This is a genomic window from Mycolicibacterium sp. XJ662, assembly GCF_053484035.1.
On sequence record NZ_JBEFTL010000001.1, the window covers coordinates 683,822 to 1,545,503 of the forward strand.

815 protein-coding genes, 10 tRNA genes, 1 other RNA gene, 13 pseudogenes and 2 riboswitches (1 of these 841 only partly in view) are annotated in these 861,682 nt (G+C 67.4%); of the genes and pseudogenes, 423 read left to right on the forward strand and 416 right to left on the reverse strand.

Translation table 11 applies throughout. From position 1 onward, the window contains the following. Positions 1-395, forward strand: partial view of an enoyl-CoA hydratase-related protein gene (locus ABQE93_RS03100; protein ID WP_448405799.1) — the 3' portion only. The gene continues 262 nt to the left of window position 1, outside the view; only the last 395 of its 657 coding nucleotides appear in the window; its start codon lies beyond the left edge, outside the window; its stop codon occupies positions 393-395. Between the two features lie 76 nt (positions 396-471). Here the strand turns inward: ABQE93_RS03100 and ABQE93_RS03105 are convergent, their stop codons facing one another. The 5 genes from ABQE93_RS03105 to ABQE93_RS03125 are packed head-to-tail and all read right to left on the reverse strand — an operon-like array spanning position 472 to position 3,613. Beyond that, the gene (locus ABQE93_RS03105; protein ID WP_448405800.1) at positions 472-1,290 is read right to left on the reverse strand and encodes a class I SAM-dependent methyltransferase; all 819 of its coding nucleotides are present in this window, start codon (positions 1,288-1,290) and stop codon (positions 472-474) included. Beyond that, entirely contained in the window at positions 1,283-2,305 is a 1,023-nt protein-coding gene (locus ABQE93_RS03110) for an NAD-dependent epimerase/dehydratase family protein (RefSeq protein ID WP_448405801.1), read from the reverse strand. Before ABQE93_RS03110 ends, ABQE93_RS03105 begins: the two co-directional genes overlap by 8 nt. Further along, complete coding sequence (locus ABQE93_RS03115) at positions 2,302-2,808, reverse strand: nuclear transport factor 2 family protein (RefSeq protein ID WP_448405802.1); 507 nt, start codon at positions 2,806-2,808, stop codon at positions 2,302-2,304. Before ABQE93_RS03115 ends, ABQE93_RS03110 begins: the two co-directional genes overlap by 4 nt. Positions 2,809-2,846: 38 nt before the next feature. Then, entirely contained in the window at positions 2,847-3,257 is a 411-nt protein-coding gene (locus ABQE93_RS03120; protein WP_448405803.1) for a hypothetical protein, read from the reverse strand. Between the two features lie 17 nt (positions 3,258-3,274). Beyond that, positions 3,275-3,613, reverse strand: coding sequence for a hypothetical protein (locus tag ABQE93_RS03125; RefSeq protein WP_448405804.1), 339 nt, complete (start codon positions 3,611-3,613; stop codon positions 3,275-3,277). A 149-nt stretch (positions 3,614-3,762) separates the two neighbouring features. On the opposite strand from ABQE93_RS03125, the gene msrA (ABQE93_RS03130) reads away from it, so the two are divergent. Beyond that, positions 3,763-4,230 carry a peptide-methionine (S)-S-oxide reductase MsrA gene (msrA, locus tag ABQE93_RS03130; protein ID WP_448406505.1) on the forward strand — a complete coding sequence of 156 codons (468 nt, stop codon included), beginning with the start codon at positions 3,763-3,765 and terminating at the stop codon, positions 4,228-4,230. A gap of 4 nt (positions 4,231-4,234) precedes the next feature. Here msrA (ABQE93_RS03130) and ABQE93_RS03135 read toward each other — a convergent pair whose 3' ends face one another. Further along, positions 4,235-5,572 carry a cytochrome P450 gene (locus tag ABQE93_RS03135; RefSeq protein ID WP_448405805.1) on the reverse strand — a complete coding sequence of 446 codons (1,338 nt, stop codon included), beginning with the start codon at positions 5,570-5,572 and terminating at the stop codon, positions 4,235-4,237. A gap of 100 nt (positions 5,573-5,672) precedes the next feature. Between ABQE93_RS03135 and ABQE93_RS03140 the strand changes: the two genes are divergently transcribed. Next, positions 5,673-6,275 (forward strand): TetR/AcrR family transcriptional regulator, encoded by a 603-nt coding sequence (locus tag ABQE93_RS03140; protein WP_448405806.1) that lies wholly within the window; start codon positions 5,673-5,675, stop codon positions 6,273-6,275. Positions 6,276-6,303: 28 nt separating this feature from the next. Here ABQE93_RS03140 and ABQE93_RS03145 read toward each other — a convergent pair whose 3' ends face one another. After that, positions 6,304-6,873 (reverse strand): TetR/AcrR family transcriptional regulator, encoded by a 570-nt coding sequence (locus ABQE93_RS03145; protein WP_448405807.1) that lies wholly within the window; start codon positions 6,871-6,873, stop codon positions 6,304-6,306. A gap of 63 nt (positions 6,874-6,936) precedes the next feature. Here ABQE93_RS03145 and ABQE93_RS03150 point away from each other — a divergent pair, with 63 nt between their 5' ends. Next, positions 6,937-7,608 carry a class I SAM-dependent methyltransferase gene (locus ABQE93_RS03150; protein ID WP_448405808.1) on the forward strand — a complete coding sequence of 224 codons (672 nt, stop codon included), beginning with the start codon at positions 6,937-6,939 and terminating at the stop codon, positions 7,606-7,608. Positions 7,609-7,612: 4 nt separating this feature from the next. Here ABQE93_RS03150 and ABQE93_RS03155 read toward each other — a convergent pair whose 3' ends face one another. The 3 genes from ABQE93_RS03155 to ABQE93_RS03165 are packed head-to-tail and all read right to left on the reverse strand — an operon-like array spanning position 7,613 to position 10,639. Next, positions 7,613-8,692, reverse strand: a complete 1,080-nt coding sequence (locus ABQE93_RS03155; protein WP_448405809.1) for an MMP endo-(1,4)-3-O-methyl-alpha-D-mannosidase — start codon at positions 8,690-8,692, stop codon at positions 7,613-7,615. Beyond that, positions 8,679-9,410: a class I SAM-dependent methyltransferase gene (locus tag ABQE93_RS03160; RefSeq protein ID WP_448405810.1), complete on the reverse strand. Its 732-nt coding sequence runs from the start codon at positions 9,408-9,410 to the stop codon at positions 8,679-8,681. Before ABQE93_RS03160 ends, ABQE93_RS03155 begins: the two co-directional genes overlap by 14 nt. Continuing rightward, complete coding sequence (locus tag ABQE93_RS03165) at positions 9,404-10,639, reverse strand: MMP alpha-(1->4)-mannosyltransferase (protein ID WP_448405811.1); 1,236 nt, start codon at positions 10,637-10,639, stop codon at positions 9,404-9,406. Before ABQE93_RS03165 ends, ABQE93_RS03160 begins: the two co-directional genes overlap by 7 nt. Positions 10,640-10,862: 223 nt before the next feature. On the opposite strand from ABQE93_RS03165, the gene ABQE93_RS03170 reads away from it, so the two are divergent. Then, the gene (locus ABQE93_RS03170; protein WP_448405812.1) at positions 10,863-11,288 is read left to right on the forward strand and encodes a DUF3224 domain-containing protein; all 426 of its coding nucleotides are present in this window, start codon (positions 10,863-10,865) and stop codon (positions 11,286-11,288) included. On the opposite strand, the gene ABQE93_RS03175 is transcribed toward ABQE93_RS03170, so the two are convergent. Then, positions 11,254-11,718: a PPOX class F420-dependent oxidoreductase gene (locus tag ABQE93_RS03175; protein WP_448405813.1), complete on the reverse strand. Its 465-nt coding sequence runs from the start codon at positions 11,716-11,718 to the stop codon at positions 11,254-11,256. The genes ABQE93_RS03170 and ABQE93_RS03175 overlap by 35 nt on opposite strands. Positions 11,719-11,744: 26 nt before the next feature. On the opposite strand from ABQE93_RS03175, the gene ABQE93_RS03180 reads away from it, so the two are divergent. The 5 genes from ABQE93_RS03180 to ABQE93_RS03200 all read left to right on the forward strand — a co-directional run bounded on the left by ABQE93_RS03180 (position 11,745) and on the right by ABQE93_RS03200 (position 17,040). Beyond that, positions 11,745-12,227 (forward strand): flavin reductase family protein, encoded by a 483-nt coding sequence (locus tag ABQE93_RS03180; protein WP_448405814.1) that lies wholly within the window; start codon positions 11,745-11,747, stop codon positions 12,225-12,227. A 268-nt stretch (positions 12,228-12,495) separates the two neighbouring features. Beyond that, positions 12,496-13,842: a type VII secretion-associated serine protease mycosin gene (mycP, locus tag ABQE93_RS03185; protein ID WP_448405815.1), complete on the forward strand. Its 1,347-nt coding sequence runs from the start codon at positions 12,496-12,498 to the stop codon at positions 13,840-13,842. After that, positions 13,839-15,236 (forward strand): type VII secretion protein EccE, encoded by a 1,398-nt coding sequence (gene eccE / locus ABQE93_RS03190; protein ID WP_448405816.1) that lies wholly within the window; start codon positions 13,839-13,841, stop codon positions 15,234-15,236. Before mycP ends, eccE begins: the two co-directional genes overlap by 4 nt. A 2-nt stretch (positions 15,237-15,238) precedes the next feature. Then, positions 15,239-16,714, forward strand: a complete 1,476-nt coding sequence (locus ABQE93_RS03195; protein ID WP_448405817.1) for a PPE domain-containing protein — start codon at positions 15,239-15,241, stop codon at positions 16,712-16,714. Beyond that, positions 16,711-17,040 (forward strand): YbaB/EbfC family nucleoid-associated protein, encoded by a 330-nt coding sequence (locus ABQE93_RS03200; RefSeq protein WP_448405818.1) that lies wholly within the window; start codon positions 16,711-16,713, stop codon positions 17,038-17,040. Before ABQE93_RS03195 ends, ABQE93_RS03200 begins: the two co-directional genes overlap by 4 nt. A gap of 4 nt (positions 17,041-17,044) precedes the next feature. On the opposite strand, the gene ABQE93_RS03205 is transcribed toward ABQE93_RS03200, so the two are convergent. From ABQE93_RS03205 to ABQE93_RS03220, 4 genes are read right to left on the reverse strand one after another with little or no spacing between them, the layout of a single operon-like run. Beyond that, the gene (locus ABQE93_RS03205; protein ID WP_448405819.1) at positions 17,045-17,539 is read right to left on the reverse strand and encodes a TIGR04338 family metallohydrolase; all 495 of its coding nucleotides are present in this window, start codon (positions 17,537-17,539) and stop codon (positions 17,045-17,047) included. Continuing rightward, positions 17,536-18,285 carry a DUF2786 domain-containing protein gene (locus ABQE93_RS03210; protein ID WP_448405820.1) on the reverse strand — a complete coding sequence of 250 codons (750 nt, stop codon included), beginning with the start codon at positions 18,283-18,285 and terminating at the stop codon, positions 17,536-17,538. Before ABQE93_RS03210 ends, ABQE93_RS03205 begins: the two co-directional genes overlap by 4 nt. A gap of 9 nt (positions 18,286-18,294) precedes the next feature. Then, positions 18,295-19,287: an alpha/beta hydrolase family protein gene (locus tag ABQE93_RS03215; RefSeq protein WP_448405821.1), complete on the reverse strand. Its 993-nt coding sequence runs from the start codon at positions 19,285-19,287 to the stop codon at positions 18,295-18,297. Continuing rightward, positions 19,284-20,123: an alpha/beta hydrolase gene (locus tag ABQE93_RS03220; RefSeq protein ID WP_448405822.1), complete on the reverse strand. Its 840-nt coding sequence runs from the start codon at positions 20,121-20,123 to the stop codon at positions 19,284-19,286. The genes ABQE93_RS03215 and ABQE93_RS03220 overlap by 4 nt, the downstream gene beginning before the upstream one ends. A gap of 58 nt (positions 20,124-20,181) precedes the next feature. On the opposite strand from ABQE93_RS03220, the gene ABQE93_RS03225 reads away from it, so the two are divergent. The 4 genes and pseudogenes from ABQE93_RS03225 to ABQE93_RS03240 all read left to right on the forward strand — a co-directional run. After that, positions 20,182-21,165, forward strand: coding sequence for a sigma-70 family RNA polymerase sigma factor (locus tag ABQE93_RS03225; protein WP_448405823.1), 984 nt, complete (start codon positions 20,182-20,184; stop codon positions 21,163-21,165). Between the two features lie 142 nt (positions 21,166-21,307). After that, entirely contained in the window at positions 21,308-22,432 is a 1,125-nt protein-coding gene (locus ABQE93_RS03230) for an NDMA-dependent alcohol dehydrogenase (protein WP_448405824.1), read from the forward strand. A gap of 13 nt (positions 22,433-22,445) precedes the next feature. Further along, the gene (locus ABQE93_RS03235; RefSeq protein ID WP_448405825.1) at positions 22,446-23,162 is read left to right on the forward strand and encodes a pirin family protein; all 717 of its coding nucleotides are present in this window, start codon (positions 22,446-22,448) and stop codon (positions 23,160-23,162) included. A gap of 50 nt (positions 23,163-23,212) precedes the next feature. Further along, positions 23,213-23,377, forward strand: a pseudogene (locus ABQE93_RS03240) (gluconolaconase); the annotation flags it as partial. 3 nt (positions 23,378-23,380) lie between these two features. Here ABQE93_RS03240 and ABQE93_RS03245 read toward each other — a convergent pair. Further along, a complete protein-coding gene (locus ABQE93_RS03245) occupies positions 23,381-23,659 on the reverse strand; it encodes a GlsB/YeaQ/YmgE family stress response membrane protein (RefSeq protein WP_448405826.1) in 279 nt (92 codons plus the stop codon). Between the two features lie 214 nt (positions 23,660-23,873). Here ABQE93_RS03245 and ABQE93_RS03250 point away from each other — a divergent pair, with 214 nt between their 5' ends. Next, positions 23,874-24,974, forward strand: coding sequence for a phosphodiester glycosidase family protein (locus tag ABQE93_RS03250; protein WP_448406507.1), 1,101 nt, complete (start codon positions 23,874-23,876; stop codon positions 24,972-24,974). 1 nt (position 24,975) lies between these two features. Here ABQE93_RS03250 and ABQE93_RS03255 read toward each other — a convergent pair whose 3' ends face one another. The 18 genes from ABQE93_RS03255 to fadD5 all read right to left on the reverse strand — a co-directional run bounded on the left by ABQE93_RS03255 (position 24,976) and on the right by fadD5 (position 46,937). Continuing rightward, positions 24,976-27,225: an ATPase gene (locus ABQE93_RS03255; RefSeq protein ID WP_448405827.1), complete on the reverse strand. Its 2,250-nt coding sequence runs from the start codon at positions 27,223-27,225 to the stop codon at positions 24,976-24,978. Positions 27,226-27,470: 245 nt separating this feature from the next. Next, positions 27,471-29,606 (reverse strand): ATPase, encoded by a 2,136-nt coding sequence (locus ABQE93_RS03260; protein ID WP_448405828.1) that lies wholly within the window; start codon positions 29,604-29,606, stop codon positions 27,471-27,473. 144 nt (positions 29,607-29,750) lie between these two features. Beyond that, complete coding sequence (locus ABQE93_RS03265; protein ID WP_448405829.1) at positions 29,751-30,518, reverse strand: fructosamine kinase family protein; 768 nt, start codon at positions 30,516-30,518, stop codon at positions 29,751-29,753. A gap of 2 nt (positions 30,519-30,520) precedes the next feature. Next, the gene (locus ABQE93_RS03270) at positions 30,521-31,351 is read right to left on the reverse strand and encodes an SDR family NAD(P)-dependent oxidoreductase (protein ID WP_448405830.1); all 831 of its coding nucleotides are present in this window, start codon (positions 31,349-31,351) and stop codon (positions 30,521-30,523) included. Between the two features lie 63 nt (positions 31,352-31,414). After that, positions 31,415-32,098 carry a YoaK family protein gene (locus tag ABQE93_RS03275; protein WP_448405831.1) on the reverse strand — a complete coding sequence of 228 codons (684 nt, stop codon included), beginning with the start codon at positions 32,096-32,098 and terminating at the stop codon, positions 31,415-31,417. A gap of 16 nt (positions 32,099-32,114) precedes the next feature. Beyond that, the gene (locus tag ABQE93_RS03280) at positions 32,115-33,029 is read right to left on the reverse strand and encodes a mammalian cell entry protein (protein WP_448405832.1); all 915 of its coding nucleotides are present in this window, start codon (positions 33,027-33,029) and stop codon (positions 32,115-32,117) included. Further along, entirely contained in the window at positions 32,996-33,547 is a 552-nt protein-coding gene (locus ABQE93_RS03285; RefSeq protein ID WP_448405833.1) for an Rv1363c family protein, read from the reverse strand. The genes ABQE93_RS03280 and ABQE93_RS03285 overlap by 34 nt, the downstream gene beginning before the upstream one ends. Continuing rightward, positions 33,544-34,518 carry an RDD family protein gene (locus tag ABQE93_RS03290; protein ID WP_448406508.1) on the reverse strand — a complete coding sequence of 325 codons (975 nt, stop codon included), beginning with the start codon at positions 34,516-34,518 and terminating at the stop codon, positions 33,544-33,546. Before ABQE93_RS03290 ends, ABQE93_RS03285 begins: the two co-directional genes overlap by 4 nt. Before the next feature lie 11 nt (positions 34,519-34,529). After that, entirely contained in the window at positions 34,530-35,171 is a 642-nt protein-coding gene (locus ABQE93_RS03295) for an Rv1363c family protein (RefSeq protein WP_448405834.1), read from the reverse strand. Then, positions 35,141-36,703 (reverse strand): MCE family protein, encoded by a 1,563-nt coding sequence (locus tag ABQE93_RS03300; RefSeq protein WP_448405835.1) that lies wholly within the window; start codon positions 36,701-36,703, stop codon positions 35,141-35,143. Before ABQE93_RS03300 ends, ABQE93_RS03295 begins: the two co-directional genes overlap by 31 nt. Before the next feature lie 3 nt (positions 36,704-36,706). Next, entirely contained in the window at positions 36,707-37,858 is a 1,152-nt protein-coding gene (locus tag ABQE93_RS03305; RefSeq protein ID WP_448405836.1) for an MCE family protein, read from the reverse strand. A gap of 65 nt (positions 37,859-37,923) precedes the next feature. Further along, entirely contained in the window at positions 37,924-39,555 is a 1,632-nt protein-coding gene (locus ABQE93_RS03310; RefSeq protein ID WP_448405837.1) for a virulence factor Mce family protein, read from the reverse strand. Between the two features lie 11 nt (positions 39,556-39,566). Continuing rightward, entirely contained in the window at positions 39,567-41,141 is a 1,575-nt protein-coding gene (locus ABQE93_RS03315) for a virulence factor Mce family protein (protein WP_448405838.1), read from the reverse strand. Continuing rightward, complete coding sequence (locus ABQE93_RS03320) at positions 41,138-42,169, reverse strand: virulence factor Mce family protein (protein ID WP_448405839.1); 1,032 nt, start codon at positions 42,167-42,169, stop codon at positions 41,138-41,140. Before ABQE93_RS03320 ends, ABQE93_RS03315 begins: the two co-directional genes overlap by 4 nt. Beyond that, positions 42,166-43,377, reverse strand: coding sequence for an MCE family protein (locus tag ABQE93_RS03325; protein ID WP_448405840.1), 1,212 nt, complete (start codon positions 43,375-43,377; stop codon positions 42,166-42,168). Before ABQE93_RS03325 ends, ABQE93_RS03320 begins: the two co-directional genes overlap by 4 nt. 4 nt (positions 43,378-43,381) lie before the next feature. Further along, a complete protein-coding gene (locus tag ABQE93_RS03330) occupies positions 43,382-44,251 on the reverse strand; it encodes an MlaE family ABC transporter permease (RefSeq protein ID WP_448405841.1) in 870 nt (289 codons plus the stop codon). A 1-nt stretch (position 44,252) separates the two neighbouring features. Next, the gene (locus ABQE93_RS03335) at positions 44,253-45,050 is read right to left on the reverse strand and encodes an MlaE family ABC transporter permease (protein WP_448405842.1); all 798 of its coding nucleotides are present in this window, start codon (positions 45,048-45,050) and stop codon (positions 44,253-44,255) included. Positions 45,051-45,263: 213 nt separating this feature from the next. Further along, the gene (fadD5, locus tag ABQE93_RS03340) at positions 45,264-46,937 is read right to left on the reverse strand and encodes a fatty-acid--CoA ligase FadD5 (protein WP_448406510.1); all 1,674 of its coding nucleotides are present in this window, start codon (positions 46,935-46,937) and stop codon (positions 45,264-45,266) included. 109 nt (positions 46,938-47,046) lie between these two features. On the opposite strand from fadD5, the gene ABQE93_RS03345 reads away from it, so the two are divergent. Further along, positions 47,047-47,739 carry a GntR family transcriptional regulator gene (locus tag ABQE93_RS03345; RefSeq protein WP_448405843.1) on the forward strand — a complete coding sequence of 231 codons (693 nt, stop codon included), beginning with the start codon at positions 47,047-47,049 and terminating at the stop codon, positions 47,737-47,739. Between the two features lie 31 nt (positions 47,740-47,770). Here ABQE93_RS03345 and ABQE93_RS03350 read toward each other — a convergent pair whose 3' ends face one another. Together ABQE93_RS03350 and ABQE93_RS03355 are read right to left on the reverse strand one after the other, a co-directional pair. Further along, positions 47,771-48,211 (reverse strand): SRPBCC family protein, encoded by a 441-nt coding sequence (locus ABQE93_RS03350; protein WP_448405844.1) that lies wholly within the window; start codon positions 48,209-48,211, stop codon positions 47,771-47,773. A gap of 16 nt (positions 48,212-48,227) precedes the next feature. Next, positions 48,228-48,665 (reverse strand): acyl-CoA thioesterase, encoded by a 438-nt coding sequence (locus ABQE93_RS03355; protein ID WP_448405845.1) that lies wholly within the window; start codon positions 48,663-48,665, stop codon positions 48,228-48,230. A 35-nt stretch (positions 48,666-48,700) separates the two neighbouring features. Between ABQE93_RS03355 and ABQE93_RS03360 the strand changes: the two genes are divergently transcribed. Continuing rightward, on the forward strand, positions 48,701-49,807 hold the full coding sequence (locus ABQE93_RS03360; RefSeq protein ID WP_448405846.1) for an alcohol dehydrogenase catalytic domain-containing protein: 1,107 nt from the start codon (positions 48,701-48,703) through the stop codon (positions 49,805-49,807). On the opposite strand, the gene ABQE93_RS03365 is transcribed toward ABQE93_RS03360, so the two are convergent. Both ABQE93_RS03365 and ABQE93_RS03370 read right to left on the reverse strand, forming a co-directional pair. Continuing rightward, the gene (locus ABQE93_RS03365) at positions 49,804-51,600 is read right to left on the reverse strand and encodes an acyl-CoA dehydrogenase (protein WP_448405847.1); all 1,797 of its coding nucleotides are present in this window, start codon (positions 51,598-51,600) and stop codon (positions 49,804-49,806) included. The two genes, ABQE93_RS03360 and ABQE93_RS03365, sit on opposite strands and share 4 nt — an antisense overlap. Beyond that, entirely contained in the window at positions 51,597-52,301 is a 705-nt protein-coding gene (locus ABQE93_RS03370; RefSeq protein WP_448405848.1) for a TetR/AcrR family transcriptional regulator, read from the reverse strand. Before ABQE93_RS03370 ends, ABQE93_RS03365 begins: the two co-directional genes overlap by 4 nt. Before the next feature lie 140 nt (positions 52,302-52,441). Between ABQE93_RS03370 and ABQE93_RS03375 the strand changes: the two are divergent. From ABQE93_RS03375 to ABQE93_RS03390, 4 genes and pseudogenes are all read left to right on the forward strand, one after another. Then, a pseudogene (locus tag ABQE93_RS03375) lies at positions 52,442-52,552 on the forward strand (CAP domain-containing protein); the annotation flags it as partial. Between the two features lie 95 nt (positions 52,553-52,647). Then, positions 52,648-54,177 carry a Re/Si-specific NAD(P)(+) transhydrogenase subunit alpha gene (locus ABQE93_RS03380; RefSeq protein WP_448405849.1) on the forward strand — a complete coding sequence of 510 codons (1,530 nt, stop codon included), beginning with the start codon at positions 52,648-52,650 and terminating at the stop codon, positions 54,175-54,177. 3 nt (positions 54,178-54,180) lie between these two features. Then, on the forward strand, positions 54,181-55,626 hold the full coding sequence (pntB, locus tag ABQE93_RS03385; RefSeq protein ID WP_448405850.1) for a Re/Si-specific NAD(P)(+) transhydrogenase subunit beta: 1,446 nt from the start codon (positions 54,181-54,183) through the stop codon (positions 55,624-55,626). A gap of 11 nt (positions 55,627-55,637) precedes the next feature. Continuing rightward, positions 55,638-56,783 carry an acyl-CoA dehydrogenase family protein gene (locus tag ABQE93_RS03390; RefSeq protein ID WP_448405851.1) on the forward strand — a complete coding sequence of 382 codons (1,146 nt, stop codon included), beginning with the start codon at positions 55,638-55,640 and terminating at the stop codon, positions 56,781-56,783. Positions 56,784-56,846: 63 nt separating this feature from the next. Here ABQE93_RS03390 and ABQE93_RS03395 read toward each other — a convergent pair whose 3' ends face one another. The 7 genes from ABQE93_RS03395 to ABQE93_RS03425 all read right to left on the reverse strand — a co-directional run bounded on the left by ABQE93_RS03395 (position 56,847) and on the right by ABQE93_RS03425 (position 66,887). Further along, positions 56,847-58,046, reverse strand: coding sequence for a sensor histidine kinase (locus ABQE93_RS03395; protein WP_448405852.1), 1,200 nt, complete (start codon positions 58,044-58,046; stop codon positions 56,847-56,849). A gap of 1 nt (position 58,047) precedes the next feature. After that, positions 58,048-58,689 carry a response regulator gene (locus ABQE93_RS03400; protein ID WP_448405853.1) on the reverse strand — a complete coding sequence of 214 codons (642 nt, stop codon included), beginning with the start codon at positions 58,687-58,689 and terminating at the stop codon, positions 58,048-58,050. 82 nt (positions 58,690-58,771) lie between these two features. Then, complete coding sequence (locus ABQE93_RS03405) at positions 58,772-60,094, reverse strand: DegT/DnrJ/EryC1/StrS family aminotransferase (protein ID WP_448405854.1); 1,323 nt, start codon at positions 60,092-60,094, stop codon at positions 58,772-58,774. 35 nt (positions 60,095-60,129) lie between these two features. Beyond that, positions 60,130-61,617 (reverse strand): GMC oxidoreductase, encoded by a 1,488-nt coding sequence (locus ABQE93_RS03410; protein WP_448405855.1) that lies wholly within the window; start codon positions 61,615-61,617, stop codon positions 60,130-60,132. A 22-nt stretch (positions 61,618-61,639) separates the two neighbouring features. Then, complete coding sequence (locus ABQE93_RS03415; protein ID WP_448405856.1) at positions 61,640-64,378, reverse strand: sugar porter family MFS transporter; 2,739 nt, start codon at positions 64,376-64,378, stop codon at positions 61,640-61,642. Between the two features lie 2 nt (positions 64,379-64,380). Continuing rightward, positions 64,381-66,486 (reverse strand): HAD-IIB family hydrolase, encoded by a 2,106-nt coding sequence (locus ABQE93_RS03420; protein WP_448412319.1) that lies wholly within the window; start codon positions 66,484-66,486, stop codon positions 64,381-64,383. Between the two features lie 62 nt (positions 66,487-66,548). Continuing rightward, positions 66,549-66,887 (reverse strand): SDR family NAD(P)-dependent oxidoreductase, encoded by a 339-nt coding sequence (locus ABQE93_RS03425; RefSeq protein WP_448405858.1) that lies wholly within the window; start codon positions 66,885-66,887, stop codon positions 66,549-66,551. A gap of 210 nt (positions 66,888-67,097) precedes the next feature. Here ABQE93_RS03425 and ABQE93_RS03430 point away from each other — a divergent pair, with 210 nt between their 5' ends. Further along, on the forward strand, positions 67,098-67,334 hold the full coding sequence (locus ABQE93_RS03430) for a hypothetical protein (RefSeq protein WP_448405859.1): 237 nt from the start codon (positions 67,098-67,100) through the stop codon (positions 67,332-67,334). Between the two features lie 60 nt (positions 67,335-67,394). On the opposite strand, the gene ahpD is transcribed toward ABQE93_RS03430, so the two are convergent. The 4 genes from ahpD to ABQE93_RS03450 all read right to left on the reverse strand — a co-directional run bounded on the left by ahpD (position 67,395) and on the right by ABQE93_RS03450 (position 71,860). Further along, positions 67,395-67,928, reverse strand: a complete 534-nt coding sequence (ahpD, locus tag ABQE93_RS03435; protein WP_448405861.1) for an alkyl hydroperoxide reductase AhpD — start codon at positions 67,926-67,928, stop codon at positions 67,395-67,397. A 2-nt stretch (positions 67,929-67,930) separates the two neighbouring features. Then, positions 67,931-68,518: a peroxiredoxin gene (locus ABQE93_RS03440; RefSeq protein WP_448405862.1), complete on the reverse strand. Its 588-nt coding sequence runs from the start codon at positions 68,516-68,518 to the stop codon at positions 67,931-67,933. 181 nt (positions 68,519-68,699) lie between these two features. Then, positions 68,700-70,226 (reverse strand): serine hydrolase domain-containing protein, encoded by a 1,527-nt coding sequence (locus ABQE93_RS03445; protein WP_448406511.1) that lies wholly within the window; start codon positions 70,224-70,226, stop codon positions 68,700-68,702. Positions 70,227-70,246: 20 nt separating this feature from the next. Next, entirely contained in the window at positions 70,247-71,860 is a 1,614-nt protein-coding gene (locus tag ABQE93_RS03450; protein WP_448405863.1) for an alpha/beta hydrolase, read from the reverse strand. A 304-nt stretch (positions 71,861-72,164) separates the two neighbouring features. Here ABQE93_RS03450 and ABQE93_RS03455 point away from each other — a divergent pair, with 304 nt between their 5' ends. Genes ABQE93_RS03455 through ABQE93_RS03470 form a run of 4 tightly spaced genes read left to right on the forward strand, consistent with a single transcriptional unit; the run spans position 72,165 to position 76,024 of the window. Then, positions 72,165-73,673: an APC family permease gene (locus ABQE93_RS03455; RefSeq protein ID WP_448405864.1), complete on the forward strand. Its 1,509-nt coding sequence runs from the start codon at positions 72,165-72,167 to the stop codon at positions 73,671-73,673. A 23-nt stretch (positions 73,674-73,696) separates the two neighbouring features. Then, positions 73,697-73,954: a hypothetical protein gene (locus ABQE93_RS03460; protein WP_448405865.1), complete on the forward strand. Its 258-nt coding sequence runs from the start codon at positions 73,697-73,699 to the stop codon at positions 73,952-73,954. 22 nt (positions 73,955-73,976) lie between these two features. Then, positions 73,977-75,233, forward strand: coding sequence for an acyl-CoA dehydrogenase family protein (locus tag ABQE93_RS03465; RefSeq protein ID WP_448405866.1), 1,257 nt, complete (start codon positions 73,977-73,979; stop codon positions 75,231-75,233). Then, on the forward strand, positions 75,233-76,024 hold the full coding sequence (locus ABQE93_RS03470) for a tyrosine-protein phosphatase (protein WP_448405867.1): 792 nt from the start codon (positions 75,233-75,235) through the stop codon (positions 76,022-76,024). Before ABQE93_RS03465 ends, ABQE93_RS03470 begins: the two co-directional genes overlap by 1 nt. Here the strand turns inward: ABQE93_RS03470 and ABQE93_RS03475 are convergent. Next, the gene (locus ABQE93_RS03475) at positions 75,950-78,646 is read right to left on the reverse strand and encodes a PEP-utilizing enzyme (RefSeq protein WP_448405868.1); all 2,697 of its coding nucleotides are present in this window, start codon (positions 78,644-78,646) and stop codon (positions 75,950-75,952) included. The two genes, ABQE93_RS03470 and ABQE93_RS03475, sit on opposite strands and share 75 nt — an antisense overlap. Positions 78,647-78,661: 15 nt before the next feature. Further along, a complete protein-coding gene (locus tag ABQE93_RS03480) occupies positions 78,662-79,669 on the reverse strand; it encodes a hypothetical protein (protein WP_448405869.1) in 1,008 nt (335 codons plus the stop codon). A 185-nt stretch (positions 79,670-79,854) separates the two neighbouring features. Between ABQE93_RS03480 and ABQE93_RS03485 the strand changes: the two genes are divergently transcribed. Next, positions 79,855-80,535, forward strand: a complete 681-nt coding sequence (locus tag ABQE93_RS03485) for a TetR/AcrR family transcriptional regulator (RefSeq protein ID WP_448405870.1) — start codon at positions 79,855-79,857, stop codon at positions 80,533-80,535. Positions 80,536-80,544: 9 nt separating this feature from the next. Here the strand turns inward: ABQE93_RS03485 and ABQE93_RS03490 are convergent, their stop codons facing one another. The 21 genes from ABQE93_RS03490 to ABQE93_RS03590 form a co-directional block, all read right to left on the reverse strand. Beyond that, positions 80,545-81,588, reverse strand: coding sequence for a hypothetical protein (locus ABQE93_RS03490; RefSeq protein WP_448405871.1), 1,044 nt, complete (start codon positions 81,586-81,588; stop codon positions 80,545-80,547). A gap of 22 nt (positions 81,589-81,610) precedes the next feature. Next, on the reverse strand, positions 81,611-83,083 hold the full coding sequence (locus ABQE93_RS03495) for an aldehyde dehydrogenase family protein (RefSeq protein ID WP_448405872.1): 1,473 nt from the start codon (positions 83,081-83,083) through the stop codon (positions 81,611-81,613). Next, positions 83,080-84,264, reverse strand: coding sequence for a cytochrome P450 (locus ABQE93_RS03500; RefSeq protein WP_448405873.1), 1,185 nt, complete (start codon positions 84,262-84,264; stop codon positions 83,080-83,082). The genes ABQE93_RS03495 and ABQE93_RS03500 overlap by 4 nt, the downstream gene beginning before the upstream one ends. Beyond that, positions 84,257-84,460 carry a ferredoxin gene (locus tag ABQE93_RS03505; RefSeq protein WP_448405874.1) on the reverse strand — a complete coding sequence of 68 codons (204 nt, stop codon included), beginning with the start codon at positions 84,458-84,460 and terminating at the stop codon, positions 84,257-84,259. The genes ABQE93_RS03500 and ABQE93_RS03505 overlap by 8 nt, the downstream gene beginning before the upstream one ends. Next, positions 84,457-85,371 carry a 3-keto-5-aminohexanoate cleavage protein gene (locus ABQE93_RS03510; RefSeq protein ID WP_448405875.1) on the reverse strand — a complete coding sequence of 305 codons (915 nt, stop codon included), beginning with the start codon at positions 85,369-85,371 and terminating at the stop codon, positions 84,457-84,459. The genes ABQE93_RS03505 and ABQE93_RS03510 overlap by 4 nt, the downstream gene beginning before the upstream one ends. Further along, positions 85,355-85,993, reverse strand: coding sequence for a histidine phosphatase family protein (locus ABQE93_RS03515; RefSeq protein WP_448412317.1), 639 nt, complete (start codon positions 85,991-85,993; stop codon positions 85,355-85,357). The genes ABQE93_RS03510 and ABQE93_RS03515 overlap by 17 nt, the downstream gene beginning before the upstream one ends. After that, positions 85,990-87,174 (reverse strand): thiolase family protein, encoded by a 1,185-nt coding sequence (locus ABQE93_RS03520; RefSeq protein WP_448405878.1) that lies wholly within the window; start codon positions 87,172-87,174, stop codon positions 85,990-85,992. The genes ABQE93_RS03515 and ABQE93_RS03520 overlap by 4 nt, the downstream gene beginning before the upstream one ends. Continuing rightward, positions 87,171-87,617, reverse strand: coding sequence for a Zn-ribbon domain-containing OB-fold protein (locus tag ABQE93_RS03525; RefSeq protein WP_448405879.1), 447 nt, complete (start codon positions 87,615-87,617; stop codon positions 87,171-87,173). Before ABQE93_RS03525 ends, ABQE93_RS03520 begins: the two co-directional genes overlap by 4 nt. Further along, positions 87,614-88,621 carry a hypothetical protein gene (locus ABQE93_RS03530; protein WP_448405880.1) on the reverse strand — a complete coding sequence of 336 codons (1,008 nt, stop codon included), beginning with the start codon at positions 88,619-88,621 and terminating at the stop codon, positions 87,614-87,616. The genes ABQE93_RS03525 and ABQE93_RS03530 overlap by 4 nt, the downstream gene beginning before the upstream one ends. Positions 88,622-88,623: 2 nt before the next feature. Next, positions 88,624-91,269, reverse strand: a complete 2,646-nt coding sequence (locus tag ABQE93_RS03535) for an NAD-dependent epimerase/dehydratase family protein (protein ID WP_448405881.1) — start codon at positions 91,267-91,269, stop codon at positions 88,624-88,626. A 203-nt stretch (positions 91,270-91,472) separates the two neighbouring features. After that, positions 91,473-92,243, reverse strand: a complete 771-nt coding sequence (locus ABQE93_RS03540; RefSeq protein WP_448405882.1) for an SDR family NAD(P)-dependent oxidoreductase — start codon at positions 92,241-92,243, stop codon at positions 91,473-91,475. A 59-nt stretch (positions 92,244-92,302) separates the two neighbouring features. Continuing rightward, positions 92,303-92,953, reverse strand: coding sequence for an HAD family hydrolase (locus ABQE93_RS03545; RefSeq protein ID WP_448405883.1), 651 nt, complete (start codon positions 92,951-92,953; stop codon positions 92,303-92,305). 1 nt (position 92,954) lies between these two features. After that, positions 92,955-93,221 (reverse strand): hypothetical protein, encoded by a 267-nt coding sequence (locus ABQE93_RS03550; protein WP_448405884.1) that lies wholly within the window; start codon positions 93,219-93,221, stop codon positions 92,955-92,957. Beyond that, positions 93,218-94,372: an amidohydrolase family protein gene (locus tag ABQE93_RS03555; protein WP_448405885.1), complete on the reverse strand. Its 1,155-nt coding sequence runs from the start codon at positions 94,370-94,372 to the stop codon at positions 93,218-93,220. Before ABQE93_RS03555 ends, ABQE93_RS03550 begins: the two co-directional genes overlap by 4 nt. A gap of 94 nt (positions 94,373-94,466) precedes the next feature. Beyond that, the gene (locus ABQE93_RS03560) at positions 94,467-95,666 is read right to left on the reverse strand and encodes a thiolase C-terminal domain-containing protein (RefSeq protein ID WP_448405886.1); all 1,200 of its coding nucleotides are present in this window, start codon (positions 95,664-95,666) and stop codon (positions 94,467-94,469) included. Next, positions 95,663-96,082 carry a Zn-ribbon domain-containing OB-fold protein gene (locus ABQE93_RS03565; protein ID WP_448405887.1) on the reverse strand — a complete coding sequence of 140 codons (420 nt, stop codon included), beginning with the start codon at positions 96,080-96,082 and terminating at the stop codon, positions 95,663-95,665. The genes ABQE93_RS03560 and ABQE93_RS03565 overlap by 4 nt, the downstream gene beginning before the upstream one ends. Then, positions 96,079-96,531 (reverse strand): MaoC/PaaZ C-terminal domain-containing protein, encoded by a 453-nt coding sequence (locus ABQE93_RS03570; protein ID WP_448405888.1) that lies wholly within the window; start codon positions 96,529-96,531, stop codon positions 96,079-96,081. The genes ABQE93_RS03565 and ABQE93_RS03570 overlap by 4 nt, the downstream gene beginning before the upstream one ends. Beyond that, positions 96,528-96,977, reverse strand: coding sequence for an FAS1-like dehydratase domain-containing protein (locus ABQE93_RS03575; protein WP_448405889.1), 450 nt, complete (start codon positions 96,975-96,977; stop codon positions 96,528-96,530). Before ABQE93_RS03575 ends, ABQE93_RS03570 begins: the two co-directional genes overlap by 4 nt. Next, positions 96,974-97,870 (reverse strand): SDR family oxidoreductase, encoded by an 897-nt coding sequence (locus ABQE93_RS03580; RefSeq protein ID WP_448405890.1) that lies wholly within the window; start codon positions 97,868-97,870, stop codon positions 96,974-96,976. Before ABQE93_RS03580 ends, ABQE93_RS03575 begins: the two co-directional genes overlap by 4 nt. Next, complete coding sequence (locus tag ABQE93_RS03585) at positions 97,863-99,398, reverse strand: class I adenylate-forming enzyme family protein (RefSeq protein ID WP_448405891.1); 1,536 nt, start codon at positions 99,396-99,398, stop codon at positions 97,863-97,865. The genes ABQE93_RS03580 and ABQE93_RS03585 overlap by 8 nt, the downstream gene beginning before the upstream one ends. Before the next feature lie 108 nt (positions 99,399-99,506). After that, positions 99,507-100,727, reverse strand: coding sequence for a CaiB/BaiF CoA transferase family protein (locus ABQE93_RS03590; RefSeq protein WP_448405892.1), 1,221 nt, complete (start codon positions 100,725-100,727; stop codon positions 99,507-99,509). Between the two features lie 108 nt (positions 100,728-100,835). Here ABQE93_RS03590 and ABQE93_RS03595 point away from each other — a divergent pair, with 108 nt between their 5' ends. After that, entirely contained in the window at positions 100,836-101,678 is an 843-nt protein-coding gene (locus tag ABQE93_RS03595) for a mycofactocin-coupled SDR family oxidoreductase (RefSeq protein ID WP_448405893.1), read from the forward strand. Between the two features lie 108 nt (positions 101,679-101,786). Here the strand turns inward: ABQE93_RS03595 and ABQE93_RS03600 are convergent, their stop codons facing one another. The 4 genes from ABQE93_RS03600 to ABQE93_RS03615 form a co-directional block, all read right to left on the reverse strand. Continuing rightward, on the reverse strand, positions 101,787-102,401 hold the full coding sequence (locus ABQE93_RS03600) for a MarR family transcriptional regulator (protein ID WP_448405894.1): 615 nt from the start codon (positions 102,399-102,401) through the stop codon (positions 101,787-101,789). Positions 102,402-102,403: 2 nt separating this feature from the next. Continuing rightward, positions 102,404-103,429 carry an acyl-CoA dehydrogenase family protein gene (locus tag ABQE93_RS03605; RefSeq protein WP_448405895.1) on the reverse strand — a complete coding sequence of 342 codons (1,026 nt, stop codon included), beginning with the start codon at positions 103,427-103,429 and terminating at the stop codon, positions 102,404-102,406. A 65-nt stretch (positions 103,430-103,494) separates the two neighbouring features. Further along, positions 103,495-104,250: a FadR/GntR family transcriptional regulator gene (locus tag ABQE93_RS03610; RefSeq protein ID WP_448405896.1), complete on the reverse strand. Its 756-nt coding sequence runs from the start codon at positions 104,248-104,250 to the stop codon at positions 103,495-103,497. A 55-nt stretch (positions 104,251-104,305) separates the two neighbouring features. Further along, complete coding sequence (locus ABQE93_RS03615; protein ID WP_448405897.1) at positions 104,306-105,973, reverse strand: pyruvate, phosphate dikinase; 1,668 nt, start codon at positions 105,971-105,973, stop codon at positions 104,306-104,308. Between the two features lie 69 nt (positions 105,974-106,042). On the opposite strand from ABQE93_RS03615, the gene ABQE93_RS03620 reads away from it, so the two are divergent. From ABQE93_RS03620 to ABQE93_RS03665, 10 genes are all read left to right on the forward strand, one after another. After that, positions 106,043-107,194, forward strand: a complete 1,152-nt coding sequence (locus ABQE93_RS03620; protein ID WP_448405898.1) for an acyl-CoA dehydrogenase family protein — start codon at positions 106,043-106,045, stop codon at positions 107,192-107,194. A 3-nt stretch (positions 107,195-107,197) separates the two neighbouring features. Further along, entirely contained in the window at positions 107,198-108,034 is an 837-nt protein-coding gene (locus ABQE93_RS03625; RefSeq protein ID WP_448405900.1) for an amidohydrolase family protein, read from the forward strand. Positions 108,035-108,096: 62 nt separating this feature from the next. After that, the gene (locus tag ABQE93_RS03630; protein ID WP_448405901.1) at positions 108,097-109,686 is read left to right on the forward strand and encodes an acyl-CoA carboxylase subunit beta; all 1,590 of its coding nucleotides are present in this window, start codon (positions 108,097-108,099) and stop codon (positions 109,684-109,686) included. A gap of 11 nt (positions 109,687-109,697) precedes the next feature. Next, a complete protein-coding gene (locus ABQE93_RS03635; RefSeq protein WP_448405902.1) occupies positions 109,698-111,671 on the forward strand; it encodes an acetyl/propionyl/methylcrotonyl-CoA carboxylase subunit alpha in 1,974 nt (657 codons plus the stop codon). Next, the gene (locus ABQE93_RS03640; protein ID WP_448405903.1) at positions 111,668-113,446 is read left to right on the forward strand and encodes an acyclic terpene utilization AtuA family protein; all 1,779 of its coding nucleotides are present in this window, start codon (positions 111,668-111,670) and stop codon (positions 113,444-113,446) included. Before ABQE93_RS03635 ends, ABQE93_RS03640 begins: the two co-directional genes overlap by 4 nt. Before the next feature lies 1 nt (position 113,447). Then, positions 113,448-114,635 (forward strand): acyl-CoA dehydrogenase family protein, encoded by a 1,188-nt coding sequence (locus tag ABQE93_RS03645; RefSeq protein WP_448405905.1) that lies wholly within the window; start codon positions 113,448-113,450, stop codon positions 114,633-114,635. Continuing rightward, entirely contained in the window at positions 114,632-115,522 is an 891-nt protein-coding gene (locus ABQE93_RS03650) for an enoyl-CoA hydratase/isomerase family protein (RefSeq protein ID WP_448405906.1), read from the forward strand. Before ABQE93_RS03645 ends, ABQE93_RS03650 begins: the two co-directional genes overlap by 4 nt. Beyond that, the gene (locus ABQE93_RS03655) at positions 115,519-116,295 is read left to right on the forward strand and encodes an SDR family oxidoreductase (protein WP_448405907.1); all 777 of its coding nucleotides are present in this window, start codon (positions 115,519-115,521) and stop codon (positions 116,293-116,295) included. The genes ABQE93_RS03650 and ABQE93_RS03655 overlap by 4 nt, the downstream gene beginning before the upstream one ends. Before the next feature lie 30 nt (positions 116,296-116,325). Next, complete coding sequence (locus ABQE93_RS03660) at positions 116,326-117,483, forward strand: acyl-CoA dehydrogenase family protein (RefSeq protein ID WP_448405908.1); 1,158 nt, start codon at positions 116,326-116,328, stop codon at positions 117,481-117,483. A 16-nt stretch (positions 117,484-117,499) separates the two neighbouring features. Beyond that, entirely contained in the window at positions 117,500-118,333 is an 834-nt protein-coding gene (locus tag ABQE93_RS03665; protein WP_448405909.1) for an SDR family NAD(P)-dependent oxidoreductase, read from the forward strand. Here the strand turns inward: ABQE93_RS03665 and ABQE93_RS03670 are convergent. Next, on the reverse strand, positions 118,330-120,369 hold the full coding sequence (locus ABQE93_RS03670; protein ID WP_448406513.1) for a molybdopterin-containing oxidoreductase family protein: 2,040 nt from the start codon (positions 120,367-120,369) through the stop codon (positions 118,330-118,332). The two genes, ABQE93_RS03665 and ABQE93_RS03670, sit on opposite strands and share 4 nt — an antisense overlap. Between ABQE93_RS03670 and ABQE93_RS03675 the strand changes: the two genes are divergently transcribed. Continuing rightward, entirely contained in the window at positions 120,325-120,453 is a 129-nt protein-coding gene (locus ABQE93_RS03675; protein WP_448406553.1) for a hypothetical protein, read from the forward strand. The two genes, ABQE93_RS03670 and ABQE93_RS03675, sit on opposite strands and share 45 nt — an antisense overlap. Positions 120,454-120,519: 66 nt before the next feature. Here the strand turns inward: ABQE93_RS03675 and ABQE93_RS03680 are convergent, their stop codons facing one another. From ABQE93_RS03680 to ABQE93_RS03695, 4 genes are all read right to left on the reverse strand, one after another. After that, positions 120,520-123,177, reverse strand: coding sequence for an NAD-dependent epimerase/dehydratase family protein (locus tag ABQE93_RS03680; protein ID WP_448405910.1), 2,658 nt, complete (start codon positions 123,175-123,177; stop codon positions 120,520-120,522). Positions 123,178-123,218: 41 nt separating this feature from the next. Continuing rightward, complete coding sequence (locus ABQE93_RS03685; protein WP_448405911.1) at positions 123,219-124,223, reverse strand: hypothetical protein; 1,005 nt, start codon at positions 124,221-124,223, stop codon at positions 123,219-123,221. 85 nt (positions 124,224-124,308) lie between these two features. After that, a complete protein-coding gene (locus ABQE93_RS03690; protein WP_448405912.1) occupies positions 124,309-124,857 on the reverse strand; it encodes a TetR/AcrR family transcriptional regulator in 549 nt (182 codons plus the stop codon). A 100-nt stretch (positions 124,858-124,957) separates the two neighbouring features. Beyond that, positions 124,958-125,950 (reverse strand): acyl-CoA dehydrogenase family protein, encoded by a 993-nt coding sequence (locus ABQE93_RS03695; RefSeq protein ID WP_448405913.1) that lies wholly within the window; start codon positions 125,948-125,950, stop codon positions 124,958-124,960. A 53-nt stretch (positions 125,951-126,003) separates the two neighbouring features. Between ABQE93_RS03695 and ABQE93_RS03700 the strand changes: the two genes are divergently transcribed. Further along, positions 126,004-127,248, forward strand: a complete 1,245-nt coding sequence (locus ABQE93_RS03700; RefSeq protein ID WP_448405914.1) for an acyl-CoA dehydrogenase family protein — start codon at positions 126,004-126,006, stop codon at positions 127,246-127,248. Next, complete coding sequence (locus ABQE93_RS03705) at positions 127,249-128,307, forward strand: acyl-CoA dehydrogenase family protein (RefSeq protein WP_448405915.1); 1,059 nt, start codon at positions 127,249-127,251, stop codon at positions 128,305-128,307. Positions 128,308-128,318: 11 nt separating this feature from the next. Here ABQE93_RS03705 and fadD4 read toward each other — a convergent pair whose 3' ends face one another. Further along, the gene (gene fadD4, locus ABQE93_RS03710; protein WP_448405916.1) at positions 128,319-129,845 is read right to left on the reverse strand and encodes a fatty-acid--CoA ligase FadD4; all 1,527 of its coding nucleotides are present in this window, start codon (positions 129,843-129,845) and stop codon (positions 128,319-128,321) included. A gap of 78 nt (positions 129,846-129,923) precedes the next feature. Between fadD4 and ABQE93_RS03715 the strand changes: the two genes are divergently transcribed. Then, on the forward strand, positions 129,924-130,868 hold the full coding sequence (locus ABQE93_RS03715) for an alpha/beta hydrolase (RefSeq protein ID WP_448405917.1): 945 nt from the start codon (positions 129,924-129,926) through the stop codon (positions 130,866-130,868). A 2-nt stretch (positions 130,869-130,870) separates the two neighbouring features. Here the strand turns inward: ABQE93_RS03715 and ABQE93_RS03720 are convergent, their stop codons facing one another. Continuing rightward, positions 130,871-131,560 (reverse strand): TetR/AcrR family transcriptional regulator, encoded by a 690-nt coding sequence (locus tag ABQE93_RS03720; RefSeq protein WP_448405918.1) that lies wholly within the window; start codon positions 131,558-131,560, stop codon positions 130,871-130,873. A 250-nt stretch (positions 131,561-131,810) separates the two neighbouring features. Here ABQE93_RS03720 and ABQE93_RS03725 point away from each other — a divergent pair, with 250 nt between their 5' ends. From ABQE93_RS03725 to ABQE93_RS03740, 4 genes are all read left to right on the forward strand, one after another. Then, complete coding sequence (locus tag ABQE93_RS03725) at positions 131,811-133,781, forward strand: linalool dehydratase/isomerase domain-containing protein (RefSeq protein ID WP_448405919.1); 1,971 nt, start codon at positions 131,811-131,813, stop codon at positions 133,779-133,781. A gap of 26 nt (positions 133,782-133,807) precedes the next feature. Beyond that, entirely contained in the window at positions 133,808-134,590 is a 783-nt protein-coding gene (locus ABQE93_RS03730; protein WP_448405920.1) for an SDR family NAD(P)-dependent oxidoreductase, read from the forward strand. A gap of 95 nt (positions 134,591-134,685) precedes the next feature. Continuing rightward, positions 134,686-135,477 carry a cytochrome c oxidase assembly protein gene (locus ABQE93_RS03735; protein WP_448412315.1) on the forward strand — a complete coding sequence of 264 codons (792 nt, stop codon included), beginning with the start codon at positions 134,686-134,688 and terminating at the stop codon, positions 135,475-135,477. Continuing rightward, positions 135,467-136,963, forward strand: a complete 1,497-nt coding sequence (locus ABQE93_RS03740) for an aldehyde dehydrogenase family protein (protein ID WP_448405922.1) — start codon at positions 135,467-135,469, stop codon at positions 136,961-136,963. The genes ABQE93_RS03735 and ABQE93_RS03740 overlap by 11 nt, the downstream gene beginning before the upstream one ends. A 17-nt stretch (positions 136,964-136,980) precedes the next feature. On the opposite strand, the gene ABQE93_RS03745 is transcribed toward ABQE93_RS03740, so the two are convergent. Genes ABQE93_RS03745 through ABQE93_RS03760 form a run of 4 tightly spaced genes read right to left on the reverse strand, consistent with a single transcriptional unit; the run spans position 136,981 to position 145,096 of the window. After that, a complete protein-coding gene (locus ABQE93_RS03745) occupies positions 136,981-139,065 on the reverse strand; it encodes an acyl-CoA dehydrogenase family protein (RefSeq protein WP_448405923.1) in 2,085 nt (694 codons plus the stop codon). Positions 139,066-139,089: 24 nt separating this feature from the next. Further along, on the reverse strand, positions 139,090-140,217 hold the full coding sequence (locus ABQE93_RS03750; RefSeq protein WP_448406514.1) for a nitronate monooxygenase: 1,128 nt from the start codon (positions 140,215-140,217) through the stop codon (positions 139,090-139,092). A 31-nt stretch (positions 140,218-140,248) separates the two neighbouring features. Continuing rightward, positions 140,249-142,651: a CaiB/BaiF CoA transferase family protein gene (locus ABQE93_RS03755; RefSeq protein WP_448405924.1), complete on the reverse strand. Its 2,403-nt coding sequence runs from the start codon at positions 142,649-142,651 to the stop codon at positions 140,249-140,251. A gap of 60 nt (positions 142,652-142,711) precedes the next feature. After that, the gene (locus ABQE93_RS03760) at positions 142,712-145,096 is read right to left on the reverse strand and encodes an acetyl-CoA acetyltransferase (RefSeq protein WP_448405925.1); all 2,385 of its coding nucleotides are present in this window, start codon (positions 145,094-145,096) and stop codon (positions 142,712-142,714) included. A 330-nt stretch (positions 145,097-145,426) separates the two neighbouring features. On the opposite strand from ABQE93_RS03760, the gene ABQE93_RS03765 reads away from it, so the two are divergent. Beyond that, positions 145,427-146,176 (forward strand): maleylpyruvate isomerase family mycothiol-dependent enzyme, encoded by a 750-nt coding sequence (locus ABQE93_RS03765; RefSeq protein ID WP_448405926.1) that lies wholly within the window; start codon positions 145,427-145,429, stop codon positions 146,174-146,176. A 45-nt stretch (positions 146,177-146,221) separates the two neighbouring features. On the opposite strand, the gene ABQE93_RS03770 is transcribed toward ABQE93_RS03765, so the two are convergent. From ABQE93_RS03770 to ABQE93_RS03785, 4 genes are all read right to left on the reverse strand, one after another. After that, entirely contained in the window at positions 146,222-146,572 is a 351-nt protein-coding gene (locus tag ABQE93_RS03770; protein ID WP_448405927.1) for an EthD domain-containing protein, read from the reverse strand. 171 nt (positions 146,573-146,743) lie between these two features. Further along, on the reverse strand, positions 146,744-149,029 hold the full coding sequence (locus ABQE93_RS03775; protein WP_448405928.1) for a hydantoinase B/oxoprolinase family protein: 2,286 nt from the start codon (positions 149,027-149,029) through the stop codon (positions 146,744-146,746). Further along, on the reverse strand, positions 149,026-151,134 hold the full coding sequence (locus ABQE93_RS03780) for a hydantoinase/oxoprolinase family protein (RefSeq protein WP_448405929.1): 2,109 nt from the start codon (positions 151,132-151,134) through the stop codon (positions 149,026-149,028). Before ABQE93_RS03780 ends, ABQE93_RS03775 begins: the two co-directional genes overlap by 4 nt. Then, complete coding sequence (locus tag ABQE93_RS03785; protein ID WP_448405930.1) at positions 151,134-152,675, reverse strand: class I adenylate-forming enzyme family protein; 1,542 nt, start codon at positions 152,673-152,675, stop codon at positions 151,134-151,136. The genes ABQE93_RS03780 and ABQE93_RS03785 overlap by 1 nt, the downstream gene beginning before the upstream one ends. Before the next feature lie 211 nt (positions 152,676-152,886). Between ABQE93_RS03785 and ABQE93_RS03790 the strand changes: the two genes are divergently transcribed. Both ABQE93_RS03790 and ABQE93_RS03795 read left to right on the forward strand, forming a co-directional pair. Continuing rightward, positions 152,887-153,348 carry an SRPBCC family protein gene (locus ABQE93_RS03790; protein WP_448405931.1) on the forward strand — a complete coding sequence of 154 codons (462 nt, stop codon included), beginning with the start codon at positions 152,887-152,889 and terminating at the stop codon, positions 153,346-153,348. Between the two features lie 278 nt (positions 153,349-153,626). After that, positions 153,627-154,328, forward strand: a complete 702-nt coding sequence (locus tag ABQE93_RS03795; protein WP_448405932.1) for a nitroreductase family protein — start codon at positions 153,627-153,629, stop codon at positions 154,326-154,328. Positions 154,329-154,447: 119 nt separating this feature from the next. Here ABQE93_RS03795 and ABQE93_RS03800 read toward each other — a convergent pair whose 3' ends face one another. From ABQE93_RS03800 to ABQE93_RS03865, 14 genes are all read right to left on the reverse strand, one after another. Then, positions 154,448-154,723, reverse strand: a complete 276-nt coding sequence (locus ABQE93_RS03800) for a DoxX-related protein (RefSeq protein WP_448405933.1) — start codon at positions 154,721-154,723, stop codon at positions 154,448-154,450. Positions 154,724-154,796: 73 nt separating this feature from the next. Next, the gene (locus tag ABQE93_RS03805; protein WP_448438049.1) at positions 154,797-155,312 is read right to left on the reverse strand and encodes a hypothetical protein; all 516 of its coding nucleotides are present in this window, start codon (positions 155,310-155,312) and stop codon (positions 154,797-154,799) included. Continuing rightward, the gene (locus ABQE93_RS03810; RefSeq protein ID WP_448405935.1) at positions 155,309-155,749 is read right to left on the reverse strand and encodes a hypothetical protein; all 441 of its coding nucleotides are present in this window, start codon (positions 155,747-155,749) and stop codon (positions 155,309-155,311) included. Before ABQE93_RS03810 ends, ABQE93_RS03805 begins: the two co-directional genes overlap by 4 nt. 59 nt (positions 155,750-155,808) lie before the next feature. After that, positions 155,809-156,228 (reverse strand): hypothetical protein, encoded by a 420-nt coding sequence (locus ABQE93_RS03815; RefSeq protein WP_448405936.1) that lies wholly within the window; start codon positions 156,226-156,228, stop codon positions 155,809-155,811. A gap of 51 nt (positions 156,229-156,279) precedes the next feature. Continuing rightward, positions 156,280-156,879, reverse strand: a complete 600-nt coding sequence (locus ABQE93_RS03820; RefSeq protein ID WP_448438055.1) for a hypothetical protein — start codon at positions 156,877-156,879, stop codon at positions 156,280-156,282. Between the two features lie 91 nt (positions 156,880-156,970). Beyond that, the gene (locus ABQE93_RS03825) at positions 156,971-157,642 is read right to left on the reverse strand and encodes a hypothetical protein (RefSeq protein ID WP_448405938.1); all 672 of its coding nucleotides are present in this window, start codon (positions 157,640-157,642) and stop codon (positions 156,971-156,973) included. Between the two features lie 56 nt (positions 157,643-157,698). After that, positions 157,699-158,655, reverse strand: coding sequence for an MlaD family protein (locus ABQE93_RS03830; protein WP_448405939.1), 957 nt, complete (start codon positions 158,653-158,655; stop codon positions 157,699-157,701). Next, complete coding sequence (locus ABQE93_RS03835; protein WP_448405940.1) at positions 158,652-159,647, reverse strand: MlaD family protein; 996 nt, start codon at positions 159,645-159,647, stop codon at positions 158,652-158,654. Before ABQE93_RS03835 ends, ABQE93_RS03830 begins: the two co-directional genes overlap by 4 nt. After that, entirely contained in the window at positions 159,644-160,699 is a 1,056-nt protein-coding gene (locus tag ABQE93_RS03840) for an MlaD family protein (protein ID WP_448405941.1), read from the reverse strand. Before ABQE93_RS03840 ends, ABQE93_RS03835 begins: the two co-directional genes overlap by 4 nt. 50 nt (positions 160,700-160,749) lie before the next feature. Then, a complete protein-coding gene (locus ABQE93_RS03845; RefSeq protein ID WP_448405942.1) occupies positions 160,750-161,730 on the reverse strand; it encodes an MlaD family protein in 981 nt (326 codons plus the stop codon). Next, on the reverse strand, positions 161,718-162,722 hold the full coding sequence (locus tag ABQE93_RS03850) for an MlaD family protein (protein ID WP_448405943.1): 1,005 nt from the start codon (positions 162,720-162,722) through the stop codon (positions 161,718-161,720). The genes ABQE93_RS03845 and ABQE93_RS03850 overlap by 13 nt, the downstream gene beginning before the upstream one ends. After that, positions 162,719-163,831: an MlaD family protein gene (locus tag ABQE93_RS03855; protein WP_448405944.1), complete on the reverse strand. Its 1,113-nt coding sequence runs from the start codon at positions 163,829-163,831 to the stop codon at positions 162,719-162,721. Before ABQE93_RS03855 ends, ABQE93_RS03850 begins: the two co-directional genes overlap by 4 nt. Positions 163,832-163,840: 9 nt before the next feature. Further along, entirely contained in the window at positions 163,841-164,686 is an 846-nt protein-coding gene (locus tag ABQE93_RS03860) for an MlaE family ABC transporter permease (protein WP_448405945.1), read from the reverse strand. Further along, on the reverse strand, positions 164,686-165,513 hold the full coding sequence (locus ABQE93_RS03865; RefSeq protein ID WP_448412334.1) for an ABC transporter permease: 828 nt from the start codon (positions 165,511-165,513) through the stop codon (positions 164,686-164,688). Before ABQE93_RS03865 ends, ABQE93_RS03860 begins: the two co-directional genes overlap by 1 nt. A 520-nt stretch (positions 165,514-166,033) precedes the next feature. Here ABQE93_RS03865 and ABQE93_RS03870 point away from each other — a divergent pair. Together ABQE93_RS03870 and ABQE93_RS03875 are read left to right on the forward strand one after the other, a co-directional pair. Next, positions 166,034-166,339: a hypothetical protein gene (locus ABQE93_RS03870; protein WP_448405947.1), complete on the forward strand. Its 306-nt coding sequence runs from the start codon at positions 166,034-166,036 to the stop codon at positions 166,337-166,339. Positions 166,340-166,391: 52 nt separating this feature from the next. Continuing rightward, positions 166,392-166,700, forward strand: a complete 309-nt coding sequence (locus tag ABQE93_RS03875) for a DUF732 domain-containing protein (RefSeq protein WP_448405948.1) — start codon at positions 166,392-166,394, stop codon at positions 166,698-166,700. Positions 166,701-166,798: 98 nt separating this feature from the next. On the opposite strand, the gene ABQE93_RS03880 is transcribed toward ABQE93_RS03875, so the two are convergent. From ABQE93_RS03880 to ABQE93_RS03930, 11 genes and pseudogenes are all read right to left on the reverse strand, one after another. Continuing rightward, on the reverse strand, positions 166,799-167,959 hold the full coding sequence (locus tag ABQE93_RS03880; protein ID WP_448405949.1) for an LLM class flavin-dependent oxidoreductase: 1,161 nt from the start codon (positions 167,957-167,959) through the stop codon (positions 166,799-166,801). 80 nt (positions 167,960-168,039) lie between these two features. After that, positions 168,040-169,673 (reverse strand): annotated as a pseudogene (locus ABQE93_RS03885) (FAD-dependent oxidoreductase). After that, a complete protein-coding gene (locus ABQE93_RS03890; RefSeq protein WP_448405952.1) occupies positions 169,670-171,868 on the reverse strand; it encodes a molybdopterin-containing oxidoreductase family protein in 2,199 nt (732 codons plus the stop codon). The pseudogene ABQE93_RS03885 and the gene ABQE93_RS03890 overlap by 4 nt, the downstream one beginning before the upstream one ends. A 100-nt stretch (positions 171,869-171,968) precedes the next feature. Next, on the reverse strand, positions 171,969-172,451 hold the full coding sequence (locus ABQE93_RS03895; protein ID WP_448405953.1) for a DUF456 domain-containing protein: 483 nt from the start codon (positions 172,449-172,451) through the stop codon (positions 171,969-171,971). Between the two features lie 17 nt (positions 172,452-172,468). After that, a complete protein-coding gene (locus tag ABQE93_RS03900) occupies positions 172,469-173,164 on the reverse strand; it encodes a methyltransferase domain-containing protein (RefSeq protein WP_448406515.1) in 696 nt (231 codons plus the stop codon). 56 nt (positions 173,165-173,220) lie between these two features. Continuing rightward, positions 173,221-173,925, reverse strand: a complete 705-nt coding sequence (locus ABQE93_RS03905) for a haloacid dehalogenase type II (protein ID WP_448405954.1) — start codon at positions 173,923-173,925, stop codon at positions 173,221-173,223. Then, on the reverse strand, positions 173,925-174,893 hold the full coding sequence (locus ABQE93_RS03910) for an NADPH:quinone oxidoreductase family protein (RefSeq protein WP_448405955.1): 969 nt from the start codon (positions 174,891-174,893) through the stop codon (positions 173,925-173,927). Before ABQE93_RS03910 ends, ABQE93_RS03905 begins: the two co-directional genes overlap by 1 nt. 10 nt (positions 174,894-174,903) lie before the next feature. Further along, a complete protein-coding gene (locus ABQE93_RS03915) occupies positions 174,904-175,767 on the reverse strand; it encodes an SDR family oxidoreductase (RefSeq protein WP_448405956.1) in 864 nt (287 codons plus the stop codon). Between the two features lie 75 nt (positions 175,768-175,842). Then, on the reverse strand, positions 175,843-177,243 hold the full coding sequence (locus tag ABQE93_RS03920) for an aldehyde dehydrogenase family protein (protein ID WP_448405957.1): 1,401 nt from the start codon (positions 177,241-177,243) through the stop codon (positions 175,843-175,845). A gap of 103 nt (positions 177,244-177,346) precedes the next feature. After that, positions 177,347-178,285, reverse strand: a complete 939-nt coding sequence (locus tag ABQE93_RS03925) for a class I SAM-dependent methyltransferase (RefSeq protein ID WP_448405958.1) — start codon at positions 178,283-178,285, stop codon at positions 177,347-177,349. 63 nt (positions 178,286-178,348) lie between these two features. Then, entirely contained in the window at positions 178,349-178,984 is a 636-nt protein-coding gene (locus ABQE93_RS03930) for a TetR/AcrR family transcriptional regulator (RefSeq protein WP_448405959.1), read from the reverse strand. Between the two features lie 147 nt (positions 178,985-179,131). Between ABQE93_RS03930 and ABQE93_RS03935 the strand changes: the two genes are divergently transcribed. Next, positions 179,132-179,698 carry a TetR/AcrR family transcriptional regulator gene (locus ABQE93_RS03935; protein ID WP_448405960.1) on the forward strand — a complete coding sequence of 189 codons (567 nt, stop codon included), beginning with the start codon at positions 179,132-179,134 and terminating at the stop codon, positions 179,696-179,698. A gap of 49 nt (positions 179,699-179,747) precedes the next feature. Further along, the gene (locus ABQE93_RS03940) at positions 179,748-181,919 is read left to right on the forward strand and encodes an FUSC family protein (protein ID WP_448405962.1); all 2,172 of its coding nucleotides are present in this window, start codon (positions 179,748-179,750) and stop codon (positions 181,917-181,919) included. Positions 181,920-181,928: 9 nt separating this feature from the next. Here ABQE93_RS03940 and ABQE93_RS03945 read toward each other — a convergent pair whose 3' ends face one another. Then, positions 181,929-182,897 (reverse strand): pirin family protein, encoded by a 969-nt coding sequence (locus ABQE93_RS03945; RefSeq protein ID WP_448405963.1) that lies wholly within the window; start codon positions 182,895-182,897, stop codon positions 181,929-181,931. 68 nt (positions 182,898-182,965) lie between these two features. Between ABQE93_RS03945 and ABQE93_RS03950 the strand changes: the two genes are divergently transcribed. Beyond that, positions 182,966-183,301, forward strand: coding sequence for a DUF222 domain-containing protein (locus ABQE93_RS03950; RefSeq protein WP_448405964.1), 336 nt, complete (start codon positions 182,966-182,968; stop codon positions 183,299-183,301). Here the strand turns inward: ABQE93_RS03950 and ABQE93_RS03955 are convergent. After that, positions 183,255-183,563 carry a hypothetical protein gene (locus ABQE93_RS03955; RefSeq protein ID WP_448405965.1) on the reverse strand — a complete coding sequence of 103 codons (309 nt, stop codon included), beginning with the start codon at positions 183,561-183,563 and terminating at the stop codon, positions 183,255-183,257. The two genes, ABQE93_RS03950 and ABQE93_RS03955, sit on opposite strands and share 47 nt — an antisense overlap. Before the next feature lie 94 nt (positions 183,564-183,657). Here ABQE93_RS03955 and ABQE93_RS03960 point away from each other — a divergent pair, with 94 nt between their 5' ends. The 3 genes from ABQE93_RS03960 to ABQE93_RS03970 all read left to right on the forward strand — a co-directional run bounded on the left by ABQE93_RS03960 (position 183,658) and on the right by ABQE93_RS03970 (position 187,212). Next, positions 183,658-185,226: an acyl-CoA synthetase gene (locus ABQE93_RS03960; RefSeq protein WP_448405966.1), complete on the forward strand. Its 1,569-nt coding sequence runs from the start codon at positions 183,658-183,660 to the stop codon at positions 185,224-185,226. Between the two features lie 195 nt (positions 185,227-185,421). Continuing rightward, positions 185,422-185,721, forward strand: coding sequence for a hypothetical protein (locus tag ABQE93_RS03965; protein WP_448405967.1), 300 nt, complete (start codon positions 185,422-185,424; stop codon positions 185,719-185,721). A gap of 108 nt (positions 185,722-185,829) precedes the next feature. Next, positions 185,830-187,212, forward strand: a complete 1,383-nt coding sequence (locus ABQE93_RS03970; RefSeq protein ID WP_448405968.1) for an acyl-CoA dehydrogenase family protein — start codon at positions 185,830-185,832, stop codon at positions 187,210-187,212. Between the two features lie 21 nt (positions 187,213-187,233). Here the strand turns inward: ABQE93_RS03970 and ABQE93_RS03975 are convergent, their stop codons facing one another. Beyond that, positions 187,234-188,715, reverse strand: a complete 1,482-nt coding sequence (locus tag ABQE93_RS03975; protein WP_448405969.1) for a neutral zinc metallopeptidase — start codon at positions 188,713-188,715, stop codon at positions 187,234-187,236. A gap of 69 nt (positions 188,716-188,784) precedes the next feature. After that, the gene (locus tag ABQE93_RS03980; RefSeq protein ID WP_448405970.1) at positions 188,785-189,675 is read right to left on the reverse strand and encodes an FHA domain-containing protein; all 891 of its coding nucleotides are present in this window, start codon (positions 189,673-189,675) and stop codon (positions 188,785-188,787) included. A 196-nt stretch (positions 189,676-189,871) separates the two neighbouring features. Between ABQE93_RS03980 and ABQE93_RS03985 the strand changes: the two genes are divergently transcribed. After that, a complete protein-coding gene (locus tag ABQE93_RS03985) occupies positions 189,872-190,999 on the forward strand; it encodes a sensor domain-containing protein (RefSeq protein ID WP_448405971.1) in 1,128 nt (375 codons plus the stop codon). Between the two features lie 6 nt (positions 191,000-191,005). Here the strand turns inward: ABQE93_RS03985 and ABQE93_RS03990 are convergent, their stop codons facing one another. The 14 genes from ABQE93_RS03990 to ABQE93_RS04055 form a co-directional block, all read right to left on the reverse strand. Beyond that, positions 191,006-192,997: a serine/threonine-protein kinase gene (locus ABQE93_RS03990; RefSeq protein WP_448405972.1), complete on the reverse strand. Its 1,992-nt coding sequence runs from the start codon at positions 192,995-192,997 to the stop codon at positions 191,006-191,008. A 16-nt stretch (positions 192,998-193,013) separates the two neighbouring features. Continuing rightward, positions 193,014-194,297 (reverse strand): DUF7373 family lipoprotein, encoded by a 1,284-nt coding sequence (locus ABQE93_RS03995; protein ID WP_448405973.1) that lies wholly within the window; start codon positions 194,295-194,297, stop codon positions 193,014-193,016. Positions 194,298-194,396: 99 nt separating this feature from the next. Further along, positions 194,397-195,923: a type VII secretion integral membrane protein EccD gene (gene eccD, locus ABQE93_RS04000; protein WP_448405974.1), complete on the reverse strand. Its 1,527-nt coding sequence runs from the start codon at positions 195,921-195,923 to the stop codon at positions 194,397-194,399. Further along, positions 195,920-197,308 carry a MinD/ParA family ATP-binding protein gene (locus tag ABQE93_RS04005; RefSeq protein WP_448405975.1) on the reverse strand — a complete coding sequence of 463 codons (1,389 nt, stop codon included), beginning with the start codon at positions 197,306-197,308 and terminating at the stop codon, positions 195,920-195,922. Before ABQE93_RS04005 ends, eccD begins: the two co-directional genes overlap by 4 nt. 87 nt (positions 197,309-197,395) lie before the next feature. Further along, a complete protein-coding gene (locus ABQE93_RS04010; RefSeq protein ID WP_448405976.1) occupies positions 197,396-197,695 on the reverse strand; it encodes a WXG100 family type VII secretion target in 300 nt (99 codons plus the stop codon). A 34-nt stretch (positions 197,696-197,729) separates the two neighbouring features. After that, complete coding sequence (locus tag ABQE93_RS04015) at positions 197,730-198,029, reverse strand: WXG100 family type VII secretion target (protein ID WP_448405977.1); 300 nt, start codon at positions 198,027-198,029, stop codon at positions 197,730-197,732. A gap of 90 nt (positions 198,030-198,119) precedes the next feature. Then, positions 198,120-199,403 carry a PPE family protein gene (locus ABQE93_RS04020; RefSeq protein ID WP_448405978.1) on the reverse strand — a complete coding sequence of 428 codons (1,284 nt, stop codon included), beginning with the start codon at positions 199,401-199,403 and terminating at the stop codon, positions 198,120-198,122. 52 nt (positions 199,404-199,455) lie between these two features. Next, positions 199,456-199,749 (reverse strand): PE family protein, encoded by a 294-nt coding sequence (locus ABQE93_RS04025; protein ID WP_448405979.1) that lies wholly within the window; start codon positions 199,747-199,749, stop codon positions 199,456-199,458. Between the two features lie 168 nt (positions 199,750-199,917). Then, a complete protein-coding gene (eccCb, locus tag ABQE93_RS04030; protein WP_448405981.1) occupies positions 199,918-201,672 on the reverse strand; it encodes a type VII secretion protein EccCb in 1,755 nt (584 codons plus the stop codon). Continuing rightward, positions 201,669-203,900 (reverse strand): type VII secretion protein EccCa, encoded by a 2,232-nt coding sequence (gene eccCa, locus ABQE93_RS04035; RefSeq protein WP_448405982.1) that lies wholly within the window; start codon positions 203,898-203,900, stop codon positions 201,669-201,671. Before eccCa ends, eccCb begins: the two co-directional genes overlap by 4 nt. Continuing rightward, entirely contained in the window at positions 203,897-205,375 is a 1,479-nt protein-coding gene (eccB, locus tag ABQE93_RS04040; RefSeq protein WP_448405983.1) for a type VII secretion protein EccB, read from the reverse strand. The genes eccCa and eccB overlap by 4 nt, the downstream gene beginning before the upstream one ends. 4 nt (positions 205,376-205,379) lie before the next feature. After that, positions 205,380-207,101, reverse strand: coding sequence for a type VII secretion AAA-ATPase EccA (gene eccA, locus ABQE93_RS04045; RefSeq protein ID WP_448405984.1), 1,722 nt, complete (start codon positions 207,099-207,101; stop codon positions 205,380-205,382). Next, positions 207,094-207,567: a YbaB/EbfC family nucleoid-associated protein gene (locus ABQE93_RS04050; protein ID WP_448405985.1), complete on the reverse strand. Its 474-nt coding sequence runs from the start codon at positions 207,565-207,567 to the stop codon at positions 207,094-207,096. Before ABQE93_RS04050 ends, eccA begins: the two co-directional genes overlap by 8 nt. Beyond that, a complete protein-coding gene (locus ABQE93_RS04055) occupies positions 207,568-208,344 on the reverse strand; it encodes an ESX secretion-associated protein EspG (RefSeq protein WP_448406516.1) in 777 nt (258 codons plus the stop codon). A gap of 649 nt (positions 208,345-208,993) precedes the next feature. On the opposite strand from ABQE93_RS04055, the gene ABQE93_RS04060 reads away from it, so the two are divergent. Continuing rightward, on the forward strand, positions 208,994-210,307 hold the full coding sequence (locus ABQE93_RS04060) for a MinD/ParA family ATP-binding protein (protein ID WP_448405986.1): 1,314 nt from the start codon (positions 208,994-208,996) through the stop codon (positions 210,305-210,307). On the opposite strand, the gene ABQE93_RS04065 is transcribed toward ABQE93_RS04060, so the two are convergent. Beyond that, complete coding sequence (locus ABQE93_RS04065; RefSeq protein WP_448405987.1) at positions 210,308-211,045, reverse strand: transcriptional regulator; 738 nt, start codon at positions 211,043-211,045, stop codon at positions 210,308-210,310. It lies immediately after the preceding gene. A gap of 327 nt (positions 211,046-211,372) precedes the next feature. On the opposite strand from ABQE93_RS04065, the gene ABQE93_RS04070 reads away from it, so the two are divergent. Further along, entirely contained in the window at positions 211,373-211,663 is a 291-nt protein-coding gene (locus ABQE93_RS04070) for a WhiB family transcriptional regulator (protein WP_448405988.1), read from the forward strand. Between the two features lie 137 nt (positions 211,664-211,800). Here ABQE93_RS04070 and ABQE93_RS04075 read toward each other — a convergent pair whose 3' ends face one another. Beyond that, positions 211,801-213,354 (reverse strand): acyl-CoA carboxylase subunit beta, encoded by a 1,554-nt coding sequence (locus tag ABQE93_RS04075; RefSeq protein ID WP_448405989.1) that lies wholly within the window; start codon positions 213,352-213,354, stop codon positions 211,801-211,803. Positions 213,355-213,427: 73 nt separating this feature from the next. On the opposite strand from ABQE93_RS04075, the gene ABQE93_RS04080 reads away from it, so the two are divergent. The 4 genes from ABQE93_RS04080 to ABQE93_RS04095 are packed head-to-tail and all read left to right on the forward strand — an operon-like array spanning position 213,428 to position 215,996. After that, the gene (locus tag ABQE93_RS04080; protein WP_448405990.1) at positions 213,428-213,844 is read left to right on the forward strand and encodes an EVE domain-containing protein; all 417 of its coding nucleotides are present in this window, start codon (positions 213,428-213,430) and stop codon (positions 213,842-213,844) included. Between the two features lie 15 nt (positions 213,845-213,859). Beyond that, positions 213,860-214,825, forward strand: a complete 966-nt coding sequence (locus tag ABQE93_RS04085) for a pirin family protein (protein WP_448405991.1) — start codon at positions 213,860-213,862, stop codon at positions 214,823-214,825. 7 nt (positions 214,826-214,832) lie between these two features. Next, on the forward strand, positions 214,833-215,165 hold the full coding sequence (locus ABQE93_RS04090; RefSeq protein WP_448405992.1) for a GNAT family N-acetyltransferase: 333 nt from the start codon (positions 214,833-214,835) through the stop codon (positions 215,163-215,165). 27 nt (positions 215,166-215,192) lie between these two features. Then, positions 215,193-215,996, forward strand: coding sequence for an acyl-CoA thioesterase domain-containing protein (locus tag ABQE93_RS04095; protein WP_448405993.1), 804 nt, complete (start codon positions 215,193-215,195; stop codon positions 215,994-215,996). Between the two features lie 147 nt (positions 215,997-216,143). Here the strand turns inward: ABQE93_RS04095 and ABQE93_RS04100 are convergent, their stop codons facing one another. From ABQE93_RS04100 to ABQE93_RS04135, 8 genes are all read right to left on the reverse strand, one after another. Continuing rightward, entirely contained in the window at positions 216,144-217,109 is a 966-nt protein-coding gene (locus ABQE93_RS04100; protein WP_448405994.1) for a ferritin-like domain-containing protein, read from the reverse strand. A gap of 128 nt (positions 217,110-217,237) precedes the next feature. Continuing rightward, on the reverse strand, positions 217,238-217,717 hold the full coding sequence (locus tag ABQE93_RS04105; RefSeq protein ID WP_448405995.1) for a nitroreductase family deazaflavin-dependent oxidoreductase: 480 nt from the start codon (positions 217,715-217,717) through the stop codon (positions 217,238-217,240). A 4-nt stretch (positions 217,718-217,721) separates the two neighbouring features. Then, a complete protein-coding gene (locus ABQE93_RS04110; protein WP_448405996.1) occupies positions 217,722-218,222 on the reverse strand; it encodes a pyridoxamine 5'-phosphate oxidase family protein in 501 nt (166 codons plus the stop codon). 53 nt (positions 218,223-218,275) lie between these two features. Continuing rightward, entirely contained in the window at positions 218,276-219,457 is a 1,182-nt protein-coding gene (locus ABQE93_RS04115; RefSeq protein WP_448405997.1) for a DUF7373 family lipoprotein, read from the reverse strand. 11 nt (positions 219,458-219,468) lie between these two features. Beyond that, positions 219,469-219,747 (reverse strand): cytochrome C oxidase subunit IV family protein, encoded by a 279-nt coding sequence (locus tag ABQE93_RS04120; protein WP_448405998.1) that lies wholly within the window; start codon positions 219,745-219,747, stop codon positions 219,469-219,471. Positions 219,748-219,751: 4 nt separating this feature from the next. Continuing rightward, on the reverse strand, positions 219,752-220,363 hold the full coding sequence (locus ABQE93_RS04125) for a cytochrome c oxidase subunit 3 (RefSeq protein ID WP_448405999.1): 612 nt from the start codon (positions 220,361-220,363) through the stop codon (positions 219,752-219,754). Next, positions 220,360-221,118, reverse strand: a complete 759-nt coding sequence (locus ABQE93_RS04130) for a hypothetical protein (RefSeq protein ID WP_448406000.1) — start codon at positions 221,116-221,118, stop codon at positions 220,360-220,362. Before ABQE93_RS04130 ends, ABQE93_RS04125 begins: the two co-directional genes overlap by 4 nt. Then, on the reverse strand, positions 221,115-221,837 hold the full coding sequence (locus ABQE93_RS04135; RefSeq protein ID WP_448406001.1) for a hypothetical protein: 723 nt from the start codon (positions 221,835-221,837) through the stop codon (positions 221,115-221,117). Before ABQE93_RS04135 ends, ABQE93_RS04130 begins: the two co-directional genes overlap by 4 nt. 189 nt (positions 221,838-222,026) lie before the next feature. Here ABQE93_RS04135 and ABQE93_RS04140 point away from each other — a divergent pair, with 189 nt between their 5' ends. Further along, positions 222,027-222,647, forward strand: a complete 621-nt coding sequence (locus tag ABQE93_RS04140) for a TetR/AcrR family transcriptional regulator (protein WP_448406517.1) — start codon at positions 222,027-222,029, stop codon at positions 222,645-222,647. Between the two features lie 197 nt (positions 222,648-222,844). Then, a complete protein-coding gene (locus tag ABQE93_RS04145) occupies positions 222,845-223,264 on the forward strand; it encodes a pyridoxamine 5'-phosphate oxidase family protein (RefSeq protein ID WP_448406002.1) in 420 nt (139 codons plus the stop codon). Here ABQE93_RS04145 and ABQE93_RS04150 read toward each other — a convergent pair. Next, the gene (locus tag ABQE93_RS04150; RefSeq protein WP_448406003.1) at positions 223,261-223,869 is read right to left on the reverse strand and encodes a universal stress protein; all 609 of its coding nucleotides are present in this window, start codon (positions 223,867-223,869) and stop codon (positions 223,261-223,263) included. The two genes, ABQE93_RS04145 and ABQE93_RS04150, sit on opposite strands and share 4 nt — an antisense overlap. A 224-nt stretch (positions 223,870-224,093) precedes the next feature. Here ABQE93_RS04150 and ABQE93_RS04155 point away from each other — a divergent pair, with 224 nt between their 5' ends. Beyond that, positions 224,094-225,101, forward strand: a complete 1,008-nt coding sequence (locus ABQE93_RS04155) for a zinc-dependent alcohol dehydrogenase family protein (RefSeq protein ID WP_448406004.1) — start codon at positions 224,094-224,096, stop codon at positions 225,099-225,101. 108 nt (positions 225,102-225,209) lie between these two features. Here the strand turns inward: ABQE93_RS04155 and ABQE93_RS04160 are convergent. Further along, positions 225,210-225,292: transfer RNA gene (locus ABQE93_RS04160), tRNA-Leu, on the reverse strand. 257 nt (positions 225,293-225,549) lie between these two features. On the opposite strand from ABQE93_RS04160, the gene ABQE93_RS04165 reads away from it, so the two are divergent. The 7 genes from ABQE93_RS04165 to pknB all read left to right on the forward strand — a co-directional run bounded on the left by ABQE93_RS04165 (position 225,550) and on the right by pknB (position 235,185). Further along, a complete protein-coding gene (locus ABQE93_RS04165) occupies positions 225,550-226,989 on the forward strand; it encodes an FHA domain-containing protein (RefSeq protein WP_448406005.1) in 1,440 nt (479 codons plus the stop codon). A 122-nt stretch (positions 226,990-227,111) separates the two neighbouring features. Then, a complete protein-coding gene (locus tag ABQE93_RS04170; RefSeq protein ID WP_448391504.1) occupies positions 227,112-227,579 on the forward strand; it encodes an FHA domain-containing protein FhaB/FipA in 468 nt (155 codons plus the stop codon). After that, positions 227,576-229,120 (forward strand): PP2C family protein-serine/threonine phosphatase, encoded by a 1,545-nt coding sequence (locus ABQE93_RS04175; protein WP_448406006.1) that lies wholly within the window; start codon positions 227,576-227,578, stop codon positions 229,118-229,120. Before ABQE93_RS04170 ends, ABQE93_RS04175 begins: the two co-directional genes overlap by 4 nt. Continuing rightward, entirely contained in the window at positions 229,117-230,529 is a 1,413-nt protein-coding gene (locus ABQE93_RS04180) for a peptidoglycan glycosyltransferase RodA (protein ID WP_448406007.1), read from the forward strand. Before ABQE93_RS04175 ends, ABQE93_RS04180 begins: the two co-directional genes overlap by 4 nt. Continuing rightward, entirely contained in the window at positions 230,526-232,001 is a 1,476-nt protein-coding gene (pbpA, locus tag ABQE93_RS04185; RefSeq protein ID WP_448406008.1) for a D,D-transpeptidase PbpA, read from the forward strand. The genes ABQE93_RS04180 and pbpA overlap by 4 nt, the downstream gene beginning before the upstream one ends. Next, on the forward strand, positions 231,998-233,314 hold the full coding sequence (locus ABQE93_RS04190) for a protein kinase domain-containing protein (RefSeq protein WP_448406010.1): 1,317 nt from the start codon (positions 231,998-232,000) through the stop codon (positions 233,312-233,314). The genes pbpA and ABQE93_RS04190 overlap by 4 nt, the downstream gene beginning before the upstream one ends. Continuing rightward, complete coding sequence (gene pknB, locus ABQE93_RS04195) at positions 233,311-235,185, forward strand: Stk1 family PASTA domain-containing Ser/Thr kinase (RefSeq protein ID WP_448406011.1); 1,875 nt, start codon at positions 233,311-233,313, stop codon at positions 235,183-235,185. Before ABQE93_RS04190 ends, pknB begins: the two co-directional genes overlap by 4 nt. Here pknB and ABQE93_RS04200 read toward each other — a convergent pair. Both ABQE93_RS04200 and ABQE93_RS04205 read right to left on the reverse strand, forming a co-directional pair. After that, positions 235,163-235,837: an aminodeoxychorismate/anthranilate synthase component II gene (locus tag ABQE93_RS04200; protein WP_448406012.1), complete on the reverse strand. Its 675-nt coding sequence runs from the start codon at positions 235,835-235,837 to the stop codon at positions 235,163-235,165. The genes pknB and ABQE93_RS04200 overlap by 23 nt on opposite strands. Before the next feature lie 23 nt (positions 235,838-235,860). Next, positions 235,861-236,628 (reverse strand): DUF881 domain-containing protein, encoded by a 768-nt coding sequence (locus tag ABQE93_RS04205; protein WP_448406013.1) that lies wholly within the window; start codon positions 236,626-236,628, stop codon positions 235,861-235,863. 84 nt (positions 236,629-236,712) lie between these two features. On the opposite strand from ABQE93_RS04205, the gene crgA reads away from it, so the two are divergent. Together crgA and ABQE93_RS04215 are read left to right on the forward strand one after the other, a co-directional pair. After that, the gene (gene crgA, locus ABQE93_RS04210; protein WP_448391512.1) at positions 236,713-236,976 is read left to right on the forward strand and encodes a cell division protein CrgA; all 264 of its coding nucleotides are present in this window, start codon (positions 236,713-236,715) and stop codon (positions 236,974-236,976) included. Positions 236,977-237,130: 154 nt separating this feature from the next. After that, complete coding sequence (locus ABQE93_RS04215; RefSeq protein ID WP_448406015.1) at positions 237,131-237,553, forward strand: PH domain-containing protein; 423 nt, start codon at positions 237,131-237,133, stop codon at positions 237,551-237,553. A gap of 49 nt (positions 237,554-237,602) precedes the next feature. On the opposite strand, the gene ABQE93_RS04220 is transcribed toward ABQE93_RS04215, so the two are convergent. Then, the gene (locus ABQE93_RS04220) at positions 237,603-238,130 is read right to left on the reverse strand and encodes a peptidylprolyl isomerase (protein WP_448406016.1); all 528 of its coding nucleotides are present in this window, start codon (positions 238,128-238,130) and stop codon (positions 237,603-237,605) included. 106 nt (positions 238,131-238,236) lie between these two features. Here ABQE93_RS04220 and cwsA point away from each other — a divergent pair, with 106 nt between their 5' ends. Continuing rightward, complete coding sequence (gene cwsA / locus ABQE93_RS04225; RefSeq protein WP_448406018.1) at positions 238,237-238,668, forward strand: cell wall synthesis protein CwsA; 432 nt, start codon at positions 238,237-238,239, stop codon at positions 238,666-238,668. A gap of 19 nt (positions 238,669-238,687) precedes the next feature. Here the strand turns inward: cwsA and ABQE93_RS04230 are convergent. The 11 genes from ABQE93_RS04230 to dnaA form a co-directional block, all read right to left on the reverse strand. After that, positions 238,688-238,760 (reverse strand) — tRNA-Ala (locus ABQE93_RS04230). Then, on the reverse strand, positions 238,751-238,882 hold the full coding sequence (locus ABQE93_RS04235) for a hypothetical protein (protein ID WP_448406019.1): 132 nt from the start codon (positions 238,880-238,882) through the stop codon (positions 238,751-238,753). Before ABQE93_RS04235 ends, ABQE93_RS04230 begins: the two co-directional genes overlap by 10 nt. Before the next feature lie 16 nt (positions 238,883-238,898). Further along, a tRNA-Ile gene (locus ABQE93_RS04240) sits at positions 238,899-238,972 on the reverse strand. A gap of 55 nt (positions 238,973-239,027) precedes the next feature. Continuing rightward, positions 239,028-239,939 carry a DUF3566 domain-containing protein gene (locus ABQE93_RS04245; RefSeq protein WP_448406020.1) on the reverse strand — a complete coding sequence of 304 codons (912 nt, stop codon included), beginning with the start codon at positions 239,937-239,939 and terminating at the stop codon, positions 239,028-239,030. Positions 239,940-239,966: 27 nt separating this feature from the next. After that, positions 239,967-242,474 (reverse strand): DNA gyrase subunit A, encoded by a 2,508-nt coding sequence (gene gyrA / locus ABQE93_RS04250; RefSeq protein ID WP_448406021.1) that lies wholly within the window; start codon positions 242,472-242,474, stop codon positions 239,967-239,969. A gap of 34 nt (positions 242,475-242,508) precedes the next feature. Beyond that, positions 242,509-244,545, reverse strand: coding sequence for a DNA topoisomerase (ATP-hydrolyzing) subunit B (gene gyrB / locus ABQE93_RS04255; protein ID WP_448406022.1), 2,037 nt, complete (start codon positions 244,543-244,545; stop codon positions 242,509-242,511). Positions 244,546-244,767: 222 nt separating this feature from the next. Next, the gene (locus ABQE93_RS04260) at positions 244,768-245,328 is read right to left on the reverse strand and encodes a DUF721 family protein (RefSeq protein WP_448406023.1); all 561 of its coding nucleotides are present in this window, start codon (positions 245,326-245,328) and stop codon (positions 244,768-244,770) included. Then, positions 245,321-246,493, reverse strand: a complete 1,173-nt coding sequence (gene recF / locus ABQE93_RS04265) for a DNA replication/repair protein RecF (RefSeq protein ID WP_448406024.1) — start codon at positions 246,491-246,493, stop codon at positions 245,321-245,323. Before recF ends, ABQE93_RS04260 begins: the two co-directional genes overlap by 8 nt. A gap of 28 nt (positions 246,494-246,521) precedes the next feature. Then, positions 246,522-247,415 (reverse strand): phosphogluconate dehydrogenase (NAD(+)-dependent, decarboxylating), encoded by an 894-nt coding sequence (gene gnd, locus ABQE93_RS04270; RefSeq protein ID WP_448406025.1) that lies wholly within the window; start codon positions 247,413-247,415, stop codon positions 246,522-246,524. 28 nt (positions 247,416-247,443) lie between these two features. Continuing rightward, positions 247,444-248,637 carry a DNA polymerase III subunit beta gene (gene dnaN, locus ABQE93_RS04275; protein ID WP_448406026.1) on the reverse strand — a complete coding sequence of 398 codons (1,194 nt, stop codon included), beginning with the start codon at positions 248,635-248,637 and terminating at the stop codon, positions 247,444-247,446. A 552-nt stretch (positions 248,638-249,189) separates the two neighbouring features. Beyond that, a complete protein-coding gene (dnaA, locus tag ABQE93_RS04280; protein ID WP_448406027.1) occupies positions 249,190-250,680 on the reverse strand; it encodes a chromosomal replication initiator protein DnaA in 1,491 nt (496 codons plus the stop codon). Between the two features lie 551 nt (positions 250,681-251,231). Between dnaA and rpmH the strand changes: the two genes are divergently transcribed. The 9 genes from rpmH to ABQE93_RS04325 all read left to right on the forward strand — a co-directional run bounded on the left by rpmH (position 251,232) and on the right by ABQE93_RS04325 (position 257,629). Then, positions 251,232-251,375, forward strand: a complete 144-nt coding sequence (gene rpmH / locus ABQE93_RS04285) for a 50S ribosomal protein L34 (RefSeq protein WP_082933415.1) — start codon at positions 251,232-251,234, stop codon at positions 251,373-251,375. Positions 251,376-251,395: 20 nt separating this feature from the next. Then, the gene (gene rnpA / locus ABQE93_RS04290) at positions 251,396-251,755 is read left to right on the forward strand and encodes a ribonuclease P protein component (RefSeq protein ID WP_448406028.1); all 360 of its coding nucleotides are present in this window, start codon (positions 251,396-251,398) and stop codon (positions 251,753-251,755) included. Then, entirely contained in the window at positions 251,752-252,096 is a 345-nt protein-coding gene (gene yidD / locus ABQE93_RS04295; RefSeq protein WP_448406029.1) for a membrane protein insertion efficiency factor YidD, read from the forward strand. Before rnpA ends, yidD begins: the two co-directional genes overlap by 4 nt. Beyond that, positions 252,089-253,219 (forward strand): membrane protein insertase YidC, encoded by a 1,131-nt coding sequence (gene yidC, locus ABQE93_RS04300; RefSeq protein WP_448406030.1) that lies wholly within the window; start codon positions 252,089-252,091, stop codon positions 253,217-253,219. Before yidD ends, yidC begins: the two co-directional genes overlap by 8 nt. Positions 253,220-253,255: 36 nt before the next feature. After that, entirely contained in the window at positions 253,256-253,810 is a 555-nt protein-coding gene (locus ABQE93_RS04305; protein WP_448406031.1) for a Jag family protein, read from the forward strand. Between the two features lie 68 nt (positions 253,811-253,878). Further along, on the forward strand, positions 253,879-254,559 hold the full coding sequence (rsmG, locus tag ABQE93_RS04310) for a 16S rRNA (guanine(527)-N(7))-methyltransferase RsmG (RefSeq protein WP_448406032.1): 681 nt from the start codon (positions 253,879-253,881) through the stop codon (positions 254,557-254,559). Beyond that, positions 254,556-255,608: a ParA family protein gene (locus ABQE93_RS04315; protein WP_448406033.1), complete on the forward strand. Its 1,053-nt coding sequence runs from the start codon at positions 254,556-254,558 to the stop codon at positions 255,606-255,608. Before rsmG ends, ABQE93_RS04315 begins: the two co-directional genes overlap by 4 nt. 36 nt (positions 255,609-255,644) lie before the next feature. After that, positions 255,645-256,640 carry a ParB/RepB/Spo0J family partition protein gene (locus ABQE93_RS04320; RefSeq protein WP_448406034.1) on the forward strand — a complete coding sequence of 332 codons (996 nt, stop codon included), beginning with the start codon at positions 255,645-255,647 and terminating at the stop codon, positions 256,638-256,640. A 218-nt stretch (positions 256,641-256,858) separates the two neighbouring features. Beyond that, positions 256,859-257,629 (forward strand): acetyltransferase, encoded by a 771-nt coding sequence (locus tag ABQE93_RS04325; RefSeq protein ID WP_448406035.1) that lies wholly within the window; start codon positions 256,859-256,861, stop codon positions 257,627-257,629. Between the two features lie 5 nt (positions 257,630-257,634). On the opposite strand, the gene ABQE93_RS04330 is transcribed toward ABQE93_RS04325, so the two are convergent. The 8 genes from ABQE93_RS04330 to ABQE93_RS04365 all read right to left on the reverse strand — a co-directional run bounded on the left by ABQE93_RS04330 (position 257,635) and on the right by ABQE93_RS04365 (position 268,500). After that, positions 257,635-258,831 (reverse strand): N-acetylmuramoyl-L-alanine amidase, encoded by a 1,197-nt coding sequence (locus tag ABQE93_RS04330; protein ID WP_448406036.1) that lies wholly within the window; start codon positions 258,829-258,831, stop codon positions 257,635-257,637. 134 nt (positions 258,832-258,965) lie between these two features. Further along, positions 258,966-259,292 carry a thioredoxin gene (gene trxA / locus ABQE93_RS04335; protein ID WP_448406037.1) on the reverse strand — a complete coding sequence of 109 codons (327 nt, stop codon included), beginning with the start codon at positions 259,290-259,292 and terminating at the stop codon, positions 258,966-258,968. A gap of 15 nt (positions 259,293-259,307) precedes the next feature. Further along, positions 259,308-260,279: a thioredoxin-disulfide reductase gene (gene trxB, locus ABQE93_RS04340; protein WP_448406038.1), complete on the reverse strand. Its 972-nt coding sequence runs from the start codon at positions 260,277-260,279 to the stop codon at positions 259,308-259,310. Positions 260,280-260,373: 94 nt separating this feature from the next. Then, entirely contained in the window at positions 260,374-260,961 is a 588-nt protein-coding gene (locus tag ABQE93_RS04345) for an RsmA family anti-sigma factor (RefSeq protein WP_448406039.1), read from the reverse strand. Positions 260,962-260,998: 37 nt separating this feature from the next. Further along, positions 260,999-261,568 carry an RNA polymerase sigma factor SigM gene (sigM, locus tag ABQE93_RS04350; protein ID WP_448406040.1) on the reverse strand — a complete coding sequence of 190 codons (570 nt, stop codon included), beginning with the start codon at positions 261,566-261,568 and terminating at the stop codon, positions 260,999-261,001. Positions 261,569-261,632: 64 nt separating this feature from the next. Next, a complete protein-coding gene (murJ, locus tag ABQE93_RS04355) occupies positions 261,633-265,322 on the reverse strand; it encodes a murein biosynthesis integral membrane protein MurJ (RefSeq protein ID WP_448406041.1) in 3,690 nt (1,229 codons plus the stop codon). Next, entirely contained in the window at positions 265,319-267,724 is a 2,406-nt protein-coding gene (locus ABQE93_RS04360; RefSeq protein ID WP_448406042.1) for a DUF6049 family protein, read from the reverse strand. The genes murJ and ABQE93_RS04360 overlap by 4 nt, the downstream gene beginning before the upstream one ends. Continuing rightward, positions 267,721-268,500, reverse strand: coding sequence for an NUDIX hydrolase (locus tag ABQE93_RS04365; protein ID WP_448406043.1), 780 nt, complete (start codon positions 268,498-268,500; stop codon positions 267,721-267,723). The genes ABQE93_RS04360 and ABQE93_RS04365 overlap by 4 nt, the downstream gene beginning before the upstream one ends. An 85-nt stretch (positions 268,501-268,585) precedes the next feature. Here ABQE93_RS04365 and ABQE93_RS04370 point away from each other — a divergent pair, with 85 nt between their 5' ends. Continuing rightward, the gene (locus tag ABQE93_RS04370) at positions 268,586-270,061 is read left to right on the forward strand and encodes a CCA tRNA nucleotidyltransferase (protein ID WP_448406044.1); all 1,476 of its coding nucleotides are present in this window, start codon (positions 268,586-268,588) and stop codon (positions 270,059-270,061) included. Between the two features lie 17 nt (positions 270,062-270,078). Continuing rightward, positions 270,079-270,564 carry a pullulanase gene (locus ABQE93_RS04375; RefSeq protein WP_448406518.1) on the forward strand — a complete coding sequence of 162 codons (486 nt, stop codon included), beginning with the start codon at positions 270,079-270,081 and terminating at the stop codon, positions 270,562-270,564. A 6-nt stretch (positions 270,565-270,570) separates the two neighbouring features. Here the strand turns inward: ABQE93_RS04375 and ABQE93_RS04380 are convergent, their stop codons facing one another. Further along, complete coding sequence (locus tag ABQE93_RS04380) at positions 270,571-271,344, reverse strand: TIGR03084 family metal-binding protein (protein WP_448406045.1); 774 nt, start codon at positions 271,342-271,344, stop codon at positions 270,571-270,573. A 5-nt stretch (positions 271,345-271,349) separates the two neighbouring features. Then, positions 271,350-272,591 carry an MFS transporter gene (locus ABQE93_RS04385; protein WP_448406519.1) on the reverse strand — a complete coding sequence of 414 codons (1,242 nt, stop codon included), beginning with the start codon at positions 272,589-272,591 and terminating at the stop codon, positions 271,350-271,352. Between the two features lie 158 nt (positions 272,592-272,749). Between ABQE93_RS04385 and ABQE93_RS04390 the strand changes: the two genes are divergently transcribed. Then, complete coding sequence (locus tag ABQE93_RS04390) at positions 272,750-273,364, forward strand: YqgE/AlgH family protein (RefSeq protein ID WP_448406046.1); 615 nt, start codon at positions 272,750-272,752, stop codon at positions 273,362-273,364. Here ABQE93_RS04390 and ABQE93_RS04395 read toward each other — a convergent pair. Together ABQE93_RS04395 and ABQE93_RS04400 are read right to left on the reverse strand one after the other, a co-directional pair. Further along, on the reverse strand, positions 273,361-273,711 hold the full coding sequence (locus ABQE93_RS04395; protein ID WP_448406047.1) for a hypothetical protein: 351 nt from the start codon (positions 273,709-273,711) through the stop codon (positions 273,361-273,363). The genes ABQE93_RS04390 and ABQE93_RS04395 overlap by 4 nt on opposite strands. Positions 273,712-273,788: 77 nt before the next feature. Then, a complete protein-coding gene (locus tag ABQE93_RS04400; protein ID WP_448406048.1) occupies positions 273,789-274,775 on the reverse strand; it encodes an LpqN/LpqT family lipoprotein in 987 nt (328 codons plus the stop codon). 177 nt (positions 274,776-274,952) lie between these two features. On the opposite strand from ABQE93_RS04400, the gene leuS reads away from it, so the two are divergent. Next, the gene (gene leuS, locus ABQE93_RS04405; protein ID WP_448406049.1) at positions 274,953-277,829 is read left to right on the forward strand and encodes a leucine--tRNA ligase; all 2,877 of its coding nucleotides are present in this window, start codon (positions 274,953-274,955) and stop codon (positions 277,827-277,829) included. 101 nt (positions 277,830-277,930) lie between these two features. Next, positions 277,931-278,812, forward strand: coding sequence for a PDDEXK-like endonuclease domain-containing protein (locus ABQE93_RS04410; protein ID WP_448406050.1), 882 nt, complete (start codon positions 277,931-277,933; stop codon positions 278,810-278,812). A gap of 19 nt (positions 278,813-278,831) precedes the next feature. Here ABQE93_RS04410 and ABQE93_RS04415 read toward each other — a convergent pair whose 3' ends face one another. Then, the gene (locus ABQE93_RS04415; protein WP_448406051.1) at positions 278,832-279,497 is read right to left on the reverse strand and encodes an SDR family oxidoreductase; all 666 of its coding nucleotides are present in this window, start codon (positions 279,495-279,497) and stop codon (positions 278,832-278,834) included. 54 nt (positions 279,498-279,551) lie between these two features. On the opposite strand from ABQE93_RS04415, the gene ggh reads away from it, so the two are divergent. Then, positions 279,552-280,892: a glucosylglycerate hydrolase gene (gene ggh / locus ABQE93_RS04420; RefSeq protein WP_448406052.1), complete on the forward strand. Its 1,341-nt coding sequence runs from the start codon at positions 279,552-279,554 to the stop codon at positions 280,890-280,892. 3 nt (positions 280,893-280,895) lie between these two features. Here the strand turns inward: ggh and ABQE93_RS04425 are convergent, their stop codons facing one another. From ABQE93_RS04425 to ABQE93_RS04445, 5 genes are all read right to left on the reverse strand, one after another. After that, positions 280,896-281,339, reverse strand: coding sequence for a MarR family winged helix-turn-helix transcriptional regulator (locus tag ABQE93_RS04425; protein ID WP_448406053.1), 444 nt, complete (start codon positions 281,337-281,339; stop codon positions 280,896-280,898). Positions 281,340-281,394: 55 nt separating this feature from the next. Continuing rightward, complete coding sequence (locus tag ABQE93_RS04430) at positions 281,395-282,132, reverse strand: amino acid ABC transporter ATP-binding protein (protein ID WP_448406054.1); 738 nt, start codon at positions 282,130-282,132, stop codon at positions 281,395-281,397. Next, positions 282,132-283,892, reverse strand: coding sequence for an ABC transporter substrate-binding protein/permease (locus tag ABQE93_RS04435; RefSeq protein WP_448406055.1), 1,761 nt, complete (start codon positions 283,890-283,892; stop codon positions 282,132-282,134). The genes ABQE93_RS04430 and ABQE93_RS04435 overlap by 1 nt, the downstream gene beginning before the upstream one ends. A 45-nt stretch (positions 283,893-283,937) precedes the next feature. Further along, complete coding sequence (locus tag ABQE93_RS04440; RefSeq protein WP_448406056.1) at positions 283,938-284,618, reverse strand: GntR family transcriptional regulator; 681 nt, start codon at positions 284,616-284,618, stop codon at positions 283,938-283,940. 61 nt (positions 284,619-284,679) lie between these two features. Next, the gene (locus ABQE93_RS04445; RefSeq protein WP_448406058.1) at positions 284,680-285,471 is read right to left on the reverse strand and encodes an LLM class F420-dependent oxidoreductase; all 792 of its coding nucleotides are present in this window, start codon (positions 285,469-285,471) and stop codon (positions 284,680-284,682) included. 74 nt (positions 285,472-285,545) lie between these two features. Here ABQE93_RS04445 and ABQE93_RS04450 point away from each other — a divergent pair, with 74 nt between their 5' ends. Together ABQE93_RS04450 and ABQE93_RS04455 are read left to right on the forward strand one after the other, a co-directional pair. Beyond that, the gene (locus ABQE93_RS04450) at positions 285,546-286,730 is read left to right on the forward strand and encodes an aminoglycoside phosphotransferase family protein (RefSeq protein WP_448406059.1); all 1,185 of its coding nucleotides are present in this window, start codon (positions 285,546-285,548) and stop codon (positions 286,728-286,730) included. 92 nt (positions 286,731-286,822) lie between these two features. Beyond that, positions 286,823-287,068 carry a hypothetical protein gene (locus ABQE93_RS04455; RefSeq protein ID WP_448406060.1) on the forward strand — a complete coding sequence of 82 codons (246 nt, stop codon included), beginning with the start codon at positions 286,823-286,825 and terminating at the stop codon, positions 287,066-287,068. A gap of 28 nt (positions 287,069-287,096) precedes the next feature. Here the strand turns inward: ABQE93_RS04455 and ABQE93_RS04460 are convergent, their stop codons facing one another. The 4 genes from ABQE93_RS04460 to ABQE93_RS04475 all read right to left on the reverse strand — a co-directional run bounded on the left by ABQE93_RS04460 (position 287,097) and on the right by ABQE93_RS04475 (position 290,793). Continuing rightward, a complete protein-coding gene (locus ABQE93_RS04460) occupies positions 287,097-288,008 on the reverse strand; it encodes an Rv0045c family esterase (protein ID WP_448406061.1) in 912 nt (303 codons plus the stop codon). Between the two features lie 95 nt (positions 288,009-288,103). Next, on the reverse strand, positions 288,104-289,210 hold the full coding sequence (locus ABQE93_RS04465; protein WP_448406062.1) for an inositol-3-phosphate synthase: 1,107 nt from the start codon (positions 289,208-289,210) through the stop codon (positions 288,104-288,106). Positions 289,211-289,249: 39 nt separating this feature from the next. Then, positions 289,250-289,804: a PadR family transcriptional regulator gene (locus tag ABQE93_RS04470; protein ID WP_448406520.1), complete on the reverse strand. Its 555-nt coding sequence runs from the start codon at positions 289,802-289,804 to the stop codon at positions 289,250-289,252. Positions 289,805-289,932: 128 nt separating this feature from the next. After that, positions 289,933-290,793, reverse strand: a complete 861-nt coding sequence (locus ABQE93_RS04475) for a DUF1707 SHOCT-like domain-containing protein (RefSeq protein WP_448406063.1) — start codon at positions 290,791-290,793, stop codon at positions 289,933-289,935. Positions 290,794-290,881: 88 nt separating this feature from the next. Here ABQE93_RS04475 and ABQE93_RS04480 point away from each other — a divergent pair, with 88 nt between their 5' ends. The 8 genes from ABQE93_RS04480 (at position 290,882) to ABQE93_RS04515 (ending at position 300,893) form a co-directional block, all read left to right on the forward strand. Beyond that, positions 290,882-291,325 (forward strand): DUF5318 domain-containing protein, encoded by a 444-nt coding sequence (locus tag ABQE93_RS04480; RefSeq protein ID WP_448406065.1) that lies wholly within the window; start codon positions 290,882-290,884, stop codon positions 291,323-291,325. A gap of 145 nt (positions 291,326-291,470) precedes the next feature. Further along, complete coding sequence (locus ABQE93_RS04485) at positions 291,471-293,888, forward strand: transglycosylase domain-containing protein (protein ID WP_448406521.1); 2,418 nt, start codon at positions 291,471-291,473, stop codon at positions 293,886-293,888. Positions 293,889-293,899: 11 nt separating this feature from the next. Continuing rightward, positions 293,900-295,498: a glycosyltransferase family 87 protein gene (locus ABQE93_RS04490; RefSeq protein WP_448406522.1), complete on the forward strand. Its 1,599-nt coding sequence runs from the start codon at positions 293,900-293,902 to the stop codon at positions 295,496-295,498. Positions 295,499-295,700: 202 nt separating this feature from the next. Then, on the forward strand, positions 295,701-295,991 hold the full coding sequence (gene rpsF, locus ABQE93_RS04495) for a 30S ribosomal protein S6 (RefSeq protein ID WP_448406067.1): 291 nt from the start codon (positions 295,701-295,703) through the stop codon (positions 295,989-295,991). Positions 295,992-296,067: 76 nt separating this feature from the next. Then, positions 296,068-296,574, forward strand: coding sequence for a single-stranded DNA-binding protein (locus ABQE93_RS04500; RefSeq protein ID WP_448406068.1), 507 nt, complete (start codon positions 296,068-296,070; stop codon positions 296,572-296,574). 38 nt (positions 296,575-296,612) lie between these two features. Beyond that, positions 296,613-296,867, forward strand: a complete 255-nt coding sequence (gene rpsR, locus ABQE93_RS04505; RefSeq protein ID WP_448391565.1) for a 30S ribosomal protein S18 — start codon at positions 296,613-296,615, stop codon at positions 296,865-296,867. A 22-nt stretch (positions 296,868-296,889) separates the two neighbouring features. Continuing rightward, positions 296,890-297,348, forward strand: a complete 459-nt coding sequence (gene rplI / locus ABQE93_RS04510) for a 50S ribosomal protein L9 (protein ID WP_448406069.1) — start codon at positions 296,890-296,892, stop codon at positions 297,346-297,348. Between the two features lie 461 nt (positions 297,349-297,809). Further along, positions 297,810-300,893, forward strand: a complete 3,084-nt coding sequence (locus ABQE93_RS04515; RefSeq protein WP_448406070.1) for a replicative DNA helicase — start codon at positions 297,810-297,812, stop codon at positions 300,891-300,893. Between the two features lie 132 nt (positions 300,894-301,025). Here ABQE93_RS04515 and ABQE93_RS04520 read toward each other — a convergent pair whose 3' ends face one another. From ABQE93_RS04520 to ABQE93_RS04545, 6 genes are all read right to left on the reverse strand, one after another. Next, positions 301,026-301,733: an endonuclease/exonuclease/phosphatase family protein gene (locus ABQE93_RS04520; protein ID WP_448406523.1), complete on the reverse strand. Its 708-nt coding sequence runs from the start codon at positions 301,731-301,733 to the stop codon at positions 301,026-301,028. 179 nt (positions 301,734-301,912) lie between these two features. Then, positions 301,913-302,224: a hypothetical protein gene (locus ABQE93_RS04525; protein WP_448406071.1), complete on the reverse strand. Its 312-nt coding sequence runs from the start codon at positions 302,222-302,224 to the stop codon at positions 301,913-301,915. Between the two features lie 103 nt (positions 302,225-302,327). Further along, positions 302,328-303,323: a hypothetical protein gene (locus tag ABQE93_RS04530; RefSeq protein ID WP_448406072.1), complete on the reverse strand. Its 996-nt coding sequence runs from the start codon at positions 303,321-303,323 to the stop codon at positions 302,328-302,330. Beyond that, entirely contained in the window at positions 303,316-303,729 is a 414-nt protein-coding gene (locus ABQE93_RS04535) for a type II toxin-antitoxin system RelB family anti-toxin (protein ID WP_448406073.1), read from the reverse strand. Before ABQE93_RS04535 ends, ABQE93_RS04530 begins: the two co-directional genes overlap by 8 nt. Continuing rightward, a complete protein-coding gene (locus tag ABQE93_RS04540; protein ID WP_448406074.1) occupies positions 303,698-304,201 on the reverse strand; it encodes a hypothetical protein in 504 nt (167 codons plus the stop codon). Before ABQE93_RS04540 ends, ABQE93_RS04535 begins: the two co-directional genes overlap by 32 nt. A gap of 469 nt (positions 304,202-304,670) precedes the next feature. Then, the gene (locus ABQE93_RS04545; protein WP_448406075.1) at positions 304,671-306,173 is read right to left on the reverse strand and encodes an alpha/beta hydrolase; all 1,503 of its coding nucleotides are present in this window, start codon (positions 306,171-306,173) and stop codon (positions 304,671-304,673) included. An 868-nt stretch (positions 306,174-307,041) separates the two neighbouring features. On the opposite strand from ABQE93_RS04545, the gene ABQE93_RS04550 reads away from it, so the two are divergent. Next, positions 307,042-307,689, forward strand: a complete 648-nt coding sequence (locus ABQE93_RS04550; protein WP_448406076.1) for a TetR/AcrR family transcriptional regulator — start codon at positions 307,042-307,044, stop codon at positions 307,687-307,689. A gap of 256 nt (positions 307,690-307,945) precedes the next feature. Continuing rightward, positions 307,946-308,512, forward strand: coding sequence for a dihydrofolate reductase family protein (locus ABQE93_RS04555; RefSeq protein ID WP_448406078.1), 567 nt, complete (start codon positions 307,946-307,948; stop codon positions 308,510-308,512). A gap of 4 nt (positions 308,513-308,516) precedes the next feature. On the opposite strand, the gene ABQE93_RS04560 is transcribed toward ABQE93_RS04555, so the two are convergent. The 5 genes from ABQE93_RS04560 to ABQE93_RS04580 form a co-directional block, all read right to left on the reverse strand. Next, positions 308,517-309,701 carry an ABC transporter substrate-binding protein gene (locus ABQE93_RS04560; protein WP_448406079.1) on the reverse strand — a complete coding sequence of 395 codons (1,185 nt, stop codon included), beginning with the start codon at positions 309,699-309,701 and terminating at the stop codon, positions 308,517-308,519. A gap of 23 nt (positions 309,702-309,724) precedes the next feature. Continuing rightward, a complete protein-coding gene (locus tag ABQE93_RS04565; protein WP_448406080.1) occupies positions 309,725-310,756 on the reverse strand; it encodes an ABC transporter ATP-binding protein in 1,032 nt (343 codons plus the stop codon). A gap of 104 nt (positions 310,757-310,860) precedes the next feature. Further along, positions 310,861-312,693 carry an ABC transporter permease gene (locus ABQE93_RS04570; protein ID WP_448406081.1) on the reverse strand — a complete coding sequence of 611 codons (1,833 nt, stop codon included), beginning with the start codon at positions 312,691-312,693 and terminating at the stop codon, positions 310,861-310,863. Between the two features lie 177 nt (positions 312,694-312,870). After that, positions 312,871-313,815, reverse strand: coding sequence for an aldo/keto reductase (locus ABQE93_RS04575; protein ID WP_448406082.1), 945 nt, complete (start codon positions 313,813-313,815; stop codon positions 312,871-312,873). Positions 313,816-313,906: 91 nt separating this feature from the next. Beyond that, complete coding sequence (locus ABQE93_RS04580; protein WP_448406524.1) at positions 313,907-314,878, reverse strand: MsnO8 family LLM class oxidoreductase; 972 nt, start codon at positions 314,876-314,878, stop codon at positions 313,907-313,909. A gap of 521 nt (positions 314,879-315,399) precedes the next feature. Between ABQE93_RS04580 and ABQE93_RS04585 the strand changes: the two genes are divergently transcribed. The 3 genes and pseudogenes from ABQE93_RS04585 to ABQE93_RS04595 all read left to right on the forward strand — a co-directional run bounded on the left by ABQE93_RS04585 (position 315,400) and on the right by ABQE93_RS04595 (position 317,946). Further along, positions 315,400-316,209: an alpha/beta fold hydrolase gene (locus ABQE93_RS04585; RefSeq protein ID WP_448406083.1), complete on the forward strand. Its 810-nt coding sequence runs from the start codon at positions 315,400-315,402 to the stop codon at positions 316,207-316,209. Positions 316,210-316,287: 78 nt separating this feature from the next. Next, complete coding sequence (locus ABQE93_RS04590; RefSeq protein WP_448412306.1) at positions 316,288-316,686, forward strand: ribbon-helix-helix domain-containing protein; 399 nt, start codon at positions 316,288-316,290, stop codon at positions 316,684-316,686. A gap of 333 nt (positions 316,687-317,019) precedes the next feature. Next, positions 317,020-317,946: pseudogene (locus ABQE93_RS04595) on the forward strand (extracellular catalytic domain type 1 short-chain-length polyhydroxyalkanoate depolymerase). A gap of 32 nt (positions 317,947-317,978) precedes the next feature. Here the strand turns inward: ABQE93_RS04595 and ABQE93_RS04600 are convergent. Further along, on the reverse strand, positions 317,979-319,529 hold the full coding sequence (locus ABQE93_RS04600; RefSeq protein WP_448406085.1) for an alpha/beta hydrolase: 1,551 nt from the start codon (positions 319,527-319,529) through the stop codon (positions 317,979-317,981). A 115-nt stretch (positions 319,530-319,644) separates the two neighbouring features. Further along, complete coding sequence (locus ABQE93_RS04605; RefSeq protein WP_448406086.1) at positions 319,645-321,021, reverse strand: flavin-containing monooxygenase; 1,377 nt, start codon at positions 321,019-321,021, stop codon at positions 319,645-319,647. A 119-nt stretch (positions 321,022-321,140) separates the two neighbouring features. Between ABQE93_RS04605 and ABQE93_RS04610 the strand changes: the two genes are divergently transcribed. The 4 genes from ABQE93_RS04610 (at position 321,141) to arr (ending at position 325,020) form a co-directional block, all read left to right on the forward strand. After that, complete coding sequence (locus ABQE93_RS04610; protein ID WP_448406087.1) at positions 321,141-322,244, forward strand: DUF1214 domain-containing protein; 1,104 nt, start codon at positions 321,141-321,143, stop codon at positions 322,242-322,244. Positions 322,245-322,482: 238 nt separating this feature from the next. Beyond that, on the forward strand, positions 322,483-323,451 hold the full coding sequence (locus tag ABQE93_RS04615; RefSeq protein WP_448406088.1) for a sulfotransferase family protein: 969 nt from the start codon (positions 322,483-322,485) through the stop codon (positions 323,449-323,451). A gap of 252 nt (positions 323,452-323,703) precedes the next feature. Then, positions 323,704-324,477: a cyclase family protein gene (locus ABQE93_RS04620; RefSeq protein WP_448406089.1), complete on the forward strand. Its 774-nt coding sequence runs from the start codon at positions 323,704-323,706 to the stop codon at positions 324,475-324,477. Between the two features lie 102 nt (positions 324,478-324,579). Beyond that, the gene (arr, locus tag ABQE93_RS04625) at positions 324,580-325,020 is read left to right on the forward strand and encodes an NAD(+)--rifampin ADP-ribosyltransferase (RefSeq protein WP_448406090.1); all 441 of its coding nucleotides are present in this window, start codon (positions 324,580-324,582) and stop codon (positions 325,018-325,020) included. Here arr and ABQE93_RS04630 read toward each other — a convergent pair. From ABQE93_RS04630 to ABQE93_RS04640, 3 genes and pseudogenes are all read right to left on the reverse strand, one after another. Then, a complete protein-coding gene (locus ABQE93_RS04630; RefSeq protein ID WP_448406091.1) occupies positions 325,017-325,196 on the reverse strand; it encodes a VOC family protein in 180 nt (59 codons plus the stop codon). The genes arr and ABQE93_RS04630 overlap by 4 nt on opposite strands. 62 nt (positions 325,197-325,258) lie before the next feature. Then, positions 325,259-325,699, reverse strand: a complete 441-nt coding sequence (locus tag ABQE93_RS04635) for a VOC family protein (protein WP_448406093.1) — start codon at positions 325,697-325,699, stop codon at positions 325,259-325,261. Next, a pseudogene (locus ABQE93_RS04640) lies at positions 325,671-325,952 on the reverse strand (VOC family protein); the annotation flags it as partial. The pseudogene ABQE93_RS04640 and the gene ABQE93_RS04635, both read right to left, overlap by 29 nt. A 191-nt stretch (positions 325,953-326,143) precedes the next feature. Between ABQE93_RS04640 and ABQE93_RS04645 the strand changes: the two are divergent. Next, a complete protein-coding gene (locus ABQE93_RS04645; protein WP_448406094.1) occupies positions 326,144-327,253 on the forward strand; it encodes a coiled-coil domain-containing protein in 1,110 nt (369 codons plus the stop codon). Between the two features lie 8 nt (positions 327,254-327,261). Here the strand turns inward: ABQE93_RS04645 and ABQE93_RS04650 are convergent, their stop codons facing one another. After that, positions 327,262-328,029 (reverse strand): DUF1906 domain-containing protein, encoded by a 768-nt coding sequence (locus tag ABQE93_RS04650; RefSeq protein WP_448406095.1) that lies wholly within the window; start codon positions 328,027-328,029, stop codon positions 327,262-327,264. 92 nt (positions 328,030-328,121) lie between these two features. Then, complete coding sequence (locus ABQE93_RS04655; protein ID WP_448406096.1) at positions 328,122-329,045, reverse strand: LLM class flavin-dependent oxidoreductase; 924 nt, start codon at positions 329,043-329,045, stop codon at positions 328,122-328,124. 127 nt (positions 329,046-329,172) lie between these two features. Here ABQE93_RS04655 and ABQE93_RS04660 point away from each other — a divergent pair, with 127 nt between their 5' ends. Beyond that, entirely contained in the window at positions 329,173-329,784 is a 612-nt protein-coding gene (locus ABQE93_RS04660; protein ID WP_448406097.1) for a TetR/AcrR family transcriptional regulator, read from the forward strand. Between the two features lie 7 nt (positions 329,785-329,791). Here the strand turns inward: ABQE93_RS04660 and ABQE93_RS04665 are convergent, their stop codons facing one another. After that, positions 329,792-331,930 (reverse strand): DNA gyrase subunit A, encoded by a 2,139-nt coding sequence (locus ABQE93_RS04665; protein WP_448406098.1) that lies wholly within the window; start codon positions 331,928-331,930, stop codon positions 329,792-329,794. A gap of 16 nt (positions 331,931-331,946) precedes the next feature. Further along, positions 331,947-333,980 carry a toprim domain-containing protein gene (locus ABQE93_RS04670; RefSeq protein WP_448406099.1) on the reverse strand — a complete coding sequence of 678 codons (2,034 nt, stop codon included), beginning with the start codon at positions 333,978-333,980 and terminating at the stop codon, positions 331,947-331,949. A 182-nt stretch (positions 333,981-334,162) separates the two neighbouring features. On the opposite strand from ABQE93_RS04670, the gene ABQE93_RS04675 reads away from it, so the two are divergent. Further along, the gene (locus ABQE93_RS04675; RefSeq protein WP_448406100.1) at positions 334,163-335,551 is read left to right on the forward strand and encodes an oxygenase MpaB family protein; all 1,389 of its coding nucleotides are present in this window, start codon (positions 334,163-334,165) and stop codon (positions 335,549-335,551) included. On the opposite strand, the gene ABQE93_RS04680 is transcribed toward ABQE93_RS04675, so the two are convergent. Beyond that, on the reverse strand, positions 335,541-336,680 hold the full coding sequence (locus tag ABQE93_RS04680; protein WP_448406525.1) for a MalY/PatB family protein: 1,140 nt from the start codon (positions 336,678-336,680) through the stop codon (positions 335,541-335,543). The two genes, ABQE93_RS04675 and ABQE93_RS04680, sit on opposite strands and share 11 nt — an antisense overlap. A gap of 130 nt (positions 336,681-336,810) precedes the next feature. Here ABQE93_RS04680 and ABQE93_RS04685 point away from each other — a divergent pair, with 130 nt between their 5' ends. Together ABQE93_RS04685 and ABQE93_RS04690 are read left to right on the forward strand one after the other, a co-directional pair. Next, complete coding sequence (locus tag ABQE93_RS04685) at positions 336,811-337,137, forward strand: ArsR/SmtB family transcription factor (RefSeq protein WP_448406101.1); 327 nt, start codon at positions 336,811-336,813, stop codon at positions 337,135-337,137. Positions 337,138-337,139: 2 nt separating this feature from the next. Continuing rightward, positions 337,140-337,628, forward strand: coding sequence for an SRPBCC family protein (locus ABQE93_RS04690; protein WP_448406102.1), 489 nt, complete (start codon positions 337,140-337,142; stop codon positions 337,626-337,628). Here ABQE93_RS04690 and ABQE93_RS04695 read toward each other — a convergent pair. Continuing rightward, positions 337,597-338,082, reverse strand: a complete 486-nt coding sequence (locus ABQE93_RS04695) for a hypothetical protein (RefSeq protein ID WP_448406103.1) — start codon at positions 338,080-338,082, stop codon at positions 337,597-337,599. The two genes, ABQE93_RS04690 and ABQE93_RS04695, sit on opposite strands and share 32 nt — an antisense overlap. A gap of 29 nt (positions 338,083-338,111) precedes the next feature. After that, positions 338,112-339,365 (reverse strand): L,D-transpeptidase, encoded by a 1,254-nt coding sequence (locus ABQE93_RS04700; protein ID WP_448406104.1) that lies wholly within the window; start codon positions 339,363-339,365, stop codon positions 338,112-338,114. 141 nt (positions 339,366-339,506) lie between these two features. Between ABQE93_RS04700 and ABQE93_RS04705 the strand changes: the two genes are divergently transcribed. The 5 genes from ABQE93_RS04705 (at position 339,507) to ABQE93_RS04725 (ending at position 343,282) form a co-directional block, all read left to right on the forward strand. After that, on the forward strand, positions 339,507-340,202 hold the full coding sequence (locus ABQE93_RS04705) for a DsbA family protein (protein WP_448406526.1): 696 nt from the start codon (positions 339,507-339,509) through the stop codon (positions 340,200-340,202). After that, the gene (locus ABQE93_RS04710) at positions 340,202-341,071 is read left to right on the forward strand and encodes a cytochrome c biogenesis CcdA family protein (protein WP_448406105.1); all 870 of its coding nucleotides are present in this window, start codon (positions 340,202-340,204) and stop codon (positions 341,069-341,071) included. The genes ABQE93_RS04705 and ABQE93_RS04710 overlap by 1 nt, the downstream gene beginning before the upstream one ends. Positions 341,072-341,166: 95 nt before the next feature. Then, positions 341,167-341,538, forward strand: coding sequence for a BlaI/MecI/CopY family transcriptional regulator (locus ABQE93_RS04715; protein WP_448406106.1), 372 nt, complete (start codon positions 341,167-341,169; stop codon positions 341,536-341,538). Then, complete coding sequence (locus ABQE93_RS04720; protein ID WP_448406107.1) at positions 341,538-342,467, forward strand: M56 family metallopeptidase; 930 nt, start codon at positions 341,538-341,540, stop codon at positions 342,465-342,467. The genes ABQE93_RS04715 and ABQE93_RS04720 overlap by 1 nt, the downstream gene beginning before the upstream one ends. 56 nt (positions 342,468-342,523) lie before the next feature. Further along, positions 342,524-343,282 (forward strand): SCO6745 family protein, encoded by a 759-nt coding sequence (locus ABQE93_RS04725; protein ID WP_448406108.1) that lies wholly within the window; start codon positions 342,524-342,526, stop codon positions 343,280-343,282. Here ABQE93_RS04725 and ABQE93_RS04730 read toward each other — a convergent pair. Continuing rightward, a pseudogene (locus ABQE93_RS04730) lies at positions 343,279-343,584 on the reverse strand (TetR/AcrR family transcriptional regulator); the annotation flags it as partial. The gene ABQE93_RS04725 and the pseudogene ABQE93_RS04730 overlap by 4 nt on opposite strands. Before the next feature lie 68 nt (positions 343,585-343,652). On the opposite strand from ABQE93_RS04730, the gene ABQE93_RS04735 reads away from it, so the two are divergent. From ABQE93_RS04735 to ABQE93_RS04765, 7 genes are all read left to right on the forward strand, one after another. Beyond that, the gene (locus ABQE93_RS04735; RefSeq protein WP_448406109.1) at positions 343,653-343,799 is read left to right on the forward strand and encodes an SDR family oxidoreductase; all 147 of its coding nucleotides are present in this window, start codon (positions 343,653-343,655) and stop codon (positions 343,797-343,799) included. A gap of 32 nt (positions 343,800-343,831) precedes the next feature. After that, the gene (locus tag ABQE93_RS04740; RefSeq protein WP_448406110.1) at positions 343,832-344,974 is read left to right on the forward strand and encodes an AI-2E family transporter; all 1,143 of its coding nucleotides are present in this window, start codon (positions 343,832-343,834) and stop codon (positions 344,972-344,974) included. Positions 344,975-345,017: 43 nt separating this feature from the next. Then, positions 345,018-345,482 (forward strand): MarR family winged helix-turn-helix transcriptional regulator, encoded by a 465-nt coding sequence (locus ABQE93_RS04745; protein WP_448406111.1) that lies wholly within the window; start codon positions 345,018-345,020, stop codon positions 345,480-345,482. A 104-nt stretch (positions 345,483-345,586) separates the two neighbouring features. Further along, complete coding sequence (locus ABQE93_RS04750) at positions 345,587-346,018, forward strand: Fur family transcriptional regulator (protein WP_448406527.1); 432 nt, start codon at positions 345,587-345,589, stop codon at positions 346,016-346,018. Between the two features lie 14 nt (positions 346,019-346,032). Then, entirely contained in the window at positions 346,033-346,659 is a 627-nt protein-coding gene (locus tag ABQE93_RS04755; RefSeq protein WP_448406112.1) for a heme-binding beta-barrel domain-containing protein, read from the forward strand. Positions 346,660-346,691: 32 nt separating this feature from the next. Beyond that, entirely contained in the window at positions 346,692-347,132 is a 441-nt protein-coding gene (locus ABQE93_RS04760; protein WP_448406113.1) for a hypothetical protein, read from the forward strand. 35 nt (positions 347,133-347,167) lie between these two features. Continuing rightward, the gene (locus tag ABQE93_RS04765) at positions 347,168-347,785 is read left to right on the forward strand and encodes a TenA family protein (RefSeq protein ID WP_448406114.1); all 618 of its coding nucleotides are present in this window, start codon (positions 347,168-347,170) and stop codon (positions 347,783-347,785) included. On the opposite strand, the gene surE is transcribed toward ABQE93_RS04765, so the two are convergent. From surE to ABQE93_RS04780, 3 genes are read right to left on the reverse strand one after another with little or no spacing between them, the layout of a single operon-like run. Further along, on the reverse strand, positions 347,782-348,555 hold the full coding sequence (surE, locus tag ABQE93_RS04770) for a 5'/3'-nucleotidase SurE (protein ID WP_448406115.1): 774 nt from the start codon (positions 348,553-348,555) through the stop codon (positions 347,782-347,784). The genes ABQE93_RS04765 and surE overlap by 4 nt on opposite strands. Positions 348,556-348,568: 13 nt before the next feature. Next, the gene (locus ABQE93_RS04775; protein WP_448406116.1) at positions 348,569-349,528 is read right to left on the reverse strand and encodes a 1-phosphofructokinase family hexose kinase; all 960 of its coding nucleotides are present in this window, start codon (positions 349,526-349,528) and stop codon (positions 348,569-348,571) included. A 34-nt stretch (positions 349,529-349,562) separates the two neighbouring features. Further along, a complete protein-coding gene (locus ABQE93_RS04780; protein ID WP_448406117.1) occupies positions 349,563-351,068 on the reverse strand; it encodes a flavin-containing monooxygenase in 1,506 nt (501 codons plus the stop codon). A gap of 120 nt (positions 351,069-351,188) precedes the next feature. Between ABQE93_RS04780 and ABQE93_RS04785 the strand changes: the two genes are divergently transcribed. From ABQE93_RS04785 to ABQE93_RS04805, 5 genes are read left to right on the forward strand one after another with little or no spacing between them, the layout of a single operon-like run. After that, positions 351,189-352,001: an alpha/beta fold hydrolase gene (locus ABQE93_RS04785; RefSeq protein ID WP_448406118.1), complete on the forward strand. Its 813-nt coding sequence runs from the start codon at positions 351,189-351,191 to the stop codon at positions 351,999-352,001. 8 nt (positions 352,002-352,009) lie between these two features. Beyond that, complete coding sequence (locus ABQE93_RS04790) at positions 352,010-353,455, forward strand: aldehyde dehydrogenase (protein WP_448406119.1); 1,446 nt, start codon at positions 352,010-352,012, stop codon at positions 353,453-353,455. Positions 353,456-353,469: 14 nt separating this feature from the next. Further along, positions 353,470-354,567: an NAD(P)-dependent alcohol dehydrogenase gene (locus tag ABQE93_RS04795; RefSeq protein WP_448406121.1), complete on the forward strand. Its 1,098-nt coding sequence runs from the start codon at positions 353,470-353,472 to the stop codon at positions 354,565-354,567. Between the two features lie 9 nt (positions 354,568-354,576). Next, positions 354,577-355,551 (forward strand): alcohol dehydrogenase catalytic domain-containing protein, encoded by a 975-nt coding sequence (locus ABQE93_RS04800; protein ID WP_448406122.1) that lies wholly within the window; start codon positions 354,577-354,579, stop codon positions 355,549-355,551. 10 nt (positions 355,552-355,561) lie between these two features. Then, a complete protein-coding gene (locus tag ABQE93_RS04805; RefSeq protein WP_448406123.1) occupies positions 355,562-356,206 on the forward strand; it encodes a TetR/AcrR family transcriptional regulator in 645 nt (214 codons plus the stop codon). Between the two features lie 140 nt (positions 356,207-356,346). Here the strand turns inward: ABQE93_RS04805 and ABQE93_RS04810 are convergent, their stop codons facing one another. After that, the gene (locus tag ABQE93_RS04810) at positions 356,347-357,615 is read right to left on the reverse strand and encodes an ATP-binding protein (RefSeq protein ID WP_448406124.1); all 1,269 of its coding nucleotides are present in this window, start codon (positions 357,613-357,615) and stop codon (positions 356,347-356,349) included. 107 nt (positions 357,616-357,722) lie between these two features. Here ABQE93_RS04810 and ABQE93_RS04815 point away from each other — a divergent pair, with 107 nt between their 5' ends. The 4 genes from ABQE93_RS04815 to ABQE93_RS04830 all read left to right on the forward strand — a co-directional run bounded on the left by ABQE93_RS04815 (position 357,723) and on the right by ABQE93_RS04830 (position 361,267). Next, on the forward strand, positions 357,723-358,589 hold the full coding sequence (locus ABQE93_RS04815) for an acyl-CoA thioesterase (protein ID WP_448406125.1): 867 nt from the start codon (positions 357,723-357,725) through the stop codon (positions 358,587-358,589). A 250-nt stretch (positions 358,590-358,839) separates the two neighbouring features. After that, positions 358,840-360,231 (forward strand): alanine/glycine:cation symporter family protein, encoded by a 1,392-nt coding sequence (locus ABQE93_RS04820; protein ID WP_448406126.1) that lies wholly within the window; start codon positions 358,840-358,842, stop codon positions 360,229-360,231. Positions 360,232-360,244: 13 nt separating this feature from the next. Continuing rightward, positions 360,245-360,910: a class I SAM-dependent methyltransferase gene (locus ABQE93_RS04825; protein WP_448406127.1), complete on the forward strand. Its 666-nt coding sequence runs from the start codon at positions 360,245-360,247 to the stop codon at positions 360,908-360,910. 90 nt (positions 360,911-361,000) lie between these two features. Beyond that, the gene (locus tag ABQE93_RS04830; RefSeq protein WP_448438050.1) at positions 361,001-361,267 is read left to right on the forward strand and encodes a hypothetical protein; all 267 of its coding nucleotides are present in this window, start codon (positions 361,001-361,003) and stop codon (positions 361,265-361,267) included. Between the two features lie 10 nt (positions 361,268-361,277). Here the strand turns inward: ABQE93_RS04830 and ABQE93_RS04835 are convergent, their stop codons facing one another. Then, a complete protein-coding gene (locus tag ABQE93_RS04835; protein ID WP_448406130.1) occupies positions 361,278-362,309 on the reverse strand; it encodes a fused (3R)-hydroxyacyl-ACP dehydratase subunits HadA/HadB in 1,032 nt (343 codons plus the stop codon). A 219-nt stretch (positions 362,310-362,528) separates the two neighbouring features. On the opposite strand from ABQE93_RS04835, the gene ABQE93_RS04840 reads away from it, so the two are divergent. Then, on the forward strand, positions 362,529-363,347 hold the full coding sequence (locus tag ABQE93_RS04840) for a formate/nitrite transporter family protein (RefSeq protein WP_448406131.1): 819 nt from the start codon (positions 362,529-362,531) through the stop codon (positions 363,345-363,347). A 137-nt stretch (positions 363,348-363,484) separates the two neighbouring features. Continuing rightward, complete coding sequence (locus ABQE93_RS04845; protein ID WP_448406132.1) at positions 363,485-363,862, forward strand: hypothetical protein; 378 nt, start codon at positions 363,485-363,487, stop codon at positions 363,860-363,862. Between the two features lie 3 nt (positions 363,863-363,865). On the opposite strand, the gene ABQE93_RS04850 is transcribed toward ABQE93_RS04845, so the two are convergent. Together ABQE93_RS04850 and ABQE93_RS04855 are read right to left on the reverse strand one after the other, a co-directional pair. Further along, positions 363,866-364,753, reverse strand: coding sequence for a sulfite exporter TauE/SafE family protein (locus tag ABQE93_RS04850; protein ID WP_448406133.1), 888 nt, complete (start codon positions 364,751-364,753; stop codon positions 363,866-363,868). Continuing rightward, complete coding sequence (locus ABQE93_RS04855; protein WP_448406134.1) at positions 364,750-365,343, reverse strand: rhodanese-like domain-containing protein; 594 nt, start codon at positions 365,341-365,343, stop codon at positions 364,750-364,752. The genes ABQE93_RS04850 and ABQE93_RS04855 overlap by 4 nt, the downstream gene beginning before the upstream one ends. Before the next feature lie 191 nt (positions 365,344-365,534). Between ABQE93_RS04855 and ABQE93_RS04860 the strand changes: the two genes are divergently transcribed. After that, positions 365,535-366,914, forward strand: a complete 1,380-nt coding sequence (locus tag ABQE93_RS04860) for an MBL fold metallo-hydrolase (RefSeq protein ID WP_448406135.1) — start codon at positions 365,535-365,537, stop codon at positions 366,912-366,914. A gap of 123 nt (positions 366,915-367,037) precedes the next feature. Beyond that, positions 367,038-367,415: a thioredoxin gene (trxA, locus tag ABQE93_RS04865; RefSeq protein WP_448406136.1), complete on the forward strand. Its 378-nt coding sequence runs from the start codon at positions 367,038-367,040 to the stop codon at positions 367,413-367,415. Between the two features lie 11 nt (positions 367,416-367,426). Here the strand turns inward: trxA (ABQE93_RS04865) and ABQE93_RS04870 are convergent, their stop codons facing one another. The 3 genes from ABQE93_RS04870 to ABQE93_RS04880 all read right to left on the reverse strand — a co-directional run bounded on the left by ABQE93_RS04870 (position 367,427) and on the right by ABQE93_RS04880 (position 370,438). Beyond that, on the reverse strand, positions 367,427-368,218 hold the full coding sequence (locus tag ABQE93_RS04870) for an enoyl-CoA hydratase (protein ID WP_448406137.1): 792 nt from the start codon (positions 368,216-368,218) through the stop codon (positions 367,427-367,429). 90 nt (positions 368,219-368,308) lie between these two features. Then, complete coding sequence (locus tag ABQE93_RS04875; protein ID WP_448406138.1) at positions 368,309-369,658, reverse strand: MBL fold metallo-hydrolase; 1,350 nt, start codon at positions 369,656-369,658, stop codon at positions 368,309-368,311. Between the two features lie 18 nt (positions 369,659-369,676). Continuing rightward, positions 369,677-370,438, reverse strand: a complete 762-nt coding sequence (locus ABQE93_RS04880; protein ID WP_448406139.1) for a sulfite exporter TauE/SafE family protein — start codon at positions 370,436-370,438, stop codon at positions 369,677-369,679. 369 nt (positions 370,439-370,807) lie between these two features. On the opposite strand from ABQE93_RS04880, the gene ABQE93_RS04885 reads away from it, so the two are divergent. Both ABQE93_RS04885 and ABQE93_RS04890 read left to right on the forward strand, forming a co-directional pair. Then, positions 370,808-371,077 carry a metal-sensitive transcriptional regulator gene (locus ABQE93_RS04885; protein WP_448406141.1) on the forward strand — a complete coding sequence of 90 codons (270 nt, stop codon included), beginning with the start codon at positions 370,808-370,810 and terminating at the stop codon, positions 371,075-371,077. Between the two features lie 15 nt (positions 371,078-371,092). Then, positions 371,093-371,491, forward strand: a complete 399-nt coding sequence (locus tag ABQE93_RS04890; RefSeq protein ID WP_448406142.1) for a DUF302 domain-containing protein — start codon at positions 371,093-371,095, stop codon at positions 371,489-371,491. A gap of 9 nt (positions 371,492-371,500) precedes the next feature. Here the strand turns inward: ABQE93_RS04890 and ABQE93_RS04895 are convergent, their stop codons facing one another. From ABQE93_RS04895 to ABQE93_RS04920, 6 genes are all read right to left on the reverse strand, one after another. Continuing rightward, the gene (locus ABQE93_RS04895; protein WP_448406143.1) at positions 371,501-372,433 is read right to left on the reverse strand and encodes a LysR family transcriptional regulator; all 933 of its coding nucleotides are present in this window, start codon (positions 372,431-372,433) and stop codon (positions 371,501-371,503) included. A 39-nt stretch (positions 372,434-372,472) separates the two neighbouring features. Further along, on the reverse strand, positions 372,473-374,809 hold the full coding sequence (locus ABQE93_RS04900; RefSeq protein WP_448406144.1) for a CaiB/BaiF CoA-transferase family protein: 2,337 nt from the start codon (positions 374,807-374,809) through the stop codon (positions 372,473-372,475). 1 nt (position 374,810) lies between these two features. After that, positions 374,811-376,001 (reverse strand): acyl-CoA dehydrogenase family protein, encoded by a 1,191-nt coding sequence (locus ABQE93_RS04905; protein WP_448406145.1) that lies wholly within the window; start codon positions 375,999-376,001, stop codon positions 374,811-374,813. A gap of 1 nt (position 376,002) precedes the next feature. Next, positions 376,003-377,094, reverse strand: a complete 1,092-nt coding sequence (locus ABQE93_RS04910) for an acyl-CoA dehydrogenase family protein (protein ID WP_448406146.1) — start codon at positions 377,092-377,094, stop codon at positions 376,003-376,005. A gap of 109 nt (positions 377,095-377,203) precedes the next feature. Then, entirely contained in the window at positions 377,204-377,866 is a 663-nt protein-coding gene (locus ABQE93_RS04915) for an Rv1733c family protein (RefSeq protein ID WP_448406147.1), read from the reverse strand. Positions 377,867-377,984: 118 nt separating this feature from the next. After that, positions 377,985-380,522 carry a DEAD/DEAH box helicase gene (locus tag ABQE93_RS04920; RefSeq protein WP_448406148.1) on the reverse strand — a complete coding sequence of 846 codons (2,538 nt, stop codon included), beginning with the start codon at positions 380,520-380,522 and terminating at the stop codon, positions 377,985-377,987. Between the two features lie 104 nt (positions 380,523-380,626). Here ABQE93_RS04920 and ABQE93_RS04925 point away from each other — a divergent pair, with 104 nt between their 5' ends. Genes ABQE93_RS04925 through ABQE93_RS04950 form a run of 6 tightly spaced genes read left to right on the forward strand, consistent with a single transcriptional unit; the run spans position 380,627 to position 385,720 of the window. Next, the gene (locus tag ABQE93_RS04925; protein ID WP_448406149.1) at positions 380,627-381,184 is read left to right on the forward strand and encodes a COG4315 family predicted lipoprotein; all 558 of its coding nucleotides are present in this window, start codon (positions 380,627-380,629) and stop codon (positions 381,182-381,184) included. Positions 381,185-381,200: 16 nt separating this feature from the next. Beyond that, entirely contained in the window at positions 381,201-382,031 is an 831-nt protein-coding gene (locus ABQE93_RS04930) for an LLM class F420-dependent oxidoreductase (protein ID WP_448406150.1), read from the forward strand. Positions 382,032-382,078: 47 nt separating this feature from the next. Next, positions 382,079-383,272, forward strand: a complete 1,194-nt coding sequence (locus ABQE93_RS04935) for an acyl-CoA dehydrogenase family protein (RefSeq protein WP_448406151.1) — start codon at positions 382,079-382,081, stop codon at positions 383,270-383,272. Beyond that, positions 383,265-384,437, forward strand: coding sequence for an acyl-CoA dehydrogenase family protein (locus tag ABQE93_RS04940; protein ID WP_448406152.1), 1,173 nt, complete (start codon positions 383,265-383,267; stop codon positions 384,435-384,437). Before ABQE93_RS04935 ends, ABQE93_RS04940 begins: the two co-directional genes overlap by 8 nt. Before the next feature lie 13 nt (positions 384,438-384,450). Then, on the forward strand, positions 384,451-384,723 hold the full coding sequence (locus tag ABQE93_RS04945; protein WP_448406153.1) for a putative quinol monooxygenase: 273 nt from the start codon (positions 384,451-384,453) through the stop codon (positions 384,721-384,723). A 49-nt stretch (positions 384,724-384,772) separates the two neighbouring features. Next, a complete protein-coding gene (locus ABQE93_RS04950) occupies positions 384,773-385,720 on the forward strand; it encodes a mechanosensitive ion channel family protein (protein ID WP_448406154.1) in 948 nt (315 codons plus the stop codon). On the opposite strand, the gene ABQE93_RS04955 is transcribed toward ABQE93_RS04950, so the two are convergent. The 3 genes from ABQE93_RS04955 to ABQE93_RS04965 form a co-directional block, all read right to left on the reverse strand. Then, the gene (locus ABQE93_RS04955; RefSeq protein WP_448406155.1) at positions 385,717-386,529 is read right to left on the reverse strand and encodes a TspO-related membrane protein; all 813 of its coding nucleotides are present in this window, start codon (positions 386,527-386,529) and stop codon (positions 385,717-385,719) included. The two genes, ABQE93_RS04950 and ABQE93_RS04955, sit on opposite strands and share 4 nt — an antisense overlap. A gap of 69 nt (positions 386,530-386,598) precedes the next feature. Next, positions 386,599-388,908: a Tex family protein gene (locus tag ABQE93_RS04960; protein ID WP_448406156.1), complete on the reverse strand. Its 2,310-nt coding sequence runs from the start codon at positions 388,906-388,908 to the stop codon at positions 386,599-386,601. 67 nt (positions 388,909-388,975) lie between these two features. Next, complete coding sequence (locus ABQE93_RS04965) at positions 388,976-390,070, reverse strand: NADH:flavin oxidoreductase (RefSeq protein ID WP_448406157.1); 1,095 nt, start codon at positions 390,068-390,070, stop codon at positions 388,976-388,978. 67 nt (positions 390,071-390,137) lie between these two features. On the opposite strand from ABQE93_RS04965, the gene ABQE93_RS04970 reads away from it, so the two are divergent. Then, the gene (locus ABQE93_RS04970) at positions 390,138-390,743 is read left to right on the forward strand and encodes a class I SAM-dependent methyltransferase (RefSeq protein WP_448406158.1); all 606 of its coding nucleotides are present in this window, start codon (positions 390,138-390,140) and stop codon (positions 390,741-390,743) included. A gap of 1 nt (position 390,744) precedes the next feature. On the opposite strand, the gene ABQE93_RS04975 is transcribed toward ABQE93_RS04970, so the two are convergent. Further along, positions 390,745-391,098 carry a VOC family protein gene (locus ABQE93_RS04975; RefSeq protein WP_448406159.1) on the reverse strand — a complete coding sequence of 118 codons (354 nt, stop codon included), beginning with the start codon at positions 391,096-391,098 and terminating at the stop codon, positions 390,745-390,747. An 86-nt stretch (positions 391,099-391,184) separates the two neighbouring features. On the opposite strand from ABQE93_RS04975, the gene ABQE93_RS04980 reads away from it, so the two are divergent. Next, positions 391,185-392,762, forward strand: coding sequence for an FMN-binding glutamate synthase family protein (locus ABQE93_RS04980; RefSeq protein ID WP_448406160.1), 1,578 nt, complete (start codon positions 391,185-391,187; stop codon positions 392,760-392,762). A 61-nt stretch (positions 392,763-392,823) separates the two neighbouring features. On the opposite strand, the gene ABQE93_RS04985 is transcribed toward ABQE93_RS04980, so the two are convergent. Beyond that, a complete protein-coding gene (locus ABQE93_RS04985) occupies positions 392,824-393,993 on the reverse strand; it encodes a site-2 protease family protein (protein WP_448412302.1) in 1,170 nt (389 codons plus the stop codon). A 172-nt stretch (positions 393,994-394,165) separates the two neighbouring features. On the opposite strand from ABQE93_RS04985, the gene ABQE93_RS04990 reads away from it, so the two are divergent. Next, positions 394,166-394,573 carry a YciI family protein gene (locus ABQE93_RS04990; protein ID WP_448406162.1) on the forward strand — a complete coding sequence of 136 codons (408 nt, stop codon included), beginning with the start codon at positions 394,166-394,168 and terminating at the stop codon, positions 394,571-394,573. Positions 394,574-394,580: 7 nt separating this feature from the next. Continuing rightward, positions 394,581-395,735, forward strand: coding sequence for an RNA polymerase sigma factor (locus tag ABQE93_RS04995; RefSeq protein ID WP_448406163.1), 1,155 nt, complete (start codon positions 394,581-394,583; stop codon positions 395,733-395,735). 5 nt (positions 395,736-395,740) lie between these two features. Here the strand turns inward: ABQE93_RS04995 and ABQE93_RS05000 are convergent, their stop codons facing one another. Then, a complete protein-coding gene (locus ABQE93_RS05000) occupies positions 395,741-396,106 on the reverse strand; it encodes a hypothetical protein (RefSeq protein WP_448406164.1) in 366 nt (121 codons plus the stop codon). Positions 396,107-396,239: 133 nt separating this feature from the next. Between ABQE93_RS05000 and ABQE93_RS05005 the strand changes: the two genes are divergently transcribed. After that, positions 396,240-397,595: a WS/DGAT/MGAT family O-acyltransferase gene (locus ABQE93_RS05005; protein WP_448406165.1), complete on the forward strand. Its 1,356-nt coding sequence runs from the start codon at positions 396,240-396,242 to the stop codon at positions 397,593-397,595. A 3-nt stretch (positions 397,596-397,598) separates the two neighbouring features. Here ABQE93_RS05005 and ABQE93_RS05010 read toward each other — a convergent pair whose 3' ends face one another. Beyond that, positions 397,599-398,399, reverse strand: a complete 801-nt coding sequence (locus tag ABQE93_RS05010; RefSeq protein ID WP_448406528.1) for a class I SAM-dependent methyltransferase — start codon at positions 398,397-398,399, stop codon at positions 397,599-397,601. Positions 398,400-398,483: 84 nt separating this feature from the next. Here ABQE93_RS05010 and ABQE93_RS05015 point away from each other — a divergent pair, with 84 nt between their 5' ends. Both ABQE93_RS05015 and ABQE93_RS05020 read left to right on the forward strand, forming a co-directional pair. After that, positions 398,484-399,323 carry an SDR family oxidoreductase gene (locus ABQE93_RS05015; protein WP_448406166.1) on the forward strand — a complete coding sequence of 280 codons (840 nt, stop codon included), beginning with the start codon at positions 398,484-398,486 and terminating at the stop codon, positions 399,321-399,323. A gap of 7 nt (positions 399,324-399,330) precedes the next feature. Beyond that, on the forward strand, positions 399,331-400,719 hold the full coding sequence (locus tag ABQE93_RS05020; protein WP_448406167.1) for a S1C family serine protease: 1,389 nt from the start codon (positions 399,331-399,333) through the stop codon (positions 400,717-400,719). Positions 400,720-400,724: 5 nt separating this feature from the next. Here the strand turns inward: ABQE93_RS05020 and ABQE93_RS05025 are convergent, their stop codons facing one another. Genes ABQE93_RS05025 through ABQE93_RS05035 form a run of 3 tightly spaced genes read right to left on the reverse strand, consistent with a single transcriptional unit; the run spans position 400,725 to position 403,045 of the window. After that, on the reverse strand, positions 400,725-401,924 hold the full coding sequence (locus ABQE93_RS05025) for an MFS transporter (protein WP_448406530.1): 1,200 nt from the start codon (positions 401,922-401,924) through the stop codon (positions 400,725-400,727). Positions 401,925-401,980: 56 nt separating this feature from the next. Next, positions 401,981-402,457, reverse strand: a complete 477-nt coding sequence (locus ABQE93_RS05030) for a MarR family winged helix-turn-helix transcriptional regulator (protein WP_448406168.1) — start codon at positions 402,455-402,457, stop codon at positions 401,981-401,983. 42 nt (positions 402,458-402,499) lie between these two features. Then, a complete protein-coding gene (locus tag ABQE93_RS05035; protein ID WP_448406169.1) occupies positions 402,500-403,045 on the reverse strand; it encodes a TetR/AcrR family transcriptional regulator in 546 nt (181 codons plus the stop codon). 148 nt (positions 403,046-403,193) lie between these two features. On the opposite strand from ABQE93_RS05035, the gene ABQE93_RS05040 reads away from it, so the two are divergent. Further along, complete coding sequence (locus ABQE93_RS05040) at positions 403,194-403,397, forward strand: hypothetical protein (protein ID WP_448406170.1); 204 nt, start codon at positions 403,194-403,196, stop codon at positions 403,395-403,397. A gap of 13 nt (positions 403,398-403,410) precedes the next feature. Here ABQE93_RS05040 and ABQE93_RS05045 read toward each other — a convergent pair whose 3' ends face one another. Then, entirely contained in the window at positions 403,411-404,013 is a 603-nt protein-coding gene (locus tag ABQE93_RS05045) for a TetR family transcriptional regulator (protein WP_448406171.1), read from the reverse strand. A 187-nt stretch (positions 404,014-404,200) separates the two neighbouring features. On the opposite strand from ABQE93_RS05045, the gene ABQE93_RS05050 reads away from it, so the two are divergent. Genes ABQE93_RS05050 through ABQE93_RS05075 form a run of 6 tightly spaced genes read left to right on the forward strand, consistent with a single transcriptional unit; the run spans position 404,201 to position 408,922 of the window. Further along, positions 404,201-404,956 (forward strand): hypothetical protein, encoded by a 756-nt coding sequence (locus ABQE93_RS05050; RefSeq protein ID WP_448406172.1) that lies wholly within the window; start codon positions 404,201-404,203, stop codon positions 404,954-404,956. Then, positions 404,953-405,699 carry a hypothetical protein gene (locus ABQE93_RS05055; protein ID WP_448406173.1) on the forward strand — a complete coding sequence of 249 codons (747 nt, stop codon included), beginning with the start codon at positions 404,953-404,955 and terminating at the stop codon, positions 405,697-405,699. Before ABQE93_RS05050 ends, ABQE93_RS05055 begins: the two co-directional genes overlap by 4 nt. Positions 405,700-405,703: 4 nt before the next feature. After that, complete coding sequence (locus tag ABQE93_RS05060) at positions 405,704-406,294, forward strand: cytochrome c oxidase subunit 3 family protein (RefSeq protein WP_448406174.1); 591 nt, start codon at positions 405,704-405,706, stop codon at positions 406,292-406,294. Positions 406,295-406,341: 47 nt separating this feature from the next. Further along, positions 406,342-406,593, forward strand: a complete 252-nt coding sequence (locus ABQE93_RS05065; protein WP_448406531.1) for a cytochrome C oxidase subunit IV family protein — start codon at positions 406,342-406,344, stop codon at positions 406,591-406,593. A gap of 26 nt (positions 406,594-406,619) precedes the next feature. Continuing rightward, on the forward strand, positions 406,620-407,273 hold the full coding sequence (locus ABQE93_RS05070) for an MOSC domain-containing protein (protein WP_448406175.1): 654 nt from the start codon (positions 406,620-406,622) through the stop codon (positions 407,271-407,273). 47 nt (positions 407,274-407,320) lie between these two features. Beyond that, on the forward strand, positions 407,321-408,922 hold the full coding sequence (locus ABQE93_RS05075; protein ID WP_448406176.1) for a GMC family oxidoreductase: 1,602 nt from the start codon (positions 407,321-407,323) through the stop codon (positions 408,920-408,922). A 10-nt stretch (positions 408,923-408,932) separates the two neighbouring features. Here the strand turns inward: ABQE93_RS05075 and ABQE93_RS05080 are convergent, their stop codons facing one another. Beyond that, positions 408,933-410,120: a cytochrome P450 gene (locus ABQE93_RS05080; RefSeq protein WP_448406177.1), complete on the reverse strand. Its 1,188-nt coding sequence runs from the start codon at positions 410,118-410,120 to the stop codon at positions 408,933-408,935. Positions 410,121-410,187: 67 nt separating this feature from the next. On the opposite strand from ABQE93_RS05080, the gene ABQE93_RS05085 reads away from it, so the two are divergent. Both ABQE93_RS05085 and ABQE93_RS05090 read left to right on the forward strand, forming a co-directional pair. Then, positions 410,188-410,931 (forward strand): SDR family NAD(P)-dependent oxidoreductase, encoded by a 744-nt coding sequence (locus ABQE93_RS05085; protein WP_448406178.1) that lies wholly within the window; start codon positions 410,188-410,190, stop codon positions 410,929-410,931. Continuing rightward, entirely contained in the window at positions 410,931-411,788 is an 858-nt protein-coding gene (locus tag ABQE93_RS05090) for an SDR family NAD(P)-dependent oxidoreductase (RefSeq protein ID WP_448406179.1), read from the forward strand. Before ABQE93_RS05085 ends, ABQE93_RS05090 begins: the two co-directional genes overlap by 1 nt. Here the strand turns inward: ABQE93_RS05090 and ABQE93_RS05095 are convergent. Then, positions 411,785-412,459 carry a nitroreductase family protein gene (locus ABQE93_RS05095; protein ID WP_448406532.1) on the reverse strand — a complete coding sequence of 225 codons (675 nt, stop codon included), beginning with the start codon at positions 412,457-412,459 and terminating at the stop codon, positions 411,785-411,787. The two genes, ABQE93_RS05090 and ABQE93_RS05095, sit on opposite strands and share 4 nt — an antisense overlap. A gap of 93 nt (positions 412,460-412,552) precedes the next feature. Here ABQE93_RS05095 and ABQE93_RS05100 point away from each other — a divergent pair, with 93 nt between their 5' ends. Then, positions 412,553-413,323, forward strand: coding sequence for an SDR family NAD(P)-dependent oxidoreductase (locus ABQE93_RS05100; protein ID WP_448406180.1), 771 nt, complete (start codon positions 412,553-412,555; stop codon positions 413,321-413,323). A gap of 1 nt (position 413,324) precedes the next feature. Continuing rightward, the gene (locus ABQE93_RS05105; protein ID WP_448406181.1) at positions 413,325-413,753 is read left to right on the forward strand and encodes a VOC family protein; all 429 of its coding nucleotides are present in this window, start codon (positions 413,325-413,327) and stop codon (positions 413,751-413,753) included. 6 nt (positions 413,754-413,759) lie between these two features. On the opposite strand, the gene ABQE93_RS05110 is transcribed toward ABQE93_RS05105, so the two are convergent. Further along, a complete protein-coding gene (locus ABQE93_RS05110) occupies positions 413,760-414,614 on the reverse strand; it encodes a TIGR03619 family F420-dependent LLM class oxidoreductase (protein ID WP_448406182.1) in 855 nt (284 codons plus the stop codon). Positions 414,615-414,657: 43 nt separating this feature from the next. On the opposite strand from ABQE93_RS05110, the gene ABQE93_RS05115 reads away from it, so the two are divergent. The 3 genes from ABQE93_RS05115 to ABQE93_RS05125 all read left to right on the forward strand — a co-directional run bounded on the left by ABQE93_RS05115 (position 414,658) and on the right by ABQE93_RS05125 (position 418,989). Beyond that, positions 414,658-415,839 carry a cytochrome P450 gene (locus ABQE93_RS05115; RefSeq protein WP_448406183.1) on the forward strand — a complete coding sequence of 394 codons (1,182 nt, stop codon included), beginning with the start codon at positions 414,658-414,660 and terminating at the stop codon, positions 415,837-415,839. A 242-nt stretch (positions 415,840-416,081) separates the two neighbouring features. Continuing rightward, positions 416,082-417,488, forward strand: a complete 1,407-nt coding sequence (locus ABQE93_RS05120) for an IS110 family RNA-guided transposase (protein WP_448406184.1) — start codon at positions 416,082-416,084, stop codon at positions 417,486-417,488. Between the two features lie 118 nt (positions 417,489-417,606). After that, positions 417,607-418,989: a 13E12 repeat family protein gene (locus ABQE93_RS05125; protein WP_448406185.1), complete on the forward strand. Its 1,383-nt coding sequence runs from the start codon at positions 417,607-417,609 to the stop codon at positions 418,987-418,989. On the opposite strand, the gene ABQE93_RS05130 is transcribed toward ABQE93_RS05125, so the two are convergent. Further along, positions 418,977-419,768, reverse strand: coding sequence for an SDR family oxidoreductase (locus ABQE93_RS05130; RefSeq protein ID WP_448406186.1), 792 nt, complete (start codon positions 419,766-419,768; stop codon positions 418,977-418,979). The genes ABQE93_RS05125 and ABQE93_RS05130 overlap by 13 nt on opposite strands. Positions 419,769-419,771: 3 nt before the next feature. Beyond that, a complete protein-coding gene (locus ABQE93_RS05135; protein ID WP_448406187.1) occupies positions 419,772-420,323 on the reverse strand; it encodes a nuclear transport factor 2 family protein in 552 nt (183 codons plus the stop codon). 80 nt (positions 420,324-420,403) lie between these two features. Between ABQE93_RS05135 and ABQE93_RS05140 the strand changes: the two genes are divergently transcribed. Then, positions 420,404-420,544: a hypothetical protein gene (locus ABQE93_RS05140; RefSeq protein WP_448406189.1), complete on the forward strand. Its 141-nt coding sequence runs from the start codon at positions 420,404-420,406 to the stop codon at positions 420,542-420,544. A 16-nt stretch (positions 420,545-420,560) separates the two neighbouring features. On the opposite strand, the gene ABQE93_RS05145 is transcribed toward ABQE93_RS05140, so the two are convergent. Further along, the gene (locus ABQE93_RS05145) at positions 420,561-421,193 is read right to left on the reverse strand and encodes a TetR/AcrR family transcriptional regulator (protein WP_448406190.1); all 633 of its coding nucleotides are present in this window, start codon (positions 421,191-421,193) and stop codon (positions 420,561-420,563) included. Between the two features lie 118 nt (positions 421,194-421,311). On the opposite strand from ABQE93_RS05145, the gene ABQE93_RS05150 reads away from it, so the two are divergent. The 7 genes and pseudogenes from ABQE93_RS05150 to ABQE93_RS05180 all read left to right on the forward strand — a co-directional run bounded on the left by ABQE93_RS05150 (position 421,312) and on the right by ABQE93_RS05180 (position 427,983). Continuing rightward, positions 421,312-424,095: a helix-turn-helix transcriptional regulator gene (locus ABQE93_RS05150; RefSeq protein WP_448406191.1), complete on the forward strand. Its 2,784-nt coding sequence runs from the start codon at positions 421,312-421,314 to the stop codon at positions 424,093-424,095. Positions 424,096-424,159: 64 nt separating this feature from the next. Beyond that, a pseudogene (locus tag ABQE93_RS05155) lies at positions 424,160-424,640 on the forward strand (nitroreductase family protein). Between the two features lie 19 nt (positions 424,641-424,659). Beyond that, positions 424,660-425,205, forward strand: a complete 546-nt coding sequence (locus ABQE93_RS05160) for a sigma-70 family RNA polymerase sigma factor (RefSeq protein ID WP_448406193.1) — start codon at positions 424,660-424,662, stop codon at positions 425,203-425,205. Between the two features lie 12 nt (positions 425,206-425,217). Then, complete coding sequence (locus ABQE93_RS05165) at positions 425,218-425,934, forward strand: SDR family NAD(P)-dependent oxidoreductase (RefSeq protein WP_448406194.1); 717 nt, start codon at positions 425,218-425,220, stop codon at positions 425,932-425,934. A gap of 11 nt (positions 425,935-425,945) precedes the next feature. Further along, entirely contained in the window at positions 425,946-426,356 is a 411-nt protein-coding gene (locus tag ABQE93_RS05170; RefSeq protein ID WP_448406195.1) for a cupin domain-containing protein, read from the forward strand. Positions 426,357-426,361: 5 nt separating this feature from the next. Then, complete coding sequence (locus ABQE93_RS05175; RefSeq protein WP_448406196.1) at positions 426,362-427,258, forward strand: hypothetical protein; 897 nt, start codon at positions 426,362-426,364, stop codon at positions 427,256-427,258. 29 nt (positions 427,259-427,287) lie between these two features. Next, positions 427,288-427,983 carry a DUF899 domain-containing protein gene (locus ABQE93_RS05180; protein ID WP_448406197.1) on the forward strand — a complete coding sequence of 232 codons (696 nt, stop codon included), beginning with the start codon at positions 427,288-427,290 and terminating at the stop codon, positions 427,981-427,983. Here the strand turns inward: ABQE93_RS05180 and ABQE93_RS05185 are convergent. From ABQE93_RS05185 to ABQE93_RS05195, 3 genes are read right to left on the reverse strand one after another with little or no spacing between them, the layout of a single operon-like run. Then, on the reverse strand, positions 427,980-429,050 hold the full coding sequence (locus tag ABQE93_RS05185) for a M42 family metallopeptidase (protein WP_448406198.1): 1,071 nt from the start codon (positions 429,048-429,050) through the stop codon (positions 427,980-427,982). The two genes, ABQE93_RS05180 and ABQE93_RS05185, sit on opposite strands and share 4 nt — an antisense overlap. Before the next feature lie 43 nt (positions 429,051-429,093). After that, a complete protein-coding gene (locus ABQE93_RS05190) occupies positions 429,094-429,327 on the reverse strand; it encodes a hypothetical protein (protein WP_448406199.1) in 234 nt (77 codons plus the stop codon). Positions 429,328-429,349: 22 nt separating this feature from the next. Further along, positions 429,350-430,804 (reverse strand): protein adenylyltransferase SelO, encoded by a 1,455-nt coding sequence (locus ABQE93_RS05195; RefSeq protein WP_448406200.1) that lies wholly within the window; start codon positions 430,802-430,804, stop codon positions 429,350-429,352. Between the two features lie 131 nt (positions 430,805-430,935). On the opposite strand from ABQE93_RS05195, the gene ABQE93_RS05200 reads away from it, so the two are divergent. From ABQE93_RS05200 to ABQE93_RS05220, 5 genes are all read left to right on the forward strand, one after another. Further along, a complete protein-coding gene (locus tag ABQE93_RS05200) occupies positions 430,936-431,826 on the forward strand; it encodes a mycobacterial-type methylenetetrahydrofolate reductase (protein ID WP_448406201.1) in 891 nt (296 codons plus the stop codon). A 33-nt stretch (positions 431,827-431,859) separates the two neighbouring features. After that, positions 431,860-435,765, forward strand: a complete 3,906-nt coding sequence (gene hrpA / locus ABQE93_RS05205) for an ATP-dependent RNA helicase HrpA (protein ID WP_448406202.1) — start codon at positions 431,860-431,862, stop codon at positions 435,763-435,765. A 142-nt stretch (positions 435,766-435,907) separates the two neighbouring features. After that, the gene (locus ABQE93_RS05210) at positions 435,908-436,705 is read left to right on the forward strand and encodes a SigB/SigF/SigG family RNA polymerase sigma factor (RefSeq protein WP_448406203.1); all 798 of its coding nucleotides are present in this window, start codon (positions 435,908-435,910) and stop codon (positions 436,703-436,705) included. A 36-nt stretch (positions 436,706-436,741) separates the two neighbouring features. Then, entirely contained in the window at positions 436,742-437,566 is an 825-nt protein-coding gene (locus ABQE93_RS05215) for a glutaminyl-peptide cyclotransferase (protein WP_448406204.1), read from the forward strand. Beyond that, entirely contained in the window at positions 437,563-438,675 is a 1,113-nt protein-coding gene (locus ABQE93_RS05220) for an FAD-dependent oxidoreductase (protein ID WP_448406205.1), read from the forward strand. The genes ABQE93_RS05215 and ABQE93_RS05220 overlap by 4 nt, the downstream gene beginning before the upstream one ends. A gap of 3 nt (positions 438,676-438,678) precedes the next feature. Here the strand turns inward: ABQE93_RS05220 and lipE are convergent, their stop codons facing one another. The 3 genes from lipE to ABQE93_RS05235 form a co-directional block, all read right to left on the reverse strand. Then, entirely contained in the window at positions 438,679-439,917 is a 1,239-nt protein-coding gene (lipE, locus tag ABQE93_RS05225; protein ID WP_448406206.1) for a lipase LipE, read from the reverse strand. A 21-nt stretch (positions 439,918-439,938) separates the two neighbouring features. Next, positions 439,939-440,439 carry an Rv1352/Rv1906c domain-containing protein gene (locus tag ABQE93_RS05230; protein WP_448406207.1) on the reverse strand — a complete coding sequence of 167 codons (501 nt, stop codon included), beginning with the start codon at positions 440,437-440,439 and terminating at the stop codon, positions 439,939-439,941. 81 nt (positions 440,440-440,520) lie between these two features. Beyond that, the gene (locus tag ABQE93_RS05235) at positions 440,521-440,922 is read right to left on the reverse strand and encodes a heme-binding protein (RefSeq protein WP_448406208.1); all 402 of its coding nucleotides are present in this window, start codon (positions 440,920-440,922) and stop codon (positions 440,521-440,523) included. Between the two features lie 303 nt (positions 440,923-441,225). Between ABQE93_RS05235 and ABQE93_RS05240 the strand changes: the two genes are divergently transcribed. The 10 genes from ABQE93_RS05240 (at position 441,226) to ABQE93_RS05285 (ending at position 449,862) form a co-directional block, all read left to right on the forward strand. Then, entirely contained in the window at positions 441,226-442,089 is an 864-nt protein-coding gene (locus tag ABQE93_RS05240) for a rhomboid family intramembrane serine protease (RefSeq protein WP_448406209.1), read from the forward strand. A gap of 1 nt (position 442,090) precedes the next feature. Then, positions 442,091-443,251, forward strand: a complete 1,161-nt coding sequence (locus ABQE93_RS05245) for an alpha/beta hydrolase (protein ID WP_448406210.1) — start codon at positions 442,091-442,093, stop codon at positions 443,249-443,251. Positions 443,252-443,266: 15 nt separating this feature from the next. Next, positions 443,267-444,031 (forward strand): hypothetical protein, encoded by a 765-nt coding sequence (locus ABQE93_RS05250; protein WP_448406211.1) that lies wholly within the window; start codon positions 443,267-443,269, stop codon positions 444,029-444,031. 54 nt (positions 444,032-444,085) lie between these two features. Continuing rightward, a complete protein-coding gene (locus ABQE93_RS05255) occupies positions 444,086-445,063 on the forward strand; it encodes a DUF4129 domain-containing protein (protein WP_448406212.1) in 978 nt (325 codons plus the stop codon). Then, on the forward strand, positions 445,060-445,545 hold the full coding sequence (locus ABQE93_RS05260) for a hypothetical protein (RefSeq protein WP_448406213.1): 486 nt from the start codon (positions 445,060-445,062) through the stop codon (positions 445,543-445,545). Before ABQE93_RS05255 ends, ABQE93_RS05260 begins: the two co-directional genes overlap by 4 nt. Positions 445,546-445,547: 2 nt before the next feature. Then, the gene (locus ABQE93_RS05265; RefSeq protein ID WP_448406214.1) at positions 445,548-446,507 is read left to right on the forward strand and encodes an AAA family ATPase; all 960 of its coding nucleotides are present in this window, start codon (positions 445,548-445,550) and stop codon (positions 446,505-446,507) included. After that, complete coding sequence (locus tag ABQE93_RS05270) at positions 446,504-447,754, forward strand: DUF58 domain-containing protein (RefSeq protein WP_448406215.1); 1,251 nt, start codon at positions 446,504-446,506, stop codon at positions 447,752-447,754. The genes ABQE93_RS05265 and ABQE93_RS05270 overlap by 4 nt, the downstream gene beginning before the upstream one ends. Positions 447,755-447,834: 80 nt before the next feature. After that, positions 447,835-448,212: a hypothetical protein gene (locus ABQE93_RS05275; protein ID WP_448406533.1), complete on the forward strand. Its 378-nt coding sequence runs from the start codon at positions 447,835-447,837 to the stop codon at positions 448,210-448,212. 61 nt (positions 448,213-448,273) lie between these two features. Beyond that, the gene (locus ABQE93_RS05280) at positions 448,274-449,578 is read left to right on the forward strand and encodes an MFS transporter (RefSeq protein WP_448406216.1); all 1,305 of its coding nucleotides are present in this window, start codon (positions 448,274-448,276) and stop codon (positions 449,576-449,578) included. Then, positions 449,575-449,862: a hypothetical protein gene (locus tag ABQE93_RS05285; protein WP_448406217.1), complete on the forward strand. Its 288-nt coding sequence runs from the start codon at positions 449,575-449,577 to the stop codon at positions 449,860-449,862. Before ABQE93_RS05280 ends, ABQE93_RS05285 begins: the two co-directional genes overlap by 4 nt. Here the strand turns inward: ABQE93_RS05285 and ABQE93_RS05290 are convergent. Further along, entirely contained in the window at positions 449,859-450,200 is a 342-nt protein-coding gene (locus ABQE93_RS05290) for an aminopeptidase (protein ID WP_448406218.1), read from the reverse strand. The genes ABQE93_RS05285 and ABQE93_RS05290 overlap by 4 nt on opposite strands. Positions 450,201-450,326: 126 nt before the next feature. Between ABQE93_RS05290 and ABQE93_RS05295 the strand changes: the two genes are divergently transcribed. Beyond that, positions 450,327-451,232, forward strand: a complete 906-nt coding sequence (locus ABQE93_RS05295; RefSeq protein WP_448406219.1) for a DMT family transporter — start codon at positions 450,327-450,329, stop codon at positions 451,230-451,232. Between the two features lie 18 nt (positions 451,233-451,250). On the opposite strand, the gene ABQE93_RS05300 is transcribed toward ABQE93_RS05295, so the two are convergent. The 3 genes from ABQE93_RS05300 to ABQE93_RS05310 form a co-directional block, all read right to left on the reverse strand. Next, positions 451,251-451,559, reverse strand: coding sequence for an STAS domain-containing protein (locus tag ABQE93_RS05300; protein WP_448412300.1), 309 nt, complete (start codon positions 451,557-451,559; stop codon positions 451,251-451,253). Between the two features lie 140 nt (positions 451,560-451,699). Next, positions 451,700-453,907 (reverse strand): SpoIIE family protein phosphatase, encoded by a 2,208-nt coding sequence (locus ABQE93_RS05305; RefSeq protein ID WP_448406221.1) that lies wholly within the window; start codon positions 453,905-453,907, stop codon positions 451,700-451,702. A gap of 12 nt (positions 453,908-453,919) precedes the next feature. Beyond that, the gene (locus tag ABQE93_RS05310) at positions 453,920-454,330 is read right to left on the reverse strand and encodes an anti-sigma regulatory factor (protein ID WP_448406222.1); all 411 of its coding nucleotides are present in this window, start codon (positions 454,328-454,330) and stop codon (positions 453,920-453,922) included. Between the two features lie 264 nt (positions 454,331-454,594). Here ABQE93_RS05310 and ABQE93_RS05315 point away from each other — a divergent pair, with 264 nt between their 5' ends. The 5 genes from ABQE93_RS05315 to ABQE93_RS05335 all read left to right on the forward strand — a co-directional run bounded on the left by ABQE93_RS05315 (position 454,595) and on the right by ABQE93_RS05335 (position 458,881). After that, positions 454,595-454,960 carry an STAS domain-containing protein gene (locus ABQE93_RS05315; RefSeq protein WP_448406223.1) on the forward strand — a complete coding sequence of 122 codons (366 nt, stop codon included), beginning with the start codon at positions 454,595-454,597 and terminating at the stop codon, positions 454,958-454,960. A 100-nt stretch (positions 454,961-455,060) separates the two neighbouring features. Beyond that, positions 455,061-455,357, forward strand: coding sequence for a hypothetical protein (locus tag ABQE93_RS05320; RefSeq protein ID WP_448406224.1), 297 nt, complete (start codon positions 455,061-455,063; stop codon positions 455,355-455,357). 58 nt (positions 455,358-455,415) lie between these two features. Then, a complete protein-coding gene (locus ABQE93_RS05325; protein ID WP_448406534.1) occupies positions 455,416-456,978 on the forward strand; it encodes a S53 family peptidase in 1,563 nt (520 codons plus the stop codon). Continuing rightward, complete coding sequence (locus ABQE93_RS05330) at positions 456,975-458,156, forward strand: zinc ribbon domain-containing protein (protein ID WP_448406225.1); 1,182 nt, start codon at positions 456,975-456,977, stop codon at positions 458,154-458,156. The genes ABQE93_RS05325 and ABQE93_RS05330 overlap by 4 nt, the downstream gene beginning before the upstream one ends. After that, positions 458,153-458,881 carry a hypothetical protein gene (locus ABQE93_RS05335; RefSeq protein WP_448406226.1) on the forward strand — a complete coding sequence of 243 codons (729 nt, stop codon included), beginning with the start codon at positions 458,153-458,155 and terminating at the stop codon, positions 458,879-458,881. Before ABQE93_RS05330 ends, ABQE93_RS05335 begins: the two co-directional genes overlap by 4 nt. 242 nt (positions 458,882-459,123) lie before the next feature. On the opposite strand, the gene ABQE93_RS05340 is transcribed toward ABQE93_RS05335, so the two are convergent. The 3 genes from ABQE93_RS05340 to ABQE93_RS05350 form a co-directional block, all read right to left on the reverse strand. Next, complete coding sequence (locus ABQE93_RS05340; RefSeq protein WP_448406227.1) at positions 459,124-461,286, reverse strand: elongation factor G-like protein EF-G2; 2,163 nt, start codon at positions 461,284-461,286, stop codon at positions 459,124-459,126. Between the two features lie 82 nt (positions 461,287-461,368). Then, positions 461,369-461,776 (reverse strand): TIGR03668 family PPOX class F420-dependent oxidoreductase, encoded by a 408-nt coding sequence (locus tag ABQE93_RS05345; protein WP_448406228.1) that lies wholly within the window; start codon positions 461,774-461,776, stop codon positions 461,369-461,371. 14 nt (positions 461,777-461,790) lie between these two features. Beyond that, positions 461,791-462,261, reverse strand: a complete 471-nt coding sequence (locus ABQE93_RS05350) for a hypothetical protein (protein ID WP_448406229.1) — start codon at positions 462,259-462,261, stop codon at positions 461,791-461,793. An 88-nt stretch (positions 462,262-462,349) separates the two neighbouring features. Between ABQE93_RS05350 and ABQE93_RS05355 the strand changes: the two genes are divergently transcribed. Then, positions 462,350-463,474: an ABC transporter substrate-binding protein gene (locus tag ABQE93_RS05355; RefSeq protein WP_448406230.1), complete on the forward strand. Its 1,125-nt coding sequence runs from the start codon at positions 462,350-462,352 to the stop codon at positions 463,472-463,474. 135 nt (positions 463,475-463,609) lie between these two features. On the opposite strand, the gene ABQE93_RS05360 is transcribed toward ABQE93_RS05355, so the two are convergent. Continuing rightward, positions 463,610-464,107, reverse strand: a complete 498-nt coding sequence (locus tag ABQE93_RS05360; protein WP_448406231.1) for a MarR family winged helix-turn-helix transcriptional regulator — start codon at positions 464,105-464,107, stop codon at positions 463,610-463,612. Positions 464,108-464,187: 80 nt separating this feature from the next. Here ABQE93_RS05360 and ABQE93_RS05365 point away from each other — a divergent pair, with 80 nt between their 5' ends. Then, positions 464,188-464,706, forward strand: a complete 519-nt coding sequence (locus ABQE93_RS05365) for a copper chaperone PCu(A)C domain-containing protein (protein ID WP_448406232.1) — start codon at positions 464,188-464,190, stop codon at positions 464,704-464,706. Further along, the gene (locus tag ABQE93_RS05370; RefSeq protein WP_448406233.1) at positions 464,703-465,152 is read left to right on the forward strand and encodes a hypothetical protein; all 450 of its coding nucleotides are present in this window, start codon (positions 464,703-464,705) and stop codon (positions 465,150-465,152) included. The genes ABQE93_RS05365 and ABQE93_RS05370 overlap by 4 nt, the downstream gene beginning before the upstream one ends. Before the next feature lies 1 nt (position 465,153). On the opposite strand, the gene pyrE is transcribed toward ABQE93_RS05370, so the two are convergent. Together pyrE and ABQE93_RS05380 are read right to left on the reverse strand one after the other, a co-directional pair. Further along, positions 465,154-465,723 carry an orotate phosphoribosyltransferase gene (gene pyrE / locus ABQE93_RS05375; RefSeq protein ID WP_448406234.1) on the reverse strand — a complete coding sequence of 190 codons (570 nt, stop codon included), beginning with the start codon at positions 465,721-465,723 and terminating at the stop codon, positions 465,154-465,156. A 15-nt stretch (positions 465,724-465,738) separates the two neighbouring features. Then, positions 465,739-466,539, reverse strand: a complete 801-nt coding sequence (locus ABQE93_RS05380; RefSeq protein ID WP_448406235.1) for a HugZ family pyridoxamine 5'-phosphate oxidase — start codon at positions 466,537-466,539, stop codon at positions 465,739-465,741. A gap of 80 nt (positions 466,540-466,619) precedes the next feature. Here ABQE93_RS05380 and treS point away from each other — a divergent pair, with 80 nt between their 5' ends. Beyond that, the gene (treS, locus tag ABQE93_RS05385; RefSeq protein ID WP_448406236.1) at positions 466,620-468,422 is read left to right on the forward strand and encodes a maltose alpha-D-glucosyltransferase; all 1,803 of its coding nucleotides are present in this window, start codon (positions 466,620-466,622) and stop codon (positions 468,420-468,422) included. Continuing rightward, complete coding sequence (locus tag ABQE93_RS05390; RefSeq protein WP_448406237.1) at positions 468,419-469,789, forward strand: maltokinase N-terminal cap-like domain-containing protein; 1,371 nt, start codon at positions 468,419-468,421, stop codon at positions 469,787-469,789. The genes treS and ABQE93_RS05390 overlap by 4 nt, the downstream gene beginning before the upstream one ends. Here the strand turns inward: ABQE93_RS05390 and ABQE93_RS05395 are convergent. Next, on the reverse strand, positions 469,786-470,859 hold the full coding sequence (locus tag ABQE93_RS05395; RefSeq protein ID WP_448406238.1) for a cellulase family glycosylhydrolase: 1,074 nt from the start codon (positions 470,857-470,859) through the stop codon (positions 469,786-469,788). The genes ABQE93_RS05390 and ABQE93_RS05395 overlap by 4 nt on opposite strands. A gap of 163 nt (positions 470,860-471,022) precedes the next feature. Further along, complete coding sequence (locus tag ABQE93_RS05400; RefSeq protein ID WP_448406239.1) at positions 471,023-471,583, reverse strand: TetR/AcrR family transcriptional regulator; 561 nt, start codon at positions 471,581-471,583, stop codon at positions 471,023-471,025. 307 nt (positions 471,584-471,890) lie between these two features. Here ABQE93_RS05400 and ABQE93_RS05405 point away from each other — a divergent pair, with 307 nt between their 5' ends. After that, positions 471,891-472,241 (forward strand): hypothetical protein, encoded by a 351-nt coding sequence (locus tag ABQE93_RS05405; protein ID WP_448406240.1) that lies wholly within the window; start codon positions 471,891-471,893, stop codon positions 472,239-472,241. Positions 472,242-472,244: 3 nt separating this feature from the next. Here the strand turns inward: ABQE93_RS05405 and glgX are convergent, their stop codons facing one another. Next, the gene (gene glgX / locus ABQE93_RS05410; RefSeq protein ID WP_448406535.1) at positions 472,245-474,389 is read right to left on the reverse strand and encodes a glycogen debranching protein GlgX; all 2,145 of its coding nucleotides are present in this window, start codon (positions 474,387-474,389) and stop codon (positions 472,245-472,247) included. A gap of 148 nt (positions 474,390-474,537) precedes the next feature. Further along, positions 474,538-474,737: riboswitch (cobalamin riboswitch) on the forward strand. A 111-nt stretch (positions 474,738-474,848) separates the two neighbouring features. Here glgX and metE point away from each other — a divergent pair. Then, entirely contained in the window at positions 474,849-477,116 is a 2,268-nt protein-coding gene (gene metE / locus ABQE93_RS05415; protein ID WP_448406241.1) for a 5-methyltetrahydropteroyltriglutamate--homocysteine S-methyltransferase, read from the forward strand. Here metE and ABQE93_RS05420 read toward each other — a convergent pair. The 7 genes from ABQE93_RS05420 to ABQE93_RS05450 form a co-directional block, all read right to left on the reverse strand. Continuing rightward, positions 477,113-477,664 (reverse strand): nicotinamidase, encoded by a 552-nt coding sequence (locus ABQE93_RS05420; RefSeq protein WP_448406242.1) that lies wholly within the window; start codon positions 477,662-477,664, stop codon positions 477,113-477,115. The two genes, metE and ABQE93_RS05420, sit on opposite strands and share 4 nt — an antisense overlap. 19 nt (positions 477,665-477,683) lie before the next feature. Beyond that, a complete protein-coding gene (locus tag ABQE93_RS05425) occupies positions 477,684-478,982 on the reverse strand; it encodes a hypothetical protein (protein ID WP_448406243.1) in 1,299 nt (432 codons plus the stop codon). After that, on the reverse strand, positions 478,979-479,398 hold the full coding sequence (locus ABQE93_RS05430; RefSeq protein ID WP_448406536.1) for a hypothetical protein: 420 nt from the start codon (positions 479,396-479,398) through the stop codon (positions 478,979-478,981). Before ABQE93_RS05430 ends, ABQE93_RS05425 begins: the two co-directional genes overlap by 4 nt. Then, positions 479,392-479,553: a hypothetical protein gene (locus tag ABQE93_RS05435; RefSeq protein WP_448391712.1), complete on the reverse strand. Its 162-nt coding sequence runs from the start codon at positions 479,551-479,553 to the stop codon at positions 479,392-479,394. The genes ABQE93_RS05430 and ABQE93_RS05435 overlap by 7 nt, the downstream gene beginning before the upstream one ends. A gap of 4 nt (positions 479,554-479,557) precedes the next feature. Beyond that, complete coding sequence (locus ABQE93_RS05440; protein ID WP_448406244.1) at positions 479,558-481,399, reverse strand: hypothetical protein; 1,842 nt, start codon at positions 481,397-481,399, stop codon at positions 479,558-479,560. Between the two features lie 86 nt (positions 481,400-481,485). Further along, positions 481,486-482,970: an aminotransferase class I/II-fold pyridoxal phosphate-dependent enzyme gene (locus tag ABQE93_RS05445; RefSeq protein WP_448406245.1), complete on the reverse strand. Its 1,485-nt coding sequence runs from the start codon at positions 482,968-482,970 to the stop codon at positions 481,486-481,488. Between the two features lie 18 nt (positions 482,971-482,988). Next, positions 482,989-484,167: a zinc-dependent alcohol dehydrogenase gene (locus ABQE93_RS05450; protein WP_448406246.1), complete on the reverse strand. Its 1,179-nt coding sequence runs from the start codon at positions 484,165-484,167 to the stop codon at positions 482,989-482,991. 236 nt (positions 484,168-484,403) lie between these two features. On the opposite strand from ABQE93_RS05450, the gene ABQE93_RS05455 reads away from it, so the two are divergent. Then, entirely contained in the window at positions 484,404-484,742 is a 339-nt protein-coding gene (locus tag ABQE93_RS05455) for a hypothetical protein (RefSeq protein WP_448438051.1), read from the forward strand. A gap of 7 nt (positions 484,743-484,749) precedes the next feature. Here ABQE93_RS05455 and ABQE93_RS05460 read toward each other — a convergent pair whose 3' ends face one another. The 6 genes and pseudogenes from ABQE93_RS05460 to ABQE93_RS05485 form a co-directional block, all read right to left on the reverse strand. Beyond that, positions 484,750-485,574, reverse strand: a complete 825-nt coding sequence (locus ABQE93_RS05460) for an EspK C-terminal domain-containing protein (protein ID WP_448406537.1) — start codon at positions 485,572-485,574, stop codon at positions 484,750-484,752. 1,044 nt (positions 485,575-486,618) lie between these two features. Beyond that, a pseudogene (locus ABQE93_RS05465) lies at positions 486,619-486,972 on the reverse strand (WXG100-like domain-containing protein); the annotation flags it as partial. A 146-nt stretch (positions 486,973-487,118) separates the two neighbouring features. Continuing rightward, positions 487,119-488,042, reverse strand: coding sequence for an ESX-1 system-associated protein (locus tag ABQE93_RS05470; RefSeq protein ID WP_448406247.1), 924 nt, complete (start codon positions 488,040-488,042; stop codon positions 487,119-487,121). Between the two features lie 188 nt (positions 488,043-488,230). Then, positions 488,231-489,028: a PE domain-containing protein gene (locus tag ABQE93_RS05475; RefSeq protein ID WP_448406248.1), complete on the reverse strand. Its 798-nt coding sequence runs from the start codon at positions 489,026-489,028 to the stop codon at positions 488,231-488,233. A gap of 719 nt (positions 489,029-489,747) precedes the next feature. Continuing rightward, the gene (locus tag ABQE93_RS05480; RefSeq protein WP_448406249.1) at positions 489,748-490,605 is read right to left on the reverse strand and encodes an LLM class F420-dependent oxidoreductase; all 858 of its coding nucleotides are present in this window, start codon (positions 490,603-490,605) and stop codon (positions 489,748-489,750) included. A gap of 20 nt (positions 490,606-490,625) precedes the next feature. Further along, on the reverse strand, positions 490,626-492,122 hold the full coding sequence (locus ABQE93_RS05485; RefSeq protein WP_448406250.1) for a potassium/proton antiporter: 1,497 nt from the start codon (positions 492,120-492,122) through the stop codon (positions 490,626-490,628). A 141-nt stretch (positions 492,123-492,263) separates the two neighbouring features. On the opposite strand from ABQE93_RS05485, the gene ABQE93_RS05490 reads away from it, so the two are divergent. From ABQE93_RS05490 to ABQE93_RS05545, 12 genes are all read left to right on the forward strand, one after another. Next, entirely contained in the window at positions 492,264-492,959 is a 696-nt protein-coding gene (locus ABQE93_RS05490) for a potassium channel family protein (protein ID WP_448406251.1), read from the forward strand. A gap of 88 nt (positions 492,960-493,047) precedes the next feature. After that, entirely contained in the window at positions 493,048-493,383 is a 336-nt protein-coding gene (locus tag ABQE93_RS05495; RefSeq protein ID WP_448406538.1) for an ArsR/SmtB family transcription factor, read from the forward strand. Beyond that, positions 493,380-493,859, forward strand: coding sequence for an NADH-quinone oxidoreductase subunit B family protein (locus ABQE93_RS05500; protein WP_448406252.1), 480 nt, complete (start codon positions 493,380-493,382; stop codon positions 493,857-493,859). The genes ABQE93_RS05495 and ABQE93_RS05500 overlap by 4 nt, the downstream gene beginning before the upstream one ends. A 68-nt stretch (positions 493,860-493,927) precedes the next feature. Further along, positions 493,928-495,820, forward strand: coding sequence for a proton-conducting transporter transmembrane domain-containing protein (locus ABQE93_RS05505; protein WP_448406253.1), 1,893 nt, complete (start codon positions 493,928-493,930; stop codon positions 495,818-495,820). 5 nt (positions 495,821-495,825) lie between these two features. Next, the gene (locus ABQE93_RS05510; RefSeq protein ID WP_448406539.1) at positions 495,826-496,779 is read left to right on the forward strand and encodes a respiratory chain complex I subunit 1 family protein; all 954 of its coding nucleotides are present in this window, start codon (positions 495,826-495,828) and stop codon (positions 496,777-496,779) included. Further along, on the forward strand, positions 496,776-497,438 hold the full coding sequence (locus ABQE93_RS05515) for a hypothetical protein (protein WP_448406254.1): 663 nt from the start codon (positions 496,776-496,778) through the stop codon (positions 497,436-497,438). The genes ABQE93_RS05510 and ABQE93_RS05515 overlap by 4 nt, the downstream gene beginning before the upstream one ends. Further along, entirely contained in the window at positions 497,438-498,907 is a 1,470-nt protein-coding gene (locus ABQE93_RS05520) for a proton-conducting transporter transmembrane domain-containing protein (protein ID WP_448406255.1), read from the forward strand. The genes ABQE93_RS05515 and ABQE93_RS05520 overlap by 1 nt, the downstream gene beginning before the upstream one ends. After that, the gene (locus ABQE93_RS05525; RefSeq protein WP_448406256.1) at positions 498,904-500,382 is read left to right on the forward strand and encodes a hydrogenase large subunit; all 1,479 of its coding nucleotides are present in this window, start codon (positions 498,904-498,906) and stop codon (positions 500,380-500,382) included. The genes ABQE93_RS05520 and ABQE93_RS05525 overlap by 4 nt, the downstream gene beginning before the upstream one ends. Before the next feature lie 41 nt (positions 500,383-500,423). Next, a complete protein-coding gene (locus ABQE93_RS05530; RefSeq protein WP_448406257.1) occupies positions 500,424-500,999 on the forward strand; it encodes a TIGR03086 family metal-binding protein in 576 nt (191 codons plus the stop codon). A 17-nt stretch (positions 501,000-501,016) separates the two neighbouring features. Beyond that, complete coding sequence (locus ABQE93_RS05535; protein WP_448406258.1) at positions 501,017-502,021, forward strand: PHP domain-containing protein; 1,005 nt, start codon at positions 501,017-501,019, stop codon at positions 502,019-502,021. 286 nt (positions 502,022-502,307) lie between these two features. Next, positions 502,308-507,863, forward strand: a complete 5,556-nt coding sequence (locus tag ABQE93_RS05540) for an Ig-like domain-containing protein (protein WP_448406259.1) — start codon at positions 502,308-502,310, stop codon at positions 507,861-507,863. A gap of 49 nt (positions 507,864-507,912) precedes the next feature. Continuing rightward, on the forward strand, positions 507,913-508,344 hold the full coding sequence (locus ABQE93_RS05545) for a hypothetical protein (protein WP_448406260.1): 432 nt from the start codon (positions 507,913-507,915) through the stop codon (positions 508,342-508,344). On the opposite strand, the gene dinB is transcribed toward ABQE93_RS05545, so the two are convergent. Continuing rightward, a complete protein-coding gene (gene dinB / locus ABQE93_RS05550) occupies positions 508,341-509,543 on the reverse strand; it encodes a DNA polymerase IV (protein ID WP_448406261.1) in 1,203 nt (400 codons plus the stop codon). The genes ABQE93_RS05545 and dinB overlap by 4 nt on opposite strands. A gap of 36 nt (positions 509,544-509,579) precedes the next feature. Continuing rightward, entirely contained in the window at positions 509,580-510,227 is a 648-nt protein-coding gene (locus ABQE93_RS05555; protein ID WP_448406262.1) for a TetR/AcrR family transcriptional regulator, read from the reverse strand. Positions 510,228-510,303: 76 nt separating this feature from the next. On the opposite strand from ABQE93_RS05555, the gene ABQE93_RS05560 reads away from it, so the two are divergent. Then, the gene (locus ABQE93_RS05560; protein WP_448406263.1) at positions 510,304-511,773 is read left to right on the forward strand and encodes a flavin-containing monooxygenase; all 1,470 of its coding nucleotides are present in this window, start codon (positions 510,304-510,306) and stop codon (positions 511,771-511,773) included. A 27-nt stretch (positions 511,774-511,800) separates the two neighbouring features. Here the strand turns inward: ABQE93_RS05560 and rraA are convergent, their stop codons facing one another. The 8 genes and pseudogenes from rraA to ABQE93_RS05600 all read right to left on the reverse strand — a co-directional run bounded on the left by rraA (position 511,801) and on the right by ABQE93_RS05600 (position 516,943). Continuing rightward, positions 511,801-512,280 carry a ribonuclease E activity regulator RraA gene (gene rraA, locus ABQE93_RS05565; protein ID WP_448406264.1) on the reverse strand — a complete coding sequence of 160 codons (480 nt, stop codon included), beginning with the start codon at positions 512,278-512,280 and terminating at the stop codon, positions 511,801-511,803. Further along, positions 512,277-513,032 (reverse strand): annotated as a pseudogene (locus tag ABQE93_RS05570) (MerR family transcriptional regulator). Before ABQE93_RS05570 ends, rraA begins: the two are co-directional and overlap by 4 nt. 33 nt (positions 513,033-513,065) lie before the next feature. Further along, complete coding sequence (locus ABQE93_RS05575) at positions 513,066-513,557, reverse strand: hypothetical protein (RefSeq protein ID WP_448406265.1); 492 nt, start codon at positions 513,555-513,557, stop codon at positions 513,066-513,068. A 90-nt stretch (positions 513,558-513,647) separates the two neighbouring features. Further along, on the reverse strand, positions 513,648-514,592 hold the full coding sequence (locus tag ABQE93_RS05580) for a CopD family protein (protein WP_448406266.1): 945 nt from the start codon (positions 514,590-514,592) through the stop codon (positions 513,648-513,650). After that, entirely contained in the window at positions 514,568-515,077 is a 510-nt protein-coding gene (locus tag ABQE93_RS05585; RefSeq protein ID WP_448406267.1) for a copper resistance CopC family protein, read from the reverse strand. The genes ABQE93_RS05580 and ABQE93_RS05585 overlap by 25 nt, the downstream gene beginning before the upstream one ends. Beyond that, complete coding sequence (locus tag ABQE93_RS05590) at positions 515,074-515,703, reverse strand: YcnI family copper-binding membrane protein (protein WP_448406268.1); 630 nt, start codon at positions 515,701-515,703, stop codon at positions 515,074-515,076. The genes ABQE93_RS05585 and ABQE93_RS05590 overlap by 4 nt, the downstream gene beginning before the upstream one ends. A 40-nt stretch (positions 515,704-515,743) precedes the next feature. After that, a complete protein-coding gene (locus tag ABQE93_RS05595) occupies positions 515,744-516,286 on the reverse strand; it encodes a hypothetical protein (RefSeq protein ID WP_448406269.1) in 543 nt (180 codons plus the stop codon). Next, on the reverse strand, positions 516,287-516,943 hold the full coding sequence (locus ABQE93_RS05600; RefSeq protein WP_448406270.1) for a DUF6474 family protein: 657 nt from the start codon (positions 516,941-516,943) through the stop codon (positions 516,287-516,289). Between the two features lie 212 nt (positions 516,944-517,155). Between ABQE93_RS05600 and ABQE93_RS05605 the strand changes: the two genes are divergently transcribed. Beyond that, on the forward strand, positions 517,156-517,647 hold the full coding sequence (locus ABQE93_RS05605; protein WP_448406271.1) for an ImmA/IrrE family metallo-endopeptidase: 492 nt from the start codon (positions 517,156-517,158) through the stop codon (positions 517,645-517,647). Then, the gene (locus tag ABQE93_RS05610) at positions 517,644-518,831 is read left to right on the forward strand and encodes a hypothetical protein (RefSeq protein ID WP_448406272.1); all 1,188 of its coding nucleotides are present in this window, start codon (positions 517,644-517,646) and stop codon (positions 518,829-518,831) included. The genes ABQE93_RS05605 and ABQE93_RS05610 overlap by 4 nt, the downstream gene beginning before the upstream one ends. A 47-nt stretch (positions 518,832-518,878) precedes the next feature. Here ABQE93_RS05610 and ABQE93_RS05615 read toward each other — a convergent pair whose 3' ends face one another. The 4 genes from ABQE93_RS05615 to ABQE93_RS05630 form a co-directional block, all read right to left on the reverse strand. Next, the gene (locus ABQE93_RS05615; RefSeq protein WP_448391744.1) at positions 518,879-519,277 is read right to left on the reverse strand and encodes a transcriptional regulator; all 399 of its coding nucleotides are present in this window, start codon (positions 519,275-519,277) and stop codon (positions 518,879-518,881) included. Between the two features lie 332 nt (positions 519,278-519,609). Continuing rightward, complete coding sequence (locus ABQE93_RS05620; protein ID WP_448406273.1) at positions 519,610-520,308, reverse strand: TMEM165/GDT1 family protein; 699 nt, start codon at positions 520,306-520,308, stop codon at positions 519,610-519,612. A gap of 268 nt (positions 520,309-520,576) precedes the next feature. After that, a complete protein-coding gene (locus ABQE93_RS05625; protein WP_448406274.1) occupies positions 520,577-521,110 on the reverse strand; it encodes a peptidase in 534 nt (177 codons plus the stop codon). Between the two features lie 70 nt (positions 521,111-521,180). Further along, positions 521,181-521,459 (reverse strand): S26 family signal peptidase, encoded by a 279-nt coding sequence (locus tag ABQE93_RS05630; protein WP_448406540.1) that lies wholly within the window; start codon positions 521,457-521,459, stop codon positions 521,181-521,183. An 86-nt stretch (positions 521,460-521,545) separates the two neighbouring features. Here ABQE93_RS05630 and sodN point away from each other — a divergent pair, with 86 nt between their 5' ends. Beyond that, positions 521,546-521,968, forward strand: coding sequence for a superoxide dismutase, Ni (gene sodN, locus ABQE93_RS05635; RefSeq protein ID WP_448406275.1), 423 nt, complete (start codon positions 521,546-521,548; stop codon positions 521,966-521,968). An 80-nt stretch (positions 521,969-522,048) separates the two neighbouring features. Here the strand turns inward: sodN and ABQE93_RS05640 are convergent, their stop codons facing one another. After that, entirely contained in the window at positions 522,049-522,207 is a 159-nt protein-coding gene (locus ABQE93_RS05640; protein WP_427055728.1) for a hypothetical protein, read from the reverse strand. A 388-nt stretch (positions 522,208-522,595) separates the two neighbouring features. Between ABQE93_RS05640 and ABQE93_RS05645 the strand changes: the two genes are divergently transcribed. After that, positions 522,596-523,609 (forward strand): DUF4328 domain-containing protein, encoded by a 1,014-nt coding sequence (locus tag ABQE93_RS05645; protein ID WP_448406276.1) that lies wholly within the window; start codon positions 522,596-522,598, stop codon positions 523,607-523,609. After that, positions 523,606-524,457 (forward strand): glycerophosphodiester phosphodiesterase, encoded by an 852-nt coding sequence (locus tag ABQE93_RS05650; RefSeq protein ID WP_448406278.1) that lies wholly within the window; start codon positions 523,606-523,608, stop codon positions 524,455-524,457. Before ABQE93_RS05645 ends, ABQE93_RS05650 begins: the two co-directional genes overlap by 4 nt. Before the next feature lie 84 nt (positions 524,458-524,541). Here ABQE93_RS05650 and ABQE93_RS05655 read toward each other — a convergent pair whose 3' ends face one another. Genes ABQE93_RS05655 through ABQE93_RS05665 form a run of 3 tightly spaced genes read right to left on the reverse strand, consistent with a single transcriptional unit; the run spans position 524,542 to position 527,392 of the window. Further along, positions 524,542-525,768 carry an LCP family protein gene (locus ABQE93_RS05655; RefSeq protein ID WP_448406279.1) on the reverse strand — a complete coding sequence of 409 codons (1,227 nt, stop codon included), beginning with the start codon at positions 525,766-525,768 and terminating at the stop codon, positions 524,542-524,544. Between the two features lie 31 nt (positions 525,769-525,799). Continuing rightward, positions 525,800-526,567 carry a CPBP family intramembrane glutamic endopeptidase gene (locus tag ABQE93_RS05660; RefSeq protein ID WP_448406280.1) on the reverse strand — a complete coding sequence of 256 codons (768 nt, stop codon included), beginning with the start codon at positions 526,565-526,567 and terminating at the stop codon, positions 525,800-525,802. Between the two features lie 30 nt (positions 526,568-526,597). After that, the gene (locus ABQE93_RS05665; RefSeq protein ID WP_448406281.1) at positions 526,598-527,392 is read right to left on the reverse strand and encodes a DUF2470 domain-containing protein; all 795 of its coding nucleotides are present in this window, start codon (positions 527,390-527,392) and stop codon (positions 526,598-526,600) included. Positions 527,393-527,500: 108 nt separating this feature from the next. Here ABQE93_RS05665 and pheA point away from each other — a divergent pair, with 108 nt between their 5' ends. Continuing rightward, the gene (gene pheA, locus ABQE93_RS05670) at positions 527,501-528,427 is read left to right on the forward strand and encodes a prephenate dehydratase (RefSeq protein WP_448406282.1); all 927 of its coding nucleotides are present in this window, start codon (positions 527,501-527,503) and stop codon (positions 528,425-528,427) included. After that, positions 528,424-529,116, forward strand: a complete 693-nt coding sequence (locus tag ABQE93_RS05675) for a histidine phosphatase family protein (protein ID WP_448406284.1) — start codon at positions 528,424-528,426, stop codon at positions 529,114-529,116. The genes pheA and ABQE93_RS05675 overlap by 4 nt, the downstream gene beginning before the upstream one ends. Here ABQE93_RS05675 and ABQE93_RS05680 read toward each other — a convergent pair. The 3 genes from ABQE93_RS05680 to ABQE93_RS05690 are packed head-to-tail and all read right to left on the reverse strand — an operon-like array spanning position 529,096 to position 531,129. Next, the gene (locus ABQE93_RS05680) at positions 529,096-529,290 is read right to left on the reverse strand and encodes a hypothetical protein (RefSeq protein ID WP_448406285.1); all 195 of its coding nucleotides are present in this window, start codon (positions 529,288-529,290) and stop codon (positions 529,096-529,098) included. The genes ABQE93_RS05675 and ABQE93_RS05680 overlap by 21 nt on opposite strands. Before the next feature lie 49 nt (positions 529,291-529,339). After that, positions 529,340-529,681 (reverse strand): metallopeptidase family protein, encoded by a 342-nt coding sequence (locus ABQE93_RS05685; protein WP_448406286.1) that lies wholly within the window; start codon positions 529,679-529,681, stop codon positions 529,340-529,342. An 11-nt stretch (positions 529,682-529,692) separates the two neighbouring features. Continuing rightward, on the reverse strand, positions 529,693-531,129 hold the full coding sequence (locus ABQE93_RS05690; protein ID WP_448406287.1) for a septum formation family protein: 1,437 nt from the start codon (positions 531,127-531,129) through the stop codon (positions 529,693-529,695). 133 nt (positions 531,130-531,262) lie between these two features. Here ABQE93_RS05690 and serS point away from each other — a divergent pair, with 133 nt between their 5' ends. The 3 genes from serS to ABQE93_RS05705 are packed head-to-tail and all read left to right on the forward strand — an operon-like array spanning position 531,263 to position 534,318. Then, positions 531,263-532,522 (forward strand): serine--tRNA ligase, encoded by a 1,260-nt coding sequence (serS, locus tag ABQE93_RS05695; protein WP_448406288.1) that lies wholly within the window; start codon positions 531,263-531,265, stop codon positions 532,520-532,522. Between the two features lie 57 nt (positions 532,523-532,579). Then, positions 532,580-533,728, forward strand: a complete 1,149-nt coding sequence (locus tag ABQE93_RS05700; RefSeq protein ID WP_448406289.1) for a zinc-dependent alcohol dehydrogenase — start codon at positions 532,580-532,582, stop codon at positions 533,726-533,728. A 17-nt stretch (positions 533,729-533,745) separates the two neighbouring features. After that, positions 533,746-534,318 carry a hypothetical protein gene (locus ABQE93_RS05705; protein ID WP_448406290.1) on the forward strand — a complete coding sequence of 191 codons (573 nt, stop codon included), beginning with the start codon at positions 533,746-533,748 and terminating at the stop codon, positions 534,316-534,318. Here ABQE93_RS05705 and ABQE93_RS05710 read toward each other — a convergent pair. Both ABQE93_RS05710 and ABQE93_RS05715 read right to left on the reverse strand, forming a co-directional pair. Next, positions 534,315-534,650: a hypothetical protein gene (locus ABQE93_RS05710; protein ID WP_448406291.1), complete on the reverse strand. Its 336-nt coding sequence runs from the start codon at positions 534,648-534,650 to the stop codon at positions 534,315-534,317. The genes ABQE93_RS05705 and ABQE93_RS05710 overlap by 4 nt on opposite strands. Beyond that, positions 534,647-536,209, reverse strand: coding sequence for a Rieske 2Fe-2S domain-containing protein (locus tag ABQE93_RS05715; protein WP_448406292.1), 1,563 nt, complete (start codon positions 536,207-536,209; stop codon positions 534,647-534,649). The genes ABQE93_RS05710 and ABQE93_RS05715 overlap by 4 nt, the downstream gene beginning before the upstream one ends. Before the next feature lie 94 nt (positions 536,210-536,303). Here ABQE93_RS05715 and ABQE93_RS05720 point away from each other — a divergent pair, with 94 nt between their 5' ends. The 3 genes from ABQE93_RS05720 to ABQE93_RS05730 are packed head-to-tail and all read left to right on the forward strand — an operon-like array spanning position 536,304 to position 538,662. Beyond that, complete coding sequence (locus tag ABQE93_RS05720; RefSeq protein WP_448406293.1) at positions 536,304-537,080, forward strand: lysophospholipid acyltransferase family protein; 777 nt, start codon at positions 536,304-536,306, stop codon at positions 537,078-537,080. After that, entirely contained in the window at positions 537,080-537,847 is a 768-nt protein-coding gene (locus tag ABQE93_RS05725) for a lysophospholipid acyltransferase family protein (protein ID WP_448406294.1), read from the forward strand. Before ABQE93_RS05720 ends, ABQE93_RS05725 begins: the two co-directional genes overlap by 1 nt. Further along, the gene (locus ABQE93_RS05730) at positions 537,844-538,662 is read left to right on the forward strand and encodes an HAD family hydrolase (protein ID WP_448406295.1); all 819 of its coding nucleotides are present in this window, start codon (positions 537,844-537,846) and stop codon (positions 538,660-538,662) included. Before ABQE93_RS05725 ends, ABQE93_RS05730 begins: the two co-directional genes overlap by 4 nt. Here the strand turns inward: ABQE93_RS05730 and ABQE93_RS05735 are convergent. After that, on the reverse strand, positions 538,659-540,275 hold the full coding sequence (locus ABQE93_RS05735) for an N-acetylmuramoyl-L-alanine amidase (protein WP_448406542.1): 1,617 nt from the start codon (positions 540,273-540,275) through the stop codon (positions 538,659-538,661). The genes ABQE93_RS05730 and ABQE93_RS05735 overlap by 4 nt on opposite strands. Before the next feature lie 145 nt (positions 540,276-540,420). Continuing rightward, complete coding sequence (locus tag ABQE93_RS05740; protein ID WP_448406296.1) at positions 540,421-541,341, reverse strand: hypothetical protein; 921 nt, start codon at positions 541,339-541,341, stop codon at positions 540,421-540,423. Between the two features lie 211 nt (positions 541,342-541,552). Here ABQE93_RS05740 and glf point away from each other — a divergent pair, with 211 nt between their 5' ends. From glf to ABQE93_RS05805, 13 genes are all read left to right on the forward strand, one after another. After that, positions 541,553-542,764 carry a UDP-galactopyranose mutase gene (gene glf, locus ABQE93_RS05745; protein WP_448406297.1) on the forward strand — a complete coding sequence of 404 codons (1,212 nt, stop codon included), beginning with the start codon at positions 541,553-541,555 and terminating at the stop codon, positions 542,762-542,764. After that, entirely contained in the window at positions 542,761-544,683 is a 1,923-nt protein-coding gene (locus ABQE93_RS05750) for a glycosyltransferase (RefSeq protein WP_448406298.1), read from the forward strand. Before glf ends, ABQE93_RS05750 begins: the two co-directional genes overlap by 4 nt. Then, positions 544,676-545,200, forward strand: coding sequence for a phosphatase PAP2 family protein (locus tag ABQE93_RS05755; RefSeq protein WP_448406299.1), 525 nt, complete (start codon positions 544,676-544,678; stop codon positions 545,198-545,200). The genes ABQE93_RS05750 and ABQE93_RS05755 overlap by 8 nt, the downstream gene beginning before the upstream one ends. Beyond that, positions 545,197-546,159 (forward strand): decaprenyl-phosphate phosphoribosyltransferase, encoded by a 963-nt coding sequence (locus tag ABQE93_RS05760; RefSeq protein WP_448406300.1) that lies wholly within the window; start codon positions 545,197-545,199, stop codon positions 546,157-546,159. The genes ABQE93_RS05755 and ABQE93_RS05760 overlap by 4 nt, the downstream gene beginning before the upstream one ends. Next, positions 546,137-548,197 carry a terminal beta-(1->2)-arabinofuranosyltransferase gene (gene zomB / locus ABQE93_RS05765; protein WP_448406301.1) on the forward strand — a complete coding sequence of 687 codons (2,061 nt, stop codon included), beginning with the start codon at positions 546,137-546,139 and terminating at the stop codon, positions 548,195-548,197. Before ABQE93_RS05760 ends, zomB begins: the two co-directional genes overlap by 23 nt. A 109-nt stretch (positions 548,198-548,306) precedes the next feature. Further along, the gene (locus tag ABQE93_RS05770; protein ID WP_448406302.1) at positions 548,307-549,275 is read left to right on the forward strand and encodes an alpha/beta hydrolase; all 969 of its coding nucleotides are present in this window, start codon (positions 548,307-548,309) and stop codon (positions 549,273-549,275) included. A 128-nt stretch (positions 549,276-549,403) separates the two neighbouring features. Then, positions 549,404-550,465 carry an esterase family protein gene (locus ABQE93_RS05775; protein ID WP_448406303.1) on the forward strand — a complete coding sequence of 354 codons (1,062 nt, stop codon included), beginning with the start codon at positions 549,404-549,406 and terminating at the stop codon, positions 550,463-550,465. A gap of 139 nt (positions 550,466-550,604) precedes the next feature. Then, on the forward strand, positions 550,605-551,489 hold the full coding sequence (locus tag ABQE93_RS05780) for an alpha/beta hydrolase-fold protein (RefSeq protein WP_448406304.1): 885 nt from the start codon (positions 550,605-550,607) through the stop codon (positions 551,487-551,489). Between the two features lie 55 nt (positions 551,490-551,544). Continuing rightward, positions 551,545-552,012 (forward strand): DUF732 domain-containing protein, encoded by a 468-nt coding sequence (locus tag ABQE93_RS05785; protein WP_448406305.1) that lies wholly within the window; start codon positions 551,545-551,547, stop codon positions 552,010-552,012. 18 nt (positions 552,013-552,030) lie between these two features. Further along, positions 552,031-553,038: a carboxylesterase Culp6 gene (gene culp6, locus ABQE93_RS05790; RefSeq protein ID WP_448406306.1), complete on the forward strand. Its 1,008-nt coding sequence runs from the start codon at positions 552,031-552,033 to the stop codon at positions 553,036-553,038. 208 nt (positions 553,039-553,246) lie between these two features. After that, a complete protein-coding gene (fadD32, locus tag ABQE93_RS05795) occupies positions 553,247-555,136 on the forward strand; it encodes a long-chain-fatty-acid--AMP ligase FadD32 (protein WP_448406308.1) in 1,890 nt (629 codons plus the stop codon). Between the two features lie 18 nt (positions 555,137-555,154). Then, entirely contained in the window at positions 555,155-560,593 is a 5,439-nt protein-coding gene (pks13, locus tag ABQE93_RS05800; protein WP_448406309.1) for a polyketide synthase Pks13, read from the forward strand. Then, a complete protein-coding gene (locus tag ABQE93_RS05805) occupies positions 560,590-562,164 on the forward strand; it encodes an acyl-CoA carboxylase subunit beta (protein ID WP_448406310.1) in 1,575 nt (524 codons plus the stop codon). The genes pks13 and ABQE93_RS05805 overlap by 4 nt, the downstream gene beginning before the upstream one ends. A gap of 98 nt (positions 562,165-562,262) precedes the next feature. On the opposite strand, the gene ABQE93_RS05810 is transcribed toward ABQE93_RS05805, so the two are convergent. The 12 genes from ABQE93_RS05810 to pdxR (ABQE93_RS05865) form a co-directional block, all read right to left on the reverse strand. Further along, a complete protein-coding gene (locus ABQE93_RS05810; RefSeq protein ID WP_448406312.1) occupies positions 562,263-563,018 on the reverse strand; it encodes a dihydrofolate reductase family protein in 756 nt (251 codons plus the stop codon). Continuing rightward, the gene (locus ABQE93_RS05815) at positions 563,015-564,490 is read right to left on the reverse strand and encodes an MFS transporter (protein ID WP_448406314.1); all 1,476 of its coding nucleotides are present in this window, start codon (positions 564,488-564,490) and stop codon (positions 563,015-563,017) included. The genes ABQE93_RS05810 and ABQE93_RS05815 overlap by 4 nt, the downstream gene beginning before the upstream one ends. Beyond that, entirely contained in the window at positions 564,487-565,110 is a 624-nt protein-coding gene (gene folE / locus ABQE93_RS05820) for a GTP cyclohydrolase I FolE (RefSeq protein WP_448406315.1), read from the reverse strand. The genes ABQE93_RS05815 and folE (ABQE93_RS05820) overlap by 4 nt, the downstream gene beginning before the upstream one ends. 128 nt (positions 565,111-565,238) lie before the next feature. Next, a complete protein-coding gene (locus ABQE93_RS05825; RefSeq protein WP_448406316.1) occupies positions 565,239-566,147 on the reverse strand; it encodes an MBL fold metallo-hydrolase in 909 nt (302 codons plus the stop codon). Between the two features lie 93 nt (positions 566,148-566,240). Next, complete coding sequence (locus ABQE93_RS05830) at positions 566,241-569,453, reverse strand: arabinosyltransferase domain-containing protein (RefSeq protein WP_448406317.1); 3,213 nt, start codon at positions 569,451-569,453, stop codon at positions 566,241-566,243. Positions 569,454-569,461: 8 nt separating this feature from the next. Next, positions 569,462-572,794, reverse strand: a complete 3,333-nt coding sequence (locus tag ABQE93_RS05835) for an arabinosyltransferase domain-containing protein (protein ID WP_448406318.1) — start codon at positions 572,792-572,794, stop codon at positions 569,462-569,464. 24 nt (positions 572,795-572,818) lie between these two features. Continuing rightward, positions 572,819-576,043, reverse strand: a complete 3,225-nt coding sequence (locus tag ABQE93_RS05840; protein WP_448406319.1) for an arabinosyltransferase domain-containing protein — start codon at positions 576,041-576,043, stop codon at positions 572,819-572,821. After that, complete coding sequence (locus tag ABQE93_RS05845) at positions 576,040-577,953, reverse strand: galactan 5-O-arabinofuranosyltransferase (RefSeq protein ID WP_448406320.1); 1,914 nt, start codon at positions 577,951-577,953, stop codon at positions 576,040-576,042. Before ABQE93_RS05845 ends, ABQE93_RS05840 begins: the two co-directional genes overlap by 4 nt. Then, a complete protein-coding gene (locus ABQE93_RS05850) occupies positions 577,953-578,735 on the reverse strand; it encodes a decaprenylphospho-beta-D-erythro-pentofuranosid-2-ulose 2-reductase (protein WP_448406321.1) in 783 nt (260 codons plus the stop codon). The genes ABQE93_RS05845 and ABQE93_RS05850 overlap by 1 nt, the downstream gene beginning before the upstream one ends. Before the next feature lie 13 nt (positions 578,736-578,748). Next, the gene (locus ABQE93_RS05855; protein ID WP_448406322.1) at positions 578,749-580,110 is read right to left on the reverse strand and encodes a decaprenylphosphoryl-beta-D-ribose oxidase; all 1,362 of its coding nucleotides are present in this window, start codon (positions 580,108-580,110) and stop codon (positions 578,749-578,751) included. A 106-nt stretch (positions 580,111-580,216) separates the two neighbouring features. After that, on the reverse strand, positions 580,217-580,612 hold the full coding sequence (locus ABQE93_RS05860; RefSeq protein WP_448406544.1) for a GtrA family protein: 396 nt from the start codon (positions 580,610-580,612) through the stop codon (positions 580,217-580,219). 40 nt (positions 580,613-580,652) lie between these two features. Further along, positions 580,653-582,071 carry a MocR-like pyridoxine biosynthesis transcription factor PdxR gene (pdxR, locus tag ABQE93_RS05865; protein WP_448406323.1) on the reverse strand — a complete coding sequence of 473 codons (1,419 nt, stop codon included), beginning with the start codon at positions 582,069-582,071 and terminating at the stop codon, positions 580,653-580,655. 49 nt (positions 582,072-582,120) lie between these two features. Here pdxR (ABQE93_RS05865) and ABQE93_RS05870 point away from each other — a divergent pair, with 49 nt between their 5' ends. Next, entirely contained in the window at positions 582,121-582,579 is a 459-nt protein-coding gene (locus ABQE93_RS05870; RefSeq protein ID WP_448406324.1) for a carboxymuconolactone decarboxylase family protein, read from the forward strand. 12 nt (positions 582,580-582,591) lie between these two features. Beyond that, complete coding sequence (locus tag ABQE93_RS05875; protein ID WP_448406325.1) at positions 582,592-583,323, forward strand: phosphotransferase family protein; 732 nt, start codon at positions 582,592-582,594, stop codon at positions 583,321-583,323. On the opposite strand, the gene ABQE93_RS05880 is transcribed toward ABQE93_RS05875, so the two are convergent. The 6 genes from ABQE93_RS05880 to ABQE93_RS05905 all read right to left on the reverse strand — a co-directional run bounded on the left by ABQE93_RS05880 (position 583,320) and on the right by ABQE93_RS05905 (position 588,381). Next, a complete protein-coding gene (locus ABQE93_RS05880) occupies positions 583,320-583,640 on the reverse strand; it encodes a TFIIB-type zinc ribbon-containing protein (protein ID WP_448406326.1) in 321 nt (106 codons plus the stop codon). The genes ABQE93_RS05875 and ABQE93_RS05880 overlap by 4 nt on opposite strands. A gap of 104 nt (positions 583,641-583,744) precedes the next feature. Then, a complete protein-coding gene (gjpA, locus tag ABQE93_RS05885) occupies positions 583,745-585,175 on the reverse strand; it encodes an outer membrane porin GjpA (protein WP_448406327.1) in 1,431 nt (476 codons plus the stop codon). A 174-nt stretch (positions 585,176-585,349) separates the two neighbouring features. Then, positions 585,350-586,180: a galactan export ABC transporter permease subunit Wzm/RfbD gene (gene wzm / locus ABQE93_RS05890; protein ID WP_448406328.1), complete on the reverse strand. Its 831-nt coding sequence runs from the start codon at positions 586,178-586,180 to the stop codon at positions 585,350-585,352. Beyond that, positions 586,177-587,076, reverse strand: coding sequence for a galactofuranosyltransferase GlfT1 (gene glfT1 / locus ABQE93_RS05895; RefSeq protein WP_448406329.1), 900 nt, complete (start codon positions 587,074-587,076; stop codon positions 586,177-586,179). The genes wzm and glfT1 overlap by 4 nt, the downstream gene beginning before the upstream one ends. After that, entirely contained in the window at positions 587,076-587,864 is a 789-nt protein-coding gene (gene wzt / locus ABQE93_RS05900) for a galactan export ABC transporter ATP-binding subunit Wzt/RfbE (RefSeq protein ID WP_448406330.1), read from the reverse strand. The genes glfT1 and wzt overlap by 1 nt, the downstream gene beginning before the upstream one ends. 10 nt (positions 587,865-587,874) lie before the next feature. Continuing rightward, entirely contained in the window at positions 587,875-588,381 is a 507-nt protein-coding gene (locus tag ABQE93_RS05905; protein WP_448406331.1) for a bacterial proteasome activator family protein, read from the reverse strand. 389 nt (positions 588,382-588,770) lie between these two features. Here ABQE93_RS05905 and ABQE93_RS05910 point away from each other — a divergent pair, with 389 nt between their 5' ends. Next, positions 588,771-589,967, forward strand: a complete 1,197-nt coding sequence (locus ABQE93_RS05910) for a cysteine desulfurase-like protein (RefSeq protein WP_448406332.1) — start codon at positions 588,771-588,773, stop codon at positions 589,965-589,967. On the opposite strand, the gene ABQE93_RS05915 is transcribed toward ABQE93_RS05910, so the two are convergent. Further along, a complete protein-coding gene (locus ABQE93_RS05915) occupies positions 589,959-590,948 on the reverse strand; it encodes an NAD(P)H-quinone oxidoreductase (protein WP_448406333.1) in 990 nt (329 codons plus the stop codon). The genes ABQE93_RS05910 and ABQE93_RS05915 overlap by 9 nt on opposite strands. Before the next feature lie 78 nt (positions 590,949-591,026). Between ABQE93_RS05915 and ABQE93_RS05920 the strand changes: the two genes are divergently transcribed. Together ABQE93_RS05920 and ABQE93_RS05925 are read left to right on the forward strand one after the other, a co-directional pair. Further along, positions 591,027-591,539 carry a MarR family winged helix-turn-helix transcriptional regulator gene (locus tag ABQE93_RS05920; RefSeq protein WP_448406335.1) on the forward strand — a complete coding sequence of 171 codons (513 nt, stop codon included), beginning with the start codon at positions 591,027-591,029 and terminating at the stop codon, positions 591,537-591,539. Positions 591,540-591,570: 31 nt separating this feature from the next. After that, a tRNA-Ser gene (locus ABQE93_RS05925) sits at positions 591,571-591,657 on the forward strand. A 22-nt stretch (positions 591,658-591,679) separates the two neighbouring features. On the opposite strand, the gene pdxR (ABQE93_RS05930) is transcribed toward ABQE93_RS05925, so the two are convergent. After that, positions 591,680-593,065, reverse strand: a complete 1,386-nt coding sequence (pdxR, locus tag ABQE93_RS05930; RefSeq protein ID WP_448406336.1) for a MocR-like pyridoxine biosynthesis transcription factor PdxR — start codon at positions 593,063-593,065, stop codon at positions 591,680-591,682. 43 nt (positions 593,066-593,108) lie between these two features. Between pdxR (ABQE93_RS05930) and ABQE93_RS05935 the strand changes: the two genes are divergently transcribed. Both ABQE93_RS05935 and ABQE93_RS05940 read left to right on the forward strand, forming a co-directional pair. Continuing rightward, on the forward strand, positions 593,109-593,519 hold the full coding sequence (locus tag ABQE93_RS05935; protein ID WP_448406337.1) for a hypothetical protein: 411 nt from the start codon (positions 593,109-593,111) through the stop codon (positions 593,517-593,519). Next, positions 593,519-594,430, forward strand: coding sequence for an NAD-dependent epimerase/dehydratase family protein (locus ABQE93_RS05940; protein ID WP_448406338.1), 912 nt, complete (start codon positions 593,519-593,521; stop codon positions 594,428-594,430). Before ABQE93_RS05935 ends, ABQE93_RS05940 begins: the two co-directional genes overlap by 1 nt. A gap of 80 nt (positions 594,431-594,510) precedes the next feature. Here the strand turns inward: ABQE93_RS05940 and ABQE93_RS05945 are convergent, their stop codons facing one another. The 3 genes from ABQE93_RS05945 to ABQE93_RS05955 form a co-directional block, all read right to left on the reverse strand. Next, positions 594,511-595,335, reverse strand: a complete 825-nt coding sequence (locus tag ABQE93_RS05945; RefSeq protein ID WP_448406339.1) for a crotonase/enoyl-CoA hydratase family protein — start codon at positions 595,333-595,335, stop codon at positions 594,511-594,513. A gap of 32 nt (positions 595,336-595,367) precedes the next feature. Then, a complete protein-coding gene (locus ABQE93_RS05950; protein WP_448406340.1) occupies positions 595,368-595,805 on the reverse strand; it encodes a hypothetical protein in 438 nt (145 codons plus the stop codon). Positions 595,806-595,934: 129 nt separating this feature from the next. Beyond that, positions 595,935-596,999 (reverse strand): pyridoxal phosphate-dependent aminotransferase, encoded by a 1,065-nt coding sequence (locus ABQE93_RS05955; RefSeq protein ID WP_448406341.1) that lies wholly within the window; start codon positions 596,997-596,999, stop codon positions 595,935-595,937. 83 nt (positions 597,000-597,082) lie between these two features. On the opposite strand from ABQE93_RS05955, the gene ABQE93_RS05960 reads away from it, so the two are divergent. The 5 genes from ABQE93_RS05960 (at position 597,083) to ABQE93_RS05980 (ending at position 599,306) form a co-directional block, all read left to right on the forward strand. Then, a tRNA-Ser gene (locus tag ABQE93_RS05960) sits at positions 597,083-597,171 on the forward strand. A gap of 35 nt (positions 597,172-597,206) precedes the next feature. Continuing rightward, positions 597,207-597,279 (forward strand) — tRNA-Arg (locus ABQE93_RS05965). Positions 597,280-597,376: 97 nt separating this feature from the next. Next, a complete protein-coding gene (locus ABQE93_RS05970) occupies positions 597,377-598,387 on the forward strand; it encodes a prenyltransferase (protein WP_448406342.1) in 1,011 nt (336 codons plus the stop codon). A 9-nt stretch (positions 598,388-598,396) separates the two neighbouring features. Beyond that, positions 598,397-598,900, forward strand: coding sequence for a metallophosphoesterase family protein (locus ABQE93_RS05975; protein ID WP_448406343.1), 504 nt, complete (start codon positions 598,397-598,399; stop codon positions 598,898-598,900). Next, entirely contained in the window at positions 598,893-599,306 is a 414-nt protein-coding gene (locus ABQE93_RS05980; protein ID WP_448406344.1) for an MmcQ/YjbR family DNA-binding protein, read from the forward strand. The genes ABQE93_RS05975 and ABQE93_RS05980 overlap by 8 nt, the downstream gene beginning before the upstream one ends. On the opposite strand, the gene ABQE93_RS05985 is transcribed toward ABQE93_RS05980, so the two are convergent. Next, positions 599,303-599,845 (reverse strand): cupin domain-containing protein, encoded by a 543-nt coding sequence (locus tag ABQE93_RS05985; RefSeq protein WP_448406345.1) that lies wholly within the window; start codon positions 599,843-599,845, stop codon positions 599,303-599,305. The two genes, ABQE93_RS05980 and ABQE93_RS05985, sit on opposite strands and share 4 nt — an antisense overlap. 40 nt (positions 599,846-599,885) lie before the next feature. Between ABQE93_RS05985 and ABQE93_RS05990 the strand changes: the two genes are divergently transcribed. Beyond that, positions 599,886-601,763 carry an alkyl/aryl-sulfatase gene (locus ABQE93_RS05990; protein ID WP_448406346.1) on the forward strand — a complete coding sequence of 626 codons (1,878 nt, stop codon included), beginning with the start codon at positions 599,886-599,888 and terminating at the stop codon, positions 601,761-601,763. 104 nt (positions 601,764-601,867) lie between these two features. Here ABQE93_RS05990 and ABQE93_RS05995 read toward each other — a convergent pair whose 3' ends face one another. After that, positions 601,868-602,629 carry an SDR family NAD(P)-dependent oxidoreductase gene (locus ABQE93_RS05995; RefSeq protein WP_448406347.1) on the reverse strand — a complete coding sequence of 254 codons (762 nt, stop codon included), beginning with the start codon at positions 602,627-602,629 and terminating at the stop codon, positions 601,868-601,870. A 17-nt stretch (positions 602,630-602,646) separates the two neighbouring features. On the opposite strand from ABQE93_RS05995, the gene ABQE93_RS06000 reads away from it, so the two are divergent. The 18 genes from ABQE93_RS06000 to ABQE93_RS06085 all read left to right on the forward strand — a co-directional run bounded on the left by ABQE93_RS06000 (position 602,647) and on the right by ABQE93_RS06085 (position 622,781). After that, on the forward strand, positions 602,647-603,255 hold the full coding sequence (locus ABQE93_RS06000) for a histidine phosphatase family protein (RefSeq protein WP_448406348.1): 609 nt from the start codon (positions 602,647-602,649) through the stop codon (positions 603,253-603,255). Between the two features lie 9 nt (positions 603,256-603,264). Beyond that, positions 603,265-604,293, forward strand: a complete 1,029-nt coding sequence (locus tag ABQE93_RS06005) for a phosphotransferase family protein (RefSeq protein ID WP_448406349.1) — start codon at positions 603,265-603,267, stop codon at positions 604,291-604,293. Between the two features lie 185 nt (positions 604,294-604,478). Then, positions 604,479-605,099: a TetR/AcrR family transcriptional regulator gene (locus ABQE93_RS06010; RefSeq protein WP_448406350.1), complete on the forward strand. Its 621-nt coding sequence runs from the start codon at positions 604,479-604,481 to the stop codon at positions 605,097-605,099. Next, positions 605,096-607,150 (forward strand): hydantoinase/oxoprolinase family protein, encoded by a 2,055-nt coding sequence (locus ABQE93_RS06015; RefSeq protein ID WP_448406352.1) that lies wholly within the window; start codon positions 605,096-605,098, stop codon positions 607,148-607,150. The genes ABQE93_RS06010 and ABQE93_RS06015 overlap by 4 nt, the downstream gene beginning before the upstream one ends. After that, entirely contained in the window at positions 607,147-608,982 is a 1,836-nt protein-coding gene (locus ABQE93_RS06020) for a hydantoinase B/oxoprolinase family protein (protein WP_448406353.1), read from the forward strand. The genes ABQE93_RS06015 and ABQE93_RS06020 overlap by 4 nt, the downstream gene beginning before the upstream one ends. Before the next feature lie 2 nt (positions 608,983-608,984). Further along, complete coding sequence (locus tag ABQE93_RS06025) at positions 608,985-609,194, forward strand: hypothetical protein (protein WP_448406354.1); 210 nt, start codon at positions 608,985-608,987, stop codon at positions 609,192-609,194. Next, positions 609,194-610,774 carry an AMP-binding protein gene (locus tag ABQE93_RS06030; RefSeq protein WP_448406355.1) on the forward strand — a complete coding sequence of 527 codons (1,581 nt, stop codon included), beginning with the start codon at positions 609,194-609,196 and terminating at the stop codon, positions 610,772-610,774. Before ABQE93_RS06025 ends, ABQE93_RS06030 begins: the two co-directional genes overlap by 1 nt. Continuing rightward, complete coding sequence (locus ABQE93_RS06035) at positions 610,771-611,538, forward strand: SDR family NAD(P)-dependent oxidoreductase (protein ID WP_448406356.1); 768 nt, start codon at positions 610,771-610,773, stop codon at positions 611,536-611,538. The genes ABQE93_RS06030 and ABQE93_RS06035 overlap by 4 nt, the downstream gene beginning before the upstream one ends. A 15-nt stretch (positions 611,539-611,553) precedes the next feature. After that, entirely contained in the window at positions 611,554-612,336 is a 783-nt protein-coding gene (locus tag ABQE93_RS06040) for an enoyl-CoA hydratase/isomerase family protein (RefSeq protein WP_448406357.1), read from the forward strand. A gap of 5 nt (positions 612,337-612,341) precedes the next feature. Continuing rightward, positions 612,342-613,598, forward strand: a complete 1,257-nt coding sequence (locus ABQE93_RS06045) for a thiolase family protein (RefSeq protein ID WP_448406358.1) — start codon at positions 612,342-612,344, stop codon at positions 613,596-613,598. 63 nt (positions 613,599-613,661) lie between these two features. Next, complete coding sequence (locus ABQE93_RS06050) at positions 613,662-614,375, forward strand: MlaE family ABC transporter permease (RefSeq protein WP_448406545.1); 714 nt, start codon at positions 613,662-613,664, stop codon at positions 614,373-614,375. Then, positions 614,372-615,220, forward strand: a complete 849-nt coding sequence (locus ABQE93_RS06055; RefSeq protein ID WP_448406359.1) for an ABC transporter permease — start codon at positions 614,372-614,374, stop codon at positions 615,218-615,220. Before ABQE93_RS06050 ends, ABQE93_RS06055 begins: the two co-directional genes overlap by 4 nt. A gap of 3 nt (positions 615,221-615,223) precedes the next feature. Beyond that, positions 615,224-616,630 (forward strand): MCE family protein, encoded by a 1,407-nt coding sequence (locus tag ABQE93_RS06060; protein WP_448406361.1) that lies wholly within the window; start codon positions 615,224-615,226, stop codon positions 616,628-616,630. 18 nt (positions 616,631-616,648) lie between these two features. Further along, a complete protein-coding gene (locus tag ABQE93_RS06065) occupies positions 616,649-617,677 on the forward strand; it encodes an MCE family protein (RefSeq protein ID WP_448406362.1) in 1,029 nt (342 codons plus the stop codon). Next, on the forward strand, positions 617,674-618,984 hold the full coding sequence (locus ABQE93_RS06070; RefSeq protein WP_448406363.1) for an MCE family protein: 1,311 nt from the start codon (positions 617,674-617,676) through the stop codon (positions 618,982-618,984). The genes ABQE93_RS06065 and ABQE93_RS06070 overlap by 4 nt, the downstream gene beginning before the upstream one ends. Next, entirely contained in the window at positions 618,981-620,216 is a 1,236-nt protein-coding gene (locus tag ABQE93_RS06075; RefSeq protein WP_448406364.1) for an MCE family protein, read from the forward strand. The genes ABQE93_RS06070 and ABQE93_RS06075 overlap by 4 nt, the downstream gene beginning before the upstream one ends. After that, the gene (locus ABQE93_RS06080) at positions 620,213-621,337 is read left to right on the forward strand and encodes an MCE family protein (protein ID WP_448406365.1); all 1,125 of its coding nucleotides are present in this window, start codon (positions 620,213-620,215) and stop codon (positions 621,335-621,337) included. The genes ABQE93_RS06075 and ABQE93_RS06080 overlap by 4 nt, the downstream gene beginning before the upstream one ends. 1 nt (position 621,338) lies before the next feature. Next, positions 621,339-622,781 carry an MCE family protein gene (locus ABQE93_RS06085; protein ID WP_448406366.1) on the forward strand — a complete coding sequence of 481 codons (1,443 nt, stop codon included), beginning with the start codon at positions 621,339-621,341 and terminating at the stop codon, positions 622,779-622,781. A gap of 31 nt (positions 622,782-622,812) precedes the next feature. Here ABQE93_RS06085 and ABQE93_RS06090 read toward each other — a convergent pair whose 3' ends face one another. Further along, positions 622,813-623,187, reverse strand: coding sequence for a LapA family protein (locus ABQE93_RS06090; protein WP_448406367.1), 375 nt, complete (start codon positions 623,185-623,187; stop codon positions 622,813-622,815). 94 nt (positions 623,188-623,281) lie between these two features. Here ABQE93_RS06090 and ABQE93_RS06095 point away from each other — a divergent pair, with 94 nt between their 5' ends. Genes ABQE93_RS06095 through ABQE93_RS06115 form a run of 5 tightly spaced genes read left to right on the forward strand, consistent with a single transcriptional unit; the run spans position 623,282 to position 627,405 of the window. Next, positions 623,282-624,229, forward strand: coding sequence for an ABC transporter substrate-binding protein (locus ABQE93_RS06095; protein WP_448406368.1), 948 nt, complete (start codon positions 623,282-623,284; stop codon positions 624,227-624,229). Further along, a complete protein-coding gene (locus ABQE93_RS06100) occupies positions 624,226-625,323 on the forward strand; it encodes an ABC transporter ATP-binding protein (RefSeq protein WP_448406369.1) in 1,098 nt (365 codons plus the stop codon). The genes ABQE93_RS06095 and ABQE93_RS06100 overlap by 4 nt, the downstream gene beginning before the upstream one ends. Further along, complete coding sequence (locus ABQE93_RS06105) at positions 625,323-625,997, forward strand: ABC transporter permease (protein ID WP_448406547.1); 675 nt, start codon at positions 625,323-625,325, stop codon at positions 625,995-625,997. Before ABQE93_RS06100 ends, ABQE93_RS06105 begins: the two co-directional genes overlap by 1 nt. A 5-nt stretch (positions 625,998-626,002) precedes the next feature. Further along, positions 626,003-626,809, forward strand: a complete 807-nt coding sequence (locus ABQE93_RS06110; RefSeq protein ID WP_448406548.1) for an ABC transporter permease — start codon at positions 626,003-626,005, stop codon at positions 626,807-626,809. After that, positions 626,806-627,405: a putative glycolipid-binding domain-containing protein gene (locus ABQE93_RS06115; protein ID WP_448406370.1), complete on the forward strand. Its 600-nt coding sequence runs from the start codon at positions 626,806-626,808 to the stop codon at positions 627,403-627,405. Before ABQE93_RS06110 ends, ABQE93_RS06115 begins: the two co-directional genes overlap by 4 nt. Here the strand turns inward: ABQE93_RS06115 and ABQE93_RS06120 are convergent. Further along, entirely contained in the window at positions 627,347-628,327 is a 981-nt protein-coding gene (locus ABQE93_RS06120) for a prephenate dehydrogenase (protein ID WP_448406371.1), read from the reverse strand. The two genes, ABQE93_RS06115 and ABQE93_RS06120, sit on opposite strands and share 59 nt — an antisense overlap. A gap of 93 nt (positions 628,328-628,420) precedes the next feature. Here ABQE93_RS06120 and ABQE93_RS06125 point away from each other — a divergent pair, with 93 nt between their 5' ends. From ABQE93_RS06125 to ABQE93_RS06150, 6 genes are all read left to right on the forward strand, one after another. Then, entirely contained in the window at positions 628,421-628,939 is a 519-nt protein-coding gene (locus ABQE93_RS06125; RefSeq protein ID WP_448406372.1) for a tRNA adenosine deaminase-associated protein, read from the forward strand. A gap of 51 nt (positions 628,940-628,990) precedes the next feature. Next, complete coding sequence (locus tag ABQE93_RS06130; RefSeq protein WP_448406373.1) at positions 628,991-629,443, forward strand: nucleoside deaminase; 453 nt, start codon at positions 628,991-628,993, stop codon at positions 629,441-629,443. 203 nt (positions 629,444-629,646) lie between these two features. Then, positions 629,647-629,737 (forward strand) — tRNA-Ser (locus ABQE93_RS06135). Between the two features lie 169 nt (positions 629,738-629,906). Next, positions 629,907-631,124 (forward strand): PP2C family protein-serine/threonine phosphatase, encoded by a 1,218-nt coding sequence (locus ABQE93_RS06140; protein WP_448406374.1) that lies wholly within the window; start codon positions 629,907-629,909, stop codon positions 631,122-631,124. Beyond that, the gene (locus tag ABQE93_RS06145; RefSeq protein ID WP_448406375.1) at positions 631,121-632,692 is read left to right on the forward strand and encodes a sensor histidine kinase; all 1,572 of its coding nucleotides are present in this window, start codon (positions 631,121-631,123) and stop codon (positions 632,690-632,692) included. The genes ABQE93_RS06140 and ABQE93_RS06145 overlap by 4 nt, the downstream gene beginning before the upstream one ends. Further along, positions 632,689-633,126, forward strand: a complete 438-nt coding sequence (locus ABQE93_RS06150) for a response regulator (protein WP_448406376.1) — start codon at positions 632,689-632,691, stop codon at positions 633,124-633,126. Before ABQE93_RS06145 ends, ABQE93_RS06150 begins: the two co-directional genes overlap by 4 nt. Here ABQE93_RS06150 and ABQE93_RS06155 read toward each other — a convergent pair. Together ABQE93_RS06155 and ABQE93_RS06160 are read right to left on the reverse strand one after the other, a co-directional pair. Beyond that, a complete protein-coding gene (locus tag ABQE93_RS06155) occupies positions 633,099-633,560 on the reverse strand; it encodes an ATP-binding protein (protein ID WP_448406377.1) in 462 nt (153 codons plus the stop codon). The two genes, ABQE93_RS06150 and ABQE93_RS06155, sit on opposite strands and share 28 nt — an antisense overlap. Before the next feature lie 65 nt (positions 633,561-633,625). After that, a complete protein-coding gene (locus ABQE93_RS06160) occupies positions 633,626-633,991 on the reverse strand; it encodes a hypothetical protein (protein WP_448406378.1) in 366 nt (121 codons plus the stop codon). A 55-nt stretch (positions 633,992-634,046) separates the two neighbouring features. Between ABQE93_RS06160 and ABQE93_RS06165 the strand changes: the two genes are divergently transcribed. Further along, complete coding sequence (locus tag ABQE93_RS06165; RefSeq protein WP_448406379.1) at positions 634,047-634,394, forward strand: DUF732 domain-containing protein; 348 nt, start codon at positions 634,047-634,049, stop codon at positions 634,392-634,394. A 56-nt stretch (positions 634,395-634,450) separates the two neighbouring features. On the opposite strand, the gene ABQE93_RS06170 is transcribed toward ABQE93_RS06165, so the two are convergent. Continuing rightward, complete coding sequence (locus ABQE93_RS06170) at positions 634,451-634,915, reverse strand: lipoprotein LpqH (RefSeq protein WP_448406380.1); 465 nt, start codon at positions 634,913-634,915, stop codon at positions 634,451-634,453. A gap of 135 nt (positions 634,916-635,050) precedes the next feature. Further along, entirely contained in the window at positions 635,051-635,485 is a 435-nt protein-coding gene (locus tag ABQE93_RS06175) for a lipoprotein LpqH (protein WP_448406381.1), read from the reverse strand. Positions 635,486-635,502: 17 nt separating this feature from the next. Here ABQE93_RS06175 and tgt point away from each other — a divergent pair, with 17 nt between their 5' ends. Continuing rightward, positions 635,503-636,768, forward strand: coding sequence for a tRNA guanosine(34) transglycosylase Tgt (tgt, locus tag ABQE93_RS06180; protein ID WP_448406382.1), 1,266 nt, complete (start codon positions 635,503-635,505; stop codon positions 636,766-636,768). A gap of 117 nt (positions 636,769-636,885) precedes the next feature. Here the strand turns inward: tgt and gluQRS are convergent, their stop codons facing one another. Continuing rightward, a complete protein-coding gene (gene gluQRS / locus ABQE93_RS06185) occupies positions 636,886-637,761 on the reverse strand; it encodes a tRNA glutamyl-Q(34) synthetase GluQRS (protein ID WP_448406384.1) in 876 nt (291 codons plus the stop codon). 245 nt (positions 637,762-638,006) lie between these two features. Here gluQRS and ABQE93_RS06190 point away from each other — a divergent pair, with 245 nt between their 5' ends. Continuing rightward, positions 638,007-639,407, forward strand: a complete 1,401-nt coding sequence (locus ABQE93_RS06190; RefSeq protein ID WP_448406385.1) for an MFS transporter — start codon at positions 638,007-638,009, stop codon at positions 639,405-639,407. Between the two features lies 1 nt (position 639,408). On the opposite strand, the gene ABQE93_RS06195 is transcribed toward ABQE93_RS06190, so the two are convergent. Continuing rightward, a complete protein-coding gene (locus ABQE93_RS06195; protein ID WP_448406386.1) occupies positions 639,409-640,659 on the reverse strand; it encodes an aspartate aminotransferase family protein in 1,251 nt (416 codons plus the stop codon). Positions 640,660-640,732: 73 nt separating this feature from the next. Here ABQE93_RS06195 and ABQE93_RS06200 point away from each other — a divergent pair, with 73 nt between their 5' ends. Then, entirely contained in the window at positions 640,733-642,178 is a 1,446-nt protein-coding gene (locus ABQE93_RS06200; protein WP_448406549.1) for an NAD-dependent succinate-semialdehyde dehydrogenase, read from the forward strand. Between the two features lie 4 nt (positions 642,179-642,182). Here ABQE93_RS06200 and ABQE93_RS06205 read toward each other — a convergent pair whose 3' ends face one another. From ABQE93_RS06205 to ABQE93_RS06215, 3 genes are all read right to left on the reverse strand, one after another. Then, a complete protein-coding gene (locus tag ABQE93_RS06205; protein WP_448406387.1) occupies positions 642,183-642,842 on the reverse strand; it encodes a GntR family transcriptional regulator in 660 nt (219 codons plus the stop codon). Beyond that, positions 642,839-643,555, reverse strand: a complete 717-nt coding sequence (locus ABQE93_RS06210) for a maleate cis-trans isomerase family protein (protein ID WP_448406388.1) — start codon at positions 643,553-643,555, stop codon at positions 642,839-642,841. Before ABQE93_RS06210 ends, ABQE93_RS06205 begins: the two co-directional genes overlap by 4 nt. 89 nt (positions 643,556-643,644) lie before the next feature. After that, positions 643,645-644,382 (reverse strand): maleate cis-trans isomerase family protein, encoded by a 738-nt coding sequence (locus tag ABQE93_RS06215; RefSeq protein WP_448406389.1) that lies wholly within the window; start codon positions 644,380-644,382, stop codon positions 643,645-643,647. Between the two features lie 105 nt (positions 644,383-644,487). Between ABQE93_RS06215 and ABQE93_RS06220 the strand changes: the two genes are divergently transcribed. Genes ABQE93_RS06220 through ABQE93_RS06230 form a run of 3 tightly spaced genes read left to right on the forward strand, consistent with a single transcriptional unit; the run spans position 644,488 to position 647,419 of the window. After that, the gene (locus ABQE93_RS06220; protein WP_448406550.1) at positions 644,488-645,516 is read left to right on the forward strand and encodes a D-2-hydroxyacid dehydrogenase; all 1,029 of its coding nucleotides are present in this window, start codon (positions 644,488-644,490) and stop codon (positions 645,514-645,516) included. After that, positions 645,513-646,925, forward strand: coding sequence for an amidase (locus ABQE93_RS06225; RefSeq protein ID WP_448406390.1), 1,413 nt, complete (start codon positions 645,513-645,515; stop codon positions 646,923-646,925). The genes ABQE93_RS06220 and ABQE93_RS06225 overlap by 4 nt, the downstream gene beginning before the upstream one ends. Further along, a complete protein-coding gene (locus tag ABQE93_RS06230) occupies positions 646,922-647,419 on the forward strand; it encodes a DUF3830 family protein (protein WP_448406391.1) in 498 nt (165 codons plus the stop codon). Before ABQE93_RS06225 ends, ABQE93_RS06230 begins: the two co-directional genes overlap by 4 nt. A 68-nt stretch (positions 647,420-647,487) precedes the next feature. Here ABQE93_RS06230 and ABQE93_RS06235 read toward each other — a convergent pair whose 3' ends face one another. The 4 genes from ABQE93_RS06235 to ABQE93_RS06250 are packed head-to-tail and all read right to left on the reverse strand — an operon-like array spanning position 647,488 to position 650,086. Continuing rightward, on the reverse strand, positions 647,488-647,913 hold the full coding sequence (locus tag ABQE93_RS06235; RefSeq protein WP_448406392.1) for a hypothetical protein: 426 nt from the start codon (positions 647,911-647,913) through the stop codon (positions 647,488-647,490). A gap of 52 nt (positions 647,914-647,965) precedes the next feature. Next, the gene (locus ABQE93_RS06240; protein ID WP_448406393.1) at positions 647,966-649,048 is read right to left on the reverse strand and encodes an ATP-dependent DNA ligase; all 1,083 of its coding nucleotides are present in this window, start codon (positions 649,046-649,048) and stop codon (positions 647,966-647,968) included. 10 nt (positions 649,049-649,058) lie between these two features. After that, positions 649,059-649,472 (reverse strand): DUF1801 domain-containing protein, encoded by a 414-nt coding sequence (locus ABQE93_RS06245; RefSeq protein ID WP_448406394.1) that lies wholly within the window; start codon positions 649,470-649,472, stop codon positions 649,059-649,061. Next, entirely contained in the window at positions 649,469-650,086 is a 618-nt protein-coding gene (locus ABQE93_RS06250) for a glyoxalase (protein ID WP_448406395.1), read from the reverse strand. Before ABQE93_RS06250 ends, ABQE93_RS06245 begins: the two co-directional genes overlap by 4 nt. 80 nt (positions 650,087-650,166) lie before the next feature. On the opposite strand from ABQE93_RS06250, the gene ABQE93_RS06255 reads away from it, so the two are divergent. From ABQE93_RS06255 to lipL, 7 genes and pseudogenes are all read left to right on the forward strand, one after another. Beyond that, on the forward strand, positions 650,167-650,793 hold the full coding sequence (locus ABQE93_RS06255; protein ID WP_448406396.1) for a TetR/AcrR family transcriptional regulator: 627 nt from the start codon (positions 650,167-650,169) through the stop codon (positions 650,791-650,793). Positions 650,794-650,823: 30 nt separating this feature from the next. Beyond that, positions 650,824-651,876 carry an ATP-dependent DNA ligase gene (locus ABQE93_RS06260; RefSeq protein WP_448406551.1) on the forward strand — a complete coding sequence of 351 codons (1,053 nt, stop codon included), beginning with the start codon at positions 650,824-650,826 and terminating at the stop codon, positions 651,874-651,876. Between the two features lies 1 nt (position 651,877). Then, entirely contained in the window at positions 651,878-652,936 is a 1,059-nt protein-coding gene (gene ligD / locus ABQE93_RS06265; protein WP_448406397.1) for a non-homologous end-joining DNA ligase, read from the forward strand. Positions 652,937-653,016: 80 nt separating this feature from the next. Next, positions 653,017-653,587: pseudogene (locus ABQE93_RS06270) on the forward strand (IS607 family transposase). Beyond that, the gene (gene tnpB / locus ABQE93_RS06275) at positions 653,580-655,037 is read left to right on the forward strand and encodes an IS607 family element RNA-guided endonuclease TnpB (protein ID WP_448406398.1); all 1,458 of its coding nucleotides are present in this window, start codon (positions 653,580-653,582) and stop codon (positions 655,035-655,037) included. Before ABQE93_RS06270 ends, tnpB begins: the two are co-directional and overlap by 8 nt. Before the next feature lie 52 nt (positions 655,038-655,089). Beyond that, on the forward strand, positions 655,090-655,536 hold the full coding sequence (locus ABQE93_RS06280; protein ID WP_448406399.1) for a hypothetical protein: 447 nt from the start codon (positions 655,090-655,092) through the stop codon (positions 655,534-655,536). 2 nt (positions 655,537-655,538) lie between these two features. Then, positions 655,539-656,816: an esterase/beta-lactamase LipL gene (gene lipL, locus ABQE93_RS06285; protein ID WP_448406400.1), complete on the forward strand. Its 1,278-nt coding sequence runs from the start codon at positions 655,539-655,541 to the stop codon at positions 656,814-656,816. On the opposite strand, the gene ABQE93_RS06290 is transcribed toward lipL, so the two are convergent. Further along, positions 656,813-657,880: an NAD(P)H-dependent amine dehydrogenase family protein gene (locus ABQE93_RS06290; RefSeq protein WP_448406401.1), complete on the reverse strand. Its 1,068-nt coding sequence runs from the start codon at positions 657,878-657,880 to the stop codon at positions 656,813-656,815. The two genes, lipL and ABQE93_RS06290, sit on opposite strands and share 4 nt — an antisense overlap. Positions 657,881-657,967: 87 nt before the next feature. On the opposite strand from ABQE93_RS06290, the gene ABQE93_RS06295 reads away from it, so the two are divergent. After that, positions 657,968-658,633, forward strand: a complete 666-nt coding sequence (locus ABQE93_RS06295; protein WP_448406403.1) for a TetR/AcrR family transcriptional regulator — start codon at positions 657,968-657,970, stop codon at positions 658,631-658,633. Positions 658,634-658,639: 6 nt separating this feature from the next. Here ABQE93_RS06295 and ABQE93_RS06300 read toward each other — a convergent pair whose 3' ends face one another. The 3 genes from ABQE93_RS06300 to ABQE93_RS06310 form a co-directional block, all read right to left on the reverse strand. Beyond that, positions 658,640-659,665 carry a S1C family serine protease gene (locus ABQE93_RS06300; RefSeq protein WP_448406404.1) on the reverse strand — a complete coding sequence of 342 codons (1,026 nt, stop codon included), beginning with the start codon at positions 659,663-659,665 and terminating at the stop codon, positions 658,640-658,642. A gap of 28 nt (positions 659,666-659,693) precedes the next feature. After that, a complete protein-coding gene (locus ABQE93_RS06305) occupies positions 659,694-660,506 on the reverse strand; it encodes a lipid uptake coordinator LucA (RefSeq protein ID WP_448406405.1) in 813 nt (270 codons plus the stop codon). Positions 660,507-660,588: 82 nt separating this feature from the next. Further along, positions 660,589-660,674, reverse strand: a tRNA-Ser gene (locus ABQE93_RS06310). Between the two features lie 68 nt (positions 660,675-660,742). Here ABQE93_RS06310 and ffs point away from each other — a divergent pair. The 3 genes from ffs to ABQE93_RS06325 all read left to right on the forward strand — a co-directional run bounded on the left by ffs (position 660,743) and on the right by ABQE93_RS06325 (position 664,019). Then, positions 660,743-660,837, forward strand: an RNA gene (gene ffs, locus ABQE93_RS06315) — signal recognition particle sRNA small type. A gap of 40 nt (positions 660,838-660,877) precedes the next feature. Then, positions 660,878-662,167 carry an aspartate aminotransferase type Ic gene (locus tag ABQE93_RS06320; RefSeq protein ID WP_448406406.1) on the forward strand — a complete coding sequence of 430 codons (1,290 nt, stop codon included), beginning with the start codon at positions 660,878-660,880 and terminating at the stop codon, positions 662,165-662,167. 10 nt (positions 662,168-662,177) lie between these two features. Then, positions 662,178-664,019, forward strand: coding sequence for a DNA polymerase III subunits gamma/tau (locus tag ABQE93_RS06325; RefSeq protein ID WP_448406407.1), 1,842 nt, complete (start codon positions 662,178-662,180; stop codon positions 664,017-664,019). Positions 664,020-664,029: 10 nt separating this feature from the next. Here ABQE93_RS06325 and ABQE93_RS06330 read toward each other — a convergent pair whose 3' ends face one another. After that, entirely contained in the window at positions 664,030-665,343 is a 1,314-nt protein-coding gene (locus tag ABQE93_RS06330) for a class I SAM-dependent methyltransferase (RefSeq protein ID WP_448406408.1), read from the reverse strand. After that, positions 665,340-666,731, reverse strand: a complete 1,392-nt coding sequence (locus tag ABQE93_RS06335) for an FAD-binding oxidoreductase (protein WP_448406409.1) — start codon at positions 666,729-666,731, stop codon at positions 665,340-665,342. Before ABQE93_RS06335 ends, ABQE93_RS06330 begins: the two co-directional genes overlap by 4 nt. A 60-nt stretch (positions 666,732-666,791) precedes the next feature. Between ABQE93_RS06335 and ABQE93_RS06340 the strand changes: the two genes are divergently transcribed. Beyond that, complete coding sequence (locus ABQE93_RS06340) at positions 666,792-667,229, forward strand: SRPBCC family protein (protein ID WP_448406410.1); 438 nt, start codon at positions 666,792-666,794, stop codon at positions 667,227-667,229. Between the two features lie 29 nt (positions 667,230-667,258). On the opposite strand, the gene ABQE93_RS06345 is transcribed toward ABQE93_RS06340, so the two are convergent. Beyond that, positions 667,259-668,032, reverse strand: coding sequence for an Rv3717 family N-acetylmuramoyl-L-alanine amidase (locus ABQE93_RS06345; protein ID WP_448406411.1), 774 nt, complete (start codon positions 668,030-668,032; stop codon positions 667,259-667,261). A 114-nt stretch (positions 668,033-668,146) separates the two neighbouring features. Between ABQE93_RS06345 and ABQE93_RS06350 the strand changes: the two genes are divergently transcribed. From ABQE93_RS06350 to ABQE93_RS06360, 3 genes are all read left to right on the forward strand, one after another. Further along, positions 668,147-668,479, forward strand: a complete 333-nt coding sequence (locus tag ABQE93_RS06350; RefSeq protein WP_448392038.1) for a YbaB/EbfC family nucleoid-associated protein — start codon at positions 668,147-668,149, stop codon at positions 668,477-668,479. Then, the gene (recR, locus tag ABQE93_RS06355) at positions 668,480-669,091 is read left to right on the forward strand and encodes a recombination mediator RecR (protein ID WP_448406412.1); all 612 of its coding nucleotides are present in this window, start codon (positions 668,480-668,482) and stop codon (positions 669,089-669,091) included. A 121-nt stretch (positions 669,092-669,212) separates the two neighbouring features. Further along, positions 669,213-670,079, forward strand: coding sequence for a type IV toxin-antitoxin system AbiEi family antitoxin (locus ABQE93_RS06360; protein ID WP_448406413.1), 867 nt, complete (start codon positions 669,213-669,215; stop codon positions 670,077-670,079). A 17-nt stretch (positions 670,080-670,096) separates the two neighbouring features. Here ABQE93_RS06360 and ABQE93_RS06365 read toward each other — a convergent pair whose 3' ends face one another. Next, on the reverse strand, positions 670,097-670,813 hold the full coding sequence (locus tag ABQE93_RS06365) for a type 1 glutamine amidotransferase (RefSeq protein ID WP_448406414.1): 717 nt from the start codon (positions 670,811-670,813) through the stop codon (positions 670,097-670,099). Continuing rightward, positions 670,806-672,038, reverse strand: a complete 1,233-nt coding sequence (locus ABQE93_RS06370) for a Mur ligase family protein (protein ID WP_448406415.1) — start codon at positions 672,036-672,038, stop codon at positions 670,806-670,808. Before ABQE93_RS06370 ends, ABQE93_RS06365 begins: the two co-directional genes overlap by 8 nt. 99 nt (positions 672,039-672,137) lie before the next feature. On the opposite strand from ABQE93_RS06370, the gene ABQE93_RS06375 reads away from it, so the two are divergent. Next, positions 672,138-673,127: a DEDDh family exonuclease gene (locus tag ABQE93_RS06375; protein WP_448406416.1), complete on the forward strand. Its 990-nt coding sequence runs from the start codon at positions 672,138-672,140 to the stop codon at positions 673,125-673,127. 9 nt (positions 673,128-673,136) lie between these two features. On the opposite strand, the gene ABQE93_RS06380 is transcribed toward ABQE93_RS06375, so the two are convergent. Then, positions 673,137-673,388 (reverse strand): hypothetical protein, encoded by a 252-nt coding sequence (locus tag ABQE93_RS06380; protein ID WP_448406417.1) that lies wholly within the window; start codon positions 673,386-673,388, stop codon positions 673,137-673,139. A 102-nt stretch (positions 673,389-673,490) separates the two neighbouring features. Next, positions 673,491-675,383, reverse strand: a complete 1,893-nt coding sequence (gene leuA, locus ABQE93_RS06385; protein ID WP_448406419.1) for a 2-isopropylmalate synthase — start codon at positions 675,381-675,383, stop codon at positions 673,491-673,493. 156 nt (positions 675,384-675,539) lie between these two features. Here leuA and ABQE93_RS06390 point away from each other — a divergent pair, with 156 nt between their 5' ends. From ABQE93_RS06390 to ABQE93_RS06405, 4 genes are all read left to right on the forward strand, one after another. Beyond that, positions 675,540-675,995, forward strand: a complete 456-nt coding sequence (locus ABQE93_RS06390) for a hypothetical protein (RefSeq protein ID WP_448406420.1) — start codon at positions 675,540-675,542, stop codon at positions 675,993-675,995. A gap of 129 nt (positions 675,996-676,124) precedes the next feature. Further along, positions 676,125-677,390 (forward strand): aspartate kinase, encoded by a 1,266-nt coding sequence (locus ABQE93_RS06395; RefSeq protein ID WP_448406421.1) that lies wholly within the window; start codon positions 676,125-676,127, stop codon positions 677,388-677,390. Between the two features lie 2 nt (positions 677,391-677,392). After that, on the forward strand, positions 677,393-678,439 hold the full coding sequence (locus ABQE93_RS06400) for an aspartate-semialdehyde dehydrogenase (protein WP_448406422.1): 1,047 nt from the start codon (positions 677,393-677,395) through the stop codon (positions 678,437-678,439). A 44-nt stretch (positions 678,440-678,483) separates the two neighbouring features. Next, positions 678,484-679,605: a DUF4185 domain-containing protein gene (locus ABQE93_RS06405; RefSeq protein ID WP_448406423.1), complete on the forward strand. Its 1,122-nt coding sequence runs from the start codon at positions 678,484-678,486 to the stop codon at positions 679,603-679,605. A gap of 111 nt (positions 679,606-679,716) precedes the next feature. Here the strand turns inward: ABQE93_RS06405 and ABQE93_RS06410 are convergent, their stop codons facing one another. Together ABQE93_RS06410 and ABQE93_RS06415 are read right to left on the reverse strand one after the other, a co-directional pair. After that, positions 679,717-680,433 carry a polyamine aminopropyltransferase gene (locus ABQE93_RS06410; protein WP_448406424.1) on the reverse strand — a complete coding sequence of 239 codons (717 nt, stop codon included), beginning with the start codon at positions 680,431-680,433 and terminating at the stop codon, positions 679,717-679,719. A 27-nt stretch (positions 680,434-680,460) separates the two neighbouring features. After that, positions 680,461-681,681 carry an oxygenase MpaB family protein gene (locus ABQE93_RS06415; RefSeq protein WP_448406425.1) on the reverse strand — a complete coding sequence of 407 codons (1,221 nt, stop codon included), beginning with the start codon at positions 681,679-681,681 and terminating at the stop codon, positions 680,461-680,463. 125 nt (positions 681,682-681,806) lie between these two features. On the opposite strand from ABQE93_RS06415, the gene ABQE93_RS06420 reads away from it, so the two are divergent. The 9 genes from ABQE93_RS06420 to egtE all read left to right on the forward strand — a co-directional run bounded on the left by ABQE93_RS06420 (position 681,807) and on the right by egtE (position 690,296). Then, on the forward strand, positions 681,807-682,118 hold the full coding sequence (locus ABQE93_RS06420) for a hypothetical protein (RefSeq protein WP_448406426.1): 312 nt from the start codon (positions 681,807-681,809) through the stop codon (positions 682,116-682,118). 121 nt (positions 682,119-682,239) lie between these two features. Next, entirely contained in the window at positions 682,240-683,700 is a 1,461-nt protein-coding gene (locus tag ABQE93_RS06425; protein ID WP_448406427.1) for a catalase, read from the forward strand. A 53-nt stretch (positions 683,701-683,753) separates the two neighbouring features. Then, positions 683,754-684,182 carry an organic hydroperoxide resistance protein gene (locus ABQE93_RS06430; protein WP_448406428.1) on the forward strand — a complete coding sequence of 143 codons (429 nt, stop codon included), beginning with the start codon at positions 683,754-683,756 and terminating at the stop codon, positions 684,180-684,182. Next, positions 684,182-684,829 (forward strand): sensor domain-containing protein, encoded by a 648-nt coding sequence (locus tag ABQE93_RS06435; RefSeq protein WP_448406429.1) that lies wholly within the window; start codon positions 684,182-684,184, stop codon positions 684,827-684,829. Before ABQE93_RS06430 ends, ABQE93_RS06435 begins: the two co-directional genes overlap by 1 nt. A 113-nt stretch (positions 684,830-684,942) precedes the next feature. Continuing rightward, entirely contained in the window at positions 684,943-686,220 is a 1,278-nt protein-coding gene (gene egtA / locus ABQE93_RS06440; RefSeq protein ID WP_448406430.1) for an ergothioneine biosynthesis glutamate--cysteine ligase EgtA, read from the forward strand. Then, on the forward strand, positions 686,217-687,506 hold the full coding sequence (gene egtB, locus ABQE93_RS06445) for an ergothioneine biosynthesis protein EgtB (protein ID WP_448406431.1): 1,290 nt from the start codon (positions 686,217-686,219) through the stop codon (positions 687,504-687,506). The genes egtA and egtB overlap by 4 nt, the downstream gene beginning before the upstream one ends. Further along, positions 687,506-688,213 (forward strand): ergothioneine biosynthesis protein EgtC, encoded by a 708-nt coding sequence (egtC, locus tag ABQE93_RS06450; RefSeq protein ID WP_448406432.1) that lies wholly within the window; start codon positions 687,506-687,508, stop codon positions 688,211-688,213. Before egtB ends, egtC begins: the two co-directional genes overlap by 1 nt. Beyond that, positions 688,210-689,175 (forward strand): L-histidine N(alpha)-methyltransferase, encoded by a 966-nt coding sequence (gene egtD, locus ABQE93_RS06455; protein WP_448406433.1) that lies wholly within the window; start codon positions 688,210-688,212, stop codon positions 689,173-689,175. Before egtC ends, egtD begins: the two co-directional genes overlap by 4 nt. After that, positions 689,172-690,296, forward strand: coding sequence for an ergothioneine biosynthesis PLP-dependent enzyme EgtE (egtE, locus tag ABQE93_RS06460; protein WP_448406434.1), 1,125 nt, complete (start codon positions 689,172-689,174; stop codon positions 690,294-690,296). The genes egtD and egtE overlap by 4 nt, the downstream gene beginning before the upstream one ends. Here egtE and ABQE93_RS06465 read toward each other — a convergent pair. Continuing rightward, positions 690,293-691,768, reverse strand: coding sequence for a glutamate-cysteine ligase family protein (locus ABQE93_RS06465; RefSeq protein ID WP_448406435.1), 1,476 nt, complete (start codon positions 691,766-691,768; stop codon positions 690,293-690,295). The genes egtE and ABQE93_RS06465 overlap by 4 nt on opposite strands. A gap of 90 nt (positions 691,769-691,858) precedes the next feature. On the opposite strand from ABQE93_RS06465, the gene ABQE93_RS06470 reads away from it, so the two are divergent. Then, positions 691,859-692,662, forward strand: coding sequence for an MBL fold metallo-hydrolase (locus ABQE93_RS06470; RefSeq protein ID WP_448406436.1), 804 nt, complete (start codon positions 691,859-691,861; stop codon positions 692,660-692,662). Between the two features lie 30 nt (positions 692,663-692,692). After that, a complete protein-coding gene (locus tag ABQE93_RS06475) occupies positions 692,693-693,847 on the forward strand; it encodes an acyltransferase family protein (protein ID WP_448406437.1) in 1,155 nt (384 codons plus the stop codon). A gap of 138 nt (positions 693,848-693,985) precedes the next feature. On the opposite strand, the gene ABQE93_RS06480 is transcribed toward ABQE93_RS06475, so the two are convergent. After that, a complete protein-coding gene (locus ABQE93_RS06480) occupies positions 693,986-694,756 on the reverse strand; it encodes a class I SAM-dependent methyltransferase (RefSeq protein WP_448406438.1) in 771 nt (256 codons plus the stop codon). A 51-nt stretch (positions 694,757-694,807) separates the two neighbouring features. On the opposite strand from ABQE93_RS06480, the gene glpK reads away from it, so the two are divergent. Continuing rightward, positions 694,808-696,325 (forward strand): glycerol kinase GlpK, encoded by a 1,518-nt coding sequence (gene glpK / locus ABQE93_RS06485; RefSeq protein WP_448406439.1) that lies wholly within the window; start codon positions 694,808-694,810, stop codon positions 696,323-696,325. 45 nt (positions 696,326-696,370) lie between these two features. Here glpK and ABQE93_RS06490 read toward each other — a convergent pair whose 3' ends face one another. Beyond that, positions 696,371-697,207 carry an oxidoreductase gene (locus ABQE93_RS06490; RefSeq protein ID WP_448406440.1) on the reverse strand — a complete coding sequence of 279 codons (837 nt, stop codon included), beginning with the start codon at positions 697,205-697,207 and terminating at the stop codon, positions 696,371-696,373. 3 nt (positions 697,208-697,210) lie between these two features. Beyond that, positions 697,211-697,768, reverse strand: a complete 558-nt coding sequence (locus ABQE93_RS06495) for a PadR family transcriptional regulator (protein WP_448406441.1) — start codon at positions 697,766-697,768, stop codon at positions 697,211-697,213. Between the two features lie 78 nt (positions 697,769-697,846). Between ABQE93_RS06495 and ABQE93_RS06500 the strand changes: the two genes are divergently transcribed. Then, positions 697,847-699,172 carry a carotenoid oxygenase family protein gene (locus ABQE93_RS06500; protein ID WP_448406443.1) on the forward strand — a complete coding sequence of 442 codons (1,326 nt, stop codon included), beginning with the start codon at positions 697,847-697,849 and terminating at the stop codon, positions 699,170-699,172. An 82-nt stretch (positions 699,173-699,254) separates the two neighbouring features. Here ABQE93_RS06500 and ABQE93_RS06505 read toward each other — a convergent pair whose 3' ends face one another. After that, positions 699,255-700,109: an RDD family protein gene (locus ABQE93_RS06505; protein WP_448406444.1), complete on the reverse strand. Its 855-nt coding sequence runs from the start codon at positions 700,107-700,109 to the stop codon at positions 699,255-699,257. 29 nt (positions 700,110-700,138) lie between these two features. Here ABQE93_RS06505 and ABQE93_RS06510 point away from each other — a divergent pair, with 29 nt between their 5' ends. Further along, the gene (locus tag ABQE93_RS06510) at positions 700,139-701,131 is read left to right on the forward strand and encodes a stage II sporulation protein M (RefSeq protein ID WP_448406446.1); all 993 of its coding nucleotides are present in this window, start codon (positions 700,139-700,141) and stop codon (positions 701,129-701,131) included. Positions 701,132-701,218: 87 nt separating this feature from the next. On the opposite strand, the gene ABQE93_RS06515 is transcribed toward ABQE93_RS06510, so the two are convergent. From ABQE93_RS06515 to ABQE93_RS06535, 5 genes are read right to left on the reverse strand one after another with little or no spacing between them, the layout of a single operon-like run. Beyond that, positions 701,219-702,541, reverse strand: a complete 1,323-nt coding sequence (locus ABQE93_RS06515) for a DUF58 domain-containing protein (protein WP_448406447.1) — start codon at positions 702,539-702,541, stop codon at positions 701,219-701,221. Beyond that, on the reverse strand, positions 702,541-703,515 hold the full coding sequence (locus ABQE93_RS06520; RefSeq protein ID WP_448406448.1) for an AAA family ATPase: 975 nt from the start codon (positions 703,513-703,515) through the stop codon (positions 702,541-702,543). The genes ABQE93_RS06515 and ABQE93_RS06520 overlap by 1 nt, the downstream gene beginning before the upstream one ends. Next, a complete protein-coding gene (locus tag ABQE93_RS06525; RefSeq protein ID WP_448406449.1) occupies positions 703,512-704,657 on the reverse strand; it encodes a DUF4350 domain-containing protein in 1,146 nt (381 codons plus the stop codon). Before ABQE93_RS06525 ends, ABQE93_RS06520 begins: the two co-directional genes overlap by 4 nt. After that, entirely contained in the window at positions 704,654-705,310 is a 657-nt protein-coding gene (locus tag ABQE93_RS06530; RefSeq protein ID WP_448406450.1) for a DUF4129 domain-containing protein, read from the reverse strand. Before ABQE93_RS06530 ends, ABQE93_RS06525 begins: the two co-directional genes overlap by 4 nt. Position 705,311: 1 nt before the next feature. Beyond that, positions 705,312-706,505 carry a hypothetical protein gene (locus ABQE93_RS06535; protein ID WP_448406451.1) on the reverse strand — a complete coding sequence of 398 codons (1,194 nt, stop codon included), beginning with the start codon at positions 706,503-706,505 and terminating at the stop codon, positions 705,312-705,314. A gap of 81 nt (positions 706,506-706,586) precedes the next feature. On the opposite strand from ABQE93_RS06535, the gene ABQE93_RS06540 reads away from it, so the two are divergent. From ABQE93_RS06540 to ABQE93_RS06550, 3 genes are all read left to right on the forward strand, one after another. Beyond that, complete coding sequence (locus ABQE93_RS06540; RefSeq protein ID WP_448406453.1) at positions 706,587-707,060, forward strand: GatB/YqeY domain-containing protein; 474 nt, start codon at positions 706,587-706,589, stop codon at positions 707,058-707,060. 37 nt (positions 707,061-707,097) lie between these two features. Then, positions 707,098-708,084, forward strand: coding sequence for an LLM class F420-dependent oxidoreductase (locus ABQE93_RS06545; protein WP_448406454.1), 987 nt, complete (start codon positions 707,098-707,100; stop codon positions 708,082-708,084). Positions 708,085-708,154: 70 nt separating this feature from the next. After that, positions 708,155-709,045 carry a manganese catalase family protein gene (locus tag ABQE93_RS06550; protein WP_448406455.1) on the forward strand — a complete coding sequence of 297 codons (891 nt, stop codon included), beginning with the start codon at positions 708,155-708,157 and terminating at the stop codon, positions 709,043-709,045. A 51-nt stretch (positions 709,046-709,096) separates the two neighbouring features. Here ABQE93_RS06550 and ABQE93_RS06555 read toward each other — a convergent pair whose 3' ends face one another. Next, positions 709,097-709,681, reverse strand: a complete 585-nt coding sequence (locus ABQE93_RS06555) for a hemerythrin domain-containing protein (protein ID WP_448406456.1) — start codon at positions 709,679-709,681, stop codon at positions 709,097-709,099. A 105-nt stretch (positions 709,682-709,786) separates the two neighbouring features. On the opposite strand from ABQE93_RS06555, the gene ABQE93_RS06560 reads away from it, so the two are divergent. Further along, on the forward strand, positions 709,787-709,939 hold the full coding sequence (locus ABQE93_RS06560) for a hypothetical protein (RefSeq protein WP_448391892.1): 153 nt from the start codon (positions 709,787-709,789) through the stop codon (positions 709,937-709,939). 3 nt (positions 709,940-709,942) lie between these two features. Here the strand turns inward: ABQE93_RS06560 and ABQE93_RS06565 are convergent, their stop codons facing one another. Next, positions 709,943-710,614 carry a phosphodiesterase gene (locus ABQE93_RS06565; RefSeq protein ID WP_448406458.1) on the reverse strand — a complete coding sequence of 224 codons (672 nt, stop codon included), beginning with the start codon at positions 710,612-710,614 and terminating at the stop codon, positions 709,943-709,945. Positions 710,615-710,730: 116 nt separating this feature from the next. On the opposite strand from ABQE93_RS06565, the gene ABQE93_RS06570 reads away from it, so the two are divergent. Together ABQE93_RS06570 and ABQE93_RS06575 are read left to right on the forward strand one after the other, a co-directional pair. Beyond that, on the forward strand, positions 710,731-711,420 hold the full coding sequence (locus ABQE93_RS06570; RefSeq protein WP_448406459.1) for a HemK2/MTQ2 family protein methyltransferase: 690 nt from the start codon (positions 710,731-710,733) through the stop codon (positions 711,418-711,420). After that, a complete protein-coding gene (locus ABQE93_RS06575) occupies positions 711,417-711,647 on the forward strand; it encodes a CDGSH iron-sulfur domain-containing protein (protein ID WP_448406460.1) in 231 nt (76 codons plus the stop codon). Before ABQE93_RS06570 ends, ABQE93_RS06575 begins: the two co-directional genes overlap by 4 nt. On the opposite strand, the gene ABQE93_RS06580 is transcribed toward ABQE93_RS06575, so the two are convergent. Then, positions 711,627-712,640, reverse strand: a complete 1,014-nt coding sequence (locus ABQE93_RS06580) for an iron-containing redox enzyme family protein (RefSeq protein WP_448406461.1) — start codon at positions 712,638-712,640, stop codon at positions 711,627-711,629. The two genes, ABQE93_RS06575 and ABQE93_RS06580, sit on opposite strands and share 21 nt — an antisense overlap. Between ABQE93_RS06580 and ABQE93_RS06585 the strand changes: the two genes are divergently transcribed. After that, complete coding sequence (locus ABQE93_RS06585) at positions 712,639-712,992, forward strand: hypothetical protein (RefSeq protein ID WP_448412297.1); 354 nt, start codon at positions 712,639-712,641, stop codon at positions 712,990-712,992. The two genes, ABQE93_RS06580 and ABQE93_RS06585, sit on opposite strands and share 2 nt — an antisense overlap. Positions 712,993-713,060: 68 nt before the next feature. Here the strand turns inward: ABQE93_RS06585 and ABQE93_RS06590 are convergent, their stop codons facing one another. Both ABQE93_RS06590 and ABQE93_RS06595 read right to left on the reverse strand, forming a co-directional pair. Continuing rightward, positions 713,061-713,504, reverse strand: a complete 444-nt coding sequence (locus ABQE93_RS06590; RefSeq protein WP_448406463.1) for a cupin domain-containing protein — start codon at positions 713,502-713,504, stop codon at positions 713,061-713,063. Between the two features lie 77 nt (positions 713,505-713,581). Beyond that, entirely contained in the window at positions 713,582-714,502 is a 921-nt protein-coding gene (locus ABQE93_RS06595) for an NADP-dependent oxidoreductase (RefSeq protein WP_448406464.1), read from the reverse strand. Between the two features lie 454 nt (positions 714,503-714,956). On the opposite strand from ABQE93_RS06595, the gene ABQE93_RS06600 reads away from it, so the two are divergent. Genes ABQE93_RS06600 through ABQE93_RS06610 form a run of 3 tightly spaced genes read left to right on the forward strand, consistent with a single transcriptional unit; the run spans position 714,957 to position 717,524 of the window. Beyond that, entirely contained in the window at positions 714,957-715,490 is a 534-nt protein-coding gene (locus tag ABQE93_RS06600; protein ID WP_448438052.1) for a YkgB family protein, read from the forward strand. Next, complete coding sequence (gene lpdA, locus ABQE93_RS06605; RefSeq protein WP_448411904.1) at positions 715,490-716,908, forward strand: dihydrolipoyl dehydrogenase; 1,419 nt, start codon at positions 715,490-715,492, stop codon at positions 716,906-716,908. The genes ABQE93_RS06600 and lpdA overlap by 1 nt, the downstream gene beginning before the upstream one ends. A 13-nt stretch (positions 716,909-716,921) precedes the next feature. Further along, positions 716,922-717,524: a GNAT family N-acetyltransferase gene (locus ABQE93_RS06610; RefSeq protein ID WP_448411900.1), complete on the forward strand. Its 603-nt coding sequence runs from the start codon at positions 716,922-716,924 to the stop codon at positions 717,522-717,524. A 33-nt stretch (positions 717,525-717,557) separates the two neighbouring features. Here ABQE93_RS06610 and ABQE93_RS06615 read toward each other — a convergent pair whose 3' ends face one another. The 4 genes from ABQE93_RS06615 to ABQE93_RS06630 form a co-directional block, all read right to left on the reverse strand. Beyond that, entirely contained in the window at positions 717,558-719,027 is a 1,470-nt protein-coding gene (locus ABQE93_RS06615; RefSeq protein ID WP_448411898.1) for an MFS transporter, read from the reverse strand. Between the two features lie 112 nt (positions 719,028-719,139). Continuing rightward, a complete protein-coding gene (locus tag ABQE93_RS06620; protein WP_448411896.1) occupies positions 719,140-719,529 on the reverse strand; it encodes a Rid family hydrolase in 390 nt (129 codons plus the stop codon). A 27-nt stretch (positions 719,530-719,556) separates the two neighbouring features. Further along, positions 719,557-721,005, reverse strand: coding sequence for an NAD(P)/FAD-dependent oxidoreductase (locus tag ABQE93_RS06625; protein WP_448411894.1), 1,449 nt, complete (start codon positions 721,003-721,005; stop codon positions 719,557-719,559). A gap of 283 nt (positions 721,006-721,288) precedes the next feature. Continuing rightward, a complete protein-coding gene (locus ABQE93_RS06630) occupies positions 721,289-723,076 on the reverse strand; it encodes a sigma-54-dependent Fis family transcriptional regulator (protein WP_448411893.1) in 1,788 nt (595 codons plus the stop codon). A gap of 403 nt (positions 723,077-723,479) precedes the next feature. Between ABQE93_RS06630 and ABQE93_RS06635 the strand changes: the two genes are divergently transcribed. From ABQE93_RS06635 to ABQE93_RS06715, 17 genes are all read left to right on the forward strand, one after another. Then, entirely contained in the window at positions 723,480-726,269 is a 2,790-nt protein-coding gene (locus ABQE93_RS06635; RefSeq protein WP_448411902.1) for a helix-turn-helix transcriptional regulator, read from the forward strand. A gap of 687 nt (positions 726,270-726,956) precedes the next feature. Further along, positions 726,957-729,248, forward strand: coding sequence for a winged helix-turn-helix domain-containing protein (locus ABQE93_RS06640; RefSeq protein WP_448411891.1), 2,292 nt, complete (start codon positions 726,957-726,959; stop codon positions 729,246-729,248). A gap of 544 nt (positions 729,249-729,792) precedes the next feature. Next, on the forward strand, positions 729,793-730,356 hold the full coding sequence (locus tag ABQE93_RS06645; RefSeq protein WP_448411889.1) for a hypothetical protein: 564 nt from the start codon (positions 729,793-729,795) through the stop codon (positions 730,354-730,356). 50 nt (positions 730,357-730,406) lie between these two features. Then, complete coding sequence (locus ABQE93_RS06650) at positions 730,407-731,372, forward strand: NAD(P)/FAD-dependent oxidoreductase (RefSeq protein ID WP_448411887.1); 966 nt, start codon at positions 730,407-730,409, stop codon at positions 731,370-731,372. A gap of 165 nt (positions 731,373-731,537) precedes the next feature. Continuing rightward, positions 731,538-731,993, forward strand: coding sequence for a DUF5709 domain-containing protein (locus ABQE93_RS06655; protein ID WP_448411885.1), 456 nt, complete (start codon positions 731,538-731,540; stop codon positions 731,991-731,993). A 156-nt stretch (positions 731,994-732,149) separates the two neighbouring features. Then, complete coding sequence (locus tag ABQE93_RS06660; protein WP_448411883.1) at positions 732,150-732,926, forward strand: SDR family NAD(P)-dependent oxidoreductase; 777 nt, start codon at positions 732,150-732,152, stop codon at positions 732,924-732,926. 39 nt (positions 732,927-732,965) lie between these two features. Next, a complete protein-coding gene (gene msrB / locus ABQE93_RS06665) occupies positions 732,966-733,463 on the forward strand; it encodes a peptide-methionine (R)-S-oxide reductase MsrB (RefSeq protein ID WP_448411881.1) in 498 nt (165 codons plus the stop codon). Beyond that, a complete protein-coding gene (gene msrA / locus ABQE93_RS06670) occupies positions 733,460-734,008 on the forward strand; it encodes a peptide-methionine (S)-S-oxide reductase MsrA (protein ID WP_448411879.1) in 549 nt (182 codons plus the stop codon). Before msrB ends, msrA (ABQE93_RS06670) begins: the two co-directional genes overlap by 4 nt. A gap of 135 nt (positions 734,009-734,143) precedes the next feature. Then, a complete protein-coding gene (gene tal / locus ABQE93_RS06675) occupies positions 734,144-735,289 on the forward strand; it encodes a transaldolase (protein WP_448411878.1) in 1,146 nt (381 codons plus the stop codon). Further along, the gene (ctaD, locus tag ABQE93_RS06680; RefSeq protein ID WP_448411876.1) at positions 735,286-737,055 is read left to right on the forward strand and encodes an aa3-type cytochrome oxidase subunit I; all 1,770 of its coding nucleotides are present in this window, start codon (positions 735,286-735,288) and stop codon (positions 737,053-737,055) included. Before tal ends, ctaD begins: the two co-directional genes overlap by 4 nt. Then, positions 737,048-738,985: a transketolase gene (locus tag ABQE93_RS06685; RefSeq protein ID WP_448411874.1), complete on the forward strand. Its 1,938-nt coding sequence runs from the start codon at positions 737,048-737,050 to the stop codon at positions 738,983-738,985. Before ctaD ends, ABQE93_RS06685 begins: the two co-directional genes overlap by 8 nt. 48 nt (positions 738,986-739,033) lie before the next feature. After that, the gene (locus ABQE93_RS06690; protein ID WP_448411872.1) at positions 739,034-739,633 is read left to right on the forward strand and encodes a molybdopterin-dependent oxidoreductase; all 600 of its coding nucleotides are present in this window, start codon (positions 739,034-739,036) and stop codon (positions 739,631-739,633) included. A gap of 3 nt (positions 739,634-739,636) precedes the next feature. Next, positions 739,637-740,374: a ferredoxin reductase gene (locus tag ABQE93_RS06695; RefSeq protein WP_448411870.1), complete on the forward strand. Its 738-nt coding sequence runs from the start codon at positions 739,637-739,639 to the stop codon at positions 740,372-740,374. A gap of 14 nt (positions 740,375-740,388) precedes the next feature. After that, the gene (locus ABQE93_RS06700) at positions 740,389-740,664 is read left to right on the forward strand and encodes a DUF6510 family protein (protein ID WP_448411868.1); all 276 of its coding nucleotides are present in this window, start codon (positions 740,389-740,391) and stop codon (positions 740,662-740,664) included. A gap of 147 nt (positions 740,665-740,811) precedes the next feature. Continuing rightward, entirely contained in the window at positions 740,812-741,348 is a 537-nt protein-coding gene (locus ABQE93_RS06705; protein WP_448438053.1) for a YkgB family protein, read from the forward strand. Between the two features lie 112 nt (positions 741,349-741,460). Beyond that, entirely contained in the window at positions 741,461-741,955 is a 495-nt protein-coding gene (locus tag ABQE93_RS06710; protein WP_448411230.1) for a DoxX family membrane protein, read from the forward strand. A gap of 98 nt (positions 741,956-742,053) precedes the next feature. Next, positions 742,054-742,653, forward strand: a complete 600-nt coding sequence (locus ABQE93_RS06715) for a sigma-70 family RNA polymerase sigma factor (RefSeq protein WP_448411232.1) — start codon at positions 742,054-742,056, stop codon at positions 742,651-742,653. Between the two features lie 129 nt (positions 742,654-742,782). Here ABQE93_RS06715 and ABQE93_RS06720 read toward each other — a convergent pair. The 4 genes and pseudogenes from ABQE93_RS06720 to ponA2 form a co-directional block, all read right to left on the reverse strand. After that, positions 742,783-742,856, reverse strand: a tRNA-Pro gene (locus tag ABQE93_RS06720). 345 nt (positions 742,857-743,201) lie between these two features. Beyond that, positions 743,202-744,290: pseudogene (locus ABQE93_RS06725) on the reverse strand (PLP-dependent cysteine synthase family protein); the annotation flags it as partial. 10 nt (positions 744,291-744,300) lie between these two features. After that, positions 744,301-745,275, reverse strand: coding sequence for a metallophosphoesterase (locus ABQE93_RS06730; protein ID WP_448411234.1), 975 nt, complete (start codon positions 745,273-745,275; stop codon positions 744,301-744,303). 74 nt (positions 745,276-745,349) lie between these two features. Beyond that, positions 745,350-747,809 carry a transglycosylase/D,D-transpeptidase PonA2 gene (gene ponA2, locus ABQE93_RS06735; RefSeq protein WP_448411236.1) on the reverse strand — a complete coding sequence of 820 codons (2,460 nt, stop codon included), beginning with the start codon at positions 747,807-747,809 and terminating at the stop codon, positions 745,350-745,352. A 305-nt stretch (positions 747,810-748,114) separates the two neighbouring features. Between ponA2 and ABQE93_RS06740 the strand changes: the two genes are divergently transcribed. Further along, complete coding sequence (locus ABQE93_RS06740) at positions 748,115-748,471, forward strand: WhiB family transcriptional regulator (RefSeq protein WP_448411238.1); 357 nt, start codon at positions 748,115-748,117, stop codon at positions 748,469-748,471. Between the two features lie 4 nt (positions 748,472-748,475). Here ABQE93_RS06740 and ABQE93_RS06745 read toward each other — a convergent pair whose 3' ends face one another. Both ABQE93_RS06745 and ABQE93_RS06750 read right to left on the reverse strand, forming a co-directional pair. Then, positions 748,476-749,606: an ATPase BagB gene (locus ABQE93_RS06745; protein ID WP_448411240.1), complete on the reverse strand. Its 1,131-nt coding sequence runs from the start codon at positions 749,604-749,606 to the stop codon at positions 748,476-748,478. A 27-nt stretch (positions 749,607-749,633) separates the two neighbouring features. Continuing rightward, positions 749,634-750,653: an ATPase BagA gene (locus ABQE93_RS06750; RefSeq protein ID WP_448411242.1), complete on the reverse strand. Its 1,020-nt coding sequence runs from the start codon at positions 750,651-750,653 to the stop codon at positions 749,634-749,636. A gap of 75 nt (positions 750,654-750,728) precedes the next feature. On the opposite strand from ABQE93_RS06750, the gene ABQE93_RS06755 reads away from it, so the two are divergent. Genes ABQE93_RS06755 through ABQE93_RS06765 form a run of 3 tightly spaced genes read left to right on the forward strand, consistent with a single transcriptional unit; the run spans position 750,729 to position 752,160 of the window. Then, positions 750,729-750,890, forward strand: a complete 162-nt coding sequence (locus tag ABQE93_RS06755) for a Sp36 family protein (RefSeq protein WP_109747120.1) — start codon at positions 750,729-750,731, stop codon at positions 750,888-750,890. Then, positions 750,887-751,372, forward strand: a complete 486-nt coding sequence (locus ABQE93_RS06760) for a RidA family protein (RefSeq protein ID WP_448411244.1) — start codon at positions 750,887-750,889, stop codon at positions 751,370-751,372. The genes ABQE93_RS06755 and ABQE93_RS06760 overlap by 4 nt, the downstream gene beginning before the upstream one ends. A gap of 8 nt (positions 751,373-751,380) precedes the next feature. Further along, the gene (locus ABQE93_RS06765; protein WP_448411416.1) at positions 751,381-752,160 is read left to right on the forward strand and encodes an MBL fold metallo-hydrolase; all 780 of its coding nucleotides are present in this window, start codon (positions 751,381-751,383) and stop codon (positions 752,158-752,160) included. A 15-nt stretch (positions 752,161-752,175) separates the two neighbouring features. On the opposite strand, the gene crp is transcribed toward ABQE93_RS06765, so the two are convergent. Together crp and ABQE93_RS06775 are read right to left on the reverse strand one after the other, a co-directional pair. After that, positions 752,176-752,850: a cAMP-activated global transcriptional regulator CRP gene (gene crp, locus ABQE93_RS06770; protein WP_069405269.1), complete on the reverse strand. Its 675-nt coding sequence runs from the start codon at positions 752,848-752,850 to the stop codon at positions 752,176-752,178. Between the two features lie 103 nt (positions 752,851-752,953). Beyond that, positions 752,954-753,214 carry a hypothetical protein gene (locus ABQE93_RS06775; protein ID WP_448411417.1) on the reverse strand — a complete coding sequence of 87 codons (261 nt, stop codon included), beginning with the start codon at positions 753,212-753,214 and terminating at the stop codon, positions 752,954-752,956. A 144-nt stretch (positions 753,215-753,358) separates the two neighbouring features. On the opposite strand from ABQE93_RS06775, the gene nth reads away from it, so the two are divergent. From nth to marP, 4 genes are read left to right on the forward strand one after another with little or no spacing between them, the layout of a single operon-like run. Further along, on the forward strand, positions 753,359-754,141 hold the full coding sequence (gene nth / locus ABQE93_RS06780; RefSeq protein ID WP_448411246.1) for an endonuclease III: 783 nt from the start codon (positions 753,359-753,361) through the stop codon (positions 754,139-754,141). 20 nt (positions 754,142-754,161) lie between these two features. Beyond that, positions 754,162-754,827, forward strand: coding sequence for a TlpA family protein disulfide reductase (locus ABQE93_RS06785; RefSeq protein WP_448411248.1), 666 nt, complete (start codon positions 754,162-754,164; stop codon positions 754,825-754,827). Continuing rightward, positions 754,824-755,594, forward strand: a complete 771-nt coding sequence (locus tag ABQE93_RS06790) for an NUDIX hydrolase (protein WP_448411250.1) — start codon at positions 754,824-754,826, stop codon at positions 755,592-755,594. Before ABQE93_RS06785 ends, ABQE93_RS06790 begins: the two co-directional genes overlap by 4 nt. Further along, positions 755,591-756,778, forward strand: a complete 1,188-nt coding sequence (gene marP / locus ABQE93_RS06795) for an acid resistance serine protease MarP (RefSeq protein WP_448411251.1) — start codon at positions 755,591-755,593, stop codon at positions 756,776-756,778. Before ABQE93_RS06790 ends, marP begins: the two co-directional genes overlap by 4 nt. Here marP and ABQE93_RS06800 read toward each other — a convergent pair. Both ABQE93_RS06800 and ABQE93_RS06805 read right to left on the reverse strand, forming a co-directional pair. Continuing rightward, on the reverse strand, positions 756,771-757,754 hold the full coding sequence (locus ABQE93_RS06800) for an alpha/beta fold hydrolase (RefSeq protein WP_448411253.1): 984 nt from the start codon (positions 757,752-757,754) through the stop codon (positions 756,771-756,773). The two genes, marP and ABQE93_RS06800, sit on opposite strands and share 8 nt — an antisense overlap. After that, positions 757,754-758,260 (reverse strand): phage holin family protein, encoded by a 507-nt coding sequence (locus ABQE93_RS06805; protein WP_448392044.1) that lies wholly within the window; start codon positions 758,258-758,260, stop codon positions 757,754-757,756. Before ABQE93_RS06805 ends, ABQE93_RS06800 begins: the two co-directional genes overlap by 1 nt. A gap of 143 nt (positions 758,261-758,403) precedes the next feature. On the opposite strand from ABQE93_RS06805, the gene ABQE93_RS06810 reads away from it, so the two are divergent. After that, positions 758,404-759,117, forward strand: coding sequence for a S1 family peptidase (locus ABQE93_RS06810; protein WP_448411255.1), 714 nt, complete (start codon positions 758,404-758,406; stop codon positions 759,115-759,117). A gap of 5 nt (positions 759,118-759,122) precedes the next feature. Here the strand turns inward: ABQE93_RS06810 and acs are convergent, their stop codons facing one another. Then, positions 759,123-761,075, reverse strand: coding sequence for an acetate--CoA ligase (gene acs / locus ABQE93_RS06815; protein WP_448411257.1), 1,953 nt, complete (start codon positions 761,073-761,075; stop codon positions 759,123-759,125). A 113-nt stretch (positions 761,076-761,188) separates the two neighbouring features. On the opposite strand from acs, the gene ABQE93_RS06820 reads away from it, so the two are divergent. Next, the gene (locus ABQE93_RS06820) at positions 761,189-761,938 is read left to right on the forward strand and encodes a Fic family protein (RefSeq protein ID WP_448411259.1); all 750 of its coding nucleotides are present in this window, start codon (positions 761,189-761,191) and stop codon (positions 761,936-761,938) included. A 452-nt stretch (positions 761,939-762,390) separates the two neighbouring features. Here ABQE93_RS06820 and ABQE93_RS06825 read toward each other — a convergent pair whose 3' ends face one another. After that, the gene (locus ABQE93_RS06825) at positions 762,391-763,179 is read right to left on the reverse strand and encodes an HAD-IB family hydrolase (protein WP_448411419.1); all 789 of its coding nucleotides are present in this window, start codon (positions 763,177-763,179) and stop codon (positions 762,391-762,393) included. A 486-nt stretch (positions 763,180-763,665) separates the two neighbouring features. Here ABQE93_RS06825 and ssd point away from each other — a divergent pair, with 486 nt between their 5' ends. Genes ssd through ABQE93_RS06860 form a run of 7 tightly spaced genes read left to right on the forward strand, consistent with a single transcriptional unit; the run spans position 763,666 to position 768,153 of the window. After that, positions 763,666-764,748 (forward strand): septum site-determining protein Ssd, encoded by a 1,083-nt coding sequence (ssd, locus tag ABQE93_RS06830; protein WP_448411261.1) that lies wholly within the window; start codon positions 763,666-763,668, stop codon positions 764,746-764,748. Then, positions 764,745-765,911 carry a TadA family conjugal transfer-associated ATPase gene (locus tag ABQE93_RS06835; protein WP_448411263.1) on the forward strand — a complete coding sequence of 389 codons (1,167 nt, stop codon included), beginning with the start codon at positions 764,745-764,747 and terminating at the stop codon, positions 765,909-765,911. The genes ssd and ABQE93_RS06835 overlap by 4 nt, the downstream gene beginning before the upstream one ends. Further along, complete coding sequence (locus ABQE93_RS06840) at positions 765,908-766,693, forward strand: type II secretion system F family protein (RefSeq protein ID WP_448411264.1); 786 nt, start codon at positions 765,908-765,910, stop codon at positions 766,691-766,693. Before ABQE93_RS06835 ends, ABQE93_RS06840 begins: the two co-directional genes overlap by 4 nt. After that, positions 766,690-767,256 (forward strand): type II secretion system F family protein, encoded by a 567-nt coding sequence (locus ABQE93_RS06845; protein ID WP_448411266.1) that lies wholly within the window; start codon positions 766,690-766,692, stop codon positions 767,254-767,256. Before ABQE93_RS06840 ends, ABQE93_RS06845 begins: the two co-directional genes overlap by 4 nt. A 21-nt stretch (positions 767,257-767,277) precedes the next feature. Next, positions 767,278-767,484: a DUF4244 domain-containing protein gene (locus ABQE93_RS06850; protein ID WP_448411268.1), complete on the forward strand. Its 207-nt coding sequence runs from the start codon at positions 767,278-767,280 to the stop codon at positions 767,482-767,484. A 23-nt stretch (positions 767,485-767,507) separates the two neighbouring features. Next, positions 767,508-767,807 carry a TadE family type IV pilus minor pilin gene (locus ABQE93_RS06855; protein WP_448411270.1) on the forward strand — a complete coding sequence of 100 codons (300 nt, stop codon included), beginning with the start codon at positions 767,508-767,510 and terminating at the stop codon, positions 767,805-767,807. Between the two features lie 19 nt (positions 767,808-767,826). After that, the gene (locus tag ABQE93_RS06860; RefSeq protein WP_448411272.1) at positions 767,827-768,153 is read left to right on the forward strand and encodes an Rv3654c family TadE-like protein; all 327 of its coding nucleotides are present in this window, start codon (positions 767,827-767,829) and stop codon (positions 768,151-768,153) included. Here the strand turns inward: ABQE93_RS06860 and ABQE93_RS06865 are convergent. Beyond that, a complete protein-coding gene (locus ABQE93_RS06865) occupies positions 768,140-769,150 on the reverse strand; it encodes a PAS domain-containing protein (protein WP_448411274.1) in 1,011 nt (336 codons plus the stop codon). The genes ABQE93_RS06860 and ABQE93_RS06865 overlap by 14 nt on opposite strands. Before the next feature lie 62 nt (positions 769,151-769,212). After that, positions 769,213-771,528 carry a DNA 3'-5' helicase SftH gene (locus tag ABQE93_RS06870; RefSeq protein WP_448411276.1) on the reverse strand — a complete coding sequence of 772 codons (2,316 nt, stop codon included), beginning with the start codon at positions 771,526-771,528 and terminating at the stop codon, positions 769,213-769,215. Between the two features lie 279 nt (positions 771,529-771,807). On the opposite strand from ABQE93_RS06870, the gene ABQE93_RS06875 reads away from it, so the two are divergent. The 3 genes from ABQE93_RS06875 to topA all read left to right on the forward strand — a co-directional run bounded on the left by ABQE93_RS06875 (position 771,808) and on the right by topA (position 775,658). Further along, positions 771,808-772,011: a cold-shock protein gene (locus ABQE93_RS06875; protein WP_006243848.1), complete on the forward strand. Its 204-nt coding sequence runs from the start codon at positions 771,808-771,810 to the stop codon at positions 772,009-772,011. Positions 772,012-772,139: 128 nt separating this feature from the next. Beyond that, the gene (locus tag ABQE93_RS06880) at positions 772,140-772,730 is read left to right on the forward strand and encodes a hypothetical protein (protein ID WP_448411278.1); all 591 of its coding nucleotides are present in this window, start codon (positions 772,140-772,142) and stop codon (positions 772,728-772,730) included. 135 nt (positions 772,731-772,865) lie between these two features. Further along, a complete protein-coding gene (topA, locus tag ABQE93_RS06885; RefSeq protein WP_448411280.1) occupies positions 772,866-775,658 on the forward strand; it encodes a type I DNA topoisomerase in 2,793 nt (930 codons plus the stop codon). An 89-nt stretch (positions 775,659-775,747) separates the two neighbouring features. On the opposite strand, the gene ABQE93_RS06890 is transcribed toward topA, so the two are convergent. Then, positions 775,748-777,340 (reverse strand): adenylate/guanylate cyclase domain-containing protein, encoded by a 1,593-nt coding sequence (locus tag ABQE93_RS06890; protein WP_448411282.1) that lies wholly within the window; start codon positions 777,338-777,340, stop codon positions 775,748-775,750. Positions 777,341-777,422: 82 nt separating this feature from the next. Between ABQE93_RS06890 and ABQE93_RS06895 the strand changes: the two genes are divergently transcribed. Together ABQE93_RS06895 and ABQE93_RS06900 are read left to right on the forward strand one after the other, a co-directional pair. After that, positions 777,423-778,643 (forward strand): DNA polymerase III subunit delta', encoded by a 1,221-nt coding sequence (locus tag ABQE93_RS06895; RefSeq protein ID WP_448411284.1) that lies wholly within the window; start codon positions 777,423-777,425, stop codon positions 778,641-778,643. Positions 778,644-778,694: 51 nt separating this feature from the next. Continuing rightward, positions 778,695-778,770: transfer RNA gene (locus ABQE93_RS06900), tRNA-Thr, on the forward strand. Here the strand turns inward: ABQE93_RS06900 and ABQE93_RS06905 are convergent. After that, positions 778,758-779,150 (reverse strand): carboxymuconolactone decarboxylase family protein, encoded by a 393-nt coding sequence (locus ABQE93_RS06905; RefSeq protein ID WP_448411286.1) that lies wholly within the window; start codon positions 779,148-779,150, stop codon positions 778,758-778,760. The genes ABQE93_RS06900 and ABQE93_RS06905 overlap by 13 nt on opposite strands. Before the next feature lie 431 nt (positions 779,151-779,581). Here ABQE93_RS06905 and ABQE93_RS06910 point away from each other — a divergent pair, with 431 nt between their 5' ends. Beyond that, complete coding sequence (locus ABQE93_RS06910; RefSeq protein WP_448411287.1) at positions 779,582-780,907, forward strand: hypothetical protein; 1,326 nt, start codon at positions 779,582-779,584, stop codon at positions 780,905-780,907. A gap of 103 nt (positions 780,908-781,010) precedes the next feature. On the opposite strand, the gene ABQE93_RS06915 is transcribed toward ABQE93_RS06910, so the two are convergent. The 6 genes from ABQE93_RS06915 to ABQE93_RS06940 are packed head-to-tail and all read right to left on the reverse strand — an operon-like array spanning position 781,011 to position 791,468. After that, entirely contained in the window at positions 781,011-782,138 is a 1,128-nt protein-coding gene (locus tag ABQE93_RS06915) for an EspA/EspE family type VII secretion system effector (protein ID WP_448411289.1), read from the reverse strand. A gap of 24 nt (positions 782,139-782,162) precedes the next feature. Further along, on the reverse strand, positions 782,163-783,947 hold the full coding sequence (locus ABQE93_RS06920; RefSeq protein WP_448411420.1) for a hypothetical protein: 1,785 nt from the start codon (positions 783,945-783,947) through the stop codon (positions 782,163-782,165). Continuing rightward, positions 783,937-784,914 (reverse strand): UDP-glucose 4-epimerase GalE, encoded by a 978-nt coding sequence (gene galE / locus ABQE93_RS06925; RefSeq protein ID WP_448411290.1) that lies wholly within the window; start codon positions 784,912-784,914, stop codon positions 783,937-783,939. The genes ABQE93_RS06920 and galE overlap by 11 nt, the downstream gene beginning before the upstream one ends. 55 nt (positions 784,915-784,969) lie before the next feature. Further along, positions 784,970-786,253 carry a hypothetical protein gene (locus ABQE93_RS06930; protein ID WP_448411292.1) on the reverse strand — a complete coding sequence of 428 codons (1,284 nt, stop codon included), beginning with the start codon at positions 786,251-786,253 and terminating at the stop codon, positions 784,970-784,972. Further along, complete coding sequence (locus ABQE93_RS06935; protein WP_448411294.1) at positions 786,208-787,542, reverse strand: M1 family metallopeptidase; 1,335 nt, start codon at positions 787,540-787,542, stop codon at positions 786,208-786,210. Before ABQE93_RS06935 ends, ABQE93_RS06930 begins: the two co-directional genes overlap by 46 nt. Next, positions 787,539-791,468, reverse strand: coding sequence for a Pls/PosA family non-ribosomal peptide synthetase (locus ABQE93_RS06940; RefSeq protein WP_448411296.1), 3,930 nt, complete (start codon positions 791,466-791,468; stop codon positions 787,539-787,541). Before ABQE93_RS06940 ends, ABQE93_RS06935 begins: the two co-directional genes overlap by 4 nt. A 304-nt stretch (positions 791,469-791,772) precedes the next feature. On the opposite strand from ABQE93_RS06940, the gene ABQE93_RS06945 reads away from it, so the two are divergent. Then, positions 791,773-792,810, forward strand: coding sequence for a TerC family protein (locus tag ABQE93_RS06945; protein ID WP_448411298.1), 1,038 nt, complete (start codon positions 791,773-791,775; stop codon positions 792,808-792,810). Between the two features lie 264 nt (positions 792,811-793,074). Next, complete coding sequence (locus ABQE93_RS06950; protein ID WP_448411300.1) at positions 793,075-794,364, forward strand: acyltransferase family protein; 1,290 nt, start codon at positions 793,075-793,077, stop codon at positions 794,362-794,364. Between the two features lie 25 nt (positions 794,365-794,389). On the opposite strand, the gene ABQE93_RS06955 is transcribed toward ABQE93_RS06950, so the two are convergent. From ABQE93_RS06955 to ABQE93_RS06965, 3 genes and pseudogenes are all read right to left on the reverse strand, one after another. Next, a complete protein-coding gene (locus ABQE93_RS06955) occupies positions 794,390-796,384 on the reverse strand; it encodes a YhgE/Pip family protein (RefSeq protein WP_448411302.1) in 1,995 nt (664 codons plus the stop codon). 14 nt (positions 796,385-796,398) lie between these two features. Then, positions 796,399-797,094, reverse strand: coding sequence for an ATP-binding cassette domain-containing protein (locus tag ABQE93_RS06960; RefSeq protein WP_448411304.1), 696 nt, complete (start codon positions 797,092-797,094; stop codon positions 796,399-796,401). 28 nt (positions 797,095-797,122) lie between these two features. After that, positions 797,123-797,620 (reverse strand): annotated as a pseudogene (locus ABQE93_RS06965) (inorganic diphosphatase); the annotation flags it as partial. Positions 797,621-797,709: 89 nt separating this feature from the next. Here ABQE93_RS06965 and dacB point away from each other — a divergent pair. From dacB to ABQE93_RS06990, 5 genes are all read left to right on the forward strand, one after another. Continuing rightward, complete coding sequence (dacB, locus tag ABQE93_RS06970; protein WP_448411306.1) at positions 797,710-799,086, forward strand: D-alanyl-D-alanine carboxypeptidase/D-alanyl-D-alanine endopeptidase; 1,377 nt, start codon at positions 797,710-797,712, stop codon at positions 799,084-799,086. Continuing rightward, on the forward strand, positions 799,083-800,153 hold the full coding sequence (locus tag ABQE93_RS06975) for an Rv3626c family coenzyme F420 biosynthesis-associated protein (RefSeq protein ID WP_448411422.1): 1,071 nt from the start codon (positions 799,083-799,085) through the stop codon (positions 800,151-800,153). The genes dacB and ABQE93_RS06975 overlap by 4 nt, the downstream gene beginning before the upstream one ends. Continuing rightward, a complete protein-coding gene (gene tilS / locus ABQE93_RS06980) occupies positions 800,132-801,094 on the forward strand; it encodes a tRNA lysidine(34) synthetase TilS (RefSeq protein WP_448411308.1) in 963 nt (320 codons plus the stop codon). The genes ABQE93_RS06975 and tilS overlap by 22 nt, the downstream gene beginning before the upstream one ends. 10 nt (positions 801,095-801,104) lie before the next feature. Next, positions 801,105-801,725, forward strand: a complete 621-nt coding sequence (gene hpt, locus ABQE93_RS06985) for a hypoxanthine phosphoribosyltransferase (protein WP_448411309.1) — start codon at positions 801,105-801,107, stop codon at positions 801,723-801,725. Between the two features lie 80 nt (positions 801,726-801,805). After that, entirely contained in the window at positions 801,806-804,031 is a 2,226-nt protein-coding gene (locus tag ABQE93_RS06990; protein WP_448411311.1) for a molybdopterin-dependent oxidoreductase, read from the forward strand. On the opposite strand, the gene ABQE93_RS06995 is transcribed toward ABQE93_RS06990, so the two are convergent. The 3 genes from ABQE93_RS06995 to ABQE93_RS07005 form a co-directional block, all read right to left on the reverse strand. Next, the gene (locus tag ABQE93_RS06995; protein WP_448411313.1) at positions 804,028-804,771 is read right to left on the reverse strand and encodes an SIMPL domain-containing protein; all 744 of its coding nucleotides are present in this window, start codon (positions 804,769-804,771) and stop codon (positions 804,028-804,030) included. The two genes, ABQE93_RS06990 and ABQE93_RS06995, sit on opposite strands and share 4 nt — an antisense overlap. 65 nt (positions 804,772-804,836) lie before the next feature. Then, entirely contained in the window at positions 804,837-806,024 is a 1,188-nt protein-coding gene (locus ABQE93_RS07000; RefSeq protein ID WP_448411315.1) for an LLM class flavin-dependent oxidoreductase, read from the reverse strand. After that, a complete protein-coding gene (locus ABQE93_RS07005) occupies positions 806,025-806,990 on the reverse strand; it encodes an alpha/beta fold hydrolase (protein WP_448411424.1) in 966 nt (321 codons plus the stop codon). 236 nt (positions 806,991-807,226) lie between these two features. Here ABQE93_RS07005 and ftsH point away from each other — a divergent pair, with 236 nt between their 5' ends. From ftsH to ABQE93_RS07090, 17 genes are all read left to right on the forward strand, one after another. Beyond that, entirely contained in the window at positions 807,227-809,572 is a 2,346-nt protein-coding gene (gene ftsH / locus ABQE93_RS07010; protein ID WP_448411317.1) for an ATP-dependent zinc metalloprotease FtsH, read from the forward strand. Positions 809,573-809,601: 29 nt separating this feature from the next. After that, positions 809,602-810,225, forward strand: a complete 624-nt coding sequence (folE, locus tag ABQE93_RS07015; RefSeq protein WP_448411319.1) for a GTP cyclohydrolase I FolE — start codon at positions 809,602-809,604, stop codon at positions 810,223-810,225. Between the two features lie 14 nt (positions 810,226-810,239). After that, a complete protein-coding gene (gene folP / locus ABQE93_RS07020; RefSeq protein ID WP_448438054.1) occupies positions 810,240-811,097 on the forward strand; it encodes a dihydropteroate synthase in 858 nt (285 codons plus the stop codon). Beyond that, positions 811,090-811,467 carry a dihydroneopterin aldolase gene (gene folB, locus ABQE93_RS07025; RefSeq protein ID WP_448411323.1) on the forward strand — a complete coding sequence of 126 codons (378 nt, stop codon included), beginning with the start codon at positions 811,090-811,092 and terminating at the stop codon, positions 811,465-811,467. Before folP ends, folB begins: the two co-directional genes overlap by 8 nt. Then, positions 811,464-811,976, forward strand: a complete 513-nt coding sequence (gene folK / locus ABQE93_RS07030; RefSeq protein ID WP_448411325.1) for a 2-amino-4-hydroxy-6-hydroxymethyldihydropteridine diphosphokinase — start codon at positions 811,464-811,466, stop codon at positions 811,974-811,976. Before folB ends, folK begins: the two co-directional genes overlap by 4 nt. After that, a complete protein-coding gene (locus ABQE93_RS07035; RefSeq protein WP_448411327.1) occupies positions 811,976-812,452 on the forward strand; it encodes a DUF3180 domain-containing protein in 477 nt (158 codons plus the stop codon). Before folK ends, ABQE93_RS07035 begins: the two co-directional genes overlap by 1 nt. A gap of 77 nt (positions 812,453-812,529) precedes the next feature. Further along, a complete protein-coding gene (locus ABQE93_RS07040) occupies positions 812,530-813,756 on the forward strand; it encodes a DUF6779 domain-containing protein (protein ID WP_448411328.1) in 1,227 nt (408 codons plus the stop codon). 93 nt (positions 813,757-813,849) lie between these two features. Next, positions 813,850-814,773 (forward strand): Rossmann-like and DUF2520 domain-containing protein, encoded by a 924-nt coding sequence (locus ABQE93_RS07045; RefSeq protein ID WP_448411330.1) that lies wholly within the window; start codon positions 813,850-813,852, stop codon positions 814,771-814,773. Then, complete coding sequence (gene panC, locus ABQE93_RS07050) at positions 814,770-815,702, forward strand: pantoate--beta-alanine ligase (protein WP_448411332.1); 933 nt, start codon at positions 814,770-814,772, stop codon at positions 815,700-815,702. Before ABQE93_RS07045 ends, panC begins: the two co-directional genes overlap by 4 nt. Next, positions 815,702-816,109 (forward strand): aspartate 1-decarboxylase, encoded by a 408-nt coding sequence (panD, locus tag ABQE93_RS07055; protein ID WP_427059483.1) that lies wholly within the window; start codon positions 815,702-815,704, stop codon positions 816,107-816,109. The genes panC and panD overlap by 1 nt, the downstream gene beginning before the upstream one ends. A 4-nt stretch (positions 816,110-816,113) precedes the next feature. Then, positions 816,114-816,929: a type III pantothenate kinase gene (locus tag ABQE93_RS07060; RefSeq protein WP_448411334.1), complete on the forward strand. Its 816-nt coding sequence runs from the start codon at positions 816,114-816,116 to the stop codon at positions 816,927-816,929. 11 nt (positions 816,930-816,940) lie between these two features. Beyond that, entirely contained in the window at positions 816,941-818,452 is a 1,512-nt protein-coding gene (gene lysS, locus ABQE93_RS07065; protein WP_448411336.1) for a lysine--tRNA ligase, read from the forward strand. A 112-nt stretch (positions 818,453-818,564) separates the two neighbouring features. Then, entirely contained in the window at positions 818,565-818,906 is a 342-nt protein-coding gene (lsr2, locus tag ABQE93_RS07070; RefSeq protein WP_427059480.1) for a histone-like nucleoid-structuring protein Lsr2, read from the forward strand. A gap of 277 nt (positions 818,907-819,183) precedes the next feature. Further along, the gene (clpC1, locus tag ABQE93_RS07075) at positions 819,184-821,727 is read left to right on the forward strand and encodes an ATP-dependent protease ATP-binding subunit ClpC (RefSeq protein ID WP_448411338.1); all 2,544 of its coding nucleotides are present in this window, start codon (positions 819,184-819,186) and stop codon (positions 821,725-821,727) included. 218 nt (positions 821,728-821,945) lie between these two features. Then, a complete protein-coding gene (locus ABQE93_RS07080; RefSeq protein WP_448411340.1) occupies positions 821,946-822,161 on the forward strand; it encodes a CbtB domain-containing protein in 216 nt (71 codons plus the stop codon). Between the two features lie 19 nt (positions 822,162-822,180). Beyond that, on the forward strand, positions 822,181-822,984 hold the full coding sequence (locus ABQE93_RS07085) for a CbtA family protein (protein ID WP_448411342.1): 804 nt from the start codon (positions 822,181-822,183) through the stop codon (positions 822,982-822,984). Next, positions 822,981-823,532 (forward strand): histidine phosphatase family protein, encoded by a 552-nt coding sequence (locus ABQE93_RS07090; RefSeq protein WP_448411344.1) that lies wholly within the window; start codon positions 822,981-822,983, stop codon positions 823,530-823,532. Before ABQE93_RS07085 ends, ABQE93_RS07090 begins: the two co-directional genes overlap by 4 nt. 1 nt (position 823,533) lies before the next feature. Here the strand turns inward: ABQE93_RS07090 and ABQE93_RS07095 are convergent, their stop codons facing one another. Both ABQE93_RS07095 and mhuD read right to left on the reverse strand, forming a co-directional pair. Then, the gene (locus tag ABQE93_RS07095; protein WP_448411346.1) at positions 823,534-824,889 is read right to left on the reverse strand and encodes a serine hydrolase; all 1,356 of its coding nucleotides are present in this window, start codon (positions 824,887-824,889) and stop codon (positions 823,534-823,536) included. Further along, positions 824,876-825,199, reverse strand: coding sequence for a mycobilin-forming heme oxygenase MhuD (mhuD, locus tag ABQE93_RS07100; RefSeq protein ID WP_448411348.1), 324 nt, complete (start codon positions 825,197-825,199; stop codon positions 824,876-824,878). The genes ABQE93_RS07095 and mhuD overlap by 14 nt, the downstream gene beginning before the upstream one ends. A 54-nt stretch (positions 825,200-825,253) precedes the next feature. On the opposite strand from mhuD, the gene ABQE93_RS07105 reads away from it, so the two are divergent. Together ABQE93_RS07105 and ABQE93_RS07110 are read left to right on the forward strand one after the other, a co-directional pair. After that, positions 825,254-826,024, forward strand: a complete 771-nt coding sequence (locus tag ABQE93_RS07105) for an alpha/beta fold hydrolase (RefSeq protein WP_448411349.1) — start codon at positions 825,254-825,256, stop codon at positions 826,022-826,024. A 154-nt stretch (positions 826,025-826,178) separates the two neighbouring features. After that, positions 826,179-827,153, forward strand: coding sequence for a GlxA family transcriptional regulator (locus ABQE93_RS07110; RefSeq protein ID WP_448411351.1), 975 nt, complete (start codon positions 826,179-826,181; stop codon positions 827,151-827,153). A gap of 9 nt (positions 827,154-827,162) precedes the next feature. Here the strand turns inward: ABQE93_RS07110 and ABQE93_RS07115 are convergent, their stop codons facing one another. Then, the gene (locus tag ABQE93_RS07115) at positions 827,163-828,035 is read right to left on the reverse strand and encodes an iron-sulfur binding domain-containing protein (protein ID WP_448411353.1); all 873 of its coding nucleotides are present in this window, start codon (positions 828,033-828,035) and stop codon (positions 827,163-827,165) included. Here ABQE93_RS07115 and ABQE93_RS07120 point away from each other — a divergent pair. Then, on the forward strand, positions 828,034-828,654 hold the full coding sequence (locus ABQE93_RS07120) for a carbonic anhydrase (protein WP_448411355.1): 621 nt from the start codon (positions 828,034-828,036) through the stop codon (positions 828,652-828,654). The genes ABQE93_RS07115 and ABQE93_RS07120 overlap by 2 nt on opposite strands. 58 nt (positions 828,655-828,712) lie before the next feature. Continuing rightward, positions 828,713-829,477 carry a hypothetical protein gene (locus tag ABQE93_RS07125; RefSeq protein ID WP_448411357.1) on the forward strand — a complete coding sequence of 255 codons (765 nt, stop codon included), beginning with the start codon at positions 828,713-828,715 and terminating at the stop codon, positions 829,475-829,477. 78 nt (positions 829,478-829,555) lie between these two features. Here ABQE93_RS07125 and disA read toward each other — a convergent pair whose 3' ends face one another. The 3 genes from disA to ABQE93_RS07140 all read right to left on the reverse strand — a co-directional run bounded on the left by disA (position 829,556) and on the right by ABQE93_RS07140 (position 832,721). Further along, positions 829,556-830,674, reverse strand: coding sequence for a DNA integrity scanning diadenylate cyclase DisA (disA, locus tag ABQE93_RS07130; RefSeq protein ID WP_448411359.1), 1,119 nt, complete (start codon positions 830,672-830,674; stop codon positions 829,556-829,558). A gap of 24 nt (positions 830,675-830,698) precedes the next feature. Beyond that, on the reverse strand, positions 830,699-832,078 hold the full coding sequence (gene radA, locus ABQE93_RS07135) for a DNA repair protein RadA (protein ID WP_448411361.1): 1,380 nt from the start codon (positions 832,076-832,078) through the stop codon (positions 830,699-830,701). Positions 832,079-832,145: 67 nt separating this feature from the next. Continuing rightward, positions 832,146-832,721, reverse strand: a complete 576-nt coding sequence (locus ABQE93_RS07140) for a copper chaperone PCu(A)C domain-containing protein (protein WP_448411363.1) — start codon at positions 832,719-832,721, stop codon at positions 832,146-832,148. A gap of 258 nt (positions 832,722-832,979) precedes the next feature. Between ABQE93_RS07140 and carD the strand changes: the two genes are divergently transcribed. Genes carD through rlmB form a run of 4 tightly spaced genes read left to right on the forward strand, consistent with a single transcriptional unit; the run spans position 832,980 to position 836,361 of the window. Then, a complete protein-coding gene (carD, locus tag ABQE93_RS07145; protein WP_046752935.1) occupies positions 832,980-833,468 on the forward strand; it encodes an RNA polymerase-binding transcription factor CarD in 489 nt (162 codons plus the stop codon). Positions 833,469-833,476: 8 nt separating this feature from the next. Beyond that, on the forward strand, positions 833,477-833,998 hold the full coding sequence (ispF, locus tag ABQE93_RS07150; protein WP_448411365.1) for a 2-C-methyl-D-erythritol 2,4-cyclodiphosphate synthase: 522 nt from the start codon (positions 833,477-833,479) through the stop codon (positions 833,996-833,998). Between the two features lie 38 nt (positions 833,999-834,036). Further along, entirely contained in the window at positions 834,037-835,428 is a 1,392-nt protein-coding gene (gene cysS / locus ABQE93_RS07155) for a cysteine--tRNA ligase (RefSeq protein ID WP_448411426.1), read from the forward strand. Continuing rightward, positions 835,429-836,361 carry a 23S rRNA (guanosine(2251)-2'-O)-methyltransferase RlmB gene (gene rlmB, locus ABQE93_RS07160; protein ID WP_448411367.1) on the forward strand — a complete coding sequence of 311 codons (933 nt, stop codon included), beginning with the start codon at positions 835,429-835,431 and terminating at the stop codon, positions 836,359-836,361. It begins immediately after the preceding gene. 1 nt (position 836,362) lies between these two features. Here the strand turns inward: rlmB and ABQE93_RS07165 are convergent, their stop codons facing one another. Beyond that, positions 836,363-837,598, reverse strand: coding sequence for an SLC13 family permease (locus tag ABQE93_RS07165; RefSeq protein WP_448411369.1), 1,236 nt, complete (start codon positions 837,596-837,598; stop codon positions 836,363-836,365). Beyond that, positions 837,589-838,509 (reverse strand): MBL fold metallo-hydrolase, encoded by a 921-nt coding sequence (locus tag ABQE93_RS07170; protein WP_448411371.1) that lies wholly within the window; start codon positions 838,507-838,509, stop codon positions 837,589-837,591. Before ABQE93_RS07170 ends, ABQE93_RS07165 begins: the two co-directional genes overlap by 10 nt. 36 nt (positions 838,510-838,545) lie before the next feature. Further along, positions 838,546-838,665, forward strand: a riboswitch (cobalamin riboswitch). A gap of 34 nt (positions 838,666-838,699) precedes the next feature. Between ABQE93_RS07170 and ABQE93_RS07175 the strand changes: the two genes are divergently transcribed. Then, positions 838,700-839,359 (forward strand): (2Fe-2S)-binding protein, encoded by a 660-nt coding sequence (locus ABQE93_RS07175; RefSeq protein WP_448411372.1) that lies wholly within the window; start codon positions 838,700-838,702, stop codon positions 839,357-839,359. Here the strand turns inward: ABQE93_RS07175 and ABQE93_RS07180 are convergent. Both ABQE93_RS07180 and bluB read right to left on the reverse strand, forming a co-directional pair. After that, the gene (locus tag ABQE93_RS07180) at positions 839,343-840,116 is read right to left on the reverse strand and encodes a LamB/YcsF family protein (RefSeq protein ID WP_448411374.1); all 774 of its coding nucleotides are present in this window, start codon (positions 840,114-840,116) and stop codon (positions 839,343-839,345) included. The genes ABQE93_RS07175 and ABQE93_RS07180 overlap by 17 nt on opposite strands. Further along, a complete protein-coding gene (gene bluB, locus ABQE93_RS07185; RefSeq protein WP_448411376.1) occupies positions 840,109-840,780 on the reverse strand; it encodes a 5,6-dimethylbenzimidazole synthase in 672 nt (223 codons plus the stop codon). Before bluB ends, ABQE93_RS07180 begins: the two co-directional genes overlap by 8 nt. Positions 840,781-840,840: 60 nt before the next feature. Between bluB and ABQE93_RS07190 the strand changes: the two genes are divergently transcribed. Continuing rightward, positions 840,841-841,662 (forward strand): sulfurtransferase, encoded by an 822-nt coding sequence (locus ABQE93_RS07190; RefSeq protein ID WP_448411378.1) that lies wholly within the window; start codon positions 840,841-840,843, stop codon positions 841,660-841,662. On the opposite strand, the gene ABQE93_RS07195 is transcribed toward ABQE93_RS07190, so the two are convergent. The 3 genes from ABQE93_RS07195 to ABQE93_RS07205 are packed head-to-tail and all read right to left on the reverse strand — an operon-like array spanning position 841,659 to position 844,233. After that, positions 841,659-842,525 carry a metal ABC transporter permease gene (locus ABQE93_RS07195; RefSeq protein WP_448411380.1) on the reverse strand — a complete coding sequence of 289 codons (867 nt, stop codon included), beginning with the start codon at positions 842,523-842,525 and terminating at the stop codon, positions 841,659-841,661. The two genes, ABQE93_RS07190 and ABQE93_RS07195, sit on opposite strands and share 4 nt — an antisense overlap. After that, on the reverse strand, positions 842,518-843,330 hold the full coding sequence (locus tag ABQE93_RS07200) for a metal ABC transporter ATP-binding protein (protein ID WP_448411382.1): 813 nt from the start codon (positions 843,328-843,330) through the stop codon (positions 842,518-842,520). Before ABQE93_RS07200 ends, ABQE93_RS07195 begins: the two co-directional genes overlap by 8 nt. Positions 843,331-843,333: 3 nt before the next feature. Further along, a complete protein-coding gene (locus tag ABQE93_RS07205; RefSeq protein ID WP_448411384.1) occupies positions 843,334-844,233 on the reverse strand; it encodes a metal ABC transporter solute-binding protein, Zn/Mn family in 900 nt (299 codons plus the stop codon). A 103-nt stretch (positions 844,234-844,336) separates the two neighbouring features. Between ABQE93_RS07205 and ABQE93_RS07210 the strand changes: the two genes are divergently transcribed. After that, complete coding sequence (locus ABQE93_RS07210) at positions 844,337-845,437, forward strand: Rv3575c family transcriptional regulator (RefSeq protein WP_448411386.1); 1,101 nt, start codon at positions 844,337-844,339, stop codon at positions 845,435-845,437. Here ABQE93_RS07210 and ABQE93_RS07215 read toward each other — a convergent pair. From ABQE93_RS07215 to kstR, 3 genes are all read right to left on the reverse strand, one after another. Next, positions 845,434-846,372: a phosphotransferase gene (locus ABQE93_RS07215; protein ID WP_448411387.1), complete on the reverse strand. Its 939-nt coding sequence runs from the start codon at positions 846,370-846,372 to the stop codon at positions 845,434-845,436. The two genes, ABQE93_RS07210 and ABQE93_RS07215, sit on opposite strands and share 4 nt — an antisense overlap. A gap of 62 nt (positions 846,373-846,434) precedes the next feature. Further along, positions 846,435-847,190 carry a trehalose-phosphatase gene (gene otsB / locus ABQE93_RS07220; protein ID WP_448411389.1) on the reverse strand — a complete coding sequence of 252 codons (756 nt, stop codon included), beginning with the start codon at positions 847,188-847,190 and terminating at the stop codon, positions 846,435-846,437. Between the two features lie 2 nt (positions 847,191-847,192). Next, positions 847,193-847,873, reverse strand: a complete 681-nt coding sequence (kstR, locus tag ABQE93_RS07225) for a cholesterol catabolism transcriptional regulator KstR (RefSeq protein ID WP_448411391.1) — start codon at positions 847,871-847,873, stop codon at positions 847,193-847,195. Positions 847,874-848,075: 202 nt separating this feature from the next. Here kstR and ABQE93_RS07230 point away from each other — a divergent pair, with 202 nt between their 5' ends. Beyond that, positions 848,076-850,217: an acyl-CoA dehydrogenase family protein gene (locus tag ABQE93_RS07230; protein WP_448411393.1), complete on the forward strand. Its 2,142-nt coding sequence runs from the start codon at positions 848,076-848,078 to the stop codon at positions 850,215-850,217. Here ABQE93_RS07230 and ABQE93_RS07235 read toward each other — a convergent pair. Both ABQE93_RS07235 and ABQE93_RS07240 read right to left on the reverse strand, forming a co-directional pair. Next, positions 850,214-850,759, reverse strand: a complete 546-nt coding sequence (locus ABQE93_RS07235) for a hypothetical protein (RefSeq protein WP_448411395.1) — start codon at positions 850,757-850,759, stop codon at positions 850,214-850,216. The two genes, ABQE93_RS07230 and ABQE93_RS07235, sit on opposite strands and share 4 nt — an antisense overlap. A 37-nt stretch (positions 850,760-850,796) precedes the next feature. Continuing rightward, complete coding sequence (locus ABQE93_RS07240) at positions 850,797-851,855, reverse strand: 2Fe-2S iron-sulfur cluster-binding protein (protein WP_448411397.1); 1,059 nt, start codon at positions 851,853-851,855, stop codon at positions 850,797-850,799. A gap of 181 nt (positions 851,856-852,036) precedes the next feature. Between ABQE93_RS07240 and hsaA the strand changes: the two genes are divergently transcribed. From hsaA to hsaB, 4 genes are read left to right on the forward strand one after another with little or no spacing between them, the layout of a single operon-like run. After that, entirely contained in the window at positions 852,037-853,221 is a 1,185-nt protein-coding gene (hsaA, locus tag ABQE93_RS07245; RefSeq protein WP_448411399.1) for a 3-hydroxy-9,10-secoandrosta-1,3,5(10)-triene-9,17-dione monooxygenase oxygenase subunit, read from the forward strand. Further along, the gene (gene hsaD / locus ABQE93_RS07250) at positions 853,221-854,111 is read left to right on the forward strand and encodes a 4,5:9,10-diseco-3-hydroxy-5,9,17-trioxoandrosta-1(10),2-diene-4-oate hydrolase (RefSeq protein ID WP_448411401.1); all 891 of its coding nucleotides are present in this window, start codon (positions 853,221-853,223) and stop codon (positions 854,109-854,111) included. The genes hsaA and hsaD overlap by 1 nt, the downstream gene beginning before the upstream one ends. Beyond that, positions 854,108-855,010 carry an iron-dependent extradiol dioxygenase HsaC gene (gene hsaC / locus ABQE93_RS07255; protein WP_448411402.1) on the forward strand — a complete coding sequence of 301 codons (903 nt, stop codon included), beginning with the start codon at positions 854,108-854,110 and terminating at the stop codon, positions 855,008-855,010. The genes hsaD and hsaC overlap by 4 nt, the downstream gene beginning before the upstream one ends. Next, positions 855,010-855,576: a 3-hydroxy-9,10-secoandrosta-1,3,5(10)-triene-9,17-dione monooxygenase reductase subunit gene (hsaB, locus tag ABQE93_RS07260; RefSeq protein WP_448411404.1), complete on the forward strand. Its 567-nt coding sequence runs from the start codon at positions 855,010-855,012 to the stop codon at positions 855,574-855,576. The genes hsaC and hsaB overlap by 1 nt, the downstream gene beginning before the upstream one ends. On the opposite strand, the gene ABQE93_RS07265 is transcribed toward hsaB, so the two are convergent. Continuing rightward, positions 855,573-856,337 carry an alpha/beta fold hydrolase gene (locus tag ABQE93_RS07265; protein ID WP_448411406.1) on the reverse strand — a complete coding sequence of 255 codons (765 nt, stop codon included), beginning with the start codon at positions 856,335-856,337 and terminating at the stop codon, positions 855,573-855,575. The two genes, hsaB and ABQE93_RS07265, sit on opposite strands and share 4 nt — an antisense overlap. A 45-nt stretch (positions 856,338-856,382) precedes the next feature. Further along, positions 856,383-857,297, reverse strand: coding sequence for a LysR family transcriptional regulator (locus tag ABQE93_RS07270; protein ID WP_448411408.1), 915 nt, complete (start codon positions 857,295-857,297; stop codon positions 856,383-856,385). Positions 857,298-857,411: 114 nt separating this feature from the next. Between ABQE93_RS07270 and ABQE93_RS07275 the strand changes: the two genes are divergently transcribed. From ABQE93_RS07275 to ABQE93_RS07290, 4 genes and pseudogenes are all read left to right on the forward strand, one after another. Further along, complete coding sequence (locus ABQE93_RS07275) at positions 857,412-858,782, forward strand: MFS transporter (protein ID WP_448411410.1); 1,371 nt, start codon at positions 857,412-857,414, stop codon at positions 858,780-858,782. Next, positions 858,779-859,525, forward strand: a complete 747-nt coding sequence (locus ABQE93_RS07280) for a 3-hydroxybutyrate dehydrogenase (RefSeq protein ID WP_448411412.1) — start codon at positions 858,779-858,781, stop codon at positions 859,523-859,525. Before ABQE93_RS07275 ends, ABQE93_RS07280 begins: the two co-directional genes overlap by 4 nt. Beyond that, positions 859,522-861,426, forward strand: coding sequence for an acetoacetate--CoA ligase (locus ABQE93_RS07285; RefSeq protein WP_448411414.1), 1,905 nt, complete (start codon positions 859,522-859,524; stop codon positions 861,424-861,426). Before ABQE93_RS07280 ends, ABQE93_RS07285 begins: the two co-directional genes overlap by 4 nt. A gap of 49 nt (positions 861,427-861,475) precedes the next feature. Next, positions 861,476-861,682: pseudogene (locus tag ABQE93_RS07290) on the forward strand (HNH endonuclease); the annotation flags it as partial.

The following is an 861,682-nucleotide window of genomic DNA, read 5'->3' on the forward strand; positions in this document are numbered from 1 at the left end:
TCCCGGCCCCGATCGTCGCCGCGGTGCAGGGCCACGCGTTCGCCGCGGGCGCGATGCTGGCGCTGGCGCACGATCTGATCGTCATGCGCAGTGATCGGGGCTTCTTCTGCCTTCCCGAAGTCGATCTCGGCATCCCGTTCACCGCGGGGATGAACGCGCTGATCCGCGCCCGGTTGCCGATCGCCACCGCGCACGAGGCGATGACGACGGGGCGCCGTTACGGCGGTGAGGACGCCCGCGAGGCCGGCATCGTCGCCGCCACCGCCGGTGAAGACGAACTGCTCGACGTCGCCGTCGCGCGCGCCGAGGAACGCGCGGCCAAGGCAGGCGCGGTGTTCGGCACGATCAAGGAGCGGCTCTACGCCGAGGTGATCGCCGAACTGAGGGCCAGCTAGCCATTAAGCGCCGAGTCTGAACTTACGCACGCGAATTCCGTAATTTGCGTGCATCAACTTCAGTTTCGAACCAGGCTCAGAACGCGTAGCGGTGGTATTGCGCCATCCGTCGCAGCGGCGGCGCTGCCCGCATGACGTTGCCGACTGCGCGGTAGTACCAGGGCACCTCGTCGAAGGTCGGCGAGTCGAACGTGGACACCCACGCCAGCAGCCGCACTCCCGGCACCGCGTCGAGTATGTCGACGGGTCCGTCGATGCCCCAGTGCAGGGTCGCGCCCGCGCGGCGCACCACCGCGTTCATCCACTGCGCCCGGATACCGAGCCGGCTGAACGCGTCGAATTGCAGTTCGCCGGAAGGGAATCGGCCGACGATGCGGCGCAGCAGCGCGATCCCGCCGCCCGGCTGCAGGTACATGGTCAGGCCCTCGGCGACCATCAACGTCGGTCGGTCCGAAGGGATGTCGGCCAGCCATCCCCGGTCGGTGACCGAAGCCGGAACGACATGATAGTGGTCGCGGCCCGGGTAGAGCGCTCGGCGCAACTCGGCGACATCGGGGTAGTCGATGTCGTACCACTCGACGCCGGGTCCCGGGTCCAGCCGAAACACGCGGGCGTCCAGGCCGCAGCCCAGGTGCAGCACGACGGCGTCGGGATGCACAGCGAGGAACTGCCGAACCCAGATGTCGAAGTGTGCGGTGCGCATGGTCACCGACGCCGAATTGGCTTTGGTGATCGTGGTTTTCGACCAGTCGTAGTCGATGCGGTCGACGATCTCCTTGGCGAATCGGTCACCGAGGACCGGGTTCGGCAGATCGGCGTCGAGCGCCTTGGCGTAGAACGTCGCCAACATGGTCTGCGGTGCGCCGGTCAGGTCGGCCCGCAGTTTCTCAGCCACGCGTCAACCCGCCTTGCTGGCCCGCCTGGCGTCGCAGGCCCGCCCAGAACCGGGCTGCTTCCCGGATGGACTCCTCGACCGGCCTTGGCTGCCAACCTAATTCACGTCTGGCCTTGCTGCAGTCGACCGGCGCCTCCGCGCGCATCAGCCGCAACGAGTTCAGCGACAGCTTCTCGTCGGTGCCGCGCAACCGGGCCTTGACGCTGCCGATCGTGGCCAGCAGGTAGGCCACCGGAAGCGGGATGGACTTGGTGGGTGGCGGCATGCCGGCCGCCTCGGCGGCGATATTGATCACCTCGGCGTTGCTGATCATCTTCTCCGAGACCAGGTAGCGCTCGCCGACGCGGCCATGCTCGGCGGCCAACAGCATCGCGCGGGCGGCGTCTTCCACGCCGACGGCTTCCAGTTCGATGCCGCGCAGCACGAACGGGATCTTGCCGAACGCCGCCCCGGCGATGAGCGCACCGTGGGGGGTACGGCCCCAGTCCCCGCTGCCGTAGGTGGTCGACACGCACATCGCCACCGCGGGCAGTCGCTGCTCGCGGGCGTAGGCCAGCACCATGTTCTCGGCCTGCACCCGCGAGCGCACATACGCGGTCAGCCCGCGCTCGGAGACGATGTCGTCCTCGTCGGCCACGCGGCCGCGGCGCCGCCCGACCGTGGCGTAGCTGCTGGTGTAGACGAACCGTCGCAAATCGGCGTTCTTGGCGATCTCCAACACGTTTCGGGTGCCGTCGACGTTGGTGCGAAACAGCGGCGCCGGATCGCGCAGCCAGCCGCGGGTGTCCACGACGCAGTAGTAGACGTCGTCGCATCCGGCCATCGCCTCGCGCAGGGTGTCGTTGTCCCAGATGTCGCCGAGGAATTTCTCGACGGGCAGGTCGTCGATGCCGATCGTGTTGGCGGTCGGGCGCACCATCGCGCGCACCTGGTGGCCGTCGGCGACGAGCAACCGGGTGACGTGCGAGCCCAAAAAGCCGTTAGCGCCGATGACGAGCTTGGGTGCCGCGCTCACGCGCCGCCGCCGTACTTGCGCATCCAGCTTCGCGCCTCGTCGGGCAGCGTGCCGAGTTCCTCGGCCTTGCGGCACCACTTCGACGCCGCCCTGGCGAACCGCAGCGGGTTGTAGATGTCCTCCTGACGGCTCCACAACCCGTCGCCGGCGTAGGTGAGGATTGAGATGTTGGTGGCGCTGATGACGGTGCCGTCGCCGGGGTCGCGCATCGGGTTGTCGAGTTCGCAGATGATGCGGGCGGTCGGTTCGTCGATCACCGTCCACAAGGCGGGAAACGACGTCATCTGGTTGCCGGGGAAGCTCTCCATCGTCTTCCAGATCCAGGCGCGCACCTCTTCGCGGCCGCGCATCCGGCCCGCGGCGTGCTCGACGTAATCGATGTCGGGGGTGTACTGCGCAACCCACGGATCCCAGTCGCGGGTCTGCGCGGCGCGATCCACGGTCGCCTCGAATTGTTCAAACGCTGCAGCCAGTTCGTCACGGCTGAACACCTTGCCGGTCACGTCAAAACTAGAACACGTTCTATTGGGTTTGTCGAGCATCAGTAGACGCTGAGCACGCGACGCGCGCCGACCGGGTGCTGCAGCGGCACCTCGAGCGTGCCGAACACCGCGATCTCGATGCACGCGCGGCCGACCGCCTCGGGCACGATGCCGCCGCGAAGTTCGACGGTGACGGTGTCGGGGGTTTCGTGTGCGGTCGCCGTCACGCCGTAGCACTGCGGGGTGCCGGTGGTGAAGTGCAGCGCCAGCACGTCGCCGGCGCCGACGCGGGTCCAGGACTCGACGGGCATCGGATGCGGGTCGACGATCGCCGGGTTGTCGACGAAGGGCACCCCGGGCCGCGGCGGCATCTCGGGAGGTGCCAGGGTCGTCGGCTCGGCCGTCGCCGTCGGCGCAAAACAGGTGGCCAGGGTGACCAGGGCCGCGCACACGGGGGTCAAAAGGCGCATCACCTCACGGTAAGCGACTACCCGCTCCGGTTGCGTCGTGCTGCGAAGAACATGACCCCGGCACCGACGAGCACGACGGCACCGACGGCGGCAACGGTCAGCGTCCACACCCGCCGATCCTCGAGTTCCATCCGGCACAGTTCTTCGTAGTCGGGGTTGGTGATGACTTCATCGAGTACCGGGATATTGGCCCCGCCGAAGTCGGTGGCAGCGCGCGCCGCGGTGAGGTCGGGGAAGATCGCGCTGCCGCATTCGACGTCCTCTGGACCGACGTTGACCGGGTTGAGCAGCCCCATCGCGCCGACCAACACGGCTGCGGTGCCCAACAACAAGAGCAACCATCGCAGTAGCTTCATGGCTGATGCTTACCCGGGGCTGCAGACTTCATACGTGCGCCGGAAGATCTCGGCGTGGACGATGGTTGTAGAAGGGCACCACAGACTCAAGGAGAAAAAGCGTGACCACTACGCAAAAGGCCATCCTGGCCGGCGGTTGCTTCTGGGGCATGCAGGACTTGATCCGCAAGCAGCCCGGCGTCGTCTCGACGCGAGTGGGCTACACCGGCGGGGAGAACGCGAACGCCACCTACCGCAACCATCCCGGCCATGCCGAGGCCATCGAGATCGTCTACGACCCGGCGCAGACCGATTACCGGGCGCTGCTGGAGTTCTTTTTCCAGATCCACGATCCGACCACCAAGAATCGCCAGGGCAACGACGTCGGCACCAGCTACCGCTCGGCGATCTTCTACCTCGACGACGAGCAGAAGCAGGTCGCGCTGGACACCATCGCCGACGTCGAGGCCTCAGGGCTGTGGCCGGGCAAGGTCGTCACCGAGGTGACACCCGCCGGCGACTTCTGGGAGGCCGAACCCGAGCACCAGGATTACCTGGAGCGCTACCCCCACGGCTACACCTGCCACTTCCCCCGGCCCGACTGGAAGCTGCCCAAGCGGGAGAAGGCCACTCCCTGACGCCCTAGCCCCGGCGGTGCACGATCATGCGCCCGCCGTTCTTCGGGGTGAACGCCACGCCGCGGGAGTGCCACTTCTCCCCCGGCGCCGACGTGGTCTCGAGCACGAAGTGGCGCAGCACGGTGCGCAACACGACGTCCATTTCGACGTTGGCGAACGCGGCACCCACACAACGACGGGTGCCGCCGCCGAACGGGATCCACGCGAACATCGGCGGGCGGTTGCCGAGGAACCGCTCCGGGTCGAACCGCTCCTGCGCCGGGAACTCGTCGGTGCGCTCATGCATCAGCAGGATGCTGGTCATGACCGAATAGCCTTGCGGGATAACCCATTTCCCGAGCTCGAAGGTCGGCGAGTAAACGTGACGGCCCGCGAAATCGATGATGGTGCGGTTGCGTTGAACCTCGAGGATGGTGGCTTGGCGATACGCGTTGTCGTCGGTGTCGACTTCCTCGACGAGCTTGGCGAGCACCTCGGGGTGGCGGGTGATCCGCTCGAACGCCCACGCCAGGGTGGCCGCCGTCGTCTCGTGGCCCGCGGCCAGCAGGGTGAGCAGCTCGTCGCCGATCTCGCGGCGCGTCATCGCCGTACCGTCCTCGTAGGTGCTGCGCAACAGCAGCGCGAGGACGTCGTTGCGGTCGTCGAAGCACGGGTCGGCGGTCACTTCGTCGATGAGGCGGTTGATGACCTCGTCGTACTGGCGGCGGTACTCGGCCAGCCGGCCCCACGGGCTGAAGCGCCCGTATGTCCGTTTCGGCGTGGGCAGGCTGACGAGGCGGGAGCCGAGGGTGACCCAGGGCGGGATGATGCGGCGCAGGTCGTCGAGGCGTTCACCGTCGGCGCCGAACACGGCCCGCAGGATCGCGTTGAGCGTGATGCGCATCATCGGCTCGAGCGTCTCGAACGCCTGACCCTCCGGCCAGTTCACCGACTCGCGCAGCGTCTCCTCTTCGAAGATCTTCTCGTAGTTCTTGATGCTCTTGCCGTGGAAGGGCGGGGTGAGCAGCCGGCGCCTGCGGCGGTGCTCGGCGCCGTCGAGCGCGAACACCGAACCCGGGCCGAGCACCCGCGACAGGTTGGGCTGGATGTTGCCCAGGTCGTCGGGGTTGGCGGTGAACACCTGCTTGGCCAGTTGCGGGTCGGCGACCACGACCGTGCGCCCGAAGATCGGGATGTTGAGGGTGAACACGTCGCCGTAGCGACGGATCATTTCATGCACGGTCCAGCGGCGGTTGGCGATGAACACCAGCCCCTGCAGCGCCTTCGGAAGCCGCGGCCCCGGCGGCAGATTCACCGCGCGCAGCGGGGTGGCGGGTGCTTCGACGGTCGATGATTCGCTCATGATCACTCCCAGCCGGCTCTTTGGTACAGCCATGTACCGCAGGTGTGTGTAGTACGGTACCGCTTGGTACCAACGACCGCAAGAGATCCGGGGAGGCGATATGACGACCGCGCTCGACGGTGCGCCCGATTCGCGCCCCACCGTGCAGTTCCGCGACCGCCTGCTCGACGGGATGGCGGCGTCGATCACCGAACGTGGCTACCGCGACACCACCGTCGCCGACATCGTCCGACACGCCCACACCTCCAAGCGCACCTTCTACGAGCAGTTCCCCAGCAAGGCCGAATGCCTGATCGAGTTGCTGCGGCGCAACAACGAGACGCTGATCGCCAGCATCCGCGCCGCGGTGAACCCCGAGGACGACTGGGCCGAGCAGATTCGCTGCGCGGTCGACGCCTACGTCGGGCACATCTCGGAGCGAACGGCGGTGACGCTGAGCTGGATCCGCGAAGCCCCCGCGTTGGGCGACGTCGCGGCGCCGTTACATCGCCAGGCCATGGAGCATCTGACCGACATGCTGGTCGATCTCAGCGACAGCCCCGGGTTCCGGCGCGCGGGGCTGGCACCGGTATCGCGTCCGCTCGCGCTCATCCTGCTCGGCGGGTTGCGGGAGTTGACGGCGCTGTTCGTCGAGGACGGCCGCGATCTGCGCGGCATCGTCGAGCCGGCATTCACCGCGTCGACGGCAATCCTCGGCCCCTAAGTCTTTGGCTGTTGCGTCGAGACTGCGGTCAGCCCAGGATCAGCCGCGCGGACTTCTCCAGCCGCTCGGCGATGTCGGTGTAGGACGCGTAACCCATCCCGGCGCGCACCAACGCACCCGAATACAGCATCTCCAGCGAATCGATGACGTCCGGGTCGACGTCGGCGTCCAGCGCGGTGGCCAGGCGCCGGCGGAGGTCGCGGCCGATGCGTTGGCGTAGCACCTCCACGTCGGGATCCTTGCCGAGCAGCGCGGTGGTCACCGCGCCGGCGAACTCGGGCTCGTCGGCGACCAGCAACGCGATGTGGCGCAGCACGTCGATGACCCGCGCCGCCGGATCCGTCGATTCGTGCGCCGCCGGCGGCGAGGTGGCGAGCCGACGCCAAAACACCTCGGCGACAAGGTGTTCCTTCGACGAGAAGTAGGTGTAGGCGGTGGCCGCTCCGACGCCGGCCTCCGCCGCCACCCGGCGCACGGTCAGCGCGGCAAACCCGTCGCGGCACAGCAGCTCGAGCGCGGCGCGACCGAGACGTTCGACGGTGTCGGCCTGCTTGGCGGTCAGACGGCGGCGAGTCCCCTCGAGAGCCGTGTCGGACACATGTCCGGACGCTACTACAACGCCCCTGCACCAGCAACGATCCGACACGATAGGTTGGACGCGATGAGCAACACCGACACCGCCCTTCCGCCGCCCGTCGCACGCCTTTTCGCGCTCGCCGAGCAGGTCACCGGTTTCATGCCCGCCGACGAAGGCCGCGCCCTCTACGACGCCGCGCTGCGGTACCTCGGCGACGGCGTCGGCGTGGAGATCGGCACCTACTGCGGCAAGTCGACCGTGATGCTGGGCGCCGCGGCGCAGCAGAGCGGCGGCCTGCTCTACACCGTCGATCACCACCACGGCTCCGAAGAGCACCAGCCCGGCTGGGAGTACCACGACACATCGATGGTCGACCCGGTCACCGGACTGTTCGACACACTTCCGACGCTGCGGCACACACTCGACGCGGCCGGCCTTGACGAACACGTCGTCGCGATCGTCGCGAAGTCCCCTGTGGCAGCGCGGGGTTGGCGCACACCGCTGAGGTTGTTGTTCATCGACGGTGGCCATACCGAGGAGGCCGCGCAGCGCGACTTCGACGGCTGGGCCAGATGGGTCGACGTCGGCGGCGCGCTGATCATCCACGACGTGTTCCCCGACCCCGCCGACGGTGGGCAGGCGCCGTACCACGTCTACCGTCGCGCGCTGGACACCGGCGACTTTCGTGAGGTGTCGGCCACCGGGTCGATGCGAGTGCTCGAGCGTATCTCCGGCGCGCCGGGCGAGGTGCTCTAGCGCGTTACCGGTCGCTGGTCGCGCAGGCGCAGTCGTAGTCGCTTTCCAGCCCGCGCGGCAGGTGGGTGCCGCGGAAGATGCCGCTGGCCGCGGTGGTGCGCGACAGCGCGTCGGCCGCCAGAATCACCGCCGCGCCGGTCCAGGTGGACCGCTCCACCGGCCACCGTTTGCCGTCGGCATAGACCAGACCTGTCCAGTAGGAGCCGTCGTCGTCCCGTAGGTGCTGCATGGCGCTGAACTGTTCATGGGCGCGGACGGTATCGCCCATCCCGTCCAAAGCCATTACCAGCTCACAGGTTTCGGCGCCGGTCACCCAGGGTCGGTCGTCGACGCAACGAATGCCGAGGCCCGGGACCACGAAGTCGTCCCACCGCTCGGCGATGCGGGCGCTGGCCTGCGCACCACGCACGGCGCCGCCTAGCACCGGGTAGTACCACTCCATCGACCACCGGTCCTTGAGCACGAACAGGTCCTGGTGGTGGGCGATCGCGTGACCGAGTCGGCCGACCGCCACCTCCCATTCCGGCTGGGGCTCGTCGAGGTAGTCCGCCAGCGCCAGCGCGCAGCGGATGCTGTGGTGGATGCTCGCGCAACCGGTCAGCAACGCGTCGGGCTCCAGCCCGGATGCGCTTCTGGCCCATGAGATCTGGCCGCCATCGAGCTGCATGTCGATGACGAAGTCGATGGCCTTGCTCACCACCGGCCACATGGTCTCGGCGAATCGGCGATCCTGCGTGATCAGCACGTGGTGCCAGACGCCGGTGGCGATGTAGGCGCAGAAGTTGCTGTCGCTGTTGACATCTTCGACGACGCCATTGCGGACCTGCAGCGGCCAGGAACCGTCGGCGCGCTGGTTGAACCGGCACCAGTCGTATGCGGCGCGGGCCGGTTCGAGCAGACCTGCCGCGCTCAGCGCCATCGCGTTCTCGACGTGGTCCCACGGATCGGTGTGGCCGCCGTCGAACCACGGGATGGCGCCGGAGGGTTCCTGGATTGCGGCGATCGACTCAGCGGTCTGTCGGCACTGCGTGGGCGTGAAGACACCGCACACACCGGGCACGTCGGCGAGATCATCCCGCAGCAACAGCGACCCCCGGCTTCTGAAAGTACAAAGCCACGCTCTTCCCGATCAGCGGGTTGAGCACCGACTCCGCGGTGCGGGTGAGCCACGGCTGGCTGACCATGTCCCAGACCAGCAGCCGGTGATACGCCGCGACCGCCGGATGATCCGAGTTCTCGGTTCCCACAGCACATTTCAGCCACCAGAACGGCGAGTGCAGCGCGTGGGCGTGGTGGGTGTGGGTGTGCTTCAGACCGTGGGCCAGCACCTTGTCGCGCAGCCTGTCGGCATGGTAGATCCGCACATGGCCGCCCTCGTTGGCGTGGTACTCGTCGGACAGGACCCAGCAGATCTTCTCGGGCAGCCAGCGCGGCACCGTGACCGCCAGGGTGCCGCCTGGAGCCAGCACCCGCACCAGTTCGGCGATCGCGCGGTCGTCCTCGGGAACGTGCTCGAGAATCTCCGAGGCGATCACGCAGTCGAAAGTGCCGTCGGCGTAAGGTAAGTCGAGCGCATCGCCCTTGACGGCCTCAGCCTTGGCCGTGGCGGGAACCTCGCCCTGCTCGCGCATCGCGGTCAGGATTTCGTCGACGTCGTTGAGGTCGGATGCGCTCTGGTCGAACGCGATGACGTCGGCGCCGCGTCGATACGCCTCGAAGCTGTGCCGCCCCGCACCACATCCGACGTCGATCACCTTGGTGCCTGCACCGACACCGAGCCGGTCGAAGTCGACGGTCAGCATGCGCCGACCCGCTCACACGCCCGCTCGTAGACCGCAACCGTCTGCGCCGCAACCGATTCCCAGCTGAACACCTCCAGTGCGCGGCGACGGCCCGCGGCGCCGAGCCGGCGCAGTTCCTGCGGTGAGTCCAGCAGCTCGCCGAGCACCTTGGTCAGCTCGTCGACGTCGGCGGGCTGCACCAGCCTGGCGCATTCACCGTCGGCGCCGACCACTTCGGGCAGCGCGCCGGCGCGGCTGGCCACGATCGGGGTGCCGCTGGCCATGGCCTCCACCGCCGGCAGTGAAAAACCCTCGTAAAGCGAAGGGATACAAGCGACTTCGGCCGAGGCCAGGAGGTCGGCAAGTTCTGCGTCGGACAACCCGCTCGAGCTGTGCACGATGTCGGAGATGCCCAGCTCGGCGATCAGCTTCTCGGTGGGCCCGTTCGGCTCGAGCTTGGCGACCAGCTGCAACTCGAGGTCGCGTTCGACGCGCAGCCGCGCGACTGCGTGCAGCAGGTGGCTGACGCCTTTGAGCGGCACGTCGGCGCTGGCGATCGCGATGATGCGGTTGCGCACCCGGTGTTGCGCCGGTTTGAACATTTCGGTGTCCACACCCAGCGGCACTACGTGCAGTTGGCTCGGCGCGACGCCGAAGTCCTCGGCGATATCGGCCGCCGACGTCGACGACACGGTCAGGATCTCGGGGATCTCGCGGGCGACCTGCTTCTGCATCTCGGCGAAGCCGTACCAGCGGCGCACCAACGGCTTGCGCCACCACTTCGCGGCCGCCACGTCGAGCACCTGATCGCGGGTGATCGGGTGATGCACCGTGGCGACCACCGGAAGACCCATCTCGGCGATCTTGCGCAGTCCCGTGCCGAGGCACTGGTTGTCGTGCACGACGTCGAAGTCCGCGAGGCGCTCGGCGAGGATCCGCGCGGCGCGCAGGCTGAACGTGCGCGGTTCTGGAAAGCCTGCCGTCCACGTCGTCAACAGCTCGAGCAGATCGATTCGGGTCTTGATCTCGTTGGGCCACGGGATGCGGAACGGATCGGGCTCGCGATACAGATCCAGGCTGGGCACCTTGGTCAGCCGGACCCGCGGATCGAGCCCGTCAGGGTAGGGCTGACCGGAGAACAATTCGACCTCGTGGCCCAACTCGGCCAGGCCGCGGCTGAGATAGCGGACGTAGACCCCCTGTCCGCCACAGTGGGTCTTGCTTCGGTACGACAACAAAGCGATGCGCATGCTCAACTCACGACGATGCGCTGCAGCGGAAAAATCCGAGGTCGGCGGCTAGGACAGAACGTGTCACGCAACAACTCCGAACCCTCTGGACATGTGTCCAGACTATAGTTTGACGGGCTATCGGACGCAAAGCGGCCGCACTGCCTTGACTACCACAGTCGTCGGAGGCGGCGGCTTCCGGCCTCTCGGTTCCGTCCCCCCGCCGACGGGGTATCCGCCGACTATGAGCAGGCATATCGAGGCCACCTTCCAAATCGGCAGCTGGGACGAGACACCGTTCGAAGACGGCGACGACGCCACCAAACTCACCGAGGCGCTGGTGGCCAAGCGCTACGAGGGCGACATCAAGGGCACGTCGACCACCAAGTGGCTGCTGGCCTACGCGCCGGACAAGTCGGCGCTCTACGTCGGCATCGAACACCTCACGGGCACCGTGGGCGGCCGCACCGGCGGCCTGGTGTTGTTGCACGACGGCAGCTACCGCGACGGGGTGGCCAGCGCAGAACTGCGCATCGCCTCGGGCACCGGCGAGTTGGCCAACGCGGCGGGCACCGGCAGCTTCCGCGCCGATCCGAACGGTTCGATCACGCTGGACCTCGACGGCCTCGACACCGCTATCGCGCAGGGTTCGCGGGAAACCCGCCGGTAGCCACCGGACCCCAGCGTCGCGGCCGAATGCGGATCAGACATTTGCCCTGGTCCACCATCGCCTGGCGGTACTGCGCCCAGTCGGGATGCTCCCCGGCGACGGCCCGGTAGTAGTCGACCAGCGGTTCGACGGCGTCGGGCAGGGCCAGCACCTCTGCGTCGCCGTCGACCTGCACGTAGGGGCCGTCGAACTCGTCGGAAAGCACCACGACGCTGGCCCGGCCGTCGCGGCGGATGTTGGCGGCCTTGGCCCGCTGCGGATAGCTGGCGATCACGATGCGGCCCGCCTCGTCGACGCCGCCGGTGACCGGTGAGCTCTGCAGTGAGCCGTCACGACGAAAGGTGGTGAGCAACATACGATGTCGTGGCCGGATGAATTCGAGCAGTTCCGGCAGGTCCACCGCGTCGGCGGTCGCGTGCTTTCGGGCCATGGTTCCAACGTAGCGACGGGAATGTGATGGACGCCTTCGAAAAGCTGGTCTCGATGCTGGACTACCCGATGTTCGTCGTCACCACCCGGGCCGGCGAGCAGCGGGCGGGTTGTCTGATCGGGTTCAGCAGCCAGGTCAGCATCGGGCCGCCCCGGTTTCTGGTCGGGCTGTCCAATAAGAACCAGACGTTCCGGGTCGCGCGGGATGCATCGCATCTGGCGGTGCACCTGCTGCCGCGGCGCCACCGCGAGCTGGCCCGGCTGTTCGGCAGCGAGACCGGCGACGAGATCGACAAGTTCGCCCGCTGTGCGTGGCGGGAGGGCCCGCACGGCATGCCGATTCTGGACGATGCGACGGGCTGGTTCGTCGGTGAGGTCCTGAACCGCTACGACCTCGGTGACCACGTCGGACACCTGTTGGAGCCGGTAGCGGGCGACGCGCCGGAGCGTTTCGATCAGCTCGTCACCTTCTCCGACGTGCGAGACCTCGAGCCCGGCCACGAGGCTTGACCGCTTCGACTTGCCCGCGAGTGTGGGCTCGTGTCACGCCCACCGGCCCGAAGGCGTGCGGGTAACCCACGTTCGCCCGCCCAAACGGCGGTCTCACCTGCGCAGCAGCGTCGCGCCGACAGAATGCGGAACTCGGTGCCTCGCCAGGCCCTTAAGATTGGCTGCGTGTTAACGGCCCATCGGCTTGACGTGAGACTTCGTGCCGTCCAGACAGCTCCGCGGTGTTTGCTGCGGTTCTGCCAGCGCACGGTGGGAGGTCGGTAAGCGCATGCGCCGTATCGCTGCGCTGTTGGCCGCGCTGCTGTTGGCATTCGTCAGCGCACCCGTCGCAGGTGCGCTCGAACCGCCGACGATCGACCCCTCGGCCGTCCCACCCGACGAGACCGGCCCCGACCAGCCCACCGAACAGCGCAGCGCCTGCCAGGCGCCCGCGGTGTTTCCCGACTCCAACTTCGCTGACAAACCGTGGGCAAATGACTATCTGCGGCTTGAGGAAGCGCGCAAGTTCGCGACAGGCGCGGGCATCACCGTCGCGGTGATCGACACCGGCGTGAACGGCTCACCGCGGGTGCCCGCCGAACCCGGCGGCGACTTCGTCGACCCGGCCGGCAACGGCATGTCCGACTGCGACGCGCACGGCACGCTCACCGCGTCGATCATCGCGGGCAGGCCCGCACCCACCGACGGGTTCATCGGCGTGGCCCCGGATGCCCGCATCCTCTCGCTGCGCCAGACCTCGGCGGCGTTTCAGCCGGTCGGCGCGCGCCCCGACCCCAACGACCCCAACACCACGCAGACCGCGGGATCCCTGCGCAGCCTGGCCCGCGCCGTGGTGCACGCCGCCAACCTCGGCGCGCAGGTCATCAACATCAGCGAGGCCGCCTGCTACAAAGTCACCCGCCCGATCGACGAGACCAGCCTCGGCGCGGCGATCAACTACGCGGTGCACGTCAAGAACGCCGTCCTCATCGTCGCCGCAGGCAACACCGGCCAGGATTGCACGCAGAACCCGCCACCGGACCCGGCGCTGCCGAACGATCCGCGCGGGTGGGAGCAGGTGCAGACCGTCGTCAGCCCGGCTTGGTATGCGCCGCTGGTGCTGACCGTCGGCGGCATCGCCCAGAACGGGCAGCCCAGCACCTTCTCGATGTCGGGACCGTGGCTGGGGGCCGCCGCGCCCGCCGAGAACCTGATCGCGCTGGGCTATGACGGCAACCCGGTCAACGCCCTGCACGGCGACGAGGGCCTGATCCCGATCAGCGGCACCTCGTTCGCGGCCGCCTACGTCTCGGGTCTGGCGGCGCTGCTCAAACAGCGCTTCCCCGAGCTGACGTCCGCCCAGATCATCAACCGGATCACCGCGACCGCACGGCATCCGGGCGGTGGGGTCGACAACTACGTCGGCGCCGGCGTCATCGACCCGGTGGCGGCGCTGACGTGGGATGTGCCCGCCGGACCTGAACAGGCGCCCTACAAGGTCAAAGAGATTCCGCCGCCCGTGCACATCCCGCCGCCGGACCGCGGGCCGATCACGACGGTCGTCATCATCGGAGCGGGGCTGGCGCTGGCGCTCGGGCTCGGCGCGCTGACCCGACGCGCGCTGAGGCGTCGATGAACAAGATCCGTGCCCTGTTCGGGCTGCGCGTGACGACCGGCCACACCGCCTGGGCGGCGGTCCTGGCCCCGGCCGCCATCGTGGTGTTCGCCCAACTCGACCTGCTCTGGTTGGGGATCACGCTGGCGGTGCTCATCGCACTTGCCGCGGTGGTGACGATCCGCGGCCGACGCGTCACCGGTTGGGTGGCCGCAGTCTTCGCGTGGCGGCGCAGGCACCGCAACGTACCCGAAGGGCCCTCCGAACCGGCCGTCGGCGCGACGGTGATGCCGGGCGATCACGTGGCGGTGCGCTGGCAGGACGAGCTGCTGACGTCGGCGATCGAACTGGTGCCGCGGCCGTTCACGCCGACGGTGATCGTCAACGGCGAGGCCTACACCGACGATGTGGTCGACACGATGCTCGTCGAACGCCTGCTGGCGGCGCACTGCCCCGACCTGGAAGCCGACGTGGTGTCGGCGGGTTACCGGGTGGGTAAGACGGCGCCGACGGCGCTGGTGGCGCTCTACGAGCAGGTGGTCGGGCCGTACCCGGCGCCGGCCAACCGGCGTACCTGGATTGTGCTGCGGGCCGACCCGGAACACACCCGCAGGTCTTCCCAGCGCCGCGAGGCCGGCGTGGCCGGGCTGGCGCGCTATCTGGTGGCCTCGGCCACCCGCATCGCAGATCAGTTGGCCAGCAACGGTATCGACGCCCGCGTGGTCCGCAGCTTCGACGCCTACGACCATGCGACCGAGATCAGCTTCGAACGCGAAACCTGGTCGGCGATCAAGGGGCGCAGCACGTTCACCGCCGCCTACAGCGCGCCGGGTGGCCCCGACGTGTGGTGGTCGGCGCGCGCCGATCACACGATCACCCGGGTGCGGGTGCGGCCGGGCGCGGCGCCGACGACGACGGTGTTGTTGACGACGCTGGCCAATCCGACCACACCGCGCGGGTTTTCGTGTCTGTTCGGCGGCCAGCGCGCGGCGTACCACGGCATCAGCCCCGTCACCGACCGCCATTACGAGCTGCCGATCGGCTCGGCGGGGGTGCTGGTCGGGGAGACCGCCGACCGCTATCCGGTGTACATGCCGTTCGACGACGTCGACGCCACCATCAACCTGGGTGACGCGCGGCTGTTCACCCAGTTCATCGTGCGCTCTGCCGCGGCGGGCGGTGTCGTCACGCTGTTGCCGCAGTTCGGCGAGTTCGCGGGGTTCGTCAACGGCCGCATCGGCGAGGTCGCCAAGGTGGCATGGCCGAACGCGACGACCTATCTCGGGCCGCATGCCGGTGTGGGCCGAGTTGTGTTGCGCGAGACCTTCATCGGTACTCCCCGGCATCGTCAGCTGCCGATCCGGCTGATCAATCCGCGCGAGGAGAGCCGCTATCAGATGGTGCTGGAAGGCTGACCATGAGCAGCGAACTGCGTGTCGACCCCGCGAAGCTGACGGCCCAGGCGGAGGCCATGCGGTCGATCACCTGGCAGACACCGGAGGTGGCGCCCGTTCCCGCCGACGCGCTGCCGTTCGCCAAGGATGCCGTCGACCGGCTCAACGAAACCGCAAGGGTGCTCACCGAATACCAGAAGTGGGCCGAAGCCGAGAACCTGCGCATCGCCGAGATCCTCGACAACGCGGCCGAGGCGTACCGCGAGATCGACGAAGCCTACAAGGACAAGCTTGACGACCCCGGCCGGACCGAGGCCATCGGCGACATCGCGCTGCCCGCCCCGTCGACCCCGATGCCCGCATTGCCCGGCGCAACGCCAGGGCCGGCGTCGCTCAGCGCCGACGAATACAGCCCCGTGCCGCAGACCCACGCCCTGCTCAACGGAGGTGATCACGGAAACTCGTTGCAGGTGGCCGAAGTTCAGTGGGGACTGGCCGGCACCTTCGCCGAGGGCCACGCGGCGCCGAAGAACATCACCGATTGGGAGGGTGAGGCCGCCGACGCCGCACACGCCAGGATGAACGCGTTCAGTTCGTGGCTGCACGATCTGGCCGCCGCCTGGCGAAAGCTGGCGATGGCCGCCGCCAAGGTCCAGGCGTCGCATCTGAACGCCAACGCGCAGCACATCCCCGTCTATGCCCGCTATGTGGCGCTGGAGGCGTCGTTGGCGCAGGCAGGCGCGGGCACGGATGTCTCCGCGGCCGTCGAGGAGATGAAGGAGCTTCAGCGGCAGTCCGACGAGATCCGCGCCGAGTACGCCAGGAACGCCTCGTTCGACGCTGTGCGCGTTGACAGCCCGCCGAATTCGGGTTCCGCGGCGAGTACGTCCGGCGGCGGCGGTGGGGGTGGTCAGCCCAGCGGCGACCCTGCGGCGATGGCCGAGCGGATGGGTGAGTCGCTCGGTGCGACGAACCCCGCTGCCGGCGGTGAGCCCGGCGGGGCGCCCGCCGGTGGCGGTGCACCGTCGGGCAGCGGGTCGCCGTCCGGCGGCGGAGCTCCCGGTGGTGCGCCCAGCGGCACACCCGGCGGGGCGCCCACAGATGCGCCGCCGCGTCACACCGACCCGAGCCTGCGCCCGGCCGCGGCCGCCGGTGGTGGATCCGCAGGTGGCGGTGGCGCAGGCGGAGGCGGCGGCGCCAAAGGTGCGGGCTCGCAACCCTTGTCGCCTGCGGTGACCGCCGAGACGGTGGCGCCGGCCCCGGTTCCCGTGTCGACGTCGGCGGCGGGCGCGGCGCCCGGTCCGTCGACGACCGGCATGATGGCAGGCGGCGGGATGGGGATGGCGCCCATGCACGGTGCCGCCGGCGCGGGGCAGGGTAAGGAGAAGCGGCGCAACCCGGCGCTGGCACCCGATGAGGACCTCTACACCGAGGACCGCCCCTGGACGGAAGGGGTCATCGGGAACCGCCGACGCAGGGAGAGCAAGGAAGACCAGTGACCGACGAGATGCATCCGCAGGTCGCCGCTGTTTTGCAGCAGGCGCAGCAGTTGCAGTCGATCATGGATGAGCAGCTTCACAAGATGAACAGCCAAACCTTCACGGCCACCGATGAATCCGGCACCGTCGAGGTGACGCTGGATGGCCATCACCAGCTGAAGTCGGCGTCCATCGCCGAAGGCACGATGCGGTTGGGCGTCGAGGAACTCCAGCAGCGGCTCAACGAGGCGTTGCGCAACGCGTCGGCGGCCGCCAGCACCACCATCGAGGCCGACCGCGAGCGGATCGACGCCGCGGTCGCCGAGATCACCAATCGCGAGCTGTAAGCCCTTAGCGCACACCCTCTTTGGCGTACACCACCCGCAGCACGTGGGCCACCTCCGGGCCCATCACGGTCTCGGTCAACTCACAGAACGTCGCGACGAACTGCGGCCCGTGCGGCGGAAGGTCGTCGCACAGATGGTGTGCGATCTCGTGCAGCACGACGAGTTCACGCAAGGCCCAACCGCTGCCCCGCTGAGGCACGGCGATGATCGCCGCGTCGTCGCTGCGCTCGTAGTGCGCTGCGGTGAGCCCGCGGCGCGCACGGACGGTCAACGGTACGGCGTCAGGCCAACGCCGCCGCACCGCGGGCATGGCCAGCACGTCGTCGATGTAGCGCTGCACCGCAGGCACCGAGGCGAACCGGCCCTCGGGCGGCAGCGTCAACTGGGCGCCGAAGAACTCCACCACCGGGTTGCCGCGCTCGCTGGCCCGGTCGAACAGCGTGCGCACGAAATCCTCTGCGGCATAGACCTTGGCGCGCTGGAAGTCGCGCGAGGTCACCTCTCCAGCACCGAGCGCGCCCCCGCGAGTTCGGGGCTGGCACCCAGCCGCGCCCTCTTGCCCGCGCGGTCACCGGCGCGCCGCGCCGCCGACGAATACCCCGCCGTCGCGCTGGTGGCCCGCCAGGTTCCCCGGGCCTCGGAGGTCTCCCGGTAGAAGTCCCGCAGCTCGATGTCCTTGTCGCGCAACGCCAGCGCAGTTCCCGGCTGGCTGTCGCGGCTGTTGGTGGCCTCCCGGCGGGCTTCTTCGCGGGCCAGCGCCAGCCGCTGGCCGATGCGGGCGCCGAACGCCAGCTGGAAGTTGATCCGCGCGGTGATCGTGGGTGTCGGGCGGTGCGCACCGGAGGAGATGTAGGCCTGCGACGCCTTGACCATCTGCATCACCAGGCTGGCGTAGAGGGCGTGGCTGGCGTCGATGTCCTCGGCGAAACCGTAGGCGTGCACGAACGTCGAGTTCGACGCGACATCACACTTCACGTCGTTAGCGTGGGCGATCACCGTGAACAGCTGCACGTAGGTGCGCAGGCCGCGGGTGCCGGCGTTGCCGATCGTGATGGTGCGCTGCACGGGCGTCTGCGCCTTGGTGCGGTGCTCTGTGTGCGAGCGCGCCACCGCCAGGTCGATCGACGTCGCGGTCGCCAACCGCTGCGCGGCGGCCATGAACGCGTCGGCTTCGTGCGGGTTGTCGGTGCCCTCTGCCTGGCGCAGCAGCGCGGCGATGCGGGCCAGCATCTTGTCGTCGCTCATGGGCCAAATCTAGGTCGAGTTGCCGACAAATCCATCCAGCGCCTCCACAACCTGTGGAGAAAGCGGCTGCTGGTTGGCGTAGTTGGCGACGTTATCGCTGGCGTCGTCGCGCAGCACGTGGTTGACGCCGGTGAACTCCGCGACCGTCAGCGTGGTGTGGGCGAGCGCGTCGATGAGGGGTTTGACGTCGTCGCACCGGGCCTGGCCGTCGGCGTCCGAACACGTCAGCAGTACCCGGGTGCCCGCGGGTACCTGCGCGGCCAACGCGACCGGATCGATCTTGTCGGCCTCGACGACGGCCTTGACGTTGCCCGCGTTGAGCAGCGCGCCGAGGCCTTCGGGCAAGGTGTCCGGCACGGTGCCGGTGGCGCGGACCTGGCCGACGGCGGCCAGCCACGCCTGCAGCGCGGCCGCGTCGCCGTTGGCGCGCACCCGGTTGGTGATCATGTCGAGGTAGCGGCCGGGCAGCGGTTGGAAGAGGCCGAGCGCATCGATCTTCGGCGCGTCCGCACCGGGGTCGCCGGCCAGCGCCATTGCGTGCACGGTGCCCTCGCCCAGCGCATAGACCGAGACGCGGTCCGCGTCGGTGCCGGGTTGGGCCGCCAGGTACCGCACCGCGGCCTTGGCGCCGGAGGTGTAGACCGCGCTGACGACATCGGTGGGGCGCTGCGCGTACGGGCCGAGGCCGGTCTTGCCGGTGCCGATCTTGTCGTAGCGCAGGCTGGCCACACCGCGTTCGGACAACAGCTCGGCGAGCTGACGCATGTTGCCCACCGGTCCGGCGACCGCGTTGTCTCCGTTGCGGTCGGTGTTGCCGCTCTCCGAGATCAACAGCGCGGCCGACCCCGGTGCGGCGTCGGACCGGTGCCGGTAGGTGCCGTGGATGGTCAACCCGTCTTCGACGAAGCTGACGTCCTCGTCGACCCAACGGCCCTCGTCGTCCTTGCCGCAGCCGACCAGCATCAGCGCCAGCGAAAGCAGCACGCCGAGAACAGCTTTCAAAGCTTGGCCTCGATCCACGCGGTGACGTCGTCGAGCACCAGCGCGCGTTCGGGCTCGTTGAACACCTCGTGGTAGAGCTCGGGATAGACCTTGAGGTGGGCGTCGGTGGATGCGACACACTCGAGCAGGCGGCGGCTGCCCTCGACCGGGATCAGCTTGTCGTGCTCGCCGTGCACGATCAGCAGCGGTGCGGTCAGCTTCGCGGCGCGCTGCGGCATGGTCTCGCCGACCTTCAGTAGCGCCTTGGCGATCCCGGCGGGCAGCTTGCCGTGGTGTACCAGCGGATCGGCCATGTAGGCCGCCACCACCTCGGGGTCGCGGGACACCGCCTCGGTCTCGAGTTGTTCGACCGGCAGACCCGGCAGGACGGCGCCGACGATCTTGGCCACCGCGATCATCACCGACGACACCGCGTCCTGCGCGTACACCGCCGGCCCGGACAGCACCATCGCGGTGTATTCGTCCGGGTGCTGCGCGCCGTAGGCGAACACGACCCCGCCGCCCATGCTGTGGCCGAGCACCACCCGGTGGAGGTCGGGGTGCTCGCGGGCCGCGATGCCGACCAGGCTGCGGAAGTCCTCGGTGTACTCGCCGATGTTGCGTAGATAGACGCGTTTGCCCCCGGAGCGGCCGTGCCCGCGCAGGTCCAACGCGTAGGTGATCAGTCCGGCCTCGCCGAAGCGCTGGGCGACATGGTCGTAGCGGCGCGCATGCTCGGCGTATCCGTGGCAGATCAGCACCACACCGCGGGGTTCACGGTCGGGGGTCCACACGTCGTAGACGATGCGGACGCCGTTGACACCGTCGAAGCTGCGTTCGCTGCGGGTTGTGACCATCCCCGGAGACTAGCTGTCGAACCTTCACTTGTCGGAGTCGGCGATTAAGCTCGTCTGGGTGACCGTTCTGGCCCACGACCTAGAGGGCAGCAGCGCCGAGGACGCCTTTCTCGCCGATGCCCAGCAGTACCGCCGCGAGCTGCTCGCACACTGCTATCGGATGACCGGATCCGTGCACGACGCCGAGGATCTGGTGCAGGAGACCTATCTGCGGGCGTGGAAGTCCTACAAGGGTTTCCAGGGCAAATCGTCGGTGCGCACCTGGCTGTACCGCATCGCCACCAACACGTGCCTGACCGCGCTGGAAGGCCGGTCACGCCGGCCGCTGCCCACCGGGCTGGGCGCACCCAGCTCAGACCCGGTCGACGACATCGTCGCGCGCGAAGAGGTGCCGTGGTTGGAACCCTTCCCCGACGACGCCTCCGACCCGTCGAACATCGTCGGCTCACGCGAGTCGGTGCGGCTGGCGTTCATCGCGGCGCTGCAACACCTCTCGCCGCGGCAACGCGCGGTGCTGGTGTTGCGTGAGGTTCTGCAGTGGCGGGCGGCGGAGGTGGCCGACGCGATCGGCACCTCGACCGCCGCGGTCAACAGCCTGCTGCAGCGGGCCCGTGCGCAACTCGACGCCGTCGGCCCCAGCGAAGACGACGTGCTGGCGGCCCCGGAGTCGCCGGAGGTCCAGGACCTGTTGAGCCGCTACATCGCGGCGTTCGAGAGCTACGACATCGATAAGTTGGTCGAGCTGTTCACCGCCGACGCGGTGTGGGAGATGCCGCCGTTCGACGGCTGGTATCAGGGCCCGCGGGAGATCGTGCTGCTGTCCAAGACGCACTGCCCCGCCGAGGGTCCCGGGGATATGCGGTTCATCCGCACCACCGCCAACGGTCAGCCCGCCACCGCGGTGTATCTGCTCAACCGGGAAACCGGCGTGCACGAGCCCCTTCAGATGCATGTGCTCGACATCGGCGCCGACGGCATCACGCATGTCGTCGCGTTTCACGCGTCGACGTTCGAGAAGTGGGGCTTACCTGACTCCCTCTAGGCGCCGAGTGGGCAGCTGTGCCACGCGATCGCCACGAATCCGTGCCATAACGGGCCACTGCGCGACGGGAAGGAGTGAACATCTTCGCAGGCCAGCGGGTTAGTTGACGCGTGTTCTGGAACCTGTTCTATAGTCAGCCCCCATGAAGACCAAGGGCGCTCTGCTGTGGGAGCTGAACTCGCCGTTCCGGATCGACGAGATCGACATCGGCGACCCCGTCGACGACGAGGTGCAGATCCGGATGCACGCCGCGGGCATGTGCCACTCCGACTACCACCTGACCACCGGCGCCACCCCGATCGGCCTGCCTGCGCTCGGCGGGCACGAGGGCGCGGGTGTCGTCACCAAGGTCGGCCGCAACGTGACCGGCATCGAGGAGGGCGACCACGTCATCCTCGCGTTCATCCCCGCCTGCGGCGAGTGCGCACCCTGCCTCAAGGGCTACCGCTCGTTGTGTGACCGCGGCGCCGTACTGCTCGGCGGTAAGGCCATCGCCGACGGCACCAGCCGGGTCCACGCGGCGGGCACCGAGGTGTCCCCGATGAACCTGCTCGGCACATTCGCCCCGTACATGACCGTGCACAAGGACTCCGTCGTCAAAATCGACAAGGACGTGCCGTTCGAGACCGCGGCGATCATGGGTTGCGCGGTGCCGACCGGGTTCGGTTCGGCCACCAACGTCGCCGAAGTCCAGCCGGGTGAGACGGTCGTCGTCGTCGGCGTCGGCGGCATCGGCATGAGCGCGTTGCAGGGCGCCGTCATCTCGGGGGCGCGCAACGTCGTGGCGATCGACCCCAACGAGTGGAAGCGCGATCAGGCCATCAAGTTCGGCGCCACCCACGTCTACCCGTCGATGGCCGAAGCGATCGCACCGCTGATCGACCTCACCCACGGCGTCATGGCCGACAAGACCATCATCGCCGTCGGGGACATGAAGGGCGAGTACATCGAAGAGGCGCTGACGCTGACCACCAAGACCGGCACCTGCGTCGTGACGGGCATGGGCTCGATGATGGACGTCGACGTCAAGCTCAACCTGTTCCTGTTCACGATGTTGCAGAAGACGTTGAAAGGCAACATCTTCGGTGGCGGCAGCAGCCACATCGAGACGCCGAAGCTGGTCGGGCTCTACAAGTCGGGTCTGCTGAACATCGACGACATGATCACCCGGACCTACCGCCTCGAGGACATCAACCGGGGCTATGCGGACATGCTCGAGGGCCGCAACATCCGCGGCGTCATCACATTCGACGAATCGGATTGGTAGCTAGTCTGGTGGGATGACCGCCAGCGTCGAGATCCGCCGCGGGCACGACCGTGGCCTCACCACGACGCACTGGTTGACGTCGCGGCACTCGTTCTCGTTCGGCGACTTCTACGATCCGGCCAACACCCACCACGGTGTGCTGCTGGTGAACAACGACGACATCGTCGCACCGGGCGGCGGCTTCGACACCCACGCGCACCGTGACATGGAGATCGTCACCTGGGTGTTGGACGGCGTTCTGGCACATGAGGATTCGATGGGCAACTCGGGCGTCATCCACCCGGGGCTGGCGCAACGGATGTCGGCGGGCACCGGTGTGCAGCACTCGGAGATGAACGGATCAGCCGCGCAGCCCGTGCGTTTCATCCAGATGTGGGTGACACCGGACCGCACCGGCATCGCCCCGAGCTACCAGCAGCGGGAGGTTGCGTTGCGGAGCGGACTCACCCCGATCGCCTCGGGTATGCACGACGGCGCCGCGGTGAGCATCCACAACGACCGCGCCGCCCTGCACGGTGCCCGGATGCAGGCCGGCGACAGCGTCGAGATGCCCGACGCGCCATACGTTCACCTCTTCGTCGCCCGCGGTGAGGTCACGCTCGAAGGAGCGGGCGCACTGCAGGAGGGCGACGCCGTGCGGTTCACCGGTTCCGGCGGCCAACGCGTCACCGCGGCCGAACCGGCCGAGATCCTGGTCTGGGAGATGCATGCGGGTTTGGGTGCGCCGTAACCGAATCGGCGCCTGACCCAAGGGCGTTGCCGTGGACCCGTCGAGACCTTCGCGACGGGGGTCTGGGCGACAAGCAGACTCTGGTTGGCGGGTTCCAGACAGCCGACGGCCCACGGTGGGGCCGTCCGGTCGCCGCCGTAGCGGGACCGGACGGCGCGGTGTACATCACCGATGACTATGCGGGTGCCGTCGGTCGCCCGGCACCACCGGGACGTTGGTCAGGTGCGCGGTGTACCCGCACCCCGGCGTCCGGTGATCGCGACGTAGATCGCGATCAGGATGATCGCCACGACCAAGCCGATGACAAACGGAATCGGCGAGAACATCTTGTCTCCCGTGCCGAACGCCGCGTTGGAGATCCACGAGCCGAGCAGTGCGCCGACCGCGCCCAGCAGGACAGTGATCAGCACGCCGACATTTTGCTTACCCGGCAAGATGAGTCGCGCCAACGCGCCCAGAATGGCGCCGACGACGAGAGCAACGATGATCGTCCACATATCTGACTCCTTCGGTTTCGGCGCGGGTGCGCCGTCATTGGACAATGCCCGGCACAGAACCTTCCTAACCTCATTCGGGTCCGACAAGATCTATCGAACTCCTGCCCGCGCAGTTTCGAAACGCAATGGGAGATAACGCGATCAGATTGTGATGCGAATGTGATGCAAGTTGACTGTGTTTCGCATGTGATTACAGTTGTCATGTTGTAGGGGCATCCCGGAAGGGTCAACTGTGTCGACTCCATTGGCAAACGTTCGGCGATTCGCGGCCACCGCTGCGGCGCTGGTGTTGTGCGCTGCCTTGGCGACGACGGCCGGTGTGCCCACCGCACACGGCGCCAGCGCGCGCGAACTGCTCGCCAGCGCCATCGCCAACACCCGGGGGTCCTACCTCGTCTACAACTTCGGAAGCGGCCACCCGGCACCGATGGTCAACGCCGCGGGTCACGCCTACGAGATGCACAACGGCGGCCACCTGATGATCATCAAGGCCGCGTCGGGACGTCTGGCGCCCCGCCTGCTCGCCGACACCCACCGCGGCTATCAGGCGCGGTGTGAACGCGATCCGCGCGCACGCACCGGCGAAGGGCTGTTGCAGGCCTCGGAGATCTTCACGCCGCTGCAGGCCTGGCAGGCACTCGGCCAACCCACGATCGCGATCAACGCCAACTTCTTCGATGTGCGCGGCCAGCGGGGCGGCTCGTGGAAATCCACCGGCTGCAGCTCTCCGCTCGGCACCTACGTCGACAACACCCGCGGACTGGGCCGGACCAACACCGTGGTCACCGGCCGCATCGCCTATGCCGGTAAGCAGGGCCTGTCGGGCGGCAGTGAACACTGGAAGGCGCTGTCCACGATGATCCTGCCCGTCGCTGGGGCGCCGTACGTCGTGTCACCGAAGAACCCCGACGACTACGACGCCGCATCGCCGGTGATCGAGGACCTGGTCGACAAGGGTGTGCGGTTCGTCGCGGTCGCGGGCATCGGCCTGCTGTCGCCTACAGATACCAGCCAGCTCAACGACGGTGGACCCAGCGCCGCCCGCACGGCCATCGCCTACTCCAAGGCCAAGGACGAGATGTACGTCTTCCAGGGCGGCAGCTACACACCGGACCAGATCCAGGATCTGTTCCGCGGTCTGGGCAGCGACAGCGCGATCCTGCTCGACGGCGGCGGGTCGTCGTCGATCGTGTTACGCCGCGACACCGGCGGCATGTGGGCCGGCGCCGGCGTCCCGCGCGGGTCGTGTGACACCCGACAAGTGCTGTGCGACTCCCGTGAGCGCGCGTTGCCAAGCTGGCTGGCGTTCAACTAGATCACGCGGCGGCGTCCGATGATCCGCCGTCCGACCCGTCCGAATCCGTTGAGCTGTCAGTAGATTTCGTCTCGGTGTCGGTCGTCGACTCTTGGTCGTCGGATTCGTCCGCGTCGGAGATCTCGTCGTCAGAGGCCGCGTCGTCGGACTCCTCCTCGTCATACTCCAAGTCGTCGACTTCTTCGTCGTCGGCGTCTTCCTCCGTCAGCTCGTCGTCGGCTTCTTCTTCGGATGCCTTTCCGGTCGACTCGGAAACCGATTCCTCGGAATCGGTTTCGTCGGACAGGGATTCGTCCACTTCGGTGGTCGACGACGTCAGCATCCGGGGGCCCTCTGACGCCGAGGCCGGCGCATCGGCGGCCTGAGCGCTCTCCTGTCCCGGCAGCGCGGGCAGGTTCAGGTTCCCGGCGATGTCACCGACCACGTCTTCCAACTGAGCGCCCAGATCACTGAACGGCAACGCTCCCAACAGGTCTCCGCCGGTGAGGTAGTCGATCAGGTTGAGGATCGCGTTCGGGGTGGCCGGCGTCGGGTTGCCGCTGAGGAATTCCTTCTGGAATCCGCGGATCAGCAGGTTGACGACGTCGAACGGGACCTGCAGCGGGTTGATCCCGGATGGGAACGACAGGAACGGCGTCGGGACACCGCCCTCGGTCAGCGTCCTGGTGTAGGTGCCGTCCGGGTTGCGGACCACGTCGGTGTAGCCCAGGTTGTTGAGGGCCTGAACCGCAGGCGCAAGCGCATTGGCGAACATGCCAACGGGGTTGACCGCCAACGCGCCGAACGTGGCGATGCTGATGATGTCGGAGAGCAGATACAACGGTTCGAGCAGCGGCTGCGTGGCCGACGGCAGGGTGGCGTAGAGGTTCAGCGCCAGCTTCCCGTCGACGAGGTTCGCCAACGCATCGTCGACCTGCCCGGTGAGCTGGTCGGTCACGGTGTCGAGGGTCAGTCCGCGAAGCATGTACGTCGGCAGCAGCCCGGCCAGGAGGTTGTTCGCGAGCGAGAACGGGTTCGGCCAGGCCGCCAAGTCCGACAGCGGGTGATACTGCACGCCGACGTCGATCAACACCGGGATGACGTTCGCTCCGCCGAGGGACAGCCCGAAGGGCAGCTGCGCCAACCCACCGCTGCTGGTCACCTCGGTCTGCGGGTTGATCGTGTCGATGCCCAGCAGGTCGAACAGCGGATAGAACCGCCCCAACGCCCCGCCGTTGGGGCGGGCGGGGTTGAGCAGAAGCAACATCGGCAGGACGGTGATGCTGCCCAGTAGCGGGTCGAGCCCGTCGTAGTTGACTCCGCCGGGCTGGTTGGCCAGGTCGGCGAGCACCTTGTCGTAGCCCGTGGCGATGGCGAACGCGCCCATCCCGATGCCCACAGACACCGGGGCGCGCAGGTGCACGGCGTCGGGCAGGACATCGCCCAGCAGGCCCTCGATGACGTTGCTCAACAGCGGAATCAACGGATTGCCCGGCAGCGTTTCGGTGAGCTCGTCGAGCAACGTGGTGAGCAGTCCGACGGCGCCGACTTCGAGGTAGTCGGTGCCGTTGATGTCGCCGGCGACCGAGTTGGGCAGCGCCGGCACCCAGCCGAGATCGGCGCCGAGCAGCTTCAGCATCGTGAACACCGGGCCCGCGGTGACGACGTTCAGCCCCGGGATGTCGAGATTGCCCAGGTTGAGCGGATCGCTGAGGTCGAGGCCGACCAGACCCAGCAGCCTCAGCAGGTCGGTGACGCCCTGCGCGTCGGTGATCCCCAGGAGTTGCAGGACCGGAACAAGGACCGTGTCGGTGACGATGCCCCCGACCAACTCCTCGAGCACGGGCGTCAGGTCGATGGGGATCTCACCGAGCACGCCGCCCAGAACGTTGTTCACCAGGAAGTTGGGGTCACCGAGCAGGCCCTCGATGAGGCTCTCCGGGTCCTGGCCCGCCGCCCTGGCCAGCGCGGCGAGGTTGAAGTTCTCGACCACCGCGCGGGCGACGAAGTCCACCACGGTCTGGGTGATGTCGTAACCGAATGTGCCGAGCCCCCCTGTCACATCGAGGATCTGCCCGGGTGATGGCCACTGGTTGACGGCCGCGAGCAGCTCGGCGTCGACGTGGCGGACGTTCGCGGTCGCGGCGTTGACCTCAGGCGGGGGCGCCACGGCGACCAGCGCGGTCGCCGTCGCGGTCGCAGCACCGAAGGCGGAAGCCTTCCTAGCGAACTTCTTGGCGTTCCTCCGGCGCGTGCGATGCCTGCCAGCCAATTGACCTATCCTCTCGGCCCCCCCAGCGTGGTATTGCAGACCGTAGCATGCCGTCGGTACTCCTTGGCACAGATGGGCAACGCATCGGTTTGCCTTGGTACCTGGTTATTAGGTATTTGAACCCCATAAGGCAAATTCAGAAGGTTGGCGCTGCCGTCACCGAGCGATGTGCTGTCGCCCGCGTGAGCAACTTGTCGCACAGCTCCGCCGCCTGAAGGCACGACGTAACCCAGCAACGCTGCCGCTCAGGCCGCGGCGGGCGGTGTTTCGTCGCTCGTCGAGTCGTCGGTCGAAGTGGTATCGGCGTCGTCGGTCCCGGTCGTGGCCTCGTCGTCGTCGGGCCCTTCGTCGGCGTCTTCGTCGTCAGGAACCTCTTCGTCGGGAGCCTCTTCGTCGGAGCCCTCTTCGTCGGTCGGCTCGGAATCCGGCTCGGAATCCGGCACGGAATCCGGTTCATCTTCGGTCACGTCTTCGACGGTCGTCGACTCCAGCGCTGGGGAGTCGTCGTCGGACGTGGAATCGGCAGCCGCGAGAAACGAGTCCGGCACGTTCACATCGCGGAGGATGCCGCTTACGGCATCTTCCAACGGGGCACGCAAAGCGCTCGTCGGCGAGGCGCGTCGACGGTCTTTACCGATGAGATAGTCGACCACGTTAAGGATCGCGTTCGGCGGGGCCGGCGTCGGTTTGCCGCTGAGGAATTCCTTCGTGAATCCGCGGACCAACAGGTTGGCGATGTCGACGGTCACCTGCAGCGGGTTGATATGGCGAGGAAACGACAGAAACGGTGTCGGCACACCCCCTTCGGACAGCGTGCGGGTGTAGGTGCCGTCCGGGTTGCGGACCACGTCGGTGTAGCCCAGGTTGTTGAGCGCCTCGACCGCCGGTGCGAGCGCGTTCGCGAAGGCCAGTACCGGGTTCACGGCCAACAATCCGAACGTCAGGATGCTGATGACATCGGAAAGCAGATACAACGGCTCGAGCAACGGTTGCGTGGCAGACGGCAGCGTCGCATACAGGTTCACCGCCAGCTTCCCGGCGACGACGTCATCGAACGCATCGCCGAGTTGCCCCTTCAGCTGACCAGCCGCGGCGCCGGCGTCGAGGCCGCGCAGAATGTACGTCGGCAGAATCCCCGCCATCAGGTTGTTCGCGAGCGAGAACGGATTCGGCCACGCCGCCAAGTCCGACAGCGGATGGTACTGCACGCCGATGTCGATCAGCACCGGGATGAGGTTCGCTCCGCCGAGGGACAATCCGAGCGGCAGCCGTACCAAACCGCCGCTGCTGGTGGCCGTCGTGTTCGGATTGACCGCGTTGATACCGAGCAGATCAAACAACGGATAGAGCCGCGCAGCCGCACCGCCGTTGGGTCGGGCGGGATTGAGCAGCAACAACATTGGTAGCACCGTGAAGCTACCCAGCACCGGGTCAAGGCCCCGGTATCCGGCCCCGCCGGGCTGGTTGGCCAAATCCGCGAGCACCTTGTCATAGCCCGTGGCGATGGCGAACGCGCCCATGCCGATACCCACTGCCGTCGGCATGCGCAGGTTCACCAGATCGGGCAACAGGTCACCCACGCCGATGAGCATGACTTTCAGCAGCGGGATCAACGGGTTGTCGGGCATTGTCTCGCCGAGCTCGTCGAGCAGCGCGGCGACCAGTCCCGCGCTTCCCACGTGGAAGTAGTCGGTGCCGTTGATGCCATCGGCGACCGAGTTGGGCAGCGAGGGCACCCAGCCGAGATCGGCCCCGAGCATTTTCAGCATGGCGAACAGCGGGCTCGCGGTGACGACGTTCAAACCCGCAACGTCGAGATCACCGAGGTTGAGCAGATCGCTGAGGTCAATGCCGACGACGCTCAGCAAGGTCAGCAGATCCGTCTTGCCGTGCGCATCGGTGACGCCGAGGAAGTGCAAGACGGGAAGAATGACCGTGTCGGTGACGTCCTTGCCGACGAGTTCGTAGAGCACGGGCGCCACTTCGATGGGTATCCCACCGACGAGCCTGCCCACCACTTTGGTCAGCAGGGCTTCGGGGTCACCGAGCGCGCCCTGGCCCGCGATACCTGCAAGCGCCCCGAAGTCGAAGTTCTCGACCACCGCCCGGACGACGACGTCCACCACGGTCTGGGTGATGTCGTAACCGAATGAGCCGAGACCCGCTGTCGCATCAGGAATCTGACCGGGCGAAGGCCATGGGTTCACCGATGCGAGGAGCTCGGCGTCGACGCTGCGGACATTCGCCGTCGAAGGGTCGGACCGAGGCGGGGGCGCGACACCGACCAGCGCGGTCGCCGTGGCGGCGGCAGCGGTGACGGCGGCGGCCTTACTAGCGAACTTTCTGACGGCCCTGCGGCGCGCGCGATGCCTGCCCCCCATTGACCCGTCCTCTCGGCACCCCAGGCTGCGATCGAGCCGACGGTAACACGCATCAGCGGTTCTGGTGATCAAGATCGTCGCTTCGCAGGCGCCGTCTACCGCGCCTCATCGACGGCGTCCACCGGTGTTAGCAAAGATTTGACGTCAGAGCGCCAATGCGCTGTCGGCCGCGCGCGCCACCTGTCGCGCGTAACCGCCGCCGAAGATCACCACGTGGGCCAGCAACGGGTAGAGCTGGTGCAGCCCGAACCGGGCGCGCCACCCTTCGCGCAACGGGTGCCGCGACTGGTAGCCGTCGATCACCGTGTCGAAGAACGGGCAGCCGAACAGATCCAGCATTGCGAGGTCGGTTTCCCGGTGCCCGCCGTGGGCGGCCGGATCGATGAGCACCACCCCGTCTGGCGTCCACATCACGTTGCCGCTCCACAGATCGCCGTGCAACCGTGCCGGCGCATCGCCGTCCTCGAAGTCGCCGGCCTCACACCCTGCGATCACGGCGTCGACGGTGTGGCGCGTCGGCGCGTCGAGGCGGGCGTGCGCCCGATGCGCCATGGGCCCAAGCCTTTCCCGTGCATAGAATTGGCCCCAGATGTCATGGGTGGTGTACGACATGGGCAGCGGATGGTGCAGCGGGCCGAAGTATCCCGGGCCGTCCCACCCCGGCGGGGCTGCGCCGAACCCGTCCGCACCGGCGTCGTGGGTGCTGACCAGACGGCGGCCGAACTCGTACGCGGCAGCGCTGGACGGTGCGGTGGTTTGCAGGTGTTCCAGCGTGAGGCTGTCATCGGTGTGGCCGAGTACCCGGGCACACCGCGCGCCGCCCGGGGCGGATGAAAGCCATTGCAGGCCAGCGGCTTCACACGCGAAGAAGCCCGGTGGCGCCCCAGTGCGGCGTTTGACGAACTCCGGCATATCTACGGCAGGCCGAACATCCGCCGCTGCACGCGGTCGCGCAACCCGGTCGGCAGCCTGCCCATCAAGCCCACCTGAATCTTCGGGCCGATCCCGACGACGTACCGAGCGCGTGGTCGGCGTGCACTGAGCGCCTGCTCGACGACGACGGTCACCTTTGCCGAAGGCGCTGCGGTCCGCTGCGCTATCGGGATGATCTTCTTCATGCCCGCAATATGTTTCGCGTAGAGGTCGCGGTGTTCGGGGGTGAGGTTCGCCTCGGTCTCGGCCACCATGCTGTCGGCGGTGCGCCACATGTCGGTGTCGGTCTGCGCGGGTTCGACGACGACCACGGCGATGTTCCACGGGGTCAGTTCGACGCGTAGCGCGTCGGCGGCGGCCTCCAACGCGAACTTACTCGCTGAGTAAGCACCCATCAGCGGCATCGACATGCGGCCGTTGACGCTGGAGATGAACACGATCCGGCCCTGCGACTCCCGCAGCCGCGGCAGCACCTCCTGGGTGACCGCGATTTGTCCGATGACGTTGACTTCCAACTGTTCTCGCCAGTCGGCAATCGGTATGGTCTCCACCGCGCCCGCGACGACGATGCCGGCGTTGTTCACCACGGCGTCGAGGCGGGCCGGCAGCGAGGTCGCCAACGCGTCGATGTGCTCGGCGTTGGTGACGTCGAGGATGATCGCCGAGATGCGCTGCGGGTTGACCGCGGTGACCGCCTCGGCGTCGGTCTGGGTTCGGACGCCCGCGATCACGTCCCAGCCACGCCCGGCCAGATGTTCGGTGATCGCCCTGCCGATTCCTCGGGAGGCGCCGGTGACCAGTACGGAAGGCATGTCTTCTCCTCAAGGGCGCTGGCAGAAGCAGTTGTCACACTACGGCGTGGGTCAGCCCGCGGACTACCCCGCCGAATGCCGGGGCCCGAACCAGAAGATCGCGGCGCCGGCCGCGATGAAGGCGGCGGCCAGCGCGATGACGGGGGCCACCGTGACCCGCGTCAGCGTCGCACCCACGACCGCGCCCCCGCACATCGTGAAAACCACGCCGTAGCGCAGCTTTTCCCGTTCACCGGTGCCGCCGGCCAACCGGCTGTCGAAGCCGAGCCCGGAGATGGTCGATGTCAGCACCGTGGTGGACAGTTCCTGCACGCCGAACTGGCGCGCGGTGACGTTCTGGATGCCGAACACGATGGCCAGACCGGCGATCAGGATGAGCTTGGTGTTGTTTTCGTAGTCCAGCACACCTGCGCCGGCCAGGATCGCCAGCACCGTCAGCGTCACCACCTCCACGCCGAGGGTGATGCCCAGCCAGCGGCGCACCTCGTCGTCGAGGTGTCGGGCCAGCCGGCCGCCGATCACCGCGCCCGCCACGAAGGCGGCGAACGCGACCAGCGCGGCGGTCATGTCGATGCCGGAGTCCGGCACGAACCAGAAGCCGAGGAAGATGACGTTGCCCGTCATGTTGGCGACGAAGACATGTCCCAGCACCAGCACGCTGACCGCGTCGACCAGCCCGGTCGCGAACGTGAGCAGAAACAGCGCGACGTACGTCAGCCGCTGCGAGACAGGCGATTGAACGGCCACGAAGGTGGTTTCGTTGCTACAGCTGTGGTGTGAGGTCCAGTGACGTCACGGTGGACATGCGGGTGATCAACCAGTCCGCGTCGTCACGCACCATCGTCAACCGATACGACAGGTAGCGCAGCGACGGGATGTTCTTGGTGACAGGGCTGGTGGCGACCGAGTTGGTGTAGACGATCGCGGTCGCCTCGGTGGGGGTCAGCGATTCCACCGCCGCGCCCATCACCTCGGTGGTGTTGGAGACCTGCGCCTGCTTGTTGGGTGCGACGATCGCGTCGATGTACTTGCGGTATTCGTATTCGAAGTCGCCGCCGAGATATGCCGCAGACCGGTCCGCAAGGCTCTCCATGTCTTCGGGCGTGTAGGTCCACAGCGTGGTGATCGCGTCGGCGGCGGTGCGCGCCACGTCGAGTTTGATCTGCACGGTCGCCCGTTCGGACAGATACGGCTGCACCATCGCGGCGGCGAAGCCTGCGGCGCCGACGAACAGCACAGCGGCGACGATCGCGGCGATCGCCAACCGCTTACCCGCGGGCCGGTGTGCAACGAGTACCGGTGGTTCCTCGGGCTCCTGGGGCGTTTCGTCGGCCGCGACGTCCTCATCGGCGGCGTCCTCATCGGCGACGTCCGACTCGGTCGCCTCCGGTTCGGTGGCTTCCGGCTCGGGCGCCTCTGGCTCGGAGACCTCGGGTTCGGGAACCTCCGGCTCCGTGGTTACCGACTTGCTGGCGCGGGCCGCCTTACCGCGCGGCACCGGCTTGGGCTGCTCCGGCTCGACGCTCTGGTCCTGCTCGGTAACATCCTCGGCCCCAGCGGTTTTCGTGCGGCGACGCAGGGAGAACCAGCGGCGGCGACCGGCGGGCGCCGACGGCTCGGCGTCCTTGGCATCCTCGGCGGCGGTCAGATCACCTGAATCAGCTGGCTGATCTTCCACTGCTCTCCCTCCTGGACAGTCGTTGCGATCCAGCGACTTCCGCTCTCATAGGTCTGCTTGCCGTCCGGGGACTTGGAGGTGACCGTCGTCGCGACGAGCACGTCGGCGCTGCCGTCGTCGTTCCAGCGCTGCACCCCGGCCTCCACCACGGTGCCGGTGGTCGGCTCCTGGCGCGCCACCTGGACCAGGATCGCGTTCTTCTTCTCGTTGAACATCGACGCGAATTCACCGGTGCCCTCGGCGAGGATTCGGTCCACATATGCGTTGGCGTGGAACGGATCCAGCGAGGTGTAGTCGGTCATGAACTCGCGCACATAGCCCAACGCCATCGCGTCTTTGACTGCCGTCCGGCGGTCCGCCTCATGGTTGATCAGCATCAGCGTGCTGAGCGTGATCGCGGCGACCATCAGCAGCGACGCCACCGTGGCGATCACCGGCAGTCCCCACCGGCGCGGAGCCTTCGGCGTCACCTCGAAGAAGTCGGGTTCGGCGGCGTCGATACGGCGGCGCGGGCTCATTGGCCCTCCGGGTTCATCATCGGTCTCTTGAGCACCGTCAGATCGGCGACGCGCCACTGCCCGTCGGTCTTCTCGAAGTTCACCCGCACGGTCGCGGTGATGAACTTCAGGTTGTTGGGGTCGTCGCCGCGCTGGCCCTGCATCGCCAGCAGCATCGACGCGCTCGTCGGGGTGACGGGCGGGATCGGCAGCACGGCGCTGCTGACCGCCCAGTACTCGTTGGACGTCACCCCGGAGTTCTGCACGGCCTGCTGCTGGGCGATCAACTGCTCGCGGTACGACTCGGTGGTCAGCGACTGGGCCCTGGCGAAGTCCTGCTGCAGGGTGTCCTTCTTGTAGGTCAGCATCTGCTCGACGATGCGCGGCCCCTGCTCGGCGATCTGCACGCGCGCGGTCTCGATCGCGCGGTCGTGGCGGTACACCACCGCGGCGCTCAACGCGACCGCCACGGCCGACAACAGCGCCGCCGCGATCAACACCACCGCGGTGAGCCGGCGCACGTCGCGGGCACCGGACTCGACCCGGTGCACCTCGGTGCGCAACACCAGATCGGCGAACGTGCGACGGCGCCTGTCCCACAGCGGCCACAGCCAGCCGACGAACAACGCCGCGGTGTCCAGTAGGTGCGCCAGGTCGCGCACCAGCAGCCGCCACACCCCGACCGGCGACCCGGTCCGGTTCACCACGGCGATCCCGAACAGTGCGCGCCCCAGGCTGAATCCCTTGACCGCGGGCAACACCAACCGGTTCACGGCCATCGCCAGCACCACGACCGCCGCCGTCGCCGTGAACACCCACCACAGCCAGCCCCGCAGCGGCGCCGTCCACGCCACCAACCCCAGCGTCGCGAGCACCCCGAGTCCCACCAGCACGTCGATGGCGAAGGCGCCGACCCGCGCGGGCCAGGACGCCAGCGGCGGTGGGACCACCTCGTCGGTGGCCGGGATGTCGGTAGCGATGTCGAGCGTCATGGTCGGTGGCGTCACGAGGTGACCTGGTCCAGCCTGGCGACTTTGTAGGTGCCCTCGTCGGGCGCCATCTGGACGCGCAGCCGGTACCCCTGCTCCTGGCCTTCGGTGTCGGAGTTGGTCACCTGGACGCGCACCGCGACCAGCACGTCGAACGAGCCGTCGGCGTTGTGCTTCTCGACCGCCGCGCGCATATCGGACACCTGCACCTGAACGTCGGCCGCTTGGTAGGCGTCGACCAGCACCCCGCTGTACAGCGAGGCCTGCACGGCGAAGTCACCCGTCGAGCATTCAATGATCTTGGCCTGCGCCGCGCTCATCGCCGCGGTGTCGGGTGCGTGCGTGGCGGCCACACAGTCCTTCGCGGCAGCCAGGGCGGCCGCCTCCGCACGCGCGGTCGCCTCGTTTTGCTGGTTGGCCTTCAGCGCCAGATAGCCGCCGACCCCGCCGGCGGCGGCGAGCAGCACCAGCGTCGCGCAGATGCCCACCGCCCAGCCGCGACCCAGCCGCGGTGGGCGGCGCTGGTCGGTCGGATCTTCTGTCTGATCTTCTTCTGTGGATACTGCTAACGACTCGTCGGGCTTTGCGGAAGCATCCTCCGGCACAGCATCAGCATCGGTGGGGTTCAGCTGGCGGGTGCCAGCATCTCCTTCCATCCGTCGTCTCCTGGGTTACTCGAGTTGCTGACGTTGTACCTGACGCCATCGGGTCCGACCACCTGGCCGCTGGTCGGGCTGTACACCGCCGTGGAACCGGGTGGCCCTGGTGCCGGAGTGTAGATGCAGGGGTTGGGCTGCTGTCCACTGCAGGTGACACTGCCCTGTCCCGGCGGGCTCAGCGGGTCACTGACCGGCGCCGTCGACAACGCCGGAGGCAGTTCGCTGGCCGGCATCGGGTTGACCCCGCTGTTCACCGAGGGCGCGGGCACGACGAAGCCGGGGTTGACGCCCTGATCGCAGCGCGCGCCCGGAGCCGGGCAGGACAGCACCTGGTTCGGGTCGCCGTACCACGGGTTGGTGCCCAGCGGGACGTAGGGCTCGTCGCTGCGGCATTCCATCGGCGTCGCCGCGCGCTTGCCGGGGACGTCGACACACGGATAGTTACGCGCACCACGCACGACGTTGCCCTGGTAGTCCTTCGGGATCTTGCAGTAGGTGCCCTTGGGCAGCGGCGCCATGCTGGTGTCGGCGGGCGAACGCCATTCCGAGGCGGGCAAAAAGCCCGTCAGACACGGCGGCGGCTGGTTGATCGACAGCGCGAGCGGCAGCTGGCCCAGGTCCTCGAACAGCGTGCCCGCCTGGGTGGCCGCACCGCCCTGCGGCAAGATCACCAGCGTCTGCTCCAGGCCCTTGTGGTAGCGCTTGAGCATGTCGATGACCACCGACAGGTTCGCCAAGGTCTGCGGCAACGATTCCTGCACACCGCCGAACACCCCGCTGACCTGATCCAACGTCGGCGGTGCCTGCTGCAGACCGCTGCGCAGCGCCGCATCCTCCTGCGCCGCCTGCGCCGCGATCACGTTGAGGTTGCGCGACCACTGCGCGATGTTGTCGCCCGACTGCACCTGGCTGTCCAGGATCGGACGGGCGTTGACGATGATGTCGTCGACCTGGGGCAAGTGCTCCTGGAAGCCGGCCGCCAGGCTGGACGTCGAATCGACCAGGCGCTGCAGCGCCGGACCCAACCCGCCGACCGCCTTCGACGTCTCGGTGAGCAGGGTGTCGATCTTCTCCTTGGGCAGCACGGCCAGACCCTCGTTGGCGGCGTCCAACGCCGGCCCGACCTCGCTGGGCACCGTGCTCTCGGTGATCGTCGCGCCCGGCTGTAGGTACTGGCCCGGGTCACCCGTGGACACCAGGTCCAGGTACTGCTCACCGATCGCCGACACCGAATGCACGTTGGCCGTCGCATCGACTGGGATCTTGTAGCGGTCGTCGATACTCATCGTGGCGCGCGCACCGGTCTCGGTCGGCTCCACCTCGGTCACCTTGCCGATCTGGGTGCCGCGGTAGGTGACGTTGGCGGTGGCGTACAACCCGCCCGAGCGCGGCAACTCAGCGTGCAGTGTGTACTGGCCGATCCCGACCAGCGCAGGCAGCCGCAGGTAGTACCAGCCCAGCACCACCAGCGCGAGGACGGTCAGGATGGTGAACAACACCAGCTGGATCTTGATGAACCTGGTCAGCACAGCTCACTCACCCCTTTCCACCAGAGGTCCGCCCGGTGCGTTGTGCGGGTTCGGGGTGAACCGCACGTCCGGGATCATCGTCGCCGGGTCGCGGCCCCACGACTGTTCGAGCGCGCGCAGCATGCCCGACACACCGGTGCCGGTCAGCACACCGTTGTCCAGGGCCGACAGTGTGAGGTCGACCATCAGCGACACGTTGAGGTAGTCGCCGCGCACCACCTTCGGCACGTTCTCGATCGAGAACGGCGCGGTGAGCATCAGCTGGAGCGCCCCCAACAGGTACGGCGACGCCTTTCCCAGCTCCCGCAGCGGCCGCTGCAGGTTGGCCAGGTTGGTGTTGAGATCGTCGCTGGCCGGACCCAACGACTCGTCGGCGGCCACGCTGATCCGGCCGACCGCCTCGACCGCGTCGGCGAACAGGTCGCGGGTCTCGGCGAAGTGCTTGATCAGCGGCGGGAACTCGGTCAGCACCCGGTCCAGGGTGTTGTTGCGCTGAGCCACGATCGCCAACAACCGGTCGGTCGAGTCGATGGCCCGCGTGATGTCCTGCCGCTGCTGGTTGAGCTCGTCGGTGAAGGTGTCCAGCTTGTTGAGGAACTCCCGGATCTGGTCGGCCCGTCCGGTCAGCACGTTGTTGATCTCGGTCTGGATGACCTCGAGGTTCTGCACGCCGCCGCCGCGCAGGATGGTGGCGATGCTGGCCAGCACCCGTTCGGTGGTGGGATACGCCGACGCGTTCTGCAGCGGGATCGTGTCGCCGTTGCGCAGCGGCTCCGACGACGGATCCGGCGGGGGCTCCAGCTCGACGTGCTGCGAGCCCAGCAGGCTGGTCTGGCCGATCTTGGCCAGCGCGTTCTTCGGCAGCTCCACGCTGGGCTCCAGGTCCAGCGTCAGCGTCGCGACCCAGTTCTTCAGCTCGATCGCACGCACCCGGCCCACGTACACGTCGGCGACGCGCACCCGGCTGTTGACGTTGAGCGCCAACGTATCCGGCATCTGCACGTACACGGTCCACGCGTTGCCACCCGTGCCGGGGCCGCCGGGCAACGGAACGTTCGCGATGCCCTTCCACGACCCGCAGGAGCTCACCACGAGCGCGATCGCACCCAGCGCCACCGCGCGGCGTAGGAGCGTGCTCACCCTGCGAGCCCTCATTGCCGAACCTCTGTTCTTCGCGCGAGCGCTCATCAGCGGCCGTCTGTTCTTCACGCGAGCGCTCATCAGCGGCCTGCCTCTGCCGGTAGCGCGGGTCCCGCCGGCGCCGCTGGCGCCGGACCGCTGGGCGCCGGCACGGGTCCGGCCAGCGGTGAGCCGCCCGGGTCACCCGGGATGACGCCCGGAGCAGGCGCCGGCGGTGGCCCCGGTTGCGGGTACCACGGCGGCGGCAGCGGGGTGTTCTCGGAGTAGGCGTTCGGCGGCCCGGCCTGATGCGGTCCACCCGGGGTCGGCGGCGCGGGCGGAATCACGCAGTCCGGTCCACCCATCAGCTCGGCCAGGCATTCGGGGGTCATCATGTTCGCGGTGAACGGCTGCACGTCGACGCCCTGCATACCCGGTGCGGCCACCCAACCCGGTTCGTGGTTGCCGTGCGAGAACAACGTGTCACGAGACCAGATGCCCGGCACCGTGGTGTCCTTGTAGCCCGCCGGCGGCTGCAGCCTCGGCTCGGAGTACGCGATCTGCTTGGGCAGCGTCAACGCCGAGGAGAACTGGTTGAGCCCGAACGGCGGGAAGTTGAACTTGATCGCATCGAGGATCGGCGCCAGATACTGCGCGCACAACTCGGCCGATTCCTGATAACCCAGCCGGCTGGCCGCCTGGATCGAACTGCACACGAACTGCAGCGGGTTGGCGAAGTTGTTGATCACCGGGATGCCCATCACGCCGCCGGTCACCGGCGAGATGATGTTCATCAGGTTCGCGCCCAGGGTCGGGAACACGTGCAGTGCGGTCTCCAGCCCGTCGCGCGGCTCGGGCTGCAGGATCGCTGTGGTGGCCGACGACAGGTTGTCGATGTCGTGGACCAGCACCTCGGCGTTCTCGTCGAGGAACTGGCGGGTGGTGCTCAGCAGCTCGTTGAGGTCGCGCAGCGCGTTGGACACCTCGCGGTCGGTGTTGGTGAACGCGTTGGTGAACTCGGCCAGGTCGTTGTTCAATGCGACAAACTGCTGATCGCTTTGGTGTAGCGCGTTGACGAACAGCGCCAGGCTCTTGACCACGCCGAAGAAGTCGGTACGGCCTTCGTTGAGCGCGAACAACGCTTCGGACAACCCGTTGAGCGTGCGGTTGAGCTGCTCGCCCTTGCCCGCGAAGCCGTCGGCGGCCGATTCGATGATCTCGCCGAACGGACCCGACGGCTGTTCGGGTGTCGGCCCGAGGTCGGTCAGGATCCGGTTGATCGAGTCCCGCAGCTCGTCGTACTCGACCGGCACCTGGGTGCGCTCCAGCGGGATGACGGTGTTGTCCTCCATCACCGGTCCCCCGGTGTAGGGCGGGGCGAGCTGGATGGTGCGCGACGCGACCAGGCTCGGGTTCAGGATCGACGCGGTGGCGTTCGCGGGGACCTTGAACTTGTTGTCGTAGTGGAAGGTGACCTTCATCTTGTCGCCCGCCGGTTCGATGCTGTCGATCGAACCGACCTTGACGCCCATGATCTGCACCTTGTCGCCCGGGTACAGCGCCAGCGTGTCGGTGAAGTAGGCGACGACCGTGTTGGTGGTCAGCTTGCGGTACAGGTTGTAGCCCACCACGGCCGCCACCAGCGCCAGCACCACGACCAGGACGCCGATGATCACCGCGGCGCGAGAAACCTGGGGCAGCCGCAGGTTCCGGACGTTGAAGATAGTTGACATCGGTTAGCCCCCTATCCCTGTGAGCCTGGCGGAAGGAACGGTGGATTGCCCGGTAGCGGCGGCTGCCCGGCGGGCGCCAACTGCTGCCCCGGCCCCGGGACCGGCGGTGCCGGCAGTGCGGGCGGCAGCGGAGCGATGCCAGGCGTGAAGTCCGGCGGCAACGGGGGCTGCGCGGGATCCTGCCCGACCGGCACGGTGCGGGACCCGGGCGGCCCGGGCGCCGGCTGGCCGTGCGCACCCGGCACGGGCGGTGAAACCTGGCCGGGGATGGCCGCGGCGGGCACACCCGGCGACGGCTGCGGTCCGTGCGCGTTCGGATCGGAGGTGACCACGTCGATCGGACCGTAGGCCGGACCGCCGAACGGACCGGTCGTCAGGCCCGCACACGGCAGCGGGTTGTCCGGCCTCGGCAGGCCGTCGGCAGGCGGGGTGTACGAGCACGGATGCCCCTTCAGCACACCCGGACCGGGATGTTCGGGCGTGCCCTCCAGCACGGCCGGGCCCGGCGGCGGAGCGCCGTTGTCGAAGCCCTGCGCGTTGGGATCCGGGAACCGCCACGCCGGCAGGCCCGCGTCACGCCAGAACTTCTGCGGATCGATGCCGCGCTTCTTGAACGCGGAGTCGATGAACGGCTGCAGGATCTGGCCCGGCAACAGGTTCACCAGCATCACCTTGAAGTACGGGCCGGAGGCGACGGCCTCACCCAGCGACGCCACGAAGCTGGCGATCGTGGTGAGCGTGTCCATCAGGTCGTACTGGCGCTCGCGCAACACGTCGCTGACCACGCGCAGCTGTTCGAGCACGCGGTTGAGGTTCGGGTTGTCGTCGATGAAGCCCTTGAGCTGTGCGGAGAACGCGCTGACCCGCTCGAGCAGGGCGCCCACGGCGTAGCTGCGCTCGTTGATCGCACCGAGCAAGGTCTGGGCGTTGACCAACAGCTGGTTGACCTGCTCGCTGCGGTTACCGAGCACCCCGGCGATTTTGTTGGCGTTGGCCAACAGCTTCTTGACGTCGTCGTCGCGTTTGCCGATGGTCTCGGAGAACCGGGCCACCCCGTCGAGCGCGGCGCTCAGGTGCGGGTAGGTCTGATCGATGGTCTCCGACAACACGTTCAGCGAGCGTTTGATGGTTTCGGTGTCCCACTCCGAGGCCGCCTTGGTCACGTCGAAGAACGCATCGTAGATCTGGTACGGCGTGGTGGTCTGGCCGAGCGGCAGGGCGCCGTTGGCGCGCAACGGATCCGAGCCGCGCGGCTCAATCTCGATGTTGCGCCGACCCAGGATGGTGTCGGTGCGGATGGCCGCACGGCTGTCGACGCCGATCTGCGTGCCGCCCAGCGAGTACCCGATCTTGACCTTGTCGCCCTCGATATCCATGCTGCGCACCTCGCCGACGTCGACGCCGGCGATGCGGACCTTGTCACCGTTAGTCAGGCCGCCGGTGTCGGAGAAGTAGGCGTAGTAGGTCGGCGTCGCGAACAGCATCGGCACGCTGGCGAAGCTTTGTCCCACGCCGATGACCAGGACCAGGATGATGATGCCCATCAACCCGCTGCGGACCCGATTCGATCCCTCCAGAGTTCTCATTGTGGCGTGCACCTACCCGACGGCTGGCTGAAGAGTTTGACGGTCCGCACCGGCCCGCCGGGTTGCAGCCCGTTCATCCGGATCGAGATGTCGCAGGCGTAGAAGTTGAAGAAGTCACCGTAGATGCCGCCCGCGCGCCCGATGATCTTGAACGCGGTGGGCAGCCGGACCAGTAGATCGTTGAGCTCATCGCGCTGGTCCACCAACGGCTGCTGAACCCCTTCGAGGTGGCCGATCGTGCCCTGCAGCAGCGGGCGGTTGTCGGCGAGCAGATCGGCGACCGTGCCTGCCGCGTCGCTGATTCCCGCGACGGATGTGGCGATGGGATCGGCCCGGTTCTTCAGCCCCGTGATCAGCTTCTCGAAATCCTGCACGGTTTCGTCGAACTGCTGCTGATGGCGCACGGTCGTGTCGAGCACCGTGTTGAGGTTGCGGATCACCTCGCCGATCGCTTGGTCGCGGTCGGCCAGCGCCGACGTCAGCGACGCGGTTTGGTCGAGGATGTCGTTGATCGTGCCGCCCTGGCCCTGGAAGACCGTGATGATCGACTGGGCGATGTTGTTGACCTTGTCGGGGTCCAACGCCCGGAACACCGGGCGGAACCCGCCGATCAACGCGTCCAGGTCCAGTGCGGGTTCGGTGCGCTCGAGCGGAATCGTGCCGCCGCCGGGCAGGCGCTGGTCGCTGTCGCCACGCTTGAGCTCCATGAAGCGGTCACCGATCAGGTTCAGGTACCGGATCGACGCAGTGGTGCCCTCGAACAGCGGCAGCGAACGGTCTACGTTGAAGCCGATTTCGACCTGCGAGCCGCCGTTGATCAGCTTGACGCTCTCGACCTTGCCGACCTCCACACCCGAGGCCCGGACGAACTGTCCTTCCCGCAGCCCGCTGGCGTTGGAGAAGATCGCGGTGTACCCGGTGGTGCGGTCGAATCGCATCTGGCCGAACACCACGATGATCATCGCGGTGAACAGCAGTAGCACCAGCGAGAAGATGCCGAGCTTGACGGCGGTACCTGTGATTCTCATGGGTTGATCGTGTTCTCCCCAATCTGGCGTCCCCAGACGTACTCGATCAGGATCGGCTGGCCCAACTCGAAGTGGTTGTACGGCGCAATCGAGGCGCCGGTGTCCATCACCAGATACGGCGCGGGCCACAGGTCACGGGTGACCGGCTGCCAGCATCCCGGTCGCCCTTCCGGGCCGCCCTTGGCGTTCACCCGCGGCAGGTTGTCCGGGTACACGTACGGGTTGGCGGCACCCATCAGCTCCGACAGCGTCCGCAGGGAGTAGCCGTTGCCGCCCAGCGACGCGGCCACCTTGGGCTCCGCATCGTGGTAGTTGCGGACCATGCAGTAAAGCGCGGGGCTGTACTTGTCGAGGATTTCCGAGACCACGATGAGGTCTTCTGCGCCGCGCACCAGATAGGGCCCGCCGCGTTCGAAGACGTCGCCGCCGGCGTTGCCGAAGCCGATCGCGGCCATCAACGCCTGGTCGATGTTGCCCTGTTGTTCGTTGAGCGTCTGCGCGGTGGTCACCGCGTTCTCCAGGCCGTCGAACAGGTCGGGCGCGGCTTCGGAGTACACCTCGCCGAGATCGGCGAGCAACCGGTTGTCCTCGGCGATCTCAGGCATCCGCGGGTTGATGTCGGACAGGATCTCGTTGCCGTGGATGATCGACTGCCCGAACCGGTCACCGAGCCCGTCGAGAGCCTCCGCCGTCGCCGCCAGCGTCTGGTTCAGCTTGATCGGGTCGACCTGCTGGGAGATCTCGACAACGGTTTCGAAGAGGGTGTTGAACTCGGTGGTCACCGACGTCACGTCGATCACGTCCGCCGACGTGATCCGTTCCGGGGTGGGGTTCTCCGGCGCGGAGAAGTTGATGTACTTGTTGCCGAACACCGTGGTGGCGTCGATGCTGGCGTCGACGTTCCTGGGAATCAGGTCGAGGTACTTGGGGTCGACGTCGAGGGTGATCTTGGCCCGCGGCTCGTCGCCGACAGTGACTCCGTCGACCGCCGTCACCCGGCCGATCTCCACACCGTTGTAGGTGACCTTGGCGCCGGGATCCATCGACAGGCCCGCCCGCGCGGAGAGCACGGTCAGCTGGGTGCGGGGCAGGAAGTCACCGCGGAACTGGAAGTACACCAGCACCAGCGCGACGATGCTCAAAAGCACTAGGACCAGCCCCGCCAGTTTGTACGGCGGGGTACGAGGTTCGTTCAAAGGTGCCGTCATCGCGCTACACCGTCAGGTTGAAGTTCGGGTCGACGCCGTAGAGCGCCAACGAGGCCAGCAGGACAACAACGACGATCGCGACCAGCGAGGCCCGCATCGACCGGCCGACGGCCTCGCCGACGCCCACCGGACCGCCGCTGGCGAAGTATCCGTAGTAGCAGTGGTTGATCATCACGATGACGGCGATGATCACCGCCTGGATGAACGACCAGAACACGTCGTCGGGCCGCAGGAACGTGCGGAAGTAGTGCTCGTAGGTGCCGATCGACTGCCCGTAGAAGAACGTCGTGGTCACCTGCGCGGACAGGAAGCTCATGATGATCGCCATCGCGTACAGCGGGATGATCACGATGAAGCCGGCCATGATGCGCGTCGACACCAGGTACGAGATGGACTTGATGCCCATCACCTCCAGCGCGTCGATCTCCTCGGCGATGCGCATGGCGCCGAGTTCGGCGGTGGCGCCGGCGCCGACGGTGGCCGCCAGCGCCTGGCCCGCGACGACCGGCGCGGCGATGCGGACGTTGATCAGCGCCGCGAAGAACCCGGTGAACGCTTCGACACCGATGTTGCCGAGGGATGCGAAGCCCTGGATCGCGACCAGCGACGACCCGGACAGCGTCACGAAGCCGACGATCGCCACGGTGCCGCCGATGACGGCCATCGCGCCGGTGCCCATCCCGATCTCGGCGATCAGCCGCAGGGTCTCCCTGCGGTAGTAGCGCAGCGCGTGCCCGATCGAACCGATCGCGGTGACGATGAACCAGGCGACGTGCCCGACGCTGTCGAGGAACCGCGCCGGCGCGGAGACCACATTCTGGGTGCGGGTGTACCCCCGCGGAAACCGTGAACGCAGGACAGTTGTCGTGGACACGTCAGTTCCCCGTTCCGAAGCGGACACCGATCGTGGTCAGCACCACGTTGACTGCGAACAGCGCGATGACGCAGAGCACCAGGGTCTCGTTGACCGCGGTGCCGACGCCCTTGGCGCCGCCCGCGACGGTCAGGCCGCGGTAGCAGCCGACCAGGCCGGCGATCAGGCCGAAGGTGCCCGCCTTGATGATCGAGATGACCACCTCGGGCAGCCCGGTGATCAGCGTCAGCGTGGAGACGTAGGCGCCCGCCGAGACGTTCTGCAGATACACCCCAAAGATGAAGCCGCCCACCAACCCGACGGTGATGACCGCGCCGTTGAGCAACACCGCCACGAACGTCGAGGCCACCACACGCGGAACGACGAGACGGTGGATCGGGTCGATGCCGAGCACCTCGAGGGCGTCGATCTCTTCGCGGATGGTGCGGGCGCCGAGGTCGGCACAGATAGCCGTCGAACCGGCCCCGGCAACCACGAGCACGGTAACCAGCGGACCCAACTGGGTGACGGCGCCGATCGCCGCACCGGCGCCGGAGACGTCGGCGGCGCCGAATTCGGCGAGCAGGATATTCAGCGTGAAGATCAGCAGCACGGTCAGCGGGATGGAGACCGCAAGCGTCGGCAAGAACGCCACCCGGCACAGGAACCAGCTCTGCAGAACGAACTCGCGCCACTGAAACGGCGGCTTGAACAGTGCCCTCCCGGTGAGCACGCACATGCGGACAAAGCCGCCAACGGCCTCCAGGCCCGGCCTGACCTGCTCACGCACATAACCCGTCATACCGGTAGTGGCCGTCACCAGTGTCCTCCCACGACGTAGTCGCGACTGTCGTGGCGCAACAGCTGCGCCTGTCGCACGCGCCCTCCTTGCCCGAGCCTGGTGCCTGTGACCTTCGTCTCCTTACTCGCCAGTAGTAAGGCAGACCACCGGACTGTACCCGATCGCATCCTCGCCGTGCACGGCATCTGCAGTATTCGCGTCGTCGGCGTCGCCAACCCTCTGTTCATTTCTTTAGTCTTCTTGCGCCCCGGCAGAAACTGTTGGCGGAGTACGGCTTTCGCCGGCATCGGTGGATCCGGCTGCCGCGAAGCGGGTGCGCAACTCGGTTTTGAGCACCTTTCCCGCCGGGTTTCGCGGCAGGGTGTCGACCACCTCGAGAGCCTTCGGGTGCTTGTACCGGGCCAGCCGTTCCGACAGGAACCGATCAAGATCACGCAGGTCAAGATCGGTGCCGGCGTCGGGGCCGAGCGCCACCACCGCGACGGGCACCTCACCCCACTTCTCGTCCGCGCGACCGATCACCGCCACCTCGGCGATGGCCGGATGGCCGGCGAGCGCGTTCTCGACCTCCGCGCAGTAGATGTTCTCGCCGCCGGAGATGATCATGTCCTTCTTGCGGTCGACGACCCAGACGTAGCCCTCTTCGTCCTGGCGAACCAGGTCGCCGGAGTGGAACCACCCGCCGGCGAACGCCTCGGCGGTGGCTTTCGGGTTGTTCCAGTAGCCGGCCATCAGGGTCGGCGCCCGGTAGACGATCTCCCCCACCTCGCCGATCGGCACGTCATTCATCTCGTCATCGACGACGCGGGCGGCGACGGTCGGGATCACCTTGCCGACCGAGCCGAGCTTGCGGATCGCGTCGTCGCCCAACAGCATGCACGTCACCGGCGACATCTCGGTCTGGCCGAACGCCGCGAGGATCTGCGAGCTAGGGAAGGTTTCGGACATGGTGCGCAGCAGCGTGTCCGAGGCCGGCGCGGCACCCCACGACAGCACGCGCAGCTGCAGCTGGCGGGGCCTGGCTTGCTGTTCGGCGCACACCGCCTGCCACTGCGCGGGTACCAGGAAGATGCCGGTCACCCGCTCGGCCTCGAGCACGTCGAGCAGCGCGCCGGGATCGAATGCGCCCAGCGGATAGACGACCGTCGGCCGACCCAGCAGCAGCCCGGGGATCATGTTGCCGATACCGGCGATGTGGAACAACGGGACGCCGATGAAGCCGACGTCGTTGTTGATGTCGGCGCCGTTGGTGAACAGGAACGTCAGCGCCTGCCCGGCGATGTTGGTGTGGGTGAGCACCGCGCCCTTGGGGCGGCCGGTCGTGCCCGAGGTGTACATGATCAGCGCAGGCGAGTCGTTGGGGATGTCTGGAACATCGGGGACCTCGGCGGGTTCCCCGGCCCCGGCGATCAGGTCGTCGTAGCCGAGCACGTTCTGGTCGGTCGCACCGCCGGCGACGATCACGGTGGTCAGCGTCGCGTCCAGGTCGCGCACCGCGGTCGCGACGCCTGCGAGCACCTCCTCGGTGATGACCACCTTGGCCTGACAGTCGCTGACCAGAAACGCGATCTCCGGCGGGGTCATCCGGAAGTTGACCGGGACGGCGATCGCGCCGAGCTTGTTGACCGCGAGGAACGACTCGATGAACTCGGTGCGGTTGAGCATGAGGATCAGCACCCGGTCCCCGAAGGCCACCCCGCGCCGGCTCAGCGCGCCCGCGAGGTTGGCGACGCGCTCGTCGAGTTCACGCCAAGTGGTGGTGCGGCCGAGGAAGCGCAGCGCGACGGCGTCGGGCTGCATCAGTGCATGGCGGGCGAGCTGGTTGGTCCAGTTCTGCCTGCGCGCCAGGTACGGCTGCTCGGTCTGGTCCGGCATCGAGGACGAGGTCAACAGCGTCTGCTCCATCCGTGGGTTGCGCAGCGTTGATATTTGATCAAACATGGGTGTTGCCCCGGTCACACTATGGCCTCGGCCGCGCAGGGACAAGTCCTCGCCTTGATGACCGGAGACGATAGTGAACGCACCCGCCACCCCGTTCCGGGGGCCCCGCCGCGGAATGCGTCGCGAACAGCTGTCCGATGAGGTCGCCGGCCGGCTCCGCGCCGACATCATGACCGGGGCGCTGCGCTCGGGCACCTACATCCGGCTCGACGAGACCGCCGCCCGGCTCGGCGTCAGCATCACCCCGGTGCGAGAAGCGTTGCGCACCCTGCGCGGGGAAGGCATGGTGCAGCTGGAACCGCACCGCGGACATGTGGTCGTCCCGCTGACGCGTTCCGATGTCGAGGACATCTTCTGGCTGCAGGGCACGATCGCCAAGGAGCTGGCCGCGACGGTCACCGAACGCATCACCGACGCGCAGATCGACGAGCTCGAGGAGCTCAACGACGCGCTGGCCGCCGCGATCGAGCAGGTCGACGCCAAGGAGATCGCGGCCGCCGAGTTCGCGTTTCACCGGGCGTTCAACCTGGCCGCCGGGCGGCTCAAGCTGGCGTGGTTCCTGCTGCACGTCGCCCGCTACCTGCCCGGCAGGGTCTACACCGGCGATCCGGGCTGGGGCGGTTCGGCGGTGGCCCGGCACACCGAGCTCATCGCCGCGCTGCGCAGGCGCGACGCCGCCGCGGTCGTCGCGCTGACCGGTGGCGAGTTCACCGACGGCGCGCAGCGGTTGATCGCGCGGCTGGAGGAGTCGGGGCTGTGGAGCTGAGCTTTCTGGCGCCCGCCGCCGTGGCCGAGCGCTACTTCGCGGCGAGCTGTTCGGCGCGGGCCTTGAGGTTGTCGGCCAGATAGTCGAGGGTGTCGGCGATCGCCTTCTTGACCATCGTCTTGGGGATCGCGAGCTTGGTCTCGACGTCGAGGTCGACGGTCAGCAGCGACGTCGACCCGATCGGCACCACCGAGAACTTTTGCTCCTGTTTCTCGAAATGGTCGCCCTGCTGCAGCACCGTGTAAATCTGGTTGTCGCCCGGGTAGTACACCGCGGTGATGAAGGTCCCCGACTGCCCCTGCACGACGACGTCGAGGCGAAGCTGGCTCGGTCTGCCGTCGTCGTAGCGCGCCAGCACCCAACAGCCCTTGATCTCGGGGTTCCATTCCGGATACGACTCGAAGTCGACGACGATCCCCATGATCGCTTCGGCGGGCGCCGACACCTCGACGGTCTTGCTCACGAGCGGCATTCGTCGAGCATATCGACTATTCCGTGCGCGCCGTCTCCAGCAGTGCGCGGATCGGCTCGGGTATCGGCACCGGCCTGCGGCTGGCCCGGTCGACATAGACGTGCACCCAGTGCCCCACCGCGGCGACCGGCCCGTCGGACCGCCACAGCCCCAACCGGTAGGTGACGCTGCTGTTGCCCAACCGGGTCACCGCGAGGCCGACCGTCAACGGCTCGGGAAACTTCACCTCGGAGAAGTAGCGACAGCCCGACTCGGCCACCACGCCGAGCCATGGCGCCGTCACCGGGTCGATCCCACAGGTGGTGTTGATCCAGCCGTTGATCGCCGTGTCGAACAGCCCGTAGTACACCGCGTTGTTGAGGTGGCCGAACATGTCGTTGTCCATCCACCGCGTCGACACCGGCCAGTGCACCGGAAAGTCCCCCGCACTCGGGATCGCCTCGGCGTTGGTCATGGCAGCAGTGTGTCAGCCGCGGCAGGCTGGTAACCATGCGAATCCGCGGTGCAGTGCTCGAGGAAATCGGTCGGCCCCGGCCATACGCCGAATCGCGGCCGCTGTCGGTGGGCGAGCTGGACCTCGCGCCACCGGGCGAGGGCGAACTGCTGGTGCGCATCGAAGCCGCCGGGCTGTGCCATTCGGACCTTTCGGTGGTCGACGGCAGCCGAGTGCGGCCGGTGCCGATGCTGCTGGGCCACGAAGCCGCCGGGATCGTCGAGCGGATCGGCGCCGGGGTGTCCGACGTCGACGCGGGCGCCAGGGTCGTGATGACGTTTCTGCCGCGGTGCGGGCAGTGCGCAGCCTGCGCCACCGACGGGTTGACGCCGTGCGAGCGCGGCAGCGCCGCCAACAACGCGGGCACGTTGATGACCGGTGCGCGCCGGCTGAGCCGCGACGGCGAGGCGATCCACCATCATCTCGGCGTCTCGGGGTTCGCCACGCACGCGGTCGTGGACCGCCGTTCGGTGGTGCCCGTCGGGTCCGACGTGCCGCCGGTCGTCGCGTCGCTTCTGGGTTGTGCGGTGCTGACCGGCGGCGGTGCCGTGCTCAACGCCGGGCGGCCGCGTCGAGGCGACACGGTGGCCGTGGTGGGGCTCGGCGGGGTCGGGATGGCCGCGGTGCTGACCGCGCTGGCCCACGACGACGTCCGCGTCGTCGGGATCGACCGGCTGCCCGACAAGCTGGCGCGGGCGCGGGATCTCGGCGTGCGCGACGCGTACACGCCGCAGGATGCGCTCGACCGCGGCGTCAAGGCCGCAGTGGTGATCGAGGCCGTCGGACATGCCGCGGCGGTGGAGACCGCGGTCGCGTTGACGGCGCCTGGCGGGCGCACCGTCACCGTCGGCCTGCCCTCCCCCGATGCGCGGATGTCGCTGTCGCCGTTGGGTTTCGTCGCCGAGGGCCGCTCGCTGATCGGCAGCTACCTCGGCTCGGCGGTGCCGGCGCGCGAGATACCGCACTTCGTCGGGCTGTGGCGCGACGGGCGGTTGCCGGTGGAGACGCTGGTGTCGTCGACCATTGCGCTGGGCGACGTCAACGCGGGCATGGACGCGCTGGCCGACGGCGCCGCGGTGCGTCAGGTCGTCGTCTTCGACTAGAACCAGGCGTCGCGCATGTCCAGCGTGGTGCGGTCCAGGCTTTCCAGCAGATCGAGTTGCGGTGCGGTCCTTGGCAGTTCGTAGCGGAAGAAGTAGCGGCCCGCGGCGCGCTTACCGTCATAGAAGTCGCCGTCGCGGCCGTGCGCGGCGATCAGCTGCTCCAGCCACATCCACGCCACCACGATGTGCCCGAACGCCTCGAGGTAGACCACGCTGTTGGCCATCGCGGCTTCGATGTCACCGGAGCCGAACATCGCCGTGGTGACCGCCACGAGACGTTGCCAGCTGGCGTCCAGCGCCGCCGCCTGCTCGGCGATCTCGCCGCCGAGACCGGCCGCTGCGGTTACCGACTGGCCCAGCACGGCGCCCAGCGCACCGAGTGCGGCGCCACCGCGCGCAGTCACCTTGCGGCCCAACAGGTCCAGGCTCTGAATGCCGTGGGTGCCCTCGTGGATCGGGTTGAGCCGGTTGTCGCGGTAGTGCTGTTCGACGTCGTACTCGCGGGTGTAGCCGTAACCGCCGAGCACCTGGATCGCGAGGTTGTTGGCTTCCACGCACCACTGCGACGGCCAGCTCTTGCCGACCGGGGTCAGCAGGTCGAGCAACAGCGAGTTGGCGTCGCGCTCCTCGTCGGTCTCGGCGCTGTGCATCAGGTCCATGAGCCTGGCGCAGTACAGCTGCAGCGCCATCCCGCCTTCGACATAAGCCTTCTGCGCCAACAGCATTCGTTTGACATCCGCGTGCTCGACGATGGGGATCTGTTGCGCCGTGGGGTCGTTGGCGGTCAGCGCACGCCCCTGCGGACGCTCGCGCGCGTACTGCAGCGATTTGAGGTACCCGGTGTAACCCAGGGCTACGGCGGCCATCCCGACCAGCAGCCGGGCCTCGTTCATCATCGTGAACATGTAGACGATGCCGCGGTGCTCTTCACCGACCAGATAGCCGACGGCGCCGGGCTTTCCGCCGGGGGTGAACTTGCCCTCACCGAAGTTGAGCAACGTGTTGGTGATGCCGCGCTGGCCCATCTTGTGGTTCAGCCCGGCCAGCGCCACGTCGTTGCGCTCGCCGATCGAGCCGTCCGCGTCGATCAGGAACTTGGGCACGATGAACAGCGAGATGCCCTTGGTGCCGGGCGGGCCACCGGGAATTTTGGCGAGCACCAGATGGACGATGTTGTCGGTCAGCTCGTGGTCCCCGCCCGAGATCCACATTTTGGATCCGAACAGCCGGTAGCTGCCGTCCTCCTGCGGTTCTGCGCGGGTGAGGATGTCGGCCAGCGACGACCCGGCCTGGGTTTCCGAGAGCGCCATCGTGCCCGAGAACCGCCCTGCCAGCATCGGTTCGAAGAAGTTGTCGATCTGCTCGGCGGTGCCGAACCGGCTGAGCAGGTTGGCGTTGGCGATGGTGAGCATGAGGTAGCCGGCTGTGGCGATGTTGCCTGCGGCGAACCAGGCGAAGCCGGCTTCTGCCACGGCGATTGGGAGTTGCGCGCCGCCGCGTTCGTTGTCCATCGACATGCCGAGCAGATCGGCGTCGGCGAATGCGTCCCAGGCCTGTTTGACCTCGTCGATGACGGTGACCTTCTCCCCGTCGAAGCTGGGCTCGTTGGCGTCGCTCTTCTTGTTGTGGTTCGCGAAGTACCGGGTGGCCAACTGCTCGCACAGGTCCAGCGCGCCGTCGAACGTGTCGCGGGAGTGCTCGGCGAACCTGGGGCGCTTGGTCAGCTCGTCGATGCGCAGCCACTCGAACAGCAGGAAGTCGAGGTCACGTCGGGACAGCAGAGTGGATTTCATGATTGAGCCTGCGCTGCGCTTCCTGTGTTCGGTTGGTCGATGCCCAGCGGTGATTCCACCCGCACGGTCTCGTCGCGGATCAGGCCGCGCAGCAGCGCGGTGCTGAACTCGACGGCGATCTCGGCGGCGGTGCGTCGGCCCTGGGGCCGCAGCCAGCGGTACGCGCCGAGCGTCATCCCGATGTAGCCCAGGGCCAGCACGTGCGAGTCGCAGTCGTAGAACTCGCCACTCGCGATGCCCCGGTCGATGACGTCGCGGATGTGCTCGTAGACCTGCGCCTCGGCCTGCCGGATGTAGGCCACCTGGTCTTCGGTGAACCACTCGGTGATGTAGGGGCCTTCCTGGAAGTACACCGCGGCCCGTTCGATGTTGCCCGCGATGCCGACGAGCAGCCTGCGGGTGAAGTGGTAGATCGTCTCGCGCGCCGACGCGGACGGGTCGTCGTGCACGGCGTCGACGGTGAAGTCGGCCGCACCCTTGTAGATGTCGTAGAGGATCAGCGACTTGCTGGCGTAGTAGTGGTACACCGTGGCCTTGTTGAGCCCGACCGCGTCGGCGACGTCGTCCATCCGGGTGCCGTGATAGCCGCGTGCGGCGAAGAGCTTGGTGGCGACCGCCAACAGTTCTTCGCGCCGGGACATCCCGTTGCCCGATGAACCGCCCGCGCGATCGGGCGGTGTCGCAGGTGACGTAACGGACATGGCGACTCACTATATGCAGGCCCGGAAGGTGTCCGGGGCATCAATCAACTGGTTGGCTAGTTTATGTGCTCGGGCTATCGCCGACACAGGTGACGGGTCTAGACTTACGCCACAACCAGCCGCACTCGAGAGGTGATCACGTGGATCCGAACCCGGACTATGACGCGAGCGATGAGCTGGAGTACGGAGCCGCCTGGTTCGCCTGGATCCTGCGCGGCGTCTACCCGCCCCCGGCCTACCCCCCGGTGTGAGCCCGCGGTAACGCTTGGTTGATTTCGTCCCCTCCTACCGCTGACGGTCGGAGGGGAAATTTGGTCGCCAGAAGACAGATGGCAGACTCTCCCGGATGATCATCGGGATACCGCGCGAATCCCACGAGGGCGAGACGCGCGTCGCCGCCACGCCGCAGACCGTCGGGCAGCTGATCAAGCTGGGCTACTCCGTCGTCGTCGAGTCGGGTGCAGGCGCTGCTTCCAGCTTCGCCGACGACGCCTATGTCGAGGCAGGCGCCAGCATCGGTGACCCATGGGGCGCCGACATCGTGCTCAAGGTCAACGCACCGACCGACACCGAGATCGCCGCGGTACGCGACGGCGCGACCGTGGTCAGCCTCATCTCTCCGGCGCTGAACCCGGACCTGGTGGAGAAGCTGTCCACCCGCCCGATAACGGTGCTGGCGATGGACGCCGTCCCGCGCATTTCGCGGGCGCAGTCGCTGGACGTGCTGTCGTCGATGGCCAATATCGCGGGCTACCGCGCGGTCGTCGAGGCGGCGCACAGCTTCGGACGGTTCTTCACCGGTCAGGTGACCGCGGCGGGCAAGGTGCCGCCGGCCAAGGTGCTCGTCGTCGGCGCGGGGGTGGCCGGGCTGGCCGCCATCGGCGCGGCAGGCAGCCTCGGCGCGATCGTGACGGCCACCGACCCGCGCCCCGAGGTCGCCGATCAGGTCCGCTCACTGGGCGGGGAGTACCTGTCCGTCGACCCGGCGGGCGAGGCCGCTGAGATTTCGGCGACCGGCTACGCCAAGGAGATGGGCGAGGACTACAAGGCCCGCGAGGCCGCGCTCTACGCCGAACAGTGCAAGGACGTCGACATCATCATCACGACGGCGCTGATCCCCGGAAAGCCGGCGCCGCGCATCATCACCGCCGAGATGGTGGCATCGATGAAGCCGGGCAGCGTGATCGTCGACATGGCCGCAGCCAACGGCGGCAACGTCGAGGGCACGGTCAAGGATCAGGCCGTCGTCACCGACAACAACGTGACGATCATCGGCTACACCGACCTGGCCGGCCGATTGCCCGCCACCGCATCCCAGCTGTACGGCACCAACCTGGTCCACCTGCTCAAGCTGCTCACCCCGGAGAAGGACGGGCAGCTCGCCCTGGACTTCGACGACGTCGTCCAGCGCTCGATGACCGTGGTCCGCGACGGTGAAGTCACCTGGCCGCCTCCGCCGGTGCAGGTGTCGGCGGCGCCTGCGGCGGCACCCGCCGCCGCGGTCGAGGCCAAACCGGCCAAGGAGCCGATGTCGAACGGTCGCCGGCTGGGCGTGACGTTCGCGGTGGCCGCGGTGCTGTTCGCGCTGATCGCCCTGTCACCGGCCGCGCTGCAGGTGCACCTGACGGTCTTCGCGCTGGCGATCGTGATCGGCTACTACGTGATCGGCAATGTGCACCACGCGCTGCACACGCCGCTGATGTCGGTGACCAACGCCATTTCCGGGATCATCATCGTCGGCGCGCTGCTGCAGATCGGCCACGGTGACGTCCTTATCACCGCGGTGTCCTTCGCCGCGATCCTGCTCGCCAGCATCAACATCTTCGGTGGTTTCGCGGTGACCCGCCGCATGCTGTCCATGTTCACGAGGAGCTAACCCATGTTCAGTCTCGAGACCACCGCCACCGCGGCGTACGTCGTCGCGGCGCTGCTCTTCGTCCTGTCACTGGCGGGGCTGTCCAAGCACGAGACCTCCCGCGCCGGCATCAGTTTCGGTATCGGCGGCATGACGATCGCTCTGGTCGCGACGATCGCGCTGGCCATCAACCACGAGATCTCGCCGCTGGGATTGGGTCTGTTGGCACTGGCCATGGTCATCGGCGCGGCGATCGGGTTGTGGCGCGCGCGGATCGTCGAGATGACCGCCATGCCCGAGTTGATCGCGTTGCTGCACTCGTTCGTCGGCCTTGCCGCCGTGTTGGTCGGCTGGAACGGCTACCTGCACGTCGAGGCCGACCCGACCGGAGCCGAAGCCGTCCAGATGGCCGCCGAGGGCATGCTGGGCATCCACTCCGGAGAGGTCGTCATCGGCGTCTTCATCGGCGCGGTGACGTTCACCGGTTCGGTCGTGGCCAACCTCAAGCTGTCGGGCCGGATGAAGTCGGCGCCGCTGATGCTGCCCGGCAAGAACCTTCTCAACGTCGGCGCGCTGGTGGTCTTCGCCGCGCTCACCGTGTGGTTCGTGATCGACCCGCAGCTGTGGGTGCTCGTGGTGGTGACCGTGCTGGCGCTGCTGCTGGGCTGGCACCTGGTCGCCTCGATCGGCGGCGGCGACATGCCGGTGGTGGTGTCGATGCTCAACAGCTACTCGGGTTGGGCCGCCGCGGCGGCGGGCTTCCTGCTCGGCAACGACCTGCTGATCGTCACCGGCGCGCTGGTCGGCTCCTCCGGTGCGTACCTGTCCTACATCATGTGCAAGGCGATGAACCGCTCGTTCATCTCCGTCATCGCCGGTGGCTTCGGGATCGAGGCCGGACCCGCCGACGACACCGACTACGGCGAGCACCGCGAGATCACCGCCGACGGTGCGGCCGAGCTGCTGGCCAACGCGACGTCGGTGATCATCACGCCCGGCTACGGGATGGCCGTCGCGCAGGCCCAGTACGGGGTCGCCGACCTGACCCGCAAGCTGCGCGAACGCGGCGTCAACGTCCGGTTCGGCATCCATCCGGTCGCGGGCCGGCTGCCCGGCCACATGAACGTGCTGTTGGCCGAGGCCAAGGTGCCCTACGACATCGTGCTGGAGATGGACGAGATCAACGACGACTTCGACGGCACCGACGTCGTGCTGGTCATCGGCGCCAACGACACCGTCAACCCGGCCGCCTCCGAGGATCCGGGCAGCCCGATCGCCGGCATGCCGGTGCTGACGGTGTGGAACGCCGACAACGTCATCGTGTTCAAGCGGTCGATGGCGTCGGGCTACGCCGGGGTGCAGAACCCGCTGTTCTTCCGGGAGAACACCCAGATGTTGTTCGGCGACGCCAAAGACCGGGTCGACGCGATCAACGCCGCGCTGTCAGATGCGCTCGCCGCCGCTCATTAAGGTCGATACCCATGCCGGTCGACAGACTGTTACCCACCGACGAGGCGCATGACCTGATCGCCCTGACCCGCGACATCGCCGATAAGGTGCTCGACCCGATCGTCGATGCCCACGAGAAGGCCGAGACGTACCCCGATGGGGTGTTCGGTGCGCTCGGTTCGGCCGGGCTGTTGAGCCTGCCGCAACCCGAGGAATGGGGCGGCGGCGGCCAACCCTACGAGGTCTACCTGCAAGTGCTCGAGGAGATCGCGGCGCGGTGGGCGGCGGTCGCGGTGGCGGTCAGCGTGCACAGCCTGTCGTCGCATCCGCTGTTGGCGTTCGGCAGCGAGGAGCAGAAGAAGCGCTGGCTGCCGCAGATGTTGTCCGGTGAGCAGATCGGCGCCTACAGCCTGTCGGAACCGCAGGCCGGTTCGGATGCCGCGGCGCTGCGGTGCGCGGCGGTGCTTTCTGACGAAGGGCCCGGTTACGTCCTCAACGGGTCGAAGTCCTGGATCACCCACGGCGGGTTGGCCGACTTCTACACCTTGTTCGCCCGCACCGGCGAAGGGTCAAGGGGCATCAGCTGTTTCCTTGTCCCCGGTGACCTGCCCGGCCTGAGCTTCGGCAAACCCGAGGAGAAGATGGGCCTGCACGCGGTCCCGACGACGTCGGCGTTCTACGACAACGCCCACATCGACGGCGACCGTCTGATCGGCGAAGAGGGTCAGGGCCTGCAGATCGCGTTCTCCGCGCTGGATTCAGGTCGGCTCGGTATCGCGGCCGTGGCGACTGGGCTGGCGCAGGCCGCGCTCGACGAGGCCGTGCGCTATGCGAACGAGCGAACCACGTTCGGCCGCAAGATCATCGACCACCAAGGGCTCGGCTTCCTGCTGGCCGATATGGCCGCCGCGGTGGCCACTGCACGCGCCACCTATCTCGATGCCGCGCGTCGCCGCGACGCCGGACGACCGTATTCGCAGCAGGCCAGCGTCGCCAAGCTCGTCGCCACCGACGCCGCGATGAAGGTGACCACCGACGCGGTGCAGGTGTTCGGCGGCGTCGGGTACACCCGCGACTACCGCGTCGAGCGCTACATGCGCGAGGCCAAGATCACCCAGATCTTCGAGGGCACCAACCAGATTCAGCGCCTGGTGATCGCACGCGGCCTCACCTCCTGACCGCTCGCCTCCTGACCGCGAGCAGACACAGAAGGCCCCAAAACCGGCTCGAAAAGGGGCCATTTACGTCTGCTCGGCGAGGGGCTCGGGCGGGGAGATCGCGATCACCCGCGTGCCCTGGCCCGGTGAGGAGTCGATGCGCATCGAGCCGCCCATCGCGTCGAACCGAACCAACAGCGACCCCAGGCCGAGATGCCCGTCGGCGACGTACCGCTCGACGACGGAAGGATCAAAACCCTTGCCGTCGTCGTCGACGGTCAGCACGATCCGGTCGCCGCGGCGCGACAACCCGATCCGCACCGTGGTCGCGCCGGCGTGTTTGTGAATGTTGGCCAGCAATTCGCGCGCGGCCCGGTACAACAGCTGCTGCGACTCCGCCTTGCCGACATCTTCCAGGTCGGCCTGCACCCGGTAGTCGCCGCGACTTTCGAAGCGCTGCACCAGGTCTCGCACCGCCTCCGTCAGACCCAGTTGGGCCAGCACCTGGGGGTGCAGTTGGGTGACCGTGAACCGCAACGCCGTCGCCGTCTGCTGCAGTGCGCTGTGTACGGACTCCAGGGCGGGGTCGTCGCTGCGGTCGCGCACCTCGTCGAGGTCCAGGCGCGCGGCCAGCAGCGTCTGCAGCGGGCCGTCGTGCAGGTGCTCGCCGACCTCCCGGCTGTGCCGCTCGTCGGCCTGCATCGCCTCGGACACCAGTTGGCGCCGGACGTCTTGCAGGTTGGTCACGCGGGCCTGGCGCCGGACGAGCACCAGGCACAGCGCCGTCGTCGCGGCCGCCGACCACAGCAGGAAGCCGAAGTGGGCGTAGACGATGTCGGGCATGCCGACGGAGTCGTCGCGCTTGGAGTAGACGATCCACACCGCCAGGTAGGCCAGCGCGGTGCCGACCCCCAGCAGCGCGGTCAGCATCGGCCGGTCCTGAAAAGCCACCACGATCGGCAGCACGAAGAACACCGGCAACAACGCGGCGGTGGCCCCGCCCGATACCAGGCACAGCACCACGATCACGCAGACGTCGACGCCGATGGAAGCCCAGTTCGCCCACCCTGGTATCGACCCCCGCAGCACGATCGCCAGCCATGCCACCGCCGCGACCGCCCACACTCCCAACACCGCCACGTAGACACCGGGCAGCCAGTGGTCGACCTCCCAGACCCACACCAGCAGACCGATCAGCGCAAGCAACGGAATCCGCAGAATTGCGGTGACGCGCACCGGTTCTGCGGCCAAGGAGGCCGCGACGCGACTCAGCGACGTGGCCACGTCAGTCCAGCAGCTTGCGGCGCATCGCCTCGGCGACGGCGGCGCCGCGGTCGTTCACGCCGAGCTTCTCGTAGAGGCGCTGCACGTGGGTCTTGACCGTCGACGGCGCCAGGAACAACTCCTTGGCCATCGCGGGGATGCTCCTACCGGCGGCGATGAGGTTGAGCACCTCACGTTCGCGCGGGGTCAGCGCGGGCCCGTTGCGCTCGGCGCGTTTACGGATCTCACCGGCCAACCCGGCGGCCAGCGCCGGCGTCACCACGTCGCGACCCTTGGCGCAGTCCAGCACCGCGGCCACCAGTTGGGACCGGGTCGACTCCTTGGACAGAAACCCCGCCGCGCCGTCCTGCAGCGCCTGGTACACGATCGGTGATTCGTCGTGCGCGGAGATCAGCAGCACGCGGGTGGGCAACTCGTCGCGGTGTACCGCAGCGGCGACCTCGGCGCCGTTTATGCCCGGCATGCGGTAGTCCAGCAGCGCAACCTGCGGCTTGTGGGTACGGATGGCCTCGAGTGCGCCGGCTCCGTCGACGGCTTCGGCGACGACGTCGATCGAGCCACTCGACGCGAGCGCGCGGACCACGCCGTCGCGGAACATCGGGTGGTCATCACCCACGACGACGCGCACCTTATCGCTGGTCATGACGCCAAGAATCGCACGCCGACGCGGCATTTCACGGCAAATTCGGGCAGCACAGACACGACGTCGGTGCTGTGCGCGGCCATCATCGGGCGAGCAGGGTGCGCGCCACTTTGCGGAACGCCCCGATGATGTCGTCGATGTCGGTGTCGGTGTAGGTGGAGCCGACGGTGAGCAACGCGCCGCGTGAGCGCAACTCGTCGCACAAAGGCAGTGCACCGGCCGCGTACCGGTAGTCGGCGGCGAAGACGTTGGCCGGATGCGTCCACGGCATCCCGTCGGCGCTGTTGGATCGCTTGTGGACCAGGCTGGGGATGTTGCAGTACCAGTGCAGACCCCACTCCTGCATCGTCACGACCGCCAGGCTTCCCGACGGTCCGCAGATCCCCTCGGCCCGAAGCGCATCGACGAAGCGGCGGCAGATCGTCTCGTCGGCGAGGGTGAAGATCAGCACCAGACCCGAGTCCCCCGCCGGGTCGACGACGTGACGGAACTCGAGGCCGTCGATGCCCTCCAACGCGCGGCGGATCCGCCATTTCGCGTCCCGCATCGACGACACGATGTGGGGCAGCTTACGCAGCTGCGCCAACGCCATCGCACCGGCCAGCTCCGACATCCGCGCCCCGATGCCCCACAGTTGGCAGTTCTCATCGGAGGTGTCGAGCCGGCCGTCGTCGTCTCGTGCGTAGCCGAGGTCGTGCATGGCGACCGCGCGCCGGAACAGATCGTCACGCTGCGTGACGACCACGCCGCCCTCGCCCGAGGTGATGGTCTTGTTGAGCTGAAGGCTGAAGATCGCGATATCGCCGAATGTTCCGACGGCCCGGCCGTTCTGGCGGGCGCCGGCGGCTTGAGCGCAGTCCTCGATCAACGCCACGTCGCGGGACCGGCAAATCTCGGCGATCCTGGTCAGATCTCCCGGTGCGCCGCTGACGTGCACACACAGCACCGCCCGGGTCCGCGGGCCGATCTTGCGCTGCAGGTCCTCGGGGTCCATGCAGAAGGTCTCGTCGATGTCGACAAGGCGCGGTATCGCCCCGGCCCGCACCACCGCGGAGACACAGCTCACCCACAGCAGTCCGGGCACCAGCACCTCATCGCCGGGGCCGATGCCCAGCGCGCCCATCGCGGTGGACAGCGCGGCGGTGCCCGAGCAGACCGCGAGCGCGTGCCGGTAGCCGAATGCTTGGCACCATTCCCGCTCGAACGTGTCGACCATGTGCTGCAGATCGGGACCGTAGAAGCGAAACGGACTCTGGGCCTTGACGACTCGGGTTATCAGCTCGAGTTCTTCGGTGCCGATGCGGTTTCCGCCGGGGAACTCCCACGGCAGTGGCTGCGTCCGTATCGGTGCGCCGCCATCGATCGCGAGGGCATCCGCCTCGTCGTGGGTGGTGGTCGATGTCATGTCTTCTCCGTTGTTCTCATAGGAAATGTGCGGGCTCAGCGCCGGCGGCCAAGCGATTCGGCGACCCCGTCGGCGTGACGTAACGACCAGGCGGTGATCGTCAGGTACGGGTTGGCCGACCCCTGGGACGGGAACGGGCTGGCGTCGGCGGCTGAAAGGTTCTGTACGCGCCAGAACTGCCCGCGGCTGTCGGTGACGCCGGATTGGGCGTCCCCACCCATCCGCAGTCCGCCGATTTCGTGCAGCGCACCTCCCGGCGCATTGATCTGCGTTTTGCCCGGTGTCGAGCCGAGCGCGGTCGCAGCCTGCGCCAACGCGTCTTCCATTGCGGCAAGCCGCTTCTGGTCTTGCGCGCTGCGCTGGTAGATGACACGGAAATTCTGAATGCCCCCATACCGGGTGTCGCCGTGGTCGGTGAGCACCACGCGGTTCTCTTTCTCCACCGATCCGACGCCGAAGGCCGCCAGCATCATGTGGGTGCCGTCGGGGTTGCAGTTCACCCACATCGTCGAGTTGCTCTGGTGATACCAGGTGCCCTTGAACGGGCCCTGGATCTGCAGGTGAAACGCGCGCTCCGGGGTGGCGTCGACCATGACGTTCATGTTCGCGTCGGTGCGGGCCGCGGGGAACTCCGCGGTGCTCTGCACGAACAAGTGATCGTTGACGTACCGGCCGACCAGCGGGCTCACCGCCTCGAGCCCGGAGGCCAGGGCCAGCCGCGCCGACTGCACCGCACCGCCCGCGAGGACCACATGGCGTGGGCGCAACGACAGGTGTTCACCCGTGCGCCGGTCGAGCACCTCCACCGCGTCGACGCGGTCACCGTCGAGCGACAGTCGCACCGCGACGGTCTGGGCGGCCAGGGAAACCCGTGCGCCGGAGGCGAAGTCGCCCAGGTGCGGGCAAGCCAGCAAACGGGCTGCGGCGCTGTCGAAGCCCGCACCCAAGCGGCGATCCGAACCGGTGTCGATTCCCACGGGGGTCGGTCGGGCGGGCAGCCCGGCCGCGGTCAACTGCTCGATCGCGGCGCGCTGCCCGGCGGATTGGTAGAAGGGCGGTCGTTGCTCGTTGCCGCTGACCCGCATCAGCGCCTCCGCCTGGTCGTAATAGCCGGACATGTCTGCGGCATCGATCGGCCAGTCGTCGAAGTCCCACGGCTTGTAGCGCGGCGCCGTGCCGGTCCAGAACAGGGTCCGCCCGCCGACGACGAGCCAGGCCGGTATCGGATCGTTCTGCGCGCCCGCTTCCGTGCCGGTGGGGCTGACCCAGCTGGTCGGGATGGTCGTCGAGTCGCTGAGCTTGGACGCCAGGCCGGTGCTGTCGGCCAGCTTCGCGTTGCCGATGTGCGACATCAACTTGAGCGGGCCGGCTTCCAGGATCACCACCCGTAAACCACGCTCCGCCAACGAAAGCGCCGTCGTGACGCCGGCGGTTCCGCTGCCGATGACCAGGCAGTCGATCCCGTCGGAGTCGCGCGCGACGTCGGCGATGGGGCTTTCAAAGACCGTGTCGAGACCGTTCATGGGGGGTTTCCAATCCGTTTCGTCAGTGAGTTTTTTGTGGTTGTGCGGGCAGCGTGGACACGCCGGTGCGCCGGCCTTCCCAGTACGCGCCGATCTCTTCCAAGCTGCGGCCCTTCGTTTCCGGAAGCGCACGCATCAGATACAGCGCACCGACGACGCTGATCGCGGCGTAGGCGACCAGGGTGACGGTGAGCCCTGGGAAGTCGAGCAGCAGCGGGAACGTCAGCGTGAAGACGATCGCGAAAACGCTTCGCATGCCGTGCGACAGGCTGGCCGCCGGTCCGCGGATCGCCTGCGGGTACAGCTCGGAGATCACGATCTCGCCGACCACGCCGAGCGTCAACGCGAACGCGCCGACGAACACCGCGAGGCTGGCGACCTGGCCCCACTGCGAAAGGCTCGACGTCTCAACGGTCGTCAGGCCCGCCATGGTCAGCAGGCACGCGGCCATCACGAACAGTCCGACGACGACCATCGGTTTGCGCCCGACCCGGTCGATGACGGTCAGCGAGATGACGGTCATGACGAGGAACACGACACCGAGCCCGAGCGTCGCGGCGAAAGACACTGTGGTGTCGGCGAACCCGATCTCCCGAAGGATCGTCGGTGCGTAGAACAGCACCATGTCCCAACCGGAGAACACGATCAGAAACATCACCACCAACCCGACCAAGATTGCCGGCCGATAGGTGGGGTGCCACAGGCGCGCCCGGGCCGCGGTCTCCATGCCCTCCGCGTGGTCCAGTTCCGTGCCGCGGGTCTCGGCGGTGATGGCCGCCAGTTCGGCCTCCGCGTTGTCCCCGAACAGCCGCAACAGCGAACGCCGTGCGGCATGGCGTTGACCGACCGCGGCCAGCCACCGCGGCGACTCGGGTAGCGTCAGCAGCGCCACGCCGTAGATGGCGCTGGGCACCGCGAGGAACCCGAACATGGTGCGCCAACCCGCGGGCTGATCCTCCAACGCCAAGCCGACACAGTAGGCCAGGATCGTGCCCAGTCCGTAGGCCACGGCTTCAAACGACAGCAGCCGCCCGCGGATCGCCGCCGGCGCCACTTCGGCCACGTAAAGCCCTGCGGTCGGCGAAGTTACGCCGATCGCGATGCCTGCGGCGGCACGGGCCACGACCAGCCACCCAAACGACGGGGCAAGCGCCGCGCCGAAGGCGCTGGCGACGAACAAGGCCGCCATCGACATCAGCACGTAACGGCGCCCGAAGCGATCCGACAGCGGGCCGGCCAGAAACGAGCCGGCCGCCAAGCCGGCCACCAGCACGCTGGCCAGCACACCCTGCGCGAGCGCGCCGAGGTTCCAGTCCGCTTCGATGAGCACCAAGGTGACGGCCGTGATCGCGAAGGTGTAGCCGGTGAGCAGACCACCCATCGTCGCCACGCCGGTCACCATGTAGTGCACCAGGCGGCTGTCTTTGACCCGCCCGGCCCGCTCGGTGAAGTAACGCTCGATCGCGACCAGGGACAGGCCACGGGTCTCGGGCATGCTCCGGCGCAAGATCAGGAAGCCCAGCACTGCCACCGCGGCGAAGAGCACCAGCAGCAGCGGCCCACCGAACTCTCGGCGCAGCAACAGCCCGGCCGGTGAGGCAAGGCCGTCGAACAGCCAGTGGGAGGCGACGACCACGCTCATCGCCAGGCCCCGCACACGCAGGGGCACGATCTCCGCGGCCGCGACCCAGGGCACCGGGCCCAGCCCGACGCCGAACGACGCCACGAACAGGTACAGCCCTACCGCGCAGATGACGTAGGCGTGGGTGAAACTGGGTTGAAGAGCGGTCCCGACCGCCATCGTGGTCAGCCCGAGCGCCGCCCCGATCAGGCTGCCCAGAAGCAGGGGGCGCCGGCCGACCCGGTCGATCAGCGCGACGGCGACCAGCGCCGCGAGCACTCCGAGCGCCGCGAGCGACAGCCCCGCCCAGTCCTGACCGCCGAAGTGCAGCGATTCGTAGAGCACGGTCAGGCTCGACGTCGAGTAGTAGAGCATCGCGTTGATGCCGACGAACTGCTGCACGAAGAACAGCCCGACCCCGAGGAAGACGGCGCCGCGACCCGCGAGCGAGAACACCGCCGACAGGTCGTCGGTGCGGCCGTCGCGCGGCATGTCGGTGATCGCGTCGATCTGCTCAGTGGAGCCGGTGGAGTCCAGCCGCCGGAGCACGGCGACGGCGGTCTCGCGATCTCCCTTCAGCGCCAACCACACCGGTGATTCGACCAGCACCAGCGCCAGCCCGCTCAGCAGGAGCGCCGGGACGACACCACCGGCCAGCAGATAGCGCCAGCCGTAGGGGTCGTCGGCGACAAGCTCGTTGCCGACGTAGGCCGCGAGGATGCCGATGGTGATCATCAGCTGGAACACACACACCAGCGATCCGCGCCGGCGGGTGGGAGCGATCTCGGCGATATACAGCGGCGCCGCAACGGAAATCGCGCCCACCGCCAACCCGACGACCAACCGGCCGACCAGCAGGACCAGGCTGGACGGGGCGATCGCGCTGACGAAGGCGCCGAGCGTGAACAGCGCCGTCGTGCCCATGATCACGTCGCGCCGTCCGACCACGTCGGCGATCCGGCCGCCGGCCAGCGCACCGACGAGCGCGCCCAGCAGGGTCGCGGTGCTCAGCAGCAGCTGACCGTCCGACGTCCCCGTCCAGTCGAACTCGGCGTTCTGCAACGCCCCGGCCGCCACGCCCGTTTCGTAGCCGAACAGCAGGCCGCCGAGCGAGGCGACGCCGACCAGGACTTTGCGCACCGCTACACCGCCGGCACAGTCGTACGGCTCTTGAAATGGTCGACGCCCTCGATGATTCCGGCCGCGTACGCGGTGGACGCGAAGTGGGCGTGTGCCAATTCAGGAAGGTCGGCCAGGCCATCGGTGAAGTTCTGCACGATGATCGCCTGGGGCATCGCGCGCAGCATCTCCGTGTCGTTGGCGGAGTCGCCGGAGACGAAGACCTGGTGCTCGCTCAGGCCGTACCGATGCCGGACGTAGGTCACCGCCGCGCCTTTGGAGGCGCGGACGGGCAGGACGTCGAGATAGCGGCCGTGGCTGTGGGTGACGGTGCACTGCAGCCCTTCGGCGGCGAACTTGTCGTGCAGCCGTCGGTCGAGATCGCGGTCACCGTCGGTCAGGTAGCTGACCTTGAACCTGCGCTGTTCGAGTCCGGCCTGGGGGTGGATACCGGGTTCGGTGCGCAGGATCTCGTTGACCGCCTTGGGGTCCCAGTTGACGTCGATGATCTTCGCCCACTCGTCATCGGCGACGTAGGTGGTGCAATCCTCTGCCAGGTAATAGATTTCGGAGCCGACCGAGGTGATCATGACTTCGGGCCGAGGTGAGCCTTCCTGCTCGAGCACCATCATCGCGCTGTGAAAGCTTCGACCGGACGCGATGCCGAAACCCATGCCGTCCTGGCGCTGAAGCCACCGACAGAACTGGGCGTGGGCGGCCTCGTCGCCGACCAGCGTGTTGTCGATGTCGGTGATGAGTAGCTGCGTCGGCGGCGCCGGCTCCGTCGCGGGCTCCGAGAGCACGGACCGCATCAGGCCGTGGTAGCGCTTCGCGTGTGATTTCCAGTCGTAGGCCTTCACCGCCGCCGCTCCGGATGCGGCGTATCTGTGCCACAGCGCCGGGCTTCGCAGGATGTCGAGTGCGGCCTCGGCGATCGAGTTCGGCGTCGTGGGATCGACCAGCACGCCGTTACCGCACACCTCGACGATGTCGTTGGGACCGCCCGAGTCGGTCGCGATGACGGGAATGCCGACCGCGGCCGCCTCCAGCAACGTCAACCCGAACGGCTCGTTGAGCGCGGGGTTGACGAAGATGCCGCGACGTTCCCGGGCATAGGCGTAGAGGCCGGGAAGGTCTTCGGGCCGGTGGTCTTTGGGATAGGCCACCTTGCCGTACAGGTCGTAGCGGTCGATCATCTTGAGGATCTTGGACAGGTTCTCGGCGAGTTCTGTCTCCAGTTCGTCGATGTCGGTGCGGCTACCCGCGATGAGGACCAGGTTCGCCCGGTTCTGCAGTTCGGGGCTCTGGCCGAACGCCTCGACCATGGCGACCAGGTTCTTCTTGGTCACCGGCCGCGCGATCGCGATGATCGGTGGCTTGTCCGGATCGTCGAGGAAGCGGTTGATCATGCGGTCGACCGCGATCGAGGACCGGGCGTGGGTGAACATCGTCAGGTCGCTGCCGGGCGGGACGACGCGGATCTTGCCCGGCGCGTAGCTGTCGTAGCCCGCGTACTGGATCTCGGCTTCGTCGCGGGAGCTGGCGATCACCAGGGCGGCATCGGCCAATGCGCGTTCCTCGGACTGCAGCCGGTGCTTGAGGCTCTCGGGGGCATCGGAGACGACTTCGCCGTTGCTGCGCGCGAAGGCCTCGAGCTTGACCCGGCCGAGGGAATGGGAGGTGAAGACGAAGGGGATGCCGAGGCGCTCACGGACGATCGCGGCCACCACGCCCGCATCTGCATAGTGCGCATGCAGGATGTCCGGACGCCGCGGCTGGCGCTCGATCCAGTCGATCAGAGCGTCGGCAAACGCCGGAACCTCTTGCCAGAGTTCCTCTTTGGGGAGGTACTCCGGTTGCGTGGTGGGAAATCGCACGATTTCGATCTTCGGCGTGACGGTCTCGTGCGGCTGCCAGTACTCGTCGCCGAGGGATCCCTGGAATGCCCTGGTGGCGATCGTGATCCGCTCGATCATGGGGTCTTGTTGGGAAGCTTCGACGAGCCCCATGAGGTAGCGGATATGGCCGCCGGTGTCAGCCGTCACGCCGTATTCGACGTTGCGGCCGCGCAGTGCGCCTTGTAGCGCGATGTGGAGGACAAACGATGGTTGAGACGATCCTGCATTCACAGCAAATCTCCTTGGTGTTCAGAGGGGAGAGGGTTTTCAAGGCAAGTGCGGGCCCGGTCAATTCATTGGATCGCCTCGTCGTCGTCCTCGGCCCGGATGACCAGCTCGATACGCCGACCGAAGACGGCCTGGACTCTTTCGACGAGCTTGAACACCTGGCGCGTATCCGAAGGTTCCGCGGCGATGGCGACCACCCGTTTCGCGCTCACGCCGGCGAGGATGCGGGTGAGGCGGGGCGCGTGGCGGTCGGTGACCGCGACGCGGTAGCCGCTGCACAGTAGGTCGCGTGCAATCCGGTAGCCACTTTCGGTCCCGGCGTTCAGCACCAGGGCGACGTGGTCTTCACCGGTGGGCATCGGGGTTTCGATACCAACGAAAGCCGTTGAGCCGTTTGTGATCATGGCCGAAAAGCTAGCCAGCGACGAGGGCTTCCCGTATCCACCGATGGGAGCTTCGCCGGGTGGATTCGGCAGTTCCACCGATCGGGGGACAACGGTTCATCCGGTACACGGCCCGTTCGCCCGACATACACAGCGGGTGAAAACCGGCACTGTTGAGTCATCGCCGCCAGACCCGGCATCGGATGAGAATTACCGACAGGAGCACCCGAGATGACCACCAACATCAACCGCCGCTTCGCCCGCTACATCGCCGTGCCCACCCTCGCGGCGGGCATCCTGGGCGGTGCCGCCCTCGGCATGGCCGGGATGGCCAACGCCGGCACCTACTCGCAGGACCAGGCCCCGCAGCCGAGCATGGTCGCGACGCCCACCGTCAAGGCGCCGCCGGTGTGGTCGCATTACGGCAAGCGCGGCGAGCACTGGCTCAAGGTCGAAGGGCTCGAATGATCGCTCCGAAACGACGAAAAGCGGGGCACCCCTGAGGGTGCCCCGCTTTTTGGTTTCGGGCTAGACGGCGGTCAGCACGTCGGCCGTCTGCAGCGCCTGCGCGACGCCGGAGACGATCGATGCCAGCCGGATCGCCTCGAAGATCGTCGTCCGCGACACGTCGGCGTCGCGCAGCGTCTTCTCATGCGCGGCAAGGCAACGCCCACAGCCGTTGATAGCCGATACGGCCAGCGACCACAGCTCGAAGTCGTCCTTGGCGACACCGGGGTTGCCGATGATGTTCATCCGCAGCCCGGCCCGCAGGTCGTCGTAGGCGCCGTCGAGCTGGCCCTTAGAGCGGTAGAACACGTTGTTCATCCCCATGATGGCGGCCGCGCCGAGGGCGGCGTTGTAGGCCTCCTCGCTGAGGATGCCCAGCGCGTCCTCGGCGATCTCCCGCATCAGCCGCTCGGACTTGGTCGCCGCGGCGGTCGCCACCAGCGCACCCCACAGCTGCTGCTCGTTCAGCTCCGTCGTCTTGACGATGCTGCCGAGGTTGAGCTTGAGGTCCTTGGCGTAGTCGGGAAGCGCTTCCTTGATGTTGTCGATGCTCACGGTTACACCGCCTCGGCGAGAAGCTCTTCGGGCTTGATCGTCGGATCGCCCTTCTTCCAGTTGCAGGCGCACAGTTCGTCGGACTGCAGCGCGTCGAGCACCCGCAGCACCTCGTCGACGTTGCGACCCACCGAGCCGGCGGTCACCGACACGAACTGGACCTCGTTGTTGGGGTCGACGATGAAGGTCGCCCGGTCCGCGACACCGTCGGCGTTGAGTACGCCGGTGGCCAGCGACAGCTCACGCTTGAGGTCAGAGGCCATCGGGAACGGCAGCGTCTTGAGGTCCTCGTGCTGGGCGCGCCACTGGAAGTGCACGAACTCGTTGTCGACCGAAACGCCGATCACCTTCGCGTCGCGGTCCTCGAAATCCTCGTTGAGCTTGCCGAACGCCGCGATCTCCGTCGGACACACGAAGGTGAAGTCCTTCGGCCAGAAGAAGATGATCCGCCACTTGCCTTCGTGATCATCACTGGTCACGCGGGTGAAGTAGTCGTCGGGCTTCTTGGCATCGACCTCCGAGAGATCACCGCCGATAACCGCCGCCATGTCGTAGCGGGGGAACTGGTCGCCGATCGTCAGCAATGCCATGTGTTTGCACACCATCCTTGGTCTATTTTGGAGTCAGTCCAGATTACGTATACGATTGTGTTCCTTTTACCGGCTAAACACAAGGGCTACGAACGTGATTGTGGCCACACTGCTCCGGTGAAATAGGTTCGGTTTCAGCCGATTTCGGCGCGGAAATCCGCGAGGTCCGCCGCAGCGGTCGTCACTGGCGCCGGTACAGCCGGCCGTGGCCGCGGAACCACACCACGTCTCCGTCCGGGTCGCGGACGAAGTTCGAGCGGGTGCCGACGGGTTCGCCGTCGGGGCCGAGGTCGAGCCCGTAGTCCGGTCGGTAGAAGGCCAAACCGAGCTGTGCTGCGGTGTCCTCGCCGGGGTTCGTGCTGACGTCGGCGAGGTCGGCCATGGTGCCGTGCAGGCGGCCGTCGCGTCCCCGGAACTCGATGGCCACCCCTTCCAGGTCGCCGGTTTCGACGACTTGCTCGGCCACGTACCGCCCCTCATACGGCGCCAGCTCGGCCGCGGTGAGGCTCTGGGTCGTCGCGGGAAGGTTGCTGACCCCGGCGAAGCGTCGCAGCGCCCAGTCGTCGGCGAACAACTCGGTGGTCAGCGCTGCTCCGCCCTCGGAGTTGGTGAGCACGGTCATCGCGAAGTTGCGCTCCGGCACCAGGAAGAACCCGGATCGTTGACCCTGCCAGGTGCCCCCGTGCTGCACGATCGTCACGCCCTCGGCGGACGGGCGCAGCATCCAGGTCACCCCCATGCCGAGGAGTTCGACCTGCAGGGTGCCGCCCGCGCCCGGCTCGGAGCGCATCGCCGTCAAGGCGTCCTGGCTCAGCAGCCGGGTGCCGTCGGGAGTTGTGCCGTCGCCGAGGTGAAAGCGCGCGTAGCGCAATTGGTCGCGCACGGTGGAGATCAACGCCCCGGTGGGGTTGCAGCTGCGCGGAAATCCCCAGAACCCGGTGTCCACGACGGGCTTGCCGTCGACCACATTGTGCGATGCCGCGACGTTGAACCCGACGATCTGATCGGAGAAGTACCGGGTATGGCCCAGCTCCAGCGGCTCGAGCAGCAGGTTCTGCACCGCATCCTCATAGGTCGACCCGGTGACCACCTCGATGATGCGGCCCGCCACGACCAAGCCGGCGTTGTTGTAGGCGAATACCTCGCCGGGCGGCGTCAGCTGCGGCAGCCGGGTCATCGACGCGACGTAGCGGGCGAGCGCGTCGTCGCCGCGCCCGAAGTCCTGCAGATCGTCACCGAGCCAGCCCGACGTGTGGTTGAGCAGTTGACGCACGGTGACCGCGGCGCTGGCGCCCGCGTCGGCGACCGCGAAGTCGGGCAGGTAGCGCCGCACCGGCGCGTCGAGGTCGATCCGGCCCTGATCGACCAACCGCATCACGGTCGTGCCGGTGAATGTCTTTGTCGTCGAGCCGATCCGGAACACGGTGTCACCGTCGACGGCCACGGGGTGATCGACGTTCGTGACGCCGTAGCCCTTGATGTACTCGCGGCCACCGGTCAGCAGGCCGACCGCGACGCCGGGTATCGCATAGGCCTTCATACCCGCTTCGATCTTGGCGTCGAGTTCGGCGAACCCGTCGCCCGTACCGGTCGTCGTGGTGGCCGGCGCCGGACCGGAGGAGGAGTTCGACGAACACGCCGCCAGCGCCGTCGCCGCCGCACCCGCCAGCGCGCCACCCAGTACAACGCGACGCGACACCGCGGGCATGGGGTTCACAAATGATTCGGTCACGACGGGGAGATGTCGTACGGGGGTGGCTGCACCGAGCGGACGCAGGTGGTGTCGGGCTGCTGCGGGTCGTCGACGAACGACGCGATCACGGCGGCCCCGCAGTCGTTCGTGTACACACCGTGCGCGACGCCGGGGATCGTCACCTCGTGGGAGCTCGGAAGATGCTGCGCCACATACTGTCCCCACTGGGCACCGGTCTGTCCGTCGTAGCTGCCCGAAAGGGCAAGGGTCGGGATGTCGGCCGTGGTGATGTCACGGATCGCGTCGGGAGCTTTCGGCACGCTCCACGCGGTGCAGGCGTCGCGCAGGAACGGCAGCTGCGGTGCCTGCGCCCGAACCGATTCCGGAAACTCGGGAAAGGCCTGCTGCGCCTTGTCGAGTTGGTCCTCGACGGTCTCGAACGGAACCCACTCGCTGCACCACACGCTCAGCGCCAGGCCCCATCCGAAGGTGCCGACCCGTTCGGGGTTGGTCCACACCTCGGCGTAGCGCTGAGCGATGGGCTGTGCGTTGCCTCGCGCCAGTTCGTCGATCTGCGCGGGGAATTCGGCGGGAAAGTGGGTGGCGAGCGGGACGAACCACGCCAGCAGCGCGCCGCCGTCGAGGTTGACGTCGACCGGTCCGACATCGGGCACGTCGACGACGATGGTGACGGGCTGCGCCTCGAGGCGGTTGACCTGGTCGATGAAGGTGGCCGCCAGATCGGGATAACGCGCATGGCACTCCGGTTGCGCCTCGCACGCGGCGGTCATGTTGTCGAAGGCTTCCTTGGCGCTGCTCCATGTCCACCCCAGGCCGGCCACCGACGGCGGCGTGACACCGTCGAGCGTGACCGAGCGGATCGCATCGGGGTCGTGGCGCATGTAGATCAGGGCCAGGTCGGTGCCGTAGGAGTGCGAGTACACGTTCCAGGTCGAGATGTCCAACGCCGTGCGCAAATCGACGAGATCGTAGGCGCTTTCGGTGGAGTTGAACGCGGCAAGGTCGGCGTCCGGCGCCAACCGGTCGTGGCACTGCCTCACCGCCTGGACATAGTCATCGCGGGTCGATTCGGCGTCATACACCAAACCGACTCGGCGGGCGTAGAACTCGTCGACTTCCGGACATGTCAGGGCCGGCGTGGCGGAATAGGTGCCGCGTTGCGACATCAGAATCAGGTCGCGGTTGCTGCCGACGCCGGCGGGAATCGGGGGGTCGGCGATCGCGTCGTTGCCCGGTCCGCCGGTGAGGAGCACGATCGGATCGGGCACCGGTTGCGGGTTCTCCGCCGGGATGACCGCCACCGGCAGGTGCAGCATCCGGCCACCGGATTTGGTGCGGTTCTCGGGTACCACCAGGTCTCCGCAACGGGCCCTTGCCAACTCAGGCACCGGTTGCGGGGTGGTTGGACATGGACCCGCGATGAACTGGGCAGGCGGATGTTCGACGGTGGTCTGAGTGGTCGGCGACGGCGCGCCGGCAGGCGGTTCACTCGAATCGCCGCAACCCGCGCACACCATCAGCACCAGGAGCGCGGACGCCGTCTTGAACCGGTGCCGGCGACGCGAATCACCGTCGGATCGTCTATGTCCCGGATGGGTCGAGGTGAGCGCCACGCCAGGGATAGTCACATACGCAGTGTGCAGTCGCTAGCCAATCCGCCCATTCTGCACAGCATCTCAACCGATTTATCCCCCAATCGGTCGACAATACTTGCACTTTCAATCAATCGTCTTGGCGTGCCTACCTGAAACCGTGCCTACCTGAAACACCGCCTGCCCAACGCCTTCCGCACGGCGCTTCTGCGTTTGCTGGCGGTCACCGCGAGTTCCCAGCCTTGGTGCGGTGCGGCGAAAACACCCAACCCGCGGGTCTCGGTCCGCTACTTTCTGCCCATGGTTTTCACGTCTCGGCTCGCAACGAAACGCTGACCGCATGGACGTAACCGAAGTCCGCACACAGGATCGCAGCGACAAGGGTCTGCAGGCGGGCGCGCTCGGGTTGGTGGGCAACATCGTCATCGGACTCTCGGCGGTCGCACCGGCGTACAGCCTGGCCGCCACCCTCGGGCTGGTGGTGGCCACCGTCGGCGAGAAGGCGCCGGCGATGTTCGCGTTGGCCTTCATCCCCATGCTGCTGACGGCATTCGCCTACCGCGAGCTTGCCCGCGACACCCCCGACTGCGGCACGACGTTTACCTGGAGCACAAAGGCTTTCGGTTCATGGGTGGGTTGGATCGCGGGCTGGGGTTTGGCGGTCGCGGCGATCATCGTGCTCGCCAACGTGGCGGAGATCGCGGCGATCTACCTGTTCCGGTTTCTCGGTCTGGAACGGCTCGCCCAATCGTTTTTGGCCACAACGTTTCTGGGCGCGGTGTTCATCGTCGCGATGACGCTGGTGGGCGCGCGGGGCATCGTGCTCTCCGAACGCCTGCAGAACGTGCTGCTGGCGATCCAGCTCGGTGTGTTGGTCACCGTCAGCGTCATCGCCCTGGTGCGCGTCTTCACCGACACCGCGGGCCCGCAGGCGATGATGCCCGAGCTGAGCTGGTTGTGGCCCAGCGGGCTCGACTCGCATGCGATCGCCGCGGCGGTGATCCTGTGCATCTTCATCTACTGGGGCTGGGATGCCTGCCTGGCGGTCAGCGAGGAGACCACCGACGCCGACAAGACGCCCGGCCGTGCCGCGGTGATCACCACCTTGATCCTTGTCGCGACGTACGTGCTGGTGGCGTACGCGGTGCAGTCGTTCGCCGGCCTCGGGACGGACGGCATCGGGCTCAACAATCCGGACAACTACGGTCACGCGCTCAACGTGCTCGGCGGGCCGGTCGGCGGCACCCTTGCCGCATCGCTGCTGTTGTTGACCGTATCGGTGTCGGCACTGGCCTCCACCCAGACGACGATCCTGCCCACCGCACGCTGCGCGTTGGCGATGTCGGTCTACGAGGCGATTCCCAAGCGCTTTTCCGTCATCCACGACCGCTACCTGACGCCGACCTTCGCGACCCTGGTCATGGGTGGCACCGCGCTCGGGTTCTACGTGATGCTGAGCTTCATCAGTGAGAACGCGCTGGCCGACTCGATTTCCTCGCTGGGCCTGGCCGTCGCCTTCTACTACGGCCTGACCGCGTTCGCCTGCGTCTGGTACTTCCGCCGCACGCTGTTCGACTCGGTGCGAAACCTCTTCCTGCGGGGGATCTTCCCGTTGCTGGGTGCGCTGGTGATGACGTGGGCCTTCCTCGAAAGCGCCATCGACATGATCGATCCGGACTACGGCTTCACCGCGTTCGGGCCGCTCGGAGGCGTATTCGTGCTCGGCGTCGGGATGCTGGCGCTGGGCATCCCGCTGATGCTGCTGTGCTTCGCGTTCGGGACAAAGAACTTCTTCGCCGGCCGCACCCTGCACGCCGGCACCGAGGTGCACGTGTCAGATGCCACGTGAGCTGAAGCGCTAACGTCGAGAAGATGGCCAACATCTCAGAGAACGACCGTATCGCCGACGTCGCACCCGGAGACGTCGTGCTGGTCGCCCGCGGCGACGCCGACCCGGCACCGCACCAGGTCGTGCACAAGGACGCGCGCGACGACGCCGTCGTCGTGACCTACCAGACCGACCACGGCACGACGTTCGAGGTCGAATACGCCGCCGACGCCCGTGTCACCCGCTCGCTCGAGTCGAAATGGGAGTCCGAACAAAGCCCGACGCCGCACAAGCCGGTTTAACGAGGTGTCATATCGTGGCGGTATGGACTTCGCGATGTCGGCCAAGGTGCAGGACTACCACGAGCGCCTGACCGCTTTCATGACCGAACACGTCTTTCCCGCCGAGGACGCTTACCACCGCTATCGCGAAGAGGCCGGTCCCAAGGACCACACCGTCCCGCCGGTCGTCGAGGACCTCAAGAAGGTGGCCAAGGAGCACGGCCTGTGGAACCTGTTCCTGCCCGCCGAGTCCGGGCTGACCAACCTCGAATACGCGCCGCTGGCCGAGGTGACGGGCTGGAGCCTCGAGATCGCTCCCGAGGCGGTGAACTGCGCCGCGCCCGACACCGGCAACATGGAAACCCTGCACCTGTTCGCCACCGAACAGCAGCGCAAACAATGGCTCGAACCCCTGCTGGCCGGTGAGATCCGCAGCGCGTTCGCGATGACCGAGCCCGCCGTGGCCTCCAGCGACGCCCGCAACATCGAGACCACCATGCTGCGCGACGGCGACGACTACGTCATCAACGGGCGCAAGTGGTGGATCACCGGAGCCGCCGACCCGCGCTGCAAGATCATGATCGTGATGGGCCGCACCAACCCGGACGCGGCCAGCCATCAGCAGCAGTCGATGATCCTGGTGCCCACTGATACCCCCGGCGTCGACATCCAGCGCTCGCTGCCGGTGTTCGGCTGGCAAGACCAGCACGGCCACTGCGAGATCGTGTTCGACAACGTCCGGGTGCCTGTCGAGAACCTGCTTCACGAGGAGGGCAGCGGGTTTGCGATCGCCCAGGCCCGGCTCGGTCCCGGCCGCATCCATCACTGCATGCGTGCGCTCGGTGCGGCCGAGCGTGCGCTGACACTGATGGTCGACCGCGTGCAAAAGCGCGTGGCGTTCGGCAAACCGCTCGCTGAACAGGGCGTGGTGCGCGAAGCGATCGCCAAGTCCCGCAACGAAATCGACCAGGCGCGGCTGCTTTGCCACAAGGCCGCGTGGACCATCGACCAGCACGGCAACAGGAGCAAGGATGCCCAGGTGCAGGTGGCCCAGATCAAGGCCGTCGCACCGCAGGTCGCGTGCGACGTCATCGACCGCGCCATCCAGGTGCACGGCGGGGCGGGCGTCAGCGACGACGTGCCGCTGGCCCGCATGTACGGCTGGCACCGCGCGATGCGGCTGTTCGACGGCCCCGACGAGGTGCACATGCGCACCATCGCCCGCGCCGAAATCGGTCGTGAGAAGAGCGCCCTCGCGACGGCGGCGAGCGGCCAATCAAACCAGGCGGTGACGTCCTAGTGGCCGTCGAGGTCGGAGAGTTGGGCGGAGCGTGGAACTTTCGTGACGTCGCGGCGATCACCGGGGTCCGGCCGGGTCGGCTGTTCCGGTCCAGTGAGTTGAGCAGTCTGTCCGAAGACGGACGACGTCGGCTGGTCGCGTTGGGTATCTCCGATGTGGCTGATCTGCGCTCAGACCGCGAGGTCGAACGGCTCGGCGCCGGTCGGGTGCCCGACGCCGTAGCGGTTCACCGGTTGCCGTTTCGTGAACTCGGCGAGCAGGCGCCCCACGAGCAGGCCTTCGAACAGGCCCTGAGCAAGGACGCCGGGGATGAGGACGTCGCGGTCGTGGCTGCCCGCTACATGACCGACGAGTACGCGAAATATCCGGCGTTGACCGGGGCGCAATCCGCGGTGCGGCGGGTGATTTCGTTGCTGGCCGACGGCCGGCCCGTGCTCGCGCACTGCTTTGCCGGCAAGGACCGCACCGGGTTCACCGTCGCGGTGACGCTGGAGGCCATCGGTGTGGACCGTGACGCGGTGATGGCCGACTATCTGCGCAGCAATCAGGCGGTGCCGCAGCTGCGCGAGCGCATCCTGGAGTCACTGCGCAAACGCGGCGACGAAAACACCCGGGAGATCGAGACGTTCGCCGAGGCGCGACTCGCCGAAGAGGTGCTCGGGGTTCGTGACGTCTACCTGCACGCCGCGCTGAAGACGATCGACGAGCGGTACGGGTCAGTGTCCAGCTACCTGGAAGCCATCGGTGTCACCACCGACCAGGTCGACAGATTGCGCAGCACTCTGCGCTGACGGCTCGAGCACGGTGACGGTGCCCGCGTCGCCGTCTACCTCCACCAGCACTCCGTCGTCGAGCACACGGGAGGCGTATTCGGTTCCCACCACGGCCGGGATACCGAATTCCCTTGCCACGATCGCCGCGTGGGACATCATGCCGCCGATGTCGGTGACCACCGCGGCGGCGCTGGCGAAAAACGGCGTCCAGCCGGTGTCGGTCGCCCTGGCCACCAGAACTTCGCCGGGCGCCATATCATCGTCGGGAGACCGCAACACGCGCACCCGACCGCGCACCACCCCGGCGACCGCGGGTACGCCGACGATCGCCTGCTCGACCGGCTCGCGGCCGACCACCTCGGTGGCGGTCATGGGCTGGGAGAACCGCAGTGGCACTTCGATGTTCGCCAGACGCTCACGTTCGGCGCGTCGACGCGCGACGATCGGCGCCAGCTCCAGGCCGCTGGAGACGAACAGTTCGTCGCGCCTGAGGTAGAAGACGTCACCAACCTCCGACAGGCGTCCGGACCTGGCGAGCCGAGCACCCCATTCACGCAGCGCCAACCGCAACTGATGGGTCAGCCGCATCACCGCGTCGCGGCAACGCTCGCGCCGCGAAATCATCGACCGGCTCACCTTTTCGAGCTGTCTGCCGACGAAATCTAGCCGCTGGCTCTCGGGCGGCTCCGCGGTCACCCCGATCGCACCGGACACTGCCCGCAACAACAGGTGCGGTGCGTCCGCGTAGACACAGTTGGCCAGTTCGGTCTCGCCAGGGCCGCGGTGACCCGCAGCGGTGAGCAGCGCACTCACCCGTTGCGCGAAATCAGGGTCCCTGCGCTGTAGTTCGGCCCAACTGTTTTCGTCGATACGGGCGGCAAGCACGGCGGCGGCCTCGGGTCGTCGGTCCGCGAGCGCGGCCAGTTCCCGCACGCCGCGCAGCAGCCGCGAGCTGGCCAGCACCTCGTGGTCGCCGGCAGACGGTTGCAGAGCAGCCGTTCCGTAACGCCGCTCGAGCACGGAACTGGGTACGCTGACCAGGAATGTGCAGAGCAGCCCGATCTTCCAGCCCTCGACGCAGTCCTCCCACAGTGATTCGATACGCGCGCGTAACCGGGGATCGGTGAGATCGGCTGCGGCGGTGTGTGACACCTCTTCGGCGCGCTGTTCGACGGCGGCTGCCGCCGCGCCGATTCCGGCCAGCCGTGGACCCGCCACCGCGGCGAACCTCCCGAAGCGGGGCAGATCTCGCAGCGTCGGTCCCGGCCGCACGAAGTCCGGCGGATACGGTCGACCGTTGATCTGGTGCTCGAAGTCCTCGGGCGTCTGCCCCGGTGTCCCGGAAGCCATTTCCCTGAGCACGCTGACGTTCTGATAGAACCGGTGCCCGAAGATCGCGAGCTGCCTGCGCCGCACGTTGTCGCGGATCTGCTCGTCGAGCGGGAGCAGCAGCGCGACCTGGTCGGCGCCGGTGAACAGCGCGTCGCGGGTCAGCTCCAGTGACAGCGGGGTCATCGGCCCGGGAAACGCCTCCTCGAGATTGGCGCAGGTCCATTCCGGATAGGTGGGATCGGCACGGGGCGTGTCGAATTCGCCGGAGGCCGCCCCGGAAAGCACCTGAAGTGAGCTGCCGTCGACGCCGGCCTGTGCGGCCGGGTGCGGTCGGGCCCGGTCCAGCTTGGTCGGCCTGCGAAGTTCCTTCATCCCGAGCACCAGGTGGCTGGTGGCGTGCCTGCCTTGGTCTGCGATCGCCTCGGCCGAGGTGTAGGCGAGCTCGAAACCGAAGTCCTGTTTCAACCGTGTGGTGTCGGCAATCGGCCAGTGCAGGAAAAGGTCGAACAGTTCGGGGGCCGAACGAGCCGCGGGAACCGCCCGGCTCAACGCCCGAACCGTCGGCACCAGCAGCCGCGGCGGTGTCGGCGCACACGGACGCCGCGCCAGACGCGCCACCTGTGGCCAGCTCAGTTGGTCGTCGGCCGCGAGGTTCACCGCGCCCACCACCGGGCTGTCACAGGCGTGGGCGAAGAAGCGGCCCACGTCGTCCTGGTGCACCATCTGGATCTTCGCGCGCCCGCCGAGGCCGGGGACGGCCGGTTGCCGGTACACGTTCGCCGGGGCGTTGTGGGCGGCGCGGCCCACCACCACCGTCGGACGCACCCGCAGTGCCTGCACCCCGGATTCGACGATCATCCGCTCGGCCTGGGCCTTGTGCCATTCGTACACCAGACCGTAGGCCGGGTTGAGTTCTTCGTGCTCCTGCCACGGGTGCGGGTGATCGGGGTGTGCACCGTACGCGGTTACCGATGATGCGAACACCATTCGGGCGCAACCGGTCTGGTCCATGGCGGTCAGTACGTTGCGGGTGCCGCCGAGGTTGATCGGCTCGGCCTGGTCGTGGGTGACCGACCCGCTCAACGCCCAGGCCAGATGCACCACGGTGGCGCAGCCGTCCATCGCGCGACGAACCGATTCCACGTCGCCAATGTCACCCTGCACGAACCGCGCGCCCTTGGGGAGGGTGCGCGGCTCGTGGCGGGCGAACAGCACGACGTCGTGTCCGGTGCGGACGAGCCACTTGGTGGTGGCCACCCCGAATGCCCCGGTTCCTCCGGTGACCAGCACCGCGCCGCCCGATGTCACGTGCAGAATTTCCGTTCAGCGGTTCGCGGCGTCGTCGACGGCCGGGATCTTGCTCTCCCTGATCCGGTCGCCGAAGGTCTCCAGCCAGCTGAAGCCGAGCTTGACCTCGCGATCCTCACCCGCGCGCCGGGTGTGGCCGGCCTGCGCCCGATATCCACCCCACCGGGCCGCCGTGAACTCCGAGAGCTTGCCCCCGTCTTCGAGTTCGAAGGTCCACTCCTCGCCCGAGGACGCCTTCCACAGTGCGCGCTGCGCCCAGTCGTCATCGCCGAGGTCGATGCCGCCGGTGACGCCGCTGTCCATCACCAGCGGACCGTTCTGGTCGTTCACACCGGTGAAGTTGAAGCCGTCTCGGCCGATGCACAGGTGGCCCCATTCGATGGTGCCGTCGTCGTATTCGTTGGCGAAGGCCTCCCAGCCCAGTTGGAGATCCTTGAACACCCGGAACTCCTTCCAGTCGTAGCCGGACGGCCAGTAGGCGTGGTCCCAGAACACGAAACCCTCGACGCCGTCGCCGAGCACGGTGCCCCCGACCTTGTAGAGCTCGCTGATGTAGAGGATCGGCTCGTCTTGATCGGGCGCGTAGATCTGCACGCCGGGTCCCACCAGGGAGCCGTCCAGGGACAGCAGGTCGCCCTCACGCCACTCGAAGGCTCCGGGGGTGGCCTCGAACCGGAACGCGCCGCCCGAGTCGCCGACCTTCTCCATCATCGCGCCGTGCAATAGGACCCGGTCGTCGCCGTACTCGCGTTTGACCTCGCCGCGAACCGTTTTCGCCGAGTCCGGTTCGATGCTCACCGACCCGCCACGGGCGTTCATCAACCACAGCCCCGCCGTCATGGGGCCGATGAACTTGCGCTCGAAGACGTGCAGGGTGCCGTCGGCTTCGCGCCAGCCTCCGTAGAAGTACACGACCTGCTCGGTCAACCCGAACGGGGTGTTGAAGGGGTGGTGCACGCTGATGTCGGGGGTATAGGACGCGGTCAGCGCCCGATGACGGAACGATCCGATGTCTGATGCCATGTCTGCTCCTCGTGGCGCAACAGCTTGTCGCATAACGAAATTCACGTCTGCAACACGGCGGGTCCACGCGGTGCGTAACGATGCAGACCACGTAACCTTATTACCGACATTCTGTGTTGGCAATAGTGGCGGGGCTAGTATTTCTCCGGATCGCTGCACCATCGGACCGTTTCGAGAGGAGGGTCGTGACCGACGCGCCAGGTACCCGCAGGCGGCGCCCCACCGCCTCCGACGGCGACAGCCCGCCGTCGGCGCCGCGAAAGCGCAGGCCGGGGGGCGGCCGCCCACGCGACCCCGAGATCGACGCCCGCGTGCTGTTGGCCGCGCGCAATGTCTACGCCGAATTCGGTTGGGTGGGATTTCATTTCGACCGCGTCGCCAAGGCCGCCCGGGTCAGCCGCGATGTGCTCTACCGGCGCTTTTCTGATCGAGAGGCACTGCTCATCGACGCGTTGGCCGACGCCGTACTGCCGACCGTCACGGGCGATGGTCCGATCCGCGATCAGCTCATGACCTACGCCCGTGACATCTACACGTACTTCACCTCCGCCGATGGGATCGCGAGCCTGCGAATCCATTTGGAGGCCAAACAGTTTCCCGAGCTCTACGCCGCCTTCCGTAGCCGGGTGGTGGACCCCAACTTCGTCGTCAACATCGCCGCCCTCGACGAAGCGGCCCGCAGGGGGGACCTTCGTGAGACAGCTGACCCGGTGGCCGTTCTCGAGTCGATCGGCGGCGGCGTGCTCATCCACGCGCTGTACAGCCAGCATGCCGGTGCGCTGGACGGCGCGTCACCGATGAGCCCAGGCCGCCTCGACGCGGCCCTGCGCAACTTCGTCGCGCTGGCGCTCGACGACGCGCCATAACCACGGCCGTCACCCATGAGCGTGTCCGTCGGCCGGTGCGCGCGCCAGCAGCTGGTCGACAGATCCGATGCCCTCGTCACGGAACCGGTCCATGAACGATTCACCCCAGGAGAAGGCCACTTTGACGTCGCGGTCGTCACCGTGCCGCGTGATCCGCCCCGCCTGGGCGCGGTAGCCGCCCCAGCGGGCCGCCGAGAACTGAGACATCTGCCCGCCGGGTTCCAGTTCGAACACCCAGGTGCGGCCGTCGTGGGCGCGGTAGCCGATCCGTTGCGCCCAGTCGTCGGGGTCCGGGTCCACACCGCCCGCGGTGTCCACATCCATGACGATCGGGCCGGTCTCGTCGGCCACGGCCACGAAGTTGAACTTCTGCCGGCCGATGGCGACCTGACCCCACTCGACGTGGCCGTCGGCGAACTCGGTCGCGAACGCCGACCAGGACAGCTGGGTACCGTTGAAGATGCGGTATTCCTTCCAGTCCCGGCCGTGCGGCCAGTAGCCGTGGTCGAGAAACACGAAACCCTGCACCTGCTCGCCGAGCACGTCCCCGGTGACCTTGTAGAGCTCGCTGGTGTAGAAGAACGGATCGTCGTGGTCCAGCGAGCCGATCTGAATGCCCGGGCCGACCAGTGCCCCGTCGAGCTGCAGGATCGTGCCCTCCCGCCAGTGCATCGCGCCCGGGGTGAGCCGGTACTCCAGCCCTTCCTCGGGCGCGCCGCCGGCCTTGCCGAGAAGCGAACCGTGCAACAGGTGTTCGGTGTCGGTGTACTCGCGCTTCACCTCACCGCGAACCGTCTGCAATGATTCCGGCGCCAGTTGAACTTTGCCGGACCGATTGGTCATCATCCACAGCCCGGCCGTCATCGGCCCGCAGAACTTCCGTTCGACGATGTGCAGCGCACCCGACTCGTCGCGCCACCCCCCGTACAGGTAGGTCGACTCCTCAGTGAGCCCGAGGGGTTGCGCAGTGGGTAGGTGCATGGCGAGGTTGGGCTGATAACAACTGACGGAGGTAGCGAAGTCGAGGTCTCCGACCGGAGGTGCTGCTGTCATGCTGTGCTCCTATGGCGGTGAATCATTGTTCGGCAGAAGGCATTTGCCAAGCGACGTACTTGACGGTGGTGTATTCGAGCAGTCCCTCCTGGCCGACTTCGCGGCCTACGCCGGACTGCTTGTAGCCGCCGAACGGTGCCTCGTCGCCCGAGGTGGTGGCGTTGACGCGGACCTGCCCCGCCCGGATCCGGCGCGCAATGCGCAGCCCGAGCGCGGTGTCGGCCGTCCATACCGCGCCGACCAGACCGTACGGGCTGTCGTTGGCGATCCGGACGCCTTCGTCGGGGTCCCCGCTGTAGCGGATCACCACCACGACGGGGCCGAAGACCTCCTCGCGGGCCACCGCCATGTCGTTGGTCACCCCGGTCAGAACCGTCGGCTCCAAATAGAATCCGCCCTCGGGAACCCCGCTCGGGCGTCCTCCGCCACACGCGATCCGCGCTCCGGCCGCGACGGCCTCGGAGACAGTCGCCAAGATCCGGTCCCGCGCCGAGGCCGAGATGACCGGTCCCATCGAGGTTTCCGGATCGTGGGCGGGTCCGACCCGAATATGCCGCAGCGCCCCGACGAGTGCGTCGACGACGCGGTCGTGCAGGGCGTCGGGTACGAGCACCCGGGTCAACAGCCCGCAGCCTTGACCGGCGAGGGTGACAAACCGCAGCACCGCGGCCACCAGCGATGCGACATCGGCGTCGGGCAGGGCCAGCAGCGCCGACTTGCCGCCAAGCTCGAGCAGCAGATGCTTGAGCGTCGCGCCCGCCGATTGCGCGATCGCCCGGCCGACCGCGGACGAGCCGGTGAACGCCACCATGTCGACCCGGGGATCGGCAACCATCGCTTGACCGGTATCCGCACCGCCGGTCACCACGTTGAGCACCCCCGGTGGAACACCGGCCTCCACGGCGAGTTCCCCCAACAGCAGGGCACAACTCGGCGCTTCCGGTGCGGGCTTGAGCACCATGGTGTTTCCGGTGGCCAGTGCGGGTGCCACCTTCCACAGGTTGAGCAGGTGCGGTGCGTTCCACGGGGTGATCGCGGCGACGACGCCCCACGGCTCCCGGATGACCCGCTGACCGGTGGCGGGCGGACCGGGAAGCTGCGGAAGAGGGCGCCCCAGTTCGGACCTGGCTCGCGAGACCAGGTCCCGGTAGTGATCCATCGGGCGACGCACCTGCCCCGGGCCGGCCACCCTGCGGCAGGTGCCCACTTCGGTTTCCACGAAGCGGGTGAAATCGGCACTGTGGGCGTCGATCAGGTCGGCCAGCCGAAGAAGAACCTTGGCGCGGTAATCGGCAGGCAGCTCCGACCACTGTCCGTCGTCGAAGGCCCGTCGCGCGCCCGCCAGCGCCGCGTCGAGTTGGTCCAGGTCTCCGTGCGGCACGGTGCGCACCACCTGGCCGGTGGACGGGTCGACGACCTCGCATGTCTTTTCGACATCGGCGATCAATTCGCCGTCGATGAGCAGCCTCGTCCCAAGCGTGTCCAGTGCCGTCACCGCGGTGCTCCCGGCGCGAACGTCACAGGCATGCTTTTCACCCCGCGCATCATCAACGGCCCGTGTGGTTGGTACTCGTACTCGGCGGCGAGCGCCAGGTCGGGCAACCGGTCCAGCAGCACCTCCAGCGCAACGGTGGCTTCCAGCCGCGCCAGCGACGATCCGATGCAGAAGTGCTCGCCGAACCCGAACGTCTGATGGGTCCGGTTGCGGGCGGCCGGGCGGTCGATGTCCCAGTCGTAGGGCCGGTCGAGCCCGTCGAGATCGCGGTTGGCGTGCGCGACCGCGTTGCACACCAGCGCGCCTGCCGGGATGGTCGCCCCGGCTACGTCGACGTCGACGGCGGCGCGGCGGGGGACCCAGTACAACGGCGGGTCGAAACGCAGCGTCTCCTCGACCACATTGGCGATCAGGGTGCGGTCGGCTTGCACCCGCTGCCAGCGTGCCGGGACCGAAAGCAGCTGATGCAGCATCGATCCGATCAGGTTGGCGGTGGTGTCCGTGCCGGCGAGGATCAGCATGCGTACGAGGGCGACCAGTTCGTCCGTGCTGAGCCGGTCTTCTCCGTCGTGCACTTCGATGAGGTGGCTGAGCAGGTCCTCCCCTGGGGTTCGCCTGCGCTCGTCGATGATGCCCAGCACATACGCACGCAGTTGAGGGTCGGACTCTGCATAGCTGGTGGAACCCGGTGCCGCCGCGGTGATCGCGTCGTCGGCCCATTTGACGAACTGCGACCGATCCCCCTGCGGTATCCCGACCAGTTCGGCGATCACCATGGCGGGCAGCAGGAACGCGAACTCGGCGCACAAGTCCGCGGTGGCGCGGGTGATGAACCGGTCGACCAACTCGTGCGCGATGGCGTATGTCGGGTCCTCGAGCTTTTTGACGGCCTTCGGGGTGAACGCCTTGACCACGAGTTTGCGCATGCGGGTGTGCTCGTCACCATCGAGGTGCACCAGGCTCGGTTGGGTACCGGGTTCACGCGGACGCAGTTCGTTGCGGAAGGACTGCGAATCCTTGAACACCGCAGCGACGTTGACGGCGCCGGTGATGACGACCGCCCCGCCGGGCGCCGGAATGACCGGGCAGCGGGCGGCCGCCTCGCGCAGCGGGGTGTACGGGTCGGGCACCGGGGTGAACGGATCGAATTGCGCTGGGGATCCCGGGTTCTGCTCAGACATACTGTTCCTCACTGACGGTGATCGCCGATTCGGGACAGGCCTGCGCGCCTATGCGGGCTTGGCTCAGGTCGTCTCCGTCGACATCGGGTTTGATGACGACGCAATAGCCGTCTGCATCGGGCTCATAGATCTCGGGGGCGTGCGCGTAGCACTGCCCGTGGCCCATGCAGCGCTCCGGGTCGACGGTGACCCTCACGAGCTCGCCCCGGTCACCGCGGGCGCTCCGACCCGCTTTCGAAGATCGGCTTGCGTGGCGGGCTCCAGACCCTTGCGGGAAATCAGATCGACGGCGCGGTCGACCATTTCGGCGTTGGTGGCGGTGGGAAACGCCCACGGACAGTCCCCGACGCCGACGCGGATGCCCAGGCCGCGGTCCAGCGCGCGTTCCCACAGCTCTTCGCAGCGCTGCGCCGAGCTCATCGCGTAGGGCACCACGACGGTCTCATGGTCGATGCCGGCGGGGATGCGTGAGAGCAGAAAGTCGATGACGTCCGGGTCCGGGTCGTTGTTGGACACCCACCGGTCGGAGAAGAACAGCTTGATGTTCAACGGTTGGCGCAGGACACCGATGCGCGCTGCCAGCGTGACCCACCGCATGTCGGCTGCATTGAACACGGCGATGTTGGGCACCAGCCCCAGGTCGGCGAAGCGGTCCAGTTCGGGCGGATACGGCGGGTTGGAGTTGTTGGGATCGTCGGGTCCGAAACTGACTACGCCGAACCGGTTCTCCTCTTCGAGCCACAGCACCCGCTTGATGTGCTGGACGGGGTCGAAGGGGGTCAGCAGAAGCTTTGTGCCGACGGGTGGCCGCTTCGTCAGGGCCCAGATGTGTTCGAGGCTGCCGTGGTAGCTGGGATAGGCCAGCGGGTCGACCGCACGTGCGGCGGTCGACAGCACGGTGCGGGAGACCTCGTCGTCGACCCAGGCCTGGGTGCCGTCATCGTAGCGGGCATGAAAATGCACCACCGTTGCTCCGTGCTTAATACACTCGACGACGTCGTGGGCACTCTCCTCGGCACCGTAGGGCACGTTCGGATTGTCGTCCTTGCTTACTACCTCGTTGACGCCGACCTCGAGGTACACTTTGCGGTCATCGCGAAAGCTCATTGCGTTCCTCTCGCTGTGCTCTATACCGCTCGAGATGATGAATTTCGTTCAATGAACGAAGTTTCCATTCACCGTTGGCTGAGATCGTGACTCGGCTGATCGATCCATACTCGGTTTCGGCCGTCGGCAGACGCATACCTCCGAGGGCCTTTTCGATACAGGCCGCGATCACACCACCGTGACAGAACACCGCGGCCATACCGGTGCGGGTTGCGTCGGCAACCCGGTCCACCGCCACCGTTACTCGCTGTCGGAATTCCGCGAAAACATCCGCCATGCTTGGATCCACCACCGCCTCCCGCCAGCGGTCCAACCGTGGATCGTTCTCGACGATCATGTCCTCTATCGGGATGTAGTAATCCTCGCCCATATCGAATTCGGCGAGGTCGTCTTCGACATTTACGGTGAGGCCGAGCCTTTCGGCGGTGGGCCCCGCCGTCTGAAGAGCACGCTGCAGCCCACTGCTGGCAATTGTGTGAACCGGTAACAACGCCAACGCATCGGCGACTGCTCGCGCCTGCTCGAACCCGTCGCCGGTAAGACCGGGATCCGGCTTGTGCACGCCCTCAATTCGGTTGGGTAATCCGTGGCGAATCAACGCCACTTCCACGAGGACGCTCATCGGCGCACCAACAGGACCGCGCCTGCTGTCGGTCCGCCCCCGACGCCGACGGCGATCGTGTTCGGCTGTCCTGCCTGACGATCCCCGCCGCGGCCGGCCAGTTGAACACACGCCTCGTATAACAGTCCGCTGCCATGCAGTCGGCCGGCCGACAATTGGCCGCCGCCGGTGTTGAGCGGCATGGGCCCGTCGAGTGCGATCCGCTCACCGGCCCCCAGGAACGGGCCCGACTCGCCCTTGTCGCAGAACCGTAATGCCTCCAGCCAGACCAGCGGCAGAAACGAGAACCCATCGTAGAGCTGAACCTGGTCGACGTTGTCCGGCGTGAGGTCACTGCGTTCCCATAGGTGCGCGGCCGCGTCCCAGGCCGCCATCTCCGTCATGTCATCCCACTGATCCCACAGCGGGCGGTGTCGCATCGCCCACCCGAACGACTCGATGCCGATCGCGGGATGCGGCCCGTCGTCGGCGGTGTCCGCGTGCGACACCACGAAGGCCACCGATCCGTCACAGGGGACGTCACAGTCGTACAACCCGAACGGCGTGGTGATCATCCTGGCGGCGAAATAGTCGTCCAACGTGAGCGGTGTGCGATACACCGCGCCGGGATTGCGGCCGGCATTGTGGCGATTGTTGACTACGATCGCACCCAAGTGTTCACGGGTGGTGCCGAATTCGTGCATATGTCGGTTTGCGAATAGCGCGATCCAGTTGGCGGGCGAGTGCGCGTCGAACGGTGCGAGCCAGCGCCGAAAGCCTGAGACCGCGACATCAGCACCAGCCGAAAGGGCCGCGGCGCGGCCGGCCGCCCCCTGTGCGGAGGCCTCAGCGACGGTGCGGTACACCAGCACATGCCGGGCCAGCCCCGTGGCCACAGCCAGAATCGCCGAGAAGAACCCGCCGAGCTGTCCTCCTTCTGGCCCACCGTATTTCCAGTTCGTTCGGAGACCCAGCGCAGCGTGCACATCGTCAGCGCCCGGCCCAGCGAGACCCGGGGTGTCGAACCCACCGCCGGGAAACGTTGCGAGGCCATCAATTTCGACCCGATCGACGCCGGCGTCGGCCAGCGCGGCCAGACACGCGTCGACCGTCAAGGCCATCTCACTGACGGGTAGCCGCCGGCCCACCCGGGAGGACCCGAATCCCCGGATCACCGCCTGCTGTTCGGGACGACCGGTCATGGGTCGCTCCCCAATGCGGTGAACAGCGGGGCGAACAGGTCATCGCCCAATGGTTCGAAGACGACACGCACCCGCAACCCGATCACGACATCGGCGGTGACGGTGCCCACGACCCGGCTGAGGAAACGTAACCCGGGTTGCTCGTCGAGTTCGACGACGATCACCGCGTAGGGCTCGCTCAGATGCGCTAACCAGGGCTGGTGGTTGATCGTGACGGAGTACACCGTGCCATTGCCGCTTACTGGTTCAAAGGTGAGGTCTCGGCAAAGGCAGTGGTGGCAAACGGGGTTTGGTGGATGCTGCCAGCGCCGGCAGTCGTCGCAGCGCTGCACGCGCAACCGACCGTCAGCCCCCGACCGCCAGAACTCCATCTCGTCGGGAGTGGGCGCGGGACGCTGCAGCGGCCCGGCCCGCATCGCTGCGGCACGGTTGTCGACTGTCACCGGCCCATGATCCGTCCCGTCGATTCCCAGGCCTTGATGGCGGGCGGAAAGAACTCGTTGTACGAGTGGTGCACGACCGGTGTGCGGGTCTCCCCTGCGCGTCGCAGATAGCCCTCCGACGAGCGGTAAAAGTCGTGGCCTGACGCCTGGTCCGGCAGGGCGCCGTCATCGACGGCCGACCACTCCCAGTCCACACCGTCGACTTCGTAGTACATGTGCTCGGGGAACGTATCCGACCGGTATTTGATGTCGCGCGCAACGACATCGGATGTGCAGTGCAGTATCTGATCGTCGCCTGTGGCGACCATCGCGAAGTTGAAACCGTCGGCGCCGTAGCAGATATGCCCCATTTCGATGGAGCCGTCCGAGTACTCGGTGCCGAACGGCGTCCACGCCAACTCCACGCCCTTGAAGAAGTCACTGTAGCGCCACGTGACACCGGGCGGCAGATAGCACTGGTCCACCCACAGGAAGCCCTCCGCAGGCTTCCCGAACCCAGTACCGGACACCCGGTGCTGCAACGAGGTGTAGAGCAACGGCGTCGGACCACTGGGTACGTATACCTGCATGCCGGGGCCGATGCGGCGACCGCTGAACTGAAGCTGCTCACCTTCGTGGTAGCGCAGTTCGGAGTCGGTGCGCGCCAATTCGAAGGGCTGGCCGGTTGCGTACCCCGCTTCCGCGGGCTTGCTCGTCACGCGGTAGGTACCGTCGGCGACGGTGGTGGCCACCGGACCGCGGAAGAACTCGTGCCCCGCCGGCATGGCCACCTTGCGCAGCGCACCGTCGCGAGACTCGTTGCAGGTGAAGTGCAGCGACCCCTCAAGGCCAAGAGTGGTGCGGTAGGCGAAGTGCAGCTTGCCGTCCACATCCCGGAAATTGAGGTAGAACCATGTGCATGACAGCGAAAGACCGAAGTACGTTCGCGTCGGATCGCTGTCGGTTGCGGTGGGCTCGTATGTGCCTACCACCGTCCGGTGTCCGTAGTCGCCTTTACCCGTCATAGTTATTCGCCTTCTTTTTCCGTGCGGTGTTCGTCGTCGATGACGCGTACTGTGCCCGCGGCGCCGTCGACCTCGACGAACTGGCCGTTCTTCAGCCGCTGTGTGGCCGTCTTGGTGTTCACCACTGCCGGGATGCCGAACTCCCTGGCCACGATGGCCGCGTGCGACATCGGCCCGCCGACGTTGGTCACGATCGCTGCCGCGCAACCGAAGAACGGCGTCCAACCGGTGTCGGTCACGTTGGCGACGAGCACTTCGCCCGGCTCGAAGTCGTCGTCAGGGTGAGCCAGAATCCGTACGCCTCCGCGGGCCGTGCCCGGCGATGCCGCCTGCCCGGTCAGCACCTCATCCTGACCCACCGCGGTGGTCTGGTCCGGCGTCCACGGTTGGGTGAAGTGAATAGGAAAGTCGAGGGCCGCCAACGTGGCCCGCTCCGCACGTCGGCGGCTGACGATTTTCCTGCTATCGGTTGGCGGACAGTAAATCTCGTCGATCGACAGGTAGTGCACGTCGTCCGAAGAGTCCAGCGTGTCGCGCTCGGCCAGCCGTCTGCCCCACTCCCTGAGCGCAAGGCGTAGCTCATAGGTGATGCGCATGCACAGATCACGCCCGCGTTCGCGTCGCGCGATTGCGCCTACCGCAAGCTTGGTCAGGGCGCGGGCCAGTGGCGAGGTCATCGGCGCGGCCTGCATCCGCTGTTTCTGGGCACCTACGCTGCCCAGCACCGAGCGCAGCAGAAGTTCGGGCGCGTCGGCGAAGACCGGGTTGCTGAGTTCGGTTTCGCCGGGGCCGCGGTGCCCGCACTCGGCCACCAGGCCATCGAACTTCGCGGCGAAGGTGGGTGCGTCGCTGCGCAGCTTGTCCAGAACCACCTCGCGGGGGCTGTCTCGGATCAGGCGCCGCAGTCCATCGTCGTCCGCGAGCATGTCAGCCAGTTCACGTACTCCGGTAAGCAGCGCAGCGCTCCGCAGGTTCTCGGTTCCGGCACGCACGTTCATGGCGGCTTGGTTCCCGTAACGCTGTGAGATCAGGTTCATCGGCAGGCTCACCATGAATGTGTTCATGTTGTTGATGTCCCATGCGCGGACCACCAGATCGCAGACCAGTTCGGTCCGGCTCAGGAGCTGCTCATCGCTGATCGCGCGCAGGTCGGGACGGTTGTCGGTCAACCGTTGCGCACGCCGTTCCATGTCGGCCAGTTCGTGCCCTAGCCCGGCGATCTGCGGTCCACCTTTCAGCGCCGCTCTGGCCCCGGCGACCAGGTCGGCACGCGAAAGTGGCGGCGGACGGTAGCCCTCGGGCAGGGGCGTCCCGTTCATCTGGTGCTCGAAACCCTCGGGCGTCTGGCCCGGGATGGCCATGGCCAGTTTTTTCATCACCGTCATGTTGTTGTAGATCCGGTGTCCGATGGTGCCGACCTGCTTGGTGCTCACCGTCGCAATTAGCTCGCGGTCCAACGGGAACAGGTAGTCGAGCATGTTGGCGCCGCTGAACATGATGCGGTTGGCCAGCCCGAGGGAAAACGGCGTCATCGGGCCGGGAAACGCCTCGGACAGGTTGGCAGCACTCCACTCCGGCAGAGCGGGATCGCCCGTCACGCTGTCGAACTCACCCGTGTACTCCGGCGGTACGATCCGCGTCGAACTGCCGTCCGGTCCAGAGGTGTTGCGCGGCAGGACCGCCGGCATGGCCAGCCGATTCGGTTTCCGCACCGATCGTGTGCCGACGGTCCACATGCTCGAGGACCATTCGGTCATGTCTGCCACCGCATCGGCCGAGCTGTATGCACAGCGAAATCCGAACTGCTCCTTTAGTTTCCGGGTGTCACCAAGCGGGTAGTGCAGGAATAGTTCGATCAGGTCGGGCACCGACTCCAAATTGTCGGCCTTGCCGACAAAACCGGCCAGCATCCGGGAGAACCGCTCGCCGGAGTTCAGCACCGGCCGCCCGATGAGATGGGCCATCTCGGTGAACGTCAGCACGTCATCGGCGTTGAGGTTGACCGTGCCGGTAGGCCCGCCCAGGGCGGCCATCGCGCAGAACCGTCCGACGTCGTCGACATGGACCAGTTGCATCCGGGCGTCGCGGCCTGGGGTGACGACGACCGGTTGACGGAAGATGTTGGCCGGCGCACTCCACGACGACCGGCCGACGATGACGGCAGGGCGTACGTTGACGGCGTCGACCCCCGACTCGGTGATCATTGTCTCGGCGCGCACCTTGTTGCGTTCGTAGTGGAACGACGGGGCGGGCCTGGGCGTCTCGTCTTCGGTGTAGGGCTGGGGGTGCTCGGCGTGGCCGCCGTAGACCGTGATCGAGGAGGCGAACACCATTCGGCGACAGTCGTGGTCGGCCATTGCGCGCAGCAGGTTGGTGGTGCCTCCGATGTCGATGCCCTCGGCGACCTCGGCGCCCTGCATGGCCGACATCGTCCACGCGAAGTGTGCGATCGCGTCGCAGCCCGCCACCGCCCGCGACACCCCGTCGGCATCCTGGACGTCGGCGGCGATGTAGGTCACCCCCGCGACCGGCACCGCCGGGGCGCGCCGCGCCAGCACGACGACGTCGGCTCCCATCCGCTTGAGCCACTTCACGGTGGCCGCGCCTGCCGCGCCGGTGCCTCCGGTGACTAGAACTCGTCCTGCCATCTCACCTTCACGATCTTCGAGGGTCGGCTAACTATAACCTGGTTATATGATTCTGGGTTGGTCGGACCGAAAAGTGGGTGGAGTCATCGCGGACCACAGCCTCTCGGGGTTCGTAATAACCGACGGTGAACGTCGGATTCAGACTATCGTTCTCTCTCTCGTCCGTCCGGAGTTCTGCGTGCAGACGCGTACTTCGGCAGCCCCTAAAGCGCAGTTCCGCCACCGTCCGCCACGATCACGGTGCCGGTGATGAAGCTCCCAGCGTCTGATGCCAGGAGCATTGCTGCACCGATCATTTCGTCGCTCGACGCCAGGCGTTTCATCAGCGTCTCGTCGACCAGTGCGTCGATCTTTTCTTGCGGCCTGCTACGCAGCATGTCCGTGTCGACCGGGCCCGGCGCGATTGCGTTCACGCGGATGCCCGCTGGTGCGAACTGGGCGGCCATCGAACGGGTGAACGACATCAGCGCCGCCTTGGCCGACGCGTAAATTGAAGGCGACGGCGCGAAATTGAAGGCCCCTACCGACAGGATGTTGATCACGGCGGCGTGTGAGCTGACCTCCAAATGCGGCAACGCCTCTTGGACGAGAAGCACCGGGCCGTGCACGTTGATTTGGTAAGACTCGGTCAATCCTGCCGAGGTTATGCGTCCGAGTGGCTGCGACAAGGAGTTGGCGGCGTTGTTGACCACGACGTCGATGCCGCCGAATTCGGCAACGGTGCTACGCACCAACGTTCGTAGGTCGTCGAGCGCGCCGAGATCCGCTTTCACCCCAATGGCGTCCCCACCAAGCGCTCGAAGGTGGCGCGCCGCATGCTCACATGCGTCGGCTCTGCGACTAGCGACGACGACTCGAGCGCCGGCCAAGACAAAGCCTTCGGCCAGCGAAAGTCCAATGCCTCCAGTGCCGCCGGTGACAATCACGGTACGGCCGGTCATATCGAAAAGCTGCGAGAACGTATCTCGATCCACATGCGGTCCTTTTGCAGAGGGATCGTCAGATGGCAGTTCACTATAACCTGGTTATAGAATTAGAACGACCGGTCCGGTGCCCGCGCGGACTCCGCGTCGGCGAGCAACCCGTGCTCGGCACACACCCGGCGACACTCGTCAGGACCGGTGAACACCTGCCCGACCAGTCCGGCCGCGGCCGCCCCTGCGACGTTGTCCACCAGGTCATCGAAGTACAGGACTTCCTCGGGATGGTGGCCCATCTTCGCTGCGGTCAGGGTGTAGATCCTGGGATCGGGTTTGCGCAACCCCACCTCCGAGGAGTCCACGACGGCGGTGAAACGCTCGATCGGCAGCACACCGCTGTTCCACCACGACCTGGCTTCCCGGGCATTGTTGGTCAGCAGCCCGACCGGCACCCGCGTATTGGTCAGCTCGATGACCAGATCGACCATCTCGGAACGGACCCGCTGCCCGGCGGCCAGGCAGTCCGCCAGCCGCCGGATGTCCACATTGACAGCGAACCGCTCGGCCACATCGCGGCAGGCGAACACCAGAAAGTCACGGACCGTGCCGATCCCGGTCTCGACTTCGGCGAAGACGGGGCCGCGCAGGTGCTCGACAAACGTCTCCGCAGGCAACCCCAGTTCGCCGGCATAGGCACGGCACGCTTCGAACGGATCAACCGTGAGCACTCCGCCCATGTCGAAGACCACTGCGCCGACGGCCATGTCAACGGGGGGCGTTTTCGTGCGCGGCCCTGATGCGTTCGACGGCATCCATCAGTTCCTGTAGGCGCCGACGCTCCGCGTCGAGCGCCGTGACGTCAACCGACCCGGCCGGCATCTGCTCGGCCTGCCGAATGCGCTCACGGCTCGCCTTGATCTCGTCGACCAACCGTTGCGAGGCCTCGACGATCGTGAGCAGGTCCTCGTCATCCCAGTCCGACGCTCCGAGCATCGCCTCGGGCGCCACGGGCGACGCCGGTTTGTCGGTCATTGCCCGATGCGGGGAAAGTTGAACAGCCCGCGCGCATTGAGTTCGACGATCTTGTGGACCTCGTCGTCCGGAACGTCGGCAAACACCTCGTCCGCGATCTTGCGGCTGTTGGGCCAGTTCGAGTCGGAATGCGGATAGTCGCATTCCCAGAGAATGTTGTCGATGCCGACGTCGTCGCGGTTGCGCAGACCGTGGCGGTCCTCGATGAAACACGAATAGATGTGTTCGAAGTACAGCTCCGAGGGACGCCGTTCCTGGTTGACGTTCTGGTAGAAGCGGTGCCGCTCCCACACGTAGTCGGCGCGCTCCAGCAGATAAGGCACCCACCCGATACCGCCCTCGGACAGCGCCACCTTGAGCTTGGGATGGCGGTGAAACACCGGCGAGAACAGCAGATCACCGAGGGCATACATGGAATTGCAGCCGAACAGCGTGATGCTGACCGCCATCGGCCCCTCGGGTGAGGGTTTCGGCGATTGCCCTGACGTACCGAAGTGCAACGAGAGCGGCAGGTCGTACTCCTCGGCGACGCTGAACAGCGGATCCCAGTGGTCGGTGTGGATCGACGGCAGGCCCAGCGGCGACGGGTTCTCCGGGAAGGCCAGCGTCTTGGCCCCCTTGGCGAAGGTCCGATGGACTTCGGCCACACACAACTCGACGTCCCACAGGGGCAGGATGACCAGCGGGATGTAGCGGTGCGGCGCTGCCGCGCACCACTCGTCGAGGATGAAGTCGTTGAACGCGGTCACGCTGGCCAGCGCGACGTCGCGGTCGTCGCCCTCGAGAAACACAGTGCCTGCAAACCGGGGAAACGACGGGAAACACAGTGCGGCCTCCACCCCGTCGAGATCCATGTCGGCCAACCGCTGCACCGGGTCGTAGCAGCCGGGCAGCATCTCGTCGAAGCGCGACGGGTCTATGCCGTACTCCTCGGGTTTCTTTCCGGCCACGGCGTTGAGCCCGATCTGCGGATAGGTCTTGCCCTGGTACTGCCAGACCTGGCTGGGTGGACCACCCTTGGCGCGGGGCACTTCGACGATGCGCGGGCCGAGTTCCTGGTATCTGGCGGGCAACCGGTCGGCCCACACCCGAGGATGCTCGATGAGATGGTCATCGACAGAGATCAACTGCATGTGATCCTGCAGCGGCATCGCTCACTCTCCCTTTTTATAACCTGGTTAGTTAATAGTTTACGTGTTATCGCTGCCGACAGCAGGGAGGAAAGTCCTCTCAGCTTCCGGAGTTCTAGGCGACCCGCTTCTCGAGCACGTGTACCGCGCACGCGCTGCCCAGCCCGAGCACGTGCGCCAAGCCGACCCGGGCGCCGTCGATCTGGCGGTCGCCGGCCTCCCCGCGCAGGTGCGTGACGACTTCGAAGACCCCCGCGACACCGGTCGCTCCCAGCGGATGCCCCTTGGACAGCAGCCCGCCGGAGATGTTCACCGGCGTCCTGCCACCGCGCCAGGGCGCGCCGGAGTCGAGGAAGTCCGGGGCCCCGCCCGGTGGGCACAGACCCAGGTTCTCGTAGTGCACCAGCTCGGCGGTGGCGAAGCAGTCGTGCAGTTCCACCATGTCGAGGTCGGCCGGGCCCAGCCCCGCCGCCTCGTAGGCCTGGCGGGCGGCGTTCGCGGTGATCGTGTCGACGTCCCAGGACGCCTCCGCCTGTTCCACCCACGGGTCGCTGACCAGAATCGACGCGCTGACCTTGACGGCGCGCGCCCGCACGCCGGGATCGAGTCTGCGCAGCGCGGTGTCGCCGGCGAGCACCACCGCGGCCGCCCCGTCACCGGTCGGCGAGCACATCAACGCCGTGTTCGGGTAGGCGATCATGTCCCCGCCGGCGATCTGCTCGAGGCTGAACTCCTTGCGGTACTGCGCATGCGGATTCAGCGTCGAGTTCGCGTGGTTCTTCTGCGCCACCTTGAAAAAATGCTCGACCGTGGCGTCCGCGGTCCGGGCGAGGTAGGCGACGCCTGCCTCGGCGAACACCGACGGCATCATCGAACTGCCCAGGATCCCTTCGGGCTCGACCACCGAGCCGTCGCGGCCGCGCGGGCTGAACTCCGCACCGCGCGGCTCCTCGTCAGCGGCCAGCAGACCGCGCTTGCCGAGCTGCTCGCAGCCGATGGCCAGGGCGAGGTCGGCCTCCCCGGCCCGCAGCGCCAGCAGTGCGGTGCGCAGCGCGGTCGCTCCGGTGGCGCAGGCGTTGGAGACGTTGTAGACGGGTGCGCCGGTCTGGCCGATCTGGTGCATGATCCGTTGCCCCACCCCGGTGATGCCCTCGAACACGTTGCCGACGGCCACCGTCTGCATCTGGTCGATGGCGGTGCCGCAGTCCGCCAGCGCGGCGCGAGCAGCGGCCGCTCCCAGGTCGACGACGTCCAACTCCGGGAAGCGGCCGAACTTGGTCATCGCGGCGCCGACGATCCACACGTTTTCGGTCATGACGTTTCCTGTACCTCGAACTCGTAGCCGATCGCCTGCACGCCTGCGCTGTCGGTGGCGATCGGGCGGGTCCGCAGGACCGCCCTGCGCCCGACCGCTGCCACCGGGTCGCGCACGGCGCCGGTCAGGTTGGTGCGCACGAAGCCGCCGCCGTCGAGCGCCACCACACCGCTGACAAATGGCGTGTCCACACCGGGTGGCGCACGGTGCACCACGGTGGCGGCGGTGACCACGCCGGCGTCGCCGAGATCCACCCGGGTACCGAATTCGGCCTGACCGCACCGACTGCAGGCCGTGCGGCGCAACAGATAGACCGCATCGCATGCGACGCAGCGGGATCCACAAAGGTGGGGGCGCTTGCCGAGCACCAGGTACGCCGCGACGGGAATGGCACCCGGTGTCGCGCTTGCCGTCATGGGGTGTTCCCTTCGTCGTCGGCAGGGGTGTCGAGCACGACGGTGGCCGAGGCCGACACCGCCACGCCGCCGTCAGCGCGCGTGAGGGTCAGGTCGAGTTCGGCGGTGCGGCCGTCGGTCGTCGGCTCGAGACCAGCGACCGTGCCGCGGCACACCAGTTCATCGCCGGGCCAGACCTGTTCGGCGAACCGCACCGACAACCGACGCACGCTATGCGGCCCGAACAGTTCCACGCAGTAGGTGCCCAGATATCCGGCCTGCAGCATGCCGACGCTGAACACCCCCGGCATGCCCGCCGACCGGGCGAACTCGTCGTCGTGGTGGATGGGATTGAAGTCGCCGGAGGCGCCCTGGTACCGGACGATGTCGGTGCGGGTCTGTGGCCCGAACCGTCGTTCGGGCAGCGCCGCACCGACGGTCAGGTCGCCGCTGAGCGCCCGGACCGTCATGACGGGCCTCGCTCGATGACCGTGGCGCGGCCCTCGGCGACCACCCGGCCCTCAGGGCTGGCGAAGCGTGTGAGCACGACGATCACCGTCATCGCCCCGCCTCGGCTGCTGCGCTTCTCGGTCACCGATTCCACCGAGGTCTGGGCGTACAGGACGTCCCCGGCGCGCGGCAGTGCCCCGAGAAACGTGTACTCCTGGCCGCCCTGCAGCACCTTGCCCAGGTTCAGGTCGAGCCGGGTGGCCAGCGGCGGGTCCTGCGGCTCCCAGTGCATGCTCGTGGCCAGGAACGTCGGTGGCACAGGCGGATTGGGTCCCTGATAGATCGGGTCGGTGGCCCCGGTGGCCGCGGCGAACTCGCGGATTTTGCCGCGCTCGACGGGCATCTCGTAGCCGAACAGCACCTTGCCGATCAGCTGCCCGGCCGGATGGGCGGTCGATGTGCTCATTGAACCGGGCGGTGTCCGCTCATGTCGGCGTTGGGCGCGGCCTTGGCGAGCAGGTCGGGCAGCACCTCGTCGAGGCGCTGGGTGGTCCACCGCTCGTCGCTGTGGATCTCGGGGCCGTACGCCCAGCCCTCGACCACCGCGATCGTGCCACCGATGACCGCCAGCACCCGTCCGGTGACGTCGCGGCCGGCGGGTCCGGCCAACCACAGCAGGACCGGGGACACGCCCTCCGGGGCGAGGTCGACCGTCTCGGCCATCTCGCGGGCTGCGGGCAGGTCTTCGGTGAGCCTGGTCAGTGCGGTCGGGGCGACCGCGTTGACCGTGACGCCGTAGCGCGCCAGTTCCATGGCGGCGATCACCGTGAAGCCCGCGATGCCTGCCTTCGCCGCGCCGTAGTTGGTCTGTCCCGGGGCGCCGAACAGACCGGACGGCGAGGTGGTGTTGATCACCCGAGCGTCGTTGGCAGCCCCGCTCTTTGCGCGGTTGCGCCAGAACTCGGCCGCATGCCGGGTAGGCCCGAACGTGCCCTTGAGATGCACCGCGATCACGGCGTCCCATTCGGTCTCCGACATCGAGGAGAGCATCCGATCACGCAGGATGCCGGCATTGTTGACCAAAACATCCAGCCCGCCGAACGATTCGACCGCGGTCTCGATCAGCGACTTGGCGCCGTCCCATGTGCTGATGTCATCGGTGTTGGCCACCGCACGTCCGCCGACGGTGGCGATCTCGCGCACGACGTCGTGCGCCGGTCCGGTGGAGTCTCCACTGCCGTCGCGGGATCCACCGAGGTCGTTCACCACGACCGCGTAACCCGCCGCAGCCAGCGCCCGCGCATGCGCACGCCCGAGGCCGTTGCCGGCGCCGGTCACGACGGCGACGCGATCAGCCATGTCGGACCGCACTTCCTACTCCTTCAGCCGCTTCGAACTCCTCACGCACCTGCTTGCGCAGGATCTTCATCGCCGAGTTGTGGGGGATCGAATCGGTGATCCGAACCCGCACCGGCACCTTGTAACCGGGTAGGCGGGTGCGCGTCCAGGCGATGAGGTCTGCCGGCGCGACGTTTCCGGAGGTCACCACGACCGCCACCGGCACTTCGCCGAGTCGCTCGTCGGCCACCCCGAACACCACCGCCTCACGAACCTGCGGGTGCGACTCAAGGCAGTCTTCGACTTCCGTCGGGAAGATCTTGAAGCCACCGCGGTTGATGACGTCGTCGGCGCGGCCGTGGATCCAGACGAACCCGTCGTCGTCGACGGTGCCGAGATCGTTGGTGCGCACCCACCGGCCGTCGCCACCAGAAGCCTGCGCAGAGCGCACCTGCAAGATCCCGGGTTCCCCAGGGGCGAGCAGTTCACCGGTGCGGGCATCGATCACCGAGATCTCCACTCCCGGGTGCGCACGACCGACGCTGCCGCGTTTGGTTTCCTTCCACTCGCCCCAGTCCTTCAACGACCACCCGGCGATGCCACCGGTGAATTCCGTTGCGCCGTAGCTGAGTAACACGGGGCAGCCATAGGTTTGCTCGAACTGAGCTGCCAGGTCGGCGCCGGTCGGTGCGGCACCGGCCCAGACTGCCTTGAGGCTGGTGAGGCGGTCCGGTTCGATACCGGCGTCGAGCACCATCCGCAGTGCTGCCGGTGGCAACGACACCGAGCGTGGCCTGTACTGCGCCACGGCCTCCGACCATGCCACCGGTTCGAACTTATCCTGGAGCAAAGCCCGGCCACCACCGCTGAGCGCGGTGATGATCGCCCACAGTCCGCTGATGTTGGTCGACGGTAGCGAGATGATCTGCACGCCGCCCCCGCGAACGCTGCCGGCGCGCGCGCTGCCGGCCATGTAGTGCTCCTGAGCACCGCTGAGTGCATGGTGGATTTCGCTGTAGCTCAACGGTATTCGCTTTGGTGGTCCGGTCGTTCCACTGGTCGGCATGAGAATGGCCACATCGTCGTCGATGGTGGCCGGCTTGTCGGAACCGGGCTTGGCAACGCTGACGACGACGGCGGCGGGCGCATTTGCGGAGGGGATCTCGACCCCTACGCCGAGCGCACCGCTAGCCTCTACCGCGGTTTTCACCGGCGGGCGCGCCCAGTCCTCGGCGTCCGCGACGACCGCGGCGGGGCGCAACGCCAGGACATCGTCGCCCACCGTGGCGTCCGGAATCATCGGGTTGAGCACGACCAGAGGCCGCCGAGTGGCCAGCAACACCGCCAGCGCTGCGACGAGGCCGGGACGGTTGCGCATGAACATGCCGACTGGGACGCCCGGACCCACGCCGTGTTCGGCCAGCAAGGTGTCGACGGATTGCGCAGCCGCCGCGAATTCCGCTCTGCTGCACCAGGAGTCTTGATAGCACAGCATCGGCTGGTCCTCGTCGGCAAGCATCCGCTGCCGCATCGTCTCGGTCAGATCCATCCAGCCATCCCTCGTCACTTGGCGCCCCGCCCAAGCAACGGGCAGATTTATATAACCAGGTTATATTAACAGGCGGTGGGTGCGGGCTGAAACCCGGCAGTGGGTTGGTCAGGTGATCGCGCCGTCAACCTTCAGTTGGACGAGTTCGTCCCAGCCGTAGCCGAGTTCGAGCAGCACCTGATCGGTGTCGGCGCCCAGTTCGGGGGCCGGGTGCGCGTCGGTTTGACCGCCGTTGAACTGCACCGGCGCCCGGGCCACCGTCACCGCCACGTCGTCGTCAATCTCCATGCGCGTCGCATAGCCGTTGGCCACGACCTGGCCGTCCTGGCGGGTCTCGTCCGGCGACTGGACGATGGCCCAGACCCCCCGTTGGCGGCCGAGCAACTCACGCCACTCAAACGCCGTGCGGGTCGCGAAGATGGAATCAAGCTCTGCGATGCACGCCTTGCTGTTGGCGCGGCGGGCGGCGGCGTCCGCGTAGCGCTCGTCGCCGGCCAGGTCCGGCCGTCCGACCAACTCGACCAGCGGCGCCCAGAAGCGGTCGGACTCCAGCATCACCAGCGCGACGAAGCGGCCGTCGGAGGTTCGGTAGGTATTGCTCAGCGGGTTGTGCGCGGCCTGATGATCCCCGCGCGGCATCGCGTCGATGTCGAACAGTGACGAGGCGGCGATGTGCGGCCCGGTCCCCCACACCGCGGACCCGAGCAGGCTGACGTCGACCACCTGCGGCTCGCCGGTGCGTTCGCGGGCGAACAACGCCGCGGCCACCCCGCCGGCGGCGTAGAGGCCCGACTGCAGATCACCGAACGCCGCGCCGGGCATCGGCGGCGGATAGTCCGCGCCCTCGGGTGTGCTCACGTAGGCCACCCCGCCGCGCGACCAGTACGACGCGAGATCGAACCCGCCGGTGTCGGCTTCCTCACCCTTGGACCCCAAACCGGTTCCGCGTGCGTAGACCAGCCGCGGGTTCACGGCGGTCAGATCGTCGACGTCCACGCGCAGCTTGCGGCGCACCGGCGCGAGATAGTTGGTGAGGAAGACGTCTGCGCTGCCGACCAACCGGTACAGCACATCGCGGCCGCCGGCGGTGGTGAGGTCAATGCCGACGCTGGACTTATTGCGGCTGAACGTCTGGAACATGAAGCTCACCGGTTGTTCACCTGGCGGCGTGAGGGCCGCACTTACCAGCCCCCGCATCGGGTCGCCGTGAGAGGGATGCTCGACCTTGATCACCTCGGCGCCCCAATCGGCGAGGGCGACACCTGCCGAGGGAATGAATCCCCACGTCGCCAACTCGACGACGCGCACGCCGTCCAACACCCCAGGCATAGCGGCTCTCCCCAATCCTTCGGTGGCTTTTGACCAGCCGGCCAAAATAATAGACTAACCAAGTAATATGATTCGCGGTTTCGGGTGCGCCGAGGTGAGGAGTCTGCGATGGGACGGGTCGAGGGCAAGAGGGCATTGGTCACCGGTGCGGCACGGGGCCAGGGCCGTCATCACGCCGTCCGGCTGGCCGAGGAGGGCGCCGACGTGGTCCTCGTCGACATCTGCGCCGACATCCCCGGCGTCGGCTACCCGATGGCCACACCGGAGGACCTCGACGAGACGGTCCGGCTGGTGGAGAAGTTCGATCGTCGCGCGATCGCGTCCGTCGTCGATGTCCGGGACCGGCCGTCGCTGCGACAAGCCATCTCGGCGGCGGTCGACACCCTCGGTGGCCTGGACATCGTGGTGGCCAATGCCGGGATCTGCCCGATCGGTCCCGACTTTCCGGTGACGTCCTTCGCCGATGCGGTCGACGTGGACCTCGTCGGCGTCGTGAACACCGTCCACGCCGCCCTGCCCTTCGTCTCGGCGGGCGGGTCGATCATCGCCACGGGATCGGTGGCCGCCATGCTGCCCAACGCGGTGAACAACCCCGGTAACGGCCCGGGCGGGGCGGGATATGGCCTGGCCAAGCAGTTCATCACCGACTATGTCGTGGTGCTGGCGCGACAGCTTGCGCCGCAAGGGATTCGGGTCAACGCGGTACATCCGACCAACTGCAACACCGACATGCTGCACAGCCCGCCGATGTACAAGGCGTTCCGCAAGGATCTGGCCAAGCCGACGAGAGCCGACGCCGAGGACGCGTTCCCGCACATGCAGGCGATGCCGATCCCCTACGTCGAGCCCGACGACATCGCACACGCCGTCGTCTACCTGGCCTCCGACGAATCCCGATACGTCACCGGCCTGCAACTACCCGTCGACGGTGGCGCCCTGCTCAAGATCTGACGATCTCGGTTCGACGACGGCCGGGTGGGTGCCGTCGGCCACGTCCCGGACCGCGGGCCGATGAGATCGACGCACACGGTGCCATCGTCACCCCGGATTCCGCCACGCTCACGCGCCGCGGCCGGCCTCGGCTTCCTCAGCCCGGGTCAACCCGGCCAGCCCCATGAGGTCTTCGTGGAGTTCGAACCACACCGTGTGGTAGCTGTCGGTGATCGGCTTGGACACGTAGCTGTGGTCGCCCGCGGCCACGGCGTCGGCGGCCTTCACCAGCCGGGTCCGGTAGTGCCCCAGCCGTGGTGCCACCGCGGTGATTCGGTCGAGCAACGGCAGCACCCGCCGGTGCAGGGCTTGGAGGCGGTCGAGCACCTGACCGTCGTACTCCGGGTCGGTGTGGTCGTTGGGCTGCTCGGGACCGCGCGTCTGCCAGTCGGTGACGAGCGCCTTGAGCTCGAAGTTGTGCTCGGTGAAGGCCGCGTAGATCTGTTGCACCGCATCGGCGTCGGCGCCACGTTGTTCTACCACAACAAGTTCGGTGCACCGCTGTCGTCCCGACGGAGTGATCCGGTAACCCATCGGCGTCGACTTGAACAGCTCACGGGACGCGTACTCGTCGAGCTGCGCGCCGACATCGGCGGGGTCGGCGCCAAGGCTGGCGGCGACGGCCTCGGGTGTGACCCGCCCCTTGATCGCGACGAGGCGCAGGATGGTCAGTTCGTCGATCATCGTCATTTCCTTCCCGCCTCGGCCAGCCCGACCGATTCGGCGATTACGTTGCGGTGCAAGTCCGGTGGACCCAGCAGCGTGGCGTTGACCCGGGCCCGCCGCAGATACCAGTGCGCGCGGTGTTCCCAGGTGAAGCCGATACCGCCGTGCACATGGATGCACGACTCGGCGGCAGAGACCGCCGCCCTGGTCGCGACGAGGAAGGCCAGCGCGAGGTCGTCGGAGCCGCCGGTTTCGATGGCCTGCTGTATTGCGGCGTCGGCGAACTCGGTGTCGAGCAGCACCTCAGCGCACCGGTGCTTGATGGCCTGGAAGGATCCGATGGCGGCGCCGAACTGGGTGCGGGTCTTGGCGTATTCGACGGTCATCTCGAGGCATGCCCGCGCGACGCCCAACTGTTCGGCCGCCACGGCGAGCAGCGCCCGGCGATAGGCCACCCGGATGGCGCCCGCAGCCTCGGCCGCCTGCGCCAGCGACCGCGCCGGCGCCTGGTCGAACGTCATCTCGATCAGCCCGCGGCCGGGGTCGAATTCGTCGGCAGCGCTCCGCGTGACCGCTGCCCCGTTGACGACGAAGAGCGCCGCACCGGCGTCGGTGGTCGCAACGGCCAGGACGTCGCCCGCAGCGCCCGACGGCGTGAGGCCCCAGCAGGTGCCGTCGAGCAGCCACCCGCCGTCGGCGCCCGCGGTCGCGACGATGCGCGGCAAGCCCGCCGCGGCGGTGTCCAGACCGGCCAGGGCGACCGCATACCGGCAGTGCGCCAACGCCTTGGCAAGCTCGATGCCATCGGATGTGCCGGCCAGCAGTGTGGCGGCCAACACCGCGCTCTGGAGAAAGGCCGACGGCGCCGCGTGCCTGCCGATCTCCTCGCCGACGAGCACCATCTCCCGCTCACCCATGCCGAGCCCGCCGGCGTCGCCGTCCAGCAGAAGGCCGGACAGGTCCAACTGGTCGACGACGTCGCCACCACCGGCGGTCAACGCCTTCCTGGTCGTCTTTCTGAGGTCCTCGAGCAGGTCCGAACTCACGTCACTTCCCTCCAGCCGTGGCGAAGAAAAGTATAACCAGGTTATGACTTAGTGTTCCGCAGGGACTATTCGATCAGATCGAGCAGCTCCCGGTGGCCCTGGTTCTCGAGCATCTTCTCGGTGGTCTCCTCGAGGTGACGCCGCCACAGCTGCTCGGCGTCGGCCGCCTTGCCGTCCTCCACGAGGCGCACCAGCTTGCGATGCACCCGGTGTGCCAGCTCGGCATCGGTGCGCTTCTGCGCCTCGTCGGCGGCGTGCTGCCAGACGGCTTGGGTATGCGCGGTGGTGATATCGGACATGATGTGGGCGAACAGCGCGAGCGTGTTGCTGCCCGAGAGTTCCACCACCAAAGTGTGGAAGTCGGCGTGCGCCTTGCCCCATCGCCGCGGATCGTTGATCGTGTTCGACTCGAGTTCCAGAGCGTCCCGCAGACGCTGAAGCGTTGTCGGCGTGGCGTTTTCGGTCAACAGTCGAACCGCAGGCGGCTCGATGATGGCCCGCGCACGGAAGACGTCGAACACGGTCGTGTGTCCGTACTGCAGCAGACCGCCCGCTTGGCGTGCGACCGGCTCGGGCCGCGGGGCGTTGACCCGCGCACCGCCCTTGCTGCCGCGCCGAATCGTCAACAACGACTCCGACTGCAGGATCCGGATGGCCTCGCGCAGGACCGGACGCGATACGCCGTACTGGGCGAGCAGCTGCGCTTCGTTGGGCAGGAAATCACCGTCGCGGAACTCGCCGAGGATGATCTTGCGGCGGATGTTGTCGGCTACCAGCTGGCCCGCGGTCGGATGCGTGATGGCTTCGCTGTCGGAATACACCGCACCATTCTGTCACTAAATAGCAATCCTGGTTAGTGTATACCTCCGGCGTGCGCTATGCGCGTCGCAGCAGCACCAGCAGAGTGGGCAAGGGGTGCTCGGCGGCCAGCGCCATCGCCCCGGTGCCCAGCGCGGCCGACATCGTCGAGGGGTCGCGGTGGTCGACCCTCGGTAGGCCCGCAGCCTGCGGAGTGCCGACTTTGTACACGGGGACCGGACTACGCTCGCGCGCCCACTCCAGCAGCTTCGCCATGGCGAGGTCATCGTCTTCGGACGGTGCGATGAGCGGTAGCCGGCCCGCGTACACGTGGCCGGTCACCCCGTCGACGGTGACGTCGGCGCTTGCCAGGTGCAGCAGCGTGCCCTTACCGCAACCGACGACACAGGGGGTGTGCAGCTCACGGCTCACGACGGCGGCGTGCGACGTCGCCCCGCCCAGTTCGGTGATCACCGCGCGCGCGGCGATCATTCCCCCGACGTCGTCGGGGCTGGTGGTTTCGCGCGCCAGCACCACGTCCTCACCGTCGTCGAACGCATCCTCGGCCGACTCACAGTCGACGACCACTCGCCCCGCCCCGACGCCAGGACAGGCCGGAAGTCCGGTGGCCACGATCGTCGCCTCGGCCAGTGCCGACGCCTCGATGACCGGCGTGAGCAGGGTGTCCAGCTGTGCGGGCGTAATGCGGGCCAGCGCCTCGTCGACGCCGATCAGCCCCTCCTGCTGCAAAGCCACCGCAATCGACACGGCCGCGCGGGCGGACCGTTTGGCCGCTCGGGTCTGCAGCAGGTAGAGCTTGCCTGCCTCGACGGTGAATTCGATGTCCTGCACATCGGCACCGTCGCTCTCCAGCCAGGCCGCTGCGTCGAGGAGTTGGGAATGGATCGCGGGATGCGACTGAGCAAGCGCTGTCAGCGGCAGCGGATCGAGCTTGCCGCTGACCACGTCCTCACCCTGACCACCTGGCAGCCATTCGCCGAAGGGCTGGTTCTCCCCGGTCAACGGGTTGCGGCTGAACAGCACCCCGGTGCCGGACTGGTCGTCGAGGTTGCCGAAGACCATGGCCTGCACCGTCACCGAGGTGCCAGCCATCTTGCCGTCCAGTCGGTGGTGGCGCCGGTACGACACCGCCCGGGCGGAGTTCCACGAGTCGAACACCGCGGTCACCGCGGCGCGCAGCTGGGCGAACGGGTCGGCGGGGACGTGCTCGTCGGACGCGCCGACCACGTGGCCGAACAGTTCACGGAACCGCCGATGGGTGTCTTGGGCGAACCGGGCACCGCACCTGCCGGCCAGGATGGATTCGACGTCGTCGTTGATGCCGAGGTTCAGCACCGTGTCCAACATCCCCGGCATGCTGGCCGGCGCTCCGCTGCGCACCGAGACCAGCAGCGGCACCGGTCCGCGCCCGAACGTGTGCTCCGACTCTTGTTCCAGCCAGGCGATCCCCGCCTCGACCTGCGGCCACAGCCGGGCCATCAAATCGTCCGGCGCGTCGAAGTACTGCTTGCACGCATCGACGGTCACGGTGAACGCCGGCGGCGTCGGCAGGCCCGCAGCGCAGATCTTGGACAGCCCGTGCGCCTTGCCCCCGACCAGCATTCGGGAGTAGACGCGGCTGCCGTCGAGGCGGACGACGAGTTGCCCCTCTGCCAATTGGTCGACTTCGACCGAACCCGGAAGGGCAGAAGACGGAGAACTCACAGATACTCCTCGGGACACCATGATATCGGTATCATATAACCAGGTTAGTGATTAAGCTGCCAACTGCCGATCCCCACAGTAGAGAGTGCGATGGACCCACAACCGCCTTCGGTCGAGGCTTTCGTCCAAGAAGCCCGCGCATTCCTCGACGCACACGCCGAGCACCGCCCCGACGGCTTCCCCGATGCGATGTTCGCTCAGTTCCGCGAGATCGCGGCGCCCGAGGCGTTCCGCGACCGGTGTGTGGCCTGGCAGCGGCTGCTCTATGACCACGGTTTTGCGGGCCTGACCTGGCCGCGTGACGTCGGTGGCCGCGCGCTGCCCTCGGCTTTTGCCCTCGCGTGGGCCGACCTCGACGCCGAGTACGACGTGCCACGCGGCCTGTTCGGCGTGACGCTCGAGATGGTCGGTCCCACCCTGCTGGCGGTGGGCACCCCGAAACAGCGCGCCCACTGCGCAGCGATCCTGCGCGGTGAAGAGGTCTGGTGCCAGCTGTTCAGCGAACCGGGCGCGGGCAGCGACCTGGCCGGCGTCGCGACCAGTGCAGTGCGTACCGAGACGGGCTGGCGGATCAACGGTCAGAAGGTGTGGACCTCGGAGGCCCGACACGCCCAATACGGCTACCTGTTGGCGCGTACCGACCCGGCGCAGGCGCGGCACGGGGGCCTGACCGCCTTCGTGGTGGACATGTCGACACCCGGTATCGAGGTCCGCCCGCTCAAACAGATGACCGGGGGCGCCTCCTTCTCGGAGGTCTTTTTCGACGACGCCGACCTGCCCGCCGATGCGGTGCTCGGCGAGGTCGGCGGCGGCTGGTCGGTGGCGATGACGACGCTGGGTTTCGAACGGTTCTCCAGCTTCGGGCGGTCGCTCGGCCGGTTGGTGCGTCAGGCCGCCGACCTCGGCTGGCCCGACGCCACGGCTCGCGAGCGGTTTCTCGACGCCGTGCTCGATCAACGCGGCCTGGCCGCGTTCGAGGCCGGCATCCATCGACGTCTGCTCGCCGGAGAGACGCCGGGCCCGCAGGCCGCGCTGGCCAAACTCGCCACCGGCACCGTGGTGTCCGAACTCGCCGACGCGGTGGCCGACCGGTTGGGTAACGCACTGTCCAAGCCCGGCGCCGGGCTCGACGACTGGCGGTTGGTGGTGCTCTCCGCGCCGGCCTTCCACATCGCAGGCGGCACGGACGAGATAGTCAAGACGATGATCGCCGAGCGCGTGCTCGGCCTGCCGAGGAGCTGAGCCATGTCCGACGACCGCCCGCCGATCATCGACGCCTGGGTACAACCGTGGCTACCGGAGACCGTCGCCAAGATGCCGTCGCGCAACTTCACTTTGGCCGACCGCATGGCGCACGGTGCTCGCCTGCGGGCCGGCATGCCGCTGGAGACGCTCATCGAGGAGATGGACGCCAACGGCGTCAGCCGGGCGTTGTGCTCGGCGGGTCCGCTGATACCGAATGACGATGTCGTGCAGGCGGTCACCCGGTATCCCGATCGGCTGGTCGGCGTCGCCAGCGTCAACCCGTGGTCGGTGGACGGCGTGATGCCCGCCGTGCACGAGTTGCGCCGGCTGGTGTCCGAATACGGCTTCAAGGGGTTGAAACTCGAGCCGTTCATCCTCGACAAGCTGCCCACCGAGGCCCAGTGGTATCCGCTGTACGCGGCCTGCGTCGAGCTCGACATCACGTTGCAGATCCAAGTCGGCGGAACCGGCCCGTCGACCTACACCTCCGAAACCGGCAGGCCGGGTCACATCGATCGGGTCGCGATCGACTTTCCCGAACTGCGCATCGTCGCCGGGCACATCGGCTGGCCGTGGACCGAGGAGATGATCGCGGTGGCCGCCAAGCACCCCAACGTCTACATCGACACCAGCGCGCACCTGCCCAAGTACTACCCCGAAGCGTTCACCCACTTCCTGCGCACCTACGGCCGGCGCAAGTGCATCTGGGCCAGCGACTGGCCGATCCTCACCTTCGAGGCGGCGATGGAGGGCCTGCCGGAGCTGGCGCTCAAACCCGAGGTCGAACGTCTCTTCCGGCACGACAACGCGGTGGAGGCGTTCGCGCTACGCGCGTGAACCTGTGGGCTTGCCTCCAGATGACATCTTTTATATAACCAGGTTAACAATTTGGAGGAGTCTTGCCGGTTCTCGCCACCGACGTCGTTGCCTCGAGCGCGCCCTACCGCCGGGCGCGGACGCGGATGCAGACGTTGCTCGCCGAGGTCACCGACCTGCAGAACCAGGTCGCACAGGGCTCCGACGCATCCGTTCAGCGGCACCGCGACCGGGGAAAGCTGCCGGTGCGCGAACGGATGGCGCTTCTGGTGGACCGGCACGGCTTCATCCTCGAACTGTCTCCGCTGGCCGGTTGGGGCACCACCGATCCACTCGGCGGGGGCCTGGTCACCGCCGTCGCCGAAATCTGCGGCCGCCCGGTCATGGTCATCGGCAACGACCCCACCGTGCGCGGCGGATCGCTTTCGCCGACCTCGATCACCAAGACGTTGCGCGCGATGGACATCGCGGAGACCAACCGCCTTCCCGTCGTCACGCTGGTGGAGTCCGGCGGTGCCGACCTGGACAAGCAGGCCGACATCTTCGTTCCCGGCGGGGAACAGTTCCGTCGGCTCACCGAGTTATCAGCGTCCGGAATCCCCACGGTGTCAATCGTTTTCGGCTCATCAACAGCCGGCGGCGCGTACCTGCCGGGGATGAGCGACTACACCATCTTCGTCAAGGACCGCGGCTATGCGTTTCTCGGCGGCCCGCCACTGGTGAAGATGGCAATCGACGAGGACGTCACCGACCAGGAACTCGGCGGCGCCGACATGCATGCCAGGGTCTCGGGGCTGGCCGATTACCTGGCCGCCGACGAGGCCGATGCGATCCGGCAGGCCCGATCGTTGATCTCCCGGTTCGCCCCCGCGCAATCGGTTCCCGGCGGACCGGCGCCCGTCCACGATCCCGACGAACTGCTCGGCATTGTGCCCGACGATCCCAAGACGCCCTTCGACATCCGTGAGGTCATCGGGCGCATCGTCGACGGCTCGATGTTCGACGAGTTCAAACCGCTCTACGGACCCAACCTGGTGACCGGCTGGGCCGAGTTGAACGGCATGACGATCGGCATCCTGGCCAACAACGGCATCCTGTTCTCCCCCGAATCCCAGAAGGGCGCCCAGTTCATCGAGCTGTGCAACCAGCTGGCCACCCCGATCCTGTTCATCCAGAACATCACTGGCTTCATGGTCGGCACCGCAGCCGAACAGGGCGGCATCATCAAGGACGGGGCCAAGCTGATCAACACGGTGGCCAACTCACGGGTCCCCCACGTCACCCTGATGGTCGGTGTCAGCTACGGCGCGGGTAACTATGCGATGGCCGGCCGCGCCTACCGGCCACGTCTGGTGCTGACCTGGCCCACCCATCGCATCGCGGTGATGGGCGGCAGACAACTGGCCGGGGTGATGTCGATCGTGCGCCGGCGCTCGGCGACCTCGCGCAACCTCGACTTCGACGACGCGGCCGATACCGCGCAGCGCGTCGAAGACGAGGAACGCATCGAATCCGAGTCCACCGCGCTGTACGCCACCGGCCGGGTCTGGGACGACGGCATCATCGACCCCCGGCACAGCCGCGCGGCGCTGACCGTCGCGTTCGCCATGTCCCGCCACGACGAGCCCGCGGGCACCCGCCCGCCGGGCGGCTTCGGCGTCTTCCGGTTTTAGCGAGGAATCCCGTGCATCGTTTGTTGATCGCCAACCGAAGCGAAGTGGCGAGCCGAGTGGCGCGCGCGGCACGATCCCGCGGCGTCCGCACGGTGGGGGTGTATAGCGACGTCGACGCCGGACTGCCCTACCTCGACGACGTCGACGAGGCGGTTCGGCTGCCCGGCCAATCCGCCGCCGACACCTACTTGAACATCGCCGCGGTGCTGGAGGCCGCGCACCGCACGAAATGCGATGCGGTACACCCCGGTTACGGGTTTCTTGCCGAAAGTGCCGAGTTCGCCGAGGCTGTCGCTGCGGCGGGCCTGATCTTCGTGGGGCCACCTGCCGAGTGCGTCGCGGCGATGGGATCCAAAGTGCGGGCCAAAGAACTGGCGCGCAGGGCCTCGGTGCCGGTGCTTCCTGACGCAGTGATCGGCGGCCAGGACGTGGACCTGTCGGGGCTGGCCGACCGAGTCGGCTATCCCCTGCTGGTCAAGGCCAGCGCGGGTGGTGGCGGGCGCGGCATCCGGCTCGTCGAGCAAGCAGCCGACCTGTCCACCGCGGTGGCCTCGGCCCAGCGTGAGGCGAAGGCGTCGTTTGGTGACGAAACGGTGTTTCTCGAACGCTTTCTCGCGGGTCCCCGCCACATCGAAGTTCAGGTCTTCGGCGACACCCACGGCAACGTCGTTCATCTCGGCGATCGCGAATGCTCGGTGCAGCGCAGGCATCAAAAGCTGATCGAGGAGTGTCCGGCCACGCTGGTCGACTCCGGGTTGCGCTCCGCAATGGCGGTGGCTGCCGTGCGTCTCGCCGAGGAGATCGGCTACGTCGGCGCGGGCACCTGCGAATTCCTGGTCCAGGGCGACGAGTTCTTCTTCCTGGAGATGAACACCCGGCTCCAGGTCGAACACACGGTCACCGAGGAGGTCACCGGCATCGACCTGGTGGCACTGCAACTCGAAATCGCTTCAGGTTCCCGGCTACCCGTCACGCAGTCCGAGATCACCTTCACCGGACACGCCGTTCAGGCCCGGGTATGCGCCGAAGACCCGCACGCCGGGTGGCTGCCGAGCTCCGGGTACGTGCGCCGGTACTGGCATCCTGACGACGACGGCGTCCGTTACGAGGACGGGATCTGTTCCGGCGTGGACATCAGCCCGCACTATGACTCGATGATCACCAAGGTCATCGCGCGCGGGACCTCCCGGAGCAGGGCCATCCGAACCCTCGGCGACGCATTGGCCACCCTGCAACTGCACGGCCCGGCCACCAATATCGCTGTGCTGCAGCGGATTCTCACGGACGGCGAGTACGAAGGCGGCGACGTGACGGTGAACTGGCTGGAACAGCGCGCCGATCTGGTTGCGACGACGCCACTTCCGGTGCACGCGGTGGCCGCGGTCGTCGCTGCCGCCGTCGACAGCGCGGAAACCGTGTGGCCGCTCTTGCCGGCGTGGTCGAACGCGCCGCGCCCGCCGGTGCAGTGGACGCTGGTGGACGAGCAGGGCGTCCGTTGCGAACTTTCGTACCGGCCGCCCGCCGCTGCCGGCCGGCCGTTCGAGCTGTTTCAGGTCGATGACGACGACTTCACGGTCCGCTCCCTGGCTCGGGACGGAAGCCGCCTGCGCATCGAGGTCGACGGCGTCACCCGGATGTTGCAGGTGAGCACGGCCGGTGAGCTCGCTTCGGACGCGGGCTCGCGAGTCTGGGTCAACGGCGGCGCCGGGCAGGTCGCGATGACGGTCGCGCCACGCTTCACCGTCTCGAGTATCGACAGCATCGTCGGCGGACCCACCTCGCCGATGCCCGGAACCGTCCAGTCCGTGTATGTCTCGGTTGGCCAGCAGGTTTCGGCCGGAGACCGGCTGGTCGTGGTGGAGGCCATGAAGATGGAACACGTCATCCACGCGTCGGCCGACGCCGTGGTAACGAAGGTGCTCGTCGAAGCCGGCCAGGCCGTTGCCGGCGGCAGCCTTCTGGTCGAACTCGAGGACCTTCCGTGACCCGCCCGGTCCGAATCGCCAACTGCTCAGGTTTCTTTGGCGACCGAATCGGCGCGGCGGCGCAACTGCTCGACGGGCCCGACCCGATCGATGTGCTCACCGGCGACTGGCTCGCCGAGCTGACGATGTCCATACTCGCCAAGAGCCGCGGACGCGGCCGCGCCGGCTACGCCACCACGTTCATCACCCAGCTCGAACAGGTCCTCCGCCGATGTCATGAGCGCGGCGTCAAGGTGGTGTCCAACGCCGGTGGTATTGACCCGCAGGGCTGCGCCGACAAGGTGCGTCAGATCGCCGACCGGCTGGGCATCGCCGTCTCCGTGGCCGTCGTCACCGGCGACGACCTAACCGGCCGGCTCGACGAATTACGTTCGGCGGGGGAGGTATTGCGGCACCTCGACACCGGGGAGCCCTGGTCGGGACACAGTGACGACGTGGTCGCCGCGAACGCCTACCTCGGCGGCCACGCCATCACCGCCGGGTTGCGCGCGGGCGCCGACATCGTGATCACCGGACGGGTCGCAGACGCCGCCGTCGTGTCGGCTGCTGCCGCGTGGTGGCACGGCTGGGGTGCCGACGACTTCGACGCCCTGGCCGGCGCCACTGTCGCGGGCCACACCATCGAGTGCGGCACCCAGGCCACCGGCGGCAACTTCGCATTCTTCGGTGACGTTGCCGACCTCACCGAACCCGGCTTCCCGATCGCGGAAATCGCTTCGGACGGAAGCAGTGTCATCACCAAACAACCGGGAACCGGCGGTGCGGTGACTGAGGATACGGTGACCGCTCAACTGCTGTACGAGATAGCAGGGCCCCGGTACGCCGTCCCCGATGTGGTAGCACGTTTCGACACCGTGCGGTTGCACCAGTGCGCACCCGACCGGGTGCAGATCTGCGCGACGCGCGGGGAACCCGCCCCCGCCATGGCGAAGGCGCTGCTGACCTATCCGGGCGGCTTCCGGAACTCGATGACGCTGGCTGTCACCGGCGCCAACCGTCGCGCCAAGGCGGAGTTGGCCGAACGCGCCGTGTGGGCACAGGTTCGCGGGGGCCGTGGGAGGTTCACCGAGTCGATGGTCGAAGTCATTGGCGCAAAACTGGATTCGGACGCCGTCGATGACCAGAGCTATCTGCGTATCTCGGTGGCCGATCCAGACGCTGCGACCGTCGGCCGCGAGTTCTCGTCAGCGGTGGTGGCCACCGCGCTCGGCAGCTTTCCAGGCCTGTATCTGACGACGCCGCCGGGACCGGCAGCCGAGTTCATGGTCGGATGGCCCACCCTGATCGATGCGTCGCACCTGCGGCCGCGGGTCCACGTCGAAGAACGCGAAGTCGATGTGGCCACCCCCACCCGGACCCGGATGGTCGCCGCCGACGTGGCGCGGGTAGCGGCCAACGACAAGGACTTCCGCGAAAGCGCACTCACGACTGTCCACATCGGCGTTTACGTGGGCGCGCGTTCGGGCGACAAAGGCGGCAACGCCAACCTGGGCCTGTGGGTACGGGACGAACGTGACATGCCGTTGCTCGAATACCTGACCGATCCGGACCGGCTCACCACACTGCTGCCCGAACTCGCGGCCCACGAGATCCGCGTCTACCCGTTGCCCAACCTGCTGGCGTTCAACGTCGTCATCGTCGGGCTGCTCGGCACCGGAGTCGCGGCATCGCTGCGCGAAGACCCTCAGGCCAAGAGCCTGGGCGAACGATTCCGAGCGGTCCGCGCCCGGGTGCCCAGCACCCTGGTGCCACAACTCGTCGCAACGGAGGCCTGACATGCAGTTCAGCCAGGAGCACGCCCTCTTCCGCACCAGCGTGCGCGAAATGCTGACCAGGACCGTCGCGCCGCACTACGAGGAGTGGGAGAAGGCGGGTCGCTTTCCCGCCCACGAACTTTTCCCGGAGTTCGCCAAGCTCGGCCTGCTCGGCCTGGAATACGACCCGGCGTACGGCGGGGAAGGCGCCGACCACTGGTTCACCGTCATCGCATGTGAAGAGTTCGGCCGGCTGCCGGGCAACGGAATTGCCATGGCCTACAACGTACAAGCGAACATGGCCACCCCGTCGCTGCACAAGCACGGCAGCGACGAACTCAAGCGCGAGTACCTGGTGCCCGTGATTTCCGGCGAACAGATCTGCTCGATCGCGGTGACCGAACCGGACGCCGGTTCCGACGTCGCGGGTATCCGCACCAAGGCCGTCCGCGACGGCGCCGACTGGCTGATCACCGGCGCCAAGACCTACATCACCAACGGTGTCCAGGGCGACTGGCTGTGCCTGCTGGTGCGCACCTCCGACGAGGGCGGCTACCGTGGCATGAGCCAGGTGATCGTTCCCACCAAGAGCCCCGGCCTGACCATCAGCCGATCGCTGGCCAAACTCGGCAACTGGTGTTCTGACACCGCCGAGCTGACCTTCGACCGGGTCCGGGTGCCGGTACGAAACACCGTCGGTGAAATCGGGCGCGGATTCCAGCAGCAGATGGAACAGTTCCAGACCGAACGGATCAGCGCCGTGTATCAGGCCGTCGGCCAAATGGAAACCGCGATCGAGCACACCGTCGACTACCTACGGGAGCGGCCGGCGTTCGGCGCCAAGCTCATCGACAACCAGTACCTGCAGTACAACCTCGCCGAACTGGCCTGTGAGGTGGACGCGCTCAAACGGTACGCACACTCCTGCGCCGAACTCATCGTCGCGGGCGTCGACGTCACCCGCCGCACCAGCAGCGCGAAATTGCTGGCCGGAAAGTTGATTCGCCGGGTGGCCGACACCTGCCTGCAGTATCACGGAGGCATGGGTTACATGGCCGAGACCTGGACGTCCCGGTTTTTCCGGGACTCCCGGTTGCTGTCCATCGGCGGTGGCGCGGACGAGGTGATGCTGCGGGTGCTGGCCCGCGACCTGATCAGCAAGCAGTTCTTCGACGACCCCGAGAAATCACAGAAAGCAGGCCGACAATGACCACAACGGAATCCACGTCCTCGGCGCAACAAAGCACCGATCGGGTGCGGTTGGACAAGGACCACGACAGCCACATCGCGCGGATCACGATCTGCAACCCGCAGAAGAAGAACGCGATGGCCCCCGAGGACTGCGAGCTGATGGGCCGCTACCTCGACGACATCGCCGAGGACGACGCCATCAAGGTGGTGCTGGTCAGGGGCGAAGGCGGTGTCTTCACCACCGGCGTCGACCTCAACCGGGCGTACGGCTGGTACGACACCCCCGGAGACGACCGCCGGCCCAGCCAACGGCGCCGGCTGGCCGTGGACCGCAAGGGCCAGCGGATGTTTCACGATTTCATCGGGTTCCCCAAGGCCACCATCGTGCAGGTCGAGTCCTACGCGCTGGGTCTTGGCCTGGAACTTGCGCTGGCCGCGGACCTGGCCGTGGTGTCGCGCCAGGCCAAGATCGGCATGCCTGCCGCGCGGTTCCTCGGACCGGTGCTCGGCAACGTGGCGTTGTTCATGCACCGGTTGGGTCCGGTCATCGCACGCGACCTCATGTTGACCGGCCGCACGGCCACCGGCGCGGAGTTCGAATCCGCCAGGCTGTTCACCCGGTTCGTCGACGAGGAAGACGTCGCCGCGGAGACAGAAGCGCTGGCGGCGCTGGTCGCGAAGATGCCCGCCGACGGTATCGCGATCGCCAAGGAGGCCTATCGCCTGGTCGAAGCGAGTTCCGCGCTCGGACTGGAGGAAACCACCGCATACTTGTTTCACAGTTACGGGACCAATCTTCGGTTCGAACCCGACGAGTTCAACTTCGTCAAGGAACGCGCCAAGAGCGGAACCAGCGAGGCGTTCCGCAAGCGCGACGAGCACTACGGCACGGGCTCGGCGCAGTGACGACACAGCCTTACGCACGCACGCTGCCCGACAAGGTGCTCGTCATCGGCGGCAGCCGCGGGATCGGTCGCAGCACCGTGGTCCAACTGGCTGCAGCGGGCATTTCCTGCGCCATCGGCTATGTCGAAAATGACGCGGCGGCAGAGGAAACGCAGGCCCTGGCCGCCGACACCGGCGGTCCGCGGCCCGTGCTGGTGCGCGGTGACCTCGGGACCGACCCCGCCGGGCTGGTGACCGCGGCCGTCGAAACGCTGGGTGGCCTCGGCGGTCTGGTGACCACCGCGGTGCCCATCGTCGCCGGGCGCACGCTGAAAGTGACCCGCGAAGAGTACGACCGGGTTTTCGACGTCCAGGTGTGGGGCCTGTGGGAGGCGATCCGCACCGCGCTACCCGAACTCGAAAAGGCCGGCGGCGCGGTGGTGGCCGTCAGCAGCCTCGGCGCCAACCACTATGCCCGCTACTACGGCGCCATCGGCCCCGCCAAGGCGGCGATGGAGAACCTGGTCCGCTATTTCGGCGCCGAGCTGGGGCCACGCGGGGTGCGCGTCAACGGCATCTCGCCGTCGCTGGTGGACAATCCGGGCCATGGCGGCGAGGACATCATCGCCGGCGTCGCCGACATGCAGGCGGCCGTGGCACAAAAGACCCCGTTGCGCCGGCTGGGGCACCCCGACGAACTCGCTTCGGTCATCGTCTCGTTGTTGTCCAACGACTTCCGGTTCGTCACCGGGCTCACCATCCCCGTCGACGGCGGCTACAGCCTGCTGGCTTGATCCCTCCACATACGAAAGAAGCTGCCAACAATGCAATTCCGGCTCACCGAAGACGAACTCGAGCTGCGCGACCGGCTGCGTGGCGCGATCGACGAGTTCAGCACCGACGATATGGCGGCGATGCGCGTCGAGATGGCCGAGTTGGAAAGCGACCGCCAAGCCCCCACCTTGTTCAACCCGTGGCTGGTTCGCCAGAGGGTCATCGGTTTGGGATGGCCGGGACCGTCCGGGCGGCCGGCGTCGCAGACCGAGCGGTTCGTCGCGCACGAGGAGTTGGATTCGGCCGGGCTGCCGACGTACGGCTTGGAACAGGCCGAGGCGGTTGGCTGGATGTTGGCGACGTTCGGTCCAGAAGGCCTTGCCGCAGAACATCTTCCCCGTATTCTCGATGCATCGTGGAGTTACGCGGGCGGCTACAGTGAGCCGGAGGCAGGCAGCGACATGCTTGCGCTGCGCACCAGGGGGGTACGGGCACCCAGCGGTGATTTCGTCGTCGACGGGCAGAAGATGTGGACATCTGGCGCGCACCTGGCCGACTGGATCTTCACCCTGGTGCGCACCGACCCCAACAGCACCCGCCACCGCGGCCTGTCGCTGTTGATGATCGATGCTCACGCACCGGGGGTAACCATCCAACCGGTTCGGGTGATGGGCGGTTGGCGGGTGAACGCCTGCTTTTTCGACAAGGTGTCGGTGCCGGCGCGCAACCTGATCGGCGAAGAGGGCAAGGCGTGGACGATGATGTCGCAGGCACTGGACATGGAACGCTCGATGAGCTTCGGCGGGCGTGAGGCCCGGCTGCTGCTGGCCCGCTATCTGGACCGGATGGGCGCGCGGGAAACCCGCCTCGACGAGGCCGCCTATCGCCAGATCGGCGAGTTTCTGGTCGACCTGCAGGCCGAGCGTCTGCTCGGCCAGCAGGTGGTCGCGCGCGGTGAACGCGGCGAGGCTGCCAGCGGCGAAGCATCGATGAGCAAGCTACACGGACCCGCGGTCGCGCAGCGGGTTGCGCAGTGGCTGGTCGACGCGCTGGGACCGAACGCCTACACCTGCGACAGCGGCGACCCGCTCGCCGAGGATGCCGAGCACTTTCTGCGGGCGGCGACGGTGCTGTCGATTATCGGTGGTACCAGCGAGATTCAGCGCAACATCATCGCGCAACGCTGGCTCGGACTGCCGCGAGGCTGAGAGAGGTACCTGCACCATGGATCTGGGGCTGAGGGAAAAGGTCGCGCTTGTGCTGGGCGCTACCCAGGGTATGGGTCGGGCCACCGCGATGCGGCTCGCCGCAGAAGGGGTCCACCTGGTGGTCTGTTCGCGTGGTCACGCCCAGGGTGATCAACAGTACCGATACACGGCGAAGCCCGAGTTGAAAGCCGTGGCGGCCGATGCGCTGGCGGCCGGCGCGGCGTCGGCGCTGCCCGTCGCTGCCGATCTGACCGAACCGGGCCAGGCCGAGCACGCCATCTCCACCGTCGAGACCCAGCACGGACGACTGGACATCCTGATCAACACCGTCGGGCTGTGCGAGGTCGGGGAATCCGTCACCGAGCCCGACGAATGGTGGGACCGGGCCTATCAGTCGGTGCTGATGTCCTCGGTACGGGCGTGCCGTGCCGGAATCCCGCTGATGCTGGAATCGGGCGGAGGCGCAGTCGTCACCACCTCGGCGATGTCCATCCGGCACTTCATTCCGCGGCTGGCACACTACTCGGCCCAGAAGGCGGCGCTGGCGCATTTCACGAAGAACCTCGCCCGTGAGTACGGCCCCCGCGGTATTCGGGCGAACGCGGTGCTGCCCGGGATGATCGTCAACGAGCAGATTGCCGAGAAGCGCAGGCTGTGGATGGCGGAAACCGGTGGCACCGAAGATGATTACTTTGCCGACGCCAACAGTCGCTGGGGCCAGGCGACGTGGGGCACGAGGCTCGGGGTACCCGACGACATCGCCGACACGATCACGTATCTGGTCTCAGAGCGCGCCGGCTACGTCAACGGCGTGCTGCTCAACGTCGACGGCGGATCCGAGTACCTCTAGGCGTCCCGCGGCACGACGCGTTCCACCGCGACGCGGGTGTCGTTGAACCCCGACATAAACGACAGCGGGTCTTCTTGTCTCGCGGGTGTGAGGACGTTGCGGTTGACACCCAGTACGTCAGGTGCCTCGCCATTGACCGGGTCGAACACCCGCGAACCCCAACCATGTTCGATCACCACCGTGCCTGGTCTGGGGTTGGTGGTTACGACGACATCGAGTTCTATGCTCGCCGTGCGCGAGCTGATGCGGGCACGATCGCCCGGCTGAAGGCCCAGCGCGGCGGCATCGTCTTCGTGCACTTCTACGCAGTTGCTGTCAACCAGGCGGCGGATGCTCGGCAAGTCGTTGAGGTGGGAGTTCATCGACGCCGGCAGACGACGGTTGCCGAGGAAGTATGGGAAGTCTCGGTCGACCGCGGCCTCAGCCCCCGCCGACAGTTGCCGTCGCGCCTCGTCGAGGAATCGAGTTGGTGCCAACCGGATCTGGTGGCTCGGAGTGTTGATCATCTGTCGCCCATGGCCGAACTCACGGTCCCCCAGCAGAATTCCATGCGGATGCGCCTTGACCTCGGCCCAACTAGTACGCCCGCCACCGTCGACGATTTCACGCCAGCGCATCTCGAACGCGTCGGGATCGACCGCGCCGAAACCTGGTAAGCCCATTGCAGCACCGAGGTCCTCGTAGAACATCCACTCTTCGCGCACCGTGGCTGGCGGTGGGAGTGCTTTCGGTGTGAACTGTACGAACGGCAACTCGGTGAGGGTGCCGAAGATCGGATCGACCAGTTCGTCGCGCTCGAGCCAGTGCGTGCCGGGTATCAGCCAGTCGGCATGCCGATGGCTTTCGCGCTGCACCATATCGACGCAAACCAGAAGTTCCAGGTCAGCTAGGGCACGGTCGAGGTGGTTCCCGTCCGGCCCCGTGACGACCGGGTTGCCATGCTCGATGAACAGCGCGCGGATCTGACCGCGCCCCGGGGTGAGGATCTCGCCGGGCAGTTCCGCTAGCGCATGGGATCCGGCCAACGCCGGGCGCCCGGCTACCCGGGAGCGGTGAGCTGTCGTCAAATCGTAGGGGATCAGGTCTGCGGGCGCGAAGCCGCGCTGAAAGTACCGGCCGCCCGGTTTGTCCCAGTTGCCGGTCACGATGCTGAGCACCTCGGACAGCCAGAGGGCAATCGTCCCGCGCGTCGTCTGGGACGCCCCGGTACGGGCGAGCGACACGGCTGTCCTGGCGGTGGCAAAGCGCCGCGCCGCACCTTCGATGTCGGTGCGGTCCACACCGGAGCGCTCCGTCAATACATCCCAGTCCGCATCGACCGCCAGCGCACGCAGTTCATCTGCGCCGACCTCGGCTCCGCATGCCGAACGGTCTTCAAGGTTGTTCGCAAAGATCGATTTCAGCATTCCGAGCAAAAACGCCCAATCCTCACCGGGCCGCACCTGGAAGTGCCTGGTGGCCTTGGCCGCCGTGGGCGTGCGATAGGGATCGAGGACCATCAGGTCCGCGCCCTGGTTCACGCGGTCGAGGATTCGTCGCCACCCGTCAGACACTGCCGACGCCCAATTCATCTTGCTCTCCGCGGGGTTGGCGCCGACCAGCAGGAAACAGTCGCAGTCGTCGACGTCAGGGATCAGCGGCATCAGGGTGACGCCGTACATCTCCCCGCACACCATGGTCTTGGCGTTGGTGTCCACGGATCCCCAGTTGAAGATGCTCCCGGAGCCAAGCGTCATCACGAAGCGCAGCAGTCCACCTAACGCGGACGGATGAAATCCCGCAGGGTTTCCGTAGAAGCAACCGACCGCGTCGGGCCCGCCGTCGGCGAGGATCTGCGACAGTTTCGTGGTGATGTCGTCACACGCCTCTTCGTAGGAGGCCGGCACGTACCGATCGCCCACACGACGCATGGGTGTCGTGATCCGTCTCGGATGATGTACCAGTTCGCCCGCTGTCCGTCCCTTCACACAGAAGTCACGCCAACTCAACGGATGCGCCTTATCAGGCCCGATGCGTTGGACGCGACCACCTTCCACGGTGACGGTGATCCCGCACTTCTGCTGACAGATCCGGCATGTCGTGTGCACGTCGGCCACATCGCCCCCTTCCTGCGGCGCTAACCGCGCGTCACCGCAATAATACAACCTGGTTAGATAATTGGGTGCGAGATGGCGAATCGGGTTGGGCTACGCCAACGGGGTGCCGCTGAACGTCGACGGCGGCTCCCAACACTGTTGAGTGACGGTGCCGTTCGTACCGTCGACCTCGACCACAGCGCCATCGGAAAGGCACAGGGTCGCTTGTTGTGTTCCCACGACGCACGGGATACCGAACTCGCGCGCGACGATGGCGGCATGCGAATGTAATCCGCCGACATCGGTGACCACTGCCGCGACGCAGCCGAACAGCGGTGTCCAGCCGACGTCGGTGACGCGAACCACCAGGACCGTGTCGGGTTCGATGTCGTCGACCTCGTCGGAGGAATGCACCACCCGAACGGGCCCGCGCACGATCCCCGGGGAGGCACCCACCCCACGCAGTACCTGCGGGCGAGCGGCCCCGGCGGCGGTGTTCAGCGGTTGCCAGCGCAACGTGAACATCGGCGGCAACCGCAGCGCCGCGAGCCGCACCCGTTCCGCCTGCCGGTCGGGGATTCGATCGATGAACAGCCGAGGCGCGGCGATTTCCTCTGGCACCAGGTAGAAGACGTCACCGACTTCCTCGAAGAGCCCCGCGCGCACTTGTCGGCGTCCGACTTCACGCATGGCCAAGCGTAAGGCATGGGTACCGCGAACGGCGACGTCCTTGGCGCATTCGCGTCGGCGCACCGCAGCGTTGAGCACGCCAACGGCTCGGCGTGCCACGCCCGAGACCTCAGGCCCAGCGCTCGTCGGCCGCGACGGAACATCGAGCGCCTTGGCGACGACGTCGAGAAGTTGCGCGGGTTGATCGCCGTACATCCGGTTCGCCAACTCAGTCTCCGCGGGCCCCCGGTGCCCGGCGTCGGAGATCAACGTCCAAAACGCCCGCGCGAACGACGGATCGACGGTGTCCAGCCGGTCGATGAGGTCCTTGGCCTGCTCCTCGCGAAGCAGTTTCTCAGCGGTGGGTCGGGACCGCGTCAGCTCCACCAGCCGGTGGACACCGGAAAGCAATGTGGCGCTGGCCAACCCGTGGGTACCGCCGCGCATCGCCGCCAGGTCCAGATCTGGTGCGACCCTGCGGACCAGCGCCTGCGCCGCCGACACGACCAGGTTGGTGGTGGTGCTGTAAGCCCACGCATCCAGCATGAGTTCGCGTGATGTGTCGATGAGGGTCAACAACGCGTTGTCATCGAGTTGCCGCAGTTCGTCGACGGACGGGGACATTTCCCGCACCCGCGCTCCGAGGTCGGCGATCCGGCGCCCGGCGCCCGCCATCCGCAACGCGGCGCCGGGCACGCCCAGCGCCGTGCGGATGGTCGATGAAATCGGTGGGCGGTCCGCGGAATCGCCGTCGACGTGCGGGATTCCGAGGATGTGTTCATCCACCTCACGAGCGTTGGTGCCAGGCATCGCAGCGGCCATCGCGTGCACCACCGACAGGTTCGTGTAGAGGCGGTGCCCGACCGACGCGATGCCGAGGGTTCGTTGTGCGGCGATGACGTCCTCGTCGCGCATCCCGAGAACTTCCACCTGAATGGCACCCGCGAGCCGCAGCGCATCCCGACCCACCATCAAGGACATCGGCGTCAACGTGCCACCGAACGCCTCACCGACGTTGGCGGTGGTCAGGGTCGGGTAGCGGGCGTCGACGTAGTCGTCGAACTCACCCCTGAGCCCGGACGGCGCCGGATCGACGCGATGCTCGCTGGGCGGGAGGTGATCTCGCGCCCACCGGTGGTCCGGTGCCGGGGTGCGCCACGGGGTCGGTACCCGAGCCGTGCCCAGATACACCACCGCGTTGACCCCGGCCCGCGCGTCAGCCAGCGCCGCTCGCGAGCCGTAGACCGGGGTGTAGCCCCACTCAGTGACGAGTCGGGTCGTGTCGAGCGTGGGCATGTAGCGGAATCCATCCAGGTCGGCGGGGCTGAGTTCCAGCAGATCCGCCCGCCACGCGGCACCGGCTGCCGACCGCAGGACGTTGAAGGGCAACCGGACGAGCGGCTTTCGGAGAGCCTCGGCGATCTCGTCGATGGTGAGCCCGGTATCCAGGGGGCCGACGTTGACGGTTCCCGTGCGGTCTCCCAACGCGGCGCGCGCGTGGAAGCGGCCGACGTCGTCGGTGTGTAGGAACTGCCATGGCCGCATCTCACCCCGTGGTGCAACCAGTACGGGATGGGCGAGGAAGCGGAACTCGTAGTTGTCCATATCGCGGCCGGCGACGACGCAGGTGCGGGTGATCACCGCGGGCACTCCGGACTCGGAAATCAACTCCTCGCACATCGCTTTGTGACGCGCGTAGAGCACGTCCGGATGGGGGCGCAGCGGGTGGTCTTCGCCGATGACGTCGGGGTTGTCCGGCCACGGACCGTAGGCCAGCGTCGATGACGTGAAGACCAGGTGGCTCGCACCAGTCGACTCCATGGCCCGCAACACGTTTCGGGTGCCGCCGATATTGATGTCGGTCACCCCGGTCGACGAACGCAACGGCGCGAGCAGGAACGCGAGATGGATGACCCGGTCGCATCCCGTCATCGCCCGTTTGACTGCCTCGGCATCCCTGATGTCTCCGCTGATCGAGGCCACCCCCGGGATGTCCACGGTCCGGCGGGCCAGCGCCACCACGTCGGCGCCCCGGCGCACCAGGTCGCGGCAGATGACCCGACCGAAGACTCCGCTGGCGCCGGTGACCAGTACACGCATTGCAGGGTTCCTTGCGGTGTTCGAGTGCGTTGTCGCCGGCGCTACACGCGGGCGGGGAAAACTTCCTGCCAGGCCCAGTGTCGCTTCAGGCTGCGCGTCTCGGCGACGCGCCGGATGACGCCGGTGTGGCCGGACCATCCCGGTCGGGCGGCCGAGAAGTCCACCATCTTGCCGTTGGGGTCGGTGACGAACTCCCACGGTTGTGCGTCGCCCACATCGAAGGTGATCCGGTCGACGAATTCGGCGTCGCGCCAATCGATCTTGGCGTCGACGGACAGCGAGTTGACCAGCACTGCGTCTGCCGATGCCACGGCGGCGAACCGGAACCGGTCGGTGCCAATGCTCATGTGGCCCCATTCCACGGAGCCGTCTTCGTACTCGTTGGCGAAGACGTTCCAGCCACCCTGCAACCGCATCCAGATCGCGCTGTTGTTCCAGCCGACACCGTTGGGCAGATAGCTGTGATCGACTGCGAAGAAGCCGCTTACCGGCTTCCCCAGCATGGTGCCCTCGGCGAGATAGGGCGTGGACGTGTAGAAGCAGGCGCCCGGCTCGCCGGGTTCGCCGCCTTCCCCGCCCTCGGTGCGCCATGGCACGAAGACCTGAAACCCGGGAGCGGCGAGGGCGCCGCTGATGTCGAGCAACGATCCGTCGGTGCTTTGTTCCTGCCAGCTGAAGTCCCTATCTCCCAGCCGAACCGTGAAATTCGCACCACGGGAGGATCCGCCGGCGAACGTCTCGTGACCGTCGAGGTATCCCCGCTCCACCTTGCACCCCTTGGCCCCGTGCGCACTGGCGGGGTGCACCCGCAGTCCGGTTTCGTCGGCCGCCATGATCGAGATGTCACGCGTGGTGTAGGTGATGGCTTTGCGGATGAACGCGTACGACGCACCGTCCTCGGTAGCCATGATGCCGTAGAAGTACGTGCCCTCCAGCGTCAGACCGAAGTAGGCCTTGTGCAGCAGATGTTGATCGGCCTCTGGACGGAAGAATCCGACCAACGGCTGATGATCGAAATCGCCTCTGCGGGGCAGGCTTTCCAGCATGTCGGCATCCTTCCGCTAATTAACTACAATATTTGCAGTTAAATGCTTACCGCACGCTACCCGGCCACCGACCCCGTGACAAGCCTCAGCTGCGCCCGTCCAGCAGGAAGTCGACGAGCCGTTGCGCTTCGGCGCTGGGACTGGACAATTGCTGCGGGAAGGCCATCTGGGTGTAGATCCCCTCGATCATCGCCGCGCCGGTCAAGCTGCGAAGGAACTCGGTCGTCGCGACGTCCGCACGCCATTCCCCCCGCGCCACACCGCGTTCGAGAACCTCCATCGCGCTCTGTAGGCGCACGGTGTTGATCTTCTCCCACTCGGCACGCAAGACCTCGTCGCCGCGGCTGTCGAGCACGATGCGAAACGTCGCCATCCCGTGCACGCTCGAGAAGCCTTCGAGCAGTTGCTGTGCCACCGACACCAGTTGATCTCGTGCGCTGCCTTCGTCGGCCACATCGAGGCTCGCGTCAAATGACCGCACGGCCGCGAGCAACAGTTCCTCGCGGGTGGGCCAACGCGCATACACCGCGGGTCGGCTGCAGCGTGCCGTCCTGGCTACCAGGTCCACGGTGAAGCCCGCCTTACCGTGCTCGGCGTACACCCGCAGGGCCGCGTCGAGCACACGAGCGTCCATGTCCGGGTCCCGAGGGCGGCCGCGGCCTGCCCCGGAACCCCTAGCGCGCCGAGACCCCACGCGCTGGATTCTTCCACGCGCTCAGCGCGGCGGTTGTGCGTCAACCACTCTCGCGCGCCCAGCGCGGCAGCGTGAACCCGCGGTCGAACTGCCACAGATCGGTGATCTGATCGCGGGTGGCCGGGTTCGTCAGGGTCCGCGCCAGGTTGGCCAGCCACGGACCCGGGTCGGGCATTGCCGCGGTCCACGCGCGGATCCGGCCCGAGTACAACTGGCAATCGGCTTCGACGGTGACGCCATAACCGCCCAACGCCTGATGCACGGTGGCGGCGGCATGACGGGATGCAGAACGCGCCTTCGCGGCAGCCATCACCGCAGCGAAGAGCGACACGGCGCCGTCGGTGTCGGCCAGATACGCGGCGTGGCGCACCAACAGGTCGGCAGACTGCACGGAGGTGGCCGTTTCGGCCAACGGATGCGAGACGCCCTGAAAGCTCCCGACCGGCACACCGAACTGACGTCGATCGCAGACATAGGAGACGCCGTAGCCGATCAGCGCCTGCGCGGCCCCGACCAGGCGGGCCGCCTCCAAGAGAAAGCCCCAGGCCCGAACCGCATCGGCGGCGCCGTCAACCGGGACGGGCTCGTCGGTGACCCCATCGAGGACGACTACTGGCTCTCCCGCGGCGCTGCGCCGGTGATCATCCGGTGTCGCAACAATCCCCAACCCGTCGTCGGCGAGGGCAACCAGAGACCGGGCCAGCCCTGCCGGAACCACGGCACGGTCGACGCCGTTGGCAACCCCGGACTGGCCGAGCACCACCTGCGCAGGCAAGGCCGATACGAACGGCACCGGTGCCAGATGAGCGCCGAGAACGACCGCCGCCCGGGTCAGCAGATAGGGCTGATCCGGTAGTTCCCAGAGCCCGAACTCGGCCAGGGCGGAATCCAACTGTGCTAGTTCCTCGGCGCGCCCCGGTGACGCGTCGCGCTCGGTGGCGCGCAGTGCGTCGGGTGGGCAGTGCTTGACCAAAATGGCCTCGAGGGCCCCGGCCAACTCCTCGGCCTCTTCCGGCCAACGTTCATCGAACAACGACCACTCCGACCCTAGACACCTAAACCTACAACCAGGTTATAGTATTCGGTGTGCAGCACGATACGGCGGCATCGCCGCGCGGACTCAACGATCTGGGCATCGAGCTGTCCGACGCGGACGCTGCCTTCGGGGCGCAGTGGTCGACATGGCTCGACGGGCACCTCCCGCTGATCCACGACGAACTGCGGGCGGCGAAGTCGCCTGCGGACAAACACATCACGGCCCGCAAGTGGCAGGCCCAGGTCGCCGGCGGGGGATGGGCGGCGATCAGTTGGCCGCCTGAGTTCGGTGGACGGTCGGCCACCGCGCGCCAACAGTTGCTCTACTACCTGGTCTCCGCCGAGCGGCGAGTGCCGCCGCTGGCTGGCCGTATCGGCCTGAACTTGTGCGGCCCGACCCTGATCGCACACGGCACTCCCGAACAGCAGCAACGCTTCCTACCGCCGATGCTTGACGGTCGGGAGGTGTGGTGTCAAGGGTTTTCCGAACCCGGCGCCGGTTCAGACCTCGCGTCACTGCGCACGCGCGGTGACGTCGACGGCGACGAGCTGGTGATCACCGGCCAGAAGATCTGGACCTCGGGCGCCCACGTCGCGGACTGGATGTTCGCGCTGGTGCGCACCGACCCCGCGGCGCCCAAGCGCGCGGGCATCAGTTTCGTCCTTGTTCCGATGAACGCGCCTGGTATCGAGGTGCGGCCGATCCGCCAGATCTCCGGTGACGCCGATTTCAACGAAGTCTTCCTCGACGCGGTCCGGGTACCGCTGGCCAACGTGGTCGGCAGCCTCAACAACGGTTGGAACGTCACGCGCACGACGCTGGCCAACGAACGGGCCATCCTGTTCATGGGCCAGCAGATGGCTTCGACCGCCACCCTAGGCAAAGCGATCACCATGGCGAGAACCCCCGATCCCCACGGGGTGCTGGCCGCCGAGGATCCCGAGTTGCGTGACCGTATCGCGCAAGCATGGATTGATGTGGAATTGTTGCGGCTCAACGGAATGCGTAACCTCGCCAAGGTACTCGCCGGACAGGAGCCCGGCCCGGAGGGCGCGCTGTCGAAGCTGTTCGGACAGCATGTCGAACAACACCTCCACGAACTAGCCCTCGATCTCGGGGGTGAGTTCGCAATCCTCGACCGGGGCGCCGACCACGCACCCAACAACGGCAAGTGGGCGCTGGGCTGGTTGCGCACGCGCGCCTCGACCATCGGCGGTGGTACCTCCGAAATCCAACGAAACGTGCTGGCCGAGCGGATCCTCGGACAGCCTCGAGACCCGTGGGCCGATACCTAGATGAAGTTCGAATTCACCGCGGAACACCAGGCGCTGCGCAACCTCATCGCCGACCTCTGCCGCGAGCAGAGCCAACCGCGGGCAATGTATGACACCGATGCCCGTATCGACCGGGGGTTGTGGAAGGCATTGTCGCGCGCCGGTCTACTGAGCATCGGGCTGGCCGAAGACTACGAAGGCGGCGCCGCGGGACCCGTCGAACAGGCCATCGTCGCCGAGGAACTGGGGCGCGCGGTGGGCGGTGTTCCGTTCAGCGAGCACACCGCCGCGCTTGATGCGATCACGCTTTTCGGCTCCGATGAGCAGCGGAGGCGCTATCTCGTCCCGCTGGGCCGCGGTGAATCGGTCGCCGGCATCGTCATCGGCGACCGCCACCACCTTGCCGGCGTCCAGCCGCGACAAGACGGCGCACGGTGGCGCTTTGACGGCCGAATACCACTTATTCCCAACGCCTCCGCGGCGGACGTGCTGGTGCTACCCGCCCTGCTCGACGACCGGATGTGTTGGTTCGTGACCGAAGCCGCCGACATCACGGGGTTGTCGACCGTGGACCGCACCCGCCCGGCCGCGTTCGCCGAACTCGACGGCGCCGACGCCGAGTTGCTTTGCGGCGTCCCCGCAAGCCGCCGTCCCGTCCAGTTGTTGTTGGCGCTGGCCGCTGCCGAAGCGGCCGGGGCCGCCGCCGCCGCACTGGACATGACCTCGCGCTATACCGTCGAGCGGCACCAATTTGGCCTGCCTATCGGCACTTTCCAAGCGGTCAAGCATCGGCTGGCCGACATGTTGGTGGCCGTCGAGAACTCCCGATCGGCGGTCTACGGTGCGGTGTGGGCGCTTGCCGAAGGCGGACACCCCGATCGTGCAGTGGCGCTGGCCCAAGCAGTGGCGACCGATCATGCGGTCGCGGTGGCCGGCGATGCGGTGCAGTTGCACGGCGGTATCGGCGTGACCTGGGAGTGCGATCTACACCTGTACCTGCGGCGCGCGAAAGTGCTTCAGCACACCTATGGTTCGCCCACCCTGCACCGGCGCCGTATTGCCGCCAGCCTCCTCGACTGACGCGGGGGCCACTAGGTGCCCGAGGTATAGCGTGCTACAAGCTCCTGCTTGTAGAGCTTGCCGGCGTCGGATCGCGGCAGTTGTGCCTCGAACGAGATCGAGCGCGGACACTTGTAGCGGGCCAGCCGAGTTTGCAGCCACACCAGAAGCTCGTCGCCGAACTCGGTTGTGGCGTCGGCGATGTCAATCGGCTGGACGACGGCCTTGACGATCTGGCCCATGTCCGCATCGGGGATACCGAAGACCGCCGCGTCCATCACCCGGGGGTGGGTTATCAAGATGTCCTCGCTCTCGCGCGGATAGATGTTCACCCCACCGGAGTTGATTACGTGATGGCGTCGGTCGGTCAGGTATAGATAGCCCTTTTCGTCGAGGTATCCGACGTCACCCACCGTGACCCAGCCGCGCTGGTCCCGCGCGGCCGCCGTCTTCTCCTCATCATTGAGGTAGGTGAACGACAGACCCCCGTCGTAGTAGATGTCACCCGCCTCACCGGGCGCCAACTCGTTACCGTCGTCGCCGAGTATGTGCGGGGTTCCCACCAGCGGGCGCCCCACCGAGCCGGGGTGAGCCAACCATTCCGCTGCGGTGATGAACGACGTACCTGCTCCCTCCGACGACGAGTAGAACTCGTCGATGATCGGTCCCCACCACTGGATCATCTGGCGTTTGATGTCGACGGGACACGGTGCCGCCGCATGTACCACCCGTTGCAGGCTGGACACGTTGTAGCGCTGCCGAATCTCTCGCGGCAGCTTCAACATTCGGACGAACATCGTCGGAACGAACTGCGCGTGGGTGACCCCGTGGCGTTCGATGGCCTCAAGCGCCTCGACCGGATCGAACGTCTCCATCACCACCACCGTGGCTCCCATCGACTGCAACGACATCGTCCAGTAACTGGGCGCCGTGTGGTAGAGCGGCGCCGGGCTCAGGTACACGGCGTCGCCTGTGATGCCCATCGCGTCGAGCAACGGGGTCAGCAGACGGGGCGCCTCGGCGGGCGACAGGTGCGTCAGCGGGCGCACGATGCCCTTCGGGCGGCCGGTCGTGCCCGACGAATACTGCAGCAGTTCACCTTCCCGCTCGTCCGCGATGGGCGTCGCCGGCTGTGTGGCCACCGCGTCCGGGTAGCGGTCCCAGCCCGCCATGTCGTCCTCGACCAGGAAACGCACTGCCGGTAGACCCTGCGGCAGATGCTCGGCGAGCGCCTCGCACACCGCACGGGTGGCGCGCGACCCGATCACCGCGTCGGCGCCGCTGTCGTCGATGATGTAGGCCGCCTCAGCGGCGGTCAGACGCGTGTTGATCAAAACGTAGTAGAGCCCTGTGCGTCTGGCCGCCCACATCACGGGGTGGATGTGGGCGTTGTTCTCCATCAGGACGGCGACCACATCGCCTTCGCGCAGTCCGGCGCGACGAAACGCATGGGCCAGGCGGTTCGACGACCGTTCCAGATCGGCGAAGCTGACACGGCGACCGGACGGATGCAGGATCAGCGCAGGTTTGGCCTGACCTAGGTGGTCGCGGATGTGCATGAGCTTTCGTACCGCCTCAACACCGGGGAGCGCGCACCAGCTTGCCCCGCAATACCATGACCTGGTTAGACTATTCTCTTGTGGCCCGCTTTGCTTCGCTTCGACACGGCTGACACGCGGGTCACCGAGATGAGCGCAGAGGAATGCGGCTCACGTTTGACGACCGAGACGTGGAGGTTCACCGATCGGTGTCTCGAAGTCGTGCGGGCCGGGCCGCGCGAGTCGGCGCCACCGGTGGTCTTCGTCCACGGCGTCTGCCACGACGCGTGGTGCTGGCACCATTTTCTTCGGTTCTTCGCCGACCGCGGCCACGACACCGTCGCGGTCAGCTTGCGTGGGCATGGGGCAAGTTCCGGGCACGACCGATTGCACGAGCTTGGGCTGGCCGACTATGTCGACGACGTCGCACGGGTGGTCGGAAAACTGGGCCGCAGGCCGCTGCTGGTCGGCCACTCGATGGGTGGTGCGATCGTGCAGCGGTACCTGGCCGAGTACGCCGACACGGTGCGAGGCGCCGTCCTGTTCGCCTCCGCGACGGCAGGAGGGTTGGGCCGCAGCAGGTTCGCGGATGCAATGCGAGGTAACCGGCCGAGGGCCGTGTTCAACGCCATTCGGATCGCGGTAGGTCGTCCGGGCCGCTCCAATGTGAACAACACCCCGTTCTTCAGCAACAGGCTCAGCCTCGAGGAAGCAGAAGCGTACCGGGCCCATCTGGGCGCGGAATCACGGCGCGCCATCAGGGACCTTCTTCACCGCTTCGAGCACGTACCGCCGAACCTCCCGCCTGTGCTGGTGATCGGATCGCGCGACGACGCCCTGTTCGGCGAGCGGAGCCAACGCACCACCGCGCGGGCCTACGGCGTGTCCCCGGTGCTGCTCGACGGGCTCTGTCACGACATGATGCTCGATCCGCAATGGCGATCGGCCGCAACATATGTGCTCGAGTTCCTACAAGCGAACGCCAACTCGTCCCAGCCCCCGGGGCAGACGGCTGCCGCTGCCCCGGAACGGCATTCGGAATGACCTTATCGGTGTCGCCTCGTGGCTGCGCTCGGCGCATCGGTGAGCCGACCGTGCAGTATCTGCTGGACCACCTCGGTCAGCTGCCGTACGACGTCGGCTTCGGGCCTGCCGTCGTCGTCCAGACGCGAATCCCCGGCCAGCGCCAGGACGATCACCGCGCCGCCCAGCGCCTCCACCACGGCGCTGGGCGACGCGTCGGGGTGAAGGGCACCGGCCGTCTTGGCCTTTTCGAGCACCGTGACCGCTTGTGTTATCTGCGGTTCCACCACCCGATCACGGTACTGCTGAAGCACATTGGGGTAGCTGCCACCGTCGATGTGCACACGCAGGTTGGCATACCCGTTACCGCTTGCGAAATAGGCGAATACGTCACAGCCGAAGGCCACCAACGCGTCCTCGACGGGACGGTCGTCGGCGAGCAGCGGAAGGGACTGCGCCGAAAGAGCATCGAGGAGCAACGCCTCGGCGTCCGGATAGCGCCGGTACACAGCATCTTTGCTGACCCCGGCCGCCCGCGCCACGCCGTCGAAATGAAAGCCTGCCCAGCCTTCACGCGCATACAGCGTGCGAGCCGCCTGCCGCACCCGGTCGTCGATCGTCGGATCGCGCCTGCGACCTGCACCTGGCTTGCGTGGCCGCGCGCGGCGTTGTCCCTCACGTCTACCCGCTGCGCCGGGCTGGCCCCCAGTCATCGCGTCCCGTGTCCTTCCGTCGGTCGAAGTTTAGACACTGCGCCTCACACTCTATTGCCGACGGAGAGCGTCGGTATTAGACTCCAGCTGAAATCAGCCCCGCCCTGCGGGGGTGGAAGGGACCACATGTCGATCTCTACAAGTCGGGGCGACTGATGGCGTGCTGCGTGTTGGCCGCCGCACTGTTCGGTTCGGTCGTTCGCAGGTTCCGCCGCAGTGGCGGTCGGGAGACTTCCGTGCCCGTCGCCCGGTGGTCGCCGGGATCACCCGCTTCCACTACGACGTCGAGGAGCACTTCACGATGACACTGTCCGCGGTCCAACCCGAGCGTGACACCGAGGCCGGATACACCTTGACCGTCCCCAGTCAACCCAACGGTCCCGCGGTCCGACGGTTGCTGCGGCGCACCGCGATCGGCGCGGCGCTCCTCGGCGCCGCCGCCACCCTGGTCGCCAGGTTCAGCAGGCGACCGGGCCGCCGGGCGGCCGCACTCGGCACGCTACTCCCTGGCGGCGGTTATCTCTATACCCGCAGCCCGGTGCGGTTCCTGGCCACCCTCGGCGGATTCGGTGCATCGTTGGTGGCGTGGTTCGGCAGCGGCAATATCCTGGCGCCGCCGCTGGTTTGGCTGGCGGCCGCCCACAACGCGCGCAGGCAGGCCGACCGCGGACACCGGACATGGGAGGGTGCACGACTGGCCGTTCCCGGCGCGCTGGTGACCGCCGTCGCGGCTGGGACCGTGGCCCAGCGGCGGGCCTTTCGGGCAGCTCAGGACCGTGGACGTGAGCGCGCGAGCTATCTGGCAACGGTGCCGCGAATCGATCCGCGCCCCAAGGACTCGGCTCGCAATGAACTTTCCGCCGATGACCTGGCGACGTTGCGATCGCTGTTCGATCGGGCCTTGCAGCCGTTGGACAGGTTTGACGGCTTCACCAAGGTCGACCAGTTCCAACCCGCTGCCACCCGTTACCAGCTCAACTTCCTGCAGTACGCGCTGGCGATGTCCCAATTACACAGCACCCCATCGTTTCACGGTTATCTTTCGGCCGCGCAACGCAACCTGATCGACAAGTTGACACTGCCGCCGGTGTGGCGTTACTGGGCCTACGAGCAGGTATGGGGCAACCTCAGCCTCGACTGGGACCCGATGAAGCGCGACAACGTCATGCTCTCCGGCTATTTGGGCATGATGTTGGGCACCTACGAGTCGAACACCGGCGACGACCGGTACCGCCGCCGCGGTGCGCTGCCCTTCCGACTGGGCAAGCGCACTTGGCCCTACACCCACGACATGGTCAGCGCCGCAGTGCATGACAACATGGCGCGCTCGGGGATGACGTTGTTCCCGTGCGAGCCGAACTGGGTCTACAGCGCGTGCAACATGACCGGCATCAACACCTTGCTGATGTCGGATCGACTGCACGAGACCCGCTTTATCGAATCGATCGGTGAGAAGTTCCGGCGTGCACTGCACGAGGAGTTCATCACCCCGGACGGCCGGGTGACCGCTATCCGGTCCGCCCGTCTCGGGGTCACCATTCCCATGCTGACATCGACGATCGCCGACAGCGGCCTGGCCACCATGCTGCACGCCTTCGACTCCGAACTGGCGCAGCGGTGCTGGACAATTGTGCGACGCGAGTTCGTCGACACGTCCGGTGCCGAACCCGCGATCGCGCTGCGGGGGTGGGACGCCATCGACACCGGCAACTACAAGAAGAGTTCCGTGGCTTCGTTCGTGCCAGTGATGTGGGGAGCCGCCGAAATGGGTGACACCGAGCTTTACGAGATGCTCGCGGCGTCGCTGGACCGGCAATGCCCGCCCACCGAAGTCAACGGCACCCGTTGGCACGACGGGCTGTCCACCAACATGAACGCGATGATGGCCGTGGCCCGGTTCAGCCCGCCCGGTGGATTCCGCGCGCTGATAGCCGACGGCCCCGACGCGGCCACGCTGAGCGGACCCGTTCTCGCCGACGCGGCCTACCCCGACGTGTTGGTCGCGTCGGCGCGCACCGATGGCGCAGACCTGCGGATGGTGTTGCGGCCGGGCGCCGATCCCGTGCGAACCCACCTCGGAATCCAACGACTCGTTCCGGGCCGGCGCTACCGCGTCCAAGGTGCGGTGGACGACCTGGTGATCGCGGATGCCCGCGGCCGCGCCACGGTCTCGGTCGACCTCGCCGGACGCACCGAGGTCACTTTGGCTCCCGCGTCCTAAGGCGCTTCAGGAAAGGCATTCGACCCATGCAGAAAGTTCTCGTCACCGGCGCCGGTTCGGGGATCGGCAAGGAATTCACCAAGCTGTACCTGCACGACGGCTCGAAAGTGCTCGCGGTCAGCCTGCTTCAGGATGAACTCGATCAGCTGCCCGAGGATTTCCGGTTCGGCGCTTCGCGGCTAAAGACGCTCCAGATGGACCTCGCCAAACCGGATGCGGCCGACGCCTTGCTGCAGTGGTGCAACGACAACGACTGGTTTCCCGACGTGCTGATCAACAATGCGGGTTTCGCCTGCTTTGGTGAAGCCGTCGACCTGTCGACAGAGCGGGTGGCGGACATGCTGGAACTCAACGTGATCACGTTGACCATGACCTCGATGCTCTTTGGTCGCGCGATGAAACAACGTGGCCACGGCAAGATCCTCAACGTCGGCTCAACCGCGGGAATGGTGCCGTCGACGCGGATGGCCGCGTACGGCGCCAGTAAGTCCTACGTCAACACGTTCACCTATGCCCTCGCTGCCGAGCTGAAGCCCTACGGGGTCACCGTCACCTGCCTGACCCCGGGCGTCACACAGACGAAGTTCGCCCAGGCGGGCGGCATCGACACATTCAACGGGAAGTCGCTGCTGCACAATATATTCGAAAATAACAAGGGGGGTTCGCCGGTCGAGGTGGCCCGCGGCGGATACGACGCGCTGGCCGCAGGCAAGGCGCAGGCGCGCGTCGGTAAAGGGTCGACGTTCGCCGCCGTAGCAGCTCGTTTGGTCTCCCAAAAACGCCTGCCGGCCTTGGTCAAGAACCCGTGATGGCGGCGCCAGTTGCCGACATGGCCTCGCCGTCGGATGCACGCCCGCCCTGGCCGCGGCTGTGGCTGGCCGCAGGTGCTGAGCTCGGTGTCGCGGTGATCGTCGCCGTGATCCTTTTCGGCGCTGCAACGACCACCTCGTCCGACGATTCCCATTCCGGCATGCATGCGCACGACCATGCCGCCGCGGCGCATTGGAGCCCCGCGACGGTGGCCGCTGCCGTGGCGACCGTCGCCCTGTTTGTCTGGTGGGCGATCAGTCGGAACCGAATTCCCGCTATTTTGACTGCGGTCGGACTGGTCGCTCTCGCAATCTCGGAGCCGGTTCGGCTGATCGCACTGCAGTCGCACCTCGCCGGCATGGTCGTGTTGGAAATCCTGTTGGTGGCGGTACCCCTGCTGCTCATCTCGACGGGGCGATTCCGGTCAGCCGCCGTCCCCAACCGCTCACCGGTCTGGATGCTGTGGGTGGCCGGGGCGGTCGTGGGATATTCGGCGCTGTTGATCGGCTTGCACCTACCCGGCATGCACAACAGCGCGGCGGCGTTGCCCGGTATCCCGCTGTGGCTCGTCGCGCTGACCCTCGGCGTCGGGATCGCGTACTGGGCGGCCATCCTGCTCACCGCCGGTCGCGTCACCACCGCGGCGCGGCTTCGTGCGCTTCTGATCGGCCAGGAGGTGGCGGCCATCCTGGGACTGGCGGCCGTCATCCTGCCCTCGCCGATCATGGCTCACGACAGCGTGTTCGGACTTTCGAGTGGCACCGATCAACGTCTCGGCGGTGTGGTCATGCTCCTCACCTGCGCGGCGGTCACCCTACCTCTGGCCCGCCGCCTTCAACGCTGCGAACCGGGGCGCGGCCCCCGAACGGAGCACAATGTCGCGTGACATCGAACATCTGGTGCTTCCCACAGCCGACGACCCCTCATCGAGCCTTCGGGATCTGCTCGACGCCCAACGATCGGATTTCCTGGCGGCAGGGCCGCCGCCGGCGGCGCTGCGACGCGACCGGATCGACCGTCTGATCCTGCTGCTCACCGAGAACGCCGACGAGTTCTCCACGGCACTGCACGCCGATTTCGGTAACCGGCCGCATGCGGTGAACTTGCTATCCGAAGTGGTGGGCATCCTGCCCGATATCAAGGCCACCCGGCGTCACCTCGACGCCTGGATGCAGCCGCAGCGGATCAGATCGGGCGTACTGATGGGAATGCCCACCGTGGTGGAAAAGAAGCCGCTCGGCGTCGTCGGCATCATCGGTCCGTGGAACTTCCCCGTCAGCCTGGTGGTCCAGCCCGCCGCGTCCGCCTTCGCCGCAGGCAACCGTGCGATGATCAAGTTCTCGGAAGTCACCGCACGCACCGCGGATCTCTTCGCCGCGAAGGTAACTGAGTACTTCGATCCGGTCGAGCTGACGGTGATCACCGGCGGTGCCGACGTCGGCGCGGCGTTCAGCGCGCTGCCGTTCGACCACTTGTTCTTCACCGGTTCACCGGAGGTCGGCGCCAAGGTCGCCGCCGCCGCGGCACAGAACCTGGTGCCGGTCACGCTCGAACTCGGCGGTAAGAACCCGGCCGTCATTGCACCCGACGCCGATGTCGCGGCGATGGCCCGGCGCGTGATGGCAGCCCGGGTAGCCAATGGCGGACAGATCTGCCTGTGCCCGGACTACGTCTTCGTGCCCCGGGCGAAGGTGAATTCCTTCGTCACCGCGGCGCTCACGCACGGGCACCTCGCCGCCTCGCAGGACGGGGAGGCGGGTTTGGTCAGCATCGTCGACGCGAAGAACTTCGACCGGGTCAGCTCGCTGATCGAAGACGCGCGAGCGCGCGGCGCCACAGTACGCGACGCCGGCACGCCCCTTGACCGCACCAGCCGGCGGATCCCACCGACCGTGGTGCTCGGCGTAACCGATGAGATGCACATCAGCCGCGAGGAAGTGTTCGGCCCCGTGTTGTCGGTCCTGCCCTACGATAACCTCGACGAGGTCTGCGCGTACGTGGCGGCGCGCCCGGCTCCGCTGGCTGCCTACTGGTACGGCCAGACCGATGACCATTTCGAGAAGTTCTGTGCGCGAACGCAAAGCGGCGGCGTGGCGGTCAACGACTTCGCGTTGCATTGCGCTGTCATGGAGGCACCGTTCGGTGGGGTCGGCCGCAGCGGGTCGGGTGCCTACCACGGCAAGACGGGGTTCGACACCTTCACCCATCACCGCACGGTGACACGGAGCAAGCTCCCGGTGAGTTTCGCCGAGCTGATCACCCCGCCCTACGGCCCCCTGCTTCCGCGTGTGCTGCGGGCCTACATCGGTTGGGAACGCCGCACCGCCGCGCGCCGGATGTCACGGCGCCGCCGCGACCCCGATCCTGCGTAACACCCGCGGCCGGTGTGCTAGCGGGGTAGTCCCAGCCCGCGGGCGATGAGTCCGCGCTGCACGTCGTTGGTGCCTCCCCCGACCACGTACATGATCGACTGACGCAGCCCGTATTCGAACGCGCCGCCGCCGGGAATCGAGGTGTTCGTCCCGTCGCCGCTCAGTGCGGCAGCGGGTCCGAAGATCTGTAACGTCGCCTGGCCGAAGTCCTCGGCGAGCTCTCCGCCCATCACGCCGGCCATCGCTGCGTCGAACATCGCGCCGACATCGGTTGCGCTGGCCCGGACCGCCGCGGTGACCAACGCTCTGGTGGCTTGCACACGGACCGCGAGGTCGGTGATGGTGGCCCGCTTGGCCGAACCGCGCTCGCCCACCAGGCGCACGGGGTCATCGGCGACGAAGTCCAGCAGATCGTCGAGCTGACGGTGCAGCGCCGCCGCGATGTTGCCCATCAGGATCCGTTCCTCTGAAAGGGCGTCGACGATCACCGCCCAGCCGCCGTCGACCTCGCCGACCCGGGCAGAATCCGGTACGCGGACATCGTCGTAGAAGACCGTGCACGACACCTCACCGGACAGGGCGGTGTGCTGTTGGACGGTGATTCCCGGGGTGTCCAACGGGAAAAGGAACACCGTGATGCCGGCATGTCGTGGTTTGGCATCGGGATCCGTACGCGCGGCCAGCCAGACCCACTCCGAGGCGTGCGCATTTGTCGTCCAGAGCTTTTGGCCGTTGATCACCCAGTTCTCACCGTCGCGGACAGCGCGGGTACGCAGCGACGCCAGGTCCGATCCCGCCTCGGGTTCGGAGTAGCCGAGGCAGAAATTCAACTCCCCCGACCGAATGATCGGCAGGAACTTCGCCTTTTGCTCCTCGGTGCCATGGCGCAGGATCGACGATCCGATCAGGGTGACCGATCCCAGCGCCTTGGTGGCGCCGACCCGGTGGTAGGTCGTCTCCTCGTTGAGCGCCACCTGCTCGGACAACGACGCGTTCCGACCGCCGTACTCGGTGGGCCAGCCGAAGCCCAACCAGCCCTGTTCGGCCATCGCGCCGATGAACTGCGGGTCCATGTCGATCGGCGTCGGGGCCCTGTCTCGCGCACCGTTCTCGGCGAGAAAGCGGACATAGTCGGCGCGGAAGGCCTCACCCACATCCCCGAGGTCGGCCGCAGGCAGTTTGGCAACGGTCTCGACGAGTATGTCTGCGACGGTGCCCGTGCCGGTTTCGATCGTGGACAGCACGGTGACATCGGCGTGGACTCGCCGGAACAGCCACGGCGCTTCGTGTTCGGTGAAGTAGCCGGTGGCCGCCAACGTGTGATGCGCACCGAACTGCACCCTGGGTGCGACGGCGGCGATGTGCGCGATGGCAAGCTCGGCCATCAGCATCGCGTCGGCGCGATCATGTTGCAGTGCCGAGATCGCATCGGCCACCAGCAGATTGGCGGACCTGATGTCTACCTGACACTGTGCGGTGCGCTGCTGGACTGCGCCGAAGCTGCCGATCACCTTGCCGAACTGGACCCGCGTCTTCGCGTGTTCGATCGCCATCTCGTGCGCGTACTCGGCTGCCGCCAGCGCACGCGCGGCCTTCCCGAGCCGCACCAGGATCAACGCCCGTTCGGCACGATGCCTGTCGACGCCGACTTCGGTCACCGGCGCACCCAACCGCACCCGCGTCCATGCGGGGATGGCCAACCCCGCCAGCGGCACCTGTTCGAGGATCGGCCGAAGTTGCCCGCGTCCCCCTGCGGCCGGGACGACGAACACATGGGTGGCGGCGCCGCCGGCGTCGACTGGTGCGGTCGGGTCGGATGTGAGCACCGCGCGCAGTGTTCCGCTGCGCAAACCTTCGTCGTCGAGGAGTTCTGCGGCGGCGTACATATCCAGGACAGGCAGCGGACACGCGACACGCCCGAGCACCCGTTCGGCGGCGATCGCGAAATCCAGCGCACCGGCGTCGGCGAGTTCGAACCAGCCGCGGTCGGCCGCCGTGCCCCACAGCTTTCCGATGTCGCCGGTCTCCGCGGCGGTGGCGTCGCCCCAGGCTTTTTTCAGCAGCGCGGGAGCGGAGTCAACGAAGGCGGCCAGCTCGTCCATGTGTCTGCTCCGTTCCGGCCGGGCCTAGACGATCTCGGCGGCCAGCGTGCGCAACCGCTGCTCACAGTCGGCCACTATGCCCAGCGCGATCTCTTTTGCCGGGCGCAGCTCCGTGAATGATCCGACCACCTGCCCGATGAAAAATGTCTCCAATTCGAGCGCACCGGCATGTCCGTTCCCCGCAGCCGCGTCGATCCGGCTGAACGCTTCGTTGACCAACATGGGTTGCAACGGCAGGGGCAGTGGCTGCGGGCTGTCGGGACCCTCCCATTCGGCGTGATAGGCGCTGCGGAGTTGGCGCGCGGGCTTGCCGGTGCGCAGCGGCGAGCGAATGGTGTCATTGCTGCCCGCGGCGAGAAACTTGTTCTTGATCGCCAGCGGCGTGATGTCTTCGAAACTGTTGAGCCACACCGATCCACACCACACGCCGGCGGCTCCCAGTGACAGGCCCGCGGCCATCTGCGCACCGGTGGCGATTCCGCCGGCCGCCAGTACCGGTCTGCCCTCGGCGACCGACACCACCTCCGGCGTCAGCACCGTCGTGGCGATGGTGCCGGTGTGCCCGCCGGCCTCGGTGCCCTGCGCGATAAGCACATCAACCCCCGCAGCGACCTGACGCCGGGCGTGCTTGGCCTGCCCCACCAGCGCGGCGACGACGACACCGTTGGCCTTGGCACGCTGCACCAGGCTTGCCGGAGGTGTACCGAGGGCGTTGGCCACCAAGGCAATCGGATGTTCGAACACCACGTCGAGCAGCGCTTCGACACCGTCGGGGTTGATCGCCGCGGCGATTTCGTCGTTGATCACCGGGTCCGCGTCGGAGGGTAACTCGGGAATTTCGTACTTGGCGAGCAGATCGGCGATGAACTGCCGGTGCTCGTCGGAGATCTGTGCCCGCAGGCTGGCCATCAAGTCGTTCGGGTCCCCGAGCGCTAGTTTCTCGGGCACGAGGAGATCGACGCCGTAGGGCAGGCCGTCCACCTGTTCTTCGATCCACGTCAGTTGCGCGTCCAGTTCCGCTGGGGTGTAGGCGGTGGCGGCCAGAACGCCGAGCCCGCCCGCCTTGGTCACCTCCGCCACCACCGCGGGTGAGCGGTTGAATCCCACCAACGGGTGTTGGGTGCCGATGAGATCGGTGAATGGGGTGCGAATCGCCACGTGTTCTCCTGATGTTCCGGATGGTTTAGCCGGGCGGGGTTTCGAGGACGCCGTCGTCGATCAGCCCGTCGATCTCTTCGTCGGCCATCTTCAGCAGGCTGGTGCAGATTCCGCGCGTGTCGGCGCCCATCAGTGGGGCCGGCCGCAGCCTCGGTTCGTCGATGTGCTCGAACAACGCGGGCGCCATGTCGACGTCCAGCGGTTCAGCGAAGCCCGGCTGTTCGAGCGTGGCAAGTTGCCGGCGTGCGGCCAATTGGGGATTGTGAAGCAGATCGCCGACGTGCGCGGCCGCACCGGCGGGAACGCCGGCCGCCTGCAGCTGATCCTGCGCCTCGGTCGGCGTCTTGGACGCGATCCAGGCCGTCACCGCCGTGTCCAGTTCGGCTCGGCGGGCAACCCGGCCCTGCGCGGTGGCATAGTCGGGGTTTGCGGCCAGGTCGGACCTGCCGATCGCATGCGCCAGTGCGGTCCACTGCTCGTCTGCGTGCACGTCGACGGCGCAGTAGGCGTCCTCCCCCTTGCACGCGTAAACTCCTGACGGAGCATCGAACTCACCGAGATTACCGCGTGCGGTCATGGAACCCGGCTGCAATGCTTCCCGCACATAGTCGGTGGCGAGTTGGCTGAAGATCGTCTCCATCTGCGCGAGGCTGATCCGGTACCCTTTCCCGTTCCGTTCCCTGGCGACCAGCCCCGCCATCACGGCCGCCACACCCACCCGCGACGCGGAATGATCCGGGTAGACCGTCAAGTCGTCACCGAAGGCCTCAGCCGAGTCGGGGTGTCGCCACAACTGGGTGAGACCGACGGTGGCCCGGACCAAAGGTCCGTATCCCATCTGCTTGCTCCATGGACCGGTGCTACCGAGCGCACTGCTCTCCAAATAGATGATGCGCGGATTGATCGCCCGAAGGGTCTGGTAGTCCAGCCCCAGCGACTCCATGGTTCCGGGCTTGAAATTGCTGAGCACCACGTCGGATTCGGAGACAAGGTTCTTGAAGATTTCCTTGCCGGCGGCGCTTCGCAGGTTCAGCCCGATGCTGCGTTTGCCGCGATTACCCAATGCGGCTGTGTAGCTGCAGGTTCCGGGTTGGTCAAACTGGCGCAGGCCGTCGATGAACTCGCGGTTCTCCACCTTGACGACATCGGCTCCCTGGTCGGCGAGGAGTCGGCCGGTCTCCGCGCCGACGACAATTACCCCTAGATCCAGTACTCGCAGGCCCTCCAGCGGGCGCACGGGGTTCGGTGCCGGAGGTGGCCCGGCCGGTACACGCGTTTCGCCGGTTTGGCCCAACACCTCGGCGTTGTGTTCGCCAAGGGTCGGGGCGCGGTGGCGGAAACCCGCCCGACGCCCGTCGACTTCGAGAAAGCCGTTCGCGATGGCGGCGGTCATCCCGGGTGCGATCTCCGCGTGGACGAACGACTTGCGCACACGGATGTGTTCGGAACTTAGCACCTCCTGCGCGGTGTGCAGGGCGGCAACAGCGATTCCGAGTTCTCGACCGCGGGTGACGATCTCGTCGCGGGTCTGGTCTGCGAACAGGTCGATCAACGCGGCGCGTATCGCGTCCCAGTGCATGAGCCGGGTGAACATCTGCTCCAGTCCTGGATCGGCAAGATGCTCGGGCCTGCCCAGCCAGTCGAACATCGCGCGCCACTGCTTCGCCGACGCGATGAACATCCGAACATGTCCATCGCGACACGGGAGGATGGGATAGAGCATTCGCCGGTCGGGGCGCTCGAGCGGCGCGTTGATCTGCGGTTGGCCCATCGTCGCCGACCCGCCGACGCCGAAGCCGGGGTCCATGCCCCGCACGACCAGGTCCAACAACGCGCAGTCCACGTAGTCGCCGATCCCGCTCACGGTGGCCTGGTAGTACGCCAGCAACACGGCGAACGCCGCCTCGACGGCGGCCGTTTCGCCGGCGAGTTCGCCGGGGGGAACCAGCGGTTCGCGTCCGGGTGCACCTGACCGCGTGAGAGCGGCCGACATCGCCGTCAGGACCGGTTCGGAGGCCTTCCAATCGCGGTACGGACCGCCCTGGCCGAAGTTCGTGATCGAGGCGACCACCAGTCGCGGGTTGCGCGAGCGCAGGTCGCGATGGCCGAGGCCCAGGCCGGCGAGATACCCGGGCGCATGGGATTCCAGCACGACGTCGGCGTGGTCGGTCAGGGTCCGCAGGGCCTCGCGGTCCGGTTCACTGGCCAGGTCCAGCACGATTCCGCGCTTGTTGGCGTGGGCGGTGGCGAACCGCAGGCTGTGTCCGGCGTGCAGGGGCTGCCGATGGCGAGACGGTGCCCCTCCGGGTGGTTCGACCAGGACGACGTCGGCGCCGAGGTCGGCGAGAAAGCGCGCCGTCACCCCGGCGACGCCATCGGTCAGGTCGATCACGCGGACGCCGGTGAGTGGGAGTGTGGTGTCAGGCATCGTTGCCTACCTTTCGCCTAGCTGTCGATGGCCGGAACGCGGCGCGAGACATCGGACCGCTCAATGGTTCTTCCACTTCGGAGCTCGCTTCAGGGCGAACGCCGTCATGCCCTCGATGGCATCGGCGCTTGTCATCAGTTCGTCGACGACATCGGAGGGGGTACGGACGGCCGCGACAGTGTCGGCGATGGCTTCGGTCTGCGCCATGAGCTCAAGCGAAAGTCGCACGGACGTCGGTGATCCCGCGATGATCTCGGCCGCCAGTTCGCGGGCCGCCTTCAGCGCTTGTCCGTCGGGAGCAAGCCGGTTGACCACACCCAGTTCGTACGCCCGCGCCGCGTCGATGCGGGCGCCGGTCAGGATCAGCTCGTTGGCCACCTTGGGTGGCACGGTGCGCGGCAGCCGGACCAGGCCGCCGGCGCCCGCGATCAGGCCGACCTTGACCTCGCTGAGCGCGAACGTCGCCGCCTGCGCGGCCACGATCAGATGGCAGGCCATCGCGATCTCGAAACCGCCACCCATGGCGTAGCCATTCACCGCCGCGATCACCGGTTTGTGCATGCGGCGGCTGGTGAGCCCGGCAAATCCGTTGAGCGGAATGTACATCGGTTTGCCGCTGGCGCTGTAGATCAGGTCGTTACCGGCGCAGAACGACTTGTCGCCGGCACCGGTGATGATGGCCACCCATAAATCGTCGTCGGCGAAGTATGCGTCGAACACTTCGTCGAGTTCCTCATGGGCGGGTGGGTGCAGGCAGTTGCGCAGGTCGGGCCGGTTGATCGTGATCTCCAAGACGCGGCCGTCCCGTTGCACGGTGATGAACTCGTAGTCGCCGCGCAGCCTCGGTGGCCGCTTCGGGAAGAGGTCGGCTGCCGTGTCCTCCGACCTCGTGACCCGGTTACCCTGGCCCAGCGCCGTCACGTAGACCGATTGGCCGATCGGGTCGTCGGCGCTGCACAACATGTCCATCAACTCGTCGTCTTCCGGTGCGACGAGCGCGATGAACCTGTCACCGTTGGCAACGAGCCGGCCGATGACGATGCCCTTCTTGCCTTTTCGGGTGTGTTCGACGGTGAACGTTTCGATGGTGGCCCAGCCGTTGGGATGGGGATCATGGCGGGGGGCGTCGAGCGCATCGATCTCTCGCTGCAACGTCGCGCTGGCATCTTTGCGCAGCGGGCTCGGTGTCGTGCTGTAGATGCCGACCGATGTCTTCGACAGCACGCCACCGTTGGCGGACACCAACGCACGGCTGCCCGGCCTGGCCCGTACGCGCGCGACCGCCTCAGCGATGGCGTGCATCGAGTAGTTGTTGCCCGGACCTCCGAAGTAGGGCAGTCCGCCGGTGAGGGTCAATCCCCGCGGATCGTCCGGGGAGAGGCCGAGAGCATCGGTGATATTGGAGACGGCGATGGGAAAGCACGAGTAGAAATCGAAGAAGTCGACGTCGTCGATAACGATCTCGGCCACCTCGAGGGCGTGCCGTACCGCCATCGCCGCTGAGGGCGCATCACCAAGGGCGTTGCGTTCGAGCAGGTTTCGCTCCCGCAATTCGGCCTGTCCGTGTAGGTACACCCAGTTGTCTTCGGGGATGCCGAGCCGGCGTGCGGTGGCCACGGCCGTCAACACCACCGCGGCGGCCAGATTGACCATGTCACGAGCGACGAGGAAGCGGGTGTAGGGCTCGGCGATGACGCGGTTGCGTTCGGTCACCGCGACAAGTTCTTGTGCCGAGCGCACATCTCGGGCCGCAGCCAGGTTGTTGGCCGCCGCGATTTCGGTGAACGGCGCGAACAGTTCACCCATCGCCTCGGCATATTCGGCTCGCGACTTTCCCTGGGCCGAACGTCGCGCATTCTCGAGGAGCCCGTACTGCACGGGTGCGTTGATCAGACCGTGGCCGATCTGCTCCAAGGTGACAAGGCCCTTGAGCCCGAAGCCGCGGTCTTCGAAGACGCCGTCCGGGTCGTCGGGATCGTCGGAGAAGTCCGGTTTGTCATCCGATTTCGCGAGATGTCCGATGGTCGATATGGCCTCGGCGCCGGTCAGCACCACCAGGTCGGCTCGGCCGCCGGCGATCTCGCGGCCAAACTCGATCACGAGGTGCTGCGGTGACTGCCCGCCGGCGATCTCGAGGACGGCGCGTCGGGGCTTTGCGCCAAGACGATTCGCCACTGACAGCGTGAACGCGGACGATTTACCCAGCGGTGCCGGCGCTCCCGGTGTCGAGTCCTCGAATTGCCGGGTGGCGGCGACCACGTCAATCGCGCCGATGAGCGCGTCAGCATCCGCGGCAGTGTCGGCGACTGCCGCACGGGCCGCCTCCACGGCAAGGTCGATGGGCGACAACGCCCGATATCCGGGATCGTCGACACGATCGGCTATCTGGCCGACGCCGACAATGACCGGCGTCTGCCCATCGATATCGGTATGCACAGTCTTCAAACCCTTCCTAGGCGAAGCCTTTGGGAACCACGCCCCGGAGATACCCCGAAGCGGTTCGATGCGGGTAGTTCCGACGACACACGACCGTCATGAAAGGACCCGTTATGAAAGGACAAGGACGCGGTGCGCGCGCTCGTAAGGATCAGTCACTCCGGGCAACGGTTTCGCCGCCTTCACACCGTCCTCCTGTCCGTGGTCTCGCCTGCGAAGATCGCGGCGCCCTGGTACCGCGCAGGGAGTATTTATGTAACCAGGATATATCTTTGTGGGAAGTATGGCTTCCAATTGGTCGAAAGGACGTCGAAGGGACGTCGAAAGGACACTGCTTCGATGGATTCCTCGGTACTTGATGACCTGGTTGCCGAGCAAAAGGTTCTCGACGACCTGGTAGACGGCCTCGACGAAGCACAATGGGCGACTCCCACACCTGCCGCGGGCTGGACCGTTTGCGACCAGATCGCTCACCTGGCCATGTTCGACGAAGTGGCGACAACGTCGCTGACCGGCGGAGGTGAAGCGCGCTTCGCTGAGATCATCGCCGCGGTGGCCTCCGGCGACGCGGCGTTCATCGACACCCCGGCTGGAAACACTCCGGGCAACGAGGTTCTGTCGTCATGGCGACAGGCTCGCGATGACGAGTTAGCGGCGTTCCGGCGAATTGACTCTGCGGCACGGGTGCCGTGGGGGCCGAACCTCATGTCCGCGGTCAGCTTGTGCACGGCTCGCCTCATGGAGACCTGGGCACACGGGCTGGACTGCTTCACGGCTCTTGGCGTGGAGCCCGTCGACACCGACAGGCTGCGCCACGTCTGTCACATCACCTACCGTGCGATACCGCATGCCTTGATGGATTCCGGCGTCTCGAGGCCAGAAACGATCGACGATCTCGTCGTAGAGGTCTCCTCGCCCGACGGAGCCATCTGGCGCTTCGGACGGCGGGATGCGCCGAATCGGATCAACGGGACCGCCGCTGAGTTCGCCCGCGTCGGGGTCAGGCGGATGCCCCTGGCGGATTCGGCGTTGCGTGCGCACGGACCTCTTGCCGAGGCGGCCCTGCCGAACCTCAAGGCATATCTCTAGTCCCACAAAGAGCTCGGGTTGAGATTCTGCGCAAAACGGGTTCGATCAGACCAGAGTGTCATCCGCGAGGTTGCACTCCTCGGCGATGAAAAGACGCATCGAGTCGCGGTCGATGAATTCGGCTTCATCCCGCGCGAGCACCTGGCCCTCTTCGCTCGCTGCCCATCCCACCGTGGCTTCAAGATCGGCCATGTTGTCGAACCAGAACTCCGACACCGCGTCATACTCAGGTTCCGGGCCGCCGGGAAATTGACTCAGGTAATTGCGGACGTACTTGCGCAGTAGCGGTGAGACGCTGTGCGCAAGAGGCACGTGCCCCGTTTCATATCGGTTCTTGAACTGCTCGGGCGTCAGGTCGGGACGTCTACGGACGAAGAGGATGAGCTTAGCGGTCATGACTGTTTACTTCCTTAGCTGTCTGTGATGGACGCCGTAGCGGCGGGGTTGTGGCCGAAGGTGAGGTGGCGCGTTCGCCACATCCCCCAGCCGTGAGATGGGGCAAAGGCGTTGTTACTCAACTCATCTGTTGCCTCCCGTGGTGGCACACTGCAGAATGGGCCGCGGGGACTACTTGGCGAACTCGATGTCGCACAAGTCGCTGTCATCAGCGCGGGCCAACTCCGCCTCGACCCTCACGCCGCACTCCGGACAAAAGAACTCGCGCAGGCTCATTCGCGCCGCCATCTCGGGGTCCGGCGAGACATAACTCGCGCCCAGCTTGTCGCCTGGAGTCTCTCGCCGCAGCAGTAGTTCCTTATACGAGGCCGCGCGTCCGAGGTCCGCACCGCATAGGCAGGACCATGCGCCCTCGTTGTGGCGCAGTGCATCACCGACTCGGTCGGCGTCGGCGGCGTCCTCGCCCGGGAAATCGAGTCGGGGTGCATATCCGAGACGGAGTTGGCGGATGATTGCCCGCTGTTTCGCGGTCGCCGCCGCGTCGGGAACCCCTGCTGTATCGAAGACGACGCCGTAGGTCGAAGCCGCGGTCTCCTCCGAGCACGCCCCCTCGGCCAGGTCTTCGGCCACGCGGTTCGGGTCGCGCAACAACGGGTCGCCATGTCCGGGTGCGACGGGATTGGTCATCGTCCACACGTCGCCTTCGGTCATAGGCGGGTGACTGCCCCCGCTGTAGGGTAGCGGTGTCTCCATCCCATCGAGTTCCGAGAAGTCCTGCGGGATAAGACCTCCCGCCAGAAGCGCGTCTGCGTGCACATCGGTCTTGACCCGCATCCCCCCCAGCGATCCGGCGTTTGCTCCCCACAGGCCTTGGGTCTTGGGAATCGTTTCATTCTTGTAGAGCGAGAGGACGGCGGCCTCGACTCCGTGCATCATGTAGCCCACCTCTACACCGCGGCCGCCGCGGAACCGACCGGCGCCGGCGGCTTCACCGGACACGAGACGGCGATACAGCGCGATGACCGGGCTGCTTTGCTCGTTGTGTTCGACGTTGGCGCCGATGCCTTCGGGGATCCAAAAGTGTCCGCCCGCGTCCACGCCGTCCTCGTCCGCACGTGCGCCGAGCGCTCCGATCATGCCGTCGGCGTCGAACATCTGGAATGGGCCGTTCATCGGCGTCGATCCCGCGCAGATCGCGCCGTAGAAGTTCGTCGTATTGGGACCGAGCGCCCGCGCGCGGACCGCCGGCGTGCCGCACGACATCATCTTTGCGACCGCAACCGCCGCGGCATTGATATTCAACATCGCATTGCGCGAACCGACCGGTCCGACCGCGGCGGGAAACTCGGCGCAGTTGAGCAATCCTGGTTCGAGCTCGAAATCGACATTGGTGTACACGCCCCCGTAGCAACCCGACAGATCGGAGACGAGATTCGCCGTGACGGCGGCCAGCACCGCACCCGAGAACGCACCGAATCCGCAGTTCAGGGAGCCGGCTTGCGGATCGGTACCTCGATTGTCGATCACCAGGCGCCCGCCCTCTTTGGTGACGCCGACCTGAATGCGGAATACGCCGTCGTCGCCGGGGCGACAGGTTTCGGCGTACACCCGGTGCACCCAACGCCCGTCGGGAATTTGGGCCAACCGCTCCTCGAAAATCTGCCGAGCCGCGACCATGGTGCCTCGCATCACCGCTTTGACGGCTCCGGCGCCGTACTTGGCGACTAGGGCGCTGAGCTGCTCGCGTGCCCGGCCGCAGGCGGCGATGCTGGCCCGCAAATCCATCCCCACCATGGGGGATAACCGGCTCGAACGGGCGAACAGGTCGACGACGTCGTTGCGGATCTGACCGCCGGACATGATCGTGGTCGGGGGCAGGCAGATGCCCTCTTGGAACACGTCTTCGGCCGCTTCGTCGGTGCTGCCCAACTTGATACCACCGAGGTCGAGGTGGTGCATCGTGTTGGTGACCCAGCCGAACAGGCTGCCGTCGGCGAATACCGGCGCAGCGATACACGTGTCGGGCTGGTGCGGTGAGCCGACGTATGGGTCGTTGGAGATGAACATGTCGCCCTCGCGGATGCCAGGATTGGCCGCGCGGTGCTCGAGCGTCCACTTGGCGATCAGCGAACTCGCCGTGGCGAAATACTGCAGACCCGGACCCATGAAGGGCACATCGCCGTCTTCGGTCAGCAAGGTCGTTTGCATATCGCGGGTAATCATCACCGCGGGCGAGATCGCCAACCGGCATAGCAGCGATGCATGCTCGAAGTTCAGCTGAAGCAACGAGTACCGGATGACTTCGTAGGTGACCGGATCAAGATCTTCGGCCACGTCGGTGTGAAGCGATAGACCCGGCGCAATGTCCAGCCGAGCCCCGGGCATGTAGGGGCGCTGCACCCCGTCCCAGTAGCGGGCCTGTGGAGCGGCTTGAACCATCTGCCTGTCCGACGTCACTTCGCCTCCAAAGGCGCTAGCAGGAGATTGCCCCACACGTCACGGGTCAACCGGTGTCCGGGCGGCACCGAAACCGAGGTGTGCGGCAGTTGCACGAGCGCCGGACCGTCAACTGGGCTGTCGGCGGCCAGATCACTGCCATCCCAAACGCTAGTGCTCACCCAATCCATCTCGTCGGGCCAGAACACATCCTTCGTTGCGTGGTGACAACGGGTCGATCCGTCTGATTGTGACTGGGGACGTGCCCCGGACGCGATCCGCGCGCGAACCCGTAGTGCGAAGGCCTCGATTCCATGAAATAACGACACCGCTCCGGAACCATAAAGCCGCGAGTACGCGTCAGTGAAACGAGACGACAGTTCCGCCGTCCATTTCTCGGCGTCGCTGTCGGGCAACGCAAGCCGGATGCTGTATGCGTACTGCTCGGCGTAGCGCAGTAGCGCGAAACGGTCGAGCATGATCTGATCGGAGTCGAATCCGACCTCCGTCAGCGCCTTGGATGCCGTCGTTTCCAGTTGGTACAACAGGCGATCGAACTCTTCATGGTTGAACGGCGCGGGAAGCAGGCACTCGGTGTCGAAATACCGGAACACATCAGTTGACGCAATTCCGTACGCGGACAATGCCGATGCACCGTTACCCAGAGGGATCATGACGCCTGCCGCCCCAAGGTCGTCGGCAAACCCCCAGGCATGCACTGGGCCGGCGCCGCCGAAGGCGTAGATCATGAACTCGCGCGGATCCAGCCCCTGTTCAACCGTGCGTTGTCGGATCAACGTCGCGGCGTTGTTGTTGTTGATGCGTAAAATTCCGGCCGCCGTCTCTTCGGCGGAAAGGCCTAGCCCGGCACCCAACTCGGCCAACGCGGCGCGGGCGGCACCGATGTCCAATGACATTGTGCCACCGAGGAACCCACTTGAATCCAGAAGGCCGAGCACCAGGTCGGCATCGGTTACCGTCGGCTGAGTACCGCCGCGCGCATAGCAGACCGGGCCGGGGTTGCTGCCGGCTGAGGACGGGCCGACTCGCAACGATCCGGAGTAGGGATCGATCCATGCCAGAGAACCACCACCACAGGCGATCGAGCGCACATCGAGCGCCGGTGCGCGGTATGTGTACTGGTCGATCACCCGCGCTTCCGCGAGCACCGGTTCCCCACCCACGACCAGTCCGACGTCAAAGCTGGTGCCGCCCATGTCCGTTGCTACGACATTGGGTTGCTGCAGGGTTGTCGCAAGACTGGCTGCAGCGGCCAGGCCACCGGTCGGGCCGGAATCAAGTGTTGCCAGCGGGACATCGATTGCGGTGGTCACGGGAACCACGCCGCCATGGGATTGCATGATCAAAAGTTCGTTGCCCAGTCCGCGACTGCGTAACTGGTGTCCGGTCTCGACCATGTACTTGCAACTCGCCGGACCGATGTAGCCATTGAGTACGGTTGCCACGGTGCGCTCGAACTCGCCGAGCCGCGGCGAAACCTGTGAGGACAGGCTGAGGAACAGCTCCGGTCGGATGTCGCGTGCCAGCGCCGCGATCTGTTCCTCGTGGACGGGATTCTTGAACGACCACAACAGGCTGATCGCCAATGCGTCGATCGGTTGGAACTCAAGGAACTCGGCGAGCTGAGCGCGAACACGTCGTGGGTCGGGGGCGACCAGCACCTCACCGTGGCGGTCGATGCGTTCATCGACCTCGAGAACGCAGGCGGGCGCGACCAGCGCCGCGGGCTTTTTGGTTTTTTGCATGTCGAAAACACGGTCGATCGGCAGACCCGCCACCCTGCCTGCGCCCCGCATGATTCGAAGGTTGTCGCCGTGACCGCGGGTCGTGATCAACCCGACACGAGTGCCCTTGCGCTCGACGACCAGATTGGTGCCGATCGTCGTGCCATGGCTGAACCGGTCTGTCGCCTGCAACAGCGTCTCGACGTCACGACCGAGGCTCGCGGCCAGCAATGCCACTGCTCGCATAACTCCGTCAGCGGGGTTGGTGTCATGCGTGGACAACGTCTTTGCCTGTGCGAATCGGCCGTCTGCGGTAAGGGCGATGCCGTCGGTGAAGGTTCCGCCGATATCAACGCCGATCTTCACTGAATCCGCTTGCATCAGTCACTCATCTCCATAGCGTCGCGGTCTCGCTCATCAAGTCGGACAGAAGTCTTGGGATCGTGTTCGGCGCAGAGCTCGGCTTTCGGTACCTTCCCCATTGCCGTGCGGGGCAGCGCTCTCTCGCGAAACTCGTACCACCGTGGTCGCTTGTACGGGGCCAGTCGCTCGAGACACCACGCGTCGAGCTCCCCGGGGTCGACCGGACCACTCACCACCACAACTGCCTTCACCGCCTCGCCCCAGCGTTGGTCCGGGACGCCGATGACGGCCACCTCGCTCACCTGAGGATGTTTCAGCAGCACCTGCTCCACTTCGACGGTGTAGACGTTCTCGCCACCCGGCTTGACCATCTCCTTCGACCGCCCGACGAAGTAGAGGTAGCCCTGTTCGTCGGTGCGCATGAGATCGCCTGTGCGAAGCCAGTTGTCGCGTGTCGCCTCAGCTGTGTCAGCCGCCAGGTTCCAGTAGCCGGCCATTGTGCTGGCACCCCGTAACGCCAGCTCCCCCACGGCGCCGACTCCGACCTGGGTACCCTTGTCATCCAACAGGATTGCGTCGGTCAGCGGCAGTGGACGCCCGATGGTGCCGGGGCGACCGATCTCGTCGTCAAGGGTGCTGCGGGTCGCGTAGCCGCCCGCCTCCGTGCTGCCGTAGATACCTGCGAATTCAGCCGTGGGTAGCTTTTCGGCCAAGAGGTTGAGCGTGTCTTTCTTTTCCATGCCGGCCCCACCGAGAACCATGCGTAGCTTCGTGCCGGACACATCGGCCGCTGGATGCCGTAGAGCGGCCGCCAAGCCGGCGGGAAACGCGGCCACCGTCACTCCGTGCGAACGGCAATTTTCCCAGATGTCCTCTGCCGATGGCGATGCCGGCAGAACGATGGTGCCGCCCACGGCGAAAGCGGTCAAAGCCTGGCCAACTCCGGAGACGTGAAACAGGGGGTTGGCGATGGTGACCACGTCGCTGTCGCGGAACCCGAATCCCATTATCTGGTTCGAAACTGCCGCGAGCCAAGCTGATTGAGATAGCAGACACCCCTTGGGACGGCCAGTGGTGCCCGAGGTGTAGAGCTGGGTCAGGATAGAGCGGCCATCGGGCCGAGGCAACGCCGCTCCGCCCACCTGGCCCACATGGTGATCGGCCAGTTCGTTGAGTTCGGGCCCGGTCTGCCAGACGGTGCGTTCGAACAACCCGGCGTCCGTGGCCACCGAAACCAATGCCGGGTCAATCACTGCGAATCGTGAGTTGGCATCTTCAACCTGGAAACGGATCTCGGCGGCGATCAGGCGTACGTTGACCGGCACCAACGTCGTTCCAATTCTCGAGCACGCCAGCAGGACTTGTAGGTACTGCGCGGAGTTCGAAGCAAGAAGCGCGATCCGATCACCCGATGCGACGCCGGAAGCCGCGAACCCCGCCGCCAACCCGTCCGCGAGGCGGTTCAACTCCCGGTAGGTGACGGCGCCGTCGCCATGTCGGATGGCGATGTGGTCAGGACTGCGACGGGCTTGTCTCGCAACGAGGTCCGCGACCAGCAATTCTGTGGAAATTGTCGGCCCACCCTTCCGGTCGAACCACTGGAGCGGATCGGTCCACTATGGGAATATACCAACTAGGTTATATCAATGTGTGTTGTTGACGGAAGAACGGAACGAAGCCCATGGAGCCGATCGTCGAGTTGGCGCCGCCAGGTGCATTGCCGCTCGCGGAAGAGCCGCCCAACGTCACCTCCGCGGCGGTGGCCACGTTATGAAGCCGCTGTTCGGCAGTGCCAGCCGACGAAGCGCCGCGCCCCCCGAGGTCATTTGGGAGCTGCTCACCGACATCACCCGGATGGGTGAATGGAGCCCGGAGTGCACCGGCGGGCAATGGCTCGACGGAGCCGATCACGCAGTCGTGGGCGCACGGTTCCGCGGGTCGAATCGGTGGGGTCCGCTGACGTGGGCAACGACCTGTGAGATCGAAACAGTCGATAAGCCGAGCCATTTCGCATACGGGGCACGTCATTCCAGCGGTGCGCTCACGCGGTGGAGCTACGAGCTGCGCCCTGACGGAACCGGAACGCTGCTCACTGAGCGATTCCAGACAGTGGGTACGCCGACGGCGGTACTGGTCGCGGACCGGTTGCTGCGACGGCCCCGCAAACTGGCAGCCGGTATGGCGGCGACGCTGTCCAGGCTCAGCGCGGCGGCCGAACGCATGTCCACGTAGCCGCTCACGGTGGCCCCCACGCTTGGCGGTATCCCAAACAGCCCGGGGCGCAACGTCCCATCGCCGAATGGGTCGTCGCCCTCGCCGCCAGCAGCGCCGCTCAGGACGATGCATTGCGTATTAATCTATAACCAGGTGAGTGATTAGGGAATCAGGCGTCAGTGCTTTGACGGCAGAAAAGTGTGGTGATGTAAGCCCGCCGGCGCCGGGGACGCTCACTGAAGTTTGGGACGGTCTGTGCTGAACCGTCGACTTCGAGCTTTGGAAAGGTGCTCGTGATGACAGAGAATTCGGTGCCGGCCGGGGTCATTCCTACGGTCGACGCTGCGCTGCGCGGGCTGGCGATGCCCCTGCAGGAGGTGATCGAGACGCAGCGGGCGATCCGGCGCTTGCATCCCGACGCGGTAGACGATGCCGTACTTCGGCGCGTCATCGAGCTCGCTATCAAAGCCCCCAACGGGGGTAACGAGCAGAAATCCGTGTTCGTCATCGCGAAAAACGCGGCTGTGCGAGCGGAGCTGGCGCGATTGAACCGCAGCGGCTTTCCGCTCCTGTCGTTGTACTACCGTCGACGAGTACGCACCGACGCCGCGTGGGCTCGCACGTGGAAGGCAATCGAGTGGCAGCGTGACCATTTCCATGAAATACCCGTTGTAATAGTTGTGTGTTGGACAGGTCGAATTCCGCGGCGACCGATCCTGTTGAACTCCGCGCCATACGCGTCGGTTTATCCGGCAACACAGAACTTGTTGTTGGCGGCGCGTGCCGTAGGCCTGGGCGCTGGCTTCATCTCACTGCCTCTCTGGCGGCTCAGGAAGCTCCGCTGCATTCTCGGCCTGCCTCGCAGCGTCACACCGGTGGGCGTGATTCCGCTCGGCTGGCCGCGCGGCAAGTACGGACCGAACACCCGCCTCCCGGTGGGCGAGGTGACGCACGTGGACCGCTGGGGCAATCAACCATGGCGGGGTGAGTCTCGTTAGAACGCCGCGACCCGCATGGGCTTATACCGCGTCAAATCCGTTGTCTGACCTGGTTAGTAGAGTTTGGGATAAAGTGGCGCCGAGGCACGCCGCTTTCATCGGCGGCTTTTATTAAGGCATCACCGGTTGCACAGGAAGCTTCCCGCTAGGTAGCACACATAACCGGCCATTGCGACGATCGCGATCGGTCGCGTGCGGCCAACTGCGATACCAGCACCCAGCGTGGTTTCGATACAGCCGTTAATGAAGACATGTTTTCGGGTGTCCCTCCCGAAAACCGAAGCAACCATCGAATCGAACAACTGGGGGACGATGAAGTGCGCCATCCCAGCACCAGCCAATCCCAGCCCGGCCAATTGTGCACGCCGAGCGCGCTTTTCGGCGGCAACTGTCATCACTTCAGCACCTTTTCTGCGATCTATGATCGTCGCCCAGCCGCTTTCGGCATAGCCGCAAACCCTGAGATCGTCACGGCGGACTGAGCCACGTCCCCGTCGGCGTGACGAAGAACTTGTACGGGCCGCGCGAACAGTAGGTGCTGGAGTCGGCCATCGTCGCGCACCGCGTGCCGTTGTACTCGATGTAGCTGCGAGGCGGTAACTCCCGCTCGGCACGCCCCGGGGGGAACTGAACTCCGAGCAACCAGTCGTACCGAGTGACGACGTTTCCGTTGACCCATCCGACGTTGTTGGTACCGGGTGGTGCGCCTCGGATATCACCCGTGCAGCCGAAGCTCCCCCGGTCCCAGATTCCGCAGTTGAGTCCAAGCGGTGCCGAGAACCACACCCCACCCGCACTTGCGGTGAAGTAGTCGTCGTATCTCACCAGCTGGTAGGACCTCAGAATCAGATCGGCGTCCGGATACGGATCTGCGGTCGGCTCCGAGTGCGCCGTGGGCTGCCCCATCAGCGACAGGCCGGCCGTGAGGAACGCCACAACGAATAGGTGACCGATCAGCCGCAGTCGCTCCTGTCGGTGTGTCACGGCAGGTTTCCCGGCGACGATTGATTCACCGATCGGTGCGGCACACTGCCGTAGCATGTCACGTTGCCGACATCGAGGATGCTCTCGCAAAGAAGTTCCTCGCCTCGATAGATGCGCACCGTCACGAACTTCCCAAGCAGGACGCGCCCAACGGTCGCCGCCGTACGGAAGTTCGGCCGCCAATCCGCGCGCAGCTCGGCACCCTCGGCCGTCGGGCTCGTCGCATCCACGACGGGGACCGTCAGCCGCCACGGCAGCGGAACATGCTGGAGCAGATGCTTACCCGAGGTGTCGCGATACTCGAGGCTGGCCAACCCGCCGACTGAATCAGAGAAGATCTCATACGTGACCATGTCCTGCGCGTGCGCCACCGGTGCCTGCATCACGCTCGCAAGACCCCCCAATACCGAAACCGCCATCACTGCGATTCGCTTCATGTGGCTCCTTTCCAAACGGGACAGGGTGAACGGGGCGGCGTCTACTCGCGGCTGCAGGTTTATCCACCCAGCACCACGGTGCTCATGATCCAGCCGGCTGAATTCCCCTGCATGACGCTGACCCCGACATCGCGGTAGGAACAGTCGGGAATCGCGCGATACCCCTGCAGCAACAGCGCCTTGATCGAGTTGGCTTCGGTCTTTCCGGCGCCGTACAAGATCGTCGATTTGTTGCCCGGATACCCCAGGTCCTTCAGCAGTGGCATCGCGTCCGGCACCGGCACGGCGCGCGCCCCGTGGTCGAGCCATACGTCGTTGGACTTGTTGATCTCGATGGCGGCCTGCTCAACGATCGGGTCGACCTGCAACGGTTCACAAGATGCTGCGCGCGCCCCGTCGACCGCCGCCTTGAGCCGGTCTACCGTGTCCGCCTGCGCCGGCGACGCCAGCGCCATTGCGGTGATCGCGACAGTCAGCATCGCCGCCGGCAACCCCGCGTGGCGAACAAGTCTGGGTGTCATCACTTCCTCCTATTCGCACACATGTGAGCGGTGGATGTCGCTGCCCCACCGCTTCGCCTTCTGCACCGACGGACCGGTGAACCAGTTCGGTTGATGGGCCAGGATTCCGTTGTTGACGTTGGACAATTGCTCCCAGAGCTTGAAGAACGCCTCCCCTTGGTAGATCGGGAAGTAGTTGTCGCCGAACGGATTCTGGGCTTGGGTGAGTGCATGTGCGCGCGGTGTCAGGAAGTCCACCGCCTTGGCGATGTTTCCGGTGACGATGTCGACCTGCTGCCCGATGTTGTCGCGGGTGTAGTCGTAATCCTTGCCGTCAGGGCCGATTCGGTTGAACTGGAGACGGTCGATCTGCGCCCGCAGGGTGGCGTACTGAAGGTTGAACCACTGACACATCTCGCTCATCGCCGTGATGTCGGCATCGGTGACCCTGTTCCTCGTCTGGTCGTACGGAAAGGGAAACTTCGGCTCCCAACCGGACGCGACTGGCGTGACGACCGGCAGCGGGCGGATCAGGTAACTGTCCGAAGGTGGGGGCGGCGGTTCACCGGGGCTGGCACCGGCCGGCACGCCCGTGACGATGGCCGTTATCGCCAGGGCCACCGCCCACATGACCGCGTGCCGGCGGCGCGTGCCGAATACCATTGAGAAACGACCGTCCAGCGTCATCATGACGACCTCAGTTCTTCCCACATTCCGGGTCTCAGTTCGGCTCCAGCGCCGAGCCGATGCCTCCGACATCTGCGATCTGCCAGTCGTTGTTGCTGTCGATCGTGGTGCTGTAGGTCGCCGTGGACTGCAACGCCTCCGGCGACTGGATGGTCTTCGTTTGCACGCTGACGAAGCTGTCTACGACATAGACGCCGTCGTTGCTCGACCTAACCTTGGCGACCAGCGGTCGGGCACTGGAACTCCACTCCAGCGGCACGAGGACCTGTTCCATCGAGGCGGCCGCCTCGGACAGTCTCTTGCTCAACTCCGGGGTCGTGCCCGCAACGAGCTTGGCCTTCCAGGCTTGAAGGTCCTTGTAATCCATCGTCGCCGCGTTCACCGCGTAGTCGAGTGCCATCTTCTCCGCGCGTGAGTTGTTCGCCGACTGAGCGGCCTGTGCGTCAAGTTCGTTGCGCGCGTCGATGTACAGCCAGCTGACGACGCCAACCGCCGCGATCAGCAACGCCATCGCCGCACCGACCACCAGGCTGCGGACGCTGATCGAAACCGAATGCGGCCTGCGCTTCGACTTCGTGTTGGGGGATTCCTCCTCAGTCGCCGGCGCAGCCGACGCATCCGGCATGGAATCGGCGACCACCGTCTCTGGGTCCTGTGAGTTCTCCGCCGCTGCAGCGGTTTCCGTAGCGTCTGTCCCGGTGGCCATCGTTTTACCCTTCGTCGAATCGTGTCCGCGGCCAGACGTGATCATCGGTGCCTGCGTCACGGTGTGACCCGCAGCGTGATGGTCCCGTCGGGCGGAACTGTTCTGAGTATGTTGTCCAGCAGCTGTCCGGTGTCGAGATTCATCAATGTGCCTGCGATCATGTTCAGCTTCGGCTGGAAAGCCTCACCAAGCACCTTGAGATCACCGCCCCGATCGTCGAGCAGCGCCTGGATACGCGCCATGAGCTTGTTGAGGTTGGAAACGTTGTGGGGCTCACCGCGGCGATCGAGGATCGGCACGTGCTTCATGAAGTCCTGATAGCCCTTGCTGAACTCCCGAAGTCGCGGTGTGAGACTGATCAGAATCGGACTGACCCATTCGGCATTCTTGAGCAGCGCCTCGAAGTTGCCGAGCAGTAGCCGCCCGCGGCCGTTCATCTCCTCGACGGTGTTGTTGAGGAGAACGCTCGTGCGCGAGAGGTTCGGCAACACCGTGTTCGGGTCCGGTAGCGCGGCATCCGCCTCGCCGATCACGCGTTTCAGGGCGCCGGGTTCCATCTGACTGAGCAGCCGCGTCACACTCGTCGCCAATTCCGAGACCGACGGCGGCTGCACAACTTCCTCGGTGGAGAACCGCTGACCGCTCTCCAGCACCGGTCCACCGGCACTGCGCGGCATCAGCAGGATGTAGGACTCGCCCAACGCCGACAGATTCTCCAATCGCACCTCGGTGTCGACTGGAATCTTCTCGCTGCCGGTGACGTAGAAGTCCACGGATGCCGCCTGCAGCGACGTGCCGGTGCCGGTCACCTTTCCGACGGGCACCCCGCGCAGCAGCACATTCGACCCGACCACCAGCCCGTTGATGTCCGGGACGTCCATGGACAGGGTGGTGCGATCGTCGGGCAAATCCACACGCAGTCCGAGCGCGGCGAAGTAGCCGAGTACAAACACGACGATCGCGCCGAACGCCAGGAAGGAGATCACGTCGCGCAGTCTCACGGCGTTCCTCATGGCATCGCTCCCATTATCCGCAGCACGTCTTGCACATTGCCCGACAACTCGCGCCCGTCGGGCCCGATGATCGACGTGATATTGATCGCCGGATACTTGTCCTGCGGCAGGAACGAGTCGGTGAAAAGCCGCCGCCACTTGGGTATCTCGTCTTCAACTGCCACCTTCGAGTGTTGAACCGCATCCATGGTGTCGGCCAACGAGTTCAAGAACGGGACCAGCCAGTATCCGCCGGAGCCGATGCTGCCGACGCCGGGCAGCAGGGTGGCGACGAAATTGCTGAGGGCGATGAATCGCTCCATGTTGAGCTGACCAGAGGGCGAGAGCAAGAAGTCGAACTCCGGTATGTGCGAATCCAGGGTGGCGGCGGTTCGCGACGCCCCGTCGAGCAGTTCGTCGACGCGATCGATGTTCGCCGACAGCGCCGCGAGGCTTTCGTCCACCTGCGCTGTCAGCCTCCGCACCTCACCACTCGAGGGGGTGACGCGGTTGAGCCGGACGACGGTGTTCTGTGCGCGCTGGATGGATCCACTCGAGGTGAAGTTTGCGAGGCTGGCGATCGTGTCCTCCAACTGTGGCGGAGACGTCGTCTGGGCAAGGGGAATCGACCCGCCCGGAGGTAGTGCGGGCGCGGGTGGAGTCCCGGGTTGGGGACGCTCCAGCGCAACATAGATGTCGCCGAGAACCGTCGTCTGCTCAAGGACCGCTTGAATGTTCGACGGGATGGCGACGTCTCGACCCACCCGCGCAGTGACCTTCACGAAGTCGGGATTCAACGTCATATCGGAGACGACGCCGACGGTCACACCGTCGAGTACCACTTTGGTGTGTTCGGGAAGGTTGAGGACACTTTCAAACTCCATCGCGATGTCGTATCCGTCGCCGAAAGACGCACCGGGGCTGGGGATCGCGTTGAAATTGACGGATGCACACGACGAAATCGCCAGGGCGCAGGCGGCAGCGATCGCGACCCGCGCGATTTGCCGCCTCATCGGTTCGCCTGCGTCAGAACGTATTGAAGCAACGCGACATCCACCGCATATGGGGTGCCCTGCACGTTGGCGCAACTGCCCGGCACCGACGCATTCATGATGTTGCACTGCAACACACCATCCGGTGTGCGGACGCGGTAGAGCGGTGGGCGATATCGGAGGGTGTCGGGCTGGTGGCTGTTGACCTGGTTCACCATGCCGTTGATCAGTCGGGGCGCCACATTCAGAATGCTGGCGTAGAAGGGGGCGCGTGGCGTCAGCTTCCTGATCGCGACCGACACCGCGTCGAGTGTCTGCTGAATCTGTGGGCCGAGTTGGGACTCAAGGTCTGCAGCCATCGTGAGGATGGGGATGATGCCCTCGTACGCCTCCGTTGTGTGCCAGCTGACGGTCACGAGCTCGGGTGCGATGAACTCGGCATCGGAGAACACACCCTTCAATGTCGGTTCGAGATCGACGAGGCTGGACGTCAACACACCGAGGTTGGTGGTGATGGAACCCAGATCGCCGATGGCCTGGTCGGGTGAATCCAGCACCGATGCCGCGGTGGTCAGCAGCGTGTTGGCGTTGGGTCCTTGGCTGCGGAGCGCCTCGTCGAAACCCTGCACGACGCCGGCGACGTTCGTCGAATCCGCCGGGCTTATCGAGTTGACGAAGTCGGTCGACGCGCCGATCACCTCCGAGAGGCTCTTTGGCGTCATCGAGCGGTCGAGCGGAATGCATTCGCCGACAGCCAGTTGCGGTCCTCCCTCGTAGTTGCCGACGAGTTCCAGTGACCTGTCGGCAAGGATTGAGGTCGATCTGATGACTGCCTGGACGTTGTCAGGTAGGGGCCGCTGTGCATCGGCGGTGAAGTCGACGCGGACAGAGGTCGCCGACGGGGTGATCGCCGATACCTTCCCGATTTCATAACCCATCTGGCTGACCGGGTTGTCGACATACAACCCGATGCTGTCGGGCATGATGGCGCAGTACTGGGCGGACTGCGCCTCGCGCAGGGACGCACACGAACCGCAGGCGAGCGCGGCGGCCACCGCGACCGACGCGGCCACTGCGCGACTACCGTGCCGAGACCGAATGGGGCCAAGAGGCGTAGGGGGCATCAGCAAGGACTCCCTGGAATCGGCATGCAAATGTCCGTGGCCAACAATGCGGGGCTTGCGTTCTGCGCATTCAGAATTCGGTCGAGTAGGTTCTGCACACGCTTGAGCGCACGAATCGTCAGGCCGTTTCTCTCCACGAACAACCGCCCCTTGTGCAGATACTGCTGGACTTTCTCGACGAACTGCACGCGATGGGCTTCGTAGAAATCGCCTACGGTCTTGAGTTGCATGAGTGCCGTACCCAATCCGCCGATGGTGCTCGTCATCCCCCCGTTGTAGAGCACCAGGGTCTGGGTCAGGATCGATACCTTCCTGACCAGCTGATCAAACTTGTCGCGGTAACTCGCGAGCGCTTCGATGTACTCGTCGGACATGTTGAGGATGTTGCTCACCTGTCCTCGCTGTCGGTCCACCGCTGACATGATCGCGTTGCCCGCATCGATGACGGTGGACACGACCTCCACGTTGGTGCCGGTGAGACCTTGCTGAAGTTGGTTGAGCGACTCATTCAACGGTTTGGTGTCCACGTTCTCAGTGATCTTGGTGGAGTCGGTCAGGGTGCGAATGAGGTTGTACGGCATCGTTACTCGTGTGACTGGGATGGCGGCGTCGCCCAGTGGGGTGTCACCGACCGATACCAGGTTCACGTAGTAGCCGCCGACGACGGTGAGCATCCGGACATCGACCTGCGACTGGTCACCGACGAACGCATCGTCTTTGACCCGTGCCGTAACCCGGACCTGCTTCGGCTCAAGCGAAAGCCCCTCGACCCTGCCCACTGTGATACCCGCCATCCGCACGTCGTCACCGACACGGACCGACGCCGCATCGTCGGTATAGAAGGCGACGAGCTTGCTCTGCCCTGGCGGGTGGAAGTAGACGTAGGCCAACACGAGTGCCACCACGAGCCCGAAGGCGATTGCCATGGCTCCCCAGGTGATCGGGTTTCGTAGCACCCGTGGCGTTTTCAGCGATTGCATAGCACCACCCTCTGACCGTTCAACAGCACGTCCATCGTCTCCGGTAGTTGAAGGCGACCGCGCGAACACGGCTCAACGGCTTCGTCGTTCTCACCGGGCGGTCTGATGTTCTCGTTCATCACCGGGATCAGCTTGAAGGCATCGAAGAAGTTGTCGAGGTTGCTGAATGCGCGATCCATCGCCTCATCGATATTGTTTCCCGGTTTGAGCCCGGCACTGTTGAGCAGTCGTACGACCGGGTCGAAGAAGCCGTGCCCGTACAACAGGGACTTGCGAAACTCATCGAGGATGGTCAGCGCCGCGTCCACTGGCTGATGGAACAGATCGATGAGGTGCATGAACTGCGCGGACTTGCCGGCGATGGAATCAGCCACATCTGACAGGTTGAGCATCAACCGCGAGACGACTTCCTGGCGGTTTGAGACGAACTCGGTCAGGCTGCGCAAGCTGGCCAGCATAGGGGCCAATCCACTGCCGTCACCGGTCAGAAACGACGCGGCGTTCGCGGTGAAGATGTTGATCTCCTCCGGGTTCAAGGTCGCCAGCACGGGTTGCAGGCCGTTGAACAACGCGGTCACGTCGAACGAGGGCTGGGTCATCGCGGTCGGTACGGCGGTGATCAGATCGGCTGCCTGATAACCCTGCGCAGCGTTGGTGACATCGATGTAGCGGACGCCGGTAAGGGCTTGGAACTTGATCGCAAGCCGCGATATGGCAACAATGCCGTATTGCTTGTCGAGGGTGAACGTTACGTTCGCGACGTTCTGTCCGTCACGATGCACGAGGTCGACGGCCTCGATCTTTCCGACGCGAACGCCACGGACCCTGACGTCACCGTCGGGATGCAGACCGGACACATCGGTGAACTCGGCGGTGTACGTACGCGTGTCCATGGCCACCGGGTTGGTGAGCGTGTTGGAGAGCAGGACGAACAACGCGACCGCGACCGCGATGGCCAGACAGATACGCCATGATGAGGCCCGCAGACTCATTCGGAACCTCCCACGACGATTCCGAGAGGTGCGGCCACACCGGGCAGACTGTCCAGCACGACGCGGACCGACATCGCACGCTGATCGCCATTGCCTGCGTACAACCTCTCGAAACGGGAGCGCAGCTCCGCGAGCTTCTCGGCGATCTCGGCCGGACGCAGCAGCGGTGGCGTCGTGTCGGTAAGCGCTTTGGTCCCGGCGATCAGCGGGAACAGATCGTCCACATGACTGCTCAGCAATTTGCCCACGGCAGCGAAGAGACCCTGGGAGGCGGTTCGGCTGAATTCTGTTGTGACGGTTTGGAAGAACTCTTCGCTGACATCGGCCAGGTTCGGCACCACCACACCCTCCAAGAAGGGCGGGGTGATCGGCCGCGTGATCGTCGCCGCTGGCGGGAAAGTCTGACCGGGGTAATAGCTGTAATCGATGAGCCTCCTGGTGGACTCGACCGCAACGTCGTTGAACTCCGGGAACGCCGCGACGATCGATGTCGTGTTGGCCAGCAGCTGCTCGGTGGGCACGGTCTGCACGTCGGCGACCGCCTGCGTCACACTGATCGCGGTTTCGAACAACGGATTGAGCCCGTCCGTATACCGGGTGACACGATCCATGACCTGGATCAACTGCGGCGTCAGGGAGGCCGTGGATACGCCACCGAGCTGGGACAGCAACTCCGAGAGGGTGAAGTTCCCCGTAGGCACCACGCTGACCTCGCTGCCGTCGCGAAGCAACTGCCCGCCGGGTTTGGGATCGAGGTTTATACCTGGAACGCCGAAGTAGTTGATCGTCCGGAAGTCAATGTCCATCGAGTCGGTCAGCCCGCGCACCGGTGTCTTCTGCAAGTCCGTGACCAGCCGAACACCCCCACCCGCCGTATTGGCGATATTCGAGACCTGTCCGACCTCGACGCCGTGTAGCACAACCGGGGCGCCCGCCTCGACGCCCTGGCCGACATAGGGCGTGTTGATCACGACGGAGAACCGGTCGTGGGCCCGGTCATCCAATGGGTTCGCGGCGAAGAGAATCGCAACCAGGGCGATACACAGCAGCGCTACGAGACCGATGGTCGCCAACACCCGGTCCTGGTACTTCGTTGAGCCTCTAAGCATGGCGGCGCGCTATCCTTTGAACACGAATTCGGGTTGTAGACCCCACAGCAGCACTGTGGTCGTGACGTCCAAAATCATGATCGTCACCAGGCTTGCGCGCACCGCCCGACCCGACGCCTCGCCGACGCCCACCGGTCCGCCCGTCGCGAAATAGCCGTAATAACAGTGGATCAACGTGGCCGCGACGCAATACGTAGTTGCCTTGATCAGCGAGTAGAAAAGATCTATGGGCGTCAGGAACTGAATGAAGTAGTGGTCGTAGGTCCCGCCCGGTTCACCGCTGAGCGTGACCACCGTGTCCATCACGAAGAAGGTCGCCACCAGTGTGAGCAGGTAACCGGGTATGACACAAAGCAGCCCGCCGATCATTCGCGTGCCCACGACAAAAGGTATCGGCCTAAGTCCCATGGCCTCGACGGCGTCGACCTCGTCCGAGATCCGCATGGCACCGATCTCGGCGGTCATTCGTGTGCCGGCCTGTGCGGCGAAGGCGATGCCTGCGACCAGTGGTCCGATCACCCGGACGGCCCCGACCCCGCCGATGAGACCCGCCAACGGTCCGAATCCGATGATGTTGAGGGTCGCGAGCGCCTCGATGGCCAACGAGGCGCCGACCGCCATACCGAGGATAAGCAGGACACTGATCGTGCCGCCGTCAACGATGAGCGAGCCTCTGCCCCACCCGAGGTTGATGGTTGCGGCCAGGGTTTGTCGGGTGTATCGGCGCACCGTCAACGGCAGGTAGAAGAAGGTCTGCCCGATGAACAGAACCCACTGACCGACTACGCGTAAGGGCTTCGTCAGCGCGCGCGTTGTGAACGCGCGGGTGTGCCACATTGCGGAGGGAGCTGCCATTATGCGATCGCCGTCGGAAAGAACATGGTCTGTATCTGGGTGATGGCCAGGTTCGCGAAAACGATTAGCACGACGTTGATCACGACCGCCGCGTTCACGGCATCGGCGACCCCGCGCGGACCGCCCTTGGCTTCCATTCCTCGCAACGAAGAGATAATCGCCACGATTGCCGCGAAGATCATGCTCTTTGCGATGGCGAACCATACGTCGGTCATCTTGGCGAACGTGCCGAATGAGTTCCAGAAGCTGCCGGTGGCCACGTCGTTCACCGTGACCGAGAGCAGGAAGGCGGCGCCCGCCCCCGACGCGATGATGATCAGGCAGAGAATGGGAGCGATCAGGATGAGCGCGAGGAACCGCGGCACCACCAGGCGACGTACCGGGTCGATCCCGAGAACCCGCATCGCGTCGAGTTCCTCACGCATGGCGCGAGCACCGAAGTCGGAGGCGATGGCAGACGCCGCGGCTCCGCCCATCAGTAGTCCCGCGGTGATGGGCGCACCTTGGCGCACGACGCCCACACCGCTGGCCGCACCGAGCAGGGCGGTGGCGCCGACCTGGGCAACCAGGCCGGATGTCACGATTGTGACCATGGCGCCGAACGGGATGGCCATCAGTAGCGCCGGGATCGCGGTCACCTTCAGCAGCACCCAGGCCTGCCATAGGAATTCCCGCAGCGGGAGCCTGAGTCTCACTGCGTCGACGACCGCGTAACGCAGAACATCGACGGCCAGACGTACGCCACGACCCGTGGTGCCCGCCGCGCGCGTCGGAACAGCGGCCGCGTTCGACGCCGCTTGACCCGCGGTGGCCACGGCCGAAGTCAAGACCTGCGTTGAGGCAGGACCTACGACCTGTTTGGCCACGCCACCCCCCTTCCGCCTTACCTACTGCCCGGAGTTGACCCAGGATGGACAAAACACTAACCAGGTTAGTAAATCATGGTGTGATGGTGACCACAAACCCCATCCTCACCCAGATACGGAGGAATTTACGTCTTTGTAAGCAGCGAGGTGCGAAACCAGCAAATTTCGTCATGCGCGGGCGGCGGCGCCAGGTCTGCGCATACGCGTGCACAGCGCGCCGATTCAGCCCCGCTCAAACCCGGGGCGCGACTTCGAAGTAGGTGAAATCAGTTCCGGTGCAAAATGGTCGACTTCGCTGCCCTGGCAGCCTCCGCACTTCACGTGCAGCCCGTCGAGTCCATCGGAAACGGGTTGTATGCGCTACGTCACGTGTCACACTTACGCCAGCAAGCGATCCGGTGCAGGTGTGCAGTATTCCGGAACCAAGGCATGTCCTGGACTCGAAGATGAGCCGATCGCCTGCGACAGGGAGGAGACAGCGTTGAGCGTTCCCAGGTATCTCTTGATGGGGTCGCTTCTGGCCCTCGCCATGTCCTTGCCCGGGGTGCCATCTGCCCCGGCCGAACCGTTGACCCCGTTATCTCCCGCTGAGGTCGAGTACCTCGGGCAACTACGCCAAGTCTTCTCGCAGTACCGCGATCCCGCGGAGTTCCGCAGTGACGGCGAGTTGCTGGATCTCGGTCGTTACGTCTGCGAACAGCGCGACATCGGCCTCGTCGGTGCGGGGGCGACAATGGTCTCACCCGCCATAATCCAATTGGCGTTCATCTACCTGTGTCCGAACTGACGGCATGTTCATCGATGCCGTACCGAATGCTCGTCTCTCGCAGAGGAATCGAATGCATAAGCCCGCGATCACCATCGGCGCCGCACTTATCGGGGCGTCGCTCGTGCTGTTGCCACCGGCACAGGCGGACAACTCCGGCTTCGTCAGCCAAGCCAAGGCTCTCGGGTTCCAGCAAGCGTCTGACAACCTGATCAGCACGGCACGGTCGGCATGCTACTTTCTGAGCCTCAACAGGCATCCCGGCCAGGTGACGGATCGGATATCTCGGTACTTGGCCGTCGACGCTGACTTAGCCAGAACCTTCTTCGCGATGTCAGTCAATGAGTACTGTCCGCAGTACCATTATCTAATCGCCGGCTGAGCGAAACAGACTCTCGATTAGCTGGCCCTCCTCGCGGCCGACCACATATTTAGTTGACCTGGTTATGTCATTGGGTGGCGGTGTGGTTGGACACAGAGTCAACCGCCCTTTTCGGCCTCGTACTTCTTGGTCATGTGCTCGATGGCGCTCATCTGCGTCGCCGCCAGCTCCTCCCGCACGTCGGTGGCGCGTGCGGCTGCCTCCAACGTCGGCTGCGCCTGGCCCTGAAAGTGCGGAATGACCTCGGCCGCAAAAAGTTCCGCGGATCGTTTGGTGGCCGCGGGGTTAGCCCATTCATGGCCCATCTGCAGCATGCAGCCGAAGCCGCCGGACTGGTCGGCCAGTCGCTGCACCTGCGCGCGGGCTTGGTCGGGCGTGCCGATCACGCCGGCGCCCGCGCCGTTGATGCCGTCGACGACTTCGTCGATGTTCTCCCCCGGTACCTCCATCTGCGGGAACGCCGCGACCTTCTGGAAGTAGCGGTACCAGTGCTCGATGCCGAAGCGCACGTCGGCGCGGGCCTGCTCCTCGGTTTCGGCGATGTGCATAGGGCACACCAGCGACCAGTTCCTGCGGTTCACCGTCGTGCCGAACGCGGCCGCGCGTTCCTCGGCGATGCCCCAGTGATGGGCCAGCGCATCGAACCCCTCGACCACGAGCGTCGCGCCGATCGACAACAACCCGATGCCGTGCTTACCCGCCAGCCGCGCGCCCGTAGGTGAGGCCACGGCGGCGACCGCCAACGGGATGCCGTCCTCGGCGTAGGGCGCCAATTGCAGTCGGGCGTCATGCAGGTCGTGGGTGGCGGTCTTGGCGCTCACGGTTTCGCCGGCCAGCAGCCGCACCACGATGTCGAGGTTGGTCTCCAGCAACTCGCGGGTGTCGGTCGGCGTGAGCCCGATCATCGCCGCATCGGTGGGCAGCGAGCCTGGGCCCATCCCGCCGATGATGCGGCCGTGGGTGAGGTGATCGAGCAGCATCAACCGATCGGCCACCCACAACGGATTGTGATAGGCCAGCGAGATCACCCCGGTGCCGAACCGAATCCGCTTGGCCCGCTGGGCTGCCGCCGCGATGAACACCTCCGGCGAGCTGATGATCTCGCTGCCCGCCGAATGGTGTTCCCCGATCCACGCCTCGTCGTAGCCGAGGGCGTCGAGGTGTTCGACGAATTCGAGGTCGCGCTGCAACGCCAGGGTCGGGTTGGTACCTGCGCGGTGAAAGGGTGCGATGAAGTATCCGAACCGGAGCTTGGCCATGGGTTGAACCTAGCCATATCCGCGGTCGGAATACTGCGTTAGGTAAACACCGACCCTGCCGTGCGGCGGCCGCCGATGCTTCATCCTTCCGCAGCGGCCAGCAGATCCTCGACGACGGTCAGCTTGACCCGGGGGCGGCCGGCGCCCAGGCCGCGCTCCCGTTCCACCTGGTCTATTGCCCGCCAGCCGTCAAGGTCGACACGGCGCGGTCGGTGTGCGCCGAGCAGACTGTCGAGCGCCGCCCGGTTTCCCGACGGGGCGGGGAGTTGGCCGGCCCGGTAGTCGTGCAGCAATGCGGTCACGGTGCGCAGCGCGCAGTCCTTGTTCGTCCCGATCACCCCGGAAGACCCGCGCTTGACCCAACCCGTGGCGTAGACCCCGGGAACCGCATCGCCGTCGGCGCTCAAGACTCGCCCGTCTCGGTTCGGTAGGCGCTGCCCGGCCTCGTCGAACGGTAGCCCGGGAAGCGGCTGGCTCGCGAAGCCGGTGGAGCGCAAGACAAGTCCGGTGCTCAGGCGCTCGACTTCGTCGGTCACCACTACCCGCGGCACCCCGGCGGCGGCGCACTCGAGCCGCGTCGCAGCCAGGTCCAGCGCCTCGACGCGCTGTGCGCCGTGCAGGGCGACCGGCGCGGCGCAGAAGCGCAACACGACGCGGCATCGGCCACCGAGGTGCGGGGCGCCTGCGATCTCGCGCAGGGTTTGGGTTTTGAGCGCAGCGGCGTACGTCCGTACGAGGTCCTGGGGCGCGGAATCTGCCTGCGCAGCGCGCAGGGCGTCTGGCGGCACGACGTCGATTCGGACCCCAGTCTGCCGCAGGCCGAGCAGCTCCGGCGTGGTGAAGGCGGCCTGCGCAGGTCCGCGACGGCCTACGACGACAACCTCCCGGACGGCGCTTCGGGCTAAGGCTTCGAGCGCATGATCGGCGATGTCGGTGCGGCGCAGGCGTTCCACCGGCAGCGTGAGGATACGGGCGATGTCGAGGGCCACGTTACCGTTGCCCACCACCACGACGCGCTCATGGGAAAGGTCGGGTTCCAGACCGGCGAAGTCGGGGTGGCCGTTGTACCACCCGACGAACTCGGCGGCCCCCATGCTGCCGGGAAGGTCCTCGCCGGCGATCCCCAGGCGTCGGCTGTGCGGTGCTCCGGTGGCGTAGACGACGGCGTGGTGCAGCGCCCGCAGCTCACGGTGGGCGATATCGGTCCCGATCTCCGTGTAGAGGTGCATCCGCACGCGGGAATCTGCAGCCATCCAAGCGAATTGGTCCATCACCGCTTTCGTGTTCTGGTGATCGGGCGCCACCCCCGAGCGCACCAGCCCCCAGGGTGTGGGGAGCCGATCGAAGAGTTCAATCTGCACGTCTTCGCCGCAACGCAGCAGATGTTCGGCGGCGTAGGCGCCGGCAGGACCGACACCGACGATGGCGACTCGCAGCGGTGATCGCGCGCTCATCTGGACGCCTGGGCGTAATAGCCGGCATTGATGGCCAGGAAAGGCTGCGCCTCCGCGGTCAACTCGGTGTCGACAAGGATTGCGTTCACCGGGCACGCCTCCGCGCATGCGTTGCAGTCGATGCAAATCGCCGGGTTGATGTAAAGCTGTTCGGCGTTGCCATATCCGGTCTCGGCGGGCGTGGGATGGATGCAGTCGACCGGGCAGACCGAAACACAGATCGCGTCGTTGCAGCATCCACCGGTGATCACATAGGTCACGACAGGCTCGCGTTCTTGTTCGACGGGGCCGGATCGCGCCGGGCGGCCGGTGTGAGACGCACGCCCGTGGAGTTGAATGCCGGAACCTGGGAAAACGGGTCAAGGCGCGCGTTGGACACCAACGCGTTGCGGTTGACCCCGAACGACTGGGGTGCTGCACCTGATACCGGGTCGAAGACGCGGCTGCCCCAGCCGTGCGGCACGCAGACCACACCCGGGCGCATCGCATCGGTCACCTTCGCACGCAGCTCAATGCTGCCGACCGACGACGTCAGCCGCACCAGATCGCCGTCATGTACGCGCGCGGCGGCGGCGTCGCGCGGGTGCACCTCCACCACGCTGGTCCGCTGGGCGGCGAAGAGCCCCGGCGACTCGTTGAGCCACGAATTCATCGCTTCGCGGACGCGCTTGTTCACCAGCAGCAGCGGGAACTGTTCATCGGTCGGTGGCCGTGTCGCGAGCGCCGCACGCACCGCGCGAAGCAACTGATCGGGTGCGGCATGCACCCGTTTGTCGTCGGTGACGAGCGCATCGGCGAGGTCGCCGAAGCGGGGTTCGCCGTAGAGCCAACCGTGTGGGCGGGCACGGATGTCACGCCACTTCAGCCGCCGACCCGTTACCACTAGTAGGCGCGAAACCCACTCGGGGTTCAGCGCCAACGCCCGCCGACCGGTGCGTGCGGCGATCCACCGGGTGGCTCGTATCACCCGGTTGACGCCGCGGCGACCGAAGAGGTTGCGGCCCATCGCCAACGCGAGTTCGGTGAAGAACTCCCACTCCTCCATGACCCCGTCGGGCGGGTTGACCGCGCGCTGCGCGTACTGCACGAACGGGCGCTCCTGAACACTGGCCAGCAGTGGGCTCAGCTCTTCGCGTTCCAGCCAGTGCGTCCCGGGAATGAGCCAGTGCGCGTGGCGGTGGCTCTCCCGCTGCACAAGATCGATGGCAACAAGCAGGTCGAGATCGGCAAGCGCAGCGTCGAGCGTTTCGCCCTGCGGCCCGCTCACGACAGGATTGCCGAAAGCGAGGACCATGGCGCGAATCTGGCCTCGCCCCGGTGTCATGATCTCGTCGGGTAGTTCGGCAACCGAGTGAAATCCGAAGATCGCCGGATTCCGACGCAACCGTGTCCGGTGCTTGGCGGGCGGCCCGAATAACCGGAGGACCCTTTGCAAGTCGACGTAGCCGCGCTCGTATCGGCGACCGCCGGGTCGGTCCAGGCGGTCGGTGACGATGTTCAACAACTGCCCGAGCCACTCGGCGACCGTTCCCGACTCGCTGTGCGAGACGCCGGTGTGGCTGAGACACATAGCGGTTCGGGCGCTTCCGAAGCGACGCGCAACGTCTTCGATGACAGCGCGCTCGACGGCGCAGCGCTCCGCGAGTTGGTCAAGGTCGGCTTCGGCGGTCAGACGCTTGACAGCATCGATACCGGTGACCGGGACGGCACTCGGGCGCTTATCGAGGCCGAGTTCGAAGATGACCTTCAGCACCCCGAGCAGAAACGCCCAGTCCTGCCCGGGCAGGACGGCGACATGGGTGCGCGCGCGCTCGGCGGAGGTCGAGCGTCGGGGATCCACCACGATGACGTCGGCGCCGTCGCGCTGCCGCGCCAACACCCGATTCCAGCCGGAGGGGTTGCTGTCGAGCCAGTTGAACCGGCTCTGGGCAGGGTCCATGCCGACCAGCAGGAAGCAGTCGCAGGCGTCGATGTCGGGAACGAGCCCGATATAGGCGGTGCCGTAGAGCTCCTCGAATACGAAGTGGACGTTGTTCTGGTCGAGCGAGCCGACCCAGTACCGGTTCCCGGTCCCTATCGCGTCGAGTAAGCCCGTCCAGAACGTCGTGGTCGAGAACGAGAAGCCCATCGGGTTGCCGTGGTAGGTGGCAACCGCGTCGGGGCCGCCCCGGTCGATGATCGCGTTGAGCCGCGCAGCGATATCGGCAATGGCCTCCGCATAGGTCGCCTCCACATACTTGCCGTCGCCCACCCGCCGCATCGGCCGGGTGATGCGGCGCGGATGCTCGATGACCTCACCGGCTGTTTTTCCCTTCCTGCAGAAGTCACCCCACGAGTAGGGATTCTGCCGATCGGGAGCGATCGACAGAACGCGATTGCTCGCCTCGTCGACCTGAATCTCGAGGCCGCAGTTCGTTATACAGATCTGGCAGTAGGTGTTGACCGTCTTCGCCATCCCGGCCCTCCCGCCGCGGCGACACCATGTCCGCAATTAGATAACCACGTTAGATCAATGCAGACGAGGTGGCGGGCGGATTGCCGAATAGCTGCGGTGTCTAACCTGCGAGTACCCCGACCACCCAAACGACGGTGGCCAGCAGCGCGCCGGCCAACTCCACGCCGACCGACAGCGCGACACCCTTGAGGGCGTGTTTGGTCGATGTCCACGCCAGCGTCGGATCCTGGCGGCGGGCGAACTCAGCGGCGTATACGCCCAGGACGAACCCGATGAACAACCCGATCACCGGGATCACGAAGAACCCGACGATGCCGGCGATCCCGCCGATGACCAGCACCGAAGTGCGCACCTGCGCCTCGCGCATGCGACGCACCGGCCAGGTGTACTTGATGATCGTCGTCACCACGATCACCGCGGCGGCGATCCCGAACACCACCCACGAGGTGGTGGTGTTGACGACGAAGGCCCAGACCCCGATCGCACCGATCACCAGCAACACCCCGGGCAGGATCGGCACGATGATGCCGGCCAGCCCGACGGCGATCGCCAGCGCCACCAGGAGTATGCCGCCGAGGCTCACGTGGCGAGCTTAGGCCGTCACAGCTTGCGTCCGCGCACCCACTGCACCGTGCCGGTCACCTTCGTGCGCACGCTGGCCAGGCCGAGATCCTCCAACGTATCGGCCAGTTGGTCGTCGTCGAAGAAGTGCGCACCGCCGTTGGGCAGGAACCGGGAGAAGTCGGCGGCGACGCCCGCGGTCGGCACCATGACCGCCATCCGGCGCCCGGAGCGCAGCACCCGCACCATCTCGGCGAGCGCCGTGGCCGGCTTGGGAATCAGCTGCAGCACCGCCACCGACACCACCGCGTCGACCGACTCGTCCTGCAGTGGTAGCCGCGACGCGTCGGCGCGCAGGAAGCCCACATTGGGTCCGGCGTAGGCCCGAACCGCGCGGGAAAGCATGGGTTCGGAGATGTCGACTCCGAGCGCGAGCCCGCCCGGCCCGACCGTACGGCCGAGCGTGGCGGTGACGTTGCCGGGCCCGCTGCCGACGTCGAGCGCCACCCCGCCGACGGGCAGGTTCAGCCACTCGGTGGGCTCCTGCCATGCGGTCAAGAGCTTGCGCGCCAGGAGCTGCGCGTTGTCGTAGAACATCGAACCGAGTCGCGAGGCCCACAGCGCCTGGATCGGGCCGGTGTTCTTCTCGTCTTCAGGCGTTTCCCCGAGCAGGTCGAGATAGCCCTTGCTGACGTCGGGATGTTCGGGCGGGTCGATGAGCAGCCGGGAAGCCATCTGCAATGCGGGTGGCAGGGGTTCAGTGGTCACGAATCCACGCTACGCCTTTCGCGTCACGCGACCAGCTTGTCCGCCAGGTCGAGGAAATCCGTTGCCGTGACGTCGAACTCGCCATCATTGACCCGATACGGAGGGCGGCGCGGACCACGTTCGAGCGGTCGGGCCACATAGGCGCTCCTCAGCCCTGCATCGCGGGCCGCGCGCAGGTCGCTGGGATGGGCGGCGACGAGCATCAGCTCGCCGGGGGCCACGTCGAGCAGTTCGGCACAGCCCAGGTACGCCTCGGGGTCGGGCTTGTAGTGGCGGAACAGCTCGGCGGAGATGATGCAGTCCCAGGGCAGCCCGGCCCGTTTGGCCATGTTCGTCAGCAGGGAGAAGTTCCCGTTGGACAGCGTGGTGAGAACGTACCGCTGTTTGAGCCGGGTCAGGCCGGCCACGGAATCGGGCCACGGGTCGAGCCGGTGCCAGGCGCGGTTGAGGTGGTCGATCTCCTTGTCGTCGACCGCCGCCAGCCCAACGGCCTCGAGCAGTTCGACGAGGATCATCCGGTGCAGGTCGTCGATCTTCATCCACGGCAGCTCACCGCGGCGCACCCGGTCCATCGCCGGCACGTAACCAGCGCGCCAGCTGTCGGCGACCGCGGCCCAGTCACGGTGCGCATCGTGGCGGCGGCCGAACTCCTTGAGCTCGGCGATGATGGTCGACCGCCAGTCGACGACGGTGCCGAAGACGTCGAACGCGAGCGCCCGCACATTCACTAGGGCTCCAGCACGACTTTGCCGAGCACGCCGCCGTCGGCGAGGCTCTGCAACGCGTCGGCGCCGTCGGCCAGCGCGGAGCGCACCGGTGGCGGCGGACGTAGCCCGGCCTTGACCAACTCGGCCACGCCGAACGCGAACACCGACTGCGAACCCGGAACACGGTTGACGTACTCGCCGTAGCCCACGCCGATCACCGCGACGTTGCGCAGCAACAGCCGGTTGACCTTGACGGTCGGGATGCCTTGGCCGGCGGCGAAACCGATCACCAGCAGCCTGCCCTCGACGGCCAGCGCCCGCACGGCGTCGTCGAACGCGTCACCCCCGACCGGGTCCACCACCAGATCGACCCCGCGGCCGTCCGTGGCGTCCTGCACGGCCTTCAGCCAGCCGTCGGTCAGCGGCAGCACCACGTCGGCGCCCAGCGATTTCACGAAGTCGACGGCGTGCGCACGGTTTACCATCGCGATCACTCTGGCGCCCAACGCCTTTGCGATCTGGATGCTGGCAACGCCGATGCCGCCCGCCGATCCCAGTACCAGTACCGTCTCACCGGGCCGCAGCGCGCCGCGGCGGGCCAGCGCGAAGTACATCGTCTGGTAATTACCCATCAGCGCAACGGATTCGGCGTCTTCCAGCTCCTCGAGAGTGGGTGTGACGCTGGCGGCCGGCACCGCCACCTGCTCTGCCCATCCGCCCAGCATCGCCATCGCCGTCACCCGCTGACCGGGTGAGAACCCCGAGTCGGCGGGCGCCGAGCGCACCACCCCGGCGACCTCCATACCCGGGGTGAACGGCGGTTCCAACCGCAACTGGTACTCGCCGCGCAGCAACAGTAGATCGGGAAAGCTGACCCCGGCCGCACCCACGTCGATGACGACGGTGTTCTCGTCACCGACGGGGTCGTCCACCTCGACGTAGCGCAGCCCGGCCGGACCGGAAAGCTCCCGCGCGACAAGCGCTTTCATACGGTGACGCTCAGCCGACGCTGAACGTCGCGCGCTGCGCGGCCGAAAGGTCGGTGATCTCGCCCCACTTCGCGGCGACGTCGTCGACCGACGGCACCTCGGTGAACGTCACACCCTCGTTCTGGAACAGGGCGGTGCGCTGCACCTTGCCGCCGCCGACGATGAACACCGATGCCGTGTCGGGCAATTCCTCGGTACACAGGTAGGCCACCACCGGCGCCACGTACTCCGGCGTCAGCTTCTCGAACACCTCGGGCGGCAGGATGTCCTGCGTCATCCGGGTCGCCGCGATCGGGGCGACGGCGTTGGTCTTGATGTTGTACTTCGCGCCCTCCTGGGCCAGCGTGTTGATCAGCCCGACCAGGCCGAGTTTGGCTGCGCCGTAGTTGGCCTGGCCGAAGTTGCCGAACAAGCCACTGGTCGAGGTCGCCACGACCACGCGGCCGAAGCTGTTCTCGCGGAAGTGCGGCCAGGCCGCGCGGATCACGTTGTAGCCGCCGTAGAGGTGCACCTTGAGCACCGCGTCCCAGTTGTCGAACTCCATCTTGTGGAACGTGCCGTCGCGCAGGATGCCCGCGTTGGAGACCACGCCGTCGACCTTGCCGAACTCATCCAAGGCGGTCTTGATGATGTTCTGGGCGCCTTCGGGGTCGGCCACCGAGTCGTAGTTGGCGACCGCACGGCCTCCGGCGTCCTTGATCTCCTTGACGACCTCGTCGGCCATCGCCGAACCGGCGCCGGTGCCGTCGCGGGCCCCGCCCAGATCGTTGACGACGACGCTGGCGCCCTCCCTGGCGAGCGTCAACGCGTAGTCGCGTCCGAGGCCGCCCCCGGCCCCGGTGACGACGATGACGCGGTCCTGCACTCCTGGCATGAACTTCCCTTCTCGAATGTGGATTTCGGTGCGCTCAGTTGCGCTCAGCGCTACTCAGCGCACCGAAATCGCCAACTAAAACAAACGTTTGGCGAGCTTAAGCGCCTTCTCTGTATACGGGGGGTAGATAAAGGCTCCGACATCGGGTCGGGTCGGCTTGGTCATCACCGTCTTCTTGTGGCTGAACTGCTCGAAGCCGTAGCGGCCGTGGTAGGCGCCCATCCCCGACGGGCCGACCCCGCCGAACGGCAGCTTGTTGGTGGCGAAGTGGAACAGCAGGTGGTTGACCACCATGCCGCCCGCCGACACCTCCTTGATCACCCGTTCGCGGATGCTCTTGGTCTTGGTGAACAGGTAGGCCGCCAGCGGCTTGGGCCGCGAGTTGACGAAACCGATTGCGTCGTCGAGGGATTTCACCGTCATGACCGGCAGGATCGGGCCGAAGATCTCATCGGTCATCAGCGGCTCGGCCGGGTCCGGGTCGACGACGACGGTTGGCTGGATGCTGATCTTGGCCGCGTCGGATGCGCCGCCGATGGCGACCTCGCCCTTGGTCGCATCGAGTGCGGAGACGAGCCGGTTGAAGTGGCGCTCGTTGACGATGCGTTTGCCGCTGGGGTTTTCGGACTCGAACGTCGTTACCGCTTCTTTGATCTTGTCGACGAGCTGATCGCGGATCTTCACATCGGCCAGCACGTAGTCGGGCGCGATGCAGATCTGCCCGGAGTTGATCAGCTTGGTCCAGGCGATCCGCTTGGCCGCGACGTCGATGTCGGCGTCGGCGGACACGATCACCGGGCTCTTGCCGCCCAGTTCCAAGGTGACCGGCGTCAGATGCGGCGCGGCGCCTTCGTAGACCTTGCGGCCGATCTCGGTGCCGCCGGTGAAGCAGATGTGGTCGAAGCCCTGCGCGATGAGCTCCTGGCTGACGCTGCCGTCGCCCTCGACCACCACGATGGCGTCGTTGTCGAGGTAACGCGGTACCAGCTCGGCCATCAGCGCCGAGGACGCCGGGCACACCTCGGAGGGCTTGAGCACGACGGTGTTGCCGGCCGCGATCGCCCCGATGGCCGGCCCGAGCGTCAGCACGAACGGGAAGTTCCACGCGCCGATGACCAGCACGGTGCCGTAGGGCTCGTATTCGACCCAGCCACGGCCGGGCAACTGCGACAGCTCCAGCAGCCGGTAGCGGCGCCGGGCCCACTTGCGCACGTTCTTGGCGGCGTCCTTGGCCTCACCGGCGGTGCTGGCGATGTCGGCCAGCCATGCCTCAAAGCGGTTGCGGCCGAGGTCCTGGTGCAGCGCCTCGGCGATGGCGTCCTCGTTTTCGGTGACGAGCTTTTCCATTGCCAGCAACTGCTGCTTGCGCCACGCCAGATCCTTGGTGCGGCCGGTCTTGAACGTTTCGCGCAGTCGGCGCACGACACCGGGGATGTCGGTGGTGGGTTGCGCGGGCGCGACGGATTCTGTGGTCATGGTGGGTGTCCTTCCTGACCCGAGGAATACCCGATCCTAACCAACCGGTTGGCAAGCCCTACAGGGGTAAGTTCGTCCCCCTTCATATCGCCCGTTCGGGTGGTCAGCCCGCCTTCTCGGCGGTGACGAACGCGGAGAACGCGTCGGCGTCGTATTCCTCGGGTGGCAGCACCCACCGGTTCAGGCGTTGCATCTCGTCGCGGGAGGTGATGGCGGCGGAGCGCCAGCCGTGCGCGTCGAGCCACTGCGCGACGTCGGCGCGGTCGGGGTCGTTGTACATCAGGTCGGCGACGTCGAGCGTCTCTTCCATGCCGAACTGGGCGGCGATGCGTTGGAACCGCTCCCGCATCTGTTCGCGACGCTCGTCGGCCTGCGTGCCGACCGTCTCGACGGCGACCCGGCTTCCCGGTGCGCTGAGCGCGGTGACCTGCTCGAAAAGCCGGTCCTGGGCCTCGGCGGGCAGGTACATCAGCAATCCCTCGGCCAGCCACGCGGTGGGCGCGTCGGCGTCGAAACCGGCGTTGCGCAGCGCTGCCGGCCAGTCGAAGCGCAGGTCGACCGGTACCGCGTGCCGTCGCACCGACGGCAGCGTGCCGTGCTCGGCCAGCCGCGCGGCCTTGTACTCGAGCACCTTGGGCTGATCGATCTCGTAGACCACGGTGCCGGCCGGCCACGGCAGCCGGTAGGCGCGCGAATCCAGCCCGGACGCCAGGATGACGACCTGGCGGATCCCGGCGTCGGCGGCGTCGGTGAAGAACCGGTCGAAGAAGTGTGTGCGCACGGCCTGGTAGTTGCCCATGTGCTCGAAGATGACGGCGACCTCGGGGTCGACCTCGGCGACCTTGGCCGTGAACGCGTCGTCGAGGATGAACTCCCAGATCCCGGTTCCAGCGCCGGCGACAAGCACCTCGGCGAACGGGTCGCGGATCAGCGGCTCGTCGCGGGCGGTCTCGGCGGCGCGGGAGGCGGCCACCATCACCGCGGTCGAGCCAACGCTGGTGGCGATGTCCCAAGTGTCGTCGTCAGTGCGCAGTGAACTCATCGAGCGCCATGGTAATCCAGTAACTTAGTTAAGCTATCCGAACTGTGGGCGACGTCACCGGCGCTACGACTTGAGTTGCCACAGCTTGTTGGCCATCAACAGCTCGAAGTTACGGATGACCGCGGTCAGTTCTTCGTGCGTGCCGACGAAACCGGCGTAGAAGCCCATCCCCCACATCACCGCGACCAGCATCTCGACCAGGTACTTGACGTCGGTGTCCGTGCTGAGCTCACCGCGTTCGATCGCGTCGTTGACCGCCCACGTGATGAACTCGCGAGAGTTCTCCAGCGAGTCGTGTTCGTCGCCGCCGAGTTCGGGGTGGCGCTGCGCCTCCAGCACCGACGTGACGAGAAACGCCGCCGCCGACCGGTCCTCGGAGTCCGCCTGCATCGCGACGGTGAAATAGGCGGTCAGCCGGTCGAGCAGGTTCGTCTCGGCTTCGGCGCGGGCCTTACCCACCCTGGCGATCGTCGCGTTGGTTTGCTCGACGACCTCGCGCCACAACACCTGCTTGCTGGCGAAGTAGTGGTTGATCGCGGGCCGGGTCAGGTCGGCGCGGATGGCGATCGCCTGAAAAGTGGCGGCGTCGTATCCGAGTTCGCTGAAGACTTCGCGAGCCGCCTTTACGATGCGCTCCCGGGTCTCGGCGGCCTTCGCTGCGGGGGGACGGCCGGGGCCCCTACTCGCGGTGTGCGGCACGGGGAAATTGTGCCACAGCTCACCGGGTATGACTGCACCAGTATGCTTACGGCGGCGTCAGGACCGCCCGACCAGCAAAGCATCCGGCGGTGTGGCGACGGATCTGCCGTAGAGAAGACACAGCTTGACGAACTAGTGTCGCGTCCCATGGCGAGCGTCGCATCGCGTGAGGCCTACTTCGAGACGGGCCTCGACGTCCTGTCCGACCTCGGCTATGGCGGGCTGAAACTGGCCGAGGTGTGCAACCGCCTCGGCGTCACGACCGGATCGTTCTATCACTACTTCCCGAACTGGCCCGCGTACACCAAGGAGCTGGTCGCGCACTGGATGCAGGCCCGCACCGTGCAGATCGTCGACACCGTGCGCGCCGAACCCGATCCGCGGCGGCGCATCGACATGCTGGTGCAGAGCGCCTTGGGTCTGCCCCACGGGGCCGAGGCCGCGATTCGGGTGTGGAGTGCGATCGACCCCGACGTGCGCACCGTGCAGTCCGCGGTCGACCAGCAACGTTACGAGATCGTGTACGAGTCGGCCTACGAGATCCTGCAACACGCGCGCCAGGCGCAGGTGTTCGCCGCGTGGGCGGTCTATTTGCTGATCGGGTATGAACAGGCCGCCCTGCCGCGCGACGCCGACGCGCTCGAGTGGATCGCGGCCCAGATGATCAGCGCCCTCGAATCCGGCCGGTTCACGTCGGTCTTCGATGAGAGCTAACTCGGGCGCCACGTCGAGCACTCGGCCCCGGTCGTCCCCGTCAAGATCATTGCTACGTGGTCCGGTGCGGCTGTGGCGCCGCGTGGTCGACCGGATCCAGCAGCGCGACCCCGAGCACGACGCGCTGCGCCGCGCGACGCGGGCAGCGGTGGTGCTGCCGGTCGCCGCGGCGGTCAGCTTCCTGATCGCCGGCGACTCGCAGACGCCGATGTTCACCATCTTCGGGTCGGTGGCCCTGCTGATCGTGGCCGACTTCCCCGGCAACCGCCCGGCCCGGGCGCTGGCCTACGCCGGGTTGGGCGTCAACGGCGCGGTGCTCATCACGCTCGGGACGCTGGTGGCGCCGCATCCCTGGCTGGCGGTCGTGGTGATGTTTCTGCTCGGCGTGGCGGTGACGTTCTCGGGGGTGCTCAGCGAGATCGTCGCGGCGGGTCAGCGCGCCACCCTGCTGACCTTCGTGTTGCCCGTGTGCACACCGGTGGGCCCCGTCCCCGAGCGGCTGACCGGCTGGCTCATCGCGCTGGCGGTGTGCGTACCCGCCGCGTTGTTCCTGCTGCCACCGCGCCACCACGACGAGTTGCGTGACAACGCCGCGGCGGTCTGCACCAAGCTCGCCGACGCGCTGGAAGGTGGCACAACGGTCAAAGAGGTGACCCGGGCGATGAACGCGTTGTGGGAGACGTTCCTCAACGCCGACTTCCGTCCCGTCGCGCTCAGCGCGGGCAGTCGCGCGCTGGTGCGTGTCGTCGACGACCTCGGGTACCTGTCGGACCGGCTCACCGAAGACACCGGGCACCAACTCGGCGCCATGAAACCGCCGCTGGTACGGGTGCTGCGCGACAGCGCCGCCGTCCTGCAGACGTCCGACCGAATGACGCGAAGCGCCTTGGGCGCCGATCTCAACGTCGCGCTGAGCGAACTGCGGGCCGCCGCGCACGGCAACTACCGCGAGGACATCATCACGATCCTCGACAGTCCCGACGACGCCGCCGCGGTGACGGCAGGCCGAAACCTGTTGGGCCGCCGCACCTTTTCGGCGACCGTGGGGGTGACCGGACGCGTCGTCCGCAACGCGGCGGCCGCCGACGGCCGCCCGGCGTGGGCGCGGGTGCTGGGCCGCGGTCTTCCGGAGACAGGCACGGCCGACGCGGTGATGCCGGAGACCACCGCCGTCGCGCAGATCACCCGGGGCTTTCTGGCCACCAGGGCGGTGGTGTTTCGCAACAGCGTGCGCACCGGTCTCGGGCTGGCGCTGGCGGTGGCGACCACACACGTGTTTCCGCTGGAGCACGGGTTCTGGGTGGTGCTCGGTGCGATGTCGGTGCTGCGCAGCAGCGCGCTGACCACCGGCACCCGCGTCGTGCGGGCCGTCGCCGGCACCGGCATCGGGTTCGTCCTGGGTGTCATCGTCATCGAGCTCGTCGGCGTCGACCCCGTCGTGATGTGGACGCTGCTGCCGGTGGTGGCGTTCGGTTCGGCGTTCGTGCCCGAGATCGCCTCCTTCATCGCCGGCCAGGCCGCGTTCACCATGATGGTGCTCATCACGTTCAACCTGATCGCGCCGACCGGCTGGAGTGTGGGGTTGGCCCGCGTCGAGGACGTGGCGGTCGGGGCACTGGTCGGCGTCATGGTGTCGCTGCTGCTGTGGCCACGCGGCGCCGCGGCGCGGGTGTCAACGACGATCGACCGGGCGTTCACGCTCGGCACGGCGTTTCTCAAGGCGGCGGTGCAACGTGTCACGCGCGGGGCTTCGGAGGAGGCCACCAACCGCGTGCACACGCTGAGCCACAACGCGCTGGACGCGACGCGCACCGTCGATGACGCGGTGCGCCAGTTTCTTTCGGAGAACGGCGGCGTGACCGATGTGCGGGCGCCGACGGTGCGCGCGGCCAACCGGGCGGTCCGGCTGCGCGCCGCCGCGGAGCTGATCGCCGACGTCGTCCCGCCCCCGCTCGGGGTGTATGACCAAACCAAGGCGGTGCTGGAAGCCCACGCCAAAGCGGTGAGCGACCGGATCACCGGCAGCAGCCGGCAGTCGCCACCGCCGATCAGCGACGACTTCGTGATGACGCTGCGCGCCGAGGCGGTCGACGCATATGCGTTGCAGGCCAAGGCTGACCACGTGGGCGGCGGCGACCTGGCCGTGGCCGCGGCGCTGCCGCTGGTGACGGTCGCGGCGCACCTGGGCGGGCTGGAGTTGTTGTATCCCAGCCGTTCTTGACGGCTTGGCTCAGACGCGGTGCGGCATCAGCGCATTGGGCGGCACGGTGCCGAATTTGCCGGCCTGGTAGTCCTCGAGCGCCTGGATCAGTTCGGCCTTGGTGTTCATCACGAACGGGCCGTATTGGATCACCGGTTCGCGGATGGGCTGGCCGCCGAGCAGGAGGACTTCGAGCGCGGGACGGTGGGCGTCCTGACCGGTGTCGGCCGAGATGCCGATTCGGTCGCCCGCGCCGAGCACGGCCAGTTGGCCCTGCCGGATGGGGTGGTGCGCCGCGCCGACGGTTCCGCGCCCGGACAGCACGTAGACCAGGGCGTTGAACTCGCGTCGCCACGGCAGGTCCAGGCGCGCGCCGGGTTGGATCGTGGTGTGGGCCAACGTGATCGGTGTATGGGTGATGCCAGGGCCGTGCTGGCCGTCGACGTCGCCGGCGATGACGCGCACCAGCGCGCCGCCGTCGGCCGAGGAGAGCAGCTTGACGTCGTTGCCTTCGATGGCCTGGTATCGGGGCGCGGCGAACTTGTTGCGGCGCGGCAGGTTCACCCACAGTTGGATGCCGTGGAACAACCCGCCGCTCTCGACGAGTTCAGCGGGTGGGGTCTCGATGTGCAGGACGCCGGAGCCTGCCGTCATCCACTGGGTGGCGCCGTCGGTGATCAACCCGCCGCCGCCGTGTGAGTCCTGGTGGGCGAAGCGGCCGTCAATCATGTACGTGACGGTTTCGAAGCCGCGGTGCGGATGCCAGTCGGTGCCCCTGGGTTCGCCGGGTTCGTACTCGACTTCACCCATCTGGTCCATGTGCACGAACGGGTCGAGGTCGGCTGCGCTGGCGCCGGCGAACGCCCGCACGACCGGAAAACCCTCACCCTCGTAGCCGCGCGGGCCCGTGGTGATCGAGCGGACGGGGCGTTCGGTGTCCGACGGCGACGGCGTCGTGACCCGGGGAAGCGTCAACGTGTCGGCAGTGATCGCAGGCATACCGTAATCAACCGGACTGCGGTCCAAATATTCCGCTGTTGTCGGCGGGGGCGAGTAGACTTTCGTACATGCGTTCGAATACCGTATCTGCCGCCGATGCGCTGGCGTCGGTCGAGAGCGCCTACAAGGATCTGGCCGCCCTGCCGCTGGAGCGGCTGTCGCGCACAGACCTGTATGCGCTGCTGGACCGGCTCGACAAACTCGACCAACAGCGCGTCACGCTCAACCGCAAACTCATCGGCCGCTTGGTGGCCGAAGGTCGCTCGGCCAGGGCCGGCGGCGCCTCGGCCAACGACCTGGCCAGGCGTCTGCGCATCTCGCCCGGCGAGGCGCGGCGGCGCATCTGCGACGCCGGAGTCACTCCGACTTCCGCTTCAGCGTCCACGCCGGGATCCAGTGCGTGACGGCCTTACGCCGCGCGCCGTAGGCGATCTCGTAGGTGACCAGGCCCCACCAGTAACCCTGCTCGCAGATGCCCCAGCAGCTCAGCTGGCCTTCGACGATCGAGTGCATCTGCAACCCGGCGGGGTTGTAGCCTCCGCTGCGGTGCGGTTCGCGCGGGAAGACCGCGGCCAGGTCGACGAGCACGGCAACGGGCGGGTCGACCCGACGAAAGGCCTGCTGGACCGGCTGTCCGTTGTAGCCGATCGACTGCAGCTCACCCACTATTCGATCATACGTTCGATTGCGGAGGGCACTGGACCCCCTACGGGCGGTCGACGATCATCGAGGCACGCGAACGTCGGCGAAGGGCTGGGCAATGGACACTCAGGCGAACGCGGCCACGGGCGGCATCGGCGGCTGGATCAGCCGGCGGGCCTTTCTTTCCGGGGACCGGATCGCGTTGATCGACGGCGACGCCCGCCTCACCTACGCCGAGTTCGACCGGCGCACAGACCAACTCGCCCGCGCGCTGCACGAGGCCGGGGTGCGGCACGGCGACCGGGTGGCCGGGCTGCTACTCAACAGCGCGGCCTTTCTGGAGACGCTGTTCGCCACGGCCAAGCTGGGCGCGGTGTTCGTGCCGATCAACTTCCGGCTGGCCGCACCCGAGGTGAGCTTTTTGTTGGCCGACTCGGGCGCCGAGGTCTTCGTGTGGTCGGCCCAGCTGTCGGCGTTGGCCCGCGCCGCGCTCGGCGGGGACGGTGTGCAGGTGCGCACCCGGCTCGTGGTCGGCGGTGCGCCCGCCGACGGCGAGGACGACTTCGAACGGCTGCTGGCCAGCGGCGACCCGCGGCCACCGGCTACCGAGGTCGCTCCGGGCGACGTGTGCTGCCTGATGTACACCTCGGGCACCACCGGCCGGCCCAAGGGGGCGATGCTGACCCACGCCAACCTGCTGTGGAACGTGGTCAACACGCTGAGCGCGGACCGCGGCATCCGCATCACCGATCGGACCGTCACCGTCGCGCCGATGTTTCACATCGGCGGCCTCGGGGTGCACACGCTGCCGCTGCTGTACATGGGCGGCACCACCGCGATCCTGTCCGCGTTCGACCCCGAGCAGACACTGGCGACCATGGCGCGCGAGCGCGTCACGGTGCAGTTCCTCGTCCCGTCGATGTGGGCCGCGCTCATGACGGTTCCCGGCTTCGAGAACTACGACCTCTCGGCGCTCGAGTTGGCGGTCAGCGGCGGCGCGCCCTGTCCCCTGCCGGTGCTCGAGTACTTCCTGGGCAAGGGGGTGCCGTTCCAGGAGGGCTTCGGCATGACCGAGACATCGCCCGGGGCAACGATCCTCGACGCCGACCACGTCAAGGAGAAGGCCGGCTCGATCGGGCGACCCGTGTTCCATCTGCACGCGCGCGTCGTCGATGGCGACGACCACGACGTGCCCGTCGGCGAGGTGGGCGAGCTCGTGCTGCGCGGGCCCAACATCTTCGCCGGCTACTGGGGATTGCCCGAAGCGACCGCCGAAGCCTTTCGCGGCGGCTGGTTTCACACCGGGGATCTGGGCCGCATGGACGCCGAGGGCTTCATCACGTTGGTCGACCGCAAGAAAGACATGATCATCAGCGGCGGGGAGAACATCTACCCGATCGAGGTCGAGCAGGTGTTGTACCGCCACCCGGCCGTGCGGGAGGTGGCCGTGGTCGGGGTAGCGCACGCCAAGTGGGGTGAGACACCGGTCGCCGTCGTCGCCCTCAACGATGACGTGCAGGTGACCGAAGCCGAGCTGATCGGCTACGCCCGCGAGCGGCTGGCCCACTTCAAGTGCCCCACCCGCGTGGAGTTCGTGGCGGAACTGCCCCGCAACGCCACCGGGAAAGTCCTCAAAACGACGCTGCGCCGCGATCACGGCGGTCACGACGCGACCGTGCAGCGCTGACGTTGGTCCAATCCGGCGCGCAGTACGTGGGCCATCGGCTGCGCCGCAGCACAATTGCTGCCAGCTGACATTCAATTTCTGCCAGTGGGATTAAACCCTTGACGGTGCGGTTTGAACTGTGTAGCTGCAGCACGAACCGCGACACCTGCCACGGCTCGGATTCGTCAGAACGAGAAGAGAAGAAGGCTGGGATTGATGAAGAAGTTCAGCATTGTCACCGTCGCCGCCAGCGCACTGGCCGCCGCCGTCGTCGGGTTTGCCGCCCCCGTTTCGGCCGCGCCGTCCGGACCGGGAAACGCCGAGGAGACGATCAGCCAGCTCGAGTCGGAGGGCTACAACGTGATCGTCAACCGGATCGGCAACGCGCCGCTCGACCAGGCCGACGTGGTGTCGGTGCGGTCTGGCCAGACCTACACCGAAACCAACAGCAAGGGTGTGGGCCATGACCTCAGCACCCGAGTGGTCAACAAGACCGTGTACGTCGACGTGAAGTAACTCCCCCCACAGCAGGCCCCCGGATGCCCCCCCCCCGGCCGCATCCGGGGGCCTCGTCGTTGCGCGACGGGGTTTCACGGCCGCGCCGAACGGTTAATCGGGTGCTCGATGGGCTTCGACCTCACCCCGACTGGGGCGCAGCACGACCTAGCGCGACGAACACACGAGTTCGCCGTCGACGTCGTTCGCCCGGTGGCATCCGAGTACGACGCGCGCCAGGAGTTCCCCTGGCCGGTGCTGGAAGAGGCCGCGACGCGCGGGTTCTACAGCCCGCTGTTCTACCGCGACCTGATCGGCGATCCCACCGGCCTGTCGCTGCCGATGTTCATGGAGGAGCTGTTCTGGGGGTGCGCCGGGATCGGGTTGGCCGTCGTGATGCCCGCGCTGGCGCTCTCGGCGATCGGCCAGGCCGCCTCACCGGAGCAGATGCTGCAGTGGGCACCCGAATGCTTCGGCACCCCAGGTGATCTCAAGCTGGCGGCGTTGGCGATCTCCGAGCCCGAAGGCGGCAGCGACGTGCGCAACCTTCGGACCACGGCGCGCCGCGACGGGGATGACTGGATCATCGACGGCCACAAGATGTGGATCGGCAACGGCGGCATCGCCAACGTGCACGTCGTCAACGCCGTCGTCGACCAGGAACTCGGCCATAAGGGTCAGGCGCTGTTCATCGTTCCCGGCGGAACCCCAGGCTTGCAGTTGGTGCGCAAGCTCGACAAGCTCGGTTGCCGCGCGTCGCACACCGCCGAACTCAAGTTCGACGGCGTCCGGATCCCGGGCGATCACCTGCTCGGCGGGCAGGAGAAGCTCGACCACAAGCTGGCCAAGGCGCGTGAGGCCATCGAGGGCGCCAAACACTCCGGATCGGCGACGCTGGGCACCTTCGAGCAGACCCGCCCGATGGTCGCCGCGCAGGCCCTCGGGATCGCCAGGGCGGCTTTGGAATACGCCACCGAGTACGCGAACCGCCGAGAAGCGTTCGGTGCGCCGATCATCGACAACCAGGGCATCGCGTTTCCGCTTGCCGAGTTGGCGACCGCGATCGACGGTGCCCGGCTGCTCACCTGGCGCGCATCGTGGATGGCGGCCAGCGGCGTGCCGTTCGAACGCGGCGAAGGGTCGATGTGCAAGATGGCCGCCAGCGAGGTCGCCGTGCGCGCCACCGAAAAGGCCATCCAGACGATGGGCGGCTGGGGCTACATCACCGACCATCCGGTCGAGAAGTGGTATCGAGATGCCAAGCTGTACACCATCTTCGAGGGCACCAGCGAGATTCAGCGGATCGTGATCGCCAATGCGCTCGGCGCCGCCGACGGTAAACCGCCGCTGCACTTCGACCTCGAACCCACCGGTGGGCCGTTCAACCGGATGTTCGGTCGCGGTACGCCGCTACGGGGTCGTGCCGCCGACGCCGCGCTGTCGGCCAAGGACCGGCTCCCGGCCCCGGTGATGCGGATGGCGATGAAGGTGTTACGCCCGCCGCGTAAGTGACTCGCAGTGCAGTCAGGCCCGTCACGGAAACCGCGTGTAGCAGGCGTCGGCGTCGGGATTGACCAGACCCGAGCGGAACGCCATGATCCGGGTGAAGCCCGCGGCGACGGTGTTGCCGTTGACGTCGCTGGCCGCGAGCCCGTTGTTGAGCAGACCGGCCACGGCTTCGTCGAGGTCGCCGGCGGTCAAGACGATGGTGGAACCCGATGGCAGATTCACCTCCGAGACCATGCCGCGCTGCGCGACTCCGGTCAGGCAGGCGGTCCGCAGCGCCGTCGCGGCCGAGTCCAGCTTGGCTTGCCGTTGATGCTGCAGCCCAAGCATGTAACGCGAGGTCAGCACCGAGATAGCGGTGTTGTCGCCCTGGACCAGCACGCCCTGCTCGGTTCCGGCCTGGGTCCCCAGCGCCTGCAGTCCCGGTAGGTCAACCGAGATGGTGTTGGTCCCAGGACAATACGACGTTGGCTCGGTCACCTTCGCATCCGCGCATGACGATTCCGGCTCGAATGCCAACGTCGGCGGCTGCGCGGGGTTGAACTGCGTGTTGAGGGCCTCGACGACGGTTTCGACGATCCCCTTGTCGAGGGTCGCCTCACCGGTCTGCATCGCACCGGTGTCATCGACGTCGAGCATGATCGGCAGATCGGAGCGGCTCTGTTCGACGGAGTCGAGATCGATTGCAGCGCAAGCAGACAGTCCATCGACGAAGCCGGTCTGGAATGCGCTGACGCGATCGAGCGCGGTGCCGTGGCCGCCTTCGACCATCTCGGCGTCTTCGGGGGTGAGGATCGGGTCGCGGATGGTGATGACACCGGCGAGCACCCTGTTGAGGCCGTCGCCGGTGCTCATCTGAAACCGCGGCGAGGATCCTTCGGCCACCCAGCGGATGTAACTGCCGGCGAAACAGTCCGCCTGCTGTTCCCGGACGATGGTGGGGGTCGACCGGTCGATCAGGTCGGCCATGTTCTGCACCGCGTGGCCGTACTCGTGCGCGATGAGCGCCGCGACCGACATGTCGCCGAAAAACTTCTGGCCGGTCGGCACCAGAACACCTCTGTCCCAAGCGATGAGGTCGCTGCGGGGGCAGAAGAACGCGTTGGGTTCGCGGTAGAGAACCTGGCCGCACAACGGCGGGCCCAGCGGATCGTCGGAGTCGTAGGATGCGAGGTTCTCGACCGGTTCGAAGGTTCCGTCCAGCGCCTCGCCGTAATGTTGTTCCCAATACTCCACGAGATCGTTGACCGCCGACAGCGCCATCCGGTCGACCGACCCACCGTCGGTGTAGTTGACCTTGCCGGTCGGTTCGGCCGCGTCGGGCCGGAGTCCGCTCGGGCCGTCGGCGATCTCCAACCCGCCCACGGTGTTCGGGTTGTAGAGGCTGGAAACGGCCTGTCCTTCGACGACCGAACAGCCGGTCAGCACGAGCGCGCCGACGGCAGCCAGTGCCAGAACCGGCGCTCCCCACCGCCGGTTCCGGCGCAACACCCGTCCGATATGCGTCATGCCGCTACCTTCCGCCCGTGACCTCCCACTGATGCTATCGGCGCCTCGGGGTAGCTCCTGACACCGATTTCACGGCCGCTCGCGCTGCTCGAGAATGTCGACGAACCGCTGCAGGGTGGCTGCCGCCGCGTTCGACACCGCCAGTTCGGCCTCGGCGTCGACGATGTCGGCGACCGTCACACCCGCCGCGTTCGCGGCTTCGTGCACCGTCAACTGGCGGTCGTGACGCGCGACGTACAGACGCTGGCCCAGCGTCGCGGAGTCGGTCCGGACGACCCGACGCACGAGATCGGTGTATGCGTGTCGGACCTCACCGAGCGCGACTGCGAGTTCCGGCCGCCCAGTGGCATTTTGCGCAGCGTTGGTGAGGGTGCCCTCGAGACGGCGCAACTCGGCCAGCAACGCGGCCGCTTCGGCGGCGAACCGCGGATCCTCACTCAGCGGCAGCATCGCGATCCGGGCGTAGAAGGCGCGCAGCGCGATATCGGCCGCGTCGACGGCGACCGCCACCTGAACGGTCGGCGTGATCGCCTCGGTGGACTCCTCGTCGGGGGCCGGTTCCGCGTCGGACTGCACCGCAGCACCGTAGGTGTCCGTCGGGTGTGGTCCGGTGTCGGTGTCGACCTGTGGACTCAGCCGCACAAGAACGCCTTCGGGATGGCCGAGATACACCTCGAGCGCGCGGTCCACCGTGGCGGAATCTACGCGCTGCCCGTTCAGGAACACACCGTTGCGGCTTCCGGAGTCGGTCAGCGTCCAGTGGTCGCCCGCCGGTTCGAGGCGGACGTGCATACGCGAAATACCCGGTTCGTCCACGCGGATCTGGGCGGGCATTTCGCGACCGATCGTGACGGCGCCGTCGTCCGGGTGTGCGCGGTATTCGCTGCCCGCGACATGAACCAACAGGGGTGTCGGCCGACCCTGGCGCGGTCCGGTTTCGGCGGAGCGTCCCTCGTCCATCAGACCTCCCGGAGAGCCGGCGTCGCGACCGACGGCGAGCGCCCATGCTATCAATTGCCCTGCTGCGCTGTGGTTTCGCCCAGATACCTAGGGCCGTCCGAACCTTGCAAACTTGTGCACTGCCGGCCTGCCGGCTCGTGGGATGATTGCGTTTCCGCGTAGTTGACGGACGAAACACCACATAGGGGGCCTAGGCGTGAACCCGAACGACCCGGGGCGGGAGTCCCGCGGCGAGGAGACGGCGGACTGGCCGACCGGGCAGCCGGCGCAGGAGGCACAGCCCCAGGACCCCGAGGTCACCCTGCCCACGCGGAGGACGCCCCGCAACTTCCACGAGGAGACCACCCTCGATTCTGCGCAATTTCGTCGACCCGCGCAGCCACCATCGGCGGGGCCCCCCGGCTATCCCCAAGCCGGGCAACCCGGTTCGGGCGGCAACAGGCCGCCGTACCAGCAGCCCACTGCCTGGCCCCCCGGATATCAGCAACCTCCGCAGATCACGCCGGTCGCTAAGCCGAGCGTGGCGGACCGGTTCGGTCCGTACCGCTGGTGGCTGATCGGCGGTGCCGCGGCGCTGGCCATCGTGCTGGTGATCGCGTTGATCGTGGCCGGCAGCGGGGGCGATGACGCTTCCGACGACGGACCGCCCACCAGCCCGGCGCAGGTACCGGCAGGTCCAACGACGACGGTGCCCGCCAGTCCGACCGCCGCGCCGTCCGCGCCGCCGTCGCAGCCACCGCCGCCCATTCCAGGGCCGACCCTCGGCGTCGAAGCCCTACCCGGACTCCTCCTTCCTGCCGAGCAGATCAGCGAGCGGATGAACACCCCGGGCATGGAGTCCATGCCCGTCGTACACCGGCCGCTGCCCGGTTCTCTCACACCCGTGCACTGCACCGGGGCGTGGGGCCCTGCCTACGCGGACACCTACAACGGGTCGGGTTTCACGGGGATCGCCGTACAGGGCACCTTCAAGCAGCCGGCGCATCAGCTGGTGCAGGCCGTCGTCTCGTTTCCCGATCCGCGTGCGGCAAAGCAGTTCTACGTCGACCAGGGCGTCGCGTGGATCGGGTGCAAAGACGTGCACGTCAGGTACGAGAAGGACGGGGTCACCGAAGCCGATATCGGTGCCGCCGCGTTCACCGGCGACATCTTGTCGGTGATGGTCATCCCCACCACCTCGAAGGTCGCCGGTCAGCAGTGCGAGCACAGTATGGCGCAGCGCGGCAACGTGGTCGTCGACGTACGCGCCTGTTCACCGACCGTCGGCAGCGCGGGACTGTCCATCACCCGCGCCATCGCGGACAAGATCAGCCCGCCGGCCTAGTGGTTCTCAGCGCACCTGCCGGGCCAGGGCGTCGACCAGGGTGGTGTTGAGATACTTGGTCGCCGCGTACCCGGGAGAGTTGAGCGCAGTGATGACCTGGGTGTCATCCACGATCACCGTGACGCCCCGGTACGCCGAAAAGGCCGGTGGCAGACCGTTGTAGCTGCCGCCGCCCGCACCGCTGTCCGTGCGCATCACCACCCGCACGTCGGTCGGGGTGGCGTTGAGGTCGTCGGGGTTGGGGACCGGTCGGATCGCCATGCCCGCCGCGGCAGGATTGAAGTCGGCCGGATACCGGAAACCCAGCGATCTCAGGTAGCGGCCCGCCGGCGAGTCGGGCAGCGCGACCCCGATGCCGTCGTCGTCGACCGCGACCACCTCGACGCTCTTACCGTCGAACGCTGGATGCTGGGTGCGCAGGTCGGCCTGCTCGGCGGCGCTCTCGTCGAGCAACTTCTTGGCTTCATCGCCGCGGTCCAGCACGCGCCCTATCCACTCGAGTTGGCTCTGCCACGTCCACTCTGTGGTGTTCTGCGGGCGGGTCACGGTCGGAGCCACTGCGGCCAACGCGTCGTAGGCGGCGGCATCGATGGTGCCGGTGTCTATGATCAGATCGGGGCCGGCCGCTCCGATCGCCTCGGGGTCGGGGTTTTCGAGCACCCGAATATCGCCGTTGACCATGCGCTGCAACCAACCCGGCAAGGCGCCACCGGCCGACACGACCGCCACCGGTTGCACACCGAGGGACAACACCGCGTCGTCATCACCGGGCCCCACCGCGGCCACCGCGCGTGGTGCGGCGGTCAGCTGAGTGTCACCGTGCTGGTGGACGAACGTCTGGGCCTGGTAAGCCGGGGCTGAATCCTCCGGCCACACAGCGATTCCCACGCCGAGCGCGGCTACCAGCACGACGACCGCGGCGATCGCGAGCAACGCCCGCCTACGACCGCCCTCGACTCGCGACCGCGACGCCGGCTGCACCGAGATGGGCATCGGCGGCGGACCGTAGCCCGCCATTGGCGGTCCGCTGTCGCCGGGCCCGGGCGGCCCGCCATAGCCGCCCGACATCACGGCCCGGGGGTACTCCGGCGGGTGCGGCGGCGTGCGCTCGGCAGGCCAGCCAGCCGGCCCGGCGGGCGGGGCCGGGGCGGCCCGCACCGCGTCGGTGGTTTCGTCGAGGGCCCGTGCCGCGGCGGCCGCGAGCTCACCTGCGGTTCGGAAGCGTTCGTTCGGATTCTTGGCCATCGCCCGGGCGATGACCGCATCCATCGCCGACGGTAACCCCGGCGCCAGGGCAGTGGGCCTCGGTGGTGGCTCCGTCAAGTGCGCGGCCGCGACCGCGGCCATGCCGCCGGAGCGCGCGAAGGGGGAAGTGCCCGTGAGCATCCGAAACAGCGAGCAGCCCAATGAGTAGATGTCGGCGCGGTGGTCGGCGCCCTCACCGGCGAGGCTCTCCGGTGCGGCGTAGGACACGCTGGCCATCACCATCCCGGTCTGGGTAAGGCCGACGGCCTCGTCCAGTGCGCGAGCGATGCCGAAGTCGGCGAGAAACACCCGCTCGTCACCGGGCGCGAGCAGGAAGTTGGCCGGCTTGACGTCGCGGTGCAGCAGATGCCTGCGATGCGCATAGTCGAGCGCCTTGGCCACCTCCCCGATGATGTGCGCCGCCCGGGCCGGCGTCATCCGCCCCTGCTCGATCTCCTTGTCGGCGTCGCTGCCCGCGACGTACTGCATCGCGATCCACAGCTGACCGTTCGTCTCCCCACGGCTGTAGACGGTGACGATGTTCGGGTGGTCCAGGGTGGCGGCGAGTTCGGCTTCGCGTTCGAACCGGGCCCGAAAGTGCGGATCCTGCGAGAGCTGCTCAGAGAGGACCTTCAATGCGTCGCTTCGCGGCAACGACGGGTTGCGCGCGCGGTACACCGTGCCCATGCCGCCCGCACCCAACACCGCCTCGATTCGGTAGCCGGCCATCACTGAACCCACGCTCAGCACCATCTGCCACAGCCTCCGGTCACTGACCCGCCAGGATGCGGTACTGGGCCGAGATCTGCTGACGGGCGTCTTCGGCCTTCTGCGAGAAAGCGGTATACGCATAGCGGTCGACGCTTGCCACGCACTTGAAATGCCACGCGACGCGCTGAATGGTCATCGCCTCGGTCGGCGGGACCGCGCCCTTGAGCCGTTCGAAGCAGCGTGCAACTGGCATTCCGACCACGCCGTCGACGGGCCGCACATCCGGGGCAGCGCCCAACTCCTCGGCGAACTGCCCGACGATGCGTGCGGCGCCGTCGGCGTTAGCCGCCTGATACACCGTCGTCAGCCGCTGCGTCACGGCATCGACGCTGGCCGTGTTGAACAACGACGTCGCCGTCACGGGGTTGTCCTCGAAATGCAGCCAGGCCCGTGGGCGCCAGCCGCCGATGATCAACGGCGCGCTGTTGTCGCGGGCGGCCAACGTGCGCGCCATCAACTGGCCCGTCGGATCGAGAGGCAATTGCGCCATCGCCGCCCGCTCAGTCGGCGCGAACTCGTCGATACGCCGCTTCTGCATGCTCAACGCCCCCGCCACGAGCGCGGGCGCGGCGTCGAACATGTTGTCGCCCGAGGCCCGGGAGGACTGGTAGAGCACGTAGGGCCCGTGCGCGGTGAAGCTGTCCACCCGGACGTACCGGTCGTCGGGGAAGACATAGCTCTTGGTGATCGCTTCCGGTGTCCCGGACGTCTCTCTGGGACGCATGGGATCGGCGCCGCTCGGCATGGGCACCTTGTCTGCCATCTCGGCCGCGGCAGCGGCGGCCGCGGCCGGATCGGGAAACCGCATGACCGCGTTGTGCAAGCCGAGCTTGCGTCCCGCCTCCTCCGGCGACACGCGCACGGTCGAAAACCCGCTCACAAAACCATGCGTCGCAGCGATTTCGGGCAGCGGCATGGGCAGCACGGCAAGCTCCCGCATCATCTGCGGTGTCGCGACGGGTGCGATGAGCCCCACCTGGTCCACACCGGGGTATTCGTGCAAAGAGTCGTCGACTTCCCACGGCCCTACCGTGAACTCGGCGAGGCGGTGGGCTTCCAACAGGCCCTGGGCTTGCGGGTCCTCCCCGGCCACGCCCAACGGTCGCCCCGGGGTGATCGAATAGGGCCCGGTGTCCAACAACGCCACCACGACGCCGTCCGAGCCCGTGGCGTCCGGAGCCTTCACGGCCTGTCCTGATGTGGTCGACGAACACGCCGCGATCAGAACGACGCAGCCGAGCGTCGCCACCAGCCGACCCGAACCCTGCCTCGGTCGCCGCACCGACTGTCCCCTTCCTACGCCCACCGCACCATCGGCATCGGGCGTGCGGTTTGACCCAAGTCTGGCACGGCGGCGGGCCCGGTCACGCGCTGAGCGATCCTAGAAGCGCAAGTTCCGCAAGATGTCGTAGACGCCCGCGATCCACAGCAGCATCGGGATCACCGCCGCGATCGCTGCGCCGTCGAGCAACTCGAGAATGCGCTTGGTGACCGGCGAGACCCGTCGCACATCCGCCGTGGCACCGACGATGATCAACGCGACGACTCCAAGGCCGAGGTAGCCGGCCAGCACCAGCCAGGCGGAATCCGGGTACCAAAGACACAACCGAATCATCACACCGGTCGGAATCAACACGACAGCGCTCAACAGCGCCCATGCGCACCACCGTTCGGCGTACAGCCGCGACCGGAATGCGCAGATCGCCGTTACCAGGCCGGCGACGATCATGCTGTGCACGAAGAAATGGCCTTGCACCACAACGGCGATCGCCCCGATCGACAGCACGAGGGCACCGGCGGTGACGAATCCGATCAGCAGCCGCTTGGCCAGTTGGCTGCGTTCGTGCAGTCGCGCCGCGGAGTCCGGGACCGACGCGATGATGGCCTGCCATGTCGCCGACTCCTCGTCCGTGTCGGAGGTGGTGACCGGGTCGAGGAGTTCCTCGTTGGCCACCGTCTCACCCGGTGCCGGGATGGGCGGTAGCGCAATCCTGGCCACCGCGACGGTCAGCTTGGCTGCGTTGGTCACGACGATGAGACCGAATGCGATGGCCCCCACGGCAACCCAGTGCTGCCATCCGTAGCCGTAGGCGATCGCCGCGGCCGTCACCGCGACCGACGTGACAGCGGTGAACGAGGCCAGCTCCGCTCTTCGCCGGGGCCCGCCGCGGGTCGCCAACGTCAACAGCAGCACGACGGCACCCGCACCCGCGATCTGGGGTGCGCCCAACGAGTCGACGCCGCGCGGTAGCGGCACCGCCAATGCCGCCGCGCCGGCGAGGGTGGGCAGCGCCGCGACCAACAGGCTCTCGGCCATGTCGACGTTGGCATACCGATTGACGGCCAACATGCTGCCGCCGAGCAGGCCGACGCCCAGCGCTGCGAGGGCCACCGCCCACCACCAGCCCTGACCCGACCGATCCCAGCCCACCAGCGCCATCACCGTCACAACCAGAGCCACCGCTGGAATAGCAAGGCCGACAAAGCGATTGAGCGCCGATCGGTCGAACTCCGGTGACTCGTCGAGCACTGCGATCGCGTCGATGACGTCTTCGACAAGGGGCCGGTAGCGCTCGGTTCGACTGACCGACACCAGGGTCAACAGTGACCCGTCCACCACGCCCGCGTCATCCAGCGACTCGTTGAATTTCAGCGGCGGCGCACCCGGCCTGGCGAACGCCCAGACCCCCTGCGCGCCGAAGTCGAACCCGGCGAGGACCTCCTTCGGAGTGTCCTCGAGGAGCTCAGCCAGCACCGCCACCGTCTCGTCGATATACGACTCGATCGGCGCTGCCGCGGGCAGCACCAGATCGGTCATCCGCCGACCGGTGAGGATCGTCACCCGGGTGGTCGACGGACGCCCGGGCGTGATGCTCGACGTCGGAGATGCCGCGGCGGTGGAAGTCAACGCCGCTCGAGCCTGTCGAAGTCGTCGGACAGGGCCGCGGCCAACTCGACGATGCGCCTGCGGAATGTCTTGCCGAGGAGGTCGAGTTGGATCTCGGTGCCCGCAGCGATGTGTTTGTCGAAGGGCAGCACGACGACACGTCCGGGCGGGACATGGCGCTCGAACTGCGCGACGAGGTCGTCGACATCGATGTTCGGCTTGCCCGGAACGACATGGTTGATCACCACGCACGACCGGCCGAGCAAATCCTGATATCCGTTCTGCCGCAGCCAGTCCATGGTCATCGCGGCCTGTCGGGCGCCGTCGATCGATGCGCTCGCGACGATCACCAGCCCCGAGATCGTGCCCAGCACACCGCGGGCCGCGGGCTGGAAAAGCCCGGCCCCACAGTCGGCGAGCACGAGGTTGTAGTAGCGCGACACGATGTTGGTCACGCCCTTCCAATCCTCGTCGTTGAACTCGCGCCGCGCGCCGCTGTAATCCTCACTCGAGAGGACTTCGAGGTTCGAGGCGTTCATGCTCGTGTAGGCCCGAATGTCGTTGTAGCGAGCCAGTTCCTTGTCGGCGAGCAGATCGGCCACCGTGGCGGCGGACTGCCGTCCGGCGCGGTCGGCGAGGTTGCCGCCATCGGGGTCGGCGTCGACGGCCAGGATCCGGTCGCCGCGCACCTTGCTCATCGCCGACCCGAGCGCCACGGTGACCGCGGTCTTACCGACGCCGCCCTTGAGCCCGAACACACCGATCTGGTAGGAGTCCCTGGCATTTCGGCGGATCCGGCTGTGCAGCTCCATCTCGTAGAGCTCGTCCGGCGAGAGCCCGAGGTTGATTCGGGTGAGCAGGTAGAGCACGTGGCGCCAGCCGCGCTGCGAGGGCATCTTCACCGCCGACTTCACCCCGACATGGGAGAGCGCGTCGAGAGCACGGTGGTTGCCGATGGTGGCGGCCGACGCCGGTGCGGGCGCGACGAATCCCGCGCCGGGCTCGGGCTGCGATTCCCCGAAATGCTGGCTCGGGGCAGGCGCAGGGGCAGGCCGCGGCGCTGGCGACGGCGCCGGCCGAGGCTGCTCGAATCGCGCCCCCGCCGGAGCGCCGGCCGTCGGTATCCGCATCATCGAATTCGGTGGTGGCTGAGGCGCTTGCGGCCGCGCGGGTGGCATTTGGGTGGTGATCTCCACATCCCGCGGCGGAGGCGCGGGCGCGCTATGGGTCTGACCCACCGGCATCGTCGGCGAGGTCAGCTCGCCGGGCGCCTGACCGGTGGACGCGGGCCGCGGCGCGGGTGTCGCCGAACCGGCGGCGGTGGAGTCGTGTTCCGCCACATCGTCGTCGGCTGTCTGTACAGCGTCTCCGGTGGAGTGGAAGAGCCGGTCATAGTCTGCCGACATGGGTACCTCTCAGTGTTGTCAGTGGGTGCGGAGGCACGAGGTGGGCGAGCCCCCCGAAGGTTGAACCAGCCCACCTCGTGCGGCGCGCTATCCGCCGAACGAACTCTCGATGAGTCGATCGGCCTGGTACATGGTCCCCCCGGTGCCGCCGGCCTCCTGAATCGCGCCCGCGAGTTGCCGAAGAGCCGCGTTCAGCTCAGCCGACGCGGTGTCCCACCGCATCTGGACGGCCTGGTAGGCCTCGGAGCTGGTCCCGCCCCAGACGGCGGCGAGAGCGGCCAAGGAGCCCTTGCCCTCCGCGAGCAGGCCTTCTGTCTGCCCGACGGCGGTCTGGATTTCGGCGGACGCGCCGTCGATCGCCCCGTAGTTGTAAACCTTTTCGCTCATGTCGTGTCTCCGTTCGCTTTTGTAGGTCGGTGGGTCAGAACTGCATCGCCGCCGACAGCGTGCCGGCCTGATCGTCGTCGGTCGCCGCGTACTGCGTGCCAGCGGTGTGAATATTGGCCGAAATGTCGTTGAGCGTGTTGACCTGGCGGACCGCTGCCTCGTGGAAACGCATCAGGGCCGCTTGAGCGGCCGAGCCGGCCTCGCCGACCATGCTCGGGGCCAGAGCGCCCGCGGTCGACTCGACGTGGCCGATAACGGCCTGCAGCTCCCCGCCGATCCGTTCGAAATTCGCTGCCTCCTTGGCGAGGACAGCAACGTCGGTATTCATTGCCATGTTGGATACTCTTTCTCTTTTCCTGTCCTCACCAATTCCCTTGGAACGGCGAGTCTTTCCGGCCTGATGCCGGGAAGTCCTGGTGGACGCCTACCAGTCGTCGTCCTCATCTTCGCCGAGGTCCTGGGGCAGGACCCGCGGTGCCGTCAATCCCTGTCTCGTTCCTCCGCTGGTGCCTCGTGCCCCCATGTGACCCATCGGCGCGCCACCGCCGCCGGCGCCGACAGGTGCCAGCCCGGCGCCCGCCGCCCCGGCGGTCGCTCCCGTGGGCGCCCCGACCGGCTTGGTCTCACCGATGAGGTTCGACATCAACGGGGTCTGTGCCGCCGTCCCGCCGGCACCCGGCAGCGACGCCGCCCGGACCAGCCCCGCGCCGGCTGCCGCACCCGAACCGCCCGCCAGCGGATGGTTCGACAGCGGGGCGGCTCCCACCAGGCCCGCTTGCATCTGCTCGCTGCCCAGACTGCTGCCGAGCTGGCCGAACAGCGAGGTGACCTGCTGCAGCGGCTGGGTCATCTGCTGGACCGGCTGCATCACCATCTGCATGCCCTGCTGCGGCAGCTGGGCCACCGTCGAACCCAGCTGGGACGCCATCTGCGCGCCCATCTGCATCGTCTGGTTGGGGTTCAAGGATTGCTGGGCGAGGTTGTCGGCCTTCCGCCCCTGACTCTCGGCCCCCTGGGCGGCGGTGTTGATGCCGGAGACCGCACGTCCGCCCTGCAGCACACCCGACTCCAGCGAGGCCTGCGCGCCCACCTGGGCGATGACGGCGTTGCGCATCGCTGTGGCCGGCGCGGCCGCCGCCGCGTACCCGACTGCCGCTGCCGCGCCGCCCGCGGCAACGCCGGGCACCACGATCGGCTTCGGCGGCATGATCGGCTCGAAGAGGAGGTTCATGGCGGTTTCGGCTTGATAGATGTCCATCGCCCCGGCCGCCTGATTCCACATGCGAACGAAGTAGTCGAACTCGTTGATGCCGATCGGCACCGTGTTGACGCCCAGAAAGTTGGTGGCTTCGAGCACCGCGTGGGTGATGTGGTTCTGCTCGATCTCCGCCAGCGGCGGGGTGGTGGCCATGGCGAGGCTGTACGAGTTCGCCTGCGCCGTGGCCTGCAGCGCCCTCTTCTGCGCCTGCGCGGATACAGTCCGTAGCCAGGCGACCATCGGCATGGTTGCGGTGACCACTCGCTCGCTGGCCGAACCGCTCCATACTGACGTCAGGGCAGCCAAGCTGCCGGCCAGTTCGTCGGCCTGTGTTTCCAGCGAGATCGCCAATGCCTCCCACCCCGCGGCGGCCTGCAGCATCGGCGCCGCGCCGGCGCCGGCCATCAGCCGCGCAGTGTTGAATTCTGGCGGCATGGCGTGCCAGAACATCGTCTAGGTCTTCCCTCGTGGTCGGGTCGGGGTGTGGTTGGTCGGGTCGCGATCAGAGGGTGGCGGCGTTGGCGCCGTCGACCGCGGTGTAGATGCCGGCGCTCTCGATAACCGCCGTGCCCATCCGCGCCAGCTCTTCCTGGGCGAATGTGTTCATTGCAAGTGTTTCCACACCCTGGACGGCGAAGGCGGCGGCCGCCTGCGCGGACACCTCGTCGGCGCCCGCGGGAACCAGAGCGGTGACCGCGGCCGTGGCCGTCGTGCCTGCGGCCAGTCCTCGGGTGCCGTTTGCCACTACTTGTGCGCCGAGCCCCACGGCGCCTGGATTGTGCGTCAACGGTTCCATCTTGGTTTCTCCTCTTTGGGTCTGAGTTCCAGGGCATATGAATTTATTCATGCGCTAGCAGGCTGTGGGGAAGCCCTGATTCGGGTCCCGGCCCCCGTTTGCTGCAACACACCACGACGTTTGCTGGTGCGTCCTGAAAACATCCTAACCGCGCGTCACGGGTGCTCCTTACACAACTTCTTCCGGCGGATCGACATAGGCCGCCTGGACGACGTCCCTGCCGTCGGGTGACACGAGAAGCCCCTGGCCAGGTGGTCGTTTCTTGAGTTTGATCTCGCTGGAGGGAAACTCCTGTTTCTCGCCGGACAGGAACAGGGTCGGCGAACCGGCGCCGTAGGCGGCGCCCACGAACTTGTCCATCGTGGCCCGGTGGGCCTGGCTCATCTGGCAGGTGACGATGATGTGCAAGCCGATGTCCGCAGCCGCCGGCAGCAAGGGGAACAGCGGAGCCATCGGTGGCACCACGCCGCTGGCCGCGACGATCATGTGCCAGTCGTCGACGAGAAGCACCACGTCCGGCCCGTTCCACCAGGACCGTGCGCGCAGTTGCGCCGTGGTGAGGTCCGCGGGCGGCAGCCGCTTCCTCAGATTGATGGCAAACGCCTTGATGGCCTCTTCCAGGCTCGCGTTGTTGCGGTTGATCGCGCCCGCGGCGAGAAGGTGGCTCTGCGGGACGGCGTCGAGCAGCCCGGAACGGTAGTCCGCCAGCATGAACCGCACCTGCTCGGGACTGTTGCGTGCGCAAATCGCCTGTGCGGCAGCGTGTGCGATGCGCGTCTTGCCCGACTTGGGCCCACCGAAGATCAACAGATGCGGCGTTGTGTGCATCTGGTTGTAGGCGATGCCCATGTCGGATTCCCGCAGACCGATCGGCACCGTCCACCGGGTGCGGTAGTCGGCGTCGGGTCCGGGTGGCTGCGGGTCGAGTTCGTGCAGGTAGATCCGTTCGGGCAGCACGCGGACCTTCGGTGCGTGGTCGGTGTGCCGAGCGGTGATGATCTGCACCGCCTCGGCCATCGCGGCCACCAGGTTGTCGGCGCTGTGCGCGCCGTCGAGGCGCGGCACTCCCATCATCAGGTGGTGCTTTTCCATCGACACCGCCCGGCCGGGCCGGTTGGCCGGGATCTCGCGGGTGATCCGGTCGATCTGGGTCTCGTTGACGTCACCGAGCCGGAACTCCACCTTGGTGCCGAGATAGTCGCGCACCCGGGCTTTCAACTCGGTCCACCGCGGCGTCGAAATCACCACGTGCACACCGAATTGCAGGCCCTGGCCGGCGAGGTCCTGGACGACCGGCTCGAGATCGGGGAATTCCGCGACGAACGCGGGCCAGCCGTCGATGACCAGGAACACGTCGCCGAACGGATCGGCGGCCGCGGGATGGGCGGGGTCGTCGCGCATCTGGCGGTACGCGGCCATGGAGCCGACGCGGTGTTGTTTGAACATGGCTTCGCGTTGGCGCAGCACGGCTTTCATCTCCGCGACCACCCGGTTGACCCGGTCGGGCTCCGACCTGGTCGCGACGCCGCCGACGTGCGGCAGGTCCTCGAGATACATCAGGCCGCCGCCGCCGAGGTCCACGCAATAGAACTGCACCTGCCGCGGGGTGTGCGAGGCGGCCGCCGACAGGATCAGCGTCTGCAGGAACGTCGACTTGCCGGTCTGGGGTGCGCCGCCGACGGCGATGTTGCCGCTGGCCGACGACACGTCGATGCCCCACACCTCCTGGCGGTGCCGGCGCGGTTCGTCCATGATGCCGAGCCCGAAGCGCAGCGGCCGGCGCGCATGGTCGCGTTCGATCAGTTCGTTGACCGGTGTCGGATCGGCCAACGGCGGCAGCCACATTCGGTATGCGCGGATCTCGCCCGCCAGCTGGTCGAGGACCACCTCGCGCAGGACGCGCTGTTCGGGTTGCACGGTCATGGCGTCACCGCCTTGTCGAAGATCGGTGCCACGGTGAACGGGTGGATCCGCAGCCGGTTGTCGGCCTGCACGCGCGGCTTGACCTCCCCGTTGTCCTGCATTGGCGCCAACGGCTCATACGGCACACCGGTGTAGACGCTGTGGAACTTGACCGGGTCCTCCATGCCGACGCGCAGAAAGCCCACACCGCTTTCCTTGTTGGTGATGTATTGGGCCTCGGGGGTTCCGATCACCGCCTTGGACTCGGCCGAGCTGGTAGTGCGCAGCGCGATGCGGTAGGTCAGGTTGGGCTCGAGTTTGTCGATGCGCACCCCGCCGGTGTTCAACGACTGGGTAGCCAGCAGCAGGTGCACCCGCAGCGACCGGCCCACCCGGCAGATCCGGTCGAATAGGTTGATGAAGTCGGGGTGGTTCTGCAGCAGCTCGGCGAACTCGTCGACCACCACGAAAAGCGTTGGCAGCGGCGGGAGGTCGGCGCCGCGTTCGCGGTGCTTCTCGTATTCGGCGACCCCGGACAGCGCGCCGGCCGCACCGACCTGCATACCGGCCTGGCGCAGGATCGACTGACGCCGGTCCAACTCGCCGCTGAGTACCTCACCCATGCGGCTGACCAACTCGGCTTCTTCTTCCATGTTGGTGACCACCGCCGCGGTGTGCGGCAGCTTCTCCATTCCGAGGAACGTCGAGCCGCCCTTGAAGTCGGTCAACAGCAGGTTCACCTGATCGGGGTGATGGGTCGCGGCCAACGACAGGATCAGGGTGCGCAGAAACTCCGACTTGCCCGAACCGGTTGTGCCGATCAGCATCCCGTGGGGCCCGGCCCCGAATTCCGCGCCCTCCTTGATGTCGAGGTACATGATGTCGCCGGTCTTGAGTTCATGGCCGAACGGGATCCGCAGCCGGTCGCCGTCGGTATCGCTGAACATCCGCCACCGGCTGGGGGTGACTTCCTCGATCGTCTGTGCGCCGACGAGCTGGTGCCATTCGGTGGCCACCTTCTTCTGCACGCGAACGCTCTTGTCGATGATGGTGCCGGTGATCGACCAGCCCGCCAGCTTGCGCGCCACCCGGGTAGCTTGCTCCGGGGTCATCCGGTCCGTCGTCGAAGTCACCAGGCGGAACGTCGAATTGGGCAGCCGGTCGTCGGCGGTGCCGTCGTCAGCCACCCGGATGCGGTAGCCGGAGCCGCGGTGGTTGCCGAGCGTGATGACCGTGACGCCGGCGCGCCCGTCGACGGGGAATCCGGCCCGGCCGCCGGTCAGGTCGACGACGACGACGTAGGGTCCGCTGGGTGCGGCGTCGGCGGTGTGCGGGCCGCGCGCGGTCAGATCGCTCAGCCCGTCGGGCCGGGTGAACACCATCCGGGTCGGGCCCGCCGCGTCGGTGTCGGTCTGATGCGCCACGTGCGGTAACCACTTGAGCCACGCCCAGTCCGGGTCCTCGGGGTTGTCGATGAGCACCCGCATCTGCAGTAGGTCCGGCGGATGGAACACCGCGAGGTGACAGATCATCGCGGCCAGCAGCCGGGCCGCGCCCTCGGGGTCACCGCCGACAGCGATCGTCGGAAAAGTCCGCAGCTGCAACAGCTTCGGGCAGTCATGGATCAGCCCGTGGGTGCGCAGGAACTTCGTCACCCACATGTGGCTGACCGGTTCCAGGTGCGGTTGCGGGGCCCCTTGCGGTCCCGTCAGCTCGCCGCCGACCGCCGGTTTCAACAACCGGTCGACCGCGGGCTCGGTGCCCACGCCGATTCGGGTGGCGGCGTAGAAGTCCGCGGTGACGGTGCGCGACCACTGCCGGTTGGTGCCGACGATCGACAGCAGGTCCTCGGGATGCGGCGCGTGGTAGTTGAAGAACGTCACCTGCGCGGCCGCCGACGACGTCACCCTGGTGCGCAGCGACGCCAGGTAGCGCAGGTACTCCTTGCGGTCGGCGTTGATTTCGGGCACCCGCTTGCCGCCGGGACCGCCGCCGGCCATGAACCCGACCGTGGCCATGATCATCATCAGCGGCATCATCAGCATGTACGGCGACAGCTGGCGGATGCCGGTGAAGATCATGATCGCGATCATTCCGAGCATGCCGCCGCCCATCACCCACGGCAGCGCCTTCTGGATGCCCGACGGCGGAATGTCGACGCCGAGGTCATCCGGTGGGGCGACGTTGATCTCGCCGGGTGTCAAACGCGGGCCGCGCTTGATGATCGGCGTGAATTTCTTGGTGGTCATCGGCCACCTCCGGTGTTGGACGCCGGTTGGGCGGCGCCCGGGGTGTCCCCGTCGACCTTGCGTGGGTTGGGATCCGGTGGCAGCGTGTCGTGCTCGAGCAGCGCGGCCTGTTTGGTCAGCACCGGACCGTCGACAAGCATGCTCACCACCTGCCACGGCGCGGTGTTCGGCGCCGACAGCCCCAGGGTGTTACCGGTCTCTTCGTCGGGCAGCCCGTAGCGCACCCCCTGCGGATCGATGTAGTAGAGGCTTTCGCCGTATCGCGGGTCCGGTGACTGCAGCCGGATGTACTTGCCGCCGTCGATGTAAACGGTTGCGTCGCCGCCGATCTGGTCGATGCCGCTGTTCATCGCCGACGACGGGATGGGCAGGTGCCGTCCGGCGATCACGGTCGTGGCCGGGGCCTGGTCGCCGGGTTCGCGCTGCCACGACCAGCACAGCGTCGGCGCATCCTCGCGCAGCACGATGTCCAGCGGCTCATCGGCGAGCGGGGAGGCGAAGACATGTTCGGTGATGCTCGCAACGACGCTGGCCTCCACCGACGGCGGCGAGACCAGACCGTAGGAGTTGGTGGCGCGCAACGCCGCTGCCGTGGTGTCGTTGACTCGCGCCACCCCGTCGGGCAGCACCACGAAGTGCTGCTCACCGTCTTCGGTGAGCGCCTTGAAGACCGCGCCGATCACCAGGTTCGGCGGCAGGCCAACGGTGTTGGGTTCGCCCGCGCGCGGGATCTGGGGGAGCCGCCAGGGGCCGGCGTTGGGCAGCGCGTTGAACAGGCCCTCCGATATCGGGGTGGCCCTCGCGGTGACGGGGATGCCCACCGCCGACGTGACCGCACGGTCGGCGAGGTCGATGTCGTGGCGACCGTCCTTGGTGATCAACCAGTTGTCGTTCTCATACGACACCAGCACACCCTGGTCGGCGCGCATCGGACCCACAGACGAGTCGGTCACCAGCGGCCGGATGATCACCGAGGTCGCCAGCGTGGGCGTTACGCTCTGCGGCTTGGTGACGGTGTCACATAGCGTCCACGTGGGGTCGGCGCCACCCACCGGGGTTGCGTAGGGCGCACCCGGGATGCCGATCGGCTGGCCCTTGGCCATCTGGTTGAGCTCATCGGATTTCACCGCGACCGGGTCGCCTGCGTTACCGAGTACCAGCCGCGCCGACGTCAGGTTGTACACCGGCCGCAGCGAACCGGTCCCCGGCAGCGCCACGTACAACTGGTTGGTGGTGCGGTCGACGAGAAGCGTGTCGCTGCCCCGCTTTCCGAGCGGTTTGAAATACGCCAGCAGCCCTGCGCCCAGACAGATCAGCACCGCGATGATGACCCCGGTGGACACCGAGCGGCTGTAGAACTGCAGCGGATCGTCGAACATGCGGGTGTCGCGGCGCACGATCGCATGCTCGACGCGACGCAGCAGAAACCGCCATCCGCTGACCTGAACCTTGGTGGTAAGCCGAAAACTCGCCATGGGGTTACTCGTTGATGCTCAAGCGGCTGTGCACCGCTGTGATCGCAGCGGCCATATCGTCGCCGTTGATCTCGCTGAGCTGCTCCACCTCGAGGCTGTCGAAGTCCAGTGAACGCGCCAGCCGCATATCCCGGTTCTGTTCACCTGCCTCCACCAGTTGCCGGGCGTAGCGGCCGTTGCCTGCGATGTCCAACGCCGGTTTACCGTTCAGATCGCGCTCACTCAACAAGGTGGCGGCTTCGAGCACCCGCTTGGCAGCCTCCTCGGATAGATTCGAATCCGTCGATCCTGCAATGACTTTCGCGATGTCGACGATCTCCTCCGGTGAGTAGGAGTCGAACTCGATGCGGGTGGCGAAGCGGGACCGCAGCCCGTCGTTGGACTCCAGCAGCCGGTCGATGTCTGCGCTGTATCCGGCGATGATGACCACCAACCGGTCCCGGTCGTTCTCCATCCGGGCGAGCAGGGTGTCCAGCGCCTCGGTGCCGAACGGGTCTGTGCGTCCGTCGCGATCCTGCACCAGCGTGTAGGCCTCGTCGATGAACAGCACGCCGTCGATCGCGCGGTCGATGGTGCGGGTGGTCTTCACCGCGGACTGTCCTTCGTACTCGGCGACGAAGTCCTTGCGGGAGGTTTCGACGAGCTTGGGTTCGCTGATCACCCCAAGGCCGGTCAGGATGTTGGCCACCACGCGGGCGATGGTCGTCTTCCCCGTGCCGGGCGGGCCCGCGAAGATCATGTGCTTCGAGGCCTGGGCGACCTTCATGCCGCGCGCGGCGCGGATCTTGGCCATCTGGGTCGCGGCCCGGTAGGCCTCGATCTGCTCCTTGACGCGGGTCAAACCGATCTGACGGTCCAACTCGGCCTGCGCCTCGGCCAGCAGCGACTCCCGGCCCGACGTGTCCGCCTCTACGCTGGCCGGATCCCACGGGTCCTTGCGCGACGCGATCTTCTCGGCGGTGGTCGTGGTCAGCCGGTAGGTCGGATCTTTCAGCGCCGCAGCGACTTTCGGTTCTGGATGGGTGGCTTGCAGCCATTCCAGCAGCGCCACCGCGGCCTCTTCGTTGCCCTGGCTGCGCCGTGTCATCGCCAAGAACCACGCGATGGCGGGCGCGCACGCCTCGCCTGCCGGTGACGAGTTCGACTCGGTCAGCCGCCGTTCGGCCTCGCTGAACAACCCCAGGTTGGCCGCCGCCACGCCGTGCGCGACGCCGGCCGCGGCGGCCAGGAACTTGTCGGGCCACCCCGCGGCGCCCCGCACTTCGTCGATCACCTCGGTCCAGCGTTCGGCGGCCCCGTAGATCACCGCCTTGACCCAGGAGATCAGATGCGCTGCGCCGGTAGCGGGTACGTCCTCGAGGGCTTCCATCGCATCGACGAAGTTGCCGACGGAGGCTTCGTGCACCGCGAAACCCATCGTGATGGCCAGCGGTGAGTTGACCGGGTAGGTGATGTCACCGAACTGCCCGCCGATCGGCACCCTGGCGCCGACGGCGTTCATCGAGATCTCGGCGGCACCGGCGAGCTGACCGAGGTTCGCCCGCGAGTACCAGGCCCGAAACAGCGTGACCCGGTCGGTGTCGCCGCACCGGATCCGGCCGACCCAGGCGTCGCACGCGGCCTCGTCCATCGTGGTGATCTCGCTGAAGATCTCGAACGAGCGGGCCGGAGCGCTGGGCAACATCCCCACCGCGCTTCCGAACAAGTTGGCCAGTTGATCAGACACGGCCGCCCCCCTGCCTGGTCGCGAAGACCCGCTCCCGTTCGGCCGCGGCCTGTTCCGGCGTCGGGAGGGCGAGGTCGCGGGTGAGGAAGTCCCGGGTCGCGGCATCGTCGTGGCCCTGCTGGCGCATCGCCTCGAGCATGTCGGCGTACTGCGCGGACTTGGCGTCCTGGGTCGCCAGCGCGGCGACGACGACGATCTCGTCGGCCAGGTCCGCTTCGGTCATGGCGGTCGCTTTCGGCGACAGCTCGATCTGCTGCACGCGACCGTCCGGTGCCGCCGTCACCGTGACGGAACCGTCGGGGTTGGCGACGGTGAACACCGGATCCTGCGCGGTATCGGGCACGTCCCCGTCATAGACGTCGAGCGCGTCGAGGTCCGACGCCGTGGAGCCGTCGTCGGCGACGGAGAAGTCGAGCGCGGCGGCCAGGTCGTCGGAGTCGTGTGGGGTGCGGTCTCTTGTCGCCACTCAGTCCCCCTCTCCGTCAACGGGTTCGGAGGTGGGCTGATCGAACCAGGATTTCGACGGCAGGAACTCGATCAGCCCGTCGAGCGCACGCTGCAGGTTCTCGGGGCTGCCGGGCAGAAAGCTGCCGAACAGTTCGCCGTTGACGCGGCGCGGAATCGACACGATCCGGCCCTGTTGGGCATCCAAAACCCCTGCGGCGACGTCGGTTTGGGTGAAGGTACCGCCGGGATGGCGTTCTTGGGCGGTGAGCTCCACCCAGCTGGCCGGGTTGGCGATGATGTCGGCGTAGACGCGCGCCGAGGCGGGTGCGACGCCGTAGGCCGCGATCTGGTTGGCGCTGGTGCATTCCGCCAACTTCGTCGCCACTCCCGTCAGCGGTTCCACGTCGGCGGCCGTCGCGGTGCCCAGGACCGTCGTCACCATGCCCGCGAGCCCGACTTGCGGGGCGACGCGCTGCAACACCAGCATGTCGCCGTCACGGGCGGCGACGACGTGGCGATCGCCCTTGCGGCACACCACGAAGCGGATCATCTTGCCGCCGACATCGCGCCGCCACCAGCGGCCCTCCAAGGTCCGGTCGGAACGGCTGAGGGTGTCGACCATCGCCGCCACCTCCGGGTGGGGTTGGCCGAAGACGTCCAGCACCCCTTGCCGCGTCAGGTCGCGCCTGACCTGATCCCACACGATGTCGCGCAGATCCGGTTGCGGGATGTTGAGGCGGATCCCGAGCGACGCCGGAAACTCCATCAGCCCCAGTCGGTCGGCGATGACCAACATGCCATCGATGGTCACCTCTACGCCGACGACATCGTCAAGGGGCGCGGCGTCGCGGTGCGCTGACTGCAGAGCGCTCACGCTATCTCGCGGGTCGCGCGCAGATCGTCGCCGGGCATGAAGTCCTCCCTTTTTGTCGTCCCGCGGTGGCATCCGATCGGATGTCCGGTTTCAGCGGTTCCGTCCCCGGTCTCGGGTCAGACGGATCAAGATCGCCGACGACGCTTTGCCGCCCTGAGCAGGCGCACCCCCGACCCTGGTCTGCAAACCCCTTCGACGATTCAAAGAGTACCAGCGCTGCGGATGTGCTAAGTGCGCTTATTTCTGGTGGGGCAGGCGGCTACCTGAGGGACGCCTGCAGCTACCTGATACTGCAGTGAATACCGCGTTGTCCTGTGCTGATCATCTGCCCAGCAACGGAAATTCGACGGCGCCTCGAGCGTTTAGCTAGGTGCGTCCGCGTGTGCATGCGCACCGGCAGCGCACCGCAAAACGCGCACTGCACGGCCCGCCAATGCGGTTGCGCACTTTCCATACCGGGCCGTCTGGAAGTTTGCTACGGGGCACTGGTCGCCGCCCCCCGAGCCGCGTCGTCCCGTAGTTGATACTTGAGCAGGGGCCGAGACCAGAACCTTCGGTGAGGAGACGCGTAGTGACCGACCGCGATGACGCATTGCGGAAAGATTTGGGCTGGACGGGCACCGACGAGAGCGCCGTGGAGCCTGCCGCCGTCGAACCAGAGCCCACGCCGCCGCACCCGCCGGTGCCGCCGCCGCACCCGCCCGCGGATATTCCGCCGGGCAGGTTCGGTCCGCCGCCGGGTATGCCGCGCGATACCGGACCGCTACCCGGTGGCGTCCGGCCCGAGCCCGGACCGTGGCCCGGGCCGCCCGGCAGGCCGCCGCGCCCGCCCGCCGGTCCCGGTTCAGCAAGGCCGTCGGCGCCGCCGCCCCCGCCCGGTGGTCCGCAGTGGCCGGCCGGTGGATATCCGCCGGATGCACCGCCTGCGCAGAGCCCGCCCGGCGGCTCGTACGCCGATCGCATCCGCGCCGACGAACTGGTGCCGGCGCGGCGGGTCCCGCCGGGTCGCGGCTGGCGGTTGGCGCTGTACAAGGCCAGCTTCGGGTTGATCAACCTGGGACCGGGCCCCGACGAGATCCGGCAGCGCCAACTCGAGGCCAAGATCCAGTCCCCGATGCGCGGCCACTTCAAGGTCGGCGTGATGGGCAAGGGCGGTGTGGGCAAGACGACGGTGTCAGCCAGCATCGGCTCGGTGCTGGCCGAGTTGCGCCAGGACGACCGCGTGGTGGCCATCGACGCCGACACCGCGTTCGGCAAGTTGGGCAGCCGTATCGACCCGCGTGCGCAGGGCTCGTACTGGGAGCTGGCTTCTGACCAGCACCTGGAGACGTTCGCCGATGTGCGCAGCCGGGTGGGCAACAACGCCGCCGGGTTGTTCGTGTTGGCCGGTGAGGCGACGCCGGCCCGGCGCCGGGTGCTCGACCCGGCGATCTACCGGGAGGCGACGTCGCGGCTGGACCGCCATTTCACGATCTCGATCATCGACTGCAGTTCCACGATGGACTCCCCGGTCACCCAGGAGGTGCTGCGCGATCTGGACGCGTTGGTCGTGGTGTCCTCGCCGTGGGTGGACGGCGCGGCCGCCGCGGGCCAGACGCTGGACTGGCTGGCCGCCCGGGGGCTGACGCCGCTGTTGGCGCGCACCGTCATCGTGCTCAACGATTCCGACGGGCATGCCGATAAGCGGACGCGTTCCATTCTGGCGCAACAGTTTTCCAGTCAGGGGCAGGCGGTCATCGAGGTCCCGTTCGACGGGCACCTGCGGCCGGGCGGCGTGATCGACCGCACTGCGGAGATGTCGCCGGCGACCAGGCGGCGCTTCCTGGAGATCGCCGCGGCGCTCGCCGAGCACTTCCCCACCCAGGATGACCGCCGACGCCACTAGTCAGCGCCAGTCGAGTTGTGCGATCAGCTCTTCGATCGCGCGCGCCGCGGCGGCCGACACCGGTTCTTCGGATTCGGCGCCGGCGATGTCGTCTTCGGAAACCGCTGCAGCTTGGGCAGTTTCGGCGATGGTGAGGTTGGCGCTGCGGCGCGCGGCGTAGAGCCGCTGCCCCAGCGTGGCGTGTGGTGAGCGCGCGGCGCGCAGCATGAGCGCGTCGTAGCGGCCGCGCACCGCGCTCAATGCCTTGATCAGCGCCGGGGTGACGCGGCTGATCCGCGCGGCGCGCGCGGCGACGGACTCGAGCTGGCGCAGGTCGGCCAGAATCTTGGTCACCCTGGGGCTGAACTCGGGTGCGTCGGCAGGCGGTAACGCATCAATGGCGGACGCGAACGTGCCGACCGCGGTCACGACCGCCTGGGCGATCAGCGGGATCTCGTCGGCGCCCGTCTTCGCGGGCGGCTCGGCACGGGTCTGCGCCGGTTCGCCCTGCCGGAGCCGGGCGATGGTGCCCGGCGGCCAATTCAGCACCTCCTCGAGCTTTGCTCGAGTGCGTTCCCTTGGCCAGCTGCGACCCTTTTCGAACGCGATCAGCGCGCCGGCGTTGATGATGCCGTCGGCCGCCAACCGGCGCTGGCTGATGTTGAGCTCACGACGCCGTGCGGCGGCGGCCGCGCCCGCACGCACCAGGCCCGGATCCAGCGTCTCGGCCGACGCGTCGGTCGGCTCTGGCTGGCTCATGGACGACGGTTCCTGTCGAAGAAACGGGGCGAACGGCCCCGCAATCCTATCCGCCGGCGGCCCGACCGCTACACCTTGGGTGGTGTGTCTGCGTCACCTTGTTGTCGCGAAGCTACATCTTCTCCCGAGGCTGAACTGAAGCACCGCTACGGCTTCGTGGACGGCGCTCCGCCGCAGTTGGCGGTAGTTTTGTCGCCTTGCCGCGATGCATGCTGGCCAGGGCAATGGCGAATTCCATCGCTGTAACTGTTGCATTGCTACGGTTTAGTTCGCTACGTTGTCGTCAGCGCGGCGCAGCGGCCGCAGACCAGCAGAGGAGCGACAACCATGAACTCAATCGGATGGGACGAAATGCCCGTCGGCGCCTGCACCCGCGACCCCGAGCGCTGGACGACATCGGCCGATCAGGTCGCCAAGGCGATCTGCCGGGCATGCCCCCGTCGGTGGTTGTGCGCCCGCGAAGCGTGCGAGCTACCCCGCGCCGAAGGGTTGTGGGCCGGCATCGTGGTTCCCGAGGGCGGTCGCGGGCGCACGTTTGCTCTGCGGCAGCTGCGCTCGCTGGCTGAGCGCAACGGTTACCCCGTCCGACCCCGCCGCCTGTACGCCGAGCCCGCCTGACGAGGCGGTGCCCGCCGCCGGTTCTCGGGGGGTCGGCGGCGAGCGACCACGCGACCACGCCGCCTACGCCGCCGCCCCGAACGTTCCTTACCGCTCGAAGTTTCGGCAATTTTTCGAGTGGTAAGGAACGTTCGCGCTCACCAGGTGTCGACGAAGCGGCGGCGCGCAGCCCGCTCTTCGCCGCCGGCCGCCGCGGTCAGGGTGTCGATGATGAGCCTGCGGGTGTCGGCCGGGTCGATGACATCGTCGATCTCGAACAGCGCAGCGGCGTTGAGCGCCTTGGCGTTCTCCTGCGCGGCCGCGGTGGCCTGACGGACCCGCTCTTCGCGTTCGTCGTCGTCGGCGATGGCCTCGAGCTCCTTGCGCAGCCCCAGCCGCACCGCACCTTCAAGCCCCATCGGACCCAGGTGCGCACCCGGCCAGGCCACGGTGAGCAGCGGCTCGTGCAGGCTGCCGCCGGTCATCGCCTGCGCGCCGAGCCCGTACCCGCGGCGCAGCACGACCGCGATCAGCGGCACGCTCAGCGCAGCACCGGCGACCAGCATCCGCGACCCGCGTCGCACCAGCGCCTCGGCCTCCGCGGCCGGCCCCACCATGTAGCCCGGGCAGTCCACCAGGGACACCACCGGCAACCCGAACGCGTCGCACAGTTGCAGGAACCTGGCCGCCTTGTCCGAGGCGGCCGCGGTGATCGCCCCGGCCATCACCATGGTGTTGTTCGCGAGCACACCGACCGGGCGGCCGCCGATGCGGGCCAGCGCGGTCACCATCTCCTTGGCGAAGCCGCTACGCAGAAATGTCACCGAACCCTCGTCGGCGAGCGTCTCGACGATCGGCGCCACCTGATAGGCCCGCCGCGCACGTTCGGGAACCATTGTGCGCAAACCAGTTTGGTCCGCGCACGGTCCCGGCGCCGTGGCGCCCTGGAAGTAGCCGAGCAGCCGCTTGGTCACCGCCACGGCCTCGGCCTCATCGGCCACCACGACGTCGACCACACCGTTGGGCGACTGCACCGCGATCGGGCCCACGTCGTCGGGCGCCACCTCGCCGAGCCCGCCGCCGGCGATCATCGCCGGCCCGCCCATCCCGATCGACGCGTCCTCGGTGGCCACGATCAGATCCGCGCACCCGGCGATGACGGCGTTGCCCGCGAAACAGCGGCCCTTGACGATCGCGATGCGTGGCACCACACCCGACAGCGCCGCCCACAGCTTGAACGCCCGCACCTCCAGCGACGACACGGTCGGATAGTCGGTGTCGCCGGGCCGTCCCCCGCCGCCTTCGGCGAAAAACACCGTCGGCAACCGCATCCGCTCGATCAACTCGAACAGCCGGTCCTTCTTGCGGTGCCCGAGGGCGCCCTGCGTGCCGGCGAGCACGGTGTAGTCGTAAGACAGCACCGCGCACGCGCTGCGCTCGGCGTCGAACAAGGCGCCGTTGATGCGCGCCGTTCCTGCGATCAGCCCGTCGGCGGGGGTGCGCGCGATCAGATCGGCGAGGTCGCGGCGGTGCCGTTGGGCGGCGATCGCGAACCGGCCGTATTCGACGAACGACCCTTCGTCGACCAAGTCGTCGATGTTCTCCCGTGCGGTGCGACCGTTGCTGGCGTGCCTGCGTGCGACGGCCTCGGGGCGGGCGGCGTCCTCGGTGAGCGCCCGGCGACGCATCAGTTCGGCGTGATCGTCGCTCATGGCGTTCGATGTTATCCACAGGCTGTTGGCCAGCGAGCCGAACCTGTCGGCGCTGCGGCTTAGCGTGCGAACCATGACCAATTGGATTAACACCGTCAGCCGCGACCACGTCGAACGTGGGGTGCGCGGCCGTTTCACCCAGTCCAACCACGGCAAGCCGCACATGCTGCGCAAGATGGCCCGTGGCGACTGGATTGTGTTCTACTCACCCAAGACCGGCTATCCCAAGGGCGACCCGCTGCAGGCCTTCACCGCCATCGGGCAGGTCGTCGACGACGAGCCGTATCAGGACGAGACGTCGCCGGAGGCGCCGTGGCGGCGCAACGTCGATTTCCTGGACTGTTCGGAAACCCCGATCCGTCCGCTGCTTGACCACCTCGACTTCATCGAGGACAAAAGCCGGTGGGGCTACAAGTTCCGCTTCGGTGTATTCAAGATCGACGACCGGGATCTGGGGGTGATCCGTTCGGCGATGACCGGCGACCGCTGAGGCTACTGTGAGGCGGTGAGCAACACCGAGCCGGCGCCTGCCGCAGTCGCTTGTGCGGCAACGCCGTTCGCCGGTGTGCTGCGCGCCCGCGAGGTCCCGCTGGGCGGGCCACGTGCGATGCGGGTGCGACGCACGCTGCCACAGCGGGAACGCTCGCTGATCGGGGCGTGGTGCTTCGCCGACCACTACGGCCCGCAGGATGTGCGCGAGGGCCCCGGCATGGATGTGCCCCCGCACCCGCACACCGGGTTGCAGACGGTCAGCTGGCTCTTCGCCGGTGAGGTCGAGCATCGTGACAGCGCCGGAGTGCACGCGATGGTGCGCCCGGGCGAACTGAACCTGATGACCGCCGGCGCGGGCATCTGCCACTCCGAGGTGTCGACGGCGGACACCACTGTGTTGCACGGTGTGCAGCTGTGGGTGGCGCTGCCCGACTCCGACCGCGACACCGGCCGCGACTTCGCGCATTTCGTGCCGACGCCACGCGCCTTCGGCGGTGCCACCTTGCGGGTCTTTCTCGGTGAACTCGCCGGCGCCCAATCGCCCGTGCACACCTTCACCCCACTGTTAGGCGCGCAGGTCGACCTCGAGCCGCGCTGCGAGGTGACGTTCGAGGTCGACGCCGCCTTCGAACACGGCGTCCTGCTCGACCAGGGTGACGTCATGGTCGGCGACACCGCGCTCGACGTGGCGGATCTGGCGTTTCAAGCCGCCGGCCACACCGAGCTGGGGCTGACGAACCGCGGTGACCGCCCCGCCCGCGTCGTCGTCCTGGGCGGCCCACCGTTTCCCGAAGAGCTGGTGATGTGGTGGAACTTCGTCGGCCGCAGCCACGACGAGGTCGCGACGTACCGCGAGCAGTGGCAAGACCACCACGATCGGTTCGGCGCGGTGCACGGCTACCGCGGCGCTGTCGAGCGCCTGCCCGCGCCCGCCCTGCCCAACGCCACCTTGCGTCCCCGGCGCAATCCCGGGGTATAGGTAGCCCATGACCACCGACAAGACTGGCGCGCCCACCGAGGTCGTCAAACAATCCGACCGTTTCAACATCACGGTGGACGGCAAGACCGCCGGGTTCACCGAGTTCGCCGACCGCGACGGCCAACGGGTCTTTCCCCACACCGAGGTGGACGAGGCGTTCCAGGGTCGCGGCCTGGCCACCATCCTGATCGGCGAAGCGCTGGAGCAGACCCGAGACGACGGGCTGCGGATCGTGGCGGTGTGCGACATGGTCGCCGGCTACATCGACAAGCATGAGGAGCTCTCCGACGTCGTCGACCCCGTCACCCCCGAGGTCGAACGCTGGCTGGCGGATCGGTAACCGGCCCGGCCCGCTATCGTCGGCGCGGTGACGACCGCGTTTTTCACCCCTGACGGGGATGCGTTCGTTCCCGGGCCGATCGCGCAGGGCCCGTGGGGGCAGACGATCAGCGGCAATTACGTCGGCGGCCTGCTCGGTCATGTGCTCGAGCGCGACGCCGGCGACCCCGACTTGCAGCCCGCCCGGCTGACGGTCGACCTGTTCCGGCCGGCCGCGCTGGCGCCGGTCCGCGTCGAGACCGCGGTCGTGCGTGCGGGTCGCCGCTTGAAGTTGGTCGACGCGGTGATGACGCAAGGTGACACCGTCGTCGCCCGGGGCACCGCGCTGTTCCTGCGCCGCGGAGAGCAACCCGCCGATGAGATCTGGACCTCGCCGGTGACCATGCCGTCGCCGCCGCCGACACCCGACCCCATCCCGCCCGGGCTGTCGACGCTGGTGTGGACCTACGGCAAACACGATCGCGAACCCGGTCCCGGTGAAGGCCTGCAGAACTGGCAGCACTCGGGGCCTAAGCACATCTGGGTGCGCGATTTTCGACCCCTGGTCGCCGGGGCGGAGCTCACGCCGTTCGTGCGCGCGTCGATGGCCGGAGACATGGTCAGCTCGTTGACACACTTCGGGCCGAGCGGTCTGCAGTGGATCAACGCCGACTACACGCTGTCGCTGGCCCGGCTGCCGAAGGGTTCCTACCTGGGGTTGGCGGCGCTGACGCACTACAGCGATGCGGGGGTGGCGACCGGCAGCGCGACGATCGTCGACGAGTACGGGCCGATCGGCAGCGGGGTGGCCAACGCGCTGTCCAACCCCGGCTTCGCCCCGCCGCGCATGTAGTAAGCGCCCTCTCGGCGATTTCTGCACCAGGGTCGCGCTGCGCGAGGTTTCACAGCCGTCGTGCAGAAATCGGCGCGCGAGTGCAGCGCCGCACCAAGACAAGAAACACCCCGCGGAATGTCCGCGGGGTGTTCCTATATAGCCGGGTCAGCTGATGCCGACAACCTCCTGGGCGATGGCGGCCAGGCGCGTCTGCGCTGCCGACACCAACCGCTGGCGGTTCTTGTGCATCTCCTCGTAGGCGATGATCGTGCGGATGTCGCTCGGGTCGTCGAGCTCCTTCACCGCGGCCACCGCGTCGTTCTGATTCAGCTCGTCGTAGCCCTCGATGGGCAGCTCGTCGGCGTCGACGACACCGCCCTCGGCGCGGGCCTTGTGCAGCCGGTCGGCCGCTTCGTCGGCGCCCTCGCGCCGCACCACGTCCTCGGCCCGCTTCAGCGCGCCGTCACGTGAGGCGCCGAGCGCCTTCAGCGTGATCTCGCTGGCCCGCTGCGCACGCTGGCGCAGGTCGTCGACGGCCGGTCCCGCGGAGCGCACCAACTCGGCGACCCGCTCAACCGACTGCGCCGACCACTGGCCAGGCAGGTTGACCAACTTCACGGCGGTGCCGGCGGCGGCCTGGATCGGCGTGCGCTGCAGCGCGGCCGGCCCGCCGAGCGCGTCCTCGGCCAACACGGTGGTCAGCCAGCTCACCGTCGCCGAATGCGCGGTGATCAGGCGATCGGCCAGGTCCTGGATGTCGCGCTGTTTGGCCGAGACCGCCAGCGCCTTGATGTAGCGCGCACGGTCCAGCAGCTGGTTCTCCAGCGCCAGGTCACCCAGCAGCGCCTCGTCGAACGGCTGCGCCTGCTCGGTCAGGGCCTTCACGGCCGCGGCGGCGCGACCGAAGAACGGGCCGACGGTGTCGGGGAACCCGCCAAGATCGCGGATCGCCTTCTCGATCGCCTCGGCGCGGATCTGGCCGTTCTCGGCGTTCTCGCTCAGCTCGCGACGCACGGCCTCGGTCCTGGCCTGGGCGACACGGGTCTCGGCGACCTGAATCTCGGTATGGGTCAGGTCGAGCATCGTGCGTAGCTGCCGGAGCAAGGTCGTTTCGGTAGCGGTAGTAGTCATCTGCTTTCTAGCCCCTTATGCGTTGACGAAAGTTCATTCGGCGCTTGGGCTGCACCTGCTTGTTGGCTACCCAGTGGCCGGGGGAAGTCCAACGTGGTGCAGATGTGAGATGGGTCGCAGTCCGCCGATCAGCGCGGTTGCAAGATGACCACCGGGATTTCCCGGTCGGCCCAGGCCTGATAGGTGTCGAAGTCGGCGTAGGCCTCGACGAGCTTGGGCCACAGCCGCGCCTTTTCGTCGGGGTTCGCGGTCACCGCGCGCACCGGGCGGCGCTCCGCGCCGATCTCGATGTGGGCGTCGGGGTTGGCGACCAGGTTGCGGTACCACTGCGGATCGGTGTCGCGTCCGCCCTGGGACGCCACCACGATCACGTCGTCGCCGTCGTGGATGTACACCAGCGGCGACACCAACCGCCGGCCGGTCTTGCGGCCGGTGTGCTCGAGCAGCAGGGTCGGCACCGGCTTCTTGAACCCCGCGCCCACCCGCCAGCTGGCGCCGACACGTCCGCCGGTGCGGCGATACACCCACACGTGCGCCTTGCCCGCGTACTTCATCACCTGGGTGACGATCGGTGAGTTCAGCTGTTTGGGCTTGTTGTTCGGGTCCATGCGATCAACTTAGATACTGCGCGGTGCTGCCGCCCAGCGGCATCTCGGGCATGCCGAGCTTGCGGTGGTCCCAACTGCGCGTGCGGGTCGGCACCACCCGCACACAGATCCGGTTGCGCATCATCTGGTCGACGTAGGGGCGCATCTCCTCGGAGTACGGCCCGGTATAGCGCTCCCACACGCTGATGCCAACGCGCAGATTGGTTTCCGGGTCGTCGACGATCTCGGCGCGGCCCTCGATCGAAACGCCGCGCAGGGTGTCGTAGGTGTGGCCGTCCTCGATCATCACGGTCACCGTCGGGTTGCGACGCAGGTTGACGGCCTTCTGCGATTTGGCCTTGGTCTCGAACCAGATGTCCCCGTCGAGCACGCCGTACCACATGGCGACCAGGTGCGGCCGCCCGTCGGGCATCAGCGTGGCGAGGGTGGCGGTTCTACTGCGCTCGATGTATTCGGCGATCTCCTCGTCGGTCATGACGATCTTCGCGCGTTCGTTCTTGCCCACGACACAGATACTTTCAGGTCGTCGCGGCCATGGCGGTCACCGGGATGCCGTTACTAGCTCAGCAGCATGACGTACTGCGCGGCCGCCAACTGCTGGGCATCGAGCAGGGTGGGCCCGGCGGCCTCGATCGCGTACTGGTCGGCGGTGGCCAGGCAGTAGAAGCTGCGGTCCTCCAGCTGCATGCAGCGGCTGTCGGGCATATTGCGCACCGGGTTGGCCGGCTTGGACTTCGGCGACACCTCGGCGTAGAACTCGTCGACGACGGCCTTGGCCCCCGCGGCGTCCTCGGCTTCGTAGACGCTGGCCTTGGCCATGGCCACCAGATCGGTTCCGGTGTCGGCGAACAGCCTGGCCGAGCGGGTGGGGTCGCTCTGAAAGTGCAGCGCGCCGCGCCGTTCATAGGTGGTGTTCTTCGTCAGCATCGGGTCCGGCGTCTCCACCGGGATCACGTGCGCCAACAGCCCGGTCGGGTCGATGCTGATGTCGGCGAACTCCGACGGGTCGGTGGCGCGGAAGCTGTCGATTTCAGGGCCCTGCAGGTCGAGGGTCTCGGCGACCAGCTCGGCGGCCTGCTCGGCGCCGTCGGTCGACTGCGCGAGCTGCATCAGCACGTACGGGCCGTGCGCGGCGAACGAACGCACGGCGTGCCGCTTGCCGGCGGTGCGGTCGACGGTGGTGTAGGTGTTGGCCTTGGCGTCGGAATGGCCGGGGATGCTCACCGTCTGCGCCGGTCCGTCGGCGCCCAGCTGCTGCATCGCCGTTTCGCCGAGGGCGCTCGCCGCGGCTGCGGCCGCCTCGTCGTCGGGGAAGCGCAGGACCGCGTTGAGCAACAGCTTCTTGTCGGCTTCGGTGCGTGCGGTGGCGAAACCGTTGATGAAGTTGTGCCGGCTGGCCACCATCCCGAGCTCGCCCGGACCGATCAGGCCGAGCGCCTGGGCCCTGGGCAGCACCATGGCGCCGAAGCCGAACCACTTGGTCAGCGCCGGGTCGACTTCCCACGGCCCGATGACGTGGTTGGCCATGCGTTGCGCCTCGATGACCATGCCGCGCAGCGGATCCCCCGCCACGCCGAGCGGCTGGCTGGGTTCGGTCGGATAGGGCCCGACATCGAGCCGGTCGAAGTCGAGCGCCCCTTGCGCGCCGGTGGCCCTGACCGGCGTTCCGGCGACGGTTGAGCTGCAGGCCGCCGAGAGCATCGCGATGGCAAGAACGACTACGAGAAGTGGGTGGCGCATCACGCGCCAACCTACAGCGCGGCGAAGTAGAAACCCAGCAACAGCGCGAAGACGCCGACCAGCCAGCCGTTGGTCGTGATCTTCAGCCATACGGGGGCGTGGCGCACCTCCATGAAATGCCATATCACCAACTGTGTCTTGACCGCGGCGATCAGCAGGACGACGACGGTGACCGTGGCGCTGACGTGGTGTGGCTGGCCGCCGTCGCGGGCCGTCAGCCACGACGCCACGGTCACCGCGGTGAGCACTGCCCACACGGCGGTCGGCGGGTGGCGAAGATAGGTCGTCACAAGTTCACCTCATCAGATAGAGCAGCGCGAACAGCACGAGCCACAACAGGTCGACCATGTGCCAGTACGTAGCGCCGGTCTCCACCAAGGTGATTCGGGGCTGGGCGGGTCCGCGCAGGTGGCGCACAATGAAAGACAGGATCACCAGCCCGAGGAAGACGTGGCACAGGTGCATGCCTGTCATCACGTAGTAGAACATGAAGAACAGGTTGGTGCCCGGCGTCAGGCCCGCGAGGATTTCGGGGATGTACTCGAACGCCTTGAGCACCGGGAAGGCCACGCCACCGGCCAGGGCGAGCCAGAACAGCCGGTAGGCGTCGGCGGTTTTCCCGGCCCGCGCCGCTGAGGTACCCAAGGCGACGAACAGCGAACTGGTCAGCAGCACAACGGTGTTGACCATGCCGATGTTGTAGTTCAGCTTCGCTTGGCTTTCCAGGAACAGCGCGTGGTCTTGACCGCGGTAGTACATGTACGCCACGAAGTACACGGCGAAGATCATCAGATCCCCGATGACGAAGAACCACATACTCGGCTCGCCGGGAAGATGCTTGGGCGCCAGTGCTTTTCGTGATGCGATGCCGGTGCGGCCTGGTTGCGCCGTGGTGACCTCGGTCATGCGGGCACCTTCGACACCGGTTCGATCGGCGCGTTGTCGAGTTCGTCCTCGGGCTGATCTCTGATGGCCCGGTAGATGCAGAAGTAGACGATGATCTGCCAGGGCACGTACAGCGCCATCGCGAAATAGAAGGTGACGAGGCCGTTCCAGGCGAACGGGCCGGACTGGGCGATCCAGACGGGCGCGGCCATTAACTCGGTCACGTACTGCCAAACGGTGTAGTAACCCAGCCATTTCGGCAGGATGTTGTTCTGGTCGAGGATGATGGCCAGGCCGAAGGCCATCCACATGATGCAGAAACACCCCAGCGAGCCGATGAAAGCCAGGTATCCGAAGTCGTAGAGCATCGCCAGGATCGCCGGGTCGTAGCCGGGACGGAATGCGCCCAGCCCGAAACAGAACATCGCGAAGAGCATCCCGACGATGGTGCCGGTCATCGAGCCCATCAACACGCTGTAGCGAAGTACCGGGCTGACCGACATGCGCCGGATCTGGTTGAGGTACACGGCATTTGCTACCGGCGCCAGCCCGAACACCAATATCAGGATGGCGCAAGCGATCAGGAGGTTCGGTGACTGCATGAACGAGAGGATCTCGGGTTGCGAAGCGCTCGGTGAGCGCGGTGGCATCATCCAGCTCAGCGGAACGAACACGACCCCGAACACGGTGAAGAAGAACGGCACGGACCAGAACGCGATCCACTGGTCCAGCTTCTTCGATTGGCGCCATCCCGCGAGCGCGGCGCTCCTGGTCATATGAGCGCCTCCCGCTCATCGCCTTGGCGCTTGACCACTCCCACGAGGACGACGAACATCACGGCGATGTAGCACGCCAAGACGGCCAGGCGCAGGTGAAAAGACAGCACCCCGTCCCATGCCAGCGGCCCGGTTTTGTGCAGGACCGAGAACGCACCGGGAACCAGCAGCGCGGCAGTGGCGATGTTGAAATGCGCTACCCAGCGCGGAAAGACCGGCTCGGGCCGAGCGTCGAGGTAGATGCTGACGGCCAGGCAGAGGTTCGCCACGATGAGGGTGCCGACCGGTGCGATGAAGAAGAACCACGCCATGTCGTTGAGCAGGCTGATCAGTTGCGGATCGCGTTCCGGTCGAAACGCCGCGATGCCCCAGCAGTAGTCGGCGAGGATGAACGCGGTGAGGCCGACGCCGGTGGCGAGGATGTAGGCGTAGGTGAGGACGTTGCTCGACGTGCGGATCCGTGACATCTGCACGGCGGTCACGGCGAACAGCGGGACCAGTGAACACGCGATGAGGTTGCACAGGATCACCACGCCGAGGATGCCGGTGTTGTTCGCGGCGAAGAAGGCGGCCACCTGCTCGGGCGTCATGGTCGGCGACAGCGGTCCGGAGAACAGCGGGAACGCGAAGTAGGCCAGCACGAACAGCGCCGCGGCCGGCGGTACCGTCCACAACAGGATGCGCTGGCCCCTGGTGTTCAACGCCGTCGTTGTCGTCATCGCTGGTCCCGCCTGTCTGGGTTGCATCGCGCCGTCATAGGTCTAGCACGCTCGCTGACAGATGACAATGAAACGCCCTGCGCTCTTGCGGCCTAGGGTCTTTTGTACTGCGCTTTTAGCGGCTACTCGGTCGCGCGGTGCGTTCGTGCTGTGGTGGTTTCGATGACAAACGTCAACGATATGTGCTTTGTGCGGCACAATGGGCGCGTGGCAGACAGTGCGACCCGGCGTGACGCCCAGCGCGAAAGCACCCGCGCGCGGTTATTGGACGCCGCGATCGTGGAGTTTCAGCGCGCCGGCGCCCACTCGGCCGACATCAACGCCATCGTCAAGGCCGCAGGGGTGGCGCGCAGCACCTTCTACTTCCACTTCCCGACCAAGGAACACGTGCTGCTCGAGCTGATACGGCGCGACGAGGCGCAACTGGCGAACGAGCTCGGCCGGTTCCTCGACACCCGCCCCGGCCTGCCTGCGGTGCTGAAGACGATCATCGAGCTGGTGCTGGATCTGGAAAGCCGTTGGGGCACATCGCTGTTCCACGACGTGATCAGCCTCTACTTCTCCCCGACGCTGCCGGAGCGAGAACAGTGGACCAACCACCCGGTGTTCGTGCTGTTGGCCGCGGAGATCGAACGCGCGCGGATTCGCGGCGAACTCTACGACGACGTCGACGCCTACCACAGCGCGGCGTTCTTCTTCCTCGGCGTCTACGCCCTGCTCACCACTGTCGGAGAATTCCGGTCCGAGCGTGACGTCGCGCTTGAGAAGTTCGTGAAGAGCACGCTGCGCAGCCTGCAACCGGTGACGTAGCTGTTCGGCGACGGCGGTGATGTCGAGCCGTGTTTCGGCCAGAAGATCCATGGCGACCCACGGAATCATCCACACATTCGGGTGTTCTACCGAGGTATGAACACTGAAACGTTCCTAGTTCTGGGCACGCGGGGAAAGAGCGGTCACGTCGCCGCGCGGTTGGGGCTCCGCGGCCGGCAGTCCGAAGTGTGGTCGCGGTGAGCTCGCAGTTGACCGCCGAGGATCGCGAGCTGCTCGAGCGGCCGCTGCACGGGTTCTTCACCGTGGCTGCCGGGTCGACGCCGCCGCAGCCCAGACCGGTCTGGTTCGAGGTGACCAGCGAAGGTGGGGCCCAATTGTTTAGCGCGCCAGACGCTCCCAAGGTGCGGCAGCTGGAGCGTGACGGCCGGGCATCGCTGGTCGTCGCCGCCCCGGTCGGCGAGCGTGAGCGCTGGGTATCAGTGACCGGACCGACCACAATGGAACGCGACGGGGCACGCGAACTGGTGGAGCGGCTGGGGGCCCGCTACTGGGATACCGGGGACCCGGTGCGGGCCAAAGAACTCGCCGCGATGCTGGCCCAAGAATGGGTGCGCATCGTCATCCATCCGGAGAAGGTGAGCCGCGCCGCGATCTAGTCGACGACGAGCACCGGGACCGGGGAACGCTCGAGCAGATCGGAGGAGACGCTGCCGAGCAGCGCGCGGGTCAGACCCCGGCCACGCCGGCCGACGACGACGACGTCGGCTCCGAGCTGTTGGGCGAAGTGGGCCAATGCTTCTGCGGGAGCGCCGACGAGCACTTCGTGCCGCGGCGGCGTGGCGGCCGGGTCGTTGGCTGCGCGAGCGGCCAGCCTTTCCTTCGCCAAGGTGACCTCGGTTCGTTTGGGGTCCTCCGCGGCCTCGTACGGAACGACCTCGGCCAGGACGAGCTCGGCCGCTTCACCGAACAAACGCTTCGCGGCGTCGAGCGCTGCTGTCGATTGAGTCGATCCGTCCAATCCGACGAGGACTCGTGGCGCACCGGACGTCGGCGGCGAAGCACTGGAGTCGCTGGCCGACGCCCGCCGCGGCCCACCGCGATCGGCGAGTTCCAACGCGATCGGCACGAAGATCGGGCCGAGTATCAGCGCGATCGGGATCCAGCGGAGATCGTGGCCGCGCCGAGCCAGCCAAATTCCGGTGATCGCGCCGGTGACGAGCCAGACCAGCAGGAACGCGGCGGTGAGGCGGAATGTGTCCATAGCTATTGCGCTCCAGCGCAGCCTTCCGGTTGAAGCGAACTCACTGCGACCGCCTCACGGTGTCACAGCACTGCTGCCGATCGAGCACCGTGCGACGGACGTGTCACTATCCTCGCGGATGTTGGCATTGTCGCCACTGCAGTGTGTATCGAGCGCGCGACACTGACAGAGAACCGCCCGTCCCGGCGCGTCGCGCACCCGGCATCACGGTGAGGAACACCGCTATGACTGATCCGATGAAGGCCGTCGTGCTCACCCGTTTCGGCGGGGCCGATGCTTTCGAGCTGCGCGACGTCGCCGTACCGCACGTCGAACCCCGCCAGGTACGGGTGCGCGTCCATGCGACCGCCGTCAACCCGCTCGATTATCAGATCCGGCGCGGAGACTACGCGGATCAGGTGCCGCTGCCGGCGATCATCGGGCACGACATCTCCGGCGTGATCGAGGAAGTCGGCTCCCACGTGACCGAGTTCCGCGCCGGCGACGCGGTGTACTACACGCCACGGATCTTCGGTGGCCCCGGTTCCTACGCCGAGCAGCACGTCGCCGACGTCGACCTCGTCGCCCGGAAGCCGGAGAACCTCAGTCACCTGGAGGCGGCGAGCCTGACTCTCGTCGGCGGAACGGTCTGGGAGGCCCTGGTGACCAGAGCTCAACTCGCCGTGGGAGAGACGATCCTCATCCACGGCGGCGCGGGCGGTGTCGGCACGATCGCGATCCAGACCGCGAAGGCGATCGGCGCACGGGTGATCACCACCGCGAAAGCCGGCGACCATGAGTTCGTGCGCTCCCTCGGAGCGGATGCGGCGATCGACTTCACTTCGACGGACTACGTCGACGCCGTCGTTGATATGACGCAAGGCAAGGGGGTCGATGTCGTCTTCGACACGATCGGTGGCGATACACTCACCCGAAGCCCGTTGACGTTGGCCGACTTCGGACGTGTCGTCAGCATCGTCGACATCGCGCGGCCGCAGAACCTCATTGAGGCGTGGGGCAAGAACGCGGCCTATCACTTCGTCTTCACCCGACAGAACCAAGGAAAACTCGACGCGCTCACCACGCTGGTCGAGCGCGGTCTCGTCAAGCCGGTGATCGGCGCGACTCTTCCGCTCGCTCGAATGGGCGAGGCTCATGAGCTCCTGGAGAACCGGCGCTCGTATGCACTGCGCGGCAAGGTCGCGATCGATGTGGCGGACGAAACTGTTGCGATTCCCCCTCGCATCTCGTAGCGGAACGCTTCAGCCACTCGAGTGATGAGCTTCGTCGGCGCGGACCCACCAAACACAAAGGTCACGACCTCTTCCGAGACCGTGACCCTTATGACCTGCGGTTTTGTGTGGGCGAAGGGGGACTTGAACCCCCACGTCCCGAAGGACACTGGCACCTGAAGCCAGCGCGTCTGCCATTCCGCCACTCGCCCCAACAACCGGGGGAGCCTATCACGCAGGCGCCCCGGCCCTTCAACCGTACCGATGGTCCCATGCGGCCCGCCACATGCACCAAAGCCACCCGTGCCCGACCCGCTGAACTGCACAAACCCGATTCTCAGAGTTCTGATGGTCCCGCTTGCCTGCGCTGGGCCGATACCATGCAACTGAGCGATGTGCCCGCCGACACGCTGGTGTGCATGGTCGTGTGCAGGATCGACGGGTATCAACGAGTGAGGCGGGCGGTGACATGGGTCTGGTCGACCGCATCGAGCGCAAGCTCGAGTCGACCGTCGGCGACGCGTTCGCCCGGGTGTTCGGCGGGGCGATCGTCCCCCAGGAAGTCGAGGCGATGCTGCGCCGCGAGGCCGACGCCGGTGCTCGTGAAGTCCTCGGCGGCCGGGTTTTGGCTCCGAACGACTACATCATTACGCTCAGTGTGCCTGACTACCAGAAGGTGAGCGCCGACCCCGACCTGACCTCAGCGACTTTCGCCAAGCACTTGGAGGGCTACATCCATGAGCAGGGATGGCAAACATATGCTGATGTCGTCGTCAGGTTCGAACAATCTTCCAACCTGCACACCGGACAGTTTCGCGCGCGTGGTGCGGTCAATCCTGACGCAACCGCTGGCGAGCCCGCCCCACCACCTCGAGACCTTTCGTCTAACGCAGAATCAGGAGTACCACCGATGAGCGACAACCCGAGCTATCGCGGCGGTCAGGGACCGGGACGCGCCGCCGACGAACCTTACGACGACCGGTATCCCCCTCAGCCGGACGACCGCCCCCAGGATCCGCGCGGCCAATACGTACCGCCCGATCAGGGCGCCTACCCGCCGCCCCCGCCTCCGCCGGGCGACCAAGGCTATCCCCCGCGCCATGGCGGCGGCTACCCGAACCAAGGCGGCTACCCGGAGCAGGGCGGCTACCCCGAGCAGGGCGGCTATCCGGACCAGGGCTATCCGCCGTCGGCCTACGAGCAGCGCCCGCCCGCCGGCTATGCGCCACCCGCCGCCGGCGGCTACCCCGATCAGGGTTACCGTCAGCCGCCCCCGAACTACGGGCCGCCTCCCGGCGGTCAGCCCGGCTACGGCCCGCCGCCGGCCGACTATGACTACGGCCGCGGACCCGCCCGCCCCGACGAGGGCTACGGCAGGCCCGAGCCGCGTCCCGGCTACCCGGACCAGGGCTACCCCGATCAGGGCGGCTACCCGGACCAGGGCGGCTACGGCGGGGGTTACGGCCGCCAGGACCAGGGCTACGCTCCGCCGGACTACGGCCGCTACGGCGAGCCCGCCGGCGGCTATGCCGAGCCCGGCTACGGCGAGCCCGCGGGCGGCGGTTACGACTACGGCCAGCCCGGCTACGGCGCCGGCTACGGACAGCCCGACTACCCCGCGGCGACCGCGGTCACGCTGCAGCTCGACGACGGCAGCGGCCGCACCTACCAGCTGCGTGAAGGCTCCAACGTCATCGGCCGCGGCCAGGACGCGCAGTTCCGGCTGCCGGACACCGGGGTGTCCCGTCGACACCTGGAGATCCGTTGGGACGGGCAGGTGGCCCTACTGTCGGACCTCAACTCCACCAACGGCACCACGGTCAACAACGCGCCGGTGCAGGAATGGCAGCTGGCCGACGGTGACGTGATCCGCCTGGGCCACTCCGAGATCATCGTCCGCGTGCACTAAAGGACGTCCGTCAACTGAGGGCGAAGCTGCGCGCTTCACCCTCACGTAGAGGGGTGTCCAAGTATCGTGACGTTGCGCCGGGACGGCCAGAACGGGATGGGGACGGACGGAGAGGACGTCAGATGCAGGGGTTAGTGCTGCAGCTGACGCGCGTCGGCTTTCTGCTGCTGCTGTGGCTGTTCATCTGGTCGGTGCTGCGGATTCTGCGCACCGACATCTACGCGCCCCCGGGCACGGTCATGGTGCGTCGCGGCTTGCCGCTGCGCAGATCGCTGCTGCCCAGCCGGGGCCGTCGCAATGTGGCCCGTCACCTGATCGTCACCGAGGGCGCGCTGGCCGGAACCCGGATCACCCTGGGCAGCCAACCGGTGCTCATCGGCCGGGCCGACGACTCCACCCTGGTGTTGACCGACGACTACGCCTCGACCCGGCATGCCCGGCTGTCGCCTCGAGGTTCGGACTGGTACGTCGAAGACCTAGGATCGACCAACGGCACATACCTTGACAGGGCGAAGGTGACGACGGCGGTACGGGTTCCGATGGGCACACCGGTTCGGATCGGCAAGACGGTAATCGAGCTGCGCCCGTGACACTGGTGCTTCGATACGCCGCGCGCAGCGACCGCGGCCTGGTCCGGGCGAACAACGAAGACTCGGTCTACGCCGGCGCGCGTCTGCTCGCGCTGGCCGACGGCATGGGTGGGCACGCGGCCGGCGAGGTGGCCTCCCAACTGGTCATCGCCGCGCTGGCCCATCTCGACGACGACGAGCCCGGCGGCGACCTGCTCTCCCAGCTCGACGACGCGGTCCGGGAAGGCAACGCGGCGATCGCCGCTCACGTCGAGGCCGACCCCGAACTCGAGGGCATGGGCACCACGTTGACCGCAATCTTGTTCGCGGGCAACCGTCTTGGTCTGGTTCACATCGGCGACTCGCGCGGCTACCTGCTGCGTGACGGGGAACTCACCCAGATCACCAAGGACGACACCTTCGTTCAGACGCTGGTCGACGAGGGTCGCATCACCGCCGAGGAGGCGCACAGCCATCCGCAGCGGTCGCTGATCATGCGCGCGCTGACCGGCCACGAGGTCGAGCCGACGCTGATCGTGCGTGAAGCCCGCGCCGGCGACCGCTACCTGCTGTGCTCCGACGGGCTGTCCGACCCCGTCAGCCATGACACCATCCTGGAAGCGCTGCAGATCGCCGACGTCGGCGAAAGCGCCGACCGGCTCATCGAATTGGCGCTGCGCGGCGGCGGCCCGGACAACGTCACCGTTGTGGTCGCCGACGTCGTCGACTACGACTACGGCCAGACCCAGCCGATCCTGGCCGGCGCGGTGTCCGGCCACGACGACCAGGTCGCCCCGCCCAACACCTCGGCGGGCCGCGCGTCGGCGTTCAACCCGCGCCGCAACGAAGCCAAACGCGTTCTGCCCCAAGAAGAGGAACCGACGCGCCCGCCACGGTCACGGCGCCGGATCTTCATCGCCGCGACGCTGGTGGTGCTGGTGGTGGTGGCCGGTCTGGCCATCGCTCGCGAAATCGTGCGCAGCAACTTCTACGTCAGCGACCACGACGGCGTCGTATCGATCATGCGCGGGGTGCCGACCTCGTTTCTCGGCTACTCGCTGCATGAACCGTACCGACAGGGTTGTCTGACCCCGTTCAACCAACTGACCCTCATCAGCCCCGGCCAGGACCCGCGGGACTGCGACCTGTTCCGCGTCTCGGACCTGAAGCCCTCTGAACAACAACAGGTCATGTCGGGTCTGCCGACCGGGTCTGAAGACGAGGCCATCAACCAGATCAGCCAACTGGCCCGCGACTCGCTGCTGCCCGTCTGCCCGCCGCCTGCCCCGCCGCGACCGACCACCACCGTCCCGCACTCCCCTGGGGCGACGAATTCGCCGGGGCTGCCCAATGTTCCGCGCCCGCCGGCTCCCGAGACCCCGCGCTCGGCGCCCCCACCCCCGCCGTCGCCGTCGCCGTCGCCAGCGCCCGAGTCGCCGAAGCCGTCACCCGCGCCGCCCGCGACCGACCCGCCGCCGCCTCCCTCGCCGGCGCCTCCGACCGTCACCGCGCTGCCACCCCCGCCGCTGGAACCGGGCGTTACCTGCCGGGAAGTGGCATGACCACACAACCGCAGTCCGCCGTCTCCGTAGTGCCGCCGCTGCCTAACCGGCGCAACGCCGAACTGTTCCTCCTCGGGTTCGCCGCGGTCATCACGACGATCGCGCTGCTGCTGGTCGAAGCCAACCAGGAACAGAGCCTGCGGTGGGAGTTGGTGCAGTACTCCGTCGCCTATCTCGCGTTGTTCACCGGTGCTCATCTGGCGGTGCGACGGTTCGCCCCGTACGCCGACCCGCTGCTGCTACCCGTCGTGGCGTTGTTGAATGGCCTGGGGCTGGTGATGATTCACCGACTCGACCTCAGCGAAGGTGAGACCGTCCGAAGCGGGCTGGGCGGCACGGCCAACCAGCAGATGCTGTGGACGCTGGTCGGGGTGCTCGGCTTCTCGTTCGTCGTCGTGTTCCTGCGCGACCACCGCCTGCTGGCCCGCTACGGCTACCTCTGCGGCGTCACCGGGCTGATCCTGCTGGCCATCCCCGCGGTGCTGCCCCGCTCGATCTCCGAGCAGAACGGCGCGAAGATCTGGATTAAGTTGCCGGGCTTCTCAATTCAGCCCGCCGAGTTCTCCAAGATTCTGCTGCTGGTTTTCTTCGCCGCGGTGCTGGTCAACAAGCGCAGCGTGTTCACCAGCGCCGGCAAGCACTTCCTGGGAATGGACCTGCCCCGGCCGCGGGATCTGGCCCCGCTGCTGGCCGCGTGGATCGCCTCGGTCGGCGTGATGATCTTCGAAAAAGACCTAGGCACTTCACTTTTGCTGTACGCATCGTTTCTGGTGCTGGTCTACATCGCCACGGACCGGCTCAGCTGGATGGTCATCGGGTTGGCCCTGTTCGCCGCGGGAAGCGTTGCGGCCTACTACCTTTTCGACCACGTACAGTTGCGCGTGCAGAACTGGCTCGACCCGTTCTCCGACCCCGAGGGCGCCGGCTACCAGATGGTGCAGTCGATGTTCAGCTTCGCCACCGGCGGCATCTTCGGCACGGGCCTGGGCAACGGGCAACCCGGCACCGTGCCCGCCGCGTCGACCGACTTCATCATCGCCGCCGTCGGCGAAGAACTCGGGCTGGTGGGTCTGGCGGCCGTGCTGATGCTCTACACGATCGTCATCATCCGCGGGCTGCGCACCGCGATCGCCGTGCGTGACAGCTTCGGCAAGCTGCTGGCCGCCGGGCTGGCCTCCACGCTGGCGATCCAGTTGTTCATCGTGGTCGGCGGGGTCACCAAGCTGATTCCGCTGACCGGCCTGACGACACCGTGGATGTCCTACGGCGGTTCGTCGCTGGTCGCCAACTACATTCTGCTGGCGATCCTGGTCCGCATCAGCCACTCCGCGCGCCGCCCGCTCGTCAACAGCCCGCACAGCGCGACCCCGATCGCCGCGGCAGGCACCGAGGTGATCGAGAAGGTATGAACACCTCGCTGCGCCGCATCTCCGTCGCCGTCATGGCGCTGGTGGTGTTGCTGCTGGCCAACGCCACCGTCACCCAGGTCTTCACGGCCGAGGGTCTGCGCTCGGATCCGCGCAACCAGCGGGTGCTGCTCGACGAGTACTCCCGGCAGCGGGGCCAGATCTCGGCCAGCGGCCAACTGCTCGCCTACTCGGTGTCGACCAACGGCCGGTTCCGGTTCCTGCGGGTGTACCCCGAGCCGTTGGTGTACGCCCCGGTCACCGGCTTCTACTCGCTGCGCTACTCCAGCACCGGCCTGGAACGCGCCGCGGACTCCGTGCTCAACGGCTCGGACCAGCGGCTGTTCGCCCGCCGGCTGGCCGACTTCTTCACCGGCCGCGATCCGCGCGGCGGCAACGTCGACACCACCATCAACCCGCAGGTGCAACAAGCCGCGTGGAACGCGATGGAAGACGGCTGCGACGGCCCGTGCAAGGGTTCGGTCGTCGCGATCGAACCGTCGACCGGGAAGATCCTCGCGATGGTGTCGTCGCCGTCCTACGACCCCAACCTGCTGGCCACCCACGACATGGACAAGCAGGCGGCCGCCTGGCAGCGGCTGCGCGACGACCCCGACTCCCCGATGCTGAACCGCGCGATCTCGGAGACGTACCCACCCGGTTCGACGTTCAAGGTCGTCACCACCGCCGCGGCGCTCGCACACGGCGCCTCCGAGGACACCCAGGTCACCGGCCAAGCCAAGATTCAGCTACCCAACAGCACCGCCACCCTGGAGAACTACGGCGGCTCGGCATGCGGGTCGGGCCAGACCGTCACCCTGCGGGAAGCGTTCGCACGGTCCTGCAACACCTCGTTCGTCGAACTGGGCATCGACACCGGCGCCGACGCGCTGCGATCGACCGCGCTGGGCTTCGGCATCGGCGCGCCTCCCCCGCTGATCCCGCTCCAGGTCGTCGAATCCACGGTCGGCCCGATCGTCGACGACGCCGCGCTGGGCATGTCGAGCATCGGGCAGAAAGACGTCGCCCTCACGCCGCTGCAGAACGCGGTGGTCGCCGCCACGATCGCCAACAACGGCGTGCCGATGCGGCCGTATCTGGTCGATAGCCTGAAGGGACCCGACCTGTCCAACATCGCCACCACGGCTCCCACCGAAGAGCGGCGGGCGGTGTCGCAGCAGGTCGCCGATACACTAACGGATCTGATGGTCGCCGCCGAGCAGGTGACGCAGCAGAAGGGAGCCATCGCCGGCGTGCAGATCGCATCAAAGACCGGCACAGCGGAGCACGGAACCGATCCGCGCAACACCCCGCCGCATGCCTGGTACATCGCCTTCGCCCCTGCCCAGGATCCCAAGGTGGCGGTCGCGGTGCTTGTCGAGAACGGTGGCAACCGGCTGTCGGCCACCGGCGGCGCGCTGGCCGCCCCGATCGGGCGCGCTGCCATCGCGGCGGCGCTGCGAGGTGGCTCATGAGTGCCCGCGTCGGGGTGACGCTGTCGGGTCGCTACCGGCTGCAGCGGCTCATCGCCACCGGCGGCATGGGCCAGGTCTGGGAAGGCGTCGACTCCCGGCTGGGCCGACGCGTGGCGATCAAGGTGCTCAAGGCCGAATACTCCACCGACGCCGAGTTCGTCGAACGTTTCCGCGCCGAGGCGCGCACCGTCGCGATGCTCAACCACCCCGGCATCGCCGGCGTGTACGACTACGGCGAGACCGAGATGGACGGCGAAGGCCGCACCGCGTATCTGGTGATGGAGCTGGTCAACGGGGAACCGTTGAACTCCGTGCTCAAGCGCACCGGGCGGCTGTCGCTGCGCCACGCCCTCGACATGCTCGAGCAGACCGGCCGCGCGCTGCAGGTCGCCCACAGCGCCGGGCTGGTGCACCGCGACGTCAAACCGGGCAACATCCTGATCACCCCGACCGGGCAGGTGAAGCTCACCGACTTCGGCATCGCCAAGGCCGTCGACGCCGCCCCGGTCACCCAGACCGGCATGGTGATGGGCACCGCGCAGTACATCGCGCCCGAACAGGCGCTCGGCCACGACGCGACAGCGGCCAGCGACGTCTACTCGTTGGGTGTCGTCGGCTACGAATCGGTCTCGGGGAAGCGGCCGTTCACCGGCGACGGCGCGCTGACCGTGGCGATGAAGCACATCAAGGAAACCCCGCCGCCGCTGCCCGCCGATCTGCCACCCAACGTGCGTGAGCTGATCGAGATCACCCTGGTCAAGAACCCCGGCATGCGGTACCGCTCCGGCGGCGCGTTCGCCGACGCCGTCGCCGCCGTGCGCTCGGGCCGGCGCCCGCCGCGACCCAACCAGGCGCCGTCGCTGGGCCGGGCCGCACCCGCGGCGGTGCCCTCGGCCGCCCAGGCCCGCGCCGCGGCGGATGTCACCGGCCGCGCGCCGGCCACCGCTGCGCGTCCCCGCCCGGTCACCGGCAGCCACCGCACTCCCCCGCCGCGAAGCACCTTCTCCTCCGGGCAGCGCGCGCTGCTGTGGGCGGCCGGGGTGCTGGGCGCGCTGGCGATCGTCATCGCCATCTTGATCGTGCTCAACGCCCAAGACCGCCGCGACCGAGAGAACCAGCCGCCGCCGACGGTCACCACCACGATCACCGAGACGACGCCGTTCTCCCCGACCGCGATGGCACCTGCGCCGGAAGGCGACGGTCATGTCAACGAGGAAATGCGGGTAACCCGACACGATGTGCTCGCATCGGCAGCCGAGGCGTGGGCGCCGCAGACCCAGCGACAGACCGTTTCAGAACAGACACCGCAATGACGACCCCTCAGCACCTGTCCGACCGATATGAACTCGGCGACATCCTCGGCTTCGGCGGTATGTCCGAAGTCCATCTCGCGCGTGACACGCGCCTGCACCGGGACGTCGCGATCAAGGTGCTGCGCGCCGACCTGGCTCGTGACCCCAGCTTCTATCTGCGGTTCCGTCGGGAGGCGCAGAACGCCGCCGCGCTGAACCACCCGGCGATCGTCGCCGTCTACGACACCGGCGAGGCCGAAACGCCGACCGGGCCGCTGCCCTACATCGTGATGGAGTACGTCGACGGCGTGACGCTGCGCGACATCGTGCACAACGACGGCCCGATGGAGCCCAAACGCGCCATCGAGGTGATCGCCGACGCCTGCCAGGCGCTGAACTTCAGCCACCAGCACGGCATCATCCACCGCGACGTCAAACCCGCCAACATCATGATCAGCAAGACCGGCGCGGTGAAGGTGATGGACTTCGGTATCGCCCGCGCGCTGGCCGACGCGAGCAGCGTCACCCAGACCGCCGCGGTGATCGGCACCGCCCAGTACCTGTCCCCCGAGCAGGCCAGCGGCAACTCGGTCGACGCGCGCTCCGACGTCTACTCGTTGGGTTGTGTGCTTTACGAAATCCTCACGGGGGAGCCACCTTTCGTTGGCGACTCGCCGGTGGCGGTGGCTTATCAGCATGTGCGGGAGGACCCGGTTCCGCCGTCGGAACGCAACCCCAACGTGCCGCCGGAACTGGACGCGGTGGTGCTCAAGGCGCTGGCCAAGAACCCCGACAACCGGTACCAGACCGCCGCGGAGATGCGGGCGGATCTGGTGCGGGTGCACAGCGGCGAACAGCCCGACGCCCCGAAGGTGCTGACCGACGCCGAACGCACCTCGTTGTTGGCGGCGTCCCCGGGACACGACCGCACCGAGCCCATCGATGACGTGGCGCGTCCGTTACCGGAGTACGAGGAGCGTGAACGACGCGGATCGGTGGGACGCTGGCTGGTCGCCGTCGCCGTGCTGGCGGTGCTCACCGTCGTCGTGACGGTGGCGATCAACATGTTCGGCGGAGAGACCCGCGCAGTGCAGGTCCCCGACGTGAGCGGGCAGGCCAGCGCGGACGCGATCGCCGAACTGCAAAACCGCGGCTTCAAGACCCGCACGCAGCAGCAGCCGGACTCCACCGTGCCGCCCGACCACGTGATCAGCACCGAACCGGACGCCAACAGCTCCGTGGCTGCCGGTGAGGAGATCACGATCAACGTCTCCACCGGACCCGAACAACGGGAGATCCCCGACGTCAGGAACCTGTCCTACGACGACGCGGTGGAACAGCTCACCGATGCGGGCTTCGAGAGGTTCAAATCCTCGACATCGCCGTCCACGCCGGAGCTGAAGGACAAGGTGCTGGGTACCAACCCGCCGGCCAACCAGACGTCGGCGATCACCAACGAGATCACGATCGTGCTCGGTTCGGGCCCGGAGAGCAGGTCCGTCCCGGACGTGGTTGGCCGCACGACCGAGAGCGCCAACCAGATCCTCAACGCGGCGGGCTTCACCAACACGGTGCCCGTCGAGGTCGACAGCACCGAGCCGCGGGGTCAGCTGGTGGGCACCGTGCCCGCGGCCGGCCAGACGGTGCCGGTGGACTCGGTGATCCAGTTGCAGGTGTCGCGGGGCAATCAGTTCGTCATGCCGGACCTGTCGGGCCAGTTCTGGACCGACGCCGAACCACGGCTGCGCGCGCTGGGCTGGACCGGCGTGCTCGACAAGGGCGCCGACGTCCCCAACAGCGGCCAGCGGACCAATGCGGTGGTGCGTCAGAGCCCCGCGCCGGGCACCGGGGTCAACTTCGGCGCGACGATCACGCTGAGCTTCGCGTCGTAGCCGCGGCCACCGCGTCGGCGACCTCGGCCTCGAGCCGGCGCACCAGTCCTTCGGCCCGTGCCGCGCCGCAGTGGCCCAGCCAGTTGGCGAGCATCCGGTGACCGCCCTCGGTGAGGATCGACTCGGGATGGAACTGCACCCCGTGGATCGGCAGCGCGACGTGGCGGACCCCCATCACGACGCCCCCGTCGGTGCGCGCGATCACCTCGAGTTCTGCGGGCATGGTCTCCGGCAGGATCGTCAGCGAGTGATACCGCGTTGCGGTGAACGGGTTCGAAAGTCCTTGCAACACACCGGTATTGGTGTGGTGCACGACGCTGGTCTTACCGTGCAGCAGTTCGGGTGCGCGGTCGACGGTCGCGCCGAACGCCACCCCGATGGCCTGGTGACCCAGGCACACACCGAGCAGCGGGGTTTTGGCCGTCGCGCAGGCCGTCACCAACGGAATCGAGGCGCCGGCCCGCTGTGGGGTACCGGGCCCGGGACTCAGCAGCACGCCGTCGAAGGCCTCGGCGGCGCGCGCGACGTCGGCGTCGGTGCCCAGGCGCTCGTCGTCGTTGCGCCAGACTTGCACGTCCACACCGAGCTGGCCCAGGTACTGGACCAGGTTGAACACGAAGCTGTCGTAGTTGTCGACGACCAACACCTGCATCAGGCAAGGCTACCTACTGCGGTTCAGTAACCGACGGGTCCCAACGGTTTGGCGTACTGCATCCGCACCGGTTGCTTGTGGCCGACCACCTCGACCGAACTCCGGGGCTCCTCGGAGTAGCCCAACCCGAAGCGCACGACGTACTGCCGGTACAGCTTGACCAACGGCGACGCGGCCAGGGCGGCTTGCATCGCGCCGGCGTCGCCGATCGCGGTGATCACGTACGGCGGGCTGTAGGTACGTCCGTTGAGCAGCAACGTGTTTCCCACACACCGCGGCGCCGACGTGCCGATGATGCGCTGGTCTTGCATCTGGATGCCCTCGGCGCCCGCGCTCCACAGCGCGTTGAGCACGGCGTCGATGTCCTGCTGGTGCACGACGAGGTCGTCGGGGGAGGCGTCGCGCGGGAAGCGGCCCTCGGCGTCGCGCTGGGCGTCGTTGAGGGTAACGACCAGGCCCGGACCGCGCATCGGTTCCAGCCCGGCGCCGACGCCGAGGCGCTCGGCTCTGGCGGTGATGGCGGCCAGGGCCGCGTCGGTGCCCGGGCTGCCGCCGTGGTGGCTGTCGAGCGCGTCGGCCAAAGCGTCCCGTTCGGCGCTGAGGCGGTCTACCGACTGCTGGGTTTCCCGGACGAGGTCGACCAGCCGTGGGGCGTCGCTGCGCCGGATCTCGTCGCCGCCGGATACGCCGTGGGTGGCCGCGAGGAGTATCCCGGCCAGCAGGCAGATCACGGGGACGCCGAAGCGCCACGCGCTGCGCTTGCGCGTTGGCGGGGGAGCGGTGGGCTCCATCGGCTGGTCCTCCCTGGGATCGTCGCTGCGATAGGCTAGCTACATCGTCGCACCGTGTGACCCCGATTTCTCGCGAAGGTACCCATGCCCAAGTCCAAGGTTCGAAAGAAGAACGACTTCACCATCAACCCGGTGAGCCGGACCCCGGTCAAGGTCAAGGCCGGCCCGTCGAGCACCTGGTTCGTGGTGTTGTTCATCAGCTTGATGCTGATCGGCCTCGTGTGGCTGCTTGTCTTCCAGCTCGCCGCATCCGCTATCCCGTTCATGGCCGACCTTGGGCCGTGGAACTATGCGATCGCGTTCGCCTTCATGATCACCGGGCTTTTGCTCACGATGCGGTGGCGCTGAGGCACGTCGCCCTCAAATGAATTCATTTTGGTCATTTGGGGTTCGCCCGCTAGCAACTTCGCTGTCATCGGATCACACTGATGTGATTCATCCCCATTGGGGATAGCACTTGTGGATAACCTCATTCCCGGCGGTGAGAGGGTGTTGATTACCCGTGCAGCAAACTGAATGGAGTCCACCGCCGCTTGGAATCGCAGCGTGCGGCGTAGCCGGGCTTATCTTGGCTATCAGCGTTGTGACCGTGGTCACAGACCCGCCGGGGCGGCTTCTCGGAGGCGTAGCCGCCGTCGGTTTGTTGGTGTTCGCAACGATGTCGTGGCGTGCCCGGCCCAAGCTGGCAATCGCCGGCGACGGTCTGGTGTTTCGCGGCTGGACCGGCACCCGGCACCTGCAGCGCGGTGACATCCGCCGCATCCGGATCACCGAGTTCCGCCGGCTCGCCCGCAAGCAGCGGTTGCTCGAGATCGACACCGTCGACGATCGGCTGCTCGTGTTCACCCGATGGGACCTGGGCACCGACCCGCTGGACGTGCTCGACGCGCTGACCGAGGCCGGTTACGCGGGCGGCCGTGGGTGATTTCGGTGCGCTACGCAGCGCCTCGCGCGGCTAGGCGCACCGAAGCCGCCTAGCTGACGGTGATCGAGTCGATGACGACCGGGTCGGTGGGCCGATCGTTGCGGTCGGTGGCGGTCGTGGCGATCGCGTCGACCACCTTCTGCGACTCGGGGTCGACGACCTCACCGAAGATGGTGTGCTTGCGGTTGAGGTGCGGGGTCTTGCCGACCGTGATGAAAAACTGCGATCCGTTGGTGCCCGGACCGGCGTTGGCCATGGCCAGCAGGTAGGGCTTGTCGAACTGCAGCTCGGGGTGGAACTCGTCCTCGAACTTGTAGCCCGGCCCGCCGCGGCCGGTGCCGGTGGGGTCGCCGCCCTGGATCATGAAGCCGGCGATGACGCGGTGAAAGACCACGCCGTCGTAGAAGGGCCCGGACGTGCCGCCCGATGCGTTCTCGCCGCTGTAATCCCTGGTGCCCTGCGCTAGGCCGACGAAGTTGGCGACGGTCTTGGGGGCGTGGTTACCGAAGAGTGCGATCTTGATGTCACCGCGGTTGGTGTGCAGGGTCGCGGTGGCTGTCTGAATGGGGCTCGTCACGAGAAATCAGTCTGCCACGCGCGCTCCGGCGGCCAACCGGGCACCGCTGGATAGCCGGGGATGGCAGGCTGGTATGCACTTCCGAAGGGCGACGAGAGGGCCGAGGATGCGCGCGAAGACAGACGACCAGTTGACTCCCCGCCAGCGGCTCAACCGCGGCCTGAAGTATTCGGCGGTCGGCCCGGTCGACGTCACCCGCGGAGCGGTGGGGCTGGGCGTCAGCGGTGCGCAGTCGTCGGCGCAGTGGGTCGGGGAGCGCTACCGTCAGGGCCGGCTCAAGGAGCAGTTGAGCAAGGACCTGGCCGCCGCTCAGGAGACGATCAGCGCCGAGTTGGCCGCGGCCCAGGAAGTGGTTGCGGGGCTGCCGGAGGCGTTGAACAAGGCCCGGGCGCGGCGCCGACGTCGACCGCTGCTGTTGGCCGCGGTGGGCGTGGTGGTGCTGGCCGGGGGAGCGGTGGCCTTTTCGATCGTTCGCCGGTCGAGTCAGCCCGAGCCCTCGCCGCTGCCGCCCAGCGTGGAAGTGACGCCGAAACCGTAGTCGGCGCAGGACATTTGCGTGGAGCCTAGGAGAATCGAACTCCTGACATCTACCTTGCAAAGGTAGCGCTCTACCAACTGAGCTAAGGCCCCGTGAGCGGTTCGGCCGGTACGTCGGCGGCGACGTGCCACACCTCGACGCCGTGCCGCGACCGCCACAACGTGACGGCCACCGCCGCGACGATCCCTGTGGCGGCCAACAGCGCCAGCCTCATGGTGTGAACCTTTCCGTGGGGCTAGGAGGACTCGAACCTCCGACCTCTTCGTTATCAGCGAAGCGCTCTAACCGCCTGAGCTATAGCCCCGTATGCCGTCTGGCCGAGCGACGAGATTACCGCAACCCTAAGCCGCTACCCAAACTCAATCCCGATCGGCGAGGGTGACCTCGACACCGCCGACCAAATCGGTCGTCAAGTTGTAGACGAACGCACCCACCGTGGCCATCGCGGTCAGCAACACGATGTTGACCAAACCGATCAACGTCGCGCCGCCGAAGATCGTTCCGCTGGACACCAACTCGCCGCCGGAGGTTCCGCTGGCGCTGGTGAGCAGGTCGCCGACGTTGCTGTTGAGCTTGCTCCACACGCCCATGCCCCCGAGCGCCAGGTACAGGAACGCGACGGCGATCATCCACACGAAGAACAGCGCGACCGACAGCACCAGCGAGACTTTCAGCGTGCTCCACGGGTCGATACGCCGGATCTGCATGCTGGCCCGGACCGGACCGTGGTGGCGGGCGCCGACCTGGATGCGGCTGGTGGGACCCGCCGGCCGGTGGGCCGGTTCTGCCGCGGACCGCTCCGCGGGTGGTTTGCGTGGCGTCGGACGCGGCGCCGGACCGGACAGGTCGGGCAACTCGCTGCTGTAGGCCTCCGGGGGCGGCTGCCTGTTCTCCTGCCCTGGTTGCCGGGTCTCCGGGCCGCTTTGCCGGGCCTCGGGACCCTGCCGGCCGTCGCCGCCGGCGACGTGTCCGGCCGGACGTGGGCCGTCGTCGCCGCCACCTTCGGGTGCGTCGCCGCGGGTGTTGGGACCCCGCCCAGCCACCGGACGCCGGCGCGGCGGGCCCTCCGGCGGCCGTTGCGACGCATTCGCGCCGCGCGCCGCACCCTGGCCTCGCTGCCATGGCGGGGCGTCACCGCGGTCGGAAACGCCTGGCCGCGACGCTGCCGCGCCCAGCGCTCCGCCGTCGTGGCCGGGGCCGCCGGCCGAACCGTTGGCGCCGCCGGGACCATCGACCGCGCGCGGGTGTCCCGGCTCGTTCGGTGAACTCACCTACGGCTCCTCACTGATGACGGGCGCTCAAGCTCCGGGGTCGGTGTTGACCTCATCGGTGCTGTCACCTTCCTCGGCGTTGCGCGCGATGGCAACCAGTGTGTCGCCCTCGCCCAGGTTCATCAACCGGACGCCCTTGGTTTGCCGCCCGGCCTTGCGAACCTGGCGAGCCGCCGTCCGGATGACGCCTCCACCCGAGGTGATGGCGTACAGCTCTGTGTCGTCATCGACGATCAACGCACCAACAAGGGTGCCACGACGTTTGTCGTACTGGATCGTCAGCACCCCTTTGCCACCGCGGCCCTGCACCGGGTACTCCTCGATCGCCGTGCGCTTGGCGTACCCGCCTGACGTCGCGACCAGCAAATACGTATCCGGGCGTACCACGTTGAGCGACAGCAGTTGGTCGTCGGTGTTGAACCGCATGCCCTGCACGCCGGAGGTGGCGCGGCCCATCGGCCGCAGCGCCTCGTCGGTGGCGGAGAACCGGATCGACTGGCCATTGGCCGAAACCAGCAGCAGGTCGTCGTCGGCCGAGCACAGCACGGCGCCCACCAACTCGTCACCGTCGCGCAGGTTGATCGCCACGATGCCGCCCGACCGGTTGGAGTCGAACTCGGTGAGCCTCGACTTCTTCACCAGCCCGTTGCGGGTGGCCAGCACCAGGTAGGGCGCATCTTCGTAGGTCTTGATCTGGATGACCTGGGCGATGCGTTCCTCGGGCTGGAAGGCCAGCAGGTTGGCCACGTGCTGGCCGCGCGCGGTGCGCGACGTCTCCGGCAGGTCGTAGGCCTTCGCGCGGTACACCCGGCCCTGCGTGGTGAAGAACAGGATCCAGTCGTGCGTGGAGCAGACGAAGAAGTGGTTGACGATGTCGTCCTGTTTGAGGCCGGCACCCTGCACCCCCTTGCCGCCGCGCTTCTGGCTGCGGTACAGGTCGGTCTTGGTGCGTTTGGCGTAGCCGGTCTCGGTGATCGTGACGACGACGTCCTCGCGGGCGATCAGGTCTTCGTCGCTGACCTCGCCGTCGGCAGGCACGATGCGGCTGCGGCGGTCGTCGCCGTACTTGTCGACGAGTTCCTTGAGCTCATCGCGCACGATGGCCCGTTGCCGCTCGGGCTTGGCGAGGATGTCTTCCAGGTCGGCGATCTCGGCTTCGATCTTGGCCAGATCGTCGACGATGCGCTGACGCTCCAGGGCGGCCAGCCGCCGCAGCTGCATGTCCAAGATGGCCTGGGCCTGGATGTCGTCGATATCCAGGAGCTCGATCAGGCCTTGGCGCGCGACGTCGACGGTCTCCGAGGCGCGGATCAACGCGATCACCTCGTCGAGGGCGTCGAGCGCCTTGACCAGGCCACGCAGGATGTGGGCCCGTTCGTTGGCCTTGCGCAGCCGGTAGGTGGTGCGCCGCACGATGACGTCGAGTTGGTGGTCGACGTAGTACCGGATCATCTGATCCAGGCGCAGCGTGCGCGGCACCCCGTCGACGATCGACAGCATGTTGGCGCCGAAGCTGGTCTGCAGCTGGGTGTGTTTGTAGAGGTTGTTCAGCACCACCTTGGCCACGGCGTCGCGCTTGATTTCGACAACGATGCGCAGACCCACCCGGTCGCTGGACTGGTCCTCGATGTTGGCGATGCCGGCGAGCTTGCCGTCGCGGACCTGCTCGGCGATCGAGGTGATGAAGTTGTCGTGGTTGACCTGGTACGGCAACTCGGTGATGACGATGCCGGTGCGGCCGCGGCTGTCCTCTTCGATCTCGACGACGCCGCGCATCCGGATCGACCCGCGGCCGGTGGTGTAGGCATCCGTAATGCCTTGGGAGCCAACGATCAAACCGGAAGTGGGGAAGTCCGGGCCCTTGACGCGTTCGCAGACGGCCTCGAGCGTGGCTTCCTCGTCTGCGTCGAAGTTGTCCAGGCACCAGTACACCGCGTCGGCGAGCTCGCGCAGGTTGTGCGGCGGAATGTTGGTGGCCATGCCGACTGCGATGCCGCCCGACCCATTGGCCAACAGGTTGGGGAACCGGCTCGGCAGCACCGTCGGTTCCTGCACCCGGCCGTCGTAGTTCGGGACGAAATCGACAGTCTCCTCGTCGATTTCGCGCAGCATCTCCATCGCCAGGGGAGTGAGCCGCGCTTCCGTGTACCTCATGGCGGCCGGCGGGTCGTTGCCGGGCGAACCGAAGTTGCCCTGCCCGTCGACGAGGGGATAGCGCAGCGACCACGGCTGGGCCAGCCGGACCAGGGTGTCATAGATCGACGCGTCACCATGGGGGTGATAGTTACCCATCGTCTCGGCAACGGAGCGCGCGGATTTCGCGTGGCTGCGGTCCGGGCGAAAACCCGAGTCGTACATCGCGTAGAGCACCCGGCGGTGCACCGGCTTGAGCCCGTCCCGCACCTCGGGCAGCGCGCGGCCCACGATCACGCTCATCGCGTAATCGATGTAGCTGCGTTGCATCTCCTGCTGGATGTCGACCGGTTCGATGCGGTCGCCTGCTTCGCCGCCGGGAGGCAACGTGGTGTCAGTCATGAATTAGGTCCTAGTATTGGTCGGCTATGTAGCACTAAACGTCAAGGAAACGAACGTCTTTCGCGTTGCGGGTGATGAAACTTCGGCGCGCTTCCACGTCCTCGCCCATCAGCACCGAGAACAGCTCGTCGGCAGCTGCCGCGTCGTCCAGGGTGACCTGGCGCAGGATTCGCGTGGAGGGATCCATCGTGGTCTCCCACAGTTCCTTGGCGTCCATCTCGCCAAGACCCTTGTACCGCTGGATGCCGTCGTCGGCGTTGATCTTCTTACCCGCCTGGCGGCCCGCCTCCAGCAGGGCGTCGCGTTCACGGTCGGAGTAGGCGAACTCCGGCTCGCTGCGCTGCCACTTCAGCTTGTACAGCGGCGGCTGCGCCAGATACACATGGCCGTTTTCGATGAGCGGCTTCATGAACCGGAACAGCAGCGTCAACAGCAGCGTGGCGATGTGCTGACCGTCGACGTCGGCGTCGGCCATCAACACGATCTTGTGGTAGCGCAACTTGGAGATGTCGAACTCGTCGTGGATACCGGTGCCCAGCGCGGTGATGATCGCCTGTACTTCGGTGTTCTTCAGCACGCGGTCGATACGCGCCTTCTCGACGTTGATGATCTTGCCGCGCAACGGCAGGATCGCCTGGAACATCGAGTCGCGGCCGCTCTTGGCCGAGCCGCCAGCCGAATCACCCTCTACCACATAGAGTTCGGACTTGCTCGGATCGGTGGACCGGCAGTCGGCCAGCTTGCCCGGCAGCCCGCCGAGGTCGGTGGCGCTCTTGCGGCGCACCAATTCACGTGCCTTACGCGCCGCGATCCGCGCTTGCGCAGACGAGACCGCCTTGTTGACAACGGTTTTGGCCTCGGAAGGGTTGGCCTCGAACCAGTGGCTCAGTTGCTCGTTACAGATCTTCTGCACAAACGACTTCACCTCGGTGTTGCCGAGTTTGGTCTTGGTCTGGCCCTCGAACTGGGGTTCGGCCACCTTGACCGAGATGACGGCCGCCAGGCCTTCGCGGATGTCGTCGCCGGTGAGGTTGGGATCCTTGTCCTTGAGCAGCTTCTTGTCTTTGGCGTACCTGTTGACCACGGTGGTGAGCGCGGCCCGGAAACCCTCTTCGTGGGTGCCGCCCTCGTGGGTGTTGATGGTGTTGGCGAAGGTGTGCACCGACTCGGAGTAGCCGCCGTTCCACTGCATGGCGATCTCGACCTCGTGGCCCTCACCCTTGCCGCCGAAGTCGATGATGCTCTGGTGGATCGCCGATTTGGTCCGGTTGATGTGCTTGACGAAGTCGACCAACCCGCCGGGATAGTGAAACGTCCGTTGTTTGACCTTGAACGGCTCGACCGCCTCGGCCGCCTTCTCCTCGGCGGATTTGGGTGCTTCGGCGACGTCGCTGACCACCTCGTCGGTGACCTCTTCTGCCCGCACCCGCTCATCGACCAGCGAGATCGTCAACCCCTTGTTGAGAAACGCCTGCTCCTGCAGGCGGCGCGCGACGGTCTCGAAGTCGTACTCGGTGGTTTCGAAGATGTCCGGATCGGCCCAGAACCGCACCGTCGTCCCCGTCTTGTCGGTCTTCCCGCCCTGCTTGAGCTCACCGGGCACGGACCGGTCGTAGTACTGGAACCACTCGTAGCCGTCGCGGAAGATCGTCACCTCCAACCGCGCGGACAGTGCGTTGACCACCGAGACGCCGACGCCGTGCAGACCGCCGCTGACCGTATAGCCGCTGTTCTCGCCGCCGAACTTGCCGCCGGCGTGCAACTGGGTCATCACGACGTCGACGGTGGGGACGCCGGCCTGTTTGTGCATGGCCACGGGGATGCCGCGGCCGTCGTCGGTGACCTCGACGCTGCCGTCGGCCAGGATCTTGACGTCGACTCTGGTGGCGTAGCCCGCCATCGCCTCGTCGATCGAGTTGTCCACGACCTCCCAGATAAGGTGGTGGAGGCCGCGTTCTCCGGTCGAGCCGATGTACATACCCGGACGTTTGCGGACCGCCTCGAGCCCTTCGAGAATGGTGATCGCATCGGCGCCGTACTCCTTGGGAGCACTCTTCTTCTGGGCAGCCACGTTGGACGGGTCTCCTTGGGGTTCAAATGCGGGCGGCCGAGCACCGCCCACTGATTCTGTAAACAGTCTACCGGGAACGACCGTCAGGACCGACTCTGAGGGGGCGTTTCTACACACCTAATTGCGTCGCCTGTGGAATTTTTCGCCTGGAGGTGCCTCATGACGCTTCAGAACACCGATCGAAGCGTTCTAGTGCATTTCAGGAACCAGCCGCGACGGCGGTCAGCCGTACGTATCCCGGGGTCCCCGGCCAGCGATGTGGTACGGGCCTTTGCGCCATGACGGCGCCACCGGTCCGACGATCTTCAGCGAGGTCACCACCCCGTCGCCGACCTCCGCGGCGATCTTGGCCAGCAGTTGGGCTTGGACCATCCGCAGCTGGGTGGCCCACGCGGTGGACTCCGCCGACACCGTCAGCACCCCGTCGTGCAGTGCGGTCGGCGTCGCGTGCGCCGCGATCTGCTCGCCGACGACGCCGGGCCAACGTCCGAACACCGCGCCCTGCGCGACGCGGCCGGACCAGCCGCGGGTTTTGGCGACGTCACGCGCCGCCGACCCGAGCGGTTGTGGATCACGCGCGTCCGGTCCCGGGCCTGACCAGCGACGACGGCTGTTTCCCGCCACCCGGCGTGGTTGCGGCCGCCGGCCCCGGCCGATGTCCTTACCTTGGCTGCGCGCCGCGCCACGTGCTTCTTCCAACGTGCGCCGCACCAGATCCATCCCCGCCAGGTTCGCCAGCCGCTCGGGTGGACGCACGTCGCCGTTGTCGCTGTCGTCAGTCATGGTCCACTCCAGCCACCTCCGAGACCCGGCCGTCGTCGCCGTCGCGCATCGTCACCTCGATCCGGCGGGCATCCCAGTCGGCGGGGATGTCGTCGGCGACGGCCGCGGTGACCAGCACCTGCTCGGCGTCGGCTGCGACATTGGCCAGCGCTTGCCGTCGTGCGGTGTCGAGCTCGGCGAACACGTCGTCGAGCAACAGCACAGGATCCCCGCCTTCGGCACGCAACAACTCGTAGGCCGCCAACCGCAGCGCCAACGCCATCGACCACGACTCCCCGTGGCTGGCAAAGCCTTTCGCGACATGATCGCCCAGCCGCAGCTCCAGGTCATCGCGGTGCGGCCCGACCAGACAGACACCGCGCTCGAGTTCGGCGTCACGGCGGCGCGCCAGCGCGTCCAGCAGCGCCGCCTCGAACACCTCCACATTGCCGGTGCCCGCGGCGCTTTCTTCCTCGACGACTTCCACGCCGCTGCGGTAGCGGATCGACGCCGGGCGCGACGCCGGCGCCAACAGCTGGTAAGCCTTTTCCACTTCGGGAGCCAGTTGGTTGACGAGGTCGACGCGGGCCGCGATCAGCCGCGCACCTTTCTCGGCCAGGTGTCCGTCCCAGACATCGAGGGTGTCGAGGACCCCGCGGTCACCGCGATAGCGCGCGGCCGCGGCGGTCTTCAACAGCGCGGTTCGTTGCCGAAGCACCTTGTCGTAGTCCGCGCGCACCGCGCTGACCTGGGGGCGCCGGGTGGTGGCCAACTCGTCGAGGTAGCGACGACGCTCGCCGGGATCACCGCGCACCAACGCCAGGTCCTCCGGTGCGAACAACACCGCACGCAACACCCCCAGGATCTCGCGGGCCGCGCGCACCGGTGACCGGTTCAGCCGGGCCTTGTTGGCCCGGCCCGCGGTGATCTCCAGGTCGACCGCCAGCTCACGGCCCTCGTTTACCACGATGGTCGACACCACCGCGCGCTGAGCGCCCGTTCTGATCAACGGCGCATCGGTGGCGACCCGATGCGAGCCCAGCGTCGCCGAATACCACAGCGCTTCAATGATATTGGTCTTGCCGAAGCCGTTCGGACCGACAAACACAGTGCGCCCGGGCGCCAACTCCAGGTCGACCCGCGGCCATGACCGGAAGTCGGTCAATCCGAGACGACGGACGTGCACCCTAATCGCTCCTCGCGTACGCAGGCACCTAGCCCGACTCGCTGATCCGCTTGACCGCATGGCCACCGAACTGGTTGCGCAACGCCGCGACGGCCTTCATGGTCGGCGACTCGTCTTGACGTGACAGGAAGCGGGCGAACAGCGACGCGGCGATGCTCGGCACCGGAACCCGCAGCCGGATCGCCTCCTCCACGGTCCACCGGCCTTCCCCGGAATCCTCGGTGTAGCCGCTGATCTTGGCGAATCCCGGATCCTCTTTCAACGCCTTCGCCAGCAACTGCTGCAGCCACGATCGCACCACGGTGCCGTTGCTCCACGCCTGATACACCGCCTGCGGGCTCTCGATCAACTCTTCCGCAGACAGCATTTCGTAGCCTTCGGCGTACGCGGTCATCAGCGCGTACTCCACCCCGTTGTGCACCATCTTGGCGAAATGCCCCGCACCGACCGGCCCGGCGTGGACGAACCCGTCTTCGCGCGGTCCGGGCGGGCGCAGGGTGTCGAAGATCGGCATGGCGCGTTCGACGTCGGCGTCCGCGCCGCCCACCATCAGCCCGTAGCCTTCTTCAAGGCCCCAGATCCCGCCCGACACCCCTGCGTCAATAAATGCTATTCCTTTGTCGCCCAATAACTTTGCGTGTGGCGCGTCTTCGGTGTAACGGGAGTTGCCGCCGTCGATGACCAGGTCGCCGGCGCTGAGTACGTCGGCGAGGCTGGTGATCGTCTCCCGGGTGATCGGCCCCGACGGCACCATCACCCACACCACCCGCGGGGTGTCCAGGGCGTCGGCGAGCGCCGCCAGCGAGGGCACGTCGCTGACCTCGGGTCTCGGGTCGTAGCCGACGACCTCATGGCCGTCCTCGCGCAGGCGCTGCCGCATGTTGAAGCCCATCTTGCCCAAGCCGACCAGACCCAGTTGCATATGCGCCCCTCTCCCGGGATCGGGCCGGTCAGCCGGGAAGCCGCACCGGCATCAACAGGTAGACGTAGTCAGTCTGCGCGGCGGGGAACGGACCGGACGCGCCGGCCTCGGCCCCGTCGTCGCCGGCCGGACGCAGTACCGCGGGTCGGCTGGGCGTGGTGAACCCGAACGTCACCCGCTCCGAATGCAGTGAGCCCAGCCCGTCGGTCAGATACGTCGGGTTGAACGCGATGGTCAGCGGATCGCCAGCGAACGTCACCGGCAGGTCCTCTTCGGCACGTCCGACGTCGTCGGCGCCGGCGGACAACCGCAGCACGTCCTCGGCGAACTCCATCCGCACCTGCGCGCCCCGGTCAGCCACCAGTGCGACGCGTTTGATGGCTTCGGTGAGTTCGGCGACGCCGACGGTGGCCACCGAGGTGTGCTCGGTGGGCAGCAGCTGGCGAAACTTCGGGAACTCGGCGTCGAGCAGTCGGGTGGTGCTGCGTTTGCCTTGGCTGCGGATACCGAGCAGACCCTCTTGACCGACCTCGGCGCCCGCACCCAGCGACAGGTGGACTTCACCACCGTCGGTGGCCGCCTTCGCCGCTTCGGCCAGCGTCTTGGCCGGGACCAGCACCGCGGCTTCCAGATCGGCCGACGAGGTGGACCAGGTCAGTTCGCGAACCGCGAGCCGGAACCGGTCAGTGGCCGCCAAAACGACCTTCTCCCCGGCGATTTCCACCCGGATGCCGGTGAGCATCGGCAGCGTGTCATCACGGCCGGCGGCGACGGCCACCTGACCGATCGCCTCGGCGAACAAGTCCGATGACACCACCCCGGTCTCCTCGGGCAGGGTGGGCAGGGTGGGGTAGTCCTCCACGGCCATCGTCGGCAACGAGAACCTGGCGCTACCGCAGGTCAATGACACCCTGGTGCCTTCGACGCTGACGTCGATCGGCTTGGCGGGCAACGCCCTGGTGATGTCGGACAGCAGCCGTCCGGACACCAAAACGCTTCCCGGGGAGGCGATTTCGGCCGGGACTTGCACTTCTGCCGACACTTCGTAGTCGAAGCCGGAGATGGTCAGCCCCTCGTCGGTGCCGGTGAGCAGCACCCCGGCCAGCACCGGAACCGTCGGTCGGGTGGGGAGGTTTCGGGCCACCCAGGCGACCGCGTCGGCGAAATCTTCGCGCACCAGCCGGAACTTCAAATCGGTGAGACCGACCGTTGTCGTCGCCACGTCCATTGGGTCCCTTCGATCAATGACACAACAAGCACTACGCAGCGGTTCCCCGGTGTCTCACCCGCATTCGAACCGATTGCGTCGGAACGACCGTAACGGCTGCCGCTGAACCACCGTAGAGCTTTCCGCCTCAACTTGAAAGCTAAACGATGGGGCTGACATGCAGGTCGGGAAGGGGTTTCGAATTCGGATCTGCGGGTTATGTCCCCAGGTGCCTACTTCAAAGAAGAGTTCCGATAGATATACAAGCAACAGTATTAGGGCCTGTGCACATTGGGGATGAACACCGGTCTGCGCAGCCCAGCGTGATTTCGCGGCTGTGAATGAGCTGTGGATGATGCGTTGACCGAATGACAATCGCTGGGGAGTCCCGCCCGCCTGTGGACGACCCGCCGGCCGCTTCCAGCGCCGGTGCCCAGGTTGTGCACATGGTGTGCACAGGGTCGGTCTGTGACCAGTGGTGCTGGCGGTGCCAAAGATTTTTCGGATTCTTCGTGCTACGGACGCGCGAAAGCCACCGCCGATGCGGTGGTTGAGGTGAGGTGGACGTCAGCGCTTGGAGCGCTGACGGATCCGGGTGGTCAGCTCCTTGACGTGATCGAACACCTCGCGGCGTTCGGCCATCTCGGCGCGAATCTTCTTCTCCGCGTACATGACTGTGGTGTGATCGCGCCCGAACGCCTGCCCGATCTTGGGCAGTGAGAGATCGGTCAGCTCGCGACACAGATACATCGCGATCTGCCGGGACTGGGCCAGCGCGCGGGTCTTGCCGGGTCCACGGAGCTCTTCGACCGTGGTCTCGAAGTACTCGGCGGTGGCCGCCATGATCGCGGCCGTGCTGATCTGCATGGTGGTGGCATCGGCGATCAGGTCACGCAACACGATCTCGGCCAGCGAACGGTCGATGGTCGTCTTGTTCAGTGAGGCGAACGCGGTCACCCGGATCAACGCGCCCTCGAGTTCGCGGATATTGCGCTCGATGCTGCTGGCGATGAGCTCGAGCACGTCGTCGGGGACGTCGAGGCGGTCCATCTGCGCCTTCTTGCGCAGGATCGCGATGCGGGTCTCCAGTTCGGGCGGTTGAACGTCGGTGATCAGACCCCACTCGAACCGGGTCCGCAACCGGTCTTCGAGGGTGGCCAGCTGTTTGGGCGGGCGGTCCGAGGAGATGACGATCTGCTTGTTGGCGTTGTGCAGGGTATTGAAGGTGTGGAAGAACTCCTCCTGGATACCTTCTTTACCTTCGATGAACTGGATGTCGTCGACCAGCAGCACGTCGATATCGCGGTAGCTGCGTTTGAACGAGGCTTTGCGGTCATCGCGCAGCGAGTTGATGAAGTCGTTCGTGAACTCTTCGGTGGAGACGTATTTCACCCGCATCCCGGGGAACAGGCGCTGCGCGTAGTTGCCGGCCGCGTGGAGCAGGTGCGTCTTACCCAGACCGGATTCCCCCCAGATGAACAAGGGGTTATAGGCGCGGGCCGGCGCCTCGGCGATCGCGAGGGTCGCGGCGTGGGCGAACCTGTTGGACGCCCCGATGACAAAGGTCTCGAAGGTGTAGCGGCGGTTCAGGTTGACCGCGGTGTCTTCATCGTCGGAGGCGTTGAGCTGTCGGTTGGCGAAGTAGGTCGGCCAACTTTCCTCGGCGCTGGCCAGGGCTTCGGAGACCTCGTCGACTTCATCGGGTTCGAGGGGGGCGGGCGCGCTGGAGCCGTCGTCGCCCTCATCCTCGGACGACGCGGCAATGCGAACACCGAGTTCGACGCGCTGGCCGAGTTGGCGGCTGAGCGCGCTGATGATCGGTTCACGCAGGTGGCGTTCGATCTCGTTCTGCACAAACGGCGTCGGTACCGACAGGAGGGCAAATCCCTCGGTGATGACGAGCGGCTTGACGAGCTTCAGCCATGCCCTTTGCTGCGGGGTGAGAACGGGCAGGGTCGATTCCCCGTTGGGCGCGTCGGCGGGCCGAGAAGTGCCGTTGAGTTCAGCGACGACGGTGTTCCACACCGACACGAACGGCGGATCGGGGTCGGCTGTCAATGACTGGTAACCCCCTTTAGGTCGTGTTTGAGACGACCAAATCGAACGATGACGAACTGTCCACAAACTTATCCACAGGTTGTGGATAACGGACAATCGCCGCCGCTCGGTGCTCTACCGGTGAGGAGGGCAGTGGCCGGGCTCGTCGCAGTCGTGCGGGCCGTGGGCTCGCGGCTGTTCGGCCATCCTCATTTCGTTGTCTGTCGCCGTTTCGTTATCGAATCGGCCTTGGCAGAAGCTAACAGGTTTCGGGCCGGGTGCCAACCGTTCTGCGACATTGACGGGGGCGGATTTTTGCCGTGTCGAAAGGCGCGACGGCTGTGACGGCTGTGACGATTTGCGGGGGCCCCGAACGAGGTTTGACCCAGGCAAAACTCGTCAGTACCCTCGAACAGTCGCCCGCACGTGGCGACACGGCTGCGAGCCAGGTCCGCCTGGTGACCGCGCCGGTTAAGCGGGACGGACGAGCTTACCAACGGCAACCGGGTCCACGACAGCGATGTTCGCTCGGTGTGGGCTGCGGGTGCAAGACGCAACAAGGAGATAGAGCCGTGGCCAAGGGCAAGCGGACTTTTCAGCCGAACAACCGGCGCCGCGCACGCGTGCATGGGTTCCGGCTGCGGATGCGGACTCGGGCCGGCCGGGCGATCGTGTCCAACCGGCGGCGCAAGGGCCGCCGCGCGCTGTCTGCGTAACGCGACGCGGGACTAGCGCGGTGCTTCCGGCGCGGTACCGGATGACGCGGTCGACCGATTTCGGCACGACGGTCAGCCGCGGTGTCCGCACGGCACAGCCCGATCTGGTGGTGCACGCGCTGCGTGCGGACAATGGGGCGCAGGACGGCCCGAAGATCGGGCTGGTGGTTTCGAAATCGGTTGGTACCGCAGTGCAACGACATCGGGTGGCGCGCCGGCTACGGCACGTGGCCCGCGCGGTGATCGACGAACTGGACCCGGCCGACCGGGTGGTGATCCGCGCGATGCCGAGCTCACGGCACGCGATCTCGGCGCGGTTGGAACAAGAACTGCGTTCGGCGTTGCGCCGGAGCAGATCCAAAAGCGAGGCGCGTCGATGAAGGCGGGTGTGGTCGCGCGCGGGGTCATCTTCGTGATCCAGCTGTACCGCAACATGGTTTCGCCGCTGCGGTTGCCGACGTGTCGCTTCATGCCGACCTGCAGTCAGTACGCGGTGGATGCGCTGAGCGAGTACGGGCTCATCAAGGGTGGCTGGTTGGCAACCGTACGGCTGCTGAAATGCGGACCATGGCATAAGGGAGGATGGGACCCGATACCGGAGCGCGGGGGCGAGGCGCACCAAAGCTGTGCGCACGCAAGCGAGTACCGCACCGATCGGGAGAGTTCCACCCGCAGCGGGCAAACCCCGGCATTGCGATCAGGAAGCGAGACGCGTGTTTAACTGGTTCAGCCTCGACATCATCTACTACCCGGTGTCGGCGATCATGTGGGTCTGGTACAAGCTGTTCGGTTTTCTGCTAGGCCCGTCGAACTTCTTCGCCTGGGCGCTGTCGGTGATGTTCCTCGTGTTCACCTTGCGCGCGATTCTCTACAAGCCGTTCGTCAAACAGATCCGCACCACCCGCCAGATGCAGGAGTTGCAGCCCCAGATCAAGGCGCTGCAGAAGAAGTACGGCAAAGACCGTCAGCGCATGGCGCTGGAGATGCAGAAGCTGCAGAAGGAACACGGCTTCAACCCGATCCTCGGCTGCCTGCCGATGCTGGCGCAGATCCCGGTGTTCATCGGGCTGTTTCACGTGCTGCGGTCCTTCAACCGCACGGGCGGCTACGGCATCGGCGCACAGCACCTCGATCCCGCCGTGAACCGCACGCTGCCCAACTACGTCTTCAGCGCCACCGACGTCGGGCACTTCCTGGACGCCCATCTGTTCGGCGCGCCGATCGGGGCGTGGATGATCCAGACCACGGGTCTGGACGCGTTCACCGTCTTCAACCGCGGGGCAGTGATCGCGGTCGGTGTGCCGATCATGATCCTGGCCGGCGTCGCCACCTACTTCAACAGCCGGGCGTCGGTGGCGCGGCAGAGCCCAGAGGCCGCGGCCAACCCGCAGACCGCGCTGATGAACAAGTTGGCGCTGTACGTGTTCCCGCTCGGCGTGGTGGTCGGCGGGCCATTCCTCCCGCTGGCCATCATCATGTACTGGCTCGCCAACAACATCTGGACCTTCGGTCAGCAGCACTACGTGTTCGGCAAGATCGAAAAGGAAGAAGAAGCCAAGAAGCAGGAGGCGTTGGAGCGGCGCGCACAGAACGCGCCGCCGCCGGGCGCCAAGCCGAAACGGGCCCGCAAGGGTCAGGCCGCGACCGCGCAGGCGACGACGACGGCCAACGCCGACAGCGCCGCCGACGAAGACGGTGAGGACACCACCACGGACGGCGAGAGCGCGCCGAAGACGAAGCCAGCCGCCGGTCCGCGTAAGTCCCCATCGGCCACGAACAACCGCGCGCCGCGTCCGGGAGCCACGCCGCGGCCGGGCGCGCGACCCAAGAAGAAGAAACGTTGACCGGTTCTCGCCGGTGGAATGAGGAGAGACACAGTCATGACGGACGCTGAGACGACCGAGCGCGACGAGGAGCTGACCGGCGGAGCGGACGACGGCGAGGCCGCCGCGCCGACCGTCGAGGACGACCTGGAGGAGCGTCTAGTCGCCGAAGGCGAGATCGCCGGCGACTATCTCGAGGAGCTCTTGGATCTGCTCGACTTCGACGGCGACATCGATCTGGATGTGGAGGAGGACCGTGCGGTCGTCAGCATCGACGGCGGCGGGGACCTCAGCAAGTTGGTCGGTCGTAAGGGCGAGGTGCTCGACGCGTTGCAGGAACTGACCCGGCTGGCGGTGCACCAGAAGACCGGTGAGCGCAGCCGGCTGATGCTCGACATCGCGAGGTGGCGCCGCCGGCGTCGCGACGAGTTGACCGCTCTGGGCGAGAAGGTGGCGCGGCGGGTGCTCGAGACCGGGGAACGCGAGGAGCTCTCGCCGATGACGCCGTTCGAGCGCAAGATCGTGCACGACGCCGTCGCCGGGATCGACGGGGTGCACAGCGAAAGCGAGGGCGTCGAGCCGTCGCGGCGCGTGGTCGTTCTGATCGACTGATCGCGGCGAGTTACATCGATGTAGTTTTGACGGCAACGCCGGCGCGCGAGATCCGGAGGATGTTTCACGTGAAACATAGCGAGGTGTCGGCGGCGCCAGCGGCCGCCGAGGCCTTGTTCGGCGAGGCGGTCGAGGCAGCCCAGCGGTACGCCGAACTCCTCGCCGGTGCCGGCGTCGAGCGGGGGTTGATCGGACCCCGCGAAGTGGGCCGGCTATGGGACCGACACCTTCTCAATAGCGCCGCGGTCGGTGAACTCATCGAACCGGGCGCCAATGTCGCCGACATCGGGAGCGGCGCCGGGTTGCCCGGGATACCGTTGGCGTTGGCTCGCCCGGACCTCCGCATGACCCTGGTGGAACCACTCCTGCGCCGCAGCGACTTTCTTACCGAGGTGATCGACGAGTTGGCTCTCGACGTGAGGGTGGTGCGGGGCCGGGCCGAGGAGGCGACGGTTCGGCGCCAGGTGGGGGAGATGGATGTTGTGGTGTCGCGCGCGGTGGCGTCGTTGGACAAGCTGACGAAGTGGAGCATGACGCTGTTGCGCGTCGACGGGCGGATGCTAGCGATCAAGGGGGAGCGGGCCGAGGAGGAGGTCCGAGACCACCGGCGTGGAATGACGGCACTGGGTGCCGCCGATGTGAGGGTGATCAAATGTGGCGCGGATTTCGTGGATCCACCCGCGACCGTCGTGGTGGCGCGGCGACGCACTCCGAGGGCACACCGCTCAACGGGCAGGAGAAGAGGATGAGTTCGGTTCCTGAGGGCGGCGGGACCGGGCCGGAGGGCTCCGGCGCGGACGCCGCCACGCCCCAAGGCGCCGGTGTTTCACGTGAAACATCGACAGCACGCGAGAACGTTTCACGTGAAACATGGGATCCCTCGGCACCGCCGGCCGAGGACTGGTCGGGCCCGGCGGCAGTCGACACTCCGATCGGCGCGGAGGCCGAGCGGGCCGTGCGCCTCTTACACGCCGCCGCGAAGGGCCGGCTACCGCGGCCGCCCCGCCAACGTGTCTTTACGATCGCCAACCAGAAGGGCGGGGTCGGCAAGACGACCACCGCGGTCAATGTCGCGGCGGCGCTCGCCCTGCAGGGCCTCAACACATTGGTCATCGACCTCGACCCCCAGGGCAACGCCAGCACCGCGTTGGGAATCGAACACCGACCCGGCACGCCGTCCTCTTATGAAGTGTTGATCGGCGACATACCACTGCAGGACGCGCTGCAACGCAGCCCGCACAGTGAACGGCTCTACTGCGTGCCGGCGACCATCGACCTCGCCGGTGCCGAGATCGAACTGGTCAGCATGGTGGCCCGGGAAGGCCGGTTGCGCAGCGCGCTCGCCGGGCTCAAGGACTACGACTTCGACTACGTCTTCATCGACTGCCCACCGTCGCTGGGCCTGTTGACGATCAACGCTTTGGTGGCCGCCCCCGAGGTGCTCATCCCGATCCAGTGCGAGTACTACGCACTCGAAGGGGTGGGGCAGTTGTTGCGCAACATCGAGATGGTCAAGGCGCACCTGAACCCCCAACTCGATGTCACCACCGTGGTGCTGACGATGTACGACGGGCGCACCAAACTCGCCGACCAGGTTGCTGCCGATGTTCGGTCACACTTCGGCGATAAGGTATTGCGGACCGTCATCCCGCGCAGCGTCAAGGTCTCCGAGGCGCCCGGTTACGGGATGACGATCCTCGATTACGACCCGGGCTCGCGGGGCGCGATGAGCTATCTGGACGCGAGCCGGGAGATCGCCGAACGGGGCCAGATCGCCGAACGGAGCCACGGCCGATGAGCGGGCGCAGGTTCGAGGAGTAGGGGAGAAAGTGCAATGACCCAATCGTCACGCAGGCGCAGCGGCCTCGGCCGCGGGCTGGCTTCGCTGATCCCCACCGGGCCGGCCGACGACGACACGTCGTCGTACGGGCCGCGGATGGGCGACGCGGCCGCCGATGTCGTCATCGGCGGCTCGATCGACGGCGCGACCCCCACCACCACCAACGACGTCGGCGCGGTCTACCGCGAGATCGACCCGGCCGCCATCGAACCCAACCCGCGCCAGCCGCGCCAGGTCTTCGACGAGGAAGCCCTCTCCGAGCTCATTCACTCCATCCGCGAGTTCGGCCTCATGCAGCCGATCGTCGTGCGCAGCCTGCCCGGCGAGCGGGGGGAAAGCCCGCGCTACCAACTCGTCATGGGGGAGCGCCGGTGGCGGGCCGTGCAGCAGGCCGGCCTGGACACCATTCCCGCGATCGTCCGTGAGACCACCGACGACAGCATGCTGCGCGACGCGCTGTTGGAGAACATCCACCGCGTGCAGCTGAACCCGCTCGAGGAAGCGGCCGCCTATCAGCAGCTGCTCGACGAGTTCGGGGTCACCCACGATGAACTGGCCGCCCGCATCGGCCGGTCGCGGCCGTTGATCACCAACATGATCCGGCTGCTGCGGTTGCCGATCGCGGTACAGCGCCGAGTCGCCGCCGGCGTGCTGTCGGCCGGCCACGCCCGCGCGCTGCTGTCGCTGGAGGGTGGCCCGGAAAAGCAGGAGGAGTTGGCCGCGCGGATCGTCGCCGAAGGGTTGTCCGTGCGCGCCACCGAGGAAGCGGTCACGCTGGCCAATCGCTCCGACGATGCGGCCCCGAGCGCGCCACGACGCAAGCCGATCCAGATGCCCGGCCTGCAGGACGTTGCTGAACGGCTCTCCACATCGTTCGACACCCGCGTCACGGTCAGCCTCGGCAAACGCAAAGGCAAGATTGTGGTCGAGTTCGGGTCGGTCGACGATTTACAACGCATCGTCGACTTGATGACCGCGGCCGAGCGCTGAACTACCACCCGCGGTAATTACGTCACTGTGACACTGGCATCCGGCAGCAAACCGCAAGCGCACCTCGCGCAGGTGAATTCCGCTGGGCTGCAGCCTTTTTCGGCTCAACGACGGTGCATCGCGGCATGCAGTGAAGAAACTGGGCCGTCGGCGCCGGAGCCTTCTATCCTGGAGTGGCACCCGAGCATCTCGGTACCGCGTGGAACCCGGAGAGTTTAGTGTCAGCACGGATCGCGCCTCTTCGGCTCGATGGCTTCGAGCAGTTACCCAAGCACGCCCGCCGGTGCGTGTACTGGGAGGTCGATCCGTCGACGCTGGAGGACGCTGCCGCCGCTGCGTCCGGTCGAAACGCCGCGCTGTCGGACCCCGAATTCGAGAAGGAAGCGTGGCTGTCGATGGTCATGCTCGAGTGGGGGCCGTGCGCGCAGATCGCGGTGCAGTGCCGCGACGGGGCCGACGACGACTTGGTGCCGCTGCGTGGCGACGAACCGTGCCTGGGTTACGCGTTCTACGCGCCGCCGACTGCGGTGCCGCGCGCGCGGCACTTTCCGACCGGGCCGGTCAGCGCCGACGCCGTTTTGCTCACCTCGCTGGGGGTGGAGCCGTGCGACGACGCTGACACATTGCCGCGCAGCCTGATTGCCGCCGTCGTCGGGGATCTGGTCCGTCGCGGCGCGCGCGCTTTGGAGGCCTTCGGGCACACCGCCGACGTCGGCGAACTCGCCGACCCACTCGCGGTGTCGCCGTCGTTGCGGGCCGTGGTGGAGGTACTCGGGGACTGTGCGGTGGATCAGTGCGTGCTGGGCGTCGACATGCTGCGCGACGCCGGATTCGTCGTGGTCGCCCAGCACCCGTACTTTCCGCGGCTGCGGCTGGAACTCGAACAGGGGCTGGGCTGGAAGGCCGACGTGGAAGCCGCGTTGGAACGCCTGCTGGAAACCGTGGAGCTGAAGGAACCGGTCGGAGCGGGTGCGCGCTCGTCCGGGTGAACCGGTCAGGACCGGCTGACCCGGCCGGCGTTGTCGACGGACAGTTCGTGCGCCAACAGTTCGGCGAACGTGAATGTCCCTGTGGGACGGTCGTTTTTGCCGAGCAGGTAGAGCCGTTTGACGGCGGCGAGGATGCCTTCGGCGATCGAATCGCGGGTCTGGGTCGACACCAGCATGTCGCGGTCGCGCGGGTTGGTGACGTAACCGACGTCGACCTGCACGGTGGGCATCCGGGTCAACCGCAGCAGATCCCACGTCCGTCCGTGGGTGCGGCAGTCGCGTAATCCGGTGCGGGCCACCACTTCTCGTTGAATGAAGTCGGCCAGGTTGCGCCCGATGGTGGACACCGAGCCGTGCGAGTTACCGAAGTGGAACGAGGCGACCCCGTTGGCGGCCGGGCTGGCCTGGGTGGCGCAGCGCAGGCTGATCATCAGGTCCGCGCCGACGGTGTTGGCGGTCGCGGCCCGCTCAGCGTCGGAGGGTGCGCCGTTGGCCGGTCGCGACAAGAACGTCTCCATGCCGATCGCGGTCATCCGGCCTTCGAGCCGACTGGCCAAGTCCCACAGGATGTCTGCCTCGCTGATCGGCCCGTCCGGACTGTGCATGATCAGCCCGTGGTCGGCGCCGCCGCGGCCGGGGTCGATGATGATCCGCTTGCCCGAAAGCCGCGGCCCCGACCGGCGCACCTGCTCTTCCTCTCGGATCGCGTGCGGCGAACCGCCCGTGACACGCGATCCCAGAAAGTACAAGGACCGCAACGTTTCCGGACCGCAGATGCCGTCGGGGTACAGACCGTACTCGCGCTGGTAGGACATCAGCGCGTTGTGCGTACCGAGACCGAAGTGGCCGTCGACCATGCCGGTGTAGAACCCCAAATCCTGCAGCCGGGCTTGCAGGGTGGCCACGTCGTCGCCGTACATCGGCGCGCCGAACTGGTGGTTGAGCGTACGGGCCCCAAGCCGGTACGAAGCTTCTTTCAGCGCACGGTAAGTCGCTTCACCGACGATGCCGTCGACCAGCAGACCACGGTGCTGTTGGAAGGCACGCACCGCGCGGTCGAGTTCGTCGTCGAAAAAGTCGGCGACGACGTGGCGACCCGTGGTGATCTCTTCGTCGGGGTTGTCGAGCATGCCCAGCGCTGCCAGTGCAGCCCGGATCTCGGTGACCGGGCCTCCACGGTCACCGCGACGCAGACTCGACATGGTCGACCTTTCGATCACGGTCGTCAGGGGGTGACACCCGCGCTGACGAGGCATCAGGGACTTAGCCAGCATTGTCTCAGACACTGGCGGGATTCGAGAAAACGCCAGGCGGGTGTCCGCCGGGTAATCCGGCGTCAGACCACGTCGGCAAGCTCGCGCAACAGCGCTGCCTTGCCTTTTGCCCCGACGATGCGTTTCACCGGGGCGCCGTCCTTGAACAGGATCAGCGTGGGGATCGACACCACCTGGAAGTCGCGGGCGGTTGCCGGGTTGGCGTCGACGTCGAGCTTGGCGACGGTGAGTTGACCGGCCTTCTCGGCGGCGATCTCCTCGAGCACCGGGGCGACCATCTTGCAGGGGCCGCACCACGTTGCCCAGAAGTCGACGAGCACCGGGGTGCTGCTGGACAGCACATCGGTGGAAAACGAGTTGTCGGTCACTTCGACGGTGGTCTCAGCCATCGCAACGTACTCCAATCAAGCAGGGGTGGATGTCTCTTCATCGGCTGGGGCAGAACCGATTTCGGCCAGCCAACGTTCGGCGTCGATGGCGGCCGAACAGCCGCTGCCCGCCGCGGTGATGGCCTGCCGGTAGACGCGGTCGACGAGGTCGCCCGCGGCGAACACGCCGTCAACGGAGGTGTGGGTGGTGCGGCCCTTGGTCAGCACGTAGCCGTCCTCGTCGAGGTGCACCTGACCGCGCACCAGTTCCGAGCGCGGATCGTGGCCGATCGCGACGAACACACCCGTCACCGCGAGCTTGGACTCCTCACCGGTGACGGTGTTGCGTAGCCGCACGCCGCTGACCTTGGGGCTGCCCTCGACCTCAAGGACCTCGGTGTTGGTGACGAAGGTGATCTTCTCGTTGGCCCGGGCCCGCTCGAGCATGATCCGCGAGGCGCGGAACTCGTCGCGGCGGTGCACGATCGTCACACTGCGGGCGAACCGGGTGAGGAAGGTGGCCTCCTCCATGGCCGAGTCGCCGCCGCCGACGACCACGATGTCCTCGTCGCGGAAGAAGAAGCCGTCGCAGGTGGCGCAGGTGCTCACACCCATCCCGATCAGCGCCTCCTCGCCGGGAACCCCGAGGTGGCGTGCTGCGGCGCCCATCGCGAGGATCACCGCGCGCGCCCGGTGGGTTTCGTCGCCGACGGTGACCGTCTTGATCTCACCGTCCAGCGACACCGCGTCCGCGTCCTCCATGCGCAGGTCGGCGCCGAAGCGCAGGGCCTGTTCTCGCATCTCGTCCATCAGCTCCGGGCCGGTGATCCCGTCGCGGAAGCCCGGATAGTTCTCCACCTCGGTCGTGGTCATCAGGGCGCCGCCGAACTGGCTGCCTTCGAACACCAGCGGGGACAGCTGCGCACGCGCCGCGTAGATGGCGGCGGTGTAACCGGCCGGGCCGGATCCGATGACGATTACGTCATGCACCGGGGATGTCGAGGTCATGAGCGCCTTTCTGCCGGAAAAGGGGCGGCACGAGTACAAACACCAGCCTAAGCCCAGGTGTTCCCAACGTGGCTCGCCAGGCCTGCCGCACAGGTTATGGACGTCGAAGCACGGTGTGGGCCAACAGGCCGGCGCAGTCGGGCGGCGCGACCAGCGCGACCAGGGTGTCGTCGGGGTGGCCGGGCACCAGCAGCAGCACCCCGGACCCGCCCGCGATGTCGACAGGCCGCGCGCCCAGCGGCGTCACCCCCGAATATCCCAGCCGGTCCAGGCACGAGGCGCGCTGCGATGCATCGGTCAGCGGGCCATAGTCCGGCGTCCGGTCGAGCAGGGCGAGGATCTCGGCGTCGGGCAGCGGGACGACGTGTTGCGTCACCGTGATGCTGCGCGCCGTCGGCCCGGTATCGGTGCCGGGCGGGGGATCGTCAGCCGAGAGCATCACGACGCCGATGATGCTGCCGGCCAGCGCGGCGGCGACCCCGACGAGCAGGCCGAGCAGCTGCCATCGGCCGAACCGGGGTCGGCGCACCGAGTGGGCGGGGCTGGCGGTCCGCAGCGCGGCGCCGATGCGGGCCGTGACCGCGCCGGGCACCGCGGGAGCCGACGCGTCGTCCGCACCCAGGCGGGCGAGTTCCTCGCGCACCCGCGCCGAGGCCGGGTCGAGCTCGTCGTCGTGGTCCATCGCCGTCAGTCTGTACCACCGGGCGCCGAGCGTTGGGTCAGCGTGCGCCCGCGCTGCTGTCGAAGCAGTCGAGCGCCTCGGCCAGCTTGGTGCGTGCGCGGGCGCAGCGGCTCTTCACCGTGCCCTCGGGCACACCGAGGAGACCGGCGGTCTCGGCCACCGAATAGCCCTGCATGTCCACCGCGACCACCGCGGCGCGCTGCTCGACCGGCAGCCGCATCAGCGCGCGCTCCACCACGATGGCGGTGTCCACCGACGAGGTCGGATCGCCGATCGCGAACTCTTCGTCGGGCAGCGCGGTGGTGTCGTGAGACTTGTTGCGGCGCAGCCGATCCAGACACGCATTGACGACGATGCGATACAGCCAGCTGCTCACCGCGCAGTCGTGACGAAACGTGCGTGCCCTGCGGTGCGCGGACAGCATCGCGTCCTGCAACGCGTCGGCGGCGTCGTCGGGGTTGCGGCTGGTGAGGTGGGCCAGCCGGTACAGCTGACGGTGGTGGCGGTAGAACAACTCCTCGAAGGCGTAGCGGTCACCGGCGACGTGGGCGGCCAGCAGGTCCGCGTCGCTGCGATGGTGTCCGGCCTGCCCGTCGAAGCTCCCCACAGCCGAACACTAAACGGCGCCGGGGGCAGCCGATGACACATCTTTGCCCCGCTGGGGATAGCCGCTACTCGGCTGCCTTGACGGTGATCTCGGCGATGTCCGAGCGACTCTCTCCGTTGACCTGACCCAGCTTGGACACCCAGACCAGTAGGTTCGACGTCGGTGACGCGTCGTCCACCTTGATGGTGTTCTCGCCCGGCTTCACCGGGGTCGCCGGGGTCAGCACGGTGGTGTCGGCCAGCGACGACGGGGTCGACGTGGACGCCGAGCGGATCTCGATCTCGGTGCCGGTGCTGTTCAGGTCGACGGTGACCTCGCCGACCGTGGTGGGCTGCGGCAACTGCAGGATCAACCCGACGCCGTTCTTGAAGTTCGGGAACGGCACCGCGTCGGTGTAGGTGTCGATGGGCCACACGGTGCTCGAGTCGCCGTCGATGGCGAGCCCGGCCAGCGCCGGCGCGTCGGCCTCTCCTTCGGGTGAAAAGACCGTCGCCGAAACAGGTTTCACCGTCTCACCGGTCGCCGCGGGGCTGGCCTCGTCCTGGGCGGTGGTCGGCGCGTTGAGCCCCAGCCGGTCACCGCCGAGGCCGCCTCCGACGTCCCCGAAGATGTTGCTCAGCACCGAGCCCAGCACCACCAGCGCCACCACGATGATCGCGGCGCCGACGGCCAGACCGACCATCAGCCCCTTGCGGCGGCGCGCCACGATCTCTGGATCGTCGGTGGACCCGGCGGCGGTGGCCGACGCCGACGGCGGCGCGGTTTCCTCGACGGGGGAGATGACCTCGGTGCGGTCGGCGATCGCGGTGGCCTGCTGCAACAGGTTCAGCAGCGTCGGGGCGCTGCGGATGCCGCCGCCTTCCTGCACGGCCCGCGCGGCGGCCGCCGAGATCTGGAACGGGATCTGGCGGTCGACCGCGCGCGGTTCGACGGGCTGGCCGGCGGGGTCGAGGTCGGCGGGGGCCAGGCCGCTGCGGACCCCGGACTCGGGCAGCGGCCACCGGTTGATCAGCAGCGCATACAGCGCCGCGCCGATACCGCGGATGTCGTCTTCGGGGTTGGCGTCGGGCAGCGTCGCGGGGAAGGCCAGCGCCACATCGCCCTCGATGCTCACCCGCACCCGGTTGGGATGGTCGATCGACAGCGCGACACCGGAGCGGTGGGCCGCCTCGGCGGCCGCCGCCAACGACTGGATGGCCCGAGCGCCGCCGATCGGCGACGGTGACGTGTCGGCGACCTCGGCCAGCGAGCCGCCGCGGATCCACTCCGAGACCACCAATCCGCCCGAGCCGGTGTTGGCCACGTCGAGCACCCGGGCCACCCCGGGCATCTCCAGGCGGCTGAGCTTGAGCGTGCGCGACAGGATCTCCCGCAACTGCTCGTCGGGCAGCGTCGCGTCGGGGTCGACGAAGGTCAGCGCGACCTGCCGGTCCAGCGCGGTGTCCAGCGCCTGCCAGAACTGCAGGTTGGGCGGGCCCCCGTGGAACACCAGCAGCCGGTAACGGCCGCCGGCGATCAGGGCGCCGGGAACCAGATGCACGTCCTCGTCGGAGGTGGCCGCCTCGATCGGGGGCTCCCGCGGCGGGTCGTAGGCGACCGGCTCGCGGGTCGGGTCGCCGCCGTAGTCGGCCGGGGGCCGACCCGACACCGGTGCCCGCGCGGGACCCTCGCCGCGCTCGGCGGCGAACTCGGTGGTCTCCTCGCGGGCCGCGACGTCGGGCTGGAAGTCGTCGGCGGCCACGTCGGGCTGGAACTCCTCCGGTCGCGACCGCGGAATCTTGGTGGTGGCGGAGGTGTCGGGAATGGGCGTGGTGCCGCCTGCGGGTTCGTCGCTCACCGCTGGTCCTTTCGGCATTCCGTCCCCGGCAAAGGCAGCCGGGGGTTCGCGGCGGACGTCAGACCGGTTGGGTCGGCCCCCCGACGCGAACGAATTCCTCTGTTGAGGGTACGTGAGTGGACCACGTGTCCGTGGCTTGTCGGGCACCGGCGGTGCCGAGGCGCGTCGGCCGAGGCGGCGGCGCACGAACGCCAACGCGGCCAGCGCGTCGGGGACCCGCGCGGCCAGCAGGACGGCGACGATGATCGGCGCCATGATCAGCCCCAGCGCAAGCAGCCGCAGCAACGATCCCGCCCCGCCCCAGTTGCGGGTGAGGTCCTCGAGGCCGAGCAGCTGGTCGGCGACGTGTGCGATCAGCCCGGCAAGCAAGGACGCCGCGATCGTCACCAGAATGCTGCGCACGACCTGCAGGCTGACCAACCGCCCGTCGGGCGGGTCCAGCGCGGCGCGCAACAGGAAGTAGCCGACGGTGGCGCCGGCCAGGAACCCCAACCCGTTGGCGGTGCCGAGATAGCCGGCGACCATGTCGGGGTCGTCGGTCACGTACGGGGCGAGCAACGAGCCGATGATCTTGACCGCGGTGATGACGACAATCAACACAATCGGTATCCACGGCTGCTGGCGGGCGTAGAACACCCGAAGCTGCAGCAACACAAGGGCATACGGGATCAGGGTGAACGCCGAGAGGGTCAGCGCCATCCCGAGGTAGCCGGCATCGACGTCGCCGAAATTGCCGTACGCGAACAACGCGCTGCCGATCGCCGGGCCGCCGACCGTGGTCATCGCGACGATCGGGATCAGCGTCACCATCGTCAGCCGGGTGGCCAGCGACAGGTCGGCAAGCACCGCGGGGCCGTCGTTGGCGGCGGCGTTGCGGCTCAACCGCGGCATCACCACGGTCAGCACCGTCACCCCGATGATGCCGAACGGCAGCTGCAGCACCAGCCACGTGTAGTTGTAGATGGCAGGGCCGGAAGCGGCTGCGCCGGCGGCGATCCGGTTGCCGACGATCAATCCGATCTGGCTGATCATCACGTAGAGCAGCATCGCGGCGGCCATCGCGCCGAACTGCTTCATCCGGTCGTCGATGCCCAGCAGCGGGCGCAGGCTGATCCGTTCGCGGCGAATCGCCAACAGCAGCACCACCACCTGGGTGACCGTGCCCAACGTCATACCGATGCCCAGCACCAGCAGCTTCGGATTGCCCATCCGCACGGGGTCAAGCGAAAGTTCGCCCGGCACAGCCACATACAATCCGAGCGTGGCCAGGGCCACCAGGTTGTTGCACACCGGCGCCCAGGCAGGCGGCCCGAACACGTTGCGGGTGTTGAGGATCGCCATGAACACCGACGACAACCCGTAGAACAGCACCTGAGGCAGCAGCAGATAAGCGAAAGCCGTTGTCAGATCACGGTTCACCTCGGGTTGGCTGCCCAGCATCAGGTCGACCAGCAGCGGCGCGGCCGTCACCGAGATCACCGTCGTGATCAACAACAGGATGGTCGCCAACGTGACCAGGCGGCGCACGAAAGCCGTTCCGCCGTCGGGGTCGTCGCGCTCGGCGCGCGCCAACACCGGCACGAAGATCGCGGTGAACGTCGCCTCCAGCACCAGCGCGGCGATCAGGTTGGGCAGCTGGTAGGCCACCGAGAACGCACTCGACAGCGCGGCACCCAGGATCGTGGCCAGCAGCACGATGCGGGCGAACCCGGTGAGCCGGCTGACCAGCGTCGCCACCGCCATCCCCCAGGACCGCGACACCACCGCGGCGTCGGTCAGCTCCGGTCGGCCCGCGCCTCGGCTGGGGGCGGGCCCGCGGGGCAGCCGGGGCGGGGGTTGGCGCACCGCTCTGCGCGACGGCGGCGGGCCCGGTGGCGCGGCACGCCGTGGCCGGGCGCGCGGGCCCGGGGTGCTCACCTCTCCTCGCTTGCGCGGCTGCGGTCGTCGTCGTAGTGCAGCGCGACCTCGAGCGGATCGGGGCGGTCCAAGTCGGCACGGTCGGGCTGCCCGCGGAACCGGTGCCACAGCCGGCGCCCGGCCAACAACACCAGCACGGCGGCCGCCGACAGCGTGATGATGAACAGCACCTGCCCGTAGGCGTTGGAATGCACCGACAGCCGCACCTGCTCACCGAGCGGAAGCCCGTCGGCGGTGCGCAGCGCGACGTCGACGGCCACGCGCTGGGTGAAGTGCACCTCGATCGGCACCCGCAGCGGCAGGTAGCCGGGCGGCAGCTCGATCACCCCCATATCGGTGACCGTCATCCCGGGCGGCGGGTCGATGTCGAGCCGCACGCGGATCGGCACCGGCAGGTTGTTGCGCAGCGCCAGCGGCAGCGGGCTGTGCTCGGTCGCCAAGGTGTAGGAGCCGCCGGGGTTGACGATGGTGACGGCGTGGAACATGTCCTCGACCGTGCGCCCCACCGTCGTCAACCGCTGCTGCGCCAGCCCGTTGCGCGCGGCCGGCGGCACCGACTGGCTCAGCGCGCGCAGCATGTCCTCGCGCAGCGGCGCGGTGTAGGCCAGCCCGGTGAGGCCAGTGCGCACATCGGTGGTCAGCGCCGCCGTCAGCCCCCACAACCGTCCGGTGACCGCGGCGATGCCCGACACCACCGCATCGTCGAAGCGGGCGCGCGAGTTGCCGAGGTCGTCGTCGGGCAGCCCGGCCTGCGGTTGCGGCGGGATCGCGTCGCCGTCGGCGATCAACGCGGGCAGCGGCCGGGGTTCGGCCAGCCCGGCGTTGATCGCGGTGGCCACCGTGGTGAGCATGGCCTGCGCGTCGGCCGGTTGCAGGCTCCAGTTCAGCGGCGGCATCAGGATCTCGGTGCGCGGCGTGGTCTCCGGGGTCAAACCCCGCCACAACAGCGCCCCCAGCGCGGAGAGCCGCCGCGCCACCGGCGAGTCGTCCTGCACCGCAATCTCGAGCGACGGATCGAGATACGACGGCGACACCGGGTCGGTACCCGCGCCCGCCAGCGCGGCGCCGACGGCCGGGTCGAACGGCGCGGAGACCAGCTGCGGCGTGTAGCGCTGCGGGGTCAGGTCCGGCGGGGCCGCCTTACCGGTGTCCGACCCGTCGTCGCTGGTGGGGGAGTCGGCCGCCGCGACGGCGACGGTGCGGCCTTGGGCCGACAGCAGTCGCACCGCCGGGCCGGTCAGCGGTCCGTCGGCGAACAGGGTCGCCCCCCGCAGCGAGGTGGTGCCGAGCAACTGGTCGACGATGTCGCCGGCGGTGCGGGTGGCGATCGCGCTGAGCCCGGGGTCGCCGACGCGGTGCAGCGCATCCAGATCGGCCTGGGCGTAGGTCGTCGGCGCGACACACAGCCGCTGCGCCAGCGCCTTGAGCCGGTTGAGCCAGGCGACCGCGGCTTCCTGGCCGGTGCCGGGCCGGGTCGGGGTGCCCGGGCCGGCGTCGGGGCCGGTGTTGACGACGTATCCGCCCGTCATCGCGTTGACGGTGACCAACAGGTCGGGGTCAACGGCCAGGCACGCCGTGGCGCGCATCTGCCCGTCGGGGTCGACCTCGGGGCTGGTGGCGAACTCGATCGCCGACAGCATGGTGTCCAGCCGCCCGCCCGGGGCCAACGATGTGGCCAGGTCGTCGTCGATCAACCGGACCGGGGTGGTGCCGCCCGGGGCTCCCGCGGCCAGCCGCGGTTCGTCAGCGATCGGCCACAGCAGGGTCAGCCGCACCGGGTTGGAGGTGTCGGGTGCCACCACCGACGTCAACGTGTCGGCCACCGAGTCGGCCGTCGCATCGGGCGGCACCCCCAGCACCGGCAGCAAAAACCTCGAGTCGTCGAGTCGCGCAGGGGCGCCGTAGTCCGGGGTGCCGTTGACGTTGACCATCACCGGGTACACCCCGGGCTCGTCGATGCCCAGCGACGGCTGCTGCGACGACCGCAGCGGATAGGACAGCTCGAACGGAACCTGTTCGCCGCGTTGCAGTTCCGGGGTCAGCGTGACGAAGTCTCCGACGGGCTCGAACTGGTCGACGTTGCCGGCGAGGTTGGTGCGCAACCCGGGCGACGACGTCACCGCGGCGGCGTCCTCGAGGCGCACCACCACGTCTCGCACCGGGCGGTCACCGACGTTGAGCACCGCTCCGGTGACGGTGACCGTGGGTTCGCTGGTGGTGGTCACCACCTCCGGGGTCACCCGGTCGATCTGCACCGACAAGAACTGCGTGGCGCCGGGCTCGGCGGCCGCGGCGCGGGGCAACGCGACCGGGGCGGCGACCAGCACCAGCAGCAGGACGACACTGCACAGGCGGAGCACCGCCGGGGTGCGCTCACGTGGCACCGCCGCGGTGCGCGTCACGGCCCCTGTCCGCAGCCGTTCGTCCGCCGGCCGGGCTGAGGTTGCGCACGCTCGTCAGGACGACGGTTGCGGGTATGCGAATGCGTCTGCGGCCGCCGGCGCGGCGCCATCCGCGGCAGCGGCGGCAGCGCGGCGGGGCCGTCGGCGTGCAGCCGGTCGATCAACTCGCCGGCGACCTCGGCCAGCCGGCGTTCGTCGGCGTAGGCCAGCCGCGACGGCAACTCGATCAGCGGCACCCACGCCACCTCGCTCACCTCGACGTCTTCGTCGGACAGTTCGCCGCCGAGGAACCGCATCAAATAGTGGTGCACGGTCTTGTGCACCCGGCGGCCCTCGGTGACGAACCAATAGTCGATGCTGCCGAGCGCGGCCAGCACACTGCCCTGAATACCGGTCTCCTCAGCGACCTCACGGATCGCGGTCTGCTCGGCGGTCTCGCCGAGCTCGATGTGGCCCTTGGGCAGCGACCACAGCATCCGGCCGCGCCGGTCGATGCGCCCGATCAGCGCCGCGACCTGGTGGTCCTTCGGGCCGTCGATACCGTCGATGACAAGGCCGCCCGCCGACGTCTCGTGCACGGTGCGCAGCCGGTCCGGCGGTCGGCGCGGACGCGACTTCTGGGATTTGCGCTGCCCGTTGCCGGCGTTGCCGGCGTTGTTGGCGCGCAGCGGGGTCGCGTCGGGGGCCGGGGATGCGGCGTCGGGCGGGCCGGCAGCACGACGGCCCCGACGTCGCCCGCGGCGCCGTCGAGGTTTGGCCTGTTCGCCGTCCGACACCCAAGCGATAGTAGCTGCCACAGAGTTTCGCTCCGGCCGCACTCACCGGTCGTGACAGAGCCGTTGCACATTATGCTGTCCGAACGTGCCCGAATCAGCTTCCGACGCCGAACTGCTTGCCGCTGCGCAAGTCACGCTGAACCGCCATCGCGACCTGCTCGCCGACGTCGGCAAGGTTTTTGCTGACGCGGGTCATGAGCTGTACCTCGTCGGCGGCAGCGTGCGTGACGCGTTGCTGGGGGAGACCCGCGGGGACCTGGACTTCACCACCGACGCCCGCCCCGAGCAGATGCAGAAGCTCCTGCGGCCGTGGGCCGACGCGCTGTGGGACACCGGGATCGAGTTCGGCACGCTCGGCGTCGGCAAGGACGGCCACCGCCTGGAGATCACGACGTTTCGCGCCGACACCTACGACCAGGTGTCGCGTAACCCCGAGGTGCGGTTCGGCGACCGGCTCGAAGACGACCTGGTGCGCCGCGATTTCACCGTCAACGCGATGGCGGTGCGCGTGACCGCCGACGGTCCTGCTGAATTCCACGACCCGCTGGGTGGGCTGGCGGCGCTGCGCGAACGGGTGCTCGACACCCCGTCGGCGCCGGAGACGTCGTTCGGTGACGATCCGCTGCGGATGTTGCGGGCGGCGCGGTTCGTCTCCCAGCTGCAGTTCACTGTGGCGCCGCGGGTGCTCGAGGCGCTGGTCGAGATGGCGCCGCAGCTGGGCCGGATCACCGTCGAACGGGTGGCCGCCGAGCTGGACAAGCTGCTGCTGGGCGCCGACCCGGTCGCCGGTATCGACCTGATGGTGCAGACCGGTCTCGGCGAGGTGGTGCTGCCCGAGGTCGGGGCGATGCGCATGGCCATCGACGAGCACCATCAGCACAAGGACGTCTACTGGCATTCGCTGACCGTGCTGCGGCAGGCGATCGCGCTGGAGGGTCCCAGGGGGCAGGAGCGAAGTGACTCGGGGGATGAACAGGGCGGGCCCGACCTGGTGTTGCGGTGGGCGGCGTTGCTGCACGACATCGGCAAACCCGCGACCCGCAAGCTCGAACCCGACGGCGGGGTGAGCTTTCACCACCACGAGGTGGTCGGGGCCAAGATGGTGCGCAAACGCATGCGGGCGCTGAAGTACTCCAAGCAGATGATCGAGGACGTGTCCCAGCTGGTGTACCTGCATCTGCGGTTCCACGGTTACGGCGGCGGTCGGTGGACCGACTCGGCGGTGCGCCGCTACGTCACCGACGCCGGACACCTGCTGCCCCGGCTGCACAAGCTGGTGCGCGCCGACTGCACCACCCGCAACAAGCGTCGCGCCGCGCGGCTGCAGGCCAACTACGACGACCTCGAGCAGCGGATCGCCGAACTGGCCGAGAAGGAGGACCTGGCCAGGGTGCGGCCCGACCTTGACGGCAACGAGATCATGTCGATTCTCGGCATACCCCCGGGCCCCGAAGTCGGTGAGGCCTGGCGCCACCTGAAGGAGCTGCGGCTGGAGCGCGGGCCGCTGTCGCACGACGAGGCCGTCGACGAGTTGTGGAAGTGGTGGAACGCCAGACCGTAGTGCTGCGTCGAAAGGGTATGGACTACTGCCTTGGCGACGGGGACGGTTCGGCCACCATGTGGACCGCGGCGCCCGATGTGGACGTGGACGACGACGGTGTGCTCGACGCGGTCGGGCTGGATATCGACGGTGACGGGCTGCGCGACGACGCGATGGCCGACCTCGACGGGGACGGCCTCGCCGAGCATCTGGTGCGCGACCATGACGGCGATGCGGCGTACTTCACCGACGACGGCACCGGCACCTGGGCGGTGGCCGTGGACCGGGGTCTGCGGTGGTTCCGGCTCGACGGCACCGAACAGTTCGGCGGGCCGATGGTCGACATCGACGGCGACGGCCAACTCAACGACCGGTTATCGGACGCCGACGGCGACGGGCTGGCCGACCTGGCGTTCGGCGACGCCGACGCGTACGTGGATGCCGACGGCGACGGCCGCTGGGATGTGAAGCTGTCCGACGCCGACGGGGACGGTAAGGCCGACGGCGCCGACGAGCTGTCGTGACGCGCGTCAGCGGCCCGGCCCGGGTGGGCCGGCGAACGCCTGCGCGATACCCAACCACGTCTCCGCATCGGCACCGGTGGCCGAGACGTCCAGCTCGGCGCGCGGCCGGCGCTGGGTGACCAGCAGACAGAAGTCCTCGGCCGCACCGGTGACCCGCTGCGCCGCATCCTCGGGCCCCCACGACCACGTCGACCCGTCGGGCGCCCGCAACTGCACGTAGAACGGATCCTGCGGCGGCGCAAGCCCGTTGATCGCGAACGCGAAGTCGCGGGTGCGCACCCCGATGTGGGCGACCGAGCGCAGCCGCGCGGTGCCCGGCCGACGCACCCCGAGCGCGTCGGCGACGTCGAGGCCGTGCGCCCAGGTCTCCATCAGCCGCGCGGTCGCCATCGACGCGGCGCTCATCGGCGGCCCGAACCACGGCAGCTTGCGGCCGTCGACCACGGCAAGCAGTTCGTCGTGCAACCGGTTGCGGGTGTCGCGCCAGTCAGCCAGCAGGCGCTGCGGCGGGGCGGCGGCCAGCTCCTCGGCGCCCGCGTCGACGAAGCCGGACGGATCCTTGCCCGCCTCGGCCAGCACGGCCGCGAACGCGTCCTCGTCGGTCACGGCGGTCAGCGCGACACGGTCGGTCCACAGCAGGTGCGCGATCTGATGGGCGATGCTCCACCCGGGCGCCGGCGTCGGCGTCGCCCAGCGCTCCGGCGTGAGGTCGGCCACCAGGGCGTCGAGCTCGTCGCTCTCGGCTCGCAGATCGGCGACCATCGGCGCGGCAGCAGACATGGCCGTCACTGTATCGCCACCGGCCGGCCCCGTCGGCCGAGCACAGCGTGGGCGGCCAACCCGACCAGGTAGACGCCGACACCGGCCAACGCCAACGCTGGTTGGCGCCCGTCCGGCGGAATCACCATGGCCGACAACGTGATCGCCGCGATGAACGACACCCAGAACAGCGAATCCTGCACGGTGAACACGTGCCCGCGCAGCGCATCGTCGACGTCGAGCTGCATGGCGTTGTCGGCGCACAGCTTGACGGCCTGACCCGCCAGCCCGAGCAAGAAACCGCACACCACCATGACCGGAAGCCACAGCCCCGAACCGGCCAGCTGGATCACCGCGGCGCACACCAGCGCCCCGTTGGCGGTGGCGTAACGGCCCCATCGGCGCACGGCGATCGGCGTGACGGGCGCAGCGAGAAACGATCCGGCGCCGGTGGCGGCCACGAACAGCACCGCCGCGCCCAGCCCGGCGACGGCCTGGGTGTCGCTGTGGCGCACGATCACCAGGACCAGCAAGCTGTTGATACCGAACACCATTCGGTGCGCGGCCAGCCCGGACAGCGTCGCGGCCACCGTCGGGACCGCCGCGACCGTCCGCGCGCCGTGCACCCAGCCGGTGGCCACCGCGTAGAACGCCGATCCGTGCACCGCGCGGGCGCTGTCGTCGGGACCGAGGACGCGCGGGCGGAAGCGCCATGACAACCACAGCGCCAGCCCCACCGGAACCGCGACGATCAAGATGATTGCTGCGGCACCGGCGTCGTCGGCGCCGAACAGCCAGCGCGGCAGCAGCATGAAGTTGGCGCCGAGAAACGCCGCGACCGCCCCGGTGGCCGCCGCGACCGAGTTCATCGCCACCACCTGATCCCGGGGCACCACGTGCGGCAGCGCCGCCGAAAGGCCCGAGGAGACGAACCGGGTGAAGCCGTTGACGATCAGCGCGCCGAACAGGATCGGCAGCTCACCTGCGCCCGACTCGAGCAGCGCCGCGACGGTCAACACCAGAAGCAGCCGCCCGGCGTTGGCGCCGACCAGGACCGCGCGCCGATCCCAACGGTCCAGCAGCGCACCGGCGAACGGGCCGAGCAGCGAGTAGGGCAGGAACAGCACCGCGAACGCGCCGGCGATCGCCCACGGCTCGGCGGCGCGCTGAGGGTTGAACAGGATCGCGCCGGCGAGCGCGGCCGCGAACAGCCCGTCGCCGAACTGACTGACCACCCGGAGTTGGAGCAGCCGCCAGAATTCGGACATGCCGCGCACCGAGCGCCACAGGGTGACGGGTGCGCGAAGGTCGGCCAGCGGGATCACGTCCTGGTTGTGCGGATCGGGGACCGGACCCACAGTACAAATCTCGCGGCGGGCCGCGCTTGTTCTCCACGTTGTTTGGTTGCTGGTGCCATGATGGATATGTGGCGCAGTCGGATGAACCGGAGGACCGCAGAGAGGGGGTCGCCCCCGCGGCGCATCGGGTACGGGCCGGAACTCTGCTGCTGGCCAACACCGATCTGTTGGAGCCGACGTTTCGGCGCAGCGTCATCTACATCGTCGAACACAACGACGGCGGCACCCTCGGGGTGGTGCTGAACCGGCCGAGCGAGACAGCGGTGTACAACGTGTTGCCGCAGTGGGCGAAGCTGGCCACGAAGCCCAAGACGATGTTCATCGGCGGGCCGGTCAAGCGCGACGCGGCGTTGTGCCTGGCGACGATGCGGGTCGGCGTGGACGCCGACAGGTCACCGGGGCTGCGGCATGTGCAGGGCCGGATGGCGATGGTGGACCTCGACGCCGACCCGGACTCGATCGCGCCTGCGGTCGAGGGCGTGCGGATCTTCGCAGGCTACTCGGGCTGGACGATCGGTCAACTCGAGGGCGAGATCGAGCGCGACGACTGGATTGTGTTGTCCGCGTTGCCCTCTGACGTTCTGGTCGAGCCGCGGGTGGACCTGTGGGCGCGGGTGCTGCGCCGTCAGCCGCTGCCGCGGTCGCTGTTGGCCACCCACCCGATCGACATCAGCCGCAACTAACTGCAGGACAGCGTGCAGGTGGCGCAGGCGCCGCCGCACGCGCCCGTCGCGGCCGACTCCGCGCCGACGCGGGCCAGGTTCTTCGCGCTCTGCCAACACCCGGCGCCCACCGTGCCGACGGCGCCGATCACGCACACGGCCATCACGATCAGCGCGGTGCCTGGTTCGGTGGTCAGCGCGACGGCCCCGCCCACGGCCAGCATCACCGCGGCGGCGAACTGGGTGGGCACCAGCGAGCGCAGCACCTGCTGCGCGGGGTCATCGGAGCGCGGCCGGCTCAGCAGCCACGCCGCCGCCGCCGCGGACGCCACTGCGGTACAGAGGCAGAGGATTCCGGCGACCAACATGTGCCACACAATACGAGACGTGATGGTGTCCCCCGGGCGCCAGGCTTCGCCCGGGGGACATGTCCATCGCGGGAGCCCTAGTTGGGCCCCGTGTGCGCAAGCGCGTGCGACACCTGCGCTGACGCGGGCGGTGCCGGCGCGACAGGTGCCGGTGCCGCGCCCGGTGCCGGGGGCGCGGCGGGGGGAGCCGCCGGGGCCGGAACGCTCACCTTGAAGCCGCGAACGATGGCGTCGGTGGCGTCGGCGGCGGGCACCACCTGGTCGATGCTGGTGGTCACGGCCAGCGAGACGAGATAGCGGTCCGGGCCAGCGGTGGCGATGACGTGGCGCCGCGACGTGTTCAGCGTCATCGAGTGTTGCCGGTAGGTGCCCTCGATCACCGACGACGGCATGCCGCCGAAGTTGGCGAACGACGCGTCGGTGGAGCGCCACGCGGGCAGTTGCTGGCTGTCGACGAAGCCGTGGCTGATGGCCTCGATCGGATCGAAGTCACCGAGGAGTTTGTAGACGGTCACCTGGGCGTTGGACGTGTACAGCCCGTTGCCGCCGACCCGGTCGGCGATCACCGCGAACGCGTCGGGCACGTTGGGGTCGGGGACGTGGGACCACCCGCGCGGCAGGGGCAGCACGATGTTGAGCGCCGTGAAACCGTCGCTGCGCTGCGGTTCGAGCGTGACGCCCTTGGACTCGAGGAACTCGCGCAGCGTGCCGGACGCCGCCGGGGTGATCGCGATCTGCGGGGACGGCGCGGGTGCCGCGACGGGCGCGACGGGCGCGGCGGGTGCGACGGGCGCGGCGGCGGACGCAACAGGTGCGGCGGCGGGTGCGGCGATCCCGTTTTGCGCGACGCCAGTGGCGGAACTCACACCGGGTTGACCGAGGGCCTGCGGCGCGGCGTTGGGCGTCACCGTAACCGTCTGTGTCACAGTGGCCGGCGCCGGCAGCGGCGGTTGCGGAGCCACCGGCTGAGCGGAGGCGGTGGTGCCCGCGAGGCCCACCACACCAGCCGTCGCGACAGCGGCTCCTGAAGCCAGAACCCGCCAGCGGCGGGCGATCTCGATCATTGAGGTCGGTCCTTCCGTACAGCCGTGGTGCACGCCAGGCGCCGACTGTATCCAGACCGGCGCGTTAGCCACTAGAGCCGGAACCGACCTGCAACCTTGTTCTGACTTGTCCGCAACGCAACCGATACCAACCCGTGGCCGACGCAGACGAAATCCGCGGGCTTATACCCTGTTGACGTGACCGAACCGCCGACCGCTCAGCCTCCGGCGGCCGCCGCCGACGCCGCCGCCGAAATCCCGCAGCACCGCTACACCGCGGAGCTTGCCGGGCAGATCGAGCGCGCTTGGCAGCAGCGGTGGGCCGACGCCGCCACGTTCCACGTGCCGAACCCGGTCGGTTCTCTCGCGCCCACCGACGGCACCCCGGTGCCCGACGACAAGATGTTCGTGCAGGACATGTTTCCCTACCCCTCCGGTGAGGGCCTGCACGTCGGGCATCCCCTCGGCTACATCGCCACCGACGTCTACGCCCGCTACTACCGGATGGCAGGACGAAATGTGCTGCACGCGCTGGGCTTTGACGCATTCGGGCTGCCAGCCGAGCAGTATGCGATTCAGACCGGCACGCATCCGCGGGTACGCACCGAGGCCAACATCGTCAACTTCCGCCGCCAGCTCGGCAGGCTGGGGTTCGGCCACGACCCGCGCCGCAGCTTCTCGACCACCGACGTCGACTACTACAAGTGGACCCAGTGGATCTTCCTGCAGATCTACAACGCCTGGTTCGATCCGGCCGCCAACAAGGCCAGGCCGATCGCCGAGCTGATCGCCGAATTCGACTCCGGGGCACGCACTCTCGGTGACGGACGCGCCTGGTCACAGCTGAGCTCCGGTGAGCGCGCCGACATCGTCGACTCGCATCGGCTGGTGTATCACGCCGACTCGCTGGTCAACTGGTGCCCCGGCCTGGGCACGGTGCTGGCCAACGAAGAGGTCACCGCCGACGGCCGCAGCGAACGCGGCAACTTCCCGGTGTTCCGGAAACGGCTGCGGCAGTGGATGATGCGTATCACGGCATACTCCGACCGACTGCTCGACGACCTGGAACTGCTGGACTGGCCCGAGAAGGTCAAGACCATGCAGCGCAACTGGATCGGGCGCTCTACCGGAGCGTCGGTGTATTTCAGCACCGACGCGGGGGATATCGAGGTGTTCACCACGCGACCCGACACCCTGTTCGGCGCGACGTATATGGTGCTGGCGCCCGAGCACGAGTTGGTCGACACGTTGACCGCCGCGCAGTGGCCCGCCGACGTCGACGAACGCTGGACCTACGGCGCCGCCACCCCGCGCGATGCCGTCGCCGCCTACCGGTCGGCGATCGCGGCCAAATCGGATCTGGAACGCCAGGAGAACAAGACCAAGACCGGTGTGTTCCTCGGCGCGTATGCCACCAATCCGGCCAACGGCCAACAGATCCCGGTGTTCATCGCCGACTACGTGCTGATCGGCTACGGCACCGGTGCGATCATGGCCGTGCCCGGCGGCGACCAGCGCGACTGGGACTTCGCCACACAATTCGGGCTGCCGATCGTGCAAACCGTTGCCGGCGGCGACATTTCACAGGGGCCGTACACCGGTGACGGCGAGGTGATCAACTCCGATTACCTCAACGGGCTCAGCGTCGATGCGGCCAAGGAGGCGATCACCCGGCGGCTGGAGGCCGAGGGTCGTGGTCGGGCCCGCGTCGAGTACAAGCTGCGCGACTGGCTGTTCGCGCGCCAACGATACTGGGGCGAGCCATTTCCGATCGTGTACGACGCCGACGGCCGGGCCCATCCGCTGCCGGAGTCGATGCTGCCGGTGGAACTGCCGGATGTGTCGGACTATTCGCCGGTGCTGTTCGACCCCGACGACGCCGACAGCGAACCGTCGCCGCCGCTGGGCAAGGCGACCGACTGGGTGCATGTCGAACTGGATCTCGGCGACGGGCCCAAGCCCTACACCCGCGACACCAACGTGATGCCGCAGTGGGCGGGCAGTTCTTGGTACGAGTTGCGCTATACCGACCCGTACAACTCGGAAGCCATGTGCGACAAGGAGAATGAGGCGTACTGGATGGGGCCGCGCCCGGCCGAGCACGGGCCGGAGGATCCGGGCGGGGTGGACCTGTATGTCGGCGGTGTGGAGCATGCGGTGCTGCACCTGCTGTACGCGCGGTTCTGGCACAAGGTGCTCTACGACCTCGGCCACATCACCTCGCGGGAGCCGTACCGGCGGCTGGTGAACCAGGGCTACATCCAGGCCTACGCCTACACCGATGCCCGCGGCGCATACGTTCCGGCGGCGGAAGTCGTTGAGCGCGACGGGAAGTTCTACTGGACCGGACCCGACGGTGAGATCGAGGTCAACCAGGAGTTCGGCAAGATCGGCAAGAGCCTGAAGAACTCCGTTTCGCCCGACGAGATCTGCGACAACTACGGCGCGGACACGTTGCGCGTGTACGAGATGTCGATGGGGCCGATCGAGGCGTCGCGGCCATGGGCCACCAAGGACGTCGTCGGCGCGCACCGGTTCCTGCAACGGGTGTGGCGCCTCGTCGTCGACGAACAGAGCGGCGCCGTGCAGATCGTCGAGCACCAGGCGCTCGAGACCGACACCCTGCGGTTGTTGCACCGCACGATCGCCGGGGTGACCGAGGACTACACGAACCTGCGTAACAACACCGCGGCGGCCAAGCTGATCGAGTACACCAACCACCTGACCAAGCAGGGGGTGACGGCGCGTGGCGCGGTGGAACCGCTGGTGCTGATGCTCGCGCCGTTGGCGCCGCATCTGGCCGAGGAACTGTGGCGGCGCTTGGGCCACGACACCTCGTTGGCGCACGGACCGTTCCCGGTGGCCGATCCGCAGTACCTCGTCGAGGACACCGTCGAGTACCCGGTACAGGTCAACGGCAAGGTACGCGGGCATATCACCGTCGCCGCCGACGCCGACGCCGACGCGATGGAGGCCGCGGCGCTGGCCGACGAGAAGGTGCAGGCGTTCCTCAACGGCGCCACCCCGAAGAAGGTGATCGTGGTCGCCGGCCGCCTGGTCAACATCGTCGTCTAGGTGGTGGTGATTTCGGTGCGCTAACCATCGCTGAGCGCTGGTTTGCGCACCGAATCCGCGGGGTGTGGAACCGCCGGGCCGTCGATCGGCGTCTAACTTGTGTGCTCAACGAATACTTGGTTGCACAAGACGGAGTCATCACGCTGGATCAGGCGCGTGAGGCGGGCCTTAGCTCGCACGCGGTTCAGCGTCGGATTCGCGGCGGCCAGTGGGTCAGATGCGGCCGCGGTGTGTACTTCGTGCCCGACCGCCCGTATACCGACGCCGCCCGTGTTCGCGCAACGGTATGGGGCTACGGGCCGCATGCGGTAGCCAGCGGGATGGCGGCCGCGTGGTGGCACGGTTTGACCCAGTTCGCCCCGGACATCGTGGATGTCACGATGCCGAGAAACGGGCACGGTCGGTGTCATAACGGCAGCCGGTTGCGGCGACGCGACCTCGACCCCACGGACGTCGTCATCGAGCGAGCGCTTCGTGTGACAGCCAAGCCCTTGACCGTTCTCGAGGCCGCGATTCAGCGATTCGGTGGCATCAAGCTCATGGACCGGGCCTTGCAGAACGACCTCGAGTTGCGGGAGCTGTGGCGTGCCCAACTGCGCAACAAGGGTAGGTACGGCTCGCCGGCGGCAAGGCGGCTCCTGCAAGCCGCTTCCGATGGTGCCCGCTCGGAGGCAGAGCGCCTCCTGGTCAAGATGCTCCGGCAAGCCGGCATCACCGGATGGAAGACGAACCACCCCGTCGGTGGATACCAGGTCGACGTCGCCTTCCCCGCAGCCAAGATCGCCATCGAGGTCGACGGCTTGGCCTATCACAGCTCCACCGACGATTTTCATCGTGACCGCGTACGCCAAAACGACGTGATGATGCTCGGTTGGCAGGTGCTTCGGTTCACCTGGCTGGACTTGACCCAGTACCCGGAGCGGGTGATCGCGATCATCCGTCGTGCGATTTCGGTGCGCAAACAAGCGCTCAGCGCTGGTTAACGCACCGAAATCACCGAAATTACCGGGGGCGGACGATCACCTCGTGGATGTGCCCATCGGGTGGCGACGACACCGCGTCGGCGATGACGCGCGCGACCGTCTCGGGCGACAAGAACCGCGACGGGTCGTACTGCCCGCCCTCGTAGGCGACCAACCCCTCCTGCATCTCGGTGGCGATCCGGCCGGGGTGCACCGAGGTCACCCGCAGCGACGGCTCGTCGGCGCGCAGTGAATCGGCGAACGACCGCAGCGCGAACTTGCTCCCCGAATATGACGCCAACCCGGGTGAGGCGTTGATACCCGAACCGGAGTTGACGAATACGACCTGCCCGCCGACCGCCCGCAGCGCGGGCAGCAGCGCCAACGTCAGCGCCACCGCGCCAATCACGTTGACTTCCATACTCGTTCGCCACTCGTCGACGGTCGACTCGGCCACCCGCCCGGGGAACGCCACCCCCGCGTTGTGCACCAGCACGTCGAGTCCGTCGACGGCGGAGACGGCCCCGGGGATCGCGTCGGTGTCGGCCAGGTCGACCGCCAGCGTGGCGGCGCCGAACTCGGCGGCCACCTCGTCCAGCCGCGCCGACGGCCGGCCCGCCAACACCAGGCTGTGTGTGGGCGCCAACGCGGCCGCGACGGCCGCGCCGAGCCCCCGTGAGGCACCCGTGATCATTGCGGTCGGCATGTCGTCAACGCTACCGACCTGCGAACGACGCTCGGGCGTCGCATCATGGTACGGATGCCCGCCGACCACAGCTTCGCTCCGACGCAGCTCTCCGCCCGCGCCGCTTACCTGCTGCGCGGCAATGACCTGGGCACGATGACGACGGCCGCCCCGCTGCTGTACCCGCATATGTGGAGCTGGGACGCGGCGTTCGTGGCGATCGGGCTGGCACCGCTGAGCGTCGAGCGCGCCGTCGTCGAACTCGACACGTTGCTCTCGGCTCAGTGGAAAAACGGGATGATTCCGCACATCGTCTTCGCCAACGGGGTCGACGGCTACTTTCCCGGCCCCGCCCGTTGGGCCACGTCGACGCTGGCCGCCCACGCCCCGCGCAACCGGCTCACCTCGGGCATCACCCAACCGCCGGTACACGCGATCGCCGTGCAACGCATCCTCGACAACGCCCGCACCCGCGGTCGCACCACCCGCGAGGTTGCCGAGGCGTTCCTGGACCGCCGCTGGAACAACCTGGTGCGGTGGCACCGCTGGCTGGCCGACGCCCGCGATCCGCAGTCCCGCGGCAGGGTCACGCTCTACCACGGGTGGGAATCCGGCATGGACAACTCGCCGCGCTGGGATAGCGCCTACGCCAACGTCGTTCCCGGCGCGCTGCCCGAGTACCAGCGCGCGGACACCGCGATCGTCACCGACGCCAGCCAACGCCCCAGCGACGTCGAATACGACCGGTATCTGTGGCTGCTCGAGGAGATGAAGCTGGCCCGCTACGACGACGAGTTGCTGCCCAAGGTGATGAGCTTCGCCGTCGAGGACGTGTTTGTCTCGGCGATCCTCGCCGTCGCCTGCGACGTGCTCGCCGAGATCGGCGAGGACTACAAACGCCCAGCCGCCGACGTGCGCGACCTGTACGCCTGGGCCGAGCGGTTCCGGGCGGGCGTGATCGATGCTACCGACGAAAGAACCGGCGCGGCACGGGATTTCGATGTCCGCGCCGGCGAGTGGGTGGCCACCGAGACGGTCGCGCAGTTCGCGCCGCTGCTGTGTGGCGGGTTGCTGCACGAGCGGGAACGCCACCTGGTGAAGCTGCTTGAGGGCCCGCGGTTCTGCGGGCATCCCGACCTGAAATACGGTCTGCTGCCGTCGACGTCGCCGGTGTCGCGAGACTTCCGTGCCCGCGAGTACTGGCGTGGGCCGGTGTGGCCGGTGATGACGTGGCTGTTCGGGTGGTGCTTCGCCCGGCGCGGCTGGGCCGAACGAGCCCGGCTGCTGCGCAAGGAAGGTCTTCGGCAGGTCAGCGACGGCAGCTTCGCCGAATACTACGAGCCGTTCACCGGGGAACCGCTGGGCAGCATGCAGCAGTCGTGGACCGCCGCGGCGGTGTTGGACTGGCTGGGCTGAGCGCTATTCGGCGAGGCGCTCGAGCGGGCCGATGGCCTTGGTCAGCATCTCCAGATCCTCGGGGCTGAGCTTGCCCAGCAGCGTGGCCAGGTACGCCCGCCGCGTCGCCAGCGCCTCGTGGTGCTGGGCCCGTCCCTCGGGGGTGATATCGACCAGCACTGCGCGCAGGTCAGAGGGGTCACGTGAGCGTTTGACCAAGCCGAGCTTCTCCAGCCGGCGGATCGCGACAGTGGTGGTCGGGGTGCGCACCCGCTCGTGGGCGGCCAGATCGGTCATCCGCAGCGGCCCCTGATCGAGCAGCGTCAGCAGGATCGACAGCTGCGCCAACGTCAGGTCACCGGCTTCCGCGCGGTTGGTGTCGCTGCGGCGCAGCACGGAGAAAACCCGGGAGAGCACCCGCTGCAACTCCCCCGCCAGCTCCGTGACCTGCGGTTCTACCTCGGCCATAATTCGTCAGTCTAACCTGTCTGAGCCTGCCAAGTTGTGATGACGGGCGATTACCTCACAGAACCTGGGACAGGAATCGCTGCAGCCGCTCGGTCTCGGCGGCCTCGAAGATCTGCTCGGGCCGACCGGCTTCGACCACCTGCCCGTGGTCCATGAACACCACGGCGTCGGCCGTCGACTGGGCGAAGCCCATCTCATGGGTCACCACCACCATCGTCATCCCGTCTGCGCCCAGGTCGGCGATGAGCGCCAGGATGCCCTTGACCAACTCGGGGTCCAGCGCCGAGGTGGCCTCGTCGAAGAACATCACCTGCGGTGCCATCGCCAATGCGCGGGCGATCGCGACGCGTTGCTGCTGACCACCGGACAGCGTCGTCGGGCGCACGTCGGCCTTGTGCCGCAGTCCAACCCGCTCCAACTGCGCCATGCCGAGTTCGCGGGCCTCGTCGGCGCCGAGGCGTTTGAGCTTGCGCGGCGCCAGCGTCACGTTGTCCAGCACGCTGCGGTGCGGAAAGAGGTTGAAGTTCTGGAACACCATTCCGATGCGCTGACGCAACTGATCCGGGTTGTCGTTGAGCACCGAGCGCCCGTCGAGCAGGATGTCGCCGCGATCGGGTTCGTAGAGCCGGTTCAAGGTGCGCAGCAGCGTCGACTTGCCTGATCCCGACGGCCCGATCACGACGGCGGTGCTGCCCGCAGGCACGTCGATGTCCACCCCCCGCAGCACGGGGTTCGGCCCGAACGACAAATGAATATCGTTGGCCGTCAACGATACCGGTTCGAAGGCGACCATCAGACCATCTCCTGTGAGGACAGCTCGAGCGGGTCCTCCTCGGTCGGGGCCCGCCCGCGCCGCAGCCGGTTGTCGATGTAGTTCACCAGATGGGTCAGCGGCACGGTCAGCGCCAGGTAGAACAGGCCGGCCGCCACCAGCGGGGACAGGTTGCCGGTCTGCGCGTTGAGGTCGCGGCCGACCTGGAACAGTTCACGCTGGTCGGCCACCAGGCCCAGGAAGTACACCAGCGACGACGCCTTGAGCAGCGAGATGAACTGGTTCATCAGCGCGGGCAGCACCCGCCGGATACCCTGGGGCACCACGACCAACCGCATCGACGTGGTATACGAAAAGCCCAGTGCCCGCGAGGCTTCCAGCTGGCCCGGCTCGACGCTCTGGATGCCTGAGCGGAAGATCTCGCCGACGTATGCCGCTGCCATCAGCCCCAGCGCGGCGATCCCGAGCGGAAACGGGTTGTTGCCGGTCAGCCCGCCCACCACCGGCCCGAGGCCCAGGCCGATCAGCAAGATGATGACCACCTCGGGCAGGCCGCGGAAGATGTCGGTGTAAACCCGTGCAGGCCAGCGTAATAGGCGGTGACGTGAGATACCGGCGACGGCCAACGCCATGCCCAGCAGCAGCCCGATCACCGAGGCGCAGACCGTCAGGATCAGCGTGTTGGGCAGACCGGTCTTGAACAGGTCGGGGATGGCCTGCTTGTAGAGGTTCCAGTCCAGGAACGAGTCCTTCAGCTGCGACAGGGTGGATTTGGGCTGTACCGGCCCGCTGGTGTCGGTTTCCTGTTGCTGCGCGGCGATCGCGCCGAAGTTGGGCAGCTGCGGCGCCGGCGACGCCTTCGATCCGGGTTTCCAGCCCGGCGGCAGCGCGCGCGGCACCCACTCGGAGTACAGCCGTGCCCAGGTGCCGTCGGCGATCACGGCGTCCAGCCCCGCGTTCAACGCGTCGATGAGGGGCTGGTTCTCCTTGGCGACCGCATAAGCGATGAAATTGTCCAAGCTGAAGGTGTTTTCGATGATCTCGGCCGGATCGCCGGGTTGCACCGTGCCCTCGGCCTGCTGCGACGGCGCCACCCACGCATCGAGCTGGCGAGATTTGAGGCTCGCGTAGACGGTGTTGTAGTCGGGATAGATCACCGGCTGCAGGCCCAGGGTGTCGACGACGTAGGACTCCTGCACAGTGCCCTGTACGACGCCGATGCGCTGCCCGGCGGCCAGGTCCCCGAACCCGGTAATGGGCGAGCCGGCGGGCACCACCAGCGAGAAGTAGCCGAAGTCGTAGCCGTTGGTGAAACCGACTGTGCGACGGCGGGCTTCGGTCGTGGTGATCGACGACGACCCGACGTCGAAGCGCCGCGAAGCCACCTGGGCCAGCAGCCCGGAGAACTCGGTGCCGACGAAGTTGACTTGCAGGCCGAGTTTGTCGGCGATCGCGCGCAGCACCTCGTTGTCGAACCCGGTGAACTGGCCCGCGGAGTTGATGCAGATGCTCGGCGGGGCGTCCGAAAGGGTGCCGACCGTCAGGGTTCGCGGTGTGCTCAGGCCGAGCGCATCCACGTCGACGGAGTCGAGCGGCACGACGGTGGCCGTGGTGTAGCTGTCTTCGTCCGGTCCCTTGGCCGCGGCGGCCAGGTTGGTGGGCAGTGCGCTGGCGCTCTCGACGCCGGGCGGCGCGCACTGGTCGACCTGCGCCCGTGCCGGCGGCGCCAGACCCAAGGTGAAGGTCAACAACCCGATCAGCGCCACGACGGTTGTCTTCATTACTGCAACGTAGCGACCGTCGGCCCCGGCGGCGGCGCCGTCAGGTCAATCGGAATGCAAGGCCGGGTGTGCCGACGGGGCGAGGACACCGCGGCGCACCAGTTCGGCCAGCATGATCCGGACCATCAGGTCGGACCGGTCGATGTTGGCCGCGCGCGCCGCGTCGGTGTCGCCGCGGCGGATCGCGTCGACCTCGCGCTCGTAGAACGGCAGCATCTCGTCGTGGTTGTCGACATACGCACTCCAGAACGCCTCAGGCACCAGCGCCTGCGACGCCTGGATCAGCGCGAGCAACCGCGGGCCCGCGTACCGCTCCTTGATCAGCCGCCGGAAGTCCCAGCCGGTCTCGTTGAAGCCACGCGAACTGCGGGTGTTGTGCATGACGCCGACCAGCCTGGCGAGCTCGTCGATGAGCTCCGGATTGCGGTCGGTGGCCGCGCGCGCGGCGGCGACGCCGTTGAGCAGGCCGTAGATTTCGTGGTGCTCGCGCACGACGGTCTCGTCGAACACCTCGACGAACGCACCGCGGTGGTAGTGGGTGAAAAGGATGCCGTCGTGCTCGAGCTGTACCACGGCCTCCTGGATGGGCACGCGGGACACCCCGAGTTCCTTGGCGATCTCGTTGCGGTCCACCCGATCACCTGAGCGGAGCTTGCCGGTCAGTATCAGGTTGACAACATGCGAGACCACGAGGTCTTTTTCTTTGACCCCATACTTCTTTGGCATCGCGGCCAACAGTGTCTCACGCCGGTGCGGTGCGCCGGAGCGGATCGACGCGAGGGGGTGACTAGCTCGTGTGGCGGTCGCGCCAGCGACACAGCGCTTCGGCCTCGGTGAGGTCGTAGTCGGGACCGTTGGCGCCGACGGTCAGCAGCGTGACCCCGAGTTCGGCCAGCGCGTCGGCCTCCGCGAGCAGCTCGTCGGTCGTCTTGCCCGACACTCCGGCCGACCGCTCGATCGCCGCGGGATCTCGGCTGACGTCCGAGCAGTGCTGCGCCAGCACCTCGGCCTTGCGGGGGTAGCCGGCGCTGCCGCTGAAGGTGTGCCAGATGTCGGCGTGCCTGGCCACCAGCCGCAGCGTCTTCTTCTCACCTTCGCCACCGATCAGGACGGGCAGCGGCCGGGTGGGCGGCGGGTTGAGCTTGGCCAGCCGCGAGGTGATGCGGGGCAGCCCCGTGGCCAGGTCGTCGAGGCGGCTGCCCGCGGTGCCGAACTCGTAGCCGTACTCGTCGTAGTCCTTCTGTTTCCAGCCCGAACCGATGCCCAGGATCAGCCGGCCGTCGCTGATGTGGTCGACGGTGCGGGCCATGTCGGCCAGCAGCTCGGGGTTGCGGTAGGAGTTGCACGACACCAGCGCCCCGATCTCGATGCGCGACGTCTGCTCGGCCCAGGCGCCCAGCATCGTCCAGCATTCGTAGTGCGCGCCGTCGGGATCGCCGTACAGCGGGAAGAAGTGGTCCCAGTTGAAGGCGACGTCGACGCCCATGTCCTCACAGCGACGGACGGCGTCGCGGATATGGCCGTATTCCGGGGAATGTTGCGGCTGTAGTTGCACACCGATGCGAATGGGAAAGCTCACTGTTTCAAGTTAGATGAGAGCACTCTCATCTCGCACTCATCGGCGTTTCTGCCGCGAACACCACGCTTGGTGATATGACTTCGCCCGCGCTGGATCTGCTTCTCGGCCCGCACGCACCCGACGTGCTGACCGCTGCCCTCGCCGAGTACGGCGGCGAACTCGAACACCTGCAGCCCGGTCACGTCAACGTGCGGCCCAGCGGCGCGGCCACCGTCATGTACTGGGCGGCGGTGCGTCGCGCCGACGGCACCCGCACGACGGAGATCCTGGCCGCAACGACCGGCAGCCGCATCCCGGCGGGCGCGGCCGTCGTGGCCGGTGAACATCTGGGCGAGCCGGTCGAGGTCGGCATCTGGCGCTGGCCCCAAGATCCGGCCCTTCCTGCGCTGGCCGCGGCCAGCGACGTGGGGGTGCTGCGGCACCTCGGGCTCAGCGCGACGGACGTGAGCGACGTCCGGGTACGCGCGTACCGGCCCGCGCAGCGCGCGGTGCTGGAGGTGCACGACGGCCGTCGCACATGGTTCCTCAAGGTGCTGCGCCCGGCTGCCGTCGCGCAGGTGCGCGCCCGCCACGACCTGGCCAGCCCGCACCTACCGGTCCCTCCGGTGGCGGCGTTCACCGCGGACGGGCTGATCGCGCTGCCCGAGGCGCCGGGGACGCCGCTGCGCAACGTGCTCGCCGACGGCGGCGATGTGCCGGCGCCCGACGCGCTCGAGGCGCTGTTGGACGCGCTGCCCGCCGATCTGACGGCGATGCCGCGGCGACGGTCGCACCTGCGGTTGGTCGACGAGAACGCCGCCGCGCTGCGCTGGGCGGCGGCCGGTGAGCCGGACGTGCTGGCCGAGTTGGCTGAGCTCGTCGCAGCGCTGCACACCGTCGAGCAGGAGGCGGGCGCGGTGGTGCCGGTGCACGGAGACTTCTACGAGGGTCAGCTGCTGACCCAGGGCGCTCGGATCACCGGGTTGGTCGATCTGGACACCGCCGGCCCCGGAGAACGCATCGACGAGTGGGCGATGCTGATCGCGCACCTGTCGGGGCTGGACCTGGAGGACCGGTGGCATCCGACGGCAGGACGGTACGCCAACGAGGTGTTGGCCCACGCCGATCGGCGGGTTTCGCCTCGGCAGCTGCGCCAGCGCACCGCCGCGGCGCTGCTCGGCCTGGCCACCGGGCCGTTCCGCATCCAGCATCCGCAGTGGCGCGAGCACACCGTCGCGCGCCTGGAGCTGGCGAAGAAATGGCTGGCGAGCGCCGGATGAGAAAGCGCTCATCTTGCTCTCCTTCTGCCCTCACCGCAGAGCGAGACATTGGACATGTCGGGGAAACGACAACGCAGGAAAAGGAGCACACAATGAAACGCACGGCTACTTGGAAGGTACTGACCATGGGCGCTGCGCTCACCGGGCTCGGGGTCGCGGGCGCAGGTGCGGCACACGCCGACGCCGGACCGGCCACGTTGGCTGCGCACCCCGCGGGCGTGAACGTTCAACTGTCAGCCGATGTTCCGCAGATCGAGGGTCCGGTGCAGCTGAACATCCCGCAGGAGTTCTACGGTCTTTACGACAGCGTCGACAGCGGAAGCTACTGGGACAGCTGATGTTACGGGCAGGACAGCGGCGGCGCTGCTAGCGTCGCCGCTGTTCGTTGAGCACCTCGCGCAGGATCTCGATCAGCTTGCCCGGCTGGTCGCTCTGTACCGAGTGGCCGGAGTCTTCGACGATGCGCACATCGCGGAAGCCCGGTGCGGTACGGGCGAATTCGGCGGCATCGTCGTCGTTGACAAAGAACGACTTGGCGCCGCGCACCAGCGTGGTGGGCACCTCGAGCCGGGGCACGTCGTCCCACAGGCCGTCGAACCCCTCGCCCTTGCGCATCTCGTCGTAGCGCCACGTCCAGGTGCCGTCGTCGAGGCGTTTGGCGTTGTGGAAAACGCCGCGGCGCAATGACTCCCGGTCCCGGTGGGGTGCGGCGGCGACGGTCAGTTCGAGCATCGCGTCGAAGCTTTCGAAGGTGCGTGGGCCCTGCACCAGCGCGACGGTGCCCTTCTGATCGTCGCTCAACTCGGTGTGGCGCTGCGGCGCCGACGGGGTGACGTCGACGAGCACCAGCCGGCGCACCAAAGCGGGGGCTGCAACCGCCAACCGCAGCGCCGTCAACCCGCCCAGCGACATCCCGACGACGAGGTCGGCGTCAGACGCCAGTTCGTGCAGCACCGGTTCGATGGTGACCGCGTTGAGCTTGGGTCCATAGTCACCGTCTTCGCGCCACGCCGAGCGACCGTGGCCCGGCAGGTCGAGCGCCAGCGCTGGCTCGCCGAGGCCGACGACCACGGTGTCCCAGGTGTGCGCGTTCTGGCCGCCGCCGTGCAGAAACACGATCCGCGGCGGTCCCTCGCCGAACTTCAGCGCGCTGATCGGCCCGGAGTCGATGCGGGTGACCGGCGGCACGGTGTGGACGCCGGCCTGGCGCGCGTTCTCTTTGAGGAACATGAACTCGTCGAGTGAGGCCAGTTCGTCGTCCGCGGAGATATCGGTCACGGCTTCATTTAATCGCGTCGTCGAGATCGACGTAATGGCGGACCGCACTCGTACAAATCCGCCAAATCGTCGGTTTCGGTATCGACGAAAGAGGGTCAGCCCTCGATGAAGGTTTCCAGCTGCGCGCGCGCCACGTCGTCGGGCAACTGCTGCGGCGGGCTCTTCATCAGGTATGCCGACGCCGCCACCACCGGGCCGCCGATCCCGCGGTCCTTGGCGATCTTGGCCGCGCGCACCGCGTCGATGATCACGCCCGCCGAGTTCGGCGAGTCCCACACCTCGAGCTTGTACTCCAGGTTCAGCGGCACGTCACCGAACGCGCGACCTTCCAGCCGCACGTAGGCCCACTTGCGGTCATCGAGCCAGCCGACGTGATCGGACGGGCCGATGTGCACGTCCTTGGTCTTGAACTCCCGCTGCAGGTTGCTCGTGACGGCCTGGGTCTTGGAGATCTTCTTGGACTCCAGCCGCTCGCGCTCGAGCATGTTGAGGAAGTCCATATTGCCGCCGACGTTGAGCTGCATGGTGCGGTCCAGTTGCACACCGCGGTCCTCGAACAGCTTGGCCATCACGCGGTGGGTGATCGTCGCACCGATCTGGCTCTTGATGTCGTCGCCGACGATCGGCACCCCGGCATCCTCGAACTTCTTGGCCCACACCGGATCGGAGGCGATGAACACCGGCAGCGCGTTGACGAACGCCACCCCGGCGTCGATCGCGCACTGGGCGTAGAACTTGTCGGCGTCATCGGAGCCGACCGGCAGGTAGGACACCAGCACGTCGACCTTGTTCTCCTTGAGCACCGACACCACGTCGACGGGATCGACGTCGGACACCTCGATCGTGTCGGCGTAGTACCTGCCGATGCCGTCGAGAGTCGGGCCGCGCTGCACGGTGACGTTCATCGGCGGCACGTCGGCGATCTTGATGGTGTTGTTCTCCGACGCGAAGATCGCCTCGGACAGGTCGAACCCGACCTTCTTGGCGTCGACGTCGAACGCCGCGACGAACTTCACATCGCGCACGTGGTACGGGCCGAGCCGCACATGCATGAGACCGGGCACGGTGGCCGACTCATCGGCGTCCTGGTAGTACTGCACGCCCTGCACCAGCGAGGCCGCACAGTTACCCACACCGACAATCGCGACCCGCACCTCTGCGTTGTCTGTCGCCGGCGCGCCGGCTCCGATGTGCTCACTCATGACACGAACTCTTCCCTTCGTACTAACTCGGTAATTGCCTTACGGCTGCACAGGATTGTCTGAGCGACCCTGGCTTAAATGTTCGGCCGCGATCAGCTCATTGAGCCACTTGACTTCGCGCTCGCTGGATTCCAACCCGAGCTGATGAAGCTGTCGGGTGTAGCGGTCGATCGAACTGCTTGCCCGCGCAACGGCTTCACGCAGGCCCTCACGGCGTTCTTCCACCTGACGACGGCGTCCCTCGAGGATCCGCATCCTGGCCTCGGCCGGGGTCCGGTTGAAGAACGCGAGATGCACGCCGAACCCGTCGTCGGAGTAGTTCTGTGGGCCGGTATCGGCCACCAGTTCGGCGAAGCGATTCTTACCGGCATCGGTCAGCCGGTAGACGCGCCGCGCGCGACGCATCTTCGGGGTGCCGTCCGGTGCCGGATCCTCCACGATCAGCCCGTCGGTCTGCATCCGGCGCAGCGCCGGGTACAGCGAGCCGTAGGAGAACGCGCGAAACGCCCCGAGCAGCCCCGTCAACCTCTTACGAAGTTCGTAGCCGTGCATCGGAGCCTCTTGCAGGAGTCCCAGGATGGCCAGCTCAAGCACCGAGGACACCTCCTTTGCTGATCCGATACGGCGGTCCGACACCTCGCCTCAGTGTATCGCGCCGATATATTCGTCGCGAATGCCGGGTGACGCGCGGGCAAACGGCAAATGTCGGAAAAGCGCGTCTATCAGGACGGATAGCTCATCCGCTTGACGCTGCCGTCGGGCGCCATATCGATACGACCGCTGCCGTAATCGCTGGAGACGGAGACGGAGATCGTCAACGCACCCGGTGTCGTCGGGTCGCGGCTCGGATCGACGGACAGGTAGGTGCTGGTGACGTCGGCGGGCTTGATGCCCAGCGTTTCCGGGGCCCCGCGCAGCACACCGACGACCGCCTTGACGTCGAAGCGGCCCAGATCCACCACGGTGGCGTCGCTGCGTCTGGAGCTCGACGACGGATCGTCCCAGCCGCCGCGGTAGGCGTAGTTGAGCTCGCGGCGGTCCTCGGCGGGGTCGGGCCGGCTCAGCACGGCGTAGTCCGGGTAGACGGTCAGCGAGTAGCCGGTGGTGTCGCCGAAGCGTTGTTTCATCTGCTCGAGCAGGCCGGTGAGGCCGCCGAGCGAATGCAGCTGACGCGGCGGGGTGAGCACGACGGGTGTGATGCCGTCGGGCTGGGCACCCGGGTCTGCGCTCAGCGGTGACGACGAGTTGCCGTAGAGCCCCCAGCCGATCGCGATGCCGACGACCACCAGCACACCGGCCACCGCGGCGCGGATCCCCCAGTTCACCGGCTGCCCCACCTGCCGGTTGACCACCTTGGTGATCATCGGGGTCTGCGCCGCCTTGGGGTTCTGCAGATCGGCCACCAGCTGCTGCAGCTGTCCCAGCGTCGCGGCCGAGGTGGCGGCTTTGACCCGTTCGCCGTGCTCGGTCATCGACAGCTGACCGTCGGCCAGGGCGGTGTCCAGGATCTGACAGGTCTCGGTGCGGTCGCTGTCTTTTGCCCGCATCCCCGACGTGCGCCACCCTGAGCTGCCCGAAGCCACGTCGAAGATCGTAAAAGATGGTTTTCCCTGGCGCGGCGGGAAGCACGTCGCGCCTCGGTGTCTGTCACAGCGACGTACTCTGGTCCTCGTGCGATTGCAGCGACAGGTGGTGGACTACGCGCTCCGGCGTCGGTCCCTGCTGGCGGAGGTCTACTCGGGGCGCACCGGCGTCTCCGAGGTCTGTGACGCCAACCCCTACCTGCTGCGCGCCGCCAAGTTCCATGGGAAGCCCAGCTCGGTGATGTGCCCGATCTGCCGTAAAGAGCAACTCACGCTGGTTTCGTGGGTATTCGGTGACCACCTGGGCGCGGTGTCAGGTTCGGCGCGAAGCGCCGAGGAGTTGGTCCTGCTGGCGTCCCGGTACGACGAGTTCTCGGTACACGTGGTGGAGGTATGCCGCACCTGCAGTTGGAATCACCTGGTCAAGTCGTATGTGCTTGGCGATGTCCCGCCGACAGGCCCCACGCGGGGACGGCGGGCTTCGCGGGGCACCCAGACGGCGCGCGATCGCGCGCGCACGGCCAGTGAATAGCGAAGGGCGACCCGACCGATCAGTCAACGATGTCCGTAAGGGACGCGAGGCTGACGGTGTGAGCGAGCCCGAGCCCAGAAAGGCCGACGGCGGCGGGCGACATCGCCCGCCGGAGAACGCGCCGTCGGCCAACCGCACTCGACCGGTGCCGCCCGACGATCGGAACACGTCGGTGTTGCCGCCGGTGCGCGATCAGCCGCCACCGCATCTGCGCGATCCCATCGACGCCGTCAAGGCAGCGCTGGACGGCACCCCGGCACCTAAACAGCCGCCGCCTCCACCACCGCCCCGGCGCCCACCCGGTGGTGGTGAACCGCCGGCAGGCCCACCGCCGCCACGGCGGCCCAGCCAGCGCAAGCCGGTCAACTGGTCATGGGTGCGCCGCGGCCTGTTGGCGGCCGCCATCGTGTTCCTGGTGTTGCCGATGGTGACGTTCGCGATGGCCTACCTGATCGTCGACGTGCCCAAGCCCGGTGACATCCGGACCAACCAGGTCTCGACGATCCTGGCCAGCGACGGCAGTGAGTTGGCGAAAATCGTGCCGCCGGAAGGCAATCGGGTCGACGTGGACATCGACCAGATCCCGGTGCATGTGCGCGACGCGGTGATGGCCGCCGAGGACCGCAACTTCTACTCCAACCCGGGGTTCTCGTTCACCGGCTTCGCCAGGGCGGTCAAGAACAACATCTCCGGGGAGAACCTGCAGGGTGGGTCCACCATCACCCAGCAGTACGTCAAGAACGCGCTGGTGGGTTCGGAACGCGCCGGCGTCGGCGGCCTGCTGCGCAAGGCCAAAGAACTGGTCATCTCGACGAAGATGTCCGGTGAATGGTCCAAAGACCAAGTGCTGCAGTCGTACCTGAACATCATCTATTTCGGTCGCGGCTCCTACGGCGTCGCCGCGGCGGCTAAGGCGTACTTCAACAAGCCGGTCGAAGCGTTGACGGTCGCCGAGGGCGCGCTGCTGGCCGCGCTGATCCAGCGGCCGTCTGGCCTGGATCCGGCCGTCGACCTCGAGGGTGCCACCGCCCGGTGGAATTGGGTGCTCGACGGCATGGTCGAGATCGGTGCGTTGACGCCTGGTGAGCGCGCCGCCCAGGTGTTTCCGGAGACGGTGCCGCCGGAGTTGGCGCGTACGCAGAACCTGACGACCGGCCCGAAGGGGCTGATCGAACGGCAGGTGAAACAGGAACTGCTCGACCTGTTCGACATCAACGAGAAGACGCTCAACACCGAGGGTCTGCAGATCACCACGACCATCGACCCCAAGGCGCAGGCGGCCGCGGAGGAGGCGGCCGCGGAGTATCTCGATGGTCAAGATCCCGAGATGCGGACCGCGGTCGTGTCGATCGATCCGCGCACCGGCGGGGTAGAGGCGTACTACGGCGGTGACGACGCCAACGGGTTCGACTTCGCGCAGGCCGGGTTGCCGACGGGGTCGGCGTTCAAGGTGTTCGCTTTGGTGGCGGCGCTGCAGCAGGGCATGGGGTTGGGCACCCAGGTCGACAGTTCGCCGTTGGAAGTCAACGGGATCAAGATCACCAATGTCGAGGGTGGCGGTTGCGGCACCTGCAATATCGCCGAGGCGCTGAAGCGCTCGCTGAACACCAGCTACTACCGCTTGATGCTGAAGTTGGAGAACGGCCCCGAAGACGTCGCTGAGGCCGCGCACCAGGCCGGTATCGCCGAGAGCTTCCCCGGTGTCGAGCACACCCTGTCCGAGGACGGTCAGGGTGGTCCGCCCAACAACGGAATCGTGTTGGGCCAGTACCAGACTCGGGTGATCGACATGGCGTCGGCCTACGCCACGCTCGCAGCCTCCGGCGTCTACCACAAACCGCACTTCGTGCAGAAGGTGGTCAACGCGCAGGGCGAGGTGTTGTTCGACGCGTCGCAGCAGGACACCGAGGGTGAGCGGCGCATCGAGGAGAAGGTCGCCGACAACGTCACGTCGGCGATGCAGCCGATTGCGGCGTACTCCAACGGCCACGCGTTGGCGGGCGGACGTCCGTCGGCGGCCAAGACGGGCACCAACCAGCTCGGCGACACCGGCGCCAACCGGGACGCCTGGATGGTGGGGTACACGCCGTCGTTGTCGACGGCGGTGTGGGTGGGCACCACCGGCGGCGACAAACCGCTGGAGAACCAATGGGGCTCACCGGTTTACGGCTCCGGTCTGCCGTCGGACATCTGGAAGGCCACGATGGACGGTGCGCTCCAGGGCACCGAGATCGAGACGTTCCCCAAACCCGAAGAGATCGGCGGTTATGCCGGTGTGCCGCAGGCTCCGGTCGCGCCACGGACCCCCGCTCCCGATGAAGACCAGCCGCCACCGTCGGACGCCCCGTCGTCGCAGCAGACCGTGATTCAGCCGACTCTTGAACTGGCACCGGGCATTACGATTCCGTGGGGTCCGCCCACCACTGTGCCGGTCGGTCCGCCCGCGCCCGCCGGCCAGCCCGCTCCGGGTCCGCCTGTGCCCGCCGGCCAGCCCGCACCTGTCGGGCCCGCGCCGCCGCCGGGAGCCCCTGGGCCCCCGCCCGGCCCGCCTCCGCCTCCGTGACCGAGCCGGACCTGAAATCACCGGCTCCGCTGGTAGATGACCGGCGGAGCCTGGACCAACGCGACTTTCCCAGCCGCACCGACACCGTCGGCGCTGCGCTGTCAGATGTGATCGGTGGGCCCGTCGGCAAGCACGCGCTGATCGGCAGGCAACGGTTCCTGACCCCGCTGCGGGTGATGCTGATCCTCGGACTGGTGTTCCTCGCGCTGGGCTATGCGACCAAGGCCGCGTGTCTGCAGACCACCGGCACCGGCACCGCCGATCAGCGGGTCGGCAACTGGGACAACCAGCGCGCGTACTACCAGCTGTGCTATTCCGACACCGTCCCGCTCTACACCGCGGAACTGTTGAACCTGGGGAAGTTCCCGTACAAGTCGAGCTGGGTGGAAAAGGACGCCTCCGGTGAGCCGCACATCCAGTACGACGGCAACCTCGCGGTGCGCTACATGGAGTATCCGGTGCTCACCGGGCTCTACCAGTACGTGTCGATGTCGCTGGCCAAGACCTACACCGCGCTGACCAAGCTGGCGTCGGTGCCGATCATCGCCGAGGTGGTGATGTTCTTCAACATCGCCGCGTTCGGGTTGGCGCTGGCGTGGCTGATCACGGTGTGGGCGGCATCGCAGTTGGCCGGTCCGCGCCGGGTCTGGGACGCCGCGCTGGTGGCGGCGTCGCCGTTGCTGATCTTCCAAGTCTTTACGAATTTCGACGCGCTGGCAACGGCTTTCGCGACGGGGGCGCTGCTGGCGTGGGCGCGACGAAAACCCGTGCTGGCCGGAGCGCTGATCGGTCTGGGGGTGGCGGCCAAGCTGTATCCGGTGCTGCTGCTCGGGGCGTTGGCGGTGTTGGCTGTGCGCACCGGCAAGGTGCGTGAGGTCGTCCGCGCCGCGGTGGCGGCGGTGGCGGCCTGGCTGTTGGTGAACCTGCCGATCATGGTGCTGTTTCCGCGGGGGTGGTCGGAGTTCTTCCGGCTCAACACCCGCCGCGGCGACGATATGGACTCGCTGTACAACGTGGTGAAGTCGTTCACCGGCTGGCGCGGTTTCGATCCCGATCTCGGCTTCTGGGAACCGCCGACGGTGACCAACATCGTTTCCGCGATCCTGTTTCTATCGTGTTGTGTTGCAATCGCTTACATCACGCTGACCGCGCGGCACCGGCCGCGGGTGATGCAGGTGGCGTTCCTGGTGGTGGCGGCGTTCCTGCTGACGAACAAGGTGTGGAGCCCGCAGTTCTCGTTGTGGCTGGTGCCGCTGGCGGTGCTGGCGTTGCCGCATCGACGGGTGCTGTTGGCCTGGATGACGATCGACGCGCTGGTGTGGGTGCCGCGGATGCTGTACCTCTACGGCGAGCAGAACGGTGGTCTGCCCGAGCAGTGGTTCACCACGACGGTGTTGCTGCGCGATATCGCGGTGATCGCGTTGTGCGCGCTGGTGATCCGCCAGATCTACCGGCCGGAACTGGATCTGGTCCGCGCCCGCGGCGAGGTCGACGACCCGGCCGGCGGGGTGTTCGACGGGGCACCGGACGCGCCGCCGTCGTGGCTGCCGGACTGGCTGCGCCCGGACCGTGATCGGTCGCGGGTCAGCACCGCCGTGTCGGCGTCGTAAACGCCAACCGGTCGCACGAAAGTGCAGTTTCATACGCGACGCGCCGTCATCGGCGTATGAAACCGCACAGTCGACGTCGAAGCCCCCTCGATTTCGCAGATCAGCGCGGTTTCCTGTAGCCTAGGCCGGTTGCCGACGCAGGCGACCCTCCTGTCACGGAACGTCCGTGGCCGATCAGACCGTAGGAGGTGATGAGGTCTTCATGCGTCCATACGAAATCATGGTCATCCTCGACCCCACCCTCGACGAGCGCACCGTAGCTCCGTCGCTGGAAGCGTTCCTCAACGTGGTCCGCAAGGACGGCGGCTCCGTCGACAACGTCGACATCTGGGGCCGACGCCGGCTCGCATACGAGATCGCCAAGCACGCCGAGGGCATCTACGCCGTCATCGATGTGAAGGCTGCGCCCGCGACAGTGTCCGAGCTGGATCGCCAGCTCAACCTGAATGAGTCCGTGCTGCGGACCAAGGTGATGCGGACCGATAAGCACTAGTCCGAAGAAGAGGCTGTACACGTCGGAGCGCTTCCGTAGGCTCGCGCCCAGTAAGCCGCCCATATAGGAGGATCTCGTGGCTGGTGACACCATCATCACCGTCGTTGGAAATCTGACCGCCGACCCGGAACTGCGGTTCACCCCATCGGGTGCAGCTGTCGCCAACTTCACGGTCGCGTCGACGCCGCGTATCTATGACCGCCAAAGCGGTGAGTGGAGAGACGGCGAAGCACTGTTCTTGCGATGCAACATCTGGCGTGAGGCCGCCGAGAACGTGGCCGAGAGCCTGACCCGCGGCGCGCGGGTGATCGTGCAGGGCCGCCTCAAGCAGCGGTCGTTCGAGACACGCGAAGGCGAGAAGCGCACCGTGGTGGAGCTCGAGGTCGACGAGATCGGCCCATCGCTGCGGTATGCGACTGCCAAGGTGAACAAGGCCAGCCGCAGCGGCGGGGGCGGCGGCGGCTTCGGTGGTGGTGGCGGCGGCGGAGCCTCTCGCCAGCCCGAACAGCCCAAGGACGACCCGTGGGGCAGCGCGCCCGCGACCGGCTCCTTTGCCGGCAACGACGACGAGCCGCCCTTCTAACCAAACTGATCAGCAATATCGAGAAGAGATAGAGATACATGGCCAAGAGCAACAAACGCCGCCCGGCTCCCGAGAAGCCGGTCAAGACTCGCAAGTGCGTGTTCTGCTCCAAGAAGGGGCAGGACATCGATTACAAGGACACCGCGCTGCTGCGCACCTACATCAGTGAGCGCGGCAAGATCCGCGCGCGCCGCGTGACCGGCAACTGCGTGCAGCACCAGCGTGACATCGCCGTCGCGGTCAAGAATGCCCGCGAGGTGGCGCTGCTGCCGTTCAGCTCGTCGGCGCGATAAGCCGCGATAAGAGGACTAGAGAATGAAACTGATTCTTACCGCTGACGTCGACCACCTCGGTACGACGGGCGACATCGTGGAGGTCAAGGACGGCTACGGCCGTAACTTCCTGCTGCCGCGCAAGCTGGCCATCGTGGCCACCCGGGGCGCGGAGAAACAGGCCGAGGCGATCCGGCGGGCCCGCGAAGCCAAGAGCGTCAAGAGCCTCGAGCATGCGGGCGAGCTGAAGACTGCCATCGAGGGGCTGGGCGCGGTGGAACTGTCGGTCAAGGCGGCTCCGGACACCGGCAAGCTGTTCGGCTCGGTGACGGCTGCAGACGTCGTCGCGGCCATCAAGAGCGCCGGTGGGCCGAACCTCGACAAGCGCACCGTCCAGCTGCCCAAGGCACACATCAAGACGACGGGCACCCATCCGATCGAGGTGCGTCTGCACCCCGAGGTGGATGCTTCGGTGTCGCTGACCGTCGTCGCCGCGAACTAGCGCCAGCCTCAATACGACCGGGTGAGGGCTTGATCGGCCTTCACCCGGTCGTTGCTGTATGCGCTGGCGAACTTTGCGGGCCCAGCGCGTTACAGCGAAGATAACCGGCTGTTAACCTGCGCGCCGTCGGGACGATACTCAACACGCCCGAGACGGCAACCCGGCACGACACGCCGAACGAATTGTCATCCACAGATCCACACCCCATCTGTGGTGCGCTTAACTGCACAAATGTATTCAACGGGGTCGTTAGTCCACAGGTTCTCCCCAGGCCGTCAACATGGGGGGAGCGGTCTATCCACACGCCATGCACAACCTTATGAACAGGCCCCCATTGACTGGGCTCCAGCAACGTCTAGCGTGAGCCGTCGCGGGCGATTTGTCGGTGGGCTCATTTACCGTCACGGCAGCGCGTGTCGAACGTGCGTTCGGGCTTTGAACTAGGGGAGGTGCAGGGCTAGGTGGCTGTCGTTGACGACTTGGGCCATTCGGGCATGGATGCTCCGCCGCCCAGTGAGGACTTCGGTCGTCAACCGCCGCAGGACGCCGCGGCCGAGCAGGCCGTGCTCGGCGGCATGCTGCTGAGCAAGGACGCCATCGCCGACGTGCTGGAGCGGCTGCGCCCCGGCGACTTCTACCGGCCCGCCCACCAAAACGTCTACGACGCGATCCTGGACCTGTACGGCCGCGGTGAGCCGGCCGACGCGGTGACGGTGGCCGCGGAACTCGATCGGCGGGGGTTGTTGCGTCGCATCGGCGGGGCGCCGTATTTGCACACGCTGATCTCGACGGTGCCGACGGCGGCCAATGCGGGTTACTACGCGGGCATCGTGGCGGAGAAGGCACTGCTGCGCCGGCTTGTGGAGGCCGGAACGCGCGTCGTGCAGTACGGCTATGCCGGCGCGGAGGGCGCCGACGTCACCGAGATCGTGGACCGCGCGCAGGCCGAGATCTATGACGTCACCGAGGGCCGCGGCGGGTCCGAGGATTTCGTGCCGCTGGAGGATCTGCTTCAGCCGACGATGGACGAGATCGACGCGATCGCTTCGCAGGGCGGGCTGGCCCGCGGTGTGCCGACGGGCTTCATCGAACTCGACGACGTCACCAACGGTTTGCATCCGGGCCAGATGATCATCATCGCGGCCAGGCCTGGTGTGGGTAAGGCGCTGGCACTGGATACGCCGCTGCCCACGCCGACGGGCTGGACCACCATGGGCGACGTCGCCGTCGGGGATTGGCTGCTGGGCGCCGACGGTGAGCCGACACAGGTGGCGGCGGCGACCGAGGTCATGCTGGGCCGACCGTGCTACGAGGTCGAATTCGCCGACGGGACGGTGATTGTCGCGGACGGGATGCACCAGTGGCCGACCAGTCGGGGTGTGCAGGTCACCACGGCGCTGCGACCGGGCGCCGACGTCATCAGCGCGACGCGGGTGCCGGCGCTCGCGACGGCGGGTGGCCGGCGCCAGTCGGCGTGGGGCATCGATGCGGTCCGGCGCGCTGCGAGTGTGCCCGTACGCTGCGTCGAGGTCACCAGCGCCGATCACCTGTATCTGGCGGGCCGGGAGATGGTGCCGACGCACAACTCGACGCTGGGGTTGGACTTCTTGCGGTCGTGCTCGATCAAGCACCAGATGTCCAGCGTCATCTTCAGCTTGGAGATGAGCCGCTCCGAGATCGTCATGCGGTTGCTGTCGGCGGAGGCGAAGATCAAGCTGGCCGACATGCGCTCGGGTCGGATGAGCGACGACGACTGGACCCGGCTGGCGCGGCGGATGAGCGAGATCAGCGAAGCGCCGTTGTATATCGACGATTCGCCAAACCTGACCATGATGGAGATCCGGGCCAAGGCACGGCGCCTGTCGCAAAAGGCCGGGCTGAAGCTCATCGTTGTCGACTACATGCAGCTGATGACGTCGGGCAAGAAGTACGAGTCGCGTCAACAGGAGGTGTCGGACTTCTCCCGAAGCCTCAAGCTGATGGCCAAGGAACTCGATGTGCCGGTGGTGGCGATCAGCCAGCTGAACCGCGGTCCCGAACAGCGCACCGACAAGAAGCCGATGATCTCGGATCTTCGTGAGTCGGGCTGTCTGACGGCCAATACGCGGATCCTGCGGGCGGACACCGGGGCCGAGGTGACGTTCGGTGAACTGATGCGCACCGGCGAGCGGCCGCTGGTGTGGTCGATGGATGAGCGCAAGCGTATGGTCGCGCGGCCGATGACCAACGTGTTCTACAGCGGGCACAAGGAAGTGTTCAAGGTGCGGTTGGCGTCGGGCCGTGAGGTGGAGGCGACAGCGAACCATCCGTTCATGACGTTGGACGGCTGGACTCCGCTGGGCGAGTTGCAGGTTGGCGACCGCGTGGCGGTGCCGCGTCGGGTGCCCGAACCGGTGCACACGCAACGGATGGATGAGTCGGAGATCATCCTACTGGCGCACATGATCGGAGACGGTTCGTGCGTAAAGAATCAGCCGATCCGCTACGCCAGTATCGATGAGTGGAACTTGCACGCGGTCGCATCCGCGGCAGAGCATTTCGGGGTTATCGCGGTGCGTGACGACTATCCAGCGGCGCGGGTAACGACGCTGCGGCTGCCGGCGCCGTACCGATTGGCGCGGGGCAAGCGCAATCCGATCGCGGCGTGGCTGGACAAACTCGGATTGTTCGGTAAGCGCAGCAACGAAAAGTTCGTTCCGGCAGAGATTTTCGCGGCACCGAATGATCAGGTCGCATTGTTCCTGCATCACCTGTGGGCGACGGACGGCAGTGTGCGTTGGGATGGCAGGGCGCGGCAAGGAAGGATCTACTACGCGTCGACGAGCCGCCGGTTGGTCGACGACGTTCAGCAACTTCTCCTACGTCTAGGTGTTCAGAGTCGGATCGCCAAGACTCGTAAGGCGGGTTACCGCGACTGCTGGTTCCTCTACATCGAATGGCATGACAACCAAAGGGCTTTCTTGGCCAAGGTTGGCGTGCACGGAGAACGGGGTGTCAAGGCTAAGCAAGTACTCGATGAACTCACCGCGCGCGCACACCGTGCGGGGAGGGATACCGTGCCAGTCGAGGTATGGGATCGGGTAAAGCGCTCTTTGGCTGATAGACAACTGTCGCCGAGGGAGTTTGTTGAAGCATCCGGATCTGCGATCTCCTCCACAACGTTGTTGAAGGAACCTCCGAGCCGGGACCGTCTTCATCGAGCGGCCGCGGTGCTTGAGGATCGGGAGTTGCATGACCTCGCGACCAACGACGTATTCTGGGACAGGATCGTAGAGATCACCAGCATCGGATACCATGATGTGTACGACGGAACGGTGCCTGGGACGAGTTGCTTTGTAGCGCAGGGTATTTCAGTTCACAACTCGCTCGAACAAGATGCGGATATGGTCATACTTTTGCACCGGCCGGACGCGTTTGAGCGGGACGATCCACGCGGCGGCGAAGCGGACCTGATCATCGGCAAGCACCGCAACGGTCCAACGAAGACGATTACCGTTGCGCACCAACTGCATCTGTCCCGCTTCACCAACATGGCTAAGGCGTAGCACGACCTGTGACTTCTCATACTTCGTGACCAAATCCCAACTGAAATGGCCACCAAATGACCAATTGGTCACAAAACGTGAGACAGATTCAGGGTGTCCAGTGCATGTCCGTAGTCTTGGTCCGCCCCGGGCTCAGGGCCAGCCCAGTGACGCCACTAGGGCGGAGTGATCGGTTTCTCCAGCGAGCCTTGGAGCGTGGTCGAACTCGCACGTGAAGGCCTGCCGCGTGAGGTCGGGCGCGGCGAAGATGTAGTCCAAACGAAAGCCATTGTTGCCGGGGCAGCTGTACCACGAGTACTCACGCTGTCCAGGATGTTGCGATCTCCACAGGTCGGTGTACCCAGAGTCTATTAGTCGCCCAGGCATTTCCGGCCCGATGAACTTCGATCCCCTCAAGCCCTTATCGAGATCGTTGTTGCCAGTATTGAAGTCACCAATCAACAAGTCGATTCCGCTGAGGCGAGCCCGAGCGATCAGCGCTTCCCAGTAGGGGAGCTTGGCGGTCTTCTGAGGCATGTAGACACCGCACACCAGCAGCCCGTTGACGTCTGCGCACAACAGATGTCGCGTGTCGAGCCCGTCGCTGAGAAAGGGCCACCGTTGCGTGATGGCGTGTCGGGATGCGATGAGGACGGTGTTCTGACGGGGTCCGGTGTTTGGGTGGGTGATGGCGTAGCCCGCGGCCGCCAGACGGGTCTTCAGCCGTGTACCGCCATCGTTGGTGCGGAATTCGGTGATCACAAGGTGGTCGGCGTCGTACCCGAGAAGTCGAGTCGCGAGGGCTTCCGCGGATCGGGTTCCGCCCTGGCGAATGTTCAGAGTTGCTATCCGGGTGTCGATTACGTTCCTCCTATCGTCTGGTCCAGTTCTCCAGCAAGCATGATGGTCAGCGTGATGCCCAGGGGTTAGTTAGTCGCAGCTCGGGCACACTCCGGTCACTGATCGCTGCATGCCGCATGCGCAAAAGGCTCCTTCGCGTCGTACATCTTTAGAACGCGGGCCCGGGGGACGGCTTTGGTTCACCGGATGTTCGACGCACCATGTTCCTTGCGGGAGCCGCTTTCTCGGCGGTCAGGGGCGGATCCCGCGATGAGGACAACTTCTTCTTCTGAGTAGAAGCCGTTTGTTGCCCCGTAGTAGATGTGGAGCGGGAGCCCTCCATCCCGTCTTGTTGCGACGACATGCGGCCTGCTCGTCTGATCGACAAAGCGGAAGGCGTCGATGCCAACGGCGTTGGTGAATGCGCGAATGAACTCATGATTCGCGGCGGGGACGCCGGCGGCGGACAACGCTGCGGTGAGCGAGATCGAGAGCGAATCGATGTTGTTCAAGATAGTCCTCTTTCGGGTGTTGGGTCTTGGCTGACATGGTGGCTCGCTGATAGGCGGCGGTCTGCGCACGTGTGAAGCATTGACCACGATCGGGGTTACTCGGTTAGTCGGGCAACGCATTGTGCACGCGGAGCCAGCCGTCGCGTACATGTTTGGCGGCGTCGAGCAACGAGGCCGATACGTGTGCTCCTGCCTGGTCCTCGACAACCTCGACAGCGGTGTCAGTGCTTTCCACCGAGGCAATTACGGCATGGAGATTCTCGATTGCGTTCTGCAGTGATTGGAAGGCTTCCTCTGCTTCGATGTGCGCGACTGCCCGGTCAACTTCGGCAAGCATTTGGTCGGTGGCTGCGTCGCCATTGGTGTGGCGCAAGGCCTCCAAGGATTGGCGGATTCCGGCATCGCCGTGGTTGCGCACGATCCATTCCGCCGTTACCTCTTCGGGAGGAGGAAGCTCGGCGATGAGGTTGAGGAATTCGTCGGCATCGGGTGTCTGTCCTTCTCCTCCGATCCGGGTAAGCATCCCGGTCTGCTCATCCACGAAGAATTCGGCGACATGTTCTTGGCCACCGTCGTCAGTCGTTCTCGTCACAGTGCCGTGCATGAAGAACTTCGAGGGTTCGTCCTCGGTGATGATTTCGGCGTCATGCGTGAGTGTCACGTCCCCGGCTCGAAGTACGGGAAGCGGCGACGCGGGCACGGCCAACTGCGCGGCCAGTGCGGCCACTGCCGTCCTTATGTAAGGGAAGACAACCGGGGCGCCTATCTGTTCGGTGAATTCGTGCACGATTCCCGTGTGCCCTGCCGACACGGGTACTGGCAGGTCGAAAAGTGCTTCTCCGTCAACTACGAAAGTTCCATAGGCGTTGCTTGTTTCCACGCGGGATCGCACCCCGAGTTGGGTGCCGTCCAAGCGAGTAGCGAAGCTCAGTGTGGCGTCGTCGTCGGCCGATTCCGGCGCGTGGAGTTCGTCCGGTGGCAGGTCGATCCCATATGGGTCAAGTGTCCGAGTTCGGATTGCGGACAGTTCGTGAATAACGATGTCGCCGAGGACCGCGAGGGCGATGAGCTGTTCCGCCGTTTCGATTTCGTCAGGCATTCGTGGCCCTTACTCGACCGCGCTTTGGCAAGCGCGCGACGTAGCGCTGCTCGGTCACTGCCGACTGCGAGGCAGGGGCAGGGCGGCGACCTGACTCACGAGGGAGTGCGGGAAGGCCTGAGATGACCGGTGAGGCGGCGAGATGCGTTTCGTAGCCGAGTGCGCGCAAATAGCGGGCGACTGCCGCGATCTTCATGTTGCCGTCGCCGTTGATGACCTGTGAGACGCGTCCCTGAGTGACGCCGAGCTTGTCGGCGAGAGCCTTCTGGTCCATCTCGGAAGCGTCGAGCGCTTGCTGCAAGAGGCGCATCACTTGGCCGGCCAGGTCGGCCGCGGCGAGCCCTTGGGCGCCATCGTCAGTGGCGCGTTCCTCATCAATCAAGGTCTGGTCGGGTCGGTCGGTCATGCGCGAGGTCCTCCTCCCTTGTGTCGCGGGACTCGAGAAGATCCCGCGTGAGTGTCTTCTGGCTGACTTTTGTGAAGGCGTGTCCGAGCCGGATCTGTTGGTCGAAGTACGGGATATGCCAGTACTGGCTGTTAGGCGCTTCACTGTCTGCGTGAGAACGGATCGGAAGTTTTGGGATATATGCCCCCTTGCCGTCTGTGTCGAAAAACGTCAGACGCTTATCGCCATGACGAAACTCCCAAACGCCGTCCTCCAGCGCATTGACCGCACCTCGGTAGACCGGCTCACCCGTGTTCGCCCAGTGGCGGATCGCATGAAGAAACCAGTGGTACTCGCTGATCTGCTCATCCGACGGTACGGAATCATCTAGGGCGCCCCAAGCGCCCTTCTTCAGCGCGTCCAAGAACGCGCCGGCGGGTGTAGCCCCGTCCTCGCGGACTGCGCAGCCGACTTCATGGTGCTGTCCCCTCACGATCATCCGCCTCTGCATCATCTTGCGGGCGACTTTAGTAAAGACTAAAGTCAAAGGCAAGGGTCAGGGCGCTGAGGCGGTTACACAAGCCGGTCCTATAGCGTCGCGCGATGTCGCTCAATGGGGACACCGCCTTTGTCGGGCCAGCGAAACACGTCGCGCAATCGGCGCCCATTGGCCACTGCCGGTGTCGGGTGTCTCTGTCCCATACTGGCGTGCGAACGACCTGAGCGAAGTGGCACGACAGTGGACCTACCGGTCAAGGACGCAAGGCAGTCACGTCAGCTATGAGCCGCGACTTGAGTTGGTGCGCTCGCTGTTTGCCGATATCGACATCGGTGTTTGGCAGATGGTTGCCAACCGTTCCTCCTTCGGCGAGAACCTGCAGAGGAGAAACGCGTTGTCTCACAAGGTATTCAGTATCGTAGTGTGTGGACGTGTGTCCAGTGGTGCTTACCGGTCGGTGACCTCACACCGTCATCTCGGCCGGTGTGGACCGGGCCGGCAGGTCGTAACCGGCCAACCCGAAGATCACCTTGAGGATCAGCTCGGAGATACCGTCCCACGGCATGGCAACCACAGAATCCGGGGAGGGGAACGGTAGTACCACCGCCGTTGCGGTGCCCGCCCTGGTGGGGATGTGCAGCATCTCCCCCGGGTCCCCATAGATGCCTGAATCTTGTGTCCCGTCGAACATATCGTTGATCCAGCCGGCTGTCAGAACCTCGGCCGCCGCGGTGTTCTGTGGCTGCGAGAAGCCCGTGATCACGTACTCGGCGATCTGGAGCAGCGGATTACCACCCCGCGCGGCGTCGATGTGCCGGCCCCCAACGAGCATGACGCCGTTGAACTCACCTGGACGAGCTTTCTCCAGCGCGTCGCCGGTGACGCCGTGCAGACTCCACACGTACCGCTCCGAGGACACGTCGTACACCGGGCGGTAGTTGTCGCCGCTGAGTTTGTCGAGGGCACGGGGCATGGTGTCGGCAACATCGACCCCGTCGAGCAGCACCACACCCTTGAGGTTGTCGATGGCGCCGTTGTTCACGGTGGCGGCAGCGGCACCACTGACGAATGCCCCGCCGAGCGAGTGCCCGACCATGACAAACGAGTCAGGTAACGTCACCTGGTGTCTGGCTGCGGCGCTAGCACTTTCGGTCAGTTCCGCGCGGTCCCCGACGAACAAGTCGGCCACCGACTGCTGTAATTGTGCCCCGCCCAGCCAATTTCCGTGCGCGTCGAACGGATTCGACGACAGGGTCGGGGCAACCACGATGCTGTTGGTGCGCTCCGCCAGATGCGCCGCCGTGTAGCTGTACATCGGCCCGGTCGCCATGAAGCCGTGCTGCAGATAGATCAGGCGTGTCGAGTCGTCCACCTCATCCGGGAAGTACCAGTCCGCCCGGACCGTCTGACCGGAGTTTGGCAGCGTCAGCGTGGAGGTGCGCACGCTGACGCTGCTGCCCGGCGGCACGATCGCAGGCCCTGAGATCAGGTGCATCGCCGCACCGATGATGTTGAACAACAGCGATCCGATGACGTTGACCACATTGCCGCCCAGCGGCTGGCTGAACTGGCTGGCGATCGCGGCGGCCGACACCAACGGATAGGCGAGGGGGGTGCCCTCGGACCTCTCGACGAGGTGGGTCAACAGCGCTCGGCCTCGCGCGGTGATCTCATCGACAACCGTGCGGATGGCGTCCACCGGCGTCGGCTTGAACTCATCGGTTGAACTGGTCACGCCGGCGTTGCCTGCTTCGGGCGCGGTGAGCCTGTCCAGCACTCCCAGCCTGTCCAGTGCATCGGCGGTCGAAACGGTGAGCCCGACTTCGGGCGCCACCGATTCACCGGTCGCCTCGGGGGATTCCGCGATCGATTCATCGGCTAGCGCCGAGTCCCGCTGCACGGCCAGCGGTGGTGTACGGTCGATGAGCCGGGCTCGGGCACGATCCGGCTGATCACTGTCAACCACCGTATTGGTCGGTTGCTGAGTGCCTTCCACCAACTCGACGGCCCGATCTTCCTCGTCGGCCAGGGTGCTTTCGGCTGGGGTACCTGCGGTGGTGGATTCCGCCTCGGCGGTCGCTGCCTCGCGGATGTCGGTGGCCTCCGAGCGCGCGTCATCTCGCGCCGCACGGTGGGGTTTGCCCGGGCGATCGAACGGGCTCCTCGCCCTTTCGGCATCTGCGCCGGCTTCTGAGGCAGACAGATCCGCCTGAGTCGAATCAGCCTGCTCGGCCTGCGGCCTATTGGTCCAGATGGGCGCGGCTGCATCCCGAGCCCGCTGGCCGATCCTGGTGCCTCGTTCCGATTCTGCAGGCCCGTCTGCCTGGTTGCTGCCGGGGGCACGAGGCCGCCGCTTGTCTGGCTCGGTGAACCCACGCTGAGAGCCGGTTGCCTCCGAGGTGTGCCTCGGCGCCGAGGTCGTTTGCGAGGAGTCGCTACCACCCGAATCATGATCGGGCGAGGCCTTCGCAGGTGTCGTGGCACCGGCCCAGAGGCCGAAACACAGCATGATGGCTACGAGTGCCAACCGTATCGCCCAAACGGCCAAAGCCTCACCTGGACCGCGTTCCCCGCCGCCTTGCCACCGCATTCTCAGCGCTCCATTCACCCCCGATGTTGGACCCGGGGGCACGTTAGCCCGTCCGCCGAGGCCCCCGCAGGAAAATGTACAAATTCGATTCTGTGTAACTTATTCAAGGTCACCTCAGGTGACGGCTGACCAGCACTAAGTCCGCGGATCATGCCGGCTCGGGCATACTCGACAGGCAACGCCGCAGCCAATGCAGGAGCGATGACCTTTGCCCACGCCAGCCCGCCGCCCGCGGGGACGCCCGGTGGGGGGTGGCGCCGCCCCAGAGCAGATCCGGCACGCATTCCTCGACGCCGCCGAGCAACTGTTCACTGAGCGCGGTTACGGCGCAGTATCGATGGAGGCCATCGCGCGCCAGGCAGGGTTCTCCCGGACCGCGATATACCGGCACTTCCCCACCCGCCGCGAGTTGCTGACAGCCCTAGTGCAGCGAACTACGCAGCGGCACATCATGGTATTGACGCAGCGGCTGCCGCCCGATGCTGGCGCGGTGCAGATGATGGTTGAGGCCCTGGTCATCGTCGCATCCGAATTGGTCCGCGATCCCCTCATTCGCACCGTCGATTCGCAATCCCCCGAAGGCACTGTCGCGTCACTGATCGCTGACGACCCCGCCCTGACGCAGTTGGTTAGAGCCGCCATCGACGGCCTGATGAGCGAGGACGCCAACCCTTTTCGGCCGGGTGTGGATCCGCTGGACCTGGCGCAGTTCATCATCGGGATCGCGATGACCCTGCTGCTGAACGTGATGCCGGGTACCGACGACCCGGATGTCGCACGTCGATACCTCGAGACGTTCGTACTGCCCGCGATCCTGGCCGACCCACCTCAGCCGACGCGGGTGTTTCCCTCGTCCGGGTCCAAGGTCCACGACGGTAAGTGGTCTCAGTGAGCGCTGCGTCCGTATTCTCGAAATCGACTGCAACATGCTCAGGGCAACGACTCATATTCTTGCGCAGCTGATTTCAAACTCCCGCGACCGATTTTCCTGCGTCCGCCACCGACGACGGGGGCATGATGTGGTGACGAACTCCCAAATCGTCGGGAGCGCGTGGTGTTACCCGTCTCAATGACTAGTAACGACGAACGTCCCGTTGATCGCGCGTGGCGTCGCGATGAGTTCGGTCCTCCGGTGCAGTCTTTTCTGCATGGGCAAACTCATCTATGGCTTCAACGTCTCGGTGGACGGCTACATCGCCGACACACAAGGCAGCATCGACTGGAGCGAGCCGAGCGACGAACTGCACCAGTACTGGAATGACTTCGAGCGCGAGACCGCCCTGTCGTTCTACGGCCGCCGGCTCTACGAACTGATGTCCGCGTACTGGCCGACCGCCGACCAGGCCCCGGACGCCACCCCTTTGATCGTCGACTTCGCCCGCATCTGGCGCGATATGCCCAAGGTTGTCTTCTCGCGCACCCTTACGTCCGTCGACTGGAACTCCCGGTTGGAACGCGGCGATCCGGTCGAGGCGGTGCGCAAGCTGAAAGCCGAAACCGACGGTCAGCTCGAGGTGGCCGGCGCGACGCTGGCCGCACCGATCGTGCGCGCCGGGCTGGTCGACGAGTTCCGGCTCGTGGTCGCGCCCACCGCCGTGGGCGGCGGCACACCGTTCTTTCCGACACTGCCGTCATGGATCTCGCTGCGACTGTTGGAGAATCGCACCTTCCCGGGTGGTACGGTCCTGCTGCGCTACGCAGCGAAACACGACTGACCTGTCAGCTATACGAGCTGCGCCAGAAGTCCTCCCACGCGGACTTGGTGCGATAGTCACTGACGAGGTCGGCACTGGGGAACGGCGCCATCTGATCCATATAGTCCTTCACGCGCGACGGATCGTCCGGTGCTGGTACCTGCGAATTCGCGGAGGGCTTGCCGTCGGCGAGCTGAATGCCGAAGCCCTCCTCGGTCAGCATGTAGTGGATGTAGAGCTTGGCGGCGTTGGGGCTGTCGGTCTTAGACGCGTATGCGATCGCCGACGGGAATGACTGCAGCGCCCACGGTTTCATGCCGTCACACAGCGCCAGGTGGTAGCCCTTCTGAGCGTTGTTGCGGAACTTCGCCATGGAGATGGGGCCGAAGCTCGGCTCCTGCTGACCGGGGGCGCCGACGGCTTCGGAGACTTCCTCGTCGTTACGGGTCAGTTTGGGATTGTTCTGCGCGAACCGTTTCACCCATTCGTGGGCGGCATCGGGCTGGTCCGTTGTCAGTTCCGTGCCGTAGAGCTCCTTGTACGCGCTGCGCAGCGCGGCGTCGTCATTCAGAGCCATCGTGTTGAACCAGTAGGAGTACTTGGCGTTGCTCAGCGGGTCGGCGATCGCGACGCGTCCGTCGAACTGTTCGTCGGTGAGCTGCCAGATGTTGGAAACCGGGCAACTCGAGTGGGCCTGGCTGTTGTAGACCCACCCCATCGGACCGTAGTGAACGATCAGCGGGTACTGATCCTCGGGTTTGATCGAGCCCTTCACGTCCCCGGGAATCCAGTTGACGAGGACGCCTTGGTCGAGCAACTCCACGGCGTACGTCGGGAGGTCTTCGTTGATGACGACGTCACCGATGACGTTGCCGGACTGGTATTCCTTCTGCACCTTGTCGATCGCTCCCAGCTCAACCTTCACCCCGGTGGCCTCGAGCCCGTACTTGGCGGCGAAAGCCTCGGCGGTGGCGACGACCTTGGTGGTTTGGTCATAGATCGTGATGCCCGGTTCGGTGCGGGCAGCGGCGATCAGCGCATCGAGATCGAAGCCGGCCGGGTCCTCGTCGGGCTGCGTCGACTTCTGCACCAGTGGCGGCGACGTGGCGTCGGTGCTTGTCGGGCTGGGCGGCGCGCACCCCGCCAGCAGGAGCGCAAGGGCCGCGCCGGCAAGCATGACACCGCGGCCGCGGGCATGGGTGCTGTACATAGTCCTCCTTCGTTGACGATCGGTTAGCGGGTGGATAGGGCAGTGCGCAAGCTCGCATCGACGCGATCGCCTTCGGCGTCGAACACGTGAACATCATTGGCGGCAACACGTATTCGGACGTCATCACCTGGCCGCCACGTCGGGTTCACCGATGTCGTCGCGAAAAGGTGGCGGTCATCGACGACCACTTCGATGGTCCAACTGCCACCGGTCGCGAGGACAGCGAACACGACGCCGTCGATGACCAGCCCGTCACCGGCAAGCGGCTCACCGCGGCCGTCGATGCGGATCGACTCCGGACGAAACCCCACCGAACCCGGCATGGCTCCGCTGCCCGAAGCCCGAGCCTTGCCGAAGGCGTACGCCGCCGCCACGTGCGGTGCGGACTCGGCATCGACGATCTCGACGACGTTGAGGGGAGGGTTGCCGAGGAACTCGGCGACGAACCGGTTCCGGGGGCGGTCGTAGATGTCGGTCGGTGATCCGATCTGCTGAAGTCGGCCCTCGAACATCACCGCGATCCGGGTCGCCAATGTCATTGCCTCCCACTGGTCGTGGGTCACGAAGACGACGGTGGAGCCGAAGTCGTGGTGAATCCGTTTGAGTTCCGCCCGCATCTCGAGCCGTAGCCGCGAGTCGAGGTTCGAAAGCGGTTCGTCGAGAAGCATGACGCCGGGATTGACGGCCAGCATCCGGGCCAGCGCTACCCGCTGCTGCTGCCCGCCTGACAGCTGCGAAGGGTAGCGGTCGGCGTAACGGTCGATGCCCATCACCGCCATCACCTCGTCGGCGCGACGCCGCCGTTCGGCTCTGCTGACCTTGCGCAAGCGCAGTCCGTACTCGGTGTTCTGACGAATCGTCATGTGCGGCCACAGCGCATAGCCCTGGAAGACCAGGCCCATCTCGCGGCGCTCCGGTGGAACGAACACCCCGCGCTCGACCGAGTCCAGTATCCGGTCGGCGACAGAGATTGAACCCGCCGTTGGCTGTTCGAGTCCGGCGATCATCCGCAGCGTCGTGGTCTTGCCGCAGCCCGACGGGCCGAGCATGCACATGAAGTCACCGTGATCGATCGTCAGATCGAGGTTGTCGACCGCGCACTCGTCGTGCTTCCGGGGTATCGCTTAGTGACGCTGCTGAGTTCGATTGTGGGCATCGGTCATCCACCCAATCCCCGACCGAGGTCGGTCTTCATGGTCTTCTGGATGGCGTAGGTGCCGCCGAACGCAACGGCCGAGATGATGAGGACTACGCCGTTGGCGGCTTGGGTGAACCCGAAGTCGACGAGCTTGATCGCGAACGTGGTCAAGACGTCCATGCCCGGCACCGCCAAGATCACCACGAGGCTCAAGCTGCGGACTCCGGCGATGAACGGCAAGAGTACGCCCGTTGCGAGGGAACGCTTTTGGATGGGCAGAATGATCCCTGCCATGCGCCGCCACCAGCCGGCGCCGGCCACCTGTGCCGCCTCTTCGACGTCGCCGCCGAGTTGCATCATCGACGAGATCCCGGCGCGCGAAGTGAACGGCATCTGCTCGGCCATGTAGATCAGCAGCAGGATGGCGGCCGTGCCGTAGAGCGCCGGAATGGGTCCGCGTGGCACGGCAAACAGCGACAGGTAGGCGACCGCGAAGGCGATGCCAGGGACGAGATACGGAAGAAACATCAACTGGCGCAACGCGGTTGCGAGCAGGCGGTTGGGTGAGCGGACGACGACATAGCCGACGAGCTGCCCCAGGATGCCCGCCGACACCGCTGCGACCCCGACGATCCAGAACGTGTTCCAAGCCGCCGACCATACGGCGCCGCTCACCAGGATTCCGTCGGTGAACCCCGGAGTATCGAGGTCGTGGCCGAACCAGTAGGCAACGGTGAAGTTGTCCAGTGAGAAGTCGGCGGGACGGCGCATCAGTGTGGAGAGCAGCAGAACACCGACGGGGACGATCACACTGAAAACAAACGCGATTGCGCAAAGCGCGGTGGCCGGCTTCCGGAATCTGCCGAGCAACCGGACCCTGTTCATCGACCCCTTGCCCCCGATGGTGACGAAGCGCCGCGCCTGCTTGAGAAAGTGCACGTCGACCCATAGCGAGAGCAGACCTATCACGATGATGGCGCTGGCGATGACGGCCGCGGCGCCGGTGTCCCGCGTCGAGATGTTCCGGTACAGCGAGGTCGCCAGAACGTTGAAGTCGGTGGGCAGTCCGAGGATGTAGGTCACCCCGAATTCGCCGAGAACCTTCGCCAGGATCAAGGTGGCGGCCGAGAGGATGGCCGGCCGCATCAGCGGCACCACGATGGTGCGGACGACGGTCGGGTAGCCGGCTCCGAGCGATCGTGCCGAATCCTCCAACTGCGGGTCGAAGCGTTCGAGGGCGTTGCCGACCAACAGGATGACCAAAGGCGAAAAGTACAGCGTGAAGATGATGGTGATCGGAACACCGCCGTAGGCCAGCCAGTCGGGCGGTGTGAAACCGATCGACTCGAGCCAACCGGGTTGACCACCCGCCGTGCGGTTCTTGAAGATCGTGCTCCACGCGAGCGCGAACGCCCACGTCGGCAGCATGTAGGGCACGATCAACGCCGTGCTGAACCAGCGGCGGCCGAAGAGGTCCGTGCGCGCCAGCAGCCACGCGAACACACCGCCGACCAGGAGCGACAAGACGACGGAGCACGCGCCGACGACCACGGTGTGGAGCAACGGCCGCCAGAACAGGTCCCCAGAGACCGGTGAGAGGAACACCCGCCAGAGGTAGTACGACGTCAGCGAGCCTTCGGGCCGCTGCACGATCAACGTGTCCCTCGGGCCGACGGTCACCCCTTGGATCACCATCGTCACGATCGGCACCACGATCAGGTAGCCGAACAGCACCAGCCCGAGCAGGCCGAGGACCGTCGTCGGACGGCGAACGGCGACCCTGAACCGGTAGCGCAGGGCTTGCCTGCGAGGTGTCGAAGCGGTCGCGAGTCCGGGTTGCTCGTCGTCGACCACCGTTTGGTCCAGCGCCGTCGCCCGTCTCTTCGCGCGGGGTCCTCGGGTGGCTACGGCTCGTCGGACATACCGCTAAATATGTTCGGGACAGTACCTAGCCCGGCTCGGCGTGTCAGGCCTTACGGCAAACGAGGTTTCAACTCGTTCGGTCAGCGTCGCACGGGATGAAACGCGGTGCTATGCGAAGACGCGCGAGGCATCGTCGAGCGTGGCGATCTCGTCGGCAGCGAGCTCGACGCCGACGGCGGCCAGCAGATCCGGCAGCTGTTCGGTGGTGCGGGCACTGGCCAGCGGCGCGGTGATGCCCGGTTTGCTCAGCAGCCAGGCCAGCGCGGTAGCGGTCGGCGAGATGCCGCGGCCGGCGCCAACCTGCTGCAAAGCGTCGATCACCGCAAAGCCGTCGTCGGTGAGATAAGAGCCGAGCATGGCGCTGCGCTGGACGCCCTCGGCATCCTGCGCGCTGCGGTACTTCCCGGTCAGAAAACCGGACGCCAGCGAGTAGTACGGGAAGACCGCCAGACCGCTCTGGTGGGCCAGCGGCGCGTAGCCCTGCTCGTAGTCGGCGCGGTGCACCAGGTTGTAGTGCGGCTGCAGGGCCACCGGCGCCGCGTAGCCGTTCTGCTGCGCGATCCGAATCCATTCCGCGATCCGGTCCGGAGCCAGGTTGGACAAGCCGATCTGGCGGACCTTGCCGGCCTTGACCAGGTCGTCGAAGGCCGCTGCGGCCTCTGTCAGCGGTGTCTTCTCGTCGTCGGTATGCGCGTAGTAAAGGTCGATGTAATCGGTCTGTAGGCGCCGCAACGACGCGTCCGCAGCGGCGGCGACGTTTTGCCCTGACAGTCCCCGATATTCGGGGTGTGCACCAACCTTGGTGGCCAACACCACCGAATCTCTGTTACGGCGCTCGCTCAACCAGCGGCCGAGAATCACCTCGGACTCGCCGCCGCGGTGCCCCGGCACCCACGATGAGTACATGTCGGCCGTGTCGACGAGATTGCCCCCGGCTTCGGTGAAGGCGTCTAAGACCTGCTGTGATTCGGACTCGTCGGAAGTCCAGCCAAAAGTGTTCGCGCCGAGCGCAAGTGGAAAGACTTTGATGTCAGAGTTACCGATGGTTCGCACAATGTCCTTAGCTCGAACTTAAGATATTTCCGCTGTTGCAGCCGTTGGAAGTTCAACGAGGCAACCGTCGGCATAGTTCCCGGCCAGCATGTCAGGGCAGACCGAAGATCCGCGCCAACCGGGCGTCGGACTCGTACAGCGCGGTGGTTTCGAAAGTGGAGGCCGAACTCATCACCTCGTCGGCGCCGGTTGCGGCGATCAACTCCTCGACGCGTTCGGCCACCTGATCTTCGGTACCGACGATCGCCGTCTCGGCATTCTTGGTCACGACACGACGGCGACGTTCGGTCATCTCTTGTCGCTTTATCGACTCGACGCTCGACAGCGGCGGGAAGGACCCGGTTTCGCGACTGACCGCCATTGCCCAGGCCTCTGGCAGCAGCAGGCTTTCAGCCTCGGCTGCGGTGTCGGCGACCAGGATATCCAAACTGACGACCAGATACGGTTGGTCGCCATCGCCGCCAGGCCGAAAGTCGTTGCGGTACTGTTCGAATGGCGCCGACCCACGCCAGAGCAATGGACCGCCGGCGACCGCGGGCAAGCCCAACCGGGCCGCGAGTTGCAGGCCGTGGCCGGTGCCCAACACGAAGATCGGCGGCGGGGTGGGCACTTGCGGTCGAATCGTCACTTCGGCGTCACCCTGCAGGTAGGACCGCAGTTCAGCGACATCGTCGGCGAAGTCCTCGAGCGGGGCGCGTTCGGTGCGCAGCGCGGCCCGGATGGGAGCGGTGAACCCCAGTGAGCGGCCGACACCGAGGTCGATCCGGCCGGGATAGAGCGCTTCCAGCACCGCGAACTGCTCGGCAACCACGATGGGCTGGTGGTTGGGCAGCATCACACCTCCGGACCCGACCCGAATCCGACTGGTTTGTTCGGCGATCGCCGAGATGAGGAGGGCGGGCGTTCCGGAGGCGACACCCGGCACGCCGTGGTGCTCCGCAACCCAAAACCTGTGGTATCCAACCGATTCAGCCAACGCGGCTCGGTGAATGGTCTGTCGCAGCGCGGCGGAGTCGGGCTCACCGTCTCGGGTGCGGGACCGGTCCAGCAGGGACAACTTGATGTCCATGATCACCTCGACTCCATGGCATCCATCATGGCCTTTGCCTTATGGATGTTGCCCAAGTGGTGGCAACTCGACTACCCGCATTCGGCCGGCGCGCATCACAGCGCGCAGGATGCAGCTTGCGGCGGCAGCTTGAGGTCGATCAGGTAGTCGGCGGCTATTCCGTTGTCGGCGCGAGGGTCAACCTCGGTTGGCTATCGAGTTGGGCGACAACTCGATTCGGGTGATTGATCCGAACGCCAGCGCGCTTATAGCCCGAACAGATAACCGCACGACCGGTGGTTTCCAAACCTCGGGCACGCCATAAGCGATGCAGCGACCAACTACTGGTCCACTTCCCCCGGCATGCGCATAACCGTCCAGGTATGGCACCCGACCAGCTTGTCGGCGCAGCGATTTCACTCTCGCATCGACGACACAGCTGTTCTAGGGTCTTCGGCCTGCTTGCCCGTACGGGTCCCGCCGGAGGTGACCGACCTCATGCCATAGCCGGTGCATGCAACGGGTACCCGCCACAGATGAAGGCGCCACTGTCTCGCATCCGAATGGGCCGCGGCGAGCCGCTCCTGCTGCTTCACGGCCTGGGCAGCTCGCGCCGCGACTTCACCGCCGTCCTTCCCGCGCTGAGCGCCCGCTTCGACGTCATCAATGTCGATCTGCCCGGCATCGGGCAGTCCCCACGTCTCGAGCAGCGCCCTACCGTGGCGGCGATCACCGATGCCGTCGAGCAGACTCTCGATGTTGAGGGGCTGGGCCGCGTGCACGTCCTCGGCAACTCGCTGGGCGCGCGCACCGCGCTCGAACTGGCCGTACGGGGCCGGGCACGGTCGGTGGTGGCGATCGCGCCGTCCGGTGCGAACATTCCACTGGAACGGCTCTATCAGGGCGCCAACATGGGACTGGCTCGGATCGTCATGCGCGCGGCCAAACCGCTGATCGGGCCGCTGTCCCGTTGGAAGGTCGGCCGGGCCGCCCTCCTGGCCCCGCTCAAGGCGCAGCCGTGGAGCACCTCGTCGGAGGAGGCGATCGGTGCGCGCGAGGGTTTCGCCGAGTCGCGCGACTTCTTACGCACGGTCCTCTGGGCGCTGATGCTCGACGTTCCCCGCGGTCTGAACCGCATCGACTGCCCGGTCACCCTGGTCCAGGGTGTGGCTGACTGGGTCGCCGCCGGCCAGACCGTGCGCTACCTGCCGCTCATTCCCGGGTCCCGCTTGCGCCTGCTCCTCATGGCCGGACATGCGCCGCAGTCGGACCGGCCGGCGACGATCGCCCGTCTGGTCGAGGAGACGGCGGCCCGGGCGCGAGACCGGAACACCGCCCGTCCGTAGCCCACCGAAGTCGGTTCCCCCAAATCCCCACCATCCTGTGAGATGGCTATAGGATGGCTGTCAGATGTTGGAGGGATGATGGCCGAGGTCGAAAAGAGCGAGAAGATCACCATCAACGTGGGCTTGGTCGACCTCGGCCAGATCGACCTACTTGTCGCTGAGAGCTTCTACGCCAACCGCACTGACTTCATCCGCACAGCGATCCGGCGTCAACTCGACAGCCTGGCGGACGCCGTAACCGACACGGTGGCGCGCCGAACACTGGTACTGGGCACCCAGCACCTGAGCCGTCGTGACCTCGAGACACTTCGCGACGCGGGGCAGACGATCGACCTACGCGTGCTCGGGTTGGCGACGATCGGCGACGACGTGAGCCCCGAACTCGCGCTGGCGACGATCGCGTCGGTCGAGGTTCTCGGCGCCTTCCGGGCGCCCAGGGCCGTCAAGACAGCCCTCGCGAACCGCACGACCACCTGAACCGTTCACCGGCGCCAACCGACCGGTCGGCATCGACATCACACCGAAGGGCACTTTCATGGACGACCATCGCACCGCAGGCATGTCCGAAGCACTGAGACTCACTCGAGCAGGACAGCTCACGGACGCGGTCGCGGTACTGCAGCGCACACTCAGAGGCCCTGCCGCTCCGGCGGGGCCCCCGACGCCGGCCCGAAGGCGCCCGACGGCCGACCACCCGTCGTCCCCCACAATCCGCGCCCGCAGCCGAGCGCCCGGCCGGGTCCCCTTGGGCTGCTCGACAAGCTCCGCAGCGGGCGGACCGCGCAGCCCGGCGCGGGGCTACCCGTCGGGTTGACCAACCTGCTCACCGACCTGCCGACCACCGGCCGCGGCATCGGGCGGCCCGGGGCTGCTGCGGCGGTTGCCGCGCCCGGCGGGGAGATCCGCCACCTGGTCCACGCCGATGCTGCCGGAACCAGAAGGTATGACCTCTACATCCCGACCGGCTATACCGCCGGGGCGTCGGTGCCCCTGGTCGTCATGCTCCACGGTGGTTCGCAGGACGCCACCGACTTCGCCGCGGGCACCCGGATGAACGACCTCGCCGAGCAACACACGTTCCTGGTCGCCTACCCAGAGCAGTCTGCCGCGGCCAACAGCGGCGGCTACTGGAATTGATTTTCTCCCGCGCACCAGCAGAAGGGTGCCGGCGAGCCGGCGATCATCGCCGGGATCACCCAACAGATCATGGCCGACCACAAGATCGACCCGGCGCGGGTGTATGTCGCCGGGCTCTCTGCCGGCGGGGCCATGGCGGCGGTGATGGCCGCGACGCACCCGGAGCTCTACGCCGGGGTCGGAGTGCATTCCGGGCTCGCCTACGGCGCGGCACGTGACGTCGCGTCGGCGTTCACGGCTATGCGCACGGGTGGCTCACCGGCCTCAGGCGGGCCGGTGCCGTTGATCGTGTTCCACGGCGACCGCGACGGAACCGTGGCTTCGGTGAATGCCGAGAAGCTCGTCGCCGCGCGGTTGGCCACCGTCGACGCCTCGGTGTCGGACTCGACGCATCGTGACCGGCAGACCACCGAGTACGCCTACACGCGCACCGTGCACACCGACGCCGACGGCGCCGTCCTCGCTGAGGCCTGGATGGTGCATGGGGGCGGACACGCGTGGTACGGCGGAAGCCCGGTGGGTTCTCACACCGACCCGATGGGGCCCGACGCGTCGACCGAGATGGTCAGGTTCTTCCTCAGTACGGAGGGCCGCGCTTGAGTTCGTAGGCAAAGCCGCCCGCCGCCGCGGCGTCACAGCGCGCAGGATGCACCTTGCGGCGGCAGCTTGAGATCGATCAGGTAGTCGGCGGCTATTTCGTTGACGCACTGGTTCGTTCCGCCCATAACGACGGTGTGCCCTTCCCCCTCCACGGTGAGCAAGGCACTGCCGAGCATCTCCGCGAGCTTCACGCCGCCGACGTGCGGTGTGGTGGGATCGCCGGTGATTGAGACGACCAGCGTGGTCGGTAACCCCTCGATGTCCGTCGCGTACGGGAAGCCCAGCGTCGGCTCGGTCGGCCAATGCTCGCACCCATCGCGGGCGCCGGTGAGAGCGACGCCGGGGTCCATGAACGGCGCAGCTTCGAAGATCCTAGTGCGCAACGCATTACCCTGCTCTTCGCTGAGCCGGTCCTCGTCCATACAGTTGATCGCATAAAGCGCCTCGGCGAAGTTGGGCCAGCGTCCCTCGGCGTCGCGCAGGGAGAAGTCGTAGTTGAGCTGCAGCAGTTCGTCGCCGCGTCCCTGCTGCAACTGGGTTATGCCAGTGATGACTCGGGGCCACGCCGCGTCGGTGTAGAGCCCGGCGATGACGCCGCCGATCGCCTCGTCAAAGCCGAGCTCGGAGTCCAGCGCCGGCACGGGTTGCCCGTAGAGCGGGCGCACGATCTGGTGAAACGCCTCGGTAGCACTGGTTGGGTCATTGCCCAGCGGACAATCCACCTGTGTGGCACAGAACCCGGCCATCTGCTCGAAAGACCGCTGAAATCCCGCGTACGCGCCAACCCGGCGTTCGAAGGTGCCCTGAGTCGGATCGGTGCCGCCGTCGAGCAGCATCGCGCGCACGTTCTGCGGGAATTGTTCGGCGTACACGGTGCCCAGCCGCGTCCCGTAGCTCTGCCCCAGGAAGGTGAGCTGTTCATCACCGAGTACGGCCCTCAGCACGTCGATGTCACGCGCTGCATCACGGGTGCCGACGCTGGTGAGTACGTCGACGCCACCGGAGCGCTCGGCGCACCGGTCGAGGATGTCTTCGGTATCCTGCTCGCTCCATTGCACGGTGGTGCCTTGCGTGCTCAGCAGGAAGTCGCCGCGATCGGCTTCGGCATCGGTGTAACAGTCGATCGCAGGCTCCGAGCTGCCTACGCCGCGTGGATCGAAACCGACAAGATCAAAGCGCTCGGTCAGCCGAGCATCCGGGAGCGACATCGCCGTCGCCGCGGTGGCGAACAACCCTGAACCGCCGGGGCCCCCGGGGTTGATCACCAAGGAGCCGACGGGCTCGCCGTGGGCGGGAACGCGTGCGACGGCGAGTCGCGCCGTCTTGCCTACTGGATCCTGGTAATTCAGTGGTACTTCCACGCGTCCACATTCCATGGTCGGCACCTGGGCGAAGAAGGCGCTCTCGATCGAGGTGTTGGCGTAGCCCTCACACGCCTCCCAGGCGATCTGTTGTGAGTAGAACCGTGCCAGATCGGATGATGACGGCTCCGCCGGCGGTGTGTCTGACGCGCAGCCCGGTACCGACCAAATCAGTGCGAGAACTACTAGGCCGGTGAACAGTTTCGGTCGGTTCGCAGTCATGAAGTCCTGTTCGCCCGTTGCGGAGTGCGCGTTTCAAAGGCTGAGTCAGCGCAGAGCTGTCAACACTATTCGTTCTGCGCCCTATTCCCGCTACTGCGGTTCCGCAACGCGGGATTCAGGCCCCGACGGCATCGGCGGCCGCGCTGACCCGGCCGGCCAGCTGGACCGGTCCGAGCTTCTCGGCGCGGCGCCGTCCGGCAGGCAGCTCACGCTTGCGCATATTGCGTTCGTAATGCCAGTAATCCACCTGCTGGGTGTGGCGCGGCTTGTCGGCGAAGTGTCCGACGTACCGACGTTCGTCGGCGGCGATGACGCGCCACATCTGCCGTTCCGACGGCGGCCGATAGGTGCCCGCCAGATACGCGGCGGCCAGCCGGGCCTGGCACTCGACGAACGGGAACAGCGTCGGCACCGCCTGCGCGAACCCCATGAAGAGCAGGTCGTCGATGCCCGGTTTGAGAATCCGCTTGTACAGCGGGAACCGGTTGTCGGGGGCTTCGAGGAAGCTGCGGTCAAAGAACGGGAACGTGATGTTGTATCCCGTCGCGTAGATGATCACGTCGGCTTCCACCGTCGAACCGTCGACGAACACCACCGAACACCCTTCGAGGCGTTCGATATTCGGTTTCGCGGTCGCGTCACCGGACCCCAACCGCATGAGCAGCTCAGCCGACTGGGTGGGGTGCGCCTCGAGGAACCGATGGTTGGGTTTGGGCAGACCGTAGTTCTCCGGATCACCGATCAAGAACCGCGCGAACGGCTGGATCGCTCGGCGTTGCCACGACAGCGGAACCACGGGCAGCGTGCGCGCGACCTTGTCGGCCGTCATCCCGAAGATGTACTTCGGCACCACCCATGCGCCAGAACGGGTGGATAGGTAAACCGTGTTCTGCCAAGACTTTTGGGACAGCTCGGAGACCAGGTCGGCCGCGGAGTTGCCGATGCCGACCACGACGATGCGTTTGCCGCGCAGATCAAGCGGTTCGGTGGGGTCGATGTACTGGTGGGCGTGAATGCTCTCGCCGGTGAACTCGCCCGGAAAGTCCGGTGTGCGCGGATCCCAGTGGTGCCCGTTGGCAACGACCAGCGCGTCATAGCGTCGCGTCCGCCCATCCTCGGTATCGACTTCCCAGCCGCCGCGAGGTAGCCGGCGTGCGTGCTTCACGCCGTTCTGGAACTGGATCCGATCCAACAGACCGAAGGCGGCGGCGTAGTCGTCGAGGTACTCCTTGATCTGGGAGTGATGAGGAAAGTCGGGGAGGTCGTCGCGCATCGGAAAGTCGCGAAACGACAGGCACTCGCGCGACGTGTCGATGTGCAGCGAGCGGTAAGCGCTCGAGTGCCCGTTCGGGTTGCGGAACGCCCAGTTACCGCCGATCCGGTCAGACGACTCGAAGCAGTCGTACTCGATCCCGACGTCCGCGAGGTTCTTACCCGTCGTCAAACCGCTGATGCCTGCGCCGATGATCGCCACCGAGGGCAAAGAAGCCATGTCCGCCTACCGTTCCGTGAACTGCGTCACCCGCTACGTTACTAAATTTTTGACAGGTGTCAATTCTGCCCCTCTGGCACATTGACCACCGAGTTCGGCATCGATAGCATCCGTTTCCAATGAGCCCAGATGGCGTTGACGCGGACTCCGGCCAAAGCGGCCAGGTTCCGCCGATCGAGGGCTGGGAGAAGCTGGTCGACGGTTTGCGCGATGCGGGCCGACGCCTCGACGAGTCCACTGCGGACCTGGATTCCATCGACCGGGCAGACGGTTTCCGCGCATTGGTGCGCGCGGCGAACAACCTGCTCGGCCGGTTTGAAAGTAGCCGTGACAGACCGGAACTCGTGCCGTTCAACGGATGGCGTGAGCGGTTCTTCATGGACAACCCCGACTACCGCTACTGGATCACCGATATCCGTGACGACTGCGTGTACCGGATAACCGGAAACGTCGGCGACTCTGTCTACCAATCGATGACGGTGTACGCCGGAACGATCGAGAACGCCGCAGCCGTCGCACGCACCGACACCGATTCGATGGCCATCGACGACAACGGCGACTTCGAAGTCCTGTTGTCCTCCGACGCCAACCACCTCGAGCTGCCCGACGGGTCCTCGTCGCTGTGGGTGCGCTACGTACACACCGGGAGCAACCCCGTCGATCCGGGCAGTTGTCGTATCGACGTGGTGCAGGGACAAGAGGCCGCCTCTGCCGTCGACCCATCCCGGTTGCAGCGCGACTTGACCAAGCTCGGAGCGTTCCTGGGGTATCTGCCTGACGTGTTCGCGGCCGCAGCGGCCGGCGATATGAAGACACCGAATACGGTCCGGCACTGGAGTGCGATGACAGGCGGCGCGGCCTTCACCGAACCGGGGATCCATTACCTGCGGGGAGCCTGGCAGCTCGAGGACGACGAAGCCCTCGTCATCGAAGGGTCGCTGCCGCGGTGCAGGCACTGGAACATCGTGTTGTACAACAGATTTCTGAACTCGCTGGACTACCGACGCCACACAGTTACACACTCGGCTGCCTCCACTACCGTCGACGACGGGCACTTCCGGTTCGTGCTGGCGGCCCGCGCCCCCGGGGTCGAAGGTTATGACTGGCTCGATACCGAGGGCAGACGTTTCGGTCTGTTCGTGATGCGGTTCCTGCAACCTGTCGACGAACCGGCACTGCCGACCGCGCGACGCGTGACTCTGTCCGAACTCGAAGGCTTGTGATGGCCTGGAGTCCGACGCCGCGCAGTGCCGAGGCGCAGCAGCTGTACGCGCACGCGGAGAAGGACCGAGCCGAGCGGCCCGAGCGGTACCGGTTCGATCCGGCGACCATCGTCGAACGGGGGCGACCAGGCACGGAAAGTACTCTCCCGACGACTTTTCCGAAGAATGGCGGCAGGGGCTAGAGAACTTCCTGCAGTCAGCCGAAGAGGAGGGCCGTCTCAACGCGCTGGGTATCCAGATGGCCCTGCAGATGGCGCAACACCGGTTGACTGCCGGCGCGCGGATGACGTCCTATCTCCGCGGCCACCCCGAGGTTCGTGAAATCCAGCTTGCGCCACCGATCGTCATCATCGGCGGGTGGCGTACCGGTACGACGTTCTTGTTCCGCTTGTTGGGCACCGATCCGCGGTTGCACGCACCCTTACCGGCCGAGTTGACGGCGCCGTGGCGGTTCGCCGGTCCGGAACAGGACCGTCCAGCCGTCGGCGCGAACGACGGAAACCACCTGCTGCACACGCTGAACCCGGACATGAAGGTCATCCACCCCTCCGGGCCGGATCTGCCCGAAGAGTGTGTCCTGGCGATGGGCACGGATCTGCGTAACTGGGGCTTCACGTCCATGTTGCGTCTGCCGTCGTACGCGGCTTTCCTTGCGGGTCAGGACTTTACCGCGCCCTATGCGCGTTACCGCGAAGTCCTGCAACTGCTGGCATCCGGCGATGGCCGCCGCTTCGTGTTGAAGGCACCGGCGCACACCGGGGAGTTGAACCATGTGGTGGAGGCGCTTCCGGGCGCGGTCATCGTGCAGATCCATCGCGACATCGTCGACACGCTGACCTCGGGCGCCAGCCTGTTCGCCGTCTATCGCTCGACATACAGCGACGACGTGGATCCGATCGACGTGGGTCGTCAGCAGGCGGACCAAACCGAGTTGTGGTTGCGCCGAGCGGCGGCGTTTCGCAGGTCCGCACCGCGCACGTTCGTGGACCTGGACTACTCGAGCCTGATCAACGACACCGCCGGGTGCCTCGAGCAGATCTACGCGGCGGTCGACATGGAACCGCCCACGCGGCTGGATGAGTTCATCGCTTCCTACCATCGCGCGCACCCGAGGGACGCGCACGGCCGCCACCGATATGCGCCGGAAGACTTCGGGTACACCGAGGATGCGCTGCGCGAGCGGTTCGCCTTCCTCTCAGCGCCCTAGACGGTGGCCGCCGCAGGTGATCAAACCTCGGCGCGGAACATCACTGGGTGGCGAGTGACGCGATCATGAGGTCGGCCGTCAGCCGTCGGCCAGTCCGACCGCGGGCCTGTACTGCGGCGCTGATGCGCCCGAATGCCCGAGCGGCTTCCGTCTCGAACGGTATAGGGTCGAACTCGTTCTCGCGCGTCGGACCGCAGCTGCAGGGTCGGTTGGGCGCTGGGCGGTCGGCAGAAATGAGTGGGGGAGAACAGAATGCGTAGATTCGTCGACATCTCGGTGCCGTTACAGGCCGGGATCGCGTCTGATCCGCCGGGGCATCTTCCGGAGATCGACTACTACAACCACGCCGACACCGCCGAGGAGGTCGTCGCGTTCTTCCCGGGTGCGACGGTGGATGATCTACCGGATCGGGAGGGGTGGGCGATCGAACGTGTCCGGATCACCACCCACAACGGCACTCACCTCGATGCGCCCTATCACTACGCGTCGACGATGGACGGGGGCGCGCCGGCGATCACCATCGACGAGGTTCCGCTCGAATGGTGTTTTCAACCAGCGGTAAAGCTGGATTTCCGGCACTTCGAAGCGGGTTATGTGGTGACCGCCGATGACGTCGCCCGCGAACTGGCCCGCATCGGCCACCAGTTGCAGCCGCTGGACATCGTCGTGGTCAACACCGCGGCTGGAGCCCGTTACGGCGAGTCGGATTACGTCTCGTCTGGCTGCGGGATGGGTCGGGAGGCGACGCTGTGGTTGTTGGAGCGGGGTGTACGACTCACCGGCACCGATGCGTGGAGCTGGGACGCGCCGTTCACGTATACCGCGCAGCGCTATTCGCGCGACCGGGACCCGTCGATCATCTGGGAGGGGCACCGTGCGGGACGGGAAATCGGGTACTGCCATCTGGAGAAGCTCCATAACCTGGAGGCGCTGCCGGACAATGGATTTGAGGTCTGCTGCTTTCCAGTGAAGGTGCATGCCGCGTCCGCCGGCTGGACACGGGCCGTCGCCATATTCGACGAATGATCGGCAGTCCGCTTGTCCCATCCTCACTATATGGCGAGGAGGGGGGCTTGCGGCAAGGCCCCGTTCCCGCGGCACAATCTGGCGGCCCAGAACTTGCGACAGATGGAGGTCGAAGTGTCGACGCCGCCCAAACCCTTCGAAGTACACGAGTCCGGCGCATACCTGCACGGCACCAAAGCCGACCTGTCCGTTGGCGATCTGCTTGTTCCAGGCCGCTTCTCGAACTACGAGGACGGTCGGGTCATGAACCATGTGTATGTGACCCAGACCTTGGATGCCGCGGTGTGGGGAGCCGAATTGGCCAGGGGAGACGGAAGAGGCCGCGTCTACATCGTCGAACCGCTGGGTGCGCTGGAAGACGATCCCAACGTGACGGACAAGAAATTGCCGGGCAATCCGACGCGCTCCTACCGCACCCGCGAACCGGTGCGCATCGTCGGCGAGATCACCGACTGGACCGGTCATTCCGAAGAGCAGCTCCAAGCGATGCGCGACGGCCTGGCCGATCTCAAACGCCGCGGACTCGACGTCATCTATGACTAAAGCTTGTCGAAGGCGAGCGGGTCGTCGGGCCCAGGCGATCTCAGATCCGGCAGCGAGCGTTCGATGGTGGCTCGATCGGGTTCGAGCCAGGGCGGCAGTTTGAGGGCCCGGCCGAGTTCCATCAGCGGTTCGTCGACGCTGCAACCCGGTTGATCGGTCGCCAACTCGAACAGCACTCCGCCGGGCTAGCGGAAGTAGATCGATTGAAAGTACTTCCGATCGAGGATCGGGGTGACGTTCAACCCCTTGCGAGCAGGGTCTCGCGCCATCGCTGTTGCTGCGCGTCATCGGCGACGCGAAAGGCGATGTGGTGCACGGTGCCGGCGGCCACGAGCCCGTACGGGGACTCGGGTGAGCAGACGACATCCACGCGCGCTCCGGCACCGCTGTCGCCGGTGAGGAAGCCGAACCGGCGGTCGGTCTCGTCGACGGACCGAAAACCCATCGTGTCGGTCAGCAGGGTCGCCGTGTCTTCGTATCCCGCCTCGGTCAGCGTGACCGAGTGCAGGCCGCGAATCGCATGTTCGACGGGGACCGTGCCGTCCTCCCACGCTGGGCGGGAGTCGCCCGTGGGGTGGGCGGCGATTTCCAGCAACAACCCGTCGGGGTCGCGCACCGTCAGCACTTCCTCCGAGTTGCGGGTAGTCGGCTCACCGGTTTCCACTCCCAGCGCTGACAAGTGATTGCGCCACCATCTCAGCGTGCCCTCCGGTACCGACAACGCGACAGTGGTGGTCTGCCCGGTGCCGCGGCGGCCACGCGGTGCCGGGCCATGGAAAGAACGTGACCAGCGTTCCCGGTTCGCCGGACTCGTTACCGAAGTAGAGATGGTAGGTGTCCGGCGCGTCGAAGTTCACCGTCTTCTTCACCAATCGCAGCCCCAGCGCGGTGTGGTAAAAGTCGACGTTGCGCTGTGGATCGGTGGCGATCGCGGTGACGTGATGCTATCCCGTCGACGCGGTTGGCATGATCAGCTACCTCCCGCTGACACAGCTACCCCGCAAGGAAGCGTCCCAACCTCAGAGACGAGTGGACATCGGCAACACCACTTCGTAACCTGTCCCGGGACATAGAAGCTGGGCCGCGAGACCGGTCCTTGCAGCGAAGGATCGTGGCAATCTAGATGACCGGGGTGCGTCATTCACTTCGGCGAATTGCGTGTGGTGCGGCGGCCGCTGTGATGGTGCTCGCCGTGTCGATGGGTGTCGTGGCGGCCGACCCGGCGGCGGACGCACTGGCCAAGCTCAACGAGTTGTCCAGCCAGGCGGTGCAGACCCGCGAGGCCGTCACGGCCGCGCAGCGCGACGTCGACGCCCGGCTGGCCGACCAGAAGGCCGCCGAAGACCGCCACCGCGCCGACCTCGACGCCCTTTCGGCGGCCAACGCCCAACTCGCGCCCTTCCAGGCGGCGGTCGACCGGATCGCGGCGATGAACTACATGGGCGGCCGCGACGGTCAGATGGCTACGGTGCTGACCGCGAACTCGCCGCAACACCTGATCGACCGGCTGTCGGTGCAGCGGGTGGTGGCCGCTACGACGACCGATCAGATGAAGAACTTCCGGGCAGCGCAGGAGCGTGCGGCCGCCGCAGCCCAGGCGTCGCAGAAGTCGGCCGCCGACGCGCGCGCCGCCGCCGAGCATGCCGCTGCGGTGCGTGCCGACCTGCAGACCAAATGGAAGGAGTTGATGCGTCAGATCGCGGCCGCGGAGGCGCAGTACTCCGCGCTGACCCCGCAACAGCAGGCGGCGGTCGACAACGCGGTCCCCCCGCCGCCGCCCAGTGCGCCCGCTCCCCAAGACCCGGCGATCGTCGCGATGCCCGGCCAGCCTCCCGCCGACCCGGCGCCGGCGCTCGCCGCAGCCCAGATAGTCGACATCCCGGAGGCACTGCCCGTCGGCGTCGCCAACGAGGCTGGCTTACAGCGCAACACCGTCCTGGCCGCCAGGGCCATCAGCGCACGGTTTCCGCAGATCGCGAATATCGACGGGGTGCGGCCCGATTCGAAACCGTGGCATCCGCGCGGCTTGGCGATCGACATCATGATCCCCAACCACAGCAGCCCCGAGGGCATCGCGCTCGGCAACGAGATCCTCGCGTTCGCGATGGCCAACGCCGGCCGGTTCGGGTTACAGGACGTGATCTGGCGCGGCACGTATTACACGCCCGGCGGCCCGCGAGGGTCGGGTTACGGCCACTTCGACCACGTGCACATCACGACGCTGCCGCGCTGACCGCCCGGTCAGGGATGGAAGTTCCACTGGCCGCAGTCCTGGGCCAGGACGTCGTTGACGTCGACACGGCTGCCGCCGACCACCGGTCCCGGGTTTGAGGCGGTGTCGATGATGCGCTGGTACAGCACCGCGTGCGGAAAGATCTGCCCGTTCGACCACGACCGGGTCTGCCACGCCCACACGCGGCCCGGCGTTTGTGACTTGCCGATGACACCGTCGGCGGTGGCCCACTGACATGGCCGAATGCCGGCGTAAATGCCGGTGCGCATCGCCCCGATGACGGAATTGATGCCCCGAAACCACGGCAGTGCCAGGTCATTCCAGGCCTGCCGGTCGATGTCGTCGTCGATGCTGAAGTAGATCGGTGCGGTGCGGCCGCCACCGGCGGCGGTGTGCAGATGCCACGCGGTCTTCGCGTCGGCGACACCACCGGCGTACCCGCGGGTGAAGTCCGACGGCGCCGTCCCGCCCGGCTTGCCGTACTGGTAGTTGCTGACGATCACCAAACCGGCCGCGGTCAGCGACTTGGCGTAGGGCAGCGTGATGGGCTTGGCGCCGAAGTTGGAGCCGGGCCGTGAGGTCGAGACGTAGTTGATCACCCCGGCGTGGCCGGCGGCTTTGATGGCTTCGGCCGGAATCTGGCGCATGGCGAAGTCGATCAACGTCGGAGCGGCGGCCCTTGCCGCAGGCGCCTGCGTAGCCGCGGCGGCACCGAGACCGACTAGTGCGGACGCCGCGGCGGCATAGCGCAGCGCGTCACGGCGGGATACCTGCACGGCGCGATGGTAACTATGAGACGCCTGTGATTAGGGAGCCACGCAGGCGCTGCGTCAATTTTGATGCCGCACCGTTATCGGCTAATCCGGGATCAGATACCGAGCACATCGCGCGCTCGATCGATTTCATCGAGGTCGGTGGTCGACGGGATGAGCCTGAGCTCGTCGAGCCCCGCCTCGCGTGCGCCGTTGACGGCCGCGAGGAGGCCGGCCGCTCCGCAGTTCATCGTCCCGACGCCCGGGGTCGTCAAGTAGGTGGAGGCGCCGTCTCCGACGGAGGCAACCTCCTGGTCCCAGAAGTCTTTGACGTGCTCCCGGAGTTGCTGCTCTGGGTCGGGGCCGAGCGCGAACCAGACCGGCGCGGAAAAGTGTGGCCGATCGGTCCTGCCTGCCGCTTGCCACGCCTGGATGACACGTTCGCGCTGAGCGGCCAACGCCTCGGCGTCGAAGTGCAGTGAATGGGCAGGGTCGCTCACCCCGACGGCCCATCGTGCGGCGCGAGCGAGTGCCTTCGGGCCGATCACGCCGGCGACGAGCGGGATGCCGTCGCTCTGGGTGGGCACGGGCCCTACTGGAAAGTGCCCGTCGACGGGTGGCTCCTGGCCCCACACGCTGCGCATCGCCGCGACGGCCTCGTCCATGCGCTGCCGCTTTCGGTCGAGCGGACTGTCGACTGCGAGATAGTCCTCGTCCCACGCGCCGATGCCGACCCCGAGCGTCAGGCGCCCGCCCGACAGGACGTCAATGGTCGCCAGGTCCTTGGCGAACAAGACAGGGTTGCGCATCGGCAGTGCGACGACGTCGGTCCAGAGTCGAACGCGTTCGGTCATCGCCGCCGCAGCGGCAAGCTGCGGCACGACCGACCAGCTGTGCGGATAAACGATCCGTTCGTAGGTGACGAGCCCGTCCCACGGGCCCTCGTCGATCTTGCGGTACCACGCCAGCTCCGTCTCGCGCCCGTGCGGGAACAGCGTCGGCAGACCCATGGAGATCTTCAGGCTGGCAGCAGAGCTCAACGTCGCTCCTTAGGAGGTGTCGGGCAGAGGGGACGGGGATCGACCGCAGGCATAATAGCAACAGATTGTTCACTTAAGAGCTGGCGTGCTCCTCAGCGTCGGCCCGAGCTGTAGGGGATCAAGGACCGTGAGCTCAGTTAGGCAACGGGTCCGCCCCGGCGGACGCAGCGAGCGGGTGCGCGAATCGGTGATGCGCGCATGCCTAGAGCTGTTGAACGAGGGCAAGCTGGAGCTTCCGATCGCGGAGGTGGCGGCACGGTCGGGGGTGAACAAAGGAACGATTTACCGGTGGTGGCCCACCTCGGCCGCACTGCTGGACGACGCCCTCGTGTTCCACGCCCGCCATCGCACCGACGCGCCCGACACCGGGGCGTGGGAGAGCGACGTCCGGTACCTGATCACTGAACTCGCCTCGCTCGCAGCCGATCCCGTGGAGCGCGCCATCATGGCCACGGTGATCTCGGGGCGGTATCCGTCGTTGAACGACGCGATGATGGGCTGGTTCCGAAACGACCTCACGCAATGGGTCACGATGGTCGAGCGGGGTATCGATCGCGGCGAGGTGAGCGCTGACGTGGATCCCGCGGTCGTGCTGCACATGATGCTGGCACCGGCCGTGACGGTCTCCCTCTTCGACGGACGAGCGCTCACACCCGACGAGATCGACTCCCTGGTCGCGTTGGTCTGCCGAGCCACGGCCGCGCGAAACAACGCGGGAAGCACGCGCAAAGCGAAGTGAGTCGTGGCTATTCGGCCGGGGTCACATTCGAACCCGAGCCCTTGATAGACGCCTTCGCACGCTTCTCGGCGGGGACCCGCCGCTTGCCCCGCACGAACCCGTTAGCCGAGACCGTCGCCGACACCAGCGCGTTCTCGCCGCGCACGAACGGATGGAACCCGACCCCAGCACCGCCACGGCCCTTGACCGGAATGTCCGGCACTTCCGTTACCTTCCAGCCTTTTTCGGACGTCGAAAAGATGGCCTCGTCGTTGCCGCACGACAGCGGCAGCCCGGCGATCACCTCGTCGCCGTCACCCGCGAGCTTCACGCCGGCCACGCCGTTGCCTGCCACGCCCTGCGGGTTCACCGCCGCCGGGTCGATGCGCAGGATCTTGCCGCGCCGCGTCACCAACGCCAGGTGGTAGCCGTCGGGCAGCACACCCGAGCCCACCAGGCCGGTGATGTCCGGTGCGACCGGGATGTCGCGGATCTTGTATGGCAAGCCTGCGCCGGTGGTGAACTTCACCCGACCGTCGGCCCAGACCGCCCATCCCAGCCCGGAGGTGAGCAACTCACCGTGGCTGTCGGAGAACACGCCTCGTTCGTCGAGCCGCCAAGCCGTGTTGACCTTGCGCTCACGGGGTCCGTCGTCGCCGCCATTGGCGGTGACGGGTGCGGCGTCGAAATCCAACACGGTGCGCCGGTCGAACTCGGGGCCCTTGAACAGCTTCGCGGTCTCGACCAACTCCTTGTCGATCACCTTGCGCCGCGCATCCGGATTCGACACCAGCTCAGTGAGATCGACGAACTCGGCATCGAGCCGCTCGGCCTCGGCCCGCAGTTCGATGACGTCGAGCTTGGTCAGCCGGCGCAGCTGCAGTGCCAGCACATAATCGGCCTGCACGGCGTCGATCTTGAACCGGGCCTGCAGACCCTGACGGGCTTCGTCGACGGTCTCGGACCCCCGGATCACCGCCACCGCGGCGTCGATGTCGAGGTGGATGGTCATCAGGCCGGCCACCAGATGACGCCGCGCGGTCACCTTCTCCAGCCGGTACTCGCTGCGGTGCAGCACCACCGAATCGCGCAGCGACAGGAACGCGGCGATCAGCTCGCGCACCGACCACCACCGCGGCACCCGGTTCTCGTCGAGCGCGACGAGGCTGGCGGCGAACGTCGACTCCAGCGGGGTGAGGGCCAGCAGCTGCTCGCGGATCTTCTCGGCGTCGTGGCCTCGTTTGGCGGTGACGACGATCCGCAGCCCGTTGCGGCGGTCGGTCAGATCCGACATGTCGGCCACACCGGACAGCTCACCGGAGTCGACCAGCGCCCGGATACGTTCCTGCACGGTGTTACTCGCGACGCCGGGTGGCAGCTCGGTGATGATGCAGTTCTTGCCCTCGACGGTCACCGTGCCACGCACGGTGAAATGGCCGCGTCCGGTGGTGATGTACTCGCGTAGCCCCGCGGTGCCGACCACCGACGCCCCAGAACCCCAGTCCGGGCCCGGAATCAACTTCACCAGACGGTCGTCGGTCATGTTCGGGGTCTTCAGCAGCGCGCGGCAGGCGGCCATGATCTCGCGCGGGTTGTGGGCAGGCACCTTGGTGGCCCACCCCTCGGCGATGCCGACCGCGCCGTTGCACAGCAGCACCGGCCACTGGGCCGGCAGCACGGTCGGCTCGATCCATTCACCGTCAAAGGTCGATGTCATCGGGACGGCGTGGCTGTCGAGTTCGGCGGTCAACGCCGCACCGGCTGCGGATAACCGCATCTCGGTGTAGCGGTCGGCGGCCGGGATATCGCCCTGGATACGCGGGAAAGCGCCTTGTCCGTCAATGACTTTCACGCGCTGGAAATCGGCGGCCATCAGCGCCGCCGCGCCGTACATCGAGGTGCCGCCGTGCGGGTGCAGGTTGCCTGTGACCGCGGAGCAGATCTTCGACGACTTCTGCGGCTTGTTACCGGGCTGCAGTTTCGACTCGTGCATCTGGTAGAGCAGACGGCGCTGACCCGGCTTCAGGCCGTCGTAGGCCGACGGGATCGCGCGGTCGCTGACGCTGTAGAGCGCGAAGGTCAGCTGGTAGAGGTTCCAGTAGTCGTCGGCGCTCTGGTCGTGAACCAGGTCCGGGTTCTGTTCGGGGATTTCCAGGGTGGCGGTCACGGTATCTGCCTATGTCTTAGTCGAGGTCGAGGGAATTGGTGTCGACGCGGGCGGCGATCTCGGCCATCCACGTGCGCCGGCCCTCGGGCGGCCCGCCGAACAACGTGTGGTGCAGCTTGTTTTCACCGTCGTCGGGGTGGACCCGAATCACGGTGCGCCGCTGCGGATCCAGCACGGTGTTCCAGAAGTCATCGGCATCCATCTCGCCAAGCCCCTTGTTGCGCTGCACCTCCACCTTGCGCTTCGACGTCTCCTTCAGCTTGGCCACCGCGGCGTCGCGCTCGGATTCGTCTTGGCAGTAGATCCGCTGCTGGCCGTCCTTGACGACGAACAACGGCGGCAGCGTCACGTACACCATCCCGGCCTCGACCAGGGGCCGGTAGAAATCGAGGAACATCGAGATCAGGCTGGAGTTGATGTTGCCGCCGTCGGGGTCGGCGTCGGAGGCGAACAGGATCCGGTCATAGCGGCACAGTTCGGGGTCGCAGCTGTCGCGCACGCCGCAGCCGAGGATGCGTTCGATCGCGTCGAACTCGTCTTTGCCCCGCGCCTTGGACAGGGCGAACCCATAGACGTTGGGCGGTTTGCCTTTCAGCGGAAACGCCGCCTGGAAGGTGGCGTCGCGCGCGGCTTTGATGGTGCCCAGCGCCGAGTCACCCTCGCACAGAAACAGTTCGGCGCCCGATCCGCGGCCGGTTTCGCGGCTCGGCAACAGTTTCGGCGGCAGCGACAGGTTCGTCCCCAGCCCTTTGGCCTTCGAGGCGGCGCGCGACCGCGCCTTGGCCCCTTCCGCGCTGCGCCGCGCGCGGGCGGCCTCCAGCGCCAGCTTGGTCCACAACGTCACGGTGTCGCCGTTGGCGGGGTTGGCCGCCCAGACGGTGACGCTGCGCGCGACATCAGGGGCCATCGCGACGTTCAGCGACCGCGACGAGACCGCGGTCTTGGCCTGCGAGTCCCAGCCGACATCGGGCGCGCGGGTGTCCACGGCAAGCGCGGTGACCGCCGCGAAATCCTGTGGCTCCGGGCCGTTCTCACCCTTGGCCAGGCCCAGGTCCCGCATCCGCGACGCCCGGTCGGCCAGCGCCTCGGAGAGACCCTTCACGGCGGCCGTCAGGTGCGAGCCGCCGCCGGGGGTGCGCACCGTGTTGCAGAAGGCGGCCACCGTCGCCGGTTCGGCCGGGCCCGCGGTCAACGACCAACGGAACGGAGTCGGACCACGACCGGTGGTGTACTCGCCGTGGCCCTCCACGACCGCGCGGACCTCGGGCGCCGGCGCGTCGGCCGCCGTGCACATCAGGTCCAGCAGGGTGTCGGTACCCCATGGACCGTCGAACGGTTCGAGCAGCGCCTGCGGAATCTCGTCCCCGGGCCAGCCCTCGTCGGTGACGACCAGGTGCACACCCGGCGACATCCGGGCCGCGGCGTGCGCGCGCAGCAGCACCTCGCCGATGTCGATGGTGGAATCGGCGACGACGGCCGGGTCGAACAGGATCCGCACCGTGGTGCCGTGCAGGTTCGGCTTGCGGTTACCGGCGCCGCGCAACTTCTGGGTGTCGTTGCGCGTGAACGGCGCCTCGGGGTCGAACTCTTTGCCTTCAAAGGTCCCGGGGTAGCCGCGGCCGAAGCTCTGCAGATAGGTCTTGCCGGCGCGGCGCACGGTGACGTCGGTGCGGGCAGATATGAATACCGCTGCGGCGGCCCCGATGCCGTTCAACCCGGCGCCGGTGCTGGCCGCGTCGGTGTGCGCAGAGAACTTCCCGCCGGCGCGCGCGGTCCCCAGCGTCTTGACGATGCCGTTTTTCTTCGTCGTCGGATCGGTGTCGACCGGCAGGCCGCGGCCGTCGTCGGCGACGCTGACCGACCCGTCGGCGTGCAGGGTGATCGTCACGGTGGAACCGCCGTGGCCGGGCTCGGCGACCTCTTCGATGGCGTTGTCGATGAGCTCGCGCAACGCGGTGTTGAGTACGTCGAGCCCCAGGTTCACCGCCGGCCGCAGGCGGGTGTGCTGGACATCATCAAGCTCGGTGATGTCGGCGGCGGTGTAACTCACTGCTGGTCCTTATTTCTTGCTTGCGACAGGGGCCGCAGGAATCGTAGACGCTGGCACCGACAATTCTGCGCTGCCCGCGCCGCCCGCGACGGAGCGAGTGCGGAACCACCATTCACATCAGGTGGCCCGTGCGATAACGTCCAGATCAGTGTCCTTTATTTCCGAAAGCGAGCTTTGCTGCAATGACGGTGACTGGTGAGCGTCCCAAGATCCAGCTCGACGACGTCGAATTCAATCGGCGGGATCATCCGGACCGGCCGTTGCGGCCCATCCCGCCCGGCCGTGACCACTTCGCCGCCCAGTGGCAACAGATGCGCGAGTTCATGTTCGGCCAGTGGATCGACATCGACAAAGAGGTCGAACCCAACGAGCTGACGCGGCTACGCGACGACTACTTCTGGCAGGGCGACGAGTACATCATCGGCGTGGTCGACGCGTTCGAGCGCCTCGGCTACGAAAAGGGCCGCGCCCTCTACGAACAGGCGCTGACTCAGGGCATCGACTCTCTCGAGGATCCGCCCAGGGAGTTCGTCGAGTTCTTCGAGCATCTGGAGCAGCTGCCGAGCCAGTTCGACCTCGAGGCCGCCGAACGCGGCCGCATGCTGGCGATGTCGGCCACCAAGACGGCCACCATGATCATCCAGGGGTGGGCGTTCTACGAGACGGCGATGACCGGCGATATCTCGGCATCCACCGGTGCCACCGGTCGCTTCGCCGACGACGGCCCGCGGCGCTTCATCGAAACCGCGCGCGTCTTCGCGGAGTTCACGCTGCCCGACATCTTCGACCGGCACTCGGACGCCTTCCAGGATGTGATCCGGGTGCGGTTGATGCACGGGCTGGCCAGCCGCGGCTTGCGCCGGAAATGGGGCGACGACGTCTACCTCAAGTTCGGCGAGCCCATACCCGTGACGTCACTGCTCGGGTTCGGCAGCGGGATGCTGCTCGGACGGCTGGTCGACCACGCGTTCGGACGCAAGCTGACCCACCAGGAACTCGAGGACCTCGCCGAGTACTCGTCGTACTCGGGGCGGCTGTGGGGCGCGCCCGAGCGGCTCTACTCCCCGACCGGTCTGGAGCTGATCAGGTCGTTGAACTACGTGCTGGCCAGGGGCGGCAACCCGTCGCCGTGGCGCGCCGAACTCGTCGACGCGATCGCCGGTCCCGCGCACCTGACGACCCTGACCGACGCGCTTCCCGGCGTGGTCAAGAAGTTGGTGGCGCGGCACGCCAACCAGCTGACCGCAACGCTCGCGCTCGTCCCGGCGGGCGCGGTGTTCGGGTACCAGCAGATCGAGGCGATGGTGGCAGGCAGCTTCTTCGAGCCGCTGGGCTACAACTATGAGCGCCGAATCCGGATCTTCAAGGAGATCGCCAGACTCAACGTCCGCATCGCGATGGTGGCCGACAAGCTGCCGTGGTCCAACCCGATTCGCGAGCGGCGAAAGAAGACCGGCGCGGCCGCGCGCGAGCGGATCGCGATGCTGGAGAAGATCGCCAAGGCTCGGCAGATCCCGCTGACCTACACCAGCCACGACCAGTCGACAAAGGGCGAGGGCTTCACCGGCTGAGCGTGCCCATCCGGGTGACGGCCTCGGTGAGAATCGTCTGTGAGGTGGCGAAGTTCAACCGCACGTGACCCGCGCCGCCGGACCCGAAGACATGCCCGGAACTGAGCGCCACCCGCGCCTGGTCGAGAAACGCCCGCGCCGGGCCCGCCAGTTCGGAGACGACGCCGGGGCCGTCGCCGCCACCGGGCTCGTCCAGATCGAGGCGGCGGCAATCGAGCCAGGCCAAGTACGTGCCTTGCGGCGGGGTGTAGCCGACGAGAGGCAGGCGTTCGGCGAGCAGGTGCCCCAACAGGTCGCGGTTCGCCGACAATCCGGCCAGCACCGCATCGAGCCACACCTCGCCCTCGTTGAACGCCACGGTGTGTGCCATCACGCCGAGGTGGCTGGGGCCGTGGCTGACTTCCTCGGGCAGCCGGTCGAGGTCTGCTGCCGCTTCGGGGCCGGCAACCACCAGCGCCGCCTTCAGCCCGGCGAGGTTCCACGCCTTGGACGCCGACGTGACAGCGAAGGCGTCCTCGGCGCCCGCGACGCTCAGGTACGGCGTAAAGTCCGCCCCCCGCAACACCAACGGCGCATGGATCTCATCGGAGACGACCCGTACCCGGTGGTCGCGGCAGAGCGTCGCGATGCGGGTGAGTTCATCGACAGAGTGCACGGCGCCGGTCGGGTTGTGGGGGCTGCACAACAGGTAGGCCACCCGATCGCCCATCGTCGCGGCCGTGCCGAACGCCGTATCCAACGCCTCCAGGTCGATGCGGCCGTCCATGCCGAGGCGCGCCTCGACGACGCGGCGGTCCGCGTGCGTGACGAAGGCGTAGAACGGCGGATAGACGGGCGCATTGACGACCACGACGTCGCCGGGTTCGGTGATCAGCTTGAGGACCTCGACGATGCCCAGCATCACATCCGGAACGAGCGCGGTGCGCTGCACCGCCAGCCCGTCCCAGCCCCAACGACGTTGCGCAAACGCGGACAGGGCCTCGGCGTAGGCGCGCGCTCCGCTCGGATATCCGGTGTCCCCCAAGGCGATTGCCGTATTCAGCGCGTCGGCGATAGGTTCGGCAAGGGGTACGTCCATCTCCGCGACCCACAGGGGCAACACATCTGCAGGATGCACCCGCCACTTCATGCTGGTCCGCCGGCGCAGCTGCTCGACGGCCAACTCCTCCAGCGGATTCACGATCCCATCTTGTCGCACGCCGCTGAAAGCGGCGAACACCGGTTGACAACGTACAACCAATCGGTTGTATATTGAGCACGTGACCGATCAGGACGAGGAACGGGCGGACGCGTTCTTCCACGCCCTGGCCGACCGGACTCGGCGAGACATTCTGCGCCGGGTGCTGGCCGGGGAACATTCGGTCACTGCACTCGCGGAGAAGTACGACATGAGCTTCGCCGCAGTGCAAAAGCACGTCGCCGTGCTGGAGAAGGCAGGCCTGATCTCCAAGCGTCGTCAGGGGCGAGAGCAGCTGGCGAGCGGCGAGGTGGAGGCGGTGCGTTCAGTCGCCTCGATGCTCACCGAGCTCGAAGACGTCTGGCGTGGCCGCATCGCTCGCATCGACGAACTACTCAACGAGGAATAACCATGCCTGTCACCAACATCAGCAAGAACATCGACGACCTCACCCTGACGATCACCGCGGAGTTCGCGGCGCCCGTCGAGCGGATCTGGCGGATCTACGCCGACCCGCGTCAGCTCGAGAAGATCTGGGGTCCGCCCGGTTATCCGGCAACGGTGGTCGAGCATTCATTGACCCCGGGCGGCACGGTCACGTACTACATGACCGGGCCCGAAGGCGAGAAGTACGGCGGTTATTGGAAGGTCACCACCGTCGACGAGCCGCGCAGCTTCAGTTTCGAAGACGGCTTCGCCGACGACGACCTCAAACCGGCGGGCGACATGCCCGTCGCGCACAGCGTCTACACGTTCGAGCCGATCGACAACGGGACCACCAGGGTCACCTACGTCAGCCGCTACGAGTCGGCCGAAGGCCTGCAGAAGGTGCTCGAGATGGGTGTCGAAGAGGGCTCGAGGCAGGCGATCAACCAGATCGACGCACTGCTGGTGGGCTGACACCGTCAGGCTCCGGAACCCCTTGTAGCGTAGGGGTTCCGGAGCATACGACTGCGGACCCACAGGGCCGGCGTCGCCACCGCAGCGCTACCAGAACCACCAGCAACGCCAACGACAACCCGGCCAGCACCGGTTGCAGGGGCGCCCATAGGCTGAGCGCGCCGGACGCGCCGACGGCGAGCAAGACGAGCTTGTTGCAGACCGGGCATCCCACGGCGAACGTCACCAACGCGAGCCCAGAGGCCATCGACCCGGTGTTGCGCCGCGCGCCTCCGATCGCGAACCACGCCGCCGTGAGCGCACCGGTTGTGATCAGCACCGGATATTCCCACCACCGCACGGGCACGTCTCGGCTGAACAGGGGCGTGTCGATGATGTCGGTGGGCATAGCGATCACCACGACGGCGACCACACCGGCCAGCACCCCTTGGGCGTGCCTCTTCGTCACATGCATCCAGCGGCCTTCCTGGGCTCGATCACGACTTAGCTCCGCAGCGCACTGCCAGCCAACCATTCGTCCCACGACACGCTCCAGTCCCCGTTCTGCCAGATCGGCAACGGGTCCCCCTCGGTGTTGTGTACCTCGAAAACATCGCCAGGACGGGAGAACTCGTAGAACCAACGGGCATGATCGGCGTTGACGTTCAAGCACCCGTGCGACACGTTGGTGCTCCCTTGGGCCCAGACGGTGCTCTCCAGCTCGTGGACGTAGATCCCGCTGCTGGTGAGGCGGACGGCGTAGTTGACCGTTGTGCGGTAGCCCTGCGCCGAGTCGACCGGCAGCCCGTACGTCGAAGAGTCCATCACGACCGACTCAGCCTTGCCCATCACCGTGTACACCCCGGGCTGCGTCCAGAAGGAGATCTTCTTGCCGCCGATGGTCTCCGAGCCGCCCATGCCCATGGAAGTGGGAATCGTCCGCACCAGTTCACCGTTCTCGTACACGCTGATCTGCTTGGTCGCGTCGTCGGCGATCGACACGCGAGCGTCCCCGATGCGGAACGAGGCATGGCTGTTCTGCTCGCCGTAGAGCCCGTCGCCCAGATGTGCGCCGAAAATGTCTGCGCGTGCGGTTATTTCGGTGCCGGGGCGGTGGTAGTCCTTCGGACGCCAGTGCGCGCGTCGGTCATCCATCCAGTACCACGAGCCCTCGACAGCGGGCACGGTAGTCACCGACAAGCGCTCCTCGGCGGCGGCGCGATCGGGGACCGACTCGTCGAAGCGCGCCACGACGACGGTGCCGACACCGTAAGTGCCGCCGTCGGCCAACGCGGCTCCCGAGGTCGTGGTGAAGCTGACCCGCGTCTGCTCCTGTGGGGTCAGCGTCGTGAACGTCGAGGTTTGGGTGGCAGGTATTCCGGTGGGGCCGGAACTCGACACGGTCACGGTGTAGGTACGGCCGTACTCGAGCGGTGCGGCGGCGGCCCAGGTGCGGCTATCCGAGTCCGCCGAAGCCGGCACCGCCTCGCCGGTGTCGTCGACAAGCGTGACGCCGGTGAGCGTTCCGGTGCCGGCGCTGACCCGTACGTCGCTCAAGGGATTGATCCCGGTTGCCTGCGGCGGGGGCGAGATCGTGACGGACGCGGGCACCGACCGCGGCGGCGTCGGTATGTCAGCGGTGTTGGCTTCTCCTGAACCCGAACGGATCTGCAGCCAACCGATCGCGACGACGAGGGTGATGACCAGCGCCACGCCCGCTGACCACTGCACCCGCTTCTGGTGCGAACCGATCCCCACTTGCGGCCTCCCTCTCCCAATCGCATTGCTGCGGTAGGTGTGCTAGAAAGTCCCTACGTACCTACGCAGTAGATACGTAGAACGCTAGCACGGAGGTGGACGGTGAGCGGTTCGCGGCGAGACAACGTCGGCAAGGACCTCATGTTTCTCGGTGGTCTGGTCGTCGTCGCGGTGGCGCTGATCCTGTATCTGGTGATGGGTGCCGACACCGAGTTCGACGGGTCGGGCGCGGGGCCGGCCCCGACCTCGATCGCCGCCAGCCCTGATGAACCCGCCGCCCAATTCGGCGTCGCGTCGGTGGAGCGCAGGCAGGACGGGGACCCGTTCGCCATCGGGGATCCCGATGCCCCCGTCGCGATGGTGATGTTCTCCGACTATCGCTGCCCGTTCTGTGCCAAGTTCAGCCGCGACACCCAACCCGAACTCGTGGAGCGCTTTGTCGAGAACGGCACACTTCGCGTCGAGTGGCGCGACTTCCCGATCTTCGGCGAAGAGTCGAAACGGGCGGCTCGGGCTGGGCGGGCAGCCGCCGAACAAGGGAAGTTCTGGGAGTTCAACGACGCGGTGTACTCGGCCGCACCGGACCGAAGGAAAGCGGACCTGAGCGAGCAGGCGCTGATCGGCTTCGCCGAGCAGGCCGGCGTCGCCGATATCGACCGATTCGTCGCCGGCCTGCGCGGAACCGAGTTCGACGACGCCATCAACGCCGACTTGGCGCAAGGTAACCGCATCGGCGTCCCCAGTACTCCGGCGTTCCTGATCAACGACGCCCCGTTGCTCGGCGCCCAACCCACCGACGAGTTCGTGCGCGAAATCACCGAAGCGTTGCACAACTGATGAGCGGCATCGGTTTCCTCGGCGCGTTTCTCGGCGGGTTGGCTTCGCTGCTCAGCCCGTGTTCGGCGCTGCTCCTACCGTCGTTCTTCGCCTACGCGTTCGACCGGGTGCACCTGCTGATGCGCCGCACCTTCGTCTTCTGGATCGGGCTGTGTCTGGTGTTGATGCCGATGGGCGCCGGTCTGGGGTTCGCGGGCAGTGCGGTCACCCGCTACCGGAGCGAAGTCACGCTGATCGGCGGCCTGGTCCTGGCCGGCTTCGGCCTGATGACGTTGCTGGGCAAAGGGTTTCAAGTGCCCGGCATACAGGGGTTGGCGGACCGGATCAAGATTTCCAGCACGTTGTCGGTGCTCGCGCTCGGAGCGGTCTACGCGCTGGCCGGTTTCTGCGCCGGTCCCCTGTTGGGCGCGGTGCTCACGATGTCGGCGATGGGCGCCGACCCGGTCTACGGTTCGGCGCTGATGGGGGTTTACGCCCTGGGCATGGCCGCACCGCTGTTGCTGCTCGCCTGGTTGTGGGACCGTTTCGGCTTGGCCGAGCGCACCGCGCTGCGGGGCCGCCCGGTGCGGGTGGGTCCGGTACAGACGCACACCACATCGCTTGTCGCCGGGCTCATCCTGATCGCGATCGGCGCGGTGTTCATCTTCACCGACGGCACAGCCAATCTCGGCGGTGTGCTGACCGTCGACGCGACATACGACCTGCAAGCATGGCTGAGTCGAGTGTCGGCCACCGCCGGCGATCCGGTCGTCGTCCTCGGCGTCGTCCTGGCACTCATCGCCTGGCGCGGCTATCGGCTCTGGCGCCGCCGTGCCCAGGTGCGCATCGGTTCCGGTCAGCGGCAGCGGGAAGGCGCATCCGTTGGGTGACGGAGCTACTATCGCGCTAAGTAGGTTGGGCGCGGCCGGCCCCACGAGCCGCAGCGGGACGGCATGACGGCACAACGGTACGGGTGGTGTTAGACGTGGCAATCAGAGGATTCGGTGACCTGGAAGCCGTCGTGATGGACGTGCTGTGGTCCAGGTCGGAGCCGTCCACGGTGCGCAGCGTGCACGACGAGCTGGCCACCCGGCGGCAGATCGCCTACACCACCGTGATGTCCACCATGGACAACCTGTTTCGCAAGGGCTGGCTGTCACGGGAGAAGATCGGCCTGGCCTACCAGTACGTGCCGATCATGAGCCGTGAAGAGCACTCCGCGAAGCTGATGCGCACCGTGTTCGAATCCGGCGGTGACGGCGAGCTCATCCTCAACTTCTTCCTGGAACAGATGGCCGACGACGAATCCGCGAAGCTGCGACAGGTGCTCCAGCGCGCGGTGGAAGGCGAGTCCTGATGAATGCGGTCACCTTCCTGATCGCCTATGCAGTGGTCTTGAGTTGGCTGGCACCGGCGCTGCTCACCAGCCCCCGCATGAGTGGATTGCATCCCCGCTTGTCGGTCGTTGCCTGGCTGGCGACGATCGCCACAGCGTCGGTCGCCTGGGTGTCGGCCCTGGCGATTCTGGTCGTCAGCGCCGCGACGAGCCTGCTCGCCAACGCCGCGGTGACCTTCTGCGTCGAGACACTAGGCATCACCGGCGCGGTGTTGCTGCCACCGGCGCTCGCGACGATGTTGGTCGTCGGCCTCCTCGCGCTCACCGCGGGGGTGGCCGTCGAGACCGCGCGCCGTGTGATCGTGGCGCTGGCCAGAACGCGCCGCCGCAACCGCGACCATGCCGAAGCGGTGCGGATCATCGGCCGCCCGACCGACCACGCCGGCGTGGTCGCCGTCAGCGCGCAGCAGCCGGTTGCGTACTGCGTTTCGGGCGGACGGCGAAGCGCGATCGTCGTCAGCACCGCAGCGCTGGACCTGCTGAACCCGGGCGGGCTGGCCGCAGTGCTCGCGCATGAGCGCGCGCACCTGCGCGGCTACCACCACCACGTGATCGCGCTGTTGAACGCCCTCGCCGCGGCGCTGCCGAGGTTGCCGCTGATGCGCACCGCAGCACAGGCGGTGCCGCCCCTGCTTGAGATGTGTGCTGACGATGTCGCCAGCCGCACACACGGCCGCGCGCCGCTGATCGCCAGCCTGGTCGCGTTGAGCACCCGCCACCGCGTCCCCGAAGGGGCGTTGGCCGCCGCAGGCACCGCGGTCGTGGACCGCGTGGTTCGACTCACGCAGGCGCACAACCGGTCGCACCGACCACAGGAGGTGGCGGTGTCGATATTCGTCCTCGCCACCCTCGCCGCCCCGGTGATGGCGCTTGCATTCTGCGGGCCCTGAGGCGTCGGGCGGCTAGTCTCGTCCATCGGGCCACCCGCGATGACGAAAGAGGAAACATGGGCACGACCGACATGTTTGACGCCGCCGCCGAGACCGGAACCGCGATGGAGCAAGCGGTCGCGGTCTTCATGTTGCATCCGGAGACGTTCGGCGAAAGCGCGGCTGCCGGCTACGAGAACCCGTTGGCCGGCTACGTCGCCGGCCGCGGCGGCGTGCTGGGCGAGGCCGACGGCGCGACGGTCGCAGCCGTGTTCGCGGTGTTCGAACCCACCGGTCTGGCGGCACTGTGGGACGAGGGCCGCGCCGTTCACGGCGCTGCCGGTGCAGCGCACCGGTATTGGGAGCAGGCCGCCGGGTTCGCGCGCAGGTACCTCACCGGCGCGACGGGTCTGGACCGCATCGCCGAACTGGGGGAGAGGCTGATCGCCGCGACGCCGACCGCCGGGCTGCCGCTGTATGCCGGATGGCGCGCAATGCCCCTGGCCGACGACGCCCCAGCGCGGACGCTGCAGGTGATGTTCGTGTTGCGGGAGCTGCGGGCCGGGGTGCACTTCAACGCGCTCACCATCTCCGGCATCGCCCCGATCGAGGCGCACATGCTCAACAAGGGCGCCCAGTACGCCGCGATGTTCGGCTGGCCCGAACCGTATGCCGACGGCGCGGACAAGAAGGACCGCTACACCGAGGTCGAAAGCCTGACCAACCGGCGGATGACCGAACTGTTCGACGCCGCCTTCGACGTCGCCGAAGCCCAGGAGCTGGCCCGGCTCAGCACCGACGCGCTGGCGTCGCTTAAGGCCAACGTCCCAAACTAGCCGGGCCAGCCCGCCAACGCGCGGTCGGCCAGCGCGTGCAGGTCTGCGCGGCTGGCCCCGCTTCGCGCCTGCACGGCGATGCCCTGACACACCGCGGCGACCCAGCGGGCCAACACCGTGGTGTCCACGCCGGACAGTTCGCCGTCGGCGACAGCCTCGTCGAACCGCTCGGCGATCCTATGCACGGTGGCGTCGCGCATCTCGGCAAGCCCGGGGCCGCCGTCGACCGTCAGGCACCCGCGCGGTTCGGCGCTGACGGTGTCGGCGGCGCCGTGCATGGCCGCTTCGGCGACGCCGCGCGCGGCATCACCGTCAACAACGTGCAGCCCGGCCCCATCGACACCGACGCGAATCCGACAACGGCAGCGACTTGTCCGAGGGCGCCAAGACGTTGATGCCGCTCGGCCGCTACGGGCATGTCCGCGACGTCGCCGCCATCGTGAGCTTCCTGGCGGGCCCGGAATCCGGCTACGTGACCGGCGCCAATTGGAACGTCGACGGCGGCTTCACGGTCTAGGCAGCGGTTTTCGATACGAGGCGTCGGGGTAAGTGACGCGGGTGAGTGAACCCAGCTCCGATCACTCCGCCCCCAAGCCGGATCGCGGGAGCCTGCTCGCGAGCGGTGCGTTGTGGACGGCGAAGTGGTCGGTGGTCATCGTGGCGATCGCCGCCGGCGCGTTCGTACTCGGTTGGGTGGCGGCGAAGCTGTGGGTGATCTTCCTGCCGGTCCTGCTGGCCGTCGTGGTCTGTACTGTGCTGTGGCCGCCGGCGCGCCTGCTGATGGACCGCGTCGGCATGCCCCCGGCGGCCGCGTCGCTGACCACGCTGCTGCTGTTCCTGGCGATCGCGACGGGTCTGATCGCGCTGATCGTTCCCCCGCTGCTGGACCAGATGCCCGCACTGGTCGACCAGGCGACCGCGGGCATCGACAGGCTGCAGGACTGGGTCTCCGGCCCGCCGATCAACCTGCAGCAGGAACAGCTGGACCGCTTCGCCGGCTCGCTGGTGAACGCGATGCGGGAGTCGTCCTCCGCGATCGCGACGGGGGTCGTCAGCGGTGTCAGCACGGTCGGCAGCGTGGTGGTGACACTGGTCCTGACGATCGTGTTGTCGTTCTTCGTCCTCAAGGACGGTCGCAAGTTCGTGCCCTGGCTGGCCGGGCTCACCGGTCAACGCGCGGGACGCCACCTCGACGCGGTGCTCACCCGGATGTGGGACAACCTCGGCGGGTTCATTCGTGCGCAGGCGGGAGTGGCGTTGATCGATGCGGTGTTCATCGGCGCCGGACTTCTGATCCTCGGTGTCCCGTTGGCCCCGGCGCTTGCGGTGCTGACCTTCGTCGGGGCGTTCGTGCCGTTTGTCGGTGCGTTCGTGGCCGGGGCGTTAGCGGTGCTGATTGCCTTGGTAGCCAACGGCTTTGTCAATGCGTTGCTCGTGCTCGCCGTCATCATCGCGGTCCAGCAGATCGAAGGCAATGTGCTGCAGCCATTTCTGCAGAGCCGTGTCATGAAGTTGCACGCGGCGGTGATCCTGCTCGCGGTGACCGCCGGGGGCGCCTTGTTCGGGATCGTCGGCGCATTCCTCGCCGTGCCGACGACCGCGATGCTGGCGGTCATCGTCCGCTATCTCAGCGAGCAGATCGATCTACGGGTCGAGGGCGAGGCTGAAGGTGCCGACAGCGGGACTCGTTGAGCACGCCGCGTTTTAGGCGATCGTGGCGTGCGATACTCGCCAGGTGGCGAGCAAGAAGTCGACGGATTCGACGGCGCGTGAGCTAGCAGCTATTCAGCTTGCCACCAGCGATCTCGTCGGGGTGGCGCTGCGCAGTGTCGAGGACCTCGAAGTCTCTCTGCCGCAGTTTCGGCTCCTGCGGGTGCTCGACGACCTCGGTGAGGCCAGCGCCACCAAATGTGCTCAGGTCCTCGGGGTCGGGGGTTCCTCGGTCACCCGGTTGGTCGATCGGCTCGACGCGTCAGGGCATCTGGTGCGCCGTCCCGACGCGGCCAACCGCAGCGCGGTCGTGCTCGCCCTCACCGACGCCGGCCGACGGCTGGTCAAGAAGGTGGAAACGCGGCGGCGTCGGGAGCTCAAGAAGGCCCTGGATCGCCTCAGCCCCGACGAGCGCGCGCAGTGCATCGCCGCGCTGGAGCGGCTGCACGAGGTGCTGGACGCGCCCGAGGATCCGCGGATCCCGTACTGACACAGAAGCACCCGTATCACGCCGAATCTTGCCACGCGCAAGACTTGCCTTGCGCAAGACAAGACCACGGGTTAATCTTGACGAACTCCAGAATCGAGGATCAGATGCGAAGCGCCGCGGACAAACTGCGCGCCGCCGGCCTCCGAGTGACCCGGCCGCGCCTGGCAGTGCTCGCCGAACTGGCGAACCACCCGCACGCCGACGTCGAGACGATCACCACCGGGGTGAGACAGCGGCTGGGCAAGGTGTCGACCCAGGCGATCTACGACGTCGTGCATGCCCTGACCAAGGTCGGGATATTGCGTCGCGTGGAACCGGCGGGTTCGCGCACCCTCTTCGAGGTCGAGACCGGCGACAACCATCATCACCTGGTGTGCCGAAGCTGCGCGACGATCGTCGACGTCGCCTGTGCGACAGGTGAAGCACCTTGTCTGCAGGCCAGCGACGACCAGAACTTCTGCATCGACGAGGCCGAGGTCACCTTCTGGGGCCTCTGCCCGGAATGCCGAACTGTTTCAACGGAAACCGTCAATTGAATGGAGCATCGCAGATGACCAACGCGCAAACACTCGAACGCACCGCCGTCCGGGGTCCGCAGAAGCTCGGACCTTTGACCCCGCTGGTCGGCGAGTGGGAGGGCGACGTCGGTGTCGACCTGAGCTACCACAACCAAGACGACGAGACCGGCGAGACAACGTATTTCGAGCGGGCGGTCTTCAAGCCCATCCCGCTGCAGGAGAACGGCCAGCAGGTGCTGTGGGGCCTCAACTACTCGATGACGGCCTGGCGCCACGGGGAAGAGGCGATGGACCCCTTCCACGACGAGATCGGTTTCCTGCTCTGGGACAAGGCCAACGGTCAGGTCATTCGCAATGTGGTCTTCGGCCGTGGCATCGCGATCCTGGCCGGCGGCGACGCCGCCGTCGGCGACCGCACGCTGCATTTCAACGCCACACCCGGTGACCCCTGCTACGGAGTCCTGCAGAACCGCTATCTGCTCGACCGCGCCGAGATCACGGGCTTTACCAGCAGCTTCACGATCATCGACGCCGACACGTTCAGCTACACCTCGGATCTGGTGTTGCGGCTGGCCGCGATCGGCGGGGAGATGCACCACACCGACCGCAACACCTTGCGCCGGGTCAAGCGCTATCACCCCGGCAGCGGACACGCCTGAAACACCGGGCCGACGGGCGGCGATAACCGGGTATGACCCTGTTGCGCGCCCTTTGCGCGCTCGCCGTCGCGCTGACCGCCTGCTGGCCGTCGGCGGCGAGGGCCCATGCCGATGAGCCGTTCGCTCAGCTGGGTGAGGTCCCGGTGGTGGCCTCGCCGACGTGCGGCGGCGCCGTCAGCGCCGACGCCCAGGTGACGCCGGTGCAGGTCGGCGACCGCGTGGAGAACGGTGTGCGCGTCGCGATCCACTACGACGCCGGCGTCTACGACGGTTCGTGCGCGCTCACCGTGACCGCCGCGTGGACGAACCTCGACACCGGCGCTTCGGGCAGCCGTGACATCACCGCGGTCTCCACGATCGACGGGCACTACGGCTTCATCGGCTACGCCAACACCACGCTCGAAACCGGCGAAGGCACGGTCGTCGTGACGCTCAGTTCGCATCCCGGCGCCGAAATGCGGATCACGGCCTGACCCACCGCTGGCGCCACCGGGCTAGAGTCCGTGGCATGTTGGCAGCTCAATTGTGGACGGAGAACGACGACGTGGTGGCCGAGGTGCTGGCCAACCCGTTCGTGCGCGGGATCGGGGACGGCTCGTTGGACCGCAACCTGTTCGCCGGCTACATCGCCCAGGACGCGTTCTTCCTCGAATCCTTCGCCCGCGCTTATGGTTTGGCACTCGCACGCAGTTCTGACACGGCCACGCTGCTGACGTTCGCCGATCTGCTCGCCGGCGTGCGTGAAGAACTCGGGTTGCACGCGTCCTATGCGGCGTCGTGGGGTATCGAGATGGCCGGTGTCGACCCGGCCCCGGCGACGTTGGCCTACACCGAGTTCCTCCTGGCCACCGCGGCCACCAGCGACATCGGCGTGGTGTGCGCGGCGATGACGCCGTGCATGCGGCTCTACGCACACGTCGGGCGTTCGCTGGACGCCGGCACCGCCGGACCGTACGCGGAATGGGTGCAGACCTACGCCGATCCCGGCTTCGAGGAGGTGGCGGCGCTGCTGGAGCGGCTGCTCGATCAGCACGCCGATGACGTCGACGCCGCGCGCGTGGCCTACGGGCGGGCGATGCGGCTGGAGTTGGCGTTCTTCGACGCCGCGCTCAAGCCGGGCTCCTAGGGTCGCGACGCCAGCCAACTCCGCACGAGGTCTCCGTCGTCGGCCTCGACGGAGCGCAGCAGGGTGAGCGTCGGGTGCCCAGCGTCCAGCAGCGCGCTGTCGGTGTCCTCCTCCGGCTTGTCGTTCACCTCGACCTCGGCCAGGCGCACGTCACCGCTGCGGACCTCTTCGACGCGGGTCTGCACCGCGCCGCCGCGAGCCAGGCGCGCGTGACGGATCGCGCCGACCTGGTCCGCGGGTCGATCGGGGACGTTCAGCGAAAGCACGGTGCCGTCGGGCGTGTCGAGCAACAGGTCGAGCACCGGTGCCAGCAGACCGGCGGCGGTGTCCCAGTGCCGCTCACCGGTGGGGTGCAGCGCGACGTCAAGCGACACCGCCAGCGCGCGGGTGTCGCTGATCTTCGCGGTGAGCGCCGCGCCGACGGTGCCGGAGTGCAGGATGGCCCGGCCGACGTTGGCGCCGTGGTTGATTCCGGACAGCACCAGCTCCGGGCGCGGGTCGAACCAGCCGTTGAGCGCTGCGGCGACGATGTGCCCGGGCTGGGCGTGCACCGCCCATGCCTCGACGCCGTCGAAACCGGCCAGCTCGCGCGGTTCGACAACCGTGCGGCCGTCGCGGCGCACCGCCGTCAGCGCCGCGCTCGCACCGCTGGCCTGCTCGGCCGGCGCGGCCACGATCACCTCGAGGCCCGCCTTCTGGGCTGCGCCCACCAGCGCGTGCAGGCCGGGGGAGTCGATCCCGTCGTCGTTGGTCACCAGGGCGCGTCGCACGTGTTGTACTCCTTTACTTCCATGGCCGCAGCTCAACCCGTTCGGCAAGCGTTTCGACGGCCTCCGAACCTCCGGTGCCCAGCCCGTGGCGCACGACGTTGAGCGCCCCGCAGGCCGCGCCGATCTGCAACGCCCGGCGTAGCGGGCGACCGCTCGCCAGCGCGGCAACGATGCCCGCGGTCATCGAGTCCCCCGCGCCCGCGGAATCGGCCGGCTCCAACGTCGGCATCGCGACCTCGACGACCTCTTCGTCGTCGAGCAGGGCCAGGGCCGGGGCATCGCCGGCCCGCGAGACGACGATCGTGCACGCGCCCTCGCCGCGCATCGCGCGCATGGCCTTGACCAGGTCGGCAGCCTTGTCGGACTTGGCCCGGCCGTCCTCCAGCAGCTCCTCGTGGCTGACCTTGATGAGGTCCGGTTCACCGGCCAGCACCGCCTCGAGCCGCTCGCCGGCGAGGTCGGCGGCCACCTTGCAGCCGTTGGCACTCAGATCGGTCGACAGGCGCCGGTAGAGGTCGGCGGGCACCACCCGGTCGCCCTGCGGACCGGACAACAGGACCCGGCCGTGGGTCAGGCCCTCGGTCAGCGTGAGCTCGTAGAGCGAGTCGAGCTCGTGTCGGTCAAGGGGGCTACCGGCCGCCTCGGCGATGACTTCCCTTTTGCCCGTGCGCCGGTCGTGCACGTACGCACCGTTGCGCGCGCTGACCGGCACCGTTTTCACGGTTATGTCGCGCATGGGCAGCAGGTGGCCGAGGACGTCGCCGGTCTCCCCGCCGAGCGCCGAACACAGCACGACCGGAACGCCCAGCGAGGACATCATGCGGGACTGCCACACCCCCTGGCCGCCTGCGTGGACGTGGATGTCGGCTTCCCCGGAGCGGTCCTCGATGGTGACCGTGAGAACGGGAAGGGGTGCGAAGATGACCACTGCGTTGCGGTCGTCGGCATCGTCTCCCGGCTTGGTGTCCGTCATGGGTGTCGGAGTACCCACGACGGACGCCATGGACTCAGATGAACTGCGGTACGCGGGGCAGGCCCTCCGGCGTCGAACCGTCGGCCGTGGCCGTGTCGTAGGCCAGAGGGTCGAAATGCCGTAGTCGGCCCGCGATCTCGGTGGTGTTGCCGGGCCACAACGTGGAGTTGTGCCGGCTCTCGTGCAGCAGCCAACTGGTGCAACCGCTGGTCCACACCGTTCCGTCGAGTCGGCGGTCCATCTCGTCACCGAACTCGTCCTGCGCGTCGGAGCGGGCCTCGACCACCTCCAGGCCGCGCCGGTCCATCTCCTGCACGACCGTCACGAAGTGCTCGATGAACCGTTCGATCATGAACAGGATCGAGGTGAACACCGCGGTGTTGGGGCCAACCACGTAGAACAGGTTCGGGAATCCGTGCACCGCTCCGCCGAGGTAGGAGCGTGCGCCGTGCTTCCGCCAGTCGTGATCGAGCGTCGTACCGTCGCGCCCGACGACCCGTGCCGCATCGGCCCACTCGTAGGGTTTGAAGCCGGTCGCCAACACCAGGACATCGATCTCGTGCTCGCGTCCGTCCGCGGTGACGACCGCGTCCGGCCGAACCTCGGTGATGGCTTCGGTGACGAGCTCGACGTTGTTCCGCATGAACGTGCGCAGGTAGTCACTGGACATGATCGGACGTTTGCAACCGAAGGCATCTTTCGGCGTCAGCTTCGCCCGGATCGCCGCGTCGGGGACCTGGCGGCGCAGGTGCCAGCGGCACACCGCTTCGATCGCTGCGATGTCGCGACCCGGCTTGAGCAGCGCGGGCAGCAGCAGGACCTCGCGCAGCCAGTGTTGGCGCCAGCGGCGAACCTTTTGCAACCCGGGCACATACTTCATCAGCAGCTTCTCGATGCGCGGGACCTTCCAGTCGATGCGCGGCAACACCCACCCGGCCGACCGCTGAAAGACCGTCAGCTGCCCGACATCCGCGGCGATGGCCGGAATCACCTGGGACGCCGTCGATCCCGTCCCGATCACCGCAACGCGCTTACCGGTCAGCGAGTAGTCGTGATCCCATGCGGTGGTGTGGAAAACCTTCCCGGCGAACGACTCCAGACCCGGGATGTCCGGCGTGGACGGCCGGTTCAGGATGCCGACCGCGGGCACCAGCAGCTGCGCCGAGATCGCGCCCTTCGGTGTCTGCACGCTCCAGCGCCGCCGTTCGTCGCTCCATTCGGCGGAGGTCAGCCCGCAGTTCAGGTGCAGGCGTTCGGCGATCCTCGGCTGGGTGGCGAAATCCTCGAGGTAGGCCAGCAGTTCGGGCTGGCGCGCGAACGAGTGGCTCCAGTCGTGTTTCGGCGCAAACGAATACGAGTAGAACGCCGAGGGAACGTCCACGGCGCAGCCGGGATAGTCGTTGTCACGCCAGGTTCCGCCGACGCGGTCGGCGCGTTCCAGCACGACGAAATCGTCGATGCCGGCCTCCAGGAGTCGATACGCCGCCCCCAGCCCCGCCATCCCGGCGCCTACGACCACGATGCGTGCGTCGGTCGGCAAGGGCCGCTCCGTCTGAGGGCTGTTCGTGTTCACGGTTTCTCCCGAAGTTGGTTGTGATCCGGCTCGCAATATGACAAACTGTCGTTAAGAATTGACAGTATGTCAACTAGGAGGCGGTAAGTGAGCAGCCAAGAGGCGGAACGCGCGACGCCGATGGTGTGTATCCACGGCTTCAGCGGCAGCTGGCGCAACTGGGTCCCGGTGGTCCCCGCGCTGGAGCAACACCACGACGTGTACGTCGCGCGCCTGGCCGGCCACGCGCGCGGACCGCAACTGCCCGCCGGCGCGGCGGCCACCGTCGGCGCCCTGGCCGATCAGCTCGAGCGCGACCTCGACCGCGTCGGCATCATCCGCGCCCACCTGGTCGGCAACTCGCTGGGCGGATGGCTCTCCCTGGAACTGGCCGCACGCGGTCGGGCGTCGTCGGTGACGGCGCTGTCCCCGGCGCTCGGCTGGGAACCGCGCGGAACACACATCCGTCGGCTTGCGATGAAACTCAAGACGGCGCGCCCGATCTTCTCCGCGGTGGCGCCCTACGCCGAATTCGTCTTGCGCTCCAAGCATATTCGGCACCTGTTGCTCAGCGCCGCGATGGCGCACAGCGACCGCGTGTCGGTAGTGGAGGCCGCCGCGTTCGTGCGGGACAACCTGCGCTGCGACGTCTACCACGAACTCATGGACGACGTGCTGCGCGGCGAACACCAACTCGGCAGCATCGACTGCCCGGTGCACATCGCCTGGTCGGCGCGCGACACGTTGATTCCGCTCAAACCGTACGGGGCCCGGTTCCCGAAACTGGTGCCCCAGGCCGAGTTCAGCACCCTGCCAGGGGTGGGCCACGTCCCGATGTACGACGACCCAGATCTGGTGGCGCGCACCATCGTGGACTTCACCACCCGGGTCGACGCCGACCTGACCAGCAACCGCACATAGGAGTGAGGATGACGTTCACCGAACCCAAGGGCTTCTGGATCGACGGAGCCTGGTCGAACCCGGCGACTTCAGAGCGCATCGCCGTGTTCGAGGCCAGCACCGGCAACCGGATCGCGACGGCTCCGGCCGCCGGTGAGGCCGACGTCGACGCCGCCGTCGGGGCGGGCCGACGCGCCTTCGACGATGCCACCGGATGGGCGACGTGGACCGCGCAGGAGCGGACAGCGGCGATCTCCTCGCTCGCCGCGGCGCTGACGAAACGGTCCGACGCGATCGCGCACGCGGTCAGCGTGCAGAACGGAATGCCGATCGCGATCTCTTCGGCGACCGAGGCGGTGATGCCGGCGCTGTTGTTGAACTACTACGCCGAGCTGGCGGAGAACCAGCCGGTCGAGGAACGCCGCGCGCATTTCGCCGGCGGGACCACGCTGGTGCATCGCGAACCGATCGGCGTGGTGGCCGCGATCGTGCCGTGGAACTTCCCGCAGACCTTGACCTTCTTCAAACTCGCGCCGCTGTTGGCCGCGGGGTGCACGGTCGTGATCAAACCGTCGCCGGAAACGGTGCTGGACGCCCACCTGCTGGCCGAAGCCGTCGAGGAATCCGACATCCCCGCCGGGGTCGTCAACATCGTGCCCGGCGGGCGGGAGACCGGTGCCTACCTCGTCGCCCATCCGGGGGTGGACAAAGTCGCCTTCACCGGTTCGACGGCCGCGGGGCGCGCGATCGGTGAGGTCTGCGGCCGGATGATCCGCCCGGTCACGCTGGAGTTGGGCGGCAAGTCGGCGTCGATCATTCTCGACGACGCGCAGCTGCCGTCGCTGCTGCAGCAGTTCTTCACCGCGACGTTGATGAACAACGGGCAGACCTGTTATCTGGGCACCCGGGTGCTGGCCCCGCGCACGCGCTATGCCGAAACCGTGGATCTGCTCAGCGATTTCGCGCGGTCCCTCAATGTCGGCAACGCGCTGGACCCGGCCACCCAGATCGGCCCACTGGCCACCGCGAACCAGCAGCGCCGCGTGCAGGGCTACATCGACAAGGGGGTCGCGGAGGGTGCGCGGGTGACCACCGGCGGTGCTCGGCCCGCCGACCTCGACGGTGGTTGGTTCGTCGAACCCACCATCTTCGACAACGTGGACAACTCCCACACCATCGCCCGCGAAGAGATCTTCGGCCCGGTGCTGGCCGTGATTCCGTACGGCGACGTCGATGAGGCGGTGGCCATCGCCAACGACTCCGACTTCGGGTTGGGCGGCTCGGTGTGGACCAGCGACCAGGACCGCGGTGTGGAGATCGCGCGGCGGGTGCAGACCGGCAGTATCGGGGTGAACAACTACACGCTGGACTTCGGTGCACCGTTCGGCGGTGTGAAGGCCAGTGGGCTGGGCCGTGAACTCGGACCCGAGGGGTTGGCCGCCTACCAGCAGCTCAAGTCGATCTACCTGCCCTGAAAGGACTGCTTGACGTGAAGATCCAAGCCGCCGTGCTGCGTGGCGAAGACGCGCCCTACACGATGGAAGAGCTCGAGCTGGCCGCCCCGGGCGCGCATCAGGTGCTGGTGCGCATCGTCGGCGCCGGGCATTGCCACACCGACGTGCTGCCGCGCGCCGGGGCCGGGTTCGGCACCCCGCCGATCGTGCTCGGCCACGAAGGCGCCGGCGTCGTCGAAGCCGTCGGCGCGGCCGTGGACACCGTCGCGGTCGGCGATCACGTCGTGCTCAGCTTCGACTCGTGTGGCAACTGCGCCCACTGCCGTGGCGCCCACCGGGCCTACTGCGACACCTTCCTGGAGCGCAACCTCGGTGGCCCCGGCGTCGACGGCGCTCCGGCGCTGACCGACGCCACCGGAAAGCCGGTGGCCGGGCGGTGGTTTGGCCAGTCGTCGTTCGCCAGCCACGCGGTGGTAGACGCCACCAATGCCGTTGTGGTGGACAAGGATCTACCGCTGGAACTCCTCGGCCCGCTCGGCTGTGGGGTGCAGACCGGCGCCGGCGCGGTGTTGGAAGTATTGCGGATCCGGCCGGGCGACGGGCTCGTCATCACCGGGGTCGGAGCCGTCGGGCTGTCGGGTGTGATGGCCGCGAAGGTCGCCGGCGCTACGACCATCGTCGCCGTCGACGTGAACGCCGAACGGCTCGCGCTCGCACGAGAACTCGGCGCCACCCACACCATTCTGGGCGGCGAAGGCGATCTCATTGAGCAGATCCGCGCGATCGCCCCCGCGGGGATCCGCTACGGCCTGGACACCACCGGGTTGCCCAGCGTCATCGCCGCCGCCCTCGAGGCCCTCGACCAACGCGGCACGTTAGGGCTCGTCGGTGTGCAGCAAGGAGATCTGGCGATCGGGTCGATGGCGCTGAGCGTCGGGCGCACCGTCACCGGCATCCTCGAGGGTGACGCCGACCCGCAGTCGTTCATCCCGACGATGATCGAACTATGGCAGGCCGGCCGCTTCCCCTTCGACCGGCTGATCGAGACCTTCCCACTGTCCGACATCAACACCGCCGAACAGCGTTCGCTGGCAGGCGAAGTCGTCAAACCGGTGCTCATCCCGGGGAGTTGAGAACAGATCATGAAGGCATACCAGTACGAATCGCCCGACACCGGCCTCGTCGCCGTGGAGGTCCCCGAACCTGAACCAGGCGACGGTGAGGTCCTCATCGACGTGGAAGCGGCCGGCATGTGCCAGTCCGACGTCCATATCGTCCAGGGCATGGGGGACGGCATGCTGGGTAAGCGGCCGATCATCCTCGGCCACGAGGTCGCAGGAACGATCTCGGCTCTCGGCCCGCAGGCCGTCGGCTTCGGCATCGGTGACCGCGTCGCAGTAGCGCAGATCGCCCATCCGGTTGGCCAGAACAATCTGTTCACCGACGGCATCGGATTGGGTTACGACGGAGGCTATGCCGAGAAGGCCGTGGTTCCGGTCCGCAACCTGGTTCGCATTCCGGACGGCGTCGCTTTCGCCGATGCTGCCGTCGCCACCGACGCGGTGGCCACCGCGTACCACGCCGTCGTCGCCGAAGCCGGGGTCGGACCCGGCTCGACCGTCGTTGTCGTCGGTCTGGGCGGTCTCGGCCTGAACGCGGTGCGCATCGCGGTTCTGCGTGGCGCCACCGTATACGGCGTCGACGTGGATCCCACAACCTTCGACGCCGCCACGGCCCAGGGCGCCCGCGCTTGTTTCTCCGCCATCACAGCCGTTCCCGACGCCATCGACGCGGCAATCGACTTCGCCGGCGCGGGCATCACGACGGCCGCCGCTGTGAGCGCCGTCAAGCCGGGTGGCCGCGTCGTCGTTGTCGGTCTCGGAGACTCCGACATCCCTGTTCCCCCTCAGCAATTGGTCCTCAAGAACGTCCAGTTGCGGGGCTCGTTCGGGGCCAGCCTCGACGAACTGCAGGCCGTCCTCGACCTCATCGCCGATGGGTCCCTGAAACCCGTCGTCGAAGAGTTCGCGTTCGACGATCTCCCAGCCGCCCTAAAGCGTCTGGCGGACGGCGACGTGCGCGGCCGTCTGGTCACCCGACCGGCCGGACCTCGATAGAGTCGACACCGTGTCCAGCACTTCGGTCGCCGGGGATCGGCGCGCGCCGAGCAAAGGCCAGCGGCAGCAACGGGCCATCCTCGAGGCCGTGACAAAACTCCTCCAACACCGGCCGATCGGCGAACTGACCGTCGGTGAGATCGCCGAGGAAGCCGGTGTCCGCAGATCCGGGTTCTACTTCTACTTCGAATCCAAATACGCCGCCCTCGCCGTGCTGACCTCCGACGTCTGGTCCGACCTCATGGACCGGGCCAAGGCCTTCGTCCGGTTCGACAACGAGACGGTCGCCGAGTTCCTGGACCGTACCGCCGGCGCTGCCGTCGACGAATGGCATGCCCACGAAGCCGTCCTCGTGGCCTCCGTGCAGGCCATCCCGCTCGACGGACAGCTCGCAACCCTGTGGGACGGCTGGAACGAGCGATTGGCGAGCATCCTGGCCGACCAGGTGATCAAGGACCGCGAACAAGGCCACGCCCAGCCGGTTTCCGGCGATGTCCCCGCGCTGGTCCGCACGCTGCTCGAGATGACCATGCACATGTTCTACCGAGACCGCGTCAACAAGTGCACCCAGTCGCAGACCCGCGCCATGCTCGATACGGTCCGGGCGATCTGGCTCGCATCGGCATGGGGGATCACCACCACAACCGAACCGTAATGCAGTACAAGGGAGTACGCCGCTGTACCCGGGCACATATGCACTGAGTACTCCGACAAGCCGGCGATCATTTTCGCCGACACCGGGCTCAGCGAGGACGTCACGTACGCTCGGGACACCCACCCCCCGGGCGGCCGCACTCAGCGATCGGAGCGCAGTGCCGGCGTGCCCATGCCGCCGTTGTTCCGCATGGCTTCCAGGCTGAGAATGACGTCGTCTCCGGTGTCGCGGCGTGCCTGTTCATAGCGGGCCAGCACAAACGGAGCCATCAGGGGCACGGTCAGGCAAAGTTGACCTCGTTTGGGCGCGAACACGTCACCTTCTTCGATGAGCGCCTGGCGTATCCACGAAAGTTCCTGGCTGGTCCGGCCGAGGATGCGTGCGAGCTGCGCGGTGGTCGCGCGCCCGCCGCACAAGGCAAGGGCGGCAAGGAACTCCATCTGCCGGTCGGGCATGCGATCCCAGCGGGGCCCGAGGCTGCGTTGCTCCAACTGAGCGGCCGCTCGTGGCAATGCCTTCTCCACGTCGGCGAGTGTGATGACGCTGGGACCCGGTGCGATGGTCCACGTTGCGTGCGCGAAGAGTTGCAGGTGCGCCGGATAGCCGTTACTGGCGGTCACTATGCGTTCGACCGCCTCGGGTTGCCAGCTGATGCCGATGCGACGCGCGGGTTCCACGACGGCGTACGCGGCATCCTCGGCCTTGAGGGTCAGCGGTAGCGGCTCCAACATGAACAGGCGATCCGGGTGGGTGACGCCGGCCTTCCGAAGCGCCTCCGGCGTGTGGGGAAGCCCCGTGCCGGTGAAGACGACGGCGGCTTCGGGGTGATCGACGTTGAGCCGGTGCAGTGTGGCGGCGAGCAGTGCAAGGTCGGCGGGCGAGGCAACCTGCAGCTCGTCCAGCGTGATGAGCAGACCGCCATTGGGCCGGTCCCTGCGGACTTCGGCGGCGACCGTGAGCAACGCCTCGGCCAGCGTGCCGGCATCGGTAGCCGGCAATCGGCCCGCTTCTGGCGACCGGGTGGTGAACCCGGCGGAAAACCCTGCCGCGCCGACGCTGACGCCGGCGAGCCGATCGAAGGCCTTCTTTGCCCGCTGCCACGGACCCGCGCCTGCCTGCAGCTTGCCGGTTGCCCTGTGCAGTAACGAATCGACGAGTCCGGCTTGGCCGGCGACCGCCTGGAGGTTCACCACCTCGTAGCCGGTGCTGGAGGCCAGCGTGCCGTAGGCCGTCACAGTGACCGTCTTTCCGACGCCACGGGGACCGGCCAAGATGATGTCCTGCGCCCGGACGCGGCCCTGGACCGACACGTCGTTGAGCATGAGCTCGAAGTCCTGCAGCAAGGCGTCGCGTCCGGCCAGGACACGTGGCGAATGGCCGGCGCCCGGCGTGTAAACGCTGCCCTCCATAACGAATGATCACCTAGATTCACCTATAGATCCGTTTATGTATAGGTGAGTATAGGCCAAAGGCTCACCGCGCCGGCACGGCAATTCGGCTGCGGCATGATGCCACGGTGACCTACCGTTCGCCGACATTGGCCGAGATCATCGCCACCCTCGAGGTGGAGCGCCGCGATGACCATCTCTTCGTCGCCACCCAACTCGACAATCCCGCGCACCACATCATCGGAGGCCATATCGCCGGGCAGGCGTTGATGGCGGCCAGCCGCACCGCGCCGGGCCGCGTTCCGCACAGCCTGCACGTCTACTACGTGCGCGCCGGCGACGCCCGCTACCCTGTCGAATTGCGCGTCGACCCCGCACGCGACGGCGGCACACTGTCGACCCGGCAGGTGACCGCCACCCAGGACGGCCAGATCCTGCTCGAAGCGCTGGTCTCGCTGAGCGAACCCGTCGAATCGCTGGACTACCAAGCCCCCATGCCCGACGTGACCGATCCGGACGAACTGGCGCCGGTGCAGGAGCAGTTGTCAAGTTACGCAGGCGAATACGGCGGGCACTGGGTGCGTCCGCAGCCGTTCCAGTTGCGCTACGTCGACGCGCCGCCCCGTCTCGCGCTCGAGTTGCCGGAACCGTCGCCGCGGCTGCGGATGTGGTGGCGTCCGGCCGAACCGGTGCCGTCGGACGAGATCCTGCACAGTTGCCTGCTGACGTATCTGTCGGGCACCACGATGCTGGAGGCCGCGCTGGTGATGCGGCGCGCCACCCCGATCGGGTTCAACGCGCTGATCGACCACGCGCTGTGGTTTCACCGGCCGGTGGACCTGTCGGATTGGGTGCTGTCTGACCAGTTCTCCGCCAGCGGTGTCGCCGGTCGTGGGCTGACCACCTCGACGATGTACAACCGGACGGGCCAGCTGGTCTGCATCGCGACCCAGGAACTCTATTTCGGCCGAGGGGGACGCTCCACAAGCCGCTAATCCTCCGCGTCGGGCAACCCCTCAGGCGGTGGAGTCGAATATGCGGGAGTCGCGGGCGGCACTGCGTCTGGAGGCGAATCCTGCTGTTCCGCAGCTTCATTCGGGTCTGGAGAAGTCATGGGTCCTCTTCAGCGTTCGGTTTCGATACGGATGGGTTACCCGTATCGGCCGGTGCGAATCGCTGGATCGCGCCTGCGCGGGTGCACTACCGTTTCACCAGTTCTGACGTCTACGGGATTGCGACGGTGCGATGACGACTATCGACAACCTTCTTGGCGACGCGAGCAGTTTCATCTGGGGTCCGTGGCTGCTGATCCCGTTACTGCTGTTGACCGGCCTGTACCTGACCGTGCTGTTGCGCGGGATTCAGGTGCGCCGGTTCCGGTTGGCGTTCTGGCTGGCGTTCGTCAAACGTAAGGACCTCGGCGCCGAAGGCGATATCTCGCACTACCAGGCGCTTTCCACCGCCTTGGCCGCGACGGTCGGCGTCGGCAACATCGCCGGCGTCGCAACCGCCATCGCCCTCGGCGGCCCCGGGGCGGTGTTTTGGATGTGGTTCACCGGCATGGTCGGCATGGCGACCAAGTACAGCGAAGCCTTTCTCGGCGTGCGGTTCCGCCGCACCGACGCCGCCGGTGAGCAGTCCGGCGGGCCGATGCACTACCTGCGAAAGGGCATCAAAGGCCCGGTCGGCGTCTTCCTCGGCGGGTTCTTCGCCGTCGCGGGCGCGATCGCCGCATTCGGCATCGGCAACATGACCCAGGCCAACACCGTCGCGGCCAACGTCAGCGAAGAGTGGGGCGTGGCGGCGCCGATCACCGGCATCATCATCGTGGTGTTGGCGGCCGCGGTCATCCTCGGCGGCATCAAGAGCATCGGACGGGTGACCAGCCTGTTCGTCCCGGTGATGATCGTCATCTACATCCTCGGGGCGGCCGGGGTGCTGGCTTTCAACATCGGCGAAGTGCCTGCGGCGCTGGGCCTCATCTTCACCGACGCCTTCACCGGCACCTCGGCCACCGGCGGCTTCGCGGGCGCCGCCGTCGCCGCGGCGATCCGCTATGGCGTCGCGCGCGGCATCTTCTCCAACGAATCGGGCCTGGGCACCGGCGGCATCGCCGCGGCCGCCGCCAAGACCACCCATCCGGTCCGGCAGGCGCTGGTGTCGATGACCCAGACGTTCATCGACACCCTCGTGGTCGTGAGCTTCACCGCGCTGACGATCGTCGTCACCGGCGTGTGGAAGGAGGCGGGCTCCGAAGACGCCGCGAGCTTCACCGCACGCGCATTCGACGAGGGCCTACCCGGCGGCTGGGGCAGCGTGATCGTCACGATCAGCGTGATCTTCTTCGCGTTCTCCACCCTGCTGGGCTGGTCGTACTACGGCGAACGGTGCGTGGAGTACCTGTTCGGCCGCCGCGCAGTCGTGCCGTACCGGATCGTCTTCATCATCGTGATCTACATCGGCGCGACGACGGCGCTGCAGACGGTGTGGACCTTCTCCGACGTCATGAACGGCTTGATGGCGCTGCCCAACCTGATCGGGTTGGTCATCCTGTCGCCGTTGGTGTACCGCGAAACCCGCGCCTACTTCCGCGGCGAGGAGCACGCGGAGGACATGCGCGCGCGCAGCGGTGTGTGAGGAAGGGGCGAACATGACTGAGCCACAGATGGATTGGGACGAGATCTATCGACAGGACACTCTGCCTCCGTGGAGTATCGGCGCGCCCCAGCCTGAATTGGCGGCGCTGATCGAACAGGACAAGGTCCGCAGCGAGGTTCTCGACGCCGGCTGCGGGCACGCAGAACTGTCATTGGCGTTGGCGGCGAAGGGCTATCGGGTCGTCGGCCTGGACGCCAGCCCGACCGCCGTCGCCGCCGCCACGGCGGCCGCAGCCGAGCGCGGTCTGACGTCAGCCACATTTGCCCAAGCCGACATCACCGACTTCGGCGGCTACGACGGCCGGTTCAACACCGTGCTGGACAGCGGGTGCCTGCATACGTTGCCGGTGGAGAGCAGGCAGGGTTATGTCGAGGCGATTCACCGCGCGGCCGCGCCAGGCGCGGCGTTGTTCATCCTGGCCTTCGCCTTACGACCGTTCGGCCACGACCGGCCCGGACCCAACGGTTTCACCGCCGATGAACTGCGGGACACGCTTGCGACCCGGTGGATCGTCGACGAGGTGCGTCCGGCGACGTTGTACGGCAACGACGGACCGATATCCGACGACACCGCTGACCTGTCCAACGTGAAGCGCAGCGCCGACGGCATGCTGATGATGCCCGGCTTCTTGCTCAGTGCGCACAAGGATGTTTGCTGAAGTAACCGCGGGCGAACGCAGCGGCGCTTATCATCATGGTCTGGCGACTGGAATCTGACACTAGCGATGGTGGCTCACATGTTTCCGTTGATGCATCTTGGGATGGCGACCGCGGCCCTCGCAGTACTTTTTGCCGCACCCGCCGGCGCGACAGAAGACGAATACCTGGAGGGTTTGCAGGAACGCTATACGTACCTGCAAGCCGATCCGCTGCTCTCGGAGGGTTACCGGGCATGCGCGGCCACCAACTCCGGTGTGCTCGCACCCGACGTCGTCATCATGATTCGGGAGGACCTGGGTGTGGCGACCGGCGTCGCGATGGACGTGCTGAGCGCCGCGCAACGCGACCTGTGCTGATCGCTTCGACTCAGCGGAAGCGGATGTTCATCGTCGCCAGACCGAAGATCTTCTTGCCGGCCGACTTCGCCGCGACCACGACGACGCCGGAGCGGGTCTGCGGGTCCAGCGACTTGATCCGTCCGCTGAACTCGATGTCGGCGCCCTCTTTGGCCGATACGATCGCCGGCGCCGAAAGCCGTACCGCGTAACGCGTGACCGCCCCCGGGTCCCCCGACCAGGCGGAGACGAACCCGGCGCCCAACCCCATCGTGAGCATGCCGTGGGCGATCACATCGGGTAGCCCGGCCAGCTTGGCGATCTCCTCGTCCCAGTGAATCGGGTTGGCGTCACCGGCCACCCCGGCGTAGTTCACCAGGTCGCCGCGGGAGAGCCGGGTGTGGCGCACCGGCAGTTCGTCGCCGACCGCCACCTCGTCGAAGGACGGTGTGCCCGGGGTGCGGTTCATGCCCGCTTCGGCGATCCGGATCTCGCCCTCGGGGCGCACCGTCTTGTGGTACGCCGAATCCAGCGTGCCGACGCCGGAGAAGTCCACGTCGTGCATCATCGCCTTCTGCACCGCCGTTTTGACCTCCGGGTTGAGATCCTCGGCGGTGACGCCGACGACGGTGGTGTGCAGCGTGTGCACCCGTTCGCCTGCGGCGTCGGTGAAGGTGTTGGTCACGGTGATCATGTCCCGGCCCGCGATCCTGCGCACCGAGGTGAGCTCGACGTCGACCTTCAGCTCGTCGCCGGCCACGATCGGGCGGTGCTGCTCGAAGACCTCCTCGGTCTGCAGATAGGTGTCGTAGCCGACGACCACCTGCTCGAACATGTGGCGGTTGCAGGACATCCCGGGCGCCGAGGTGAAGGTCAGCGGCGCCACCAGCCCCGAATAGCCCAGCTCGGCGGCGGCGGCGACGTCCCAGTGCGCGGGGTGATAGTCCTGCACCGCACGGGCGTACTCGCGCACCTTCTCGCGGCCGACCAGATAGGTGCCGTCCATCTGGTAGTAGTGGCCGATCCGGGCTTCGAGCGCCGACGATTCTGCTGCTGTGGTCATGAAATTGCTCAACTCTTCTATCGGCTGGTTCGCGGTGGCCGACCAAAGCACCCTAACGCCCGGTGTTGCGGTGACCCCGCTGCGCCGTGGGCGTTGAGTTATGCGCTCATGGCTGTGCGGATCGCAGCGCATGGACCCTGGGCGCAAAAACGAGCGCTTCGAGGCCGCCGACTCCGGGTATTCGCGATTGCCGCGTCATCCGAGCGTGAGGACCACCCCGTGAGCAAAACCAGCCAGCGTGAGCTAGGTGAGTCGGACAGTCCCATCGAGGACGAGTTGGAGGGCGCCTTCCAGCGGATGCTGGGCGAGGGCACGCAACGTTTGCACCGCAGCTGGCGCGAAGTGCTGGTCACCGGCTTCTTCGGCGGCACCGAGGTGGCCGTCGGCGTCCTCGCCTATCTGTCGGTGTTGGCCGCAACGCACAACCACCTGCTCGCCGGAATCGCCTTCTCGATCGGCTTCATGGCGCTCCTACTCGGCCGCAGCGAACTGTTCACCGAGGGCTTTCTGGTGCCGGTCACCACGGTCGCCGCCAAACGCGCCAGCGTCTGGCAACTGCTCAAGCTGTGGGGCGGAACGCTGATCGCCAACCTCGCCGGGGGCTGGGTGATCATGTGGCTGATCATGACCGCGTACCCGAAATTGCATGCGCAGACGATCGAGTCGGCTACCCACTTCGCCACCGCCCCGCTGTCAGCCGAGACGGCGGCGCTGGCGTTGCTTGGCGGAATGGTCATCACGTTGATGACGCGGATGCAGCACGGCACCGATTCGACGTTCGGCAAGATCGCCGCGGCCGTCGCGGGAGGGTTTCTGCTCGCCGGACTGCAACTGTTTCATTCGATCCTGGATTCGCTGCTGATCTTCGGAGCGCTGATAACGGGTCGTGCGCCGTTCGGCCATCTCGATTGGCTCAAGTGGTTCGGCTACACCGCGATCGGCAACGTCGTCGGCGGGTTATTGCTCGTCACGCTGCTGCGCGCATTGCGCAGCAAGGACCGACTGCAGGACGAGCGCGACGAAGCCGAGGCGTCCTGACGCCCGAGACGTCTGACATGTCGGTGTTGCGGTGCAAGGTCGAGCACCCGCCCTCAACGCTCTGAGCTGGCCTTATACCGGGCTCTGGTTAACTCGTGGGAGGTTTCAAGATCACGCCTACGAGAAGGGACATCGACTTGGCTGCCATCCGCACCCCGTTGATCGCGACGTTTGCCGGGTTGGCCACCGCCGGCCTGTTGTTCGGCGCAGGCACCGCCGCGGCAGAACCCCACGACAAGCTGCTCAACACCACCTGCAGCTTCCCGCAGTTCCAGGCGGCCGCCCAGCAGCACGCCCCGGACCTCGCGGCGAACCCGGAAAAGATGGGCAAGTTCGAACGGATCCTCAACCTGTCCGTCGAGGAACGCCACGCGAAGATGGAAGAGAAGCGGGCGAACAAGCCCGAGATCAGCCCGGAAAAGCGCGCCAAGTGGGATGAGTGGAAGAACTCCCCGGAGGGCCAGGCGAAGATCGCCACGATGAGGACCGTGCTGGACACCTGCAACCAGTTCTGATCGTCAGATCGCCGGGCTGGCCGCATTCAGAGTGGGTGCGGCCGCACCGGTGAGCCGTCGCAGCGGACAGATCTGCAGGCGGGCACATGCCAGCGTGGCGCCCGCCGCGATCGCGGCGAGCGCCGCCGCGGCCGCTCCGACGCTCGGGTGGATCTCCTGACCCAGGATCACCGAGGACATCGCAAGCACGAACCAGCCGAAGGCTTTCCGCAGCACCTCGGGGTCGACCATCGCCGTCAGCCGGGCTCCGATGACCGAACCCACCACTGCCGCGCCCGTCACCGCCAGCGCGACCGTCCAATCGATCTGCACGCTGGACAGATAGCCGCCCAGGCCCGCGAACGACTTCATCGCGATCACGATCAGCGACGTGCCGACCGCCACCGCCATCGGTAGGCCGCCGAGCAGTGCCAGGGCGGGCACCACGAGGAATCCGCCCCCGGCGCCGACCAGACCGGTGACCAGGCCCACCACCAGACCTTCGGCCAAGATCTTCGATACCGGCAGGTGGCGGTCGTCGGCCGTGCCCTCGACGTTCTTGCGGCCGCGCAGCATGGCGACCGCGGTGCCGACCATCATGACGGCGAAGCCGATCAGCAGCACGGTGCCCGGGATGTAGCGGGCCAGCACGCCGCCCGCGTATGCGCCGGCCATACCCGCACCGCCGAAGACCAGACCGGTGCGCCATTGCACCCGCCTGGCCCGCGCGTGTGAGATCGCACCGATCACGCTCGTGACGCCGACGACCAGAAGCGAGGTGGCGATCGCCTGTTTGGCGTCCATTCCGGCGACGTAGGCCAGCAGCGGAACGGTCAGGATGGATCCGCCGCCGCCGAGGAGTCCCAGCGCGACGCCGACGAACACGGCAAGGCCGATTGCCAACCCAATCATGATCTGCCGCCGCGTGTTTCGGCTGAGTCGACCAGTCGCGACACGATGGCCTGCGGATCGCAGGTGGCGCCCCGGTTGTACGGCAGCTTCGAGAGCAACATGCCCATCGCGCAGGTGTTGGACACCGCCGCGACCGCGAGGCCACCGCCGATGGCGCCCGCCACCCACTTGAGCCTTGGCACGGCGATGCTGCCCAGGATGCTCGAGAGCACGACGCCGCCCGCTACCAGGCGGACCTGTCGCTCCAGGTCCCAACGTTCGACGCCGCGGTTGACCGCGAATCCCTTGGCTTCCCAGGCGGTGATGCCGCCGGCGAGGATGTGCACGTTGGTCAGCCCCGCATTGCGCAGCGTCTCCTCGGCCTGCGCGGCGCGCTGACCTGAACGGCAGACCAGGACGATGTCTTGGTCGAGGTGGCGAATGATCTCGTCGCGGAGTTCGCGCAGCAGGTCCAGGGGCACATTGTAGGCGCCTGCGATATGGGCGGTCTCGAACTCGCCCGGGGTGCGGACGTCGAGCACCCGCGGCGGGATGGCCGATTCCAGCAGCTGGCTGAGGTCCTGGCAGTCGATGGTCATCGGTGCGGGCATCTTTGGCGTCCTTTCGAGCCGAGCGAATCCGGATACCCCGGGGGGTACAGCCAGGCACATAGTACACATACCCCCAGGGGTAAATGCAGACGGAATATCTATACCCCCTAGGGTACTTGACATACCCTGAGGGGTATCGGCAGTCTGATGGTCAGACGGCCCCTTAGCACCGAAACGAAAGGACCGCCGCCATGAAATTCATCCAGTACTACTTGGACTGCCTGTCGCACGCGTCGTACCTGATCGCCGACGAAACCACCGGGCGCGCAGTCGTTGTCGACCCCCAACGCGACGTGGCCGAGTACCTCGCGGACGCGAAGGAGATGGGATACACCATCGAACTCGTCATCGAAACGCACTTCCACGCCGACTTCCTGTCCGGCCACCTGGAGCTGGCTAAGGCCACCGGCGCCAAGATCGTGTACTCCTCGGTTGCCGAGACAGAGTTCGAGTCGATGGGCGTGGCCGACGGCCAGCGCTACTCGCTGGGTGAGGTGACGCTGGAGTACCGCCACACCCCCGGCCACACGCCCGAGTCGCTGAGCATCGTCGTCTACGAACATCCCGACGACGAGGTGCCCTACGGGGTGCTGACCGGCGATGCGCTGTTCATCGGTGACGTCGGCCGGCCGGACCTGCTGGCCTCGATCGGGTTCACCCGTGAGGAGTTGGCCGACAAGCTCTACGACTCGCTGCACCACAAGCTGATGACGCTGCCCGATGCCACCCGGGTGTATCCGGCCCACGGCGCGGGTTCGGCCTGCGGCAAGAACCTGTCGACCGACCTGTGGTCGACGATCGGCGAGCAGAAGGAGACGAACTACGCGCTGCGCGCCCCCGACAAGGAAACCTTCATGGCGTTGGTCACCGAGGGGCAGCCACCGGCACCGAGTTACTTCGTCTACGACGCGATCCTCAACCGCAAGGACCGGGAACTGCTGGACGAGACCGAGAGGCCGACGGCGATGAGCTACGAGCAGGTGCGCGACGCGATGGACGCCGGTGCGATCCTGGTCGACGGCCGCGGGCCGGAGGAGTTCGCGCTGGGGCATCTGCGCGGCGCGATCAATGTCGGGCTCGACGGCCGCTACGCCGAATACGCCGGATCGGTGGTGCCGACCGACGTCGACGTCGTGTTGTTCACCGAACCGGGCCAGGAGATGGAAGCCAAGACCCGGCTGGCGCGCATCGGCTTCGACCGGGTGATCGGCTATCTGGACCGCCCGTTCGAGGTGATGTTCGACCACCAGGACGACGTGCAGATCGCGTCCCGGCTGACGGCCAGCGCATTCGACCAGCGCGCCGCCGAGCTGGCCGACCTGCAGATCGTCGACGTGCGCAACCCGGGCGAGGCCGCGGCGGGCACCATCCCGAATGCGATCGAGATCCCGGTGGGTCAGCTGCCCGGCCGGCTGAGCGAGCTGGATCCGGCCAAGCCGACCGTCGTCTACTGCGCCGGTGGCTACCGGTCGTCGGTGGCGGCCAGCCTGTTGCGGCACAACGGGTTCGCCGACGTCAGCGACATCCTGGGCGGCTTCGGCGCCTGGGAGAAATCCCGGCAGAACGCCTGAGCCGCACCGAAGCTACTGGTACCGCAAGAAATACGGGCTGCCGTTCATGTACGGGAACCTGATGCTCAAGGGCCTCGCGTAGCAGTCGGCAGCGCTGGACACAAACACGGAAAGGAAGCGATCATGGCAACCAAGACCCTGACCTACGACAATTTCGAGTCCACTATCGTCGGCAATCCGATTGTGCTGGTGGACTTCTGGGCGTCGTGGTGCGGCCCCTGCCGCGCGTTCGCCCCGACCTTCGAACGTTCCGCGGCGGCGCACCCCGACGTCGTCCATGCCAAGGTCGACACGCAAGCCGAGCGCGACCTGGCGGCAACCCTGGAGATCCGGTCGATCCCGACGGTCATGGCCTTTCGCGACGGCGTGCTGGTGTACAGCCAGCCCGGAGCGATGCATCCGGCGGCGCTCGAGGACTTGATCACCCGGGTGAAGGGACTCGACATGCAAGACGTCCGCGCCAAGATCGCCGCACGCAAGGCGGCGTCGTCGACGGGTTAAGGTCCGATCGGTTACGTCGTCGGCGCTGGCGACCAACGGGGGGCCCGCTTTTCGATGAAGGCCTGGACCCCCTCAAGGGCGCACGGATCCATCATGTTGTGCGCCATCGTCGCACCCGCGTCGTCGTAGGCGGTCTCGATGCCGACGTCGATCTGGCGGTAGAAGAGCGCCTTGCCTGTCGCGACGGCGACGCGCGGCTTGGCGACGATGTGTGCCACCAGTGCCGCGATCTCGTCGTCGAGGGTGCCCGGCGCAGCGACCCGGTTGACCAGGCCCAGCGCGCGGGCCTGGTCGGCGGAAACGAACTCCCCGGTGACGAGCATCTCGAACGCGGCCTTACGGGGCACATTTCGCGACAGCGCCACTCCCGGGGTGGCGCAGAAGAGCCCGGCGTTGATGCCGCTGACCGCGAAGCGCGCGTCCTGGCTCGCCACCGCGAGGTCACACATCGCGACGAGTTGGCAGCCGGCGGCAGTCGCGAGACCGTGCACGCGTGCGATCACCGGGACGGGGAGGCGTTGGATCGCCAGCATCACGGCCGTGCACCGTGCGAACAGTTGCCGGTAGTACTCGAGCGAAGGCTCAGCCCGCATCTCCTTCAAGTCATGGCCGGCGCAGAACACTTTTCCGGCCGCCCCGAGCACGACGGCGCGCACGGTTTCGTCGTCGGCAAGGGTGTCGACGGCCTCGCCGAGCGCTGTGAGCATCGCCTCGGAGAGCGCGTTGAAGGCTTGCGGACGGTTCAGGGTCAGCGTGACGACGCCGCGCTCGTCACGGTCTTGCAGCACCAGGGATTCATCCATCACCTTGACCTCGCTCGCTGCTGGAACTGTCGATTGTGGTCCACGTCCCGTGTCACCGTGGCCGATTGGCCAGCGCGGTCCCGATTCGGCTCAATGGACCGTCAAGCCGGCCTTGGCGGCGTTCTCGAAGTCGTCGTCGATGAGCACGACGTCTCGGCCGGCGCGGGCGAGGTAAGACGCGGCGATCGAGGACCGGTAGCCGGATTCGCAGTGCACCCAGACCGTCGATGCCGGAACATCATCGAGTCGGCCCGGCAGTTCGTGCAGCGGGATGTTCACGGCGGCCGGGATGTGCTCGGCCGCGTACTCATGGCTCTGCCGCACGTCGAGCACCGTCAGCGTCTGCATCCGACGCCGTTTCGCCAGCGTGGCGAAATCGGCGACCGGATAGGAGCCCACCGGGGCGCCGTCGCTGAGCGCATCGATGTCTCCGGTGGCCGCGCCGGTCAGCCGGTCGACTCCGATGCGCACCAGTTCGCGCCTGGCTTCGCTGATCTGATCGGGAGATTCGCCGATCAGTGTCACCGGCGCCCCCCATTGGTAGAGCCAACCGAAGTAGCTGACGAACGACCCAGACAGCTCGAAACCCAACGATCCCTGCAGATGGCCGGCTGCGTACACGGTGCGGTTACGCAGATCGACCACCCACTCACCGGCCTCGAGTCGGCGCCGAAGTTCCCGAGGGTCAATCGGTTCGGGTGGTGTCAGGTCGACCGGCGCCGGCCCGTCGCGGTTGATGACGCCCATGTGTGCGTAGTACGCAGGGTGGGCGGAGAGCCCGGCCAGCAGCTCGTCGACGAAGCTCTGCTCGTCCTGTGTGAGAGCCGGGTTGGTGTGCCGTTGCTCGCCGATGGTGGATGCGTCGCCGGAAGCTGGTGTGGCCGAGCAAAAGCTGCCGAAACCGTGGGTCGGGTAGATCGGAGTGTCGGCGGGCAACTGCTCGGCGAGCCTGCGGACCGAGTGGAACTGCGCGTGGGTGAGTTCCCGGGTGGAGTCGGTTCCGATCAGGTCGGTGCGTCCGGTGGTGCCGAACAACATTGAGCCGCCGGTGAAGACGCCGTGCACCTCGTCGGCGTCGTCGCGGAGCACATAACTGACGTGATGGTGGGTGTGTCCCGGGGTGTGCATCGCCTCCAACCGGATGGGTCCCGCGTCGATGATCTCACCGTCGGCGATCGCACGACGGGGGTAGTTGACGTCATCGCCGGCGGGCACCACGTACTCGGCGCCGACGGTGCGCGACAGTTCCAGCCCTCCCGTCACATAGTCGTTGTGCAGGTGCGTCTCCAAGACATGCGTGATGCGAACCCGATGTTCGCCGGCCAGCGCGAGCACGCGGTCGATGTCGCGCTGCGGATCGATCGCCACTGCGACGTCGCCGTGGCTGATCAGGTAGCTGCGGTCACCCAGCCCTGAGGTTTCGATGATCGAGACGTCCATTGGTTCCCCTTCTGTGGTTCATCTAAGGAAGACGGTGTCGACGAGTACGTAGGCGGCGACGACGAAGACGAGGTAGGCGAACCAGCGCTGCAGGCGACCAGTCTCGATCTTTGTGCCGAAGTAGCCGGCCACCAGGGAGGCGACCGTCGCGGCACCGACGAACGCCGCCGTGAGCGACCAGTCGACGCTGATGCCGTGCAGATGCGAAAAGATGCCGGCTGCGGAGTTGGCGAGGATGATCAGCAGCGAAGTGCCAATGGCCGCGGACATTTCGACGCCAAGCACCATAACGAGCGCCGGGATGATGAGGAACCCGCCACCCACGCCGAACAGTCCGGTCAGCAAGCCGACCACCAGGCTGGCACCTATCGAACGCGGCAGGCAGCGGCGCCAATTAACCTGCCCCGCACGTACTTCGCATGCGGTGCCGGCGTTGTCCTGATCGGCCAGCATCCGGGTGCCGGCGACCACCATCACGATCGCAAACCCGATCAGAAGCGCCGATTCGGGCAGGTGTCTACTGATCGCGCTGCCGAGCACGGTCGCCGGGATACCGGCCGCCGCAAAGATTCCGGCCATCCGCCACCGGACCTGTCCGGCACGGATTTTCGGCAGCACCCCCACGGCCGAAGCCGTGGCGACGACGACCAGCGAGATCGGAATGGCCTCGTTGATACCGAGACCCAGCCCGTAAACCAGCGCTGGGACCGCGAGGATCGATCCTCCGCCGCCGAGCAGTCCCAGCAGCACACCGAGAGCCAGCCCTATCGCCAACGCCATGGACGTTCCGGTATCCCGGCTACCGGCGCCACAACCTGCGTGTTGGACGGCGTGGTGGTTCGGTCGCTCGTTCACAGCGGCATTGCTGTGCGGCCGGCACTGACCGCATCACCTCATCGACATGCTGGCCACAGCCGTCCCACGTCGTCTTACCGCAGGTCGAGCACTGAACTGGGTAACACATTGCCGACTCCTTCCCGGCATCGCCTCCTGACGGCATATACCCCTATGGGTATTACAGTACAGCGCCGAAGTCGGTTATTCCATGGTCGCCGTGACGGCGGGAATCCCGACCGCTGCCGCCGGCGTTGAACTGGGCAAGATATACCCCCACGGGTAACATGGGTCCTATGACGGAAGGACGAAGAAATGGTCGGTGACCAGGAATCCATCGACGCAGTGCTGAACCGGCTGCGACGCGCACAAGGCCAGCTCGCCGGGGTGATCTCGATGATCGAGCAGGGCCGCGAGTGCAAGGACGTGGTGACGCAACTCGCGGCCGTGTCACGTGCGCTCGATCGGGCCGGCTTCAAGATCGTGGCGACCGGTTTACGGGAATGCATCACCGGCGACCAGGACGGAAACGAACAACCCATGACCGAGGCGGAACTGGAGAAGCTCTTCCTCGCCCTGGCCTGACACGTAGGAGTCATCATGAGCATCGCTCTGGCCACGAGCCTCGCGACGTCGTTCGACGACGCCGTCGCCCGCACGCGAACGGCGCTGGCCGAGCAGGGATTCGGTGTGCTGTCCGAGATCGACGTGACGGCGACGCTGAAGAACAAGCTCAACGAGGACATGGAAAACTACCTGATCCTCGGCGCCTGTAATCCGCCGCTGGCGCACCGCGCGCTGGGCGTGCAACGTCAGATCGGTCTGCTGCTGCCGTGCAACGTCGTGGTCCGCACCGATCCCGAGGATCCGGACACGACGCTCGTCGAGGCGATGAACCCGCAGTTGCTGGTCGACGTCACCGACGAACCCGGGCTGAAACCCGTCGCGGAGGAAGTCGGACACAAACTGAAAGCGGTCATCGAGTCGCTCGGTGAGTGACCGCACCCTTTAGGCGCCGCGCCGCACCGGTCCCAGCCGGTCGGCGATCTGATCGACGACCGACTCGATCTCCTCAAGCCTGCCGCGCAGCCGTTCGGGCGCCCACGCCAACGCGATACGGGCCGGGGCCCAGTTGGTTTCGTCGATCGGGATGAGCTTGAACTCGGGCGGGGAGAACATCTTGCCGATGAATGAGTCGGGGGCGTAGCTCACCAGCGCGACGAGATGCCGGTTGAAAACCTGGGTGGCCATTTCGAGTTCGCCGCCGCGCTGGTTGGTCGTGCGCACGATGCGGTGCACACCCCGGCTGTTGAGCCTGCGGGTCAAACCGGCCAGCACCACCGGGTTGGGCCGGGCGAAGTCGATGACGACCTCCCGCTCACGTAACTCCTCGATCGCGACCAGGTCCTTGGCCGCGAGGGGATCGTCGAACCGGACCGCGACCGCGCCCTGGTAGCTGGCCACCACCTTGTGGCGCAGCCGTTTGTCGTTGGCGGGCAAGTGGATCAGGCCCAGTTCGGCATGCCCGGCGATCAGCTTGGCGGCGACCTCGGTGCCGGATCCCGGCATGCTGAACTCGGTCGGGCGCCGCAATTCACCGAGCACCGTCTCCAGTTGTGCGAGCAGGTCCGACGGTGCATAGGCGGTGGCGCTCAACCGAATCGAGGCCGAGCCGCCCGCGCCCTCTTCGGCAGTGGCCTTGAAATCCTCGACACGGCGCAGGATTTCACGCGCGGGACCGATCAACCTCTCGCCGAGCGGGGTCAGGCGCACCTCGTGATAACCGCGTTCGAACAGCGCCCCGCCGAGTTCCTTCTCAAGGATCTTGATCTGCTTGCTCAGCGGCGACGGGGTGATCATCAACTTGTCGGCGGCCCGCTTGAAGTGCAGTTCGTCGGCGACGGCGACGAAGTACCTGAGCCTGGTGAAGTCGATGTCCATACCTGCCGGTCTCGAACGGGATGCCGTGCACCCCGCATGCTACGAGATGACCGGCGCACCCCGCCTAGCCCCGACCGTGGTCTCGAGCACCCCGCGTTCGTGCAGTGCGGCGATCTCCGACGGGGTGAGGCCCAGCAGTTCTTCGGCGATCTCGGCGGTCTGCTCACCGATCAGCGGCGCCTGGCGCAACGGCGGATCGGCCACATGGTCGCAATGGATCTGCACGTTCTCCATCACGAACGGTACGTCCCCGTGCGGGTGAAGCTCCTCGCGGAACGCGCGGCGGTGCTCGTAGTAGGGCCACGACGGCAGTTCGTCGGCATGCAGAACGGCACCCGCAGGTACGCCTGCGGCCTGCAGTTTCTCCATCGCCTCGGTCGGGGAATGCCGGGCGGTCCAGGCGCGCACCGCGTCGGCACCCACCTCCCCGTCGCCGGGGATGCCCAACACCCAGCGCAACGCCTGACGGTCGGCGTCGTCGCGCACGGTGATCGCGATCCACGTGTCGATACCGTCGGCGGGGAACAACCCCCACGGCGTGGCGCGGTCCCGGTCGCTGCGCGGGTGTCCGGCGCGCTGCAGCGCCTCGGCGGCGATGTCGGCGGCGACGTGGCTGAGCATCACTTCTGCCTGCGCGATGCTCGCCGAACCGCCTTCGCCGGTGCGTTCCCGGCGCAGCAGCAGCGCCATTGCCGACAGCGCGCCGACCCTGGCGGCGACGTGGTCGGGGTAGACGGTGACGGTGTCGCAGAAGGTTTCGGGTTCGTCGGGGTAGACCCACAGGTTCGTGAACCCGACGGCGGCGCGCACCAGCGGTCCGTACCCGAGCCGCTTGGCCCACGGCCCGTTGGGCCCGAACGCCGAACTGTCCACCACGACGACGCCCGGGTTGATCTGCCGCAGCGTCGCGTAGTCCATCTGCAGCGTCTCGGCGACGCCGGGTTTGAAGTTCGTCAGCACCACGTCGGCGGTCTCGACGAGGCGGTGCGCGAGCGCGCGTCCCTCGGCGGTGCGCAGATCGAGCCCGATCGAGCGTTTGTTGCGATGTCCCGCGGCGAACGGCTGGGTCATGGTCGTAAACTTGCCGACCCGCAGCCCGTCGGGATGGGCCGAGTGCTCGATCTTGACGACGTCGGCGCCCAGATCGCCGAACACCCGCCCGGTGTCGGCCCCGACCACGATGACGCCGAGATCCAGGACGCGGACTCCCTCCAGCGGCAGGCCCTCGCCGCGGCGCTCGCGGGCGCCCAATACCGGTGCGCCCGTCAGGTGAGCTTCCGGCGTCGACGGCGCGTTCAGCGCGCTGGCGCGGTGCCCGTCGATCTCGCAGACGCCGACGGGCACCGGCGCCACGACCCCCGGCGCCAACTCCACATCGCGAAAAAACCCGCGGGCACTGAAGTGTTCGGCGGTAAGCGCCTCCGAAAGCGTCAGCACCGCTGCGGTGGGCACCCCGTGGGCCTGCCCCTGCGCCTCGAGTTCCGCCCGCGTCTTGTCGGCGCAGAACCGTGCGATGGCTGCGAGCAGATGCGGGGAATGGAAGCGTTTGCCGAGCTTGTCGAACGACGGATCGGCGAATTCTTCCGGGCTGCCCAGCCACGTGAACATGCCCCGCCATTGGCGTTTGGCCAGAATGCAGATGCGGACATGACCGTCCTTGCAGGGAATGATCGGATAGCGCTGCTGTTCGGCGTTCCAATCGCGTTGCTGCGCACTGACCGCGACGCCCGCCGACGCACTTCCCGCCGACCCGAACGGCGGGTCGAGGGTCTGCATCGCCCCTTCGAGGATCGAGAAGTCGATCAGGTCTCCCTCGCCGGTGCGCAAGCGATCCACATACACCGCAAGCGTCATCACCGCGGCCTGTGCGGCGGCCACGTGATAGGGCAACTCGGCCGGCGGTATGAGCGGTTCGCGCCCCGGTATGCCCGACCGCGACAGTTCACTGGAGAGCGCATGGAACACCGGGCCGGTGCCCTGCCAGGTGCGGTAGGCGGTGTCGCGGCCGAAGTCGCTGAGCGACAGGACCACCAGCGCGGGGTGCCTGCGGCGGATCTCGTGCACGGCCAGTGAGGCCTCGGCGGGTGAACCGGGGCTGGTGCTCTCGATGAGGATGTCGCAACCGGTGAGCAGGCGCTCGAACTCGGCGTCACCGTCTACGTCGATCGTCTCCATGCCGTGGCGGTTGATCGCGGTCTGCACCGGCACGCCGCCGATATGCGGGCCGACCACCTCGTCGTCGCTGACGCCGGCCAGGCGCAGCACCGTGACGTGCGCGCCGAGATCGGCGAACAGCCGTCCGACGGCCGTCATCGGCCCCGACGTCAGATCGAGGATCCGGACACCGGTCAGCGGTGGGTCGTAGGGGTCGGACATGTCAACTCCGGCGGGCCTGGCGGAACGGGATATCGCGGTCGGTCTCGGGTTCCTTGGGCAGTCCCAGCACCCGCTCGCCGATGATGTTGCGCTGGATCTGGTCGGTACCTCCGCCGATCGAGGTGAAGTACGCGTTGAGCGTAAGGAAGTTGACGTCGTCGGCGACCGGGTTGTCGGGGCCTGCCAACAACGCGTGGGCGCCGATGATCTGAGTTTTCATCGCCGCCTCGGTGTGCAGGATCCGCGACATCGCGAGCTTTCCCAGCGACATGATCGAGCTCGACGTGCCCTGCGTGGCGGCGGCTTTCGCGCGCGCGTTGTTGAGCTTGTTGAGCTCACGCAGGGCGAGCACCTTGGCCAGGGGGTAGCGCACGGCAGGGTCGTCGAGGACGCCGTGTTCACGGGCGAGTTCGATCAGGCTGTCGGCCTTGCGGTTACGCGAACCGCGGCCGCTGTCGCCCATGATCGAACGCTCGTAGGCCAGCGCGGTCTGCAGCGCGCGCCAGCCGTGGCCCTCGCCGCCGAGCAGGTAGTCGTCGGACACAGCCGCGTCGTTGATGAACACCTCGTTGAAATGCGACTCGCCGGTGATCTGCACCAGCGGCCGGACCTCGATGCCCGGTTGGTCCATCGGCATGATGAACAGGCTCAGCCCTTTGTGTTTGGGCACGTCCCAGTCGGTGCGGGCCAGCAGCAGCGCGTAGTCGGCGCTCAGCGCGCCCGACGTCCACACCTTCTGGCCGTTGACCACCCATTGGTCGCCGTCCTTGACGGCGGTGGTGCGCACGGCCGCCAGATCCGAGCCGGCGCCAGGCTCGCTGTAGAGCAGGCAGGTGCGGGAGCGTTCGATCAAAAAGTCGCGCAGCAGATCCCGCTTGAGCGTCTCGGTGCCGAGTTTGAGCGCGGTGTTGGCCGGGATGTTGTACTTGTCCTGCCGCGAGCCCGGCGCCTTGATCGCCGAGAACTCCTGACCGATGACGTTGGCGAGCTCACCGGGATAACCGCGGCCGAACCATTCGGTGGGATAGGTCGGCACCGCGTAGCCGGCGTCGAGCACCTTTTCCAACCAGGCGATGCGCTCCGGTGACGACACCCACGGGTCATCGGACTTGGGCAGCGGAACCCAGTTGGCGCTCAACCATTCTCGTACTTCGGCGCGCAGTTCGTCAGCGGTGGGAAGTGCAGCGGTCATGTCAGGCGCCTTTCGAGACGAGGTAGCGCTCGCGATGCAGGCGTGAGCCACCGAAGAGTTGCGTACCGGTGCGCGCCCGGCGCAGGAACAGGTGAGCGGGGTGCTCCCAGGTGAAGGCGATCCCGCCGTGCATCTGGATGGCGTTCATCGCGATGGTCTCGTAGGCCTCGGCGCAGGTGAACCCCGCCAAGGCGACGGCGCCGCCCGCGGTGTCGCTGTGCGAGGCGGTCTCGGCGGCGGCGTGTTGGGCGGCCGATGTGGCGTTCTCGACTTCGAGCAGCAGGTCGGCGGCCATGTGTTTGAGCGCCTGGAAGCTGCCGATCTGGCGGCCGAACTGCACGCGGGTCTTGAGGTATTCGACTGTCATGTCGAAGATGCGTCGGGCCCCGCCCACCTGTTCGCCTGCCGAGGCGATGACGGCGTAGTCCAGTGCCTGCTGTACGGCCTCCCACCCGGCGCGGCCGAGCCGCCGCGCGGGCGTACCCGAGAAGGTGAACGTGGAAAGCCGCACGGTCGGGTCGAAGACGGTTGCGGCCGTGCGGGCGAAACCGGGTGCGTCGGCGTCGACCTCGAACACGCCGACGCCGTCGTCGGTGCGGGCCACCACGAGCACGACGGCGGCCACCTGGCCCCAGGTGACGTAGTGCGCGGCTCCGGTCAGGGTGCCGTCGGCAGCGACGACGTCGACGCCGGCTTCGGTCCAGGAGCCGGCCGCACCGGTGAGCGCGACGGTCCCGATGGACGTGCCGTCGGCCAGTCCCGGCAGCAGCCGCTGCTTGTCGTCGCCGGAGCCGGCCGCCTGGATCAGCGCGACGGTCAGCACCGCGCTGGAGATGAACGGTGCCGGCGTCAGCGCCGCCCCGGTCTCCTCGGCGACGGCTTCGAGTTCCAGCGCGCCGAACCCGAGCCCGCCGTGGGCGGCGTCGACGAGCATGCCGAGCACGCCTTGGTCGGCGAGTTGGCGCCACAGCTCACGGTCGAAGCCCTCCTCGGAGCTCATCACGCGGCGCACGTCGTCCTCGGTGCACTTGTCGCGCAGCAGCTCGCCGACCGCCGTGCGCAGTTCCGCGCGTTCGGCCACACTGATCGTCATCGACCCAACCTCTCCTGGACCTATCGGGTCCATGCTCGGTCCCAGGCGGCGGGGTGTAAATCACGAATCGGGACACCGACGGGTTTCCGAACGGCACATGCGCGCCGATCTACTGGGTTCGGCTCCGGCCCTGGCCGTCGCTCTGCTCCATCAACCTGTCCAGGCCGCGCTGCCAGCGCTCGTCGCGGCGCTGGTCGGCCAGCACCCGGGTGACGGCGTACAGCGTCGCGGCGACACCGGAGACGCCGAGCCAGACCAGCATGGCGACCGTCACCGCGTCGGCTGCTGCGCGGGTGGTCGTCACCGGTGCAGGCACCTGGGTGCCGGTGTCGTCGACCCAGATCGCGACCGGATCGCCGACATCGCTCGACGGGGCGGCCGACACCAGGCCGGTGTGCTCGGTGCCGTCGACCGACCAGCGGGCAGGCAGGGCGATGGTGCCCGCGTGCGGGCCGTCGGAGGCCGGTGGGATCGCGGTGATCGTCGCGGTCACCGGCGTGCTCACGTCGGATTGTGCGCTGTAGGCGGCGCGCTTGGCGTCGTAGAGCGCGGTGCCGACGGCCCCGGCGATCGGCAGGGTGACCAGCGATACAACGATGGCGAACACCAGAACCAGGGCCTCGATCCGATCGGTCGCGCGCACCAGCGGATCCCGACTTCGCAGGCTCAGCAGCAGGGGCCAGCGGGGCAGGCGCAGCGTGAAGGTGGTCGAATCCTCGCCAGGCCACCGGACGGCGGTCCTGCCCGCATCGTTGCCACCTTGGCGGTGCACCGTGACCTCCTCTCGGGGAAAACCTGTTTCATCCATTGTCGCCCGCAAAACCGGGGAGCGCTTGCCTCACCCGGACAACGCCGCCCGCTCCGGTTGTGGCGGGGCCACAACTGACGAGCTAGTCGAGTCGGCCCGCGTCGGTCACGCGCAACACCGGCGCGCCGGCGTCGTCGGAGGCGCCCAGATCCACCTCGGCGGTGAAGCCCCAGTCGTGGTCGCCCGCGGGATCGTCGAAGATCTGCCGCACCCGCCACACCTCGGGCGCACGGTCGATGATCAGCAGCGCCGGACCGCGGGCGTCGGCGCCGGTGCCGACGTCGTCGTGCTCGTCGAAGTAGTCCTCCCCGATGTCCGCCCAGCGCTGCGCCGTCCAGCCCGATCCGCTGTCCAGCGCGCCGAGTTCGTCCCAGCGACCCCGAGCGAACAACTGCACCCGCCGAAACAACGCGTTGCGCACCATCGCCGTGAACGCGCGCTCGTTGCCGGTCAGCGGACGCGGCGGGGCCGGCACCGCGACCGGGGCGTCGTGCGGCTGGTCCGGGCTGGTCAGCTGCTCCCACTCGTCGAGCAGGCTCGAATCCACCTGGCGGACAAGCTCGCCGAGCCACTCGACGATATCGGTGAGCTCCTCGGTCCTGGCCGCTGCGGGCACCCCGGACCGCAGCGCCTTGTACGCGTCGGACAGGTAGCGCAGCACCGCACCCTCCGCGCGGGTCAGCCCGTACTCGCTGACATACTCGCGGAAAGTCATTGCGCGTTCCCACATCTCGCGCACCACCGACTTTGGGGACAGCCGGGCGTCGGCGGCCCACGGGTTGCTCTGCAGGTACACCTCGAAGGTGTGCTCGAGCAACTCCTCGAGCGGCTTAGGGTAGGTGACGTCGTCGAGCAACTCGATGCGTTCCTCGTACTCGATGCCCTCGGCTTTCATCGCCGCGACGGCCTCGCCCCTGGCTTTGTTCAGCTGTGCCGCCAGGATCTGGCGGGGATCCTCCAGCGTCGCCTCGATCACCGAGACCACATCCAGCGCAAAGGTTTCCGACGCGGGGTCGAGCACGTCGACGGCGGCCAGCGCGAAGGTCGAAAGCGGTTGGTACAACGCGAAGTTCGGTGGCAGGTCGACGGTCAGTCGATACCTGCTGCCGTCGGGCCCTGGTTGGTCGATGCGCTCGACCACCCCGGCTTGCAGCAGCGACCGGGCGATGCCGACGGCTTCGCGGATGTGCTGCAGTTGCCGTTTACGTGGCTCGTGGTTGTCGGTCAGCAGCCGACGCATCGCCTCGAAAGGATCCCCGGGACGAGCCACGACGTCCAGCAGCATCGCCGTCGACACCCGCATGTTGCTGGTCAGCGGTTCCGGGGTCGCCTCGATCAACCGGTTCATGGTCGACTCGCTCCACGGCACCATGCCCTCGGGTACCTTGCGCCGCACCAGCTTTCGGCGCTTCTTGGGATCGTCGGCGACCTTGGCGAACTGCTTGAGGTTCTCCACCTCGTGGTCGGGTGCCTGCACGACGACGGTGCCCGCGGTGTCGTAGCCGGCCCGCCCCGCCCGGCCCGCGATCTGGTGGAACTCGCGTGCGTTGAGCAGCCGGGTGCGCACCCCGTCGTACTTCGACAGCGCCGAGAACACCACGGTGCGGATCGGCACGTTGATGCCGACGCCCAGCGTGTCGGTGCCGCAGATCACCTTGAGCAACCCGGCCTGCGCCAACTGTTCGACCAGCCGCCGGTACTTCGGCAGCATCCCGGCGTGGTGCACGCCGATACCGTGGCGCACCAGCCGCGACAGTGTCGTGCCGAACGCCGTGGCGAACTGGAACGCGCCGATCATGTCCCGCAGCTCGGCCTTCTCCTCCTTGGTGCTTACGTTGACGCTCATCAGCGCCTGTGCGCGCTCCAGCGCCGACGCCTGGGTGAAGTGCACGACGTAGATCGGGGCTTGCCCGGTCTCGAGTAGGTCGCCGATGGTTTCATGCATCGGCGTGGTCGCATAGGAAAAGAACAGCGGCACAGGACGTTCGGCGTTGGCAACCAGCGCCGTCGGCCTGCCGGTGCGCCTGGTGAGGTCGTCGCGCAGGAACGTGACGTCGCCCAGCGTCGCCGACATCAGCAGGAACTGCGCCCTCGGCAATTCCAGCAGCGGCACCTGCCACGCCCACCCGCGGTCGGGGTCGCCGTAGAAATGGAACTCGTCGGCCACCACCAACCCGATGTCCGCGTCGCTACCCTCGCGCAGCGCGATGTTGGCCAGCACCTCGGCGGTGCAGGTGATGATCGGGGCGTCGGCGTTGACCGCGGCGTCGCCAGTCAGCATGCCGACGTTGGCCGCGCCGAACACCTCGCAGAGCGCGAAGAACTTCTCGCTGACCAGCGCCTTGATCGGCGCGGTGTAGTAGCTGCGGCGGTTGCCCGCCAGCGCCGCGTACAGCGCGCCGGTGGCCACCAGCGACTTGCCCGAACCGGTCGGGGTCGCCAGGATCACGTTGGCGCCGCTGACCAACTCGATCAGCGCCTCCTCCTGCGCCGGATACAGCACGGTGCCGCTGGCTTCGGCCCAGGCGGCGAACGACGTGAACAACTCGTCGGGATCGGTGCCCTTGGCGCGTAACGTCGACAAGTCGCCCGGATCGAGCAGGCGAGCGGTGTCGGTCACGGCTTTATCCACCGCCTCTCCTGACTCGTTGCCTGCACCACCGAGCATGCCGTGCAGCCCGCCGGGAGGGTTTGAGCGGGGTCGCGGCTGGAAAAGGATTGATCATGCCCATGCTGCGAACGACGGTGTCGATGCTCGCGCTCGGCGCGCTGGTCCTGACCGGATGCTCGGCGGTCACGAACAAGGCCGCGACCAGTTCGGCGACGACGACCGCTCAGAGTCCGGTGGCGACGCCGAGGACCGAGGCGGTGACCCCGGAGCCCGTGCCACCCCCGTCGAACACCAAGGTCGTGCCCACCCGAGAGGTGTCCCTGGCGATCGAGGACCGAGGCGACCTGGGCGAGATCGTCGTCGACAGCACGGGCCGCGCCCTGTACGCCTTTACGGCGGACGGCCCGAACGAGCCGACCTGTTACGGCGCCTGCGCCGACACCTGGGTGCCGCTGCTGGCACGCGGCGATCCGGCCGGCACGATCGGGATCGACGTGGCGTCGGTGGACGTCGTCCCGCGTCGCGACGGCGGTGATCAGGTGACCTACAACCGGATCCCGCTGTACCGGTACGCCGGCGACACCGGTGATCGGGTCGCCAACGGACAGGGCCTGGACATGTTCGGCGGCGAGTGGCACGTGCTGGCCAAAGACGGCCAACCGCTGGCCTGAGGAATAGCCTGTGTGCATGGAGTTCGGCATTTCGACGTTCGTCAACGACGACACCATCGACCCGGTCGCGCTGGCGCGGGCACTAGAAGAGCGCGGCTTCAAGGCCCTGGCGGTCGCCGAACATACCCACATCCCGGCGAGCCGCGAATCGGCCTATCCGGGCGGCGGTGAGTTGCCCAGCGTGTACTACCGCACGCTGGACCCGTTCGTCACGCTGGCCGCCGCGGCGGCGGTGACGTCGGAGATCGAGTTGATCACCGCGATCGCCCTGCTGATCCAGCGCGATCCGATCGTCACCGCCAAGGAGGCCGCCAGCATCGACCTCATCTCGGGTGGGCGGTTCGTGTTCGGTGTCGGCGCGGGATGGAACCTCGAGGAGATGCGCCACCACGGCACCGATCCGAAGACGCGCGGCGCGCTGCTCGACGAACGCATCGAAGCCATCAAGGCGCTGTGGACCGATGAACCCGCCGAATACCACGGTCGCTACGTCGACTTCGACGCGTCGTACCTGCGGCCCAAACCCGTGCAGAAACCGCACCCGCCGATCGTCGTCGGCGGCGACTCCGACGCCACCGTCAAGCGCATCATCCGTCACCAGGGCGGCTGGATCTCCAACCCGCTGCCGGTCGAGCGGCTGACCAAACGCGTGGAGCAGATGCGTGCGGCCGCCGGCCACGACGTACCGCTGACCACGTTCGGCACCCCGATCGATCCGCAGTACTGGGAGGCGATGGAGAAGCTGGGCTACCGGCAGGTGAACCTGCTGCTGCCGACTAAGCCGGTCGACGCCTCGCTGCGACTGCTCGACGAGTACGCCGACGCGGTCGCCAAGTATCGGGGCTAGCCAGGGCCACTTGCGCTCGACACGTGTCGAGTTTCTATTGTGGCTGCATGAGCAATGACGCTGATGCCGAGCGGGTCGCCGAACTGGCGCGCGGAGTCGTCGCCGAACACGACCCGAAAACGGTGCCCGTCCAGCAGTTCCTCGGCGCCTGCTACGACGCCGGCTTGTCGTGGGTGCACTTCCCCGACGGCCTCGGCGGGCTCGGGGTGTCACGCGGACTGCAGGCCGTAGCCGACCGGATCTTGCAGGGCGCCGGCGGGCCGGTGCCGCTCGGGCTCAACCCGATGGGCTACGGCATGGCGGCGCCGACGATCCGTGAGCACGCGCAGGACGACGACGTGAAACAGCAGTGGTTGCGGCCCCTGGCCACCACCGAAGACCTGTGGTGCCAGCTGTTCTCCGAACCGGGCGCCGGATCCGACCTGGCCGGGCTGGCCACCTCCGCGGTGCTCGACGGCACCGACTGGGTGATCAACGGCCAGAAGGTCTGGACCAGCCTCGCGCACCGCGCCCGCTGGGGGCTGCTGCTCGCGCGCACCAACCCCGACGTGCCCAAACACAAGGGTCTGACCTACTTCGTCATCGACATGCACGGCGCGGGCGTCGAAACCCGCCCGCTGCGCCAGATCACGGGGCAGGCCGAGTTCAACGAGGTGTACTTCTCCGACGCCCGGATCCCCGACAAGCACCGACTCGGCGACGTCGGCAACGGCTGGAACGTCGCGATGACCACGCTGATGAACGAGCGCACCGCACTCGGCGGAAGCGGCAACCGGCGCGGTGCGGGCACCATCTCCGACGCCACCGGGCTGTGGGCGTCGCGGCCCGAACGGCACACCCCGGTGCTGCGTGACCGGCTGACGCAGCTGTGGTTGCGCTCGGAGGCCCAGCGCCTCACCTCGGAACGGTCACGGGCCACCGCCACGGTCGGCGGCCCGGGCCCGGAAGGGTCGATCGGCAAGCTGGTGGGCGCCGAACTCAACCAGGACATCTACCAGTGGTGCATGGATTTCCTTGGGCCCGAAGGACTTCTGTACCACGGATACGAGCAGGGCCCCCGCACCGGCGACGACGACTGGCAGGGCCCCATCCAGCAGCGGTTCTTGCGCAGCCGCGCCAACACCATCGAAGGCGGCACATCCGAAGTGATGCGCAACATCCTCGGCGAACGCATCCTCGGGCTGCCCGGCGATCTGCGCGCCGATGCGGGGATGCCGTGGAAGGAGATCCCCCGTGGTTGAGAACGTATCGAGCGCTCAGTTCAGGTTCACCGACGAGCAGAACCAACTACGGGACGCCGTACGGAAGTTCAGCGCCGAGCACTTCTCCGAGGAGAAGGTGCGCGAGCTGATGGAGGCCGACCCGCCGTTCGACCCCAAGGTGTGGGCACGGCTGGGCGGTGAGCTCGGCGTGCTGGGCCTTTCGGTGCCCGAGGCCGACGGCGGCGTCGGCGGCACCCTGGTGGACCAGGCCGTCGCGATCGAGGAACTCGGCGCCCGGTTGGCGTGCGGGCCGCTGTTCGGCACGGTCTACCTGGCGATCCCGGCGCTGGTGGCGGCCGGGTCCGGCGACGTGCGCGACGGCCTGCTCGGCGACCTGATGGAGGGCAACCGCACCGCGGCGGTCGCGGTGACCGACCGGGCCGGCGTCTTCGACGCGGACGCGGTGACGGTGACCGCGAGCGGAGATACCCTGTCGGGCACGGTTTCTCAAGTGGTCGACGCCGGTATCGCCGACGTCCTGCTGGTCGCCGCCCAAGGATCCGACGGCGTCGCGCTGTACGCCGTCGACACCTCCGCGACCGGCGTGCAGCGCACCCCGTTGAACACGTTGGATCTCACCCGGTCCGCGGCGAACGTCACGCTCACCGACGCGCCCGCTCGCCTGGTCGCCGGAGCGGACGAGGCCGCGCGGGTGCTCGACCATGCGCTGCAGGTCGGGGCGGCGCTGCTGGCCGTCGAACAGGTCGGCGCCGCCCAGCACCTGCTCGACCTGTCCGTCGAGTACGCCAAGGCGCGACTGCAGTTCGGCCGGCCGATCGGATCGTTCCAGGCGGTCAAACACCGCCTCGCCAACCTGCTCGTCGACGTCGAACACGCCAGATCCACTGCCTACCATGCGATTTGGGCGCTGACCGACGGATCCGACGATCCGGCGTTGGCGACCAGCATCGCCCAGGCCGTGTGTTCGTCCTCGCTGACCCATGTCGCCACCGACACCATCCAGGTGCACGGCGGCATCGGGTTCACCTGGGAGCACCAGGCCCACCTCTATTACAAGCGGGCCACCACCGACGCCGTGCTGCTGGGCAGCGCCGAGCAGCACCGCGACCGGATCGCGGCGATGGTGCTCGACGACGCCGAGACGAACCGGGTGCCGCGCGTCGCCGACGGCCTGCCCGTCTGACGAGGACGGCGCCGTGATCGTCACCGTCGCCAAAGTGCAGGACCTCGATCGGTTCCTCGAGGCCTTCTCGACGGTGGGTGCCGAAAAGCGCAGAGAACACGGCTGCAAGGGTTCGCGGGTCTTCTGTGATCCCGACGACCCCGGCAAGGTGTGGGTGTTCTTCGATTGGGAGGCCGAGGACTATGAGGGGTTTCTCACCGATCCGGACATCCCGGCGATTGCGCAGCGGCTTGCGCTGATAGAACCGCCGGTACACGCCGAACCCGTCGCGCAATACGACTCGTGAGGCCGGACCCGACTATGACAAGCCGGGAAACGTCCGTACGGTCGGTGTCATGGACGTTTACGCCCTAGCTTTCGAATGGACGGAGACGAACCGGCACTGGCTGATCGAGGTGCCGGTGCGGATCGCCGTGTACCTGGTGGTTGCCCTGATCGTGCGGTACATCCTGCACCGGATGATCGACCGGGCCACCACCGGCAGGCGCCGCAAGACGCGCAGCGAGGAACAGCCGCAGGAACAGACGAAGCCGCCACTGCTGCGCCACCTGCGCGACAAGGTGCCGAAAGTCGCCACCAGTCAGCAGATCGCCGAGCGGCGCCAGCAGCGGGCAAAGACCATCGGGTCGGTGCTCAAGTCGATCGTGTCGATCGTCCTGCTCACCTGGGTCATCCTGGCGATCCTCAGCGTGGTCGGGGTGAACATCGCGCCGTTCATCGCCTCCGCCGGTGTGGTGGGGTTGGCGATCGGCTTCGGCGCGCAGAACCTGGTGCGCGACTTCGTCAGCGGCATGTTCATGCTGTTGGAGGACCAGTACGGGGTCGGTGACATCGTCGACGTCGGCGAGGTGATCGGTGAGGTGGAGAGCGTCGGGCTGCGGATCACGAGGCTGCGAGACATCGACGGCACCCTCTGGTACGTGCGCAACGGCGAGATCGTGCGCGTCGGCAACATGAGCCAGGAGTGGGCCTACGCGCGGCTCGAACTGCCGGTCTCCCTGTCCGCCGATGTCGAAAAGGCCAAGGAGGTCGCCATCGATGCCGCGATGGCGGCGGTTGCCGAACCGGCGATGGCCGCCAAGGTGCTCGGCGAACCCGAGATGTACGGAGTCCAGGAGGTCGCGCCGGACCTGTACACGCTGCGGATCCTGTTGAAGACGCGCCCGAACGAGCAGTGGAGCGTGCAACGCCAACTTCGGGCCGAGATCCTGCGTGCGTTCGACGAGAACGGCATCGACATGCCGTACCCGCGCGGACGCATCCACGCCGTGGTCGGGCGTTAGGCGGTCACGCCTGCCCGGTCGCGGTTGCGCGACACGACGAGCCCCGCTCGCACCACCGCCAGCGCCAGCACAGCCGCGCCCACCAGCGAGGTGATCAGAATCGGCGCGGTGTCGCTGAGCCGCACCGCGATGCCGATCAGCGCCCAGATGATCACCAGCGCGTAGGCGATGTCGTTGTGGCGCAGCGTCATCAGCACGCCCAGCGCGGCCGCCACCGCGACCATGATGACACCCCAGGTGGGCTCCGACAGGCCGAAGCCGGACCAGCCGGCTTCGTCGAGGGTGATCGTCGCGTTGGCGATCGTGGCCACGGAGATCCAGCCGAGATAGACCCGGAACGGGATGTGCAGCGCCCACAGTTCCAGCGTCGAGGTCGCCGGCCGCGCGACCTGCAGGCGGTAGATGACGATCAGCGCGCCCAGCAGCACCACCATCAGCAGCATGCTCAGCGGGAACTGGTTGTGGTGCCAGGCCAACAGCCAGCAGCAGTTGGCGGCCGCGGTCAGCACATACCAGGGGGCGATGGCGCGCGCGGCGCCGCTGTCAGCGCGTTCGCGTGCCATCACCCAGCACAGGTACACCGTGTAGGCGATCATCCCGAGGTAGATCAGGCTCCAGATGGAGAACACGTAGCCCGCCGGCACGAAGTACACCTCGATGCGGCGGGTGACGTCGCCGGTGCTCTGGCCGTTGATCGGCAGGCTGTTGGCCAGGTAGTTGACGACGAGCGTGGCCACCGTGGCCAAGCTCACGACAATCGGTAACAACAACCTCGACGTCGACCGGCGTTCCGCGGTCCTGGTGGACATGGGGTGCTCCTCTGCTTCCAAACGGGTACGCGATACATGCCCGTTCGCAGGGAGTCCGAACCATGCGGGTCAGCGCCCGAAGCCCGCCTTGCGCAAGGCGTCGGCCATCGACCCGCCTGACGGAGCGGGCCGCTGGGCACCCTTGTTCCGGCGGGCGCCGCCGGCGCGCTCGGGGCGTTTGGTCTTGTCGCCCGGCGCATCGTTGAGCCGCAGGCTCAACCCGATTCGCTGCCGCGCCACGTCGACGTCGATCACCTTCACCCGCACCACCTGACCGGACCGCACGACCTCATGCGGGTCGGACACGAACCGGTCGGCCATCGCGGAGACGTGCACCAGACCGTCCTGGTGCACGCCGACATCGACGAACGCGCCGAACGCAGCCACGTTGGTGACCACGCCCTCGAGCACCATGCCGGGTTTCAGGTCGGCCACCTTCTCCACACCCGCGGCGAACGTCGCGGTGGAAAACGCCGGGCGCGGGTCACGCCCGGGCTTCTCGAGTTCGGCGAGGATGTCGGTGACCGTCGGGGTGCCGAACCGGTCGTCGGCGAAGTCGGCGGGCTTCAGCGACTTCAGCACCCGCTCGTTGCCGATGAGCTCGGCCAGCGTGACGCCCGCGCGGTCGAGGATGCGCCGCACCACCGGATACGCCTCGGGGTGTACGCCGGAGGCGTCGATGGGATCATCGCCGTCGCGGATGCGCAGGAAACCAGCACATTGCTCGAATGCTTTGGGCCCCAACCGCGGAACGTCGAGCAGCGCCTTGCGACTGCGGAACGGGCCGGTCGTGTCGCGATGCGCGACGATGGCCTCCGCCAAGGACTCCGACACCCCCGACACCCGCGCGAGCAGCGGAACCGATGCGGTGTTGAGGTCGACGCCGACCGCGTTGACCGCGTCCTCGACGACGGCGTTGAGGCTGCGGGCCAGTGTGCCCGGCGTGACGTCGTGCTGGTACTGGCCGACGCCGATCGACTTGGGGTTGATCTTGACCAGCTCGGCCAGCGGATCCTGCAGGCGCCGCGCGATCGACACCGCGCCACGCAGCGTCACGTCGAGCGCCGGCAGCTCGCGCGTGGCATACGCCGAGGCCGAATACACCGATGCGCCGGCCTCGCTGACCAGGGCCTTGGTCGGGACGTTCGCACCGGCGGCGCGGATGTCGGCGATGAGTTCGGCTGCCAGGGCATCGGTTTCGCGTGACGCGGTGCCGTTGCCGACAGCGATCAGCTCGACGCGGTGCCGCGCGACCAGCGCCGCCAGTGTGGCCTTGGCCGTATCCCATTGGCGCTGAGGCTGATGCGGGAAGATGGTGGCGGTGTCGAGCACCTTGCCGGTGCCGTCCACGACGGCGACCTTCACCCCGGTACGGTAGCCGGGGTCCAGTCCAAGCGTCGTGCGGTTGCCTGCGGGAGCGGCCAGCAGAAGGTCTTTGAGGTTGGTCGCGAACACCGCGACGGCCTGCTCCTCGGCCCGGTTACGCAGCCGGATACGGGCGTCGACCTTGGCCGAGATCATCAGCTTGGTGCGCCACGCCCACTCGACGGTGCCCACCAGCCACGGGGTCGCGGCGGCCCGCAGGGCCATGTCGACGCCGAGCGCCTTCGCGACCATGGTGTGGTATCCGGCGTCGTCGCCGCCGTCGAAGGTCAGCGCCAGCACCTCTTCCTTCTCACCGCGCATCACGGCGAGCACCCGGTGCGACGGCATGGTCTCGAGCGATTCGCCGTACTCGAAGTAGTCCCGAAATTTCTGCGCCGCAGCGCTTTTAGCCACCTCTTCGGAGTACGGCGCGGTGCGCAGCGATCCGTCTTTCCAGAACTTTTCCCGGACGGCACCGACCAGCGCGGCGTCTTCGCCGGCTCGCTCGGTAAGGATGTGACGTGCGCCATCGAGTGCCGCCGCGGCGTCGGCTATATCGCCGGTGACGAACTGCGCGGCGGCCTCCTCGGGTACCTGGGTGGGATCGGCCAGCAGCCGGTCGGCCAGCGGCTCCAACCCGGCCTCGCGGGCGATCTGCGCCTTGGTGCGCCGCTTCGGCTTGTACGGCAGGTAGATGTCCTCGACACGCGACTTGGTGTCGGCGCCCATCAGCGCGGCCTTCACCTCGTCGGTGAGCTTGCCCTGTTCGTCGATGGATGCCAGCACGGCCGCGCGCCGGTCGTCGAGCTCGCGCAGGTACTGCAGGCGCTCCTCGAGCGTGCGCAGCGCCGCGTCGTCGAGGCTGCCGGTGGCCTCCTTGCGGTAGCGGGCGATGAACGGCACGCTGGATCCCTCGTCGAGCAGCCGCACGGCCGCGGCGACGCGCGCCTCCTCGACCGCCAATTCCTCAGCAAGACGGGCGTTTACAGACTTCACGGTTGAGTTCTGTGACACGCGGCGACTCTACAGGGCAGGCCCGACAGATACGAAGGTGCGCCACCGCCGTGTGGCAGATCTTGCCTCAGGCCAGCGACGCCAGCGCGGTCTCCGGGTTGTACCCGGCGAACGTGTCGAGTTCGTTGGCGCGCAACCGATTCACCCAGCCCGGATCGGCCAGCAGCGCCCGTCCGATGGCGACGATGTCGAACTCGCCGGCGTCGAACTGTTCGACCAGGCGGTCGACCGGTGCGGGCGCGATGACCTGCCCGCGTCGTTCACTGCGAAACTGCGTCTCCAACCCGACCGAGCCCACCGCGATGACGGGCACGCCGGCGACCTTCTTCGTCCACCCGGCGAGGCTGAGGTCGCTGTCGTGGTCGGGGAACGCGGGCACATAGTGCCTGCGCGTCGAGGGATGCAAGACGTCGACCCCGGCGTCGACCAACGGCGTGAGCAGTTCCTGCAACTGTGTCGGGTCGTCGGCAATGGTCGCCGTGTAGTCGGTGCCCTTCCACTGCGAGAACCGGAAGATGACCGGGAAGTCCGGACCGACCGCGGCGCGCACCGCGGCAACCACCTCGGCGGGGAACCGGGTCCGCGCGGCCAGCGACCCGCCGTAGCCGTCGGTGCGCAGATTCGTTCGTTCCCAGAAAAATTCGTCCAACAGGTAACCGTGCGCGCCGTGCAGTTCGACGGCGTCGAAGCCGACCTCACGCGCGGTGACCGCGCTTTGCGCGTACAGCTGCGCGAGCTGGGTCAGTTCATCGGTCCGCAGCGCATGTCCTTTCGATTTCCCGTGGCCGTCCACACCCGAGGGGCTGACCGGCACCACACCGTCGGCGTCGTCGCGTTCGGCGCCCTGGTGCCACAGCTGCGCGGCGATCGTGGCGCCCTCGGCGTGCACCCCGGCGACGACGCGCCGCCAGCCGTCGAGCACTTCGTCGCCGGCGAGGGTGGGAATGCGCAGCGGATATCCGGCGGCCGGGTCGGGCAGCCGGATCCCTTCGGTGATGATCAGCCCGACGCCGCCGGCGGCGCGGCGGCGGTAGTACTCGGCCACGTCGGCGCCGGGAACCCCGTCGGGCGACGCCTGCCGCGTCATCGGCGCCATCGCGAATCGATTGGGCACGGTCAAGGAGCCGACGCGCAGCGGTGTGAACAGATCGTCTAAGGCCATGCACCGCTCAACGCGTCGGCCACGACGGTGATTCCGCGCGCTGGTCTGCTCCTGAGACAATGCGGTCATGGTCGAGCAAAGCATCTGGATGCAGAAAGTCACGGCCGATCCCGGGCACTCGCAGTGGTACATCGAACGGTTCCGGTCCATGGCGCGCGCCGGTGAGGACCTGGTCGGCGAGGCGCGCCTGGTCGACGCGATGGTGCCCCGCGGCGCGCGCATCCTCGACGCCGGCTGCGGACCCGGCCGGCTGTGCGGATACCTGTCGGCGGCCGGGCACCAGGTGGTCGGCGTCGACGTCGACCCGGCCCTCATCGAAGCCGCCGAGCAGGACTACCCCGGACCGCAGTACCTCGTCGGCGACCTCGCCGAACTGGACCTGCCCGCGCGCGGCATCGCCGACCCGTTCGACGTCATCGTCTCGGCGGGCAACGTCGTGACGTTCCTCGCGCCGAGCACCCGTGGTCTGGTGCTGAGTCGGTTGCGCGCCCACCTGGCGGCCGACGGCCGCGCGGTGATCGGGTTCGGCGCAGGCCGCGACTACCCGTTCGACCAGTTCTTCGAAGACGTGGCGGAGGCGGGGCTGACGCCCGATCTGCTGTTGTCCACCTGGGATCTGCGGCCGTTCACCGACGACTCCGACTTCCTGGTCGCGCTGCTGCGACCGGCGTAGCTCAGCGCGCCAGCGGCTTGTAGAACACCAGCCCGTTGCCGTTGTTGTCGTAGACCACCGCACGCCGTTCGTGCGCGTCGTCGTAGGGGCCGTTGACGATGCCGCCACCGTTGGCCTCGACCGCCTTCGCGGCGCCGTCCACGTCGTCGGTCTTGATCCCGACGACCACCTTGCCGGGGATGGGATGGTCGACGGCGGTGGCCAGCGCCAGGGTGACGGACCCGCCGTCCAGCGCGGCGAAATGCGCACCGTCGCGGAACTTCAACGACATCCCCAACGTCTCGGTGTAGAACCGGATCGACTCGTCGAGATCATCGGTCGACAAGATGATCATCCGCACGTCATGGTCGCTCACGCTGCCTCCTAGCACGAAATCCCTTAAATCATAAGGCGGAAACGACCTGGGGTTTCGCCCCGCGGTGGCCTGGAAACCCTGAGCTCATGAGAAGACCGATAAGCGCGCTCGCCGCTGCGGCCGCCACGGCGGTGACCGCCGTGGCCGCGCGGGACATCTTTCAGCAAAAGCATGCGCTGCTGCGCAATTTCCCCCTGGTCGGACACGCGCGATACCTTCTCGAATCCATCGGCCCCGAACTGCGCCAGTACATCGTGGCGTCCAACGACGAAGAACGGCCGTTCACCCGCGACCAACGCCGGTGGGTGTACGCCTCGGCGAAACAAGAGAACAACTACTTCGGGTTCGGCACCGACAACAACGTCGAGCACACACCCGGCTATCCGATCATCAAGCACCACACCTTCGGCCGGGCCATACCGGTGTCGGCACCGTCCACCCCGCGCGAGGTTTGGCTGCCGTGCGCCAAAGTGATCGGCGCCGCCAGGAACCGGCCCGGGGCGTTTCGTCCCAACTCCGTGGTGAACATCTCCGCGATGAGCTTCGGGTCGTTGTCGGGTAACGCCGTGGAGGCCCTCAACAAGGGCGCCGCGCTGGCCGACTGTCTGCACAACACCGGCGAGGGCGGCATCTCCAAATATCACCTGCACGGCGGTGAGCTCATCTTCCAGATCGGCACCGCCTACTTCGGTTGCCGCGACGCCGACGGCCGCTTCGACCTGGAAAAGCTCAAGGCGCTTGTGGCGCGCGCGCCGGTGCGGGCGCTGGAGGTCAAGCTGAGCCAGGGCGCCAAGCCGAGCCTCGGCGGGCTGTTGCCTGCGCCCAAGGTGTCGGCCGAAATCGCCGCTGCCCGAGGTGTTCCGGAAGGACGTGACTGCGTCAGCCCGTCGCGGCACGCAGAGTTCTCCGATGCCGACAGCCTGTTGGACTGGGTGGAGTTGCTCGCCGCCGAGACCGGCTTACCCGTCGGGATCAAATCGGCGGTCGGCGATCTCGACTTCTGGCGCGACCTCACTGACCTGATGTGCGAAACCGAACGCGGGGTCGACTTCGTGACGATCGACGGCGGCGAAGGCGGCACCGGCGCGGCGCCGCTGATCTTCACCGACGCCGTGTCGCTGCCGTTCCAACTCGGCTTCTCGCAGGTGTACCGGATCTTCGCCGAACGCGGCCTGCACGAAAAGGTCACGTTCATCGGCGGCGGCAAGTTGGGCCTGCCCGGCAACGCCGTGGTCGGGTTCGCGCTCGGCTGCGACATGGTCAACGTCGCACGCGAGGCGATGCTCGCGGTCGGTTGTATCCAGACCCAGAAGTGTCACACCGACACCTGTCCCACCGGCGTCGCCACCCAGAACGCCTGGCTGACCCGCGGCCTGGTGCCCGACGAAAAAGCGGTGCGCGCCGCCAACTACATCAAGACGCTGCGCCGTGACCTGGTCAAGGTCGCCGAAGCCTGCGGGGTCGAGCATCCCGGGCTGATCAGCACCGAGGCCGTCGACATCCTCGACGGGCGCACCCACTCCACACCGTTGCACGACGTCTACGGGTACACGCCGGGCATGGGGCTGCCGTCCGCGGCCGACCGTGAGGAAATCGCCTGGATCATGACGCACGCCGAACCCCGGCGCGGTTCGGCGCAGCCGTCGCGATCCGCCGTCGGCTGAGTGATGTCGGTGCGTAAACCATCGCTGAGCGCAGATTTGCGCACCGAACTCGCCATGAGGGTCAGCGACGACGCGGGCGCAGGTCGGTGGTGATGTCCGAACCGCCGCTGCCCGCCCACACCCCCATACCGTGCAGGGCCACCGCGCGGCTGATGTCGGACGGCGAAACGATGCCGACCAGCCGGTCCTGCTCGTACACCAGCGCACGGCCGTCCGCGCAGCCGCTGAGCCGGGGCAGCAGGTCCGTCAGCGGTTCATCGGGTGTGGCCGCCGGGATGTCCTGCGGCGGGCACGCCACGTCGCGCAGCCGAGCCGTCTCGTGGTCGCGGATGGGAACCGAACGCAACCGGTTGAACGTGATCAACCCCTCGACGCGGCCGAACCCGTCAACCAGCGGGAAGGCGGAATGCCGGCGCAGCAACACCACGTCGCGCAAAAAGTCGCCGACGGTGCGCTCACCGGAGACGGTCTCGGGATCCGCGGTCATCACGTCGCGCACGCGCACGCCGGAGAGCATCGTGGTGGTGCGGGCCTGGTGTTCTTCTGCGCTGGCCATCGTGACGATGAACAGCCCCAACAGGATCCACCACAGCCCGCCCATCCCGTAGAGGAGACGCAGCAGGCCGAGGCCGATCATGACGAAGCCGAACAGCCGTCCCGCCCGGGCCGCCCACACCGTCGCGACGAACTGGTCACCGCGCCACGCCCAGATCGCGGCACGCAGGATGCGTCCGCCGTCGAGCGGCGCGGCCGGGATGAGGTTGAACACGGCCAGCACCACGTTGATCAGCGCCAAATAGGACAGCACGGTCACGGTGAGCGAACTGAGCCCGGCGTCGTCGGCGAGCAGCGCCGCCACGCCGAACACCGCCGCGGCGAGGAAGCTGGTCAGCGGGCCGACCACCGCGATGCGGAACGCCGCACCCGGGGTCAGCGCGTCACCGGTCAGCCGGGCCACGCCGCCGAGCAGCCACAGCGTGATGCCCTGGACGCCGACGCCGTTGCGTCGCGCCCATATCGCGTGCGCCATCTCGTGGGCCAGCAGCGACAACACGAACAGCACCGCGGTCACCACCGCGGCGAGGATGTACTCCCAGGTCGCGTATCCCTCGGCGAGCATCTGGAACTGCACTGACAGGCCGACGACGAGCAACAGCACGATGCCCAACACGCTCCAGTGCACCCCGACCGATACACCGGCGATCCGTCCCAGCCGCACCGTCGCCTTCACCGTGGCTCCTTCCGTGGTCACCTCGGGCGCCCGCAGGGATGATGAGGAAACCGCGGGTTCCCATCACCGTCGAGTATCCGTCACCGGCCGGGCCGGGCTGTCGAGAACGACGCGACGGCTCCGTCCCATAGGTGAGCGGCCACTGGGGTCGCCACGTGCGAAGGGAGAAGTCATGGCCAAGTACCTGCTGCTCAAGCACTATCGGGGTGCGCCTGCCGCCGTCAACGACGTGCCGATGGATCAGTGGACACCGGCCGAGGTCGAGGCGCACATCAAGTACATGAACGACTTCGCGGCGCGGTTGCAGGCCAGCGGCGAGTTCGTCGACAGCCAGGCGCTGGCCCCGGACGGCGCCTGGGTCCGCTTCGACGGCGACGGTAAGCCCGCCGTCACCGACGGCCCGTTCGCCGAGACCAAGGATCTGATCGCGGGCTGGATGATCATCGACGTCGACTCCTACGACCGCGCGGTCGAACTGGCCGGTGAGCTGTCGGCGGCGCCCGGTGCGGGGGGCAAGCCGATCCACGAGTGGCTCGAGTTGCGGCCGTTCTTGACCGCGGCGCCGACCATCACCGAGTAGGTCGCAGGTGCGCGCGGACGACGCAGCGCTGCGGGAACTGATCCCCGGCGTGCTCGCGGCGCTGGTTCGCCGCGGGGCGGACTTCGCGACCGCCGAGGACGCCGTGCAGGAGGCGCTGGTCCGGGCCATCGAGAGCTGGCCCGACCGGCCGCCCCGTGACCCGAAGGGCTGGCTGGTCACCACGGCGTGGCACCGCTTCGTCGACCTCAGCCGATCCGACGACGCCCGGCGTCGCCGTGAGGTACGGGTGGCCGCGCAACCGCCGCCCGGTCCGGCCGGCTGGACCGACGACACCCTGCAGCTGTACTTCCTGTGCGCGCACCCCAGCCTGACGCCGGCGTCGGCGGTCGCGCTCACGCTGCGCGCTGTCGCCGGGCTCACCACCCGCCAGATCGCGCAGGCGTATCTGGTGCCCGAATCGACGATGGCCCAACGGATCAGCCGGGCCAAGCGCACCGTAAGCCAGGTCCGGCTGGATCGGCTCGGCGATCTGGGCACCGTGCTGCGCGTGCTGTATCTGGTGTTCAACGAGGGCTACACCGGCGACGTCGACCTCGCCGCCGAGGCGATCCGGCTGGCCCGCCAGCTCGCCGCGGCCACCGACGACCCGGAGGTCGCCGGCCTGCTCGCCCTGTTCCTGCTGCACCACGCCAGACGGCCGGCCCGCATCCGCGCCGACGGCAGCCTGGTGGCGCTGGCCGAACAGGACCGCAGCCTGTGGCGGCGCGACCTGATCGCCGAGGGTGTGACCGTGCTGCAGGCCGCGCTGGCCCGCGACCGGCTCGGTGAGTACCAGGTGCAGGCCGCGATCGCCGCGCTGCACGCCGATGCGCAGAGCGCCGACGAGACCGACTGGGTGCAGATAGTCGAGTGGTACGACGAGCTCGTCGCACTGACCGACAGCCCGGTGGTGCGGCTCAACCGCGCCGTCGCCGTCGGCGAGGCCGACGGACCGCAGGCCGGGCTGGCCGCGCTGGCCGAACTCGACGCGTCGCTACCGCGCTACACCGCGGCCGTCGCCCATCTACGCGAGCGGGCCGGGGACCTGGCCACCGCCGCGCGCCTGTACGGCGAAGCCGCCGCCCAAGCGCACACCGTTGCCGAGCGCAACCACCTCACGCTGCGCGCGGCCACCCTGCGGCAACGACTGTCGCAGGCGTGAGCCCGTCAGCGTGCCGCGCGGGCCTTGATGAACGACCGCACACCGGCGATCAGGTAGATGACGAGCAGCACCAACATGATGACGCTCGTGATGATCGCTGCAGGGCGTTCGGCGGTGCCCGCGAACAGGTCGCCGAGCTGGAAGACGTTCCGCAACGCGCCCAGCGCGGCCAGTAGCGCGATCACCAGGGCCACATGCATGGCGGGCTTGCGGAACTTCTCCGCGCGCTGGGCGACCAGCGCGGCGATCAGCAGCAGCACCCCGACGAACGCGGGGATCAGCGCGGTGACGCTGACAAAAGCAGTGACGACATAGGCGATCACCCCGGTCGCGACGAGCAGGGCGCCAGTCCAGGTTGTCAGGGCGAGCATCGACGTCCTTTCCAAAAACGGCAGAGCGCCGCGAAATTCGTGGCTGTGACCCTATCAAGGTCGCTCAGGTTTTCCCCTTTGCGTTGTGGGGGATAAGAGGCAAGCTGACAAGCATCGACGTTGGAGGCCCCCCATGCAGCCGATCTCCCCGACCGACGCGCTGTTTCTGCTCGGTGAATCCCGAGAACACCCAATGCATGTCGGCGGTCTGCAACTGTTCGAACCGCCCGAAGGCAGCGGGCCGCAGTTCCTGCAGGAGACCTACGAAGCCCTGCTGTCGCAGACCGACGTACAGCCGACGTTCCGGAAACGCCCGGCGTTCTTCGGCGGCATCACCAACGTGGCGTGGGCGTCGGACAAAGACGTCGAACTCGACTACCACCTGCGCCGGTCCGCGCTGCCCGCGCCGGGCCGGGTGCGCGAACTGCTGGAGTTGGCCTCGCGGTTGCACGGCACGCTGCTCGACCGGCACCGTCCGCTGTGGGAGGCCCACCTCATCGAGGGCCTCGACGACGGCCGGTTCGCGGTCTACACCAAGTTTCACCACTCGCTGATCGACGGCGTCTCGGCGATGAAGCTGATGCAGCGGGTGCTGTCGACCGATTCCGCGGACACCCAGGTGCGGGCACCGTGGAGCCTGCCGCCTCGTCGCAGGTCCGCGGGCGGCGGGAAATCGCTGTTACGGACGGCGGGGCAGGTGGTGAGTTCGGTCGCGGGTATCGCGCCCAACACGCTGTCGCTGGCCCGGGCCGCGCTGCTCGAGCAGGAGCTGACGCTGCCGTTTCAGGCGCCCAAGACCATGCTGAACGTGCCGATCGGAGGGGCGCGCCGCGTCGCGGCGCAGTCCTGGGCGTTGGAGCGGATCAAGAACGTCAAGAACGAAGCCGGGGTAACGGTCAACGACGTCGTGCTGGCGATGTGCGCGGGCGCGCTGCGGACATACCTGGCCGAGGAGGACGCACTTCCGCCCACCCCGCTGGTGGCGATGGTGCCGGTCAACCTGCGCACCGAGAACGACGCCGAGGGTGGCGGCAACCTGGTCGGCGCGATCCTGTGCAACCTCGCCACCGACGTCGAGGACCCGGCGCGCCGCGTCGAAACCATCGCCGCGTCGATGCGCGACAACAAGAGGGTGTATTCGGAGCTGCCGCGGGTGCAGCAGCTCGCCTTGTCGGCGTTCTTGGTCGGCGGCGTTGCGCTGGCGTTGGTGCCGGGCTTCGTGCGGACCGCGCCGCCGCCGTTCAACATCGTGATCTCGAACGTGCCTGGAGCGCGGGAACCGTTGTGGTGGAACGGGGCCCGCCTCGACGGCAACTATCCGCTTTCGATTCCGGTGGACGGCCTTGCCCTCAACATCACGCTGGCCACCAACGCCGACAACCTAGACTTCGGGTTGGTCGGATGCCGGCGCAGCGTCCCGAGCCTGCAGCGCCTGCTCGGTCACCTCGAGACGTCGTTGAAAGATCTGGAGCGCGCGGTGTGCGGCTAGGGCTCAGCCGAACTCCAGCAGGGTGTAGGCGCCGCGGTAGTTCCTGGTCAGCTTCAGCTGCCAGAAGGCGGGGAACACCTTCTCGAAGAACACCCCGCGGCCCTTCGGCATCGGCAGGTCGTGCACGGCGCGGATACCGGGCACGGTGTTGGCCAGATCGGCCAGTTGCGCCGCCGACAAGCTGAACGGCATCGGCGGGACCCGGTAGCGGCGGGTGGCCCGCATCCCCTTCGGCGCGAACTTCTTGACCAGCACCGGCGGCAGATCGAAGATCATCTGGCCACCTGGAAAGTGCTTGGCGCACTGGGTGATCAGACCCATCGCCTGCTCGGGCTGCAAATACATCAGCAGACCCTCCGCGGTGATGATCACGCCGTTGCTGGTGTCCACCGCGTCCATCCAGCTAAAGTCCAGCGCGTCCTGTGCGATGGCGGTGATCCGCGGCGAGGACGGCAACAACTTCTTACGCAACTCGATGATCGGCTCGAAGTCGACGGTGACCCAACGGAATTCGCTGCCGGGTAGCGCCTCGCTCAGCCGCCAGAAACTGGTCTGCAGACCTTCGGCCAGCGCGACGACGGTGGGCGACGGATGCGCCGACAGGTATCGGATCGCGGCGCGGTCGAAGGCCAGCGAACGCAGCGCCATCTCCTGGCCTTTGCGGCCGAACTTGTCGAAGTCGAAATCGATGGCGTCGACGAGTTCGATCGCCATCGGGTCGTCGATGATGGCCTTCGGGTGGCGGGCCTGGTGCGCACGTCCGTTCAGGGTGAGCAGCGCTGTCTCCGAAACTCCGGTCAGCATGCTGGCGTCGGCGGGATCCACCACATCGAACCTACCTGTCCAGGTGCACAGCAGACGCGGCGCTGTGGCGTATACGGTCTCGATATGAATCGAGTTGTGGTGATCACCGGTGGTGCGGGCGGTATGGGTCAGGCGACGGCTCAGATCGTCGGCCGCGACCACACCGTGGTGCTCGGTGATGTCCGAGCCGACCGCCTCGATGCGGCGGCCGCCGCGCTGGCCGACCACGACATCAAGGCGACGGCCGTGCACTGCGACGTCACCGACCGGGAGGCGGTCACGCGGCTCTTCGAGACCGCCGCCAGCCTCGGCCCGCTGGTTTCGGTGATTCACACCGCGGGAGTGAGCCCGAGCATGGGCGACGCCGAGTACGTGATGCGAACCAACGCGCTGGGCACGCTGCACGTCAACGAGGTCTTCTACCAGGCGGCCGGCGAGGGTGCGGCGATCGTCAACGTGGCCTCGATGGCCGCCCATATGCTGCCCGACGAGTTGATCCCCACCTCGACGTTCCCGTTGGCGCTCACCGACGTCGACGCGTTTCTGGCCGACATGCTGGCAGCGTGCGAGATCGTGCCCGAGGAGGGCCGGTCGGGTATCTCGTATGCCCTGAGCAAGAGCTTCGTGCGGTGGTACAGCACCGCGCAGGCCGAACGGTTCAACGGCCGCGGGCTGCGCATCGTGTCGGTTTCGCCGGGATCCGTCGACACCGAAATGGGTAGGTTGGAAGAGCAGGCTGGCGCCGGGGCCATGGTCGCCGACGCCGCGGTGCCTCGATGGGGCCGAGCGGAAGAGATGGCGGAGCTGCTCGCGTTCTGTGCCAGCGACAAAGCCGGCTACCTGACCGGCACGGATATCTTGAACGATGGCGGAGTGGTCGCCTCCATGACGGAGCGCGCCAGGAAGGCCGCCGAGGAAGGGTGAGAACCGCGTGACCGACGAGCGCCAGCCCAGCGGCGATGCTTCGACGCCGCGCGTGATCCGGCGTCCGGAGGTCGATGCGGCCACCGAGCGTGGCTTCGGCCGACCCGGTGGCGCCGACGCCGATCGCGGGGTGTACACCCCGACCGACCAGGAACCCGGCCCGGTGTTGGCCGCCGCGTTCGGTTCGGCGCCCGCCCCCGACGACGACGCAGACGATGTCGCAGCCGGCGTCGACGCGGATTATGACGCGCCCGCCCCGCAGGCCCCCGCCCCGGCGCCTCCGGTCGCGCCCGCCGAAAAGCTGGGCGTGCGCGACGTGCTGTTCGGTAAGCGGCTGAAGTTGACGGCGTTGGTGACGCTGGCGGTGCTCGGGTTGGTCCTCGGGCTGTTAGGCGGTTGGGTAGGTCGCAAGACCGCCGAGGTCATCGAGGCGTTCACCACGGCCAAGGTCACGCTCTCGACCACCAACGAAGGTGATCTGCCCGACGGACGATTCGCCAAAGTGGCCGCCGCCGTGGCGGATTCGGTGGTCACCATCGAAGCGGTCAGCGATTCGGAAGGGTCGCAGGGTTCGGGGGTCGTGGTCGACGGGCGCGGTTACATCGTCACCAACAACCATGTGATCGCCGAGGCGGCTTCGACGCCCGACCGGTACCAGGTGTCGGTGATTTTCAACGACGGCAAAGAGGTGCCGGCCAACGTCGTCGGCACCGATCCCAAAACCGACCTGGCGGTGCTCAAGGTCGACGACGTCGACAACCTGACCGTCGCGCGGTTGGGCGACTCCGACAAGCTGCGCGTCGGCGACGAGGTGATCGCCGCCGGTGCCCCGCTGGGCCTGCGCAGCACCGACACCCAGGGCATCATCAGCGCGCTCGACCGTGCGGTGCGCGTCCCCGGCGAGGGGTCCGACGAGATCGTCATCGCCGCCGTGCAGACCGACGCCCCGATCAACCACGGCAACTCCGGCGGTCCGCTGATCAACATGAACGCCGAGGTGATCGGCATCAACACCGCGGGCAAGTCGCTCTCGGACAGCGCCAGCGGGTTGGGCTTCGCGATCCCGGCCAACGAGATGAAGCACGTTGTCGAGACGCTGATCCGCCACGGGGAGATCAGGCACCCCACGCTCGGGCTGACGGCGGAGTCGGTCAACGAACCGGACCTCGTCGGAGCGAAGGTGACGCGGGTGGTGGCCGGCGGTGCGGCCGACCGCGCCGGACTCAAAGAGAACGACGTCGTCGTCAAGATCGGGGACCGCAAGATCGACGGCGTCGACGAGTTCGTCGTCGCGGTACGGGCCCTGACCGTCGGTCAGGACGCGCCGATCGAGGTGATCCGCGACGGTGAGCACGTCACGATGAGCATCAACCCGGAGGCCGACAAGAGCCGCTAGCGGTGTTAGATGCGGGTCGGCAGCGCGCCGGTCAGCTTCGACGGCCGGCTGAACAGCGTCATCGCAATGCACAGCGCCGCGGCGACCGCGAAGGCGGCCTGCACGTTGAACGCGTCGGCGGTTCCGCCGAGCAGCGCCGCGGCCAACGGGCGCGAACCGAGGAAACCGACCAGCCACAGCGCCATGATCCGGCCGCGCAATTCCTCGGGCGCGCGTTCCTGTACGACGGTGCTCAGCCCGGTCATCGCCCAGCCGAAGCCCAGGCCCGCCAACGCGAACCCGGCCAACGCCACCGCGGTCACCGGCGTGACGACCAGCAGCGCGCAACCGATGCCCAGCCCCGCCAGACCGATCGCCGAGACGTTCGCCGAGGCCATCCGTCCGCGCATCATCGCCAGCGTCGCCATCCCGACCGCCGCACCGATACCGAAGACGGCGGACAAGGTGCCGACGAGTTCAGCGCCGCCGCCCAGCGCGTTGGCCATCGACGGCGCCAGGGTGATCGACGAGTCCGAGGCGAAACCCACCGCGGTCACCGCGAGCAACGCCAACAGCAGCGGGCGGTCCCGCCAGACGTAGATGAGCGCGGCGCGCACCCGGTAGTCGGCGTCGGCCAGGCGCGCCGGCGGCGCGGGGAAGCGCACGGCGATCAGGAAGAACGCGAACACCAGGTGCAGTACGGCGCTGACCGCGAACGCGACACCCGAGCCGAAGTGCGCGGCCACGTATGCGCCGGTGGCCGGACCCAGGATGCGGCCGAGCGTCATCGGAATGCTGTTGAGCGCCATGGCCGTCGACAGCTCACCGGGGCGGATCAGGTTGGGCACGATCGACTGCATCGCCGGCCCGCCCACCACGAAGCCGAGACCCACCAGCAAGGTGCCGAGCAACACCGGAGCGGCGATCGACATGCCCTGCTGCGCCGGGTCGATGATCAGCCACACGGCGGTGAAACCCGAACCCGCCACGCACAACAGCCGGCCGAGCAGGATCTGACGGGCGGGGTCGCCGGTGTCGGCCCATTTGCCGGTGGTGGGGCTGAAGATGAGCTGCGGGCCGAACTGCACGACGCCGACCAGCCCGACCATCAGCGCCGAATGCGTGGCGTCGAACATCACGATCGCCGCGACGATGCCGTGCGTCCACACGGCGACGACCGAGAACATCTTGCCCCAGAACAACGCGCCGAACACCCGGTCGAACATCAACCCGAGTGCACCGCGCGGTTGCGGTAGCGATGTGCGTGCTTCGGTACGGGCCGTCACTGCGTCACCGCGCCTTCGAAGCGTTCGGAGAGTCGGCTCAACAGCGACACCAACGTGTCCACGTCGGCGTCGGGCCAGTCGGCGACCATCTCGCCGACCAGCTCGCGTCGCCGCTCGGTGACCGCCTGCAACGCCTCACATCCCGCGTCGGTCAGCACGAGCGCGCAGCGCCGCTGATCGTCGGCGGCGAAGTTCTTCGTCAGCAGCCCGGCCGCGACCACCGCGGCGACTGAGCGGCTTGCGGTGGAGTGTTCGACGGCCATGAATTCGGCGACGTCGCCGACCGATGCGCCCGCGCCGAGCTGCTGACACTGTTCGACCGCCCGCAGCACGCGCAGCGTCGACGGGTTGGCCACCGGGCCGCTGCCGTCAAGTACCCGGTCACGCCAGCTCGGCCGCTGGCGCGCGATCGCAATGCGCGTCAGCAGGTCGTCGAGTCGGTCGTAGCGGGAGTGCGGCACGAATATATGCATAGCACATAGATATTTATAGGGCGAATCCCCTGGTCCGAAGCGCTAAGGCCTGACGGTCGGCCAGAACAGCACGAAAATCCGGTCCTCCCAGTCCTTGCCGACCCGGCCCCTACGGGCCCGTTCGGCGATGTAGGCACCGACAATCGCGTCGAGCAGGGTCTCGGCGTCCAGGTCGGCGCGGAAGGTGCCTTCGGCTTTGCCGCCGTCGATCACGGCGACCAACTTCTTGCGCTGGGCGACCAGGATCTTGCGGAACAGCGCGCTGAACTCGGGGTCCTCCTCGCTGAGCAGGGAGGCGAGCCCGCCGAACCCGATGCCCTCGTCCACCGTCGCGACCGCATGCCGGATGGTCCACTGCAGCCGCTGCGGTGCATCGGCGCTCGTGCTGAGCGGTTCTGTGGACGTCAGCCGCGACAACGCGGCCGACAGCATGTCCCGCCGGTCGCGGTGGCGCCGGTAGATCGTGGTCTTGGCGACGCCGGAGTCGGCCGTGACGGCCTCCACGGTCACCGACCGCGGACCGCCCGCGCGCAGCAGACGCAACGTCGACGCCGCGATGGCCTCCTCGACTGCCTGTCGCTGTGGCATCAACGTCTCCCTGTCGGTTCGGGGCCTGTCTTCCTGGGCCATTATGCGCTACACTAAGCGTAGCGATACGCTACGCGTATCGTTTTGATTGAGGGGCGCACCGGCGGCCCAGCCGGGTCCCGGCGCGCCGGATTGCGAGGTGAGAAAAATGTCGGATTTCTTCAGGCGTATTTCACATCAAACGGTCGGGTACCTGTTCATGTTGTTGTCCGTGGTGGCCTTCGGTTTGATGGTCGCCGGGCTGGCACTGAAAAGTGAATTGGCACCTGTTGCCGGTATCGCGTTCGTGATCGCCGCAATCGCCTCCATTTCGGGTTTCCGTGAGGAGGCGGCGAACCACGCTACAAGTTGACCCCGTCAGCGGGTCACATGGCCCGTAGGCCATACATGTAAGTGGTGAGATATTCGTCGATGACCGGGGTCCGGATCTCCTTGGACTCCGGCATCGTGATCAACAACGCGTAGAGCCCCACCAGAAACGACACCCCGTTGAGCATCACGTCGACCCCGGCGGGAATCTCCCCCCGTTCGCGCGCACGTTGAAGTTCCTCGACCACCGCGACGATGACGGGGTGGTTCGTCCACTCTTCAGACGGTGGCCGTGTGGTCGAGAAGTGCAGTGCCAGAAAATCTTTGAACAAGCGGTTGCCCAGACGCCGCTCCAGCGCCTCGAGAACGCGCACCGCTTCGGCAAGCGTGGCCCGCACGTCGTGCGGTTTGGCGTAGAAGCGGTTCAACTCCGCGGCCATCCGCTCTTCTTCACGTTTCTCCAGTTCCACCAGGACGTGCTCCTTGGTCGGAAAGTGGAAGAAGAACGTGCCGTGTGCGACGCCGGCCGCCGAAACGATCGCGGCGATGTCGGCCGCCGCCATCCCGTCGCGTTTGAACTCGGCCATCGCCGCCCCGAGCAGTCGCTCGCGGGTCTGGCGGCCCTTCGTCCCGCGCTCCTGAACGTTGTCGCTGCGCACCGAGGCGAGTCTACGCCAGAAAAACCGACTCGAGTCAGAAAAGGTCTTTTCATCTCCGCAGCCAACCGCTACGGTTCAGCCAGAGCGATCCGGCTGGTATACCGCGACATGCGCGACATAAGGCATGTCCGGGAGTCACCGACTTGGGTGCTCGACATCTGACTTAAGTCAACTCGGGAGGCGGCCGGTGCAGATCCTCGAGCAGGTGCAGGACCTGCCGAAAGCCGGAAACATCAAGGCGCAGTGGGTGAGCCTGTGGACCGGGCCCGCCGTGGGCGCCGTGCTGCTGGTGGCGTTGTTGGCGTTTCCCGGTTTCTGGCCGCCGATGTCGCCGACGTTGACGGCCGACCAGGTCGCCTCGTTCTACGCCGAGAACACCGCATGGATCCGGTTCAGCCAGGTGACGTTCAACCTCTGCGGCATCATGGTGCTGCCGTTCTTCATGGTGATCGTGGTCCAGATGAAGCGGATGAAGACCCAGAGCCACGTGTTGGCGTACTGCTATCTCACCGCGGTGGTCAGCGGCGCGACGATCTTCGCGCTCTCCAACATCTTCTTCCTGGTCGCCGCGTTCCGCCCCGACCGCGACCCCGAGATCGTCCAGGTGCTCAACGATCTGGCGTTCATCGTGTTCATCGCACCGATCGGCATGGTGGTGGCCCAATTCGTGTTGCTGGGCGTCGCGGTCTACTTCGACGACGGGCCGAACCCGGTCTTTCCCCGTTGGGTCGGCTATTACTCCGCGGCGACCGCCGTGGCCATGATGCCCGCGGCCGGCGCGGCGGTCTTTTCGACCGGACCCCTGGCCTGGGACGGCTTCCTCTCGTTCTGGGTGCGCAACGGCGCCTTCGCGTTGTACGTCGTCGTGATGTTCTTCGTGCTGCGCCGGGCCGTTCACCAACAAGCCCTCGAAGAGGGAGTCGTGGCGGGCGCCCCGCGGTGAGCACCCTGACACCTGACCGGTCGGCCGGAACGGCGCACGTCCCCGGCGGGAAACCCGATGTGCGGCTGGTGTGCTGGTTCTTTCCGATGTGGTACGCGGTCTTCGGCGTCATCATCTGCGTGCTGGCGCGGGTGACGCCACCGCCGCGGCCCGACGTCACCGCGGCCGACAAGGTGGCGTTCTTCACCACCAACGGCCTGACCATCCAGATCGGGTTCAGCCTGCTGCTGGTCCTGCTCGGCGGCGCGGCGATCACCAACGGGCTCGTGGCCTACCAGATGAAGCGGATGTCGGTCGGATCCGTCTTCGCCTACGCCTACATCGGCGGGATGGGCGTCGGCGCGCTGCCGGGCTTCCTTCTGGTGGCGGTGTGCTTTCTGACCGCCGCGTTTCGCGCCGACCGCGACCCCGAGTTGGTCAGCATGCTCTACGACGTCGGCATGCTGTCCTACAACGGTTCACTGGGGTGCTTCTCGGTCGCGTACCTGGTGCTGGCGATCGCGATCCTCTACGACCGAAACGACATCTTTCCGAAATGGTTTGCCTACGTGAGCATCTGGCAGATCATCACCGAGGTCATCGCCACCCAGATGTTCGTCTTCTACTCGGGGCCGTTCGCGTGGAACGGATCGCTGGCGTTCTGGTGGTCGGTGGTGGTGTTCACGATCTGGCTTGGTGCGCTGATCATGCTGCTGAAGCGGGCGACCCTGCGCGAACCCATCGACGCCCCACCCGTGGATTGATCTTATGACGCAATCGGATTCGCTACCCGCCGCCGTGGGTACCAGCCGCCTCGATCACCTGCCCGGCGACATCCACATGTGGGTGATGGTGCTGGGCGACCTGATCATCTTCGCCGGCTACTTCGTCATCTTCATGGTCTACCGGGCCATGAACCCCGAGGAGTTCCTCGCGGCGCAGCAGCATCTCGACATCAACATCGGCGTGATCAACACGGTGATCCTGTTGACAAGTTCCTGGGTGGTGGCCCGCAGCGTGCTCGCGGCGCGCGACGGCCGCCACCGCGACGCCATCCGGCTCACCTACGCCGGCGGCTTCGGCGGTCTCCTGTTCATCGTCTTCAAGACGTACGAGTGGGGCAGCAAGATCACCGCCGGCCACACCAACTCGGAGATGTTCTACTCGTTCTACTACGTGCTCACCGGGGTGCACCTGGTGCACGTGCTGATCGGGCTCATCGTCTTGGGCGTCGTGATCCGCGAACTGCGCAACCCCGCCCGCCGCAGGGTCTCGATGGTCGAGTCCGGCGCAATCTACTGGCACATGGTGGATCTGCTGTGGGTCATCATCTTCGGCTTGCTCTACGTGATGAGGTGACCGTGACCGACACCGCCGAAACCCATCCCCACACCACCTCGGCGCGGATGACGTGGTGCTGGATCCTGTTGACCGCCATCACGCTGGCGTCGTGGTGGTTGGCGCCCGCACACTTCACCAACACGGTGCACGCCAGCGCCCCGATCACGGCCCTGGTCCTGATCCTGGCCTGGCTCAAGTCCCGGCTGATCATCCGCAACTTCATGGAGGTGCGCACCGCGCCGCGGTGGCTGCGGCTGTCCACCGACGCCTGGCTCGGCGTGTTGTTCGGCGCGGTGTTCGTGATCTACCTGGTCTGATCCCTGCACTCCGTAAGCTCTACAAGGTGCCAAGCGTGCTCTCGGTGAACATCGCCCACCGCTACTCGGACGGACCGTCGGGTCAGACCGGCTTCGACAAGCGCCCGACCACCGAACCCGTCGAGGTGCGCGCGCCCGGCAGTAAACGCGCCGGGCTCGGCAGCGGCCTGACCGGTGACCTGATCGGCAACCGCAAGTACCACGGCGGCGACGACCAGGCCGTGTACGCCTACGCGCACGAAGACCTCGACGACTGGGAGCGGCAGCTGCAGCGGCCGTTGAGCCCCGGCATGTTCGGCGAGAACTTCACCACCGCCGGGATCGACGTCACCGGCGCGGTGATCGGCGAGCGGTGGACGGTGGGGTCCGGCGGCCTGGTCTTGGAGGTGTCCCGGCCGCGCACCCCGTGCCGTACGTTCACCCAGTTTCTGGGCATCCGCGGCTGGATGAACACGTTCACCCGCGCCGCGAAGCCCGGCGCGTACCTTCGGGTGATCACCCCCGGCCCGGTACGTACGGGCGATCCGGTGACCGTCACCGACCGTCCCGAACACGGCATCACCATCGGCTATGTGTTTCGCGCCATCATGACCGAACCCGAACTGCTGCCCGACATCCTGGTCGCCGACGCCCTGGCCGCCGAGATCCAGCGGCGCGCCCGTCGACGCCTCGCCGGCTGAGCCTGTCCTGTACGCTCGTACAGCGTTACGGGCGAAGGGGCCGGGGCATGACGAGATATGACTACATCATCGCGGGTGCGGGTTCGGCAGGATGCGTGCTGGCCAACCGCCTGTCGGCCGACCCGAAGGTCAACGTGCTCCTGATCGAGGCCGGCGGCGTGGATCGCAATCCGCTCTACCGCATTCCCAAAGGCTCGGGAATGTTGTTCGAGAGCGAAAAGCATATGTGGCACTACGAAACCACACCGTTCGGGCGCACCCCGCACACCGAACAGTGGTTACGCGGCAAGGCCCTCGGCGGGTCGAGTTCGATCAACGGCATGATCTACAACCGCGGTCACCGCGCCGACTACGACGGTCTCGAGCGCCTCGGCAACAAGGGCTGGGGCTGGGACGACATCCTGCCGATCTTCAAGCAGTTCGAGGACAACGTGTTCGGCCCGTCGCCGACGCGGGGTGTCGGCGGACCGCTTCACATCTCGGTACCCCGCGATCCAGACCCGCTGTGCGCCGAGATGCTCGACGCCGCCGCCGCAACCGGTTTGAGCCGGGTCCAGGACATCAACGAAAGCGACGACGAGCGCATCGGATACGCCACCGCGACCATCAAGAACGGCCGCCGGGTCAGCGCCGCCACCGCCTTCCTCAAACCTGCGTCGCACCGGCCGAACCTCGCCGTGCGCACCCGCACCGTTGTGCGCCGCCTGTTGTTCGACGGTGACCGGGCCGTCGGTGTCGAGGTCGACACCAAGGGCGGCACCGCACAGATCCGGGCGACCCGCGAGGTGATCGTGTCGCTGGGTAGCCTCAATAGCCCCAAGCTGCTGCAGGTTTCGGGCGTCGGTCCGCGCGATGTGCTGGCGGCCGCGGACGTCGACGTCTACCTCGAGCGCGACAACGTCGGCCGCGGTCTACACGAGCACCGCTGTGCCACCCTGCGATACCAGCTCAAGGACGACCTCGGCTACAACCGCCAGCTCGCGACCAACCTCGGGCAGGCACTGACCGGCGTGAAATACCTCGCAACGCGGAAAGGTCCCCTTGCCGCACCGTCGTTCGACGTCGTCGGTTTCGTGAAGACCCAGCCGGGCGCCGAGCGTCCGGACGGACAGGTAATGCTGGGGCCGTGGACGATCCCGCCGTACAACACCGGCGAACCGGTCGCGATCCAGCGCCAGGCCGGCGTCTCCTGTCTGGGGATGGTGCTGCGCCCGACAGCGCAGGGGTCGATCGAGATCACCTCCGGCGATCCCGATGCGCCGCTGCGCATCAACCCGAACTACCTGGGCACAGAACATGATCGGGAGGCCACCGCGAACCTCCTACGCCGCATGCGTAGCATCTTCGAACAGTCTCCGATCGCCGAACGCATCACCCATGAGACTTATCCGGGCCCGGATGTGCAAGCCGATGAGGAGCTGGTGGACTCCGTGCTCGACGGCGGCTACTGCGGCTACCACGCCGCGGGCAGCTGCGCGATGGGCCCCAGCGACGACGACGTGGTGGATCCCCAGCTACGCGTGCGGGGTATCGACGGCCTGCGCGTGGTCGACTGCTCGGTGATGCCGACCATGGTCGCGGGCAACCTCAACGGGCCGATCATGGCAATGGCCTGGCGCGCAGCCGATTTCATCCTGCAGGACCGGTAGGTCCGAACGCTCACCCGATGGCGGCGGGCATCCTGTCCCAGCCGCGCACCGTCGACGTGCGGGACCGCCGCACCCCGGCCATGTCGATCTCCCACTTCGGGAACCGCTTGAGCACCTCCTCGAGCGCGATCCGGCCCTCCAGCCGCGCCAGTGGCGCGCCGAGGCAGAAGTGCGGGCCGCGGCCAAACGTCAAGTGTCCACTGGGCTTACGGTGAAGGTTGAAGCTGTCGGGTTTGTCGAAATGACGCTCGTCGCGGTTGGCCGACGCCAGCATCAGCAACAGCGCGCTGCCCGCGGGAAGCGTCTGGCCGTGGAACTCGACGTCGGCCTCGGCGACGTACCGCGCGACGTGGGGGCCGGGCGGCTCGTAGCGCAGTAGTTCCTCGATCGCCGCGGGAATCAACGACGGGTCCTCGACGAGTTCCCGGCGCTGGTCGGGATGCTCGGCGAGCACCTTGCCCATCCAGCCGAACAGCCGCCCGGTGGTCTCCACGCCGGCACCGGCGATGACGGCCAGAAAGATCAGCAGCTCGTCGGTGCGCAGCCGCCGCGTCGTACCGGTTTCGTCCTCGAACTCGACGTTGAGCAGTTCGGTGATCAGATCATCGGAGGGGTTCTTCTTGCGCCAGGCGACGTAGTCGGTGAACATGTCGCCGTCGAAGTAGTGGTCCTTCTTGACCGGAAGCGGTTCGCCGGGTTTGTTACGCAGCACGGCGTGGGCCTGTGCGCGCACCGACGGCTGATCCGCATCGGGGATGCCGACCAGCATTCCGATTGTGCGCATGGGCAGTTCGGCGCCGAGATCGGCGACGAAGTCGAAGCGGTCACCGCCGACCAGCGGATCCAGGCAGGCGACACAGAAGGCCCGCACCTTGTCCTCCAGCGCGCGCATCTTTTTCGGCATGAACGCCCGCGCCACCAACGCGCGGTGCATCGTGTGCAGCGGCGGGTCCTCGTTGATGAACACCCCCGGCGGCATCACCGGGTCGATCTTGACCACTTCGAGGATGTCGCCCTTGGCCGAGCTCAGGCGCTGCGGATCACGCAGCGCGGCGTCGACATCGGCGTATCGGCTCAGGCCCCAGAAATCGTGGCGTTCGTTGTAATACAGCGGGCTTTCGTCGCGCAGCCGCCGGTACGTCGGATACGGGTCGATGTCGATCTCGACGTTCCACGGGTCGTAATACAGGTCGTCCACCGTGCCAGCGTATCGCAGGTGCTGTACGTTCGTATAGCGAGTGTTCGTTCGAGTGAGGAGACGCGTGGTGAGCCGTGTGGCGGTGGTGACGGGGGGAGCATCGGGGCTCGGGCACGCGATCTGCACCGGGTTGGGCAATGACGGGCACCGCGTTGCGGTGCTCGACATCGACTCCGAAGCCGCGGAGAAGGCAGCGGCGCAACTGCGCGCCGACGGGACATCGGCCGCCGCCGTCGGCGTGGACGTCTCCGACGAGGACGCCGTCGCGGCAGCATTCGACACGGTGAGAACCGAACTCGGCGCGGTCGAAATCCTGGTCACCAGCGCGGCGATCGCCGGGTTCACCCGCTTCGACCAGATCACCTTGGCGGAGTGGAACCGCTACCTCGCGGTCAACCTCACCGGCACCTTCCTGTGCGTGCGCGCCGCGCTTGCCGACATGGTGCCCGCAAGGTGGGGCAGGATCGTGACGATATCCTCGGCCGCGGGTCAGCAGGGCGCCAGGCGACAGGGTCATTACGCGGCCACCAAGGGCGGTGTGATCGCGCTGACCAAGACGGTGGCCTTGGACTACGCGAACAAGGGCATCACCGCGAACACGATCCCGCCCTTTGTGATCGACTCGCCGATGCTGCGACGCCAGCAGGCCGAAGGCAAACTTCCTGCCGCCGAGTACCTCACCCAGGCCATCCCGGCCGGGCGGTTGGGAGAGGGCGAAGACGTCGCCGCGGTGTGTTCATTTCTGTGCTCGGAGGCCGCAGGCTACGTCACGGGTCAGGTGGTCGGGGTCAACGGAGGAGCGGTCATCTGATGAAGACGCCAGTTGCCGTCGTCACCGGAGCCAGCCGCGGCGCCGGGGCGGGGATAGCGCACGCACTCGGCAGCCACGGCTGCACCGTGTACGTCACGGGACGCACCGAAACGCCCGGTACGTCAGCGCTTGCCGGCACGATTCATGAGACCGCCGAACGCGTGACCGCCGCCGGTGGGCAGGGCATCGCCGTACGCGTCGACCATGGTGATGACGAACAGGTCAAGGCGCTGTTCGAGCAGATCGAACGCCAGCAGGGCCGGGTGGACATCCTGGTCAACAACGCCGCGATCATCCGCGACGAGATGATGGCCCGCACCAAGTTCTGGGAAGAACCCGTCAACGTGATGGACACCCTCCACGTCGGGTTACGCAGCAGCTACGTCGCGACGGTCTATGCCGCGCCGCTGATGCTGCCGCAGCGCGACGGCCTGGTGGTGCTCACGTCGTCGTCGGGCGGTGTGCACTACGCCTTCGGGCCCGCGTACGGTGTGCCGAAGGCGGGCACCGACAAGATGGCCGCCGATATGGCGGTGGACTTCAACGACTTTGGCGTCACGGTGGTCTCGATCTGGATGGGATCGCTGCTGACCGACCGGGTGCGGAAGATCATAGCCGGCAACCCGGCCAAGTTCAGCCGCATCCTCGACACCGCGGAGACTCCCGAGCTGACCGGCCACGTCATCAAAGCTCTGTATGACGACCCCGACCGGATGGACGTCAGCGGGCAGACGCTGATCGGTGCCGAGCTCGCGGTGAAGTACGGCATTCAGGACGAGGACGGCCGCCAACCCCCGTCGTACCGCGAGCTTTTCGACGTCCATCCGCACCAGCAGCAGGCGCACGTCATGCGCTAGTTTCCGTGACGCGGCCGCGCGCCCCGGCCGTAGGTGATGTCGGCGCGCTCGGGATCCCACCGGTCGCGGAACACCACGTCGGCCACCGGCCGTCGCCGCACGGGACCGTGGCTGCCGCGCGGCCAGCCGACGACCACGTGCCCGGCGAGAAACCACTCGTCGGGGATGCCGACGGCTTCGCGCAGGACCTTCTCCCCGTCGTAGGACGCCCAACTCGTGAAGCACGCGCCCAGGCCCTGCGCACGTGCGGCGAGGTAGAAGTTCTGCATCGCGGGGTAGATCGAGCCGCCCTGCAGGTACTCGGAGGCGAACTCGTTCTTGAACGCGGTGAACAGCACCGAGGTGTGCTCACCGGCGCGGTCGTGGAGTTCGTAAGTGGCGCGGTTGTTCCGCGCGGAACGGCTGTCGTCGTCGGCGGCGGGGCGGCTCATTCCGTATACGGATTCGATTGTCGCCAACGCCATTCGGGCCGCTTCGGCGACGGCCGCGCGTTGCGGCGGCGCGTCGAGCACGATGAACCGCCACAGCTGCGCGTTGGCCCCGTTTGGCGCCCACGTCGCGGCCTCCAGGCAGCGGTACAGCGTGTCGTCGTCCACCGGTTCGTCGGTGAATCGGCGGATCGAGCGGGCGGTGGACAGCACTTCCCAGACGTCGTCGGTCGGATGCGGCATCCCATTGGTGTACTCGACGCCCGCAAAGTTGTCGAGAGCCACCGCCCATGCTGTACAGTCGTACTGCAATCGACCCGGACAGGAAGTGGCGCTGTGAACGACAGGTTCTCGATGGAGGGAAGGGTCGCCGTCATCACCGGCGGCGGAACCGGTATCGGGCGCGCTTCGGCGCTGGTGTTGGCCCAGCACGGCGCCGACATCGTGCTCGCCGGACGACGCGCCGAGCCACTGAAATCCACGGCGGCAGAGATCGAAGCGCTAGGCAGGCGCGCGTTGGCGGTGCCGACAGATGTCACCGACGCCGAGCAGTGCCGCGCGCTGGTCGACGCCGCAGTCGGCGAGTTCGACCGGCTCGACGTGTTGCTCAACAACGCCGGTGGCGGCGAGACGAAGTCGCTGATGAAGTGGACCGACGACGAGTGGCATGAAGTGTTGAACCTCAACCTGTCCAGCGCCTGGTATCTGTCGCGCGCCGCGGTGAAGCCGATGATCGAACAGGGTCGGGGCGCGATCGTCAACATCTCCTCGGGCGCAAGCCTGTTGGCGATGCCGCAGGCGGCGATCTACGGCGCGGCCAAGGCAGGGTTGAACAACCTGACCGGATCGATGGCGGCGGCGTGGACCCGAAAGGGTGTGCGGGTCAACTGCATCGCGTGCGGGGCCATCCGCACTCCGGGCCTGGAGGCCGATGCGCAGCGACAGGGCTTCGACATCGACATGATCGGGCAGACCAACGCGTCAGGCCGCATCGCCGAACCCGAGGAGATCGGTTACGGCGTGCTGTTCTTCGCATCCGATGCGTCCAGTTACTGCTCGGGCCAGACGCTGTACATGCACGGCGGCCCGGGCCCGGCGGGGGTCTGATATGGATGTCAGCCACGTCGGCCTGCGGGTACGCGACCTCGATAAGTCGCTAAGCTTCTACGAGGCACTGGGTTTCGCCGAGGTGAAGCGGTTGACCGTGCCCGACGAGATGGCTGCCGGGCTGCTCGGGCTGGCGCCGCCGATCGGCTTTTCGGCGGTGTACCTGCGCAACGGCGGCGTCGTTCTGCAGCTGCTGACGTTCTCGGGCTACCCGGCGCCGGAGGAGGCCGAACGCGGCATGGTCGGCGCGGGCCTGACGCACGTGTCGATCGCCGTGGACGACATCGCCGCCGCGCAGGCCGCGGTGCAGGCGGCCGGTGGGACCGTCGCCGCCGATCCAGGCGGTGGATTCGCCTGCATGGTGCGCGATCCCGACGGTCAGCTGCTTGAACTGGTGCACTCCAGGGTGCGCCCGGTGCCGGGGGCCTGAGCCAGGTCAGGAGCGGAGTTCGTCGACCATCGCGGCGTACCGGTCGAGAAACGCCATTGTGGTCGACGGATCATCGGCGTTGCGCCGCCCGCCGCCCAGCACCACCCGGTTGAACCCCATGTCGCGGTAGGCCGCCAGCTTCTCGACCTTGGGGTCCCCCCACGCCATGAGCGTCAGGTCGAGCGTCGCGGGGTCTCGACCGGCCTCATGTGCGGTGCGGCGGAAGTCGGCCAGCGCGGCCGCCACATCGCGAAACGCCGCGTCGCCGGGCAGCCAACCGTCGGCCCAGCCGAGACAGTCGCGGACCGCCTTGGGTCCGGTGGCGGCCGCCAGCAGCGGCGGACGCGGGCTCTGCACCGGTTTCGGGTAGGACCACACCGGCTCGAAATCGAAGAACTCACCGTGGTGCTCGGACTCGTCATCGGCCCATAGCGCGCCCAGGGCGGCGACCATGTCGGCCAGCGCACGGTAGCGATCCGACCAGGCCAGCGGCCGCGACACCGCAAGCTCGGTGCGGAAACCCACCCCGACGCCCAGCTGCAGCCGGCCCTGGCTCATCTGGTCCAAGGTGGCGACTTGCTTTGCCAGGGTGAACAACTCACGTTCGAGCGGGAGTAGCACCGCCGTGCCGAGCCGCAGCGTGGTGGTCGCCTGCGCCGCCGCCAGCAGCGACAGGAGCGGGTCGCGCATCTGCTTCTGCGCCTCGAGCAGGGCTTTGGGGAACTGAGCGGCGGCGGCCAACGGGATCTGGGGGTGTTCGCCGACCCAGATCGACTCGAAGCCACGCGATTCCAGCTCCGCGGCGAGCGCGTCCGGCGCGATATCGCGGGAGGTGTTGAGCGAGACGAAACCCAGATCCATTGATCACCTTTCGACCGAACGCGCGTGCTGTACGATCGTACAGGTGTCCGAGCTTTGGTACGACCCCTACGACGTGTCGATCGATGTGGACCCGTATCCGGTGTACAAGCGGCTACGCGACGAGGCGCCGGTGTACTACAACGAAAAGTTCGACTTCTGGGCGCTGAGCCGGTTCGCCGACGTCGAGGCTGCGCTGCGCGACGTCGAGAACCTCAGTTCGGCCAAGGGCGACATACTCGAGGTGGTCAAGGCCGAACCGGTGATGCCGCTGGGGGTCTTCATCAACGAGGACCCGCCGCTGCACACCGTGCACCGGCTGTTGGTGTCGCGGGCGTTCACGCCGCGCAAGATGGCGGCGATCGAGGACCAGGTGCGCGCGTTCTGTGCGGCGTGCCTGGATCCGCTGCGCGACGGTGACCGGTTCGACTTCACCACCGACCTCGGCGCTGAGATGCCGATGCGGGTCATCGGCATGCTGGTCGGCATCCCGGACTCGTTGCAGCGCACGGTCCGTAAGGTCGCGGGTGCGCGGTTGCGCAACAAGCCCGGTGAGCCCTTGCCGGTGCAGAAGGACAACTACTTCAACGGCAACATGTTTCGGGGCTACGTAGAGTGGCGCAAGGACAACCCGAGCGACGATCTGGTGACCGAGTTGCTCAACGTGGAATTCGACGATGTTGACGGACGCCGGCGCAAGCTGCGCGATGAGGAGTTGTTGGTCTTCCTTGGGGTGATCGCCAACGCCGGGACCGAGACGGTGGGGCGACTTTTCGGTTGGCTGGGCAAGATTCTCGGCGAACATCCCTCGCAGCGTCGGGAATTGGTCGACAATCCATCGCTGATCGCCGGCGCGGTCGAAGAGGTGCTGCGGTACGAACCGCCGGTGCATTCCATTGCCCGATATGTCGCCAACGATGTCTCGTATCACGGGCAGGTCATCCCGGCCGGCAGCGCGCTGTTGCTCATGAGCGGATCGGCCAACCGTGACGACCGCAAGTTCGACAAGCCTGACGTCTTCGATATCCACCGCAACGCCAACCACCTGTCGTTCGGCCGGGGCACGCACTTTTGCCTGGGTGCGTCGCTGGCCCGACTGGAAGGCCGGGTCGCCCTGGAGGAAATCCTCAAACGCTGGCCGGACTGGACGGTGGACATCGACAACGCCGTACGGGCGCCGACCGCGACCGTGCGAGGCTGGGACAGCATGCCCACGATCGTGGGCTGAGCGCCTACCACAGGGCACCGACATTTAGATTGGGTGAGTGCTCGCGGACGGCCGAGGCCACCGACTGGAACCGTTCGGATTCCTGATTTTTGAGTGGCCGTCCGCGAGCACGACCTGTGCGGTGCAGGTGTCTCTGTTCGGGAACTTGGAGCCGGCGGATGTCGGACTCCTGCTTACGGAATGTCTGGGCCATGCCAGCCCCGATCACAGGTCCACAACCCCATTGATCGGAAGGACGTGGTGTGGAACTGACCCTGGGAATCGACCTGGCCTGCCGGGCTGCTCATCAAGCGTCGCTGGCGCGCCCCGACGGCACGTTCGTGTGGACCGGGAAGAAGTTCTTCACCCGGCCCGCCGAGCTGGAGAAACTGTGGGCAGACATCGGTCTGGGCGAAAACGACACGCTGCGTGTCGTGATGGAACCGACCCGCAACGCGTGGGTGCCCGTCGCATCCTGGTTTCGCAGTTGCGGTGCCCGGATCTCGATGGTGCCCACCACCCAGTCCGCGGACCTGCGCGCCTACTACTCCAAGCACACCAAAAACGACCACCTGGACTCCAAGCTGCTGGCCCGACTGCCGCTGCTACACCCCGAGGGGCTGCGCGCGCACACCGGTGATGGCCCGGCTGAACCGCTGCGGCGGGTGGTCAAGATCCGCTCATCGATCGTCAAGCGCCGCACTGCGGTCTTTCAGCGCCTCGACGCCCACCTGGAACTCCTGGGCCCGGCCTGGTATGAGGCGCTGGGATCGAACTACGGCAAGACCGCGCTGGCACTGCTGACCCGCTACGCCGACCCGCACATCCTGATCCGACTCGGCCATGCTCGCCTGACCCGCTTTCTGATCCGCCATTCCCGCGGCGCGTGGCGCGAACACCAGGCCAGCCTGCTGTTGACCGCCGCCGCAGAATCGTTGCAGCTGTGGGGATCTGGCGCAGAGGCCCGCATCGACTTTGCCGAGCTGGCCGCCGACATCGCGGTGGAAGCCGAGCAAGCCCAGGTGCTGACCGAGCAGATCGAGGATCTCGATGAGCGCTGCACCAACCTCTACGCCGAGGCCGACCCCAGCGGGATCATCGCCTCTGCACCCGGCGTCGGGCCGGTCACCTGCGCCGTCATCGCCGGCCGCATCGGTGACCCACACCGCTTCCACTCCTTGGCTGCTATCCGCGCCTATTCCGGTCTGGTCCCCAAAGTCAGCCAGTCCGGACAAGCAGAACACCATGGCGGGCTCACCAAGGCCGGCGACCCACTGCTGCGTGAAGCCCTCTTCAACGCCGCCGATCAGGCCCGCAAGACCGACCCGCAACTCGCCGCGAAGTACAAACGGCTCATGGCCACCGAACGACACCACGACTCGGCGCTCTGCCACATCGCCACCATCCTGCTCACCCGCATCGCCACCTGCTGGCGCACAGGCCAGCACTACGTGCTTGCCGACACCGATAGCCGGCCCATCACCAGCGAAGAAGGACGTCGAATCGTCCGCGCCCACCACGCCGTCGACAAACAGACCCGCATCAAGGCTGCGAACACCCGCCAATCCCAGCGGCGGAAAGGCAGGACGGGCCGGGGACAACAGGAGTCGCCAAGCGCTCCAATCCACCGACCCGCCAACACCACGATAAAACAGCCCAAGACCGCTTGACTCCGCTTAGGAACTCAAATTTTGGGTGTGCGCTTGCGGTCATCCCCAACGGCGTATTGATCCACAGATCGTTCGTGTGACCTGCCGCCTTGGTAGGCGGCTTCGATAGCGTTGCGGCATGGGCAGTTTCATCACCGGACAGGCGACGCGCGAGCGGATCACCGCGCTGCTGGATCAGGTCGATGCCGCCTACAGCGAACTACGGGAACTGTCCTCTGATGTGGTCGGCAACACCTACCGCGTGCAGATGGCAGAGCGGTTGGAGGGCCAGGAGCGGGTGAACCGAGGACTGATGTACCGGGTGTTCGGTGAAATCGCCGACCCTCCGGACGAGTCCGCGATGGCACCGGGTTTGATCGACCGACTGTGGGCGCGGCTGCGCATCCCGCCCGCCGAGATCAAGCGGCGCTTCAAGATGGCGCGAAAGATCCGTCCGCGCCGCCAATTGAGCGGGCCGCCATTGCCGGCGCTGCTACCCGAGACGGGCGCCGCCGTCGAACAGGGCGCGATCGGTGCAGACCACCTCAAGGAGATCTGCACGGCGATGGACCGGTTGCCCTCCAACATCTCGGTGACCGACCGCAGCGATGTGGAAGCCAGCCTGGTCCGCCAAGCCACCAAGAACGACGCAGACATCGTCAAGGCGGTCGGCAAGCGCATCGACGACATCTTCAACCCCGACGGCCACTACAACGAAGAGGACCGGCAACGCCGCCGCGGGATCTCGCTGGGGTCGCAGGGCCGCGATGGGATGTCGCGGCTGACGGGCTGGGTCGATCCGGAGACCCGCTCCTATATCGAGGCGTGCAGCGCCGCGGTGCGCCCAGGACGGCATCTACCCGACGGCGCCGTCGAAGAGGTGCCCGATGAGCGCAACTCAGCGCAGCGGTGTCATGACGGCATCAAGCTGGGGCTCAAGGAAGGCATCGCCTCCGGCGGGTTCGGGTCCCATCGTGGTCATGCGGTCACGGTGATCGCGCGCACCACGCTGGCGGAGCTGAACCAGGCCGCCCATGCGGTGACCGATCCGTTCGTGTCGATGCCCGCGCCGGCCCGTACTGGCGGAAACACCGCGCTGCCGATGCGGGATCTGATCCGCATGGCGGCCGGCGCGATTCACTACCTCGCCGTTTTCGACGACCACAGCGAGCGCCCGATTTACCTGGGCCGCCAGAAGCGCATCGCCACCGCCGATCAGCGCATCCTCTGCTACTCGCGCGACGGCGGCTGCACCCGCCCCAATTGTCTGGCGCCGGGCTATCACAGCGAGGTTCACCACAGCACCGACTGGTCAGCCGGTGGCACCACAGACGCCGACACGCTGTTCTTCGCCTGCGGGCCTGACCACGCAGCCGTCACGCAGGGCCGATGGCAGACCACGGTCACCGAGGGCGGGCGGCTGGCGTGGACCGATGGCACCAGCGCACCCGAGATCAACCATGCACACCACCCCGACGAACTGCTCCATGGTGACCCGGATCCGCCGGGTCACGGCGTGTGAGTCGGGCGCACCGGTGTGTTGAGCCGCTGATCAGCAGCAGACACACCGGCAAAAGTCATGGGCCAAGGAGGTTTTCCGTGTTGCACAACCCAACAGGTTCCGGTTTCGTCCAGCGGTGCGGTGGCAGCGGTCAGGGCGGCGTCGGCGACGGCGTCGGGCTCCATGACGGGAATGCCGATCCGCTCGACGAGCCGGCGCCGATCGCCGAGGACGCCGGTTTCGGTGATACCGGGGCAGACGGTGTGCACGGCAATGCGTTCGGCGGCGAGGTTGGGCGCGATCGAGCGCATGAACCCGACGACGGCGTGCTTGCCCAGCGCGTAGACGGCGTCGGGATGCCACGGCACCAGCCCGGCAAGCGAGGCGGTGGCCAGGATCGCGCGATCATCGGCGGGAAGGGACCGCATCGTGCGCACGGCCGCGCGCGCACCGAACACCACGCCGTCGAGGTTCACGCCGACCGATCGGCGGTAGTCGGCCAGGTCGAGCGCGCCGATGTCACCGGACCAGTGAATGGTGATGCCCGCGTTGAGGAATACCAGATCGACGCTGCCGAGTTCGTCGACGCACGCGCCGAAAACCGCTGCGAGCTGATCGGGGTCGGAGACGTCGCACTGCAACCCGAGGCCGCCGAGTGAGGATGCGACGGTGTCGGCGGCGTCACCGTCGATGTCGACCACGCACACCCGCAGCCCTTCAGCGGCGAACCGCCGAGCGGCCGCACGGCCGATGCCCGAGGCTCCGCCGGTGATCAGCGCGACACGATCGGTCAGGTTCACCGGTCACCACCGTTCGACAGGTTCACTCTCCAACGTCAACGGCCGGATGTAGGACGCGTCGGTCTTGTCCCACTTACCCTTGATGAAGCCTTGCACCGCACCAGAATTGAGCATCGAGGAGTCGCCGCTCATCATCCATTCGATGGTGCAGCGCCGCAGCGCGATCTTCCAGACCCCGTCACGGCGCTCGAGTCGGTCCAGGTAGCGACCGCCCATCAGCGATACCACCTTGCCACCCTTGGACCGCATGGCGCCCATCACGTAGCTCTCGGCGTGGGCTTCGTCGCCGTTGATCTCACACGTGTGGGTGGTGACGTTGTGCAGGTGGTCCTCGAACACAGCGCTGTGCGCCGCGTTGGCCCACTCGCCGTACTCGGGGCCGGACTTGACCGTCGGCCCGTGCTCGTCGACCCCGTCTTCCCAGTAGACGCTCCCCATCAACTCCGCGTCGTGGCGGTCGTGCCCGCGCGCCTGGTTCATCACGCAGTCCAGGATCGCCATCCGGTCTTCGACGTACTGCAGGCGCTGCCGCAACTGATCCAGCTCATCGGGCATCGTCGGGAGATCCTTCCGCAAGAGGTGAATACCTTGTACGACTGTACAGCACCACGGATCGCGCCGTACAGTCGTACAACATGTGGCCCTCTGGGTCGACCTGGCCCGAGCAGGCCAAGGTCGACGCGTTCTTCTTCGCCGACGCTATGGGCCTGCAGGGCGAGTACAACGGCTCACGCGACATCGTCTTCGAGACGGCAAACACCCCGCCGAAGACCTAGCCGCGGAAGTGTCCGCCTAACGGCCGGCGGGCTTGGCGCGCTTGCGCTTCGCCGACGGCGCCGGCGGCTCCACGGAGTCCAGGAAGCGTTCGAACGCCTTGGTGACCTCCGCATGTGCGGTCTTCACGCCGACGCCTTCCTCGAGGTTGAGGAATTTCGGTAGACCCGAGATCAACAACAGCAGCGCCGACAACGACAGATCACCGCCCAGTCGCGCGTTCTTACCGAACTTGGCCGTCAGCGCCTTCAGTTGCACCTTGCGCCCACTCTCGGTGGCCGCGGCGATCTCGGCTCGGATCGACTTGCGATGGTTGCCCAGCGCCATGAACTCCGTCATCAGCGCACCGGTGGCCTCGTCCCAGCTGTACTCCCACAGTGCCCGCAGCGGATCATCGGAGCGCTTCTCCAACGTCTTGTTCAAGAACTCGAGGTTGCGTGCGGAGTAGCGCCGGATCGCGGCGATGAAGATGTCGTCGAGGGTCGGAAAGTAGTACTGCACCAGGCTCGGTGTGACGCCCGCCTTGGTGGCCAGGGCGCGGTACGTGACGCTGGGGTAGCCCTCGTCGAGCATCATCTTCTCGACGCTGTCCAGCAGTGCATCCCGTGTCTTCGACGTTTCGGCACCGACGCGGCGGGCAGGTGGGGCCATGCGAACATTCTGACAGCCCACCGGCGCTGTACGTCCGTACGGTGTCATGTTTCGCGGTTGACGGCCCGGACAAGCCGGTATCGTTCAGACGCATCCTCCCTCAGATGCGGAGGTTCACATGGCGAAGACAGGTGCGGCACGCCCCCTACGTGGCCGACGTGAGGAGTGCGCGGCCCTGGACCGTCTGCTCCCGACCGTCCGCTCCGGCCAGAGCCAGGTTCTGGTGTTGCGCGGGGAGGCCGGCGTCGGCAAAAGCGCGCTGCTGGACTTTGTCGCCGACAACGCGGCGGGTTTCCGCGTCCTGCGGACCGCCGGCGTGGAATCGGAGATGGAGCTCGCGTTCGCCGGGCTGCAACAGCTCTGCGCCCCGCTGTCGGACCACAGCGATGCGCTGCCCGCACCGCAACACGCGGCGGTCGACACCGCGTTCGGCCGCAGCGCGGGTCCCGCACCCGACCGCTTTCTCGTCGGCTTGGCAGTGTTGAGCCTGCTGGCCTCGGCCGCCCGGGATCAGCCGTTGATCTGCCTGGTCGACGACGCGCAGTGGTTGGACCGGGTCTCCACACAAACGCTGGCGTTCGTCGCGCGCCGGCTTCTGGCCGAGCCGGTCGCGTTGATCTTCGCGGCGCGCGAGGGTGGCGCCGACGAGTTGAACGGCCTGCCCACTCTGCCGGTGGGCGGGCTACGGCCCGATGATGCCCGCGCACTGCTGGAGTCGGTCGTCCCGGGCCGCCTGGACGAGCGGGTGCGCGACCGCATCGTCGCCGAATCGCGCGGTAACCCGCTCGCCCTGCTCGAGCTGCCGCACGACCTGATGGTCGCGGAACTGGCGGGCGGCTTCGGACGCCCCGACGCGCGGCCGTTGGTCAACCAGATCGAGCAGACCTTCCTGCGGCGTATCGAGGACCTCCCACCCCAGACCCAGCGCCTGCTGCTCATCGCGGCGGCCGAACCCGTCGGTGACGCGGTGCTGCTGATGGGGGCCGCGCAACGGCTCGGGGTATCCCTCGAGGCGGGCGCTCCCGCTCAAGCCGCCGGCCTGATCGACATCGGCACCTCGGTGCGGTTCCGGCACCCGCTGGTGCGTTCTGCCTCCTACCGCGCCGCGGACCCACAGCAACGCAGGGCCGTTCATCAGGCACTGGCCGAGGCGACCGATCCCGCAGCCGACCCCGACCGTCGCGCGTGGCACCTCGCCAACGCCGCGGCAGGGCCGGACGAAGAGGTAGCAGCCGAACTCGAACGGTCCGCGGACCGCGCCCAGGCGCGAGGTGGAATCGCAGCGGCGGCAGCGTTTCTCGAACGTGCGACGGAGTTGACCATGGATCCGGCACGCCGCGGCGCCCGCGCGCTGGCCGCCGCGCAAGCCAAACGCGACGCCGCCGACCTCGACGGCGCCGACCACCTGATCGCCGTCGCGCAAAATGCGCCGCTGGAGGCGCTGCAGCGCGCCCGGCTGGCGCGGCTGCAGGCACAGATCGCGTTCGCCAGGAGCCGAGGCGGCCAGACATCGCTGTCCGTCTCCGAGACGGCGGTGGGCCTGCTCATGGCGGCCAAAGGACTCGAAACGCTCGACGACGGGTTGGCCCGCGAGACATACCTGGAGGCCATGGGCGCGGCGATGCACGGCAGCAGGCTCTGCCCGCTCGGCGGAGCGGTGGAGGTGGCCCAGCCGGCACGGCTGGCACCGCCGGGTCCGCAGCCGCCCCGTCCGATCGACCTGCTGCTCGATGGCCTGTCGATGCGGGTGGCCGACGGCCACGCGGCCAGCGTGGCGACGCTGCGCGACGCGGTGACGCGACTGCACGAGGAGGTCAACCGCGGCGGCCCCGGGCTGATGGGCTGGCTGTGGTTGGCGTTTCCGATCGCCCAGGAATCGGCCGTGCACGAGCTGTGGGATGACGACATGTGGCACCACCTGGCCACCGACGCCGTGCGGCTTGCCCGCGATACCGGGACGCTGGCCGTCCTTCCCTCCGCGCTTGCCTATCGTGCGGGCGTACACGTGCTGGCCGGCGAATTCTCCACGGCAGCAGCTCTTCTCGAAGAGACGGCATCGATCACCGCTTCGACCGGCTACGCCCCGCTGAGGTATCACGCCTTGTCGTTGGAGGCGTGGCGCGGTGCCGAAACCGCCGCGGGCCTTCTGGAATCGGCCGCCGCGGAGGCCACCGCAAGGGGAGAGGGCCGAGTGCACGGGTATACCGGATACCTTGCCGCGGTCCTCTACAACGGCCTGGGCCGATACGAGGAAGCGTTCGCAAATGCGCGGCGCGCGTGTGAGTTCGATGATCTCGGCTTCTACGGATGGTGTCTTTCGGAACTCATCGAAGCCGCGGTGCACATCGGCGAGCGAGAAGCCGCCGCGGCGGCGCTCGAGCAGCTCGAGGTGCGCGCGGGCGGCAGCGGAACCGATTGGGGCCTGGGCACCTTGGCGAGCGGACAGGCGCTGCTGGCCGACGATGAACGGGCCGACGCCCTTTTCGCCGAGGCGATCGCGCACCTGGAGCGCACCCGCGTCGCCGTGTTTGCCGCCCGTGCGCACCTGCGGTACGGCGAATGGCTGCGCCGCATGAACCGGCGCGTCGACGCCCGCACGCAGCTCAACGCCGCCCACGAGATGTTCACCCGGATGGGTGCGGAGGCATTCGCCGAACGCACCCGACGGGAACTGGCTGCCACCGGTGAGAAAGCGCGTAAGAAGACCGGTAGCTCCGGTGACCAGCTGACGGCCCAGGAGGCCCAGATCGCGCGGCTGGCCAGCGAGGGGCTGACCAACCAGGAGATCGGCGCGCAGTTGTTCATCAGCACGCACACCGTCGAATGGCACCTGCGCAAGGTGTTCGTCAAGCTCGGGATCACGTCGCGGCGACAGCTGCGCAAGATCTCGTGGGCCGGCTAGCCCCGCACGGGACTACGTACTTTCAAGGGTTCGCCGTCGCGCCCGTGACCGCAAGGCTGAGGCCATGGACGTATACCAAGCGGTGCGCACCAGGCGGGCGGTGCGTGGATTCCTCGACCGGCCGGTGCCGATAGAAGTCCTGCATCGCGTGCTGACCGCTGCGGCCGGGGCGCCGTCGGGGTCCAACCTTCAACCGTGGCACATCTACGTCGTCACCGGCGCGCCGCTGTGCCAGCTCAAGAAGCTGGCCACCGAACGGGTGGCTGAAGGTGATTCTTGGGACGAGCGTGAATTCGAGATGTACCCGCGCGATCTGAAGTCGCCCTACCGTGAACGGCGATCCCAGTTCGGCCGGCAGCGCTACAGCGCGCTGGGCATAGAGCGTGAGGACTGGGAAGCGCCAACGCGCGGCCATCGTGTCGCCACCGGAGCACCCGATGCTGTTCTGCGGCATGTCGATCGGATACGAGGACCCCAGGGTCGAATACGTCCGTCATGGCAGGGCGCCGCTGTCCGAGACCGTCACCTACATCTCCGAACTGTAGAGACCCGGGAGGTTTCAGCATGAAGGCCTCCCTTCGCCGCACCGACGAAGAACTGGCCGCGCGGTTCGCCAGGGAGGCCGAACCGCTCTTCGATGTGCTGTCCCGCGCTGCGCGCCGGTTGACCCGCAGCCACGCCGACGCCGACGATCTCCTGCAGGACACCTTGCTGCACGCCTACTCGGGCTTCCACACCTTCGAGGAGGGCAGCAACATTCGGGCGTGGCTGTTCCGGATCCTCTACAACCGGTGGATCAGCACGCATCGGCGCAAACGGAGCCGCCCCGTGGAGGTTTCGGTCGACACGTTCACCGATCACGACACCGTCCATCGCTCCGCGGAGGACGAAGTGCTGGATACATTGCCCGACAACGACATCAAGGCGGCCTTGGCCGCGTTGCCGCAAAGCTTCAAGGAAGCGATCTACTACGCCGACATCCAGGGCTACACCTACGCCGAAACCGCCAAACTGCTGAACGTCCCGATGGGCACCGTGATGTCGCGGGTGTCACGGGCACGACATCGTCTGCGGACCGCCCTGGCCACCGACGAACCATGTATCGCCTGAGAAAGGAACACAATGGAACTCACCAACCACACAGCGCTGATCACCGGCGGCACCGCAGGCATCGGATTCGCCTGCGCGCGCCTGATGGCGGGCGAAGGTGCCTCGGTCATCATCACCGGCAGAGACCGTAACCGTGGTACGGCCGCGGCTGACGAGATCGGCGCCCGCTTCATCCAAGCCGACCTTTCCGATCTCGAAGACGTGAAAGAGCTTGTGCGCCAAGCAGGAGATGTCGACATCCTGGTCAACAACGCAGCCAGCTTCCCAGGAGCTACGACGATCGAACAAGACGTCGACTCGTTCGAGAAGACGTTTGACACCAACGTGCGCGGCACCTACTTTCTGGCCGCCGGCCTGGTGCCGGGCATGGTCGAGCGCGGGTTCGGCTGCATCGTCAACGTCACCAGCATGGTCGCCTCCAAGGGCGTCCCCGGCGCATCCACCTACAGCGCCTCCAAGGCCGCGGTGGAGTCGCTGACCCGCACCTGGGCCGCCGAGTTCGGCCGGTACGGCATCCGCGTCAACAGCGTCGCGCCCGGGCCGACCAAAACCGAAGGTGTAGCGGCAGAGTGGGGCGACACCAACGACGAACTCGGCCGCGCGCTTCCGTTGGGCCGCACCGCAGATCCCGAAGAGATCGCCGACGCGGTGCTCTTCCTCGCATCGCCCCGCGCCAGCTTCATCACCGGATCCACGCTGCACGCCGACGGCGGCGGCAGCGCCATCTGAAGGGAGAACCGATGTCCAAGGAATACGACGCGGCGTGGGAAACCGCGCTCACGGTGGTGCAGGAAGCCGAGCCGCCGTTCATCCCACAAGACGCGCACACCATGACCGTCGTCGTCGAGTACCCGCCGGGCAGCGCGGGCGCCCCGCCGCACCGGCATCCGAGCGGACCGGCGTTCGGCTACATGCTCGAAGGCGAGATGCTGTTCGAGCTCGAAGGTGAGCCGCCGCGGGTGATCAAGGCAGGCGAAGCGTTCTGGGAACCCGGCGGCGACGTCATCCACTACTCGGATGCCAACAACCGCGACGACATCAAAAGCCGGTTCGTGGTCACGATGTTCTGCAAGCCGGATCAACCGATGCTGGTCCTCGTCGACGACGAGGAACTCGCCGCGCGCCGGCATCTGCGTGCCGGGCGGAGCTGATCACGATGTCCAGAATCCTTGTGCAGACCACGATTTCCGAAGATCCCGACGACTGGAACATCAACCGGTTCTCGCTGCTGGTGAACGAACTACGCGCTGCCGGCCACGTCGTCGTCGCGCGCAACCGAACCGGCAGCGGCGGTGACGATCCTGTGCTGTGCCGCGTCGACGAACTCGGCTTCGACCAGGTGTGGCTGATGGCCGTCGATGTCGGCGACGGCCTCAGCGCCGCCGACGCCGATGCGCTTTTGCGGTTGCGGCGCAACGGCGGTGGAGTACTGACCGCGCGCGACCACCAGGACCTGGGTTGCTGTCTGCTGCGGCTGGGATCGGTCGGGCGGCTGAACAAGTTCGCCGACCCGAACGTCGACCAGAGCCATCTCTGCGACGACCAAGACACCCCGACCATCTCGTGGCCCAACTATCACTCCGGCGCCAACGGCGACTATCAGCCCGTCCTCATCGAGGGCCCGCCCCACGAACTGCTGCGCACCGCGCGCACGGCCAGCGGTCGCATCGAATGGTTCCCGGCCCATCCGCACGAAGGCGCGGTGTCGGCCGAGGGACCGTTCGCCACCGTGCTCGCCCAGGGCCGCAGCACCGCGACCGGGCGCCGGTTCAACCTCGCCGTCGCGCTGGAGGATGAACCCGGCCCCGACGGGCGGCCGATGGGCCGCGCGCTGGCCGAGTCGACGTTTCACCACTTCGCCGACTACAACTGGGACGTCGACGCCGGCGCACCGTCGTTCGTGGCCGAACCGCCCGGCACGCAGATCAAGGCCGACCCCCCGCGGCTGGCGATCTTCACCGACTACGTCCGCAACATCGCGGCGTGGCTGCATCCGTCGGGGTCCGACCCGACAGCATCCGACGATGAGTTTGGCGCGCTGAGCCGGTCATAACCTGTATCAGACGTACAGGAGGCGCACCGATGACCAAACCGACCGCGATACCACCCGTCGTCGACCACGAAACCTGGCGGGCGGCTCTCGACGAGCTGCGCGTGCGGGAGAAGGCCGCGACCCGCGAGCTCGACGCCATCGCCGCGCAGCGCCGGCGGCTGCCCATGGTGAAGATGCCGGACTACACGTTGATCGGCGAACACGGGCCGGTGCGGCTGGCCGACGTATTCGAGGGACGTTCGCAGCTGATCGTCTACCACCACATGTGGACTGACGGCGCGGAGTGGCAGTGCGGCGGTTGCACCAGCTTCACGTCCCAGTTCACCCGGTTGGGCTTCCTCGACAACTACGACGCCCGTTTCGTCATCGTCACCAACGGACCGATCGAGGAGGCGCTGGCCTACCGCGACAAGGTGGTGAATCGGATGGACTGGTACTCCTCGTCGCAGAGCTCGTTCGGCGCCGACGTCGACGCCCCGCCCGGCGGCGGCTTCGGAATCAACGTGTTCCTGAAAGCGACGGCGCCGTCGGGAGAAGACGCGGTGTACCGCACCTGGCACACCAACGGCCGCGGCACCGAACAGCTCAGCCACACGTTCCCGCTCATCGACGTGCTGCCGTGGGGTCGCCAGGAAGACTGGCAGGACTCACCCGACGGTTGGCCGCAAGGCCCGGCCTATGCCGGCTGGATGGACTCACCCGACATCGCCGCGGCGTACGGTTAGGACGAGCGCGACAGGAATTCCACCAGCAGCTTTGTCATGTCCGGGATCGCCCGGTGGGCAATGACTTCATAGCCGTGGGTGCTCAGCGTCGGCAGACACAGCAGCCCGGCGCGCGGCGTGAGCCCGGTGCTCTTGGCGTGCGAAGCGTCGGACTCGAACGCGCCGAGCACCGCCGCCTGCGGCGACAGCCCCAGGTCCAGCCCGATGCCCATCAACTCGTCGGCGACATCCTTGTCGTAGACGCACTGCGCGTCGCTGTACCCCACGATCGGACCGCCGCGCACCGACGTGTCGTACTCGGCTTCCGTCGGGCCCACCTCCAGCGCCAGGGTCAGATCGCCGGGAAGCATCCGGCTGGCATAGGAGCCGCCCACCCCGCCGATCTCCTCGCTGGTGGTGAACACCAGGAAGACGTCGTGGGCGGGGCGACGGTCGCCGATCACGCGCGCCGTATCCAGCAGCGCGGTCACCGGGGCGCGGTCGTCGAGGAAATAGCTGCCGAGGTAGCCGTCGCCGACGTCGACCAGCGTGCGCTTGCTGCGGTCGATACACACGCGGGTGCCCGGTTGCACCCCGGCGTCGATCAACTCTTCTGGGGTGTGCCCGGTGAAGACGTAGACGTGCATCCAGTCCAGCGACTTGTCGCCCTGGTCGGGTTTGGTCTCCCAGATCCGCAGGCTTTCCTTGGTGGTGTGCTCCGAACCCAACGTCAGCACGCCGCACACGGTCTGGCGGTCACCGAGCAACATGACCGGGCCGAGCCCGAAGTTTCCCGGATACATCGTGCCCAGCGGCGTCAGGTGCAGGGTGCCGTCGCTCTCGACCCGCTTGACCAGCATCGACAGCTCGTCCATATGGGCCATGACGCGGGTGGCGCGCCCGTCGTCGCGGCTTTTGCCGCGGACCTGCCCGATCAGGTTCCCGGCTTCATCCACCCACGACTCGTCGACGTGCGGTTCGAGCTCGCGGCGGCAGATGTCGCGCACCGCTTGCTCCTGGCCGCACGGCCCGTACGCCCACAGCAGCTCTTGCAGCAGGTCACGACGTAATTGATATTGATTGGTCACCGGCCATGAGTAACCGCATAACGGCGTCGGGAAAACCCGGGGCCTACTGGATCGGCGGATGCGGGAACGGCGGCGGCGCCGGCACGCACAACCCGGTGCTGACGTCGAGCGCCTTGCCCGGCACGCAGAACGGCGCGCAACCGTAGATCACGCCGGTCTCACCCGGCGCGCAGCCGACGTTGCCGGGCTGGGCCACGGCGACGGCCGGGCTGAAGGGTGCGGCCGCCAGGGCAGCCGTGAAAAGCGCCGCGCACACCGACCGTCGCAGGGAGACCATGATCGGCAGTGTATGCCGCAGGTCAGGTCCCGCAGAAGGTTTGGTATCTACCGAAGTCCTCCGGCGCAGGTTCGGCGTAGCGCGCCAGGCCCGGCCGTTCGTCGTAGGGCGCGGTCACGGCGGTCAGCAGCCGCTGCAGCGGGTGCAGGTCGCCGTCGGTGGCCGCGGTCAGGGCTTCCTCGACGAGGTGGTTGCGCGGGATGTAGACCGGGTTGACCCGGCCCATCAGCTCGGGGTCGGGGTCCTGCGCGCGCCAGCGGCTCACCCAGTCGTCGAACGCCGCCAGGTCGAGAAACAGTCCGCGCGCGGGTTCGGTGTCGCCGCGCGCGGCTCGGCCCAGGTGCCGGAAGAACGACGTGAAGTCGACGTGGCTGGCCGCGAGCTGTTCGAGTAACTCGTTCATCAGCGGCGCCTGCTGCGCCGGGTCGCCGGTGAGCCCGATCTTGGCCTGCATTCCGCTGGTCAACGCCTGCTGGAACCGCACGCTGAACCCTTCGAGCCGGTCCTGGGCGATCTTGATCGCCTGCTCCTGGTCATCGGCGAACAGCGGCAGCAGCGTTTCGGCGAACCGGGCGAGGTTCCAGCCCGCGATCGTCGGCTGGTTGCCGTAGGCGTAGCGGCCCCACGAGTCAATCGAGCTGAACACCGTCTCGGGGTCGTAGGCCTCCATGAACGCGCAGGGCCCGTAGTCGATCGTCTCGCCGGAGATCGTGGTGTTGTCGGTGTTCATCACGCCGTGTACGAACCCGACGAGCATCCACTGCGCGACCAACGCGGCCTGCACCGCGATCACCGCTTCGAACAGCGCGACGTAGGGGTTGTCGGCGTCGGCCGCGGCGGGGTGGTGGCGCGCGATGGCGTGGTCGGCGAGGCGGCGCAACAGCGCGGCGTCACCCGTCGTCGCCGCGTACTGGAAGGTGCCGACTCGCAGGTGGCTGCGCGCCACGCGGGCCAGCACAGCGCCCGGCAGCAGGGTCTCGCGGGTGACTGTGCGCCCGGTCGCGACGACGGCCAGCGACCGCGTGGTGGGAATGCCGAGGGCGTGCATCGCCTCGCTGATGACGTATTCGCGCAGCATCGGGCCGACGGCGGCCAGCCCGTCCCCGCCCCGGGCGAACGGGGTGGCGCCCGAACCCTTCAGGTGCAGGTCGCGCAGCTCGCCTTCGGTGGTGGTGAGCTCACCGATCAGCAGTGCGCGGCCGTCGCCGAGCCGCGGGACGAACCCGCCGAACTGGTGGCCGGCGTAGGCCTGCGCGACCGGCGCGGCGCCGTCGGGGACCAGCGCACCGGTCAGAAACTGTAGGCCGTCGGGGGTCTGCAGCCAGTCGGCGTCGAGGCCGAGGTCGGCGGCCAGCGGTTCGTTGAGTACCAGCAGCCGCGGGTCGGGCGCGGTCTCGGCGCGCCAGTCGATGGCCAGCTCCGGAAATTCACGGGCGAAGCGGTCCCCGACGGGGATGGTTACCGGTGCGATGCTCACCCTGTCCACAGTACGAGCGGGGCCGTGGCGCGCGACGTCGTCGGCGGCCTCAGCGGCCCGGTCTGTATGGTGAGGCTTCCTAAAGAGCTGCCGCGCAGCGGGAAGTAATCGTCGGATCGAGGAGCAACCCGGTGACGCTGAACACCATCGCGCTCGAGCTCGTGGCGCCCAATGTGGACCGCGGCCGCGAGCAGGCGCTGGAGGATGCCGACAAGGTGCTGCGGTACGCGGCGCAGACCGGTCTCGACGGCCGTATCGGGCACGTGATGATCCCCGGCATGATCGAGGAGGACGACGACCGGCCCGTCGAGATGAAGCCGAAGATGGACGTCCTGGACTTCTGGTCGGTGATCCGACCCGAGCTGGCCGGCGTCAAGGGGCTGTGCACGCAGGTCACCTCGTTCATGGACGAGCCGACGCTGCGCCGACGGCTGACTTCGCTGTCCGGTGCGGGGTTCGAGGGCATCGCGTTCGTCGGTGTGCCGCGCACGATGGCCGACGGCGAGGGCTCCGGTGTCGCGCCGACGGATGCGCTGGCGATGTTCGGCGATCTGGTGCCCAACCGCGGCGGGATTCTGATTCCGACCCGCGAGGGTGAGCAGGGCCGGTTCGCATTCAAGTGCGACCGCGGCGCCACGTACGGCATGACGCAGCTGCTGTACTCCGATGCGATCGTCGGGTTCCTGCGGGACTTCGCGCAGCAGACCGATCACCGGCCGGAGATCCTGCTGTCGTTCGGGTTCGTGCCGAAGATGGAGAGCAAGGTCGGGCTGATCCACTGGTTGATCCAGGATCCGGGCAACGCCGCGGTCGTCGAGGAGCAGGAGTTCGTCAAGCGGTTGGCCGGCACCGACCCGACCGAGAAGCGCAAGCTGATGGTCGACCTGTACAAGCGGGTCATCGACGGCGTGGCCGACCTCGGTTTCCCGCTCAGCATTCACCTCGAGGCGACGTACGGGGTGTCGGCTCCGGCGTTCGAGACGTTCGCGGAGATGCTCGCGTACTGGGCGCCGGACGCCTGACTTTCGCATCGACCGGTGGGCCCAAAGGGACAAATGGGCGACAAGGAACTGCGTGCCCGCCTCGACGCGGTGACGATCCGCGACGCGGCCCGGCTGCGCCGGCGGCTGAAAAGCTTGCGCGACGCCGGACCCGACAAACTCGCCCGCTTCACCGAACAACTCGCCGCCGCCGAGGCGCTGGTCGCCGCCCGCACCGCCGCGGTCCCCGAGATCACCTACCCGGACCTGCCCGTCAGCGAGCGACGCGACGAGATCGCCCAAGCCATCCGCGACCACCAGGTGGTGATCGTCGCGGGGGAGACCGGCTCCGGCAAGACGACCCAGCTGCCCAAGATCTGCCTCGAACTCGGCCGCGGCATCCGCGGCACGATCGGCCACACCCAACCCCGCCGGCTCGCCGCGCGCACGGTCGCCCAGCGCATCGCCGACGAACTGAACACCCCGCTGGGCGAGGCCATCGGCTACACCGTGCGGTTCACCGACCGCGCCAGCGATGCCACGCTGGTCAAGTTGATGACCGACGGCATCCTGCTCGCCGAGATCCAGCGCGACCGCCGGCTGCTGCGCTACGACACCCTGATCCTCGACGAGGCGCACGAACGCAGCCTCAACATCGACTTCCTGCTCGGGTACCTGCGTGAGCTGCTGCCGCGACGGCCCGACCTCAAGGTGATCGTCACGTCGGCGACCATCGAACCGCAGCGTTTCGCCGCCCACTTCGGCGGTGCCGAAAATGGATGTAGCGGTGGTGCACCGATCGTCGAGGTGTCCGGACGCACCTATCCCGTCGAGATCCGTTACCGCCCACTGGAAGTGCCCGTACCGGCCGACGACGCCGACGATCCCGACGACCCCGATCACGAGGTGGTGCGCACCGAGATCCGCGACCGCACCGAGGCCATCGTCGACGCCATCGCCGAACTCGAGGCGGAACCGCCCGGCGACATCCTGGTCTTCCTGTCCGGTGAACGCGAAATCCGCGACACCGCAGAAGTTCTGCGCGGTGTGCTGCGTGACACCGAGGTGCTGCCGTTGTATGCGCGGCTGCCGACGGCCGAGCAGCAGCGGGTGTTCGCGCCGCATCCGGGACGACGGGTGGTGCTGGCCACCAACGTCGCCGAGACGTCGTTGACGGTGCCCGGTATCCGCTACGTCGTCGACCCTGGCACGGCGCGGATCTCGCGCTACAGCCGACGTACCAAGGTGCAGCGGCTGCCGATCGAGCCGATCTCGCAGGCGTCGGCCGCCCAGCGCGCAGGCCGCTCCGGGCGCACCGCACCCGGCGTGTGCATCCGGCTGTACTCCGAAGAGGATTTCCAAGCGCGGCCGCGCTACACCGATCCCGAGATCCTGCGCACCAACCTGGCCGCGGTGATTCTGCAGATGGCCGCGCTGAACCTCGGTGACATCGAAAGCTTCCCGTTCTTAGACCCGCCCGAGCGGCGCAGCATCCGTGACGGCGTGCTGCTGCTGCAGGAACTCGGCGCCTTCGATGCAGACGGCACGATCACCGCAGTCGGCCGCCGCCTCGCGCAATTGCCGGTCGACCCGCGGCTGGGTCGGATGATCCTGCAGGCCGACGCCGAAGGTTGCGTGGCCGAGATCCTGGTGTTGGCCGCGGCGCTGTCGATCCCCGATCCGCGGGAGCGGCCCGCCGACCGCGAGGACGCCGCGCGGCAGAAACACGCCCGGTTCGCCGACGAGCATTCGGATTTCGTGTCCTACCTCAACCTGTGGCGGTACCTTGGCGCGCAGCGTAAAGAGCTTTCCGGCAACGCATTCCGCCGGATGTGCCGCGACGAGTTTCTGCACTACCTGCGGATCCGCGAATGGCAGGACCTGGTCGGCCAGCTGCGCAGTATCGCCCGCGACATGGGCATCAGGGAGTCCAGTGAACCCGCCGATTCCGCGCAGGTGCACACCGCGCTGCTGGCCGGGCTGCTGTCGCACATCGGAACGCGTGACGACTCCAAAGGCCGCGGCTCCAGGGAGTTTCAGGGTGCGCGCAACACCCGGTTCGTGCTCGCGCCCGGCTCAGTGCTCACCAAACGTCCGCCGCGCTGGGTAGTCGTCGCCGACCTGGTCGAAACCAGCAGGCTGTACGGACGCACCGCCGCGAGAATCCAACCCGAGATCGTCGAACGCGTCGGCGCGCATCTGCTCAACCGCACCTACAGCGAGCCGCACTGGGACGCACAACGCGGCGCGGTCATGGCCTACGAGCGGGTCACGCTGTATGGGTTGACGCTCGTGGCGCGCCGCCGGGTCGGCTATTCGCAGATCGAACCCGACGTCGCCCGCGACTTGTTCATCCGCCACGCGCTGGTCGAAGGCGACTGGCAGACCCGCCACCACTTCTTCCGCGACAACGCCCGGCTACGCGAAGAACTCGAGAAACTCGAGGAGAAGGCGCGACGGCGTGACCTGCTGGTCGGCGACGAGGAGATCTTCGCCTTCTACGATGCCCGAGTGCCCGCCGAGGTGGTCTCGGCCCGCCACTTCGACGCGTGGTGGCGCAAACAACGGCACAAGACCCCGGATCTGCTGACCTTCGCTCGCGACGATCTGCTGCGCACCGACGACGCCGCCGAACAACCCGACGCCTGGCGCGCAGGCGATCTGGCGCTGCCGCTGACTTACCGCTTCGAGCCGGGCGCCGAGGACGACGGCGTCACCGTGCATGTTCCGGTCGAGGTGCTGGCCCGGCTCGGCGGCGACGACTTCGCCTGGCAGGTACCGGCGTTTCGCGAGGAGCTGGTCACCGCACTGATCCGAACCCTTCCGAAACCGCTGCGCCGCAACTTCGTTCCCGCACCCGACACCGCGCGCGCCATCCTGTCCGCGATCACCCCCGACGACGGTCCGCTGCTGGACGCCGTGCAACGCGAACTGCACCGGCGCACCGGCGTGTTGGTGCCGATGGACGCGTTCGACCTCGACAAGCTGCCGTCGCATCTGCGGGTGACGTTCGCCGTGGAATCCGCTGATGGAAAAGAGCTTTCGCGTGGCAAGGACCTCGAGGCGCTGCAGCAGGAGCTGGCCGGGACAACCCGGCGGGCCGTCGCCGACGCGGTCGCCGGCGAGATCGAACGCACCGGGCTGCGCGGCTGGCCCGACGACCTCGACGAGCTACCCCGAACCGTCGAGCGGAACTCCGTGCGCGGCTACCCGGCGCTGGTGGATGCGGGCGCGACGGTCGATGTGCACGTGTTCGCCACACAGGCCGAGCAGAACAGCGCGATGGGACCCGGAACCCGCCGACTACTGCGCCTTTCGCTGCCGTCGCCGGTCAAAACAGTTGAACGCCAACTCGATCCGCGAACGCGACTGGTCCTGGGCGCCAACCCGGACGGGTCGCTGCAGGCGCTGCTCGAAGATTGCGCCGACGCCGCCGTCGACGTGTTGGCGCCCGCACCGGCGTGGACCCGCGCCGAATTCAACGCCACGCGGGAACGCGTCGCCGCCGACCTCGAGCGCACCACCCGCGACATCGTCGCCCGGGTGCAAAAGGTGCTTGCCGCCGCACACGACGTCGAACTCGCCATACCCACTGAGCCGACCTCCGCGCAGGCCGACGCGATCGCCGACATTCGCGCCCAACTCGACACCCTGCTGCCCGAACGGTTCGTCACCGCAACCGGCGCAGCACACCTCGCCGATCTCACCCGCTACCTCACCGCGATCGGGCGACGCCTGGAGCGGCTGCCGCATGCCGTGGAAGCCGACCGCGAGCGGATGTCGCGCGTGCACGCCGTGCAGGACGCCTACGACGATCTCGTCGCCGCGCTGTCCCCGGCCCGCGCGGCCGCCGACGATGTCCGCGACATCGCGCGCCAGATCGAAGAGCTGCGCGTGAGCCTTTGGGCGCAGCAACTCGGCACCCCGCGCCCGGTCAGCGAGCAGCGTATCTACCGCGCGATCGACGCCGTTCGGCCCTGAGCCCCAACCGGCCGCCGCACAGCCATATCGCGAAACACCCTGTGCGTGAACGGTCCATTCCACGAACAGTTGTGCTGATCGGCGGCTTTGCGGAATATCCGCAGCACAGATGGGGGTAGACGGGCTAAGAAGGAGGACGCCGATGACGACCGCGACGCGACGCCGCACGTCCAGTCCGCGCGCCAAGTCCGACTACGACGACATCCCGGAGCTGATCCGGACCGTTCGTGGTATGCCGCCGGAATGTGTTGCCTACCAACGGATGCATGAGCAGATCGTGCGCCGCTGCCTTCCCCTTGCCGAGCACATCGCCCGCCGCTACGACGGCAGAGGTGAACCCCGCGACGATCTGCTGCAGACCGCGCGGCTCGGCCTGCTCAACGCGATCAAACGCTTCGACCCGACGTCGGGCCACGACTTTCTGTCCTTCGCCGTGCCGACGATCATGGGCGAGGTCAAACGCTACTTCCGCGACAACGGGTGGGCGGTGCACGTACCGCGGCGGTTGAAGGAGTCGCGCGCGACGGTGGCCGCGGCGACGTCGAGGTTGAGCCAGCGCATGGGGCGCGGCCCCACCGCGACGGAGCTGGCCGAGGAGCTGCAGATGAGCCGCGACGAGGTCGTCGAGGCGCTGATCGCGGCCCAGTGCTATTCGATCCGCTCGCTGGACGCGCCGGCGCCCGGAGACTCCGACGACGGCATGTCGATCGCCGACCGGCTCGGCAGCGACGACACCGCCATCGATCTCGTCGAATTCCGCCAGGCCCTTCGCCCGCTGCTGGCTGCGCTGCCGCCACGTGAACGCGAAATGCTCACCATGCGGTTTTTCGGCAACCACACCCAGACGCAGATCGCGCAGCACTTCGGGATCTCCCAGATGCACGTGTCGCGGCTGCTCGCCAAGACCCTGGCCATATTGCGCGACGGCTTGGACACCTAGCGGCGACGGCGACCGCTGCGGTAGGTATTAGCACCTATGGGCGTAATCGATACCGCGCGGCGGCCTGCCACCTGGCTGATCGCACTCGTGTTGTTCGTGGCGGCCGGGTGCGGCGACTCGGCGCCCCACGCCGACAGCCAGCCTGCGACCGGCCCAGCCCCGGTGATCACGCCCGACGTGCTCGCGCAGATACCGCACGACCCCGCGGCGTGGACGCAGGGATTGGAGTTCGACGGGCCGGCGCTGTGGGAGGGCACCGGCATCGCCGGCGCGTCACAGGTACGTGAACTGGACCCCGCCACCGGCGCGGTACTGCGCGCCGCGCCCGCACCGAACGACTACTACGGCGAGGGCATCACCGTGGTCGACGACCGGATCTGGCAGCTGACCTGGCGCGACGGCGTCGCGGTCGAATGGGACAAAGCCACCCTGACCCCGGTGCGCGAGGTGCCCGTGGACGGCGAAGGGTGGGGCCTGTGCCATGACGGCCAACGCTTCGTCCGCAGCGACGGCACCGACCGGCTGCGGTTCCATGACGCGGTGACCTTCGCCGAAACCGGTTCGGTCGCCGTCACGCGCGACGGCCTCCCACAGACCAGCCTCAACGAGCTGGAATGCGTCGACGGGCAGGTCTGGGCCAACGTCTGGAAGACCGACATGATCGTGCGGATCGACCCGTCGACGGGCAAGGTCGACACGGTGGTCAACGCGACGGGGCTGTGGCCGGGACAAGCCGGCGACAGCGACCGCGTACTCAACGGCATCGCCCACATCGACGGCGACGAGTACCTGCTGACCGGCAAGAAATGGCCGTCGATGTACCGGGTGCGCCTCGCCGCGCCCGACGACGGTCCACGGTGAGCCGGCCGCGGGTCGTGGTCGCCGGCCTCGGCGACACCGGCGTGCTGGTCGCGCTGCGGTTGGCGCGCCACGCCGACGTCGTCGGTATCTCGACGAAACCCGGCCTTGTGAGCGGTCAGGAGCTCGGCGCGCGGCTCAGCCGGCCCGACGTGTGGGCGCGCGACTATTGGATTCCGTTCGACAGGTTCCGCGGCCTCGACCGAGTGCGCACCGTTCATGCCAACGTGACCGGTGTCGATCTCGCTGCGCGAAAAGTGTTCGCCCAGCGAGGTGATGGCAACGAGCTGTCCGAACCCTATGACGCCCTGGTCATCTCGACGGGTGTGACCAACGGGTTCTGGCGCAGACCCGATCTGCAGTCGACCGAGCGGGTCCGCGCCGAGCTGCGACAGCGTCACCAACGGCTCGCCGAGGCTGAGTCTGTGCTCGTGATCGGCGGCGGTGCGGCTGCGGTCAGCAGCGCCGCCAACGTGGCGCGGACATGGCCGAACAAGCCTGTGTCGCTGTACTTTCCCGGTCAACAGGCGTTGAACCAGCATCATCCCCGAGTGTGGCAGCGGGTACGTCGCCGCCTGATCGACGCCGGCGTCGACCTGCGCCCCGGACACCGCGCCGTCGTGCCCGACGGCTTCCGCTGCGACGACATCACCACCGGTCCCGTGCACTGGAGCACCGGCCAGCCGCCGGCCGCAGCGGACGCGGTGCTCTGGACGATCGGGCGGGTGGTGCCCAACACCGGCTGGCTGCCCGCCGAGATTCTCGACGAGCACGGCTTTGTCCGGGTCACCCCGCAGCTCGCGGTGCCCGGCCACCCAGACGTGTTCGCGATCGGCGACGTCGCGGCCACCGATGCGCTGCGCAGTTCGGCGCGTAACCGCGCCGACGGGCTGCTGGCGCACAACATCCGCGCCGCCTTGACGGGCGGCAGACCGCGTGCCTTTCGGCCCGCCGCCCGGCGATGGGGTTCGGTGCTCGGCGTCCAGCCCGACGGGCTCGAGGTGTTCACCCCGAAGGGGCAGGCGTTCCGGTTTCCGGCCTGGTCGATCGACCGGCTGCTGCAACCGTGGATCGTCCGGCGCGGCATCTACCGCGGTGTGCGCGACGAGTGACCGTCAGCCGCGTGGGATTTCCGCGGTGATGCGGTCCAGCAGCGCCCCATAGCGTTTGGCCTCGCGGTGCGGGCCGGGTTTACCGCTGCTGATCACGCCTGCGGCCAGCCCGCGTTGCGGGTCTGCCCACACCGCGATGTTGGTCAACCCGGTGTGGCCGAACGCCGCGGGCGCATCGCGCCCGAACGGTCCGAACCGCTTCGACCCGAGCATGTAGCCGGTACCCCACCGCAGCGGTGCCAAGCCGACCGCGACGTCGGGCCGCAGCCGCCGGCATTCCGCCGTCGCCGCCCGCAACGTCTCGGGCCGCACCACCCGCACGCCGTCGAGCTCCCCACCGCGACGCAGCAATTCGGCGAAGCGGGACAGTTCGAACGCCGTCGACACCGTGTTCGACGACGGCAGCACGCTGGTCAGGTATCTCGGCGTGTTCGAGAACGGGATGATCTTGTGCAACGATCCGCCGACGGCCAACCGGAACACGGTGGCAGCGGGCTGCGGCAACGGCTTACCGGTCGCATAGCTGGGCGCGACCGATGAAACATCCTGTGGTGCAACACCGTAATTCGTCCACCGGAAACCGAGCGGGTCGAGGATCTCGGTCGCCAGGATGTCCCGGATGTTGCGGCCCGCTGCGGCGCCGACGATCTCGCGGATCAGCGGCCCCCACGTCAGCCCGTGGTAGATGTGCACGAGCCCGGGCCGGTACAGCGGTTTGAGCTCGCTGAGCTGCGCGACGGTGTACTCGCTGTCGTCCATCCGGTTGAGGTCCGGCCGCGGTCCGGTGTGGATGGGAATGCCTGCGCTGTGGGTCATCACGTGCCGGATCGTGGTGCGGTGCTTGCCGTGGCTGGTGTAGCCAGGCAGGTAGTCGCTGACCCGGTCGTCGAGCGACAGGCAGCCGCGCTCGACGAGCATGTGCACGACCGTGGAGGTGATCGCCTTGGCCGCCGAGTACGCGCAGAACGGTGTTTCCGTTGTGACGGGGACCTTTTCGGCGTCGGCCGGGTCAGTGGGACCGTTGCCCCACCCGTGTCCGATCGCGCGGTTCAGCACGACCCTGCCGTGGTGGCGCAGGCACAACTGGATCGCGGGATGCATGCCCGCGGCATACCAGTGCCGCGCGGCCTGCCAGATCCGCTCGACGGCGGCAGGGTCGAGCCCGGAATGGTCTTCGTCGCCGACCGCCGTCACCGCGTCGAGATCGGTCGGCACGTCGATGCCGCCCTGCGCCGCGTTCACGTGGCCAGCGTACGGCGGCGGTTACGGGGAGGGCGGCGGGCCGCTGAGGATGCCGGAGCCGATGAACGACCCGAGCTGGCCGAGCAGATCCTGCGGGCCGGGCTGGGGCGGTGGTGCGGCGTTGGTGAGCTGCCAGCTCTGGCAGTCGTTGGTGGTGAACGTGGTGTCGTCGGCCTTGATCTGCACGACCTGCGGCTTCTTGGTCATGGCGTTGTCCACCAGCTTGCCGTCGCTGGTGCGCTTCCAGTAACACACGCTGTCGGTGACCGGACCCGCCGAGGAGTACGTGCCGGGCACGATGTCGACGCCCACCTTGTAGGTGCCGTCGGCCGAGATGGACGTCTGCGGAACGGCCGGGGTCTCGGCGTCGTCGGACTCCTGCGGCGCCGGGCCGGGTTCGGCCTCCGATGGCGCGTGGGGCGCGGGGGACGGTTCTGGCTGGGCATGCGCGACGCCCGCGACCGCTCCACCAGCGGCGAGCAGGACCGCCGCGGTGAGCACGGAAACTCGCGTCGGGTTCATAGGAAGGCAGTCTATGCGTTTGCCGGACATGAAAAAACCCACCGCCGCAGCGAGGCTGCGGCGGCGGGCCTTGACTCGACGCTAGCCGGCCATGAACTCGTTGTAGGCCGACGCCAGCTCCGGCGGGAGCACCGAGACGTTGCACTGGCTCTGCACGTCCCCGATCGGCGCGAGGATGCCGCGCAGCGCGTAGTACTCCTGCGGGTTGTTGGTGAAGTATCCGCGCAGCGTGGCCGACGCCTCCGGACGCGGCTGGTTGAACGCCGTCGTCACCGCTTGGTTGGCGCCGGGATGGCTGTCGAGATACGCGCGGGCCTCACCCGTCACCGAACTGACCGTGCCGGACACCGCACTGGCGGTGCACTGGTCGGGCGAAGCCCCTGCCGACGGTGCGGCAATGGTTGCTGCGGCCAGACCGCCAAGCACGCCTGCCGCGCATGCACCGGCGATTCCCCGGCGCGCAGTGATACCACTGAATTTCATGTGTTTCTTCCTTCTGAATGCGATTAGTCGCTGGTTTCCCCGTCCCTGAAAACCAAGGTAGCCGAACGCGATGGGGGCGAAACCGGCTGCGAATTTCGTTTGCTGGATAGGGTCGCGTGTTACACCGAATGGGCGTGACCTGTATCGCAATATCGGCCGACTTCGCTAAGGGAGCGACCAGAGCGGGCGCCCATTCTCAGAATTTGCCCGCAGCTCTTAGCTGATCGTGATCTGGACAGTGATCGAATCGTTATCGACTGCGGTTCACCGGCGGCCCGAAACCGCCTCTTTAAGGTGGTGCCTGTGACGTTCGATCAGGGCATACCCGCGGAGACGCAGACCTGCTACCGGCACCCCGACCGGGTGACCTATGTCCGCTGTTCCCGGTGCAACCGCAACATCTGCCCGGAATGTATGCGCAGTGCCGCGGTGGGCCACCAGTGCGTCGAGTGCGTGAATGCCGGCGCCCGCACCGTCCGCCAACCCAGGACCCAGTTCGGCGGGCGCCCGTCGGCCACGCCGACGGTGACCTACACCCTGATCGCCGTCAACGTACTGATGTTCGTGCTGCAGACCATGTCACGCGACGTTCAGAGCGAACTCGTGCTGCACTCCGGCGCCGTCGCCGCCAACGGCGACCTGTACCGGCTGGTGACCTCGGCGTTTCTGCACTACGGCATAACCCATCTGCTGTTCAACATGTGGGCGCTGTACGTGGTGGGCCCGGCGCTGGAGGCCGCGCTCGGCCGGCTGCGGTTCGGCGCGCTCTACTTCCTCAGCGCGCTCGGCGGATCGGTGCTGGTGTACCTGGCGTCCCCGGTGAACGCGGCGACCGCAGGCGCCTCCGGGGCCATATTCGGCCTGTTCGGCGCGACGTTCGTGGTGGGTAAGCGCCTCAACCTCGATGTCCGCTGGGTCACCGCGATCATCGGCCTCAACCTCGTGTTCACGTTCGTCATCCCGCTGATCAGCTCGGTCAACATCAGCTGGCAGGGCCACCTCGGCGGGCTGATCACCGGCGCGGTGGTCGCCGCGGCGTATGCGTACGCGCCGCAGAAGTCACGCAACCTGGTACAGGCCGGGGTCACCGTCGCGATCCTGGTGCTGTTCGCCGTGCTGATCTGGTGGCGCACCGCGTACTTGATGGAGTTGTTCGGGCTGGCCTGACGTGATCGCGTACGCGGTGGCGGTGCCGCTCACCGTGGTGCCCGTGCTGGCCGTGCTGGGCACGCTGCTGTACGACGTGCCCTACGTGGGTCTGGCGACGGCGTTCGCGCCGTGGTTTCTCGTGTGGCTGATCGTGGCCGCGGCGATCGGCGCGGCGGTGGCGGGCTACCGCTGGTGGCGCGGGCGCGGCTGGTTCGCCGCGACGCTGACCGTGGTGGCGCTGCTCGCGGTCGTGGGCGCGTCGGTCATCACCGCGCGGATGACGGCCGCCGTCGAGGCCGCAGGAGCCGACGTCGACCTCGTTGACCTGTTCGGCATCGGGCTGCCCGAATCCGCGGCGCCCGACGCCGAAGCGACCTATGCGACGTTCGAGGGCGAACCGCTGCAGGCCAGCATCTACCGTCCGCCCGGCTCGACGGACACCTCGCGGGCGCCGGTGCTGGTCTACATCCACGGCGGCGGCTGGGTCGCGGGCGACCGGCACTCGCGCAGCACGGATCTGCGATGGCTCGCCGACCGCGGCTGGCTGGTGATCAGCGTCGGCTATTCGTTGTCGTCGCAGGACCGTCATCTGGCCGACGTCACCCAGGGCCAACTCGGCTGCGCGCTGACCTGGATCGGTGCGAACGCCCACCGCTACGGCGGGGACCCGACGCGGATGTCGATCTCCGGTCACTCCGCGGGCGGCAACCTCGCCGTCAACACCGCCTACCTGGCGGCCGCAGGAACGCTGCCGTCGTCGTGCGGCGGCCGCCCGCCCGCGGTGCACGCCGTGTCGGTGATGTATCCCGCCGTCGACCCGGCGGGTATGTACCGCAACCCCGACCCCGCGCTCGGCAACACTTCACGCGATATGGTCTCGGCCTACACCGGCGGGTCACCCGAGCAGTTTCCCGAGCGCTACCAACGCATTTCGTCGGCCAGCCACATCAGCGCCGACGCGCCCCCGACGTTGATCATCCTGCCCGAGGCCGACCACCTGGTGCCGGTCGACGGCACCTACCGCTTCGCCGAGCAGGCCGCGGCGGCCGGCGTCGACGTCGAGCTGGTCACCGTGCCGTTCGCCGACCATGTCTTCGACGCGCGTCCCGGCAGCATCGGCCAACAGGCCTACCGGCAACTGACCGCGCGCTGGCTGCGCGACCATGGACAGGAACCGTAAGGCAGGGAGGTTCGGATGGACCCGCTCGACGAGCTCTACGCCGCCAGGCTCGAGGAGTTCACCGCGCTGCGCACCCGGCTCGCCGCAGCCGCCAAGAAACGCGGTGACCCCGAGCAGGCCAAGACGATCTCGGCGGCACGCAAACCCACCACCGCGGCGTGGGTGGTCAACCGGCTCGCCCACGCCGACGACGCCGTGCGGCAGCGCCTCATCGACCTCGGCGCCCGGTTGCGCCAAGCGCACACCGAGATGGACGGTGACCGCATCCGCGAACTGTCCGCCGAGCAACGCCGGCTCGTCGACGACCTGACCCGCGCCGCGTTCGAGGAAGCCGAGCTGACCAACCCGTCGGCGTCGCTGCGCGATGACGTCACCGCGACGTTGCAGGCCGCCGTCGCCGACGCGGACGTCGCGGCCAGGATCGGTCGGCTGGCCAAGGCCGAACAGTGGTCGGGCTTCGGCGGATTCGGTGACAGCACAGCGGTTTTCAAGCCGACCCGAAGCCCGAAAAAGGTCACCGCGAAAAAGGCCGAGCCTGCACCCGACCGCGACAAGGTCCGCGCGGCGCTGAAGGAAGCCGAACGCGCCAAGGCCGAGGCCGACGAGGCGCTGGACGAACTGCAGGCCGATGTGGCCACCGCCCGGCTGCGCCACCTCGACGCACAACGACGGCTGGAGGAGGCCGAGGCCGCGCTGGCCGCCGCAGAAGACGCGTTCGAGAAGGGTAAGCAGGCCAGCCGCGAAGCCGCGATGCGACTTCGGCGCGCCAAAGCGCGCTGACGGGCCGTAAGCGCGCCGAAACCGCTGAGCGCCTGACAGGATGGGGTCAGGGCCATGGCCGGTTTCGACAAGTCGACACAGCGCGTGATCGCGGTCATCGCGCTTCTGATCCTTGCCGCGTGGGGGCTGCGCGGATACCTTCCCGGCGCACCCGAACCGCCCGCGGAGCGCGAACCGCCGCAGAGCAATCCCGCGGCGCTGGCCGCCGTCGTCGCGCTGCTCACCGCGGCGGTGGCGATCATCGGGTTCGCGATCATCGTGCGGTTGCGCGACCGCCGGCCCCGCCCGCCGTCATCGGCTCCGCTGCCGCGCAGCCCCGGGACGGTGGGGCGGTCGAGATGGCGCTTCTCGCTGATCGCGCTGGCGGTAATCGTCGCGTGGCTGCTGCTGATCATCGTGTTGAGCCGGGTCGGCGACCAGGACCTGATCGAACAGCCCGTCCCCGAGGCCGCGCCTGAGGACGTCGGCGCGACGCCCGGTGACCCGCGCCCCGCCCCGCCCGCGCGGCTGCCTGACGACGCCGACGAGGGCGGCGGCGACGTCCTCGGATATCTCGTCCCACCGATGCTGCTTCTGATGGCGCTGGTGGTTCTCGGCACGGCGATCGTGTCGCGGCGGCAACGCCGAGCCGAACCGCCCGACGCGCTCACCGACGATGACGGCGCACCCTCCGAGGCGCCGCGGCCAGCGGATTCGCTTGCCAGGGCGGCAGCGATCGGTCTGGCTGAGATCGGCGATCTGAGCCGCGAGCCACGCGAAGCGATCATCGCGTGTTACGCGGCGATGGAGCGCGAGCTGACCCGGGTGCCCGGCGCCATGCCGCAGGACTGCGACACCCCCACCGAGGTGCTGGCCCGCGCGGTCGCCCACCATGCGTTACGCGCCGACAGCGCGACCGAACTGGTCGAGCTGTTCGAGGAGGCGCGGTTCTCCCCGCACGTGATGACCGAGACCCACCGCACCGCCGCGGTCGGGGTGCTGCACCGGGTTTTGGCCGAACTGCGTGAACGCATCCCGGAGGTGCGGACATGAAAAAGCTTGCCGCGTCGGGCTTTCTGCTCGTCGTGGGCGTCGAGTTGATGGTGCTGACCGCACCCGATCGCGGCATGGCCCTCGTCATCTCGGGAATGGCGCTCGCGGTTGCGCTGCTGGGACTGCGTTGGTATCTGGTGCGCGGACCCGTTGCCGGTGCGGGCGACACCCCCGCAGACGAGGCGGCAGCGTCGCTGCGACGCTGGCTGTCACGGACCGAGAGCCTGGTCAGCAGGGCCGACTCCACCCGAAGGGACTGGGATCGCCACCTGCGGCCGATGCTCGCGCGGCAGTTCGAAATGGCAACGGGTCAAAAGCGACTCAAGAACCGCGAGGCGTACTCGGCCACCGGCAAGATGCTGTTCGGCGCGCAGCTGTGGGCATGGGTGGACCCGGAGAACGTCGCGCACGGCGACGCCAACGAGCCCGGACCCGGCCGGGCGGCACTCGACGAGATCCTGCAACGGCTGGAGCGGATATGACCATGGGCCTTCCCGCGGCGACCACCACCGCCAACTGTGAAACCGTGCTCGACGAGATCGGGCGGGTCGTGGTCGGCAAACGTGGTGCGCTCGCGCTGATCCTCACCACCGTGCTCGCCGGCGGGCACGTGCTCATCGAGGATCTGCCCGGGCTCGGCAAGACGTTGATCGCGCGGTCGTTCGCCGCCGCGCTGGGCCTGCAGTTCAAGCGGGTGCAGTTCACCCCGGACCTGCTGCCCGCCGACCTGCTCGGCTCGACGGTCTACGACATGCAGTCGGGCCGCTTCGAGTTCCGGCCCGGGCCCATCTTCACCAACCTGCTGCTGGCCGACGAGATCAACCGCACCCCACCCAAGACCCAGGCGGCGCTGCTGGAGGGGATGGCCGAGCGTCAGGTCAGCATCGACGGCGTCACCCACCGGCTGCCCGCCCCGTTCATCGTGCTGGCCACCGACAACCCCATCGAGTACGAGGGCACCTATCCGCTGCCCGAGGCGCAACTCGACCGGTTCACGATCCGGCTGGAACTGAACTATCTCGCTGAGCCCGAGGAGGTTTCGATGCTGCGCCGCCGGATCGACCGCGGGTCGGCGGAGCCGGTGGTGCAACAGGTCGTCGACGCCGACGAGCTGATCGCGATGCGCGAATCGGTGGAACAGGTCAGCGTGCACGACGACGTGCTGCGCTACGTGGTGTCGCTGGCCGCGGCCACCCGTCAGCATCCGCAGGTCGCCGTCGGCGCCAGCCCCCGCGCCGAACTCGACCTGGTCCAGCTGGCCCGCGCCCACGCGCTGCTGTTGGGCCGCGACTACGTCATCCCCGAAGACGTGAAGTCCCTAGCTGTCCCGGCGATCGCACACCGAATCAGCCTTCGGCCGGAGATGTGGGTGCGCCGGGTACACGGCAGCGATGTGGTCCAGGAACTGTTGCACCGGCTGCCGGTCCCGCGGGCGCAGACGTGACCGACACGCGCCGCGCCGAACCTCAATTGGCCTGGCACGCAGCGCCTCTCACCCGAGCGCTGTTGACCTGCGCGGCGGTCGCATTCGTGGTGGCGGTGATCGCCGGGTTCTGGCAGCTGATGGTGTTCGCCGCGCCGCTGATCGGGGTGTTGTGCTCGATCGGCTGGCAGCCGTCGCCGCCGACCGTGCGGGTGTACGCCCAACCCGGCTCGCACCGGTGCTTTGAGACCGAACGCGCGCGGGTCACGGTGTGGGCGGACGCCGGGCCCGAGGTGACGCTCGCGGTCTCGGTGCCCGACGGGATGCAGTGCGACGTCGTCGACAGCGACGGCCCACGGCGAAAGACCGTCGAGGTGTGCGCCGACCGGTGGGGCCGCTATCCGATCCGGGCGCACGTGCGGGTCATCGCGCGCGGCGGGCTGCTCGAAGGCCGCGGGACCGTCGACGCCGCCAACGTCTACGTCTTTCCGCAGGCGCCGCCCCAGTCGACGGCGATACCGCGCACCGAACTGCTCGACCGGCTCGGCACGCACCTGACCCGGCACGTCGGGCCCGGCGTCGAGTACGCCGATGTGCGCCGGTATGTGCCCGGTGACCAGCTGCGCACGGTCAACTGGCCGGTCAGCGCCCGCCGCGGCAGCCTGCATGTCACCCAGCGGCTGACCGACCGCGCCGCCGACGTCGTGGTGCTCGTCGACAACTATCCGCAACCGGCCGGTCCGGCGACCGAGGCCACCGACCGCACCGCGCGCGGCGCCGTGCAGGTGGTGCAGAGCGCGTTGCGCGGCGGTGACCGCGCTGGCGTCGTCGCGCTGGGGGACCGGCGGCCGCGCTGGCTCGGCGCCGATATCGGGCGCCGTCAGTTCTACCGGGTGCTCGACGCGATCCTCGCCGTCGACGACGGGTTCGAGACCACGCCGGGCACGTTGGCGCCCCGCGCGGCACTGCCGCCCGGTGCCATCGTCGTCGCGTTCTCCACGATGCTCGACACCGAATTCGGTTTGGCGCTCATCGATTTGCGTAAACGCGGGCACACCGTCGTCGCGGTGGATGTGCTGGAGGGCGCACCGTTCGCCGAGGACACCGACCCCCTCATCGCCAGGATGTGGGCGCTGCAGCGGTCGTTTCTGTACCGCGACATGGGCACCGTCGGCGTCGACGTGGTGTCGTGGCGCGCGGTCGACACGCTGGACCAGGCGATGCAGTTGGTACCCGAGCGTCGACGCCCGGCGGGGAGACGGCGGTGAACCGCGCGACGGGCACCGCGGTGAACCGCGCAATTGCTACCGCGGTGAACCGCGCGACGGCTACCGCGTTCGGGCTGGTGATGGTGGCGGCCTCGGCCGTGCAGGCCGGCGGCGCGGCCTTGGGGGTGGCCGGGCTGGCGGTGCTGGCGGTGTTGGCGGGCAATGCTTTTGCACCGTGCGCGACGCTTGCGGTGCTGTTGTCGGGTGCGGTGCTGGTGCTCTCCGACGCGGCGCCGATGCTGGCCGCGCTGTGCGGGTTGACCGCGGCCGGCTATCTGGTGCTGCGGCATACGTCTGCCGCGACGGCGCCCACAGTGATTGGTGCGGTGGGGTTTACGGCAGTCACGCTCGCAGCCGTATCGCTGCCCGCGGAGGTGCCGTGGCTGCCGCTGGTGGCGCCGGTCGCCGTGCTGGCGCTGGTGGTGCTTGCCACCCGGCCGTTCTGGGCCGAGCGATAAACTCCAAACCACACCGGCGCCAGCACTATTGAGCGCAACGCTTAGTTTCAGGGAGCAGTACATGCCGTCCGACGTGCGCAAGGCCATCACCGGGGCATCGATCGGCAACGCCGTCGAATGGTTCGACTTCGCGATCTACGGGTTCCTGGCGACATTCATCGCCGCGAACTTCTTCCCGGCGGGCAACGAAACAGCCGCTCTGCTCAACACATTCGCGATCTTCGCGGCGGCGTTCTTCATGCGCCCGCTCGGCGGGTTCGTCTTCGGCCCGCTGGGGGACCGGATCGGGCGCCAGCGGGTCTTGGCGATCGTCATCTTGTTGATGTCGGCGGCGACGGTGGCCATCGGGCTACTGCCGACCTACGCCTCGATCGGCGTCGCCGCACCGCTGCTGCTGCTGGTGCTGCGCTGCCTGCAGGGGTTCTCCGCGGGCGGTGAATACGGCGGCGGCGCGGTGTACCTGGCCGAGTTCGCCTCCGACAAGCGCCGCGGGGTGACCGTCACGTTCATGGCGTGGTCCGGAGTGCTGGGTTTCCTGCTCGGCTCGCTGACCGTGACGCTGTTGCAGGCCCTGCTGCCCGCCGCCGCGATGGAGAGCTACGGCTGGCGCATCCCGTTCCTGATCGCCGGGCCGCTGGGCCTGGTCGGCCTCTACATCCGGCTGCGCCTGGACGACACCCCGCAGTTCGCCGAACTGAGCAAGTCCGATCAGGTGGTCAAGTCGCCGTTGCGGGAAGCCGTCACGACCGCGTGGCGGCCCATCCTTCAGGTGATCGGGATATTCATCGTGTTCAACGTCGGCTACTACGTGGTGTTCACGTTTTTGCCCAATTACTTCATCCAGACCCTGGAGTTCTCCAAGACCAGCGCGTTCGTCTCGATGACGTTGGCCAGCCTGGTCGCGCTGATTCTCATCCTGCCGCTGGCCGCGCTGTCGGACCGCATCGGACGCAAACCGCTTCTCATCGGCGCCTCGGCGGGTTTCGCGGTGTTGGGCTATCCGCTTTTCCTGCTGCTGGACTCGGGCTCGTTGACGGCGGCGGTGATCGCGCACTGCTGCCTGGCCGCGATCGAATCGGTCTACGTGTCGGTGGCGGTGTCGGCCGGCGTCGAACTGTTCGCCACCACCGTGCGCTACAGCGGCTTCTCCATCGGCTACAACATCTGCGTCGCCGGATTCGGCGGCACCACACCGTATGTGGTCACCTGGCTGACCGCCGAAACCGCCAACAACGTGGCGCCCGCGTTCTATCTGATCGCGGCGGCGGTCATCTCGCTGGCCGTGGTGTTGACCATGCGCGAGACCGCCGGGCGCCCGCTTCCGCAGACCACCGACCAGCGGATGGCCGCTATCGTGGGGCCATGAAGCTTCAGGTGTTGCCCTACGTCTCGATCGAGATCGACGACCGTCTTCGCCGCAGGCTGCGCTCGGCAGGCGATCGCTTCCGGGTCCAGATTCGGGCGTACCTGCGCAGCGCGGCCGACGACGTCGACGAGGCCAGCGACCGGGTCCGCGGGCTGTGCGACCGTGCGGTCACCCGCGTCGACACGGTGGTGGCGTCGGTCAACGACAAGATCGCGCCGACGTCCCAGCCGACGCCCCAGGCGCCGCCACGCCTGCGCGTGGTCGGGGGCCGCGAAGCCAGTTAGGTTCGCGCGCCGCCGGTGCGGCTGCCGACGAAGAACCCGCCGACCAGGATCACGAGCCCGATGACCGCCACCGGAATGGCCCAGGTACGCCGCTGCGACACCGCCGACTCGCACTGCGCGACGTAGTCGGTGTGCGGAATCAGCTCGTTGAGCACCGGTAGGTTGGCCGGATTGCTGTTGTCCACGTCGCGGGCGGCTGCGTAGTCCGCGGCGATGGCGTTACCGCAGCCGATGTCCTGATTGTCGGGTCCGGCCACCGATACGGGTACCAGAAGACCGATGACTCCCACGAGCAACACGATCGCGCCAAGCAACAACACCAAACGTCGCATGTTCATGATCACTCAATGCCCACTCGGGCTGACGCCGAAACTTGCCCGCGGTCACACCGACTCCGCGGCGCATCGGCCCATATGGTCTGCTTGTCCGGTGTGCCGGCCGCGGTCTGAAGGGAGTTCAACGCCTTGCTAAGCCACGGTCTGGCCGTAGTTCTCGCGTTGCTCGCCGCGGTGTTCCTGGCGATCGGGATCGTGGTTCGCCAGCGCGCCACCATGGACGTCGCACCCGAGCACGGCGTCAGCAGCGTGATGCTGTTCACCCTGCTGCGCAGGCCGCTGTGGTGGGCGGGCACCGCAGCCGCGGTCACCGGGTTCTGCTTCCAGGCGTTCGCGCTGGCGTTCGGTTCGTTGATGCTGGTCCAGCCCATCCTGGTGTCCGCGCTGCTGTTCGCGCTGCCGCTGAGCGCCCGCCTCGCCGATCGCCGCGTCACCCGCAGTGACTGGCTCTGGGCGTCGGCGTTGACCGCCTCGCTGGCCGTGTTCGTCGTGCTGGCCAAGACCCGCCCCGGCGACTACGAGGCATCCGCGCCGCTGATGGTGATCGTGGCGGTGGTGTGCGCGGCGGTCGTGACCGCATGCGTGGTGGTGGCGGTGCGCAATCCGGGCTGGCGACGTGCGGTGCTGCTGGCCGTCGCCGTCGGCGTGCTGTTCGGCGTCGTCGCGGTGCTCACCAAGGTCGTCATGCACATCCTCACCCACAACGGGCTGCTCGCCGTGATCAGCACACCGATCCCCTATCTCCTCGTGGCGCTGGGCGTCATCGCGGTGTTTTTGCAGCAGTCGGCGTTTCACGCGGGCTCGCTGCAGACCTCGGTGCCGACGATGCTGGTGCTCGAACCCGTCATCGCCGTGGTGCTCGGAGCCGTCGTACTCGGCGAGCACATGACCGTCAACGGTGTCAAAGCCGTGGCGATCACGGTCGCGGTCGTCGCGATGACGGCATCGACCATCGCCCTCGGCCGCGAAGAGGGGGCGCTGGAAGAAGAGCTCGAGGCCAGCCGAACCAGCCCAGCGGCCGGCCGACCGAACTAGTCCTAAGTGCGCGCGGACTCAGCCGACTTGTACCGTCGCGACCTGATCCAGACCCGAGATCTTCAGCAATGTCGTGATCGGTCCATCCTCCGGCACCACCAACGTGAGTTTGCTGTCGGATGCGACCGAAAACAGTTCGCGCAGAGCGGTACTGTCGCAATAGGTCACCTCAACGAGGTCGACGGTGACCGCGGCGTGCTCATCGGCGGCGCGCGCCAGGACTGCAGCGAACTCGTCGATGTTGGCCAGATCGATCTCGCCGGTAGCGGTGACGACCGGTGACTGCTCGGCGTCGGCGGGGCTCAAGCGGAACTGCGAGGTGGTCATGGCGTGCACGGCGGAGCCGACCCGCACGGGTAAAGACCAGTGCCGCACCAATGTTGGCGCATCGCACCTCCTGAAATCGACCGCGCTGATTGCCGATTGAACTAATACCACGCCGACGCCCGCGGCGTGGTACGCAAGCCTCAAATTCCGTCGTCCGGCAATCGAAACGACATCTCCACCGTCGTGCCCAAGGGTGTGCCGTCCAGATCCACCCCGTCGCTGACCGCGCGCATCAGCAGCAACCCCCGCCCCCTGGTGCCCGGGTCGGCGGGCGGCGGCTTCCACGAACCGTCGTCGGCGACGCTGATCTGCACCTCGTTTCCGTCGACGTCGGCTGCCACCCGCATCCGGCCGGAATCGCGGCCGCGGTAGGCGTGCTCGACGGCGTTCGAACACGCTTCGTTGACCACCAGCACGATGTCGTCGGCCAGCGGAGCAGGTACGCCGTTGCCGTTCAGCCACGCGGCCAGCCGGTGCCGAACGTCGCTGAGCCGGGTCGCTGCGGCTTCGATGTCGATGCGCAGCGGCATGTAGGTGTGCCGGTAGAGCACGATCGCGACGTCGTCGTCGAAGCCGTTGTCGGGCACCAGCTTTGCCAGCACCGTGTCCGCGACGGTTTCGATGTGTTGTTCGGTGGTCTCAGCGAGAACCTCGCTGAGGTGAGCGATCTGGTGGTCGATCGCTTCGTCACGCCGCTCGACCAGTCCGTCGGTGTAGAGCAACAGCGTCGAGCCGGGCGTCAGCGTGCGGTCCGCCTGCGGGCGTGGTTCACCGCGCAGCACCGCCAGCGGCACCGAACGCCCGTCGGTCAACAGTTGCGGCGACGACCCGCCGCAGGCAAGCACCGGCGGCACGTGCCCCGCGCTGCTGTAGCGCACGGACTGAGCTTCGGTGTCGAGCACCGCCACGAACACCGTGGTGCAGAACGCGTCCGGGATCAGATCGGCCACCGAGTCGAGGTGTTCGAGCACCGCCGCGGGCTCCGCGCCCGTCAGCAGCAGCGCCCGCGCGGACGCCCGCAGCTGGCCCATCACCGCCGCCGCCGACAGCCCGCGGCCTACACAGTCGCCGACAACCACGCCGATCCGGTGCTCGGCGACCGGCAACACGTCGTAGAAGTCGCCGCCGATCTCCAGCGGCGGAACGGCAGGCTCGTAGCGCACGGCGAAACCGGACGGAAGCGTGGTGGAAGCGAGCATCGAGCGCTGCAGCGTCAGCGACGTCTCCCGGACGCTCTCGAACTGGCGAACATGCTGCATGGCCAGACCCAGATGCCCGACCAACGCGCTGACCAGTCGCCGGTCCTCGGTGCTGACCACGCGGGGGTTGCGGTGCTCCAGGCAGACCACGACGTCACGGGTGCTGGACAGCACCGCGGCAAAGCCCCGCGTGGTGCCGGCGCTGGGTGCGGCGCCGACGGGGTTGACGGTCAGCGGCAGCCAGTCGCGCGCGTCCTCGAAGGTGCGACGCCAGTCCGGGTCCAGGTCCTGCCAACTCGCCACCGCGGGCTCACCCGCCACGTGGATCGTCGGGTCGGTGCCGATCGGGGACCAGATGGCCGCGGTCACCCGCGCGACGTCCAGCGCGGATGCGCACTGCGCCAACGTGATCGACAGCACCTCGTCGACGTTCCTGGCGAGGCTGACCGCGGTGGCCAGCCTCGCCACCGCGCTGTCGCGTTCGGCCGCCGCGCGCGGAGCGGTGATGTCACGGAGCGTGCCGACATAGGCAGTGTGGTTTGATGCGTGCCCGGTGATGACGTTCATGCTCAGCGCCACCCACCGGCGGCGCCCGTCGCGGTGCTGTATGGCGACCTCGGCCGTGCCCGCGCCGCGCCGCGCCACCTCCGCCAGATGTGCGATGGCCGTGTCGGGATCGTCCACCCAGGGATGGGGCATCGGGTAGGGCAGGCCGTCGGCGCCATACCCGGTGATCTCGGTGAACGCGTCGTTGATCTCCATGATGGTGCCGGCGTGGTCGGCGACGAAGAAGCCATCCTGAAGGGAGTTCACCAGCGCGGTGCGGAACTCGTCGCGACCGGCGAGGTAGTCGGCGCGGGCCCGCTGCTGTGCGTAACGCCTTGTGCCGTCGAGGAATCCGCGAGATGCGACGTCGAACGCCGCCAGCGACTGCAACAGAAACTGCAGTGCTCTGCGGGCTTCGGTATCGCGGTCGGCGGTGGCGGCCAGACGGGAATGGTTCTCGACGATGTCGAGCACGCTCACCTCGTCGCGCAGCGCCTGACGTCCGAGGACGTGTCCGAGCGCCAACGCAGCCTCGTCACCCGTGCGCAGGTAGGTTTGCAGCGCCTCGGCGTAGCGGGCGTAGAAGTCGCCGGCGTCGGTCATGGCCCATCCCGCCTATGCACCGTCGGGAACCCACTTCCACATCTCGATCACCGTGCCCGTGTCTGGCCCGGAGTCGACCTGCACCTGGTCCATCAGCCTGCGGACTCCGGGCAGCCCCAGCCCCAGCCCGCGGGCCGTGGAGTAGCCGTCCTCCATCGCGCGTTCGACGTCGGCGATTCCGGGCCCGTCGTCCTCGGCTTGCACCACCAGCGCCTGCCTGCCGTCACGGAGCTGCACACCGATACGCATCTTCCCGTTCGCCGCGTAACTCATGATGTTACAGGCGATCTCGGCGATAGCGGTGGCGACCATCGTGGCGTCGGTCAGCGAGAACCCGAGCTGACGCGCCAGCTCGTGCCCCGCCTCGCGGGCGGAGACAACGTCCTCGGAGCCGCTGATCTGGACGACAACGTCAAACGCCACTGTCACTCCCCGCTAGCCGTGTGCGAACTGCACACGCTCGGATCAGCCGGTCACCCCTGCGCGGTTCGGCTCGACAGACGGATTCGACATCCAACCTCCCAGCTTGCCACCGACTCGGCGTTTACGTGCACACGAGTCTTACCGCGACACTAGCCTGCAGCTAGGTCGGGGAACCGTCGAAGCGTTGATCTGCATTCGGGGGCAAGCGCTAAGCTCTGCGCACTGCCGTCGTCAATGGCGGCGCTCACGAACCGAAGGACCGCTGTGCCAGGTAAAGACCCGATCACCGCGTCGGTCTCCCACCAGGATGGGATCGCCGTGGTAGCGGTCGGCGGCGACGTCGACGTGGCCACCGTAAGTACGCTGGAAGAGGCGATCACCGAGGCGTTGGGCGCCAAGCCCACCGCGTTGGTGATCGACCTGACCGACGTCGAGTTTCTCGCGTCGGCGGGCCTGCAGACCCTGGTGGCCACCAACGAAGCCGTCACCGAAAGCACCGGCTTTGCTGTCGTCGCCAACGGGCCCGCAACCAGCAGGCCAATCCAATTGACCGGCCTGGACCAGGTCTTCGCCATGTATCCGACACTGGCGGAGGCGATCGCCGCGCTGAGCGCTGCTTCACAGAATTAGTCGACGCGCGCCGACCCGCGGATTCCACTAAAGTTGCACTTCGCCGGCGGTGATCTTGGTACGCCCTCGGTGCTGGGTCACAACAGAATGGGATCAAACTATGAGGCCAGGCCGTTTGGGGTGCCGTATCGCCTCGGTCGCCGGCGGCGCCGCCATCGCGGCGACCGTGCTGTTGACCGCGTCGTGCGCCGCCGAAGAGGAATCCACGCCCGAAGACACCACCACGACAACCACGACCACCACGACGACGGCACCGCCCGAGAGTCCGCCGCCGCCCGCCCCGGGCGACCCCGGCCCGCCGACCGAGAAGGCGCCGCGCATCGATTCGGGGCCCAACCCGTTCTCGCCGACGGTGAAGGCGCCACCTGCGCCGACGGCCATCCCCGGCGATCACTGAGCGTCGATTCGATCGTTCTCGACGGACGCTGACGTCCGTGGGTGCGGGGCGACTCGGCATGCTCGCGCTTCTGGCGGCGGGCACGCTGGTGTTCGCCGCCGACCTGCGCCCGTCGGCCCAGCACGACGGCACCATCACCGGGCCCTACGCCCACCTGCTGGCCAGCTCGACCGACCTTGGGCCGTCGCAGGACGGCGACGCCCAGCTGACCCTGGCCCTGCACCGCCGTGACCGCCCGGCCGCGGTGTTCGCCTGGGCCGGCCACGCGGGACTGGCCGTCCGATGGCAGCAGGGCGAGCACTGGGCCGTCGTCGAGGGCACCGCGCAGGACCTGGCGCGCGCCTTCGACGTCGAGGTGCACGACTACCGCGGCCGGCGCGGGCAGGTGTTCTACGCATCCCCGCAACAGCCGCAGATCCCCGAGGCACTGCGCGGCGATGTCGCCGAGGTCGGCCGGATCCTCGGTTACATACCGCACCACACCTCGCAGCTGCCGATGGTGCCGCTGGACGTGCCGGACAAGGGGCTGTCGCCGGCCGCGCTGCGCCACACCTATAACGTCGACCCGCTGACCGCCGACGGCTACACCGGCGAGGGCGTCACGATCGTCTTCTTCGCGTTCGACGGTTTCGAGCAGTCCGACCTGGACCTCTTCGCCGACACGTTCGGGTTGCCGCGGTTCACCCCGGAAGTGATCGGCGGCGAACTCGACGCGCCGCGCGGCGAAACCACCATGGACCTTCAGGTGGCACACGCCGTGGCGCCCGATGCGCGCAAGGTCGTCGTCAGCGCCCGGCCGACCGTCGCGGGCGACGGCACCTTCGAGAAGGTCGGCCAGATGTTCGCCGAAACCGACCGCCGGTTCCCCGGCGCGGTGTGGAGCCTGTCGATCGGCTGGGGGTGCGACAAACTGGTCACCGCCGCGGACCTCGCGCCGGTGCGCTCGGCGTTGGCGGCCGCGCAGGCCAACGGCACCACGGCGTTCAACGCCAGCGGCGACCTCGCCGGGCTGGAATGCAAGGGCGGCGACGAATGGTCCGCGCCGCCCGGGCAGGCCGATATCGGGCTGGACACCGTGGCGTCGCTGCCCGAGGTCACCGACGTCGGCGGCACCACGTTGTCCACCGACGCCGACGGCCGCTGGCTGGCCGAACAGGCCTGGTTCGACGTGCCGCTGTCGGTGGGCACCGGCGGCGGGGTCTCGTCGTTGTTCGAGCGGCCCGAATGGCAGCGCGACGTGCTGCCCGACCAGAACCCCGGTCGCAGGCTCACCCCGGACGTCGCGGCGGTGGCCGACCCGTTCACCGGGGTGCGGATCGTGTACCAGCAGACCCAACTCGTCGGTGGGGGCACGTCGCAGTCGGCGCCCATCTGGGCGGGGTTGGCCGCGGTGATGAACCAATACCTGCTCGCCAACGGGGGACAGGCGCTCGGTGAGCTCAACCCCAAGCTGTATCGCATCGCCGCGGGGGCGGCACTGCCGGCGTTTCGCGATGTGACCCTCGGTGGCAACGCGGTGGCCGACGCCGCGGCGGGCTACGACCTGGTGACCGGTCTCGGCACCCCAGACGTCGGCAACCTGGTGCGAAACCTATTGGCGCTCGAGGAGTCCGGCCAATGAGCGACGACGATCAGGTGCCCACCGCCGAGTGCCGGGTGTGTCAGACCGACGTGCCCGCCGGTCACTACTGCGGGTTGTGCGGATGTCATCTGACCCCGCGCCGTGGTGAGGGACCCGACTGGCTGCGGCTGCGCGATTTCGGCGCCGCGCCCGACGAACACCTGCTGGCGCCGTCCCCGGCCAGTTCGCTGTTTCCGCATCTGCCGCAGCGCTCCCGCACCGCGTTTCGGTGGGGCCTGGCGGTCCTGCTGGTGACGCTGGCCGCGTTCACGCTGCTGCGCCTGCCCGCCGCGCTGGTCACCGTGGCCGCGCTGGGCCTTCCGATGCTGTTCGTCATCTATTTGTGGGAGTCAGATGCGTTCCGCGACTTCGGTGTTCGCACGTTGGCGCTGACGGCGGCGCTGGGCGCGGGACTGGGCTTGGGTTGGGTGCTACTGACCGAGGCGACGATCACCCGCTCGTATGAGTCGGGGCTCGCCGACGGTGTCGACTGGGACCGGATGCTGCGCGACGGGATCGCGATACCGCTCGGCGGTGTGCTGCTCATGCTGGCGCCCGCGGTGATCGTGCGGATCTTGCGGCCGCCGACCCGAGAGGCGTTGGACGGCTTCGTCGTTGGTGCGCTCGGCGCGCTGGCGTTCACTGCCGCGTCCACGTTGGCGCACCTGGCGCCGCAGTTCGGGACGGGCGTGGTGAGCAGGCAGCCGATGCAGAGCCTGCTGGTGGAAGCCGGCATCAGGGGGGTGGCCGAACCCGTGACGGCGGCGGCCGCGGGCGGTTTGATCGGTGCGGCGCTGTGGTTTCGGCGACCGCCGAGCAAACAGCAGCAGCGACCGATGCTGGTGCGTGGTGTGCTCGTCGGGTTCGCAGTCGCGGTGCTGACGGTGTGTCTGGCGCTCGGGGTCGTCGACGCGGCCGCGCCTGCCCAGTTGCTCATGTTGACGATGCATCTGCTGTTGGCGGGTGTCGCGTTGTACCTGTTGCGCGTCGGTCTGCATCTGGCGTTGCTGCACGAAGCGCACGACGAAATCCAGGCCGACGAACCGCTCCTGTGCCCGCACTGCGGCCATGTGGTGCCCGATATGGCGTTCTGTCCGGCGTGCGGGGTGGCGACCAGGGCGTCGTCGCGCTCGTCGCGCAGATCCCGACGCACGATGCGGCCGGTGCGTGAGCCATGAGCGCGCCGACGGATTTCTTTCCGGGGTACGCGGTTCCGGCCGGCACCTACGCGGCCCCCGCGCCGCGGCGGACGTCGCGGCGACGGCTGGTGGTGACGTGGCTGCTGGCGATCGTCGTCGTGGCCGCCGGCCTGGTGGCGTGGTCCGCGGCGATCAGCAAGTCCCCGGCGCGCTACGCCTGCCCACCCGACTGCGGACGCCCGCCCACCGGTACGCCCGTGGAAATCAACCCTCGTTTCACCGCGGCCGACGGGGCGTTCTCGGTGAGCCACCCGACGCCGAGTTCGGCGTATCGCATCACCACCCAACCCAACGGGGTGACCGCGCAGTTTCTGGCCGGCGACGGCGGCACCCTGCGGTTGTTCGGTCAGCCTGCCGGCGACCGGTCGGCCGAAGACATCGCCAAGGCGGTGGTGAAGAAGGCCTTCCCCGATACCCGTACCGCATATGAGATCCCCAACGCGATGGTCGGTTACCAATCGGGCTACGGCGAGGTGGCCGACTGCTGGCCGCAGGGCGCCAACACCAGCTACTCGAGGATGCGGGTGATGGTGATGGTCGCGGTGAAGAACGATCTCGCGCTGGTGGCCGCCGCGGTGGGTCCCTATCACGAGTTCGGCCCCGACTTCGGGTTCGGTAAACCGTCGGGCGCCAACCTTCAAATCGCGTTGGATATGGGCAAATACGTCAACAGCTTCAGTTGGCGAGGCGACCCCCCGCGGTAGCTGTCGCCGAAGCCGACGTAATGGTCGAATCACCCGAGCGAAATCGACCAAAACGTCGGTCTCGGCGGGGCGGCGTTAACGCACGCCGTTGAACAAACACAGCCAGGCGAAGACCAACGCGGCGATACCCATAACGGCGGTCACGACGACATGGCGAAGCAAATGAGTCCGGTCCTGCACGAGCCTCGACGGTAGGAACTCAGCCTGAGAACGACCTAACAGCCTCCGCAGAATCCGCTGTCTCAGGCCGGGGCCATCACCTTGGCGGCGGCGTGTTCGGGCATCGGCTCGTAGCGGGCGAAGGCCCGGGTGAACGACCCGGCGCCGTGGGCCATCGAGCGCAGGTCAATTGCGTACCGGGTGAGCTCCACCTCGGGGATCTCCGCCTTGACCAGCGTGCGGTCCTCACCGACCTTCTCCGTGCCCAGCACCCGCCCACGCCGACCCGCCAGATCGCCCATCACCGTGCCCACCAGATCGTCGGGAACCAACACCGACACCTCGTCGACCGGTTCCAGCAGGTTCACCTTGGTGGCCGCGGCGGCTTCCCGCAACGCCAGCGCACCGGCCATCTGGAACGCGAAGTCCGAAGAGTCCACGCTGTGCGCCTTACCGTCGAACAGCGTGACCCGGATATCGACGACGGGATAACCGGCGCCCACCCCCTTTTCCATCTGCGCCCGAACCCCCTTCTCGACGCTGGGGATGAACTGGCGCGGCACGGCGCCGCCGACCACCTTGTCGACAAACTCGAAGCCCGACCCTTCCGGCAGCGGTTGCACCTCGATATCGCACACCGCGTACTGCCCGTGCCCGCCGGACTGCTTGACGTGTCGGCCATGGCCTTTGGCCTTGCCGCCGAACGTTTCCCGCAACGGCACCCGCAACTCGACCGTATCGACCGCCACCCCGTAGCGACGGTGCAACCCGTCGAGCACCACCCCGGAATGGGCTTCGCCCATGGTCCACAACACGATCTGATGGGTTTCGCGGTTCTGCTCGATGCGCAGCGTCGGATCCTCTGCCGCCAACCGCTGCAATCCGACCGACAGCTTGTCCTCGTCGGTCTTGGCGCGCGGCTCCACCGCGACCGGCAACAGCGGTTCGGGCATGGTCCACGGCTTGAGCACCAGCGGATCGGCTTTATCCGACAACGTGTCTCCGGTCTCGGCGCGGCTCAACCGGCCGATCGCGCAGATGTCGCCCGCCACCACCGACGGCGCCGGGCGCTGTTGCTTGCCCAGCGGAAACGACAGCGTGCCGATGCGCTCGTCTTCGTCGTGATCCTCGTGCACGTTGGATCCGTTGTGGGCCGGCTCGCCGAAGAACGACGTGAAGTGGCCCGAAACATGTACTGTCGCATCCGGATTGATGGTGCCCGAGAACACCCGCACCAGGCTCACCCGGCCGACGTACGGGTCCGAGGTGGTCTTGACGACCTCGGCCAGCAAGGGGCCCTGAGGGTCACACGCCAGACCGTCCCGCGCCTTGCCTTGCGCCGTGAACACTTCGGGCAGCCGGTGTTCGGGTGGTGACGGGAAGGCGCTGGTGATGATCTCCAGCAGTTCCAGGGTGCCGACGCCGGTGCCGCTGCACGCCGGAATCACCGGAAAGAACGACCCGCGCGCGACGGCCTTTTCGAGATCGTCGATCAACACCGACTGGTCGATCTGTTCGCCGCCGAGGTAGCGCTCCATCAGCGTCTCGTCCTCGGACTCCTCGATAATCCCCTCGATCAGCGTGCCGCGCATCTCCTCGATCGCTTCGGCGTAGGAGGCGTCGGGAGCATGGGTGGCGGTGCGCTTGCCGTCGCCGTACTCGTAGTGCGTCTGCGACAGCAACCCGATCAACCCGGTGCACGGCGAATTGGCGGGCAGGTACAGCGGCAGCACCTTGTCCCCGAACGCCTGCTGGGTGGCGTCCAGCGCGGCGTCGTAGTCGGCGCGGGCATGGTCGAGTTTGGTGATCACCACCGCGCGGGGCATGCCGACCTGGCTGCACTCCTGCCACAGCGATTTGGTCGGCTCGTCGACCTGCTCGTTGGCCGCGATCACGAACAGCGCGCAGTCGGCGGCGCGCAGTCCCGCCCGCAGTTCCCCGACGAAGTCGGCGTAGCCGGGAGTGTCGATGAGGTTGACCTTGACCCCGTCGTGTTGCAGTGACGCCAGCGCGAGCCCGACCGAGCGCTGCTGCGAGATCTCGGCCTCGTCGAAGTCGCACACCGTGGTGCCGTCGACCACCGAACCGGGTCGGTTGATCACCCCGGAGGCGACCAGAAGAGATTCGACGAGTGTGGTCTTGCCGCCACCCGATGGTCCCACCAGCACCACGTTTCGGATGGCGGCCGGACTGTCCGCGGTGGGGGCGGCTCCGGCACCACCAGAAGTTGTCGTTTTGTCAGCCATGGCGTCGCCTCCTGACGGTGGTGCCTCCCACCATTCCCCGAACCGACACCGAGCACAAGGGATTCGGCGAGGTTGGACCAAGTCACGCGTGCCAGGACACCCATCGGTCGACGGCGACGGTCACCACCGGCCCGTCCAACGCAATCCGCTCGTACTGAACGTATTTGCTGCGCAGCAAGGCATAGCCGACGGCGCGCGCCTCACCGCTGTGGTGCACCTCGGCCAGCCCATCGGCGCGCACCCACCACAGCTGCGTCCAGTCGTCGTCGTAGTGATCGACGATCAGGCTCACCCGCGGGTTGGCCTCGATGTTGGCCAGCCGCCGCAGCCGCTGGGTGGATTTTCGTTTGGCGTCGACGGCGGTGTAGACGACGCCGTCGTGCACACCGAACACCACCGGCACCAGGTGCGGGGCGCCGTCCGCTCCGACGGTGCCCAGGATCGCCACTGGCGCTTGAGCGAACATGGCCACGGCCTCCGAGTCGGCCATGGGGTCCAGCTTATTCACGGACGATTCGGCGCGACGCTGATTGGCCGACGGGTCTCCTTGGTACGTGTCACCCCGAACTCGGGTTCCTTGGTGGCCCGCGTCGACGGTGGCTCCTCGGCCGTCTGCGCGGGCGCGGTCACGATGGGTTCCGCGGTGATCTCGGCGGGCGGTTCGGCCGGCGGCGGTTCGGCCGGCGGCGGTGGCGGCGCGGGCGCCGACGTTTCGACGCTGCTCGCCGCGGGCGTGGATGCGGCGGTGCGCGGTGCGCTGGGAGCGGGAGTCGTGGTGGGTTCTTCGGTGGCGGCGCCGGACCCGTCGAACACCAGCAGCACCCCCGAGACGACGATGGCCGCCGACGCCGCGGCGACGGCGATCCCCGCCGTCAGCGTCTGCCTGCGCCGATACCACGGCGCGGGTGCGGGTTCGAAGCGCCAGGTGTCCGGATCGAACGCGTCGAACGTCCCGGCTCCTTCGCGCTCAGCCATCCCCCGATGCTAACGCCGGTACCAGCGCCGACGGTGGCCGCGATAGGGTGCCATCGCGCTTCCCGACCACCGGAAGGTTGGCCACGATATGAAGTTCCGCCTGGCGGCGCTGGCCGCCTCCGCGCTCCTGCTCGTAGGCGCGACCGCCTGCGCCGCGCCGGAGCAAGAGAGCGCAGGAGAGGAGACCAAGCCCGGCGCCAAGGCCAGCGAGGCCACCTCGGCGGCGGACTTCGGCGGTATGGACGGGCTCATCGCAGCCGCCAAAGCCGAAGGCGAGCTGAATGTCATTGCGCTGCCGCCGGATTGGGCCAACTACGGCACCATCATCGAGACGTTCTCCGACAAGTACGGCATCAAGGTGAACTCGGCGCAGCCCCACGCCTCCAGCCAAGAAGAGATAGACGCCGCCGCCCAGCAGAAGGGCACAAACACCGCGCCCGACGTCTTCGACCTCGGCCAGGCGGTCGCGCTGGCCAACACCGACATGTTCGCGCCGTACCGTGTCGCCACGTTCGACGACATCCCGGCGGCCTTCAAGGACCGCGAGGGCAGGTGGGTCAACGACTACGGCGGCTACATGTCGATCGGCTACGACTCGGCCAAGGTGCCCGAGGTCACCAGCGTCGACGACCTGCTCAAACCGGAGTTCCGCGGCACGGTCGCGCTCAACGGGGACCCCACCCAGGCCGGCGCGGCCTACTCCGGGGTGCTGATGGTCGCGCTGTCGCAGGGCGGTTCGGTCGACGACATCGCGCCGGGCGTCGAGTTCTTCCGCAAGCTCAGCGAGGCGGGCAACTTCCTGCCGGTCTACCCGACGCCGGCGACCATCGAATCCGGTCAGACGCCGGTGGCGATCGACTGGAACTATCTGAACGCCACGCAGACCCAGAAGCTGCCGTCGTGGCGGGTGTTCGTGCCGCCCGAGTACGCCGTGGCGGGCTTCTACTACCAGGCCATCAACTCCGACGCCCCGCATCCGGCCGCGGCCCGGCTCTGGCAGGAGTTCCTCTACAGCGACGAGGGCCAGAACCTGTTCGCCGCAGGCGGTGTCCGGCCGGTGCGCGCCGACAACATGATGATCGACGGCACCCTCGACGAGGCCGCGGCCGCAAGCCTGCCGGTCATCGACGGCCCGGTCACGGTGCCGAGCCCGGACCAGACCGAGCAGGCCACTGCGTACCTGTCCGAGCATTGGACCGCCGCGATCGGCTGACGTGCTCGCACCAGGTGACCGGCGGCGGCGAGAATCCCCGGTGTACTTGCGGTGGCCGCCTGATCACAATTAGCGCGTGATCAGCGGCGAATGCTTGCGCGCGCGCAACCGCTGTGGGTATCACAGAGGTATGACTCAGGGCGTCGGGGGCCACATCAGGGCCAGGATCCGGGCATCGTCCTCGGGTTCGCCTGCCGCCGTGGCGAACGCGGCCATCGCCGCGCCGACCGCGCTGCGCTCACCGGGCGTCATCGTCGACAGCACCCGCTCGATCTCTTTGCGCCGCCGTCTGGTCACCTTGTCGACCAGGCGACGCCCGGCCGGGGTCAGGGTCAGCGTGATGTTGCGCCGGTCGACGGTGGATTCGCGCCGGTCGAGCAGGCCGGCGTGGATGAGCCGATCACAGGTGCGGCTGGCGTTCGACGGGTTGACCCCGAGCCCGGCCGCGACCGCCCCGAGGTTCAGCGGCCCGCGCGTGTGCACCATCACCAGCACGCGCAGTTGCGGCACGGTGACGACTTCCTCGATTCCGGCCAGGGACGTCGCGACGATGCCGACGATCGCGCGTGAGGCCCGCAACACCTCGTCGACCTCGCCGGTCGAGGCGTCCTCGCCGCCGTGCACTGAAGTCATACCGAGAATCCTGCCGACAAGGGTTGCGTGGCCGCAACCGGGAACGGCAGCCACGACTTCCAGGTCATGGTAGGACCGACGTGCGCAGGCAGGGGACGTCACGCGCGCTGTGCGCGGTGGGTGCGACGGTGCTGATCACGCTCACCGGCTGCACGCATGACCCCTCGGGTTCAGGGTCGGGCTCACCCGAGGGGTCACCCGCCGCGGCCACCGCCGTGGAGCACGCCTACATCGTCCCGCAGTTCATCCCCGGCAGGTGTTCGATATCGGTGGGCGGTCCGGCCGACCTGCGGTTCACCGTCACCAACAATCGGCCGAGCGGAATCGAGCGGCTGCTCGACATCTCCACCGGCGCCGCCGACACCGTGCAGTACTCCTCGGAGGAGCCCGTCGAGATCGGGCCCGGCGCCTCGGTTTCGTTCGGGCAGCGTCGAGTGCAACCCGTGGGCGCCAATCGGTTCGCGATCCCCGCGATCGAACTGAAGGGGTTGAACGCCGACGCGCGGCCCGGCACGTCGGTCGACGTGACGTTCGGGTTCGAGCGGCTCGGTGACGTCGACGTCCGGGTGCCGATTCAGCCGTGCCGGTCGGAAACATGACCCGGTCAACAACCACGACGATCACGTTGGCCGCAGCCGTCCTGATGCTGGCGCTCGCTGGATGCGCCGAACCGGCGCCGCCCACCGACGCGGCGCCGGTGACCAGTTCGGCGGACAGTCAACCGTTGGGCGCCGAGACCGAACGCAGCGTCGCGGCACCGTCACTGACCGCCGACGACGTGATCCGCGCCCTGACCCGAGCGGGGCTGACCGCACCGCACCCGTTGGACACCACCGCGCAGGAGTGCGGCGTCGCGCAGTGCGAACAGTCCGTCGTCACCGACACGGTGCGGGTCAAATCGTTCGCGACCGCGGGGCAGGCGATGCGTCACGCGGTGCCGCGTGGCCTCAAACATGTTGGGCCGGTGACAGTTTCGTTTCCGCCGCATATGCCGCAAGCCGAGCGGCAGCGGTACTGGTCGGTGATCACCGCGTTGGTGCGTTGAGCTAGACGTCCTTGACCGGTTCGATGCCCAGATCCCGGTAGGTGACCAGCGCGACGAACGGGACACCGCGCTTGGCGAAGCGGCCAGCCGCGACGTCGCCGCGGTCCACCATCGGGATGACCCCGGCGACGACGGCGCCCGCGGCGGTCACCCGGTCGAACGCGATCTCGGTGGATCCGCCGGTGCTGATCACATCGTCGACGAGCAGCACCCGGGTGCCCGGTTGCAGGCGGGTGCCTTCGATCCACTGCTCGCGGCCCCGCTGCTTCTGCTCCTTGCGCACCGAGAACCACGCCTTGCCGGTCACCATCGCGACCCCGTGCGCCAACGGGTCGGCGCCCATCGTGAGCCCGCCCACCGCGTCGAACTCGATGCCGTGCCCGGCGGCCAGATCGGCGACCGCGCGGCTGACGATCGTCAACCGCTCGCCGGTGTCGATCGCGTACTTACCGTCGATGTAGTCGTGGCTGAGTTGACCGCTGGCCAACCTGAACGGCTCGGCGCGGTGCTCGTAGCCGCGGGTCTTGATCAGGTCAAACGCCGCTTGCCAAGTGTCGGGACGCCAGGACATGGGGCTGATGGTATTTCAGGCCTGCCGGGCCCGACGCGTCAACTCCACGGCGGCCGCACGCAATTCGCCTACCGAATCGATCGGGGCGGCGTAGCCGATGCGGGTGTAAGCCATCCCGCGTTCGGTGGTGATCCGCAGGTCGAGGCCGTAGCGGTCGGCGCCCGTGCAGGTGGCGGCGGTGGTGTCCGGGTAGCCGCCCAGCGCCTTGGCCATCGCGACCAGCGTGTCGGCGTGGTCGGCGTTGAGGTGGGCGACGGCGCCGGCGGCTTGCGGCGCGACGGGGTCAGGTTCGGCCGCGGTGTAGGCCTCACCGGTCGCCGAGTCCATCCGCCCGTAGCCGCCGACCCAGCGGACCCGCTTGACCCGCAGCACCCACAGCGTGAAGTCGCTGTAGTCGATGTAGTACTTCGCCGACGCGACGGCAGACAGGTGCGCTTCGCGGGCCGCGGCCCGCTCCTCGCCGGTCGGCGCCTCGGCGACACCCGCCAGCGTGACGCGACCGCTGGCCAGCGGGTCGGATTCGGCGTCGGGCGCGACGATCGCGATGCTGGCCCTCGGATCGCCGTCGAGGTTGCGCCCGTGCTCGGCGAGGTTGGAGACACACAGCACCGGGGCGCCGTCGAGCAGGCCGTAGGTCACGAACGACGCCCACGGATCGCCGTCGACCGTCAGCGTCGCCAACGTGCCGGCGTTGGTCGATGCGGCGATGGTGCGCGCTTCCTCGGCCGCCGAGGGACGAGCGGAGTTCACGACTTTGGTCAGCGGAGGCGGGACCGAGGGAGCGTCACCCGGATCGCCATGATCACGAAGGGCCACGTCGGTACCCTACCGCCGCCGCCGCAGTCCACCGCCGGCCCGATTCGTTTCGCGCGGACGTGGGTACGTTTGAACTCTGTATGGATCAGCACAGCGGTGGACACGAACACGCCCCGTCCGACGGCAGCCATGTCGAGGAGGGTCCCGACGGCCGGACCGTCGAGCACCCCACCGCCGACGACTTCGGCCACGCCCGGGTGCTGCCCGAGGACCGGACGTGGTTCAAGCGCGCCGTGTTCTACGAAGTGCTGGTGCGGGCCTTCTACGACTCCAACGGCGACGGCTTCGGTGATCTGCGCGGTCTGACCGAACAACTCGACTACATCAAATGGCTTGGCGTCGACTGCCTTTGGCTGCCGCCGTTCTACGACTCCCCGCTGCGCGACGGCGGCTACGACATCCGCGACTTCTACAAGGTGCTTCCCGAGTTCGGCACGGTCGAGGACTTCGTCGACCTGCTCGACGCCGCGCACCGCCGCGGAATCCGCGTCATCACCGATCTCGTGATGAACCACACCTCAGATTCACACGCGTGGTTCCAGGAGTCGCGCCGTGACCCCGACGGTCCGTACGGCGACTTCTACGTGTGGAGCGACACCAGCGACCGCTACCGCGATGCGCGGATCATCTTCGTCGACACCGAGGAGTCCAACTGGACGTTCGACCCGGTGCGCAGGCAGTTCTACTGGCACCGGTTCTTCTCCCATCAACCCGACCTCAACTACGACAACCCCGCCGTGCAGGAGGCGATGATCGACGTCCTGCGGTTCTGGCTCGATCTCGGAATCGACGGCTTTCGGCTGGACGCGGTGCCCTACCTGTTCGAGCGCGAAGGCACCAACTGCGAGAACCTGCCCGAGACGCACGCCTTCCTCAAGCACTGCCGCAAGGTGATCGACGACGAATATCCCGGCCGGGTGCTGCTGGCCGAGGCCAACCAGTGGCCCGCCGACGTGGTGCAGTACTTCGGCGACCCCGACACCGGTGGCGACGAATGCCATATGGCGTTCCACTTTCCGCTGATGCCACGGATTTTCATGGCGGTGCGGCGTGAATCCCGGTTCCCGATCAGCGAGATCCTCGCGCAGACGCCCGACATCCCGGAGATGGCTCAGTGGGCGATCTTCCTGCGCAACCACGACGAGTTGACGCTGGAGATGGTCACCGACGAAGAGCGCGACTACATGTACGCCGAGTACGCCAAGGATCCGCGGATGAAGGCCAACGTCGGCATCCGCCGCCGCCTGGCGCCGCTGCTGGAGAACGACCGCAACCAGATCGAGTTGTTCACCGCGCTGCTGCTGAGCCTGCCGGGTTCACCGATGCTGTACTACGGCGACGAGATCGGCATGGGCGACATCATCTGGCTCGGTGACCGCGATGGCGTGCGCACCCCGATGCAGTGGACGCCGGACCGCAACGCCGGCTTCTCCACCGCCACACCGGGCCGGCTGTATCTGCCGCCCAACCAGGACGCGATCTACGGCTATCAGGCCGTCAACGTCGAAGCTCAGCGCGACATCTCGAACTCGCTGCTGAACTGGACGCGCACCATGCTGGCCGTGCGTCGGCGCCACGAAGCGTTCGCCACCGGCAGCTTCCACGAACTGGGCGGATCGAACCCGTCCGTGCTCACCTACGTCCGCGAGATCAACCGCGACGGCGGAACCGACACAGTGCTCTGCGTGAACAACCTCTCGCGGTTTCCGCAACCCATCGAGCTGAATCTGCAGGCCTACAGCGGGTACACCCCGATCGAGATGACCGGCTACGTCGAGTTTCCGTCCATCGGTCAGCTGCCGTATCTGCTGACCCTGCCCGGCCACGGGTTCTACTGGTTCTCGTTGCGTGCGCCCGAACCCGAACCGAAAGACCAGCCATGACCTTGCCGTTCGACGAATGGTTACCGCAGCAACGGTGGTATGCCGGGCGCAACCGTGAGTTGACGTCCGCCGAACCCGCCGTCGTGGTGGCATTGCCCAACGACGCGGGTCTGGAGCTCGAGCTGATGCTGCTCGACGTGTCCTACGCCGACGGCTCGGGCGAGCGCTATCAGGTGATCGTCTGGTGGGACGGCGCGGGCGCTGCCGGCGGCGGCCCGATCGCGGAGTTCCTCAACGTCGCCACCATCGGCTCCGCCGCCCACGACGGTGACCGCACCGCATACGACGCGCTGTATGACCCCACCGCCGCCAAGGCGCTGCTGGCGCTCATCGACAGCTCGGCCACCGTCGGTGATGTCCGGTTCAGCAAGGAACCCGGCGTCGAGCTGCCGCTGGATTCGGTGGCGCGGCTGTCGAGCGCCGAACAGAGCAACACCAGCGTGGTGTTCGAGGAAGACGCCATCCTCAAGGTGTTTCGTCGCATCAGCCCCGGCATCACCCCCGACATCGAGCTGAACCGGGTGCTGGCCGACGCGGGCAACCCGCACGTGGCCCGGCTGCTCGGCTCATACGAGGCGCGGTGGAACGGGGAACCGTACGCGCTGGGCATGGTCGCCGAGTTCGCCGCCAACTCCGCCGAGGGCTGGAATATGGCCACGACGAGCACCCGCGACCTGTTCGCCGAGGGTGACCTCTACGCCGACGAGGTCGGCGGCGACTTCGCCGGCGAGTCCTACCGGCTCGGTGAGGCGGTTGCGTCGGTGCACGCGACGCTGGCCGACCGGCTGGGCACCGAGACGACCGTGTTCCCGACCGATGCGGTGACTGCCCGGCTGCACGCGTCGGCCGAGGTGGTACCCCAACTGCAGCAGTATGTTTCGTTGATCGAGGAGCGCTACCGCAAGCTCGCCGACGAGCCGATCACCGTGCAGCGGATCCACGGCGACCTGCACCTCGGTCAGGTGCTGCGCACCCCGGACCGCTGGCTGCTGATCGACTTCGAGGGCGAGCCCGGCCAGCCGCTGCAGGAGCGCCGCCGGCCCGACTCCCCGCTGCGTGACGTGGCCGGGATCCTGCGGTCCTTCGAATACGCCGCCTACCAACGCCTGATGGACCAGTCCTCGGAATCCGGCGCCGAGGACCGCGACCGCCAACTGGCCGCCCGCGCCCGCGAATGGGTGGACCGCAACGCCGCGTCGTTCTGCGACGGCTACGCCGAGCACGCCGGCGCCGACCCGCGCGACTCGGCGGCGCTGCTGGCGGCCTACGAGCTGGACAAGGCCGTCTACGAAGCCACCTACGAGGTGCGGCACCGGCCGAGTTGGTTGCCGATCCCGCTCAAGTCAATCGCGCGGATCGTCGGTTAGGCCAGGCTGCGCACGACCTCCGCGGCGGGCTTGGGGGTCCAGTCGGTGCGGTACACGCCGTAGGTGTCCTGCGGGTTGGCGCTTCCGGTGTTGCGGTCGCGGGTGGTGTAGATGAACGCCGGGCCCGCACCCGGCAGCGTGCGCCACGTGACGATGAAGTCGCGGATGCGGTCGGCCTGGGTGGCCTCGCTGACCTTCGACGTCGCCTCGCCGAACTCGGTGGCCCAGATCTGCTTGCCGCCGTCACCGTTGGCGGCCATCACCCCGCGCAGCTGGTCGTAGAGGCCACGCGGCGAGTTGGCCTGCCCCGTGGAGAACCGGGAGGCCTCATTGTTGGTGAACAGGTATGGGTGATAGCCCACGGCGTCGAAGTTTCCACCGCCGCCGGCCGCGTACACGCCGTTGAGGTAGTCCACCGGGTTCTTGGTGATCGAGAAGAAGTTGATGGTCGGCGACAGTCCGCCCAGGACCACCGTGGCGTTGGGGTCGGCGCCCTTGATCGCCGGGTAGGCGGCCTTCAACAGGTCCGCGAACCGGTCGGGCTGCGGACCCTGTGGGCCGGCCCAGAACTGCACGGCGTTGGCTTCGTTCCACAGTTCGTAGGCGGCGATGCGCCCGGCGAAATGCGACGCCATCGTGCCCGCGAACGTGCCGAACGCCTCGGCCGACGCCGGCGGTGCGGCGATCGCCGGTCCACCGCCGGTGGCCCAGCCGGGCGTGGAGTTCAGCAGCGCGACGACGGCGATGCCGCGCGCGTTGGCGGCGTTGACGATGAGGTCGGCCTGTCCCCAGTTCCACTCCTGCGGCGAGGGTTGGATGCCGGCCCACGGCATCATGATCCGCGCGCTGCGCACGCCGGTGTTGACCATGAGGTCCAGTTGGCGGTTCACATCCTCGGGCGATAAAAACCACAGCCAGGAGTCGGCGAACCCGAGCGAGGAGACGGCAGCGGTCTCGGTGACGGCATAGCTGCGGCTGTTGTCCGCGTCGGGACGAAGCATGTGGGTGAGGCCTGCCGATACCACCACCACGGCCGCCAGCGCGATGACCGCCTGAAAGAATTTGCGCACGTTTTTCCTATCTCGGACCTGATCTTGTTAGGTGTATCGGGATTGCCCGTGAGGAAGTTAACCAAAACCCGGGGGCCTGCAAACGGGTGGACGTCGATACCGAGATGATTGACGTTGCCGCTGATTATTGCGTGGTGGACGACCGGTTTGCTGGCGGCCCGCGTTACTGGCGCAGCATCAGGTCGAGGACCCGCTCACTGAGCGACGCCGACAGTTCCTGGCTCGAGGTCGCCTCGTGCAACAGCCCGACACCGGCGGCGAACAACACCGTCGCGCGCAGGTCGGCCTCGTCGCGCTCGAACCCGTAGTCGACGAAGGCCTGCCGGACCGCGCTCAGCACGCGTTCGTCGCTGCGCCGAACGCTGGCCAGCACCGCGCCGTCGGTCAGCGCCCAGACCCGCATCGCGCGTTCCAGCGCCCAGTGGTCGGGACGCGTCAGCGTCTGCAGCATCGCCGACAACCGTTGGCGCGGATCGGCCTCGAAGTTTTCCTCGAACCGGCGTCGTCGTTGGTCGTGAAGGTTGCCCCAGGCGTGCGTCAATGCGGCCCGGTATTCCGGCATATCGGTGAAGTGCCAGTAGAAGCTGCCTTTGGTGACCGACAGCCGGTCGCACAACCTGCTGATCCGCAGCGCGGCCGGACCCCCCTCGGCGAGGACCGCGAAACCGGCCTGGATCCAGTCGTCGGCCGTCACCCGCCGGCCAGCACCGGTCGGCGCCGTCATGGGGCGAGCATACGCTGGTTATTGACACCGACGAATATATTCATTGTGGCAACCGCGGCCGCCTGGTAGGCGCCGCCGCTCGTCGGCTCCTACTCCGGCCCGCCCGACCGGAGGCACCCGTTTTTAAAACCCTCGTGCCAGCGCGGCGGCCACGGTTGCTATAGCTCGGGACCATACCATACGGGCTGGTACGGAATGGCCGGTTTCGCGCGGAAGTCTGCTGGCGCACAACGCTTCTGACGCCGCCTCCGGCCCGGCTGCCCGTCCCGGGCGTTTAACGGCTCCGCGAGTGGGCAACCGGAGGTGCGTGGAGCCCGATAACACCGAATCCGACGCCTCGCCCAACGACGCCGGCGGGGTCGGCGACACCCTGCGCCCGATGGAGGCGACCGATTCCGACGATGTCCGCAACGTCGACGGCGACGAGGTGGTCGATCCGCCCGAGGACTGGGCCGCCGCCGACCAGATCGCCGCCGAACCCGATGGTGAGTCCCTCGACGAGAAGTTGGCCGCCGAGCGGGCCGAGCAGACCCCGACGCCGTCCGCTGAAGGCACCGACGACGTCGAGCGCATCGACCCCGAAAGCCACGGCCGCAGCGAGGGCGATGTCGACGGCGCCCCGGAGGACGGCAGCTCGATCTTCCCGGTCGTCGAGTAGCGGTCAGGCCATCGGGGTGCGCAGCACCAGCATCGAGCGTGCCTCGACGGTGACCTTCGCGCCCGCCGCGACCTCGGCGCTCTCCTCGTCGTCGCCGGCTGCGGTGTCGATGACGGGAAGCCACGCCGGTGCGTAGTTCTTCGCCGGGAGGGCGAACTCGATCGGCTCGTGGTGCGCGTTGAAGCACAGCAGAAACGAGTCATCGAGCACCCGCTGACCCCGCACGTCCAGATACGGGATGCCGTGACCGTTGAGGTACACCGCGATCGACTTGGCGAACCCGCTCTCCCAGTCCTCGTCGCTCATCTCCGAACCGTCGGGCGCTAGCCAGGCGATGTCGGGCAGACCGCCGCCGCCGCGCCGGCGCACGGTGTCCCCGGAGAAGAACCGTCGCCGCCGGAACACCGGGTGGGCGGCGCGCAGCGCGGACACCGTGCGGGTGAACTCCATCAACTCGGTGTCGGCGTTGGCCCAGTCGATCCAGGACAACTCGTTGTCCTGGCAGTACACGTTGTTGTTGCCCTGCTGGGTGCGGCCGAGTTCGTCGCCGTGGCTGATCATCGGCACGCCCTGCGACAGCAGCAGCGTGGTCAGGAAGTTGCGCTGCTGGCGCGCCCGCAGCGCGTTGACCTCCGCGTCATCGGTCGGGCCTTCGACACCGCAGTTCCAGGACCGGTTGTGGCTCTCGCCGTCGTTGTTGTCCTCGCCGTTGGCCTCGTTGCGCTTCTCGTTGTAGGACACCAGGTCCCGCAGCGTGAACCCGTCGTGTGCGGTGACGAAGTTGATCGACGCGACGGGCCGACGCGCGGTGTGCTCGTAGAGGTCGGCCGAGCCGGTCAGCCGGTAGGCGAACTCGTCGAGGGTGGCCGGCTCACCGCGCCAGTAGTCGCGGACCGTGTCGCGGTACTTACCGTTCCACTCGGTCCACTGCGGCGGGAAGTTGCCGACCTGATAGCCGCCGGGCCCGACGTCCCACGGCTCGGCGATCAGCTTGACCTGGCTGACCGTCGGATCCTGCTGCACGAGTTCGAAGAACGTCGACAGCCGGTCCACGTCGTAGAACTCGCGGGCCAGCGTGGAGGCCAGGTCGAACCGGAACCCGTCGACGTGCATCTCGGTGACCCAGTAGCGCAGCGAATCCATGATCAGCTGCAGTGAGTGCGGGTGCCCGACGTTGAGGCTGTTGCCGGTGCCGGTGTAGTCCATGTAGTAGCGCTTGTCGTCCTCGACCAGCCGGTAGTAGGCCGCGTTGTCGATACCGCGGAAGCTGGCCGTCGGGCCCAGGTGGTTGCCCTCGGCGGTGTGGTTGTAGACGACGTCGAGCAGCACCTCGATGCCGGCTTCGTGCAGCGCGCGCACCATCGCCTTGAACTCCTGCACCTGGCCGCCGGGGTTGGGGCTGGAGCTGTACTTGGAGTCGGGGGCGAAGAAGCCGATGGTGTTGTAGCCCCAGTAGTTGGTGAGGCCCTTCTCCAGCAGCGTGGAGTCGTTGGCGAAGTGGTGCACCGGCATCAACTCGAGCGCGGTGACCCCCAGCGAGGTCAGATGCTCGATGATCACCGGATGCGCGACGGCCGCGTAGGTGCCGCGGATCTGCTCGGGGATGTCGGGATGCGTCTGGGTCAGCCCCTTGACGTGGGCTTCGTAGATGACGGTGTCGGCGTACTCGTAGCCGGGCGGGCGGTCGCTGCCCCAGTCGAAGAACGGGTTGATGACGACGGATTTCGGCATGGATGCCGCGGAGTCGTCGTCGTTGCGGCTGTCGGGTTCACCGAAGGTGTAGCCGAACAGCGCCTGGCCCCAGTCGAAGTTGCCGTCGATCGCTTTCGAGTACGGGTCCAGCAGCAGCTTGTTCGGGTTGCAACGCTGTCCCTCGGCCGGGTCGTAGGGGCCGTGCACCCGGTACCCGTAGCGCTGGCCGGGTTCGATGTTGGGGATGAAGCCGTGCCAGACGAACCCGTCGACCTCGGGCAGCGTCAGCCGCGACTCGGTGCCGTCACCGTCGAACAGACACAGCTCGACCTTGTCGGCGACCTCGCTGAACAGTGTGAAGTTGGTGCCGGTGCCGTCGTAGGTGGCGCCGAGCGGATATGCCTTACCGGGCCAGACTTCCAAGATTGCACTCCAGTGATCGGTGAACGAGACGATACGGGGGATGCCCAATCGCGGCGCATCGCAACCGTGGCGCTCCAACGTGAAGTTGTGCTCGAAAACCGCGCCGGATTCGCGCACAAGCTCACGTTCGGCGCCAGGAAATCCCCGTCGGATAGGCTGGGCAATGCAGCTGGTCTGCCGGCGCTGCAGTTTTGGCGTCGGCATCGAGCCACACGTGTGGCGAGAGGGAACCCGGTGAGAATCCGGGACTGTCCCGCAGCGGTATGCAGGAACGACCGCCGTCATCAGCACTGGCCTCAACGGGCTGGGAAGCGACGGCCAGTAGGGGCACTTCGGTGCGTGCCTGCGAGTCCGAAGACCTGCCGGCTGTACCGGACGCGCCGCGTCCGGTGGTTCCTCGCCTCGTGGAATGGGCAGTGGCCGAAGCGGTTACCTCCGCGTTCGGTGCGCGTCCCGTGGCGATGACCATCCGCCGTACAAGAGGACCGCGTCATGAACACCACCCCTTTCAGCGCCACCATTCTCGGATCTCCCCGCATCGGGCCGAACCGCGAACTCAAGCGCGCCGTCGAGAAGTACTGGGCAGGCAACTGCGATCGCAGCGAGCTGGAATCGACGGCCGCGCAGCTGCGCCGCGACACCTGGGAAGCCCTCGTCGCCGCCGGACTGGACTCCGTGCCGGTGAACACCTTCTCCTACTACGACCAGGTGCTCGACACCGCGGTGATGGTCGGGGCGCTACCGCCACGCGTTGCGGGGGTGGCCGATGATCTGGACCGCTACTTCGCCGCGGCCCGCGGCACCGACGAGATCGCACCGCTGGAGATGACCAAGTGGTTCGACACCAACTACCACTACATCGTGCCCGAGCTGGGTCCGGACACCCGCTTCACGCTCGATGCGACCAAGGTGCTGGCCGAGTTGAAGGAGGCCCAAGCGCTCGATGTGCCCGCCCGCCCGGTGCTCGTCGGCCCGATCACCTTCCTGGCGTTGTCCAAGGCCGTCGACGGGGCCGACGCACCGATCGAGCGGCTCGACGAGCTCGTCGCGGTGTACGGTCAGCTGCTCGGGAAGTTGGCCGATGCCGGCGCGGCATGGGTGCAGATCGACGAGCCCGTGTTGGTGACCGACATCCTCGACAACAGCGCGGAGCTGGCCGAGCGCACCTACGCCACCCTGGGTCGGGTCACCAACCGCCCGGCGCTGTTCGTCGCGACCTACTTCGGTGAGCTCACCGATGCGCTGCCCGCGCTGGCCCGCACGTCGGTGGAGGCCATCGGCGTCGACCTCGTCGCCGGGGGAGTGTCGGCGGTGGCGGCGGTGCCCGAGTTGGCCAACAAGATCCTGGTGGCCGGCGTCGTCGACGGACGCAATGTCTGGCGCACGAACCTGGAGTCCGCGCTGGCCACGTTGGCGACGCTGATGGGCCTGGCCGAGCATGTGGCGGTGTCGACGTCGTGCTCGACGTTGCACGTGCCGTACTCGCTGGACGCCGAGGACGGGTTGGACGCGCAGCTGCGCAGCTGGCTGGCATTCGGGTTCGAGAAGGTCAGCGAGGTGGTGGCGCTGTCGCGCGGTATCACGGTCGGCCGCGACGCCATTTCGGCCGAGGTCGCCGCGTCCAACGCCGCCGTCGCGTCGCGGCGCTCCGACCCGCGGCTGACCAACGCGGATGTGCGCGAGCGGATTTCGTCGATCGCCGCCTCCGGCTCCAAAAGGGGGCCGGCCGACGAGCGCCGCGCCGCCCAGCAAGACCGGCTGCAGCTGCCGGTGCTGCCGACGACCACGATCGGCTCGTATCCGCAGACCTCGGCCATCCGGGTGGCCCGCGCTGATTTGCGGGCGGGCAAGATCGACTACGCCGAGTACGTGCGCCGGATGAAGGCCGAGATCGCCGAGGTGATCAAGCTGCAGGAGGAGCTCGGCATCGACGTGTTGGTGCACGGCGAACCGGAGCGCAACGACATGGTGCAGTACTTCGCCGAGCAGCTCGACGGGTTCTTCGCCACGCACAACGGTTGGGTGCAGTCCTACGGCAGCCGCTGCGTGCGCCCGCCGATCCTCTACGGCGACGTCGCCCGGCCGAAGCCGATGACCGTGGAGTGGATCAGCTACGCGCAGTCGCTGACCGACAAGCCGGTCAAGGGCATGCTCACCGGCCCGGTGACGATTCTGGCGTGGTCGTTCGTGCGTGATGATCAGCCGCTGGCCGATACCGCGGCGCAGGTCGCGTTGGCCATCCGTGACGAGACGGTCGATCTGGAAGCCGCGGGCATCGGGATCATCCAGGTCGACGAGCCGGCGCTGCGCGAGCTGCTGCCGCTGCGGTCGAAGGACAAGGACGCCTACCTGCAGTGGGCGGTCGATGCGTTCCGGTTGGCGACCTCGGGTGTGGCGGACTCCACGCAGATCCACACGCACTTGTGCTATTCGGAGTTCGGCGAGGTGATCGGCGCGATCGCCGCGCTCGACGCCGATGTGACGTCGATCGAGGCGGCGCGGTCGCACATGGAGGTGCTGGAGGATCTCAACGCCGCGGGGTTCGCCAACAGCGTCGGGCCCGGTGTGTACGACATCCACTCGCCGCGGGTGCCCGGTGCCGACGAGATGGCGACGTCGCTGCGCGAGGCACTGGAAGCCGTTCCGGCAGAACGGTTGTGGGTCAATCCGGACTGCGGGCTCAAGACCCGCAAAACCGATGAGGTGACGGCGTCGCTGCGCAACATGGTCGCGGCGGCAAATCGGGTCCGCGGGGGCTAGCCGACTTGCACGCCGGCCGCGCGCAGGTCCTCGAGGGCCTTGGCGGTCGAATCCGGGGCGACGCCGGCGGTGAGATCCAGCAGCACCCGGGTGGTGAAACCGGCCTCGGCGGCGTCAACGGCCGTCGCGCGAACGCAGTGGTCGGTGGCGATCCCGACCACGTCGACCTCCTCGACGCCGCGCTGGCGCAGCCAGTCGGCGAGCGCGGTGCCGTCGTCGTCGGTGCCCTCGAAGCCGCTGTAGGCCGCGGAATAGTGGCCCTTGCGGAAGACGGCTTCCACGGCGGTGGCGTCGAACTCCGGGTGAAACTCCGCGCCGGGGGTGTCGACGACGCAATGCCTCGGCCAGGACACCTTGTAGTCCGGGTTGTCGGAGAAGTGGTCACCGGGATCGATGTGAAAGTCCTTGGTGGCCACGATATGTGCGTAGTCGGATTGGTCGGCGAGGAGGCGGGTGACGTTGCGTGCCACCTCGCTGCCGCCGGTCACGGCCAGCGATCCGCCCTCGCAGAAGTCGTTTTGCACGTCGACGATGATCAGCGCCTTCATACCCCCAACCGTAGCGCCGTCATCCGCCGAAGAGCAGATACAGCCCGGTGAACGTGTAGCCGACCATGACCAGCATCATCGCGAGCTGGCCAGTGAGTTGGTGGTCGGCGGGCAGCAGCCGCAGCGCGCGGTCGTGTGCGGCGATCACGCCGGCGACGTGGCCGGCCAGCACGCTACCGACCTTGATGGTGGCCAGCAGCGAAGGATGAAGCGACAGTACGTAGTTGACCTCGGCGTCGAGCCCAAACAGCAGGATGATCGTCTGTTGACCGCGTTCGACGAGGTAGGTCAGGTAGTGCGCGAAGACGTAGCCGATCACGATGGGGATCAGCGAATGCGCCATCTGTCCGGGCAGCGCGCGGCGCTGTGCGCGGTCGACGCCTCCGGTCGCGATTGCGGCCAGCCAGAACGTGGCTGCGACCACCCCGATGAACAGCAGCAGACCTGCCGTGCGGATCAAGGTAGCGGTCAGGGTGGACGTGGAGTTCTCGTCGACGAAATCGCGCCAGCGCGGCATCGCCGAAAAGCTGTCGAACGCCGTCGATCCCAGCAGCACCGCCATGACCGCGACGACCCCGGACCGGATCGGCAACGACGGCAGGTGGTCGAACGGATTGCCGATCGCCACCAGCCCGCTGCGCGGATCGCGCCGCCACGGCGACAGCCGCGACACAACCACGCTGTACACCTCGAACGGGTCGGCGCGGCCATACCAGCGGGGACCGCACAGCAGCCCTCCGGCCAGGGTGATCGCCAGGTAGATGAGCAGCCAAATCCGGATGGCGTCAAGCGATCCGGGGTTGGGGCTGGCGAGCTCCAACCATACGAACGCGAACAGGCCCAGAGCGGCAGGCCAGTAGCCCAACGCCGCCGGATAGGCGCGGCGAAGAGAGCGCCAGCCGATCAGCCGGTGCACCGCTCGAACGGGTGAGATCGCCCGCCACACCGGGCCGGCCACCAGCGACAGCGCGACCACGCCGACCCAGATCAGCACGTAGAACACGCCGGGTAGCGGGTTGTCGGCGTCCTGCGGTCCGATGATGGACGCCACCGCGACCCATACGGCGAACGCCAAACCCGCCAGCGCGACGACCCACCGGGTGATCGGCGCGTCGATCACCGTCGTCACCCAGCGCGGCAGCGGGCGCGCGGGTTTGTCGGGATCGAAGCGCGGTTTGCGCCACGCGAACGCGACGACGGCGAACGTAAAGGTCAGCGTCCAGGCCGCGCCGATCAGGGCGTAGGTGAACGGGATCGGCAGATCGGTCGAGCCGCCAAGGCCGTGCGCCAGTACGGCCAGCGACGGTTCGGTTCTCACCGCACCTGGATGGTCGCGACGGTCTTGTTCGCGTCGTGCAACTCCACGTCGACGCGACCGGGCACGTCGACGGTGAACTGGAACGTCTGGCCCGGTTCCGCCTTGACCGGGAAGGTGTGCTCAGGGGTGGAGTGCACGTGCAGTTCGTCTGGGGCGTCGCTGTTGACGCGGATGACGATCGGTTCGCCGACCTTGGCGTCCAACTGGGCGTTGGTGGGGTCGACCTGGCCGCCTTCGACGGTGACGTCGAGGGTTACGCGATCGGTCGGGCGCTGCTGGTCGGTCATGTCCGACGAGGTGACGGTCGGCGCCGGCGGGGAGACGCCCTCCGCGGTGTCGCTGTCTTGGGAGCCGCACCCGGTGGCGACAACGGCGGCGGTGGCCAGGACGACAAGTGCCTTACGACTGATCACGATCCTCCATCTTTGTTTTCGCGTTTGCGGCGGTTCTTCACAGCGATGTACACGACGACGGCGGCGACCACGATCGCCGGAGCGAACGCCGGCACGGCGAGCCAGATCGGATGGTCGGCCAGGATGACGACGTTCGGGTCGTTCGGAACTTCCGTCATGCCGTCATGCCTGGACCGTTGGTCGCAGTTCGGCTTCGCTGCCGGTCGGTTCGTGCCTGTTGATCCGGCCCCCGCCCCAGGTGATGCCGGCGACCATGACCAACGTGCAGAACAGCACGATCAAGCAGCCGATCAGCCACAACGCCTCGGGGATGTCCGGGCTGCGTTCACGCTGCAAAATCGTGATCTCGGCGACGAACGGACGCGTCGTCTGCGCCTCGGCCGGCACCTCCTCCGCGCCGATACCCGGGTCGCCGGCCAGGTAGATCGGCACCGCGGCCAACGTCTTACCGTCGTGCACCCGAAGCAGCGTCTTCCACGAACCCGACACCGGCATCGGCTTCGTCGAGCGGTAGTGGCCGGGGCCGACCTCCTCTAAGTGGTCGATGAAGAGCCCGCGCTGGTTGGCGATGCCGCCCTGCCAGCCCAGCACCGACACCCAGTTCGGGTTGTCGCTGAGCAGGTTCGCCGGGGTGAGTTGGATGTCGGCGGTGGCCTGCTGTTGGTCGCCGATACTTGGCGCCTCGGTGAGAGTGATTGTGGCGGTGGCGCTTTCGGGAACGTTGTAGCGCAGCCCGTTGGCTGTCGCTGCGCCGATGACGACGACGGTGAGTGCGACCAGCCCGATTCCGATGGCGCGTCGCGGCAACCGTTGACCGCAGAGCACCATGCCGAGCAGCGCGCCGCAGGCGCCAGTGAGCACGGCGACCGGAACCGCCATCGCCAGCCCCTCGGGCCACAGGCTGGTCTCCCACGGGTAGGGGTAGACGGCGTTGATCCACAGCGACTCCAGCCAGAGCCCGACGGTGCCGATCGCCAGACCGCTGACCAGGCCGAACACGATCGGCCGCTTCAGCAGTGGCGTCAGCGCGATCAACTCGACGAGCACCGCCGCGCCGAGATAGAGCGGGAACCAACTATTCGGCGCGTCGAGCACCGGCCCGACCGCCAGCGAGACCAGCCCGCGCAGCCCGATCGCCAGCAGAGCGGCGATGATGGCCGCCCCCTTGCCCATGAAGAGGCGCGCGCCGACCAGGGCGAAGGCGGCGGCAGCGGCGATGAGCATCGGTTGGAAGGCCTGGCGGAACTGCTGGACGCCGAAATCGAACTCGATCTGGTAGACCGACATGCCGATGAGCACCCCGGCGAACGCGAGGTACTGGACGAACTTCAAACCGATGCCGTCGCGGGGCTTGTCCTCGCCCGCGGCGACCCGGCCTTCGTGTTCCAGATAGAGGGCCGCGATGGTGGAAAAGCCGGCGCCGCCGATCATCATCAAATGCGTTGGACCCCAGAGGGTCACATCTTGACCGAAGATGCGGTGCCAGACGTCGTCGAGCGGGAAGCCCAGCAGCGCGTACAGCCCGCATCCCGCCATCACGATGCCGCCGACCGGTGCGTACCAGGTGTCGGTGATCCGCACCGCCGACGGTCCGGGTTTGTCTTCAGCGCCCCCGAGGGGCAGCACCATCGCCAGACAGCCCGCGACGAAGATGAAGAACAGGCCGGCCAGGATGAAGTAGTGCGCCGGGTTGGCCAGTGGGCCTTCGTCGCGGCCCGCGCCGATGTGCAGGCTGACGTCCCAGATGAAGCCGAACAGTGCGCAGATGATCGCCGTGATGAACACCGCGATGGGCAGTGCCACCCACGACGGACGTTTGAAGCGGCGCCCCGACCAGTCGGCGAGGCGGGTCAACCAGGTGATCTTGCGGCTGCGATGCAGCCAACCGATCCACAGCAGCAAGGCGGTCACGACCGCCGCGAAGATCGACAAGCCGATCACTTCGTCGAGCGCGGCGCCTCCGCCTTCGTCCTGCGCAAGGAGGGAAATTTCCGTCGTGTCCATCGTGTGCCTTACCCGGTTGATGTATGGAGGAAACTTCTTACTGTGCAGTAATGTTGCCAGAACTCCAGCGGGCCAAACCAGGTTGTTCAGGCTATGACGCGAAACGTCTCCAGGGTGGGGTCGGCGGCGTCGGGAAGGTTCATGCCCGCGCGCAAACCCGAGCGCAGATAGTCGATCACGGCGTCGTTGAGACGCTCACCCGGCACGACGGCGGGTATGCCGGGCGGATAGGGCGTGATCTGTTCGGCGGCGACGCGGCCGTCGGCCTTGCCGGCGGGCACGGCTTCGGTGCGTCCGAAGAAGGCGTCGCGGGGCAACTCGACGGTCTCGAGCTCGATCTCCGACGGGGAGGGCAGCCGCATCGGGGCCGGCTTGTCGAAGTCGTTGGCGGCCTTGCGCCACGCCCATAGGGAGTCGAGAAGGCGTTCGGAGGTCGCCTTGTCGTCGGCGAAGGACATCGTGGCCAGGATGCGGCGGTGATCGCTCATGCCGAGGTCGATGTGGCGGTGGTCGCGCAGCCAGTCGGCGGCTTGGTAGCCGGTCGTTCCGACGGCCGACACGTCGATCAGCACCTGGAGACGGTCGAGGTCGTGTGAGGCTTCGACGCCGAGAAGTTCGTCGTCGAGCACCTCGACGTCGGGGATGAGCTCGAGGTCCCCGCGCAGCCCGCGAGCGAGTTCCATTGCGGCGCCGAGCAAGTCACGGCCGTGCTCGACCATCTGTCTGCGCCAGCCGTCCATCGCGGCATAGATGGGCACGCTGGGGCTGGTGGTCATCAACAGGTCGGCGCAGGCCGACAGGCGGTCTTGGTCGATGAGGTCGCCCTGCAGGTGAAAGACCGAGCCCTGTTCGAATCCGGCGCCCATCTTGTGCACGCTGACCACACAGACGTCGGCGCCGGCGTCCATTGCCCACGTCGGCAGGTTTTCGTGGAACGGCAGGTGAGCGCCCCAGGCCTCGTCGACGATCAGCGGTTTGCCGCGGGCGTGGCACACCTGGGCGATGCCGGCGAGGTCGGCGCAGGTGCCGTACGGGCTGGGGCTGACGACGAGGGCGCCGGCGGCGTCGGGGTGGGCGTCCCAGGCGCGTTCGAACTCGTCGGGTGACGGGGGATGGGAGATGTGGCGTTCGGCGTCCCAGCGCGGGGTGACCCAGTGCGGTTGTACGCCAGAGAAGACCAGTCCCGCGACGATGGACTTATGGCTGTCGCGGGGAACGATGAGGCTGCCGCCGCCGGATGACGCAGCGGACTGGTCCGGCCCGCCGGCGACGGCCATCATCGCGGCCTTGACCGACAGTGAGCTGCCGCAGGTGGAGAACCAGGCGACTTTGGCGCCGACGGCCTCAGCCATCAGGTCTTCGGCGCGCTGGAGGTATTTGTTTTGTGAGCGGCGGTCATCGAGGCCGCCGTTGGCAAGCAGGTCGTCACGGAAGGCTTCGTGGCCGAGCACGGCGAGCACGCGTTCGTCGACGCCGCGGCCTTGGCGGTGACCGGGCGGGCTGTATCCGTAGCGGTCGCGTTTGCGGTAGTCGACCAGCGCATCCAGTAGGGGTGCTTCGGACTGATCCATGTGGGCGGAATACCCCGGTTACGGCGTGAGCACCACCTTGACCATGCCGTCCTGCTTCTTCTGGAATTTGGCGTATGCGTCCGGCGCGGCCTCCATCGGAAGGCGGTGGGTGGCGAACTGTTCGACGCCGAGCGGATCCTCCGGGGTGAGCAGCGGCATGATGTCAGGCACCCACTTCTTGACGTTGGCCTGACCCATCCGCAGCTGAATCTGCTTGTCGAACAACGTCATCATGTTGATGGGGTCGGCGGCGCCGCCGTAAACACCGGACAGTGAGATGGTGCCGCCCCGGCGCACCAGCGAGATGGCGGAGTTCAGGGCGGCGAGCCGATCCACGCCGGCGCGTTTCATCATGAGCCGTCCCACCGGGGATGGCAGGTAACCGCTGGCGGTCTGTGCGACCTCGGCGACCGGGGACCCGTGAGCCTCCATGCCGACGGCATCGATCACCGAGTCGGCGCCGCGGCCCTCGGTGTGGCTCTTGACGATCTCGTCGGCGTCGTCCTTGCGTAGATCGATGACTTCCTGGCAGTACTCGCGGGCGCGGTCGAGGCGCTCGTCGACCAGATCCACGCCAATCACCTTGCAGTTGTTGCGATGTGACGCGATGCGGCACGCCATGGCCCCGATCGGGCCGAGGCCGAGCACCACCAGCGTGCCGCCGTCGGGCACGGCGGCGTACTCGACGCCCTGCCATGCGGTGGGCAGCACGTCGGAGAGGTAGACGTAGCGTTCGTCGGGTCCGTCTTCGGGCACTTTGATGTGGGTGTACTGGGCCTGGGGGACGCGTAGGTATTCGGCCTGGCCGCCGGCGACCTCGCCGTAGAGCTTGGAGTAGCCGAACAGGGCGGCGCCGGTGCCCTGGTCGCGGTTCTGGGTGGTTTCGCATTGGCTCTGCAGGCCTTGGTCGCACATGAAGCAGTGCCCGCAGGAGATGTTGAACGGGATGACGACGCGGTCGCCGACCTTGAGGCCGTTGACGTCGCGGCCGACTTCCTCGACGACCCCCATGGCCTCGTGGCCGAGGATGTCGCCTTCGCTCATGAACGCGCCGAGCACTTCGTAGAGATGCAGGTCGGACCCGCAAATGTTGGTGCTGGTCACGCGGATGATCGCGTCGTTGGGTTCCTTGATCGTCGGGTCGGGCACGTTGTCGACGGAGACGTTCCGTCGTCCCTGCCAGGTCACTGCGCGCATGGGCATCCTCCTCGAAGTCTTGCTTTAGGACGTGCCCGTTGAGGCGGGAGCCAAACCCTGGGGTTGCTTCTTTGGGCGCACGGTTGTTGTACGGATATGTCGAGTAGACCTGCGAACAACCGTGCGCTCGTGGGGATGTGATCCTCACAAACGTAGGGAAATCCCCAGTATCTCCGGCTTCTCTCGTTGGATAGCGTCGCGAGATCCAGTGTTCCGATGCTGATCGAGGGGGAAGTATGTATACGCGACTGGCGGTGACCGCCGCACTGATGATCGGGGCTTCAGTCGGGCTGGCCGGCCCGGCGGCGGCCGAGTCGCTCGACGGGACATACACCGGGACGGTGACTGGAGGGCCCGGTCCGGTTGGCGAGCCGTCTACCTGGGTGTTCACCTCCTGCGGTCCGGGTTGTGTCCAGGAGACATCTTCGAATCGCGGGGTGCTCCATCTGCAGGGCAACACGTGGACGGGGACCAGTGATGGTTGCGCGCTGACCATCGACAATGGATCCCTTGCCGGTGCCGTCGCGTGTCCTGGATATGACGCGCTGCGGTTCCAGTTGTCCAGGACCGGCTGAACTCGATTCAGACGGTGGCGCGTGCTGCGCTGGCGTCTGCCATGAGGACGCCGAGGTGTTGCCAATAGATCCAGTCGGCGATCGCGGCCCGTTGGTCTGCGGTGTCGGTTGCGACGTGGGCCCGGTGCAGCGCCAACTCTTGGGCATGCTCGGCGTAAGCGACGAAAGCTTCGAGTTGGGCCTGTCCCCGGTCCGGTGCATTGCTTAGTAGCGGCCGAAACACTTCGAACCACAGCGATGACCGTCGATCGTCTGGTGCATTGGTATCCGCAGGCGCTGGAGGCAACACGTCCGATAGACCGCTGGCGCTGAGCGCGGCGAGCTTTTGCGCGGCGTCGGCAGAGATCACCTGCAATCGGTGTCGGCCATTCATCTGTCCGCTCTCGGGGATGTCGTCGGGACGCAGGACGATCTTTGGCGCACCGGGGTCGAAACCTTTGAACTGGTCCTCGGTGGCAATGACAGCGCGCAGTTCGGTATTGTGGTGCTGCGCCCAACCATGAAGGGCGAGAATGGGATACGTCGCCCAGGTGCCTCGAACGGCGGCGGGTATGGACTCGTCGGCGGTCGCCATTTTCACTTGGTCCGGGAGGTTGACGCCGTCGGGGATGTAGCCGAGCCCGTAGTTGTTGGCGACGACGATCGTGCCGTCCTTGGCCAGCCCGGTGATCCAGAAGAAGCCAAGATCAGTGATGCCAACGTTGAGGGCGGCAGCGATTCGGTGGGCGACTTGCGTTGGGTCGGTGGCGGAGGGGCGGCGAAGCGTTGCGGCAGCGATAGCTTCACGTTCGGCACGCGCCGCCGAGACCGGTACTGGTGCGGGTGCTCCCACGGTGCTCGAACCTGGTGCCGCCGCAGCCGGTGCGACGCTGGGCCCAGAGGGGGTTGTGGGAGCGACCGGTGCTGCCGGTGGAGGTGTCGGAGGTGGACCCAGCGGAACAGCGCCGCCGGGCGGCGGGGCCCCGACGCCAGGAGCGGGTGCGACGGGAGCGGGTGCAACCGCACCGGTGCTGGGGCCAGTCGATGAAGTCGGCGCGGGCGGAGGCGGATTCGGAGTGTCGGGTACCGCTGGGGCAGCGAGTGGTTGGGGAGCGGCGGCAGCACTCATAGGTGCTGCGGCCGGCTGCGGAGGTGGGATCGGTGTCTGCGCAGCAGCTCTCGCGGCGGCATCTGCGACGGAGCGTTGGAACTCTGCCATCTGCGTTTGATTGGCCGCTGCCGCCGCAGGAGTCGCGGTACTCGGCGCGCTAGGGGCAGATGTCGACGGTGTCGCCGGTGTCGATACGCCGGAAGCAGGTGCTGCGGGTGTGCTGATCCCTGGCGTAGATGGCGCCCCGGGAGCGCTTGGGGCGCCGGGGATTACAGGCGCGCCGGGCGGCATCGCAATAGGAGCGCTTGGGCCGACTTCAGGTGCGGCAGGCGATGACGGATCAGCCACAACTCGGTCACCACCGACATCCAAGAAACCACTACCAGAAGGTAAGGGGTTATGGTCTTTGGCCGACACTTCGGTGGGGAACGTTCCGTGAACTTCATTCCCACCGACACCCGCAAGTTCGCCATCGGTCGGCAGAGAGTTAGATGGCGGCGTGCGCGGCCCTGCCGGTGGCGTGGATTTTAATTCATGCCCGCCGATACCGGTCAAATGACTAACTTGAACCACTCGAGTGCTTTCAGTGTCGAGGGCAGGGTCAAGTTGGGATTCGTCTCCTGCTGAGCCATCCGTGCTGTCGAGAGAGGGCGACGTCTTTCCAGAGACTTGCGAAGCTGCCAAAGCGACGATGTCGAGATTTTCGTTACGAGTTGATTCCACGACGGCATCGATTGCCGACTTCTTCTCCGACTCGGAGCCATCTGCACGCTGAATGATGTCAATCAAGTTGTGCGCGAGGTCGACATTGTCGATGATGCCGTTTTTCGCATTCGTCACAGCGGTAGCGCAGTCACGAAAGAGCTTTGCGGAGGTGTCAAGCTTGTCCTTGACCGCTTGTATATCAGCGATCCGCTTATCGAGCGCGGCGTTAGCGGCTATCGCCCCTGCCCCTGACCAGAGACCGACTCCTCCGAACATTGCACTGCGTTCTTGTTTTGCGGCATCGAGTTGCGCGCCAAGAGAATTCGAAACTGCGTCGATTGCATCTGCACATGCGCGCAGCACATCTTCGTCTACGTCAGGCCATGCCGGTGGCGCTGCCATCTCGTACGGATCATTTGGTCGTGAGATACTCATCCTAAGTCACGTGCACTCGATCAAATGATCGCGAAGGCCGCGTAGCGGCGATTGCGATCTCGCTGTGTGCCAAAGCCAGCAGCCTGCCAGTCGCCCTGCAGGTTTTGTGACAATACGGCTGAGTGCCGTAACTTTTCCTTGCTCCATCAGACGCCGACCGCTTTACATGCATCGAATATCGCGTTGGTGAGGTCGACAGCCACACCAGAGAGGTAAGAATCGGCCGACGTGTAAGTAGGCAGCGCTTCAACAAACGCACGGCGGTATTGCGCAGCGAGTACTGCGAAATCCTCCAGTACGGGACTCTCGCTACGGCGACCCAGATTCTCTACGTCATCGGCGAATGCGCTGATAACTGGCTTAAGTGATTCGGCAACCGAACGCTGCTCGGCATTCCACTCAGCAAAAGGTTTGCCCGCGTCGATCGTGTTCCAAGCGCTGGCATCAGCTTGGAACTGACGCAATAAGTCTTCCCATTTTTCGCATGTTGGATCCGGCGATGTCAAAAACCGTTGTGGATCATTGGGGTCATCAATCGCCGCAATTCGAGTTGGCGGCTCCGGAGTTGGAACCAGAGGCGCCCATGCTTGAGCAGTGTCGTAGGTGATCGCTGCACATATGTTTGCCAGAGCCGACGATGTGTCAGCAACGACAATGGCCAGATAATTGTCGACGGGCTTGTATGTGGGAATCGCGTCGGCGTAAGCGCGCGCGTAGGCAATGAATTGCTCGTAAAGTTCGCGGACAACGCGATGAGGTGTGATCTTGACTAGCCGCGTCGATTGATCTGCTGCTGCGACCATGGCTCGTCCCACATCGTCGTACTGGCCGCGTTGTTCGGTTGTCCAACGATCAACAGGGATGGAGCGATCGATGCTGTCCCAGCCGTTTCGTTGTGCCTGAGCAAGCGTCGTGTTGATCGGTGCCCACGCCCCGCATGTCGGGTCTTCGGTGATGATGTTTGCGGGTCCCTTGTCGCCCGCACTAGCCAAGCCATAGTTGTTGCCTGATGGATCGGCGCCGTTGCCGCCGTCATCGCTTGTCACCGAAACCGTCACCGCGACAGTCACTCCAATGACCGCTAGCAATGCCACCGCGCCCAGCGCCCACTTCCACCCATTGCCACGCTTCTTCGGCGGCGGGCCCGGCGGCCACTGCTGCGGCGGCCACGGCGGCTGTTGCGGCGGAGGACCGTACTGACCTGGCGGGCCACCTTGCGGCGGCGGGTTGGGCGGACCTCCCGGCGGCGGCGGATAACTCACAACGCAATCTCCGGCGATGCCTCAGCCGGCCGCGTCGGCGCGGGCTTCGGCGGTGCCTCAGGCGCCTGCGGCTGCGCCTCCTGTGCCTGCGGTTCCGGCACTCTCTCACCACCGGAACCCGGCGCCGCTCCAGCGACCCGAGGCTCTTCCTCTTCTTCTGGTCGCTGTTCGTCCGTTGGCGCCGCCGACTTGTCTTCTTCCGCTTCGAGTTTCAGCTCATCGTCGACGCCAGACATCTCGGAGAGCTGGCCGACCTGCTGCATAGCGCTTTGCATACCCTGCATCATCGCCGCCGGGATGGCCCCTGCCATCCCCGCCAATTGCATCGGAATCTGAGCCGCCTGCTGCGCCATTTGCATTGGCATCTGCATCATCTGGCCCATCTGCCCGGCCGGGTCAGCCGCACCTGCGCCCGTCGTCGCCGCGCCTTCAGCCGCCGTCGCAGCACCCGCTCCAGCACCGCCACCTGCCGACCCCGAACCGGCCTGAGACCCGTCGAACTCACCCAGCCGCTTGAGAATCTCCTCGGCGATCTGCCGGTCGGTCGCGTCGTACATGCCCGCGGCCGCCAACACCTTTTGCGCATACCGCGTCAACTCTTCTTTGGCCACCGGCAACTGAGCCAGGACCGGGTCGACCACCTCGGCGACCTTGCCCGCGATCGCGACCGACAACGCATCAGCGCCCGTCGGGCTGAACGCGGCCGGCGGCGGAGGGATCGCAGCAGCCAGCGCCTGCAACCGGCTTCCCGCTTGCTGCACCAGCGGCGCGTCGATCCGCAAGGTCTCAGTCATTGTCACTCCGCACAGCCGCCAATTCGGCGCTTAGCAATTGGCAAGCCCATTCAGGCGTCACCACGAAAATGCTACCGGAACAGCAACCCCGCCAATTGCACGAATTTGTGGCGCCTCTACAACGCCAACCGGGCCGCGCGACGCACCGGCTCACCAGCAAAAAGTCTCTAATCACCACGTCGGAGAGTTATTCGACCGATCGACGCCAGTCCACGACTATCCCAGGAAAAGCGTCCACACACCGACAAGCCAGCAAACACAATCGGACCAATATTGCCGTGCGGGGCCGCCAGGGCCCACCAGAGAGTGGCCGTCAAACCCCCGCAGCCGCCTATACCCGACAATCACACCAGTCACAACTGCCTCACAAAAAACATCAGATGATATCTCGGCGCGCCTCGGACCGTTTGCCCGGCCAGCGGGATTTAATGACTTCAGTGAGGGCGCTGCGCTAAGGTGGGCCCTGATCAGCTATCTGTATCGACGCAGGAGTTAGTTCCGTGTACCTCAACCCGCTTTCTCGGTCACGGGTGAGTCGAATCGCCTGGTCACTTTTCCGTCATCCCTTGAAGAGCCGCGGATTTCCCGCCAAGGCGGAGCGGCTGATAACCCCCGACGAGATGCTTCGTTACGGCATCTAGCGAACTCGCTACCCAGCCGTCGGCGGCAGCAAACGGACGGTCACGCTCGTTTGCCGAATCGTTACCTCTTCGTGACCCTCAGCCGTGGCCGTCTAACAGACCCGACGCCCGGATCTCCTGTGCCAGCGGTTCCAGAACCGCCGGATCGTGCGGCGGCGGCAGATAGACGATGGCCAGGTCCAGCCCTTCCTTGCCGAGCGCCGCGGCCTCCTCAACGACCGCGCCGTAATCGAGGTCTGGGTTCAGCCGCACGTGCGCCGACAGCGTGATCTCGCTCGGATCGCGGCCGATGTCGGCGCAATGCGAGGCCAGAACATCGCGCTTGCGTGCGAACAACTCGGGCGGACCGCCGACGAAATTCCAGTGCTGGGCGTACCTGGCCGTGATCTTGAGCGTGCGCTTCTCACCGTTGCCGCCGATACAGATCGGCGGGTGCGGCCGCTGCGGGCCCTTCGGCTCACAGCGCGCGTCTCTGAGTTGGTAGAACGTCCCGTCGAACGTCGTCGTCTGCTGGCTCAACAGCCCGGTGAGCACCTCGCAGGCCTCCTCGAAACGGTCGAACCGTTCCTTCACGGTGCCCAGCTCGATGCCGTAGGCACCGGACTCCTCCTCGTTCCAGCCGGCGCCGACGCCCAGTTCCAGCCGGCCGTTGGACACGATGTCCAACGACGCGGCCATGTTCGCGAGTACGGCCGGATGACGGTAGTGAATGCCGGTCACCAACGTGCCGAGCCGCAGGCGCTTGGTCGCCTGGGCCAACGCCGTGAGCGTGATCCAACCTTCCAGGCACGGGCCCGTCGAGTCGGAGAAGATCGGGTAGAAGTGGTCGAAAGTCCAACCGGAATCAAAGATTTCGATGTCGTCGGCGGCCTGCCAGACGGCGAGCATGTCTGCCCAGGTGGTGTTCTGCGGGGAGGTTTTGAAGGCGAATCGCACCCGGTTGAGCGTAGTCGCCGTTATCCCGCCTCGCCGTACTCGTTGAACCAGTGCGCCAGCTTTCCGCGACGGCTGACCGCCCGCAGTCGCCGCTCGGTGGCCTCCCGCGTCTTGCTCGTGGTGACGATGAGCAGTTCGTCGTCGATGGCGATTCGGGTGTCCGGCTGAGGCACGAATGTGTGACCGCCGCGGATGATCAGGGTGATCACGCTGGGATCAGGTAGTCGCAGTTCCCGCACCGTGACGTTGTGCAAGCGCGACGGTGCCTGCACCGTCATCGTGAGCAGTTCGGCCTCCAACACATCCAGCGGCGCCGATTCCACCTGGATCTCGCGGGTGGCTTCCTTTGAGACCAGCCCCAACCGCCGGCCGACCCAACCCAGGCTGGGACCCTGCACCAGCGTGAACACCACGACCAGGATGAAGACGATGTTGAGCAGCCGAAGGCTGTCGGGTACTCCGCCGACGATCGGGAACGTGGCCAACACGATGGGCACCGCGCCGCGCAAACCGGCCCAGGATACGAAAAGTTGCTCCCGCCAAGGTATTCGGAACCCGACAAGCGAAACCGCAACGGACAGCGGTCGCGCGATCAGCAAGAGGACAAGCCCGATCGCAATCGCGGGCAGTATCTCGGCGCCCAGATCGCTCGGGTCCACCAGCAGGCCGAGCAACACGAACAGGCCGATCTGCGCCAGCCAGGCGAGCCCCTCGGCGAAGGACCGGGTCGCCGAGCGGTGGGGCAGCCCGGAATTGGCGAGCACCAGGCCGGACACGTACGCGGCGAGGAACCCGCTGGCTTGTGCCGTGCCCGCCGCCGCGAAGGCCACCATGCCGATGCCGAACGCCGCAAGCGGATACAAGCCCGACGCCGGCAGCGCGATGCTCCGCAAGCCGAAAGCCCCTACGACGCCGAAGATCACGCCGATCACACCGCCCGCGGCCAACTCGTAGATCACTTCGACGAACGTGTGTACCGGAGACAGCTCCAGCGGCGTGGCGCTGAACAGCAAGACGAAGATGACGGCGGGGGCGTCGTTGAACCCCGACTCGGCTTCGAGCAGGCCCGCGACGCGGCGCGGCAGCGGCACCACCCGCAGCACCGAGAACACCGCCGCCGCGTCGGTCGACGAGACGATGGCGCCTAGCAGCAGCGCCAGTTGCCAATCCATGCCCAGCAGCAGATGCGCGCCCGCCGCGGTGACCACCATGGTGGTGGCGACCCCCAAGGTGGCCAGCACACCGGCGGGTGCCAACAGCCGGCGCACGTCGGCGAACCGGGTCGTCAGACCGCCTTCGATGAGGATGATCGCCAGGGCCACGGTGCCGAGGTGATCGGCGAGCAGGTAGTCGTCGAACTGCAGACCCAACCCGTCCTCGCCGACGATGACGCCGACGGCCAAGAACAACAACAGGCTCGGTAGCCCGATGCGGCTGGCGGCCCGGGTGGCGACGATGCTGGCCAACAGCACGAGCCCGCCCGCCAGCAGCACCAGATAGAGCTGCTGCAGGGTCATTTCTTCCCCGTTCGGGACCGGATGGTTGGCGCGGTCTGCAGTACAGACCTACCACGGCAGTGGATACGTCAGTATGAACTCGTGTTCCGTCTCAGGAAGCGACCTTCTCCAGCGTCGGGTCGCACCGAGGAACGTCGGTCGATGCGCATCGGCATCGCAGGCGCGGGCGCGATCGGTCGCTCCGTGGCCCAGGAACTGATCGGCTACGGCCACAAGGTCTTGCTGATCGAACACAGTGTCCGCCACTACGAACCACAAACGGTGCCCGAAGCCGATTGGTTGTTGGCCGACGCCTGTGAGCTCACCGCGTTGCAAGACGCCGGGCTTCAGACCTGCGATGTGGTGATCGCCGCGACGGGCGACGACAAGGTGAACCTGACGGCCTCGCTGTTGGCCAAGACGGAGTTCGGGGTCGATAGGGTGGTGGCGCGGGTCAACGACATGCGCAACCAGTGGTTGTTCAACGACGCGTGGGGCGTTGACCTCGCGGTGTCCGCGCCGGCGGCGCTTGTCGCGGCGATCGAGGGGGCCATCGACATCGGCCACGTGGTCCGGTTGATGGAACTGCGGCAGGGCCAGGTCAGCCTCGCGAAACTCACGTTGCCCGAAGGGGATCCGTTGGTGGGCCGGCGGGTGGCTGAGTTGCCGTTGGCGGAGAACACCGCGTTGGCGGTCATCATCCGGGAAAGCGGAATTGTCATTCCCCGGCCCGACGACGCTCTCGAAGCCGGCGACGAGATGCTGTTCTTCACCGGCGGCCGAGACAACAACGCCGTCTCGGCCCTTGTGCAGGGCGCCATCAAACCCCTCGGCGAACAGGCTCCACCCGCCCGCTGAGAACGCCGAGTTGAAACGCCCCACCGATGCGGTCTACTATCTGAAAAATCGTTCAACTGACAATTTCGACAGTTCTTCAGGAGTCTGGGTGCAGCCGCTGTACAAGCTCAAGGGCGAGTTCTTCAAGACGCTCGGCCATCCAGCCCGCGTGCGGATTCTGGAACTGCTGGCCGAGAAGGACCTGTCCGTGGGAGAACTGCAGCCCGAGGTCGGCCTCGAGCCATCGAACCTGTCCCAACAGCTGGGCGTGCTGCGTCGTGCCGGGATCGTGACGGCGCGCAAGGACGGCAACAATGTCATCTACTCCATCGCATCACCGGACATCGCCGAGTTGCTCGCGGTCGCACGCAAGGTGCTGACCACGGTCTTCAGCGACCGCGTTGCGATGCTGTCGGACCTGCGCGATGCCGGAGGTGAGCAATGAGCTGGCTACGCAAGATCTTTCGAGTCGGCCGAATCGTCGAACCATCCGGTCCCGCACCGCATGCCGCCGTCGAACCCCCGACCGGCGTGCGGGGTTCGCTGCAGATCCGCCACGTCGACGCCGGCTCGTGCAACGGCTGCGAGGTCGAGATCGGCGGGGCGTTCGGCCCGGTCTACGACGCCGAGCGGTACGGCGCGCGGCTGGTCGCCTCACCCCGGCACGCCGACGCCCTGCTGGTCACCGGCGTGGTCACCCGCAACATGGCCGAACCGCTGAGCAACACGGTCGCGGCCACCCCCAAGCCGCGGGTGGTCATCGCGTGCGGTGATTGTGCACTGAACCGGGGCGTCTTCGCCGACGCCTACGGGGTCGTCGGCGCGGTCAGTGACGTGGTCCCCGTCGACGTCGAGATCCCGGGCTGCCCGCCCACCCCCGACCAGATCGTCACCGCGCTGCGATCGGTGACCAACAAGTGACCTCCACGTTATCGGCTCCAGTCCATACCGCCCGAAAGCCCGTGCCCCACAGAGGGTTCAGCGCCGTAATGGGGCTGGGCACCTCGGGCGTTGGCGTCATCGGCGTGTGGCTGGGTGTGCTCGGGCTGTTCGGCCCAGCCCGCGAAGTGCGCATCGGCTGGTTGCTGCCGTTGGCCGGTGTGCAGCTACAACTCGATCCGCTCGGCGGGTTCTTTCTGGCGTTGATCGGCGCCGTCGCGGTGCCCGTCGGCATCTATGCGATCGGCTACGCCCACCATCTGAGCCGCACCGCCATGGCCGTACTTCCGCTGTTCGTGGCCGCCATGCTGCTGGTGCCCGCGGCGGCATCGGTGACGACATTCCTGCTCGCCTGGGAGCTGATGGCGCTCGCATCACTGGTGCTGGTGCTCGCCGAGCACGCCCGGCCCCGCGTGCGCTCGGCCGCGCTGGTGTACGCGGTGATGACCCAGTTGGGCTTCGTCGCCATCCTCATCGGGCTGATGGTGCTGTCCGCGGCGGTCGGCGCCGACCGCTTCGCCGACCTGACCGGCGTGTCCGACGGCACCCGCACGCTGGTCTTCCTGCTCACGCTGGCGGGTTTCGGCTCGAAGGCCGGCTTGGTTCCGCTACACGCCTGGCTGCCGCGGGCACACCCCGAGGCGCCCAGCCCGGTGTCGGCGCTGATGAGCGCGGCGATGGTGAGCCTGGGCATCTACGGCATCGTGCGCATCGACCTGCAACTGCTCGGCCCCGGGCCGCGGTGGTGGGCGCTGACGCTGCTGGCGGTCGGTGCGGCATCCGCGCTCTACGGTGTGCTGCAGGCGTCGGTGGCCACCGATCTCAAACGGCTGCTTGCCTATTCGACCACCGAGAACATGGGCCTGGTCACGCTGGCGCTCGGAGCAGCGACGTTGTTCGCCGACGCCGGTGCGGCCGCGCCGGCAACCATCGCGGCGACCGCGGCGATGCTGCATCTGCTCGCGCACGCGGTGTTCAAATGCCTGGCCTTCATGGCGGCGGGTTCGGTGCTGGCGGCGACGGGGCTGCGTGACCTCGACCGGCTCGGCGGGTTGGCCCGCCGGATGCCCGCGACGACGGCACTTTTCGGCGTGGCCGCCCTTGGCGCGTCCGGGCTTCCGCTGGGCGCCGGGTTCGTCAGCGAGTGGCTGCTGCTGCAGTCGCTGATCCGCGCCCCGGGCGGCGACGCGGTGGTGGCGCTGGTCGGTCCGCTGGCCATGGGCGCTGTGGCGCTGACGGTCGGTCTCGGGGTGGCCACCATGGTCAAGGCGTTCGGCATCGGTTTCCTGGCGCGGCCGCGTTCCGAACCCGCGTCCTCGGCAGGCGAATCCCCACGCACGATGCTCGTCGGCATGACCATCGCGGCCGTCGGCTGCGCGGTGATCGCCGTCGTGCCCAGTGTGATTGCGCCCGCACTGCGCCGGGTCCTTGAAACGCTGCCCGCCGCGCAGAACGTCGCGTTCACCGATTTCGGCACGTTGATCCGGCTGCCCGGTGTGCCGGGTTCGATCGCACCGGGAGTGATCGCAGCGACGCTGGTAATAGCAGTCCTGGCCGTGGTGGTGGCCAGCCAATGGCGCTCACGTCGCCGACCTGCCGCCGAAAGATTACCGCTGTGGGCCTGCGGTGCAGGCGATTTGACGGCCCGCATGCAATACACCGCAACATCGTTCGCCGAACCGCTGCAACGGGTCTTCGACGACGTCCTTCGGCCCGACACCGCCATAGAGGTCACCCCGACCGCCGAATCGCGCTACATGGCCGATCGTGTTACGTACCGCAACCGCATCGGCGACGCCATCGAGGAGTGGCTGTACACGCCGGTGGTGCGGGCGGTAGTGACCGCGGCCGGTGTCATGCGTCGGGCCCACACCGGCAGCATTCACCTCTACCTGGCCTACGGGGCGCTGGGTGTGCTGATCATCTTGGTGGTCGCCACATGACCCTGATGTCCTATCTTGCCGGCGTCGCACAACTCGCCACGGTGGCCCTCGGCGCGCCGCTCGTGATCGGGTTGATGCGACAGGTCCGCGCGCGCTGGGAAGGCCGTGCCGGTGCCGGGGTGCTGCAGCCGTGGCGCGATCTGCGCAAACAGCTTGGCAAACAACAGATCACCCCCGAGGGCACCACGCTGGTCTTCGCCGCCGCGCCCGTCGTGCTCGCTGCGACCACGCTGCTGATCGCGGCGATCATCCCGGTGGTGGCCACCGGGTCACCGTTGGACTCCAGCGCCGATCTGTTCGCCGTCGTCGGGCTGCTGTTTCTCGGTACGGTCGCGCTCACCCTCGCGGGCATCGACACCGGCACCTCGTTCGGCGGTATGGGCGCCAGCCGCGAGATCACGTTCGCAGCGTTGGTCGAACCCACGATCCTGGTGGCGGTCTTCGCGTTGTCGATACCGGCCGGATCGGCCAATCTCGGTGCGCTGGTGTCCAATACATTGGACGACCCAGGCCGGGTGATCTCGCTGGCCGGAGTGTTGGCGTTCGCCGCGCTGGTGGTCGTGATCATCGCCGAGACCGGGCGGCTGCCGGTGGACAACCCCGCCACCCACCTCGAGCTGACGATGGTGCACGAAGCGATGGTGCTCGAATACGCCGGGCCGAAGCTGGCGCTGGTGGAGTGGGCTTCGGCGATGCGGCTGACCGTGCTGCTGGCGCTGCTGGCAAACCTGTTCCTGCCGTGGGGAATTGCCGGCGATAATCCCAGCGCGGCCGCTGTCGCGGTCGGTGTGGTTGCCGTCGCGGTGAAGGTCGCCGTGCTGGCGATGCTGCTGGCCAGCGTCGAGGTGTTCATCGCCAAGCTGCGGCTGTTCCGGGTGCCCGAGTTGCTGGCCGGCTCGTTCCTGCTCGCGCTGCTCGCGGTGACCGCGGCCAGCTTCTTCACGGTGGGCGCCTCATGATCGACGCGAACTTCATCACGCTCATCGGGTTCGCCGCCGGCGGGCTCACCCTGGCCGCGGTGCTCATCGTGTGGCGACGTGACCTGCGCGCCATCGTGCGCCTGCTGGCATGGCAGGGCGTGGCGCTGGCCGCGATCCCGGTCGTGCGCGGTCTGCACGACGGCGAAATGGCGATGGTCGCCGTCGGCGCCGCGGTGCTGGTGTTGCGCGCCGCCCTGCTGCCGTGGCTGCTGGCGCGGGCTGTGGCCGCCGAGCCGGAGGCGCAACGCGAGGCGACGCCGTTGGTGAACACCGCCACCTCGCTGCTGATCGCCGGCATCCTGACCGTCGTCGCGTTCGCGATCACGCGCCCGCTGATCGACCTGGCGCCCGACCCGGTCGTCGACGCGGTCCCCGCGGCTTTCGCGGTGATCCTGATCGCGCTGTTCGTGATGGCCACCCGACGCCACGCCGTCTCGCAGGCGGCAGGATTCCTGATGCTGGACAACGGGATCACCGCCGCGGCGTTCCTGCTGACCGCCGGTGTGCCGTTGATCGTGGAGCTCGGCGCGTCGCTGGACGTGCTGTTCGTGGTGTTGATCATCGGGGTGCTGACCGGGCGGCTGCGCCGGGCGTTCGGCGGCGCCGACCTAGATCGTCTGCAGGAGCTGCGGGACTGATGACCACACTGCTTCTCGCGCCCGTTCTCGTTCCCGCCGCCGCGGCACTGGTGAATCTCGTTGTCGGATGGCGACGTTGGACCGCTGCCCTGTCGGTGGCCTCGGCCGCCACGGTGCTCGTCTGCGGGCTCGTGCTCGCGGTGAAAGTCGGATCGACACCGCACCTGGCGCTGGATGGTCTGCTGCGCGTCGACGCGCTCTCGATCACCATGCTGATCGTCATCGGCGTCGTCGCCACACTGAGTACCTGGGCCAGCATCGGCTACATCGGCGCCGAACTCGACCACGGCCACACCGATGCCAGCGGCGCGCGGCTGTACGGCGTGCTGACCCCGGCGTTCATCGCGTCAATGGCACTTGCGGTGAGTGCCAACAACATCGGCATCATCTGGGTCGCCGTCGAGGCGACCACCGTGGTGACCGCGTTCCTCGTCGGACACCGCCGCACCCGGGGCGCCCTGGAGGCCACCTGGAAGTACGTGATGATCTGCTCCGTAGGGATCGCGGTGGCACTGCTGGGCACGGTGCTGATGTATTTCGCCGCGCTGCACGCTGGCGCGCCCGAGGCGTACGCGCTCAACCTCGACGTGTTGGCCGCCTACGCGGCGAACCTCGATCCGGGCGTGGCCCGGCTGGCCGGTGGGCTACTGCTGATCGGCTACGGCGCCAAGGTCGGGCTGTTCCCGTTCCACACCTGGCTCGCCGACGCGCACAGTCAGGCCCCGGCACCGGTGTCGGCGTTGATGAGCGGTGTGCTTCTGGCCGTGGCATTCTCGGTGCTGCTGCGCATCAAACCGGTCGTCGATGCGGCGACCGGCCCGGGCTTCCTGCGCACCGGGCTGATCGTGCTCGGCCTGATGACCCTGCTGATCTCCGCGCTGATGCTGATTGTCACCGGCGACGTCAAGCGCATGCTCGCGTACTCCTCGATGGAGAACATGGGACTGATCGCGATCGCCGCTGCGGCTGGCACACCGCTGGCGATCGCGGGCCTGCTGCTGCACGTGCTCGCACACGGAGTCGGAAAAACCGTGCTGTTCCTGGCCGGTGGCCAGTTGCAGCTCGCGCATGACTCCACGGCGATCCGCGACATCAGCGGTGTGGTGCGCCGATCGCGGTTGGTCGGCGGGTCCTTCGCCGTCGGGCTGCTTGTGCTGCTGGGGTTGCCGCCGTTCGCGATGTTCGCCAGCGAGATCGCCATCGCCCGCTCGCTGGCTGACGCCGGCCTGGCCTGGGCGCTTGCCGCGGCGTTGGCTCTGATCGCCGTGGCATTCGCAGCGCTCGTGCGCAATTCGGGTCGCATGTTGCTGGGCGACGCACCGACAGGAGCACCCGCGATCGTGGTGCCTGGCTCGGTGGCGGCGGCGCTGCTGGTGGGCGTAACCGTCTCGGTCGTCCTCGGTGTCACCGCGGGCCCGCTGACGGCTCTGTTCACCGACGCCGCCAACCTCCTCGGAGCGATGCGATGAAAGACTCCGTCCGCCAGCGCATATCGCGCGACACATTAAGGGATAAGGCCGAAGAGCTCTTCGGGGCGGGTTATCGCCTGGCGTTGGTGGCGGCGCACGACGACGGCGGCGGCGTGCTGCGGGTGGTGTATCTGTTCCTCGCCGCCCAGCCCGACCGTCGCGTCGAACTCGAATGTGTCCTGCCGCCAGGCGATCCCGAGCTGCCGTCGCTGGCATACCTGTCCTTTCCGGCCAGCCGCTTCGAGCGGGAGATGGCCGACCTGTACGGCCTGCGCCCGGTCGGGCATCCGCGCCCACGACGGCTGGTGCGTCATGCCCATTGGCCGCAGGATTGGCACCCCATGCGCAAAGACGCCGGCCCCCCACCGCAGTTTGAGCCACGCGGACGTTTTCCGTTCGTCACTGTCGAGGGCACCGGCGTGTACGAGATCCCGGTCGGGCCAGTACACGCCGGGCTGATCGAACCGGGCCACTTCCGGTTCTCGGTGGTCGGCGAGACCGTGCTTCGGCTGAAGGCCCGGTTGTGGTTCGTGCACCGCGGCGTCGAGAAGCTGTTCGAGGGCCGACCCGTCACCGATGCTGTCGCGCTGGCCGAACGCATCAGCGGCGACACCTCGGCCGGGCATGCGCTGGCGCACAGCCTCGCCGTCGAGGACGCCGTCGGCGCCGGGCTGCCTGACGAAGCCCACCGGCTCCGGGCTCTCGTCGTCGAACTCGAACGGCTCTACAACCACGCCGCCGACCTCGGCGCGCTGGCCAATGACGTCTCCCTGGGAATCGCCAACACCCATGCGCTGCGCATCCGGGAACGCCTGCTGCGCATCAACGCCGAGGTGACCGGCCACCGGCTGCTGCGCGACGCCATCCGTCCCGGCGGGATCATGCTGAAAGCGCTGCCCGAACCCGCCGTGCTGCGTGAGATCGCCGCCGATCTGGCCGAGGTGGCCGACCTGACGCTGCGCAACAACGTCGTCTACGACCGGTTCGCGGGCACCTCGGTGCTCACCAAGGACGACGCGCAAGCCCTGGGATGTCTCGGCTACGCCGCCCGCGCCAGCGGACTGCGCACCGACGCCCGCGTCGACCACCCGACGACCGACCTTCCGATCACCGAGACACACGCCACCACCGGAGACGTGCTCGCGCGCTACACCGTGCGCCGCGACGAGTTCGCCGCATCGGTCGAGTTGGCCTGTGCGCTCATCGAATCCCACAGCGGGCCGCTCGAATACCAGGAACCGCTCGACGGGTTCAGCGGCCCGTCCAGCGGCGTCGGCATCGTGGAGGGTTGGCGCGGCACCATCGTGCACCGCGTCGAGGTGGGCGCCGACGGGACCCTCGCGCGGGCCAAGATCGTCGACCCGTCCTGGTTCAACTGGCCGGCGCTTCCGGTCGCGATGGCCGACACGATCGTCCCGGACTTCCCGTTGACCAACAAAAGCTTCAACCTGTCCTACGCGGGAAACGATCTGTGACGCCGCGATGAGTTCCGGGCGCACCGCAGGTCGGTATCGACATGATTGACTTGACGCCGGCCTGCCGACGAACCAGCGAGGTGTTGGCGACCGTGACCGACGAAGAGCTGACCGCGGCCACGCCCTGCGCGGACATGCGGCTGGACCAGCTGCTGGCCCACATCGGTGGGCTGGCGTCGGCGTTCACCGCCGCGGCGCGCAAGGACTTCGGGCCGCTGACCAACACACCTCCCGAGGTGGGTGCGCACCCTCTCGACGACGACTGGCGCACGTCGTATCCGGTCCGGCTCACCGCACTGGCCGACGCCTACGCTGACCCGTCGGCCTGGGACGGCATGACGCGGGCGGGAGGCGTCGACTTCCCCGGCGAGGTGGGTGGGCTGATCGCGCTCACCGAGGTCGTCGTCCACGGATGGGATGTGGCGCGCGCGACCGGGCAGCCCTATGACGTCGACGCCGCCACCGCGGCCGCCGTGTTGCCGCACGTCATCAACAGCGCCGCGGAAGGACCGGTCGAGGGTTTGTTCGGGCCGGCGGTTCCCGTCGCCGACGACGCGCCGGTCCTGGACCGCATCGTCGCGTTGACCGGGCGTGACCCGGCATGGCGCGCGCCCTGACCGGGCACACTGGAGGTATGGACCCGGTTATCGCCCTGCGCCAGATCGCCTACTACAAGGACCGCGCGCGTGAGGACCCCCGCCGGGTGATGGCCTACCGCAACGCCGCCGACATCGTCGAGGGATTGTCCGAGGCGCAGCGGGAACGACACGGCGCGGCCAGCTCATGGCAGTCGTTGCCCGGAATCGGGCCCAAGACTGCGAAGGTCATCGCGCAGGCGTGGGCCGGGCGGGAACCCGACGCGCTCGTCGAACTGCGCTCCAACGCAGCAGATCTCGGCGGGGGAGACGTCCGGGCGGCGTTGCGCGGTGACCTGCATCTGCACTCGAACTGGTCGGACGGCTCGGCGCCGATCGAGGAGATGATGCTGGCAGCAAGGGATTTGGGCCACGAGTACTGTGCGCTGACCGATCACTCGCCGCGGCTGAAGATCGCCAACGGGTTGTCGCCCGAGAGACTCCGCAAGCAACTCGAGGTCATCGACGAACTGCGCGAGACGGTAGCGCCGATGCGGATTCTCACCGGTATCGAGGTCGACATCCTCGAGGACGGGTCGCTGGATCAGGAAGAAGAACTGCTGGAACGCCTCGATGTGGTGGTGGCCAGCGTGCACTCGAAACTGTCGATGGACGAAGCCGCGATGACGCGGCGGATGCTCAAGGCCGTGACCAACCCGCATACCGATGTGCTCGGGCACTGCACCGGCCGGCTGGTCAGCGGCGGTCGCGGCATCCGCCCCGAGTCCAAGTTCGACGCCGAGAAGGTGTTCACCGCGTGCCGCGACAACGACACCGCCGTCGAGATCAACTCCCGACCTGAGCGCCGCGATCCGCCCACCCGGCTGTTGAAGCTGGCACTGGACATCGGTTGCCTGTTCTCCATCGACACCGACGCGCACGCGCCCGGACAACTCGAGTTCCTCGGGTACGGCGCTCAGCGCGCGCTCGACACGGGCGTGCCCGTGGAGCGGATCGTCAATACGTGGCCGGCCGAACAGTTGTTGGCCTTTACTAATTCGTAAATCGACGCTAGCGTAAGTCGAATCGCTAACGGTTCGCTCGGGGGATATGCAGCCTGCGGCCGCTAGCTAATCGAATTGTGGCCGGACGCGTGGCCAATATCTGCATGCAATAGCCGGGACTCTCGCGGCGGTTCAGCGCGAAATGAGTTCGCGTTGAATTTGCGTAGACAATTTTTCAAAACTGTTACCCCAGCTCATCAGAGTTGTTATGGTCACGCCTTGAATACATCCCGCCGATGGCCTACCGCATCGCTGAAATTCGCGATCGGACAGAAGGGACAACTCGATGGCCGCCGCAGCAAGGTATGAGTTCGGCCCCAGCAACTACAAGTCGCTGTTTCCCGGCGGCGCAAAAGCGGTAAATCCCACCGCTTACGCACGCTATGTCGGTCGAGTTGGCGCATTAGCAGTGGCGTTGGGTGTGGGCGTCGCCGTCGCGACCGGAGGGTCGGGTTTGGCGTGGGCCGACGCTGGTTCAACCGGTGATTCCCAGAGCGCCGGGACATCGGCGGGGCAGGGTGGCGACGGGGACTCCGATACGCCTTCGACGGAAAGCGGCAGCGCCGACGACGCCGGGACGAGCGGGGATGGCGGCGACGATGACGCACCCGACGCCGACGACCCCGACGGTGATGAACCAGCGATGAATCTCGGTAGTTCGGGTTCGGTGGACACCTCGGTCAACGACGCCGGGCAGTCCACCGACACCACCGTGCCTTCCGAAGACGAAGTGGACGACGAGCCTGACCTCAGCGACGAACTGGAATCGGACGTCGAAGCTGAGGACGAAGGCGACGGCGCGGAAAGTACGTCGGTAACAACGGAACCGGCTGTCAGCCAACGCAGTTCCGGGTCACAATCCGGCGCCTTGGATGAGGCTGACTCGGACTCGGGACGTATCGACGACGTGGCGCCCGTCATCGAGGACGTGGTGGAGCGCGACGACGACGACGTGACCGAGCCGCAGGAGTCGTCAGAGTCGCTGACGAGCCAGGTGGTGTTGGACGTCGAGAACGTCGTCGACGAGCATCAGGTGTCGACGACAGTGGTCAGCGAGGACCTGGAGGCGGCACCGGAGTCGACGGGCGTTTCGGAGACGATCGTCGATGTCGCGGGGACGTTTGTGGCCGCCCTGCTGTCGCCGTTCCTGGCGCCGAGCCCGGTCGGGCCCGCCGAACCGCCGTTGGCGTGGGCACTGCTGGCGTTTGCGCGCCGCGAGTGGCAGCACATGCTGTTGAACCGCACCCCGGCTGCGGTGGTCGACGACGTCACCACGTCCGAGGACACCCCGATCACCGTCGACGTCGTCTCGGGAACCGATCCCGATGCGATCGCCGGTGACGTGGTGAACGTGATCGAGGTGACCCAGCCGCAGAACGGAACGGTCACCGTTCAGGGCGGCACGCTGACCTACACCCCCAACTCCGACTTTCACGGCACCGACACCTTCACCTACACCATCTCCGATGAGGACAGCCCGTTACATATTCACGGACTGAAGGGGCTGTGGGCGGCCATCTTCGGCGGTGACGCCGGACATGCGACCACGGTCACCGTCAGCGTGACGGTCACACCGGTCAACGACGCGCCGGTCGCGGTTGATGACGCGGTGACGGTGGCCGAGGACTCCGGGGCCAACATCATCGACGTGTTGGGCAACGACACCGATGCCGACGGTGATCAGCTCGCGGTGACCGAGGTCGGTGCGGCCTTCAACGGCACCACCACATTGACCAACGGTGTCATCACCTACACGCCGGACACGGATTTCTCCGGCACGGACTTTTTCACCTACACCGTCTCCGACGGCAACGGAGGCACCTCGACTGCCATCGTCTCCGTCACGGTCACCGCCGTGCAAGATGCGCCGGCGCCGCAAGATGACGCCTACATCACCGAAGAAGACACGCCGCTGACCATCCCCGCACCGGGAGTGTTGGACAACGACATCGACGTCGACGGGGATGACCTGTCAGCGCTATTGATCAACCCGCCCGTCCATGGGTCCATCACGCTCAACGGGGACGGGTCGTTCACCTACACACCCTTCGAGGATTTCCACGGGTTGGATTCGTTCACCTATGCCGCTTCGGACGGCAACGGTGGAAGCGCCACGGCGACTGTGTATGTGAGGGTCACTCCGGTCAACGATGCGCCGGTGGCCAACGACGACAATGTGGTCACCGACGAAGACGAATCGATCGTCGTCGACGTGGTGGGCAACGACTCCGATGCCGACCGCGATACGTTGGTGGTGATCGAGGCCGGTCCCGCGGGCAATGGCACGGTAGCGGTGGCCAATGGGGTGATCACCTACACCCCGGATAGGGACTTCAACGGCGCGGATTCGTTCACCTACACCGTTACTGACGGTAACGGCGGAACTGCTACGGCGACGGTGTATGTGACGGTGAATCCGGTCAACGATGCTCCGGTGGCCGTTGATGATGCGGTGACGGTGGATGAGGACTCGGGCGCGACGGTGGTCGACGTGTTGGGCAACGACACCGACATTGACGACGATGATTTGTCGGTGACGGCTGCGGGTGCGGCGGGCAATGGCACGGTCACGTTGGTCGACGGTGTGCTCACCTACACCCCGGATACGGATTTCCATGGCACGGACTCGTTCACCTACACGATTTCGGACAGTAACGGCGGAACCGCCACGGCCACAGTGACCGTGACGGTGAAGCCGGTCAACGATGACCCGGTGGCCGTCGACGACGATGTGGCCACAGATGAGGACACTCCGGTCGTTATCGACGTGCTGGCCAATGACGACGACATCGATCGTGATGAGTTGGCAGTGGCTGAGGTCGAAGCCCCGAACAACGGCAGCGTCACGGTGTCTGACGGGAAGATCACCTACACCCCGAACGCGGACTTCCACGGCACGGATTCGTTCACCTACACCGTTTCCGACGGTAACGGTGGAACCTCCACGGCCACGGTGTATGTGACGGTGAACCCGGTCAACGATGCGCCGGTGGCAGTCGATGACTTCTACTCCACCCAGCAGGGCACAGAGCTGATGATCCCCGCGCCGGGGGTGATGGCCAACGACTTCGACGTCGACGGCGATGAACTTCAAGCGACTGTCATCGACGGTCCCACCAAGGGGATCGTCTCGTTCACCGTGGACGGGGCGTTCCTTTATACCCCGAATCCCGAATTTCATGGTGATGACTCGTTTACCTACAGCGTTTATGACGGGGACGAAACCGCCACCGCCACTGTCTATATCACCGTCGAACAGGTCAACACCCCCCCGGTCGCCAACCCCGACGAAGCGGTCACGGAGGAGGGCATTCCGGTCGTTATCGATGTGTTGGCCAACGACTCTGACGCTGATGCGGAAGACGATCTCGCGGTGAGCCTGGTCGATGGACCGGCCAACGGCGTCGCTGTCCTCAATGCCGATGGGACAATCACTTACACGCCGTCTCCCGGCTTCAGCGGCAGGGATACGTTCACCTATCAAATCGACGACGGCACCGACGTGAGTGAAATCGCGATGGTCCAGGTTGAGGTGCGTGAACGACCAATTGGCGCTCCGGACATCAACGTGACCACTGACGAGGACAATTCGGTCTCGATCGACATATTGGCCCGCGACCCCCGTCCCGGCGGCGCAATACCCATCGCTATCAAGGTCGACAACGCCGAAAACGGTGTTGTTGAAATCCGCTCATTCAACGGCGAACGGTTCACGGTGATCTACAGACCTGCACCCGATTTCTTCGGGACAGACAGCTTCACCTACGTGCTGGTACGCCACGACGGCACCGTCAGCAACGTCGGAACCGTGACCATCACGGTCGACCCCGTCAACGACGACCCCGTGGCGGTTGATGACTTCGTCACGGTGAGGACGAACTCCGGGACCACGGTGGTGAACGTGTTGGGTAACGACACCGATGTCGACGGCGACGAGCTCACGGTGACCGAGGTCGGCGCCGCAGGCAATGGCACCGCCACGTTGGTCGACGGCGTCATCACCTACACGCCCGACGCTGATTTCCTTGGTACGGACATGTTTACGTACACCATTTCCGACGGAAACGGAGGTGCCGCCACGGCGACGGTGCGCGTGACGGTGAACAACCCTGCGGTCGCCAACCCCGACTTTGCCTCGACAGAGGAAGGCATGCCGGTCGTTATCGATGTGTTGGCCAACGACAGCAACGTCGACGGCTTGAGGTTGCAGATCTTCGACCCCCCTTACAACGGCACCGCTGAAGTCAACGAAGACGGCACGATCACCTACACGCCGAGTGCCGGTTTCACTGGCTCCGACCACTTTCGGTACGAAACCCGCGATGACACCGGTCGTTGGGTTCGCGCCTCCGTCAATATTCAGGTTCGTGAGCGCACGCTTGTCGCCAACGACGTCGTTGTGGACACCGACGAGAACAGTCCAGGGCTTATTTTTATATCTGCAAGAGACAACCTCCCCGACGGCGAGACCAACATCGCCATTAGGGTCGACAGTCCCGAGAACGGTGTTGTTCGAGTGGTTGAACAAAGCGAACAGCAGTTCACCCTGAAGTACACGCCGCCACCGCACTTCATTGGCACCGACAGCTTCACGTACCACGTGGTGGGTGCCGATGGCCGCGTTAGCAACCCGTACACGGTGACCATCACCGTCAACCCCGTCACCGGCGGTCCGAGGGCTATCGATGACACCGTCGTTGTCGATGCGAACTCCGATGCCATCGAGATCGTTGTGCTGGGCAACGACTTCGACGTTAACGACGGAGAACTGGCTGTGGTCCAGGTGAGCGACGCCCTAAACGGCACCGTCACGGTCGCCGAGGGTGTCATCACCTACAGGCCGAATGCCGGCTTCGATGGCCTCGACTCGTTCACCTACACCGTCGCCAACGACGTCGGCGCTGCGGCTACCGCCACGGTGACGGTGACGGTCAAGGACGCAGATGCCATCACTTTCGAAGACGGAGCACAGCCGTCGGAAACACTCGTCTCCGACGACCTCAACCGGATTGTGGTGCTGACCGGTAACGAATTACGGATCGTCGACCGCATAACGGGCCGGATTGACACCGTCGACCTCGGCGCGAACCCGTCGAGTGTCACGGTGAGTCGTAACGGGCATTACGCCTACGTCGCCACGAAGGACGGCAGTGATGTGTCGACCGTCAGAAGGATCGATCTCTGGGGGCCGGGCACCTCGACTCCGGTCGGCGCAATCAGCCAGGCGACGGCCATGGCAGCAGATCGCGATAACCGGACGCTGTACGTCGCGGACTACCAGGACGCCACCGTGTCGGTGATCGACACGCGGACCGGGGAACAGCAGATCATCGACATAGGTCTGCGGAGCAACGCCATCGCGGTCAGTGAATTCGGTGAAACCCTGTACGTCGGCAGCACCAACAACGAAGTGTGGGCGGTCGACCTCGAGACCGAGTCCAAGACGCTCGTGTATTCCGGCGCCTGGGACGACACGACCGTTGCGGATCCGGGCATCACGGTCGCAGGCGAGTTTGTGTATGTGGCTGACCGGGTCAACAACGCGGTGGCGGTCATCAACACCTTTACCAACGAGACCTACGCCGTCTATGACATCTGGGCAAGTCCAACGAGCGTGGCCGCATCGCGGTACGGCGGCGTGGTTCTCGTCGCGTCCGCCGCGGAGGAAAAGGTCACGGTGATCAGCCTCGAACTCGGCGTGGTCGGCGCGTTTGAGGTCGACGGTCTCGTCGACGTCGATTTCGCCCGCCACAGCGAGGAGTTCTATGTCACGACACGCGACGGGATTTCGACCATTCCGACCGACCACCTCTACGCGCTCTTCCAACAGAACCCGATGTAGGTAGTCGGGCCAGAACCGAGTCCATACGGCGGCGGCTTAGACTGCGCGCATGCGTGCTGACCTAGGTATCGACACGATCATCACCCTGCTCGCGGCCGGGCTGATCTTCCTGCTGGCCCTGGTCCTGGGAGTGTGGAAGTACCGGCAGATGGCAACGTCGCAGAACCACCTGGCGCACCCCTACGTCGACATCGCACACCGCGCGGCGCTGCTGTACTCGTTCGCGACGCTGCTGATCGCGGCGTTCGTCGAGCTGAGCCGGTGGCCCACCTGGGTGAACCTGACCGCGGCGATGGTGCTGGTGTTCTTTTTCGTCGTGGCCATCGCGAGCTACATCACCCACGGCGCCCGCCGCGACACCACTAACCAGTTCGAGCACCCCAGCTCGGCCCTCCACGGCGGCATGGTGGCGCTGATCATCGGCGAGATCGGCGGCTTCGCGGTCCTGCTCGCGGGATTTGTTGCCGCACAATTCTTCTAGTCTGGCAGCAGCGGCATCTCCAGACCCGGATCACGCCCCAGCAGAACCCCGCGGGTGACCGCGGCGTTGCCGTAACGCTGTCGCACCCGGTCGACGGCGGCGTCGATCGCGATCGGGTCGGCCTGTGCCTCGAACGGCAACTCCAGCTGTTGGGCGCCCTCACGGTCGATGCCCGACACCGCGAAACCGACCAGCGTCAGGCCACGTTCGGCGATCAGCGGAGCGGCGGCTGCCACCAGCGTCCGCGCGGTGTCCAGGATGACGTCCGTCGACGCCGTCGCGCGCGGCATCGTATGCGAGCGGGTGGCCCGGCTGAAATCGTCGAACCGCAGGCGTAGCACCACCGTTCGTCCGGTGCGCCCGGCCTTGCGCATCCGGCGGGTGATCCGGTCGACGAGGTTGACCACGACCGCGTCGACCTCGGCATCCGACATCGCGTTACCCGCCCGGCCCAGCGCGCGTTGGGCGCCCACCGAGCGTCGGCGCACCCCCGTCACCACCCGGCGTCGGTCGACGTTGTGGGCCAACGCGTAAAGCCTGCCGCCCATCGCGCCGCCGACCAGCGACGCCAACGTCGACTCACCGAGCTCGGCCACGTCGGCCACCGTCTCGATGCCGTGAGCGTGCAGTTTCTCCGCCGTCTTGGCGCCGACGCCCCACAACCGCCGCACCGGCAGCGGATGAAGGAACGCGAGCTCCCGGTCGGGCGGCACGAGAAGCAGCCCGTCGGGCTTGGCCTCCTGGCTGGCCACCTTCGCCAGAAACTTGGTGCGCGCGATGCCGACTGTGATGGGCAGGCCGACCCGGTCGCGGACCTGCTCGCGCAGCCGCGCGCCGATCTCCACCGGTGTTCCCGATACCCGCCCGAGACCCGAGACGTCGAGGAAGGCCTCGTCCACGCTGAGCGGTTCGACGACCGGCGTGGTGTCTTCGAACACCCCGAACACCGCCCGGCTGGCCTCGGTGTACGCCGCCATGCGCGGTGGCACCACGATCGCGTGCGGGCACAGCTGACGGGCCTGACGGCCGCCCATCGCGGTACGCACGCCGTAAGCCTTGGCCTCGTAGCTGGCCGCCAGCACAACGCCGCCGCCGACGATCACCGGCCTGCCGCGCAGCGCGGGGTCGTCACGCTGCTCGACCGACGCATAGAACGAATCGAGGTCGGCGTGCAGGATGGCCGCGACCGACGAGGACACGAACGTATGTTCGCATCACCGGCCGACAAGCGGAGGTCAGCGCGCAGTTGTGCCGTAGATGCTCGTGACCCAGACGTGCGCGAGGGTGTCAACGAGCTGACCGGGGGCGACGGCCGGTTGCTCCCCGGCGAACGCCGCCAGCATCGTGCGCTCGTTCATCAGGTTGAGCGAGGTGGCCAAATCGGCCGAGTTGAGCGTGTCCGGCGCTGCGCCGCGGGCGCGCTCGGCGTCGATGGACGCGGCGGTGTGGTCGATCCACTTCTGCATGAACCGGGACCACAGCGCCCCGATCTCGGGGTTCGCCGGCCGCGCCGCCGCACCGGCGAGCGTCACCGCTCGATGCGCCCCGAACGTCTCGAACAGCGCGTTGATCGCCTTCCACACACCGGCGGGGTCCACGGAGGCGTCCATACCGCCCATCGCTTCGTCGGCGTTGCGGTCCGCCTCGCTGATCACCTGCCGGACGAGCGCCGCCAGCACCGCGTCCTTGGACGGAAAGTAGAAGTAGAACGTCGGCCGCGAAATGCCGGCGCCTTTGGCGAGGTCGTCGACCGAGATGTCGGCCAGCCGGCGGTGCTCAAGGAGGCGCTCAGCGGTGTCGAGAATCGCCTGCTCACGTTCGTCCCCGGAGGGCCGGTTCGTGCGGCGGGCTCGGGCGGCGCGGGGCTGGCTGGCGGTCGTCACCAGGCAAACCTTACACGATGTCGAGTTTTTCAACACTCCGTTGACTTTTTCGACGGTGTGTTGATAGCTTGACAGCATGACTGAATTTGTCGACGTCGTCATCGTGGGTGCCGGCATCTCCGGCATCAGCGCCGCCTGGCATCTGCAGGACCGCTGCCCCGACAAGAGCTACCTGATGCTGGAGCGCCGCGAGAACCTGGGCGGCACCTGGGATCTGTTCAAGTACCCGGGCATCCGCTCGGACTCCGATATGTTCACCCTCGGTTTCCGGTTCAAGCCGTGGACCTCGGAAAAGGCCATCGCCGACGGCCCGTCGATCATGTCCTACCTGAAGGACACCGTCGCCGAGTACGGCATCGACAAGCACATCCGCTATGGGCACCGGGTGCTGGCCGCCGACTGGTCCGACGAAGAGACCAAGTGGACCGTTCGCGTCGAACGTGACGGCGAAGAAGTAGAGATCAAGTGTTCCTTCTTGTTCGCCTGCAGCGGCTACTACAACTACGACGAGGGTTATCTACCGACGTTCGTCGGCTACGACGACTTCGAGGGCACGCTGATCCACCCGCAGCACTGGCCCGAGGATCTGGACTACCAGGATAAGAAGGTCATCGTCATCGGCAGCGGTGCCACCGCCGTGACTCTCATTCCCGCACTTGCCAATTCGGGTGCCGGGCATGTCACGATGCTGCAGCGATCACCCACCTACATCGGATCGCTGCCCGACGTCGACCAGTTCACCGTCCGGATGAACAAGACGCTGCCCGAGAAGCTGGCCTACGTGGTGAACCGGTGGAAGTGCATTCTGGTGCAGTCCGGGCGCTACCAGTTCGCCAGGCGCTTCCCGAACGCCATGCGCAAGGTCCTGATGAAGATGGCGGAGCGCCGCCTGCCCGAGGGCTATGACGTCGACAAGCACTTCAGCCCGGCGTACAACCCGTGGGACGAGCGGTTGTGCCTGGCGCCCAACGGCGACCTGTTCAAGGCCATCCGGCACGGTAAGGCCGACGTGGTCACCGACACGATCGAGCGGTTCACCAAGACCGGGATCAAGTTGGCCTCCGGTGAGGAGCTTGAAGCCGACATCATCGTCACCGCAACGGGTTTGAACCTGCAGCTGTTCGGCGGTGCGACGATCTCACGCAATGGCGAGGCGGTCGAACTCAACAACACCATGGCCTACAAGGGCATGATGTTGACGCACATGCCGAACCTGGCGTTCACCATCGGCTACACCAACTCGTCGTGGACCCTGAAGGCCGACCTGGTATCCGAGTTCGTCTGTCGCGTTCTGAACTACATGGACGCCAAGGGCTATGACGCGGTCGAACCGCAGCATCCCGGTAACAGCGTCGACGAGCGACCGCTGATGGACTTCACGCCCGGTTACGTGCTGCGCGCCCTGGACTACCTGCCCAAGGCCGGGGCCGTTGCCCCGTGGCGGCTCAAGCAGAACTACCTGCTCGACCTGCGCCTGATCCGCCACGGCAAGGTCGACGACGAGGCGTTGAAGTTCACCAAACAGCGCGCGCCGGTGACGGTCTAGTTCCTCGCGGTAAAAGGGGAGTGCGCGCTATTGGGTGACCACGACGATGCCGTCGTCGTCGCTGTAGGCGACGTCACCGGGCGTGAACACCACGCCGCCGAACCCGACCGGGATATCCCGGTGTCCCGCACCGGTTTTGGTGCTCTTGCGCGGGTTGGTTCCCAACGCCTTGACGCCGATGTCGAGCGTGCGCAGCATCGCCGCGTCCCGTACGGCACCGTTGATGATCAGCCCCGCCCAGCCGTTGGCCACGCCCAGACCGGCGATCACGTCGCCCACCAGCGCCGCGTGCACCGAGCCGTCGCCGTCGATTACCAGCACCCCGCCGTCACCGGGTTGCGACAGCACCGATTTCAGCAACGCGTTGTCCTGGAAGCATTTCACCGTGGTGATCGGCCCGGCGAACTGCGCGCGGCCGCCGAACTGGCGCAGCTGCAGATCACAGCTGCGCACGTCGGGGCCGATCTCGTCGACCAGGTCTGCAGTCGGGCGGGGATCGATGCTCACCGTTTGATGCTAGCCACGATGATGTCGTGCACGAACTGGGCCAGGCCCGGTTCGGCGTCGTCGTAGTAGCGGGTGAACCGTTCGTCGGCCACGTACATCTACCCGAGGCAGACGTGCATGTCATCGCTGCACTCGTAATACCGCTCGATCGACGCGCGGTGCCGGGCCGCGAGCGCGTCGCTCTCAGCCGAACCGGGCGTAACGCCGTCGCGTTTGGCCTGGGCCAATGCCGCCAACAGCGCATCGTTCTCCTCTTTGGCGTCGATCCAGTCCTGTTTGGTGAAGGTCGAAACCCGCTGCCGGGACTGCTTCCATGCGTCGGTCTCGCCCCAGCGCTGTTCGGCTTCCTGCGCGTACTCCTGGCTGAACGCGGTCGTGCCGAAGATCTCGATCTGTTCGTCGACGGTCAACTGGATACCGCTGCGGTGTGCGTTCATCAGTTCCTCCACTGCCTTGATGGTGTGCTGTAGCCGGTCGGCCTGCTCGAGCAACAACCTGTGCTGGCGCTGCAGGTGCTCGAGCACGTCGGCGTCGGCGTCGTCGAGCAGCGTGCGGATCTGCTCGAGCGACATGCCCACCGATCGGTAGACCAGCACCAGGTGCAGCCGTTCGACGTCGGCGTCGGTGTAACCCCGGTAGCCCGACGGGGTGCGGACACTGGGCACCACCAGACCGATGTGGTCGTAGTGGTGCAGGGTGCGCACCGAGACACCCGTGAGGGCGGCTACCGCGCCGACGGTTCTGGCGTCCATGACGCCACTATCGACTATGACGTCGCGTGAGGGTCAACTCTTGTCGGAGCCGCGGCGCACCAACAACACCACGAGGATGGCCAGCACACCGGCCGCGACGGCGACCGCAACGGGCAGGCGCGAGGATTCCGGGCCGGGCGGCGGAACCGGCTCGGGCCCCGACACCGGGTTGCTGGCGGTCGCCACCGTCGCTTTTGCCTGCGCCGCAGTGACTTTCGCAGCCGACGTCAGGGTGTCCTCAGCCGGGGGCGGCTTCGGCGCCGCGGGCGCCTCCGATGCCTTTTTGGCTGGCGCCTTTTTGGCCGGTGCCTTCTTAGCCGCGGCCTTCTTGGCTGGCGCCTTCTTGACGGCCTTCTTCGCCGGGGTTTTCTTGGCCGGCGTCTTTTTGGCTGCCTTGGCCGGCGTCTTCTTAGCCGCCTTGGCGGGCGGTTCGGGGGACTGCGCGTCCGGCACCGGCGGCTTCGACTCGGGAGCCGGCGGCGTACCTTCCGGCTTTTCGTCGGGTCGGCCCTGCTGGTCTGCCATCGGGCTGCTCCTTTGCAGTGTCTATGTCTTGGCCTGTGGGCATGCGCGCGGGAACCGGCAACGGTCCCATCATGCCAGGTCGGCCATGCGCTAACCGGTGACGGCCAGCCCAGCGGCCAAGGCCAGCGCGACGGCCATCATCGTCAACTCGACCATCGACCGCGACCGCGATACCCCCGCGGTGGCCCGATGCGAACGCGCGGCGGGCAGCCACATCGTGCGGTTGCGCCAGCCCAGCACCACCAATGCGGCCGTCACCACGATCTTCGCCGACAGCACCCGGCCGTATCCGGTGGTCCACAGATCCGCGGCGGCATCCAGCCTGACCACCGCGCTGAACGTGCCTGCGGCCACCAACGCCAGCACACACCCCAGCGATAGCGCCGAGAACCGTGGCAACATCCGGGCCCACTGCCCGCGGTGCTCGATCGTCAACACCAGCGCAGCCAGCGCGCCGCACCACAGCGCCGCCGCCAGCATGTGCACCGCCACCGCCAACCCGCCCAGCGCGCTGTGTGCGAAGTGACCCGTCAGCGGTCGCGCCACCACGCCGATGGCGGCCACCCCGGTCAGCACCGCCACCGTCGACACCGCATGAGGCGCGGCAAGCGCCGCCACGGCCACCGCCGCGGCGGCACCCAGCGCCACCAACCCGGACCGCCCGGCCGTCGTCGCGACGGCGAAATCAGCGACCGTGCCCGCGCCCAGCGCACGGACCGGGACGCCGGCGGTCTCGGCGGCCGCCACCACCAGCCGGGTCAGCTCCGATATCAGCCACACCACGGCGGTGACCGCCAGCGGGGTCGCGGCCCGCGAGATCACCTCGGCGCGGTGCCGGCTTGCGTCGAGCATCGGCACCGCGGCCAACCCGAGCGTGACGACCGCCGCGCACACCGAGACCGCGCGCACCAGCGTCATGGTCAGCGACGCCTGCGGATACGCCAGCGCCCACGCCAGCACCGAGGCGGCCGCCACCACCAGCGTCGCGCCGGCCACCGCCCTGCGAGGCGTCACGTGCGGCGCCGCACCGCCCACAGGACAGCCCCGCCGACGATCACCACGACGCCGACATAGAGCGGCCACATCGGGAACCCGTCGTCGCCCGCATCATCGGCCGCCGTGGCCGGCGGGCCCGGGGTGCCGGTGCCCGCCGCCGTGAGCTCAAAGGCCCAGGACCCGGAGATGACGTGCCCGTCGGCCGAGGTCGCCCGGTAGTTGACGGTGTACGTGCCGGCCGGGCCCAGGGGGCGCACCCCGACGGAGACGACGGCGCCCTCGACCTTCGGTTCGCCCGTCGACCACAGGTTGTCGTCGGGTCCCACCACGGTCATCGCCGCGAACTGCGGCTGCATCGCCTCGTTGAACGTCGCGGCGACGGTGGCCGGTGACTCGGTCAACTGGGCGTTCTCGGCGGGGTCGGTGGCGATGCGGGTGGCGTGCGCTGACGCGCCGGCTGCCGTCGCCAGTGAGCCGGCCACCACCGCGACCGCCAGCAGCGCGGTCGCGAGAAGGCGTCTCATGACCGCCTCCGCGCCAGCAGCGCCCCGGCCCCGGCCACTGCGGCCAGCACCAACGCGCCGCCGGCCAGCCAGCGCGCCGTGGTGTCGACGCTGGAGGGCTGCGATGCGGTCGACTCGGTCAACTCCAGAACGGGCACGGGGAATTCGGGCTCGCCGCCGTCGGGCAGCAGCGGCTGGTCCCAGCGCACAACCTCGCCGTCCGAGTAGGTCTGGGTGGCCGGGAAGCTGACCGATTCGCTCTCGGGCAGCCGCACCGAGATCCGAAACAGCGCGAACTGGTCGGAGGAGATGCCTGTGCCGGGCGCCGCGGTCCAGGTGACCGACGAGACGGTGCCCGCGGCGACGTCGCGATCGAGGCGAGCCGTCCAGCCCGGCATCACCTCGGTTCGCGCCGACGTCACATCGGGCAGGTCGACGCTCAATTCTGTTGTCAGCGCGCCGGTTTCGGACTCACCGGGCACCCGGAACGTGACGGTGGCGGTGCTGCCCGCGGCAGCGTGGTCGGCCTCGGCGTGGACGTGGGCCGAAGCCGTCGCAGCGGTCGCCAACGCCCCGACCAGCCCGGTCGAAGCAGCGGCGGCAACGGCGATCAGGGCGCGCGAAGACGCCTTCGCGAAGGAACTCATGTGTATGGATGCTTTCTGGTGTCGGTTACGGGGGTTCGGATCAGCAGCAGGCGTGAACCGGTGGACCCCGATGTGACACCGAAGCGGCGAGCAACAACGCCGAACGCATCGGCTGATCGGCACGGTGAACCACGGCGACCGTCGTCGCGGCCACCGGCGGGCGCTCGACGCGCACCACCGCGCGCACGACCCGCAGCGCGGCGCGACACCACCGCTCGCCGGTTGCGATGAGTGCGGCGCCGACGCCGACGGCCACCACATGGGCGGCCGGCATGACCCAGGCGGGTAGGGCGGCAGCTTGGGCGTGGTCGTGGCCGACGGCCAGCATCGCGTGGCCGAGGAGTTGGCCGAGCGCCAGCAGCCCGATCAGGACTCGGATTTCACCGGCGCGCGGCAGGGCCGCGGCCACCGCGCCCACCGTCGCGGCCAGCACGGCCAGCTGCGTGGCCGACGCTCCGGTCGGCGGCGCACCGCTGCCGACCCCGTGCGCGGCGACCGCCAGTGCCGCGGTCAGCAGACCGCAGGACAACCCGCGGATGCGGACCGCGACGCGTGCCGGCGACATCGCCACCTCGGCTGCCACTCAGCTCACGCCAAGCCGTGCCATCAGATCGGCGTCGATGCCATCGAGCTGGCGGGCGATCGCGGCGTGCGAGGAGCGCCGACGCGGCGTCGGCATGTGCTCGGCGGCGGTGACGGCGGCCGACAGGTCGCTGAGCCGCTCGGTCATAGCCGCGACGAACTGCTTGGTCTCGGCGTCCTTGGGCTTCTTCTGGGCGACCAGTCGCACCGAGTTCTCCGCACCGGCGATGCGCGCCGACAGTTCGGCGCCGTGCCCGGAGAACTGGCCGAGTTGGCTGAGCGGAACACCCAGCCGTTCGGCTCGGCGTTCGTCGAGCACACCCCGCACCGAGGTGGCGGCGCGGTAGGCCAGCGGCACCACGACCGGGGCGAGCAACCGCGTCACCGTGAGCATCCTGCGGATCCGCCCCGGGGCGAAGACCTTGCCTTCCTGGGCGGCCTTCAACTGCGTCTCGGCCACCTTGAGCGCGGCGCGGTCGCTGTCGCGCTGAGCTTTCAGCTGCGCCTTGAGCGCCTTGTTGTCGGCCTTCTGCTCGGCTTTGAAGCGCCGGACCTCGTTCTTGGCCGACAGCTTGGCCTCGAGCTTGGCCTTGGCCTTGATGGCACGCGCCTCGGCCCGACGGGTGGCGCGGGTTTTGCGTCGCTTGAACGGGCTCATCCCGGCTGCCTCCCGGCTCTAGGTTCTGGTCACGGTGCAGCCCAACATTATCGTCCGGCACATCGGGGCCGAAGGTGGCGGCCTTGGCAGCACCATCGGTAACGGGCATGCTGGACCCACGGGGGCACCGCAAGGTTGGTCAACTGAGCAGAATCGCCCGCCTCAACGGGGCGGAGCGAGCATAGTGGACGTCGTTGATAGGGGGTTTGTGTATGGCTGCCAGCCGCCGTGTCACCCGCGCCGTGGGTGCGGTCCTGGATCTGGCCCCGCGACACGGGGAAGTATCGTTGACCCGTCTCGTCGATGCGGTCAGCAAGGACCGCGGGCGCCCGATCGAGCTGAAGATGGCCGAACTGCCGCCCGGAGTGTGCGGGCAGTGGCGCCAGTACACCGACCGCGACGTGTTCCTGATCCAGGAGGGCCTGCCCGCCTGGGACCGCACGTTGGCCCACGAACTCGGCCATCTGGTGCTCGGCCACGAGGGCATGCCGGTGGTCGAGGCGGCCCGCGAGAACGTCGAGGTGGCCAGCTTCGACCTCATCGGATACATGCTCAACCAACGGACCGGCTGCATGGGACCCGCAGGCGAGGACGCCGAGCAGGAGGCCGAGGACTTCGCCGCGCTGCTGCTTTACCGGCTGGGCCGGCTGCCATCTGACCGCTCGTCGATCGTCCAGGTACGGCTCGGAGAGGCGTTTGGTTGATCGTCTGGGTGATCGCCGGTCTGCTCGGATTGGCCACCGGTCTGCGCATCGGCTGGGCGCTGGTCAACAAGCAGTCGCTGGTGAGCACCGCGATGATCCTGGCGTTGGGCAGCCTCGGGTTGGTCGCCGCGCTGAACTGGCAACCGCTGACCCTCCTGGTCGACACGGCGCTGCACTGGCCGAACATCTCGATGGGGCTGACCCAGATCGCGTTGATCGGCTGCGCGGCGGGCAGCTCGGTGATGATCACCACCGTCTCGTCCGGACGTAAACCCGCCACGATCCGCAAGATCGCCATGGTGCAGTACGGCGTCGCCGCCGTCATCGCCACGATCAGCCTGATCGCCTTCTTCAGCGCGGGTCAGCAGCCCGAGATGGCGCCCGACGAGTATCTGCGGCAGAACCTCGATTCCGGCGGCAACTCGCTGCCGTGGTTGTTGCCTTTGCTCTACGTGCTGCTCGCGCTGTCGTTGGTGTCGTGGGCGGGGATGCGCTACTCCAACCGCAGCCGACGCGGACGCGCGCTGTTCGTCTTCACGGTCGGCATCGTGCTGATCGTCGCGGCGGCCGGGTTCTTCTTCCTACGCGTGGTCGGCGACACCGGTCCGGTGGGGGTGCGTACCGCGGCGACGCTTCTGGGGTGCGCGATGCTCGTCGTCGCGGCCGGATCGCTGCTGCCCAGCATCGAGGACTATTTCGGCGCCCGCCGCGAGCTGCGGGTCATCCAACCGCTGCTGACCGAACTGGGGCGTCGGCACCCAGACATCGGGATCGGCGTGCGTCCGCGCGGCCCGCTGGCCTTTCGGGTGGCCGAACGGATGTCGTTGATCTCCGACGCGCTGTTTCTGGAGGCCACCGCCGCAGACCACAAGCGCAAGCTACGCGTCGACGCGACCGGAGCCGGTTCTGACGTCGAGGACGCCGGCGAGGAGGTCGAGACGCCGGACGTGCCGCCGCGCGAACAGGGGCGCGCCATCGCGCAGTGGATCTACACCGGCCGCCAGGATGGCGCAGACGCGGAAAAGGCGGCCTATCCCGGTCCCGGCTGGCTGCGCCAACCGGAGAGCTATTCAGACCGCGAATGGATCCTCGAAATCGCAGAGCAGTACCGCATGCTTACCCGAGCCAGGAACGGCTCGGGGGACGCGTCCGGAAATACGCAGCCTCAACCGGCGTCGCGGTAAATCAACCCTGGTACTTCGCCGGGCCCTAAGGCCCGGCGAGCGGCGGGCTAATCGTCCAGGTGCTCCCGGCGACGCAACTCATCCACCTTCTGCGCGATGTCCTGCTGCGCTTCTGGGGACAGCCCGACGGTGCGTGCCGCAATACGGCGGACGCCCTCGTCGCGCATGTTGGCGAGCCAGGTCAGTTCCTTGTCGAGCTTCTCGTAGTACTCGTCGTCGGTGAAGTACGCCGGCTTGATCCGGAAGAAGTTGGCAAGGGCTGCCATGGTGGTCGCGGACGGGTTGGTGCGGTTGCCTGAGCGCAGCTGAGACAGGTACGGGGCTGACATCGTGACGCCCTCTGCCTTGAGCGCTGCGATCACTTCAGCCGACGTGTGCGGGCCCCGACCCGGTGGATAAACGGTGTCGAACAGCCGGTTTAGCCGGGCGGCGAACGTCGTGCTCATCGATATGACCTCCACATGCGTAGACGAGCGGGTTTATTGGCGGCGTATTTGCTGATCATCGTAGCGAGTGTTGTGCTGTCAACCAAGTGCAAACCGCGTAAAAGTTGACCCGCCTTGTCGTTGTCGGTAGCCGCCACGGGCGGTGGCGACGTCTGTAGGGTATGCGCATCGCGCAGGCCTGTGGGGCGTTCTGGCAAATAATGACGCTTGCGTCGTATTTGATTTGCCAGCCCGTTCGGCGCCGGCGCCCCAGTAATGGTGTCCAATCCCACTGGCAACGCCCATCACGCCGCCCCCGGGCGCTGGGAGCGTTTGCTGTTATCAAGTTGAGCTTAGTAACGAGGCGCCGTCGGCGCAGGCAGGCCGCCGGGCGACGCGCGTCGACGCCGCACGAGGCTGACGAGCAGCCCGCAGCTTGCGAGCGCGACCACCGAACCGGTGCCCAAAAGCGCGGCCCATCGCATCTGCAGGGCCGCGTCGAAGAGAAGCCACACGCCGAACGACAGAAACAGCACACTCGCCAGGTTGTGCAGGAACCGCACGGGCAATCGCTTGTGCAAAAACGCACCCGCCGCGATCGCCACCGCGTCGGCGGCCACCATCCCGACAGTCGCGCCGATCCACACCCCGGACCAGCGGTGGTCGCTGGCCAGCGTCACCGTCGCGAGCATCGTTTTGTCGCCCAGCTCGGCGAGCACGAACGACGACACGATCGCGGGAATGATCCAGCGGGTTTCGGCGACCCGAATGTCACCGTCGTCGCCGGTGCGGGCAGAACGCCACGTCCACACGGCGAACAGCACGAAGGCGATGGCCGCGGCGAACGCGATCGGACGGTCGGGCAGCGTCAGCCCGAGGAAATGGCCGATGGCCACCGAAAGGCCGTGCACCAGCAGCGCCGCCAGGCCGACGCCCGACAGCACCACCCACCACCGGTGACGCAGCGCGTAGGTCATGGCGATCAGTTGCGATTTGTCGCCCAGTTCGGCGACGAATACCACGGCGAGGCTGATCGCTATCGCGGTGAGCATGAAAACGACCTTTCGACTCGTCGCCGTCGGACTGCATGCTCAGCGGCCTGTCCGGCTTCGGTCGAAGGTCTCGCCCACCGCGCCCTTCAAGAGCTCGCGGTTCGCCGGCCGGGCTCGCGCCAGTATGTCGACACGACGATTGGGGGCTACTCCCCTTCGCTGATGAGACCGACCATAGCGGCGATATCCGCGGCGCGCCACCGCATACGGAGGTTTCGGGTACCCGAATCAAGTGTTCAGGCAGACGAATCTGCGCGTTCGAAAACCCTTACGCCGCAAGCAGCATCGCGAGAATGGCGGTGTCGGGATGGCTGATGGGATCCACTCCGACGCGGCTCACCATCGAGGTGACCGTGCCGTCCGCTTCGGCTTCCACCCACGCAGCGCGGTGTTCGAGGCCCAGGTGCGGAAGCCCGGGCAGCAGGACGCAACCCGACGCGGCACCCGTGCACTCGGGCAGTGACGGCATGGTTTCGGACGGCGGGTGCAGCATGAGCAGTGCGGGCGGCTGGTGCTGCGCGAAATGTCCTGGCGCAACCGCCGAATCACCGACCACTGTGCCCTCGGCGACCACAAGCCCGACGGTGTCGGGCTCGGGTTCATCGGGCAACTCCTCGCGAGCGCCGAAAATCGTTGTGGTGGCCAGCAAGCCGGGCAGAGACGCGACGCGCACGGCAAGGGTCAACAGCTGCGCCCATTCTTTGGTGGAGTCCGGCCAACGTCCGGAGATGACGAAGCCCTTCAAGGAACCTCGTGAATGAAACGGGGCGATGCCGATCGCCCGACCGGAGCTTTGTTCCATGTCGCCTCCGCGCCATTGTTATTGGCTCAGGATGCGTTGCAAATGCTTGGCACACAAGACGACACGAGTGCTAACGGTCGACTTTCGTTCGGACGACCCACACGACCCGGTAGGAATCTGCTGCGGCGACCCAGCCGAACTCGCGCGAATCCATGGCGCCCGGCACACCGGGATTCTCCGAGCGGGCCTCGAAAGTCGTACTGCTACCGGCTCGGCGCACCTCGCCGACGCGTTTGACGAGCCACCGGGAGGACAGCAGCGGATCGCGGAATACTCGCAGTTGGCCGGGCCGGGGCGGTCCGCAACGCAGTGCGAGCAGACCGTCTCCCGGCGTCAGCGTGGGCCGCATCGAATCTTCGACGACGGTGAATCGACGCAGCGGCCAACTGAACGGTCCATGGTTGCGGCCCACCCCCGAAGGGTAAGTTAGAGGCCATGCTGCATCGACTGTTCGCCAACGCAACCCCTGCCCATGCCCACTGCGATTTGTACTGCGGCGTGTACGACCCCGCCCAGGCCAAGATTGAAGCGCTTTCGTGTCTGAAGACGCTGCAGAAGTACCACGATTCAGACGATGACCACTTCCGCACCCGCTGCGTCATCATCAAGGAGCGCCAGGCCGAGGAGGTCAAGCATCACCTGATGGTGCTGTGGGCCGACTTCTTCACCAAGGAGCACTTCGACCAATTCCCCAACCTGCACCAGTTGTTCTGGGACGGTGTGCACGGTGCCGGTGACGTGAAGAAGTCGACCGACGTGGCCGTCGCCGAGAACCTGCTCAAGACCATCGACGAGATCGCCGACATCTTCTGGCAGACCGAGAAGGCCAAGGGCATGGGCGTCTACCCGCCCGCCTGACCGACGCCGTTTTCCATCCGCACACAGCCGCCGGAACGCTTTTCCGTTCCGGCGGCTTTTTCGTATCGCTTAGGGCGAGATCAGAACAGGACGATCAGGGCGAGGATGCCCAGCAGCACCAACGCGATGATGCCGGCGCGGACGCAGGCCACCAACTGCGAGCGGTTGTAGACGTTCGAGGAGGACTGCCACTCAGACGGCGGTACCGCGGATCCCGGACCCATCGGATATGACCCCATCAAGTACTCCTGACCTGCACGTCCGCTAGTTCTCCTCAGTGAGCACAGTCACACAAGTGCGAGTTGTGACGCCGATCATAGCGCTTGTGGACGGCCCCGTGAAATCGCCCGGCCGCCACGGTGCAGCGGGTGCTCATCGGTCCGGCCGGACGGCCAGAATTAGTACAGCTACCGATTTCGCTCGGCTCGGTGGAGTGTTGGTCAGAAGGCGTCCAGGTTATCCACAGTGATCTTCAGCAACCGCACAGATTGAGCGGCTCACAGCGGATTCCGGCCGATCATGGGCCTGTGGATGAACCTGTGGAAACTGTGGATAGCTCGAAATTGCTGACATCGGGCATCGGGCCGCAACTGCGAGGTCGTGTGCCGCCGTCGCTAGGCTGGTCGGATGATCCAGGTGTGTTCCCAGTGCGGAACGCGGTGGAATGTGCGCGACCGCCGCCGGGTCTGGTGCCCGCGCTGCAACGGCAGCCTCCTGGCCCCGACCGGTCCCGAACCGGGAACCGAATGGAGCGCCCCGGCCACTTCCGCGCGTCCGTCGTCCGGCGCGGCGCCCCCGCGGCTGCCGCCGGGCTACCGCTGGATTGCGGTGCGTCCGGGCACTCCACCGCCGCCGCGCCGCGTACGCAGACCGCTGGGCCCCACCCCGCGCTACCCGTTCATCCCCCGATGGGGGCTCACCGACCATTTCGAGCACGTCGAACCGCGGCAGTCGACGCCGCAGACCGGCCCGGCGCCGGCGAAGGTGCGCACGCTCCTCGTCGCGACCATGGTGGTGCTCGGCGCGGCCGCGCTGATCCACCTGGTGCGCTATGCGCTGTTGATCATCAACCGCGGCATGCTGCTCAACCCGTGGATCGCCGGGTCGGCGACGTGGTTGGGGGTCGGCATCAGTGTGATCGCGATGTTTTGCGTGGTCGCCAGCATCGTGGTGCTGGCCAACTGGCTGGTCGCCCGGCGCGCGGCCGCGTTCGCCCACCGTGGGCACGACGATCCCCGGCCGGCGTGGGCGCTGCGGGCCGGATGCCTGGTGCCGCTGGTCAACCTCGCGTGGGCGCCTGTCTTCGTGCTCGAACTCGCCGGCGTCGAGGAGCGGCTGACGTGGCTGCGCCGGCCCGTGGTGGTGTGGTGGCTGGTGTGGCTGGCCAGCTACGCCGTATCGATCTGGTCCATCGCGACCAGCTTCACCCAGGACGCCCAGGGCATCGCCGACAACACCGTGACGACCACCGTGGCCTACCTGCTGGCGCTGGCCGCGCTGCTGCTGGCCTACAAGGTTTTCGAGGGCTTCGAACGGCAACCCGTCGAGCGGCCGTCCAAACGCTGGGTGGTGGTTACCGAGCCCGAACCCGCAGAAGCAGCCGAGGCCTCCGAGCAGCGCCCGGCAACCGCAGCCGTATGACTTCGGACGCCGGCGAGCCCGCCGGATCGGCGAGTCCCGGGCCGGCACCCGGGACTCACCCCTTCGTGGTGGCACACCGCGGCGCCTCGGCCGACCGGCCCGAGCACACCCGGGCGGCCTACGAACTGGCGCTGGAAGAGGGCGCCGACGGCGTCGAGTGCGACGTGCGCCTGACCCGCGACGGCCACCTGGTGTGCCTGCACGACCGCCGGGTCGAGCGCACGTCGAACGGCACCGGTGTCGTCAGCGAGATGACGCTGGCGCAGTTGCGTGAACTCGACTACGGCTCATGGCATCCCAGCCAGCGCAACGATGCCGGTTCCGGCGACACCGGGCTGTTGACGCTGGACGAACTGATCTCGCTGGTGCTGGACTGGAACCGTCCGGTCAAGCTGTTCATCGAGACCAAACACCCCGTTCGCTACGGCGCGCTGGTGGAGAGCAAGGTGCTGGCCCTGCTGCACCGCTACGGCATCGCGGCACCGCCGTCGGCTGATCTGGCCCGCGCCGTGGTGATGTCGTTCTCCGCGGCGGCGGTGTGGCGGATCCGGCGTGCGGCGCCGATGCTGCCGACGGTGCTGCTCGGCGACACGTCGCGCTTTCTGGGCGGCAGCGCGGCCACCACGGTGGGGGCCACCGCCGTGGGTCCCTCGATCATGACGCTGCGTCAACATCCCGAACTGGTCGACCGGGCCGCCGCGCAGGGCCGGGCGTTGTACTGCTGGACCGTCGACCATTTCGAGGACGTCGGCTATTGCCGTGATCTCGGGGTGGCGTGGGTGGCCACCAACCATCCCGGCCGCACCAAGACCTGGCTGCAGGACGGGCTGACCGGCGCCGGTCGCTAACCCGGCCGCTGGCGGCCTTCGGAGTCGCGGAATCCTCTCTGCCAAAACCACGTACCTTCCCAGTGAATTGCTTGCTGACAAGGATTACGGCTGGGCGTCGAGCACCGTTTGAGGCACCGGTGAATCGGTACGCAGCGCCTCGAATAATTGGTCCGCGGCGTCGTCATTCCAAACCACCACCGAACCCGAATTGTTGCCGGTGAATTGGCCGATCGGCACGGTCACGGTGGTGACGTCGCCGCGCAGGGCCCATGCCAGCCGCACCAGGTCCCAGATGTGGGCACCCTCGTCGACGGCGACGGCCTTGCTCACCGACTCGGCCATCGGTTGCCAGCGCAGCGGGTTGAGCAGCACCGCGGGGCTGGCCGCACGCTGCAGCAGGGCGGCCATGAAGGCGCGCTGATGGATCATCCGGTCCAGGTCGGCGCGTGGTGTCGCGCGGGTACGGACGTAGCCGAGCGCGCTGCGCCCGTCGAGCTTCTGGCATCCAGCGGGCAGGTCGATGCCGGCCAGCGGATCGGAAATCGGTTGGTCGAGGCACATCGTCACGCCGCCGACGGCGTCGACCATTTCCGCGAAACCGTCGAACCCGATCTCGGCGTAGTGGTCGAGGCGCAGCCCGGTCGCCTGCTCGACGGTCTGGGCCAACAGCGGCGCGCCGCCGAGCGTGAACGCCGCATTGATCTTGTCGCTGCCGTAGCCGGGCACTTCGACGTAGGAGTCCCGCGGGATGGACACCATCGTGGTTTCGTTGCTCGACCCGAGCGCGGGGAGGTGCACCAGCAGGATGGTGTCGGTGCGGCCGTCGCCGATGTCGCCGCCGGTGGCGAGGTCGGCCTGCTGTTCGGGTGTCAGGTTGTGGCGGCTGTCGGATCCGACGAGCAGCCACGTGGTTCCCGCGCCTGCCGCGGGACGCTCGCCGTAGTTCGGCAGCGCCGGTATGCGGTGCAGCGAGCGGTCCAGCCACACGCCGGTGGCCACCACCGCGACGATCACCACCAGCAGGCACGCGAGTAGCACGCGGCCCCAATGCCGTTTGCGCCGTGGCTTTTTCGCTTTCGGCGCGGGCGGCGGCTGTGGCTGACGCACCGCGGGCGGTGGCGGCCTGCGCGGCGGCGGCGGCCTGCGCGGCGGCGGCTGGCGTGGGGGAGGCGCTTGACGAGGGGGTGGGGGCGGCACCTTGTGCGGGGGAGGTGGCGGCGGTCTGCGCGACGGCGGCGGACGGAAGTTGGGGTCTCGCCGGATCACCTGAGACGGCTCCTGACGACTGCGGGGGTCCACACCCCGAGGCGGTCGCGGATCGTCGTTCACAGCAAGAAATCTACGTGGCGACCGCTGGTTTTTATTGCAGCCAGCCGAGGTGCCCTGCCGCCAGGGCGTATCCGATGAACGCGACCGCGTCGATCAGCGCATGCGCGATGATCAACGGCCACAGCCGCCCGGTGCGCAGGTAGGCATAACCGAACACCAGGCCCATCGCGACGTTGCCGAGACCGGCGCCGAAACCCTGGTACAGATGGTAGAGCCCGCGCAACACGCTCGAGGCGACGACGGCGACCACCGGATTGACCCGCAGTTGGCGCAGCCGGGTGAGCAGGAAGCCGACGACGATCACTTCCTCGGCCCAGCCGTTGGCGAACGACACCAGCAGCAGCACCGGGATGCGCCACCACGTGTCGTAGAGTTCGGCGGGTTCCACCGACGCGTTGAGGCCGAGGATGCGCGCGATCTGGTACAGCGCCAGGCCCGGCACCCCGATCAGCGCGGCAAGCCCGATGCCGCCGAGCACGTCGGGCCGCCACCTCGGCAGGCCGAGACCTATCCGGTCCGGGCCAAAACCGCTGCGCCACAACAGGTATACGGCCAGCGCGCCCCACGCCAGCAGTTGGAACACCCCGGCCAGGTTGAGGCCGAGGTCGATCAGGTCGAACTGTGAACGGCGTGGGTTGAGCGCGACGACCTGCCCGGCCAGGCCGAGCAACACCGATTCGACAAGGCGCAGCAGCGCGGTGTAGGCCGAGAGCGCGAACGTCACGACCAGCACGACGGTGACCTCGATGCGCAGCGCGCGTCGCTGCGTTTCGGTCAGTTCGTCTGGGCCGCCAGTCACCGCAGCTACGGTAGCGGGCGGTGAAGCGGGTCAGGGCCGGCGCGCACGCAGCCCGTTGAGGAAGGGGCAGCCCAGCAGCACCCTGATCGCCTGGGACAGGCCGGTGACGTCGTCGACGGGTTTGGCGAACGGCAGCCGCACGTCGTGGTCGCCCTCGTCGTTCTCCACCCGCAGCCGCACCCCGTAGCGGTCCAGCCCCAGCGGGCGGACGCGGCCCCGGCGCAGCGACATCGGCAGCCGGGTGGCCAGCCGGTCCACCACATCGCGGTGCGCTGACTCCAGATGCTGGACCCAGCAGACCTCCATGGCGCTGAACGGATCCGGCTGCGCCTCGAGCAGTTCGGTCACACCGATCGATTCGGCGCCGGCGGAATCGGCGACCACCACCGAGTCCACCTCCAGCCGCACCAGTGCGTAGCGCAGCTCGCCGTCGTCGCGGGCCGGACCGGCGTTGACAGAAAGCAGCGCGGGGTTGGGATCCTCGGAGGCGATCAGGTCGAGCAGGGCCGGAACCTCGGCGCCGGGCACGTGGTGCAGGCGACCGCGGATCCACACCAGCGAGCGCACCGGTTCGCGCAGCGGCAGCGGCGCGTAGTCAGTCATCTCCAGGACGGCGGGCACACCGGTGGGCTCCGCGGTGACCACCTTGCCGGCCAACGTGCCGCCGAGCGGAACGGTGATCGCGAACGAGCCGTCGTGCAACAGATGGTGCACCGGGGACTCGGCGGGATCGACGCCCCCGACCGCGAGCATCGCCCCGCCCGCCCTGGCGCATGCACTGCGGATTCGTTCTGCCGTCGTCGGTGCTATCAGGGTCGCAACCATGTCCCTCCTCAAGATTAGGTGAGCCTAACTTAACTAGGCGCCGGGGAATCACGCAAGGCTTACGTGCAGCGGAACGGGATTACCGCGGTGAACCGATAGGGTTGGCTCGTGCCACGCATCGCCTATCTCGGACCCGAGGGAACCTTCACCGAGGCGGCGCTGCGCAAGATGGCAGCCACCGACATGGTCCCGCACACGGCGGCGACGGCGGACGTGGTTCCGGTCGCGTTCGACAGCGCGGCGGCCGCGCTGGCGGCGGTTCGGTCCGGCGACGCCGAGTTCGCGTGCGTGCCGATCGAGAACTCGATCGAGGGTGCGGTGCTGCCGACGCTCGACAGCCTGGCGGCGGGAACACCGCTGCAGATCTTCGCAGAACTCACGCTGGATGTGGCGTTCACGATCGTCGTTCGGCATGGCGTCACGGCCGCCGAGGTGTCCACCGTCGCGGCGTTTCCGGTGGCCGCCGCGCAGGTGCGCCAGTGGCTGGCGGACCGCCTGCCCGCAGCGCAGGTGGTGCCGGCCTATTCGAACGCCGCGGCCGCGCACGACGTCGCCGAGGGACGCGCCGACGCCGGGGTGAGCACGGCGCTGGCCGCCGAACGCTGCGGGCTGGCCGCGTTGGCCACGGGCGTCGTCGACGAGGCCAACGCCCGCACCCGGTTCGTGCTGGCCGGCCCGCCCGCGGCGCCGCCGCAGCGCACCGGCGCCGACCGCACGTCGGTGGTCCTGCGCCTCGACAACGAGCCGGGCGCGCTGGTCTTGGCGCTGACCGAGTTCGCCGTGCGCGATATCGATCTCACCCGCATCGAATCCCGCCCGACCCGAACCGAGTTGGGCACCTACGTGTTTTTCCTGGACTGTGTCGGGCACATTGACGACGATGCGGTCGCCGAGGCACTAAAGGCGTTGCACAGGCGTTGTTCAGATGTGCGTTATCTAGGTTCCTGGCCGACGGGATCGGCCGCCGGCGCGGTGCCACCACAGTTGGACGAGGCATCCCGCTGGTTGACGCGGTTGCGGGAGGGCAAGCAGTGAGTGGGCGGTTGGTGCTGGTTCGGCACGGACAGTCACATGCCAACGTCGAACGGCGGCTGGACACGCGTCCGCCGGGGGCCGCGCTGACCGACCTGGGACGCAACCAGGCACGCACGTTCGCCAGGCGCGCCGCGTCGACGACCCGCCCCGGGCTGCTGGCGCACTCCGCGGCCGTGCGGGCCGGCCAGACCGCCCATGAAATCGCGGCCGAACTTCGGTTGGACACTTACGAATTCGAGGGCATCCACGAAGTCCAGGTCGGCGATCTAGAGAACCGCAACGACGATGCGGCCATCGCCGAGTTCGAGTCGGTCTACCAACAGTGGCATCAGGGCGATCTCGAGGTGCCGATGCCCAACGGCGAGTCGGGCCGTGACGTGCTCGACCGGTATCTGCCCACGGTCACCGAGTTGCGGCTGCGTCACCTCGACGACGCCTCCTGGCACGACGACATCGTCGTCGTCAGCCACGGCGCGGCGATCCGGCTGGTGTCGGCGGTGCTGGCGGGTGTGGACAGCAGCTTCGCGCTCGACCGCCACCTCGGCAACGCCGAGTCGATCGTGTTGGCGCCGATCACCGACGGCCGCTGGAGCTGTGTGCAGTGGGGCGCGTTGACGCCGCCGTTCTATCCGGAGCCCGACGTGAGCCCGGTCGAGGACGCGCTGCAGTCAGCTGACCCGATGGGCTGACACCGCGACGCCGCACAGGCAGCCGACGGCCTCGCAATCGATCCGAAACACGTGCACCACCTCCGGCATCGCACAGTCGGGTTCCGTGCACTCGGCGCGATCCGCCGCGTGATGGATGACGGTGCCGTGGCAGTGTTCGAGCCCCGTTCGGCACTCGCGGCACTCACTGCTCATGGCCCGTTTCTAGCACTGCGCGCCGACGATTCGCGGATGCCGCGCCCGCCTAGCCCCAACCCAGTTCGTGCAGGCGCTCGTCGTCGATGCCGAAGTGGTGGCCGATCTCGTGGATGACGGTGATCGCCACCTCCTCGACCACCTGCTCCTCGGTTTCGCACGTGTCCAGCAGTGCCTCTCGGTAGATCGTGATGGTGTCCGGTAGCGAGCCGGCGGCGTACCAGGAGTCGCGTTCGGTCAGCGCAGTGCCCTGATACAGCCCGAGGAGATCGGGTTCCTCCTCGTTGCGGTCCTCGACGAGCACGACGGCGTTGTCGATCGCCGCGGCGAGCTTGGGCGGTATGAGATCGAGCGCTTCGGAGACCAACTCGTCGAACCTCTGCGGGCTCATCCGCGCCGCCACTACGGCACCGGTGGTGGCGGCGGCGCAGGAGCAGGCGCGGGCGGCGGGGGCGCAGGTGCGGGCGCCGGCGCGGGCGGGGGAGGTGGCGGCGGCAGGCCTGGCGGCGGAGGCGGCGGCGGAGCACCTGGCGGCGGAGGCGGCGGCGGAACACCCGGCGGCGGTGGCGGCGGCGGAGCGCCACCGAGGAACGTGTTGCCGGGCTGTTCGGCTTCCGGCGCGCCCTCGCTGCCCGGCGGACCGTGATGCGTCCCGTCCGAGCTGCCGCCGCTGTGGGTGTTGCCGCTGCTACTGCTGCTGTTACTGCCGCTGCTGCTGCTGTTGCTTCCGCTGCTCGAGGACTGATTGCTGCTCGCGGCCGAGGAACTGCTGATCTCCGGCATCGGGATCGGCGGGAAGTTCAGCCGCTCCTGCGGGATGTCGGGCGGCGGAATCGGCGGCTGACCGTTGATCAGCAGCGGCCCCTTGGCGCTGTTGAGCAGCGTCGACCAGCCACCGTTGCCGAGCGTGGCCCCGATGCTGCACGACACCTGGCGGCTGCCCGCCGACCAGCTCGGCAGCGAAATGGTGCTGTAGATCAGCGTCAGCGTGGTGCTGCGCAGCTCGATGGGCGCCAGGTAGTCGTCGGTCATCCGGGTGCAGGCGTCCTTGATGAACGCGTCCTGCTCGTTCTCCGGCGGAAGCGCGTCGGGGAACCGCTCGGCCAGGTTGACCGCGCCGGTCACCTCCATTGCGTGGGGTGCCGCGCAGTCGACGGGAACGTCGGTGGGCTGGTTGGTCGACGGATCGATGCCCAGGCAGGTACCCGCGGGCCACACCTTGGACTGGTCGATGTCGGCGACCTTGCCCTTGAACGGCAGCTGCTGGTTGTTGGGTCCGGGCAGTTGCAGACCGCACAGCATGCGCCGTTCGTCCTGGTTGCGCCACGCCCGTTCGCCCGACCACAGCATGCTCACCGTGAACCGGCTGTTCGGGTCGTAGTTGGCCCCGAGGTAGCGCCGCACCGACGTCGAGCACTGCTCCTGGCTGATCTGCTGGATACGCGCCGGCGACGGCGGCTCGGCGTCGGGCCCGTACTCGCTGCCCGGGTAGATGCGCATATCGACCGACTGGGCGACCTCGAAGCGGTGCTCGTCTTTGCAGTCGACGATCTCGGCGGCGTCGGGCGTGCTTTCGGGCCAATTCAGACAGTCACCGGCCTTGGCGTGCTCGAAGGTCTCGTTACCGCGCGGACCCAACGAGATCGTGCTGGCGGTTAGCCCCGTCGCACCGTCACGCTGCGGCACCGCGGTGATCAAACCGGCGATGAGCAGGGCGCCGAGCGCGGTCAACAGCAACCCGCGGCGCGTCGGCGTGGCATTCAAGCTCTTCCACCACGCCGCCCGCTGCGGCTGCTCGTCAGCCTCGGGAGCCTCGGGTACGTCCAACATCTGCTCCATTGTGACAGGCGTGTCGGGTCATGTGACAAGCGATGCATTTGTAAAGTTATGTGGTTGTGGCTCGCAACACAGCCCGCCGGTAGAAATCGAGGCTCTCGACCCCGCGCGGTGGGCCGAAAGTAGTGTTGCGGCCGTGATCGACCTCAGGCTGCTGCGCGAAAATCCGGATACCGTCCGCGCGTCGCAACGCGCTCGGGGAGAGGATCCCGGCCTCGTCGACGTGCTGCTCGAATCCGACGCCGTGCGGCGGGCCGCGGTGACCGCCGCCGACAACCTGCGCGCCGAGCAGAAAGCCGCCAGCAAGAAGGTGGGCAAAGCCGCACCGGACGACCGGCCGGCGCTCCTCGAAGAGGCCAAGAACCTCGCCGAGAAGGTCAAGGCGGCCGAAGCCGAGCAGGGGCAGGCCGAAAAGGCTTTCACCGCAGCGCATATGGCGATCTCCAACGTCATCATCGACGGGGTGCCCGCAGGCGGTGAGGACGACTTCGTCGTGCTGGAAACGGTCGGCGAACCGCGCGCCGTCGAGAACCCCAAGGACCACGTCGAACTCGGCGAATCGCTGGGGCTGATCGATCTGGAGCGCGGCGCCAAGGTGTCGGGTGCGCGGTTCTACTTCCTCACCGGCGCCGGTGCGCTGCTGCAACTCGGGCTGATGCAGCTCGCGGCGCGGCTGGCGACCGACAACGGGTTCACGCTGATGGTCCCGCCGGTGCTGGTACGCCCCGAGGTGATGGCGGGCACCGGGTTCCTCGGCGCGCACAGCGACGAGGTGTACCGCATCGAATCCGACGACCTCTATCTCGTCGGCACCTCCGAGGTGCCGTTGGCCGGCTACCACGCCGACGAGATCCTCGACCTGTCCGGCGGGCCGCTGCGCTATGCCGGCTGGTCGTCGTGCTTTCGTCGGGAGGCGGGCAGCCACGGCAAGGACACCCGCGGCATCATCCGCGTGCACCAGTTCGACAAGGTCGAAGGGTTCGTCTACTGCAAACCTGAGCAGGCCGAGGCCGAACATGACCGGCTGCTCGGCTGGCAGCGCGAGATGCTGGCCCTGATCGAGGTGCCGTACCGCATAATCGACATCGCCGCAGGGGATCTCGGGACGTCAGCGGCGCGCAAGTTCGACTGCGAGGCATGGGTTCCGACCCAGCAGACGTATCGCGAGTTGACCTCGACATCGAATTGCACCACGTTTCAGGCGCGTCGGCTCGCGGTGCGCTACCGCGACGACAACGGCAAGCCGCAGATCGCCGCGACGCTCAACGGCACCCTGGCCACCACCCGCTGGCTGGTCGCGATCCTGGAGAACCACCAGCAGCCCGACGGCAGCGTGCGGGTACCAGAAGCCTTGGTGCCGTTCGTCGGCACCGAAGTGCTCGAACCCAAGCGGTAGCGCAGGTTTCGCTGCCTCCAGCCGGGGTATCGCCTTCGAACCCTTCAGGAGGAGAGCATGCGAGCAATGGTGTACCGCGGCCCGTACAAGGTGCGGGTCGAGGAGAAGGCGCCGCCCAAGGTGGAGCATCCCAACGACGCGATCGTGCGGGTACAGCGCGCGGCGATCTGCGGTTCGGACCTGCACCTGTACCACGGCATGATGCCCGACACCCGGGTCGGCTTCACGTTCGGCCACGAGTTCATCGGCGTGGTCGAGGACATCGGACCGTCGGTGCAGAACCTGAAGCGCGGCGACCGCGTGATGGTGCCGTTCAACGTCTACTGCGGGTCCTGCTACTACTGTGCGCGTGGCCTGTTCTCCAACTGCCACAACGTGAATCCCAACGCCACCGCGGTGGGCGGCATCTACGGCTACTCCCACACCTGCGGCGGATACGACGGCGGCCAGGCCGAGTTGGTCCGGGTACCGTTCGCCGACGTCGGGCCCGCCGTCATTCCGGAGTGGATGGCCGACGACGACGCGTTGATGTGCACCGACGCCCTGGCCACCGGGTACTTCGGTGCGCAGCTCGGTGACATCGTCGAAGGTGACACGGTGGTGGTGTTCGGGGCCGGGCCGGTCGGTCTGTTCGCCGCGAAGTCGTCGTGGCTGATGGGTGCCGGGCGGGTGATCGTCATCGACCACCTCGACTACCGGTTGGAGAAGGCCCGCACCTTTGCCCACGCCGAGACCATCAACTTCGCCGAGTGCGACGACATCGTCGTGGAGATGAAGAAGACCACCGACCACCTCGGCGCCGACGTTGGGATCGATGCGGTCGGCGCCGAGGCCGACGGCAACTTCCTTCAGCACGTGACGGCCGCCAAGTTCAAGATGCAGGGCGGTTCGCCGGTCGCGTTGAACTGGGCGATCGACTCGGTCCGCAAAGGCGCCACGATATCGGTGATGGGCGCGTACGGACCGATCTTCTCACTGGTGAAGTTCGGGGATGCGCTCAACAAGGGGTTGACGTTGCGGATGAACCAGTGTCCGGTCAAGCGCCAATGGCCCCGGCTGTTCTCGCATATCCAGAACGGGTATCTGGCCCCCAGCGACATCATCACCCACCGCATTCCGCTCGAACACATCGCCGAGGGCTATCACATCTTCTCCGCCAAGCTGGACAACTGCATCAAGCCGGTCATCCTGCCCTCGGCGGCCTGACCATCGAAGGACTCCAAATGACCTACACCGCAGAACATCCGAACCGGCCTGACATCGCCGAGTTGCGTGCCCGCATCCCGGGTTGGGGAGTCGATCTCGATCCCAACGACCGCCCGTCGGTGCCGAAGCTGAAGTACGACCCCCAATCCACCGGTGCCCATTGGGATTTCCCCGACCGCCAAGAACAGTTCGTGCCGCGGGAACGTTCGATCGAGCACAAGTTCGTCACGCCGGTGTTCGGAACCGCCACACCGCTGCACGGGCTCTCAGGTGCGATCCGGCGGTACTCCTACCTCAAGTACAGCGAAGCCCGCGCGGCGCACTGGCTGCTGCTGATCGCCGCGGACCGGGTGGACGCGGTGGAAAGCCACCTGCGGTCGTTTCTCACGCTGCGGCCCGACAACCCGATCACCCAAACCGGCGTCAAGGCAGAATTCACCCACAACGGGTGGCGTTCGCGCACCGACGGCAAGCGAGCAGACCTGAACCACCAGTGGATCGACCCGATCCTGGTCGGGGCGCCGTGGCTGATGTCGGCCGGCGCCGGTGCGTGGGCGGTGCGGGCGATGCTGCGCAGGTTTCGCGGCTAGTTCTTCAGCAGCTGGTCGAGGCTGGCCAAAAACTCGTCGGGCCGCTGCGGTGTGAAGGCCGGCTTGGGCCGGGTGCCGTCCACATCGAGCGTGACCAGTGTCGACTTGATCGGCCGCCAGACATCCAGCGGCAGCCAGCGGCGCAGATCCGAACTGCCCCAGATCCGGAACCGGTGGGTGAACATCCCCAGCGGCTCGGCCTTGTACCCGCGGATCGACGACAGTGGGATCACTTTCGATGTGCCCGACGGAAAATGGTAGCGCCGCAACGTGATCGCTTGGCGATCGAGCTGGATCTGCCCGTCGTCGTAGTACTGGCGGGGTGCGGTCATAGTTTCCGCCGCCGCAGTTCGTGACCTTTGCTGGTCAAGCAGCGGCCGCTTTCGAGGTTCCACTGCCACCCGTGCAGGTTGCAGGTCAGCGTCGAGCCGTCCACCACCCCGAACTTCGACAGGTCGGCCTTCAGGTGCGGGCACCGCCGCTGAATTTCCCAGCCGTCTAACGTGATCGACGCCGTGTCGTCGTGCGCCTCGGCGAACCAGCCGTCGGCGTAGGCGATGCGTTCGTCGGTGAGGCATTTGAAGAAGGTGTACAGGTACTCGTTGTAGCCCCCTACCCGCCAGGCCCGGAACCGCGTCGACAAAAAGATGGTGTTGACCCAGTCCGGTTCGTTGTCGCGCAGCACGGTGCGCACCAACTCCGGGGCAATCTGGAACCCGTAACGGAACTTCTCATCCGGGATCGGTTCACGGACAGCGCGTTTGGGGAAGTCGAGCACGATGGTTTCGTTGTGGTCGCGGCCGTGTAACCGGAGTTCGACCGGATAGCCGATACCGTCGCAGATCTGGTCGCTCTGGATCATGATCGGCTCGAACACGGCGCGCAGCGGTTCCAGCAGCGACTCACCGGCGGCCGCCGCCCACCCTGCCTTCTCCGCGGCGAGCACCGGCGCCATCCGCTCGGCGTAGTCGGCGATGTAAGCGGCCTTGCCCGTGGTGAAGATGTCCTGCACCGCATCGTCGGGCAGCGGATGGGTCAGCGAATCCAACTGCGCCCCAGTGAATTGCGCCGTCGACCCGGGGATCATCAACAACCCGCCCTCATGGCCGTGGGTGCGCATCTGGTCGAGAAACACGACCTGGTCGGGAAAGATGTTGGCCGGATCGCCGGAATCGTCGTTGAGATGGCGCAACTCTGGATCCAGAAAACACGGCGGACCCGCCGACGGGATCACCCATCGGGCGTCGACCTGCGCGATGTACTGGCGGCAGCGGTCCATCTGTCGCTGCCGCTTCTGGATACCGAACGCTTCCTTGGCCCGGGCCGGCATGTCGTAGACCATCGGATACCAGATCGCCCCGGAGTACTGCAGCATGTGCACGTCGACCTGGCCGAAATCGGCGTGCACCACGTCCAGGTCGACCGGACGGGCGTCGTTCATGTTGAAGCAGACGGTCTCGCCGTCGTCGACCACCAGGCCGGAGTCTCCGATCGGCCCGTCGGCGGGGGCGCGCAGCGCGATGATCATCACATCGAGATCGCCCTTGGGGCCGCTGACGCGGTGCTTGACCGAGTCGGTGGTTTCAACGAACCGGTGAAACCCCACCTTCTCCAGTTCGCGGCGCAGATCGGGGACCGGGAAATCGGGCAGCAGCACCACCGCGTCCTTGTTGACGTGCTCGCGCAGGTTCTTCGGATCGAAATGATCGGCGTGCAGGTGCGAGACGTAGAGATAGTCGCAGTCGCCGAGGGCCTCCCAGTCCAGCGCGCTGTTGTCCGGGAACGGGAACCATGACCCGAAGTACGCCGGGTTCAGCCAGGGATCGCACAGGATGCTTCCAGCCCTGGTGTCGATGCGGAAACCCGCATGCCCGACGCTTGTGACCTGCACTAACGTCCTTTCTCCGCGATGATGGTGACCCTTCGAGCTTAACGGCAGCAGACAACAGGAGTCGCAACCACGCGGGCGCACTACGCTGGCGGCTGTGGAACCGGTGTACGGCACAGTCATCCAACTTGCGCGGCTCATCTGGCGCGCGCAGGGGTTGACGTTCACCGTCACCGGCGTCGAAAACCTGCCGGTGACCGGTGGGGCGGTGGTGGCCATCAACCACACGAGCTACTTCGACTTCACGTTCGCGGGGCTGCCCGCCTACCGGCAGAAGCGCGGCCGCAAGGTGCGGTTCATGGCGAAAAAAGAGGTCTTCGACCACAAGATCGGCGGCCCCCTGATGCGCAGCCTGCGCCACATCGAGGTGGACCGCGGCAGCGGCGCCGAATCGTATGGGGCGGCCTGTCAGATGCTGCGGGACGGCGAGCTGGTCGGCGTCTATCCGGAGGCCACCATCAGCCGCAGCTTCGAGATCAAGACGCTCAAGTCCGGCGCGGCGCGCATGGCGATCGACTGCAATGTGCCGATCGTGCCGCACATCGTGTGGGGCGCCCAGCGCATCTGGACCAAGGGGCACCCGAAGAATCTGTGGCGGCCCAAGGTGCCGATCGCGGTCGCGGTCGGGGAACCGATCGCCCCGACGCTGCCCGCGACCGAGTTGACCGCGCTGCTGCATTCGCGGATGCAGCATCTGCTGGAACGCGTGCAGGATGCCTACGGTCCCCATCCCCCGGGCGAGTACTGGGTGCCGCACCGGCTGGGCGGGGGTGCCCCGTCGCTGGCGGAGGCCAATCGGATGGATGCCGAGGAGGCGGCGCAGAAGGCGGCGCGGCGGGGAGGTCAGGCCGATACGAACGGGGCGCCGGAGTAGTGGCCAGGGAGCCGGTCTTCCGGACGCTCGAGGTTCTGGTCAAGGCGGCCGTCAAAGTCAACGGCATCCGCATCACGTATAACGGCCTGGAGCACATCCCCACTTCTGGCGGCGCGGTGATCGCCATCAACCACACCAGCTACATCGACTGGCTGCCGGCGGCCCTGGCGGTGCACTACCGCGGGAGGCGGCTGCGGTTCATGATCAAAGAGGAGATGCAGGAAGTGAAGATCATCAACTTCCTCATCAGCCGCACCGGCACGATCCCGGTGGATCGCCGGGCCGGCGCAGGCGCCTATGCGGTCGCGGTGGACCGGTTGCGCGCCGGTGAACTCGTCGGGGTGTATCCCGAGGCGACCATCAGCCGCAGCTTCGAGCTCAAGGACTTCAAGACCGGTGCGGCGCGGATGGCGCGCGACGCCGACGTCGCGATGGTTCCGTTGATCGTGTGGGGGGCGCAGCGCCTCTGGACCAAGGATCACCCACGGCGGTTGGGCCGCAGCAAGATTCCGATCACCGTCGAGGTCGGTGCTCCGCTGCACGCCGCCGACACCATGGAGCAGACGCTGACGGTGCTGCGGTCCTCGATGGGCGAGCTGCTGGACAAGGCCCAGCGCGAATATCCGCAACCCCCCGGTGCGTACTGGCTGCCGCGCCGGCTCGGTGGCAGCGCGCCGACACTGGCCGAGGCCAAGGCGCTCGACGAAGCCGAACTCGCTGAGCGCGCCAAAAAGCGTGCGCAGCGAGAAGCCAAGAGCCGCCGATGAACCGGCCCACCATGATCGCCTCCGATGTGGACGGCACGCTGCTCGACGACGACGAGAAGGTCACCGCGCGCACCAACGCCGTCGTGCACGCGGCTGTGGCCGACGGGGCGCAGTTCGTGCTGGCCACGGGGCGTCCGCCGCGGTGGGTGCAGCCTGTCGTCGACGCACTGGGTTTCGCGCCGATGACGGTGTGCGCCAACGGCGCGGTGATCTACGACCCCAACACGGACCGCATCGTCTCCGCGCGCACGTTGTCCGCGGAGTTGCTGGCCGAACTCAGCGACATCGCCACCCGCGTCATCCCCGGTTCCGGGCTGGCCGTTGAACGGGTGGGCGAGAGCGCCCACGACGCGGCGACGCCACAGTTCGTCAGCTCACCGGGCTACGAGCACGCCTGGCTCAACCCGGACAACACCGAGGTGTCCATGGCGGATCTGCTCAGCGCGCCGGCGATCAAGCTGCTCGTCCGCAAGGCCGGCGCCCGCAGTTCCGATATGGCCGATGTGCTGGCCCGGCATATCGGGGAGCGCGCCGACATCACCTACTCCACCGACAACGGCCTGATCGAGGTCATGCCGGTGGGCGTCAGCAAGGCCTCCGGAATCGAGGAACTCACGCGTCCGCTGAACATCGCCGCCGACGAGGTGGTGACGTTCGGCGATATGCCCAACGACATTCCGATGCTGCAGTGGGCCGGGCTGGGGGTGGCCATGGCCCACGCCCATCCCGAGGCGTTGGCCGCCGCCGACGAGGTGACGTTGACCAACAACCAGGACGGTGTGGCCCGCGTCCTGGAACGTTGGTGGAACGGCTAGGTGAGGCTGATCGGCGGGGTGAACCGCTCCAGTTGAATCGGTTCGTGGTCGACGTAGGTCGGGGGCAGGTTGACCGCGATGCCGTCGATGACCCGTGTCACGCTGCCCGACTCGCGATCGAAGTTGAGCGTGCCGTGCTGGAAGTTCTGCACGATCCACAGCGGCTCGTGGATTTCGCCGCTGGTCGGCAGGCCGAGCGCGCCGCGTTCGAAGCCCAACGACCCCCACGCCTTGTAGATCTCGCCGGTCAGCGGCTGGGCGCCGGTCGGCGGAGACCAGTACATGGCGCCGCGCTCGAACATCGCGTAGCGGATGCCGTCCTGACCGGAGGCCTCAGGTGACGTCGGATTGCCCAGCGGGCTGTTCGGTCCGCCCATCGCCTCCCAGCGCGCGAAGATCGCGCCGCCGCGCAGGGTGTCGACGAGATCGGCGGGCCCCGGTGGGCTGTTGAACCGCGCGGCGATCTCCCGGATCTGGTCCATCAGCGCGTAGGCCGCATTACCGGGGCATTCGGTGACGCCGACGTCGCGGTGGGTGAAGATCGTCGGCAGGGTGGGGGCGGCGCCGAACGGGAACTTGGCGAACGAGCCTCCTGAGGAGGCCAGCACCACGGTGCCCCTCGGGTCGATGTGGTCCATGCCCATGCGCCAACCCAACAACCGGCCCGTGGTGCCCAGCTGGATCGGGGTGGGCGGGACGGCATCGAAGTTGCCCATCATCGCCACGCCCCAGGTGTCGCGGTTGAAGCCGCCGGTGTGGGCCCCCTCGACCGGCCTGGTGATCCCGCCCGCACGGCCCTCGAACACCTGGCCGTACTTGTCGACCAGCGCGTTGTAGGCGATGTCGCACCAACCCAACGTGCGGGTGTGGTACTCGTAAATCGACCGCACGATCCCGGCCGAGTCCTCCGGCGCGTACTCGTTGCTGCCCGCGGTATGGTGCACGATGCCGGCCCGAATTCCGTTGTCGTAGCGCGGTTCTCCGCACCGCAGCATCGATTCGTCGGCGCCCCACTGTGCGCGGCTGATGATGACCGGCGGCACCCCGGGGCTGTTGACCGCCGACGGCAGCGGCAGGTTGTCCACCGGCGCCTGCGGCGGGCTGATCAGCACCGCGTTGATGTTCTGCGCGAACGGCTGCTCGACGTTGGCGGGCACGTAACCCAGCTCCGGGCGGTCCGCATCGGAAACCCGTTGTGGCGCCGTCGGTGTGGCACCGGGCGGCCGGGTGACCGCGATCTGCACCGTGGTGGTGCGCCCGACGAACACCGGTTCGGTGCCGCGGGGCCCGCCGGCGTCGGGACCGTCAGGGCCTACTCCCTCAAGGGGTTCGGCCTCGTACCACGGCCCCCAGGTGCCGTCGTCCTTCTTGGCCCGCACCTTGGCCGAGGTGCCGGTCAGGTCGGACGCCGTGAGGGCGACCATCGCGAACGGGGTGTGCTGGTGGATCTCGCGGATGGTTTCGCCGGCACCGAGATCGGCGAGCGGCTGCTCAGCCATCCGGGGGGCCTCCAGCGCCGGCGGCTTATCGTCGTCGCCGCCGGGTATGCCGAAGACCGCCATCGGCAGCATGACGATCGTCGCCGCGACAGCGGTGAACAGCAACGACGGCATGGGACGGCGGCACGGCACAGCCCGATGTTACGTATGTGTCAGTTGTTACTAATGTTTCGACACGGCGTTTGGCGCGGGAAAGTGACCGACCTGCAACGGCACCGCAGAGCCCCGATCGGCTTCTGCGGTGCCGTCTGAAACAGGTTTACGGCGCTGGGGCTGGCGCGGGAGCCGGTACCGGCGGTGCCGGCGGTTTGACGGCCGACATGATCGCCGGCATCACCATGCCCTTGAGCAGGTCGATCGCCTGCCCCGCGCCCAGTTGGTTGGCCATGCTGGACAGGTCGCCGATGATGCCGCCGCTGGCTGGGGCCGCCGCGGGCATCGTGGCCAGGGTCGGATCGCCGAGGATCGGATAGGTACCCGCCGCGGGGTCCAGCCCGATGGGCGCCGAGATCGGCACCTCACCGGTGAGCCCCGTGGAGACCGGGGTGGCCAGTGCGGGATCGGTCAGCGCCGGCGGAGTCGACAGGCCCGGCGCGGTCAGGTCCGGCGCGGTGAGTCCGGGCGTCGTCGCCGTCGGGGCGGTCAGCCCCGGCGTGGTCAGCTCGGGGGTGGTGAGCCCGGGGGTGGACAACGCGGGGTTGGTCAACGACGGATCGGCCAGCGCCGGATCGGTGAGCGCAGGCGCGGGCAAGGTCGCACCCGGCACGGTGGCGCTGGGAACGTCCAGGCTCGGCCCGGTCAGACCCGGCGTGGTCAACCCGGGCGTCGTCAACCCCGGCGTCGTCAACCCCGGCGAAGTCAGACCAGGAGAGGTCAGACCCGGAGAGGTCAGCCCGGGTGACGTCAGGCTGGGTGTCGTGGAGCCGGTCCCGGTGAGCATGCCGGTCGGCATCGGCGGCAGGTTGATGCCGAACTGCGACAGCCCCTGGGACAGGGCGGACATGATTTCACCCGGCAGGTCGGTGATCATCGCGGCCTGGACGAACTCACGATGCTGAGGGCCGGGATCGGTGCTCGCGGACAAGTCGCTCACGGCGATGACTGCGGCTGGACTCGCGACCGCCAGGGCCACGACTGCGCTCGTGGCTGTGGAAAGCCGGCGTCGACGGCGGTTCGGCACGGAAGTCTCCTCAATATCTGGACTACGTCGGGTGGGGTGATCTTGTGATCAACCCAGGTCTCGCACTGTCGGCGGAGGACCGACGTGAACGACGTTACGGGTGTGACTAATGAGGCAAAAGTGACGATGCGTAATCGTGAGCCGATCGCAACCTTCGGCCGCCCGCCGCAGGCTTGTCGGATTCGGGCGGGGTACGCCTGTTCGGATACCCTTGCTGCCGATGACAGCTCGTTATGACCTCTTTGTCGTCGGTTCCGGATTTTTCGGCCTGACGATTGCCGAGCGCGCGGCTACGCAGCTGAACAAGCGGGTCCTGGTTCTCGAGCGTCGGCCGCACATCGGGGGTAACGCCTACTCCGAGCCCGAACCGCAGACCGGCATCGAAGTGCACCGCTATGGCGCCCACCTGTTTCACACCTCCAACAAGCGGGTGTGGGACTACGTGCGCCAGTTCACCGACTTCACCGGGTACCAGCACCGCGTCTTCGCCATGCACAACGGTCAGGCCTACCAGTTCCCGATGGGCCTGGGCCTGGTGTCGCAGTTCTTCGGCCGCTACTTCTCACCCGATGAGGCCCGTGCGCTGATCAAGGAGCAGGCCGCCGAGATCAGCACCGAAGACGCCCAGAACCTGGAGGAGAAGGCGATCTCGCTGATCGGGCGTCCCCTCTACGAGGCGTTCGTCAAGGGATACACCGCTAAACAGTGGCAAACCGACCCCAAGGAGCTACCCGCTTCCAACATCACCCGGCTGCCGGTGCGCTACACCTTCGACAACCGGTACTTCAACGACACCTACGAAGGCCTGCCGGTCGACGGCTACACCGCGTGGCTGCAGAACATGGCCGCCGATGACCGCATCGAGGTGCGCCTGGACACCGACTGGTTCGACGTCCGTGACCAGCTGCGCAACGAATCCCCGTCGGCCCCGGTCGTCTACACCGGCCCGCTGGACCGCTACTTCGACTACGCCGAGGGCCGGTTGGGTTGGCGCACCCTCGATTTCGAGCTCGAGGTGCTGCCCACCGGGGATTTCCAAGGCACGCCGGTGATGAACTACAACGACCTCGAGGTGCCCTACACCCGCATTCATGAGTTCCGCCACTTCCACCCCGAGCGCAGCTACCCGTCCGACAAGACCGTCATCATGCGGGAGTTCTCCCGCTTCGCCGATGACAACGACGAGCCCTACTATCCGATCAACACCGAGGCCGACCGTGACATGCTGGCCGGATACCGCACCAGGGCGAGAGCCGAAACGGCGTCGGCGAACGTGCTGTTCGGTGGCCGGCTGGGCACCTATCAGTACCTCGATATGCACATGGCCATCGCCAGCGCGTTGAGCATGTACGACAACATCCTGGCGCCGCACCTGCGGGACGGCGCCCCACTGAGCAACGGCACAGAAAGCAGCAGCGCATGAGTGACATCCCGTCCGGCGCGCTCGACGCCGGAGAGTCCAAGGCCGTCAGCCTGCTGGCGCGCATCATCTCGCCGCGCCCGGGCGAACCCCACGACGTTCGCAAGCTCTATATAGAGGAATCGACCACCAACACCCGTCGTGCCCACGCGCCGACGCGCACCAGCCTCGAGATCGGCGCCGAATCCGAGGTGTCGTTCGCGACGTACTTCAACGCGTTTCCGGCCAGTTACTGGCGGCGCTGGTCGACGCTGGACACCGTGGTGCTGCGCGTCGAACTGACCGGCAGCGGACGCGTCGACGTGTACCGCTCCAAGGCCACCGGCGCGCGGATCACCGTGGGCGGGGCACCGGTCAGCGGCGAGCACGCCTCGGTCGAATTCGAGATCGACATTTCGCCGTTCGAGGACGGCGGCTGGATCTGGTTCGACATCGCCACCGACAGCAACACAATGCTGCACAGCGCCGGTTGGTACGCGACGTCGCCCGCGCCGGTGCGGGCCAACATCGCGGTCGGCATACCGACGTTCAACCGGCCCGCCGACTGCGTCAACGCATTGGCCGCCCTGACCGCGGATCCTTTGGTGGACGAGGTGGTGGGCGCGGTGATCGTGTCCGATCAGGGCACCCAAAAGGCCAAGGACCACCCGGGGTTCGCGGCGGCCGCCGCCGCACTCGGCGACCGGCTGTCAGTGCACAACCAGCCGAACCTCGGCGGATCCGGCGGCTACAGCCGGGTGATGTACGAAGCGCTGAAAAACACCGACTGCGAACAGATCCTGTTCATGGACGACGACATTCGCATCGAGCCCGACTCGATCCTGCGGGCGTTGGCGATGAGCCGGTTCGCCAAGGCGCCCACCCTCGTCGGCGGTCAGATGCTCAACCTGCAGGAGCCCTCGCATCTGCACGTGATGGGCGAGATGGTGGCCCAGCAGAACTTCATGTGGACCAACGCGCTCAACACCGAATACGACCACAACTTCGCGAAGTACCCGCTCTCCGATGAAGAGGAGCCCCGCAGCAAGCTGCTGCACCGGCGCATTGACGTCGACTACAACGGCTGGTGGATGTGCATGATCCCGCGGCAGGTCGCCGAGGAACTCGGTCAGCCGCTGCCGCTGTTCATCAAGTGGGACGACGCGGACTACGGGTTGCGCGCCGCCGAGCACGGATACGGCACCGTGACGCTGCCCGGTGCGGCGATCTGGCACATGGCCTGGAGCGACAAGGACGACGCCATCGACTGGCAGGCGTACTTCCACCTGCGCAACCGCCTGGTGGTCGCGGCCCTGCACTGGGACGGCAACATCCGCGGTCTGATGGCCAGCCACCTGAAGGCCACCCTCAAACACCTTCTATGCCTTGAGTATTCGACCGTCGCGATCCAGAACAAGGCGATGGACGACTTTCTGGCCGGACCCGAACACCTCTTCTCGATCCTGGAGTCCGCGCTGCCCGAGGTGCGCAAGATGCGCCAGCAGTTCCCCGACGCGGTGGTGCTCCCCGGTGCCACCGCGCTGCCGGCGCCTTCGGACAAGGTACGCAAGAAGGTGAAGATCCCCACCAACCCGCTGTCCATCTCGACGCGGCTGAGCCGCGGGGTGATTCACCAACTCAAGCCGCACGATCCGCAGCACCACCGCCGCCCGCAGTTCAACGTGGCCACGCAGGACGCCAGGTGGTTCACCCTGTGTGTGGTCGACGGCGTCACCGTCACCACCGCCGACGGCCGCGGTGTGGTGTACCGCCAGCGTGACCGCGCGAAGATGTTCAGCCTGCTTCGTTCCTCGCTGCGGCGGCAACTTCGGGTCGCCCGCACGTTCAACCGGATGCGCAAGGTCTACCGCGAAGCCCTGCCGGTGCTCTCCAGCAAGCAGAAGTGGGAGTCGGTGCTGCTCGAGGCATCACCGCATGCCTGACTCGGTCCGCGGCGAAGAGGCCGCGCTGGTCGCCGTCCAGCACGCGCTGGCCGGGCGGCCCGGTGTGCTGCCCGGTGCGCGGGCGCTGAGCCACTTCGGTGAACACAGCCTGGGCTGGCTGGCCGTCGCGGCGCTGGGTGCGCTGCTCTCGCCGAACCGCCGTCACGCCTGGTTGGCCGCGGGCGCCGGGGCGTTTTCCGCGCACGCGGCAGCCGTGCTGATCAAGCGGGTGGTGCGCCGCGAACGTCCACACCATCCGTCGATCGCGGTCAACGTGGCAACGCCGAGCCGGCTGAGCTTCCCGTCGGCGCACGCGACGTCCACCACCGCGGCCGCGCTGCTGCTGGCGCGCGCCACCGGCCTGCCGCTGCCTGCGCTTCTGGTGCCGCCGATGGCACTGTCCCGGTTGGTTCTCGGCGTGCATTACCCCACCGACGTCCTCACCGGCGTCGCCGTCGGGGCGGCCGTCGCGAAGGCGGTCAGCACGGTCGCCGACCGGAGGGAAGGGGACCGATGAGCATCTCGAAGGAAAGCAGCGCAGCGGGCACGCCGCAGTACCGCGAAGATCCCACGTCGGGCAAGGGGCCACCGCGCAACGTCGCAACCGGCATCGTCAAGGCCATCCGCCCCCGCCAGTGGGTGAAGAACGTCCTGGTCTTCGCCGCCCCGCTGGCCGCGCTCGGTGACGACCGCTACGTCTACGACTACCGCGAGGTGCTGGTCCGGGTCCTGCTGGCGTTCGCGGTCTTCAGCCTGGCCGCGTCGGCGGTCTACCTCGTCAACGACGCCCGTGACGTCGAAGCCGACCGCGCGCACCCGACCAAGCGGTTCCGGCCGATCGCGGCGGGCGTGGTGCCCGAGTGGCTGGCCTACACCCTCGCCGTGGTGCTGGGCGCGGGCTCGCTGGCGGTGTCGTGGCTGGTGACGCCGAACCTGGCGTTGGTGATGGCGATCTACATCGGCATCCAGCTGGCCTACTGCTTCGGTCTCAAACACCAGCCGGTCATCGACATCTGCATCGTTTCCTCAGGATTTCTCATCCGCGCCATCGCCGGCGGTGTCGCCGCCGATGTCCCTCTGTCGCAATGGTTCTTGTTGATGATGGCGTTCGGTTCGCTGTTCATGGCGGCCGGCAAACGGTACGCCGAACTTCAACTGGCCGAACGCACCGGCGCCAAGATCCGCAAGTCGCTGGAGAGCTACACCAGTTCCTACCTGCGGTTCGTGTGGACTTTGTCGGCGACCGCGCTGGTGTTGTGCTACGGGCTGTGGGCCTTCGAGCGGGACGGCTCGGGTGGGACATCGTGGTTCGTCGTGTCGATGATCCCCTTCACGATCGCGATACTGCGATATGCCGTCGACGTCGACGGCGGCCTTGCCGGTGAGCCGGAGGAGATCGCGCTGAAGGACCGGGTGCTGCAGCTGCTGGCCGTCACGTGGATCGGAACCCTCGGTGCCGCAGTCTTCCTCAGTTGACCAGCTCACCCTGACAGCCGCGCGCCTGGTGGTGCGCGGCCCGCGGTTTGCCTACGACAAAACCGTCCGGATCAGCCTGTGGGTCAGCGTGGTCGCGGTCACCGCCCTGTTCACCTGGGGCGCATGGCAGCGCCGCTGGATCGCCGACGACGGCCTGATCGTGTTGCGCACCGTGCGAAACCTGTTGGCGGGCAACGGTCCGGTGTTCAACGCCGGCGAGCGGGTCGAGGCCAACACGTCCACCCTGTGGACCTATCTGGTCTATGTCGGCAGCGTCATCGGCGGGCCGGTGCGGTTGGAGTACGTGGTGCTCGCGCTGGCGCTCACCCTCAGCGTGGCCGGTGTCGTGCTGGCGATGCTGGGCGCCGGGCGGCTGTACGCGCCGAGCCTGCAGGGCCGACGCGCGTTGATGCTGCCCGCCGGTGTGCTCGTCTACATCGCCGTCCCGCCCGCGCGCGATTTCGCCACCTCCGGACTCGAAAACGGTTTGGTGCTGGCCTATCTGGGGCTGTTGTGGTGGATGATGGTCTGCTGGTCGCAGGCATTCCACTCCAACCGGCCCGCGCGGCGACCTCCCCCGCGGGACGGGACGCCGAGCATCCGCAGACACCCGGTCGGCACGCCGCAGCGGCATGCGGTCAGCGGGTTCTTCGACGGCGCACTGGCTTTCGTGGCCGGGCTGAGCGTACTGGTGCGGCCCGAGTTGGCGCTGATCGGCGGCGGCGCGCTGGTGATGATGCTGATCGCCGCCCGCGACTGGCGCCGACGCGGGCTGATCGTGCTCGCCGGCGGCCTGCTTCCGGTGCTCTACCAGATCTTCCGGATGGGCTACTACGCGCTGATCTTCCCTGGCACCGCGGTGGCCAAGGAAGCGTCCGGATCGAAATGGGCGCAAGGCTTTACCTACCTGGCCAACTTCAACCAGCCCTACCTGCTGTGGGCGCCCGCGATCCTGCTCGTCGGGTTGGCGGCGGTGGTGCTGGTGACCCGCGGCCGGCCCTGGTGGACACACCGTGCCGTCGCACCCGGCTACGGGTGGGTGGCGCGGATGGTGCAGAGCCCCGCCGCGGTGGTGATCTTCTTCATCATCAGCGGGCTGCTGCAGGCGGTGTACTGGATCCGCCAGGGCGGTGACTTCATGCACGGCCGGGTTCTGCTGACACCCATGTTCTGCATGCTGCTGCCGATCGCGGTGATCCCGCTCGTGCTGCCCGACACCACCCGAATGGCGCGCGGCGCGGGGTATCTGTTCGTCGGAGCCACCAGCGTGCTCTGGCTGGCCGTCGCGGGCTGGGCGTTGTGGGCGGCCAACTCCAGCGGTATGGGCGCCGACGCCACCCGGGTCACCTACTCCGGCATCGTCGACGAGCGGCGGTTCTACAGCCAGGCCACCGGACATGCGCACCCGCTGACCGCGGCCGACTATCTCGACTATCCGCGCATGCGCGCGGTGCTCCGGGCGATCAACAACACACCCGACGGCGCCCTGCTGCTGCCCGCCGGCAACTACGACCAGTGGGACGTGGTGCCGGCGATACCGCCGCCCCCCGACGCCCCGCCCGAGGTGAAGAACCAAAACGGTCCGCACACAGTATTTTTCACCAACCTCGGCATGCTCGGCATGAACGTCGGCCTCGACGTGCGCGTGATCGACCAGATCGGTCTGGCCAATCCGCTGGCCGCGCACTCCGACCGGCTCGAGGACGGCCGCATCGGCCACGACAAGAACCTCTTTCCGGATTGGGCGGTGGCCGAGGGTCCGTTCCTGAAGACCGAGCCCTACATCCCGTCCTACCTCGACGAGAAATGGGTGGCCCAGGCCGAGGCGGCGCTGAAATGTCCTGCGACCGACGCGATGCTGAACTCGGTGCGCGGACCGATGGGCCCGAAGCGGTTTCTGTCCAACCTCATGCACGCCTACGAGTTCACCCAGTACCGCATCGACCGGGTGCCGCTCTACGAGCTGATCCGCTGTGGTCTGGAGATCCCCGAATCCACGATGTCCCCGTACACCGGCATGCCCGCAGCGGGGCCCTGACCGGCGAAGAGCCCTCGACGACCGTAACGCCGCAGCCCTATCGGGGCGATAAAGCTGTCGCGGACCGTCTTTCACGCGGCGCCGGACACACGAACGGATGGTAGAACCTGTGCGAACCTGGCTTCGCCGCGCGCTGGCGACCACGGCGGCCGTCGTCGCGCTGCCCGCCCTCACGGTGGTGGCAGGCCCGACACCCAGCGCCGACGCGTTCTCGCGCGAAGGGCTGCCCGTCGAATACCTCGACGTGTACTCGACGTCGATGGGGCGCAACGTACGGGTCCAGTTCCAGCCCGGGGCAGGAGGCCCGCACGCGGTGTACCTGCTGGACGGACTGCGGGCCCGCGACGACTACAACGGCTGGGACATCGAAACGCCGGCGTTCGAGTGGTTTCACGAGTCCGGGATCGCCGTGGTGATGCCCGTGGGCGGCCAGTCCAGCTTCTACAGCGACTGGTACTCGCCGTCGAGCTTCAACAGCCAGCCCTACACCTATAAATGGGAGACGTTTCTGACCCGTGAGCTGCCGCAGTGGCTGGCCGCCAACAAACAGATCTCGACGACCGGCAACGGCGTGGTCGGGTTGTCCATGTCGGGTAGCGCGGCGCTGGTCCTGGCCGCCTACCACCCGGCTCAATTCCGTTACGCCGCATCGCTGTCCGGTTTCCTCAACCCGTCGGCGCCGTTCATGCAACCGGCCATCCGGGTGGCGATGCTGGATGCGGGCGGCTACAACGTCGACAACATGTGGGGCGCGCCGTGGGATTCGGCGTGGCGGCGTAACGACCCGACCGTGCAGGTCGGCATGCTGGTCGCCAACGGCACCAGGCTGTGGATCTACTGCGCGCCAGGCGGCGTCACCCCGCTGGACGCGAACGTCGACCCCAACCAGGTGTTCACCGCCCACAGCCTGGAATCCATGGCGTTGAAGAGCAACAAAGACTTCGAAAAGGCCTATCGGGCGGCCGGGGGCACCAACGCGACTTTTGTGTTCCCGCCGGCCGGAAATCACGCCTGGCCGTACTGGGGTGAGCAGCTGCAAACGCTCAAACCAGACCTGATCGCGACCCTCAACGGTTAAGGAGTGACCAGGCACGATACCTGCGAAATAGAAGGATCACAGCAAGTTGTGGTTGACTGCACGAGCAACGCGGCACGGTCTGGGGGCAACATCCGCGTGCGGCATACGACAGATGGGATAGATCAAGCATGAAGTTTGTTGGCAAGATCCGGCGTGCGGCGAGAACGCTGCCGCGCCGGCTCACGGTTGCGGCCCTCGCAGCAGCCGTGCTGCCCGGGTTCGTCAGCCTCGCTGGAGGATCGGCGACCGCTGAGGCCTTCTCTCGGCCGGGTCTGCCGGTCGAGTACCTGATGGTGCCATCCGCAGGGATGGGGCGCGACATCAAGGTGCAGTTCCAAAACGGCGGCCCCGACGCACCGGGGGTCTACCTTCTGGACGGGCTTCGCGCCCGCGACGACTTCAACGGCTGGGACATCGAGACCGCGGCCTTCGAGTGGTATCTGGATTCCGGTCTCGCGGTGATCATGCCCGTCGGCGGCCAGTCCAGCTTCTACAGCGACTGGTACAAGCCGGCCTGCGGCGACAACGGCTGCCAGACCTACAAGTGGGAGACCTTCCTGACCCAGGAACTTCCCGCCTACCTGGCCGCCAACAAGGGCGTGAACCCCAACCGCAACGCGGCGGTGGGCCTGTCCATGGCGGGTTCGGCCGCGCTGACGCTGGCGATCTACTACCCGCAGCAGTTCCAGTACGCCGGGTCGCTGTCGGGCTTTTTGAACCTGTCCGAGGGCTGGTGGCCGATGCTGGTCAACATGTCGATGGGCGATGCCGGCGGCTATGACGCCAACGACATGTGGGGTCGCACCGAAGACCCCAACAACGCGTGGGAGCGCAACGACCCGATGGTCAACATCGACAGGCTCGTGGCCAACAACACCCGGATCTGGGTGTTCTGCGGCAACGGCAAGCCTGCCGAGATCAACGGCCGGGTGGCCGGTGACAACTTCAACGCGGAGTTCCTGGAGAAGTTCACCTTGCGGACCAACGAGACGTTCCAGGAGGAGTACCTCGCTGCCGGCGGTAAGAACGGTGTGTTCAACTTCCCGCAGTCCGGTACCCACAGCTGGGAGTACTGGGGTCAGCAGCTGCAGCAGATGAAGCCGGATATCCAGCGCGTGCTGGGTGCCACCCCGCAGCCGACCACTCCGATCGCCACGGAGGCCTCGGTGACGGCGGAGGACGGCAGCTAACCGGCTGATCCGCGACACATAGTTGACGGCGGCGATCCTCGCGGGTCGCCGCCGTCAGCCATTTCGGGCGGTTCCCGGGTGCCGGTGTGATTGACTACCTCGCGCGGGGACATCAGACGAACGTGAGGTGGCGTAGTTGATGCGTGGTTTGATCCGAGGACTCCTGACGCTGGCGTTGACGGCGGGCCTGTGGTCGGCAGGCACGTCCATGGCGCCCGACGCCAAGGCCGTCGAGATGTTGATGGTGCCGTCACCGGCGATGGGCCGCGACATCCCGGTCTCGTTTCTGGCAGGCGGCCCGCACGCCGTCGTGCTGCTCGACGCCTTCAACGCCGCACCCGACGTCAGCAACTGGGTGACGGCGGGCAACGCGATGAACACCCTCGCGGGTCAGGGCATCTCGGTGGTGGCCCCGGCCGGCGGCGCGTGGAGCATGTACACCAACTGGGAGCTGGACGGCAGCAAGCAGTGGGAGACGTTTTTGGCCGATGAGCTGCCGAACTGGCTGGCCGCCAACAAGGGCCTCGCACCCGGCGGCCACGGCATCGTCGGCGCCGCGCAGGGCGGCTACGGCGCGATGGCGATGGCGACGTTCCACCCGGACCGCTACCGCTTCGCCGGTTCGCTGTCGGGCTTTCTGACCCCCGAGCGCACCGGTGTCGACGGCGCGATCACCGCGGGTCTGGCGCAGTACGGCGGTGTGGAAACCCGCAACATGTGGGGTCTGCCACAGTTGGGCCGGTGGAAGTGGCATTCGCCCAACGTGCACGTGCAGTTGCTCGCCGACAACAACACCCGGCTGTGGGTGTTCAGCCCACCCGCCGGTGGATGCACCGATCCGGCCGCGATGATCGGCTACTGCGATATCGCCCAGGGCACCAACCGGGAGTTCTACCAGCACTATCGCGGTGTCGGCGGTAAGAACGGGCACTTCGACTTCCCGACCTCCGGCAACCACGACTGGGGCAACTGGAGTGCTCAGCTGGCCGCGATGAGGGGCGAATTGGTCACCACGATCAAGTAACTCAAGCGTTGCCGCGGTGGGCGGTTCGCACAGACTCAGCCGGTACCTTGGAGGCGTGCAAGCGGGACTCAGAAGGGCGGCGGCGACGCTGCCGTCGCTACTGGTGGTCTCCGCGACCCTGTTGCTGACCGGATGCGGGGGCGACGAGGCGATCGCGATCAAAGAACCCACCGCCGAAACCGAGGCGGTGCACGGCCACGGCGGCGCGGCGCCGCCGGGCCCACCCGCGTCGGGCGGTAAGTCCAACGCGCTCGTCGTCACCGACCGCCAGCGGAGCTACCTCGACGCGCTCGCCGCGGCGGGCGTGACACCGTCGAGCGATCTGATGGCGTTGAACATCGGCTCCTACGTATGCCAGGCGCGCGCGGCCAAGCACGGCGAGGAGGCGGTGTGGGACATCGTCCATCCGCTGGTGCGCAGCGACGCCCACGATGACCAGCTTGCTGCTAACCCGCCGTCGGCGGCGGATGTCGACGCAGCGACCGCCGACTACATTCGCATCGCGACCCAACGACTCTGCTAACGGAAGACCCGAGCATCCATGGCCAAGACCAATCGGCGGAAACGCCATCGCATCCTCGCGCTCGCCGCAGCCGGGGCGGTAGCGCTGGTGGTGGTGTTGGTCGCGACCCTGGTCTGGGTGTGGCAGCGCACACCCGACACCCGTCCGGGTGCCGTGCCGCCCACAGCGGCGCCCCCCGGTGTCGTGGTGCCGCCCAAGAAGCCGCGCCCGGAGTTCCAGGACGCCAGCTGCCCGGACGTGCAGCTGATCTCGGTGCCCGGCACGTGGGAATCGTCACCGCAGATGGATCCGCACAACCCCGCGCAGTTCCCCATCGCGTTGCTGCTCAACGTCACCAACCCGATCCGCGCGGAGTTCGGTCAGGACCGCCTCGAGGTGTACACCGTTCCGTACACGGCGCAGTTCTCCAACCCGTTCGCATCCGACAACCAGATGTCGTACAACGACAGCCGCGCCGAGGGCTACCACAACACGGTCAAGGCCATGGCAGACATGAACGAACGTTGCCCGCTGACCAGCTACGTGCTGATCGGGTTCTCGCAGGGCGCGGTGATCGCCGGTGACATCGCGAACGATATCGGCAACGGTCGCGGACCGGTCGACGAGGACCTGGTGCTCGGGGTGACGCTGATCGCCGACGGCCGCCGCCAGACCGGCGTCGGCCAGGACGTCGGCCCCACCCCGCCGGGGGTCGGCGCCGAGATCACGCTCGACGAGATTCCGCTGTTGGACTCGTTCGGCCTGGATATGACCGGGCCGCGGCCGGGTGGCTTCGGACTGCTCAACGACCGCACCTACGAGATCTGCGCGCGCGGCGATCTGATCTGTTCGGCGCCCGAATCGGCGTTCAACATCACCCAACTGCCCAAGACGCTGGAAGTGCTCAGCGGCGGAGCCGGCCAACCGATCCACGCCATGTACGCCACACCCGAGTTCTGGAACGTCAACGGGGCTTCGGCCACCGCCTGGACCCTCAATTGGGCACGGGAACTGATCGATAACGCTCCGCGCCCGAAACATGGCTGACCTGTGACCGAGGGGATTTGGCGAGTGACCTGCGGTCACCTAACATTAAGAAATAACTAAGACCAGCGGGCGTCGGCGCGCCCGAACACGCAGCTCAGAGCGCCCCACCTGGTGCGGGTCTTATACCGGCTACGATCTGGGGGTTTGGGGTTGCGCAGGATGCGTGATCACCGGCGCTGACGCGAGTGGTTCTTGACAGGAGTATGAGATGGCCTTCCACAATCCGTTCATCAAAGACGGACTGATCAAGTTCCCGGACAACGGCAGCTTGGTCAAGCACGTCGAACGGTGGGCGAAGGTGCGTGGGGACAAGGTCGCCTACCGGTTCCTTGACTTCTCCACCGAGCGCGACGGCGTCGCACGGGATCTGCACTGGGCCGACTTCGGCATCCGTAACCGCGCGGTGGGCGCGCGGCTGCAACAGGTCACCGAACCCGGCGACCGGGTCGCGATCCTGTGCCCGCAGAACCTCGAGTACCTGGTCGCGTTCTTCGGCACGCTCTACTCCGGGCGCATCGCGGTTCCGCTGTTCGATCCGGGCGAGCCAGGCCACGTCGGTCGCCTGCACGCCGTGCTCGACGACTGCCATCCCTCGGCCATCCTGACCACCACCGAGGCCGCCGAAGGGGTGCGCAAGTTCTTCCGCAGCCGGCCCGCCAAGGAGCGTCCCCGTGTCATCGCCGTCGACGCGGTGCCCGACGAAGTCGGTGCCACCTGGGAGCCGATCGAGGTCGAGCACGACACCATCGCCTACCTGCAGTACACCTCCGGTTCCACGCGCATTCCAACCGGCGTGCAGATCACCCATTTGAACCTGGCCACCAACGTGGTGCAGGTGATCGAGGCGCTCGACGGTCAGGAAGGCGACCGCGGGGTTTCGTGGCTGCCGTTCTTCCACGACATGGGCCTGATCACCGTGCTGCTGTCACCGATGATCGGGCACTACATCACGTTCATGACGCCCGCCGCGTTCGTGCGCAGGCCCGGCCGGTGGATCCGCGAGATGGCCCGCAAGGACGACGACACCGGCGGCACCATCTCGGTGGCGCCGAACTTCGCGTTCGACCACGCCGCGGCGCGCGGAGTGCCCAAAGATGGCGAGCCGCCGCTGGACCTGTCCAACGTCAAGTGCATCCTCAACGGCAGCGAGCCGATCTCGGCGGCCACCGTGCGCCGGTTCAACGAAGCGTTCGGCCCCTTCGGATTTCAGCCGCAGGCCATCAAACCGTCCTACGGGCTGGCCGAGGCGACGTTGTTCGTTTCGACCACACCGATGGACGCCGAACCGTCGATCGTCTACGTCGACCGCGACGAGCTGAACAACCACCGCTTCGTGGAGGTACCCGAGGACTCGCCGAAGGCGGTGGCGCAGGCCGGCGCAGGCAAGATCGGGCTGGCCGAGTGGGCCGTCATCGTCGACAACGACACCGCCACCGAACTGCCCGACGGGCAGATCGGCGAGGTCTGGATCAGCGGCCAGAACATGGGCACCGGGTACTGGGGTAAGCCCGAGGAGACGTTGGCCACCTTCCAGAACATTTTGAAGTCGCGCACCAACCCGTCGCACGCCGAGGGCGCGTCCGACGACGCGACGTGGGTGCGCACCGGTGACCTCGGTGCCTACCACGACGGCGAGCTCTACATCACCGGGCGCACCAAGGATCTGGTGATCATCGACGGTCGCAACCACTACCCGCAGGACCTCGAGTACTCGGCGCAGGAAGCGACCAAGGCGCTGCGCACCGGGTTCGTCGCCGCGTTCTCGGTTCCGGCCAACCAGTTGCCGGCCGAGGTATTCGCGGATTCACACGCCGGGCTCAAACGCGATCCCAGCGACACCTCCGAACAGCTCGTGATCGTCGGTGAGCGGGCGCCGGGAGCGCACAAGCTCGACATGGGCCCGATCGCCGACGACATCCGCGCCGCGATCGCCGTGCGCCACGGTGTCACGGTGCGCGACGTGCTGCTGACCGCGGCGGGCGCCATTCCGCGCACGTCTAGCGGCAAGATCGGCCGACGCGCCTGCCGCGCCGCCTATCTGGACGGCAGCCTGCGCAGCGGCAAGATCCCCAACGCCTTCCCCGACGAAACCGACTGACGGCTGAACTACGCTGAAATGGCTGATACACAAGACGATTCGCAGCACGCGGACCCCGACGCGACACCCGAGATCCAGCTGGCACCCGAGCCGCCGCTCACCCCGCCCAAGACCGACATGACGGTCGCCGAGATGCGCACCTGGTTGCGCAACTGGATCGCCAACGCCACCGGACAGTCCGCCGACCAGATCAACGACTCCACCGCGATGGTCGAGTTGGGCCTGTCCTCGCGCGACGCGGTCGCGATGGCCAGCGACATCGAGGACCTCACCGGCGTCACGCTGACCGCGACGGTCGCGTTCCGGCATCCGACCATCGAGTCGTTGGCGACCGTGATCATCGAGGGCGAGCCGGAACTCGAAGACGCCGACGGCGCGGGGGCCGAGGACTGGACCCGCGATGTCGACGAGGACACCGCCAACATCGCCATCGTGGGCATCGCCACCCGCTTCCCCGGCGACATGAACACCGCCGACCAGACGTGGCAGGCGCTGCTGGAAGGCCGCGACGCGATCACCGATCTGCCCGAGGGCCGGTGGGAGGAGTTCCTCGGCGAACCGCGCATCGCCGAACGGGTCGCCAAGGCGCGCACCCGCGGCGGCTACCTCTCCGATATCAAGGGTTTCGACTCCGAGTTCTTCGCGTTGTCGAAGATGGAGGCCGACAACATCGATCCGCAGCAGCGGATGGCGCTCGAATTGACCTGGGAGGCATTGGAACACGCCCGCATCCCGGCGTCGAGCCTGCGCGGGGAGAGCGTCGGCGTCTACATCGGCAGCTCGCTGAACGACTACAGCTTTTTGGCGATGTCTGATCCGTCGATCGCGCACCCGTACGCGATCACCGGCACGGCCAGTTCGATCATCGCCAACCGGGTGTCCTACTTCTACGACTTCCGCGGCCCGTCGGTCGCCGTCGACACGGCGTGCTCGAGCTCGCTGGTGGCCGCCCACCAGGGCGTGCAGGCGCTGCGCTCCGGTGAGGCCGACGTGGCGATCGTCGGCGGGGTCAACGCGCTGATCACACCGTTGGTCACCGTCGGCTTCGACGAGGTCGGCGGCGTGCTGGCGCCGGACGGTCGGATCAAATCCTTCTCCGCCGACGCCGACGGCTACGCGCGCTCCGAGGGCGGTGGCATGCTGGTGCTCAAACGTCTCGGCGACGCGCGCCGCGACGGCGATGACATCATCGCCGTCATCGCAGGCAGCGCAGTCAACCACGACGGCCGGTCCAACGGGTTGCTCGCGCCCAACCCCGACGCGCAGGCCGAGGTGTTGCGCAAGGCGTACAAGGACGCCGGAATCGACCCGCGCGTCGTCGACTACATCGAGGCGCACGGCACCGGCACCATCCTCGGCGACCCGATCGAGGCCGACGCGCTGGGACGTGTGGTCGGCAGGGGCCGCGCCGCCGACAAGCCGGCGCTGCTGGGCGCAGTGAAATCCAATGTGGGCCACCTGGAGTCGGCGGCCGGTGCGGCCAGCCTCGCGAAGATGGCGATGGCGCTGCGCAACGACAAGATCCCGCCGTCGATCAACTACGCCGGGCCCAACCCGTACATCGACTTCGACGGCGTGCACCTGAAGGTGGCCGACACGGTCACCGACTGGCCGCGCTACAGCGGACACGCCATCACCGGCGTCTCCGGGTTCGGCTTCGGCGGCGCCAACGCGCATCTGGTGCTGCGCGAGGTGTTGCCGTCCGATCTGGTCGAGCCCGAACCGAAGCCGGAGCCCGAACCCGAGAAGCCGGCGGCTTCGGAGGCCGACGCGGTCTATGTGGGCGGCGTGCGGATGGACGAGTACGGCGAGTTCATCGATGAGCCGCTTGCGCGAAGAGAATCAGACTTCGATGATGACGACGATGACGACGGGCTGGATCGCCCGGCGCACGTCGCCGAGGACGAACCGGAGTTGCCGGGGCTGACCGAGGAGGCGCTGCGGCTGCTGGCGGTGGCCCGCGAGGAGCTGGAGTCCGGTGAACAGCCGACACCGGTTGTGCCGCTGGCGGTTTCGGGATTTTTGACGTCGCGCAAGAAGGCCACCGCCGCCGAGCTGGCCGACTGGATCGACAGCCCCGAAGGTCGCGCGTCGTCGCTGGAGTCGATCGGGCGCGCGCTCTCGCGTCGCAACCACGGCCGCTCCCGCGCCGTGGTGCTGGCCCACGACCACGACGAAGCCATCAAGGGCCTGCGGGCCGTCGCCGAGGGCAAGCAGAACCCGAATGTGTTCAGCGCCGACGGCCCGGTCACCAACGGGCCGGTGTGGGTGCTGGCGGGATTCGGTGCGCAGCACCGCAAGATGGCCAAGAGCCTGTACCTGCGCAACGACGTCTTCGCCGAGTGGATCAACAAGGTCGACGCGCACGTACAGGACGAGCGCGGCTATTCGATCGTCGAGCTGATCCTCGACGACGCGCAGGACTACGGCATCGAGACCACGCAGATCACCATCTTCGGGATCCAGATCGCGCTGGGTGAGCTGCTGCGCCACCACGGCGCGAAACCCGCTGCGGTGGTGGGTCAGTCGCTGGGTGAGGCGGCTGCGGCCTACTTCGCCGGGGGTCTGTCGCTGGAGGACGCCACCCGCACCATCTGCTCACGCTCGCATCTGATGGGCGAGGGCGAGGCGATGCTGTTCGGCGAGTGGATCCGGTTGATGGCCTTGGTCGAGTATTCGCCCGAGGAGATCGAGACGGTGTTCGCCGACTTCAACGACCTCGAGGTGTGCGTTTACGCCGCGCCCACCCAGACCGTCATCGGCGGACCGCCCGAACAGGTGGACGCGATCATCGCCCGCGCCGAGTCCGAGGGGAAGTTCGCCCGCAAGTTCCAGACCAAGGGCGCCAGCCACACCTCGCAGATGGACCCGCTGCTCGGTGAACTGGCCGCCGAACTGATCGGGATCGAAGCCCATCCGCTGAAGATCGGCTACTTCTCGACCGTGCACGAGGGCAACTACATCCGCCCCGGCGAGACGATCCACGACGTGGACTACTGGAAGAAGGGGCTGCGGCACAGCGTCTACTTCACCCACGGCGTGCGCAACGCGGTGGACAACGGCCACACCACGTTCCTCGAGCTGGCTCCGAACCCGGTGGCGCTCATGCAGGTTGGCCTCACCACGGCCGCTGCGGGCCTGCACGACGCACAGCTGATCGCGACGTTGGCGCGCAAGCAGGACGAAGTCGACTCGATGATCTCCGCGATGGCGCAGCTGTACGTGCACGGGCACGACCTGGACTTCCGAACCTTGTTCGAGCGCGGTGAGTACGCCAACATCCCGCCGACCCGGTTCCGCCGTAAGCCGCACTGGCTGGAGGCGCGGTTCACCGGCGACAGCTCGGTCATGATGCCCGGCAACCATGTCGCCATGCCCGACGGGCGCCATGTCTGGGAGTTCGCACCCAAGGGTGAGCCGGATCTGGCGGGGCTGGTGAAAGCCGCTGCCGCACAGGTGCTCCCGGATGCCAAGCTGGTCGCATCCGAACAGCGTGCGGTGCCCGGCGAGGGCGCGCGGCTGGTGACCACGCTGACCCGGCATCCCGGCGGCGCCAGCGTGCAGGTGCATTCGCGCATCGACGAGTCGTTCACGCTGGTCTACGACGCGGTGGTGAGTCGCGACGGCGCCGCCGGTGCGTTGCCGATCGCGGTGGCCACGGGTGCGGCCGTCGCACAGCAGGTTTCAGCTGCTCCCGCCGAGGAGCCCGAGGAAGACGCGGCGGAAATCCTGCAGGACAACCTGACCGCGGGCGCCGGTCTGGCCGCCGGCTTCGCCAAGTGGTCGCCGGACTCCGGGGAGACCATCCATGACCGGCTGGGCGCGATCGTCGGCGGCGCAATGGGTTACGAGCCCGAGGACCTGCCGTGGGAGGTGCCGCTGATCGAGCTCGGCCTCGACTCGCTGATGGCGGTGCGGATCAAGAACCGCGTCGAGTACGACTTCGATCTGCCGCCGATCCAGCTGACCGCGGTGCGCGACGCCAACCTGTATGCGGTCGAGAAGCTGATCGAGTACGCGATCGAGCACCGCGATGAGGTCGACCAGCTCGCGGAACACCAGAAGACCAAGACCCCCGAGGAGATCGCGGCCGAGCAGGCCGAGCTGATGGGTGGCGCGTCCACCGTCGCCGAACTCGAGCAGGTGCTGGCCGAGCGGACCGGTGAATCCCCGCTGACCAGCGCGGGTACGGCGACCCCCACCGACATTCCTGCGCCGCCGACCGACCCGTCGGGCCCCGACATCCCGCCGCCGCCAACGGATCCGAGCGGGCCGTCGCAGTCGACGGTGGCCGCCGCGTCCAAAGTGCTGACCCAGGAGGCGGTCACCGAGGCGCTGGGCTCCGACGTGCCGCCGCGCGACGCCGCCGAGCGCGTCACGTTCGCGACGTGGGCGATCATCACCGGAAAGTCGCCGGGCGGCATCTTCAACGAGCTGCCCACGATCGACGACGCCACCGCGGCCAAGATCGCCGAGCGGCTCACCGAACGCGTCGACGAGGGCACCGTCACCGCCGACGACGTCCGCGCCGCAAAGACCATCGAGGAGCTGTCCACCACGGTCCGCGAATACCTCGAAGGCGGCAAGATCGACGGGTTCGTGCGGACGCTGCGCGCGCCACAGGACGGGTCGAATCAGATCCCGGTGTACGTGTTCCACGCCGCGGGCGGATCGACGGTGGTCTACGAGCCGCTGCTCAAACGCCTGCCGTCGGACACCCCGATGTACGGCATCGAACGGGTGGAGGGCTCGATCGAGGAGCGCGCCCGCGAGTACGTGCCGAAGCTGTTGGAGCTCAACGGTTGGGCGAGCGAAGCGTCGGGGGAAAAGCGGGGGCAGCCGTTCATCCTGGCTGGCTGGTCGCTGGGCGGCGTGCTCGCCTACGCGTGCGCGATCGGGCTCAAGCGGGCCGGCGCCGACGTGCGTTTCGTCGGGTTGATCGACGCGGTGCGCCCAGGCGAGGAGATCCCCCAGACCAAGGAGGAGACCCGCGCCCGCTGGGACCGCTACGCGCGCTTCGCCGAGCGCACGTTCAACGTCGAGATCCCCGAAATCCCTTACGAGGAACTCGAACAGCTCGACGACGAAGGTCAGGTGCAGTTCGTGCTGGACGTGGTGAGCCAGAGCGGGGTGCAGATCCCGGGCGGAATCATCGAGCACCAGCGCACGTCGTATCTGGACCAGCGGGCGATCGACACCGCCGATATCAAGCCCTACGACGGCAAGGTCACCCTGTACATGGCCGACCGCTACCACGACGATGCCATCTACTTCGAGCCGCGGTACGCGACGCGCCAGCCCGACGGCGGTTGGGGCGAGTTCGTCTCCGACCTGGAGGTCGTGCCCATCGGGGGTGAACACATCCAGGCGATCGACGAGCCGTACATTGCGAAGGTCGGCGCCCATATGAGCGAAGCGATCAGCCGCATCGAGTCTGAGGAGAAGCAGGCGAAGTGACCACTGAATCTCTCCCGCCCACCCGCACCAAGACCACCGCTGAACTGTTGGCTGAGCTGCGCGAAAAGCTGGAGCAGGCCAAGGAGCCCGGCGGTGAGAAGGCAGTCGCCAAACGCGCGAAGAAGGGCATCCCGAGTGCCCGCGACCGCATCCATGCGCTGCTGGACCCGGGCAGCTTCCTCGAGATCGGCGCGCTGGCGAAGACCCCCGGTGATCCCGACGCGTTGTTCGGCGACGGCGTGGTGACCGGGCACGGCCGGATCAACGGCAGGCCGGTCGGGGTGTTCAGCCACGACCAGACGGTCTTTCAGGGCTCGGTCGGCGAGATGTTCGGCCGCAAGGTCGCCAAGCTGATGGAGTGGGTGGCGATGGTCGGCTGCCCGATCATCGGCATCAACGATTCCGCAGGGGCCCGGATCCAGGACGCGGTGACCTCGCTGGCGTGGTACGCCGAACTGGGTCGCCGCCACGAGATGCTGCGTGGCCTGGTGCCCGAGATCTCGTTGATTTTCGGCAAGTGCGCTGGCGGAGCCGTGTATTCGCCGATCCAGACCGATCTGGTGGTGGCCGTCCGCGACCAGGGCTACATGTTTATCACCGGTCCTGACGTGATCAAGGACGTCACCGGTGAAGACGTCACGCTGGACGAACTCGGCGGCGCCGACAACCAAGCGCGCTACGGCAACATCCACCAGGTCGTCGAGGACGAGGCCGCGGCATTCCAGTACGTGCGCGACTACCTAGAGTTTCTGCCCGCCAACACCTTTGATGACCCTCCGATCGTCAACCCGGGCATGGAGCCCGAGATCACCCCGCACGACTACGAACTCGACGCGATCGTGCCGGACTCGGACAACCAGGCTTACGACATGATGGAGATCCTGTTGCGGATCTTCGATGACGGCGATGTGTTCCAGGTCGGCGAGCAACGCGGTCCGGCGATGATCACCGCGTTCGCCCGTGTCGACGGGCGGCCGGTCGGGGTGATCGCCAACCAGCCTATGCACATGTCCGGGGCGATCGACAACGAGGCGTCCGACAAGGCGTCGGCATTCATCAGGTTCTGTGATTCGTTCAACACGCCACTGGTTTTCGTGGTGGACACTCCGGGCGCTATGCCGGGGGTGGAACAGGAGAAGGGCGGCATCATCAAGCGCGGCGGTCGCTTCTTCAACGCCGTCGTCGAGGCCGATGTGCCGAAGGTGACGATCACGGTCCGTAAGTCCTACGGTGGCGGTTACGCGGTGATGGGATCCAAGCAGCTCACCGCCGACCTGAACTTCGCCTGGCCGACGGCCCGGATCGCGGTGATCGGTGCCGAGGGCGCCGCACAGCTGTTGGTGAAGCGGTTCCCGGACCCCACCGCACCGGAGGTGCAGAAGATCCGGGCCGACTTCATCGAGGGCTACAACCTCAACATGGCCACCCCGTGGATCGCGGCCGAGCGCGGTTACATCGATGGGGTGATCCAGCCGCACGAGACCCGGCTGCTGCTGCGCAAGTCGCTGAACTTGTTGCGCGACAAGCAGATCCAGCGTGTACAGCGCAAGCACGGACTCACCCCGATTTAGTTTCCCCTCACTCTTTCCGCGAGCGTGCGTGTTCCCCGCTTCGCGGTGGGCCCAGCGGGCGACACGCCGAAGTTCGCTGCGAGATTGCGCACGCTGGCTCAGGGGCGAACCCATCGGACTATGGTAGTGCCGTCGCTGCCGAGCAGAATGTCTTTGCGCCGCATACGGATCCGGACATGCTCAGCCGAATCGGAGACACGGCGCGCGGGCCCGGCCACCATCATCGGGCTGGTCGTGAGACACAACTCGTCGATCTCATCCGCGGTGACCAGCTGAGAGAACAGCGTTGGACCGCCTTCGACGAGAACACGGTTCAGCCCCAGCTCGCCCAGGGTGTTGCGTATTGTGCCACAGCCGATCTCGCCTTCCGGCAGCTCGCACACGAACGCGCCGGCGGCCGCCAGCGCCCGCCTCGCCGCGCTCGGGGCACACGCGGAGACGAACACGATCGGCGGCCCCACCGGATCTAGCAGCAGCTGCGGCGGGAGCACAGCGCGACTGGACACCACTGCCAACCGCAGCGCCGGGGACAGCCCATGCGACAGTCGCCACGGTTGCGCGTCCGCGGACACCTCGATATCGGCGTAGGGCTTGGAAGCTGCGGTGGTGGCACCCACGAGGACGACGTCCGCGACTTCCCGCAGCCGTTTGAACACCCGTCGGTCGGTGTCCGTTCCCAACTTGCGCCCGCCGCCGTCGAGCGTCACCGCGCCGTCGATGCTGACGATGAAGTTCGCGCGCAGACGAGGCCGGACGAGGCCCTCAGGGTAGGCGAAAAGGTCGCGCAGGGCGTCGTCGGTGAGCGCTTCGGGCTCGTGAACGGTCGAATGTGATATCCCGGCAAGTGCAGTCATAACGTGGTGCCCGCCTTCAACTTCGGTTGGGTTCTCGCCGTTGCCGGCGATCGCGGATGGCCGACGAAGAACAGCGCGGTGATCACACCGAGGCCCGCGGCGGCCGCAGGCAGGAGTACCGAGAGCGCCATCGCTTCGGCGAACGGTTCCTGAAGCGTGTCGGGAAGTTGCCCCGCAGCGTCATCGGGTCTTCGGTGGAGCAGCGCGGCCATCAACGCGGCGATACTGGCGCTGCTGAGCACCGCACCTACCTGCCGGATTGTGTTGTACACCGCCGAACCCGCACCTGCGAGTTCGGGTGGCAGGGTCCGGGATGCGGTGGCAGCCAACGGTTCCCACGTGAACGCACCCGCCGCGCCGATCATCGTGAGCGGCAACATCAACCGCCAGACGGGTGTGGTCGGCTCCATCTCCATGGCCAGCCAGACCAACGCGACCGACATGGCAGCGAACCCCGGACCGACGATGACGCGGGGATGGAAACGGTCGACGAGCCTGCCCACGACGGGGGCCAGGACACCGGTCGCGACGGCCATCGGCACGGTCACCAACGCCGCGTGGGTGGCTGACAGCCCGCGAACGTCCTGCAGATAGAACATCAGCGGAACGACGAACGCGACCACCGCGAAGCTGGTCAAAGCGATGCCGACGTTGGAGAGGCTGAAGTCGCGGCGGCGGAACAACTTCAGCGGAACCAGCGGTTCGCGCGGCTGGACCGACTGCCAGATCACGAACACCGCAAGTAGTAAGAGGCCACCGACGAGGCACAGCCAGATGTCGAGCGCCCAACTGTGGTTGCGGCCCTCCTGCAAGCCGAACACGATCAGCGAGATTCCGGCGCCCGACAGCAGCACGCCAAGCACGTCGAAGCGGTGACGTCGGCCGGGCAGCGCGGGAACCAGCCGTCGCGCAAGAATCAGACCCAGCGCACCGATCGGAATGTTGAGCAGGAAAATCCACCGCCAACCGAGTCCGTCGACCAGGACACCGCCGGCCAGCGGGCCGACGAACATGCCGATCGCTGCCGTCGCGCCCCAGATACTCATCGCGACGCCGCGTCGCTCGGCGGGAAAGATGCGGGTGACCACGGACAACGTCTGCGGTGTCAGTAGCGCCGCCCCGACCCCCTGGGCGAGCCGTCCGACGATCAGCATCCCGATGGATTCGGACAGGCCGCACCACGACGACGCCGCGGTGAAGAGCGCCAAGCCGACCAGGTAGACATTCTTCGGTCCGAACCGGTCCCCGAGCCGCCCACCCACCAGCAGCAACGCGGCAAACATCAGCAAGTAGGCGCTGGTCGCCCAGATGACGGCCTCATACGTGGTCGCGAAGTCCTGTTTGATGACCGGGTTGGCGACCGCGACGACAGTCGAGTCCACGACGATCAGAAAGAAGCCGATCATCATCGCCCACACCGCACGGAACGGCTGACTGCTCGTCAGCCCGGGCGGTGTGGGCGCCGAAGTCATTTGCGTAAGAGCAGATGCAGTGCCTCGGCCCGCGCCGCCGCATCGGTTTGGAACTGACCGCGGACCGCGGAGGTCGTCGTAATCGCTCCCGGTTTTCGCACACCACGCATCGCCATGCAGAGGTGTTCGGCCTCCACGACAACAATCACGCCGCGAGGCTTCAATTTGGTCATAATCGCCTCGGCGATTTGTCCGGTAAGCCGTTCCTGCAGTTGTGGGCGCCTGGCGTATAAATCGACCAAGCGCGCGATTTTCGAAAGCCCGGTTACTCGTCCGTCCTCGCCGGGAAGATAGCCAACATGGGCGGCACCATGGAATGAAACCAGGTGATGCTCGCATGTCGAGTACATCGGAATTTGCTTAACCAATACGAGCTCGCCATGTTGTTCATCGAACATCGCCGTCAATACGTCGTCGGGATCGGCGTACAGACCAGCGAAAGTCTCGCGGTAGGCTCGTGCGACGCGGGCCGGGGTGTCCCGCAAACCGTCGCGGTGCGGATCTTCCCCGATCGCGACGAGCAAATCGAAAATGGCGGCTTCGACCGCTGCCTGGTCGAATAACTTCACGCGGCTGACTTTGCCGTTCGCAGCGTACGGCGCTTCTGGCGACTGCAACATATTGCCTCCTCGCCGCAATGCAGAAACCGCATTCTTCTGCAAAGGAATGCGCAGCTATAGCCAAACTTTTAGCAGAGCTTTTTCGTCTACGTCAGTTGTTTTGCAGAATTCCCGTGCGCCCCGCGCGCTCAGATCGGCGGCAGGCCGAGCCAGTCGTCGACCAGAAACGCATCCCCGCGCGCGACGACCGTCGCACCGCCGTGACCCGGGTAGTGCGCGGGAACGACCGCCGCTCGACGCCGGGACGCCTCGGTCAGGATCCGGCGACGCGTCACCACCGCCGCTTGGAAGTCTTCATCCCAACCACACGGGTCCCCGGGACGCGCGATCTGGATCGGGCAATGCGTCAGGTCGCCGACGAACACGGCCGGTCTACCCGCGTCCAGCCACATCACCGACGATCCCGGGGTGTGCCCCGGCGCCGGGCGCAGCCACTGCGACTCGCTCAGTTGGTAGTCGCCCGACCACAACTCGATCTGGTCGGCGACCGGTAAGACACTGTCTTCGAACACAGTTCGGACATGGCGCTGCGTCTCCGCTGCGTCGTCGGTGCGCGGTGTCGACGTCTGCGCGGGCCCGTCGGGCGCGAAATGCCGGTAGTCGGCCTCCGGCATCAGGTAACGGGCGTTGGAGAAGGTCGGCACCCACGCGTCGCCGTCACGCAAGGTGTTCCAGCCGACGTGATCGAAGTGCAGATGGGTGTTGACGACGACGTCGACGTCGGCGGGAGCGAAGCCGGCGTCGGAAAGCCTTCGCAGAAAGTCGGTTTGCAGGTTGTCCAGCACGGCCATCCGCGGACGGAACTTGCCGTTGCCCGCTCCGGTGTCGATCAGCACCGTCAGCCCATCGACCTGGATCACCCATACCTGCAAGGCGATGCGCCAGCCGTCGTCGGTCCAGAACGTCGGCGAGAACTCGTCGGCATGCTCCCGCCATGCCTGTGGCGGCGTGTGCGGAAACACCGCGGTGGGAAGGTCGTCGACCTGCCACTCGACGACGCGGGTGAGCGTCGCCTCGCCGAGCTTCAGCCGATCCACGGCCCCAGGCTAGATCACGGTGAGCGTGCGAAAACTTCGGCGAAACCACGGCGTGTCGGCCTCAAACACGCACGCTCGCCGCCAAACGGAGGGTCACGGCTTGATGCGGATGTGGCCGGGGGAGTACAGCCCGCTGTGGGTGGTGGTGCCGAACTCGAGTTCGGCGGGCTGTGCCTCGCGCGCCTGCGGGGTGGGCTCGAACTTGCGCAGCGAACCCCAGTCTCGGCCCCAGTCCTGCGACAGGTAAGTGGCCATCACATGCGCGCGCAGCAGCAGATCGGTAATGCCCAGCAGCCCGCCGCTCAGACCGTCCTGCCAGGTGTCGGTGTCTTTACGCTTGGCGTTGTAGTCCGGCGTGATCCGGAACCGGGGGATCTCGGTGACGCCGTTGGCGTGCAACATCGGCTGTTGACACGGGAACGCCAGGCCAACCGCCCAGTCCATCAGCACCGGCTCATCGGAGCCGACGTACTCCTGAACCGACCGCAGTTCCGGCACCCGCGGCGGGGTGACCGCCACCCAGTCGCCGCGCGTCAACGAATCATCGTCGGCCACAACGCGTATCGCGACCGCATCGGCCGGAATCTCGGAGCGGGGGAACCGCAGATTGCGCCATGACGGGATGGGCCCGAGGTCGTAGGGCACCATTCGGCCAGCGGGCACGGGCGTGCCGTCCGGGCCGGGCAGGGCGTACTCGAGTTCGACGGTCTGGCCCTCGGTGCGCCCGTTGAAGACGCTGTCGCCGGTGATCGTGCCCGCGGCGGTGACGACGACCAGCGGGTGCGCGTCGTCGGGCGGTGGCAGCGCGTACCACGCCGACGTCAACAGGCTTTCCTGTTGCGGCCCGGTGGCGTAACTACCGGCCAGCGGTACCCGCGCCGGGTCGAGCTGGTACGGCAGCGGCACCGTCGACCCGTTGATGCCCGGGGTGTCGAGTTCGGTCGGCCGGTCCCAGTCGTAGTCCGTACCGGGCATCGGCAGGTTCATCCGGATCGCTTCGGCGACAATCTTTTCCGGTACCCCGTCGGGTGTGAAGCCGACCGGGTCGACACCGCCCAGCGGTCCCAGCGGGCCGTAGTCACCCGGCAGGGGGGTCAAAAAGCCCTCGTTGGGATCGGGTTCGACCAGCACGTCGTCGGCCAGCCCGCAGCCACCGGCGAAGGCGCGCAGGTTCGCCCACGCGTTGGAGTAGGTCGGGTACTGGCGGATCGCGCCCACCAGCATCGAACCGACGAACACCACCACCATGAACCCGGCGGTGACGGGGATGGGCGCGGCGGTCAGCGCCCGCACGATCCGGCCTTCACCGCGGTCACGGGACCCGAAGTGCAGCCACAAGGCGTAAAGGGCGGTGATCGCGAACAGCACGAAAAAGATGGCGCTGACGGTGACACCGCCGATCTCGGGCATGTCGTTGTTGAACGGCACCCCGAAACTCGACACGTACCACCAACCGTTGGTGGTCGCGAAGCACAACGCCAGCAGGAAGAACACCGCAGCCAGAAACGCCATCCGGTTGCGCGACCAGCGCAGCACCGCCGGCGACACCAGCACCGTCGCCAGCGCCGCCATCGCCGCGCCGACCGCGGCGAACAGCCCGAAGTGGTGCACCCACTTGGTCGGGGTGAACATCAGGAAGAAGATGGTGCCGAAGATGACACCCATCAACCGCCACGCCGGACCCCGCGCCACCCCGGGAATCCGCTTGCGCCGCATCATGATGAACATCGACGCGAACAGGCACAGCGCGGTGATCAGGAACCCGAACCGCCGCGACAGCGACCCGTCGACCGTCGGCAGGATCAGGTAGTAGTAGCGCAGGTTCTCGGTGTACCACTCCTGGTTCGGGCCGACGTCCGTGCGGATCCTGGTCGCCTCGAGCACGGTCGCGAACGTCTGGTCGAAGAAGACGAACGCCAGGATGACGGTGCCCGCGGCCAGGATCGGCGCCACCAGCGGCCAGGTGCCGACAAAACGGCGTCGCCGCACCAGGATTCGCAGGATCGGTCGGCCGCCGGCGAGCAGTGCGGCGACCGCGATCAGCCCGGTCGGCTGGATGCCGAGCGTGAACGCCGCGGTCAGCGTCGCCAACGCGGCAGGTGTCAGCCGACCCGAGACGATGGCCCGCTCGATCAGCACGTAGGTGATCAGCGCGCCGGTGGCGATCTGCCCCTCCGGGCGCAGGCCGTTGTTGAACGGCATCCACGCCGCCAGCAGCACCAGACCGGCCGCCCACAGCGCGGGCTTACTGGCCGCGACCGCTGGGCCCAGCCGGGGCAGCACTTCACGAGACAGCAAGAGCCAGCAGATGATTCCGCACACCAGGTCCGGCAACCGGATCCAGATGCTGGCGTCGCTGACGCTGGTCATCATCGCCAGCAGGTTGTAGTACCAGCCGAACGGATCTTCGGGGCTGCCGAACCACCGGAAGTAGTTCGACATGTATCCGGCGTGCCCGGCGACGCGGGCCATGCCGAGGATGTAGCCGTCGTCCGACGAGTTGGCCCCGATGACATGCCACAGCGCGAACCCGCCGACGACGGTGGCGTCGGTGGCGGTGAACGTGCGCCAGCGCCCCGGGATCAGCCGGTGCATGCGCCGCCCGTCCATGCGGTCCAATCGCCACAGTGCCAGCAGCGCGAGCACGGTGCTGAGAATCGCCAGCACCATCGCGGTCAGCTTCAAAGGTGTTGGCTTCGACGAGAACCGGGTGTCGATGGTGGCCGACACCGATAGGCCTGGCGGTGCGGGTCCGGTCAGCTCGGTGAAGATGCCGACGATCTGGGGGCGCAGGTTGGGGTCGGCGAACCCGCTGCGCAGTTCGGAGCCGTCGGTGTCGGTCAGCCCGACGAACGTCGCGTACGTGCCCTCTTCTGATGACGTGATGTCGATGCTGGAACATCCTGGCGACGTTCCGCCGCCAACCACCTGTGCGCGCGGCACGCTGGCCACCACCACGTTGCGGTCGGTGATGTCGACCCGCTCGGCGGACACGTCGACGAACAGCGACTGCAAGGCGGCCTGCTTACCGTCGCCGGGTGCGGTGCCGAACACCATGCCGCCCGACGGCGGCAGCGAGCGGACCACATCGCACGGCACCGTCGCGGTCATCGACACCGGGGTCAACGAGATCAGCGGTGCGGTCACGTCATTGACCTCACCGTGCTGGGGCCAGTTCAGCGTCGCGGTCGTCTGCACCACCGGCAACAGCGGCGTCGCGACCGACAGGACGAAGCCCAGCAGACCGGCGACGATCGCCACCCAGCGCGCGATCCGCACGTCACGGCTCGCGGTGGACTCGGTCATGATCGCGTTCATGGAAGCGCCCTGATCGGTCCGTTGCGCGTCCACCCGAAGACGCGTCGGGTGCCCTCTTCCACGGCGGCCGTCGGTGCCTGCGAGGCGGGCACCACCCGGTCGTAGCGTTCGATCGAACCCCAGTCGCGGTACCAGTCACCGCGCAGATACGTCGGGATCGTCGAGGTGCGCAGCAGCGCCTGGATATACAGGAACGGCCCGCCGTCCTGGGCGGACTGCCACATGTTCGACGAGGACACCACCTGCTTGAAGTTGGGCAGGATGCGGTACTCCGGTAGTTCGGCGATGCCCAGGTGCTGCGACGCCGGGCGCTGACACGGAAAGTTCGCTGCCGTGGCGATGTCCATCAACACCGGGGTCTGCGAGCCGAGGAACTCCTGGGCGGTCTCGAGCACCGGCACCCGCGGCGGGGTGAACCCGAACCACTGATCCTCCGACAGGTTCGGGTCATCGGCGACGATGCGTGCCACGTTGGCCTCCGGCGGCGCCCACGACAGCGGGAATCTCAGGTTGCGCCAAGCCTTTTGGGGGAAGATGTCGATGGGCTGCACCTCGCCCAGCGCCTGGTAGCTGCCGTCGGGATGGTGCACGCCCCACTGCAGCTTCAGCGACTGTCCGTAGTTGAACGAGCCGTCCTCCTCGTAGTACCAGATGGCGCCCGCGGCGGCGACGGTCACCAGCGGCCGGTCCGGGGTGCGGGGCGGCAACTGATACCACGCCGAGGTGACCTCGGCCGCGACGTCATTCTCGTCGTAGCTGCCCATCACCGGGGTGCGGGCCGGGTCCAGCCCGAACGGCAGGAACACCCTTGAGCCGTTGATACCTTCGGGTCCGTAGCCACCGCCGGTGCCCGCGGCGTAGCCGACGCCGACGTTGGGCTCGTTGGGCGAGCCGTCGGAGTTCACCAGGCCGGGGTTCGCGGTGACCGGCTCCGCCGGTTCGAGGGTGTCGCTGATCCCGTTGGGATGGAATCCGACGGGATCCTCGCCGCCGAGCGGACCGTATTCGCCGAAGCGCTGACCCGGAACCGGTTGCAGCAGACCCTCGTTGGTGTCCCGCTCGACCAGCACATCGTCGGCCATCGCGCAACTGGTGTCCGAAAGACCGGAAGTGAGCGCCGCGAGGTTCGCCTTGGCGGTGGTGTAGACCGGGTAGCGCTGCACGGCACCTTTGGCCATCGACCCGACCTCGAGCACCACCATGATGACCGCCACCACCAGCAGCGGCGTGGAGGCCAGCACCCGGTTGCGGCGGGTGTCGGCGACTTCGGTGTGCCCGGCGTAGTCGATGCGGTAGTGCAGCCACGCGGCGAGCAGACCGGTCGCGATCGCCAGCACCAAAAAGATCGTCATCACCGGGACACCGGCCAGCACCGGCTGTTTGTCGAACCACGGCACCCCGTAGTTGCCGACGTAGAACCAGCCGTTGATACCCGATGTGGCCCAAGCCAATACGAACAGCAGCGCGGTGACATACAACGCCAGGTTGCGTCGGCTGTGCAGGCCGACCCGCGCGAACGCGAACGCGGTCACCGCACCGAGTGCACCCGCCAGGCCCGCGAACACCCCGAACTGCACCGCCCATTTCGTCGGCGTGAACGTCAGCAGCAGCAGCCCGACCGCCGTCGCGCCGATCAACCGCCACACCGGGCCCCGGGCCATCCCCGGCACGCTGCTGCGCCGCAGCAGCACTGCGAGCATGCCGAACAGGCACAGCAGCATCACCAGCACGGCGAAGCGACGGGTCAGCGACGAGTCGACGCTGTCCTCCACGGTGAGGAAGTAGTAACGCAGGAAGTCCTGATACCACGCGATGGTGGGGCCGACCTTGTACTTGATGCGGGCGGACTCGGCGACCGTGGCCAGCGTCTGATCGCGGAAGACGACGACGAAGATCAGGGCCGCCGACGCGGCCAGCGCGGCCAGCGGGGCCCACACCCCGTCGACCGGGCGCCGCACCCGGATGGTGCGCACGATCGCGCGGGCGCCGACCAGCAGCGGTGCCAGCGCGATGAGGCCCTGCGGCGCCAGCGTCACCGAGAACACCGCCACGACGACGGCCGCCGCCGCGGGCCACAGCCGCCGGGTGCCGATCGCGTTCTCGACGAGCATCCAGGCGGCGATCGTGCCGAACGCGATCAGCGGTTCGGGGCGCAGCCCGTTGTTGAACGGCAGCCACGCGGCCAGAAACACCGCGCCGGCCGTCCACACCGCGACCCGGTTGCCGGCCAGACCCGCCGCGCCGGGACCCAGCCGGGCCAGCACGCAGCGGCTGATCAGCAGCCAGGTGCCCACCGCCGCCAGGGTCGCGGGCAGCCGCATCCACACCCCGGCGGTGCTGACCGTGGCCAGTTGCGCCAACACGGATTGGTACCAGTCGAACGGCGCCTCGGTCGCGCCGAAGTAGCGGAAGTAGTTCGCGGTGTAGCCGGCCTCGTCGGACACCCGGGCGATGGTGAGGTTATAGCCGTCGTCGGAGGAGATCGCCCCGATCAGATGCCACAGCAGCAGCGTGCCGACCACGCCGATGTCGGCCAGCCAGTGCCACCCCCCGACGCGCCAGAACCGCCGCCAGCCGCGCGGCACCCGTCGTCCCGAGGTGCGGTCCAGCACCGCCAGCGCCACGATCGCCGCGATCACGCAGATGACCCCGAGCGTCATCACGGCCAGCTTGAGCGGCGTCGGTGAGCTGATGAACCGGGTGTCGACGTCGATACGCGCCGAGAGGCTTGAGCCTGATGTCGCCGCCGCCGCGGCTCCGGGCTGAGCGGCCACCTCCATCTCGGTGAACACCCCGGCGACCTGCGGTTTCTTATCCGGGGCCAGGGTGCCTGCCGCGCCGGGGATGCCCAGGAAGTCGGCGCCGACCTCGCCGGGGTTGGCCCAGATGTGCAGCGTGCTGCACGCTCCCGACTCCACCGCGGGCCGGGGCGCGACCGCGGCGACGGAGTCGCGCACCGCAACCACGACGACGTCGGCCGTGGCCCGGACGAACAGCCCGTTGCGGCTGGCGTCGATGCCGGCGGGCGGGATCGTGGAGAGGACCAGCCCGCCGCCGGCGGGCAGGGTGGCCACGGCCTGACAGGGGATGGAGACGTCGAGGGCGAGCGGCGCACCCGACACCAGCGGGGCGGTGATGTCGGTGACGAATCCGTCGTCGTCGGTGTCTGATGTCGCCGCCGGAGCGGCTCCGGAAGCCTGCGGCCAGAGGATCGTGGCGGTGCTCTGGGTGACCGGAAGCAGCGGCGCCAGCGCGCACAGCAACACTCCCGCGAGGCCCGCGACGGCCGCGATCAGCCGCGCGATGCGATGAGTCGGGTCGTCGGGCACGAGGGTCGATGGTAGGCGACGAAACTAATGGCGCAGCGGCGCCGGGCTCCACAGCCCGCTACGCGTCGCCGAACCGAGATCGATCCGCGCGGGCTCGGCGTCCGGGTAGTACGGGGTCAGCTGCTGCAGGGCGCCCCAGTCGCGGTACCAGTCCTCGGACAGATACGACGGCACCGTGGTGGCGCGCACCAGCAGCTCGGTGATGCCGAGCGGGCCGCCGCCGAGGTTGTCCATCACCGGTGAGTTGGCCTCGGCGCCGAACCGGTCGGGCATGATCCGCCACTTGGGCACCTCGATGACGCCGTGTCGGTGATCGAACGGACGCTGGCACGGGAAGGCCATGCCGACCAGCCAGTCCAGTAGCACCGGGTCTTCGGAGCCGACGACGTCCTGCAGGGTGCGCAGTTCGGGGATGCGCGGCGGGGTGATCGCGATCCAGTGCTCGGGGTTGAGGTCGTCGTCGGTGGCGACCAACCGCACCCGGGTGGCGTCGCCGGGGATCGCGTCCAGCGGGACCCGCAGGTTGCGCCACGCCGGGGACGCGCCGACGTCGCCGAGCGCGACGGTGCCTGAAGCCTCGTCGGCCGGATCGTCGTCGGTGGCCCACTGCACTTCGACCTCACCGGAATCGAAGCGCCCGGCCGCGGCCACCGCGAGCAGCGGGCCGGCGTCGTCGCCCTGGTTCCAGTTGGCCGGCAGCGCGTACCACGCCGAGCGCAGTGACGCCGGCTGCTGGGTGCCGCTGCGCCAGCTGCCCATCACCGGGGTGGTGGCGGGGTCCAGGTCGAACGGCAGGCGCGCGCGTGACCCGTTGATGCCCGCCGCGGCGGTGGTGCCGCCCTCGGTGCCGGACTCGCCTGCGGTGTCGTCGCCTTCGGGGGTGTCGGCGAAGTTCGTTGCGGTGCCGGGACCGCCCATCACTTCGTCGGCGGACAGGTCGGACGGAACCCCGTTGGGGCTGAACCCCTCCGACGTGTCCGCGCTCAGGGCTTCGCCGACGGGGGTGTTCACCGGGGTGAGCATGCCGGCGTTGGCGTCCTGCTCGACGAGCACGTCCTCGGCCAGCCCGCAGGTCTTGCCGGTCAGCGCTTCGAGGTTGGACCGTCCGACGCTCCACGCCGGGTACTGGCCGGTCATGCCCAGCGTCAGTGACAGCACCTCGAACACCACCAGCCCCCACGTCGCGATCGCCAACGGCGCCTGGGCCACTCGTTGCCAGCGCCGCGGTTCACCGGGCGGGGATGAATCGCGTCCGGAGAAGTGGAACCAGGCCGCCACCAGCAGGGCGACGACCGACAGGCCCAGCAGCATCGTGGTGAAGCCGAACTTCCACTCCGGGAACTCGTTGGACCACGGCACACCGAAGTTGGAGACGTACCACCACCCGTTGACCGTGGCGAACGACAGCGCGGTGACGAACAGCACGGCCGCGGTGAACATCGACCGGTTGCGTCGCGACTGCATCGCGGCGGCGCCGACGGCGACGGCCGCCAGGGCGCCCAGCGAGCCGGCCAGCCCGGCGAACACCCCGAAGTGGTGGGTCCACTTGGTCGGGGTGAACATCAGCGCCAGAAACGAGATGATCGTGATGCCCACGATGCGCCGGCTCGGGCCCAGCGCGGTGCCGGGGATCCGGAACTTGCGCAGCGCCATCGCCACCGAGACGGCCAGCGCCAGCAGCAGTGTGAGCACAGCGAACCGGCGCGCCACCGAGCCGTCGGGGCTGGTGGTGAACAGCCGCGAATAGCGGATGTGCTCGTCGAACCACGACAGGCTGGGGCCGACCGAGGATTTGAACGCGCTGGCCTGCAGCTCCCCGATCAGCGTCTGATCGCGGAAGATCAAGATGATCGTCACGGTGGCCGCCGCCAGGATCGGCGCCAGCAGCGCCAGGTAGCCGAACCGCGAAGTATGGGCGGCCACAATCGTTTTCAGCGGGCCGACGGCGACAAGCAGCGCGCCGACCGCGGCGATACCCGTCGGGCCGGAGAACAGCGTCAGCGCGCCGATGATGATGGCGACCGCCACCGGCAGCAGCCGGCTGGTGGCCACCCCGCGTTCGACCGAGCACCAGGTGAGCAGGATGCCGAGCGCGATGATCGGTTCGGGCCGCAGCCCGTTGTTCAGCGGCAGCCAGAACGCCAGGAACAGCCCGGCGGCCGTCCACGCCGCGGCGCGGCTGGTCTTGACCGCGTGGCCGAGGCGCGGGATCACCTCGCGGCTGATCAGCCACCAGCAGGCCAGCGCCATCAGCAGCGTGGGCAGCCGCATCCACACGCTGTGGGTGCTGACGTTCGACCACAGCGCCAGCAGGTCGTAGTACCAGCCGAACGGCGCCTCCGGGGTGCCGAACCACCGGTAGTAGTTGGCCATGTAGCCGGCGTGCTCCGACACCCGGGCCATGGTCAGGATGTAGCCGTCGTCGGCGGTGTTGGCGCCGACGAAGTGCCACCACACCAGCACCGCGGTGACCACCCCGTCGAGCGGGCCGAACGACCACCAGCGTGGCGGCAGGAACCGTTTGACCTTGCGGCCGTCGGCGGTGTCGAGCACGTGCAGGGCGCCCAGCGCGATGACCGTCAACGCGACGCCGAGGATCATCGCGAGCAGTTTCAGCAGGGTCGGGGAACTGCTGTAGCGGGTGTCGATGGTGGCCGAGAACTCCAGGCCGGGCGGCGCGGGCCCCGACAGGTCGGTGAACACGCCGACGATCTGGGGGCGGAAGTCGTAGCCGCTGCGTTCGCCGCTCAGCGGCGCGCCGGGATCGTCGCTATCGGGTCCCTTCACCAGGCCGACGAACTCCCCGGTGACCTTGTCGGCGTGCGCGGTGAACGTCAGGGACTGGCACTGCGGGCTGAGCACCTGGTCCAGCGGGGCGCTGACCACCGGGGTGTTGCGCACGATGACGAGCAGGTCGTTGTTGACCCGCTCGATGAGCAGACCGCGGTCGACGGCCTTGGGCGCCTGCTTGGGCACGGTGGACAACAGCACGGTGCGGTCGGCGTTGGCGGCTCCGGCCAGCCCGGCGGCCACCCGGCACGGGATCGTGATGGTCAGCTCTGTGGCGACGTAGCCGATCAGCGGCGCGTTGACGCTCTGCAGCACCCCGTCCTGGGGCCAGTTCAGCTCGGCGGTGGTCTGCTTGACCGGCAGCAGCGGGGTGGCGATCGCCAGCGCCGCGCCGAGCAACCCGGCCACGACGGCGATCAGCCGCGCAGTCCGATGGTTCGCCCCGACTTGGCCAGTCACGGGGTTTGATCGTAATTGGGCAGGCGGATGGCCAGCACGAACGGTCCGATCTCGGAGACGTCGAAGCGGGGGTCATCGAACAGGGCTTCGTCGAGCGCGACGTGGTAGCGACGCACGTTGGGCTGGTTGGGGTAGACGTCGGAGGCCAGCCGCAGCGTGTAGGTGTCATCGGCGCCGCGCCGCATCAGAAACACGTTCGGTGGCTTCCACGGCAGCCCGTCGAGGGTCTCGATGAACTGGTCGGCGTCGGTGAGCGTGGCCCAGCTCTCGATGGCCTCGGCGCGCTTCTCGAACTGTGCGAGCGGGTTGGCGTAGTGCGACGTCAGCCCCTGGAACCCGTAGTAGGGGTAGTACGACAGGAAGCTGTAGTCGGCGGTCATCACCACGGTCTCGTTGCGCGGCAGCCCCGTCACCTCGCGGATCTTTTCGTCGATCTCGCGGTAGTAGCGCTCCGAGCCGGGCGGGCGGCGGTCGGCGCGCGCGCCGTAGCCGTCGGTATCGGTGTAGGCCACCGCGATATCGGCGCGCAGCACGTCGGGGATGTCCTGGCTGTAGGTCACGGCCCCGATGGCGCCGACGGTGGCGGCCGCGGCGACGACGCGCCTACTCATTTCCGGGCGGTAGCGCGCCGCGATCGCGCGCGTGGCTTCGATGAAGCCGAACGCCCCCGCGGCGGCGAACAGCACGGTCAGCGTCGGGTTGAGCCGGAACGACAGCAGCGTCGTGCCGGCCAGCGTGGTCAGCATCGACAGCAGCGACCATGCGTAGACCGCCACCACCGCGAACGCCAGCGCGCCGGCGCGGGTCGACGTGCTTGCGCGCCACACCAGCCACAGCGTGCCCAGCATGCACAGCGCGCCGAGCAGCGTGAAGTGCAGCATCGGGAATTCGAGTTCGGCCCCCACCGACGGCAGGTAGTGCTGCGCGGTGCCCGAATCGGCGGGCTCGCCCTGGATCGCGGCGGCCAGCCACGGTCCCCAGCCGATCAGCGCGAGGGCACCGGAGAGCGCCGCGATCGCGAGCAGCCGCAGCAGCGGTTCGACGCGGCTCGGCTTAATGTCGCCGCCGGAGCGGCTCCAGCGCGCCACTGTCACTACCAGCGCCATCAGCGTCAGCGTGAACGCCGCATAGGCGAACAGCAGCGTGTAGAACAGCGCGGTGAAGCCGAGGAAGAGGCCAACCCCGATGATCGCGGCCCAGCCTCCGTTTCGGTTCGCGCCCCGCAGTCCCGACCAGGCCAGCACGAACACCGGCGGCAGCAGCGCGGTGATGATGGCGGCGTAGGGTTCGGCCGGCGCGTAGGCGAGGGTCGCCGCCGCGGTGGCGGTCGCGACGATCAGCGCGTACTCGAAGCGAATCATCGCCGCCCACAACACGAACGACGCGGTGATCGCGATCGTGATGGAGATGATGGCCCACGGTTTGAACATCTCCCAGCCCGGGGTGCCGGTCAGGTCGGCGAGCCGGCCGCCGATCCAGAACCAGCCCGGCGGGTAGAACGGCGGCAGGCCGTAGTAGGTCATGTCGTGCAGGGCGGCGGTGTCGGTGAGCCGGGTCAGGTACTCGGTGCGGAACTGCTGGTCGACCGAGATGCCGTGCAGGTAAAGCTTGGTGGCACCCAGCGGCATCGCCAGCGTCACGACCGAGAACGCGGACAAGAACGCCGTCGCGCCGCCCCACGCGAGCAGCCGCCTGCCGCGCCGCCACGCCCATCCCGACGCCAACAGCCCTGCCAGACAACCGACTTGGCCGACGGTGGTCAGCGCGTGCAGCTGGTTGGACGAGTTGTAGGCCGGCCAGTCCACCCGCGATATCGCGATCAGCGAGATGACCGCGACGACGACCGCCACGGCCGCGCCGGCCGCCAGCTGGCCGACGACCTTGGTCGGAGTGGCCAGTGCGCTGCGCATCAGATGGGGAGCTTGCGGAAGATGGGGCGCGGGATGTGCCGCAACACCATCATCACGTACCTGAACACCCCCGGTGCCCATACCAGTTCCTTGCCTTTGGCCGATGCGGTGACCGCCAGTTCGGCGACGTCTTCCTTGTCGACGGTGAACGGCGCTTCCTTGGTGCCGGTGGCCTTCCAGTGCTCGATGGTGGTGCGGGTGCGCACCTGGCCGGGCCGGATGACCAGCACCGAAACCCCGTACTCGCGCAACGCCTCACCGAGCCCGAGGTAGAACCCGTCGAGCCCGGCCTTGGTGGAGCCGTACACGAAGTTGGACCGCCGCACCCGTTCACCGGCCGCCGAGCTCATCGCGATGATGCGCCCGAAACCCTGCGCGCGCATCTTCTCGCCGAGCAGCACACCGACGGAAACTGCTGCGGTGTAGTTGATTCCGGCGATCTGCACGGCTTTGCGCTGGTTCTGCCACAGCTCTTCGGCGTCCCCGAGCAGGCCGAAGGCCACGATGGCGACGTCGACATCGCCGTGGCTGAACGCGGCGTCGATGACGGTCGGGTGGCTCGCGGTGTCGAGCCCGTCGAAGTCGAGCACCTCGACGGATTTGGCGCCCGCGGCCTCGAGTTGCGCGACGGCGGCGTCGCGGCCCGGGTGGCCGGGCACCTCGGCCAGGATGACGCGCGCGGGCGCGTTGCGCAGGTAGCGCTCGCAGATGGCCAGCCCGATTTCGGACGTGCCGCCCAGCAGCAGGATGGTCTGGGGGTTACCCACGGCATCAAGAACCATGTGCGCGCACCATTTACAGCAGCTCCAAACGTCGGGCCATGTCGGACGCGAACACCGCATTGGGATCGACCTTGCGGCGCATGGCGATCCACTCGTCGATTCGCGGGTACATGGCGTGAAATGTCTCGGCGGTGGTGCGGGCGTCCTTGGCGGTGTAGAGCCTGCCGCCGAACTCCAGCACCCGCCGGTCGAGGTCGGTGAGGAACTCGTTCAACCCGGCCTTGATCGGAAAGTCGACGCAGACGTTCCAGCCGGGGATCGGAAAGCTCAGCGGCGCTTGGTTTCCGGGGCCGAACAGCTTGAACACGTTGAGGAACGAGTAGTGGCCCGACCGCTGGATATCGACGATGATCGCTTTGAACTCCTCGACCGCCTCGGTGGGCACCACGAACTGGTACTGGGTGAAACCCGCCGGCCCGTATGCCCGGTTCCACTCACCGAACATGTCCAGCGGGTGATAGAACTGCGTCAGGTTCTGGATCTTGCCGCGGTAGGTGCCCGACTTGCGGTACCACAGCTCCCCGATCGGGCCGAACGTGTACTTGTTGGCCAGCCCGTTGGGAAAGACGTCGGGCAGGCTGAGCAGTTGGGGCGCATCGAATTTCAGCGGTTCGCGCTGCAGTTTGGCCGGCAGCTGGTCGATCCGGGCCAGCGAACCGCGCGATATCGCGGCGCGGCCGAGCTTGGGTGGTGCGCTGATCGCGTCGAACCAGGCGCTGGAGTAGGTGTAGTTGTCTTCGCTGCCGTCGCTGTGGAACGCGATCGTCTCATCGAGGTCCGCGGTGACGTCGCCGTCGGCGATGAAGTACGCGGTTTCGGTCGGCGTCATCTCGATCGTGGCGCGCAGGATGATGCCGGTCAGCCCGTTGCCGCCGACGGTCGCCCAGAACAGTTCGCTTTCGGGCCCGTCGGGCGTCAGCCGGCGGATCTCGCCGTCGGCGGTCAGCAGGTCGATCGAGCGGACGTGGTTGCCGAAACTTCCGGCGCTGTGATGGTTCTTGCCGTGGATGTCGCAGGCGATCGCGCCGCCGACGGTGACCTGCCGGGTGCCCGGCAGCACCGGCACCCACAGCCCGAACGGCAACGCCGCCTTCATCAACGTGTCCAGGCTCACGCCCGCATCCGCGTCGACCACGCGGGTTTCGGCGACGATTGAGTGGATCCGGTTCAACGCGGTCATGTCGATCACCAGGCCGCCGCCGTTCTGGGCGTTGTCGCCGTAGGAGCGGCCGAGCCCGCGCGCGATGACCCCGCGCTGACCCGTCTTCGCTACGGCCTGCGCGATGACCTCGACATCCGGCGTCGACAACACCTGGGCCACCGACGGGGCGGTGCGCCCCCAGCCGGTCAGCCGTTGCGTGGTGGTCTCGAACATCGTGACGAGGGTACCGTGCGGTCCGCGCACCCTTCTGACACCGAGACCGCGCACAGATCGCGAAAACACGTGAATTCGCGATCTGTACGCAGTTTCGATCGCCGGGTCAGCGCAGCCGGAAGATCACCGCGCGCTGCACCACGAAGTTGATCACCGTCGCGGTGCCCTGGGCGATGACGAACGCGACCGGCACCCGCCACGGCTTGTCCTCCCACGCCAGATACAACAGGTAGTTGATGCCGACCTGCGCGCAGTAGGTCACCGCGTAGAGCGCACACACCGCGAGAAAGCGCGCCGTGCTCGGCGGCGCCTGAAAGGTCCAGCGCCGGTTGATCAGGTAGGCCGTGGTGGTGCCTGCGATGAAACCGATGGTCTTGGCGACGTTCACGTGCAGGCCGGCCGCCAACAGCGCGACGTAAAGGCCGAAGTCGACGACCGCCGAGAAACCACCGGTGACGATGAACCGCCATACCTGGGTGCCCAGGGTCAGGTTCGGCTGCATCGGGGGCTCGGCCACCGCAGCAGCTTACGGCTCGGGGCCCTCAGCGCCGCAGCCCGCTCGACTCGAGCACGTCGCACAGCGCATGTACGGCGGAGGGGAAGGCGTGTTCGGCGGGCGTGCCGAACCCGACGATCACGCCGTCGGGCCGGGCCACCTCCGCACCCGCCTGCGGGTGCCGCATGATCGACAACCCCTCCAGCGCGATACCCGCGTCGCCGGCGCGGCGCAGCACCTCCGGTTCGGTGCCGTCGGGCAGGGTCAGCAGCAGGTTCAGCCCCGCGTTCAGCCCGCTGACCGTGAGCGAAAACGGCTGCAGCGCCTCGACAAGCGCGTCGCGGCGGCGCCGGTAGCGCAACCGCATGCGCCGGATGTGCTTGTCGTACCCGCCGTTTGCGATGAAGTCGGCCATCGTCAGCTGCGAGATCGCGTCCACGTAGAACTGTGAACCGCCCGCGGCGGCGATGGCCGGCTCGACAAGGTCGGCAGGCAACGCCATCCAGCCCAGCCGCAGCGCAGGCGAGAGGCTCTTGCTCGCCGAACCCAGATACACCACCCGGTCCGGGGACAACGCCTGGAGCGCGCCCACCGGCTGGCGGTCGTAGCGCAGTTCACCGTCGTAGTCGTCGTCGAGCACGTAGCCGTCGGTGCGTTGGGCCCAGTCGACGACCGCGGTGCGCCGCGCGGGATGCAGCGGCATGCCGAACGGGCTGTGGTGCGCCGGGGTGAGCAGCACGGCGGGCACGTCGAGCGTGTCGAGGTCGGCCACCACCGCGCCGTGCTCATCGACGCCGATCGGCGTCGTCGCCATCCTCATCGACGCGATCACATCGCGAAAGATGAACAGCCCGTAGGCTTCTACGGCGACCGGGCGCTGCCCGTGGAACATCCGGGCGAGCACCTCCACGCCGTGGCGCACACCCGCGCAGATCAGGATCGACTCCGGCGAGGTACGCACGCCGCGCACCCGTACCAGGTACTCCGCCAGCGCTTCGCGTAGCTCGTGTCGTCCGCGCGGATCGCCCATGCGCAGCGCCTCGGTGGGTGCGCGGCTCAGCGCCCGACGCGTCGAGGCGACCCATTCGTTGCGCGGGAACTCCGCGACGTCGGGTGAGCCGGGCATCAGGTTGTGCTTCGGCACCACCCGCACACCCCGGGGCCGCACCGACGCCTCCGTGGCCGCCGCGTTCACCACCCAGGTGCCCGCGCCCTGGCGGGAGGCCAGCCACCCTTCGGCGACCAGTTCGGCATAGGCCTCGGCGACGGTGTTGCGGGCCAATCCGAGGTCTACGGCCAGGCTGCGCGACGGCGGCAGCATCGTGCCGGGTGCCAGCCGACCCGTGCGTACGGCGTCGCGCAGCGCCGTGAGCAGCCTTTCGCGCGCACCGCGCACCCCGGGCGTGATGGCCTCCGCGAGGTCGAGATGCAGATCCCGCGTCCCAGCATTGGCCCACGAATCCACCGATGAATTGAACCATGTCGATGGGAGTTTGCGGACTAGCGTCAGCGGTATGACCACCATCGAGAAAGTCCGTCGTCTCAACATGAACCAAGTGTCGCCCGAGGTGTACGAGGCGATGATCCTGCTCAACAACGCCGCGACCAAGGACCTCGACCCGGACCTGGCTGAGCTGATCAAGATCCGCGCGTCGCAGATGAACCACTGCGCGTTCTGCCTCGACATGCACACCGCCGATGCGCGCAAGCGCGGCATCGCCGAGCAGAAGCTCACCCTGCTGCCTGCGTGGGAAGAGGCCGAGGGCGTCTACACCGAGCAGGAGCAGGCTGCGCTCGCGTTGACCGAGGAGATCACCGACCTCACCCACAGGCACGTCTCCGACGCGGTGTACGCCAGGGCGGCGGCGGCCTTCTCCGAACGTGAACTGGGCCAGGTGATCGCGATGGCGCTGACCATCAACGCGTGGAACCGGATCGGTGTCACCACCCGGCTGCCGGTGCCCAAGCGGTAATACGGTCGAGGTGTGCAGACCCGGTCCGGCGCGCAGATCGTCATCGACGGCGACGTCGTCGAGAAGCTGCACCGGCCGGGCACGGACCCGCGGGCGTTGAGCGCGCGGCTGGGCGCGGCCGCACGATCGGCGTCGCTGCTCTCACCGCTGAGCGCCGGGCCCGAACCGGCCGGGACTCGCTGGCGCACCCGATGGCCGCGCGTGGAAACCGTTGCGCCCGAACCGGACTGCCTGCCGTGGGCGCAGGCGGGCCGACTGCTGGCGCAGCTGCATCGCGAAGAGGTGCCTCGACGTCTGCCGCCGCACGGCTGGCCGCAGCGGCTGCGCCGGATGCTGCGTAGCACCGCCGACGTCACGGTCCGGCGCGCCGCGGCCGGGCTGCCCGACGCGGTCTGGCGCGCGGGGTCGCCCGGTCGGCCGGCGGCGCTGGTGCACGGCGACTGGCATCTCGGCCAGCTCGGCCGGCAACCCGCAGGCTGGGTGCTCATCGACGTCGACGATCTGGGCGTGGGCGACCCGGCCTGGGATCTGGCCCGGCCGGCCGGGTTCTGGGCGGCTGGACAGATTCCTGACGACGACTGGACGGCGTTCCTCAAGGCCTACCGCGGGGCGGGCGGACCCGCGGTGCCCGACGGTGATCCGTGGCCGGTGCTCGAACCGTTCGCCCGCGCCGCCGTCATCTGCGCGGCGGCGTATCACCCCGACGACGAACTGCTTCGCGACGCCTGCGCGCGGATGCCCTAGCTGGAGAAGAACAGCCTGCCGAAGCCCTGCTTGCGGTAGTACTTGTTGCCGCGGTGACCCCAGCCCGGGCCGTAGCCATAACCGTGCTGCGGCGGTGGAGGCGGCGGCGGGGCCTGCACGAACCGGTTCTCCATCTCGGTGAGCGCCTCGAGCTCACCGAAGTCGAGGAAGATGCCGCGGCAGGTGTCGCACTGTTCGAGGTGGATGCCGTTGCGGTCGTAGGTCTTCATGACGCCGGCGCACTTGGGACACAGCAAGGTGGTGGCGCCGCCGGCTGACGGCGGGGGCTTCGGCGGTTCGTAGGGCGGAATGCTCATTGTTCGACAACGCCTGCGTCAGCGGTTGGGTTCCGCGATCGGTCCCCGCCCACGCAGACGGGGACCGATCGCTTTTCTAGGGCTACCGAACTACGACGGCAGGATCACTCGCTGCTGTCGGAACTCGACTCCGAAGACTCCGAGGCGCTCGTATCGGCGTCGTCGTTGTCGCCGTCGGTCTCGGACTCCGAATCACTGCCCTGGTCGGAGGTACCCGAGTCATCCGCAGATGGGTCGACGTCTGCGGTCTGGTTGTCGGGACCGTTGGTGCGAACCACCCCGTGCTGGTTGCCCGCGGGCTCCTCGTCGTCCTGCTCCAGCAGGTCGGTCTCCAGCTCGTCCTCGGTGACCTCCTCCTCGGTGACCTCTTCTTCGGTGACCTCTTCTTCGGTGGCGTCTGCCTGCTCGGTCACCGCCGCGGATCCGGTGGGTTCCTCGCTCAGAGAAGCGGTCTCGACCTCGGCCGCGACGCCGTCGAGCGCCTTGTCCTGCGCCGTCGGCAGCGTGACCGTCTGTGAAGCCAGAACCGATGCAGGCACCTGGCCGGGATCGTTGGCGTCCGCGGTCTCCGGTGCTGGCTCACTCGGCGCCGGAGCCAACGGATTGCCCTCGCCATCCCAGCCGATCGCCTTGGCGATCGTCTGGGTCAGACCGATCAGGGATCCGATGAAGCCCGGCCCCTGTCCGGCAACCGGGACATTGACCCTGCCGCCGATCACGATGCCGAAGTCGAGGGCGTTGAAAATCGAACCGCCCGGGCTGAGCAGGCCGCCGAAGGTGATGCCCACTGTCTGCACCTCGGTCCCCGGCGCCGGATCCAGGCTAATCCCCAGTGCATCCAGGACCGGGGTGAGATCGAGCGTCTGGCCGCCGTTGAGGAAGGCGTCGACCATCGCGGCCGGGGTGTTGATCAGCGTGTTGAACGCCGCTTCGAGATCCGGCGTCTCGCCGGTGAGGTTCTCGACGATCGCGCCCGCGCTCGCTACCAACGCCAATACCGGGCTGATCACCGGACCGACCAGCCCGAGCAGCATGCCGCTGGTGAAGGTGGTCGAAAAGTTGACCAATGGCATGAGCTCGGCCGGTATCGGACCCACGCCCTCGGCGGCGAGTTCGCTGAGGATGGTGAACAGCGACCGGTGATTCATCAGCGGGGTCGTGTTCTCCAGCGTGCTCGTATCGGTTGCGAACGGCGCCTGGATCGCGGCCCGCAGATTGCCCACCATTTCCTCGAGGATCACGGGGAAGTCGGGCAGCTGCTGAAGGTAGCCGAGCTGGTTGGCGATGATCTGCTGAAGCACCGGCGCCGGGGCTTCCAACCAGGTGTTCGCGAGGTTTGCGAGGTTGGTCTCGGAGTGCTCCCAGACCTCCAGCCACGGCGCGATCGGGTTGATGGCGGCGGACAGCTCCACCGCAGGGTTGGCCACTTTGACGTCGGGCAGAGACGGCGCCGCGACCACCGGTGTCATCGCGATGGCAGTGGCGCTGACCAGCGCTAAGCCAGCGCTGGTATACGGACGAAGCTTGACGGGCACTAGGCTCCTTCTGGTCGTGTCGGTAATTGACGCACCGAACCTACTCGCCAGTAAGGTGACTTGTATTCAAAATCGCCAAATAAATTCAAAACTTCTTGGTGGTTCGCCAAACTCAACCGGCGGTCCTTCGCACAGTGGCGTGTCCGGGCGCCCGCGCCCCGCCGGAAACCGTTGCTAGACCCAGTACGCGACGCGGCCGCGGTACTGGCGCATCGCGAAAGCGGCCATGATCCAACCGATCACGGTCAACGCGATCACCACGACCCAGTGGTGGAGCTCTTGGTCGGCGCCGAGCAGCGGGGCGCGCACGATGTCGAGGTAGTGCAGCAGCGGGTTGAGCTCGACGATCCGGAGGTATTCGGCAGCGTCCTGCTGCTGCAGGGTCGACTCGTTCCAGATGATCGGCGTCATGAAGAACAGCAGCTGCACCAGGCTGACCAACAGCGGGCTGATGTCGCGGTAGCGGGTGGCCAGGATGCCGAAGCACAGCGACACCCACACGCAGTTCAGCACGATCAGGCCCATCGCCGGTATGACGGCCAGCACGGTCCACGACCACGATTTGGGAAAGATGATCGCGATGATCACGAAAATGATCATGTTGTGCCCGAACAGGATCATCTGGCGCCACACCAGGCGGTACACGTGCACCGACAGCGGGGTCGGCAGCTGTTTGATCAGGCCTTCGTTGGCGATGAACACCTCGGCGCCCTCGAGGATCGACGCGTTGATCATGTTCCAGATGATCAGCCCGAGCGTGACGTACGGAAGATGTTCGGACAGCTCGAGTTTGAACAACTTCGAGTACAGCAGGCCCATCGCCACCGCGGTCGCGCCCGTGGCGATCGTGATCCAGAACGGCCCGAGCACCGAGCGGCGGTAGCGCTGTTTGATGTCCTGCCAGCCCAGGTGCAGCCACAGCTCATGCTTGCCGAACCCGGCGACCAAATCGCCCCATGCGCGGGCGAACGTCTTCGACTGTGAGGCGGCGTCGGTGAACGTCACGATGCTGGCCCGAACCTTTCCTTACGGCCCAAGCGCCGCAACCGGATCCACTCCCACAGCCCGGCGGGATCGCGCCGCGACACCAGGAAATACCAGCCGAACCGCGCCCACTCCTGCGGCAGCAACCGGCGAAGCCCCGGCTGCGACAACAGGTAACCACGGTTGCGGTAGGTATAGAAACGTTTGCGCGCGTCGTCCGGGTACTGCGTGTGCATCCGCCCGCCCAGGATCGGCTTGAACTCGTCGCCGCCCTGCGGGTGCAGGTACACCGCGCTCAAACACGTCCCGAACGGCAGGCCGGATCGCACCAGCCTGCGGTGCAGTTCGGTTTCGTCGCCGCGCACAAACAACCGCAGATCCGGGACCCCGGTGGCCTCCAGCGTCGCCGCCGCGAACAACGCACCGTTGAACAGCGAGGCGATCCCCGGCAGCAGGTCCTGCCCGGCCTCGGTGCGCAACTCCTCGGCCCGTCGGCGCCACGCCACCCCGCGGCGTAACGGGAACGCGAGCCGGCCCGGGTCATCGAGGTCGCACACCATCGGCGACACCTCCGCCAGCCCGTGCTTCTCCGCGCATGCCACCAGGGTGCCCAGCACCTCGGAGTCGGCGGGCCGCCCGTCGTCGTCGGCCAACCACACCCAGTCCGCGCCCAGCGCCAACGCGTGCAGCATCCCCAACGCGAAACCACCTGCGCCACCGAGGTTTCGACGTGAACCGAGATAGCTCGTCGGCACCGGCTGACCCGCCACCAGCTCGGCCACCCGCGGGTCGTTGTCGTTGTCGACGACGATCAGGTGGTCGGGGGCGCGCGTCTGTGCCGTGACCGCCTCCAGCGACTTGGTCAGCTCCTCGACGCGACGATGGGTGACCACTACGGCGCAGACCGTGCCGGTCATCACTGGCGCGCTTCGTCGAGCACTTCGCGCACGTGCCGGGCGGCGTCCTCACCCTCGTAGGCGCGGACGACGTCCTCGATGCCGCCCGTCATCTTGATCGTGCCGTGGTCGATCCACATCGCCGTCTTGCACAGCCGCGCCAGAAAGTCGTTGGAGTGGCTGGCGAACACCAGGATGCCCGAACGCTCCACCAGCGCCGACAACCGCGTCTGCGCCTTCTTCAGGAACTCGGCATCCACCGCGCCGATGCCCTCGTCGAGCAGCAGGATCTCGGGGTCGATGCTGGTCACCACACCCATCGCCAGCCGCACGCGCATACCGGTGGAATACGTCCGCAACGGCATCGACAGGTAGTCACCCAACTCGGTGAACTCGGCGATCTCGTCGATTTTGGCCAGCATCTGCTTGCGGGTCTGCCCGAGGAACAACCCGCGGATGATGATGTTCTCGAAACCCGAGATCTCGGGGTCCATCCCGACGCCGAGGTCGAACACCGGCGCCACCCGCCCGGTCACCGTCGCGACACCGCGGGTGGGTTCGTAGATCCCCGACAGCAGCCGCAGCAGCGTCGACTTGCCCGCGCCGTTGTGCCCCACCAGCCCGACGCGGTCACCCAGTTCCAGCGACATGGTGATGTCGCGCAGTGCTTCGATGACGACGACGTTGGACTCGTTGCGGCCGATCGCGCCGCCGGCCTTGCCGAGAAACGCCTTCTTCAGCGACCGCGACTTGGCGTCGAAGATCGGGAACTCCACCCACGCATTGCGGGTCTCGATACGCGGGACCAATACCGGGCTCCTACAGGTACTGTCCGGTGCCGTGTCCGCCACGCGGACCTGCCGGGCCGCCCATCCCGGGCGGCAGCGCACCCTGACGCATCTGCTCGAGCTGCTGGCGCGCGGCCATCTGCTGGGCGAACAGCGCGGTCTGGATACCGTGGAACAGCCCCTCCAGCCAGCCGACGAGCTGAGCCTGGGCGACCCGCAGCTCGGCGTCGGAGGGCACCGACTCTTCGGTGAACGGCAGGGTGAGCCGCTCGAGCTCTTCACGCAGTTCGGGCGCGAGGCCGTCCTCGAGCTCGGTGATGCTGGTCCGGTGGATCTCGCGGAGCCGGTGGCGGCTGGCCTCGTCCAGCGGTGCCGCCCGCACCTCCTCGAGCAGCTGCTTGATCATGGTGCCGATCCGCATCACCTTGGCCGGCTGCTCCACGAGGTCGGTCAGCGATTTGCCGTCGGATTCCTCCTCGGCCGCCGCCCCGTCGCCGCCGATGATTTCGATGTTGTCGTCATCGCTGTTGGTGGTCATGTCCGTGAAGTTTCCCTGTAATCGCCGTCTTATCGCCTAGCCGAGCAGTTCGCGCCGGTTCGTAACCTATCTGGCGACACTAGCCCCTGCGCCACGGCGCACCCGCGCACCGCCGGTTTGCATCTAAGTCTGCGACGGCCGGTGTCACGGCAGCAAAGCCATTGCAGACGCCGCTGCAATCCATTATGCGTCTTGGCCATTGGATACCGTCAATGCAACGCGCCGTCAATGGATAGTGAGCAACAACTATGGAACTAGCACTCCGCACCCGCCGCTGACTCGACTACTATGGCCACGCAGGCGACCCAGCCCGGCAGGGCGGGTCGGGCCGGCATCGGCCGAAACTTCGTGTCGGTCGTGATTTCACACACGCTCAAAGGTGGGCTGGCATGGCATACGACGTCGCCCGGGTGCGGGGCTTGCACCCGTCCTTGGGCGACGCATGGGTGCGCTTCGATGCGCAGCACGGCATGCTGCTGCCCGACGCCGTCGGCAGGGCCGTCTCCACGGCGTTTCGCGGTTCGATGCCCACCCCGGTGGGCCCGCACCCGGCCGCTCAGCGCAGCGCCGCGGTGCTCGCCGCCGCGCGCCAGGCGGTGGCCGACCTCGTCAACGCCGATCCGCGCGGGGTCGTGCTGGGCTCCGACCGCGCCGTGCTGATCACCGCGCTGGCCGACGCGTCGTCGTCGCGCGTCGGGCTGGGCTACGAGATCGTGGTGACCCGCCTCGACGACGAAGCCAACATCGCGCCGTGGCTGCGCGCGGCGAACCGCTACGGCGCCAAGTCCAAGTGGGCCGAGGTCGACATCGAGACCGGGGAACTGCCGAACTGGCAGTGGGAGAGCCTGATCACCCGGCCCACCCGGCTGGTCGCAATCGCCTCGGCCTCAGCGGCTTTGGGTACGGTCACCGATTTGCGGGCGGTCACCAAGCTGGCCCACGATCTCGGCGCGCTGGTGGTCGTCGACCATTCGGCCGCCGCACCGTACCGGTTGATCGACATCGACGAGATCGACGCCGACGTGGTGGCGGTCAACGCCGTGGCGTGGGGCGGGCCGCCGATCGGCGCGCTGGTGTTCCGGGACCCGGCGATGATCGACTCGCTCCACTCGGTCTCGTTGGACCCCGACGCCACCGGACCGGCGCGGCTGGAGGTCGGCACGCATCAGTTCGGCATGCTCGCCGGCGTCGTCGCCTCCATCGACTACCTGGCGACCCTCGACGAGTCGGCGAGCGGCACCCGCCGCGAAAGGCTCGCCGTATCAATGCAATCGGCCGCGGCCTACATGGATCGGCTGTTCGACTACCTGCTGAGCGCGCTGCGCTCGCTGCCGACAGTCATGGTCATCGGACGGCCCGAAGTCCGGATCCCGGTGCTCAGCTTCGCGATCAACAATGTGCCTGCCGAACGGGTGGTGCAGCGGTTGGCCGACAACGGGATCCTGGCGATCTCCAACGCGAACTCGCGGGTGCTGGAAGCCATCGGCGTCAACGACATCGGCGGCGCGGTCACGATCGGGCTGGCGCACTACACGACGATGGCCGAAGTCGATCAGCTGGTGCGGACGCTGGCGTCCCTAGGCTGAGCCGTCCTCGACGCGCAGCAGGATCTTGCCGGCGACGTCGCCGGAGGACAACATCTCGTGTGCGGCCTGGGCCTGGGTGATCGGGAACTCGGCGCCGATGATCGGGCGCACCTGACCGCTCTCGACCAACGGCCACACGTTGGCGACCACCTCGGTGACGATGTCGCTCTTGCTGCCCCGGCCGGTAACAGGGCGGGCGCGCAGCGCGGTGGCGATCACCCCGCCGCGCTTGCTCAACAGCTTGCCGATGTTCAACTCGCCCTTCACACCGCCCTGCATGCCGATGATCACCAGCCGACCGTCGGGTGCCAGCGCGTCGACGTTGCGATCGAGGTAGGCCGCACCCATGATGTCGAGGATCACGTCGGCGCCGGCGTCGGACTCGGCGCGGATCCGCTCGACAAAGTCCTCGTCGCGGTAGTTGATGGTGATCTCAGCGCCCAGTTCGGCGCACAGGTCCAGCTTGTTGCGCGAGCCCGCGGTGACCGCGACCCGGCATCCAAGCGCACGGCCCACCTGAACGGCGTGCGTGCCGATTCCGCTTCCGCCGCCGTGCACGAGCATCAGTTGACCGGAGCTCAGACCGGCCGTCATCACCACGTTGGACCACACCGTGCAGGCGACTTCGGGAAGCCCGGCCGCGTGGTGCAGGCTCACCCCGTCGGGAACCGGCATGACCTGGCCGGCCGGCACCGCGACGTACTCCGCATATCCACCGCCCGCCAGCAAAGCGCAGACCTGTTGCCCGACGGCCCATCCGGTGACGCCGTCGCCGACCGCGGCGATCGTCCCGGACACCTCCAGGCCGAGAATCTCGCTGGCCCCCGGTGGGGGCGGATACTTTCCGGCGGCCTGAAGCAGATCGGCCCGGTTGACCCCGGCGGTGTGAACCTTGACCAGCACCTCGCCGCTACCGGCCTCGATATCGGCGATTTCTTGCCAGGTCAGTCGATTTTCGGTTTCGGCCAAGACAGCATGCATTCAAATAAGGCTACTACGCTGGGAAAACAGTACCGCCGACACCTTCCCAGCAATCCAACATATGTTTACTATTGCGGAATGGAGGGGATCATCGGGGGACGTACCGCCAGTGATATGCCGGGTTTGGACATCGCTGAACAGAGGTCCTGGCAAAACTTTCTCGACTCGGCGCTGCGGCTGTACGCCACGCTGAACCGGTCGCTGGTCGACGCCCATCACCTGACGCTGAACGACGTGCGGCTGCTCGACATCCTGGACAAGTCGGCCACCGGATCGTCGCGGATGGGGGACCTGGCCGACGGCTTGATGTCGCTTCCGAGCCGCGTCACCCGGCAGATCCGCCGGCTGGAGTTGCAGGGTCTGGTGCGTCGCGGCGCCAGCCCCGACGACGGCCGCGGGGTGCTGGCCACCATCACCGACGAGGGCCGCACCGCCGTGCGCGAGGCGCTGAAGACCTACGGCGAGGGCGTACGCCTGCACTTTCTGGGCCGGCTGTCGCGCCCGCAGGTCGCGGCAATGGGGGAGAACTGCCGGCGCATCAGCGTGGCCCTCAAGTCGGAGGCGCCGTCGGCCAAACTCGGCCGGGTGTAGCCGCCGCGTCAGACCCCGTACCCTTGTCGGCGGTGGCGTGGCAGAGCGGCCTAATGCACTCGCCTTGAAAGCGAGAGACGGCTAACACCGTCCGGGGGTTCAAATCCCTCCGCCACCGCTGCGCAGGATTCTTTCGTGGGTCAGCGGGCGGCGCGCGCCAGCGTCTGCACACCGGCCATGATCTGCGACTCGGTCAGGTTGGCGTAGCCCAGCATCAAACCCGGTGGCGCTGTGGCCGGTTCGGCGTAGCACGGCGCCAGCGGCTCCACCCGGACGCGCATCCGCGCGGCCCGGTCCACCACCTCGTCGACCGGAAAGTCGTCGGGGAAACGCACCGTCAGATGCACGCCAGCGGCTGCGCCCAGCACGGTGGCCTCGGGAAAGTAGTGAGATAGTGCCCGCAACAACGCGTTTCGGCGAGCCAGGTAGCGCCGGCGCATCTGCCGCAGGTGTCGGTCATAGGCGCCGGACGTCAGCAGCGCAGTGAAGGCGATCTGGTCGGTCACCGAGCTTCCGGTGTCGGCCAACCCCTTGGCCAGGGTCAGCTCTGCGACCATGTTGGCGGGCAACACCATCCAGCCGATGCGTAACCCCGGCGCCAGCGTTTTGCTGATCGAGCCGACGTGCACCACCCGATCGGGGGCGATGGCCTGCAGCGCCCCGACCGGCGCCCGGTCGTAGCGGTATTCGGCGTCGTAGTCGTCCTCGACGACGAGGTGCCCCGCGCGCGCCCACTCGACCAGCGCGGTGCGGCGCGCCGCCGACAACACCACACCGGTCGGGGATTGGTGCGCCGGGGTGGCCAGCACCGCTTCGGCGCCGCTAGCCGCCAGGGCGTCGACGTCGAGGCCGTCGTCATCGACCGCCACCGCCAGCGGCTCAATGCCGTTGTGCCGCAGGACCATCCGGTGCAGCCAGAAGCCGGGATCCTCCATCGCCACCGGGGTCGCGCGCAGGCTCTGGGACAGCAGCGCGATGGCCTGGGTGGCGCCGGAGCACAGCACGATGTGCTGCGGGTCGGCCTGTACACCGCGGGTGCGGCGCAGGTACTCCGCGAGCGCCTCGCGCGCCGCGGGCAGACCCTGCGGGTTGACATAGCCGAACGCCTCCGACTCGGCCTCGGCCAAGCCCTGGCGCAGCGCCCGCAGCCATGCGTGGCGCGGGAAGTTGCCGAGGTCCGGTGAGCCAGGCGCGAAGTCGACGTCGTAGCGCCTGGCGGGCTCGGGTCCGCGCCGCGGAGTGCTGACCGCGTCCACCGTGGCGACCCGGGTGCCCGAGCCGTGCCTGCTGATCAGAAAGCCTTCGGCGACCAGTTGGCTGTACGCGTCCACGACGAGCCGGCGCGAGACGCCCAGGTCGGTGGCCAGCACCCGCGTCGACGGCAGCCGGGTGCGCGGGGCGAGCCGACCGGTGCGGATCGCGTCGCGAAGGCCGTCGGCCAGTTGGCGGCCCAGCGGTCCGGCGCTGGTGCGGTCGAGTTCGATCAGTAACTCCGGCCCAGAAGTGGTACCCGAAATTGTCTTCAAAGTGGTGCCTTACCTGAGGCCATTAGTGCATTAGCGTGACCGTATGACAACGACACCGACGCGCACAAGAGCCGGGTTCGTCGAGGTCACCCTCGTCGTGTTCGGGGTGTATGCGCTGGCCATCGGGTTGTTCATGCTCGTCGCCCCCGGCATCTTCTTCGACACGCTCGGCAACTTCGGCGTCCGCAACGACCACTACATCTTCGACAACGCGACGTTCGAAATCCCGCAGGGTCTGATGTTGTTGGCGGCGCTGCGCTGGCGGTCGTGGCGGGTTCCTGCGCTGGCGTTCGCGACGGTACATTGGGCGCTGCACACCATCAGCCACGTCGTCGACCCGCACCACGGCGCGGGCGACTGGATCGGCTGGTTGGAGGCCGGCGGCCTGGCGGGTACCACGGTGATCCTGGCGATTGCCTTGCGCGCCAGCATCGTTAGCGAGCGGGCGAACTGATGCGCGTGCTGGTCGCAGGCGCCACGAGCGTGCCGGGACTTCCGCTGCTGCGTGAACTGCGCGCCCGTGGCCACGACGCCGTCGGCATGACCCGGTCTTCGGCCAAGACGGCCGAGATCGCGGCGACCGGCGCCCAACCGGTGGTGGCCGACGTGTTCGATGCGGCCGAGACCGACGCGGTGGTCGCCGACATCCGGCCCGACGTGGTGATCAGCCTGCTGACCACGCTGCCGAAGCGAGGACCCATGCGGGTCAAGGACTTCGAGCCGGCCAGGAAGCTATGGGGCAGCGGCGCACCGAATCTGGTGCACGCTGCCCAACGCGCCGGTGTGCGACGCGTGGTGGCCGAGTCGGTGATCTTCGCATACGGCTACGGTTCGACTGGGCCGCCGCTGATGGACGAGACCGATCCGTATCCCGGCCCGCCGCCGCCAGGTGGTGCCGACATGCTCAAGGCGCTGCGCGGCATGGAACAGGTGGTGTTGACGTCGGCTGAGCACAGCGACACCGAGGGAATCGTGTTGCGCTACGGGGCTTTCTACGGGCCCGATGTGCCGCACACGCAGATGTTCACCCGGCTGGCGAAGTGGTGGCTGATGCCTGCGGTCACCGGGACGGGCGTCGTGTCGTGGATCCACATCGACGACGTCGTCGCGGCGACCGCCAATGCCGTGGATAAGGGCCGGGGCGGGCAGATCTACAACATCGTCGACGACCGGCCGCAGTCCTTCGGCGACTATGTGCGCGAGATGGCGGCCGGGCTACGTCGACCGCGGCCGCTGCCGCTCTCCCCGCGGCTGTTCGGCTTGATCGCGCCCTACGGTCGGGCCGCCTTCGCCGACACCTGGCTGCCGTTGTCCAACGCCAAGGCCAAGGCGGAACTCGGCTGGACGCCCCGTCCGCGAGTCTGAATTTGCACGCGAACGTTCCTTACCGCTCGAAAAATCGCCGGAACTTCGAGCGGTAAGGAACGTTCGTCGCGCGAGGGCGACTACTCCCCGGTGAAGTTCGGCTTGCGCTTCTCGAACGTCGCGCTGATGCCCTCGGTCAAGTCCTTCGACGGCAGGAACGCCGAATTCCACGCCGCCACGTAGCGCAGGCTTTCCGAGACGCGGGCGATGCGCTGCTGATCCAGCACGTCCTTGACGCCCGCCACGGTCAACGGCGGATTGCCTGCGATCTCGGCCGCGGTCGCATGCGCGGCGGCCAGCGACGCTTCGGCGTCGTCGTAGACGTCGTTGACCAGACCGATCTTCTCGGCACGCGCCGCGTCGATGTCCTTGCCCGTCAGGGCCAGTTCGCGCAGATGGCCGTCGTTCAGGATGAGCGGAAGGCGCGCCAGGCTGCCGACGTCGGCCACCATCGCCAGCTTGATTTCGCGCACCGAGAACTTGGCGTCGGCGCTGGCGTAGCGGATGTCGACGGCCGAGATCAGATCCACGCCGCCGCCGATGCACCAGCCGTGCACCGAGGCGATCGTCGGCGTGCGGCAGTCCGCGACGGCGCTGATCGACCCCTGCATCCGCAGCACCGTGGCGTGGAACTCCGCGCGCGGCCTGGCCGACGCCCCGTCGCTCAGCACGCCGGAAAGCGTGCCGCCCATCGCCGGCACGTCGAGCCCGTAGCTGAAGTTCTTCCCCGACCCGGTCAGCACGATCGCCCGCACATCGCGGTCGGCGTCGAGCTTGGCGAACACCTCCGGCATCTCGGCCCAGAACGCCGGCCCCATCGCGTTGCCCTTGCCGGGACCGATCAACGTCACCGTCGCGACGTGATCCTCGATGTCGACGGTGACGGATTCGTATGTTTCGGCCATGGCCAGAAGGCTAGCGACTCGCGAAGACCCTGTTACGGCGGGCCGCCGCCCAGCAGCACATCGTTGACCGTCGCCGAGGGCAGGAACTGACAGGCGGCTTCGGCGAGGATCTGGCCGATCGCCTCACCGTCGGGGCCCAGCGGGTTGTTCTTCTGCTCGAGGATCTCGCGGACCACCGCGAGCCGGGTGGCCTCGTCGAGACCGTTGAACTCCTTGCACGTCATGTTCAGCGCGTTCGGCGGCGGCGGCACCTCCGGGATGTCGGTGTTGCGGCCCGGCAGCGGGAACTGAGGGATCGGAACGCCGGGTAGCCCGGGCAGTCCGGTCGTCGGCGGGCGTGTGGTGGTGGTGATGGGCGGACCGGGTTCGGTGGTCTGCGCGACGGTGCCTTCGGTGGTGCGTGTACACGCCGTCGTCAAGCCAACCAGGACCAGCGCCGCGGCCGCCGCCCACCGCACATGCGTCTTCATCTGCGCAACGATATGCGCACAAGCGACGTAGCGTGAGCCGCATGCCCGAGGACCTGTGTACTTCGCGACCGCTACACCAGGGTCGTGGGTCGGCGGGTCTGCACGGCCCTGGTGTACCTTTCGCGAGCGCTACACCCTTGCCGCCGATGCCCGCCAGCGCTGCGCGAACTCGAGGAACATGTCGTTCTCCTGCGCGGAGGCGACGGTGACGCGCACGCCGTCGTCGCCGTAGGGCCGCACGATGATGCGGTTGTCGGCTGACGCCGCGGCGAACTCCTGGGCGCGCCCCGGCAGCGGCAACCAGACGAAGTTGGCCTGCGACGGCGGCACCTCGTAGCCGGCGTCGAGCAGCGCCTGCGTCACCCGGGCGCGTTCGGCGACGACGGCGTCGGTGCGGGCCAGCAGCTCATCGGCCGCGTCCAGCGACGCGATGGCCGCGGCTTGGGAAACGCTGGTCGCGGTGAACGGCACGTAAACCTTGCCCAGCGCGGTGATGATGTCCGAGTCGCCGACCGCATAACCGATGCGCAACCCCGCCATTCCGTAGGCCTTCGAAAACGTCCGCAGCACAACGACGTTGGGGTGTGCGCGCACCAACCCGAAGCTGTCGGGCACCAACGGGTCGCGGATGTACTCGACGTAGGCCTCGTCGATGGCGACCAGGATGTGCGGCGGCACCGCGGCGACGAAGCGGGCCAGCTTGTCGGGGTCGACGACCGTGCTGGTCGGGTTGTTCGGGTTGCACACGAAGATCAGCCGGGTGCGGTCGGTGATCGCGGCCAGCATCGCGTCGAGGTCGTAGGCGTGGTCGGTCAGCGGCACCTGCACCGGGGTGGCGCCGGCTGTGCGGACCTGCAGGGGGTAGATCTCGAAGCTGCGCCAGCCGTAGAGCACCTCGTCGCCGACGGTCGCGGTGATCTGGATCAGCTGCTGGCATAGGCTCACCGACCCGCAGCCCACGGAGATGTGCTCAGGGGCGAAACAAACGTGTTCGGCCAGGCGTTCCTTGAGTGCGACGTAGCCGTTGTCGGGGTAGCGGTTGATCGAGTCGGTGGCCTTCGCGATGGCCTCGCGCACGCTGGGCAGCGGCCCGTGCACGGTCTCGTTACTGGCGATCTTGATCGCACCCGGCACCGTCTTGCCCGGGGTGTAGGCGGGCAGATCGGCAAGCTCGGGACGCAGACGGGCGGGCACCGGACCAGTCTATGGGGCACCCACCTGCGCTTTGCCTCCCGCTATTGCGGCTGTGTACTCTGTCGGATCGGCGGTAAACGTCAGGAGGCGTGCCAGAGCGGCCGAATGGGGCTCACTGCTAATGAGTTGTCGCCCTCAAAGGCGACCGGAGGTTCAAATCCTCTCGCCTCCGCGACGGTCGACTTGTCGGCCGACAATTGAACACATGCGCCCGTAGCTCAACGGATAGAGCATCTGACTACGGATCAGAAGGTTAGGGGTTCGAATCCCTTCGGGCGCGCTCTTTCTTCTGCGGTGGCGCGAAATAGCAGCCAGGGCTATTGCCGCGTCGTCACAACAACCCTGAGCGCAAAATCGGCGCGGGCTACGATCCAGAAATGGCTGAGGTCCGATCGCGTTCGCGGCTGAGTTCGTGGATGTACGCGCTGCGCACCACCAACCCGCCGCCGGACGGGCGTATCGATTTCGTCACCCGCTGGCTCGTCGTCACCCGCGCGGCCGTGTTGCCGATGACGCTGTTCGCCGGGCTGGTCGCGGCGCTGCTGGCCATCGGCCACCCGGACCTGGACTGGCGCTGGCTCACCCTCGCCATCGTCGGAATCGTGCTGGCCCACATCGCCAACAACCTGATGAACGACCTCTACGACACCAGCACCGGGCTCGACGAGGCCACCTATCCGCGCGCGCTGTACGCGCCCCACCCGGTGCTGTCCGGACTGGTCAGCAAGCGCACCCTGGTCGCGACGATCCTCGCGGTGAACCTCGCCGACCTCGCGATCCTCGTCGTGCTCACCTGGGCGCGCGGATGGCCGGTGCTGGCGTTCGGCCTCGCCGGGTTCGTGCTGTCCGTCGCCTACACCGCGCCGCCGCTGCGGCTCAAAAAGCACGGCCTCGGCGAACCCGACGTGCTGATCGTGTGGGGACCGCTGATGGTGTGCGGAACCTACTACTCGGCCGTCGGCTCGGTCGGCTGGGACATCGTGCTGGCCTCGATCCCCTACGGCCTGCTGTGCACCACCGTGCTGATGGGCAAGCACATCGACAAGATCCCCTACGACGAACCCCGCGGCATCCGCACCCTGCCCGTCATTCTCGGCGCCACCCGCGCCCGCACCGTCACGCTCGGGATGCTCGTCGGCTTCTACGTGCTGGTCGCCGTCGCCGTGGTCCTCGGCGCGATGCCGTGGCCGGCGCTGCTGGTCCTGCTCGCGCTTCCGCGGCTGGTCAAACTGTGGCCGTACTTCCGGCGCCCGCCGCCCGACGAACCGCCGCCCAACTTCCCCGTCTGGCCGCTGTGGTACGCCGCGCTCGCGTGGGTGCACGTCCGGCTGGCCGGGGCGCTGCTGGTCGTCGGGCTGGCGATCGGCGCGGTGCTGCGGATCGTCTAACTTGGAGGCGTGCGGCTCCTGCTGATCGCAGATACCCATGTTCCCAAGCGGGCCCGCGATCTGCCCGAGGCGGTGTGGGACGAAGTGTCGAAGGCCGACGTCGTGTTGCACGCGGGCGACTGGGTGGACGTCTCGCTGCTCGACAAGCTCGAGGCCCGGGCCAAGCGTCTGGTTGCGTGCTGGGGTAACAACGACGACGCCGAGTTGCGCCGTTGCCTGCCCGAACGCGCCGACGCCAACCTCGGCGGACTGCGCTTCACCGTCGTACACGAGACCGGCGCCGCGACCGGCCGCGAAGCCCGGATGGCAAAGCAATTTCCGGACACCGACGTGTTGGTGTTCGGCCACAGCCACATCCCCTGGGATACCACCGCGAAAACCGGTCTGCGCCTGTTGAACCCGGGTTCACCCACCGACCGGAGACGACAACCGTTCTGTACCTACATGACCGCGAGGGTCGCCAACGGCGCGCTGTCCGACGTGCTGTTGCACACGCTCGACCGGCATGCGTGACCGGCCCGCCCGCGTCGCCGACGTCCACGAGATCGCGTCGCGCATGCCGCACACCACCCGCGTCGAGGGACCGAAGGGCAACCCGATCTACCAGATCGGCGGAAAGTCGTTCGTGTTCTTCCGCACGCCCCAACCCGACGCCGAAGATCCCGACACCGGCGAACGCTACACCGACGTCATCATGATCTGGGTGGAGTCCGAGGCCGACAAGATGGCCTTGATCCAGGACCCGAACTCACCGTTCTTCACCACCGACCGCTTCGACGGACACCTCTCGGTCCTGGTGCGCGCCAGCCGATTAGGGGAGATCGGACGCGTCGAGCTGACCGAGCTCATCCAGGACGCCTGGTTGTCGCGGGCGTCCAGGCGACGCGCCGACCGCTGGCTGGCCGAACACCGCTTTTAGCGCGTCACGTTGGCGTGCGACGCGCCGCAGATGAACACCGCCATCCGCGCGGGCGTGTCGCCAGGGTTCTTCCATCGATGCCGCGTGCCGTTCTGCACGACGGTGTCGCCCGGACGCAAGGTCACCTCGGCGCCGTCGTCGAGTTCCAGGACGACGGTGCCCTCCAGCACCACCTCGAAGTCGATGGTGTCGGTGGTGTGCATGCCGGGATCCGAGGGATCCATGTAGCCGAGCATCCCCGGCAGCATGTCTTCCATCTCTGCCAGCCCCTTCTCGATGTCCAGCGGCTGGGCTTCGGCGCCGAGCGACGGCGGCAGCGTGAGCATCGCGAACCGGAAGCCGCCGATAGGCGGAAAGTAACTGTGCCACTGCGGCATCGAACCGTCGCCGGGAAACTCCGGTGCCTTGTCGCCACCCCACAACTGGTGAAACTCGGCCCCCGGCATCAACGTCGGTCGGGCCGGCTGCACCGTGTCGTCGCTGACGAATACCGACTTTCCAGCTGCGTCATGACCGGTCACCACTCGGCGTATGTCCATTGGTGCAGTGAACCATCCACCGGATGCATATTGTGTCGACATGGAACAGAAACCGCCGACCGCAGTCATCGAATCTGACCACCGCGAACACCTCAACGACCTGCCCTTCGACGACACCGCAGATTTCGACAACGCCGACCGCGGGTTCCTGGCGGCGCTGAGCCCATGTGTGATCAAGGCGGCCAACGGCACCGTCGTGTGGGACAACGACGCCTACGCGTTTCTGGGCGGTGACGCGCCGACGTCGGTGCATCCCAGCCTGTGGCGGCAAAGCCAACTGTGCGCCAAACAAGGGTTGTACGAGGTCGTCGAGGGCATCTACCAGGTACGCGGATTCGACCTGTCCAACATCAGCTTCATCGAGGGCGACACCGGCGTCATCGTCATCGACCCGCTGATCAGCACCGAAACGGCGGCCGCCGCGCTGGCCCTGTACCGCGAGCACCGCGGTAATCGTGCCGTCAGCGCTGTTATCTATACCCACAGCCACGTCGACCACTTCGGCGGCGTGCTCGGCGTGACGACCCAGGCCGACGTCGACGCGGGCAAGGTCGCGGTCATCGCACCCGAGCACTTCACCGAACACGCCGTGCAGGAAAACGTCTATGCCGGAACGGCAATGGCCCGCCGCGCCACCTACATGTACGGCACCCAACTGCCGATCGGGGTTACGGGCCAGGTCGGATGCGGGCTGGGCCAGCGCACTTCGACCGGTGAGGTCGCGCTGATCGTGCCGACCCTCGACATCATTCGCACCGGCGAAACCCACACCGTCGACGGCGTCGAGATCGAGTTCCAGATGGCGCCCGGCACCGAGGCGCCCGCCGAGATGCACTTCTACTTCCCACGCTACCGCGCGCTGTGCATGGCCGAGAACGCCACCCACAACCTGCACAACCTGTTGACCCTGCGCGGCGCGCTGGTACGCGATCCGCACGTGTGGGCCGGCTACCTCACCGAGGCGATCGACACGTTCGCCGGCCGCACCGATGTGGTGTTCGCGTCGCACCACTGGCCGACGTGGGGACACGACCGCATCGTGGAATACCTTTCAGTGCAACGCGATCTGTACGCCTATCTGCATGACCAGACGCTGCGGCTGATCAACCAGGGCCACACCGGTGTCGAGATCGCCGAGCAGTTCCAGCTGCCGCCCGCGCTGCACAAGGCCTGGCACACCCACGGCTACTACGGTTCGGTCAGCCACAACGTCAAGGCCGTCTACCAGCGCTACATGGGCTGGTTCGACGGCAACCCCGGGCGGCTCTGGCCGCATCCGCCCGAGGCGATCGGGCCCCGCTACGTCGAGGCGATGGGCGGTGTCGACCGCGTCGTCGAACTCGCCAAAGCCGCCTTCGATAGCGGTGACTACCGCTGGGCGGCAACGCTTCTCGATCACGTTATGTTCACCGACGAGAACCACCGCGGCGCCCGCGCACTGTACGCGGACACGCTGGAACAGTTGGCCTACGGCGCGGAGAACGCCGTGTGGCGCAACTTCTTCCTGTCCGGCGCCACCGAGCTTCGCGACGGCAACTTCGGCACCGCCACCCAGCCGACATCACCGACGCTGTTGGGGCAGCTGACCCCCGAGCAGATCTTCGAGAGCCTCGCGCTCAACGTAAACGGCCCCCGCGCATGGGATCTGGACATCGCCGTCGACGTGACGTTCCTCGACGTCGGCACCAACTACCGGCTGACGCTGCGCAACGGGGTTCTGGTGCACCGCAAGGTGCCCGCCGACCCGGCCACCGCGCAGGCTACCGTCGCGCTCGCCAACAAGCTGCGGCTGCTGGCACTTGCCGTCGGCGACAACGCCTCCCCCGGCATGGAGGTGACCGGCGACACCGCGGCGCTGGAGTCGCTGATCGCCGCGGTGGACCGGCCCGACCCGGCGTTCAACATCGTCACACCCTGAGACGAGTGGGCTCACGCCGTAACGTCTGCCGAGCGTGGGGTTAAGGCACGCTCCAACCGCTCAACCCGTGTTGGTAACCCACGTTCGGCATCGGTGCAAGCCGCCTAGGGGATGCCGCCGTCGACGCGGATGATCGAGCCCGACGTGTAGCTCGACGCGTCGGACATCAAAAATAAAGCGGCGCCGATGATCTCGGGCGGATTGCCGAGCCGCTTCAATGCGAAGTGCTGAGCACCCTTCGTCGTCGCGGGGATGTCCCAGGCCTTGCTGATGTCGGTGAGGAACGGACCCGGCATCAACGTGTTGACCCGCACCGTCGGCCCGTACGCCAGCGCGAGCCCCTCGGTCAGCGCGTTGAGCCCCGCTTTGGCGGCCGAATACGGCAACTGCGCCGGCTGCGGTCGGCGTGACCCGCTGGAGCTGACGTTGATGATCGACCCGCCGCCGTCGGCCACCATCCGCTCGCCGACCAGAGCCGACAACCGGAACGGGCCCTTGAGGTTGAGGTTGAGCACCGAGTCGAACAGCTTCTCGGTGACCGAGCTCAGCGATTCGTACAGCGGCGACATGCCCGCGTTGTTGATCAGCACGTCGACCTTGCCGAACTGCTCGTAGGACGCGTCGACCAACCCGTCGAGCTCGTCCCAGCGCCCGATGTGCACTTGATACGGGAACGCCTTGCGCCCGGTTGCTTCGGCGATCTCCGACGCGGTGGCCACACACGAGTCGTACTTGCGGCTGGCAATGACGACGTCGGCGCCGCACTGCGCGGCGGCGAAGGCCATCTCGCGGCCCAGCCCCCGGCTGCCGCCGGTGACCAACACCACCCGGTCCGTCAGATCGAACAGTTCGTCCGCATATCCCACCGCTTTATGGTGTCACGGTGCAGTTGCTACTCATCCGGCATGCGTTGCCGCATCGCAGTGAGCCGGGCCAGGGTTCTGACCCCGACCTGTCCGTGGAAGGCGTCAAGCAGGCGACGCGGCTACCCGATGCGCTGGCGCGGTTCCCGATCACCCGGCTGATCAGCAGCCCGCAGCGCCGCGCCCAGCAAACCGCGCAACCGGTCGCCGACGCGCTGGGCTTGCCGATCGAGATCGATGCGCGGCTGGCCGAGTACGACCGGGACCTGGCCCACTACATCCCGATCGAGCAGATCGCCGCCGAGTTCCCCGAGGAGCTGGCCCGGCTGGCCAGCGGACACCTGCCCAGCAGCGTGGACGAGGGCGCGTTCCTGGACCGCATCAACGAGGCCGTCCGTGACGTGGTGGCCGCGGGCGACCACGAGGACACCGTCGCGGTGTTCAGCCACGGCGGAGTCATCAACGGGCTGCTGCACACCATCCTGCGCACCGAGAAGGTGCTGTGCGTCAACGTCGACTACGCGGGCGTGACCCGGCTGCTGTCCTCACGCGAGGGCCCGCTGTACGTGGCCTCGGTCAACGGCACCGAACACGTATGGGATCTGCTGCCGCGAAACCAGCGGTGGTAGACAAAGGCGGTGACTACACCGTCCCCGGAGGGGCTCGACCTCGCGGCTCTCGACCGCCATCTTCGTTCGGTCGGCATATCCCGCGCCGGTGAGCTGCGCGCCGAGTTGATCGCCGGCGGCCGCTCCAACCTGACGTTCCTGGTGCGCGACGACGTGTCGCAGTGGGTGCTGCGACGGCCACCGCTGCACGGCCTGACGCCGTCGGCGCACGATATGGCCCGCGAGTACCGCGTGGTCGCCGCGCTGGCCGACACCCCGGTTCCGGTGGCGCGCGCGGTGACGATGCGCAACGACGACGCCGTTTCCGGCGCACCGTTTCAGATGGTCGAGTACGTCGAGGGCCGGGTGGTGCGCTACGCCAGCGAGCTTGAGCAACTCGGCGACACGGCCGCGATCAGCGACTGCGTCGACGCGCTGATCAAGGTGCTCGCCGACCTGCACTCGGTGGACCCCGAGGCGGTCGGGCTCGGCGATTTCGGCAAGCCCAGCGGATATCTCGAACGCCAGGTGCGGCGCTGGGGCGGCCAGTGGGAACTCGTGCGCCGCGACGACGACCCGTGCGACGCCGACGTCAAACGTCTGCACGACGCCCTGGCCCAGGCGATCCCGCCGCAGAGCCGCAGCTCGATCGTGCACGGCGACTACCGCATCGACAACACGATGCTCGACGCCGACGACGCCACCAAGGTGCTGGCCGTGCTGGACTGGGAAATGTCCACGCTCGGCGACCCGCTCAGCGACGCGGCGCTGATGTGCGTGTACCGCCATCCGATGTTCAACGTCATTCACGCCAGCTCGGCGTGGGCGTCACCGCTGATGCCCGAGGTCGACGACCTCGCCAACCGCTACGCGGTGGCCTCAGGGCAGTCCCTGGACAACTGGGGCTTCTACATGGCGCTGGGCAGCTTCAAGGTGGCGATCATCGCCGCTGGCATCGCCTACCGGGCCCGCGTGGGCGGCGGTGTCGCCGACGACACCGAACGGGTCGACGAAGCCGTCGGCCCGCTGATCGCCGAGGGCCTCAAGACGCTGGCCTAGCGCCCACTTTTCCCCGCGAGCAGACGCGAAACACCCTCAAACAGAAGCTTTTTGGGGGTTTTCGCGTCTGCTCGCGCATAGTACTCACGCCAAGTAAGTGACCCCTTGACAGGTTTCTGCGGGCACGATAGCGTCTGCGCTACTTGACCGGCCGGCCGGTAAAGTGATGAAGGGAACAAAACCACGTGACCGAGACTGACATCACAGTCCAAAAGCCTGAGATCCCGGAGCGGATCCTCGTCGCCGCCGCCCGAGTGATGGAGCGCGAAGGGTTCGCCAACGCCTCCCTGCGTCAGATCGCCGAAGAGGCGGGCATGACGAAAGCGGGCCTCTACTACCACGTCGCCAGCAAGGAAGTGCTGCTGTTCGCGCTGCACGATCGCTTCGCCACCAGGCTGCGCGACTACTCCGAGCGCATCACCGCCGCCGACTTGTCCCCGACCGAGAAGCTGCGCGAGCTGATCAAGCAGACCGTGGAAACGGCGGCCGTCTACAAATCCGAGGGCACGGTGTTCCTGAGGGAGTACAGCCACCTCACCGGTGAGATGGCCGCGACGGTATTCGCCCAGCGCGACCACTTCCGGTCGATGTTCGAAGCGGTGATCGACGACGGCGTTGCCGCCGGTGAATTCCGGCCGGGCAAAACAGGTTTGGACGCGCTCGCGATCCTCGGCGCATGCAACTTCACGGCCTTCTGGTTCGACCCCGAAGGCACGGCGAGCATCGACGAGATCGCCGAGGAGTTCGTGGACCGGCTGGTCTACGGAATGAGCGCCGGTGACAACGACAAGGGAGGTCGGTCATGAGCCCGGATACTTCGCTGCGGATCGGAATCGACACCGGCGGCACGTTCACCGATCTGGTGCTCGCCGAAGGTGAGAACGTGCGCATCGGCACCAAGTCACTGACGACGTACGACGACCTCGCCAACGGGCTGCTGCGCACCGTGGAGAAGGCCGGGCCGGGTGACGCGCCCGTCGAGCAGATCGTGCACGGCACGACGGTCGCGCTCAACGCGATCTTGACCCGCCGCGGTGCCGACATCGGCATGGTGACCACCCACGGCTACCGTGACCTGCTCGACATGGCCCGCGGTTGGCGGCCTTTCGAAGCGATGGTCGACCCGCGCTGGCGTCGGCCTCATGAGCTGCGCCCGATCGTCGAGCGGTACCGCCGCCGCACCGTCGGCGAACGGCTGATGGCCGACGGCGGCGTGCTGATGAAGCTCGATGAAGACCGCCTCCTGCAGGAGGTGCAGCGCCTGGTCGACGACGGCTGTCAAGGCATCGCCGTGTGCTTCCTGCACGCCTACAAGCATCCCCAACACGAACAGCGTGCCGCCGAACTCATCCGCGACCGGTTCCCCGGAATCAGCGTGAGCACGTCGGCGGAGGTTGCGCCCTTCCCGCGCGAATACAACCGGTTCTCCACCTGCGTGCTCAACGCCTACGTCCAGCCGCTGATGGAGTCCTACACCTCGCGGGTCGAAGGCCGCTTGCGCGAGGCCGGCATCGAGGCCCCATTGACGTTCATGACCAATGACGGTGGCCTGGTCACCGCCGAACAGGTCACGGCCCGGCCGGTGGCGACGCTCAACAGCGGGCCCGTCGGCGGGGTGATGGGTGTGCAGGCCTACGCCGAGCGGCTCCAGATGCCCAACCTGGTGGGCTTCGACATGGGCGGCACCAGCACCGAAGTCGCCGTGGTGGTCGACGGCCGAGCGTCGGTCAAACGCGAACTCGAAATCGAACACGACCTCCTGGTCAGCCTGCCGGTGGTGGAGATCCACAGCATCGGAGCGGGCGGCGGCAGCCTGATCGCGATCGACGAGGGCGGCGGGCTCAAGGTGGGTCCGGAGAGTGCGGGCAGCGATCCCGGCCCGGCGTGCTACGGGCACGGCGGCGTGCAGCCGACTGTGACCGATGCATTCCTGCTGCTGGGCGTACTGGATTCCCAGGTGCCGCTCGGTGGGGAGATCTACCCGGACGTCGCGGCTGCGGAGGCGGCCTTCGCTCCGTTGGCGAAGACGCTGGCGCTCACCGAAAAGGACGTGGCCCGTACCGCGTTGGAGGTCGCCATCCACAACATGGCGGAGGCGGTGCGCCGCCTCACGGTGTACCGCGGCGCCGACCCGCGGGAGTTCGGGCTCGTCAGCTACGGCGCGGCCGGTCCGCTGGTCGCCAGTCAGATCGCGCGCACGCTGCAGATGCCGCGGGTCGTGATCCCGGCCCTGTCCGGAGTGTTCTCGGCGTTCGGTCTGCTGACGGCTCAGGCGTTCGAGGAGGAAGTCACGCCGGTCATGGCGACCGTCACCGCGGATATCGCCCACGACGTGTTGAGCCAGGCCAGGCGGAGTTTGGACAAGCTGACCCGTCAACTGCGCGGTCGCGGTACCACCGACGTTGTCGTGGAAGCGTGGCTCGATGCCACCTATCTCGGTCAGCGCTGGGAGCTCGCCGCGGCCATCGACCCGGAACACCCTGAGCCCCTGCAACATCTGTCCGAGGCATTCGCCGCCGCGCACCAACGCCAGTTCGGCTACAGCTTGCCGGCGCCGATCTACGTCCAGACACTTCGGACCAGGGCGGTCTCCACCGATCAGCGGCGATTGTTCCCGCCGCGGCTGACCAATACCACGCCGGCGCAACCGAAGCGCCGACGCGACATCACCCTGATGGGTCAGCTGAACCGGGATGTACCGGTCTACAACGCCGACGAGTTCGCACCCGATCAGGTGTTGACCGGTCCGGCGGTGATCGAGGCGCAGACCTACACCGGCGTGCTCGTCACCGGTGATGTGGCGACTGTCAACGAATTCGGCGATGTGGTCATTGAGATCGAGGAGAACAACCAGTGACAATCCTGGCCCCGCAACCGGTTTCCGTGCTCGGCGCCCAAGAGGTCGAAGACCGCTACGGCGTCGACATCACCACCGCCGAAGTCATCCGGCACGCGCTGGAACACATCGGCCTGCAGATGCAGATCAAGATCAACACCGCAGCGCTGAGCCCACTGCTCAGCGAGGTCAACGACTTCGGCATCGGGCTGCTCGCTCCCCGTGATCCGGAACGTGACCTGGACTTCGACGCGATCGCGATGGGCACTGCCGCACCTGGGCACTACGTGATCAACCAGTTCTATGCACGGATGGCGATCGAACACTGGGGTGTGGAGAACTTCAAGCCCGGCGACGTCATCATCTTCAACGAGCCCTACCGTGGCGGCAGCCACATCAACGACGTCGGCACCCTGATGCCGATCTTCGATGACGACGGTGAGCTGGTCGGCTTCGCCGCCGGCATTACCCACTGGCTCGACATCGGTGGCCCGATCCCCGCCGGTTTCGGTCCGGGCCTGCAGCGCGATATGTACGCCGAAGGGATTCGGATCTCGCCGCGGCACCTGTACCGCGAAGGCGAACTCGTCCGCGAGACCGTCGAGTTGTTCACCGGACAGACCCGGATCCCCGATATCAGCATCAACGACCTCCAGGTCATCCGTTCCGCGCTGAAGCTGGGCGCCGACATGGTGCTGCGCTACGTCAACCGGTACGGACGGGATGCCTACGCCGGCGCGGTGCAGTACTCCCTGGACCACACCGAGCGGGCGATGCGCGCGGCACTGACCCAGATCCCCGACGGCGAATGGTCCGCTGAGGACTATATGGACAACGACATGGACGGCGATCCCATGCTGATCCGCTGCACGGTGCGCAAGCACGGCGGCGAGGTGGAGGTCGACTTCTCCGGTTCTTCGCGCAACGAGTGGGGCGGCTTCGCCTGCACCTGGTCGGACGGGGTCTCCGGCGCGCACCTCGGGCTACAGGTGGCGCTTACGGAGTCGATCAGCCCCAATGCGGGTGCCTACCGCCCGGTGCACGTGGTGTTGCCCCCAGGTAGTTGTCTGCACGCGCTGCCACCGATGTCCACCAACGCCGGCCACACCATGTTCATCGCCAAGGCCATCAACTTGGTGAAACGGGCGCTTTCGCAAGCGGATCCGGCGATGGCGGTAGCCGAGAACTACGACGATGTGCCGTTCTTCAGCATGGTCGGCGTCGACACCCGCAGCGGTGTTCCCACGCCGTTCATCTTCATGAACGTGTTCCAGGGGCCGTTCGGCGGCACCGCGTTGGGCGACGGCAGCTGCTACACCTTCCAGGAGGGCGGCAACTGCGTGGTGACCTCGGTCGAACTCGATGAGGAAGCCTTCCCCGTGCTGTTGCTGGAACGCGAGTTCGTCGCGGACACTGCGGGGTCTGGGCAGTATCGCGGCGGACCGGCTACCCGCAGCGTGCTCGTCCCGTTGGCCGATTGCGAAAGCTCGTTTCAACTCGACCAGTGCCGGATCGGACCGCGCGGCGCGTTGGGCGGCGACAACGGCGCTACCGGTCACATCACGGTTTATCGCGACGCGCTCGACGCCTGGGCGTCCGGTACCGACCTCGGTGAGCCCGAGGTGCTGGCAGGAATCGTCGACCAGTCCGGCCGGTTGGCGCGCGAGGAAGTTCCGGGCCACACCGAGTTTCGGTCCAGTAAACAGGCCGGCGTGCTGGTCGGCGCACGCGATGTCGTCGTGCATCAGACCCCGGGTGCGGGCGGCTGCGGTGATCGGGCACGGCGCGATCCGCAGGCCGTCGCGCGTGACATCCGCAACGGCATCGTGACCGCAGCGACCATCCAGGAGTAACCATGAAAATCTTCCCCCAGCCCACAGAACTGTTCATCAGTGAAGCCACCGAGGAGGTCGACGACGGCTGCGAGCGCTGCGGCGCCCGGCCGCTGGCGCGCTACCGGGTGGTTGACTACCGCGGTTGGCTGCGCGTGGTCAAATGCCGCACCTGCCTGCACACCGCCGATGCGCAGCGGATCGAATCGCCGGTGCTGTCGGGGGAGGTGTAGTGGACCTCCTCGATTCCGTGCTGAGCACGGTCGTCGAACGGTGGGCTGCCCAGGATCCGGACCGGGTGTGCATCGTGCAGGACGACGGCATCAAGGTCACCTACCGTGAGCTCGACCAGCGCGCGTCCGCCATCGCGGTCGCGTTGGGCGACCGTGGTGTGCAGGCCGGCGATCGTGTGGTGACGTTGGTTCCCAACGATGTTCGGGCCGTCTATCTGATGCTGGGCCTCAACAAGATCGGGGCCATCGAGGTGCCGATCAACCCCGGGCTGGTGGGCGCGAGCCTGTGCCATGTGCTGCACGACGCCGCACCGAAGGTCGCCGTGATCGACAGCGGGCATCGTGAAGCCATCGAAGCGGCGCTGCCTCCCGACACCTGCCGGCTGATCGTGGAGGTGATTCCTGAACGCGGCACACGGCCCGCCGGCCCTGACGTGCTGGACACGATGATCGTGAACCCCGTTGCACCAGTGAGAACTTCCGCGTTCGGTCCGGACATCTCGTCGATCATGTACACGTCGGGCACCACCGGTCTGCCCAAGGGGGCGGTGCTACCGCATCGCGCCACCGCGATCATGGGTGAACGCACCGTGCGGGCGCTGGAGTTGACGCCGGACGACACCTTGATCACCGTGCTGCCGCTGTTCCACGGTGGCGGCAAGTACATGAACGTCGGCGCCTGCCTGATGTCGGGCGCGCGGCTGGTGTTGGTCCGCAAGTTCAGCGCCAGCAAGTTCTGGGAACAGGCGCGCCAACACCGGGCGACGGCGGCCCACATGGTGGTTTCCATGGCGCATTTCCTGCTGGCGCAGCCCGAGTCGCCCACCGATCAGGCCAACGACATCACCAGGGCGTTGATCGTTCCTGCTCCGCAAGCTCTGGCTTCGGCCTTCGCGTCACGCTTCGCGATCCCGATCTTCGAGATGTACGGCGCTACCGAGATCAATATCCCAATCCTGAACTCGGCCGACGGCACCGCGCCGCGCGGGTCCTGCGGCCGGCCGGTCGAGCCCTTCCGCGTCCGCATCGTCGACGAGTACGACCGTGCGGTGCCGCCTGGCGAAGTGGGCGAGCTCTGCATCACCTGCGAGGAGCCGTGGGCGATGACCACCGGCTACTGGAACCAGCCGAAAGAAACGCTGAACGTGATGCGCAACTTCTGGTTTCACACCGGCGACGCCGCGCGGATGGACGAGAACGGCTACGTCTACTACGTCGACCGCCTCAAGGAAATGATCCGCCGCCGTGGCGAGAACATCTCGCCACGCATCGTCGAAGACGCGATCAACACGATCGACGGCGTGGTGGAATGCGGCGCCTACCCGGTGCCGTCGGAGTTCGGCGAGGACGAGATCGCGGTCGCGGTGGTCGCCGAACCAAACCGGGTCCCCACCCTCGAAGACATCGCCGCCGTATGCGCAGAAGCGCTGCCGCGGTTCGCGATACCTCGTTACGTGCGCTTCGTCGACGAACTACCCAAGACCGAAACCGCCAAGGTCCAGAAGTACAAGCTCAAGCAGCAGGGCCTAGCTGACGCGGTGGAACTGCCGCAACTCACCACCCAAGGAGCACAACGATGAACCTGGACGGCCGCTGCGCCCTCGTGACCGGCGCCGCATCCGGCATGGGCCGGGCCACTGCACAGACCCTGCACAAGGCAGGGGCCAACGTGGTGATGCTCGACTTCGCCGATGAGCCGCTGGAGAAGGCCGCCGCCGAACTCGGTGACGGGGCGATCGCGGTGCGCACCGACGTCAGCGACGCCGGGCAGGTCGAGAACGCGGTGCGGCAGGCCACCGAGCGGTTCGGCACCGTGCACGCCGCGGTCAACTGCGCCGGGATCCCGTCGATGATGAAGACGGTGTCCAAGGGCGTCCCGCACAGCCTGGAGGTGTGGCAGCGAGTTATCGACGTGAACCTGACCGGGGTGTTCAACGTGATCCGGCTCTCCGCGGCGCAGATGGTGACCAACGAACCCGATCCCGAGACCACAGAGCGCGGGGTCCTGGTCAACATCGCCTCCGGAGCGGCCTGGGACGGTACCCGCGGCACCGTCGCTTACGCCGCCAGCAAGGCGGGTGTCATCGGTATGTCGATGCCGATCGCCCGTGATCTGGCTGTCGAGGGGATCCGTTGTGTCTCAGTGGTTCCCGGCGTCTTCGAGACCGGGATGGCCGGCGAGGTATCGCAGGCCGTGTTGACCTCGCTGCAGGAGTCGGTGCTGTTCCCCAAGCGCATGGGTGATCCGCCGGAAATAGGACGGCTGATCGAGCACATCATCACCAATTCCTACTTCAACGCCACCTGCATCAGCCTGGACGCCGGGCTGCGCGCACGCCACTAGGAGCAAACCCAACTCATGTCATCCATTCTGGAAACGCATCGCGACGGCCGCGTACAGTGGCTGCGCCTCAACCGGCCCGAGGTGCTCAACGCGCTCAACAGCGACTTGCTCAACGAGCTGCGTGATGCGCTGGAGGCGGCCACCGCCGACCCCGAGGTACGCGTCATTGCGCTCACCGGGACCGGCCGCGCCTTCAGCGCGGGTGGCGATCTCAAGTTCGTGCTCGGCGAACTCGAAGACGGTGTCGACGGACCAGACGGCGTGGACACCAGCGTCCCCGCCTTCACCGCGCTGCGGCAATGCCCCAAACCGGTGATCGCCGCCGTCAACGGCGTGGCGGTGGCCGGGGGCTTCGAGCTGCTGCTGTTCTGCGATGTGCTCTTCGCCGCTGAGAGCGCCACCTTCGCCGACGGGCACGCCAACTACGGATTGCTCCCGGCGGGCGGCGGAGCGGCCGTGCTCCCTCGACGCATCGGTGCGCAACGCGCGAAAGCGCTGTTGTTCAGCGGTGATCCGGTATCCGCGACGACGATGCGTGACTGGGGAATGGTGTATCAGGTGGTGCCCGATGACCAGTTGACGGCTACCGTCGAGCAGTACTGCAACAAGCTCGCCGACAAGAGCCCGCTGGTGCTGCAGGCGATGAAAGAACTGGTCAACGCGGCACTGGACCACGACGAGGACATGGGACTTCGGCACGAGATGCTGCTGCTGCGAAACCATATGAACAGCAAAGACTTCCACGAGGGCTTGACCGCCTTCACCGAGAAGCGCACTCCGGTTTTTGAAGGGCGATGAACGATATGGACACCTACATTCTCGGGGTCTACGCGACGAGCGTCGGCAAGTTCCCTGACAAGAGCCCCAAAGACCTGACCCGCGAGGCCTACCTCGGGGTGCTCGCCGACGCGCGGCTGGAGGACACCGACGTCATCGGTGCGGCGTGGTTCTCCAACATGCTGATGGAGAACCAGGGGCAGCCTTACCTCAAGGGGCAGTTGTGTTTCACCCCGTTGGTCAACGACGGATTGTTCCCTCCCGGAAGGTCGGTCACCAACATCGAAGGCGGTTGTGCCGCAGGGTCGCAAGCCTTCAACAATGCGCTGCGCGAGGTGCAAGCCGGGCACAGCGAGGTGGCGCTGGCCATCGGTGTGGAGAAAATGGTCGACCCGGCCGATCCTCGCGCCGCCCTGCGTGGGATGGAAGGTGCACTGGATTGGCTGGATCCGCAGTCGTGGCGCGACCTCTACCAGCGCACCGCCGCGGCGAACGGGATGACCTTCGAGACCGGCCCGGACAGCAGTGTGGCGATGGACCTCTACGGGATGTGGGCACACACGCACATGCGGGCATACGGCACCACGCCGGAGCAGATCGCCACCGCGGCGGCCAAGAACCACACCAACTCGGTGCACAACCCACGCGCCCAATATCAGTTCCCGCTGACAGTGCAGCAGGTGCTCGAGGACCGGATGGTCAGCGATCCGTTGACCCGGGCGATGTGCGCTCCGGTCGGCGACGGTGCCGCTGCCGCGCTGATCTGTTCGCAGAAGTACCTCGACAGGTGTCCCGCGGAGGTGCGTGAACGCGCGGTGCGGGTGCTGGCCAACGAGGTGGCGACCGGGGTGTTCGACGTCTCCTGGGAGGACGAGCGCGCACCGGTGATGGCGTCGCGCCGCGCCTACCGGACCGCCGGGCTCACGCCGCAGGACATCGATCTGGTCGAGCTACACGATGCGAGCTCATTCGCCGAGATCCACCTGCTCGAAGACCTCGGTCTCTGCGAACGCGGTAAGGGCGGTGAGTTCACCGCCTCCGGTGCCACCGCCATCGGCGGCGAGCTGCCGGTCAACGCGTCGGGTGGGTTGGTCTCACGCGGCCATCCCATCGGCGCGACCGGCTTGATGATGCTCAACGAGCTTTCGATTCAACTGCGTGGCGAAGCGGGCGGTAACGCCGTGGCCGACCCTCGTTACGGCCTTGCCGAAAACGGCGGCGGCGTGATCGGCAACGACAACGCCGTGTGCTCGGTGACCATCCTCGAACGTCCGGACAGGTAGGGCCCGGGCTTGAACGTCACATACGCCGCCGCCAAACCGGTGCGGGCACTCGGCGACTTCTTCATGATGTCGCTCGACACTTTGGTGCTGATGTTCAAGCCGCCCTTCGCCTGGCGTGAGTTTTTGACCCAGAGTTGGTTCGTGGCGCGGGTGTCGATCGTGCCCACCATCATGCTGGCGATCCCGTTCACGGTGCTCACAGTGTTTGTGTTGAACATCCTGTTCGTCGAGATCGGTGCGGCCGACTTCTCCGGAACAGGTGCGGCACTGGGCACCGTCACTCAGATCGGCCCCGTGGTGACTGTCCTCGTGATCACCGGTGCCGCCGCCACCGCGATGTGCGCGGATCTGGGTTCGCGCACCATCCGCGAGGAGTTGGACGCGATGCGGGTGCTGGGCATCGACCCGATCCAAGCGCTCGTCGTACCCAGAGTGGTGGCGGCGACGGTGGTTTCACTGCTGCTGGCGTCGGTGGTGAGCATCGTCGGCATCGTGGGCGGCTTCTTCTTCTCGGTGTATGTCCAGCACGTCACCCCGGGCGCCTTCGCCGCAGGGTTGACGCTGCTGGTCGGGGTTCCCGACGTCATCGCCAGCCTGGTCAAGGCCTCGATCTTCGGCCTCGCCGCCGCCCTGATCGCTTGCTACAAGGGCATTTCCGTCGGCGGCGGACCTGCCGGCGTGGGAAACGCCGTCAACGAGACGGTGGTGTACTCGTTTGTGGCGCTGTTCACGATCAACGTGGTGGCGACCGCTGTCGCGGTCAAGGTGACACTATGACGACAAGTTCACCCCGTGCGTCGTGGCATCAACGAACCCTTTCCACCTGGTTCGCAGGCTGGGATCGGTTGGGGCAGCAGACCCAGTTCTACTGGTTGACGCTGCGGGGTACCGGGGACGCCGTCGCTCGCTACAAAGTCGAACTGCTGCGGCTTATTTCGCAGATGAGCCTTGGCATCGGCGCGCTGGCCATCATCGGCGGCACCCTGGTGATCGTCGGCTTCCTAACCCTGTCGGCCGGCTCGTGGATCGCGGTGCAGGCCTACAACCAACTGGCCGACGTGGGCGTGGAGGCGCTGGCCGGGTTCACCTCTGCCTTCCTCAACGTGCGCATCACCTCGCCGGTTGTCGCGGGCATCGGTCTGGCGGCAACGGTCGGCGCGGGCACCACCGCCCAACTCGGCGCGATGCGGATCAACGAAGAGATCGACGCGCTCGAGGTGATGGGCATCCGGTCGATCGCCTATCTCGCCTCCACCCGGGTGCTCGCCGGCATCATCGTGGTGATCCCGTTGTACTGCATCGCCGTTCAGGTGGCGTTTATCGCCAGCCGAGTCGGCACCACCTTCTTCTACGGGCAGTCCACCGGCGTGTACGACCACTACTTCAGCACCTTCCTCAACCCGGTCGACGTGATCTGGTCGTTCTTACAGGTGATCGCGATGGCGATCGTCGTGATGCTGGTGCACACCTACTATGGTTTCACCGCGTCCGGTGGCCCGGCCGGGGTGGGGGAGGCCGTCGGCCGCGCGGTGCGGGCCTCGCTGGTGGTAGCCGCATTTGTGACCTTGCTTGTCTCCCTGGCCATCTACGGCCAGTCCGGCAACTTCAACCTTTCGGGATAGCGCATGGATTCGCTGCGTCGGGACAAGGGCCTGCATCCACGGTGGTGGACGCTGCTGCTGGTCGCTTCTGTGGTCGCGACGACCCTGGTGGCGTGGGGGTTGTTCAACCGCTCGTTCGTCCCGACGATGCCCGTCACCGTCACCTCGGAGCGCTCCGGCCTGATGATGGAATCCGGCGCCAAGGTCAAGATGCGCGGCGTGCAGGTCGGCCGTGTCAGCGCAGTCGAGGGCGGCGGCGAATCGGCGCGGCTGGTGCTCCAACTCGATCCCAAACAGGCCCAGTTCATTCCCGCCAACGTCGCCGCGCGGATCAAGGCGACCACCACGTTCGGCGCCAAGTACGTCGATCTGGTCACTCCGGACACTCCTGCGCACCAACGGATCAGCACCGGCGCGGTGATCGAGGCAGACAATGTCAGCACCGAGGTCAATACCGTCTTCCAGAACCTCACCGAGGTTCTCAAACGCATCGACCCGGTCAAACTCAACGGTGTGCTGTCCGCGGTCGCCGAGGGCGTTCGCGGCGAAGGGGACACCATCGGCCAAGCCACATCTGACGCCAACACCGTGCTGGCGGCGCTGAACAACCGCAGCGACACCATCCAGCGGGACTGGCAGGCACTCAAGGGCTTCAGCGACACCTACAGCTCCGCGGCACAGGACATCCTCGCCGTGCTGGATGCCGCGGCCACCACCGGTGTGACCGTGACCGAGAACGCGGCGCAACTGGACGAGCTTCTCGTCAACGTCACCGGAATGGCCCGCGCCGGGACCGATCTCATCGGACCGAACAAAGACAACCTGGTCACCGCGATCGCCGTGCTGGAGCCGACGACGCGCCTGCTGATGAAGTACAACCCGCAACTGACCTGCATGCTGGTCGGCGGCCACTGGTTCCTGGAGAACGGCGGTTACGACGTGACCGGCGGCATCAACGGCAAGTCCATCAGCACCGACGTGGCGCTGCTGCTCGGCGACGATCAGTATCGCTATCCGCAGAACCTGCCGATCGTCGGCGCCAAGGGCGGACCCGGCGGGCAACCGGGTTGCGGATCGCTGCCCATCGTCGACAACAACTTCCCGCACCGGCAGCTGATCACCAACACGGGTTGGGGCACCGGACTGGACATCCGGCCCAATCCGGGTATCGGATTCCCCGGCTACGCCAACTACTTCCCCGCGACTCGCGCGGTGCCCGAACCCCCGAGCATCCGCAACCTCGGACCGCCCGCCCCGGGGCCGATCCCGTATCCGGGCGCACCTGCGTACGGTGCGCAGCTCTACGCCCCCGACGGAACACCGCTTTGGCCCGGCCTGCCTGCAGCCCCGCCGCCCGGGCAGCCCCGCGAACCGGGACCGCCGCCACCAGGCAGTGAACCGCCGCACCCACCGGCGCCGGTAGCACCGTAGGGAAGGAACAACGCTGCCATGAGAGTCGATCTGCGCCGCGTCATCTGGCGCTTGGGCGCCTTCGTCGCCGTCTGCCTGGCGGGGCTGTTCGCGATGTTCGCCGTGTTCGCCGAGCTACGCTTCCAGCCCGAGCGCACCTACCGGGCCGAGTTCCGCAACGTCAGCGGTCTGGAGAGCGGAAACTTCGTGCGCATCGCCGGAGTGGAAGTCGGCAAGGTCAAATCGATTACCCTGCAGCCCGATGCCACCCTAGACGTCGAATTCACCGCCGATGATTCCGTGGTACTGACCAACGGCAGCCGCGCCGCGATCCGCTACGACGATCTGATCGGCGGGCGCTATCTGAGCTTGGAGGAAGGGCCGGGCGGCACCGACACCCTGAACCCGGGCGACACCATCGGACTGGACCACACTTCGCCGGCCCTGGATCTCGACGCGCTGATCGGCGGCTTTCGCCCGCTGTTCCGCGCGCTGGACCCCGACCAGGTCAACGCGTTGAGCGGGCAGTTGATTCGCGCCCTCCAGGGACAGGGCCCGACCGTCGGATCGCTGCTGTCGCACACCGCCACGTTGACCGAGACACTGGCCGACCGTGACGAGATGATCGGCGATCTCATCACCAACCTGAACGTCGTGATCGGCTCCTTCGCGGATCAGAGCAGCCGGTTCGACGAGGGCGTCTCAGCGTTGGCTGAGCTCGTCGACGGTTTGGAGGCGCGGAAGTCCGATCTGAGTTCCGCAGTGGGACACGCTGATTCGGCGGCCGACTCGATCGCAGATTTGCTGGCGGCGGCCCGCCCGCCGCTGACCAAAGTCGTCGCGGAAACGGATCGCACGGCTGGGCTGATCGTGGCCGACCACGAATACGTCGACGAACTGCTCGCCACCTTGCCTGACGCGTACCGGGCGTTGGGGCGACAAGGCCTGTACGGCGACTTCTTCAGCTTCTACCTGTGCGACATCGTGCTGAAGCTCAACGGTAAGGGCGGTCAGCCGGTGTATGTAAAGGTCGCCGGTCAGTCCACGGGCAGGTGTGCACCGAAATGATCTCTCGCGCAAGACGTCATCCGTTCGCGGTCGGTGCAGTCGGCATCGCGGTGGTCGCCTTGGTGGTGCTGGCCGCGCTGCAATACGACAAGCTGCCGTACTTCAACAAGGGCAACGACTTCTCCGCCTACTTCGCCGAAGCCGGCGGTATCAGCCCCGGCGCCGACGTTGCGGTGTCCGGGCTGCACGTCGGCCAGGTGACCGGGGTCGAGTTGGACGGGCCACAGGTATTGGTGACCTTCCGGCTCGCCCCCGACGTGGCACTCGGCGACCGCACCGAAGCGGCCATCAAGACCCAGACGATCCTCGGCGCGAAGATCATCGAACTGACGCCGCGCGGCGACGGCAGCCAGCGCGAGCCGATCCCGCTTGAGCGCACGCGGGCACCCTATGAGTTGCCTGAGGCGATCGGAGATCTGACGGCCGCGATCAGCGGACTCGACACCGACCAGCTCTCGGACTCGCTGCGGACCCTGGCGGAGACGTTTCAGGACACCCCAACGGATCTCAAGCTCGCGGTACACGGTGTGGAGCGCTTCAGTGAGACAGTGAACAAGCGCGACGAGCAACTGCGTAACCTGCTACGCAACGCCGACAAGGCGACCACCGTGCTTGCCGAACGCAGCGGCCAGGTGGTCGATCTGATCGCCGACAGCAATGCGCTGCTGGTCGCCTTGCAACATCAACGCGCCGCACTCGATCGTGTCGGGCACAGCGTTTCAGCGGTGGCGCAACAGATCAAGGGGTTCATCTCGGAGAACCGCGAGACCTTGCAGCCCGCGCTGGAAAAGCTCAACGGAGTTCTCGCGCTGGTCGACAACCGCAAATCCGAGGTACAGGAGTCGATCACCCGGCTGAACTCCTACGCCATGTCGCTGGGCGAGTCGGTGTCATCGGGGCCCTTCTTCAAGGCCTACATCGCCAACCTGCTACCCGGTCAGTTCGTGCAGCCGTTCATCGACGCGGCGTTCTCCGATCTGGGCCTGGACCCCAACGTGCTGCTGCCCTCGGAGCTCACCGACCCCCCGGTCGGACAGCGCGCCTCCCCGGCGCTGCCAGCGCCGTATCCACGCACCGGCCAGGGCGGCGAACCACGGATGACGTTGCCCGACGCGATCACCGGAAAGCCCGGCGATCCCCGTTATCCCTACCGGGAGCCGTTACCGGCGCCGCCACCGGGCGGCCCGCCGCCCGGTCCGCCCGCGGAACCTGCCCCGCAATTCGCGTCGGTCCCCGAGCCGACACCGAGTCCGGTGTACGTGCCTGGGCCCCACGAAGTTCCGGACGACACGAAGGCAACACCATGACCAGGACGATGTCGATCAGGTTGACCGTGACGTGTCTGCTCGTGGCGATTCTGGTGGCCGCCCTCGTCGTGGCACTGCGCACCGATGAGGCAGCGCGTCGCATCAACGTCGTGGCCTACTTCACCAACAGCAACGGCATTTTCGTCGGCGACGAAGTCCGCATACTCGGTGTCCCGGTGGGCAGGATCGACTCCATCGAGCCCGAGCCGACCCGAGTCAAGATCAGCTTCTCCTACGACGGCATATATGATGTGCCCGCCGACGCCAAGGCGGTGATCCTGTCGCCTTCCCTGGTGACCGCGCGCACCATTCAGCTCACACCCGCCTACACCGGCGGTCCGGTACTGCAGGACGAGGCGACCATCGAACAGGACCGCACCGCGGTCCCGGTGGAGTGGGACGACTTCCGTGAACAGCTCGAGCGGCTCACCGAGACGCTGCAGCCGACCGAAGCGGGCGGGGTCAGCGCGTTGGGCTCCTACGTCAACACCGCCGCGGACAACCTGCGCGGTGAGGGCGCCAACATCCGCAGGGCCGTGGTCCAACTGGCAGAAGCGTTTTCGGCGCTCGGTGATCACAGCGACGACATCTTCTCGACGGTCGAAAACCTGTCGATCCTGGTCTCCGCGCTGCAGAACAGCACCGAGCTGCTGCGGTACCTCAACCAGAACGTGGCGTCGGTGACCCATCTGCTCGCCAACGATCCCGAAGAGGTCGCCGGCGCTGTGCGTGACATCAATTACGTGGTCGGCGATGTCCGCACTTTCGTCGGCGAGAACCGGGAGACGCTGGGCACCAGCACCGACAAGCTGTCGTCGGTGACCCAGACCCTGCACGAAAGCATCGACGACATCAAGCAGACGCTGCACCTGGCGCCCAACACATTCCAGAACTTCCTCAACATCTATCAGCCCGCGCAGGCCACGATGACGAGCGCGCTGGCGGTGACCAACTTCGCCGATCCGATCGGGTTTCTCTGCGGCGCGATCCAAGCGGCCTCCCGGCTGGGTGCGGAGGAGTCGGCGAAACTGTGTGTGCAATATCTGGCGCCGATCGTGAAGAACCGGCAATTCAACTTCCCGCCGCTGGGGGAGAACCTGTTCGTGGGCGCCACCGCCCGTCCGAACGAGATCACCTACAGCGAGGACTGGCTTCGGCCGGACTACATCCCGCCGCCCGACCCGGCGGGTGGCCTGGAGGCGCTGATGGTTCCGCACGGGAGCCAATCATGATGCGCCGCGGTGTCATACCGATGTTGGCGGCGACGCTAACGCTGGCGGGTTGCGCCGACTGGCAGGGGGCGAACTCGTTGCCGCTGCCGGGCACTGAAGGTGGCGGGCCGGGCGCCTACACCGTGCAGGCGCAGTTACCCGACGTCGACAACATCGAACGTAATTCGCGGGTACGGGTCGGCGATGTCACGGTAGGCAACGTCACCAAGATCGAACGGCAGGGTTGGCACGCCCTGGTCACCATGCGGCTCAACGGCGACGTCACGCTGCCGGCCAACGCGACGGCGACCGTCGGGCAGACCAGCCTGCTCGGCTCGCTGCACATCGAACTGGCCGCACCCAACGATGTGCCGCCGAGTGGACAGCTACAGAACGGATCGCTGATCCCACTGTCATCGGGCCGGCGCTACCCGACCACGGAACAGGCGCTGGCCGCGGTGTCGCTGCTGCTCAACCAAGGCGGAATCGGCAACATCCACGACATCACCGCCGCGTTGAGCACCGCGTTCGCCGGCCGCGAGGACGATCTGCGCCAACTGCTCGATCAAACCGACCGGTTCGTCGGCATGCTCGATGACCAGACCGATGACATCATCGCCGCCACCGAAAGCCTCAACGCGCTGGTCGGCCAGGTCGCCGACCAGGACACCGTGATCGACACGGCGCTGGAAACCCTGCCCGATGCGCTGACGGTGTTGCGCGAGCAACGCGACATCCTCACCGAGGCGGTGCATCAGCTCGGTGAATTCAGCGTGCTGGCGGCCGATTCGGTCAACCTGACCAAGGACAACCTGGTCAAGGAGCTCAAAGACCTGGGACCGGTGCTGGAATCGCTGGCCAATGCCGGCCCGTCGCTGACCCGGTCGCTGAGCTTCTACTCCACGTTCCCGTGGCCCAAGGAAACGATCACCAAATGGCAACGCGGCGACTATGCCAACCTCAGCGCGGTCATCGACCTGACGTTGAGCCGGCTGGATGCGTCGTTCCTCACCGGCACCCGCTGGGAAGGCGACCTCACTGCACTGGAGATGCAGTGGGGACGAACCATCGGTCAGCTGCCCAGCCCGTACACCGCGGGCAACCCGCTGGTCATCCCATATCGGCTGGATCAGGGGCGATGACATGCGCATAACCCGCAAAGTCGGCATTCAGCTGATCGTCTTCGCCGTGGTGTCGGTGCTGGCCTGCACCTCGCTGATCCTGGTCTACCTCAAGCTGCCCGGCCTGCTCTTCGGTATCGGCCGCTACACCGTCACCGTCGAACTTCCCGAAGCCGCCGGCCTCTACGAGCGGGCGAACGTCAGCTACCGTGGCACCCAGGTCGGACGGGTGACCGCGGTCAACCTCACCGACACGGGCGTACAAGCCGTCCTGTCGCTGGACACCAAGACCCGGATCCCCGCCGACGTCGACGCCGAGGTGCACAGCCAGACCGCAGTCGGCGAACAGTTCGTGGCGCTGCTTCCGCGAAACGGCGGCGGACCGGCCCTGACCGACGGTGACGTCATCACCCCCGACCGGACCTCGGTGCCACCGGACATCAACGCGCTGCTCGACGCGACAAACAGCGGGCTGCAAGCCATTCCGCAAGACAGTCTGCAGACCGTCGTCGACGAGGCCTACCTGGCGGTCGGTGGTCTCGGGCCCGAATTGTCACGGCTGGTACGCGGATCCACCGCCGTCGCGATCGACGCCCGCAAGCGGCTGGACGCCTGGACCGCGCTGCTTGACCACGGCAGCCCGGTGCTCGACAGCCAGACCGCGAGCTCGGACTCGGTGCGGGCGTGGGCGGCGAACCTGGCCACGATCACCGGTCAGCTGCGCGATACCGACGCCGATGTGCGCGGCGTGCTGCAGCGCGGCGGTGCCGCGGTCGATGAAGCGCGCCAACTGTTGGATCGGATCTCGCCGACGCTGCCGGTGCTGCTGGCCAACCTCGTCAGCGTCGGCGGCGTCGCGGTGACCTACGACGACGCGCTGGAACAACTCCTGGTGCTGCTCCCCCAAGGTGCGGCGGCGATGCAGGCGATCGGCGTGGCCAACCGCAACACCAAGCAGGACTACAAGGGCGCCTTCCTCAGCTTCAATCTGAACGTCAACCTTCCGCCGCCGTGCACCACCGGGTTCCTGCCGGCGCGCCAACAGCGGGTGGCGACGTTCGAGGATGCGCCGGACCGTCCGGTCGGTGACCTCTACTGCCGCGTGCCGCAGACGTCACCGTTGAACGTGCGCGGCGCGCGCAACAGCCCGTGTGCGACACGACCCGGAAAGCGGGCCCCGACCTGGCAGATGTGTGAAAGCGACGAGAGCTACCTCCCGCTCAACGACGGCAACAACTGGAAGGGCGACCCCAACGCCACGCTGTCCGGACAGGACATCCCGCAGCTGCCGCCGGCGGGTTACGCAGCTCCCGGTGCGCCGCCACCGCCGATTGCGGTCGCCGAGTACGACCCGGCGACGGGAAAATACGTCGGCCCAGACGGACAGACCTACGCCCAGAGCGACCTGGCGGCGCCCGCCGGTGACGAGCGCACCTGGCAGTCGATGTTGCTGCCGGCCAACTAGCCGCCCGTACAGCTGCTCGCCGGAAAAAGAATCAGCTGCGGGGGCCTAGGTTTTTCTTGGCCGCACGGCGCAACTGCACCATGCGGGCGGTGCCGATCGCGACGGTCAACAATCCGCCGCACACCGCAGCCAACAGAATCGCCACGCCCACAGGCAGATTCCACTCCCATGCGAAAAAGTTGATCGTGGTCGAGTCGGTGTTCTGCATGATGAACACCAACAGCACGATCAGGATCACGAACCCAGTGATCAACGCCGCCCACAACGCCGCAGCGCGGGTGAACTTGACCGCGGACTCCGGCCGCATCATGTACTCGCCAGCGGTGCCCGTCGGTTCAGGCGGAGTTCCCCGCGAGGGCTCCTGGGCAGGATCGGGTAGCGGCCGCTGCGCGGGATCGCTGGTCATTACTCCATCTTGACCCTTTCCCGCGGCGAATGAAACCACCAGTGGATAGTGTCGGCCGAACGATTACGCCGAAAGGACCCGAGAGGATTTGGGCATGCGCAACCTCGGCAGGTGGTGTCTGGCCGTTTTGGCGGTGCTGTTCGGGCTGGTGGGCACCACGGCCGCGTGCGGCAGCTCCAACCCGCTGGGCGGCGGAACCGTCTCCGGTGACCTCAAGACGATCATCGTCGGGTCCGCGGACTTCACCGAAAGCAAGATCCTCGCCGAAATCTACGTCCAGGCCCTGGAGGCCAACGACTTCACGGTGTCCCGCCAGTTCGGCATCGGCAGCCGCGAAACCTATGTGCCCGCCGTGCGGGACCACTCCATCGACCTGATCCCCGAATACACCGGCAACCTGCTGAACTACTTCGACCCGACGTCGACGGTCACGAAACCCGACGAGATCGTCCTGGCCCTGCTGCGGGCGCTGCCCGGCGACCTGGCGATGCTGCCGCCGTCGCCGGCCGAGGACAAAGACACCGTCGCCGTCACGCGCGAAACCGCCGAGAAGTGGAACCTGACCACGATCGGCGACCTCGCCCCGCACGCCGCGGAGGTCAAGTTCGGGGGACCCTCGGAGATCACGGACCGTGCCGAGGGTCTACCTGGGCTCAAAGAGCACTACGGCCTCGACATCGCGCCGGGCAACTTCGTCTCGATCAACGACGGTGGCGGACCCGCCACGGTGCGCGCGCTGGTCGACGGCACCGTGACCGCCGCCAACATCTTCAGCACATCCCCGGCGATCCCCGAGAACGACCTGGTGGTCCTCGAGGATCCGAAGAACAACTTCCCGGCCGCCAACGTCATGCCGCTCGTCAGCTCGCAGAAGATGTCCGACGAGCTCAAGACCGTGCTCGACGCGGTCTCGGCCAAGCTCACCACCGAGGCGCTCATCGAGATGAACCGCTCGGTCACCGGCAACACCGGCGTCGACCCCGACGAGGCCGCCCGGAAATGGGTCCAGGACAACGGCTTCGACAAACCGGTGAGCGGATGATCGCCTTCGAGCACGTCACCAAGAAATATCCCGACGGCACCGTCGCCGTCGACGACCTCAGCCTGGAGGTGCCCTCGGGCACGCTCACCGTGTTCGTCGGGCCGTCGGGCTGCGGTAAGACCACCTCGATGCGGATGATCAACCGGATGATCGAGCCGACGTCGGGCACGCTCACGGTCAACGGCGACGACATTGCCGCCGTCGATCCCGTGAAGCTGCGCCTCGGCATCGGCTACGTCATCCAGAGTGCCGGTCTGATGCCGCACCAACGCGTGGTCGACAACGTCGCGACAGTTCCGGTGCTCAAGGGCGAAAGCCGCCGCGCCGCACGCAAAGCCGCGCTGCACGTCCTCGAACGCGTCGGCCTGGATCCCGCGCTGGCCGACCGCTATCCCGCCCAGCTGTCCGGCGGGCAACAGCAGCGCGTCGGGGTGGCGCGGGCGCTGGCCGCCGACCCGCCGATCCTGCTGATGGACGAACCGTTCAGCGCCGTGGATCCCGTGGTGCGTGAGGAGCTACAGACCGAAATCTTGCGGCTGCAAAGCGAATTGCAGAAGACCATCGTGTTCGTCACCCACGACATCGACGAGGCCATCAAGATCGGGGAGAGGATCGCGGTGTTCGGCCGCGGCGGCGTGCTGCACCAGTACGACGCACCCGCGCGGCTGCTGTCCAATCCCGCCAACGACTTCGTCGCCGGGTTCATCGGCACCGACCGCGGCTACCGAGGCCTGCAGTTCCGGGACGCCAGCGGCCTTCCGCTGCACGACATCCGCTCCGTCGCCGAAGCCGACATCGACGCGCTCACCCTCGGCCCGACCGACTGGGTGCTGGTGACCAAAGACGACGGCACCCCGTATGCGTGGATCGACGCCGACGGGGTCGAACTGCACCGCAACGGCAGCTCGCTCTACGACAGCACCACCGCCGGCGGATCGCTGTTCACCCCCGAGGATTCGCTGCGCCAGGCGCTCGACGCCGCGTTGTCGGCGCCCTCGGGCATCGGAGTGGCCGTCGACGCCGACGGTAAACCGCTCGGCGGTGTGCTGGCCGCCGATGTGCTTGCCGCGCTCCAACAGCAGAGGGGTAGCTGATCAACTACCTGCTGACGCACCTCGACACCGCGTGGGAGCTGACGGTCATCCACGTGCGGCTGTCGCTGATCCCGATCGTGTTGGGGCTGTTGATCGCCGTACCGCTGGGCGCGGTGGTGCAGCGGACCACCTATCTGCGGCGGCTGACGACCGTCACGGCGAGCATCATCTTCACGATCCCGTCGCTGGCGTTGTTCGTGGTGCTGCCGTTGGTCATTCCGACCCGGATCCTCGACGAGGCCAACGTCATCGTCGCGCTGACCCTTTACACGTTTGCGCTGCTGGTGCGCGCGGTACCGGAGGCCTTGGACGCCGTACCGGACGCGGTGCGTGACGCCGCCACCGCGGTCGGCTACCGGCCGCTGATCCGGATGCTCAAAGTCGAACTGCCGCTGTCGGTTCCGGTGCTCATCGCCAGCCTGCGCGTCATCGCGGTCACCAACATCTCGATGGTGTCGGTCGGCTCGGTGATCGGCATCGGCGGCTTGGGCACCTGGTTCACCGAGGGCTACCAGGCCAACAAGAGCGACCAGATCGTCGCGGGCATCATCGCGATCTTCGTGCTGGCGGTCATCGTCGACACCCTGATCATGCTGGCCGGGCGGGCGCTGACACCCTGGACGCGCACCGCGCGCATCAGCCGCGCCGACCGCATCAAGGCGGTCGCCGGATGAGCCCGATGACCTTCCTTACCGACGCGCTGGCATACATCTTCACCGCCGCCAACTGGGGCGGGTCGGCGGGACTGGCCGCGCGCATCTTCGAGCATGTGGAGTACACGGTGCTCGCGGTGTTCTTCTCCGCGCTGATCGCCGTGCCGGTCGGGATGCTCATCGGCCACACCGGCCGGGGCACGTTCGTCATCGTCACCGGGGTCAACGCCCTGCGCGCGTTGCCGACGCTGGGTGTGCTGCTGCTCGGGGTGCTGCTGTGGGGGCTCGGGTTGGTGCCGCCGACCGTCGCGCTGATGCTGCTGGGCATCCCGCCGCTGCTGGCCGGAACCTACGCCGGCATCGCCAACGTCGACGCCGCGGTCGTCGACGCCGCCCGCTCGATGGGTATGACCGAACGCCAGGTGCTGCTGCGCGTCGAGGTGCCCAACGCGCTGCCGCTGATCCTCGGCGGGCTGCGCACCGCCACGCTGCAGGTCGTGGCGACCGCGACCGTCGCCGCCTACGCCAGCCTCGGCGGCCTGGGCCGCTACCTCATCGACGGCATCAAAATCCGCCAATTCCACATCGCGTTGGTGGGCGCGTTGATGGTCACCGCGCTGGCGCTGATCCTCGACGCCGCGCTGGCGTTCGCGGTGTGGGCGTCGGTGCCCGGTTCCGGGCGGCTGCAGAAACTGCGCCGCATGCCGCAGCCCTTCCTCGGCGACGAGGTGACGTTCGAATCCCGTCAGCGCACGCCCGACCACGACACCGCGACCGGCCCGTCGGAGCCGCGGTACGGACGAGGGGACCCGTCGCCTACCGTAGAGGGGTGAGCGATGCAGGCGGTCCCGACGCAGCCCAGAGCGCATGGCCGGCGATTTTGACATGGCAGTCGCATGATGTGGCCCGCATGGAATCGGTCAGGGTGCAGCTGTCCGGCAACCGGATCAAGGCCTACGGCCGCATCGTCGCCGCCGCGACCCCGTCGCACCCGGCGTTCTCAGCCTCCTACAACCTGATCACCGACGAGGCGGGAGCCACCAAGCGGCTGTCGCTGACCGTCACCCTCGCCGAGCGTGAACGCCAGCTGTCGATCGCGCGCGACGAGGAGAACATGTGGCTGGTGCAGGACCACACCGGGCAGACGACCCGCGCGGCATTCGATGGCGCACTCGACGTCGACGTGATCTTCAGCCCGTTCTTCAACGCGTTGCCGATCCGCCGCAGCGGCCTGCACCAGCGCTCCGACTCGGTGTCGTGTCCGGTGGTGTACGTGCGGCTGCCGGAGGTTTCGGTGGACGCCGAAGTCATCAGCTACTCCAGCGCCGCCGACGGGATCAAACTGCACACGCCGGTGGCCGACACCACGATCACCGTCGACGCCGAGGGCTTTCCCCTCGACTATCCCGGGTTGGCAACGCGGATCTGATCACCCCGCCCGCGCGTCCTGCGGCGGCCAGTTCCTCACGCCAGCCTTGCTCGCCGATGGCGATCGTGACGATCTCGGGCCGGCCGAAGCTGTCGTAGCGCACGCGCGCGGCGTGCCCCGCGTCGACCAGATCGCTCAACGGCTGGTTCGCGGCCAGCGCGTCGCGCGCATGGCTCAGCAGCGCCAGCGTGCGCTCCAGCACCGGCACCAGCTGATCGGCGTTGGCCTCACACATCGCCCGCACCAGGTCCGGCGCGGTGGCCGCCACCCGGGTACCGTCGCGAAACGATCCTGCCGCCAGCGCGAACGCCAGCGGCACCTCGCCCGCAGTGACCGCCAGCGCCTCGGCGAGCAGGTGCGGAAGGTGTGAGATGGTGGCCGCGGCGGCGTCGTGTTCGTCGGAGCGCGCGGGGACGACGAATGCACCGCAGTCCAGCGCCAGCGCCATCACCTCGGTCCAGATGTCGGTTCGGACATGGTCGTCGACGCTGAGCACCCACGGCGCATCGGCGAACAGGCGGGCGTCGCCCGCGGCCCAACCGGACTGCGCGGTCCCCGCCATCGGGTGGCCGCCGACGAAGCGGTCCAGCAGCCCGAACGAGCGGACTTCTTCCAGCACAGCAGCTTTCACGCTGGTGACGTCGGTCAGCGGGCACTCGGGGGCGGCGTCGCGGACATGCCCCAGCATCAGCGGCAGCGCCGGCACCGGAACGGCCAGCACGATCAGCGCGTTGCGGTCGGCCGCGCGGGACAGCGCGGCATCGATGTCGGCGGTGGCGTCGTAGCCGTCGGCCTTGGCGGCCTGGACCGAATCCAGCGAGCGGTTGTAGCCGAAGACCTCCCGGCCGGCCGCCGCGGCGGCGCGCATCACCGAACCGCCGATCAGTCCCAGGCCGACCACGCAAACGGGCGTCTTCGTCACCCGTCAAGGTTGGCACATCTTCTGGCATCGGCCGATGTCAGGCTCCGTGCGGTTCCTGGTAAATGGCCTGGTCGGCGACTACCGTAAGCCGACATGGGAGCACAGCGTGCGCCGGCGCGAGAGCAGGCCGATATGCCGGACGGCTTCGGCGTTGCGGTCGTGCGCGAGGACGGTAAGTGGCGTTGCGCGCCGATGCATCGTGCGGCTTTGACCAGTTTAACCGCAGCCGAGACCGAGCTGCGCGAAATACGCAGTGCCGGAGCGGTGTTCGGGCTGCTGGATATCGACGACGAATTCTTTGTCATCGTCCGCCCCGCCCCATCGCGAACGAGGCTGCTGCTGTCGGACGCCACCGCGGCGCTCGACTACGACATCGCCGCCGAGGTGCTCGAGGAACTCGACGCCGACATCGGCCCGGAGGACCTCGACGAAGCCGAACCCTTCGAGGAGGGCGACCTGGGCCTGCTGTCCGACGTCGGGCTGCCCGATGCGGTGCTCGGGGTGATCCTCGACGAGACCGATCTGTACGCCGACGAGCAGTTGGGCCGCATCGCACGCGAGATGGGTTTTGCCGACGAGCTCTCGAAGGTGCTCGAGCGCCTTGGCCGTTAGGCGATTTGTGTGCGTTTTGTTGCGCCCACCGCTCGTGAACGCACACAAATCGTGAGGACCGACGAGGAGCTCATCCGCGACGCGCTCGACGTCGCCCGTGGTGCGGGGCCCCGCGATGTGCCGATCGGTGCGGTGATCGTCGCGGCCGACGGCACCGAGTTGGCCCGCGCCGCCAACGCGCGTGAAGCGTCGGGCGACCCCACCGCGCACGCCGAGATCGTGGCGATGCGGGCTGCGGCCGCCGCGCTCGGCGACGGGTGGCGGCTGGAAGGCACGACGCTGGCGGTCACCGTCGAACCCTGCACGATGTGCGCGGGAGCGCTGGTCATGGCGCGGGTATCGCGGCTGGTGTTCGGGGCGTGGGAGCCCAAGACCGGGGCGGTCGGCTCACTGTGGGATGTGGTGCGGGATCGGCGGTTGACGCACCGGCCGCAGGTGCGCGCAGGCGTGCTGGCCGACGAGTGCGCGGCGCCGCTGGAGGAGTTCTTCGCCAGGCAGCGATGAGCGCTTGCGCGAAGAGCAGAAGGCAGCGATGAGCGCTTGCGCGAAGAGCAGAAGGCAGCGATGAGCGCTTGCGCCCTCGCGAGACGTACACCAGGGTCGCTGTCGCCCGGAAGTTCACGACCCTGGTGTAACTCTCGCGAACAGAACAACGTCGCCCGGCAGCGATTGGAATCGCGGGGCGGGCGCCCGGTAAGCTGCCACACGGTGGCGTGTCCGAGCGGCCTAAGGAGCACGCCTCGAAAGCGTGTGACGGGTAACCCCCGTCCGAGGGTTCAAATCCCTCCGCCACCGCCAAAATCTCTTCCCAACCGCGCCGAGCGCACGGCTGATGGACGCAAACGCCGAGAAACAGCGTGAACAACCGTACTTTCGGCGTGCGGTGCATCCGAGCGCTATTGTCTGAAACGTCACTAAAGAAGGGTCAGGACGGCCACGGTGACCAACGTGGGAGGCCTGGTTACTGATGCGTGCGCTTTACGACCCCGAGTCGACGGGCGGGAACGTGGTGTCGAAAGGCGGCAGTAGCCGGCCGTTCGCGGTGCTTCTCGTCGAAGACGACCGGGCCGACGCGGTCTTGGTCGAGGAGCTGGTGCGCGACGCCGACGCGGCGATTGAACTGACGTGGGCCAAATCGATCGAACAGGCCGAGCAGGAACTGGCCGTGGGTCGACCCGACTGCGTGCTGCTGGATTTGAACCTGCCCGACGCCGAGGGCATCAAGGCGCTGGACCGGATCACCAAGCGCGACGTCACACTGCCGATCGTCGTGCTGACCGGCCTGCACGACGAACACTTCGGCGTGTCCGCGCTGGCCGCCGGCGCCCAGGACTACCTGGTCAAAGGCCGCGTCGAACCCGAAGCGCTACACCGCGCGCTGCTCTACGCGATCGAGCGGAAACGCGCCGAGCTGACCGCCGTCGAACTGCACGCCAGCGAGTTGCGCGCCGAGGAGAACGCCCGCCTCGAACGCGGCCTGCTGCCGTCGCCGCTGCTGTCGGACGACCCCGGTGTCGACATCGTCGCCGAGTACCGGCCCAGCCGTCAGCACGCCCTGCTCGGCGGTGACTTCTACGACTTCATCCAGACCCCTGACCGCACCGTGCACGTCATGGTCGGCGACGTGGCCGGCCACGGCCCCGACGAGGCCGCGCTGGGCGTGGCGCTGCGGATCGGCTGGCGCGCGTTGACGTTCGCCGGCCTGCGCGGCAACAAACGGATGCGGGAACTCGAACGGATCCTGAGCACCGAACGGCCCGGCTCCAGCATCTTCGCGACCGTGCTGTCCGTCGCGATGGAACCGCGGGGGCTGGGATTCGACGTGGTGTCGGCCGGCCACCCCGGCATGTTGGTGCACGGTCCGGACACGGTGGAGTGGATCCAACCTCAGTGCGGGCCCGCGCTGGGGCTCAACGGCTACGAGTGGCCGTTGAACCGCTACGAACTGCCACCCGGCTACGGCCTCGTGCTGCTCACCGACGGGCTGTTCGAAGGCCGTTCCGGGCGCGGCAAGGAGCGAATCGGCGAGGAAGGTCTGCTCAAGCTGGCTCGGGGCTACGCCCACCTGCCGCCCGCCGAGTTCGTCAACGCGCTGATCGACGACGTCGAACGGCGTGCGCAATCGGTCGGCGGCATCAGCGACGACATCGCGGTCGTGCGGGTCGCGCGAACGGCGACGGAATGAGATGGCGGCCGACCGTTCAGGGCTGGCAGAACCTGGTGCTCACGATCATGGGCATCGTGGTGCTCGGCGGTGCGATCGGCGTCCTGCTGTTACTAGACCGCACTGACGAGGCCGAGCGGCGGCTGACCGAAGGGATCCAGCCCGCCCGCATCGCGGCCTACCAGCTGCAGGCCGCGCTGCGTGATCAGGAAACCGCGGTGCGCGGATACGCGATCGCCGCCGACCCGCTGTTCCTCGAGCCCTACTACGCCGGCCAGAACGCCGAACATGCTGCGGCCCAGGAGATCCGCAACCATTTGGGCAACCGCGCCGAACTGCTCGCCGACCTCGACGCCGTCGAGCAGGCCGCGGCGATGTGGCGGTCGTCCTATGTGGAGCCGCTGCTCAACAGCGTGCAACCGGGCGCCCCGGACATGCCCGACACCCTGCTGACCGAGCGGGGCAAGGCCCAGTTCGACGCGCTGCGTGGGTTATTCGACGTACAGAACCAAAACCTGTCGCAGACGCGGCAGGAAGCCGTCGACCGAATCGTCCAGATGCAGACGTGGCGCGACGCCATCCTGGTCGTGTTGGCGGTGGCGATCTTGTTGACCACGATCGCGCTGGCGCTGTTGGTTCGGGCGGGGGTCACCCGGCCGCTGGACGCGCTCGCGCGCTCCTGCCGGAGCATCACCAGCGGCAACTTCGACGAGAAGATCGTGCCGCGCGGTCCCAGAGACATCCGCGCCATCGCCTCCGACGTCGAGGACATGCGTCAGCGGATCATCACCGAACTCGACACCACCCGCTCGGCGCAGGCGCAACTGGCCGAACAAGCCCTCGACCTGCAACGGTCCAACGCCGAACTCGAACAGTTCGCCTACGTCGCCTCACACGATCTGCAGGAGCCGCTGCGCAAGGTGGCCGCCTTCTGTCAGCTGCTGGAAAAGCGGTACGGCGACAAGCTCGACGAACGAGGCCAGGAATACATCCAGTTCGCCGTGGACGGTGCCAAACGGATGCAGGTCCTGATCAACGATCTGCTCACGTTCTCCCGGGTGGGCCGGCTCAACGCCACAACCGATGAAGTCGACCTGGGCGACATGTTGGACACCGCGCTCGGCAACCTGTCCACCGTCATCGAGGAGACCGGCGCACAGATCGAGCGCAGGGGGCAGCCGCTGCCGCGCATCATGGGAGACCCGACGTTGCTCACGATGCTGTGGCAGAACCTGATCGGCAACGCGGTCAAGTTCCACCGGGACGGGCTCACCCCCCGCATCGTCGTCGAATGCGACGAGGGCTCGAACGAACATGACGGTACGTGGCTGATCTCGGTGACCGACAACGGGATCGGCATCCCAGACGAGTTCGTGGACAAGGTGTTCGTGATCTTCCAACGCTTACACGGCCGCGATGTCTACACCGGAACGGGGATCGGCCTGGCGTTGTGCAAGAAAATCGTCGAGCACCATGGGGGCAGCATCTGGATCGACACCTCCTTCGCCGGCGGAACGAGGTTTCGCTTCACCATCCCCTTCGCTGTCGACGCACCCGTCGCAGCCACATCGGAAGGAAACACCCAATGACCGAAGGCCGCGCCATCGACGTGCTGCTCATCGAGGATGATCCGGGCGACGAACTGATCACCCGAGAAGCTTTCGAACACAACAAAATCAAGAACACCCTGCACGTCGCACACGACGGCGAAGAGGGGCTGGACTTCCTCTACCGCCGCGGTGCCTACCAGGACGCACCGCGCCCGGACCTGATCCTGCTGGACCTGAACCTGCCCAAATACGACGGGCGCCAACTGCTGGAGACCGTCAAGTCCGACCCCGATCTCAGCCACATCCCGGTCGTCATCCTGACCACATCGTCGGCGGAGGAGGACATTCTGCGCAGCTACAAGCTGCACGCCAACGCCTACGTGACCAAGCCCGTCGACCTCGACCAGTTCATGACCGCGGTGCGCCAGATCGACGAGTTCTTCGTTCAGGTGGTGCGGCTGCCCGGTCGCTGAGCCTCGTCGGCGATCCCGTCCAGCGCGAAGGTGATGCGCACAGTGGTGCCGGCCGATGTCCGCTCGAGGTCCACGTCCTCGCTGATCGCCGCCATGATCGGCAGGCCCCGTCCGCGGGTGGTGGGCTGAGTGGGTGGGGTGCGCCATGTACCGAAGTCGGCGACGCAGATCGCGATGCCCCCGCCCTCGGAAGCCCGCTGGACCGACGCCTCGATCTCGATCACCCCGGGCTCGGCGTCGCGGTAGGCGTGTTCGATGCAGTTGGTGCAGGCCTCGTTGACAGCGAGCACGATGTCGGCGGCGACGACGCCGGACACGCCGAGCGATTCGAGCCAGGCGGATAGGTGGCGACGGATCTCGCCCAGCTGATCCGCTGTCGCCGGCACCTCGAACTGAAGTGGATCCGTCAGCCGGCGCTGCGCATCGATGTCCACGCCCGTCGTTGTACCCGTATTGGACCAATAACTCACGTAGGCCACGCGCCTAGGCGAACGTCCTTTTAAAACGGCACGCTGTAGTCAGGGGTCCACGCGCCGCCGATGCAGCTGAGCGGGACCCCGTCGGGTGACTGCGCGACGCCGTTGTCCTGTCCGCACGGCAGCCGAATGGGACGGACCCCCACCAACGGCGGCGACGCGATCCAGGTGCGTTCGGCACTGCAGGCCAGGGTGTTGCCCGCAGCGTCAAGGCCGAAGTTGTACCGGGTGTTCGCAACACAGGGCTCGCCTTCGGCGGCGGCGTGGTCGACGTAGGGAACACAGCCGGCGCCGTCGCAAACCTGGGGTAACGCCGGCGCGGTCGCCGCGGTCATCAACGGTGCCGACACAAACCCGCACGCCATCGCCACTGCAGCTATCAGCCTCATGGCCTTAGGGTATGTGCAGGACAGAGTCCACGGGAACGGAATAGGCTCACAACCCATGAAGCTCGCCATTGCCGCCATCGCAACCGCGGGAGCCGCCGCCGCGGTGATCGTCGCCCCCACCGCCAACGCCGACACCGTCGCCTACCTCGTCAACGTGCACGTGCGTCCCGGCTACAACTTCCCCAACGCCGAGGCCGCCATCGGGTACGGCAACAGCATCTGCGACCGGGTCGCGAACAAGATGGGCTACGGGGAGCTCGTCGAACAGGTCAAGGCCGACTTCCACACCGCGGACTACTACCAGGGCGCCTACCTGATCAACCAGGCCGTCAACGAACTATGTCCCGCGCAGGTCTGGCAGCTGCGGCAGTCCGCGGCCGGCTACACGCTGCCGCCCGCCTGAGCCAAATACGACAACGGCGGCGCCCCACCGGGACGCCGCCGCCTGTCGACCATGCCCTACGGGCAGCTGACCTCGATCTCGAACGGCTTGTTCACCGGCTCCAGCGGGTTGGCCATGTCCACACCCGTGGCGGTGCCGGAAATCTTGTAGGTGTCGCCGTCCTTCTCCACTTGGGCGTCACCCTGACCCGTTCCCTGCTGGAACCCGAGCGTCACGCCGTTGACGTTGCCCAGCCCCACCGACTGCACGGTCGGTGAATCCCCTTCGCTGACCACCGCGCCGATGCCGGTGGTCGCGTCACCGATCGCGATGTTGGTGTTGCCGCCCATGGAACTGCACACGACGGTGCCCTGGACCTCTTGGTCTTGTCCGTCGATGGTGACGGTTGTCTTGCCTTCGGCGGCCGCAGCCGTCGACGTCTCACCCGTGGTTTCGGACTTTTCGCCGCCCGACCCACAGCCGGAAAGCCCCGCGATGACGATCGCCGCGCTCCCGACGGCAACCAGGAATCCAACCTTCACGACAGTTCTCCTTTTTGTTGTCGTGACCCGTCAAGATCGGCGGATCATCTCGGTCAGTATGGTTTGCGCCCTCAACAAGATCACCGGGTTTTGCCGAAAAAAACTCCAGCCGCGACGGTTCGACCTGCAGCGACGTCAGCAGGCGACCCTGATCGAGAAGGTGCCCGGAACCCGGAAACTCGGGTTGTCGGTGTCGAAACCGTCGGCGGTTCCGGTGATGTCGTAGGTGGGACCAGTCATGGAGATGTCGGCGGTCGTGTCGCCGAGCCCGGCGTTGTAGCTGCCGGTGAACCCGCCGACGTCGTTGATGCTGACGCTCTCCGCGGTCAGCTCGCCGCGGTTGGACACCATCACGGTGATCCCCGAGGTCTGGTCGCCGGTGGTGATCGTCGTCAACGGCGCGGTCGTGGAGCACTGCACCGTCTTGATGATTTCGGGCTCCTGGCCGTTCACCGCGACTTGCGCGGTGCCCGCGACCAGTTCACCGGGTCCCGGCTCATAGTCCGGCGGGTCCGACGAACATCCAGCCAGCACCAGCAGGGCCGCACCGCCAAGCAGGAGAATTCTCACAGTGCAGAATCTACGGCGTGACCGCGCCGAATACCGCCAAGCCGAGCGACTCGTCGGCGCCGTTCTTCACTATCGAGGCCGAACTGCCGGGCCGGCTCGGGCGCGCAGGCACGATCCGCACCAGCCACGGCGATATCCACACCCCGGCGTTCATCCCGGTCGCCACCCAGGCCACCGTCAAGGCGGTGCTGCCCGAAACCGTGAAAGACCTTGGTGCGCAAGCCATCCTGGCCAACGCCTATCACCTGTATCTGCAGCCGGGCCCCGACATCGTCGCGGAGGCAGGCGGGCTGGGTGCGTTCATGAACTGGCACGGCCCGACGTTCACCGACAGCGGCGGGTTTCAAGTGCTGTCGCTGGGCGCCGGGTTTCGCAAGGTGCTCGCGATGGACACCGACCGGGTGCAGGCCGACGACATCATCGCCGAAGGCAAGGAGCGGCTGGCCGCCGTCGACGACGACGGCGTGACGTTCCGTTCCCATCTGGACGGCTCCACCCACCGGTTCACCCCGGAGGCGTCGATAGGGATTCAGCACCGGCTGGGCGCCGACATCATCTTCGCGTTCGACGAGTTGACCACGCTGGTCAACACCCGCGGCTATCAGGAGGAGTCGGTGCGGCGCACGCACGCGTGGGCGCTGCGCTGCCTGGCCGAGCATCAACGGCTGGCTGACGCCGACCCGGACAAGCCGCGGCAGGCGTTGTTCGGCGTCGTGCAGGGCGCGCAGTACGAGGATTTGCGCCGTCAGGCGGCGCGCGGGCTGGCCGACCTCGACTTCGACGGCTTCGGCATCGGCGGCGCGCTGGAGAAGCAGAACCTGGCCACGATCGTCGGCTGGGTGAGCAGCGAACTGCCCGACGACAAACCCCGCCACATGCTCGGGATCAGCGAGCCTGACGACCTGTTCGCCGCCGTCGCCGCCGGGGCGGACACCTTCGACTGTGTGTCGCCGTCGCGGGTGGCGCGCAACGCCGCGGTGTACTCGGCCACCGGGCGTTACAACATCACCAACGCCCGCTACCGCCGCGACTTCAACCCGATCGACGCCGAGTGCGACTGCTACACCTGCGCGCACTACACCCGGGCCTATCTGCATCACCTGTTCAAGGCCAAAGAGCTGCTGTCGGCGACCTTGTGCACGATTCACAACGAGCGGTTCATCGTGCGGCTCGTCGACCAGATCCGCGCGGCGATCCGGGTGGGGGAGTTCGACGAATTGCGTACCCACGTGCTGGGCCGCTTCTATGCCCAACGGGACAACCGGGCGGAAAAGGGCGATTAACTTTCGCCGTTTTCGCCGGTCTCGGCGCGCCGCTCATCTCGGGCGAACGTGGGTTACCCGCACGCCGAGGGCGGCGCAGCTGTGTGTCAACCCCACACTCGCGCTACCGGAACGCCCTCAGCAGGGCCGGTAGATCCACGGCTGTCGGGGTAACCGGGCGGGGTCGAACACGGCCAGCAGCGCATCGAGGTCCGTCGCCGTCGGCCAGCCCAGCGACCCGGTGATCTGCTGCAGCGCCCGCGCCACGCCGATCTCGGCCAGCGTCACCGCGCCGTCGCGCTTGGCCAACCGCGCGCCGTCCTCGTTGAGCACCAGCGGCACATGGGCATACGTCGGCTCGGGATATCCCAGCAGCCTGGCCAGATACGCCTGCCGCGGCGCGGACGGCAGCAGATCGTCGCCGCGCACCACCTGGTCGATGCGCTGCGCGGCGTCGTCGACCACCACGGCCAGGTTGTAGGCCGCCACCCCGTCGCCGCGTCGCACCACGAAATCGTCGACGATGCCGGTGTAACGCCCGTGCAACACATCGTCGACGGTGTGGGTGAACGCGTCGGTGCGCAACCGCAGCGCGGGCGGTCGGCCGGTCTGTTCCCGCCGTTGCCGTCGCTGCGCATCGTCGAGGTCGCGGCAGGTCCCCGGGTACGCCCCCTGCGGTGCGTGCGGGGCGCGCGGCGCCTGAGCGATATCTCTTCTGCTGCAATAACATTCATACAGCAGGTGGCGCGAGTCCAACGAGTCGATGACGTCGTCGTAACGCTGCGTGTGCTCGGACTGCCACTCGGTCGGGCCGTCCCAGGTCACCCCGATCGCGGACAGATCCGCGAGTTGTCGTGTGGCGATGTCGCCCGACGTCCGGTCATCGAGGTCCTCGACGCGCATCACGAAGCGACGCCGGGTGGAGCGCGCGAACAACCACGCGAGCACCGCGGTGCGCAAGTTGCCGATGTGCAGGTCGGCCGACGGGCTCGGGGCGAACCGGCCAGCGTTCATCCGTGCAATCTATCGAGATGCGCCAAGCGCGTAGCAGCGCAGGCGTCTCACAAGGTTGCGAATCCGCAAACTTTGCCGTTCGCCGCCGTAATGCGCGTGAGCCAGACCGTTTTGGGGTATGAACGGATGACGTCCAGCGATTGGACAGCCAACAAAATCAACGGCTTGGCCCTGCGTCCCCTTCGAAGCCAGCCCTTTGCGGTGGTGGTGCACCGGGTGCCGTGTCGACGGAGACGAGAGAGCTCATGGACACTCAAGAATCCGAACCCTCTGCCAATCCGCCGCATCGCGCGCCCCCGAAGGATCAGCCGCCGGCCGTCGTGCGCAAGGCCATCGCGGCCTCTGCCATCGGCAACGCGACCGAATGGTTCGACTACGGCCTCTACGCCTACGGCGTCACCTACATCTCGGCGGCCATCTTCCCCGGCGACGGCGCCACCGCGACGCTGCTCGCGCTGATGACGTTCGCCGTGTCGTTCCTCGTGCGGCCCCTCGGTGGGTTCTTCTGGGGACCGCTCGGCGACAAGTTCGGCCGCAAGCAGGTGCTGGCGATCACCATCCTGTTGATGGCGGGCGCCACGCTGTGCGTCGGGCTGGTGCCGCCCTACGACACGATCGGGCTGTGGGCGCCGGCGCTCATGGTGATCCTGCGGATGATCCAGGGCTTCTCCACCGGCGGCGAGTACGGCGGGGCAGCCACGTTCATGGCCGAATACGCACCCGCGCGCCGCCGCGGGATGCTGGGCAGCTTCCTGGAGTTCGGCACCTTGGCGGGCTTCTCGGCGGGTGCGCTGATGATGCTGGGGTTCTCGCTGATGTTGAACGACGAGCAGATGGGCTCGTGGGGTTGGCGGCTGCCGTTCCTGATCGCCGCACCGCTCGGCCTCATCGGCCTGTACCTGCGCACCCGGCTCGACGAAACCCCGGTATTCAAGGACCTGGAGGACGAAGGCAGGCAGGAAAAGGGTATCTGGGAAGAGTTCAGGGACCTGCTTGTCGAATACCGGGGACCGATCCTGCGGCTGGGCGGCCTGGTGGTGGCGCTCAACGTCGTCAACTACACGCTGCTGACCTACATGCCGACCTACCTGGAGACCTCCATCGGGCTCTCCACCGACATGTCGCTGGTCGTGCCGATCATCGGCATGCTCTCGATGATGGTGTTCCTGCCGTTCGCCGGGCTGGCCTCGGACCGGTTCGGCCGAAAACCGCTGTGGTGGATTTCGCTGGTGGGCTTGTTGGTGATGGTTGTGCCGATGTTCATGCTGATGTCGACGGGGGTCCTCGGCGCCATCGTCGGCTTCGCGGTGCTGGGCCTGCTGTACGTGCCGCAGCTGGCGACGATCTCGGCGACGTTCCCGGCGATGTTCCCGACGCACGTGCGGTATGCGGGTTTCGCGATCGCCTACAACGTGTCGACGGCCATCTTCGGCGGTACCGCACCGGCGCTCAACGACTGGATGGTCGTGTCGACCGGGAACAACCTGATGCCGGCGTTCTACATGATGCTGGCCTGTCTCATCGGGGCGTTGGCGCTACGCAAGCTGCCCGAAACCTCGCGTTGTCCGCTGCACGGCACGGAGATCCCGGGCACGCCGGAGGCGCCGCCGCCCGTCGACTACGACCGCGACCTCGCCAAGGCCTGAGCTACAGGACGGTGCTCAGCGCGTCGGCCCAGATGTCGGCGGCTTCGTCGACCTGCTCGGCGGTGACCACCAGCGCGGGGATGAACCGCACCACCTGGCCCCACGCTCCGCACGTCAACAGCAGCAGGCCGCGCCGGGCGGCCTCCTGCTGCACGGCCACCGCCGTCGCGCCGTCGGGTTTGCCTGCGGCGTCACGGAATTCGACGCCGATCATTAGGCCCAGACCGCGGACGTCGGTGATCGCGTCGTACTTGTCGGCGACCGTGCGCAGCGCCTCGCGCAACTGTTGGCCCCGGTCGGCCGAGTTCTGCACCAGCTGCTCACCGGTGATCACGTCGAGGGTGGCGACTGCTGCCGCGCACGCCACCGCGTTGGCGCCGTAGGTACCGCCTTGGGATCCGGGCCAGGCCTTGTCCATCAGCGCCGACGACGCCGCGATGCCCGACAGCGGGAAGCCCGACGCCAGTCCCTTCGCGGTGACCACGATGTCGGGTCGGGCGTTGAAGTGCTCACCGCCCCAGAACCGGCCGGTGCGGCCGAAGCCGGTCTGCACCTCGTCGAGCACCAGCAGGATCCCGTGTGCGTCCGCGCGGTCGCGCAGACCGGCGAAGAACCGCTCGTTGCCCGGCACGTAGCCGCCCTCGCCGAGCACGGGCTCGACCAGGAACGCGGCGGTGTCGGCGGGTGCGCTGATCGTCTGCAGCACATAGTCGAGTTGGCTCAATGCGAAGTCGGTGGCCTGTTCGACCGGCCAGCCGAAGTGACCCGGGTCGGGGAACGGTGCGACGTGCACCCCGGCCATCATCGGCGCGAACCCCGATCGGAACCGGGTGCCCGACGTGGTCAGCGACGCCGCGGCCACCGTGCGTCCGTGGAAGCCGCCGTGGAACACGATGACGTTGGGGCGGCCGGTGGCCTGCCGCGACAGTCGCAGCGCCGCCTCGACGGCCTCGCTACCGGAGTTGGCGAAGAACATGCGGTCCAAGCCGGACGGCAGCACCTCACCCAGTCGTTCGACGAGGGTGAGCAGCGGCCGGTGCATCACGGTGGTGTACTGGCCGTGGATCAGCGTGGCCACCTGGCGTTGAGCGGCCTGCACAACGTGCGGATGGCAGTGCCCGGTGCTGGTCACCCCGATGCCCGCGGTGAAATCCAGGTAGCGGCGACCCTGCTCGTCATACAGGTGCACGCCCTCGCCACGCGCTGCGAGCACGCCGGTGGCCTGCTTGAGAATTTGGGAGAGTTCTGCCACAACATGCCCCTTGCCGATGGAATAGTAGATTGTCGACAATCAGACTACCGTCGCACCGCGCGAACGAAAGGGAATTGCCGTGATCGATTTCGTTGACAAGCGACTGTTCATCGGCGGCAAGTGGGTCGACGCCGCAGAGCACGCCACCTTCGACGTCATCGACCCCGCCACCGGCGAGGTCCTCTGCGCGGTGGCCGACGCTTGTCCGGCCGACGGCATGGCGGCGCTGCAGGCCGCGGTCGATGCGCGGGCGGAATTCGCCGCGACGCCGCCGCGGGCGCGCGCCGACATGCTGATGGGCGCCTTCGAGTTGTTGCACGCCCGCGCCGACGATCTGGCGCTGTTGATGACGCTGGAGATGGGCAAGCCGCTGGCCGAATCCCGCGGCGAGATCGCGTACGCCGCAGAGTTCTTCCGGCACTTCGCCGAGGAGGCCACCCGCATCGACGGCGGCTACCAGACCGCGCCCGCCGGGGGCGCGCGATTCTTGATCGCCCGGCAACCGGTCGGACCGTGCCTGCTCGTGACGCCGTGGAACTTCCCGATGGCGATGGGAACCCGGAAGCTGGGGCCCGCGATCGCGGCGGGTTGCACCAGCGTCGTCAAACCCGCGCACCAGACGCCGCTGTCGATGCTGGCGTTGATGGGGATCCTCGAGGAGGTCGGCGTGCCCGCCGGCGCCGTGAACTGCGTGACGACGATGCACGCCGGTGCGGTCATGGAACCGATGATCCGTTCCGGGCTGGCCCGCAAGCTGTCGTTCACCGGTTCGACCCAGGTGGGCCGGATCTTGCTCGAACAGTGCGCGCAGAAGGTGCTGCGGACCTCGATGGAACTCGGCGGCAACGCGCCGTTTATCGTCTTCGCCGACGCCGACCTCGACGAGGCCGTCGACGGCGCGATCGCCGCCAAGATGCGCAACATGGGTGAGGCCTGCACGGCGGCGAACCGGATCTACGTGCACGCGTCGGTCATCGACGAGTTCGGGCGGCGGCTGGCCGACCGCATGGCCGCGCTGCCCGTGGGCCGCGGCACCGACGCCGGCGTGAAGGTCGGCCCGCTGATCGACGCGGCCGCACTGCACAAGGTCGAATCCCTCGTCGACGACGCCGTCGGGCGCGGCGCACGCGTGCTGACCGGCGGGTCACCGATGGGCGGGGCCGGCTTCTTCTACCAGCCGACGGTGCTCAGCGGCGTTCCGCGCGACGCCAAGATGGCCGACGCGGAGATCTTCGGGCCCGTCGCCCCGCTCACCCCGTTCGACACCGAGGACGAGGTGATCGCCGCGGCCAACGACACCGAATACGGTCTGGTGGCTTACGTGTTCACCAACGACCTGCGGCGGGCCCTGCGGGTCGCCGAGGCGCTCGAGACCGGCATGGTCGGTCTGAACCAAGGTGTGGTGTCCAACCCCGCCGCGCCGTTCGGCGGCGTCAAGCAGTCCGGCCTGGGCCGCGAGGGCGGTGCCGTGGGTATCGACGAGTTCCTGGAGACCAAGTACATCGGCATCGCCCTGTAACGGGCTACTTGCGGGCCAGCCGCTCGATGAGCCGGTCCACCGCGTCCTCCATGTGCGCGATCAGCAGCTTGTCGGACAGTTGCACGTCGCCCGATCTGATCGCGCTGGCCAGCGCCTGGTGCTCGACCACCCGGTCGCTCGGGGTGTCGTAGGTGTCGGCCAGCGCGTGCACGCACATCCGGGTCTCGACCAGATAGGTCTGGTGCATCCGGGACAGCCGCGGGCTGTCGGCCAACTCGACGAGCCGCTCATGGAAGCGGATATCGGCCTCGCTGCCATCCTCGACATCGGTGGCCTCGGCCATCTCCTCGACGATGGCCAGCAACTCGTCGCCGGCGGCGGCGTAGTCGCGCAGCAGCAGGATCCGCCGGGCGGCGGCGCGTTCGATGGCCTCGCGCGCGAGGTACATATCGGAGGCCTCGCGGGGCGTCATGTCGATGACGAACACGCCGCGGTTGCGGATCGCGATGAGCAGCCCCTCCTGGGTCAGGCGCTGCATGCCTTCGCGCAGCGGCCCGCGGCTGACGCCGAGCTTGCGGGCCAGATCCGCCTCACCCAGTTGGGTGCCCGGCTCCAGTTCCCCGTGCGCGATCGCCTGGCGCAGCTTGTCGGCGACGATGCTGGGGGTGGACTCCTGCTCGACGGGTGCGATGAACTCGGTCACGGGGCCTCCTCGAACAGGCGGCCCATGCCGGGGATCGTCGGCACCCGGCCCGTCAGCTGAAGGCCCTTCCAGACCGTGACCTGGTTGGCGGTCAGCACCGGCTTGCCGACTGCGGCCTCGAGGCGGCCGATGATGCCCAGCGTGTGCATCGCGGTGTCCGGAACGAGCACGGCCTGCGCATCGGGATGGTCGGCGGCGGTGACCATGTCGATCACCCGGTCAGGCGCGAGGGTGCCGACCTCGGCTGCGGTGATGATCCCGTGGCTGCCCATCGCCACCACGTCGACGCCGTCGGCGGACAAAAACTCGACGAAATGTTCGGCGACGTCGTGGGGGTAGGACGCGGCCACGGCGACGCGCTTGACGTTGAGGTGCCGCAGCGCGTCGACGAACGCGATCGACGTCGACGACGCCGGGACCCCGGCCGCCGCGGCGACTTTGGCGGCCTGTTGCCGCGCGCCCTGCGGGCCGAACACGAAACTGCCCGAGGTGCACGCCCACATCACGGCCTGCGGGCGCGAACCCGCGAGCTGGCGGACCCCGTCGGTGAGACGTTCGGTGCTGCCGAGATCGAGCAGCGCGTCCACCCGGTGGGCATCCTCGCCGACGGACGTGATCACGACGGGCAGACGGACGTCACCGGCCAGGTCCTCCAGCGTGGTGAAGTCGTCCTCGGCGCTGTGTCCGGGGTAGAGCAGTCCTACGGTCGCCATACAAGCCCCTCTGCTGAACGTGTCGATGGGCAGATTGTCGACAATGTTAACAACCTTGATTTGCCGGCCCCGGGTTCGAGGCGGATTCGTTACGCCTCGAGCAGCCGCTGACCCGGTCCGACGGCTTTGCGGCCGGCCACCCGCAGGGCCGCCCACATCGTCACCTGGTTCGCGGTCACGACCGGCTTGCTCAGTTCGGCTTCCAACCGGGCGATCAGGTCATAGGTCGGCAAGTTGGTGCAGCTGATGACGATCGCCTCGGCGTCAGCCACGTCGGTGCTGCGCACCAACTCGGCGGTTTCCTCATAGGGCACCGCCCAGATGTTCGAGGTCAGCCCGAGCCCCGACGTCGCGACGACCTCTAGGCCGGCTTCCATCAGATAGCTCGTCAACCCGATGGTCAGGTCCGTCGTGTAGGGGGTGACGGTGGCGACCCGGTGCACCCCGAGGTGCCGCAGCGCGGCCAGCATCGACCCGCTGGTGGTCACCGCGGCCGGTGCGCCGGCGGCCTGCATCGCCGCGACCAGCGCGGCCTCGCCGGCCATCCCCTTGACGAAGCTGCCTGCCGTGCACGCATAGGCGGTCACCAACGGTGCGACCGCGAGCACGTTGGCCGCGCCGGCGACGACGTTGTCGGCGTCCGAGACGTGCACCGCCATATCGACGGTCACCGGTAACGGCGCATACCGCAGCCGGGTCACGTAGAGGCTGACGTCGTCGGGCACCCACCGCCACAATTCGCGGTCCAACGCGAAGTCATACGGTGTTACAACACCTATGCCGACCTGCTGCAATGGTGGGGGCGGCACCAATTCCCCGAGGGTCATTTCCACAGTGTGAGGCCAGATCGCCAAACCGGCAATAGATTGTTGACAATCATACGGCGTGTCCTTAGCCTTCGGGGCGTGCCGACCACCCGCGAGAGCGATTCGATCGCCGCGCGTCATGGCTCATCCGAGCAGCTCAGACCTGGTTTCGAACCGCCCGTGGTGGCGGTGTTGTGCGCCGACGACTCCGATCGCCCCCCGGGCCTCGGGGACCTGCCCGTCGAGTTCCGGTTCTGTACGGCCGCCGACCTCGCCGACGCGGTGCGCGGCGCGCGGGCGCTGCTGCTGTGGGACTACTTCTCCACCGCGGTGCGCGACGTGTGGCAGCACGCGCACACCCTGGAGTGGATTCACGTCACCGCCGCCGGCGTCGACACGCTGCTGTTCGACGAACTTCGCGACTCCGACGTGACGGTCACCAACGCGCGCGGTGTCTTCGACCGCCCGATCGCCGAGTACGTGCTCGGCGCGGTGCTCGCGCACGCCAAGGACAGCCGCGCCAGCTTCGCGCTGCAGCGCGACCGGCACTGGCGCCACCGCGAGACCCGCGGCATCGCCGGGACCCGTGCCCTCGTCGTCGGCACCGGCGCGATCGGCCGCGAGATCGCGCGGCTGCTGCGCGCAGCGGGTATGCAGGTGCGCGGCGCGGGCCGGGTGGCCAGAGCCGACGACCCCGACTTCGGCGAGGTGGTGGCCAGCGCCGACCTGGCCGCCGAGGTCGGCTGGTGCGATCATCTGGTGCTCGCGGCGCCGCTGACCGACTCGACCCGCGACCTCGTGGACGCCGAGGTGCTGGCCGCGATGAAGCCCGAGGCGCACCTGGTGAACATCGCCCGCGGCGCGATGGTCGTCGAGTCGGCGCTGCTGGACGCTTTGAAGACGGGCCGCATCGGCGGTGCGACCCTCGACGTGTTCGAGACGGAGCCGCTGCCGCCCGACCATCCGCTGTGGGAGGCCCCGAACGTGACCATCACCCCGCACATGTCCGGTGACGTGGTCGGCTGGCGGGAGACGCTGGCCGAGCAGTTCGTGGCCAACGTGCGGCGCTGGCTGGCCGGTGAGCCGCTTGCCAACGTCGTCGACAAGGAGCTCGGCTACGTGCCGGCGACATCAGGTTCAGGTGGTGCGCGATGATCCCGACCGCTGCCGAGCTGGTGCAGGGATACCGCACCAAGACCATCTCGCCGGTGGAGGCCACCCGAGAGGCCTTGGCCGCCATCGAATCCCACGACGACGCGGTGAACGCGTTCGTGCTCGTGGACGCCGAGGGCGCCCTGGCGGCGGCCAAGGCGTCGGAGGCGCGCTGGCATGGCGGCGAGCCGCTGGGCCCCGGCGACGGGGTGCCGACGTCGATCAAAGACGCGCTGTGGACTAGGGGCTGGCCGACCCTGCGCGGCAGTTGGCTCGTCGACGCCGCGGGTCCGTGGGACGAGGACGCGCCGAGCGTCGCGCGCCTACGCGAGACCGGCGCCGTGCTGCTCGGTAAGACGACGACGCCGGAGTACTCCTGGAAGGGCGTCACCGACTCACCCCGCTACGGGGCGACCGGCAACCCGTGGGATCCCACCAAGACGGCGGGCGGGTCCAGCGGCGGCAGCGCGGCGGCCGTCGCGCTCGGCATGGGGGTGTGGTCGGTGGGCACCGACGCCGGCGGGTCGGTGCGCATCCCGGCGGCGTTCACCGGAACCGTCGCGCTCAAGCCGACCTACGGGCTGATCCCGCACTATCCGCCCAGCCCGTTCGGCACCCTGGCCCACCCCGGCCCGATGACCAGGACCGTCACCGACACCGCGGCGCTGATGGATGTGATTACCGGATTCGACCCGCGCGACTGGGCGGCGATGCCGACACCGTCCGCGTCGTTTCTGGCCGGCCTCGACGACGGCGTCGCGGGTCTGCGGGTCGCGTTCTCCCCGGACCTCGGTTTCGTGGCTAACGACGCGGAGGTCGACGCCGCCGTGCGGGCTGCGGTGAGCGTGCTGGCCGACGCGGGGGCGCGCGTCGAGGAGGTCGACCCTGGGTTCACCGATCCGCTGGACGCGTTCCAGGTGTTGTGGTTCTCCGGCGAGGCGAAGGTGCTGCAGGGCTACGGCGCACTCGGCGACACTTGGGCTGAGCGGGTCGATCCCGGGCTGTGCCGCACCGCCGCGATCGGCGCGAACTTCTCGGCGTCGGACTACCTGGACGCGATGGCGGTGCGCATGCGGATGGGCGAGCTGATGGGCCGGTTCCATCAGAACTACGACGTGCTGGTCACCCCGACCCTGCCGCTGCCCGCGTTCCCCACCGGCGCCGACGTGCCCGACGGCTGGCCCTCACCGGACTGGGCCAGCTGGACGCCCTACACCTACCCGTTCAACATGACCCAGCAGCCCGCGTTGAGCGTGCCGTGCGGCTTCACCTCGGCGGGTCTGCCGGTCGGCCTGCAGATCGTCGGGCCCCGGCACGCCGACGCGCTGGTGCTGCGCGTGGGCCGCGCGTACGAGGCGGCGACCGACTGGCATCAGCGCACTCCGGAACTGATCGCACAAGGAGTTCGATGAGCAGGCTGATCACCGTGTCCCTGGACAAGCGGGGCGTTAGCTGTGTGGCGCGGCTGCTCGACGCCGCCGCCCCACGCACCTGCGCGGCGGTGTGGGACGTGCTACCGGTATCGGCACAGGTGTTTCACGGCAAGTACGCGCGCAACGAGATCTACACGCTGCTACCGGGTTTCGCCGACGTCGACCCCGGACCGGAGAACACCACGGTGACCCCGATCCCGGGGGACCTGTGCTGGTTCACGTTCAACTCCGATCAGCTCGGCAACCCGGCCTACGGCTACGAGAACACCACCGGCACCGGCACCACCGGCGCGATCGTCGACCTCGCGTTGTTCTACGGGCGCAACAACCTGCTGATCAACGGCGATCAGGGTTGGGTGCCCGGCAACGTGTTCGGCGCGGTCATCGACGGCCTCGACGAGATGGCCGAAGCATGTCAGGACCTGTGGATGGGCGGGGTGCGCGGGGAGACGCTGAGCTTCGCGCGCGCCTGAATTCGCCGAGTGTGCGGTTTCATACGCAACACGCCGTGCCCGGCGTATCAGACTGCACACTCGCGGCGTCACACCGGCTGAAGGCTTATCGGTTGCTCGCTCTCCCCGGCGTTGGGGTCGCCGCAAGAACCGGGCTCCCACGCGTAGCGCAGGCTTCCCGCCAAGCTCGCCGGATCGAACGAGTACGTCAGATCGGCCGGGCCGGTGCCGCCGTCGGCGCACAGGCGTCCGTTGAAGACGTCGTGACGCTCGACGAGCCATGGGCCGTCGGCCTGCCTGCGGATCTGAGCGATCATCCCGGTGGAGCTGGAAACCGTTCCGCCACAAAAGCCTTCGGCATTGCACTGCGTGGTGATCGACCACGTGTTCGTCGTCGGGCCGTTGACGAACCGGTACTCGCCGTCGAGGCGCCCGTCCGCCCATGCCGGGCTCGCCAAGCCGATCGCGGCGCCGGTGAGCGCCACCGCAGCGGCCATCGCGCGTGTGATCACCATGAAGGCAGCATCACACGTCCGGTCCGCCGACATCGCCGAGTTGGCCGAAAAGTCAGTCGCCGCCCAACCCGGGCACGATGTCACCGAGCCTGAACGCGATCGGCTGCTCGAGCTGCTCGTAGGTGCACGAGCGTGGGTCGCGGTCGGGACGCCAGCGGTTGAACTGGGCGGTGTGCCGAAACCTTTCGCCCTCCATGTGGTCGTAGCGCACCTCGACCACCCGCTCGGGGCGCAGCGGAACAAACGACAGGTCCTTGCCGGCGTTCCAACGCGAGCCCTCGTTGCGACGCGGGGTGCGGTCACCGGCCAGATGCGCGGCCCAGTTCCACGGGTGCTCGTCGAATGTGGTGACCAGCGGCTGCAATTCGGTGAGCAGCTGCCGTCGCGTGGCCATTGGGAACGCGCCGATCACCCCGACGGAGGCCAGCGTGCCGTCGTGCCGGTAAAGGCCCAGCAGCAGCGAGCCGATGGCGTCAGCGCCCGACTTGTGCACACGGTAGCCGGCGACCACGCAGTCCGCGGTGCGCTCGTGCTTGATCTTGAACATGACGCGCTTGTCGGGTTGATAGTCGAGGTTCAGCGGTTTGGCGATCACCCCGTCGAGGCCGGCGCCCTCGAACTCGTCGAACCACCGGTGTGCGGTGGCCAGGTCCGTGGTCACCGGGGTCAGGTGAAACGACGGCCCCGAGTGCGCGAGCGCCTCGGTGAGGGCGGCGCGACGCTCGGTGAACGGAAGCGTGGTGTAGTCGTCGTCGCCCAGGGCCAGCAGGTCGAAGGCGATAAACGACGCCGGTGTCTGTTCGGCAAGCATGTTGACGCGGCTGGCCGCCGGGTGGATGCGCTGCTGCAGTGCCTCGAAGTCCAGGCGGTGACCGGCGGCAGTTCTGATGGGTAGGACGATCTCGCCGTCGATGACGCACCGGTCCGGCAGTTCGGCGACGGCCGCGGCGACCAGTTCGGGGAAGTAGCGGGTCATCGGTCGCTCGTTGCGGCTGCCGAACTGCACCTCATCGCCGTCGCGGAAGCAGATCGACCGGAACCCGTCCCATTTCGGCTCGTAGGACGCGTCGGGTGGGATGGCCGGGACCGACTTGGCCAGCATGGGCGAAACCGGTGGCATGACGGGCAGATCCATCAGGGCGCTGTCACATCTTTTCGCCGGGCAGCTTGCTGGCCTGTTTGATCCACGACCGGACCCGCTCCTCGTCGAGTTCGTCCTCGTGGATGTCGAGGTAGCGCACCTCGGGATGTTTGGACGCCTTCGGCGGCACGGGGTTCAGCGAGGACCCCTTTAAGAACGTGATCTGCACGTAGTTGGTGTAACACCGAAACGACAGGAACCAGCCTTCGTCCTTGTGGCCATAGAACGGCTGGTTCCATTTCACGGCCTTGTGCACGTCGGGGACCGTACGTTCGATGAGGGCGTCGAGGCGCTCACCCACCTCTTGTTTCCAGCCGGGCATCGCCGCGATGTAGTCCTGCACGGGGCCGTTTCCCTCACCCTTGGGGATCTGCGGGTTGCCGCCGGACAGCAGTTTGGGTTTCTTGCGATCGGTCATCGGCTCACCTCCCAGGTGAACCCGTCGGGGTCGGTGAAGGTGCCCGCCGGGCTGTTGACGACGATACGGTGCGATCCGGAACCGTCCGCGGGCACGCCCGCGTTCTTGGCCAGCGCGCGACGCTTCAAGAGCGCCAACGTGACGGGCCCGGATGCAAACGAGACATATTTGCGGCCAAAGCTTTTGGCCACCTCCAGGCCACGTTCGACATAGAAGCGTTTGCTGGCTGCGACGTCGTCGACGCCGAGTTGAAGGACGAACTCGTCGATGGTGTGGACCTTCTGATCGCCGCTGGGGCCCCGGTCCTTCTTCGACGACGACGCGATCGTCCAGATGGTCCCGTCCGGTCCGGTCACCCCGCCGCCGTAGCCCCACAGCGACTTCTTGGGCGGGTTCAGTTCCGTCGCGCCGGCTTGAAGTGCGGCGTCGACGTACGCGTCGACCGTGGAGGGCCGCGACACCACCAACGAGAGCGTGAAACCGCGAAAGCCCGTCGTCGCCGCGTCTCCGGCACGCGCGCGCACCGGCAGCTCCGAACCGAACGCGGCCGCGACGAACGCGTCGACTTTCGCGGGGTCGGGGGTTTCGAGAACGACAGCATCTATGCCCGTCATGGATAGGTCCTTCCGGTGTGTCTACGGTTCTACTCAAATTGAGAGTAGCACTCTCGATTTGAGAGCGATAGACTCAATTCGTGGCGAGCACCGGACGACCTGGTCAGGCGAGAACCCGACTAGCGCGGGCCGCCGTCATCGACGCGGCCCGCACGCTGTTCGTCGATCGTGGTTACGCGGCGACGACGATCGAGGCCATCAGCACCGCCTCGGGCGTACCCCCGGCCACCGTCTACCGGCTCTTTTCGTCCAAGCGCGGCATTCTCAAGGCGATTCTCGACGTCTCGATCGCCGGCGACGACCAACCTGTGGCATTGCCGCAGCGCCCGCGGGTTCAAACACTTCTCGCTGATCCGGATCCGCGTAAACAGGTGGCGGGTTTCGTCGCGATCGCCTCGGAGGTGAACTCGCGCACCGCGCCGGTCTACCGCATCCTCGTCGGCGCGGCGAGCTCGGACCCCGATGCGGCCGCGCTGCTGGAGGACCTCAACCGCCAGCGGCGCACCGGTCAGGGCGGGCTGGCCCGCGCGCTGGGTAGGGCTGGCGCATTGCGGCCGGGTCTTCGGGAGGCTGAGGCCGCCGACAGCATCTATGCGCTGATGTCTCCGGAGGTCTACCGGCTACTCGTCGTCGACCGGGGCTGGTCGCCGAAACGCTACGAGCGCTGGCTCACCCAGTTGCTCGTCGACTACCTGCTCGCGCGATGACATTGCTCGCCGTAGGCGGTCTACGTGAGTATGGAACCTGTGGACCTCCCCGTGCTGCCTCCGATCGAGCCGATGCTGGCCAAAGCGCAGACCAGAGTTCCCGACGAGGCCGGGGTCTGGTCCTACGAACCGAAGTGGGACGGCTTCCGGGCGCTGGTCTTCCGTGACGGCGACGAGGTGGTGCTGCACTCCCGCAACGGCAAGGACCTCGGCCGGTACTTCCCGGAACTGGTCGAGGCGCTGCGCGACGAACTGGCGACCCGGTGCGTTCTTGATGGGGAGATCGTCGTCCCCCGCGAGATCGACGGCCGGACCCGGCTGGACTGGGAGTCGCTGAGCCAGCGTGTCCACCCCGCGGCCAGCCGGATCAAGATGCTCGCTGAACAGACACCCGCGCACTTCATCGGCTTCGATGCGTTGGCCTCCGGAGACGCATCGCTGCTCAAGGAGCCTTTCCGCGTTCGGCGCGACGCGCTGTCGGAAGCGCTGCACGCCAAGCAGTGGTGCCACGTCACCCGCACCACCGAGGACCCCGAGATCGGCGCGCATTGGCTCGAGGAGTTCGAGGGCGCCGGCCTCGACGGCGTGATCGCCAAGCGGCTCGAGGGCCCGTATCTGCCGGGCAAACGCGAGATGGTCAAGGTCAAGCACGCCCGCGACGCCGACTGCGTGGCGATGGGCTACCGGATCCACAAGAGCGGCGAGGGTATCGGATCGATCCTGCTCGGGCTGTACCGCGACGACGGTGAACTGCAGATGGTCGGCGGCGCAGCCTCTTTCACCGCCAAGGACCGGCTCAAACTGCTGGCCGATCTCGAACCGCTTCGCGAAGGCGACGAGCTACGTGAAGGCGACCCGAGCCGGTGGAACTCCGCAGCCGATAAACGCTGGATTCCAGTACGGCCCGAGAAGGTGTGCGAGGTGGCCTATGACCAGATGGAGGGAAACACCGAGGCGGGCAGGCGGTTTCGGCACGCCGTGAAGTTCCGGCGCTGGCGCCCTGACCGTGATCCTCGCAGCTGCACCTTCGACCAACTCGACGTGCCGATCAACTACGACCTCTACGACGTTCTGGAGTCCTGAGATGGCAAGTGCGGCAGAGGAAATCGATGTCGACGGGGTCAAGGTTCGGCTGACCAGCCCCGACAAGGTGTACTTCCCGAAGCTCGGCAAGAAGAAGGGCACTAAAGGCGCGCTCGTCGACTACTACCTGGCCGTGGCGAACGGTCCGATGTTGGCCGCGCTCAAGGACCGGCCGACGCACCTGCAGCGCTTCCCCGACGGGATCGAAGGTGAAGAGATCTACCAGAAACGGGTGCCGCAAAAGCATCCCGACTATCTGCAGACCTGCGTGGTCACGTTCCCCTCCGGGCGCACCGCGGACGCGCTGAAGATCACCCACCCGTCGTCGATCATCTGGGCCGCGCAGATGAGCACGATCACGCTGCACCCGTGGCAGGTGCGGTGCCCGGACACCGAACATCCCGACGAACTGCGCATCGACCTGGATCCACAGCCCGGCACCGGTTTTGCCGAAGCCGCCGCCGTCGCGGTGGACGTGCTCAAACCACTGCTCGACGAACTCGGGCTGGTCGGATATCCCAAGACGTCGGGCGGTCGTGGCGTACACGTGTTCCTGCGCATCAAGCCCGACTGGGACTTCATCGCCGTGCGCCGCGCCGGTATCGCGCTGGCCCGCGAAGTGGAGCGCCGCGCGCCCGACGCGGTCACGACGTCGTGGTGGAAAGAGGAGCGGGGTAAGCGAATCTTCATCGACTACAACCAGAACGCCCGCGACCGCACCTTCGCCTCGGCGTACTCGGTGCGCAAGACCCCGATCGCCACCGTGTCCACCCCGTTGGCGTGGAAGGACCTGCGCGGCGCCGACCCCGACGACTACACCATGTCCACCGTGCCGAAACTGGTGTCCGAACGCGACGACCCGTGGGCCGACATCGACAAGACCGCACAGTCGCTCAAACCACTGTTGGAGATGGTCGAAGCCGACGACGAACGCGGCCTCGGTGACCTGCCGTATCCGCCGAGCTACCCGAAAATGCCGGGTGAACCGCCCCGGGTCCAGCCCAGCAAGAAGGTGGCCGCCCACTGGGACGAGGACGGCAACCCGGTGGCGGATCGCTAGACGAGAAGCGCCCGTACAGGGTTTCGAGCTGCTCGTCAGACTGTGAGTATTCGTGATCGAGTGTGTGTTTTAGTGAGTGTGTGAAGTTGGCTGAGTGGGCGCGTGCGAATGGTGTGCATGCGCAGACGGCGTATCGGTGGTTTCGTGAGGACCGGATGCCGGTGCCTGCTCGCCCGGTCGGAGTCGAGGACGATCTGGGTCGACGCTGCGGCCAGCGGGAGACTGGTCGCACCGTCGTGTACGCGCGGGTGTCGTCGCATGATCAGCGGGCCGATCTGGACCGCCAAGTTGCACGACTTGCTGATTGGGCGACCTCCAACGGTCGTGTGGTGGGCGAGGTCGGTGTCCGGACTGAACGGGAAGCGGCCGAAGTTGCGCAGGATCGTGTCAGACCCCTGTGCTTGAGTGGTTGTCGTGCAACATCGTGACCGGTTGGCGCGCTTGGGAGTCGAGCTTCTCCAAGCCGCGTTGTCTGCGCAGGGCCGCCGGATCATGGTCGCCGATCAGGGTGAGACCACCGACGATCTGGTGCGCGACATGATCGAAATGCTGACCTGGATGTGTGCGCGCCGGTATGGCCGCCGCGGGCCGCGCAACCGTGCGATGCGAACGGTGACCGCCACCAAGCAGGCGGAGGCTGTCGGTGGGTAGGTTCGAGATCCCCGAGGGGTGGACGGCGCAGGGCTACCGGTTCGCGCTGGATCCGACACCAACGCAGGTGCGCGGGTTGGCGTCTCATGCGGGTGCGGCACGTTTCGCGTACAACCACATGCTTGCGTTGGTCAAGGGGGTGATGGATCAGCGGGGCGCCGAACGCAGCTACGGTGTGCCCGACTCTGAGCTGACCCCGGTGTTGGGGTGGTCGTTGGCGGCGCTGCGCAAGGTGTGGAATCAGCGCAAGGCGTCGTGCGCGCCGTGGTGGGCGCAGAACTCCAAGGAGGCCTACAACACCGGCCTGCACGGATTGGCCCGCGGGTTGGACGCCTGGTCGAAGTCCCGAAAGGGTGAGCGCGCCGGCCGGGTGGTCGGGTTTCCCCGGTTTAAAACGTCGCGGGCGACCAAGTCGGTGCGGTTCACCACCGGAGTGATCCGCATCGAGGCTGACCGCCGCCACCTCACGTTGCCCCGGCTGGGCACCCTCCGCACGCACGAGTCGACCCGTAAGCTGGCCCGCCGCATCGAGGCCGGCACGGCGCGGATCTTGTCGGCCACCGTGCGCTGCGACAGTGCCGGGCGCTGGCACTGCGCGCTGCAGGTGATTGTCGAAACCAAGACGCGGCCCGCACACGCTCGGCGTTCCCCACATCGGGTGGTCGGTGTGGACGTCGGGGTGAAAGCCGATGCCCTGCTGGTCGTCGCGACCCCCGACGGCATCGAAGTCAAGCGCGTCCCGGCACCGAAGTCGCTGAGCGCCGCCCAAGCCCGGTTGCGGTCCCTGCAACGCCGCGCCGCCCGCCAGCAGGGCCCCTACGATCGCGGCGCCAAGACCAAACAGACACCATCGAAACGGTGGTGCAAAACGCAGGCTCGCGTCGGTCGCACGCACGCCCATGCCGCGGCGGTGCGCCGCGACGTCCTACACAAAGTGACGACCACCCTGGCCCAGCAGCACGATGTTGTGGTCGTCGAGACGCTCAACGCTGCGGGCATGCGCGCCGCCGGTGGGGCCCGCAAGCGGGGCCTGAATCGAGCACTGGCCGATGCCGCGCTGGCCGAAGTGCGGCGCATGCTGGGATACAAAACGCGTTGGTACGGCAGCCATTTGGTGCAGGCCGACCGATATTTTCCGTCGTCGAAGATGTGCACGGCGTGTGGGAGGCGAAAGCCAAACCTCACCCTGGCCGATCGAGTCTTCGAATGTGACGAATGCGGTATGCAGATCGATCGTGATCTGGGTGCTGCGATCAACCTCGCCCGACTCGGCGCACCCACGATGGGTGATCAGAGTCCCGCCGGGAGTGGCCCGGTGGCAGGACGTGGAGCCACGCAGGAGACCGAACCCGCGCCAGCGGGCGACGCAGCCGGCGATGAAGCGTCAACCCCGCACCACCAACCGGTGGATCAGACGGGGACCGCCTCACCGCAAGGCGAGGCAGCCTAATGGAGAGTAGAACCCACATCCACTCACCAAAAGGCAACGGTTTGCTATGCACATGAAGGTTTCGGTGCTTCGCAAGTCGCTCGCCGCGCTGGCCCTGGTCGCGATGGTGGCCGGTGGCATCGGCATCGCGGCGGTGGTGATCACCGGCGGCATGTCGCAGGACCCCGCACCGCAGGCCACGCCGCGCACCACGTTGGCTCCGCCGCCACCCAAGGTGCCGACTCCGACGGAGTTCAACGTCGACGTGGTGGTCACCGACCAACAGTGCCAACCCGGCGGCAGTTGCACCTACCAATACACGATTCAACCCAAATACATTGGCCTGCATCCGCTCCCGGAGACACCGTTCACCGTGTTCTACGAGGTGATCGGCGGGAACGAGCCGCAGAAAGGCGAGTTCACCGTGCACAAGGACCAGGCCAAGATCCTCAAGGACGTCACGCTGGAAGGCCCACCGGCCGCGCAGCTCAACGCCAACGTCCTGGACGTGACCGGCTGACGATGAGCACTCCGTCGCTGCTGCGCGCCAAGGAGGGGTTGCCGCGCGGCGTGCTGGGCGCCGCCGACGCGCGGTTTGCGACGGTCGTGCGGATTTTCGCGGGGATGTTCCCGGCTCGGCGGTTCGGCGGCGGCGCGCTGGCGGTCTTCATCGACGGCCGCCCGGTCGTCGACGTCTGGACGGGCTGGTCCGACCGCCGCGGTGAGCAGCTGTGGACGGCCGACACCGGCGCGATGGTGTTCTCCGCGACCAAGGGGGTGACGGCCACCGTCATCCACCGGCTCGCCGACCGGGGGGTGCTCGACTACGACGAGCCCGTCGCGACGTACTGGCCCGCCTTCGGCGCCAACAACAAAGCCGACATCACCGTGCGCGACGTGTTGCGGCACCGCGCCGGGCTCTCGCATCTGCCCGGCGGCGTCACCAAGGACGAGTTGTTGGACCATGAGGTCATGGAGGCCAAGATGGCCGCCGCCGCCGTCGATTACCTGCGTGGCCGGTCCGCCTACCATGCACTGACCTACGGTTGGCTGCTCTCCGGGCTGGCGCGCGCGGTGACCGGGTGCGGTATGCGCGAGTTGATCCGCGAAGAGGTGGCGCGCCCGCTCAACACCGACGGGCTGCATCTGGGCCGCCCGCCCGCCGGCTCACCGACCACGGTGGCGCAGATCCTCGCGCCGCAGAGCAGCCGGGCCAACCCGGTGTTCAACTTCGTCGCGCCAAGGGTGGCCGGGCTGCCGCTTTCCGGTGCTTTCGGGGCGATGTTCTTTCCCGGCGTCAAATCCTTTGTCCAAGGCGATATCCCGTTCCTCGACGGTGAGGTCCCCGCCGCGAACGGCGTGGTGACCGCCCGCGCCCTGGCGAAGATGTACGCCGCGATCGCCAACCGCGGCCACATCGACGGCACACAGTTTCTCTCCGAAGAGCTGGCCCGCGGGCTGATCGGCAAGCCCAAACCGTGGCCGGACCTCAACATCGGCGTCCCGATGCCGTTTCACCTCGGCTACCACGAGTCACCGATCCCCGGTCTGCTCAAGGGATTCGGCCATATCGGACTGGGCGGAACGCTCGGCTGGGCCGACCCCGAGACCGGCAGCGCGTTCGCGTTCGTCCACAACCGGTTGTTGACGCCGATGGTGTTGGACATGGCGTCGTTCGCGGGTCTTGCCGGCCCGTTGCGCAGCGCGATCAGCGTCGCACGGCGCACCGGACCGGCTGCCGTGCCGAAATACGGTGCGCGCTACCGAGATCCGGTCGCCAAGGTGAAGGGCCGGCCCTAGGCTGTCGGGACGACGCCGCGGGCCTGGGGCAGCGGCAGATCGTTGTAGGTCGCGATGCCCGGTGCGGCGGCGACGACGGCGGGGATCGCGTGGATCGGCGGCATGGCCGTCATGATGTGGCCGAGCTCGAAGAAGTCCTCGATCGAGGTGGCCTGTTCGATCATGTCCTGCGGCGGCAGGAAGCCGACCGTCATGTTGACCGTGGGCCGCCCGTCGATGGTGATCTTCCAGCCGTCGCCGTCGATCGGCCAATCCGGCTCCAGCGTCTGGCCCTTCTTCCACCGCACGCTGATCTCGACCACGGTTCGGCCGTCGACGATCCCCTGCCACCTGACGAAGACACCGGCCACGTGACCCGCCGGAATGGTCCACGACGTCATCACGAGATCCTCGGTGGTCTGCGCGTATTCGGCCACGCACTTGATCTCGTCGAGCTCGACCCCGAGTGAATCGGCGACCAGGCGCACCGCCTCGGCGAACACCGCGGTCCCGGTTTCGGCCATCGGCGCCAGATCCGGATCGTCGATCGCGGTGCCGAAGCCGACCGGCCGCTCGGTGTCGGGGGAGTCGTAGAGGGTGGTGTCCGCGGATTCGGCGATGGTGATCTTGTCGACGCGGTCACACGCGGACGCGGCCACGATGGTGAGCAGTTCGGCGAAACCCGGGCTCACCCCGGAACCGAACAGCGTCGCGCCGCCCTTCCTGCACGCCTCTTCGAGCCGGTCGCGGTCGGCGCCCAGGTTGTGCCCGGTGATGAACGACGCCGACGACACCACGTTCACCCCGGCCGACAGGATGGCCACCAGCTCGTCGACGTTGATCCACATCGGGTTGTAGACCACGGCGTCGGGCTTCAGCGCGAGCAGCGCGTCGACGTCGTCGGTGGCCTTGACGCCGAGCGGTTCGAGCCCGGCCAATTCGCCGGCGTCACGGCCGACCTTGTCGTTCGACCACGCGTAGAGGCCGACCAGCTGGTAGTTCGGGTTCTTGGCGATCGCCTTCACCGAACTCTTTCCGACGTTTCCGGTGGTCCATTGGACGACGCGGTAAGCAGTGTTTGGCACTTGCACAGCATAAGGTGAGCTGGTGTCGGAACGCAGCTTTTTTACCGAGCGGCGAAAAGTCGTGTGCTCGCGCTTTAGGCTGCCAAGATGAGTGGGCGAGCCCGCGGTCGTCCACCACGGATCAGCCGCAGGAAGATCGTGGCGGCGGCGCGGCGCCTGGCGACCGACGACTTGACCATGCAGGCCGTCGCGGACGAACTCGGCGTCACCCGCAAGGCGCTGCACTACTACGTCGGTGATCGCGAAGGCCTGCTCGCGCTGGTGTTGCTCGATCGGTTCGAACGCGAACTCGATTCCGTCGAGTTGCCGGTCACCGGCGACTGGCGCGCGGTGCTGAGCGCCTACGCCGTCGCGTTTCGCGACGGGCTGGTCCAGGTCGGGATGTCCACCGACTTCACGCAGTTGGGCGGTCTGAGCGCGACGGCGGCGCTGTCGCTGGCCGATCGGCTGCTCGACACGCTGCTCACCGCGGGTCTGGATCCCGACAGCGCCCGCCACGCCCTGACGGCCGCCTCCAACATCGCGCAGTCGGCAGCGCAGAGCATCGCCGCGCAAACCGACTCCGGCGTACACCGTCACCGCGCCGAGACCGCCGCCGCGCTGCAGCACGAACCGGAGGGCACCTACTCGGCGCTGCGCCGGGTGCTCGAGTCCGCGCAGACCGACGTGTACGACGCCGAAGCACAGTTCGATTTCGAACTCGGCCTGCTGATCGCCGGCGTGGAACGGATCCTCGAGGCGGCCGGCGACTAGCGCCGATCAGACCGTCGGGGTGAGCGCGACCTTGCCCGTGCGTTGCTGACCGCCGCGATCGAGCCACGTGACGTCGAGGACGTCGCCGGGGTAGTGGCGGTCCAGCACGTAGGTCAGCGCGGTGGCCGAGTCCAGCGGCACGCCGTCGAGGGAGAGCAGGATGTCGCCGTCGACCAGCCCCGCGCGGTCGGCGGCGCCACCACGCAACACCTCGGCGATGAACACGCCGGGGCCACGTTGTGCCGTGCGCACGCCGACGCCGAGCAGCACCGGCGGTCCGATGTGCACGCTGTCGGAGGGGATCCGGGCGCGGATCTGGTCGGCGATGGCCATCGCGTCGTTGATGGGGATCGCATAGCCTTCACCGCCCGGGCCGAGCCGGTAGTTCACCGACGCCGCCGTCGTGATCCCGACGACCTGGCCGGCCGCGTTCACCACGGGTCCGCCGGAGTCGCCGGCGACGACGGGCGCCGCGAACTCGATCAGCCCGGTCAGCTCGTCCTTGCTCCCGGTCAAGGTGTCCTCGGCGTTGACGGTGCGACCGAATCCGGTGATGGTGCCGACCTCGCGGGTCAACGGCCGGTTGCTGCCCATCGCGTTGCCCAGCGCGACCACCGGCTCACCGCCCGTCAACGTCGTGGAGTCACCGATCGGGGCGGTGGGCAACCCCAGCGCACCGATCAGTTGCAGCACCGCGATGTCGTGGCGGCGGTCATAGCCGATCAGCTCGGCAGGGTAGGTGCGCCCCGCGACGGTGGCGTTGATGCGGTCTGCGCCCGACACCACGTGGAAGTTGGTCAGCACCTGGCCGTTGGGATCGAGCACGATTCCCGCGCCGTTGCCGATCGCGTTCTGGTAGTCGATCTCGGTGTCGAGGCGCACGACGGCGGGTTCGACCTGGGTTGCCGCCGCCAGCGGGTCGGCGGGTGCGGCCGCGGACGTCGCCGGGCTCAGCGGCGCGAACAGCGCCAGGATCGCGGCAAGCGCGATCAGCAGCGCCGGTCGCGGGCGACGGTTGGGGTAATTGCCCATGCGCCCATATTGCCCGAAAAGTGCGTAGCTAATCGTCCAGCGCGACGCCGCCACGCAGCCGTCGGCGCCGTCGGCGGGTCGGCTCGGCTTTGCCAGAAGGACGCCGGTTGCGCAGTTTCCCGTTGGTGGACGCCGATCCGGCGTCGTCGTCGTCATCGCCAGCAGAAGTGTCGTCGCTGACCGATTCGTCGTCGTCGGATGCGTCACCGGTCGATTCTTCCGCGGTGATTTCCGCAGGCGTGTCCTCGGTGGCGTCCTCATCCGCCCCATCGGTCTCCTCGGCCTCAGCTGATGCTGCTGCCTCGTCGTCGCTGGTCGTCTCGTCGACGGGGCCGACCGCGCCGTCCTGCTCGTCGTCCTTCTTGCGGCCGCGACGGCCCCGCGGCTTCTTGGTCTTCAGCGGTTTCGGCGGCGGAGGCGGCAACTCGGCCAGGTAGGCCAGGTAGAACGCGAAGACGCCGAGCAACGCGATCGCGGCGGCCGCGCCGTAGCTGCCGAACAGCCACTGGCCTGCGGTGTCGAGCGAAAGCCAGATCTCGCTGATGGCCGCACCCAGGATCAACACCCCCGCGACGACGTGCAGCACCGTCGCGGTGACCCGCAGCCGCAGCGCCAGCTGAGGTGTGCGCAGCTCCGGTTTCCTGGTGCGCACCCACTCGAGCACCGCAGGCAGCGCGGCCAGGCCGATGAGCACGCCGACGACGATGCGCACCACGGTGCCCAGCGTGTGCGATGTGGTGCCCACCAGCTCCCACCAGCGCGGCAGCACGAAAAAGAAATACAGGACACCGGCAATCAGAGAGAACGACGCGTGCCAAATCACCGCGATGGTGCGGCTCATGCCCCTCCTACGCGCTCGTGAGCGCTGGTCGGTGTTTTCTTGGCCGGGGTGCGACCGTAACCGTCGCACCCCGGGCCGCGTGCGGAGGATGCGGGATTTGAACCCGCGAGGGCTATTAACCCAACCCGCGTTCCAGGCGAGCGCCATAGGCCACTAGGCGAATCCTCCGCGGGCCATGGTAACCGACCTGGCCCATATGGCCGTCAAGTTGTCCGCGGCGGTGGTATTAGACTCGCCTCGGACCCCGCGTGGCGTCCATCCTGTGAACTCCCCCAGGGCCGGAAGGCAGCAAGGGTCAATGGGCTCTGGCGGGTGCGCGGGGTCCCCTCAATTTTTCCGCTCTGTCCATGGCTCGAAGTGAAAGGCGCACTGTGTCGTTTCAGTCGCTCGGCCGGGACGAGCTCGTCGCACAGCATGAGCAGCAGCAGCGCAACTACGCCGAGCTGCAGGCCAAGGGCCTCAAGCTGGACCTGACCCGCGGCAAGCCGTCCTCCGCCCAGCTCGATCTGTCCAACGCCCTGCTCGAGCTGCCCGGTTCGGGCCCGGACGCGTTCCGCGACGGCGACGGCACCGACACCCGCAACTACGGCGGCGCGCACGGTCTGCCCGAACTCCGGGCGATCTTCGGTGAGCTGCTCGGCATCGGGGTGCCCAACCTGATCGCAGGCAACAATGCGAGCCTGGAGTTGATGCACGACGTCGTGGTGTTCTCGATGCTGCACGGCGGCGTGGACTCGCCGCGGCCGTGGAGCGCCGAACCGGTGGTGAAGTTCTTGTGCCCGGTGCCCGGCTATGACCGGCATTTCGCGATCTGCGAAACGCTGGGCATCGAGATGGTTCCCGTGCCGATGCGCGACGACGGGCCCGACGTCGACCTGATCGAGGAGCTGGTGGCCGCCGACCCGGCGATCAAGGGCATGTGGTGCGTGCCGGTCTACGCCAACCCGACCGGCGCGACGTACTCCTGGGAGACCGTGCGGCGGCTGATCCAGATGCGCACCGCGGCAACCGATTTCCGGCTGATGTGGGACAACGCGTACGCGGTGCACACGTTGACCCACGACTTCGAACGCAGCATCGACGTGCTGGGCCTGGCCGAGGCCGCGGGCAACCCGAACCGCCCGCTGGTGTTCGCCTCGACCAGCAAGATCACCTTCGCCGGCGCCGGCGTCAGCTTCCTCGGCGGCTCGTTGGGCAATATCGCGTGGTATCTGCAGTACGCGGGCAAGAAATCGATCGGCCCGGACAAGGTCAACCAGCTCCGCCACCTGCGCTTTCTCGGCGACGCCGACGGCGTGCGGCTGCACATGCAACGCCATCAGCAACTGCTGGCCCCCAAGTTCGCGGCCGTGCTGGAGATCCTCGAAGACCGCCTCGGCGAGTCCAAGATCGCGTCGTGGACCGAACCCAAGGGCGGCTACTTCATCAGCCTGGACGTGCTGCCCGGCACCGCCCGACGCACGGTCGCGCTGGCCAAGGACGCGGGCATCGCGGTCACCGAGGCCGGCGCCACGTTCCCGTATCGAAAAGACCCGGAAGACAAGAACATTCGGATCGCGCCGACGTTCCCGCCCGAGCCCGAGCTGCGCGAGGCGATCGACGGTTTGGCCACCTGCGCGTTGTTGGCGGCCACCGAGGCGCTTGTCGGCGCGTCTGGGTAGCCTGCGAAGCGTGGCGCTCTACCGCAAGTACCGGCCCGCGACCTTCGCCGAGGTCGTCGGCCAGGAGCATGTCACCGAACCGCTGTGCACCGCGCTGACGGCCGGGCGTATCAACCACGCCTACCTGTTCTCCGGGCCGCGCGGCTGCGGTAAGACGTCGTCGGCGCGCATCCTGGCCCGCTCGCTGAACTGTGCGCAGGGGCCGACCCCGACCCCGTGCGGGGTGTGCGACTCCTGCGTGGCGCTCGCGCCCAACGGTCCCGGCAGCGTCGACGTCGTCGAACTCGACGCGGCCAGCCACGGCGGCGTCGACGACACCCGGGAGTTGCGGGACCGGGCCTTCTACGCCCCGGCGCAGTCGCGGTACCGAATCTTCATCGTCGACGAGGCGCACATGGTCACCCCCGCGGGTTTCAACGCGCTGTTGAAAATCGTCGAGGAGCCACCGGATCACCTGATCTTCGTGTTCGCCACCACCGAACCGGAGAAGGTGCTGCCGACCATCCGCTCGCGCACCCACCACTATCCGTTCCGGCTGTTGGCGCCGCGGATCATGCGCGGGCTGATCGAACGGATCTGCGCACAGGAACAGGTCCAGGTCGACGACGCCGTCTATCCGCTGGTCATCCGGGCCGGCGGCGGCTCACCGCGCGACACCCTCTCGGTGCTGGACCAGCTGCTGGCCGGGTCGGAAGCGGGTGCGACGGGCAACCACATCACCTACGCGAGGGCGCTGGCGCTGCTGGGCGCCACCGATGTGGCGCTCATCGACGTCGCGGTCGACGCGCTGGCGGCCGGGGATGCCGCCGCGTTGTTCGGCGCCGTGGAGTCGGTGATCGACGCGGGCCACGATCCACGCCGGTTCGCCAGCGATCTGCTGGAACGCTTCCGGGACCTGATCGTGTTGCAGGCGGTGCCTGACGCGATCGCCCGCGGGGTGGTCGACGGACCCGAGGACGTGCTCGACCGGATGCGCGAGCAGGCCGAGCGGATCGGCACCGCGACGCTGACCCGCTACGCCGAGGTGGTGCACGCCGGCCTGGGCGAGATGCGCGGCGCCACCGCGCCTCGGCTGCTGCTCGAGGTGGTGTGCGCGCGGCTGCTGCTGCCCTCGGCCAGCGACACCGAATCGGCGCTGCTGCAACGCGTTGAGCGCATCGAGAAGCGCCTCGACGTGTCGATACCCGCCTCGGACGCGGTGGGTTCGTCGGCGCCCAAGCAGTTCGTCCGCAAGAGCCACGCGCCGCCGTCGGCGCCGCAACCCGAGGCTCCACGTGCGGCGCCGCCACCCGAACCCGCGCCCGCGCCGGAACGGCCGTCGGCGCCACCGCCCGCGTCGGCGCCGGAACCGCCGCCGTCACCGCCGCCGGTGCGCCCACCGTCGGATCCGGTCGTCGCGGCCCCGCCGGCGGCCACCGGGCTCGACGCCGCCGCGGTGCGCCGGGTCTGGAGCACGGTGCGCGAGAAGGTGCGCAACCTGCGGCGTCCCACCGACGTGATGCTCGACGGCGCCACCGTGCTCGCCGTCGAAGGCGACACGCTGGTGCTCAGCCACCCCTCCGCACCGTTGGCCAAACGCCTTGTCGAACAACGAAACTCCGACATCATCCGGGAAGCGCTCAAGGACGTCCTCGGGGTCGACTGGAAGATCCGGTGCGAGGCGGGAGCCGCCCCGCCCGCCCCCGCCGCGGCCAGCCCCGGCTCCCCGGCGCCCAGCCAGCACCACGACGACGAGGAGAGCATGCTGGCCGAGGCCAGCAGCGACACCTCCGAGACGCCGCGTCGCGACCCCGAAGAAGCCGCGCTGGAACTGCTACAGAACGAACTGGGCGCCCGCCGCATCGACGGCTAGCGACGAAAGGCTAGGCCGTCCACCACGGGCGCAACGGAAGACCGCCGTCGTCGCCCTGGTTGTTGAGCTTGACCGCCAGCACCTGGTGCAGCTGAACGATGTTGGTCTCGAAGCCCAGCCGCGAGCCGGCCATGTACAGCCCCCACACTTTGGCGGTCGGCAGGCCGACCTCGGCGACGGCCTCATCCCAGTGCTCGACGAGGTTGCGGCACCAGTCGCGCAGCGTGAGCGCGTAATGGTGGCGCAGGTTCTCCTCGTGCACCACCTCGAGGCCGACGTCCTGAGCTTCGGTGATGATGCGGCCCGAACCGGTGAGCTCGCCGTCGGGAAACACGTAGCGGTCAATGAAACCGCCTGCGGTCGGCGCGGACCTGTTGTCGGGGCGGGTGATGCAGTGGTTGAGCAGAAGTCCACCGGTGCGCAGCTTCGAGCGCAGGAAGCTGAAGTACGTCGGGTAGTTGTGCACGCCGATGTGCTCGGTCAGACCGATCGAGGACACCGCGTCGAAACTGGATTCGCGCACGTCCCGGTAGTCGCCGTGGCGCACCTCGGCCAGGTCGGACAGCCCGTCCTCGGCGATGGCCTTCTGCGCCCAGGTGGCCTGCGCCTCGGACAGCGTCACGCCGACCGCCGACACCCCGCGGCGCGCGGCGTAGCGCACCATGCCGCCCCAACCGCACCCCACGTCGAGCAGGCGGTCACCGGGCTTGAGGTTGAGCTTCTCGAACACCAGCCGGTACTTGTTGTCCTGCGCCTCCTCCAGCGTGGCGTCGGCGTGCGGATAGCAGGCGCAGGTGTAGGTCATCGACGGACCCAGCACCCACTCGTAGAAGAGGTTGGACACGTCGTAGTGGTGGTGGATGGCCTCGGCGTCACGGGTTTTGCTGTGCCGCAACCCTTCTGCGATGCGGCGCCACCGCGGCAGCGCCTCCTGCGGCGGCGGCGCGATCGGCTTGAGATGCTCAAAACCCAACGATCGCACGATGTTGGCCAGCACCCGCGGCGACGGCCGTTTGAACTCCATCTTGTCCGCGAGCGCCTTGAGCAGGTCGTAGGGGTCGCCCGGATGCACGCCGCGGGCCTCGAGGTCACCTGACACGTACGCCCGCGCCAGCCCCAGATCCCCTGGCGCGGTGGCCAGGTACGTTGTGCCGCGCGGTGTCAACAGGTCCAGGCCCAGCGAGGCGTCCTGCGGCCCGGCCGTGCTGCCGTCGTACGCGCTGAACCGCAGCGGCAACCGGCCGCCGGCGAGGATCTCGAGGATCTCGGCGAGCGTGAACTTGCGGGTAGGTGTGGAAGTCGAGTGTTCTTTGAACGTCGTCATCGTCGTTGCACCGCCTTCGCATACAGGTCGAGGAGACGTGAATCGGGATCGTAACTTTTTTTGACGGTCTTGTAGGTTTCACCGCCGTAGAGGTCGTCAAACTCCTCGCGGTTGTAATACGCATCGGAGTACAGCGATTTGTGCCCGTCGAGCTCGCTGACCTTACGTTCGATCAGCTTGTTGGTGTGGCCTTCTTCGGGGCCAACCGGCACCGACGACCAGAAACCGACGTTGACGTAGGTGCGGTCGGGCCGGATCGGATACAGCGGCCAGGTGGCGCCTGACTTCTGGTCGCCGCGAAGTCGCAGGGGGCACAACCAGATCGGTTCGATGGGCACGTTGTCGACGAACCAGTGCAGGAACTCGGCGGTGCGCTCGATCGGCACCTCGATGTCCTGCACGACCCGTTCACGCGGCGGGCGGGCGTTGCGTTCCTCGATGCGGTCGGCGATGTTGAAGCGCCGGTCGTAGGCGACGAGTTTCCAGTAGAAGCTGCTGCGCCGCAAGCGCCGCGGCCACAACCGCCGGATCCGCGGGTGCTGCGCGCCGAACGCCCGCGAACACCAGAACCAGTCGGTGTCCCAGCGCCACAGGTAGTCGTGGATGGTGAGCCGGTCGTGCTTCTCGGCGTCGTGGTGCCGGATGGAGCGGTAGTAGATCTGCTGGCCGGTGTAGTCGCTGACCGGACCCGGCGTCGAGGTCTGCGTGCCCAACACCAGATAGCTCTCGTCGGCGGAGAACACCACCCCGTCGAGGTAGTCCACCGGTGTGCCGTCGTGGTCGCGGGTCGCCACGATGCGCTCCATGGCGGCGACCATGTCCTCGAGCGTGTGGAAACGCAGGTGGCGCAGCGCGACGAACGGTTTGACGGTCTCCAGCTCGATCTTGAGACGCACCGAATAGCCAAGCGTGCCATAGGAGTTGGGAAACGCCCGATAAAGCTCGACGTGTTGGTCGGGGGAGGCAGTGAGCACCTCGCCGGTGCCGGTCAGGATGTCCATCTCCAACACCGACTCGTGGGGCAACCCGTTGCGAAACGACGTCGACTCGATGCCGAGCCCGGTGACCGCCCCGCCCAGGGTGATCGTCTTCAGCTGCGGCACCACCAGCGGGGACAGCCCGTAAGGCAGGGTGGCCGCGACGAGGTCTTCGTAGGTACACATCCCGGCGACGTCGGCGGTGCGCGCTTCGGGGTCGACGGAGATGACGCCTGTCAGGCCCGAGACGTCGAGGCCCTTGGTCGTGGTCTTGGCGCGGGCCCGGAAAAGGTTGGAGGTGGGTTTGGCAAGCCGTACGGTGGCGTTCGGCGGGATCGCCCGGTAGCTGGCCAGAAGCCGCTGGACCCCCGCCGCGTGGGCAGCACGTGCGCCGGTCTCATCAGCAGACACAGATATACGCTAGTCCGCGTTCGCAGCCGATGCGACCGCACGAAACCAGGAGATACCCAGATGGCACAGGTCAGCGCAGCCAGCACGGTCTTGATCGACGCGCCGCCGGAGACGGTGTTGGCGGCGGTCGCCGACTATGCGACCGTGCGTCCCAAGATCCTCTCGGAGCACTACCGCGACTACCGGGTGCTCGAAGGGGGACAGGGCGCGGGCACGGTCGCATCGTGGAAACTGCAGGCCACCAAGTCGCGGGTGCGTGACGTCGAGGCCAATGTCGACGTCGCGGGCCACACCGTCATCGAGAAGGACGCCAACTCGTCGATGATCACGAACTGGACGGTCTCGCCTGCGGGTCCGGGGTCCTCGGTCACGGTCAAGACGTCTTGGCAGGGCGCCGGCGGGATCGGCGGCTTCTTCGAGAAGACGTTCGCCCCGCTGGGGCTGCGCAAGATCCAGGACGAGGTGCTGGCCAACCTGAAGAAGCACGTCGAGGGATAGCCCTTTCGGCGACCCGATACGCGCCCGCGCTAGCTGGTGGCCAGGAACCCGGCGATGCCGCGCACCACCGCGTCGGCGTACTTCTGTCTGCCTTCGGGCGTCTTCATCAGCCCCGAGTCAACCGGGTTCTTCATGTTGCCCAACTCGACCAGGATCGACGGGTACTGCGCGAGGTTCAGGCCCGCGATGTCCGAGCGCGGGTTGAGCCCACCCTCGCCGATGTAGGTGGCGGGCACGAACCCGGAGGCCTTGAGCTGGTCCCGCATGATCTGCGCGAACCGTGGTGACGGCCCCGCCTGCGCCTGGTTGAGCGGCGGCGATGAGTACAGCACGTGGAAACCTCGACCGGTCGGAGGTCCGCCGTCGGCGTGGATGCTCACGATCGCGTTGGGCTTCAGCGAGTTGGCCATCGCGGCGCGCTGGTCGACGCACGGGCCGAGCGCGTCGTCGTTGCCACGAGACATCGCTGTGCGCACGCCGAGCTTGGTCAGCGCCTGGCGGATGCGCAGGGTGGTGTCCCAGGTGAAGGTGTGCTCTGCGTAGCCGTCGTCGGTCGACGTGCCGCTGGCCTGGCAGTCCTTGGTGCCGCCGCGGCCGGTCGGCACTTGGCGGCCGATCGAGTCGTCGTTGGCGCCGTTATGACCGGGGTCGAGGAAGACGATCTTGCCGGCGATGTTGGACGGGGCGGCGCGGACTTCGCTGGCAGGGATGATGAGCGTCGACGCGGCGACGATCAGACCGGCGGCCACCGCGGCTGAGCCGCGTATTGCTGTGGCGGCGCCGACACGCAGGCGGGCAAGCACGGGCGTCACCGTAGCCCCGAGCACGACTACGCTGAAAGGCCAAACCGCCCCATGCGGGCGACAGCAACCAAGTCGAGACCAATACGCAAGGGGACCGTCATGCAACCCGGAGGCATGCAGCCCGGAGGCCAGCCCGATATGTCGGCGCTCCTCGCCCAGGCGCAGCAGGTGCAACAGCAACTGATGGAGGCGCAGGAGGCGCTGGCCAACTCGCAGGTGCACGGCCAGGCCGGCGGCGGGCTGGTGCAGGTCACCATGAAGGGCAGCGGCGAGGTGGTCGCGGTGTCGATCGACCCGAAGGTCATCGACCCCAACGACGCCGAAACGCTGCAGGACCTCATCGTCGGCGCCATCGCCGACGCGGCCAAGCAGGTCACCATCCTGGCCCACGACCGGCTCGGGCCGCTCGCGGGCGGGATGGGTGACCTCGGTCTGCCGGGAATGTAATTGTTCGAGGGCCCGGTCCAAGATCTGATCGACGAGCTCGGCAAGCTGCCCGGCATCGGGCCGAAGAGCGCGCAACGGATCGCGTTTCACCTGTTGTCGGTCGAGCCGCCCGACATCGACCGGCTGACCGCGGTGTTGTCGAAGGTGCGCGACGGCGTCAAACACTGCGCGGTGTGCGGCAACGTCTCCGACGACGACCGGTGCCGCATCTGCTCGGATGCGCGCCGCGACGGCTCGGTGGTGTGCGTGGTCGAGGAACCCAAGGACGTGCAGGCCGTCGAACGCACGAGGGAGTTCCGCGGCCGCTACCACGTGCTGGGGGGCGCGTTGGATCCGTTGTCGGGTGTCGGGCCGGAACAGCTGCGGATTCGCGAGCTGCTCAACAGGATTGGTGAGCGGGTCGACGGCGTCGACATCACCGAGGTGATCATCGCGACCGACCCGAACACCGAGGGTGAGGCCACCGCGACGTATCTGGTACGGATGCTGCGCGACATTCCGGGGCTGACGGTGACGCGGATCGCGTCGGGCCTGCCGATGGGCGGGGATCTGGAGTTCGCCGACGAGCTGACCCTGGGCCGGGCGTTGGCGGGCCGCCGCGCACTGGCGTAGCCGTCTTCTCGGCGCCGGCGGGGTTTCCCGCGAAACGTACGTTAGCGCGGCCGTCTCTCGCACTTTTCCTCGTTAACGTACATCTCGCGAACGTGTCGGTGCACGGATGCAGTATTCGCGCATGGGGGACGTCTTTCTGGGCAGCGAAGCTCTCGCCAAAGGCGAGCTCACCGAGCACCAACTGCGTCGGTGGTATCGGACGGTCTTCCGCGATGTGTACATCTCAAAGGACTCCGAACTCTCGTTGCGAGATCGGATAAGGGGCGCATGGCTGCGATCGCATCGGAAAAGCGTCATCTCCGGCGTCGCGGCGTCGGCTCTGCACGGTGCTTCATGGGTGGACGTCGATACGCCGATCGAGCTGATATCGCTACGGCTACGCCCCCAGCGGGGACTTGTGGTGCGCAACGAGACGGTGGCGCCCGATGAAATCACCAAAATCGCGGGGTTACCTGTGACCACACCTGCGCGAACGGCATTCGACCTAGGCCGATATCTCCCCAGAGGTCAGGCGGTCGCCAGACTCGATGCGCTGACGCGGGCCGCACCGTTCTCCACCGAGGACGTAACACTACTCGCCAAACGCTATCGCGGTGCGCGCGGCCTCAAAGCGTTGCGTATCGCGCTACCGCTTGTCGACGGCGGCGCGGCCTCGCCCAGGGAGACCTGGCTTCGGCTCTTGTACATCGATGCGGGATTGCCCAAGCCCGCCACGCAGATTCCGATTGTCGGCGCGAACGCCCGAGTCATCCGCTGGGCCGACATGGGTTGGGACGACTACATGGTGGTGTCCGAGTATGACGGGGATCAGCATCGCGCTCGCCGGCAATATGCGAAAGACATTCGTGCGTTGCGGCAAGCGAGGGGTCTCGGCTGGATCGTCGATCAGGTGATCAAGGAGGACCGCGACGCCGAGATCATCAAGCGGGCCTGGGACGCGATGGTTTCCCGCGGTTGGCGGCCGACGTCCCCGCCCCGATATCCGTGACACCGCAATCCCGCGGCCTAGGCGCGGCGGGGTGCGGCCAGTCGTTCGCGGCGCAGTTGCTCGACCTCGGGCAGCTCCAACGGCGCCAGCTCACCGACGACCCGGGACAGCAGGTGATCGGCCAGCTGCGGGTTGCGGGCCAGGCACGGCCCGTGCAGGTAGGTGGCGACGACGCTGCCCTGAACCGCGCCGTCGATACCGTCGCCGGCGCGGTTGCCCGACCCCTTCTCGACGCGAGCCAGCGGGTGCGCATCAGTACCGAGAACCGTTCCGCCGCGGTGGTTTTCGAACCCCGTCAACCGCTCCGAGAGCCCTTCCAGCAACGGCTGCGCCACTACCTCACCGATCGAGCGAGACTCCTGCGGCGACGTCGTCGCATCCAGCAGGCCGACCCCCTCGACGCGTTCGCCCGACGACGTCTCATACCAGTGCCCCAGTACCTGGATCGCCGCGCAGATCGCCAGCACCGGCGCGCCGCGCGAAACCGCTTGCTGCAGGCCCGGGTAGCGCAGCAGGTGTGTGGTGGCCAGCCGCTGCGCATAATCCTCGGCCCCACCCAGCGTGTACAGGTCCAGCGAATCGGGCACCGGATCCGCCAGCGTGATCTCGACGATCTCGGCGTCAAACCCCCGCAGCCGCAACCGTTCCCGCAGCACCACCGCGTTGCCGCCGTCGCCGTAGGTGCCCATCACGTCGGGCAGCACCAACCCGATCCGCACCCTCGATTCAGCCATGGCGGCGCTCCAATACCCGGTTCAGTTGCAGAAACGCGGTGTAGTTCGCGATCACCTCGACATGCCCCGACGGACACGACGCGATCGCGGCGACGGTGTCGTGCACGAGCGCGTGCTCGACGCCCGCATACCCGAGCCGCACCGCGAGATCGGTGCCGCGCTCACCGGCGGCCACCACCTTCGTGTCGTCGAAGTGTTCGAAGCGCACATCCCACAGCCACGACAGATCCTCCCCGTCGGGCACCTGGCCGTTGACCGAGATCACCACGCCCGCACCGTGTTTGTCGACCATCGACAGCGCCTCCTGCCACCCCGCGGGGTTCTTGGCCAACAGCATGCGCACGGTGTGCTCACCCAGCCGCACGGTGCGGTAGCGCCCGGCGACCTCGTCAACCGTCGACACCGCTGCCACCGCCGCAGCAGGAACGGCGCCCATGGTCACCGCCGCCGCCACCGCCTGGGTGGCGTTGCCACGGTTCACCGCCCCGGGCAGCGCCAGCGTCATCGGCAACGTAAACCCGTCCGGCCCGTAGATATTCGTCTCGTCGAACCACCAGTGCGGGCGGGGACGCGCGAAATCCGTTCCGGTGGAACGCCAGTGCGCACCGTCGCGCACGATGATCTCGCCGGACCGCGGGCAGCTCACCGAATCGTTGGCCCACCCGCCGCCGGCGGCCACCCACACCACGTTCGGGCTGTCGTAGGCCGCCGACGTCATCAGCACGTCGTCGCAGTTGGCCACGACCACCGCGGCGGGGTGCCGGGCCAACCCGGCCCGCAACGTGCGCTCGATGTGGTTGATCTCGCCGACGCGGTCCAGCTGGTCGCGCGACAGGTTCAGCAGCACGATCACCTCCGGATCGACGGCATCGGCCACGTGCGGCACGTGCATCTCGTCGACCTCCAACGCGGCCAGCGGCGCGTCACGGACCCCGGCCAGCGCGGCCACCAGCCCGGCGTCCATGTTGGCGCCGGTGTCGTTGGTCGCGACGGTCTCGATCGTGCGCAGCGCCGCGGCGGTCATCCGGGTGGTCGTCGATTTGCCGTTGGTCCCGGTCACCACCACGGTGCGACGGCCCCGCCCCAGCTGCCGCAGCAGCGACTTGTCCAACGCCAACGCCACCAGGCCGCCGATCATCGCGCCGGCGCCGCGTCCGGTGACCCGCGACGCCCAGCGCGCCGCGGAACCGGCCGCCAGCGCGACCCGCCCTCGTATGGTGACCATTCCCGAAAGTCTATGAGGGCGCCGGAACCGCGGCCGACACGCTGCACAGCCGACCGGCGAGGTCCCTGGTTTGTCGGACTACCGTGTCATCCTCAGACTGTGAGCCACTTGTGGGGCCGACCGGCACACGAGGCCGGCGCCGGCTGGGCGGTCGTCGACGTGGAAACCACCGGTTTCCGCCCCGGCCAGGCTCGCATCGTCAGCATCGCCGCGCTTGCCCTCGGCGACGACGGCAACGTCGAACAGAGCCTGTACAGCCTGCTCAATCCCGGCGTCGACCCGGGCCCCACCCACGTGCACGGGCTGACCGCCGAGATGCTGGAGGGCCAGCCGTGTTTCGGTGACATCGTCGGCCCGCTGATCGAACTGCTCGACGGCCGCACCCTGGTCGCCCACAACGTCGGGTTCGACTACTCGTTTCTGGCCGCCGAAGCCGAGCTGGTGAACGAGGAACTGCCCACCGACACGGTGATGTGCACCGTGGAGCTGGCCCGCCGCCTGGATCTGGGCACCGAGAACCTGCGGCTGGAGACGCTGGCCGCGCACTGGGGCGTCAGCCAGATGAAGCCGCACGACGCCCTCGACGACGCGTTGGTGCTCGCCCAGATCCTCAAACCCGTGCTGGTGCGCGCACGGGAACGCAAGGTGTGGCTGCCGGTGCATCCGGTGACGCGGCGACGCTGGCCCAACGGCCTGGTCACCCACGACGAGGTGCGCCCGCTGAAGATGTTGGCGTCGCGGCTGCCGTGTCCGTACCTGAACCCCGGCCGCCACATCGACGGCAGGCCCCTGGTGCAGGGCATGCGCGTCGCGTTGTCGGCCGAGGTCGACCACACCCACGAAGAGCTCATCGAGCGGATCCTGCACACCGGGCTGGCCTACACCGACACCGTCGACACATTGACGTCGCTGATCATCTGCAACGAGCCCGATCCCCAGCAGGGCAAGGGCTATCAGGCCAAGACGCTCGGGGTGCCGCTGGTCAACGACGCCGACTTCCTGGCCCGCCTCGACGACGTCGTCACCGGCACCGGTATCGAGGAGTTCACCGATACCCGAGCCGCCGGCGAGCAGTTCGCGCTGTTCTGACCCGAAGCGCTACGGGGTGTCGGTGTTGTGCAGGTACCACAGGCCGTCGTCGCCGGGTGAGCAGTACCAGTAGCGGTACCGCGCCTCCTCGGCGGCGTCCTCCAACGCCATGTCGGGCCCGTCGCGCATGCAGTCGGCTTCGCTGGCCCACGACCACGGCACGCCGTTCGAATCGGTGAGCAGGATGTCGTCGGCATGCGCGATCGCGGTCCCGCTCACCGTGCCCAACACCAACGCCGCAGCTGTCAGCAGTACCTTCACCGGGCCCCCTCTGTTGTTGTCCGCACTACCCGACCGTCGGGTAGAGAAGTGCAGATTACGGTTTGGGCGCAGCGGGCGTGGATATTTTCGCGATTGTTGAATTCATTGCTGCGGGCGTGCGGCCCGGTTCACCGCCGACACCACCGCGCGCAGTGACGCGGTCGTGATCGACGTCGCGATACCGACTCCCCACACCGTGCGGCCGTTGATCGAGGCCTCGACATACGCGGCGGCCTTGGCCTCCTCGCCCGACGACATGGCGTGCTCGGAGTAGTCCAGCACGTTGACGTTGATATCGATCGCGCCCAGCGCGTCGACGAACGCCGCGAGCGGACCGTTGCCCGCGCCGACGACCTCATGCTCCACACCATCGACGGCCACGACCGCCTCCACGGTGTCGGTGCCGCCGTCGACCTCGGCCGCGGTCACCTTCTGCCGGATCCGTTCCAGCGGACGCACCGGCGCCAGGTACTCGTCGTAGAAGACGTCCCACATCTCCTTGGGCGACACCTCGCCGCCCTCGCCGTCGGTGATGTTCTGGATCGCCTGGGAGAATTCGATCTGCAGCCGCCGCGGCAGCGCCAGGCCGTGGTCGGCCTTCATGATGTAGGCCACGCCGCCCTTGCCCGACTGCGAGTTCACCCGGATGACGGCCTCGTAGGTGCGGCCCACATCGCGCGGATCGATCGGCAGATAGGGCACCTGCCACAAGATGTCGTCGACGTCGGAATCCGCTTCGTCGGCAGCGACTTTCATCGCGTCCAGGCCCTTGTTGATGGCGTCCTGATGGCTGCCGGAGAACGCGGTGTACACCAGATCGCCGCCGTAGGGGTGACGTTCGGGCACCGGCAGCTGGTTGCAGTACTCGACGGTGCGGCGGATCTCGTCGATGTTGGAGAAGTCGATCTGCGGGTCGACGCCGCGGGAGAACAGGTTCATGCCCAGCGTCACGATGCACACGTTGCCGGTGCGCTCGCCGTTGCCGAACAGGCAGCCCTCGATCCGGTCCGCGCCGGCCGCGTAGCCCAATTCCGCTGCGGCGACGGCGGTTCCACGGTCGTTGTGCGGGTGCAGCGACAGCACGATGCTGTCGCGACGCTTCAGGTTGCGGCTCATCCACTCGATCGAGTCGGCGTAGACGTTCGGGGTGGCCATCTCCACGGTGGCGGGCAAGTTGATGATCATCGGCCACTCCGGGGTGGGGCCGACGATGTCGCTGACCGCGTCGCAGACCTCTTTGGCGTACACCAGCTCGGTACCGGTGTAGGACTCCGGGGAGTACTCGAACCGCCACTGGGTGCCGGGGTACTTCTTGGCTTCCTCCATGCACTTGCGCGCACCGTCGACCGCGATGGCCTTCACCTCGTCGCGGTCACCCTTGAACACCACGCGGCGCTGCAGGATCGACGTCGAGTTGTAGAAGTGCACGATCGCGCGCGGCGCGCCCTCGCACGCCTGGAAGGTCCGCTCGATGAGCTCCGGACGGCACTGCGTCAGCACCTGGATGGTGACGTCGTCGGGGATGGCGCCCTGCTCGATGATCTCGCGGACGAAGTCGTAGTCGGTCTGGCTGGCCGACGGGAAACCGACCTCGATCTCCTTGTAGCCCATCCGCACCAGCAGGTCGAACATGCGGCGTTTGCGCGCCGGGCTCATCGGATCGATCAGCGCCTGGTTGCCGTCGCGCAGATCCACCGCGCACCACTGCGGTGCGGTGTCGATGACCTGGTCGGGCCAGGTGCGGTCAAACGGAATCCGTGCTCCATCCGACGCCGGGCTCCCGCCCGGCACCTCGGCGGTGAAGCTGCGGTAGCGGTGCACCGGCATCGACGAGGCGCGCTGGGTGTTCCAGGCGGGCTGTTTGGCGTGGGGTGGGCCGTCGGGCGTGGTGATAGTGCGCACGGACGCGAACGCGTCAGGGGAATCGGGTGAAGATTTCGAGAAAGTGGTCACGATGGTTGCTCCGGGAGTTTGGACGGGACTCGACCGGCGCATCGTCGAACACCCGCGACGGGAAGCCGGTCTGGATCAGACCCCGTCGCGGCTGCCGAGAAGGAGCACCCGCTGCACCCGGCCACTCTAGCAAGCCGGCCGGTGCTACGAAAACCCTGCTGATCACGCGCGGGCGACCCGATCGTTAGAGTTCAGGCGGTGAGAGTCGATCGGCGGTGGTGGGTGGCCATCGGGGTGGTGGTCCTGGTCGTGGCGGCCCTCGTCTACAGCATGTTCAACCGGCCACCCGCAGAGTGCGACGCGGTGCGGGAGTTGTTGGAGTACAACCAATCCCAGGCCGCGCTGATCGAATCCAAATCCGGTGAGGGTGACGGCTTGCCCACCCAGGCCGAAGAGACGGCCTACCGGGCGTGGGCCGACGGGTTGTCCGAACGTGCCCAGAAGGTCCCCCGAAGCGCACCGGATCTGGAGTGGACCAGCTCACAGTTGGCCAGCCTCGCCGACGACTTCGTCCGCAAGATGTCGACCGTGCGCGCCGAAACCGAAGCCCGCGCACCCGGCGCCCCGCCGCCGCCGACGTTTTACGAGATGTCCGCGATCAACGCCCAGATCAGCCAGAAGCTGGCCCATCTGTCGGAGGCGTGTGGCGGGTAACGCCGCAGGGGACCTCAGCCCCGGGCGGGACCTGCGGTTAGAGCCGGCGCCGCTACCGGCGGGTAAAACCGGTCGCGAGCAACCTCTATCCTTGATGAGGACCTCCCCGAATCTCGAAAGGCTTGTTCAGTGGCGCTCGTCGTACAGAAATACGGCGGATCCTCGTTGTCGGACGCCGAGCGGATCCGTCGCGTCGCCGAGCGCATCGTGGAGACTAGAAAGGCCGGCAACGACGTCGTCGTGGTGTGCTCCGCGATGGGCGACACCACCGATGACCTGCTGGATCTGGCCAGGCAGGTGTGCCCGGCGCCGCCGGCGCGTGAGATGGACATGCTGCTGACCGCGGGGGAGCGGATCTCCAACGCGCTGGTCGCGATGGCCATCGACTCGCTGGGCGCCCAGGCCCGCTCGTTCACCGGATCGCAGGCCGGCGTGATCACCACCAGCGTCCACGGCAAGGCCAAGATCATCGAGGTCACGCCGGGCCGGCTGCGCGACGCCCTCGACGAGGGCTACATCGTGCTGGTCGCCGGTTTCCAGGGCGTCAGCCAGGACAGCAAGGACGTCACCACGCTGGGCCGCGGCGGCTCGGACACCACCGCCGTCGCGCTGGCCGCGGCCCTGAACGCCGACGTGTGCGAGATCTACAGCGACGTCGACGGCATCTTCACCGCCGACCCGCGCATCGTGTCCAACGCACGCCACCTCAACCAGGTCAGCTTCGAGGAGATGCTCGAGATGGCGGCCTGCGGGGCCAAGGTGCTGATGCTGCGCTGCGTGGAATACGCCCGCCGCTACAACGTTCCCATCCACGTCCGCTCGTCGTACTCGGACAAACCCGGCACTTTGGTGACCGGATCGATAGAGGACATACCCATGGAAGACGCCATCCTGACCGGAGTCGCCCACGACCGCAGCGAGGCCAAGGTGACCGTGGTCGGCATCCCCGACGTGCCCGGCTATGCCGCCAAGGTGTTCCGCGCCGTCGCCGACGCCGACATCAACATCGACATGGTGCTGCAGAACATTTCCAAGGTCGAGGACGGCAAGACCGACATCACCTTCACCTGCCCCCGCGACAACGGGCCCGCCGCGGTGGAGACGTTGTCCGCACTGCAGAAGGAGATCGGCTTCACCAAGGTGCTCTACGACGACCACATCGGCAAGGTGTCGCTGGTCGGGGCGGGGATGAAGAGCCATCCGGGCGTCACCGCGAAGTTCTGCGAGACGCTCGCCGAGGTCGGCGTGAACATCGACCTGATCTCCACCTCCGAGATCCGCATCTCGGTGCTGATCAAGGACACCGAACTCGACAAGGCCGTGGCGGCGCTGCACGAGGCGTTCGGGCTTGGCGGCGAGGAGCAGGCCATGGTCTACGCGGGAACGGGGCGGTAACCATGGTCAATCTCGGTGTCGTCGGCGCGACGGGCCAGGTCGGCCAGGTCATGCGCAACCTGCTCGAGCAGCGGAACTTCCCCGCCTCCAGCGTGCGGTTCTTCGCCTCGGCGCGTTCCCAAGGTAAGAAGCTGCCGTTCCGCGGCCAGGAGATCGAGGTCGAGGACGCCGCGACGGCCGACCCGTCCGGGCTGGACATCGCGCTGTTCTCCGCGGGCGGGGCGATGTCGCGGGAGCAGGCGCCACGGTACGCCGAGGCGGGCGCGATCGTCGTCGACAACTCCTCGGCGTGGCGCAAGGACCCCGACGTGCCGCTGGTGGTCAGCGAGGTCAACTTCGAACGTGACGTGGCCGGCCGGGTCCGGTCGCTGACCAAGGGCATCATCGCCAACCCCAACTGCACGACGATGGCGGCGATGCCGGTGCTCAAGCCGCTGCACGACGAAGCCGGGCTGGTGCGGATGATCGCCTCGACGTATCAGGCGGTTTCGGGCAGCGGGCTGGCCGGGGTCGAGGAACTCTACGGTCAGGCGCAGGCGGTCGTCTCCGGCAGCCGCGACCTGGTGCAGGACGGGGCCGCGGTGGACTTTCCCGCCCCGGACACCTACGTCGCGCCGATCGCGTTCAACGTGGTGCCGTTGGCGGGTTCCCTCGTCGACGATGACTCCGGTGAGACCGACGAAGACCAGAAGCTGCGCAACGAGAGCCGCAAGATCCTCGGCATCCCCGACCTCGCGGTCAGCGGCACCTGCGTGCGGGTGCCGGTGTACACCGGGCACTCGCTGTCGATCAACGCCGAGTTCTCCCAACCACTTTCGGTGCAGCGCGCCGCGGAGATCCTGGGTAAGGCGTCGGGGGTGAGGTTGGTCGACGTGCCGACACCGCTGGCCGCCGCGGGCGTCGACGACACGCTGGTGGGGCGCATCCGGCAGGATCCCGGTGTGCCCGACGGGCGCGGGCTTGCGCTGTTCGTCTCGGGTGACAACCTGCGAAAAGGCGCGGCGCTCAACACGATCCAGATCGCCGAGTTGCTGGCCGCCCAGCTCTGACCTTGCGCGCCTCAATGCGCCGAAAGGGACGTTTGGGCGGGAAAGTGCCGGTAGTTTCCGCCATTACGTCGATCTCGGCGCTCGCGGCGGGGTTGCTTGTGGTGCCTATCGCACAGGCGCAGCCGGCGCCCATCCCAGACCCGGTGCTGCCGCCGCTGGTGCCGGGGCAGGTGATCCGCATCGGACCGACAGCGGGGACGGGAACGCCGACAAGGGATTACGGCATCGGCGCCACCGATCTGTGCGAGTTCATGGAGTTCCCCAGCGGGATCCTGCAGGTCTGCGGCGACAGCTTCGCCGGCCAGGGCGTCGGCTACGGCGGCTGGTACTCACCGATCGCGCTGCACGTCGACACCGAATCCATCAACGACGAAGGCGGCGTGCGCTACGACGGCGTCACCGGCATCGACAAACCGCTGTTGGCCGACCCGACACCGCCTGGCGCGTCACAGCTGCCGGCCGGCATCGTGTCGATCAACCGCGAGAACTACATGCTGGTCACCACCGTGCGCGACCTCGACCCGCAGACCTCGCGGCTGGTGAAAGCCGAACCGGGCCAAGGCAACTGGCAGACCGTACCGGAATCGGAGCGCCCCGCCGACTACGCACAGTGGCGGCAGACCCAGATCAGCGGATACTACGATCCGATCCCCAAAGCCGACTCGTCGAGCGGCTTCGTCTACATCGTCGCCAACAACTTCGACCGCAGCGGGCCCGCCGTGTTGTACCGGGCCACGCCGCAGAGTTTTACCGACCGCGCCAGCTGGCAGGGCTGGTCGGCGACGTCGGGCTGGGGGCACCCGGCGACACCGCTGTGGCCCGACCGCGTCGGCGAGATGAGCGTGCGCCAGATCGACGGCAAGACCGTGCTGTCCTACTTCAACGCCACCACCGGCAACATGGAGGTGCGCGTCGCCAACGACCCGACGCAGCTGGGCGGCGCACCGGTCACCACGGTCGTCGTCGCCACCGAGTGGCCCGAGCCCGCCGAACAGCTCGGGCCGCCGGAGAACAACCGGCTCGCCCAGCCCTACGGCGGCTACATCTCGCCTGGTTCGACGATCGACGAGGTGCGGGTGTTCATCAGCCAGTGGAACACCGGACCCCGCGGCGGCGCGCCGTACCGGGTGATCCAGTTCGCGGTCAACCCGTATAAGCCCTTGTGACGTCGAGACTGCGTACAGATCGCATCTGCCGCCCAAAACGCGATCTGTGCGCAGGCTCGACCACAACGGCCGCAGGCGACCGCTCACGCCGGTTGAACTAGGGGCACGTGGTCACGGCCGGTTCGCAAGGTAGACGGTGGCCGCCGAGCGACCACGCGTGAGCGGGTTGTCGAACCAAATCTGTTGGGCCTCAACGTCACTGAAAACAGCTTCGAGTACGGAGGTGAAGTCGTCGTCGGGTGCGTCGTCGGACCACATCGCGAACGCGCCACCGGGGGCCAGATGCGCTGATATCGCGTGCAGGCCTTCGTAGGTGTAGAACGCGGAGTGCGGATCGTGCAGCACGTGCCGGGGTGAGTGGTCGATGTCCAGCAAGATCGCATCGTAGGTTCGGCCCGGGTGCTGTGGATCGAAGCCCACCGCATCCATCGCGGCGGCGAAGAAATCCGCGCACACCAACTCGACGCGGCTGTCGGCGGCGAGGCCGACCGTGTCCGGCAGCAGATCACGTTCGTGCCAGTCGATGACCACATCCGAGTATTCGACGACCGTGAGCGATCGAACCCGTCGATCCGCCAAGGCCTCGAGCGCGGTGTAGCCAAGCCCTAATCCACCGATGACCACGTCGAGTTCCGCTCCCGACGTACGCGCCAGCCCCAGCCGCGCCAGCTCACGTTCGGCAACGGTGAACAGGCTCGACATCACATGCTCGTCGTCGATTTTGACCTCATAGACGTCGGCGCGCACAGTCAGATCGAAGCGGCGTCGCAGGCTGATGACACCCATGGGCGTCTGCCGCCAACCCAGCTCCTCGAAACGCGCGCTCACCGACGCGACACTAGCTCACGTCCCGGATCAGGCGACGCTGCCGACGTGTGATGCGGACTCGCCGATCGTGGCGCCGGTGTCGCCGATGATCGTGCGCATCAACGCCTTCTGCTCACGGTCACCACGCGCGGCGGCGCGGGCGATGCCGTCGGGCCGAACGACGGCGGCCGCGCTGCGGGCCAGGTTCACCGGCAGGCGCAGCAGCGGATACCACGGCGGCACCCAGCGCGGCAGACCCAGCGCCTCCATGGTGCGCGGACCCAGGAAGCTGCTGGTGACCGAAAGATGTTGTGCGCGTGCGATACGCCGCCGGATGGCCGGGACGGTGTCGTAGTGCCAGATCAGCGGGTCGTCGACCATGGGCATCGCCAACTGTTTGGACGATTCGTCGGGCTCGGCCAACGCGCCCAGCGTGTGGTACAGCACCCGGATGCTGTCGCGGAAGTCGCGCGGCAGCCACTCGTCCTCAACGCCCATCAGCCAGCCGACGTAGCGTGTCAGGTGTGCGACGGCAGCATAGTCTTTGGGCCGCAACACAACTCCCATACCGGCCACACCCACCGCCGGCGCGACCAGCGCCCCGACGAGCGTCGCCGCCATGTCGGTCTGGTTCACCGGCACACCCCATTCGTCGGCGCGCCAATCCGGCATCGCGCCGACGTGCCTGCGCACCAACGAATGAATGAACCGCACCCGCAGCGTGGCCTGATAACCCGACCCCAGCACCTGCAGGCCGCCTTCGGCGATGACGTCCATCGCCCACTGCATGGTCTCGGCGAAACGCTTGTTGGACCCCTTCTCCAACGCGCCAGTGCGCAGCAGCGTCTTGTTGAAACCGGAGAACTGATAGCCGCCCAGCAGCGACACGTCGCGGGCGATGTACATCCCGTCGGCGCCACCGCGGCGCAACGCCCGCTGACCGCGCTCCAACATCGTGCGGTCGACCCACGACGGAACCGTCTCGACCTCTCGGAAGAACCCCACCAGCGGTTCGGGCGCGTCGGGCACCGCGTCGATGCCCGATGCCAGCGCGCGGTCGAAGAGCGGACGCGTCTCCTTCAGGCCCGCGGAGGACATCCACGCGACGAGGCGGTCCATCGGCTCGTCGCCGACCGTCAACCGCTCACCGAGCCTGCGCCACTGCTGCTCGGTCGGCGCGCTGATGCGCATCGCCTGGGCCATCAGCCGGATGGTCGCGGGTACCGGCCGGGGCCGGTCCGGATGACGGGTCGGGATTGGCCTGCTCATCGCCACTTTCCCTTCGGTGCGCACTTTGACAACGCTTATAGTCAAACCGTCCGCCGCGCCGTTGTCAAAAGCACTCACAGCCGATTCTCAGCCGCAATCAAAGCGGCGGCGCGATGATCGACGTCATGAGCGAACCCGCACCCGAAACCCCGACCACCCCCGTTCCGCCGCGGCGCAACCGGCTCACCTCTGCGGCCGCCGTCGTCGGCATCATCGCCGGCGTCGTGTTCATCGTCGCCGTGGTCTTCTTCTCCGGCTTCGTCCTCGGCGCCCGCTCCGGCGGCGACCACAGGGGTCACCACCACGACCGCGGTACGGAGATGTTCCACCGCGGCCCGATGTTTCCGATGGGACCCCGCGGGCCGTTCGGACCCGAAGGTCCGATCGCGCCGACGCAGGCTCCCGATGCGCCGACGACGCCTGCGCCGCGCCCCTGACGTCACCCCGAACGAGCGTTCCGTCAAGCTGGCACAAGAAGTTTGAAACCAGTCCACAATGGGGGAATCCGCTTCCTAGGCGGCTCAGCCGCACGCCGCCAGCCCCAAGGAGATGAGCTAGATGACGGAGAACTACACGACCAACGACGCGGGCAACCCTGCCCCCAGTCTCGAGCACTCGCTCACGGTCGGTCCGGACGGCCCGATTCTGCTGCAGGATCACTACCTGATCGAGCAGATGGCCAACTTCAACCGGGAACGCATCCCGGAACGACAGCCGCACGCGAAGGGCGGTGGTGCGTTCGGTCAATTCGAGGTGACCCACGACGTCAGTAAGTTCACCAAAGCGGCCTTCCTGCAGCCGGGTGCCAAGACCGAGATGATCGCGCGGTTCTCCACCGTCGCCGGCGAGCGTGGCAGCCCGGACACCTGGCGCGATCCGCGCGGCTTCGCGCTGAAGTTCTACACCGATGACGGCATCTTCGACCTCGTCTGCAACAACACCCCGGTGTTCTTCATGCGTGACCCGATGAAGTTCCAGCACTTCATCCGCAGCCAGAAGCGACTGCAGGCCAACAACCTGCGCGATCACAACATGCAGTGGGATTTCTGGTCGCTGTCACCCGAAACCGCCCACCAGGTCACCTGGTTGATGGGAGATCGCGGGATCCCGAAAACCTGGCGGCATATGAACGGCTACTCCAGCCACACCTACAGCTGGCTCAACGACGCCGGCGAGTTGTTCTGGGTGAAGTACCACTTCAAGACCGACCAGGGCATCGATTTCCTCACCCAGGAGGACGCCGACCGCATCGCCGGCGAAGACAGCGATTACCACCAGCGCGACCTCTTCACCTCGATCGAGGACGGCAACTTCCCCAGCTGGACGTTGCACGTGCAGATCATGCCGTTCGAGGAGGCCAAGACCTACCGGTTCAACCCGTTCGACCTGACCAAGGTGTGGCCGCACGGCGACTACCCGCTGCACGAAGTCGGCAAGATGACGCTGAACCGCAACGTCACCGACTTCCACACGGAGATGGAGCAGCTGGCGTTCGAGCCGAACGCTCTCGTGCCCGGCACCGGGCTCAGCCCCGACAAGATGCTGCTGGCCCGCGGGTTCTCCTACGCCGACGCGCACCGCGCCCGGCTCGGGGTGAACTACAAGCAGATACCGGTCAACGAACCCAAGAACGATGTGCGCGCGTACTCCAAGGACGGCGCGATGCGCATCCGCAACGTGCCCGACCCGGTGTACGCACCGAACTCGATGGGCGGCCCGGCGGCCGACGCGAAGCGTGCCGCCGAGGCGCACTGGGCATCCGACGGCGACATGGTGCGCATGGCCTACACCATGCGACCCGACGATGACGACTGGGGACAGGCCGGGACGCTGGTCCGCGAGGTGCTCGATGACGAGGCGCGGGAACGCTTGGCGCACAACATCATCGGGCATGTGTCGGATGGCGTCCGCGAGCCGGTGCTGTCGCGGGTCTTCGAGTACTGGCGCAACGTCGACCCCGATCTGGGCAAGAAGGTCGAAGAGGGCGTGCGGGCCAAGCAGAACGGAGCCGGCGGCTAGTCAATCCAGAGGGGCGTCTTGCCGTTCATGGCCTGGCTGGCATGATCGGAGCCATGAGCATCGAAGTCGTATTCACCCAGGAATCAACTGCAACCGGTGGCGGCCGCGAGGGCCACGTGAAGTCGTCGACCGGCAAGATCGACCTGAACACCAATCACCCGAAGGAAATGGGCGGCAGCGGCGAAGGCACCAACCCCGAGGAGTTGTTCTCGGCCGGTTACGCCGCCTGCTTCCTCGGGGCGCTGCGGTTGGTGGCCAAGAACAACGACATCAACCTCGACGATGCGACCGCGATCACCGCGCAGGTCGGGTTCGGCAAGGACGCCGACGGCGGCTTCGCGATCAACGCCCACCTCATCGGCTACCTACCCGGCCTCGACCAGAGCGGCGCCGACGACCTGATGAACAAGGCGCATCAGGTGTGCCCGTACTCCAAGGCCACCCGAGGCAACATCGACGTCAAGCTGTCGGCGAAGGTCTGATGCGGATCGCCGCCGCTGCCGGCGTCGCCCTCGTGGGTCTGACGCTGGCGGCGCCGGCCGGTGAAGCTGCCGCCCGCCCGTCGGACCCGGGAGTGGTCAACTACGCGGTGCTGCCCAAGGGCTCGGTCGGCAACATCGTCGGTGCCACGATGCGGTTCGAGTGGACCTACTCCGATCCGTTGCAGTCCTTCTACGTCGACAACCCCGCCTGCAACAACTGGGCCGACATCGGGCTGCCTGACGTCTACGCCGACCCCGACCTGGCGTCGTTCAACGGTGCGGTGACCCAGACCGCGCCGGACGACCAGAGCCACTTCGTCAAACAGGCCGTCGGGGTCTACGCCAACACCGACGCCGCCGAGCGCGCGTTCCGCCGCGTCGTGGACCGCACCGTCGGCTGCGACGGGCAGACCACCGCGATGCACCTGGACAACTTCACCACCCAGGTGTGGACGTTCACCGGCGGGCCGACCACCGCGACCGAAGCCGACTGGGTCAAACAGGAGGCCGGCACCGACCGGCGCTGCTTCGTCACCACCCGCAAGCGGGAAAACGTTTTGCTGCAAGCGAAAGTCTGCCAGTCCGGCAACGGTGGTCCCGCGGTGAACGTGCTGGCCGGGGCCATGCAGAACACGCTCGGCCAATAATCTCGGCGCCGGCTTAACCCACACTTCACGAAAAAGGGCTCGGGTTTTGTCGGAGGTCTCCTTCAAGATGGTTTGAACGCCGCGATCGCGCCGGACCCGGAAGGGGATGGGAAATGGCTGTCACCATCACGTCCGAGGTCGACGACGCACGCATCGAGTCCCGCGAACTCTCCAGCGCGTACAGCGCCGCGCTGCACGTCGGCGGCAACTGCCTGAACGACGGCCCCGTGGGGCGGGTCGGGCTGGAGATCGAGGCGCACTGCTTCGACCTGACCGATCCGATGCGACGGCCGAGCTGGGCTGAGCTGAGCGACGTTCTCGCCGACCTGCCGCCGCTGCCCGGCGGCAGCCGGGTGACCGTGGAACCCGGCGGCGCCGTCGAACTGTCCGGCCCGCCCTGCGACGGCCCGATGGCGGCCATTTCCGCGATGACGGCCGACCGCGCGGTGCTGCGCGACGCCTTCGCCCGCGCGGGGTTCGGGCTGGTGCTGCTCGGCGCCGACCCGCTTCGACCCGCCCGACGGGTCAACCCCGGTGCCCGCTACGCCGCCATGGAGACGTTCTTTCACGCCAGCCGCACCGGTGCCGCCGGCGCGGAGATGATGACGTCGACGGCGTCGGTGCAGATCAACGTCGACGCCGGACCGCGCGCCGGCTGGGCCGACCGGGTGCGCCTCGCGCATGCGCTGGGGCCGACCATGATCGCCGTCGCCGCCAACTCCCCGCTGCTGGGTGGAAAGTTCTGCGGCTGGCGCTCGGCGCGGCAACGGGTGTGGAGCCAGCTGGACTCCGCGCGCTGCGGCCCGGTGCTCGGCGAGAGCGGCGACGATCCCGCCAGCGACTGGGCGCGCTATGCGCTCAAGGCGCCGGTGATGCTGCTGACCACCCCGAACGTCGTCCCGGTCATCGAATGGGTGCCGTTCGCCGAATGGGCCGACGGGCGAGTGCCGCTCGGCGGCCGCAAACCCACCGAGGCCGACCTCGACTACCACCTGACCACGCTGTTCCCGCCGGTGCGCCCGCGCGGTTGGCTGGAGATCCGCTACCTCGACAGCGTGCCCGACGCCATCTGGCCGGCCGTGGTGTTCACGCTCGTCACGCTGCTCGACGACCCCGCGGCCGCCGACGTCGCCGCGGAGGCCACCGAACCCGTCGCCACCGCGTGGGACCGTGCTGCGCAACAGGGCCTCGGTGATCGACGGCTGCAGCACGCCGCGCTCCGGTGCGTGACGGCCGCGGCCGAACGGGCACCGCGCGAGCTCGAGGAATCGATGACGCGGCTGGTGCGTTCGGTCGAACAGGGACGGTGTCCGGCCGACGATTTCGCCGACCGGGCGGTCCGGTACGGGATCGCACCCGCCGTTTCGCAACTGGCCCGAGGGGAGACGTGAAGGTTCGCGAACAACTCGCGGGTGAACTGGCCGCCGCCAGAGACCGCACGCTGCGGCTGGTCGATTTCGACGACGCCGAAGTCGCCCGCCAGTACCACCCGCTGATGAGCCCGCTGGTGTGGGACCTCGCCCACATCGGCCAGCAGGAAGAGCTGTGGCTGCTGCGTGACGGGAACCCCGACCGGCCGGGTCTGCTGACCCCCGAGGTGGAGCGGCTCTACGACGCGTTCGTCCATCCCCGCGCCGGCCGCGCCGACCTGCCGCTGCTACCGCCGACCGACGCGCGCGCCTACTGCCGCACCGTGCGCGACAAGGCGTTCGACATGCTCGACGCGCTGCCCGACGACGGTTCGGTGTTCAACTTCGGCCTGGTGATCAGCCACGAGAACCAGCACGACGAGACCATGCTGCAGGCGTTGAACTTGCGCGTCGGTCCGCCGCTGCTCGACGGCGGCGCGGCGCTGCCCGCCGGTCGCCCCGGGGTGGCGGGCACCTCGGTGCTGGTGGCGGGCGGCGAGTTCGTGCTCGGCGTCGACGCGGCCACCGAACCGCACTCGCTGGACAACGAGCGTCCCGCCCACGTCGTCGACATCCCGGCGTTTCGCATCGGCCGGGTCCCGGTCACCAACGGCGAGTGGCGACAGTTCATCGACGACGGCGGCTACCACCAGCCGCGGTGGTGGTCGCAGGCCGGCTGGGCGCACCGCATGCAGGCCGGGCTGGAAGCACCCCAGTTTTGGAACCCCGACGACACCCGGACCCGGTTCGGCCACGTCGAGGACATCGTCGCCGACGAACCCGTCCAGCACGTCACCTACTTCGAGGCCGAGGCGTACGCGGCGTGGGCGGGCGCGCGGCTGCCCACCGAGATCGAGTGGGAGAAAGCCTGCGCGTGGGATCCCGCGGCGGGTGCGCGGCGCCGCTACCCGTGGGGCGCGTCGGCGCCGACGGCGCACCTGGCCAACCTCGGCGGCGACGCGCTGCGGCCCGCACCGGTCGGGGCGTACCCCGCGGGCGCGTCGCCCTACGGCGCCGAACAGATGCTCGGCGACGTGTGGGAGTGGACCACGTCGCCGTTGCGGCCGTGGCCGGGTTTCACTCCGATGATCTACGAGCGCTATTCACAACCGTTCTTCTCAGGTGTTGGGGCTGGGGACTACAAGGTGCTGCGCGGCGGGTCATGGGCGGTGGCGCCCAACATCCTGCGGCCCAGCTTCCGCAACTGGGACCATCCGATCCGGCGCCAGATCTTCTCCGGTGTGCGGCTGGCCTGGGACGCCAACTGATGTGCCGGCATCTGGGCTGGCTCGGCGACCCGGTGTCGGTGGCGTCGTTGATGTCAGAACCCGCCAACGGCCTTGTGGTGCAGTCGTATGCGCCGCGCCGCCAGAAGCACGGCCTGATGAACGCCGACGGGTGGGGCGTCGGGTTCTTCTCCTCGGATGTGCCCGACGACATCCCGCGGCGGTGGCGCAGCGCCACGCCGCTGTGGGGCGACGCGTCGTTCGCGTCGGTGGCGCCAGCGCTGCGCGGCGGCTGCATCGTGGCTGCCGTGCGCTCGGCCAGCATCGGCATGCCGATCGAGGCGTCGGCGTCGGCGCCGTTCACCGACGGCCAGTGGCTGCTGTCGCACAACGGCCTCGTCGACCGGGCCGTGCTGCCGCCCTCGCGGCACGCCGAGTCCGCCAACGACAGCGCGCTGCTGGCGGCGCTGATCTTCGACCGCGGCCTCGACCGGCTCGCCGAGACCATCGTGGAAATCGGCGCCGCCGACCCCGACGCACGGCTGAACATCCTGGCCGCCAACGGATCCCGCATGGTCGCCACCACATGGGGCGACACCCTGTCGGTGTTGAGCAGAGCCGACGGCACCGTACTTGCCAGCGAACCCTACGACGACGACCCGCGGTGGCGGGAGCTGCCGGACCGGCATCTGATATCGGTCGTCGGCCGCTCGCAGGTCGAGCTGATCCCGTTGAAAGGACCGTCATGACCGTCTCGCTGTCCAACCACCTGCCGGCCAACTCGGCCGCGCAGGCGCTGCGCCGTGATGTGCTTGCCGGCCTGACGCAGACCCCGAAGACGTTGCCGCCCAAATGGTTCTACGACTCGGTCGGCAGCGACCTGTTCGACCAGATCACCCGGCTGCCCGAGTACTACCCGACCCGCACCGAGGCGCAGATCCTGCGCAGCCGATCCGCCGAGATCGCCGAAGCCTCAGCGGCCGACACCCTGGTGGAGCTGGGCAGCGGCACCTCCGAGAAGACCCGCGTGCTTTTGGATGCGTTGCGCGACAACGGAACCCTTCGGCGGTTCATCCCGTTCGACGTGGACGCCGGTGTGCTCAACGCCGCGGGGGAGGCGATCCAGCGGGAGTACCCGGGCGTCGAGGTCGATGCGGTGTGCGGCGACTTCGAAGAGCACCTCGCCGAGATCCCGCGGGTCGGCCGGCGGCTGATCGCCTTCCTCGGCTCGACGATCGGCAACCTGACCCCGCAACCGCGGGCGCGGTTTCTGGCCGCGCTGGCGCAGACGATGCGGCCCGGCGACAGCCTGTTGCTGGGCACCGATCTGGTGAAAGACGCGCGACGTCTGGTGCGCGCCTACGACGACAGCGCTGGTGTGACGGCGCGTTTCAACCGCAACGTGCTCGCGGTCATCAACCGTGAACTCGGCGCCGACTTCGACCTCGACGCGTTCGAGCACGTCGCCATGTGGAACGTCGCCGAGGAACGCATCGAGATGTGGCTGCGCGCCCGCGGTGCGCAGCGCGTACACGTGCGCGACCTGGACCTGACGGTCGCCTTCGCCGACGGTGAAGAAATGTTGACCGAGGTGTCGTGCAAGTTCCGCCCCGACGGGGTCGCCGCGGAGCTGGCTGCCGCCGGGTTGCGGCGCGCCCGGTGGTGGACCGATCCCGCAGGCGACTTCGGCCTGTCCCTGGCGAGCACATGAGCCTCGCCGAGCAGTGGCGGTCGGCGCGGCCCAAGGTCGCCGGCCTGCACCTGGACAGCGCGGCGTGCTCGCGGCAGAGCTTCGGGGTCATCGACGCCGCCGCACAGCACGCACGCCACGAGGCCGAGGTCGGCGGATACGTCGCCGCCGAGGCGGCCGCGCCGGTGCTGGACGCCGGCCGCGCCGCCGTCGCCGCCCTGACCGGGCTGCCCGCCGACCATGTCGTGTTCACCACCGGCGCCAACCACGCTCTGGATCTGCTGCTGTCCAGCTGGACCGGGAAGCGCACGCTCGCGTGCCTGCCCGGTGAGTACGGGCCCAACCTGGCGATCATGGCCGCCAACGGCTTTGACGTGCGGGTCCTGCCCGCCGACGCCGCCGGGCGCCTCGACGTCGACGCCGCCGCCCGCCAACTTCGCGCCGATCCGCCCGCCGTCGTGCACCTGACCCCGCTCGCCAGTCACCGCGGTGTCGCGCAGCCGCTGACCGCTTTGGCCGACGTGTGCCGCAACCTCGGTCTCCCGTTGGTCGTCGACGCCGCCCAGGCGCTCGGGCACCTCGACTGTGCCGTGCGCCCCGCGGCAATTTACAGCGCGTCGCGCAAATGGCTCGCCGGACCGCGCGGTGTCGGCGTGCTGGCCATCGAACCCGAACTGGCGCAGCGGTTACAGCCCCGGCTGCCGCCGCCGAGCTGGGGCCTGCCGCTGACCGAGACCCAGCGCCTCGAGCACGGTGAGGCCAACCTTGCTGCCCGCGTTGGGTTTTCGCTCGCGGTGGGGGAGCATCTCGCGGCGGGACCGCAGCACGTGCGCGACCGGTTGGCCGAGGTCGGACGGTGGACGCGGCAGGCGTTGGCCGGCGTCGACGGCTGGCGGGTGGTCGAATCGCTCGACGAACCCACCGCGATCACCACGCTGGCCCCCACCGACGGCGCCGATCCGCAGAAGGTGCGGGCCTGGCTGATCGCGCAGCGGGGCATCGTCACCACCTACGCGGACGCGCAGCGCGCGCCGTTCGAGCTGACCACGCCGGTGCTGCGGGCCTCCCCGCACGTCGACGCCGCACCCGAGGAGTTGGCACAGTTCGCCGAGGCGCTGACCGCCGCGACCGCCGAGGCCTAAGGCTGGTCCCAGGTGTGCACAGGCTCGTTGCTGTGCATGCGCTCGCAGTACAGCCGCAACATCTCGGCCAGCGCGTTCGGGCGGCTGAGCCCGCGCTCCTGAAGCGCCTTCACCGTGGCCACCTGCCAGGTCGACCCGTTGCGGCCCGTCTTGGCGCGGCCCTCGATCACCCCGAGGTAGCGGTCGCGGACCTCACCGGCCACCTGCCAGCGGCGCAGCCCCTCATCGGCCATCGGCAGCAGTTGACGCAATACCAGCTCGTCGGGTGTCACCTCACCCATCCCGGGCCAGTACAGCCGGGCGTCCATGCCGTTGCGTGCCGCCTCCAGGAAATTGTGTTGGGCCGCAGCAAAACTCATCTTGGTCCACAGCGGCCGGTCCTCTTCGGAGAGCGTACGTAACGCGCCGTAGTAGAACGCGGCGTTGGCCATCATGTCGACGACGGTCGGCCCCGCGGGCAGCACCCGGTTCTCCACCCGCAGGTGCGGGCGGCCGTGCACCACGTCGTAGACCGGACGGTTCCAGCGGTAGATGGTGCCGTTGTGCAGACGCAGTTCGGCCAGCCGCGGGGTGCGGCCTTCGGCGAGTTCGCGGGCCGGGTCCTCGTCGCTCAGCTCGGGCAGCAGCGACGGGAAGTAGCGCACGTTCTCCTCGAACAGGTCGAAGATCGAGGTGATCCACCGCTCGCCGAACCACACCCGCGGCCGCACCCCCTGCGCCTTCAGCTCGTCGGGGCGGGTGTCGGTGGCCTGCATGAACAACTCGATGCGGGTCTCGGACCACAGCTGGTGGCCGAAGAAGTACGGGGAGTTGGCGCCCAGCGCAAGCTGCGGGCCGGCCAGCACCTGGGCGGCGTTCCAGTTCTGCGCGAAGTCCGCAGGCGAAACCTGAAGGTGCAGTTGCATGCTGGTGCACGCGGACTCCGGGGCGATCGACTCGGTCTGCAAGCTCAATCGTTCCGGGCCGGTGATGTCGATGAGGATGTCCTCGCCGCGGGCGGTGAAGATGGAATCGTTGAGCGCTTGGTAGCGCGTCGATTCGCTCATCCACCGGCCCGACAGATGCTCGGGCATCAGCGTGGGCAGGATGCCGACCATCACGATGTGCGCGTCGTGGTCATTGGCCTTGGCCTCGGCGGCGTTGAGGCTAACCCGCACGTCGTTCTCCAGCTCGAGCGCCGCCCGGCCGGGCAGCCGCCGCGGTGGAACGTTGAATTCGATGTTGTAGGCGCCTAATTCGGTCTGGTACGCCGGGTCGGCGATCGCCTCGAGCACTTCCTGGTTGGTCATGGCGGGCTGATACGCGTCGTCGACCAGGTTGCACTCGATCTCCATGCCGGTCAGCGGCCGCTCGAACTCGAAGCTGGATTGGTTGAGCATGGTTTCGAACACGTCGAGGCACTGCTGCACCTTGCGCCGGTACTCGCGCCGGTGCGCGCGGCTGAACTCGGTCTGCTTCAGTTGTTCGCCCACACCGCCGATGCTTCAGCGTCGGTGACGCTTGCGCAAGTAACCCGACCACAAACCACGCGTGAACGCCGTCGTGCGGGGTAGCCCAGGGTCGTGGACATCACCGTCACCTTCATCGGCAACGCCACCACGCTGATCACCGCCGGCGGTGTCACGCTGCTGACCGACCCCAACTTCCTGCACGCCGGCCAACACGCCTACCTCGGATACGGGTTGCTGTCCAAGCGACTGCATGATCCGGCGCTGGATATCGCCGACCTGCCGCCGCTGGACGCGGTGGTGCTCTCGCATATGCACGGCGACCACTGGGACCGCGTCGCGCAAGCGCAGCTGGACCGCGCGCTGCCGATCCTGACCACCCCGCACGCCGCCAAACGGCTGGTTCGGCGCGGGTTCGGGCGAGCGCAGCCCATGGCGACGTGGGACAACCACACCATCAGCAAGGGCGTCACGACGGTCACCGTGACGTCGTTGCCGGGACGGCACGGGCCAGCCCCGATCCACCGGGCGCTGCCTCCGGTGATGGGCTCGATGATCGAAGCGAGCACGCCCGGCGAGCCGACGCGGCGGCTCTACGTCTCCGGGGACACCCTGGTGATCGAGGAACTCGACGAGATACCCCGGCGCTTCCCCGACGTCGACGCCGGCTTGCTGCACCTGGGCGGGACCCGGTTGCCGTTCGGCAGGCACCTGCCGTTCGGGCTGACGGTCACGATGGACGGCCGGCGCGGCACCGCCCTGGCCGAACGGTTGAACCTGCCGCGCGTGATCCCCATCCACTTCAACGACTACGGGGTGTTCGCCTCACCGCTTTCGGATTTTCTCGCCGAGATGACACGACGCGGGCTCGCCGAGCGGGTCATCGAGGTGGTCCGCGGGGAGAGCGTCACGATCTGAGAACGCCTACCCAGGCCGCATACTGGCCGGGTGAGCGGGCCGGCAGCCGACGACGTCGACCAGGGTGGGCTGGAGCAGGTATCCACCGTCGACCGGGTCGCCTCGCTCACCGGCGTGCGCGCGGTGGCGGCGCTGCTGGTCATGGGCACCCACGCCGCCTACGGAACCGGCACCTACAACCGCGGATACGTCGGGCTGGTGTTCGCGCGCATGGAGATCGGCGTCGCGATCTTCTTCGTGCTCTCGGGGTTTCTGCTTTTCGGCGGGTGGGTGCGCGCCGCCGCGGCGGGCACTGCCGCACCGTCGGTGACCCGCTATGCCCGCAGCCGGGTGCGGCGCATCATGCCGGCCTACGTGGTGACGGTGCTGATCGCCTACCTCCTGTATGAGTTCCGCGAGATCGCGCCCAACCCCGGCCACACCTGGCACGGCCTGATCCGCAACCTGACCCTGACCCAGATCTACAGCGGCAACTACCTGACCGCCTACATGCATCAGGGCCTGACCCAGATGTGGAGCCTGGCCGTCGAAGTGGCGTTTTATGCGGCGCTGCCGCTGCTCGCGTACCTGCTGCTGGTGGTGCTGTGCCGACGGCAGTGGCGACCCCGAATGCTGTTGGTGGGCCTGGCCGTACTGGGTGCCGTCAGCCCGCTGTGGCTGCTGGTGATGCACACCAGCGACTGGCTGCCCAACGGGGCAGGGCTGTGGCTGCCGCACTACCTAATCTGGTTCGTCGGCGGGATGGCGCTTGCGGTGTTGGCGCAGAGCGGCGTTCGATGCTACGCCGCGGCGGCGCTGCCGGTGGCGCTGGCGGCCTACCTGATCGTGGCGACTCCGATCGCCGGCGAAACCGACGCCCCCGCACTGGGTTTGAGTGAGGACATCGCGAAGGTGGTGTTCTACGCGGTGATCGCCACCCTGGTGGTCGCGCCGCTGGGACTCCGTGGGCCGCGAAAGGGCTGGTATGAGCGGATGTTGGGCAGCAGGGTGATGGTATGGCTGGGCGAGATCTCCTACGAGATCTTCCTGGTGCACGTGGTGGTGATGGAGATCGTGATGGTTTCGGTGCTGCGCTGGCCGGTCTATACCGGCTCGGTGACGGGGCTGTTCGCCGCGACGCTGGCGTTCACGATCCCGGTTGCGTGGCTGCTGCACCGGCTGACCAGGCCTCGGGTCCGACGCTGACCGTTTAAACCGCCTCTCGTCGGGAATTACCTAGTTGTGACTACAGTGCGACGGGCAGTGTTGACCTACATCGCGGCACACCCGCAGGTGTACGACATCCTGCATGCGGTGGTCGGCCTCTACGTCGAGCGCAGGCGTTCACCGGCGGGCGACCACCACCTGCGGGCTCATCAACCCGCCGCGCAGTTCTACGTCGATCGCGGGGTCGGCATGCGTCGCCAGAGCGCGTAGCGCCGACGGGCTGTACGAGCGCAACGAGCTGATCACGCCGTCGTGCAGGAACGGGACCACCGGGGCGAGCGGCAGCATCACCGCGAGCCGCAGCAAGTGCAGCGGCGACGGCGGCCGAGGCAAGTCGATGATCAGCAGTTTGTCCGCCACGCGGGTGCCTTCTGAGAAGGCCAGCGCCGCCTGCGGCGGCGAGAGGTGATGAAACGACAAGGCGAACACCGCCAGGTCGAAGTGGCGGTCGGGCGCATCGATGGCGGTGGCGTCCAACCGGCGCACCGACGCGCGCGGGTGCGCGCCCAGCTCACCGGTCGTCATCGCGGCCACCGACGCGGCGTCGACGTCGGTGACGGTCAGCTCGGCGGTGGGGTGCCAGTCGAGCAGCTTGCGTGCCAGCGCACCGTGTCCGGCTCCGAGCTCCAGGATCTTCGGGTCGGGGACGTCGGCCACTTCGTCGAGCACCAGACGCGCGAAATGCTCGGTCTCGCCGAAGAATTCGCCTACCCACTCCAACGACCGGACGATCGCGCGCTTCCGCGCCTGACCCGCGGCGTCTTCGCCGGTGTCGCGGTCGAGATATTCCAGCCGGTCAGTCTGCAGCAGACGATCTACACACGACGCGTCCGGTCCGCCACGAGGCATGCGCGCGATGTCGGCGACTGAACGGGTCATGTAGACCATGATGGACGATTGCGACCGTCCTCAACCAGGTGGAGTGAGAGGAGCACGACGTTGGCCGACTTTGTCGCCGCTATCGACCAGGGCACCACCAGTACCCGCTGCATGATCTTCGACCACGGCGGCGCCGAGATCGGCCGCCATCAGCTCGAGCACGAGCAGATCCTGCCCAAGTCAGGTTGGGTCGAGCACAACCCCGTCGAGATCTGGGAACGCACGGCAGCGGTCATCATGTCGGCGCTGAACAACACCAACCTGTCTGCCACCGACCTGGCCGCGCTGGGCGTCACCAACCAGCGCGAGACGGCGCTGGTGTGGAACCGGCGGACCGGGCGGCCGTATTACAACGCGATCGTGTGGCAGGACACCCGCACCGACCGCATCGCCTCGGCCCTGGAGCGCGACGGTCGCGGCGACGTGATCCGGCGCAAGGCGGGCCTGCCGCCCGCCACGTACTTCTCCGGCGGCAAGGTGCAGTGGATCCTCGACAACGTCGACGGGGTACGCCGCGACGCCGAGAACGGCGACGCGTTGTTCGGCACCCCCGACACCTGGGTGCTGTGGAACCTCACCGGCGGTACCCGCGGCGGCATACACGCCACCGATGTGACCAACGCCAGCCGCACCATGCTGATGAACCTGGAAACCCTGGACTGGGACGATGAACTGTTGTCGTTCTTCGGGATTCCTCGGCAGATGCTGCCGAAGATCCAGCCGTCGTCGTGTCCGGAGTCGTTCGGGATCACCCGCGACGACGGCCCGCTCGCCGGCCAGGTGCCGCTGACCGGCATCCTCGGCGACCAGCAGGCCGCCATGGTCGGGCAGGTCTGCCTCGAGGCCGGTGAGGCCAAGAACACCTATGGCACAGGCAATTTCCTGCTGCTCAACACCGGCGAGAAGATCGTGCGCTCCGAGAACGGGCTGCTGACCACGCTGTGCTACCAGTTCGGTGACGCCAAACCCGTTTATGCGCTGGAGGGTTCGATCGCCGTCACCGGTTCCGCGGTGCAATGGCTGCGCGACCAGCTCGGCATCATCAGCGGCGCCGCGCAGAGTGAATCGCTGGCCCGCCAGGTGGAAGACAACGGCGGCGTGTATTTCGTGCCCGCCTTTTCGGGATTGTTCGCGCCGTACTGGCGTTCGGACGCGCGCGGCGCGATCGTCGGGTTGTCGCGCTACAACACCAACGCCCATCTGGCCCGCGCGACGCTCGAGGCGATCTGCTACCAGAGCCGCGACGTCGTCGACGCGATGGAAGCCGACTCCGGCGTGCACATGGAGGTGCTCAAGGTCGACGGCGGCGTCACCGCCAACGATCTGTGCATGCAGATCCAGGCCGACGTGCTCGGCGTGGACGTCGTCAAACCCGTCATCGCCGAGACGACGGCGCTGGGCGCGGCCTACGCCGCCGGTCTGGCCGTCGGGTTCTGGGAGAACACCGATGATCTGCGGTCCAACTGGCACGAGGACAAGCGCTGGACGCCCGCATGGAGCGACGAACAGCGCGCCGACGGGTACGCGGGCTGGCAGAAGGCGGTGCAACGCACGCTGGACTGGGTCGACGTCGAGTGATTTCGGTGCGCTGACATGCGCTCAGCGCACGTTCGCGCATCGAAATCACATGGTGGCGACGGCCGTGTTCTGTTCGAGGTGGCGCACCGACGACGTACCCGGGATCACCAACACGTTCGGCGCGACCGACAGCGCCCACCGCAGCGCGGCCTGCGCGGGTGAGCAACCGAGCCGCTCGGCCTCGCGCTGGATGTCCGGATGGCCCAGCACGGGATTGTCGGCGAAGAACCCCGAGCCCAGCGTGAAGAACGACACGAACGCGATGCCGCGCTCGGTGCAGGCGTCGAGCACCGGCTGCGAGGTGCGGTCGACGTAGTTGTACGGGTTCTGCACGCACACGATCTCGGTGTGGTCGAGCGCGATCTGTAGGTGCTCAGTTGTGATGCTGCTCAACCCGATTCCGCCGATCAAGCCCTCGTCACGCGCGGTGACCATCGCGTCGAGCTGCCGGGTGAACAGTTCCCGGTTCACTGGCGCCCCTGAGCCGGAATCGGTTTGGAGGTCGTGCACGCGCAGGTTGACCGCCGCGAGGCGGTCGGTGTCCAGCGTTGCGAGGTTCTGCTCGAGGTCGGCACGCAACTCGTCGGGCTGCTGCGCGGGAAGCCACGCCCCAGCGTCGTCACGACGCGCGCCGACCTTGCTGACCAGAGCGAGGTCGGCAGGGTAGGGGTGCAGCGCCTCGCGGATCAGCTCATTGGCCACATCGGGACCGTAGAACTGCGCGGTGTCGATGTGGTTGATGCCCAACTCGATTGCGCATCGCAGCACGGCCAACGCCTGCTCGCGGTCACGCGGCGGACCGAGCACTCCCGGCCCGGGAAGTTGCATCGCGCCGAAGCCGACGCGTCCGACATGGAATGAGCCCAGCGGGAAGGTTTGCATCCTTTATGGGTACACCGCCGGCCCCGGCGGCGTCTCAGCGATGCCCCGTCGATCCAACGCCTCGATCACCGACCGCGCCCACTGCTCTTGCATCTCGTGGGAGCGCAGGCCGTATTCGAGGGCCGCATGCGAGTAGAACGACCCGTCGTCGTCGCTCCATTCGACGGAGTCGCGAAGGGCTTCGAGCCGCTTGATCTCGGCGGCGGCGTTTTCGGCCAGCGCGGTCAACTGCGCGCGGGCCTGGTCCGGTGGGATCTCGCCGAGCAAGAACACCCGCAGCAGCCCCGCGCTGCGAAACGGCGGATCGTCCTGCGGGTTGGTCACCCACCGGCGCAACTCCTCGCGGCCGGCGTCGGTGATGCGGTACTCCTTGCGCCCGCGCGGGCCGATGTCGGAGACCTCGATCAGCCCAGCGCCGGCGAGCTTGTTGAGCTCGCCGTACAGCTGGCTCTGGGTGGCCGGCCACACGTTGGCCATCGACTCTTCGAAGAGTCGCAGCAGGTCATACCCGCTGCCAGGCCGTTGGGCCAGCAGCCCCAACGCCGCAATCCGGAGGCTCACGCAAGCGATGATACCTCCACTATTGACATGTCACTACAGACATGTCAGTGTTTCCCTGTCACGCGTTAGGAGATGCAGATGACCGAAACCTCGGAGACCTCGACCGACCAGTTCTTTATGCGGGGCAACTACGCCCCCGTCGCCGATGAACTCACCGAGTTCGACCTGCCTGTGGAAGGCACGATCCCGACCGAGCTCGACGGTTGGTACCTGCGCAACGGACCCAATCCGCGGCAGGCCACCGCCCACTGGTTCGTCGGCGACGGCATGATCCACGGTGTGCGGATCGAGGGCGGCCGCGCGGCCTGGTACCGCAACCGCTGGGTGCGGACCGACAGTTTCGAGAACGACTTTCCGCTCTACAACGCCAACGGCACCCGCAACCTGCGCTCCAGCGTCGCCAACACCCATGTGGTCAACCATGCGGGCAAGACGCTGGCGCTCGTCGAGTCGTCGCTGCCCTACGAGATCAGCAACGACCTGAAAACGTTGGGGGCCTACGATTTCGGCGGCAAGCTGGTCGACTCGATGACCGCTCATCCGAAGATCTGCCCGACCACCGGGGAGATGCACTTCTTCGGTTACGGCAACATCTTCGCCCCACACGTCACCTATCACCGCGTTGACGCCGACGGTGAGTTGACGGTCAACCGGCCGCTGGACGTGCCGGCGTTGACGATGATGCACGACTTCGCGGTGACCGCGAAGTACGTGGTGTTTCTGGATTTGCCGATCGTGTTCGACCTCGACATCGCGTTGAAGGCCGAAGCCGATATGCCCTACCGCTGGGACGACGACTACGGTGCGCGCTTCGGGGTGCTGCGCCGCGACGACCCGTTCGGCGAGGTGCGGTGGTTCGACATCGACCCCTGCTACGTGTTCCACGTCGCCAACGCCTATGACACCGGTGACCGTATCGAGTTGGCTGCGGTGCGCTATCCCGAGTTGTGGCGTGACAGCGGCGGGTTCGACGTCGAGGGCGTGCTGTGGAGCTGGAGCGTCGACCTGTCGACCGGCACGGTCACGGAGCGCCAGCTCGACGACCGGGACGTGGAGTTCCCGCGCATCGACGACCGGCTGGCCACGCTGCCCGCCCGCTACTCGGTCTCCGTCGGCGACGACCGGCTGGTGCGCTACGACCTGAGCACCGGCGACGCCGTCGAGCATGGGTTCGGCACCGCCGCGTCGCCCGGTGTGCCCGGTGAGGCGGTGTTCGTGCCGTCGACGTCGGGGCCAGCCGACGAGAGCAGCGGATGGTATCTCGGCTACGTCTACGATCCGGCGCGCGACGGCAGCGACCTCGTCATCATCGACGCATACGATTTCGCCGGCCCGCCCGTCGCCAGGATCCAAATGCCGCAGCGGGTTCCGTTCGGCTTCCACGGAAACTGGATCAGCGCCTGACTTGAGCCAGGCGAGTGCCGAACGTTCCTTACCGCTCGACAAATCGCGGAATCTTCGAGTGGTAAGGAACGTTCGCGGCGCGCTAGCCGGGCGGGGTCAGCCCGCCGGTGCCAGGCGACGACGGCGGCGCAAGCGGGGCTGGCGGTCCGGAGCCCGGCCACTGCGGTTGCGCGGCGGCAGCGTTCGGCTGCAGCCTGGCGAGCTCACGACGATGCCGTTCGGCCAGCACCGCGGCCAGCACCAGCTGCGGGGGAGTGCCGGGCGGTGGTGGCGGCGAGATCTGCGCGACGACCTCACCGGCGATCCGGTAGGCCATCTGGTCGCGCACGGCGGGGTTCAATTGCGATGCGCGGCTCAGGAATTGGCGGGCCAGCTCGGCCTGTTCGGGCCGCAGTCCGGACAGCTGCAGCGACGACGCCCACCATGCCAGCTGCGGTGGCATCATCGGCGGCGGCGCCAGCCGCGGCGCGCGTTCGCTGATCACCACGGTGCCCGCGAAAATGTCACCGATGCGCTTCCCCTTGGGCGACAACAGGCTGCAGATCACCGCAGGTCCGCCGGTGAGCATCCAGATTTCGATCACCCCGGCCAACGCGCGAAACAGCGCCTGGCGAAAGCGTTCCGGCCCGCCGTCCTCAGACACCACCCGCAGCCCCATCACCAACTTGCCCAGCGACCGACCGCGCGTCGTCGTCTCCCAGACCAGCGGGTAGCCCACCAGCGCGAGCACGGTGAAGATGATCAGCACCGCGCCCGACAACGCCGGATCGAACTGGTCCAGCGTCGTGGCCCACAACACCACCCCGGTGATGTAGAAGATCAACACCACGGTCAGATCGATGAGCGCCGACGCGACGCGAACCGGTAGCTGGGCGATCTGAACATCCAGAACCACGGCGTCGCCGGTGACGACGACGGGTTGTTGCGGGCTGGCCATAGGCACCAACGCTACTAGGATTCGCGGGTGTGGATGTCGACGCGTTCGTGCAGACGCACCGCCCGACCTGGGCCCGGCTCGAGCAGCTGGTCAAGCGGCGCCGGAAGCTGACCGGCGCCGAGGTCGACGAACTGGTCGACCTCTACCAGCGAGTGTCGACCCATCTGTCGATGGTGCGCACCGCGTCCAACGATGCGGTGCTGATCGGGCGGCTGTCGGGGCTGGTGGCGCGGGCCCGGTCGGTGGTGACCGGTGCGCACGCGCCGCTGTGGCGGGAGTTTGCGCGGTTCTGGACCGTCTCGTTTCCCGTGGTGGCATACCGGTCGTGGCGCTGGTGGCTGGCCAGCGCGGTGGCCTTTTTGATCGTCGCCGCGGTGATCGCCATCTGGGTGGCCGGCAGCCCCGAAGTGCGGGCCACCATCGGAACGCCCAGCGAGATCGAGCAACTGGTCAACAACGACTTCGCGTCGTACTACAGCGAGAATCCCGCCGGCTCGTTCGCACTGCAGGTGTGGGTGAACAACGCCTGGATTGCCGTGCAGTGCATAGCTTTTGCCGTTCTGCTCGGCATCCCGATCCCTTACATCTTGTTTCAGAACGCCGCCAATCTGGGGATCGGCGCGGGCCTGATGTTCGGTGCGGGCAAGGGCGACATCTTCCTCGGCCTCATCACGCCGCACGGGTTGATCGAGCTCACCGCGGTGTTTCTGGCGGCCGCCGTCGGGATGCGGCTGGGTTGGTCGGTGGTGGCGCCGGGCAACCGGCCGCGGTCGCAGGTACTGGCCGAACAGGGCCGCGCCGTCGGGGCCGCGGCAGTCGGTCTGGTCGCGGTGTTCCTGGTCGCCGGCGTGGTCGAGGCGGTGGTGACGCCGTCGCCGTTGCCGACGTTCGCCCGTATCGCGGTCGGGGTGGCCGTCGAAGTCGCGTTTCTGGCCTACATCGTGTACTTCGGCCGCAAGGCGGTGCGGGCCGGGGAGACCGGTGACCTCGAGGACGCCCCCGACGTCGTACCCATCCGCTAGGGTCCCGTTCCTTGCGCGAGCAGACACAGAAGGGTGTCATTTGGCGACGGAGCGCAACCTTCTGCGTCTGCTCGCCGGCCAAACGGGCTAGAGCCGGCCGGCGGCCTTCATCGCCAGATAGTGGTCGGCCAGCGCCGGCGCCAGATCCTCGGGGGGCGCGTCGACGACGTCGACGCCCGTGCGCCGCAGCCGGGCGGCGATCGACCGGCGGGCGTTGCGGGACCGTTCGGCCGCGGCCGCGTCGTACACCTGCGCGGCGTCGGCGCGCCCGTCGGCCAGCTTCTCCACCCGGGGGTCGGCCACGGAGGCCAGCAGCACCTCATGCTTGGCCGACAACTGCGGCAGGATGCCCATCAGGCCCTCGTCGAGCGCTGAGGCGTTGAGGTCGGTCAACAACACCACGAAGGCGCGGCGACGGACCCGTCGCTGCACCGCGGAAACCATTGCCCGGGCGTCGGATTCGACCAGGGCGGGCTCCAGGGGCGCCATCGCCTCGACCAGCTGGGCGAGCAGTTCCGTGCGCGACGCGTTGAACACCCCCGCGCGGGTCACCCGGTCGTGGGCCAGGAAGTCCACGTGGTCACCGGCCCGCGACGCCAGCGCCGCCAGCAGGAGCGCGGCATCCATGAACCAGTCCAGCCGAGGCCATCCCGCAGGATCGTTTGCGGTCGGATCCACCCCGACGCGACCGGCCGACGTGCGTCCGGTGTCGAGCACGATGACCACCCGCTGGTCGCGCTCGGGGCGCCAGGTGCGCACGACCACGTCGCCGCGGCGGGCGGTGGCGCGCCAGTCGATCGACCGGACGTCGTCGCCGATGACATACTCACGCAGCGAGTCGAACTCGGTGCCCTGGCCGCGGATCAGCACCGGGGTGTTGCCTTCCAGCTCGCGCAGCCGGGCCAACCGCGACGGCAGGTGTTTGCGCGACAAGAACGGCGGCAGGATCCGGATCTCCCACGGCACCCGGTGCGAACTCTGCCTGCCCGCCAACCCGAGCGGGCCCACGGAACGCGCGGTGACCAGGTCCGAACGCTGATCACCGCGGCGCACCGGCGACAGTGTCGTCGAAACCCGAACCCCTTGCTCCGCCGCGATATCGACGGAATGAGTGCGGGGCTGGGCCCGTCCGCTCGGGGGCCACGCGTCGCGGATCGCCCCGCGCAGTCGACGGCCGTTGAGGTTTTCGACCAGCAAGGTGGCGTCCACCGACTGGCCCAACCGCGCCGCCGTATCACCGGACCGTTCGAATCGCAGCCGTCGCGGGCTCACGGCCAACGCGACATCGGCGCCCACCGCCACGACGAGTACCGCCAGCAGCAGTGCGAAAGTGGCTGCCGGCCACGGTGATACCGCGATCGGCAGCACGAAGAGAAGCGCGACCAGGCCGGCGCGGCCGGTGAGGACCACTAGCGCGGTACCGGCACGGCCGCCAGGATGCCGTCGAGCACACCGTCGGGGGTCGCGCCCTCGAGCTCGGCCTCCGGACGCAGCTGGATCCGGTGGCGCAGCGTCGAACGGGACATCGCCTTGACGTCATCGGGCGTCACGTAGTTGCGCCCGGACAGCCAGGCCCACGACCGGGCAGTCGCCAACAACGCCGTCGTCCCGCGCGGCGACACCCCGAGCTGAAGCGACGGCGAATGCCGTGTGGCCGCGGCGATGTCGACGATGTAGCCGAGCACTTCGTCGGCCACCAGCACCTGCTGCACCGCTTCGCGTCCGGCGCGCAGATCAGCGGCGCCGGCGACCGGCCGCACCGCCGACAGGTCGCGGGGATCGAAACCGCGGGCGTGTCGGTCCAGGATCGAGATCTCCTGCTCACGGCCGGGCAGCGGAACGTTGAGCTTGAGCAGGAACCGGTCGAGTTGGGCTTCGGGCAACTGGTAGGTGCCCTCGTATTCGATGGGGTTCTGCGTGGCCGCGACGATGAACGGATCGGGCAGCGGCCGCGCCTCGCCCTCGACGCTGACCTGACGTTCCTCCATGGCCTCCAGCAGTGCGGCCTGGGTCTTGGGCGGGGTCCGGTTGATTTCGTCGGCCAGCAACAGGTTGGTGAACACCGGCCCCGAATGGAACTCGAACTCCGCGGTGCGGGCATCGTAGACCAGGGATCCGGTGACGTCACCGGGCATCAGGTCCGGGGTGAACTGGACGCGTTTGAAGTCGAGTTGCAACGCCGACGCCAACGTGCGCACCAGGAGCGTCTTGGCAACGCCGGGTACGCCTTCGAGCAGCACGTGGCCGCGGCACAGCAGCGCGATCACCAAGCCGCTGACGACGGCATCTTGCCCGACAACGGCTTTGGCGATCTCTGTGCGCAGTTCCAGCAACGCGTTTCGCGCCTGTTCCGATGCGGCTGTCGGGCTAGCTGGCTGAGTCACGACTGTGCGACCTGCCTTTCGATGTTGTCGAGTTCACGGGCGAGGTTTACCAATTGGGTGTCGTCGGCCGGCGGCGGGCCGAAAAGCGTGTAGGCCACCGATTGCGGTGGCTGCCCGCAGCGTTCGGCCACCGATTGAACGACGGCAGCTTGGTCGGCGCCGGGCCCGAGGCCCAGCCGCGGCGACATCCGCTGCACGGCGGCCGTCCGCAACGCTTCGGCGGCGCGGTCGCGTGAGCGCGTGGACCGGTACAGCCGACCGCGGCCCTCGACGGTCTCCGACGCGCGCACCACTACGGGCAGCTTCTCGGCGACCAACGGCCCGATGCGCCGGCCGCGCCAAATCGCGAGCAGCACCACGACCAGGCACAGTTGTAAGACGATCCAATTCACCCGGTCGGGGATCATGTCGAAAAGCGACGCGGCACCGTCTGATTCGCCTTCGGGCTGCTGCGGCGCGTACCAGATCATCCGGGGATTGGTGCCGACGAGGTTCATCGCCAACGCGGCGTTGCCCTCCTTGAGCAGCTCCGAGTTGGTCATGAAGTCGGCGGTGCTGACGACGGTGATGTCGCGGCTGTCATCGGTGTAGCGCACCAACGCGCCGCCGTAGCAGCGGGTCACCGGAACGTCGCCGGCCGCCTCGAAGGCATCGCTCATGCCGAACTGCACTGACCCGGCGCGGGTGGCCTCGCGCAGGTCGCAGTCCGGTGCGTCGTTGCCGTAGTCCGTCGTTCCGCTGCGCTTGACCTCCGCTGCCAGAATCTCACGGGTGCGCGATATCGGTTGCACCACAAGACGATCACCCGGAAGCGCTGCCAACCGGTGCATGATGTCCTCGTTGATGAGGAAATAGGTCTGAACCACCACCACCAAGGTGTCGGGTCTGGCGGCGGCTTCGACCGCGGCGATGTCGGATGCCTCGATGACCTCGACGCCGCGGTCGCGAACCAGGCTGACCAGGGCGCGCGCGCCGTCGGCCGATGTGGAGGCCGGATCCATCCGGGCGCCGGGTGTCGGTGTGGTCAGGTACGTGGTCAGCAGCGCGACGCCGATGATGACGATCAGCGCGACCACCACCCAGCGGGCGCCGCGCAACCGTTGGCGCACCGTCGGCGCCACCGCGGTGTCGGCGGCCGTCATCGCACTTCCGCCCATCCGCCTGGCGACACCGGCGTGGCCGTCCCGGCGGAGTCGGTCGTCGGCTGGATCCGGCGGAGCTGGTCATCGAGATCCACAACTTGTCGGTAGGCCGGCTCCGTCCCGGGCCGCTCGCCGTAGGTGACGTCGTTGAAAGCAGTTGCGGCGGCTTGCAATTCGTCGGTGAGGTTCGGCAGCGCGCGCCCCGCGTCGCGGGCGAGTTCGGTGGCCGTGCGGCCGGGTACGGGTTCGAGGACCGCCGACTCCTCCAGCTGGCGCGCGACGGCGCGTAACCGGTGGCGGATGGCCGCAGCCCAATCCTGTGTCGCCGCAGCCTGTTCCGCGGCGAGCCGATGTTGGGCCGCGCTCCGATCACGGTCGGAAAGCAGTGCGTATTCGCCTCCCCGCGCGGTACGCATGGTGCGTCGAAGTACCCGTACCGCGACGATCAGCGCCACGGCGACCAACACTGCGAGGACGGTGATCGTCAGCCAGCCACCCGGTACCGACGCGGCCTCGTTGAACAGCCTGTACAGCAGATCGTTGAACCAGTCGCCGACCCGGTCGGTCAGAGATGCCTTGGGGTAGATCGGCTTTGCCAGCTCGCGTTCCGCGGCTTCGTGGGCAGCATCGCGGTCGATGTCTATGGTCGGCACGTCAGCTCTGGCCGGTCAGCCACAGATGGTCGGTCGACTCGGGCGGGGCGCCGGGGCCGTATCCGGCGCCGGTCTGCAACACCAGGTCGAAAGCCTCGGTGCGGATCCGGCTGTCGGTGTACTGCAGCACCACCACACCGGCGCTGAACGGCGCCGTGATGATCTGGCCGATCGCGCTGCCGACGGTCAGCACAGCCAGCGCCACCAGCGCCATGACCGTGGATGACGCGGCCATGACCAGCATTTGGCCACCGATGCTGAACGGGACCGACACCGCGACCGCGATCATCTGCGCGACGACGGCGGCCAGCAACCGGATGCCGAACACCCGCCAGAAGTTTGGTTTGACCAACCGGAACGACCGCAGCACGGCCGCGACGATGCCGTGGCGCTCCAACACGATGATCGGCGGTACGAAGGTCAGCATGGTGCCGAGGTAGACCAGCACCGCGATCAGGGCAAACACCAACGGAACGGCCAGCACCACCGCTGCCGCGCCGCCGGCCGCGTAGCCGATCCACACGATGAGCCCCACCACCGCGGCCACCAGCAACACCGCGCCGAGCACTTCGAGCACGGAGAAGCCGATCAGGGCCCATAGCCGTCCCCGAAGACGTTGCCACGCTTGGCCGATCGTGATCCCTGCGCCGAACACCGCACGGCCGACGACGACGGTGAGCAGACCGCTCAGCAGGATCGCCGACAGCCCCGTCGCGACGCCGCCGGCGACGCTCGACAACGACGAGCCGAGCAGCACGTCCGTGGACACCTCTTCGCCGCTGAGGGTCGGATCGAGTTGCCCCGCGATGGCGAGTGGACCCACTGACAACACCAGGGCGAGCAGTTGGGTGATCACCACGACCACCGTCGTCAGACCCAGAGTGGCCTTGGGGTTGGCCCGGATGTAGGTGATGGCGCCGTTGAAGATGTCGGCGAGGGTCAGCGGCCGCAGCGGGATGACGCCGGGTTTGAGCGGCGGCGGCGCACCATAACCCGGCGGCCCGTAACCCGGCGGCCCGTATCCCGGTGGCCCGTAACCGGGTGGCGGATATCCGGGCGGCCCACCGTAACCCGGCGGCGGGTAGCCCGGTGGCGGATAACCCGGCGGGGGATAGCCCGGTGGCGGATACCCGGCGGGTGGGTAACCCGGCGTCGGCGGCCCAGGCGTGGCGAACCCACCGGCGTCGGTACTCATGGCCACCATCCTGTCGGCCGCGACGCAAATTGACAACGTGGTCGGGGGTGCGTCGGACACCGATTTGGGTACGTTTGAACCATGTCCGAAGGTCCTGTCCTGAAGAATCGGTTGCGCTCGGACCTCACGGCCGTGATGAAATCTCAGGACAAACTGCGCACCGCCACGCTGCGGATGCTGCTCACAGCGATCGGAAACGAGGAGGTGGCGGGCAAGGAGTCGCGGGAGTTGACCGACGACGAGGTGCTCAAGGTGCTCGCCAGGGAATCCAGGAAGCGCGGCGAAGCCGCCGAGATCTACACGCAGAACAACCGCGGTGAGTTGGCCGCCAACGAACACGCCGAGGCCCAGGTCATCGACGAGTACCTGCCGACGCCGCTGACGGAGGCCGAACTGGCCGACGTCGCCGACACCGCGATCGCGCACGTCGCCGAGGCGATCGGGGAGCGGCCCACCATGAAGCAGATGGGCGAGGTCATGAAGGCCGCCACGGCCATCGCCGCAGGTAAGGCCGACGGCGCGCGGCTCTCCGAGGCGGTCAAGGCCCGGCTGTAGCCGGTTTTCCGGCCATCGACCGGGGTACCCCGATGCCATGACGCGGTTCGGATACACCCTGTTTACAGAACAAAGCGGCCCCAAAGAGCTTGTCAACTACGCCGTTTCGGCAGAGCGCGCGGGTTTCGACTTCGAAGTGAGCTCGGATCACTACTTCCCGTGGCTGTCGTCGCAGGGCCACGCGTCCTATGCATGGTCGGTGCTGGGCGCCGTCGCGCACGCCACCGAGCGGGTGGAGTTGTTCACCTATGTCACCTGCCCGACGATGCGTTACCACCCCGCGATCGTCGCCCAGAAGGCCGCCACGCTGCAGATCCTGGCCGACGGGCGGTTCACCCTCGGGCTCGGCACCGGTGAGAACCTCAACGAGCACGTCGTCGGCAAGCGGTGGCCCACGATCGCCAGGCGGCAGGAGATGCTGCGCGAAGCCATTCAGATCATCCGTGAGCTGCTCACCGGCGAAATGGTCGACTGGAAGGGCGAGTACTTCGAGGTCGACTCGGCGCGGCTGTGGGACATCCCCGACACACCGGTGGCCATCGCCGCCGCCGTCTCCGGCGAGCGGTCGGTGGAGACGTTCGCACCGCTGGCGGACCACCTGATCGCGGTCGAGCCGAACAAGGATCTCGTCACCGCCTGGCACGATGCCCGACGCGCCACCGGCCTGCCCGGTGCCGTGCGAGTCGTCGGGCAGATCCCGATCTGCTGGGATCCCGACCGTGACGCCGCCGTCGCGCGCGCCCACGACCAGTTCCGGTGGTTCGGCGGGGGCTGGGCAGTCAACTCCGATCTACCGACGACGGCCGGTTTCGACGGCGCGACGCAGTATGTGCGGCCAGAGGACGTCGCCGCGTCGATCCCGTGCGGACCGGATCTGGACGCGATCGTCGACGCGGTGAGCAAGTATTGGGACGCCGGGTTCACCGATATCGCCCTGGTGCAGATCGGCGACGAAAGCCAGGACATGTTTCTCAAGGAGGCCGCCGGCCCGCTGCTGGAAAAGTTGCGAAACGCCTCGGCGTAAACCTGTTTGGCGGTATCTGACGGGGGTACCCCGGCCCGACCTGAACAGTCCAAAAGCCGGGAGGCGATACATGTTCGTTCACAACAAAGATCTGCAATTCGAGGTTCGGGTCGAGAGGCCAGACCCTCGATTTGCAACGCTGCTCCAGGAGCAGTTCGGCGGCGCCAACGGCGAACTCAAGGCCGCGATGCAGTACTTCACGCAGGCGTTCGTGCTGCGCCAAAAGAACCCCAAGATGTACGACCTCTTCATGGATATCGCCACCGAGGAGTTCAGCCACCTGGAAATGGTCGGCTCGATGATCACGATGCTGCTCGACGGGCTCAACGACGACCTCAAGATGGCCAACGAACGCTGTGACTGGATGCCCGCGGTGGCCAGCCGCGACGGTCGCGACGAGATCATCCACAGCGTCGCGGTCAACCCGCTGTTCTTCACGCTCAGCGGTGGCGGCCCCGACGTTAAGGACTCCGCCGGCGTCCCCTGGCAGGGCACGTTCGTCAACGCCAACGGCGATCCGACCGTCGACCTGCGCAGCAACCTGGCCGCCGAATCGCGCGCGAAGATCGTCTACGAGTACCTCAAGCAGTTCACCGACGATCCCGGCGTGCAGGACACGCTGACGTTCCTGATGACCAGGGAGGTCGCGCACTTCCAGCAGTTCACCGCCGCCCTCAACGAGCTGCCGGTGAACTTCCCGCCCGGGCAGCTGCCCGGCGACGACCGGTTCCAGAACGTGGCGTTCAACATGTCCGACGGGGCCGGATCGGTCCGTGGGCCGTGGAACGAGGGCCAGGGCCCGTGGCCCGAGGGCATGAAGTGGGACTACGTCGAGAAGCCCCAGGAGCAGTGGCTGGGCACCAAGAAGCGGGAGAACAAGGGTGCTCAGCGGTGCCCCGAAGGACAACCCGCCGTGCAGGGCGAAAAGCCGTTCACCCACGAGCAACACACGGCGACCTAGTCCACCGTCGGAAAAGGCCGGTGCCCAATAGGCACCGGCCTTTTCTCGTAGCTACTTCATCTGCGGATCGGGTGGGTTCTCGGCTTCCCGGCCGGTGGCGGCGTCGCGGATGTGGTCGACCATCGCCGCCCCCATCCCCATCGTCTTCTGCACCAGCGGGTTGGCCGGTGTGTCGGGGTGCGGGCGCGTCGGCGCCACCTTCTTCGCTGCTTCCAGTTTGTCGCCCAGCTTTTCGCGGTCTTTCGGGCTCACCGCGGCTTCGAACTTCGGCCACACCACCTCCTGCTCGTAGCGGATGTGCTCGCGCCCGATCTTGACGAACTCCTGCAGTGCCTCGTGATAGTCCGCCTCACCGGGCTTACCGTTCTCCAGACGCTGCAGCAGCTCCTTGCCGGCCTGCTCCTGGCTGATCGCCTCGTCGGCCAGCTCGTCGCCGTCCTCGAGCGCGTCGCGAACCGCCGGCCAGAAGAACTGCTGCTCGATCGCCTCGTGTTGGGACTCGGCGATCACCAGGTTGGTGACCATGGTTTCCAGCCCGCTGCGCTGAGCGCCCTCCCCGGTCGGCGCCCCGTCGAGCACCTCGAACATCCCCAGCACGCTCTTGTGGTCTTCACGCAGAAACGTCAGTGCGTCCATATTTTTGCCTCTTACTTTCGGGTCACGGTCCGCTGCGCATACCCGCGGTCAGGGGGTTGAAACAGCGCCGCTGCGGGTAGTTCGTCCGGTGACGAAAGGACTTTCATGCCGCGCGGAAAAGGGATCTACGACGACGAAGACGCCGACGAGCCCAAGGGTGGTCGGCCAGGTCCGAAAGACGAAGGTAACGAAGGCGGTATGGCTACCCGCGAGAACGCGCCCGACGTCGCGGAATCCGGTGGGGAACCTACGGCCTGAGCGTCACTGCGCGTCTCGGCCCTGCCGGCTGCGCCGATACGCCGCCCGGCGAAACTCCCCGAGCCATCTGGGCAGCAGCGTGACATCGGGGTCGCTGTGCAATGTGGGGTCGAACGCGATGTCGTCGGTGCTGGGGTCTCTGTGGCGAAGCGTCAGCCGCGCCAGCGGCCTGAACCCGCCCGTACCGGGGGCTTGGTCGATATCGAAAATCAGCCCGTCTGAACTGATTTGGTCACGGATCGCGTCCAGCGACAACCCGCGTCCTTCCAGATCGGTCACCAGGCGCCCGCGCACCCACCATGCGGTATCGCGATACTGCAGCGGCATCAGGCTGGAGAACGACGCACCCGCCCACGTCGCGACGGGCGAGAGCACGATCCGGCTGTTGGCCACCGTGGAGGCCAACAACACATCCCAGGGCGTGCAGCCGTGCAGATCCTGCGGCGGCGGCATCCGCCACGCCAGCCCCGCCACATCAGGCAGCGCACCGGGCAATCCGACACCCTTCGACACCCGGGCGATCACGTCGCACGAGGTCATCGGCAGACCTTCACCGTCCGGGGCGATCCGCTCGAACAGGCCCTCGGCCATCACGCCGTTGGGGTGGAATAACCGGCGGCCGCGGATCGCCGCCCCGAGTCGGACCGGTAACGCGGCGATGTCAGATGTGCGCACAGAGTTGGGGTGCCCGCGCGGCGTTGTGGCAAAACCGGGTTTCAACCGCGCCGAGATAGGGCATTAATTCTGGGCTAGTGCTGCGACGGCGCAGTGAACTTTGTCGAAAGGCCGATGTGACTACCGCGTACACCGACCTGGGTAGCCCGATCATCGCCGAGGGTGTCTATGCCCCGCAAGAGGACTCCCAACTGCTCATCGATGTCATGGAGAAAACCGGCCTGGCAGAAGGTCATCGGGTAGCCGACCTGTGCACGGGCTCCGGGGTCGCGGCCATCGCGGCAAGCGAACAGAACGCGAAGGAGGTCACCGCCTTCGACATCTGCGCACGTGCGGTGCACTGCGCGCGCACGAATGCCGCGGCCGCAGGCGCCGAAGTGGCTGTGCACCTGGGTTCGTGGGCGCGTGCAGTCGAATTCGGGCCGTATGACCTGGTGATCTGCAATCCCCCGTACGTGCCGCACGATCCGAGCCTCGACGACGCGCTGCCGTCGCACATCGGCCCGCCCCGCGCCTGGGATGCGGGGTTCGACGGACGCCTCGTTCTGGATCCGCTGTGCGCGGCGGTACCTGACCTTCTGGCCGACGGCGGATCTTTTCTGGTGGTGCAGTCCGAATTCGCAAGCCCGCGTCAGACGCTGGGCGCGTTGGCGGCCGCCGGAATGGACGCTGAAATCGTTGCTTACCAATGGATTCCGTTCGGACCGGTGCTGACATCGCGAGCCGATTGGTTGGAGCAGACGGGGCGCCTCGAGCCGGGCCGCCGTGAAGAAGAACTCATCGTCATCCGGGCCGACAAGCCATGAGCGACAGCCAGCCGCGCACGGTGCGGATCGTTCCGTCAGGGCCCGTGATGGTCCAGGGCCCGGTGCGCATCGAGATGCCCGACGGCCGAGTGGTGGAGTCCGACCGGTTCATGGTCGCGATCTGCGCGTGCAAGCGCAGCAAGGATTATCCGTTGTGCGACACCAGCCATCGCTGCCGGCGCCGCGCCGAGCCGACCGACAAGTCCTCAGACAAGCGGTCGGCGTAGCGACGAGCGGTTGCCGGTCCAGCACGCCATCATGTGGTCGGCCAGCCGGTCCTCCACGACATCGCGAGCCCGAATTCCGAACACCACATCGCGTTCCAGTTGCGGCTCGCGTGCGATGAGATCCCCGACCACGTCGGTGCGCACGACCTGTTCGTGAACGGCGTCGGCCACGACGTGCTCGTGGTAGAAGGCCACACACGCATCGGGCGCCCCCATCCGCTCGAGGGCCTGAACCAGGCGCCGAGACCCGGGTGAGGACGTGATCTCGGTGGACGCGAAGTGCCCGATCGTCGCCCCGCGTAGCTCCCGGTGCAGTCCGAACAGCGACATCAGGTTGACCGACGCCAGCGCGTCGGCTGGCACCGCGTCGAGGTAGGCCAGATACGACGAATCGAGCCGCGCGGCCTCCATCAACTCGGTGTACAGGTGTTGGTGGACCTGATCGCCACGGCCGCCGCCGAATTCGTCGAACTCAACCGCGACGAACGCCGCCTTGGAATGTCCGATCAGCCGCGGAATCGCCCACGCGTGCGGGTCGCCCTCCTTGAGGTGGTAGACCGAGCGATGCACGAAGTACTCCTGCATCTGCTCCCAGGTGCCCTTGTCGCGCAGGTAGTAGGACGGGCCTTCGCCGTCGACCGGCTCGACCGAGAGCTTGTCCATCTCGGCGGCGGCGGTGTCGTCGGCCGTGATCTCGCCGACGTCCTGGCGTACCGCGCTGAGGAAGGTTTCTTCCAGTCGGCCACGCAGATGCAGCAGCGAGGGATTCCACTCCCACCGGGGGCTGACCCCGGCGAATCCGCGGTAGTGCAGTTCGTAGCAGACGTACAGCGCCAGCTGCAGGTCGAGGCCGTACGGGTCGGCCTCGGCAACCGGCACGTCGATCCGGTGGACGTGGAGCGCGGGCCGATCCCGGCGCAGCAGCTCGATGACGGTGGCGGACAGCGGCCCGACGGCCCGGGGCAGCGCAGGTTCAACGAGAACCGAAGACATGGTCACGACCTCATTAATTCCCCGCATCGATGCCGGTCAAACACCGTTTACCGACGTCGATAAGGGGGTAGTTCGTCTCATACTGGCCGTGGCGAGGGGATCGGAAATGTTCGAGCTGGATGTGCTTCTGGCGAGCTATCTCTGCGGCTGGGTCATTGTCACGCTGGGCCTGTACGTCGCGGGCAAGCGGCTTGGCGAGCGCAGGACGGCGGCGCCACACACACTCCGTGTCAGCGTTCTCGGCGGCGCGCTGTGGCCGCTGCTGCTCATCGGCGTGGTGGAGGCCAGCTCCATCGTCGTGTTGACCAAGCTCGGGGCGAAGACGACACCGCATATGGGTGTGCCCGCGTAGCTGACGCAGTCGGGGCGGCGGGGGAGCACCGTAGGTAGTGTCGCTGATGATTATCCGATCGGTAACAGCTATTTCGGCTGGCTGGTCGTGGTGTCGTCGGCGGTGAGTGGGCCGTCTCCGGTGTCAAGCAGAAAGACCGCGAGTAATTCGGCGGGTTCGGTGGCGCTGGCGTTCTCGCTGATCGTGTGGTGCGCGCCAGGGGTCTCCTTCCACGTCGCACCGGCGGGATAGACGCGCGCGGACTCGCCTTCGACTTCGCTGCGGATCGCTCCGGAGATGACGTAGGCCATGATGAATGCCGACTTCGCGTGGTGATGGGCTGCGCTCCGGGCTCCCGGCGGGTAGCTGACGGTCACCGCTTGAAGTGACTTCCCCGGAACGTTGGTTGGTTGGTTGAAAACTTCGCGGACGACCACGCTGTGGTTCGGGTTCTCCGGTGTCGGCTCCGCATGGGCCGCAGGCGCGAGCAGCGCAACAGCGACCATTACGGCAAATAGCGTTTTCAGCGCCACTGGTTGGCCGCCTTTCTTACGGATGTAGTGAGGGGCCGGCACGTGGCAGAAGCCACGGGACGGTCCGCGGGTTTCCTTCAGTCCTCGGTTACGCGCAGGATCGTCTTGCCGACGACGCGCTTATCGGGGGCGAAAGCGGCGGCTGCCTCGGCTAGAGGTAACACGGCGCCCACCGGCGGCGTGAGGCGTCCGTCGCGAACCCGTGCGGCGAGGCCGGCGAGCTGGGCGCGATTGGCTTCTACGACGAAGAACACTGCCCGTCCGTCGCACGGCCGCGTCTCTGGCGGCTCGGCGACGGTGACGAGTGTGCCGCCAGCCCGCACCAGTGCCGCCGAACGGGCTAGCACCTCCCCGCCGATCACGTCGAACACGACGTCGACTTCGCCCACATCTTCGAGTCTTTCTGTCTCCAGGTCCACGAAGGTTTGGACGCCGAGCGCGGCTGCGCGGTCTCGATCTGCGCTGCGGCCCGTTCCAATGACACCGGCACCGACCTCACGAGCGAGCTGTGCCGCGGTCGAGCCGACCGCACCCGCGACGCCGTGGATCAGGACCGTCTGTCCAGTGGTGAGGTGTCCGTGGTCGAACAGGGCCTGCCAGGCGGTCAATCCGGAGACCGGTAACGCGGCGGCCGCAATGTGGTCGACGTCGATCGGCAGCGGTGCGAGATTGCGGGCCTCGATCGCGGTGTACTCAGCTAGCGACCCGTCGCGGGCCCAGTCAGCGAGACCGAACACCCGCTGTCCAATGCTCAGACCGGTGGTGCCGTACCCCAACTCAACCACGACGCCCGACAGCTCGTGGCCGGGAACGCTGGGTGTGCGGTCGCGTCCGGCGCGGTCGATCCAGGTGTGCGGCCAGTCAAGCTCACCGGGGGTGAAACCCGCGGCGTGCACCCGCACAACCACATCGTTCTCGCCCGCCTGCGGGTAGGGCAAATCGGTAAACGAGAGACCTGCGACTCCAGCGTCACGATCTGAAACAGCGATGGCTTGCATTACATGTCCTTCCTAATAGCGGTGTCGTGCTTTCCGTCCTACCGGTCTCGAGGTGCGTCCCTTCCGATGCAGACTCAAGACGTTCGGTCGCACCGCCTCGAGTGCAAATCAAGTACATCGTCGGCTGCACTGCTTTTCCGCTCGTCATCTGTTGAGAGAGCTTTTATCGACGCGGGGTGAGGTGTCATCACCCGACGAATCAATTCACCCGGGTGAGCACTGAGGCCGCCCCGACCACCAACCCAAACGCAGCGAAAAGCCAGCTACAGGTGGACTATTCGCACCAGCTCGTGGCCTGCTGCAAGGCCGCGCTGCCGGGCAAGTTCACGGACGCATTCGTCGGACATTCACCCGGGTGAGATGGGTGCTGGGGTGGCGACAACTCACCCCGCGGGTGCACAGAGTGGTCGCTGACGAAGGCCGTATTGACCGACCGGAGATGAACGGAGACCACATGTCAGCCAACCTGGGCGTCGCGGTGTTGACCGATGGACTCAAAAGCGTGCGCACCACCACGGTCGCGGCGCTGATCGCGCGCTACGGGTTGGTGATCGTCATCGCGTGGTTCGGCGCCATGAAATTCACCTACTACGAATCACACGGAATCTCGCCCCTGGTGGCCAACAGCCCGTTGATGAGCTGGATCTACGACATCATCTCGATCAGCGCGTTCGGTCGGCTGCTGGGTCCGATCGAGTTGATCACCGCGGCGTTGCTGGCCCTCAAACCGTGGTTTCCCAAGGCCGCGGTGCTCGGCGGCCTGATCGCCTCGCTGTTCTTCGTGACCACGTTGAGCACCATGATCACCACCCCCGGCATCGGTGAAGCATCAGCCGGTGGCTTTCCGGTGCTCTCGGCCAACGGCCAGTTCTTGATGAAAGACATCGCCCTGCTGGGCCTGTCGCTGTGGCTGCTCGCCGACGCAATCGAAGCCACCCGCAAACCAAGAACCCTCACCACCCAACACCCCAACACACCGCGCTTATGATGCCGGGTGCGACACCGTCAGCCGGAGACCATTACGACCTAGTCGTCCTCGGTGGAGGCTCCGGGGGATACGTATCGGCTATCCGCGCCGCCCAACTCGGCATGACCGTTGGGGTAGTCGAGGAACGCTACTGGGGTGGAGTGTGTCTGAACACAGGCTGCGTTCCTTCAAAAGCGCTGCTGCGTAATGCTGAAATTGCCTCGGTCATCACCCACCAGTCCGAAGCATTCGGCATCAACGGCGAGGTGAGCTTCGATTACGCCCGCGCCGTGTCACGCAGCCGCGAAGTTGCCGATGCCCGTGTCCGCGGAGTGCACTTTCTGATGCGCAAAAACAACATCTGCGAGATCGACGGCCACGGCACCTTCATCAGCCCGCACAGCGTTCAAGTAAACCTCCGAAACGGAGGCCAGCACCTGTTGAGCTACGACCATGCCGTCATCGCGACCGGCTCACGCGTGCGCATGCTGCCCGAAGTTGTTCTCAGCGACAACATCGTCACCTACGAACAGCAGATTCTCAGCTCCGAACTGCCCGAGTCGATTGTGATCATCGGGGCTGGCAGCATCGGTATGGAATTCGCTTACATCCTGCACAGCTACGGTGTACGGGTCGAGATCCTGGAATTCACCGACCGGGTGCTGCCCACCGAGGATGCTGCTGTCTCACGAGAACTCCTGCGGCAATATCGGCGTCGCGGGATAACGATTCGCACATCCACCCGCGTAGAAGCTGTCATCGACCACGGCGAGTACGTCACAGTGAGCCATACCGGCGCTGACGGAACCCACGTCACCGCCCAGGCTGCACGGGCTTTCATCTGCGTTGGATTCTGTCCCAACGTCGAAGAACTCGGTCTTGAGGTCGCTGGTGTGCGGGTCAACGTCACTGGCGCTATCGAAATCGACGCCTACATGCGCACGTCCGCTCCACATATCTATGCCGTCGGCGACGTCACCGCTAAAGTTCAACTCGCCCATGTCGCTTCCGCGCAGGGCGTGGTCGCCGCGGAAACCATGGTGGGCGCCGACACTATGCCGTTGGACTATCCGATGATGCCGCGCGTGACGTTCTGTCAGCCACAAGTCGCCAGTTTCGGCTATACCGAAGAGCAGGCCCGCGCGGCCGGACACCGCGTCCGGGTCGCCACTTTTCCCATGCAGGCCAGCGCCAAAGCCCACGGACTCGGTGAGCGCGGCGGGTTCATCAAGATAGTTGCCGGCGACGGACATGGCGAGCTTCTGGGAGGGCATCTGGTTGGCAGCGAAGTCAGTGAGCTGCTCCCCGAGTTGACGCTCGCGCAGCTGTGGGACCTCACCGCCACCGAGCTGGCTCGAAATGTACACACCCATCCCACGCTCGGCGAAGGACTACAGGAATGTTTTCACGCCTTGACCGGGGCAGCCATCAATCTGTAGCGAAAGGATCAGCGTGGTTGAGCATCGCCATGTCGACGTGGACCCCGACTCGCGGCGGATACAAACTTCCCGACTGGTGTTGCGGCCCTGGCGCCTTGATGATGATGTCGCCGCGTGTGCGATCTACGGTGCGTCGGAGGTGGCTCGTTGGCTGTGTCCGGCACTGCCCAACGTCATCGACCGCAACGATATGAGACACATCTTGAGCGTTTGGATGGCCGAGAGTGACGTGGCCGGTTTGCCATCGGGACGGTGGGCGATCACCGACAAGCGAAGCGGGCAGGTGATCGGGGGAGTGGCCTTGCTGCCACTGCCGCCAATCCAAAGCGACCTCGAGATCGGATGGCAGCTTGCCCCCGCGATGTGGGGGCATGGGTACGGTGCGGAGGCCGGCCACGCTATTGCGCATCAGGCCTTTGAGTACGGGGGGCTCAGTGAGGTGTTCGCGGTCATGCGTCGGGGCAATCACCGCGGGACCGCCACGGCACGGCGCGTCGGCATGGAATGGGTCGGCGAGACCACGAAGTACTACGGGTTATCGCTACAGGTCTATCGTCTGAGTAAGGCCGATCTGGACCTTCCCGAGCCGGGCTGCACCGAGGTCGCAAAGCGTTGACTACCGGCCGGTATCCCTTCCGCGCGAGGACGATCACTGCGCAGACGGTGGTTCCCGCGGGGCCGAAGGCCCGCCGCCAAGGGCGGGTTGCGCACCGGGTCGGTCACGGCATAACGCCGCGATGTCGCAGGGCACAGGCTGACACCCCGCCCGGGCATTCGTGATCAACCAGGCGGCGCTCAACGCGCCCAACGCGAACAGGGCGGCGCTCACCTCTAACGCGCGGGCGAGTCCGTTGGCGCTCACCGTGCCGACACTGATCAGACCCAGCATCCCGATCGACATCAGCGCTGCCAGCCGCGAAACGGCATTGTTGATCGCCGACGCCAAACCGCTGTTTTCGATCGGCACGGAGGCCAACGTCACCGACACCAGCGGTGTGATGGTCGCGACCAGCCCTGTGGCCAGGACGGTCATCCCAGGGACGATGTCGGTGACCGCATGGAATCCATTGGGTTTCGGGCGGATCAGCAACACTCCGACCGCCGCCAATGCGGGGCCACAGATCAGAAATGAGCGTGGACCCACCCGCGCGGCGATGCGGCCGACATGACGGGCGAATATGAACGACATCAACGGAATCGGCATGGTGGCAAGTCCGGCCGCGGTTGCCGAGTAGCCGGCGACTTCTTGGACGTAGAGGGCGACGACGAGCGAGCCCAGTGTCAACGCGCCGTAAACGAACGCGGTGACAACGTTGGCGGCAGCGAAATTGCGAGAGGTGAATAGCGGCAACGGAAGCATCGGGTAGCGGCTACGTTGTTCCCCCTTCACGAACAGAACTAGTGCGGCAATCCCGATCACCAATGGCACGGAAACTCCGGGGTCGGTCCACCCCTTGCGTTGCGATTCGATCAACGCATAAACGGTTGCCGCCAGCGCTACGGTCGATAGAACCATCCCGGCGGCATCGACGTGCGCTCCGTCGACCCGTCCCGGAATCGGGCAGAGCCAAAAGGTCAGCGCGTAGCCGATCGCGATCGGTATCGCGGACAATATGAAGATCCAACGCCACCCGAGAAAATCGACGCACAAACCGCCCAGCAAGGGGCCCAACGCGAAGGCAGTTCCGGTCCACCCGGTCCAGACGCCGATTGCCGCCGACTGATGTGCTTTGTCGAAGATCGTGTTGATCAACGCCAGCGAACCGGGCACCAGAAACGCCGCACCCAAGCCTTGGATGAGTCGCGCGGTGATCAGCGTCGTCGGTGAGGTGGCGACCGCGGCCAGAACCGACCCCACCCCGAACGTCAACAGCCCGAAGCGCATCACCCGGACGCGTCCGAACCGATCCGAGATGGACCCGCCGGGCAGAATAGCGGCCGCCATGGCCAACAGGTAACCGTCGACAATCCATTGCTGCAAAGCTATGCCGCCGCCGAGGTCGTTTTCGGTTGCCGGCAAGGCCAGATTAATCACGGTGGCATCGAGGAACGCGACCATCGATACCATCACCGCGACCACCATTGCGCGGCTGGTCGGTGCCGCGTCGCGAAACCTCATCGCGGCCGCGGTTCGGCGAGCGCCAATGTTTGGGCGCCATCGCCGAGAACCTTTATGCACCAACGCATCGAGAGCACAGCCGGTGAGCGCCTGGCCGTGCCGCTTTGATCGCTCATGTCGGCACAATGGCGGTGACCTCGACTTCGACGCGAATGTCGGGCCACACCAGGCCGTCGATTATGCTGAGCATCGCGGCTGGTTGGTGTCGGACAATCTCCTTGCTCACAGTCAAATAGGCGGACACGTTGTCTCTGCTGGTGAGCCATTGGCGCATATAGACAATGTCGGTGAGTTTGGCGCCGGCCCTGCCAAGCGCGTTTTCGACGTTTGCCCAGCACTGCCGGGCTTCGTCGGCGAAGTCCTCAGGCAGGGTGCCGTCTTCGCGAAGTCCGGGCGTCCCGGAAACGAACAGCCATGTGCCACCGGCAGATACAGCGAGTGCATCGGCGTAGCTACCGATGTGAGCGGCCACTCCAGTGACGATCGGGGTGACGGTGGTCATTGTGAGACTCCTGTTTCTTTGATCCGGTCAGTCTTTGCGGGAAGTTGCGGGGTCGGCCGATGCCTGTTGATAGCGGAGATCATCGGCGAACATCTGCTCGTCAGTGGGGTGCATCGCTGCGGATGTCGACATGAATTCCTCGCTCGCGGAGAACTTCGCCAGCGCCGATTGTGCGAATCCGATCGACACCAAAGGGCGGGTAAACAGAGTGTTGGTCAGGTATCCAAACGCAACGGCCCACCTGTTGGCGTTGCTGGGTATGGCATACAGGTGGTAGAGCCGGGTCACGAACTTCGCAGCGAATCCAGACAGGGGTACGTTGAGCGGGTTAGCAACGGCAAACCCGGGACCCAGATCGACAACAGTCCCTAGATCGCGGTGTCGATAGTTGCGTGCACGGCCATAACCCAGGCTGGCGGCGACGTTTCGAGCGAGAACCTTGCCTTGCCGATTGGCATGCTGTGCTGTTGGTGGCGTAATCGTCCCAGGGTTGGTGATATCGGGCACGGCCGCGGCGTCGCCGCCGGCGTAGACGCCCTCGAAGCCGGGGACCTGCAGATTTGATCCGACTTTGAGTCGGCCTTTCTCAGTGGGCAGTCCCATGGCCGCGATGAGCGGGTTCGCGACGACGCCGGCCACCCATGCGACGGTGTAGGTGCCGATGTGGGTCCCATCGCTGAGAACGACATGATCGGTCGCAACGCTGGCAAGGGTGACGCCGACAATGATCTCCACGCCTCGTCGTCTCAGCACCTCCTCGGCTCGTGCTGCCAGCTCTGGGCCGAGTTCGGGCATCAACCTGCCCGAGCGTTCGACGAGTATCAACCGGACATCACCGGGTTCGAACCCGAAGTGCTGTACGGCGGCTGCGGCCATCGCACACAGCTGCGCAATGAGTTCTGTTCCGGAGTAGGAAGATCCGACGACCATGATGGTTCTGCGTGCGGCCGCGCGTTCGGGGTTCTGATCGATGCGCGCCAGCTCTAACTGTTCGAGGATATGGTCGCGGAGGTAGAGTGCCTGCGCGGTCGATTTAAGGCCCCGCGCGTGCTCGGCCAACCCGGGAATGTCAAACAGGCGACTGATCGAACCCGGAGTCAAGACGAGCCGGTCCCACCGGAGTTCGTGACAGTTGCCTTCCTGGTCCCGGCACTGGAGTGAACGCGCCGCCAAGTCCACCGAATCGACATAGGCCCGAAACAGCCGAACGCCCGGCAGCACGTCGATCAAGGGCACCGTCGCGAAACGAGGGTCAATCGCTCCACCGGCGACCTCGGGTAAGAGGGGTGTGTACAGCAGGTAGTCAACCGGTGAGATGAGGGTGACGGTCGCGTCGGAGCGGTGCCGCTTCAACAGCCTGCTGAGCCGGCGTGCACATTCGAAACCGGCGAATCCGCTACCGACGATCAGAACTGAGGGGGGCTGTCGGGTGGGGCTCTCGACCGTATCGGGGGCTCGTGTTCTGGTTCGACGCATACGATCTCCCGTTGTCGTGGTGTCTGGAGGGTGATGTGACAGGCCAGCTTCAGCCGCGTTGAGGTCCTCCGCGGCCAGCTGTTGTGGTTCTCTCGACCGACCTTGTCGTCGCACCGGGTGACTCGTCATCACCCGTGCGGCAGGTTCACCCGGGTGAGCCTGGCAGATGACAGCCAGCCCAATGCGGGCCCGAGCTGTGACGATCCACGCACGCGGGGCGAGCGGCAATCAACCGATGAACCGACCGCCCGGATGATCCGTCACGCGCAACGGGTTGCAGGTATTACTCGATGCCGTAGTCATTGATTTTGCGGTAGATGGTGGCCCGCGACATCCCGAGCGCGTGTGCTGCCATTGGCTTGTTGCCTCCGCTATCTTGCAAACTGCGGACGATCGCGTCCCGCTCCAGGGCTTCGATTTGAGTCAGTTTGCGCCGCGTGACGGAGCGGCATTCCGGGGGCAACTTATCGGCGCTGATGATGCCCGAGCGTTGGCGGGCAACAGTTTCGGTCAGGACCCGTCGAAGCTGCGACACATTGCCCGGCCACGGCAGTCTGCTGAGCTGACGCATCGCTTCAGCGGTCAGCTCGACATCGGCGCCCCGGGTGATTTCGCTCAGCAGCTGCGGCACGAGTTCCTCGAGGTCTTCGATTCTGTGTCGCAGAGCGGGGACTGTGACGGTATGGGTGAACAACGGCAGTAGTCGCTCATTGATTAGCGCCGAAGGTGTCGTGCTGCGCGTGGTTGCCGCGATCCACCCGCGGGCTGCGCGTGCCGCCAACATCGTCGTGATCGCCTCAATGGTGTCCTTATCGATGTCGTCCACGTTGGCAATGACCAGCGCGAAGTCCTCATCGCAGCACTCGGCTGCCAGCTCGGCCACGAAACCCGCTGAGGTCGGAAACATTTCGGCGCGTATGACGCGAACGGTTCGGCCGGGCATCACGTGCTGACCCGCCGCTTGGGCCAGTCGTGCGCGACCAGATCCTTTCTCTCCTTCGAGGAGCACCCAGGCTCGGTCCCGGCAGCATTCCCGCACCTGCTCGCGGCAGCGCAGCCACGCACTGTTGCGACCTGCCAGGCCAGGGATATGGGTGGGCGCCGAGCGGCTCATGCGTGCAGCGGGCGGGCTGGTTTCGCCGGATATTTCGACGTGGAACACCACGTTGATGCGCCCGTCACGTAACGTCGACCGATCGGCCGCGGTGACCTTTGCGGTGCGCCCAGTCGGCAAAACCACAACCACGGTGCCCGACAGCGTGGATGCAACCAGATCATAGGCGTGTTCGAGCACTGCCGCCTGCTCGTTGCCGTCGAGGATGCGACGTAGGAAGGGGTTCATCAGCACCACGTCGCCACCGATAGCGAGCACACCTCGCGAGGATCGCCGTGCCTGCCGCAGGTATGCCTCCAACAGCGCGGTCTCTCTCGCGCGCGCCACTTCCCGCATACGGTCCTCTATCTGGCGACTGGCGCTGGTAGCCAGCGCAAGCAGGAGCGGATCGGATTGGTCTGCCAGACAACTCAAATTCACCGCACCGATCAGCCGGCGCGTGACAGGGTCACGGATCGGTGCCCCCGCGCACGTGAACCCGGTGAACATGGCAACGTAGTGCTCGCCTCCACGGATGAATGCAGGCAACGCCGTCTCCAGTGTGGTGCCAATTCCGTTGGTGCCGGCCACCTGTTCAGCCAGGCTGAAGCCCGGCGCGAGACCCACCTTGTCCAATGCGTGAAGGATTGATACTTCCGCGGCGGTGCGTTCAACGACCACGCCGTTGGTCGACGTCAGGACTACGCTGACCGCTTGCGCCGCCAAATCGTCGGTGACGCTCTGCAGCACCGGAGCGGCCGCACGCGCCAACCGCGAGCCGCGATCGGGTTCGCACACGTAGGGCAGCTCGACACGATCGGGATGGACGTGCAGTTGCTGTGACCGACGCCAGGAGTCCAACACCGTGGGTGGCAAAACGCCCTCACCGCGTGGCCTGACGGCGTCAAGAGACCCCGAGGACAGGAACTCTTCCCTGGCCCGCTGGACTTTTGTCGTCGTGTCCGCCCCCGAACTCATCCTTCCATTACCTCGACTCCGGCTCGCTATCACGAAACGCCGGCTGCAACACCTCCCCGCGACAGGTGACTTGGTGCTCCCTGACTGTACGCGCGCGGGGGCGTCGGGTGAACCGAAATATTTGCCAGAAATGAAACCCGGGGCCACGACGGCCGGCCGCGGCGTCTCACATTGAGACGTTCACATGCGCGCGCGGTGCTGTCATGAGTAGCAGGAGTCATTAGATCGTTGGAGCGAAGAGGAGAATGACGGTGATCGGGCACCGGATGAGCGCGGGGAACGGGAAACTCTTTGATCCGTCGGCCGGATACGGGGCGACCCGCGCGGACAGGCGCCGCCTCTTCGATATCCGTCGCAGGTGGTGATTTGCGTGAGCGCGGTCGGGAAGTTCGGGAAGGTACGCATACCGCCGATTCGTGGTCGGGCGGACGAGTTGAAGGTGATGGCTGAGCTGATCGCCGGGGTCGCCGACGGACGCGGAGGTGTACTGGTCATCGAGGGGCCACCGGGCATCGGGAAGAGTCGCCTGTTGACAGAAGGTTTGTCACTTGCTGAAAAGGCCGGTCTCCGACCACTTTTCGGTGAGGCATTCGAGTACCAGCAAACGGTTCCGTTCTTCTCGCTGTTCATGGCGACCCTGCGCGCCGATCCGCCGGTCGGAGACGGGGAGGCTTTGCGTCGGCTGGGGACGTCATCCGATCTCCGGTTCTGGGTGATGCGTGATCTGCAAGCTGCCATATATGCGACGGCGTCGCGAACCCCGTTGATAATCCTGCTCGAGGACATCCATTGGGCGGATAACGCGACCCTGCTGGCGCTACGGTCGTTGGCCGCGACGCGGCCCGGGGCCCCGGTGCTGTGGGTGCTGACCGTGCGGACGGGTGCCGGCGGACCGGCTGTTCGTGAGACGTTGACCGCGCTGGAACGCGAGGGTGCCACGGTTCTGCGGCTGACGCCCATGACACCATGCGCGGTTGCCGAGATTGTGCAAGACGCCGTGCGAGCCAGCGCGGATGCGTCGCTGCTGACTCTCGCCGATAAAGCGCACGGCAATCCCTTCTTGTTGAAGGAGCTGCTGCGAGGACTGGACGAAGAAGGCCGGCTCGATATCGCCGCCGGACGCGCGGTCGCCGCCGGAGACATGTTGCCGCACCGGCTCACCGACACCATGCAGCAACGACTTGATCAGCTCTCCAACACTGCCAGCCAAGTGGTGCGGGTGGCGGCGGTGCTGCCGGACCAATTCTCGGCCCGCCTGCTCGCCGCGATGTTGGAACGTCCTCCTGCGGCACTTGCATCGGCGGTAGCAGAGGCGGTCCGCGCCGACCTACTGATCGACGACGGAGATCAGATGAGATTTCGGCACGATCTGTTGCGCGAAGCTACGCGGCAATCTCTGCCGCAATCGCTGCGCCGAGCGATGGAGCGGCAGTCTGTGACCGTCATGCTGGACATGGGAGCGACACCCGAGGAGGTGGCGACGCAGCTCGCTCGCAGTGCCGAGGTAGGTGATCAGGCCGCGATCGTCGCCCTCCGATCGGCCGCACAATCGGTAGCCGAAACGGACCCGAGCGCTGCTGCGGATCTGAGCAAACGCGCTTTGGAGCTCACCCCTGCTCAAGACCCGGGACGGGGTCCACTGGTGACCGAAACGATCGTGCTGCTCAACCGCGCCACACGTTACGACGAGGCACAAAAGTTGGCCAGCACCACACTGTCTGCCGCGGTGGCGCCCGAAGCAGAAGCCGAGATTCGCCTCCGGCTGCCGACGGTGACCACAGAGACGACCATGCGACACATCGAAGAGAACCGCCGTGCACTTCAGTTGCCCGACCTCAGCGACGTCACCCGGGCCCGTCATCGAGGATGGCTGGCGTACAACCTGGCGATGTACGGCCAACACGGACACGATCGCGCGGCAGCCAACGAAGCTGCAGCTGCGGCCGCGTGCACCGGCGACCTCGAGTCGCGCATCCTGTCCGGAATAGCACTTGCCTGCCTCGACTGCGCGGACGGAAACGCGGGCCGTGCTCTGCACCGCGTTGAGGAGCTTCAAACCTTGACCTCCGCCGACGATATGACCGCTCAACACCTCGCGGCGATCCACTTCGCAAATCTGCTCGTTGTCGTGGGACGGTTGGAAGATGCTCAGGCGCTGGTGGCGGACCGCGCAGAAAGAGCCCAGAAAGAACGCGACGGCATGGCGCTTCACATCTGGGCTTTGACCGCGGGGCTGGTGCAGCTGGCCGCGGGCCGGTTGTCGGCTGCACGTACCAGCACCGAGTGGCTGCCAACACCCGAGCGAACGGGATCGACATTCGTCAACGCCATGCGCATGCTCATCCTGGCGGAGGTGGCGGCGCACACCGACGATCGACCGTTGCTGCTGGCGACGCTGAGTCAGGCGCGCGATGCGTACGCCACCGGGACACCTGCGGTACGTCGCGGAGCGGCGGGCGCGTTGGGACTGGCGGCTTGGCAACGAAACGACGTTCATGAAGCGGCGCGCTGGCTCGGCAGCGACATCTCGCTGCTTCTGACGCCGTTCCTGCCGACCGTCTTGGATCAATTCACTTTGACCGCGCGGGTCGCGTCGGCCGCCGGTGATGCCGGCCTGCGTGCGCGCCTGTTGGATGCCGTCGACGTGTTCGAACGCGAGAGGTCCGGAGTTCTGCTGTTCGCCACAATCGCCCAACACACCCGCGGGATCCTCGAGCGCGACGTCGATGCGCTGACGGCGGTGGTGAGCACGCTCCAGTCGTCCTCGCGACCACTTCTTTACGCAAGCGCTGCCGAGGATGCGGGCTGTGAACTCAGTCGAGCACAACGCAACGATGAGGCGCGCGACCAGCTGAGCGCGGCCTTCGACGCCTACGTCGACTCCGAAGCGATCGTCGATGCCCGCCGAGTTGCCCGTGCTCTGCGTCGATTAGGCGTTGAACGGCGCGTCATCAGGCATCCGCGGCCCAGAACGGGCTGGGAGAGTCTCACCGAATCCGAGCTAAAGGTCGTTTCTCTGATCGCTCAGGGCGCGAGCAACCGCTCCGTTGCGCAGCACCTGCATCTTTCTCCTCACACGGTGAAAACGCATTTGCACAATGCCTTCTCCAAGCTCGGGATCACCTCGCGCGCTCAACTGGCACAACGCATGCGCCCACTCGAATTGAGTGGTCCTGCAGGTAAAACTGGCTAGGCATACACCGAACCCGGGCTTATAGATCATCCCTCGATCACGCGTTGGGCGATGGTGGCGGCGCCGCCCGAGCGGCAACGTAGTTGTCGAACTCTGGATCGTCACACCGATCAGGAGCCGGCGCCCAGAGCAGTCGCGCAAGGGATTGAGAACGATGATGCACACGGTGCTGGGAATGTTGATGATGGTTCCGGTGGTGTTCGCCGTCGGCGGGTACGCGTTAGTGTCCCGACGGCCATGACCGCGCTGGCCATGGCTGCTGTCCGACGACGCCGGGCCGGGCACCGGTGCCTCGCAGCGTCTCACGTTGAGACGTCCGCGCACCTCATATTGAGACGTTCACGGGCCGGACGCGGCGCTGTGATGAGTTGCAGGACTCAACGCAACGTCGAAACAAAGAGGAGAAGCAAAGTGGTCGGGCACCGGGTGAGCGGGGCTCACGAGAAACTTTTTGGCCCGTTGGCGGGACATGGGCCGGGCAACCTTAACGGGCACCGCGGTTCCGCGCCCGAAATGGTCGCGGGGAACCCATCTGATTCAATGGTGTCTTCGCGTTCACCGCGAACGGGTGTTGGCGGCCCAGCGGGGAAAGGTTGGGATGCCGAGAAGTCGGCGCCTTTCCAGGACGCGTCAACACCGAGTGTTCCCGCCCGGGCTCTCGGTACAACTGAGTCGCGGAACTCAAACATGGTCAGCTCAGACGGACATAGCGACAACGGCGCCGAAGAGGGCGCCGAGCTGGCAGTATTGCTAGCGACCAAACTGCACGTCCCGACGATTGGGAGCGAGCTCGTTCAGCGCGCCGCCCTGCTCGCCGCTCTGTCTGCGGCACGGCGCGAAAAGTTGACGTTGTTGAGTGCGCCCGCGGGATGGGGCAAGACGACCCTGCTGGCGCAGTGGGTTTCGGCTGCAGGCGCAGACGAGCGGTTCGGCTGGTTGTCGCTTGACTCCTCCGACAACGATCCGGTGTGGTTCTGGATGTACGTGATCGCAGCGTTGCAGAAGGTCAGTCCAGGGGTAGGGGAGCGCGCAGTTGAGCTCCTGGGAATGGGCGCTGACCCGGTTCAGGTCGTCCTGCCCAGGCTGCTGAACGATTTGGACACCGTTGACAGCCCGATGGTGCTCATTCTCGATGATTACCACCTGGTGGTTAGTCAAGCGGTTCAAGAGCAGATGACGCTTTTCATCAGCAGGATGCCGGCGAAGCTGCACTTGGTGTTGGCTACCCGTTCTGATCCGATGTTGCCGTTGGCGCGGTTGAGGGCCAGTGGCGAGCTTGCCGAAATGCGGAGCAGGGATTTACGTTTCGGCGCTGATGAGGCCGAACATCTGCTCAACGGTGTCCTCGGGTTGAACTTGTCTGCCGCGGATATTCAACTGTTGCAACGACGCACCGAAGGGTGGGCTGCGGGTCTTTACCTTGCCGCGCTCTCACTCGCCGGACGGCCCGATGGAGCCGAGCTCATCAGGACGTTTGCGGGCGATAACCGTCATATCGTGGATTACCTGATGGCGGAAGTGCTCAACAGTCAGCCACCGCAAATCCGCGACTTTTTGATTCACACCTCGGTTGCTGGACGACTCAGCGGTGCGCTGTGCGACGCGATACTGCAAACCTCAGGTTCAGCAACGGTTTTGGAGCAGATTGATCGCGAGAACCTGTTCTTGGTACCGCTGGATATGTCGCGTCGCTGGTATCGGTATCACCATCTGTTCGGGGAGTTGTTGCGCGCCGAGTTGCGTCGCACGGAACCCGGCCTCGTCGCAGACCTGCACCGACGAGCCGGGAACTGGTTTGAGGCGGAGGGCCTAGTCGATGAGGCGGTGCGTCACCTGGCCGCTGCGGGCGACGTCACGCGCAGTGCGAATTTGATCGCCGCAGACTGGACCAATGAATTCAACGGCGGCGGCTTGTCCACAATCTCTCGCTGGCTGGATCTCCTTCCTGACGAAGCTGTGGCACGGGATCCGCGGCTGAGCGCGGCGCGGGCCTGGATCGCGTTGACTATCAACCAATACGATGACGCGCGCTCGTGGATCGATGCGGTCGAAGTCGGGGCGGAGGCCGACAACATCAATCGTGGCGGCCTCGGCGCTCAACTGCTCGCCTTGCGCGAGGTGCACGCCTTCAAGACCGGTGACGTCGACACCGCGCTCGACGCGGCTCGCCAGGCCATCACCCTCGACTTCGATCACGCGGTGCAGGCGCGGTCGGCTGCCTGCGCGGTGTACGGGTCCGCGCTGTACTTCTCGGGCAGCATCGAAGAGGCCAAAAGCGCCTTCTTACAGGCCGTTCAAGTGGCTGAAACGGTTGGCGACCGGCGCCGCCGTAGCTATGCGCTGGGCTATCTTGCGTTGATTGCGGCGGAGTCTGGTCAGCTGGCCGATGCCGAGCGTCAGATTCGACTCGCAACGGGTTTCGGTACCGACCCCAAGGGCGGCGAACACTTTGTGAACGAGCACTTCGTCAACGCGATGGTCCCGTTGGCGGCGGCGACCGTCCTTGCGGTGCGCGGAGACGGAGCTGCGGCCGCGAACGCGGCTGATCTGGCCGTCAGTTTGGCCCGCAAGGGAGCAGGTGTCCTCGAAATCGCCAAAGCACTCCTTGTCAGAGCCAAGATCCTCGAGGACCTCGGCGAGCACGACACGGCGGTGGTGAGCCGCGATGAGGCGAACATGCTACTTCGAGGTTGCGCGGAAAATGGTGTCGCACATACGTTGCTGACCGCCGATCAGCACAGCAAGGCCGTCGCAGTGCGTCCCCGCAACCAAGTTGACACGTTTACCGAAGAACTCACCGCCAAAGAACACGAAGTTCTTCGGCTCCTAGCCACTCGGTTGTCACGCCGCGAGATCGGGCAGCGGCTTTACGTCTCACTGAACACCGTGAAGACCCACCAACGCGCCCTATACCGAAAACTCGGTGTCGAGAACCGCAATGCTGCGGTCGTCCGCGCCCGTGAACTCGGCCTGCTGTAACCGCAGCGAGCACATGCAATCACCCGGGTGAACTGCCGTTCGGGGTGATGACCAGTCACCCCGCTTGACGGAAGTCTCCTAGGCAACAGCACGCGGCCAATCGCAACCACACCGGCACAACAAGGGCCTGACGGCCGCACATCGCGACGACCGGACCATTGGCGATCGAAGAAGCGCAACTGGTCCTGCTTCGTCAAGTCCGCGAAGGAAAGAGCATGGACTCACACATCCAAGATCGAGAACCACACAGGGCTACGGTCATGAGCCGCCCTACGGCCGTTTGCGCAGCGATCGATCATCAAAAACCCGCGTCGCTATGCGAGTTAGCGTTCCTTGACAACGGATTCCGCTGCGATCAAGCGGCGACGGCATATGTGGAATTCCACATGGTCGGTTACTGCCGTCGCTTCGACTGTGACGCGTATGGAAACGCGTGCGGTTTCGTATGTGCTGACCATCTGGATGCGCTGGACTACACCGCGCACTGCATAGCGGCTGAGATGGAGCCCACGCTCCTGCAGCGCCTGTTGAAGAGGGAGGCTCGATGCCCCTCATGCGGCAGAAGGCTTTTGAGCGCATCCGACATCCTGCAAGCCGTGGTGACCCGCTGATGACGAACACCTGGTCCGCCGGCATCAATTCGTGGTTGCGTCGCTACGGCGTACGCCGAGAGGCTTCCTGGCCCACAGACCTCGCAACCTCCCCCAGGCGCCCCGAACCGTGCAAGCTCATCGCCCGGCCTTCTGTGACGACGAAGTCAGGCCGGGCGGCCGTCTCGGACGCGAACATGGCGTGGGGCCTTGCCGATGCCGCGGATCTATGTCTGACGGGTTATGAACGCACGATGACATTCGTCGAATTGGGTTGCAAGGAGTACCTTCTCGTAATCAACCGGATCCTCAACACAGTGGTGCAGAGCCGGACAACTTTGCCGTCGACGGTTCTAGATATGCTGACTCGTTGGTTAGACGGGTACGTTGGCAGCCCTGACGAGCCGCAGCTTCGTGCGCAACTTGCGCAGATCCGCGCACAACGGCAGGAGCCGAAACCCATCCGCGCTCATCAGGCGCAATGTGCCGAGGTGCGCAGCACCGCTGCATCTGCGTGAACGCTCCTCAACAGCGTGTCGCGCCCGGTCCGATCTCCCACCATGCCTCGATGCACGGCATCGAGCGGCTTCGCGACGTCATCATCGTCGGCTCAGGTCCTGCGGGCTATACGGCGGCGGTCTACGCCGCGAGGGCCGGGCTCGATACGTTGGTGGTGGAGGGCAATGTGGCTGGCGGTGCCCTTCTGGCCGCAGGGACGATTGACAGTTATCCGGGCTTCTCACAGCCTGTTTGCGGGTCTCGGCTGGCCCGCATGATGCGTACACAAGCGCAAAGTGCCGGCGCCGAGTTCCACGCCGGCGACGTGGAAGCGTTCGAGCTGAAAGGTGCGGTCAAGTCTGTCGAGGTCAACGACGAGTCGCGACAAGCGTGGGCGCTGATTCTCGCGATGGGCGCTGTCAACCGTCGCCTCAACGTGCCCGGCGAGCGTGAGCTGCATGGACGCGGTGTAAGCGCCAGCGCGAAACGCGACGGTGACAAGTTCGCCGGCCGCGAGGTAGCGGTCGTGGGCGGTGGGGATGCCGCCGCCGAAGAGGCTCTGTTCCTCGCGCCGTTGGTCCGCCGGGTGACCATCATCCACCACCGACCCCGACTTCGCGCATCGGCAACCGTGGTTGCCCGCCTGCGCGCCCAGCCCAATATTGTCGTTCTGTACTCCACAGAGGTAGTCGCGGTGAAGGGTCGACACCGCGTCACCGGCCTACGTGTGCGCCAGGCGTCCACGACCTCCGAGTACGACATCGATCTGGCGGCGGTATTCGTGGCCATCGGCCAGACTCCACGGTCTGATCTGTTGACCGGACTGGTTGACCTCGACGCCGGTGGCTACGTTGTGACCCGCGGTGAGGGCACCCATACCAGCGTCGACGGAGTATTTGCCGCCGGAGACCTGACTGACCGTCGGTACCGCCAAGGAGTTACCGCGGCCGCCAGCGGTTGCCGGGCTGCGATCGATGCGCAGCGCTGGCTTTCAAGCAAACCCCGCCCGCTGATGCGCTCATTCCCAGGCGCTTAGCAATTGCGCTCCTCGTGGGTCTCACCCGGGTGAATACCGCGGCGGGTGACGACGGCTCATCCTATTGCGCGCCATCATCATTGACCGAAACAAGGCGGGCATTCGAAATAGGGCAACTGACCGCCCTGGGCGGGCTGGCCGCGATAGGGAACGGAGATTGCACCGATGGATAAGTTCGAGTTCGATGACGTGACAGCCCATTTGCTTGAGCCAGAAGAAAGCCTTGACTCCGAGCAGACCGGTATCGACCTGGACGAAGGTTACTCACCGCCGGAAAGCCCACGAGAACTGGGGAGTTGGGGATTGACCGCGAATGAGGCGCGCATGCGGGAAAGTCTTACGCGCCGGTTGGCCCGTGAGGTGCCCGACGTGACCGACCGATGGGATGGCGACGGGATCGGCGATAGCACCGACAGCGATGGCGAGCCCCTCGATGATCAAGTGGGTGGCGGGCGTGCCGGTCGACTCGTGGCCCTCGGCGTCGACCCCACAGATCCCACGTCTGATTACCGCGCCCACGATGTCGGGATCGACGGCGGGGCCGCATCGGCGGAGGAAGCCGCGATACACATCGTCGGCGACGAGGACGCCATCGAACCTCCAGGGTCGGGACAATGGTGACCTCGGCGTCTCATGTGTCTGTCCTCACCCGGGTGAAAGGCGCTAGCGGGTGAAGACAGCTCACCCCTCGAAGGGCCAGGCTTTCGTCTCGACAGACCTGAGCGGCGTTTCGGCGCTGCACAGCCAAACCATCAGTGCGGAAAGGCAGTTCAGCGTATGGACGCAGAGTTCGACGGTAAAAAGATCATTGTTGTCGGCGGCAGTGCCGGGATGGGCCGTCAAGCCGCGCTCGACGTCGTGGATCGCGGTGGCAGCGCGGTAGTCATCGGACGATCGCCGGCTCGTGTCGACGACACCGTGGCCGAACTGACGAACCGCGGGGGGAAAGCCTGGGGAATCGTTGCTGAACTGGGCGAGCGATCCGCAGTTGCCAATATCCAGAGTGAAATATCCGACCAGCACGGCGATGCAACCCTGATGGTCAACGCCGCCGGGTACTTCATTCCAACGGCGTTCCTGGACTACGACGCCGAGGCGTATGACTCCTACCAGAGCCTGAACTACGCATTGTTTTTTCTGACCCAGACAGTGGTCACCGGAATGGTCGCCAACGGTTCAGGCGGCTCGATTGTCAATATTGGCGCCATGTGGGCCCATCAGGCGATTGGTGCTACGCCGTCGTCGGGCTACTCCATGCAGAAGGCCGGACTACACGCCCTCACACACAACCTCGCCATCGAACTGGCACCTCACCAAATCCGTGTCAACGCCGTCGCGCCCGCAGTCGTGAAAACGCCGCTCTACGAGCGATTCATCCCCAAGGACGAGATCGACGCCACGCTGACAACGTTCGCGCCACTGCACCCGCTGGGTCGCATCGGCACACCCGCCGACGTGGCGGGCGCCATCACCTTCCTGCTCTCCGAAGAAGCGAGCTGGATCACCGGCGCCATCCTCAACGTTGACGGCGGCATCATGGCCGGCCGCAACTAACCCTCGTAGCAAGCACCGCACTCACTTCAAGGAGCACCTGTGACCCACGACTACCACAAGAATCCGGCTGCGATCAAAGCCTTGGCCCCCGAGCAGTACTACGTCACCCAGCAGAGTGGCACCGAGCGTCCCTTCACTGGCGAATACCTCGACAATCACGAGCCGGGTATCTACGTCGACGTGGTGTCCGGTGAGCCGTTGTTCGCCTCAGTCGATAAATTCGAAAGCGGCACCGGGTGGCCGAGTTTCACCAAACCAGTCGACCCCGAAAACGTCATCGAAAAGGCCGACCACCGTCACATCATGGTGCGCACTGAGGTGCGGTCGCGTCACGGCGACAGCCACCTCGGCCACGTTTTCAATGACGGGCCGCCATCCGAGGGCGGTCTGCGCTACTGCATCAATTCCGCGGCGTTGCGCTTTATTCACCGCGACGACCTCGAGAACGAGGGTTACGGAGGCTATCTACACCTCTTCGGCCACGCAGAAAGCCCGACGCTGGAGGCCAATTCCGAACTTACGGAGCCGCGACCATGACGGCCAATACCGCGATCCTGGCGGGTGGATGCTTCTGGGGTGTCCAAGATCTCATCCGGGCACTGCCCGGCGTGATATCGACACGTGTCGGTTACACGGGCGGTCACAACGACCAACCGACCTATCGCGATCACCCCGGCCACGCCGAAGCGGTCGAAATCACCTACAACCCTGCCGACACCGACTACCGCGCCTTGCTGGAATTCTTCTTTCAGATCCACGACCCGACGACGACGAACCGCCAAGGCAACGACGTCGGCACCAGCTACCGTTCGGCCATCTTCTATCTCGACGACGACCAGAAACGCATAGCGCTCGACACCATCGCCGATGTTGACGCATCTGGGCTGTGGCCCGCACCGGTTGTCACCGAGGTCAAGTCGGCCGGGGTCTTCTGGGAAGCAGAACCGGAACATCAGGATTACCTGCAGCGCTACCCCGGCGGCTACACCTGCCACTACGTGCGCCAGGAATGGAAACTACCTCGTCACAATGGATCTCGCCGCACAGAGCAGACGACGGCCGACAGGAGCCACCATGATTGAACGCGACGCCGCGCGGCGCCATCACATGTCGGCGTGCGACCGACAGGTGCTTGCCGCCGCGTATGTGCCGGTCATGATCTTTGTCGCTGCATGCCTGTGCGCTCTGTGGCTACGTCAATCACGGGGAGTTCTGCGATGACGCAAAACGCCGCTCTTCGCGCGCTGTCAGCAGCTGGGGTATCGGTTTGGCTGGATGACCTGTCTCGCGACCGCCTGATTTCAGGCAACCTACAGCATCTGATCGACACCAGAAGTGTCGTCGGCGTCACCACTAACCCGACGATCTTTCAGCACGCGATCGCGCACGGCGAGGCCTACACTCGGCAGCTCACTCAGCTGGCTGAACGCGGCGCTGACGCTGAATCGGCGATTCGCACAGTCATCACCGACGACGTGCGGACAGCTTGCGACGTGTTGCGCCCGCAGTGGGAAGCCTCCCACGGTCTGGACGGACGCGTGTCGATCGAGGTGGATCCACGGTTGGCGGATGACGCCGAAGCAACGGCCAGCCAAGCCGCCGAGCTGTGGAAGATCGTTGACCGACCGAACCTCCTCATAAAGATTCCCGCTACGACGGCGGGAATGTCGGCGATCACCGCCACTGTGGCCGAGGGCATTTCAGTCAATGTCACGCTGATATTCTCCGGCGCGCGGCACCGTCAGGCGATGGATGCTTATCTGGCCGGGCTAGAAGCCGCACACCAAGCCGGCCGCGACCTGAGCAAAATCTACTCGGTGGCTTCGCTCTTCGTGTCCAGGGTCGATACCGAAGTCGACGAGCGGTTGGAGGCTATCGGCACCCACGCGGCCATGGCGCTGCGCGGACAGGCGGCAATCGCCAATGCCCGGCTGGCCTATGCGGCGTACCGGGACGTGTTCGAAGCCGGCCAACGTTATACCGCACTCAGTTACGCCGGCGCCCACGTGCAGCGGCCGCTGTGGGCATCCACCGGGGTGAAGAACCCGGCCTATCCCGAGACGAGATACATCACCGAGTTGATCGCACCCAACACCGTGAGCACGATTCCAGAACGCACGTTGGAGGCCCTCGCTGATCACGACGTCATCGTCGGTGACTCCATCACCGGCACGGCCACCCACGCCCAAACGGTGCTCGACGCCGTCAGCGCGGTCGGTGTCGACCTGGCCGATGTCTTCGCGGTGCTCGAAAACGACGGCGTTGCCAGGTTCGCCACCGCCTGGCGCGAACTGCTCGACGCCTACCCCACACCAGCGGAGGCCGCGAAAGGTGCGAACGGTAGGGGAGAACCGGACCATTGACGATCCAGGCCCCCGTCATCGGAGAAGCGCAGCCCCGGCGTCCCTTTCCGGCCCGCCTGGGCCCGAAGGGCACGCTGCTCTACAAGCTGATCACCACCACCGATCACAAGCTGATCGGCATGATGTATTGCGTCGCCTGCTTCATCTTCTTCTTCGTCGGCGGGCTGATGGCGCTGCTCATCCGCACCGAACTCGCCGCACCGCAACTGCAGTTTCTGTCCAACGAACAGTACAACCAACTGTTCACCATGCACGGCACGGTGATGTTGCTGTTCTACGCGACCCCGATCGTGTTCGGGTTCGCCAACCTGGTGCTGCCGCTGCAGATCGGTGCGCCCGACGTGGCCTTCCCACGTCTGAATGCGTTGTCCTTCTGGCTGTTCCTGTTCGGCGCGCTGATCGCGCTGGGCGGCTTCGCTGCCCCCGGTGGGCCAGCCGACTTCGGCTGGACCGCATACACCCCGCTGTCGAATGCGGTGCACTCGCCGGGCGCGGGCGGGGATCTGTGGATCCTGGGTCTGATCGTTGGCGGCCTGGGGACCATTCTGGCTGCGGTCAACATGATCACCACCGTGGTGTGCATGCGCGCCCCGGGCATGACGATGTTCCGGTTACCGATCTTTACCTGGAACATCTTGGTGACCAGCGTGATCGTGCTGGTGGCGTTCCCGCTGTTGACCTCTGCGCTGTTCGGACTGGCCGCGGATCGACACGTGCGCGCGCACATCTTCGACCCGGCCAACGGCGGTGCGCTTCTCTGGGAGCACCTGTTCTGGTTCTTCGGGCATCCTGAGGTGTACATCATCGCGCTGCCGTTCTTTGGCATCGTGACCGAGATCATTCCGGTCTTCAGTCGCAAGCCCGTCTTCGGCTACACCACGATGGTGTACGCCACCATCGGCATTGGGGCGTTGTCGATCGCGGTGTGGGCGCACCACCTGTATGCCACCGGTGCGGTGCTGTTGCCGTTCTTCTCGTTCATGACGTTTTTGATCGCGGTGCCGACCGGGATCAAGTTCGTCAATTGGATCGGAACGATGTGGACGGGTCAGCTGACGTTCGAGACGCCGATGCTCTTCTCGGTCGGCTTCCTGGTGACGTTCCTGCTCGGTGGGCTCACCGGGGTCCTGCTGGCCAGCCCGCCGATCGACTTCCATGTCACCGACACGTACTTCGTTGTCGCGCACTTTCATTACGTGTTGTTCGGCACGATCGTGTTCGCCACCTATGGCGGGGTGTACTTCTGGTTTCCGAAGATGACGGGACGGTTGTTGGATGAGCGGTTGGGCAAGCTGCATTTCTGGCTGACCTTGATCGGGTTTCACACGACGTTCCTGGTGCAGCACTGGCTCGGCGCGGCCGGTATGCCGCGGCGCTACGCCGAGTACCTGCCCACCGACGGGTTCACCACGCTGAACGTGGTCTCCACTGTCGGCGCCTTCATCCTGGGGATCTCGGTAATCCCGTTCATCTGGAACTTGTTCAAGAGCTGGCGCTACGGCGAACCGGTCACTGTCGATGATCCGTGGGGTTATGGGAACTCGCTGGAATGGGCGACCTCCTGCCCGCCGCCGCGGCACAACTTCACCGAGCTGCCGCGGATCCGCTCGGAGCGGCCCGCCTTCGAGTTGCACTACCCGCACATGGTCGGACGGTTACGCGCCGAATCCCACGTGCACCTCACCCGCCGCAAGACGTGTCAAGACGATGCGGTGGCGGTTCCTGATGCAGCCACCACTACCGCCGAGGAGGACGTCCGTGAGTGAACTCGTCGAAGGATGCATGGATACTTCGAGAGTCGGCCGGCTGGCCAAGCAGCTGCGTGTCGACGCAATCCGCGCCAGCACCGCTGCCGGTTCGGGACACCCGACATCCAGCATGTCGGCCGCCGATCTGATGGCCGTGCTGCTTGCCCGTCATCTGCGTTACGACTGGCAGCAGCCGTACCACCATGACAACGACCATTTCATCTTGTCCAAGGGGCACGCCTCCCCTCTGCTGTACGCAGCCTTCAAGGCCGTTGGTGTCATCACCGATACCGAACTGATGACCGGGTACCGCCGTTTCGGCTCGCGTTTACAGGGCCACCCGACGCCGGTGCTGCCGTGGGTCGACGTAGCCACCGGGTCGCTGGGCCAGGGGATCGGCAACGGTGTCGGTGTCGCTTTGGCCGGAAAGCTCCTCGACGAGTCTCCGTTCCACGTGTGGGTGTTGTGCGGTGACAGCGAAACCACGGAAGGGTCGGTGTGGGAGGCGCTGGATAAAGCCGGCCACTACGCATTGGCGAATTTCACCGTCATCATCGACGTCAACCGGCTCGGGCAGCGCGGTCCCACCGGACTGGGTTGGGACCTGGGGACCTACACGCGACGCGTCGAAGCCTTTGGGGCGCGCGCCATCACCGTCAATGGCCATGACCTCGAGGACATCGACCGCGCGCTCACCGCGGCGCGGAAGGCTCAAGCGCCTACTGTTATCCTCGCGAAAACCGTGAAGGGGCGCGGATTCAGCGAGGTCGAAGACCAGGAAGGCTGGCACGGCAAGGCCTTTCCGCCTGAAATGGCAGCACGTGCCCTAGCCGAACTAGGCAGCATCGATGACCGCATCAGCGTCTCCGGACCCAAACCTGCGCTGCGACGGGACCAGGCACCGGAAACCCGCACACGCCGACAGACCAGTGCGCTGACACCACCGCGCTACGCGCTGGGTGACAAGGTCGCGACCCGTACCGCCTATGGCGTCGCGTTGGTCGCGCTCGGTGCGGCTAATCCCCGCGTGGTGGCGCTCGACGGTGAAGTCAGCAACTCAACAGGCGCGGGAGAATTCGCTGAGCACTACCCGGATCGGTACTTCGAGATGTTCATCGCCGAGCAGCAACTCGTCGCCTCAGCCGTCGGACTGAGTGTCCGCCACTACATTCCGTTCGCGTCGACCTTTGCCGCGTTTCTGACGAGGGCGCACGATTTCACCCGCATGGCCGCAATCTCACACGCGAACATCTGCTTGGTCGGGTCCCACGCCGGCGTGGAAATCGGGGCCGACGGCCCATCTCAGATGGCATTGGAGGACTTGGCGATGATGCGGTCCGTCCATGGCGCGACCGTTCTCTATCCCAGCGATGCGACGAGTACCGTCGCGCTGGTCGACCACATGGCCAGCGCCGGGGGAATTCGCTACTTGAGGACCACGCGCGGCGCTTACCCCGTCCTCTACGAGCCGACCACGGAGTTCAACATTGGTGGCTCCCATGTGTTGAGATCCAGTGACGCCGACCAGGTCACCCTGATCGGTGCCGGCGTCACCGTACATCAATGCCTGGCCGCGGCCGAATCGCTGGACCGCGACGGAATCGCTGCGCGTGTCATCGACGTGTACTCCATCAAGCCGATCGATCGGGACACGCTGCTCGACGCCGTACGCGATACCAATGGACGCCTGGTCATCGCCGAGGACCACCACCCCGAGGGCGGCCTCGGCTCCGCAGTTCTTGAAGCGCTGGTCGGCGACGACACGCCGGTACTTCGTTTGGCCCACTTAGCCGTGCGCATCCTTCCGGGGTCGGGCACAACCGATGAGCTGCTTGCAGCTGCGGCGATCGACGCAGCGGGTATCGCAACTGCGGCACGGCATCTCTTGCAAGACAACGGGCGTCAAGATAGAGCCGAGGCCCTAGAGGTGGACCGTACCCGGTGCTGATTACGGCAGCATCCATGAACACCGAGTGAGCCGCAACAGGGAGGATCGATGACAATCGTCAACAAGGGTTTTCGAGGGCGCGGCGATGAATCGTCCCGTGCGCTGCCGCCAGGGCAGCATGCAACCAGGGACTTCCCAGTGCTTCAGGCAGGGCCGACTCCGCGCATAGACCTCGATGCCTGGCGCTTCACAATCCGAAGCGACCTGGGCGCTGAGCACACGTGGTCGTGGGTTCAGCTTCAGGGATTGCCCAGCGAGCGAATTACTGTCGACATTCACTGCGTCACCAGTTGGTCCAAGCTCGATACCCACTGGGAAGGCGTCTCGCTGGATGTGCTTTTTGAATCTGTAAGTGCTGCGGGAGATTTTGCGTTGATAGGTTCCTATGGCGGGTACACCACCAACATCCCGACGGCCGATCTCGTCGGCGGTAAGGCGTGGATCGTATACAGCTACGAGGACGAACCGCTAACGGGCGCGCATGGCGGTCCGGCACGACTGCTGGTGCCTCACCTGTACTTCTGGAAATCCGCGAAGTGGGTGCGATCTATCGAGTTGCGTGACAGCGATACACCCGGATTCTGGGAAGGCCTCGGCTATCACGGCTACGGCGACCCATGGCGAGAACAACGCTACGCCGGAGATTGACCCGTGAACGACGGTACGACTCCGAAGCTGCACTGGCAGGTCGCGCGGGTAGTTGACTCGACACCGGAAACTGAATCATCGCGCACGATCGGGCTTTCCGTACCTAGCTGGGGTGGGCACGTGCCTGGCCAACACGTCGATTTGAAGCTCACCGCCGAGGACGGGTATAGCGCGCAACGGAGTTACTCGCTTGGCAGACCGGCTGACGACCGCCGCATCGAGCTGACTGTACAGCGAATAGTCGGAGGAGAGGTCTCGCCCTACCTCTTCGCAATGCGCCCCGGTGATGAGGTCGAAATTCGTGGACCCATCGGGGGCTGGTTTGTTTGGCGGGAGGGGGAGGAGACCCAGGTCTTGTTGGTTGCTGGTGGCTCGGGCATCGTGCCGTTGATGGCTATGCTGCGACAGCGGATAACGTTGGGCAGAGCCGTAGTTCGGCTGGTTTACTCTGTGCGCAGTCCCGGTGACGTTTATTACGCCAAGGAACTGGCCGAGCTCGAGCGCGACTGTGGGTGGCTGCAGGTGGCCGTGGTCTTCACCCGGGTCGCGCCGAAGCCGGGGAGACCGCCGAGCCGCGTCGGCGTCGGTGATCTGGTAGTGCCCGGGTGGACGCCTGGTGATGGTTTGCGCGTCTACGTGTGCGGTCCGACAGATTTTGTCGAATCGGTGACCACGAAGCTCATCGAGCACGGGCATTCGCCATCGGCCATCCGGACCGAGCGATTCGGGCCGAGCGGCTAACCGAGGAAGAAGGAATGATGACAGAACCCACGCATGTCGACGGTAACGCCGCCGCGGGCACCTTCGAGGACGTCCTGGGATTCGATGTCACCACTGCGAGCTTGACCTGCGCCAACTGTGGTCGGGTCGGTGTCTTTGCCGAATGTCATGTCTATCAACGGGCGCCGGGCGTCGTCGTGCGCTGTCCGGGCTGTGAACAGGTGCTGGCTCAGCTGGTGCAGACGCCGACCGACGTGTGGCTCGACCTGCGCGGTGCGCGATCTTGGCGTATCCCCGGCGCCGTCCACTGAATCCGTCGCTCGGTATGCGCACCGGCAGGGTGTGAATCTTTCACCCGGGTGAGATGGGTGCTGGGGTGGCGACAACTCACCCCGCGGGTGCACAGAGTGGTCGCTGACGAAGGCCGTATTGACCGACCGGAGATGAACGGAGACCACATGTCAGCCAACCTGGGCGTCGCGGTGTTGACCGATGGACTCAAAAGCGTGCGCACCACCACGGTCGCGGCGCTGATCGCGCGCTACGGGTTGGTGATCGTCATCGCGTGGTTCGGCGCCATGAAATTCACCTACTACGAATCACACGGAATCTCGCCCCTGGTGGCCAACAGCCCGTTGATGAGCTGGATCTACGACATCATCTCGATCAGCGCGTTCGGTCGGCTGCTGGGTCCGATCGAGTTGATCACCGCGGCGTTGCTGGCCCTCAAGCCGTGGTTTCCCAAGGCCGCGGTGCTCGGCGGCCTGATCGCCTCGCTGTTCTTCGTGACCACGTTGAGCACCATGATCACCACCCCCGGCATCGGTGAAGCATCAGCCGGTGGCTTTCCGGTGCTCTCGGCCAACGGCCAGTTCTTGATGAAAGACATCGCCCTGCTGGGCCTGTCGCTGTGGCTGCTCGCCGACGCAATCGAAGCCACCCGCAAACCAAAAACCCTCACCACCCAGCACCCCAACACACCGCGCTCGGCTTGACAGTTCCTGAGCTCTAGGTCTGTTGCTTCGAACCGAGAAGTCACAGTTGACACCTCGAGGCGCACCCGGGCAATCCGGAACGTCTACCGAAGCCGAACAAGGGGCTCCAGACATGTTCGAAATTCAGAGAATCTGGCCTGTAGCAACGGTTTTTGCGCGTATGGCGCTGGCAGCGGGCTTCGTTTCGGCGGTTGCCGACCGATTCGGTCTATGGGGCGATGCCGGGACCGACCAAGTTGGTTGGGGAAACTTCCAGGCCTTCACCGAGTACGTGCAGATTCTTGCTCCGTACCTACCCGCGGAATGTGGCACCGTCGCTGCTTGGACGGTCACCGTCGTCGAAATTCTGCTGGCCGCGATGTTGCTGCTGGGGGCGGCGATACGGTGGGCTGCGCTTCTCAGCGCAGTGACGTTGGTGGTGTTCGCCGTGTCGATGTTCTTCTTCGCCGGATTCGAGACGCCGTTTAGCGCATCGGTTTTCAGTGCTGCAGCAGCCGCACTGCTTCTCACGTTGGCGCCGTCAGCGAGCTACGCCTTCAGTCTCGATCATCTACATGGGCCAAGGCAGTCAGCCCCCGCCAGTTCCGGCGAGCTGCGTGTGAAATAGCGTGTGGCACAGCATGAAAGCTACTTCCGCAGAATCACCCGGGTGAATCCGGGACCCGGGCGACGACAACTCACCTCGAGCGACGCAAGTATCAACCCATGGCAAATGTTGGCGCCCAAGCAGACAACGACTCGCTGCTGGCTTCGCGCGATCCACAGCTGACCGCGCGGTTTATCGACGACGCGCTTCCGCATCTGAACCAGCTCTACAGCCGGGCCCTCCGCATGACAAGGAGCGCTGTGGACGCCGAGGATCTGGTGCAGGAGACCATGCTGAGGGCTTATAGCGGCTTCCACACCTTCGCCGAAGGAACCAACCTTCGGGCGTGGCTGTTTCGCATCATGACCAACACATACATCAATGGTCTCCGTCGCGCGCGACACCGACCGAGCGAGTACCTCAGCGAGCACATCACCGACCGGCAACTCGCCGGCCAGGATCGACACTCCTCGCAGACGGCTCGGTCGGCCGAACTGGATGCACTGGACGCATTGCCCGACGCGCAACTCGTCGATGCGCTGGCGGCGTTGCCGGTGCAGTTTCGACTGGTTATCTACTATCGCGACGTTGTGGGCTTCCGCTACCGAGAGATCGCCGAGATCATGTCGTGCTGCGAAGGCACCGTCATGTCACGTCTGCACCGAGGGCGCCAACGATTGCGAGCCCTACTGCAAGCTGCAGAGCACGAACGAGCGTAGCCAAGGCAGGCTCCCGCTCCGATGGTGCATGGTGATACCCGCAACCTCGACGTTTGTGTCGGGCTGGAACCGCGACAAAGAATGGCCCCGAACTGGATAATCAGCCAGGGCCATTCACCTGCACATGAGTCGGGGTGGCGGGATTCGAACCCACGACCTCTTCGTCCCGAACGAAGCGCGCTACCAAGCTGCGCCACACCCCGCGTGAAGCCACGACAGCGTATCGCACCGGCGGGGTGCGAAGCCAAACGCTCACCCGCGCCCGTTCGCCTCGCGAGTGCTACCGCAGGGCTGTGCAAACCGCCCCGCCCACGACCCTGGCGTAGCACTCGCGAGCGGAACGCACGGCCAACTGTGGGCTGCGACACGCCGCGGGAAGGATGTCGTTGTCGGTGGCGTTATGCAGACTGACGACAGAGACCCGACGAAGCGAGGCATGAGATGACCGTGTTAGGCGCATCCATCTACGTGGGATTCTTCGTGCTGGCCGCACTGTGGCTGTTCCTGACGTCCGAGGGCCCCCTGGTCGACCGCTCCGAGGACTCCGGCCAACGCCCCGAGCGTTCGAACTCGGCCAGCACCGACGCGGACCCCGAGGGATCCAGCCGCTGGCTGGTCAGCCACTCGTCGCAGAAGTAGGTGTCGGCGTAGCGGTCGCCGCTATCGGCCAACAGTGTGACCACTGAGCCGCCGCGGCCCTCGGCCAACATCTCGGCCAGCAACCCGAACGCGCCCCACAGATTGGTTCCCGTTGACGGGCCCACCCGTCGCCCGAGCACCGCGCTGGCGTGACGCGCGGCCGCCACCGAGGCGTCGTCGGGCACCATCACCATCCGATCCACCACGTCGGGCAGAAACGACGGTTCCACCCGCGGCCTGCCGATTCCCTCGATGCGCGACGACTTCGACGTCACCACGTCGTCGCGGCGCTGCGCATACGACGGGAAGAACGCCGAGTTCTCCGGATCCACCACGCACAGCCGGGTGGCGTGGCGGCGGTAGCGGATGAACCGGCCGATCGTGGCGCAGGTTCCGCCGGTGCCCGCGCCCACGACGATCCACTCCGGAACCGGGTGGGTCTCCTCGCGCATCTGCTCGAAGATCGACTCGGCGATGTTGTTGTTGCCGCGCCAGTCGGTGGCGCGCTCGGCGTTGGTGAACTGGTCGAGGTAGTGCCCACCGGTCTGCGCGGCCAGCCGCTCGGCCTCCGCATACATCTGCGACGACTCGTCCACGAAATGGCAACGCCCACCCTGTGATTCGATCAGCGCGATCTTGCTGGCGCTGGTCGACGCCGGCATCACCGCGATGAACGGCAGCCCCAGCAGCGCCGCGAAGTAGGCCTCCGACACCGCCGTCGACCCCGACGACGCCTCGATGACGGTGGTGTGCTCGTCGATCCAGCCGTTGCACAGCCCGTAGAGGAACAACGACCGCGCCAGCCGGTGCTTGAGGCTTCCGGTGATATGCGTGGACTCGTCCTTGAGGTACAGGTGCAGATCGCAGTTCCCGGCCCACGCCGACGGCAGCGGATACCGCAGCAGATGCGTGTCCGCACTACGCCTTGCGTCGGCCTCGATCAGCCGGACCGCGTTATCGGCCCACGCGCGTGAACGGCCCCGGTCTGCAACAGTCACTCGGCAAGGCTCACCGCACGGACACGCTGGAATGGGACTGACCGACCGTGCTGCCGACGTCCCGGCCGCCGATGGGAGCCGGCACCAGCGTGAGCAGCGTGGCCTCCGGACGGCAGCAGAACCGCAGCGGCGCATACGGTGACGTGCCGATCCCCGCCGACACGTGCAGCTGCATATTCGCACCCCACCGCGACGGTCCCTTGGCCCGCGACCGGTCCAGATCGCAGTTGGTGACCAGCGCGCCGTAGAACGGCAGGCACAGCTGGCCGCCGTGCGTGTGGCCGGCCATCACCAGCTGATAGCCGTCGGCGGCGAAGCGGTCGAGCACCCGCGGCTCAGGCGAATGCGTCAGCCCCAGCTTCAGATCCGCCGCGGCCGGCGCCGGGCCCGCGATCGTCTCGTAACGGTCCCGCGACAGGTGCGGGTCATCGACACCCGCGGCCGCGATCCGCAGCCCGTTGACGGTGAACTCGCGCCGGTTGTGGGTCAAGTCCAGCCAACCGCGCTCGGTGAACGCCGCGCGCAGGTCCTGCCACGGCAGCGGCTCACCGTGCACGCGGTGGCCGGGGTTGGACAGGTAGTTCAGCGGGTTCTTCGGGCGCGGGGCGAAGTAGTCGTTGCTGCCGAAGATGAACACCCCGGGCACCGCGAGCAGTTCGGTCAACGACTGCACGACGGCGGGAACCGCCTTCGGATGCGACAGGTTGTCGCCGGTATTGACCACGAGGTCCGGTTCCAACGCCACCAGCTCACGCAGAAACGCCTGCTTGCGGCGCTGCGTCGGCCGCATGTGGATGTCGCTGATGTGCAGCACCTTCAGCGGCGACGACCCCGGCGACAGCACCGGCATGGTCACCTCGCGCAACACGAAGGCGTTGCGCTCGATGATCGAGGCGTAGGCGATGCCGGCTACCAGCGCACCCGCGCCCGCGGCGGCGGTGCGTTTCAGGGTCGACGGCGACGTACGGGGTGAACGAGCAGGCATGCCTGTGAGCCTACTGCCACTCGCCTGCAGTTACCGATTTCCGCGGGCCGTCGTGGGCAACTCCACAGCCCGGGTCAGCCCGGTGGCGGCGGCGCCGGAGGCGGGGGCCCGAGCACCGGAACCGTGATCGGCGGCAGACCCGGGATCTGCACGACGGTCTCGCCGACCGGGGCCGGAAGGCCCGGGATGCCCGGCGGTCGGTCCGGAGCGGGCGGCGGCGGCGGCGCGATGCCGTTGGAGACCTGCAGCGTGATGATCGAACCCGGCACGGTCTGCCCGGTGGGCGACGTGCCGACCACCGTGCCCCGCGACGACGAACTGTTCACCGGGGTGGCGTCGTTGGCGACCTGGAAGCCGGCGTCGCGCAACCGCTGTCGGGCGTTGCCCTCCGACAGTCCCGCGACGCTGGGTACCCGGGAGCCCGGCGCGCCGTCGACCCAGCGCGGATCGGTCGGCGGCAGGTTGACCTCCCCGAAGGCGGTGGCGATCGGCTTCATCGCCGCGAACCAGGTGCGGGCGGGCTCGTTGCCGCCGTACAGGTTGCCGTTACCGCCGCACTTGCGCAGCGGGAATGAACACAGCGACCCGGGTGAGGACGAGTCGTCGTAGATGTAGTTCGCCGCGGCCAGCTGGTTGGTGAAGCCCAAGAATCCCGACGAGCGGTGCGCCTCGGTGGTGCCGGTCTTACCCGACATCGGCAGGTCCCAGCCCACCGAGCCGGCGGCGCCCGCGGCGGTGCCCGCGCCCTCGTCATCCTTGCTCAACGCGTTGGCCAGCGTGTTGGCCAGCCCGTCCGGCACCACCTGTTCGCACGTCTCGGTGGTGACCGCGACTTGCTCGCCGTGGCGGTCGATTACCTCGGCGATCGGGTTCGGCGGGCACCACACCCCGCCGGAGGCCAGCGTCGCGGCGACATTGGACAACTCGAGCGGGTTGACCTCGATCGGGCCCAGCGTGAACGACCCGATGTTCTGCCGTTTGACGAAATCGGCGAGGCTCTCGTTGCTTTCGGGGTCGTAGTCGCGCGCGGTGCCGGGCAGCGCGTAGGACCGCAGGCCCAGTTTGACGGCCATGTCTACCGTGCGCGGCACCCCGATCTGGGAGATCAGCTTGGCGAACGCGGTGTTGGGGGAGGTCGCCAACGCGTCGGTGACGTTCATGCTGCCGCGGTAATTGCCCGCGTTCTCCACGCACCACGTCGCCGGGGGGCAGCCCCTGGCGCCACCGCTACCCAGGCCCTTGGCCTGGAAGCGCGCCGGCGCGTCCAGCTGTGCGTTGATCCCCATCCCCATCTCCATGGCGGCGGCCACGGTGAAGACCTTGAAGATCGACCCCGCGCCGTCACCGACCAGCGAGAACGGCTGCGGCTGCATCGTCTCGCCGGCCTCGGTGTTCAGGCCGTAGGTGCGGCTGCTGGCCATCGCCAGCACCGGATGGGATTCCTTGCCCGGCCGGATCACGCTCATCACGCTGGCGACGCCATCGCGCCCGGGGTCGGCGAACTGGTTGACGGCCGCCTTCACCGGTGCCTGCACATCGGGGTCCAGCGTGGTCTTGATCAGGTAGCCGCCCTTGGCGACCTGCTCCTTGCTGATGCCCGCGCGGGCCAGGTACTCCAACGCATAGTCGCAGAAGAATGCCCGGTCACCAGCGGCGATGCAGCCGCGTGGCAGCTCTTTGGGCTGCGGCAGCACGCCGAGGGGCTTCTCCTTGGCCGCCCGCAGCGCAGCGGCCTCCTCGGGGATGTTCTCGATCATCGTGTCCAGCACGACGTTGCGGCGCGCCAGCGCACCGTCGGGGTTGGTGTACGGGTTCAACGTGCTGGTGGACTGCACCAGCCCGGCCAGCAGCGCAGCCTGCTCCCAGTCCAGTTCGGAGGCGTTGATGCCGAAGTAGGTCTGTGCCGCGTCCTGCACGCCGAACGCCCCGTTGCCGAACGACACCAGGTTCAGGTAGCGGGTCAGGATCTCGGGCTTGGTGAACGTCTTGTCCAGCGTCAACGCCATCCGGATCTCGCGCAGCTTGCGCGCCGGGGTGGTTTCCACGGCCGCGCGCCGTTCGGCCTCGGTCTGGGCGATGACCAGCAGTTGGTAGTTCTTGACGTACTGCTGCTCGATGGTCGAGCCGCCGCGGGTGTCGAGGTTTCCGGACAGATAGCCGGATAGGCCGGTCAGGGTGCCCTGCCAGTCCACGCCGTTGTGCTCGGCAAACCTTTTGTCCTCGATGGACACGATCGCCAGCTTCATGGTGTTGGCGATGTCCTCGCTGGACACCTCGAACCGCCGCTGCGAGTACAGCCAGGCGATCACGTTGCCCTTGGCGTCGACCATCGTCGAGACCTGCGGGACCTCGCCCTCGACCAACTGCGCCGAACCGTTGGCAACCACGTCGGAGGCCCGGTTCGAGACCAGGCCGATGCCGCCGACCACGGGAAACATCAACGCGGCGGCCAGCACGCTGGCCAGCAGACAGCACCAGGCGAGCTTGATGAGCGTGACCGTCGTGGGCGGTCGCGTCGGCTGGTGCTCGGGCATGGCTACAGACTAACGACGGGAATTCCGCCGCAAAACGGGCAGCGTCGATCGGGGGACGGAAAAACGCCCAAGCAGCACACATATCCGCGTGGACGTCAATTTTCGCGCCTGACGGCACGGTCGTCCCAAAAAAGTAGGGAAACACCCATTGCGCGAAACCCCCTGACCACCTAAGTTGACAACACAGTGCGATGCAGGTCACATTCGGCCCCCGCACTGTGGCGTAGATCGCAGACGCTTTCTACACCGGACGACATGGCCGCCACGGCGTTGCCGAGGCGACAGGGAAAGAAGGGAAATCTCGGGTGTCAGCAACTAGGCCCGCGGCTCGCAGGACAAGCACAAACTCTTCCGCCCACACTGTTGTCCACGGCGCCGAAGCCGAAGCCCGTATCGCCTGGGTATCCCAGGCTCGATGCCGTCAGACGGATCCCGACGAACTATTCGTACGAGGCGCCGCGCAGCGCAAAGCCGCGGTCATCTGTCGACACTGCCCGGTGATCTTGGAATGTGGCGCCGACGCCCTCGACAACCGCGTCGAGTTCGGAGTGTGGGGTGGGATGACCGAGCGCCAGCGTCGCGCCTTGCTCAAGCAGCACCCCGAGGTGGTTTCCTGGGCAGATTTCTTCGCCGCCCAGCGCAAACACCGCAGCGCCGTCTAGGCCACTAGGCCGCGGCTGCCTCGCCGGTCATCTGATCGGCGATGGCCCGCAGCGCATCCAAATCCGAGACGTCGAACGGCAGCGACGGCACCCCGACGATCGCCACGTGCGGATTGGCGCCGGTGAACCGCGACAGCAGCCGGATCTCGCGCTTGGCCGTCAACGCGCGCTCGGCGTGAATCCGCAGCACGCCCGCGGTCAACGAGTCCGGATCGGTCTTCTCGATCTCTTCGGCGGTTTCGTCGGCCTTCTCGGCGTGCAGCTCACACAGCGTCGGGTGGGTGCGGTTGAGGATCAACCCGGCCAGCGGCATGTGCTCTTCGGAGAGCCGGTCGACGAAGAACGACGCCTCGCGCAACGCATCCGGTTCGGCCGCCGACACCACGACGAACTGGGTGCCGCGACGCTTGAGCAGCTCGTAGGTGCGCTCGGCCTTCTCCCGGAACCCGCCGAACGTGGCGTCCAGGGATTGAACGAAACTCGCTGCGTCGGACAGCATTTGTGAACCCAACACCGTCGAGAGCGCCTTCATGGCCAACCCGACGGCTCCGGTGACGAGACGTCCGAAGCCCCGGCCCGGCGCCAGCAGCAGCCGCCACAGCCGGCTATCCATGAAGCTGCCCAACCGTTTTGGCGCATCGAGGAAGTCCAGGGCATTGCGCGACGGCGGAGTGTCGACCACCACGAGGTCCCATTTGTCTTGCGCGAGAAGCTGACCCAGCTTCTCCATCGCCATGTATTCCTGCGTGCCCGCCAGCGACGTGGCGACGGTCTGATAGAACTGGTTGTCCAGAATCGCGTTGGCGCGGTCAGCTCCGGAGTACTGGACCACCATCTCGTCGAACGTGCGGCGCATGTCGAGCATCATCGCGTGCAACTCGCCGCGCACCTCCGGGGCCAGCGGTACGCGCTGCGGGGTGTTGCCGAGATCGGTGATGCCCAGCGCCTGGGCGAGACGCCGGGCCGGGTCGATCGTCAACACCACCACCGTGCGGCCGTATTCGGCCGCCCGCAGCGCCAACGCGGCCGCCGTGGTGGTCTTGCCGACACCGCCGGCGCCGCAGCACACCACGACGCGGTTGGAGGTGTCCTCGATGATCGCGCGCATGTCGAGCGCAGGGGGGTTGGTGCTCATCTACGTCTCCTCAATGGTCCGATGCGTCTACCGGACGCCCTGCTGCGCGAGCACTTCGGCGAGTTCATAGAGGCTGCCCAGATCCACGCCGTCGGCGATTTGCGGCAACTCGAGGCGCGCCACGTCCAACGCGTCGAGTTGCTCAGAGCTCTCGGCGCGCGCCTTGATCCGGGTGGCGTGCTCGATGGTTTCGGTGAGCAGACCCGCGAAATCGCTGTCGGACAATGTGATTCCGTGATCGGCCAGCGTCGTTCGGACCTCGTCGGCATCGATGTGGCCTTCGGCGGCCTTGGCCAGATCCTGCGGTGACAAATAGGCCGGGATGTTGCGGTTGACGATGACGCTGCCGATCGGCAGGTCCAGGGCCTTGAGTTCGTCGATGGCTTCCAGGGTCTCCTGGATGGGCAGCGCCTCCAACAACGTCACCAGGTGGATCGCGGTGAGGTCGGAATGCAACACCTTGACCACGCTTTCGGCCTGCCCGTGCACCGGGCCGCCCTTGGCCAGGTCGGAGACCGCCTTGGTGACGTCGAGGAACCGGGCGATGCGCCCGGTCGGCGGCGCGTCGACCACGATGGCGTCGTACACCGGTTGCTTACCCTTTTCGGCGCGCGTGACGATTTCGCGGATCTTTCCGGTGAGCAGCACGTCGCGTAGCCCGGGTGCGATCGTCGTCGCGAACTCCACCGCGCCGATCCTGCGCATCGCACGCCCGGCCAGGCCGAGGTTGTAGAACATGTCGAGGTATTCGAGGAAGGCCGCCTCGGTGTCGATGGCCAGCGCGTTGACCTGACCGCCGCCGTCGGCGGTCGCGATCTTGACCTCTTCGTAGGGCAGCGGCGGGACGTCGAACAACTGCGCAATCCCTTGGCGCCCTTCGACTTCCACCAGCAGCACCTTGCGGCCGCCGACCGCCAGGGCCAACGCCAGGGCTGCGGCGATGGTCGACTTGCCGGTGCCGCCCTTGCCGGTGATGAAGTGCAGGCGCGCCTTGGTCAGGCGAGACGGCCAGCCGACGGATTTGCCGCCATTGGTAGTGGAAGCCACGTGTGCATGCTAAACGACCGGTCCGCGCGTCCATGACGCCCGCAGCCTCATTTGACCGCCCGATAAGCTCGGCATATGACCGAACCGACCCGCTGGGAGTACTCCACCGTCCCGTTGCTCACCCACGCCACCAAACAAATCCTCGACCAGTGGGGCGAGGACGGCTGGGAACTGGTGTCGGTGCTACCCGGGCCGACCGGTGAGCAGCACGTCGCCTATCTCAAACGACCGAAATGACCGCCTCGGAGCCGCCCGGCCGGCGACAGCAGGCCTCGGCCCGGCTGGCCGAGTTGGGCATCGAACTGCCCGCCGTGGTGCCTCCCGTCGCGGCCTACGTGCCCGCGGTGCGCACCGGAAACCTGGTCTACACCGCCGGTCAGCTGCCCATGAAGGACGGCGCGCTGCTGCGGGCCGGCAAGGTGGGCGCCGAGGTCAGCCCCGAGGACGCCAAGGCGCTGGCCCGGGTGTGCGCGCTCAACGCCTTGGCCGCAGTGGACTCGCTGGCCGGCGTCGACGCGGTCGCGCGGGTGGTCAAGGTGGTCGGGTTCGTCGCGTCGGCCCCAAGCTTTCACGGCCAGCCGGGGGTGATCAACGGGGCCTCCGAACTGTTCGGTGAGGTCTTCGGCGACGCGGGCGCGCACGCGCGGTCGGCGGTCGGGGTGTCGGCGCTACCGCTGGATGCGCCGGTCGAAGTAGAAGTGATCGTCGAGCTGACGTGAGCGAACCGGTGACCCTCGAGCACCCCGCGTACGGGCTTCTGCGGCCGGTCACCGAAACCGCGTCGGTGCTGCTGTGCGATAACCCGGGGATGATGACGCTCGACGGCACCAACACGTGGGTGCTGCGCGGGCGCGGCAGCGACGAGATGGTGCTCGTCGACCCGGGGCCCGAGGACGACGACGAGCACGTCGCGCGGCTCGCCGACCTCGGCGAGATTCCGCTGATCCTGATCAGCCACCGGCACGAGGACCACACCGGCGCCATCGACAAGATCGTCGAACGCACCGGCGCGGTGGTGCGCTCGATGGGCAGCGGGTTCCTCCGCGGGCTCGGCGGACCGCTGACCGACGGCGAGGTCATCGACGCCGCGGGGCTGCGGATCACCGTGATGGCCACCCCCGGCCACACCGCGGACTCGGTGTCGTTCGTCCTCGACGACGCGGTGCTGACCGCCGACACGGTGCTGGGCCGCGGCACCACGGTGATCGACAAGGAGAACGGCAGCCTGCAGCAGTATCTCGACTCGTTGCAGCGGCTGCGTGGCCTCGGCGCGCGCACGGTGCTGCCCGGCCACGGCCCCGAACTCGCGGACCTGGCGGCGGTCAGCGATATGTATCTGGCGCACCGCGAGGAGCGGCTCGACCAGGTGCGCGGCGCGCTGCGCGAGCTGGGTGAGGACGCCAGCGTCCGCCAGATCGTCGAACACGTCTACACCGACGTCGACGAAAAGCTTTGGGACGTGGCCGAATGGTCGGTCCAGGCCCAGGTGGACTACCTACGCAACTAGCGAAATCGCCGAAGGTCAGCGGGCGCGGCGGGCCAGACGTTCGGAGTCCGAAATCAGCACGCTCTTGCCTTCCAACCGAATCCAGCCGCGGTGGGCGAAGTCGGCCAGCGCCTTGTTGACCGTCTCCCGCGAGGCGCCGACGAGCTGAGCGATCTCCTCCTGCGTCAGGTCGTGCGTCACGCGCAGCGCGCCGCCCTCCTGGGTGCCGAACCGCTGTGCCAGCTGCAGCAACTGCTTGGCCACCCGGCCGGGCACGTCGGTGAAGATGAGGTCGGCCAGGTTGTTGTTGGTCCGGCGCAGGCGACGGGCCAGCACCCGCAGCAGCTGTTCGGCGATCTCCGGGCGGTCGGAGATCCAGGCCCGCAGCGCGTCGCGGTCCATCGTCACGGCGCGCACCTCGGTGATCGTGGTGGCGCTCGACGTCCGCGGCCCAGGATCGAAGATCGACAGCTCGCCGAACATGTCCGACGGCCCCATGATCGTGAGTAGATTCTCGCGGCCGTCCGGCGATCGCCGGCCGATCTTGATCTTCCCCGACACGATGATGTACAGCCGGTCGCCGGGTTCCCCTTCGGCGAACACGGTGTGTCCGCGGGGGAAGTCGACGGGTTGCAGTTGCTTGGTCAGCGCGGATACGGCGCTGGGTTCGACCCCCTGGAAGATTCCGGCCCGCGCCAGGATCTCGTCCACGTTGCCCCTCTTAAGCTGTTAGGTGATATGACTGCGCAAAGCCGAGCTCTAGCCTGGTTAGCGAAATCAGTCTAGAGGTACCCCGTTTCGCGACCAGCCCACGCTACACACGATTGGCATGTCGAGTCCGCTGAAACTCAGGATTGACCGCCCGGTGTGGGTAATAGCGCGTGGGCAAATCCGGTGTCGCACCGTTGCCGGTCAGCGCGTGGGTGTGCCCGGGTTGCCGTATCCGGTTCCCGCGGGTCCGCGTGTCGACGTCGGCGGCCCCGGCACGGGAGAGGAAGGTGGCCACATCGGTGGCCGACACCGTGTCTCGGTTCAGGCCCGCTTCGAGACGGTCGAGGCCGAACGTTGCCAGCATCAGCAGCCCCGGAATCAATCCGACCAGCAACCATGACACACCGCTGAAGTAAACACGGCCAAGGTCTCAGCGGGATTACAAATTGCCACCGGTCCGCGGTAGCGCTGTTCGGCGATGTCAGACGTCGTCAGTAGGCTGGCCGATGTGACCGTGGGCGACACATCAACGGGTAAGGCGGCCGCGGCCAAACGCGCCCGAAAATGGGACAGCGAAACCCGCATCGGCCTCGTGCGTCGGGCTCGGCGAATGAATCGGACGCTCGCGCAGGCGTTTCCACATGTGTACTGCGAGCTGGACTTCACCAACCCGCTCGAGCTCACGGTCGCCACGATCCTGTCGGCGCAGAGCACCGACAAGCGGGTCAACCTCACCACCCCGGCGCTGTTCAAGCGCTACCGCACCGCGCTGGACTACGCGCAGGCCGACCGTGCCGAACTCGAGGAGCTCATCCGGCCCACCGGCTTCTTCCGGAACAAAGCCAGCTCGCTGATCCGGCTGGGTCAGGAACTGGTCGAGCGCTTCGACGGCCAGGTGCCCGCCACCATGGAGGAGCTCGTCACGCTGCCCGGGGTGGGCCGCAAGACGGCCAACGTCATCCTCGGCAACGCATTCGACATCCCCGGCATCACCGTCGACACCCATTTCGGCAGGCTGGTGCGGCGGTGGCGGTGGACGGCCGAAGAAGACCCGGTCAAGGTCGAACACGCCGTCGGCGAACTGATCCCGCGCAAGGAGTGGACCGACCTGAGCCACCGGGTGATCTTTCACGGCCGCCGGGTCTGCCACGCGCGCAAACCCGCGTGCGGGGTGTGCGTGCTGGCCAACGACTGCCCCTCCTACGGGATCGGACCGACCGACCCGATGACCGCTGCGCCGCTGGTCAAGGGCCCCGAAACCGAACACCTGCTGGCGCTGGCCGGGCTGTAGCCCGGCCGGGGTGACACGACATGCGCACCTCGACCCGGTGGACCGTGGCCGTGCTGGTGATCCTGGTCGCCCTCGGCGTGGCGCTGTGGAGTGAGCTCGGCGGCGACGACGACGGCGCCGACGGGCCGGGCACCGCCCGCGACCGCCGTGCCGCAGACACCGCCGAGACGCTGGCCGGTCCCCGGGCGCGTGCGGACCTTCGGCCGTGTCCGACGCCGAGGGTCGGCGCCGGTCCCGAAGCCTCCCCTGACGTTTCGTCGGGGGCCCTGCGCGGCATCACGCTGGAATGCGCGGGTGACGGTGCGATGGTCGACGTCGCCGAGGCGTTGGCCGGCCGCACCGTGGTGCTCAACCTGTGGGCCTACTGGTGCGCGCCGTGCGCGGCGGAGCTGCCCGCGATGGCCGAATATCAGCGCCGCGTCGGCCAGGAGGTCACCGTGCTGACGGTGCATCAGGACGAGAACGAGTCGGCCGCGCTGGAGCGCCTGGCCGAGCTCGGGGTGCGGCTGCCGACGCTGCAGGACGGTCGCCGGTTAATCGCGGCTGCGCTGCGGGTACCGAACGTCATGCCCGCAACCGTGGTCCTTCGCGCGGACGGTAGCGTGGCCGACGTCCTGCCGCGCTCGTTTGACAACGCCGACGAGATCGCCGCAGCGATCAACCCGTCGATAGGAGTACCGGGGTGAACTGGGTCCGCGAAGACAGTCCGCTGACCCCTGAGGCCGCGCCGTCCTGGCTCAAACCGCTGCTCGACAACACCGACCTGGTCAAGCGGGCCTATCGACGCCGGGTGCCCCCCGAAGTGCTGGCCGCGATGGGGGTCAACGCGACGCCCGGCGCCGGCCGCGACGCCGCGGTGCTGGTGCTGTTCTCCGGCCCGCCGCAGGCACCCGGCGACGGGGTGCCGCAGGATGTGGACCTGTTGGTCACCGTCCGCGCCACCACGCTGCGCCACCACGCCGGACAGGCCGCGTTCCCCGGCGGCGCCGCCGACCCCGGCGACCTCACCCCCGTGCACACCGCGCTGCGCGAGGCCAACGAAGAGACCGGCATCGACGTCCGGCGGCTACACCCGATCGCCACGCTGGAACGGCTGTTCATCCCGCCCTCGGGCTTCCATGTCGTACCGGTGCTGGCGTACTCGCCGGACCCCGGCCCGGTCACCGTCGTCGACGAAGGGGAAACCGCGCACGTCGCCCGGGTTCCGTTGCGGGCGTTCATCAACCCCAAGAACCGGATCATGGTGTACCGCAAGGAAAACACCCGCCGGCTGGCCGGGCCGGCGTTTCTGCTCCACGAGATGCTGGTGTGGGGGTTCACCGGCCAGGTGATCTCGGCGATGCTCGACGTCGCCGGCTGGTCGCGTCCGTGGAACACCGACGACGTGCGCGAACTCGACGAGGCAATGGCGCTCGTCGGCGACTCCTCAAGTTACGGTGAAACCCAACCATGACTTCGTCGCAGTGGCTCGACCTCGTTGTCCTCGCCGTCGCCTTCATCGCCGGTATCTCCGGATGGCGCTCGGGGGCGCTCGGTTCGCTGCTGTCTTTCCTCGGCGTGGTGCTCGGGGCGGTGGCCGGTGTGCTGCTCGCGCCCCACCTGGTCGCCAACATCGACGGCCCCCGCACCAAGCTGTTCGTGACGTTGTTCCTGATCCTTGCCCTGGTGGTCGTCGGCGAGATCGCCGGCGTCGTGCTGGGCCGCGCGGTGCGCGGCGCCATCCGCAACGGCGGGCTACGCGCCATCGACTCCCTGATCGGGGTGGCGCTGCAAATCGTCGCGGTGCTGGTGGCCGCCTGGATGCTGACCTATCCGCTGCAGACGTCGGATCAGCCCAACCTGGCCGCCGCGGTGCGCGGCTCGCAGGTGCTCAAGGAGGTCAACGACCTCGCACCGGACTGGCTGAGGCAGGTGCCTGCGCGGCTGTCGGCGCTGTTGGACACCTCGGGCCTGCCCGACGTGCTGCAGCCGTTCGGGCGCACCCCGATCGTGGCCGTCGACGCCCCCGACGCCGCGCTGGCCGTCGACCCCGTCGTTGCGGCGGCGCGGCCCAGCGTGGTGAAGATCCGCGGTGTCGCGCCGGGCTGCCAGAAGGTGTTAGAGGGCAGCGGATTCGTCGTGGAGCCCGACCGGGTGATGTCGAACGCGCACGTGGTGGCCGGTTCCGACAGCGTCACGATCGAGGCCGACGGCCGGACCTACGAGGCGTATGTGGTGTCCTACGATCCCGACGCCGACATCTCGATCCTCGACGTGCCCGGCCTGGCGTCCGAGCCGCTGCGGTTCGCCGAGACGCCGGCGTCGACGGGAACCGACGCGATCGTGATGGGTTATCCCGGTGGCGGTGACTTCGTCGCGACACCGGCCCGGGTGCGCGAGATCATCAAGCTCAGCGGACCCGACATCTACCGCACCAACACGGTGGAACGCGAGGTGTACACGATCAGAGGCACTGTGCGGCAAGGCAATTCAGGTGGACCGATGATCGACCGGGACGGAAACGTGCTGGGCGTGGTGTTCGGCGCCGCGGTGGACGACGCCGACACCGGGTTCGTGCTGACCGCCAACGAGGTGTCGCGTCAACTCGCCGCGGTCGGCAACACCGAACGCGTGACCACCGGCACCTGCATCACCTAGCGCGGTACACCTGCGCCACAAAGCGCGACAGTTGCTCGTTGACCGCTTCCGGCGCCTCCTCGTGGGCGAAATGGCCTGCGCCGGCGATCGATACGTAGCGGCCGTGCGGCGCGTAGTGCTGGGTGCGATACACCGGATCGGCCAGCACGTACGGGTCGGCGTCCCCGCGCAGGTGCAGCACGGGAACGTTGATCGGGCGCCGCATCGACTGCATGAACCGTCGCCCCTCGCCCCGCAGCTGGCTGCGCACGGCCCAGCGCTGGTACTCCAGCGCCGAATGCGCCGCCGACGGGATCTGGAACGCGCGCCGCAGATGGCCGATGGTCTCGGAATAATCTTCTGAGGCAACCCATTTCGCGCCAGCCCTGCTGCGCACCAGACGTTCCAGTTCCCCGGCGTCGTGCCGGGTCAACGCCCGCTCGGGCCACATCGGCACCTGGTAGCGCAGCAGCCACGGCAGCAGCGCCGCGCGCTGGTCGCGCCGCCGCAGCACCGAGGCGCGGAGGGCGACCGGATGCGGTGAGCTGACCACGGCGATCGCCCGCACCGCGCGCGGGTGCAGTACCGCGGTGGCCCAACAGACCAGCCCGCCGTCGGCGTGGCCGACCAGCGTGGCCTCGTTGTGGCCGAGCGCGCGCACCAGGCCGGCGGTGTCACCGGCCAGGGTCCAGCCGTCGTAGCCGCGCGGCGGTTTGTCGCTGCCGCCGTAGCCGCGCAGGTCCACGGCCACCACCCGCGCGCCGGTCAGCCCGCGCAACTGGTGGCGCCACGACCACCAGAACGACCCGAATCCGTGCAGCAGGATGACCAGCGGCCGCTCGGTTGCCGGAGCCGCATCAGACCAGGGCGTCGTGGACGCGTCGGGGGAGTCGGCCTCCACGACGTGGAAGCGAATTCCGTTGGCGTGCACATCACGATGACGCCATGGGCCGTCGATTCGGACTACCGACGGATCGGGCGGTGGCCCGGAGGGCATTACCAGCCTGATGGGTCGGTCGCCGGCTTACCGTCGCCGGCGGCGGTCTTGGCCTTGTCATGGCCCGGGGTCAGCGCTTCGGGGATTTCCTTGACCGATTCGATGGTCTGCTGCGGACCGCGGATGCGCCGCACCTTGAGGTAGCCGAGTAGGCCGAAGATCGCGGTGACCACGACCATGATGCCGAACACGATCAAAAACGCCGCCCAGCGCCAGATCCAGGTGTCGAGCAGTTCGGCGACGAAAAAGAAGAAGAAGAACGTGGAGTAGAACAGCACCACCAGCGCCAGGATGAAGTAGACGCTGCCGGTCAAGCCCTTCTTGACGTCGCGGGTGATCTCGGCCTTGGCGAGTTCGACCTCCGCGCGTACCAGCGTCGATACCTGTGTCGTGGCGTCCTTGACCAGGTCACCGATCGACGGGTCGGCCTTGGCGGCGTGCGGGTCGACCAGTGGTATCGACGTCACGGTGGTCGGCGCGCCATTGCTGCGATCGCTCACGGACAGTTCCTCCCGCCTCGGCTATCGGTCGCGGTTCATGTTGCCATGTCGGGTGGTGGCATGTGGCGTGCGGCCAACCGCGGGCCCACCGGCGATAGACTGACCGGGTTCCAGCACGGCAGGTCGGGCTCGCGAATGAGGAGACATCTTTGAGGACCAGCGGCCGCTGCCTGCGTCGTCTTGCTACAACGTTCGTCGCCCTTGCCGGGCTGATGGGACTTGTCGCGTTCGCTCCCGCCGCCTACGCCGCCGACCCGGTGGTGCTGGGCGGCGGGTCGGGTCTGGTCGTCAATGACGAGACGCTGTGCACGCTGACCGCGATCGGCCACGACAACCGCGGCAACCTGATCGGCTTCACCTCCGCGCACTGCGGCGGACCCGGAGCGCAGGTGGCGGCCGAAACCGCGCCGAACGCCGGTGTGGTGGGCACGATGGTCGCCGGCAACGACGCGCTGGATTACGCGGTCATCCAGTTCGACCCTGCCAAGGTGCGACCGGTCAACAACATCGACGGGTTCCAGATCGACGGGCTCGGCCCCGACCCTGTCGTCGGCGACATCGCCTGCAAGCTGGGCCGCACCACCGGCTACTCCTGCGGGGTGACGTGGGGCCCGGGCACCGAACCCGGCACGATCGTCAACCAGGTGTGCGGTCAGCCCGGCGACTCCGGCGCACCCGTCACCGTCAACAACCGGCTCGTCGGCATGATCCACGGCGCGTTCTCCGAAACCCTGCCGACCTGCGTCATCAAGTACATCCCACTGCACACGCCCGCGGTGACGATGTCGTTCAACACGCAGCTGGCCGACATCACCGCCAAGAACCGGCCGGGTACGGGGTTCGTCCCGATCGGTGCGTCGTAGCGCGCCTACTTGCTGGTCCGGATGTTCTCGAAGACGCTGGGGTCCACCAGGGTTGAGGTATCACCGAGTTCGCGGCCCTCGGCGACGTCGCGCAACAGCCGACGCATGATCTTGCCGCTGCGGGTCTTGGGCAGCTCGGGTACGACGTGGATTTCGCGGGGCCGGGCGATCTTTCCGATCTCCTTGGCGACCTGCTCGCGCAACACGTCGACCATCTCGTCGCCGCTGGACTTGGCGTGCGCCTCCAGGATGACGAACGCGCAGATGGCCTGTCCGGTCTGCGCATCGCTGGCGCCCACCACGGCGGCCTCGGCGACGTTCTGGTGCCCGACGAGCGCCGACTCCACCTCCGCGGTCGAAATGCGGTGTCCGGACACGTTCATCACGTCGTCGATGCGGCCCAGCACCCAGATGTCGCCGTCGGCGTCGTAGCGCGCCCCGTCGCCGGCGAAGTACCACCCCTGCTTTTCGAACCGCTTCCAGTAGGTGTCCTTGTAGCGCTCCGGGTCGTTCCAGATGCCCCGCAGCATCGCCGGCCAGGGCTGGTCGAGCACCAGGTAACCGGTGACCGGTTCGGCGTCGGGCGGGCTGGGCGGGATGCGCTGGCCGTCCTCGTCGACGATCTGCGCGGAGATGCCCGGCAGCGCCGCCATCGCCGCACCCGGCTTGGCCGCCGTCACACCGGGCAGCGGGGAGATCATGATGGCGCCGGTCTCGGTCTGCCACCAGGTGTCGACCACCGGTGTCTTGTCCGCGCCGATCACCTTGCGATACCACCGCCACGCCTCGGGGTTGATCGGCTCGCCGACCGAGCCCAGCAGCCGCAGGCTGGACAGATCGTGGGCGTCGGGAATCTCACGGCCCCACTTCATGAACGTTCGGATCAACGTCGGTGCCGTGTAATAGACCGTGACACCGTACTTTTCGATGATCTCGAAGTGCCGATGCTCGTTGGGCGAGTTGGGCGTGCCCTCGTAGACCACCTGGGTGGCGCCGTTGGCCAGCGGGCCGAACACGATGTAGCTGTGCCCGGTGACCCAGCCGATGTCGGCGGTGCACCAGTACACGTCGGATTCGGGTTTGGAATCGAACACGTAGTGCTGGGTGTAGGCGGCCTGGGTCAAGAAGCCGCCGGTGGTGTGGACGATCCCCTTCGGCTTGCCCGTCGTGCCCGAGGTGTAGAGCAGAAACAGCGGATGCTCGGAGTCGAACGCGTCGGGGGTGTGCTCGGGCGAGGCGCTGTCGACGACGTCGTGCCACCACACGTCGCGACCCTCGGTCCACGGCACGTCGATCCCGCAGCGCCGCACGACCAGCACGTGCTGCACCGACGGCTGGTCGGCCACCGCCTGATCGGCGCCCTCCTTCAGCGACATCGCCTGCCCGCGCCGGTATTGGCCGTCGGAGGTGATCACCACCTTGGCTTCGGCGTCCTGGATGCGCGCGGCCAGCGCGGAACTCGAGAAGCCGGCGAACACCACCGAATGCAGCACGCCCAACCGCGCGCACGCCAGCATCGCGACGAGTGCCTCCGGGACCATCGGCATGTAGATCGCCACGCGATCGCCGGTGACAAGACCGAGATCGGTCAACGCGTTGGCCGCCTTGCACACCTGCTCCTGCAGTTCGGCGTAGGTGATCGAGCGGCTGTCGCCGACCGGCTCACCCTCCCAGTGCAGCGCTACCCGGTCACCGTGGCCGGCCTCGACGTGGCGGTCCACGCAGTTGTAGGCGACGTTGAGCTTGCCGCCCACGAACCACTTCGCGAACGGTGCGTCCGACCAGTCCAGCACCTCGGTGAACGGGGTGGCCCAGTGCAGTCGCTCGGCCTGTTTGGCCCAGAACGCCAACCGGTCGCGCTCGGCCTCTTCATACATCTCGGCCGTCGCGTTCGACTGGGCGGCGAACTCCTGGGAGGGCGGATAGACGGCGGGTGCTTCGGTGTGCGTCTCGGTCATGCCTGTGAGGGTAGTCACCGAACGCGACGCGCGGTGAGCATGTCACAACGTACGGGCGGGCCTGCGATACGCGGCGGCTGAGGCAGGTGTCGGTTCGGCTAGCGTGGGCTGCCGTGACCCCTTCCGCCGATCCATTGGCCCCGCTCGTCGAGCTGCCGGGGGTGGCGCAGGAGTGCGAGGAAGCGGGCGAGGCGCTGGGCCGCGCGCACCGGCACCGCACCAACTTGCGCGGCTGGCCCGCGACCGCCGCGGAGTCCGCGCTGCGCGGTGCGCGGGCGTCGTCGGTGCTCGACGGCGGCTCGTTGAAGTTGGGCGACGGCGACGACATCGACCCCGTGCTCGCCGGTGCGATCCGGGTGTCCGAAGCGCTGGAGGGCGGCGATACCACGCTGGTGCGGGTGTGGCGGCGCGCGCCGCTGCAGGCGCTGGCCCGGCTGCACGCGTTGGCGGCCGCCGACCTTGTCGACGACGACCGCCTCGGGCGTCCCCGCGCCGACGCCGACGTCGGCGACCGGCTTGCACTGCTGGCCGACATCGTCACGGGCGGCACGCGGGTGCCCGCCGCGATCCTGGCCGCCGTCGCGCACGGTGAACTGCTGACGCTCGCCCCGTTCGGCAGCGCCGACGGTGTGGTGGCCCGGGCGGCGTCGCGGTTGGTGACCATGGCCAGCGGCCTCGATCCGCACGGGCTGGGCGTGCCGGAGGTCTATCTGATGCGGCAGTCCGGTGACTACACGGCCGCCGCACGCGGCTTCTCGTCCGGGACGCCGGACGGCCTGGCGGCGTGGCTGTTGTTGAGTTGCCGGGCGCTGCACGCCGGTGCGCGCGAAGCGTTGTCGATCGCGCAGGCGATGGGTTCGTAGGCGTTTGTAGAACAACGTCTGTAGAACAACAACGTGAAGCGGGCGGCGATCCGAGTGATTCGGCTCGCCGCCCGCTAGCGCGGGGGCCCGGTTACCAAGCGTGCTGTGGTGGGCTGCGTGGGTGGCCTCGGCGTCTTGTCGATGCGCTTCGGCTGCGACCCCACCCAAAGGGTCATCGTGGGCATTCCCGTGGGGAACTCCCGCCGTCCGCTTCTCGCAAATACGCAGGCCCGCAACACTTTTGCCTATTTCGCGGCATGTGCTCCGCGTGGGTGCCGGGATCCGCGCTAGGGAGCCTGGTTCGGGAGTCCGAGCCTTCTCTTCCGGCTCGGCCTTGGCCTTGCCAAGCTTCCGTGCTTCCATTTGTACCCCGTGACCGCGGTCACAGCAAGGGCTAAAACCGGCACCGGGTCCGGATCGTTACGGATCGCGAAACCGGGTGCCCGGACGGCTCAGAATGCGAAGCGTCGCAGCAGCGAATAGGTAAGTGCGCCAGCCGCCAACGCGCTCACCCCGACCGCTGCGGTGGTGGCGACCGCGGCGCCCGACGGCGCGGGGATGCGGTCGCGCAGCGACACCGGTTTGGAGAACGTGAGCACCGGCCAGTTGCGCGCGGTGGCTTCTTTGCGCAACGTGCGATCCGGGTTTACCACGGCCGGGTGGCCGACGATTTCGAGCATCGGCAGATCGGTGATCGAGTCGGTGTAGGCGTAGCAATGCTCCAGGGCGTAGCCCTCGGTGGAGGCGAGCTGGCGAATCGCCTCAACTTTGCCTTCGCCGTAGCAGTAGAAGGCGATTTCGCCGGTGTAGCGGCCGTCCTCGACGACCATCCGCGTGGCCATGGCGTGGGTAGCGCCGAGCGCCCGCGCGATCGGCGCGACGATTTCCTCACCGGACGCCGAGACTATGACCACGTCGCGGCCGCAGAGCTTGTGATCGGCGATCAGATCGGCGGCTTCTGCGAACACCAACGGGTTGACGACCTCGTGCAGCGTCTCGCCGACGATCGACTTCACCTGCTCGACATCCCAGCCGGTGCACATGTTGGTCAGGTACGCGCGCATCCGGTCCATCTGATCGTGGTCGGCGCCCGACATCAGGAACAGGAACTGGGCGTAGGCGGACTTGAGGACGGTTCGCCGATTGATTAGCCCTTGGGCGAAGAAGGGTTTGCTGAAAGCCAAAGTGCTCGATTTCGCGATCACCGTCTTGTCGAGGTCGAAGAACGCAGCGGTTTTCAGGGGCTCGGCTGCCGACTGGGCCGGTTGCGGAACTGTCGACCGTCCGGTCGGCGGTTGCAGTCCTGTCACGGCGCCAGCATAGGTGCCCGCGCGTGACACCAGCGAGGCGTCTGTACAAACTGGCAGTTCACGACACGTGGCGGTGACTGTAACCTTTCGCGTTTCCGCAGCTTTCTTCGGCAAGCAACTCTTGCGTACCTCCGTACTGGCGTGTGTATAGTGAGCCTTACCCGGCTTGTGTCGGGTGTGCATCAGCCCGACCCCCCGGGGCTGATACACGACGACCTCCGCCTCCTCCCCCCCTGGCGGGGGTCGTCTCTTTTTCCGGGACCTTTCGCATAGCGGATAAGCAGCGCAGTTATCCGTGGTTGCGGAATGCGGTTTTCGCGGCGCTGCCGATGTGGGCGTTATCCCCAACGACGAACCCATCCACAGATCTGCGGTGCACCCATGGCGCGGTGTCGGGTTTGCCGCAATGGTTGCCCCATGGTCGCACCCAACGGCATCCTGGCGCTGATCCACGACCCCACCCTGCGGGCCGATATCGACCGGGTCTGCGCCGCGGTGGGCCTGCACGCCGTGTATGCCTCCGAGCCGTCGAGCCGCAAAGTGTGGACCGGCGCGGCGGCCGTGCTGCTCGATCTCGGGGCCGCCCGCTGCTGTGCCGAGCGGGCCCTGCCCCGGCGTGCCCGCGTCGTTTTGGTGGGCCGGTCCGAACCGGTCGCCGCCGAGTGGGAAGCCGCGATCGCGGTCGGTGCACAACGGGTGATCGCGCTGCCCGACCAGGACGCCGAGCTGATGGCGGAGTTGGCCGATGCCGCCGAACAGGTACGTGAGGACGCACCCCGCGGAGCCGTGGTCGCGGTCCTCGCCGGCCGGGGCGGCGCAGGGGCTTCGGTGTTCGCTACCGCACTCGCCCGCACAGCAACACAGGTCACTCACGCCTCAGGAGCAATGCTCGTCGACGCCGACCCGTGGAGCGGCGGGATCGACCTGGTGTTGGGTAGCGAAGCCGTGCCCGGGCTGCGCTGGCCGGACCTGATGCTGCAGGGCGGCAGGCTCACCTACGCCGCGCTGCGTGACGCGCTGCCGCACCGCCACGGCGTGACGGTGCTGTCATGCACCCGCGCCGGCGGCGACATCGACCCAGCCCCCTTGGGCTCGGTGATCGACGCGGGCAGCCGCGGCGGGGTGACGGTGGTCTGCGACGTTCCAAGACGATCGACGACGGCCGCCGAAACCGCGTTGGCATCCGCCGATCTCGTCGTTGTCGTCGTCCCCGCCGACGTGCGGTCCTGTGCGGCGGCGGCCACGGTGGCGCGGTGGGTCATGACCGTCAACCCGAACGCGGGCCTGGTGGTGCGTGGTCCTGCGCCGGGCGGTCTGCAGTCGCGTCAGGTCGCCGAGATCGTCGAGTTGCCGTTGTTGGCCGCGATGCGTCCGCAGCCGTCGGTGGCGCGCATCCTGGAGTCCGACGGCCTGCGGTTGCGTCGACGATCCCCGCTCGCGCTGGCCGCGGGGCGGGTGCTGACCGTGCTGCGCGAGCATCCGGTGGCGGCCGCCGGATGAGCGCCTCGCTGATCGACCGGGTCCGTGAACGCCTGGCGGCCGAGTCGGCGCCGCTGCGCCCCGATGTGGTCGCCGACGCGATCCGCGCCGAATCGGGTGGCCTGCTCGGCGACAGCGAGGTGCTGCGCGGGCTGCGGGCGGTACAGACCGAGTTGACCGGCGCCGGGGTGCTGGAGCCGCTGCTGTGCGCCGAGGGCACCACCGACGTTCTGGTGACAGCGCCTGATGCGGTGTGGGTGGACGACGGGGCAGGGTTGCGTCGCAGCACGATCCGGTTCGCCGACGAGACCGCCGTGCGCAGGCTGGCTCAGCGGTTGGCGTTGGCGGCGGGCCGGCGCCTCGATGAGGCCCAGCCGTGGGTGGACGGCCAACTGCACGGGTTGGGCACCGGTGAGTTCAGCGTGCGGTTGCACGCGGTGCTGCCGCCGGTCGCCGTCGGCGGGACGTGTCTTTCGCTGCGCGTGTTGCGGCCCGCGACCCAGGATCTGGCCGCACTGATCCGGGCCGGCGCCATCGAACCGGTCGCCGCGGCGCTGCTCGACGACATCGTCGGCGCGCGCCTGGCCATGCTGATCTCAGGCGGCACGGGCGCGGGCAAGACAACGCTGTTGTCGGCGCTGCTGGGTGCCGTGCCCGCCGACGAACGCATCGTCTGCGTCGAGGATGCCGCCGAACTCGCCCCCGCCCATCCACACCTGGTGAAGCTCGTGGCCCGCTGCCCCAACGTCGAGGGGGTCGGCGAGGTGACCGTGCGCGACTTGGTGAAGCAGGCGTTGCGGATGAGGCCCGACCGCATCGTGGTCGGCGAGGTGCGCGGTGCCGAAGTGGTCGACCTGCTCGCGGCGCTCAACACCGGCCACGACGGCGGTGCGGGCACCGTGCACGCCAACAGCCCCGCCGAGGTGCCGGCCCGGCTCGAGGCGCTGGCCGGTCTCGGCGGACTCGACCGCGCCGCGCTGCACAGCCAACTCGCCGCCGCGGTCCAGGTGGTTGTGCACGTCAGCCGTGACCGCGCCGGACGCCGCAGGCTGACCGAGATCTCGGTGCTCGAGCGGGGTCCCGACGCCAGGGTGCAGGCCGTCGCGGCCTGGCACGTCGACCGCGGGCCCGGGTGCGGTGCAGAGCAGCTGCGACGCCTGATCGACGACCGGCGGCGAGGATGAGCGCGGCGGCCCTGGCGCTCGCGCTCGCCCTGGTGATCGCCCCCGAACCGGCCCGCCACGTGGCATTGCGCCGCCGCGCACAACGCCCGGCATGGACAACGTTCCTGAGGCCGACGTGGCTGGTGGTCAGCGCGTTGGTGGTGGCGGTCATCGCGCCGCTGGGCATCGTGGTGGCCGCCGCGATCGTCGCCACCACCGTGGAGGTGCGCCGTCGACGCCGGGTCCGCAAACAAAACAGTGCGGCCGAGGCCGTCGCCCTGCAGGGCGCGCTGGACGTGCTCGTCGGCGAACTTCGCGTCGGCGCGCACCCGGCGGCCGCGTTCGCCACGGCCGCCAAAGAGGTAGATGGCGGTGTGGCGGCGTCGCTGCGTACCGTCGCCGCGCGGGCCCGGATGGGTGGCGACGTCGCCGCGGGGTTGCGCAGCGTCGCGGCGCGCTCGGCGCTGTCGACGCACTGGGAACGTCTCGCGCTGTGTTGGCAGCTGGCGCAGGCGCACGGCCTGGCGATCGCGACGCTGATGCACACCGCCCACAGCGACATCGTTGAGCGGGAACGCTTCTCGGCTCAGGTCACCGCCGCCATGGCGGGCGCGCGCACCACCGCCGCGGTGCTGGCCGGACTGCCGGTGCTCGGCATCGGCCTCGGCCAGTTGATCGGCGCCGATCCGCTGCGCTTCCTGTGCTCCGACGGCGCGGGGCAGTGGCTGTTGGCCATCGGTGTCGCGCTGGCGTGCGCCGGGCTGGCGTGGTCGGACCGCATCACCGATCGGGTTGCGACGTGACGGCCGCGGCGCTGTTGTTGGCGGCGGCCATGCTGGTCGGTCCGGGCGCAACGCCCAGGCTGGCCCCCGCGGCGTCGAAACCGGTTCAGCCGCACCGCGATCACGGTAAAGATCCGTTGGCCGCCGCTTCCGCGCTCGACGTCTTCGCCGCGTGCCTGCGTTCCGGTATGGCGGTGTCGACGGCGGCGGCGGTGTCGGCGACGTTGGCTCCGCCGCACCTGGGCCGGGTGCTGACGCGGGCCGCCGATCTGCTGGCGCTGGGCGCGGATCCGGCGGTGGCGTGGTCGGACCCCACCGCACACCGGGACCAGCACACCGATGCGCTGCTGCGGTTGGCGCGCCGCTCGGCCGCATCGGGTGCCGCGCTGGCCGACGGCATCACCGACCTGGCCGCCCGAACCCGCGACGACGCCGCGGCCGGCGCCCGGGCGGCGGCCGAACGCGCGTCGGTGTTGATCGCCGGACCGCTGGGGCTGTGCTATCTGCCCGCGTTTCTGTGTCTGGGCATCGTCCCGGTGGTCGTCGGGTTGGCCGGTGACGTGTTGCGGTCAGGAGTCCTGTGATTCGAAACAGTGAAAGGAAAAATGGTGCTGGCAAACAAGATTCGGGCGGCTCAAGCACGGCTCACGCTGTTGTTGGTCGACGAGGACGGAATGTCGACCGTCGAGTACGCGATCGGGACGGTGGCCGCGGCGGCGTTCGGCGCGATCCTCTACACGGTGGTCACCGGCGACTCGATCGTCAGCGCGCTGACCAACATCATCAACCGCGCACTGAGCACCAACACCTGAGTGGGGAGTCCGGGGCGGCGACGGTGGAGGCGGCGTTCGCCCTCGCCGGCCTGGTGGCGGTGCTCATCGTGTGCGTGGCCGGGCTCACCGCGGTGTCGATGCACATCCGCTGTGTCGACGCCGCACGGGAAGCCGCGCGGCTCGCGGCGCGCGGTGACGACGGCGCGGCCGTCGCGCGCCGCGTCGCACCCGACGGCGCGGACGTGGGGGTGCGGCGCGACGGCGGCTTCGTCATCGCGACCGTCAGTACGCGGTCGGTGCTGCTGCCGGGGATCACGGTCGCGGCGCGGGCGGTGGCCGCCGTGGAACCCGGCGCGCGGTGAGGACGGTTCGGCCACTCTGGTGGCCGCCGCGGCGATGACGGTGTTGTTGGCGGTCACCGTCGGCGCGGTGTATGTCGGTGCGGCGGTGATCGGGCGACACCGCGCGCAGGCGGCCGCCGATCTGGCCGCGGTGGCCGCGGCGACCTCTCTGGCCGACGGCGCGGCGGCGGCATGTGCGCAGGCGAGCGCGATCGCGCACACCATGGAGGCGGCCGTTACCCGCTGCGACATAGAAGGCTTGGATGTCGTTGTGACCGTGGACGTTCCCGTCTCGGTGGGTCGGCTGGCAGTGGGCCCGGCACGCGCCGTCGCGCGCGCAGGCCCAGCGCACGCTAGTCAGAGCTGAATTCGTCGGCGCTGGGCTGGCGCAGCATCGCCAGGCCCGCGTAGGTGCCTTCCTCGAGCTCGATCCGGTTGACCGTGATGTGCACCGGCGTCCACCCGCCGTCGGTCGCCGCCATCCGCAGCACGCCCGACGCGGTGCCGGACGCGAACTGCCGTGCCATCTCTTCCATCCGGACACGGTCATCGGGGTGCACGGCGTGTTCACCGGCCATGCTGGTGCGCCAGTCGAAAAACGGCGCCGGATCGTCGAGCCACTTGAGCAGCGTCCAATCGGTCAGGTCCACCAGCGCGCGGTGCACGCCGGGCTGGGCCAGCCCGGCGAGGATCCGCTGGGCCAGGTAGTCGGGCGGTTGGGTCGCTTCGTCACGTTCGGCGCGCCAGTTCATCGACCGGCACAGCAGGCGTTCATCGTCGTCGTCTTCGTCGGTTTCGAGCACCGCGCGCACCACGAACCCGACGGTGATCTGCTCGCCGCGATAGTCGGTGATGTCCCAGGTGCTGCAGAACGTCGTGCCGGGCTTGCGCCCGATCACCATCGACAACACCTTGGCCTCGCTGGGGTTCAAGTCGCGCTTGGGCAAGTCGTCGGCGAACGCGCGGCCCTGCGTCGGTTCGACCTCGGGGTCCCACCCGCTGTTGATCAGCGACTCGGTCGTGGCGGTGGCCAGCCCGCTGGCCAGATCCCACACCAACGGCCCGACCACTGGCCGTTCGGGCGGCTCCATATCGGGCGGGCCCACCCACACCTGCACGCCGTGGATGCGCCCGTCGGTCATCTGCACGACCTCGGTGCTGATCACCCGGTCGTTCTTCGGGGTGATGCTGGACAGGCCCTGGCCGGCGCGCACGGTCTCGCCGATGGCCGTCTGGATCGCCATCAGGTGCGGATTTCGGCGCAAGAACGTGCTGATGGGAACCAAGTTGTGGGTACGACGACCCTGGGCGACCACCGCAGGCTCGCTGCCGAGAGTTTCCACGAGCAGCCAGTCGTGGGTCATGGAGGGAAGTTTACCGGCGCTGCGCGGGCCCGAACCGCCCGACCGACCGCTGCGCGGGCTCATCAGCGTGTCCTTGAAAGCGCCGCCAGGACCAACCGCAGCACCCGCAGCGCGCCGTCTTTGTCCAAGGGGTCATTTCCGTTGCCGCACTTCGGTGATTGCACACACGACGGGCAACCCGACGGGCACTCGCAGGCCTCGATGGCCGCCGCCGTCGCCGACCACCAGGTGTCGATGCGCCGGAAACCACGGTCGGCGAAACCGGCGCCGCCGGGATAGCCGTCGTAGACGAAAATCGTTGGCAGCCCGTCCACCGGCCCGATCGCCGTGGACACCCCACCGATGTCGCCGCGGTCGCAGCTGGCGATCAGCGGCAGCAGCCCGATCGCGGCATGTTCGGCGGCGTGCAGCGCCCCCGGCGCGCGCAGCAGGTCTAACCCGTTGCGCTGCAGGGCTTCCGGAGTGACTGTGCACATCACCGCGGTGGTGTCCAGGGTGCGGGTCGGCATGTCGAGTTCGACGAAGTCGATCACCTCCCCGCTCAACCGGCGGCGCAGAAACCCGATCACCGTATTGGTCACGGACACCGGTACCAGGCCGATGGTGACCTCTCCGTGGTGCGTTCGCTCACCGTCGCCGGTGACCACGATGTCGGTCAGCTCGCGCGCGAACGTCGTGTATCCGGGGTCCTCGGCGTGCACGAACGCCACCCCGTCTTCGAGGTCCAGGGAGTCGACCACGTAGCTCTCACCCTGATGCAGATAGACCGCCCCGGCATGCACCGATGCGTAGGCCTGACCCACCGCGGTGCTGCCCAGCATCCGGCCGGTGCCAGCCTCCAGGATGGCGATCTGACCGCCCGATGAGCCCCGGATGTCCACCGCGGGATGGGGATCGACGCCCGGGGTGGGGAAGTAGCCGTTGGCGCGTCGGCGCAGCAGCCCGTCGTCGACCAACGACTCGGCCACCGCCTCCGCGTTCCACATCCGCACCTCCGCGTCGGCGAGCGGCAGCTCGGTGGCCGCGCAAAGCAGTTGCGGGCCAAGAACGTACGGGTTGGTCGGGTCGATGACGACACGTTCGATCGGTTTGTCCAGCAGCGCCGCCGGGTGGTGCACCAGGTAGGTGTCGAGCGGATCGTCGCGCGCGATCAGCACGATCAGCGCGCCCTGACCGCGCCGCCCCGACCGGCCCGCCTGCTGCCAGAACGACGTCACGGTGCCGGGAAACCCGGCCAGCACCACGGCGTCCAGACCGGCGATGTCGACGCCCAGCTCCAACGCGTTGGTGGTCGCCAGCCCGCGCAGCTCACCGTCGGACAGGGCACGCTCCAGCGCGCGGCGGTCTTCGGCCAGATAGCCGGCTCGGTACGACGCCACCCGCTCGACCAGTTCGGGGGCCAGCTCCTCAAGTCGGGACCGCGCGCCGAGTGCGGTGAGTTCGGCGCCGCGTCGGGACCGCACGAACGTCAGCATGCGCGCGCCCTCGGCGACCAGGTGCGCCATCAGCTGCGCGGCCTCCGCCCCGGCCGAACGCCGTACCGGCGCGCCGTTTTCACCGACCAGGTCGGCCAGCAACGGCGGCTCCCACAGCGCGACGGTGCGCGCCCCCTGCGGGGAGCCGTCGTCGACGACCTCGGCGACGGTCTGCCCGATCAACTCCGAGGCGGTGGCGGCGGGCTCGGAGGTGGTCGCGCTGGCGAAGATCACGGTGGGGGACGACGAGTAGCGCGCGCAAAGCCGCAGCAGCCTGCGCAGCACCATCGCCACGTTGGACCCGAAAACACCGCGGTAGTAATGGCATTCGTCAACCACGATGTAGCGCAAGTGGCGCAGAAACACCGCCCAGCGGCCGTGGTTGCGCAGCAGCGACAGGTGGATCATGTCGGGGTTGGAGAAGATCCAGCGCGACCGCTCCCGGGCGAAGCGACGCACGTCGGCGGGGCTGTCACCGTCGTACGCGCTGGGCGCGACGTCACGCACCGGCACCGCCTCGGTGAGCTCGACGGCGGTCCGCAGTTGGTCGTGGCCCAGCGCCTTGGTCGGCGACAGGTACAACACCCGCGCCCGTGAATCGGTCCGCAGAGCCGTCAATATCGGCAACTGATACGCCAGCGACTTACCCGACGCCGTCCCGGTGCTCAGGACCACGTGGCGTCCGTCGTGGGCGAGGTCGGCGGCGAGGCGTTGGTGCGACCACGGCGCCTCGATACCGCGATCAAGGAACGCCCGCACCACATCTGGGTCGGCCCACGGCGGCCACGTCTGCGGTCGGCCCTGGCGCGCCGGTAGATCCGCGACGTGACGCAGCGGACTGTCCCCGTTGGCGGTGATGTCCTCGACCACGCCGGCGAGTAGCTCGCGGCCGAAATCCGCCATTATTTGGCCCTCCTGAAGAGTCTCCTAGCGCAATTGTGCCCACTTGCTTGTGCCGAGAACTGTCGCAGCAGCGTCGAACGTGGTTGACTAACGGCGGTCGCAGCTTCTGTGTTCGTGTATATGCACTCGCAGGATCGACGTTGCGATCGCGGTTCCTGCGAGGGTTGTAGGTCGGGTCGAGTTCCGAACACTCCACGAAGGTATGGCGGTCGGAACGGGCCCGGGCTACCGAACCACGGTGGACCGCACCCGGAGAATAAGAGAAGGAAACAACAGGAAATGCCACAGGGAACTGTGAAGTGGTTCAACGCGGAGAAGGGCTTCGGCTTCATTGCGCCGGAGGACGGCTCCGCTGACGTTTTCGTCCACTACACGGAAATTCAGGGCAGCGGCTTCCGCACCCTGGAGGAGAACCAGAAGGTCGAGTTCGAGGTCGGCCAAAGCCCCAAGGGGCCGCAGGCCACGGGTGTTCGGGCCGTCTAGAAAGACCACCCCAAACCAGGCAACACCCCGCACGAATCCGGAACCGGATGAGGCGGGGTGTTCTCTTTTGCATGCCGCTGCGGCCCGGCGCACCCGGCTGAGGCCCGAAGCTGGCTTACTGTCGGCATGTGAGCCAGCTGTCGTTCTTCTCGGCAGAGTCGGTGCCGCCCGCGGTCGCCGACCTGACGGGGCTGCTCGCTGCGCCCGGCCAGGCGGTGCTCGTCGGGGCCGGGAAAGACCAGGCTGCGCGCCTTTCCGTGGTGGTCGAGGCGATGTGGCGGGCCGAGGGCATCGCCGAGATGGTGATCGAGGCCGGTCTGCAGCCCGAGATCACCCGCACCGAGGAGCACACGCCGCTGGTGCGCACGGCGGTGGACCCGCGGTTGGTGCCGATGGCCCTGGCGTGGACCCGCGGGGCCGTCAAGACGGTGCCGGCGCAGTGGATGCCCGGACCCAGGGAGCTTCGGGCCTGGACGCTGGCCGCGGGCACCCCCGAGGCCGACCGATATCTGCTCGGGCTGGATCCGCACGCACCCGACACGTACGCGCCGCTGGCATCGGCGATGATGCGGGTCGGCATCGCCCCGACCCTTATCGGCACCCGCGGAGCCCATCCGGCGTTGCGGATCAGCGGGCGCCGACGGCTATCACGCCTGGTAGAGAACGTGGGGGAACCGCCGGACAACGTGGACGCGTTCCCTCAGTGGCCACGCGTATAACGGTAGACAGATAGGGGGGCAGTTTGCGTCGGCTCGCGCGGGGTGCCAAATTGTCAGTTGCCTTTCGCGGCGACGATCCGTCGATGCATGGATTGCGCCGCGGATGGGCAACAGAGAAGTGGAGCGTAGACACAGGTGGTTGACGGGGACCGCGGCAGCGGCCGCAATGGAAGCGTCCGGCGGCTCGTCATAGTCGAGTCGCCAACCAAAGCACGCAAAATCGCTGGTTACCTCGGCTCGGACTACATCGTGGAGTCTTCCCGCGGCCACATCCGTGACCTGCCCAGAAACGCCGCCGACGTGCCCGCGAAGTACAAATCCGAGCCGTGGGCGCGCCTCGGGGTCAACGTCGAGCAAAACTTCGAGCCGCTCTACATCATCAGCCCGGAGAAAAAGAGCACGGTCAACGAGCTGAAAGACCTGGTCAAAGACGTCGACGAGGTGTACCTGGCCACGGACGGTGACCGCGAGGGCGAGGCCATCGCCTGGCACCTGCTCGAAACCCTCAAGCCGCGCGTGCCCGTCAAGCGCATGGTGTTCCACGAGATCACCGAGCCGGCCATCCGCGCCGCCGCCGAGGACCCCCGCGACCTGGACAATGACCTGGTCGACGCGCAGGAGACCCGCCGCATCCTGGACCGGCTCTACGGCTACGAGGTCAGCCCCGTGCTGTGGAAGAAGGTCGCGCCGAAGCTGTCGGCCGGCCGGGTGCAGTCGGTGGCCACCCGCATCATCGTGCAGCGTGAACGGGAGCGCATGGCGTTCCGCAGCGCCTCCTACTGGGACGTCACCGCGGAACTGGACGCCAGCGTCTCCAATGCCCAAGCCACCCCGCCCACGTTCACCGCGAAGCTGAACACCGTCGACGGACGCCGGGTCGCCACCGGACGCGACTTCGACTCGCTGGGCGCGGTCCGCAAGCCCGACGAGGTGCGGGTGCTCGACGAGGCCGCGGCCACCGCGCTGGCCAACGGGCTCCGCGGCGCGCAGTTGGCGGTGTCCTCCGTCGAGCAGAAGCCCTACACCCGGCGGCCCTACGCGCCGTTCATGACCTCCACGCTGCAGCAGGAGGCCGGGCGCAAGCTGCGGTTCTCCTCGGAGCGCACGATGAGCATCGCGCAGCGGCTCTACGAGAACGGCTACATCACCTACATGCGCACCGACTCGACCACGCTGTCGCAGTCGGCCATCACGGCCGCGCGCAACCAGGCTCGCCAGCTCTACGGCGAGGAGTATCTGCACCCGTCGCCGCGCCAGTACACCCGCAAGGTGAAAAACGCCCAGGAGGCCCACGAGGCCATCCGTCCCGCCGGGGACGTGTTCTCCACGCCCGGGCAGCTGCACAGCCAGCTCGACACCGACGAGTTCCGGCTCTACGAGCTGATCTGGCAGCGCACGGTGGCCTCGCAGATGGCCGACGCACGCGGCACCACGCTGTCGCTGCGCATCTCCGGTGCCTCCAGCGACGGCCAGCAGGTGGTGTTCAACGCCAGCGGGCGCACCATCACGTTCCCGGGCTTTTTGAAGGCCTACGTCGAGAGCATCGACGACCAGGCCGGCGGCGAGGCCGACGACGCCGAGAGCCGGCTGCCCCAGCTCGAGCAGGGCCAGCGCGTGGACGCCAAGGACCTGACCGCCGACGGGCACAACACCAGCCCGCCGGCGCGCTACACCGAGGCGTCGTTGATCAAGGCGCTTGAGGAACTCGGCATCGGCAGGCCCTCGACCTACAGCTCGATCATCAAGACCATCCAGGACCGCGGCTACGTGCACAAGAAGGGCAGCGCGCTGGTGCCGTCCTGGGTGGCGTTCGCCGTCATCGGGCTGCTCGAACAGCACTTCAGCCGCCTGGTCGACTACGGCTTCACCGCCGCGATGGAAGACGAGCTCGACGAGATCGCCGCAGGCAACGAGCGACGGACCAACTGGCTCAACAACTTCTACTTCGGCGGCGATCACGGGGTGGAAGACTCGATCGCCCGCTCGGGTGGGCTCAAGAAGCTCGTCGGCGTCAACCTCGAGGAGATCGACGCCCGACAGATCAACTCCATCAAGCTGTTCGACGACGAGCAGGGCCGGCCGATCTATGTGCGGGTCGGCAAGAACGGCGCGTACCTGGAGCGGATGGTCACCGGCGACGACGGGGAGCCCACCCCGCAGCGGGCCAACCTCAAGGACGAGCTGACGCCCGACGAGCTGACCCTGGAGCTCGCCGAAAAGGCTTTCGCCACACCGCAAGAGGGCCGGCTGTTGGGCATCGACCCGGCGACCGGGCACGAGATCGTCGCCAAGGACGGCCGGTACGGACCGTACGTCACCGAGGTGCTGCCGCCGCCGCCCGAGGGCGACGACGGTTCGGCGGGCAGTACGGCCAAGAAGGGCAAGAAGCCCACCGGGCCCAAGCCGCGAACCGGTTCACTGCTGCGGTCGATGGACCTCGAGACGGTCACGTTGGACGACGCGTTGCGGCTGCTGTCGCTGCCGCGGGTGGTCGGTGTCGACCCGAACTCCGGTGAGGAGATCACCGCGCAGAACGGCCGCTACGGCCCGTACCTCAAGCGCGGCACCGACTCCCGGTCGCTGGCCACCGAAGAGCAGATGTTCGACATCACGCTCGAGGAAGCGTTGAAAATCTACGCCGAGCCCAAACGCCGTGGTGGGCAGCGGGCTGCCGCTCCGCCGCTGCGCGAGCTGGGGGAGGATCCGGCGACCGGCAAGCAGATGGTGATCAAGGACGGCCGGTTTGGTCCGTACGTGACCGACGGCGAGACCAACGCCAGCCTGCGCAAGGGCGACGACGTGCTGTCGCTGACCGACGAACGCGCGGCCGAACTGCTGGCCGATCGCCGCGCCCGCGGCCCGGTGAAGCGGACGAAGAAGGCCGCCAAGAAGAAGGCGCCGGCGAAGAAGAAGGCCGCCAAGAAGTAGCTAGTTTTTGCGCCGAGACGGACGTTTCGGCGGAAATCGGCCGGGCAAATCGACCAAAACGTCGATCTCGGCGGGGACGGGCGCCCCAGCTACGTGGTGGTCGCATCGGCGTCGACGGGCTCCGTCGACGCCCGGTTCAGCGGTCGAGCCAACTGCGTCGGCGCTACCCGGCCGCGCAACTCCACCACCTCGCCGACGTCCCAGCACAACGCCTCCGCGTCGAGTGCATCGCTGACGGCGACCGCCGACGCCAGCACGTGGCCCTCCTCCAACTTGGCCAGTTCGGTCAACCGGGCGGCCTCGTTGACGGGGTCGCCGATCACGGTGTACTCGAAACGGGCCTTGGCGCCGATGTGTCCGGCGATGGCGCGACCCGCCGACACCCCGATGCCGAACTCGGTCTGGCCCAATACCTCGATCAGCTCGTCGTGCAGCTCACGCGAAGCGGCCAGCGCCGCCCCGCACGCGTCCGGGTGCTCGATCGGCGCACCGAAGATCGCCAGCGCCGCGTCGCCCTGGAACTTGTTGACGAACCCGCCGTGGCGGTTCACCGTGTCGACGACGACGCGGAAGAAGTCGTTGAGCAGGTTGACGACATCGGCGGCGGGGATGGTCGCGGCCAGCTGCGTCGAGCCGACGAGGTCGACGAACAACACGGCGACGTCGCGTTCCTGGCCGCCCAGCTCGGTGCCGCGCTCCAGTGCGCGACGCGCCACGTCCTCGCCGACGTAGCGGCCGAAGAGGTCACGCAGCCGCTGCCGCTCGGCCAGATCGCGCACCATGTCGTTGAAACCCGCTTGCAGCAGACCCAATTCGCTGGCGTCGTAGATCTGCATGTGGGCGTTGTAGTTGCCGCGCTGCACTTCACCCAGCGCCCAACGCAGCTGCCGCAGCGGGTCGGCGATCGACATCGCCACCAAGACAGTGCCCGCCAACCCGACCACCAGCGCGGTGATCGCCAGGATCAGGATCGGCGTGTTCAGGCGGCTGGCCGGAGCGGTCAGGATCTCGAACTTGCTGGCCACCAACGCCAGCACGATCGCCAGGATCGGGACCGCCGTGGACAGCACCCACGTCATCACCTGGCGCCGCACCACGCCCGGGGCACGGAAGTTTTCCGGAACCCCGCCGCGCAACGCGGCCACGGCCACGGGACGCAGGATCCGCTCGGACTGCAGATAGCCGATGATCGCCGTCGCGGTGGCACCCAGCCCGCTGGCGACCGCGATCACCGGCGCCGACCTGGCCGCCACCGGCCAGCTGGCGACGATGAACACGATCGAACCGAGGAACCAGTTCATCACGTTGATCAGCGACCGGTAATACGGCATCCGCAGCGCCCTGATGCGGGCCAGCTCGGTCTCGGCGGGATCGCGGTCACCGAGCAGCATGTCGCGGCGCTGCCAGCGCATGACCGGGATCAGCAGCCGCAAACTCAGGTACGACGCGATGGTGAACGAGACGAAAAGAAAGCCCAGGAACACCGCCAGGTTGAACACCGGCAGGTCCTGCAGCTGAACGCGGTCCTCGGGCGGCAGGCCGAACCGCAAAAAGCTCACGACCAGCAGCGCACCGATGATGTCGGCCTGCAGCATGCCCAGGGTGAATACCGGCCACGGGGTGCGCGCCACCCACCGGACGAATGCGCTGATTCGCCCGATCGGCAGTGCTTCTGAGGCCACGCGTCAACCGTATCGGGCATCGGCGACGACGACGGGTGGTGTGAGACGGACGTGTCGGTTCGCAGCACTACTGTTATCTGCGATGACGGGTGTGTTTTCGCGTCTGGTTGGCCAGGACGCCGTGGAAGCGGAGCTTGTAGCTGCGGCGCAGGCCGCCCGCGGTGATTCGCCTCACAGCGGCGGTTCGGGGGCGTCCACGCCACACACGATGACGCACGCCTGGCTGATTACCGGGCCGCCGGGTTCGGGTCGCTCGGTGGCGGCGTTGTGCTTCGCGGCGGCGTTGCAGTGCACCTCCGACGGTGTGCCCGGGTGCGGGGAATGCCGAGCGTGCGCGACGACGATGGCCGGCACCCATGCTGACGTGCGCCGGATCATCCCGGAAGGCTTGTCGATCGGCGTGGACGACATGCGGGCGATCGTGCAGATCGCCTCGCGGCGGCCCGCGACCGGGCGCTGGCAGATCGTGTTGATCGAGGACGCCGACCGGCTGACCGAAGGCGCGGCAAACGCGCTGCTCAAGGTGGTTGAGGAGCCTCCACCGTCGACGGTGTTCCTGCTGTGCGCGCCGTCGGTGGACCCCGAGGACATCGCGATCACGCTGCGTTCCCGCTGCAGACACGTCGCGCTGGTCACACCGCCCGTGGACGCGATCGCCAGGGTGTTGATCGAGACCGACGGGCTGGCCGAGGGCGAGGCCCGGTGGGCGGCGTCGGTCAGCGGCGGGCATGTCGGCCGGGCGCGACGGCTGGCCACCGACGACGACGCCCGTCAGCGCAGGCAGCGGGCGCTGGGGCTGGCCCGCGACGCGGCGACGCCGACGCGGGCCTATGCGGCCGCCGAGGAGTTGGTGGCCGCCGCCGAGGCGGAGGCCCTGGCGTTGACGGTGGACCGCAACGAGTCCGAGACCGAGGAGTTGCGCACCGCGCTGGGCGCCGGAGGGTCGGGGAAGGGTACCGCGGGGGCACTGCGCGGCACCGCCGGCGCGATCAAAGACCTTGAGAAGCGCCAGAAGTCACGACAAACCCGGGCGTCGCGCGACGCGCTGGATCGCGCGCTGATCGACCTGGCCACCTACTTTCGCGATGCGCTGCTGGTGGCCACCGAGGCCGGCGATGTTCAGGCCAACCACCCCGACATGGCCGAGCGGGTCGGCGCGATGGCCGCACACGCCTCCCCGGAGCGGCTGCTGCGCTGCATCGAGGCGGTGCTGGCGTGCCGCGAGGCGTTGGCCGTCAACGTCAAACCGAAGTTCGCCGTCGACGCGATGGTCGCCACCGTCGGGCAGGCGCTGCGCGACTGAGTTGGGTCCGCGGCGCGGCCTGCCGTAGACTCGTGCCGCCGTAAACGGCACGCCACCTTAGCTCAGTCGGCAGAGCGGCTCACTCGTAATGAGCAGGTCAGGAGTTCGATTCTCCTAGGTGGCTCCATCGGGCCCCGCGCCCTCGCCCTGCAGGATCTGCTCGGCGATCCGCATCGCCGCGTTGGCGGCCGGGAAGCCGGCGTAGCCGGTGCAGTGGTAGACGACCTCGGCGATCTCGTCGTCGGTGAGGCCGTTGTTGCGCGCGATCTGGAAGTGAATCTGCAGTTCGTCGCTGGCCCGCTGCGCGATGAGGATGCCAAGCGTAATCAGGCTGCGGTCGCGACGGCTCAGCCCTTCGCGAGTCCACAGCCGGCCGAACACGTTGTCCATAGCCAGGCCGAGCATCTCGCCGCCGAGTCCGTCGGGCAGCTCGACGTCCCCGTCGGGCAGCACGCCGGGAAGCAACTCACGAAATACCTGAAGGCCTTGGTCGCGCACATCTGTCATGGAGACAGCGTGGCACGGCATCGCGGCACCTTATTTGACATTGCAATGACCGTTACTCCTCGTGACGTTTCGTCCGTCACGACGCGACCTATCTCATTGGCAAACACTGACGGCGTAGCAAATTTTGGATTCAAAGCTGCACGGGCCGGTGCACTTCAACGCCCGAAACACGGTGAGGTCAGCTAATAACATCGCAATAAGTCACCCTAAGCTGGACGCGACCTTCGCCCATCGAAACATTTACTATGCGAACGTTTGCTCGATACTAATTCCGTTTATTACCTCGGCTAATGTATAAATACGCTATTCCTGTCGAAGCGGCTGACAGCGCGACTACCTGCGAGGACGTGTTTCCCCCGAAACGCCGCGGCCGAACCTTACCTGGCGGTAACTTCCGGAGGTCGCTATCACACTTCGGTAAAGGGGATGCAATGGAAATTTCGATCCGGCCCTATATGACTTCGGGGGTCGCATTGGTGGGAGCCACCGTCGTCGCGATGTCGCCGATATCGCCCGTGGTCCCGTCAGACGCCGCCGCGGCGCCCGCTGCGGTGGCAAGGTCGGTGCAGTTGGCCGCTTCGGTCAACCCCGTCTCGGCCTACCTGGAACTGATCGAAAACACAGTCACCAACGTCGCCGGGCTGGGTCAGTCCATTCTGGCCAACCCGGCGCCCATCCTGCAGCAGATCATCACCAACCAACTCACCACTGCCGGCGCCTTGCTCGCCGGGTTGGAGACGTTCGGTGCCGACCTGGTGGAGAACCTGCAGACGATCGGGGCGCCCGCGCTGCAGGATGCCATCGCCGCTATCGCAGACGGCAACTTCGTCGCGGCGGCGCCCAACGTGGTGACCGCCCTCTTCCAGCCGTTGTTGTTCGCGGCGCTTCCGCTTCTTCCGGTTCTGCAGCAGGTGATCGAACAGCCGGTGGCCAACCTGCTGGCGGTGACACAGCAGTTTCAAACCATTGTCGCGTTCGGTGCACTCGGTGTCCTGGGGCCGTTGTCCAGTTCCATCTACGCCTCGGCGGAGGCTATTCAGTACGTCTTTGATGCAGCGGTGAGCGGTGACCCGATCGGTGCGATTGGCGCGATCATCGCCGCCCCGGCGATCGTGCTCGACGGCTTCCTGAACGGATGGGGAGTGGATGGCGGGCTGATCAGTCCCGGTTTGGGCACGATCAGTACCCTTCTTCAGATCCGCGACATGATCGCCAACGCGATCAAGCCGCCCGCGGCCACCGCGGACCTGGCCGAAGTCGCCACTCTTCCCGCGTCCGCCGCCGCAGCGCTGGCGCTGTCCACCGCGGCGGACGAGCCGGTGACGATCAACGCCTCGACGCAAGTCGCGGCGGAACCCGTCAGCGGCGAGGCTGAAGAGGGCGCGGACCCGGCCGGAATCGACGGGGCCGCAGTCGACGACCTCGCCGACGAGGACACCGCGGAGCAAGGCACCTCCGAAGAGGACGCGGCCACCGAGGACGCGGTCGAGGAGGAGTTCACGGACCCCGCTGACGACGCGGACGTCGGCGATCTGGACGGCGATGCCGCCCAGGAAAACGACTCGGAAGCGTCCGATGACCCGGTCGATGAGGCTGGCGACAGCCAGTCCGACTCGGGCGACACCGACACCGACACCGACGCCGGCAGCACCGACGGCGGCTCGGACTCGGGCAGCGGCTCCGATGGCTCGAGCGGAAGCTCCGATGGCTCGAGCGGAAGCTCCGGCGACAGCGGCGGTTCGGGCAGCAACGAATAACCCCTGACGATCGGCCCCTTTCCGAGGCGGAAAGGGGCCGATTGCTATTCGTACTGCGTACCAATCGAACTGGCGCGCGTCCTGTGCACAGTTCCGGCGGGCCTCACTGGCCAATAGCGATGCTCGCGTAGGTGCCACCGAACTGGTCGATCGCCTCGCGGATCCGCGGCCACGGTGTCAAGTACACGGTCAGTTGGGCGTCGTAGATGCTCCAATTGTCATCGTCGAATTCGCTCGGAGAGAGAAGACGCCCGTCGCGGAAGAACTTCGGTTCGATGTGTGGGTCATCGGGTTGGGCGGTCAGCGAGGCAACCTGATACATAACGTCGGTTTGTGCGGAGAACGGGAGATTTCTCCTCGGTGACTCCGGATCGGCCAGGTGCGCGCCTGCGGCGACGCGGGCCCGCAACCGGGCAGCCCGCAAGAGGGTTTCCAGTGCTTCGCCGCGGTCTGCTAGCAACGGGTTGGCCATCGCTGCTTTCGCGAACGAGGTGTCGTATCCGTGCGCACGCTTCGAAGCGGCGTCGGTGAAGGTCGGGTCGTGGTCGGACTTTTCGATGACGGTGCCGAACAGGGCTGCGCTGCGCGGCATCCCCGAATTCAGGCCGTCCAACGGGGCGAACCCCGGAACGTCACGGTCGTCACCCACCATCGCGCCGAGGTAGGGCACCAAACTTTTCGAAAATGCCTGCCAGAGAGCGGGATTAGCTGGTGTGTTCGTGAGCGTGTCGCCGTTATCGGCCAAGAACGACGCGATTGCTTGTGCCGTGTGGCCGGCGCGGGTCGCCGCGTCCCGATCGTCGGACGTCGCGTCCCGGGGGATCCATGCGAAGGGCTCACCGGCGTGACGGCCGTCGTCCTCCCATGCCGCAGAGGTGATTTCACGCAGAAAGGCTTGACCGTCCGGGCCGGTGACCCGTTCGGCAATGGCGGAGGTATCTGTGCTCGGCGGAAGATCTGGCTCACTGTTCGACGTGCAACCGACGACCAGGCCCAGGAAGGCAACGACGGTGAGCAGAATCCGGACGATCTTCGGCGGCGACTTACGCCCGTCGTAGCGGGTGGCCGCGCCCCCGGTCCACCGCGAACCCGGCGCGGCCAACTCGAGGGTGGTCTGCAATCCGCGCAGCGCGCTGCTCTTGTCGTACTGCGCACCGGTCTGCGGCGTGCCCGCACCATAGGTCGACCGCGTGTTCGACCACGTCGACAGAAACGCGTCGATCACACTCACCGGTCCAGTATCCCAGCCGACCAGCTACCTCGGCGCCACGAATCCGACGGGCCCCGAGGCGATACACACCGACAACGCGGCCGTGTTCGCCCGCACGTCGATCGCGTCGCCCGCACCAGGCAGTCGGACGAAAACCCTGTTCAAACCCGGTCGCACCGGCACCTTGACCTCGTGGCCCTCCGACAGCGCCATCGTCATCGACCCGTCGCTGTTGGCCAGGTAGTTGATCTCGGCCGTCCAGTCCGCCGGCAGCAGCGGACCGTCCAGCGCCATCCGCACCGGCACTTCCGGCTGCACCAGATATCCGCAGCCAGGCGCCGGGCCCTCGATGAGGGTGCGCACCCAGGTGACCTTCGCGTCCACCAGCCGGCCAGAGCTGTCGAGCATGCGCAGATCCGTTGTCGCCGCGGCGAACTCGGGTCGATCCCGCACCAGCGCGAACATGCGGCTGGCCCGGTTCTCCGGCCCGACGACGCGCTGCAACACCATCGGGTCGACTTCCTGGTCCAGCATCGGCGCGCTGGACGTCCGTGCGGCCTCGGCCAACCCGGCCACCGCGTTCTGCAGATACGGCTTCGTCGGGTTGTCGCGCCAGCTCGTCAGGAACGTCGCGGTCGAATACAGGCTGCTGGCCACGAACGCCGCGGCCAGCGCGCACACCACCACCGCGCGACGCCGCGACGCGTCCAGCCAGCCCGATCCCGGCCGGTTCGGCGCGCACAGGCCGACGGCGGCCAGCAACGTCAACACCACCACCAGGTCGGGCAAATACCGCAGCGTCTGCGCCAACTCCAACGCCGTGAACCGCGAGGACCGCATCAGGTAAATCGGAATTTGACACGCCGCCGCGTAGCCGACTGCGGCCAACCACACCGGAGCGATGCGCTGCTTGCGGATGAAGCTGACCGCCACCACCGCGGCCAACGCCGCCCACCCCAACACCATCACCGCCACCGGCGGCGTCCCCCACGGCGACGCCGGCGCCCAGCGCTGCCACTCCCACGGCCCCCCGACCAGACCCGGAACGATGCCGTGCGTCACCGAGCGGTGCAGCAGATCCCACGTCATCGCCACATCGCCGCTCCAGCGCTTCTGATCTACCACGACGAGGTACACGACGATCCACGCGGCCGTTACCGCCAGGCACGGCACCCACAGCCGAATCCCACGGCGCCACACCGCCGCAACCGATCCGCTGGCGGTGACGTGCGCCAGCAGCGCGGCGATCATGAACGCGACGAACGGGATGACCGCCGCCTTCTCGAAGAACAGCAGGCCACCGACGTACACCAGCGTGCCCGTCGCCGCATAGCGCCGATTGCCGGTGCGTACCAACAGAACCGCGTCCCCGCACACCCAAGCCAGCGCCGCCAGCATCGGCAGCGAGTTCAACGCCGCCGCCCACCACGCGAACCCCGGTACCGCCAGCGGAGTGAACAGCGCAAACATCAACGGCGCCAACAGAACCGGACGCCAGCCGAGGATGACGTGCAAGGCGCGCAGCAACGCCAGCGACGCCAGCAGCTGCAGCACCACCAGGCTGATCGCCGGTCCGATCCAGTTCAACGGGGCCAGCCGGGTGATGCCGCCGGCGAGCAGGAACGCCGCCGGCATGACGTGGCCGTCGTGGTCGTCGAACAGATACTGCGGCGAGAGCAGGTTGTGCGTGCCCGCTCGGCCGATCAGGATCAGATCGTCCCAGTAGAAGTAGCCGCCGAACGCCAGCGTCGCCCGGACGGCCAGCTGCACCAGGATCAATATCACCGCAGCGCAGGCCACCCGGTTGCGAAGTAGGGCCCTAGCCGGGATAGGCCTCTCCTGCCTGCTGACGGGCGACCCACGCCGAGCGCACCATCTCCTCGAGCGAATGGCGCATCTGCCAGTCGAGATCGCGCGCGGCCAGGTCTTGGGATGCGACGATGCGGGCGGGGTCGCCGGGCCGGCGCGGCCCGACGGCCGGTTCGAAATCGACACCGGTGACCTCGCGGATGGCGGTCATGATCTCGCGCACCGACGTGCCGCTGCCGCTGCCCAGGTTGTACACCACCTCGACCGGCGCGCCGGCCGCCAAGCGTCTGGCCGCGGCGACGTGCGCGGCCGCCAGATCCGACACGTGCACGTAGTCACGCACGCAGGTGCCGTCGGGGGTGGGGTAGTCGTCGCCGTTGATCCGCGGTGTCTCGCCGCGGTAGAGCATGTCGAAGACGACGGGAAACAGATTGTGCGGGCTGACGTCGAACAACTCCGGTGAACCCGATCCCACCACGTTGAAGTAGCGCAGGCTGGTGTGCCGTAACCCGGTGGCGCGTGCGACGTCGCGGATGATCCATTCGCCCACCAATTTGCTTACCCCGTACGGCGATTCGGGTGTTGTTGGGGTCTGCTCGGTGACGGTGTCGACGTCCGGGGTGCCGTAGGTGGCGGCGCTGGATGAGAACACCAGCTTGTCGGTGCCGACGGTCGTCATCGCCTTGAGCAGGTTGACCATCGCCGTGACGTTCTGCTCGTAGGTGTGCAGCGGTTCGCGCACCGAAACGCCGGCGTACTTGAACCCCGCGATGTGGATGACGCCGGAGACCCGGTGCTCACGCAGCGTCTGGGTGATGAGTTCGGTGTCGAGCAGGGTGCCGCGCACCAACGGCACACCGGCCGGGACGAACCCCTCCAGACCCGTCGACAGGTCGTCGATCACCGCCACCGGCAAGTCGGCGTCGCGCAGCGCACGCACCACGTGCGAGCCGATGTAGCCGGCCCCGCCGGTCACCAGCCAGGTCATCTGCTCTCCCTCGCGATCGATCGAATTCGCACCTCGGCAGCATAGGTGCGGTTCGTCACCGGGTGCTCTTGGCCAGCGCGGCCAGGTGCATGGCGATGCCCAGCAGCGGGCCGCACAGCAGCGCGATCACCGTGCGGGTCTCCAAGTCCAGCGGAAGCAGCAGCAGAAGCGCCGAGGCGACCGTCGCCGACACCCAGCCCACCGAGTACGCCCGGTGCAGGGCCGCCGCGACGGCCGCCGCGCCGGTCAGCGTCAGCAGCGCGATGGCCACCGCCGCGGCGGTCAGCCAGGCCAGCAGCGCACCGTCGGCCAGGTACTCGGGCCCGAACCCCACGCGCAGCAGCCACGGCCCGAACACCCCGGCCGCCAGCACCCCGACCAGCCCCACCCCGGTCACCACGGCCGCCGGCGCCACCAGCGCCCGCAGCCGTTCGGTGCGCTGGTCGACGAAGTGGGCGATCAGGTTGCCCTGCATCGCGGTCAACGGGACCAGAAGCGGGGCGCGGGTCAGCGTGACCGCCAGGATCACCACCCCGCCGGCCGCGCCCAGCTCGCCCGTCGTCGCCTTCAGCAGCACCGGAAAACCCATCACCAGGACGGCGCTGGCCCCTGCCGCGGCGATCGAATGGGCGGCGCCGCGCAGAAACGTCGCCGTCCCGCCCGGGGTGCGCAGCCCGGCCGCCGCCCGGGTCGTCGGCGAGACGACCAGCATGATCAGCCATGCCACCGCACCGGCCACGGTCGCCCACAGGTAGCCGACCAGCCCCCAGCCGACCACGAACGTCACCGCGGCCACGACCACCCGAAGCCCCGCATCGGTGACCATCAGCGACCCGTAGGGGGTCCACCGGTTCAACCCGGCCAGCATGCCCAGCAGCGCGGCGTGCAGGCAGAACCCGGCCAGGCCGACCGCCAACAACACCACGCTGAGCCACCACGCCTCGACGAACACCTGCGCCGCCCACAGCGGCGAGCTGACGATGATCAACGCGGCCGCGGCCACCCCGACCATGGCCGCCACCCTGACCGGGTGGGTGCGCGGGCCCTCGATGACCTCGACGTAGCCGGCCGAGCGCACCTCCCTGGTGGCCTCCTGCAGCAGCCCGAACGCCGCGCCGGTGACCAGACCGAACGCGCCCCAGAACACACTGAACACCGCGAACCCCGACGGCTCCAGGTCGCGCGCGGCCAGATACAGCACCGCGTATCCGCACAGCGCCGAAGCCGCGGTCGCCGCACCCACCCGCGCCACGCTGCCTTTGGTGACCGGGCCGGTGGGCGTGGCGGCGTCGGTCACGGCGGCGCATCCAGCGCGGGCAACGCCGCGGAGTACAACCACGCGTCAAACAGGGAGCCCAGCGACTCTTCCGCGTATTGCGTTGCCAGCGCGGTGAAGTCGTCGGTGACCACCGTGCTGTGCCGATAGCGTTGGGTCCAGTCCCGAAGCAGCGCAAAGAAACCCTCATCACCGAGGCGCCCGCGCAGCGCGTGCAGGGTGAGCGCGCCGCGCTTGTACACGCGGTCGTCGAACAGGTCCCGAACCCCCGGGTCGGCCAACACCAGATCTTGCGGCGCATCGGCCAGCCGCTGGTGGTAGTGCCGCGCCCACGCGTCAGCCCTGCGGTCTCCGGAACGTTCGGACCACAACCACTCGGCGTAGCAGGCGAAGCCCTCGTGCAGCCAGATGTGTTGCCATTGCTTGGCGGTGACCGAGTTGCCGAACCACTGATGTGCCAGCTCGTGAGCGATCAACCGCTCGGCGCGCCGGCCGCGACCCGCACAGTGGTTGGCGCCGAAGATCGAGACACCCTGTGCCTCAAGGGGTATCTCGAGGTCATCGTCGGTGACCACCACCGTGTACCCGGCGGCGAGCGGATACGGTCCGAACAACTCGACGAACAACTGCATCATCTGCGGCTGGCGGACGAAGTCGGACGCGAAGTTCTTGCGTAGCCGGTCGGGCAGCACCGCGGCGATCGGCACGCCGTCGTCGGATACCGGACGCCGCTGGTACCTCCCGATCTGCAACGTCACCAGATACGCTGACGTCGGCTCCGGCTGTTCGTAGGTCCACGTGGTCATTCCGGCGTGTGCCCGCCGGGAGACCAGTTCGCCGTTGGCGACCGCGTAGTAGGGGCTTTCCGTGCGGATGCTGACGCCGACGCTGGCTTTGGCGCCGGGCCGGTCGTCGCACGGAAACCACGAGGGGGCGCCGTTGGGCTGGCCCGCCACCAGCGCGCCGTCGGTGAGTTCCTCGAATCCCACATCGCCCCAATAGGACCGGACTGGGCGGGGGTTGCCGTTGTAGCGCACGACGATCGTCATCGCGGCCTCGGCCGGCACGGCGTCCGCCAGGGTGATGTGCAGCTTGCCCGCGGAGGTCCGGAACCTGGTCGGGCGCGCACCGTTGACGGTCACCTTCGTCACCGACAGCGCATCGGAGAGGTCGAGCGTCACCGTGCCCAACCGCGCCGTCGCCTCCGCGGTGATGGTGGCGGTGCCCGACAACCGGTTTGTCGCCACCTTGTACTCCAGGTCGAGTTCGTAGCGCGAAACCCGGTAGCCGGAATTGCCGCTGTCGGGCAGGTACGGGTCGACGACGCGGTCGGTGCTCTCGGCGTCGGTCACGCTGCGGTGTCTTCTGGCTTCTTGGCCTTACCCGCCGATTTGCTTTCCCGCTTCTTGCCCACCGATTTCCACGGCGCGATCGGGTTGCCCAACCACCGGGTCGAGGCGGGCACCTCGTCGCCGCGCATGACGAGCGAAGCCGGTCCGACGGTGGTATTGCGGCCGATGCGCGACGCCGGCAGCGCCACGCAGTGCGGTCCTAGCGTCGAACCTTCCTCGAGGGCAACGGCGTCCATCGCCATGATCCGATCGTGGAACAGATGGGTCTGCACCACGCATCCGCGGTTGACGGTCGCCCCGCCCTCGATCGTCACCAGGTCCGCCTCCGGCAGCCAGTACGTTTCGCACCACACCCCGCGTCCGATCGATGCGCCCAGCGCGCGCAGCCACCAGTTCATCACGGGTGTGCCGCTGGCCGCGCGGGCGAACCACGGTGCGGCGACCGTCTCCACGAAGGTGTCCGACACCTCGTTTCGCCACACGAACGACGACCACAGCGGGTGCTCGCCCGGGCCGATCCGTCCGACCACAACCCATTTCGCGAGAACCGCGACGGCGCCGGCCACCGCACCCGCTGCCAGCAGCAGCACGCCGCTGCCCACCGCCGCCCACAGCCAACCGAATTCGACCGCCAGCCACTGCAGCCCGAACAGCACCGCGACCCCGATCGCGAACGTCACCATCACCGGAACCACCCGGCAGGCTTCCACCAGCGCGCGCAGCGCCTTCAGCCGCAGCGGCGGGTCGAAGGTGCGCACCGTGTCGGTCGCGGCCGGTTTGCGGCGCAACCGAACCGGAGGGCTGCCCAGCCATGACGAGCCCGCCTTGGCCTTGTGCGGCGCCGCCGACAACACCGCGACCAGGCCGTCGTCGGGCACCTTACGGCCCGGCTGCGTGATGCCGGAATTGCCGAGGAACGCGCGCTTACCGATTGTCGCCTGCGCGACGTGCAGCCAGCCGCCCCCCAACTCGTAGGACGCCACCATGGTGTCGTCGGCCAAAAACGCACCGTCCTCGACCACCGTGAACTTCGGCGTCAGCAGCACCGTCGAGATCTCCGTTCCGCGACCGACTTTCGCCCCGAGGACCCGCAGCCACCACGGCGTCACCAGGCTTGCGTACATCGGGAACAAATAGGTGCGCGCGGCGTCCATGAGCCGCTCGGTGGCCCAGATCTGCCATCCGACGCGGCTGCGCACCGGGTGGTAGCCGTCGCGCAGTCCCAGCGACAACATCCGCACACCGATCACCGTCAGCAGCGCGTAGGTGAGGACCGCGGCCAGTGTGGCCACCGGCGCCCAGAGCAGCGCCGGCCCGATTGCCGCGGTCACCGACGCGGTATCGCGCACGGCCCAACCGATCACGGCCAGGCCGACGCCCAGCGCGAGCAGCGGCAGACCGGCCAACAGAACCGACGTCACCCCGTAGACGGCGACCCACCCCGGTGCCCGCGGCGGCCTGTGGTCGGGCCACGGATGGCGGGCCTTGCCCGACTTGGCCGCCGGCGAGCCCTTCCAGTACTGGCCGTTCTTGACCTTGCCGACCACCCCGGAACCCGGTGCCACATCGGCGTTCTTGCCGACGACCGCCCCGGGCAGCAGCGTGGTGCGCGCCCCGATGCTGGCGTCGTTGCCGACCGTGATCGGGCCGACGTGGAAGTCGTCGCCGTCGATCCAGTACCCGCACAGATCCACCTCGGGTTCGACCGAGCTTCGGTGCCCGAGCTTGAGCATTCCGGTCACCGGCGGGGTGGAGTGCAGATCGACGCCCTTGCCCACCCTGTTGCCCAGGGCGCGTGCGTAGTACACCAACCACGGTGCGCCCGAGAGGTTTTCGGCACCGCTGGCCTGCGCCAGCCGTTCGGCCAACCACACCCGCAGATGCACCGGGCCGCCGCGGCGGTAGGTGCCCGGCTGCAGCCCGCCGAGCAGCATCCGGGCGCACAGGGCCGCGATGCCCATCCGGCCCAGCGGGGTGACGAACAGCACGAAACCCGCTGCCACCCACCACCAGCTGAGCGGGCGGGCCCACGTCACCGTGGTGGCCGCGATGTTGTTGGCGATGGCCAGCCACACCACCCACTGCAGCCCGGTCAGCGTCGCCAGCGGCAGCGAAAGCGCGATCTGGGCCGCCTGGGTCAGCCGCGACACCGGGTCGACCGTGCGCGGCGCAACCGGCGGCGGCGCCCCGAGCTCGTCGAGGAACCCCGCGAGCGAGCCGAGCCGGGGATGGTCGTACAGATCGCCGACCGTGACCTGCGGATAGCGTTGGCGCAGCGCCGACACCAGCTGCGCCGCGGCCAACGAGCCGCCGCCGAGCGCGAAGAAGTCGGCCTCGGCACCGGTGACCGGCGCCGCCAGCACCTCTTGCCACAACCCGGCGACCCAGCCCGCTGTTCCGGACAGATCTGTGGCGCTCTCGCCGGTGTCGCCGGGCACCGGCCACGGCAGCGCGTCGCGGTCGACCTTGCCCGAGGTGCGGGTCGGCAGTTCGTCGACCTGCACCAGACGCGGTACCAGCGCGGCGGGCAGGCGCTGGGCCAGCGTGGCGCGGGCGTCGGCGAGGTCGAACGACGGGTCGGCGCTGACGACGTAGCCGACCAGAACCGATGTGCCGTTGGTCGTCTGCCGCACCGCGGCCGCGCCGCCGCTGACCCCGGGCAGGTTGACCAGCGCGGAGTCGACTTCGCCGAGTTCGATGCGGCGTCCGCCGAGCTTGACCTGGTCGTCGGCGCGTCCCACGAAGTACAGCCCGTCGGTTTCCAGCCGCACCAGGTCCCCGCTGCGGTAGGCGCGCTGCCACGCCAGCCTGGTGACGGGCGCGTATTTTTCGGCGTCCTTCTCCGCATCCAGATAGCGCGCCAGGCCGACCCCGCCGATCACCAGTTCGCCCACCTCGCCGTAGGACACCTGCGCGCCGTCCCCGTCGATCACGGCCAGGTCCCACCCGGCCAGCGGCAGCCCGATGCTCACCGGGCTGCGCCCGTCCAGTTTGGCCGCACACGCGACGACGGTGGCTTCGGTCGGGCCGTAGGTGTTCCACACCTCGCGGCCAGCCGAGTCGGGACCCGCGGCGAGCCGCTCGGCCAGCTCCGGCGGGCAGGTCTCACCGCCGAAGATCAGCAGCCGCACCGATTCGAGCGCTTCGGCTGGCCACAGCGCTGCCAGCGTCGGCACCGTCGAGACCACGGTGATGTCGCGCGCCACCAGCCACGGTCCCAGGTCCATGCCGCTGCGTACCAGCGAGCGGGGCGCGGGAACCAGGCAGGCGCCGTGCCGCCAGGCCAGCCACATCTCCTCGCAGGACGCGTCGAACGCCACCGACAGCCCGGCCAGCACCCGGTCGCCTGGGCCGATCGGGTTGTCCGGTACGAACATTCGCGCTTCGGCGTCGACGAAAGCCGCCGCGCTGCGATGCGTCACCGCGACGCCTTTGGGGGTGCCGGTGGATCCCGAGGTGAAGATGATCCACGCGTCGTCTCTGGCCAGCGGATGCACGGCGCGCCAACCCCGTGATGAGCCGGGCCCGCGGATCAGCCCCTGCTCGGTGATGACCGCCACCACCTGCGCCTCGGTGAACACCAGCTCGGCACGCTCGACGGGATCGTCGGCGTCGACCGGCACGTAGGCCGCGCCGGTCGCCAGGATTGCGAGGATCGCCACGTACAACGCGTAGCTGCCCGACGGCATCCGGATGCCGATGCGGTCACCCCGCCCGATCCCGCGCGCGGCCAGCCATTCGACGGTTTCCTCGATATCGCCGATCAACTCCGCATAGGTCAACTGCACCGTGCCGTCGTCGAGCGCGGGCGCGTCCGGATAGCGCTGTGCGGTCTCGTAGAGGATGTCGATGAGCGTGCGCGGTTCAGGTGCGTACGACGACAACGCGTACTGAGGGGGCACCTCGGAAACAAAATCCCCAGTCACGCCTACAAAGTACTAAGCCGACCCGGCCGCGCCGCCGCGCCGCACACGGTGGCTGATCACAATTGCGACAACCGCCGGCGCAGCCGCATCGGCATGCGGTGTAGCCGCTGGTTCTGGGGGTATCCCACGGTCGGGATTTCGCGTCGGGCCGACCGACCTGGCAGACTCGCCGCTGGAGGGGAGTATTCCTTCGCCGCGGTATCGTCATCACGTTGGCCGTCATCGGACGACCGGTGCCGCGGGCTGACACGACGGTTCGTGGCAGTGGAAGAGACCTCCGGCGCATTGACGACCGGAGGTTTTGGTGAACGTAAGCGGGCTCGAGTGGATCATCACGCTGAGCGTGACGATCGCCATTCTGCTGTTCGATGTCGTCATCATCGGCCGCCGCCCGCACGAGCCGACCCGACGTGAAACCGGCACGTACCTGTCGATCTACATCAGCCTCGCGATCGCGTTCGGGCTGTGGACCTGGTTCTTCCACGGAAGCCAGTACGGGTTGGAGTTCTTCGCCGGGTGGTTGACCGAATACAGCCTGTCGGTGGACAACCTGTTCATCTTCTTGATCATCATGGCCAGCTTCAAGGTGCCTCGGATCTACCAGCAGCAGGCCCTGCTCGTCGGCATCATCCTGGCGTTGATCTTCCGTGGCATCTTCATCGCGCTCGGTGCCGTCGCGATCAACCAGTTCTCTTGGGTCTTCTACATTTTCGGCGCCTTCCTGCTCTACACCGCGGTGGGACTGGTGCGCGACACCGATCATGACGACGACGCCGAGAACCGGGTGGTGCGCTTCGCCCGCAAGCACATGAAGTTCACCGACACGTGGGATGGCCTGCGGTTGTGGGTGCGGGAGAACGGCAAGCGCGTGATGACGCCGATGTTCCTCGTCATCGTCGCGCTGGGCACCACCGACCTCATCTTCGCGCTGGACTCGATCCCGGCCATCTACGGTCTGACCCAGGAGCCCTACCTGGTGTTCACCGCGAATGTGTTCGCGCTGATGGGCTTGCGCCAGTTGTACTTCCTGCTCGGTGATCTGCTCAGACGGCTGGTCTACCTGTCGAAGGGGCTGGCGTTCATCCTCGCCTTCATCGGCGTGAAGTTGGTGTTGCACGCGCTGCACGAAAACGAGGTGCCGTTCATCAACGGCGGTGAGCATGTCCCGGTGCCCGAGATCCCCACCCTGGTCAGCCTGGGCGTGATCGTGGTGACGTTGGTCATCACCACGGTGGCCAGCCTGTACAAGACGCGGGTGCGCGACGTGAAGAAGAACGGCGCCAAGGCCCCCGAGGAATCCGAGGAATCCGAGGAATCGGAGCCGCACTCGCATAAGGGTTAGCTATAACTAGCTAGCGCAACTAAAAACGCTGTTCGTAGCTCTAACTAATCAGCCCGAAATATAACTGACAATTTGCGCAGCAAATACCGCTTGGCTGTTGCCGCGGTGCGGATTTTTCGGCGGGGTTGATCGGCGGAATTCCGGCTCGCGAAATTTGCGGGGTTGGTCCTACGATGGCGACGGCTTAGCTGTCTGAGATCACCTTGAAGAAAGCGGGGACCCTTTCGTGCGTGACGCCACTTCTGGCACCGGCCGTCGACCGCGGTGACGACCGAGACGACGAAAGGCGCCGCAGGATCCGGGGGTCCCGCACGCGCCGACATCGGCCGAAACCACAAGCGGGCGCGGATAATCGGCCTCGACGGCATCCGTGGTCTGCTGTGCCTGAGCATCGCCATCACCCATGTGACCGGCTACTACACGAAAAACACCGCCGACACCTGGAAAACCAACCTGTTCGGCTTCTCGTTGGTCTATTTCTTCGTGCTCAGCGGGTTTCTGCTGTTTTTGCCATATGTGCGAAACCTCGTTGCCCGGTCGGCCATGCCGGATGTGCGTAATTACGCGATACACCGCCTGGCCCGAATTATGCCGGCTTACCTCGTCATTTTCTTGATCGTCAATTTCGTGTTGCAGCTTTCCTACGTCGGCAATGCGGCAATGATGCCCGACGACGCCCGCACCGGAATCGGCATGATCACCGATCCGGCGGAGTTGCTGGCCAACCTGGCGTTGGTGCAGACCTACATCCCGGCCTTCATCCAGACCGGTATCGGCCCGTCGTGGTCGCTGACCCTGGAGTACGCGTTCTACCTCACGCTTCCGCTGCTGGGCTGGGTGATTTTTCGGACGGGCACCCGCAGCAGACGCAATCCGTTCCTGGTCGCAATGCTCGCACCCGCCATCCTGCTGGGCATCGGGTTGCTGGGCCGCGCGCTGACCCCGTTGGTCAATCGGTACGCGGGCACCTCCGACTTCATCCTGCTCAACTGGGGCCCGAACATCGCCGCGGTGTTCACCAGGAGCATCCTGACCAACGCCGACAACTTCGCGATGGGCATGCTCGCCGCGGTCGTGTTCGTCGCGATCGAGCACGGCGTGCTGTCCGAGCGCGCGAGCCGACGCGTCCGGACGCTCAGCGCCGCGGCGATCCTGCCCGTGCTGGTGGTGGGCGCGGCGATGTTCGCCTTCGCGGTGTCGTTCGTCACCGCCGTGGTCGGCGTGGTCGCCGCGCTGATGATCCTGGTCGTCGTGGTTCCGCTGGCCCGGGGCGAGAAGTCCAAACTGGCGCGCACGCTCGATGTCCGGCCGATCCGCTATGTCGGCGAAATCTCGCTGTCGGCCTACCTGTGGCATTTCCCGCTGCTGCTGCTGCTCGGCCAACTCGGCTGGATGGCCGGCGACACGCTACCGGGAATGCTCTACAACATCGTGGTGCTGCTCGCCGTAACGGTTCTCGCCGCGACCGTGACCTACTACCTGGTCGAGAAGCCGGCGATGAACTACGCCAGAAGGCGCCGCACAAGCGCGCGCCGCCGGGCCGAGGCGGCGTAGCTCGGCCTCACACTTCTCACACTTCTCACACTTCGATGGGTGGGTACAGCCGCTCGATCGTGTACTGCCGGTTGCGTCGCGCCGACCACGCGGTGGCGGCCAGCGACGCCGCGGTGATGGCGGCCAGCACCGCGATCGCCACCCACAGCCGCGAGTCGATGCCACCCACGGTCAGCTGGCGTAACCCGTTGACGGCGTAGGTCATCGGGTCGACGTGGTGGATGATCTGGAACGGCTTCGGCGTGGTCTCCACCGGATAGATGCCGCCGGCCGAGACCAGCTGGAACATCAGGAACGCCAGCGTGACCACCCGGCCGACCGCAACGCCGAACAGCGCGTTGAACGCCTGGATGAGCGCCAGGAACGCGCCCGCGACCAGGATCAGGAACGCGACGGTGGCCGCCGGGTAGACCGCCTTCAAGCCCACGCCGAAATGCACCACCGCGTACATCACCAACACCTGGCACACCACGATCAGCAAACCCGGCCAGTAGGACGCCAGCGCGACGCGCAGGGCGCCGAGCCCGTTGACGATCGGGCGAGGTTGCAAGGGCGTCAACAACATCCAGATGATCAGCGCCCCGATGAACAAGGCCAACGACAGGAAGAACGGCGCGAACCCGGTGCCGAACGTCGGCGCGGCGTTGTGGGTCACCTCATCGAGAGTCACCGGCTGGGACAGGGTTTCGGCGACCTGGTTGCGCTGCTGATCGGTCCAGTGCGGAACGCGTTCGGCCCCTTCGCGTAGGCCGTGCGCGAGTTCCACGCTGCCGCTTCGTAATTGGCTGGTTCCGTCGGCCAGCGTCGCCGCGCCCGCCGACAGCCGCTCACCCCCGTCGGAGAGCGCCACCAGCCCGGCGCGCAGTTGGTTCGCCCCGGTGCTCAGCTGGTTTGCGCCGTCGCGCAGAGCCACCACGTCGTCGCGAAGACCGCCGTCGAGCGCCTTGGTCAAAAACGTCCGCAGCTCACTGCTCGGGTCGGCAAGCTCGGTTTCCAGTGCAGCGGCCTTGTCCCGCAACGCGATCAGACCTTCGTCGGTGGTCGGATCGATGGTGTTGGCGCGCAGTAGCCGCTGGGTGCCTGCCAACGTGTCACCCAACGCCCGCACCGCCGGGTCGGGATTCGCCCGCAGCGCGCCGACCACCGTGTCGACGAGGGCCGCGGCCTGCGCCTGATCGACGTGGAGCGCGGCTACCCGGTCACTGGTCGACTTCACCAGCCGGGACAGCCCGGCCGCCAGGTCGCCGACCTCCGCCGGGTCCAGACCCAGCCCGCTCACCCGGTCGAGCACCGACAGCAGCGGATCCGTTGCGGTGCCGATGCCTTCGGACAACTGCGCGGCACCGGCGGCCAGCGCGGCCGAGCCGTCGCGTGCGGTCACCAACCCGTCCGACAGCGCACGCGACCCGCTCGCCAGCTCGTGGGCACCGTCGTCGGCCTGCGCCAGGCCCGCCGACAACCGGTCGGCGCCGTCGGCGGCCGTCACCAGCCCGGCGCCCGCCTCGGTCACACCGGTGAGCACCTGACCGACCGTCTGCTGCCCGACGCGCGCGTTGACCTCGTTGAGCACCTCACGCGCGGCGTTCTGCCCGATGATCGACGCCAGATAGTTGTTGGAGTTGTCGAAGGTGAACCGGATCTTGGCCGGGTGCGGATCAGCACCCGCCGGCGATGCCACCGCGGCGCTGAAGTCCTCCGGGATCGTGATCGCGAAGTAGTAGTGCCCGTGGCGCACCCCGTCGGCCGCCTCTGCGGCCGACATCTCGTGCAGGTCGAGCTGCCCGGAGTCCAGCAGCGAACGGGCCACCTGGTTCCCGGCGTTGACCTGCTGGCCCTGGCTCTGCGCCCCGCGGTCCTCGTTGACCAGCGCCACCGGCAGCTTGTTGACCTCACCGAACGGATTCCAGAACGCCCACAGGTACATCGCGCCGTACAGCAGCGGCATCAGGATGATCGTGGTCAGCGCCAGTCGGGGCAGCACACCGCGGGAATAGCGTTTGAGGTCGGTACCCAGAGACATCCCCGCAAGCATCGTCATCGACCTTTCTGCCGGGCCTTCTGATCGGCTACCAGCTCTTCGCGCGAGGTGTTGGCCACCTCGATCTGCGCTTGAACACCGTCGTGGCTGACCCCGTTGACGGTCGTCGTCACCACCGTCTGCGTCTCACCCAACGAGATCAGCCGGTTCAGCACGGTCTCGCGGTGACGATCGCTGGTGACGTGGTCGAGGTCGCCCACCACCAGCAGCGGCGGCCGTCTGGTGTTGGCCAGCGCGATCCGCAACAACAACCGGTCGCCCTCGCCCAGCTCCTCGACGAACTCGTCCAGCTGCGGCAACGGCAGCTCCCCGAACACCGGGCCGCAGACCGCGTCGACGTCGGCCTGGCCGGCGCGGCGCACCAGGCGGTACCACGCGGCGTCCCAGCGCAGCTGTTCGGTGATCAGGTCGGCCACCGTGACCGATTCGGCGACAGCGTCGAGCTCGTCGAAACCGGCCAGCGCCGCGCACCGGAAGATGTCGTCGACGGCGGTGCGGCCGAACACCGAAAGCGAGCCGCTCTGCGGTTTCATCCGGCCGGCCAACGTCATCAGCAGCGCGGTGCGCCCCGAACCGCTCGGGCACACCAGGACGGTCACCCCGCCCGCGTCGATCTCCAGATCGACGGGGCCGTACACCGGCCCCCACGGACCCGACACGGTGATGCCGCGAGCAATCACCTTGTCCGACATCGTGACTTCCCGACGCGCGCAGCGCCGCTCAGTGCGCCTGGGTCTTGAACCGGTCGATCGACGCCTTGACTTCGGCCTCGGCCTTGTCGCGGCCCACCCAGTCGGCGGCCTTGACGTACTTGTTCGGTTCGAGGTCCTTGTAGTGCACGAAGAAGTGCTTGATCTCCTCGAGCACCTGCTCGGGCACGTCGGCCAGATCCTGGATGTGATCCCAGCGCTTGTCGCCCGCGGGCACACACAGCACCTTGTCGTCGCCGCCGGCCTCGTCGGTCATCTGGAACATAGCCACCGGGCGGACGTCGACGAGGCAACCGGGAAACAGCGGCTCGGGCAGCAGCACCAGGGCGTCGAGCGGGTCACCGTCCTCGCCGAGCGTGTCTTCGATGAATCCGTAGTCGGTCGGATAGCCCATCGAGGTGTAGAGGTAGCGGTCCAACTTCACCCGCCCGCTCTCGTGGTCCACCTCGTATTTGTTGCGCGAACCCTTCGGGATCTCGATGACTACCTCGAACTCCACCGGCGGCTCCTTGCCCTGTGCAAACGGTCTTGGGGACGGGCATCACCCTAATGGAGCGATACGCTGCACTACGGGGCGGTCGACAGATCAGGAGAGTTATGCGGCCCACGAAGTGGGGGCCATCCACGCATGTGCTGGTCGGGGTGGCAGTGCTGGTGCTGGTCGCCGTCGTGGTGGCGACGGCGGCCGTGCTGACGACGGGACACACCGACGCCGCGGCGGTCAAGCCGACGCCACCGGCCGTCACCGCCGATCCGGCCGTCGTGCCGGTGTCGGACTCCGCACCCAAGCCCACGCCTGAGCAGCTGGCGGCGCGGCTGGCCCCGGCGCTGGCCGACCCCAACCTCGGGCACTTCACCGGGCGCATCGCCGACGCGATCACCGGCACCCAGCTGTGGGAGCAGGGCGCCGACGTGCCGATGCAGCCCGCATCGACCAACAAGACGCTGACGACGGCGGCCGCGCTGCTGGCCCTCGACCGCGACGCGCGGTTGACCACCCGGGTGCTCACCGGCGACAAACCCGGCGTGGTGGTGCTCAAGGGCGGCGGCGACCCGACGCTGTCGGCGGCGCCGAAAGGCAAAGACACCTGGTACCGCGACGCCGCCCGCATCAGCGACCTGGCCGAGCAAGTCCGTCGCAGCGGCGTCGACGCCAGCGCCGTGCAGGTCGACGTCAGCGCCTACAGCGGGCCGACCATGGCGCACGGCTGGGACCCCGCCGACATCGACGGCGGCGACATCGCGCCGATGCAGCCGGTGATGCTCGACGCCGGGCGCACCCAACCCGTCAGCGTCGACTCGGCCCGGTCGCACACGCCCGCATTGGATGCCGGGCGCGCGCTGGCGGTGGCACTGGAGGTCGACCCGGCCAAGGTCACCGTGTTGCCCGGCCCGTCGCGCGGCGGCACGGAGATCGCGGCGGTGCAGTCGCCGCCGCTGATCAACCGGCTGCGCGAGATGATGAACGCCTCCGACAACGTGATGGCCGAGGCGATCGGCCGTGAGGTCGCCGCCGCGGTCGGCGAGCCGCAGAGCTTCGACGGCGCCGCCAGCGCGGTGCTGGGCGAACTGAAGGACGCCGGCGTCGACACCACCGGGGCCAGGCTGTTCGACTCCAGCGGGCTGTCGGTCGACGACCGGCTCACCGCGAAGACGCTCGACGAGGTGGTCAGCGTCGCGGTCGGCGACGAGCACCCCCGGCTGCGACCGCTGGTGGACCTGATGCCGATCGCGGGCGGCAGCGGCACGCTGTCCAACCGCTTCCTGGGCACGGAACCGGGCCGGGAAGCCGCCGGGTTCCTGCGGGCCAAGACCGGATCGCTGACCGGAACCAATACGCTGGCCGGCTTTCTCACCGACGCCGACGGGCGGGTGTTGACGTTCGCGTTCATCTCCAACGATGCGGGCCCTATGGGCCTCGTCGCGCTGGACACCCTGGCCGCGACCCTGCGCTCGTGCGGGTGCAGCCCATGAGCCCGGCCACCGACCACAAGGTGACGGTCGGACGCGCCGTCGACTGGGAGTTCGCCGCGACCGTCGGCGCCAGACTGGCCAGGCCGGGCCCGGCCACCACCGACTACACCCGCCGCCAGGTCATCGACCAACTCAGCGAGGCGTCGCGGTCGGCCGAACTGCCGGTGCGTGAGGTCACCGGGCTCACCGAGGGCGGCGACGTTCCCGACGCGCGCATCGTCGACCGCGCCCAGTGGGTGCGCGCGGCCACCCAGTCGATGCGCGTGATGACCGGCGGGCAGGACAGCGACGGACAGCGGCCGAACTTCCTCACCGGCCGGATCACCGGCGCGCAGACCGGTGCCGTGCTGGCGTTCGTGTCCTCGGGCATCCTCGGCCAGTACGACCCGTTCGGCCGCGACGGCGGTGAGCTTCTGCTGGTGTACCCCAACGTCATTGCGGTGGAACGCCAACTGCAGGTGCAGCCTTACGATTTCCGGCTCTGGGTATGTCTGCACGAGGTCACCCACCGGGTGCAGTTCCGGGCCAACCCGTGGTTGGCCGACCACATGTCGCGCGCGCTCGGGGTGCTCACCGACGAGACCGAGAACGACGTCACCGAGGTCCTCGGCAGGCTCGCCGAGTTCGTCCGCGGCCGTCGCGGCGACACCGGAAGCGGTGCGGCCGAACCGAATTCGGAGGGTGTGCTCGGGCTGCTGCGCGCCGTGCAGTCCGAACCGCAGCGCAAGGCGCTGGACCAGCTGCTGGTGTTGGGCACGCTGCTGGAGGGCCACGCCGACCATGTGATGGACGCGGTCGGTCCGGCGGTGGTGCCGTCGGTGGCCACCATCCGGCGCCGGTTCGACGAGCGGCGTCAGCGCAAACAACCGCCGGTGCAACGGCTGCTGCGGGCGCTGCTGGGATTCGACGCGAAGCTCAGCCAGTACACCCGCGGCAAGGCGTTCGTCGACCACGTCGTGTCCAAGGTCGGCATGGAGCGGTTCAACGCGGTGTGGTCCGAACCCGAAACCCTGCCGCTGCCAACCGAAATCGACGAGCCGCAGCGATGGATCGACAGGGTGCTCTAGCCGCGCTGCACGAAGCGGTCACCGGCTTTGCCCGCGACTTCTGCGCAGCCGACGAGCGCTGGTGTGTGGCACTGTCCGGCGGCGCCGACTCGCTGGCGCTGACGGCGGCGGCGGCGAAGGTCAAGCCGACCACCGCGCTCGTCGTCGACCACCAACTGCAGCCGGGCTCCGCGGCGGTCGGCGCCACCGCCCGCGACCAGGCGATGACGCTGGGATGTGTTGACGCCCAGGTGTTGCGCGTCGACGTCGGCACCGAGGGTGGCCCGGAAGGCGCGGCGCGCACGGCGCGCTACCGGGCCTTGGACGGGGCCCGCGGCGGTGCGCCGGTGCTGCTGGGTCACACGCTCGACGATCAGGCCGAGACCGTGCTGCTGGGGCTCGGCCGCGGGTCGGGGCCGCGGTCGATCGCCGGGATGCGGCCCAGCGACCCGCCGTGGGGTCGTCCGCTGCTCGGCGTGCGGCGCAGCGTGACGCAGGCAGCCTGTACTGAACTGGGCGTGGCACCGTGGCACGACCCGCACAACAGCGACCGGCGGTTCACCCGGGTGCGGCTGCGCACCGAGGTGCTGCCGCTGCTCGAGGAGGTCCTCGGCGGCGGGGTGGCCGAGGCGTTGGCGCGCACCGCGGGTGCGCTGCGCGCCGACACCGACGCGCTCGACGCGCTGGCACAGCAGGCGTTGACCGACGCTCGCGATGGGGCAGGGCTGGACACGTCGCGGCTGGCGGTGCTGCCGGAGGCGATCCGGCGGCGGGTCATTCGTGGCTGGCTGCTGGCCGGCGGGGCGAGCGGCCTGACCGACAAGCACATTCGGGGGGTCGACACCTTGGTGGTGGGGTGGCGGGGCCAAGGCGGGGTGGCCGTGGGATCGCCGCTGCGCAATCAGCGGCTGATCGCGTCGCGGCGCGACGGCGTGCTGGGCCTGCACACCGAACCGGTCTAGCCACCGCGCCTTGGTCGGCGGATCGGTCGCATGGCACGCTGTGGGCGTGGCTGAGCGATCCACCGAGCTGTACAACGGCGACATCAAATCGGTTCTTCTTCCCTCCGACGAGATCCAGGCGAAGGTCGCCGAGCTCGGCTCCCGCATTGGTGAGGACTATCGCGAAACGATCGGTCCCGACGGGCGCGATCTGCTGCTGGTCACCGTGCTCAAGGGCGCGGTGTTCTTCGTGACCGATCTGGCACGCGCGATCCCGCTGCCCACGCAGCTGGAGTTCATGGCGGTCAGCTCGTACGGCTCGTCGACGTCGTCGTCGGGGGTGGTGCGCATCCTCAAGGACCTCGACCGCGACATCCACGACCGCGACGTGCTGATCGTCGAGGACGTCGTCGACTCGGGACTGACCCTGTCGTGGCTGCTGCGCAACCTGGCGTCGCGGCGGCCACGGTCGCTGCGGGTGTGCGCGCTGCTGCGCAAACCCGACGCGGTGCGCGCCGACGTGGACATCGCCTACGTCGGCTTTGACATTCCCAAGGAATTCGTCGTCGGCTACGGGCTGGACTACGCCGAGCGCTACCGCGACCTTAACTACATCGGCACGCTCGACCCCAAAATCTACGAACAGCCGTAGCGCTCGCCCAAAGGGGACAAACGGGCGGGAAAGTGCGAGAAGAATCGTGCAAAACGCCGATCTCGGCGGAGGATGGGGTGATGACCCAGACAGCCCTGCGGATCTGCCCGCTGTGTGAGGCCACCTGCGGCCTGACGTTGACGATCGCCGACGGCCGGGTCACCGGCGCCCGCGGTGACCGCGACGACGTGTTCAGCCACGGGTTCATCTGCCCGAAGGGCGCCAGCTTCGCCGAACTCGACAATGACCCCGACCGGCTCGCCCGCCCGCTGGTCCGGCGCGACGGGAAGCTGACCGAAACCAGCTGGCAAGAGGCGTTCGAGGCGGTCGCCGAGCGCCTCGGTGCCGTCGTCGCCGAGCACGGCGGCCCGTCGGTCGGCGTGTACCTGGGCAACCCGAACGCCCACACCGTCGCCGGCGCCCTGTACCCGCCGGTGCTCGTGCGCGCGCTGGGCACCCGCCAGGTCTACTCCGCCAGCACCCTGGACCAGATGCCCAAACACGTCGCGCTGGGCCACATGTTCGGCAGCCCGGTCGCGTTCACCGTCCCCGACCTCGACCGCACCGACTACCTGGTCGTCATCGGCGCGAATCCCCTTGTCTCCAACGGCAGTCTGGCCACCGCACCCGACTTCCCCGGCAAGCTGCGCGCGCTGCGCCGACGCGGCGGCCGACTCGTCGTCATCGACCCGGCCCGCACGCGCACCGCGGAACTCGCCGATCGCCACCTGGCGCCGCGGCCCGGCACCGACGCGGCGCTGCTGTTCGCGGTCGTGTACACGCTGTTCGACGAGCACCTCGTCGACCTCGGCGCGCTGGTGGGCTCCGTCAACGGCGTCGACGACATCCGCGCGCTCGCGGCGGACTTCGCCCCGGAAGCCGTCGCCGCCTACTGTGGGGTGGCCGCCGACGACATCCGCGTGCTGGCCCGCGAGATCGCGGCGGCCCCGTCCGCAGCGGTCTACGGCCGAATCGGCACGTCGACAGTGGAATTCGGCACGATCGGCAGCTGGCTCGTCGATGTCGTCAACGTGCTGACCGGCAACCTCGACCGGCCCGGGGGCGCGATGTTCCCGCTGTCGGCGGTCGCGCCGGCGCCCCGACCGCCGAAGGCAGGCCGCGGATTTCGCACCGGACGCTGGCACAGCCGCGTCTCCGGACACCCCGAGGTGCTCTCCGAGATCCCGGCCGCGGCCCTCGCCGAGGAGATCGATACCCCCGGCGACGGGCAGCTCAAGGCGCTGATCACCATCGCAGGCAACCCGGTGCTGTCCGCGCCCGACGGCGATCGCCTCGACCACGCGCTCACCGGGCTCGACTTCATGCTTTCCATCGACCCGTACCTCAACGAGACCACCCGCCACGCCGACGTCATCCTGCCGCCACCGCCGCCGTCGCAAAGCGCCCACTTCGACTTCGCGCTCAACAACCTCGCCGTGCGCAACAACGTCCGGTACTCGCCGCCGGCACTGCCGCTGGCCGATCGCCCCGACGAACCCGAGATCCTGTCCCGCATCGCGCTGATCCTGTACGGCGTTGGGCCAGAAGGTGATCCGGCGCTCGTCGACCAGCAGGTGATCGCGACGACGCTGGCCAAGGAAACCGCCGATCCGCACTCGCCCGTCGCCGGGCGCCCCGTCGAAGAGCTCACCGCGATGCTCGATGCGGTCCCGGGCTACGAGCGGCGCCTCGACATGATGCTGCGGCTCGGACCGTACGGCGACGCGTTCGGCGCCAACCCCGACGGCCTGACGCTGGCCCGGGTCAAGGCCGCCCCGCACGGCATCGACCTCGGCCCGCTGCAACCGCGACTGGCTCAGGTGTTGCGAACCCCAACGGGCCGAATCGAACTCGCCCCCGAGCCGTTGGTCGCCGACGTGCCACGGCTGCGCGAGGCTCTCGGCGTCCGCGCCGACGGCTTCATGCTCATCGGCCGCCGGCATCTGCGCTCGAACAACAGCTGGATGCACAACCTGCCCGCGCTGGCCGGTGGGACGAACCAGTGCACGCTGCGGATCCATCCCGACGATGCCGCCGAGTTGGGCCTCACCGACCCCGGGACCGCGGTCGTCAAGGGGCCCGGCGGTGAGCTGCTGGCGCCCATCGAGTTGGCGCCCGGCATGCGCCGCGGCGTGGTGTCGCTGCCGCACGGCTGGGGCCATGACCGCGACGGCACCGGACAGACGGTCGCCTCGAACCGCCCGGGCGTCAACGTCAACCAGCTCAACGACGGCAACCGTCTCGACCCGCTGTCGGGTACCGCTGTGCTCAACGGTATTCCGGTGGACATCGCCCCCGCGGGCTAGGTGAGCTCCCAGACCACCGTCACCGTGAACCCGACCGTCTGCTCGCCGGGTTCCAATGGCACGGTAGCCATTTCGGCACCGCGGGGAGTGGGAAACGGCGTCGGCGGCTGCTGTTGACCGGTCGCTTCCGAAATCGAAATGACTTGGCCCAGCGCCGAACCCGACAACTCGGCGTACTGCTCGGCGCGGTCTCGGGCGTCGTCGAAGGCCCGGCTTCGGGCATCGCGGACCAACTGTGAATCGTCCTCGAGCGAATAGTTCACCGAGTTGATCCGGGTCGCGTCGCCGCCGCTGCTGACGATCAGCGCCAGCGCCTGCGATGCGGCGTCGAGCTGGCGGATCTTGATGTCGATCGAGTTGGTCGCACGGTAGCCGACGATGGCCTGCGGATCGTCACCGCCGCCGGCGAACTGCGGCTGCAGGCTGACCTCTGCGGTGCTGATGTCCTTGTGCTCCACGCCGGCGTCCACCAGCGCGTCGATCACCGCCTGCTGACGCTCGCTGGTCTGGTTCATCGCACCGGTCACATCGGGAGCGACGGACGCGATGGACGCGTTGATGTTGAGGGTGTCCGGCTCGCCCTGCACCTCACCGGAACCCTGCACGGTCACGTGTCGCGCATCGCCCTGCGCGCTGGTCGTCGGCCCCGATGTCGCGTCGCAGCCCGCTACGACGAGGATGAGCCCCGCAGCGAGAGCGAGCAGTCTGGTCGGCGTCTTCGCCCGTACAGCGGTCGGCATGCCTGGCACGATACCGTCACCGTGTCACCGGGACCGTGCGCCAGGTCGACGCCGCGTGGCGCGCATCAGCGCTCCCGGTCCTCGAGTTCGTCGGTGTGCTCGGTGATCGCGTTGACGATCGCTTCGCCCGCCCGGCCCAGCAGTTGGTCGCGCATGTCCTTGGCCCAGTCGTGCGACGCCCGCGGTGCGATCAGCTGACCCTTGAAGTGCGGAATCACTTCCCGGGCGAACAGTTCGTAGGAGTGATACGTCGCCTGCGGCGAGGCCCAGTCGTGGCCGAGCAGCAGCAGCGTGCCGAAACCGCCGGACTGTTCGAGCAAGTCGTGAATGTGGGTGATCGCGTCACCCGGTGTGCCGATACAACAGTTGCCCTTGCTCGCATACTCTTCGACGAACTCGCGCGGGGACTGCTCACCTTCGACGTCGTTGGACAGCGGCACGAACCCGGCCGCACCGAAGTAGTTCGCGAAATCCTGTAGCCCGTAGGTGCAGTCGTCGATCGCCTGCTCGCGGGTATCGGCCAGGTGCATGATCGACAGCACCCGCCAGTTGTTGCGGTCCGGTGCCTCGCGTCCGGACTTCTCGGCCTGGTCGACGACCACCTGCCAGGTGTTCTCCAGCGCGGCGTATCCGCCCGGCACCGACATCGACAGCGAAAGCAGCGACGTGCCCAGCGCCCCGGCCAGTCGCGGTCCTGATGGCGAAATCATTGCTGCGGTGGAGATTTCGGGATACGGCCAGGTGTAGGGCCGGATGTGCAGGGCGGCATCGCGCAGTGTGAACCAGTCCGACGTCCTGGTGATCCGTTCGTCGGGGGCGGCGCGGAACAGCGCCAGGATGGCGTCCAGCGACTCCTGCATCATGCGGCGCTGGTCGACCGGATCGATGCCCATCATGTACGCGTCCGATGGCAGCGCTCCCGGCCCGGTGCCGAACATCACCCGGCCGCGGGTGATGTGATCCAGCAGCACCCACCGGTCGGCCACCATCAGCGGATGGTGGTAGGGCAGCGACACCACACCGGTGCCGAGCCGGATGTGCTTGGTGCGTTCGGCGGCCGCGGCGATGAACACCTCCGGGCAGGCGATCAGCTCGTAACCGCCGGAGTGATGTTCACCGAACCAGACCTCGTCGTAGCCGAGACCGTCCAGGGCGACGGTGCGGTCCAGGTCGTATTCCAGTGCCAGGGTGGGGGATTGGCCGACCGGGTGAAACGGGGTGATGAACACCCCGAAGTTCAGTGGCCGCGTCATCTACAGCTCCAATCGCTTGAGGAATTCGACGAGTTCGGCGTTCACCTCGGCGGGACGCTCCTGCTGAATCCAATGTCCCGCACCGTCGATCATCACCTCGCGGTAGTCCCCGGTCACCAGGTGGTGGACGCGGTGGCGCGGCGTGTAGGCAAGCGTCGGGTCGGCGGTGCCACCGATGAACAACGCGGGCACGGTGATGGTGGCGGCCGGGGTCGACGCGGTCAGTTCCCAGTTGCGGTCAAAGCAGCGATACCAATTCAGCGGTGCGGTGAACCCGTGGGCGGTGAACTCGGCGACGTAGTGGTCGAACTCCTCCTGGCTCAGCCAGTCGGGCAACCCGCCCGGTTCGGGGATGCGTTCGATGAACCCTTCCGGCCCGGGTTGGACCATGCGTAACGCGGCCGCCTCGTCTGCGGGCATCGTCAGCGACCCGAACAGCTTGCGCATCGTGGTGGCCGGATCGCGGTTCAGGTCGGCGTCGGCGGGCCCGGGCTCCTGGAAGTAGAGGATGTAGAAGAAGTTGTCGCCGAAGATCTTGCGGAACGCCTGGGTGGTCGGCACCCGCGAGCGCGGCACCGGCGGCACGCTCAACCCGGCTACCCCGGCGAACCGGTCCGGGTGCAGCAGCGGCGCCGACCAAGCCACCACCCCGCCGAAGTCGTGGCCGACGATCGCCGCCCGTTCGGCGCCGACGTCGTCGAGCAGGCCGACCAGGTCGGCGCTCAGGTCGACGACGGTGTAGGCGTCGATTGCGTCGGGCTTCGACGAGCCGCCGTAGCCGCGCTGGTCGGGGGCGAGCACGTGAAAGCCCGCGTCGGCCAGCGCCGGGATCTGATGCCGCCACGAAAAGGCCAGCTCGGGAAAGCCGTGGGCGAGCACGACAAGCGGGGCGCCGCGCTCGCCCGCCTCGATCACCCGCAGGTGCACGCCGTTGGTTTCGACAAACCGTTCGGTCGAGGTCCGCACGGTCACTACCAAAGCACAGTCGACCGCGCCGCGAACGTGGGTTACCCGCACGGCCCGAGCGCCTGACGCGTGCCGGTAACCCACGTTCGGCGCAATACACCCCCGATACGGCGGCACCCGTCGGGAACCTTGACTCGTTGGTATAGCGGTAGCCTGGAAGTTCCCAGCTGCACGTATCGGAAGGAGACCGGCCGCGGGCGGCCGAAAGACATGACGCCGACGAAGGCCGAGGCTTGATGAACCGCAAAAATGTGATCCGCACGCTGACCGTGATCGCGGTCCTGTTGCTGCTGGGTTGGTCCTTCTTCTACTTCAGCGACGACACCCGCGAGTTCAAGCCCGTTGACACCTCGGTGGCGATGGCGCAGATCAACAACGACAACGTCGAGAGCGCGCAGATCGACGACCGTGAACAGCAGCTGCGGCTGGACCTGAAGAGCGGCAACCCCGACACGTCCGACAGCGACAAGATCATCAGCAAGTACCCAACCGGCTACGGCGTGACGGTGTTCGAGGCGCTGCAGAGCAAGGGCGCGAAGGTCAACACGGTCGTCAACCAGAGCTCGATGCTCGGCTCGCTGTTGATCTACCTGCTGCCGCTGCTGCTGCTGGTCGCCTTGTTCGTGATGTTCACCCGCATGCAGAGCGGCGGGCGGATGGGCTTCGGTTTCGGCAAGTCCAAGGCCAAGCAGCTCACCAAGGACATGCCCAAGACCACGTTCGCCGACGTCGCCGGTGCGGACGAGGCGGTCGAAGAGCTCTACGAGATCAAGGACTTCCTGCAGAACCCGTCGCGCTACCAGGCGCTGGGCGCGAAGATCCCCAAGGGTGTTCTGCTCTACGGTCCACCCGGCACCGGTAAGACGCTGCTGGCCCGCGCCGTCGCCGGCGAGGCCGGGGTGCCGTTCTTCACCATCTCCGGTTCGGACTTCGTCGAGATGTTCGTCGGCGTCGGCGCCTCTCGCGTGCGCGACATGTTCGAGCAGGCCAAGCAGAACAGCCCGTCCATCATCTTCGTCGACGAGATCGACGCGGTCGGCCGCCAGCGCGGCGCCGGCATGGGCGGCGGCCACGACGAACGCGAGCAGACGCTCAACCAGCTGCTCGTCGAGATGGACGGCTTCGGCGACCGCCAGGGCGTCATCCTGATCGCCGCCACCAACCGCCCCGACATCCTCGACCCCGCCCTGCTGCGGCCGGGCCGGTTCGACCGGCAGATCCCGGTCACCAGCCCCGACCTGGCCGGGCGCCGCGCGGTGCTGAAGGTGCATTCGGCGGGCAAGCCGATGGCGCCCGACGCTGACCTGGAGGGCCTGGCCAAGCGCACGGTCGGGATGTCCGGCGCCGACCTGGCCAACGTCATCAACGAGGCGGCGCTGCTGACCGCGCGCGAGAACGGCACCGTCATCACCGGGCCGGCGCTCGAAGAGGCCGTCGACCGCGTCGTGGGCGGGCCGCGCCGCAAGAGCCGCATCATCAGCGAGCACGAGAAGAAGATCACCGCCTACCACGAGGGCGGGCACACCCTGGCCGCGTGGGCGATGCCCGACATCGACCCCATCTACAAGGTCACGATCCTGGCGCGCGGCCGCACCGGCGGGCACGCGATGTCGGTGCCCGAGGACGACAAGGGTTTGATGACCCGCTCGGAGATGATCGCGCGGTTGGTGTTCGCCATGGGCGGACGCGCCGCCGAAGAGTTGGTGTTCCGCGAGCCGACCACCGGCGCCGTGTCCGATATCGAGCAGGCCACCAAGATCGCGCGCGCGATGGTCACCGAGTACGGCATGAGCTCCAAACTCGGCGCGGTGCGCTACGGCACCGAACACGGTGACCCGTTCTTGGGCCGCACCATGGGCACCCAGGCCGACTACAGCCACGAAGTCGCCCGCGACATCGACGACGAGGTGCGCAAGCTCATCGAGGCCGCCCACACCGAGGCGTGGGAGATCCTCACCGAATACCGCGACGTGCTCGACACCTTGGCCGGCGAACTGCTGGAGAAGGAGACGCTGCACCGCCGCGAGCTCGAGGCGATCTTCGGCGACGTCAAGAAGCGTCCGCGGTTGACCATGTTCGACGACTTCGGTGGCCGGGTGCCGTCCGATAAGCCGCCGATCAAGACGCCCGGCGAGCTGGCGATGGAACGCGGCGAGGAATGGCCCAAACCGATTCCCGAGCCGGCGTTCAAGGCCGCCATCGCGCAGGCCAGCCAGGAAGCCGCTGCCCGGCAGGCCCAGAACGGCGCCAACGGTCACGGCAGCAACGGAGCCCCCGGCCCCGGCGCGACCCAGCCGGACTACGGCGCCCCGGCCGGCTGGCACGCCCCCGGCTGGCCGCCACCGCCGCAGCACCACCAGCCGTCGCATCAGCAACCGCACCAGCAGCAGCAACAGCCGCAGGGCTACTGGTATCCACCGCCGCAACCTCCGGGGTGGCATAACCCCGGTGCCGGCGGGGCTCCGCCCTATCCGCAGTACCAGCAACCCTATCCGCAGCCGTCGGCGCCGAACCCCAACGACGATTCGGGCCAGGACAACGAACGGTCCGGCGATAGGTCCAACCCGCCGGCGCACGGCTGACCGCTAGCAGGCTCTCACAGGAGGCGTATATGACGCGGCCGCAGCGCAGTTCGGCCACGATCTTCCCCAACGGCTTCACGCCCGCGACGTTCGACCAGACGCGGGCCGAGGCGGCGGTGCGCGAGCTGCTGCTCGCCGTCGGGGAGGACCCCGACCGCAACGGGCTCGAGGACACCCCGGCCCGGGTGGCGCGGGCGTACCGTGAGCTGTTCGCGGGCCTGTACACCGACCCGGATGCCGTGCTGGACACCACCTTTGACGAACAGCACGACGAAATGGTGCTGGTCAAGCAGATCCCGTTGTACTCCACGTGTGAGCACCATCTGGTGTCGTTTCACGGGGCCGCGCACGTCGGCTACATCCCCGGCGCCGACGGCCGGGTGACCGGGCTTTCCAAGATCGCGCGCCTCGTCGATCTGTACGCCAAGCGTCCACAGGTACAGGAACGGCTGACCGCGCAGATCGCGGATGCGTTGATGCGCAAGCTCGATCCGCGCGGTGTGATCGTCGTGATCGAAGCCGAACACCTCTGTATGGCGATGCGCGGTGTCCGCAAACCCGGTGCCATCACCACCACCTCGGCGGTGCGCGGCCAGTTCAAACACGATGCGGCGTCGCGCGCCGAGGCGCTGGATCTCATCCTTCGGAAGTGAGACCGGCCAGCCCAATGCCCCCCTCGGGAACGCGCGTGCAGGTGATGGGCGTCGTGAACGTCACCGACGACTCCTTCTCCGACGGGGGGCTTTTTCTCGACCGCGACCGCGCGATCGAGCACGGGCTGGAGATGGCATCCGACGGCGCCCAGATCATCGATGTCGGCGGTGAGTCGACCCGGCCCGGCGCCACCCGCATCGATCCCGAGATCGAAATCGCCCGCGTCTTGCCGGTCATCAAAGAACTTGCCGGACAAGGTCTTACGGTCAGCATCGACACCATGCACGCCGAAGTCGCCCGGGCGGCGCTCGAGAACGGCGCCACGATCGTCAACGACGTGTCCGGCGGCCGCGCCGACCCGCAGATGGCGCCGCTGTTGGCCGACGCGAAAGTGCCGTGGGTGCTGATGCATTGGCGATCGGTGGGCGCAGAACGTCCCCATGAGGTGCCTGCCTACCGCGATGTGGTCGCCGACGTGCGCGCCGAACTGCTCGCCGGTGTCGACGCGGCGGTGGCCGCAGGCGTCGACCCGGACAAGCTGATCATCGACCCGGGTCTGGGATTCGCCAAGACTGCCGAACACAACTGGGCGCTGCTGCGCGCGCTGCCCGAACTCGTCGGCACCGGGATCCCGGTCCTCGTCGGCGCCTCGCGAAAGCGCTTCCTCGGATCGTTGCTGGCCGACGCCGACGGCCGGGCGCGCCCACCCGACGGGCGTGAGACCGCGACCGCGGTGATCTCCGCGCTGGCGGGTATGCAGGGCGCATGGGGTGTGCGGGTGCACGACGTGCGCGCCTCGGTCGACGCGCTCAAGGTGCTCGGAGCGTGGTCAGGGGCGAGCGGAGCGACGGGAAATACTTCGAGTGGCTGACCGAATCGAGTTGCGCGGCTTGACCGTTCGTGGGCGCCATGGTGTTTTCGACCATGAGCGCCGCGACGGTCAGGATTTCGTCGTCGACATCACGGTGTGGGTTGACTTGGCGCCGGCCGCGGCCAGCGACGACCTGGCAGACACCGTCGACTACGGCGGCTTGGCGAAGCTGGCCGCAGACATCGTCGCGGGCCCGCCGCGCAACCTGATCGAGACCGTGGCAGGCGAGATCGCCGACGCGGTCATGGTTGACGCGCGGGTGCATGCCGTCGAGGTGGTTGTGCACAAACCCGGCGCGCCCATCCCGCTCGAGTTCGCCGACGTCGCGGTGGTGGCGCAACGGTCCCGGCGCGACGGTCGCCGCGCATGACCACAGTGGTGTTGTCGATCGGGTCGAACCTCGGTGACCGTCAGGCCCGGCTGCAGTCGGTGGTCGACGATCTCGCGCCTGCCGTGCGGGCGGTCTCGCCGGTCTACGAGACCCAGCCGTGGGGCGGGGTCGAGCAGGAGCCCTTCCTCAACGCCGTGGTGATCGCCGAGGACCCAGGGCTCGATGCGACGGGCTGGCTGCGCCGCGCGCAGGCACTGGAAGGCGCCGCCGAACGAGTGCGCGGCGAGCGGTGGGGCCCTCGGACGCTCGACGTGGACCTCATCACCTGCCATGCGGGTCAACGCGAGGTGCGCTGCAGCGACGACGATCTGACATTGCCGCACCCGCGCGCCCACCAGCGCGCGTTCGTGCTCGTTCCGTGGCTTGCCGTCGAACCCGATGCGACGCTCGCCGTCGGCGATATCGCCCGCCCGGTGCGGGAGTGGCTCGCCGAACTCGACGCCGCCGAACGCGACGGGGTACGCCCCGTCGGCGAATTGCGCTGCTGATGGGCCCGACCCGCAAACGTGACCTGGCAGCGGCTACGGCGATCGCGGCCGTCATCGGCTACCTGCTGGTGCTGGTGCTCTACAAGTGGTTTCCGCCGATCACCGTGTGGACGGGTTTGTCGCTGCTCGCGGTCGCGATCGCCGAGGCGGGGTGGGCGTTCTACATCCGCGCCAAGATCCGCGACGGGCAGATCGGCGATGGCCCCGGCTGGTTGCACCCGCTTGCGGTCGCCCGCTCGGTGGTGATCGCCAAAGCCTCGGCGTGGGTGGCCGCGCCGGTGCTCGGCTGGTGGTTGGCCGTGCTCGCCTACCTGCTACCACGACGTTCGACTTTGCGGGTCGCGGCGGAGGACACCCCCGGCGTCGTCGTCGCGGCCGCGTGCGCATTGGCGTTGGTGGCGGCCGCGCTGTGGCTGCAGCATTGCTGTAAGTCACCGAACGAACCCCAGGACAACGCCGACGGCGCAACCGATTAACGCCGCATCGGCGCCGACGCGCCGAATCGCCGCTGCGGTCGACACGCGCAGTGACCTGTGCCGGGTACAGTCGGCGCATGACCGATCTGCCCCGCAGCGCCCGCCCGCGGCGCAGCGGCCGCAGGCCGAGTTGGGTCCTGCTGAGTGCGTTGCTGGTCCTTGCGATCGCGGCCAGCTCTGCGTTGGTGTTCACCAACCGGGTGGAATTGCTCAAACTCGCTGTGATCCTGGCGTTGTGGGCCGCTGTGGTGGCGGCGTTCGTATCGGTCATCTACCGCAGGCAAAGCGACACGGATCAGGCCAAGGTGCGAGACCTCAAGCTGGTCTACGACTTGCAGCTGGAGCGCGAGATTTCGGCCCGCCGCGAGTACGAGCTGTCGGTGGAGACCCACCTGCGTCGTGAGCTCGCAGCCGAGTTGCGCGCCCAGGCCGCCGACGAGGTGGCCGCGCTGCGGGCCGAACTGGCTGCGCTGCGCAGCAATCTGGAGATCCTGTTCGACGCCGAACTGTCGGACCGGCCCGCGCTGGAGACCGAACGCACGACCGTACGGGCCTACAGCGACTGGGCGCGTGACGACGAGCGCCCCGGCCGCATCGCCGCCGACTACGGTGACGACCTCACCACCCGCACCGATGAAAGCCCGATCATCGACGTCGCCGCCGAACCCCATCCGCCCGAGTTCGAATGGGTGCCGCCGGCCAGCGCCGGAGGCGCGCACCGCAGAACCTCCGAGCCCGAGGAACGGCCTCAGTACGCCGAAGAACCCAGAACGTGGGCGCCGCCCCCGCCACCACCGCCGCCGCAACCGGCGCCGCCGCCCCCGCCGCCTCCGCCTGCGCCTGAACCTGAGCCGGCCGCACCCGGCAGCGCCCATTTCGATTGGGCCCCACTGGAAGAGCCTGAACCACCCCCGACCGGGTGGCGGCCCGCACCGGCCGATGGACAATGGCTGCCCCCCGGATCGCCGGGTAGCAATTGGGCGGCTCCGGTCGAGGAGGACCGCCCCACCGAGGAGTACGTCGGCAGGCGACGCGCACCGGAACCGCCGCAGGCCCCGCCGCCACCGGCGCCACCGGTCGACGACCTGCCGCACCGGGGCAGGCACTCCGTGCCGGCCGAGGCCGTCGACCCCGGTCGCCCGGCCGCGCCGCCCCCAGAGCCCGCCGAACCCGACGAGCCCACGCCGCGTCGGCGCCGGCGCAGCGCCGACGACGACACCGGCGGTCAGTCGGTCGCCGAACTGCTCGCCCGGCTGCAAGCCAGCCCGACGGGGGGCGGCCGTCGGCGCCGCCGCGAAGAGTGAGTCAATCAGTCAGTTATTATTTGGTCTGACCGTCTGGTACCCGCATCGCGGGACTGGAACGTAGGTATTTCTGACACTCAGCGAGGTCGCTGCATGCCGACGCCCGACGTCTTCCGCCCCGCGCGGCTCACGATCGGCATCATTTCTGCTGGTCGGGTGGGTTCCGCGCTGGGAGTGGCGCTGGAGCGGGCAGAGCATGTCGTGGTGGCCTGCAACGCCATCTCGCACGTATCCCGCGAGCGCGCCAGCCGTCGGCTGCCCGACACCCTGGTGCTGCCGGTCGACGAGGTCGCCGCCCGCGCCGAGCTGTTGTTGCTCACGGTGCCCGACACCGAGCTCGCCGGGCTGGTGTCGGGGCTGGCCACCACCGGGGTGGTGCGCCCGGGCACCATCGTCGTGCACACCTCCGGCGCCAACGGGGTGGCTGTGCTGGCCCCGCTGACCGAGCAGGGCTGCATCCCGCTGGCGATCCATCCGGCGATGACGTTCACCGGCGCCGACGAGGACATCGACCGGCTGCCCGAGGCCTGCTTCGGCATCACCGCCGCCGACGAGGTGGGGTACGCGATCGCCCAGTCGCTGGTGCTGGAGATCGGTGGTGAGCCGTTCCGGGTCCGCGAAGATGCCCGCACGCTGTACCACGCAGCGTTGGCGCACGCCAGCAACCACCTGGTCACCGTCGTTCTGGACGCGCTCGAAGCGCTGCGCTCGGCGCTGTGGGGCCAGGAACTGCTCGGCCAGGAACTTGTCGACAACGCCCCGGGCGGTATCGCGGAGCGTGTCGTCGGGCCGCTGGCGCGGGCCTCGCTGGAGAACGCGCTGCAGCGCGGACAGGCCGCGTTGACCGGTCCGGTCGCCCGCGGCGACGCACCCGCGGTCGCCGGCCATCTGCAGGCCCTCGCCGAAGTGGAGCCGCAACTGGAACAGGCTTATCGGACCAATTCGCTGCGCACCGCCCAGCGCGCCCACGCACCCGACGAGGTGTTCGCGGTACTACAGGAAGCCGGACGCTCATGACCGGGCGCAAACCGCAGTTCACCGCCCGCGAGTTGAACGTCTACTCCGACCCGCGCGACGTCTCCGCCGTCACCAGGGCGTTGCGCGCCACCGGGCGTCGGGTGGTGTTGGTGCCGACGATGGGTGCCCTGCACGAGGGCCACCTGACGCTGATCCGCACCGCCAAACGCGTCCAGGGCGCCGTCGTGGTGGTGTCGATCTTCGTCAACCCACTGCAGTTCGGCGCCAACGAGGACCTCGACGCCTATCCGCGCACCCTCGACGACGACCTTGCCGCGCTTCGCAAGGAAGGCGTGGAGATCGCGTTCACCCCGACCGCCGCCGACATCTATCCCGACGGTGTCCGCACCTGCGTGCAGCCTGGACCGCTCGGTGGAGAGCTCGAAGGAACCTCGCGGCCAACGCATTTCGCCGGCGTGCTGACGGTGGTCCTGAAGCTGTTCAACATCGTCACGCCCGACCGCGCGTACTTCGGCGAAAAGGATTACCAGCAGCTCGTCTTGATCCGCCAGATGGTCGCCGACTTCAACCTCGACGTTGCGGTGGTGGGTGTCTCGATCGTGCGGGAGGCCGACGGGCTGGCGCTGTCGTCGCGCAACCGCTACCTCGACCCGGTGCAACGTGAGCAGGCGGGCGCGCTTTCGGCAGCGCTGTTGGCGGGCCGGTACGCGGCGGGGGAAGGCACCGCCGCCGCGCTGGACGCCGCGCATGCGGTGCTCGACGAAGTGCCCGCCATCAAGGTCGACTACCTGCAGGTGCGGGATCCGACGCTGGGGCCGGCGCCCACCACGGGTGCGGGCCGCATGCTCATCGCGGGCCGGCTCGGCGACACCCGTCTGCTCGACAACATCGCGATCGACATCGGGGTGCCGTCGGGGCCTGGCCCGCACGTTGAATACGACGAACACGAACTTCCTTGGAGGAACTGATGTTACGGACCATGCTGAAATCGAAAATCCATCGTGCGACCGTCACGCAGGCGGATCTGCACTACGTCGGGTCGGTCACCATCGACGCCGACCTGATGGACGCCGCGGACCTGCTCGAAGGTGAGCAGGTCACCATCGTCGACATCGACAACGGTGCCCGACTGGTGACCTACGCGATCACCGGCGAACGCGGCAGCGGTGTGATCGGGATCAACGGTGCGGCAGCACATCTGGTCCATCCCGGCGATCTGGTGATCCTGATCGCCTACGGCACGATGGAAGACGCCGAAGCGCGCAGGTACCAGCCCAGGATCGTGTTCGTCGACGCAGACAACAAGCAGGTCGACCTCGGACACGATCCCGCCCATGTGCCGGCCGACGCGGCCGAGCTGATGTCGTCGCGGTGATCGTGTGCTGCTCGCGATCGACGTTCGCAACACCCACACCGTCGTCGGCCTGATATCCGGTTCCGGTGACCATGCAAAGGTGGTGCAGCACTGGCGGATTCGTACCGAACCGGAGGTGACCGCCGATGAGTTCGCGCTGACCATCGACGGCCTGATCGGTGACGACTCCGAACAGCTGACCGGGGCGGCCGCGCTGTCCACCGTGCCGTCGGTGATGCACGAGCTGCGCGAGATGCTCGGCCAGTACTGGCCGTCGGTGCCGCACGTGCTGATCGAACCGGGCGTGCGCACCGGCATCCCGCTGCTGGTCGACAACCCCAAGGAAGTCGGCGCCGACCGCATCGTCAACTGCCTGGCCGCCTTCCACAAGTACGGCACCGCCGCCATCGTCGTCGACTTCGGTTCCTCGATCTGCGTCGACGTGGTCTCGGCCAAGGGCGAGTTCCTCGGCGGGGCCATCGCGCCGGGCCTGGAGGTGTCCTCGGACGCCTCGGCCACCAGGTCGGCTGCCCTGCGCCGCGTCGAGCTGACCCGGCCCCGGTCGGTGGTGGGTAAGAACACCGTGGAGTGCATGCAGGCCGGTGCCGTGTTCGGGTTCGCCGGCCTGGTCGACGGCCTGGTGCAGCGCGTCCGCGACGACGTGGACGGCTTCGCGGGTTCCGACGTCACCGTGGTGGCGACGGGCCACACCGCGCCGCTGCTGTTGCCCGATATGCGCACCGTCGAGCATTACGACCAGTACCTGACGCTGGGCGGTCTGCGCCTGGTGTTCGAACGCAACCGCGACAGCCAACGGGGCCGCCTCAAGCAAGCCCGTTAGGCTGGCACGACGTGACCTCAGCTGATTCCCCCGACGCCGCCGACATCCCTGAGCAGTACCGGATCCGTCAGGCCAAGCGTGAGCGGCTGCTGGCCGACGGTCCACACCCCTACCCGGTCGAAGTCCCCCGCACCCACACCCTGGCCGAGATCCGGCAGGCCTACCCGAACCTGGCCGCCGACACCGAAACGGGCCAGCTCGTCGGCGTAGCCGGCCGGGTGATGTTCGCGCGCAACTCCGGCAAGCTGTGCTTCGCGACGCTGCAGGAAGGTGACGGCACCCAGCTGCAGGCGATGCTGAGCCTGCACAAGGTCGGCCAGGAATCGCTGGACGCCTGGAAATCCGATGTCGACCTCGGCGACATCGTGTACGTCCACGGCGAGGTGATCAGCTCCCGGCGCGGTGAGCTTTCTGTGCTCGCCGATTCCTGGCAAATTGTTTCCAAGGCGCTGCGCCCGCTTCCCGTCGCGCATAAGGAAATGAGCGAAGAAGCGCGGGTGCGGCAGCGTTATGTCGATTTGATCGTGCGCCCGGAAGCCCGCACGATCGCTCGTCAGCGAGTCGCGGTGGTACGGGCGGTGCGTTCAGCGCTGGAACGGCGCGGCTTTTTGGAAGTCGAGACGCCGATGCTGCAGACATTGGCCGGTGGCGCGGCCGCGCGACCGTTCGTCACCCACTCAAATGCCCTCGACACGGACCTATATCTACGGATCGCGCCGGAACTGTTCCTCAAGCGGGCCCTGGTCGGCGGTTTCGAGAAGGTCTTCGAGTTGAATCGGGTGTTCCGAAACGAGGGCGCGGATTCTACGCATTCTCCAGAATTCGCGATGCTCGAGACATACGAGGCGTATGGCACCTACGACGATTCCGCCACCGTCACCCGTGAGCTTATTCAGGAGGTCGCCGACGAGGCGCTTGGCACCAGAAACGTGCCATTGCCGGATGGCAGTACCTACGATCTGGACGGTGAATGGCAGAGCATTCAAATGTATCCATCTCTGTCGGAAGCCCTCGGAGAAGAGATCACCCCCCAAACGCCGGCCGAGAAGTTATGGGAGATCGCCGACCGACTCGATGTGGAGATTCCCCGCGACCGCGGGTATGGGCACGGGAAATTGGTCGAGGAACTATGGGAGCACACCGTCGGTAACACGCTTTGGGCGCCCACCTTCGTGCGCGACTTTCCGGTCGAAACGACACCGTTGACCCGTGCGCATCGCAGCATCGAAGGGGTTACCGAAAAATGGGATCTCTATATCCGGCGCTTTGAACTCGCCACCGGCTACTCTGAACTCATCGATCCGGTAATCCAGCGCGAAAGGTTTGAAGCCCAAGCCCGCGCGGCGACCGCCGGAGATGACGAGGCAATGGCCCTCGATGAGGATTTTCTCACCGCGTTGGAGTATGCGATGCCACCGTCGACGGGTACTGGAATGGGTATCGATAGGTTGTTGATGGCATTGACGGGCCTAACGATTCGGGAGACCGTTTTGTTCCCGATTGTTCGACGCCACGGGTCGTGAACCGGTTCGATTTCCGGTCTTGTTGAATGGCTCCTGCGCATATGGCAGATTGGTTCCAGGGTTTCGAGAACTAAAGTATCGTTCTAGTTCTCAAGGAGAAGGGCGTAGGAAAATGGCGAAGAAAGTGACCGTCACGCTGGTCGATGATTTCGACGGTGAAGGCACCGCCGACGAGACCGTCGAATTCGGCCTCGATGGTGTGAGTTACGAGATAGACCTTTCTTCGAAGAACGCCGCGAAGTTGCGCAACGACTTGAAGCAATGGGTGGAAGCCGGCCGCCGGGTGGGCGGTCGCCGCCGTGGCCGCTCGGCGGGGTCGGGCCGGGGTCGCGCGGCCATCGACCGTGAGCAGAGCGCCGCGATCAGGGAGTGGGCACGTCGCAACGGTCACAACGTGTCGACCCGCGGCCGCATCCCGGCCGACATCATCGACGCCTTTCACGCGGCAACGTAGCCAACCGTTGCCCAAACGCCCCTGAGAAGACCGGGTCCCACGAATCGTTCGCTTACCGCGAACCGGTCAGCGCCGGATCGTCGGAAACGTTTTGGCCGACGTGGGCGTTGGCATGGGAAGCGCCGGGTACAGAGCCTATGGCGCACAAAGTCGTCACTGCATCGCCCCTCCGTACCCGTCGGCAGGCGACGCAGCTGCGGCGGACGCCCTCTAGACTTGGGTGGCAGGTACGGCGTGCATGCGCTGTACCTATGTGATGGAGAGCAGGTATACACCGATGTTTGAGAGATTCACCGACCGTGCCCGCAGGGTCGTCGTCCTGGCTCAAGAAGAGGCCCGGATGCTCAACCACAACTACATCGGCACCGAGCACATCCTGTTGGGACTTATTCACGAGGGCGAGGGCGTAGCGGCCAAGTCGCTGGAATCGCTGGGCATCTCGCTCGAAGGCGTGCGTAGCCAGGTCGAGGAGATCATCGGCCAGGGCCAGCAGGCGCCGTCCGGACACATTCCCTTCACGCCGCGCGCCAAAAAGGTGCTGGAGCTGAGCCTGCGCGAGGCGCTGCAGCTCGGCCACAACTACATCGGCACCGAGCACATCCTGCTCGGGCTGATCCGTGAGGGCGAAGGCGTGGCGGCCCAGGTGTTGGTGAAGCTGGGTGCCGAGCTGACCCGGGTGCGTCAGCAGGTCATCCAGCTGCTGAGCGGATATCAGGGCAAGGAGACCGCCGAAGCCGGTACCGGCGGCCGCGGGGGCGAGGCGGGCAACCCGTCCACCTCGCTGGTGCTCGACCAGTTCGGCCGCAACCTGACCGCAGCCGCGATGGAAGGCAAGCTCGACCCGGTCATCGGCCGGGAGAAGGAAATCGAGCGGGTCATGCAGGTGCTGAGCCGGCGCACCAAGAACAACCCGGTGCTGATCGGTGAGCCCGGCGTCGGCAAGACCGCCGTCGTCGAGGGCCTCGCACAGGCGATCGTGCACGGCGAGGTGCCCGAGACGCTGAAGGACAAGCAGCTCTACACGCTTGACCTGGGCTCGCTGGTCGCGGGCAGCCGCTACCGCGGTGACTTCGAGGAACGCCTGAAGAAGGTGCTCAAGGAGATCAACACCCGCGGCGACATCATCCTGTTCATCGACGAGCTGCACACGCTGGTCGGTGCCGGTGCCGCCGAGGGCGCCATCGACGCGGCCAGCATCCTCAAGCCGAAACTGGCCCGCGGCGAGCTGCAGACCATCGGCGCCACCACGCTCGACGAGTACCGCAAGTACATCGAGAAGGACGCCGCCCTGGAGCGCCGCTTCCAGCCGGTGCAGGTCGGGGAGCCGACGGTGGAGCACACCATCGAGATCCTAAAGGGACTGCGCGACCGCTACGAAGCCCACCACCGGGTGTCGATCACCGACGGTGCGGTGGTTGCGGCGGCCACGCTGGCCGACCGCTACATCAACGACCGGTTCCTGCCGGACAAGGCGATCGACCTGATCGACGAGGCCGGCGCCCGGATGCGGATCCGCAGGATGACCGCGCCGCCCGACCTGCGCGAGTTCGACGAGAAGATCGCCGACGCGCGCCGGGAGAAGGAGTCCGCGATCGACGCGCAGGACTTCGAGAAGGCCGCGCGGCTGCGCGATCAGGAGAAGCAGCTGGTCGCTCAGCGTGCCGAGCGCGAGAAGCAGTGGCGCTCGGGAGATCTGGACGTGGTCGCCGAGGTCGACGACGAGCAGATCGCCGAGGTGCTGGGCAACTGGACCGGCATCCCCGTGTTCAAGCTGACCGAGGAGGAGACCACTCGGCTGCTTCGCATGGAGGAGGAGCTGCACAAGCGGATCATCGGCCAGGAGGACGCCGTCAAGGCCGTCTCCAAGGCGATCCGTCGTACCCGCGCCGGGTTGAAGGACCCCAAGCGCCCGTCGGGCTCGTTCATCTTCGCCGGCCCGTCCGGTGTCGGGAAGACCGAGCTGTCCAAGGCGCTGGCGAACTTCCTGTTCGGCGAGGACGACGCGCTCATCCAGATCGACATGGGCGAGTTCCACGACCGCTTCACCGCATCGCGGCTGTTCGGTGCCCCTCCCGGCTACGTCGGCTACGAGGAGGGCGGCCAGCTCACCGAGAAGGTCCGGCGCAAGCCGTTCTCGGTGGTGCTGTTCGACGAGATCGAGAAGGCCCACCAGGAGATCTACAACAGCCTGTTGCAGGTCCTCGAGGACGGCCGCCTGACCGACGGTCAGGGCCGCACGGTCGATTTCAAGAACACCGTGCTGATCTTCACGTCCAACCTGGGCACCAAGGACATCTCCAAGGCGGTCGGGCTGGGCTTCACCCAGGGCGGCGGTGACAACGACTACGAGCGGATGAAGCAGAAGGTTCACGACGAACTCAAGAAGCACTTCCGTCCGGAGTTCCTCAACCGCATCGACGACATCATCGTCTTCCACCAGCTCACGCAGGACGAGATCGTCCGGATGGTCGACCTGATGATCGGTCGGGTCGGAGAGCAGCTCAAGGCCAAGGACATGGCGATGGAGCTGACCGACCGGGCCAAGGAGTTGCTGGCCAAGCGCGGCTTCGATCCGGTGTTGGGGGCGCGTCCGTTGCGGCGCACCATCCAGCGCGAGATCGAGGACCAGCTGTCGGAGAAGATCCTGTTCGATGAGATCGGACCCGGCCAGTTGATCACGGTCGACGTCGAGAACTGGGACGGCGAAGGCGCCGGCGAGGACGCCAGGTTCACCTTCACCGGCACCAAGAAGCCGGCCAAGGTGGAAGAGCCGGACCTGGCACAAGCCGGTGCGGCGGGCGCGACCAGCGTCGTCGAATAACTCCATACCGCGAAGACCCCCGAACCGCCCCGTCGGTTCGGGGGTTTTTGCGTTCCCGAGTCTCCATTCGGGAGGCGATTGCTTAGGATGTGCGATGTAATCGGCAGGCAGAGGAATCTGGTGAGAATCCAGAACGGTCGCGCCACTGTGTCAAGTCAGACCCGACGCCCGTCGTCCACCCTTGAACCGGGACGCGAAATCCCCGAAAGGACACCGAAATGACGTCTCCCCAAGCCCGCAGGTCGATCGCGCCCGCGATCGACTTCTCGGCGGCCAAGGCTGTCGCCTCGCTGACGCTCACCGCGTTCTTCGCCCTCCTGGTCATCTACTTCGTCGGCATGGATCAGGGCGCGACTTCGGTGTTCGGCAACAACACCGTCATCCACGAGTTCGTGCACGACGCCCGCCACCTGCTGGGCTTCCCCTGCCACTGATCGCTTGGTCGAAAAGACAATGGAAAAGCAGATAATCGGGCGCGGGCTGCTGGCCGGCGCCGTGGCCGGCGTGTTCGCATTCGTGTTCGCAAGGATCTTCGTGGAACCGGTCATCGAACGGGCGATCGGCTACGAAGAGGGCGTCGGCGCCGCACAGGAGGCGTTGGGCGGTGGCCACGCCGGTCACCACCACGGCGGCGACGGCTTCGAGGGGTTCACCCGCGGCGTGCAGGCCAACATCGGGATGGGCTTCGGGGTGCTGTTGTTCAGCGTCGCGATCGGAGCGCTGTTCGCGGTCGTGTTCGCGGTGACGTACGGACGTGTCGGCAACATCTCGGCGCGCCTGCTGTCGTTGTACGTGGCAGGCGGAATGCTGTTGAGCCTCTTCATCGTTCCCGCGTTGAAGTATCCGCCCAGCCCGCCCGCGCTGAGCCTGGACGAGACCCTGCGTCAGCGCACGCTGCTGTACCTGCTGATGGTCGTGGTCTCGGCCGCGTTGTTGGTGGGTGCGGTGTATGCGGGGCGGCGGCTCGCCGACCGGCTGGGCGCGTGGAACGGCGCGCTGGTGGCCACCGGTGGTTACGTGGTGGCCGTCGCGGTGGTGATGCTGCTCCTGCCGACCATCGACGAGACGCCGGGGCCGCTGCTGGATGCGGCCGGCAACATCGTCTACGAAGGCTTCCCGGCCGACGACCTTTACGAGTTCCGGCTCTATTCGCTGGGCACCCAGATCGTGCTGTACGCGACGATCGCGTTGGTGTTCGGTGCCATGGCGGCCCGGCTGCTGGAATCCAAGCGGCAGGAGAACTCCATCCCGGCATGACCGAAGTCGTCCGGCTGACCCTCGTGTCACACGCCATGACCGACGCGATGGCGGCCGGCCGGTTTCCCACCGACGAGGCGCTCAACTCCGTGGGCCACCGTCAGATCGCGGTGTCGACCGACCTCGGCACGGTCGACGCCGCGGTCTGCGGGCCCGAGAAGCGGACCCGCCAAACCGCGGAGTTGCTCGGCCTGCAGGCCTCGGTCGAACCGCGGCTGTCTGACCTCGACTGCGGCCGCTGGCGAGGCGATGTGCTGGGTCGGCTGCGTCCGGATGACCTGGCGATCTGGTTGACCGACCCGACGCGAGCCCCGCACGGAGGTGAGAGTGTCGTCGAGTTGGTCGATCGGGTGCGCGACTGGATGGGCTCGCTGCCCGAGCGTCGCGGTGGGCTGGTCGCGGTCACCCACCCCGCCGTGGTGCGAGCGGCCGTGCTGGCCGCGCTCGACGCGCCTCCGAAATCGTTCTGGCGCATCGACATCGCACCGATGAGCCGCACCGTTCTGCACTACCGCGGGCACGCCTGGACGCTGCGCTCCGGTCGGTAGGTCAGCCGATCGGCACCAGGTCGAAGGTCTGGTGTGCGATCGACAGCAGCCAGCCCGCCGCGGTCGGGCTGCGAAATTGCGGCCAGTTCAGCTGGAAGCTGACGACCCAAGGCTGGCCGGTGTGGTCCACGGCGTACCAACTGAACGTCAAGTCCCCCGGTAGGTTTCCGCCCTTGGCGCCGATATACGTCCACTTCGACCGGTCCAGGTCGATGCCGGGGATGGCGGACAGGATGTCCTTCACCGGTGCGGCCTTTCCGACCGCGCCGGCTTGCAGAGCGGCGTGCACCCGGCAGATGTCTTCGGCGCTGCCGTACCACTCGGCGCCGAACCCGGATGCGGGCGTGTGGGTGCGCTGCGGATCCGGTTGGTAGGGGCGCGAATTGGTCTGCTGCAGCAGGGCGGCACGGCCCTCACGGGAGGCGCTCTTCCACTCGTCGCGCAGATCGGGTTCGCCCCATCCGACCGAGAACAATTCGTGCATCGTCGGGAACGGGGTCATGCTCGCCGGGTCGTGATGGCCTGCGGTGATGAGCGCCTGCTCGACGGCGCCCGTGCCCAGCCGGGCGATCAGCAGGTCGGTCGCCATGTTGTCGCTTGCCGAAATCATGTGCTGGGCAGCGGTTCTGACCGATATCTGAGCACCAGGCGGAAGGTCCTCGAGGGCGGCCGAGCCGACGGCCTTGGCCCGTTCGGTGATGGTCAGCGAGTCGGTCCAGTCCAGGGTGCCTGCCTTGACCGCTTCGGAAACCGCCAGCAGCACATAGAGTTTGAAGATCGACGCCAGCGGCAGCGACAGGTCGGTGTTGGTTCCTTCCACCACAGTGCAGTCGCGGCTGCCGGGTCGCACTTTGGACACCTGATAGGAGTAACGCGCCCCGGACTTCGTCAACTCGGCGTCGATGTCTGACCAGCTGTCGATCGCCGGTGGCTGCAGCGACACGTCCAGCTCATCGACCATGCCCGCGTCGTCGGTGTGCAACGTGATCTGCTGCTCGACGCCGTAGGACGTCACGACGTCGAGTGTGGCCTGGCCGGCACCGATGTCCACACCGGTCACGGTGAACGGACGATCCCACCAGATCTTGTCGAGTTGCACCCCGATGTCGTCGACCTCGCCCGGTGCGGCCAGGGTACGCACGCTGACCTCACCGATCGGCCAGTCCGAGTTCAGCATGTCCATGGTCTGTTTGGCCCGCAGACCCTGTGGAGTGTTGATCTCGATCGGCACACCGTATGCCGCATCGGCCGGCGGGGGAGCGCTCTGCGCGCATCCGGCCAACGCGATTACGAGCGCGACCGCGACCGCTAGGCCGGTGGCGCGGCGCGGGTCAGCCTTGCCGTTATTTACTGCCACCCGCGACGTCAAGGACGACCTCGAACTCCAATAGGGATGCCCCGGTGGCCACCGGGTTGGCCTGTTGACCCTTGTGCGCCTCGATGGCTGGCCCGGTCGCCCACGCCTGGAACGCCTCTTCGGACTCCCATTGGGTCACCACGAAGTAGCGGTCCTCACCCTTGACGGGACGCAGCAGCTGAAAGCCAAGGAAACCGGGTTGGTTGTCGACGGCGTGAGCCCGGTTAGCGAAGCGTTTCTCCAGCTCGGGGCCCGCGTCGGCAGGGACTTCGATTGCGTTGATCTTCACCACGGGGTTTTGGCTCGGCATGCGAATCAGGCTACCGAATGGGTGCGACGCCGTCGGAGGCGTGATGATGTCGGCATGCTGTTGACGTCGCGCGGCGGCCGGGGCCGTCCGCTGGTGCTGGTGCATGGCCTGATGGGACGCGGCAGCACCTGGTCTCGTCAGCTGCCGTGGTTGACCCGGCTCGGCGAGGTCTACACCTACGACGCGCCGTGGCACCGCGGCCGCGATGTCGACGACCCGCACCCGATCAGCACCGAGCGGTTCGTCTCCGACCTCGGCGACGCGGTGGCAGAGATCGGCAGGCCAGCGGTTCTGATCGGGCATTCGATGGGGGCGCTGCACTCCTGGTGTCTGGCCGCGACGCACCCGGACCTGGTCGGGGCCCTTGTCGTCGAGGACATGGCGCCCGACTTCCGCGGCCGCACAACCGGCCCGTGGGAGCCGTGGCTGCACGCCCTGCCCGTGGAATTCGAATCGGCCCAACGGGTGTACGACGAGTTCGGACCGGTCGCGGGGCAGTACTTTCTCGACGCTTTCGATCGCACGGAAACCGGTTGGCGGCTGCACGGGCACCCGAAGGTGTGGATCGAGATCGCCGCCGAATGGGGCAACCGCGACTATTGGCGCGAATGGGAGGCCGTGCGGGCGCCCGCCTTGCTGATCGAGGCGGGCAACTCGGTCACACCGCCGGGGCAGATGCGGCGAATGGCAGAGACCGGTGCCCAGACAACGTATCTGGCTGTCCCCGGGGCCGGCCATCTCGTCCACGACGACGCGCCGGACCTCTACCGGCAGGCGGTGGCGTCTTTCCTGACGTCGCTCACCCAACGCGCGTCGCGGTCGTAGGCCGGATCGGACCCGTGGGCCCGCGCCATCCATAGCTCGTGCAGAAGCAGTTGTGACATCAGGTGCTTCAATGTCGCGGTCATGGCAGTAATCATTCGCCGATAAATATCGCGCCAACAGTGGCAGGAAAGACCCGTTGAGATAAAATGCTGCCATGCCTTTGAAGAGCGTATCCACGCTGGTGCTCGACGGTCTGGCGATGTTCGAGTTCGGCGTCATCTGCGAGGTCTTCGGCATCGACCGGTCCGCAGACGGCGTGCCGAACTTCGATTTCAAGGTCTGCGGGCCCGAACCGGGACGGCCCATTTCCACCGCGATCGGCGCGACGCTGACGCCCGAGCACGGCCTGGACGACCTGGTCGGTGCGGACTTGGTGGCCATCCCGGCGATCGGCGGCTCGGAGTATCTGCCCGAAGCCCTGGCCGCCGTCAGGGCAGCCGCCGACGCCGGTTCGATCATCCTCACGGTGTGTTCGGGTGCGTTCGTCGCCGGGGCAGCCGGCCTGCTCGACGGCCGACCGTGCACGACGCACTGGATGCACGCCGACGAACTGGCCCGCGAGTATCCGACGGCCAAGGTCGACCGCAACGTGCTCTACGTCGACGACGGCAACCTCATCACGAGCGCGGGCACCGCCGCGGGGATCGACGCCTGCCTTCATCTGGTGCGCCGCGAACTCGGTAGCGAGGTGACCAACAAGATCGCGCGGCGCATGGTGGTGGCACCTCAGCGCGACGGCGGTCAGCGCCAGTACATCGATCAGCCGATCCCGGTGCGATGTTCGGAAGGCTTTGCGCCGCATCTGGACTGGATACTGGCGAACCTCAACCGACCACATACAGTCGCGGCCCTGGCGGCGCGTGCGCACATGTCGGCTCGCACGTTCGCCCGCCGGTTCGTCGAGGAAACCGGGCGCACCCCGATGCAGTGGGTGACCGACCAGCGGGTGCTGTACGCGCGCCGGTTGCTCGAGGAGACCGACCTCGACGTCGACAGGATCGCCGAGCGGTCGGGCTTCGGCACCGCGACGCTGCTGCGACACCATTTCCGCAGGATCATCGGGGTGACACCGTCGGACTACCGACGCCGGTTCGCCTGTGGCGCAGCAGGCGAAGCGGCCAGCGCCTGACGCTCGGCGTCAGGATTCGCCTTCCCCGGCGAGCGCGAAGCGGCCATCGGCCGTCTGCTCCACCAGCCCGTCGACCAGCAGCGAGTCCAAGGCGCGGTCGCGCTGCGCGGTGTCGGTCACCCATGCGACGTCCAGCTGGGCCCGGGTGACCGGAGAGTCGTTGTCGCGCAACACATCCAGCAGCCGACCGCGGACCTGACGGTCGGTGCCCGCGTATCGCTGCGGCAGTCGCGCAGGGGCCGGCAACGCCGGATATCCGCGTGAACGCCAGGCGCACGTGGTCAGCGGACACTCGCCGCACCGCGGTGCGCGCGCGGTGCACACCGTCGCGCCGAACTCCATCAACGCAACCGAAAACTTGGGCGCAGCATCGCTTTCCGGCAACAGCGCCGCGACGTCGGTGAGGTCGCGCGCGGAGGCCGCGCCGTCCGCGCGGCCGTGTATCACCCGGGTCACCACCCGGCGGACGTTGGTGTCGACCACAGGCACCCGCTGCTGGTAGGCGAAACAGGCGACGGCGCGGGCGGTGTAGGTCCCGATCCCGGGCAGCGTCAACAGGGTTTCGACATCGGAGGGCACCACGTCGTCGTACTCGGCGGCGATCACCGTCGCGCACTCGTGCAGCCGCTTGGCGCGGCGCGGATAGCCGAGCTTGCCCCACGCGCGCAGCACGTCGGCGGCGCTGGCGGCCGCGGTCGCCGACGGCGTCGGCCAGCGAGCCACCCACGTTTCCCACACCGGCGCCACCCGCGCGACCGGCGTCTGCTGCAGCATGAACTCGCTGACCAGGACCTGCCACGGCGTCACGCCCGGGCGCCGCCACGGCAGATCGCGACACGCGCCGTCGTACCAATCGAGCAGCTGGGGCACAATATCGGTCATGCCCCACACCAGCCCGGTAACCGCTTGGAAAGCACTCAAAGAAGGTAACGAGCGGTTCGTGGCGGGCAAACCCGTGCACCCGAGCCAGGGAATCGAGCACCGCACCAGCCTGGCCGAGACGCAGACGCCCACCGCGGTGGTGTTCGGATGCGGGGATAGCCGGGTGGCCGCCGAGCTGATCTTCGACCAGGGCCTCGGCGACATGTTCGTGGTGCGCACGGCCGGACACGTCATCGACGCGGCGGTGCTCGGCTCGGTCGAGTACGCGGTGGCGGTGCTCGACGTGCCGCTGATCGTGGTGCTCGGCCACGACAGCTGCGGTGCGGTCAAGGCGACGCTGTCGGCCCTCGACGACGGTGTGGTGCCCGGTGGCTACGTCCGCGACATCGTCGAGCGGGTCATGCCGTCGATTCTGCTGGGCCGTCGCGACGGTCTGACCAGGGTCGATGAGTTCGAAGCCCGGCACGTCATCGAGACCGGCGCCCAGCTGATGGCGCGTTCGACGACAATCTCCGACGGGGTGGCGGCGGGCACGCTGGCCATCGTCGGCGCCACCTACCACCTGGCCGACGGGCGGGTGGGGTTGCGGGATCACTTGGGCGACATCGGCGAAGCCTGAGCGCGACACGCCGGGCCGCCTCGGACAACTGGGCGTGACCTGGGCTTATCGTGAGCCTGTGCTGGATCTGGAACCGCAAGGCCCGCTACCTCCGCAGATTTACTGGCGGCGCAGAGCGCTGGCGCTTGGCCTGGCGGTGCTGGTCATCGGCGTGATCTCGGCGATCGTGGTGGCGATCGTGGCCAACACCGGGTCGTCGGAGAGCGCCAACGCCGAGCAGGGTGTCGCCGGCGCGGAGGCCGCACCGCCGCCGCTGCCCGGTGAGGACCCCGAGGTCAAGTCGCCGGTCATGCCTCCGCCGCAGGCGGCCCCGCAGCTCGAACCGACGCCGACCGCCGCGGTGACCCCGCCACCGGTGCTCAAGGAGGGCGACGACTGCCCGGACTCGACACTCGCGGTCAAGGGGATCACCAACCAGCCGCAATACGTCGTCGGCGATCAGCCGAAGTTCACCATGGTCGTCACCAACATCGGCTTGGTGTCGTGCAAACGTGACGTCGGTGCCGCCGTGCTGGCCGCCTACGTGTACGGCCTGGACAACAACCGGCTGTGGTCGAACCTGGACTGTGCGCCGTCGAACGAGACGCTGGTCAAGACGTTCCAGCCGGGTGAGCAGGTGACCACCGAGGTGACCTGGACCGGGATGAGTTCGGCGCCGTCATGTCCGCTGCCGCGTGAGCCCATCGGGCCCGGAACCTACAACCTGGTTGTGCAGCTGGGCAATCTACGGTCGGCGACGGTGCCGTTCGTCCTCGCCGAGCAGGCCCAGGTGCCGCACGCCGAGGGCGCGCCGCTGCCCGGCCCGGCCCCCACCGCCGGCTAACCCTCTTCTTGCCGAAAGGGACAAACGGGCGGGAAAGCGCGAGTAAATCGCGCCCAAACGTCGATCTCGGCGCAGGAATTACGCCAGCCGGTCGGCGATCGTGGACTCGGCCAACTGCGACAGGCCCTCGCGGATATGGCGCGCCCACATCGAACCGATGCCATCCACCGACTGCAGATCGCCCGCGCTGGCCGCCAACAAGCCCTGCAGTGAGCCGAAGGAGCGCACCAGCAGATCGACGTGTGCGAACTGCAGCCGTGGAATACCGGCCATCGCCCGGTAGCCCCGTGAGCTCATCGCTGAGTCCTGCGCCTCGGCCGTCGACGGATATCCGAAAACCCTTGCCAGCGTGGTGAAGTCGAGCAGCTCGTTGTCGGACAGCCCGTCGAGTTCTTCCAGCGTGGCGCTCACCTGCGCGGCGGTCGGCGGATCCGGGTTGGCGTGGTAGTCGCGCACAATCAACTCGCGCGCGGCATCGTTGTCCCCGACCAGCTCCTCGACCTGAAGCTTGAGCTGACGTCCGTCGGTGCCCAGCTCGACCACGTCGGCGTCGATCTCCAGGCTGATGCGGCGCACCATCTCGAGTCGCTGCACCACCGTCATCACGTCGCGCAACGTCACGAAGTCCTCGATCTCGGCCGTCGACAACTGCCTGCTGACCTCGTCGAGGCGGGTCTTGTAGCGCTCCAGCGTGTCGATGGTCTGGTTGGCCCGCGACAGGATGGTCGCCGAATCGGGCACCACATGGCGCTCGCCGGCGACATAGACCGTCACGATGCTCATCGAATGGCTCACCGAGATCACCGGACAGCCGGTCTGGATGGCCGTGCGCTCCGCCGAGCGGTGCCGCGTGCCGGACTCTTCGGTGGGGATCGACGGGTCGGGAACCAGCTGCACATTTGCCCGCAGGATGCGGCTGCCGTCGCTGGAGAGCACCACGGCGCCGTCCATCTTCGACAGTTCACGCAGCCGGGTCGGCGCATAACGCACGTCCAGCGAGAAGCCGCCGTCGCAGATGGCCTCCACGCTGTCGTCGTAGCCGATCACGATCAGGGCCCCGGTGCGGCCGCGCAGGATGCGTTCCAGGCCGTCGCGCAGGGCGGTGCCCGGGGCGAGCCGGGCAAGCGTCTCGCGCATGGTGGGTCTGGCCAACGGCACCACTGTGCGCCCAGACCGGCCGCCCGCTTTCACGGCCATCGTCCCTCCTAGGCTCGGCCGCCGTTAACCGATATCTTTGCTGATATCTCGCAAAACCCGCAATGCCGCGCCGATGTTGTCGGCCGTGATCGCGCGCAACCCGGCCGGCACCGATGACACCCCCGGTGGCACCACGGCGCGGGTGAAGCCCAGCCGCGCGGCCTCGGCCAGCCGACGATCCATCCCGGCGACGCGGCGCAGGTCCCCGGCCAGCCCGACCTCGCCGATGGCGACCACGGCCGCGGGCACCGGCAGGTTCATCGAGGACGACGCGATCGCGACCGCTATCGCCAGATCCGCCGACGGATCGGTCAGCCGCATGCCCCCGACCGTGGACAGGTAGATGTCGTGACCGCTGACGGCCAGCTGGGCGTGTTTGTCGAGCACTGCGGTGATCATCGCGGCGCGCGAGGAGTCGATGCCGCTGACCGCCCGGCGCGCCGTCCCGTTGGCCGCGGGCCCGATCAGCGCCTGCACCTCACCGATCAGCGGCCGCTTACCGTCGAGCGTCACCGTGATCGCGGTGCCCGCCACCGGTTTGGGTCGCTGGTCGCGAAACAGCCCAGACGGATCGGCAACACCTTCGATTCCGTTGTCGTGCAACAGGAAACAGCCGACTTCGTCGGCGGCACCAAACCGGTTCTTGACGCCGCGGACCATACGCAGCGCCGACGCGCGGTCGCCCTCGAAGTGCAACACGACGTCGACGAGGTGCTCCAGTGAGCGCGGACCGGCGATGGCGCCGTCCTTGGTGACGTGGCCGACCAGAATCAGCGCGACGCCGGATGTCTTGGCGGCGTTGGTCAGCGCGGTGGTGACCGCGCGCACCTGGGTGACGCCGCCGGTGACCCCGTCGGCCTCGGTGGTCGACATGGTCTGCACCGAGTCGACAACCACCAGGCTGGGCTGCACCACCTCGATGTGGCCGAGTGCGGTCGACAGATCCGATTCGGCGGCCAGATAGACCTCGTCGTGTGTGCAGCCGGTGCGCTCGGCCCGCATCCGGATCTGGCCCGCGGACTCCTCACCGGACAGATACAGCGCGCGTTTGCCCGCCTTCGCCCACTGGTGTGCAACCTCCAGCAGCAGCGTCGACTTGCCGACGCCTGGATCGCCGGCCAGCAGCGTCACCGAGCCGGGCACCAGCCCGCCGCCGAGCACCCGGTCGAGTTCGGCGACGCCGGTGTGGAAGTGCCGGGTGCGGCCCGGGTCGATGGAGCTGATCGGAACGGCCGGTGAGGTAGGGGCGACGGCGCGCCGAACAGCGGCTCCGGCGACCGCGGCCAGCACGGTCGTCTCGTCGACGGTGCCCCAGGTGCCGCACTCCGGGCAGCGGCCCACCCACTTGGGTGTCAGATGGTGGCATTCCGAGCAGCGATACTGCGCACGCTGAGCTTTGGCCACGCTGTGACGTTAGCCCCGCGTACCGACAGAACCGGGGCGCTGAACTGCCGTGTCGTGATTGGCGCGGTCAGTGACCGCCCGAGTGGCCGCCTGCCTCACCGCTGTCCTGCACGGGATCACGGCGCGGTGCCTCACCTGGAGACAACGGCACCGTGACGGTGGCTTCACCGGCCTTCTCGAAGTTGAAGGTGAAGTCGTAGGTCAGGCCGTTGGTGATCGGCTTGGTCAGCGACACCGTGGCCTCAGCTGCCTCGGCGGCCTCCACCCCCTCCAGCGGCGTGATCTGCCCGTCCGGTGCACCCACGACCAGCGCACCGCCCGCCGGAATGGCGGTATCACCGGTCAGCGTCACCGAGCCCACCTCGGAGCTCACGGCCAACAGTTTGTCGTCGACCTCCCGCGACTGGTTGGACGCCAGAAAAATCAACTCGACGTCGGTGCCGGGCTGAACGTAGTCCGACGTCTGCGTGACCTGCAGGTGGATGTTGCGCAGCGCGATCTCGCCGACGTTTGCGCTGGTGCCGTTGACCGCCGCCTCCTGCGTCGCGGTCTGCGAAACCTGCCCGGCGCCGCAGCCAGCCAGCGCTCCGCCGACTAAGACGGCGGCGGCCAGCCCGCTAGCGGCCATTTTGAAACGGTCCACACGTGCCTCCTGCTCGACCGTCGAGGCGACCGAACACGGTCGCGGGATTCGACTATGCACAGTAGTAGGTGCTCGAAGCAGGCGGTAGCGGAGGGCGGACCCAAGCTCAGGTGGAAGCCCTAAAGGGTCGCGGCCTTGCACGTATTCATCAATGTGTCAACCCCTGACCGCCACCTGCGGTGCCCCTGACCTGCACAGTTGGTGCACGCGTGTCTTGGCCCCGTGCTAACATTGAGATGTGAAAGGGGCTCGAAACTGATGATTTTCAAGGTCGGAGACACCGTTGTCTATCCCCACCACGGTGCTGCGTTGATTGAAGCGATTGAAACCCGAACGATTAAAGGCGAGCAAAAGGAATATCTCGTCTTGAAGGTTGCCCAAGGGGACCTCACGGTTCGAGTGCCCGCCGAGAACGCTGAGTACGTCGGGGTGCGCGATGTGGTCGGCCAGGAGGGGCTGGACAAGGTGTTCCAGGTTCTCCGTGCTCCGCACACCGAAGAACCCACCAACTGGTCGCGCCGGTACAAGGCCAACCTGGAGAAGCTGGCTTCCGGGGACGTCAACAAGGTCGCCGAAGTGGTTCGTGACCTGTGGCGCCGGGACCAGGAACGCGGTCTGTCCGCGGGCGAGAAGCGGATGCTGGCCAAGGCGCGCCAGATTCTGGTCGGTGAGCTGGCGCTGGCCGAGAACACCGACGACGCGAAGGCGTCGAGCATTCTCGACGAGGTCCTGGCCGCCGCCTCCTGACGGCCATCATGTCGGCGAAGAGCCTGCCCAGAGTCGGGCTCGGCACCGACGTTCACCCCATCGAAGCCGGGCGGCCGTGCTGGCTGCTGTGCCTGTCCTTCGATGACGCCGACGGATGCGCCGGCCACTCCGATGGTGATGTGGCCGCGCATGCGTTGTGCGACGCGTTGCTGTCTGCCGCCGGGCTGGGCGACATCGGCGAGGTTTTCGGAACGGGCCGACCGGAATGGCGCGGTGTGAGCGGTGCCGACATGTTGCGCCACGTGCGCGAACTCGTCTCGGCGGCCGGTTTCCGCGTCGGCAACGCCGCCGTCCAGGTGATCGGCAACCAACCCAAGGTCGGTCCACGACGCGGCGAGGCGCAGCAGCTGCTCTCGGAATTGTTGGATGCCCCGGTTTCGGTGTCGGCGACGACGACCGACGGCCTCGGGCTCACCGGGCGCGGTGAGGGCCTGGCCGCGATCGCCACGGCCCTCGTGGTCACTGACCGCGGTGCGGCCGATGCGGGATCTGGACAAATAGGCCGGTAAGCTGGCGCGTCGTGACCAATCGCGCCGGAGCCCCTGCCATGCGGCTCCACGACACCATGAGCGGTGCCGTCCGCGATTTCGTGCCGGTCAAACCCGGTCACGTGTCGATCTACCTGTGCGGCGCGACCGTACAGGGCCTGCCGCACATCGGGCACGTCCGCAGCGGGGTGGCGTTTGACGTGCTGCGACGCTGGCTGATGGCCAAGGGCTACGACGTGGCGTTCATCCGCAACGTCACCGATATCGACGACAAGATCCTCACCAAAGCCGCCGACGCGGGCCGACCGTGGTGGGAATGGGCGGCCACCTACGAACGCGCGTTCACGGCCGCCTACGACGCGCTGGGCGTGCTTCCGCCCTCGGCTGAGCCACGCGCCACCGGCCACATCACCCAGATGATCGAATTGATCGAGCGGCTGATCGACCGTGGCCACGCCTACGCCGCCGGCGGCGACGTGTACTTCGACGTGCTCAGCCAGCCCGAATACGGCAAGCTGTCCGGCCACCGGATCGACGACGTGCACCAGGGCGAGGGGGTGGCCAGCGGTAAACGCGACCAACGTGACTTCACGCTGTGGAAGGGCGCCAAACCCGGTGAGCCGTCCTGGCCCACGCCGTGGGGACGGGGCAGGCCGGGTTGGCACACCGAGTGCGTGGCGATGTGCGAGGCCTACCTCGGCGCCGAGTTCGACATCCACGCCGGCGGGATGGATCTGGTGTTCCCGCACCACGAGAACGAGATCGCGCAGGCTGAGGCCGCAGGCGATGGGTTCGCGCGGTTCTGGCTGCACAACGGCTGGGTCACCATGGGCGGGGAGAAGATGAGCAAATCGCTGGGTAACGTGCTCGCGATTCCCGCTGTGCTGCAACGGGTCCGCGCCGCCGAACTGCGGTACTACCTGGGCAGCGCGCACTACCGCTCGATGCTCGAGTTCTCCGAGGCCGCGTTGGCCGACGCCGCCCGCGCCTACACCGGCGTCGAGGACTTCCTGCACCGGGTGCGAAACCGCGTCGGGGCCGTCACGCCCGGGGAATGGACACCGGCCTTCGCCGCCGCGCTCGACGACGATCTCGCGGTGCCCGCGGCGCTGGCCGAAGTACACGCCGCGCGCGCGGAGGGCAACCGGGCGCTGGACGCGGGTGACCACGAAACCGCGCTCACGAAGGCGATGTCGATCCGGGCGATGTTGGCCATCCTCGGCGCCGACCCCCTAGATGAGCGCTGGGAGTCAAAGGACGCTACGTCGGCCGCGCTACGGGCCGTCGAGGTGCTGGTCGCCGGTGAGATCCAGCGCCGCCAAGATGCCCGGGAACGACGGGACTGGGCGGAGGCCGACGCGATCCGCGACCGGCTCAAGGAAGCCGGCATCGAGGTCACCGACACCGCCGACGGACCGCAGTGGACGCTGCTGGACGGGTACACGAAGTAGATGGCTGGAAATTCACGGCGCCGCGGGGCAGTGCGCAAGCCCGGGACCAAGAAGGGGCCGACGGTCGGGTCCGGTGGTGTGCGCAGACGCGGCTTGGAGGGCCGCGGTGCCACCCCGCCCGCGCACAAGCGACCCAATCACCCTGCGGCCAAACGAGCTGCCAAGGCTGCGCGGCGCCCGGCCCGCAAAACCGACGACACCGAGGTCGTGTTGGGCCGCAACCCGGTGCTGGAGTGCCTGCGCGCCGGGGTCCCCGCCACCGCGCTGTACGTTGCACTCGGGGCGGAGGCCGACGAGCGGTTGACCGAATCCGTTCGCATCGCTGCCGATTCGAACATCTCGATACTCGAGGTGCCCCGCCACGACCTCGACCGCATCGCCGCCAACGGGCTGCATCAGGGTCTGGCGCTGCAGGTGCCGCCGTACGTCTACGCCCATCCCGACGATCTTCTGGCAGCCGCGACCGCCGATGGCGGCCCGGCGCTGCTGGTGGCATTGGACAACATCTCCGACCCCCGCAACCTCGGAGCGATCGTGCGATCGGTCGCCGCGTTCGGCGGGCACGGCGTGTTGATCCCGCAGCGACGATCGGCCTCGGTCACGGCGGTGGCGTGGCGCACCAGCGCGGGCGCCGCGGCGCGGCTGCCGGTGGCACGCGCGACGAATCTCAATAGGACGCTGAAGAGTTGGGCCGACGCGGGCTTGCAGGTGGTGGGCCTGGACGCGGGTGGGGACACCACGGTCGACGAACTCGACGGCGAGGGGCCGATGGTTGTGGTGGTCGGCTCGGAGGGCAAGGGATTGTCACGCCTGGTCCGCGAGAACTGCGATACCGTGGTGTCGATTCCGATGGCGGGGCCGACGGAGTCGCTGAACGCGTCGGTGGCCGCGGGCGTGGTGCTCGCCGAGATCGCCCGCCAGCGCCGCGGCTGAATCACACGCCGAACAGCTCGATGCTCACCCACAGCGCCAGCACCGACGCCACCAGAGTGAGCGGCACCGTGCACAGCCCGATGCGGCTGAATTCACCTGCACGAGCCGGCATTTCACGACGGACGACGCTGCGCCACAGCAGGTTGGCCAGCGACCCGATGTAGGTCAGGTTCGGTCCGATGTTCACGCCGATCAACACGGCCAGCACGGCCGCAGGCGACGACACCAGCGGCAGCAGCACCAGCACGGCAGGCAGGTTGTTGACCATGTTGGACAACACCGCGGCCACCACCGCGAGGACCAACAGCGCCGCCAAGCCGTGACCGGTCGGCAGCACATCGCGCATCGTGGCCCCCACGCCGTTGACGATCACGGCGTCGACCACCACACCCAGACACAGCACGAACACCAGGAACGGCACATCGGCCGCCGCCGCCATGCCGCGCACACTACTGGTGCGCCGCAGGAGGCCATGAGTGGCGAGCACCACCACCCCGGCAAGCGCGGCCCACGCCGGCGAGAACCCCAGCGTCGAGACGACACCGAAACCGAGCAACGTCAATCCCAGTATCACCAGCGGCAGCACCGGAACGCGCACCGTCTGAGCAGCCACTGCAGGTGTAGCCGGGACCGAAAGCTCGCCGGCGAAAACCCAGCGCAGCACGAGGAATTCGACGGCTATCGCCGCCAGCCAGGGCAGTGCCATGACGGCGGTGAAATGTAGAAACGAGATTCCGGCCGCGGTGAACGCCAACAGGTTCGTCAGGTTCGAGACCGGAAGAAGCAGTGAGGCACTGTTGGCCAGGTGCGCCGTGGCGTAGGCGTGGGCTTTGGGGGGTACGGCAAGTATCCGCGCCGTCGCCAGCACCACCGGGGTGAGCAGTACGACCGTCGCGTCCAGGCTCAGCACCGCGGTCGTCATCGCAGCGGCCACGAAAACCTTTGCGAAAAGCCGGTTCTGACTACCGGCGCTGGTGCGCGCCATCACCGCTCCTGCGGCGCGGAAGACGCCTTCGTCGTCGCAGAGCCGGGCCAGCACCAGCACGGCCGCGAGAAAGCCGACCACCGGCAACAGGCTTTTGATCTCCGCGATCGCGTCGGAAACCGAGATCACCCCGAACCCGATCAGCATTGCCACCGCGGGCAGCGCGACGATCACCTCGGGCCACTTATGCGGGCGCACAGCCGCAAAGGTCACCACGACGACCAGCGCGAGCAGCGCCAGCGTCAGATCCACGGATCGCTGCGCTGCCAGAGCGTCGGCAGGTGCAGCTTCACGCCGTCGTCGGCGGCCAGCCGCGACAGCACCCGCATCGAGACATCCAGGTCGTCGGTGGCGTACGGCAGTGCGCGCAACGGCTTGTGCAGCGGACGGAAGAAGTCGTCCCAGTGGATCAGCAGCACGCGGCGGGCACCGACGGTGCGGACCGTCTCGGTCCAGTAGTCGACCAGATAGCGCTCCGGCTGCAGACCGAGTTGCCCGACGCCCAGGCAGACCACCTCGGCATGCTGGCCCGCCAGCGCTCCCCGGACGAACCCGGCGCTGCCCTGGATCAGCAGGCGCCGGCCCGATTCCCGATGATGCAGCAGCGTCGACCACGCTTCGCCACACCGGTACGCCGACACCCTCACCGGCGGCACGATCGGTTCGGTGATGACGCCGGGAAACCGGTCGGGCGGGCTGTGCTGGCTCTCGATCAGCGTGACGTCGTAGTCGCCGAGGGTCACCGTCTCGCCGGACGCGACGACCATCAGACGGTCTTCCGGCAGCCGCCCACCACGACCGACATGGGCCGTCGAGGTGCCGCCCACCAGCTTGGCGCCGGTGCGTTCGGCGACCACCGCGCTGTCCATCGCGTGGTCGTAGTGCGTGTGTACGGGCAGCACGGCGTCGAGCCGGTCGACACCCATCCGGGCCAGGTAACCGTCGATGCGCGGCGCCGATGGGGACAGCTTGCGCAGGCCCAGTTCCGCCAGGCCGGGCCGGGAAAAGAAGCCGTCGGTCATCACCGCGGAGCGGCCGTCGTCCACGAGCAGCGTGGCGACCCCGGCCCAAGTGACGGTCAGCGCGGAGTCGGCGCTCGCCGCGGGCGCGTCGAAGTACTGCGTGTAGTCCGCCAACCTCGGCCGCCCGGGCTTCAAACGCATGCCGCAACTCTATTCGCAGGCTCGCCTGTGGCAATATCACTGCGCAAAGGCGACGGCGAATCCGAGGAAGCCGGTGCAATTCCGGCGCGGTCCCGCCACTGTGATCGGGTCGACGCGACCTGAGAGCCAGACACTCACCGTCGTCGCCACCTCACCACAACCGGGGCGGATTTCCCCAGGAGGTCGGGCTGTGAACATCGTCGCGCCGCTGTCCGAAATCGCCTGCTACGGCGGATTCTTCACGATCACGGTCGGCGGCGACGACCGAGGCTGGCGGCCGGTCCAGCGCTGTTACGCCGACGGTTGCGAGGACCTCATCGACATCACCGTCGACCGCTACCGCAGCCGCGACCGCCGGATCGCGGCCTCGACCGTTCAGCTCAGCCACGCCTCACGGCTGTGGTCACCGGTGCTGGCCTGCGCGCTCGGCTTCGGCGTCGTACCCGACCTCACCGAGCTCTACCGCAAGGACGACAGCACCGCGTTGCGGTTGGCGCACGCCGTCGCCGCACCCGTGGTGCCCAGCGCCGATGCGCTTTATCAGGTTGTGGTGGAACAACATCTCGAACCGCTCGCCGACGGGCTACGCGTCAAGTTGGCTCGCGGACTGCTCTACGGCAACGCAGCGTCGGCGTTGGTCGCGGCCTCGCGCGCGCTGATCACCGCACGGCCGGACCTGCAGCCTGGGATAGTCGCGATGACCGAAACGCTGTTGGCGACCGGAAAACTCACCGGGACAGGGATTCTCACCGGCCCTGTTCTGCAGTTCCGGCGGCGCAGCTGCTGTCTGTACTACCGCGCATCCGGTGGTGCCAAATGTCACGACTGCGGGCTCAAGAGAACGGCTTGAGCTCGACGCCCTCTTTGAGCAACCGCGCCCGAACCGCGTTCGCGATCTCCACCGCGCCCGGCGAATCCCCATGAATGCACACCGATTCGACGCTGACCGAGATCTTCGACCCGTCGACCGCGTCCACCCGTCCGGTCGCGACCATCGACGCCACCCGCTCGGCGATCTCGTCCACGTCGTGCAGCACGGCGTTGCGTTCGCGGCGCGAAACAAGTTGTCCGTCAGGGCGGTACGCGCGGTCGGCGAACACCTCGGACACCGTGCGCAGGCCCAGCTCCTGCGCCTCGGCGAAGAAGGCCGAACCGGCCAGCCCGAGCACCGGCAGCTCCCGGTCGACGGTGTGCACCGCCTCGGCCACCGCGCGGGCCTGGTCCCGGTTGGTGACGATCGCGTTGTACAGCGCACCGTGAGGTTTGACGTAGCGCACGGTCGAACCCGCCGCCTGCGCGAGTGCCTGCAGCGCGCCGATCTGGTAGATGACGTCGGCGGTCAGTTCCTCGGGCGCGACGTCGATGAAGCGGCGGCCGAAACCCGCCATGTCCTGGTAGCCGACCTGCGCGCCGATCCGCACCCCGCGTTCGACGGCGGCCCGGCAGGTGCGCGCCAGCGTCGCCGCGTCGCCGGCGTGGAAGCCGCACGCCACGTTGGCGCTGGTCACCATGTCGAGCATGGCGGCGTCGTCACCGAACTGCCAGACGCCGAAACTCTCACCGAGGTCGGCGTTCAGGTCGATGTGCAGGGCATTGGCGTCAGCCATGCCTCCAGCCTAATGCGGCGGGTCGCCAGCGGTTCTCGGAGACAAAATCGGCCAGCGGCCGCGCGTGTGCCCAGTCGTCGATCTCGAGCGCGGGCCGGTCGGGAAACTCCGGGACCGGGCCCAGGCACAGAATCGCCACCGGCTCGGCGCCCTCGGGGATGTCGAGCAGTTCGGCGAGCCGGGCGGGTTCGAAGATCGACACCCAACCCATGCCGAGCCCTTCGGCACGGGCCGCCAGCCACAGGTTCTGGATCGCGCACGACACCGACGCCAGATCCATCTGCGGCAGCGTGCGCCTACCGAACACGTGCGCATCGCGGCCGTCGCCCAGCGCCACCACGAAAAGCTCGGCGCATTCCAGGATGCCCTCGACCTTGAGCGCCAAAAACTCTTCACCGCGCGGCCCCAACGCGCGCGCGGTACGCAACCGCTCCTCGTCGACGAGGTCGTGGATCTGCCTGCGTAACCGGCGGTCGGTGATCCGGATGAACCGCCACGGCTGCATCAGCCCGACGCTGGGCGCGGCGTGCGCGGCGTGCAACAACCGGCCCAGCACGTCCTCGTCGACCGTGCTGTCCGGCACGAAGCGTCGCATGTCACGGCGCTCGGCGATCGCCCGGTAGACCGCGCGCCGCTCGGCGGGACTGAACGCGTGGCTGCTCACCCCGGACAGCATATGGGGCGAGCGAAGCGACGGGACCTGGTGAGGTGGCACGATCATCGGGTGACCTGTGAGCATGTCCTGATCGGCGCCACCGCGCTCGCGCAGCGCCTTGAGGCGGGTGAGCGGCCGACGATCCTCGATGTCCGTTGGGAGCTGGCAGAACCCGACGGCCGCGCCGCACACGCGCGCGGCCACATCCCCGGTGCGGTGTACGTGTCGCTGGAAGACGAACTGTCCGATCACACCGTGACCGGACAGGGGCGCCATCCGTTGCCGTCGGGTCGCGACGTCGAGGCCGCGGCGCGACGGTGGGGTGTGCGGGCTGGGGTGCCGGTGGTGGTGTACGACGACTGGAACCGAGCGGGTTCCGCGCGGGCGTGGTGGGTGCTGACCGCGGCAGGCATCGCCGACGTGCGCATCCTCGACGGCGGGCTGGCGGCGTGGACGGCGGCAGGCGGCGCGTTGGAAACCGGCGTCGTCACACCCGAACCGGGTGACGTCACCGTCGGGTACGACGATCTGTATGCCGGCGCGCGCCGCACGTTGACCGCCGCGCAGGCCGCCGGTGTGCCGCTGCTGGACGCGCGTGCCCCCGAACGGTTCCGCGGTGACGTCGAGCCCATCGACCCTGTGGCCGGGCACATTCCGGGTGCGCGAAACGTCCCGAGCACCAGCCTGCTGGCCGAGGACGGCACCTTCCTGCCGGAGGCGGAGCTGATCTCGCTGACCGGCGACGACGCGGTCGGCGCGTACTGCGGTTCAGGCGTCACCGCGGCGGTCGTCGTCGCGGCATTGGCCGCAGCAGGCCGAGACATTGCGCTGTACCCGGGTTCGTGGTCGCAATGGTGTTGCGACCCAGGGCGTCCGGTCGCGCGCGGCTAGCCGGCCGAGGAGGCGCGGGTGCGACGCCCCAGCGCCCAGCACACCAGGAAGATCGCGAACGAGATGATCGTGACGAAAACCGACACCGGCACACCGGGCGCCAACGACAGCACGATGCCGCCGACCGCGGAGATCTCGGCGAAGACCACCGACGCCGCGATGGTGGCCCCGGGAGAGGCGAACACCCGCGCGGCGGCGGCCGCCGGGGTGATCAGCAGCGACATCACCAGCAGCGCCCCGACGATCTGCACGCCCTGCGCGGCGGTGACCCCCACCAGCGCTGCGAACACGATCCCCAACGCGCGCACCGGAACTCCCCGCCCAGCCGCCACCTCTGGGTCGACGGTCGCGAACAGCAGCGGCCGATAGGACACCACCAGCACGGCGACCACGGCCACCGACACCACCGCCAACAACGCCAGCCCCGAATACCCGACGCCGACGATCTGGCCGGTCAACAACGCAAAACTCGTGCCCGTGCGGCCCGGGTACAAGTGGATGAACAACACCGCAAGCCCGAGGCCGAAGGCCAACACCACGCCGATCGCCGAATCCCGTTCGCGGGCACGCTGTCCCAGAAAGCCGAACAGCACGGCGGCCAGCGCGCAGCCGACCAACGCGCCGATCCCCACGTTGAACCCGGCCAGCAGCGCGAAAGCCGCTCCGGTGAGCGACAACTCGCTGGACCCGTGCACCGCGAACGACATCTGCCGCATCACGATGAACGGGCCGATCAGCCCAGACACCAACGCCAGCAGCGCGGCGGCCAGCAGCGCCTGCTGAACGAAGTCGCGGTGCAGCAGGTCCGCGGTGATCTCGAACGAGAGCAGGTTGTGCAGCAGGTCGGTGAGCCGGTCAGTCATGCACGTGTCCGCTCGCATGCCCGGAGTGGTCGATGTGCTCGCCGACGACGACGTAGCGGCTGCCGACCTTCACCACCTCGATGTCGGCGCGGTACAACTCCGATAGCGTGGCCGAGGTCATCACCTCCTCGACCGTGCCGATTCGGAACCGGCCGTCGACCAGGTAGAGCACCTTATCCACATACGGCACAACGGGATTGACCTCGTGGGTGACGAACAGCACCGCGGTGCCTGCCTCGCGTCGCCTGGCGTCGATCAGCCTCGACACCAACCGGGCGTTGGCGGGGTCGAGGTTGAGCAACGGCTCATCGCACAGCAGCAGCACCGGGTCGGTGGTCAGCGCCTGGGCGACGCGCAGCCGTTGCAACTCGCCGCCCGACATCACCCCGACCGGCACCGGCGCCAGCGGCTGCCCGTTGACCTCTGCGAGAGCCCGTTCGACGGCGCCGCGTTTGGTGGCCCGGCTCCGCAATGTGGTGATGCCCCACCGGTGCCCATCGTATCCGAGGCCGACGAGGTCGCGTCCGCGCAACGCCAAACCCTGGTCGACGGATCGGTGCTGAGGCACGTAACCGATTCTCCGGCTGCCCTTTTCGACCGCGCTGCCGCAGACCGTCACGGTGCCCGCGGTCAACGGCAGCTGGCCGAGCAACACCTTGAGCAGCGACGTCTTACCGGTGCCGTTGGGGCCGAGGATCGCGAGGAATTCACCGGCGCCCACCGCCAGGTCGAGCTGATCCCACAGCACCCGGTCGCCGAACGCCAGGCGGGCGCCGGTCAGCTCGGCGACGACGTCCACGGCCACAGATTATCGGCTCGCCAGCGCCGACTTATCCAACTGGCTGGCCAACTGCTCAACGGTGTTCCGCTGCCAGGTCAGGTAGTCGGTGTTCTCGGGAAGGGTTTCGGTGACCGTGACGACCGGCACCGCGGCGCGGGTGGCGGCCTGGTGCAGCTGCTTGGTGACTGCGGTTTCGGTCTGCGGGTTGAACAGCAGCGCAGCGACTTCGTGGTTGTTGATCAGGTCGAGCATCGTGGCGAGGTCGGCCGGTGCGGGGTCGGCGTCTTCTTCGATCGCGTTGGTAAAGCCCTCGGGGGTCTTGTCGGTGATGCCCGCGTTGGCCAGCAGGTAGTGCGCGACGGGTTCGGTCACCACCACCGACGCGCCGGGGTGGGCTTGTCCGATGGCCCGCTCGCTCGCCAGGATCGCGTCGGCGCCTGCGCCGAACGCGGCCGCGTTGGCGCGGTAGGCGGCGGCGTTGTCGGGGTCGATCTCGGTGAGCCGGTCGGCGATACGGGCGGCCACGACCTGCGCGGTGGCGGGGTCGTAGAAGACGTGTTCGTTGGCCGACGGCCGCGGGTCGGCGCGCAGTGAGTACGCGTCGACGGTCGCCACGTCGGGGTTGTCGGCCAGCACCTCGTCCACCCAGTGGTCGTAGTGGCCGCCGTTGTAGACCACCAGCGACGCGTCGGTGATCGCGGCGGCGTCGGCGGGGGTGGCCTGGAACGAGTGCGGGTCGGCGACGGTGCCGTTGACGATGGAGGTGACCGTCGCGTGTTCGCCTGCGACCGCATCGGCGACGCTGCCCCACACGTCGGTGGAGGCAACGACGGTGGCGGCGCCGCTGTCTTCTTGAGGCGGTTGGGTACACCCGGCCAGCCCGACCGTCATCGCCACGGCCGCGACGGCGGCCACCGCTGCACGCATGCGCAACTCCCTAAAGCATCCAGATAACAATGAAAACCGTTTCCAAAAACTCTACTGCACGGTAGCCGGGAACGCGCAAGTCGATCGGCTAACGTGGCAGAGCATGTCAAGGAGTCCCACGCCCAGGCGGCGTGCGACCCTGGCCTCGCTGGCCGCCGAGCTCAAGGTCTCGCGGACCACCGTCTCCAACGCCTACAACCGTCCCGACCAACTGTCGGCTGACCTGCGAGAACGTGTGCTCGCGACCGCGAAGCGGTTGGGCTATCCCGGCCCCGACCCGGTGGCGCGCTCGCTGCGCACCCGCAGGGCCGGCGCCGTCGGCCTGATGATCACCGAACCGCTCAACTACTCGTTCAGCGACCCTGCGGCCCTGGACTTCGTCGCCGGTCTCGCCGAATCGTGTGAAGAGGCCGGTCAGGGGTTGCTGCTGGTGGCGATCGGGCCGAACCGCAGCGTCAGCGAGGGGTCGGCCGCGGTGCTGGCGGCCGGCGTCGACGGCTTCGTCGTGTATTCGGCCTCCGACGACGATCCGTACCTGCCCGTCGTGCAGCAACGGCACCTGCCGGTGGTGGTGGTGGATCAGCCCAAGGATGTACCGGGCCTGTCGCGGATCGGCATCGACGACCGCGGCGCCATGCGCCATCTCGCCGAATACGTTGTGGGCCTTGGCCATACCGAGATCGCCCTGTTGACCATGCGGTTGGACCGCGACTGGCCGCACCGACCGTCGCAACCGACGGTGGCCGATCCGCAGCGGTTGGGCATGCCGCACTTTCACGTCCAGCGCGAGCGGATCCAGGGTGTCTACGACGCGATGACGGCGGCCGGACTGGACCCCGCATCGCTGACGGTGGTGGAAAGCTATGAGCACCTGCCGACGTCGGGCGGTGCGGCCGCCGAGGTGGCGCTGGCGGCCAACCCGCGAGTGACCGCGCTGATGTGCACCGCCGATGTGCTGGCGCTGTCGGCAATGGACTACCTGCGCGCCAAGGGCGTCTACGTGCCGGGCCAGATGACGGTGACCGGCTTCGACGGGGTGCCCGAGGCGTTGCGGCGCGGGCTGACCACCATCGTTCAGCCCAGCATCGAAAAGGGCCGTCGCGCCGGTCGGCTACTGCACCATCCGCCGCGATCCGGGCTGCCGGTCATCGACATGCTCGACACCGAAGTCGTGCGAGGCCGCACCAGCGGTCCACCCACCTAGAGCGCGCGCAGCTCCGGGGTTTCGCGCCACGCCCCGATCATCGGTGCAACGGCCTCGACGAGCATCGGCAGCTCCGGGGCCATCGCCAGCGCGGCGACGATGCCCAGCCGGGCCGCCGCCTCGGTGACCCGCAGCACCCGCTGGTCGAGCGGACGCAACCCGAGCGCGACGGCTGCCGCGTCGTACGTCGCGACGCCGTCCGGCCCGACCAGCGCCAGGTCGGATTCGACCGCGCCCACCGTGACCAGTTCGAAGTCCGACCACAATTCACCGTCTGGGGTGGTGATCATGTTGTGGTAGGGCGCATCCCCGTGAATGGTCTGCAGGCTGACGCCCGGCAACGCCGTGGCGAACGTGGCGCGCGAGGTGAGCATCGGGCCGATCACCGCCCACTCCCGTTGTGCGCGAGCAAGATCCGAACTCGGCAGCAGATCGTCGCGGTGCTGCAGTGCGGCCAGCCCGTCAGGAATGTACTTGCTGAAGGGTGTCCAGAACCCGAGGTCACCGTCGTAGTCGCGCAGCGCGGCGTGCATCCCGGCGGTTTCTTCGATGCGCGCCGACATTTCGGGTTCGGCGTCGGGCACCTGTTCGACGAACTGCCAGAACGTCATCGAGAACCCGTCGCGGCGAACGGGTTCGGCTGGCACCAGCGGGCTCGGCGGGACCACCGGATGGCCGCGTTCGGCGAGCCAACCGATCACCGCGAGTTCGGCGCGCTGCTGGGCGGTCTGGGCTTGCGGGGATTTCGCGTATGACGGCGGCAGCACCGTCGGCACCCGCACCACCACCGGCGACGGCGCCAGGTGCACGACTACGGAGAACGCCTCGTAGAGGATCCGGGCGTCGTCGACCTGCAGTCCCAGGGCGACGCCCGCCGCCGTCGCGGCCGACACCGCCCGCGCGGTACGGGCGGCGATCTGATCGGGGGTGAGCACGGCGCCCTAGCGCGCCGACGTTGGCGCCGAGATCGACGAAATGGTCAGTTTTACTCGCACTTTTACGCCCGTTTGTCCCTTTCGGCGAGGAGGAACTGCAGCGCGGCGGCGACGTCGTCGGGTGAGTCGACGCGGTAGGTTGCCAGCGACTCGCCCGGGCCGACCTTCACCCCGACGTCGGAGTCGCCCAACCGGCGAAACGCCTTCTCGTCGGTCACGTCGTCGCCGAAAAACACCACGGCCGAGGCGTTTTCCTGCTCACGCAGGATGTCGAGCGCCAGCCCCTTATCGGTCTGGATCACCGCGAACTCGAGTACCGCCTTACCCGCGGTGGCCTGCGCATCCCACGACCCGGACGCCGCGCGCGCCGCATGCAGCGCCGCCTCCCCGTCAGCGGTCGAGGCGTTGCGCACGTGCAGCGCGACGCTGGCCGGCTTGGTTTCGACTGTCACACCGGGTTTGTCGGCTGCGATCGCGTTCAGTTCCGCGGTGATGCGATCCAGCAACGCGTGGTCGATGTCGTGGGTGAACCCGGAGGTGAACTCGGCGCCGTGGCTGCCGACCAGATGCACCGACGACCCCTGGGCGTACCCCGACAGCGAGCGCAGCACCTCCAAGGCGCGCCCGGAGATCAACGCCGCCGCGGTGTCGGGCAGTGTTGCGAGGCGGCCAAGGGCATCGGCGGCATCAGACAGGGGGCGGGCATCGGCCGGATTGTCGACGATGGGGGCCATCGTGCCGTCGAAGTCGGACGCGACCAACAGTCGCGGCACGGCGGCGGCCGCGATCAGCGCACGCTGCAGGTCGGCCGGAAGCACGCCTAGATCTTAGGGTGCTCGCCGTCGCCGATGAGCAGTCGCACCGCAAGGTCGAGGCGCTTGGCCACGTCGGTCGCCGACGCGCGCCGCGTCAGCCACGCCAGCAGGTTCGACAGCCACACATCCGAGATCACCCGGGCGATGTGGTACTGGTCCTCGGTCGGTTCACCGTCGCTCATGGCGCGGGCGAACATCGAATCCATCAGCTTGCCGACGTGATCAACCTCACCGGCCGCCGATGCGTCTGCGAACACGAACGCGCGTGTCATCGCCTCGGTCAGCAGCGGGTTGCGCTGCATCGCGCGGTTGAGCTTGCCCACCATGATGTTCAGCCGTTGATAGGGCGTTCCGCCGGTCAGCGTCGAACGGTCGGTCTTGGCGTCGATGCGTTCGAACTCGCGGCCCAGCGCCGAGACCAGCAGGTGCACCTTCGACGGGAAGTAGCGGTAGAGCGTGCCGACCGCGACGTCGGCGCGTTCGGCGACCGCGCGCATCTGAACCGCCTCGTAGCCGCCTTTGGAGGCGATGGCCAGCGTGGCGTCGAGGATGCGCTTGCGGCGCTCCCGCTGGGCTTCTGATCCGAGTTCGGACTCGGCGAGCACTGCCACGTTCATCACCTGCCGCGGCCGCGAACCCGACCCTGGCTCAGGGTTGGTACGTGCTGGCGACGGCGGGCCGGACATGCGGCAGTTGACTCCTTCATCTTGCGTGCTCGCTGAAAACGATACGCATGCAGATCCCCATTTTCTCACCTCAGCGCACCGACGGCACCGACGTGTGCTGCTGTAATGGCGGTCGACTTGACGGTCGAACGCTGGCACTATTAGAACACGTTCTAGTGAGGAGCACCGCCTTCTCGCCCAAACGCTAGGAGTCTCGGTGTCGGTGTCGTCCAATCAGACCGTTGCTGACGAGCAGCTTGCCGCGCGTGAACTGGTTCAGAGCTGGGCTGCGAGCTCGGGAGCGATCGAGGCCACACGCGACGTCGAGCACGGTAACGCCGGCGCCTGGCGGCCGGTGTACGACAAGTTGGCCCAGCTAGGGATATTCGGCGTGGCGTTGCCGGAGGAACACGGCGGCGCCGACGGAACGGCCGAGGACTTGTGCGCGATGATCGACGAGGCGGCCGCCGCGCTGGCGCCCGGGCCGGTTGCCACCACGGCGTTGGCCACCCTGGTCGTCGAGCGCTCGGATCTGCTGCAGGCGCTGGCGTCCGGTGAGCGGGTGGCCGGGGTCGCGTTGTCGGCTGACCTGCGCCTCGAGGACGGCCGGGTGTCGGGGACCGCGGAGTACGTGCTCGGCGCCGACGCGTCCGCGGTGCTGGTGCTGCCTGCCGGGGACGCGTTCGTCGTGGTCGACGCCACCGGTCAGGGGGTGTCGGTCGAAGCCCTTAAGGCCACCGATTTCTCTCGGCCGCTGGCACGGGTGGTGCTGGATTCGGCGCCTGCCGAGACGCTGAGCGCGTCCAGCCAGCGGGTCGCCGACCTGGCCGCGACGGTGCTGGCCGCCGAGGCCGCCGGGTTGGCCCGCTGGGCGCTGCAGACCGCGACCGACTACGCCAAGGTGCGTGAGCAGTTCGGCAAGCCGATCGGCAGCTTCCAGGCCGTGAAGCACATGTGCGCCGAGATGCTGCTGCGCTCGGAGCAGGCGTCGGTGGCGGCCAGGGACGCCGCGAGAGCCGCCTCATCCGAAGCCGACGGGCAGCAACTGTCGATCGCGGCCGCGGTGGCCGCGGCGGCAGGCATCGACGCGGCCAAGGCCAACGCCAAGGACTGCATCCAGGTGCTCGGGGGCATCGGCATCACCTGGGAGCACGACGCGCACCTGTATCTGCGTCGGGCCTACGGCATCGCGCATTTCCTCGGTGGCGCGCAGCGTTGGCTGCGGCGGATTTCGGCGCTCACCCAGCAGGGAGTGCGCCGCGAACTGCACATCGATCTCGACTCGGTGGCCCACCTGCGGCCCGAAATCGCTTCTGCGGTGGCAGAAATCGCCGGGTTGCCGGTCGACAAGCGTCAGGCCGCGTTGGCCGAGGCGGGTCTGCAGGCGCCGCACTGGCCGCGCCCGTACGGCCGCGACGCCGGGCCGGCCGAGCAACTGCTGATCGATCAGGAACTGGCGGCCGCCGACGTCGTGCGCCCGGATCTGGTGATCGGATGGTGGGCCGCGCCAACGATTCTCGAGCACGGCAGCCCGGAACAGATCGAACGGTTCCTGCCGCCCACGCTGCGCGGCGACCTCATCTGGTGCCAGCTCTTCAGCGAGCCAGGCGCGGGTTCGGACTTGGCGGCGCTGCGCACGAAAGCCGTTCGGGCCGAAGGCGTGACCGCGGACGGCGCAAAGAGCTCAGGTTGGAAGCTGACCGGGCAGAAGGTGTGGACCTCGGCTGCGCAGAAGGCGCACTGGGGTGTCTGTTTGGCAAGGACCGATCCAGACGCGCCGAAACACAAGGGCATCACCTACTTTCTCGTCGACATGACCTCGCCGGGCATCGTCATCCGGCCGCTGCGCGAGATCACCGGCGACGAGCTGTTCAACGAGGTGTTCTTCGACGAGGTCTTCGTCCCCGACGAGATGGTCGTCGGGCAGGTGAACGACGGTTGGCGCCTGGCCCGCACGACGCTGGCCAACGAACGGGTCGCGATGGCGGCAGGTACGGCGTTGGACAACCCGATGGAAGAACTGCTCAAGACGGTGGCGACGCTGGATTTCGATGCCGCCGAACAGGATCGGCTCGGGGCGTTGATCGTGGCCGCGCAGGTCGGCGCGCTGCTGGATCAGAAGATCGCCGAACTCGCGGTGGGCGGCCAGGACCAGGGTCCGCAGGCCAGCGCGCGCAAGCTGATCGGTGTGCGCTACCGCCAGGCGCTCTCGGAGTTCCGGATGGAGCTGTCGCAGGGTGGCGGCATCGTCGAGAACGACACCGTGCACGACTTCCTCAATACGCGGTGCCTGACCATCGCCGGTGGCACCGAGCAGATCCTGCTCACGCTGGCCGGCGAGCGCCTACTCGGGCTACCGCGCTAGCTGAAGGGGGCCTGCGCGCAGGCGTCCGGCGAGGTGAGGTTGACCCCCGCGTAGACCACCTGGATGTGCGCGCACACGATCAACGGCACGTCGGTGCGCGGTGTGCCCGTGCGAATGTCGACCGGCCAGGTCTGCCCGTGCAGGCGGAACTTCTCCGGTGGTCCACCGCCGAAGTAGATGGTGGTGAACTCCATATCGGTGAGCGACTTGAACATCCGGGTATTGGGCGCATCGGATTTGGCATCCACATAGACGGAGCGATCCATCGTGCGCAGCGTCGTCGTCTGGCGCGCCCACAGATCGCCGGGGAATCCGGTGATACCTTGCGGGCCAAGCAGATTGGCGCTGGTATCAAAGAAGCACGTGCCCTCGGCCGCCACGCAGTTGGCGGTGACCTCCATCTGCAGCGATGTGGCCGCGTCCACGGGGATCGACGCGTGCGCCGTGTCGACCGCTGCGGTCGCCGTCGGCGCCGGGGAGACCAGCGCGAGCGCCAACCATGCTGCCGGGATCGCTCCGAGTAAGCCGCCCAAGCGCTTCACAATTCTCCCTTCGGTGCGGCGAATGCTAGCCCGCCGGCTACTCGTCGTAGGTGACTTCGACCGAATCCGACCGTGGTTTGGCCTGGCAGCCGAGGATCAGACCCTCCTCGAGGTCGGACTGCTCGAGCACGTCGTTGACCTCCATCTCGACCTCGCCGTCCTTCTTGAGCACCGCGCACGCCCCGCAATGACCTTCGCGGCACGAGAACGGTGCGTCCAGCCCCTTGTCCAGCAACACGTCGAGCAGTTTGGCGTTGCGCGGCCAGACAACTTCGTGGGTCTGGCCGTCGAGCGTGACGATCGCGGTGGCTGGGCCCTCGTCGCTGTCGTCGTCCTCGATCACCACCGCCGCGAACGGGTCGGATTCCAGCGACTTGAACACCTCGATGTGGATCCGACTGGTATCGGCCCCCGCGTTCTGCAGCGCCTCCTCGGCGGCGGCCATGAACGGCGCGGGCCCACAGATGTAGGCGTCGCGTCCGACGTAGGGCGCGATGATGCCCGCCAGCGCCGCGGCGTTCGGCAGCCCCTGCACGCTGACCAACCAGTGCACGACCGTGAGCCGGTCGGGGTACTTGGCAGCCAGCTCGCGCAGCGCCGCACCGAAGATCACCGAGTTCTCGTCCTGGTTGGCGTAGACCAACACCACCTTGCCGCTGCCTTCGGCCAGCGCCGACTTGCAGATCGACAGCATCGGCGTGATCCCGCTGCCGGCGGCGAGCAGCAGAAAGTCGGCGTCGAGCGTCTTGGGCACGAACGTGCCCGACGGGGCGAGCACGTGGATCTTCATGCCCGGGTGGGCGTGGTCGCAGAGCCAGTTGGACGCGTAGCCGCCGTCGGTGCGTTTGACGGTGACGGTCATCGGATCGCCGGTGAACGGTGAGCTGCACAGCGAGTAGCAGCGCGCCACCGAACCGGTGCGCTCGCTGGGCACCCGCAGCGTCAGAAACTGGCCGGGTGCGTAGCGCAGCCGTTCGGCGGGAATCTCGGGGCCGTCGGGGACGCGAAATACCAGCGACCGCGCGTCGGGGGTCTCCTCGACCACCTCGGCCACTTCGAGCTCGAGCACGTGGCTGCCGAGCGGCTCATCGGTCACGGCCGTCTACCCTTTCCTAGGCCCATAATTAGAACAGGTTACAGAAACACATGTGTGCAGGTCCAGCAGCTGTTGGAGCGCTGTACTCGACATGAATCGTAACGTGTTCTAATCTCTGTCTAACGGTCTGCTCTTGCACAAGCGCTCATCGGCAGGTCCTTAGCTCTCGGGAGGCAAACCAGTGACGTCCATTGAACAGCGTGACGTGCAGTCGGTCCTAGCCGGTATCGACGATCTGCTGCCGTTGATCGCCAAGCGCGCGCAGGCCACCGAAGACCTGCGTCGCCTGCCCGACGAGACCGTCGCCGAACTCGACGAGGTCGGCTTTTTCAAGCTGCTGCAGCCCGAACAGTGGGGCGGATTGCAGTGCGACCCCACGCTCTTCTACGAAGCGGTCCGCCGGCTGGCCAGCGCGTGCGGATCCACCGGATGGGTGGCATCGATCGTCGGTGTGCACAACTGGCACCTTGCCCTGTTCGACCAGAAGGCCCAGGAAGAAGTCTGGGGTGAGGACCCCGCCGTGCGGGTGTCGTCGTCGTACGCGCCGATGGGCGCGGGCCAGGTGGTCGACGGCGGCTACCTCGTCAACGGCTCGTGGAACTGGTCGTCGGGGTGTGACCACGCGACGTGGACGTTCGTCGGCGGGCCGGTGATCAAGGACGGCCGCCCGGTGGACTTCGGCAGCTTCTTGATCCCGCGCACCGAGTACGACATCGACGACGTCTGGCACGTGGTGGGGCTTCGCGGCACGGGCAGCAACACGTTGGTGGTCAAGGACGTGTTCGTGCCGACGCACCGCTTCCTGTCGTACAAGGCGATGAACGACCACACTGCCGGTGGTCTGCAGAACAACACCGCGCCGGTGTACAAGATGCCTTGGGGCACAGTGCATCCGACGACCATCTCGGCGCCGATTGTGGGGATGGCCTACGGCGCCTATGACGCGCACGTCGAGCACCAGGGCAAGCGGGTGCGCGCCGCATTCGCGGGCGAGAAGGCCAAGGACGATCCGTTCGCCAAGGTCCGCATCGCCGAAGCGGCCAGTGATATCGACGCCGCGTGGCGTCAGTTGATGGGCAACGTCGGCGACGAGTACGCGCTGCTGCAGGCCGGCCAGGAGATTCCGTTCGAACTGCGCGCCAGGGCGCGACGCGATCAGGTACGCGCGACCGGCCGCGCCATCGCCTCGATCGACCGCCTCTTCGAGGCCTCCGGCGCCACCGCACTGAACAACGACGCTCCGGTGCAACGGTTCTGGCGTGATGCACATGCCGGACGCGTGCACGCCGCCAACGATCCGGAACGGGCCTATCTGATTTTCGGAAACAACGAGTTCGGCCTGCCGCCGCAGGACACGATGGTCTGATGACCTCCTTCGCCGCCGAAGCTGCCCAACAGCAAGAGATCACGTTCGAGTCGACGTCGCGTTACGCGCAGGTCCGCGAAGATATGCGGCTGCACTATCACGAGGCCGGCGTCGGCAACGGCGAGACCGTTGTGCTGCTGCACGGCGGCGGACCGGGCGCTTCGAGCTGGTCAAACTTCGGCAAGAACATCGCCGTGCTCGCACAGCACTTCCACGTGATCGCCGTCGACCAGCCCGGTTACGGGCACTCCGACAAGCACACCGAACACGAGCAGTACAACCGCTACAGCGCCACCGCGGTGTTGAACCTGTTCGACCACCTCGACATCGAACGTGCTGCGCTGGTGGGGAATTCACTCGGCGGCGGGACCGCGGTACGGTTCGCGCTCGACAACCCCAAGCGCGCGGGCCGGCTGGTGTTGATGGGCCCCGGCGGGTTGAGCGTCAACCTGTTTTCACCCGACCCCACCGAAGGCGTCAAGCTGCTCGGCAAGTTCACCGCCGAGCCCACGCGCGAGAACATGGAGAAGTTCCTGCGCATCATGGTCCACGACCAGAGCCTCATCACGCCGGAGTTGATCGACGAACGCTTCGCGATCGCCAGGCAGCCCGAGTCGCTGGCCGCCGCCAAAGCGATGGGTAAATCGTTTGCAGGCGCCGACTTCGAGCTCGGCATGATGTGGCGCGAGGTGTACAAGCTACGCCAGCGGGTACTTCTGATCTGGGGCCGTGAGGACCGCGTCAACCCGCTCGACGGCGCGTTGGTGGCCCTCAAGCAGATTCCCCGGGTGCAGTTGCACGTCTTCGGGCAGTGCGGACACTGGGCCCAGCTGGAGAAGTTCGACGAGTTCAACAAGCTGACGGTGGATTTTCTAGGAGGCGGGTCGTGAGCATCCGGTCACTGGGCTATCTACGGATCGAGGCCACCGACGTCGCCGCTTGGCGTGAGTACGGGCTCAAGGTGCTCGGCATGGTCGAGGGTAAGGGCGACACCGATGGCGCCCTCTACCTGCGGATGGACGACTTCCCGGCGCGCCTGGTCATCCTGCCGGGCGAACATGACCGGCTGCAGGTGTCGGGCTGGGAAACCGCGAACGCCGCAGCGCTGCAGGAGATCCGTAACCGGCTCGACGTCGAGGGCACCCCGTACAAGGAAGCCACGGCCGCCCAGCTGGCCGACCGCCGCGTCGACGAGATGATCATCTTCGACGACCCGTCGGGCAATACGCTCGAGGTGTTCCACGGGGCGGCGCTCGAGCACCGCCGCGTGGTCAGCCCCTACGGTCACAAGTTCGTCACCGAGGAGCAGGGGCTCGGGCATGTGGTGCTGACCACCCGCGACGACGCCGAGTCACTGCACTTCTACCGCGACGTACTCGGGTTCTCGCTGCGCGACTCGATGCGGCTGCCCCCGCAGCTGGTCGGCAGGCCCGCCGACGGACCGCCCGCGTGGCTGCGGTTCTTCGGAGTCAACCCGCGGCATCACAGCCTGGCCTTCATGCCCGGTGAAACACCGAGTGGGATCGTGCATTTGATGGTCGAGGTGGAAAGCAGCGACGATGTCGGCCTGTGCCTGGACCGGGCGCTGCGGCGTAAGGTGCCGATGTCGGCGACGCTGGGTCGCCACGTCAACGACAAGATGCTGTCGTTCTACATGAAGACACCCGGCGGTTTCGACGTCGAATTCGGTTGTGAGGGCTTGCAAGTCAAAGACGAAGACTGGGTCGCCCGCGAGAGCACCGCGGTGAGCCTGTGGGGCCACGACTTCAGCGTCGGTTTTAAGAGCTAGTGTCCGCAGAAACGTTGGACCCGCGCACATTTCGCAGTGTGCTCGGCCAGTTCTGTACCGGTATCACCGTGATCACCACGATGCACGAAGAGGTGCCGGTCGGCTTTGCCTGCCAGTCTTTTGCGGCGTTATCGCTGGATCCGCCGCTGGTGTTGTTCTGCCCGACCAAGATGTCGCGGTCGTGGCAGGCGATCGAGGCCAGCGGGAACTTCTGCGTGAACGTGCTGCATGAGAACCAAAAGGACGTCTCGGCGACGTTCGGCTCAAAGGAGCCCGACAAGTTCGCCAAATTCGATTGGTACCGCTCCGAACTCGGGTCACCGGTGATCAAGGAAACGCTGGCGCACATCGACTGCACGGTGCATACCGTGCACGACGGCGGTGACCATTACGTGGTGATCGGCGCCGTGCACTCGCTGTCGGATGCCCCGCAGCGCAAGCCGCGCCCGCTGCTGTTCTACCGGGGCCAGTACACCGGAATCGAACCGGACAAGACCACGCCGGCGCAGTGGCGCGACGACCTCGAAGCGTTCCTCACCGCCACCACCGACGACACCTGGCTCTAGAGACCGTTGATGAAGTCGATGACAGTGGCGGCCACTTCCGCGTGCATCGCCTCGTTGAGCACGTCGTGGCGGGCTCCCGCGAACTCCGCGATCCGCAGCGCCTCGATCTGCTCGGCGTAGGCGCGCACTGGCCCGATCGGCGCGATCGGATCGTTGACGCCGTGCAGCGCCAGCGTCGGCACCGTGAGCTTCGGCAGATCGGAACCGAACCGGTCCCACGCCTTGTCGAGCTCCCGCGTCAGCGCCACGCCGTCGGCGTCGACGAACGCCAGCGGGTCGGTCTCCAACGTATCCACGTAGAAGGGGTCCGCGGAAAGCCACGCCGGATCCAGCTCGACAGACGGGTCGCTGTCGAGCATCGCGGCGATCGGCACCAGCGGTGCACCCGAAATCACCCCCGCCCGGTAGCGGTCGGGATGGTTCAGCAACCGGAACAGCGTGACGACCGACCCGAACGAATGGCCCTGGGCGATCATCGGTAAACCGGGACGCTGGCTCTCGGCGATCTCGGTCAAGGCGTCGGCCAATTCGGAACTGTCACCGATCGAACCGACGTCACCGCGAGCACCGGGGGTCAGGCCATGGCCGAACTGGTCGACCGCCCACAAGTCGATGCCCGCGGCGTTCAGCGTGAAACCGTAACGGTGATACAGCCCGGTGTGTTCGCCGAAGCCGTGCAGAAAGATCACGACGGCGCGTGGGGTGGCGGCAGCCCAGTGGCGGTAGTAGGCGCGGCCCTTCGGATGATCGATGAACGGCATGAATCGACTGCAGCAAGACGCCGCGCGATACGCAACCCCTTCGGGTCAATCCCGGCCGAGCAGAACGTCGCGCTGGTCGGCCATCTGGGCACGGATGGCGTCGACCACGGCGGCGACCTCGGGTCGGCGTAACGTCTCGGCGCGCGCGACGAGCCAGTAGGTCAGCTGGACCGCGACGGCGCGCGGCAGCACCCGCACCAGGTCGTCATGGCGGTCGGCCATGAAGCAGGGCAGAAGGCCCAGGCCGGCGGAGGCTCGTGTCGCCTCGACGTGTACGAAAACGTTGGTGGAGGTCACCGATTCGCGCATCGTCGGGGGGAAGTTGGTCGCCACGTCGAGGTCGTCGACCTGCAGCATGGCGTCGATGAAGTAGATCAGCGGAAAGCGGGACAGGTCGGCGATGCTCGTCGGTGTGCCGTACGCACGCAGGTATTCGCGCGCTCCGTACAGGCCGAGGCGGTAGTCACCCAGTTGAATCGCCTTGGCGCGGTGTACCTTCGGCTCGCCAACCACTATCTCGACGTCCAGGCCCAAACGCTGCTGGGTGGCCGGCCGGGTGGTGGCCACGATCTCGACGGCGACCCCTGGGTGCTCGCGCTGGACGTGGGCGGCGGCCGGCGCGGCGATGTAGGCCGAGAAACCGTCGGTGGCCGAGATCCGTACGACGCCCTCCAGGGTGCGTTCGCCGCCGGTGTCGACCGACAGGGACCGCACCGCCGATTCGACGGCCTCGGCTGCCGACAACGCCTCGCGGCCGAGGTCGGTCAGTTCCCAGCCGCCGGCACCTCGCGCCAGCACCCGGCCGCCGATTGAACGTTCGAGTGCGGCGATGCGTCGCGAGATCGTGGTGTGGTTGAGCCCGAGTTCCTCGGCAGCGGTGGTGTAGCGGCCCGAACGGCCGACAGCCAGCAAAACCAGCAGGTCATCGGCGCTGGGTCGGCGGCCGAGCGGCGCGGTCATATCTGCATTTTCGCAGATTGGTGCTGCAGGTTTGGCTATTGCGGGTTCGGGGGACCTGCATGAATACTCACACAGCGGGTCTGGATCCAGGGTCACCGTTCGAAGGAGCGTCCGATGAGCATCAGTGACGAGCCGAGGCCCGCCGGGGCCGGTGCGGTACCGACCGGTCTGAAGCGGGTGGTGGTCGCTTCGATGGCCGGCACGGTCGTCGAGTGGTACGAGTTCTTCCTGTACGCGACCGCGGCCACGCTGGTGTTCAACAAGGTGTTCTTCGCCGAGGGCACGAGCGAGGCCGCCGGGCTGATCGCCGCACTGCTGACCTACGCCGTCGGGTTCGTCGCGCGGCCGCTCGGCGGCGTGGTGTTCGGACACTTCGGCGACAAATACGGCCGCAAGAAACTTCTCCAGTTCGCAATCCTGCTCGTCGGCGCCGCCACCTTCCTCATGGGTTGCCTACCGACCTACGCGCAGATCGGGGTGTGGGCGCCGATCCTCCTCGTGATCCTGCGGTTCCTCCAAGGCTTCGCGGTCGGCGGCGAGTGGGGCGGCGCGGTGCTGTTGGTCGCCGAGCACAGCCCGAACGACAAGCGCGCGTTCTGGTCCAGCTGGCCCCAGGCGGCGGTGCCCGTCGGCAACATGCTGGCCACCGTCGTGCTGCTGGTCCTGACGCAGGTGCTCTCGGAGGCGTCGTTTCTGTCCTGGGGCTGGCGGATCGCGTTCTGGCTGTCGGCGGTGGTGGTGCTCATCGGCTACTACATCCGCACGAAGGTCTCCGACGCACCGATCTTCGTCGCCGCCCAACAAGAGGTCGAGCGGGCCAAAGCGGCGTCCTTCGGCGTGGTCGAGGTGTTGAAGCGTTACCCGCGTGGGGTTTTCACCGCGATGGGGCTGCGCTTCGCCGAGAACATCATGTACTACCTCGTCGTCACGTTCTCGATCGTCTACCTCAAGACCCACGTCGAGGCGGACACGAGCGACATCCTGTGGTGGCTGTTGGTCGCGCACGCGGTGCACTTCGTGGTCATCCCGCAGGTGGGACGGTTGGCGGACCGCTTCGGGCGTCGGCCGGTGTACATCGTCGGCACGATCGCCGCGGCCAGCTGGGGCTTCTTCGCGTTCCCCATGATGGACAGCGCCAACTACCTGCTCATCATGGGCGCCATCATCGCGGGCCTGGTGATCCACGCGCTGATGTATGCGCCGCAGCCGGCGCTGATGGCCGAGATGTTCCCCACCCGCATGCGGTACTCCGGTGTCTCCCTTGGCTACCAGGTCACCTCGATCGTGGCCGGCTCGTTGGCGCCGGCCATCGCGACCTGGCTGCTGGACAGGTTCAACTCGGCGGTGCCGATCGCGCTGTATCTCGCGGGCGCGGCGGCGATCACCTTGGTGGCCGCCCTCCTCACCCGCGAAACCAACGGAATCGACCTGGAGGCCCTCGATCAGGCCGACCGCGATGAGCTAGCGAAGGCGGACCAGCCATGACCGATCTGGACGGCCGGACCGCACTGGTCACCGGCGCTGCGAGCGGAATCGGCGCCGCATGTGCGCGCGCGCTGGCCACGCGCGGGGCCCAGGTCACCGTCGCCGACCTCGACGCCGACGGCGCCGAAACCGTCGCCCGCGAGATCGGTGGAAAGCCTTGGGTCGTCGACCTTTCGGACGTCAGCGCCCTCGAAGACCTGCAACTGCAGGCCGACATCCTGGTCAACAACGCCGGCGTGCAACACGTCAGCCCGATCGAGGAGTTTCCGCCCGAACGTTTCCGGTTCATCCTGGCGCTCATGGTCGAGGCGCCGTTCCTGCTGATCCGCGCCGCGCTACCGCACATGTACGGCCAGAAGTTCGGTCGGATCATCAACATCTCGTCGGTGCACGGCCTGCGCGCCTCCGAGTACAAGAGCGGCTATGTCACGGCCAAGCACGGGTTGGAAGGTCTTTCGAAGGTGACTGCGCTGGAGGGCGGTCCGCACAACGTGACCAGCAACTGCATCGACCCTGGATACGTGCGCACTCCGCTGGTCACCAAGCAGATCGCCGACCAGTCGCGCCGCCACGGCGTCCCCGAGGATAAGGTGGTGGAAGAGATTCTGCTGAAGGAGAGCGCGATCAAGCGGCTGGTCGAACCGGAAGAGGTTGGCTCCCTGGTGGGTTGGCTCGTTTCACCGGATGCGGGGATGGTGACGGGCGCTTCGTACACGATGGACGGCGGGTGGAGCGCCCGATGACCGAGACCGTGGCCGCGCAGTGGACGCCGACCGCCGACGACATCGCGAAGGCGCGGATCACCGATTTCGCCCGGTTCGTGCAGCAGCGGGTCGACACACCTTTCGAGGACTATCAGTCGCTGTGGCAGTGGTCGGTCGACGATTCTTCCGCGTTCTGGGCGGCGCTGTGGGACTACTTCGAACTCGGCGACCGACCGGACACGGTGCTGGCCGCCGAGACGATGCCCGGTGCGCAGTGGTTTCCCGGCGCCAAGCTGAACTACGTCGACCAGGTGATACGCAACGCGCGCACCGACCGGCCGGCCATCTTGCACGTGGCCGAGGACGGTTCGACCGAGGAAGTGTCGTGGGCTGAACTTCTCAGCCGGACAGCTGCTTTCGCGCATCGGCTGCGGGAGCTTGGGGTGGGCGCCGGCGACCGGGTGGTCGGATTTCTGCCGAACATCCCCGAGGCGATCATCGCGTTTCTCGCGACGGCCAGCATCGGTGCGGTGTGGAGCGCGTGCGGACAGGACTACTCGGCCAAGGCGGCGCTGGACCGCCTCGGTCAACTCGAACCGACGGTGCTGGTGACCGCCGATGGTTACCACTACGGCGGGAAGTTCCACGACAAGCGCGACGACGTCGCGGCCATGCAGGCCGGCCTGCCGTCGCTGCGCGCTACCGTGCTGGCCGCCGAGATAGGTGACCCGGGCGAGGGTCGGGAACTGGCCACTGCTGCCGTGGATTTCGACCATCCGCTGTGGATCCTGTTCTCCTCGGGCACCACCGGGCTGCCGAAGGGCATCGTGCACGGCCACGGCGGTGTCCTGTTGGAACACTTGAAAGCCATTGCACTGCAGTCGGATATCGGTCCGGACGATACGTTCTTCTGGTTCACCAGCCCGAGCTGGATGATGTGGAACTTCCAGGTCGCCGGATTACTGGTCGGGTCCACAATCCTCTGTTACGCGGGCAGTCCCAGCTCGCCGAGCCCGGACGCGCTGTGGGAGATCGCCGCGCGGGTACGCGCCACCGTGCTGGGCACCAGCCCGGGCTACGTGCTGAGCTGCGCCAAGGCCGGTGTGGTGCCCCGAAACGACCACGACCTCTCGGCGCTGCGCACGGTCGGCATCACGGGTTCCTCGCTGCCACCGTCGACGTCACTGTGGTTGCGCGACAACGTCGGTGAGCGCGTCCAGGTGTCGTCGATCAGCGGCGGCACCGACGTGGTGTCGGCGTTCATCGGCGGCGTACCCACCGTGCCGGTCTGGCCGGGGGAGTTGTCCGCGCCCTACCTAGGGTGTGCGCTGGACGCCTGGGATGAGTCGGGCAACCCGGTGCGCGACGAGGTGGGCGAACTTGTGATCACCAAGCCGATGCCGTCCATGCCGATCAGGTTCTGGAACGACGACGACGGATCGCGTTACCGCAGCGCGTATTTCGAGACGTACCCCGGCGTGTGGCGGCACGGAGACTGGATCACGATCACCGAGCGCGGGAGCATCGTCGTGCACGGCCGGTCGGATTCCACGCTGAACCGGCACGGCATCAGGATGGGCAGCGCCGACATCTACCAGGCCGTCGAACGGATTCCGGAGATCGCCGAGGCGTTGGTGATCGGCGCCGAACAGGCCGACGGCGGGTACTGGATGCCGTTGTTCGTGGTGCTCGCCGGCGACGCCGAGCTCACCGACGAACTGCGCGACCGCATCAAGAACACCATCCGCACCGAGGTCTCACCGCGGCATGTGCCCGACGAGATCATCGTCGCGCCGGGGGTGCCGCACACCCGTACGGGCAAGAAGCTCGAGGTGCCGATCAAGAAGCTGTTCCAGGGTGCGGAATCGGCGAAGGTGGTCGAGCGCAGCGCCGTCGACGACCCTGCGCTGCTGGACTGGTACGCCAACCTCAAACGCTGACCCGGTTGCCGGGCCGCTCCTGTCGGTGGCGCCGACTATTGTCGAACCTATGTTCGAGTTGGTGTCGGATGGCGAGTTGGTCGATTTCATGGGTGAGGAGACCCGGGAGGAGTCGGCGGCGATGGGTCGGCGCCTGGCGGCGGTGGGTGAGTTGTTCGCCCGCCGTGAGCGCGACTATCAGGAAGCCAAGTTCTACTTCACCGATGTGGTGGCCGCGGTGGCCGCCGAGATCGCCCCGATCCAAAACATCAGCCAC

Bases quoted from the DNA above. Each gene is read 5' to 3' on its own strand.
- ABQE93_RS05525 (WP_448406256.1), top strand. From the start codon at position 498,904: ATGAAAGACTCCGTCCGCCAGCGCATATCGCGCGACACATTAAGGGAT.
- ABQE93_RS06090 (WP_448406367.1), bottom strand. From the start codon at position 623,187: ATGACCAGCGATCCCGCGCAGCGGCCGCTACCCGATCCTGCCCAGGAG.
- ABQE93_RS05870 (WP_448406324.1), top strand. From the start codon at position 582,121: ATGACCACCATCGAGAAAGTCCGTCGTCTCAACATGAACCAAGTGTCG.
- ABQE93_RS04565 (WP_448406080.1), bottom strand. From the start codon at position 310,756: ATGTGCATGCTCGGCCCGTCGGGCTGCGGCAAGACCACGACGCTGCGG.
- ABQE93_RS06365 (WP_448406414.1), bottom strand. From the start codon at position 670,813: ATGGCTGAATCGAGGGTGCGGATCGGGTTGGTGCTGCCCGACGTGATG.
- ABQE93_RS07115 (WP_448411353.1), bottom strand. From the start codon at position 828,035: ATGACCGATATTGTGCCCCAGCTGCTCGATTGGTACGACGGCGCGTGT.
- ABQE93_RS06295 (WP_448406403.1), top strand. From the start codon at position 657,968: ATGAGTGGGCGAGCCCGCGGTCGTCCACCACGGATCAGCCGCAGGAAG.
- ABQE93_RS03350 (WP_448405844.1), bottom strand. From the start codon at position 48,211: ATGCCGCTCGTGAGCAAGACCGTCGAGGTGTCGGCGCCCGCCGAAGCG.
- ABQE93_RS03685 (WP_448405911.1), bottom strand. From the start codon at position 124,223: ATGCTGGAAAGCCTGCCCCGCAGAGGCGATTTCGATCATCAGCCGTTG.
- ABQE93_RS05950 (WP_448406340.1), bottom strand. From the start codon at position 595,805: ATGAAGACGCATGTGCGGTGGGCGGCGGCCGCGGCGCTGGTCCTGGTT.
- ABQE93_RS04235 (WP_448406019.1), bottom strand. From the start codon at position 238,882: ATGAGGCTGGCGCTGTTGGCCGCCACAGGGATCGTCGCGGCGGTGGCC.
- hrpA (WP_448406202.1), top strand. From the start codon at position 431,860: ATGGGCGACAAGGAACTGCGTGCCCGCCTCGACGCGGTGACGATCCGC.
- ABQE93_RS04015 (WP_448405977.1), bottom strand. From the start codon at position 198,029: ATGGCAATGAATACCGACGTTGCTGTCCTCGCCAAGGAGGCAGCGAAT.
- ABQE93_RS04385 (WP_448406519.1), bottom strand. From the start codon at position 272,591: ATGTCCGAATTCTGGCGGCTGCTCCAACTCCGGGTGGTCAGTCAGTTC.
- ABQE93_RS05000 (WP_448406164.1), bottom strand. From the start codon at position 396,106: ATGCTCGCCCTGACAACCTGGACTGGCGCCCTGCTCGTCGCGACCGGG.
- ABQE93_RS04750 (WP_448406527.1), top strand. From the start codon at position 345,587: ATGCGAAGCGCCGCGGACAAACTGCGCGCCGCCGGCCTCCGAGTGACC.
- sodN (WP_448406275.1), top strand. From the start codon at position 521,546: ATGCTGCATCGACTGTTCGCCAACGCAACCCCTGCCCATGCCCACTGC.
- ABQE93_RS05540 (WP_448406259.1), top strand. From the start codon at position 502,308: ATGGCCGCCGCAGCAAGGTATGAGTTCGGCCCCAGCAACTACAAGTCG.
- ABQE93_RS05230 (WP_448406207.1), bottom strand. From the start codon at position 440,439: ATGAACCCGACGCGAGTTTCCGTGCTCACCGCGGCGGTCCTGCTCGCC.
- ABQE93_RS03235 (WP_448405825.1), top strand. From the start codon at position 22,446: ATGACCGCCAGCGTCGAGATCCGCCGCGGGCACGACCGTGGCCTCACC.
- ABQE93_RS03650 (WP_448405906.1), top strand. From the start codon at position 114,632: ATGACCACAACGGAATCCACGTCCTCGGCGCAACAAAGCACCGATCGG.
- ABQE93_RS05345 (WP_448406228.1), bottom strand. From the start codon at position 461,776: ATGGCCGACTCGGAGGCCGTGGCCATGTTCGCTCAAGCGCCAGTGGCG.
- ABQE93_RS04890 (WP_448406142.1), top strand. From the start codon at position 371,093: ATGAGCATCGCTCTGGCCACGAGCCTCGCGACGTCGTTCGACGACGCC.
- trxA (WP_448406037.1), bottom strand. From the start codon at position 259,292: ATGGCTGAGACCACCGTCGAAGTGACCGACAACTCGTTTTCCACCGAT.
- ggh (WP_448406052.1), top strand. From the start codon at position 279,552: ATGCCCGCCGACCACAGCTTCGCTCCGACGCAGCTCTCCGCCCGCGCC.
- ABQE93_RS05135 (WP_448406187.1), bottom strand. From the start codon at position 420,323: ATGCCCGATGAGCTGGATCAGTTGCGGCAGCGCCTGCAGTACGTCGAA.
- kstR (WP_448411391.1), bottom strand. From the start codon at position 847,873: ATGTCCGGCCCGCCGTCGCCAGCACGTACCAACCCTGAGCCAGGGTCG.
- ABQE93_RS06235 (WP_448406392.1), bottom strand. From the start codon at position 647,913: ATGGTGATCACACGCGCGATGGCCGCTGCGGTGGCGCTCACCGGCGCC.
- ABQE93_RS05015 (WP_448406166.1), top strand. From the start codon at position 398,484: ATGAATCGAGTTGTGGTGATCACCGGTGGTGCGGGCGGTATGGGTCAG.
- ABQE93_RS05500 (WP_448406252.1), top strand. From the start codon at position 493,380: ATGAGCTGGCTACGCAAGATCTTTCGAGTCGGCCGAATCGTCGAACCA.
- ABQE93_RS06505 (WP_448406444.1), bottom strand. From the start codon at position 700,109: ATGGCCAGCCCGCAACAACCCGTCGTCGTCACCGGCGACGCCGTGGTT.
- ABQE93_RS06760 (WP_448411244.1), top strand. From the start codon at position 750,887: ATGACCGCCTCGGAGCCGCCCGGCCGGCGACAGCAGGCCTCGGCCCGG.
- ABQE93_RS06755 (WP_109747120.1), top strand. From the start codon at position 750,729: ATGACCGAACCGACCCGCTGGGAGTACTCCACCGTCCCGTTGCTCACC.
- ABQE93_RS05280 (WP_448406216.1), top strand. From the start codon at position 448,274: ATGCCGTCCGACGTGCGCAAGGCCATCACCGGGGCATCGATCGGCAAC.
- ABQE93_RS05035 (WP_448406169.1), bottom strand. From the start codon at position 403,045: ATGCCACAGCGACAGGCAGTCGAGGAGGCCATCGCGGCGTCGACGTTG.
- ABQE93_RS04400 (WP_448406048.1), bottom strand. From the start codon at position 274,775: ATGATCGAGATCGCCCGCCGCTGGCGGGTTCTGGCTTCAGGAGCCGCT.
- ABQE93_RS04585 (WP_448406083.1), top strand. From the start codon at position 315,400: ATGAAGGCGCCACTGTCTCGCATCCGAATGGGCCGCGGCGAGCCGCTC.
- ABQE93_RS03355 (WP_448405845.1), bottom strand. From the start codon at position 48,665: ATGACCAACGCCGAGGCGATCCCGAGTGCGGGGGACTTTCCGGTGCAC.
- ABQE93_RS04695 (WP_448406103.1), bottom strand. From the start codon at position 338,082: ATGCATGTGACGAAGAGGCACGCCCAAGGGGTGCTGGCCGGTGTGGTC.
- ABQE93_RS05325 (WP_448406534.1), top strand. From the start codon at position 455,416: ATGCTCGCGCTTCTGGCGGCGGGCACGCTGGTGTTCGCCGCCGACCTG.
- gnd (WP_448406025.1), bottom strand. From the start codon at position 247,415: ATGCAACTGGGTCTGGTCGGCTTGGGCAAGATGGGCTTCAACATGCGG.
- acs (WP_448411257.1), bottom strand. From the start codon at position 761,075: ATGACCGAGACGCACACCGAAGCACCCGCCGTCTATCCGCCCTCCCAG.
- leuA (WP_448406419.1), bottom strand. From the start codon at position 675,383: ATGCGCCGGTCGAGTCCCGTCCAAACTCCCGGAGCAACCATCGTGACC.
- trxB (WP_448406038.1), bottom strand. From the start codon at position 260,279: ATGACCTCGACATCCCCGGTGCATGACGTAATCGTCATCGGATCCGGC.
- ABQE93_RS05600 (WP_448406270.1), bottom strand. From the start codon at position 516,943: ATGAGCCCGTTCAAGCGACGCAAAACCCGCGCCACCCGTCGGGCCGAG.
- egtA (WP_448406430.1), top strand. From the start codon at position 684,943: ATGGCTGTCACCATCACGTCCGAGGTCGACGACGCACGCATCGAGTCC.
- ABQE93_RS04465 (WP_448406062.1), bottom strand. From the start codon at position 289,210: ATGAGTGAGCACATCGGAGCCGGCGCGCCGGCGACAGACAACGCAGAG.
- ABQE93_RS05475 (WP_448406248.1), bottom strand. From the start codon at position 489,028: ATGACTGAGACCTTGCGGATCGACGCGCCGCTGGTGCAGCAAGCGGGA.
- arr (WP_448406090.1), top strand. From the start codon at position 324,580: ATGGAGGTCGAAGTGTCGACGCCGCCCAAACCCTTCGAAGTACACGAG.
- ABQE93_RS03965 (WP_448405967.1), top strand. From the start codon at position 185,422: ATGAAGAAGTTCAGCATTGTCACCGTCGCCGCCAGCGCACTGGCCGCC.
- ABQE93_RS05970 (WP_448406342.1), top strand. From the start codon at position 597,377: ATGGCTGAGGTCCGATCGCGTTCGCGGCTGAGTTCGTGGATGTACGCG.
- ABQE93_RS06960 (WP_448411304.1), bottom strand. From the start codon at position 797,094: ATGTCGGACAAGGTGATTGCTCGCGGCATCACCGTGTCGGGTCCGTGG.
- ABQE93_RS05700 (WP_448406289.1), top strand. From the start codon at position 532,580: ATGCGAGCAATGGTGTACCGCGGCCCGTACAAGGTGCGGGTCGAGGAG.
- ABQE93_RS05590 (WP_448406268.1), bottom strand. From the start codon at position 515,703: ATGAGTTCCTTCGCGAAGGCGTCTTCGCGCGCCCTGATCGCCGTTGCC.
- ABQE93_RS05400 (WP_448406239.1), bottom strand. From the start codon at position 471,583: ATGACGGCGCCGACCGGTGCTGGCCGGCGGGTGACGGCCGACGACTGG.
- ABQE93_RS06245 (WP_448406394.1), bottom strand. From the start codon at position 649,472: ATGACCGATCGCAAGAAACCCAAACTGCTGTCCGGCGGCAACCCGCAG.
- crgA (WP_448391512.1), top strand. From the start codon at position 236,713: ATGCCCAAGTCCAAGGTTCGAAAGAAGAACGACTTCACCATCAACCCG.
- folP (WP_448438054.1), top strand. From the start codon at position 810,240: ATGCCCCCCTCGGGAACGCGCGTGCAGGTGATGGGCGTCGTGAACGTC.
- ABQE93_RS06360 (WP_448406413.1), top strand. From the start codon at position 669,213: ATGGGGGACGTCTTTCTGGGCAGCGAAGCTCTCGCCAAAGGCGAGCTC.
- ABQE93_RS03925 (WP_448405958.1), bottom strand. From the start codon at position 178,285: ATGAGTTCACTGCGCACTGACGACGACACTTGGGACATCGCCACCAGC.
- ABQE93_RS05065 (WP_448406531.1), top strand. From the start codon at position 406,342: ATGACGTGGTGCTGGATCCTGTTGACCGCCATCACGCTGGCGTCGTGG.
- ABQE93_RS06300 (WP_448406404.1), bottom strand. From the start codon at position 659,665: ATGGGCAATTACCCCAACCGTCGCCCGCGACCGGCGCTGCTGATCGCG.
- ABQE93_RS06700 (WP_448411868.1), top strand. From the start codon at position 740,389: ATGATGACAGAACCCACGCATGTCGACGGTAACGCCGCCGCGGGCACC.
- ABQE93_RS04835 (WP_448406130.1), bottom strand. From the start codon at position 362,309: ATGACCACAGCAGCAGAATCGTCGGCGCTCGAAGCCCGGATCGGCCAC.
- ABQE93_RS03620 (WP_448405898.1), top strand. From the start codon at position 106,043: ATGGACCCACAACCGCCTTCGGTCGAGGCTTTCGTCCAAGAAGCCCGC.
- ABQE93_RS04800 (WP_448406122.1), top strand. From the start codon at position 354,577: ATGAAGGCATACCAGTACGAATCGCCCGACACCGGCCTCGTCGCCGTG.
- ABQE93_RS04705 (WP_448406526.1), top strand. From the start codon at position 339,507: ATGTTTCTCGGTGGTCTGGTCGTCGTCGCGGTGGCGCTGATCCTGTAT.
- ABQE93_RS03580 (WP_448405890.1), bottom strand. From the start codon at position 97,870: ATGGCTGATCGCGTCGCCGTCGTGACCGGCGCCGGCAACGGCCTCGGG.
- ABQE93_RS03180 (WP_448405814.1), top strand. From the start codon at position 11,745: ATGGACGCCTTCGAAAAGCTGGTCTCGATGCTGGACTACCCGATGTTC.
- ABQE93_RS06025 (WP_448406354.1), top strand. From the start codon at position 608,985: ATGAAAATCTTCCCCCAGCCCACAGAACTGTTCATCAGTGAAGCCACC.
- ABQE93_RS06910 (WP_448411287.1), top strand. From the start codon at position 779,582: ATGGAAATTTCGATCCGGCCCTATATGACTTCGGGGGTCGCATTGGTG.
- ABQE93_RS04760 (WP_448406113.1), top strand. From the start codon at position 346,692: ATGACCCTGTTGCGCGCCCTTTGCGCGCTCGCCGTCGCGCTGACCGCC.
- ABQE93_RS05750 (WP_448406298.1), top strand. From the start codon at position 542,761: ATGAGTGACATCCCGTCCGGCGCGCTCGACGCCGGAGAGTCCAAGGCC.
- ABQE93_RS05690 (WP_448406287.1), bottom strand. From the start codon at position 531,129: ATGGAGCAGATGTTGGACGTACCCGAGGCTCCCGAGGCTGACGAGCAG.
- ABQE93_RS06250 (WP_448406395.1), bottom strand. From the start codon at position 650,086: ATGACGGGCATAGATGCTGTCGTTCTCGAAACCCCCGACCCCGCGAAA.
- ABQE93_RS03645 (WP_448405905.1), top strand. From the start codon at position 113,448: ATGCAGTTCAGCCAGGAGCACGCCCTCTTCCGCACCAGCGTGCGCGAA.
- ABQE93_RS04935 (WP_448406151.1), top strand. From the start codon at position 382,079: ATGAGCAATGACGCTGATGCCGAGCGGGTCGCCGAACTGGCGCGCGGA.
- ABQE93_RS05455 (WP_448438051.1), top strand. From the start codon at position 484,404: ATGTATACGCGACTGGCGGTGACCGCCGCACTGATGATCGGGGCTTCA.
- ABQE93_RS05880 (WP_448406326.1), bottom strand. From the start codon at position 583,640: ATGAGCATTCCGCCCTACGAACCGCCGAAGCCCCCGCCGTCAGCCGGC.
- ABQE93_RS04895 (WP_448406143.1), bottom strand. From the start codon at position 372,433: ATGGACATCGACTTCACCAGGCTCAGGTACTTCGTCGCCGTCGCCGAC.
- ABQE93_RS06060 (WP_448406361.1), top strand. From the start codon at position 615,224: ATGGATTCGCTGCGTCGGGACAAGGGCCTGCATCCACGGTGGTGGACG.
- ABQE93_RS05685 (WP_448406286.1), bottom strand. From the start codon at position 529,681: ATGAGCCCGCAGAGGTTCGACGAGTTGGTCTCCGAAGCGCTCGATCTC.
- ABQE93_RS05775 (WP_448406303.1), top strand. From the start codon at position 549,404: ATGAAGTTTGTTGGCAAGATCCGGCGTGCGGCGAGAACGCTGCCGCGC.
- ABQE93_RS06715 (WP_448411232.1), top strand. From the start codon at position 742,054: ATGGCAAATGTTGGCGCCCAAGCAGACAACGACTCGCTGCTGGCTTCG.
- ABQE93_RS05160 (WP_448406193.1), top strand. From the start codon at position 424,660: ATGAAGGCCTCCCTTCGCCGCACCGACGAAGAACTGGCCGCGCGGTTC.
- ABQE93_RS04025 (WP_448405979.1), bottom strand. From the start codon at position 199,749: ATGGAACCGTTGACGCACAATCCAGGCGCCGTGGGGCTCGGCGCACAA.
- ABQE93_RS07120 (WP_448411355.1), top strand. From the start codon at position 828,034: ATGCCCCACACCAGCCCGGTAACCGCTTGGAAAGCACTCAAAGAAGGT.
- ABQE93_RS06400 (WP_448406422.1), top strand. From the start codon at position 677,393: ATGGTCAATCTCGGTGTCGTCGGCGCGACGGGCCAGGTCGGCCAGGTC.
- ABQE93_RS04910 (WP_448406146.1), bottom strand. From the start codon at position 377,094: ATGACGATCAGTGTGGCCGAACGCGCGGAACTGCGCACGGCGGTCGGC.
- ABQE93_RS03390 (WP_448405851.1), top strand. From the start codon at position 55,638: ATGCCGGTCGACAGACTGTTACCCACCGACGAGGCGCATGACCTGATC.
- ABQE93_RS06425 (WP_448406427.1), top strand. From the start codon at position 682,240: ATGACGGAGAACTACACGACCAACGACGCGGGCAACCCTGCCCCCAGT.
- ABQE93_RS06580 (WP_448406461.1), bottom strand. From the start codon at position 712,640: ATGTCTTCGGTTCTCGTTGAACCTGCGCTGCCCCGGGCCGTCGGGCCG.
- glfT1 (WP_448406329.1), bottom strand. From the start codon at position 587,076: ATGACCGGCACGGTCTGCGCCGTAGTGGTCACCCATCGTCGCGTCGAG.
- ssd (WP_448411261.1), top strand. From the start codon at position 763,666: ATGGTCGCACCCAACGGCATCCTGGCGCTGATCCACGACCCCACCCTG.
- ABQE93_RS03440 (WP_448405862.1), bottom strand. From the start codon at position 68,518: ATGGCATTGCTGACGATCGGCGACCAGTTCCCCCGCTACGACATGGCG.
- carD (WP_046752935.1), top strand. From the start codon at position 832,980: ATGATTTTCAAGGTCGGAGACACCGTTGTCTATCCCCACCACGGTGCT.
- ABQE93_RS07000 (WP_448411315.1), bottom strand. From the start codon at position 806,024: ATGACGCGGCCACTGAACTTCGGGGTGTTCATCACCCCGTTTCACCCG.
- ABQE93_RS07080 (WP_448411340.1), top strand. From the start codon at position 821,946: ATGACGTCTCCCCAAGCCCGCAGGTCGATCGCGCCCGCGATCGACTTC.
- ABQE93_RS07285 (WP_448411414.1), top strand. From the start codon at position 859,522: ATGACCGAGACCGTGGCCGCGCAGTGGACGCCGACCGCCGACGACATC.
- egtC (WP_448406432.1), top strand. From the start codon at position 687,506: ATGTGCCGGCATCTGGGCTGGCTCGGCGACCCGGTGTCGGTGGCGTCG.
- ABQE93_RS06280 (WP_448406399.1), top strand. From the start codon at position 655,090: ATGAAGGTTTCGGTGCTTCGCAAGTCGCTCGCCGCGCTGGCCCTGGTC.
- ABQE93_RS06585 (WP_448412297.1), top strand. From the start codon at position 712,639: ATGGTCACGACCTCATTAATTCCCCGCATCGATGCCGGTCAAACACCG.
- ABQE93_RS06050 (WP_448406545.1), top strand. From the start codon at position 613,662: ATGATGTCGCTCGACACTTTGGTGCTGATGTTCAAGCCGCCCTTCGCC.
- eccCa (WP_448405982.1), bottom strand. From the start codon at position 203,900: ATGACCACCAAGAAATTCACGCCGATCATCAAGCGCGGCCCGCGTTTG.
- ABQE93_RS06630 (WP_448411893.1), bottom strand. From the start codon at position 723,076: ATGAGTTCGGGGGCGGACACGACGACAAAAGTCCAGCGGGCCAGGGAA.
- ABQE93_RS03745 (WP_448405923.1), bottom strand. From the start codon at position 139,065: ATGGACGAGCTGGCCGCCTTCGTTGACTCCGCTCCCGCGCTGCTGAAA.
- ABQE93_RS06905 (WP_448411286.1), bottom strand. From the start codon at position 779,150: ATGACAGATGTGCGCGACCAAGGCCTTCAGGTATTTCGTGAGTTGCTT.
- ABQE93_RS04320 (WP_448406034.1), top strand. From the start codon at position 255,645: ATGACCCAATCGTCACGCAGGCGCAGCGGCCTCGGCCGCGGGCTGGCT.
- ABQE93_RS03500 (WP_448405873.1), bottom strand. From the start codon at position 84,264: ATGTCTGAGCAGAACCCGGGATCCCCAGCGCAATTCGATCCGTTCACC.
- ABQE93_RS07105 (WP_448411349.1), top strand. From the start codon at position 825,254: ATGCTGTTGACGTCGCGCGGCGGCCGGGGCCGTCCGCTGGTGCTGGTG.
- ABQE93_RS06710 (WP_448411230.1), top strand. From the start codon at position 741,461: ATGTTCGAAATTCAGAGAATCTGGCCTGTAGCAACGGTTTTTGCGCGT.
- trxA (WP_448406136.1), top strand. From the start codon at position 367,038: ATGGCAACCAAGACCCTGACCTACGACAATTTCGAGTCCACTATCGTC.
- ABQE93_RS06415 (WP_448406425.1), bottom strand. From the start codon at position 681,681: ATGAGCAGGCCAATCCCGACCCGTCATCCGGACCGGCCCCGGCCGGTA.
- ABQE93_RS05615 (WP_448391744.1), bottom strand. From the start codon at position 519,277: ATGAGCACGACGTTCGCCGCCCGGCTAAACCGGCTGTTCGACACCGTT.
- ABQE93_RS06535 (WP_448406451.1), bottom strand. From the start codon at position 706,505: ATGAGTACCGACGCCGGTGGGTTCGCCACGCCTGGGCCGCCGACGCCG.
- ABQE93_RS04720 (WP_448406107.1), top strand. From the start codon at position 341,538: ATGAATGCGGTCACCTTCCTGATCGCCTATGCAGTGGTCTTGAGTTGG.
- ABQE93_RS05645 (WP_448406276.1), top strand. From the start codon at position 522,596: ATGATCCAGGTGTGTTCCCAGTGCGGAACGCGGTGGAATGTGCGCGAC.
- ABQE93_RS04870 (WP_448406137.1), bottom strand. From the start codon at position 368,218: ATGGATGAATCCCTGGTGCTGCAAGACCGTGACGAGCGCGGCGTCGTC.
- ABQE93_RS03480 (WP_448405869.1), bottom strand. From the start codon at position 79,669: ATGGCATCAGACATCGGATCGTTCCGTCATCGGGCGCTGACCGCGTCC.
- ABQE93_RS03260 (WP_448405828.1), bottom strand. From the start codon at position 29,606: ATGGGGGGCAGGCATCGCGCGCGCCGCAGGGCCGTCAGAAAGTTCGCT.
- ABQE93_RS04605 (WP_448406086.1), bottom strand. From the start codon at position 321,021: ATGGCTTCTTTGCCCTCGGTGGCGATCATCGGCGCAGGCATCAGCGGT.
- ABQE93_RS05935 (WP_448406337.1), top strand. From the start codon at position 593,109: ATGACAACGACACCGACGCGCACAAGAGCCGGGTTCGTCGAGGTCACC.
- ABQE93_RS04150 (WP_448406003.1), bottom strand. From the start codon at position 223,869: ATGGACACATTCCGCCTCACCGCCGCGTTCCTGCTGGTCTGGCTCGTC.
- ABQE93_RS07090 (WP_448411344.1), top strand. From the start codon at position 822,981: ATGACCGAAGTCGTCCGGCTGACCCTCGTGTCACACGCCATGACCGAC.
- ABQE93_RS05830 (WP_448406317.1), bottom strand. From the start codon at position 569,453: ATGACCGAGTCCACCGCGAGCCGTGACGTGCGGATCGCGCGCTGGGTG.
- ABQE93_RS05165 (WP_448406194.1), top strand. From the start codon at position 425,218: ATGGAACTCACCAACCACACAGCGCTGATCACCGGCGGCACCGCAGGC.
- ABQE93_RS07205 (WP_448411384.1), bottom strand. From the start codon at position 844,233: ATGCGTGCAGCGGTGGCCGCCGTCGCGGCCGTGGCGATGACGGTCGGG.
- ABQE93_RS04725 (WP_448406108.1), top strand. From the start codon at position 342,524: ATGGGCACGACCGACATGTTTGACGCCGCCGCCGAGACCGGAACCGCG.
- ABQE93_RS03230 (WP_448405824.1), top strand. From the start codon at position 21,308: ATGAAGACCAAGGGCGCTCTGCTGTGGGAGCTGAACTCGCCGTTCCGG.
- ABQE93_RS03140 (WP_448405806.1), top strand. From the start codon at position 5,673: ATGACGACCGCGCTCGACGGTGCGCCCGATTCGCGCCCCACCGTGCAG.
- ABQE93_RS04560 (WP_448406079.1), bottom strand. From the start codon at position 309,701: ATGTACAGCACCCATGCCCGCGGCCGCGGTGTCATGCTTGCCGGCGCG.
- ABQE93_RS06625 (WP_448411894.1), bottom strand. From the start codon at position 721,005: ATGCGTCGAACCAGAACACGAGCCCCCGATACGGTCGAGAGCCCCACC.
- ABQE93_RS04165 (WP_448406005.1), top strand. From the start codon at position 225,550: ATGGGTCTGGTCGACCGCATCGAGCGCAAGCTCGAGTCGACCGTCGGC.
- ABQE93_RS05990 (WP_448406346.1), top strand. From the start codon at position 599,886: ATGGAACAGAAACCGCCGACCGCAGTCATCGAATCTGACCACCGCGAA.
- ABQE93_RS06525 (WP_448406449.1), bottom strand. From the start codon at position 704,657: ATGACGGCCGCCGACACCGCGGTGGCGCCGACGGTGCGCCAACGGTTG.
- ABQE93_RS05330 (WP_448406225.1), top strand. From the start codon at position 456,975: ATGAGCGACGACGATCAGGTGCCCACCGCCGAGTGCCGGGTGTGTCAG.
- ABQE93_RS03445 (WP_448406511.1), bottom strand. From the start codon at position 70,226: ATGCCCGCGGTGTCGCGTCGCGTTGTACTGGGTGGCGCGCTGGCGGGT.
- ABQE93_RS05215 (WP_448406204.1), top strand. From the start codon at position 436,742: ATGGGCGTAATCGATACCGCGCGGCGGCCTGCCACCTGGCTGATCGCA.
- ABQE93_RS05815 (WP_448406314.1), bottom strand. From the start codon at position 564,490: ATGACTTCGGCGCCCACACCGCCCGGGCTGACGAGCAGTCAGCCGTTC.
- rlmB (WP_448411367.1), top strand. From the start codon at position 835,429: ATGGCTGGAAATTCACGGCGCCGCGGGGCAGTGCGCAAGCCCGGGACC.
- ABQE93_RS06650 (WP_448411887.1), top strand. From the start codon at position 730,407: ATGCACGGCATCGAGCGGCTTCGCGACGTCATCATCGTCGGCTCAGGT.
- ABQE93_RS04065 (WP_448405987.1), bottom strand. From the start codon at position 211,045: ATGAGCCAGCCAGAGCCGACCGACGCGTCGGCCGAGACGCTGGATCCG.
- ABQE93_RS03125 (WP_448405804.1), bottom strand. From the start codon at position 3,613: ATGAAGCTACTGCGATGGTTGCTCTTGTTGTTGGGCACCGCAGCCGTG.
- lpdA (WP_448411904.1), top strand. From the start codon at position 715,490: ATGCCGGGTGCGACACCGTCAGCCGGAGACCATTACGACCTAGTCGTC.
- ABQE93_RS04880 (WP_448406139.1), bottom strand. From the start codon at position 370,438: ATGGCGTTGGCGATAGGGCTGGCTCTCGGTGTGCTGCTGGGACTGCTC.
- ABQE93_RS03780 (WP_448405929.1), bottom strand. From the start codon at position 151,134: ATGCAAGCGGATTCAGTGAAGATCGGCGTTGATATCGGCGGAACCTTC.
- ABQE93_RS05945 (WP_448406339.1), bottom strand. From the start codon at position 595,335: ATGGCCGAAACATACGAATCCGTCACCGTCGACATCGAGGATCACGTC.
- pyrE (WP_448406234.1), bottom strand. From the start codon at position 465,723: ATGTCCTGGCGTCCCGACACTTGGCAAGCGGCGTTTGACCTGATCAAG.
- ABQE93_RS04075 (WP_448405989.1), bottom strand. From the start codon at position 213,354: ATGAGCGACGATCACGCCGAACTGATGCGTCGCCGGGCGCTCACCGAG.
- ABQE93_RS05030 (WP_448406168.1), bottom strand. From the start codon at position 402,457: ATGCATATATTCGTGCCGCACTCCCGCTACGACCGACTCGACGACCTG.
- ABQE93_RS05760 (WP_448406300.1), top strand. From the start codon at position 545,197: ATGAGCATCTCGAAGGAAAGCAGCGCAGCGGGCACGCCGCAGTACCGC.
- ABQE93_RS03265 (WP_448405829.1), bottom strand. From the start codon at position 30,518: ATGCCGGAGTTCGTCAAACGCCGCACTGGGGCGCCACCGGGCTTCTTC.
- eccE (WP_448405816.1), top strand. From the start codon at position 13,839: ATGAACAAGATCCGTGCCCTGTTCGGGCTGCGCGTGACGACCGGCCAC.
- ABQE93_RS04675 (WP_448406100.1), top strand. From the start codon at position 334,163: ATGACGGTGACTGGTGAGCGTCCCAAGATCCAGCTCGACGACGTCGAA.
- ABQE93_RS04440 (WP_448406056.1), bottom strand. From the start codon at position 284,618: ATGCCAAAGAAGTATGGGGTCAAAGAAAAAGACCTCGTGGTCTCGCAT.
- ABQE93_RS03405 (WP_448405854.1), bottom strand. From the start codon at position 60,094: ATGACATCGACCACCACCCACGACGAGGCGGATGCCCTCGCGATCGAT.
- ABQE93_RS04925 (WP_448406149.1), top strand. From the start codon at position 380,627: ATGCCCATGCTGCGAACGACGGTGTCGATGCTCGCGCTCGGCGCGCTG.
- culp6 (WP_448406306.1), top strand. From the start codon at position 552,031: ATGGCCAAGACCAATCGGCGGAAACGCCATCGCATCCTCGCGCTCGCC.
- ABQE93_RS05605 (WP_448406271.1), top strand. From the start codon at position 517,156: ATGGCTGCCAGCCGCCGTGTCACCCGCGCCGTGGGTGCGGTCCTGGAT.
- ABQE93_RS05210 (WP_448406203.1), top strand. From the start codon at position 435,908: ATGACGACCGCGACGCGACGCCGCACGTCCAGTCCGCGCGCCAAGTCC.
- fadD5 (WP_448406510.1), bottom strand. From the start codon at position 46,937: ATGGAGCAGACGCTGTTGACCTCGTCCTCGATGCCGGACCAGACCGAG.
- ABQE93_RS05505 (WP_448406253.1), top strand. From the start codon at position 493,928: ATGGGGCTGGGCACCTCGGGCGTTGGCGTCATCGGCGTGTGGCTGGGT.
- ABQE93_RS03800 (WP_448405933.1), bottom strand. From the start codon at position 154,723: ATGACAGTTGCCGCCGAAAAGCGCGCTCGGCGTGCACAATTGGCCGGG.
- ABQE93_RS05650 (WP_448406278.1), top strand. From the start codon at position 523,606: ATGACTTCGGACGCCGGCGAGCCCGCCGGATCGGCGAGTCCCGGGCCG.
- ABQE93_RS04115 (WP_448405997.1), bottom strand. From the start codon at position 219,457: ATGCGCCACCCACTTCTCGTAGTCGTTCTTGCCATCGCGATGCTCTCG.
- ABQE93_RS05105 (WP_448406181.1), top strand. From the start codon at position 413,325: ATGGATGTCAGCCACGTCGGCCTGCGGGTACGCGACCTCGATAAGTCG.
- ABQE93_RS05560 (WP_448406263.1), top strand. From the start codon at position 510,304: ATGACTGAATTTGTCGACGTCGTCATCGTGGGTGCCGGCATCTCCGGC.
- ABQE93_RS03585 (WP_448405891.1), bottom strand. From the start codon at position 99,398: ATGGATCTGACCGAGACGATGCGGCAGCGGATGCTTGCCGACGAGGAC.
- ABQE93_RS03305 (WP_448405836.1), bottom strand. From the start codon at position 37,858: ATGAGGGCTCGCAGGGTGAGCACGCTCCTACGCCGCGCGGTGGCGCTG.
- ABQE93_RS03175 (WP_448405813.1), bottom strand. From the start codon at position 11,718: ATGGCCCGAAAGCACGCGACCGCCGACGCGGTGGACCTGCCGGAACTG.
- ABQE93_RS05440 (WP_448406244.1), bottom strand. From the start codon at position 481,399: ATGGACACGACGGAAATTTCCCTCCTTGCGCAGGACGAAGGCGGAGGC.
- ABQE93_RS04830 (WP_448438050.1), top strand. From the start codon at position 361,001: ATGCATCTTGGGATGGCGACCGCGGCCCTCGCAGTACTTTTTGCCGCA.
- eccCb (WP_448405981.1), bottom strand. From the start codon at position 201,672: ATGACCGTGCAACCCGAACAGCGCGTCCTGCGCGAGGTGGTCCTCGAC.
- ispF (WP_448411365.1), top strand. From the start codon at position 833,477: ATGTCGGCGAAGAGCCTGCCCAGAGTCGGGCTCGGCACCGACGTTCAC.
- ABQE93_RS06015 (WP_448406352.1), top strand. From the start codon at position 605,096: ATGAGCCCGGATACTTCGCTGCGGATCGGAATCGACACCGGCGGCACG.
- ABQE93_RS03625 (WP_448405900.1), top strand. From the start codon at position 107,198: ATGTCCGACGACCGCCCGCCGATCATCGACGCCTGGGTACAACCGTGG.
- ABQE93_RS05040 (WP_448406170.1), top strand. From the start codon at position 403,194: ATGTCGGATTTCTTCAGGCGTATTTCACATCAAACGGTCGGGTACCTG.
- ABQE93_RS04080 (WP_448405990.1), top strand. From the start codon at position 213,428: ATGACCAATTGGATTAACACCGTCAGCCGCGACCACGTCGAACGTGGG.
- ABQE93_RS04055 (WP_448406516.1), bottom strand. From the start codon at position 208,344: ATGTTGGTCATCGCCGACCGACTGGGGCTGATGGAGTTTCCGGCGTCG.
- lipL (WP_448406400.1), top strand. From the start codon at position 655,539: ATGAGCACTCCGTCGCTGCTGCGCGCCAAGGAGGGGTTGCCGCGCGGC.
- ABQE93_RS04135 (WP_448406001.1), bottom strand. From the start codon at position 221,837: ATGACGACAACGACGGCGTTGAACACCAGGGGCCAGCGCATCCTGTTG.
- ABQE93_RS03850 (WP_448405943.1), bottom strand. From the start codon at position 162,722: ATGAGTCTGCGGGCCTCATCATGGCGTATCTGTCTGGCCATCGCGGTC.
- ABQE93_RS06875 (WP_006243848.1), top strand. From the start codon at position 771,808: ATGCCACAGGGAACTGTGAAGTGGTTCAACGCGGAGAAGGGCTTCGGC.
- ABQE93_RS03220 (WP_448405822.1), bottom strand. From the start codon at position 20,123: ATGGTCACAACCCGCAGCGAACGCAGCTTCGACGGTGTCAACGGCGTC.
- ABQE93_RS06550 (WP_448406455.1), top strand. From the start codon at position 708,155: ATGTTCGTTCACAACAAAGATCTGCAATTCGAGGTTCGGGTCGAGAGG.
- ABQE93_RS06075 (WP_448406364.1), top strand. From the start codon at position 618,981: ATGACCAGGACGATGTCGATCAGGTTGACCGTGACGTGTCTGCTCGTG.
- ABQE93_RS03860 (WP_448405945.1), bottom strand. From the start codon at position 164,686: ATGGCAGCTCCCTCCGCAATGTGGCACACCCGCGCGTTCACAACGCGC.
- ABQE93_RS04305 (WP_448406031.1), top strand. From the start codon at position 253,256: ATGACGGACGCTGAGACGACCGAGCGCGACGAGGAGCTGACCGGCGGA.
- ABQE93_RS04425 (WP_448406053.1), bottom strand. From the start codon at position 281,339: ATGGCCGAGGTAGAACCGCAGGTCACGGAGCTGGCGGGGGAGTTGCAG.
- ponA2 (WP_448411236.1), bottom strand. From the start codon at position 747,809: ATGCCCGAGCACCAGCCGACGCGACCGCCCACGACGGTCACGCTCATC.
- ABQE93_RS05125 (WP_448406185.1), top strand. From the start codon at position 417,607: ATGGGCAGTTTCATCACCGGACAGGCGACGCGCGAGCGGATCACCGCG.
- ABQE93_RS03195 (WP_448405817.1), top strand. From the start codon at position 15,239: ATGAGCAGCGAACTGCGTGTCGACCCCGCGAAGCTGACGGCCCAGGCG.
- ABQE93_RS04965 (WP_448406157.1), bottom strand. From the start codon at position 390,070: ATGGCCTTAGACGATCTGTTCACACCGCTGCGCGTCGGCTCCTTGACC.
- ABQE93_RS04555 (WP_448406078.1), top strand. From the start codon at position 307,946: ATGGGCAAACTCATCTATGGCTTCAACGTCTCGGTGGACGGCTACATC.
- ABQE93_RS06190 (WP_448406385.1), top strand. From the start codon at position 638,007: ATGGACACTCAAGAATCCGAACCCTCTGCCAATCCGCCGCATCGCGCG.
- fadD4 (WP_448405916.1), bottom strand. From the start codon at position 129,845: ATGCACATCCGCGACCACCTAGGTCAGGCCAAACCTGCGCTGATCCTG.
- ABQE93_RS04260 (WP_448406023.1), bottom strand. From the start codon at position 245,328: ATGACTGACGACAGCGACAACGGCGACGTGCGTCCACCCGAGCGGCTG.
- ABQE93_RS05335 (WP_448406226.1), top strand. From the start codon at position 458,153: ATGAGCGCGCCGACGGATTTCTTTCCGGGGTACGCGGTTCCGGCCGGC.
- gluQRS (WP_448406384.1), bottom strand. From the start codon at position 637,761: ATGAACGCTGGCCGGTTCGCCCCGAGCCCGTCGGCCGACCTGCACATC.
- ABQE93_RS05370 (WP_448406233.1), top strand. From the start codon at position 464,703: ATGACCCGGTCAACAACCACGACGATCACGTTGGCCGCAGCCGTCCTG.
- ABQE93_RS04200 (WP_448406012.1), bottom strand. From the start codon at position 235,837: ATGCAGGTGTTGGTCGTCGACAACTACGACAGCTTCGTGTTCAACCTG.
- ABQE93_RS03675 (WP_448406553.1), top strand. From the start codon at position 120,325: ATGCGCCTTATCAGGCCCGATGCGTTGGACGCGACCACCTTCCACGGT.
- pntB (WP_448405850.1), top strand. From the start codon at position 54,181: ATGTTCAGTCTCGAGACCACCGCCACCGCGGCGTACGTCGTCGCGGCG.
- ABQE93_RS05340 (WP_448406227.1), bottom strand. From the start codon at position 461,286: ATGGCTGACAAAACGACAACTTCTGGTGGTGCCGGAGCCGCCCCCACC.
- ABQE93_RS06480 (WP_448406438.1), bottom strand. From the start codon at position 694,756: ATGGTCTACATGACCCGTTCAGTCGCCGACATCGCGCGCATGCCTCGT.
- ABQE93_RS07275 (WP_448411410.1), top strand. From the start codon at position 857,412: ATGAGCATCAGTGACGAGCCGAGGCCCGCCGGGGCCGGTGCGGTACCG.
- ABQE93_RS03730 (WP_448405920.1), top strand. From the start codon at position 133,808: ATGCAGAAAGTTCTCGTCACCGGCGCCGGTTCGGGGATCGGCAAGGAA.
- ABQE93_RS03570 (WP_448405888.1), bottom strand. From the start codon at position 96,531: ATGACGGTCCGGGCGCTCAGCGGCGACCTGACCGTCGGTGCGGCGCTG.
- egtD (WP_448406433.1), top strand. From the start codon at position 688,210: ATGACCGTCTCGCTGTCCAACCACCTGCCGGCCAACTCGGCCGCGCAG.
- ABQE93_RS05680 (WP_448406285.1), bottom strand. From the start codon at position 529,290: ATGAGCAGTGAGTGCCGCGAGTGCCGAACGGGGCTCGAACACTGCCAC.
- ABQE93_RS06330 (WP_448406408.1), bottom strand. From the start codon at position 665,343: ATGACGACGTTCAAAGAACACTCGACTTCCACACCTACCCGCAAGTTC.
- ABQE93_RS03410 (WP_448405855.1), bottom strand. From the start codon at position 61,617: ATGAACGGTCTCGACACGGTCTTTGAAAGCCCCATCGCCGACGTCGCG.
- ABQE93_RS06045 (WP_448406358.1), top strand. From the start codon at position 612,342: ATGGACACCTACATTCTCGGGGTCTACGCGACGAGCGTCGGCAAGTTC.
- ABQE93_RS03875 (WP_448405948.1), top strand. From the start codon at position 166,392: ATGCATAAGCCCGCGATCACCATCGGCGCCGCACTTATCGGGGCGTCG.
- ABQE93_RS06705 (WP_448438053.1), top strand. From the start codon at position 740,812: ATGTCAGCCAACCTGGGCGTCGCGGTGTTGACCGATGGACTCAAAAGC.
- ABQE93_RS06660 (WP_448411883.1), top strand. From the start codon at position 732,150: ATGGACGCAGAGTTCGACGGTAAAAAGATCATTGTTGTCGGCGGCAGT.
- ABQE93_RS05545 (WP_448406260.1), top strand. From the start codon at position 507,913: ATGCGTGCTGACCTAGGTATCGACACGATCATCACCCTGCTCGCGGCC.
- ABQE93_RS03135 (WP_448405805.1), bottom strand. From the start codon at position 5,572: ATGAGCGAATCATCGACCGTCGAAGCACCCGCCACCCCGCTGCGCGCG.
- ABQE93_RS03615 (WP_448405897.1), bottom strand. From the start codon at position 105,973: ATGGTGTCCCGAGGAGTATCTGTGAGTTCTCCGTCTTCTGCCCTTCCG.
- ABQE93_RS05010 (WP_448406528.1), bottom strand. From the start codon at position 398,399: ATGCTGACCGGAGTTTCGGAGACAGCGCTGCTCACCCTGAACGGACGT.
- ABQE93_RS05145 (WP_448406190.1), bottom strand. From the start codon at position 421,193: ATGGCCCCACCTGCCCGCCGCGTCGGTGCCGAAACGTCGAAGACACGG.
- ABQE93_RS05265 (WP_448406214.1), top strand. From the start codon at position 445,548: ATGGGCCTTCCCGCGGCGACCACCACCGCCAACTGTGAAACCGTGCTC.
- ABQE93_RS06085 (WP_448406366.1), top strand. From the start codon at position 621,339: ATGCGCATAACCCGCAAAGTCGGCATTCAGCTGATCGTCTTCGCCGTG.
- ABQE93_RS06730 (WP_448411234.1), bottom strand. From the start codon at position 745,275: ATGCCTGCTCGTTCACCCCGTACGTCGCCGTCGACCCTGAAACGCACC.
- ABQE93_RS04645 (WP_448406094.1), top strand. From the start codon at position 326,144: ATGACCGGGGTGCGTCATTCACTTCGGCGAATTGCGTGTGGTGCGGCG.
- ABQE93_RS04190 (WP_448406010.1), top strand. From the start codon at position 231,998: ATGAGTGCCCGCGTCGGGGTGACGCTGTCGGGTCGCTACCGGCTGCAG.
- pbpA (WP_448406008.1), top strand. From the start codon at position 230,526: ATGAACACCTCGCTGCGCCGCATCTCCGTCGCCGTCATGGCGCTGGTG.
- ABQE93_RS04155 (WP_448406004.1), top strand. From the start codon at position 224,094: ATGACTGATCCGATGAAGGCCGTCGTGCTCACCCGTTTCGGCGGGGCC.
- dacB (WP_448411306.1), top strand. From the start codon at position 797,710: ATGCGGCCCACGAAGTGGGGGCCATCCACGCATGTGCTGGTCGGGGTG.
- ABQE93_RS05060 (WP_448406174.1), top strand. From the start codon at position 405,704: ATGACGCAATCGGATTCGCTACCCGCCGCCGTGGGTACCAGCCGCCTC.
- ABQE93_RS03960 (WP_448405966.1), top strand. From the start codon at position 183,658: ATGGACACTCAGGCGAACGCGGCCACGGGCGGCATCGGCGGCTGGATC.
- ABQE93_RS05630 (WP_448406540.1), bottom strand. From the start codon at position 521,459: ATGCGGCCCACGCTGACGCCGGGAGACGGTCTGCTCGCACTGCGTTGC.
- ABQE93_RS05640 (WP_427055728.1), bottom strand. From the start codon at position 522,207: ATGGGGTCATATCCGATGGGTCCGGGATCCGCGGTACCGCCGTCTGAG.
- ABQE93_RS03550 (WP_448405884.1), bottom strand. From the start codon at position 93,221: ATGACCGACAAACCGGCGTCGCCCGTGGCGCCCGAGGCGATGCTCGGA.
- ABQE93_RS05535 (WP_448406258.1), top strand. From the start codon at position 501,017: ATGGACCCGGTTATCGCCCTGCGCCAGATCGCCTACTACAAGGACCGC.
- ABQE93_RS06040 (WP_448406357.1), top strand. From the start codon at position 611,554: ATGTCATCCATTCTGGAAACGCATCGCGACGGCCGCGTACAGTGGCTG.
- panD (WP_427059483.1), top strand. From the start codon at position 815,702: ATGTTACGGACCATGCTGAAATCGAAAATCCATCGTGCGACCGTCACG.
- ABQE93_RS04395 (WP_448406047.1), bottom strand. From the start codon at position 273,711: ATGTTGGTCGCCGGAATCCTCTGCCTCTGTACCGCAGTGGCGTCCGCG.
- ABQE93_RS04825 (WP_448406127.1), top strand. From the start codon at position 360,245: ATGACTGAGCCACAGATGGATTGGGACGAGATCTATCGACAGGACACT.
- ABQE93_RS03490 (WP_448405871.1), bottom strand. From the start codon at position 81,588: ATGACAGCAGCACCTCCGGTCGGAGACCTCGACTTCGCTACCTCCGTC.
- ABQE93_RS05520 (WP_448406255.1), top strand. From the start codon at position 497,438: ATGACCACACTGCTTCTCGCGCCCGTTCTCGTTCCCGCCGCCGCGGCA.
- ABQE93_RS03560 (WP_448405886.1), bottom strand. From the start codon at position 95,666: ATGACCGAAAACGTGTGGATCGTCGGCGCCGCGATGACCAAGTTCGGC.
- ABQE93_RS03600 (WP_448405894.1), bottom strand. From the start codon at position 102,401: ATGATCGACGAACTGACCATCCTGCGCCTCGTCGCGATCAAGGGGCGG.
- ABQE93_RS07280 (WP_448411412.1), top strand. From the start codon at position 858,779: ATGACCGATCTGGACGGCCGGACCGCACTGGTCACCGGCGCTGCGAGC.
- ABQE93_RS06745 (WP_448411240.1), bottom strand. From the start codon at position 749,606: ATGAGCACCAACCCCCCTGCGCTCGACATGCGCGCGATCATCGAGGAC.
- ABQE93_RS03690 (WP_448405912.1), bottom strand. From the start codon at position 124,857: ATGGACGCTCGTGTGCTCGACGCGGCCCTGCGGGTGTACGCCGAGCAC.
- ABQE93_RS03720 (WP_448405918.1), bottom strand. From the start codon at position 131,560: ATGACTGGGGGCCAGCCCGGCGCAGCGGGTAGACGTGAGGGACAACGC.
- ABQE93_RS04315 (WP_448406033.1), top strand. From the start codon at position 254,556: ATGAGTTCGGTTCCTGAGGGCGGCGGGACCGGGCCGGAGGGCTCCGGC.
- ABQE93_RS05755 (WP_448406299.1), top strand. From the start codon at position 544,676: ATGCCTGACTCGGTCCGCGGCGAAGAGGCCGCGCTGGTCGCCGTCCAG.
- ABQE93_RS03430 (WP_448405859.1), top strand. From the start codon at position 67,098: ATGACCACCAACATCAACCGCCGCTTCGCCCGCTACATCGCCGTGCCC.
- pks13 (WP_448406309.1), top strand. From the start codon at position 555,155: ATGGCTGATACACAAGACGATTCGCAGCACGCGGACCCCGACGCGACA.
- ABQE93_RS03595 (WP_448405893.1), top strand. From the start codon at position 100,836: ATGGGACGGGTCGAGGGCAAGAGGGCATTGGTCACCGGTGCGGCACGG.
- ABQE93_RS03120 (WP_448405803.1), bottom strand. From the start codon at position 3,257: ATGCGCCTTTTGACCCCCGTGTGCGCGGCCCTGGTCACCCTGGCCACC.
- ABQE93_RS03465 (WP_448405866.1), top strand. From the start codon at position 73,977: ATGGACTTCGCGATGTCGGCCAAGGTGCAGGACTACCACGAGCGCCTG.
- ABQE93_RS03425 (WP_448405858.1), bottom strand. From the start codon at position 66,887: ATGATCACAAACGGCTCAACGGCTTTCGTTGGTATCGAAACCCCGATG.
- ABQE93_RS07170 (WP_448411371.1), bottom strand. From the start codon at position 838,509: ATGCGTTTGAAGCCCGGGCGGCCGAGGTTGGCGGACTACACGCAGTAC.
- ABQE93_RS03290 (WP_448406508.1), bottom strand. From the start codon at position 34,518: ATGACGCTCGACATCGCTACCGACATCCCGGCCACCGACGAGGTGGTC.
- ABQE93_RS03295 (WP_448405834.1), bottom strand. From the start codon at position 35,171: ATGGAAGGAGATGCTGGCACCCGCCAGCTGAACCCCACCGATGCTGAT.
- ABQE93_RS06500 (WP_448406443.1), top strand. From the start codon at position 697,847: ATGACCGAAACCTCGGAGACCTCGACCGACCAGTTCTTTATGCGGGGC.
- cysS (WP_448411426.1), top strand. From the start codon at position 834,037: ATGCGGCTCCACGACACCATGAGCGGTGCCGTCCGCGATTTCGTGCCG.
- ABQE93_RS04875 (WP_448406138.1), bottom strand. From the start codon at position 369,658: ATGGACGTCTCGATCATCGAAACCTCAGGGCTGGGTGACCGCAGCTAC.
- ABQE93_RS04100 (WP_448405994.1), bottom strand. From the start codon at position 217,109: ATGACTACTACCGCTACCGAAACGACCTTGCTCCGGCAGCTACGCACG.
- hsaD (WP_448411401.1), top strand. From the start codon at position 853,221: ATGACCTCCTTCGCCGCCGAAGCTGCCCAACAGCAAGAGATCACGTTC.
- ABQE93_RS04790 (WP_448406119.1), top strand. From the start codon at position 352,010: ATGACGTTCACCGAACCCAAGGGCTTCTGGATCGACGGAGCCTGGTCG.
- ABQE93_RS06210 (WP_448406388.1), bottom strand. From the start codon at position 643,555: ATGGCGACCGTAGGACTGCTCTACCCCGGACACAGCGCCGAGGACGAC.
- folE (WP_448406315.1), bottom strand. From the start codon at position 565,110: ATGTTGCAGTCGCCAGAAGCGCCGTACGCTGCGAACGGCAAAGTCAGC.
- ABQE93_RS04710 (WP_448406105.1), top strand. From the start codon at position 340,202: ATGAGCGGCATCGGTTTCCTCGGCGCGTTTCTCGGCGGGTTGGCTTCG.
- ABQE93_RS03665 (WP_448405909.1), top strand. From the start codon at position 117,500: ATGGATCTGGGGCTGAGGGAAAAGGTCGCGCTTGTGCTGGGCGCTACC.
- panC (WP_448411332.1), top strand. From the start codon at position 814,770: ATGACCGGGCGCAAACCGCAGTTCACCGCCCGCGAGTTGAACGTCTAC.
- ABQE93_RS05515 (WP_448406254.1), top strand. From the start codon at position 496,776: ATGATCGACGCGAACTTCATCACGCTCATCGGGTTCGCCGCCGGCGGG.
- ABQE93_RS05355 (WP_448406230.1), top strand. From the start codon at position 462,350: ATGAAGTTCCGCCTGGCGGCGCTGGCCGCCTCCGCGCTCCTGCTCGTA.
- ABQE93_RS04070 (WP_448405988.1), top strand. From the start codon at position 211,373: ATGAACTCAATCGGATGGGACGAAATGCCCGTCGGCGCCTGCACCCGC.
- ABQE93_RS06560 (WP_448391892.1), top strand. From the start codon at position 709,787: ATGCCGCGCGGAAAAGGGATCTACGACGACGAAGACGCCGACGAGCCC.
- ABQE93_RS03815 (WP_448405936.1), bottom strand. From the start codon at position 156,228: ATGCTGACTGTCGCGATCACCGCAATGGCGCTGGCGTCGCCGGCGCAG.
- ABQE93_RS06435 (WP_448406429.1), top strand. From the start codon at position 684,182: ATGCGGATCGCCGCCGCTGCCGGCGTCGCCCTCGTGGGTCTGACGCTG.
- ABQE93_RS07040 (WP_448411328.1), top strand. From the start codon at position 812,530: ATGACCGATCTGCCCCGCAGCGCCCGCCCGCGGCGCAGCGGCCGCAGG.
- yidD (WP_448406029.1), top strand. From the start codon at position 251,752: ATGAAGGCGGGTGTGGTCGCGCGCGGGGTCATCTTCGTGATCCAGCTG.
- ABQE93_RS03555 (WP_448405885.1), bottom strand. From the start codon at position 94,372: ATGCCGCTGCAGGATCACATGCAGTTGATCTCTGTCGATGACCATCTC.
- ABQE93_RS04345 (WP_448406039.1), bottom strand. From the start codon at position 260,961: ATGGACCACGACGACGAGCTCGACCCGGCCTCGGCGCGGGTGCGCGAG.
- ABQE93_RS06990 (WP_448411311.1), top strand. From the start codon at position 801,806: ATGACCCAGACAGCCCTGCGGATCTGCCCGCTGTGTGAGGCCACCTGC.
- ABQE93_RS05620 (WP_448406273.1), bottom strand. From the start codon at position 520,308: ATGCTCACCGCGATAGCGATCAGCCTCGCCGTGGTATTCGTCGCCGAA.
- ABQE93_RS04170 (WP_448391504.1), top strand. From the start codon at position 227,112: ATGCAGGGGTTAGTGCTGCAGCTGACGCGCGTCGGCTTTCTGCTGCTG.
- galE (WP_448411290.1), bottom strand. From the start codon at position 784,914: ATGACCTGGCTGGTGACCGGCGGGGCCGGCTACATCGGCTCGCACGTG.
- ABQE93_RS04205 (WP_448406013.1), bottom strand. From the start codon at position 236,628: ATGGAGCCCACCGCTCCCCCGCCAACGCGCAAGCGCAGCGCGTGGCGC.
- ABQE93_RS03855 (WP_448405944.1), bottom strand. From the start codon at position 163,831: ATGCTTAGAGGCTCAACGAAGTACCAGGACCGGGTGTTGGCGACCATC.
- ABQE93_RS05075 (WP_448406176.1), top strand. From the start codon at position 407,321: ATGACGAGATATGACTACATCATCGCGGGTGCGGGTTCGGCAGGATGC.
- ABQE93_RS05940 (WP_448406338.1), top strand. From the start codon at position 593,519: ATGCGCGTGCTGGTCGCAGGCGCCACGAGCGTGCCGGGACTTCCGCTG.
- ABQE93_RS04620 (WP_448406089.1), top strand. From the start codon at position 323,704: ATGCGTAGATTCGTCGACATCTCGGTGCCGTTACAGGCCGGGATCGCG.
- ABQE93_RS04860 (WP_448406135.1), top strand. From the start codon at position 365,535: ATGAAATTCATCCAGTACTACTTGGACTGCCTGTCGCACGCGTCGTAC.
- egtE (WP_448406434.1), top strand. From the start codon at position 689,172: ATGAGCCTCGCCGAGCAGTGGCGGTCGGCGCGGCCCAAGGTCGCCGGC.
- ABQE93_RS06340 (WP_448406410.1), top strand. From the start codon at position 666,792: ATGGCACAGGTCAGCGCAGCCAGCACGGTCTTGATCGACGCGCCGCCG.
- ABQE93_RS06490 (WP_448406440.1), bottom strand. From the start codon at position 697,207: ATGCAAACCTTCCCGCTGGGCTCATTCCATGTCGGACGCGTCGGCTTC.
- ABQE93_RS05170 (WP_448406195.1), top strand. From the start codon at position 425,946: ATGTCCAAGGAATACGACGCGGCGTGGGAAACCGCGCTCACGGTGGTG.
- ABQE93_RS04130 (WP_448406000.1), bottom strand. From the start codon at position 221,118: ATGACCAGGAGCGCCGCGCTCGCGGGATGGCGCCAATCGAAGAAGCTG.
- ABQE93_RS05275 (WP_448406533.1), top strand. From the start codon at position 447,835: ATGGTGGCGGCCTCGGCCGTGCAGGCCGGCGGCGCGGCCTTGGGGGTG.
- ABQE93_RS06430 (WP_448406428.1), top strand. From the start codon at position 683,754: ATGAGCATCGAAGTCGTATTCACCCAGGAATCAACTGCAACCGGTGGC.
- ABQE93_RS06640 (WP_448411891.1), top strand. From the start codon at position 726,957: ATGGTCAGCTCAGACGGACATAGCGACAACGGCGCCGAAGAGGGCGCC.
- ABQE93_RS03575 (WP_448405889.1), bottom strand. From the start codon at position 96,977: ATGAGCACATCGACCGCCCATCCGGCCGGGCAGCTGATCGGCAAGGTG.
- ABQE93_RS06160 (WP_448406378.1), bottom strand. From the start codon at position 633,991: ATGAGGCTGATAGCTGCAGTGGCGATGGCGTGCGGGTTTGTGTCGGCA.
- ABQE93_RS03245 (WP_448405826.1), bottom strand. From the start codon at position 23,659: ATGTGGACGATCATCGTTGCTCTCGTCGTCGGCGCCATTCTGGGCGCG.
- ABQE93_RS06895 (WP_448411284.1), top strand. From the start codon at position 777,423: ATGACGGGTGTGTTTTCGCGTCTGGTTGGCCAGGACGCCGTGGAAGCG.
- ABQE93_RS03890 (WP_448405952.1), bottom strand. From the start codon at position 171,868: ATGGCGAAGACGGTCAACACCTACTGCCAGATCTGTATAACGAACTGC.
- marP (WP_448411251.1), top strand. From the start codon at position 755,591: ATGACTTCGTCGCAGTGGCTCGACCTCGTTGTCCTCGCCGTCGCCTTC.
- clpC1 (WP_448411338.1), top strand. From the start codon at position 819,184: ATGTTTGAGAGATTCACCGACCGTGCCCGCAGGGTCGTCGTCCTGGCT.
- ABQE93_RS06785 (WP_448411248.1), top strand. From the start codon at position 754,162: ATGCGCACCTCGACCCGGTGGACCGTGGCCGTGCTGGTGATCCTGGTC.
- ABQE93_RS04900 (WP_448406144.1), bottom strand. From the start codon at position 374,809: ATGTCCGACCCCTACGACCCACCGCTGACCGGTGTCCGGATCCTCGAT.
- ABQE93_RS04010 (WP_448405976.1), bottom strand. From the start codon at position 197,695: ATGAGCGAAAAGGTTTACAACTACGGGGCGATCGACGGCGCGTCCGCC.
- ABQE93_RS05735 (WP_448406542.1), bottom strand. From the start codon at position 540,275: ATGCCGTCGTTGCTGTTCACCGCTGTCGCGGCGACGATCGTCATGCTG.
- ABQE93_RS06260 (WP_448406551.1), top strand. From the start codon at position 650,824: ATGGAACCTGTGGACCTCCCCGTGCTGCCTCCGATCGAGCCGATGCTG.
- ABQE93_RS04905 (WP_448406145.1), bottom strand. From the start codon at position 376,001: ATGACCGCTGCACTTCCCACCGCTGACGAACTGCGCGCCGAAGTACGA.
- ABQE93_RS06125 (WP_448406372.1), top strand. From the start codon at position 628,421: ATGGGAGCACAGCGTGCGCCGGCGCGAGAGCAGGCCGATATGCCGGAC.
- ABQE93_RS03170 (WP_448405812.1), top strand. From the start codon at position 10,863: ATGAGCAGGCATATCGAGGCCACCTTCCAAATCGGCAGCTGGGACGAG.
- ABQE93_RS04950 (WP_448406154.1), top strand. From the start codon at position 384,773: ATGGACGTTTACGCCCTAGCTTTCGAATGGACGGAGACGAACCGGCAC.
- ABQE93_RS05110 (WP_448406182.1), bottom strand. From the start codon at position 414,614: ATGGATCTGGGTTTCGTCTCGCTCAACACCTCCCGCGATATCGCGCCG.
- ABQE93_RS04330 (WP_448406036.1), bottom strand. From the start codon at position 258,831: ATGTCGAGTCTGCGTCGCGGTGACCGTGGAGGCCCGGTCACCGAGATC.
- ABQE93_RS06600 (WP_448438052.1), top strand. From the start codon at position 714,957: ATGTCAGCCAACCTGGGCGTCGCGGTGTTGACCGATGGACTCAAAAGC.
- ABQE93_RS06655 (WP_448411885.1), top strand. From the start codon at position 731,538: ATGGATAAGTTCGAGTTCGATGACGTGACAGCCCATTTGCTTGAGCCA.
- ABQE93_RS03270 (WP_448405830.1), bottom strand. From the start codon at position 31,351: ATGCCTTCCGTACTGGTCACCGGCGCCTCCCGAGGAATCGGCAGGGCG.
- ABQE93_RS06595 (WP_448406464.1), bottom strand. From the start codon at position 714,502: ATGCAAGCCATCGCTGTTTCAGATCGTGACGCTGGAGTCGCAGGTCTC.
- ligD (WP_448406397.1), top strand. From the start codon at position 651,878: ATGGCAAGTGCGGCAGAGGAAATCGATGTCGACGGGGTCAAGGTTCGG.
- ABQE93_RS06975 (WP_448411422.1), top strand. From the start codon at position 799,083: ATGAGCCCGGCCACCGACCACAAGGTGACGGTCGGACGCGCCGTCGAC.
- ABQE93_RS03835 (WP_448405940.1), bottom strand. From the start codon at position 159,647: ATGAGGCGGCAAATCGCGCGGGTCGCGATCGCTGCCGCCTGCGCCCTG.
- ABQE93_RS06615 (WP_448411898.1), bottom strand. From the start codon at position 719,027: ATGAGGTTTCGCGACGCGGCACCGACCAGCCGCGCAATGGTGGTCGCG.
- ABQE93_RS03325 (WP_448405840.1), bottom strand. From the start codon at position 43,377: ATGACGGCACCTTTGAACGAACCTCGTACCCCGCCGTACAAACTGGCG.
- ABQE93_RS06840 (WP_448411264.1), top strand. From the start codon at position 765,908: ATGAGCGCGGCGGCCCTGGCGCTCGCGCTCGCCCTGGTGATCGCCCCC.
- ABQE93_RS05850 (WP_448406321.1), bottom strand. From the start codon at position 578,735: ATGGTTCTTGATGCCGTGGGTAACCCCCAGACCATCCTGCTGCTGGGC.
- ABQE93_RS06230 (WP_448406391.1), top strand. From the start codon at position 646,922: ATGAGCAGGCTGATCACCGTGTCCCTGGACAAGCGGGGCGTTAGCTGT.
- ABQE93_RS05730 (WP_448406295.1), top strand. From the start codon at position 537,844: ATGAACCGGCCCACCATGATCGCCTCCGATGTGGACGGCACGCTGCTC.
- ABQE93_RS05905 (WP_448406331.1), bottom strand. From the start codon at position 588,381: ATGACCACCAACAGCGATGACGACAACATCGAAATCATCGGCGGCGAC.
- ABQE93_RS04590 (WP_448412306.1), top strand. From the start codon at position 316,288: ATGGCCGAGGTCGAAAAGAGCGAGAAGATCACCATCAACGTGGGCTTG.
- ABQE93_RS05575 (WP_448406265.1), bottom strand. From the start codon at position 513,557: ATGGCAGACCAGCAGGGCCGACCCGACGAAAAGCCGGAAGGTACGCCG.
- ABQE93_RS05860 (WP_448406544.1), bottom strand. From the start codon at position 580,612: ATGCAGCCGAACCTGACCCTGGGCACCCAGGTATGGCGGTTCATCGTC.
- ABQE93_RS04090 (WP_448405992.1), top strand. From the start codon at position 214,833: ATGACCACCGACAAGACTGGCGCGCCCACCGAGGTCGTCAAACAATCC.
- ABQE93_RS06575 (WP_448406460.1), top strand. From the start codon at position 711,417: ATGAGCGACAGCCAGCCGCGCACGGTGCGGATCGTTCCGTCAGGGCCC.
- ABQE93_RS06955 (WP_448411302.1), bottom strand. From the start codon at position 796,384: ATGTCTCTGGGTACCGACCTCAAACGCTATTCCCGCGGTGTGCTGCCC.
- eccB (WP_448405983.1), bottom strand. From the start codon at position 205,375: ATGGCGAGTTTTCGGCTTACCACCAAGGTTCAGGTCAGCGGATGGCGG.
- ABQE93_RS03845 (WP_448405942.1), bottom strand. From the start codon at position 161,730: ATGCAATCGCTGAAAACGCCACGGGTGCTACGAAACCCGATCACCTGG.
- ABQE93_RS05190 (WP_448406199.1), bottom strand. From the start codon at position 429,327: ATGGTCTCCCTGCGACGGTCGGTGTGCGCGGCGCTTTTCACGGCTGCC.
- rplI (WP_448406069.1), top strand. From the start codon at position 296,890: ATGAAACTGATTCTTACCGCTGACGTCGACCACCTCGGTACGACGGGC.
- ABQE93_RS03975 (WP_448405969.1), bottom strand. From the start codon at position 188,715: ATGACGCATATCGGACGGGTGTTGCGCCGGAACCGGCGGTGGGGAGCG.
- mycP (WP_448405815.1), top strand. From the start codon at position 12,496: ATGCGCCGTATCGCTGCGCTGTTGGCCGCGCTGCTGTTGGCATTCGTC.
- ABQE93_RS03740 (WP_448405922.1), top strand. From the start codon at position 135,467: ATGTCGCGTGACATCGAACATCTGGTGCTTCCCACAGCCGACGACCCC.
- ABQE93_RS06165 (WP_448406379.1), top strand. From the start codon at position 634,047: ATGAAGCTCGCCATTGCCGCCATCGCAACCGCGGGAGCCGCCGCCGCG.
- ABQE93_RS04850 (WP_448406133.1), bottom strand. From the start codon at position 364,753: ATGATTGGGTTGGCAATCGGCCTTGCCGTGTTCGTCGGCGTCGCGCTG.
- ABQE93_RS05300 (WP_448412300.1), bottom strand. From the start codon at position 451,559: ATGACCACCTCGCAGTTCCGCTTGAGCCCCGCCGACGCCGAGCAGTCA.
- ABQE93_RS06850 (WP_448411268.1), top strand. From the start codon at position 767,278: ATGGTGCTGGCAAACAAGATTCGGGCGGCTCAAGCACGGCTCACGCTG.
- gyrA (WP_448406021.1), bottom strand. From the start codon at position 242,474: ATGACTGACACCACGTTGCCTCCCGGCGGCGAAGCAGGCGACCGCATC.
- ABQE93_RS04435 (WP_448406055.1), bottom strand. From the start codon at position 283,892: ATGAAGACAACCGTCGTGGCGCTGATCGGGTTGTTGACCTTCACCTTG.
- ABQE93_RS05980 (WP_448406344.1), top strand. From the start codon at position 598,893: ATGCGTGACCGGCCCGCCCGCGTCGCCGACGTCCACGAGATCGCGTCG.
- ABQE93_RS06870 (WP_448411276.1), bottom strand. From the start codon at position 771,528: ATGGCGGATTTCGGCCGCGAGCTACTCGCCGGCGTGGTCGAGGACATC.
- ABQE93_RS03980 (WP_448405970.1), bottom strand. From the start codon at position 189,675: ATGGACGAGGGACGCTCCGCCGAAACCGGACCGCGCCAGGGTCGGCCG.
- ABQE93_RS03825 (WP_448405938.1), bottom strand. From the start codon at position 157,642: ATGGCCACCGGGACAGACGCTACGGAAACCGCTGCAGCGGCGGAGAAC.
- ABQE93_RS04765 (WP_448406114.1), top strand. From the start codon at position 347,168: ATGTTGGCAGCTCAATTGTGGACGGAGAACGACGACGTGGTGGCCGAG.
- ABQE93_RS03150 (WP_448405808.1), top strand. From the start codon at position 6,937: ATGAGCAACACCGACACCGCCCTTCCGCCGCCCGTCGCACGCCTTTTC.
- ABQE93_RS04775 (WP_448406116.1), bottom strand. From the start codon at position 349,528: ATGACGGACACCAAGCCGGGAGACGATGCCGACGACCGCAACGCAGTG.
- ABQE93_RS04450 (WP_448406059.1), top strand. From the start codon at position 285,546: ATGACTTCGCCCGCGCTGGATCTGCTTCTCGGCCCGCACGCACCCGAC.
- ABQE93_RS05585 (WP_448406267.1), bottom strand. From the start codon at position 515,077: ATGAGACGCCTTCTCGCGACCGCGCTGCTGGCGGTCGCGGTGGTGGCC.
- ABQE93_RS06775 (WP_448411417.1), bottom strand. From the start codon at position 753,214: ATGCTGGCAACGTTCGGCCTCGACCGTCTCGAAGCGGGCCTGAACCGA.
- ABQE93_RS04180 (WP_448406007.1), top strand. From the start codon at position 229,117: ATGACCACACAACCGCAGTCCGCCGTCTCCGTAGTGCCGCCGCTGCCT.
- ABQE93_RS03320 (WP_448405839.1), bottom strand. From the start codon at position 42,169: ATGAGAATCACAGGTACCGCCGTCAAGCTCGGCATCTTCTCGCTGGTG.
- ABQE93_RS05780 (WP_448406304.1), top strand. From the start codon at position 550,605: ATGCGTGGTTTGATCCGAGGACTCCTGACGCTGGCGTTGACGGCGGGC.
- ABQE93_RS04535 (WP_448406073.1), bottom strand. From the start codon at position 303,729: ATGACCGACCGACCCGACCAGACCTTGATTGATGAGGAACGCGCCACT.
- ABQE93_RS05290 (WP_448406218.1), bottom strand. From the start codon at position 450,200: ATGAACATGCGACGTTTGGTGTTGTTGCTTGGCGCGATCGTGTTGCTC.
- ABQE93_RS06350 (WP_448392038.1), top strand. From the start codon at position 668,147: ATGCAGCCCGGAGGCCAGCCCGATATGTCGGCGCTCCTCGCCCAGGCG.
- ABQE93_RS04600 (WP_448406085.1), bottom strand. From the start codon at position 319,529: ATGACTGCGAACCGACCGAAACTGTTCACCGGCCTAGTAGTTCTCGCA.
- ABQE93_RS03460 (WP_448405865.1), top strand. From the start codon at position 73,697: ATGGCCAACATCTCAGAGAACGACCGTATCGCCGACGTCGCACCCGGA.
- ABQE93_RS06645 (WP_448411889.1), top strand. From the start codon at position 729,793: ATGCCCCTCATGCGGCAGAAGGCTTTTGAGCGCATCCGACATCCTGCA.
- ABQE93_RS06800 (WP_448411253.1), bottom strand. From the start codon at position 757,754: ATGCCCTCCGGGCCACCGCCCGATCCGTCGGTAGTCCGAATCGACGGC.
- ABQE93_RS03545 (WP_448405883.1), bottom strand. From the start codon at position 92,953: ATGGCCGTCGGCGCAGTGGTCTTCGACATGGGCGGAGTGCTCACGGTT.
- ABQE93_RS03770 (WP_448405927.1), bottom strand. From the start codon at position 146,572: ATGACCGCTAAGCTCATCCTCTTCGTCCGTAGACGTCCCGACCTGACG.
- ABQE93_RS05530 (WP_448406257.1), top strand. From the start codon at position 500,424: ATGATTGACTTGACGCCGGCCTGCCGACGAACCAGCGAGGTGTTGGCG.
- ABQE93_RS03755 (WP_448405924.1), bottom strand. From the start codon at position 142,651: ATGCCTGACACCACACTCCCACTCACCGGCGTCCGCGTGATCGACCTG.
- ABQE93_RS03820 (WP_448438055.1), bottom strand. From the start codon at position 156,879: ATGTGGGCGGTGGCCCTGGCGATAACGGCCATCGTCACGGGCGTGCCG.
- ABQE93_RS03950 (WP_448405964.1), top strand. From the start codon at position 182,966: ATGCGTTCGAATACCGTATCTGCCGCCGATGCGCTGGCGTCGGTCGAG.
- ABQE93_RS04455 (WP_448406060.1), top strand. From the start codon at position 286,823: ATGAAACGCACGGCTACTTGGAAGGTACTGACCATGGGCGCTGCGCTC.
- ABQE93_RS04755 (WP_448406112.1), top strand. From the start codon at position 346,033: ATGACCAACGCGCAAACACTCGAACGCACCGCCGTCCGGGGTCCGCAG.
- cwsA (WP_448406018.1), top strand. From the start codon at position 238,237: ATGCGCGCGAAGACAGACGACCAGTTGACTCCCCGCCAGCGGCTCAAC.
- ABQE93_RS03910 (WP_448405955.1), bottom strand. From the start codon at position 174,893: ATGAAAGCGCTTGTCGCGCGGGAGCTTTCCGGTCCGGCCGGGCTGCGC.
- ABQE93_RS04610 (WP_448406087.1), top strand. From the start codon at position 321,141: ATGAGCCCAGATGGCGTTGACGCGGACTCCGGCCAAAGCGGCCAGGTT.
- lsr2 (WP_427059480.1), top strand. From the start codon at position 818,565: ATGGCGAAGAAAGTGACCGTCACGCTGGTCGATGATTTCGACGGTGAA.
- ABQE93_RS03920 (WP_448405957.1), bottom strand. From the start codon at position 177,243: ATGACCACAGAATCCGTCGCGCCCGCGCAACCCACCACCGACATCCCC.
- ABQE93_RS05250 (WP_448406211.1), top strand. From the start codon at position 443,267: ATGGACCCGCTCGACGAGCTCTACGCCGCCAGGCTCGAGGAGTTCACC.
- ABQE93_RS05140 (WP_448406189.1), top strand. From the start codon at position 420,404: ATGTGGCCCTCTGGGTCGACCTGGCCCGAGCAGGCCAAGGTCGACGCG.
- ABQE93_RS05810 (WP_448406312.1), bottom strand. From the start codon at position 563,018: ATGACTGCACTTGCCGGGATATCACATTCGACCGTTCACGAGCCCGAA.
- ABQE93_RS05915 (WP_448406333.1), bottom strand. From the start codon at position 590,948: ATGCATGCTGTCTTGGCCGAAACCGAAAATCGACTGACCTGGCAAGAA.
- ABQE93_RS05320 (WP_448406224.1), top strand. From the start codon at position 455,061: ATGAGGCCAGGCCGTTTGGGGTGCCGTATCGCCTCGGTCGCCGGCGGC.
- ABQE93_RS03520 (WP_448405878.1), bottom strand. From the start codon at position 87,174: ATGACCGGTCGTCCCGAACAGCAGGCGGTGATCCGGGGATTCGGGTCC.
- ABQE93_RS06540 (WP_448406453.1), top strand. From the start codon at position 706,587: ATGTCCGAAGGTCCTGTCCTGAAGAATCGGTTGCGCTCGGACCTCACG.
- ABQE93_RS03365 (WP_448405847.1), bottom strand. From the start codon at position 51,600: ATGAAATCCACTCTGCTGTCCCGACGTGACCTCGACTTCCTGCTGTTC.
- ABQE93_RS04530 (WP_448406072.1), bottom strand. From the start codon at position 303,323: ATGCCTGACGAAATCGAAACGGCGGAACAGCTCATCGCCCTCGCGGTC.
- ABQE93_RS05510 (WP_448406539.1), top strand. From the start codon at position 495,826: ATGTCCTATCTTGCCGGCGTCGCACAACTCGCCACGGTGGCCCTCGGC.
- tal (WP_448411878.1), top strand. From the start codon at position 734,144: ATGACGCAAAACGCCGCTCTTCGCGCGCTGTCAGCAGCTGGGGTATCG.
- ABQE93_RS05710 (WP_448406291.1), bottom strand. From the start codon at position 534,650: ATGACCGCACCCCGCCAGTACTACGACGACGGGCAGATCCAGCTCGAT.
- ABQE93_RS06420 (WP_448406426.1), top strand. From the start codon at position 681,807: ATGAGCGAACCCGCACCCGAAACCCCGACCACCCCCGTTCCGCCGCGG.
- ABQE93_RS04005 (WP_448405975.1), bottom strand. From the start codon at position 197,308: ATGTCGGCAGACTATGACCGGCTCTTCCACTCCACCGGAGACGCTGTA.
- ABQE93_RS05855 (WP_448406322.1), bottom strand. From the start codon at position 580,110: ATGTTCGAGACCACCACGCAACGGCTGACCGGCTGGGGGCGCACCGCC.
- ABQE93_RS03165 (WP_448405811.1), bottom strand. From the start codon at position 10,639: ATGCGCATCGCTTTGTTGTCGTACCGAAGCAAGACCCACTGTGGCGGA.
- ABQE93_RS05985 (WP_448406345.1), bottom strand. From the start codon at position 599,845: ATGGACATACGCCGAGTGGTGACCGGTCATGACGCAGCTGGAAAGTCG.
- ABQE93_RS05025 (WP_448406530.1), bottom strand. From the start codon at position 401,924: ATGTTCGACCGGGTGTTCGGCGCGTTGTTCTGGGGCAAGATGTTCTCG.
- ABQE93_RS03830 (WP_448405939.1), bottom strand. From the start codon at position 158,655: ATGAGGAACGCCGTGAGACTGCGCGACGTGATCTCCTTCCTGGCGTTC.
- ABQE93_RS04980 (WP_448406160.1), top strand. From the start codon at position 391,185: ATGAGAAGACCGATAAGCGCGCTCGCCGCTGCGGCCGCCACGGCGGTG.
- disA (WP_448411359.1), bottom strand. From the start codon at position 830,674: ATGGCCGTGAAAGCGGGCGGCCGGTCTGGGCGCACAGTGGTGCCGTTG.
- ABQE93_RS03590 (WP_448405892.1), bottom strand. From the start codon at position 100,727: ATGCCTGGGGTGTTGGACGGCGTGCGCGTCGTCGAGTTGGCGACGTGG.
- ABQE93_RS04990 (WP_448406162.1), top strand. From the start codon at position 394,166: ATGGCCAAGTACCTGCTGCTCAAGCACTATCGGGGTGCGCCTGCCGCC.
- ABQE93_RS03990 (WP_448405972.1), bottom strand. From the start codon at position 192,997: ATGGTGCTGAGCGTGGGTTCAGTGATGGCCGGCTACCGAATCGAGGCG.
- ABQE93_RS06835 (WP_448411263.1), top strand. From the start codon at position 764,745: ATGAGCGCCTCGCTGATCGACCGGGTCCGTGAACGCCTGGCGGCCGAG.
- ABQE93_RS06110 (WP_448406548.1), top strand. From the start codon at position 626,003: ATGACCTTCCTTACCGACGCGCTGGCATACATCTTCACCGCCGCCAAC.
- ABQE93_RS04125 (WP_448405999.1), bottom strand. From the start codon at position 220,363: ATGACCGAGGTCACCACGGCGCAACCAGGCCGCACCGGCATCGCATCA.
- ABQE93_RS03160 (WP_448405810.1), bottom strand. From the start codon at position 9,410: ATGCTGACCGTCGACTTCGACCGGCTCGGTGTCGGTGCAGGCACCAAG.
- ABQE93_RS03515 (WP_448412317.1), bottom strand. From the start codon at position 85,993: ATGAGCGTCCTCGTGGAAGTGGCGTTGATTCGCCACGGATTACCCAAC.
- ABQE93_RS05420 (WP_448406242.1), bottom strand. From the start codon at position 477,664: ATGAAGGCGCTGATCATCGTCGACGTGCAAAACGACTTCTGCGAGGGC.
- ABQE93_RS06690 (WP_448411872.1), top strand. From the start codon at position 739,034: ATGACAATCGTCAACAAGGGTTTTCGAGGGCGCGGCGATGAATCGTCC.
- ABQE93_RS05665 (WP_448406281.1), bottom strand. From the start codon at position 527,392: ATGGTTGCGACCCTGATAGCACCGACGACGGCAGAACGAATCCGCAGT.
- ABQE93_RS03285 (WP_448405833.1), bottom strand. From the start codon at position 33,547: ATGAGCCCGCGCCGCCGTATCGACGCCGCCGAACCCGACTTCTTCGAG.
- ABQE93_RS05260 (WP_448406213.1), top strand. From the start codon at position 445,060: ATGAAAAAGCTTGCCGCGTCGGGCTTTCTGCTCGTCGTGGGCGTCGAG.
- ABQE93_RS03210 (WP_448405820.1), bottom strand. From the start codon at position 18,285: ATGAGCGACGACAAGATGCTGGCCCGCATCGCCGCGCTGCTGCGCCAG.
- rpsF (WP_448406067.1), top strand. From the start codon at position 295,701: ATGCGTCCATACGAAATCATGGTCATCCTCGACCCCACCCTCGACGAG.
- ABQE93_RS05445 (WP_448406245.1), bottom strand. From the start codon at position 482,970: ATGGATCAGTCCGAAGCACCCCTACTGGATGCGCTGGTCGACTACCGC.
- mhuD (WP_448411348.1), bottom strand. From the start codon at position 825,199: ATGCCGAGCCAAAACCCCGTGGTGAAGATCAACGCAATCGAAGTCCCT.
- ABQE93_RS04680 (WP_448406525.1), bottom strand. From the start codon at position 336,680: ATGAAGTGGCGGGTGCATCCTGCAGATGTGTTGCCCCTGTGGGTCGCG.
- ABQE93_RS06150 (WP_448406376.1), top strand. From the start codon at position 632,689: ATGACCGAAGGCCGCGCCATCGACGTGCTGCTCATCGAGGATGATCCG.
- ftsH (WP_448411317.1), top strand. From the start codon at position 807,227: ATGAACCGCAAAAATGTGATCCGCACGCTGACCGTGATCGCGGTCCTG.
- ABQE93_RS03360 (WP_448405846.1), top strand. From the start codon at position 48,701: ATGCGAATCCGCGGTGCAGTGCTCGAGGAAATCGGTCGGCCCCGGCCA.
- ABQE93_RS03400 (WP_448405853.1), bottom strand. From the start codon at position 58,689: ATGACCAGCGATAAGGTGCGCGTCGTCGTGGGTGATGACCACCCGATG.
- ABQE93_RS07270 (WP_448411408.1), bottom strand. From the start codon at position 857,297: ATGACCGCGCCGCTCGGCCGCCGACCCAGCGCCGATGACCTGCTGGTT.
- ABQE93_RS05175 (WP_448406196.1), top strand. From the start codon at position 426,362: ATGTCCAGAATCCTTGTGCAGACCACGATTTCCGAAGATCCCGACGAC.
- ABQE93_RS05360 (WP_448406231.1), bottom strand. From the start codon at position 464,107: ATGACTTCAGTGCACGGCGGCGAGGACGCCTCGACCGGCGAGGTCGAC.
- ABQE93_RS06070 (WP_448406363.1), top strand. From the start codon at position 617,674: ATGATCTCTCGCGCAAGACGTCATCCGTTCGCGGTCGGTGCAGTCGGC.
- ABQE93_RS03880 (WP_448405949.1), bottom strand. From the start codon at position 167,959: ATGGCCAAGCTCCGGTTCGGATACTTCATCGCACCCTTTCACCGCGCA.
- folE (WP_448411319.1), top strand. From the start codon at position 809,602: ATGACGCGGCCGCAGCGCAGTTCGGCCACGATCTTCCCCAACGGCTTC.
- ABQE93_RS06095 (WP_448406368.1), top strand. From the start codon at position 623,282: ATGCGCAACCTCGGCAGGTGGTGTCTGGCCGTTTTGGCGGTGCTGTTC.
- ABQE93_RS06225 (WP_448406390.1), top strand. From the start codon at position 645,513: ATGATCCCGACCGCTGCCGAGCTGGTGCAGGGATACCGCACCAAGACC.
- metE (WP_448406241.1), top strand. From the start codon at position 474,849: ATGAACACCACCCCTTTCAGCGCCACCATTCTCGGATCTCCCCGCATC.
- ABQE93_RS07110 (WP_448411351.1), top strand. From the start codon at position 826,179: ATGCCTTTGAAGAGCGTATCCACGCTGGTGCTCGACGGTCTGGCGATG.
- fadD32 (WP_448406308.1), top strand. From the start codon at position 553,247: ATGGCCTTCCACAATCCGTTCATCAAAGACGGACTGATCAAGTTCCCG.
- msrA (WP_448411879.1), top strand. From the start codon at position 733,460: ATGACGGCCAATACCGCGATCCTGGCGGGTGGATGCTTCTGGGGTGTC.
- ABQE93_RS04820 (WP_448406126.1), top strand. From the start codon at position 358,840: ATGACGACTATCGACAACCTTCTTGGCGACGCGAGCAGTTTCATCTGG.
- ABQE93_RS03680 (WP_448405910.1), bottom strand. From the start codon at position 123,177: ATGCGTGTACTGGTCACCGGCGCCAGCGGAGTCTTCGGTCGGGTCATC.
- ABQE93_RS03790 (WP_448405931.1), top strand. From the start codon at position 152,887: ATGAAGCCGCTGTTCGGCAGTGCCAGCCGACGAAGCGCCGCGCCCCCC.
- ABQE93_RS05490 (WP_448406251.1), top strand. From the start codon at position 492,264: ATGCGCATCGGCATCGCAGGCGCGGGCGCGATCGGTCGCTCCGTGGCC.
- ABQE93_RS06065 (WP_448406362.1), top strand. From the start codon at position 616,649: ATGAGAGTCGATCTGCGCCGCGTCATCTGGCGCTTGGGCGCCTTCGTC.
- ABQE93_RS06055 (WP_448406359.1), top strand. From the start codon at position 614,372: ATGACGACAAGTTCACCCCGTGCGTCGTGGCATCAACGAACCCTTTCC.
- ABQE93_RS03370 (WP_448405848.1), bottom strand. From the start codon at position 52,301: ATGTCCGTTACGTCACCTGCGACACCGCCCGATCGCGCGGGCGGTTCA.
- ABQE93_RS06620 (WP_448411896.1), bottom strand. From the start codon at position 719,529: ATGACCACCGTCACCCCGATCGTCACTGGAGTGGCCGCTCACATCGGT.
- ABQE93_RS04970 (WP_448406158.1), top strand. From the start codon at position 390,138: ATGGTCGAGCAAAGCATCTGGATGCAGAAAGTCACGGCCGATCCCGGG.
- ABQE93_RS05305 (WP_448406221.1), bottom strand. From the start codon at position 453,907: ATGACCGACGCCGGCGACTTCTACGCCCGCTACGCCGAGGCGCTGCAA.
- ABQE93_RS04415 (WP_448406051.1), bottom strand. From the start codon at position 279,497: ATGCCGACCGCAATGATCACGGGTGCCTCACGGGGGCTCGGCGCGGCC.
- ABQE93_RS07210 (WP_448411386.1), top strand. From the start codon at position 844,337: ATGTCAAGGAGTCCCACGCCCAGGCGGCGTGCGACCCTGGCCTCGCTG.
- ABQE93_RS05435 (WP_448391712.1), bottom strand. From the start codon at position 479,553: ATGACGGAAGTTCCGAACGACCCGAACGTCGTCATCCTGGCCGACCAT.
- ABQE93_RS07195 (WP_448411380.1), bottom strand. From the start codon at position 842,525: ATGACTGACCGGCTCACCGACCTGCTGCACAACCTGCTCTCGTTCGAG.
- ABQE93_RS04430 (WP_448406054.1), bottom strand. From the start codon at position 282,132: ATGGTCGCCTTCGAACCGGTATCGTTGACGGCCAACGATATTCATTTG.
- ABQE93_RS04375 (WP_448406518.1), top strand. From the start codon at position 270,079: ATGGACTACTGCCTTGGCGACGGGGACGGTTCGGCCACCATGTGGACC.
- ABQE93_RS03565 (WP_448405887.1), bottom strand. From the start codon at position 96,082: ATGACGGCAAGCGCGACACCGGGTGCCATTCCCGTCGCGGCGTACCTG.
- ABQE93_RS03380 (WP_448405849.1), top strand. From the start codon at position 52,648: ATGATCATCGGGATACCGCGCGAATCCCACGAGGGCGAGACGCGCGTC.
- ABQE93_RS03945 (WP_448405963.1), bottom strand. From the start codon at position 182,897: ATGCCTGCGATCACTGCCGACACGTTGACGCTTCCCCGGGTCACGACG.
- ABQE93_RS05920 (WP_448406335.1), top strand. From the start codon at position 591,027: ATGGAGGGGATCATCGGGGGACGTACCGCCAGTGATATGCCGGGTTTG.
- ABQE93_RS04690 (WP_448406102.1), top strand. From the start codon at position 337,140: ATGCCTGTCACCAACATCAGCAAGAACATCGACGACCTCACCCTGACG.
- ABQE93_RS04380 (WP_448406045.1), bottom strand. From the start codon at position 271,344: ATGTCTGCTGCCGCGCCGATGGTCGCCGATCTGCGAGCCGAGAGCGAC.
- ABQE93_RS05180 (WP_448406197.1), top strand. From the start codon at position 427,288: ATGACCAAACCGACCGCGATACCACCCGTCGTCGACCACGAAACCTGG.
- ABQE93_RS03970 (WP_448405968.1), top strand. From the start codon at position 185,830: ATGGGCTTCGACCTCACCCCGACTGGGGCGCAGCACGACCTAGCGCGA.
- ABQE93_RS03315 (WP_448405838.1), bottom strand. From the start codon at position 41,141: ATGAGAACTCTGGAGGGATCGAATCGGGTCCGCAGCGGGTTGATGGGC.
- ABQE93_RS05150 (WP_448406191.1), top strand. From the start codon at position 421,312: ATGGCGAAGACAGGTGCGGCACGCCCCCTACGTGGCCGACGTGAGGAG.
- ABQE93_RS04810 (WP_448406124.1), bottom strand. From the start codon at position 357,615: ATGGAGGGCAGCGTTTACACGCCGGGCGCCGGCCATTCGCCACGTGTC.
- tilS (WP_448411308.1), top strand. From the start codon at position 800,132: ATGGATCGACAGGGTGCTCTAGCCGCGCTGCACGAAGCGGTCACCGGC.
- ABQE93_RS03310 (WP_448405837.1), bottom strand. From the start codon at position 39,555: ATGTCAACTATCTTCAACGTCCGGAACCTGCGGCTGCCCCAGGTTTCT.
- ABQE93_RS03900 (WP_448406515.1), bottom strand. From the start codon at position 173,164: ATGGCTTCCCGGCTGCTCATCGACCCGCCCGAACATCCCGACGTCAGC.
- ABQE93_RS03935 (WP_448405960.1), top strand. From the start codon at position 179,132: ATGGCGAGCGTCGCATCGCGTGAGGCCTACTTCGAGACGGGCCTCGAC.
- ABQE93_RS05390 (WP_448406237.1), top strand. From the start codon at position 468,419: ATGACCTTGCCGTTCGACGAATGGTTACCGCAGCAACGGTGGTATGCC.
- ABQE93_RS07265 (WP_448411406.1), bottom strand. From the start codon at position 856,337: ATGCCGTTCATCGATCATCCGAAGGGCCGCGCCTACTACCGCCACTGG.
- ABQE93_RS03915 (WP_448405956.1), bottom strand. From the start codon at position 175,767: ATGCCAGGAGTGCAGGACCGCGTCATCGTCGTCACCGGGGCCGGGGGC.
- ABQE93_RS05285 (WP_448406217.1), top strand. From the start codon at position 449,575: ATGAAGCTTCAGGTGTTGCCCTACGTCTCGATCGAGATCGACGACCGT.
- ABQE93_RS03660 (WP_448405908.1), top strand. From the start codon at position 116,326: ATGCAATTCCGGCTCACCGAAGACGAACTCGAGCTGCGCGACCGGCTG.
- ABQE93_RS06545 (WP_448406454.1), top strand. From the start codon at position 707,098: ATGACGCGGTTCGGATACACCCTGTTTACAGAACAAAGCGGCCCCAAA.
- ABQE93_RS05910 (WP_448406332.1), top strand. From the start codon at position 588,771: ATGGCATACGACGTCGCCCGGGTGCGGGGCTTGCACCCGTCCTTGGGC.
- ABQE93_RS03535 (WP_448405881.1), bottom strand. From the start codon at position 91,269: ATGGCAGGACGAGTTCTAGTCACCGGAGGCACCGGCGCGGCAGGCGCG.
- ABQE93_RS04930 (WP_448406150.1), top strand. From the start codon at position 381,201: ATGGAGTTCGGCATTTCGACGTTCGTCAACGACGACACCATCGACCCG.
- treS (WP_448406236.1), top strand. From the start codon at position 466,620: ATGGATCAGCACAGCGGTGGACACGAACACGCCCCGTCCGACGGCAGC.
- ABQE93_RS04615 (WP_448406088.1), top strand. From the start codon at position 322,483: ATGGCCCTGCAGATGGCGCAACACCGGTTGACTGCCGGCGCGCGGATG.
- ABQE93_RS05705 (WP_448406290.1), top strand. From the start codon at position 533,746: ATGACCTACACCGCAGAACATCCGAACCGGCCTGACATCGCCGAGTTG.
- ABQE93_RS06145 (WP_448406375.1), top strand. From the start codon at position 631,121: ATGAGATGGCGGCCGACCGTTCAGGGCTGGCAGAACCTGGTGCTCACG.
- ABQE93_RS06305 (WP_448406405.1), bottom strand. From the start codon at position 660,506: ATGAGCCGCACCATCGCGGTGATTTGGCACGCGTCGTTCTCTCTGATT.
- rpsR (WP_448391565.1), top strand. From the start codon at position 296,613: ATGGCCAAGAGCAACAAACGCCGCCCGGCTCCCGAGAAGCCGGTCAAG.
- ABQE93_RS05350 (WP_448406229.1), bottom strand. From the start codon at position 462,261: ATGGCTGAGCGCGAAGGAGCCGGGACGTTCGACGCGTTCGATCCGGAC.
- ABQE93_RS05845 (WP_448406320.1), bottom strand. From the start codon at position 577,953: ATGCGCAGCGCACTGGCCACTCCGACCAAGGTCGTCGGCCAGCTGGCG.
- ABQE93_RS06140 (WP_448406374.1), top strand. From the start codon at position 629,907: ATGCGTGCGCTTTACGACCCCGAGTCGACGGGCGGGAACGTGGTGTCG.
- ABQE93_RS03810 (WP_448405935.1), bottom strand. From the start codon at position 155,749: ATGAAGCGAATCGCAGTGATGGCGGTTTCGGTATTGGGGGGTCTTGCG.
- ABQE93_RS06035 (WP_448406356.1), top strand. From the start codon at position 610,771: ATGAACCTGGACGGCCGCTGCGCCCTCGTGACCGGCGCCGCATCCGGC.
- ABQE93_RS03795 (WP_448405932.1), top strand. From the start codon at position 153,627: ATGACAGAGAATTCGGTGCCGGCCGGGGTCATTCCTACGGTCGACGCT.
- ABQE93_RS06995 (WP_448411313.1), bottom strand. From the start codon at position 804,771: ATGCCGACCGCTGTACGGGCGAAGACGCCGACCAGACTGCTCGCTCTC.
- ABQE93_RS07035 (WP_448411327.1), top strand. From the start codon at position 811,976: ATGGGCCCGACCCGCAAACGTGACCTGGCAGCGGCTACGGCGATCGCG.
- folK (WP_448411325.1), top strand. From the start codon at position 811,464: ATGACCACAGTGGTGTTGTCGATCGGGTCGAACCTCGGTGACCGTCAG.
- ABQE93_RS04020 (WP_448405978.1), bottom strand. From the start codon at position 199,403: ATGTTCTGGCACGCCATGCCGCCAGAATTCAACACTGCGCGGCTGATG.
- ABQE93_RS04855 (WP_448406134.1), bottom strand. From the start codon at position 365,343: ATGCCCGCACCGATGACCATCGACTGCCAGGACCTCAGCCAGCTGCTG.
- ABQE93_RS06370 (WP_448406415.1), bottom strand. From the start codon at position 672,038: ATGGTCACCATACGAGGGCGGGTCGCGCTGGCGGCCGGTTCCGCGGCG.
- ABQE93_RS06555 (WP_448406456.1), bottom strand. From the start codon at position 709,681: ATGGACGCACTGACGTTTCTGCGTGAAGACCACAAGAGCGTGCTGGGG.
- ABQE93_RS07085 (WP_448411342.1), top strand. From the start codon at position 822,181: ATGGAAAAGCAGATAATCGGGCGCGGGCTGCTGGCCGGCGCCGTGGCC.
- ABQE93_RS03455 (WP_448405864.1), top strand. From the start codon at position 72,165: ATGGACGTAACCGAAGTCCGCACACAGGATCGCAGCGACAAGGGTCTG.
- ABQE93_RS05625 (WP_448406274.1), bottom strand. From the start codon at position 521,110: ATGGAACAAAGCTCCGGTCGGGCGATCGGCATCGCCCCGTTTCATTCA.
- msrA (WP_448406505.1), top strand. From the start codon at position 3,763: ATGCAGGACTTGATCCGCAAGCAGCCCGGCGTCGTCTCGACGCGAGTG.
- ABQE93_RS03705 (WP_448405915.1), top strand. From the start codon at position 127,249: ATGAAGTTCGAATTCACCGCGGAACACCAGGCGCTGCGCAACCTCATC.
- ABQE93_RS05005 (WP_448406165.1), top strand. From the start codon at position 396,240: ATGCAGCCGATCTCCCCGACCGACGCGCTGTTTCTGCTCGGTGAATCC.
- pknB (WP_448406011.1), top strand. From the start codon at position 233,311: ATGACGACCCCTCAGCACCTGTCCGACCGATATGAACTCGGCGACATC.
- ABQE93_RS06080 (WP_448406365.1), top strand. From the start codon at position 620,213: ATGATGCGCCGCGGTGTCATACCGATGTTGGCGGCGACGCTAACGCTG.
- ABQE93_RS06865 (WP_448411274.1), bottom strand. From the start codon at position 769,150: ATGACCCACGACTGGCTGCTCGTGGAAACTCTCGGCAGCGAGCCTGCG.
- ABQE93_RS06240 (WP_448406393.1), bottom strand. From the start codon at position 649,048: ATGGATCTGCCCGTCATGCCACCGGTTTCGCCCATGCTGGCCAAGTCG.
- ABQE93_RS04105 (WP_448405995.1), bottom strand. From the start codon at position 217,717: ATGGACCCGAACAACAAGCCCAAACAGCTGAACTCACCGATCGTCACC.
- ABQE93_RS05090 (WP_448406179.1), top strand. From the start codon at position 410,931: ATGAAGACGCCAGTTGCCGTCGTCACCGGAGCCAGCCGCGGCGCCGGG.
- ABQE93_RS03530 (WP_448405880.1), bottom strand. From the start codon at position 88,621: ATGACGGGTAAAGGCGACTACGGACACCGGACGGTGGTAGGCACATAC.
- ABQE93_RS05095 (WP_448406532.1), bottom strand. From the start codon at position 412,459: ATGCCGCATCCGACCGACGACGTCTGGGAAGTGCTGTCCACCGCCCGC.
- ABQE93_RS05485 (WP_448406250.1), bottom strand. From the start codon at position 492,122: ATGACCCTGCAGCAGCTCTATCTGGTGCTGCTGGCGGGCGGGCTCGTG.
- ABQE93_RS07045 (WP_448411330.1), top strand. From the start codon at position 813,850: ATGCCGACGCCCGACGTCTTCCGCCCCGCGCGGCTCACGATCGGCATC.
- ABQE93_RS04885 (WP_448406141.1), top strand. From the start codon at position 370,808: ATGGTCGGTGACCAGGAATCCATCGACGCAGTGCTGAACCGGCTGCGA.
- ABQE93_RS03765 (WP_448405926.1), top strand. From the start codon at position 145,427: ATGGATTCCTCGGTACTTGATGACCTGGTTGCCGAGCAAAAGGTTCTC.
- ABQE93_RS04955 (WP_448406155.1), bottom strand. From the start codon at position 386,529: ATGTCCACCAGGACCGCGGAACGCCGGTCGACGTCGAGGTTGTTGTTA.
- ABQE93_RS05450 (WP_448406246.1), bottom strand. From the start codon at position 484,167: ATGCGCGCAGTGACCTGGCAGGGACGACGGAACGTCTCCGTCGACAAC.
- ABQE93_RS05235 (WP_448406208.1), bottom strand. From the start codon at position 440,922: ATGAAATTCAGTGGTATCACTGCGCGCCGGGGAATCGCCGGTGCATGC.
- ABQE93_RS03510 (WP_448405875.1), bottom strand. From the start codon at position 85,371: ATGAGCTTTCGCGATGACCGCAAAGTGTACCTCGAGGTCGGCGTCAAC.
- ABQE93_RS06100 (WP_448406369.1), top strand. From the start codon at position 624,226: ATGATCGCCTTCGAGCACGTCACCAAGAAATATCCCGACGGCACCGTC.
- ABQE93_RS06215 (WP_448406389.1), bottom strand. From the start codon at position 644,382: ATGACCCTCGGGGAATTGGTGCCGCCCCCACCATTGCAGCAGGTCGGC.
- ABQE93_RS05255 (WP_448406212.1), top strand. From the start codon at position 444,086: ATGGCCGGTTTCGACAAGTCGACACAGCGCGTGATCGCGGTCATCGCG.
- ABQE93_RS07180 (WP_448411374.1), bottom strand. From the start codon at position 840,116: ATGGCTGACGCCAATGCCCTGCACATCGACCTGAACGCCGACCTCGGT.